828 protein-coding genes, 14 tRNA genes, 3 rRNA genes, 1 other RNA gene, 18 pseudogenes, 1 riboswitch and 1 other annotated feature (2 of these 866 cut by a window edge) are annotated in these 922,746 nt (G+C 65.0%); of the genes and pseudogenes, 357 read left to right on the top strand and 507 right to left on the bottom strand.

What is annotated here, in order from left to right; translation table 11 throughout:
• The 8 genes in view from C3B44_RS06430 to C3B44_RS06395 are tightly spaced (at most 19 nt apart) and all read left to right on the top strand, a layout consistent with a single transcriptional unit that may run on beyond the window.
• On the top strand, positions 1 to 376 hold the 3' portion of the coding sequence (locus C3B44_RS06430; protein ID WP_108431647.1) for a thiamine-phosphate kinase. 587 nt of this gene lie to the left of the window's left edge; only the last 376 of its 963 coding nucleotides appear in the window; the start codon falls outside the window, past its left edge; its stop codon occupies positions 374 to 376.
• A 5-nt stretch (positions 377 to 381) separates the two neighbouring features.
• Positions 382 to 1,032 (top strand): uracil-DNA glycosylase, encoded by a 651-nt coding sequence (locus C3B44_RS06425; RefSeq protein WP_108431646.1) that lies wholly within the window; start codon positions 382 to 384, stop codon positions 1,030 to 1,032.
• A gap of 7 nt (positions 1,033 to 1,039) precedes the next feature.
• On the top strand, positions 1,040 to 2,623 hold the full coding sequence (locus C3B44_RS06420) for a DAK2 domain-containing protein (RefSeq protein WP_108431645.1): 1,584 nt from the start codon (positions 1,040 to 1,042) through the stop codon (positions 2,621 to 2,623).
• A gap of 3 nt (positions 2,624 to 2,626) precedes the next feature.
• Complete coding sequence (locus C3B44_RS06415; protein WP_108431644.1) at positions 2,627 to 4,738, top strand: ATP-dependent DNA helicase RecG; 2,112 nt, start codon at positions 2,627 to 2,629, stop codon at positions 4,736 to 4,738.
• 19 nt (positions 4,739 to 4,757) lie between these two features.
• Positions 4,758 to 4,967, top strand: a complete 210-nt coding sequence (locus C3B44_RS06410; protein ID WP_108431643.1) for a biotin/lipoyl-containing protein — start codon at positions 4,758 to 4,760, stop codon at positions 4,965 to 4,967.
• Entirely contained in the window at positions 4,964 to 5,533 is a 570-nt protein-coding gene (rsmD, locus tag C3B44_RS06405; RefSeq protein ID WP_108431642.1) for a 16S rRNA (guanine(966)-N(2))-methyltransferase RsmD, read from the top strand. Before C3B44_RS06410 ends, rsmD begins: the two co-directional genes overlap by 4 nt.
• Positions 5,534 to 5,540: 7 nt before the next feature.
• Positions 5,541 to 6,017: a pantetheine-phosphate adenylyltransferase gene (gene coaD, locus C3B44_RS06400; RefSeq protein ID WP_108431641.1), complete on the top strand. Its 477-nt coding sequence runs from the start codon at positions 5,541 to 5,543 to the stop codon at positions 6,015 to 6,017.
• Positions 6,014 to 6,757: a sulfite exporter TauE/SafE family protein gene (locus C3B44_RS06395; protein ID WP_108431640.1), complete on the top strand. Its 744-nt coding sequence runs from the start codon at positions 6,014 to 6,016 to the stop codon at positions 6,755 to 6,757. Before coaD ends, C3B44_RS06395 begins: the two co-directional genes overlap by 4 nt.
• Here the strand turns inward: C3B44_RS06395 and C3B44_RS06390 are convergent.
• Together C3B44_RS06390 and C3B44_RS06385 are read right to left on the bottom strand one after the other, a co-directional pair.
• A complete protein-coding gene (locus C3B44_RS06390; RefSeq protein ID WP_108431639.1) occupies positions 6,754 to 7,056 on the bottom strand; it encodes a hypothetical protein in 303 nt (100 codons plus the stop codon). The two genes, C3B44_RS06395 and C3B44_RS06390, sit on opposite strands and share 4 nt — an antisense overlap.
• 220 nt (positions 7,057 to 7,276) lie before the next feature.
• Positions 7,277 to 8,530, bottom strand: coding sequence for an IS256 family transposase (locus C3B44_RS06385; protein WP_108431638.1), 1,254 nt, complete (start codon positions 8,528 to 8,530; stop codon positions 7,277 to 7,279).
• Positions 8,531 to 9,231: 701 nt separating this feature from the next.
• On the opposite strand from C3B44_RS06385, the gene C3B44_RS06380 reads away from it, so the two are divergent.
• From C3B44_RS06380 to C3B44_RS06360, 5 genes are all read left to right on the top strand, one after another.
• On the top strand, positions 9,232 to 9,546 hold the full coding sequence (locus C3B44_RS06380; protein WP_146183479.1) for a hypothetical protein: 315 nt from the start codon (positions 9,232 to 9,234) through the stop codon (positions 9,544 to 9,546).
• Between the two features lie 37 nt (positions 9,547 to 9,583).
• On the top strand, positions 9,584 to 9,997 hold the full coding sequence (gene panD / locus C3B44_RS06375) for an aspartate 1-decarboxylase (RefSeq protein WP_108431636.1): 414 nt from the start codon (positions 9,584 to 9,586) through the stop codon (positions 9,995 to 9,997).
• A gap of 48 nt (positions 9,998 to 10,045) precedes the next feature.
• Positions 10,046 to 11,239, top strand: coding sequence for a chromate efflux transporter (gene chrA, locus C3B44_RS06370; protein ID WP_108431635.1), 1,194 nt, complete (start codon positions 10,046 to 10,048; stop codon positions 11,237 to 11,239).
• A gap of 87 nt (positions 11,240 to 11,326) precedes the next feature.
• Complete coding sequence (locus tag C3B44_RS06365) at positions 11,327 to 12,211, top strand: 3-hydroxyacyl-CoA dehydrogenase (RefSeq protein ID WP_108431634.1); 885 nt, start codon at positions 11,327 to 11,329, stop codon at positions 12,209 to 12,211.
• Positions 12,212 to 12,275: 64 nt separating this feature from the next.
• A complete protein-coding gene (locus C3B44_RS06360; RefSeq protein WP_108431633.1) occupies positions 12,276 to 13,097 on the top strand; it encodes a PhzF family phenazine biosynthesis protein in 822 nt (273 codons plus the stop codon).
• A 17-nt stretch (positions 13,098 to 13,114) separates the two neighbouring features.
• Here C3B44_RS06360 and C3B44_RS06355 read toward each other — a convergent pair whose 3' ends face one another.
• Together C3B44_RS06355 and C3B44_RS06350 are read right to left on the bottom strand one after the other, a co-directional pair.
• Positions 13,115 to 13,516: a carboxymuconolactone decarboxylase family protein gene (locus tag C3B44_RS06355; RefSeq protein WP_199222433.1), complete on the bottom strand. Its 402-nt coding sequence runs from the start codon at positions 13,514 to 13,516 to the stop codon at positions 13,115 to 13,117.
• A 145-nt stretch (positions 13,517 to 13,661) separates the two neighbouring features.
• Positions 13,662 to 14,969, bottom strand: a complete 1,308-nt coding sequence (locus C3B44_RS06350) for a metallophosphoesterase (RefSeq protein WP_108431631.1) — start codon at positions 14,967 to 14,969, stop codon at positions 13,662 to 13,664.
• 167 nt (positions 14,970 to 15,136) lie between these two features.
• Here C3B44_RS06350 and C3B44_RS06345 point away from each other — a divergent pair, with 167 nt between their 5' ends.
• Positions 15,137 to 16,090 (top strand): pyridoxal-phosphate dependent enzyme, encoded by a 954-nt coding sequence (locus C3B44_RS06345; RefSeq protein ID WP_108431630.1) that lies wholly within the window; start codon positions 15,137 to 15,139, stop codon positions 16,088 to 16,090.
• On the top strand, positions 16,087 to 18,825 hold the full coding sequence (locus C3B44_RS06340) for an FAD/NAD(P)-binding protein (RefSeq protein WP_108431629.1): 2,739 nt from the start codon (positions 16,087 to 16,089) through the stop codon (positions 18,823 to 18,825). Before C3B44_RS06345 ends, C3B44_RS06340 begins: the two co-directional genes overlap by 4 nt.
• 18 nt (positions 18,826 to 18,843) lie before the next feature.
• Here the strand turns inward: C3B44_RS06340 and C3B44_RS06335 are convergent, their stop codons facing one another.
• From C3B44_RS06335 to C3B44_RS06325, 3 genes and pseudogenes are all read right to left on the bottom strand, one after another.
• Positions 18,844 to 19,371, bottom strand: a complete 528-nt coding sequence (locus C3B44_RS06335; protein ID WP_108431628.1) for an ATP-binding cassette domain-containing protein — start codon at positions 19,369 to 19,371, stop codon at positions 18,844 to 18,846.
• A pseudogene (locus tag C3B44_RS06330) lies at positions 19,371 to 20,951 on the bottom strand (cytochrome ubiquinol oxidase subunit I). The gene C3B44_RS06335 and the pseudogene C3B44_RS06330 overlap by 1 nt, the downstream one beginning before the upstream one ends.
• Positions 20,952 to 21,067: 116 nt before the next feature.
• On the bottom strand, positions 21,068 to 21,781 hold the full coding sequence (locus C3B44_RS06325; protein WP_108431627.1) for an IclR family transcriptional regulator: 714 nt from the start codon (positions 21,779 to 21,781) through the stop codon (positions 21,068 to 21,070).
• Positions 21,782 to 21,818: 37 nt separating this feature from the next.
• On the opposite strand from C3B44_RS06325, the pseudogene C3B44_RS06320 reads away from it, so the two are divergent.
• A pseudogene (locus C3B44_RS06320) lies at positions 21,819 to 22,439 on the top strand (aconitase family protein); the annotation flags it as partial.
• A gap of 385 nt (positions 22,440 to 22,824) precedes the next feature.
• On the opposite strand, the gene C3B44_RS06315 reads toward C3B44_RS06320, so the two are convergent.
• Positions 22,825 to 22,898, bottom strand: a tRNA-Leu gene (locus C3B44_RS06315).
• A gap of 130 nt (positions 22,899 to 23,028) precedes the next feature.
• Between C3B44_RS06315 and polA the strand changes: the two genes are divergently transcribed.
• The 7 genes from polA (at position 23,029) to C3B44_RS06280 (ending at position 30,287) form a co-directional block, all read left to right on the top strand.
• A complete protein-coding gene (gene polA / locus C3B44_RS06310; RefSeq protein ID WP_235840459.1) occupies positions 23,029 to 25,635 on the top strand; it encodes a DNA polymerase I in 2,607 nt (868 codons plus the stop codon).
• Positions 25,636 to 25,648: 13 nt separating this feature from the next.
• Entirely contained in the window at positions 25,649 to 26,395 is a 747-nt protein-coding gene (locus C3B44_RS06305; RefSeq protein ID WP_158268658.1) for a glycosyltransferase family 2 protein, read from the top strand.
• Positions 26,396 to 26,495: 100 nt separating this feature from the next.
• The gene (locus tag C3B44_RS06300) at positions 26,496 to 27,308 is read left to right on the top strand and encodes a phytoene/squalene synthase family protein (protein ID WP_108432595.1); all 813 of its coding nucleotides are present in this window, start codon (positions 26,496 to 26,498) and stop codon (positions 27,306 to 27,308) included.
• Positions 27,305 to 28,825 (top strand): phytoene desaturase family protein, encoded by a 1,521-nt coding sequence (gene crtI / locus C3B44_RS06295; RefSeq protein ID WP_108431624.1) that lies wholly within the window; start codon positions 27,305 to 27,307, stop codon positions 28,823 to 28,825. Before C3B44_RS06300 ends, crtI begins: the two co-directional genes overlap by 4 nt.
• Positions 28,826 to 29,134, top strand: coding sequence for a lycopene cyclase domain-containing protein (locus C3B44_RS06290; protein ID WP_108431623.1), 309 nt, complete (start codon positions 28,826 to 28,828; stop codon positions 29,132 to 29,134). It abuts the gene before it with no gap.
• On the top strand, positions 29,131 to 29,421 hold the full coding sequence (locus C3B44_RS06285; protein ID WP_108431622.1) for a lycopene cyclase domain-containing protein: 291 nt from the start codon (positions 29,131 to 29,133) through the stop codon (positions 29,419 to 29,421). Before C3B44_RS06290 ends, C3B44_RS06285 begins: the two co-directional genes overlap by 4 nt.
• Positions 29,421 to 30,287: a prenyltransferase gene (locus C3B44_RS06280; protein WP_108431621.1), complete on the top strand. Its 867-nt coding sequence runs from the start codon at positions 29,421 to 29,423 to the stop codon at positions 30,285 to 30,287. Before C3B44_RS06285 ends, C3B44_RS06280 begins: the two co-directional genes overlap by 1 nt.
• Here C3B44_RS06280 and C3B44_RS06275 read toward each other — a convergent pair.
• From C3B44_RS06275 to C3B44_RS06255, 5 genes are read right to left on the bottom strand one after another with little or no spacing between them, the layout of a single operon-like run.
• A complete protein-coding gene (locus tag C3B44_RS06275) occupies positions 30,271 to 30,753 on the bottom strand; it encodes a flavin reductase family protein (protein ID WP_108431620.1) in 483 nt (160 codons plus the stop codon). The two genes, C3B44_RS06280 and C3B44_RS06275, sit on opposite strands and share 17 nt — an antisense overlap.
• A gap of 32 nt (positions 30,754 to 30,785) precedes the next feature.
• A complete protein-coding gene (locus C3B44_RS06270; protein WP_108431619.1) occupies positions 30,786 to 31,553 on the bottom strand; it encodes an ABC transporter ATP-binding protein in 768 nt (255 codons plus the stop codon).
• Positions 31,553 to 32,554, bottom strand: a complete 1,002-nt coding sequence (locus C3B44_RS06265) for a taurine ABC transporter substrate-binding protein (protein ID WP_108964109.1) — start codon at positions 32,552 to 32,554, stop codon at positions 31,553 to 31,555. Before C3B44_RS06265 ends, C3B44_RS06270 begins: the two co-directional genes overlap by 1 nt.
• On the bottom strand, positions 32,539 to 33,426 hold the full coding sequence (locus C3B44_RS06260) for an ABC transporter permease (RefSeq protein WP_108431617.1): 888 nt from the start codon (positions 33,424 to 33,426) through the stop codon (positions 32,539 to 32,541). Before C3B44_RS06260 ends, C3B44_RS06265 begins: the two co-directional genes overlap by 16 nt.
• Positions 33,427 to 33,447: 21 nt before the next feature.
• Entirely contained in the window at positions 33,448 to 34,584 is a 1,137-nt protein-coding gene (locus tag C3B44_RS06255) for an LLM class flavin-dependent oxidoreductase (RefSeq protein ID WP_108431616.1), read from the bottom strand.
• 177 nt (positions 34,585 to 34,761) lie between these two features.
• Between C3B44_RS06255 and C3B44_RS06250 the strand changes: the two genes are divergently transcribed.
• Positions 34,762 to 36,051, top strand: a complete 1,290-nt coding sequence (locus C3B44_RS06250; RefSeq protein WP_146183478.1) for an ROK family transcriptional regulator — start codon at positions 34,762 to 34,764, stop codon at positions 36,049 to 36,051.
• A complete protein-coding gene (locus C3B44_RS06245) occupies positions 36,051 to 36,512 on the top strand; it encodes a DUF421 domain-containing protein (protein ID WP_159077382.1) in 462 nt (153 codons plus the stop codon). The genes C3B44_RS06250 and C3B44_RS06245 overlap by 1 nt, the downstream gene beginning before the upstream one ends.
• Here C3B44_RS06245 and C3B44_RS06240 read toward each other — a convergent pair.
• Complete coding sequence (locus C3B44_RS06240; protein ID WP_199222432.1) at positions 36,509 to 36,991, bottom strand: helix-turn-helix domain-containing protein; 483 nt, start codon at positions 36,989 to 36,991, stop codon at positions 36,509 to 36,511. The genes C3B44_RS06245 and C3B44_RS06240 overlap by 4 nt on opposite strands.
• A 137-nt stretch (positions 36,992 to 37,128) precedes the next feature.
• Here C3B44_RS06240 and C3B44_RS06235 point away from each other — a divergent pair, with 137 nt between their 5' ends.
• Positions 37,129 to 37,380: a prevent-host-death family protein gene (locus tag C3B44_RS06235; RefSeq protein ID WP_108432594.1), complete on the top strand. Its 252-nt coding sequence runs from the start codon at positions 37,129 to 37,131 to the stop codon at positions 37,378 to 37,380.
• 13 nt (positions 37,381 to 37,393) lie between these two features.
• On the opposite strand, the gene C3B44_RS06230 is transcribed toward C3B44_RS06235, so the two are convergent.
• Positions 37,394 to 38,128 (bottom strand): class I SAM-dependent methyltransferase, encoded by a 735-nt coding sequence (locus C3B44_RS06230; RefSeq protein ID WP_108432593.1) that lies wholly within the window; start codon positions 38,126 to 38,128, stop codon positions 37,394 to 37,396.
• Between the two features lie 263 nt (positions 38,129 to 38,391).
• Between C3B44_RS06230 and rpsA the strand changes: the two genes are divergently transcribed.
• Entirely contained in the window at positions 38,392 to 39,861 is a 1,470-nt protein-coding gene (gene rpsA, locus C3B44_RS06225; protein ID WP_108431612.1) for a 30S ribosomal protein S1, read from the top strand.
• A 327-nt stretch (positions 39,862 to 40,188) separates the two neighbouring features.
• On the opposite strand, the gene C3B44_RS06220 is transcribed toward rpsA, so the two are convergent.
• The gene (locus C3B44_RS06220) at positions 40,189 to 40,851 is read right to left on the bottom strand and encodes a YdcF family protein (RefSeq protein WP_158268656.1); all 663 of its coding nucleotides are present in this window, start codon (positions 40,849 to 40,851) and stop codon (positions 40,189 to 40,191) included.
• A gap of 42 nt (positions 40,852 to 40,893) precedes the next feature.
• Between C3B44_RS06220 and coaE the strand changes: the two genes are divergently transcribed.
• From coaE to C3B44_RS06205, 3 genes are all read left to right on the top strand, one after another.
• Positions 40,894 to 41,490, top strand: a complete 597-nt coding sequence (coaE, locus tag C3B44_RS06215) for a dephospho-CoA kinase (RefSeq protein WP_108431610.1) — start codon at positions 40,894 to 40,896, stop codon at positions 41,488 to 41,490.
• A 96-nt stretch (positions 41,491 to 41,586) separates the two neighbouring features.
• Positions 41,587 to 41,958, top strand: coding sequence for a DUF4259 domain-containing protein (locus tag C3B44_RS06210; RefSeq protein WP_108431609.1), 372 nt, complete (start codon positions 41,587 to 41,589; stop codon positions 41,956 to 41,958).
• A 75-nt stretch (positions 41,959 to 42,033) separates the two neighbouring features.
• Positions 42,034 to 42,516 (top strand): ferritin, encoded by a 483-nt coding sequence (locus C3B44_RS06205; RefSeq protein ID WP_108431608.1) that lies wholly within the window; start codon positions 42,034 to 42,036, stop codon positions 42,514 to 42,516.
• A 60-nt stretch (positions 42,517 to 42,576) separates the two neighbouring features.
• On the opposite strand, the gene C3B44_RS06200 is transcribed toward C3B44_RS06205, so the two are convergent.
• From C3B44_RS06200 to C3B44_RS06190, 3 genes are all read right to left on the bottom strand, one after another.
• The gene (locus C3B44_RS06200; protein WP_108431607.1) at positions 42,577 to 42,840 is read right to left on the bottom strand and encodes a hypothetical protein; all 264 of its coding nucleotides are present in this window, start codon (positions 42,838 to 42,840) and stop codon (positions 42,577 to 42,579) included.
• Between the two features lie 77 nt (positions 42,841 to 42,917).
• Positions 42,918 to 43,598 (bottom strand): dethiobiotin synthase, encoded by a 681-nt coding sequence (gene bioD, locus C3B44_RS06195; protein WP_108431606.1) that lies wholly within the window; start codon positions 43,596 to 43,598, stop codon positions 42,918 to 42,920.
• Positions 43,595 to 44,851, bottom strand: coding sequence for an adenosylmethionine--8-amino-7-oxononanoate transaminase (locus tag C3B44_RS06190; RefSeq protein WP_108431605.1), 1,257 nt, complete (start codon positions 44,849 to 44,851; stop codon positions 43,595 to 43,597). Before C3B44_RS06190 ends, bioD begins: the two co-directional genes overlap by 4 nt.
• Before the next feature lie 1,417 nt (positions 44,852 to 46,268).
• Between C3B44_RS06190 and uvrB the strand changes: the two genes are divergently transcribed.
• The 3 genes from uvrB to C3B44_RS06175 all read left to right on the top strand — a co-directional run bounded on the left by uvrB (position 46,269) and on the right by C3B44_RS06175 (position 49,441).
• A complete protein-coding gene (gene uvrB, locus C3B44_RS06185) occupies positions 46,269 to 48,371 on the top strand; it encodes an excinuclease ABC subunit UvrB (RefSeq protein WP_108431604.1) in 2,103 nt (700 codons plus the stop codon).
• An 87-nt stretch (positions 48,372 to 48,458) separates the two neighbouring features.
• Positions 48,459 to 48,908, top strand: coding sequence for a universal stress protein (locus tag C3B44_RS06180; protein ID WP_108431603.1), 450 nt, complete (start codon positions 48,459 to 48,461; stop codon positions 48,906 to 48,908).
• A 92-nt stretch (positions 48,909 to 49,000) separates the two neighbouring features.
• On the top strand, positions 49,001 to 49,441 hold the full coding sequence (locus C3B44_RS06175; protein ID WP_108431602.1) for a universal stress protein: 441 nt from the start codon (positions 49,001 to 49,003) through the stop codon (positions 49,439 to 49,441).
• Between the two features lie 21 nt (positions 49,442 to 49,462).
• On the opposite strand, the gene C3B44_RS06170 is transcribed toward C3B44_RS06175, so the two are convergent.
• From C3B44_RS06170 to C3B44_RS06160, 3 genes are all read right to left on the bottom strand, one after another.
• Positions 49,463 to 51,673 carry a HelD family protein gene (locus C3B44_RS06170; RefSeq protein ID WP_108431601.1) on the bottom strand — a complete coding sequence of 737 codons (2,211 nt, stop codon included), beginning with the start codon at positions 51,671 to 51,673 and terminating at the stop codon, positions 49,463 to 49,465.
• A gap of 140 nt (positions 51,674 to 51,813) precedes the next feature.
• A complete protein-coding gene (locus tag C3B44_RS06165; protein WP_108431600.1) occupies positions 51,814 to 52,773 on the bottom strand; it encodes a DoxX family protein in 960 nt (319 codons plus the stop codon).
• A gap of 72 nt (positions 52,774 to 52,845) precedes the next feature.
• Positions 52,846 to 53,454, bottom strand: a complete 609-nt coding sequence (locus tag C3B44_RS06160) for an MBL fold metallo-hydrolase (protein WP_108432592.1) — start codon at positions 53,452 to 53,454, stop codon at positions 52,846 to 52,848.
• 97 nt (positions 53,455 to 53,551) lie between these two features.
• On the opposite strand from C3B44_RS06160, the gene uvrA reads away from it, so the two are divergent.
• The 5 genes from uvrA to rplT all read left to right on the top strand — a co-directional run bounded on the left by uvrA (position 53,552) and on the right by rplT (position 58,882).
• On the top strand, positions 53,552 to 56,401 hold the full coding sequence (uvrA, locus tag C3B44_RS06155; protein WP_108431599.1) for an excinuclease ABC subunit UvrA: 2,850 nt from the start codon (positions 53,552 to 53,554) through the stop codon (positions 56,399 to 56,401).
• A 99-nt stretch (positions 56,402 to 56,500) separates the two neighbouring features.
• On the top strand, positions 56,501 to 57,391 hold the full coding sequence (locus C3B44_RS06150) for a hypothetical protein (RefSeq protein WP_108431598.1): 891 nt from the start codon (positions 56,501 to 56,503) through the stop codon (positions 57,389 to 57,391).
• A gap of 283 nt (positions 57,392 to 57,674) precedes the next feature.
• Positions 57,675 to 58,196: a translation initiation factor IF-3 gene (gene infC, locus C3B44_RS06145; RefSeq protein WP_108431597.1), complete on the top strand. Its 522-nt coding sequence runs from the start codon at positions 57,675 to 57,677 to the stop codon at positions 58,194 to 58,196.
• Between the two features lie 41 nt (positions 58,197 to 58,237).
• On the top strand, positions 58,238 to 58,432 hold the full coding sequence (gene rpmI / locus C3B44_RS06140) for a 50S ribosomal protein L35 (protein WP_108431596.1): 195 nt from the start codon (positions 58,238 to 58,240) through the stop codon (positions 58,430 to 58,432).
• 66 nt (positions 58,433 to 58,498) lie between these two features.
• On the top strand, positions 58,499 to 58,882 hold the full coding sequence (gene rplT, locus C3B44_RS06135) for a 50S ribosomal protein L20 (RefSeq protein ID WP_108431595.1): 384 nt from the start codon (positions 58,499 to 58,501) through the stop codon (positions 58,880 to 58,882).
• A gap of 667 nt (positions 58,883 to 59,549) precedes the next feature.
• On the opposite strand, the gene C3B44_RS06130 is transcribed toward rplT, so the two are convergent.
• Genes C3B44_RS06130 through C3B44_RS06125 form a run of 3 tightly spaced genes read right to left on the bottom strand, consistent with a single transcriptional unit; the run spans position 59,550 to position 62,009 of the window.
• Positions 59,550 to 60,029: a FadR/GntR family transcriptional regulator gene (locus C3B44_RS06130; protein WP_235840457.1), complete on the bottom strand. Its 480-nt coding sequence runs from the start codon at positions 60,027 to 60,029 to the stop codon at positions 59,550 to 59,552.
• On the bottom strand, positions 59,939 to 60,277 hold the full coding sequence (locus tag C3B44_RS11915; RefSeq protein WP_235840456.1) for a FadR/GntR family transcriptional regulator: 339 nt from the start codon (positions 60,275 to 60,277) through the stop codon (positions 59,939 to 59,941). Before C3B44_RS11915 ends, C3B44_RS06130 begins: the two co-directional genes overlap by 91 nt.
• 22 nt (positions 60,278 to 60,299) lie before the next feature.
• Positions 60,300 to 62,009, bottom strand: coding sequence for an L-lactate permease (locus tag C3B44_RS06125; RefSeq protein ID WP_199222431.1), 1,710 nt, complete (start codon positions 62,007 to 62,009; stop codon positions 60,300 to 60,302).
• 192 nt (positions 62,010 to 62,201) lie between these two features.
• Between C3B44_RS06125 and C3B44_RS06120 the strand changes: the two genes are divergently transcribed.
• The 14 genes and pseudogenes from C3B44_RS06120 to tyrS all read left to right on the top strand — a co-directional run bounded on the left by C3B44_RS06120 (position 62,202) and on the right by tyrS (position 78,716).
• Entirely contained in the window at positions 62,202 to 64,070 is a 1,869-nt protein-coding gene (locus tag C3B44_RS06120; RefSeq protein ID WP_108431593.1) for an FAD-dependent monooxygenase, read from the top strand.
• An 11-nt stretch (positions 64,071 to 64,081) separates the two neighbouring features.
• Positions 64,082 to 64,896: pseudogene (locus tag C3B44_RS06115) on the top strand (TrmH family RNA methyltransferase).
• Positions 64,897 to 64,964: 68 nt separating this feature from the next.
• On the top strand, positions 64,965 to 66,011 hold the full coding sequence (gene pheS / locus C3B44_RS06110) for a phenylalanine--tRNA ligase subunit alpha (RefSeq protein WP_108431592.1): 1,047 nt from the start codon (positions 64,965 to 64,967) through the stop codon (positions 66,009 to 66,011).
• Between the two features lie 31 nt (positions 66,012 to 66,042).
• Positions 66,043 to 68,568 (top strand): phenylalanine--tRNA ligase subunit beta, encoded by a 2,526-nt coding sequence (gene pheT, locus C3B44_RS06105; RefSeq protein WP_108431591.1) that lies wholly within the window; start codon positions 66,043 to 66,045, stop codon positions 68,566 to 68,568.
• Positions 68,569 to 68,604: 36 nt separating this feature from the next.
• The gene (gene argC, locus C3B44_RS06100) at positions 68,605 to 69,648 is read left to right on the top strand and encodes an N-acetyl-gamma-glutamyl-phosphate reductase (protein WP_108431590.1); all 1,044 of its coding nucleotides are present in this window, start codon (positions 68,605 to 68,607) and stop codon (positions 69,646 to 69,648) included.
• A gap of 29 nt (positions 69,649 to 69,677) precedes the next feature.
• A complete protein-coding gene (gene argJ, locus C3B44_RS06095; protein ID WP_108431589.1) occupies positions 69,678 to 70,838 on the top strand; it encodes a bifunctional glutamate N-acetyltransferase/amino-acid acetyltransferase ArgJ in 1,161 nt (386 codons plus the stop codon).
• Between the two features lie 20 nt (positions 70,839 to 70,858).
• Positions 70,859 to 71,800 (top strand): acetylglutamate kinase, encoded by a 942-nt coding sequence (gene argB, locus C3B44_RS06090; protein ID WP_108431588.1) that lies wholly within the window; start codon positions 70,859 to 70,861, stop codon positions 71,798 to 71,800.
• A gap of 4 nt (positions 71,801 to 71,804) precedes the next feature.
• On the top strand, positions 71,805 to 72,992 hold the full coding sequence (locus tag C3B44_RS06085; protein ID WP_108431587.1) for an acetylornithine transaminase: 1,188 nt from the start codon (positions 71,805 to 71,807) through the stop codon (positions 72,990 to 72,992).
• A 20-nt stretch (positions 72,993 to 73,012) separates the two neighbouring features.
• Entirely contained in the window at positions 73,013 to 73,978 is a 966-nt protein-coding gene (gene argF, locus C3B44_RS06080) for an ornithine carbamoyltransferase (RefSeq protein WP_412841957.1), read from the top strand.
• 5 nt (positions 73,979 to 73,983) lie between these two features.
• The gene (locus C3B44_RS06075; protein WP_108431585.1) at positions 73,984 to 74,460 is read left to right on the top strand and encodes an arginine repressor; all 477 of its coding nucleotides are present in this window, start codon (positions 73,984 to 73,986) and stop codon (positions 74,458 to 74,460) included.
• 66 nt (positions 74,461 to 74,526) lie between these two features.
• A complete protein-coding gene (locus C3B44_RS06070; RefSeq protein ID WP_108431584.1) occupies positions 74,527 to 75,726 on the top strand; it encodes an argininosuccinate synthase in 1,200 nt (399 codons plus the stop codon).
• A gap of 3 nt (positions 75,727 to 75,729) precedes the next feature.
• On the top strand, positions 75,730 to 77,172 hold the full coding sequence (gene argH / locus C3B44_RS06065; protein WP_108431583.1) for an argininosuccinate lyase: 1,443 nt from the start codon (positions 75,730 to 75,732) through the stop codon (positions 77,170 to 77,172).
• 75 nt (positions 77,173 to 77,247) lie between these two features.
• Positions 77,248 to 77,421 (top strand): Trm112 family protein, encoded by a 174-nt coding sequence (locus tag C3B44_RS06060; RefSeq protein WP_108431582.1) that lies wholly within the window; start codon positions 77,248 to 77,250, stop codon positions 77,419 to 77,421.
• A 20-nt stretch (positions 77,422 to 77,441) separates the two neighbouring features.
• Entirely contained in the window at positions 77,442 to 78,716 is a 1,275-nt protein-coding gene (tyrS, locus tag C3B44_RS06055; protein ID WP_108431581.1) for a tyrosine--tRNA ligase, read from the top strand.
• Here the strand turns inward: tyrS and C3B44_RS06050 are convergent.
• From C3B44_RS06050 to C3B44_RS11905, 6 genes are read right to left on the bottom strand one after another with little or no spacing between them, the layout of a single operon-like run.
• Positions 78,713 to 80,014 carry an LLM class flavin-dependent oxidoreductase gene (locus tag C3B44_RS06050; RefSeq protein WP_108431580.1) on the bottom strand — a complete coding sequence of 434 codons (1,302 nt, stop codon included), beginning with the start codon at positions 80,012 to 80,014 and terminating at the stop codon, positions 78,713 to 78,715. The genes tyrS and C3B44_RS06050 overlap by 4 nt on opposite strands.
• A 20-nt stretch (positions 80,015 to 80,034) precedes the next feature.
• On the bottom strand, positions 80,035 to 80,715 hold the full coding sequence (locus tag C3B44_RS06045; RefSeq protein WP_108431579.1) for an LLM class flavin-dependent oxidoreductase: 681 nt from the start codon (positions 80,713 to 80,715) through the stop codon (positions 80,035 to 80,037).
• The gene (locus C3B44_RS06040) at positions 80,712 to 81,662 is read right to left on the bottom strand and encodes a transporter substrate-binding domain-containing protein (RefSeq protein WP_108431578.1); all 951 of its coding nucleotides are present in this window, start codon (positions 81,660 to 81,662) and stop codon (positions 80,712 to 80,714) included. Before C3B44_RS06040 ends, C3B44_RS06045 begins: the two co-directional genes overlap by 4 nt.
• Positions 81,659 to 82,441: an amino acid ABC transporter ATP-binding protein gene (locus C3B44_RS06035; protein WP_108431577.1), complete on the bottom strand. Its 783-nt coding sequence runs from the start codon at positions 82,439 to 82,441 to the stop codon at positions 81,659 to 81,661. Before C3B44_RS06035 ends, C3B44_RS06040 begins: the two co-directional genes overlap by 4 nt.
• 8 nt (positions 82,442 to 82,449) lie before the next feature.
• Entirely contained in the window at positions 82,450 to 82,986 is a 537-nt protein-coding gene (locus C3B44_RS11910) for an amino acid ABC transporter permease (protein ID WP_235840455.1), read from the bottom strand.
• 12 nt (positions 82,987 to 82,998) lie between these two features.
• Complete coding sequence (locus C3B44_RS11905; protein WP_235840454.1) at positions 82,999 to 83,334, bottom strand: hypothetical protein; 336 nt, start codon at positions 83,332 to 83,334, stop codon at positions 82,999 to 83,001.
• Between the two features lie 126 nt (positions 83,335 to 83,460).
• Here C3B44_RS11905 and C3B44_RS06025 point away from each other — a divergent pair, with 126 nt between their 5' ends.
• From C3B44_RS06025 to pabB, 6 genes are all read left to right on the top strand, one after another.
• Complete coding sequence (locus tag C3B44_RS06025; RefSeq protein WP_108431576.1) at positions 83,461 to 85,290, top strand: FAD/NAD(P)-binding protein; 1,830 nt, start codon at positions 83,461 to 83,463, stop codon at positions 85,288 to 85,290.
• A gap of 560 nt (positions 85,291 to 85,850) precedes the next feature.
• Positions 85,851 to 87,376 (top strand): 16S ribosomal RNA (locus C3B44_RS06020).
• 388 nt (positions 87,377 to 87,764) lie between these two features.
• Positions 87,765 to 90,862, top strand: a 23S ribosomal RNA gene (locus C3B44_RS06015).
• Between the two features lie 124 nt (positions 90,863 to 90,986).
• A 5S ribosomal RNA gene (gene rrf, locus C3B44_RS06010) occupies positions 90,987 to 91,104 on the top strand.
• Together the 16S, 23S and 5S rRNA genes form the textbook arrangement of a ribosomal RNA operon.
• A 1,116-nt stretch (positions 91,105 to 92,220) precedes the next feature.
• A complete protein-coding gene (locus C3B44_RS06005) occupies positions 92,221 to 93,486 on the top strand; it encodes a lipase family protein (protein WP_158268626.1) in 1,266 nt (421 codons plus the stop codon).
• Positions 93,487 to 93,578: 92 nt separating this feature from the next.
• On the top strand, positions 93,579 to 95,525 hold the full coding sequence (gene pabB / locus C3B44_RS06000) for an aminodeoxychorismate synthase component I (protein ID WP_108431574.1): 1,947 nt from the start codon (positions 93,579 to 93,581) through the stop codon (positions 95,523 to 95,525).
• On the opposite strand, the gene C3B44_RS05995 is transcribed toward pabB, so the two are convergent.
• A complete protein-coding gene (locus C3B44_RS05995; protein ID WP_108431573.1) occupies positions 95,522 to 96,259 on the bottom strand; it encodes an aminotransferase class IV in 738 nt (245 codons plus the stop codon). The two genes, pabB and C3B44_RS05995, sit on opposite strands and share 4 nt — an antisense overlap.
• A gap of 133 nt (positions 96,260 to 96,392) precedes the next feature.
• Here C3B44_RS05995 and C3B44_RS05990 point away from each other — a divergent pair, with 133 nt between their 5' ends.
• The 16 genes and pseudogenes from C3B44_RS05990 to der all read left to right on the top strand — a co-directional run.
• Positions 96,393 to 97,244, top strand: coding sequence for a tetratricopeptide repeat protein (locus C3B44_RS05990; protein ID WP_235840390.1), 852 nt, complete (start codon positions 96,393 to 96,395; stop codon positions 97,242 to 97,244).
• Positions 97,245 to 97,278: 34 nt separating this feature from the next.
• Positions 97,279 to 98,262: an HAD-IIA family hydrolase gene (locus C3B44_RS05985; RefSeq protein ID WP_108431571.1), complete on the top strand. Its 984-nt coding sequence runs from the start codon at positions 97,279 to 97,281 to the stop codon at positions 98,260 to 98,262.
• The gene (locus C3B44_RS11760) at positions 98,256 to 98,423 is read left to right on the top strand and encodes a hypothetical protein (protein WP_199222394.1); all 168 of its coding nucleotides are present in this window, start codon (positions 98,256 to 98,258) and stop codon (positions 98,421 to 98,423) included. The genes C3B44_RS05985 and C3B44_RS11760 overlap by 7 nt, the downstream gene beginning before the upstream one ends.
• Before the next feature lie 19 nt (positions 98,424 to 98,442).
• Positions 98,443 to 99,267, top strand: a complete 825-nt coding sequence (locus tag C3B44_RS05980) for a TlyA family RNA methyltransferase (RefSeq protein ID WP_108431570.1) — start codon at positions 98,443 to 98,445, stop codon at positions 99,265 to 99,267.
• Entirely contained in the window at positions 99,264 to 100,205 is a 942-nt protein-coding gene (locus C3B44_RS05975) for an NAD kinase (protein WP_108431569.1), read from the top strand. The genes C3B44_RS05980 and C3B44_RS05975 overlap by 4 nt, the downstream gene beginning before the upstream one ends.
• Before the next feature lie 26 nt (positions 100,206 to 100,231).
• A complete protein-coding gene (recN, locus tag C3B44_RS05970; RefSeq protein WP_108432591.1) occupies positions 100,232 to 101,956 on the top strand; it encodes a DNA repair protein RecN in 1,725 nt (574 codons plus the stop codon).
• 49 nt (positions 101,957 to 102,005) lie between these two features.
• Positions 102,006 to 103,199, top strand: coding sequence for a putative cytokinetic ring protein SteA (gene steA / locus C3B44_RS05965; RefSeq protein ID WP_108431568.1), 1,194 nt, complete (start codon positions 102,006 to 102,008; stop codon positions 103,197 to 103,199).
• Between the two features lie 27 nt (positions 103,200 to 103,226).
• The gene (locus C3B44_RS05960) at positions 103,227 to 104,144 is read left to right on the top strand and encodes a copper transporter (protein WP_108431567.1); all 918 of its coding nucleotides are present in this window, start codon (positions 103,227 to 103,229) and stop codon (positions 104,142 to 104,144) included.
• Positions 104,141 to 104,806: an NUDIX domain-containing protein gene (locus C3B44_RS05955; protein ID WP_235840389.1), complete on the top strand. Its 666-nt coding sequence runs from the start codon at positions 104,141 to 104,143 to the stop codon at positions 104,804 to 104,806. Before C3B44_RS05960 ends, C3B44_RS05955 begins: the two co-directional genes overlap by 4 nt.
• A 2-nt stretch (positions 104,807 to 104,808) precedes the next feature.
• Complete coding sequence (gene xerD / locus C3B44_RS05950) at positions 104,809 to 105,723, top strand: site-specific tyrosine recombinase XerD (protein ID WP_108432589.1); 915 nt, start codon at positions 104,809 to 104,811, stop codon at positions 105,721 to 105,723.
• Positions 105,724 to 105,815: 92 nt separating this feature from the next.
• Positions 105,816 to 106,679 (top strand): ParA family protein, encoded by an 864-nt coding sequence (locus C3B44_RS05945; protein WP_108431566.1) that lies wholly within the window; start codon positions 105,816 to 105,818, stop codon positions 106,677 to 106,679.
• A gap of 44 nt (positions 106,680 to 106,723) precedes the next feature.
• Positions 106,724 to 107,536 carry a segregation and condensation protein A gene (locus C3B44_RS05940; protein WP_108431565.1) on the top strand — a complete coding sequence of 271 codons (813 nt, stop codon included), beginning with the start codon at positions 106,724 to 106,726 and terminating at the stop codon, positions 107,534 to 107,536.
• Between the two features lie 14 nt (positions 107,537 to 107,550).
• Complete coding sequence (gene scpB / locus C3B44_RS05935; RefSeq protein ID WP_199222393.1) at positions 107,551 to 108,105, top strand: SMC-Scp complex subunit ScpB; 555 nt, start codon at positions 107,551 to 107,553, stop codon at positions 108,103 to 108,105.
• 86 nt (positions 108,106 to 108,191) lie between these two features.
• The gene (locus C3B44_RS05930; RefSeq protein WP_108431564.1) at positions 108,192 to 109,067 is read left to right on the top strand and encodes a pseudouridine synthase; all 876 of its coding nucleotides are present in this window, start codon (positions 108,192 to 108,194) and stop codon (positions 109,065 to 109,067) included.
• Positions 109,067 to 109,759 (top strand): (d)CMP kinase, encoded by a 693-nt coding sequence (cmk, locus tag C3B44_RS05925; RefSeq protein WP_108431563.1) that lies wholly within the window; start codon positions 109,067 to 109,069, stop codon positions 109,757 to 109,759. Before C3B44_RS05930 ends, cmk begins: the two co-directional genes overlap by 1 nt.
• A 20-nt stretch (positions 109,760 to 109,779) precedes the next feature.
• Positions 109,780 to 111,162 (top strand): annotated as a pseudogene (gene der, locus C3B44_RS05920) (ribosome biogenesis GTPase Der); the annotation flags it as partial.
• On the opposite strand, the gene C3B44_RS05915 reads toward der, so the two are convergent.
• Entirely contained in the window at positions 111,159 to 111,485 is a 327-nt protein-coding gene (locus C3B44_RS05915; protein ID WP_108431561.1) for a hypothetical protein, read from the bottom strand. The pseudogene der and the gene C3B44_RS05915 sit on opposite strands and share 4 nt — an antisense overlap.
• A gap of 165 nt (positions 111,486 to 111,650) precedes the next feature.
• On the opposite strand from C3B44_RS05915, the gene C3B44_RS05910 reads away from it, so the two are divergent.
• Complete coding sequence (locus C3B44_RS05910) at positions 111,651 to 112,370, top strand: CE1 family esterase (RefSeq protein ID WP_159077381.1); 720 nt, start codon at positions 111,651 to 111,653, stop codon at positions 112,368 to 112,370.
• Here the strand turns inward: C3B44_RS05910 and C3B44_RS05905 are convergent.
• Positions 112,338 to 113,162 carry a class I SAM-dependent methyltransferase gene (locus tag C3B44_RS05905; RefSeq protein WP_108431559.1) on the bottom strand — a complete coding sequence of 275 codons (825 nt, stop codon included), beginning with the start codon at positions 113,160 to 113,162 and terminating at the stop codon, positions 112,338 to 112,340. The two genes, C3B44_RS05910 and C3B44_RS05905, sit on opposite strands and share 33 nt — an antisense overlap.
• Before the next feature lie 37 nt (positions 113,163 to 113,199).
• Between C3B44_RS05905 and C3B44_RS05900 the strand changes: the two genes are divergently transcribed.
• From C3B44_RS05900 to C3B44_RS05885, 4 genes are read left to right on the top strand one after another with little or no spacing between them, the layout of a single operon-like run.
• Positions 113,200 to 114,666, top strand: a complete 1,467-nt coding sequence (locus tag C3B44_RS05900) for an ABC transporter transmembrane domain-containing protein (RefSeq protein ID WP_108431558.1) — start codon at positions 113,200 to 113,202, stop codon at positions 114,664 to 114,666.
• Positions 114,659 to 116,416, top strand: coding sequence for an ABC transporter ATP-binding protein (locus tag C3B44_RS05895; protein ID WP_108431557.1), 1,758 nt, complete (start codon positions 114,659 to 114,661; stop codon positions 116,414 to 116,416). Before C3B44_RS05900 ends, C3B44_RS05895 begins: the two co-directional genes overlap by 8 nt.
• Positions 116,417 to 116,442: 26 nt before the next feature.
• Positions 116,443 to 117,357 carry a CE1 family esterase gene (locus C3B44_RS05890; protein WP_235840388.1) on the top strand — a complete coding sequence of 305 codons (915 nt, stop codon included), beginning with the start codon at positions 116,443 to 116,445 and terminating at the stop codon, positions 117,355 to 117,357.
• Between the two features lie 38 nt (positions 117,358 to 117,395).
• Complete coding sequence (locus tag C3B44_RS05885) at positions 117,396 to 118,376, top strand: diacylglycerol/lipid kinase family protein (protein WP_108431555.1); 981 nt, start codon at positions 117,396 to 117,398, stop codon at positions 118,374 to 118,376.
• A 756-nt stretch (positions 118,377 to 119,132) separates the two neighbouring features.
• On the opposite strand, the gene C3B44_RS05880 is transcribed toward C3B44_RS05885, so the two are convergent.
• Entirely contained in the window at positions 119,133 to 120,626 is a 1,494-nt protein-coding gene (locus C3B44_RS05880) for an acetyl-CoA hydrolase/transferase family protein (RefSeq protein ID WP_108432587.1), read from the bottom strand.
• Positions 120,627 to 120,826: 200 nt separating this feature from the next.
• Between C3B44_RS05880 and C3B44_RS05875 the strand changes: the two genes are divergently transcribed.
• The gene (locus C3B44_RS05875; RefSeq protein ID WP_108431554.1) at positions 120,827 to 121,702 is read left to right on the top strand and encodes a sucrase ferredoxin; all 876 of its coding nucleotides are present in this window, start codon (positions 120,827 to 120,829) and stop codon (positions 121,700 to 121,702) included.
• A gap of 972 nt (positions 121,703 to 122,674) precedes the next feature.
• Here the strand turns inward: C3B44_RS05875 and C3B44_RS05865 are convergent.
• A tRNA-Pro gene (locus C3B44_RS05865) sits at positions 122,675 to 122,751 on the bottom strand.
• A gap of 69 nt (positions 122,752 to 122,820) precedes the next feature.
• Positions 122,821 to 124,035 carry an alpha/beta hydrolase family protein gene (locus C3B44_RS05860; protein ID WP_235840387.1) on the bottom strand — a complete coding sequence of 405 codons (1,215 nt, stop codon included), beginning with the start codon at positions 124,033 to 124,035 and terminating at the stop codon, positions 122,821 to 122,823.
• Positions 124,036 to 124,086: 51 nt separating this feature from the next.
• Here C3B44_RS05860 and secA2 point away from each other — a divergent pair, with 51 nt between their 5' ends.
• From secA2 to C3B44_RS05835, 5 genes are all read left to right on the top strand, one after another.
• Positions 124,087 to 126,357 carry an accessory Sec system translocase SecA2 gene (gene secA2, locus C3B44_RS05855; protein WP_108431552.1) on the top strand — a complete coding sequence of 757 codons (2,271 nt, stop codon included), beginning with the start codon at positions 124,087 to 124,089 and terminating at the stop codon, positions 126,355 to 126,357.
• A 107-nt stretch (positions 126,358 to 126,464) separates the two neighbouring features.
• Positions 126,465 to 126,896 carry an oxoglutarate dehydrogenase inhibitor Odhl gene (gene odhI / locus C3B44_RS05850; RefSeq protein WP_108431551.1) on the top strand — a complete coding sequence of 144 codons (432 nt, stop codon included), beginning with the start codon at positions 126,465 to 126,467 and terminating at the stop codon, positions 126,894 to 126,896.
• 168 nt (positions 126,897 to 127,064) lie between these two features.
• The gene (gene ftsR / locus C3B44_RS05845) at positions 127,065 to 127,742 is read left to right on the top strand and encodes a transcriptional regulator FtsR (RefSeq protein ID WP_108431550.1); all 678 of its coding nucleotides are present in this window, start codon (positions 127,065 to 127,067) and stop codon (positions 127,740 to 127,742) included.
• Positions 127,743 to 127,745: 3 nt separating this feature from the next.
• Positions 127,746 to 128,324: a bifunctional nuclease domain-containing protein gene (locus tag C3B44_RS05840; RefSeq protein ID WP_108431549.1), complete on the top strand. Its 579-nt coding sequence runs from the start codon at positions 127,746 to 127,748 to the stop codon at positions 128,322 to 128,324.
• A 124-nt stretch (positions 128,325 to 128,448) separates the two neighbouring features.
• Positions 128,449 to 129,003, top strand: coding sequence for a MerR family transcriptional regulator (locus C3B44_RS05835; protein WP_108432585.1), 555 nt, complete (start codon positions 128,449 to 128,451; stop codon positions 129,001 to 129,003).
• A gap of 652 nt (positions 129,004 to 129,655) precedes the next feature.
• On the opposite strand, the gene C3B44_RS05830 is transcribed toward C3B44_RS05835, so the two are convergent.
• From C3B44_RS05830 to C3B44_RS05800, 7 genes are all read right to left on the bottom strand, one after another.
• Positions 129,656 to 131,101 carry a hypothetical protein gene (locus C3B44_RS05830; RefSeq protein WP_146183453.1) on the bottom strand — a complete coding sequence of 482 codons (1,446 nt, stop codon included), beginning with the start codon at positions 131,099 to 131,101 and terminating at the stop codon, positions 129,656 to 129,658.
• Positions 131,102 to 131,124: 23 nt separating this feature from the next.
• The gene (locus C3B44_RS05825) at positions 131,125 to 131,982 is read right to left on the bottom strand and encodes a 3-methyladenine DNA glycosylase (protein ID WP_108431547.1); all 858 of its coding nucleotides are present in this window, start codon (positions 131,980 to 131,982) and stop codon (positions 131,125 to 131,127) included.
• Complete coding sequence (locus C3B44_RS05820; RefSeq protein WP_108431546.1) at positions 131,979 to 133,283, bottom strand: DEAD/DEAH box helicase; 1,305 nt, start codon at positions 133,281 to 133,283, stop codon at positions 131,979 to 131,981. Before C3B44_RS05820 ends, C3B44_RS05825 begins: the two co-directional genes overlap by 4 nt.
• Positions 133,284 to 133,321: 38 nt before the next feature.
• Complete coding sequence (locus tag C3B44_RS05815) at positions 133,322 to 134,224, bottom strand: hypothetical protein (RefSeq protein ID WP_159077380.1); 903 nt, start codon at positions 134,222 to 134,224, stop codon at positions 133,322 to 133,324.
• A gap of 353 nt (positions 134,225 to 134,577) precedes the next feature.
• Positions 134,578 to 134,904: an FtsX-like permease family protein gene (locus tag C3B44_RS12175; RefSeq protein ID WP_412841944.1), complete on the bottom strand. Its 327-nt coding sequence runs from the start codon at positions 134,902 to 134,904 to the stop codon at positions 134,578 to 134,580.
• Between the two features lie 166 nt (positions 134,905 to 135,070).
• Positions 135,071 to 135,586 carry an ATP-binding cassette domain-containing protein gene (locus C3B44_RS05805; protein WP_268876422.1) on the bottom strand — a complete coding sequence of 172 codons (516 nt, stop codon included), beginning with the start codon at positions 135,584 to 135,586 and terminating at the stop codon, positions 135,071 to 135,073.
• Positions 135,587 to 135,621: 35 nt separating this feature from the next.
• Positions 135,622 to 136,885 (bottom strand): IS3 family transposase gene (locus tag C3B44_RS05800; protein WP_108431542.1). Its coding sequence is split into 2 segments (ribosomal slippage): positions 135,622 to 136,591 and positions 136,590 to 136,885, totalling 1,266 coding nucleotides; the frame shifts between segments, so codons are not numbered across the junction.
• Positions 136,465 to 136,596, bottom strand: a sequence feature (AL1L pseudoknot). It overlaps the preceding gene by 132 nt.
• A gap of 398 nt (positions 136,886 to 137,283) precedes the next feature.
• On the opposite strand from C3B44_RS05800, the gene C3B44_RS05795 reads away from it, so the two are divergent.
• Entirely contained in the window at positions 137,284 to 137,586 is a 303-nt protein-coding gene (locus C3B44_RS05795; RefSeq protein ID WP_108431541.1) for a hypothetical protein, read from the top strand.
• Positions 137,587 to 137,901: 315 nt separating this feature from the next.
• On the opposite strand, the gene gndA is transcribed toward C3B44_RS05795, so the two are convergent.
• Positions 137,902 to 139,362: an NADP-dependent phosphogluconate dehydrogenase gene (gene gndA, locus C3B44_RS05790; RefSeq protein ID WP_108431540.1), complete on the bottom strand. Its 1,461-nt coding sequence runs from the start codon at positions 139,360 to 139,362 to the stop codon at positions 137,902 to 137,904.
• Between gndA and C3B44_RS05785 the strand changes: the two genes are divergently transcribed.
• Positions 139,361 to 139,831 carry a PaaI family thioesterase gene (locus tag C3B44_RS05785; protein WP_159077379.1) on the top strand — a complete coding sequence of 157 codons (471 nt, stop codon included), beginning with the start codon at positions 139,361 to 139,363 and terminating at the stop codon, positions 139,829 to 139,831. The two genes, gndA and C3B44_RS05785, sit on opposite strands and share 2 nt — an antisense overlap.
• A gap of 3 nt (positions 139,832 to 139,834) precedes the next feature.
• Here C3B44_RS05785 and C3B44_RS05780 read toward each other — a convergent pair whose 3' ends face one another.
• Positions 139,835 to 140,869 (bottom strand): magnesium and cobalt transport protein CorA, encoded by a 1,035-nt coding sequence (locus tag C3B44_RS05780; protein WP_108431539.1) that lies wholly within the window; start codon positions 140,867 to 140,869, stop codon positions 139,835 to 139,837.
• Positions 140,870 to 140,896: 27 nt separating this feature from the next.
• On the opposite strand from C3B44_RS05780, the gene C3B44_RS05775 reads away from it, so the two are divergent.
• Positions 140,897 to 141,481 carry a class I SAM-dependent methyltransferase gene (locus C3B44_RS05775; protein ID WP_108431538.1) on the top strand — a complete coding sequence of 195 codons (585 nt, stop codon included), beginning with the start codon at positions 140,897 to 140,899 and terminating at the stop codon, positions 141,479 to 141,481.
• Here C3B44_RS05775 and C3B44_RS05770 read toward each other — a convergent pair.
• Positions 141,478 to 142,893 (bottom strand): NAD(P)/FAD-dependent oxidoreductase, encoded by a 1,416-nt coding sequence (locus tag C3B44_RS05770; RefSeq protein ID WP_108431537.1) that lies wholly within the window; start codon positions 142,891 to 142,893, stop codon positions 141,478 to 141,480. The two genes, C3B44_RS05775 and C3B44_RS05770, sit on opposite strands and share 4 nt — an antisense overlap.
• 129 nt (positions 142,894 to 143,022) lie before the next feature.
• Here C3B44_RS05770 and C3B44_RS05765 point away from each other — a divergent pair, with 129 nt between their 5' ends.
• Positions 143,023 to 144,309 (top strand): SAM-dependent methyltransferase, encoded by a 1,287-nt coding sequence (locus tag C3B44_RS05765; RefSeq protein ID WP_108431536.1) that lies wholly within the window; start codon positions 143,023 to 143,025, stop codon positions 144,307 to 144,309.
• A 212-nt stretch (positions 144,310 to 144,521) separates the two neighbouring features.
• On the opposite strand, the gene C3B44_RS05760 is transcribed toward C3B44_RS05765, so the two are convergent.
• From C3B44_RS05760 to C3B44_RS05740, 6 genes are all read right to left on the bottom strand, one after another.
• Positions 144,522 to 145,886: an MFS transporter gene (locus tag C3B44_RS05760; protein ID WP_108431535.1), complete on the bottom strand. Its 1,365-nt coding sequence runs from the start codon at positions 145,884 to 145,886 to the stop codon at positions 144,522 to 144,524.
• A gap of 98 nt (positions 145,887 to 145,984) precedes the next feature.
• Entirely contained in the window at positions 145,985 to 146,767 is a 783-nt protein-coding gene (gene panC / locus C3B44_RS05755) for a pantoate--beta-alanine ligase (RefSeq protein WP_108431534.1), read from the bottom strand.
• Positions 146,767 to 147,570 (bottom strand): 3-methyl-2-oxobutanoate hydroxymethyltransferase, encoded by an 804-nt coding sequence (gene panB, locus C3B44_RS05750; protein WP_108431533.1) that lies wholly within the window; start codon positions 147,568 to 147,570, stop codon positions 146,767 to 146,769. Before panB ends, panC begins: the two co-directional genes overlap by 1 nt.
• A gap of 104 nt (positions 147,571 to 147,674) precedes the next feature.
• Positions 147,675 to 147,842 (bottom strand): hypothetical protein, encoded by a 168-nt coding sequence (locus C3B44_RS11755; protein WP_199222392.1) that lies wholly within the window; start codon positions 147,840 to 147,842, stop codon positions 147,675 to 147,677.
• Positions 147,843 to 148,556, bottom strand: a complete 714-nt coding sequence (locus tag C3B44_RS05745) for a YceI family protein (RefSeq protein WP_108431532.1) — start codon at positions 148,554 to 148,556, stop codon at positions 147,843 to 147,845. It abuts the gene before it with no gap.
• A gap of 5 nt (positions 148,557 to 148,561) precedes the next feature.
• The gene (locus tag C3B44_RS05740; RefSeq protein WP_108431531.1) at positions 148,562 to 148,885 is read right to left on the bottom strand and encodes a hypothetical protein; all 324 of its coding nucleotides are present in this window, start codon (positions 148,883 to 148,885) and stop codon (positions 148,562 to 148,564) included.
• Between the two features lie 99 nt (positions 148,886 to 148,984).
• Here C3B44_RS05740 and C3B44_RS05735 point away from each other — a divergent pair, with 99 nt between their 5' ends.
• Positions 148,985 to 149,368, top strand: a complete 384-nt coding sequence (locus C3B44_RS05735; RefSeq protein ID WP_108431530.1) for an RNA polymerase-binding protein RbpA — start codon at positions 148,985 to 148,987, stop codon at positions 149,366 to 149,368.
• Between the two features lie 186 nt (positions 149,369 to 149,554).
• Here the strand turns inward: C3B44_RS05735 and C3B44_RS05730 are convergent, their stop codons facing one another.
• Genes C3B44_RS05730 through C3B44_RS05720 form a run of 3 tightly spaced genes read right to left on the bottom strand, consistent with a single transcriptional unit; the run spans position 149,555 to position 152,366 of the window.
• Positions 149,555 to 150,472 (bottom strand): polyprenol monophosphomannose synthase, encoded by a 918-nt coding sequence (locus tag C3B44_RS05730; RefSeq protein WP_108431529.1) that lies wholly within the window; start codon positions 150,470 to 150,472, stop codon positions 149,555 to 149,557.
• 11 nt (positions 150,473 to 150,483) lie between these two features.
• Positions 150,484 to 151,932, bottom strand: coding sequence for an apolipoprotein N-acyltransferase (lnt, locus tag C3B44_RS05725; protein ID WP_108431528.1), 1,449 nt, complete (start codon positions 151,930 to 151,932; stop codon positions 150,484 to 150,486).
• Entirely contained in the window at positions 151,929 to 152,366 is a 438-nt protein-coding gene (locus C3B44_RS05720) for an FxsA family protein (protein WP_108431527.1), read from the bottom strand. Before C3B44_RS05720 ends, lnt begins: the two co-directional genes overlap by 4 nt.
• 44 nt (positions 152,367 to 152,410) lie before the next feature.
• On the opposite strand from C3B44_RS05720, the gene C3B44_RS05715 reads away from it, so the two are divergent.
• Entirely contained in the window at positions 152,411 to 153,079 is a 669-nt protein-coding gene (locus C3B44_RS05715) for a hypothetical protein (protein WP_108431526.1), read from the top strand.
• Here C3B44_RS05715 and C3B44_RS05710 read toward each other — a convergent pair.
• The 14 genes from C3B44_RS05710 to C3B44_RS05645 all read right to left on the bottom strand — a co-directional run bounded on the left by C3B44_RS05710 (position 153,076) and on the right by C3B44_RS05645 (position 168,471).
• Positions 153,076 to 153,765 (bottom strand): SDR family NAD(P)-dependent oxidoreductase, encoded by a 690-nt coding sequence (locus tag C3B44_RS05710; RefSeq protein WP_108431525.1) that lies wholly within the window; start codon positions 153,763 to 153,765, stop codon positions 153,076 to 153,078. The genes C3B44_RS05715 and C3B44_RS05710 overlap by 4 nt on opposite strands.
• The gene (ygiD, locus tag C3B44_RS05705; protein ID WP_108432583.1) at positions 153,762 to 154,535 is read right to left on the bottom strand and encodes a 4,5-DOPA-extradiol-dioxygenase; all 774 of its coding nucleotides are present in this window, start codon (positions 154,533 to 154,535) and stop codon (positions 153,762 to 153,764) included. The genes C3B44_RS05710 and ygiD overlap by 4 nt, the downstream gene beginning before the upstream one ends.
• Before the next feature lie 8 nt (positions 154,536 to 154,543).
• On the bottom strand, positions 154,544 to 155,578 hold the full coding sequence (locus tag C3B44_RS05700; RefSeq protein WP_108431524.1) for a M24 family metallopeptidase: 1,035 nt from the start codon (positions 155,576 to 155,578) through the stop codon (positions 154,544 to 154,546).
• A gap of 453 nt (positions 155,579 to 156,031) precedes the next feature.
• Complete coding sequence (locus tag C3B44_RS05695) at positions 156,032 to 158,671, bottom strand: DEAD/DEAH box helicase (RefSeq protein WP_108431523.1); 2,640 nt, start codon at positions 158,669 to 158,671, stop codon at positions 156,032 to 156,034.
• Between the two features lie 5 nt (positions 158,672 to 158,676).
• Positions 158,677 to 159,645 carry a twin-arginine translocase subunit TatC gene (gene tatC / locus C3B44_RS05690; protein ID WP_235840386.1) on the bottom strand — a complete coding sequence of 323 codons (969 nt, stop codon included), beginning with the start codon at positions 159,643 to 159,645 and terminating at the stop codon, positions 158,677 to 158,679.
• A gap of 3 nt (positions 159,646 to 159,648) precedes the next feature.
• Entirely contained in the window at positions 159,649 to 159,960 is a 312-nt protein-coding gene (gene tatA / locus C3B44_RS05685; protein WP_108431521.1) for a Sec-independent protein translocase subunit TatA, read from the bottom strand.
• Positions 159,961 to 159,989: 29 nt separating this feature from the next.
• On the bottom strand, positions 159,990 to 160,919 hold the full coding sequence (locus C3B44_RS05680; RefSeq protein WP_108431520.1) for a helix-turn-helix transcriptional regulator: 930 nt from the start codon (positions 160,917 to 160,919) through the stop codon (positions 159,990 to 159,992).
• 1 nt (position 160,920) lies between these two features.
• On the bottom strand, positions 160,921 to 161,829 hold the full coding sequence (locus C3B44_RS05675; RefSeq protein WP_108431519.1) for a helix-turn-helix transcriptional regulator: 909 nt from the start codon (positions 161,827 to 161,829) through the stop codon (positions 160,921 to 160,923).
• Positions 161,819 to 163,129 carry a Pup--protein ligase gene (gene pafA, locus C3B44_RS05670; protein ID WP_108432582.1) on the bottom strand — a complete coding sequence of 437 codons (1,311 nt, stop codon included), beginning with the start codon at positions 163,127 to 163,129 and terminating at the stop codon, positions 161,819 to 161,821. Before pafA ends, C3B44_RS05675 begins: the two co-directional genes overlap by 11 nt.
• 20 nt (positions 163,130 to 163,149) lie before the next feature.
• Positions 163,150 to 163,326, bottom strand: coding sequence for a ubiquitin-like protein Pup (locus C3B44_RS05665; protein ID WP_108431518.1), 177 nt, complete (start codon positions 163,324 to 163,326; stop codon positions 163,150 to 163,152).
• 29 nt (positions 163,327 to 163,355) lie between these two features.
• A complete protein-coding gene (gene dop / locus C3B44_RS05660) occupies positions 163,356 to 164,918 on the bottom strand; it encodes a depupylase/deamidase Dop (RefSeq protein WP_108431517.1) in 1,563 nt (520 codons plus the stop codon).
• Between the two features lie 10 nt (positions 164,919 to 164,928).
• Positions 164,929 to 166,401 carry a proteasome ATPase gene (arc, locus tag C3B44_RS05655; RefSeq protein ID WP_108431516.1) on the bottom strand — a complete coding sequence of 491 codons (1,473 nt, stop codon included), beginning with the start codon at positions 166,399 to 166,401 and terminating at the stop codon, positions 164,929 to 164,931.
• Between the two features lie 10 nt (positions 166,402 to 166,411).
• Positions 166,412 to 167,248 carry a tRNA (adenine-N1)-methyltransferase gene (locus C3B44_RS05650; protein ID WP_108431515.1) on the bottom strand — a complete coding sequence of 279 codons (837 nt, stop codon included), beginning with the start codon at positions 167,246 to 167,248 and terminating at the stop codon, positions 166,412 to 166,414.
• Positions 167,249 to 167,286: 38 nt separating this feature from the next.
• A complete protein-coding gene (locus C3B44_RS05645) occupies positions 167,287 to 168,471 on the bottom strand; it encodes a M18 family aminopeptidase (RefSeq protein WP_108431514.1) in 1,185 nt (394 codons plus the stop codon).
• 33 nt (positions 168,472 to 168,504) lie between these two features.
• Here C3B44_RS05645 and C3B44_RS05640 point away from each other — a divergent pair, with 33 nt between their 5' ends.
• Positions 168,505 to 169,302, top strand: a complete 798-nt coding sequence (locus tag C3B44_RS05640) for a RecB family exonuclease (protein ID WP_108431513.1) — start codon at positions 168,505 to 168,507, stop codon at positions 169,300 to 169,302.
• 573 nt (positions 169,303 to 169,875) lie between these two features.
• On the opposite strand, the gene C3B44_RS05635 is transcribed toward C3B44_RS05640, so the two are convergent.
• The 8 genes from C3B44_RS05635 to C3B44_RS05600 are packed head-to-tail and all read right to left on the bottom strand — an operon-like array spanning position 169,876 to position 177,241.
• Positions 169,876 to 171,534, bottom strand: coding sequence for a formate--tetrahydrofolate ligase (locus C3B44_RS05635; RefSeq protein ID WP_108431512.1), 1,659 nt, complete (start codon positions 171,532 to 171,534; stop codon positions 169,876 to 169,878).
• A gap of 34 nt (positions 171,535 to 171,568) precedes the next feature.
• Positions 171,569 to 172,993, bottom strand: coding sequence for an aspartate ammonia-lyase (gene aspA, locus C3B44_RS05630; protein WP_108432581.1), 1,425 nt, complete (start codon positions 172,991 to 172,993; stop codon positions 171,569 to 171,571).
• A gap of 14 nt (positions 172,994 to 173,007) precedes the next feature.
• The gene (gene hisG / locus C3B44_RS05625) at positions 173,008 to 173,850 is read right to left on the bottom strand and encodes an ATP phosphoribosyltransferase (protein ID WP_108431511.1); all 843 of its coding nucleotides are present in this window, start codon (positions 173,848 to 173,850) and stop codon (positions 173,008 to 173,010) included.
• A 7-nt stretch (positions 173,851 to 173,857) separates the two neighbouring features.
• A complete protein-coding gene (locus C3B44_RS05620) occupies positions 173,858 to 174,121 on the bottom strand; it encodes a phosphoribosyl-ATP diphosphatase (RefSeq protein WP_108432580.1) in 264 nt (87 codons plus the stop codon).
• Positions 174,122 to 174,131: 10 nt separating this feature from the next.
• Entirely contained in the window at positions 174,132 to 174,800 is a 669-nt protein-coding gene (locus tag C3B44_RS05615; protein ID WP_268876419.1) for an HAD family hydrolase, read from the bottom strand.
• Positions 174,790 to 175,173, bottom strand: coding sequence for a hypothetical protein (locus tag C3B44_RS05610; protein WP_108431510.1), 384 nt, complete (start codon positions 175,171 to 175,173; stop codon positions 174,790 to 174,792). Before C3B44_RS05610 ends, C3B44_RS05615 begins: the two co-directional genes overlap by 11 nt.
• Before the next feature lie 24 nt (positions 175,174 to 175,197).
• On the bottom strand, positions 175,198 to 176,403 hold the full coding sequence (gene mshC / locus C3B44_RS05605) for a cysteine--1-D-myo-inosityl 2-amino-2-deoxy-alpha-D-glucopyranoside ligase (RefSeq protein WP_108431509.1): 1,206 nt from the start codon (positions 176,401 to 176,403) through the stop codon (positions 175,198 to 175,200).
• A 10-nt stretch (positions 176,404 to 176,413) separates the two neighbouring features.
• A complete protein-coding gene (locus tag C3B44_RS05600; protein WP_108432578.1) occupies positions 176,414 to 177,241 on the bottom strand; it encodes an undecaprenyl-diphosphate phosphatase in 828 nt (275 codons plus the stop codon).
• Between the two features lie 61 nt (positions 177,242 to 177,302).
• Between C3B44_RS05600 and C3B44_RS05595 the strand changes: the two genes are divergently transcribed.
• Genes C3B44_RS05595 through C3B44_RS05585 form a run of 3 tightly spaced genes read left to right on the top strand, consistent with a single transcriptional unit; the run spans position 177,303 to position 180,078 of the window.
• Positions 177,303 to 178,040 (top strand): aldo/keto reductase, encoded by a 738-nt coding sequence (locus tag C3B44_RS05595; RefSeq protein WP_235840384.1) that lies wholly within the window; start codon positions 177,303 to 177,305, stop codon positions 178,038 to 178,040.
• A gap of 9 nt (positions 178,041 to 178,049) precedes the next feature.
• Positions 178,050 to 178,988, top strand: a complete 939-nt coding sequence (locus tag C3B44_RS05590) for a YncE family protein (protein ID WP_108431507.1) — start codon at positions 178,050 to 178,052, stop codon at positions 178,986 to 178,988.
• Positions 178,989 to 179,004: 16 nt separating this feature from the next.
• Positions 179,005 to 180,078, top strand: a complete 1,074-nt coding sequence (locus C3B44_RS05585; protein WP_108431506.1) for a quinone-dependent dihydroorotate dehydrogenase — start codon at positions 179,005 to 179,007, stop codon at positions 180,076 to 180,078.
• On the opposite strand, the gene C3B44_RS05580 is transcribed toward C3B44_RS05585, so the two are convergent.
• Positions 180,059 to 180,424, bottom strand: coding sequence for a hypothetical protein (locus tag C3B44_RS05580; RefSeq protein ID WP_108431505.1), 366 nt, complete (start codon positions 180,422 to 180,424; stop codon positions 180,059 to 180,061). The genes C3B44_RS05585 and C3B44_RS05580 overlap by 20 nt on opposite strands.
• The gene (locus C3B44_RS05575; protein ID WP_108431504.1) at positions 180,424 to 180,957 is read right to left on the bottom strand and encodes a YbhB/YbcL family Raf kinase inhibitor-like protein; all 534 of its coding nucleotides are present in this window, start codon (positions 180,955 to 180,957) and stop codon (positions 180,424 to 180,426) included. Before C3B44_RS05575 ends, C3B44_RS05580 begins: the two co-directional genes overlap by 1 nt.
• A 120-nt stretch (positions 180,958 to 181,077) precedes the next feature.
• On the opposite strand from C3B44_RS05575, the gene C3B44_RS05570 reads away from it, so the two are divergent.
• Positions 181,078 to 181,163, top strand: a tRNA-Leu gene (locus C3B44_RS05570).
• Positions 181,164 to 181,707: 544 nt separating this feature from the next.
• Here the strand turns inward: C3B44_RS05570 and C3B44_RS05565 are convergent.
• Positions 181,708 to 182,133, bottom strand: a complete 426-nt coding sequence (locus C3B44_RS05565) for a cupin domain-containing protein (protein ID WP_108431503.1) — start codon at positions 182,131 to 182,133, stop codon at positions 181,708 to 181,710.
• A 44-nt stretch (positions 182,134 to 182,177) separates the two neighbouring features.
• Here C3B44_RS05565 and C3B44_RS05560 point away from each other — a divergent pair, with 44 nt between their 5' ends.
• Both C3B44_RS05560 and C3B44_RS05555 read left to right on the top strand, forming a co-directional pair.
• Positions 182,178 to 182,819, top strand: coding sequence for a TVP38/TMEM64 family protein (locus C3B44_RS05560; RefSeq protein WP_108431502.1), 642 nt, complete (start codon positions 182,178 to 182,180; stop codon positions 182,817 to 182,819).
• 10 nt (positions 182,820 to 182,829) lie between these two features.
• Entirely contained in the window at positions 182,830 to 183,381 is a 552-nt protein-coding gene (locus tag C3B44_RS05555) for a MarR family transcriptional regulator (RefSeq protein ID WP_108431501.1), read from the top strand.
• Here C3B44_RS05555 and C3B44_RS05550 read toward each other — a convergent pair.
• The 3 genes from C3B44_RS05550 to C3B44_RS05540 are packed head-to-tail and all read right to left on the bottom strand — an operon-like array spanning position 183,337 to position 185,851.
• Positions 183,337 to 184,575, bottom strand: a complete 1,239-nt coding sequence (locus C3B44_RS05550; protein ID WP_108431500.1) for an SPFH domain-containing protein — start codon at positions 184,573 to 184,575, stop codon at positions 183,337 to 183,339. The genes C3B44_RS05555 and C3B44_RS05550 overlap by 45 nt on opposite strands.
• Entirely contained in the window at positions 184,575 to 185,000 is a 426-nt protein-coding gene (locus C3B44_RS05545; protein WP_108431499.1) for an NfeD family protein, read from the bottom strand. Before C3B44_RS05545 ends, C3B44_RS05550 begins: the two co-directional genes overlap by 1 nt.
• Before the next feature lie 11 nt (positions 185,001 to 185,011).
• On the bottom strand, positions 185,012 to 185,851 hold the full coding sequence (locus C3B44_RS05540; RefSeq protein ID WP_412841943.1) for a DUF3097 domain-containing protein: 840 nt from the start codon (positions 185,849 to 185,851) through the stop codon (positions 185,012 to 185,014).
• 18 nt (positions 185,852 to 185,869) lie between these two features.
• Between C3B44_RS05540 and C3B44_RS05535 the strand changes: the two genes are divergently transcribed.
• Positions 185,870 to 186,532, top strand: a complete 663-nt coding sequence (locus C3B44_RS05535; RefSeq protein ID WP_108431497.1) for a hypothetical protein — start codon at positions 185,870 to 185,872, stop codon at positions 186,530 to 186,532.
• On the opposite strand, the gene C3B44_RS05530 is transcribed toward C3B44_RS05535, so the two are convergent.
• The 3 genes and pseudogenes from C3B44_RS05530 to C3B44_RS05520 all read right to left on the bottom strand — a co-directional run bounded on the left by C3B44_RS05530 (position 186,529) and on the right by C3B44_RS05520 (position 188,952).
• Positions 186,529 to 187,539, bottom strand: coding sequence for a ferrochelatase (locus C3B44_RS05530; RefSeq protein WP_108431496.1), 1,011 nt, complete (start codon positions 187,537 to 187,539; stop codon positions 186,529 to 186,531). The two genes, C3B44_RS05535 and C3B44_RS05530, sit on opposite strands and share 4 nt — an antisense overlap.
• Positions 187,540 to 187,548: 9 nt before the next feature.
• Positions 187,549 to 187,977 (bottom strand): annotated as a pseudogene (locus tag C3B44_RS05525) (NlpC/P60 family protein); the annotation flags it as partial.
• Positions 187,978 to 188,484: 507 nt separating this feature from the next.
• A complete protein-coding gene (locus C3B44_RS05520; protein WP_108431494.1) occupies positions 188,485 to 188,952 on the bottom strand; it encodes an Rv1476 family membrane protein in 468 nt (155 codons plus the stop codon).
• Between the two features lie 215 nt (positions 188,953 to 189,167).
• Here C3B44_RS05520 and can point away from each other — a divergent pair, with 215 nt between their 5' ends.
• Complete coding sequence (gene can / locus C3B44_RS05515; protein WP_207655677.1) at positions 189,168 to 191,984, top strand: aconitate hydratase; 2,817 nt, start codon at positions 189,168 to 189,170, stop codon at positions 191,982 to 191,984.
• Positions 191,985 to 192,096: 112 nt separating this feature from the next.
• Complete coding sequence (locus tag C3B44_RS05510; RefSeq protein ID WP_108431492.1) at positions 192,097 to 192,660, top strand: TetR/AcrR family transcriptional regulator; 564 nt, start codon at positions 192,097 to 192,099, stop codon at positions 192,658 to 192,660.
• Between the two features lie 15 nt (positions 192,661 to 192,675).
• On the opposite strand, the gene C3B44_RS05505 is transcribed toward C3B44_RS05510, so the two are convergent.
• A complete protein-coding gene (locus tag C3B44_RS05505; protein ID WP_158268623.1) occupies positions 192,676 to 192,906 on the bottom strand; it encodes a PLDc N-terminal domain-containing protein in 231 nt (76 codons plus the stop codon).
• Between the two features lie 37 nt (positions 192,907 to 192,943).
• Here C3B44_RS05505 and C3B44_RS05500 point away from each other — a divergent pair, with 37 nt between their 5' ends.
• From C3B44_RS05500 to C3B44_RS05490, 3 genes are read left to right on the top strand one after another with little or no spacing between them, the layout of a single operon-like run.
• Complete coding sequence (locus C3B44_RS05500) at positions 192,944 to 193,207, top strand: ACT domain-containing protein (RefSeq protein WP_108432576.1); 264 nt, start codon at positions 192,944 to 192,946, stop codon at positions 193,205 to 193,207.
• Between the two features lie 8 nt (positions 193,208 to 193,215).
• Entirely contained in the window at positions 193,216 to 194,580 is a 1,365-nt protein-coding gene (locus C3B44_RS05495) for a PFL family protein (RefSeq protein ID WP_199222391.1), read from the top strand.
• Between the two features lie 18 nt (positions 194,581 to 194,598).
• Positions 194,599 to 197,235 (top strand): cation-translocating P-type ATPase, encoded by a 2,637-nt coding sequence (locus tag C3B44_RS05490; RefSeq protein ID WP_235840383.1) that lies wholly within the window; start codon positions 194,599 to 194,601, stop codon positions 197,233 to 197,235.
• On the opposite strand, the gene C3B44_RS12075 is transcribed toward C3B44_RS05490, so the two are convergent.
• The 3 genes and pseudogenes from C3B44_RS12075 to C3B44_RS05480 form a co-directional block, all read right to left on the bottom strand.
• Positions 197,221 to 197,964, bottom strand: a complete 744-nt coding sequence (locus tag C3B44_RS12075; protein WP_268876418.1) for a glycerate kinase family protein — start codon at positions 197,962 to 197,964, stop codon at positions 197,221 to 197,223. The two genes, C3B44_RS05490 and C3B44_RS12075, sit on opposite strands and share 15 nt — an antisense overlap.
• An 86-nt stretch (positions 197,965 to 198,050) precedes the next feature.
• A pseudogene (locus C3B44_RS12070) lies at positions 198,051 to 198,386 on the bottom strand (glycerate kinase); the annotation flags it as partial.
• A gap of 25 nt (positions 198,387 to 198,411) precedes the next feature.
• Positions 198,412 to 199,812 (bottom strand): GntP family permease, encoded by a 1,401-nt coding sequence (locus C3B44_RS05480; protein ID WP_108431489.1) that lies wholly within the window; start codon positions 199,810 to 199,812, stop codon positions 198,412 to 198,414.
• Between C3B44_RS05480 and C3B44_RS12125 the strand changes: the two are divergent.
• The 3 genes and pseudogenes from C3B44_RS12125 to C3B44_RS05465 all read left to right on the top strand — a co-directional run.
• Positions 199,732 to 200,291 (top strand): annotated as a pseudogene (locus tag C3B44_RS12125) (sugar diacid recognition domain-containing protein); the annotation flags it as partial. The gene C3B44_RS05480 and the pseudogene C3B44_RS12125 overlap by 81 nt on opposite strands.
• Positions 200,265 to 201,065: a PucR family transcriptional regulator gene (locus C3B44_RS05470; protein WP_108431487.1), complete on the top strand. Its 801-nt coding sequence runs from the start codon at positions 200,265 to 200,267 to the stop codon at positions 201,063 to 201,065. The pseudogene C3B44_RS12125 and the gene C3B44_RS05470, both read left to right, overlap by 27 nt.
• Before the next feature lie 122 nt (positions 201,066 to 201,187).
• Positions 201,188 to 202,638: pseudogene (locus C3B44_RS05465) on the top strand (amino acid permease).
• Positions 202,639 to 202,833: 195 nt separating this feature from the next.
• Here the strand turns inward: C3B44_RS05465 and C3B44_RS05460 are convergent.
• From C3B44_RS05460 to C3B44_RS05420, 9 genes are all read right to left on the bottom strand, one after another.
• Positions 202,834 to 203,895, bottom strand: a complete 1,062-nt coding sequence (locus C3B44_RS05460) for a pyridoxal-phosphate-dependent aminotransferase family protein (RefSeq protein ID WP_199222390.1) — start codon at positions 203,893 to 203,895, stop codon at positions 202,834 to 202,836.
• 91 nt (positions 203,896 to 203,986) lie between these two features.
• Complete coding sequence (locus tag C3B44_RS05455) at positions 203,987 to 205,615, bottom strand: ABC-F family ATP-binding cassette domain-containing protein (protein ID WP_108431486.1); 1,629 nt, start codon at positions 205,613 to 205,615, stop codon at positions 203,987 to 203,989.
• Between the two features lie 93 nt (positions 205,616 to 205,708).
• Positions 205,709 to 206,104 carry a metal-sulfur cluster assembly factor gene (locus C3B44_RS05450; protein ID WP_108431485.1) on the bottom strand — a complete coding sequence of 132 codons (396 nt, stop codon included), beginning with the start codon at positions 206,102 to 206,104 and terminating at the stop codon, positions 205,709 to 205,711.
• A gap of 3 nt (positions 206,105 to 206,107) precedes the next feature.
• Positions 206,108 to 206,563, bottom strand: a complete 456-nt coding sequence (gene sufU / locus C3B44_RS05445; RefSeq protein WP_108431484.1) for a Fe-S cluster assembly sulfur transfer protein SufU — start codon at positions 206,561 to 206,563, stop codon at positions 206,108 to 206,110.
• Positions 206,564 to 207,826, bottom strand: a complete 1,263-nt coding sequence (locus C3B44_RS05440) for a cysteine desulfurase (protein WP_108431483.1) — start codon at positions 207,824 to 207,826, stop codon at positions 206,564 to 206,566.
• Positions 207,826 to 208,584, bottom strand: a complete 759-nt coding sequence (sufC, locus tag C3B44_RS05435; RefSeq protein WP_108431482.1) for a Fe-S cluster assembly ATPase SufC — start codon at positions 208,582 to 208,584, stop codon at positions 207,826 to 207,828. Before sufC ends, C3B44_RS05440 begins: the two co-directional genes overlap by 1 nt.
• A 41-nt stretch (positions 208,585 to 208,625) precedes the next feature.
• On the bottom strand, positions 208,626 to 209,804 hold the full coding sequence (sufD, locus tag C3B44_RS05430; RefSeq protein WP_412841942.1) for a Fe-S cluster assembly protein SufD: 1,179 nt from the start codon (positions 209,802 to 209,804) through the stop codon (positions 208,626 to 208,628).
• Positions 209,801 to 211,246, bottom strand: coding sequence for a Fe-S cluster assembly protein SufB (gene sufB, locus C3B44_RS05425; protein ID WP_108431480.1), 1,446 nt, complete (start codon positions 211,244 to 211,246; stop codon positions 209,801 to 209,803). The genes sufD and sufB overlap by 4 nt, the downstream gene beginning before the upstream one ends.
• A complete protein-coding gene (locus C3B44_RS05420) occupies positions 211,243 to 211,932 on the bottom strand; it encodes a helix-turn-helix transcriptional regulator (RefSeq protein ID WP_108431479.1) in 690 nt (229 codons plus the stop codon). The genes sufB and C3B44_RS05420 overlap by 4 nt, the downstream gene beginning before the upstream one ends.
• A gap of 124 nt (positions 211,933 to 212,056) precedes the next feature.
• On the opposite strand from C3B44_RS05420, the gene mptB reads away from it, so the two are divergent.
• From mptB to C3B44_RS05395, 5 genes are read left to right on the top strand one after another with little or no spacing between them, the layout of a single operon-like run.
• Positions 212,057 to 213,646 (top strand): polyprenol phosphomannose-dependent alpha 1,6 mannosyltransferase MptB, encoded by a 1,590-nt coding sequence (gene mptB / locus C3B44_RS05415; protein ID WP_108431478.1) that lies wholly within the window; start codon positions 212,057 to 212,059, stop codon positions 213,644 to 213,646.
• Between the two features lie 11 nt (positions 213,647 to 213,657).
• Positions 213,658 to 214,572, top strand: a complete 915-nt coding sequence (locus tag C3B44_RS05410) for an ABC transporter ATP-binding protein (RefSeq protein ID WP_108431477.1) — start codon at positions 213,658 to 213,660, stop codon at positions 214,570 to 214,572.
• Complete coding sequence (locus C3B44_RS05405; protein WP_412841941.1) at positions 214,572 to 215,342, top strand: ABC transporter permease; 771 nt, start codon at positions 214,572 to 214,574, stop codon at positions 215,340 to 215,342. The genes C3B44_RS05410 and C3B44_RS05405 overlap by 1 nt, the downstream gene beginning before the upstream one ends.
• Before the next feature lie 46 nt (positions 215,343 to 215,388).
• Positions 215,389 to 216,372 (top strand): COX15/CtaA family protein, encoded by a 984-nt coding sequence (locus C3B44_RS05400; RefSeq protein WP_235840382.1) that lies wholly within the window; start codon positions 215,389 to 215,391, stop codon positions 216,370 to 216,372.
• A 23-nt stretch (positions 216,373 to 216,395) separates the two neighbouring features.
• On the top strand, positions 216,396 to 217,355 hold the full coding sequence (locus C3B44_RS05395; protein WP_108432573.1) for a quinone oxidoreductase family protein: 960 nt from the start codon (positions 216,396 to 216,398) through the stop codon (positions 217,353 to 217,355).
• Positions 217,356 to 218,069: 714 nt separating this feature from the next.
• On the opposite strand, the gene C3B44_RS05390 is transcribed toward C3B44_RS05395, so the two are convergent.
• Positions 218,070 to 219,002, bottom strand: coding sequence for a heme o synthase (locus tag C3B44_RS05390; RefSeq protein WP_199222389.1), 933 nt, complete (start codon positions 219,000 to 219,002; stop codon positions 218,070 to 218,072).
• A 243-nt stretch (positions 219,003 to 219,245) separates the two neighbouring features.
• Here C3B44_RS05390 and tkt point away from each other — a divergent pair, with 243 nt between their 5' ends.
• The 5 genes from tkt to pgl all read left to right on the top strand — a co-directional run bounded on the left by tkt (position 219,246) and on the right by pgl (position 225,727).
• The gene (tkt, locus tag C3B44_RS05385) at positions 219,246 to 221,339 is read left to right on the top strand and encodes a transketolase (protein ID WP_108431475.1); all 2,094 of its coding nucleotides are present in this window, start codon (positions 219,246 to 219,248) and stop codon (positions 221,337 to 221,339) included.
• An 8-nt stretch (positions 221,340 to 221,347) separates the two neighbouring features.
• Positions 221,348 to 222,427 (top strand): transaldolase, encoded by a 1,080-nt coding sequence (gene tal / locus C3B44_RS05380; RefSeq protein ID WP_108431474.1) that lies wholly within the window; start codon positions 221,348 to 221,350, stop codon positions 222,425 to 222,427.
• A 75-nt stretch (positions 222,428 to 222,502) separates the two neighbouring features.
• Positions 222,503 to 224,038 carry a glucose-6-phosphate dehydrogenase gene (zwf, locus tag C3B44_RS05375; protein WP_108431473.1) on the top strand — a complete coding sequence of 512 codons (1,536 nt, stop codon included), beginning with the start codon at positions 222,503 to 222,505 and terminating at the stop codon, positions 224,036 to 224,038.
• A 27-nt stretch (positions 224,039 to 224,065) separates the two neighbouring features.
• Positions 224,066 to 224,992, top strand: a complete 927-nt coding sequence (locus C3B44_RS05370) for a glucose-6-phosphate dehydrogenase assembly protein OpcA (RefSeq protein ID WP_108431472.1) — start codon at positions 224,066 to 224,068, stop codon at positions 224,990 to 224,992.
• 27 nt (positions 224,993 to 225,019) lie between these two features.
• The gene (gene pgl, locus C3B44_RS05365) at positions 225,020 to 225,727 is read left to right on the top strand and encodes a 6-phosphogluconolactonase (protein ID WP_108431471.1); all 708 of its coding nucleotides are present in this window, start codon (positions 225,020 to 225,022) and stop codon (positions 225,725 to 225,727) included.
• A gap of 10 nt (positions 225,728 to 225,737) precedes the next feature.
• Here pgl and secG read toward each other — a convergent pair whose 3' ends face one another.
• The 14 genes from secG to rpe form a co-directional block, all read right to left on the bottom strand.
• Positions 225,738 to 225,971, bottom strand: a complete 234-nt coding sequence (gene secG, locus C3B44_RS05360) for a preprotein translocase subunit SecG (RefSeq protein WP_108431470.1) — start codon at positions 225,969 to 225,971, stop codon at positions 225,738 to 225,740.
• A gap of 79 nt (positions 225,972 to 226,050) precedes the next feature.
• Positions 226,051 to 226,830: a triose-phosphate isomerase gene (tpiA, locus tag C3B44_RS05355; protein WP_108431469.1), complete on the bottom strand. Its 780-nt coding sequence runs from the start codon at positions 226,828 to 226,830 to the stop codon at positions 226,051 to 226,053.
• 34 nt (positions 226,831 to 226,864) lie between these two features.
• The gene (locus C3B44_RS05350; RefSeq protein WP_108431468.1) at positions 226,865 to 228,085 is read right to left on the bottom strand and encodes a phosphoglycerate kinase; all 1,221 of its coding nucleotides are present in this window, start codon (positions 228,083 to 228,085) and stop codon (positions 226,865 to 226,867) included.
• 98 nt (positions 228,086 to 228,183) lie between these two features.
• Positions 228,184 to 229,188, bottom strand: coding sequence for a type I glyceraldehyde-3-phosphate dehydrogenase (gene gap, locus C3B44_RS05345; protein WP_108431467.1), 1,005 nt, complete (start codon positions 229,186 to 229,188; stop codon positions 228,184 to 228,186).
• A 743-nt stretch (positions 229,189 to 229,931) separates the two neighbouring features.
• Positions 229,932 to 230,906 (bottom strand): DNA-binding protein WhiA, encoded by a 975-nt coding sequence (gene whiA / locus C3B44_RS05340; protein WP_108432572.1) that lies wholly within the window; start codon positions 230,904 to 230,906, stop codon positions 229,932 to 229,934.
• A 54-nt stretch (positions 230,907 to 230,960) separates the two neighbouring features.
• Entirely contained in the window at positions 230,961 to 231,935 is a 975-nt protein-coding gene (locus tag C3B44_RS05335; protein ID WP_108431466.1) for a gluconeogenesis factor YvcK family protein, read from the bottom strand.
• A 28-nt stretch (positions 231,936 to 231,963) separates the two neighbouring features.
• A complete protein-coding gene (gene rapZ, locus C3B44_RS05330) occupies positions 231,964 to 232,857 on the bottom strand; it encodes an RNase adapter RapZ (protein ID WP_108431465.1) in 894 nt (297 codons plus the stop codon).
• 14 nt (positions 232,858 to 232,871) lie between these two features.
• Positions 232,872 to 234,908: an excinuclease ABC subunit UvrC gene (uvrC, locus tag C3B44_RS05325; RefSeq protein WP_108431464.1), complete on the bottom strand. Its 2,037-nt coding sequence runs from the start codon at positions 234,906 to 234,908 to the stop codon at positions 232,872 to 232,874.
• A 5-nt stretch (positions 234,909 to 234,913) separates the two neighbouring features.
• Complete coding sequence (locus C3B44_RS05320; RefSeq protein WP_108431463.1) at positions 234,914 to 235,417, bottom strand: PH domain-containing protein; 504 nt, start codon at positions 235,415 to 235,417, stop codon at positions 234,914 to 234,916.
• Positions 235,418 to 235,498: 81 nt separating this feature from the next.
• Positions 235,499 to 235,978, bottom strand: coding sequence for a 6,7-dimethyl-8-ribityllumazine synthase (ribH, locus tag C3B44_RS05315; protein ID WP_108431462.1), 480 nt, complete (start codon positions 235,976 to 235,978; stop codon positions 235,499 to 235,501).
• Between the two features lie 14 nt (positions 235,979 to 235,992).
• Positions 235,993 to 237,246, bottom strand: a complete 1,254-nt coding sequence (locus tag C3B44_RS05310) for a bifunctional 3,4-dihydroxy-2-butanone-4-phosphate synthase/GTP cyclohydrolase II (RefSeq protein ID WP_108431461.1) — start codon at positions 237,244 to 237,246, stop codon at positions 235,993 to 235,995.
• An 11-nt stretch (positions 237,247 to 237,257) separates the two neighbouring features.
• Positions 237,258 to 237,875, bottom strand: a complete 618-nt coding sequence (locus C3B44_RS05305) for a riboflavin synthase (protein ID WP_108431460.1) — start codon at positions 237,873 to 237,875, stop codon at positions 237,258 to 237,260.
• Positions 237,876 to 237,878: 3 nt separating this feature from the next.
• Complete coding sequence (gene ribD, locus C3B44_RS05300) at positions 237,879 to 238,868, bottom strand: bifunctional diaminohydroxyphosphoribosylaminopyrimidine deaminase/5-amino-6-(5-phosphoribosylamino)uracil reductase RibD (protein WP_108431459.1); 990 nt, start codon at positions 238,866 to 238,868, stop codon at positions 237,879 to 237,881.
• Positions 238,869 to 239,522 (bottom strand): ribulose-phosphate 3-epimerase, encoded by a 654-nt coding sequence (gene rpe / locus C3B44_RS05295; RefSeq protein WP_108431458.1) that lies wholly within the window; start codon positions 239,520 to 239,522, stop codon positions 238,869 to 238,871.
• Between the two features lie 45 nt (positions 239,523 to 239,567).
• Here rpe and C3B44_RS05290 point away from each other — a divergent pair, with 45 nt between their 5' ends.
• Positions 239,568 to 240,284 (top strand): enoyl-CoA hydratase, encoded by a 717-nt coding sequence (locus C3B44_RS05290; protein WP_235840381.1) that lies wholly within the window; start codon positions 239,568 to 239,570, stop codon positions 240,282 to 240,284.
• 12 nt (positions 240,285 to 240,296) lie between these two features.
• Here C3B44_RS05290 and C3B44_RS05285 read toward each other — a convergent pair whose 3' ends face one another.
• The 17 genes from C3B44_RS05285 to pyrR all read right to left on the bottom strand — a co-directional run bounded on the left by C3B44_RS05285 (position 240,297) and on the right by pyrR (position 259,899).
• Positions 240,297 to 241,760 carry an RsmB/NOP family class I SAM-dependent RNA methyltransferase gene (locus tag C3B44_RS05285; RefSeq protein WP_108431456.1) on the bottom strand — a complete coding sequence of 488 codons (1,464 nt, stop codon included), beginning with the start codon at positions 241,758 to 241,760 and terminating at the stop codon, positions 240,297 to 240,299.
• Positions 241,712 to 242,647 carry a methionyl-tRNA formyltransferase gene (fmt, locus tag C3B44_RS05280; RefSeq protein ID WP_108431455.1) on the bottom strand — a complete coding sequence of 312 codons (936 nt, stop codon included), beginning with the start codon at positions 242,645 to 242,647 and terminating at the stop codon, positions 241,712 to 241,714. The genes C3B44_RS05285 and fmt overlap by 49 nt, the downstream gene beginning before the upstream one ends.
• 4 nt (positions 242,648 to 242,651) lie before the next feature.
• Positions 242,652 to 243,185 (bottom strand): peptide deformylase, encoded by a 534-nt coding sequence (gene def, locus C3B44_RS05275; RefSeq protein WP_108431454.1) that lies wholly within the window; start codon positions 243,183 to 243,185, stop codon positions 242,652 to 242,654.
• 47 nt (positions 243,186 to 243,232) lie between these two features.
• Positions 243,233 to 245,266 (bottom strand): primosomal protein N', encoded by a 2,034-nt coding sequence (locus C3B44_RS05270; RefSeq protein WP_108431453.1) that lies wholly within the window; start codon positions 245,264 to 245,266, stop codon positions 243,233 to 243,235.
• Positions 245,267 to 245,277: 11 nt separating this feature from the next.
• Positions 245,278 to 246,495 (bottom strand): methionine adenosyltransferase, encoded by a 1,218-nt coding sequence (gene metK, locus C3B44_RS05265; RefSeq protein ID WP_108431452.1) that lies wholly within the window; start codon positions 246,493 to 246,495, stop codon positions 245,278 to 245,280.
• A gap of 85 nt (positions 246,496 to 246,580) precedes the next feature.
• The gene (gene coaBC / locus C3B44_RS05260; protein ID WP_199222387.1) at positions 246,581 to 247,837 is read right to left on the bottom strand and encodes a bifunctional phosphopantothenoylcysteine decarboxylase/phosphopantothenate--cysteine ligase CoaBC; all 1,257 of its coding nucleotides are present in this window, start codon (positions 247,835 to 247,837) and stop codon (positions 246,581 to 246,583) included.
• A gap of 790 nt (positions 247,838 to 248,627) precedes the next feature.
• Positions 248,628 to 249,341 carry an IS256 family transposase gene (locus tag C3B44_RS05255; protein ID WP_278320644.1) on the bottom strand — a complete coding sequence of 238 codons (714 nt, stop codon included), beginning with the start codon at positions 249,339 to 249,341 and terminating at the stop codon, positions 248,628 to 248,630.
• Positions 249,235 to 249,762, bottom strand: coding sequence for a transposase (locus tag C3B44_RS12065; RefSeq protein ID WP_278320643.1), 528 nt, complete (start codon positions 249,760 to 249,762; stop codon positions 249,235 to 249,237). Before C3B44_RS12065 ends, C3B44_RS05255 begins: the two co-directional genes overlap by 107 nt.
• Before the next feature lie 459 nt (positions 249,763 to 250,221).
• Positions 250,222 to 250,506, bottom strand: a complete 285-nt coding sequence (rpoZ, locus tag C3B44_RS05250) for a DNA-directed RNA polymerase subunit omega (protein ID WP_199222404.1) — start codon at positions 250,504 to 250,506, stop codon at positions 250,222 to 250,224.
• Positions 250,507 to 250,543: 37 nt separating this feature from the next.
• Complete coding sequence (gmk, locus tag C3B44_RS05245; protein WP_108431450.1) at positions 250,544 to 251,116, bottom strand: guanylate kinase; 573 nt, start codon at positions 251,114 to 251,116, stop codon at positions 250,544 to 250,546.
• A 3-nt stretch (positions 251,117 to 251,119) separates the two neighbouring features.
• Entirely contained in the window at positions 251,120 to 251,443 is a 324-nt protein-coding gene (gene mihF / locus C3B44_RS05240; protein WP_108431449.1) for an integration host factor, actinobacterial type, read from the bottom strand.
• Positions 251,444 to 251,625: 182 nt separating this feature from the next.
• On the bottom strand, positions 251,626 to 252,474 hold the full coding sequence (gene pyrF, locus C3B44_RS05235) for an orotidine-5'-phosphate decarboxylase (RefSeq protein ID WP_108431448.1): 849 nt from the start codon (positions 252,472 to 252,474) through the stop codon (positions 251,626 to 251,628).
• Positions 252,474 to 255,818, bottom strand: coding sequence for a carbamoyl-phosphate synthase large subunit (gene carB, locus C3B44_RS05230; RefSeq protein WP_108431447.1), 3,345 nt, complete (start codon positions 255,816 to 255,818; stop codon positions 252,474 to 252,476). The genes pyrF and carB overlap by 1 nt, the downstream gene beginning before the upstream one ends.
• Before the next feature lie 12 nt (positions 255,819 to 255,830).
• On the bottom strand, positions 255,831 to 257,009 hold the full coding sequence (gene carA, locus C3B44_RS05225) for a glutamine-hydrolyzing carbamoyl-phosphate synthase small subunit (RefSeq protein WP_199222403.1): 1,179 nt from the start codon (positions 257,007 to 257,009) through the stop codon (positions 255,831 to 255,833).
• Between the two features lie 18 nt (positions 257,010 to 257,027).
• Positions 257,028 to 258,365 (bottom strand): dihydroorotase, encoded by a 1,338-nt coding sequence (locus C3B44_RS05220; RefSeq protein ID WP_108431445.1) that lies wholly within the window; start codon positions 258,363 to 258,365, stop codon positions 257,028 to 257,030.
• Positions 258,366 to 258,382: 17 nt separating this feature from the next.
• Positions 258,383 to 259,324, bottom strand: a complete 942-nt coding sequence (locus C3B44_RS05215; protein ID WP_108431444.1) for an aspartate carbamoyltransferase catalytic subunit — start codon at positions 259,322 to 259,324, stop codon at positions 258,383 to 258,385.
• Positions 259,321 to 259,899: a bifunctional pyr operon transcriptional regulator/uracil phosphoribosyltransferase PyrR gene (gene pyrR / locus C3B44_RS05210; protein WP_108431443.1), complete on the bottom strand. Its 579-nt coding sequence runs from the start codon at positions 259,897 to 259,899 to the stop codon at positions 259,321 to 259,323. Before pyrR ends, C3B44_RS05215 begins: the two co-directional genes overlap by 4 nt.
• A 94-nt stretch (positions 259,900 to 259,993) precedes the next feature.
• Here pyrR and C3B44_RS05205 point away from each other — a divergent pair, with 94 nt between their 5' ends.
• Genes C3B44_RS05205 through C3B44_RS05195 form a run of 3 tightly spaced genes read left to right on the top strand, consistent with a single transcriptional unit; the run spans position 259,994 to position 262,235 of the window.
• Positions 259,994 to 261,337 (top strand): TIGR01777 family oxidoreductase, encoded by a 1,344-nt coding sequence (locus C3B44_RS05205; RefSeq protein ID WP_108431442.1) that lies wholly within the window; start codon positions 259,994 to 259,996, stop codon positions 261,335 to 261,337.
• An 11-nt stretch (positions 261,338 to 261,348) separates the two neighbouring features.
• On the top strand, positions 261,349 to 261,801 hold the full coding sequence (locus C3B44_RS05200) for a YbjN domain-containing protein (protein ID WP_108431441.1): 453 nt from the start codon (positions 261,349 to 261,351) through the stop codon (positions 261,799 to 261,801).
• Positions 261,798 to 262,235, top strand: a complete 438-nt coding sequence (locus tag C3B44_RS05195; RefSeq protein WP_235840409.1) for a YbjN domain-containing protein — start codon at positions 261,798 to 261,800, stop codon at positions 262,233 to 262,235. The genes C3B44_RS05200 and C3B44_RS05195 overlap by 4 nt, the downstream gene beginning before the upstream one ends.
• Positions 262,236 to 263,252: 1,017 nt before the next feature.
• Here C3B44_RS05195 and nusB read toward each other — a convergent pair.
• The 15 genes from nusB to aspS form a co-directional block, all read right to left on the bottom strand.
• The gene (gene nusB / locus C3B44_RS05190) at positions 263,253 to 263,837 is read right to left on the bottom strand and encodes a transcription antitermination factor NusB (protein WP_108431440.1); all 585 of its coding nucleotides are present in this window, start codon (positions 263,835 to 263,837) and stop codon (positions 263,253 to 263,255) included.
• A gap of 11 nt (positions 263,838 to 263,848) precedes the next feature.
• Positions 263,849 to 264,412, bottom strand: a complete 564-nt coding sequence (efp, locus tag C3B44_RS05185) for an elongation factor P (protein ID WP_108431439.1) — start codon at positions 264,410 to 264,412, stop codon at positions 263,849 to 263,851.
• 47 nt (positions 264,413 to 264,459) lie between these two features.
• Positions 264,460 to 265,551 carry an aminopeptidase P family protein gene (locus C3B44_RS05180; protein ID WP_108431438.1) on the bottom strand — a complete coding sequence of 364 codons (1,092 nt, stop codon included), beginning with the start codon at positions 265,549 to 265,551 and terminating at the stop codon, positions 264,460 to 264,462.
• A gap of 10 nt (positions 265,552 to 265,561) precedes the next feature.
• Positions 265,562 to 265,993, bottom strand: a complete 432-nt coding sequence (gene aroQ, locus C3B44_RS05175; RefSeq protein WP_108431437.1) for a type II 3-dehydroquinate dehydratase — start codon at positions 265,991 to 265,993, stop codon at positions 265,562 to 265,564.
• Between the two features lie 2 nt (positions 265,994 to 265,995).
• A complete protein-coding gene (aroB, locus tag C3B44_RS05170; RefSeq protein ID WP_412841949.1) occupies positions 265,996 to 267,063 on the bottom strand; it encodes a 3-dehydroquinate synthase in 1,068 nt (355 codons plus the stop codon).
• A gap of 4 nt (positions 267,064 to 267,067) precedes the next feature.
• Positions 267,068 to 267,586, bottom strand: coding sequence for a shikimate kinase (locus tag C3B44_RS05165; protein ID WP_108431435.1), 519 nt, complete (start codon positions 267,584 to 267,586; stop codon positions 267,068 to 267,070).
• A complete protein-coding gene (aroC, locus tag C3B44_RS05160; RefSeq protein ID WP_108431434.1) occupies positions 267,587 to 268,798 on the bottom strand; it encodes a chorismate synthase in 1,212 nt (403 codons plus the stop codon).
• 43 nt (positions 268,799 to 268,841) lie between these two features.
• Positions 268,842 to 269,246: a prepilin peptidase gene (locus tag C3B44_RS05155; RefSeq protein WP_235840408.1), complete on the bottom strand. Its 405-nt coding sequence runs from the start codon at positions 269,244 to 269,246 to the stop codon at positions 268,842 to 268,844.
• Positions 269,247 to 269,256: 10 nt separating this feature from the next.
• Positions 269,257 to 270,072 carry a shikimate dehydrogenase gene (locus C3B44_RS05150; RefSeq protein WP_108431433.1) on the bottom strand — a complete coding sequence of 272 codons (816 nt, stop codon included), beginning with the start codon at positions 270,070 to 270,072 and terminating at the stop codon, positions 269,257 to 269,259.
• A gap of 13 nt (positions 270,073 to 270,085) precedes the next feature.
• The gene (gene mltG / locus C3B44_RS05145) at positions 270,086 to 271,291 is read right to left on the bottom strand and encodes an endolytic transglycosylase MltG (protein ID WP_235840407.1); all 1,206 of its coding nucleotides are present in this window, start codon (positions 271,289 to 271,291) and stop codon (positions 270,086 to 270,088) included.
• 6 nt (positions 271,292 to 271,297) lie between these two features.
• Positions 271,298 to 271,825 (bottom strand): Holliday junction resolvase RuvX, encoded by a 528-nt coding sequence (gene ruvX, locus C3B44_RS05140; RefSeq protein ID WP_108431432.1) that lies wholly within the window; start codon positions 271,823 to 271,825, stop codon positions 271,298 to 271,300.
• Positions 271,826 to 271,958: 133 nt separating this feature from the next.
• Positions 271,959 to 274,625, bottom strand: coding sequence for an alanine--tRNA ligase (gene alaS, locus C3B44_RS05135; protein ID WP_108431431.1), 2,667 nt, complete (start codon positions 274,623 to 274,625; stop codon positions 271,959 to 271,961).
• 40 nt (positions 274,626 to 274,665) lie between these two features.
• Positions 274,666 to 276,045, bottom strand: coding sequence for a replication-associated recombination protein A (locus tag C3B44_RS05130; RefSeq protein ID WP_108431430.1), 1,380 nt, complete (start codon positions 276,043 to 276,045; stop codon positions 274,666 to 274,668).
• The gene (locus C3B44_RS05125; protein ID WP_328588281.1) at positions 276,046 to 277,236 is read right to left on the bottom strand and encodes a phosphotransferase; all 1,191 of its coding nucleotides are present in this window, start codon (positions 277,234 to 277,236) and stop codon (positions 276,046 to 276,048) included.
• Positions 277,237 to 277,241: 5 nt separating this feature from the next.
• Positions 277,242 to 279,026 carry an aspartate--tRNA ligase gene (gene aspS, locus C3B44_RS05120; RefSeq protein WP_108431429.1) on the bottom strand — a complete coding sequence of 595 codons (1,785 nt, stop codon included), beginning with the start codon at positions 279,024 to 279,026 and terminating at the stop codon, positions 277,242 to 277,244.
• A gap of 107 nt (positions 279,027 to 279,133) precedes the next feature.
• On the opposite strand from aspS, the gene C3B44_RS05115 reads away from it, so the two are divergent.
• Genes C3B44_RS05115 through C3B44_RS05100 form a run of 4 tightly spaced genes read left to right on the top strand, consistent with a single transcriptional unit; the run spans position 279,134 to position 283,100 of the window.
• On the top strand, positions 279,134 to 279,856 hold the full coding sequence (locus C3B44_RS05115) for a CBS domain-containing protein (RefSeq protein ID WP_108431428.1): 723 nt from the start codon (positions 279,134 to 279,136) through the stop codon (positions 279,854 to 279,856).
• A gap of 53 nt (positions 279,857 to 279,909) precedes the next feature.
• Positions 279,910 to 281,025, top strand: a complete 1,116-nt coding sequence (locus tag C3B44_RS05110; protein ID WP_108431427.1) for an LLM class flavin-dependent oxidoreductase — start codon at positions 279,910 to 279,912, stop codon at positions 281,023 to 281,025.
• 2 nt (positions 281,026 to 281,027) lie between these two features.
• Positions 281,028 to 281,702, top strand: a complete 675-nt coding sequence (locus C3B44_RS05105; RefSeq protein WP_108431426.1) for an FMN reductase — start codon at positions 281,028 to 281,030, stop codon at positions 281,700 to 281,702.
• Positions 281,703 to 281,711: 9 nt separating this feature from the next.
• Positions 281,712 to 283,100, top strand: a complete 1,389-nt coding sequence (locus tag C3B44_RS05100; RefSeq protein WP_108431425.1) for an L-serine ammonia-lyase — start codon at positions 281,712 to 281,714, stop codon at positions 283,098 to 283,100.
• Position 283,101: 1 nt separating this feature from the next.
• Here C3B44_RS05100 and hisS read toward each other — a convergent pair whose 3' ends face one another.
• From hisS to tpx, 3 genes are read right to left on the bottom strand one after another with little or no spacing between them, the layout of a single operon-like run.
• Positions 283,102 to 284,370 (bottom strand): histidine--tRNA ligase, encoded by a 1,269-nt coding sequence (gene hisS / locus C3B44_RS05095; RefSeq protein ID WP_108431424.1) that lies wholly within the window; start codon positions 284,368 to 284,370, stop codon positions 283,102 to 283,104.
• A 15-nt stretch (positions 284,371 to 284,385) separates the two neighbouring features.
• Complete coding sequence (locus C3B44_RS05090) at positions 284,386 to 285,027, bottom strand: MBL fold metallo-hydrolase (protein ID WP_108431423.1); 642 nt, start codon at positions 285,025 to 285,027, stop codon at positions 284,386 to 284,388.
• A gap of 11 nt (positions 285,028 to 285,038) precedes the next feature.
• Positions 285,039 to 285,533, bottom strand: coding sequence for a thiol peroxidase (tpx, locus tag C3B44_RS05085; protein WP_108432566.1), 495 nt, complete (start codon positions 285,531 to 285,533; stop codon positions 285,039 to 285,041).
• Between the two features lie 108 nt (positions 285,534 to 285,641).
• Here tpx and C3B44_RS05080 point away from each other — a divergent pair, with 108 nt between their 5' ends.
• Both C3B44_RS05080 and C3B44_RS12060 read left to right on the top strand, forming a co-directional pair.
• Positions 285,642 to 286,502, top strand: coding sequence for a peptidylprolyl isomerase (locus C3B44_RS05080; RefSeq protein WP_108432565.1), 861 nt, complete (start codon positions 285,642 to 285,644; stop codon positions 286,500 to 286,502).
• A gap of 128 nt (positions 286,503 to 286,630) precedes the next feature.
• Positions 286,631 to 286,960 carry a hypothetical protein gene (locus tag C3B44_RS12060; protein ID WP_108431422.1) on the top strand — a complete coding sequence of 110 codons (330 nt, stop codon included), beginning with the start codon at positions 286,631 to 286,633 and terminating at the stop codon, positions 286,958 to 286,960.
• Positions 286,961 to 287,165: 205 nt separating this feature from the next.
• On the opposite strand, the gene C3B44_RS11640 is transcribed toward C3B44_RS12060, so the two are convergent.
• Complete coding sequence (locus tag C3B44_RS11640; protein ID WP_159077378.1) at positions 287,166 to 289,037, bottom strand: hypothetical protein; 1,872 nt, start codon at positions 289,035 to 289,037, stop codon at positions 287,166 to 287,168.
• Positions 289,027 to 289,668 carry a hypothetical protein gene (locus tag C3B44_RS11635; RefSeq protein WP_146183507.1) on the bottom strand — a complete coding sequence of 214 codons (642 nt, stop codon included), beginning with the start codon at positions 289,666 to 289,668 and terminating at the stop codon, positions 289,027 to 289,029. Before C3B44_RS11635 ends, C3B44_RS11640 begins: the two co-directional genes overlap by 11 nt.
• Before the next feature lie 218 nt (positions 289,669 to 289,886).
• On the opposite strand from C3B44_RS11635, the pseudogene C3B44_RS05065 reads away from it, so the two are divergent.
• Positions 289,887 to 291,238, top strand: a pseudogene (locus tag C3B44_RS05065) (IS256 family transposase).
• A 1,689-nt stretch (positions 291,239 to 292,927) separates the two neighbouring features.
• On the opposite strand, the gene C3B44_RS05060 reads toward C3B44_RS05065, so the two are convergent.
• From C3B44_RS05060 to C3B44_RS05005, 12 genes and pseudogenes are all read right to left on the bottom strand, one after another.
• Positions 292,928 to 294,982: a bifunctional metallophosphatase/5'-nucleotidase gene (locus tag C3B44_RS05060; protein ID WP_108431420.1), complete on the bottom strand. Its 2,055-nt coding sequence runs from the start codon at positions 294,980 to 294,982 to the stop codon at positions 292,928 to 292,930.
• Between the two features lie 138 nt (positions 294,983 to 295,120).
• Positions 295,121 to 297,367 (bottom strand): RelA/SpoT family protein, encoded by a 2,247-nt coding sequence (locus tag C3B44_RS05055; protein ID WP_199222471.1) that lies wholly within the window; start codon positions 297,365 to 297,367, stop codon positions 295,121 to 295,123.
• Between the two features lie 45 nt (positions 297,368 to 297,412).
• Positions 297,413 to 297,970: an adenine phosphoribosyltransferase gene (locus tag C3B44_RS05050; protein ID WP_108431418.1), complete on the bottom strand. Its 558-nt coding sequence runs from the start codon at positions 297,968 to 297,970 to the stop codon at positions 297,413 to 297,415.
• The gene (locus tag C3B44_RS05045; protein WP_235840512.1) at positions 297,939 to 299,513 is read right to left on the bottom strand and encodes an ABC transporter substrate-binding protein; all 1,575 of its coding nucleotides are present in this window, start codon (positions 299,511 to 299,513) and stop codon (positions 297,939 to 297,941) included. Before C3B44_RS05045 ends, C3B44_RS05050 begins: the two co-directional genes overlap by 32 nt.
• An 8-nt stretch (positions 299,514 to 299,521) precedes the next feature.
• The gene (secF, locus tag C3B44_RS05040) at positions 299,522 to 300,640 is read right to left on the bottom strand and encodes a protein translocase subunit SecF (RefSeq protein WP_108431417.1); all 1,119 of its coding nucleotides are present in this window, start codon (positions 300,638 to 300,640) and stop codon (positions 299,522 to 299,524) included.
• 2 nt (positions 300,641 to 300,642) lie between these two features.
• Positions 300,643 to 302,457 (bottom strand): protein translocase subunit SecD, encoded by a 1,815-nt coding sequence (secD, locus tag C3B44_RS05035; protein ID WP_199222470.1) that lies wholly within the window; start codon positions 302,455 to 302,457, stop codon positions 300,643 to 300,645.
• A 51-nt stretch (positions 302,458 to 302,508) separates the two neighbouring features.
• On the bottom strand, positions 302,509 to 302,856 hold the full coding sequence (yajC, locus tag C3B44_RS05030) for a preprotein translocase subunit YajC (protein WP_108431415.1): 348 nt from the start codon (positions 302,854 to 302,856) through the stop codon (positions 302,509 to 302,511).
• Between the two features lie 46 nt (positions 302,857 to 302,902).
• Positions 302,903 to 303,949, bottom strand: a complete 1,047-nt coding sequence (ruvB, locus tag C3B44_RS05025) for a Holliday junction branch migration DNA helicase RuvB (RefSeq protein ID WP_108431414.1) — start codon at positions 303,947 to 303,949, stop codon at positions 302,903 to 302,905.
• A 13-nt stretch (positions 303,950 to 303,962) separates the two neighbouring features.
• On the bottom strand, positions 303,963 to 304,574 hold the full coding sequence (gene ruvA / locus C3B44_RS05020) for a Holliday junction branch migration protein RuvA (protein ID WP_108431413.1): 612 nt from the start codon (positions 304,572 to 304,574) through the stop codon (positions 303,963 to 303,965).
• On the bottom strand, positions 304,571 to 305,134 hold the full coding sequence (gene ruvC, locus C3B44_RS05015) for a crossover junction endodeoxyribonuclease RuvC (RefSeq protein ID WP_108431412.1): 564 nt from the start codon (positions 305,132 to 305,134) through the stop codon (positions 304,571 to 304,573). The genes ruvA and ruvC overlap by 4 nt, the downstream gene beginning before the upstream one ends.
• Before the next feature lie 17 nt (positions 305,135 to 305,151).
• The gene (locus C3B44_RS05010) at positions 305,152 to 305,904 is read right to left on the bottom strand and encodes a YebC/PmpR family DNA-binding transcriptional regulator (RefSeq protein ID WP_108431411.1); all 753 of its coding nucleotides are present in this window, start codon (positions 305,902 to 305,904) and stop codon (positions 305,152 to 305,154) included.
• A 65-nt stretch (positions 305,905 to 305,969) separates the two neighbouring features.
• Positions 305,970 to 306,314: pseudogene (locus C3B44_RS05005) on the bottom strand (acyl-CoA thioesterase); the annotation flags it as partial.
• Between the two features lie 62 nt (positions 306,315 to 306,376).
• Here C3B44_RS05005 and C3B44_RS05000 point away from each other — a divergent pair.
• Positions 306,377 to 307,575 (top strand): IS3 family transposase gene (locus tag C3B44_RS05000; protein WP_235840523.1). Its coding sequence is split into 2 segments (ribosomal slippage): positions 306,377 to 306,673 and positions 306,676 to 307,575, totalling 1,197 coding nucleotides; the frame shifts between segments, so codons are not numbered across the junction.
• Between the two features lie 34 nt (positions 307,576 to 307,609).
• On the opposite strand, the pseudogene C3B44_RS04995 reads toward C3B44_RS05000, so the two are convergent.
• Positions 307,610 to 308,101: pseudogene (locus C3B44_RS04995) on the bottom strand (acyl-CoA thioesterase); the annotation flags it as partial.
• A 206-nt stretch (positions 308,102 to 308,307) separates the two neighbouring features.
• Between C3B44_RS04995 and C3B44_RS04990 the strand changes: the two are divergent.
• A complete protein-coding gene (locus C3B44_RS04990; RefSeq protein ID WP_108431409.1) occupies positions 308,308 to 309,174 on the top strand; it encodes a VG15 protein in 867 nt (288 codons plus the stop codon).
• Positions 309,175 to 309,650: 476 nt separating this feature from the next.
• On the opposite strand, the gene C3B44_RS04985 is transcribed toward C3B44_RS04990, so the two are convergent.
• From C3B44_RS04985 to C3B44_RS04940, 10 genes are all read right to left on the bottom strand, one after another.
• Positions 309,651 to 310,100 (bottom strand): hypothetical protein, encoded by a 450-nt coding sequence (locus tag C3B44_RS04985; RefSeq protein ID WP_199222459.1) that lies wholly within the window; start codon positions 310,098 to 310,100, stop codon positions 309,651 to 309,653.
• Positions 310,097 to 311,173, bottom strand: a complete 1,077-nt coding sequence (locus C3B44_RS04980) for a glycosyltransferase family 4 protein (protein WP_108431408.1) — start codon at positions 311,171 to 311,173, stop codon at positions 310,097 to 310,099. The genes C3B44_RS04985 and C3B44_RS04980 overlap by 4 nt, the downstream gene beginning before the upstream one ends.
• A 1-nt stretch (position 311,174) precedes the next feature.
• Positions 311,175 to 312,080 (bottom strand): phosphatidylinositol mannoside acyltransferase, encoded by a 906-nt coding sequence (locus C3B44_RS04975; protein WP_108431407.1) that lies wholly within the window; start codon positions 312,078 to 312,080, stop codon positions 311,175 to 311,177.
• Between the two features lie 7 nt (positions 312,081 to 312,087).
• Positions 312,088 to 312,735 (bottom strand): phosphatidylinositol phosphate synthase, encoded by a 648-nt coding sequence (pgsA, locus tag C3B44_RS04970; RefSeq protein ID WP_108431406.1) that lies wholly within the window; start codon positions 312,733 to 312,735, stop codon positions 312,088 to 312,090.
• Positions 312,728 to 313,309 (bottom strand): ATP adenylyltransferase, encoded by a 582-nt coding sequence (locus C3B44_RS04965; RefSeq protein ID WP_108431405.1) that lies wholly within the window; start codon positions 313,307 to 313,309, stop codon positions 312,728 to 312,730. Before C3B44_RS04965 ends, pgsA (C3B44_RS04970) begins: the two co-directional genes overlap by 8 nt.
• Positions 313,290 to 315,335: a threonine--tRNA ligase gene (gene thrS / locus C3B44_RS04960; protein ID WP_108431404.1), complete on the bottom strand. Its 2,046-nt coding sequence runs from the start codon at positions 315,333 to 315,335 to the stop codon at positions 313,290 to 313,292. The genes C3B44_RS04965 and thrS overlap by 20 nt, the downstream gene beginning before the upstream one ends.
• Before the next feature lie 71 nt (positions 315,336 to 315,406).
• The gene (locus C3B44_RS04955) at positions 315,407 to 316,633 is read right to left on the bottom strand and encodes a Dyp-type peroxidase (protein WP_108431403.1); all 1,227 of its coding nucleotides are present in this window, start codon (positions 316,631 to 316,633) and stop codon (positions 315,407 to 315,409) included.
• A 2-nt stretch (positions 316,634 to 316,635) separates the two neighbouring features.
• Complete coding sequence (locus C3B44_RS04950) at positions 316,636 to 317,169, bottom strand: copper chaperone PCu(A)C (protein WP_108431402.1); 534 nt, start codon at positions 317,167 to 317,169, stop codon at positions 316,636 to 316,638.
• An 18-nt stretch (positions 317,170 to 317,187) separates the two neighbouring features.
• The gene (locus C3B44_RS04945) at positions 317,188 to 317,781 is read right to left on the bottom strand and encodes a copper resistance CopC family protein (protein WP_108431401.1); all 594 of its coding nucleotides are present in this window, start codon (positions 317,779 to 317,781) and stop codon (positions 317,188 to 317,190) included.
• 171 nt (positions 317,782 to 317,952) lie between these two features.
• Positions 317,953 to 318,024, bottom strand: a tRNA-Val gene (locus tag C3B44_RS04940).
• A 153-nt stretch (positions 318,025 to 318,177) separates the two neighbouring features.
• Between C3B44_RS04940 and C3B44_RS04935 the strand changes: the two genes are divergently transcribed.
• The 9 genes from C3B44_RS04935 to msrB all read left to right on the top strand — a co-directional run bounded on the left by C3B44_RS04935 (position 318,178) and on the right by msrB (position 321,129).
• Positions 318,178 to 318,250 (top strand) — tRNA-Gly (locus C3B44_RS04935).
• 34 nt (positions 318,251 to 318,284) lie between these two features.
• Positions 318,285 to 318,356, top strand: a tRNA-Val gene (locus C3B44_RS04930).
• Positions 318,357 to 318,384: 28 nt separating this feature from the next.
• Positions 318,385 to 318,457, top strand: a tRNA-Gly gene (locus C3B44_RS04925).
• Positions 318,458 to 318,504: 47 nt separating this feature from the next.
• Positions 318,505 to 318,578, top strand: a tRNA-Cys gene (locus C3B44_RS04920).
• A 15-nt stretch (positions 318,579 to 318,593) separates the two neighbouring features.
• Positions 318,594 to 318,665: transfer RNA gene (locus C3B44_RS04915), tRNA-Val, on the top strand.
• A gap of 28 nt (positions 318,666 to 318,693) precedes the next feature.
• Positions 318,694 to 318,769, top strand: a tRNA-Gly gene (locus C3B44_RS04910).
• On the top strand, positions 318,769 to 319,443 hold the full coding sequence (locus tag C3B44_RS04905) for a dihydrofolate reductase family protein (RefSeq protein ID WP_108431400.1): 675 nt from the start codon (positions 318,769 to 318,771) through the stop codon (positions 319,441 to 319,443). Before C3B44_RS04910 ends, C3B44_RS04905 begins: the two co-directional genes overlap by 1 nt.
• Before the next feature lie 11 nt (positions 319,444 to 319,454).
• The gene (locus C3B44_RS04900; protein ID WP_199222458.1) at positions 319,455 to 320,726 is read left to right on the top strand and encodes a glycosyltransferase family 87 protein; all 1,272 of its coding nucleotides are present in this window, start codon (positions 319,455 to 319,457) and stop codon (positions 320,724 to 320,726) included.
• A complete protein-coding gene (msrB, locus tag C3B44_RS04895) occupies positions 320,719 to 321,129 on the top strand; it encodes a peptide-methionine (R)-S-oxide reductase MsrB (RefSeq protein ID WP_108431399.1) in 411 nt (136 codons plus the stop codon). The genes C3B44_RS04900 and msrB overlap by 8 nt, the downstream gene beginning before the upstream one ends.
• 4 nt (positions 321,130 to 321,133) lie before the next feature.
• On the opposite strand, the gene hemQ is transcribed toward msrB, so the two are convergent.
• On the bottom strand, positions 321,134 to 321,835 hold the full coding sequence (gene hemQ / locus C3B44_RS04890; RefSeq protein WP_108432561.1) for a hydrogen peroxide-dependent heme synthase: 702 nt from the start codon (positions 321,833 to 321,835) through the stop codon (positions 321,134 to 321,136).
• Between the two features lie 136 nt (positions 321,836 to 321,971).
• Here hemQ and C3B44_RS04885 point away from each other — a divergent pair, with 136 nt between their 5' ends.
• Together C3B44_RS04885 and C3B44_RS04880 are read left to right on the top strand one after the other, a co-directional pair.
• Positions 321,972 to 322,559, top strand: coding sequence for a DUF3000 domain-containing protein (locus C3B44_RS04885; RefSeq protein ID WP_328588296.1), 588 nt, complete (start codon positions 321,972 to 321,974; stop codon positions 322,557 to 322,559).
• A 9-nt stretch (positions 322,560 to 322,568) separates the two neighbouring features.
• Positions 322,569 to 323,726, top strand: coding sequence for an HRDC domain-containing protein (locus C3B44_RS04880; protein WP_242979250.1), 1,158 nt, complete (start codon positions 322,569 to 322,571; stop codon positions 323,724 to 323,726).
• Here the strand turns inward: C3B44_RS04880 and dxs are convergent.
• From dxs to dut, 5 genes are all read right to left on the bottom strand, one after another.
• Positions 323,703 to 325,595, bottom strand: coding sequence for a 1-deoxy-D-xylulose-5-phosphate synthase (gene dxs, locus C3B44_RS04875; RefSeq protein WP_108431396.1), 1,893 nt, complete (start codon positions 325,593 to 325,595; stop codon positions 323,703 to 323,705). The genes C3B44_RS04880 and dxs overlap by 24 nt on opposite strands.
• A gap of 87 nt (positions 325,596 to 325,682) precedes the next feature.
• The gene (locus C3B44_RS04870) at positions 325,683 to 326,846 is read right to left on the bottom strand and encodes a class I SAM-dependent RNA methyltransferase (protein WP_235840494.1); all 1,164 of its coding nucleotides are present in this window, start codon (positions 326,844 to 326,846) and stop codon (positions 325,683 to 325,685) included.
• The gene (locus C3B44_RS04865; RefSeq protein WP_108432559.1) at positions 326,836 to 327,429 is read right to left on the bottom strand and encodes a DUF3159 domain-containing protein; all 594 of its coding nucleotides are present in this window, start codon (positions 327,427 to 327,429) and stop codon (positions 326,836 to 326,838) included. The genes C3B44_RS04870 and C3B44_RS04865 overlap by 11 nt, the downstream gene beginning before the upstream one ends.
• Before the next feature lie 35 nt (positions 327,430 to 327,464).
• Positions 327,465 to 328,262 (bottom strand): DUF3710 domain-containing protein, encoded by a 798-nt coding sequence (locus tag C3B44_RS04860; protein ID WP_235840496.1) that lies wholly within the window; start codon positions 328,260 to 328,262, stop codon positions 327,465 to 327,467.
• Positions 328,263 to 328,298: 36 nt separating this feature from the next.
• Positions 328,299 to 328,754, bottom strand: a complete 456-nt coding sequence (gene dut, locus C3B44_RS04855; protein ID WP_108431394.1) for a dUTP diphosphatase — start codon at positions 328,752 to 328,754, stop codon at positions 328,299 to 328,301.
• Positions 328,755 to 328,841: 87 nt separating this feature from the next.
• On the opposite strand from dut, the gene C3B44_RS04850 reads away from it, so the two are divergent.
• Complete coding sequence (locus C3B44_RS04850) at positions 328,842 to 329,357, top strand: DUF3093 domain-containing protein (protein ID WP_108431393.1); 516 nt, start codon at positions 328,842 to 328,844, stop codon at positions 329,355 to 329,357.
• A gap of 17 nt (positions 329,358 to 329,374) precedes the next feature.
• On the opposite strand, the gene C3B44_RS04845 is transcribed toward C3B44_RS04850, so the two are convergent.
• On the bottom strand, positions 329,375 to 329,665 hold the full coding sequence (locus C3B44_RS04845; protein WP_108431392.1) for a DUF4193 domain-containing protein: 291 nt from the start codon (positions 329,663 to 329,665) through the stop codon (positions 329,375 to 329,377).
• Positions 329,666 to 329,735: 70 nt separating this feature from the next.
• Positions 329,736 to 330,557 (bottom strand): inositol monophosphatase family protein, encoded by an 822-nt coding sequence (locus C3B44_RS04840; RefSeq protein ID WP_235840493.1) that lies wholly within the window; start codon positions 330,555 to 330,557, stop codon positions 329,736 to 329,738.
• A gap of 34 nt (positions 330,558 to 330,591) precedes the next feature.
• Between C3B44_RS04840 and ppgK the strand changes: the two genes are divergently transcribed.
• Together ppgK and C3B44_RS04830 are read left to right on the top strand one after the other, a co-directional pair.
• Positions 330,592 to 331,356: a polyphosphate--glucose phosphotransferase gene (gene ppgK / locus C3B44_RS04835; RefSeq protein ID WP_108431390.1), complete on the top strand. Its 765-nt coding sequence runs from the start codon at positions 330,592 to 330,594 to the stop codon at positions 331,354 to 331,356.
• A gap of 101 nt (positions 331,357 to 331,457) precedes the next feature.
• Positions 331,458 to 332,846 carry an RNA polymerase sigma factor gene (locus tag C3B44_RS04830; protein ID WP_108431389.1) on the top strand — a complete coding sequence of 463 codons (1,389 nt, stop codon included), beginning with the start codon at positions 331,458 to 331,460 and terminating at the stop codon, positions 332,844 to 332,846.
• On the opposite strand, the gene C3B44_RS04825 is transcribed toward C3B44_RS04830, so the two are convergent.
• The 3 genes from C3B44_RS04825 to C3B44_RS04815 are packed head-to-tail and all read right to left on the bottom strand — an operon-like array spanning position 332,843 to position 335,183.
• The gene (locus C3B44_RS04825; RefSeq protein WP_108431388.1) at positions 332,843 to 333,190 is read right to left on the bottom strand and encodes a DUF4190 domain-containing protein; all 348 of its coding nucleotides are present in this window, start codon (positions 333,188 to 333,190) and stop codon (positions 332,843 to 332,845) included. The genes C3B44_RS04830 and C3B44_RS04825 overlap by 4 nt on opposite strands.
• Before the next feature lie 2 nt (positions 333,191 to 333,192).
• Positions 333,193 to 334,941 carry a DEAD/DEAH box helicase gene (locus C3B44_RS04820; RefSeq protein ID WP_108431387.1) on the bottom strand — a complete coding sequence of 583 codons (1,749 nt, stop codon included), beginning with the start codon at positions 334,939 to 334,941 and terminating at the stop codon, positions 333,193 to 333,195.
• The gene (locus C3B44_RS04815; RefSeq protein ID WP_199222457.1) at positions 334,938 to 335,183 is read right to left on the bottom strand and encodes a DUF3039 domain-containing protein; all 246 of its coding nucleotides are present in this window, start codon (positions 335,181 to 335,183) and stop codon (positions 334,938 to 334,940) included. Before C3B44_RS04815 ends, C3B44_RS04820 begins: the two co-directional genes overlap by 4 nt.
• Before the next feature lie 60 nt (positions 335,184 to 335,243).
• Between C3B44_RS04815 and C3B44_RS04810 the strand changes: the two genes are divergently transcribed.
• The 6 genes from C3B44_RS04810 to galE all read left to right on the top strand — a co-directional run bounded on the left by C3B44_RS04810 (position 335,244) and on the right by galE (position 340,503).
• Positions 335,244 to 335,690: a DUF3099 domain-containing protein gene (locus C3B44_RS04810; RefSeq protein WP_158268670.1), complete on the top strand. Its 447-nt coding sequence runs from the start codon at positions 335,244 to 335,246 to the stop codon at positions 335,688 to 335,690.
• Positions 335,691 to 335,701: 11 nt separating this feature from the next.
• Positions 335,702 to 337,219 carry a DUF7782 domain-containing protein gene (locus C3B44_RS04805; protein WP_108431384.1) on the top strand — a complete coding sequence of 506 codons (1,518 nt, stop codon included), beginning with the start codon at positions 335,702 to 335,704 and terminating at the stop codon, positions 337,217 to 337,219.
• Between the two features lie 14 nt (positions 337,220 to 337,233).
• Positions 337,234 to 337,668, top strand: a complete 435-nt coding sequence (dtd, locus tag C3B44_RS04800) for a D-aminoacyl-tRNA deacylase (RefSeq protein WP_108431383.1) — start codon at positions 337,234 to 337,236, stop codon at positions 337,666 to 337,668.
• Positions 337,669 to 337,747: 79 nt separating this feature from the next.
• Positions 337,748 to 338,746 (top strand): sigma-70 family RNA polymerase sigma factor, encoded by a 999-nt coding sequence (locus tag C3B44_RS04795; RefSeq protein ID WP_108431382.1) that lies wholly within the window; start codon positions 337,748 to 337,750, stop codon positions 338,744 to 338,746.
• 59 nt (positions 338,747 to 338,805) lie between these two features.
• On the top strand, positions 338,806 to 339,498 hold the full coding sequence (locus tag C3B44_RS04790) for a metal-dependent transcriptional regulator (protein ID WP_108431381.1): 693 nt from the start codon (positions 338,806 to 338,808) through the stop codon (positions 339,496 to 339,498).
• 21 nt (positions 339,499 to 339,519) lie between these two features.
• Positions 339,520 to 340,503, top strand: coding sequence for a UDP-glucose 4-epimerase GalE (galE, locus tag C3B44_RS04785; protein ID WP_108431380.1), 984 nt, complete (start codon positions 339,520 to 339,522; stop codon positions 340,501 to 340,503).
• Between the two features lie 6 nt (positions 340,504 to 340,509).
• Here galE and C3B44_RS04780 read toward each other — a convergent pair whose 3' ends face one another.
• Complete coding sequence (locus C3B44_RS04780) at positions 340,510 to 341,523, bottom strand: DUF4192 domain-containing protein (RefSeq protein WP_108431379.1); 1,014 nt, start codon at positions 341,521 to 341,523, stop codon at positions 340,510 to 340,512.
• A gap of 233 nt (positions 341,524 to 341,756) precedes the next feature.
• Between C3B44_RS04780 and C3B44_RS04775 the strand changes: the two genes are divergently transcribed.
• Genes C3B44_RS04775 through hrpA form a run of 4 tightly spaced genes read left to right on the top strand, consistent with a single transcriptional unit; the run spans position 341,757 to position 350,285 of the window.
• A complete protein-coding gene (locus tag C3B44_RS04775) occupies positions 341,757 to 342,767 on the top strand; it encodes a PAC2 family protein (RefSeq protein WP_108431378.1) in 1,011 nt (336 codons plus the stop codon).
• 21 nt (positions 342,768 to 342,788) lie between these two features.
• Positions 342,789 to 345,326 (top strand): DEAD/DEAH box helicase, encoded by a 2,538-nt coding sequence (locus C3B44_RS04770; RefSeq protein WP_108431377.1) that lies wholly within the window; start codon positions 342,789 to 342,791, stop codon positions 345,324 to 345,326.
• Positions 345,327 to 345,374: 48 nt separating this feature from the next.
• Positions 345,375 to 346,331, top strand: a complete 957-nt coding sequence (locus C3B44_RS04765) for a hydrogen peroxide-inducible genes activator (RefSeq protein WP_108431376.1) — start codon at positions 345,375 to 345,377, stop codon at positions 346,329 to 346,331.
• 39 nt (positions 346,332 to 346,370) lie between these two features.
• Positions 346,371 to 350,285, top strand: a complete 3,915-nt coding sequence (hrpA, locus tag C3B44_RS04760; RefSeq protein WP_108431375.1) for an ATP-dependent RNA helicase HrpA — start codon at positions 346,371 to 346,373, stop codon at positions 350,283 to 350,285.
• Between the two features lie 762 nt (positions 350,286 to 351,047).
• On the opposite strand, the pseudogene C3B44_RS04755 reads toward hrpA, so the two are convergent.
• Both C3B44_RS04755 and nrdR read right to left on the bottom strand, forming a co-directional pair.
• Positions 351,048 to 352,399: pseudogene (locus tag C3B44_RS04755) on the bottom strand (IS256 family transposase).
• A gap of 446 nt (positions 352,400 to 352,845) precedes the next feature.
• A complete protein-coding gene (nrdR, locus tag C3B44_RS04750) occupies positions 352,846 to 353,304 on the bottom strand; it encodes a transcriptional regulator NrdR (protein ID WP_108431374.1) in 459 nt (152 codons plus the stop codon).
• 609 nt (positions 353,305 to 353,913) lie between these two features.
• Here nrdR and lexA point away from each other — a divergent pair.
• Both lexA and C3B44_RS04740 read left to right on the top strand, forming a co-directional pair.
• Positions 353,914 to 354,609 carry a transcriptional repressor LexA gene (lexA, locus tag C3B44_RS04745; protein WP_108431373.1) on the top strand — a complete coding sequence of 232 codons (696 nt, stop codon included), beginning with the start codon at positions 353,914 to 353,916 and terminating at the stop codon, positions 354,607 to 354,609.
• 126 nt (positions 354,610 to 354,735) lie between these two features.
• Complete coding sequence (locus tag C3B44_RS04740; RefSeq protein ID WP_108431372.1) at positions 354,736 to 355,515, top strand: DeoR/GlpR family DNA-binding transcription regulator; 780 nt, start codon at positions 354,736 to 354,738, stop codon at positions 355,513 to 355,515.
• Here the strand turns inward: C3B44_RS04740 and ptsP are convergent.
• Positions 355,502 to 357,175 carry a phosphoenolpyruvate--protein phosphotransferase gene (gene ptsP / locus C3B44_RS04735; RefSeq protein WP_235840487.1) on the bottom strand — a complete coding sequence of 558 codons (1,674 nt, stop codon included), beginning with the start codon at positions 357,173 to 357,175 and terminating at the stop codon, positions 355,502 to 355,504. The genes C3B44_RS04740 and ptsP overlap by 14 nt on opposite strands.
• Positions 357,176 to 357,330: 155 nt before the next feature.
• Between ptsP and C3B44_RS04730 the strand changes: the two genes are divergently transcribed.
• Genes C3B44_RS04730 through C3B44_RS04720 form a run of 3 tightly spaced genes read left to right on the top strand, consistent with a single transcriptional unit; the run spans position 357,331 to position 360,592 of the window.
• Positions 357,331 to 358,344 carry a 1-phosphofructokinase family hexose kinase gene (locus C3B44_RS04730; protein WP_108431370.1) on the top strand — a complete coding sequence of 338 codons (1,014 nt, stop codon included), beginning with the start codon at positions 357,331 to 357,333 and terminating at the stop codon, positions 358,342 to 358,344.
• Positions 358,293 to 360,281, top strand: a complete 1,989-nt coding sequence (locus tag C3B44_RS04725; RefSeq protein WP_108431369.1) for a PTS fructose transporter subunit IIABC — start codon at positions 358,293 to 358,295, stop codon at positions 360,279 to 360,281. Before C3B44_RS04730 ends, C3B44_RS04725 begins: the two co-directional genes overlap by 52 nt.
• A gap of 50 nt (positions 360,282 to 360,331) precedes the next feature.
• Positions 360,332 to 360,592: an HPr family phosphocarrier protein gene (locus tag C3B44_RS04720; RefSeq protein ID WP_108431368.1), complete on the top strand. Its 261-nt coding sequence runs from the start codon at positions 360,332 to 360,334 to the stop codon at positions 360,590 to 360,592.
• Here the strand turns inward: C3B44_RS04720 and C3B44_RS04715 are convergent.
• A complete protein-coding gene (locus tag C3B44_RS04715) occupies positions 360,567 to 361,874 on the bottom strand; it encodes a uracil-xanthine permease family protein (RefSeq protein ID WP_108431367.1) in 1,308 nt (435 codons plus the stop codon). The two genes, C3B44_RS04720 and C3B44_RS04715, sit on opposite strands and share 26 nt — an antisense overlap.
• A gap of 19 nt (positions 361,875 to 361,893) precedes the next feature.
• Entirely contained in the window at positions 361,894 to 363,408 is a 1,515-nt protein-coding gene (hflX, locus tag C3B44_RS04710) for a GTPase HflX (protein WP_108431366.1), read from the bottom strand.
• A gap of 68 nt (positions 363,409 to 363,476) precedes the next feature.
• Here hflX and C3B44_RS04705 point away from each other — a divergent pair, with 68 nt between their 5' ends.
• The gene (locus tag C3B44_RS04705; protein ID WP_108431365.1) at positions 363,477 to 364,205 is read left to right on the top strand and encodes a hypothetical protein; all 729 of its coding nucleotides are present in this window, start codon (positions 363,477 to 363,479) and stop codon (positions 364,203 to 364,205) included.
• 23 nt (positions 364,206 to 364,228) lie between these two features.
• The gene (locus C3B44_RS04700; protein ID WP_235840486.1) at positions 364,229 to 364,729 is read left to right on the top strand and encodes a hypothetical protein; all 501 of its coding nucleotides are present in this window, start codon (positions 364,229 to 364,231) and stop codon (positions 364,727 to 364,729) included.
• Here the strand turns inward: C3B44_RS04700 and dapF are convergent.
• From dapF to C3B44_RS04685, 3 genes are read right to left on the bottom strand one after another with little or no spacing between them, the layout of a single operon-like run.
• Entirely contained in the window at positions 364,718 to 365,518 is an 801-nt protein-coding gene (gene dapF / locus C3B44_RS04695; protein ID WP_108432557.1) for a diaminopimelate epimerase, read from the bottom strand. The genes C3B44_RS04700 and dapF overlap by 12 nt on opposite strands.
• Positions 365,519 to 365,523: 5 nt before the next feature.
• Positions 365,524 to 366,426, bottom strand: a complete 903-nt coding sequence (miaA, locus tag C3B44_RS04690) for a tRNA (adenosine(37)-N6)-dimethylallyltransferase MiaA (protein ID WP_108431364.1) — start codon at positions 366,424 to 366,426, stop codon at positions 365,524 to 365,526.
• Positions 366,423 to 367,025: a hypothetical protein gene (locus C3B44_RS04685; RefSeq protein WP_108431363.1), complete on the bottom strand. Its 603-nt coding sequence runs from the start codon at positions 367,023 to 367,025 to the stop codon at positions 366,423 to 366,425. Before C3B44_RS04685 ends, miaA begins: the two co-directional genes overlap by 4 nt.
• A 94-nt stretch (positions 367,026 to 367,119) precedes the next feature.
• On the opposite strand from C3B44_RS04685, the gene C3B44_RS04680 reads away from it, so the two are divergent.
• Complete coding sequence (locus C3B44_RS04680; RefSeq protein WP_108431362.1) at positions 367,120 to 368,475, top strand: DUF349 domain-containing protein; 1,356 nt, start codon at positions 367,120 to 367,122, stop codon at positions 368,473 to 368,475.
• Complete coding sequence (locus tag C3B44_RS04675) at positions 368,475 to 369,536, top strand: GNAT family N-acetyltransferase (protein WP_108431361.1); 1,062 nt, start codon at positions 368,475 to 368,477, stop codon at positions 369,534 to 369,536. Before C3B44_RS04680 ends, C3B44_RS04675 begins: the two co-directional genes overlap by 1 nt.
• On the opposite strand, the gene C3B44_RS04670 is transcribed toward C3B44_RS04675, so the two are convergent.
• From C3B44_RS04670 to C3B44_RS04650, 5 genes are all read right to left on the bottom strand, one after another.
• The gene (locus C3B44_RS04670) at positions 369,533 to 370,168 is read right to left on the bottom strand and encodes an Rv2732c family membrane protein (protein ID WP_235840484.1); all 636 of its coding nucleotides are present in this window, start codon (positions 370,166 to 370,168) and stop codon (positions 369,533 to 369,535) included. The two genes, C3B44_RS04675 and C3B44_RS04670, sit on opposite strands and share 4 nt — an antisense overlap.
• A 37-nt stretch (positions 370,169 to 370,205) precedes the next feature.
• The gene (gene miaB / locus C3B44_RS04665; RefSeq protein WP_108431360.1) at positions 370,206 to 371,702 is read right to left on the bottom strand and encodes a tRNA (N6-isopentenyl adenosine(37)-C2)-methylthiotransferase MiaB; all 1,497 of its coding nucleotides are present in this window, start codon (positions 371,700 to 371,702) and stop codon (positions 370,206 to 370,208) included.
• Between the two features lie 34 nt (positions 371,703 to 371,736).
• Positions 371,737 to 372,324 carry a recombination regulator RecX gene (gene recX / locus C3B44_RS04660; RefSeq protein WP_235840483.1) on the bottom strand — a complete coding sequence of 196 codons (588 nt, stop codon included), beginning with the start codon at positions 372,322 to 372,324 and terminating at the stop codon, positions 371,737 to 371,739.
• Positions 372,317 to 373,459 carry a recombinase RecA gene (gene recA / locus C3B44_RS04655; protein WP_108431358.1) on the bottom strand — a complete coding sequence of 381 codons (1,143 nt, stop codon included), beginning with the start codon at positions 373,457 to 373,459 and terminating at the stop codon, positions 372,317 to 372,319. Before recA ends, recX begins: the two co-directional genes overlap by 8 nt.
• A 168-nt stretch (positions 373,460 to 373,627) precedes the next feature.
• Positions 373,628 to 373,843 (bottom strand): DUF3046 domain-containing protein, encoded by a 216-nt coding sequence (locus tag C3B44_RS04650; RefSeq protein WP_108432555.1) that lies wholly within the window; start codon positions 373,841 to 373,843, stop codon positions 373,628 to 373,630.
• 67 nt (positions 373,844 to 373,910) lie between these two features.
• Here C3B44_RS04650 and C3B44_RS04645 point away from each other — a divergent pair, with 67 nt between their 5' ends.
• Genes C3B44_RS04645 through C3B44_RS04635 form a run of 3 tightly spaced genes read left to right on the top strand, consistent with a single transcriptional unit; the run spans position 373,911 to position 375,797 of the window.
• Complete coding sequence (locus C3B44_RS04645) at positions 373,911 to 374,489, top strand: biotin transporter BioY (RefSeq protein WP_108431357.1); 579 nt, start codon at positions 373,911 to 373,913, stop codon at positions 374,487 to 374,489.
• Entirely contained in the window at positions 374,467 to 375,183 is a 717-nt protein-coding gene (locus tag C3B44_RS04640; protein WP_108431356.1) for an energy-coupling factor ABC transporter ATP-binding protein, read from the top strand. Before C3B44_RS04645 ends, C3B44_RS04640 begins: the two co-directional genes overlap by 23 nt.
• Positions 375,183 to 375,797, top strand: coding sequence for an energy-coupling factor transporter transmembrane component T family protein (locus C3B44_RS04635; RefSeq protein ID WP_108431355.1), 615 nt, complete (start codon positions 375,183 to 375,185; stop codon positions 375,795 to 375,797). The genes C3B44_RS04640 and C3B44_RS04635 overlap by 1 nt, the downstream gene beginning before the upstream one ends.
• Positions 375,798 to 375,810: 13 nt before the next feature.
• Here C3B44_RS04635 and C3B44_RS04630 read toward each other — a convergent pair whose 3' ends face one another.
• The 11 genes from C3B44_RS04630 to dapB form a co-directional block, all read right to left on the bottom strand.
• Complete coding sequence (locus C3B44_RS04630; RefSeq protein ID WP_108431354.1) at positions 375,811 to 376,659, bottom strand: PspA/IM30 family protein; 849 nt, start codon at positions 376,657 to 376,659, stop codon at positions 375,811 to 375,813.
• Between the two features lie 55 nt (positions 376,660 to 376,714).
• Positions 376,715 to 377,056 carry a helix-turn-helix domain-containing protein gene (locus C3B44_RS04625; RefSeq protein ID WP_108432554.1) on the bottom strand — a complete coding sequence of 114 codons (342 nt, stop codon included), beginning with the start codon at positions 377,054 to 377,056 and terminating at the stop codon, positions 376,715 to 376,717.
• An 8-nt stretch (positions 377,057 to 377,064) separates the two neighbouring features.
• Positions 377,065 to 377,553, bottom strand: coding sequence for a CinA family protein (locus tag C3B44_RS04620; RefSeq protein WP_108431353.1), 489 nt, complete (start codon positions 377,551 to 377,553; stop codon positions 377,065 to 377,067).
• A gap of 13 nt (positions 377,554 to 377,566) precedes the next feature.
• Complete coding sequence (pgsA, locus tag C3B44_RS04615) at positions 377,567 to 378,145, bottom strand: CDP-diacylglycerol--glycerol-3-phosphate 3-phosphatidyltransferase (protein ID WP_199222452.1); 579 nt, start codon at positions 378,143 to 378,145, stop codon at positions 377,567 to 377,569.
• Positions 378,146 to 378,215: 70 nt separating this feature from the next.
• Positions 378,216 to 379,361 (bottom strand): TerC family protein, encoded by a 1,146-nt coding sequence (locus C3B44_RS04610; protein WP_108431351.1) that lies wholly within the window; start codon positions 379,359 to 379,361, stop codon positions 378,216 to 378,218.
• Positions 379,362 to 379,546: 185 nt separating this feature from the next.
• Positions 379,547 to 382,411 carry an FtsK/SpoIIIE family DNA translocase gene (locus tag C3B44_RS04605; RefSeq protein ID WP_108431350.1) on the bottom strand — a complete coding sequence of 955 codons (2,865 nt, stop codon included), beginning with the start codon at positions 382,409 to 382,411 and terminating at the stop codon, positions 379,547 to 379,549.
• 67 nt (positions 382,412 to 382,478) lie between these two features.
• The gene (locus tag C3B44_RS04600; protein ID WP_108431349.1) at positions 382,479 to 383,096 is read right to left on the bottom strand and encodes a TIGR03085 family metal-binding protein; all 618 of its coding nucleotides are present in this window, start codon (positions 383,094 to 383,096) and stop codon (positions 382,479 to 382,481) included.
• A 21-nt stretch (positions 383,097 to 383,117) separates the two neighbouring features.
• Entirely contained in the window at positions 383,118 to 385,160 is a 2,043-nt protein-coding gene (locus tag C3B44_RS04595) for a ribonuclease J (protein ID WP_108431348.1), read from the bottom strand.
• 2 nt (positions 385,161 to 385,162) lie between these two features.
• Positions 385,163 to 386,071, bottom strand: coding sequence for a 4-hydroxy-tetrahydrodipicolinate synthase (dapA, locus tag C3B44_RS04590; RefSeq protein WP_108431347.1), 909 nt, complete (start codon positions 386,069 to 386,071; stop codon positions 385,163 to 385,165).
• 55 nt (positions 386,072 to 386,126) lie between these two features.
• Positions 386,127 to 386,885 (bottom strand): FAD-dependent thymidylate synthase, encoded by a 759-nt coding sequence (gene thyX / locus C3B44_RS04585; protein WP_108431346.1) that lies wholly within the window; start codon positions 386,883 to 386,885, stop codon positions 386,127 to 386,129.
• Between the two features lie 6 nt (positions 386,886 to 386,891).
• Complete coding sequence (gene dapB, locus C3B44_RS04580; RefSeq protein ID WP_108431345.1) at positions 386,892 to 387,638, bottom strand: 4-hydroxy-tetrahydrodipicolinate reductase; 747 nt, start codon at positions 387,636 to 387,638, stop codon at positions 386,892 to 386,894.
• Positions 387,639 to 387,791: 153 nt separating this feature from the next.
• On the opposite strand from dapB, the gene C3B44_RS04575 reads away from it, so the two are divergent.
• Entirely contained in the window at positions 387,792 to 388,505 is a 714-nt protein-coding gene (locus tag C3B44_RS04575; RefSeq protein WP_108431344.1) for an AMIN-like domain-containing (lipo)protein, read from the top strand.
• Between the two features lie 230 nt (positions 388,506 to 388,735).
• On the opposite strand, the gene C3B44_RS04570 is transcribed toward C3B44_RS04575, so the two are convergent.
• The 4 genes from C3B44_RS04570 to C3B44_RS04555 form a co-directional block, all read right to left on the bottom strand.
• Positions 388,736 to 390,994 (bottom strand): polyribonucleotide nucleotidyltransferase, encoded by a 2,259-nt coding sequence (locus tag C3B44_RS04570; protein WP_108431343.1) that lies wholly within the window; start codon positions 390,992 to 390,994, stop codon positions 388,736 to 388,738.
• A gap of 176 nt (positions 390,995 to 391,170) precedes the next feature.
• Complete coding sequence (gene rpsO / locus C3B44_RS04565; RefSeq protein WP_108431342.1) at positions 391,171 to 391,449, bottom strand: 30S ribosomal protein S15; 279 nt, start codon at positions 391,447 to 391,449, stop codon at positions 391,171 to 391,173.
• A gap of 132 nt (positions 391,450 to 391,581) precedes the next feature.
• The gene (locus C3B44_RS04560) at positions 391,582 to 392,544 is read right to left on the bottom strand and encodes a nucleoside hydrolase (protein ID WP_108431341.1); all 963 of its coding nucleotides are present in this window, start codon (positions 392,542 to 392,544) and stop codon (positions 391,582 to 391,584) included.
• 55 nt (positions 392,545 to 392,599) lie between these two features.
• Positions 392,600 to 393,589: a bifunctional riboflavin kinase/FAD synthetase gene (locus C3B44_RS04555; RefSeq protein WP_108431340.1), complete on the bottom strand. Its 990-nt coding sequence runs from the start codon at positions 393,587 to 393,589 to the stop codon at positions 392,600 to 392,602.
• Between the two features lie 29 nt (positions 393,590 to 393,618).
• Between C3B44_RS04555 and truB the strand changes: the two genes are divergently transcribed.
• Complete coding sequence (truB, locus tag C3B44_RS04550; RefSeq protein WP_108431339.1) at positions 393,619 to 394,512, top strand: tRNA pseudouridine(55) synthase TruB; 894 nt, start codon at positions 393,619 to 393,621, stop codon at positions 394,510 to 394,512.
• Here truB and C3B44_RS04545 read toward each other — a convergent pair.
• From C3B44_RS04545 to rimP, 10 genes are all read right to left on the bottom strand, one after another.
• The gene (locus C3B44_RS04545; RefSeq protein ID WP_108431338.1) at positions 394,501 to 395,163 is read right to left on the bottom strand and encodes a 4'-phosphopantetheinyl transferase family protein; all 663 of its coding nucleotides are present in this window, start codon (positions 395,161 to 395,163) and stop codon (positions 394,501 to 394,503) included. The genes truB and C3B44_RS04545 overlap by 12 nt on opposite strands.
• Complete coding sequence (locus C3B44_RS04540) at positions 395,156 to 395,962, bottom strand: metallophosphoesterase family protein (protein WP_108431337.1); 807 nt, start codon at positions 395,960 to 395,962, stop codon at positions 395,156 to 395,158. The genes C3B44_RS04545 and C3B44_RS04540 overlap by 8 nt, the downstream gene beginning before the upstream one ends.
• The gene (locus C3B44_RS04535; protein WP_268876443.1) at positions 395,959 to 397,302 is read right to left on the bottom strand and encodes an MATE family efflux transporter; all 1,344 of its coding nucleotides are present in this window, start codon (positions 397,300 to 397,302) and stop codon (positions 395,959 to 395,961) included. Before C3B44_RS04535 ends, C3B44_RS04540 begins: the two co-directional genes overlap by 4 nt.
• Positions 397,299 to 398,258, bottom strand: coding sequence for a DHH family phosphoesterase (locus C3B44_RS04530; RefSeq protein ID WP_108431336.1), 960 nt, complete (start codon positions 398,256 to 398,258; stop codon positions 397,299 to 397,301). Before C3B44_RS04530 ends, C3B44_RS04535 begins: the two co-directional genes overlap by 4 nt.
• Positions 398,258 to 398,707 (bottom strand): 30S ribosome-binding factor RbfA, encoded by a 450-nt coding sequence (rbfA, locus tag C3B44_RS04525; protein WP_108431335.1) that lies wholly within the window; start codon positions 398,705 to 398,707, stop codon positions 398,258 to 398,260. The genes C3B44_RS04530 and rbfA overlap by 1 nt, the downstream gene beginning before the upstream one ends.
• Before the next feature lie 59 nt (positions 398,708 to 398,766).
• Positions 398,767 to 399,528, bottom strand: a complete 762-nt coding sequence (locus C3B44_RS04520; RefSeq protein ID WP_108431334.1) for a metallophosphoesterase family protein — start codon at positions 399,526 to 399,528, stop codon at positions 398,767 to 398,769.
• Positions 399,529 to 399,540: 12 nt separating this feature from the next.
• A complete protein-coding gene (gene infB / locus C3B44_RS04515; RefSeq protein WP_108431333.1) occupies positions 399,541 to 402,213 on the bottom strand; it encodes a translation initiation factor IF-2 in 2,673 nt (890 codons plus the stop codon).
• A gap of 114 nt (positions 402,214 to 402,327) precedes the next feature.
• Positions 402,328 to 402,591: a YlxR family protein gene (locus C3B44_RS04510; RefSeq protein ID WP_412841958.1), complete on the bottom strand. Its 264-nt coding sequence runs from the start codon at positions 402,589 to 402,591 to the stop codon at positions 402,328 to 402,330.
• Positions 402,592 to 402,729: 138 nt separating this feature from the next.
• Positions 402,730 to 403,716 carry a transcription termination factor NusA gene (gene nusA, locus C3B44_RS04505; RefSeq protein WP_108431331.1) on the bottom strand — a complete coding sequence of 329 codons (987 nt, stop codon included), beginning with the start codon at positions 403,714 to 403,716 and terminating at the stop codon, positions 402,730 to 402,732.
• The gene (gene rimP / locus C3B44_RS04500; RefSeq protein ID WP_108432552.1) at positions 403,713 to 404,255 is read right to left on the bottom strand and encodes a ribosome maturation factor RimP; all 543 of its coding nucleotides are present in this window, start codon (positions 404,253 to 404,255) and stop codon (positions 403,713 to 403,715) included. The genes nusA and rimP overlap by 4 nt, the downstream gene beginning before the upstream one ends.
• A gap of 30 nt (positions 404,256 to 404,285) precedes the next feature.
• Here rimP and C3B44_RS04495 point away from each other — a divergent pair, with 30 nt between their 5' ends.
• The 3 genes from C3B44_RS04495 to C3B44_RS04485 all read left to right on the top strand — a co-directional run bounded on the left by C3B44_RS04495 (position 404,286) and on the right by C3B44_RS04485 (position 407,555).
• Complete coding sequence (locus tag C3B44_RS04495) at positions 404,286 to 405,059, top strand: hypothetical protein (RefSeq protein ID WP_146183487.1); 774 nt, start codon at positions 404,286 to 404,288, stop codon at positions 405,057 to 405,059.
• A complete protein-coding gene (locus C3B44_RS04490; protein ID WP_108431329.1) occupies positions 405,059 to 407,050 on the top strand; it encodes an MMPL family transporter in 1,992 nt (663 codons plus the stop codon). Before C3B44_RS04495 ends, C3B44_RS04490 begins: the two co-directional genes overlap by 1 nt.
• Before the next feature lie 184 nt (positions 407,051 to 407,234).
• A complete protein-coding gene (locus C3B44_RS04485) occupies positions 407,235 to 407,555 on the top strand; it encodes a HigA family addiction module antitoxin (protein ID WP_108431328.1) in 321 nt (106 codons plus the stop codon).
• A 260-nt stretch (positions 407,556 to 407,815) separates the two neighbouring features.
• Here the strand turns inward: C3B44_RS04485 and C3B44_RS12120 are convergent, their stop codons facing one another.
• Positions 407,816 to 408,127, bottom strand: a complete 312-nt coding sequence (locus C3B44_RS12120) for a type IIL restriction-modification enzyme MmeI (RefSeq protein WP_328588294.1) — start codon at positions 408,125 to 408,127, stop codon at positions 407,816 to 407,818.
• Between the two features lie 424 nt (positions 408,128 to 408,551).
• On the opposite strand from C3B44_RS12120, the gene C3B44_RS12170 reads away from it, so the two are divergent.
• From C3B44_RS12170 to C3B44_RS04465, 3 genes and pseudogenes are all read left to right on the top strand, one after another.
• Positions 408,552 to 409,247, top strand: coding sequence for a DUF2891 family protein (locus tag C3B44_RS12170; RefSeq protein WP_108431326.1), 696 nt, complete (start codon positions 408,552 to 408,554; stop codon positions 409,245 to 409,247).
• Positions 409,248 to 409,332: 85 nt separating this feature from the next.
• Positions 409,333 to 410,577 (top strand): IS256 family transposase, encoded by a 1,245-nt coding sequence (locus tag C3B44_RS04470; RefSeq protein ID WP_108430557.1) that lies wholly within the window; start codon positions 409,333 to 409,335, stop codon positions 410,575 to 410,577.
• A 112-nt stretch (positions 410,578 to 410,689) separates the two neighbouring features.
• Positions 410,690 to 411,040 (top strand): annotated as a pseudogene (locus tag C3B44_RS04465) (DUF2891 family protein); the annotation flags it as partial.
• A 510-nt stretch (positions 411,041 to 411,550) separates the two neighbouring features.
• On the opposite strand, the gene C3B44_RS04455 reads toward C3B44_RS04465, so the two are convergent.
• The 4 genes from C3B44_RS04455 to C3B44_RS04445 form a co-directional block, all read right to left on the bottom strand.
• The gene (locus C3B44_RS04455; RefSeq protein ID WP_108430557.1) at positions 411,551 to 412,795 is read right to left on the bottom strand and encodes an IS256 family transposase; all 1,245 of its coding nucleotides are present in this window, start codon (positions 412,793 to 412,795) and stop codon (positions 411,551 to 411,553) included.
• A gap of 95 nt (positions 412,796 to 412,890) precedes the next feature.
• Positions 412,891 to 414,096, bottom strand: a complete 1,206-nt coding sequence (locus C3B44_RS04450; RefSeq protein WP_235840521.1) for an ATP-binding protein — start codon at positions 414,094 to 414,096, stop codon at positions 412,891 to 412,893.
• The gene (locus C3B44_RS11885; RefSeq protein WP_235840520.1) at positions 413,990 to 414,211 is read right to left on the bottom strand and encodes an AlbA family DNA-binding domain-containing protein; all 222 of its coding nucleotides are present in this window, start codon (positions 414,209 to 414,211) and stop codon (positions 413,990 to 413,992) included. Before C3B44_RS11885 ends, C3B44_RS04450 begins: the two co-directional genes overlap by 107 nt.
• A 656-nt stretch (positions 414,212 to 414,867) precedes the next feature.
• Entirely contained in the window at positions 414,868 to 415,653 is a 786-nt protein-coding gene (locus tag C3B44_RS04445) for a CPBP family intramembrane glutamic endopeptidase (RefSeq protein WP_108431324.1), read from the bottom strand.
• Positions 415,654 to 415,796: 143 nt separating this feature from the next.
• Here C3B44_RS04445 and C3B44_RS11750 point away from each other — a divergent pair, with 143 nt between their 5' ends.
• Positions 415,797 to 416,036, top strand: coding sequence for a transposase (locus C3B44_RS11750; RefSeq protein WP_108430616.1), 240 nt, complete (start codon positions 415,797 to 415,799; stop codon positions 416,034 to 416,036).
• A 105-nt stretch (positions 416,037 to 416,141) separates the two neighbouring features.
• Positions 416,142 to 416,627, top strand: coding sequence for a transposase (locus C3B44_RS11745; RefSeq protein WP_199906024.1), 486 nt, complete (start codon positions 416,142 to 416,144; stop codon positions 416,625 to 416,627).
• A gap of 945 nt (positions 416,628 to 417,572) precedes the next feature.
• On the opposite strand, the gene C3B44_RS04435 is transcribed toward C3B44_RS11745, so the two are convergent.
• Positions 417,573 to 419,309: a proline--tRNA ligase gene (locus tag C3B44_RS04435; protein ID WP_108431323.1), complete on the bottom strand. Its 1,737-nt coding sequence runs from the start codon at positions 419,307 to 419,309 to the stop codon at positions 417,573 to 417,575.
• Between the two features lie 32 nt (positions 419,310 to 419,341).
• Here C3B44_RS04435 and yaaA point away from each other — a divergent pair, with 32 nt between their 5' ends.
• Positions 419,342 to 420,046 carry a peroxide stress protein YaaA gene (gene yaaA / locus C3B44_RS04430; protein ID WP_108431322.1) on the top strand — a complete coding sequence of 235 codons (705 nt, stop codon included), beginning with the start codon at positions 419,342 to 419,344 and terminating at the stop codon, positions 420,044 to 420,046.
• Here the strand turns inward: yaaA and cobA are convergent.
• The gene (gene cobA, locus C3B44_RS04425; protein WP_108431321.1) at positions 420,043 to 420,798 is read right to left on the bottom strand and encodes a uroporphyrinogen-III C-methyltransferase; all 756 of its coding nucleotides are present in this window, start codon (positions 420,796 to 420,798) and stop codon (positions 420,043 to 420,045) included. The two genes, yaaA and cobA, sit on opposite strands and share 4 nt — an antisense overlap.
• Before the next feature lie 33 nt (positions 420,799 to 420,831).
• Here cobA and C3B44_RS04420 point away from each other — a divergent pair, with 33 nt between their 5' ends.
• Positions 420,832 to 422,130 (top strand): protein adenylyltransferase SelO family protein, encoded by a 1,299-nt coding sequence (locus C3B44_RS04420; RefSeq protein ID WP_108431320.1) that lies wholly within the window; start codon positions 420,832 to 420,834, stop codon positions 422,128 to 422,130.
• Between the two features lie 18 nt (positions 422,131 to 422,148).
• Here C3B44_RS04420 and mqo read toward each other — a convergent pair whose 3' ends face one another.
• A complete protein-coding gene (gene mqo, locus C3B44_RS04415; RefSeq protein WP_108431319.1) occupies positions 422,149 to 423,648 on the bottom strand; it encodes a malate dehydrogenase (quinone) in 1,500 nt (499 codons plus the stop codon).
• Between the two features lie 122 nt (positions 423,649 to 423,770).
• Between mqo and C3B44_RS04410 the strand changes: the two genes are divergently transcribed.
• Both C3B44_RS04410 and mtr read left to right on the top strand, forming a co-directional pair.
• A complete protein-coding gene (locus tag C3B44_RS04410) occupies positions 423,771 to 424,799 on the top strand; it encodes an alpha/beta hydrolase (RefSeq protein ID WP_108431318.1) in 1,029 nt (342 codons plus the stop codon).
• Between the two features lie 28 nt (positions 424,800 to 424,827).
• Positions 424,828 to 426,222, top strand: a complete 1,395-nt coding sequence (mtr, locus tag C3B44_RS04405; protein ID WP_108431317.1) for a mycothione reductase — start codon at positions 424,828 to 424,830, stop codon at positions 426,220 to 426,222.
• A gap of 8 nt (positions 426,223 to 426,230) precedes the next feature.
• Here the strand turns inward: mtr and map are convergent, their stop codons facing one another.
• From map to dxr, 5 genes are all read right to left on the bottom strand, one after another.
• Entirely contained in the window at positions 426,231 to 427,103 is an 873-nt protein-coding gene (map, locus tag C3B44_RS04400) for a type I methionyl aminopeptidase (protein WP_108431316.1), read from the bottom strand.
• A gap of 739 nt (positions 427,104 to 427,842) precedes the next feature.
• The gene (locus tag C3B44_RS04395) at positions 427,843 to 429,699 is read right to left on the bottom strand and encodes a penicillin-binding transpeptidase domain-containing protein (protein ID WP_108432551.1); all 1,857 of its coding nucleotides are present in this window, start codon (positions 429,697 to 429,699) and stop codon (positions 427,843 to 427,845) included.
• Between the two features lie 95 nt (positions 429,700 to 429,794).
• Complete coding sequence (gene ispG / locus C3B44_RS04390; RefSeq protein ID WP_108431315.1) at positions 429,795 to 430,964, bottom strand: flavodoxin-dependent (E)-4-hydroxy-3-methylbut-2-enyl-diphosphate synthase; 1,170 nt, start codon at positions 430,962 to 430,964, stop codon at positions 429,795 to 429,797.
• An 83-nt stretch (positions 430,965 to 431,047) separates the two neighbouring features.
• A complete protein-coding gene (locus C3B44_RS04385) occupies positions 431,048 to 432,262 on the bottom strand; it encodes a M50 family metallopeptidase (protein WP_108431314.1) in 1,215 nt (404 codons plus the stop codon).
• A 20-nt stretch (positions 432,263 to 432,282) separates the two neighbouring features.
• A complete protein-coding gene (gene dxr, locus C3B44_RS04380) occupies positions 432,283 to 433,455 on the bottom strand; it encodes a 1-deoxy-D-xylulose-5-phosphate reductoisomerase (protein WP_235840446.1) in 1,173 nt (390 codons plus the stop codon).
• Between the two features lie 169 nt (positions 433,456 to 433,624).
• Between dxr and C3B44_RS04375 the strand changes: the two genes are divergently transcribed.
• Entirely contained in the window at positions 433,625 to 434,107 is a 483-nt protein-coding gene (locus C3B44_RS04375; RefSeq protein ID WP_235840447.1) for a DUF2631 domain-containing protein, read from the top strand.
• A gap of 483 nt (positions 434,108 to 434,590) precedes the next feature.
• Here C3B44_RS04375 and rlmN read toward each other — a convergent pair whose 3' ends face one another.
• Positions 434,591 to 435,688, bottom strand: a complete 1,098-nt coding sequence (gene rlmN, locus C3B44_RS04370; RefSeq protein WP_108431311.1) for a dual-specificity RNA methyltransferase RlmN — start codon at positions 435,686 to 435,688, stop codon at positions 434,591 to 434,593.
• A gap of 93 nt (positions 435,689 to 435,781) precedes the next feature.
• Between rlmN and C3B44_RS04365 the strand changes: the two genes are divergently transcribed.
• On the top strand, positions 435,782 to 436,153 hold the full coding sequence (locus C3B44_RS04365) for a LapA family protein (RefSeq protein ID WP_235840448.1): 372 nt from the start codon (positions 435,782 to 435,784) through the stop codon (positions 436,151 to 436,153).
• A 12-nt stretch (positions 436,154 to 436,165) separates the two neighbouring features.
• Complete coding sequence (locus tag C3B44_RS04360) at positions 436,166 to 436,783, top strand: NAD(P)H-binding protein (RefSeq protein WP_108431309.1); 618 nt, start codon at positions 436,166 to 436,168, stop codon at positions 436,781 to 436,783.
• Between the two features lie 16 nt (positions 436,784 to 436,799).
• Here the strand turns inward: C3B44_RS04360 and C3B44_RS04355 are convergent, their stop codons facing one another.
• From C3B44_RS04355 to rpsB, 5 genes are all read right to left on the bottom strand, one after another.
• A complete protein-coding gene (locus C3B44_RS04355) occupies positions 436,800 to 437,744 on the bottom strand; it encodes a phosphatidate cytidylyltransferase (protein ID WP_108432550.1) in 945 nt (314 codons plus the stop codon).
• Positions 437,745 to 437,821: 77 nt separating this feature from the next.
• Positions 437,822 to 438,379, bottom strand: coding sequence for a ribosome recycling factor (frr, locus tag C3B44_RS04350; protein WP_108431308.1), 558 nt, complete (start codon positions 438,377 to 438,379; stop codon positions 437,822 to 437,824).
• A gap of 95 nt (positions 438,380 to 438,474) precedes the next feature.
• Positions 438,475 to 439,161, bottom strand: coding sequence for a UMP kinase (gene pyrH, locus C3B44_RS04345; RefSeq protein WP_108431307.1), 687 nt, complete (start codon positions 439,159 to 439,161; stop codon positions 438,475 to 438,477).
• 212 nt (positions 439,162 to 439,373) lie between these two features.
• Positions 439,374 to 440,201, bottom strand: a complete 828-nt coding sequence (gene tsf / locus C3B44_RS04340) for a translation elongation factor Ts (protein ID WP_108431306.1) — start codon at positions 440,199 to 440,201, stop codon at positions 439,374 to 439,376.
• A gap of 167 nt (positions 440,202 to 440,368) precedes the next feature.
• On the bottom strand, positions 440,369 to 441,223 hold the full coding sequence (rpsB, locus tag C3B44_RS04335) for a 30S ribosomal protein S2 (protein WP_108431305.1): 855 nt from the start codon (positions 441,221 to 441,223) through the stop codon (positions 440,369 to 440,371).
• 382 nt (positions 441,224 to 441,605) lie between these two features.
• On the opposite strand from rpsB, the gene C3B44_RS04330 reads away from it, so the two are divergent.
• Positions 441,606 to 442,136, top strand: a complete 531-nt coding sequence (locus tag C3B44_RS04330; protein ID WP_108431304.1) for a M23 family metallopeptidase — start codon at positions 441,606 to 441,608, stop codon at positions 442,134 to 442,136.
• Here the strand turns inward: C3B44_RS04330 and C3B44_RS04325 are convergent.
• The 8 genes from C3B44_RS04325 to lepB all read right to left on the bottom strand — a co-directional run bounded on the left by C3B44_RS04325 (position 442,099) and on the right by lepB (position 447,934).
• Positions 442,099 to 442,983: a tyrosine recombinase XerC gene (locus C3B44_RS04325; RefSeq protein ID WP_108431303.1), complete on the bottom strand. Its 885-nt coding sequence runs from the start codon at positions 442,981 to 442,983 to the stop codon at positions 442,099 to 442,101. The two genes, C3B44_RS04330 and C3B44_RS04325, sit on opposite strands and share 38 nt — an antisense overlap.
• A 19-nt stretch (positions 442,984 to 443,002) precedes the next feature.
• Positions 443,003 to 444,178 carry a DNA-processing protein DprA gene (gene dprA / locus C3B44_RS04320; protein ID WP_108431302.1) on the bottom strand — a complete coding sequence of 392 codons (1,176 nt, stop codon included), beginning with the start codon at positions 444,176 to 444,178 and terminating at the stop codon, positions 443,003 to 443,005.
• Positions 444,171 to 445,280, bottom strand: a complete 1,110-nt coding sequence (locus tag C3B44_RS04315) for an ATP-binding protein (protein ID WP_328588291.1) — start codon at positions 445,278 to 445,280, stop codon at positions 444,171 to 444,173. The genes dprA and C3B44_RS04315 overlap by 8 nt, the downstream gene beginning before the upstream one ends.
• A complete protein-coding gene (locus C3B44_RS12115) occupies positions 445,168 to 445,695 on the bottom strand; it encodes a magnesium chelatase domain-containing protein (RefSeq protein ID WP_328588292.1) in 528 nt (175 codons plus the stop codon). The genes C3B44_RS04315 and C3B44_RS12115 overlap by 113 nt, the downstream gene beginning before the upstream one ends.
• The gene (locus C3B44_RS04310; protein ID WP_108431301.1) at positions 445,682 to 446,047 is read right to left on the bottom strand and encodes a YraN family protein; all 366 of its coding nucleotides are present in this window, start codon (positions 446,045 to 446,047) and stop codon (positions 445,682 to 445,684) included. The genes C3B44_RS12115 and C3B44_RS04310 overlap by 14 nt, the downstream gene beginning before the upstream one ends.
• A 147-nt stretch (positions 446,048 to 446,194) precedes the next feature.
• Positions 446,195 to 446,500 carry a DUF2469 domain-containing protein gene (locus tag C3B44_RS04305; RefSeq protein ID WP_108431300.1) on the bottom strand — a complete coding sequence of 102 codons (306 nt, stop codon included), beginning with the start codon at positions 446,498 to 446,500 and terminating at the stop codon, positions 446,195 to 446,197.
• Positions 446,501 to 446,511: 11 nt separating this feature from the next.
• Positions 446,512 to 447,171: a ribonuclease HII gene (locus C3B44_RS04300; protein WP_108431299.1), complete on the bottom strand. Its 660-nt coding sequence runs from the start codon at positions 447,169 to 447,171 to the stop codon at positions 446,512 to 446,514.
• Between the two features lie 4 nt (positions 447,172 to 447,175).
• Positions 447,176 to 447,934: a signal peptidase I gene (lepB, locus tag C3B44_RS04295; RefSeq protein ID WP_108431298.1), complete on the bottom strand. Its 759-nt coding sequence runs from the start codon at positions 447,932 to 447,934 to the stop codon at positions 447,176 to 447,178.
• Positions 447,935 to 448,001: 67 nt separating this feature from the next.
• Between lepB and C3B44_RS04290 the strand changes: the two genes are divergently transcribed.
• Positions 448,002 to 449,729 carry an ABC transporter ATP-binding protein gene (locus C3B44_RS04290; RefSeq protein WP_235840450.1) on the top strand — a complete coding sequence of 576 codons (1,728 nt, stop codon included), beginning with the start codon at positions 448,002 to 448,004 and terminating at the stop codon, positions 449,727 to 449,729.
• Between the two features lie 791 nt (positions 449,730 to 450,520).
• Here C3B44_RS04290 and rplS read toward each other — a convergent pair.
• A complete protein-coding gene (gene rplS / locus C3B44_RS04285; RefSeq protein ID WP_108431297.1) occupies positions 450,521 to 450,865 on the bottom strand; it encodes a 50S ribosomal protein L19 in 345 nt (114 codons plus the stop codon).
• A 222-nt stretch (positions 450,866 to 451,087) separates the two neighbouring features.
• Positions 451,088 to 451,201, top strand: a riboswitch (TPP riboswitch).
• Between rplS and C3B44_RS04280 the strand changes: the two genes are divergently transcribed.
• From C3B44_RS04280 to C3B44_RS04260, 5 genes are all read left to right on the top strand, one after another.
• Positions 451,200 to 451,868 (top strand): thiamine phosphate synthase, encoded by a 669-nt coding sequence (locus tag C3B44_RS04280; RefSeq protein WP_108431296.1) that lies wholly within the window; start codon positions 451,200 to 451,202, stop codon positions 451,866 to 451,868. Its footprint overlaps the riboswitch before it by 2 nt.
• Positions 451,868 to 452,977, top strand: coding sequence for a glycine oxidase ThiO (thiO, locus tag C3B44_RS04275; RefSeq protein WP_108431295.1), 1,110 nt, complete (start codon positions 451,868 to 451,870; stop codon positions 452,975 to 452,977). Before C3B44_RS04280 ends, thiO begins: the two co-directional genes overlap by 1 nt.
• 9 nt (positions 452,978 to 452,986) lie before the next feature.
• Entirely contained in the window at positions 452,987 to 453,187 is a 201-nt protein-coding gene (gene thiS / locus C3B44_RS04270; RefSeq protein ID WP_108431294.1) for a sulfur carrier protein ThiS, read from the top strand.
• An 8-nt stretch (positions 453,188 to 453,195) separates the two neighbouring features.
• Entirely contained in the window at positions 453,196 to 453,978 is a 783-nt protein-coding gene (locus tag C3B44_RS04265) for a thiazole synthase (RefSeq protein WP_268876435.1), read from the top strand.
• Positions 453,979 to 455,052, top strand: a complete 1,074-nt coding sequence (locus C3B44_RS04260; RefSeq protein WP_108431293.1) for a ThiF family adenylyltransferase — start codon at positions 453,979 to 453,981, stop codon at positions 455,050 to 455,052.
• A 229-nt stretch (positions 455,053 to 455,281) separates the two neighbouring features.
• On the opposite strand, the gene C3B44_RS04255 is transcribed toward C3B44_RS04260, so the two are convergent.
• Positions 455,282 to 457,600: a Tex family protein gene (locus C3B44_RS04255; protein WP_108431292.1), complete on the bottom strand. Its 2,319-nt coding sequence runs from the start codon at positions 457,598 to 457,600 to the stop codon at positions 455,282 to 455,284.
• A gap of 28 nt (positions 457,601 to 457,628) precedes the next feature.
• On the opposite strand from C3B44_RS04255, the gene C3B44_RS04250 reads away from it, so the two are divergent.
• The gene (locus C3B44_RS04250; RefSeq protein WP_108431291.1) at positions 457,629 to 458,942 is read left to right on the top strand and encodes a cryptochrome/photolyase family protein; all 1,314 of its coding nucleotides are present in this window, start codon (positions 457,629 to 457,631) and stop codon (positions 458,940 to 458,942) included.
• Here the strand turns inward: C3B44_RS04250 and trmD are convergent.
• Both trmD and rimM read right to left on the bottom strand, forming a co-directional pair.
• Positions 458,929 to 460,035, bottom strand: a complete 1,107-nt coding sequence (gene trmD / locus C3B44_RS04245) for a tRNA (guanosine(37)-N1)-methyltransferase TrmD (protein WP_108431290.1) — start codon at positions 460,033 to 460,035, stop codon at positions 458,929 to 458,931. The two genes, C3B44_RS04250 and trmD, sit on opposite strands and share 14 nt — an antisense overlap.
• 10 nt (positions 460,036 to 460,045) lie before the next feature.
• On the bottom strand, positions 460,046 to 460,546 hold the full coding sequence (gene rimM / locus C3B44_RS04240) for a ribosome maturation factor RimM (protein WP_108431289.1): 501 nt from the start codon (positions 460,544 to 460,546) through the stop codon (positions 460,046 to 460,048).
• A 138-nt stretch (positions 460,547 to 460,684) separates the two neighbouring features.
• Between rimM and deoD the strand changes: the two genes are divergently transcribed.
• Complete coding sequence (gene deoD, locus C3B44_RS04235) at positions 460,685 to 461,407, top strand: purine-nucleoside phosphorylase (protein WP_108431288.1); 723 nt, start codon at positions 460,685 to 460,687, stop codon at positions 461,405 to 461,407.
• Positions 461,408 to 462,760: an MFS transporter gene (locus C3B44_RS04230; RefSeq protein WP_108431287.1), complete on the top strand. Its 1,353-nt coding sequence runs from the start codon at positions 461,408 to 461,410 to the stop codon at positions 462,758 to 462,760.
• Here the strand turns inward: C3B44_RS04230 and C3B44_RS04225 are convergent.
• Genes C3B44_RS04225 through C3B44_RS04215 form a run of 3 tightly spaced genes read right to left on the bottom strand, consistent with a single transcriptional unit; the run spans position 462,738 to position 466,301 of the window.
• Complete coding sequence (locus C3B44_RS04225; protein WP_108431286.1) at positions 462,738 to 464,351, bottom strand: phospho-sugar mutase; 1,614 nt, start codon at positions 464,349 to 464,351, stop codon at positions 462,738 to 462,740. The genes C3B44_RS04230 and C3B44_RS04225 overlap by 23 nt on opposite strands.
• Complete coding sequence (gene deoC, locus C3B44_RS04220; RefSeq protein WP_108431285.1) at positions 464,351 to 464,998, bottom strand: deoxyribose-phosphate aldolase; 648 nt, start codon at positions 464,996 to 464,998, stop codon at positions 464,351 to 464,353. The genes C3B44_RS04225 and deoC overlap by 1 nt, the downstream gene beginning before the upstream one ends.
• 22 nt (positions 464,999 to 465,020) lie before the next feature.
• A complete protein-coding gene (locus C3B44_RS04215; protein WP_108431284.1) occupies positions 465,021 to 466,301 on the bottom strand; it encodes a thymidine phosphorylase in 1,281 nt (426 codons plus the stop codon).
• A 132-nt stretch (positions 466,302 to 466,433) separates the two neighbouring features.
• On the opposite strand from C3B44_RS04215, the gene C3B44_RS04210 reads away from it, so the two are divergent.
• Positions 466,434 to 466,844 (top strand): cytidine deaminase, encoded by a 411-nt coding sequence (locus C3B44_RS04210; protein WP_108431283.1) that lies wholly within the window; start codon positions 466,434 to 466,436, stop codon positions 466,842 to 466,844.
• A gap of 9 nt (positions 466,845 to 466,853) precedes the next feature.
• The gene (locus tag C3B44_RS04205; protein ID WP_108431282.1) at positions 466,854 to 468,068 is read left to right on the top strand and encodes a NupC/NupG family nucleoside CNT transporter; all 1,215 of its coding nucleotides are present in this window, start codon (positions 466,854 to 466,856) and stop codon (positions 468,066 to 468,068) included.
• Here the strand turns inward: C3B44_RS04205 and C3B44_RS04200 are convergent.
• The gene (locus C3B44_RS04200; RefSeq protein WP_108431281.1) at positions 468,065 to 469,015 is read right to left on the bottom strand and encodes a sugar-binding transcriptional regulator; all 951 of its coding nucleotides are present in this window, start codon (positions 469,013 to 469,015) and stop codon (positions 468,065 to 468,067) included. The two genes, C3B44_RS04205 and C3B44_RS04200, sit on opposite strands and share 4 nt — an antisense overlap.
• Before the next feature lie 124 nt (positions 469,016 to 469,139).
• Between C3B44_RS04200 and C3B44_RS04195 the strand changes: the two genes are divergently transcribed.
• Positions 469,140 to 469,388, top strand: a complete 249-nt coding sequence (locus tag C3B44_RS04195) for a hypothetical protein (protein ID WP_108431280.1) — start codon at positions 469,140 to 469,142, stop codon at positions 469,386 to 469,388.
• 47 nt (positions 469,389 to 469,435) lie between these two features.
• The gene (locus C3B44_RS04190) at positions 469,436 to 469,654 is read left to right on the top strand and encodes a hypothetical protein (RefSeq protein WP_146183475.1); all 219 of its coding nucleotides are present in this window, start codon (positions 469,436 to 469,438) and stop codon (positions 469,652 to 469,654) included.
• A 59-nt stretch (positions 469,655 to 469,713) separates the two neighbouring features.
• Here the strand turns inward: C3B44_RS04190 and rpsP are convergent, their stop codons facing one another.
• On the bottom strand, positions 469,714 to 470,229 hold the full coding sequence (gene rpsP / locus C3B44_RS04185) for a 30S ribosomal protein S16 (RefSeq protein ID WP_108431278.1): 516 nt from the start codon (positions 470,227 to 470,229) through the stop codon (positions 469,714 to 469,716).
• Positions 470,230 to 470,553: 324 nt separating this feature from the next.
• On the opposite strand from rpsP, the gene C3B44_RS04180 reads away from it, so the two are divergent.
• The 3 genes from C3B44_RS04180 to C3B44_RS04170 all read left to right on the top strand — a co-directional run bounded on the left by C3B44_RS04180 (position 470,554) and on the right by C3B44_RS04170 (position 475,953).
• Positions 470,554 to 472,665: an acyltransferase family protein gene (locus C3B44_RS04180; RefSeq protein WP_268876436.1), complete on the top strand. Its 2,112-nt coding sequence runs from the start codon at positions 470,554 to 470,556 to the stop codon at positions 472,663 to 472,665.
• A 116-nt stretch (positions 472,666 to 472,781) separates the two neighbouring features.
• Positions 472,782 to 474,962 carry an acyltransferase family protein gene (locus tag C3B44_RS04175; protein WP_158268654.1) on the top strand — a complete coding sequence of 727 codons (2,181 nt, stop codon included), beginning with the start codon at positions 472,782 to 472,784 and terminating at the stop codon, positions 474,960 to 474,962.
• Positions 474,963 to 475,137: 175 nt separating this feature from the next.
• On the top strand, positions 475,138 to 475,953 hold the full coding sequence (locus C3B44_RS04170; RefSeq protein WP_235840451.1) for a hypothetical protein: 816 nt from the start codon (positions 475,138 to 475,140) through the stop codon (positions 475,951 to 475,953).
• A gap of 81 nt (positions 475,954 to 476,034) precedes the next feature.
• Here the strand turns inward: C3B44_RS04170 and C3B44_RS11880 are convergent, their stop codons facing one another.
• From C3B44_RS11880 to C3B44_RS04095, 17 genes and pseudogenes are all read right to left on the bottom strand, one after another.
• Complete coding sequence (locus tag C3B44_RS11880) at positions 476,035 to 476,373, bottom strand: sulfurtransferase (RefSeq protein ID WP_242979251.1); 339 nt, start codon at positions 476,371 to 476,373, stop codon at positions 476,035 to 476,037.
• A gap of 46 nt (positions 476,374 to 476,419) precedes the next feature.
• Complete coding sequence (locus C3B44_RS11875) at positions 476,420 to 476,860, bottom strand: rhodanese-like domain-containing protein (protein WP_199222428.1); 441 nt, start codon at positions 476,858 to 476,860, stop codon at positions 476,420 to 476,422.
• A 343-nt stretch (positions 476,861 to 477,203) separates the two neighbouring features.
• Complete coding sequence (locus C3B44_RS04160; protein WP_108431275.1) at positions 477,204 to 477,620, bottom strand: hypothetical protein; 417 nt, start codon at positions 477,618 to 477,620, stop codon at positions 477,204 to 477,206.
• 588 nt (positions 477,621 to 478,208) lie between these two features.
• Positions 478,209 to 479,651, bottom strand: a complete 1,443-nt coding sequence (glnA, locus tag C3B44_RS04155; protein ID WP_235840452.1) for a type I glutamate--ammonia ligase — start codon at positions 479,649 to 479,651, stop codon at positions 478,209 to 478,211.
• Positions 479,652 to 479,901: 250 nt separating this feature from the next.
• Positions 479,902 to 481,059: an ornithine cyclodeaminase family protein gene (locus C3B44_RS04150; RefSeq protein WP_108431273.1), complete on the bottom strand. Its 1,158-nt coding sequence runs from the start codon at positions 481,057 to 481,059 to the stop codon at positions 479,902 to 479,904.
• Positions 481,060 to 481,816: 757 nt separating this feature from the next.
• Entirely contained in the window at positions 481,817 to 483,481 is a 1,665-nt protein-coding gene (gene ffh, locus C3B44_RS04145) for a signal recognition particle protein (protein WP_108431272.1), read from the bottom strand.
• Between the two features lie 114 nt (positions 483,482 to 483,595).
• Positions 483,596 to 483,898, bottom strand: a pseudogene (locus tag C3B44_RS04140) (P-II family nitrogen regulator); the annotation flags it as partial.
• Between the two features lie 82 nt (positions 483,899 to 483,980).
• Complete coding sequence (locus C3B44_RS04135; protein WP_108431270.1) at positions 483,981 to 484,331, bottom strand: cation:proton antiporter; 351 nt, start codon at positions 484,329 to 484,331, stop codon at positions 483,981 to 483,983.
• Positions 484,328 to 484,582: an MrpF/PhaF family protein gene (locus C3B44_RS04130; protein WP_108431269.1), complete on the bottom strand. Its 255-nt coding sequence runs from the start codon at positions 484,580 to 484,582 to the stop codon at positions 484,328 to 484,330. The genes C3B44_RS04135 and C3B44_RS04130 overlap by 4 nt, the downstream gene beginning before the upstream one ends.
• 1 nt (position 484,583) lies before the next feature.
• Complete coding sequence (locus C3B44_RS04125; RefSeq protein WP_108431268.1) at positions 484,584 to 484,961, bottom strand: Na+/H+ antiporter subunit E; 378 nt, start codon at positions 484,959 to 484,961, stop codon at positions 484,584 to 484,586.
• The gene (locus tag C3B44_RS04120; RefSeq protein WP_108431267.1) at positions 484,958 to 486,589 is read right to left on the bottom strand and encodes a monovalent cation/H+ antiporter subunit D family protein; all 1,632 of its coding nucleotides are present in this window, start codon (positions 486,587 to 486,589) and stop codon (positions 484,958 to 484,960) included. The genes C3B44_RS04125 and C3B44_RS04120 overlap by 4 nt, the downstream gene beginning before the upstream one ends.
• Complete coding sequence (locus C3B44_RS04115) at positions 486,589 to 486,948, bottom strand: cation:proton antiporter subunit C (RefSeq protein ID WP_108431266.1); 360 nt, start codon at positions 486,946 to 486,948, stop codon at positions 486,589 to 486,591. Before C3B44_RS04115 ends, C3B44_RS04120 begins: the two co-directional genes overlap by 1 nt.
• Before the next feature lie 3 nt (positions 486,949 to 486,951).
• A complete protein-coding gene (locus tag C3B44_RS04110; RefSeq protein WP_108431265.1) occupies positions 486,952 to 489,951 on the bottom strand; it encodes a DUF4040 family protein in 3,000 nt (999 codons plus the stop codon).
• 1,004 nt (positions 489,952 to 490,955) lie between these two features.
• A complete protein-coding gene (locus C3B44_RS11630) occupies positions 490,956 to 491,618 on the bottom strand; it encodes a hypothetical protein (protein ID WP_146183476.1) in 663 nt (220 codons plus the stop codon).
• A 132-nt stretch (positions 491,619 to 491,750) separates the two neighbouring features.
• Positions 491,751 to 493,211 (bottom strand): signal recognition particle-docking protein FtsY, encoded by a 1,461-nt coding sequence (gene ftsY, locus C3B44_RS04105; RefSeq protein ID WP_108431264.1) that lies wholly within the window; start codon positions 493,209 to 493,211, stop codon positions 491,751 to 491,753.
• 29 nt (positions 493,212 to 493,240) lie between these two features.
• Positions 493,241 to 496,714, bottom strand: coding sequence for a chromosome segregation protein SMC (gene smc, locus C3B44_RS04100; RefSeq protein ID WP_108431263.1), 3,474 nt, complete (start codon positions 496,712 to 496,714; stop codon positions 493,241 to 493,243).
• Between the two features lie 32 nt (positions 496,715 to 496,746).
• Positions 496,747 to 497,016 carry an acylphosphatase gene (locus tag C3B44_RS04095; protein ID WP_108432546.1) on the bottom strand — a complete coding sequence of 90 codons (270 nt, stop codon included), beginning with the start codon at positions 497,014 to 497,016 and terminating at the stop codon, positions 496,747 to 496,749.
• An 854-nt stretch (positions 497,017 to 497,870) separates the two neighbouring features.
• Here C3B44_RS04095 and C3B44_RS04090 point away from each other — a divergent pair.
• The 4 genes from C3B44_RS04090 (at position 497,871) to C3B44_RS04075 (ending at position 501,321) form a co-directional block, all read left to right on the top strand.
• Positions 497,871 to 498,059 (top strand): hypothetical protein, encoded by a 189-nt coding sequence (locus tag C3B44_RS04090; RefSeq protein WP_108431262.1) that lies wholly within the window; start codon positions 497,871 to 497,873, stop codon positions 498,057 to 498,059.
• Positions 498,060 to 498,448: 389 nt separating this feature from the next.
• Positions 498,449 to 498,775, top strand: coding sequence for an ATP-binding cassette domain-containing protein (locus C3B44_RS04085; protein ID WP_146183477.1), 327 nt, complete (start codon positions 498,449 to 498,451; stop codon positions 498,773 to 498,775).
• Complete coding sequence (locus C3B44_RS04080) at positions 498,772 to 499,776, top strand: hypothetical protein (protein WP_108431260.1); 1,005 nt, start codon at positions 498,772 to 498,774, stop codon at positions 499,774 to 499,776. Before C3B44_RS04085 ends, C3B44_RS04080 begins: the two co-directional genes overlap by 4 nt.
• A 300-nt stretch (positions 499,777 to 500,076) precedes the next feature.
• Positions 500,077 to 501,321 (top strand): IS256 family transposase, encoded by a 1,245-nt coding sequence (locus C3B44_RS04075; RefSeq protein WP_108430557.1) that lies wholly within the window; start codon positions 500,077 to 500,079, stop codon positions 501,319 to 501,321.
• A gap of 664 nt (positions 501,322 to 501,985) precedes the next feature.
• On the opposite strand, the gene C3B44_RS04070 is transcribed toward C3B44_RS04075, so the two are convergent.
• Together C3B44_RS04070 and C3B44_RS04065 are read right to left on the bottom strand one after the other, a co-directional pair.
• The gene (locus C3B44_RS04070) at positions 501,986 to 503,929 is read right to left on the bottom strand and encodes an acyl-CoA dehydrogenase family protein (protein ID WP_108431259.1); all 1,944 of its coding nucleotides are present in this window, start codon (positions 503,927 to 503,929) and stop codon (positions 501,986 to 501,988) included.
• Positions 503,930 to 503,950: 21 nt separating this feature from the next.
• On the bottom strand, positions 503,951 to 504,577 hold the full coding sequence (locus tag C3B44_RS04065; RefSeq protein WP_108431258.1) for a TetR/AcrR family transcriptional regulator: 627 nt from the start codon (positions 504,575 to 504,577) through the stop codon (positions 503,951 to 503,953).
• A 74-nt stretch (positions 504,578 to 504,651) separates the two neighbouring features.
• On the opposite strand from C3B44_RS04065, the gene C3B44_RS04060 reads away from it, so the two are divergent.
• From C3B44_RS04060 to C3B44_RS04050, 3 genes are read left to right on the top strand one after another with little or no spacing between them, the layout of a single operon-like run.
• Positions 504,652 to 505,899, top strand: a complete 1,248-nt coding sequence (locus C3B44_RS04060; RefSeq protein ID WP_108431257.1) for an acetyl-CoA C-acetyltransferase — start codon at positions 504,652 to 504,654, stop codon at positions 505,897 to 505,899.
• A 2-nt stretch (positions 505,900 to 505,901) separates the two neighbouring features.
• Positions 505,902 to 507,269, top strand: a complete 1,368-nt coding sequence (locus C3B44_RS04055; protein WP_108431256.1) for a 3-oxoacyl-ACP reductase — start codon at positions 505,902 to 505,904, stop codon at positions 507,267 to 507,269.
• 10 nt (positions 507,270 to 507,279) lie between these two features.
• Positions 507,280 to 508,152 (top strand): MaoC family dehydratase, encoded by an 873-nt coding sequence (locus tag C3B44_RS04050; RefSeq protein ID WP_108431255.1) that lies wholly within the window; start codon positions 507,280 to 507,282, stop codon positions 508,150 to 508,152.
• Between the two features lie 759 nt (positions 508,153 to 508,911).
• On the opposite strand, the gene C3B44_RS04045 is transcribed toward C3B44_RS04050, so the two are convergent.
• Genes C3B44_RS04045 through gdhA form a run of 7 tightly spaced genes read right to left on the bottom strand, consistent with a single transcriptional unit; the run spans position 508,912 to position 515,172 of the window.
• Positions 508,912 to 510,345: an alanine/glycine:cation symporter family protein gene (locus tag C3B44_RS04045; protein WP_108431254.1), complete on the bottom strand. Its 1,434-nt coding sequence runs from the start codon at positions 510,343 to 510,345 to the stop codon at positions 508,912 to 508,914.
• A gap of 54 nt (positions 510,346 to 510,399) precedes the next feature.
• Positions 510,400 to 511,236, bottom strand: a complete 837-nt coding sequence (gene mutM / locus C3B44_RS04040) for a bifunctional DNA-formamidopyrimidine glycosylase/DNA-(apurinic or apyrimidinic site) lyase (RefSeq protein ID WP_108432545.1) — start codon at positions 511,234 to 511,236, stop codon at positions 510,400 to 510,402.
• Positions 511,229 to 511,987 carry a ribonuclease III gene (gene rnc / locus C3B44_RS04035; protein WP_108431253.1) on the bottom strand — a complete coding sequence of 253 codons (759 nt, stop codon included), beginning with the start codon at positions 511,985 to 511,987 and terminating at the stop codon, positions 511,229 to 511,231. Before rnc ends, mutM begins: the two co-directional genes overlap by 8 nt.
• The gene (locus C3B44_RS04030) at positions 511,984 to 512,508 is read right to left on the bottom strand and encodes a YceD family protein (protein ID WP_108431252.1); all 525 of its coding nucleotides are present in this window, start codon (positions 512,506 to 512,508) and stop codon (positions 511,984 to 511,986) included. Before C3B44_RS04030 ends, rnc begins: the two co-directional genes overlap by 4 nt.
• 32 nt (positions 512,509 to 512,540) lie before the next feature.
• Positions 512,541 to 513,257: a DivIVA domain-containing protein gene (locus C3B44_RS04025; RefSeq protein ID WP_108431251.1), complete on the bottom strand. Its 717-nt coding sequence runs from the start codon at positions 513,255 to 513,257 to the stop codon at positions 512,541 to 512,543.
• A 27-nt stretch (positions 513,258 to 513,284) separates the two neighbouring features.
• Complete coding sequence (locus tag C3B44_RS04020; protein ID WP_146183474.1) at positions 513,285 to 513,812, bottom strand: hypothetical protein; 528 nt, start codon at positions 513,810 to 513,812, stop codon at positions 513,285 to 513,287.
• 13 nt (positions 513,813 to 513,825) lie between these two features.
• Positions 513,826 to 515,172 carry an NADP-specific glutamate dehydrogenase gene (gdhA, locus tag C3B44_RS04015; RefSeq protein WP_108431249.1) on the bottom strand — a complete coding sequence of 449 codons (1,347 nt, stop codon included), beginning with the start codon at positions 515,170 to 515,172 and terminating at the stop codon, positions 513,826 to 513,828.
• 228 nt (positions 515,173 to 515,400) lie between these two features.
• On the opposite strand from gdhA, the gene C3B44_RS04010 reads away from it, so the two are divergent.
• Positions 515,401 to 516,402, top strand: a complete 1,002-nt coding sequence (locus C3B44_RS04010; protein WP_108431248.1) for a glycerate kinase — start codon at positions 515,401 to 515,403, stop codon at positions 516,400 to 516,402.
• Here C3B44_RS04010 and C3B44_RS04005 read toward each other — a convergent pair.
• The gene (locus tag C3B44_RS04005) at positions 516,372 to 516,776 is read right to left on the bottom strand and encodes a hypothetical protein (protein WP_108431247.1); all 405 of its coding nucleotides are present in this window, start codon (positions 516,774 to 516,776) and stop codon (positions 516,372 to 516,374) included. The genes C3B44_RS04010 and C3B44_RS04005 overlap by 31 nt on opposite strands.
• A gap of 30 nt (positions 516,777 to 516,806) precedes the next feature.
• Between C3B44_RS04005 and C3B44_RS04000 the strand changes: the two genes are divergently transcribed.
• From C3B44_RS04000 to C3B44_RS03990, 3 genes are all read left to right on the top strand, one after another.
• Positions 516,807 to 518,135 carry a DUF4921 family protein gene (locus tag C3B44_RS04000; RefSeq protein ID WP_235840445.1) on the top strand — a complete coding sequence of 443 codons (1,329 nt, stop codon included), beginning with the start codon at positions 516,807 to 516,809 and terminating at the stop codon, positions 518,133 to 518,135.
• A gap of 72 nt (positions 518,136 to 518,207) precedes the next feature.
• Positions 518,208 to 519,470, top strand: a complete 1,263-nt coding sequence (locus C3B44_RS03995; protein WP_108431246.1) for an amidohydrolase — start codon at positions 518,208 to 518,210, stop codon at positions 519,468 to 519,470.
• A gap of 136 nt (positions 519,471 to 519,606) precedes the next feature.
• Positions 519,607 to 521,973, top strand: a complete 2,367-nt coding sequence (locus tag C3B44_RS03990) for a glycogen/starch/alpha-glucan phosphorylase (protein ID WP_108431245.1) — start codon at positions 519,607 to 519,609, stop codon at positions 521,971 to 521,973.
• On the opposite strand, the gene C3B44_RS03985 is transcribed toward C3B44_RS03990, so the two are convergent.
• From C3B44_RS03985 to C3B44_RS03970, 5 genes are all read right to left on the bottom strand, one after another.
• Positions 521,963 to 522,679: an ATP-grasp domain-containing protein gene (locus C3B44_RS03985; RefSeq protein ID WP_108431244.1), complete on the bottom strand. Its 717-nt coding sequence runs from the start codon at positions 522,677 to 522,679 to the stop codon at positions 521,963 to 521,965. The two genes, C3B44_RS03990 and C3B44_RS03985, sit on opposite strands and share 11 nt — an antisense overlap.
• Positions 522,680 to 523,726: 1,047 nt before the next feature.
• Positions 523,727 to 524,041, bottom strand: a complete 315-nt coding sequence (locus C3B44_RS03980; protein WP_108431243.1) for an MFS transporter — start codon at positions 524,039 to 524,041, stop codon at positions 523,727 to 523,729.
• A 24-nt stretch (positions 524,042 to 524,065) separates the two neighbouring features.
• The gene (locus C3B44_RS11625; RefSeq protein WP_158268652.1) at positions 524,066 to 524,206 is read right to left on the bottom strand and encodes a hypothetical protein; all 141 of its coding nucleotides are present in this window, start codon (positions 524,204 to 524,206) and stop codon (positions 524,066 to 524,068) included.
• A gap of 270 nt (positions 524,207 to 524,476) precedes the next feature.
• Positions 524,477 to 525,793 (bottom strand): HNH endonuclease, encoded by a 1,317-nt coding sequence (locus C3B44_RS03975; protein ID WP_108431242.1) that lies wholly within the window; start codon positions 525,791 to 525,793, stop codon positions 524,477 to 524,479.
• A gap of 369 nt (positions 525,794 to 526,162) precedes the next feature.
• The gene (locus C3B44_RS03970) at positions 526,163 to 527,413 is read right to left on the bottom strand and encodes an MFS transporter (protein WP_158268651.1); all 1,251 of its coding nucleotides are present in this window, start codon (positions 527,411 to 527,413) and stop codon (positions 526,163 to 526,165) included.
• A 552-nt stretch (positions 527,414 to 527,965) separates the two neighbouring features.
• Between C3B44_RS03970 and C3B44_RS03965 the strand changes: the two genes are divergently transcribed.
• Together C3B44_RS03965 and C3B44_RS03960 are read left to right on the top strand one after the other, a co-directional pair.
• Positions 527,966 to 528,895, top strand: coding sequence for a 3-hydroxyacyl-CoA dehydrogenase NAD-binding domain-containing protein (locus C3B44_RS03965; RefSeq protein ID WP_108431240.1), 930 nt, complete (start codon positions 527,966 to 527,968; stop codon positions 528,893 to 528,895).
• A gap of 26 nt (positions 528,896 to 528,921) precedes the next feature.
• Positions 528,922 to 529,851: a 3-hydroxyacyl-CoA dehydrogenase gene (locus C3B44_RS03960; protein ID WP_108431239.1), complete on the top strand. Its 930-nt coding sequence runs from the start codon at positions 528,922 to 528,924 to the stop codon at positions 529,849 to 529,851.
• Positions 529,852 to 529,864: 13 nt separating this feature from the next.
• On the opposite strand, the gene pyk is transcribed toward C3B44_RS03960, so the two are convergent.
• From pyk to C3B44_RS03880, 16 genes are all read right to left on the bottom strand, one after another.
• Positions 529,865 to 531,310, bottom strand: a complete 1,446-nt coding sequence (pyk, locus tag C3B44_RS03955) for a pyruvate kinase (RefSeq protein ID WP_108431238.1) — start codon at positions 531,308 to 531,310, stop codon at positions 529,865 to 529,867.
• Positions 531,311 to 531,349: 39 nt separating this feature from the next.
• The gene (lgt, locus tag C3B44_RS03950) at positions 531,350 to 532,246 is read right to left on the bottom strand and encodes a prolipoprotein diacylglyceryl transferase (protein WP_108431237.1); all 897 of its coding nucleotides are present in this window, start codon (positions 532,244 to 532,246) and stop codon (positions 531,350 to 531,352) included.
• A 25-nt stretch (positions 532,247 to 532,271) separates the two neighbouring features.
• A complete protein-coding gene (locus C3B44_RS03945; RefSeq protein ID WP_108431236.1) occupies positions 532,272 to 533,084 on the bottom strand; it encodes an indole-3-glycerol phosphate synthase TrpC in 813 nt (270 codons plus the stop codon).
• A gap of 81 nt (positions 533,085 to 533,165) precedes the next feature.
• Positions 533,166 to 533,852, bottom strand: a complete 687-nt coding sequence (locus C3B44_RS03940; RefSeq protein WP_108431235.1) for a TIGR02234 family membrane protein — start codon at positions 533,850 to 533,852, stop codon at positions 533,166 to 533,168.
• Positions 533,845 to 534,225 carry a phosphoribosyl-AMP cyclohydrolase gene (gene hisI, locus C3B44_RS03935; protein ID WP_108431234.1) on the bottom strand — a complete coding sequence of 127 codons (381 nt, stop codon included), beginning with the start codon at positions 534,223 to 534,225 and terminating at the stop codon, positions 533,845 to 533,847. The genes C3B44_RS03940 and hisI overlap by 8 nt, the downstream gene beginning before the upstream one ends.
• 4 nt (positions 534,226 to 534,229) lie before the next feature.
• A complete protein-coding gene (gene hisF, locus C3B44_RS03930; protein ID WP_108431233.1) occupies positions 534,230 to 535,003 on the bottom strand; it encodes an imidazole glycerol phosphate synthase subunit HisF in 774 nt (257 codons plus the stop codon).
• An 11-nt stretch (positions 535,004 to 535,014) separates the two neighbouring features.
• On the bottom strand, positions 535,015 to 535,809 hold the full coding sequence (locus tag C3B44_RS03925) for an inositol monophosphatase family protein (protein ID WP_108431232.1): 795 nt from the start codon (positions 535,807 to 535,809) through the stop codon (positions 535,015 to 535,017).
• A 4-nt stretch (positions 535,810 to 535,813) separates the two neighbouring features.
• Positions 535,814 to 536,554, bottom strand: coding sequence for a bifunctional 1-(5-phosphoribosyl)-5-((5-phosphoribosylamino)methylideneamino)imidazole-4-carboxamide isomerase/phosphoribosylanthranilate isomerase PriA (gene priA / locus C3B44_RS03920; protein WP_108431231.1), 741 nt, complete (start codon positions 536,552 to 536,554; stop codon positions 535,814 to 535,816).
• A 36-nt stretch (positions 536,555 to 536,590) separates the two neighbouring features.
• Positions 536,591 to 537,229 carry an imidazole glycerol phosphate synthase subunit HisH gene (hisH, locus tag C3B44_RS03915; RefSeq protein WP_108432543.1) on the bottom strand — a complete coding sequence of 213 codons (639 nt, stop codon included), beginning with the start codon at positions 537,227 to 537,229 and terminating at the stop codon, positions 536,591 to 536,593.
• Between the two features lie 10 nt (positions 537,230 to 537,239).
• On the bottom strand, positions 537,240 to 538,652 hold the full coding sequence (locus C3B44_RS03910; RefSeq protein WP_108431230.1) for an MFS transporter: 1,413 nt from the start codon (positions 538,650 to 538,652) through the stop codon (positions 537,240 to 537,242).
• Between the two features lie 4 nt (positions 538,653 to 538,656).
• On the bottom strand, positions 538,657 to 538,863 hold the full coding sequence (locus C3B44_RS03905) for a hypothetical protein (RefSeq protein WP_108431229.1): 207 nt from the start codon (positions 538,861 to 538,863) through the stop codon (positions 538,657 to 538,659).
• A 13-nt stretch (positions 538,864 to 538,876) separates the two neighbouring features.
• Positions 538,877 to 539,494, bottom strand: a complete 618-nt coding sequence (hisB, locus tag C3B44_RS03900) for an imidazoleglycerol-phosphate dehydratase HisB (RefSeq protein ID WP_108431228.1) — start codon at positions 539,492 to 539,494, stop codon at positions 538,877 to 538,879.
• Entirely contained in the window at positions 539,491 to 540,636 is a 1,146-nt protein-coding gene (locus tag C3B44_RS03895; protein ID WP_108431227.1) for a histidinol-phosphate transaminase, read from the bottom strand. Before C3B44_RS03895 ends, hisB begins: the two co-directional genes overlap by 4 nt.
• 2 nt (positions 540,637 to 540,638) lie before the next feature.
• Positions 540,639 to 541,967, bottom strand: a complete 1,329-nt coding sequence (hisD, locus tag C3B44_RS03890; RefSeq protein WP_108431226.1) for a histidinol dehydrogenase — start codon at positions 541,965 to 541,967, stop codon at positions 540,639 to 540,641.
• A gap of 39 nt (positions 541,968 to 542,006) precedes the next feature.
• On the bottom strand, positions 542,007 to 542,555 hold the full coding sequence (locus C3B44_RS03885) for a hypothetical protein (RefSeq protein ID WP_108431225.1): 549 nt from the start codon (positions 542,553 to 542,555) through the stop codon (positions 542,007 to 542,009).
• Between the two features lie 25 nt (positions 542,556 to 542,580).
• The gene (locus C3B44_RS03880) at positions 542,581 to 543,342 is read right to left on the bottom strand and encodes a hypothetical protein (protein ID WP_146183471.1); all 762 of its coding nucleotides are present in this window, start codon (positions 543,340 to 543,342) and stop codon (positions 542,581 to 542,583) included.
• A 233-nt stretch (positions 543,343 to 543,575) separates the two neighbouring features.
• Between C3B44_RS03880 and C3B44_RS03875 the strand changes: the two genes are divergently transcribed.
• The 6 genes from C3B44_RS03875 to C3B44_RS03850 all read left to right on the top strand — a co-directional run bounded on the left by C3B44_RS03875 (position 543,576) and on the right by C3B44_RS03850 (position 553,032).
• Positions 543,576 to 544,112 carry a TetR/AcrR family transcriptional regulator gene (locus tag C3B44_RS03875; RefSeq protein WP_158268650.1) on the top strand — a complete coding sequence of 179 codons (537 nt, stop codon included), beginning with the start codon at positions 543,576 to 543,578 and terminating at the stop codon, positions 544,110 to 544,112.
• Between the two features lie 27 nt (positions 544,113 to 544,139).
• Positions 544,140 to 546,491 carry a glycogen debranching protein GlgX gene (glgX, locus tag C3B44_RS03870; protein WP_108431222.1) on the top strand — a complete coding sequence of 784 codons (2,352 nt, stop codon included), beginning with the start codon at positions 544,140 to 544,142 and terminating at the stop codon, positions 546,489 to 546,491.
• Positions 546,488 to 547,894 carry an exonuclease domain-containing protein gene (locus tag C3B44_RS03865; protein WP_108431221.1) on the top strand — a complete coding sequence of 469 codons (1,407 nt, stop codon included), beginning with the start codon at positions 546,488 to 546,490 and terminating at the stop codon, positions 547,892 to 547,894. Before glgX ends, C3B44_RS03865 begins: the two co-directional genes overlap by 4 nt.
• A 106-nt stretch (positions 547,895 to 548,000) precedes the next feature.
• Positions 548,001 to 548,609 carry a hypothetical protein gene (locus tag C3B44_RS03860; protein ID WP_108431220.1) on the top strand — a complete coding sequence of 203 codons (609 nt, stop codon included), beginning with the start codon at positions 548,001 to 548,003 and terminating at the stop codon, positions 548,607 to 548,609.
• A gap of 912 nt (positions 548,610 to 549,521) precedes the next feature.
• A complete protein-coding gene (gene treY, locus C3B44_RS03855) occupies positions 549,522 to 552,044 on the top strand; it encodes a malto-oligosyltrehalose synthase (protein WP_108431219.1) in 2,523 nt (840 codons plus the stop codon).
• Positions 552,034 to 553,032 carry a GTP pyrophosphokinase gene (locus C3B44_RS03850; protein ID WP_108431218.1) on the top strand — a complete coding sequence of 333 codons (999 nt, stop codon included), beginning with the start codon at positions 552,034 to 552,036 and terminating at the stop codon, positions 553,030 to 553,032. The genes treY and C3B44_RS03850 overlap by 11 nt, the downstream gene beginning before the upstream one ends.
• An 8-nt stretch (positions 553,033 to 553,040) precedes the next feature.
• Here the strand turns inward: C3B44_RS03850 and C3B44_RS03845 are convergent, their stop codons facing one another.
• Genes C3B44_RS03845 through C3B44_RS03835 form a run of 3 tightly spaced genes read right to left on the bottom strand, consistent with a single transcriptional unit; the run spans position 553,041 to position 554,328 of the window.
• Positions 553,041 to 553,427 carry an RNA-binding S4 domain-containing protein gene (locus C3B44_RS03845; RefSeq protein WP_108431217.1) on the bottom strand — a complete coding sequence of 129 codons (387 nt, stop codon included), beginning with the start codon at positions 553,425 to 553,427 and terminating at the stop codon, positions 553,041 to 553,043.
• Positions 553,428 to 553,430: 3 nt separating this feature from the next.
• Positions 553,431 to 553,667: a hypothetical protein gene (locus C3B44_RS03840; RefSeq protein ID WP_108432542.1), complete on the bottom strand. Its 237-nt coding sequence runs from the start codon at positions 553,665 to 553,667 to the stop codon at positions 553,431 to 553,433.
• A 10-nt stretch (positions 553,668 to 553,677) separates the two neighbouring features.
• Positions 553,678 to 554,328 (bottom strand): IMPACT family protein, encoded by a 651-nt coding sequence (locus C3B44_RS03835; protein ID WP_108431216.1) that lies wholly within the window; start codon positions 554,326 to 554,328, stop codon positions 553,678 to 553,680.
• Between the two features lie 64 nt (positions 554,329 to 554,392).
• Between C3B44_RS03835 and treZ the strand changes: the two genes are divergently transcribed.
• Positions 554,393 to 556,144: a malto-oligosyltrehalose trehalohydrolase gene (treZ, locus tag C3B44_RS03830; RefSeq protein ID WP_108432541.1), complete on the top strand. Its 1,752-nt coding sequence runs from the start codon at positions 554,393 to 554,395 to the stop codon at positions 556,142 to 556,144.
• Between the two features lie 5 nt (positions 556,145 to 556,149).
• On the opposite strand, the gene ilvA is transcribed toward treZ, so the two are convergent.
• On the bottom strand, positions 556,150 to 557,430 hold the full coding sequence (gene ilvA / locus C3B44_RS03825; protein WP_108431215.1) for a threonine ammonia-lyase IlvA: 1,281 nt from the start codon (positions 557,428 to 557,430) through the stop codon (positions 556,150 to 556,152).
• A 177-nt stretch (positions 557,431 to 557,607) separates the two neighbouring features.
• Here ilvA and C3B44_RS03820 point away from each other — a divergent pair, with 177 nt between their 5' ends.
• The 3 genes from C3B44_RS03820 (at position 557,608) to C3B44_RS03810 (ending at position 560,703) form a co-directional block, all read left to right on the top strand.
• On the top strand, positions 557,608 to 559,587 hold the full coding sequence (locus C3B44_RS03820; RefSeq protein WP_108431214.1) for a choice-of-anchor I family protein: 1,980 nt from the start codon (positions 557,608 to 557,610) through the stop codon (positions 559,585 to 559,587).
• Positions 559,588 to 559,675: 88 nt separating this feature from the next.
• Positions 559,676 to 560,053, top strand: a complete 378-nt coding sequence (locus tag C3B44_RS03815; RefSeq protein WP_108431213.1) for a hypothetical protein — start codon at positions 559,676 to 559,678, stop codon at positions 560,051 to 560,053.
• A gap of 320 nt (positions 560,054 to 560,373) precedes the next feature.
• A complete protein-coding gene (locus C3B44_RS03810) occupies positions 560,374 to 560,703 on the top strand; it encodes a hypothetical protein (RefSeq protein WP_108431212.1) in 330 nt (109 codons plus the stop codon).
• 8 nt (positions 560,704 to 560,711) lie between these two features.
• On the opposite strand, the gene C3B44_RS03805 is transcribed toward C3B44_RS03810, so the two are convergent.
• From C3B44_RS03805 to dnaE, 3 genes are all read right to left on the bottom strand, one after another.
• Positions 560,712 to 561,914 (bottom strand): cobalamin-independent methionine synthase II family protein, encoded by a 1,203-nt coding sequence (locus tag C3B44_RS03805; RefSeq protein ID WP_108431211.1) that lies wholly within the window; start codon positions 561,912 to 561,914, stop codon positions 560,712 to 560,714.
• 107 nt (positions 561,915 to 562,021) lie between these two features.
• Positions 562,022 to 562,531 (bottom strand): GNAT family N-acetyltransferase, encoded by a 510-nt coding sequence (locus C3B44_RS03800; RefSeq protein ID WP_108431210.1) that lies wholly within the window; start codon positions 562,529 to 562,531, stop codon positions 562,022 to 562,024.
• A 28-nt stretch (positions 562,532 to 562,559) separates the two neighbouring features.
• Positions 562,560 to 566,129, bottom strand: a complete 3,570-nt coding sequence (gene dnaE, locus C3B44_RS03795; RefSeq protein ID WP_199222426.1) for a DNA polymerase III subunit alpha — start codon at positions 566,127 to 566,129, stop codon at positions 562,560 to 562,562.
• A 99-nt stretch (positions 566,130 to 566,228) separates the two neighbouring features.
• Between dnaE and rarD the strand changes: the two genes are divergently transcribed.
• Positions 566,229 to 567,116 carry an EamA family transporter RarD gene (gene rarD, locus C3B44_RS03790; protein ID WP_108431209.1) on the top strand — a complete coding sequence of 296 codons (888 nt, stop codon included), beginning with the start codon at positions 566,229 to 566,231 and terminating at the stop codon, positions 567,114 to 567,116.
• 600 nt (positions 567,117 to 567,716) lie between these two features.
• On the opposite strand, the gene C3B44_RS03785 is transcribed toward rarD, so the two are convergent.
• Genes C3B44_RS03785 through lspA form a run of 3 tightly spaced genes read right to left on the bottom strand, consistent with a single transcriptional unit; the run spans position 567,717 to position 569,711 of the window.
• Positions 567,717 to 568,334 (bottom strand): hypothetical protein, encoded by a 618-nt coding sequence (locus C3B44_RS03785; protein ID WP_108431208.1) that lies wholly within the window; start codon positions 568,332 to 568,334, stop codon positions 567,717 to 567,719.
• A complete protein-coding gene (locus C3B44_RS03780; RefSeq protein WP_108431207.1) occupies positions 568,331 to 569,260 on the bottom strand; it encodes an RluA family pseudouridine synthase in 930 nt (309 codons plus the stop codon). Before C3B44_RS03780 ends, C3B44_RS03785 begins: the two co-directional genes overlap by 4 nt.
• Positions 569,247 to 569,711: a signal peptidase II gene (gene lspA / locus C3B44_RS03775; RefSeq protein ID WP_412841956.1), complete on the bottom strand. Its 465-nt coding sequence runs from the start codon at positions 569,709 to 569,711 to the stop codon at positions 569,247 to 569,249. The genes C3B44_RS03780 and lspA overlap by 14 nt, the downstream gene beginning before the upstream one ends.
• Positions 569,712 to 569,864: 153 nt before the next feature.
• On the opposite strand from lspA, the gene C3B44_RS03770 reads away from it, so the two are divergent.
• A complete protein-coding gene (locus C3B44_RS03770) occupies positions 569,865 to 570,857 on the top strand; it encodes a hypothetical protein (RefSeq protein ID WP_108431205.1) in 993 nt (330 codons plus the stop codon).
• A 13-nt stretch (positions 570,858 to 570,870) separates the two neighbouring features.
• On the opposite strand, the gene C3B44_RS03765 is transcribed toward C3B44_RS03770, so the two are convergent.
• Positions 570,871 to 571,542, bottom strand: coding sequence for a WKL family lipoprotein (locus C3B44_RS03765; RefSeq protein WP_108431204.1), 672 nt, complete (start codon positions 571,540 to 571,542; stop codon positions 570,871 to 570,873).
• 122 nt (positions 571,543 to 571,664) lie between these two features.
• Here C3B44_RS03765 and C3B44_RS03760 point away from each other — a divergent pair, with 122 nt between their 5' ends.
• Positions 571,665 to 572,549, top strand: coding sequence for an asparaginase (locus C3B44_RS03760; protein WP_108431203.1), 885 nt, complete (start codon positions 571,665 to 571,667; stop codon positions 572,547 to 572,549).
• Between the two features lies 1 nt (position 572,550).
• On the opposite strand, the gene C3B44_RS03755 is transcribed toward C3B44_RS03760, so the two are convergent.
• Together C3B44_RS03755 and C3B44_RS03750 are read right to left on the bottom strand one after the other, a co-directional pair.
• The gene (locus C3B44_RS03755) at positions 572,551 to 573,963 is read right to left on the bottom strand and encodes a DNA polymerase IV (protein ID WP_108431202.1); all 1,413 of its coding nucleotides are present in this window, start codon (positions 573,961 to 573,963) and stop codon (positions 572,551 to 572,553) included.
• Between the two features lie 12 nt (positions 573,964 to 573,975).
• Positions 573,976 to 574,824 (bottom strand): EamA family transporter, encoded by an 849-nt coding sequence (locus C3B44_RS03750; RefSeq protein WP_235840444.1) that lies wholly within the window; start codon positions 574,822 to 574,824, stop codon positions 573,976 to 573,978.
• A 130-nt stretch (positions 574,825 to 574,954) separates the two neighbouring features.
• Here C3B44_RS03750 and C3B44_RS03745 point away from each other — a divergent pair, with 130 nt between their 5' ends.
• On the top strand, positions 574,955 to 575,296 hold the full coding sequence (locus tag C3B44_RS03745; protein ID WP_108431200.1) for a hypothetical protein: 342 nt from the start codon (positions 574,955 to 574,957) through the stop codon (positions 575,294 to 575,296).
• 692 nt (positions 575,297 to 575,988) lie between these two features.
• Here the strand turns inward: C3B44_RS03745 and ileS are convergent.
• The 4 genes from ileS to C3B44_RS03725 form a co-directional block, all read right to left on the bottom strand.
• A complete protein-coding gene (gene ileS, locus C3B44_RS03740) occupies positions 575,989 to 579,186 on the bottom strand; it encodes an isoleucine--tRNA ligase (RefSeq protein WP_108431199.1) in 3,198 nt (1,065 codons plus the stop codon).
• Positions 579,187 to 579,514: 328 nt separating this feature from the next.
• Complete coding sequence (locus tag C3B44_RS03735; RefSeq protein WP_108431198.1) at positions 579,515 to 580,546, bottom strand: DivIVA domain-containing protein; 1,032 nt, start codon at positions 580,544 to 580,546, stop codon at positions 579,515 to 579,517.
• A 212-nt stretch (positions 580,547 to 580,758) separates the two neighbouring features.
• Entirely contained in the window at positions 580,759 to 581,049 is a 291-nt protein-coding gene (locus C3B44_RS03730; protein WP_108432539.1) for a YggT family protein, read from the bottom strand.
• A 98-nt stretch (positions 581,050 to 581,147) separates the two neighbouring features.
• Entirely contained in the window at positions 581,148 to 581,648 is a 501-nt protein-coding gene (locus C3B44_RS03725; RefSeq protein ID WP_108431197.1) for a cell division protein SepF, read from the bottom strand.
• Between the two features lie 2,253 nt (positions 581,649 to 583,901).
• On the opposite strand from C3B44_RS03725, the gene C3B44_RS03720 reads away from it, so the two are divergent.
• The 3 genes from C3B44_RS03720 to C3B44_RS11620 are packed head-to-tail and all read left to right on the top strand — an operon-like array spanning position 583,902 to position 587,030.
• Entirely contained in the window at positions 583,902 to 584,531 is a 630-nt protein-coding gene (locus tag C3B44_RS03720; protein WP_158268649.1) for a DUF3558 family protein, read from the top strand.
• On the top strand, positions 584,531 to 585,163 hold the full coding sequence (locus C3B44_RS03715) for a DUF3558 family protein (protein WP_108431195.1): 633 nt from the start codon (positions 584,531 to 584,533) through the stop codon (positions 585,161 to 585,163). The genes C3B44_RS03720 and C3B44_RS03715 overlap by 1 nt, the downstream gene beginning before the upstream one ends.
• Positions 585,156 to 587,030, top strand: a complete 1,875-nt coding sequence (locus C3B44_RS11620) for a hypothetical protein (protein WP_159077377.1) — start codon at positions 585,156 to 585,158, stop codon at positions 587,028 to 587,030. The genes C3B44_RS03715 and C3B44_RS11620 overlap by 8 nt, the downstream gene beginning before the upstream one ends.
• Here C3B44_RS11620 and C3B44_RS03710 read toward each other — a convergent pair.
• The 17 genes from C3B44_RS03710 to C3B44_RS03630 all read right to left on the bottom strand — a co-directional run bounded on the left by C3B44_RS03710 (position 587,027) and on the right by C3B44_RS03630 (position 606,543).
• The gene (locus C3B44_RS03710) at positions 587,027 to 587,719 is read right to left on the bottom strand and encodes a YggS family pyridoxal phosphate-dependent enzyme (RefSeq protein WP_108431194.1); all 693 of its coding nucleotides are present in this window, start codon (positions 587,717 to 587,719) and stop codon (positions 587,027 to 587,029) included. The genes C3B44_RS11620 and C3B44_RS03710 overlap by 4 nt on opposite strands.
• Complete coding sequence (gene pgeF / locus C3B44_RS03705) at positions 587,720 to 588,460, bottom strand: peptidoglycan editing factor PgeF (RefSeq protein ID WP_235840420.1); 741 nt, start codon at positions 588,458 to 588,460, stop codon at positions 587,720 to 587,722.
• A gap of 11 nt (positions 588,461 to 588,471) precedes the next feature.
• The gene (gene ftsZ / locus C3B44_RS03700) at positions 588,472 to 589,677 is read right to left on the bottom strand and encodes a cell division protein FtsZ (protein ID WP_108431193.1); all 1,206 of its coding nucleotides are present in this window, start codon (positions 589,675 to 589,677) and stop codon (positions 588,472 to 588,474) included.
• 164 nt (positions 589,678 to 589,841) lie between these two features.
• Positions 589,842 to 590,693 (bottom strand): cell division protein FtsQ/DivIB, encoded by an 852-nt coding sequence (locus tag C3B44_RS03695; RefSeq protein WP_108431192.1) that lies wholly within the window; start codon positions 590,691 to 590,693, stop codon positions 589,842 to 589,844.
• Entirely contained in the window at positions 590,690 to 592,159 is a 1,470-nt protein-coding gene (gene murC, locus C3B44_RS03690) for a UDP-N-acetylmuramate--L-alanine ligase (protein WP_108431191.1), read from the bottom strand. Before murC ends, C3B44_RS03695 begins: the two co-directional genes overlap by 4 nt.
• Before the next feature lie 17 nt (positions 592,160 to 592,176).
• On the bottom strand, positions 592,177 to 593,253 hold the full coding sequence (locus C3B44_RS03685; RefSeq protein ID WP_108431190.1) for a UDP-N-acetylglucosamine--N-acetylmuramyl-(pentapeptide) pyrophosphoryl-undecaprenol N-acetylglucosamine transferase: 1,077 nt from the start codon (positions 593,251 to 593,253) through the stop codon (positions 592,177 to 592,179).
• A 6-nt stretch (positions 593,254 to 593,259) separates the two neighbouring features.
• Positions 593,260 to 594,744: an FtsW/RodA/SpoVE family cell cycle protein gene (locus C3B44_RS03680; protein ID WP_108431189.1), complete on the bottom strand. Its 1,485-nt coding sequence runs from the start codon at positions 594,742 to 594,744 to the stop codon at positions 593,260 to 593,262.
• The gene (gene murD / locus C3B44_RS03675; RefSeq protein ID WP_108431188.1) at positions 594,741 to 596,159 is read right to left on the bottom strand and encodes a UDP-N-acetylmuramoyl-L-alanine--D-glutamate ligase; all 1,419 of its coding nucleotides are present in this window, start codon (positions 596,157 to 596,159) and stop codon (positions 594,741 to 594,743) included. Before murD ends, C3B44_RS03680 begins: the two co-directional genes overlap by 4 nt.
• A gap of 1 nt (position 596,160) precedes the next feature.
• Positions 596,161 to 597,273, bottom strand: coding sequence for a phospho-N-acetylmuramoyl-pentapeptide-transferase (mraY, locus tag C3B44_RS03670; RefSeq protein WP_108431187.1), 1,113 nt, complete (start codon positions 597,271 to 597,273; stop codon positions 596,161 to 596,163).
• Positions 597,274 to 597,351: 78 nt separating this feature from the next.
• Positions 597,352 to 598,848 carry a UDP-N-acetylmuramoyl-tripeptide--D-alanyl-D-alanine ligase gene (locus C3B44_RS03665; RefSeq protein WP_108431186.1) on the bottom strand — a complete coding sequence of 499 codons (1,497 nt, stop codon included), beginning with the start codon at positions 598,846 to 598,848 and terminating at the stop codon, positions 597,352 to 597,354.
• Positions 598,849 to 598,890: 42 nt separating this feature from the next.
• Entirely contained in the window at positions 598,891 to 600,423 is a 1,533-nt protein-coding gene (locus C3B44_RS03660) for a UDP-N-acetylmuramoyl-L-alanyl-D-glutamate--2,6-diaminopimelate ligase (protein ID WP_108431185.1), read from the bottom strand.
• A 54-nt stretch (positions 600,424 to 600,477) separates the two neighbouring features.
• Positions 600,478 to 602,346: a peptidoglycan D,D-transpeptidase FtsI family protein gene (locus C3B44_RS03655; RefSeq protein ID WP_108431184.1), complete on the bottom strand. Its 1,869-nt coding sequence runs from the start codon at positions 602,344 to 602,346 to the stop codon at positions 600,478 to 600,480.
• A 167-nt stretch (positions 602,347 to 602,513) separates the two neighbouring features.
• Positions 602,514 to 603,413 (bottom strand): cell division protein FtsL, encoded by a 900-nt coding sequence (gene ftsL, locus C3B44_RS11615; RefSeq protein WP_159077376.1) that lies wholly within the window; start codon positions 603,411 to 603,413, stop codon positions 602,514 to 602,516.
• Positions 603,413 to 604,432 carry a 16S rRNA (cytosine(1402)-N(4))-methyltransferase RsmH gene (rsmH, locus tag C3B44_RS03645; RefSeq protein ID WP_108431182.1) on the bottom strand — a complete coding sequence of 340 codons (1,020 nt, stop codon included), beginning with the start codon at positions 604,430 to 604,432 and terminating at the stop codon, positions 603,413 to 603,415. Before rsmH ends, ftsL begins: the two co-directional genes overlap by 1 nt.
• Positions 604,433 to 604,588: 156 nt before the next feature.
• Positions 604,589 to 605,023 carry a division/cell wall cluster transcriptional repressor MraZ gene (mraZ, locus tag C3B44_RS03640; protein WP_108431181.1) on the bottom strand — a complete coding sequence of 145 codons (435 nt, stop codon included), beginning with the start codon at positions 605,021 to 605,023 and terminating at the stop codon, positions 604,589 to 604,591.
• A gap of 512 nt (positions 605,024 to 605,535) precedes the next feature.
• Entirely contained in the window at positions 605,536 to 605,946 is a 411-nt protein-coding gene (locus C3B44_RS03635; RefSeq protein WP_108431180.1) for a DUF3040 domain-containing protein, read from the bottom strand.
• A 171-nt stretch (positions 605,947 to 606,117) separates the two neighbouring features.
• The gene (locus tag C3B44_RS03630; protein WP_108431179.1) at positions 606,118 to 606,543 is read right to left on the bottom strand and encodes an SAV_6107 family HEPN domain-containing protein; all 426 of its coding nucleotides are present in this window, start codon (positions 606,541 to 606,543) and stop codon (positions 606,118 to 606,120) included.
• 153 nt (positions 606,544 to 606,696) lie between these two features.
• Here C3B44_RS03630 and C3B44_RS03625 point away from each other — a divergent pair, with 153 nt between their 5' ends.
• The 3 genes from C3B44_RS03625 (at position 606,697) to C3B44_RS03615 (ending at position 610,033) form a co-directional block, all read left to right on the top strand.
• Positions 606,697 to 607,260, top strand: coding sequence for a GNAT family N-acetyltransferase (locus C3B44_RS03625; RefSeq protein ID WP_328588285.1), 564 nt, complete (start codon positions 606,697 to 606,699; stop codon positions 607,258 to 607,260).
• 90 nt (positions 607,261 to 607,350) lie between these two features.
• Positions 607,351 to 608,457, top strand: a complete 1,107-nt coding sequence (locus C3B44_RS03620) for a polyprenyl synthetase family protein (RefSeq protein ID WP_108431177.1) — start codon at positions 607,351 to 607,353, stop codon at positions 608,455 to 608,457.
• A 16-nt stretch (positions 608,458 to 608,473) separates the two neighbouring features.
• Positions 608,474 to 610,033: an alpha-(1->6)-mannopyranosyltransferase A gene (locus C3B44_RS03615; RefSeq protein ID WP_108431176.1), complete on the top strand. Its 1,560-nt coding sequence runs from the start codon at positions 608,474 to 608,476 to the stop codon at positions 610,031 to 610,033.
• Here C3B44_RS03615 and C3B44_RS03610 read toward each other — a convergent pair.
• A complete protein-coding gene (locus C3B44_RS03610; RefSeq protein ID WP_158268638.1) occupies positions 610,030 to 610,398 on the bottom strand; it encodes an Rv2175c family DNA-binding protein in 369 nt (122 codons plus the stop codon). The two genes, C3B44_RS03615 and C3B44_RS03610, sit on opposite strands and share 4 nt — an antisense overlap.
• A gap of 74 nt (positions 610,399 to 610,472) precedes the next feature.
• Between C3B44_RS03610 and pknB the strand changes: the two genes are divergently transcribed.
• Positions 610,473 to 612,659 (top strand): Stk1 family PASTA domain-containing Ser/Thr kinase, encoded by a 2,187-nt coding sequence (gene pknB / locus C3B44_RS03605; protein ID WP_108431174.1) that lies wholly within the window; start codon positions 610,473 to 610,475, stop codon positions 612,657 to 612,659.
• Positions 612,660 to 613,500: 841 nt separating this feature from the next.
• Here pknB and C3B44_RS03600 read toward each other — a convergent pair.
• Entirely contained in the window at positions 613,501 to 614,889 is a 1,389-nt protein-coding gene (locus C3B44_RS03600; protein ID WP_108431173.1) for a class II 3-deoxy-7-phosphoheptulonate synthase, read from the bottom strand.
• A 27-nt stretch (positions 614,890 to 614,916) separates the two neighbouring features.
• A complete protein-coding gene (locus C3B44_RS03595) occupies positions 614,917 to 615,432 on the bottom strand; it encodes a polyadenylate-specific 3'-exoribonuclease AS (protein WP_108432537.1) in 516 nt (171 codons plus the stop codon).
• 119 nt (positions 615,433 to 615,551) lie between these two features.
• Between C3B44_RS03595 and C3B44_RS03590 the strand changes: the two genes are divergently transcribed.
• Positions 615,552 to 616,781, top strand: coding sequence for a glycosyltransferase 87 family protein (locus tag C3B44_RS03590; RefSeq protein ID WP_108431172.1), 1,230 nt, complete (start codon positions 615,552 to 615,554; stop codon positions 616,779 to 616,781).
• Here the strand turns inward: C3B44_RS03590 and C3B44_RS03585 are convergent.
• The 12 genes from C3B44_RS03585 to ctaC form a co-directional block, all read right to left on the bottom strand.
• The gene (locus C3B44_RS03585) at positions 616,669 to 617,838 is read right to left on the bottom strand and encodes an acyltransferase family protein (RefSeq protein ID WP_158268639.1); all 1,170 of its coding nucleotides are present in this window, start codon (positions 617,836 to 617,838) and stop codon (positions 616,669 to 616,671) included. The two genes, C3B44_RS03590 and C3B44_RS03585, sit on opposite strands and share 113 nt — an antisense overlap.
• Before the next feature lie 97 nt (positions 617,839 to 617,935).
• Positions 617,936 to 618,691, bottom strand: coding sequence for a lysophospholipid acyltransferase family protein (locus C3B44_RS03580; protein WP_108431170.1), 756 nt, complete (start codon positions 618,689 to 618,691; stop codon positions 617,936 to 617,938).
• A 24-nt stretch (positions 618,692 to 618,715) separates the two neighbouring features.
• Positions 618,716 to 619,675, bottom strand: a complete 960-nt coding sequence (locus C3B44_RS03575; protein ID WP_108431169.1) for an ROK family protein — start codon at positions 619,673 to 619,675, stop codon at positions 618,716 to 618,718.
• Positions 619,676 to 619,760: 85 nt separating this feature from the next.
• Positions 619,761 to 620,888, bottom strand: coding sequence for a glycosyltransferase family 4 protein (locus C3B44_RS03570; protein ID WP_108431168.1), 1,128 nt, complete (start codon positions 620,886 to 620,888; stop codon positions 619,761 to 619,763).
• A 25-nt stretch (positions 620,889 to 620,913) separates the two neighbouring features.
• Entirely contained in the window at positions 620,914 to 622,101 is a 1,188-nt protein-coding gene (locus C3B44_RS03565) for an NlpC/P60 family protein (protein WP_108431167.1), read from the bottom strand.
• Between the two features lie 144 nt (positions 622,102 to 622,245).
• The gene (locus tag C3B44_RS03560; RefSeq protein WP_108431166.1) at positions 622,246 to 623,022 is read right to left on the bottom strand and encodes a C40 family peptidase; all 777 of its coding nucleotides are present in this window, start codon (positions 623,020 to 623,022) and stop codon (positions 622,246 to 622,248) included.
• A gap of 1,343 nt (positions 623,023 to 624,365) precedes the next feature.
• Positions 624,366 to 626,006 carry a cytochrome bc1 complex cytochrome b subunit gene (qcrB, locus tag C3B44_RS03555; RefSeq protein WP_108431165.1) on the bottom strand — a complete coding sequence of 547 codons (1,641 nt, stop codon included), beginning with the start codon at positions 626,004 to 626,006 and terminating at the stop codon, positions 624,366 to 624,368.
• A complete protein-coding gene (gene qcrA / locus C3B44_RS03550; protein ID WP_108431164.1) occupies positions 626,006 to 627,226 on the bottom strand; it encodes a cytochrome bc1 complex Rieske iron-sulfur subunit in 1,221 nt (406 codons plus the stop codon). Before qcrA ends, qcrB begins: the two co-directional genes overlap by 1 nt.
• On the bottom strand, positions 627,223 to 628,110 hold the full coding sequence (qcrC, locus tag C3B44_RS03545; protein WP_108431163.1) for a cytochrome bc1 complex diheme cytochrome c subunit: 888 nt from the start codon (positions 628,108 to 628,110) through the stop codon (positions 627,223 to 627,225). Before qcrC ends, qcrA begins: the two co-directional genes overlap by 4 nt.
• 82 nt (positions 628,111 to 628,192) lie before the next feature.
• The gene (gene ctaE / locus C3B44_RS03540; protein ID WP_199222408.1) at positions 628,193 to 628,807 is read right to left on the bottom strand and encodes an aa3-type cytochrome oxidase subunit III; all 615 of its coding nucleotides are present in this window, start codon (positions 628,805 to 628,807) and stop codon (positions 628,193 to 628,195) included.
• Positions 628,808 to 629,355: 548 nt separating this feature from the next.
• Positions 629,356 to 629,787, bottom strand: a complete 432-nt coding sequence (gene ctaF / locus C3B44_RS03530; RefSeq protein ID WP_108431160.1) for an aa3-type cytochrome oxidase subunit IV — start codon at positions 629,785 to 629,787, stop codon at positions 629,356 to 629,358.
• A 59-nt stretch (positions 629,788 to 629,846) separates the two neighbouring features.
• The gene (ctaC, locus tag C3B44_RS03525; protein ID WP_108431159.1) at positions 629,847 to 630,941 is read right to left on the bottom strand and encodes an aa3-type cytochrome oxidase subunit II; all 1,095 of its coding nucleotides are present in this window, start codon (positions 630,939 to 630,941) and stop codon (positions 629,847 to 629,849) included.
• A 437-nt stretch (positions 630,942 to 631,378) separates the two neighbouring features.
• Between ctaC and asnB the strand changes: the two genes are divergently transcribed.
• Positions 631,379 to 633,307, top strand: a complete 1,929-nt coding sequence (asnB, locus tag C3B44_RS03520; RefSeq protein ID WP_199222409.1) for an asparagine synthase (glutamine-hydrolyzing) — start codon at positions 631,379 to 631,381, stop codon at positions 633,305 to 633,307.
• Between the two features lie 79 nt (positions 633,308 to 633,386).
• Here the strand turns inward: asnB and C3B44_RS03515 are convergent, their stop codons facing one another.
• On the bottom strand, positions 633,387 to 633,731 hold the full coding sequence (locus C3B44_RS03515; protein ID WP_108431157.1) for a HesB/IscA family protein: 345 nt from the start codon (positions 633,729 to 633,731) through the stop codon (positions 633,387 to 633,389).
• A gap of 149 nt (positions 633,732 to 633,880) precedes the next feature.
• Here C3B44_RS03515 and C3B44_RS03510 point away from each other — a divergent pair, with 149 nt between their 5' ends.
• Both C3B44_RS03510 and C3B44_RS03505 read left to right on the top strand, forming a co-directional pair.
• A complete protein-coding gene (locus tag C3B44_RS03510) occupies positions 633,881 to 634,597 on the top strand; it encodes a DUF3043 domain-containing protein (protein WP_108431156.1) in 717 nt (238 codons plus the stop codon).
• A gap of 66 nt (positions 634,598 to 634,663) precedes the next feature.
• Positions 634,664 to 635,704, top strand: coding sequence for a nicotinate-nucleotide--dimethylbenzimidazole phosphoribosyltransferase (locus tag C3B44_RS03505; RefSeq protein ID WP_235840421.1), 1,041 nt, complete (start codon positions 634,664 to 634,666; stop codon positions 635,702 to 635,704).
• Positions 635,705 to 635,707: 3 nt separating this feature from the next.
• Here the strand turns inward: C3B44_RS03505 and C3B44_RS03500 are convergent, their stop codons facing one another.
• Positions 635,708 to 636,811 carry a branched-chain amino acid aminotransferase gene (locus tag C3B44_RS03500; protein ID WP_108431154.1) on the bottom strand — a complete coding sequence of 368 codons (1,104 nt, stop codon included), beginning with the start codon at positions 636,809 to 636,811 and terminating at the stop codon, positions 635,708 to 635,710.
• A gap of 86 nt (positions 636,812 to 636,897) precedes the next feature.
• Between C3B44_RS03500 and C3B44_RS03495 the strand changes: the two genes are divergently transcribed.
• Positions 636,898 to 638,385 (top strand): leucyl aminopeptidase, encoded by a 1,488-nt coding sequence (locus tag C3B44_RS03495; RefSeq protein ID WP_108431153.1) that lies wholly within the window; start codon positions 636,898 to 636,900, stop codon positions 638,383 to 638,385.
• Here C3B44_RS03495 and C3B44_RS03490 read toward each other — a convergent pair.
• On the bottom strand, positions 638,382 to 638,774 hold the full coding sequence (locus C3B44_RS03490; RefSeq protein ID WP_108431152.1) for an oxidoreductase: 393 nt from the start codon (positions 638,772 to 638,774) through the stop codon (positions 638,382 to 638,384). The two genes, C3B44_RS03495 and C3B44_RS03490, sit on opposite strands and share 4 nt — an antisense overlap.
• A gap of 129 nt (positions 638,775 to 638,903) precedes the next feature.
• Between C3B44_RS03490 and sucB the strand changes: the two genes are divergently transcribed.
• The 7 genes from sucB to C3B44_RS03455 all read left to right on the top strand — a co-directional run bounded on the left by sucB (position 638,904) and on the right by C3B44_RS03455 (position 648,764).
• Positions 638,904 to 640,970: a 2-oxoglutarate dehydrogenase, E2 component, dihydrolipoamide succinyltransferase gene (gene sucB, locus C3B44_RS03485; RefSeq protein WP_108431151.1), complete on the top strand. Its 2,067-nt coding sequence runs from the start codon at positions 638,904 to 638,906 to the stop codon at positions 640,968 to 640,970.
• Positions 640,971 to 641,623: 653 nt separating this feature from the next.
• On the top strand, positions 641,624 to 644,479 hold the full coding sequence (gcvP, locus tag C3B44_RS03480) for an aminomethyl-transferring glycine dehydrogenase (RefSeq protein ID WP_108431150.1): 2,856 nt from the start codon (positions 641,624 to 641,626) through the stop codon (positions 644,477 to 644,479).
• Between the two features lie 25 nt (positions 644,480 to 644,504).
• Positions 644,505 to 645,611, top strand: a complete 1,107-nt coding sequence (gene gcvT, locus C3B44_RS03475; protein WP_108431149.1) for a glycine cleavage system aminomethyltransferase GcvT — start codon at positions 644,505 to 644,507, stop codon at positions 645,609 to 645,611.
• Positions 645,612 to 645,647: 36 nt separating this feature from the next.
• The gene (gene gcvH / locus C3B44_RS03470) at positions 645,648 to 646,034 is read left to right on the top strand and encodes a glycine cleavage system protein GcvH (protein ID WP_108431148.1); all 387 of its coding nucleotides are present in this window, start codon (positions 645,648 to 645,650) and stop codon (positions 646,032 to 646,034) included.
• A 40-nt stretch (positions 646,035 to 646,074) separates the two neighbouring features.
• A complete protein-coding gene (lipB, locus tag C3B44_RS03465; RefSeq protein WP_108431147.1) occupies positions 646,075 to 646,839 on the top strand; it encodes a lipoyl(octanoyl) transferase LipB in 765 nt (254 codons plus the stop codon).
• 59 nt (positions 646,840 to 646,898) lie between these two features.
• The gene (lipA, locus tag C3B44_RS03460) at positions 646,899 to 647,942 is read left to right on the top strand and encodes a lipoyl synthase (RefSeq protein WP_108431146.1); all 1,044 of its coding nucleotides are present in this window, start codon (positions 646,899 to 646,901) and stop codon (positions 647,940 to 647,942) included.
• Between the two features lie 30 nt (positions 647,943 to 647,972).
• Positions 647,973 to 648,764: a DUF4191 domain-containing protein gene (locus C3B44_RS03455; RefSeq protein ID WP_108431145.1), complete on the top strand. Its 792-nt coding sequence runs from the start codon at positions 647,973 to 647,975 to the stop codon at positions 648,762 to 648,764.
• Here C3B44_RS03455 and C3B44_RS03450 read toward each other — a convergent pair.
• On the bottom strand, positions 648,761 to 649,240 hold the full coding sequence (locus C3B44_RS03450; RefSeq protein WP_108431144.1) for an RDD family protein: 480 nt from the start codon (positions 649,238 to 649,240) through the stop codon (positions 648,761 to 648,763). The genes C3B44_RS03455 and C3B44_RS03450 overlap by 4 nt on opposite strands.
• A gap of 155 nt (positions 649,241 to 649,395) precedes the next feature.
• On the opposite strand from C3B44_RS03450, the gene glnA (C3B44_RS03445) reads away from it, so the two are divergent.
• A complete protein-coding gene (gene glnA / locus C3B44_RS03445) occupies positions 649,396 to 650,832 on the top strand; it encodes a type I glutamate--ammonia ligase (protein WP_108431143.1) in 1,437 nt (478 codons plus the stop codon).
• A 76-nt stretch (positions 650,833 to 650,908) separates the two neighbouring features.
• Here glnA (C3B44_RS03445) and C3B44_RS12165 read toward each other — a convergent pair whose 3' ends face one another.
• The 3 genes from C3B44_RS12165 to C3B44_RS03430 form a co-directional block, all read right to left on the bottom strand.
• Positions 650,909 to 651,106, bottom strand: a complete 198-nt coding sequence (locus C3B44_RS12165; protein WP_108431142.1) for a helix-turn-helix domain-containing protein — start codon at positions 651,104 to 651,106, stop codon at positions 650,909 to 650,911.
• 83 nt (positions 651,107 to 651,189) lie between these two features.
• On the bottom strand, positions 651,190 to 651,846 hold the full coding sequence (locus tag C3B44_RS03435; protein WP_108431141.1) for a LuxR C-terminal-related transcriptional regulator: 657 nt from the start codon (positions 651,844 to 651,846) through the stop codon (positions 651,190 to 651,192).
• A complete protein-coding gene (locus tag C3B44_RS03430; protein WP_242979249.1) occupies positions 651,843 to 652,565 on the bottom strand; it encodes a sensor histidine kinase in 723 nt (240 codons plus the stop codon). The genes C3B44_RS03435 and C3B44_RS03430 overlap by 4 nt, the downstream gene beginning before the upstream one ends.
• 110 nt (positions 652,566 to 652,675) lie before the next feature.
• Between C3B44_RS03430 and C3B44_RS03425 the strand changes: the two genes are divergently transcribed.
• The 3 genes from C3B44_RS03425 (at position 652,676) to C3B44_RS03415 (ending at position 654,773) form a co-directional block, all read left to right on the top strand.
• Positions 652,676 to 653,362: an ABC transporter ATP-binding protein gene (locus C3B44_RS03425; protein WP_108431139.1), complete on the top strand. Its 687-nt coding sequence runs from the start codon at positions 652,676 to 652,678 to the stop codon at positions 653,360 to 653,362.
• A 180-nt stretch (positions 653,363 to 653,542) separates the two neighbouring features.
• Entirely contained in the window at positions 653,543 to 654,382 is an 840-nt protein-coding gene (locus tag C3B44_RS03420; RefSeq protein ID WP_108431138.1) for an FtsX-like permease family protein, read from the top strand.
• Positions 654,357 to 654,773 (top strand): hypothetical protein, encoded by a 417-nt coding sequence (locus tag C3B44_RS03415; protein ID WP_108431137.1) that lies wholly within the window; start codon positions 654,357 to 654,359, stop codon positions 654,771 to 654,773. The genes C3B44_RS03420 and C3B44_RS03415 overlap by 26 nt, the downstream gene beginning before the upstream one ends.
• Here the strand turns inward: C3B44_RS03415 and C3B44_RS03410 are convergent.
• Entirely contained in the window at positions 654,770 to 656,134 is a 1,365-nt protein-coding gene (locus C3B44_RS03410) for a CitMHS family transporter (protein WP_108432536.1), read from the bottom strand. The genes C3B44_RS03415 and C3B44_RS03410 overlap by 4 nt on opposite strands.
• Before the next feature lie 104 nt (positions 656,135 to 656,238).
• Here C3B44_RS03410 and C3B44_RS03405 point away from each other — a divergent pair, with 104 nt between their 5' ends.
• Entirely contained in the window at positions 656,239 to 656,433 is a 195-nt protein-coding gene (locus tag C3B44_RS03405; protein ID WP_108431136.1) for a hypothetical protein, read from the top strand.
• A 14-nt stretch (positions 656,434 to 656,447) separates the two neighbouring features.
• Here C3B44_RS03405 and C3B44_RS03400 read toward each other — a convergent pair whose 3' ends face one another.
• On the bottom strand, positions 656,448 to 657,179 hold the full coding sequence (locus tag C3B44_RS03400) for a PIG-L deacetylase family protein (protein ID WP_108431135.1): 732 nt from the start codon (positions 657,177 to 657,179) through the stop codon (positions 656,448 to 656,450).
• Positions 657,180 to 657,203: 24 nt separating this feature from the next.
• Here C3B44_RS03400 and C3B44_RS03395 point away from each other — a divergent pair, with 24 nt between their 5' ends.
• Positions 657,204 to 657,533, top strand: a complete 330-nt coding sequence (locus C3B44_RS03395) for a hypothetical protein (protein ID WP_108431134.1) — start codon at positions 657,204 to 657,206, stop codon at positions 657,531 to 657,533.
• 18 nt (positions 657,534 to 657,551) lie between these two features.
• Positions 657,552 to 657,674 (top strand): hypothetical protein, encoded by a 123-nt coding sequence (locus tag C3B44_RS12055; RefSeq protein ID WP_268876427.1) that lies wholly within the window; start codon positions 657,552 to 657,554, stop codon positions 657,672 to 657,674.
• On the opposite strand, the gene C3B44_RS03390 is transcribed toward C3B44_RS12055, so the two are convergent.
• On the bottom strand, positions 657,656 to 658,180 hold the full coding sequence (locus C3B44_RS03390; RefSeq protein WP_108431133.1) for an NUDIX hydrolase: 525 nt from the start codon (positions 658,178 to 658,180) through the stop codon (positions 657,656 to 657,658). The genes C3B44_RS12055 and C3B44_RS03390 overlap by 19 nt on opposite strands.
• Before the next feature lie 97 nt (positions 658,181 to 658,277).
• On the opposite strand from C3B44_RS03390, the gene C3B44_RS03385 reads away from it, so the two are divergent.
• Positions 658,278 to 659,039, top strand: coding sequence for a hypothetical protein (locus tag C3B44_RS03385; protein ID WP_146183464.1), 762 nt, complete (start codon positions 658,278 to 658,280; stop codon positions 659,037 to 659,039).
• 7 nt (positions 659,040 to 659,046) lie between these two features.
• Here C3B44_RS03385 and C3B44_RS03380 read toward each other — a convergent pair whose 3' ends face one another.
• Genes C3B44_RS03380 through thrC form a run of 3 tightly spaced genes read right to left on the bottom strand, consistent with a single transcriptional unit; the run spans position 659,047 to position 661,579 of the window.
• Positions 659,047 to 660,012 carry a trypsin-like serine protease gene (locus C3B44_RS03380; protein WP_108431131.1) on the bottom strand — a complete coding sequence of 322 codons (966 nt, stop codon included), beginning with the start codon at positions 660,010 to 660,012 and terminating at the stop codon, positions 659,047 to 659,049.
• Complete coding sequence (locus tag C3B44_RS11735; protein WP_199222410.1) at positions 659,999 to 660,139, bottom strand: hypothetical protein; 141 nt, start codon at positions 660,137 to 660,139, stop codon at positions 659,999 to 660,001. The genes C3B44_RS03380 and C3B44_RS11735 overlap by 14 nt, the downstream gene beginning before the upstream one ends.
• Positions 660,140 to 661,579, bottom strand: coding sequence for a threonine synthase (gene thrC / locus C3B44_RS03375; RefSeq protein WP_108431130.1), 1,440 nt, complete (start codon positions 661,577 to 661,579; stop codon positions 660,140 to 660,142).
• Positions 661,580 to 661,672: 93 nt separating this feature from the next.
• Between thrC and C3B44_RS03370 the strand changes: the two genes are divergently transcribed.
• On the top strand, positions 661,673 to 663,025 hold the full coding sequence (locus tag C3B44_RS03370; protein WP_108431129.1) for an MFS transporter: 1,353 nt from the start codon (positions 661,673 to 661,675) through the stop codon (positions 663,023 to 663,025).
• Here C3B44_RS03370 and C3B44_RS03365 read toward each other — a convergent pair.
• The 3 genes from C3B44_RS03365 to C3B44_RS03355 are packed head-to-tail and all read right to left on the bottom strand — an operon-like array spanning position 663,022 to position 667,731.
• A complete protein-coding gene (locus tag C3B44_RS03365; protein WP_108431128.1) occupies positions 663,022 to 663,285 on the bottom strand; it encodes a hypothetical protein in 264 nt (87 codons plus the stop codon). The genes C3B44_RS03370 and C3B44_RS03365 overlap by 4 nt on opposite strands.
• A 15-nt stretch (positions 663,286 to 663,300) precedes the next feature.
• Positions 663,301 to 666,384, bottom strand: coding sequence for a bifunctional [glutamine synthetase] adenylyltransferase/[glutamine synthetase]-adenylyl-L-tyrosine phosphorylase (locus C3B44_RS03360; RefSeq protein ID WP_108431127.1), 3,084 nt, complete (start codon positions 666,382 to 666,384; stop codon positions 663,301 to 663,303).
• A 9-nt stretch (positions 666,385 to 666,393) separates the two neighbouring features.
• Complete coding sequence (locus C3B44_RS03355) at positions 666,394 to 667,731, bottom strand: glutamine synthetase family protein (protein ID WP_108431126.1); 1,338 nt, start codon at positions 667,729 to 667,731, stop codon at positions 666,394 to 666,396.
• Positions 667,732 to 667,836: 105 nt separating this feature from the next.
• Here C3B44_RS03355 and C3B44_RS03350 point away from each other — a divergent pair, with 105 nt between their 5' ends.
• Positions 667,837 to 669,429, top strand: a complete 1,593-nt coding sequence (locus C3B44_RS03350) for a CYTH and CHAD domain-containing protein (RefSeq protein WP_108432535.1) — start codon at positions 667,837 to 667,839, stop codon at positions 669,427 to 669,429.
• Between the two features lie 3 nt (positions 669,430 to 669,432).
• On the opposite strand, the gene C3B44_RS03345 is transcribed toward C3B44_RS03350, so the two are convergent.
• Positions 669,433 to 669,627 (bottom strand): hypothetical protein, encoded by a 195-nt coding sequence (locus C3B44_RS03345; RefSeq protein ID WP_108431125.1) that lies wholly within the window; start codon positions 669,625 to 669,627, stop codon positions 669,433 to 669,435.
• A 119-nt stretch (positions 669,628 to 669,746) separates the two neighbouring features.
• On the opposite strand from C3B44_RS03345, the gene C3B44_RS03340 reads away from it, so the two are divergent.
• A complete protein-coding gene (locus C3B44_RS03340; protein ID WP_108431124.1) occupies positions 669,747 to 670,988 on the top strand; it encodes a galactokinase family protein in 1,242 nt (413 codons plus the stop codon).
• Here C3B44_RS03340 and C3B44_RS03335 read toward each other — a convergent pair.
• The 5 genes from C3B44_RS03335 to C3B44_RS03315 all read right to left on the bottom strand — a co-directional run bounded on the left by C3B44_RS03335 (position 670,985) and on the right by C3B44_RS03315 (position 674,985).
• A complete protein-coding gene (locus C3B44_RS03335; RefSeq protein WP_108431123.1) occupies positions 670,985 to 671,218 on the bottom strand; it encodes a hypothetical protein in 234 nt (77 codons plus the stop codon). The two genes, C3B44_RS03340 and C3B44_RS03335, sit on opposite strands and share 4 nt — an antisense overlap.
• A 171-nt stretch (positions 671,219 to 671,389) precedes the next feature.
• Positions 671,390 to 671,816: RNase P RNA component class A (rnpB, locus tag C3B44_RS03330), an RNA gene on the bottom strand.
• A 155-nt stretch (positions 671,817 to 671,971) separates the two neighbouring features.
• The gene (locus C3B44_RS03325; protein ID WP_108431122.1) at positions 671,972 to 673,105 is read right to left on the bottom strand and encodes a bifunctional RNase H/acid phosphatase; all 1,134 of its coding nucleotides are present in this window, start codon (positions 673,103 to 673,105) and stop codon (positions 671,972 to 671,974) included.
• Between the two features lie 10 nt (positions 673,106 to 673,115).
• Entirely contained in the window at positions 673,116 to 673,835 is a 720-nt protein-coding gene (locus C3B44_RS03320; protein WP_108431121.1) for a zinc ribbon domain-containing protein, read from the bottom strand.
• 10 nt (positions 673,836 to 673,845) lie between these two features.
• Positions 673,846 to 674,985: a Nif3-like dinuclear metal center hexameric protein gene (locus C3B44_RS03315; protein ID WP_108431120.1), complete on the bottom strand. Its 1,140-nt coding sequence runs from the start codon at positions 674,983 to 674,985 to the stop codon at positions 673,846 to 673,848.
• 24 nt (positions 674,986 to 675,009) lie between these two features.
• Here C3B44_RS03315 and C3B44_RS03310 point away from each other — a divergent pair, with 24 nt between their 5' ends.
• From C3B44_RS03310 to C3B44_RS03290, 5 genes are read left to right on the top strand one after another with little or no spacing between them, the layout of a single operon-like run.
• Positions 675,010 to 675,693: an HAD-IA family hydrolase gene (locus C3B44_RS03310; RefSeq protein WP_108431119.1), complete on the top strand. Its 684-nt coding sequence runs from the start codon at positions 675,010 to 675,012 to the stop codon at positions 675,691 to 675,693.
• Positions 675,677 to 676,162 carry a low molecular weight protein-tyrosine-phosphatase gene (locus C3B44_RS03305; protein ID WP_108431118.1) on the top strand — a complete coding sequence of 162 codons (486 nt, stop codon included), beginning with the start codon at positions 675,677 to 675,679 and terminating at the stop codon, positions 676,160 to 676,162. The genes C3B44_RS03310 and C3B44_RS03305 overlap by 17 nt, the downstream gene beginning before the upstream one ends.
• 41 nt (positions 676,163 to 676,203) lie before the next feature.
• On the top strand, positions 676,204 to 677,163 hold the full coding sequence (locus C3B44_RS03300) for an SURF1 family cytochrome oxidase biogenesis protein (RefSeq protein ID WP_235840422.1): 960 nt from the start codon (positions 676,204 to 676,206) through the stop codon (positions 677,161 to 677,163).
• A 40-nt stretch (positions 677,164 to 677,203) separates the two neighbouring features.
• Positions 677,204 to 678,028 (top strand): hypothetical protein, encoded by an 825-nt coding sequence (locus C3B44_RS03295; RefSeq protein ID WP_108431116.1) that lies wholly within the window; start codon positions 677,204 to 677,206, stop codon positions 678,026 to 678,028.
• Positions 678,029 to 678,038: 10 nt separating this feature from the next.
• A complete protein-coding gene (locus tag C3B44_RS03290; RefSeq protein WP_108431115.1) occupies positions 678,039 to 678,332 on the top strand; it encodes a hypothetical protein in 294 nt (97 codons plus the stop codon).
• 183 nt (positions 678,333 to 678,515) lie between these two features.
• Here the strand turns inward: C3B44_RS03290 and C3B44_RS03285 are convergent.
• Positions 678,516 to 678,588, bottom strand: a tRNA-Val gene (locus C3B44_RS03285).
• Positions 678,589 to 678,630: 42 nt separating this feature from the next.
• The gene (locus C3B44_RS03280) at positions 678,631 to 679,065 is read right to left on the bottom strand and encodes a DUF3052 domain-containing protein (RefSeq protein WP_108431114.1); all 435 of its coding nucleotides are present in this window, start codon (positions 679,063 to 679,065) and stop codon (positions 678,631 to 678,633) included.
• Positions 679,066 to 679,373: 308 nt separating this feature from the next.
• Between C3B44_RS03280 and aceE the strand changes: the two genes are divergently transcribed.
• Genes aceE through C3B44_RS03265 form a run of 3 tightly spaced genes read left to right on the top strand, consistent with a single transcriptional unit; the run spans position 679,374 to position 682,997 of the window.
• The gene (gene aceE / locus C3B44_RS03275; RefSeq protein ID WP_108431113.1) at positions 679,374 to 682,112 is read left to right on the top strand and encodes a pyruvate dehydrogenase (acetyl-transferring), homodimeric type; all 2,739 of its coding nucleotides are present in this window, start codon (positions 679,374 to 679,376) and stop codon (positions 682,110 to 682,112) included.
• 11 nt (positions 682,113 to 682,123) lie between these two features.
• A complete protein-coding gene (locus C3B44_RS03270; protein WP_108431112.1) occupies positions 682,124 to 682,651 on the top strand; it encodes a GNAT family N-acetyltransferase in 528 nt (175 codons plus the stop codon).
• A gap of 10 nt (positions 682,652 to 682,661) precedes the next feature.
• Positions 682,662 to 682,997: an acyl carrier protein gene (locus C3B44_RS03265; protein WP_108431111.1), complete on the top strand. Its 336-nt coding sequence runs from the start codon at positions 682,662 to 682,664 to the stop codon at positions 682,995 to 682,997.
• On the opposite strand, the gene C3B44_RS03260 is transcribed toward C3B44_RS03265, so the two are convergent.
• The 6 genes from C3B44_RS03260 to C3B44_RS03235 form a co-directional block, all read right to left on the bottom strand.
• Positions 682,961 to 683,371, bottom strand: a complete 411-nt coding sequence (locus C3B44_RS03260) for a hypothetical protein (protein ID WP_108431110.1) — start codon at positions 683,369 to 683,371, stop codon at positions 682,961 to 682,963. The two genes, C3B44_RS03265 and C3B44_RS03260, sit on opposite strands and share 37 nt — an antisense overlap.
• 208 nt (positions 683,372 to 683,579) lie before the next feature.
• The gene (locus tag C3B44_RS03255; protein WP_108431109.1) at positions 683,580 to 684,671 is read right to left on the bottom strand and encodes a trimeric intracellular cation channel family protein; all 1,092 of its coding nucleotides are present in this window, start codon (positions 684,669 to 684,671) and stop codon (positions 683,580 to 683,582) included.
• 27 nt (positions 684,672 to 684,698) lie between these two features.
• A complete protein-coding gene (locus C3B44_RS03250) occupies positions 684,699 to 685,334 on the bottom strand; it encodes a DUF6308 family protein (protein ID WP_146183465.1) in 636 nt (211 codons plus the stop codon).
• A gap of 39 nt (positions 685,335 to 685,373) precedes the next feature.
• A complete protein-coding gene (locus C3B44_RS03245) occupies positions 685,374 to 686,210 on the bottom strand; it encodes a serine hydrolase domain-containing protein (RefSeq protein WP_108432534.1) in 837 nt (278 codons plus the stop codon).
• A gap of 10 nt (positions 686,211 to 686,220) precedes the next feature.
• Complete coding sequence (locus tag C3B44_RS03240) at positions 686,221 to 687,090, bottom strand: hypothetical protein (protein ID WP_108431107.1); 870 nt, start codon at positions 687,088 to 687,090, stop codon at positions 686,221 to 686,223.
• 26 nt (positions 687,091 to 687,116) lie between these two features.
• On the bottom strand, positions 687,117 to 688,148 hold the full coding sequence (locus C3B44_RS03235) for a YihY/virulence factor BrkB family protein (RefSeq protein WP_159077375.1): 1,032 nt from the start codon (positions 688,146 to 688,148) through the stop codon (positions 687,117 to 687,119).
• Between the two features lie 265 nt (positions 688,149 to 688,413).
• Between C3B44_RS03235 and C3B44_RS03230 the strand changes: the two genes are divergently transcribed.
• Entirely contained in the window at positions 688,414 to 689,682 is a 1,269-nt protein-coding gene (locus C3B44_RS03230) for a DUF418 domain-containing protein (protein ID WP_108431105.1), read from the top strand.
• Between the two features lie 1,521 nt (positions 689,683 to 691,203).
• Here C3B44_RS03230 and C3B44_RS03225 read toward each other — a convergent pair.
• Positions 691,204 to 691,277 (bottom strand) — tRNA-Ile (locus C3B44_RS03225).
• A gap of 153 nt (positions 691,278 to 691,430) precedes the next feature.
• Here C3B44_RS03225 and C3B44_RS03220 point away from each other — a divergent pair.
• The 4 genes from C3B44_RS03220 (at position 691,431) to C3B44_RS03205 (ending at position 696,125) form a co-directional block, all read left to right on the top strand.
• Positions 691,431 to 692,738 carry an anaerobic C4-dicarboxylate transporter gene (locus C3B44_RS03220; RefSeq protein ID WP_108431104.1) on the top strand — a complete coding sequence of 436 codons (1,308 nt, stop codon included), beginning with the start codon at positions 691,431 to 691,433 and terminating at the stop codon, positions 692,736 to 692,738.
• A 161-nt stretch (positions 692,739 to 692,899) separates the two neighbouring features.
• Positions 692,900 to 694,222 carry a metallophosphoesterase family protein gene (locus C3B44_RS03215; RefSeq protein WP_108431103.1) on the top strand — a complete coding sequence of 441 codons (1,323 nt, stop codon included), beginning with the start codon at positions 692,900 to 692,902 and terminating at the stop codon, positions 694,220 to 694,222.
• 87 nt (positions 694,223 to 694,309) lie between these two features.
• Positions 694,310 to 695,971, top strand: a complete 1,662-nt coding sequence (locus tag C3B44_RS03210; protein ID WP_108432533.1) for an alkaline phosphatase D family protein — start codon at positions 694,310 to 694,312, stop codon at positions 695,969 to 695,971.
• 81 nt (positions 695,972 to 696,052) lie between these two features.
• A tRNA-Asn gene (locus C3B44_RS03205) sits at positions 696,053 to 696,125 on the top strand.
• A 772-nt stretch (positions 696,126 to 696,897) separates the two neighbouring features.
• Here the strand turns inward: C3B44_RS03205 and C3B44_RS03200 are convergent.
• Positions 696,898 to 698,091, bottom strand: a complete 1,194-nt coding sequence (locus tag C3B44_RS03200) for a glucose-6-phosphate dehydrogenase (RefSeq protein WP_108431102.1) — start codon at positions 698,089 to 698,091, stop codon at positions 696,898 to 696,900.
• A gap of 89 nt (positions 698,092 to 698,180) precedes the next feature.
• On the opposite strand from C3B44_RS03200, the gene C3B44_RS03195 reads away from it, so the two are divergent.
• Positions 698,181 to 698,432 carry a hypothetical protein gene (locus tag C3B44_RS03195; protein WP_108431101.1) on the top strand — a complete coding sequence of 84 codons (252 nt, stop codon included), beginning with the start codon at positions 698,181 to 698,183 and terminating at the stop codon, positions 698,430 to 698,432.
• A 7-nt stretch (positions 698,433 to 698,439) separates the two neighbouring features.
• On the opposite strand, the gene dnaG is transcribed toward C3B44_RS03195, so the two are convergent.
• Complete coding sequence (gene dnaG / locus C3B44_RS03190; RefSeq protein WP_108431100.1) at positions 698,440 to 700,344, bottom strand: DNA primase; 1,905 nt, start codon at positions 700,342 to 700,344, stop codon at positions 698,440 to 698,442.
• Positions 700,345 to 700,446: 102 nt separating this feature from the next.
• On the opposite strand from dnaG, the gene C3B44_RS03185 reads away from it, so the two are divergent.
• From C3B44_RS03185 to C3B44_RS03175, 3 genes are read left to right on the top strand one after another with little or no spacing between them, the layout of a single operon-like run.
• Positions 700,447 to 700,890, top strand: a complete 444-nt coding sequence (locus C3B44_RS03185) for a guanyl-specific ribonuclease (protein WP_108431099.1) — start codon at positions 700,447 to 700,449, stop codon at positions 700,888 to 700,890.
• Positions 700,877 to 701,176, top strand: coding sequence for a hypothetical protein (locus tag C3B44_RS03180; RefSeq protein WP_108431098.1), 300 nt, complete (start codon positions 700,877 to 700,879; stop codon positions 701,174 to 701,176). Before C3B44_RS03185 ends, C3B44_RS03180 begins: the two co-directional genes overlap by 14 nt.
• A gap of 1 nt (position 701,177) precedes the next feature.
• Complete coding sequence (locus tag C3B44_RS03175; RefSeq protein WP_158268642.1) at positions 701,178 to 701,792, top strand: suppressor of fused domain protein; 615 nt, start codon at positions 701,178 to 701,180, stop codon at positions 701,790 to 701,792.
• On the opposite strand, the gene C3B44_RS03170 is transcribed toward C3B44_RS03175, so the two are convergent.
• Positions 701,773 to 703,050 (bottom strand): deoxyguanosinetriphosphate triphosphohydrolase, encoded by a 1,278-nt coding sequence (locus tag C3B44_RS03170; protein ID WP_108431096.1) that lies wholly within the window; start codon positions 703,048 to 703,050, stop codon positions 701,773 to 701,775. The two genes, C3B44_RS03175 and C3B44_RS03170, sit on opposite strands and share 20 nt — an antisense overlap.
• Entirely contained in the window at positions 703,047 to 703,727 is a 681-nt protein-coding gene (locus tag C3B44_RS03165; RefSeq protein WP_235840423.1) for a YdcF family protein, read from the bottom strand. Before C3B44_RS03165 ends, C3B44_RS03170 begins: the two co-directional genes overlap by 4 nt.
• Positions 703,728 to 703,767: 40 nt before the next feature.
• Here C3B44_RS03165 and C3B44_RS03160 point away from each other — a divergent pair, with 40 nt between their 5' ends.
• Complete coding sequence (locus tag C3B44_RS03160; protein WP_108431094.1) at positions 703,768 to 705,774, top strand: TPM domain-containing protein; 2,007 nt, start codon at positions 703,768 to 703,770, stop codon at positions 705,772 to 705,774.
• Between the two features lie 990 nt (positions 705,775 to 706,764).
• Here C3B44_RS03160 and C3B44_RS03155 read toward each other — a convergent pair.
• Genes C3B44_RS03155 through C3B44_RS03145 form a run of 3 tightly spaced genes read right to left on the bottom strand, consistent with a single transcriptional unit; the run spans position 706,765 to position 709,146 of the window.
• Positions 706,765 to 707,229, bottom strand: a complete 465-nt coding sequence (locus C3B44_RS03155) for a hypothetical protein (protein ID WP_108431093.1) — start codon at positions 707,227 to 707,229, stop codon at positions 706,765 to 706,767.
• Between the two features lie 28 nt (positions 707,230 to 707,257).
• Positions 707,258 to 707,764 carry a hypothetical protein gene (locus C3B44_RS03150; protein ID WP_108431092.1) on the bottom strand — a complete coding sequence of 169 codons (507 nt, stop codon included), beginning with the start codon at positions 707,762 to 707,764 and terminating at the stop codon, positions 707,258 to 707,260.
• Entirely contained in the window at positions 707,764 to 709,146 is a 1,383-nt protein-coding gene (locus tag C3B44_RS03145) for a glycine--tRNA ligase (RefSeq protein ID WP_108431091.1), read from the bottom strand. The genes C3B44_RS03150 and C3B44_RS03145 overlap by 1 nt, the downstream gene beginning before the upstream one ends.
• 278 nt (positions 709,147 to 709,424) lie before the next feature.
• Between C3B44_RS03145 and C3B44_RS03140 the strand changes: the two genes are divergently transcribed.
• Both C3B44_RS03140 and C3B44_RS03135 read left to right on the top strand, forming a co-directional pair.
• A complete protein-coding gene (locus tag C3B44_RS03140; protein WP_108431090.1) occupies positions 709,425 to 709,886 on the top strand; it encodes an ArsR/SmtB family transcription factor in 462 nt (153 codons plus the stop codon).
• An 87-nt stretch (positions 709,887 to 709,973) separates the two neighbouring features.
• The gene (locus C3B44_RS03135; protein ID WP_108431089.1) at positions 709,974 to 710,444 is read left to right on the top strand and encodes a Fur family transcriptional regulator; all 471 of its coding nucleotides are present in this window, start codon (positions 709,974 to 709,976) and stop codon (positions 710,442 to 710,444) included.
• A gap of 2 nt (positions 710,445 to 710,446) precedes the next feature.
• Here the strand turns inward: C3B44_RS03135 and C3B44_RS03130 are convergent, their stop codons facing one another.
• The 12 genes from C3B44_RS03130 to hemW all read right to left on the bottom strand — a co-directional run bounded on the left by C3B44_RS03130 (position 710,447) and on the right by hemW (position 722,072).
• Positions 710,447 to 711,541, bottom strand: a complete 1,095-nt coding sequence (locus C3B44_RS03130) for a VIT1/CCC1 transporter family protein (protein ID WP_108431088.1) — start codon at positions 711,539 to 711,541, stop codon at positions 710,447 to 710,449.
• Positions 711,538 to 712,290 (bottom strand): isoprenyl transferase, encoded by a 753-nt coding sequence (locus C3B44_RS03125; RefSeq protein WP_108431087.1) that lies wholly within the window; start codon positions 712,288 to 712,290, stop codon positions 711,538 to 711,540. Before C3B44_RS03125 ends, C3B44_RS03130 begins: the two co-directional genes overlap by 4 nt.
• 27 nt (positions 712,291 to 712,317) lie before the next feature.
• The gene (gene recO / locus C3B44_RS03120) at positions 712,318 to 713,064 is read right to left on the bottom strand and encodes a DNA repair protein RecO (RefSeq protein ID WP_108431086.1); all 747 of its coding nucleotides are present in this window, start codon (positions 713,062 to 713,064) and stop codon (positions 712,318 to 712,320) included.
• A gap of 3 nt (positions 713,065 to 713,067) precedes the next feature.
• A complete protein-coding gene (gene era / locus C3B44_RS03115; RefSeq protein ID WP_199222411.1) occupies positions 713,068 to 714,000 on the bottom strand; it encodes a GTPase Era in 933 nt (310 codons plus the stop codon).
• Positions 714,001 to 714,053: 53 nt separating this feature from the next.
• Positions 714,054 to 714,905, bottom strand: a complete 852-nt coding sequence (gene pdxY / locus C3B44_RS03110; protein WP_108432532.1) for a pyridoxal kinase PdxY — start codon at positions 714,903 to 714,905, stop codon at positions 714,054 to 714,056.
• A 48-nt stretch (positions 714,906 to 714,953) separates the two neighbouring features.
• The gene (gene ybeY, locus C3B44_RS03105; RefSeq protein WP_108431084.1) at positions 714,954 to 715,577 is read right to left on the bottom strand and encodes an rRNA maturation RNase YbeY; all 624 of its coding nucleotides are present in this window, start codon (positions 715,575 to 715,577) and stop codon (positions 714,954 to 714,956) included.
• Positions 715,574 to 716,560: a PhoH family protein gene (locus tag C3B44_RS03100; RefSeq protein ID WP_235840424.1), complete on the bottom strand. Its 987-nt coding sequence runs from the start codon at positions 716,558 to 716,560 to the stop codon at positions 715,574 to 715,576. Before C3B44_RS03100 ends, ybeY begins: the two co-directional genes overlap by 4 nt.
• Before the next feature lie 50 nt (positions 716,561 to 716,610).
• Positions 716,611 to 717,333, bottom strand: coding sequence for a 16S rRNA (uracil(1498)-N(3))-methyltransferase (locus tag C3B44_RS03095; RefSeq protein ID WP_108431082.1), 723 nt, complete (start codon positions 717,331 to 717,333; stop codon positions 716,611 to 716,613).
• Positions 717,330 to 718,481 carry a molecular chaperone DnaJ gene (dnaJ, locus tag C3B44_RS03090; RefSeq protein ID WP_108431081.1) on the bottom strand — a complete coding sequence of 384 codons (1,152 nt, stop codon included), beginning with the start codon at positions 718,479 to 718,481 and terminating at the stop codon, positions 717,330 to 717,332. Before dnaJ ends, C3B44_RS03095 begins: the two co-directional genes overlap by 4 nt.
• 65 nt (positions 718,482 to 718,546) lie before the next feature.
• Positions 718,547 to 719,575 (bottom strand): heat-inducible transcriptional repressor HrcA, encoded by a 1,029-nt coding sequence (hrcA, locus tag C3B44_RS03085; protein WP_108431080.1) that lies wholly within the window; start codon positions 719,573 to 719,575, stop codon positions 718,547 to 718,549.
• Between the two features lie 403 nt (positions 719,576 to 719,978).
• Positions 719,979 to 720,932 (bottom strand): DUF559 domain-containing protein, encoded by a 954-nt coding sequence (locus tag C3B44_RS03080; RefSeq protein ID WP_108431079.1) that lies wholly within the window; start codon positions 720,930 to 720,932, stop codon positions 719,979 to 719,981.
• 12 nt (positions 720,933 to 720,944) lie between these two features.
• Entirely contained in the window at positions 720,945 to 722,072 is a 1,128-nt protein-coding gene (gene hemW, locus C3B44_RS03075; protein WP_108431078.1) for a radical SAM family heme chaperone HemW, read from the bottom strand.
• Positions 722,073 to 722,233: 161 nt separating this feature from the next.
• On the opposite strand from hemW, the gene C3B44_RS03070 reads away from it, so the two are divergent.
• Positions 722,234 to 723,706, top strand: coding sequence for a hemolysin family protein (locus C3B44_RS03070; protein WP_108431077.1), 1,473 nt, complete (start codon positions 722,234 to 722,236; stop codon positions 723,704 to 723,706).
• On the top strand, positions 723,707 to 724,747 hold the full coding sequence (locus C3B44_RS03065; protein ID WP_108431076.1) for a CNNM domain-containing protein: 1,041 nt from the start codon (positions 723,707 to 723,709) through the stop codon (positions 724,745 to 724,747).
• 18 nt (positions 724,748 to 724,765) lie between these two features.
• On the opposite strand, the gene C3B44_RS03060 is transcribed toward C3B44_RS03065, so the two are convergent.
• A complete protein-coding gene (locus tag C3B44_RS03060) occupies positions 724,766 to 725,449 on the bottom strand; it encodes a hypothetical protein (RefSeq protein WP_108431075.1) in 684 nt (227 codons plus the stop codon).
• Between the two features lie 130 nt (positions 725,450 to 725,579).
• Complete coding sequence (locus C3B44_RS03055) at positions 725,580 to 727,439, bottom strand: AMP-dependent synthetase/ligase (RefSeq protein ID WP_235840426.1); 1,860 nt, start codon at positions 727,437 to 727,439, stop codon at positions 725,580 to 725,582.
• Between the two features lie 192 nt (positions 727,440 to 727,631).
• Here C3B44_RS03055 and malQ point away from each other — a divergent pair, with 192 nt between their 5' ends.
• A complete protein-coding gene (gene malQ, locus C3B44_RS03050) occupies positions 727,632 to 729,770 on the top strand; it encodes a 4-alpha-glucanotransferase (RefSeq protein WP_108431073.1) in 2,139 nt (712 codons plus the stop codon).
• Positions 729,771 to 730,743: 973 nt separating this feature from the next.
• Here malQ and C3B44_RS03045 read toward each other — a convergent pair.
• On the bottom strand, positions 730,744 to 731,997 hold the full coding sequence (locus C3B44_RS03045; RefSeq protein ID WP_108430618.1) for an IS256 family transposase: 1,254 nt from the start codon (positions 731,995 to 731,997) through the stop codon (positions 730,744 to 730,746).
• A gap of 340 nt (positions 731,998 to 732,337) precedes the next feature.
• Positions 732,338 to 732,910: pseudogene (locus C3B44_RS03040) on the bottom strand (DUF6308 family protein); the annotation flags it as partial.
• A 751-nt stretch (positions 732,911 to 733,661) separates the two neighbouring features.
• Here C3B44_RS03040 and C3B44_RS03030 point away from each other — a divergent pair.
• Positions 733,662 to 734,870, top strand: coding sequence for a cation:proton antiporter (locus C3B44_RS03030; RefSeq protein ID WP_108431070.1), 1,209 nt, complete (start codon positions 733,662 to 733,664; stop codon positions 734,868 to 734,870).
• Here the strand turns inward: C3B44_RS03030 and C3B44_RS03025 are convergent.
• A complete protein-coding gene (locus tag C3B44_RS03025) occupies positions 734,867 to 735,412 on the bottom strand; it encodes a type II toxin-antitoxin system HipA family toxin (protein ID WP_412841962.1) in 546 nt (181 codons plus the stop codon). The two genes, C3B44_RS03030 and C3B44_RS03025, sit on opposite strands and share 4 nt — an antisense overlap.
• A gap of 254 nt (positions 735,413 to 735,666) precedes the next feature.
• Here C3B44_RS03025 and C3B44_RS03020 point away from each other — a divergent pair.
• The 5 genes and pseudogenes from C3B44_RS03020 (at position 735,667) to C3B44_RS03000 (ending at position 744,852) form a co-directional block, all read left to right on the top strand.
• Positions 735,667 to 736,975 (top strand): annotated as a pseudogene (locus tag C3B44_RS03020) (nicotinate phosphoribosyltransferase).
• A gap of 30 nt (positions 736,976 to 737,005) precedes the next feature.
• Positions 737,006 to 739,609, top strand: coding sequence for a YhgE/Pip domain-containing protein (locus C3B44_RS03015; protein ID WP_108431068.1), 2,604 nt, complete (start codon positions 737,006 to 737,008; stop codon positions 739,607 to 739,609).
• Complete coding sequence (locus C3B44_RS03010) at positions 739,606 to 741,810, top strand: YhgE/Pip domain-containing protein (protein WP_108431067.1); 2,205 nt, start codon at positions 739,606 to 739,608, stop codon at positions 741,808 to 741,810. The genes C3B44_RS03015 and C3B44_RS03010 overlap by 4 nt, the downstream gene beginning before the upstream one ends.
• Positions 741,811 to 741,814: 4 nt before the next feature.
• Positions 741,815 to 743,753, top strand: a pseudogene (locus C3B44_RS03005) (ATP-dependent DNA helicase).
• A 112-nt stretch (positions 743,754 to 743,865) separates the two neighbouring features.
• Entirely contained in the window at positions 743,866 to 744,852 is a 987-nt protein-coding gene (locus C3B44_RS03000) for an IS481 family transposase (RefSeq protein ID WP_108431066.1), read from the top strand.
• On the opposite strand, the gene C3B44_RS11610 is transcribed toward C3B44_RS03000, so the two are convergent.
• Entirely contained in the window at positions 744,827 to 745,144 is a 318-nt protein-coding gene (locus C3B44_RS11610; protein WP_146183494.1) for a hypothetical protein, read from the bottom strand. The genes C3B44_RS03000 and C3B44_RS11610 overlap by 26 nt on opposite strands.
• A 275-nt stretch (positions 745,145 to 745,419) precedes the next feature.
• Between C3B44_RS11610 and C3B44_RS02990 the strand changes: the two genes are divergently transcribed.
• The 11 genes from C3B44_RS02990 to C3B44_RS02945 all read left to right on the top strand — a co-directional run bounded on the left by C3B44_RS02990 (position 745,420) and on the right by C3B44_RS02945 (position 755,782).
• Entirely contained in the window at positions 745,420 to 747,084 is a 1,665-nt protein-coding gene (locus C3B44_RS02990) for an ABC-F family ATP-binding cassette domain-containing protein (protein WP_108432531.1), read from the top strand.
• Between the two features lie 12 nt (positions 747,085 to 747,096).
• Positions 747,097 to 747,696, top strand: coding sequence for a TetR/AcrR family transcriptional regulator (locus C3B44_RS02985; protein WP_108431064.1), 600 nt, complete (start codon positions 747,097 to 747,099; stop codon positions 747,694 to 747,696).
• Between the two features lie 4 nt (positions 747,697 to 747,700).
• The gene (locus C3B44_RS02980; protein WP_108431063.1) at positions 747,701 to 748,345 is read left to right on the top strand and encodes an MFS transporter; all 645 of its coding nucleotides are present in this window, start codon (positions 747,701 to 747,703) and stop codon (positions 748,343 to 748,345) included.
• Between the two features lie 60 nt (positions 748,346 to 748,405).
• Positions 748,406 to 749,604 (top strand): IS3 family transposase gene (locus tag C3B44_RS02975; protein ID WP_235840523.1). Its coding sequence is split into 2 segments (ribosomal slippage): positions 748,406 to 748,702 and positions 748,705 to 749,604, totalling 1,197 coding nucleotides; the frame shifts between segments, so codons are not numbered across the junction.
• A 57-nt stretch (positions 749,605 to 749,661) separates the two neighbouring features.
• Positions 749,662 to 750,363, top strand: coding sequence for an adenine-specific methyltransferase EcoRI family protein (locus C3B44_RS02970; RefSeq protein WP_108431062.1), 702 nt, complete (start codon positions 749,662 to 749,664; stop codon positions 750,361 to 750,363).
• A gap of 3 nt (positions 750,364 to 750,366) precedes the next feature.
• On the top strand, positions 750,367 to 751,542 hold the full coding sequence (locus C3B44_RS02965) for an HNH endonuclease family protein (protein ID WP_108431061.1): 1,176 nt from the start codon (positions 750,367 to 750,369) through the stop codon (positions 751,540 to 751,542).
• Between the two features lie 519 nt (positions 751,543 to 752,061).
• A complete protein-coding gene (locus tag C3B44_RS02960) occupies positions 752,062 to 752,736 on the top strand; it encodes a tyrosine-type recombinase/integrase (RefSeq protein ID WP_199222473.1) in 675 nt (224 codons plus the stop codon).
• Positions 752,737 to 752,799: 63 nt separating this feature from the next.
• On the top strand, positions 752,800 to 753,387 hold the full coding sequence (locus C3B44_RS02955) for a ParA family protein (RefSeq protein ID WP_108431060.1): 588 nt from the start codon (positions 752,800 to 752,802) through the stop codon (positions 753,385 to 753,387).
• Entirely contained in the window at positions 753,380 to 753,589 is a 210-nt protein-coding gene (locus tag C3B44_RS11605; protein WP_088267594.1) for a hypothetical protein, read from the top strand. The genes C3B44_RS02955 and C3B44_RS11605 overlap by 8 nt, the downstream gene beginning before the upstream one ends.
• 133 nt (positions 753,590 to 753,722) lie before the next feature.
• The gene (locus C3B44_RS02950) at positions 753,723 to 754,034 is read left to right on the top strand and encodes a hypothetical protein (RefSeq protein WP_108431059.1); all 312 of its coding nucleotides are present in this window, start codon (positions 753,723 to 753,725) and stop codon (positions 754,032 to 754,034) included.
• A 194-nt stretch (positions 754,035 to 754,228) separates the two neighbouring features.
• Positions 754,229 to 755,782 carry a class I SAM-dependent methyltransferase gene (locus C3B44_RS02945; protein ID WP_108431058.1) on the top strand — a complete coding sequence of 518 codons (1,554 nt, stop codon included), beginning with the start codon at positions 754,229 to 754,231 and terminating at the stop codon, positions 755,780 to 755,782.
• Between the two features lie 241 nt (positions 755,783 to 756,023).
• On the opposite strand, the gene C3B44_RS12160 is transcribed toward C3B44_RS02945, so the two are convergent.
• Both C3B44_RS12160 and C3B44_RS11600 read right to left on the bottom strand, forming a co-directional pair.
• Positions 756,024 to 756,356 carry a WhiB family transcriptional regulator gene (locus tag C3B44_RS12160; RefSeq protein ID WP_158268679.1) on the bottom strand — a complete coding sequence of 111 codons (333 nt, stop codon included), beginning with the start codon at positions 756,354 to 756,356 and terminating at the stop codon, positions 756,024 to 756,026.
• 73 nt (positions 756,357 to 756,429) lie between these two features.
• Positions 756,430 to 756,828: a hypothetical protein gene (locus C3B44_RS11600; RefSeq protein ID WP_158268680.1), complete on the bottom strand. Its 399-nt coding sequence runs from the start codon at positions 756,826 to 756,828 to the stop codon at positions 756,430 to 756,432.
• A 205-nt stretch (positions 756,829 to 757,033) separates the two neighbouring features.
• On the opposite strand from C3B44_RS11600, the gene C3B44_RS02935 reads away from it, so the two are divergent.
• Positions 757,034 to 758,278: an IS256 family transposase gene (locus C3B44_RS02935; protein ID WP_108430557.1), complete on the top strand. Its 1,245-nt coding sequence runs from the start codon at positions 757,034 to 757,036 to the stop codon at positions 758,276 to 758,278.
• A 58-nt stretch (positions 758,279 to 758,336) separates the two neighbouring features.
• On the opposite strand, the gene C3B44_RS12155 is transcribed toward C3B44_RS02935, so the two are convergent.
• The 4 genes from C3B44_RS12155 to C3B44_RS02910 all read right to left on the bottom strand — a co-directional run bounded on the left by C3B44_RS12155 (position 758,337) and on the right by C3B44_RS02910 (position 764,600).
• Positions 758,337 to 759,098 (bottom strand): helix-turn-helix domain-containing protein, encoded by a 762-nt coding sequence (locus C3B44_RS12155; RefSeq protein WP_108431056.1) that lies wholly within the window; start codon positions 759,096 to 759,098, stop codon positions 758,337 to 758,339.
• A 727-nt stretch (positions 759,099 to 759,825) separates the two neighbouring features.
• Positions 759,826 to 759,902 (bottom strand) — tRNA-Met (locus tag C3B44_RS02920).
• Between the two features lie 145 nt (positions 759,903 to 760,047).
• Positions 760,048 to 761,325, bottom strand: coding sequence for an SLC13 family permease (locus C3B44_RS02915; protein WP_412841959.1), 1,278 nt, complete (start codon positions 761,323 to 761,325; stop codon positions 760,048 to 760,050).
• Positions 761,326 to 761,582: 257 nt separating this feature from the next.
• Positions 761,583 to 764,600, bottom strand: coding sequence for a UPF0182 family protein (locus C3B44_RS02910; RefSeq protein WP_108431055.1), 3,018 nt, complete (start codon positions 764,598 to 764,600; stop codon positions 761,583 to 761,585).
• A 96-nt stretch (positions 764,601 to 764,696) separates the two neighbouring features.
• Here C3B44_RS02910 and C3B44_RS02905 point away from each other — a divergent pair, with 96 nt between their 5' ends.
• The gene (locus C3B44_RS02905) at positions 764,697 to 765,233 is read left to right on the top strand and encodes a PPA1309 family protein (RefSeq protein ID WP_108431054.1); all 537 of its coding nucleotides are present in this window, start codon (positions 764,697 to 764,699) and stop codon (positions 765,231 to 765,233) included.
• Positions 765,234 to 765,285: 52 nt separating this feature from the next.
• A complete protein-coding gene (locus C3B44_RS02900; RefSeq protein WP_108431053.1) occupies positions 765,286 to 765,981 on the top strand; it encodes a hypothetical protein in 696 nt (231 codons plus the stop codon).
• Between the two features lie 386 nt (positions 765,982 to 766,367).
• Here C3B44_RS02900 and C3B44_RS02895 read toward each other — a convergent pair whose 3' ends face one another.
• The gene (locus C3B44_RS02895) at positions 766,368 to 767,459 is read right to left on the bottom strand and encodes a YlbL family protein (RefSeq protein ID WP_235840492.1); all 1,092 of its coding nucleotides are present in this window, start codon (positions 767,457 to 767,459) and stop codon (positions 766,368 to 766,370) included.
• Between the two features lie 82 nt (positions 767,460 to 767,541).
• Between C3B44_RS02895 and C3B44_RS02890 the strand changes: the two genes are divergently transcribed.
• Entirely contained in the window at positions 767,542 to 768,927 is a 1,386-nt protein-coding gene (locus C3B44_RS02890; RefSeq protein WP_108431052.1) for a zinc-dependent metalloprotease, read from the top strand.
• On the opposite strand, the gene C3B44_RS02885 is transcribed toward C3B44_RS02890, so the two are convergent.
• A complete protein-coding gene (locus tag C3B44_RS02885) occupies positions 768,924 to 769,421 on the bottom strand; it encodes a M48 metallopeptidase family protein (protein WP_199222455.1) in 498 nt (165 codons plus the stop codon). The genes C3B44_RS02890 and C3B44_RS02885 overlap by 4 nt on opposite strands.
• A 50-nt stretch (positions 769,422 to 769,471) precedes the next feature.
• Between C3B44_RS02885 and C3B44_RS02880 the strand changes: the two genes are divergently transcribed.
• Positions 769,472 to 770,338, top strand: a complete 867-nt coding sequence (locus C3B44_RS02880; RefSeq protein WP_108431050.1) for a hypothetical protein — start codon at positions 769,472 to 769,474, stop codon at positions 770,336 to 770,338.
• Between the two features lie 18 nt (positions 770,339 to 770,356).
• On the opposite strand, the gene C3B44_RS02875 is transcribed toward C3B44_RS02880, so the two are convergent.
• Genes C3B44_RS02875 through C3B44_RS02840 form a run of 8 tightly spaced genes read right to left on the bottom strand, consistent with a single transcriptional unit; the run spans position 770,357 to position 782,565 of the window.
• Positions 770,357 to 772,402 (bottom strand): ATP-dependent helicase, encoded by a 2,046-nt coding sequence (locus tag C3B44_RS02875; RefSeq protein WP_108431049.1) that lies wholly within the window; start codon positions 772,400 to 772,402, stop codon positions 770,357 to 770,359.
• Positions 772,403 to 772,416: 14 nt separating this feature from the next.
• A complete protein-coding gene (locus C3B44_RS02870) occupies positions 772,417 to 773,178 on the bottom strand; it encodes an NAD(+) diphosphatase (protein ID WP_108431048.1) in 762 nt (253 codons plus the stop codon).
• Entirely contained in the window at positions 773,175 to 774,248 is a 1,074-nt protein-coding gene (locus C3B44_RS02865) for a potassium channel family protein (protein WP_108431047.1), read from the bottom strand. Before C3B44_RS02865 ends, C3B44_RS02870 begins: the two co-directional genes overlap by 4 nt.
• An 11-nt stretch (positions 774,249 to 774,259) precedes the next feature.
• Positions 774,260 to 777,478: an ATP-dependent helicase gene (locus C3B44_RS02860; protein ID WP_108431046.1), complete on the bottom strand. Its 3,219-nt coding sequence runs from the start codon at positions 777,476 to 777,478 to the stop codon at positions 774,260 to 774,262.
• Positions 777,471 to 780,542, bottom strand: coding sequence for an ATP-dependent DNA helicase (locus C3B44_RS02855; protein WP_108431045.1), 3,072 nt, complete (start codon positions 780,540 to 780,542; stop codon positions 777,471 to 777,473). The genes C3B44_RS02860 and C3B44_RS02855 overlap by 8 nt, the downstream gene beginning before the upstream one ends.
• An 18-nt stretch (positions 780,543 to 780,560) precedes the next feature.
• Positions 780,561 to 781,307, bottom strand: coding sequence for a hypothetical protein (locus C3B44_RS02850; RefSeq protein WP_108431044.1), 747 nt, complete (start codon positions 781,305 to 781,307; stop codon positions 780,561 to 780,563).
• Entirely contained in the window at positions 781,308 to 782,303 is a 996-nt protein-coding gene (locus tag C3B44_RS02845) for a DUF3152 domain-containing protein (protein WP_108431043.1), read from the bottom strand. It abuts the gene before it with no gap.
• Positions 782,304 to 782,337: 34 nt separating this feature from the next.
• On the bottom strand, positions 782,338 to 782,565 hold the full coding sequence (locus C3B44_RS02840) for a DUF3107 domain-containing protein (protein WP_108431042.1): 228 nt from the start codon (positions 782,563 to 782,565) through the stop codon (positions 782,338 to 782,340).
• 83 nt (positions 782,566 to 782,648) lie between these two features.
• Here C3B44_RS02840 and C3B44_RS02835 point away from each other — a divergent pair, with 83 nt between their 5' ends.
• A complete protein-coding gene (locus tag C3B44_RS02835) occupies positions 782,649 to 783,932 on the top strand; it encodes a DEAD/DEAH box helicase (RefSeq protein ID WP_108431041.1) in 1,284 nt (427 codons plus the stop codon).
• Between the two features lie 12 nt (positions 783,933 to 783,944).
• Positions 783,945 to 785,180 carry an Rv3212 family protein gene (locus C3B44_RS02830; RefSeq protein WP_108431040.1) on the top strand — a complete coding sequence of 412 codons (1,236 nt, stop codon included), beginning with the start codon at positions 783,945 to 783,947 and terminating at the stop codon, positions 785,178 to 785,180.
• Here C3B44_RS02830 and C3B44_RS02825 read toward each other — a convergent pair.
• Positions 785,177 to 785,602 carry a hypothetical protein gene (locus C3B44_RS02825; RefSeq protein ID WP_108431039.1) on the bottom strand — a complete coding sequence of 142 codons (426 nt, stop codon included), beginning with the start codon at positions 785,600 to 785,602 and terminating at the stop codon, positions 785,177 to 785,179. The two genes, C3B44_RS02830 and C3B44_RS02825, sit on opposite strands and share 4 nt — an antisense overlap.
• A gap of 530 nt (positions 785,603 to 786,132) precedes the next feature.
• Here C3B44_RS02825 and C3B44_RS02820 point away from each other — a divergent pair.
• Positions 786,133 to 786,393 carry a WhiB family transcriptional regulator gene (locus tag C3B44_RS02820; RefSeq protein ID WP_108431038.1) on the top strand — a complete coding sequence of 87 codons (261 nt, stop codon included), beginning with the start codon at positions 786,133 to 786,135 and terminating at the stop codon, positions 786,391 to 786,393.
• 119 nt (positions 786,394 to 786,512) lie between these two features.
• Complete coding sequence (locus C3B44_RS12150; protein ID WP_412841960.1) at positions 786,513 to 786,587, top strand: 50S ribosomal protein bL37; 75 nt, start codon at positions 786,513 to 786,515, stop codon at positions 786,585 to 786,587.
• Between the two features lie 477 nt (positions 786,588 to 787,064).
• Here the strand turns inward: C3B44_RS12150 and rsrA are convergent, their stop codons facing one another.
• The 3 genes from rsrA to C3B44_RS02805 are packed head-to-tail and all read right to left on the bottom strand — an operon-like array spanning position 787,065 to position 788,662.
• A complete protein-coding gene (rsrA, locus tag C3B44_RS02815; RefSeq protein WP_108431037.1) occupies positions 787,065 to 787,319 on the bottom strand; it encodes a mycothiol system anti-sigma-R factor in 255 nt (84 codons plus the stop codon).
• Entirely contained in the window at positions 787,320 to 787,928 is a 609-nt protein-coding gene (locus C3B44_RS02810) for a sigma-70 family RNA polymerase sigma factor (protein ID WP_108431036.1), read from the bottom strand.
• Positions 787,929 to 787,975: 47 nt separating this feature from the next.
• A complete protein-coding gene (locus tag C3B44_RS02805; RefSeq protein WP_108431035.1) occupies positions 787,976 to 788,662 on the bottom strand; it encodes an SOS response-associated peptidase in 687 nt (228 codons plus the stop codon).
• Positions 788,663 to 788,680: 18 nt separating this feature from the next.
• Between C3B44_RS02805 and aroA the strand changes: the two genes are divergently transcribed.
• Both aroA and rsgA read left to right on the top strand, forming a co-directional pair.
• Positions 788,681 to 789,943 carry a 3-phosphoshikimate 1-carboxyvinyltransferase gene (gene aroA, locus C3B44_RS02800; RefSeq protein ID WP_108431034.1) on the top strand — a complete coding sequence of 421 codons (1,263 nt, stop codon included), beginning with the start codon at positions 788,681 to 788,683 and terminating at the stop codon, positions 789,941 to 789,943.
• Complete coding sequence (rsgA, locus tag C3B44_RS02795) at positions 789,936 to 790,940, top strand: ribosome small subunit-dependent GTPase A (protein WP_108431033.1); 1,005 nt, start codon at positions 789,936 to 789,938, stop codon at positions 790,938 to 790,940. The genes aroA and rsgA overlap by 8 nt, the downstream gene beginning before the upstream one ends.
• A gap of 2 nt (positions 790,941 to 790,942) precedes the next feature.
• Here rsgA and C3B44_RS02790 read toward each other — a convergent pair whose 3' ends face one another.
• On the bottom strand, positions 790,943 to 791,449 hold the full coding sequence (locus C3B44_RS02790; protein WP_108431032.1) for a DUF6912 family protein: 507 nt from the start codon (positions 791,447 to 791,449) through the stop codon (positions 790,943 to 790,945).
• Positions 791,450 to 791,453: 4 nt separating this feature from the next.
• Positions 791,454 to 791,864, bottom strand: a complete 411-nt coding sequence (locus tag C3B44_RS02785) for an HAD-IA family hydrolase (protein ID WP_108431031.1) — start codon at positions 791,862 to 791,864, stop codon at positions 791,454 to 791,456.
• A gap of 119 nt (positions 791,865 to 791,983) precedes the next feature.
• On the opposite strand from C3B44_RS02785, the gene C3B44_RS11595 reads away from it, so the two are divergent.
• Positions 791,984 to 792,427, top strand: a complete 444-nt coding sequence (locus tag C3B44_RS11595) for a hypothetical protein (RefSeq protein WP_158268669.1) — start codon at positions 791,984 to 791,986, stop codon at positions 792,425 to 792,427.
• Here the strand turns inward: C3B44_RS11595 and secA are convergent.
• Positions 792,424 to 794,985 carry a preprotein translocase subunit SecA gene (gene secA / locus C3B44_RS02775; RefSeq protein WP_108431029.1) on the bottom strand — a complete coding sequence of 854 codons (2,562 nt, stop codon included), beginning with the start codon at positions 794,983 to 794,985 and terminating at the stop codon, positions 792,424 to 792,426. The genes C3B44_RS11595 and secA overlap by 4 nt on opposite strands.
• A gap of 72 nt (positions 794,986 to 795,057) precedes the next feature.
• Positions 795,058 to 796,575 (bottom strand): PucR family transcriptional regulator, encoded by a 1,518-nt coding sequence (locus C3B44_RS02770; protein WP_108431028.1) that lies wholly within the window; start codon positions 796,573 to 796,575, stop codon positions 795,058 to 795,060.
• A 167-nt stretch (positions 796,576 to 796,742) separates the two neighbouring features.
• On the opposite strand from C3B44_RS02770, the pseudogene gabT reads away from it, so the two are divergent.
• From gabT to C3B44_RS02750, 4 genes and pseudogenes are all read left to right on the top strand, one after another.
• Positions 796,743 to 798,070, top strand: a pseudogene (gene gabT / locus C3B44_RS02765) (4-aminobutyrate--2-oxoglutarate transaminase).
• A gap of 199 nt (positions 798,071 to 798,269) precedes the next feature.
• Positions 798,270 to 798,719, top strand: coding sequence for a class Ib ribonucleoside-diphosphate reductase assembly flavoprotein NrdI (gene nrdI / locus C3B44_RS02760; RefSeq protein ID WP_242979247.1), 450 nt, complete (start codon positions 798,270 to 798,272; stop codon positions 798,717 to 798,719).
• Positions 798,716 to 799,744, top strand: coding sequence for a class 1b ribonucleoside-diphosphate reductase subunit beta (gene nrdF, locus C3B44_RS02755; protein WP_108431026.1), 1,029 nt, complete (start codon positions 798,716 to 798,718; stop codon positions 799,742 to 799,744). Before nrdI ends, nrdF begins: the two co-directional genes overlap by 4 nt.
• Positions 799,745 to 799,799: 55 nt before the next feature.
• Positions 799,800 to 800,375, top strand: a complete 576-nt coding sequence (locus C3B44_RS02750; protein ID WP_108431025.1) for an NADPH-dependent FMN reductase — start codon at positions 799,800 to 799,802, stop codon at positions 800,373 to 800,375.
• Here the strand turns inward: C3B44_RS02750 and C3B44_RS02745 are convergent.
• Positions 800,370 to 801,530, bottom strand: coding sequence for an aminotransferase class I/II-fold pyridoxal phosphate-dependent enzyme (locus tag C3B44_RS02745; RefSeq protein WP_108431024.1), 1,161 nt, complete (start codon positions 801,528 to 801,530; stop codon positions 800,370 to 800,372). The two genes, C3B44_RS02750 and C3B44_RS02745, sit on opposite strands and share 6 nt — an antisense overlap.
• 716 nt (positions 801,531 to 802,246) lie before the next feature.
• On the opposite strand from C3B44_RS02745, the gene C3B44_RS02740 reads away from it, so the two are divergent.
• Positions 802,247 to 803,587 carry an HNH endonuclease signature motif containing protein gene (locus tag C3B44_RS02740; protein WP_108431023.1) on the top strand — a complete coding sequence of 447 codons (1,341 nt, stop codon included), beginning with the start codon at positions 802,247 to 802,249 and terminating at the stop codon, positions 803,585 to 803,587.
• Between the two features lie 35 nt (positions 803,588 to 803,622).
• Here C3B44_RS02740 and C3B44_RS11590 read toward each other — a convergent pair whose 3' ends face one another.
• A complete protein-coding gene (locus tag C3B44_RS11590) occupies positions 803,623 to 803,889 on the bottom strand; it encodes a hypothetical protein (protein ID WP_108964115.1) in 267 nt (88 codons plus the stop codon).
• Between the two features lie 54 nt (positions 803,890 to 803,943).
• On the opposite strand from C3B44_RS11590, the gene C3B44_RS02735 reads away from it, so the two are divergent.
• Positions 803,944 to 805,188: an IS256 family transposase gene (locus tag C3B44_RS02735; RefSeq protein ID WP_108430557.1), complete on the top strand. Its 1,245-nt coding sequence runs from the start codon at positions 803,944 to 803,946 to the stop codon at positions 805,186 to 805,188.
• A gap of 262 nt (positions 805,189 to 805,450) precedes the next feature.
• Here C3B44_RS02735 and C3B44_RS02730 read toward each other — a convergent pair whose 3' ends face one another.
• The 9 genes from C3B44_RS02730 to C3B44_RS02690 all read right to left on the bottom strand — a co-directional run bounded on the left by C3B44_RS02730 (position 805,451) and on the right by C3B44_RS02690 (position 815,830).
• A complete protein-coding gene (locus C3B44_RS02730; protein WP_108431022.1) occupies positions 805,451 to 806,836 on the bottom strand; it encodes an amino acid permease in 1,386 nt (461 codons plus the stop codon).
• 1,053 nt (positions 806,837 to 807,889) lie between these two features.
• Positions 807,890 to 808,564 carry a ribosome hibernation-promoting factor, HPF/YfiA family gene (hpf, locus tag C3B44_RS02725; RefSeq protein WP_108431021.1) on the bottom strand — a complete coding sequence of 225 codons (675 nt, stop codon included), beginning with the start codon at positions 808,562 to 808,564 and terminating at the stop codon, positions 807,890 to 807,892.
• 163 nt (positions 808,565 to 808,727) lie between these two features.
• Positions 808,728 to 809,255: a ComF family protein gene (locus C3B44_RS02720; protein WP_242979246.1), complete on the bottom strand. Its 528-nt coding sequence runs from the start codon at positions 809,253 to 809,255 to the stop codon at positions 808,728 to 808,730.
• A gap of 106 nt (positions 809,256 to 809,361) precedes the next feature.
• Entirely contained in the window at positions 809,362 to 811,062 is a 1,701-nt protein-coding gene (gene lpqB, locus C3B44_RS02715; protein ID WP_108431019.1) for an MtrAB system accessory lipoprotein LpqB, read from the bottom strand.
• Positions 811,059 to 812,567, bottom strand: coding sequence for an MtrAB system histidine kinase MtrB (gene mtrB / locus C3B44_RS02710; RefSeq protein WP_278320645.1), 1,509 nt, complete (start codon positions 812,565 to 812,567; stop codon positions 811,059 to 811,061). Before mtrB ends, lpqB begins: the two co-directional genes overlap by 4 nt.
• A gap of 70 nt (positions 812,568 to 812,637) precedes the next feature.
• Positions 812,638 to 813,321 (bottom strand): MtrAB system response regulator MtrA, encoded by a 684-nt coding sequence (mtrA, locus tag C3B44_RS02705; protein ID WP_108431018.1) that lies wholly within the window; start codon positions 813,319 to 813,321, stop codon positions 812,638 to 812,640.
• 32 nt (positions 813,322 to 813,353) lie between these two features.
• Positions 813,354 to 813,953: a dTMP kinase gene (locus C3B44_RS02700; RefSeq protein WP_108431017.1), complete on the bottom strand. Its 600-nt coding sequence runs from the start codon at positions 813,951 to 813,953 to the stop codon at positions 813,354 to 813,356.
• Positions 813,953 to 815,392, bottom strand: a complete 1,440-nt coding sequence (gene ahcY, locus C3B44_RS02695) for an adenosylhomocysteinase (protein WP_108431016.1) — start codon at positions 815,390 to 815,392, stop codon at positions 813,953 to 813,955. The genes C3B44_RS02700 and ahcY overlap by 1 nt, the downstream gene beginning before the upstream one ends.
• Positions 815,393 to 815,473: 81 nt before the next feature.
• Positions 815,474 to 815,830 carry a DUF4259 domain-containing protein gene (locus C3B44_RS02690; protein ID WP_108431015.1) on the bottom strand — a complete coding sequence of 119 codons (357 nt, stop codon included), beginning with the start codon at positions 815,828 to 815,830 and terminating at the stop codon, positions 815,474 to 815,476.
• Positions 815,831 to 816,025: 195 nt separating this feature from the next.
• Here C3B44_RS02690 and C3B44_RS02685 point away from each other — a divergent pair, with 195 nt between their 5' ends.
• Entirely contained in the window at positions 816,026 to 816,916 is an 891-nt protein-coding gene (locus C3B44_RS02685; protein WP_108431014.1) for a hypothetical protein, read from the top strand.
• A gap of 1,036 nt (positions 816,917 to 817,952) precedes the next feature.
• Here the strand turns inward: C3B44_RS02685 and manA are convergent.
• The 4 genes from manA to C3B44_RS02660 are packed head-to-tail and all read right to left on the bottom strand — an operon-like array spanning position 817,953 to position 822,039.
• Positions 817,953 to 819,137 carry a mannose-6-phosphate isomerase, class I gene (gene manA, locus C3B44_RS02675; RefSeq protein ID WP_108431013.1) on the bottom strand — a complete coding sequence of 395 codons (1,185 nt, stop codon included), beginning with the start codon at positions 819,135 to 819,137 and terminating at the stop codon, positions 817,953 to 817,955.
• A 27-nt stretch (positions 819,138 to 819,164) separates the two neighbouring features.
• Positions 819,165 to 820,169: a hypothetical protein gene (locus tag C3B44_RS02670; RefSeq protein WP_108431012.1), complete on the bottom strand. Its 1,005-nt coding sequence runs from the start codon at positions 820,167 to 820,169 to the stop codon at positions 819,165 to 819,167.
• A 10-nt stretch (positions 820,170 to 820,179) separates the two neighbouring features.
• A complete protein-coding gene (locus C3B44_RS02665; protein ID WP_108431011.1) occupies positions 820,180 to 821,553 on the bottom strand; it encodes a phosphomannomutase/phosphoglucomutase in 1,374 nt (457 codons plus the stop codon).
• A 42-nt stretch (positions 821,554 to 821,595) separates the two neighbouring features.
• On the bottom strand, positions 821,596 to 822,039 hold the full coding sequence (locus C3B44_RS02660; RefSeq protein ID WP_108431010.1) for a DUF3499 domain-containing protein: 444 nt from the start codon (positions 822,037 to 822,039) through the stop codon (positions 821,596 to 821,598).
• A 98-nt stretch (positions 822,040 to 822,137) separates the two neighbouring features.
• Between C3B44_RS02660 and C3B44_RS02655 the strand changes: the two genes are divergently transcribed.
• Positions 822,138 to 822,593: a metallopeptidase family protein gene (locus C3B44_RS02655; protein WP_108431009.1), complete on the top strand. Its 456-nt coding sequence runs from the start codon at positions 822,138 to 822,140 to the stop codon at positions 822,591 to 822,593.
• A 9-nt stretch (positions 822,594 to 822,602) separates the two neighbouring features.
• Here C3B44_RS02655 and C3B44_RS02650 read toward each other — a convergent pair whose 3' ends face one another.
• The 3 genes from C3B44_RS02650 to C3B44_RS02640 form a co-directional block, all read right to left on the bottom strand.
• Positions 822,603 to 822,851, bottom strand: coding sequence for a WhiB family transcriptional regulator (locus C3B44_RS02650; protein ID WP_199222420.1), 249 nt, complete (start codon positions 822,849 to 822,851; stop codon positions 822,603 to 822,605).
• A gap of 325 nt (positions 822,852 to 823,176) precedes the next feature.
• Positions 823,177 to 824,256 carry a mannose-1-phosphate guanylyltransferase gene (gene manB / locus C3B44_RS02645; protein ID WP_108431007.1) on the bottom strand — a complete coding sequence of 360 codons (1,080 nt, stop codon included), beginning with the start codon at positions 824,254 to 824,256 and terminating at the stop codon, positions 823,177 to 823,179.
• A 725-nt stretch (positions 824,257 to 824,981) separates the two neighbouring features.
• Positions 824,982 to 825,884, bottom strand: a complete 903-nt coding sequence (locus C3B44_RS02640) for a glycosyltransferase family 2 protein (protein WP_108431006.1) — start codon at positions 825,882 to 825,884, stop codon at positions 824,982 to 824,984.
• Between the two features lie 150 nt (positions 825,885 to 826,034).
• Here C3B44_RS02640 and C3B44_RS02635 point away from each other — a divergent pair, with 150 nt between their 5' ends.
• Positions 826,035 to 827,648 (top strand): LCP family protein, encoded by a 1,614-nt coding sequence (locus tag C3B44_RS02635; RefSeq protein ID WP_199222416.1) that lies wholly within the window; start codon positions 826,035 to 826,037, stop codon positions 827,646 to 827,648.
• Between the two features lie 21 nt (positions 827,649 to 827,669).
• On the opposite strand, the gene C3B44_RS02630 is transcribed toward C3B44_RS02635, so the two are convergent.
• Positions 827,670 to 827,855, bottom strand: coding sequence for a hypothetical protein (locus C3B44_RS02630; RefSeq protein ID WP_108431005.1), 186 nt, complete (start codon positions 827,853 to 827,855; stop codon positions 827,670 to 827,672).
• A gap of 175 nt (positions 827,856 to 828,030) precedes the next feature.
• On the opposite strand from C3B44_RS02630, the gene C3B44_RS02625 reads away from it, so the two are divergent.
• Together C3B44_RS02625 and C3B44_RS02620 are read left to right on the top strand one after the other, a co-directional pair.
• Positions 828,031 to 828,708 carry a TIGR03089 family protein gene (locus C3B44_RS02625; RefSeq protein ID WP_108431004.1) on the top strand — a complete coding sequence of 226 codons (678 nt, stop codon included), beginning with the start codon at positions 828,031 to 828,033 and terminating at the stop codon, positions 828,706 to 828,708.
• A 303-nt stretch (positions 828,709 to 829,011) separates the two neighbouring features.
• Positions 829,012 to 829,533: a DUF4282 domain-containing protein gene (locus tag C3B44_RS02620; protein ID WP_108431003.1), complete on the top strand. Its 522-nt coding sequence runs from the start codon at positions 829,012 to 829,014 to the stop codon at positions 829,531 to 829,533.
• Here C3B44_RS02620 and C3B44_RS02615 read toward each other — a convergent pair.
• The 3 genes from C3B44_RS02615 to C3B44_RS02605 are packed head-to-tail and all read right to left on the bottom strand — an operon-like array spanning position 829,530 to position 831,779.
• On the bottom strand, positions 829,530 to 830,006 hold the full coding sequence (locus tag C3B44_RS02615; RefSeq protein WP_108431002.1) for a YdcF family protein: 477 nt from the start codon (positions 830,004 to 830,006) through the stop codon (positions 829,530 to 829,532). The two genes, C3B44_RS02620 and C3B44_RS02615, sit on opposite strands and share 4 nt — an antisense overlap.
• A 10-nt stretch (positions 830,007 to 830,016) precedes the next feature.
• Positions 830,017 to 830,523: a 5-(carboxyamino)imidazole ribonucleotide mutase gene (purE, locus tag C3B44_RS02610; RefSeq protein WP_108431001.1), complete on the bottom strand. Its 507-nt coding sequence runs from the start codon at positions 830,521 to 830,523 to the stop codon at positions 830,017 to 830,019.
• Between the two features lie 23 nt (positions 830,524 to 830,546).
• The gene (locus C3B44_RS02605; RefSeq protein WP_268876430.1) at positions 830,547 to 831,779 is read right to left on the bottom strand and encodes a 5-(carboxyamino)imidazole ribonucleotide synthase; all 1,233 of its coding nucleotides are present in this window, start codon (positions 831,777 to 831,779) and stop codon (positions 830,547 to 830,549) included.
• A gap of 155 nt (positions 831,780 to 831,934) precedes the next feature.
• Between C3B44_RS02605 and C3B44_RS02600 the strand changes: the two genes are divergently transcribed.
• Together C3B44_RS02600 and C3B44_RS02595 are read left to right on the top strand one after the other, a co-directional pair.
• The gene (locus C3B44_RS02600) at positions 831,935 to 832,444 is read left to right on the top strand and encodes an aspartate/glutamate racemase family protein (RefSeq protein WP_108431000.1); all 510 of its coding nucleotides are present in this window, start codon (positions 831,935 to 831,937) and stop codon (positions 832,442 to 832,444) included.
• Positions 832,413 to 833,687, top strand: a complete 1,275-nt coding sequence (locus C3B44_RS02595; RefSeq protein ID WP_199222415.1) for a dicarboxylate/amino acid:cation symporter — start codon at positions 832,413 to 832,415, stop codon at positions 833,685 to 833,687. The genes C3B44_RS02600 and C3B44_RS02595 overlap by 32 nt, the downstream gene beginning before the upstream one ends.
• A gap of 288 nt (positions 833,688 to 833,975) precedes the next feature.
• On the opposite strand, the gene C3B44_RS02590 is transcribed toward C3B44_RS02595, so the two are convergent.
• The 3 genes from C3B44_RS02590 to C3B44_RS02580 all read right to left on the bottom strand — a co-directional run bounded on the left by C3B44_RS02590 (position 833,976) and on the right by C3B44_RS02580 (position 837,786).
• Positions 833,976 to 835,871: a DNA/RNA helicase domain-containing protein gene (locus C3B44_RS02590; RefSeq protein ID WP_235840431.1), complete on the bottom strand. Its 1,896-nt coding sequence runs from the start codon at positions 835,869 to 835,871 to the stop codon at positions 833,976 to 833,978.
• A 2-nt stretch (positions 835,872 to 835,873) separates the two neighbouring features.
• Positions 835,874 to 836,209: a nucleotide pyrophosphohydrolase gene (locus C3B44_RS02585; protein WP_108432523.1), complete on the bottom strand. Its 336-nt coding sequence runs from the start codon at positions 836,207 to 836,209 to the stop codon at positions 835,874 to 835,876.
• Positions 836,210 to 836,856: 647 nt separating this feature from the next.
• Entirely contained in the window at positions 836,857 to 837,786 is a 930-nt protein-coding gene (locus C3B44_RS02580; protein WP_108430998.1) for an aldo/keto reductase, read from the bottom strand.
• A gap of 97 nt (positions 837,787 to 837,883) precedes the next feature.
• Between C3B44_RS02580 and C3B44_RS02575 the strand changes: the two genes are divergently transcribed.
• A complete protein-coding gene (locus C3B44_RS02575) occupies positions 837,884 to 838,363 on the top strand; it encodes a MarR family winged helix-turn-helix transcriptional regulator (RefSeq protein WP_108430997.1) in 480 nt (159 codons plus the stop codon).
• Between the two features lie 2 nt (positions 838,364 to 838,365).
• Here the strand turns inward: C3B44_RS02575 and C3B44_RS02570 are convergent, their stop codons facing one another.
• The 3 genes from C3B44_RS02570 to C3B44_RS02560 are packed head-to-tail and all read right to left on the bottom strand — an operon-like array spanning position 838,366 to position 842,369.
• Positions 838,366 to 838,845: a hypothetical protein gene (locus C3B44_RS02570; RefSeq protein WP_108430996.1), complete on the bottom strand. Its 480-nt coding sequence runs from the start codon at positions 838,843 to 838,845 to the stop codon at positions 838,366 to 838,368.
• A 13-nt stretch (positions 838,846 to 838,858) separates the two neighbouring features.
• On the bottom strand, positions 838,859 to 839,611 hold the full coding sequence (locus tag C3B44_RS02565) for a biotin--[acetyl-CoA-carboxylase] ligase (RefSeq protein ID WP_108430995.1): 753 nt from the start codon (positions 839,609 to 839,611) through the stop codon (positions 838,859 to 838,861).
• Positions 839,612 to 839,621: 10 nt separating this feature from the next.
• On the bottom strand, positions 839,622 to 842,369 hold the full coding sequence (locus tag C3B44_RS02560) for an FAD-binding and (Fe-S)-binding domain-containing protein (protein WP_108430994.1): 2,748 nt from the start codon (positions 842,367 to 842,369) through the stop codon (positions 839,622 to 839,624).
• 183 nt (positions 842,370 to 842,552) lie between these two features.
• Between C3B44_RS02560 and C3B44_RS02555 the strand changes: the two genes are divergently transcribed.
• From C3B44_RS02555 to C3B44_RS02510, 10 genes are all read left to right on the top strand, one after another.
• Positions 842,553 to 844,184 carry an acyl-CoA carboxylase subunit beta gene (locus C3B44_RS02555; protein ID WP_108430993.1) on the top strand — a complete coding sequence of 544 codons (1,632 nt, stop codon included), beginning with the start codon at positions 842,553 to 842,555 and terminating at the stop codon, positions 844,182 to 844,184.
• A gap of 48 nt (positions 844,185 to 844,232) precedes the next feature.
• Positions 844,233 to 845,795, top strand: coding sequence for an acyl-CoA carboxylase subunit beta (locus C3B44_RS02550; protein WP_108430992.1), 1,563 nt, complete (start codon positions 844,233 to 844,235; stop codon positions 845,793 to 845,795).
• Positions 845,796 to 845,813: 18 nt separating this feature from the next.
• Positions 845,814 to 846,023, top strand: a complete 210-nt coding sequence (locus C3B44_RS02545) for an acyl-CoA carboxylase subunit epsilon (RefSeq protein ID WP_108430991.1) — start codon at positions 845,814 to 845,816, stop codon at positions 846,021 to 846,023.
• Entirely contained in the window at positions 846,024 to 846,611 is a 588-nt protein-coding gene (locus C3B44_RS02540) for a Maf family protein (RefSeq protein WP_108430990.1), read from the top strand.
• A 72-nt stretch (positions 846,612 to 846,683) separates the two neighbouring features.
• The gene (betT, locus tag C3B44_RS02535) at positions 846,684 to 848,852 is read left to right on the top strand and encodes a choline BCCT transporter BetT (RefSeq protein WP_108430989.1); all 2,169 of its coding nucleotides are present in this window, start codon (positions 846,684 to 846,686) and stop codon (positions 848,850 to 848,852) included.
• Positions 848,852 to 850,333, top strand: coding sequence for an aldehyde dehydrogenase family protein (locus tag C3B44_RS02530; protein WP_108430988.1), 1,482 nt, complete (start codon positions 848,852 to 848,854; stop codon positions 850,331 to 850,333). Before betT ends, C3B44_RS02530 begins: the two co-directional genes overlap by 1 nt.
• Positions 850,326 to 851,882, top strand: coding sequence for a GMC family oxidoreductase (locus C3B44_RS02525; RefSeq protein WP_108430987.1), 1,557 nt, complete (start codon positions 850,326 to 850,328; stop codon positions 851,880 to 851,882). The genes C3B44_RS02530 and C3B44_RS02525 overlap by 8 nt, the downstream gene beginning before the upstream one ends.
• Before the next feature lie 23 nt (positions 851,883 to 851,905).
• Positions 851,906 to 852,316, top strand: coding sequence for a DUF3151 domain-containing protein (locus C3B44_RS02520; RefSeq protein ID WP_108430986.1), 411 nt, complete (start codon positions 851,906 to 851,908; stop codon positions 852,314 to 852,316).
• 70 nt (positions 852,317 to 852,386) lie between these two features.
• On the top strand, positions 852,387 to 853,280 hold the full coding sequence (locus tag C3B44_RS02515; protein ID WP_108430985.1) for a sulfurtransferase: 894 nt from the start codon (positions 852,387 to 852,389) through the stop codon (positions 853,278 to 853,280).
• A gap of 122 nt (positions 853,281 to 853,402) precedes the next feature.
• Positions 853,403 to 855,169 carry an acetyl/propionyl/methylcrotonyl-CoA carboxylase subunit alpha gene (locus tag C3B44_RS02510; protein WP_108430984.1) on the top strand — a complete coding sequence of 589 codons (1,767 nt, stop codon included), beginning with the start codon at positions 853,403 to 853,405 and terminating at the stop codon, positions 855,167 to 855,169.
• Here C3B44_RS02510 and C3B44_RS02505 read toward each other — a convergent pair.
• The 5 genes from C3B44_RS02505 to prpD all read right to left on the bottom strand — a co-directional run bounded on the left by C3B44_RS02505 (position 855,162) and on the right by prpD (position 863,404).
• A complete protein-coding gene (locus tag C3B44_RS02505; protein ID WP_108430983.1) occupies positions 855,162 to 856,235 on the bottom strand; it encodes an HNH endonuclease signature motif containing protein in 1,074 nt (357 codons plus the stop codon). The genes C3B44_RS02510 and C3B44_RS02505 overlap by 8 nt on opposite strands.
• 116 nt (positions 856,236 to 856,351) lie before the next feature.
• Complete coding sequence (locus C3B44_RS02500) at positions 856,352 to 859,771, bottom strand: pyruvate carboxylase (protein WP_108430982.1); 3,420 nt, start codon at positions 859,769 to 859,771, stop codon at positions 856,352 to 856,354.
• Positions 859,772 to 859,808: 37 nt separating this feature from the next.
• On the bottom strand, positions 859,809 to 860,948 hold the full coding sequence (locus tag C3B44_RS02495) for a bifunctional 2-methylcitrate synthase/citrate synthase (RefSeq protein WP_108430981.1): 1,140 nt from the start codon (positions 860,946 to 860,948) through the stop codon (positions 859,809 to 859,811).
• 17 nt (positions 860,949 to 860,965) lie between these two features.
• The gene (gene prpB / locus C3B44_RS02490) at positions 860,966 to 861,904 is read right to left on the bottom strand and encodes a methylisocitrate lyase (protein ID WP_108430980.1); all 939 of its coding nucleotides are present in this window, start codon (positions 861,902 to 861,904) and stop codon (positions 860,966 to 860,968) included.
• Positions 861,905 to 863,404 carry a 2-methylcitrate dehydratase PrpD gene (gene prpD, locus C3B44_RS02485; protein ID WP_108430979.1) on the bottom strand — a complete coding sequence of 500 codons (1,500 nt, stop codon included), beginning with the start codon at positions 863,402 to 863,404 and terminating at the stop codon, positions 861,905 to 861,907. It lies immediately after the preceding gene.
• Between the two features lie 175 nt (positions 863,405 to 863,579).
• On the opposite strand from prpD, the gene C3B44_RS02480 reads away from it, so the two are divergent.
• On the top strand, positions 863,580 to 864,899 hold the full coding sequence (locus C3B44_RS02480; RefSeq protein ID WP_108430978.1) for a short-chain fatty acyl-CoA regulator family protein: 1,320 nt from the start codon (positions 863,580 to 863,582) through the stop codon (positions 864,897 to 864,899).
• Here C3B44_RS02480 and C3B44_RS02475 read toward each other — a convergent pair.
• The 4 genes from C3B44_RS02475 to upp form a co-directional block, all read right to left on the bottom strand.
• The gene (locus tag C3B44_RS02475) at positions 864,896 to 866,302 is read right to left on the bottom strand and encodes an NAD(P)H-quinone dehydrogenase (protein WP_108430977.1); all 1,407 of its coding nucleotides are present in this window, start codon (positions 866,300 to 866,302) and stop codon (positions 864,896 to 864,898) included. The genes C3B44_RS02480 and C3B44_RS02475 overlap by 4 nt on opposite strands.
• A gap of 60 nt (positions 866,303 to 866,362) precedes the next feature.
• Positions 866,363 to 867,541 (bottom strand): amidohydrolase, encoded by a 1,179-nt coding sequence (locus tag C3B44_RS02470; RefSeq protein WP_108430976.1) that lies wholly within the window; start codon positions 867,539 to 867,541, stop codon positions 866,363 to 866,365.
• A gap of 76 nt (positions 867,542 to 867,617) precedes the next feature.
• Positions 867,618 to 867,998, bottom strand: a complete 381-nt coding sequence (locus C3B44_RS02465) for a helix-turn-helix domain-containing protein (protein ID WP_108430975.1) — start codon at positions 867,996 to 867,998, stop codon at positions 867,618 to 867,620.
• A 38-nt stretch (positions 867,999 to 868,036) separates the two neighbouring features.
• The gene (gene upp / locus C3B44_RS02460) at positions 868,037 to 868,672 is read right to left on the bottom strand and encodes a uracil phosphoribosyltransferase (protein WP_108430974.1); all 636 of its coding nucleotides are present in this window, start codon (positions 868,670 to 868,672) and stop codon (positions 868,037 to 868,039) included.
• Positions 868,673 to 868,737: 65 nt separating this feature from the next.
• Here upp and C3B44_RS02455 point away from each other — a divergent pair, with 65 nt between their 5' ends.
• Genes C3B44_RS02455 through C3B44_RS02445 form a run of 3 tightly spaced genes read left to right on the top strand, consistent with a single transcriptional unit; the run spans position 868,738 to position 871,190 of the window.
• Positions 868,738 to 869,028, top strand: a complete 291-nt coding sequence (locus C3B44_RS02455) for a hypothetical protein (protein WP_108430973.1) — start codon at positions 868,738 to 868,740, stop codon at positions 869,026 to 869,028.
• Positions 869,025 to 869,936 carry a C40 family peptidase gene (locus C3B44_RS02450; RefSeq protein ID WP_108430972.1) on the top strand — a complete coding sequence of 304 codons (912 nt, stop codon included), beginning with the start codon at positions 869,025 to 869,027 and terminating at the stop codon, positions 869,934 to 869,936. Before C3B44_RS02455 ends, C3B44_RS02450 begins: the two co-directional genes overlap by 4 nt.
• Positions 869,937 to 869,954: 18 nt before the next feature.
• Positions 869,955 to 871,190 carry a hypothetical protein gene (locus tag C3B44_RS02445; protein ID WP_108430971.1) on the top strand — a complete coding sequence of 412 codons (1,236 nt, stop codon included), beginning with the start codon at positions 869,955 to 869,957 and terminating at the stop codon, positions 871,188 to 871,190.
• Here C3B44_RS02445 and uriH read toward each other — a convergent pair.
• Together uriH and C3B44_RS02435 are read right to left on the bottom strand one after the other, a co-directional pair.
• Positions 871,187 to 872,125: a uridine-preferring nucleoside hydrolase UriH gene (gene uriH, locus C3B44_RS02440; protein WP_108430970.1), complete on the bottom strand. Its 939-nt coding sequence runs from the start codon at positions 872,123 to 872,125 to the stop codon at positions 871,187 to 871,189. The two genes, C3B44_RS02445 and uriH, sit on opposite strands and share 4 nt — an antisense overlap.
• Positions 872,125 to 873,090: an amidohydrolase family protein gene (locus C3B44_RS02435; protein WP_235840430.1), complete on the bottom strand. Its 966-nt coding sequence runs from the start codon at positions 873,088 to 873,090 to the stop codon at positions 872,125 to 872,127. The genes uriH and C3B44_RS02435 overlap by 1 nt, the downstream gene beginning before the upstream one ends.
• A gap of 38 nt (positions 873,091 to 873,128) precedes the next feature.
• Between C3B44_RS02435 and C3B44_RS02430 the strand changes: the two genes are divergently transcribed.
• Positions 873,129 to 874,379 (top strand): D-alanyl-D-alanine carboxypeptidase family protein, encoded by a 1,251-nt coding sequence (locus C3B44_RS02430; protein ID WP_108430968.1) that lies wholly within the window; start codon positions 873,129 to 873,131, stop codon positions 874,377 to 874,379.
• On the opposite strand, the gene C3B44_RS02425 is transcribed toward C3B44_RS02430, so the two are convergent.
• The 6 genes from C3B44_RS02425 to C3B44_RS02400 all read right to left on the bottom strand — a co-directional run bounded on the left by C3B44_RS02425 (position 874,376) and on the right by C3B44_RS02400 (position 879,836).
• Positions 874,376 to 875,461: a YhjD/YihY/BrkB family envelope integrity protein gene (locus tag C3B44_RS02425; RefSeq protein WP_108430967.1), complete on the bottom strand. Its 1,086-nt coding sequence runs from the start codon at positions 875,459 to 875,461 to the stop codon at positions 874,376 to 874,378. The genes C3B44_RS02430 and C3B44_RS02425 overlap by 4 nt on opposite strands.
• 130 nt (positions 875,462 to 875,591) lie before the next feature.
• Positions 875,592 to 876,602 carry a tryptophan--tRNA ligase gene (trpS, locus tag C3B44_RS02420; RefSeq protein ID WP_108430966.1) on the bottom strand — a complete coding sequence of 337 codons (1,011 nt, stop codon included), beginning with the start codon at positions 876,600 to 876,602 and terminating at the stop codon, positions 875,592 to 875,594.
• An 18-nt stretch (positions 876,603 to 876,620) separates the two neighbouring features.
• A complete protein-coding gene (locus C3B44_RS02415; protein ID WP_108430965.1) occupies positions 876,621 to 876,809 on the bottom strand; it encodes a hypothetical protein in 189 nt (62 codons plus the stop codon).
• 59 nt (positions 876,810 to 876,868) lie between these two features.
• Entirely contained in the window at positions 876,869 to 877,660 is a 792-nt protein-coding gene (locus C3B44_RS02410) for a trimeric intracellular cation channel family protein (protein WP_108430964.1), read from the bottom strand.
• Between the two features lie 38 nt (positions 877,661 to 877,698).
• Entirely contained in the window at positions 877,699 to 878,592 is an 894-nt protein-coding gene (locus C3B44_RS02405) for an exodeoxyribonuclease III (RefSeq protein ID WP_108430963.1), read from the bottom strand.
• Between the two features lie 14 nt (positions 878,593 to 878,606).
• Positions 878,607 to 879,836: an MFS transporter gene (locus tag C3B44_RS02400; RefSeq protein WP_235840429.1), complete on the bottom strand. Its 1,230-nt coding sequence runs from the start codon at positions 879,834 to 879,836 to the stop codon at positions 878,607 to 878,609.
• Between the two features lie 111 nt (positions 879,837 to 879,947).
• On the opposite strand from C3B44_RS02400, the gene C3B44_RS02395 reads away from it, so the two are divergent.
• From C3B44_RS02395 to metX, 6 genes are all read left to right on the top strand, one after another.
• Complete coding sequence (locus tag C3B44_RS02395) at positions 879,948 to 882,137, top strand: NADP-dependent isocitrate dehydrogenase (protein ID WP_108430962.1); 2,190 nt, start codon at positions 879,948 to 879,950, stop codon at positions 882,135 to 882,137.
• Positions 882,138 to 883,216: 1,079 nt separating this feature from the next.
• The gene (locus C3B44_RS02385) at positions 883,217 to 883,540 is read left to right on the top strand and encodes a hypothetical protein (RefSeq protein ID WP_108430960.1); all 324 of its coding nucleotides are present in this window, start codon (positions 883,217 to 883,219) and stop codon (positions 883,538 to 883,540) included.
• The gene (locus C3B44_RS02380; protein WP_158268644.1) at positions 883,537 to 884,163 is read left to right on the top strand and encodes an ABC transporter ATP-binding protein; all 627 of its coding nucleotides are present in this window, start codon (positions 883,537 to 883,539) and stop codon (positions 884,161 to 884,163) included. The genes C3B44_RS02385 and C3B44_RS02380 overlap by 4 nt, the downstream gene beginning before the upstream one ends.
• Positions 884,150 to 885,148: a hypothetical protein gene (locus tag C3B44_RS02375; RefSeq protein WP_108430958.1), complete on the top strand. Its 999-nt coding sequence runs from the start codon at positions 884,150 to 884,152 to the stop codon at positions 885,146 to 885,148. Before C3B44_RS02380 ends, C3B44_RS02375 begins: the two co-directional genes overlap by 14 nt.
• 144 nt (positions 885,149 to 885,292) lie before the next feature.
• Positions 885,293 to 886,615 (top strand): O-acetylhomoserine/O-acetylserine sulfhydrylase, encoded by a 1,323-nt coding sequence (locus tag C3B44_RS02370; protein WP_108430957.1) that lies wholly within the window; start codon positions 885,293 to 885,295, stop codon positions 886,613 to 886,615.
• Positions 886,616 to 886,630: 15 nt separating this feature from the next.
• The gene (metX, locus tag C3B44_RS02365; protein WP_199222414.1) at positions 886,631 to 887,776 is read left to right on the top strand and encodes a homoserine O-acetyltransferase MetX; all 1,146 of its coding nucleotides are present in this window, start codon (positions 886,631 to 886,633) and stop codon (positions 887,774 to 887,776) included.
• Here the strand turns inward: metX and C3B44_RS02360 are convergent.
• Positions 887,773 to 888,096 (bottom strand): DUF3017 domain-containing protein, encoded by a 324-nt coding sequence (locus C3B44_RS02360; RefSeq protein ID WP_108430956.1) that lies wholly within the window; start codon positions 888,094 to 888,096, stop codon positions 887,773 to 887,775. The genes metX and C3B44_RS02360 overlap by 4 nt on opposite strands.
• A 28-nt stretch (positions 888,097 to 888,124) precedes the next feature.
• Positions 888,125 to 888,973 (bottom strand): bifunctional methylenetetrahydrofolate dehydrogenase/methenyltetrahydrofolate cyclohydrolase, encoded by an 849-nt coding sequence (locus C3B44_RS02355; RefSeq protein ID WP_108430955.1) that lies wholly within the window; start codon positions 888,971 to 888,973, stop codon positions 888,125 to 888,127.
• Between the two features lie 24 nt (positions 888,974 to 888,997).
• On the opposite strand from C3B44_RS02355, the gene C3B44_RS02350 reads away from it, so the two are divergent.
• Positions 888,998 to 889,468, top strand: a complete 471-nt coding sequence (locus C3B44_RS02350; protein ID WP_108430954.1) for a tRNA (cytidine(34)-2'-O)-methyltransferase — start codon at positions 888,998 to 889,000, stop codon at positions 889,466 to 889,468.
• A 16-nt stretch (positions 889,469 to 889,484) separates the two neighbouring features.
• On the opposite strand, the gene C3B44_RS02345 is transcribed toward C3B44_RS02350, so the two are convergent.
• The 3 genes from C3B44_RS02345 to C3B44_RS02335 are packed head-to-tail and all read right to left on the bottom strand — an operon-like array spanning position 889,485 to position 892,000.
• Entirely contained in the window at positions 889,485 to 890,867 is a 1,383-nt protein-coding gene (locus tag C3B44_RS02345; RefSeq protein ID WP_235840427.1) for a PH domain-containing protein, read from the bottom strand.
• Positions 890,864 to 891,313 carry a PH domain-containing protein gene (locus C3B44_RS02340; protein ID WP_108430953.1) on the bottom strand — a complete coding sequence of 150 codons (450 nt, stop codon included), beginning with the start codon at positions 891,311 to 891,313 and terminating at the stop codon, positions 890,864 to 890,866. Before C3B44_RS02340 ends, C3B44_RS02345 begins: the two co-directional genes overlap by 4 nt.
• 9 nt (positions 891,314 to 891,322) lie before the next feature.
• Positions 891,323 to 892,000: a metal-dependent transcriptional regulator gene (locus tag C3B44_RS02335; RefSeq protein WP_108430952.1), complete on the bottom strand. Its 678-nt coding sequence runs from the start codon at positions 891,998 to 892,000 to the stop codon at positions 891,323 to 891,325.
• A 92-nt stretch (positions 892,001 to 892,092) separates the two neighbouring features.
• Here C3B44_RS02335 and C3B44_RS02330 point away from each other — a divergent pair, with 92 nt between their 5' ends.
• The 4 genes from C3B44_RS02330 to C3B44_RS02315 are packed head-to-tail and all read left to right on the top strand — an operon-like array spanning position 892,093 to position 895,493.
• The gene (locus C3B44_RS02330) at positions 892,093 to 893,013 is read left to right on the top strand and encodes a metal ABC transporter substrate-binding protein (RefSeq protein WP_108430951.1); all 921 of its coding nucleotides are present in this window, start codon (positions 892,093 to 892,095) and stop codon (positions 893,011 to 893,013) included.
• Positions 893,010 to 893,726: a metal ABC transporter ATP-binding protein gene (locus tag C3B44_RS02325; protein ID WP_108430950.1), complete on the top strand. Its 717-nt coding sequence runs from the start codon at positions 893,010 to 893,012 to the stop codon at positions 893,724 to 893,726. The genes C3B44_RS02330 and C3B44_RS02325 overlap by 4 nt, the downstream gene beginning before the upstream one ends.
• A gap of 1 nt (position 893,727) precedes the next feature.
• The gene (locus C3B44_RS02320) at positions 893,728 to 894,648 is read left to right on the top strand and encodes a metal ABC transporter permease (RefSeq protein ID WP_108430949.1); all 921 of its coding nucleotides are present in this window, start codon (positions 893,728 to 893,730) and stop codon (positions 894,646 to 894,648) included.
• On the top strand, positions 894,624 to 895,493 hold the full coding sequence (locus C3B44_RS02315) for a metal ABC transporter permease (RefSeq protein ID WP_108430948.1): 870 nt from the start codon (positions 894,624 to 894,626) through the stop codon (positions 895,491 to 895,493). The genes C3B44_RS02320 and C3B44_RS02315 overlap by 25 nt, the downstream gene beginning before the upstream one ends.
• Here the strand turns inward: C3B44_RS02315 and C3B44_RS02310 are convergent.
• The gene (locus C3B44_RS02310; RefSeq protein ID WP_108430947.1) at positions 895,467 to 898,589 is read right to left on the bottom strand and encodes an error-prone DNA polymerase; all 3,123 of its coding nucleotides are present in this window, start codon (positions 898,587 to 898,589) and stop codon (positions 895,467 to 895,469) included. The two genes, C3B44_RS02315 and C3B44_RS02310, sit on opposite strands and share 27 nt — an antisense overlap.
• Before the next feature lie 159 nt (positions 898,590 to 898,748).
• On the opposite strand from C3B44_RS02310, the gene C3B44_RS02305 reads away from it, so the two are divergent.
• The 4 genes from C3B44_RS02305 (at position 898,749) to C3B44_RS02290 (ending at position 902,667) form a co-directional block, all read left to right on the top strand.
• Positions 898,749 to 899,624 (top strand): MetQ/NlpA family ABC transporter substrate-binding protein, encoded by an 876-nt coding sequence (locus C3B44_RS02305; protein ID WP_108430946.1) that lies wholly within the window; start codon positions 898,749 to 898,751, stop codon positions 899,622 to 899,624.
• A complete protein-coding gene (locus C3B44_RS02300; RefSeq protein WP_108430945.1) occupies positions 899,624 to 900,628 on the top strand; it encodes a methionine ABC transporter ATP-binding protein in 1,005 nt (334 codons plus the stop codon). The genes C3B44_RS02305 and C3B44_RS02300 overlap by 1 nt, the downstream gene beginning before the upstream one ends.
• Positions 900,625 to 901,305 (top strand): methionine ABC transporter permease, encoded by a 681-nt coding sequence (locus C3B44_RS02295; RefSeq protein ID WP_108430944.1) that lies wholly within the window; start codon positions 900,625 to 900,627, stop codon positions 901,303 to 901,305. Before C3B44_RS02300 ends, C3B44_RS02295 begins: the two co-directional genes overlap by 4 nt.
• A 759-nt stretch (positions 901,306 to 902,064) precedes the next feature.
• Positions 902,065 to 902,667: an AMIN-like domain-containing (lipo)protein gene (locus tag C3B44_RS02290; protein ID WP_108430943.1), complete on the top strand. Its 603-nt coding sequence runs from the start codon at positions 902,065 to 902,067 to the stop codon at positions 902,665 to 902,667.
• Positions 902,668 to 902,674: 7 nt separating this feature from the next.
• Here C3B44_RS02290 and C3B44_RS02285 read toward each other — a convergent pair whose 3' ends face one another.
• Positions 902,675 to 904,204 (bottom strand): DNA polymerase Y family protein, encoded by a 1,530-nt coding sequence (locus C3B44_RS02285; protein WP_108430942.1) that lies wholly within the window; start codon positions 904,202 to 904,204, stop codon positions 902,675 to 902,677.
• A 3-nt stretch (positions 904,205 to 904,207) separates the two neighbouring features.
• Positions 904,208 to 904,825: a hypothetical protein gene (locus C3B44_RS02280; protein WP_242979245.1), complete on the bottom strand. Its 618-nt coding sequence runs from the start codon at positions 904,823 to 904,825 to the stop codon at positions 904,208 to 904,210.
• Positions 904,826 to 904,925: 100 nt separating this feature from the next.
• On the opposite strand from C3B44_RS02280, the gene C3B44_RS02275 reads away from it, so the two are divergent.
• On the top strand, positions 904,926 to 905,357 hold the full coding sequence (locus C3B44_RS02275) for a hypothetical protein (protein ID WP_108430940.1): 432 nt from the start codon (positions 904,926 to 904,928) through the stop codon (positions 905,355 to 905,357).
• A 418-nt stretch (positions 905,358 to 905,775) separates the two neighbouring features.
• Here the strand turns inward: C3B44_RS02275 and C3B44_RS02270 are convergent, their stop codons facing one another.
• On the bottom strand, positions 905,776 to 906,426 hold the full coding sequence (locus C3B44_RS02270) for a LuxR C-terminal-related transcriptional regulator (protein ID WP_108430939.1): 651 nt from the start codon (positions 906,424 to 906,426) through the stop codon (positions 905,776 to 905,778).
• A gap of 5 nt (positions 906,427 to 906,431) precedes the next feature.
• Positions 906,432 to 907,595 (bottom strand): ATP-binding protein, encoded by a 1,164-nt coding sequence (locus C3B44_RS02265; protein ID WP_108430938.1) that lies wholly within the window; start codon positions 907,593 to 907,595, stop codon positions 906,432 to 906,434.
• 113 nt (positions 907,596 to 907,708) lie between these two features.
• Here C3B44_RS02265 and C3B44_RS02260 point away from each other — a divergent pair, with 113 nt between their 5' ends.
• Positions 907,709 to 908,857, top strand: coding sequence for a PspC domain-containing protein (locus C3B44_RS02260; protein ID WP_158268643.1), 1,149 nt, complete (start codon positions 907,709 to 907,711; stop codon positions 908,855 to 908,857).
• Here C3B44_RS02260 and guaA read toward each other — a convergent pair.
• The 3 genes from guaA to guaB are packed head-to-tail and all read right to left on the bottom strand — an operon-like array spanning position 908,841 to position 913,144.
• The gene (gene guaA / locus C3B44_RS02255) at positions 908,841 to 910,400 is read right to left on the bottom strand and encodes a glutamine-hydrolyzing GMP synthase (RefSeq protein ID WP_108430936.1); all 1,560 of its coding nucleotides are present in this window, start codon (positions 910,398 to 910,400) and stop codon (positions 908,841 to 908,843) included. The two genes, C3B44_RS02260 and guaA, sit on opposite strands and share 17 nt — an antisense overlap.
• A 56-nt stretch (positions 910,401 to 910,456) precedes the next feature.
• Entirely contained in the window at positions 910,457 to 911,587 is a 1,131-nt protein-coding gene (locus C3B44_RS02250) for a GuaB3 family IMP dehydrogenase-related protein (RefSeq protein WP_108430935.1), read from the bottom strand.
• 36 nt (positions 911,588 to 911,623) lie between these two features.
• Positions 911,624 to 913,144, bottom strand: a complete 1,521-nt coding sequence (gene guaB, locus C3B44_RS02245; protein WP_108430934.1) for an IMP dehydrogenase — start codon at positions 913,142 to 913,144, stop codon at positions 911,624 to 911,626.
• 145 nt (positions 913,145 to 913,289) lie between these two features.
• Here guaB and C3B44_RS02240 point away from each other — a divergent pair, with 145 nt between their 5' ends.
• Positions 913,290 to 913,661, top strand: coding sequence for a DUF5319 domain-containing protein (locus C3B44_RS02240; RefSeq protein ID WP_108430933.1), 372 nt, complete (start codon positions 913,290 to 913,292; stop codon positions 913,659 to 913,661).
• On the opposite strand, the gene C3B44_RS02235 is transcribed toward C3B44_RS02240, so the two are convergent.
• Both C3B44_RS02235 and C3B44_RS02230 read right to left on the bottom strand, forming a co-directional pair.
• Positions 913,658 to 914,473 carry a hypothetical protein gene (locus C3B44_RS02235; RefSeq protein WP_108430932.1) on the bottom strand — a complete coding sequence of 272 codons (816 nt, stop codon included), beginning with the start codon at positions 914,471 to 914,473 and terminating at the stop codon, positions 913,658 to 913,660. The genes C3B44_RS02240 and C3B44_RS02235 overlap by 4 nt on opposite strands.
• On the bottom strand, positions 914,473 to 915,066 hold the full coding sequence (locus C3B44_RS02230) for a sigma-70 family RNA polymerase sigma factor (protein ID WP_108430931.1): 594 nt from the start codon (positions 915,064 to 915,066) through the stop codon (positions 914,473 to 914,475). Before C3B44_RS02230 ends, C3B44_RS02235 begins: the two co-directional genes overlap by 1 nt.
• Before the next feature lie 325 nt (positions 915,067 to 915,391).
• On the opposite strand from C3B44_RS02230, the gene C3B44_RS02225 reads away from it, so the two are divergent.
• Positions 915,392 to 915,691 carry a WhiB family transcriptional regulator gene (locus C3B44_RS02225; RefSeq protein ID WP_108430930.1) on the top strand — a complete coding sequence of 100 codons (300 nt, stop codon included), beginning with the start codon at positions 915,392 to 915,394 and terminating at the stop codon, positions 915,689 to 915,691.
• A 92-nt stretch (positions 915,692 to 915,783) separates the two neighbouring features.
• Here the strand turns inward: C3B44_RS02225 and groL are convergent, their stop codons facing one another.
• The 9 genes from groL to glmS all read right to left on the bottom strand — a co-directional run.
• Positions 915,784 to 917,403 carry a chaperonin GroEL gene (groL, locus tag C3B44_RS02220; protein ID WP_108430929.1) on the bottom strand — a complete coding sequence of 540 codons (1,620 nt, stop codon included), beginning with the start codon at positions 917,401 to 917,403 and terminating at the stop codon, positions 915,784 to 915,786.
• 13 nt (positions 917,404 to 917,416) lie between these two features.
• Entirely contained in the window at positions 917,417 to 917,716 is a 300-nt protein-coding gene (groES, locus tag C3B44_RS02215) for a co-chaperone GroES (protein ID WP_108430928.1), read from the bottom strand.
• Between the two features lie 141 nt (positions 917,717 to 917,857).
• Positions 917,858 to 918,901, bottom strand: coding sequence for a tRNA (adenosine(37)-N6)-threonylcarbamoyltransferase complex transferase subunit TsaD (gene tsaD / locus C3B44_RS02210; protein WP_108430927.1), 1,044 nt, complete (start codon positions 918,899 to 918,901; stop codon positions 917,858 to 917,860).
• Positions 918,898 to 919,365, bottom strand: coding sequence for a ribosomal protein S18-alanine N-acetyltransferase (gene rimI / locus C3B44_RS02205; RefSeq protein WP_108430926.1), 468 nt, complete (start codon positions 919,363 to 919,365; stop codon positions 918,898 to 918,900). Before rimI ends, tsaD begins: the two co-directional genes overlap by 4 nt.
• Positions 919,362 to 920,036 (bottom strand): tRNA (adenosine(37)-N6)-threonylcarbamoyltransferase complex dimerization subunit type 1 TsaB, encoded by a 675-nt coding sequence (tsaB, locus tag C3B44_RS02200; protein WP_108430925.1) that lies wholly within the window; start codon positions 920,034 to 920,036, stop codon positions 919,362 to 919,364. Before tsaB ends, rimI begins: the two co-directional genes overlap by 4 nt.
• A 19-nt stretch (positions 920,037 to 920,055) precedes the next feature.
• Positions 920,056 to 920,529 carry a hypothetical protein gene (locus C3B44_RS02195; RefSeq protein ID WP_108430924.1) on the bottom strand — a complete coding sequence of 158 codons (474 nt, stop codon included), beginning with the start codon at positions 920,527 to 920,529 and terminating at the stop codon, positions 920,056 to 920,058.
• A 27-nt stretch (positions 920,530 to 920,556) separates the two neighbouring features.
• Entirely contained in the window at positions 920,557 to 921,048 is a 492-nt protein-coding gene (tsaE, locus tag C3B44_RS02190; protein WP_108430923.1) for a tRNA (adenosine(37)-N6)-threonylcarbamoyltransferase complex ATPase subunit type 1 TsaE, read from the bottom strand.
• Between the two features lie 4 nt (positions 921,049 to 921,052).
• Positions 921,053 to 922,153 carry an alanine racemase gene (gene alr / locus C3B44_RS02185; RefSeq protein WP_108430922.1) on the bottom strand — a complete coding sequence of 367 codons (1,101 nt, stop codon included), beginning with the start codon at positions 922,151 to 922,153 and terminating at the stop codon, positions 921,053 to 921,055.
• Positions 922,154 to 922,174: 21 nt separating this feature from the next.
• Positions 922,175 to 922,746 carry the 3' end of a glutamine--fructose-6-phosphate transaminase (isomerizing) gene (glmS, locus tag C3B44_RS02180; protein WP_108430921.1) on the bottom strand. Its footprint extends 1,306 nt past the window's final position, so only the last 572 of its 1,878 coding nucleotides appear in the window; its start codon lies beyond the right edge, outside the window — the gene reads right to left on this strand; the stop codon is at positions 922,175 to 922,177.

Raw genomic sequence — 922,746 nt, 5'->3', positions numbered from 1 at the left:
CGTTGAGGCGCACTGCGCACCGACGCTGTCGGCCGGGCGCGGGGTGGTGGCCCGTTCGGCCGGGGTGACCTCGATGACGGATAACTCGGACGGGCTCGTTGTCGACCTCGGCGCCATCGCCCGGGCCTCCCAGGTGGGCATCGACCTCGAGAAAGACGCCATCGCCCCCGGCCCGCTGCTCATCGAGGCCGGCGAGCTCCTCGATGTCGACCCCTGGTCGTGGGTGCTCAGCGGCGGCGAGGACCACACTCTTTTGGCCACCACCAGCGGGCCGGCGCCATCGGGGTTTCGTACCATCGGAAAGGTCACCAGATCGCGGGAGGTCACCGTCGCCGGCGAGAAACCCGCGCACGTCACAGGGTGGGAGAGTTTCTAGAAACCATGGCACTTCCGGTACACGAGACCTGGCAGCCCGTACTCGCCGAGGTCGAAGACACCATCCACAAACTCGGCGACTTCCTCCGCGCCGAGCCCGCCTTCTTACCGGCCGGCAAGGACATCCTGCGCGCCTTCCAGGACCCCTTCGACGACGTCAAGGTCTTAATCGTCGGCCAGGATCCCTATCCCACCCCGGGCCATCCGATGGGCTTGAGCTTTTCCACCCAGCCGGGGGTGGCCCCGCCGCGCTCCCTGGTGAACATCTACCGCGAGCTCCAAGATGACCTCGGCATCCCTCCGCGTGACGACGGCGACCTCACCGGCTGGTCCACCCAGGGCGTGCTCCTGCTCAACCGGGTGCTCACCGTGCGCCCGGGCAACCCGGCGTCGCATCGCAACCGGGGCTGGGAGAAGGTCACGGAGGTCGCGATCCGGGCGCTAGCTCAGCGTGGTCTTCCGCTCGTGGCCATCCTGTGGGGCCGCGACGCCCAAACCGCCGCCCGCTTTTTGGGCGATACCCCGCGCATCGAATCCCCGCACCCTTCGCCGCTGTCTGCCAATAAGGGCTTCTTCGGCTCGCGGCCCTTCTCCCGAGCCAATGAGGCGCTGAAGGCACAGGGAGGCGAACCCGTCGACTGGTCTTCACTAAGATAGGTGCACTATGACAACTCTGGCCCCGCTGACCGGTACGCATCTGCGTCGTTGGACGCAGCGCGTGGTCGCCGAACTGGGCGATCGGCGCTCCGAAATCAACGCGCTGAACGTCTTCCCGGTCCCGGACGCGGATACCGGCTCGAACATGATGCACACCATGGAAGCCGCGCTCGCCGAGGTCGATGCCTTGGATCCCGCAGAGGCCGAGGAGCTCGCGGCCGTCGTGCGCGCCCTGGCCACCGGCAGCATCCGCGGTGCCCGCGGCAACTCGGGCGTGGTGTTATCGCAGGTGCTGCGCGGTATTGACCAAGCCGTCGACGCCGGCGAGTTCACCGCGTCGACCTTCGCGGATGCGCTGGCCATCGCGGTGGGGCTCGTCGATAAGGCGATCAGCGAGCCGGTCGAGGGCACCGTCGTCACCGTGTTGCGCGCCGCGACCGTCGCCGCCCAAGACGCGCGTGACGACGGCGGCGAGCTCACCACCGTCGTCTCCGCCGCCGTCGACGCCGCCCGCACGGCGCTGGCGAACACCCCCTCGCAGCTGGCGGTGCTGCGCGAGGCCGGCGTGGTCGACGCCGGAGGAGCTGGCCTGGTCATCTTGCTGGAGACCTTCTACGCCGAGGTGTTAGGCAGCTCCCCCGATGCGCCCGACCCGCACTCGGTGGCCCCCGCCGCCAGCGAGCACGCCCAGCCGGCGAACCTCGAGGTCATGTTCCTCTTCACCGCCGACGAGAACACCGTGTCCCAGCTGGAAAGCGAGCTCGCCGAGTTCGGCGACTCGCTCACCGTGGCCCGCGGCGAGGGCGAGGCCACCTTCCACATCCACTCGCTCATCGCCGGCCAGGTCATCGAAACTGCCTTCCAGCGCGGCGCGGTATCCAACCTGCGCATCGAGGTGCTTCCCGATACGCCTGTCGTCCACACCGAAAAACCCGAGCGCCTGCTGCTCGCCCTGACCCCGCCCGGGGCGGTCGCCGATCTCTACCGCACTGCCGGCGCCGAGGTCATCGAGGTCGCCGGCACCGGCAGTGACGGGGAGGACGACCCCGTCGGCGCGGTGCTCTCGCTCATCCGTCGCACCCGGGCCGGCGAGATCGTGCTGCTGCCGAACGGGCTTCTGAGCCGGCGTCAGCTCGTCGCGGTGGATAACGCCACCCACGCCTTCGAGCAGTCGATCACGCTGCTGCCCACCTCCCGGCTGGTCTCGGGGATCGCGGCCGTCGGCATGCACACCCCGGAAGAACCGCTGGCGACGACGTCCTACGCCATGAGCGAGGCGGCCGCGGCGATGCGCACCGCCACCGTCGTGCGCGCCGAACGCGCCGCTTTGACCGCCGCCGGGCCTTGCGCGCGCGGCGACATCCTAGTCGAGGTGCTCGGCGAGATCGTCGTCGTGGCCGAATCCGTCGCCGAGGCCGTCGAACGCGCCGCGCACCGCCTCTTGGAATCCGGCGGCGAGCAGGTCACGGTGCTCACCGTCGAACCGCTCGACGGCGAAAAGCTCTCCGAGGCCCTAGGTGCCGACGTCATGGTCTTCGACGGCACCGGGCTCACCGCGACCGGGCTGGTCGCCGAGATCGGGGTGGAGTAGCGCGTGCTGGGCTACAGCGACGACCGTGCCCTTAAGGCAGTCCTGCCCGCCAAGGAGGCGCGGGCGATCAAGCGCGCCTTCGGCTACACCACCTGCCAGGAGCTTTTAGAGCACTACCCGCGCCGCTATCGTCGTCACGGGGACCTCACCGGGCTCGACGGGGCGGACAGCGGGGAGGTAGTCACGTTCGTCGGCACCGTCGTCAACGTGCATCCGCCGATAAGGAAATCCGCGAAGAAGTTCATCAACCGCTTCGACATCGTCGACGACTCCGGCATGAGCGTGCCGGCGTCTTTCTTCAACTCGCACTACGCCGCGCGCGCCTTAAAACCCGACACGGTGGCGATCTTCAGCGGCAAAATCACCTACTTCCGGGGCCTGCCGCAGCTGCAGCACCCGGACTTCTTCGTCCTCGATGCCTCCGGCAAAGGCCAGGGAACCGGCTCGCTCAAAGCGCTGGCCGACTACGGCGCGCTCAGCGACCTCCTCGGCGCCCAGGACTACATGCCCGTCTACCCGGCGACCAAGAACTTCAGCACCTGGCGGATCATGGGCGCTATCTGGGAGATCCTCGACACCCTCGCCGAGATCCCGGAGCCGCTGGATCAGCCACCGCGCGACATGCCGGGTTTCGACGCCGCCCTCCGCGGCATCCACCGCCCGCCCGAGGCGGGGCCGGCGGCGTCGATAAGCCGCATGAAATACAACGAGGCCCTCGGCCTGGCGCTGGTGATGGCGCTGCGCCGCCACGACCACTGGGAGCGCCGCGCTCCCGTACTCGCCGAGAAACCCGACGGGCACCGGCAACACCTCATGGATAGCCTGCCTTTTCCGCTCACCGACGGCCAGCAGCAGGTCTTGGCCGAGATCGACCGCGACCTCGCCGAAGCCCATCCCATGAGCCGGCTGCTGCAGGGCGAGGTTGGCTCCGGCAAGACCATCGTGGCGCTTCTGGCGATGCTGCGCGCCGTCGACAACGGCCACCAGTGCGCCATGCTGGTGCCCACCGAGGTGCTCGCCGTCCAGCACGCCCGCTCGCTGACCACCACGATCGCCGCCGCCGGGGTGAGCGCGACGGTGGTAGCACTCACCGGGTCCATGACCACCGCGCGCAAGCGCCAGGTCCTGCTGGATATCGTCTCCGGGCAGGTGGACATCGTCGTGGGCACGCACGCGCTCATCCAGGACACGGTCGACTTCTTCGACCTCGGGATGGTGGTTGTCGACGAGCAGCACCGCTTCGGCGTCGAGCAGCGCGATCAGCTGCGCGACAAGGGCGCAAACGGGCTGACCCCGCACCTTTTGGTCATGACCGCCACCCCGATCCCGCGCACCATCGCCATGACGGTCTTCGGCGATCTCGAGGTCTCCACCTTGAAGCAGCTGCCCGGCGGGCGCCGCCCGATCCAGTCGGCGATCGTGCCGGAGGCCCGCCCGGCGTGGGTCGAACGCGCCTGGGAGCGCATCGCCGAGGAGATCGCCGCCGGCAGGCAGGCCTACGTCGTCTGCCCGCGCATCGAGGGCGACGGGGGAGTAGAAGAGGTCTTCGCCTACCTGTCTACCGAGCGCTTCCCGGATCTCAGCGTCGGGCTTCTGCACGGGCGCCTTCCCGGCGAGGAGAAAGACCGCGTCATGGACGACTTCGCGCGCGGCGGCGTCGACATCCTGGTGTCCACCACGGTCATCGAGGTCGGCGTCGACGTCCCGAACGCCACCGTCATGTACATCCGCGAAGCCGAAAACTTCGGGGTGAGCCAGCTGCACCAGCTGCGCGGGCGCGTCGGTCGCGGCGGCCACGCCTCGCTCTGTTTGCTTCACACGCTTGCCGACGAAGGCAGCCCCGCCCTCGAGCGCGTCGCCGCGGTGGCGGCCACCAGCGACGGCTTCGAACTCGCCAACCTGGATCTCGCCCAACGCCAGGAGGGCGACGTGTTGGGGGTGAGCCAGTCCGGCACGCGCCGCAGCGTGAAGCTGCTCAACCTTCTCGACGACTACGCGCTCATCGAACGCGCCAACGCCGATGCCGCCGAACTGGTGCAGCGCGACCGCGAGCTGGCCATCCACCTGGTCTCGGACATCACGCAGGACGCGCGTGCGTTCCTCGATAAAAGCTAAGACCGCTAGACTTTGGGCCATGAAGATCTTCGCACCGTTTGCCGGCATCATCCGGTATCACGTCGCAGAGGGCCAGAAGGTCACCACCGGAGACGTGCTCGCCACCGTCGAGGCCGTAAAACTCGAAGCGCCGGTCCCGGCCCCTGGGCCCGGCACCGTGACCGCCCTGCACCGGGAGAACTACTCGGACGTTATCGGCGGCGAAGTGGTAATCGAGGTGGGATCATGACGCGCATCATCTCCGGGGAAGCCCGCGGGCGCATTATCAAGGTGCCCCCGCACGTCACCCGCCCGACCACCGACCGCGCCCGCGAGGGCGTGTTCTCCTCGTTGCAGGTGCGCTTCGGGTTCATCGACGCCTGCGTCCTCGACCTCTTCGCCGGCTCCGGTGCCCTCGGTCTCGAAGCTGCCAGCCGCGGTGCCGCCCGCGTCGACCTCGTGGAATCCGATGCTTCCGCCTGTGCGGTGATTCGGGCGAACGCTGACGTCGTCAAGCATCCCAACGTCCATGTCCACGAGATGAAAGTCTCCAGCTTCCTAGCGGGGGCGCAGAAGGAGAGCTATGACATGGTGCTCATGGACCCGCCCTATGAGATGGCGGGGGAGACGGTCGTCGAGATCCTCAACGCCTTGGTACCGGTCCTGCGCGAGGGCGCGGCCGTGGTGGTGGAGCGCCACAGTGCCTCGGAAGAGACCGACTGGCCTGAAGGTTTCACCCCGACCGGCCAGAAGCTGAAGAAACGCACCTACTCCCGCACCCGCATGGATATGGCCACCTTCTCCAGAGAGGACTGAACAAGCTGTGAGCATCGCCGTCTGCCCCGGATCCTTCGACCCCGTGACCAACGGGCATCTCGATATTTTCCGACGCGCCGCCGAACACTTCGACCAGGTCACCGTCTTAGTCACCGGCAACCCGGCGAAGACCTCCGGGCTGTTTAGCATCGAGGAGCGCAAGGAACTCATCCGGGCGGTTACCACCGATATCCCGAACCTCACCGTCGATCACTGGGGCGGACTGCTCGTCGACTACACCACCGCGCACAACATCAAGGTTTTGATCAAGGGCTTGCGCTCCTCGCTCGACTACGACTACGAGCTGCCGATGGCGCAGATGAACCGCCGGCTGTCCGGGGTGGAGACCTTCTTCGTCATGACCGACGAGAAGTTCGGCTACGTCTCGTCCTCGCTGTGCAAGGAAGTGGTGAAATACGGCGGCGATGTCAGCGGGCTCGTGCCGGAGAGCGTCATCGCGGCGATGCGGGAGAAATTTGCGTGACGATAGCGCTTCAAACGTTATCGGTTCTTCTCGGAGCCTTCCTCCAACGCATCTCCGGCATGGGCCTAGGCCTGGTCACGGCCCCGGTGCTCATGCTGTTGTTCGGGCCGGTCGAAGGCATCCTCATCGTCAACGTGCTCGCCGCGGTGAACGCCTTCGCCTCGACGACGACGGTGCTGGCGAATGTGGATTGGCGCCAAGTCGCGGTGATCGGGCCGGCCTTGCTCATCGGCATTATTCCCGGCGCGTTCGTGGTGCGTGAGCTCCCGGCGGATCCGCTGCTCATCCTCGTCGGGGTGATGCTGCTTGTGGCGTTGTCGGTGGTGACCATCGGCAAGCGCTATGTCCCGCGGATCTCAGGGCGGCTGCCGGCGGCCGCGGCCGGAGCGATCGGCGGGTTCATGAACACCCTGGCCGGTGCGGCGGGCCCGGCGATCACCGTCTACGCGCAGGCCGCACGCTGGGATCAGCGCCTCTATGCGGCTACCTTGCAGCCGCTGTTTTTCATCGCCGGCATCGGTTCACTCACGGCGAAGATCGCCGTCGGGGCGAGTGCGTCCGCGACGACCAGCTGGCAGGTCTGGGTGGCCGGCGTAGTTGCTTTGGCCATCGGGCTTTTCGCCGGGGTGCGCGCCGCCCCGCAGGTCTCCCGTTCGGCGGGGCGCACGATCGCGTTGACGCTCGCCGTGCTCGGCGGGCTGATCGCCGTGGCCCGCGGGCTCATCGGGCTGGTGCTCTAAGACACCGGGTCGGCCGTGGGCTGGTCCTGCAGCTTCTCCGAACGCCAGATGCTGCGGGCGGGAATGAGCATCGAGCGTACGCGCCATTCAAGGCGGCCGGAGATGGGCTCGCCGCTGCGCCGCCGGAAGGCGCGGATCTCCGTACGCTCGCCGGGGCGCACCCGCCCGAGCGCCTGCCGATCGCCGCTGTCGGTAGTAAACCACGCCTCCTGGACGTTGATGTCGCGGGAGATGTTGTGCAAAAACACCCGCTTCGGGGCGCGCTGGATCTCCCAGAGCTTATCGACGCCGTCCTTCATCAATTCGTGACGCCGCGACGCAAAGCGCCCGCCATACCGGAAAGACGGCTGAAGACACCGGACATGAGCAAAGCCTCCTGGCGATCGGGTGGGTTCACCTGAGCAATGTGCGCGTGGCCATCATAGGCACACCTTCTACACAAACGCTGAGAGGGCGGTGGTGTGACTCAGGTCAAGCCCCTGGTAGTGGTGTAACTGGTTTTTGATCCTTCGTTGGTGGTCAGGCGGGTAGTTGCATCAGTGGGTCGGTGTTTACCTCCGTCTGCGAGCTGGTGTCGGTGGTCAGGGCGAGTCGGCATCGGCTCAGGACTTCGAGGCCGAGGTAGCGACGTCCTTCGGCCCATTCGTCGGTCTGCTCGGCCAGGACGGCGCCGATGAGGCGGACGATGGCATCCCGGTTGGGGAAGATCCCTACAACGTCGGTGCGGCGGCGGATCTCGCGGTTGAGCCGCTCGGTGGGGTTGTTGGACCAGATCTTCCGCCACACGTCGTCGGGGAACGTGGTGAAGGCGAGCAGGTCCTCTCGAGCGTCACCGAGGTGGTCGGCGACCTCGGGCAGCCGGTGCTCGGTGTAGTCCAATAGTCGGTCGAACTGGGCGTTGACGGCGTCTGCGGTGGGCTGGTCATAGACGCTGTGCAGCATGGCCTTCACGGCCGGCCACATGGACTTCGGGCACACCGCCATGAGGTTCGCCGCGTAGTGGGTGCGGCAGCGCTGCCAGGCGGCTCCGGGCAGATTCGCCGAGATCGCATCCACGAGGCCGGCGTGCGCATCAGAGGTCACCAGCCGCATGCCGCCCAGGCCGCGGGCGACCAGGTCGGCGAAGAAGGTGTTCCACGATGCCTTGGTCTCACTGGTCGCCACTTGCATGCCCAGCACCTCGCGGTGCCCGTCGCCGTTGACCCCGGTGGCCAGCAGCACCGAGGCCTTGACGACCTGCTTGTTTTCCCGAACCTTGATCGTCAACGCATCGGCGGTGACGAAAGTCAACGGCCCTGCCTCATCCAGGCGCCGGTGCCGGAACGCGGCGACCTGCTCATCCAGGTCGGTGGCCATGCGGGAGACCTGCGACTTCGACAGTGAGTCAATGCCCAGGGTCTTGACCAGCTTGTCCATGCGGCGGGTGGACACTCCGGCCAGATAGCAATCCGCCACGACGGTGATCAGCGCGGACTCAGCACGCTTGCGGCGCTCGAGCAGCCACTCGGGAAAGTAGGACCCCGACCGCAGCTTGGGCACCGCCACGTCGACGGTGCCAACCCGCGTATCGAGCGGGCGGTGGCGGTAGCCGTTTCGGTAGTTGGTGCGCTCGGCAGAGCGGGCGTTCCACTCCGCCCCGCAGACGGCGTCGGCATCGGCGGACAGCAAGGCGTTGATCATGGTCTGCAGCAGCTCGCGCATCAGATCCGGCGACGCCTCGGCGAGGGCTTGGCCAAGAAGGCCGGCAGGGTCGACGATATGAGGTGCGGTCATCGTGATGACTCCATTCGAGGATTCTTTAGACGGTTGACTCGAAGGATCACACGGTGGCCGCTCTACATCCGTGCACAACACGAATCTGCAGACGATCTCGGCCACCGAGTTACACCACCTTAAGGGGCATTACTTGTGGGGGTCTTCCACCGGTGTCCCGGTTAACTAACCTCCCCGGTCAGTACATCTAGTCCAGGATTTTGCAGGAATGATGGTGAACACTCCTTGGGGCAAAGTGTTGTGTCTACAAGCTTCCCGTCGGAAGATCGGTGTGCTTGGCTGGGAATCCTCGCCGAGGCGCGTGAGGTGAGGATTAGTGGGTGCCCCGTGCTCGATGCAACTGACTTCCTACAGGGACGCGTGCACATTCTGTGTGATCGTAAGGTTCCGCTGTGGGATTGGCTCTCTATCAAAGGGCTACTTAGGGGAATGGAGCCCGAGTGGGATGTTCAAGTCTTTGAGAATTGGCATCTGGCTGGTTCCAAAAGGGCCCTGGAAAGTGCTTTGCGTATTATCAGAGACTCCCTGTGAGAAATCTCTAAACACTTGGTCTTCACCCGGTAGTTACTTGCCTCTGGGCTACCTCAGTCCACGGAAGTATGCGGAACAATGGAAATATGAAAACACGGTCAACGCTTAAACCAACTGGACCGAATTCTTAGGCCACCCCAGCGGTTGGTGTGGGGATCATCGGCCGGGCCGTGAAGCACATCAAAGGACTCCGGGAGGTCGAGCAGATGGGTGAGTCAGTTGCCCTCATTGCCGCTGAGACCGAACGCGACCTGATTGAGGCCCTCGTCGACCTAGATGAGGTCATCCGCACTCGTGGTGTCGGCACGGCCTATGAGCAGAAACTGTTCGCAAACCCAGCGTCCTTAAGGCCTCTGAGAAGGGATCTTGAGGCCCTGATTACCAAGCTTTCTGTCGCACCGGATGCCGGAAGCGGACTCGCCGCGATAGCTGAGGCGGAGGCGCTACGCTTCGACGTGCGACGGAAGTTGGACGAGGACACGTAAAACCCCTCGCATGCACCGCCAGCTAGACTCTTAAACCGTGTTGCGCACCATGTTGAAATCCAAGATCCACCGAGCCACCGTCACGCAGGCCGATCTGCACTACGTCGGCTCCTGCACGATCGACGCTGACCTCATGGAGGCTGCTGACATTTTAGAGGGGGAGCAGATCGACGTCGTTGACATCAACAACGGCAACCGACTGAGCACCTACGCCATCACGGGCGACCGGGGCACGGGCGTGATTGGCATCAACGGCGCCGCCGCCCGCCTGATCAGCCCCGGCGACCTCGTCATCATCATCGGGTATGCGCATTACGAGGAGCAAGAGCTTAAGGACTACAGCCCGCGGGTCATCTTCGTCGATGAGAACAACAAGCAGGTTGAACTCGGCGAGGACCCAGCCCACGCGCCGGCGGGTTCCGGCCTGATCAACCCGCGCCACCCGGACTAAGCTCGCGAACCCGGCAGCACGCCGCGAAATGTGGGACGCTATCTCACGATGTCTACACAGCAGGTTAAAGGTAACGTTGCCGAAGTCTTCTCCGTCTTCCTCCGACTCGGGCTGACCTCCTTCGGAGGGCCGACGGCGCACCTCGGCTACTTCCGCGACGAGTTCGTGTCCAGGCGCACGTGGATGAGCGAGAAGACCTACGCCGACTTGGTCGCCCTGTGCCAATTCCTGCCCGGGCCCGCCTCAAGCCAGGTAGGCATGGCGGTCGGGCTACAACGCGCCGGTTACCTCGGCATGTTCGCGGCGTGGTTCGCGTTCACCATGCCGTCGGTAATCGCGCTTGTACTCTTCGCCCTTGGGGTCGCGGTCATGGGGGACATCTCCGACGCCGGGTGGCTGGTGGGCCTGAAAGCCGTGGCGGTCGCCGTCGTTGCGCACGCGGTTCTCGGCATGACAAAGTCGCTGATCACCGACAAGATCCGCGCGGGTATTGCCCTGGCGGCATTCATCCTTGTGCTTTTAATCCCCAACCCGTTCGTCCAGGTCGGCGCGATCGTCGTTGGTATGCTCGCGGGGCTCGCAGCGCTCCGGGCGACTCCCGATGCAGACGATGACGTTGGGTTTAGCTCGCGGGTGCCGAAGAGCGTGGCGTTCGCGTCGCTCGCGGTTTTCGCAGCCCTGCTCGTGCTTCTTCCTGTGCTCGCGGCCGCGGCCGGCAACACAACAGCTTTTATCGCTGACACCTTCTACCGCGCCGGTGCGCTCGTCTTCGGCGGTGGCCACGTTGTCCTACCGCTGCTGGAGAGCGCGACCGTGCCCACCGGGCTGGTTGACCACGACACCTTCCTCGCCGGGTACGGCGCCGCGCAGGCGGTGCCGGGTCCGCTGTTCACCTTCGCCTCCTTCCTCGGCGCATCCGCCCAAGGGGTGCACTGGGCGATCGGGGCCGTAGTGGCAACGATCGCGATTTTCCTCCCCGCCGCCCTGCTCGTCCTCGGGGCGTTGCCGCTGTGGGAGGGCTTGCGCAAGCACGCCGCCGCGGCGCGCGCAATCGCTGGTGCGAACGCGGCCGTGGTGGGCATCCTCGCCGCCGCGCTGTACGACCCTGTCTTCATCGTCGGTGTAACCTCCGCGGCCACGATGGCTGTGGCTGCGGCATCGTTTACCGCGCTGCAGGCGTGGAAACTGCCGGCGTGGGCGGTCGTGATTGCCGCCGCCGTCATCGGTTTGATCGCGCTATAGCTCAATAGAGCAACCTGGCACTTCCCCGTAAGCGGTGTATTCTTGGACACGTACAATGAAAATTTTTGTTACAGCAAAGGAAGTGTCATGACTGACATTAAGAACGTTTCCGTCATCGGTGCAGGCGTCCTGGGTGCCCAGATCGCATTCGTCGTCGCTCACGCCGGGTTTAAGGTCACCGGATGGGACATCAACGACGACGCGGTTGAGGCCGCCAAGGGACGTTTTAACTCCATTGGCAAGTCCATGATCGCCGACCTCGACACCGCTAGCGAGGAAAGCGTCGCCAAGGCTCACGAGAACCTCTCGCTGACCACGGACATGGAAGCAGCCGTCGCTGAGGCGGACATTATTATTGAGGCAGTTCCGGAGAAGCTCGACCTGAAGCGCTCCACCTGGGAGAAGCTGGGCAAGGCAGCACCGTCGCACACCATCTTCTGCACCAACACCTCGTCGCTGCTGGGCAGCGAGATCGCGGATGCCTCCGGCGACCCGAAGCGCTTCATCAACACCCACTTCGCCAACCGCGTCTGGGCACGCAACCTTGTTGAGATCATGCCCAACCCGAAGACGGACCTGAAGTACCGCGACGTCGTTGAGGAGTTCGCCAACGAGGCCAACCTCGCGCCGATCATCATCGACAAGGAGCAGCGCCAGTACCTGCTCAACTCCATGATGGTGCCGCTGCTCCAGGCAGCCCAGCAGCTCTACGTCGAGGGCATTGCCAGCGTCGACCAGATCGACAAGGACTGGCGCATCGCGATGAACGCCGACCAGGGTCCGTTCGAGATCATGGATGTCATCGGCCTGCGTTCCATCGTCAACGTCGCGCAGGGTTCCGGCGCCGAACTGCCGGAGTGGAAGCTGAAGTTCAACGAGATCGCCACCAAGATGATCGAGGAGGGCCGCTCGGGCATCGGCGACGGAGAGGGCTTCTACAAGTACGACGCCGAAGGTAACATCCAGCGCTAGTGTGCCGGCCGTGAAACAGGCTCGCACCGGCTGACTCTGCAGCTGCAGAGTAGAGTTCCAGATCATGGCAGCTCAGCTCGATTTTTTGGAACTGGACGTCTTCGTCTCTGGTGCGTTCACCGGCAATCCACTGGCCGTTGTCGCCGGTGCCGATGCTCTGGATACGTCCATGATGCAGCGCATTGCATCGTGGACGAACTTTTCCGAGACCACCTTCATCCTCACCCCGCGCGATCCGAACGCGGATTACCGGGTGCGCATATTCACGCCGGCGCGCGAACTGCCCTTCGCCGGCCACCCCACGCTGGGAACGGCCAAAGCGTGGCTCGAATTGGGCGGCACCCCACGAAAACCCGGGGTTTTAATGCAGGAATGCGAGTCCGGCACCGTCGCCGTGCGTGTCGACGGCGAACAGCTGGCGTTCGCCGCGCCACCGTTAACAAAGTGCGGGCCGCTCAGCGCAGCAGAGCTGGACCGGGTGGCCAAGTCCCTCGGTCTCGGCATGAAGGAAATCCACGCCGCTGCCTGGGGCGATAACGGCCCAGGTTGGATCATGGTCCAGGTGGCGGACGTCGATACGCTTCGTGCACTGTCGTACTCGGGTGAGCTCAAGCTCGGGGTCGTTGCGCTGACGGGGCGAGATGATCCCCTCTACGAGGTACGCGGGTTCAGACCCGAGTATGAGGACCCGGTTACTGGTAGCCTCAACGCCGCGCTTGCCCAGTGGATGCGCTCGCGCGAGATCGCACCTGCGTCCTATACCGCAGTCCAGGGGATGCAGGTCGGCAGGGCGGGGCGTATCGACGTCCGCGACGACGGCGACCAAATCTGGGTCGGTGGGCGCGTCAGCGTGCGGGTGCGCGGCGTCCTCGACTTGGGCGGTTAATTCTCAGGCGCCGTGATTCAAGACTCACGCGGCCCAAGTTCCGCCTCGAGGACCTCCTGTGCGACCTTCATCGCCGACAACGCCGCGGGCGCCCCGCAGTAACCGCTCGCGTGGATGATCGCCTCGGTGATCTCCTCACGGCTCAGGCCGTTGGTCAGTGCTCCGCGCACATGCCCGCGCAGCTCCTCGGTGGACCGAAGGGCGACGAGCATGCCGATGTTGAGCAGACTGCGGTCGCGCCGGCTCAGTCCCTCGCGCGTCCACACCGAACCCCAGACGGTGGCGGTGATGTGGTTCTGCAGTTCCTCACCGTCTGAACCGGCGGCGCGCTCGAGGGCGGCGTCGACGAATCCGTCGCCCATCACCTCACGACGCACCGCGATGCCGTCGTCATAACGTGAATCAATGTCCTTGGCCATGACCTGCAGTCTAGTTGGCCTGAGCCGTGGTTGACTCCTGCCAGATGCTGACCAGTACATGCTTGTCAGTCGAGTGGAGGGCGCTCGGTGTGACAGCTTAACTCGATGAACAAGCATGTACTGGTCAGCATGTGTGGGGTGGGGGTTAGACGGACGAGCCGGAGGACCCGCTCGACGCCGAGGTGGCTGGCTCGGCGGGTGCCACCGGCGTCGGGGTCACCGCAGGGATGGTGACGTAGTCTGGGATCGGCGCCGGAGCATCGATGGGCTGCGTGGCCGGAGCCATGTCCGCGCCGAGATCTTTGGCGAAGATGAGGCGGGTTGCCGTATAGACGCGCTCGGTGTTTTCGTCCAGCTCGAAGACCCGGGCCCCGCGCAGGGTGTGCTGGTCGCGGGTGCCGTCGTGAAGCCCGTAGGGGGCGAACCCGGTGCCGGGGCAGTACCCGAGCTCCACGCCGTAGTAATCGCCGTAGTAGCTGTTGATGTGGTCGTGACCGCAGTAGATGCCCTGTACGTCGCCGCGGTCGCGCACGGCGGCGTAGATTCCGGAGTTGAAGGCACCGTAGTAAACGTCCTCGTTTTTCATCCCGTCGATGCCGTGCTTGGCAACAGCAGCGGAGTGATCGATCGCACCGCTCTTCTCCGCGCCGCCGAACCACATGTCGCGGTGTTCGTAGGTGGGGATGTGGAAGAACATCAGTCCCGGCACGGGCGCACCGAAACGGGTCTCGGCCTCACGGGATCGATCGAGGTACCACTCGATCTGGGCCGGGCGGATGTAGTCGTAGTGGGGGACATCCTCACCGGCGGCGTCCTGGAACTGATCCGGCATGTAGTTACCGGAGTCCAGCAGCCACACCGCAAAGGCAGCACTGCCGGCGTTACGGGCGGACTCGACGAGCAGCTGGGCATCGGAGTGGCCGAAGGCCCGATCACCCGCCGGCGGGTTGAGGTTGTACTTGTAGGAGCGCACGAACTCACTCATATGGGACTCCATCACCCCGGTGCCGTGGTCCGAGACGGAGTCCTCGTCGTGGTTGCCGTAGGTGATCGCCCACGGAATGCCACGCGACTCCATCGGCATGACCACGTTGTTGATCGCCTGGAACACTTCCTCCGGCGTCGTCGGCGACCCGTCGATCACGTCACCGTTGATGAGCGCGAATCCGGGGCGCTCCTGATCGAGCACCCGGCCCATGAACTCGATGGTGCGGCGGTCGGTCAAGGGACCGTCCTGGGTGTCGTTGAATTGGACGATTGTGAATCGCCCGTTGGCATCGAAACGCAGTGGTAGTGCGGCAGATTGCTGCCGGGCCGCGGCAGACTGGGCAGTGGCTGGCTGGGCAGCTCCGAACCGTGTGGTGGCGCCGGCGGCGACTGCTCCCGCGAGCCCGCCGCCGATGAGCAGGGAACGGCGGGAGAGCCTGTGCGACATGGGGGACTTATTGGACACGTGGGAACCTTCCTCGGCGCAGGGATCACAATTGGCTGGTCACACCATAGGGAAGGGAGATGAACACGGCCTTGCGGGTGCGTGAACGCAACGCGAAACATGCGCACTCCTAAGCTGCGGCCGGCCGTATGCGACAGCTCTTCCCGCAAACACATAAGGTTGTGATTATGCCAACTGACTCGTCACAGGGGATCCTGTCAACGATCGGGCACACCCCCTTGATCACAATGGACGGGATACGCCCGGCCGGTGCAGGCCCAATCTGGGGCAAACTCGAATCCTTTAACCCCGGTGGAAGCGCCAAGGACCGCACAGCGCGCGCGATGGTCCGCGATGCCACCGAGCGGGGGCTGATTGGACCGGGCACCTGCGTGGTCGAATCCAGCTCCGGCAACCTCGGGGTGGCACTCGCACGTGAGGCGGCCCTCGGCGGCTGGGAGTTCCACTGCGTTGTCGATCGTCGCACCAACGCCTCCACCCTGGCCCACATCCGCGCGCTCGGGGCGAGGATTCACGAGGTTACGGACCCCGACCCAGTAAGTGGCGACTGGCTCGTGGCGCGCCGGGACAAAGTGGCGGAACTGAAGCGAACGCTTGGCGCGGTCAATCTCGACCAGTACTCGAACCAGGCGGCATTCATCGCCCACAGCCAGGGCACGATGCGAGAAGTCGTCGCGCAGCTCGGCCATGCCCCTGAGATTCTCGCCGTGGCGGTGAGCACGACCGGTACGGTTGGCGGGTGTCTGCGCTACGTGCGCGAACACGACATGCCCACCCGCGTGGTCGCCGTGGATGCGGAGGGTTCCGTGCTCTTCGGCGGCACTCGGGGCACACGCATCCTGCCCGGATACGGTGCGGGGGTGGTCACGGAATTGTCCACCCTGGGACAGCCCGATGAAGTCATCCGGGTCGCCGCCCGTGATGCGGTTGCGGCGGCACGGCGCACCGCGCGCTTAACGGGGTTTTTGCCAGGGGCCTCCGGCGGCGCGGTGGCCTGGGCCGTCGATACGCTGGCGCAGCAGAATCCGGCCGCTGAGATCGTCGCCATCTTCCATGATGACGGCCGTGCGTATCTGGATACGATCTACAACGACGACTGGGTGGAAAGGAACGTGACGTGAAGGTAGCAATCATCGGCGCAGGACCGCGCGGACTCTGGGCGGCTGAGGAGCTGATGGAACGTGCCCGGCAGCGTGGTGCGCGAATCGAGTTGTCGGTGCTTAACGACGCCCCCCTCGACGCTCTCAGTGCACCGGATGCCTTCCGGCCCGATACGCCCGAGCAATGGCTGCTCAACGTCCCCTCCGGGGTGATCGAGACCCGATTGAGTTCCTTCAACACCTGGCGTGGCGCGGACGACGACTTTCCCTCCCGCCGCACGGTGGGGCAATTCCTCCTCGCCTCCTGGGAAGCGCTGCGCGAGAACCTCCCGCGCGGTTGCACTCTCGAGATGATTGAGCGCAAGGTTTCAAACCTCACTCCCGTCGACGGCGGTGTTGTGGTCGAGGGCGAGCTGTTTGCCGAGGTCCTGCTGTGCACCGGCCATGCTCCCGCCGAACCGGTGGTAGGTGCGCAAAGCGCCTACCCGCATACGAATCTCGACTCGATCGGGCGCGGCGACGTCCTGCTCGTGCGCGGGGCAGCGTTGTCGTTTATGGATGTGGTCCGCTACGTTCCCGCCCGAAGGATCTACCCGGTCACCCGAACCGGCCGGTTCATGGAAGTCAAGGCCTATCCCGAGGATGAGGCGGCACGTGCGTCTGCTCTGGCGCCTCACGCGGAGGAAATCCGGCGCTGTGAGGGCTTCGACCAGTTCCGCGCGATTCTGACCGAGGCCGCGCAGACTATTCTGCGCGCCCAGGGTGGTGACGGCGATGTCGCGGCCGTGATCGACGGCACCGACTTCACCGGGGATGCCGTGGCCGAGCTGCGCACCTCACTGGCTGCGGCCGAGGCAACCCGGCCGTGGACTGCAGCACTGGCAGTGGGATACACCTTCCGAACCCTCTATCCGCAGATCATCCGTCGCGCCTCCTTCGGCGGGCGCGACACCCTCGGTGGCGAGCGCTTTTACCGGCTCACCCGCGTGCTCGAGCGCGTCGCCTTCGGGCCTCCCGCCGACACGGCCCGCGATCTGGTCGAGGCACTGGATTCCGGGCGTGTGCGTGTCGACGTCATGCAGCGCGGTGACCAGGACCTGCGCGCACTCGCCGCGGAGGTGGGGGCGGACGTCATCGTCGACTCAGTCACCGCGCCCGCCGGTGTCGTGCCGGGCACGCTCGTCGGCTTCCTGGTGGAAGCGGGCATCGGGCAGACCTACACCAACACCGGCAACAATCGGGCCTTGCGCGTCGAGCCAGACGGCACACTCGTGGGCCAGAAGCATCTTGCCGCGGCCGGGCGGATGAGCGAGGGATGGATCCTCGGCCACGACACGCTGCGCCGCAGCGAGGACGACGTCATTCCAGCCTGGGCCAAGCGCGTCTCGGCTGCCGCGATGGTGCACCCGCAGCGGGTGCACGGCACACCGCCGCTGACCGCGCGCACGGAGGGATGGGTCGATGAGCTGCTCGCGGATCCGGAACGGTGCCAGAGCCTGCTCGATACCTACTCCAGCCCGGTCAACATCCTCAATCCAGAACCGATGGTGTCTAACATCGACGAGCTCGTGCAGGCCGGGGCAGACTGCGGTGTCGAGGTGAAGGTGTTCTTCGCCCGCAAGGCGAACAAGGGCATCGCCTTCGTCGACACGGTGCGTGATGCCGGCCACGGCGTGGATGTGGCCAGCTACGACGAGTTGCGGCAGGTCCTGATGCGGGGCGTGCCGGGGGAGCGCATTATCGTTTCGGCTGCGATCAAGACCGACCACCTGCTGCGCCTGGCCATTGAGTCGGGTGTGGTCATCTCCGCCGACAACCGTGATGAGTACGACCGTATCGTCGAGCTCGCCGGCGGCAACCCGGCCTATGTTGCACCACGTCTGGCCCCGGATCCCGCCATGATGCCCCCGACGCGTTTCGGCGAGCGTCTCGATACCTGGAAGAATCATCTTGCCCGCCCCGTCGAGGGCGTCAAGGTTGTCGGGGTGCACGCCCATCTGCACGGTTACGCTGCGGCGGATCGGGCCGCGGCGTTGCGCGAATGCATGGAGTTGACCGACAGCCTGCGCGCAGCCGGCCACGTCCCGGAGTTCATCGACATCGGGGGCGGGGTGCCGATGAGCTATCTCGACGACGCCGAGCAGTGGGAGGACTACTGCAGCGCGATCAGCACGCAGCGTGCCGGCTACGCGGCACCGTTTACCTGGAAGTCCGACCCGTTGAGCACGCATTATCCCTTCCACCAGCAGCCGACCCGTGGTGCGTGGTTGCAGCAGGTGCTCTCCGACGGCATCGCCGAGGCTCTCAGCGAGCGCGGGTTGCGCCTGCACCTCGAGCCGGGCCGCTCGCTACTCGACGGCTGCGGCCTGATCCTCGCCCAGGTGGCGTTCGTGAAAACCCGCAGTGACGGACTTCCCCTGGTGGGTCTGCACATGAACCGCACCCAGTGCCGCACTACCTCGGACGATTATCTCGTCGATCCGATCCTGGTGAAACGCACCCCGGATTCCGCGGAACTCGAGGCCTTCTTGGTCGGGGCGTACTGCATCGAGGATGAGGTGATCCTGCGCCGCCGCATCCGCTTCCCACGTGGTGTCTCCGCCGGCGACATCATCGCGATTCCGAACACCGCCGGCTACTTCATGCACATCCTCGAATCGGCCTCCCACCAGATTCCGCTGGCGAAGAACGTCGACTGGCCCGCGGGCACACTCGATGCGATCGACCAGCTCGACCAGGTTGACCAGATCAGTTAAGACCTGCGGCAAAGCACGTTAAGCACCTGTTTCGTGGGCGACGACGATCACTGTGCGCTGCGCCCGCGCGCCGGGCAGCGGCTGGGTCAGCAGCATGTGCAGCAGCGTCTCCGAGTCATCGGGGGTGAGGTGGGCCGTGGGCTCGTCGAGAAGCAGCACTTCGGCGTCGCCGCACAGGGCGCGGGCGAGCAGGAGGCGGCGGCGCTGCCCTGCCGAGAGGGATTCGGCGCCGTTGTCCACAACGACGTCGAGCCCGAAGGGAAAACCGACCGCCTTGAGGACCTGTTTAGCCAGCGCGTCGTCTAGCTCGGGGGCGCCAACCCGAAGGTTTTCGCGCACCGTGGTGGAGAATATCCAGGCGTCCTCGGCGAAAAAGCGGGTGTTCTGCGGGGCGGAGACACTGCCCGATATCGGCGCGTTCAGCCCCGCAATGGTTTGCAGCAATGTCGTCTTTCCGGCCCCGGTGGGACCGGAAACAAGCAATCGCTCACCCGGGTCGAGAGCGAAGTTCCATACCTGATCGCCCCAGGCGGTGTTGAGATCCATTAGTGTGTCTCCCTTTCAACTGCGCGGTCATGCCGCGTGCGATCCGCGGCGGGCGGGGCGGAATCGGTGCTCCCGAAATGCAGGGGTGCAAGCTCCGCCTCTCCCGCGGGTTCATAGGAGGCCGTGGCGGGGTCGGCGGCATCACCGGCGGCCATACCCGGTTGGTCCAGCCCGTGGCTGACGTAGCGACGCATGAGCATGAACCACAGCACCGCCAGGATGCCGTAGACGGCGGTGAAGATGCCCATGCTCAGCAGTACCTGCCAGGCTGCGTGGTCGGAGACGCCGAAATCGACCGTCATGTGGATTGCCTCCTCCGCGTTCGGGCCGGGTGCACCCTGAAAGTCCGGGTTGGGGTGGACCACCCATGGTTGGCGTCCCATCTCGGTGAACACCCATCCCGAGAAGTTGGAGATCCATGGTGCCGGCAGGGCGATGAGGCAGGTGGTCTGGATCCAGCGCTGCGAGGGCACCTTCTTCGCGCGGGTCTTCCACAACGCGACAAGGGCCATGATGGCGGGCACCGCCATGAAGCCGATCATCAAACGGAAGGACCAGTAGGTGACAAAGAGGTTCGGGATGTAGTTTCCCTCGCCGTAGAGCTGCTGGTACTGCTCGTTGAGGTCCATTGCACCCTGCAGGGTGACCCCGGTGAACTTGCCCTGCGCGAGAAATGGCAGGACAAAGGGAACGTCGATCACGTGAACTGCGGTTTCGCAGTTGTTCATCGTCGAGACCGACAGGACGGAGAAATAGGGGTCGGTCTCGGTGCGACACAGTGCCTCGGCCGAGGCCATCTTCATCGGCTGCTGGACAAACATCAGTTTTGCCAGCGCATCACCCGTCAGGGCGACGCCGGCCGAGGACACGAGAATGATCCAGGCGCCGAAGCGCGTGCAGGTGCGCCACAGGGTGGCGGCCGTTCCATCGGGATCGCCCGCGCGCATCTGCCGCACCATCCACCAACCGGCGATGCCGCAGACAAAGGTTCCGGCGAGCATCCATGCGGCGAAGATTGCGTGGGGCACCGCCTGCAGCGCGGTCGGGTTAGTCAGCAGCGCGACGAAATCGATCAGCTCGGCGCGGCCGGTTTCCGGGTTGAATCGGGCACCGACGGGGTGCTGCATGAAGGAGTTGGCCACGATGATGAAGTAGGCCGAGACGTTGACGGCGACGGCCACCGTCCAGATCGAGGCGAGGTGGGCCAGGCGTGGGACGCGGCCCCAGCCGAAGAACCAGACTCCGAGGAAGACCGATTCGAAGAAGAACGCGGCGAGTCCCTCGAACGCCAGTGGGGCGCCGAATACGTCGCCGATGAAGCTGGCGTATTCCGACCAGTTCATTCCGAATTGGAACTCCTGCACCAGTCCGGTGACGACGCCCATTGCGAAGTTGATCAAGAACAGGTTGCCGAAGAACCGGGTTGCGCGGTATCACTGCTCTTTACCGGTGACATGCCAGACTGTCTGCATGATCGCGACGATCGGCGCCAAGCCAATCGTCAGCGGCACGAAAATGTAGTGGTAGACGGTCGTGATGCCGAACTGCCATCGTGAAGGATCAACGAGATCGAGCTCCACGGCGTTGCCTCCTCAGTGAGGTCGTTGGGGGCCGGATGGATGAGCGGGTGTGGAGGAATTTAGTCGGTGGGGGTGTGCCCGAAGTTCCCTCGGGTGGTGAAGATGGGGGGAGTGCCCTATAGCGCTGAGCCGAGTCGGGTGGCGGCGTCGGCAAGCTCCGCGCCCCATGTCGCGATCGGGTGCGGCCCCAATCGTTCCGCGGGACCCGAAACCGACAGCACGGCGACGACGAGCTGGGAGGAATCGATGATGGGTGCGGACACGCTGGCCAGTCCCACCTCGCGTTCGGCCACCGACTCGGCGAGTCGGCTAGCCCGGACGTCGGCGAGGATCTCCTGGCTAAACGCCGGGTTCGGGATCAACCCGAAGGCGGCGAAGACGCGCGCGGCCGAGCCCGCGGTTAGGGACAGCTGGGAGCCGATCGGCACGGTGTAAGTCAACCCGCTCGGGGGCTCCTCCGCGGCAATGCAGGTACGGGTGTCTCCGGTGAGTACGTAGAGCTGCACGGACTCCCGGGTGGTGGCGACGAGCTCTCGCATGATCGGCTCGGCCGCGGCGAGGAGGCGGGGGGAGGCCTTCGCCGAGAAACTTGCCAGGGCTGGTCCGATCGCCCATTCGCCGGAGGGATTGCGGGTGAGCACGCGGTGCACCTCGAGTGCGGATGCAATGCGGTGCGTGGTCGCACGAGGCAGGCCGGTATCCTCGCTCAGTGATGCGAGTGTTTTGTCGTCCCTCGCGACTGATTTCACGATCGCAATCGCACGGTCGAGCACTTTGATGCCGGAATCTTCGCTATACTGTCTCACAAGATGGATACTAGCATCCCGCATATTGAGAATTTGGGTGATTATCTTCAGGAGGATAGCGATGGCTGACAAGCCTTTGACACTCGCCGAAAAGGTGTGGCGGGATCATGTCGTGACCAAGGGGGACAACGGTGACCCCGACCTGATCTACATTGACTTCCAGCTCCTCCACGAAGTCACCTCGCCCCAGGCTTTCGACGGACTGCGCATGTCGGGCCGCAAGATCCGCCACCCTGATCAGCACCTGGCCACCGAGGACCACAACGTGCCCACCTTGGGCATCTCCTCCGGTAATCTGCTCGAGATCCAGGAGCCGACCTCGCGCCTGCAGGTGGAGACGCTGCGCAAGAACTGCGCCGAGTTCGGTGTGAAACTGCACTCGATGGGAGACGTCAAGCAGGGCATCGTGCACACCGTTGGGCCCCAGCTCGGCATCACTCAGCCGGGCATGACGATCGTCTGTGGTGACTCGCACACCTCCACCCACGGAGCTTTCGGCTCGATTGCGATGGGCATCGGCACCTCTGAGGTAGAGCACGTCATGGCCACCCAGACGCTCTCGCTGAAGCCCTTCAAAACGATGGCCATCGAGGTCTCCGGCGAGCTCGCGCAGGGAGTGACCGCAAAGGACCTGATTCTGGCGATCATCGCCAAGATCGGTACCAACGGCGGTCAGGGCCATGCTCGCGTCGCGGTGACGGCCCGCCACTACATCAAGGACGGCGTCGTGGTGAGAGACGGCGCCGCGACCATCACCGCGTACCTCGGCGAGGACAACGCGGAGTAGACCTCGCCTTCCAGGGCGCGCGACCATATTTCACTCTCCAGAGCGGGGACGTGACATCACCTCCCCGCTAACTCCAACCCGCGGCGGTGACCACCCCCACGCCCTCCCCCGCGGTGCCGTCAACTACCTTTACATCACCTCCACGCACACCTCGATCTCGGCGTGGAAGTCACCTTGCTCTGACCTGCGTTTTTGCACAGCGGTGAAATCAAACGGGGGGCAAACGGGGGGGATAGCGGTGTAGCGGCAGGTGTGAAAACTTCCTGACCTGCCGCTTCGGTGCCCCAGGTGAGAGTCGAACTCACACTGGACGGGTTTTGAATCCGTTGCCTCTGCCAATTGGGCTACTGGGGCTCAGTGCTGTTGATGCGCTGATGAGCAGATCTTAGCGCAGGCGAGGGCGTCGGCAACAATCGCCTGCAAATGGCTACACTGGTTGGGCGTGAGTGAGACGAAACGACTTCTGTTGATCGACGGGCACTCGATGGCTTTTCGTGCCTTTTATGCCCTGCCGGCGGAGAACTTCTCGACGACCGGTGGCCAGCACACGAACGCTATCTACGGGTTCTTGTCCATGCTGTCGAGCATCCTGGACGATGAGCAGCCCGATCATGTGGCGGTCGCTTTCGACGTCGGCCGCAAGACCTTCCGCACGGAGATGTTCCCGGAGTACAAGGCGCAGCGCGAGGCGGCCCCTCCGGAGTTCAAGGGACAGGTCGGGATCCTGGATGAGGTGCTGCAGGCGCTCGGCATCACCACCTTGAGCGTGGAAAATTACGAGGCTGATGACATCATCGCCACCCTGACTACCGCGGCGCACGAGGGGGACTACGAGATCCTCATCGTCACCGGTGATCGGGATTATCTCCAGCTTGTCGACGACCACACGACCGTCCTCTATCCGATGCGAGGGGTCTCTAAGCTGCACCGCTTTACCCCCGCGGCCGTGGAGGAGAAGTACGGGCTGTCGCCGCAGCAGTACCCGGATTTCGCGGCGCTGCGCGGCGATCCTTCCGACAACCTGCCGAACATCCCGGGGGTGGGGGAGAAGACGGCGACGAAGTGGATCGTCAATTATGGCTCCCTCGATGAGCTCATCGAGCACGCCGACGATATCAAGGGCAAAGCCGGCAACAACTTCCGCGAGCGCATCGAGCAGGTGCGCATGAACCGGAAGCTCACCCAGATGATCACCGACATGGAGCTAGAGGTCGGCCCCGACGAGCTTCAGCTGCGCCCAGCGAGCGTCGCGGAGGTCTCCGCGCGTTTCGACGACCTCGAGTTCGGCAGCAACCTCCGCGAGCGCATCCTCGCGGTCTTGCCCACCGATGGCTCGGAGCCGGAGGAAAATGTCGTCGAACTCGCCGACGTCGTCGTCGACGACGACGCACTCGATGCTTGGCTTCCCGAACGTCGGGCGGACGGTCTCGCCCTGTACGTGGTCGGAAACGCCGTTCCTGGCGGGGGTGATGCGCTGGCGCTAGGTATCGTCGATAAGCAACGCCACGCCGTGATCCGCGAGTTTTCCGAGCTCAGCGCCGCCGAGGACAAAGCCCTCGGCGAGTGGCTGGCCTCCGAGGATCCGAAGTATCTGCACGAGGCTAAAGCGACGATCCATATGCTGGCTGCCCGCGGGCTCGAGCTTCACGGAATTGCGCATGACACGGCCTTGGCGGCGTATCTGCTGCGGCCGGGCCAGCGTGGTTATTCCTTGACGGATGTGTATCAGCGCCACCTGCAGCGTCAGCTCACGGAGCCGGATGGGCAGATGTCGTTGATGGGGGAGACCTCGTTGAGCGATTCCGCCGCGGCGGTGCTGGAGCTGGCGGAGGAGCTTACTCGTCAGCTGCAGGACATTGACTCCTTCGAGCTCTACCGCGATCTCGAGCTGCCCCTGGCGACGATCCTCGCGCGCATGGAGGCCACCGGCATCGCCGTCGACGTCAGCGTGTTGGAGGAGCAGCTGGAGACCTTTACCAGCCAGGTCGCGGAGGTTGAGCAGCACGCCCGCGAGCTTGTCGACGCCCCCGACCTCAACCTCTCCAGCCCCAAGCAGCTCCAAGAGGTGCTGTTTAACACCCTGGGCCTGCCGAAGACGAAGAAGACGAAGACCGGGTATTCGACCGCCGCGAAGGAAATCGAATCGCTGGCGGCGAAGAACCCGCACCCCTTCCTCGACGACCTGTTGGCGCATCGCGAGTACCAGAAGATGAAGTCGACGCTCGAAGGCCTCATCAAGACGGTGCGCGACGACGGCCGCATCCACACCACGTTCAACCAGACCGTCACCTCGACTGGGCGTTTGAGCTCGACCGATCCGAACCTGCAGAACATCCCCGTGCGCACCGATGCGGGCAAGAAGATCCGCTCCGCGTTCGTGGTCGGCGAGGGCTTCGAGACCCTTTTGACCGCCGACTACTCGCAGATCGAGATGCGCGTCATGGCGCATCTCTCCGAGGACCCCGGACTCATCGAGGCCTACCGCGACGGCGAGGACCTACACAACTACGTCGGTTCCCGCGTCTTCGACGTGCCTATCGACGAGGTCACCCCCGAACTGCGCCGCCGGGTCAAGGCCATGAGCTATGGCCTGGTCTATGGGCTCTCCGCCTTCGGCCTGTCGGCGCAGCTCAACATTTCGCCGGGCGAGGCGAAAGAGATCATGGAAAGCTACTTCGAGCGCTTCGGCGGGGTGAAGAAGTACTTGGACGAGGTCGTCGAGAAGGCCCGCCAGGACGGCTACACCTCGACGCTGTTCGGGCGGCGTCGATACCTGCCCGAGCTGACCTCCGATAACCGGGTGGCGCGCGAGAACGCCGAGCGCGCCGCGCTGAACGCGCCGATCCAGGGCACGGCGGCGGACATCATCAAGGTGGCGATGATCCGCGTCGACCACGCCTTCCGTGAGAAAGACCTGGCCTCCCGTGTGCTGCTCCAGGTCCACGACGAGCTCGTCGTCGAAGTCGCCGAAGGCGAGCGCGAGGAGGTCCAGGAGATCATCGAGCGCGAGATGGACCAGGCCATCAGCTTGCGGGTGCCGCTGGAGGTGTCGGCGGGCGTCGGAAAGAACTGGGAGAGCGCGGCGCATTAGCTACACTGACGGGGTGTCGCATCCCGCCTTATCCGTCGTCATCCCGTGCTACAACGACGCCACCTTACTCGAACGGGCCCTGGAGTCCTTGGCGCCGCAGCTTTCGGGTGACGACGAAATCATCGTGGTCGACAACAATTCCACTGATGGTTCCGCGTCGATCGCGGAGGGGTTTTCCGGGGTGCGGGTGGTGGAGGAAAAGCGGCAGGGGATCACGTGGGCCGCGGCGTGCGGGTACAACGAGGCCCGCGGCGAGGTGATCGTCCGCACCGACGCCGATATAAGGGCCGGCCGGGATTTCCTAGACAAACACCGCGCACTATGGGCGCAGCACCGCAACACCGAGTTAGTGGCCATCACCGGCAACGGTCACTTCGAGCTGCCCGCACCGTGGAACGTGATCGCCTCCGTGATCTATCTGCGCGCCTATCTGTGGACGACCGGCTCGGCACTCGGGCATCCTCCTCTGTGGGGCACCAACTATTCCATGCTCACCAGCTGGTGGCACGGGGTGCGTGAGCACGTCGATCCCCGTGATACCGCGGTCCACGATGACCTGCACCTCTCGTTCGCCGTCCGCCCTGCAGAAAAGGTGCTCTTCGCCCGGGACATCGTGGTGGAGATGGATCCTCGACCGCTGCGCCAGGGCGGCCGGCAGGGCTTACGCTTTCGCCGGGGCATGCACACGATGCTGAAGAACTTCCGGTTCTCGCCGCCTTATCGACGCCTGCCCGAGCGCTGGGCGCGCCTGCGTACATAAGGCAGTATTTAATTGCGGGTTAATGATACTGTCATGACAACGGTTGACCGGAGGGAAAGGCCATTTCGTGCCCAGTGATTATCTGACTCGCTATGACGAGATGGCGGACCGCGCGGCAAACGCGGTGATCGCGAAGTACTCGACCAGCTTCGGCCTGGCCACCCGGCTGCTCGCCGGCCCTCTGCGCAGGGATATCCGCAACCTCTACGCCATGGTGCGCATCGCCGATGAGATCGTCGACGGCACCGCCGCCCAAGCAGAACTCAACGATATCCCCGCCGCCCTCGCCGCCTATGAACACCAGGTTCGCCAGGCACCTAAGCAGCGTTTCCACACCGACCCAGTCATCCACGCCTACGCGCAGACCGCGCGCCGGTGCCATTTCCGGGACGCCCACGTCGAGGCGTTTTTCGCCTCCATGCGCCGAGATCTGCACCAGAGTGAGTATTCCGATGACTCCCTCGAGGACTACATCTACGGCTCCGCCGAGGTCATCGGCCTGTTGTGCCTGGCCGCCTTCTACGCAGACATAGAGGTCAGCGAAGAGAAATACGCCGAGCTCGAACACGGCGCCCGCAGCCTCGGGGCGGCGTTTCAGAAGGTGAACTTCCTGCGCGACTTCCGGGAAGACACCGCCCGGCTGGGGCGCAACTACTACGAGATCCTCGATAACCAGGCGAAAGACGAGATCATCGCCAGCATCCGGGGTGATCTCGAGGCCGCCCACGCCGTGATCCCAGACCTGCCGGATTCCGCGCGCACCGGCGTGCTAGCGGCGACCCTGTTGTTTGAGGAACTCACCGACCGCCTCGCCGAGGTGGACGCCGCCGAGCTGCACCGGCGGCGGATTCGGGTGCCGGGGCGTCGCAAAGCACTCCTTCTAGCCCGCGCCGTGAAGGGGGCGAGACGATGACTCAACCGCAGAGCGCCGTCGTGATCGGGGCCGGTGTGGCAGGCCTGGCGACTGCGGGTCTTTTGGCCCGCCGCGGCTGTGAAGTCACCCTGCTGGAGAAGAATGAGCACGTCGGCGGGCGTGTCGATGAGATCACCGTCGACGGCTTCCGCTTCGAGGTCGGGCCCTCGTGGTACCTCATGCCCGAGGCCTTTTCCCGCTTCTATGAGCTGATGGGCACCTCGACGGAAAAGGAGCTGGATCTCGTACTGCTGGATCCCGGCTACCGCGTCTACCCGGAAGGCCAGGACTTTATCGATGTCCCCTTCGGCGAGGATGCCGTCGTCGAGCTTTTCGAATCCCTCGAAGAAGGCGCCGGCGAAAAACTCAAGGAGTATCTGCGCAGCGCCGAAGAGGTCTACCAGATCGCGCTGGATCGCTTCCTCTACACCACGTTTAGCTCCCTGCGCCCGTTCTTCCACCGCGACGTCATCCGCAACGTGCTGCGGCTGGTCGGTTTGTTGGTGGTGTCGTTGCGCAGGTTCGTCGATAAGCGTTTTCGGGATCGCCGCCTGCGCCAGATCCTGCAGTACCCGGCGGTGTTTTTGTCCTCGCGGCCGGCGAAAACTCCCAGCATGTATCACCTCATGAGCCACACCGACATCACCCTCGGCGTGCGCTATCCGCAAGGCGGGTTTTCCTCGGTCATCCATTCGCTGGAAAGGCTCGCCCGCGACAACGGCGTGCGCATCGAGTGCGGAAAGGAGGTCACGGCGATCGAGGTGGACGACGGCCGCGCCTGCGGGGTCAGGCTTCGCGACGGCCACACGCTTCCCGCCGACATCGTGGTCAGTGCCGGCGACCTGCACCACACGGAGACCTCCCTGCTGCCGCAGAAGTGGCGCAGCTACGACGAGAAGTACTTCGGGCGCCGCGACCCGGGCTTGGGAGTCGTGTTGGCCCTCATCGGGGTGCGCGGCGAGCTGCCGGAGCTGGCGCATCACACCCTGATGTTCTCGGCCGAGTGGGAAGAGGACTTCCACGTCGTCTACGACGGCCCGATCGCCAGCCGGCCCACGGGGGCGTCGCGCTCGATCTATATCTGCAAGCCCTCGGCCACGGATGAGTCGGTGGCCCCGGCAGGACACGAGAATCTCTTCGTGCTCATCCCGGTGGCGCCGGATCCAGATCTCGGCGGCGGTGATGCTTATACGGGCCAGGCCAGCGAGGCCGTGGAGCAGATCCTGGATCAGACAATCGAGCAGATCAGCCAGTGGGCGGGTATTGAGGATCTGGGGGAGAGGATCGTCGTCAAGCGATCGCTCGGCCCGGCCGATTTCGCCCAGCGCTACTTCTCCTGGTCAGGTGGGGCGATCGGGCCGGCGCATACGCTGGCGCAGTCGGCGTTTTTGCGCGGCAAAAACGTCTCCAGCAAGGTCGAGGGCCTCTATTACGCCGGCCAGACGACCGTGCCCGGGGTCGGGGTGCCGATGTGTTTGATCTCTGCAGAAAACGTGCTGACAAGGATCGAGGGCTAAGTGGGTAGTTTCTACTTGTTGTCACTGATCGCCGTCATCGGGTGCATGGTGCTCTGCGATTGGCGCTGGAAGCTCGCCTTCTTCCACGACGCCCGGCGCGCCGCCGTCATCTCCGTGGTGCTGGTCGCAGCGTTTTTGTTGTGGGATGTCCTTGGCATCGCGACGGGCACCTTCTACCGCGGCGACGCCACCTACATGACTGGCATCCTCTTAGGCCCCGAGATGCCGATCGAGGAGCCGATCTTCCTGTTCTTCCTGGTCTATCTGCTGTTGAACCTGACTATGGGCGCACGAAGGGTGATCGCGTGACATATCTGGTGATTTCGCTGCCTTTCCTGCTGGTGGCGGCGCTGGTGTGGCTGCGCCGTAGGCGCGCGTATCCCCGCCAGGGGCGTATCACGCTGGCCGTGCTCGCGGTGGTCTTAGTGCTGACGATCATCTTCGACAACCTGATGATCTACTTCGGCAACGTCGACTACGGCGAGGAGCAGAACCTCGGGATTTCCCTCGGCCTGGTGCCGATCGAGGACCTGTTCTACCCGATCTTCGCCACCCTCATCATCGCCGCGTTCTGGCCGCCGAAGAAGGAGGCGTGATGCAACTACTGAGCGTGATTATTGCGTCCTCGCGCCCGATCAGCTGGGTCAATACCGCCTTTCCCTTCGCCGCCGGCTACCTGCTGGCCGGGGGCGGGCTGAGCTGGCAGCTGATCGTCGGCACTCTGTTCTTCCTGATCCCATATAACATCGCCATCTACGGCATCAACGACGTCTTCGACTACGAATCCGACATGCGCAACCCGCGCAAGGGCGGGCTCGAGGGCGCTGTGCTGCACCCCCGCTGGCACGCGCCGGTGCTGTGGGCGGCTGGCTTATCGACGTCCCCCTTCCTCCTCGCACTCATCATCGGGGGAACCTGGGCCTCCACGGTATGGCTGGCGATCTCCATGTTCACCGTCATCGCTTATTCCCTGAAGGGCCTGCGGTTTAAGGAAAAACCGGTGCTGGATTCGATCACGTCGTCGTCGCACTTCGTGACCCCAGCGCTCGTGGGCGCTACCCTGGTCGACCCGGTGATCGGGAAGAACTTCTGGATCGCGCTGGCGGCGTTCTTCTTGTGGGGTACGGCCTCGCACGCCTTCGGCGCGGTCCAGGACATCCGGGCCGATAGGGACGCAGGCTTAAGCTCAATCGCCACGGAGTTCGGTGCGCGCACGACCACGCGGTTGACGGTGCTCCTCTACGCACTCGCGGCGCTTTTGGTGGCTTTTCTGCCCTCACCGGCGTGGGTGGTCTCCCTTTTAGGTATCGGCTATGTTGCCAACACCGTGAGGTTCTGGAACGTCACCGATCGGACCTGCGAGCAGACGAACCGCGGCTGGCGGATCTTCCTCTGGCTGAACTATGCCGTCGGTGCGGTGGTGACCATGGCGCTGATCGCCGGCGTTACGCCGCCGGCTTGATCTGGCGGTTGTGGAAGATCAGCGGGGCGCCGGAAGGGGCTGCGTGCAGATCGATCACCTCGAAGACCGCCACGGTGTGATCGCCGATCACGATGTCGTCCACCAGCCGCGTATCCAGGGCCACCCCGGCGCCGTCGATAAACAGGGCGTCGTTATGGCGGGTGGTTCGCACACCGTCGAAACGGTGCTGGCCCGGCCCGGCGAGCTGGCGGGCGAGGTGGAGGTGGTCGTCGTTAAGCACGCTGATACCGATGTTCCACGCGGTGCGTAAAACCGGCCATGTCGACGAGGAGTTCTTAATGCTGGCGGTGACCAGCGGTGGCTCCATCGATTGGGTGACGAAAGAGCCGACCGTCATGCCGACGCGCTCGCCGTCGACCTCGGCCGCGAGTGCGACTAAGGAGGTGGGGATGTGGCTGTAGGCGGCTCGCAGGTCCAGGGACTGGGTGAGAGAAGTAGAGGTCATGATCAATCAACTCCTAAAACTTAAACGTGGGCTTAGACGTGGGCGCCGTGGACGGCGCGGGTGACGTCGTAGTACAAGGACACGAAACTTTCCGAAGCCATGATCTCGGCGAAGTCCTTACGGCGATATGGATGCAGGTGATCGGGTACCTCATACTCGTCGAGGATGCGGCCCGGGCGATCGCCCATCACCACCACCCGGTTCGCCAGCAAGAGAGCCTCTTCCACCGAGTGGGTCACGAACACCACCGTCGGTCGGTAGTCGCGCCAGCGGCTTAAAAGCTCCAGCTGGAGGACCTCCCGGGTAAAAGGATCGAGGGCGCCGAAGGGCTCATCCATGAGCACCGTATCCGGGTGGGCCGCGAGCACCCGGGCGATCTGGGTGCGCTGCTGCATACCGCCCGAGAGCTCATGGGGCAGCCGGTCGACGGCATCGCTCAAGCCGAAGGCCTCGATGAGCTCCTCGCCGCGGCGCCGAAACTCGGGGTTTTGCTGGTACCGGGCGGCCACCGTGACGTTCTCACGCACCGTGAACCAGGGAAACAGGTTCGCCTGCTGGAAAACGACCCCGCGGTCGGTGCCTGGGCCGGTAATGGGCACGCCGTGGGAGTACATCTCACCGGCGGTGGCGTGCTCGAAACCGGCGATGAGTTTGAGCAGCGTCGACTTGCCACAGCCCGAAGGCCCGAGCAGGGCGACGAACTCGCCGTCGTCGATACGCAGGTTGAGCCCGCTGAGCGCGGGGACGAGTGCGCCGTCGTCGGTGCTGTAGCTGTGGCTGATGTCGAGGATCTCCAGCATTAGCCAATCACCGCCTCGTCGTAGTGGTCTTGTTCTTTGACATCTGCGATGCCCTGTTGGTCGAGGAACTCAGCGGTCTCGAATAAGTTGCTGCGAATCTCCTCCGCCATGTCTTCGGCCTCCTTCTGGTACAAGTGCTTTTTACCCTCGATCAATTCCCGAGTGAGTTCCGCATCCAGGCCTGCCTGCACAGATGTCGCTTGGACGAAGCGCTCCGAATCCTCATTCCAGACATCGAGGGCGTGGTCTTCGAGCTCGTTCCAGACGGCATGGATGTCGCTATTGTCAACGAGCTCACTCGTGGCGAGGGTGAATAGGTGGGTGGCCGCCCCAGTCTCTTCGGCGACCTCGCCGGCCGTGGTCAGCGTGTTGCCCTCCTGCTGCATGTGGCTGAGCGTGGGCCCCCACATGAACGCGGCGTCGACGTCGCCGGCCGTCCAGGCGCTCAAGAGCGCCTCGGGGCTTAAGAAGGTGATCTCGGCATCGGTGATACCGGCGGCCTCGAGTGCTTTGAGCAGCGAGTAATGGGCCGTGGAGTTGGCGGCGGTGACGATGTTTTCTCCCGCGAGCTCCTCGATGCTGGTGGCGTCGCGGGCCACCAGCGCCTCGCCGGAATCCGTGATGTCGTTGGTACGAATGACCTTCAGATCGAGATCGATCGGGGAGCTCAAGGCGTTCGCCGCCGGCGGAGAGCCGGCGATACCAACGTCGATCGAACCCGAGGCGAAGCCCTGGACCACGTCCTGGCCGGTGGCGAAGCGCACCCAGCTGACGTTGGCGTGCGGGAAGCAGGATTCCACCAGGCCCTGGTCGCGCAGGAACAGCGCGGAGCCGGGGATCACCTGGTAGCCGATGCGCACCGCACCGTCATAGGAGGACTCATCGATCGGGCACTCCTTGGGCTCCTGAAGCTCATAGGTGGTGGCGGGAGCGCCCACACAGCTCGCCATCAGCGGCGTGAACACGGCCGCGAGCACGCCCAGCGTTACTTTCCGCGCCATGGGGATCCCTTCTTCGACAGGTAGACGATGAACTGGTCAAAGGCGAGAGCCACCAGACCGATGACGATGATCGAGCCAATCGCCAGGACGGTATTCAGCGACGTGCCGGAGAGATACGCCAGCCCGCCGATGCCGGGGATGCCGTCGTTGATCTCCGCGGCGACGATGCTCGCCCACGCGGTCGACGACGCCAGCCGGATCGACGACATGATCTCCGGCAGTGCCCCGGGCACGCGGATGGTGCGAAAGATCTGCCAGGAGCCGGCTCCTAAGGTGTGGGCGGCGCGCAGCCAGTCCTGGCGCACGCCGAGGAACCCGGAGAGCGTGCCCACGGTGACAATCGGGAAGGTCGCCAGGATCAGCAGGATAATTTTCGAGCCATCGCCGATGCCGAACCAGACAATGAGCAGTCCGATATAACCCATCGGGGGCAGCGCCCGAATGAAGGTGATATACGGCTCTAAGAGGGTGCGCGCCTTCGGCAGCGAGGCGAGCAGCCAGCCTAAGGCGATGCCGAGGACGATGCCCACGCCTAAGCCCACCAGCACGCGCTGGACGGTGGCGAGCAGGTGTTGCCAGAGGAAATAGCCCTGCTCACCGCAGCTAAAGCGGGCGCTACCTTCGCCGAGGGGGACGCAGCGGGAAGCGTCGATAAGCTCCTGGATGACCAGCTGCGGGCCGGGAAGCACCAGCGGGTTCAGCGAGAAAACCGCGGTGATAGCCCACCAGCCGAACACCAAGATTCCCAGAAACCCCAGGTGGACCGGCCAGCGCCGGCGCGTGCGCCGGGCGGGCGGTGCTACCGGGGGCTCCGGCGTCTGTCTCGCGCGTGTCGGCGCCTGCGCAGTCACCGGCTGTGTCGTTGTGGTCATGGTTATTTGATCCTTGATTCTTTAGTGCCCGTCGACGCCGGCGATCTTTAAACCGAGCTCACGCAGCGCCGGGATGACACCTTCGCCGACCTGGTAGGTCTCTTCGAGATGCGGATAACCGGACAAGATGAAGTGGTTTAAGCCGATATCGGCGTATTCCTTGATGCGCTCGGCGACCTGCTGATAGGAACCCACCAGCGCGGTGCCGGCGCCGCCGCGGACCAGGCCCACGCCGGCCCACAGGTTCGGGTAGATCTCCAGCGAGCGGGCATCGGCGCCGGCCTGGAAATTCTCACCGTGGCCGTGCAGCTCACTTTGGCGACGCTGCCCCTCCGACTGCGAACGCGCCAGGCCCTCCTGCAGGCGGGTGACTTCGTCGGGGTCGAGGCCGTCGAGAAGCTGCTGGGCATAAGCCCACGCCTCCTCTTCGGTCTCGCGGGCGATGATGTGCAGGCGGATGCCATAGTCGAGCTCGCGGTCGTTTTGGGCGGCCTGGTGGCGCACCCGATCGAGCTTCTCGGTGACCTGTTCGGGCGGCTCACCCCAGGTGAGGTAGACGTTCGCGTGCTTGCCGGCGACCTCGATGCCGGGCTGCGAGGAACCGCCGAAGAAGATCGGCGGGAGCTTCTCCGGGCGACGACGCAGCACCGCCCCCTCGGTGCGGTGGTACTCACCGTCGAAGTCGAGCGGTTCTTCGGAGCTCAACAGGTGATTGATGATGGTCAAGGTCTCATCGGCGTTTCGGTAGCGCTGCTCCTTCGTGGAGTAGTCGCCGAACGCGCGCTGCTCGTGGTCCTCGCCGCCGACGACGACGTTCAAATTGAGGCGGTTATTGGACAACCGCTGGAAGGCCAGGGCCTGCTGCGCGAGGATCAACGGGGAGACCAGGCCGGGGCGCAGCGCGACCAAAAACTTCAGCTTCGCGGTCCGCGCGATGAGCGCCGCGGTGGTGATCCAGGCATCCTCGCACCACATCCCGGTGGGCACGAGCAAGGATTCGAAGTGATTGCGCTCGGAGGCCAGGGCGAGCTGGGTTAAGTAGTCGAGATCCGCCGGCCGGGAGCCGTAGTGAAACGAGGTGCCGTGGCCGCCGGCGGTGATGTGGCGGGAGTCGCCATAGATGGGCAGAAACCAGTGAAGATGAAGTGTGTCGCTCATGCGAGCAAGTAGACCATGCGGTTCAGAATCTCGGCAACGGTTTGATTCTTGCTAAATTAAACCCCCGTCGTTGCGGGTAGGTCCTCGTTAAAGGTGCTAGTGGGAAGGAGTTTTATGCTGCAAGGCGGCCAGGGGAGGAAATAGACAACTAGGTCTATATGTGCTTTGATATCGCCTGTGACGCACGACAACCAGGCAGTGATCTACCAGCTACCGGCCTCGGGAATCGCCCGCGTGTTGCACCAAATTCGGCTGCATCCGGGGATTACCCGCACCCGGTTGCAGAAGGATCTTCAGCTTTCCCAGCCGACGGTGACCCGCTACGTCCACGCCCTGGCCTCCAACGGGTGGGTGCGTGACGCCGCGCCCGTCGAGCAGGCGCCGCGTACCGGCAGACCCTCGACCGGCTTGCAGATCAGCGCCGATCACCTCGTTATCTGGGGCATTCACATCGGCCTGCGCAGCACGGAGCTCGTGGTCGCGACGGCGGCCGAGGAGATCCTGGCCCACACCACGGTCGACCTTCACGTCGGCCAGACCCCGGCGACCGAGGCGCTCGACGCGCTCGCCTTTCACATGCGCGCCCCCGGCCGGCCCTTCGCCGCGCCCGTCAACATCGGGGTGGCCACCAGCGCCCACATCAACCCGGCCGGGGTGGTTAACAACCAGGACTTCGGTTGCGAGCACGTGCCGCTGGCACGCCTGCTCGCGCAGCGCTTCGAGCAGGCCATCAGCTTCTCGACGGGCGTCACCGCCATGGCCGGCCACGAACTCGCCATGACGGATCTCGCCGATCCCATCCCCGCCGGCGATTCCACGCTCTACTTCTACATCCGTGAGATGGTCGGCCACGCCTGGATCTTCAACGGGGCGGTCCAGCAGCGCTTCTCTTCCCGGCCGGTCCAGCTGCTGCGTAGCGACGACGCCCGTGGTGCCGGCCAGCACGCCCTGAGCACGCGCTATACATTGCAACGCGCCCGCGACATGGGTCTCGAGGTCCGCTCGCTTAGCCAGCTGCAGCAGCACAGCGACCCGCGCGCCCGCGAGATCCTCGATGAGCGCGCCCGCCGCATCGTCGAGGCGCTGAGCGTGGCGATCGACATCGTCGACCCCGCCACCTGCGTCTTCGCCGGCGAGGCGTTTAGCGACGACCCCCAAGGCCTCAAGCAGATCGTGCAGGCACTCAAACGCCAAGACGAGCACAACGATCTCCCCGCACCCCGGAAGCTGCGCCTGGCCGGCGGCAACGTCCTGGTGGCGGCAGCCCTGCAGGTGGGCTTGCAGGCGCTGTGGCAGAAACCGGAGAAGTTTTTAACTAAACCGGGAGAATGGTCGGCATGGAATCTCTGTTTGATGTCGACACCCGCGACTGGCTTTCCCAGCTGTGGTTTTATATCGGGCTCACTCCGCTGCAGGCGCTCGGCGTTCTCGCCGCCACAGTCGCGCTGTACTGCTTCTTCTTGGTGATGACCCGAATCGTCGGCCAGCGCGTCTTCGTCAAGATGACCGGCTTCGACATCTTGCTCACCATCGCCTTGAGCTCGTTGGTCGGCCGCGCCATGATGGGGCACGTGCCGACGGCCGGCGCCGCAATACTCGCCGTCTGCACCTTGCTTGCGCTCGAGGGGCTCTTCGGCTCGCTGAGCCGTCGGCCCTCGCTGTTTCGCTTTATCAACAACGAGCCAGTGCTGCTGGTGGCAGACGGCGCCTACCTTGACGACGAACTCCGCCGCACCCACATCACCGAACACGAACTCCAGTCGCGGATCCGTACCGCGGGGATTCGCTCGCGCCAGGACGTCGCGGCGATCATCCTGGAGCGCAGCGGCGAACTGTCGGTCTATTCCAAGGGCCAACCGATCGCCGCCGAGCTTTTGGCCCAGGTGCGCTCGGCGGCGCGCTTGCCGGAAGAGCTGGTGCGTCGCTAGGTGGTGGCGAGGAGGACGAGGACGTCCGCACCTGAATCTGTGGAGTAGCCGTGCTGTTGATCGCCGATGAAGCTGAGCAAGTCTCCGGGGCCTAGAACGTGCGTGTCGGAGGCGGTGGTGACGTGCAGGTCGCCGTCGGCGAGATAGAGCGTCTCGGTGGTGCCGGAGGTGTGCGGCACGCCGTCGAAACGCGCCCCGGGTGGCATGCGCAGCCGCCAGATCTCCACCATCGCGCCGGCAGGGATGCGGTTGAGTAGTTCTCGGGTGATCTCGACGTCGGTGGCCGGGACCAGCAGGTCGGAGCGGGAGACGGTGTGCTCGACGAGGTCGGTCAGCGGGATGCTCAAGGCCACGGCGATGGCAGCGAGCGTCTCGATGGTGGGGTTGCCTTCGCCGGCCTCGATCATCGACAGCGTCGCCTTGCTCAAACCGGCGCGGCGGGCGAGCTCGGCGGCCGACATGCCCCGCTGTATGGTCATCGACAGCACTGTTCTGGATCAGCCGAGGTACATCGTCGGCGGCCAATCGCGCGAGCTCAAGGTCGAAATCCCGGCAGAGAAGTTGGCAGCTATAGCCACCATCGACTTCGAGGGGCTCTATGGGTAGGGTGAACGCCGTGGGCATCACTGTGACAGAAAGCGAGTTTAGCGGCGAGATAGGCCGCTTTCTCGATGCTGCCCTGCGTAGCCCGGTGACAATCCTCGGTCCAGGAGCTTATCGACGGGCCGTGGTCGTCTCTCCCGCATTCTTTGATCGAGCCGTCTCTGCGCTCGAAGACTTAGAGAATATCCAGAAGGCTCAAGCCGCGCGCGACGAACACGGATACATCTCCCACGACCGCCTTAAGGCCGAATTGGGTATCGACTGATCTGGGCTGCTGCTTATCCCTTCGAGGTTAAGAAGATGGCGGTGCCGGGGAAGATGCGCCCCCGCTGCGGCGACCACTGGCCCCAGGTTTCCTCGAGGCGTTCGGGCCATTCTGGTTCGATGAGGTCGTCGAGAAGCAACCTGGCCGCCTTGAGGGCGCGCACCCAGTCGCCGAAGGTGCGGTGGTACTCGGCGTAGGTGAGGTGGCCGTCCTCGGAAAACTCCTCGTAGACGCGATCAAAGTAGGAAATGGCGGCGACCATGACCTCTGGGTCGTCGGGAAAGATCCAGCGCATCGGGTGGTTGACCGCAAAGACGAAGCGCCCGCCGGGCCTTAACACGCGGTGGATTTCTTTCAGTGCGCTATCGAGATCGCGGATGAAAGGCAGTGCCCCGAAGGCGGAGAAGGCGATGTCGAAGGACTCGCTGCGGTAGGGAAGTGCCTGAACGTCAGCCTGTTGGAGGTTTGCGGGGCCATGGGCGCGAGAGAGCATGCCGCGGGAGATGTCGAAGCCGGTGATCAGTGACGGACGGCGGTGTGTGGCCAGCCAGTTCGCGCACGGGGCCGAGCCGCAGCCGATCTCGAGGACGTGCTGGCCGGTGACGTCGCCAAGCAAACCCGCCTCGGCCTCGGTGAGCATCTCCGGGCACCAGTGGAAACCGTCCAGATATGAGCGGTGGGCGGCGTGGTAGCGGGCGGCGTCTGCGTCCCAGAAGCGCCGGTGTGCGGCGGAGTCTTCGGAAGCCATGCTGACCACTGTAAACGCCAGAATGTGAAAAGCATGTGGTCGATGTGAAAACCAATGCGCCACCTGCGGGAACGATATTTGCCCGCAGGTCAGGCTTAGCGTAGAGTGTTCGGGGTGTCGAGTCTTCGACCGTCGACCACTGTCGTGATAGGAGGACCGTGGCCCTCGGCGAAGAGAGATCGACGGCTCCATCTCCTGATTTTCCGTCGAGAGACATAACTGTCCACTTACGATCTCCTATATTTTCCGGAGCACTAGAACATATGCCCAACACCAACGCCCCTCAGGTTGCCATCAACGACATTGGCACCGCTGAGGACTTCCTCGCCGCCGTCGACCAGACCATCAAGTACTTCAACGACGGTGATATCGTCAGCGGTTCCGTCGTCAAGGTCGACCACGACGAGGTCCTGCTCGACATCGGATACAAGACCGAAGGTGTCATTCCGACCCGCGAGCTGTCGATCAAGCACGACGTCAACCCGGACGAGGTTGTCGAAGTCGGCGATGAAATCGACGCCCTGGTCCTCACCAAGGAGGACAAGGAAGGCCGCCTGATCCTCTCCAAGAAGCGTGCCCAGTACGAGCGGGCCTGGGGCCACATCGAGGAACTCAAGGAGAAGGACGAGCCGGTCACCGGTACCGTCATCGAGGTCGTCAAGGGTGGCCTCATTCTCGACATCGGACTGCGCGGCTTCCTGCCGGCATCGCTCGTCGAGATGCGCCGCGTCCGCGACCTGGAGCCCTACATCGGCCAGGAGCTCGAGGCCAAGATCATCGAGTTGGACAAGCACCGCAACAACGTCGTGCTGTCCCGCCGCGCATGGCTCGAGCAGACCCAGTCCGAGGTCCGCTCCGAGTTCCTGCACCAGCTGCAGAAGGGCCAGGTCCGCAAGGGCGTTGTCTCCTCGATCGTCAACTTCGGTGCGTTCGTCGATCTCGGCGGCGTCGACGGCCTGGTGCATGTCTCCGAGCTGTCCTGGAAGCACATCGACCACCCGTCCGAGGTTGTCACCGTGGGCGACGAAGTTACCGTCGAGGTGCTCGACGTCGACCTGGACCGCGAGCGCGTCTCCCTGTCGCTGAAGGCGACCCAGGAGGATCCGTGGCGCGTCTTCGCCCGCACCCACGCGGTCGGCCAGATCGTCCCGGGCAAGGTCACCAAGCTCGTTCCGTTCGGCGCCTTCGTCCGCGTCGAGGAGGGCATCGAGGGCCTGGTCCACATCTCCGAGCTGGCTCAGCGCCACGTGGATGTCCCGGACCAGATCGTCAACGTCGGCGAAGAGATCATGGTCAAGGTCATCGACATCGACCTGGACCGCCGCCGCATCTCCCTGTCGCTCAAGCAGGCCGACGAGGACTTCGCCGAGGAGTTCGACCCGTCCCGCTACGGCATGGCCGACTCCTACGACGAGCAGGGCAACTACATCTTCCCGGAGGGCTTCGACCCGGAGACCAACGAGTGGATGGAAGGCTACGAGCAGCAGCAGGCCGAATGGGAGGCCCGCTACGCCGAGGCCGAGCGCCGTTACCAGGCGCACGCCGCCCAGATCGAGCGTCACCGCGCCGCTGCCGCCGAGGCCGCCGCACAGCCGTCGAACTACTCCTCTGACTCCGATGCAGATGCTGCTCCGGCATCCGCACCGAGCCAGGCGGACTCGCACGACGACGGCGGTTCCCTCGCCTCCGACGAGCAGCTGGCGAAGCTGCGCGAGAAGCTCGCTGGCAACTAAGCCTGTGGGGCTTATGGAGGCCCGCTAGGGGTTCGAGGCCCGCTAGGGGCTGAGGCCCGCTGGGGTTCGAGGCCCGCGACCGGATTATGTGTCTGGTCGCGGGCCTTTGTGCTGTTTGTTCGTGGGGTTGGAGTGGCGTGTGGGCCGGGAGTGTGGGCTGGGCTCGCCGGTGATGCATGCGGTGGTACGGTTTCGCACGCCTAGTCGAAAGGAGTCGGTCCGAAAGGAGTCCCGCGAGGTCGAAAGGAGGACTCCTTTCGGTACACCTGCTTTCGACCAGCGGTAGCGCAGCATGCGGACAACGCGCCCCTGCAACCGTTCCACCCCTCAGATACTCGAGGTCCCGTCCAGTACCGCGTCAGGCAACAGCCACAACCCGGCCAGGTCCCGGCTGATCGAGCTGAGCTCTTCCACCCGCGAGCGCTCGACCGGCCACACGTCCTCGGCCGCCAGCCCAGCGATCTGCGTATCCTCTCCGAAGGTCGCGGCGAAGTTGACCACCGCGCGGTGCAGATGCGACTCAGAGGTCACCAGCACGAGCCTGTCCTGAGGTCCGAGCAGCGCATGGGTGTTGTGTGCGTTCGAGATCGTCGACCAGCTATCCGGCTCGATCAGGATGCGCTCGGCGTCCATCCCGCGCTCGATCAGCCACGCCCGCATCGTGCGGGCTTCGTTGTGCCCCTGTTCGTTATCACCACCAGTGAGAACGACTGGTGCATCCGGATGCTCCTGCGCCCAGCGCAGCCCCACTTCCAGACGCCGCTCCAACGTGGGGTGTACATGTCCATCCGGCGGCAAATAGTTACCAAGGATCACCACCGGCGCCTGGGCGAAAGACTCATCCGGCGCAGCGACAGGGGAGTGGATCGTCTCATGGATATGGCCCAGCTGCGAGCTCATCGGGGCCGAAGACAGCGCCGAAGATGCTGGCGCGGCAACCAACCCCGCGACACCGAGGGCCAGCGGTAGCGCTGCGACGAGGGCTTTCATAACTCGCACACTAGCACTGGCACTGGTGGGTAGCATGGCGTCATGCGCATCATCGGGTTGACAGGTGGAATCGGCAGCGGCAAGTCGACCGCCGCAACAATGCTCGCCGAGGCGGGTTTTCCCGTCATCGACGCGGACAAGCTCGCCCGCGAGGTCGTCGAGCCGGGTATGCCGGCACTCCGCGAGCTCGCCGAGGCGTTTGGCGAGGACATCCTCGATGGAAAGGGTGCTTTGCGACGCAGCCTGCTCGCCGAAAGGGCCTTTTCCAGCAAGGAGAACACCGAGCGGCTCAACGCCATCACGCACCCGGCGATTCGGCGCCTGCAGCAGCAACGCATCCAGGAGGCGGCAGACGCCGGTGCGCACACCGTCATCTATGACATGCCGCTGCTCATCGAGCAGGGGTTGGATGAGGAGATGGATCTCACCGTGGTGGTGCATACGGATCGGCAGCTGCGCATCGAGCGCCTGGAAAGCGCTCGCGGCATCTCTCCTCAGGACGCGGCTCGGCGGATGGACGCGCAGGTCGACGATGAGACGCGGTTAAGCAAGGCGGATGTGGTGCTCGATAATTCCGGGACGTTGGAAGAATTGGCGCAGCAGGTGGATAGGCTCGTCGATAAGCTCAAAAAGAGTTAAAGGTTTGGTGGCAATACCAATTTTCCGCATGTTCGTCGCGTGGTGTTCACGTGTTGTCCAACCCCGATTCATTCACGCGTTTTAATATGCGCAGTCATGGGATTCTGGGATGTGGGACCATTCGATAACAGCGCGGCCCTCGAGTTGGTCGAGGACCTGCGCGCTGGGCGCTTTTCGCTCGATGTGTTCCGCTTCCGCTGTGCCGGTTCGGCGGCCCCAGATGCCGACGACGCCGCCGTCGTCATCGCCCTCAACGCCTTGCTCACCCGCCCCGAGGAGCGCCCTGCCGGTATCGGTGAGGCGGAGCTCGCGGAAATCGACACCGCCTTCAACAGGTCGTGGTTGCGTAAACAGGCCCGCGAGATTCTGGATGCGGAGCACTCCTCGCTCTACGCCCATTGGGAGGCGACCGGAGAGGCCGAAGAGTGGGTGCGCGCCACCCGGGGGCTGACCCGAATCCTGCGTTGAACAGTGGGTTTATGTGACGCAGGCCGCTTAACGAAAAAAGTGCTCACAAGCGCGAATTTCGGTAGGCTTTGTCGCATGAAGCTAAACGACACCTTGGAGCAAGCCTTCAACGAACAGATCACCCTGGAGCTCGCCGCGTCCAGCGTCTACCGCCAGCTCGCCATCGAGCTCGACCTGCTCGACCTCACCGGCATGGCCTCCTGGATGCGTCGCCAGTCCGCGGAGGAGATCGAGCACGCCGAGAAGTTCATCGCGCACCTCGATGCCCGCGACAACCAGGCGCAGATTGGCGTCATCGACAAGCCGGAGGTCAAGATCACCTCCGCCGTCGAGGCATTCGAGATCGCCCTCGAGCACGAGCGTGAGGTCTCGAAGTCCATCCGCGCGCTGCGCAAGCTGTGCGACGAGGAGGGCGACGTCGATTCCCGCCCGCTGCTCGACGACTTCTTGACCGAGCAGATCAGCGAGGAAGACACGGTGCGCACCATCATCGGTCGCCTCCGCATCGTCGGCAACGACGGTTCCGGAATCCTGCGTGTCGACGATGAGCTCGCCTAAGCGAGCGCCGCAGCCACAGCGATAGGGCCACGATCCACTGGGAGGATCGTGACCCTTTTTTTAAGCCGTGCCGCGCAGTTCGTCGGAATAGTTGAGCAGGTCCTCGCTGTCGACCATGCCCGCATACAGGGCGCGCTGCAGCTTGTTCACCACGAGCGGGCAGTTCTTGCAGCGCACCGTCTTCTTGCAGCAGCGCTTCTTCGGCGTGAGGTTGGCTTGGCGCAGGCCTTCGAGGGGGTCGCGGCGGCTCGCATCATAAATGTCGAGCGCAGACCCGTAGCGCTGGATCTTCCGCGAATTGCATGTGCGCTTCTTCTTAGCCATGTCGCAATAGTAATAGATATAACAATCTTTAACCATCGTGGTCACCGTCTCGGGGGTAGGGTAGCCATGCCTAAGCTCTATACGCAGCACGAAGAGTGCGAGCGGGGGATGGTGATCGACCGCCGCGCGAGCTCGTCGAACTCCCGGGGGTTAAGCCCGCCGGCACCTTCCGGCACACAGCCCCACACAGGCACGTCGGTAAGCCGCGGGAGCTCGTCGAGGTTGAGGAGGATCGTCTTATCCGGATCCGCCGGGATGCTTCCGCCGATCAGGCCGGTGACGCGAAGGCCGCGCCGCTGCGCCTCGTTGACGGTCAGCTCCGCGCTGTTGAGACAGCCCAACGTCACGCTGGTGACCACCACGACGTCGGCATGGAGCGCTGCGGCGATGTCGGCGAGGGTGAGGTCGTCGGCAAGCCGGACCAGGAGGCCGCCTGCGCCTTCGACCAGCAGGACGCGCCCCGGTGCATCGAGGGCCCGGATCCAGGTGGTGGTCTCCGCGAGCGTCGGCGGGCGCATCCCGGCGCGCGCGGCGGCGAGGTTCGGGGCCAGGGGCTCGGGGTAGCGAATCATCTCCGCGGTCTCTACTCGGGCGAGGCGGGCCACGGTGAACGCGTCGCCGGAGCCTTCGGGCTCACCGGTCTGCACTGGCTTGGCGACGACGACGTCCCAGCCGCGTGCTCGATACACGCAGGCCAGCGCCGCGGTGGCGACGGTCTTGCCCACATCGGTGCCGGTGCCGGTCACGATCAGGATCATGAGATGCTCCCAGCGACGGCGGCGCGCATGGCACGGGTGATCGCGGCGATCTCCTCTGAGGTCGAGATATACGGCGGCATGGCGTAGATGAGGCGACCGAAGGGGCGGATCCACACGCCGTGGTTGACGGCGGCGGCTGTGGCGGCGGCCATGTCCACCTCGTCGACGAGTTCGATGACACCGATGGCGCCGAGGACGCGGACATCGGCCACGCCGGGTGTGTCGGAAAGTGGGGCGAGGCCGTCGATAAGCTCCTTTTCGATGCGGGGCACCTGCCGACGCCAGTCGCCCTCGGCGATGAGGGCGGTGGATTCGGCGGCGACGGCGCAGGCCAGAGGATTGGCCATGAAGGTGGGGCCATGCATGAGTGCAGAAGGCTCCATGGTCTTGGCGACGCGCTCAGTGGCCAGCGTGGCGGCGAGGGTGACAAATCCGCCGGTAAGCGCCTTGCCGACGCAGAGGATGTCCGGAACAACGCCGTTGTCGAGGGTGGTGAACAGCGCTCCGGTGCGCCCGAAGCCGGTGGCGATCTCATCGGCGATCATTAAGATGCCGTGCTCCTGGCAGAGGCGGTGGACGCCGCGGACGAGCTCGGCGTCGTGGAAGCGCATGCCCCCGGCGCCCTGGACGACGGGTTCGATGATGACGGCGGCGATGGAGTCGTCGATAAGCGCGGCGAAGCGCTCGAGGTAGTCGCCGGGATCGCTGCCGCGCACCGGCGGGGCGGGGGCGAAGCGTTGGGTGGCCACCGCATCGCCCCACAGCGCATGCATGCCGCCGTCGGGGTCGCAGACGCTCATGGCCTCGAAGGTGTCGCCGTGGTAACCGGAGCGCCAGGTAAGCAGCCGGGTGCGCTCGGGGTGGCCGGCGCCGCGGGAGTATTGCAGGGCCATCTTGATGGCGACCTCCACACCGACCGAGCCGGAATCCGAGTAGAAGACTTGGTCGTAGTTCTGGCCCGTGAGATCCAGGAGGTTAGCGGTGAGACGGGCGGCCGGTTCGTGGGTGATCCCACCGAACATGACGTGGCTCATCTGATCGATCTGTCGGCGTGCGGCCGCGATCAAGCGGGGGTGGGAATGGCCGTGGCAGGCGGCCCACCAGGAGCTCATGGCGTCGAGAAGGATGCGGCCATCGGTGAGTGTGAGCTGAGTTCCCTGGGCAGAGTCGACGATGAGCGTGTCCGCGCCTGGGGCGGCGTAGGGATGCCAGATGTGCGCGGCGTCGATGCCGGCGATCTCTTCGGGAGTCATAGGGTGCGCGGATCTCCTCACTGTTGAACGACGTTCAACGATTGGTTATGGAAACCCTAACACGCTTCGATCTGGGACTCGGCTGTAGGCGTGGCCATGGTTTGAGGGAGCTCGATATCGGTGTTTAGGGCAGGCGGCCGCGTTGTAAGGGGAATAGCAAACAAGCTATGGGGCGGGCGACGGATTAAACCGAGGATCGATAGCGGGTGATTATGTCGAGCGCGTTCCTGGTTGGGCGTCCTGACGCTGTTATCGAGTGTGGTTCCTCCAGGGGCAGTTTGCATTACCCCATAGCCGCCATCTTCATCGATGAGTCACCCGACCGGTGGTCTATGTTGCCTATGGGGGACTACTCGCGGAGGTGGAAATCCGCCTAGGTGACTATGCCGCGGCATAGTGCGGAGTCGGTTTTTATGCACGTGCGTAATCGAGAATCGATGGATTCCGGGGGATTGATAGGTAAACGAGACACACCTCACTAGAGATCTCTGGTTTTACGCGCGTGCGTAAAACGGGACCGGACTTCTTCACCCTCCGCCCTCTTGGGGCCACCCCAACGGCCCTGCAACCAGAACAGTTCCAGGCTCCCTATGCCGCGGCATAGTGCGGAGTCGGGTTTACGCACGTGCGTAATCGGAAATCGATAGATCTCGGAGAATTGATAGGTAGGCGAAACACGCTGTCGCCTGAGGCCTTTAGTTTTTACGCACGTGCGTAATCGAGAATCGATGAATGCCGACGAACTCATAGGAGCAAGCGACACACCTCACCAGAGAGATCGAGTTTTACGCACGCGCGTAAACCCTCCGCCGGTTGGTAGCGCCGCGAGCGTCCCGTTGCCGCTTGCACAGCAAGCACTGGTGCCGCCACACTCGAAGGTCTGTTGAGTGTCGGGGGGAGCTTGACGCAACCCACTGCGTCGCCGGGACCTGCGCTGTGGCGGCCGGGACCGGATGGCTGCTGCCAACTACACCTGCTGCCAACTACTCGGAAACCGTGGTTACCGTCTTGCCGGAGAAGCGTTAGCAACAAACCGCATATGGCACCCGTCATCCAAGGCAGCTATCTAAGGCGGCGGGCAGTCGGCCAGATGGCCGCTGGCGGGGAGATGTGTGAACTCATCGACCACCGCTGCGCTGAGGGTGCCCAGGGAATACAGAGGCGACTGAGCCATTCCCGAAGTTTGGGGTGGGATCCCTGAGCGAATAAAAGAATCCGAATCTACTCGTATCCGGATGAAGACCGCTGAGAGGACCAATACACCTCCGAGAATGGAGGACCACGTATGTGCCAGATCGAATATGTGTAAGCAGATTGGCCGAAAGCATAGACAGAGGGAAACGCCGGAGAAACCCACACCACATCCACGCGGCGAACCCTAATTCGCTTCCGCACCAATCCGAGTAGCCTGGATCCCATGGCATTTGCAGCTGAACGCCCGGTCATTCCGCACTCCGATTTCCGCCCCGTCGGCGAGGTCGAACGCACGGAGGGCGAGTTCGAGGTCATCAGTGAATACGAGCCCGCCGGCGACCAGCCGACCGCTATCGCGGAGCTCGACGAAAGGCTGCGCAACGGGGAAGAGGACGTCGTGCTCCTCGGTGCGACCGGTACGGGTAAGTCGGCGACGGCGGCGTGGCTCATCGAGAAGCAACAGCGCCCCACTCTCGTCATGGCGCCCAACAAGACGCTGGCCGCCCAGCTGGCCAACGAGCTGCGCGAACTCTTGCCGAACAACGCCGTCGAATACTTCGTCAGCTACTACGACTACTACCAACCCGAGGCCTACGTCGCGCAGACGGACACCTACATCGAGAAGGACTCCTCGATCAACGACGACGTCGAGCGCCTGCGCCACTCGGCGACCTCGGCGCTGCTCTCGCGCCGCGATGTCGTCGTGGTCTCCTCTGTCTCCTGCATCTACGGCCTGGGCACCCCGCAGTCCTACCTGGATCGCTCCCTGGTGTTGCGTATCGACGAAGAGATCGACCGCGACCGCTTCCTCCGCCTGCTCGTGGACATCCAGTACGAACGCAACGACTATGAGTTCAAGCGCGGCTCCTTCCGCGTCAAGGGCGATACCGTCGACATCATCCCCGCCTACGAAGAGGTCGCCGTGCGCATCGAGTTCTTCGGCGACGATATCGACGCGCTCTACTACATCCACCCCTTAACCGGTGAGGTCATCCGCCAAGTCGACGAGGTGCGCATCTTCCCGGCCACCCACTACGTCGCCGACGAGCATCGCATGCAGCAGGCGATCAACTCCATCAAAGAGGAACTCGAGGAGCGCCTGGCGGATCTCGAAAACCGCGGCAAGCTGCTCGAGGCACAGCGGTTGCGCATGCGCACGGAATATGACCTGGAGATGATCGAGCAGGTCGGTTTCTGCTCCGGCATCGAGAACTACTCGCGGCACATGGACGCGCGCGAGGCGGGCAGCGCGCCGGCCACGCTCGTCGATTACTTCCCGGAGGACTTCCTCACGATTATCGACGAGTCGCACGTCACCGTCCCCCAGATCGGCGGCATGTTCGAAGGTGATATGTCGCGCAAGCGCAACCTCGTTGAGCACGGCTTCCGCCTGCCCTCGGCGCTGGATAACCGGCCGCTGACCTTCGAGGAGTTCGAGGAGCGCGTCGGCCAGACCGTCTACATGTCCGCCACCCCCGGCGACTACGAGTTGGCGGCCGCCGGCGGCGAGTTCGTCGAGCAGGTCATCCGCCCCACCGGGCTGGTCGACCCCAAGGTCGACGTACGCCCCACCGAAGGCCAGATCGACGATCTTATCGACGAAATCCGCACCCGCACCGAGCGCGACGAGCGCGTGCTGGTCACCACCCTGACCAAACGAATGGCCGAGGACCTCACCGACTACCTGCTGGAAAACGGCATCAAGGTCCGCTACCTGCACTCGGATATCGACACCCTCGAGCGCGTCGAGCTTTTGCGCCAGCTGCGCCTGGGGGAGTACGACGTGCTCGTCGGCATCAACCTGCTGCGCGAGGGCCTCGACCTGCCGGAGGTCTCCTTAGTGGCCATCCTCGATGCCGACAAAGAAGGCTTCCTGCGCTCGACGAAGTCGCTCATCCAGACCATCGGCCGTGCCGCGCGTAACGTCTCCGGCGCGGTGGTCATGTACGCCGACAGCATCACCGAGTCGATGCAGTACGCCATCGACGAGACCGAGCGCCGCCGGGAGAAGCAGCTGGCCTACAATAAGGAACACGGCATCGACCCGACCCCGCTGCGCAAGAAGATCGCGGACATCTTAGACCAGGTCTACGAGAACACCGGAGACGAGCAGGAGGCGCCGACGGTGCATGCGGATGCGGCGGTCGTCGATAAGCCCGATACGTCCACCATGGCCCAGGATGAGCTGCAGTCCTACATCGACGATCTCTCCAACCAGATGGCGGAGGCCGCCCGCGAGCTGAAGTTCGAGTTGGCCGGTCGTCTGCGCGATGAGATCGCCGATTTGAAGAAGGAACTGCGGGGGGTGCGCGAAGCGGGAATCTAGTCCGCCGCGGCGCACCTGCTGTGCTATTAAGGAATCAATAGGCAAGTCTCGCGCGCTTCGGCGCGCCAGTGTAAGGAGCACGAAAACATGTACAGCTACAAGACCCTCGTGGTAGGCACCGACGGTTCCGATACCTCGCTCGTCGCCGTGCGGCACGCGGCCGCCATGGCCCGCGCCTTCGACGCGACACTGGTTATCGTGTGTGCCTTCTACAGCAACTCCGGCTCGCTGCTGAACTCCCCGAACCGGAACGTCTCCACCCTGCCGGTCGTCAGCGACAACCGCGCCGACGAGTACCTCCGCGAGGCCGAGGCCATCGCCCGCGAGGAAGAGGTCACCGACATCAAGCTCGAGCGCCGCTCCGGCACCCCGGTCAACGCCCTGCTCGCCGCGGTGGAGGACACCAGCGCGGACGCCATCGTCATCGGCAACAAGGGCATGTCGTCTTTGACCGGCCGCGTCTTCGGCAACATCCCGACCGAGATCGCTCGCCGCTCCACCTGCGACGTTGTCCTGGTCCAGACCGAGGACAAGTAACCCCGCCCGGGCGCCGCGGGTGAAAAGCCGGCGTCCTTGATTGCTAAAGTAATCCCCGAGCTGTTGCTGGAACGGAGTTTGAAAGGATCACCATGAGTGATTACGCCAGGATCGTCGTGGGCACCGACGGATCGAAGTCGTCCATGCTCGCCGTCGAGCGCGCCGCCCGCCTCGCCGCGGCCTTCGACGCCCGGCTGATCATCGGTTGCGCCTACTACGAGAACAAGGAAGAGGCGAACAAGGCGCTGCGCCAGGACTCCGTGACCATCCTCGGCGATGAGAACGCCCAGAAGAACCTCGAGGCCGGCGCCGATCACGCGCGCAGCTTCGGCGTCGAGAACATCGAGCTGGCCGTGCGCTCCGGCACCCCGGTCCAAGCGCTCATGTCGATCGTCAACGACAACAACGCGGACCTTTTGGTGGTGGGCAACCGCGGGATTAACTCCCTGACCGGCCGCCTGCTCGGTTCCGTGCCCGCGGACGTCGCGCGTCAGTCCGACTGCGACGTCATGATCGTGCACACGGTCAAATAAAACGCTAGGGAAGTAAAGGCCCTACACCGCATCGGGCAGCGGCCCGATCACCGTCAGGCTCTGCGTGGCGCGGGTGACCGCCACGTAGAGGTCCTGCCAGCCCTGCGGGGAGGCTTCGACGATCTCTGTGGGACGCACCACCACCACGTGGTCGAACTCCAGGCCCTTGATCTCGGCTACGTTGCTAGCGTCGATCACCTTGACCAGGCCCTCATCGAAGCTGAGCGTAGCCGGGTCCGTGTCCTCTGGCAGGTAGTTCACCTCGCGGCCGGATTCGCGGATGGCCTCGGCCGGAGCGGCCTCCGGGTCGATGACGGCCAGAATCCGGTTGGCCACCTGCATGATCTCCACGGGGGTGCGGTAGTTCACCGTGAGCTCGTGCAGGCGGAAACGCGTGCCGACGAAGTCCGCCAACGCCTCCTCCCAGGACTCGATACCCGCCGGCGACGAGGTCTGCGCGGTATCGCCTACCAGCGTCATCCACCGGGCAGGCGAGCGCCGAAACACCATCCGCCACTCCATAGGCGTGAGCTCCTGGGCCTCGTCGACGATCACGTGCCCGTACGCCCAGTCGTGGTCTTCGCGGGCACGCTGCGCGGTCGAACGCTGATCCCGCACCTCCTGCCGGCGCGCGAGCGTTTCCGCATCGATCACGTCCGCGGCCGAGAGGATCTCGGCTTCGAAGAGGTCATCGTCATTGTCCGTGCTATCGGAAGACGAGAGGATGTCGATCGCGTTCTCCGCGTCCTCGAGCTCCTGGCGCCACGCGGCGCGGGCCTCGTCGCCTTCCTCCTCCGTCACCGTGGTGGGGGCGTCGCCGATGAGCTCACGCAGCTCGTCGAGAAGCGCGGCGTCCGAGGCCTGCCACCCGGTGCCTTCCGGCCGGTACAGCGCGGCGTGGGTGTCCTCGTCATAGCCGGCCGCCGCCGAGGCGATCGCGTCCTTGTCGCTGAGCAGCGCCGCGAGTACCCCGGTGGGGGTGAGCACGGGGAAGAACTCGTCGATTAACGCGTTGACCTGGTCTTCTTCGGCGAGGTCGTCGTGGAGCTGGTCCACATCCGCGCCCGAGAGCAGGTTATCACCACCTAAAGGATCGGCGCCGATGCGTTCGGCGAGCTGGTGGGCGAGCTGGTCGATGAGGTGCTCGGCAAAAAGCCTGCGCGCGACGTTGTGCGGTTTCCGCGAGCGACGCGCCCGCGTGCGCGCGGCCTTGACCATCGCGGCATCCACGCGCAGCTCGATCGACCCGGAACGCACCGTGCGCGCACGTGTGGGCAGGACCTGGTAGTCACGCACCGCCTGGGTGAGGATGGTGACCATCTCGGCCGAGCCCTTGACCTCACGCGAGAGCAGCGATTCCTCGGCGGTAGGGCTAATCCCCGGATACATCTCGCCGACGGTGCTGAGCACCACGCCCGTCTCGCCGAGCTCCGGGAGCACCCGAGAAATGTAGTCGAGGAACGTCGCATTCGGCCCGACGATGAGCACGCCGGTCGACGAGAGCCGCTCGCGGTAGGTGTAGAGCAGATACGCCACCCGGTGCAGCGCGACGGCCGTCTTGCCGGTGCCAGGCCCGCCGTTGACCACCATGACCCCGCGGTTGGGATCGCGGATGATCGCGTCTTGCTCGCGCTGGATCGTCTCGACGATCGAGCGCATATGCCCCGTACGCGCCGCATTCATGGCCCGGTGTAGCGCGACCTCGCTGCCCACGCCGCCGCGATCGTCACCGATATCGGCACCGGAGAGGACCTCGTCGTCGACACCCGTGACCGTCCGGCCGCGGGTGCGGATGTGCCGGCGGGTGCGCACGCCTTCGGGCTGGGCGGTCGTCGCTAAGTAGAAAGGACGAGCCATGGGCGCGCGCCAGTCGAGCAGCAGGGTGCGGTAGTTGTCCTCGCGGTCGTCGAGACCCATGCGGCCGATGTAGCGGCGATCGACGCTCTCGTCGCCGTCGGCGGGATTTTCCACCTCCTCGGTCTCGATGTCGATGCGGCCGAACACCAGGCCGAGCTGGGCGAGGTTGAGGCGGTCGAGCTTGGAGTTCAGCGAGTGATACTCGGTCTCGCGGCGCATGAGCGCATCGACGTTATCGGGGTTCGCCGGGTCCACCTCGGCCTGGACAACGGCGAGGCGCTCGTTAGCACGCCGGACCTCCGCGTCCAGGCGGGCGAAGAGGCCGTCCACATATGCCTGTTCCGCGCGGATCTCGGCGGAATCCGGCTTGCCCATGCCACACCTCGCTTCTCGACGTCAAAGGCCTCCAGTTTAACAGCCCCACACAAAACGCCCGCCGGCTGCGGCCCTCGGAAAGAAGAGGGCGCAAAAGGCGGGCGGTGGGTGGCTAGGCTGCGGCTAGCCGAAGGGGCGAGTTAGTCTTCGAACTTCTTGATGGCGCGGCGGATGACCTTGTCGGCCTCGTTCTGCAGCTTCAGGGCCTTGTTGGCGGCACGGTTGCCACCGCGGCCGTGCTTCTTCTCCGCCTTCTGCGCGGCGTCCTGGGCGCGCTTCTGCGCCTTGCGGGCCTTCTTCACCAGGCCCTTCTTGGCGAGCTTCGAGTCGTCCTGGATCTGGTCGAGCCACTTGCGGCCGTCCTTGCGGGCGGTCTCGGCCCACTTCGGGGCGTTCTTCTGCACGTCGTCGGCCAGGGCGCGGCCCTGCTCGCGAGCCTGGTCGAAGAACTGGCCGGCGCTGGCGGCGGCGGACTGGGCCTGCTTCTTCCAGTCGTCCTTGTTCTCATCGACGTAGTCGCTGACGTCGCTGTAGACCTTCTGCGCGGCGTCCTGGGCCTGGTTGGCCTTGGACGAGATCCACTCGCTGGCGTTGTCCAAGGCGCTCTCGGACTCGGACTGGGTGGGCAGCGCCTTCTGGATGGACTTCTGGGCATCCTGCGCCGCGTGGGAGGCGCGCCACGCCAGGCCCGGCTTGCCCTGGGTGTCCATGGAAGTAATGCCCAGGCCGCCGAGCAGGGCGACGTGGGTGAGGAAGCCATTGCGCTTGGAGGACTTCTCCTTGGAGTCATCGGACTCCCAGAAGGCGTAGCGGCCCACGATGGTGGGCACGGTGGTGGCCGCGAGCAGACCGGCGGATAGGCGCGGGAACTTGCCGATGGCCAGCAGGGAGCCAGCGCCGACCTTGGTGCCGCCGAGGATGCGGGCGATCAGCTCGGGGTTGTCGGGGGCCTGCTTGGCGTAGTCGCGCGGCAGGGCAGCACGCAGCTTGTCGAGCACCGACTGCGTCTCATCGACGTGGGCCTGGGTGTTCGCCAGGGTATCGACGCCGTCCACGATGTAGACGGACGCGAGCATCGGGCGGGCGATCTTACGGATCATGTCAGTTGCTCCTTGCATTGCTTATGTTTCGCCGTCCCACTGTACCTGTTTCGGAGGCGGCGGGTGCGGGAATTACCAGCGACGCTCCCACCACTCGTCGAGCTTCGGGCGCTCTGCGCCGAGAGTGGTGGAATCCCCGTGGCCGGGGTAGACGATGGACTCGTCGCGGAAGACCTCGAAGAGGCGGTCGCGGACGTCCTTGAACAGGCGGATGAAGTTGCCCTCGGAGTAGGTCTTGCCCACGCCGCCGGGAAACAGGCTGTCGCCGACGAAGAGGCAGGGCACGCCGTTGATACGCGCCGCCACGCCGGCACCGCCGGGGGTGTGGCCGCGCAGGATGAAGACCGGCAGCTCGTGGCCTGCGAAGTCGATGGTGTCGCCGTGATCGAGCTCGACGTCGACCGGGCTGGGCAGCGCCGGTGAGTCGAGAAAGGAGCTTAAGTGGCGGGCACCGGTGCGCTCGAGGATCTCGGGCAGCGCGCGGGTGTGGTCCTCGTGGCGGTGAGTGGTCAGCACGTTGGTGATCTTCACCCCGACCTCCTTCGCCATGTCCATGATGGCGTCGGCGTTGTCGGCGGCGTCGATAAGCAGCCCCTCGGTGTCGTCGTGCAAAAGATAGACGTTATTGTCCATGTCGCCGACGGAGATATGGGCGAGTTTCAGTTCCTCATTGGCAGTCATGAAGCCCAGCGTAGCGAGCACCGGGAATATCCTCACCGTGGCGATCGCTGGTATGTTCGGATATGTTTGCCACCGACGAGAAAGGCGGGGCCCTTACGTGGCTGATCGCATCACAGTGCAGGGAGCGCGCGAGCACAACCTCAAGGATGTCGACGTCGAACTGCCACGCGACAAAATGGTCGTGTTCACCGGGTTGTCCGGATCCGGAAAGTCTTCGCTGGCGTTCGACACCATCTTCGCGGAGGGCCAGCGCCGCTATGTCGAATCCTTAAGCTCATATGCCCGCATGTTCTTAGGGCAGATGGATAAGCCCGATGTGGACTACATCGACGGGCTGTCGCCGGCGGTGTCCATCGACCAGAAGTCGACGAACCGCAACCCGCGCTCGACGGTGGGCACCATCACCGAGATCTATGACTACCTGCGTCTGCTCTTCGCGCGCGCGGGCACGCCGCACTGCCCGGTGTGCGACGAAGCCATTGAGCGCCAGACCCCGCAGCAGATCGTCGACCAGGTGCTAGAGGCCGAGGAGCGCACCAAATTCCAGGTGCTCGCGCCGGTGGTGCGCACCCGCAAGGGCGAGTTCGTCGACCTGTTCAGCGACCTCGCCTCGCAGGGCTTCAACCGCGTGCGGATCGACGGCGAGATGCACCAGCTCTCCGACCCGCCGAAGCTGAAGAAGCAGATCAAGCACGACATCGACGTCGTCATCGACCGGCTGACGGTGAAAGCCTCCCAGAAGCAGCGCCTCACCGACTCCGTCGAGCAGGCCCTCAAGCTTGCCGACGGCCTCGTGGTCATCGACTGGGTCGAACGCGAGGAGGACGACCCGGAGCGCAGCCGCATCTTCTCCGAGAAGATGGCGTGCCCGAACGGCCACGAGATCGACCTCGACGAGTACGAGCCGCGCGCCTTCTCCTTCAACTCGCCTTATGGCGCCTGCCCGGCGTGCGAGGGCATCGGCACCCGCAACGAGGTGGACATCGACCTGGTGATCCCGGACCCGGACGCCCCGGCGAACGCGTGCGTGCAGCCGTGGACCTCCTCGCCGAACAAGAAGTACTTCGAGAAGCTTATCGACGGCCTCGCCAGCGAAATGGGCTTCGACCCCACGACGCCGTTCTCGGAGCTGAGCGCCAAGCAGCGCAAGGCGATCGTCAACGGCATCGACATCCAGGTCTCGGTGCGCTACAAGAATCGCTTCGGGCGGATGCGCAACTGGTCCGCGCCCTTCGAGGGCGTGCGCGGCTGGATGAGCCGGAAGCTCGAGCAGGCCGACTCGGAGCACCAGAAGGAACGCTTCCTCGCTTATACTCGCCAGGTCGCGTGCCCGACGTGTAACGGCACCCGCCTCAAGCCGGAAATCCTTGCGGTGCGGGTCGCTGATCGCAGCGGCCGGGAACTCTCGATCGCCGGGCTCACCGAGCTGTCCATCGAGGACTCCTCGGCGTACCTGGCCGAGCTCGAGCTCGATCACCGCGAGAAGATGATCGCCGAGCCCGTGCTGCGGGAGGTCCAGGCCCGGCTGCAGTTTCTTATCGACGTCGGCCTGACCTACCTCACCCTCGACCGCGCCGCCGGCACGCTCTCCGGTGGCGAGGCGCAGCGTATCCGGCTCGCCACGCAGATCGGCGCCGGGCTCGCCGGCGTGCTCTATGTGCTCGACGAGCCCTCGATCGGCTTGCACCAGCGCGACAACCAACGCCTCATTGCCACGCTGAAGAAGCTGCGCGACCTTGGCAACACGCTCGTTGTCGTCGAGCACGACGAGGAGACCATCCGCGAGTCCGACTGGCTTGTCGATGTCGGCCCCTTCGCCGGCGAATACGGCGGCGAGATCATCTACCAGGGTGAGCCCGCCGGCATCGAAAACGTAGAGAACTCGTTGACCGGTGACTACCTCTCCGGCCGCAAGGTGCTGGGGGTGCCACAGTCGCGGCGGGCCGTCGATAAGCAACGCCAGCTCAAGATTGTCGGCGCCCGCGAGAACAACCTCAACAACGTGGATGTCTCCATCCCGCTGGGGCTGTTGGTGTGCGTGACGGGTGTCTCGGGCTCGGGCAAGTCGACGCTCATCAACGAGATCCTGGCGAAGAACCTGGCCAACATGCTCAACCGGGCCCGCCAGGTGCCGGGCCGGGCCAAGCGCGTCGAGGGCGCCGAGCACCTGGATAAGCTCATCCAGATCGACCAGTCGCCGATCGGGCGCACGCCTAGGTCGAACCCGGCGACGTATACGGGGGTGTTCGATAAGATCCGCAACCTTTTCGCCGAGACCCAGGACGCGAAGGTGCGTGGTTACAGCGCGGGCCGGTTCTCCTTCAACGTCAAGGGCGGGCGCTGCGAGGCGTGCCACGGCGACGGCACCCTGAAGATCGAGATGAACTTTTTGCCCGATGTCTACGTCCCGTGTGAGGTCTGTGGGGGAGCGCGCTATAACCGCGAGACCCTCGAAGTGAAGTACAAGGGCAAGAACATCTCCGAGGTCCTCGAGATGCCGATCTCCGAGGCCGCCGAGTTCTTCGAGCCCATCGGATCGATCCACCGTTACCTGAACACGCTCGTCGAGGTGGGGCTCGGTTACGTGCGCCTCGGCCAGTCCGCGACGACGCTGTCCGGCGGTGAGGCGCAACGCGTGAAGCTCGCCTCGGAGCTGCAGAAGCGCTCGAAGGGCCGCACCATTTACATCCTCGACGAGCCGACCACCGGCCTGCACTTCGAGGACGTGCGCAAGCTGATGCTCGTGGTCCAGTCGCTCGTGGGCAAGGGCAACACGGTGCTCATCATCGAGCACAACCTCGATGTGATCAAGTCTGCAGACTGGATTATCGACATGGGTCCCGAAGGCGGGTCCGGTGGTGGGCGAGTGGTCGCCGAAGGCACACCGGAGGATGTCGCCCAAGTGGAGGCCTCGCATACCGGCCGCTTCCTGCGCGAGCTGCTGTAGAAAACGCTGTAGAAAACGTCCCGCTGTCCGGCGCCGGCAACAGTGAGGGGGCTATAGTGACTGCCATACCTAGTGGACATCTAGAGAGGCAGGTCACAGGTGAACTCGAAGACGCGTCTCACCGGGCTGATAAGCATTGCGTGCACGGCGGCACTCAGCGCCTGCACGATTCCCGCCAGTGAAGAGGTCGCCGCTCCGGCCACAAGCGCCGCGCTGCCGACCGCGACGACCACCTCTCGTATCGCACCCGAGGACGCCTTCGCAGAGCTGGCAGAAGAGCTTGAGGAGCTCATCGCCTCGGTCAACGACGAGTATGAGGTGGATGCCGGGATCGCGCTTTCCGACGGCGAGCACGTCGCCCACGCCGGCGTCGACGGGGAGTCTTCCGCGTGGTCCACGATCAAGGTGCCCATCGCCATCGCCGCCACCCAGAACGGCCTAGAAGACGACTCCGTCATCGAGCTGGCCATCACCGAGTCCGACAACGACGCCTCCCGCATCCTCTGGAACTTCCTCGGCGATACCGAAACCGCCGCCCTCGCGGCCGAGGAGGTGATGGTGGAAGGCAACGGCCCCAGCACCCTCTACGACACCGTGACCACCTACTACGGCTCGTCTTTCGGAAACGCGAGCTGGCCGCTGATCAACCAGGCTCGCTTCGCCGCCAACCTGGAGTGCATCGACGGGGCCGGGCCGACCTACGCGGCGATGGGCGACATCGTCGAGTGGCAGTCCGACGGCCTCGCCGGCCTCGACGACGCCCACGTTAAAGGTGGCTGGTCAGATGAGCTCGAGACCGCCAACGAATACCTCTACACCTACCGACAGCTCGGCGCGGTGGTCACCGATAGTGGCACCGTCGGCGTGGCCATCATCGCGCACCCCGACGACGGCTCCCACGAAACCGCCCGCGCCGCCCTCGACGAGCTGACCGCGGCGTTCAAAGATATGCTTGACGACGACCGCATCCCGACACGCACCGAGTGCTGATTTGGTACTGCCCGTGCGGGGTGCTAGTGTTTAAGCCACTACCACCCGTGAGCTCTTTATTGAGGCTCGGGTCGCAAGCGGAGATCATCCCACCCCATACCGTCCGCACCAGGATTGGTTAAGGGTCAAGAGTAGATGCCATAGACGTGGCGTCTTTCTCGGTGAAGTATCTCCGCCGGTCCTTCCAAGAAGGATCCGGCGGTTTTTCTTTGCCGTTAAGGGAATCCTCACGCTTTCGACGCGGTAGCGTATCTCGTTTACCACATCAACTTGAGGAGTCCACATCAGCTCTGAAGCTCGCATCAATGAGCGCATCCGCATTCCGGAGGTCCGTCTGATCGGCCCGTCCGGCGAGCAGGTTGGTGTCGTGCGCACCGACGATGCCCGCAAGGTCGCCTACGAGGCTGACCTCGACCTAGTCGAGGTGGCCCCGAACGCGAAACCGCCGGTCGCCAAGATCATGGACTACGGCAAGTACAAGTATGAGCAGGCCCAGAAGGCCCGCGAATCCCGTAAGAACCAGCAGCAGACTGTGGTCAAGGAACAGAAGTTCCGCCCCAAGATTGATGAGCATGACTACGAGACCAAGAAGGGTAACGTGGTCCGCTTTCTCGAGAAGGGCAACAAGGTCAAGGTCACCATCATGTTCCGTGGTCGTGAGCAGTCTCGTCCGGAGCTCGGTTTCCGGATCCTCGACCGCCTGGCGGAAGAGGTTGCTGACGTCGGCACCGTGCAGAGCCGCCCGAAGCAGGACGGCCGTAACATGACCATGGTTCTGGGACCTGTCCGCAAGGGTAAGAAGTAGCACCTGTCTCCGAAGACAACCGTCGATTAAGGACTATCTCCATGAAGCAGAAGACCCACAAGGGCGCCGCTAAGCGCATCAAGACCACCGGCAAGGGCAAGCTGCGCCGTGACCAGGCCGGCAAGCGCCACCTGATGGAGTCGATGTCCTCCAAGCGTCGCCGTCACCTCAAAGGCTCGACCGACGTCGCCAAGGCGGACACCAAGCGCATGAAGCGCCTTCTCGGCAAGGCCTAACCCAGGCTTTTTCCGTCTTTCGCATCAGCACAACCGACTCCCAACAATTGAAGGAAGTATTCACCCATGGCACGTGTGAAGCGTTCCGTTAACGCCAAGAAGAAGCGCCGCGCGATTCTGAAGTCCGCCAAGGGCTACCGCGGTCAGCGCTCCCGCCTGTACCGCAAGGCCAAGGAGCAGTGGCTGCACTCGCACACCTACGCCTTCCGCGACCGCCGCGCTCGCAAGGGGCAGTTCCGCAAGCTGTGGATCCAGCGCATCAACGCCGCTGCCCGCCTCAACGACATCACCTACAACCGTCTGATCCACGGCCTGCGCTTGGCCGAGATCGACGTTGACCGCAAGATCCTCGCCGAGCTCGCCGTCAACGACTTCGGTGCCTTCTCCGCACTGTGCGAGGCCGCCAAGGCCGCACTGCCGGAGGACGTCAACGCTCCGAAGGTTGCCTAAACGAGTATTCTCCACGCTTGTGTGAGAGGTGTGAGCCCCGTTCACCTTTTGGTGGGCGGGGCTTTTGGCGTGGCTGGGCGGTTGTTCCTGGGGGGGGTTGTTTCTCGGCGAGCCGCAAATGCTTGAAGGAAGAACCTTGAAGGACGCGTCCCTTAAACTTCTTCCTTCAAGGGTTTGTGCGCCAGTAGCACCAGCCCGTACTAAAAGGCGCGTCACGGAGAGCCAATCACCCTAGAGCCCATACCCCGGTATCGCGTTCCCACGCCTGGTCGAAAGGACCCTTATAGAAACGAGTCCCGCGAGGTCGAAACGAGGAGTCCTTTCGGTGCACCTGCTTTCGACCAGCGATAGCGCGCTATGAATGCAAGGACGTCCAACCCCGGTTACAGCCAGTTTTGCGCCCATCCCGCGGCACCCGAACACAAATACTTGAAGGAAGAACCTTGAATGACGCGTCCCTTAAGCTTCTTCCTTCAAGGGTTTGTGTGCGGTCCGTGTCTGGAAAACGGCGGGGTATAGCCCTAGGGAACATGAGTGCGTCCGATTTTTACGCACGTGCGTAATCGGGGCTCGCTTCCTCCAACGTGAAGGCCCCCTTCACCCACAATCGTGAACTGCTAAACACGATTGCAGACTTCGAGCTGCCCCTCACCGCAACGGCTAGGCCTTAGCGCGCTCCGCGTGCGCCCAGCCCCGAAGACCACGTGATGTGTTCGCGCAGTAGCTGGCACGCTCGCTCGCCGTCGCGACGCTGAACTGCCTCCAAGATCTTCCAGTGATGGGCCTGCAGCGTGCGGCTCACATCGGACCAGATGTGGAGTTTCGCCACTGTCTCCTGGACGTAGCCGATGGTGGCTTCGCGGATGGAGGTCATCATCGTCTCCAGCACCACGTTGCCGGAGAGCGAGGAAAGCAGGATGTGGAACTGCGCATCGAGTGCGTGGAAGTCGTCGGCGGGCAGCTCAGGATCGTCCATCTGCTCTAAAAGCTCGCGTGCCCGCGCGAGTACCTCCATCCGCTCGGCGGTATCAGGACACCGCGTTTTATCGGCAGCCGTCAACGCCGCCTGTGTCTCAACAGCAGACGCGTATCCACCACGTCGCTGACAGGCAGGGCTTTGGTCGCCACGTGCATCCGTAACGCCCACGCCAGCGCCTCGGAGGGCTCCGAGATTACGATCGCCCCGGAATGAGGCCCGGATCCCACCGAGGATCGCACCAGCCCCATCGCGTCGAGGATGCGGGTGGCCTCGCGTACGGAGGCCCGGGAAATCTGGAACTTCTCCGCGAGCACCCTCTCTCCGGGTAGTTTGTCCCCGATGCGGATCCGCCCTGCGCGCAGCTCGCTCTCTAGCCAGGCGAGGACGGAAGTATAAGCGCGCGGTTTTCGGGACATACCGTAATCTTAGTCACACTGCCTACAACGGCAGCATCCCGGAGAGCACGTTGGACTGCAGGAACACCAGGGTGCACAGCACGAGGAGCAGGCCGAAGGACCACCAGACCACCGAGCGGAAGATGGCGGATTCCTTGCCCTCGAGGTTGACCGCGGTGGCGGCGATGGCTAGGGACTGCGGCGAGATCATCTTGCCCACGACACCGCCGGTGGTGTTCGCCGCGGTCATCAGATACGGGTTCAGGCCGGTCTCTAAGGCGGCGGTCTTCTGCAGGTTGGAGAACAACGCGTTGGCCGAGGTATCCGAACCGGTCACGGCGGTGCCCATCCAGCCCAGGACGGGGGAGAGGAAGGCGAAGGCCGCGCCGAGGTCGGCGACCCAGGTGCCCATCGCGATGGTCTGGCCGGAGAAGTTCATCACGTAGGCCAGCGAGAGCACGCAGACGATGGTCAGCGCGGAGTAGCGCATCTTGTAGAAGCACCGGCCGATCTCAGCGATGGCGTCGGAAACGCGCAGCGGGAAGCGCCCGCCGGCGTCGGCAATCGAGTAGACCACCGCGACAATCAGCCCGGAGATCAGCAGGAGAGTGCCCGGCGACGACAGCCACTGGAAGTTGTAGACGGTGTTCGTCGAGGCGGTGCCATCGGGGTTGAGGATGCGCCCGTCGAGACCCGGCCAGGCGATGGTGATGTCGGTGGAGGCCAGCAGGGCTGGGATATTCACGCCCAGCGTCCACAGCTTCGCGATGCCGAAGATACCCACCACCAAAACGTAGGGGAACACGGCCATCCAGACCCGGCTGGCGCTGAGGGTCTCGGGCGCGGCAGGCTTGTCGACGCCGAGACGCTCCCGCACGTCATCAGCACCCGGCGGTCGCCAGAAACGCAGCAGGATCACGGCCGCCGCCAGGCCGACGAGCGCGGCCACGACGTCAGTGAGCTCGTAGGAGAAGTAGGTCGCGCACCACCACTGGGCGACGGCGAAGGAGCCGCCGATGGCGAGGGCGGCGGGCCAGGCGTCGCGAAGCCCGCGCACGCCATCGATGATGAGCAACAGGAAGAACGGCACGAAGATGGCGAAGAAGGGGGCTTGGTGGCCGACGACGGCGCCGATCTTGGCCGGGTCGAGCCCAGTCAGGGCACCGGCGGTGGTAATCGGGATGGCGACGGCGCCGAAGGCGACGGGGGCGGTGTTCGCCAAGAGCACCACGGTGGCGGTCTTCAGCGGTTTCAACCCGAGGGCGAGGATCATCGTCGCGGTGATCGCCACGGGGGCGCCAAAGCCGGCGAGGGCCTCGAGCAGGCCACCGAAGCAGAACGCGATGAGAATCGCCTGGATGCGCAGGTCCCCGCCGCCGATGGTGTCGAAGATCGTGCGCATGTCTTCGAAGCGGCCGGCCAAGACGGTGACCTGGTAGAACCAGAGCGCCAGGACGACGATCCAGACGATGGGGAAGAGCCCGAAGACCGCGCCCTGGCTGGCGGAGAGAAACGCTAGATCCCAGGGCATGCCGAAGGCGAAGATAGCGATGATCAGTGCGACCGCCAGCGAGATCAGGCCCGCGGTGTGGGCCCGCGCCTTGACGACGAGAAGCATGACGAAAAATGTTATCAACGGCAGGGTGCCGAGCAGTGCGGACAGCGCCAAGCTGTCGCCCACTGCGTCGGGCAGCGTGGTGTAAGTGGACACGAAAAAGCTCCTCGGAAATCCGCTGCGATGTGGTCGGACCATTGTGGTCAGTCCACATGAAGGTATATGTTTCAACTCACATGTGTCAAAAGAATGTGACGTGAATATGTGCCCGGCCGGACGTGTTTTTGACCGAGCAGGACATATCCCGCGCTCACGCTAGGCGGTCAGTGTGAGCTGAATTACCTTCTGGGTTCAACCATCACACCCGATGAGCAGATGAGAGGATATGTGATGCAATTCCACTACGAGGGCTACAGCACCGGTGACCCGCTGCAGATGCGCGCCGAAGGCAGTGGCATCAACCGGCCCAAGGACCTACCCGAGACGATGGATGTGCTCATTGTCGGCGCCGGGCCCGCCGGAACCATCGCCGCGGCGCAGTTGTCGCGCTTTCCGGGCGTCGTCACCCGGCTCGTCGAGCGCCGCGGCCACCGCCTGGAACTGGCGAACGCCGACGGAGTGCACTCGCGCACCATTGAAACCTTCCAGGCCTTCGGCTTCGCCCACGAGATTTTGGCCGAGGCCCACGAGATCACCGACATGGCGTTCTGGAAGCCGAATCCAGAAAACCCGGACGAGATCATCCGAGACAGCAGCACCCGCGAGCTGCCGCAGCACATCAGCGAATTCCCGATGGCGCTGCTGACCCAGACACGCATCATCGATCACTTCAACCGCTTCATGAAGAACTCGCCGACGAGGATGGAACCAGACTACGGCTACGAGTTCATCGACTTCACCGTCGCCGAGGACGCCGACAACGCGAACGTAGATGACTACCCAGTCTCCGTCACCCTGCGCCGGACCAGTGGTGAGCGTGAGGGTGAAGAGGTCACCGTGCGCACCAAGTACCTCGTGGGGGCGGACGGGGCGCGTAGTCAGGTGCGAAAGTCCCTGGGCTACCGCTTGGAGGGTAAGCAGGCCAATCACGCCTGGGGAGTAATGGACATCCACGCCCACACCGACTTTCCGGACGTGCGTAAGAAATGCACCATCAAATTCAGCGTGGGCCGTACCATCTTGTTGATCCCCCGCGAAGGCGGTTACCTCTTCCGCCTCTACGTCGATCTCGGTGAAGTTCCGGACGACGGCAGTAAGGCCGTGCGTGCCACCCCGCTCGAGGACGTCATCGCCACTGCCAATAGCATCATGGCGCCCTATACGGTCGAGGTGAAAAATGTCGTCTGGCACTCCATCTACGAAGTCGGCCACCGCGTGGCCGATCACTTCGACGATCGCGTCTCCGAGAAAACGATAGGCGAGCACCCGCGCATCTTCATCGCCGGAGACGCCTGCCACACCCACAGCGCGAAGGCCGGCCAGGGCATGAACGTCTCCATGCAGGACGGCTTCAATTTAGGCTGGAAGCTCGGACACGTCGCCAGCGGCAACAGCCCGCGCGAACTCTTGCGCACCTATGCCGAAGAACGCGAGGACATCGCCTACAAGCTCATCGACTACGACAAGAACTGGTCCTCACTCATGGCCAAACCCAGCAGCTCGATGGGCAGCGCGCAGGACTTGGAGAATTTCTACCGCGCCAACTCCGAGTTCAACGCGGGGTATATGACCCAGTACGAACCGTCGTCGATCACGATGGACGACCGCTTCCAGCACCTCGCCGAAGGCTTTCCGATCGGCCGGCGCTTCAAGTCCGCCATCGTCGGCCGTGTGTGCGATTTCAACGAGCTCCACCTTGGCCACCAGGCCACCGCTGACGGCCGCGTGCGTGCCTACGTCTTCGCCGACAGTCAGGCGTTGTCCTCTCCAGACTCCGCCCTACACAGGTGGGCGCGGTGGGCGCAAAGGCGGCTGGATCCCACGCTTATCGACGCCAAAGTCACCTATCAGGATCACTACACCACCTTCGATATCTCCGTGGTCCCCGCAGCCTTTCAACCGAAGGTCGGCATTTTCGAGTTGACCAACGTCGAGAATGCCTTCGGCGTGACCGAGAGCCGTGACATCTTCGACGAGCGCGGCCTCTCCCGCAATGGCGTCGTAGTGGTGGTCCGCCCGGACCAGTACGTCAGTGCCGTCTTCCCGCTGGACGATACGGAAGGACTCGAGAAGTTCCTCGCTGGCTATTTCCCCGGCTAGCCTAAGAAGGCATGAACCTGGATTTCTCTGAAGCCTTTAGTGAACGCACCCCGCGCATCGTGGCCGCGGCGAAGCTGCACCGGGCCCGCGAGCGGCGCAAGGCCGAGCGCTTCCTCGTCGAGGGGCCGAACTCGGTGGATGCGGCCGTCGCCACGGGCGCGGCCACGGACGTCTACCTCACGGAGAACGCCGCAGAGAAGTTCTCGGAGATCGTCTCCGCGGCCGGCTACATGGATGTCTACGTCCACCCGATCACGGACAAGGCCGCCCGCTCGCTGTCGGACACCGTGACCACCACCGGCCTGTTCGCCGTGTGCCGGCCCGTGACCTGGACGGCGGGCAAGGCCCTGGGCGCGGCGCCGCAGCTGGTTTCGATCCCCGTCGAAACAGCCGAGCCAGGCAACGCCGGCACCCTTATCCGGGTCTCCGATGCCATGGGGCCGACGCCTGCATCTTCGCCGGTGAGAGCGTCGACCCGCAGTCCAGCAAGGTCGCGCGCGCCTCGGCAGGCTCGCTTTTTCACATCCCGGTGGCGCGCCACACCGACATCGCTGACGTCATCGGCCAGGCCCGGGCGAAGGGGCTGCAGATCGTCGCCACGGCGGCCGACGGGGAGGTCGAGCTTGACGACGCCGCCGAGCTCTTATCCCAGCCCACCGCCTGGCTCTTCGGCAACGAGGCCCACGGGCTTCCCGACGACGTACTCGCCCGCGCCGATCACCGCCTCAGCATCCCGATCCGGGGGAGGGCGGAATCGCTCAACCTCGCCACGGCCGCCTCGATCTGCCTGTACGAATCCGCTAAGGCCCTCGCGCGCGCAGACTAAACCCGCGGGTATGGTGGTTGAGTCCGAAATTATTGTCCAGTCGCACATGAAGGGTCCAGGTAGCTAGAGTGTCCGAAACCCCTGAGATTGATCTGACCGAAGCGACCCTGTCGCAGGCGGCGGACGAGGCCATCGCGGCCTTCGACGCGGCCACCACCACGGCGGAGCTGACGCAGGCCCGCCGCGCACACCTCGGTGATGCCGCCTTTATCCCCCGGGCCCGCCAGGCCATCGGCACGCTGCCCAAAGCCGAGCGCAAGGATGCCGGCCGCAACGTGAATATGGCGCGCGGTCGCGTCGAAAAGCACTACGCGCAGGTGCAGAAGCGACTGGAAGACGAGGAAAAGGCCGCCCGGCTCGTCGCGGAGCGCGTGGATGTCTCGGAGCCGACTACCCGCCGGCTGACCGGCGCTATGCACCCGATCACCACGCTCCAGGAACAGATCGCGGACATCTTCATCGGCATGGGCTGGGAGATCGCCGAAGGTCCCGAGATCGAGGCCGAGTATTTCAACTTCGACGCGCTGAACTTCCTGCCGGATCACCCGGCGCGCACCCTGCAGGACACCTTCCACGTCGGCGCGGACAACTCCCGCCAGGTGCTGCGCACCCACACCTCGCCGGTGCAGGTGCGCACCCTGCTCGAGCGCGATGTGCCCGTCTACATTGCCTGCCCGGGCCGGGTGTTTCGTACCGACGAGCTCGATGCCACCCACACCCCGGTGTTCCACCAGGTGGAGGGCTTGGCCGTCGATAAGGGCCTGACCATGGGCCACCTCAAGGGCACCCTGGATCACCTGGCGAAGGTGCTCTTCGGGGAGGAGACCACTACCCGCATGCGCACCAACTATTTCCCGTTCACCGAGCCTTCCGCCGAGGTCGACGTGTGGTTCCCGAACAAGAAGGGCGGCGCCGGCTGGATCGAGTGGGGCGGCTGCGGCATGGTCAACCCGAACGTCTTAAGGGCCGTCGGGATTGACCCTAAGGAGTACTCCGGCTTTGCCTTCGGCATGGGGCTCGAGCGCACCCTGCAGTTCCGCAACGGGCTCAGCGACATGCGCGACATGGTCGAAGGTGACGTCCGCTTCACCCTGCCGTTTGGCGTGCAGGCTTAAACAACGGTCACCAGGAGGGATTTTTAAAGCAATGTATATCGCACAGAACTGGTTGACCGGCTTGCTGCAGTTGATGGATGAGCAGCACAGCGACTGGTCGGTGAGCGCCGAAGGCATGGACGCGGGCTTCGTCAGCGTCGGATTCGAAACCGAAGGCTACGAGCCTATCCCGGAAACCACCGGCGATCTGGTCTTAGGGCGGGTCGTCGAGATCGAGGAGCTCACCGGCTTCAAGAAGCCGATTCGCTACTGCCAGGTCGACGTCGGTGAGGCCAACGGCACCGGTGAGAACCAGGGCATCATCTGCGGCGCCCGCAACTTCGCCGAGGGCGATCTCGTGATCGTGGCCCTGCCGGGTACCGTCTTGCCGGGTGGTTTCGAGATCTCCGCGCGCAAGACCTATGACCACATCTCCGCCGGCATGATCTGCTCCGCCGCGGAGCTGGGGCTGACCGATAAGCAGAACTCCGGCATCATCGTGATCTCCGAAAACGAGGCCGGCGACGCCCAGCCCGGCGATGACGCCCGCGAGATCGCCGGGCTCGCCGATACCGTCTTCGAGGTCAACATCACCCCGGATCGCGGCTACGCGCTCTCTGCCCGTGGGCTGACCCGCGAGCTGGCCAGCGCCTTCGACCTCACCTACACCGACCCGGCGCAGGATCCCACGGTCGCCGGCATCGACCTAGCCGCCGTGCCCGAGCCGCAGGCCGAGGTGTTGGATCTCGAGGTGCGCGAGGAGACAAAGGCACAGCGCTTCGGCCTGCGCAAGGTCACCGGCATCGATCCGAGCGTCGAATCGCCCTACTGGCTGCAGCGCGAGCTCATGCTCACCGGCGCCCGCCCGGTCAACGCCGCCACCGATGTGACCAACTACGTCATGTTCCTTCTGGGCACCCCGATGCATGCCTTCGACGCCGCGCAGATCACCGGCGGGCTGACGGTGCGCAACGCGGAGGAAGGCGAAAGCTTCGAGACCCTGGACCACGTCGAGCGCACCCTCAGCGCCGAAGACGTGGTCATCTGCGACGAGACCGGCATCCAGTCTCTCGCCGGGGTCATGGGCGGTACCACCTCGGAGATCTCCGAGTCCACCACCGACGTTTATTTCGAATCCGTCGTCTGGGACCCGCGGGCGGTGGCGCGCACCTCGCGGCGCCACAAGCTCAGCTCCGAGTCCTCTCGCCGCTTCGAGCGCGGCGTCGACCCGGCGCTCGTCGAGACGGCCCTCGACTATGCCTGCGCGCTGCTGGTGGCCATCGCCGGCGGCACCGTCACCAACGAGCGCAGCCTCTATGGCGATATCCACCTCGCCGAGCCGATCGATCTGCGCCCGGAGCACCCTTCCGAGCTCATCGGCGTCGACTACGAGCGTGAGACCATCGTGCGCCGCCTCGAGGAGATCGGCGCCCGCGTCGTCGATCGCGCGGAAGTATTGGCCGTGACCCCGCCGACCTGGCGCACCGACATCTCCATGCCCGAGGACCTCATTGAGGAGGTCGTGCGTCTCGACGGCCTCGACAAGGTGGTTCCGGTTTTGCCGACACCGCGCGGCGGCCGCGGGCTCACCGCCGCCCAGCGCCGGCGCCGCGCCGTCGGCCACGCGCTGGCGTACCAGGGCTACACCGAGATCCTGCCGTCGCCGTTCATCAAGAACACCACTTTCGACGACTGGGGCCTCGACGCCGCCGACGAGCCCCGCAAAACGGTCGCGGTGCGCAACCCGCTGGATTCCGACTACGCGCAGCTGGGCACCACGCTTCTGCCCGCGATGCTTGAGGCGGTGGAGCGCAACGTCGCCCGCGGACGGGGCGATCTCTCGCTCTACGGCGTGCAGCAGGTCGCGTTCCGACGTGCCGATGCCAGCCCCATGCCCGATGTCACCCGCCGCCCGAGCGAGGAGACGGTGCGCGAGCTCGTCGAGACCCTGCCGCACCAGCCGCTACACGTCGCCACCGTCGGCGTCGGGGAGATCGACGCCACCGGCCCGTGGGGCGAGGGACGCCGCTACACCTGGGCCGAGGCAGTAGAGTCCGCGCGCATCGTCGCCCGCGCCTGCGGAGTGGAGCTCGAGGTCGCCAACGCTGAGCAGCTGCCCTGGCACCCGGGGCGCTGTGCGCAGCTGAAGGTCGCCGACGAGGTGGTCGGCTACGCCGGCGAGCTGCACCCGCAGGTGCTGGAAAACCTCGGCCTGCCGGAGCGCACCTGCGCCATGGAGCTCAACCTCGACGCCGTGCCCGCCTCCACCAGCCTGCCCGCGCCGGTGCTCAGCTCCTTCCCGGCGCTGCACCAGGACATCGCCTTGGTGGTCGATGAGGACACCCCGGCGGAGACGGTGCGCCGGATCGTCGAAAAGGGCGCCGGCGACCTGGTCGAATCCGTCGAGCTTTTCGATATCTTCCGCGGCGAGCAGCTCGGCGAGGGCAAGAAGTCGCTGGCGCTGAAGCTCTTGTTCCGCGCGGATGATCGCACGCTAACCGACGAGGAGGCCAACGAGCACCGCCTGGCTGCCGCCGAGCTCGCAGAGAAAGAACTCGGCGCCACCATGCGTGCATAATTTGCATTCGAGCGCATAAACGGTAGGGTAGGAGCCATGCCTTACCGCATTGCCGTTGCCGGTGCCACGGGATATGCAGGGGGAGAGATCCTTCGCCTGCTTCTCGGGCACCCGCATTATCAGTCCGGAGAGATGGAAATCGGCGCGCTCACCGGCGCCTCGAACGCCGGCCAGCCGGTCGCCGAGCTCATGCCGCAGCTCGTCGAGCTGTCCGACCGCGTCATCGAAGACACCACCGTCGAGGTCCTCGCCGGCCACGACGTCGTCTTCTTAGGCTTGCCGCACGGACACTCCGCCGCCATCGGCGCCGCACTCGACGAGGACACCCTTGTCATCGACTGCGCCGCCGACTTCCGCCTGCGCGACGCCGAGCAGTGGCAGCACTACTACGGCAGTGAGCACGCCGGCAGCTGGCCCTATGGCATCCCCGAGATGCCCGGGCATCGCGAAGCACTGGCCAACTCTCGGCGCATCGCCGTGCCCGGATGCTTTCCGACGGGCGGCACCCTCGCCATCCTGCCCGCCGTGGCCGGCGGGCTCGTGGAGCCGGACCTCGCGATCACGTCGATCACCGGCGTCTCCGGTGCCGGCAAGAAGGCGAACGTCTCCCTGCTCGGCGCGGAGACCATGGGCTCGCTGAAGGCCTACAACACCTCCGGCAAGCACCGGCATACCCCGGAGTTCGAGCAGAACCTCGCGGAGTACACCGACAAGGACGTCACCATCAGCTTCACGCCGGTGCTCGCCCCGCTGCCGCGTGGCATCCTCACCACGGCCACCGCGCCGCTCGTAGACGGCGTCGACCAGGAGGCCGCCACCGCCACCTACCGGGCGTTTTATGACGATGAGCCCTTCGTCCACCTGCTCGGGGCCGGTCAGCAACCGCAGACCCAGAACATCGTCGGTTCCAACATGTGCCACGTGCAGGTCGAGGTCGACGAGCGCTCCGGGCGCCTTCTGATGACCTCCGCCATCGACAACCTCACCAAGGGCACGGCCGGCGCCGCCGTCCAGTGCATGAACATCGCCTTGGGCAACGAGGAAACCGCCGGCCTCCCGCGCGTCGGCGTGACCCCTTAAAGCCCGTTTGAGACAGCAGAAAGAGTTCCATGAGCAGCATCGGTATCACCGCCCCGGAAGGCTTCCGGGCCGCCGCCACCACCGCCGGGATCAAGCCCTCCGGCCAGAGTGATCTGGCGCTCGTCGTCAACGACGGGCCCTCCCTGGCCGCCGCCGCGGTGTTTACGCGCAACAAGATCGTCGCCGCGCCCGTGAAGTACACCCGCACCACCGTTGCCGACGGCCAGCTTCAGGCCGTGATCTATAACTCCGGCAACGCGAACGCCTGTAACGGCCTGAAGGGCGATGAGGACGCCGCCACGATGGCCGCCGACGTCGCCGACGCCTTAGGAATCAGCAACATGGACGTCGCGGTCTGCTCGACCGGACTCATCGGCGACCTGTTGCCGATGGATCTCGTGAGCAAGGGTATCGCCAGCCTGCCGCGCTCGCTCGGAGACCACGGCAGCGAGGCCGCCCAGGCGATACTGACCACCGATACGGTGAGCAAAGAAACCGTCGTACGCCACGAGTCTTTCACCGTCGGCGGCATGGCCAAGGGCGTGGGCATGATGGCGCCCTCACTGGCCACCATGCTCGCTTTGCTGACCACGGATGCCGACGTCACCCCGGCCATGCTCGATGAGGCGCTGCGTAAGGCCTCGGCCGCCACCTTCAACACCTTGGATATCGACGGCTCGACCTCCACCAACGACACCGTGATCGCCATGGCCTCGGCCGCCTCCGGCTACCGGCCTACCCAGGACGAGCTCAACGAGGCTATCGCCACCGCCTGCGCGGAACTCGCGGACCAGCTGCAGGCCGACGCCGAGGGCGTGACCAAGCGCGTGCGCGTCACCGTCACCGGCACCGCCAGCGACGAGCAGGCCTTAGAGGCCGCCCGCGTGCTCGCCCGCGACAACCTCTTCAAGGCCGCCATGTTCGGCTCCGATCCGAACTGGGGGCGGGTGCTCGCGGCCGTGGGCATGGCCGATGCCGCCATGGAACCGGAACACATCAGCGTCTGGTTCAACGACCAGCCCGTCTGCATCGATTCCACCGGCCCCCCCGGCGCGCGCGAGGTAGATCTCTCCGGCGCGGATATCGATGTCCGCGTCGACCTCGGCACCGGCGGCAGCGGCGAGGCCTTCGTGCGTACCACGGACCTCTCGCACGCCTACGTCGAGATCAACTCCGCCTACTCGTCCTAAAAGCTTGAAGGAACCACCCTATGTCTGAAGACGTCTTAGAAGGCCTCACCGCCGAGATGCGCGCCCACGTGCTCGCCGAGGCCCTGCCGTGGCTCCAGCACTACCGCGACAAGATCGTGGTGGTGAAATACGGCGGCAACGCCATGGTCGATGAGGAGCTCAAGGCCGCTTTCGCCGCCGACATGGTGTTTCTGCGCACCGTCGGCGCCAAGCCCGTCGTCGTGCACGGCGGCGGCCCGCAGATCACCGATATGCTGCGCCGCCTCGGCCTCGAAGGCGAGTTCCAGGGCGGTTTCCGCGTGACCACCCCGGAGGTCATGGAGATCGTGCGGATGGTCCTGCTCGGCCAGGTCGGCCGCGAGCTGGTCAACCTCATGAACGCCTACGGGCCTTTCGCCGTCGGCTGTTCCGGCGAGGATGCCAACCTTTTCAGGGCAGAGAAGCGGCTCGTCGATGTCAATGGCGTGCAGACGGACATCGGGTTGGTCGGCGACATCGTCGACGTGAACCCGGAGTCGGTGGAATCGCTTATCGACGCCGGCCGCATCCCCGTCATCTGCGGCATCGCCCCAGACGAGGACGGGCAGGTCTACAACATCAACGCCGATTCCGCGGCCGCGGCGATCGCCTCGGGTTTGGGCGCGGAGCGCCTGCTCATGCTCACCAACGTCGAGGGCCTCTATACCGACTGGCCGAATAAGGACTCGCTGGTCTCCAAGATCGAGGCCAACGAGCTGACCCGCCTGCTGCCCGAGCTCGATTCCGGCATGATCCCCAAGATGGAGGCCTGCCTCACCGCGGTCAACGGGGGAGTCAACGCCGCCCACGTCATCGACGGCCGCACCGCCCACTCGGTGCTGCTTGAGCTGTTGACCATGGGCGGTATCGGCACGATGGTTTTGCCGGATAACTACGTGCGCTCGAACTACCCCGAGGGAACTGTCTTCAGGAAGGATGACTGAGTCAATGACGAACGCACACGACAAGTGGCCTCAGGTGCTCATGAACACCTACGGCCACCCGGCGCTCGAGATTGTCGACGGCCACGGCGCCACCGTCATCGATGCCGAAGGCCGAAGCCACATCGACATGCTGGCCGGCATTGCGGTGAACTCGCTGGGACACGGCCACCCGGCCGTGGTGAAGGCGGTGAGCGAGCAGGTCGCCCGGTTCGCGCACCTGTCGAACCTGTTCGTCTCCGCCCCAGTCGTGAAGGTCGGCGAGAAGCTCATCGCCCGCCTCGGCGCCGAGGACTCCGCCCGGGTGTTTTTCTCCAACTCCGGGGCCGAGGCCAACGAGGCCGCCTTCAAGCTAGCACGCGCCACCGGCCGGCGCCGCGTGCTCGCCGCCGAGCACGGCTTCCACGGCCGCACCATGGGCGCGCTGGCCCTAACAGGTCAACCGGATAAGCGCCGCGCCTTCGAGCCCCTGCCGGCCGGGGTGGAGTTCTACCCCTATGGAGATATCGATTTCCTGCGCAAGCAGGTAGAGACCGACCCGAAGGAGGTCGCCGCGATCTTCTTAGAGCCCATCCAGGGTGAAACCGGCGTCATCCCGGCACCGGAGGGCTTCTTAAAGGCCGTGCGCGAGCTCTGCGATCACCACGGCATCCTCATGGTGGTCGACGAGGTGCAGACCGGCGTGGGCCGCACCGGCGACTTCTTCGCCTTCCAGCACGACAATGTCATCCCGGATGTCATCACCATGGCGAAGGGGCTGGGCGCAGGCCTGCCGATCGGCGCGACGCTGGCCACCGGCAAGGCCGCCGAGCTCTTCGGGCCCGGCTCGCACGGCACCACCTTCGGCGGCAACCCCGTGGCCTGCGCGGCAGCCACGGCGGTGCTCGACACGATCGACGACGCCTTTATCGCCGAGGTGGCCGCCAAGGGCGAGCGCCTGCGCGAGCAGCTCACGAAGATCACCGGCGTCTGTGGAGTGCGCGGGCGCGGGTTGATGCTCGGCGTGGAGCTGGATACGCCCGTCGCCAAGCGTGCCGTGGCCGAGGGCCACCGCCACGGCGTCATCCTCAACGCCCCGCACGACAACGTGCTGCGTTTAACGCCGCCGCTGGTTATTGCCAACGACGAGATCGACGAGGCCGTTCGCCGCATCGAGCGCACGCTGGCAGTCGTGGGCACCGACAGTGAGAGTTAAGGAGTAAGGAATTGACCGTCATCAACAACGTCCGGCACTTCTTTGCCGACGACGACGTAACCCCCGCCGAGCAGCGCGAGATCCTCGAGCTTGCCGCCGAGCTGAAGAATGAGCCGTTTTCGCGCCGCCCGCTCGAGGGTCCGAAGTCGGTCGCGGTGCTCTTCGACAAGACCTCGACGCGCACACGCTTTTCCTTCCAGACCGGCGTGGCGCACCTCGGTGGGGAGGCGATCGTGGTGGAGAAGGGCTCCTCGCAGATCGGTAAGGGGGAGACCCTCTCCGATACCGGCGCGGTTTTAAGCCGCTATGTGGAGGCCATCGTGTGGCGTACCTACGAGCACGCCAACCTCGCGGCGATCGCCGAGAACGCGAGCGTGCCCGTCGTCAACGCGCTCACCGACGACCTGCACCCGTGCCAGATCCTCGCCGACCTGCAGACCTGCGTCGAGAACCTGTGCCCCGAGGACGGCCCGGCCGGGCTGGTGGGCAAAAAGGCGGTCTACCTGGGAGATGGCGATAACAACATGGCGAACTCCTACATGCTCGGCTTCGCCACCGCCGGCATGGACCTCACGATCATCGCGCCGGAAGGCTTCCAGCCGCGCGCCGAGTTCGTCGAGCGGGCGCAAGCGCGGGCCGCCGAGACCGGCGCGGAGATCGCCGTGACCGACAACGTCGACTCGGTCTACGGCGCGGACGTCGTCATCACCGATACCTGGGTCTCCATGGGCCAGGAGGACGACGGCAGGGACCGTCGCACCCCGTTTATGCCCTACCAGGTCACCGCCGAGCTCATGGCGAAAGCCGGCGAGCAGGCCATCTTCCTGCACTGCCTGCCGGCGTACCGCGGCAACGAGGTGACCGCCGAGGTGATCGACGGGCCGGCGTCGCGGGTGTTCGACGAGGCCGAAAACCGCCTCCACGCCCAGAAGGCGCTGCTAGTCTGGCTGCTCGACAACCAACCCGCGAATAAAGGAGGCGAGTAAGTGCCGTGACCTCCTCGATCACCCGCACCGCCCGCCAAGGCAAGATCCTCGAAATCCTCGGCAAGACCCGGGTGTCTTCCCAGGTGCAGCTCTCTGAGCTGCTTCTCGACGAAGGCATCGACATCACCCAGGCCACCCTGTCGCGGGATCTCGACGAGCTCGGCGCGCGCAAGATCCGCCCCGACAAGGGCAGAGCATATTATGCACTCGCCGGTACGGAGGCGGAGCCTCACACCCGCCCCGGCGGGCCGCGGGAGAAGCTGCGCCGCATGCTCGACGAGCTTGTCGTGCACGTCGATCACTCGCACTCGCTGGCGGTGCTGCGCACCCCGCCGGGAGCTGCGCAATACCTGGCCAGCTTCATCGACCGGGTGGGCCTCGAGGAGGTCGTCGGCTGCATCGCGGGCGACGACACCATCTTCGTCCTCGCCCGCGAACCTCTGACCGGCGAAGAACTCGCCAACTTATTCACCCACCGCTAAGAGGCCTTTAAGCCCGGCGGTACCCTATACACAGCAAAATTCAACTGGTAGTGAAGGAGAACTCTCATGACTGCTCGCGTTGTTCTCGCGTACTCCGGTGGTCTGGATACCACCATCGCCATCCCGTACCTCGCCAAGATGACCGGCGGTGAGGTCGTCGCCGTCTCCCTCGACCTCGGCCAGGGCGGAGAGGACATGGAGTCCGTGCGCCAGCGCGCCCTCGACTCCGGCGCCGTCGAATCCATCGTGGTCGACGCCAAGGAGGAGTTCGCCCGCGACTACTGCATGCCCACCATCCAGTCCAACGGCCTGTACATGGGGGAGTACCCGCTGGTCTCCGCGATCTCGCGGCCCCTCATCGTCAAGCACCTGGTCGAGGCGGCCCGCGAGCACGGCGGCACTCACGTCTCCCACGGCTGCACCGGTAAGGGCAACGACCAGGTCCGCTTCGAGGTCAGCTTCATGAACACCGCCCCCGACCTGGAGATCATCGCCCCGGCCCGCGACTACGCCTGGACCCGCGACAAGGCCATCGCCTTCGCGGAGGAGAACGACATCCCGATCGAGCAGTCCAAGTCCTCTCCGTTCTCCATCGACCAGAACGTTTTCGGCCGCGCCGTCGAGACCGGCTTTTTGGAGGATCTGTGGAACCCGCCGACCAAGGACCTCTACGCCTACACCGAGGACCCGGGCATCGGTAACGCCCCGGACGAGGTCATCATCTCCTTCGAGGGCGGCATCCCCGTGGCTATCGACGGCCGCAAGGTCACCCCGCTCGAGGCGATCGAGGAGCTCAACCGCCGCGCCGGCGCCCAGGGCGTGGGACGGTTGGACATGGTCGAAGACCGCCTCGTGGGCATTAAGTCCCGCGAGGTCTACGAGGCACCGGGCGCGATGACCCTGATCACCGCCCACAAGGCGCTCGAGGACGTCACCTTGGAGCGCGAGCAGGCCCGCTACAAGCGCCTGGTCGACGCCCGCTGGTCCGAGGAGGTCTACGACGGCCTGTGGCACAGCCCGCTGAAGAACTCCCTGGACGCGTTCATCCGCGACACCCAGACTCATGTCACTGGGGATATCCGCATGGTGCTGCACGCGGGTAAGGCCACCGTCAACGGCCGCCGCTCCGGCCACTCGCTCTACGACTACAACCTGGCCACCTACGACTCGGGTGATACCTTCGACCAGTCTTTGGCCAAGGGCTTCGTCCAGCTGCACGGCCTGAGCTCCAAGATCGCCAACAAGCGCAACCGCGAGGCGCAGTAAGCCATGGCGGAATTCGACAAGCACGCCACCAACGAAGGCGCGCTGTGGGGCGGGCGCTTTTCCGGCGGTCCCAGCGAGGCGATGTTCGCGCTGAGCGTCTCCACCCACTTCGACTGGGTGCTCGCGCCCTACGACGTGCTGGCCTCGAAGGCGCACGCCCGCGTGCTCAACCGGGCGGGCCTGCTTTCGGATGCGGATCTGGAGACCATGCTCGAGGGCTTAGACCAGCTGGGCCGCGACGTGGCCGATGGCTCTTTTAGACCGGATCCGACCGACGAGGACGTCCACGGCGCCATGGAGCGCGGGCTCATCGGCCGCGTCGGCCCCGAGGTCGGCGGTCGCCTGCGTGCGGGACGCTCCCGCAACGACCAGGTGGCCACGCTGTTTCGCATGTGGCTACGCGACGCCATCCGCGACCTCGCCGCCGACACCGCGGATCTCATCGACGCCCTGGCGAAGCAGGCGGAGGCGTACCCGGAGGCGATCATGCCGGGCAAGACCCACTCGCAGGCCGCCCAGCCGATCCTGCTCGCCCACGAGCTTTTGGGCCACGCCCAGCCGCTGCTGCGCGATCTCGAGCGTTTCCGCGACCTGGATAAGCGCCTGGCTGTGAGCCCCTATGGCTCCGGGGCGCTGGCGGGTTCTTCGCTGAAGCTGGATCCGGAGGCGATCGCCGAGGAGCTCGGCTTCGACTCCGCGGCCGATAACTCGCTGGACGGCACCGCCGCCCGCGACTTCGCCGCCGAGGCGACGTTCGTCATGGCGCAGCTCGCCGTCGACATGTCGCGGCTGTCCGAAGAGGTCATCTACTGGGTGACCCCGGAGTACGGTTATGCCACGCTTGACGACGCGTGGTCCACCGGCTCGTCGATCATGCCGCAGAAGAAGAACCCCGACATCGCCGAGCTGACCCGCGGTAAGACCGGAAGGCTCATCGGCAACCTTTCCGGGCTGCTGTCCACGCTCAAGGGCCTGCCGCTGGCATATAACCGGGATCTGCAGGAAGACAAGGAGCCGGTCGTCGATTCGGTGGCCCAGCTGCGCCTTCTTTTGCCCGCGATGACGGGCATGATCTCGACGCTGACCTTCCACCCCGAGCGGATGCTCGAGCTGGCCCCGGCTGGCTACACCCTGGCCACGGACCTGGCTGAGTGGATGGTGCGCCAGGGCGTGCCCTTCCGTGAGGCCCACGAGGCCTCCGGCTCGGCGGTGCGCATCGCCGAGGCCCGAGGCGTGGGTCTTGACGAGTTGACGGACGACGAGTTGGCGAGCGTCGATAAGCGACTGACCCCAGAGGTGCGCGAGGTGCTCACCGTCGAAGGCGCCGTGGCTTCTCGCGCCACCCGGGGCGGTACCGCCGGCCCGCGCGTCGCCGAGCAACGCCAGCGGGTGATCGCCGCCGCCCGTGATCACCGCGCGTGGGCGAAAACCCCTGTCCGGGGGTAGAACGCTGCTCCCGCAGCCTCCGCAGAGATCACCTCATGCCGGAGGCTGCGGCGGGCGAGCGCTAGGATAAACGCCATGAGTCTCGATCCGAAGCTTCTGGACGTGCTGGCCTGCCCCCGCGACAAAGGGCCCTTGGTCTATGACGAGGACAAGCAGTTGTTGATCAACGAACGCCTGCACATCGCCTACCCGATCGAGGACGGCATCCCGGTTTTGCTTATCGACGAAGCCGTCGACCACCCCGCCTAAAAGAGAGCGCAAGGAGTTTTATGACCGACAACATCATTGACGAACTCAGCTGGCGGGGCCTGATCAACCAGTCGACGGACCTCGACGCCCTCCGGGAGGCGTGCGCGGAACCGATCACCCTGTACTGCGGTTTCGACCCGACGGGTGATTCGCTGCACGCGGGCCATCTGGTGCCGATGATCATGCTGCGCCGCTTCCAGGAGTTCGGCCACCGCCCGATCACGCTCGCCGGCGGCGCCACCGGCATGATCGGCGATCCCCGCGACGTGGGGGAGCGCTCCATGCTCACCGAAGAGGAGATCGCGGCGAACATGGAGTCCATCCAGACCCAGCTGCGCATGTTCGTCGATTTCTCGGAGGATCGCGCAAACCACGCGCTGATGGTCAACAATGCAGACTGGACCATGCAGACCAACGTGATCGAGTTCCTGCGCGATGTGGGCAAGAACTTCTCGCTGAACACGATGCTCGATCGCGACACCGTCAAGCGGCGCCTGGAATCCGACGGCATCTCCTACACCGAGTTTTCCTACATGCTCCTGCAGGCCAACGACTTCGTGCAGCTGCGGCGCAGCTATGACTGCGTCCTGCAGATCGGCGGCGGCGACCAGTGGGGCAACATCGTCTCGGGCGTGGACCTCAACCGCCGCATGGACGGCGCGAAGACCCACGCCCTGACGGTGCCGCTGGTCACCGATGCGGAGGGCAACAAGTTCGGCAAGTCCACCGGCGGTGGCAAGCTCTGGCTCGATCCCGAGCTGACCAGCCCTTATGCCTGGTACCAGTACTTCATCAACGCCGGCGACGCGGTGGTCATCGACTACCTCAAGTGGTTCACCTTCCTCAGCGAGGAGGAGATCGCCGAGTACGCCCGTGCCGTCGAGGAGGAGCCCTACAAGCGTGCCGCCCAGCGCCGGCTCGCCCAGGAGATGACCACGCTGGTCCACGGCGCCGAGGCCACCGAGGCCGTCGAGCTGGCCTCCCAGGCCCTGTTCGGCCGCGCGGAGCTGAAAGATCTCGACGAAAAGACCCTCGCCTCCGCCCTCTCCGAGACCGAGGTCCACCGGGTGGCCGCCGGTGATGCCCGCACGGTCGTCGACCTCTTCGTCGGCGCCGGCCTGGCGAAGTCCAAGGGCGAGGCACGCCGCTCCATCAAGGAAGGCGGCGCCTACGTCAACAACGAGCGCATCACCGACGCCGAGTGGGAGCCAGCCAGCGAGGACCTGCTGCACGGGCACTGGCTCGTGTTGCGCAAGGGCAAGAAGAACTTCGCCGGCGTGCGCATCACCGGCTAGTTCGCCGGCACGGGCGCCAGCCCTAAGTTTTCGCGCAGTGTTTTTCCGGCGTACTCGGTGGGATAGATGCCTCGGTCCTGTAAGACTGGGACGAGGTGATCCACGACGTCGTCCAGCCCGGAGGGAATCAGCCAGGGCACGACGTGGAACCCGCTCACCGCCCCCGAGCGGGCATATTCTGCGAGCTCGTCGGCGATAGAGGAGGCCGTGCCGCTAAAGGTTTGACCTCGGCCCTGGAGCTTCTCGGTCGCGAAGTCGCGCATGGACTGGCCCTTCTCTTCGGCTTCCTGGCGCCACTGGCGGGCCAGCTCCACCGCGCTGCCGCCACCCGTGAAGGCGACGCCGCGGGTCACGCCGGTTTCCTCGACCACCGGGTCGATCTCGGGCAGCGGGCCGTCGGGATCATAGTGGGATAAGTCCGTGCCCCAGTACTGCTCGAAGTAGGCGATCGTCTGCTCCGGGCCCACCTGCAGGCAGCGGACCCAGGCGAGCTTCTCGGGGGCCTCTGCCTCGGTATCGGCGATGATGAACTCGGCGGCCGGGAAGATCTTCAGTTCGTTCGGATCGCGCCCGAAGCTGCGGGCTCGGGCGGTGATGTCCTGGCGCAGCTCGAGTGCCCGCGGGTGATCGCCGAAGGGGGAGAAGACCACGTCGCCGTGCTGGGAGACGAAGTCCTTGCCCTGCGGGGAGACGCCGGCCTGGAAGATCACCGGCCCGCCCTGCGGGCTGGCGGGAAGGGTGGGCTCGGCCCGCACGGAGAAGTAGCCGCCGTCGACGTTCACGGGCTGGCCGGCCTGGAGCGCGCGGGCGATTCTCAGCGATTCGAGCGCGTGGGTATAGCGATCCTCACGATCGAGGTAGCCGCCGCGCCGGAAGTTCTCCCCGGTCCAGGCGTTGTCGGTGGTCACGACGTTCCAGGCGGCCCGGCCTTCGGAGAGCAGATCCAAGGTCTGCATGCGGCGGGCGAGCTCCACCGGGTCGGTATACGTCGTATTTTGCGTGGCGACGAGCCCGAGGCGCTCGGTCACGGCCGCCATCGCCGCCAGCACCGTGGTGGCCTCGGGGCGCCCGGCGACATCCAAGTCGTAGATCTCCCCGTTGAGCTCGCGCGGCCGGAGCCCCTCGGCGAGGAAGAAGTGGGAAAACAGTCCGCGTTCTGCGGTCTGGGCGATGCGGCGGAAGGACTCGAAGTCGATCTGCGAGCCGGATTCCTCCAGCTTCCAGATCGTGGTGGTGTTTACACCTTGGAAAAGCGTGGCAAATTGAATGGTGCCGGTGGGCGAGAATTCTGTCGTCATAGCTGAGGTGTTGCTCCTTCCTAGTTGCGTGCGTAGCGGCTGGGTGCGTGGCCAAGGCCGAGGGTCTCCCGGAAGGTGGCCGGGCGTGTGGCCTCGCCGGCGCTGGTGGCGGCGTCGATATCGTCGACGATCTCGATCTCGGTCTGGTCGTGGTCCAAGATCGGTATCTGCCCCTGGGGCCCGCGGGGAGTAAAGGAGGCGCCATACACCGAGTAGGGGGCACCAGAAAACTCGATGTTGTGGATCTTGTCTTTGTCGAGGAAGCGTCTGGTCTCCACGTCGCGGATCACCGCGTCGTCCTCCCAGGAATCGAAAAGCCGCTGGTAGACCTCGATGGCATCAGCGACCTCGTTATCGATCTCCGCGGCAGTTGGCTCCGGACGGCCGACCTCGGCGGCCGCTTCCGGCGGGGCGGGCACTATATGCAGGCCGGCCTTGCCGCGGGAGGCGTGATCGAGGGTCAGTGCCTGCTGGGTGACGTGATAGGGCTCGGTAAATACCGGCTCGACGGCCGCGAGCAACAAAACCTCCGGCGCTATCTGCGCGCCGAAGGCTGCCTGGTGGAGGGGATAAAGGCCCGTGGTCGCGGGTCCGAAATAGATGCCCACCACGCTGGCGTCGCGGGCGCGGGTAAGGGCGTCGCGAAGGTCTCGGGCGCTGGTGACGTGCGGGAGCCGGTAGAAGAAGAGTTTCTCTGTCATGATGTCCTTTCGTCGAGCGAGTAGACCTCGGAGAGATCGATGGCTTCATCGCTGATTCCCCAGGTCTCGAGGATCTCCTGATAGGTGCCGTCGGCAATCATCGAGTTCACCGCCGCAGCCAAAGCCGGGGCGAGTCCGTTGCCACGCTGGGTGACCGAACCCACCAGGGAATCATCGGGCCATCCGGCGTTGATCCGCCCGGCCACCTCGAGGTCACTGCGGGTGTTTTCCCGAAAGCGGGCAGAAGGGTAGGGGGAGACGGAGACGTCGAGGTGGCCGGCCAGTAGGGAGAGGATGTAATCGGTATCCCGGCTGTAGTAGTAGATCTCCGCCGGTTCCTGCCCTTCCGCGAGCAGTTGCTCGTTCCAGAGGTTCATGATCCTTTCCTGATTGGTTCCCGGCACCAACCCGATGCGCAGAGACGAGATGTCCTCATAGTCGTGCACCTCGACATCGCTGCCCGTGGGCCGGTCGATGGCCAGGTAGCCGGCGCGCGTGGTGGCGAAGTCGAAGCGCTCCATGCGCTCCTCGGTGATACCGATGTTGGAGTGCATGATCTCGACATCCCCGGTGGCCAGGCGCATCGGCCACGCATCCCAGCTGATGGGCACGAGCTCCGGCTCTAGGCCCATGGTCTGCGCGATGTTGCGCGCCAGGTCGATCTCGACGCCGAGCATCGTGCGATTATCGGAAGCCGTCACGGCCAGCGGAGGACTTGAGGTCTTGCCGTGGCCGATGGCCAGCGCGCCGTCTTCGGCGATCTCTTCGGGCACTAAGGCGGCGACCTCGGGGTTGATCTCGCTGTTGATGCGCTCCTGCTGCGGATCGAGGTTGACCCCGGCGCGTGCGATCGCCCCGTGATCGACGGGATCGACGCAGGCCACCGCGGTCAAGGACACGATGCCGGCGAGTGCGCTGAGTGCGAGCCGGCGCGGGGTGAGACTCATGCGCCCACCCCCGTGACCCGCGCCAAGAAGTCGCGGGTGCGCTCGTGGTGCGGGTGCCGGAAGATGTCCTCCGGGCTGCCCTTCTCGACGATCACCCCGTCGGCCATGAACACCACCGTGTCTGCCGCGTGGCGTGCGAAACGCATCTCGTGGGTGACCACGATCATGGTGGTTCCGCTGTCGGCGAGATCGGCGATGACGGTGAGGACTTCGTCGACAAGCTCTGGGTCGAGGGCGGAGGTGGGTTCGTCGAAAAGCAACACCTTCGGCTTGAGGGCGAGCGCGCGGGCGATCGCGACGCGTTGCTGCTGGCCGCCGGAGAGCTGCGCGGGATAAGAGTCGGTCTTGTCTTTCAAGCCGACGCGCTCCAGCAGCTCCAGTCCCTCGGCGCGGGCGCGTTCTTTTGGGGTGTTGTGCACGCGCAGCGGAGCTTCGATGACGTTCTCGAGCGCGGTGAGGTGGGCCAAGAGATTGAAGCTCTGAAACACCATGCCGATCTGCGAGCGCTGGCGGAGGACGTCTTTTTCCTTGAGCTCGTGGAGTACGCCGGGGTTGGTCTCGTCGATGCGGTAGCCGATGATCTCGTCGTCGACGCGCACCAGCCCGGAGTCGATGTCGGTGAGCTTGTTGATGGTGCGTAGAAGCGTCGACTTGCCGGATCCCGACGGCCCAATAATGACCGTGACCGTGCCGGGCGCCACCTCGAGGCTTACGCCGTGGAGGACTTCCGTGTCCCCGTAGGAGGTGCGAATGTCGGTGAGTACTACGTGTCCAGTCATGGCAGGCCTCACTTCCTGCCCTGGTTGAGTCGCTTTTCGACGTGTTGCTGCGCCACCGAGAGAAGCGAGGTGATCACCACGTACCAGATCGTGGCCACCAAGAGCATGGGCAGAACTTCCTGGGTGCGCGAGTAGATCACCTGGACGGTGAGGAAGAGCTCCTGGTAGGCGAGGACGTAGACGATCGCCGTGCCCTTGACGAGGGTGATGATCTCGTTGAACGCTGGCGGCAGCGCCACGCGCATGGCCTGCGGGAAGACGATGCGGGCCCAGCGGTCGCGGGCGGGGATACCGAGGGCGCGGGCGGCTTCGATCTGGCCGTCGTCGACGGAGATGATCCCGCCGCGGAAGATCTCGGCGGCATACGCCGCCTGGTGCAACCCGAGTCCGAGGATCGCCGCGAGGAAGGGGGTCATGAGCTGGGAGGTTTGTTCGTCGACAAGCGTGATCCCGGTGCCTGGCAGCCCGATGGTGATGCGTTCGTAGAGGTAGCCGAGGTTGAACCACAGCAGCAGCTGGACCAGCAGCGGGGTGGAGCGAAACACCCAGGAGTAGAGTCACGCGGTGCCGCTGACCACCCGCGCGGGCGACAGGCGCATCAGCGCGAGGACGAAACCTAAGGCGAAGCCGATGGCCCCGGAGACGATGGTCAGTTTCAGCGTCTCCCACAGGCCCAGCAGGATGGACCGGGCGAAGAGCCACTCGGCGACGACGTCGAACTGCCAGCGCGGGTTGGTGAGAAAGGACCACGCAAGTCCGGCGAGCAGGACGAGGACGAAGGCGGTCAGCGCGATACGTCCGACATGCACGCGTGGCGCGATGGTGAAATCGCGGATCGAGCGCGGGGGACTGGTGTCACGCCGCGGAAGGGGCGGTGATGTGAGGGTGGACATAGCTTTCTTCTTTCCCTAGTCTGAGGCTTAGTTAGAAAAGACTGAGTGGTCTAGAACGAGTGAACCGAACGGTACGGTAGGTTTTGGAGAAAACAATACCTCAAGGTAAAAGCGCAGCTAGGGAGCATGATTTTTATGTATATAAATAGTTCGGGGACTGTGACACTCGTCATGATTGGTGGGGGTCCGCGGGCGCTCGGGATCCTGGAAAGAGTCCTCGCCCAGGCGCCTGAGATGCTTGAGAACGAACCGGCCGGTCTATCCATCCACATCGTCGATCCTTATCCACCCGGCGGCGGCCACGTCTGGCGCGAGGACCAGGACCCGCACCTGCTGATGAACTCCCGCGCCAGCGATGTCACGATCTTCACCGACGACACCTTCACCGGTTCCGGGCCAGTGCGCCGCGGCCCGAGCCTGGCGGAGTGGGCGCAAGGCGAGGGTGCGCAGGCAGTGGCGAACGCGCCTGAACTCGCCGCGGAATGCGCGCGCATCGCCTCCGATCCCCGGAGGTTTGCCTCGCGCCGGCTCAACGCGCACTACCTACACTGGGCGTTCGAGCAGGTCACTGGCGCGGCACCCGAAGGTGTGGCCATTGAGCACCATGCGGCTCTTGCTCAGCGGATCACCGGCAGCGACGGCAACTGGTTGGTCACGCTTGACGACGGCACGCATCTCCCAGCCAACCTCCTCGTAGCAACGGTCGGCCACGTCGTACCCGAGATCGATGAGCGCGCTGCGCGATGGAGTGAGCATGCTCGGCGACACGGGTTGATCCACATCCCGCCATCGCATACTCAAGACGCTGACCTTGACGTACTCTCGGCGGGCGAGGACGTGCTCGTCGAGGGCATGGGCCTGGCTTTCGTCGACCTCGTGTCACTAGTGACCGAGGGCAGAGGGGGACGCTTCCGTGAAGGCGAGTCCGGTTCGCTGGAGTATGAGCCTTCCGGAAAGGAGCCGGTCATCTGGGACGGATCCGGTCGCGGCGTGCTGTATCAGTCCAAGAAATCCGCGACACTCGAGGGGCCTCGGCCGGTGTTGCAGCACTTGACGCTGGCAAAACTTGAGTCGCTCTATAGTGAGCGCGGGCCCTTGAGCTTCGACGATGACGTGATGGATCTAGTCGAGTGCGATGTCTACGCCGCCGTGGCCGATGCGGGCCTGCCCACCGAAGGGCGCTCGCGTTACCAGAGACTGAGGGAGGCGAACCAGCCTTTGAGCGCGCATCGTTGTGAAACTGCCGCCGAGGTGGAAAAGGCGGTGGTCGATTACACCCCCGATAACCTCGAGTACTCCGTGAATAGTTCTAATCAGGAAACCGCGATTGTCTTCGATGTACTGCTGAAGGCGCACGTCTTTCTTAGCGAGCACCTGCCCGTGGACTGGCTCGACGAGCCGAGCCGAAGGCAGTTTCCCGCTTATTGGAACTGGCTGTTCAGCTTCCATGCGTCTGGTCCGCCGCCACATCGTGTGCGCCAGATCCTGGCCCTTCACCGCCAAGGGGTGGTCCGGTTTGTGGGTCCTTCGATGTGGATTCGCCCGAACGAGACGGGTTTTGCTGCGGGGTCTCGGGATTGCTCGGCGGACGTACCGGCCGTGGAATCTCGCATATTGGTCCAGGCTCACTTACCGAAGCCGCTCGCCGGCCACGGTGGCGACCGGCTACAGGCCCAGCTTGTCGACGACGGCCTCGCCTCCGTGGATACCCGCACAGGAAAGCTCGCGATCGACCGGGCGACGTACCGAGTTCTCGATCACTCGGGCCGTGCCCATGAGACCTTCTGGGCGGCGGGGCCGCATACCGCAGAAGACCCCGTGGGTGCTTTCGCGCGGCCGGGAATCGATGCGTCGATCTTCCGCTACAACGATCGTGTCGCGGGGCAGATCTGGGAGACTGTGGGTGCCGACGAAGTTCGAAAAGCGCGTGTGAGCAGTGCTAATGCCTCGGCGTAGAGCGGTGATTTGCCTTTGAATCGAGCGTTATCTTAAAGTGAAACGAGTCGCCGCGAGGAGGTAGCCGGGAGGTTACGAGGCGGTGACAGGGAAGAATTTCATACGCCGGGCTTGACTTCGGTTGGTTTGGTGTGTAGCTTCTTTCAAGCCGCTTTCGGCCGGACCTGGTTAGGGTTCGTGTTCGGGGTGTGCGAATGTTGTGTGAGAACTCGATAGTGTGCCAATAGTTTTTGTTGTCCCCGCCTTTGTGTGTGGTGTGGCATCTTGCCCTTTTTTGGGGTGTGTGCCGGGGTCAACCACTGTGATGCTGCATGCGTTTGTTTCGTGTGTGGTGTGCTCTCGTTGCCTGGGGGTTGGTTGGCTTTTTGTTTTTGGCGCATGGATGTTGTGTCTGCTCACTTTTTGTGGGTGGGGATTTTTAGCGTGTGGTTGTGTTTGTCTCGTCGATGGCATGATCATGCGTGTTTGTTCATGTAATTTTTGGATTTACACACACTGTGTGACTGTTTTGTTGTGTGGTGTGTGTTTGTCAGGTTTGGGCTTTTCACGAGCCTTTTGTTTTTGTGGAGAGTTTGATCCTGGCTCAGGATGAACGCTGGCGGCGTGCTTAACACATGCAAGTCGAACGGAAAGGCTAGTGCTTGCACTGGTACTCGAGTGGCGAACGGGTGAGTAACACGTGGGTGATCTGCCTTGTACTCTGGGATAAGCCTGGGAAACTGGGTCTAATACTGGATAGGACTGCACTGTAGGGGTGTGGTGGAAAGCTTTTGCGGTATGAGATGAGCCTGCGGCCTATCAGCTTGTTGGTGGGGTAATGGCCTACCAAGGCGGCGACGGGTAGCCGGCCTGAGAGGGTGTACGGCCACATTGGGACTGAGATACGGCCCAGACTCCTACGGGAGGCAGCAGTGGGGAATATTGCACAATGGGCGCAAGCCTGATGCAGCGACGCCGCGTGGGGGATGACGGCCTTCGGGTTGTAAACTCCTTTTGCCGCTGACGAAGCCCTTTTGGGGTGACGGTAGGTGGAGAAGAAGCACCGGCTAACTACGTGCCAGCAGCCGCGGTAATACGTAGGGTGCGAGCGTTGTCCGGAATTACTGGGCGTAAAGGGCTCGTAGGTGGTTTGTCGCGTCGTCTGTGGAATTCCGGGGCTTAACTTCGGATGTGCAGGCGATACGGGCAATACTTGAGTGCTGTAGGGGAGACTGGAATTCCTGGTGTAGCGGTGAAATGCGCAGATATCAGGAGGAACACCGATGGCGAAGGCAGGTCTCTGGGCAGTGACTGACGCTGAGGAGCGAAAGCATGGGTAGCGAACAGGATTAGATACCCTGGTAGTCCATGCCGTAAACGGTGGGCGCTAGGTGTGAGGGGCTTTCACGTTTCTCGTGCCGTAGCTAACGCATTAAGCGCCCCGCCTGGGGAGTACGGCCGCAAGGCTAAAACTCAAAGGAATTGACGGGGGCCCGCACAAGCGGCGGAGCATGTGGATTAATTCGATGCAACGCGAAGAACCTTACCTGGGCTTGACATGCACTGGATCGCTGCAGAGATGTAGTTTCTCTTTGGAGTCGGTGTACAGGTGGTGCATGGTTGTCGTCAGCTCGTGTCGTGAGATGTTGGGTTAAGTCCCGCAACGAGCGCAACCCTTGTCTTATGTTGCCAGCATTTGGTTGGGGACTCATGAGAGACTGCCGGGGTTAACTCGGAGGAAGGTGGGGATGACGTCAAATCATCATGCCCCTTATGTCCAGGGCTTCACACATGCTACAATGGTCGGTACAACGGGTGGCGATGCCGTGAGGTTGAGCTAATCCTTTAAAGTCGGCCTTAGTTCGGATTGGGGTCTGCAACTCGAGCCCATGAAGTCGGAGTCGCTAGTAATCGTAGATCAGCAATGCTGCGGTGAATACGTTCCCGGGCCTTGTACACACCGCCCGTCACGTCATGAAAGTTGGTAACACCCGAAGCCCACGGCCTAAACCTTTTTGGTGGGGAGTGGTCGAAGGTGGGATCGGCAATTGGGACGAAGTCGTAACAAGGTAGCCGTACCGGAAGGTGCGGCTGGATCACCTCCTTTCTAAGGAGTTTTTGTGTGCCCACAGGCTTTTGTGGGTGTGTGGTTGAGTGACCGTGTGTGTTGCTGCCACGTTATTGTTTTTCGGCGTGTGAAACACACCTGGGTGCGTTTGTTGCGTGCTGGTGGGGTGTCATGTCATGTGTGGGGGCAGCAAAGGGTTTTTTAAGTGACTGTTGGCATGCTGTTGGGTGTCTGGGGCAACATTGTTCCCTGTTGTGCATCATTGATGATTGATTGCCTTGTTGTGGGTGGTTGGTTGTTGGTGGTGGTGTTGTGTGAGAACTGTATAGTGGACGCGAGCAATAATGATTTTCTTCTATTAAGGCACACTCGCTTGCTTTGGTGGGTGGGTGTGTTGTTCTTAGTGTTTTTTGTTCTGGCGTATCTTGTGTGTGTTTGTTTTAGGCGCATGGTGGATGCCTGGGCATGCTGAGCTGATGAAGGACGTGTGAGGCTGCGTTATGCCTCGGGGAGTTGCCAACAAAGCGTTGATCCGAGGATGTCCGAATGGGGTAACCCGGCACTCGTTGTGGGGTGTCACCAACATGTGAATGCATAGTGTGTTGGGGGTGACGCGGGGAAGTGAAACATCTCAGTACCCGTAGGAAGAGAAAATAATAATGATTCTGTTAGTAGCGGCGAGCGAACGTGGATGAGGCTAAACCGTGTGCGTGTGATACCTGGCAGGGGTTGCGTATGCGGGGTTGTGGGCCATGACTGTTCATGCGACTGTCATTGTGTGGTGTTGCTGGTGTGGTTAGTGGAACTGCCTTGGGATGGGTGACCGGAGTAGGTGAGAGTCCTGTACATGAAGACCATGATCAGTGGCATTGGTTGTGTGCCCGAGTAGCAACGGGCTCGTGGAATCTGTTGTGAATCTGCCGGGACCACCCGGTAAGCCTGAATACTCAGTGTGACCGATAGCGGATTGAGTACCGTGAGGGAATGGTGAAAAGTACCCCGGGAGGGGAGTGAAAGAGTTCCTGAAACCGTGTGTTGACAATCCGTCAGAGCCCTTTTTTGTTGGGGTGATGGCGTGCCTTTTGAAGAATGAGCCTGCGAGTCAGCGGCATGTCGCGAGGTTAACCCGTGTGGGGTAGTCGTAGCGAAAGCGAATACTTTTTGTGTGTTTTTAAGTGGCATGTTCTGGACCCGAAGCGGGGTGATCTACCCATGGCCAGTGTGAAGCAAGGGTAAGACTTTGTGGAGGCGCGAACCCACTTAGGTTGAAAACTGAGGGGATGAGTTGTGGGTAGGGGTGAAAGGCTAATCAAACTCCGTGATAGCTGGTTCTCCCCGAAATGCATTTAGGTGCAGCGTTGTGTGTGCTTGCCGGAGGTAGAGCGACTGGTTGGTTGAGCGGGACGATCATCTTAGCAATACCAGCCAAACTCCGAATGCCGGTGAAGTTTTAGCATGGCAGTGAGACTGTGGGGGATAAGCTTCATAGTCGAGAGGGAAACAGCCCAGATCGTCGGCTAAGGCCCCTAAGGGTGTACTAAGTGGAAAAGGATGTGTGATCGCGAAGACAGCCAGGAGGTTGGCTTAGAAGCAGCCATCCTTGAAAGAGTGCGTAATAGCTCACTGGTCGAGTGGTCGTGCGCCGACAATGTAGTGGGGCTCAAGTACACCGCCGAAGCCACGGCAGCAACAGTTGTGTTGTTGGGTAGGGGAGCGTCGTGCATGAGGTGAAGCTTTACTGTGAGGTGGGGTGGATTGTGTGCGAGTGAGAATGCAGGCATGAGTAACGAGTGTGAGGTGAGAATCCTTACCGCTGGATGACTAAGGGTTCCTGGGTCAAGTTCGTCTTCCCAGGGTGAGTCGGGGCCTAAGGCGAGGCCGACAGGCGTAGTCGATGGTTAACGGGTTGATATTCCCGTACCCGTGTGTGTGCGACCCTGATGAATCGGTGATACTAACCACCGCATGCTGCCTTTTAGCTAAGCATTTTTAATGTTTGGTGTTGGTGGTGTGTGGTGGGGCCTGATCTGGTAGTAGTCAAGTGATGGGGTGACGCAGTGGGGTAGCTACGCCACTTATTTGGATTGTGGTGCAAGCGTGTAGCACGGTGTGTTGGTAAATCCGTACACCTTTAAAGTGTGAGGCGTGATGCGTAGCCCTTTTGTGGGTGATGGTGGTGATCCTATGCTGTCGAGAAAAGCCTCTAGCGATGTACATGTACGGCCCGTACCCGAAACCGACACAGGTGGTCAGGTAGAAAATACTAAGGCGGTCGGGTGAACTGTGGTTAAGGAACTCGGCAAATTGGCCCCGTAACTTCGGGAGAAGGGGTGCCACTGGTGGTTGCTCACTCGTTGCGGTGGGTTGGCTTCTGGTGGTCGCAGTGAATAGGAGGGAGCGACTGTTTATCAAAAACACAGGTCTGTGCGAAGACGTTGAAGTTGATGTATACGGACTGACGCCTGCCCGGTGCTGGAAGGTTAAGAGGACCAGTTAGCATGCTTTGGTGTGCGAGGCTGAGAATTTAAGCCCCAGTAAACGGCGGTGGTAACTATAACCATCCTAAGGTAGCGAAATTCCTTGTCGGGTAAGTTCCGACCTGCACGAATGGCGTAACGACTCCCTTGCTGTCTCAACCACAGGCCCGGTGAAATTGCAGTACGAGTAAAGATGCTCGTTTCGCGCGGCAGGACGAAAAGACCCCGGGACCTTCACTATAGCTTGGTATTGGTGTTCGGCATGGTTTGTGTAGGATAGGTGGGAGACGTTGATGTAGCCACGCTAGTGGTTGTGGAGTCGTTGGTGAAATACCACTCTGATTGTGTTGGATGTCTAAACCTTGGCCCATGATCTGGGTTGGGGACAGTGCCTGGTGGGTAGTTTAACTGGGGCGGTTGCCTCCTAAATGGTAACGGAGGCGCCCAAAGGTTTCCTCAGCTTGGTTGGTAATCAGGTGGTGAGTGTAAGTGCACAAGGAAGCTTGACTGTGAGAGGGACTTCTCGAGCAGGGACGAAAGTCGGGACTAGTGATCCGGCATCTACTTGTGGTTGTGGTGTCGCTCAACGGATAAAAGGTACCCCGGGGATAACAGGCTGATCTTCCCCAAGAGTTCATATCGACGGGATGGTTTGGCACCTCGATGTCGGCTCGTCGCATCCTGGGGCTGGAGTAGGTCCCAAGGGTTGGGCTGTTCGCCCATTAAAGCGGCACGCGAGCTGGGTTCAGAACGTCGTGAGACAGTTCGGTCTCTATCCGCCGCGCGCGTTCAAGACTTGTGGAAGGCTGTCCCTAGTACGAGAGGACCGGGATGGACGTACCTCTGGTGTGCCAGTTGTTCTGCCTTGGGCATGGCTGGTTGGCTACGTGCGGGAGGGATAACCGCTGAAAGCATCTAAGCGGGAAGCCTGTTTCGAGATGAGGTCTTGTGTGAGGTTCCCTGTAGATGATGGGGTTGATAGGCCAGGGTTGTAAGCATTGTGAGGTGTTGAGGCGACTGGTACTAATTAACCGAATAACACACACGTGGTGTGTACGCCGCTAAGTGAGCAAGAAATACTAGTGAGATTGTTGTTGTTTGTGTCTGCTGTGCAGTGTCTGGCATGACACCGCCTGCCTTGTGGTGTGGGGTTTGTGTTGTCTTGTGGTTGTGTCGGTGGTTGATAGCGTCAGGGTCACGCCCGGTCCCATTTCGAACCCGGTAGCTAAGTCTGTGCGCGCTGATGGTACTGCACCTGGGAGGGTGTGGGAGAGTAGGTTGCCGCCGGCCACAATTGTGGTATGGATAAGTAAATGTGTGTGTGGTGGTCTGCCTGTGTACCTCTTGTTGGGGGTTGGGTGGGTCACCACACTCTTTTTATGTGTGTGGGGGTTTACGTGTGTGCGTAATCGGAAATCGATGAATCGCGAAAAACTCATAGGTTCTTAACATGCGAACGGAAACAACCGCAGAACCCTTATGCCGCGGCATAGTGCGGGCCGAAGGCTTTACGCACGTGCGTAATGATGTTGAGGATTATGCCGTGGCATAAAGGGTCGTCGTGCGGCGGGGTGACCGCCGTCAGTCGTCGCTAATGCGGTTCTGGGATTAGAATGCGCCCGATTACGCGCGTGCGTAATCGGGAAGCGATGAATCCCGGGGAACTGATAGGCGCACGACACACGCTGTCACCTGAAGCCTCTGGTTTTTACGCACGTGCGTAAGCCGGATTCAATGGGTTCCGGGATACGCAAAGGTACACGAGAACCCTCTGGTGGAGTTACGGAGTCGACCTCTGCTTTTACGCACGTGCGTAAAAGCAAATCAATTAATCCAGAGGAACTCATAGGCGACCGAGGTGCACTGTCACCTTAAGCCTCAGAATTTCACGCACGTGCGTAATGTGCCCTGGGATTATGCCACGGCATAGTGGTGGAGCCTACGACTGCGGTTCGGTGGATTGGGCCGCGCCCCCAATACGCACGTGCGTAATCGGAAGTCACGGCGCCCTAATACAGGCCGATCACGCGAAGCCGAATCTCCATTGGGAGAGCTCCATCAACTCTACGGCTCTGCATCCCACTGGCCCCAGCACGACCGACATGCCACGACCCCGCAACGCCTCCAGATCGTGGCGTATACGACATTAAGAGTAGATTTGTGACCATGGATACCTTCAGCTACGTTTATATGTTAATAATTTTATAACACAGGTAAGTTAAAGGAAAAGCTGAGGGGCATATAATTCTATCCGATCACAAGCGATCTTCTTCCAAGACCAAACCGGCACGCCTCGCCCTTGCGAGTGCACTCAGCTGCGCACTGCTCGTCCCTTCCGCGCCCGCTGCGCTCGCACAATCGGCCGCGCCGGAACTCCCGACCACGCTGTCGTCGGAACCCGCCGAGGTGCCCCTCTACGGTCGGCTTCCTAACCCGAATCCCGAAAACCTCATCACAGGAAGCCCCGACTACGCGCCGGCACCCGAGTTCACGCCCGAGGAAGAAGCAATCGTGGCCGACTCCCCGTTCAACCACCTGCCCGAGGCCCCACCGCGCGCTGAGGGCGCTGGCACCGTCGTGAACACGGAAGAGGCCTCACTCATGATCGACGATCGCCTGTGGGACGCGAAGGCGACTCGGTACCAGTACCGCTCAACGGATTCGCTGGGCAACGCTAGCGAAGACACTGCCATCTACATCGATCCGAACAAGCCGTGGACCGGCCCAGGCGAGCGCCCGCTCGTCGCTGTGCCTGCCGGCACCCAGGGAACCGGCCAGCACTGCGACCCGTCGCTCTCCATCCAAAGCGGGCCGGAGATCCGCATCGATCCTTTCGATATGGTCTTCCCGTATGAGGCCATCCCCGTGGGCGTCCACCTCGAGCGCGGTGCCGCCGTCGTGCTGATCGATCATCATCGCAACGCCGATGGCCACCAAGCCTACCTCGACAACATCGCCTCCGGACAATCGACCCTGGATGCGATCGCCGCGGCACAGGAGCTGGGCGTGAGCCCCGAGGCTCCGGTGGGTATTCACGGCTACTCGCAAGGCGGCGGTGCCGCTGCGGCGGCCGCCGAGCGGGCCGAAGTCTACGCCCCCGAGCTCAACATTGTCGCCACAGCCGCTGGTGGCCCCACCGTCAGCCCCGGCACCACCATCGATCAGTTCAACGGTACCGGCGCCGGTTCCTACTCGCTGTTAGCCCTCAACACCCTGTTGGATAAGGATCCTGCCTTAAAGGAGGTCGTGCGTGGCGATCTGAGCGCCACCGGGCAACAAGCGCTTGACGACGTCCGCCACTACTGCGTCCCCGGCCTAGTGGGACACTACGGCCTCGAGACCGACGACACCTGGACCGCCCAAGGCGAACGGCTTACCGCTGTGATCGAGCGCTACGCGCCGCTGACCACGGAGATTGAGCGTCAGCGCGTCGGCAAGTTCGTTCCGAACGCCCCAGTCTTCCTCTTCCATGCCGTCAACGACGACATCGTTCCCTTCGAATCGGCCACCCAGCTACGCAACGATTGGGAGGGGCTCGGCTTCAGTGAATTGACCTGGCACGCCGATGAGACGATCCCGATTTTGCCCAAGTCCGCCACCAACCACGCCCTGGCTATGGTCTTAAACCTCGACCGAGCAGCCGACTTCGTGTGGGGCCACTTCCCGCGGTAGTAGCACCCCCGCGCACCGTCCACCCGCGCCTTAACGGTACTGTCCCTAATCGGCTCCAGTCGGCCGGACAAAAAGGGGAAAGGTGGACGTCCGTGCGGGTACTTCTCATCGATAACCACGACTCTTTCACGTACAACGTGGCCCATGACATTGCGGTCATCACCGGTCAATTGCCTGACATTGTCCTTAACGACGCCCCGCCCGTCGAAGACTCCGCCGTCCCGCAGTGGTTGAGCACCTATGACGCGATCGTCGTCTCGCCTGGGCCTGGCAATCCTGAGTGCGCCGCGGATCTGGGGATCTCCCGGCACGCGATCGAGCAGGCTGAGGTCCCGGTGCTCGGCATCTGCCTCGGCATGCAGGCCATCGCCTACGACGCTGGGGTGCCCATCATCCGCGCCCCACGCCCGGTCCATGGCGAGGTCGCGGAGATCCACCACGAATCCACGGGGTTGTTCGATACTCTCGACTCGCCGGTGGCCATGGTGCGCTACCACTCGCTGATCGTTGATCCCCATGCCTGCGCGGCCTGTGATGACCTCGTCATCGACGCTCGTGATGGCGAGATCGTCATGGGGCTGCACCGGATCAGTCGCCCGCAGTGGGGCATCCAGACGCATCCCGAGTCCATCTGCTCGGAGCACGGCCGTGAGCTTCTCGCTCGGTTTTTTGCGCAGGCTGAGGCGTGGGGTCGTCGACAAGCGGCACCTGCGCCGTGGCGGCTCTACGCTCGCCGCGTGTCGACGCCCGCCTGCGCCGAAACCATCTTCGACCAGCTCTTTCGCGGCGACGATTACGCGTGGTGGCTGGATACTGCCACCGGCGACGGGGTGTCGGTCTGTGGCTCGGGGGTAGGCCCGTTAGCGCGTGTCGTCGAGGCAGATGGCGTTTTGGATCGCATCGAGCAGACGTTGGGGGCCGTGCAGGTCATCGATCTCGGCGACGAAGGCCTAGAAGCAGCGGATCTTCCGTTTACCCCCGGCTGGGTGGGATACCTCGGCTACGAGGCCGAGGCGAGCGTGTTCGTCTTCGCGGATCGCGCCGTCGCTGTCGTCGATGCGCAGGCCTGGGTGCTGGCGCTCAGCGACGAGAACGTGAAGACCTGCCAGCATGAATGGGTAAACGCAACAGCCGAGAGGCTGCGCGGCATGAGTGCGCAGCCGCCTACACTTCCGGCCCCTCCCGCAATCGGTGAGCTGAAGCTTCGCCATGGCCGTGCGGACTACCTCGAGCTCATCGATAAGTGCCAGGAGAAGATCGCCGCCGGCGAAAGCTACGAGCTGTGCTTGACGAACCACATTCGCGTCGAGACGCGCAGCGATCCCTGGCAGCTCTATCGGCGCCTGCGTACCCTGTCGCCGCGCCCCTACGCCGCCTACCTGGCGTTTTCGGGCTGCCACGTGCTCTCGGCGTCGCCGGAGCGCTTCCTCAAGGTGGACGCGCGCGGCCACGTCGAGGCCAAGCCGATCAAAGGCACCAGGCGGCGCTCGGAGGATACGGCCGAGGATAAACGCCTAGCCGGAGAGCTCTTAAGCTCCGTGAAAGAGCGGGCCGAAAACCTCATGATCGTCGATCTTCTCCGCAACGACCTCTCGCGCGTCTGCGTGCCGGGCAGCGTCCATGTGCCGTTGCTTTTCGACGTCGAAACGCACACCGGTGCCCACCAGCTCGTGAGCACGATCCGCGGCACGCTGGCTAAACCCTATGGAGCTCTCGACGCGGTGCGCGCGGCGTTTCCCGGCGGCTCGATGACGGGTGCTCCGAAGGAGCGTTCGATGGAGATCCTGCGCACGCTCGAGGCCGGCCCGCGCGGGGTGTATTCGGGGGCGCTGGGCTATATCTCCGTCGATGGGACGGTGGATTTATCGATAGTCATCCGGACCATCGTCCATCACGCCGATCACCTGGAGTTCGGCATGGGCGGGGCGATCACCGCGCGTTCCGACGCCGCCGAGGAGTGGGAGGAAACGCTGGTCAAGGCCCGCACGCTGGGCGTGGCGCTGGGCATGGATCTCGACGATCACCTCAACGCCTTTTAGGTCTCGTCCAGGGCCTTACGCCACGCCTGGAAGCGGTGGGGTGGGCCGGGGATGAGGTCTGCGCCGACCCAATCAGTGACGAGGCGCAGGCCCTGATACGCATTGAGTAACCAGGTTTCGCGGCCGTCGAGATCCGCGAGGGTCGCGTGGACGTGACGCACCTCGATACCTAGCTGCGCGGCGTGGTCTTCGACCAGCCGGCGGGTCACGCTGGGAAGCACCGGAAGGTCCAGATGAGGGGCGCACAGAGTATCGCCCTCCCACCACACGAGGGCGGCATACGCGGTCTCGAGGAGGAGTCCTTCAGCGCTGCGCAGCAGGACCTCGTCGACACCACGGGTGCGGGCATGAGCGATTAGCTCGCCGCCGAGGCCGAGATCCGGGCCTTTGACCCGCGGGTTCGAGCGCGGATCCCCCGGGGAGAGGACCGCTACCTTCACCGTGGGCCGCCGCGGTGGTCCGGGGCGCAGATCACAGTAGAGGCAGTCGTCGATAAGCCGCACCCGGGGAAACCACTCGCCAACATCCGGTACCTTCCGGGCGGCGGCGTCGACTAGAGCGTCGGCATCGAGGCCCGGTGCGTAGCGGGCGACCGAACTGGCGAAACGCTCCCGGTGCAGATCGAGTCGACGGACGTGACCGTCGACCTGGCGCCAGGAATCGGCAACGCGCACAGTGCCGGTGGGGGCACAAGCTGGTATCAGGGTGCCGGCGTCGAAGAGGAAGGTCTCCATCGACTTATACCTTAGGGAATTGCTCTGCTATGAGCCCAGCCAGAATCACGCTTGGTGTGGTGCGGGCGCTATGATCGGAAAGATCGAGGAGCCCTCCGTGCAGGAGCCACATTTAGGTGCAGAAAGGATCCGCATGACTGAACCGGACGATCAGAACGCGAAAGAGCCCCGCGCGAAAGATCACGCCTCGGAGAAGTCCGGCGGACGACGCCCCCACCACAAGAAGCGCTCCAAGAAGCACTCCCAGCGAGGCGGTGCGAAACGCAACCAGAACACCAGCTTCGGGCCCTCGCGCAAGAACTTCCGCGAGGAACGCGACCAGATCCGCGACAATGAGCCCGATATCCCGGAGGGCATCAACATCAAGGACCTCGATCCGCTGGTGCGCCAGGATCTACGGGTGCTGTCGAAGGAGAACGCGGAGGCCGTCGCCAAGCACATGATCATGGCGGTCGATCTTCTCGACGACGACCCGCAGCTCGCCCTGCGGCACGCGCGGGCGGCGAAGAACCGCGCCGGTCGCGTCGGCGTGGTGCGCGAGTCGAACGGCATCGTCGCCTACCGGGCAGGGGAGTGGAAGGAGGCGCTCTCCGAGCTGCGCGCGGCGCGGCGTATCTCCGGCGGGCCGGGTCTTTTGGCCGTCATGGCGGACTGCGAGCGTGGCCTCGGCCGCCCGCAGAAAGCCATCGAGCTCAGCCGCAGTGAAGAGGCGCGCGAGCTCGATCCGGCCTCCCGGATTGAGCTGGGCATCGTGGTGGCCGGTGCGCGCCGTGATTTGGGGCAGGTGGAGTCGGCAGTCGTCACGCTGGAGCGCCTGCAGCCTTCCTTGGATGCCACGGGCGAAAGCGCCGGGCGCCTGTCCTATGCCTACGCGGATGCGTTGGAGGAGCTCGGGCGCACCGAAGAAGCCCGCCGCTGGTTCAAGCACGCGGCAGCGCAGGATACTGACGGGGTGACCGACGCGGCCGAACGTGCGGCCGACTAAGCGCCTCCTTAAAGTACCGATAGACTGAGTGACCATGAGCTTGCTGGACTTCTACGACTCATTGCTGCTGGATCTCGACGGCACCGTATGGGAGGGCGGCCGCGCCATCCCGCACGCGGTCGAGACCCTCACCGCCTCGTCGCTGAACACCATCTACATCACGAATAACGCCTCGCGGGCGCCGGAGGACGTGGCCAAGCGCCTGCAGACCATTGGCCTCGAGGTCACAGACAAGCAGGTGTTGACCTCAGCGCAGTCGGCCGTGTCCCTGGTACGCGAGAGCTACCCGGCCGGCACGAAGGTCTTAATCGTCGGCTCCGAATCCTTCCGCGACCTGGCGCGGGCGGCGGAGCTTGAGGTCGTGGACTCCGCAGATGAGAACCCTGAGGTCGTGTTGCACGGCCACAACCCGGAGACCGACTGGGCGGTGCTCTCGGAGGCCGCGTATGCCCTGCACGCCGGCGCGACCTATATCGCCTCGAACCTCGATACCACGCTGCCGACTGAGCGCGGTCTGGCCGTGGGCAACGGCTCGCTCGTCGCGGCGCTGGTCTCGGCGACGGGCGTGCGCCCGGCCGCTGCTGGCAAGCCGCAGCCGACGATGTTACAGCAGGCCGCCAAAGTCCTTGGCGCGCAGCGCCCACTGGCCGTCGGGGACCGCCTGGATACCGACATTGAAGGCGGCAACGCCGCGAAGATGCCCACCTTCCATGTGCTCACGGGCGTCTCCGGGCCGATCGCGCTGCTCGAAGCCCCAGCGGAGCAGCGCCCCACCTATATCGCCCAGGACCTGCGGGATCTGCACCGCCGGCCCGAGGAGCTTGTGCCCGGCGCTCAGGGCGGGTTCACCGCGCGCGTCGACGGCGCCGACGTCCTCCTCGAGCGTGGCGACGACGCCGCCGACCCTCTCGCCGCCCTCCGCACCGTGCTCGAGGTGGCGTGGTCGCTGCGCCGTCCGCCGGAGCTGATCCGGCCGATGTCCGCGGCCGCGGAGAAGGCGGCGAGCGCCTGGTGGTAGCGCCGAAACCGCAGGACCCTTCGCGCCCGTCGATCAGCCCCGAGGAGCTGGCGGAGAAACTCGACGGCATTTTCGACGAGCCTGCCGGGAGCCTCGCCGCCGAGGCCGAACAGCTCGAGGCCGCCCACCGGATCTTAAACGACGCCCTGCAGAACAACTGACCGTAGAGAAGAGAGAGCCATGGCTGTAGCCCGCCGCCGACTGGATGCTGAGCTGGTGCGTCGCAAGATCGCCCGCTCCCGTGAGCAGGCCGTGGAGATGATCAAGGCCCAGCGAGTATCGGTGGGTGGGTTCGTGGCGAAGAAGCCGGCCACCATGGTCGATCCGGATGTCTCCATCAAGGTCGCCGAGACCGAGGAAGAGGAGTGGGCTTCGCGTGGGGCGCATAAGCTGCTCGGCGCGCTCGCCGCCTTCGAGCCGCAGGGGCTCAGCGTGCAGGGCCGACGAGTGCTCGACGCCGGGGCGTCGACGGGCGGTTTCACCGACGTCGTGCTGCGCAAGGGCGCGCGCGAGGTGGTCGCCGTCGACGTCGGCTACGGCCAGCTGGTGTGGCGTTTGCAAAACGACGAGCGGGTCACCGTCCTCGATCGCACGAACATCCGGCATCTGACGGACGAGATGATCGGCACGCCATGCGATCTCATGGTGGGCGATTTATCGTTCATTTCCCTGAAGCTCACGCTGCCGGCCATCGCGGAAGTCTTAAGCGAGGGCGCCGACCTGCTGCCGATGGTCAAACCCCAGTTTGAGGTGGGCAAGGAGCGCCTCGGCTCGGGCGGGGTGGTGCGCTCGCCGGAGCTGCGCGCCGAGGTGACGGCAGAGATCGCCCGCTTCACCCAAGAGCTGGGTTTGAGCCTGAAACAGGTCACGGCCTCGCCGATGCCCGGGCCGAGCGGCAACGTAGAGTATTTCCTGTGGCTGGTCAAAGACGGCGGCGCGAGCGCGCGCACCGGGGACCAGCTGAAGCAGATGGTGCACACCGCAGTCAAGGAGGGACCGCAGTGACCGAGACCGCCGATCGCGAGATCCTGCTCGTCCCGCACACCGGGAGGGCCAGCAACGTCTCCGCCGCGTCGCGTACCGCGGAGCTGCTCACCGCCGCCGGCATCACGGTCCGCGTGCTCTCGCAGCACGACCCGCGCCCGCTCGACGACGATCCCGTGCTCTGCCCGCTGCCGCGCGTCGAGCACACCCCGCAGGCCGCCGCCGGCTGCGAGCTCGTGCTCGTGCTCGGCGGCGATGGCACCTTCCTGCGCGCCGCCGACCTCGCCCACGCCCAGGACCTGCCGGTGCTCGGCATCAACCTCGGCCACGTGGGCTTTCTCGCCGAGTGGGAGGCCGATTCCCTCGACATCGCGATCCAGCGCGTCATCGAGCGCGACTACCGCATCGAGGAACGCATGACCTTGGATGTCACGGTCTCCGGCGAAAACGGCGAGGTGCTCGGCACCAGCTGGGCGCTCAACGAGGTCAGCATCGAAAACCTCAACCGCCGCGGCGTGCTCGACGCGATCCTCGAGGTCGACTTCCGCCCGGTCAGCTCCTTCGGCTGCGATGGCGTGCTGGTGTCCACCCCGACGGGCTCGACGGCCTATTCCTTCTCCGCCGGCGGGCCTGTCCTCTGGCCGGAACTCGACGCCATCTTGGTCGTCCCGAACAACGCCCACGCCCTGTTTACGAAGCCGCTGGTCGTCTCGCCGCGCTCGACGGTGGCGGTGGAGTCGCTCTCGTCGACTTCACCGGCGATGGCGGTCATGGACGGCTTCCGGCCCGTGGCCATGCCGCCCGGCGCCCGCATCGAGGTGGTGCGCGGCGAGCGCTCCGTGCGCTGGGTGCGTCTCGATGACCGACCTTTTACCGACCGCCTCGTGAGCAAGCTGCGCCTCCCGGTCGCCGGGTGGCGGGGCCCGCACACCATCGGCACGCACCCGCACCAAAACTAAAGCGACACTGCGGTAGCATGCGTGTCATGCTCGCAGACATCTCGATCGACAACCTCGGCGTCATCTCCCAGGCGTCTGCCGAACTGTCGGACGGGTTAACGGTGCTCACGGGCGAAACCGGCGCCGGCAAAACAATGGTGGTCACGGGCCTGCGCCTGCTCACCGGCGGCCGCGCGGACGCCTCGCGGGTGCGCGCGGGCGCGGACAAGGCGGGTGTCGACGGCCATTTCGACCTCTCCGGCATCGACGACGCCACCCGCGAGCGCCTGCTGGAACAGCTGGAATCGGCCGGCGGTGCGGCCGATGGCGAAGAAGTCACCGCCTCCCGCACGGTCAACGCCTCCGGGCGTTCCCGCGCGCACCTGGGCGGGCGCAGTGTGCCGGCGGCGACGCTCAAAGAGTTCACCGCGCCGCTTTTAACCATCCACGGCCAAAACGACCAGCTGCGCCTTTTGGCCCCCGAGCAGCAGCTCGACGCGCTCGATCGTTTCGATTCCTCCATCGCCCCGCTCAAAAACGACTACCAGCGCGCCTATCAGCGCTGGCGCAGCCTGGCGAAAGACCTCAAGCAGCGCACCGCCTCGCGCCGCGAGCTCGCCCGGGAGGCTGACCAGCTCAACTTCGCCCTCAGTGAGATCGACGAGATCGACCCCAGCCCCGGAGAAGACGTCGTCCTGGTGGAGCAGATCCGGCGGCTACAGGACGTCGATACGCTGCGCGACGCCGCCGCTACCGCCCTGACCAGCATCGACGGTCCCGAGGCCATGGGCGGCTACGGGGATGATGACCCGGCCTCCGGCCTCATCGGCCGCGCGGAGGAGGCCCTTGCCGGCTCTGGTGATGAGCGCCTGCAGGCTCTCGGCGCTGAGCTCGCCGAGATCACCGGCCGGCTGTCCACGATCACCGGGGAGCTGGGCAGCTACCTCGCCGATTTAGATGCGGATCCGGACAAGCTCGATCAGCTCTTGACCCGCCAGCAGGATCTCAAGGGGTTGATCCGCAAGTATGGGGCGGATATTGATGCCGTCATCGCCTACCGGGATGCCGCGCGGAAGCGCTATGCGTCGATCGACACCTCGAACGAGGCCCTCGAAGAGCTCGCCCGCGAGGTTAGGGCGGCCGAAAAAGAGATGCGCACCCACGCGCGCGCACTCACGGCAGCCCGCACGGCCGCGGCGGCGCAGCTGGGGGAGCAGGTCACTGAGGAAATCCGGGGCCTGGCGATGCCGAAGGCGCGCCTGCACGTAAACGTCAGCCCCACCGACCCGGGGCCCCAGGGCGCGGATCAGGTCGAGCTGCAGCTCGCGCCCAATGACGCCACCGAGCCGCGCCCGCTGGCCTCGGCGGCCTCCGGCGGTGAGCTCTCGCGCGTCATGCTCGGCCTCGAGGTCATCCTCGCCGCCGACACCCGGGGCGCGACCATGGTCTTCGACGAGGTCGACGCCGGTGTCGGGGGTCGCGCGGCCGTCGAGATCGGCCGGAGGTTGGCGCGTCTGGCGAGTAACAACCAGGTGCTCGTCGTCACGCACTTGCCGCAGGTGGCGGCCTATGCCGATACGCATCTGCACGTGGCCAAAAACGTCGGCGATACCGACGTCACCTCCGGCGTGCTCACCTTGGACGATGAGGCGCGCGTCGAGGAGCTCGCCCGCATGCTCGCGGGTCTCGACGATACCGAGACCGGCCGGGCCCACGCCGCCGAGCTGCGCCGCCACGCGGTGGCCGAAGTGCGCGAGCTACGGGGTGCTTGACGGCGCGCCTCCACCACATTGGGGAGCTTAGCCGCGAGAATCACTGACTATGAGCCTCTCGACCCGCCTGTCCTCAGCCGATCTCACGGAAGTTAACGGCCGCCTGCGCGACTGCACGCCCACTGGTAAGGGCCGACGCAAGCTGCGCGCCGGCGACATCGCGGTGATTGATGCGCCTGATATTAGCCGTCGGGAAGCGGAGTTCCTCATCGATCACGAGCCCTCCGCGGTGCTCAACATCGCGCAGTTCAGCTCGGGTAACGTGCCCAACTATGGGCCGCTGATGCTTATCGACGCCGACATCCCCCTCTTCGAGGCCGCCGGCCCCGAGCTGCGCGAGGGCTTCCGTGACGGCGCGAAGAAGGGTGCCATCGACTCCGACGGCACCGTGCACAACGGCAATCGCACGATCGCGCAGGCCACGCCCCTGGGGCGCGAGGATATCGAGAAGAACTTCGAGTCCTCGCAGAAGGCCCTGGCTGGGCGCATGGACTCCTACTTCGGCGACGCGGCGCGTTTGCTGCACTCGGAGGGCCCGCTGATGATCGACGGCGTGGGCATCCCGGACGTCGGCGATGAACTTGCCGGCCGCAAGGTGGTGGTCTTAAGCGACGGTCCCGATCATGCCCAGGAGCTGCGCGATCTGCGTAACTTCATCCAGGAATACGACCCGGTGCTCATCGGCGTCGGCGCGGCCGCGGACACGTTGGTCGATACCGGCTACTCGCCGGCGTTCATCGTCGGCGATCCGGCTGAGGTGCGCGATTCCACCCTGCGCGGGGGTGCCCGGGTGATCCTGCCCGCGGACCCCGAGGGCGCGGCCGTGGGCATTGATCGGATCCAGGAACTCGGCGTCGGCGCCACGACCTTCCCGACGGCGCTGGGCTCGCCGACCGAGCTCGCCCTGCTGCTCGCCGGGCATCACGACGCCCAGCTTGTGGTCATCGCCGGCGCGCCCTTCAATCTCGACGATGTCTTCGCCAACAACGACGGCGCCACCCCCGAGACCCTGCTCACTCGCGTCAAGCTCGGTGGACGCCTCGTCGATGCGACCGCCATCCGCGATCTGTACACCGTCTCCGGCGGTGCGGGCATGGCGTGGCTGTGGGCGTTGCTCGGCATCCTAGTCGCCGTCGCCGCGGTCATTCTCATCGTGGGCTTGGGCGGAGAAGGCTCTTTTGCCGATAACCTCATCGACACCTGGAACTCCTTCGCCCTGTCGGTTCAGTCCCTGTTTACTTAAAGCCCGGGAAGGAGACCCAAAGCTTTCATGCGTTCGACTCAGTCCGGACGAGGGCCCATCCTCGTCGCCGGAGTAGGCCTCGGCGTGGCCCTCGGGGCCGCGCTCGGCATGTTCGTCCTCGCCCCGAACACCCCGGGCTTCGGCCCCTCGGCAGATACTGCTGCCCACTCGGAGGCTCCCGCAGGCGAGCCGGAAGGCCCCGACACCGTCGAGGAAGACAGCGCCGCCGCGGCGAACGACGCCGTCGCCGCCGTGGCCCCGGCGCTCGTGGCCAACAGCCTCAACCAGCGCCCGGTGATCATCCTGCGCGCCGAGCCCGCCGATCCGCAGGTCGCCACCGAAATCGGCGAGCTGAGCGCCCAGGCCGGTGCCATCGACGCAGGCGCGATCACGCTCACCGAGAAGTTCTTCGACCCGGCCGCCGCCGAAGAGCTCGATAACATCGTCGCCGAGACGCTGCCGGAGGTAGCCACCAGCCCCGGTGAGATGGTCGCCAACGCGCTGCTGCTCGATCCGGACACCGCCGAGCCACGAGTGGCCCCTGACAAGCGCGCCGAGATCCTCACCTCCCTGCGCGAGGCCGGGTTCATCGACTACGAGGACGGCACCATCCTGCCCGCCCAGGGCATCATCGTTCTCACCGGCGGGGCCGCGGATAACACCGTCGCCGGCGCGCAGAGCGAGTTCGCCTTCGCCTTAGACTCCGGCGGCGCGGCCGTGGTGGTCGCCGGCCCCTTCGAGGACGCGGACGACGGTGCGCTCGCCGCCGTGCGCTCCGGTGATACGCCCGTGTCCACCGTCGATACCGCCAACGAGTCCTGGGCCCAGATCTCTACCGTCTTAGCGCTCGCCGAGCAGATCGGCGGCGGCTTCGGCCACTACGGCGTGGCCGATAACGCCGACGCCACCATCCCCAGCCCCGAGCCAGAAGGAGAAGCGCAGTGACCCGCGGCCAGCACGAGTTCACCGTGAAGGGTTCTAAGGTGCTTCTCGACGCCCCGATCCTCGCCGTACGCCGCGACGAAGTGGTGATGCCGGGCGGGCACACCGCCGATCGCGAGGTCGTCGAGCACTTCGGGGCGGTGGCGATCGCGGCTGTCGACGACCGCGGGCGCATCGGCCTGATCCGACAGTACCGGCACTGCGTGCGCCAGCGCCTGCTGGAACTTCCTGCCGGGCTTTTAGATATCGACGGCGAGGACGAGCTTGAGGCCGCCCGCCGGGAACTCGCCGAAGAGGCGGGCCTGGCGGCCGAAAACTGGTCGGTTCTTGCGGATCTGGTGACCTCGCCGGGGTTCTGCGAGGAGGCCTGCCGCGTCTACCTGGCGACCGGCTTAAGCGAGGTCACCGGCGTGGACAGCTACGGCGACGAGGAAGCCGATCTCACCTTCGACTGGGTGGATCTCGCGGATGCGCGCCGCCTGATCCTGGCTGGCGAGATCACCAACTCCATTGCCGTGGCCGGCATCTTCGCCGCCAGCGAGGCCCTCCAGCGCGGCGGTACGCCCCGCGCCGCCGACGCGCCCTTTGAGCTGCGGCCCACGTCGCTGCCGCGCCGGCGTCGGGAAGCTGGCATCACTCCGGACATGAAGAAGATTTCCCGGTGAGCGTGAACCCCCGCACACTGGCCGAAACCTGGCTTGAGCACTTGGCCGTCGAAAGGGGCTTAAGCGAGAACACCTTAAAAAACTACCGGCGCGACATCGAGCGCTACGTGCACTGGCTGGAGGAGGCCGGCACCGATGATTTGGCGGCGGTGACCGCCGGCGACCTGGAAGCCTATATCACTGATCTGCGCACCGGGCGGCATGGGGCGCGGCCTCTGGCGGCGTCCTCGGCCGGCCGGGCGCTGGTGGTCGCGCGCGGGCTGCACCGCTTCGGCGTGGCCGAAGGCGAGCTGGATGTCGATGTCGCGGCCGAAGTCTCCCCGCCGAGTCCGGGGCGCGTGCTGCCGGATACCTTGAGCATCGACGAGGTCTCCCAGCTGCTGGAGGCCGTGCCGGTGGGGGAGGCGGCCACCCCGGTGGACCTGCGCGACCGCGCGCTGCTCGAGATGCTCTACGGCACCGGGGCGCGCATCTCGGAGGTGCTCGGGCTCACACTCGATGACGTCGCGGATCACGACGGCATCTTGCGTATCCAGGGCAAAGGCGGTAAGCAGCGCATCGTGCCGCTGGGGTCGAAGGCCGCCGAGGCGTTGCAGGGCTATCTGGTGCGCTCGCGTCCGGTCTTGGCGACGGGCGGGAGCCACGCGCTTTTTCTCAACACCCGGCGCAATGCCTTGTCGCGGCAGAGCGCCTGGCAGGTGCTGCAGACGGCGGCGCAGCGCGCCGGCATTGAGAAGAGCATCTCCCCGCACACCCTGCGGCATAGCTATGCCACCCACCTTCTCGCCGGCGGGGCGGATGTGCGCACCGTGCAAGAGCTTTTGGGGCATTCCTCGGTGACGACCACCCAGATCTACACCCACGTCACCGCGGACAACCTGCGCGAGGTCTGGCAGCAGGCCCACCCGCGCGCGTGAGCGCTATCCTGGTGTGAGCTCCAGTCGATTAAGCGATGTAGTGTGGAAACAACACGGCTGTAATTTCCGGTGTCAAGGAAGAGGGTGTGACAGTGAGCGATAGCGGCCTGTTCGAGGAGCCCGAGGTGGGCCTGACCGGACGACCCGTACGCGAGCTGCCGGAGCCGCCGGCGCTGGAAAAGCACGGGCCGGCGACGATCATTTCGATGGTCAACCAGAAAGGTGGCGTCGGCAAGACCACCACCACGATCAACTTGGGCGCCTGCCTCGCCGAGCAGGGCCGCAAGGTGCTCTTGGTGGACCTCGACCCGCAGGGCGCCTTGTCCGCCGGGCTGGCGATTCCGCACGGCGAGGAGGAGATCACGGTCTATGACCTGATGATCGATAACTCCTCGTCGATCCACGGCGCGATTCACCAGACCAACGTGCCCGGCATGGAGGTCGTCGCCGCGAACATCGACCTCTCGGCCGCCGAGATCCAACTCGTTAACGAGGTCGGCCGCGAAAACACGCTGGGTCGCGCGCTGCGCCCGGTGCGCAAGGAATATGACTACATCATCATCGACTGCGGGCCTTCGCTCGGCCTGCTCGCCGTCAACGCCCTAGCGTGCTCACACGGTGTGATCATCCCGATGGAATGCGAGTACTTCTCCCTGCGCGGCCTGGCGCTGCTCACCGACACCATCGAGAAGGTCCGCGACCGCATCAACTTCGACCTAGAGATCATCGGCATCCTGGTCACCATGTTCGATAGGCGTACCACCCACGCCCGCGAGGTGATGTCCCGGGTGATCGAAGTCTTCGATGACAAGGTCTTCGACAGCGTGATTACCCGCACCGTGCGCTTCCCGGAAACCTCCGTCGCCGGCGAGCCGATCACCACCTGGGCGCCGAGCTCCCAGGGCGCGCAGCAGTACCGGAACCTGGCGCTCGAGATCATCGAGCGCACCACCTAGAGGTGGCAACCCGCAAAAGTATCGGTCCCCGGCAATCCACCGCGGTGGCAGAAGGGGAGGGGACCCAGCCGGAGATCACCGGCTTTCGCATCGCGCTGGCCAACTTCGAAGGCCCCTTCGATCTCCTTTTGCAGCTGATTAGCGAGAAGAAGCTCGACGTCACCGAGGTGGCGCTGGCCGAGGTCACCGACGAGTTCATCGCCTATACCCGCGCGCTCAACGAGACGGAAGCCCTCGATGAGACCACCGAGTTCCTCTTGGTCGCCGCCACGCTGTTGGACCTCAAGGCCGCCCGCCTGCTCCCGCGCGGAGACGTCGAGGATGAAGAAGACCTCGCGATCCTCGAATCCCGGGATCTTCTGTTCGCCCGCCTGCTGCAGTACCAGGCCTACAAGCAGGTCGCTGATCTCTTTGCCACCTGGCAGCGAGAAGCGCAGCGTCGCTACCCGCGGGCGGTGGGCATCGAGGAACGCTACGCGGAGCTTTTGCCCCCGGTGAGCCTGGGCACCGATCTCGCGGGCTTCGCCGAGGTCGCCGCCGGGGTGTTTCGGCCCCGCCCGCCCGAGGAGGTGGGGGTGGATCACCTCCACCAGGTGGCGGTCTCGGTGCCCGAGCAGGCCGGCAAGCTCCTCGATACCCTGCGCATCCTGGGTAAGAACCGGTGGTTGAGCTTCGAGGCGCTCACCCGCGACTGCGTGGTGAGCATGGAGATCGTCGGCCGTTTTTTGGCCCTGCTCGAGCTCTACAAAGCCCGCGCAGTGGAGACCGAACAGGAGGAGGCCCTAAGCGAGCTCAAAGTCTCCTGGACCGGTGCCGAGGTGGACCCGGCGGTCGTGGCGTCCGCGAACTGGGACTAGCTAGACTCCACACCATGTCCGACTTCCCCATGTCCTCCCAGCTGCGCTCGCGGATAGAGTCGATCCTGCTGGTCATCGACACCCCGGTGACCGTCGAGCAGCTCGCCGGTGCCCTCGAGGCCGAAGGCAGCGAGATCACCCAGGTGCTCAGCGAGATCCGAGAGGAGTTCGACGCCCGCGGATCCGGGTTCGATCTGCGAGAGACCAGCGAGGGCTGGCGATTGTATACGCGCACGGAGAACGCGGCGGCCGTCGAGAAGTTTCTTCTCGACGGAGCCCAGACTCGCCTGTCCCGCGCGGCTTTAGAGACCCTCGCCGTGGTGGCCTACCGCCAGCCGGTGACCCGCGCCCAGGTCGGCGCGGTGCGCGGCGTCAACGTCGACGGGGTGATGCGCACGCTGCTGCTGCGCGGGCTCGTCAAGGAGGTTGACCCGGACGAGGCGACCGGCGCGCATCGCTACGCCACCACCGAGCTGCTTCTGGAACTGCTCGGTATCGACAGCCTGGAGCGCCTGCCGGATCTCGCACCGCTTCTGCCGGACGTGGATTCGATCGAGGAGCAGTGGTGATTTTAGATGTGAGGAAAACCCGGCTTATGCGCTAGGCTGGGCGCAGCATTTCTCCACGTTGACAACAGAAAAGGACACAGTCGACAGTGACTCCCCCCGCAAGCCGAGACGGCACTCCGGACAAAAAGCAGAAGTCGCGGAAGCTCCCGCGCGTCTCCAACGCGAAGCCGGCCCGCAAGCAGAACATCGAGAACCCGCTCGCCGATAACTGGTGGGACGACGCCCCTGCCGAGGGCGAGCGCCTGCAGAAGGTTATGGCGCGCGCCGGTGTGGCCTCGCGCCGCCACAGCGAGGTCATGATCGAGAAGGGCCGCGTGGAGGTTAACGGCGAGGTCGTGCGCACGCAGGGCCGCCGGGTCAACCCGGCCGTCGACATCATCCGGGTCGACGGCGTGCGCATCAACGTCAACGAAGACCTCGAGTACTTCCTGTTCAACAAGCCGCGCGGGATGCTGTGCACTATGAGCGACGAGCAGGGCCGCCCGTGCGTCGGCGATGTCATCGCGGACAAGGTGGTCTCCGGGCAGCGCCTGTTCCACGTCGGCCGCCTCGATGCCGATACCGAGGGCCTGCTACTGCTCACCAACGACGGCGAGCTGGCCAACCGGCTGACGCACCCGCGCTACGAGGTCACCAAGACCTACCTGGCCACCGTGCTCGGTGAGGCCAGCAACAAGCTGGTCAACGAGCTGAAGAAAGGCATCGAGCTAGACGATGGCCTGGCGAAGGCGGACTATGTGCAGATCATTGATAAGAACCAGGGCTACTCGCTGATCCGCATCGAGCTGCACGAGGGCCGCAAACACATCGTGCGTCGCATGCTCAAGGCCGCGGGCTTCCCGGTCCAACGCCTCGTGCGCACCAAGCTGCACACGGTCCAGCTCGGGGATCAAAAACCCGGCAACATGCGCGCGTTGAACTCTGCGGAGCTGACGGCACTCTACAAGGCGGTGGGAATGTGATGATCTCGAATACCAGCGATAACGGGCTGATCCTCGCGGTCGACGGGCCCTCGGGCACCGGCAAGTCCACCACCTGTCGCGCCCTGGCCGCCCGCCTGGATGCGAAGTACATCGACACCGGGGCGATGTATCGCGTTGCCACCCTGGCGGTGCTGCGCGCCGGCGTCGACCCCGCCGATACCGAGGCGGTCATCGACACCACCCGCAACCTGCCGCTCGAGGTCAACGACGACCCCGCAGATACCAACGTGATCTTCGACGGCGAGAACGTCACCGAAGAAATCCGCGGGCCCGAGGTCACCCGCAACGTCTCCGCGGTCTCCGCGATCCCGGAGGTCCGCGAGAACCTCGTCGCCCTGCAGCGCCAGCTGACCCACCGGGCGCACCGCGCGATCGTGGAGGGCCGCGATATCGGCACCGTCGTGCTTGACGACGCCCCCGCCAAAGCCTTCCTCACCGCCTCCGCCGAAGTCCGCGCCCGCCGGCGCTACGACCAGGACGTCGCCGCCGGGCGGGAGAGCGACTTCGACACCGTGCTCGCGGATGTCCGCCGCCGCGACGAGCTGGATTCTTCGCGCGCGACCAGCCCGCTGCGCCCGGCCGAGGACGCCGTGATCATCGATACCTCGAAGTTGACCCGCGACGAAGTCCAGGAACGCCTCATCGACCTTCTCAAGGAGTCCGAGCAGTGAGCGAGCACGAGAACAACGACGACTACCTCGAGACCGACTGGGACGGGATCGAGGAGGATCTGGGCATTAGCCGCCCCGACGTGGTCACCGAAACCCTGCCCACCGTAGCTATTGTGGGCCGGCCGAACGTCGGCAAGTCAACGCTGGTGAACCGTTTCATCGGGCGCCGCGAGGCGGTCGTGGAGGATTTCCCCGGCGTTACCCGCGATCGAATTTCTTATCTCGCGGAGTGGAACGGGCAGCGCTTCTGGGTGCAAGACACCGGCGGCTGGGACCCGAACACGAAGGGCATTCACGCCGCGATCGCGCGCCAGGCGGAGGCGGCAATGGAGGAGGCCGATGTCATCGTGATGGTGGTCGATACCACCGTCGGCATCACCGAGACCGACTCCGTCATGGCCGAGCGCCTCCAGCGCGCCGAGCAGCCGGTGATCCTGGTGTCCAACAAGTTCGAAAGCGATACCCAGTACGCCGACATGGCCGAGTTCTACGGCCTGGGTCTCGGTGATCCCTGGCCGGTCTCGGCGCTGCATGGCCGCGGGGGTGCGGACGTCCTCGATAAAGCCGTCGCCTCCTTCCCGAAAGAACCCCGCAAGGCCTCGATCACCGAGGGTCCGCGGCGCGTGGCGCTGGTGGGGCGGCCGAACGTCGGCAAGTCCAGCCTGCTGAACAAGTTCGCGAAGCACGAGCGCTCGGTGGTCGACGACGTCGCCGGCACCACCGTCGACCCCGTCGACTCGATCATCGACCTCGACGAGGCCACCTGGCGCTTCATCGACACCGCCGGGCTGCGCAAGAAGGTCAAGCAGGCCCAAGGCCATGAGTACTATGCCTCGCTGCGCACCCAGAACGTCATCGAGGCCGCCGAGGTCTGCGTGCTGCTCATCGACGCCTCCACGCCCATCGGCGAGCAGGACCAGCGCGTGCTCAGCATGATCCTCGACGCCGGCAAGGCCCTGGTCATCGCCTTCAACAAGTGGGATCTGATGGAGGAGGACCGGCGGTACTTCTTCGACCGGGAATTCGACGAGATGCTGGCGCACGTGCCCTGGGTGAGCAAGATCAACATCTCGGCGAAGACGGGCCGTGCGCTGCAGAAGCTCGAGCCGGCGATGATCGAAGCGCTGGAGAACTGGGACAAGCGCGTGCCCACCGGGCAGCTCAACAACTGGATGCGGGAGGCGATCGCGGAGAACCCGCCGCCGATGAAGAACAACCGCCTGCCGAAGGTGCTCTTCGCCACGCAGGCCTCCACCCGCCCGCCGACCATCGTCATGTTCACCACCGGCTTCCTCGACGACGGTTACCGGCGTTACCTGGAGCGCAAGTTCCGCGAGACCTTCGGTTTCCACGGCACCCCGGTGCGCTTCGCGGTGCGCGTGCGCGAACGCCGCCAGCGCTAGCTCGTAACCTCTGCCGCCGCGGCCCACTCGTAGAAGGCGCGCACGCCTTCTTCGTGGCTGTCGTAGGTGTGCTCCTCGCCGTCGATGGTGAGCACGACGCGCTCGGTGGGGGAGTAGACCTCGATAGTGCACGCGGAGGTGCCGTCTTCGGTGTGGAAGTCGGCGAGCGCCTTGATCTCGTGGTCGTTGGCCTGAAAGCCGCCGTATTTGCCGATGACGGCAAACCCGGAGGTGGCGACATCGAGAAGGTCATCCGCCGAAGGTTCACCGTGCGTTACCCACAGAAGGGTTTGCTCTACTGCCTCATTCACGCTGTAAGTCATTGCACTCTAGCCTACCGTGGCAGGTGAGTTATGAAATCCCTCCTGCCGCATCGCCTGTTAGCCCTGAGTCTTGCCGCCGCGCTGAGTGTGAGTGCCTGCGGGGCGCCAAGTGACGATCCCGCTTCTACTCCTGCCCCGCAGCGTCACACCATCGCTGACAGGGAAGTGCTTATCGACGTCCCTTCGCACCCATCACCCGAGGCACTGATCATCTCGTTCCACGGCTACGGGCTGGATGCGGAAGACAACCGGCAGCGCAACCAGTTGGTGCGCACCGGCGCCGTGGTGGCCTACCCGCAAGGGGAGCAGGCCGCAGCGGGCCAGGCGTGGTCGACGGCGCCTTATGCGAGCACCACCGTGGCCGAGGATGCGGCCTTCGTTGACGAGATCATCGCCGAAGTTGAGGCAGAGCATGCGATCGAGGACGTCTACCTCGTGGGCTTTTCCAACGGCGCCGGTTTCGCCGCCGAGTATGCGTGCGCGAACCCTGATCGTATCTCCGGTGTGGCGACATTTTCCGGGGTGTATTATCCCGCGGAGCGCTCCGAGTGTAACGCACCGATTCCGCAGCTCACCGTGCACGGCGGGGCGGATACGACGATCTCCATAGACGGCGGGCAGCGCCACGGAGAAACCTACCTCCCAGCGCGGGTCTTGGTCGAACAGGCCGCCGAGCGCAACGGGTGTGCGGGAGAAACGCGCGAAACCGAAGAGTTCCGCGTGCACCGCACGATCGATTATCAAAAGTGCGTAGTGCCGCTGCGCTTCGTCGAGGTCACCGGCGGCATGCACTACTGGCCGGGTGCCGCAGACGACCCGAACCCGCATGTCCCCGAAGGCTTCGGCACCGAGCTAGTCGCCGACTTCTTCGGGCTTTCGGGTTGAGGTGTGCTCTGCGGCGCGCTCGTAGGCGAAGGCGTCGCTGCGGTAGGGCAGGGCGATGAGCTGGTCCTCGGCGAAGCCGAGCCGGTCGAAGAGATACCACCTCAAGTTCTCTGTGACCCGTTTGCGGGTGCGCTCGTTCGCCCGCAGCCAGTAGGAGCGCGTCTGGGTGAGAAGGTAGATCTCCGCCGGGCGCAGGTGCTGGACCCAGGTGGTGCGCAGTTCGTCGACAAGCTGCCAGTCGCCGCCTACCTCCGGGTAGAAACCGGGGCGGTGAATATCACCGGAGTGCATGATGCGCGAGAGCCTCAGCACCCAGGGGTGGGAGACGTCGAGGACGTTCCATGCGAGCACTAGGCGCCCGCCGGGGCGAATGATGCGGTCCGCCTCCTGTGAGGCCGCCTCGGTATCCACCCAATGCCAGGTCTGTGCGCACACGGCGGCGTCCATCGAGTTCTCCGCGAGACCGGTCGCTTCCGCCGTGGCCCGCCACGCGGGGATGTCGAGGCGGCCACGGATCGTGCGCACCATATCCGCCGACGGGTCGAGGGCATAGACCTCCCGGTCTGGGCGGCCCACATAAGTTTCAGCGAGCTTGCCGGTGCCGGCGCCGAGATCGACGATGCGGCGCGCCGAGCCCACCAGGTCCGCGACCTCGCGCGGATAGCCCGGGCGGACGCGGGCGTAGACGTCGGCACCTGTGGAAAACGCCGCCCCGAGACCGGCGCGGTGGGCGGCGTCGCTGAACCCGGGGGTGGCACGTCGAGAAGCGGGGCGGGAAAGGGAATCAGGCATTAAGGCCCAATCTATACCTGCCGTAGGATGTACCACCATGAACCGACTGCCCGCCTCCGACGATCGTCGATGGCTGGTGAAGACTGTCTTCTCCCGCTGGCACTGGACGTTGCCCGCCGCCATCCTCGTTGCCGGCGGTTTCCTGGCCAACGGTGTGGTCCCCGTGCTGGTGGGCCGAGCGATCGACGACGCTATCGCCCCGCTCGATTCCCACCGCCTCCTGTTCTGGATGGGCGTGCTCGTGGTGGTCTTCGCCGCGAACATGGTGATGGTGTGGTTCGGCCGGATTCTTATGCAACAAGCGATCCTCAACGTCGGCCACGACCTGAGGATGGCCACCACCGATAGGATCTCCGCGCCCGAAGGCATGGGTGGAAAGAAACGCACCGCCGGCGAGCTGTTGTCGATCGCGTCCTCCGATACCCAAAGGGTTGCTGACGCCGTGTTCATGACCGTCTTCCCGGTCGCGGAGATGGCCTCGATCCTCTACGTCGGCATCGTGATGCTCACGATCGATATCCGCTTAGGCATCGCGGTGCTTTTGGGTGGGCCGATCACCGTGGCGATCGCGATGCGCGCCGCGGTGCCGCTGCGCAAGGCTTCGGCGCGTAGACAGCAGGCGCTGGCGAAGGCGGCGTCGATGGCTGCCGATGTCGTCGAAGGCCTGCGCACCCTCAAGGGCCTCGGCGCGGTGACCACCGTGAACTCGCGCTACGGGGCGGTCTCCGATCGCGCGTATGCCCGCACGGTCGAGGCGAACCGCGCCCAGGCGCGTCTTAACGCGATTACCGAGGGCACCGGCGCGTTCTACGTCATCGCGATCGCGCTCGGCGCCGGCATCTTGGCCGCCGACGGGCAGATCAGCGTCGGCCAGCTCATCACCGCCATCGGGCTGACGCAGTTCATCATCATGCCGCTGACGATGTTCGGCCGTAACATTGCCTCGCGCCTCGCACCGGCGCAGGCCAGCGCGAGGCGTATTCGCGGGGTGCTCGGCGCCCCGGCGCGCTGGGAGCCGGACTCCGGCGAGGTCCCCGACCTTCCGGCAGGCCTTACCGTGGTGACCGGCCCCGCCCCGGATTCGTGGCTGCTCGCGCCCCGCGATCGGGTGCTTATAAGCCCTCGGCACGCGGAGCTTATCGACGGCACCGTCTCCGACAACATCCACCCCGATACCGAGCGCGCCGCCGAGGCGATGTTCATCGCCAGCGTCGAGGACATCCCCGGCGGCGCGGACAAGCCGGTGGGCGAAAGCGGCGGCAACCTCTCCGGCGGCCAGCGCCAGCGCGTGGCCTTGGCCCGTGCGATTGCCGCCGAGTCGGAAGTTCTGGTGTTGCAGGATCCCACGACCGCGGTCGATTCGGTGACCGAGCAGCGCATCGCTCAGCGCGTCGCCGAGCACCGCGGCGAGCGTCCCACGCTTGTCTACACCACCGCGCCGGCGTGGCAGGCCGTGGCGCGACGTGTCACCGACAACGCTTTAGGGGAGGTAGATCGTGGCTGAGACGAGTTTCCCACTGGCGACTCTCGCCGAAGTCCGCCGCGAGCTGGCCGCGCGTCTGCGCACGATCCCACACGCTCGCCGCACCGGGCTCATCGCGCTGATCCTGCTGACGCTGGGCGCCGCCGCGAACGTGGCGGTGCCGCTGCAGCTCGGCGGGATCGTCGATCTGGTCGTCGGCGATGCCCAGCAAAACTGGGTCGTTGTCTCTCTCGGCCTTTTGGGTGCGGCGGTGATCGCCGCGGTGTGCTCGGCGGCTGGGTTCTACTTGCTCTCGCGGGTCAGCGAGCGGGTGATCTCGGATTTGCGCGAGCAGATGGTCGGCACGGCGCTGGGGCTGCCCGCGCATCGGGTCGAAGACGCCGGCAGCGGGGATTTAGTCTCGCGCTCGACGGATGACGTCGCCGAGTTATCCTCCGCGGTCACCGAGACCCTGCCTTTTCTGTCCCGGGCGTCATTTACCACCGTCGCGACCGCCATCGCCCTGGTGGGCCTGCAGTGGCAGTTCCTCATCATCCCGGCGGTCATGGCGCCGCTGTATTTCTGGTTCGCCCGCTCCTATCTGAAGCGCGCACCTGGCCGCTACGCCGCCGAGCGCGCCGCGATGGCCGATCGCGCCCGCCGCGTGCTGGAGGCGATCCACGCCCGCGCCACGATCCGCGCTTTCCGACGCGAAGACGCCACCCACGACCGCACCCACGAGGCTTCGGCCCGCGTGGTCGAACACGGACTGTCGGCGCGGTGCACCATGATCGCCCTGCAGGTCAAGCTCACCTTCGGCGACCTGCTCATGATGGTCATGGGCCTGGGCATCGGGTTTTGGACCGTCGCGCGCGGCGATCTCACCGTCGGCGCCGTGACCGCCGCGATGCTCATGCTCATCCGGCTGCGCGGGCCCGTCATGCAGCTGATGCGCGTGCTCGATTCCGTGCAGTCCGGCTACGCCTCACTTGCCCGCATCGTCGGCGTCATCGTCGACCCGCCGACCCCCACGCCCGATTCCGGCGTCACCGACCGGCGCACCGGTGAGGTCATCCTGCGCGACGTCTCCTTCAGCTACGGCGATGCCTGGGCCGTGCGCGACGTCGACCTGCGCATCGCCCCCGGCGAAACCGTCGCCATGGTGGGTGCCTCGGGTGCGGGCAAGACCACCGTCGCGGCGCTCGTCGCCGGGTTGCGGGTGCCCGATTCCGGGGAGGTGCTTGTCGACGGCGCCCCCGTCACCAGCCTCTCCGACAAGGAACGCGTCGCCCGTCTCGCGCTGGTCTCCCAGGAGGTCCACGTCTTCTCCGGCACGCTGCGCGACGACCTCACCCTCGCCCGTCCCACCGCGCGCGACGAAGAGCTCATCGACGCCCTCGAGCGCGTCTACGCCGGCGACTGGTTCCGCGAGCTGCCGGATGGCCTCGATACCGAGGTCGGCGCCCGCGGGCTGCGCCTGCCGCCGGTGCAGGCCCAGCAACTCGCGCTGGCCCGGATGCTGCTGTTGGATCCGGCCGTGGTTATTTTGGACGAGGCCACCGCGGAGGCCGGTTCCTCCGGCGCCGGCGAGCTCGAGGCCGCCGCCGAGGAGGTCATGAAGAACCGCTCCGCCTTGGTGGTGGCCCATCGCTTAGATTCCGCCGAACGTGCCGATCGCGTCGTCGTCATGGATGCCGGCCGCATCACCGAATCCGGCACCCATGAAGAACTGCTCGCCCACGGCGGCGAGTATGCCACGATGTTCAGCGCCTGGGAGAGGGGACGGGAGTGAGGCGCACGCTTTTAGGTGTGGTCCTCGTGGCGAGTACCGTCGTTGCCGGCTGCACCATCGGCGGTGAACCTGTGCCGGAGAAGGTGATTATCACGCCGTCGACCGTCGAGAAGCCCGCCGCTCCCACCTTTGAGGCCTCGCCTATCGACGGCCCCATCGCCCCCGGGAGTACCGGTCGCCTCGAGGTGACGGTGGGGGATAAGACACGCGATTTCCTGCTGCACGTGCCGGAGGGCTATTCGCAGGACCAGGACTGGCCATTAGTCCTCGCTTGCCACGGGTATAAGGAAACGCCCGAGGAGCTGGAAAAGATCACCCATTTCGACGATGCCGCCGCCTTGGTGGCCTATCCGCGTGGGGTGCAGAGGGCCTGGTCGCCGGCGCCCTATGCGAAGACGTCGATGGACGAGGACATCGCGTATAGCGAGAAGATCGTCGAGCGCGTGAGCGAGCACTACCGTGTCGCCGAGGACGCGGTCAACGTGGTGGGATTTTCCAACGGCGGGGGATTCGCCGCCGCGCTCGGCTGCCGGATCCCGGAGCGCATTGCCGCCGTGGGCACCGTCAGCGGCGCGTACTACGAGAATGTGCATGAGAATTGTGTCGATACGCCCGTACCCCTTATCGACCTGCACGGCACCAACGATTCGATCATCGGCTACTACGGCGGCACCCGCCACGAGACCGCTTATGACTCGGTTCCCGATGTCCTCGACCACGCCCGGATACGCAACGGCTGTCATAAGAACGCGCGGGTCACCCGGGAAAATGTGGGCACGATCAGCTACCGGTGGCCCGGCTGCGAGGCGGCGTTAGAGCACGTGCGCATCGGGGGTGGGGGACACGTGTGGCCGGGAAGTGCCGGAGATGGCTCCACGAACCTTCCGGCAGGGTACGCTACGTACCGTATCTTGCGTTTCTTCGATATTCGCTGGAACTGATGCCCTGAGCTGACCCCAGGAAATACTAGGATATATGCATGACTTCACAGCAGGCACGCTCCGTCGTGATCTTTAACCCCGTCAAGGTGGACGAGGACGAATTGCGTGCCTCGGTGGACACCTACGTCGAGACCTACGGCTGGGGAGAGGTCTCCTGGGTCGAGACCTCCGAAGACGAGCCGGGAGAAAACCAGGCCCGCCAGGCCGCGGAGGAAGGCGTGGACCTCGTGGTGGTCTGCGGCGGCGATGGCACCGTCCGTTCGGTGGCGGCCGGCCTGCACAACACCGATACCGCGCTCGGCGTGATCCCGCAGGGCACCGGCAACCTTCTGGCCCGGAACCTGGATATCCCGCTGGATCTCGATCACTCTGTCGAAGTCGCCTACGGCGGCACCACACGCCGGATTGACTTCTGCCGAGCCGATGTCACGCGTCCCGACGGCAGCACCGAAACGATCCCCTTCGCCGTGATGGCGGGCGTGGGCATTGACGCGCAGATGATCGTCAACACCGACGACGACCTCAAGAAGAAGATCGGTCCGCTGGCGTACGCGGTGGCGATCTTCAAGTCCCTCGGCGGGGGCAACCGCCTGCACGTCGAGCACCAGATCGACGACCACGAGGTCAAGCGGAGCTCCGCGCACACGCTGATTGTGGGCAACTGTGGTGAGCTGGTTGGCACCATTGAGCTCATCCCGGATGCCGAACCTGATGACGGCATGCTCGACTTCGTTCTGCTGCGCCCGCAGGATTTGCTGGGTTGGGTGCAGATCACCGGCCGGATCATCGGGCAGATGATCACCAAGTCGATCCGCAAGGTCATCGGCCGCTCCACGCGCGTGACCGGCGGGGAACACGAGCACCGCAGCCTGCAATACGCCACCGGGCGTTCCTTCCACGCGAAGCTGAGCAAGCCCGACGTCTTCGAAATCGACGGCGACACCGTCGGCGAGGTCAGCGAATTCCGCGTCACCCTCGAGGAGAAGGCCTTGAGCGTGCGCGTGCCGAGCCGGGAGTAGGTCTGGCGGTAGCGACCTATACGGCGACCTATACGGATACGGCACCCAAACCCCTGGCAGGGGCGGACTTCATGGCATCCCGTGCCGCTCGAGCACAAATACTTGAAGGAAAAACCTTGAAGGATGCGCCCTTCAAGCATTTTCCTTTAAGCGTTTGTGTAGCAGTAGCGCGGACCCGCGCCGAAAAGCGAACCTTTAGAATGCCAGTCGCCCTAGTAGCCTCACACGGTTATCGTGTTCGCACGCTCGGTCGAAAGGAGTCGCTCCGAAAGGAGGGGTCCTCTCGACCTCGCGATCAGGTGCCTGGGCAGCGGCCCTGCGGCTGATCGGCAGGCGCTCTCCGATGCGCGTGGAACGACGCTCCTACCTCACCCGTCACAGCAGGAACTTAACGCCGTTTAGCTGGCTCTCCCGGTCGAAAGGAGTCGCTCCGAAAGGAGTCCTGGTCTCGACCTCGCGAGAGCCCTTTCTATGGACCTGATTTCGACCAGCGCTAGCGCTCCAAGCGAACCCTGCGCCTTGTTTAAGCACGGTAGTGCAGCCCTAGGACCGCGATTACGTAAACGAAAGCGGCTGATGTGACGTGTGAGTTGCTTGCGCCGGCCCCTAAACAATGTCCCCAGAACGCCAACCAAAACACCAAAGCCCCGAGCACTGGCGGAGAACCAGATACTCGGGGCTCAGGCCACGCCGAGCGCCCAGACGGCCCGCAGCAACCGCAAAGCCCGCACGGCGCCCAGCGATCAGTTCAACGAGCTACTTCTGCATGGAGCCGGTGTCCAGGAAGCGCTGGTGGAAGGAGAAGGCCTCGCTGAGGGTGTGCGGGGTGTGGATGTGCTTGCCGGTCTGCGCCTTCTCGAAGTACTCCTCGAGCAGCGGGCGGTAGTCCGGGTGTGCCACCGAGATGACCTTCGGAGCGCGCTCACGCGGGGATAGGCCGCGCAGGTCGGCCACGCCCTGCTCCGTGATGATGACCATGGCGTCGTGCTCGGTGTGGTCGATGTGGGAGGCGAAGGGCACGATGGCGGAGATGTCGCCGTCCTTGGCGATCGACGGGGAAATGAACGTCGACACCAGGGCGTTACGGGTGAAGTCACCGGATCCGCCGATACCGTTCATGATGCGGGTACCGGTGACGTTGGTGGAGTTGATGTTGCCGTAGATGTCGGCCTCGATCATGCCGTTCGAGGAGATGAGGTCGAGGCGACGGATGACCTCCGGGTGGTTGGAGACCTGCAGCGGGCGGGTGATGATGTACTTGCGGTAGTGATCCGCCTTCTGGTTCATCAGCTCCGCGGCGTCCGGGGACAGGGAGAACGAGGTCGCGGAGGCGACGGACATCTTGCCGGCGTCGATGAGGTCCAGCATGCCGTCCTGGATGACCTCGGTGTAGGCCTTGATGTTCTCGAACTTGGAATCGAGCAGGCCGGCCATCACGGCGTTCGGGACGTTGCCGACACCGGACTGCATGCAGAACTTGTCGTAGGACAAACGGCCTGCGGCGACCTCGCCCTCGAGGAAGTCGAGGAAGTAGCCGGCGATCTTCTCGGAGGTCTCGCTCGGCGGGGTGAAGGCGGAGTTGCGGTCCGGGGAGTCGGTCTCGACGACAGCGACCACCTTGTCGGTGTCGATGTCGATGTAGGTGGTGCCGATGCGATCGCCGGTGTCAGTGATCGGGATCGGGGTCTTGGGCTGGACGCGGTAGATGTCCGCCATCCCCTCGAGGTCGAGGGACTGCCAGGAGTTGACCTCGATGATGATCTTCTTGGCCTGGTCCAGGAACTCTACGTTGTTGCCGACGCCGGACGACGGCACCAGGTTGCCGTCTTCGTCGATGCGGGTGACCTCGACCACGGCGACGTCGATATCCGCGAAGACGCCGGAGGTGGCCTGGCGGCCACTGTGGGAGAGGTGGATGTCGGCGTACTGCATGGCGCCGCTGTTAATCTTCTTCCGCATCTCCGGGTCCGACTGGTAAGGCATGCGGAAGCGCAGTGCGTCGGCCTCGGCGAGGACACCGTCGCAGTCGGGGGCGGTGGATGCGCCGGTCAGCAGGTCGATGGCGTACTCATCGCCACGCTCGTGTGCCTCGCGGGCGCGGTTTGCGATCGCGGTGGGCAGGGCCTTGGGGTAGGCGGCGCCGGTGAAGCCGGAGAAACCGACCCGGTCACCGTGGTTGACGAACTGGGCGGCTTCGTCAGCAGTCATGACCTTGTTCTTGAGGCCGGAGTGGGCAATGCGCTCGCTCATGCGGATCATCCTCCTGTAAGCGTTGTGGGTAAAGCTTTGGTCGTCACATTCCCGGATCAGGGACTTTGACGTCTTCCCCTACTGTAGGGGAATTCCTCTGCATTATGTGACGCAACTCCCTAAAGAGGGTACCGGAGAAAAGGAGCACATGGCCGAGGTGCTGTATACCGGCCTCACGCGGTGGCCTACCCTTAGGGGATATGAGCACCCATTCCGCCGTTCGCTGTTCCGATGTACCCGTCGAGCCCCTCGCCGGGTCGGCCAAGGAGGAATCGGTCTACGTCATCTTCGAACATCCGCAGGGCTGGAGCCGCGACATCCTCGACGGAGACACCTTCGGCCCCGAGCTCACCGAGAAGCTGCGCGCCAAGCTCAAAGGCCACGCGGGCCTCCAGCTGATCCGGCATCCCGGGAGGGAGGGCCGTAGCGTCACGAAGCGCCACCTTTTCATCGTCCATGCCCGCCAGCGTACGTGCGAAAAATTGCTTGTCGACGACCCCACCGCCCTCCTTCACCTCGACCTCGAGCGGCCGGGCGGAAACGGCGGCGAGATGATCGATACCCCTCTGGTCCTGGTGTGCACGCACGGCAAACGCGACGTCTGCTGCGCGGTGAAGGGTCGGCCCCTGGCAGCAGCTCTCGACGACGCGTTTCCCGACACCGGCATCGTCTGGGAGACCTCCCACACCAAGGGTCACCGTTTCGCCCCGTCGATCCTTTTGATGCCGTGGGGCTATAGCTTTGGCCGGCTCAACGAGTCCGCAGCCGAAGCGTTGGTGCGCTACGCACAAGAGGGACGTTATTACCTGCCGGGCAATCGCGGCTGCGGCGGATATGGCGCCCGCGGTCAGGTCGCCGAGCTCGCGGTAGCCGAACAGCTCATCGTAGAAGGGGAGGAGCTCGCCTTTTCCGATCTGACTGCCCAAGACAACATAATTACCCACGCCGACGGTCGCAGCTGGGAGGTCGACCTCGAACAGCAGGCCGTCGAAGGGGTCGTATCCTCCTGTGGCAAGGCCCCTGCTGACGGGAAAGTCTGGGTGGCTACCGGGATCGCACAGACGGCTGCGGGATGAGGGTGGCCTTCAGGGGCAGGAGCGTCGGTTTAGAGAATGATTAGATACTAGAAGATCGCCTCACTGCCTCCAGCCGTTCCTTGTTCTCCGACTTGAGATGTTCGTAGGCGATGACGGGCCTGTTTGAGTTCATAATTGCCGAGTGATGTAGGTGCTCGATATCTCTCTGATAAAGGTGCAGCTTCGACTCGTAGGTGAAGGCTCCTCTGGCTGCCGATAATTCTGTACTCTCGACTACCCACCGGTATCGAGTGTCTTCAACCAGTTGATAATCGATTGCCCTTTTGGCGAGGGCACATATCCAGTCAGCACACTGAATGTTGGAGGAGAGCTCACTGTCAACATGCATAGGTGGCTCAACAATTCTCCTCATCTCCTCGCGCTCAGCTGCTTTTCCTAGCCATAACGGGGCCGTCGCAACGACTATGCCGCGGCATAGTAGGGACCGTGCTTTTACGCACGTGCGTAATCGGAAATCGATGAATCCCGGTGGACTCATAGGTATGAGGGACTCCCTGGCACCTGCGCCGTGCGGCGAGCACCGCTGCCTCCGCGTTCGGAGTCTGCTGAGGGTTAGAAAGTCTGCGCCGCCAGGGCCTGGGGACGTGACTGTCAAAGCCGGATGACTGCTACCAGCTACCCGGAAACCGTCGCTACCGTCTTACCGGAGATGCGCTACCAACAAGCCGCATCTTCCTTCAAGCCTTTGTGCGGCGAGACACCGCAGTTAGCCTAAGGCGGCCAATCTCGGCAATGTATGCGAGTAGCAAGTGTCCCCCCGACTTTCCCCCTAGCCCCAGTACGCAAAACCCCACGCACTGCGTGGGGTTTTTGGAGTTGCTGCCCGAGCCATTCTTGCCATGTGGCTCAGTGCCTAGTTTACGCAGATAACACCACCTGTGCCGAGGTACAACCACAACCCAAAGCAAAAAGCCCCGCCCACCGCCGAAGCGATGCCGCGGGACTTCCTGATGGTCGGGCTGACAGGATTTGAACCTGCGACCCCTACACCCCCAGTGTAGTGCGCTACCAAACTGCGCCACAGCCCGTTGTTGCACCCTCTAAGGCGCAACACGAACACCTTACAACAGTGTGACTCGGCTTCCCGAATCAGCAGGTCAGCCTAGCTCTCCGTTGAGATCGACGATGGTGGCGCCGTCGAGAAGCTCTTCGATGTCGCTGGCGCGCGCCGCCGAGAGGATGGCCTGGCGTTCGTCGTCGCTGAGCTCGCCGTCGAGGTGGATGTGGCGTTGGAAGGTGCGATTGTGGACGTGGACGACGGAGACGCGGACGTCGCGAAGCGTGGTCTTGCGCCCTGCCTCCTTGGCCGCCTGGGTGGTGGCCGCCGCCAGGGCGGCCTCGATGAGTTCCATCGCGGAGTGGCCGCGGCCCTTGCCGCCGTCGGCGCGAGTGCGGTCGATCTTCAGGTCACCGTGGCGGGTCTGGGCGGCCACGCCATAGCGCAGGCCGCGGGCCGATTCGGCGATGACGTGGTTTTCCGCTAAGCGCACCGGCACCCAGGCGGGGTCGATGTGGTACTGCACCCAGTTGCCGATGATGTCGGCCGCCCGTGTCGCCGCCCCCTCCCGCGTCAGCAGGTGATCGGCCTTGTCGAGGCTGACCAGGGACTTCGAGTAGCGGGTGAGCTGGAAGATGGTTTGGGCGTTATCAATGCCCACGGTCTGGTCGATGGGGGAGTGCACGAGCATCAGCGGCTTGCGCATCTTCCGCAGATAGACCTCGGGGTTCGTGTCGGCGAGGTCTTCCAAAAACGCCCGGGAGATCACCAGGTCGCGGCCGCCGAGGGTGACGGTAACCTCGCCGTTGGCGTCGACCTCGCTGATCTTGTCGGCGTAGTGCAGCACCGAGTGCGCGGGGTCGAAGGGCGCGCCGACCGTCGCTACGGCTTTCAGCTTCCGCAGCGAGCCCGCCGCCTTCAGGGCCGCCGCACCGCCGAGGGAGTGGCCCATGAGCAGCTGCGGGGCGGCGTAGTTCTGCGTCATCCACTCGTAGGCGGCGCAGATGTCGTCGGCATTCTGGCTGAACGAGGTATCGGCGAAGTCGCCCCCGGATTGCCCGAGCCCGGGGAAGTCGAAGCGCAAGGTGGCGATGCCGTAGTCAGTCAGGCGCTTCGAGATGCGCGAGGCGCCGGGCGTGTGACGGGAACCGGCGAAGCAGTGGGCGAAGATGGCGTAGGCCACTGGCTCGGTGGCGGGAAAGTCGATGGTTCCCGCGAGCTTCACGCCAGCGGACGAGGCGAAAGACACGTTGACAGACTGCACACTACCCAGCATAAACGTCGTCGGGCGGTTTTCCTCCACTAAGGTGGACATGGATGTCCGCGACCCCGATGCACCGTATGGCGGCAGAAAGGTAGGAACCCGGTGGGAGCATTCGACTGGTTCTGGAAGGCGCTGGGCGCGCAGTCCGAGCGCAACGACCGTAAGTCGCGGCAGACGGTTTCGGTCGCGGATGACCGGGTCGCCGAGCTCGAACGCCTCAGCGATACAGAGCTTGTCGCCGCTGCCCGCGCCATCACCCGCGACGGGGAAATAAGCGATCGCTCGGAGTTCCTCGCGATCTTGCAGGTGGCGGCCTCGCGCACGCTCGATATGCGGCCGTTTAGCGTCCAGTCCCAGGCCGTGCTGCGCATGCTCGAAGGTGACGTGATCCAGATGGCCACCGGCGAGGGCAAGACCTTGGTCGGCGCGATGACCGCGACCGGCTTCGCGCTGACCGGCCGCCGCGTTCACGCGATCACGGTGAATGACTATCTGGCGCGTCGCGACGCGGAGTGGATGCGCCCGCTCGTCGAGTTCTTCGGGCTGACGGTCTCCGCGGTCACCGAGAAGCTCAGCGCGGACGAGCGTCGCAAGGCCTATCGCGCCGACGTCGTCTACGCGCCTGTCAACGAGCTCGGCTTCGACCTTCTGCGCGACAACCAGGTCACCGACCGAGCCCAGATGGTGCGCACCCCGGCGGATGTCGCGCTTATCGACGAGGCCGACTCCGTCCTCGTCGACGAAGCCCTCGTCCCGCTCGTGCTCGCCGGCTCGGTGGCGGGCGAGCAGACGACCGGAGAGATCACCGCCGCCGTCTCTGGCCTGCGCGAGCACGAGCACTACACCATCGACGACGATCACCGCAACGTCTTTCTGACTGACGCCGGCGCCCACCGCCTCGAGCGCGAGCTGGGCATCGACTCGCTGTACGCGGACGAGCACATCGGTACCACGCTCGTGCGCGTCAACTTGGCGCTGCACGCCAAGGCCCTGCTCATCCGAGATATTCACTACCTCGTCGAAGACGGCAAGGTCGCCCTCATCGACGCCTCCCGCGGGCGTGTCGCCGACCTCCAGCGCTGGCCCGACGGGCTGCAGGCCGCCGTCGAGGCGAAAGAAGGGCTCACCGTCACCGACGGCGGGCGCATCCTGGACCAGATCACTCTCCAGGCGCTCATGGGGCGCTACCCGCAGCTGTGCGGCATGACCGGCACCGCCGTCGAGGCCGTCGACCAGCTGCGCGAGTTTTATGACCTCAGGGTCTCTGTCATCGAGCGCAACCGGCCGCTGCAACGTATCGACGAAGACGATCGCGTCTACGCCCGGTTAGAGGATAAAAATGCCGCCCTCGTCGAGCGCATCGCGGAGATTCACGCGACCGGGCAGCCGATCCTCGTGGGCACCCACGACGTTGCGGAGTCAGAGTTCTTGGCGGAAGAGCTCGGCAAGCGGGGGATCGAGCTCAACGTGCTCAACGCCAAAAACGACGAAGAGGAAGCCGGGATCATCGCCGAGGCCGGCGAGCGCGGTCGGGTCACGGTGTCGACGCAGATGGCCGGCCGCGGCACGGATATCCGCCTCGGCGAGGGCGTGGCAGAGCTCGGCGGCCTGGCGGTCATCGGCACGTCGCGGCATCGCACCAGCCGGCTCGACAACCAGCTGCGCGGACGCGCCGGCCGACAGGGCGATCCGGGCATGTCCGTATTTTACCTGAGCCTGGAAGACGACCTCATCGAAACTGGCGGGGCCGATACCGCGGTCAGCGCCCAGCCAGATGGTGACGGGTTGCTGGATAACCGGAAGGTGCGCGACTTCGTCAACCACTGCCAGCGGGTGACCGAAAACCAGCTGCTCACCATCCACTCCCAGACCTGGAAGTACAACCGCCTGTTGGCCGATCAGCGAAAGATCATCGATACCCGCCGCGATGACTTGCTCGATACCGACAAGGCCGTCGCAGAGCTGCGCGAGCGTGCGCCTGAGCGCGCCGAAGAGCTCGCCGACGTAGACGCCCAGGTCTTAGAGCAGGCCGCCCGGGAAATCATGCTGTTCCACCTCGACGATGAGTGGGCGGAGCACCTCGCCACGATGGATGATGTGCGGGAGTCTATTCACCTGCGCGCGGTGGCCAAGGAGACCCCGATCGACGAGTTCCACCGCATCGCGGTGCGTGAGTTCAAGGATCTGGCGCAGCGCGCCGTCGATAAGTCCGTGGAGACCTTCCGCACCGCCCGCATCGACGCCGAGGGTGTGCACCTGGGCGATGATGGATTGGCGCGACCGTCGGCAACCTGGACCTATATGGTCTCCGATAACCCGCTCGCCGGCGGCGGCAGTGGGGCGCTCGCGACCATGGAGCGCTTCTTCAGCTAGGCCGGTACCAGCGGAGTAAGTGTGAGATCGTCGGTTCACTCCCGCGCGGGGGAAACGAATCGCTATGATGGGAAACAGTCAATATCCAGACGCACGGAGGTACACACATGAGTGAGAACAACGGCACACCCGAGGCCCAGGTGGACACCACGTCGGTGTTCCGCTCCGACCTGCTCAAGGACATGGAGTCCGGTGCCACCACGTCCGGAGCCCCCGCCACTGACGGCGCGGAGAATCTCTCTGAGGGACAGGCACTGCTGGTCGTGAAGCGTGGGCCCAACGCGGGCGCCCGTTTTCTCTTGGATCAGCCCTCCACCACCGCCGGCCGCCACCCGGAGGCCGACATTTTCCTCGATGACGTGACTGTCTCCCGTCGCCACGCGGAGTTCCGCATCAACGATGGTGAGTTCGAGGTCGTCGACGTCGGCTCCCTCAACGGCACCTACGTCAACCGCGAGCCGCGCAACGCGCAGGTGCTCTCGAGTGGTGATGAAATCCAGATCGGCAAATTCCGCCTGGTGTTTTTGACCGCTGAGTAAACGCAGTCACACCGCTTATCCGGCGTCATCCGCCGCGTGTTGTCTACGTGGGGATGGCGCCTACCCACATTCTTAGCCCTTGAAATCACCGACTGATAAGAAGATCGATTTTCCCTAGTGAGTGCAGTACGTAAGCAGAAGTCGGCGCGGACGACCAAAAAGAAAACGATGTCCATCGGCGTGGTGCTCGAGCACCTGAACGCCGAGTTCCCGGACGTCACGGTCTCCAAGATCCGCTTCCTCGAATCCGAGGGTCTGATCACGCCGCAGCGCACCAAGTCGGGCTACCGCCGCTTCACGGACGTCGACGTCGAGCGGCTGCGCTACATCCTGACCACCCAGCGCGACAACTACCTGCCGCTGAAGGTCATCCGCGAGCAGCTCGAGGCGATGGACAGCGGCGAGGTCACCAGCCTGATGGGCTCCGGCGACACCGAGCCGATGATCAAGCCGGAGAACTTCGCCGCGCCGGTGCGCACGCGCTTAACCAGCGAGGACGTGGCCTCCCAGGCCGGGTGCACGGAGGCCGACGTCGCCGACCTCGTCGCCGCAGGCCTCATCAAACCGGATGTGTCCGGTTTCTTTACCGCCGACGACGTCCGCGTGGTCACCACCGCGATGTCACTGAAGGATTATGGGTTCCGCGCCGACCAGCTCAAGCGCCTGCGTACGGCCGCGCACCGCCATGCGGATCTCATCAGCCAGGTTGCCGGCCCGCTGGCGCAGGGCCGCGACGACACCGCCAAGCAGCGCGCCGAGGAATACGGCCAGCAGATCTCGGCGCTGGTGGTGTCCCTGCATGCCTCGCTGGTCAAGGCCGCGTTGCGAGAGGAGTTCGAGGGATAACTTATGGAATCCGGCTATGTTGAGGTCGACTACCACGGGGTCCGGGTCATCGGCCCCGAGTCCTTCTTCTGCGCGGTGTTGGTCTGGAACGAACAGTCCCGCGTGCTGCCGGTGTGGCTATCCCCGATCGACGGCGCCGAGCTCGCCGAGCGCACCCTCGAGGACAGCTCGGGCAGGCGCCGGCCCACCCCGCACGACGTCCTCGCCGATGTGCTCTCGCGTTACGACGGCGGCGTCGAACGCCTCGCCCTGACCAGCTACTACGAGGGGGTGTTCATCGGGGAGATCCGTACCGCGTCCGGGGAGGATATCGACGCCCGCGCCTCCGATGTGTTGATCTTGTCGCAGATCCTGGGCCTGCCGATCGACGTCGACGAAGACGTGCTCAACCAGGCGGCGCTTCACATCGCGCCGGAAGAGCTCGAGGAATACCTCGACCTGGATATCGGCGACGCGGCTGAGGTCGGGGAGGGGGCCCACGGCATCGACGAGGAGTTCCAGGAGATGCTCCGTGACCTGGATTCCGATAACTCGGATGATTCGGATGATGCTGATGATGACAACGGGGACGAAAAAGCCTAAAGTTAAAGTCGAGCTTTAGGGTTCGGCGTGTTGCCCGCCGTAGCCTTGACGGCGGTATACCCTTGGCATTTAATGGCACATAAGTGTCGGTTCTTTTAAACCCCAACGGAGTAATTACGTGAGCATCAACAACCACACCGACAACACTGACAACGAAGGCGTTCAGGAGTCCCTGTTCGACATCAGCCCGGGCGACGAAGTCGGCTACCGCGTGCCCATTGCCTGCCAGGTTGCCGGCATCACCTACCGCCAGCTCGACTACTGGGCCCGCACCGACCTGGTCAAGCCCTCGATCCGCAACGCCCGCGGCTCCGGCTCCCAGCGTCTCTACTCGTTCCGGGACATTCTGGTGCTGAAGATCGTCAAGCGGCTGCTGGATACAGGCATCTCGCTGCAGAACATCCGCGTGGCCGTCGATAGCCTGCGCAACCGCGGCGTGAACGATATCGCCGAGATCACCCTCGTCTCCGACGGCACCACGGTCTACGAGTGCCGCTCCTCCGACGAAGTCATCGACCTGCTCGGTGGGGGCCAGGGCGTCTTCGGCATCGCGGTGCCGGGCATCATGAAGGAACTCAGCGGCACCATCGCCTCCTTCCCGTCTGAGCGCGTGGACGATGACGCCGAGGTCATCGGCATGGACGAGCTCGCCGCCCGCCGCGCTCGCAAGTCCTCCTAACCCGTTCTCACTTTCTGCAGTCTTTGAAAGCCGGCCGACATCAGCTCACGGATGTCGGCCGGCTTTAGCTATCCGGCGCCGGCTGCCACGTCCTAGGCCTCGATGGCGCAGCAGATCCCCCAACCCCCAGCAAACCGCGAACGTGGCGGCACCAGTGGTCGCCTCACGGCGCAGGTGACAGTGTGCCCCCGTGTGTCTCGTATACCTATGAGTTTCCCGGGATCCATCGATTTCCGATTACGCACGTGCGTGAAAACCAGCCCGCACTATGCGGCGGCATAGTCGCGTAGGTGGGTTTCTTCACCTCCCGCCAGTCGACCAAGGCGCGAGGAACACACTCCGGCAGGCACATTCTGGCGAGAGAGACTCCGCGGGGCCGCACACCGTGGAATGGGGCGTATCGCTGTAGTCTATGCGCGCCCGAAAAAGTCTATGCGCGCCCGAAAAGAAGAATCTCCTTTCGTATTACTGCCACAGGAGACACCGAACTTCAGGGGCCTCCGCATCAGGGATGCGTCGGAGCTAGAGGGTGCTACCAGGAAGCCGGGACCCTACTGCCAACTGCGCGGACGCGCACTACCCACTTTCCCGAACCGGCAGATGGCGTCCGGCGCCCACAAACTCTTGAAGGAAGATGCTTAAAGGGCGCGCCTTACAAGGTTCTTCCTTCAAGCCTTTGTACGCTCCAGCACCGCGCCGGACACACCGCGCCCGACACGCAAGCACTAGACCGGCGCTGCGCCAACCGGGAGGCGCGCTGCACGGCCTCGTTCAGCTTCGTCAGATCGGTGACCTGCTCGTGGTAGCCGGCGGCATCCTGTAGCGCCTGGTCGACCTCCCCGTCGCCGATGTGGATAACAGCCAGCTCCACGCCCTCGGGCAGCGGCGGTAGCTCGCTCTCATCCGCGGTTCCCGTAGTCACCAACACCACCCGCGACGTCTCCGGCAGGGCCGCGGACTCCTCGACAGCTGCAGCGACCGCCTCACGGGTCTGCGGCACACCACCGGTGCCGAAGCGCTCGACCACATCGCTGACCACCTGTCCGTCGGTGGTGTAGTTGAGGTTACGGCGGAACCCTTGGGTCACGCCCGGGTTGAGTGGGGAGGAGTAGTTCCACAGCGCCACCTGGTTTTCGCCGCCGGTCAGTCTGAGCGCCGCCTGGCCTACGGCGTCCGCAACCGGGGCGAAAGCCGGCGCGAGAGCATCCGAGGTATCCAGCAGGAACAGGGTGTACGGCGCAGGCTCGGCGACAGGGGCATCCGCCTCAGCAGCGGCATCCGACTCCACATCCTCCTTCCGGGCATTTTCCGGAGCAGCGAATCCGGCAGCCTCCCACACGGCCGCCGCCGCCGGAGTGGTCTCAGCCGCACCGGAGTAGTTATCTCCCGCTTCCGAGGCGACACCAGAGGCGGCATCAACCTGCTGCGCGGAGACAGACTCGTTCTCCTCGAGCACATACGCGTGGTGGACGATTTCGCGGTCATCAAGAGCGCTGAACTCCTCGCCCTCCGAGGCACGGTTTTCGGCGGTGGCAGCAAAAGCGCCTTCCGAAGAGTCGAGATCCGACGCACCCAACGCGTCCGCCACCAACACCGCGGCCTCCGGCTGCGCCTCTACGTCGAAGGCGACGTCCTCGGCATTAAGGCTGTCGGCATCCGTTTGCTCCGGGCCCGAGACTCCGACCGGCACCGAGGCCACCGGAACAGAGGAGGCGGCCTGGGAGCGGTCAGCATCCTGGAGCACCTTCTCGGTGGCGGGGGAGTCCGGCCCGACATAGAGGGCGGCCTGCGATACGTCATCGATGAACTCGATATCGTGGCAGTATTCCTCATCCGGCGCAGAAGACAGCCCGCCTAGGGCGGTCTGGGCGATCTCCTCGTCGGCAGCCACGACCGGCACGACGGTGCACTCGCGTCCCGGCTCGGCCGCCTCCTCGGAACCTTCCGCCAACGCGTCGCCGTCGCGGCCGAAGAACCACCACAGGCCGGCGACGATCAAGGCGAGGATCACGATCAGGGCAATAATCGCCCCAATGGAAAGCGAGTAGTTGTTTTGCCGCTGGAGTGCCGTCCCACCTTGAGATGCCCCTTCGTTCACGCACGGTTGTTTAGGTGCTCATATTAGCCGCCGAAGGTGTCGTCAATGACACCGACAAGCCACGCCCGCAGCCGCTTCGCCCGCGTGCTGAGCGCGCGTTGCCTCTCGACGTACTCGGCTTTGCCTTCGGCGGTCTCGATCGCCACGACGCCGAAACCGAGCCCACGACAATCGTACGGCGAGGCCTCCATATCCAACACCCGAGCATCCCGGGCGAGCCGAAACGTCTCGAGGAAGAGCTCGCCCGGCACCGCCGGCCCCAGCTTCGCGGCCCACTTATAGAGATCCATCGTCGCATGCACGCAACCGGCCTGCTCGGTGGCAGGTTGATCGGCACGCTCGAGCACCCGCAGGTTCAGCGGCCGGGCCGGCGGGGTGAAGAATCGGAACGCGTCATAGTGGCTACACCGCAGGTGATGCTTTTCGACGACCCGATCCGTCTCCCGCGCCCCCAGCCGCAGCGGCAGGTCATGGCGGAGCCGGTCGGCCCGATACACCATGGCCCACTCGTGGAGCCCGAAGCAGTCGAAACGCGCCGGATGCGCCGAGGTGTTGACCAAGAGGTTGCGTATGTAGTCGATCGTGGATCCGCGGCGGGCGCGGTAGGCCTCAGCGTCGAAAAGCACCTCATCGCCGAGCACGCGGTAGTCCTTCCACTGTCGGTGCGGCGCGCGACCATCCGGGTCGTCTAAGCGCGTGAGACCGCCGGGGTGCCAGCGTCGTAGGTGGCTGGGGCGTACGGGATAGTATTCGAAAAGAAAGTCGTAGACGGGGTGTTTCTCGTGCCGGGTGCGGCGGCGCAGGTGGTCGGCCGTGAGCTCATCGGCGGCCGCCTCGTGCGCGGCCTGCCGTTTAGTCCAGGTCTGCGCGCTGAGGATCATCGCCGCTTCGGCCTCCTGCGCTGAGGGCGGCCGCCGCCACGTTTCTGCGCGATCGGCGCGTTCTTCGGGCGCTTCTTGGCCGGTTTCTGGGCGTTTTTCGGTTTCTGCGACTGACCGGGCGGAGGCAGCGGGGCACCCCGGTAGGCGCGGGCGCCGGTGATGTCGGCGAGGGCGGGGCTGTCGGCGTCGATAAGCACCTCTTCAGCCTCGACCTGTGCCTTGCGCATCAGCGCGTCGACCTCCGCGCGCTGTTCCTCGATAACTAACGTAACGACGACCCCACTCGTCCCCGCCCGCGCCGTGCGGCCCGCGCGGTGGAGGTAGGTTTTGTGCTCGGCCGGTGGGTCGATGTGGACGACGAGGGAGACGTCGTGGATGTCGATGCCGCGCGCGGCGATGTCCGTCGCCACGAGCACGGGCAGTTTGCCGGAGTGGAAGCCTTCGATCGCCCGGGTGCGGGCGCCCTGCGACTTATCGCCGTGCAGGCCTTCCGCATTGATCCCGATGCGCCGCAGCTTCTTGACCTGCCGATCCACCCCATGCTTCGTGCGCATGAACATGATCGTGCGGCCCTCGCGCGCCGCGATGCGCTCGACGACGGCGTTGCGCGTCGGCCGATCCGCCACCACGAGCCGGTAATGCGTCATGGTGTCGACGGCGGCGCTCACCGGGGCGGTGGAATGGGTGACAGGATCATGGAGGTAGTGCTGGACGAGCTTATCGACGTCGCCATCCAACGTCGCCGAAAACAGCAGGCGCTGGCCGTGGTGGGGGCTGGCGTCGAGAAGCTGGCGCACCTGGGGCAAAAAGCCCATGTCGGCCATCTGGTCCGCCTCGTCGATCGCAGTGATGGCTACGTCTTCGAGGCTGAGGCGTTTCTGGTTGATGAGATCCTGGGCGCGCCCCGGGGTGGCGACGAGCACGTCAACCGGTGTGGCCAGCGCGCGGATGTGGTGGTTGATGTTGACACCGCCGACGACCTCGATGACCCGCAAGCCCAAGGCGGCGGCTAAATCGGCGAGGCGCTGACGGATCTGCGCAGCGAGCTCGCGGGTAGGGGAGAGCACCAGCCCGCGCGGGCGGCCCGGAATCGATGCGCCCGTGCCATGCAGGCGTTCCAGCATGGGCAGCCCGAAGGTTAGCGTCTTGCCGGAGCCGGTCGGTCCACGGCCGAGCACGTCCTTGCCGGCGAGCGCGTCCGGGATGGCGGCCTTTTGGATCGGAAAGGGGCTGGTGATGCCTTGGCGTTTGAGTACATCCACCACGGGGCGGGAAAGGCCGAGATCGCCGAAAGAAGTCATTGGTATGAATGTACCCAAAAATGCGGTGAAGGTGAGTGCTAGCGGGACGCTTCAGCATCGTTGCGCGGCCGGTACGCCTTAGCTTCGGGCAGGAAAGTGGTAGCGCTTACTGCGATGAACACAAAAGCGAATAGCACCCCCAGCCCAATTGGCATGAACGGCAACCAGGTTCCGAGAGAACCAGTCGTGGTGATGTAGGCGACGGTGGTGTACCAAAACCCAGCTATTATTGCCGAGACAGTCCCGCCCACAAACGGAAAGAAAACGGTCCAAAAGGCTGCCGACCTAATACCGAACTCAGATCGGCCGAGGATACGTAATGGGGCAAAAAACCGCAGCAGGTTTGTCCGGTTTCCGAGAGCCGAAACTGACAAGATGAGGCAGATCGCAAGCAAGGCGTATGCAGCCAAGGGGATAAAACTTCCCGTGCCATCACCATGTGGGCCGTAGAACAATTGAGTGTCCTCATCTGCTTGCGCTGCCCACTCCTTAGCGGATATGACCGCGTAGCCGTCAGGAGCCGTAGCGGAAGAATTCACGACCGCGAGCGCCCAAGCCGGATAGCCAGGTGGATCCTCCGTAACCGCTGTTGCGAGTCGCATGAAGTCGAGGTGGAACGGATTATCCTCCTCCGGAGCGAAAGGCTCATTGACAAACTCATCAATTACTTGGGTACTTGAGGCAGAAATGGTGTAGTCTTCCGCTTCATCTGGGTCGGCAGCCTCGATGCCCTCAGCTTCGACATCCGAGAACTGCCAATAGATGACTCCGTGACACATTTCACCCAGGTTTTCGCAGATCGTGTCGGCGTCATCGGGGTCCGTGAGGCGATGATCTTCAGTAGCGATAACTGGAACGTCATTGACATTCTGCGCGGCGTAATATGCGCCTGCGTGAAGAGAAGAGTATGCCCACGAGAATCCGGCCAGAGGAATAGCCACAAGCACTGCAGAAAGACCTACGCGCGAGAGCGTATCTGCAGTGGATACTGATCGTAGCCCGAGCGCAGGAGCCCGCCATCCGACCGTTTGACTCAACAGTGAAGAGAGCAGCCCGGCAAGAATCCTAGTCAAAGGCTTTGCCAGAACAGCTGCGAGTACGAGGGTTGTTAAGATCATTACGACTACGATATGAATCGTTCTACCCCCGAACAGAGCCCATATGCCGCACGCTATATTCACTGCCGCGACTACGACGCCTACGGTAGTTGCGAATTGTGCGCTCTTTTTAGAGCCCGGTACAGAATCCAATTGCTTGTCTAGCACCTGTCCTGGGCTGATGGTTCCTACCCCAATCAGGTACATGGCGCCGAGGACGAGAGGTGCAGTCCAAACGACCTGTAGGGGAGAGCTCCAGGTGTGCGGAAAGTCCGTAGTGACCCCCAAAAGACAAGCGAAAGCAAGGGGCGAACTATCAGGCGCCCGAGGACAACCGCTGAAACGCTGGCCAGACCTGCCAGAATAAGCGCCTGCACTAACAGATGACGCCGAAAGAACCCGTCGCTGACACCGAGATTTCTGAGTGCCCCGAGGGTGCTACTGTGATCGCGAATGAAACTCTGATGGGCGAGGCGCACACCGAAAATAGCAGGGAAAACAGCAATTGAGCTGAGATTTACCATTCCCTGCTTCATGTCGTCAGCGCCACCCTCGGAGAAAGCTACATAGAGAATGGTCCCTACGAGAGCCCCGACAACCACCGCTGTGACGATCAAACCACCAAGATAAGGGCGAGCGGTAGTTTTGAGTTCCCTGCGATACGCCGTTGTTGGAGTGAGCGTCTTCATGTTACCGCCCCATTTCGAGCAAAGTAGGGGCACTGCCATCGAACAGCTCTTGATGGGAGCAGTACACCACGATGGCACCGCTTTGGGTGGCATGCTGCATGAGGGCTTCGACGGCGCCGATGTTGCGCTTGTCTAGCGCGCTGACTGGTTCGTCGAGGAGCAGCAAAGCCGGTCGGGATGCCACTGCCTGAGCTATCGATACCCTCTGCCGCTGGCCGCCGGAAAGGTCGGTTGGTAACGCACGTGCGTATTCAGACATTTTCAGCTTGCCCAAGAGGTCCACCTGCTGGTTATCCGATAGGTTTCGACCCGCCACTTGGGCTGCGAGCGCAAGGTTTTCTTGACACGTCAAACTGTCCAGCAAAGTCGGGGCTTGGGGAGCATAGCCTACGTGACGGGCCCGCCAACGGGAGAATTTCCCGTTGTTCCACCGGTCTGCTCGCTTGCCATCGATCAGAAACTGGCCGTCCTGAGGCTTTTTCAGTCCGGCCAAAATGTCAAGGGCAGTTGACTGAATCGGCCTGAGTTTTTCGGAGACTACGGGTAAAAGCCTTACTGGGCTCTTCGGGTGGTGTTGAATTCCTCGTAGTCCTGCTCGTATTCGATCGGGGGAACGTCACTGATCGACGAGTGCAGACGCTGGTGATTGTACCAGTAGACCCACGAGGCCGTTTCCGTTCCGACCTCCCGGGCATCCCTCCACGTACGACGTGGATCGAAGCCGATCAGTTCGGTCTTGTACAGCCCGATCGCCGATTCCATCATCGCGTTGTCCAAGGCGTCACCAGCCGAGCCGATCGAGCCCTGCAACCCGGCCTCGACAAGGGCATCGGTAAACGCCATAGAGGTGTACTGGGCTCCCGCGTCCGAGTGGTGGACGATGCCGGTGGCGGTGAAGTCCATCCTCGTGCGCCGACGGGAAAACAGGGCGTGCTCCAGGGCCATGAGCACCATCCGGGTGTCCATGACCGTGGTGACCACCCAGCCGAGGACCTGCCGCGAGTAGGCGTCGACAATGAAGGCGACGTAGCAGAAGCCCTCCCGGGTCCAGACGTAGGTGAAGTCCGCGATCCACCACTGATCCGGGTGCGACGGATACGCCCACCGCCGGTTGATCAGGTCCGGGTGCCGGCGGTGGACCGGGGTGGCCACGGTGGTCTTCTTGCGGTGCATCCCGCGGGACACACCGCGGATGCCGGTGATCTTCATCAGTCGTTCGACCTGGTCACGGCCAACAGTCATGCCGTCACGGATGGCTGCTTTCCAGAGTTTGCGCCGGCCGTAGACTCGGCGGTTGGCCTCCCACAACCGGTAAAAGCGGTGGGCGGCGTACGCTTCGTCGAGTTCGGCGTCCGAGGGGCCGAAGCCGCGGACCTGATGGTCGTAAAAGGTGCTTGGGGCAATCGCGATGCCATGGGCAGTCAAGGTTTCGCAGATTGGCCAGACCCCGAAGCGGTGGCGGTAGGTGCGGATGAACTCCACGATTACCGAAGTTTGCGGTCGAGCTCCGCCTGGGCGAAAAAGCCGACGCCGTTTTCAAAATCTCATTGGCGCGTCGCAGCTTGGCCACTTCCTTGGCCTGCTCGTCGTAGGCGGCCTGGAGTTGCTGGTAGGACAGGGAACCGGGCTCAGGAGCTTCGGCCTGCTTTTCCTGGATTCGGATCCAGTTGCGCAGGGTGGATTCCTTTACGCCGAGCAGTTCGCCGATCTCCCGGCGGGCGCCCGCCTTGGAGATGTCGCCTTCTTCGAGGCGCTCGAAGTACATGCGCACCGCGCGCTCCTGCGTGACTGCGTCGTACTGACTGGGTCGTGCCATGCTGATCTTCCTCCTAGGGTAAAACCTAGTCTCCGACCAACCCAGGCCGCCTCAGACTTACCGCTACCTGACGGGCCACGGACCGCGTAAATACCAGGCCTGTTCAAGACCAAGGAGACGGAATTCAGAACAGGGGGCGAGTGTTTTAAGTATCTAAAGCTCAGATCTTTCCATACGATTTCCATGGTGCCTCCGGCGGTTGCAGGTTACTGCGACGCCCTCACCCTATGACATAAACCACTTAGATGCATTTCTAGAATTACTAAAATAGGAATTACTTGCGTTTTCAACTATTTCCTCCGTCACATTCAACCCCTGAGCGGAGGCAGCTTTGCTATTAGCCTGTCGATTGTTGCCCTGTAGGAATAAGTCCGTCTACCCGGACGAAGAGGATCACGATGTCTTTTACCTCGTCCTTAAACGCCCTCAGGCGCTGGGCCGAGAGTTTTATGAGAAATTCCCCAGCGTTAAAGCCGAAATTCAAACAAGCCTTGTCCCTGCTTGGCGACGATGCTCGCGAGAACCCCTATGAAGGCTCCCGTGGTAGCGCTTCTGAGAAGGAGCATTACCGCAAAGCTGAAAGCCGTTGGCGCCAAGCACTCGCGGGCAACGACCTACCCTCACCTGGGGCGGTGATCATGGCCGTCACCCAATTCGCTCTTTTCATCCAGGGGATTATCGCCGGCAAAGCGACGGCCTAGAGGTGGTACGCAACCACTGTCGGTGAAAGACTGATACCCATTGGGTGGTCTTTCAATTCCGAAAAGGAATTATTTCATCGCGGCTCACATAATGGTTTGCCCCGATACCCCAAACTGGGCGATCGGCCTAACAGACAAGGCGAGACAGCGCATATCCGTTGCCTGGAGAGGCATCGTTCTAGGCTACTGGCGCCATAGTCCTAGTTGCAGTCCGCTTTCCTACTAAAGGTCATATGTCGATTTTTCAACGAAAAATCGACACGTTCTCGCAACGTGTCGATTCCGCGTACATATGACCGAGCGGTGCGCGCGCCGCTAGTTAAGCTTCGTCTCGCTGCGATCGCCGGACCACTCGGTGTGGAACGTGCCTTCCTTATCCACGCGCTGGTAGGTGTGCGCGCCGAAGAAGTCGCGCTGCGACTGGATGATAGCCGCTGGCAGGCGCTCGGCACGCAGCGAGTCGTAGTAGGCGAGCGACGAGGTAAACACCGGCGCCGGCAGCCCCTGGCGGGTGGCGTAGATGACCACGTCACGCCAGGCATCCACCAGATCGCTGAGCTCGGTGTGGAAATACGGATCCAGCAACAAAGAAGTCAACGCCGGGTCCTTGTCGTAGGCCTCCTTGATGCGGTCCAAGAACGCGGCGCGGATGATGCAGCCCTCACGCCAGATAGTGGCCAGGCGGCCGCGGTCGATGTCCCAGCCGTATTCCTCGGAGCCGGCGCGGATCTCGTCGAAACCCTGCGCGTAGGCGACCAGCTTCGAGGCATACAGCGCCTTGCGCACGCGCTCGATAAAGTCTTCCCGGCTAATCCCCAGCTCCTCAAAGCCTGCCAGTGTACCGCTCGGCAGATTCCCCTGGGCTGCCTTGCGCTGATCCAACGAGGACGACAGCGCCCGGGCGAACACGGCCTCACCGATGGCGGTGGTGGGTACCCCCAAATCGAGGGCCTGCTTCACCGTCCAGCGGCCGGTGCCTTTCTGGCCGGCGGCGTCGAGGATGACGTCGACAAGCGGCTTGCCGGTCTCCGCGTCAACCTGCCGCAAGACCTCGGCGGTGATCTCGATGAGGTAGGAGTCAAGGTCGCCCTTGTTCCACTCGGCGAAGATCTCGGCGATCTCGGCGGGCTCCAGCCCCGCGCCGAAGCGCAACAGCTGATACGCCTCGCCGATAACCTGCATATCCGCGTACTCGATGCCGTTGTGCACCATCTTCACGTAGTGGCCGGAACCGTCCGGGCCAATATGATCCACACACGGGGTACCATCCGGGGCGACCGCGGCGATGGACTCCAGAAGCGGGCCCAAAGACTCCCAGGACTCCTTCGGCCCGCCCGGCATGATCGCCGGGCCTCGCAGCGCGCCTTCCTCACCGCCGGAGATACCAGCGCCCACGAAGTGGCGGTTACGCTGGGCCATCTCCTTCTCGCGGCGGATGGTGTCAGTAAACAGGGAGTTGCCACCGTCGATGATGACGTCACCATCGTCCATCGCATCGGCGAGCTGGTTGATCACCGCATCGGTCGCAGCACCGGCCTGGACCATGATGATCGCCCGCCGTGGGCGCTCGAGGCGGGAGACGAACTCCTCGATCGTCTCGGCAGGAAGGAAGTTTCCGGTCTCACCGAAGTCCTCCATGAACCGGGTGGTCTTCTCCGTCGACCGGTTATACACGGCGACCGTGTGGCCGCGGGATGCGAAGTTACGGGCGAGGTTGGAGCCCATGACGGCCAGGCCCACGACGCCGATCTGTGCGAGATTCGATTCAGAGCTCATGGCCTCTGATTCTACGTCCGTTTGTACGATCGAGGCCATGGACTATCTGGATCTTCTGCGTGATGTCGAAAACCGCCTCGACGATGACGGGCTTAACCAGCTCAACGAGGCGCTGGTCGGGCTCGAAAAGCTCTACGGCCTGCGCTACACAGACATCAGCCGCGAACAGGTCGTCGCGGAAGTAGATATCGACGATCGCCTGCGCCAATACGTCGGCGTGGTCAACGGGGGAGTGATGGCCGGTGTCGCCGAGTCGGTCGCCGGGGTGGCCGGCCTGCTAGCCGCCGGCCAGCACGTCGTGGGGGTCAACAACTCGACGGATCTCATTCGCCCGGCGAAGGAGGGGGTGCTCCGCGCCGTCGCCAAGCCCATTCATACCGGGCGAAGCACCCAGCTTTTCGATGTCGAGATCACCAACTCCGCCACCCTGGTGGCCCGCTCGACCATGCGCAACATGGTCCTGAACTGACGCCTAAAGCCACTGGTTGCGGCGGAACCACAGGAATAGGATCACCATGATGGCCACGATCACGCCGAGGACGATGAAATAGCCGTATTCGCTGTTGAGCTCGGGCATGTTGGTGAAGTTCATTCCGTAGATGCCCGCGATCAGGGTGGGCACCGCGGCCATGCCGACGAACGCCGAGATCGTGCGCATATCACGGTTTTGTTGGAGGGTGACTTTCGCCACGGAGGCATCGAGTAGCGAGGTGAGGCGTTCGTCGAAACCCGCGATGTGATCGCGCACGATCATCTCGTTGTCGAGGACGTCGCGGAAATAACTGCGGACCTGCTTCGGCACCAGATCCTTGTTTTCTTTGATGATGCCGGTCAGCGCCTCGACCAGCGGGTCGGTGGCGTGGCGCATCTCTAGGATCTCACGCTTGAACAGATAGATCCGGTCGATGTTGAAGCTGGAACCGGGCGTGAATACTTCCTCTTCGATCTCGTCGATCTCGCGGGAGAGCAACGCGGTGATGCGGCGGTAATTCTCGACGAGGTGATCGGAGATGCGCCACGCGAGGGCGGCGGGGCCGTGGGCGTAAAGCTCGGGGGAGGCGTCGATTTCGTCGAAAAGTAAAGGCATCACCGCGTCGTGGCGGATGGTGATGATGAAGTCGGCGCCGATGATCATCTGGATCTCGCCGGTGGCGATGACGTCGCGGGTATCGGAGACCTGCTCGTCGTCGGTAAAACGCACGGCACGGACGACGGCGAAAAGTTGGTCGTCATAACGCTCAACCTTCGGGCGCTGATGGGCGGTCACCGCGTCTTCGACGATGAGCTCGTGGATCCCGAACTTCTCCGCGACAATAGCCATCTGGTGATCGTCTGGCTCACGCAAAGCCAGCCACACATACCCGTTGGGGTATTCACGGACCTCCTGAAGCGCGGAGGAGAGGTGGTACTCGCCGGGCAGGCGGGTGCCGTCGACGACGATACGGCAGTGCTCGATCGCCCGCTCGACGGGGACCGTGAGCTTGCTGCTGCGGGAGGTAGCGCCCATGAATCTTCACCTTCCTATACTGGTGCCATGACGACCTGGAAAGAAGTGACCACGGCCAACCCGGCTCACTCCGAAAACTATGCCAGACGTTGGAAGATCATGGAATCGCAGGGCCAAGACATCCACGGTGAGGCCCGCCTGATCGACGCCATGGTCGAACGCGGTTCCCGCATCCTCGATGCCGGCTGCGGCACGGGGCGCCTCGGCGGGTACTTGGCGGCGCGCGGGCACACGGTCGTCGGCACGGATTTAGACCCAGTGCTCATCGAGCACGCCGTGACCGACCACCCGACCGCCACCTGGTACGTCGGCGACCTCTCCGAGGAGCCGATCCCCGAGGCCGAGTTCGACCTCGCGGTCTCGGCGGGCAATGTCATGGGCTTTCTTGCCGACGACGGCCGCACCCCCGCACTACAGCACATCTTTGATGCGCTCAAGCGCGGCGGGCGCTTCGTCGTCGGTTTCGGCGCCGGCCGCGGGTGGGGTTTCGACGACTTCCTCACCACCGCCCGCGACGTGGGCTTCAGGATCGACCACACCTTTTCCAGCTGGGACCTGAAGCCCTTCAACGAGGACTCAACGTTCCTCGTTGCCGTGCTGACCCGCAGCTAGTTGGTCTTCTTCTCGTCGGAAGGATCGATGTCGTCGATCTCGATCTGCGGGTTGGTGTTCTTCCGCTGATCCTCGGAGCCGAACTCCAGGCGCGTACGCGCCATGAACTGCTGCCAGGTGGTAGCGAGGTTCGTGCGATCGCGGGAGAGCACGTTGAGGCCCCAGTTGATCGCGGAGACGAACCGGTTGCGGAAACCAACGAGGAACATGACGTGGACGGCGAGCCACATGACCCAGCCGATGAAGCCAGTGACCTCGACGTTGCCCATCTTCACCACAGCGGAGAAGCGCGAGATGATCGCCATCGAGCCCTTGTCGAAGTACTCGAAGGGCTTGCGCTCCTCGGCGCTCTGCTCGCCCTCGACCTCGCGGGAGATCTGCTGGGCCGCGTACTGACCACCCTGGATAGCGGTCTGGGCCACGCCCGGCAGGTTGTCCAGATCCATCATGTCGCCGACGACGAACACGTTGGACTTATCACCGACGGTGAGGTCCTTGTTCACGGCCACCTTGCCGGCGCGGTTGACCTCAGCACCCGTCTGATCGGCGAGGAGCTTACCCAGCGGGGAAGCCTGCACGCCGGCGGACCAGATCTTGGTCTTGGAGTTGATGGTGTCCTCGGAATCATCCTTGGTGGACTTGTAGGTGACCGTGTCGTCGGTCATGTCGGTGACCATGGCGTTGAGCTTCACGGTCACCCCGAGCTTCTCCAACTGACGCTGGGCCTTACGTCCCAGACGCTTACCGAACGGCGGCAGCACCTGCGGCGCAGCATCCATGAGGATGATCTTCGCGGACTCCGGCTGGAACTGGGTGAACTCGCCCTTGAGGGTGCGGTGGGCCATCTCGGCGAGCTGGCCGGCTAGCTCGACACCGGTCGGGCCGGCGCCAACGACGACGAAGGTCAAAAGCTTCTCCCGCTCCGCCGGGTCCTGCGTGATCTCAGCGCGCTCGAACGCACCGATGACGCGGGCACGGATCTCGAGAGCATCGTCGAGAGTCTTCATGCCAGGGGCGAACTCGGCGAAGTGATCGTTGCCGAAGTAGGACTGGCCAGCACCGGCGGCGACGATGAGCGAGTCATAAGAGTAGGAACGCTCATACTGGCCGAGCTTGGAGTGCACCAGCTGCTCGTCGGTGTCAATGTCGACGACCTCACCCTTGACGACGTCGACGTTCTCCTGCTTCCGCAGCACCTGCCGGGTCTGCGGGGCGATCTCACCCGACGACAAAATACCGGTGGCCACCTGGTACAGCAGCGGCTGGAACAGGTGGTGGTTGGTGCGGTCAATCAGGGTGATGTCGACGTTCGCATGCTCGAGCTCCTGGGCGGCGAAAATTCCGCCGAAGCCAGAACCGATGATGACGACGTGGTGGCGGCCGCCTTCCGGGCGGTAGGCGCTAACGCTCATTGGGGCAATACACTCCCTGTCTAGGATTTAGTCTGATATGACGTTATGCCGCCCCCATACTAGACCCTGTTGCACCTAGCCCGCGCGTCCGGCCGAAAAACGGAGGCCACGGGCACTAGCGTGGGGTGAGTGAACGGCAACCATCTCGACGTCATCGACGACCACGCCTGGCCGACGATCGCGCACCCAGACCCGGCCCCGCTCGGCCGCGTCGGTCGCCGTCTCGCCGAAGCCCACTTCGCCTCCGCTGCCCGCAAGGCGGAGCTCGCGCTTGTCGACGGCGCCGACCTCATCATCGACCACGACGACTTCTTCGACCGCATCGCCTCCGCCGGCTGGACCGGCTTCGCGGAGTCCTACATGGCAGGAGAGTGGCGCTCCGAAGACGTCACCGGGGTCCTATACAAACTCATCGGCAGTGGCTACCGCCCGCGGCGTACACAGAAAGCAAAAGGGGAGACCGGGGTCGGGGAGTTGCCGCCAGAGTTGGTCCGCCTCTTTTCCGGCGACGGCATGAGCGCCTTCCCGGCGATCTTCACCAGTGCCGTGTCCACCTCCGTGCGGACCTCCGTGAAAAGCCACGTGCCCGGCGCTGGCCGGGGACGCGAGCCGGGCAAACACTTCGTCGATATCCGCACCTACGACCCCGCCCGCAACCTCGAACGCGACGACTTAGGTTCCGGGCAGCGCCAGGCCACCGAAGCGCTTCTCGACGCCGCCAACGTCCGCGCCGGCACCCACGTCCTGGAATACCCTTCGGCGGGTGGCTCCGCGGCGATCTTCGCGGCGAAGAGGCGCGCGGCCGTCGATACGCTCACCGGCGATGTGGAGATGGCCGCCGCGCTCAAGGAACGCTTCACCCTCGCAGGTGTCGCCGACTCGGTGCAGACCGTGGTGCGCGACTCCGTGCTCAGCGGAGTCAGCGACTGGCGGGCGCGTTATGACGCCATCGTCAGCGTGGACAAGCTGGAGGTGATCACTCCGAAACAGCGCATCGCCGTGCTGCGCGCGATGGATCGCATGCTGCAGATGGGCGGAAAAGTCGCCATCCAGATGACCGTGGCGACCGACGAGATGACCACAGCCGGACGCGACGCGACGCGGGTACTGGGCCACTACATCTGGCCGGGCCTCGACTACCCGACAGTCGACGACATGCACCGCCTCGCCGACCGCCACACCGGCCTAAGGATCATCTCGCAGACTCACAGCGGATCGCACACCATCGAAAGCCTGAAGTTCCAGGCCTTACTGTTTGCCGGCCATACCCGCGAAGCCGCCGCCGAAGGCTTCGACGCCGTCTACCGACGCCTCTGGGCATACCAGTTCGCCCTGCGGCGCGCCCTGTTCGAACTCGGGATGCTCGATACCGTGCAGCTCGTGCTCACGCACCGCAACCGCGGCGGGCGGCGGTAGGGGGCGGTTTCCGGGTCTGTTCTTCGCGGTTCGTTGCGGTGCTGCCTGATCGAGGCATAGTGCGTTTGCGCTGGTCGAAAGGAGGTGCCCCTAAACGAGTCCCGCGCGGTCGAAACCAGCACTCCTTTAGATGCTACTCATTTCTACCAGCGATAGCGCACCATGCACAACCAAGACCACACCGCAAGAAAACCCCACCCAAAGCACCACCGCTAGATCTGCGTCATGTCGTCGTTCTTGGTCTCGCGCGCGAGGAGAACCGCGATAAGCGACACAGCCGACACAGCGATTAGGTACCAACCGACGGCCTGGACACCGATGCTCGCGGCCAACGCCGTCGCGATGAAGGGGGCGACGGCCGCGCCCAGGATCGAGGAGACGTTGTAGGCGATGCCGGAGCCGGTGTAGCGGACGTTGGTGGGGAAGAGCTCGGGCAGGATCGCGGCCATCGGACCGAAGATCATGCCCATGAGGAACATGCCTACGCCCAAGAAGATGCCGACGCTCAGCATGGTCGCGGTCTCCGGGTTCAGAAGCCAGTTGAAGGTCAGGCCGAAGATGATGATCGCGACGGTGGTCCAGCCGAGGGTGGGGCGGCGGCCCCAGTTGTCGGCAAGCCAGGAGGCCAGCGGGATTCCGCCCATGAAGGCGAAGATGGTGATCACCTGGATCTCCAGGAAGGCGATGTAGGGGATACCCAGCCCGACGCCGCCGGCCTCCGGATCCGCGATACCGAAGGAGAGGATCCACGTGGTCACGATGTAGAACAGCGTGTAGCAGCCGACCATGATGAAGGTGCCGGAGAACAGTGCTCGCCAGGAGGTCCGGAAGACTTCACCGAGCGGGGAGGAGACCTTCTTGCCGGTATCGACGGCCGTCTGGAACACCGGGGTCTCTTCGAGCTTGAAACGCACGTACAGGCCGACGATGACCATGACGGCGGACAGCAAGAAGGGGACACGCCAGCCCCACTCCATGAACGGGCCGGTGGTATCGCCCAGGTTGTAGCCCAGGGTCGCGACGAGAATCAGGAACAGCCCATTGGCCAAAAAGAAGCCAAACGGTGCACCGAACTGCGGCCACATCGCCGCCTGAGCGCGCTTGCCTTGCACGGCGTATTCGGAGGATAGCAGCGCCGCGCCCGACCACTCGCCGCCGAGGCCGAGGCCCTGGCAGAAACGCATCAACGCCAACAGTGCCGGCGCCCAGAGTCCTACCTGCGCGTAGGTGGGCAGGATGCCGATGATGAAGGTCGCAATGCCCATCGTCAGCAGCGCACCGACGAGCGTCGCCTTCCGGCCCACCCTATCGCCGAAGTGGCCGAAGATCACCGAGCCCAGTGGGCGGGCGATGAACGCCAGGCCGAAGGTGGCGAAGGACTGCAGCAGAGCGACGGTCGGGTTATCCGTCTCCGCGAAAAACAGGTACGGAAAAACGGCCACGGCGGCGGTGGCATAGGCGTAGAAGTCATAAAACTCGACCGTGGTGCCGATGGTCGATGCGAAGTTCACACGCACCCGGTCTCGGCGAGTGAGATTCTCGCCGGACCGGACGGCAGTGGAGGTAGCGGTGGACATGGTCAAACTCTCAATGGTTTAGATCATCAGGTACCGGTAAGACACTAGCCATTCCCATACCATGAGAGCAAATATCCACGCAATGAGACGGGAACGTCTCAGATCTCTCGGTTATCGATCAGCCGCACCGGGCCCACCCACACCGCCCCGAGAGCCAACGCCGGACGCTCGCGCGTCTCGCTCAGCGTCTCGGGATCGACCACCACGAGGTAATCGACATCGACCTCAGCAGCCAGGCGTGCGCGCACGTGCGCAAGATCTGCGCCCTCGGCCAGCGCCTCCAGCGCGCGCGGAAGCGCGAGCGCTTGCTCGCGTTCGGCGGGGGAGAGACGCCGGTTGCGGCTCGATTCCGCGAGCCCGTCGGCGGCCCGCACGATCGGCGCGGCCAGGATCTCCACACCTAGGTTGAGGTCTGCGACCAGCCGCTTCACGACGGCCACCTGCTGCGCATCCTTCTGCCCAAAGTAGGCCCGGTGAGGGCGCACGATGTTAAAAAGCTTGGCGACGACCGTCGCCACGCCATCGAAATGCCCCGGCCGGGACGCGCCCTCGAGCACGGTGCCCATCTCGCCGGTGCTCACCGTCACGATCGGCCCACCGCCGGGATACATGTGCTCCACGGTGGGCGCGAGCACGATATCGACTCCGAGTTCGGAAAGAAACTTAAGGTCAGAGTCGAGATCCCGGGGGTAGTTGTCATAATCTTCCGGCTCGTTGAACTGGAGGGGATTGACGAAGACGCTCACCACCACGGTGTCGTTGTTTGTGCGGGCGGCGGTGATGAGGGAGGCGTGGCCGTCGTGAAGCGCCCCCATGGTGGGAACGAAGCCCACCGTGCCTTCAAGCGTGGGGAAATCGGCCGGGTTTTCAATAACGCGCATTAGTGATCGAAGGACTCCTGTGTTGAGGGAAACGTGCGTTCGCGCACGTCATTACGGTAGGACTCGGCGGCCTGGCGGAGCTGATCGCCAAGTGCGGCGTACTGGCGCACAAACGACGGAGAATGTGCGCTCATGCCCATGGCGTCGGCCCAGACGAGGACCTGGCCGTCGGTGCCGTTGCCTGCGCCGATGCCGATGACGGGGATATCGACAGCCGCCGAGACGTCCGCACCCACGGCCGCGGGAATCATTTCGACGACCAACGAAAATGCCCCGGCGGCCTCGACGGCGCGGGCTTTCTCGATGAGGCGCGCAGCATCCGCGTCGCGGCCCTGGACGCGGTGACCGCCGAGCGCGTGCACCGACTGCGGGGTGAAGCCGAGATGCCCCATGACGGGGATGCCGGCGTCGACGATGCGGCCGATGGTGGAGGTGCGGGCGCCCTCGAGCTTCACGGCGGCGGCGCCAGTCTCGCGCATGATGCGCACGGCGTTGCGGACGGCATCCTCGTCGCTGGCTTCATAGGTGCCGAAAGGCATGTCGACGACCACCAGGGCGCGCCTCGTAGCGCGAGTGACGGCACGGGCCATCATGATGATCTCGTCGAGGGTGATCTCGAGCGTGGAGTCGAGACCCAGCATGACGTTGGCGGCGGAGTCGCCAACGAGGAGGACGTCGATGCCGGCCTCGTCGAAGACGCGGGCAGTGAGGGCGTCATAGGCGGTGAGCATAGAGATGGGCTCGGAGGAGTTCTTGGCGAGCGCGAGGTGACGGGTGCGCACTCGTTTGAGATTGTTCAGCATGAGGTAGGAGTATACCGAATCTAAAATGACATAATGTACATTATCGGCGCATTATTAACGTGCGGGCGCCGGAAGCTGGCGTGCCGTTATGCCCGCTATTAACGTCACTGTGACGTATTGTCGCCGCGTTGACGGTAGACCCCTGCCAACTGCCAGACAGTTACCGCGATGAGAATGATCCCGATGCCGGCGAGCAACCACATCTGCTGCACCGCGACGAAGATGACGAAGGCGATGAGAAGGATGAGCCGGACCCACAGCGCGGCGAGCATCTAACCCTCCTTCGCGAACGCCAGGCGGATGTTGAGCTCGCCCTCGTCGGCGATCTCCGCGGCGATCATCTCCGGCGACTCGACGCCGAACTCGTTGCGGTTGATAATCGGCGCTCCGGAGATGAGCAGTTGATCGTCGTCACGCACGGCCTTAAACGTATCGCTAATCTCGTGCGTCTGATCCTTGATGGTCAGATCGCCGGTGACCTCGATTTCGCCCGCGCTACCGTCTTCCGGCAGGTGCGACAGATCGATCGGCTCGGTGATCTTAAAGCTCGACGTCGGATATTGATCGGTCTCGAAGAGTTTGCGGCGCACGTTCTCGTCGCGGACATCCCGATCGGAACCAATAGTTGTCATGTCAACTTCAACGTGGCCGGCCGTGAGCGTTTCCTGCTCGATGGTCGCCTCCCCGACGACATCGAAGGTCGTGCCACTGGTCACCCGCGCGTCACTCGGCAGAAGCTCCTCGAAGGTAAAGCCCACCGCCGTCGTGTTCGGGCGCTCGCCGTCGACAATCGTCCACTCGCCGTCCAGCTCCGTGCTCGCGGGTTGGGTCTTTGAGGTATCGACGGGCTCGGTGCGCACGCCCGGGCCCGTCAGAAGCCCCCAGACCACCGGGACGACGGCCACGAGGGTCAGCAGCACGATGAGCACCACGAAGACCGTAATGACGATCTTCGGATTGATCTTCGTAAAAGGACCTGCAGACAACGGATCTACCCCAATCTCTCTATCCGCCGAGCCAGCTGCACCAGTTCCGTGCTCAGCTGTTGAATCTCGGTGGCGTCGGCACCTTCCTGTGCCGCGGTGGCGATGTCTTCCGCGGCACACCTGAGCTCAAACAGGTTGTCATGCAAACGACGAACCTTCTCCGGACTCATGGTAACTGCTTCGGGATCCGAACTGTGAGCCGCTAAGCGTTGCCGGTGCTCATAGGCACGCTGCCGACACGACGGGCGGCAGTACTTACGCGGACGCCCTCGCCCCTGATGCGGTACTTCCCTACCGCACCACGCGCAGGTCGGCTTCGTCTCGGACACTCCGTCAATGCTACTCGACGAGCCGACGGAACAAATCGAACACCCGGGTCGTTATACTTCTTGAGGACTTATTCGCCCAGCCGAAAGGGATGATCACGCATGGCAGACCGCGTGCTTCGTGGCAGCCGCATGGGTGCCGTCAGCTACGAGACGGACCGTGACCACGACCTGGCCCCGCGCCAGATGGTGAAGTACCGGACGCCGGACGGCACAATTTTCGACGTCCCGTTCGCCGACGACGCGGAGATCCCAGAGGAATGGCTGTGCAAGAACGGCCAGGTCGGCGAGCTCGTCGAGGGTGAGGGCGTCAAGTCCAAGCCGCAGAAGCCGCCGCGCACCCACTGGGACATGCTGCGCGAGCGCCGCTCCCTCGAAGAGCTCGATGAGCTGCTCGAAGAGCGCCTCGACATGCTGCGCAAGCGGCGCCGCACCGCCGCCAAACTGCTCAAGGAGAAGCAAGAGGAAGAGGCCAAGAAGAAGTAACCCGCCTCTCCCCTTGTCCGCCGGCCCCGCCCACGCACTCGTTGCTCGGCGGGGCCGGTTGTCGTGTGCGGGGTGTGGTGCTGCGGGCCGAGTACTGCGGGCCAAGCGCTGCACAAACCCTTGAAGGAGGATGCTTAAAAGGCGCGCCCTTCAAGCCCTACCGAGTTGAGCCACCCCAGGCCCCACCTAGCGGTTCTTCAGCGCCTGACGCAGCAGCCGGGCAAGCTCGGAGTGCTGCACCTCGTAGTTGGCCATCCTGACCACCTCGCCGCCGAACTTGCCCAGGTTACGCAGGCGAATGCCCAGCCGTCGGCCCAGGCCGTTGAGGCGGGAGTGCTCGAACTCGTAGCTAGCGAACCGGCCCAGCTCCTGGGCCATGTCGACGGCCTGGTTGGTGCGGTGTTCGACGCCCCAGCGGGTGACCTCGAACAGCGAGTCCTTGACGAAGGAGCCGTCGAGCTTCGATTCGCCGTGCTGGCGCTCGGTGAAGGTGATGGGCACCTCGCGGACGTCGAAGGATTCCTGGTAGGCGCGGAAAGCGGCCTCGACCTGGAAAATGTAGCCGGCGCGCGAAAGAGTGTCGATGTCGATGGTTTCGAGGACTTCACGTCGATAAGCGCGGTATCCCGCCGTCATATCCGTAAGCCCGGTGCCCAGCGCCAGCCCGATGTAGAGGTTGCCCCCGCGCGAGAGCACGAAGCGGTCCTTCGGCCAGTTGACCACCTCCCCGCCCTCGACGTAGCGCGAACCGATGACGAGGTCGGCGTCGTCGTCGATCTCGTCGAGCAGGCGCTGCAGCTGCTCGGGGGCATGCGATCCGTCGGCGTCCATCTGGACGAAGACCTCGTAGTCGCGCTCTAAGCCCCAGTGGAAGCCGGCGAGGTAGGCGCCCAGCAGGCCGTCTTTTTCCTTGCGGTGGAAGACGTGGACGTTGTCGTTGGCCTCGGCGAGCTCGTCGGCTTTCTCGCCGGTACCGTCCGGGGAATTGTCATCGACGATGAGGAGATCGATCTCCGGCTGCGCAGCCAGGATGCGGCCGGTGATGGTGCCTATGTTGTCGATCTCGTCGTAGGTCGGCACGATGACCAAGGTGGAGTGCGGCATAATCTCGCTTCCTATCGGCGGGACCTGGTGGTGATGACAGCGCCCAGGGTCAGAACCACTCCTATGATAGTCAGGACCCATTCGATGATCTCGCCGAACCGGACTGCGGGCGTCACCGTGTCTTTCAGCGGCAGGTTCTCGCTCAGGGTGGCGGGCTCAAAGATCTCGGTGTGCTGGCTGACGGAGCCGTCGGGATGAACGATTGCGGAGACCCCGGAGGTGGCGGCGACAACCACCGCGCGGTCGGTCTCGATGGCGCGCAAGCGGCTCATCGCCAGCTGCTGGTAGGTCATATCGGAGTAGCCGAAGGTGGCGTTGTTGGTCGGGGTCGTCAGGATCTGGGCGCCGTGCTCGATGGCGGTGCGATACGCATCGTCGACGATGACCTCGAAGCAGGTGGCCACCCCGATGGTCGTGCCGTCCATTGCGACGGTGAAGTTGCCGTCACCAGGCGAGAAGTTGCCGGCGAGCTCCACGTAATCAGAAAACAGCGCGAAGAAATCGCGCATCGGCATGTACTCGCCGAAAGGCTGAAGGTAGACCTTGCGGTGGAAGTCTCCTGCTCCGGTGTCGGGGTCGAAGACCTGCATGGTGTTGTAGTAGCCGTGCTCATCTTCGGTGATGGTGCCGACGAGCACCGGCGCGTCCACACTCTGCACCGCCCGGGTGATCGCCTCGGCGGCCTGCGGGTCTAGGAAAGGGTTCACATCCGAGGAGTTCTCCGGCCAGAAGACCAAGTCCGGATCCCCTTCGAGCGACTCGGTGACACGGACGTGGTTGTTGAGCACCGCGCGCTGCTGGGCGTTGAAATCCAGCCCCAGGCGCGGGACGTTGCCCTGGATGGCGGCCACATTGACGTCGCCAAGCGAACGTGTCTGCCCCACCCCGGAGATGAGGCCGGCCGCCACCACGAGCAGCAGCGTCAGTGCCCCAGCAACCCGCGGGCTTAAGATCACTGCGGCCAGCCCCGTGCCCGCCAGCGCGGCGGCGAAGCTCACCAACACCGGCCCACCCCAGCTCGCCAGCGTGGCCAGCGGGCCGTCGATCTGCCCCCACGCGAGGCGCACCCAGGCGAAACCGCCGAAAGGGAAAGACGAACGCAGGTGCTCCACCGCGACATAGAGAAACGGGAAGGCCAGAAAGCCCAGCGGCCAGCGAGCCATCGCCGCGCCACCCGCCCCGGTGATCAAGGCGTAGATCGCGCAGGAGATCGCTAAGGCGATATACGGCACCGCGCCAACCAGCTCACCGATCCACGGCAGCGCGAAGAGATACATCACCAGGCCGTGTATGAACCCGATCGCCGCCCCGCGCCACAGCGTGGGCCGGCCGATGCTCAAGGCCACAAAAAGGCCGGTGATACCGAGGATTCCCGCCGGCCACCAGCCAATCGGCGCATACGAGGTATACGCCAGCCACCCGGAAATGGCGCCGAGCGCCAGCTGCAGTGCCAGGATCACTCGCGCCGATCCTCGTCGATGACGGTGTCTTCATCTATGGTGAAGGTGCCATAGGAGGTCGACGGCCGCGAGCGCGCGTAGACCTGCGTGCCGATCTTCGTCAGCTTCCCAGCCGCCAGGCCCCTAAAGAACGCGCGGGTCGGCGGGAAGATGAGCAGCAGGCCGAAGGCACTGGTGACGAAGCCCGGCGCCGCGTTCAACAGCACGCCGAGAAACGTCAGGCCGAGATCGCCGGCGACGCGTGGGGCGGATATCTGTCCCCGGGCGGCCTGGCGGCGGATGGAGGAGAGTTGGCTGAAGCCGAACGCGCCGCCGATGAACATGAGCGCGAACAGCGCGAGCAGCGCCCACCCGACACCGATCCAGGTGGCCACCGCGTAGAAGGCCAAGGCCTCCGTGACGAAGTAAGTGAAAAGAAAAATGACGAGAGGCATCGTGTCCTCACTCTACCGCAGACTCCTACTAAACTCCGGTAGCCATGGTCCTGTTTAGCTCTGCGGATGGCACCACCGCCCGCATCGAAGTCCCGGGCGGGCGTATCTGTGCCTCGGACATGCCGGCCGTCAGCGCCGCCGCCCACACCGCCGATGGCTACGCCCACATCACCGCGCGCGCCAACCTCCAGTTCCGCCGGGTCCCTAAGGATTTCTCCCTCGAGCTGACCTCGCTTGGCGACGACACCACTTCTCCCCTCGACGATGCCACGACACCCCCGCTGGGCTGGTTCGATGACGAGGACGCGGTCAGCCTCGGCGGCATCACGCCGTTCGGGGTACTCACGGCGAAGATGCTCGATCTGCTCGCCGCGCTCGAGGCCGACGTCTCGCTGACCCCGCAGCGCAGCGTTTTCATCCACGACCTACCGGCCGGCCACGCGGAGGCCGCCGTGCGCATCCTCGCGCCGCTGGGCATGAGTTTCGACGCGGCCTCACCCTGGGCGCGGGTGACGGCCTGCATCGGGGCGCCGAGGTGTAGGCATGCGCTTTCCGACGTCCGCACCGACGCCGCCCGTCTCACCGATCACGGCCGCGTGCACGTCGTCGGCTGTGATCGGGCCTGCGGACGCCCGCAAGGACCGCACACCGAGTACCTCGCCACCGCCGACGGCGAATACGAAATCACCCAGCGCGGGCTTAAGGGCAGCTAGCGCGGCATCTTGCGCCAGATGCACCGCGGCACGATACGCATGATCGCGGCCAAGACCGCGAGCCGACGTGGGATCCAGAACGTGCCGGGGCGCCCGAAGCGCTCGACGACGGCGTCGGCCACGTCGTCCGGGGTCACGGACATCGGGGCCGGCTTCATCCCCTCGGTCATGGAGCCGATCACGAAACCGGGACGGGCGACATAGAGTTCCAGCGGGCTGCCGTGGAGGCGATCGGCGAGGCCTTGGCAGAAGGCGTCGAGTCCGGCTTTCGTCGAGCCGTAGACGTAGTTGGCGCGTCGGGCGCGCCAGCCCGCGATGGAGGAAAAGGCCACGATCTTGCCGGCGCTCATGTGGGAGGCGAGCACGGTGAGCATGGAGACTTGGGTGCGGTAGTCGATATCCGCGATCTCGGCGGCGTGCAGCTCATCGCGCTCGGCGCGCTCTTGGTCGCCGAGGATGCCGAAGGCGACGATGGCGGTATCGATCTCGCCGACTGATTCGACGAGCTCGCGATGCGACTCAAGGTCGGTTGCTTCGAACGTGCGGGTTTCGACGCTGGCGGCGTCGGGGAACTCGGGCAGCCTCGGGGTATCGCGGGCGGCGAGCACCACGCGCTGGCCTGCGCAGATTCGGCGCACAAGCGCCGTGCCGATGTCGCTGGTGCCGCCGAGCAGGAGGATCGTCATGCCGCGACAGTATATCCCGTCATCGACAGCGATCCCATGGTGCGCCGATCGTTGAACGTCTCGATCGACGGGTCATCCAGCGCCGCGGACACTCCGGCGATATAAGCCAGCGGCAGGAAGTGATCGGGGGTGGGCACGGCGCGGCGAAAATCGCTGTGATCGGCCAGCGAGGGCAGGCGCGCAGGATCGTTGAGCATGATCTCGCGGCCGGCGTCATCGAAGGCGTCGGCCCATCCGAAGCCTTTATCACCGGCCTTCCAGTCGATCATGGAGAGGTTGTGCACGACGTTGCCGGAGCCGACGATGAGCACGTTGTGCTCCTGCGCCAGCCGCGCCAGACGGGTGCCGAGCTCCACGTGGTACTCCAGCGGCTTCGTTCCGTCGATGGAAAGCTGGATGACCGGGATGTCGGCCTCCGGGAACATATGCGTCAACACGCTCCACGTGCCGTGGTCGAGTCCCCACTGGTGGTCCTCCTCGACCAGGGTCGGCTTGGCGATATCCCGCACCAGCTGCGCGATCTCGGGATCGCCGGGGGCGTTGTACTGCAGCTCGGAGAGCTCGGGCGGGAATCCCCAGAAGTCGTGGATGGTCTTCGGCGATTCCATGGCGGTCACCCCGCTTCCGCGGGTGTACCAGTGCGCGGAGACCGACAGGATGGCGCGCGGGCGCATCGTGCTCCCAAGATCCGCCCAGGTGGTAGTGAAGTCGTTGGTCTCGATGGCGTTCATCGGGGAGCCATGCCCGACAAACAAAGCGTTAGTTGTCATGTCAACCATCATAGCTCGTGCGGGCGGTGATTGAAAGTCTCCGCGCCACTGCCACGCACCACGACGATGTCCTCGATGCGAATCCCCCACTTCCCCGGCACGTAGACGCCCGGCTCGATGGAGAAGGTCATGTTTTCCTCGATCACGGTGTCATTATTACCGACGATCCACGGCCGCTCATGCCCCGCCAGGCCAATCCCGTGACCCAACCGGTGGGTGAAGTACTCCCCAAAGCCGGCCTTCTCGATCACGCTGCGCGCCGCCTCGTCGAGCTGACCGGCGGTGACCCCGGGACGCACCAGGTTGCACGCAGCACGGAAGCCTTCCGCCACCGCGTCGAAGGCCTTCAGGAAATCAGCCGGGGGCTCTCCGCCCGGAACCACATAGGTGCGCGTGGAATCCGAGTGGTAGCCGGAATCAAGGGTGCCGCCGATATCCACGACCACCGGATCGCCCGGCTGAAGCACCCGCTCCGAATGGCTGTGGTGCGGGTTCGCGCCGTTCGGTCCCGAGCCGACGATGACGAAGTCCACCTCCGCATGCTCGTGCAGGATCAGCTCATCCAGCCGCTTCGCGACCTCCTCCTCTGTCACCCCCGCCTGCAGCAGCTCCGGCACCTGGGCGTGCACCCGGTCGATCGCCGCTCCCGCGCGGGCGAGCTCTCCGATCTCACCACGCTCCTTCACGCTCATGATTTCTTCGGGGAGGAGGTGGGTGGAGCCGTCGATAAGCTCCTGGAACCGCAGGACATGTGCGGTGGTGAAGCCGGAGCCCAGTCCGACATCACCCTTCGGCAGCTTATCGACGGCCAACCGGTGCGCATCCTCACCATCACACCAGCCACCGGGTTCGTCGGTGGACGGGGCGATGAGGTGGGTCTCCTCGGCGGTGATGACCAGGCAGGTCAGCCGCTCGTGCGAGAAGATGTCGCGGCCGGTGAAATACGCCAGCTCCGGGCCGGGGCCGATGAGTAGGCCCGCCCATCCTTTGTCAGCAAGGATCTGTCGGGCGCGGTTGATGCGGTTACCGAACGTCGTAGCCATGACACCGAGCCTAGAAGCCTGGGGGCGTTATGTGTGTAAACGCGGATCAGGCTGGCCGCGGATAGTTGGCCGAACTGACTGTTCCACCGCGCCTGCCGCCTTTAGCCTATGGTGCGTTAACGCTGGTCGAATTCTCCCACATCGAAAGGACTCCTCCTTTCGACCGCGTGGGACTCGTTTAGGGGCTCCTCCTTTCGACCAGCGTTAGAGCACCATGCGGGGCCGATGGACGGAATGCAGAGCGTAAGTGGCCGACTGTCCCATCAGTCACACTTTTCCCAGTAGTATCGCCTGGCGCCTATGAAAGCTGCTCCGAACGCTCACGCACTCGCCTGGTCGAAAACAGCCACCCCTAAAGGAGTACTGGTTTCGACCGCGTGGGACTCGTTTAGGAGCCCCTCCTTTCGACCAGCGCAAGCGCACCATACCCACGGACAGCAACCAGCCCGAACCCTAAGCGCTCACCGCCACGACCCCACGGGAGATCGCGTTGATCGCCCGGCGGGCGTTTTTACGCAGCGCGTCTGAGTAGCCGGTCTTGGCGACCTGCTCAAGCAGGTCGTTGACCTGCAGACACGAGCGCACGAAATCGCCTGGGGTGAGCTCCGCGCCGGAGTGCGCGGCCGCGGAGAGGCAATAACCCAGCGGAGCGCCGGCGGCCCACTGGTGGATCGCGGTGGCGAACTCAGCTTCGGGCTCGCGGGTGATCGGCAGGCGGTGGCGCTGCTCGTCGGCGGCGAGCTCCGCCCACACGCGCTGGGTGCCGGCGATGGCGTCGGCAATCGCGTCGGTCGGCACCTCGTTCTCCCCTGCCGGCGCGATCTCGCGGCGATTCTCGAAGGCGCACGTCGATACCGCCGCGGCCAGTTCCGCCGGGTCCAGGTTCTCCCAGATCCCGCGCTTGAGGCACTGCGCGACGAGCAAGTCGGCGGAGCTGTGGACCTTCGCCAGGCGCTCGCCCTCCTCGGTCACGACCGGCTGGCCCTGTTCGATCTCGACGTAGTCCATCTCCGTGAGCAGAGCGAGGATGCGCTCGAAGGTGCGGGCTAGGGTGTCGGTGGCGCCGTCGACACGCCGGCGACGCCGCTTCTGTTCCCGGCTGATCCGGGCGTAGTCCTCCGCCGCGCGCACGAGCGTTTCGCGATCCGGCCAGCTGTGCACCGGGTGTTCCTGGACGGCCTTCCGGTATTTCGCGGCAACCCGCGAGCGCACCTTCATCTTCTTCGGGCGCTCGAAGTGCTGGCGCTTGAATTCCGAGAGCACATACCGGGTATTTTTGCGGGGCTGGTGGCGGACGTTCTTCGGCACCCGCATCCGCCCGACGATGATGGGTGGGACGGAGATGCCGGCGGCGTCGATACGCCCGGACCAGCCACGCTCCGTGGTCACCCACGGCCGCGGGTCCTTCGTCTGGTTCGCGGGGGTGATCACCACGGCCAGCTGCGGGCGCTTCTTGCCCGGCACCGCGATCACGTCGCCGATCTGCAGTTTCGCCAGGATCGCGGTGGTCTCCTTGTCCCGCTCGGTGCGTGCCCGCTTCTTCGCCTCGCGCTCCTCTTCGGTCAGCCGGCGCCGGGTCTCGATGTAATCGACCAGCTCATCGATCGTGCCCGCGACCCCGAGGCGCTCGAAGTCGTCCTCAAGCTGGGATTCGAGGGCGTCGAGGCGCTCCTGGTCGCGCTCGATCGCGCGGACGTCGTCGACCACCGAGCCATCGGCCTGGAACTGCGCGAAAGACTTCTCGATCAACCGCAGCGACTCGTCTAACCCATTCATCTTCAGCATGTTGATGGCCATGTTGTAGCCGGGGCTAAACGTCGAGATCAGCGGGTAGGTGCATGTCGACGCCAAGCCGGCCACGGCGCGCGGGTCCATCGCCGCGGCCCACTGGACCACGGCGTTACCGAGGACGTCGATACCCCTGCGCCCCGCCCGGCCGGTCAACTGGGTGTACTGGCCGGGAGTGAGATCGACATGCGCCTCGCCGTTGAACTTCACCAACCGCTCGAGCACCACCGTGCGCGCCGGCATGTTGATGCCGAGCGCGAGGGTCTCCGTGGCGAAGACCGCCTTGAGCAGGCCTTTGACGAAGAGTTCTTCGACGATGTGGCGAAACGCCGGCAACATGCCCGCGTGATGCGCGGCGAAACCGCGGGTCAAGGCCGAGCGCCAACGTCGAAAGTGCAGCACCTCGAGGTCTTCTTCCGGAATACCCTCCACACCGGCGTTGACGATCTGCCGGATCTCCTCGGCCTCCTCCTTCGTGGTGAGGATCAGCCGGGAGCGGTGGCACTGGGCTAGCGCGCCGTCGCAACCTGCGCGCGAGAAGATGAAGGTGATCGCCGGCAGCATGTTGCGCCCCTGCAGAACCTGCAGGACCTCCGGGCGGCCGAGCGGGCGGTATTTCTCCTCCGACTCCTCGACGCGGCCGATATAGTGCATGAGCTGGCCGTTGACGCGGTCTCCGCCGGGTTCGAACATCTCGAAGACGCGGCGGCCCACCATCATCCACTGATCCAGCGGGACGGGACGCCGGTCAGTGACGATGACCTCCGTATCTCCGCGCACGGTGCGCAACCAGCGGCCGAACTCCTCGGAGTTCGACACGGTGGCCGAAAGCCCGATGACGGAGACCGACTCGTCGAGCGAGAGGATGATCTCCTCCCACACGGCGCCGCGATCCCGGTCGGCGAGGTAGTGGATCTCGTCCATGACCACGAAGTTCAGCCGGTGCAGATCGCCGGATTCGGCGTAGATCATGTTGCGCAGGACCTCGGTGGTCATGACGACGACATCCGCGCGCGGGTTGATCGACACATCGCCGGTGAGTAGGCCGATGGCCTCCTCGCCGTGGACCTCGCAGAGATCGTGGTACTTCTGGTTGCTCAGCGCCTTGATCGGCGTGGTGTAGAAGCACTTCGTGCCGCGACGCAATGCCAGGTCGACGGCGAACTCCCCGACGACCGTTTTGCCGGCGCCCGTCGGGGCGCACACGAGCACCCCCTGGTCTTTCTCGACGACGCGGCAACCCTCGAGCTGGAAATCATCGAGGTCGAAGGACAGACGGGAGGTGAACTCGTCGAGATGAGACATGCTCCCTACAGTACGTCGTCGAAATCTCCCGCGGGCGGACGGTTCTTCACCGGCGTAGACCGCGGGGCTGGCTGCTCGTCGATACCCGTGGCGGCGGCCACGGGCTCCGGCTGGTAGTCGAGCTGAGAGGCCTCTTCGTCGTCCAAGTCGTCGAAGCTCTCGTTGTCGATGCCGCGGCGGCGGTCATTAAACCGGCAGAACTGGAACGCCAGCTCGACGAGGACGCACATGCTCAACGCCAGGATAACCATCGATACCGGCTCCTGGCCGGGGGTGAGCACGGCGGCGAAGATGAACAGCAAGACCCAGATGAGGCGGCGCTTGTCCTTGACCTGGTTGTACTCGAGCAGGCCGGCGATGTTGAGCATCGCGATGATCAGCGGCACCTCGAAGCTCACGCCGAAGATCACGATGAGCGCGAGCACGAAGTTGTAGTAGCTCTGCCCCGTCAGGGCGGCGATCTGCGTATCCCTGCCGATGCCCAGCAAAAACTCCAGGCCGATATCGACGATGAAGTACGCCAACAGCGCGCCGGCGACAAACAGCGTCACCGCGGAGGTGACGAACAGCAGCGTCGAGCGGCGCTCGCCCTTGTGCAGGCCGGGGGTGATAAACGCCCAGATCTGATAGAGCCACATCGGCGAGCTGATCACCAGGCCAGCCAAGAAGCCCACCTTCAAACGCAGCAGGAACATCTCAAAGGGCCCGGTGGCCAGAAGGCGGCATTCCCCGCTGTCGGTGAAGTCGGCGCGGTATTCCGGCGGCAAGCTGCAATACGGCCCCCGGACGATCTCGCCTAAGGTCATCACCCCGGGCGGGGAGTGCTGGTACCAGATGAAACCGATCACGGTGCCGGCGATCATGGCGAGCACCGCGATAATGACCCGGCGGCGCAGCTCCTTGAGGTGCTCGACGAGGGTCATCTCGCCGGTCGGGGACTTCTTAGGCTTTCTCCGCAGTAACGGACGCTTCATGTGTTACTGGTTCTGCGGCGGATTCTGCTGCTGATTCGGCTGCTGCTGCCAAGGCACCTGCTGGTTCGACTGCTGCGGCTGCTGCTCGATGGGGCGCGGCTGGTTTTCCTCGCGGTCCCAGAAGTCCTGCTCCTGCTGGGCAGCCTGGTTCTGGTCCGCGCCCTTGCCGTCTTCGTTCTTCATCTCCCGCATCTCGGATTTGAAGATACGGCCCGAACGGCCAACGGAGCGGGCCAGCTCCGGCAGCTTCTTCGCGCCGAACAGCAAGACGATCACCAAAACGATGATCGCGATTTCCGCGAAACCGATACTCATGTGATGACGACCTTTCGGTATCTAGCGCTCTATCTATCGTGATCACGGTAGGCGGCCAGCGCGTCCTGAGCGCGGCGGCGAACCTTAAGGGCCAAATCCGCCGGACTCACCAGTCGCAGCCGGTCACCATGATGTACTGCAAACCGTACCAGCCAGTCTGAAGAGCCAAAAGGCAGCGTGGCCGGGATCCACCCGCCTTCTGCCTCCCCCTGCAAGGTGATGTCGTGGTACTCCGCCAGCCAGGCCGCGGATTCGCGCAGTTCGATTTCTGCTTCCTGGTCGAAGCGGAACGGTGCCTTCGGCAGTTTCTGCAGGTGGGGGTGGGCGGTGTCGTCGAGAAGCTCAGCGTCGTGGATCCGATCGAGCCGGAACTTGCGGTGGGCCTTTCGGCTATCGTCCCAGGCCGCGAGGTAGGTATGCCCCTCGTGGAGATAGAGTGTGGCGGGATCGACTATGCGCGTCTGCCACTCGTTGCGGCTGACGTTGTGATAGCGAAAACGCAGCCTCTGTCCTCTCCGCAGCGCCTCGTTGACCACGAGCAGATCCGGGTCTTCGTCTTCTGGTTCCGCCTCGGCGATACCCCCGGCCCGGCCGCGCACGAGGGTGCGGATCTTCTGCGCCGCCGAGCGCACCGCGGAGGTATCGACGAGCTGCTCCTCCAGCGACTCCAGCATCAACAGCAACGCCCCGGCCTCGGTGGTGGTCAGCCGCAGCGGCGCGGTGAGTCCTTGGTCCTCGGTGATGGTGACCTCGGTGCGGTTCGCGTTGAAGGTGAGATCGATGAGCTCCTCGGTATACATCCCCACCCCCGAGGTGTGCAGCCTTTGTAGGTCGGCCACCATCTGTCGGTGGTTTAGACCCAAATCGCGCGCGGCTTCGAACAGGCTGTTATCGGGGTGCGCACGGAAATACGGGATGAGGTTCAGCGCGCGCACCAAACTCGCCATCCGCTCGCTCATCTCACTCACCGGCGACCTCCTCTAACAGGGCCACGACGCGTTGACGGATCTCGGCGGGTTCTTTCACCACGACCTCCGGCGCATAGGCCGCGGCTGTGCGCACCAGCCAGTCGGCGTCCACATTCTTGAGGGAGATGACACCATCTCGCGCCTCGCCGAGCTCACCGGCGTAATCCTCGGGTGCCGAAAGCACCGCATCGACACTCTCGCGGCGGGCATCCAGCGATTGGCGGACCACGGCGCGCAGGTCGTCGACAGGCGGATGCTCCGCCGGGCCCGCCTCCTCCACCCCGGAGACCCGCACCGCGCGGAAACACCGCGGCTCGTCGCGGTCGAGGTCGTGGCCGACTAAGTAGACACGCCCGTCGTGCGGCACTAGGCCCCAGACATCCATCTCGCGGGTCTGGCTGGCGGCGGCCGGCGAGGGTCGGTACTGGAAGCGGATGCGGCGTTGCTTATCGACGGCCGCCAGCACCCGCGTCAGGAAGCCGGGCGAGAGCCGGGTGGTGTCGTTGTAGGAGGTGTGCGTGGCCATCTGCGGGGTGGACAGATCCCTCCGGGCCCCGCCGGCGGCCAGCTTCGTCCACCCGGAGCGGGCAAAGGCGCCGATCTCTCCGGCGCGGCCGAGTTCGCCGGCCAGCCCGATGACGGTCGCCTCGGCGGGCGTAAACGTCACCGGCGGCAGCTCGTAGTGCTCGGCGGAGATGCCCACGTCGTCGTGGGTGATAGTCACCGGGACGCCGATGCTGCGCAGGTAGCGCAGGTCGCGCTGGAGGGTTTTCTCGCTGGCGTTCTGGTAGCCGTCGACGTGCCGGCGGATCCAGTCGCGGCTGCGGGGCCGACGAGCATGCAAAAGCGCGAACGTGAGGTTCTGACGCCGATACAGCACATCGTCGTCCCTACTCGCCACGATCGGCCTCCAGGCGGGTGATGAGCTCATCGACCCGCTCGTCGACAGTCGCGAACGGGTCCTGCAGCTCGATGCGCTCCTGGCCGTATTTGATGTTGACCCAGTCGACGGTCACCTCCGCGCCGTACTTGTCGGCGGCGTTGAGCACCCGCCCACGCAGGTGGGCGCGGGTGGTCTCCGGGGCGGTCTTAACGGCCTGGGCGATCTCCTCGTCGGTGGTCAGGCGCCGGGCCAGACCGCGTTTGCATAAGACGTGGAAGAGTCCGCGGTCTTCGCGGATGTCGTGATAGGCGAGATCGATCTGGGCGAGCTTGGCGTCGTCGGCGCGCCCGGCGTAGCGCTCGAGGAGCTTCTTCTTGATCACCCAGTCGATCTCCGTGTCCACCTGCGAGAAGTCTTGAGTCTCGATCGCATCGAGGGTGCGTTCCCACAGATCCACGACATAGTCCATGTCCGGATCCGGCTCGCGTTCGTCCAGCCAGGTGCGCGCGTGGCTGCAGAACGCCCGCTGGACCTCCAAGGCGGTGACCACTCCCCCGCTTTTGAGTTTCAGCTCGGTGGAGCCGGTCTGATCGCGGGAGATGTCCCGGATGTGCGCGATGGCGTTATCCAACTCGAAGTCCGGAAGATCGTAGCCCGCCTCGAGCATCTCGAGCGCCAGCTGGGTGGCACCGATCTTGAGCACGAACGTCGTCTCCGACATGTTCGAATCGCCGACGATGACGTGCATGCGCCGGAAACGCGTCGAATCGCCGTGCGGCTCGTCGCGGGTGTTGATGATCGGCCGCGCCCGCGTCGTCGCCGAGGAGATGCCTTCCCAGACCTGGTCGGCGCGCTGCGAGAGCAAGAACTCGCCGTCGCGCAGCAGGCCGGCGCCGGCGATGAGCTGGCGGGTGATCATGAACGGCAGCAGCTGCTTGCCGAGCGCCTTGAGCACCATATCCCGGCCGATCAGGTAGTTCTCGTGGCAGCCGTAGGAGTTGCCCACCGAGTCGACGTTGTTTTTAAACAGGTAGACGTTGCCGCCGATGTTGTCGTCGCTTAGTGCCTGTTCCGCTTTGATGGCCAGCTCGTTGAGCATGTGGTCGCCGGCGCGCTCGTGGCGCACGAGTTGGCCGAGCGTGTCGCACTCTCCGGTGGCGACCTCCGGGTGCGCGCCGACATCGAGGTAGAGGCGCGAGGCGTTGCGGGTGAAGATATTTGTCGACGAATACCTCTCCACCAGGGGGCGGAAGAGATAACGGGCGGTGTCATCGGGGCTTAACTTGCCCGTGATGCCGTACTCCGTCTCGACCCCCATGATGCGCCGGGAGTAGACGGTCACTGGCCACCCTTCTGGACGTAGGAGCGGACGTATTCTTCGGCGTTGCTCTCGAGCAGCCCGTCGATCTCGTCGAGGAGGTCGTCGGCGCCGCTGATCTGGACCTGGCCGGCGTCGACCTCCTGCTCGTCGCCGTCGTCGTTACCGCCGGTGGCGTGGATGTTCTGCTGTGCCATGACACTGGCTCCTTTCTGTCGCGTGAGTGTTAGTGCTGATGCGGTTTGTTGATGTGCTCACGTTCGTGATGGGTGTGATAGTACATCGGTTCGAGTCCCGCCTCGTGCATCGCGCGGACCAGCTCGTCGGCATCGGCGGCGTTTTCGACGATGTCGCCGACGTGCTTACGGGTGTATTCGTCGACGTTCGGGGTCGAAAACTTCGCGGTGCCCTCGGAGTATTTTAAGATCACGGTCTGCCAGGAGGCGGTGATCACGTTGTCCGCGAAGCGGGCAGCGAGCCGGCCGCGGAAGTAGGCGCGCGAGTCCTCCGGAGGCATCGTCACGGCGCGCTCGATCTCTTCGTCGCTGACCAAGGTCTTCATCCGGCCCTTGCGCACGAGTGCGTGGTAGAGCGACTTCGCCGGGTCGATGTCCGTGTACTGCAGGTCGATGAGCTTGAGCTTGGCATCGGACCAGCTCGCGCCGCGGTCGATGTAGTTCTTCAGCAGCGCGTACTTCGCGGTCCAGTCGAGGCGATCGGCGGTCTTGAGCGGATCTTCGGCCAAGTCGGCGGTGATCTCGTCGAAGATCTTCAGCACCTTCTCGTCGACCTCGTCCTCTGCGCGCAGGCGGGAGCGGTATTCGCCGAGGATCTCGAGGGCGGTGAGGGCGCGGCCGTCGACAAGCTGCAGCCGGTGATCGAGAGTGAGGTTGCGCGAGACGTTGCGCAGCTCGGCGACCGGGTCGGCGAGTCTGAGATCGGCGAAGCTCTCGCCGTTTTCGATCGCGTCGATGACCAGCTTGGTCATGCCGAGCTTGAGCAGGTTCGAGTACTGCGACATGTTCGCGTCACCGATGATGGTGTGCAGGCGCCTAAAGTGCACGGCGTTGGCGTGCGGTTCGTCGCGGGTGTTGACGATGCCGCGGTTCAGCGTCGTTTCCAGGGAGACCTCCTGGAAGAAGTAGTCGGCGCGCTGGGAGACCTGGAAGCCGTCGATCTCGCCTTCCTCGCCGATGCCGACGCGCCCGGCGCCGATGACCACCTGCCGGGTGACGAAGTACGGCAGAAGCCCCTGCACGACGGCGTCGAAATCCGTCTTGCGCGAGTACTGGTAGTTCTCGTGCGAGCCGTAGGACGCGCCCTTGCCGTCGACGTTGTTCTTGTAGATCTTCAGCGGCGGGCACGGATCGTGGTCCTTGAGGATGGAGATCTGCTCGTCCCACAGCTGGTTGAGGTCTTCGACCGACTGGCGCAGCACATAGTCGCCGGCGGCGTCATAAATCATCGCGTCCCACGCGTTGGAGACCTCCGGCGAGGAGTACTCGGGGTGGGCGTGGTCGACGTAGTAGCGCGCGCCGTTGGCCGTCATGACGTTGGCGATGCCGACGGTGTCGGACTCCACGATGGGCACGGTGTGATAACGCCGCAGGTCGAAGCCGCGGGAATCCGCCAGCGGCTTCTCGTCCTCGTAGTCCCAGCGCGAGCGGGCGCCGGTGCGCATCGCCGCATAAGACACGACGGCGTGCGTCGAGGTGATGATCGAGCTGACCTCGGGATGCGTCGGCGTCGCGATGCCGTACTCGGTTTCCGTACCCATGTAACGTGTCATGGGCTTCACACTATCCAACAACGCGAGCTGAGAGCACACGCTGGCCGTGTCGCCCGGTGATCCGGGACCACTCATCGGGGGTGGCGGTGTTAGGCAGGTCCTCGCTTTCGTCCTGCTCAGCCACGACCGCGTCCTGAAGATGCCGGGTGGTCACCCCGCGGGTGCTCACCCCCGAAAGGTGATCCTTAATGGCGGCCTTCTTCGCCCGGTCCACGATGTTCGCGATCATCGCGCCGGAGACAAAGTCGCAGTAATCCAGCATCTCCACGCTGTGATCCGCCAAGGTCAGCTCCACATAGGGCCGCGGGCTAAAAAGCTTCTCGACGGTCGCATCCACCAACTCGTCGATAGTGCCTTCGTGCGGCACCTCCTCGGTGAGATACCGCGCAAGGATGTCGCGGGCCTGCTTAGGGCCGGGCCGGTCCACGCGGACCTTGATGTCGAGGCGGCCCGGGCGCAGGATGGCCGGGTCGATGAGCTCCTCGCGGTTGGTCGCGCCGATGATGATGACGTTTCTCAAGCCCTCGACGCCGTCCATCTCGGTGAGCAGCTGCGGCACGATGGTGGTCTCCATGTCGGAGCTGACCCCGGAGCCGCGGGTGCGGAAGAGCGATTCCATCTCGTCGAAGAAGATGATCACGGGCTTGCCGTCGCCGGCGAGCTCGCGGGCCCGCTCGAAGATCAGGCGGATGCGGCGCTCGGTCTCGCCGACGTACTTGTTGAGCAGCTCCGGGCCCTTGACGTTGAGGAAGTACGAGCCCTCCTCCCCCAGGGAGTTGGCGATCGCCTTGGCGATCATCGTCTTGCCGTTGCCCGGCGGGCCATAGAGCAGCAGGCCCTTCGGCGAGGCGAGCTGGTAGTCGCGGAAAAGCTCTGGGTGCGCGAAAGGCAGCTCGACGCTGTCGCGGATGTTTTCGATCTGGTGCTCTAGTCCCCCGATGTCGTCGAAGGTGATCTCCGGGACCTCTTCGAGGGCCAGCTGCACGACCTCCGTCTTGGCGACCTTCTCGAAGGCCACCCCCATCTTCGTATCCACCAGCAGGCTATCGCCGGCCCGCGTCGACTCCACCAGCGGCCCGGCCAGCACGACGACCGCCTCATCACCCTGCGGCGTGGCGACGATCGCGCGCTCCCGCCCCACCTTCTCCACCAAAGTCACCAGGGTGCCGGAGTCGGTGAAACCGCAGTCCTCGACGAGGACGGATCCCTCGCCCAGGCGCACTAGCGCGCCGATGGCGAGATCGGACTTGACATGCGGAGAAATCTTGACCCGCATACGCCGCCCGGAGGTAAACACGTCGGCGTCTTTGCCCTGATAGCCGAGGAAGACGCCGTAGGTGGAGGCGGGCTCGGCTATCACCTCGAGCTGTGCGTTCAAGTCGCGCAGCTTGTCGCGGGAAGATTTGAGCATCTCCGCGAGCTTGGCGTTGCGGGCTCCGAGCTTGCGGATCTCCCGCTTCAGATCGTTGACTTCTTGGGACATGCCCTCCAGCTTAACGACGTGCCTTCCGCTGCGGGCGCGGCGGCGTCACGCCGTCGGCAAGCCGGCGGGTGAACACCAGAAAGGCCGTATGCGCGTTCATCCGGTGCTCGGGGCGCGTAGCCAAGCCCTCGACCTTCCACTCCCGCAGCAACGTCTCCCAGCTGCGCGGCTCGGTGAAGCACTGCAGCTCACGGATGCCTTCGACGATGTTCATCAGCTGCGGCACCGTCGCGACATACGTCATGAACACCCCGCCCGGGATGAGGATGTCTTTGACCGTCTCCAAAAAGTGCCAGGGCTCGACCATATCGAGGATGACACGGTCGACGGGGCCGTCGAGATCTTCTTTGGTCACCTCGCCGAAATCCCCCTGGCGGGGGCTCCAGTGGGCGGGCCGCTCGCCGAAGTACTCCTCGACGTTGTCGCGGGCGTAGGCGAGGTGGTCTTCGCGCAGCTCGTAGGAATAGACGTGGCCTTCCTTGCCGACGGCCCGCAGCAGCGCCATACTCAAAGCGCCCGAGCCAGCGCCGGCCTCGAGGACACGGGCGCCGGCGAAGATATCGCCCTCGATGAGGATCTGGGCGGCGTCCTTCGGGTAGATCACCGCCGCTCCGCGCGGCATCGAGAGCACGTGATCGACCATGAGGTGGCGGAAGCATAAGAACTCCGTCCCCAGGCTCGAGGTGACCACGGAGCCCTCGTCGGCGCCGATAATGTCGTCGTGCGGGACCATGCCCTTGTGGGTGTGGAAGTTCGCCCCGGGGACGAGCTCGATGGTGAAGTGGCGGCGCTTCGGGTCGGTGAGCTGCACCTTATCGCCCGGCTGGAATACTCCGGAATAGGCCATCGCGGTCTTTTAACCCCTCTGTCGGTGACGCGGTTTTTCTAGTCGATCAAGTATGCCTCCAGTGCGTCGGTGAGCCATAACTGATCCCGGGTGCCGATCATCTCGCGCGCCGAATGCATCGACAACAGCGGCACGCCGACATCGACGGTCGGGATCCCCAGGCGGGTCGCGGAGATCGGCCCGATCGTGGAGCCACACGGCACATTGTTGTTGGAGACGAAATGCTGGTTCGGCATGTCGATGCAGGCGCGCTCCCACATCGCGATCGTCGCGGCATCCGAGGCGTAGCGCTGCTTGGCGTTGATCTTGGTCACCGGCCCGCCGCCGATCACCGGGCGGTGCTGCGGGTCGTGCTTGTGCGGGTAATTCGGGTGCACCGAGTGCGCCGCATCCGCCGAGACCTGTGTGGCCCCCGCCAGCATCTGCCGCGGATCGCGCCCGAGTGCTTCGGCGGTGCGCCAGAGGACGTCTTCGAACAGGCTACCCGCGGCCCCCTCCGGGGAGCTCGAGCCCACCTCCTCGTGGTTGAAGGCGGCCAGAACGAGCACGTCGCGGGCATCCGCCTCGGCGCGCTGCAGGGCGGTGAGCGAGGCGTGCACCGAACTCAAGTTATCCAGACGCGGGGCTAGGAGGTACTCGCCACAGACCTCGCCGGGCTGGGCGTCCACGGTGAGCAGGTCATGGCCGACGATGTCGCGGGGAGTCACGCCGAGCTGTTCGGCGATCTGCTCCATCACCGGGCCGGACAACGAGACCGGGACGATATGCTCCTGGCGCTTGATCTCTTCTCGGCCTAAGTGAATCGCCAAGTTGGGCAGGCGCAGGGCGCTATCGAGGCGGACGAGGTGCTCGGTGCCGTCGACAAGCACTACCCTGCCGGCGACCGTCAGCTCGCGATCAAACATCGTCTCCAGGATCGGCCCGCCGTAGATCTCGACGGCCACCTGATCAAAACCATGCGCCGTGAAATCCGGCTGCGGCTTGAGATACAGCGCCGGCGAATCCGTATGCGAGCCGATGATGCGAAACGAGCGCGGGTTCTCCGGAATGTAGTAGCTGATCACCGCTCCCCCGCGGATGACCGTGTGCCCGCCTGCGGTGGCTGGCCAGTCGTCGGTCTCATTATGGACGGGGTAGCCGAGACGCTCCGCCACGGCGTGGGCCGCGTGATAGGCCGAGGGGGAATCCTGGATGAAGTCGAGCAGATCGCGGATAGAGTTCATGCATTCTAGAGTGCCACGATTAGGGTTGATCTCATGTCCGCCACCCCGCTCGCACTCTCCCCATCCCGCGCTAACGACTACCAGCAGTGCCCGCTGAAGTACCGCTATCGGGCGATCGACAAGATTCCGGAGCCGAAGACACTCGCCCAGATCACCGGAACGCTGGTGCACGCGGTGCTCGAGAAGATGCACGCTACTGGGCGCGACGAGAGGACCTACCCCGCCGCGGTCAAACTGATCAAGCCGACATGGGCGGAGATGAAGGGCAAGGACCCCGCGATCACCGAGCTCGTCGACGACGAATACGACTTCTTCGTCTCCTGCCGAACACTCGTACGCGGCTACTTCGAAATGGAAAACCCGCAGGGCTTCGACGCTGATGCCATTGAGAAGTTCGTGCAGACGGTCCTGCCGAACGGCGTTCCCGTGCGCGGCTTCATCGACCGCATCGACATCGCCCCCACCGGCGAGATCCGCGTCGTCGACTACAAAACGGGCAAGAAACCCAAACCCCGCTTCGCCGACGAAGCGCTCTTCCAGATGCGCTTCTACGCGCTGGTCTACTGGCGACTCTTCGGAGTCATCCCCGACCAACTCCGCCTGATGTACCTCAAGGTCAACGACTCGCTCTACCTCACGCCCTCGCGCGAAGAGCTCGAATACTTCGAACGCGACCTCCGCGACATCTGGGCCAAAATCGAAGCCGACGGCAAAAGCGGAAACTTCCGCCCGCGGACCTCGAAGCTCTGCGACTGGTGCTCCTTCCAAGCGCTCTGCCCCGAATTCGGAGGCACCCCGCCCGCGTATCCCGGCTGGCCGAACAAGGGGTAGGTTCGGGGTTCTGTGTTCTGGGGGCGTTCGGGGTGGTCAGTGGGCTGTTCGGCTGGTCAGCGGGCGCTAAGCGCATGGTGCGTTAACGCTGGTAGAAAGGAGTCACTCCGAAAGGAGCACTCGTTTCGACCTCGCGAGACTCCTTTAGGGGCGACTCCTTTCGTGAAGCGCAATCGCAACACGGGAAGCTGGGGCGGAAAGACGTGCACTGCCCGGCGTCGGCCCCTCCTCTGGGGCTGGCGCATCGCCTCGCGCGCACATTCGCCGCACGGGAAGGGCGCTGCGCGAGCGCAGGCCTGCCACCCCCATGGTGCGTTAACGCTGGTCGAAAGGAAGGGCACAGAAAGGAGTACTCGTTTCGACCTCGCGAGACTCCTTTAGGGGCGACTCCTTTCGTGAAGTACAAGCGCAACACGGCCAGCCAACCGGAAAGCCGAGCAACACCCGCCGTCCAGTCACCTCACTAGCACCATCAGTCACACCGGCCTCACGCACAACCCAGCGCAACCCAACTCAACCCAAACGCAACCGAAACTCACCCCCAACCCAAGCGCACCCGCGCTAGAACAGACGCTAGAACAGACCCGAGATCTTCCCATTCCCCGCGACGGAGATCTTCTCCGCCGCCGGCTTCTTGGGTAGTCCGGGCATCGTCATGACGTCGCCGGTCAGAGCGACGACGAATCCGGCACCGGTGCGCGGCAGAAGCTGGCGCACGTGCAGGGTGTGTCCGCTGGGAGCGCCGAGGGCGGTGGGTTCATCGCTGAACGAGTACTGCGTCTTCGAGATGCACACCGGCAGATTGTCCCAACCGTTGTCCTGCAGCACCTTCAGATCCTTCAGCGCCTGCGGGGAGTACTCGACGCGCCCAGCGCCGTAGATCTCCGTGGCGATGGTGGCGATGGAGTTCTCGGTGCCGTCGGCGGGGTCATAAAGCTGGCTGGTCTTGCCCTTCGTGAGGTTATCGAGCACAAGCTCCGCCAGCTCGTGAGCGCCTTCGCCGCCTTTGGCCCAGACCTCCGCTTCGGCGAGTGCGACGTCGTGGGTCTTGGCCCAGTGGTGCAGGATCTCGCGCTCGTCCGGGGTGTCCGAGCCGAAGAGGTTCACCGCCACCACCGGGGTGACGCCGAACTTGCGGATGTTCTCGACGTGGCGTTGGAGGTTGACGAGGCCGTCGCGAAGCGCCTGTGGGTTCTCCACGGTCAGCTCGTCCTTCGCCGCCCCGCCGTTGTACTTCAGCGAGCGGATCGTGGCGACGACGACCGCCCCGGCGACATCCAGGTCACCGAAGCGGGCCTTGATGTCGAAGAACTTCTCCGCGCCCAGATCGGAGCCGAAGCCGGCCTCGGTGAGCACGATGTCGGAGTACTTCCGGGCCACGCGGGTCGCCAGAAGCGAGTTGCAGCCGTGCGCGATGTTCGCGAACGGGCCCGTGTGCACGAGGGCGGGCACCCCGCCGAGGGTTTGGACGAGGTTGGGGTTGAGGGCGTCGATAAGCAGCGCCGTCAGCGCGCCCTCGGCGTTGAGATCGGCGGCGGTGACGGGGCGATCGTCGTAGGTGAAGCCGACGGTGATGCGGCCGAGGCGCACCCGCAGGTCCTCGAGCGAGCGGGCCAGGCCCAGAATCGCCATCATCTCCGAGGCCGCGGTGATGGTGAAGCCGGTCTCCCGCGGCACGCCGTGCGCCTTGCCGCCCAACCCGGTGACGACGTTGCGCAGCGCCCGGTCGTTGACATCCAGGCAGCGCTGCCAGGTCACGCGGCGCGGGTCGATGCCCAGCGCGTTGCCCTGGTGGATGTGGTTGTCGATAAGTGCGGCCAGCGTGTTGTTCGCGGCTGTCAAGGCGTGGAAGTCGCCGGTGAAGTGGAGGTTGATGTCCTCCATCGGCACCACCTGCGCATAACCGCCGCCGGCCGCGCCGCCTTTGATGCCCATGACTGGGCCCTGGGAGGGCTCGCGGATCGCCACCATGGGTTTATGCCCGAGCTGACTTAAGGCGTCGGCCAGACCGATCATCACGGTCGACTTGCCCTCGCCGGCCGGCGTCGGCGACATGCCGGTGACGAGCACCAACCGACCATCGGGACGGGAGGGATCGAGCCGGGTGAGATCGATCTTCGCCTTGGTCATGCCATAGGGAACGACCGAATCTTCCGGCAGGCCGGCGCGCCGGGCGATCTCGGTGATCGGCTCCAGCTCGTGAGCCTGCGCGATATCAACGTCAGTGGGCATGTGAGGACTCCTTGTGCGATCTTGAGCGGGCGTTTTATTCGTCGTCGACGTAGAGCTTGCCCTGGAACTGCGGGTGCATGAGGTTTTCCTTGCTCAGCACGCGATCGAGGGTGTCTTCGTCGAGAAGCTCATGCTCTAAGACGAGCTCACGCGGGGTCTTGCCCGTGGCCAGGGACTCCTTGACGATCATGTCGCCATTGTGGTGGCCGATGAACGGGTTGAGGTAGGTCACGATGCCGGCGGAGCGCTCCACGTAGCCGCGGCAGACCTCCTCGTTGGCGGTGATGCCGACGACGCACTTCTCACGGAGGGTGTCGGCGGCGTTGCCGAGGATGCGGATCGACTGGAACAGCGACTCGCCGATGACCGGCTCCATCACGTTGAGCTGGAGCTGGCCGGCCTCGGCGGCCATGGCGACGGTGTGGTCGTTGCCGAAGATCTTGAACACGACCTGGTTGACGACCTCGGGGATGACCGGGTTGACCTTGCCCGGCATGATCGACGAGCCGGCCTGAACGGGCGGCAGGTTGATCTCGTTGAGGCCGGCGCGCGGGCCGGAAGACAACAGGCGCAGGTCGTTGCAGATCTTGGAGATCTTCATCGCCGCGCGCTTCACCGCGGAGTGCGCGTGCAGGTAGGCGCCGGTATCGCTGGTCGCCTCGACGAGATCCTTCGCGGAGACGATGTCCAGCTTCGTGATCTCGCGCAGCGCCGCCGTGGCCTCTTCGCGGTAGTTCGGCGGGGTGTTCACGCCGGTGCCGATGGCGGTGGCGCCGATGTTGACCTCCAGGAGCTTATCGGCGGCCCACCGCAGGGTCGCAGTCTCCTCCTCGAGGTTGGCGGCGAAGGCCTTGAACTCGGAGCCGAGGGTCATCGGCACCGCGTCCTGCAGCTGGGTGCGGCCCATCTTCAAGATGTAGGCGAACTCATCACCCTTGGCGCGGAAGGCGACCTCGAGCTGGTCAAGCTGATCGATCAGCGTGTTGAGGGTCGCGTGCAGGCCGAGGCGGAAGCCGGTCGGGTACGCGTCGTTCGTCGACTGCGACATGTTGACGTCATCGTTGGGGTTGATGATGTCGTAGCGGCCCTTCTCGTAGCCCAAGTACTCGAGGGCGAGGTTGGCGACGACCTCGTTGGCGTTCATGTTCGTCGAGGTGCCGGCACCGCCCTGGAAGACGTCGATCGGGAACTGGTCGAGGCAACGACCCTCCTCCAGGATCTGGTCGCAGGCCCAGACGATGGCCTCCGCCTTACCCTTCTCGAGGGCGTGGACACGACGGTTGGCCATGGCCGCAGCCTTCTTGACCGTCACCATCCCGCGCACGAACTCCGGGATGCTGGAGACCTGCGTGCGCGAGATCTGGAAGTTATCGATAGCCCGCTGGGTGTTGATGCCATAGTAGGCGTCTGCGGGTACTTCGTAGGTGCCGAGGAGATCTTCTTCAGTACGGGTACTCATGGCACCCACCATAATCAGATCCGCGCGATTCTGAGGTCGGAGGCCAGGATCGCCTCGGCACCTAGGCGGGCGAGCTCATCCATCACCTGATTGGCCTGCTTCTTCGGCACCAGAGCGCGCACGGCCACCCAATCGGAGTTGTTCAGCGGCATCACCGTCGGCCCGGACAGGCCCGGGGTAATCGCGGCGGCCTCCGGCAGGTTCGCCTCGGCGATGTTGTAGTCGATCATCAGGTAAGTCTGCGCGTTGAGGATGCCCTGGATGCGGCTGATGAGGACCTGGTGCTCGTCGGAAAGCTCCTTGCCGGCCCCCTTGATCACTACGGCCTCCGAGACCACGATCGGCTCGCCGAAGGGCTTTAAGCCCTGCTGGCGCAGGGTGTTGCCGGTGGAGACGACGTCGGCGATCACGTCCGCGACGCCGAGCTGGATGGAGATCTCGACGGCGCCGTCTAGGCGGATGACCTCGGTGTCGAAGCCGCGGGCGGCCATGTCGTCGCGCACGAGGTTGGGATAGGAGGTGGCGATGCGCTTGCCATCCAAGTCTTCCACCGCCCACTCTTCATCCTTCGGCGCGGCGTAGCGGAACGTCGAGGTGCCGAAGCCCAGGGATAAGACCTCTTCGACATCAGCGCGGGAATCGCCGGCGAGGTCGCGGCCGGTGATGCCGAGATCCAGCTTGCCGTTGGATACGTAGATGGCGATATCCTTCGGCCGCAGGAAGTAGAACTCCACGCCGTTGTCCTCGTCGCGCACGGACAACGCCTTATCGCGGCGGCGCCTATAGCCCGCCTCGGCGAGGATCTCGGCGGCGGCCTCGGACAGGGATCCCTTATTCGGGACAGCGATCTTGATCATGTCGGTCCTAGAGGTAGCGGTAGATGTCGTCCGGAGTCAGGCCACGCTTGACCATCATCACCTGGGTCCAGTAGTAGAGCTGCGCGATCTCCTCGGCGAGTTCGGCATCCGACTCATACTCCGCGGCGATCCAGACCTCTCCGGCCTCCTCGATGACCTTCTTCCCGATCGCATGGATGCCCGCGTCCAAGGCCTCGACCGTCGACGACCCGGAGGGGCGTTGCTCGGCGCGTTCGGTTAGTTCGGCATACAGCTCATCGAAATTTTTCACGCCCATCACCCTAGCGCAGGCGCTCATACCACGTCCGCACTTGGTCGGCGGAAACCCCCTCCAAGCTCAAGGTGCCGTGCAGCTCGCGCAGACTCACCGCGCCGGCAGGCGCCTCATCGGCCAGCCCGATCACGCGGCAGCCGGCGGCCGTCGCCCCGGTCATCCCGGTCCAGGAATCCTCGAACACCAGGCAGTCCTGCGGGTCGACGCCCACCCGCTGAGCTGCGGCGAGATACATATCCGGCGCCGGCTTCGGGTGCGCGACCTCATCGCTGGTGACCGATCCCACGAAGTAATGCTTGCCGACGGCCTCAATCGACGCATCCGCCAGCTCGCGTTCGGTGTTCGTGGTCACGAGCATGGGGGTGCCCTGGAAGGCCTCGAGCAACTCGCGTACCCCCGGAAGCGGAGTGAGATCAGCGATGAGCTCGCGAACGCGCGCATAGAGCCGGCGGCGCTCTAAGGCAACGTCCAGATCGTCGAGGCTCAATCCGGCGTGCTCGGCGCAGATCTGCATAGTATTCATCACGCTGCCGCCGATAGTTTTCTCCCGCAGCTGCGGGGTGAGCCTCCTGCCGAAGCGCTCGGACATCTCATAGGTGGCGATGCCCCACTCCGGCTCCGAGTCGATCATCGTGCCATCCATGTCCCAGAAGATGGCGGGGATCTTATTGCTCAAAATCAGGAAGCTCTCCTAATGCCTCATCGTCCGCGCCGGTCGCCGCGGCCGCATCCTGGATGATCTCGCGGATGCTGGCGCGCTCCTCCGGCTCGATTACGGCATCGGCGTGGCGGGCGTTGAAGGCCTCCAGCTCCTGGACCGAAACCGTCACCACCTTCGACAGCGCGCCTCCCGGCGGGTCGTCCGGGAGGGCATCGAGACCGTCGAGAAGCCGCTCGAGGATTGCCTTCAGCTCCGGGAGCGCCTTCGGGTCGAAGGGCTGCTCCCAGAACTCGGTCTCGCCGTCCTTAAGGTAGCTGCCGGTGGCGAACTGGTACAGGTCGTCGATGAACTCATCGACCTGCGGTTGGAACTGCGCGCGGATCGTCATGGCCTACATTGTCGCCGATAACCGCTAAAGGCGCACGCCGAGCAGCCCGTCGAGCGCCTGGGTGATCAGCTCACGCCCGGCCGGATCACTGCCCTCAGCCCACTCGTCGACGACGGCGAGCGCGCCGGGGGTATCCAGGTCATCGGCGAGGCGCTCGCGCAGGCGCTGAATGTAGTCGCGGGTCTCCTCGACGCTTCGCCCGCCGTGGCGCCACTTGTTCAGGCGCTCAGTGGCATGAGCCAGGATCTCATCGGACCAGTCGCGATCGTCGCGGTAGTGCCCGGCGAGGATCCCCAGCCGGATGGCCGAGGGGTCCTCGCCCTGCTCGGTGAGCTTGTGCACGAAGACGAGGTTGCCCAGGGACTTCGACATCTTCGTGCCCTCGAGCCCGATCATGCCGGTGTGCACGTAGTGACCCGCCATGCGCTCCTGGCCGGTGGCGGCCTCGGCGTGCGAGGCGGAGAACTCGTGGTGCGGGAACTTCAGATCAGAGCCGCCGCCCTGGACCGCGAAAGGAACCCCCAGGCGGTTCGCGGCGATCGCGGAGCACTCGATGTGCCAGCCGGGACGTCCGGCGCCAAAAGGCGAATTCCACGAAGGCTCACCCTCGCGGTGCACGCGCCACAACAGGGCATCGAGCGGGTCGCGCTTACCGGGGCGCTCCGGATCACCGCCGCGCTCGGCGAAGAACTCCTCCATCTGCTCGCGGGAGTAGTTCGACTCGTAGCCGAAGTGCTTCGTGGCGTCGATGGAGGCGTAGATGTCGGGATACTCTTCGTCGTCGACGACGTAGGCGGCGCCGACGTCGAGAAGCTTCTGCACCATCTCGATCACCTCGTCGACCGCCTCCATCGCGCCGATGTAATGGCGCGGCGGGATGACGTTGAGCTGCTCCATGTCGGTGCGGAAGAGCTCGACCTGGCTCTCCCCGAGCTCCCGCCAATCGACGCCGTCGCGCTCAGCCCGCTCGAAGAGGGGATCGTCGACATCCGTGATGTTTTGGACGTAATGCACGTCCTCCCCGTTGTCGGCGAGGAGGCGATAGACCAAGTCGAACGTCACATACGTTGCGGCGTGGCCCAGGTGGGTGGAGTCATACGGGGTGATGCCACAAACATAGAGGCCAGAGCCCTCGACGGGGCGGATCTCTTCGTCCGCACTGTCATAGAGGCTTAAGGCCACGGCATCGCCCGGAACGTCAGGAACAGTAGGTATAGGCCAAGAACGCATGACCTACACCCTAATACGGCTGTAGGACCCCAAGCAGAAGTAGCACCATTACCAGCAGGCCAGCCGGGATGCGGTAGGCCGCGAACCAGGCAAAGGAATGGTTGGCGACGAACCGCATCAGCCACGCGATCGAGATGTAGCCCAGCACGAAAGTGATGATCGTGCCCACCAGGAGCATCGGGCCCGTCGCCGCCTGGCCGGCCTGGGGGTCGAAGGCATCCGGCAGGGAGAACAGGCCGGAGGCGACCACCGCGGGGATGGCCAGCAAAAACGAGAACTTGGTGGCGACCTCGCGGTCGATGTTCAGAAACAGGCCACCGGAGATCGTCGCCCCCGAGCGCGAGACACCCGGGATGAGCGAGAGGCACTGCCAGAAGCCCATGATGAGGGCGTCTTTGATCCCCATGTCTTCCATCGTGCGCTCCTTCTTGCCGTAGCGTTCGGCCAGGATGAACACGAAGGAGAAGAGCACGAGCACGGTCGCGGTGATCCACAGGTTGCGCAGGCCCTCGCGGATGAGATCCCGGCCGAAGAAGCCGATGAGCCCCACCGGAATCGTGCCGATGATCACCATCCAGCCCATCCGGTAATCCTGGCCCCGCTCTTCCGGGTTGAACACTCCCTTAAACCACCCGCGCAGGATCTCCCAGATGGTGCGGGCGAAGAAGACCAAGACGGCAGCCTCAGTACCGAGCTGGATCACGGCGGTAAACGAGGCGCCGGCGTCTTCTCCCCAGAACAACTCGGAGACGATTCGCAGGTGCCCAGACGAGCTGACCGGCAGAAACTCCGTCAGGCCCTGGACGATCGACAGGACAATAACCTGAGCCCAGGACATCCCCTCGCTGGCTTGCGCAACAATCATCATGGGGCAATACCTTACAACTAGTGTGGGTCAAGTGAAGCAACGAAACATGGGACGCAGCGGGCTGCGGGTCTCAGAGATCGGCCTGCGCACCCGTGACCAGGACGTCCTGGCTACATTTGTCGACGCCGGCGGCACGCTTATCGACGCCACCGTGGCCAGCGCCGCCGCCGTGCGCCACATCGGGCGCGAGCAGCTGGTCGTCGCCACCTCTGTCGGCGTGGACGTCACCTGCCCGCTCGGCCAGCGCGTGGACTGTTCGCGCCGGGCGATCCTCGCCCAGGTCGAGGAGTTTCTGCGCGCCACCGGCCTCGAGCACATCGACCTGCTGCAGGTCGGGCACTTCGATCCCCACACCCCGGCCGAGGAGGTCGCCGCCACCCTGGACTACCTGGTCACCGCCGGCACGGTGCGCTACGCGGGCGCGCGCGGCTATCGCGGCTGGCAGCTGGCAATCACTCCGCACCTGCACGCCACGACGACGCCCTATTCGCTGCTGCGCCGCGGCGCCGAAGAGGAGATCCTGCCCGCGGCCGAGTATCTGGGGATCGGGGTGATCGCCGAGGGTCCCGTCGTCGAATATGACTTCGAGCCTTTGACCACCGCAGCCGAGGGCCTGGAGATCGCCCCGACGGCCGCGGCCGCCGCGTGGACCTTGGCCCGGGTCGACGCAGTGATCGTCAACGACGCCGAGTTCGCCGACGTGTTACCCCTCACTGAGCTTCCCCGCACCATCGATAAGGCCCTCGAGGAGGTCACCCGGGTAGGCTAGCTCTTTGTGATGCGTAGATTTTGTGCTGTTCTCGCCCTTACGGCCGTCACCCTCACCGCCTGCGGCCAGAACCCCGCCGAAGAGGACCTGCCCGACATGGGCAACGCTACCCCGGCGGACTCGCCCGCAGCGACTGCCCCCGACGGCGAGGTCATCGAGTTAGGCGAGGTCACCGACTTAGTGGCCGCCGGTGGGCGCTATGGCGTGCGGGTGGGTGACGAGCTTTTCGTCGGCACCCTCGACGAGCTACGCGAGGGGGTCTCCGGCGAGGACATCTCCGGGTGCACCGACGTCACCGCCAACGCCGAGGACATCGTGGTGGCCTGCGGCAGTGACGTCCGCATCATCGGCGGCGAGACCGTGAGCTTGGACGAGCCCGCCGAGTCCGCGGTGCTCACCTCCACCGGCGAGCTCGTGGTGGCCTCCGGCACGGAAGCTCAGGCGGCGGTCTACGCGAACGGCGAGCGTATCGACGACTTCTCCGTCGCCGGCCCCACCGACGAGCTGGCTATTACCGACAATGACAAGGTGGTGCGCATCAACCGCGCGGACACGACCATCCAGGATTTGCGTATCGACGAAGGCCGCCAGGGCGGCACGCTGCGGGTGGGGCTCGGCGTCGGCACGCTGGCGACCGGCGACGGCGACATCGTCGTGGTCTCCGACACCCTGGGCAACCAAATCGCCATCTACACCGTCGACGACGTCATCCGCCTGCACCAGACCGCACCCGTGGACGCCTCCCCGTGGGCCGTCGCCCACGACGGCGAACTCGCCTGGATCGCCTCCACCGCGGAGAACACCGCGACCGGATACGATGTCTCCTCCGGTGTTCCCATGGAAGAATCGTCAGTGTCCACGATCGCGAACGTCACCTCCATGGTGGCCACCGCAGACGGGCTCGTGCTCGGCGGCAGCGACGGCCTGCAGATCATCAACGAGAGCTAACAGACGAAGGACGCACATGGGCATCTACCAGCTTGCTTTGAAAGGCCTGTTTCGGATCCCGCCGGAGCGGATCCACAGCTACGTCATGTCCGGCCTGGGGGTTCTACAGTATGCCACTCCCCTGCGCTGGCTGGTGGGTCGCATCCTGCCGGTGCGTGACGAAGTCCTCAGCCAAGAAGTCTTCGGCGTCCGCTTCGACCGACCGCTAGGCCTGGCGGCCGGCTTCGATAAGGATGGCGCGGTGCCGGACGTGTGGTCATCTATAGGCTTCGGGCACGCCGAGGTGGGCACCATCACCGCCTCCCCACAGCCCGGCAACCCGACGCCGCGGCTGTTCCGCCTGCCGGCCGATCGCGCCCTGCTCAACCGGATGGGCTTCAACAACAAGGGCGCGGCGAGTGCGCGGAACACGATCGCACGGCGTAACCGTCGCAACGTGATCGGCGTGAACATCGGTAAGACCAAGCTTGCCGACGACGCCGTCGCCGACTACCGCACCTCCGCCACCATGCTCGGCGATTTCGCGGACTACTTGGTGGTCAACGTCTCCTCCCCGAACACCCCGGGCCTGCGCGATTTGCAGGCCGTGGAATCGCTGCGCCCGATTCTTCAGGTGGTCAAGGAGTCGACCTCCGCGCCGGTGCTGGTGAAGATCGCCCCCGATCTCAGCGACGACGACATCGACGCCGTGGCCGATCTCGCCGTCGAGCTCGGCATCGCCGGCATCGTGGCGACCAACACGACCATCTCGCGGGAGAATCTCACAACCCGCAAGGTAGACAAGCTCGGTGCCGGCGGTATCTCCGGTGCCCCTGTGGCTCAGCGTTCGCCGGAGGTGCTCAAGCGGCTCTACAAGCGCGTCGGAAGCCAGCTGGCGCTGGTGAGCGTGGGTGGCATCTTTACCCCTGAGCAGGCCTGGGAACGTATCACCGCGGGCGCCAACCTACTCGAGGGCTACACCCCGCTCATTTATGGTGGGCCGGGCTGGATCCGCGACATCCACCGCGGGATCGCCGCGCAGATTAAGGCCCACGGCCTGAGCAACATCTCAGAAGCCGTGGGCTCGGGGCTTAGCTGGAAGGAAGACTAGCTCTGCGCAACACCAAGGCGCAGAGCAGCGCCATGACGGCGTAGAGGGCGATCCACCACTGCTGGAGCGTGTAGAGCGTCGACTGTGGGATGAGCATCGAGATCACGATGAGCCCCACCCCGACGACCAGCGCAATCACTTGCGTGCGGCTGCCTGCCTGATCTTTGCGCTGGGTGGCGAACGCCCCCAGGATGATCACGGCCACGAGGATGAGAAGCCTCCGGTTCGTGATCTCGAAGGGGACGTTCCAGCCCTCTTGCAGGATCGCCAGGCCGAGCATGATCATGAGGGTCAGCGCGAGGGCGAGGAATGCCCCGCCCGCGCGGACCGAGGCCGGTACCTGCATTACTTGTTCTCGTACCAGCCCCACACGATCGCCCGGCCGAGGGCATGGAAGTGCAGGTTGAAGCCCAGAACGGTCGGGGTGGCATCCTCATCGATGTCCAGCTTTTCGACGTCCACCGCATGCACCACATACAGGTAGCGGTGCGGGGCGTGCTCCGGCGGCGGCGCCGCGCCGTAGTGCACGCGGCCGCCAGAGTCGTTCTTCAGGCTCACAGCGCCCACGCCCAAGTCCTCCTGGGCGCCGGCGTTGCTCGGCAGCTCAGTGACGGTGGCCGGGATGTTGAAGGCGGCCCAGTGCCAGAAACCGGAGGCTGTCGGGGCATCCGGGTCGAAGCAGGTCACAGCGAAGGACTTGGTGCCCTCCGGGACGTCACTCCACGACAGCTGCGGAGAGACGGACTCTGGGGCGCGAAGCTTCTCGGAGAGCTCGGCGCCGTTGTCCAGATCAGTCGAGGTCAGAGTGAAGGACGGCAGGTCCTTCAGCGGTGCGTAGGGGTCGGGTCCAGGAAATCGCGAATCGTTGTAGTCGGTCATGTTCCCATTCTTACCAAATGACAGTGTAGTAGTTCACGGAAACCGGCAGTGAGCTGGCGATTTGTTGAATCTGCAGTCGGCGGGTTACATTAGTCCCCGTTGCTTTGAGTGACCACCTGAGCCCGGGTGGCGGAATGGCAGACGCGCTAGCTTGAGGTGCTAGTGTCCTATTAACGGACGTGGGGGTTCAAGTCCCCCTCCGGGCACGATAGGCCGCCAACTCTTTAAGGAGTTGGCGGTTTTCTGCTGGTTGGGGTTCTGGGCGGTTCTGGCGGCCAGGCGGTTTTGGGTGCCGCCTGGTCGAAAGCAGTCACCCCTAAAGGAGTACTGAACTCGACCTTGCGAGAGCCTTTTAGATGAGGCTGCTTTCGACCAGCGCTAACGCAACACGCACGATCAGCGTGCGGTGTGTGCAGTACAAACAGTCAGTTGCCCCACCAGGAACACCTTCCCCAGCAGTCTCGTCCGGGGCTCACCAAAACCGCATCTGATAACCCACGCGGTCGCCTGGTCGAAAGCAGTCACCCCTAAAGGAGTACTGAACTCGACCTCGCGAGGGCCCTTTAGATGAGGCTGCTTTCGACCAGCGATAGCGCAACACGCCCACTGCCTGGCTCTCAGAACCTGTCCAGCCTCGACGAGGAGCTTTTCGCCTAGACTTCACGGTCCACGCCCCACGCTCCCCCAGAAAAGCGGCAACCCCGACCAAACCAGGCCGGGGCAGCACCACAAGCACCACACTAAGCAGGCTTAGTGATCCTCGTTCGGATCGTTGTCCGCGTCTTCCTTGGTCTGGTGGAAGGTGCCGTGGACGTGTTCCGGGGCGGCGTAGATCGAGTAGAGCTTCACGGGCTCATCGGACTCGTTGACCATGTTGTGCCACTTGCCGGCGGGGACGAAGACTGCGTCGTCGTGCTCGACAACCTTTTCGACGTCGAGGTTGTCCTCACTCTCGCCGATCATCATGCGGCCCTTGCCGGCTTCGATGCGCAAGAACTGGTCGTGGTCGTCATGGACCTCGGCGCCGATCTCGCCGCCGGCCGGGATGGACATGACGGTCATCTGGAGGAACTTGCCCGTCCAGAGCGTGTCCCGGAAGGCCTCGTTGGATTCGGTGGCTTCCTCGATGTCGAGAACAAAGGGGTTGGGACCGTGGTCAGTGCGTAGAACAGACATAACTCCACTATAGGTAGATCCCCACTGGGGCGTATGGTGAACGCATGCGGCAGAAAACCAAGGCAGCCATCCTCGCGGTGTTGCTCATCGTCGCGGTGGCGGTGATCGTTTTCGTCGACATCCCCGCCCTATCGACTTTGCGGGACTGGGCCGACCGCGCCGGCGCCTGGTTCCCGCTGGCTTTCTGGGTGGGCTACGTCCTTATCAGCCAGTTCCCAGTACCACGCACGATCTTGACCTTGAGTTCCGGGATACTTTTTGGCCCGCTCGTCGGGGTTATCATCGCCACCACCGCCACCGCGGTAGCTGCGTGCATCTCCCTGACCACGATGCGCTATCTCATTGGTGACTGGGTGCGCCCCCGGCTGACTCATCCGGTGGTAGAGAAGATCAACGCCCGTCTGCGTACCCGCGGTTGGGCGGCGGTAATCAGCCTGCGCATGATCGCGGGCATACCGTTTTCGGTGATGAACTACACCGCCGCCATGACCGAGATCCGTGTGGCCACGTTCACCGTCGCCACTTTCATCGGCGCTGCCCCCGGCACGATAGCGACCGTCTTCTTCGGCGACACCCTGACGGGAAATACGAACCCGGCGATCATCGCGATTACGGTCGCCCTCGCGCTGCTGGGGATCATCGGACTCGCCGTCGACGCTCGCCGTCCAGTCAAGTCTGCCGGGTAGACTGAAAGCCATGTTGGCTGTGCATGCACGTTACCGGGGACGCGAGGTACGCCGCGCAGACATCGTGCGCCGCTCCGCAGACGCCCTCCAGACCATGGAGGGGGTCGGAGAGTTCACCTTCCTCGGCGTCGAGGACATCACCGCGCGCGTGGACTCTCCCAGCGCATTGACCGATCTCATCATGGCCTTGCTCTCCGATGGGAACTGGGCCATCGGCATTGGTATCGACTCCCCCGTGTGGTGTGAGGAGGCGGCGACCAAGGCCGTCGGCACGCGGGCTGGGGCCGTGCACGTGCGTGCCGATACCAGCGGCACCGAAGCCTTCGACATCGAGGCGACGTTCGCTCTGCTGGCACATGTGCTCGCGAAGCGCACGCTGGAAGGCCGCGAGGCGACCTCCCTGATGCGCCGCGGACTCAACCAAAACGAGGCGGCGGCGAAGCTGGGCATCTCCAAACAGGCTATGTCCCAACGGCTGCAGGCCGCCGGCTGGTCCGCGGAGTCCGCGGGCTGGCAGTTAGCGGTCCATCTCCTCGCCCTCGCGGAAGGAAATCTCCGGTGAAGCCCCCGCCGGCGAAGAGCCACCGAGCTCCCCGGCGGAGCTAGCCTTATCCTCCGCAGCTTTCGGCTGCTGCGAGCGCTCCGGCACCTCGGGGACCGCTGGGTCGACCGGCTTTTGAGCCACCGCGTTCGCCGCTGCAACGGCTTCGGCGATCTCCGGCGAGGAGGCGGTGTTAAACCACTCGTCGGTGTTGTCGGGCTCCGCCATCTCCCGGGTGTCCTCGTCGACGCCGGGGGCCTCGTAGCGGAAGACGCCGTCGTCGTCACGCGTGGCGAAGCTCTTGGCAAAGCGCTCGAGCGTGTCCCCAAACTGCGAGGGAATCATCCACATGGTCGAGGCCTCGCCCTGCGCCATCTGCGGCAGCTTGTCCAGGTAGTTGTAGGCCAGCACCTCCGGGGTGATCCGGGAGGCCTTGATCGCGGCGTTTATCTTCTGGATGGAGCGGGCCTCACCTTGGGCGCGTAGGTAGGTCGCGGCGCGGTCACCTTCGGCGCGCAGCATTTCGGCCTGGCGGTCAGCTTCGGCGGCCAAAATTGCGGCGTGCTTCTCACCCTCGGCGGAGAGGATGCGCGCCTGCTTCTCGCCTTCGGCGGTCTTGATGTCCGACTCGCGCTGGCCTTCGGCGGTGAGGATCATGGCGCGCTTTTCCCGGTCCGCCTTCATCTGCATCTCCATGGACTGCTGGACAGTCGGCGGCGGGTCGATGGCCTTCAGCTCGACGCGGCTGATGCGCAGGCCCCACTTGGCGGTGGCGGAGTCGAGCTCGCCGCGCAGTCGGCGGTTGATGGTGTCGCGGGAGGTCAGGTTCTCTTCCAATGTCATGCCGCCCACCACGTCACGCAGCGTGGCCACGGAGATCTGCTCGACGCCGACGATGTAGTTGTCCACACCGTAGATCGCCCGGGCGGGATCGTTGATCTGGAAGGTGACGACGATATCGATCGCCACCGTCAGGTTGTCTTGGGTAATCACGGCCTGCGGCGGGAAGGAGACGACGCGTTCACGCGTATCGACGCGCTCGCGCACCCGATCGAGGAAAGGCACCAAGACCGTGATCCCACCGCTCACCGTGCGGGTATAGCGCCCGAGGCGTTCGATGACCGCGGCCTCACCCTGCGGAATCAAGGCAATAGACTTGACAACGAGGAGGACGATGACCGCGAGGAGGACGACAAAGAAAATTGCTGCAAACATCAGTTCTTCCAAACGATAGCGGTTGGGCCCTCAATGTCCGCGACGCTGACCATCTCCCCTTCAGCGAAGCTGATCTGGGGATCGAGGGAGCGCGCCGACCAGATGGCCCCGTCCAGACGGATTTGTCCGCCGCGGCCATCGACAGGTTCGAGGACCTCAGCATGTTTTCCGACCAGCGTCTTCGACGAGGTATCCAGGGCCTCCGGCTTCTGGAACTGTCGGCGCAGGACCGGCTTCACTAGGACCAGCAGGGCTAGCGAAGAGACGGCGAAGGTGGCTGCCTCCAGCCAGAAGGGAACATCAGCCAACGCCACACCGGCGGTCGCTAGCGCCGCGCCCGCGAGCATGAGCAGAGTGAACTCGCCGGCCATCAACTCCAGACCGGCGAGGACCAGTGCTGCCAAAAACCAGATGAGTGCTCCCACAATCTCCTAACCTACCTGAGATCTTCTTTTTTGACTTCCGGGTTTGTGACGAAATCAACAAGCCGCTCGACCGCGCCGATCAGAGTCGGATCGAGGTCCCGGAAAGAGGACACCGCCGACGAGACTCGGTGCCAGCCCTCCTTCGGGTCGGACCAGCCTAAACGCCGGCACACGCCACTCTTCCAGTCCTCCCCCTTCGGCACCTCCGGCCAGGCCCGGATGCCGAGTTTCTCCGGCTTCACCGCCGCCCAGATGTCGATGAACGGATGACCCGTGACCATCACGTGCTCGCCGACGGAGTCCGTCAGGCGGGATTCCTTGGAGCCTTCGACCAAGTGATCGGCAAGCACTCCGACCCGCCGACCCGGCCCGGGGCGAAACTCCTTAAGCCTCTCCTCTAAATTGTCGAGACCTTCGAGGTATTCGACGACCACCCCTTCCACCCGCAGGTCGTGACCCCAGACCTGCTCGACGATGGCCGCGTCGTGAATACCTTCCACCCAGATCCGCGACGGCGCCGCGACCTTCGCCTCGAGGTTTTTCACCTTCCGTGAGCCGGAGTTCGAACGCTGCGGCGCCGCCTTCTTCACCGGCCGCTGCACGCTCACCCGCCGGCCTTCGTGCAAGAAGGCGCCGTTCATCGTCTTGAACAGCCGCCGGCGCCCATAGCGGTCCTCGAGGCGTACGAACACCCCGTCGTAGGTGCGCTCAAAACCGACGATGGCGCCGACGAAATCCTCGCCGTAGACCTCGAGCACGGTTCCGTTCGTGCCTTCGACGATCGGATATTGCTTCGGGCGGTTGCGGCGATGGCCGGAAAAGATGTCCTCGTACATGTCGGGCCAGCCTATCGGTTAGGCTGGCCCGACATGGATATGCGCGCCGAGGTCTACTCCCCACTGCAAAACGCGACCGTCTGGCTGGCCGCGTGGCTCCATGGCCACGAGTCGGCCGACGACCTCATCGACGCCTGGAGGGATTTAGGCTTTACGACGCCCGCCTCCCTGATGGCCGAGGTACGCGAGAAAGCTGAGGGCGCCCACGGACCCCAGGTCCGGCTCCTCCTCTCCGGGCCCGGCGAGGCCTCCGGCATCCCGGGCGGGCACCGGGAGGGCATCGTCATCGCCGACCGTCACGTCTTAGTGCCGGAGTGGGAGTGGGTGGAGGCCGATACGCTGCCGGCGCCGGCGTGGTTGTCGCCCGGCGAGGCGGATCAGCTGCTCACCCAGGCGACCGACGAGGCCGCCGATCTCATCGAGGCCAGCGGTTATCGCACGGATGCGCTGCACAATCCGCGGCTGACCGTCGGCACCTTAAGTGACTTCTACGACACCCCGGGGCTACCCGGTTCGGTGCCGCCGCGCGCCGCGAAGCTCTTTGCGCGGGCGGATCGCGTCGCGGCGATCATCGAGACCGTGATCTCCCGCATGGGCGATCACAGCCTCGATAGCCAGCTCTTTAGCCTCTGGCGGCACATCCGTACGGCCCGGATGGCGGGAGTGACCTATTGTGCCGGGGAGTACAGCCGCTAGAGCTGCGAGCAGCAGCCCGGGCGGCAGGGGCAGCCGTTGGTAGTACAGCCCTGGACCGAGACCGTTCCGAGGCTGAGCGGCTCGCGGTTGTCGCGGAGTTCTTCGTAGAGGTCGGCGACCATCGTCGAGAAGCGCTGCGTCGGTCCAGCGGTGCGGGCGCGGTAGACGTTGAGCCCGCGGGCGGTGGCGGCGTCGACAAGCTCGGTGTCCAGATCCCAGATCACCTCCATGTGGTCGGAGATGAAGCCAATCGGGCAGACGACGACGTCGGTGTCGATGGCCTCGGTGTGATCCACGATGTCCGGCTCGAGCCACGGGGTGGCGGGGTTGCCGGAACGCGACTGCCACACGATGTCGTAGTTATCGACGCCGGCCGCGCGCGCCACGAGGCGGGCGGCCTCCTGGACCTGGCGGGAATAGAGGTTCTTATCCCGCTCGCCGCCGGACTTCTGATCATCTTGCGTCGGGATCGAATGAGCGGTGAAGAGCACGCGGTAGTTGCCCTGGGTCTTGGCGAGCTGCTCCTGCAGCGCCTCGGCCATCTCTTCGATAAATAAGGGGTGGTCGAAGAACTGGCGCAACTTGGTGAAGCTCACCTCGGGGGCCACCTCGCGCATGCGGCGGATGTCCTCGTTGTACTGCAGACATCCCGAGTACCCGCCCCACGCCGAGGTGGCGAAGACCGCGACGTTGCGGTGACCGTCGGCGGCGATCTGGCGAGCCGCGTCTTCGGCATAAGGGTGCCAGTTGCGGTTGCCGAAATACATCGGCACCTCGATGCCCCGCTTGGCGAATTCTTCTTCCAGGTGGCTGATGATCTCGCGGTTGAGGTCGTTCAGCGGGCTGCGGCCACCGAAGTGGTAGTAGTGCTCCCCGACCTTTTCGAGACGCTCGTCCGGGATCCCCCTTCCGGCGGTGACATTCCGCAGGAAAGGAACGACTTCGTCATCGTGTTCGGGGCCACCGAAGGACAACACCAGAAGAGCGTCGTAGTCAGGATTAGTCATACCTGGATGTTAGACCATGCGCACCGCGTAATCGGACAGGCCTTCCCAGCGGACATCGGTCACGCGCACCGAACCGCCGGAGGTCGGGGCCTCGATCATCTGGCCGTCGCCGAGGTACAGGGCGACGTGCTGGGAGCCGTTGGGGCCCCAGAACAAGAGATCGCCGCGCTGCAGCTCGTCGTGGCTGACTTTTTCTCCGCGCAGGTACTGGTAGCCGCTAAACGACGGCAGGTCGAGCCCCACCGCGTTGAAGGCGTAGACCATCAGCCCGGAGCAGTCGAAGCCGACCTGGTCGTAGTCGCCGTAAGTGTCGCCGATGCCGCCGTCGCGAATGCCCTGGGTGGGGCCGTTGGCGTTGCCGCCGCCCCAGGCATAAGGGGTGCCGATCTGCGAGAGCGCGCGGTTGATGACGGCCTCGATGTCCTGGGTGCGATCGCCGGCGGAGCTCTGAGACGACGGGGTCGCAATGTGCGAGTTGGAGAGTGCCTGTTCCGAAATTGCGTAGGCAGGGGTGGTGGTGGCGGCGAGTGCCAGTGCGGACGCACCGGTAGCCGACACCACGACCCGCCGCATGCGGGATGTGGGGGTCACGAAAGTACTCCTCAAACGCCCACGTCAAGGTGACAGGCTTGACGGGACGGTCGTTTGCGTATGACTGAATGAGGGTCCGCCGAGGCGTCGCTGAACGAGAGGCCCCTATCCCACACACGGCGTGCTTCCCCACATGCCTGCGTAGATACGGCGGCGACTTCTAGTCGCTGGACCTGACTTTCAGTGACTCGATTTACCTCGAGAACCGACAACAGCACCATATGTCACAAAAAGGTCAAGTTGCACAACTTTCCCACGAGATAACATAAAGAAAAGCCACCCCTCCTTTAACCTGTGCGGGGTGGCCTGCGCGTTTGTCTACCACGCATGTCTTATGTGATGTTCATCACATTGTTATCGTTCGGAGACCTTCTTAATTCCAGTCAAGTCTGAGTCCTTGATGGAGATCCATGTCCACACGATGAACGCAGCCGCCACAACCACCACGGCCACGGTCAAGGCCAGCCACGGGACTGTAAAGCCATGCATGTCCCCGAGAAATCCCGCCACCGAGCCCGCGAAATCCCCCGGCGCCGAGAGCTGACCGTGGGCCGATTCGATCGCCACGCGGGTGTGAACATCACTGACCGCCGTGCCGCGCTCCGGGGTGCGGATGATGATGGTCTCGAAACCTTCGGCCACATTGAGCACGTCCTGGGCGGCATTGCGCGGCTCGTTGATACCTCCGCCGGTAATGACGACCCCTTCCCCTTCGCCTAAAACATCCTGTAGCTCCCGGGCGAGTTGGGCATCTTCTTCAGTGCCCACGAAAGCTACGGAATCTTCAGAGAGCTGGGCGGCGGCGTCCTTTGCGTCGAACATGGCCTTCACCCTTGCATGTCGGGCGTCCATATGGGGGTAGAACCGCGGCCAATACCTAAATAGAACGACCGTACTGTTACGATACCCGACATAGGACCCCTGCGGGCCTTAGACTTGGTTATGAACCACGTGCGTTCTCGGGACACTTGCCTATAAGGCAAGGCTTGCCTAACTAGCAAGACCCGACCTAAATGTAAGAAGAATTGGAGCTGACTGTGACTGAAAGCAAGAACTCCTTCAACGCCAAGCGCAGCCTCGAGGTCGGCGATAAGTCGTATGACTACTTCGCCCTCGACGCTGTCGAAGGCATGGAGAAGCTGCCGTACTCCCTGAAGGTTCTCGGCGAGAACCTCCTGCGGACCGAGGACGGCAAGAATGTGACCGAAGAGCACATCAAGGCCCTCGCCAACTGGGACCCGAAGGCCGAGCCCGACACCGAAATTCAGTTCACTCCGGCCCGCGTCCTCATGCAGGACTTCACCGGTGTCCCCTGTGTCGTCGACCTCGCCACCATGCGCGAGGCCGTCTCCTCCCTCGGTGGCAACCCGGATCAGGTCAACCCGCTGAACCCGGCCGAGATGGTCATCGACCACTCCGTCATCGTCGAGGCCTTCGGCCGTTCTGACGCCATCGAGCGCAATGTCGACATCGAATACGAGCGCAACGAGGAGCGCTACCAGTTCCTGCGCTGGGGCTCTGAGAACTTCTCCAACTTCCGCGTCGTGCCGCCGGGGACCGGCATCGTCCACCAGGTCAACATCGAGTACCTGGCCCGCGTCGTCTTCGACAACGACGGTCTCGCCTACCCGGACACCTGCATCGGCACCGACTCCCACACCACCATGGAAAACGGCCTGGGCATCCTGGGCTGGGGCGTCGGCGGCATCGAGGCCGAGGCCGCGATGCTCGGCCAGCCGGTGTCCATGCTGATCCCGCGCGTCGTCGGCTTTAAGCTCACCGGCGACATCCCGGTCGGCGTCACCGCCACCGACGTCGTGCTGACCATCACCGACATGCTCCGCGAGCACGGTGTCGTCGGCAAGTTCGTCGAGTTCTACGGCAACGGTGTCAAGTCCGTGCCGCTGGCAAACCGCGCCACCATCGGCAACATGTCTCCGGAGTTCGGATCCACCGCCGCGATCTTCCCGATCGACGAGGAGACCATCAACTACCTCAAGCTCACCGGCCGCGACCAGGAGCAGATCGACCGCGTCGAGGCCTACGCCAAGGCCCAGGGCCTGTGGCTCGAGCAGGACGCCGAGGAGGCCGAGTACTCCGAGTACCTCGAGCTCGACCTCTCCACCGTCAAGCCGTCCATCGCAGGCCCGACCCGCCCGCAGGACCGCATCCTGCTCTCCGAGGCCAAGGAGACCTTCCGCAAGCAGCTCGGCGACTTCACCGAGGACCCGATCTGCGAGGACGACTCCGCCGCTGCCGAGAACATGGGCGCCGAGGGCGAGAACCAGCCGGACTACGACAAGTCCAGCGTCGAGGACGCCAACTCCGCATGGCCGGGCAACGGCGAGTCCGCCGCCCAGGGTGCGAAGGGCCGCCACTCCAACCCGGTCGAGGTCGAGTCCGGTGCCGGCGGTAAGTTCACCGTCGACCACGGCATGGTCGGCATCGCCGCCATCACCTCGTGCACCAACACCTCGAACCCGTCCGTCATGATCGGCGCCGGCCTGCTGGCCCGCAAGGCCAACGAGTACGGCCTGCGCGCCAAGCCGTGGGTCAAGACCACCATGGCTCCGGGCTCCCAGGTGGTGGACAACTACTACCACCGCGCCGACCTGTGGAAGGACCTCGAGGCCGTCGGTTTCTACCTCTCCGGCTTCGGCTGCACCACCTGTATCGGTAACTCCGGCCCGCTGCCGGCCGAGGTCTCGGAAGCCATCAACGACAACGACCTGGCCGCCACGGCCGTGTTGTCGGGCAACCGTAACTTCGAAGGCCGCATCTCCCCGGATGTCAAGATGAACTACCTGGCATCCCCGCTGCTGGTCATCGCGTACTCCCTGGCCGGCACCATGGACTTCGATTTCGAGACCCAGCCGCTGGGCACTGACTCCGAGGGCAACGACATCTTCCTCAAGGACATCTGGCCGTCCACCGAGGAGATCGAGGAGACCATCTCCGAGGCCATCAACCGCGACATGTACGTCAAGGACTACGCCGACGTCTTCAAGGGCGACGACGCCTGGCAGAACCTCGACGTCCCGACCGGCAAGACCTTCGAGTGGGACGAGAACTCCACCTACGTCCGCAAGGCCCCGTACTTCGAGGGCATGCCGACGGAGCCGGAGCCCGTCTCCGACATCGCGGGCGCCCGCGTGCTCGCGAAGCTCGGCGACTCGGTCACCACCGACCACATCTCGCCGGCGTCGTCGATCAAGCCGGGCACCCCGGCCGCGAACTACCTCGACGAGAACGGCGTCGAGCGCAAGGACTACAACTCCTTCGGCTCTCGCCGTGGTAACCACGAGGTCATGGTCCGCGGTACCTTCGCCAACATCCGCCTGCGCAACCAGCTGGTGGACGTCGCCGGCGGCTACACCCTGGACTTCACCCAGGAAGACGCCCCGCAGTCGTTCATCTACGACGCCGCCCAGAACTACAAGAAGGAGAACACTCCGCTCGTCGTTCTGGCCGGCAAGGAGTACGGCACCGGTTCCTCGCGTGACTGGGCCGCGAAGGGCACCAAGCTGCTCGGTGTGCGCGCCGTCATCGCCGAGTCCTTCGAGCGTATCCACCGTTCGAACCTCATCGGAATGGGCGTGGCTCCACTGCAGTTCCCGGAGGGCGAGTCCCACGAGTCGCTGGGCCTCGACGGCCACGAGACCTTCGCCATCGACGGCCTGACCGCCCTCAACGATGGTGAGATCCCGAAGACCGTCCACGTCACCGCGACGAAGGACAACGGCGAGACCGTCGAATTCGACGCCGTCGTGCGCATCGACACCCCTGGTGAGGCCGACTACTACCGCCACGGCGGTATCCTGCAGTACGTCCTGCGCCAGATGGTCAAGTCCTAAACTGACCTGACCGCTCAAAGAAGGAGGGGGCCGTGTCCGCGGATGCGGGCCCCTCCTTCTCCCCTTTCCTCCCCAGCTATTTTCATATTCTCCGAAAGGCTTTGAAGTCGACATGCCTGTCATCAGCGACACCGAGCTGCAGCGCCGCCGCGCCGAGATCATCGAGGGCGCGCGCCGGTGTTTTGCTGAGTACGGCTACGAGGGGGCGACGGTGCGTCGCTTAGAGCAGGCCACCGGCAAGTCCCGCGGTGCCATCTTCCACCACTTCGGCGACAAAGAGCACCTCTTTTTGGCCATCGCGCGGGCCGACGCCGCCCGCCAAGCCGACATCGTCGCCGAGTCCGGCCTCATCGAGGTGATGCGCGATATTCTGCGCGACCCGAAGAGCCACGACTGGCTGGCGACCCGCCTCGAGATCACCACCATGCTGCGCACCGACCCGAGCTTCCGGGCGCGCTGGCTGCATCACCAGGAGGTGCTCGACAGCGCCGTGCGCGAGCGTCTCGAGCAAAACGCCGAGCGCGACCGGCTGCGCACCGATGTGAGCATCGGGGTGCTGCACACGTTCTTAGAGACCGTCATGGACGGCTTCATCACCCGCCTGGCCTCCGGCCATGATCTGGAGGGCATGGAGCAGGTCCTCGACATCGCCGAGGACGCGATCCGCAAACACTAAAAGCTTAAAGTAGGGTTACTTCCTACCGATGGTCCAGTAGGCCACGGGGCCAAGGCCGTTGATGAGCTGCGCGGTGGCCCACAGCCACTTCGGCCCGCGGACCTGGTTGCTCGGCCGGCGGCTCAGATCGATCCAGGACGCGATCTTCGCGGTCAGCTCCAGCGCCCCGCCGATGGTGACGGTGGCCCGCTGGGCGGTGCTCATATCTGCGAATTCTTTGCGCGCCTGCTCGATGATCGTGCTCATAGAGCTCACTCTAAGGCGCGTCATTATGATTGTCCACATGTTTGCTATCATGACCGTCACCGGTGCCGATCACACCGGAATCATCGCCGCCGTCACCACGGAACTCGCACGTCACAGCGTCAACATCCTCGATGTCTCGCAAACGATCATGGATGAGTGGTTCACCATGATCCTGCGCATCAAGCTGGCCGATACCCCCATCGCCGAGCTGCAGCAGCGCCTCGACGAGGTGGGCTCCGCCGAGGGCGTGGTCATCCGGGTGCAGTCCGAGGACCTGTTCACCGCCGTCAACGAGATTTAGGAGCGTTTATGGCTATGAACTTCCAGGCGCACCGGGTCATCGACACCATCGAGATGATCGAGAAGTACCGCCTCGATATCCGCACCGTCACCATGGGTATCTCCTTGCTCAACTGCGCGCGCAGCACCATGGAGGACACGGCTCAGGCGGTGTATGACCGCGTGACGACGCAAGCCGCCCAGCTGGTTACCGTCTGCGAGGGCATCGAGGCTGAGCTCGGGGTGCCGATCGTCAACAAGCGCATCTCGGTGACCCCGGTCGCGCTGATTACCGCCGGCTGCCCGGGCGATCCCGTCCAGGTGGCGAAGGCCCTCGACAAGGCGGCCCGCGAGGTCGGCGTCAACTTCATCGGCGGCTACTCGGCGCTCGTCGAAAAGGGCGGCACCACCTCCGAGAAGGCACTCATCCGCTCCCTGCCGGAGGCGCTGTCGACCACCGATGTGGTCTGCGGTTCGGTCAACATTGCCTCCTCGCGCGCCGGCATCAACATGAACGCCGCCGCCGAGATGGGCCGGGTTATTACCGCCGCGGCCGAAGCGACCCGCGACGCGAATGCCATCGCCTGCGCCAAGCTCGTCGTCTTTGCCAACGCGGTGGGCGATAACCCGTTCATGGCCGGCGCCTTCCACGGCATTGAGGAACCCGACTGTGTGGTCTCCGTCGGCGTCTCCGGTCCGGGTGTCGTCGACCGCGCGCTCGACGACCTCGAGGGCGCCAGCCTCGATCAGGTCGCCGAGGAGATCAAGAAGGCCGCCTTCAAGATCACCCGCACCGGCCAGCTCGTGGGCAACCTCGCCGCTGGGCGCCTGGGTGTGCCCTTCGGCATCGTGGATCTTTCCCTGGCACCGACCGCCGAGGTCGGCGACTCCGTCGCCAAGATCCTCGAGCACATGGGCCTCGACCAGGTGGGCACCCACGGCACGACCGCCGCTCTCGCCCTGCTCAACGACGCGGTGAAGAAGGGCGGCATGATGGCTTCTACCCGCGTCGGCGGCCTGTCCGGCTCCTTCATCCCGGTCTCCGAGGACGCCGCGATGATTGACGCCGTGCGCACCGGGACGATCTCCATCGACAAGCTCGAGGCCATGACCTCGATCTGCTCGGTCGGCCTCGACATGATCGCCATCCCCGGAGATACCCCGCCGGAGACGATCGCAGGCATGATCGCCGACGAATCCGCCATCGGCGTGATGAACCACAAGACCACCGCCGTGCGCGTCATCCCGGCCCCGGGTACCGTCGCTGGCGACGAGGTCAACTTCGGAGGCCTTTTAGGCTACGCCCCGGTGATCCCGGTCAACGAGGTCGCCAACCGCGACTTCATCCGCCGCGGCGGGTTCATTCCCGCCCCGGTGCACGGATTCCGCAACTAACCCTGCCTTAGGAGGATCGTGACACCGCACGCTGCCACCGAGTCCGAGATCTGCGCGGAGCTAGAGACCAGCCCGGAAGGATTATCCACCTCCGAGGCGAAGCGCCGCCGAAAAGAACACGGTCCGAACCAGCTGCCCCAGCCGCAGCAGGAGACGTGGTGGCAGCGCCTCGGCAGGCAGTTCGCCGACCCGATGATCTACGTGCTCATCGCCGCCGGCGTGCTCACCCTGCTGATGGGCCAGGTCATGGACACGATCGTCATCGCGGCGGTGGTGATCATCAACGCCTTGGTCGGTTTCATTCAGGAAGGCCGCGCCGCCAACGCCTTGGACTCCATTCGCGACATGCTCGCCCCAGAGACCACCGCGCGTCGCGACGGCCACCCCGAGACCATCGCGGCCACCGACTTGGTACCCGGCGACGTCGTCCAGCTCAGCGCCGGCGATAAGGTACCGGCGGATCTGCGCCTCATCGAGGCGTCCAACTTAAGCATCGAGGAAAGCGCGCTGACCGGCGAGTCCGTCGCCGCGGAGAAGGACACCGCAGAAACCGCGGAGGATGCCGCGATCGGCGATCGCAGCTCGATGGCGTTTTCGGGCACGACCGTCACGGGCGGCACCGGCGCCGGCGTGGTGTGCGCCACCGGTGCCGATACGGAGATTGGCCAGGTCACCGGCATGCTCAGCGAGGTCGAGGACGTCTCTACTCCCTTGACCCGCGCGATGGGTAAGTTCTCCTCCCTGCTCGCGATCGTCGCGGTGGCCCTCGCCGTGGGCATGGTGCTCATCGCCCGGCTTGCCTACGGCACCGACTGGGGCGAGCTCTTCCTCGCCGCCGTCGGCTTCGCAGTCGCCACGATCCCCGAGGGCCTCCCGGCGGTCATGGCGATCACCCTGGCCATCGGCGTGCAGAAGATGGCCAGGCGCAACGCGATTACCCGCCGGATGAACTCCGTCGAAGCTCTCGGCGCCGTGACCACCATCTGCACCGACAAGACCGGCACACTCACCCGCAACGAGATGACGGTGCGCCGCGTCATCACCGCCGCGCACAGCTACGAGGTCACCGGCGGCGGCTATGACACCGACGGAGAGGTGCTTCTCGACGACCACCCCGCCGATCCCGACGCCCACCGGGATCTCGCCCTCATCACGCAGGTGGCGGACCTCGCCAACGACGCCGACGTCCGCGACGGCGAACTCGTCGGCGAACCCACCGATGGGGCGATCAAGGCCTTCGCCCTCAAAACCGGTGCCTCCGTGCCGGCCGAAAGGCTCAGCGAGGTTCCCTTCGATTCGCGATACAAGTACCAGGCCAGCGTCGATAAGCTTGCCGACGACACCACCCGCATCCACCTCAAAGGTGCCCCCGATCGCCTGCTGGCGCGCTGTTCGCACCAGCTCAGCCCCGACGGCGGGACCGAAGAGCTCGACCGCGACTTGTGGGAAGAGGTCATCGAGAAACTCGGCGCCGACGGCATGCGCGTGCTCGCCGCCGCCATCCGCACCACCGATAGCGGCAGCGGCGAGATCAGCACCGACGAGATCGATGCCGGCGGTTTTACCTTCGTCGGCGTGTGGGGGATCATCGACCCGCCGCGCGACGAGGTCATCGACGCCGTCGCCCAGGTGCGCCGCGCCGGCATCGTCGTCCGCATGATCACCGGCGACCACGCCACCACCGCCACGGCGATTGCCCGCGAGGTGGGTATCGACGAAGGCCGCACCGTCACCGGCGCCGAGATCGAGGAGGCCGACGACGAAAAGCTGCGCGACATCGTCCGCGAGGCCACCGTGTTCGCCCGCACCTCCCCCGAGCACAAGCTGCGGCTCGTGCGCGCGCTGCGCGCCAACGGCGAGGTCGTCTCCATGACCGGCGACGGGGTCAACGACGCGCCCTCGCTCAAGCAGGCGGATGTCGGCGTCGCCATGGGTATCAAGGGCACGCAGGCGACGAAGGACGCCGCCGACATCGTGCTCGCCGACGACAACTTCGCCACCATCGGCGCCGCCGTGAAGATGGGCCGCACCATCTTCGACAACCTGCAGAAGGCCATCGCCTTCATGCTGCCGACCAACGGCGCCCAAGGGCTCGTCATCTTGGTGGCGATGCTCTTCGGCCTCACGCTGCCCATCACGCCGGTGCAGATCCTGTGGGTCAACCTCATCACCGCCGTCACGCTCTCGCTGGCGCTGTCCTTCGAGCCCTCCGGTCCCGACATCATGCAGCGCTCGCCCCGCGCGCCGGATACCGGGCTTTTGCCGGGCGCGGCGATCGTGCGCATCGTATATGTCTCGGTTTTGCTCGGCGGCGCGACGATCGCCATATTCTCCTGGCTCAACGCCGAGGTGGATATGGACACCGCCCGCTCGGTCGCGATCAATGCCCTGGTGGTGGGACAGGCTTTCTACCTCTTCGCCGCCCGCTTCACGACGGCCACCTGCCTGCGCAAAGAGCTGTTCACCACCAACCCGATCTCCTGGTTGTGCGTCGGGATTATGCTCGCGCTCCAGCTTTTGTTCCTCTACACCCCGTTCATGCAGGCCGCGTTCTCTACCAGCCCCATCGGCCTCAACGGGTGGCTGATCTCTCTGGCCCTCGGCGTGGTGGTGCTCGCGGTGGTCGAGGTGGATAAGGCGCTACGCCGACCATAAACGCACGACATCGCGGGCCGCCGCCTCGAGGTTGAAGGCGGTGTGGGCGATGGCGTCGGCGAGTGTTTCCGGGCCGCGTCCGATGGGAAATACCGCCCTAATCCCCTCGCGGTAGACCTCCTCCACGTCCGGGCCGATCGCACCGGCCAAGACCACGACGGGAAGCTCGCCGCCGCGATGGCGCTGCACCCACCGGGCGACGCCGACGGGGACCTTCCCGGCCAGCGACTGCCCGTCGATCTGGCCCTCCCCAGTGATGACGAGGTCTGCATCATTGATGACCGCGGGAAAGCCGGCGGCGTCGAGAAGCACGTCGATACCGGGCCGGATGCTGGCTTCGCAGAAGGCCATGAGCCCGCCGGCCAGCCCACCGGCGGCACCCGCCCCCGGGGTGTGCTCGACGTCTATGCCCAGATCAGAGCGGATGATCCCGGCGACGTGGGCGAGGCCGGCGTCGAGCTCGTGGACGGTCTTATCGTCGGCCCCCTTCTGCGGGCCGAAGACGCAGGCGGCGCCGTGCTCGCCGGTCAAGGGATTATCGATGTCACACATGACGGTGAGCTCGACGCCGTCGAGAAGCTCGCGGGCCCGGGAGGTATCGACGGTGGCCACGTTCTTGAGCGTGGCGCCGACGGGCACGAAAGGCTCTCCTTCACGATCACAAAAACGCACGCCCAGCGCGGCGGCCGCCCCGCATCCCAGGTCCGTGGTGGCGCTGCCGCCCCGCATCCCAGGTCCGTGGTGGCGCTGCCGCCCGCGCCGACGATGACCCGCCGCGCGCCGGCGTCCACCGCGTGCCGGATGAGCTCGCCGAGGCCATAGGTGGTGGTGCCGGCGGCATCCCTACGACCCTCTGCCAAGGGCAGGCCGGCGCAGGAGGCGACCTCGACGACGGCGGTGGTGGCGTCGAGAAGCCCGTACTTAGCCGCGACCGTCTCATTCGGAAAGACGCCGCAGACCTCGATGCAGGCTTCCTGGCCGCCGCTGGCGGCGAGCATGGCGGAGACGGTGCCCTCTCCCCCGTCGGCGACGGGGATCGCCGTGATGCGGGCGTCGGGCAGGACGCTGCGCACCCCGGCGGCGATGGCGGTGTGGGCCTCGGTGGAGCTGAGCGCGCCTTTGAACGAGTCCGGGATAACGACGATGTGCATGATGCTCCTTGTCCTAGCCGGTCGCCTAGATGAGCAGGATACCGAGGATCCAGATGATGATGATCGAGGTAAGCCCCATGAGCAGAGTCACGGTTGTCTGCGTGCGATAACCCTGCTGCGGGGTCATGCCACCGAAGTTAGCGACCACCCAGAAGTAAGAGTTGTTCGCATGGGATACGGTCATCGCCCTAGCGGAGATGGCCATGACGGCGAGAGCGACCTGTGTCGGGCTCTCCAGCCCCAAGGCCGGCAGTAGCGGAGCGACGATGCCCGCGGCGGTAACCAGTGCAACGGTAGAGGAACCCTGCGCCGTCTTGAGGATGGCGGAGACGATGAACGGGAAGAACAAGCCCAAGGAGGCAAATACCGTCGCATTGTCTTGGACAAAGTCGACGAGGTCCGTATTCGCGATGACTTTACCTAATACCCCGCCGGCTGCGGTGATGAACAGGATCCGTCCAACGACCTTAAGCGTCTCCTCGGTGATCGTGTAAAACTCCTTAATCCGGCCCAAACTGCCTAAGACGGCGACCGCCAGGATGAGTCCCAGTGCGAGAGCGATGATCGGGGTGCCAAAGAAACCGACGACATCGCCCAGCAGGCCCGGCCACCCCAGGACGGATCCCACCGAACCGGCCGCCATCGCCAAGATAGGCACGAGAATCGGCAGGAAGGAGACGGTGGCGCTGGGCAGGCGACCGTAGGAGCTGCGCAGTTCCTCGTACAGGCCCTCGAGCTCCGCATCGTTGAGGCCGTCTTCGTCCTCGGTAGAGCGGACCCGCTTACCGATCCAGACGGCGTAGATATAGGAAACGATGAGCGCTGGGACGGAAACGATCGTGCCAAGTCCGATGACGAGGAGGAGTTTGTCGCTGATACCCAGGGTGTTGGCGGCTGCAATGGGGCCCGGGGTCGGTGGGATGAAGACCTGAGCAATATAAAGACCCGCCGCCAGCGCTACGGTCATAGCAACCGATGACGAGGCAGTGCGGCGCGCCAAGGCTCGCCGGATGGGGTTGAGAATAACGAACCCGGAATCGCAGAACACCGGGATGGACACGACCCAGCCCATGAGCTGCATGGCCAGTACTGGGCGCTTCCGGCCGATCACCCGCACGAGTGCGTCGGCGATCTGGAAGGCAGCGCCGGTCTTCTCCAAGATGAGGCCGATGAGCGCGCCGAGGATGATGACGATGCCGATCGAGGTAAACGTTCCCGAGAATCCCTCGCCGATGACGGTGGCGATACCGGACACGGTCTCCCCCGCCTCATCCTCTTTGTCGACCAGCGGGATGCCGCCGATGAGTCCGAGTCCAAAGGAGACAAGCATGATCGAAATGAACGGATGGATACGCCACTTCGAGATCATGACGATCATGAGCACGATCGCCACTGCGAAGGTGGTAATCAGCGGAATGCCGGTCACTTCAGCTCCTTAATGCAGAAGACCCAACCAATGAAAGAAAGGCTAGGACTCGACGCCGCGCGTCGGCTACGGTCTGCCGCACATGGTTCACACCGGAATGTGTTCTACAGCACATTATCGAGTTATGATCTGGTAGTGGAGATCTCACTCGACAACGCCCAAAGGATCGTCTCCGAGATCAGCTCCGTTCTCGGCACCGATGTCAACCTCATGGATCAAACCGCCGCGATCATCGCGAGCACCGACCCCAGCCGCGTGGGCACCCACCATCCCGGAGCCGAGAAGGTCATCACCGAAAAACTTGACCAGCTCATCATTACTTCAGAAAATCATCTGCCGGCACCCGTCCTGGCCTTAATCTGCCGATCTGGGACGAAGCCGACATCGCCGGGGTCCTCGGCATCACTGGCGACCCAGCCACGTTCACTACCCCCGCCCACGTCTTAAAGAAAATGACGGAGATCCTGCTCCGGGAGACGCGTACCCGGGAGGAGGCCGAAAGGCACGAGCGCTCCTCGACCCGTTTCCTGCAATCGTGGCTTTTCGATTGCCATGAGCTTACCCCGGAGCTCGCAGAGCAGGGATTCGCCTTCAACATCGACGTGCGTCAGGACTATCTCATCGCGGCCGCCAGCGTCGTCTCTACCCGAGCCCCGATGCCTTCCTTCCAGGAGGAGGTCGACCGCATCACCCGAAAGCTCCTCAAGGACGCCGCCTCTCGGGGTGCGGCCTCCGGCATGTTGGGCAGCCGCATCATCCTTCTGTTCCCCCTTAGCGGAAGACGCTCCCCAGAGGGGATAGTCGCCGAGATTACCGCGTGGCTGGAAAAGGCAGCCCTGCACGTACGCCGGTCTACGGCACTGACCCTGACGGTTGGGGTCTCCAGCATCGGGTCACCTGCTCCGGAGGCAGCGGACCAAGCAGTTCGGGCTCTCCGCCATGCGCTCCACTCGCCCGCAGATGTTTACCGCTTCGACGATCTCACTCTCGAATTGCTCGTCGACTCGATCCCCGAACGACAACGACAGGCCTTCGTACAGCGAGTCTTCCGCGACACTCCCGGGGAGGCCCGCCGATACCTGAAGGCCTACTTCGAAGCAGATGGCTCCCTTTCTCTGGCCGCCGAGACGCTGTTCATCAATAAAAACACGCTCAACGGAAGGCTTCACCGGGTTGCTGAGACCACGGGATACGACCCACGCCGGATCGCTGACGCAGTCGTACTGTGGTTGGCCTTGCATCTCGAAGGCTGATCGCGACCGTCGAGCCACCTGAAGCTCTGCTCCGGCCCACCCGCTCACAGGCCCCGCAGACCTCTGGCATTAGAATCATCTGGTCTAACCTGTACACCCGCATCCGAGAAGGCGACCGCTTCATGGCGACATCTCCGACCGACACCGGTCTCAAGCGTTCCCTGTCCACCCGCCACCTGACGATGATCGCAGTCGGCGGGTCCATCGGCACCGGCCTGTTCGTGGCCTCGGGCACGATGATCGCCGACGCCGGTCCGGCGGTGCACTCGTCGCCTACGCTCTCATCGGGTTCATGGTGTGGCTGGTCATGCAGCCGCTCGGCGAGATGGCCGCCTACCTGCCGGTCGCCGGTTCCTTCCAGGAATACGGCGCCCGCTTCCTCTCCCCGTCTTTCGGCTTCGCCATCGGCTGGAACTACTGGTTCAACTGGGCGATCACCCTCGCCGCCGAGCTGGTGGCGGCGGCCTTGGTGATGAAGTTCTGGTTCCCGGAAGTCCCCTCGATCGTCTGGTCGGCCGGCTTCTTGCTGCTGGTCTTTGGGCTCAACGGGCTGTCCGCGCGCTCTTTCGGCGAGGGCGAATTCTGGTTCGCCTCCATCAAGGTGATTACCGTGATCGTCTTCCTCGTTCTCGGCCTCGGTATGATCCTCGGGATCTTGGGCCCCGGCTCGCCTGGCTTCAGCAACTGGGTGGAAGGCGATGCGCCTTTCGTTAACGGCGGGCTCGGCATCCTCGCCGTGTTCATCGCGGCTGGCTATTCCTTCCAGGGCACCGAGCTGGTCGGCGTCGCCGCCGGGGAGGCCCGCGACCCGGAAAGGACCCTGCCTAAGGCGCTCCGCACCATCTTCTAGCGCATCCTGCTTTTCTACATCGGCGCCATCGCCGTCATCGGTTTCCTCATCCCCTATACCGACCCGCGGCTTCTGGATGCCTCGGAGGAAAACATCTCGGTCTCCCCGTTCACCCTGGTCTTCGATAACGCCGGCATCGCCCTGGCCGCCAGCGTCATGAACGCGGTGATCCTCACCTCGGTGCTCTCCGCCGGCAACTCCGGGCTCTATGCTTCCACCCGCATGCTCTACTCCATGGCCAAGGAGGGCCTGGCGCCGCGGTTTTTCGGGCACCTTTCTTATCGACGGGTACCCATACGCGCACTGATCATGACCGCCTCGATCGGCATGGGCGGGTTCATCACCTCGATCGTGGGCGACGGCGCCGCCTATGTCTTCCTGCTCACCCTGTCCGCCTTGGCGGGCTTTATCACCTGGCTGGGCATCGCTTTTTGCCATATCAAGTTCCGCAAGGCACTCAAGGCTCAGGGCATTGCGCTCTCCGCGCTTCCCTACCGTGCCCCGCTGGATGGGACCGGCTCGCTCATCGCCTTGACCATGTGCGTGTTGGTGGTCGCCGGCCAGGCGTACGGGCCGATCGTCGAGCAGGAAAACCTCTTCGCGATCCTCTCGCCCTACCTCGGCATCTCCGTCTTCGCCGCTTTGTGGTTTGGCCACCGCAAGATCACCGGTGCGCGCCCCATCGCGGCCTCCGAGGCAGATCTCTCCCGTACGGAGGCTTAACGACGTCGCGTGTCGACCAATTGAGGCTCCCGCCCGCGCGTGTTCCCGCGGCCGCAGACCACCCACGCTTACAGCAGGCCGATCCCACCGGGCAACATCCCACACCTGCTCCAAGGTGCAATTATGCCATATACTACATTTACTTTTTCTAAGCTAAAGAATTGCTAACATTTTCACACTGTAGCTGAGGCCGTGTTAACTCCGCGCGTAGGCGATAGCCTCCTCGAGCGCTCCCAGAAGCATCGGCACGGAAGACGGCTGGGCGTTCGGCCCCATCAGGCCGATGCGCCACACGTTATCGGCATAGGCTCCGACGCCAGCGCCGATCTCGATGTCGTAGTGCTCCAGCAGGCGGGTGCGCACCGCGGCAGAGTCGATATCCTCCGGCACCTTGACCGTCGTCAGATCCGGCAGGCGGGAGCCTTCCTCGGCGAAGAGCTCGAGCCCCAGTTTTTCCAGGCCGACCTGCAGAGCCTCGCCCGCCGCCGCGTGCCGGGCGATCACGTTGCCCAGCCCCTCGTCGAGAATCCGGTCGATGGCCGCACCGAGCGAGACGACCATCCCGGTCGGGGCCGGGTGGTGGTAAGTGCGCTTCGCGCCGGTCGCCTCACCGACGTAGCCGCCGAGCGTCCCCAGATCCAGATACCACGACCGCGGATTTTTCACGCGACGCTCCCAGGCGCGCTCGGAGACGGTGAACGGCGCCAGCCCCGGGGCCACGCCCAGGCACTTCTGGGTGCCGGCGTAGCCGATGTCGATGCCCCACCGATCGGCCTCGAGCTCAATGCCCGCGATGGCGGTGACGGCGTCGACCAGCAAGAGCGCATCGCCTTTAAGGCGTCCGATCTCCGCGATATCAGAGCGCACGCCGGTGGAAGTCTCAGCGTAGACGACGGCGATGATCTGCGGATTGGGGTGTGCCTCGGTCAGTCGCACCGGATCGACCGGGCTTCCCCACTCGAAGTCGACGCGCACGACCTCAGCACCCATCCGGGTGGCGACGTCCACCATCCGCTCGCCGAACAAACCGTTGACGCCGACGACGACCACGTCGCCGGGGTGCACGAAGTTCACGAAGGCGGCCTCCATGCCACCCGAGCCGATCGTCGACAACGGCAGGGTACGCGTGTTCTCGGTGCCCCACAGCCGCCGCAGCCCGGCGCAGACGGCGTCCCCATCTCGGCGATGAACTCCGGATCCAGATGCCCCAGAAGCGGGCGGGTCATCGCGGTGGTGGCCTCCGGGTAGGGGTTGCACGGCCCAGGGCCGAAGAGGTGACGGGAAGTAAACGTTGCTTCGGAACTCATGTCCCCTATTGTGTCATTTTTCACACCGCCATGTGTTGGCGTCAGGCGAGCTCGACGAGCTCCATATAGTCATCGGACCACATGTCCTCGTCGCCGTCGGGCATGATGATGACGCGCTCCGGCTCCAGTGCCTTGACCGCGCCGGGGTCGTGGGTGACCAGAACGACCGCACCCGTGTAGGTCTTCAGCGCGTCGAGCACCTGCTCGCGGGAGATGGGGTCGAGGTTGTTGGTGGGCTCGTCGAGCAGCAACACGTTGGCCCGGGAAGAGACCAGCGACGCCAGTGCCAGGCGGGTCTTCTCGCCGCCGGAGAGCGTCCCGGCGGGCTGTTCGAGCTTGTCGCCGGAGAACATGAACGCGCCCAGCAGGCTGCGCAGGTCCTGCTCGTCGGCGTCCGGGCACGCCTCGATGGTGTTCTGCCAGACGGACTTATCCCCGTCGATGGTGTCGTGTTCCTGGGCGAAATACCCGATCTTGAGGCCGTGGCCAGTGACGATGCCGCCCTCGCCGTCGGTGCGCTCGACGCCGGCGAGCAGCTTGAGCAGCGTCGTCTTGCCCGCGCCGTTATACCCGAGGACGACCACGCGCGATCCCCGGTCGATCGCCAGGTCCACGCCCACGAAGACCTCGAGCGAGCCGTACATCTTGGTCAGGCCCTTTGCCTGCATCGGGGTTTTGCCGCAGGGATCTGGGGTCGGGAAGGAGATGTGGGCGACCTTGTCAGCGACGCGGACCTCGTCGAGCTCGTTGAGCATGCGCTCCGCACGGGCGCGCATCTGCTTCGAGGCGGCCGCCTTCGTCGCCTTGGCACCCAACTTGTCGGCCTGCTTCTGCAGCGCGGAGGCCTTCTTCTCCGCGTTGGCGCGCTCGCGGCGCCGGCGGGCCTCGTCGAGAGCGCGGGCGTCCTTGTATTTGGCGAAGCTCATGTTGTAGACGTCCGCCTCGGCGCGCACGGCGTCGAGATACCAGATCTTGTTGCAGACCTTGTCGAGCAGATCCACATCGTGGGAGATGAGGATGAGGCCGCCTTCGTGGCGGGCGAGGAAAGAGCGCAGCCAGCTAATCGAGTCGGCGTCGAGGTGGTTGGTGGGCTCGTCGAGAAGCAACGTCGTCTCCGACTTCCCCGAGCCGTTCGTCGCGGCAAACAGGATCTGCGCGAGTTCCACGCGGCGGCGCTGACCCCCCGAGAGGGTTTTCAAAGGCTGATCGAGGATGCGCTCCTCGAGGCCTAGGTTGTCGCAGATCTGCGCGGCCTCGGAGTCCGCCTCGTAGCCGCCGAGTGCGTGGTAGCGCTCCTCGAGGCGCGAGAACTTCTCGATCGCCTTGTCGCGTTTCTTCTCATTGCCTTCCTCCATGAGCGCCTGCTGGCGCTTCATGCCGGCGCGGACCTCATCGAGCCCGCGGGCAGAGAGCACGCGGTTGCGGGCCGTCTGCTCGATGTTGCCCTCCCGCGAATCCTGCGGCAGGTAGCCTACCTCCCCGCTGACGGTGACCGACCCGCCATAAGGCTCGGTCTCGCCAGCCAGGATGCGCATCGTCGTGGTCTTACCGGCGCCGTTACGCCCGACCAGGCCGATGCGATCACCCGGCTGGACGCGCAGGTGATGGCCCGGCGCCTGCAAGAGGGTACGGGCGCCGACGCGAACTTCCAGGTCGTTGGCAACAATCACGAACAGACATCCTAACGGGCGTATCGAACAAAGGCCGAAAGGCCCCGGCTATACACAGCCGAGGCCCTTAAAAGGGTGGAGACAGCTTAAAGCTTAGACCGCAAAGCCGAGGGCGCGGAGCTGCTCGCGGCCTTCTTCGGTGATCATCTGCGGGCCCCACGGCGGCATCCAGACCCAGTTGAGGATCAGGTCATCGCATTCGGTGTTGGTGATCACCGCGCTGGTCGCCTGGTCTTCCAGGACGTCGGTGAGCGGGCACGCCGGGGAGGTCAACGTCATGTTGAGCACCGCTGTGTGGCGGCCTTCGTCGTTGGTTTCAACCCAGATGTCGTAGACCAGTCCTAGGTCCACGACGTTGATGCCCAGCTCGGGGTCGATCACGTCGTGGAGGTACTCCTCCACCTGGGCGGCGATGCGGATCTGTTCGTCGTTCTGCTCCGGGCGCTGGCCGGCGCCGTCGAAGTTCGACTTCTCGGTGGGCTCGGTCATGATCTAGTCACTCTCCTTGTCGTTGAGGGCATCAGAGGTGGCCGCTTGGAAGGCCTTCCAGCCGAGGAGCGCGCACTTCACTCGGGCCGGGAACTTCGCGACGCCGGCGAAGGCGACGCCATCGCCGATCAGCTCCTCGTCGCCTTCCTCGGCACCGCGCGAGGTGATCATCTTCTCGAACTCGGCGAGCTTCTCCATGGCCTCGTCCACGGGACGGCCGATGATCTCGTCGGTCATCACGGAGGTCGACGCCTGCGAAATGGAGCAGCCGACCGCGTCGTAGGAGACGTCTTCGACGGTCTTGCCGTCGTCCGAGATATGCACGCGCAGGGTCAGTTCGTCACCACACGAGGGGTTGACGTGGTGCACCTCGGCGTCGAAGGGGTCCCTGAGCCCGGAGTGCTTCGGGTTTTTGTAGTGGTCCAGGATGACTTCCTGGTACATCGATTCCATGTTCATTCACTTCACCCCAAAGAAATCCTGGGCGTATCCGATAGCGTCCACGAGAGCGTCGACCTCGGCGCGCGTGTTGTACAGGTAGAAGCTGGCACGGGCCGTCGACTGTGCCGCGAGCGCCCGGTGCACCGGCCACGCGCAGTGATGTCCCGTGCGGATGGACACCCCGCGAGCATCCAGCAGCTGCCCCAGATCGTGCGGGTGCAGGCCCTCGACGTTGAAGGCGATCGCCGCGCCGCGGTCGACCGGCTCGAGCGGGCCGGCGATCTTGAGGCCGTCGATCTTCTGCAGCTCCTCCAGGGCATAGGCCGTCAGGTCGTTTTCGTGGGCAGCGACGTTGTCCATGCCCACCTCCTTGAGGAAGCGCACCGCGGCACCCAAGCCCACGACCTGGGAGTTCATCTGCGTGCCGGCCTCGAAGCGCAGCGGGGCCGGCGCGTAGGTGGAGTGATCCATGTGCACGACCTCGATCATGGAGCCGCCGGTGAGAAATGGCGGGAGCTGATCGAGCAGGTCGTCGCGGCCGTAGAGCACGCCGACGCCCTGCGGGCCGAGCATCTTGTGCCCGGAGAAGGCAGCGAAGTCGACGCCGAGGGCGTGGAAGTCCACCGGCATGTGCGGCACGGACTGGCAGGCATCCAGCACCGTCAGCGCACCGACGCTGCGGGCGCGATCGACGATCTCGGGGACGTTGGCCACCGCGCCGGTCACGTTGGACTGGTGGGTAAAGGCGACAACCTTCACCGAATCATCCAGCGTGAGGGAGTCCAGATCGATGCGGCCGTCCTTGGTCGCGAAGTACCACTTCAGTTTGGCCCCGGTACGGCGGCAGAGTTCCTGCCACGGCACCAGGTTGGCGTGGTGCTCGATCTCCGTGACCACCACCGTGTCGCCCTCTGTCACCTGCAGGTCACCGGCGCGATCGTCGCCAAGGGTGTAGGCGACCAGGTTGAGCGCCTCGGTGGCGTTTTTGGTGAACGCGATCTCCTCGTCAGCGGCGCCGACGAAGGCGGCGATCTCCTGGCGTGCGGACTCGTACGCGTCGGTGGCCTCCTCCGCCAGCTGATAAGAGCCGCGGTGAGAAGGCGCGTTCGTGTTAAGGACGAACTCCTCCTCCGCCTTCCACACACCGATCGGACGCTGCGAGGTGGCCCCGGAGTCCAGGTAGATCAGGGGTTGGTCATCGCGCACAGTGCGCCCGAGGATGGGGAATTCGGCGCGGATGGCGTCGATGTTCAGCGTTCCGTTCGGGTTCGTGTATGTCATCAGGCGATAAACTGCTCGTATCCGTCGGCTTCCAGGGCGTCGGCGAGCTCGGCGCCACCGGTCTTCACAACCTGTCCGTCCGCGAAGACGTGGACGTAATCCGGCTCAATGTAGTTGAGGATGCGCTTGTAGTGGGTGATCAGCAGGATGCCACCGTTGGTCTCCTCCTGGTAACGGTTGACACCCTCAGAGACGATGCGCAGGGCATCGACGTCGAGACCGGAGTCGGTCTCATCCAGGATGGCGAACTTCGGCTTCAAAAGGCCCAGCTGCATGATCTCGTGGCGCTTCTTCTCGCCACCGGAGAAGCCCTCGTTGACGCTGCGCTCAGCGAAGGACTTATCGATGCCGAGCTGCTCACGCGCCGCGTTGACCTCCTTGATCCAGCTGCGCAGCGCTGGGGCCTCGCCGCGGACGTGGGTGGCGGCGGTGCGCATGAAGTTGGACGAGGACACACCCGGCACCTCGGTCGGGTACTGCATCGCGAGGAACAGGCCCAAGCGGGCGCGCTCGTCGACTTCGAGTTCGAGGACGTTCTGGCCGTCGAGAAGCACCTCCCCCTCGGTGACCTCGTACTTCGGGTGACCCGCGATGACATACGACAGGGTCGACTTGCCGGAGCCGTTCGGGCCCATGACGGCGTGGGTCTCGCCGGACTTGATGGTCAGGTTGACGCCCTTGAGGATCTCGATCGGGTCGGCGCCTTCCTGGGAGGGTACGACCTGGGCGTGCAGATTCTTAATTTCCAGTGTGGACATAGTGTGACTAACTCTTTCTACGGCGGTTGCGGATCTCGGTGTTAGGAGTTCGTGCGCTCGAGCTCGGTGGCGACGCGGTTTTCCAGCTCTTCCCGAACACTATCGACCGGGATGCGGTTGATGACCTCGGAGAAGAAGCCGCGGATGATCATCCGGCGGGCGACGTCCTCCGGGATGCCGCGGGAGCGGAGGTAGAACATGTGCTCGTCATCGAAGCGACCCACGGTGGCGGCGTGGCCGGCACCGGCGATCTCGCCCGTCTCGATCTCGAGGTTCGGGATCGCGTCCGCGCGCGCGTTCTCGGTGAGAACGAGGTTGCGGTTGGTCTCGTAGGTGTCCGTGTTCTGCGCGTTGGAGCGGATCAGCACATCGCCGACCCAGCAGGTGCGGGCTTCGTCGGCACGCTCCTTCGAGTCCGCCTGCAGGGCACCCTTGTACAAAACGTGCGAGCTGCAGTTGGCGATCGAGTGGTCCACCAGCATGCGGTTTTCGATGTACTGGCCAGAGTCAGCGAAGTAGAGGCCGAGCAGCTCGGCGTCGCCGCCGGGGCCGGAGTAGTTGACCCGCGGGGTGATGCGCACAACCTCGCCGCCGAAGGTGACGACGGTGTGGTGCAGCTTCGCATCGCGACCGACCAAGGCACGGTGGGAGGACAGGTGCACGGCGTCGGTGTCCCATTCCGCGTCGACGACCACGTTGAGGCTGGCGTTGTCGCCGATGACGAACTCGATGTTGTCGGCGTGCGTGCCGGTTCCCTCGTAGCGCAGGATGACGGTGGCCTCCGCGCCTTGCTCCACGTTGACGGAGGTCGCGCCGAAGGAGGTCACGCCCTCGCCACGGCCGGTGACGGTCACGACGATCGGCTCGTCGACCTTCGTGTCCTTCGGCACGGAGACGTACTGGGCGCGATCCATGGACGTCCAGGCCTGGGCGGCGACGCGGTCGGTCGGCGCGCCGGTCCGACCCAAGCGCTCGTCGTTTTTGTCCAGGGTCTCGACGGTCACGTCGCCCGTGGAGGTCACCGACACGTCCTGGTCGGTGGCCTCGGCGAACGTGCCGTCGTGCAGGCCCCGCAGACGACGCAGGGAGACGAAGCGCCACTCCTCCGCGCGGCTGTGCGGGACATCAAAGTCCGCTACGTCGAACGACGCGAAAATATCACCTTTGGTGTTGATTCCGGTGCCGCTATCGACGGTTTTCACGGGTGCAGTCACAGTTATCCGACCGATCCTTCCATCTGCAGTTCAATGAGGCGGTTGAGTTCGAGGGCGTACTCCATGGGGAGCTCCTTGGCGATGGGCTCGACGAAGCCGCGGACGATCATCGCCATGGCTTCTTCCTCGGGCACGCCGCGCGACATCAGGTAGAACAGCTGCTCCTCGGAGACCTGCGAGACGGTCGCCTCGTGGCCCAGGGAAACGTGATCGTTCCGGATGTCGTTGTAGGGGTAGGTATCCGACCGGGAGATGTTGTCCACCAACAACGCGTCACACTCCACGTTCGCCGTCGAATGGTGCGCGTTCGCGTTGACCTGGATCAGGCCGCGGTAGGCAGAGCGACCGCCAGCCCGGGCCACCGACTTGGAGACCACGTTCGAGGAGGTGTGCGGCGCCATGTGCGTCATCTTCGCGCCGGTGTCCTGGAACTGGCCCTCGCCGGCGAAGGCGACGGAGAGGACCTCGCCCTTGGCGTGCTCACCGGTCATCCAGACGGCCGGGTACTTCATGGTGACCTTGGAGCCGATGTTGCCGTCGACCCACTCCATGGTGGCGCCCTCTTCGGCCTTGGCGCGCTTGGTCACCAGGTTGTAGACGTTCTGCGACCAGTTCTGGATGGTGGTGTAGCGAACGCGGGCATCCTTCTTGGCGATGATCTCGACGACCGCCGAGTGCAGCGAGTCCGACTTGTAGATCGGGGCGGTGCAGCCCTCGACGTAGTGGACGTAGGAGCCCTCGTCGGCGATGATCAGCGTGCGCTCAAACTGGCCCATGTTTTCCGTGTTGATACGGAAGTAGGCCTGCAGCGGGATGTCCACGTGGACTCCCGGCGGCACGTAGATGAAGGAGCCACCGGACCACACCGCGGTGTTGAGCGCGGAGAACTTGTTGTCGCCGGCCGGGATGACCGTGCCGAAGTACTCGCGGAAGAGCTCCTCGTGTTCGCGCAGGGCGGTATCGGTATCGACGAAGATGACGCCCTTTTCCTCCAGGTCCTCACGGATCTGGTGGTAGACGACCTCCGACTCGTACTGCGCCGCGACACCGGCCACCAGGCGCTGCTTCTCCGCCTCGGGGATGCCGAGCTTATCGTAGGTGTTCTTGATGTCCTCGGGCAGATCCTCCCACGAGGCGGCCTGGCCTTCCGTGGAGCGGACGTAGTACTTGATCTGGTCGAAGTCCACGCCGGAGAGATCCGCGCCCCAGGTGGGCACCGGCTTCTTATCGAAGATACCGAGGGCCTTGAGACGCTGCTCGAGCATCCACTCCGGCTCCTCCTTCTTCCGCGAAATGTCGCGGACGACCTCCTCGTCGAGGCCGCGACGCGCAGAGGCGCCAGCCTCGTCCGAGTCGTGCCAGCCATAGTTGTAGGCACCGATCGAGTCGATGATCTCGTCATCGCTCATGGGATGTTCCAGACCGGGGCTGGTTTCCGCCTGAGTCATGACGTGCTCCTTTCGCTGTAGTTAGTCGGGGTGAGAGGGATGTTTGTCGTACAGATGCCGTGCCCGTCAGTGATCGACGCCAGCGGCTGCACGTGGTGGCCCAACCGCGCGGCGATCACCTCCTGCTCGGCCTCACACAGTTCCGAGTGCTCTGCCGCCACCGAGGCGACCGGGCAGTGGTGCTTGCACAGCTGAATGCTACGGCCCGCGCGCCCGACGGTCACGGCGTAGCCGTGCTCGTTGAGCGCTTCCGCCAGCTGCCGGGCGGTCTCCTCCAACGCCTCCTCGCTCTCATCGGCGGCGGGGGCGATTCCTTCCACCACCTTCTCGACGTGCTGGCGGGCGAAACGCCGGACGGCCTCTGGGCCTCCGGCCTCCCGCAGCGCGTCGAGCGCCGAGTTGGCGAGCGTGTCGTAATCGTGGCCAAACTGGGCCCGACCACTGTCGGTGAGACGGAAGTGTTTCGCCGGGCGGCCGCGGCCCGAGGGCCTGCGGTCCACGGTTTCAGCGGTCCCTTCCTCCACCAAGATGTCTAGGTGTCGACGGACACCTGCGGCCGAAAGGCCGAGACGAGAACCAAGATCGTTAGCGGTGACGGGCCCGAGCTTGAGCAGGGTGGCGAGCACTTGCTCTCGGGTATCCCCTTCCGACGGACGTGACCGCCGGCGGGGCGCCGGGTCCTTCATCGTCACTCACCTCCATCGCGCGTTCCGGGGAATCATCGCATTTTTGTCTACACCATTAGACAACACTAGTGTGCCTTAATTCCCGTTGTGCGTCTAGCCGCCCTGCGTGTCGTACGATCTCACCATGCCCCTCACTAGCGTGCTCGCCCGACTCGGCCGCGCCGGATCTCGCGCCGCCGGCCTGCACGGCCCCGTCGAGAGGCCCGGCGAGCACCTCCGCATGCACGCCTACTACCGCTTTCTGCTGCTGCGGTGGATCGGCACCGTCGGCGCGCTGCTCATTGGCGTCGCTGGTCTCGGTGCGGGCGCGCTACCGGTCGTCGATAATCCTTATCGCCACCTGCCGCTCGGCGATGTCATGTCCCGCATGCTGCAGACCTCGTCGTCGCTGGTGCTCTTGGGCGTGGGGCTATTGGTATTGGCGTGGGTATTGATGTGGCGCTACGTCGGCGAGCGCTCCGTGACCACCGGGGCACTGAAACGCACGCTCGCGGCCTGGACGCTGCCGATCCTCTTTACCGCCCCGCTTTTTACCCAGGACATCTATTCCTATCTGGCCCAGGGCGCGATTGTGGCCGAGGACATGGATCCTTATTCGGCCGGGCCGGTGCAGCTGCTCGGCACGGGGCATCCCCTGGCCCGCTCGGTGCCGTTCATCTGGGCGGAATCCCCCTCGCCCTATGGCCCGGTCGCGCTGTCGGTGGCAGCCGCCATCAGCGTCGTGACCGATAACTCCATCGTGCTGGGCGTTTTAGTCCACCGCTTTATCAACGTGGTGAGCCTCATCGGCGCCGGCTGGGCTGTGTCCCGCTTAGCCCAGCGCTGCGGGGTGCGCCCCGCCACCGCCCTATGGCTCGGCCTGCTCAACCCGCTGACCCTTCTGCATCTCGTCGGCGGCATCCACAACGAGGCCATCTTGCTGGGGCTTTTGCTCATCGGCATGGAAATCGGCCTGCGCGGCATCGACCGGCTGAGCAGCTCCCGCAACGGCTGGGGGCTGCTCGTCGCCGCCTCAGCGCTTATCACCTGCGCCGGTTTGGTCAAGGTCACGGGCTTTATTGGCCTCGGCTTCCTCGGTATGGCTCTTGCACGTCACCTCCATGTGCGGGGCCGGAATCCGGTCGTGGCTATCGGTATCGGCGCGGCGTTTATGACGGTCGCGCTCGTGGTCACCACCGTGATCGTCTCCGTTATATCTGGCATCGGCTACGGGTGGATCACCGGCCAGGGCGGGGCGGCGACGATTCGCAGCTGGATGTCGGTCACCACGGCCATCGGGGTGACCGCCGGCGCGCTCGGCGAAGCCCTGGGCCTCGGCGATCACACCGAGGCGATCCTCACGATCACCCGCAGTGTGGGCATCCTCGTCGCTGGGGCGCTCATCGTGCGCATGCTCTTCGCGACCTTCCGCGGCACCATCCACCCCGTCGGCGGCCTCGGCGTGGGCACCTTCGTGCTGGTAATCCTCTTTCCCGTCGTCCACCCCTGGTACATGCTCTGGGCGATCTTGCCGCTGGCCACGTGGGCGAATCGTTCTTTCTTCCGCGTCGCCGTGGTCGGCTACTCCGCCGCGATGAGCTTCTTCGTCCTCCCCCGCGGCCTGGCCCTGCCGGCGCCGACAGTCATCACTATCTATGGCTGGGCGATCGTCGCCGGCATCATTGTCATCGGCCTGGGCTGGTGGATTCTTCGTCGGGCACGGGTCATCACTTAGACTGAGGAGTCGTGAGTACAACTTTCGACGGACCAGCGCTCGTTCTCCGGGACGTGATCCGGAGCTTCGGTGACCACCGAGCCGTCGACGGTCTCTCCTTCGAGGTCGCCCGCGGGGAAATCTTCGCCCTTTTGGGCCCGAACGGGGCCGGCAAGACCACGACCATCGACATGTGCGAGGGCTTCTCCGCCCCCACCTCCGGCACCATCCGCGTCCTCGGGATCGATCCCGCCCGCGACGGCGAGCGCCTGCGCGGACGCATCGGCATCATGCTCCAAGACGGCGGCAGCTACTCCAGCATCCGCGTCGAGGAGATGCTACAGCTGACCGCCCACTATCACGCCGATCCCCTCGATCCCGAGTGGCTCATCGAACTCCTTGGGCTCAGCGGGGTGCGCCGCACCTCCTATCGCCGCTTATCCGGCGGGCAGAAGCAGCGGCTGTCCCTGGCGCTCGCGCTCATCGGGCGCCCGGAGCTGGTGTTTCTCGACGAGCCCACCGCCGGTATGGACGCCCAGTCGCGCCTGCAGGTCTGGCATCTTATCGACGCCCTGCGTCGCGACGGGGTCACCGTCATCCTCACCACCCATCTCATCGATGAGGCGGAGTCGCTCGCCGACCGCGTCGCGATCATCGACCGCGGACAGCTCATCACCGAGGGCAGCCCCGCCCAACTGACCGCCGGGGCCAGCACCCACGTCAACGTCGTCACGGACCAAGCCCTCGACCTCGACGCCGCACCCCTCGCGATCGAGCCCATCCGCCCGCTGCACTACCGCCTGCTCAACGAGCCGGATCCCCACGCCATCGCGGATCTGGCCGCCGTCGCGGCGAACCAGGGGGTCATGATCCGCAGCCTGAGCATCGATCACCGCAACCTCGAACACGTCTTCCTCGAACTCACCGGAAAGGAGCTGAGGAGCTAGTGAGCACGGCCATCCCCGCCCCCGGCACCTTCCGGCCGGCCCCACAGCGCGCCTCCACCGCCGCGATGGCGATCGCCCAAGGACGTATCGAGGCGCGCCTCATGCTGCGCCACGGCGAACAGCTGTTGCTGAGCCTCATCATCCCCGCGGCCATGTTGTGCGTCGCCGCGACGATGCCGGTGCTCGGCGACAGCTCGGGTATCGACGACATCGTCCCCATGATCCTGGCCATCGCCGCCACGAGTTCCGGTTTCACGGGGCAGGCGATCTCTTTGGCCTTCGACCGGCGTTATGGCGCGCTGAAACGCACCGGGGCTTCCGGGGTGCCGGCGCACATCATCATCCTCGGCAAGATTCTCGGCGTGCTCGCGATGGTCGCGGTCCAGGTTGTGGTCATCACACTCGTCGCTCTCCTGCTGGGATTCCGGCCCGAGCCCGTGGGCGTGACTATCGCCGCGCTGACACTTGTTATTGGCGTTGCTACCTTCACCGCGGCCGGCCTTTTGATGGGCGGTTGCTTAAGCGCCGAGATCGTCCTCGGCTTGGCGAACCTCGTCTGGCTCGTCCTCGTCGGCGTGGTGGGCTTCGTCCTCTACGCCTATGGCCTGGATGACGCCGGTTTCTTCAACCTAGTGCCCTCGGTCGCGCTCGCCACCGGGCTTGCCGATTCTTTCGCCGGCTCCTTCCCTTCCCTCCAGCTCGGCGTGCTCGTCGCCTGGGCGGTCCTCTTCGGCCTCGCGGCGCGGAGATGGTTCCGCTTCGACAACTAAAAAGTGCCCTTCACCTCCCCCTCCTCGCACGATAGGATCAATAGACGTGACTGCCTCCCAAACCACCTCCACCCGCTGGGTGCCTAGCCTGAAGCTGCAACGCATCCTGGCCATGCTCCTGCTCATCGCCCAGGGCGGAATCACCGTGACGGGCGCGACCGTGCGCGTCACCGGCTCCGGTCTCGGCTGTAACACCTGGCCGCTGTGCCACGAGGGCTCGCTCGTTCCCGTCGCGGGCGCGGAGCCGCTCGTGCACCAGTTGATCGAGTTCGGCAACCGCATGCTCACCTTCGTGGTCGCGGCTGCCGCGGTAGCCGTCGTCGTGTCCATGCACCGCGCGCGGCGCCGCCGCGAGCTGAAAACCTACGCCTGGATCTCGCTGGCCGGCGTCGGCGTCCAGGCGGTGATCGGCGGTGTCTCCGTGCTGGTTAACCTGCACTGGTGGGCTGTGGCGGTGCACTTCTTGCCGTCGATGTTCTTGGTGTGGGTCGCCGCCCTGCTCTACACCCGTATCGCAGAGCCGGACGACGTCAACCCGTCAACCATCTTCCCGGATCGCATCCGCATCATGATCGCCCTGGCCGCCGCGGCCCTGGCCATCGTGCTGGTCACCGGAACGATGGTTACCGGCTCCGGGCCCCACTCGGGTGACGACGGCGTCGGTATGGAAGGCCGCCTCGAAATGGATACCTGGACCCTCGCGCTGGTCCACGCCGGATCGATGTATGTCTACCTCGGCTTCACCGTCATCGCCGCGATCATGCTCTTCCGTTCCCGGGCCCCGCGCACCGCCCGCACCACCGTTATCGTCCTGCTCGTCATGATCGCCGTGCAGTGGGCCATCGGCGTCACCCAGCTCTACCTCGGCGTGCCGCGCTGGACGGTGCCGGTCCATATCGCGATGTCCTCGATCGTCGTGGCCTTCTCCTCGTTCCTGTGGGCTAACGGCCGCCGTCGTCACGGCGAGACCCGGGCCCCGCTCACGGGCTCGCCCGCCGGTGACCGGAGGAAGACTGCCGCGGTGAACTAGCGGTCTCTACTAACGTGGGGTACATGAAAGCCATCTGCCTCACGGAAACCGGAGGACCTGAGGTCCTCACCTACACCGACGCCCCCGTCCCCGAGCCCGGCCCAGACGAGGTGCTCGTGGAGGTGCTGTATGCGGGCGTGAACTACATCGACACGTACTACCGCAGCGGCATCTACCACGCCCAGCTGCCGTTCACCCCGGGTCTCGAGGGGGTCGGCCGCGTCGTCGAAGACAAGTCCGGGAAGATCACAGAGGGAACCAAGGTCGCCTGGATGGACGCCTTCGGCTCGTACGCCGAGTACGTCACCGTCCACCGCGACCGCCTCGTGGCGGTCCCGCAGGAGCTCGAGGACACACAGGCGGCCAGCATGCTGCTGCAGGGCATGACCGCCCACTACCTCACCCACTCCACCTACCAGCTCCAAGAAGGCGAGACCTGCCTGATTACTGCCGGCGCGGGAGGAGTCGGCCGGCTGGCCACGCAGTTCGCGAAGTCCCGCGGCGCCACCGTCTACTCGGTGGTGTCTTCGGATAGCAAGGAGAAGCTGGCGTACGAAGCAGGTGCCGACGAAGTCTTCCGCTACTCCGACCAACTCGCCGAAACCGTCCGCCGCCGCAACGGCGGCCGCGGCGTAGACGTGGTCTACGACGGCGTCGGCAAAGCCACCTTCGGCGAATCGCTCGAGGCTGTGCGCCCGCGCGGACTCGTGTGCCTGTTCGGTGCCGCCTCTGGGCCGGTCGATCCGATCGACCCGCAGGTGCTCAACGCCCACGGGTCGATCTACCTCACCCGCCCGTCGCTCGGCCCCTACACCGCGGGCAACGAGGAGTTCACCGCCCGCGCCCAGGCCGTCGTGCAGGCGCTGGTTGAGGAGACCATCACGATGCGGGTCTCCGGCGTCTATCCGCTTGCCGACGCTCAGCGCGCCCACGAAGACCTCCAAGCCCGCAAGACCACCGGCTCGATCGTGCTGGAGGTTTAGCGCGGGTTTGGCGCGGGGAGCGTTTCTGGTCGGTTTGGGGGTCGTGTTGCGCTAACGCTGGTCGAAAGGAGCCGGTCGAAAAGAGGGCCGGTTTCGGGGTCCTTTCGACTTCGCGGGACTCCTTACGATCGGGGTCCTTTCGACCAGGCGCGCGAAAGCGATACAGCAGCATGGTTTTGACGTTCCCCTGCTCTCTGCAGCCCGTAAAACCTTGGCCGGCTACACTGATCCGCATACCGCTTTAGTGCTGGTCGAAAGGAGCCGGTCGAAAAGAGGGCCGGTTTCGGGGTCCTTTCGACTTCGCGGGACTCCTTTCTGCCAGGGTCCTTTCGACCAGGCGCGCGAACACGATAACGATGTATGACTGCTAGAGCGTCTGACGTACTGGCGGCCTGCATTTCGCCGCGGTTTGACGCTACTGCTGCGCAAACCCTTGTAGGAAGATGGTTGAGGGGCGCGCCCTTCAAGGTTCTTCCTTTAAGCATTTGCGTCCGAGCGCCACGCAGGCCCCACAGAACCGACCGCGACCCAGACTAAGCCCCCATATCCGCATAGCGCGCTAGCGCTGGTCGAAAGGAGCCGCCCCTAAAAGACTCCTCATTTCGACCGCCCGGAACCCCTTTAGGGTCCCCTCCTTTCGTGAAGCGCTACCGCAACACGCCACCCAGCGCGAACACACGCAAACAAACGCCAACCAGCCCCCGAACAACCCCGCTACAGAACCATCTCCCCGATCGTCGTCCACCCGATCACGGCGTCGACCGACAGAGCCAGGAACAGCACGGCGAGGTAGTTGTTCGAGAGGATGAACAGCTTGAGCGGCTTGACCTCCTCGCCACGCGCGACTCCTGCATGCAGGCCGCCCGCCATGATGATGAATGCCGCGCCGGAGACGATCGAGCCGATGAGGTAGATCCAGGACGTCGCCGGGATCAGGAGGAAGGACACGAGCACGGTCACCCAGGTGTAGGCGAGGATCTTGCGGGTGACTTCCACCGGCTTGGCGACCACCGGCAGCATCGGCACCTGCGCCTTCGCGTAGTCGTCCCGGTACTTCATGGCCAGCGCCCAGGTGTGCGGGGGCGTCCAGAAGAAGATGATGAGGAACATCACGATGGCCTGCCACCAGCGGTCGGGCTCCTCGTCAGGCGCATGCGCACGGATGACGGCCCAGCCGATCAACACCGGCATGCAGCCGGCCGCGCCACCCCAGATGACGTTCTGCCAGGTCCGGCGTTTGAGCCACTTGGTGTAGATGAAGACGTAGAACCAGTTGGTCAGCAGGATGAACGCGGCCGCCAGCGGCGAGTCCATGAGCAGCCACAGCCACAGCACGCTGATGACCAAGAGCACCCAGGCGAAGATCGCTGCCTTGGTCTTCGTAATCTTGGCGCGCACCAGCGGCCGGGCCCGGGTGCGCCCCATCTTCATGTCGATGTCATAGTCGGCGACCATGTTGAAGGTGTTCGCCGCTCCGGCGCCGGCCCATCCACCGATCAGGGTGCCGAGGATGAGCCATAGGTCGACCGTGCCCCGCGATGCCTGGAGCATCGCCGGAATCGCGGCGACCAGGAGAAGTTCGATCACCCTCGGTTTCGTCAATGCGAAGTAGGCCTTGATCGTCTCCAAGGGGTATTCCTCCAACATGTCCGGGTGGGTTCACGTGCGGGGCCTTTCGCCCCAACTCTTCAGTGGTCGGCCCGTAGGGGCGGAAAGTTCCCGGACCAGGGTGCCCGGGGGCCGAATGCCTGCGATGAGGCAGCAAATGTTCATGCTACCGCCGAGGCTTCAACGACTGAAACCCGACACTGCCTCAACGCGACACCGCGGCGGGTGGAATAGCTACGATGGGAACCGACATTAAGACCGAGTGAACAAGTGAGGTTATCCGTGTCCCTGACTGAAGAGCAGAAGGCCAAGACCGTCCGCCGCTACCCGGAGGATTGGAGCGACGTCGATACGCGTGCCGTCGACACCATCCGAGTGCTCGCCGCAGACGCCGTCCAGGAGGCCGGCTCGGGTCACCCCGGCACCGCCATGTCCCTGGCTCCTTTGGCCTACACGCTCTACCAGCGCACGATGAACCACGACCCCGCGGACGTCGAGTTCACTGGCCGCGACCGTTTCGTGCTCTCCCCGGGCCACAGCTCGCTGACGCAGTACATCCAGCTCTACCTGGGCGGCTTTGGCCTAGAGCTGGAGGATCTCAAGGCGCTGCGCACCTACCGTTCGAAGACCCCGGGCCACCCGGAGTACAAGTACACCGACGGTGTCGAGATCACCACGGGCCCCCTTGGCCAGGGGTTGGCTTCGGCCGTCGGCATGGCCATGGCTTCTCGACGAGAGCGCGGCCTCTTCGACCCCAACACCCCGGCGGGCGAGTCGCCGTTTGATCACTACATCTACGTCATCGCCTCGGACGGCGATGTGCAGGAGGGCGTGACCTCCGAGGCGTCGTCGATCGCCGGCACCCAGCAGCTGGGCAACCTGATCGTCTTCTGGGACGACAACTCGATCTCCATCGAGGACGACACCGACATCACCTTCACCGAGGACGTCGCGGCCCGCTACGAGGCCTACGGCTGGCACGTCCAGGAGGTCGAGTCGGGCGAGGACGTCGTCGCCATCGAAAAGGCGATCGCCGAGGCGCAGAAGGTCACCGACCGCCCGTCGTTCATCCGCGTGCGCACCGTCATCGCCTACCCGGCCCCGAACGCCATGAACACCGGTGCTTCCCACGGCTCCGCTTTGGGCGAGGACGAGGTCGCCGCCACCAAGGAGGTGCTGGGCTTCGACCCGGAGCGCTCCTTCCAGGTGGACGACGAGGTCATCAAGCACACCCGCAGCCTCGTCGAGCGCGGTGCCGAGTACCACCGGCAGTGGAACGAGCGCTTCGAGCGCTGGGCGCAGGAGAACCCGGAGGCCAAGAAGCTCTTCGATCGCTTGGTCGCCCGCGAGCTTCCCGCCGACTTCGATGCCGAGCTACCTACCTGGGAGCCGGACGAGAAGGGCCTGGCCACCCGTAAGGCCTCCCAGGCCGCGCTGCAGGCCCTCGGCGCTACCCTGCCCGAGCTCTGGGGCGGCTCCGCCGATCTGGCGGGTTCCACGAACACGATCATCAAGGACTCTAAGTCCTTCGGCCCGAAGGCCCGCTCGACCGAGATGTTCGAGATGGATCCCTACGGACGCAACCTGCACTTCGGTATCCGTGAGCACGCTATGGGCGCGATCCTCAACGGCATCGCCCTGCACGGACCGACCCGCCCCTACGGCGCGACGTTCTTCGTGTTCTCCGACTACATGCGCCCGGCTGTGCGCCTGGGTGCGCTCATGAAGTCGGATGTCTACTACGTCTGGACCCACGACTCGATCGGCCTCGGCGAGGACGGCCCGACCCACCAGCCGATCGAGCACCTCGCCGCGGCGCGTGCGATCCCGCGGCTGTCGGTGATCCGCCCGGCCGACGCCAACGAGACCGCGGCCGCTTGGGCCGCCGCTCTCGAAGCCGAGCCTTCGCCGAAGGCGCTCGTGCTGACCCGCCAGAACGTGCCGGTGCTCGAGAAGACCGCCGAGCTTGCCCGCGAGGGCGTCGCCCGCGGTGCCTATGTGCTCGTGGAGTCCTCGAAGGAGACTCCGGATGTCATCCTCATGGCCACCGGCTCGGAGGTGCAGCTGGCCGCCGCCGCCGCTCAGACCCTCGAGGCCGAGGGCACCGCGGCCCGCGTGGTCTCCATGCCGTGCTTCGAGTGGTTCGAGGCCCAGGACGAGAACTACCGCGAGTCCGTGCTGCCTTCCGAGGTGACCGCCCGCGTCTCCGTCGAGGCCGGCATCGCGCAGCCGTGGCACCGCTACACCGGCGATCGCGGTGAGAACGTTGCGCTGGAGACCTACGGCGAGTCCGCGCCTTTCGCCACCCTCTTCGAGGAGTTCGGGATTACCGCCGACGCCGTCGTCGAGGCCGCCCACCAGACCCTGAATCGCTAGGAGTACCCATGAGCACCATTGATGAACTGCACGAGCTGGGAACCTCCACCTGGCTCGACGATCTCTCCCGCGAGCGCATCACCTCCGGCAACCTCGCCGAGCTGATCGAAAAGAAGTCGATCGTGGGAGTGACCACGAACCCGGCGATCTTCGCCAAGGCCATGACCGCCGGCACCGCCTACGACGAACAGATCAACGAGCTGAAGGCCGCCGGCACCGCCGTCGAGGACGCCGTGTACGCCATGAGCATTGACGACGTCCGCGATGCCTGCGACATCTTCGCCGAGGAGTTCTCCCGCTCCGGCGGCGAGGACGGCCGAGTATCCATCGAGGTCGACCCGCGGATCTCCGCCGACCGCGAGGCCACCCTCATCCAGGCCCGCGAGCTGTGGTCGAAGGTGGATCGCCCGAACGTCATGATCAAGATCCCGGCGACCGACGAGTCCCTGCCAGCGATCTCCGACGCGCTCGCCGAGGGTATCTCCGTCAACGTCACCCTGATCTTCTCCGTCGGCCGCTACCTCGAGGTCATCGCGGCCTACCGCGAGGGCATCCAGCGCGCTGCAGACACCGGCAAGGACGTCTCGAAGATCTTCTCCGTGGCCTCCTTCTTCGTCTCACGCATGGACACCGAGGTGGACAAGCGCCTCGAGGAGATCGGCACCGACGAGGCGCTCACCCTGCGCGGCAAGGCCGGCATCGCTAATGCCCGCCTCGCCTATACGGAGTTCCTCCGCGGGTTCGGCAAGGACAGCCTGCCCGAAGGCGCAAACGTGCAGCGCCCGCTGTGGGCGTCGACCGGAGTGAAGAACCCGGAGTACCCGCAGACCATGTACGTCACCGAGCTCGCCGGCCCGCAGACCGTCAACACCATGCCCGAAAACACCCTGGATGCGGTGCTTGCCGACGGCGGCCTCCACGGCGATACCCTCAGCGAGAGCGCCGACGATGCCCACGAGGTCTTCGCGGCGCTGCGCGAGGCCGGCGTCGATCTCGACGATGTGGTCAGCGTGTTGGAGACCGAGGGCGTCGAGAAGTTCGTGACCGCCTGGTCCGATCTCTTGGAGTCCATGGGCTCGCGCCTGTAGCGCACCACTGACGCGTACACGCCACCCGGGCACTATGCTCGGGTGGTGTTTCCTGTCCCCAAAGGAGTCTTTTTCGTGCCCACTTCTGAGACTTGGTCGAATCCGCTGCGCGCGGAGCACGACAAGCGTCTGCCGCGCATCGCCGGGCCCTCCGGCATGGTGTTGTTCGGCATTACTGGTGATTTGGCCCGTCGTAAATTGCTTCCCGCCATTTATGACCTCGCCAACCGGGGCCTTCTGCCCGCAGGCTTCACGCTGGTCGGCTTCGGCCGCCGCGAGTGGAGCAAACAGGACTTCGAAGATTATGTCCTCGAGGCGGTCCGCGCCGGCGCCCGCACGGCCTTCAACGAGCACGTCTGGGCTCGGCTCGCCGAGGGGCTGCACTTCGTGCGTGGCAACTTCGACGACGACGCCGCGTTCGACCGGCTCGCAGCAACTTTGACGGAGCTCGACTCCACCCGCGGCACCGGCGCGAACTGGGCGTTTTATCTCTCGATTCCGCCGGAGAGCTTCTCGAATGTCTGCCACCAGCTGCAGCGCACCGGCATGGCCGAAGGCCACGGGGACAGTTGGCGGCGGGTGGTCATCGAGAAGCCTTTCGGCCATAACCAGGACTCCGCCCGCGAGCTCAACGAGGTGGTCAACGCGGTCTTCCCGGAAGAGGCCGTCTTCCGCATCGACCACTACCTGGGCAAGGAGACGGTGCAGAACATCCTGGCGCTGCGCTTCGCGAACCAGATGTTCGAGCCGCTGCTCAACGCGCACTACGTCGATCACGTGCAGATCACCATGGCCGAAGACATCGGCCTCGGCGGCCGCGCCGGCTACTACGACGGCATCGGCGCGGCCCGCGATGTCATCCAGAACCACCTCATCCAGCTGCTTGCGCTCGTCGCGATGGATGAGCCGGTGAGCTTCTCGCCGCGCGAGCTGCAGAACGAAAAGGTCAAGGTGTTGCGCGCGACGAGCCCGATCACCCCGTTTTCGGAGACCACCGCCCGCGGGCAGTACACCGCGGGCTGGCAGGGCTCCGAGCAGGTCGTCGGCCTGCGCGAGGAAGAGGGCTTCGATCCCGAATCCCAGACCGAGACCTACGCGGCGATGACCTTAGGGATCCAGTCGCGCCGCTGGGCCGGGGTGCCTTTCTACCTGCGCACCGGTAAGCGCCTAGGCCGGCGCGTCACCGAAATCGCGATCGTGTTCAAGGAGGCCCCGCACCAACCTTTCGGCGCGCTCGATACCGCCTCGCTGGGGGAAAACGCCATGGTCATCCGCGTGCAGCCGGACGAGGGCATGCTCATGCGCTTCGGCTCGAAGGTGCCGGGCTCCACCATGGAGGTCCGCGACGTCAACATGGACTTCTCCTACTCCGAAGTCTTCACAGAGCAGTCCCCCGAGGCCTACGAGCGTCTCATCTTGGACGCGCTGCTCGACCAGTCGAGCCTCTTTCCCACCAACGAGGAGGTCGAGCTCAGCTGGGCCATCCTCGATCCCATCCTCGAGTACTGGGCACATCACGGCAGCCCCGATGAGTACCCGGCCGGCACCTGGGGCCCGCGCAGTGCCGACGACATGCTCGCCCGCGACGGACGCACCTGGCGTCGTCCCTGATTGACACGAGAAAGGTAGACGTCGGACGTGATCATCACCCTGCCGCATACCACCACGCGCACCATCTCCAAGACCCTGGTCAAACACCAGGAGGACTACGCCATGGCCACCGGCCGCGTGCTCACGCTGATTGTGGTCGCCGACGCCGGCGACGACATCGACGCCATCCTCTCCGCCGTGCGCGATGCCTCCCACGAGCACCCCTCACGCGTGCTGGTGGTGCTGTCCAATCACGACAGCCAGGACTCGCTTCTCGACGCCAAAGTCCTCTTCGGCGGCGACTCCGGCGCCTCCGAGACCGTCGTGATGACCCTGCACGGCGCCATGGCCGACCACCCCGCCTCCCTGGTGACGCCGCTGCTGCTGCCGGACACCCCGATCGTCGCGTGGTGGCCGACCCAGGCGCCGGAGGATCCCAGCGCGCACCCCATCGGGGAGATCGCGCAGCGCCGCATCACCAACACCCGCGAGGGTCTCGACGGCGCCGCGCTCCAGCGACTCACCGCCAGCTACCGGCCCGGCGATTCCGACATGATGTGGTCGCGGATCACGAGCTGGCGCGGCATCCTCGCCTCCGCCGTGGATCGCCCGCCGCACGACGCGATCGACAGCGTAACCATCTGCGGCTCGCGCGACCCCTCGGTGGACATCGCCGCGGGCTGGTTGGCCAATCGTTTGGGGGTGCCGGTCGAGCGGGTCGTCGCCAAGCAAGAAAACCCCGAGCTGTTTCCCATCTACTCCACTACCATCAACCGTGCAAGCGGTGCCGTCGTCATCGAGGCCACCGCTAGCCGCACCATCCGGGTGCGCGTCCCGGGCCAGCCGCCGGCGCAGGTGGCGATGGATCAGCGCTCCACCGCCGACTGCCTCGCCGAGGAGCTGCGCCACCTCGATCCTGACCTCGCCTATGCCTCTGCGCTCTTTGCGATCCGCGAGGTCACCGTCACCTCCTGAGTTTTCCCGATCAGAAAGGCCTTCCCGATGGTTTCCGTAGCCCGCTGCACCGACACCGCAGATCTGACCACCCGCGTCGCCGAACGTTTCGTCTCCGTTGTCAGCGATCTCCAGGCCGCCGGGCGCACGCCCCGGGTGGTGCTCACCGGCGGCGGCGCCGGCATCGAGACGCTACGCAAGATCGCAAGTCTCGCCGAGCGCATCGACTGGGAAAACATCCACGTCTTCTTCGGCGACGAACGCAACGTGCCCGTCAGCCACCCGGAATCCAACGAGGGCCAGGCCCGCGAGGCGCTTCTCGACGGCGTCGGTATCCCCGAAAAACGCATCCACGGCTACCACCTCGGCGAGCTGGGGATGGAGGAAGCCGTGGCCACCTACCGGCAGTTGCTGGCAGAACACGCCCCCGAGGGCTTCGATATCCACCTGCTCGGGATGGGCCCGGAAGGCCACATCAACACACTGTTTCCGGACACTGACGCCGTGCGTGAGCGCGACGAGCTCGTCGTCGCCGAGTACCACTCCCCCAAGCCGCCGGCAGAGCGGGTCACGCTGACGTTGCCGGCGGTCAACTCCGCCGAAAGGGTGTGGCTGTTGGTCTCGGGTGCCGCGAAAGCAGAAGCGGCCGGCCACATCCTCCGGGAATCGGATCCCGTGGGGTGGCCGGCCGCTGGGGCGCGCGGGCGCCAAGAGACGGTGCTTTATGTCACCGAGGACGCCGCCGCGGAGCTCTAGTCGCCGGGCTCTAGGTCAGGGCGGTGATCAGGTTGAGCGAGACGATGCACACAACCCAGATCAGCGCCATGACGACGGTGTAGCGCGACAGGTTCTTCTCCACCACCGTCGAACCCGACAGGTTCGACTGCACGCCGCCGCCGAACAGGCTGGACAGGCCGCCACCCTTGCCCTTGTGAAGCAGGATGAACACGGTCATCAGCACGGCGATGACGACGAGCACGATCTGCAGCGTGAGAACCATCAGGGTGTGACCTCTTTGTCCTTAGTCGACGTTGGCAGGAAGCTAGCGCTTCATCTTACACGAGTAGGCGTGCTTATCGTCAGACCGCCTGGGCCGCGGCGGCGGTGAGTTTCGCGAACTCCTCGCCGTCGAGGGAGGCGCCGCCGACGAGGCCGCCGTCGACATCCGGCTGGGTGATGACGTCGGCGATCGTGTCGGTCTTGACCGAGCCGCCGTAGAGGATGCGCATGTTGTTGGCGACGTAGTCGTCGGCAAGCTCAGCCACCAGGCCGCGGATCGCCTTGCAGACTACCTGGGCATCGGCGGCCGAGGCGGACTTGCCGGTGCCGATCGCCCAAACCGGCTCGTAGGCGATGACCGTGTTCTTGAGATCCTCCGTGCTCAGACCCCCCAGCGAGGCGCGGGTCTGCTCGGTGACGAAGCTGACGTGGTTGCCGGCCTCGCGTTCCTCGAGCGGCTCGCCGACGCAGATGATCGGGCTGATGTCCTTGCTCAGCGCCGCCGCGGCCTTCGCCGCGACCTGCTCGTTGGTCTCACCGTGGTGCTCGCGGCGCTCGGAGTGCCCGACGACGACCCAGGAGCAGCCCAGACGCGCCAGCATGCCGGCCGAGATGTCGCCGGTGTAGGCGCCCTTCTCGTGCTCGGAGACGTCCTGGGCGCCGAACGTGAGGTCGTACTTCTCGGCCTCGACGAGGGTCTGGATGGAGCGCAGGTCGGTGAACGGGACGGTCAGCGCCACGTCGACCTTCTCGTAGTACTCCTTCGGCAGGGTAAAGACGAACTTCTGCACCGTGGAGATCGCCTCCAGGTGATCGAGGTTCATCTTCCAGTTGCCGGCGATCAGCGGGGTACGTGCCATGGGGTTTCCCTTCGTGCTAGTGGATGTGCGTGTACTACCGGGTCAGGACGACCACGCCGGGCAGGTCCTTGCCCTCGAGCAGCTCCAGGGAGGCGCCGCCGCCGGTGGAGATGTGGCTGAAGCCGTCCTCGTCGAGGCCCAGGGTACGCACGGAGGCCGCGGAGTCGCCGCCGCCGACGACGGTGAAGGAGCCGTTGTTGCGGGTGGCGTCGATGATCGCGCGGGCGACCCCCTCGGTTCCCTTCGCGTAGGCCTCCTGCTCGAACACGCCCATCGGGCCGTTCCAGAACACGGTCTTGGAGGTGGCGAGGACCTCGGCGAACTTCTTCACCGACTCGGGGCCGATGTCGGTGGACAGCCAGGCCTCGGGGATGCCGTCCAGATCGACGGTCTTGAGCTCGGCCTTCTCGGAGTCGAACTCGCTGGCGGCGAGCAGATCGACGGGCAGAACGATCTTGTCGCCGAAGCGTTTCAGCAGGTCCTTGCAGGTATCCACCATCTCCTCCTGCAGGAGGGAGGACTGGGTGTTGTGCCCCTGCGCGGTGAGGAAGGTGTAGCACATGCCACCGCCGATCAGGATCTTGTCGGCCTTGCCGGCCAGCGCCTCGATGACGCCGAGCTTGTCGGAGACCTTCGAGCCACCGAGCACCACGACGTAGGGCTGCTCCGGCTTCTCGACGACCTGGTTCAGCCGCTCCAGCTCCTTCTCCACCAGGTTGCCGGCGTAGGCGGGCAGACGCTTAGCGACGTCGTACACCGACGCCTGCGCACGGTGCACCACACCGAAACCATCAGAGACGAAGGCGCCGTTGTCGGCGGCCAGGGCTGCGAGCTGGTCGGCGAACTCGCCGCGCTCGGCCTCGTCCTTCGAGGTCTCGCGGGGATCGAAGCGCACGTTTTCGACGAGCATGATCTCGCCCTCGGTCAGGCCGTTGGCGCGCTCGTGGGCGTCTTCGCCGACCACGTCGGACGCTAGGGCGACGTACTGGCCCAGGGCCTCCGAGAGCGCCTCAGCGACCGGGGCCAGGGAGTAATCCGGGTTGACCTGCCCCTTCGGGCGACCCAAGTGGGCGGTGACGATGACCTTGGCGCCGCCGTCGAGAAGCGCCTTCAGGGTCGGCAGCGAGGCGGTGATGCGGCCAGCGTCGGTGATTTCGCGCTGGTCGTTGAGGGGGACGTTGAAGTCGGAGCGCACGAGAACGTGACGGCCCTCGACGCCCTCGTCGAGCAGATCCTTCAAGGTTGCGTAGGACATAGTGTTTCCTTCGGTATCGCGGTCGATGGGTGCGGATGGCGAAAGGCCCGGGGCGTGCCGAGGCACACCCCGGGCCACGCGGGTGAGGGACTAAAGCCTTAGAGCTTGGAGGCAACCAGCTCGGTCAGGCGCAGCAGCTGGCAGGTGTAGCCCCACTCGTTGTCGTACCAGGCGACGACCTTGACCTGGTCGCCGATGACCTTGGTCAGGCCCGAGTCAAAGATCGAGCCGTGATCGTCGGTGATGATGTCGGTGGAGACGAGAGGCTCTTCGGTGTAGCCGAGAGCGCCGGTCTCGTCCGCGTCGGCGGCCTTCTTCATAATCTCGTTGACCTCCTCGACCGAGGTCTCCCGGTCGGCGGTGAAGGTCAGGTCGGTGGCGGAGCCGGTGATGGTGGGCACGCGTAGAGCGTAGCCATCCAGCTTGCCCTTGAGATCCGGCAGGACCAAGGCCACGGCCTTGGCGGCACCGGTGGAGGTCGGGACGATGTTCTGAGCGGCAGCGCGGGCACGACGCAGGTCCTTGTGCGGGGCGTCGTGGATGCGCTGGTCACCGGTGTAGGCGTGGATGGTGGTCATCAGGCCGTGCTTGATGCCGAGGGCCTCGTTCAGGGCCTTCGCCATCGGGGCCAGACAGTTGGTGGTGCAGGATGCGCCGGAGATGATGTGGTGGTTCTCCGGATCGTAGTCCTCGTGGTTGACGCCGTAGACGAAGGTGGCGTCCTCGTTCTTACCCGGGGCGGAGATGAGGACCTTCTTGGCACCGGCGTCGATGTGCGCCTTAGCCTTGGTGGCATCGGTGAAGATGCCGGTGGACTCGATGACGATGTCAACGTCGTGCTCGCCCCACTTCAGATCCTTGGGGTCGCGCTCCACGGAGACGGCGATGCGCTTGCCGTCAACGGTGATGGACTCATCGTCGAACTCGACGTCGCGGCCGAGGCGGCCAAGGATCGAGTCGAACTTCAGCAGGGTGGACAGGGTCTTGTTGTCGGTCAGGTCGTTGACTGCGACGATCTCGAGATCCTCGCTACGCTCCAGCACAGCACGGAAGAAGTTGCGGCCAATGCGGCCGAATCCGTTAATGCCAACACGGGTGGTCACTGTCGTTCTCCTCAGTGGTCGAGTTCCTGTGAGTCCGGGGGCTACTCCGTGAAGCGCAGCTCCCTTACAGCAACCGATTCTACCGAGTTCACTCCGCCGGTGCAGAGGCATCGTTTTGCGGGCGAAAGGGCTGGGGTGGGTGGCGCGGTCTGGTTTGGGTTTTTGGTGCGGATTCGCTTTGCGTTCGCATGATGCGCTATCGCTGGTCGAAATCACGGCGACGAAAGGAGTCCGAAAACAGCGCCCTTTCGACTTGCGGGACTCGTTTCTATGGTGGCCCTTTCGACCAGCGTGAGCGCGGTATGGGGGCGTATGGCTACTGAGGCGCCAGGCTGGCTGTGGCCTGCTTTTGGTGCGGGTTCGCTTTGCGTTCGCATGATGCGCTATCGCTGGTCGAAATCACCCTCATAGAAAGGGCTCTCGCGAGGTCGAAACCAGGACTCCTTTAGGGGTGGCTGTTTTCGACCAGGCGAGTACGCGGATGCTCGAAGCGAATGTGATGAGCTCCGGACGAGATTGTTGAGGAAGGCGTGACTGGTGGTGCGAATGACTGTCGACGCCTGACGTCCCGCACGCCGATCCTGCATACCACGCTAACGCTGGTCGAAATCACCCTCATAGAAAGGACTCCTCCTTTCGACCGCGCTGGACTCCTTTAGGAGCAACTCCTTTCGACCAGCGCTAACGCAACATGCAAGCACCAGCGCGAAACCCAAAGCGCACCAGCACGAAACCCCAGCCCCCTACTCCCCGAGCAGGTCCTCGCTGACGGCGGCGCTGGTATCCGGGATGCCGAGCTCTTCGGCACGCTTGTCGGCCATGGAGAGCAGACGCCGGATCCGGCCGGCCACGGCGTCCTTGGTCATTTGCGGATCGGCAAGCCGGCCCAACTCCTCGAGGGAGGCCTGGCGGTGGGTGACGCGGAGGTGGCCGGCCTCGGCGAGGTGTTCGGGGACGTCGTCGCCCAGGATCTCCATGGCGCGCTGCACGCGCGCGGCGGCGGCCACGGCCGCGCGGGCGGAGCGGCGCAGGTTGGCGTCGTCGAAGTTGGCCAGGCGGTTCGCCCCGGACTGGGCCTCACGCTTGCGGCGCTGGTCGTCCCACTCGAGGCGGACCTTCTGCGCGCCCATGCGGGTCAGCAGTGCGCCGATGCCGTCGCCGTCGCGGACCATGACACGGTCGATGCCTCGCGTCTCGCGGGTCTTCGCCGAGATACCGAGACGGCGGGCGCAGCCCACGAGCGCCAGCGCGGCCTCCGCGCAGGGGCAAGCGACCTCGAGCGAAGACGTGCGGCCCGGTTCGGTCAGGCTGCCGTGGGCGAGGAAGGCGCCGCGCCAGGCGGCCTCGGCGTCGGCGACACCACCCGAGATGACCTGCGGCGGCAGGCCCACGACGGGCACCCCTCCCCTGGTGATCAGGCCGAGGCGGCGGATGACTTCGTCGCCACCTTCGGTGACCTGCAGCAGATGCCGCGTGGTCTTGCGGGTGCCGCCGGGTCCGATCGTGTGCAGCGACGTGGTCACCGTGAACTGCTCGTCGAGGTAGGAGCGCAGGCGCTCCGCGACGACGCGGTTATCCAGCTCCGCTTCCACCAGCACGCCGCGGCCGTGGGTCGAGAAACCCCCGGCGAAACGCAGGAGGGCGGCCGCCTCCGCCGCGCGGGCGGACTGGCGCGCTACCTCGACCTCGACTAGCTCGCTTTTGACCTTTTCTGTCAGTGACACGCCCCTCGGCCACCCTTTCTCCGGTTTCCTGCTGGGATCAGGATCATTCTAGCTACCGCGGTAGACCCGCTTGAGGGCGGCTGACAACTTCTCGGGATCGTGGATGTCGAGGAGTTCGCCGCTCTCACCCTGTGCGCGCAGGTCAGCGTAGACGACGCCGGCGCCGAGGTTCGCGGCTGCGCGCTCGAGATAGCGGCGGTCGGTGTCGCTGCCGAGGACGGTTTCATCAACCAGCACGCGGTCGATCCGCAGATCAGAGCGGTGCTGGAAGAGCATGTGCAGGTGACGTTCGTTGTTGAAGCCGGAGGTCTCGCCCGCCTCGGCGGACAAGTTGAGCACTACTACGACCATCGCGGACGAGTCGTTGATCGCCTCGACGAGCTCGGGCACGAGCAAGTGCGGGATGACCGAACTGAACCAGGAGCCGGGCCCTAGGGTGATGAGGTCCGCCTTGCGCAGCGCCTCGACGGCCGCCGGGTTCGCGCGCGGGCGCTCCGGGATGAGGCGGACGCGGCGCACGGTGCCCGGCGTCGTGGCGACGGCGACCTGGCCGCGCACCGTATTCATCACGCGCGGGTCGTCGGCAAGCCCGGAGACATCCGCCTCGATCTCCAGCGGCTCGAGCGCCATCGGCAGCACCCGGCCCGCCGAATTCGTCAAGCTGGTGACCGTATCCAGCGCCTGCTGCTCGCTGCCGAGCAGCTCCGTCAGTCCGGCCAGCAGCAGGTTGCCCACGGCATGCCCGGCCAGCGCCCCGGTGCCCCCGAAGCGATGCTGGAGTAGTTGTGCCCACATTTGTGGGGTGTCGGCGTCGTCGGCAAGCGCGGCCAACGCCATGCGCAGATCCCCGGGCGGGATTTGGTTGAGCTCGCGGCGCAGGCGCCCGGAGGAGCCGCCGTCGTCGGCGACCGTGACGATCGCGGTGAGGTTGGCCGGGCCGGCCAGGCGGACCGCCTTGAGCGTCTGGTAGAGCCCGTGACCGCCGCCGAGGGAGGCGACGGATATAAGGCTGGTGTCAGTCATAGAGTGCAAACCTTTCCCTTAAAGAGGGTCAGTGGCGCTCAATGTCGCGGTGCAGCACGTTGACCTCGAGGTCTCCGCGTGTTGCCAGGCGTCGGCCGATTTCCTCGGCGATCGCGACAGAGCGATGGTGTCCACCGGTGCATCCTACCCCGACGGTGATGAAGTTCTTACCCTCGTGGCGATAGCCGTCGAGCATGGTCTCGAACATGTCCTCGAAACGCGAGATGAAGCCGTCGACCGCCGGGCGGGACAACACGTAGTCGGCCACCGGCTGGTCGATGCCGCGGTAGTCGCGCAGCTCGGGGACCCAGTAGGGGTTCGGCAGGAAACGGACATCCAGCATGAGGTCAATATCCAGCGGGGCGCCGTGTTTAAAGCCGAAGGACTTGACTGTCACGTGCGGCTTGTCGCGTGAGCTGTCACCGAAGCTGGCCTCGATGGCTCGGCGCAGGTCATGGATCGACAGCGAGGAGGTGTCGATGACGATGTCGGCGTTCGCCCGCACGTCGGCGATCGCGCGGCGCTCCCGCTCGATGCCGTCCTGCAGGCTGTCCCCGCCCTGCAGCGGGTGGGTGCGCCGCACGCTGTCGAAGCGGCGGATGAGCACGTCATCGCGGGCGTCCATGAACAGCATCGTCGGCGCCATGTTGCGCTCCCGCAGCTGGTGGCGGACCTCGAGCAGGCTGCCCTCGAACATGCGGGTGCGCACGTCGGTGACCACGGCGAGCCTATCGACGGGCGAATTCTCGGACGCGCACAACTCGAAGAGATCGACCATGATCTGGGCGGGAATGTTGTGGGCGACGTAGAAGCCCTTGTCCTCGAAGACCCGGGCTGCGCTGGACAGGCCGCTACCGGACATGCCGGTGATCAACACGGGATCCGTTTCAAAGCGCGGCTCGGTCGCAGTCATGGCACCCATTCTAGAGGGTTCTTTCAGGTTTTGTGCAGGTGGTCATAAACCTCGGTGGCCAGCTTCGGCCCGAATCCGCGCACCTCGGTGATCTCGTCGACGCTGGCGGCCTTGAGTTTCTTCACCGAGCCGAAGTGCTTGACCAAATCTGCCCGCCGTGCCGGGCCGAGGCCGGGCACGCCGTCGAGCTCGCTGCGCCGCATCCGCTTCGAACGCTGCTGGCGGTGATAGCTAATAGCGAAGCGGTGGGCCTCGTCGCGGATCTGCTGCAGCAAATACAGCGCCTGAGAGTTGCGGGGAAGGATGACGGGCTCGTCGTCACCCGGCACCCAGATCTCCTCGAGGCGCTTGGCCAGCCCGACGAGGGTGACGTCGACGATGCCAAGCTCATCGAACACCTCGGCCGCCGCCTTCACCTGGGACGCGCCGCCGTCGACGATGAACAGCTGCGGCGGGTAGGCGAAGCGCCGGTTATCGGTCGATTCCTCGGTGACCTTCTCGTCCGAAAAGACGGTGTCGTCTTCCTCGGGGTGCGACAGCTTGTCGTCGCGATAGCGGCGGAAGCGGCGGCGGGTGACCTCGGCGATCGAGGCGACGTCGTCCGAGTGCCCGTCGCCGGCGGCCTCCTTGATGCGATAGCGCCGGTAGTCGGACTTCTTCGGCAGGCCGTCCTCGAAGACCACGAGGGAGGCGACCACGTCCGTGCCCTGGATGTGCGAGATGTCCGTGCACTCGATGCGCAGCGGCGACTCCTCCATCCCGAGGGCTTCCTGGATATCGGCCAGCGCCGCCGAGCGCGCCGTGAGATCGCCCACGCGCTTCAGCTTGTGCTGCTTGAGCATCTCCTTGGCGTTGCGCTCGACGTTGTCCATCAGCGAGCGCTTGTCCCCGCGCTGCGGCACGCGCAGGTCCACGGGCCCGCCCCTTAAGCCCCGCAGGATGGTGGTGACCTCCTCGACGTCCGTCGGCAGGTCATGGACCAGGATTTCGCGCGGCAACACCTTGTGGAAGCGCTCGGACTCCGAGTAGTTGTCCACCCCGCGGCGGCTCACGCTGTCGCGGCCGTCGACCTTCTCGCGCTCGATGGCATCCGAGTAGAACTGCACGAGGAAGTTCTGCATGAGCTCCCCGATCGCCGGGTCGGGCTCGCCCTCCTCGATGGGCTCGAAGCCGGCCTGCTCGCCGGCCTTTTCGACGACCCACCCGCGCTGCCCGCGGATGCGCCCCTCGCGGACGTGGAAGATCTGCACCGCGGCCTCGAGCTCGTCGGTATAAAACGCGATGAGGTCGGCGTCGGTGGCATCGCCTAACACCACGGCCTGCTGTTCCATGACCTTGTTGATCGCTCCGAGGTCATCGCGCAGCTTAGCGGCCCGCTCGAACTCTAAGGCCTCCGAGGCGTCCTGCATCTTCTGCTTCAAAGACTTCACGAGCCTATCGGTGCGCCCGCTCATGAACGAGACGAAGCCGTCGACGATCTCGCGGTGCTCGTCTTCGTCGACCCTCCCGACGCACGGGGCGGCGCACTTGTCGATATAGCCGAGCAGGCACGGCCTCCCCAGCTGCTCGTGGCGCTTGTACACGCCGCGGGAGCAGGTGCGCATGGGAAAGACGCGGGTCAGCGAGTCCAGCGTCTCGCGCACCGCCCAGGCGTGCGAGTAGGGCCCGAAGTAGCGCACGCCCTTGCGCCGCGGGCCGCGGTAGAAGTACGCGCGCGGGATCTTCTCCCCCACGCTCACCGCGAGCATGGGGTAGGTCTTGTCGTCGCGGTACATGACGTTGAACCGCGGGTCGAAGCGCTTGATCCAGGTGTACTCGAGCTGCAGCGCCTCGACCTCACTGGTGACGACGGTCCACTCCACGTTGGCGGCGGTGAGCACCATCTGCCGGGTGCGCGGGTGCAGCTGGGTGATGTCCTGGAAGTAGTTCGACAAACGCGCCCGCAGGTTTTTCGCTTTGCCGACGTAGATGACGCGCCCGTCGGCATCCCGGAACTTATAGACGCCGGGGTCGGTCGGAATGGACCCGGGGGCCGGGCGATACGTGGTGGGATCGGCCATAGCGGCTAATCCTGCGGCATGTACTTGGCCTCGAGCTCGCGGAACTCGCTGACCTTTTGGATCGTGTGCGCCCCGTCGGCGGACTGCAGCGCCCAGATGGGCACGTATTCGAACTCGGGCAGCTCGAGGCGGGCCATGCGGGAGCCTTGCGGGAACGACAGGCCGTAGATCACGTACCAGGAGTAGAAGCGGGTGCCGATGATGTTGCGCACCTCCACCCCGTCAGAGTTCGCCCGGATGCGCGGCCGGTTCAGCGCGAACCAGATGAGCACGGAGATGATCAGCCCCACCCCGGGGAAGGCCCACTTATCCAGCGTGGTGATCGTCGCGCCCGTGTATTCGATATCCACCGTGAAGCCGACCCAGATGTGGATGGCCATGACGAGGACGATGAGCGCGATCGACAGCCGGCGCAGAAACTTCGAGCGCGCCTCGAACTCCCACTCCTTGGTGGTGTACGACGCGTGCGGATCGAGCGCGTTGAAGTAGGCGACCTCCCGGTCGCTCATCCGCCCGTCCGCAGGGTGGGTACCGCTGCTGTCGGTCTCAGCCACGAAACGCCTCTCTCTATCTTTGACTACCGGTCGAGTCTAGCCCCGTCGACCACGTAAACGCGAAAGACTGAGCGCGGTGTCCACCGCGGCATACATTGCTTCCGCTCCCTTGTCCTCGGTGGAGCCGGGACCGCCGGCGCGTTCGACGGCTTGGGCGTGCTCGTTGACGGTGAGCACGCCGTTGCCGATCGGGGTGGATTCGTCCAGGCTGATGCGGGTCAGCCCCTGGGTCACCGAGTCGCAGACATAGTCGAAGTGCGGCGTGCCCCCGCGGATGACGCAGCCGAGGGCGACGACGGCGTCGTACTGACGCGCGGCCTCTTGCACCATGACCGGCAGCTCGAGGGCGCCGACGACCCGGTACTCATCGACGACCGCCCCGGCCTCCTTACCAGTGGCCACGGCGCGGGCGTGCAGCTGGTCGCAGATGTCCGCGTTCCAGCTGGCGGTGACAACGGCGACGCGCAGTCCCCGCGCGTCGAGCGTCTTCTGGGTGGGCAGGCCTTCCTTGCTCATGGGTGGCGCCTTCCTTACTCGTGTGTCTTATCCCACTCGGCGACGGCGGGCAGGTCGTGTCCCATCCTGTCACGCTTGGTCCGCAGGTAGGCGATGTTCTCCGCGTTGGGGGTGATCTCTACGCGCCGCCGGCCGCTGATGGTCGGCCCGTAGCCGGAGAGCGCGGCGCACTTAGCCGGGTTGTTGCTGAGGACGACGGCGCTTTTCACGCCCAGCGCCTCGAGCACTTGGCCGGCGACCGAGTATTCGCGGGCATCGGCCGGCAGGCCCTGCTCGAGGTTCGCGTCGACGGTGTCCAAGCCCTCGTCCTGGAGGCGGTAGGCGTTGAGCTTCGCCAGCAGCCCGATGCCGCGGCCCTCGTGGCCGCGCAGGTAGATCACCACGCCGCGTCCCGCCTCTTGCACCGTGCGCAGGGATTCCTGCAGCTGCGGGCCGCAGTCGCAGCGCCTCGAGCCGAAGACATCGCCCGTCAGGCACTCGGAGTGCACGCGCACCGGCACGTCCTGGGCGCCTCGGACATTCCCGACCACGAGCGCGATATGCTCTCCGCCGTCGATCGTGCCGCGCACCCCGTAGGCGGCGAACTCGCCGTAGTCGGTGGGCAGGCGGACGGGGGCGGCGAGCTCGATCTGGGATTCGCGGCGGCGGCGATAGTCGATGAGCTGCTCGATCGAGATCATCACCAGCCCGTGGGTATCGGCGAAGCGCCGCAGCTCCGGGCCGCGGGCCATGTCGGTAGGGTCGTCTTCGGAGACGATCTCGCACAGCGCGCCGGCCGGGCGCAGGCCGGCCAGGCGGGCGAGGTCGACGGAGGCTTCCGTGTGGCCGTCGCGCACCAGCACCCCACCTGCGCGCGCCCGCAGCGGCACGACGTGGCCGGGGCGGGTGAAGTCGGCGGCGGTGCGGTGGACGTCGGCAAGCCGGCTGATCGTCTCGGCCCGCGAGGTCGCCGAGATGCCGGTGGTGCCGGTGGCGGCGTCGACGGTGACCGCGTACGCGGTGGAGCGGGCGTCCTCGTTGACCGCGACCATGGGCGGCAGCTGCAGGCGGTCCGCGGTCTCGTTGTCCAGCGCGACGCAGATGTAGCCGGAGGTGTAGCGCACCATGGACGCCACGAGTTCCGGGGTGGCGCACTCGGCGGCGAAGATGAGGTCTCCCTCGTTCTCGCGGCCTTCGTCGTCGACCACGATCACGGGCCTACCGGCGCGGATCGCGTCGATGGCGTCGGTGACCTCGTCGAGTCTCACGCGGGCAGTGTCGTCGCTCATGACCGGAAAGCTTAGTTCCCCGTCTGCGACACCTGAGCATCTGGTCCCGCGAGCATCCGCTCGACGTACTTGCCGAGGATGTCCACCTCCAGGTTGACTCGCGCGCCTTCGGCCAGCTCGCCGAGGATCGTCTGCTCCAGCGTGGTGGGAATCAGCGAGACCTCGAAGTAGTCTTCGCCGAGCGCGCTGACGGTCAGCGAGGTGCCCGCCACCGCGATCGAGCCCTTCTCCACCACGTATCGGCTGATCCCTTGGGGCAGCTCGAAGCGCAGGATGTCCCAGTTGTCGGTGTGCTCGCGGTGCTTTAAGCGCACGGTGGTATCGACGTGGCCCTGCATGATGTGTCCGCCGAGCCGGTTGGAGGCGGCCAGCGCGCGCTCCAGGTTGACCGGCGAGCCGGCTTGCAGCTCACCGAGGGTGGAACGATCGAGGGACTCGCGCATCACATCGGCGCTGAAGCTCGAGTCGTCTTTACTCGCGATAGTCAAGCACACACCGTTGACTGCGATCGAGTCGCCGAGCGCGGCATCCTCGAGCACCCGCCCGGCGTTGATCCGCAGCCGCGCATGCTCGCTATCCCCGGTGACCTCGGCCACCGTGCCGATCTCCTCCACGATTCCAGTAAACATCAGCTATCTCCTTGCGTAATTGAGTCGCATGTCATCGCCCAGCCGGCACTGCCCCACCAGCTCGAAGCGCTCCGCCTCCGCCAGCGTGCGCGCCAGCCCGCCGCCGACCGTCGAGGCGCCGCTGCCGAGCAGCACTGGGGCTAAGTACACGCGCAGGGCGTCGACCAGGCCGGCGCGTAGGAAACTGCCCGCCAGCGTCGCGCCGCCTTCGACGAGCACGTCGCGCGCACCGTCGGCGTAGAGCGCCGCGAGCGCCTCGTCGATCGTGGCGTATTGCTCAAAGCCCAGGCGGGTGAGGTTTCTCGCTGCCCCGCGCACGTCCCGGCTGCCGATGACCACCCGCCGCGGCTGGCGCTCCTCCGGAAAAGGCGTGCCATCGACCGCCCGCGCATTCAGCGACGGGTTATCCGCCAGCGCTGTGGACGTGCCGACGATAATCGCGTCTCGACGCAACCGGTCCCGGTGCGTATCGCGCCTCGAGACGGTCGAGGTGATCCACTGGCTGGTGCCGTCTACGGCCGCGGTGTAGCCGTCGAGGCTCTGCGCGAATTTCACGGTCACATGCGGCCGGCCGAGCCGGGTGGCGCGCAGCCAGGCCTCGAGTTCCGGGACCCGCCGGTGTATGCGGCCGACGGTGATGCCGGCGTCTCGCAGGTGCTGCGCTCCCCCGCTGGCGGCCGGGTTCGGATCCGGCTGCAGGTAGTAGACGGCGGCGATACCGGCGTCGATGAGCGCCTGCGCGCACGGGCCGGTGCGCCCGGTGTGGTTGCACGGCTCCAGCGTGACGACGGCCGTCGCCCCGCGCGCCCTCTCACCCGCGTGGCGCAGCGCCACGATTTCGGCGTGGTGACCCCCGGCCGGGCGGGTGGAGCCGACGGCGATGAGGGCGCCGTGATCGTCGATAAGCGCGCATCCCACCGGCGGATTCGGGCTGGTCAGGCCGTGGGCCTGGCGTCCGGCCGCCAGCGCGGCGTCGATCGCGGCGGCGAGCATCTAGCTCGCCAGCGAACGCAGTTCGTCGATGGCGCGGGCCGGGTCCCCCGTGCCGTAGACGGCGGAGCCGGCGACGAACGCGTCCGCCCCGGCGGCCGCGGCCTCGGCGATGGTCTTAGCGTTGATGCCGCCGTCGATCTCGATGATGGTATCCAGGCCGCGGGCGTCGATCGCCTCGCGCAGCGCGCGGACCTTCTCCAGCTGATCCGGCATGAACGACTGGCCACCGAAGCCCGGCTCAACGCTCATGACCAGCACCTCGTCATAGTGCTCGAGGTGCTCGAGGTAGGGCTCGATGGGGGTGGCCGGCTTCAGGGAGAAACCCGCCTTCGCGCCGAGCTCGCGGATGCGCCGGGCGAGCGCGACGTGATCGTCGGTCGCCTCGACGTGGAAGATCACGGTATCGGCACCAGCGTCGATGTAGGTCTCGACCCAGCGCTCCGGCTCCTCGATCATCAGGTGGACGTCGAGCTCGAGGTCGGTGAGCTTATCGACGACCCCCGTCACCCCCGGCCCGAACGAGAGGTTGGGGACGAAATGGCCATCCATGATGTCCACGTGAATCCAGTCGGCCTGGGCGCTGGCGCAGATCTCCTCGCCGAGCACGGCGAAATCAGCCGCTAGGATCGACGGGGCAATGTACGGTGCACTCATGGTGGCCAGAATACCTGCCCGTACACCACGAGAAAGAAGGTGCCCGTGGACGATCACATCGCGGTGATAACTCTCGATCGGCATTCCCGCCGCAACGCGCTCAACCACGAACTCTGCCGCACGATCCGCCGGCAGGTGTCGGAGGCTCTTGAGGCCGGCGCCCGCGCCCTCGTGCTCACCGGCGCCGGCACCGCCTTCTGCGCCGGCGCGGATCTGGATCTCGGCCCAGAATCGGAGGGGCTTTATGACGAGATCACCGCCACCTTAGCCTGCCTCCAGAACGCGCCGGTGCCCGTGGTGGCGGCGGTCAATGGCCCGGCGGTCGGTGCCGGCACACTGTTGGCGATGGCGTGTGATCTGCGGATTGTCTCTGAGCGGGCGTGGTTTAAGATCCCGGCGGTCGACGTCGCGATCGCCCTCGACGGGGTGAGCGTGCGCGCCGCCGAACGCCTCTTCGGCGGGGCGCGGGCGCGGGCTCTGCTGCTGGCCAGCGAGACGGTCTCGGCCGCGGAGGCGCTCGAGTGCGGCTTCGCATTACGCTCCGGCGAGCGTGACGACGCCTGCGCCCTCGCCCGCCGCCTCGCCGACAAGGCCCCGCTGACCTTGCGCCACCTCAAAGCGGAGTTCACCCACGACGGCTACGCTCCCTACACCGAGGCCGAGCGCGAGCGCTTCCGGCAGGCGGCGGCGAACTCCGAGGACCTCGTGGAGGCCGCGAAGGCGCGGGCGGAAAAGCGCGCGCCCGTTTTTCGGGGCCTTTAGGCCGGCTCTCGCCTACGGTTTGCGCAGCAGCGCGAAGAACATCGCGTCGGTGCCGTGGCGATGCGGCCACATCTGCACGCTCGGCCCAGCTCCGACGTCGGTCATCGGCTCCACGAGCCCGCGCGCGTCTTCCTCGACGGCCAGCCTCTCGCCCACCACGCGATCCACCACACCGCGGGTCTCGCGCAGATCCGGCGAACACGTCGAGTAGACCACCACCCCGCCGGGCCGCACTAGGCGCAGCGCGGAGCGCAACAGCTCATACTGCAGCTCGTTGAGCTCGGTGATATCCGATTCCTGCTTGCGCCAGCGGGCTTCAGGGCGGCGTCGCAAAGCACCCAGACCGGAGCAGGGGGCGTCGACCAGCACGCGGTCGTAGCCCTCCTCGAGCCCGGGCTCGCGGCCGTCCGCGCGGTGAATCGTCACCGGCAGGCCGCGCACGGCGTTCTCGATGAGCGCTGCGCGGTGTTCGGAGATCTCGACGGCGTCGACATGCGCCCTCTCGATCCGCGCGAGCGCGCCGAGCAGCGCCGCCTTACCGCCCGGACCGGCGCATAGGTCGAGCCAGCGGCCGGCGTCGTTGGCCACCTCGGCCTTGGTGAGGGCGCGGGCGATGAGCTGCGAGCCCTCGTCCTGTACCGCGGCGAGCTGAGATTTCACGGGCTCCAGCTGGCCGGGATCGCCGCCGTCGAGGTAGACGGCATAGGGCGAGTACTGACCTTCGGTGCCGCCGGTGATCAGCGCGAGCTCCTCGGCGGAGATCTCACCGGGCCGGGCGGACAGGTGCACCGCGGGGCGCTCGGAATCGGCGGCGAGGGCGTCGCGGAGCTGCTCGTCGTCGCCGAGTGCGGCGGCAAAGGAGCGCACGATCCACTCCGGGTGCGCCGTGGTGTAGGCCAGCGCCGCGGTCGGATCTTGCGGGGTGAGCTTCTCGGCCCACGCCTGCGCCGGGGTGCGGCTGACGGTGCGCAGAATGCCGTTGACGAAGCCCTTGGCCTGCGGCAGGCCTGCGTAGTCCACCAGGCGCACGGAGGTGTCGACGGCCGCGTGCGCGTCCACGCGCGTATGCAGCAGCTGATAGGTCCCCAGGCGCAGCGCGTCGAGCGCCTCCGGGGCGATCTCTGCCAGCGGGCGTGACGAGCACTCGGCGATCACCGCGTCCACGTTGCCGGTCAGCCGCAGCGTGCCATAGGTGATCTCGGTGGCGAAGGCGGCGTCTCGGTCGCGGATCTTGCGCTCCCGCAAGAGCTTCGGCAGCGTCAGGTTGGCGTAGGCGCCGTCGCCGTGGACGCGGCGCAGGGTGTCGAAGGCGGCGCGCCGGGCGGCGTCGACGTCGACATCCGCCGGCTTCGGCGCGGCCGGTTTCTTCGCCGCCGGTTTCTTCTTCGGCCGGTCGCCGTGGGTCGACCGGGATCGGAATCCTCCGCTCACTTCAGGCTCCTTTGCTGCTCTGGATTGCCGATGCCGCGGGCCCAGGCGGCGGCGTCCATGCGCTTCTTGCCCGGGGCCTGCAGCTCGCCGAGGCGCACCGCGGTGGTGGCGGTGCCGACGTAGACGTCATTCTTCTCGATCACCATCTCGCCCGCCTGCAGCTCGCGCTCGGTGTGGGTGACAGGGCCGATCTTCAGGCGCACGTCGTCCATCATCGTCCAGGCCCCTGGCGCCGGGGTGTGGGCGCGGATGTGCCTATCGACGGCGAGCGCGGGCGCTGACCAGTCGATACGCGCCTGCTCCGTGGTGATCTTCGGGGCATACGTCGCCTCCCCGGTCTGCCTCTCCGGGCGGGCCTCGCCGGAGGCGAGGATGTCCATGGTGGCGACGAGTAAGTCCGCACCCGCATACGCCAGGCGGGTGAGCAGGTCATCGGCGGTGTCATCGGCGCGGATGGTCTCCGTCATCTGGCCGAGGATATCGCCGGTATCGAGGCCTTCGTCGAGACGGAAGGTCGTAGCCCCGGTGACGTCGTCGCCCGCGGCGATCGCAGCCTGGACGGGGGCCGCGCCCCGCCAGGCGGGCAGCACCGAAAAGTGCAGGTTGACCCAGCCATGGGTGGGCAGCTCGAGCAGGTCGGCCGGGATCAGGTTGCCGTAGGCCACCACGGGGATGGCCTCGGGGGCGAGCCCGCGCAGGCGCTCGCGCACGGCCTCGCCGTCCTCGCTGTCGGCGCGCAGGGTGGCGGGCTTGAGCACCTCGATGCCGCGTTCTTCCGCAAGCTTCGCCACCGGCGAAGGGTGCAGGCTCCGGCCGCGGCCACGGCGGGCATCCGGGCGGGTGATCACGGCGACGACCTCGTGCTCGCTGGCGAGCAGACGCTCGAGCGCCACCACCGCGGGTTCCGGGGTTCCGGCGAATACCAGACGCATGGTGTTACAGGGTGTCCTTTCTCGTGGTGAACCAGTTCGCCCGGCGGATCGCGGCCATGGCCTCGCGGCGGGCAGCGTCGTCGAGACGCGATAAAAACAGCACGCCCTCTAAGTGATCGTGTTCGTGCTGGAGGCAGCGCGCCAGCAGCCCGGTGGCGGCGATCCCGATCGGGCGGCCCTCGACGTCGTAGCCGGAGGCCTGGACGCGGTAGGAGCGCGGGGTGTCGGCGGAGATGCCCGGGATCGACAGGCAGCCCTCGGGACCCAACTGGCTTTCCCGGGTCAAAGGCTGCCAGCGCGGGTTGATGAGGTGGCCGCGCAGGCCCCCGGGCTGATGGGTGGTGTCGAAGACGATCACGCGGCGTAGGCTGCCGATCTGGTTGGCGGCCAAGCCGACCCCGCCGGCCTCGTCCATGGTCTCCAACATGTCCTCGACCTGGAGACGCAGCTTCTCACTACCAAAGTCGGCCTTGTCCACCTCGGCTGCCTGCGTGGTGAGCACGGGGTCACCGAATAGGCGGATTTCTCTTAACGTCAACGACTCTGCTCCTTCCGGCGGTTCGGGCCTTAGAACTCGATCCTAAATCACCCGATCTTCACCGGGTCGACGCGGATGCGCAGCGGCAGGTCGTCTTTGCGCAGACTGCGTGCCACCGCGGCGGCCTTCAGCGCCTCGCCCAGCTGCGAACGCGGGCCCAGCGGGGTGCGCACGAGGATGCGCTGGGCCGGGCCGAAACGCTTCTCGTCGTACTCGCCGGGCAGGCGGTCGTTGGCGGGCAGATCGACCGGTCCTAAGATATCGGCCCCCTCCGGCAGCTCGAGCAAGCTGCGGAAGCGCTCCAAGGACTCGTGCGCGCCGTCGACGGCGGCCATGTGCACCGTCGGCGGGAAACCGACCTCGCCACGCTCGGCGAGCTCACGCTCGGCCGCGTCGACGACATCCCAACGCACAAACTCCTGCACCACCCGCAGGCCCGGGTCCGCGACGACGATGACCTCGCCACCGGCGCGCTGCGGGGCGACCCGGTTGGCCACCGCCACCCACTTCGCCAGCGTGTCCTCGCCGGCGCGCAGGTCCTGCCGTCCCAGCAGCGCCCACGTATCCAGTAACAACCCGGCGCCGTAGTAGCCGCCGCCGGCCACCACGGGTTCCGCGCCGGGGGTGGCCACCACCAGGCCCGTCTTCTGCTCGATCGTGTCCACGATCCGGTTACCGCCGGAGTGCACCACGGGTGTCGACGGAAATGCCCGCCCCAGCTCCTCCGCCGTGCGCTCAGAGCCCAGCACCACCGCGCGCAGCTTCGGCGAGCCGCACTCGCCGCAACGATGCTTGGAATCGGGGCGCCCGCACCAGCGGCACGTCGGCACGCTACCGGTCTCCCCCGTATCCGGTGGCAGGCCCAGCGGCCCGTTGCACGCTCGGCAGCGCGCCGGGGCCCGGCAGTTCCCGCAGGCCAGCACCGGGATATAGCCCTTGCGGGGCACCTGGATGAGCACGGGCTCATCGCGATCGAGGGCCTTGCGCGCGGCCTCGAAGGCGACCAGCGGCAGCCGCGCGGAGCGGGCCCGGGGGTCGCGGATCATCTCGAACTCGCTGTCGCCGGCGGCGCGGATGAGCGGCATGCGGGCACGCACGCTCTCCCGCGTGGCGACGAGCTCGTGCACCCACCCGCTGCGCACCAGAAGCTGGGCCTCCGCGCTGCGCGTCGCGGAGGCGATCACCAGCGAGCACTGCTCGATACTCGAGCGGGTGGATAGGATCTCGCGCACGTGGGGATAAGGCGCCAGCGGGCTGACGTGGCTATCATCGCCATCGGCCACGATGACCGCGAGCGAGAGGTCTTTTACCGGCGCGAACGCGGCCGAACGGGTGCCGATGACCAACCGCGCCTGCCCGCTGAGGATTGACAGGTAGCGACGATACCGCGCCTGCGGGCCCAGCCCGGAGTGCAAGACGGTGACCTGGCGGGCGGAGACATGCGCGCGCACGGCGTGCTCCAAAAGGTCCAGGTCGCGCTGGTCGGGGACGACGATGAGCGCGCCGCGGCCCTCGATGGCGACCTTGACGGCGAGCGCGGCCAAGGCGGCGGCCCAGTCCTCCCCCGGCGCCGGCTGCCACGCGGCGCGGGCGGTGTGCCCGGCGATCACGGCGTCGACGAAGGACTCGCCGAAGCGGTACGAACTAAAAGCCGATAGGTCCGGCTCGGCGGCGGTGCCGAGATCCTGCCAGGAGGTGGTGGTATCGGCGTCCTCGGCGCCGGCGTGGCGTGGGGGAATTGCCAGGCGGATGATATCCGAGCGCGTGCCGGCGTAGCGCTTGGCCAAAGAATCGATGAGCTTAGCGATCCGCTCCGGGTAAACCACCTCCGGGGAGATGACGCGCTCGATAAAGCGCAGGTTGCCGTCGAAGTCGCTGTCGCTAAGGCGCTCGAGGACGAGGGCGTCGACCAGCCTGCCGGCGAAGCGCACCCGCACCTTCGTGCCGGGCTGGGCGGTCGCGGATTGGTCTTCGGCAACCAGGTAGTCGAAGCCGCGGTCGAGGTGGGCCGGGCCTAATAGCGGCAGCACCCGCGCCACCGGCCGGTTGCGGGCGATGTCGTGGGTGCTGCGAGAGGCCATGGGGCCAGAGTCTACCGGCCAGCGGCGCGCGCGAGCTCCTCTGCCTTGTCGGTCGACTCCCAGGGCAGGTCGAGGTCGGTGCGACCGAAGTGACCGTAGGCGGCGGTCTGCGCGTAGATCGGGCGCAGCAGATCCAGATCGCGGATGATGGCGCCGGGACGCAGGTCGAAGACCTCGCCGACGGCCTGCTGGATCGCCTCATCCGTGAGCCCCTCGGCGGCGGTGCCGAAGGTCTCAACGTACAGACCCACCGGCTGGGCGCGGCCGATGGCGTAGGCCACCTGCACCTCGGCGCGCTCGGCGAGGCCGGCGGCGACGATGTTCTTGGCCACCCAGCGCATGGCGTAAGCGGCGGAGCGGTCGACCTTCGAGGGGTCCTTGCCGGAGAAGGCACCGCCGCCGTGGCGGGCCATGCCGCCGTAGGTATCGACGATGATCTTGCGGCCCGTCAGCCCCGCATCGCCCATCGGCCCGCCGAGCACGAAGGAGCCCGAGGGGTTGATGAGGACGGTGAGCTCGTCGGTGACGTACTCCTGAAGGCCTGCGTCCTCGATGACCCAGTCGATGACGTGGGTGCGCAGCTTCTCGCGCAGCCAGTCCTGGGTGACCTCGGCGTCGTGCTGCGTGGAGATCACGACGGTATCCAGGTGCGAGGGCTTGTCGCCGTCGTAGGCGAAGGTGACCTGGGTCTTGCCGTCCGGGCGCAGGTGGTCGACGATGCCCTCCTTGCGCACCTGGGTCAGCCGGCGCGACAGCCGGTGGGCTAAAGCGATGGGCAGCGGCAGGTACTCCGGCGTCTCGTTGGTGGCGTAGCCGAACATGAGGCCCTGGTCGCCGGCGCCGGCCTTGGAGACCTCGTCGCCGGAGGTGCCTTCGCGGTGTTCCAGGGCGGTGTCGACACCGTCGCCGATCTCCTGGGACTGCGCGCCGATGGCGATGTTCACGCCGCAGGTCGTGCCGTCGAAGCCGACGTCCGAGGAGGTGAAGCCGATATCGACGAGGCGCTTGCGTACTAGATCCGGGATCTCGACGTAGCTCTCGGTTCGCACCTCACCGACAACGTGTACCTGACCGGTGGTCACGAGGGTCTCGACGGCGACGCGGGAATGCGGATCCTGCTCCAGCATCGCATCGAGGATGGTGTCCGAGATCGCGTCACAAATCTTATCGGGGTGGCCCTCAGTTACGGACTCACTGGTAAACAGACGCACGGCGGATGTGTCGACCATGTACTTGATTCCTCTACTTAGGTGTGTTCTTCAACTATCGCCGGACGGCGACATCGCCCCAATATAGACCAAGCGGTCTAATATTTCAACGATCCTGCATGCAGCGATCCACCGCGTCGAGAATCTGGAAGGCCACGTCGAGCTTCGAGCCATCGGCGACCACCCGCTCATCGCCGTGCTTATCGACGAGCCACCCCGCGTTCTCCGTCGCCCCGAAGACAGCGCCACCGGCGACATCATTAACCATGAGCACATCGCAGCCCTTGCGGCGCAGCTTCGCCCGGCCCATCTCCAGCGGCGTGTGTTCTTGGTCGCCGGTCTCGGCGGCAAAACCCACGATCACGGTCTCCGCATTGAGCTTTCCGTCGTGGCGGGCGTCGACCACGGAGGCCAAGATGTCCGGGTTTTCGACGAGGCGCACCGTGGTCAGAGCGTCATCGTCACTGCCCTTCTTCAGTTTGTTCTCCGCGCTGCTCTCCGGGCGGAAATCGGAGACGGCCGCGGCCATCAGGATGGTGTCGTTGTCGTTGGCGCGGGCATGGACCGCGTCGTACATCTCCCGCGTCGAGCGCACGGAGATGACCTCCGCACCGATCGGGGTGGGCAGCTCGGCGGTATTTCCGGCGACCACCGTCACCTGGGCGCCGCGCTGAGCCGCCGCCTCGGCGAGCGCGAAGCCCTGACGCCCCGAAGATCGGTTGCCGATATAGCGCACCGGGTCGATGTCTTCCTGCGTGCCGCCGGCGGTGATGAGAACCTTCCGATCAGACCAATCTGTCCGCGGCGCGAAACCGGCCCGCAGGCTCCGGGCGAGTTGGGTGATCTGCTCCGGATCCGGGAGGCGGCCTGCGCCAGAATCGGCACCGGTGAGGCGCCCGTGGGCGGGTTCCATGACGGTGATGCCATGCTCGCGCAGGATACGCACGTTGCGGCGGGTGGCCGGGTTCTGCCACATCTCGGTATGCATGGCGGGCACGATCAAGACGGGACACGTGGCGACGAGCACGGTGGCGGTCAGCAGGTCGTCGGCACGCCCCTGGGCGATGCGGGCCATGAGGTCCGCGGTGGCTGGGGCGATGACGATGAGGTCGGCCTCCTGGCCGATGCGGACGTGCTGCACTTCGTCGACATCGTCGAACACCGTGGTGGATACCGGGTTGCCGCTCAAGGCCTCGAAGGTCGCGGCGCCGACGAAACGCAGAGCGGATTCGGTGGGCACCACGCGCACCTGCGCCCCGGCCTCGGTGAAGTCGCGGATCACATAGCACGCCTTGTAGGCGGCGATGCCTCCGCCGACGCCGACGACAATACGGTCACACTCACTTCGCCTCTGATCGCTCACCCGTGCCAGTCTAGTGCTCAACACGCATAACCGCCTGCAGTTTCCTCTTCGGCGCGGGATGGTGTGTCGCGGGGTCGGACTGGTTCCGGTCAGCTGGCCCGGCAGAACGACCAGGTCGCCGTGCTCGCTGATCGACAGAATACGCGATCACACACCGGCGCAGACCGTAAAGGCGAAGGAACCCAGGCAAGACATCATGAGGGTGCCGATTCGGAGTAGGTGGTCATGCGTGTCCGCGTAGTTGGTAGGGTTCCGGCTACCTGGTAGCCCTCCTGGCTCCGACGCATCTTTGATGCGGAGGCCCCCGTTGTTTCGGCGTTGCCTGTGTCCGTAACACGGAGCAGACTCCTTTTCGGGCGCACAGAGGCTGCGGCGATACGCCTCATTCCGCGCTGCAGGGCCCACGGAGTCTCTCTTGCCGGGATGCGTTTGCCGGAGTGTTCCTTGTACCTTGGTTAGCCGAAGAGAATTGCTCCATCGCCGCCTTAGTCCACTGGGCTAGGTGAAGGCATCCAGATACGCTACTATGCCGCCGCATAGTGCGGACTGGGTTTTTACGCACGTGCGTAATCGGGAATCGATGAATGGTCAAGTCCACGCGAGTGGTGTATCTGCCCTTTCGATAAAACAGGCAGCATGACGATCTCAGGGACCGGCACGAGCCCGATGGTGAGACTGGCTCATGCGACCTCCTGAACGGTGTCGCCGGCATCGATGTGGTGGGCAGCCATCATGGTCTTCGTCTGCTCCAGGCTCGTCAGCGACATGTAGCGCTTCTGCTGGATCCTGCTCACTCATGCTGCTTTGCCAGCACCGCCCCGACCAGTCGCACGACGGCATCTCGGTTCGGGAAGATCCCCACCACGTCGGTGCGCTGGCGGATCTCCCGATTCAGCCGCTCGGTGGGGTTGTTCGACCACACCTTCGTCCACACTGCTTTCGGGGCGTGGGTGAACGCGAGTAGCTCATCCAGGGCTTCTTCCAGGTAGTCGGCCACGTGCGGGAACTTCTGCTCACAGAAAGTCACTACTTCCCGGGCCTGGTTCCACACCGATGCGGCGTCCGGTTGCTGGAAGATCGTCTGGAACATCGCCGACAAGGTCGGCCATTGGCTTTTGGGCACCAGTCCGGAGAGGTTCTTCGCGAAATGCGTCCGGCAGCGTTGACAGGAGGCGTTGGGCAGGACCTCGCCGATGACGCGTGCTGGATGCCCACGTATGCGTCGCTGGTGACCAGGTACACCTCGTTTAAGCCGCGGGCTTTCAGGTCGCGGAAGAAACCCGGTCCACGAGGCCACCGACTCGGAGGTGGCGACCTGCATACCGAGTAGTTCGCGGTAGCCTTCCGCGTTCACGCCGGTGGCCAGCAGCACGGAGGTTTTCACGACCCGTCCGCCTTCACGCACCTTCATCGTCAACGCGTCGCAGGAAACATACAGGTAGGGGACGGTATCCAGGGGTCGGGTGCGGAAGTCCTCCACCATCTGATCGAGATCTTTGGCCATCTCTTAAGACCTGGGATTTTGAGAGGTTGTTGATCCCCAGGGTGGCGACGAGGTCGTTCATCCTGCGGGTGGAGACACCCTTGAGGTAGCAGGTGGCGATCACGGTGGTCAGGGCCCGTTCGGCCCGGGTGCGCCGTTTAAGCAGCCAGTCCGGGAAGAAGGAACCGGTGCGTAGTTTCGGCACGGCGACGTCGATGGTGCCGACTCTGGTGTCGAGGTTGCGGTGGCGGTAGCCGTTGCGGACGTTGGTGCGGGACTCGGATGTGGTGGCGTATTCGGCGCAGCAGATCTGGTCGGCCTGGGTGGAGAGGATCTGGTTGATGAAGCGCTGGAGCATCTCGCGCATTAGGTCCGGGGAGGCTTGGGCTAGTAGTTCGTCGAGGTAGGTGGTGGGGTCGATAGAATGGGGGCCAGCGGCCATCGTGGTGTCCCTTTCGAGGAAGTGTGGTTACGGATTCGAAAGGTACTGCGGTGGCCGCCCACATCGTTCATGGGGCCTCACCGGCAGCTACAGATACACCACTACCCAGGACTTGACCCATCGCCATAGGACGCAGACCCCGACTCCCCGATACCCAGTTGACCCCACGTCAACAAACTCGTTCATGTGTTCTAATCACTTACGAGGCTAAAACAGGGGGTGGACATCACTCCCCGCCGGGGGTAAATAACAGGGGTAGTAGGTATATACCGCCAGGTAAACACATACCCCTCAATCATCGCGATGTGCCAATCGGTGATCGAAAAGGACCGATTCCAGCGACTATTTCTCCACGGAACAGATGTTCGACACCACACCGATCCGAGCAGCTCATAAAACACAGAAAACCGCCGCCGGCACCACAAAAGTGCTCGGCGGCGGTCGAAAGATCGCCTAGGCCTACTGGCCTTCCTCGTGCTCGAGGAGTCCAGCCTCGATCTCACGCAGTGCGATCGACAGGGCCTTCTCCCCCGGCTCCGGGGTCACCAGCGGGCCGATGAACTCGAAGACACCGTCATCCGGCTGCTGGTAGTAGCTGTTGATCTGGCGTGCGCGCTTGGCAGCGAAGATCGCCAGTGCGTACTTGGAAGAGACCTTGTCCAGCAGCGAATCGATCGCCGGGTTGGTAATGCCCTCGGGCTGATCGTAGGCGGGATCCTGGGTCTCGTTGGTCGGGTTGGTCACGTGCACCTCGTCTGGTCGAAAACGCGGGGGAAGTGGGCTATTCGCCCCGCAGAATGGATGTGATCTCTTCGACGGCGGCCGTCACATCGTCGTTGACGACCACGTAGTCGAACTCGCTCTGATGGTCGAGCTCGTTCTTAGCGGTCTCGAGACGGCGGGCGATGACCTCTTCCGCCTCGGTGCCACGGCCGGTAAGCCGCTGCACGAGCTCCTCCCACGACGGCGGCGCGAGAAAGACCGTCACCGCCTCGGGTTTGAGGGCCTTAATGGCACGGGCGCCTTCGAGGTCTACCTCCACCAACACCGGGCGGCCGACTTTCATGGCGTCCTCCACGGGCTTGGCCGGGGTGCCCGAACGCTGCAGGCCTCCGTGGATGTCTGCCCACTCGAGCATGAGCCCCTCGTCGATACGCGCCTGGAAGTCCTCCGGGGTGACGAAGAAGTAGTCGACTCCGTCTTTCTCTCCAGGCCGCGGTGAACGGGTGGTCATGGACACGCTGAAGTACAGGTCCTCCAACCCGGCCCGCAGCCGGGAGACAATGGTGGACTTGCCCACCGCGGACGGACCGGCGAGGACGACCAGGCGCCCCTGGGGTTTACCGTCCGCCATGTCTTACTCTCCGGAGAAGCCGAAGCGGTCGAGCAGGGCGACGCGCTGACGCTCACCGAGACCGCGCAGGCGGCGGGTCGGGGCGATCTCCAGCTCGTCCATGATTTCCTTGGCCTTGACCTTACCGACCTTCGGCAGAGCCTCGAGAATGGCGGAGACCTTGGTCTTGCCGATGATCTCGTCGGACTCAGCCTTTTCGAGCACGTCCTTCAAGGTGGTGCCGCCACGCTTGAGCTCAGCCTTGAGCTCGGCGCGGGCCTTACGTGCCTCGGCAGCCTTAGCGAGAGCCTGCTTGCGCTGCTCGTCGGTCAACTTGGGAAGGGCCACGGGGTTCCTCCGTTTTCGTCTGTCTGTACAGGAAATGGGCCACTCACGGTGGTCCCGTCCGCATCCCGTCTGCGGGATAGCTGCGGGCAAGTGTAGCACCGGGTGGTGGACTATCGACGTTACGCGCCCTGCATACGGGCACGTCAACGCGTTGCGAAATCTAAACTACCAGGTCATCGGGCTTAGGCGTGAACTGACCCTCCAGGAAAGTTTCCAGGAAAGTCTTCGGCCTGCGCGCGTGCCGCCGCCCGCAGCGCCCCCACCTTGGGTCCGGCCTTGAGCACCGAGCGCGAGACGTTGGGAAACGCCAGGTCAGTGACCCCCGCGGCGATCCGCGCAACATCCTCGCTACCGGCGCCCTGGGCACCCACGCCCGGCATGAGCACTGGGCCGTTGAGCTCGTCTAGCGCCGGCGGATCATCCACGGTGGCGCCGACGACAACGCCCACATCGCCCGGTTTACCGCCGCGGTTGAACGCCGCACAGTGATCGACGACCGACTGCGCTAGCGTCACCCCGCCGCCGGTATCGGCGCGCTGCACCGCCGGGGCCTCCGGGTTCGACGTCGCCGCGAGCACGAACACGCCGGCGCCGCGCTTATGTGCGAGCTCAAAGACTGGGTTCAAGGCGCCGATGCCGAGATAAGGCGAGACCGTCACGGCATCGGCACGCAGCGGGGAACGCTCTCCCAGCCACGCCTCGGCGTAGCCGGCCATCGTCGAGCCGATATCGCCGCGCTTAGCGTCGGCGACCACCAGCGTGTCACGGGAGCGCAGCTCCGCGAGTGCCTCTTCCAGCACTTGGAATCCGGCCGCGCCGAAGCGCTCGTAGAACGCGACCTGCGGCTTTATCAAGGCGACTTCACTGGCGAAGGCTTCGACGCAGGCGTCGGTAAACGCCCGCAGCCCGTCGATATCATCGCTTAAGCCCCACTGCTCCAGCAGCTGGGCGTGCGGGTCGATGCCCACGCACAACCGGCCGTGCCGGGCGCCCGCGGCACGCAGCCGGGCGCCGAATCCTGGCGCGGGCATCAGTTGTCGCCCACCGGGGTGTGGTTGAGCTCCTGCAACGCCCGCACGTTGAGTCCCCCGCGACGCAACGCCTCGATGCCCTGCACAGCGGCGGAGACCCCCTGAACTGTGGTCATGAGCGGAACGTTGACGGCGACGGCGGCGGAGCGGATGTCGTAGCCGTCGTGACGCGCGCCCGCGGAGCCGGCCGGGGTGTTAAGGATGAGGTCGATCTCGCCGTCGAGAATCTTGTCGACGACCGACTTACCCTCCGCGCCCTCGCGCACATCGGAGGCCTTGAGCACGGTCTCGCACTCGATGCCGTTGCGGCGCAGCATCTGCGCGGTGCCCGCGGTGGCGAGCAGCTCGAAGCCCATCGAGGCCAAGCGCTGGATCGCCAGGATGAGGGTGCGCTTGTCGCGGTTGGCCACGCTGACGAAGATGGTGCCCTCCGTCGGCAATTCGCCGAAGGCGGCGTGCTCGGCCTTGGCGTAGGCGGCGCCGAAGTTGGCGGCAAGGCCCATGACCTCACCGGTGGACTTCATCTCCGGGCCGAGCAGGGTATCCAGCATCGAGCCGTCCGGGCGGCGGAAGCGGGTAAACGGCAGCACCGCCTCCTTGACAGCGATGGGGTGCTCGAGCGGGAGCGAGCCTCCGTCGTAGCTGGTCGGCAGCATGCCCTCGGCCTTGAGCTCGGCGATGGTCGAGCCCATCATGATCCGGGCGGCGGCCTTCGCCAGGTGCACGCCGGAGGCCTTGGACACGAAAGGCACGGTGCGCGACGCACGCGGGTTCGCTTCGATGACATAGAGGATGTCGTCCTTCAAGGCGAACTGGATGTTCAGCAGGCCCTTCACGCCCACGCCGTGGGCTATGGCGGTGGTCGAGGCGCGTACCTTCTCCACATCCTCCGGGCCCAGCGTCATCGGCGGCAGCGCACACGCGGAGTCGCCGGAGTGGATGCCGGCTTCCTCGATGTGCTCCATGACGCCGCCCAGGTAGACCTCCTCGCCGTCGCACAGGGCGTCGACGTCGATCTCGATGGCGGAGTCCAAGAAGCGGTCGACGAGCACCGGGTGATCCGGGGAGAGTTCGGTGGCGCGGTCGATGTAGTCCTCGAGGCTGGCCTCGTCGTAGACGATCTCCATGCCGCGGCCGCCCAGCACGTAGGACGGGCGCACGAGCACCGGGTAACCGATGGAACGGGCCACCTCGGTGGCCTCCGCGAAGGAGGTGGCAGTGCCGAACTCCGGCGCCGGCAGCGACGCATCGGACAGCACGCGGCCGAACTCGCCGCGGTCCTCGGCTAGGTCGATGGCCTCAGGGCTGGTGCCGACGATCGGCACGCCCGCGTCCGCCAGGCGCTGCGCCAGGCCCAGCGGGGTCTGCCCGCCGAGCTGGACGATGACCCCAGCGACGGTGCCGGACGCCTGCTCGGCGTGGTAGACCTCCATGACGTCTTCGAAGGTCAACGGTTCGAAGTAGAGACGATCGGCCGTGTCGTAGTCCGTGGAGACGGTCTCCGGGTTGCAGTTGACCATGACGGTCTCGTAGCCGCGCTCGGAGAGCTCGAGGGCGGCGTGCACACACGAGTAGTCGAACTCGATGCCCTGGCCGATGCGGTTCGGGCCCGAGCCTAGGATGATGACCTTCTCCCGCCCAGTCTCGGCGACCTCGGACTCGGCGGCCGGGTCGAGCTCGTAGGCAGAGTAGTGATACGGCGTCTGGGCCTCGAACTCCCCGGCGCAGGTATCGACGGTCTTGAACACCGGACGGATCCCCAGCGACCAGCGCAGGGAACGCACGCCGTCCTCGCCGGCCAGCTCGGGGCGCAGGGCGGCGATTTGGGCGTCGGAAAGCCCTAAGTACTTCGCCTCGCGTAACAGCGGCTCGTCGAGAACCGGTGCCTCTTGAAGCTGCTCGCGGAAGTCAACGAGACCTTTGAGCTCCGCCAGATACCAGGGGTCGATCTCGCTGGCCTCGTGGACCTGCTCGATGCTGGCGCCGAGGCGCAGGGCGAGTTCGACGTCGTACATGCGCCCGTCGCTCGGGGTGCGCAGGCTCTCCAGCACGGCGTTGACGTCCTCGGCGTGCTCGGCGGCGATATCGACATCCGGGCGGGTCCAGAACCCGTTGGTCGTGCCCTCGAGGGAGCGCATGACCTTGTTGAGGCCGGCGATGTAGTTGCGGCCGATGCCCATGGCCTCGCCGACGGACTTCATCGAGGTGGTCAGGGTCTCATCCGAGCCGCGGAACTTCTCGAACGCGAAGCGCGGGGCCTTGACGATGACGTAGTCGAGCGTCGGCTCGAACGCCGCTGGGGTGACGCCGGTGATGTCGTTTTTCACCTCGTCGAGGGTGTAGCCGATGGCGAGCTTGGCGGCGAGCTTGGCGATCGGGAAGCCGGTGGCCTTCGACGCCAGCGCCGAGGAGCGCGACACGCGCGGGTTCATCTCGATGACCACGACGCGGCCGTTGTCCGGATTCACCGCGAACTGGATGTTGCAGCCGCCGGTATCGACGCCGACTTCGCGGATGATGCCGATACCCAGGTCCCGCAGGTGCTGGAACTCGCGGTCAGTCAGGGTCAGAGCGGGAGCGACGGTGACGGAGTCGCCGGTGTGCACGCCGACGGCGTCGACGTTTTCGATCGAGGCGATGACCACGACGTTGTCGTCGCCGTCCCGCATGAGCTCGAGCTCGTATTCCTTCCAGCCCAGGATGGACTCCTCGATGAGCACGTTGGCCTCCGGGGAGGCAGCCAGCCCATCTCCGGCGATGCGCTCGAGGTCCTCGTAGCTATAGGCCAGGCCGGAGCCCAGCCCGCCCATGGTGAACGACGGGCGCACGACGACCGGTAGGCCCAGCTCGGCGACGGTGTCGTGGACCTCGTCCATGGTGTAGCAGACGGCGGAGCGTGCCGACGAGCCGCCGACCTTCTCCACGATGTCCTTGAACTTCTGGCGATCCTCGCCGCGCTCGATGGCCTCGATGTCGGCGCCGATGAGCTCCACGCCGTGCTTCTCCAGGATGCCGAGGCGATCGAGCTGGATGGCGGCGTTGAGCGCGGTCTGCCCGCCCAGGGTGGCGAGCACCGCGTCGACAGGATGGCCCTTCTCCGCCTCGCGGGTGAGGATCTTGTCGATGTAGTCGGGGTGGATCGGTTCGATATAGGTCGCGTCCGCGAACTCCGGGTCGGTCATGATCGTCGCCGGGTTCGAGTTGATGAGCGTGACGCGCAGGCCCTCTTCCTTCAAGACTCGGCAGGCCTGGGTGCCGGAGTAATCGAACTCGCAGGCCTGGCCAATGACGATCGGGCCGGAACCGATGACCAGGACGTGCGTGATGTCTGTGCGCTTGGGCATGGGTAAATCCTTTTAAGAGTTATTCGGCGAGTGGTTGTCCATCAGCTCGATGAACTGGTCGAACAGCGGGTTAGCGTCGTGTGGGCCGGCGGCGGACTCCGGGTGGTACTGCACGGAGTAGGCCAGCCCCGAATCGAGCGCGACACCTTCGATGCTGCCGTCGTTAAGGCAGGAGTGGGTGACGGTGGCGGGGCCGAAGTCCGTCGCGAAGCTCTCGCCGGGGGTGCCCTGAAGGGCGAAGCCGTGGTTCTGGGAGGTGATGTCGATCTTGCCGGTGACGTGGTTGATCACGGGCACGTTGATGCCGCGGTGGCCGTAGGTGAGCTTGTAGGTCTCCAGCCCGAGCGCGCGTCCCAAGATCTGGTTGCCGAAGCAGATCCCGAACAGCGGGATCTTCTTCTCAATGATCTCGCGGGTAATGGCCACCATCTCGTCGGCGGTGGCGGGGTCCCCCGGGCCGTTGGACAAAAAGATGCCGTCGGGTGAGTACTGGGCCACCTCGCTCAGCGGGGTGCCGACGGGCACCACCACCGTCTCGATCCCGCGGCGGGAAAAGTGCCCCGGGGTGGCCATCTTGATGCCCATGTCATAGGCGACGACGGTGTAGCGCTTCTCGCCTTCCGCCGGGATCGTATAGGGCTCTTGGGTGGAGACCTCGCTGGCCAGATCGGAGCCGGTCATCGCCGGCTGCGCCTTCACGGCCTCGATCAGCTCTTCGTCGCTGGCCTCGGCATCAGCCCCGGAGAAGATTCCCGCGGCGATCGAGCCTTCGTTGCGCAGGTGACGCACGATGGTGCGGGTGGCCACGCCCGCGATGCCGATGATGCCCTGTGCCTCCATCTCCTCTGCCAGGCTGCGCTCAGCGCGGTAATTGGACACGCGGCGCGCTAGGTCGCGGATGGCGAGGCCGGCGACCCAGATGCGGCCGTCGCGGGACTCGTTGTCCTCGTCGTTCCAGCCGGTGTTGCCGATCTGCGGGGCGGAGGTGACGACGATCTGTCGGTGATACGACGGGTCGGTCATCGTCTCCTGGTAGCCGGTCATGGCCGTGGTGAAGACGGCCTCGCCCAGGGTGGTTCCGGTCGCGCCGAACGCGCGGCCGCGAAAGATCCGGCCGTCGGCAAGGACCAGGGCGGCCGGGGTTTGAGGGGTGCTGCTCACAGTGGAACCCTTTCGCTGCAAATTATTCATCGTTTCGTATTGTATGCGTTATTCGGAGAGCGGGTTTTCCGCGACACCATCGCGGGCCGTCACGCGGCCCCGCAGCAGCGTGGCGGCCACTCGGGTGGAATAGGTCATGCCCTCATACGGGGTGTTCTCCGACTTGGAGGCGAGCTGGGTGCCGTCGACGGTCCAGGTGTGATCGTCGTCGACCAGCGTGAGATTCGCCGGCTCCCCTACCGCCAGCGGGCGGCCGTGGTCGGCAAGCCGGGTGATCTCGGCGGGGCGCTCGCTCATGACCTTGGCGACGAAACGCCAGTCCGCGAGACCAGGCTTCACAAAGATCTCGGCGATCACGGCGAGCGAGGTCTCCAAGCCGAGCATGCCGGGCTTGGCCTGATCGAACTCGACGCACTTGTCCTCACTGCCGTGCGGGGCGTGGTCGGTGGCGACGACGTCGATGGTGCCGTCGAGAAGCGCCTGGCGCAGCGCCGCGGTATCGGAGTCCTCGCGCAGCGGCGGGTTGACCCGGTAGACGCCGTCGTAGGTGTCGAGCTTGGCGTCGGTCAGCAGCAGGTGATGCGGGGTGACCTCGGCGGAGATCTTCACGCCCTGGGACTTCGCCCAGCGCAAAAGCTCGGCAGAGCCGGCGGTCGAGGCGTGGCAGATGTGCATACGCCCGCCGTAGTCGCGGGTCATGAGGATGTCGCGGGCCACGATGGATTCCTCGGCGACGCGCGGCCAGCCACGCAGACCCAGGCGGGCGGCGTTCTCACCCTCGTGGGCGACCGCACCCTCGGTCAAGCGGTGTTCCTCGGCGTGCTGGGCGAGCAGGACGTCGAGACCCGCGGCGTACTCGACGGCCCGGCGCATGACCAGCGGGTCGTTGACGCAGCGACCATCGTCGGAAAACATGCGCACCTGCGCATCTCCGCGGGTCATCATGCCGAACTCCGTGAGCGTTTCGCCTTTGAGGCCCTTGGTGATCGAGCCGACCGGGTGGACATCGCACAGCCCGGCGGCGCGGCCCTTGTGCCAGACGGAGTCGGCGATGACGGGCTGGTCGGTCACCGGCTGGGTGTTGGCCATGGTGAACACGGCGGTAAAGCCGCCGAGGGCAGCGGCCTGCGAGCCGGTGACGATGGTCTCGGTGTCCTCGCGGCCGGGTTCGCGCAGGTGAACGTGCATGTCGACGAGGCCGGGCAGCAGCACGGCGCCGCGGCCGTCGATGCGCTGGTGGTAGGTGCGGCTCTTATCGACGGTGTGGTCCATCTCGGCGATGACGCCGCCGTCGAGTAGCACGTTGACCGGCTCGCCCTCGCCGTAGGGCCGCACATCGGTGATCAGAGTGAACGTGCCGGGAGTGGGAAAAGTGTTCTCGGTCATTGGTGTCCTCGGCTTTCTCAGCTCAGCGGGGCGCCGGATCCAGCGATCAGGGTGAATAGGACGGCCATTCGCACGTGCACACCGTTGGAGACCTGCTGCAGCACGGCAGTGCGCTCGGCGTCGGCGACGGCGTAATTGATCTCCATGCCGCGCAGCATCGGGCCGGGGTGCATGACGATCGCGCCTTCTTTCATGCGCCTTTCGCGCTCTTTACTCAGGCCGTAGTAGGTCGCGTACTCACGCTGGGAGGGAAAGAAACCGCCGTGCATGCGCTCGGCCTGCACGCGCAGCATCATCACCGCATCGGCGCGCGGGATCCAATAATCCAAATCCTGGGAGACGGTCACCGGCCAGGTCTCGACGCCGGTCGGCAGCAGGCTCGGCGGGGCGACGAGCACGACCTCGGCTCCGAGGGTGCTCAACAGGTCTACATTCGAACGCACCACCCGCGAGTGCAGGCAGTCGCCGACGAGGACCACGGTGCGGCCGTCGATGTCGCCGAGCTTCTGGCGCAGGGTGACGGCGTCGAGAAGCGCCTGGGTGGGGTGCTGATGCTGGCCGTCGCCGGCGTTGATGACGCTGGGACCGTCGCCGCCGGGGGCAACCCACTGGGACAGCAGTTTCGCCGCGCCGGAGGAGGGATGCCGGAGGATGATCGCATCGGCGCCCACGGCCTTGAGCGTAAGCGCGGTGTCCTTCAGCGACTCGCCCTTCTTCACCGAAGACGACGAGGCCGACAAGTTGATGACGTCCGCACTCATCCATTTGCCGGCCGTTTCGAAGCTGGCGCGGGTACGGGTGGAGTTTTCGTAGAAGAGGGTAAAAACGGTGCGCCCCCGCAGGGTGGGCAGCTTTTTGACCTCGCGGTCGAGCAGTGCCTCCTGGAAGCGGTTGGCCTCATCCATGAGGGCGATGATCTCCTCGCGGGAGAGATCGCTGATGCTCAACAGGTGCTTCATTTCTGGCTCCCCTCCTTAAGGCGGGTGAGCACGACGGCATCGCGGCCGTCGATCTCACCGTTGTAGACGGTGACGTCCTCCCCGCGGGCGGTGGGGATGTTCTTGCCTACGTAGTCGGCGCGGATGGGAACCTCGCGGTGGCCGCGGTCGACGAGCACGGCCAGCTGGATGCTCTGGGGGCGGCCGAGGTCCGCCAGCGCGTCGAGGGCTGCGCGGATGGTGCGGCCGGAGTAGAGGACATCGTCGACTAGCACGACGATGCAGTTGTCGATGCCGCCGGCCGGGATGTTCGTGGGCAGAAGGGCGCGATGCGGGCGCGAACGTAGATCGTCGCGATACAGCGTGATGTCGAGCGAGCCGGTCGCGGGGGTGACCCCGGAGAACTCCCCGATGCGATCCGCCAAGCGCTTCGCTAAAGGCACCCCGCCGGAGGGAATGCCGAGCAGCACCGGAGGGTTATCCGGTGTCTGATCCAGCGCCGTCTTTTCAATGATCTGGTGCGCGATGCGTGCGACGGTACGGGCGACGTCGGCAGAACCCATGAGTTCCGTCTCTGCCGCTGTGGTATCGCTCATCGTGACCTCCTTCCCCGCCTCTCTGTGCGGTCCTTAAAGGATGGTGAATGAACTTTTTCCGCACTTTAATATAGCACGCACGTACATTGGGGCCATGTCGTTGCACGCACGCCACACACTCGCTCACGACCGCACCACGGTCTGGGACTACCACACCCGTCCCGGGGCCCTGACGCGGCTTACGCCCCCGTTTCTACCGATGACCCCCACCAGGCAGACGCAGAGCCTGCGCGATGGCACCTCCATCTTCAGTCTCCCGGCGGGTCTGCGGTGGGAGGCCCGCCACCTGCCGGAGCACTATGAGGAATACGTCTCCTTCGCTGACCAGGTGGTCAACGCGCCGCTGCGCCAGATAGCGAACTGGACCCACATCCACAGCTTCGCCGACACCGACGACGGCGGCACGGAAATCACCGACCGGGTGGATACCCGCGCGCCCGCCAACCTTTTGCACCCCGCCTGGGCGTACCGCCAACAGCAGCTCATCGGGGATCTCGCCGCCCACGACCGGCTGCGCGCCTATGGCGAGAAGAACGTCACCGTCGCTCTCACCGGTTCTCATGGCACCGTCGGCCGCGCGCTGAAGGCCCTTCTGACCACCGCCGGGCACACCGTCATTCCCCTCGTGCGCGGCGAGGCCGGCGAGGGTGAGCGCCACTGGGATACCGATCATCCCGCCCACAACCTGCTCGACGGCGTCGACGTGCTCGTCCACCTCGCCGGCGAGCCGCTGTTCGGCCGCTTCAACGACAGTCACAAGGCCGAGGTCTACTCCTCGCGCGTCGGCCCGACCCGCCGGCTCGCGGAGCTGGTCGGGCGCGTGGATACCTGCCAGGCGCTGGTGTGCGCCTCGGCGATCGGTATCTACGGAGCCGACCGCGGCGACGAGGTACTCACCGAGGACTCCGAGCGCGGCGAGGGCTTTTTGGCCGACGTTGTCGCCGATTGGGAGCACGCCACCCTGCCCGCGAAAGAGGCCGGCAAGCGCGTGGTCAACGTGCGCACCGGCGTGGCGATGGCCGGCGACGGCGGCATGCTCCCGCTGTTATCCACGCTCTTCGCCACCGGGCTGGGCGGGCGCATCGGCGACGGGCAGATGTGGATGTCCTGGATCGCCATCGACGACCTCACCGACATCTACGCCACCGCGGTTCTCGACGACACCCTGAACGGCCTCGTCAACGCCGTCGCCCCCGAGCCGGTGCGCAACGTCGCGCTCACCCGCGCACTCGGCAGCACGCTAAATAGGCCCACTCTCCTACCGGTGCCCGGTTTCGGCCCCGCCATCTTGCTGGGCCGCGAAGGCGCCGAGGAGCTCGCGCTGGCCAACCAGCGGGTCGCGGCACGCGTGCTCAACGAGCGCGGGCACCACTTCCGCTACCGGGTGATCGACGACGCCTTCGCCCACGAGCTCGGCCGCGAGCAGCTGCAGCACTAGACTGTGGGTTCATGGCACCAGACAACTCACTGCCCGAGGTGACCGCGCAGCGCGTCGGTGACGTGCTGGTCGCCGACGGCGTCGAATTTGAGACCGAAGAAGTCGACAGCCGCGAGATCGTCCGCACCGGCTACAACAACTGCGCCATCGCGTTCACGCTTGACGACGACGCGGTGATCTGCGACTCACTCTGGCGCGGCCAGGTGTCGCTGAGCGACGGTGCGGCGCTGCTCGCGCTGATCAACCAGTGGAACCAGCACCACTTCACCCCGACGCTGCGCTTCTTCGAGCAGCAGGGTTCCCACTTGGTGGTCAGCGCGTATCGCCGCACCGACGTCTCTTGCGGACTCAGCGAAAAGCAGCTCGGCTACTTCGTCTTATCGTCGATGGAGGCGGTCCGCGAGGCCTTCGCGGCTGTGGAGGAGCGTTTCCCGGAACTCGTGACTTGGAGGTACACCCCGTGAGTGAGATCAGCACCGACGAGGTGACGATCGACCGCATCGTCGAGGCGATGAAACACCGCGGCGTCACGCTCGAGAATGCCGAAAGTGCGCCCGCAGCGATGGCGAACCTAAATGGCCGGCAGGTGACCTTCGCGGCGCTCGGTTCCGTCGCGATCGTGCGCGCCGAGTCACTGACCGAGACTGGGACCTCCGCGCCTGACGCGGCGGCCTGGTACATGGCGGCCAATCATCTCAATAGCGTCCAGATGAAGGCTTCCGCGGTGATCGTCGACCAGGCCGACAAGCTCATCGTGCGCACCGAATCGGAGATCTGTGCCGCCGCCGGGCTCACCGACGAGCAGCTGGAGGCCGCGCTCGTTAGCTCCGTCGACGGCGTTCTCCAAGTCCACGATGCTCTCGGGGAGGTCCGGAATCAATTCTCTGGCGGCGAGTAGTCGGGATTGCCGAAGAGCTGCCGGGGCTTAGGCTCCCTTTACCTAAGCACCCATTCTTGACACGCGGATGTCTTGACACGCGCAGGTCTTGACACGCGGTCGGCCGAGTATCCGGTAGCACGCCATCAACTGTCTACAAGCGACTCAAAGTATAAGGCGATGTCCTATTCCATCGTCCGCCTCCCCAGTGGTTGCGCGGAAAAGGTAATAAGGCTGGGTTAACGGCCGAACGGTCCTATTCCACGAAGACCGATTGGTGGGATAAGAAGAGGCGCGGTCACGAAAGCATTACCAGGGCAGATTGCCTGCGACTGGAGCCTGGATGACGGAAATCTCCAAAGCACGACGAGTAAGTATCTAGCCTTGAAAGGCGAAACTAGCGGGTTGTGACGAGATTGCCTTTGGCCGGTTCGGGGTAGGTGGTAGTGTGTATCCGCGTAGTTGGTCATAGGGTTTCGGGTACGTGGTGGGACCGTCCTCTAGCTCGGACGAATGTCTGGCGGGGAGGCCGCTGCAGTTCGGCGTTTCCTGTGTCGGCAATACGGAAGGGATTTCTTCTTCTCGGGCACACAGAGATTACGGCGATACGCCTCATCCCACGGTTCACGGCCCTGCGGAGTCTCTCTCTTCGAAATGCGCCTACCGAAGTGTTTCTCTCGCCTTGGTCTTCTGGCGGAGGTAAAGAAACGGAACAGGCCTACGACTATGGCGCGGCATAGTGCGGGCCGGATTTTTACGCACGTGCGTAATCGGAAATTGATGAATCCCGGGGAACTTATAGGTACGCGAGACCCACTGTCACCAGAAGCCTCTGTTTTCTACGCACGTGCGTAAAAACTCCGTTGGTTGGCTTAGTGCCACCACCGCGCTCAGGTAATTCTGAGAGTTGGGGACCCCGCGCCGCCGAGGCCTGGGACATGGCGGCCGGGGCCGGATGACTTCTACCGACTACCCAAGAACCGCCGCTACCGTCCTGCCGGAGAAGCGCCAACAAACCGCATCTGACGCCTCAAGCTCCTAGTGCCCTGTCGGCGACTGATCGTCGCGCGAGTCGCGTGAGTCGTCCGCATCACCGGAGGCTTCCTCGTCCTCCGAGTCTTCCTCGTCCTCCGAGTCCTCCGACTCTTCCACCTCGACGTTCATCGGGTTGTCCTCGGAAGCGGACTGCGCGATGTCGTCGAGCACCGCGTGGATGTACGGTGCACCGCTGTCGGTCGAGTATTCGGAGGCGATCTCCACGCCTTCAACGACGCTGATCGGTGCGTCAACCTCTGGGTTGTAGAGGATTTCCCAGCCGAGCACGCGCAGGATAGCGCGGTCGACGGCGGGCAGGCGATCCAGCTCCCAGTCATCCGAGAGGAACCGGGTGATCTGCTCGTCGATCTCGTCGAGCATCGTGGCGGTACCCAAAACCATCTCGCGGGTGTATTCCGCGATGGGCGCGACCGAGCTTTCCGGCTGGCGCGCCATCTCGGCACGCTCGTCGACGATACCGACCGGGTCGATGTCCCGGGCTTCGGCTTCGAAGATGATGTCGACCGCACGCCGGCGCGCCCGGTAGCGCTTGCCGTGCCGCCGGTAGTTCTTCTCCTTAGTGGACAACGTCTTCTGCCCTACTGGGAGGTGCGGGAGAGGTACTCGCCGCTGCGGGTATCCACCTTGACGACGTTGCCGGTCTCGATGAACAGCGGGACCTGGATCTCGGCGCCGGTCTCGACGGTGGCGGGCTTGGTGCCGCCGGTGGAGCGATCGCCCTGCAGGCCCGGGGCGGTCTCGGTGACCTCGAGGTCGACGGAGACCGGCAGCTCGCCGAACAGCGGCTCGTCCTCGTGGAAGGAGACCTGGACGCGCATGTTCTCAAGCAGGAACTTAGCGGCGTCGCCGAACTTGTCGCCGTCGAGCTCGTACTGCTCGAAGGTCTTGTCGTCCATGACCACGTACGAAGTGCCGTCGTTGTAGAGGTAGGTCATGTCGCGGCGGTCCACCGTGGCGGTCTCCACCTTCACGCCGGAGTTCCAGGTCTTGTCGATGGTCTTGCCAGAGAGCACATCCTTGAGCTTGGTGCGCACGAAGGCCGGGCCCTTGCCGGGCTTGACGTGCTGGAACTCCACGATCTGCTGGAGCTTGCCATCAATCTTGAGGACGAGGCCGTTTTTGAAGTCGGCGGTGGTTGCCACGAATAATCTCCTAGTTGTTCGCGATCTGGTTCGAAAGCGGGTCCAGCTTACACCACCAGCAGGTCACGGCCGAGATCGGTGATCACCCGCGGGCCTTTCTCCGTGACCACGACGGTGTCTTCGATACGCACCCCGCCGCGCCCGGGGACGTAGATGCCGGGCTCGATGGTAACGGTCATGCCGTCTTCCAACTCCCCCTCCCCGTTGCGCGAGGCGGCCGGTTCTTCGTGGACGTCCATGCCCACGCCGTGGCCGGTCGAGTGCACGAAGTACTCGCCGTAGCCGGCGGCCTCGATGACGTCGCGGCAGGCGGCGTCGACATCCACGAGCGGCGTGCCGACGATCGCCGCCTCCACGCCCGCCTGCTGCGCCCGCTGGACCACTTCGTAGATCTCGCGGCTGAAGTCATCGGGCTCACCGACAGCGTAGGTGCGGGTCATATCGGAGTTGTAGCCGCGCGCGTGCGCACCGAAGTCGATGGTGACCAGATCCCCTGCCACCAGCTCGCGGTCCTCGGCGCCGTGGTGCGGCTTAGCGGAGTTCAGCCCGGAGGCGACGATGGTGTCGAAGCTCGTGCGCTCGGATCCGGCGGTGCGCATGCGGTATTCGAGCTCGGCGGCGATCTCGCGTTCTGTGCGGCCGACGCGCACGGCGCCGTCGGCAAGCATCCCGCGCAGCGCGGCGGCGGCGAGTTCCGCAACCTCGGCGAGCTGCTCAATCTCCCCGGCGTCTTTGATGCGACGTTGCTTCTCGACGAGCCCGCGCACCGGGACCAGCGTCACCTGCTCATCGCACGCCTTTTGAAGCGCCTCGAACTCCGCGACGCTTAAGTGGTCAGCCTCGATGCCGACGCGCTGCGGGCCGTCGACATCCGCGAGCAACGCGGGTGCGACCGGCCGGGTAATGCGCGCCTCGATGTCGGGGACTTCCTGGGCGATCTGGGTCTGGTATCGCCCGTCGGTCGCCAGCGCGACCGAGCGCTCGGCACCGAGCAGCAGCGCCCCGTTGGAGCCACTGAAGCCGGTGAGGTAGCGCAGGTTGACCAGGTGGGTGATCAACAGCTTGTCGATGCGCCGCTCAGCCAACTCGGTGGCGACGGTGCGACGACGTTCTTCGAAACGGTTATCTACAAAAGCCATACCCCACAGACTAACCCGCGAGATAGCCTAGCGCGGCGAGATATCCATAAGAGCCGAGCCCGGCGATAACGCCCTTCGCGATCGGCGAGAGATAAGAGTGCTTCCTAAACTCCTCGCGGGCGTGCACATTCGAGATGTGCACCTCGACGAAACCGGCGCCGTCGGCGACCTCCGCCAGCGCGTCGCGCAGGGCCACGGAGGTATGCGTGAAACCGCCCGGGTTGATGATCACGGGCCAGTTCTGATCGGCGGCCTCGTGGACATACTCGATGAGCTCGCCTTCGTGGTTAGACTGGCGCAGCTCGATGGCCAAGCCCAGCTCTTCGGCGCGCTGCTGGCACATCTTTTCGATGTCTGCAAGCGTCAATGCACCGTAGATCTCCGGCTGGCGGCGTCCCAGCCGGTTCAGGTTCGGGCCGTTCAGGATAAGCACGTGGGTCATTATTATTTCGCGATCTTGTCGTAGGCGGCGGCGAGCTCGCTGGTCGTGGGGCCTTCGATGCGGGTCATCTTCCCCACCTCGCCGTCGAGGGCGACGAAGCGGACCTTGCCGTCGCGGTTTTTCTTATCTCGGGTCATGACGTCGTAGAGCTCATCGAAACGCCCAGCTGCGTAGCTGATGGGCAGGCCGACCGAGGTCAGGATTTTGCGGTGGCGCTCGCGCAGATCCTCGTCGATGAGCCCGCGGTCGCAGGCGAGCTGGGCGATGAACATCATGCCGACAGCCACCGCATCGCCGTGGCGCCAGGCGTAGTTTTCATATTGCTCCACGGCATGGCCGAAGGTGTGGCCGTAGTTGAGGATCTCACGCAGGCCGGCCTCTTTCAGGTCGTTGCCGACGACCTCCGCCTTTACCGCCACGCTGCGGGTGATCAGCTCGGTCATGATCTCGTTCGGCTCGAGGCAGGCGGCAGCGTCACGCTCGTAGAGGGCGAGGATCTCCTCGTCGGCGATGAAGCCGGTCTTAATGATCTCCGCCGAGCCGGCGATGATGTCGCGCTGCGGCAGGGTCCGCAGGCGCTCTAAGTCGATGTAGACGGCCAGCGGCTCGTGGAAGGCGCCCACCAGGTTCTTGCCGGCCGCGGTGTTGATGCCGGTCTTGCCGCCGACGGCCGCATCCACCATCGCCAACAGGGTCGTGGGCACCTGGATGACGTCGACGCCGCGCATCCAGGCCGCCGCGACGAAACCGGCCAAATCGGTGGCCGCTCCCCCGCCGAGCCCGATGACGAGATCCCGGCGCCCGAACGCCGCCTCGCCGAGCTGGTCCCAGATCCTGCCGGCGACCTCTAAGGTCTTGCCGCTTTCGGCATCCGGCACCGCGATGAGGTGGACGCGCGCGTCGATCTTCTCCGCGATGAGGGCTGCGACGTCAGCCAGCGGGGGCTGGTGGATGAGCGCGACCTGGCGGGCGCCGTGGGTGGCGACCTGCGCGGCGATCGCGCCATCGAGCGCGTGACCGACGGTCACGTCATAGGGCCGCGGGCCGTTGACGGTAATGGTGCTCACGATTCTCCTACAGGGCTTCCAAGAAACTTAAGATGTCGGCGACGATGCTCTGCGGCGACTTGCCGTCGGAACGCACCCGGTAATCGGCGACCTCGCGGTAGTACTCCTCGCGGGAGGCCAGAAGCTGCGCGTAGTGCTCGCGCGGGTCTTCCGCCTCCAAGACCGGCCGGGTGCCGGCGTCCTGGGTGCGGCGCACGCCTTCGTCGACGCTGACGTCCAGCCAGACGACGGTGTGCTGCATGAGCAGGCTGCGGGTGGATTCGGTGATGACGGCACCCCCGCCGAGGCTCACCACTCCGCCGGTGGACAGTGCCCGCGCCACGGCTTCGGCCTCGAGTTCGCGGAAAGCCGGCTCGCCGAGTGTCGAGAAGATCTCGCCGCAGGGCTTGTTCTCTTGCTGTTCGAGAAGCTCATCGGAGTCGACGAGCGGGAGGTTCAGCGCCCGGGCCAGACGCCGCCCGATGGTGGACTTCCCGGCTCCGGGCGGGCCCACGAGCACGGCCCGAGGATGGGTGTGGCTGACCACTTAGTGACCTCCAAACTGCAGACGCTTATCCACGTAGTCCAGGTATGCCTCGATATTACGACGGGTCTCAGTCAGGGAGTCACCGCCAAACTTATTCAGTACCGCCCGCGCGAGCACGAGCGCGACCATCGCCTCGGCGACCACACCGGCGGCCGGCACCGCGCACACATCGGAGCGCTGGTGGATGCCGGTCGCCGCGGAGCCATCGGCCATGTCCACAGTCTTCAGTGCCCGGGGCACGGTGGAAATCGGCTTCATCGCCGCCCGCACCCGCAGGATCTCCCCGTTGGTCATGCCGCCTTCCAGACCGCCGGCGCGGTTGGTGAGACGCTCGACGCCGTCGTCGCTACGCACCATCTCGTCGTGGGCGGCCGAGCCGCGCCGGCGTGCTTCCTCGAAGCCGTCGCCGATCTCGACGCCCTTGATCGCCTGGATGCTCATCAACGCGGCGGCGAGCTGCGCGTCGAGACGATCCTCGCCGGAGATGTGCGAGCCCAGCCCGATCGGCAGGCCCTCCACCACCACCTCGACGATTCCGCCGAGGGTATCGCCGGCCTTCTTCGCGGCATCGATCTCCGCGACCATGGACTCGCCGGCTTCCTTACCGAAGGCGCGGGTGGGGTTCTCGTCGATCGCTGCACTATCGCTTGCCGACGGCGCCGGTCCTTCATAAGGCGTGGACGCACCGATCGAGATCACATGCGAGAGCACCTCGACGCCGAGGGTCTCGCGCAGGAAGTTACGGGCGACGGTGCCCACCGCCACGCGGGCGGCGGTCTCGCGCGCCGAGGAGCGCTCGAGGATGGGGCGGGCCTCGTCGGTGTCGTACTTGATCATGCCGGCGAAGTCAGCGTGCCCCGGGCGCGGGCGGGTGAGCTTCGCACCGCGGCCGGACTCCATGGCATTGGCGACCTCCGGGTCGTCCATATCCAGCGGGTGCGGCGACATGATCGTGGTCCACTTCGGCCACTCGGTGTTGCCGATCAGAATAGAGATCGGGCTGCCGAGGGTACGCCCGTGGCGGATGCCGGTGAGCAGGGTGAGTTCGTCGGCCTCGAACTTCATGCGCGCGCCGCGGCCATATCCCAAACGGCGGCGAGACAGCTGGGTGGCGATCTCTTCTGCGGTGATAGGCACGCCTGCGGGCATGTGTTCCATGAGGGCCACTAGACCCTGACCGTGTGATTCTCCGGCTGTAGTCCAACGAAGCATGGAGGCATTATCGCACAAGGGGGTATAAGCGGGGTATCGAGCATTATGAGAACCCCACAGCACACCCCGCGGTAGCGAGGATCATCGCCGGGCCGTGCGGTGTGGTTCCGCTGCGCCACGCCGTGAGCGTGCTGATAAGCCCGGCAGCGACGATCGCCGTGAGCACCGCGGGCAGACCGCCGATCGCAGCCACGAGGATCCCCAGAGGCACCGCGAGCTTGAGATCGCCTCCCCCGATCCCGCCGCCGATAAGACCCATCAGCAGATACAGCGCCGGCCAGACCACCCCCGTAGCGGTCACCTCCACGTCCAACACCGCCGAGACCGCGATGGCTGCCACCCCCGGCGGAAGCGTCAAAGGATCCGGCAGGCGCCGGTGGCGCATATCGGTCAAGCACAACACAACTGACCAGGCCGCAAGCACGGCAACCAGAAGAATTCCCCCCACGGGGACAACGTTAGCGCAGGGAGTTCACCAAAGCGTCCCACATCTGTGGACGCGGGGCACTGTGACCTGTAAAAGCCTCAAACTGTGGATAAGCCTGGTGAGCGAGCATCACGTGCCCGCCGACTGTGCTATAGCCGTTGGCCGCCGCCTGGGTGGTCAGCGGCGTGGGCCAGGGATCATAGATGACATCGAGTACCGGCGCATGCCCTAAGGCCTGCTCGCGCCCATCGAGCGCGGCCGAGGGCACGGTGGAGACCACCACGTCCGCCTGACGCGTCAACGCCTGGAGGTCGGTGTCGTAGGTAGAGAAGGTGACCTCGAGGCCGACAGCGTCGACGAGATCGGCGAGCGCCTCCGAGCGATCGCTGCGGTTGACCACGGTGACCTCGGATACGCCGATCTTGGCGAGTGCCCACAGCGCCGGGCGCGCGGTACCGCCGGAGCCTAAAAGGACGGCGGCGGCGACGGTGGCGCCGTCGAAAAGCTCTCCGAGTGCGCCGAGCACGCCGACGCAGTCGGTGTTATCCGCATGCCAGCCAGCCCCGGTGCGCACCAAGGTATTCGCCGCGCCGATGAGCTCGGCGCGCTCGGAGAGGCTGTCGGCCACCTCGAGGGCGGCGAACTTGCCGGGCATGGTCACGGAGAAGCCGGCGTAGCTCTCGTCGGCCTCGCCCACGATGCGGGCCACGTCCTCGGCGTCCGTGGTGATGCGGGTGTACTCCCAGTCGTTAAGGCCTAAGGCGGCGTAGCCGGCGTTGTGCATGATCGGCGAGCGCGAGTGCTCAACTGGGTTGCCGAGGACCGCTGCGCGGTGAGTGATCGTCACTGTCTACCTACTTCTAGCGGTTGGAGTCGAGGACGCCGCTGTCCGCGGAGCGCTGGACGTCGGCGAGGTGCTCTTCGAAGGTGTCGTTGAACACCGTGGTGCCATCCTCGTCAACCGTGACGAAGAAGAGCCAATTGCCCTCGGCCGGGTTCTCCATGGCCTCGATGGCCTCGACGCTCGGCGAGGCGATCGGGGTCTGCGGGAGCCCGTCCATCGCGTAGGTGTTCCACGGGGTGACCTCGGCGCGGTCCTCGTCGGTGGTGGCGACCTCGACGTCGTCGAGCCCGTAGTTGACCGTCGAGTCGAACTCGAGACGCATCGGCTCCTCAAGCCGGTTGAGGATCACGCGGGCCACCTTGTCGAACTCGCCGGCCGGCGCCTCGCGCTCGATGAGCGAGGCCGCGGTGAGCAGGTCATAGGCGGACAGGTTGAGGGCGCCGGCGCGCTCTTCGATGTTGGTCTCGTTGTAGAGCTTCGTCGAGCGGCTGACGAGGTCGGTCAAGACCTCCTGCGCGGACTTAGAGGGATCGACGACGTACTGGCCCGGGGCGATCAGGCCCTCGAGGCGGCGCGGGTCGTTGCCGCGCTCGCGCACGCGGTCTAAGGCCCACTCCGGGGCGCCGAGCTCCCCCGGGTCGACGTTCGCGGCGACCTCGTGGAGCTCCTGGACGGTGACCCCGCTGCCGTCGGCGCTACCCTGTGAGGAGACCGCGGCGATCTGCGAGTAGATGCCTTGGCGCGTCTCTCCCCCGACGACGACCACGTCCATCAGGGTCGCGCCGCCGTGCACGTCGAGCAGGTCGACCTGGTTATCCGGGTTGGTGAGCGCGTCGACGGCAGCCGAGGCGCTCATCTGCTCTTCGAGGCGGTAGAAGCCGGGCTGGATGTTGCCGGCCGCCGGGTTGTTGGCCGCCGCGGTCTGGAAGGCGCTGTCGGAGGCGACGATGTCACGTTCTTCAAGCTCCGGGCCGAGCTGAGCCAGGGCCGCGCCCTCGGGGATCTCGACGAGCTGCTGGACGCCATTGCCAGTGCCCTCGTAGTCGTTGACCTGGGCCTGCGGGTTGTTGGCGTTTCCGGAGAGCTGCACTGCGATCCACACCACCGCTCCGATAAGCAGGACGAACGAGGCGATCAGGACGGCCAGGCCGCGTTGGCGCCGCTTGACGTATTTCGGCTCCATGCGCCGTTGGAAGCCCCGGTTGCGGGCGGGCTTGGTCATTGCCTGCTACACCTCACTGTCGATTGGGTCGTTCTCGTTCCGGTCGAGGTAGTTGCTGCGGGCATCCAGCCAAGACTGCAAGATCTCTACTGCGGCGGCCTGGTCGATGACCCCACGGCCGGCCTTTGCGCTGACCCCGGACGAGCGTAGCGCGGTGGTGGCCACCACCGTGGTCAGCCGCTCGTCGGCGAAGCGGACCGGAACGTCGCTGCCCGCGCGTTTCAAACGCCGCCGGATACGGAAGGCGATCTCCTTGGCGTGCTTGGCGCTGCGCGAGCCGTTGCCCTTCAGATCTCGAGGCAGCCCCACGACGACCTCGACAGCCTCGTAGTCCTCGATGATCTGAATCAGCTGATCAATATCCGCTTTATCCCGATCCTTGAAGCCCGTCTCCCGGCGCACGGTGGCCACCGGCGTGGCCAGGCGGGCGTCGCGGTCCGAGGATGCCACACCGATACGTACGGTGCCGACATCGATGCCGATGCGGCGGCCGCGGCCCGGGTCCTCGAGACCCGGGGTGTCCGGAGTGGGCATGCAGGTCCTCTCGTGATCGATACAGATAAGTCGTCGGACATGAGCCAATGTAGCGTCCCTAGGAAAAGATTAAGGGACCCTACGCGGCGTGTCTGTGACACTTCCGTGACATTACCGTATGCGAAAGGTTACCTCAGAGTCCACCCAGGGCATCTTTCACGGCGCGGAAACCGGCCTCGGCGCCTTCCGGGGTGGCGCCCGAGCCCTGCGCCATGTCCGGCTTGCCGCCGCCGCGGCCGTCGACGTACTCGCCGAACGTCTTCACCAGATCGCCGGCTTTCACGCCCATATCCACCGCCTCGGCGGTCGCGGCCACCACAAACGGCAGTTTGGCGTCGTTGCGGGAGGCGAGCACCACCACGGCCGGGCGGCCGGCGAGTTTGCCGCGCAGATCACTGCCGACGGTCCGCAGATCGCCACCGGTGACCCCGTCCGGGAGCTGGCGGATGAGCACGGTGACATCGCCGAGGGTTTCCGCTTCGTCGACAAGCGCCGCGGTGTTCGACATGAGCTGCTGCTGGTGCAGCGCGGCGATCTCCTTCTCCGCAGCCTTGAGGCGCTCGGTGAGCTGGCTGATGCGCGCGGGCAAGTCGTCGCTCTTGGCCTTTAAGGTGCTGGCCACCCCGGAGACCAGCGCGGCCTCGCGGGAGTAATAGCGGAAGGCGTCCATGCCGGAGTAGGCCTCGATGCGGCGTGCCCCGGAGCCGACCGAGGACTCGCCGAGCACCGCCACCGGGCCGATCTGCGCCGAGGACGCCACGTGGGTGCCGCCGCAGAGCTCGGTGGAAAAAGGCCCGGCGACCTCGACGACGCGGACGTTGTCCCCGTAGTTCTCGCCGAACAGGGCCAGCGCGCCCATGGCCTTCGCCTCGTCGAGGGTCGTCTCGACGGTGTTGACCGGGTAATCGGCGTCGACGACCTGGTTGGCGATCAGGGCGATCTCCTCGAGCTGCTCGTCGCTGAGCTGCTCGGTGTAGTTGAAGTCGAAGCGCAGGTAGCCGGGGCGGTTGAGCGAGCCGGCCTGCACGGCGGTGGGCCCCAGCACCTGGCGCAGCGCGCCGTGGATGAGGTGGGTGGCGGTGTGCGCCTGGCGGGCGCCGTGGCGCCAGGTCTCGTCGACCTCCGCCTTAACCGACATCCCGAGCTCTACCCCACCGGAGACCACCGTGGCCTTGTGCACGAACACGCGCTTGGCGATCTTCTGCACATCCTTGACCTCGATCACCGTATCGCCGGCCACCAGCCGGCCGCGGTCGGCGAGCTGGCCGCCGGATTCCGCATACAGCGGAGTGACGTCGAGGATGACCTCGATCTCATCGCCGGCTTTAGCGGTGGTCACCGACTGGCCGCCGCGCACCAGGCCCAAGACGGTGGCATCGGCAGTGAGCTGCTCATAGCCCAGAAACTCGGTCGGGTTGTCATCGACCCACTGGCGGTAGACGGATTCGTCGGCGTGGCCGTGCTTCTTCGCCTTGTTGTCGGCCTTGGCGCGCTCGCGCTGCGCGGTCATCTCCGCGTTGAAGCCATCCATGTCCACCTCGAGGCCGGCCTCGGCGGCCATCTCGAGGGTGAGGTCGATCGGGAAGCCATAGGTATCGTGCAGCTCGAACGCCTGGTGGCCGCCGACGGTGGTCTTCCCGGCCTCCTTGATGCTGGCGGCGGTGCGGTCGAAGAGCTCGGTGCCGGATTCGAGGGTGCGCAAAAATGCCTTCTCCTCGGTGGCGGCAACCCGCAGGATGCGGTCGCGGTTGTCCTCGATCTCCGGGAACGACGGGCTCATGGTGTCCATCACGGTGGCCAGGAAGGACTCCAGGGTCTTGCTTTCCGCGCCCAGCAGGCGGGCCGAGCGGATAACGCGGCGCATGAGCCGGCGCAGGATGTAGCCGCGGCCCTCGTTCGACGGGGTCACGCCGTCGAGGATCAGCATCATCGCGGTGCGCGTGTGGTCGGCGATGACGCGGAAGCGCACGTCGTTGTCGTGGTTCTCGTTGTAGGTGGCGCCGGTGAGCTCTTCGGCGACGTTGATGACCGGGCGCAGAAGGTCCGTCTCGTAGACGTTGTCGACGCCCTGCAAAAGGCACGCGACGCGCTCGATGCCTAAGCCGGTATCGATGTTCTTCTGCGGCAGCTCGCCCAAGATCTCGAAGTTGCCGTTCTCATCGCTCGGGCCGCGCTCATATTGCATGAAGACCAAGTTCCAGATCTCCATGTAGCGGTGCTCGTCGGCCTCCGGCCCACCCTCGGCGCCGTAGTCGGGGCCGCGGTCGTAGTAGATTTCGGAGCACGGACCGCACGGGCCGGGCACGCCCATGGACCAGTAGTTGTCCTCCATGCCCATGCGCTGGATGCGCTCGGCGGGCACGCCGACGATGTTCTCCCAGATGTCGGCGGCCTCGTCGTCGTCTAAGTACACGGTGACCCACAGGCGCTCAGGGTCGAGCCCGAAGCCGCCCTCGGCGACCGGCTTGGTCAGAAGCGACCAGGCGTTGCGGATGGCGCCTTCCTTGAAGTACCCGCCGAAGGAGAAGTTGCCCGCCATCTGGAAGAAGGTGTTGTGGCGGGTGGTGATGCCCACCTCGTCGATGTCCAGGGTGCGCACGCACTTCTGGATGCTGGTGGCGGTTCGGTTCTCAAACGGAGGATTCTGCTGGCCCAAGAAGTAGGGCTTGAAGGGCACCATGCCCGCGTTCACGAACAGCAGGGTGGGGTCGTCCAGGATCAGCGAGGCACTGGGAACGGCCGTGTGACCTGCGTCGACGAAGTGCTGAGTGAAGCGGTCGCGGATCTCGTGAGTCTGCACGGAAAAGTCGTTCCTCCGTTAGGCGAAAAGTGACGGGTATTTATCGACGCTTCATGTTACCCGCGCCGCGCACGATGCGACGAAGCCGTCCCAGGTAGTCGCGGATGCGCTTCTCGCCGCCGTGGTCGGTGGGCTCGTAGTACACGGCGTCGTCCAAGTCTTCCGGGATGTAGCGCTGCGTGACGACGCCGCGCTCATCGTCGTGCGGGTACTTATACCCCACGGCGTTGCCGAGGGCCTTCGCGCCCTCGTAGTGGCCGTCGCGCAGGTGCGCCGGCACCGCCCCGACGTGCCCGTTGCGCACGTCTTCCTGCGCCTTCGAGATCGCCTTGATCACCGACGGTGACTTCGGCGCGGTGGTTAAGTGGATGGTGGCCTGCGCCAGCGGCAGCCGACCTTCGGGCATACCGATAAAAGCCACGGCGTCGGCGGCGGCCACGGCTGTCTGCAGGGCGGTCGGGTCGGCCATGCCGATGTCCTCGGAGGCGTGGATGACCAGCCGCCGCGCGATGAACCGCGGGCCCTCCCCCGCCTCGATCATGCGGGCCAAATAGTGCAGCGCGGCATCGACGTCGGAGCCGCGGATCGACTTGATGAACGCGCTGACCACGTCGTAGTGCTGGTCGCCGTCGCGGTCGTAGCGCACCACGGCGCGGTTGACGTTGTCGCGCACGACGTCGATGTCCAGCGTCTCGCCGTCGCCGACGGCTTCGGCGGCCGCCTCGAGGTAGGTCAGGCTGCGGCGCGCATCGCCGCCGGCGAGTAAAACGATCTGCTCGATGGCCTCGTCGGTGGCCTCCACGCGCCCGTCGAGGCCGCGGGGATCGGCCAGCGCGCGGCGCAGCAGCCGGTTGAGGTCATCGGGCTCGATGGAGACGAGCTGGAGCAGCAGCGAGCGGCTGAGCAGCGGGGCGACGATCGAAAAGGAGGGGTTCTCGGTGGTGGCGGCCACCAGCAGCACGGTGCGGTTTTCGACGGCCTGCAGCAACGCGTCCTGCTGGGTGCGCGAGAATCGGTGCACCTCGTCGATAAACAACACGGTGCGCTCGCCGTGGGCGAGATCCTGGCGGGCGCGGTCGATGACGGCGCGCACCTGCTTGACCCCGGAGTCCAGGGCCGAGAGCGCGACGAAGTTCTGGCCCATCGCGGAGGCGATGAGCGAGGCGATCGTCGTCTTGCCGGTACCGGGCGGGCCATAGAGGATCACCGAAGCCTCGCCGGAGCCTTCGACGAGCCGGCGCAGCGGTTTGCCATCGGCCAGCAGGTGATCCTGGCCCACGATCTCGTCCAGGCTGCGCGGGCGCATCCGGGCGGCCAGGGGCGCCCCGGCGCTGGCGGCGAAGAACTCGGAGCCGCGCTGCCCGGCGGCCGGCCCCTGTTCGCCGCCGGCGGGCGCGCCGAAGAGTGCGTCCTGGCTCATCTAGTGCTCCGGTTCTTTCACGCGCTCGGCCACCTCTTCGGCGAAGGAGGCCACGACCTCGAAACGGTTGTCCCCGCCCTGGCGGGCGTAGCGGGCGAGCGAGGAGAACGTCTCATAGAAGTCACGGCGCACGAGGTGCTCGGCGTCGGTGAAGTCCTCGTCGGAATTGAAAAGCCGCGTGCTGGTCTCGGGATCATCATCGTCCAGGCTAGTCAGCGCGCTGCCGATCGAGCCGTGATGCAGCACAGAGACCGAGGACAGCGCCCAGCTGATCAAGGCGGCGGTGATGCGCTCGTGCAGATGAGCCTCGTTGGCGGTATCCGGCCAGATATCTTCGACCTCTTCGACCCAGGCTTTGAGGAAGGCGTCTCCTTCCTCGTCAGAGATGACGCTGCGCCCGGCGTACTGCGGGAACCCGCCGATCACGCAGGCGAGATCGTAGTTGACGTCCCGGAAATCCGCCCACTCGTAGTCGAGGAACTCGGTGCGCTGGGCGACGATGATGTTATCCGGCGACAAATCGAAAGGGGTGAAGGCCCGCGAGCGACTGTGGGCCAGGCGCGTGGTGGCGTCCTCGGCGAGCGCGGCGACGCACTCGGGCACCCGGATGCCGGCGTTGCGGATCAACGTGGCGCCGTGGAAGGTCGCCGGCCCGATGGAGCGATCGCGCAAGTCGCGGCTGGGCTCGAGCTCGGGGTATTGCTTGAACATCCGGTTCAAAAGGGTGCGGAAGCTCTTCTCTGACCCGGCGGTTCCGGCGTGCATGCGCCCCAGCGCGGAGCCGAGGTTGCGCAGCATCTGCTCGCGGGCTTCGGGGTCGTTGCTTTCCAGCAGCTCGGAGAAGCGATCGCCGTCGCCGGAATCCGAGATCACCATGAGCCGGGCGTCCATGTCATGGGCGAGCATATAGGGGCCCGGGCGGACGTTTTCGCTCAGCGAGGTGGTGAACTGGTACGCGGCGATCTCGCGTAGCAGGGCGGCGTCGTCGAAAAGGTCGCCGGTTTCGGGGACGTATTTGACCACAACCGAGCGCTGCTGCAGGAAGGCCTGCGGCGCCAGGCGGGCGCGCAGCACGGTGGCTGTGCCCGTGCCCTCGAGACGCTGGGTCTCAGTGAAGCGCTGACCACCGCCGAATTTGCGACTGAGCAGCGCCTGCGCCTTGTCGACGATCTCCGATGCGGGGATGGTCACGGAAACTACGACTCCGCCTTCTTGGGCTTCGCGTCGATGCCGGATTCGCGGCGCTGGGCCGCGGTGATCGGGGCCGGGGCATCGGTCAGCGGGTCGACGCCGCCGCCGGACTTCGGGAAGGCGATGACGTCGCGGATGGAGTCGAAGCCGCCGAGCAGCGAGACGATGCGGTCCCAGCCGAAGGCGATGCCGCCGTGCGGCGGGGCGCCGAACGCGAAGGCGTCGAGCAGGAAGCCGAACTTCTCGCGGGCTTCTTCCTCGGTGATGCCCATGACCTCGAAGACGCGCTCCTGGACATCGCGCTCGTGGATACGGATCGAGCCGCCGCCGATCTCGTTGCCGTTGCAGACGATGTCGTACGCGTACGCGGTGGCCTCGCCCGGGTGGTCCTGGAAGGTGTCCTTCCACTCCGGCTTCGGGGAGGTAAAGGCGTGGTGCACGGCGGTCCACTTGGAGTTGCCCAGGGCGACGTCGCCGTCGGCGGTGGCGTCGGCCGCCGGCTCGAACAGCGGGGCGTCGACGACCCAGGTAAACGCCCAGTCGCCGTCCTTGATGAGACCGAGCTTCTCGGCGATCTCGCCGCGGGCGGCGCCGAGCAGCGCCCGCGAGCTCTTCGTATCGCCGGCGGCGAAGAAGATGCAGTCACCCGGGCGGGCGCCGACGTGCTCGGCGATCCCGGCGCGCTCGGCGTCGGTGATGTTCTTGGCCACCGGGCCGGAGAGCTCGCCGTCTTCGCCGACGAGGATGTAGGCCAGTCCCTTGGCGCCGCGCTGCTTGGCCCACTCCTGCCAGGCGTCCAGCTGACGCCGCGGCTGGTCCGCGCCGCCTTCCATCACGATGGCGCCGACGTAGTCGTTCTGGAAGACGCGGAAGGTGGTGTCGGTGAAGAAGTCGGTGCACTCGACGATCTCGATGTCGAAGCGCAGGTCCGGCTTGTCGGAGCCGTAGCGGCGCATGGCCTCGGCATAGGTCATGCGCGGGATCGGGGTGGAGATCTCGTAGCCGGCCTCCTTCCAGATCGCGGCGATGATCTCCTCTGCCAGGGCGATGACATCTTCCTGGTCGACGAAGCTCATCTCCACGTCGAGCTGAGTGAACTCGGGCTGGCGGTCGGCGCGGAAGTCCTCGTCGCGGTAGCAGCGCGCGATCTGGTAGTAGCGCTCCATGCCGGCGACCATGAGCAGCTGCTTGAACAGCTGTGGCGACTGCGGCAGGGCGTAGAAGCTGCCCGGGCGCAGGCGGGCCGGGACGAGGAAGTCGCGTGCACCCTCCGGGGTGGAGCGGGTCAGCGTCGGGGTTTCGATCTCCGTGAAGTCGTGGTTATCGAGCACCCGGCGCGCCGCCCGGTTGACGTTGGAACGCAGCCGCAGTGCCTCGGCCTGGCGCTCACGGCGCAGATCCAGGTAGCGGTACTTCAGGCGGGCTTCCTCGCCCACCTCGGAGGAGGAGGCGTCTTCGACCTGGAAGGGCAGCGCGGCGGCGGTGTTGAGCACCTCGAGCTCGGTGACGTTGACCTCGATGGCGCCGGAGGCGAGGTTGTCGTTGCGGGAACCCTCGGGACGCTTTTCGACGACGCCGGTGACCTGGATGCAGTATTCGCTGCGCAGGTCGTGGGCGCGTTCGGCGACCTCGGAATCGCGGAAGACCACCTGGGCGTAGCCGGAGCGGTCGCGCAGGTCGATGAAGATGACTCCACCGTGGTCACGCCGGCGGGCGACCCAGCCCGTGAGCGTGACAGTGGAACCGGCGTCATTGAGGCGGAGTTCTCCCGCGAGATGGGTTCGCAGCACGGTCGTTCTACGTCCTTCCGACTAGTCGAATGTTTTCCGCGGTCAGTCTACCGCTTTGGACAGGCGGCGTTCGATATACCCGTGGTTTCACTACGCTTAGGAAGGTGATGACTACCGCGAATCGGGCCACGGCGTTTCTGGCTGCCTTCAATGACATCGAGTCCCACCTGCGTGATCTCGTGGGCGCGCGCAACTCGGACAGTTTTTGCCACGTCATCCGCTGGGCCCGCAAGAACGGTCACTTGCGCGATGGCCAGGCCGACGACTTATCGGATTACACGGACCTGCGTAATGCGATCAGCCACGGCGAGTACCGGGACTTCCGCCCCATCGCCGAGCCGCTGCCCGAGACGGTCGAGGCCATCACGTTCCTGCGGGACGTCCTGCTCGATCCACCGTTGGCGATCGAGGTGCTCGGCCACCAGGAGGTGGTGACTTTTGGCCCCGATGATCACATCGCCGATACCTTCGAGGTCTTGCGCACCACCACGATCTCGCAGTTTCCGGTGTATGACGAAGAGCGTTACCGCGGGCTGGTCAACACGGACATGATCGCGCGCTGGCTCGCCGCCCACGACGGGCAGGTGGATCCCGCCACCCGCATCGGCTATGTGATGGAGCATTCCGGCACCCCGAACCGCGCGGTGTTTTTGTCCCGCGATGCTACGGCGCAACAGGCCGTCGAGAAGCTGTCGACGCCGGACGATAACGGCCTGCTGCCCCAGCTGGGCATCGTCACCGAGGTGGGGCGCCCGGACCACCGGCCGTTTCGGGTGATTGCGGGCCATGACGTGGCGCTTTTGCTGCATGCTGTCTACCGAAACCCGTAATTGTTGACACGTCATATACACTTGTTGGCGAATAGAGAAAGGAATGTCTCAGCATGCAGTTCGGAATCTTCACCATCGGTGACGTCACCCCGGATCCGGTCCACGGCACTACTCCGACCGAGGGCGAGCGCATCCACGCGATGACCCAGATCGCGCTCAAGGCCGAGGAGGTCGGCCTCGATGTTTTCGCCACCGGCGAGCACCACAACCCGCCGTTCGTGCCCTCCTCGCCAACCACGCATCTCGGCTATATCGCGGCGAAGACCGAAAAACTCCGCCTGTCGACGGCCACCACCCTCATCACCACCAACGACCCGGTGAAAATCGCCGAGGACTACGCCTTCTTGCAGCACCTCTCCGGCGGGCGCACCGACCTGATGCTCGGCCGCGGCAACACCGGGCCGGTCTACCCGTGGTTCGGCAAGGACATCCGCCAAGGCATTCCCATGGCGATCGAGAACTACCACCTGCTGCGCCGGCTGTGGCGCGAGCGCTCCGTGAACTTCTCCGGCGAGTTCCGCACCCCGCTGCAGGGCTTTACCTCGACCCCGTTCCCGCTCGACGAGGTGCCGCCGTTCGTCTGGCACGGCTCGATCCGTTCCGTGCAGATCGCCGAGCAGGCCGCCTTCTACGGCGACGGCTTCTTCCACAACAACATCTTCTGGAACAAGGAACACACCGCGAAGATGGTGGATATCTATCGCCGCCGCTTCGAGAAGTACGGCCACGGGGCGAAGGATCAGGCGATCGTGGGCCTAGGCGGGCAGTTCTACGTCGCCGATACCGAGGAGCAGGCAAAGAAGGAGTTCCGCCCCTACTTCGACGTCGCGCCGGTCTACGGCCACGGCCCCTCGCTCGAGGAGTTTACGGAGATGACCCCGCTGACCGTCGGCACCGTCGAGCAGGTCATCGAGCGCACCATGCAGTTCGCGGACTGGGTGGGCGACTACCAGCGCCAGCTCTTCCTCATCGACCACGCCGGCCTGCCCCTGGAGACGGTGCTCCACCAGATCGAGATCCTCGGTCACCAGATCGTTCCCGAGCTGCGCCGCCGCATGGAGGCCCGCCGCCCGGGGCACGTGCCCTCGGACCCGCCGACCCACCAGTGGCTCGCCGGCCACCGCGATCACCGGCACTTTTCCATCAACCCCGGTAAGACTCAGGAGTAGCGTTGCGCACCCTCACCGTCATCACGGCTGGCTTATCGACGCCGTCGAGCACCCGTCAGGTCGCCGAGAAGATCGCAGATTCCGTCTCCGCGGCGGTGACCTCCCGCGGCGAGGCACTCACCGTCGAGGTCTTCGAGGTCTCCGAGCTCATCAACGACCTCGCCCAGGTCATGTCCACCGGCATCTCCTCGCCGCGTCTCGACGAGGTCAAAGAACACCTCTCCGCCTCCGACGGGCTCATCGCCGTCACCCCGATCTTCAAGGCCAGCTACTCCGGCGTGTTCAAGATGTTCTTCGACGCCCTGGATACCGACGCGCTCAACGGCATGCCGACGATCATCGCCGCCACCGCCGGCACCGCCCGCCACTCGCTGGCCCTAGAGCACGCCCTGCGCCCGCTGCTGGTCTATCTGCGTGCCGACGTCATGCCCACCTCCTTATTCGCCGCCACCGAGGATTTCGGCAGCGCCTCCGACGAGTTCTCTCGCCGCGTGCACCGCGCCGCCGGGGAGCTCGCCTCCCGCATGCTCGCCGGCACTGATTCGGTCGGCGGGCTCGGTGGCGTGACGGCCGAGGGCCAGGTTACCACGCGTCGCCGCAGCTCCGGCGTCGACCCCGAGGAAAATGTCACACCTTTTACCGAATTGTTAAAACGCTACGGGGGTAATCCCCAGTAGTGTGGTGCCATGACTATCAGCGCTGTTGACCTGTTCAGCATCGGAATCGGACCTTCGTCGTCCCACACCGTCGGCCCCATGCGCGCCGCCGCGCTGTTTCTGGACTCCCTCCCCGACTACCCGGCAAAAGTGCGGGTAGAGCTGCGCGGCTCCCTCGCCGCGACGGGCCGCGGCCACGGCACCGACCGGGCCACGCTGCTGGGGCTCGTCGGCTGGACGCCGACGACCGTCACGACGGACGTGACCCCCGCCCTCGGCGACAGAATCGACGCGCAGGGACACATCTCCGGGCCCACCGGCGAGATCGACTACGAGCTCGTCTTCGATCCCACGCCCGTGCCGGAACACCCCAACTGCCTGATCTTCAGCGCCTGGGACGCTCGCGGCACGGAGCTCGCCACGGGCGTCGAATACTTCTCGGTGGGCGGCGGCTTCGTGGTCACCCGCGCAGAGATCGACGGCGACGGCCCCCACGGCATGGCCGAGGCCGCCCAGACCAGCGCATCCATCCCGCACGAGTTCACCACCTGGGAGCAGCTGCAGGGGATCTGCGCCCATGGTTCGCGCACCATCGCCGAGGTGATGCTCGAGAACGAACAAGCCATCCATGGCGATTCCGGGACCACCTTGAACCACCTCGACGAGGTCTGGAAGGCCATGCAGGACTGCGTCGATAACGGCTTTTCCGCCTCCGGCACCCTGCCCGGCGGGCTCAACGTGCGCCGCCGCGCCCCGGATCTGCTCAACAACCTGAAAAACCGCGACGCCACCGACCAGAGCGACGGCCTGTCCGCCATGGACTGGATCAATCTCTACGCCCTAGCGGTCAACGAGGAAAACGCCGCCGGCGGCAAGGTCGTCACCGCCCCGACCAACGGCGCGGCCGGCATCATCCCCGCGGTGATGCACTACGCCCGCGACTTCATCGGCAACTTCGACTGCGACACCGCCCGGAAGTTCCTGCTCACCGCGGCGGCCGTGGGCATCATCATCAAGGAAAACGCGTCGATCTCCGGCGCCGAGGTCGGCTGCCAGGGCGAGGTCGGCTCGGCCTCCGCGATGGCCGCCGCCGGCCTGTGCTCGGTCCTGGGCGGCACCACCGAGCAGATCGGCAACGCCGCGGAGATCGCCCTCGAGCACAACCTGGGCCTGACCTGCGATCCCGTCGGTGGGCTCGTGCAGATCCCGTGCATCGAGCGCAACGCCATCGGCGGGGTCAAGGCCGTCAACGGTGCGCGCCTCGCCCTCAACGGCGACGGCGAACACCACGTCAGCCTCGACGACGCCGTACACACCATGGCCGCCACCGGCCGGGATATGCACACCAAGTACAAGGAGACCTCCACCGGCGGGCTGGCCACCCGCCTCGGCTTCCCGGTCTCCTTGACGGAGTGCTAAGTCAGCGCAGCTTCTCGACGACCTCTCCCAGCGCCACCGACTCCTGCGACTGGGAACCGAGGTCTTTCACGGCCACGGTGCCAGCTTCCAGCTCGCTATCGCCTAACACCAGCGCGTAGCGGGCCTGGGCGCGGTTCGCGCCCTTCATCGCCCCCTTGAGCCCGCGGTCACCGTAGGCCATGTCGGCGGCGATGCCGGCGGCACGCAGCTCGTCGATAAGCACCGCCATGCGACGCTTCGCCTCCGCGCCGAGGGGAATTCCGTAGACGTCGACGCGCCGCTCGGCGCCGTCGATCTGGACGCCTTCGGCCTCGAGGGCGAGCACGGTGCGGTCGATGCCGAGCCCGTAGCCGATGCCCGAGAGCTCCTGGCCTCCGAGCTGGGCCATGAGGCCGTCATAACGCCCGCCGCCGCCGATGCCCGACTGGGCGCCGAGGCCGTCGTGGACGAACTCGAAGGTGGTCTTGGTGTAGTAGTCGAGGCCGCGGACCATGCGGGGGTTGATCGTGTAGGTCACGCCCATGTCGTCGAGCAGGCCGCGGACCGTCTCGAAGTGCTCGCGCGCCGAATCCGAGAGGTGATCGAGCATGAGCGGCGCCTCGGCGGTCATCTCTTGGACCTCGGGGCGCTTGTCGTCGAGCACGCGCAGCGGGTTGATCTCGGCGCGGTGGCGGGTCTCCTCGTCGAGCGGGAGTTTGAACAAGAACTCCTGCAGCTTCTCGCGGTAAGCCGGGCGGCAGGTGTTGTCACCGAGGCTCGTGAGCTCCAGGCGGAAATCCCGCAGTCCGACGGCCCGGTAGCAGCGATCCGCCAGGGCGACGACCTCGGCGTCCAGCGCCGGGTCATCGACACCGATGGCCTCGACGCCCACCTGCTGCAGCTGCCGGTAGCGCCCGGCCTGCGGGCGCTCATAACGGAAGAACGGGCCGTAGTAGTTGAGCTTGATGGGCAGCTGGCCGCGGTCTAAGTGGTGCTGAATCACCGAGCGCATCACCCCGGCGGTGCCCTCCGGGCGCAGGGTCACGGAGCGATCGCCGCGGTCGGCGAAGGTGTACATCTCCTTGCTGACGACGTCCGTGGACTCGCCCACTCCCCGCGCGAACAGGCCGGTGTCCTCGAAGATGGGCAGCTCGATGTGCTGGTAGCCGGCGAGATGGGTCTGGCGGACGAACTCGTCGCGCACGGCGAGGAAGGTCGCCGACTGCGGCGGGACGTAGTCCGGGATTCCCTTGGGGGCGTGTAGGGGCTGAAACTTCTGCTTATCGCTCACGACCTCACAGCTTAGTCACCGCTTAAGCTGTGTGAGGAAGGGGTTGGTGGTGCGCTCGGCGCGCATCGTGGTCGTCGGGCCGTGGCCGGGCAGCAGCAAGGTAGCGTCCTCTAACTCCCAGACGGGACCGGCCAGAGTGGCCTCCATGGCGTCCGGATCGGACTGCGGCAGGTCCGTACGCCCGATGGAGCCGCGGAAGATGACGTCGCCGACGAGCGCGAAATCCTCGTGGACCAAAAGAGTCGAACCCGGCGAATGGCCCGGGGCGTGGCGGATGGTGAACTCTTCGCCCAAAAGGGTGAGCGTATCGCCGTCTTCTAAGTGCCGCACCTCGTCGATCGGGGTCATGTTGTCGGCATCGAAGACGATGCGGGACTGTGGGGAGACGCCGCGACCGTCGATAAGCATGAACTCATCCGCGGCGTGGATGTAGGCCGGCACCCCGAAACGCCGGGTGATCGTGCCGGCATCGCGGGTGTGGTCGATGTGGCCGTGGGTGAGCACGACCGCATCCAGTTCCAAGTTGTGCTCGGCCAAAAAGTCAACTGTCCGGTCCGCCGTGTGCATCCCCGGGTCCACCACCACCGCATGGGTCTCGGTGGTGAGGAAGTAGGTGTTGGTCTGGTAGGGACCTGCGGCGAATCCGGACAGTTTCATAGGAGCCGATACTACTTCAGCGCGGCTGCGGCGCTCTCGTAGTCCGGCTCGTTGCCGATCTCCTCGACCAGCTCGGTGTAGACGACCTTGTGGTCAGCATCGGTGACGACGACGCTGCGCGAGAGCAGGCCCTGCAGCGGGGAACCCTCGAGCTCGACGCCGTAGTCCTCGCCGAAGCTGGAGCGGAAGGCGGAGCCGGCGACGGTGTCGATGTTATTGTCCTCGAAGAAGCGGGCCTGGGCGAAGGGCAGGTCACGGGAGACGTTGATGACGACGGTGTCCTCGTGTTCCTTCGCCAGGTCGTTGAAGCGGCGCACCGAGTTGGCGCACACGCCGGTATCCAAAGACGGGAAGATGTTCACGACGAGCTTCTTGCCCGCGAAGTCCGCCGGGGTCACCGGCGACAGGTCGGCGCCGACGAGCTCGAAGTCAGGCAGCTGATCGCCCTTGGCGGGCAGCTCGCCGGAGGTGGTGGTCGGTTCATTCTGAAACGTTACGTTAGCCATGTACGCCACCATAGGTATGCGGCGGGGCTTTACGCCACGATTTCTTTTCCGGTTAAGCTGTAATGCGCTCAAATAAACCGTCGACGACCAAATGAGGTGGAGCTCAGCGTGAGCACGAACAGGGAGCGCGGAGAGAAGGCCCTCGCGCAGCTCGACAAGGAAATCAAGGCGCGCGACCGCAAGGAAAAGACCCGCCCGCTGGGCATCGTTTTGCTGTCCGCCGGCGCCATCGCCCTTATCGGTGGCGGCATCGTCTGGGGTGCCTCCCGCGGCGGCGACGAGGAGACCACCGCTGCTGAAGAGACGACCGCCGAGGAGACGACGGCCGAAGACTCGGAGATCCCCGAGGCCGAGCCGCTGGCCATGGAGCGTGCGGAGGCTCTTCCGCCGACGGTCTCGTGCACCTACAACGAGACGGAAGAATCCGACGTCCCACTCCCCGAGTCCGAGGACGTCTCCACCGAGGGCACCGTCACCGTCAACCTGGAGACCAACCAGGGCCCGATCGGCATGGAGCTGGACCGCTCCGTGGCGCCGTGCACCGTCAACGCCATCACGCACCTCGCCGAGCAGGATTACTTCGACAACACCCTGTGCCACCGCCTCGTCACTGACGGCATCTACGTCCTCCAGTGCGGCGACCCGACCGGCACGGGTGCCGGCGGCCCCGGCTTCGAGTTCGCCAACGAGTACCCGACCGACGAAGCCAGCGACGAAGAGCTCGCCGCACCGGTGCTCTACCCGCGCGGCTCGATTGCGATGGCCAACTCCGGCCCGGATACCAACGGCTCGCAGTTCTTCTTGAACTACGACGACTCCCCGCTGCCGCCGACCTACACCTACTTCGGCCAGATCGACGACGAGGGCCTTGCCACTCTTGACTCCATCGCCGAAGCGGGTGTCGACGGTGGCCAACCCGACGGACAGCCCGCCGAACAGGTCACGATCGAATCTGCCCAGGTAGAGTAGCTAACTGAAATCAGTTACTGAAAAGTAACTTCAGGAAGCCTTGCAGAAACCATGAAGGCGGGTTAAAATCCGGCGCGTACAGCATTCGCGTACAGCATTCACCGTCATTCAAAGATGGAGCCATCTTTATGAAGATCCGTAAGACCCTGGTCGCCGCAGCCTCCGCTCTCGCCATCGGTGTCGCCGGCACCGGCATCGCGAACGCTGAGGAGGCGGACACCACCCAGGCCGACACCGGCGCTCAGACCTCCTCCTCTCTTGCCGACCTCTCCTCGAGCAACAACGACACTGAGGAGGGCGACACCCAGGAGGACGACGGCCAGCAGGCCACCTCCTCATCCTCCGACATCGAGAACTCCACCGACCTGGCCAACGAGATCAAGGTCTGGCTCGGCGTTGTCACCGCCGCCATCGGCGTCCTGGGCGCTATCTTCGGCTTCGTCAACAAGTGGTTCTAAACCTTCCACGGTTCTGAGCACTAACCGCCCCTTCCCCACCCGCGGGAACGGGCGGTTTTCTCGTGTCTGCCGATCGTGGTGGTCCGGCTGAGCTCGACTTCGTGAGCGGTTGTGTGCAGTGCGACTAGTGGTGGCGCGAATTATGCCATGGCATAAAACCCGCCGCGGTCTGCTACGCCCCTGTGGGCACTATGCGGCCGCATAGTTAGTCACGGGGTTCGCGTACCCACGCCCCGATTACGCCGGGGACGACTGGCGGTCGTTCGCCGAGAAGGTCACGCATATTACCTTCGCGTTCGACTTGGCTGGTGATCGTGCGGATCTTGCCTTTGTTGTTCGGGCTGTTTGTATTCCGTGCGCCGGGTACTCCGCCCATCATGGGTGCCATGCCAGCGCGGGTTGTTTGGTTTTGCCCTTGCGTGGCGGTTTGGGCGTGTGGGTTAGTGCCTGTGTTGGTGTTGCCTCCCGGGTTAGGGCGGCGGGTGGAATCATCACCACTAGGCTGGCCAGGGTTGCTGGGGTTGTGGCCGGGTGTGGGTGGTACTCCTGAAACGCCACGAAGGCCTGTACTAGATGAACCGCCTTGTGCATTATGACTACCGGTGGCTCCGATCGCGCGTGAGCCTTCCGAGGGAGTACTGGCGAAGCCGGAACCGAAACGGGTGCCGGCCGAGGGATTTGAACCGGCGCTACCCGCGATCCCTGGCCGGGCAGAAGCCATACCCGGCATCAGGACACCAGCACCAGTCGCACCGGGAGTACTCGTGCGTGCCTGAGGAGAAGTGGTTGAAGGCGTGGCCCCAGTACTGGGTCGTGAAGGCTGTGCCCCGCCGTAATTGGTGGTGGCACTCGGGGCAAGCGGTGCACCCATCGGGGTGATCACATTCGACGCCCCAGACACACCAGGAAGAGAAGCCGTGGGGCTAGCACTAGGGTTACTAGCCAACCCGGTGATCTGCTGCGGTGAGGTCATCGTGGCTGCATCCGTACTAATTGCCTGCGGGCTGAACAACCCCTCACCAAGACTTACGCCAGCAGCATCCGCCATACCCCTGGTCACCGAGTTAATACGCTCAAAACTCTCCGGATACGCTGCAGCCGCCTCGAGTAACTGGTCACGCAGTCCGTGTGGGGTGATGATGCCGTTGGTGGAGTAACGAGAACCGGTGCCATCAACATCAGACATCATGGCGTCTGCGTGTCCACCGGAGGTGCCGGAGTCTTCGAGTGTCAGGTTCGATACTGGTGGGATCAGTCCTACCAGTTCCGCTTGGGTGGCGGCAGCGTAGTAACCCAAGAAGGCGTGCTCGGCGATGCGTGCGGCCATTTCTCCGTTGGGGCCGAGTGCGCGTAGGGCGTCGAGTTCGAGTTTGACGCCGGTGACGTCACCGAGTTTGGTCATCCGGCTGCGGTCTAAAGCCCCAAGGTATTGGTTGATGATGCGGGAATTAGCGGCGATGACTTCACTGCGACGAGCAGTGCCGTCAATACGGGCGCGGATTGCATCAATAACCGCCCCAGTATTCTCTGACCCGAGCGTGGTGCTGACGTCGTGGAGCCCCGAAGCGATGTCTTTGGCGGCGTTGATGATCTCGACCCAGATTCTCTGGGATGAGTAGGCGGCGTTGCCGTCTGTTTGTTGGAGTTCGTGCATGAGTGTTTGCACGGATAGTGCTGGTAGAACACCCACCGTTGTCTTCCCGAGCCCGCTAGTTCCTGTCGCATCCAGTGGGGAGAAGTTGTAACTGGAGGTGTGGGTGCTTCCTCCGTGGTCGGCGATGTCGAGTGCGTGGGCTGCGGTGTCGTCTTGGGCTTGGAAGGCCTCAGAGGTGCGGTTGAGGTTTGTATGTATGTCGTCGAGTTCACCCGAGAGGTCTTGCAGTACTTGGGCTGCGGCGCCTGATCCGTCTTTGATGAACCGGCCATGCATGGTACCCATCTGGTCAAAACCGGAAGCAACTGAGTAGGACGGCCCTATAGCTGCTGAAGAGGCTTTTTGTTGACCCAGCTTTGAGTCGTCACTCAGCTGCGCCGCTACGGACGCCGCAGCACCTAGATTCTCAGAGTCAATCTGCAAGAAGTTCATTCCATCCCCCGAAGAGTTTCGTAAATCTGGTTGAAGAGGTCAGTTGAGGCACTGCACAATTCTCATCGCTGGTCATACCGGTGTAGTCGTTAACTGAGACCGAAAAGAGAGTTCGCTCCGTGTCGACAGAAGACGTGCAGGAAACTCCTTGTTCGAGGTCTTTCTGGAGCGTTTGAGATCCCAGCGCAGATGGCTTCGAATGGTGGATAAACGTTTTTGGATCATCACTGATTTCTCGAAGTAGAGTCGGGCCCGAAACTAGGTTCCAGCCCATGCTCTCCCCTAGTTTGTGAGTAAGCCTTCCAGCGCACCCGGTCATTCCGAAGCTGTCCTTCTGCTCCACGGTTATTGGCCCGAGCCCTATCTCGTCGAAAACCTCCTGGGGTATTTCTTCACAGGCGCGGATTGGCTCGAGACTCGGATCGTTTGGGTCGAACTCTGTGAGTTTGACGAACTCGCCGCTGAGGTAGAAACCGGCAGGATGTTCCTGCGGTTGTGTCTCGTCGGTCGAATCTGTGGTGTCTTGGACTACGTGTCCTAGAACCGAGGTACCCGGAAGTCCACAGGCAGCTACGAGGCTTCCTAGTACGGCCATAACGGCGATGGCGATGAGGCGATTCACAAGTAACGTTCCCCCGAATATTTCTTGCATAAAGATGCGGTCCCCGAATCCCCCTGCAGGGGATCCAGTTACCGAGTGTGCCGTATCTCTTCCATTTTGGCTACCGAAGTGTACACAACATGGTGGGCACCGATTCTGGACACCCACGGCACCGAGAAGAAGGAGGGTGTCAGGAAATTTGTGTGTGAGGCTCTGATCCAGAAGGAGTTTCACCGATAATGACAACGGTGACAACGAAGAAAAACCATGACCAGGACAAGGTCAACGAGATCAGCGAGAAGCTGATGGAAAATCCTGAGCTCGCCAAGCTGATTGGCGAGTTGTCGACGTCCACCGATAACGCCAGCGACCTGGTCAAAGCCCTGTTGCAGGCATCGATTAACGCTGGTTTTGCAGGCGGAAATGGATGCCCATTTGGGCTACGGTCATTCCGACCGGACGATGAAGGCCCAGGTTGAACCAACACAGGGTAGTAACCACCGCAACGGGTCGTAGACCAAGACCGTCAATTCTGGGCACGGCGCGTTGGAAGGGATCGTGCCCAGGGATCGTTCCGGCACGTTTACTGCCCAGATGGTGCCCAAGGGCTCACGCCGGCTGACAGAGCTCGATGACATGATCATCTCGCTGTACGCCGGTGGGATGACAGTGCGTGATATTCAGCACCATCTTGGCTCCACCCTGGGGGTGGATATGAGCCCGGATACGATCAGCACGATTACCGATGCAGTCTTAGACGAGGTGATGATCTGGCAGAACCGTCAACTCGACGAGTTCTACCCAGTAATCTTTTTTGATGCGCTACGCGTGAAGATCCGCGATGGCCACCGTGTAGTCAACAAGGCGTGCTACATGGCGGTGGGCATCGACATAGACGGTATCAAGCACATCCTGGGCTTGTGGATTGCTGATAATGAAGGTGCCGCCTTTTGGGCATCTGTGTGCGCAGATCTGGCCAACCGTGGCGTCCAGGATGTCTTCATCGTCTGCTGTGATGGTCTTAAAGGTCTACCGGAAGCTTGTGGAGGCAACCTGGCCACATTCGATGGTACAAACCTGCATCGTGCACCTGATCCGGGCGGCGAATAGGTGGGTGTCCTATCAGGACCGAAAACCCGTCTCCAGTGCGCTACGTGCGATCTAGACGGCCGTAAACGAAGATACCGCCCGTGCCAGCTTAGATGCGTTCGAAACCTCTGAGCTTGGCCAGAAGTACCCGCAGTCGGTGAATATCTGGCGTGATGCGTGGGAACGGTTCGTGGGGTTTCTGCAGTTCCCGCCAGCGGCGCGCAAGGTGATATACACCACGAATTCAATCGAGTCACTCAATGCTGAGCTGCGTAAAGCTACCCGAAACCGGGGCCAGTTCCCGAACGATACAGCAGCACTGAAGACGCTTTGGTTGATGATGTGCACCATCGAAGACTAACGCGTTGCCAAACGCGCGAAGCAAGCCAAGCGTGCCGTTGAGTGCAACGGGTATGTTCAAGGAGCGAAGGCCAATGGCTGGAAACAAGCCATCAACCAACTAGCTGTGGCATACCCAGACCGATTCGCGGACTACCTGTAAACCACCCCCCGCACACAAACTATCGGACGCTCTCAGAAGAAGTCGGAACCCTAGATGTAATACATAAAGAAAACGCTCGCTCGCAAGCGGCCGCGGCCTCGGATCCCACTATGCGGCCGCATAGTGGATACCTCTATTACGCACGTGCGTAATCGGAATTCGGCCGGAACGGGATCAGCTCCGGAATTTCTTCGTTTATGCCACGACATAATTCCGACGCAGTCCGGCTCGCCCAACTCACCTCAAAAGGCTTTCGGAAACCGAATCACTATATGGTCGCAAGCTGAGACGCCCTAGAGTTAGGTCTCGGTTCCCGGACAGAAAGCCAAAGGAATTACGCATGTGCGTAACCCCAGGACAACCGAAAGCGGGCGGAGCAACAGCGCGTGAGTCGCATTTTTCGCTCCAGGCCTCTAGTTTTTACGCACGTGCGTAATCCAGGACGGCTCAAAGCAGGTCTAGACCACGTGAGTCACATGTTCATCTTCGGTTTCTGGTTTTGCTGGTTGGGGGTAGGGAATAGCGTGTGCCCGCGTAGTTGGTAGTGGAGTTCCGTCTACCTGGTAGCACCCCTAGCTCCGACTCCCATCTCAGATGTGGAGGCCTCGCAGTTCGGCGTTTCCTGTGTCAGCAATGCGGGAGGGAATTCTTCTTCTCAGGCGCACAGAGACCACGACGATACGCCTCATACCACGTTGTCCGCCCCCGCGGAGTCTCACTCGTCGGAATACGCCGGCCGAAGTGTTTCTCGCACCCTGGCGATCAGCTCGAAGGGAATCCCTGGATCGCCGCCTTGGGCTACTGGCGGAGGTGAAGAAGAGACACAGGAGCGGCTGTCGTCGCTTGCCCTTCGCCCATAACAGGCCCACTGAGTCGACACTACGACCAGAACAGCCCCTGACTCACTCTGCCGCGGCATAGTACGGGCCGAAAGCTCTACGCACGTGCGTAATCGGAAATCGATGAATCCCGGGGAATTAATAGACACACGAGACACACTGTCATTCGAGACCTCTGGTTTTTCCGCACCTGCGTAAAACGCCGTCGACTCCCTTGGTGGCGTCGCACCCGTCCCCGCTGCCGAGTGCGCCGTGCGGCGAGCACTGGTACCGCCGCGCTCGGGGTTTGCTGAGGGTTGGGGAGTCTGCGCCGCCGAGGCTGGGACGTGGCAGCCGGGGCGGCTTTTGCCAACTACCCGGAAACCGTCACTACCGTCTTGCTGGAGAAACGCTACCAACAAACGTATCTGACATTTTTACGCACGTGCGTAATCGGAGTCCAGCCGGAACGGGGCCGACCGCGGAGGGTTCGTTTATGCCATGGCATAAATCCCGACGCGATTCGGCTGACCCCGTCACCCCGAAGTCCGCCCGCACGGAGTATAAAGCCAAAGCGAACCTCGCGGCGCCCCACCACGTTTCCGGAAGGCAATGGATTCGATCGGAACCGCAGAAACTATGCCACGGCATAATCTCTCAACGTCTCCTCCCCTCATTATGCGGCCGCATAGTCCCTCGCACACCTCGCTGGAAAAGTTGGCACTCCCCTTCTATGCCATGGCATAAACTCGCCGCACCCCCGTCACGCTTACGTCCCCCCACAGCCAAGAAAATGGATAAGAAAAGCGCCCCGCCCAAAGGCGAGGCGCTCATCGGATTGCGCAGACTAGCGGCCTAGCGGTCGAACGCTCTAGGACGACATCGGCAGCGCCGGCTGCTGCGGGAAGGAGAAACCGAAGCGGGAGGCGATCTCAGACAGAACCGGCCAGACGAACCAGGCAACGCCACCGAGGACAGCGAGGACGGTGGCAATCGTCAAAAACTGCGAAGAACCAGCGCTCAGACCGTTCGCGCTGCCAGCAGCACTCGACTGACCAGGCGTACCCGGCTCGCCAGCAACCTTGACCGGAACCAGGATCTCGGTGCCGGCATCGGTGGTGATCCGCAGCTCCTGGCCGTCCTGGACATCAGCCGGGACGTCGATCTCGACGGTAGCGCGTCCGTTCTCGCCGTAACCGGCATCCTCGGCGGTGGTGGTGTTGTCGATCTCAGCGGTGGCGGTCGCATCACCGAGCGTGACGGTGACCTCCTGCGCCTGCGGCTCGCCCTCGCTGGAGTAGTTCAGAGAGGACAGCTCGAGGGTCGCGGTCTCACCCGGGACAAGCTCCTCGTGGCCAGTGATGCCGATTTCTCCCTGGCCAGAGCGGTAGGTCGGGTGCCCCTCTAGGGCAAGGTAATCAGCGAAGGCCTGGGAGTCGAGGAAGCCGACGTCGGTCAGGTCGCGGACCTCTTCCGGTTTAATGTGGTCGTCGCCGCCTTCGAAGAGGAAGGTGGCGGTAGCGACGGTGTAGTCAGCGTTCGGGTCCAGCGGTTCGCCGTCGATGTAGACGGTGTTGATGCGCTCGCCCTGCTCCGCGGTCGGGTCGTAGGAGTAGAAGACGTTATCGGACACACCCAGCGACAGGCGCGGGCGCGATTCCTGCGGATCCTTCCACTGGCTCTCCAGCGCGTCCAGGATCGCCTGGCCGGAGAGCGTCGCATAGGCCAGGTTGTTGCCGAAAGGCTGGACGGTGATGACGTCTTCGAAGGTGACGTCACCAGCGGCGAGGTCGGCACGGACGCCGCCCGCGTTCATCAGGCCCAGATCGATCTGGTCGCCGCCGCCCAGGAACTCGTTCATGGCGATGCAGTTGGAGTTGGCCAACATGTTGTTGAGGGTCGACTCGACACCGCGGTTTGTCCCGGGCGCACCGTTCGGGTTGGAGCCACGGAAGTAGTCGTTCTCTATGGTGGCCACGACTTCTTGGCCGAGGATCTCGAACTGCTCCGCCGCCTCATCGACGATTGCCTGGACGGTCGGCTCCGGGGCGAGGCCCAGCTCGATGACGTCGGCGTAGTCGTAGACGCCCCACTCGGTCTCGGTGATCTCACCGGCGGTGACGTCGTAGGTGAACTCGACCTCGATGAGGTTCTTGCCGTACTCATAAGCCTGAGCCCGGTTGTCCTCTGGGTCGTGCAGGACGTGGCTGTCGCCGCCGAAGGCGGCGTCGACGTGCTCGTTGAAGCCGGAGTGGGAGACGATGTCCTCGTGCTGCAGGACGACGACGATGTCGGCCTCGCCGCTGGTCTTCAGCCGCTCGGCCTCAGCGTTGGCGGCGGTGACGGGATCGGTGAAGGTGAGTCCCTCGATGGCCGACGGGGAGACCTTGTTCGGGGTCTTGTCGGTCACGGTGCCCACGAAGCCGACCTTGACGCCGTCGAACTCCTCGACGGCGGAGGGGGCGAGCTCGTCGGCGCCCTCGACGTTCGCGCCGAGGATCGGGTAATCAGAGTTCGGGATGATGCGGTTGACCACATCGTCGTAGCCCTTGTCGAACTCGTGGTTGCCGCCGGCCGACACGTCGATACCCATAGCGTTGGTCGCCTCGATGGTCGGCTCATCGTCCTGGATGGCGGAGATCGGCGCCGAACCGCCGACGTTGTCACCCGAAGTGGTGCGGATCTGGTGATCGTTGTCCTGGCCGAGGTGATCCATGAGCGCCGCGAGGTTCGCGACACCCATGGGCTCGCCGGCCTTGTCATCTCCCTCCCCCGGCTCGAGGTAGCCGTGGAGGTCGGTGAAGTTGGTGATCGAGAAAGAGACAGTTTGGTTTTCCTGAGCAACAGCCACGCCGGTGCTGGCCACAGCGACGGTGGTCGCGGTGGAGATGGCGAGCAGGCGCCCAAAGCGACGGTACGGAGACACGGGAAAGACTCTCCTATGCAGAAACGTTACAAGGTTGCATGTAAGTCTTTACCCACCGCTCAGGTTCCTGCCAGGTATGAATCAGCAGATTCCTGGGATTTTACCTTCCCTTCGGAAAGTATTCATGTTCGCGATACCTTAGGCGGTCACTCGGAAGACATCGAAGACACCCTCGGTGTTGCGCAGCCGGGTGATCAGATCTCCCAGCTGCCGGGTGTCGTGCACGGCGACGGTCAGCCGGATCGTCGCCACGTCATCGTCGTCGCACTGCGAGCTCATCGCGGTCACCTGCAGCTTCTGCTCGCTCAAGACCTTGGTGAGCTCGTATAAGAGACCATGGCGATCGAGTGCCTCGACCTGCAAGGTGGCGGCGAAACTGCCGTCGCCACCCTCCTCCGAGGCCCAGGAGACGGTGATCAGCCGCTGCGGCTCCTCTTTGAGCTTCGCCGCGTTCGTGCAGTCCGCCCGGTGGACCGATACCCCCCCGCCGCGGGTGACGAAGCCGAAGATCTCGTCGCCCGGCACCGGCTGGCAGCACTTCGCCAGCTTCGCCATCACATCTGGGCTGCCCTCGACCAGGATGCCGGAGGTCGATTCGACCTGACGCTCGCGCTGCTCGAGCAGCTGGGTCATCGGGGTGCGCGCGGCGAGCTCGTCGACGGCGTCGTCCTCGTCACCGAACATCGCGGTGAGGCGCTGCGTGACGTGCTGCGCCGAGACATGGCCCGCGCCGATCGCCGTGTAGAGGGCGTCGATGTCCGGGTAGTGCAGCTGCGTGGCGATCTGCTTCATCGATTCCGACGTAAACAGCCGGTGCATGGGCAGCCCGCCGCGCTGGACCTCGGCGGCCAAGGCGTCCCGGCCGGCCTCGAGGTGTTCCTCGCGGCGCTCCTTCGCGAACCACTGCCGGATCTTCGTCTTCGCGCGCGGCGAGACCACGAAATCCTGCCAGTCCCGCGAGGGCCCCGCGTTTTCGTCCTTCGAGGTGAAGATCTCCACCCGGTCACCGGAGTTGAGCTCCGATTCGAGGGCCACGAGCTTGCCGTTGACCTTCGCCCCGATGCAGCGGTGGCCGACCTCGGTGTGCACCGAGTAGGCGAAGTCCACCGGGGTCGCTCCCGCCGGCAGGTTGATCACGTCGCCTTTTGGGGTGAACGCGAAGATCTGGCTGCTGGTCAGGTCGTAGCGCAGCGAGTCGAGGAACTCGTTCGGGTCGGCGGCTTCCTTCTGCCAGCTGAGCAGCTGACGCATCCACGCCATCTGCTCGACCTCCGCCTGATCCCCGCGGTGCGAGCCCTTGGTCTCCTTGTAGCGCCAGTGCGCGGCCACGCCGAACTCGGCGTTGTAGTGCATCTCGTGCGTGCGCACCTGTACCTCAAGGGGGCGCCCGCTCGTCGACATCACCGTGGTGTGCAGCGACTGATACACCCCGAAGCGCGGGTTCGAGATGTAGTCCTTGAAACGCCCCGGCAACACCGCATACAGCGAGTGGACCACGCCGATCGCGGCGTAGCAGTCGTTGATGGAATCGACGAGGATGCGCAGGCCCACCAGATCAAAGATCTCATCGAACTCGCGGCCGCCGACGATCATCTTCTGATAGATCGACCAGTAGTGCTTCGGTCGGCCCTGCACCTCGGCGCTGATCCCGTTCGAATTCAGCGCGGCGGAGAGCTTCTCGCTGATCTCTTTGAGCGCGCGGTCCCGCGAGGGCGCGCGGTCGGCGACGAGCCGGACCACCTCGTCGTACTTCTTGGGATACAAAATCGCGAAAGAGAGATCCTCAAGCTCCCACTTGACGCTGGCCATGCCGAGGCGGTGCGCCAGCGGGGCGATCACCTCGAGGGTCTGGCGGGCCTTCTTCGCCTGCTTCTCCGGCGGCAGAAAGCGCATGGTGCGCATGTTGTGCAGGCGGTCGGCGACCTTGATGACGAGCACCCGCGGGTCCTCCGCCATCGCGACGATCATCTTCCTAATCGTCTCCGCCTCGGCGGCCGCACCGAGTGCGACCTTGTCCAGCTTGGTGACACCGTCGACAAGCCGGGCGACCTCGGGGCCGAACTCGTCGGTCAGCTCGTCGAGCGTGTAGTCGGTGTCCTCGACGGTGTCGTGCAAGAGCGCCGCCACGAGCGTCGTGGTGTCCATGCCGATCTCGGCGCAGACCGTCGCCACCGCGAGCGGGTGGGTGATATAGGGATCGCCGGACTTGCGGCGCACGCCCTCGTGCAGGGCCTCGGCGCGCTCGTAGGCGCGGGAGAGCACCTCGGCGTCGATCTTCGGGTGAAACCGCCGGTGCACCGACAACAGCGGGTCTAGCACCGGGTTAATCCGCGTGCGCCCGTTTCCTGTCAGGGACCGGGCGAGTCGCGCGGACATACTCCGCATGCTGGTTCTACCTACCCGATCACTGTGAGGAGACATGGTCTGATTCTACTTGTCCTGGTTGATAACGACGAGCGGTGCCCCGTCGAGTGCCTCCCTGCCACCCAAACCGTCGACCTCCAAGACCACGACATAACCGGTGACCTTGGCACCGATGTTTTCGAGCAGACGGGTGGCGGCGACGAGGGTGCCGCCAGTGGCGAGGACGTCGTCGACAAGCACGACGCGCTGGCCGGTGAGATCCCACTGGTTCGCCGGGATCTCGAGCGCCGCGGAGCCGTACTCGAGGTTGTACTCCTCCGAGTGCACCGGCGGCGGCAGCTTGCCCTTCTTGCGGATGGCCAAAATACCCAGGCCCAAGTCATAGGCCACGGCGGAGCCGAGCAAAAAGCCGCGCGCATCTAGGCCGCCGATCACGTCGGCCCCGAGTTCCTGGCAGGCCTCGGAGAGGGCGCGGACGACGGTGTGGAAGGTATCGGCGTCGGCCAGCACGGGGGTGAGGTCCTCGAAGACGACACCTTTTTCCGGGAAGTCCTCAACCAGCCGGATCTTCTCCGAGATGGCTGCGGACGCGCTACTGTACTTCGTCTTCTGATTCTTCGGCACTGGATTCCTCGTCTTCGGTTAACTGCCAGCGGTCCTTATTCCAGCCGATACCGGTCAGGCCCGAGTACACCACCACGTTACTGGCATCTTCATCAATCGCGAACGTGCGGGGCTGCGCGCTCAACGGAATCGAGGGCAGCTCCTCCCACATCGCCTCCTCGGCCTTACGGAGGTTATCAACCTCCGTCAGCCGCGCAGATACCGTACCGTACTCGCGCATCGGATGCGTGCCCCACAGATAGGCGTCGATGCCTCCCTCGAGATCCGCCAGGGTGGAGCCATCCGCCGACGCGTCCTCGACGGTGATCCCGGCCTCCGCGCACGAGGCACCGATGGCCTCGACCATCGCCGCCTTGCGCTCATCTGGGCCCAGATACCCGATGCGCACCGTCTGCCCGCGCAGCGGCTCGGCGGCCTCGTAGTCGGGCTCGGCGTGTGCGGAGTCGATCTCCTCCAGCTGTGCCCGGATCGGATCGAGGTGCGGCACGGTGTGCACCGCCACGGGCGGCACCTCCACCCCCGAAGCTTCCGAGGACGCCCGCGCCACCGCTTTCCTATCGATGCACGCGGCGAACGCCTGCCGGTTATCGCGGTCGGCGAACAGGCCCTCGTCTGAGATACGCAGCGAATCAGTCAGCTCGCCGACGACCGACTCCACCGCATACCCGGTGGTATCGAATCCCGGCTCGGCGGTGGGGGTATCGGCAATGCGCAAGGCCCCCTCGGCGCGCAGGCGCTCGGAATCGGCCTCCCGCGGCCACACGACGATGTGCTCTAACACGGCATCATCGCCGGAATAGTGCGGGTTGCGGGCCAGGACCACCTCGCCTTCTGCGCCCACGCGATCGATCATGTACGGACCGAAGCTCACCTGCAGCTGCGGGTTGAACTCTGCTAAGTCGAAGCCGGTATTCCAGACCTCTGCGACCGCGGCGAGGGCCTGTTCGTCCTCCCCGTTGACGGCGGCGTGCATCTGGCCCGGCTCCAGGCCGGCCTCGCGGGCGATGGTATGGGCGGGCAGGACGGAGCCGGCGTCGAAAAGCTCGCGCCAACGGCCACCGTCACCTTCGCGGAAGACGATGCGGAAGCGCTTCGAGCCCTCGGCGCACTGGAACTGCTCGACCTGCTTCATCAGGGGCAGGTGGGCGTCGAAAAGCTCCGGCGTCGTGCCGGCGGTATGCGCGAGCTGGAAGTCGACGCAGTCGACGGGGTCGCCGTCCGAAAACGTCGCGTCCTCGTTGATCTGGTATTCCACCGAAAAGGAAGGCCCATGCACAGAGCGTGCCAGCAGGAGATCGGAATTCGGGATCGACTGCCCGCTCGGCCCGGAGACGAACGCCGCCGGGTACAGCCGGGCGCTCAGCGCCTCGGCGTTGGTGCTCACGCCTTCTAAGGAGGCGGCGTTCGACGTCAAAAGCGGCTTGTCCACCTGGTAGCCGAAGTACTCGGTGGTGGCGGGTTCGGGTGGGGGTCCTTCTTCGCCGCACGCGGCCAGAGTTACAGCGGTGGTCGTGGCGACGGCGGCGAGAGCTAGCTTTCTCACGTGCACGTTTAACCTCTGTTCGGGCGCCAGGTTGCTCCGGTGTTGCTGGTGGGGGTGACGACGGTACGCTTCTCGTCCTTACCGTCGACGTCATGGTCCTCATCGACGTTGTCTTCCCCGTCGTCGCCGGTCTCCCGGTAGTTGGCAACCTTCTCGTTGTGTTCGCGGTAGGCCTTCTTGCGGTTCATGATGCTGACCAAGAACGGGGTGGCGAGGAACAGCGAGGACACAAGCCCCTCGATAACACCGATGAGCTGAATGACCGCCAGGTCACGCAGCGTGCCGACGCCCAGCAGCCACACCGCCACGACGAACAGCGCGATGATCGGCAGCGCGGAGATGGTCGAAGTGGAAAAAGACCTCATGAGCGTCTGGTTGACCGCGAGGTTGGCCTGCTCGCCGTAGGTGGCGCGCCGCGAGTTGAGCACGCCTTGGGTATTCTCCTTCACCTTGTCGAACACGATGACCGTGTCGTAGACGGAGAACGTCAACACCGTCAGCAGGCCGATAACGACGGCCGGCGAGACCTCCAGGCCGAACAGCGAGTAGATGCCGGCGATGAGCACGGCGTCGACGGCCAGCGCCGCGAGGGCCGCGATAGCCATCTCTCGCTTCAGACGGACCGCGACGTAGATGCTGGCGATCACCAGGAAGACCGCCATCGAGATGATCATGCGCTCGGTGATCGTCGAGCCCCAGGACTCGGAGACCTGGGAGACGCCGATCTCGTTGACGCCAAGCTCCTCGCCGCCGTGGTTCTCCGCGATGGCGAGCTGCGCCTCTTGCGCCTGCTCCTCGCTGAGCGTGACGGAGTTGATCTCCAGCTGGCGGGAGTCGCCGGCACCGACGATCTGCACGAGCTCCGGTTCGACGCCCGTGGCGTCCTGGAAGGTCTCGTCGACTTCCTCGACCACGAGGTCGCCGGCGGGCATCGAGACCTTCGTGCCGCCTTCGAAGTCGATGGAGAGGTCGAAGCCGCGGAAGATCATCGAACCGATCGAAATCAACACCAGCACCAAGGCGACGATGTACCACGTCTTGGTCCGGCCGATGAAGTCGATCCCGCCCTCACCGGTGTAAAGCTTATCGAAGAAGTTTCCCTGCGAGCCGGTCTGTTGAGTGGACATGGCTACTTCACCTCGGTCTCTTCGGCTGTGGGCGTCGCGGTCGTGCTGCTTCTTTTCCTCTTGCCCAGTTCGAACATCTTGGTCAGGCCGTTGACGCTGCCCTTCGACCAGAACTTCGTGCGCGAGGCCAGGATAGCCAGCGGCGCGGTCACGAGGAAGGTGACGAGCAGGTCGAGGGCGGTCAACAGGCCGAGGGTGAAGGCGAAGCCGCGGACTTCGCCGACGGCGAGGATGTAGACCACGATGGCGCCGATAAGCGTGACGACGTTACCGGTCACGATCGTCTGCTTCGCGCGATCCCAGCCGTGCTGCGTGGCGGAGCGGAACGTCTTGCCCTGCCTGATCTCATCCTTGATGCGCTCGTAGAGCACGACGAAGGAGTCGGCCGTCTGGCCGATACCGATGACCAGACCCGCCATGCCGGCCAGATCCAGCGAGTAGCCAATCCAGCGGCCCAGCAGCACGATCAGCGCGTAGGCCAACGCGGTGGAGACCACCAGCGTAACCAAAGAGATCAAACCGTAGAGGCGGTAGTAGAAGAAGACGAACGCGGCGATGAGCGCGAAGCCCACGGCGCCGGCGATCAAGGCCGCCTCCATGGCCGCCTGGCCGAGCTGCGCCGGGATTGTCTCCACGGTGCCGCCGGGCTCCCCCTGCTCGCCGGCGAAGGAGATCGGCAGCGCACCGTAGCGGAGGTTGTTGGCCAAGGCGTTGGCTTCCTCCTGGGTGAAGTCGCCGGTGATCGAGGTGGCCGAACCATAAGGCGTCGGCGACTGGATGACCGGCGCCGAGATGATCTGCGAGTCCAGCGTGATGGCGATCTGCTGCTGCAGGTACTCGTTGGTCAGCTCCGCCCAGGTCTGCGAACCGTTGACCTCTCCGTCGGTGGAGAAGGCGAAGTTGATCTCCATCTGGCCGGTCTCCGGGTTGAAGCCGCCGGTGATCGGGCGATCGGTGTCGATCTCCTCGCCGGTGAGGCGCTGGCCCGCGGGGTCATCGACGCCCGTGAGCAGCGGCGCGGGCTCCAAGATGTGGGCCTGGCCGGTGGTGGGATCGCAGGTGACCAGCGGGCGGGCCGGATCGTCGGTACCCGCGAGCGGGTCGACGCGGTCCGGGGTGCACTGCAGAAGCGCGCTGGCGGCCGACTGCACGGTCGGGTCATCCGACTGGCGGTGCTCGAGGAGCATGTCGATCTCCTCTTCGCGCCGCTCGCCCGCCTCGATGGAGTTCTCCGGCTCCGGCAGCGGCTCGGCCTCGATGGTCGGGGTTTCCACCGGCTCCATGTCCGGGGCTTGCTGCTGCAAAGAGTTGTTGTACTGGGTAAACAGCTGGTCCAACGACTCCTGGGCTTCCTCCGGCGTGACGACGCCGTATTCCACCCAATCGTTGGCCATCTCTTCCGCGACGCTCGGCAGCTGCAGCGGGTCGGCCATCGCCGGCTGGGCGACGGGCCTGAACAAAAGCTGCGAGGTCTGGCCGACGGCCTGCGCCTGGCTGGCGTCCTCACCGGGGACGGTGATCACCAGCGTGGAGCCGTCAACGACGACGCGGGCGCCGGTCACGCCCATGCCGTTGACGCGGTTTTCCAGGATCTGGCGCGCCTGATCCAGCTGTTCCTGCGTCGGGTTTTCCCCCTGCGGGGCCAGCGTGATGCGGGTACCGCCCTGCAGGTCGATACCGAGGTTAGCGGCGGGCGAGCGGTCTCCGGTGAAAAACACCAGCCCGAAGACCAGCACGAAAAACACGCCGAAGAGGGCTAGCGCGCGCTTCGGCCAGGCGCGGCGCGCACGCCCAATACGTCGATTTTCAGCAGACAAGGTCAATCCTCTTGATGACGGTACCCGTGTGGACACTCAGACCATCGTAGATCATCGGAAATTCTCGGGGTGCTCACCCGAGCCATCTTCCGGCTCGTTGTCGGTGATCTCCTCCGTCTTCTGCGCCTCTACCTGGCGGTTTTCCTGGGTGACGTTGCGCATAACGCCGGCGCGCTCCATCGTGATGATGGTCCCCGGCGCGACCTCCAGATCGACGGTGGTCTCCGCGAGATCCGCGATCCTTCCGTGGAGACCGGCGGCGGTGATGACGTAGTCGTCGACACCCAAGGCCTCCTGCAGCTTGGTTATCTCCGCCTGGTGCTGGCGCTGTTTGCGCATCATCAGGAACGAAGGAATGAAAAACAGGGCGATAATGACAAGAAAAACAATGATCTCCATAGACGCCCAGTGTGCCAGATGGCCGCGCTCATTCTAAACGCGCATTCTATAGGGCTCCCGGCGTGCCCTCCGGCGGAGTGAGGCCGAGATGGTACCAGGCGGCGGCCGTCGCCACGCGGCCGCGCCCCGTGCGGGACATGAGGCCAGCGCGCACCAGGTAGGGCTCGCAGACCTCCTCGACGGTGGTGGACTCCTCCCCCACGGCGATCGCCAGGGTGTTCACGCCGACCGGCCCGCCGCCGTGCCCCCGAATCAGGGCGTCGAGTACCGCCCGGTCGAGGCGGTCGAGGCCTAGATCGTCGACGTCGAAGACCTCGAGCGCGCCCCGGGTGGCGTCCAAGTCGACGTGGCCGTCGGCATGCACGTCGGCGTAGTCGCGCACTCGGCGCAACAACCGGTTCGCGATACGCGGTGTGCCCCGGGAGCGCGAGGCGATCTCGACGGCGGCGTCGTCGGCAATATCCACCCCGAGGATCGCCGCCGCGCGGGTGACCACCTGGGTGAGGTCCTCGGTGTCGTAGAACTCCATCTGCGCGGTAAAGCCGAAGCGATCGCGCAGCGGGCCGGTGAGCATGCCCGCGCGCGTGGTGGCGCCGACCAGGGTAAACGGCGGGATCTCGAGGGGGATCGACGTGGCTCCGGGGCCCTTGCCGACGATCACGTCGATCCGGAAGTCCTCCATCGCCATGTACAGCATCTCCTCGGCGGGACGGGCGATGCGGTGGATCTCGTCGATAAACAACACGTCGCCCTCCATGATGTTGGAGAGCATCGCCGCCAGATCACCCGCGCGCTCCAGGGCGGGCCCGGAGGTCATGCGCAGCGACGTGCCGAGCTCCTGCGCCACGATCATCGCCATGGTGGTCTTGCCCAGCCCCGGCGGGCCGGAGAGCAGGATGTGATCGGGGGTGACACCGCGCTGTCGGGCGCCGGAGAGCACGAGGTGGAGCTGCTCGCGGACCTTCGGCTGGCCGATGAAGTCGTTGAGGGACTTCGGGCGCAGCGACTTCTCCAGGTCCGTATCCCCCTGGTGGCGGTGCGGATCCACGGGCGATTCGGGTACCTCGAACTCGGTGCGTTCGATGTCCGACATCTTCTCGGCTCCTTTACTTGTTCTTTCCTAAAGAGGCGAGCGCCTTCTTCAGCGCCGCGGAGGTATTAAGCTCCGGTTCCGCCGCCAGCACGAGCTCGACGGCCGGGGTGGCCACCCGTTCGGTGAAGCCGAGCCCCACCAGGGCCTCGGTGACCTGCGCGGCGACCTGGGTGGCCTGCGGGTCGAGCGCCGGGCCGGTGTCGGGGCTGGGCTCGGACGGGAGGTACTCGCTGACTTTATCCTTGAGCTCGACGACCATCCGGTCCGCCATCCGCTTGCCCACGCCCGGCACCGTCTGCAGCGTCTTAGCGTCCTGGTTGGTCACGGCCGTGGAGATCTCCGCCGGCTCTAAGGTGCCAATCACCGCCAGCGCCAACTTCGGGCCCATCCCGGAGAGCGTCTGCAGCAAGAGAAACATGCGTCGCTCTTCATCGGAGACGAAGCCGTAGAGGGTCATGGCGTCTTCGCGCACCGCCAGGTGGGTGAGCACCCGGGTGTTCTCGCCGCGACGCAGGCGGGCGAGGGTGCGCGGCGTCGCCAAGAACTGGTAGCCCACCCCCGCGCACTCCATGACGGCGTGATCCGGGGCGATCGAGACGACTTCGCCGTTCAGCGAGGCGATCACTGCTTGCTCCTTTGCTCTAGTCTGCGCTTGAACTCCCGAGTGCGGGCTGCCACCTGCTTCTCGCGGGCCAAGGCCGGGGCCCGCCAGCAGTGGCAGACCGCCAGCGCCAAAGCGTCGGCGGCATCCGCCGGCTTCGGGGCCTCAGAAAGGCCGAGGATGCGGGTGATCATCGTGGTCATCTGCTGTTTGTCGGCCCGCCCGTTGCCGGAGATCGCCTTTTTGACCTCCGACGGCGTGTAGTGGTGCACGGGTATGTCGCGCCGCGCGGCCGCCAGGATGAGCACTCCGACGGCGTGGGCGGTGTACATGACCGTCGAAACGTTGCCGCGCTCGAAGAGGCGCTCGATGGCGACGACGTCGGGGCGGTAGTCGTCCAACCACTCCTCCACCGCATCGGAGATGCGGGTGAGCCGGTTGCCGAGCTCCGCGTCGCTGGGGGTGCGCACGACGCCGACAGCCACCGGAATGACTGCCCGGCCCCGTCCGGCCTGCACCACCGACAGCCCACAGCGAGTCAGCCCCGGGTCGATGCCCATGACCCGCAAACCCTCCAGGTTCACGTCCTCAGCCCCGCGATCTAGGAGTTGAGCTCCGCGAGCACCTCGTCAGAAAGCTCCATGTTGGTGTGGACGTCCTGGACATCGTCGGAGTCCTCGAGGGCGTCGATCAGCTTCTGGACCTTCTTGGCGTCCTCGAGCTCCAGCGGAACTTGGACCGAGGCGCGGAAGTCGATGCCGGAGTCTTCGACGTCGATGTTTTCCTTCTCGAGGGCCTGGCGGACGTTCGGGACGTCGCTCGGCTGGCAGACGATCTCGAAGAACTCGCCGTTGAGGGTGACTTCCTCGGCGCCGTCCTCGAGCACGGCGGCCAACACGTCGTCTTCTTCCAAGTCCCCCTTGGGGATGACGACGTAGCCAATGCGCGTGAACAGGTAGGACACGGAGCCGGACTCGCCTAGGTTGCCGTTGTTCTTGTTCATCGCGGTGCGCACCTCGGCGGCGGCGCGGTTGCGGTTATCAGTCAAGCACTCGATGAGCATGGCCACGCCGTTCGGGCCGTAGCCCTCGTAGGTGGTCTGCTCCCAGTTCGCGCCGCCTTCTTCCTCGCCGGCGCCGCGCTTGCGGGCACGCTCGATGTTGTCACCGGGGACCGAGGCCTTCTTGGCCTTCTTGATCATGTCATCCAGAGTCGGGTTGCCCGCCGGATCGCCGCCCCCGGTGCGTGCGGCCACCTCGATGTTCTTCACGAGCTTCGCCCACTCTTTACTGCGCTTCTTATCGTTCGCAGCCTTCTTATGCTTCGTGGTCGCCCACTTGGAATGCCCTGCCATGAATTCAGCGTCCTTTCGCGCTAGAGAACGGAAACGAGTATACGCAGCCTATTTTTCTCCGACCCCTACTGGTCGCGGTGGGTGCGCGTCAGTCCCTCCTGGGTGACCATAGCGACGAGGCGGCCCTGCGCGTCAAAGATCCGGCCGTGGGTCAACGCACGGCCGCCGGCTGCCGACGGCGACACCTGATCATAAAGCAACCACTCGTCTGCCCGGAACGGGCGCAAAAACCACATCGCGTGGTCGAGCGAGGCCATCTGCACCTTATGGCCTGGATGCGGCACCAGGGAAGAATGCAGAAGCGTCATGTCCGACATGTAGGCCAAGGTGCAGACGTGGAACGTCAAATCATCCGGCAGGCGCCGACGCGAACGGAACCACACCACCTGCTGGCTCGGGGTGTAGGGGCTGATGCAGGGATAGGTGACAACTGATCTGGCTCGGTTACCCCGGGCCTGGAAGGATTGTCATCATGCCCAAGCCGTATCCCAAAGAGTTCCGCGACGATGTGGTCCGCGTTGCCCAGAACAGGGACGAGAACACCACGCTGGCCGAAGTAGCTGCTGATTTCGGTCTGCATGAAGGGACCATCCGCAAATGGGTCCGCCAGGCCGAACTGGACGCCGGAAACCCCAATGACCGCAAACCTGGCCTGACCACTGAGGAGAGGGACGAGCTGCGCGCCCTGCGCCGCCGCAACCGCACCCTGGAGCAGGAGCTGGAGGTGATGCGACGGGCTGCTGCCTACTTCGGCCAAGCTCAGATCCCGTCAAAATGAAGTACCCGCTCGTCCGCGATCTCGCCGCTTCAGGAATCCCTGTGGCGGTGACGTGCCGGGTGCTGAAGATCACCCGCCAGCCCTATTACCGGTGGCTGGCCAACCCCATCACCGACGCCGAATGGGAAGAGGCCCACCGGCTCAATGCCCTGATCGATGCTCACCGTGATGATCCTGAGTTCGGGTACCGATACCTGGCCGACACCGTGGAGGAGGTCGCCGGGGTCCACATGGCCCACCGCACCGCCTGGCGGCTCTGCGCCTCTCAGGGCGTGTTCTCGGTGATCAGCAAGCGTAAGAAGGGCAAGGGAACCCGCCCCGGGCCACCGGTCCACGATGATTTGGTGCAGCGGCAGTTCAGCACCGTGAAGAAAGTCAACGAAGTGTGGTTCACCGATATCACCGAACACCACACCGGTGAGGGCAAGCTGTATCTGTGCGCGATCAAAGACGCCTGCTCCAGGCGGATCATCGGCTATTCCATCGACACCAGGATGAAGTCCTCATTGGCGGTGCGGGCCCTGAATAACGCCGTGGCGAACAGGGCTCGATCTGGCGCTGAGGTGGGCGGATGCATAGTCCACAGCGACCGCGGGTCTCAATTTCGAGCAAAGAAGTTCCTCCGGGCTCTGGAGCATCACAGCCTGGTCGGCTCGATGGGCAGAGTCGGTGCTGCCGGAGACAATGCCGCGATGGAGAGCTTCTTCAGCCTGCTGCAGAACAACGTCCTCGACGCGAAGCCCTGGGCCACCCGCGAGGAACTTCGGAGCTCTATAGTCCGGTGGATCGAGAGGACTTATCACCGAAGAAGGAAGCAGAAGGAACTCGGGAAATTGACCCCGGTCAAGTTCGAGGAGAAACTACTGACCCAGGCCCTGACTCTAGCGGCCTGAACAGAAAACCCAACCTGTCACCCGTTCCTGCATCAGCCCCGTACTTGTTGTGCTCGTACTGGTCCGAGGGGACGATCCGGATGTCCCAGTCCTTCCACTCCTCTAATAACGCCCGCGAGGTATCCGGCAAGGTGCGATCGTCGCGGCCGATCTCCTCCGGGGCGGGCACGGTGCGCATGAGGTCCGAGTGCTCCGGGCCGACGTCATCGTTGCGGTGGAAAGAGGCCTGCATCTCGAAGATCGTCTCGCCGTTTTGCACGGCGCTGACCTTGCGGGTGGCGAAACTACGCCCATCCCGGATGCGATCGACGAGGAAAATCGTCGGCTCCGACGCGCGACCCGGGCGGACGAAATAACCGTGCAGCGAGTGCACGTCTTTCTTTTCGACGGTACGCGTTGCCGCGACCAACGCCTGCGCGGCGACCTGCCCGCCGAACGTGCGGGGCAGCACGGATTCCACGGCGGTGCCCCGGTAGATGTCGGCGTCGAGACGCTCGAGGCTGAGAATGTCCCGAATATCAGTCATGGGATCCACACTACCGAGGACTGTTGCGGGGTTGGGCGAATCGACTTTTCACGTATCAACGGTGTCGACATCCGCTAACAATCAAACTGAATCGAGCAACGGCAGACGGGAACATACGTACCTTTTGGAGGCTTTCCCCTATTGCCCGAGGCAGTATGCCATGCTAACTTTAGAACAGGTGATCGAATCTTGATCGGGGGCAGGCGGTGGCCGATGAGTACACACAAGCGCTGGATTATCTGCGTTTATTGGCGCAGCAGGAACTCGCCCGGTGGTGGGCACGCCAGGGCGAAGACGTGATTACAAGCGACGAGTTAAGAAAGGACATCGCCGGCCTCGCCGATCGGTACGGAGAACAGGCGGGCTACGCCGCGGTGGAGTACTTAGTGCTCTCGCGCTCGTTCAGCGATGAGTTGAAAGGGCAAGGGTTTCCGGATCGCGCCCCTCCGGATAAAGAAGTAGAGCGAAGAAGAACCCAGCTCCGGGCTATACTTCTCTACCACTCTAAGGCTGATCCAGTATTGCGGGCTCAGGCGAAAACTGCACTGGATAGTGTGGTCGCCCGCCTCGTGGCGCTTCCCACAGACGAAGAGGCAACCCTAGGAGGTAGGGCGTTTGCTCGTATCCCAGCGCCCGGGGCGTGTGGGTTTTGTTTCATGCTCGCCTCCCGCGGTGCGGTTTATACACGCGAGGCGGTAGGCCGCGCGAATAAGCATCATCCCGGATGCCAGTGTCTGGGTATCGAGTGCCAGCGCGACGAGTCCGATCTACCGCGGATTAATTGCGATCTGAGAAAGCGTTACCAGGTGTTGTCGCGCGAGTTGGGCTATCCGCCGAATGCGGCGGCGTGGGAACACTATCGCCGTGCGTCGAAACAGCAGGCCGAGGGGCAAGAATGGCCGTTAACCCTGTATGCGAAGGTGCCGAAGTACACCAAGGGTGGGTTCTCGCAGGTATTCAAAGGCGAGAGGCTACCACCGTTAGACAAGATGCCCGGCCACGTGCTCAACGGGTGGAAGGATCAGCCCGGCCGTAATGGTGAGGGCAGGCCTCATGGAGAAGGGTTATCTTAAGGGCACAGGTGGGATTCTATGCGTACGGGTGCTTCTAGATTCGATAGAAACTGGCGAAACCAGCAGATAGTCGACGCGGTGAGAGATGTCTTGGAAGAACCGGAGTTTTATGCAGCTAAAAGGGTTAAACGTGTTGTTTGGGTAAAGAGATGATCAGGGTGGAATACAACGTACTCCCTGACGGTGTCATGACCTTCAAGACGGCCTACCCAGAGCCCCAACTTCTAAAGGAGTGGGGCAAGAATGTTAAGCGACGATGAGATTTATTGGCAGATGAGAGCGCTTCTCCCTTCGTCGGTTGACGCAGCTTTATCCCAAGGGAATCTCACAGCAGGAGAACCCGAATTTGCTGTATCTGGACTGTTGGACGAAGCCTACTCAGAAGGAAGCTTTAAGGATGCTTGAGCGGCAGGGGTCCTAGACCCGTTGAACGGGTTTTGTTGAGCAGCCACGCAGTTTCGGTTAGCCCAACCCCCTCAACCCCCACTGATCTCGAAGAACTCCGGCAGCGGCGCCGAACCAGCCAACCGACACGCTCGCACCACCGGCCGCAAACGCAGCGCCCGCGTATCGGCGACAGCCTCGTTATAAAAACGCTGCGCCAAACGCACGCGGGTGGTCGCATCGACAAGGATGGCCGGCGGATCGTCGATGAGCGCAATCTCCTCCTCCACCCGACGCTCCGCCGCGGCGCGCTCGCCAAGGCCGCGGGGGCTGAGACGGAGCGCTTCGACGCCTGCGGCCACCTCGCTTGCCGACGGCCGCAACGCCGCCAACACCCCCGCCCGGCGATCGAGTGCGGCCTCCAGCGCCCAGCGCGCGGCGTCGGTACGGATATGCAGCCGGTTGAGCCGCTGGGCAGTGAAGTAGGCCCACATCAGCGCCACGACCACGACCAGAGCGAGTAGGAACCAGAGCCACATCATCGCCTCTTTTCCACCCCCACCGTGGTACCGTCGGCGACCGTCTCGTAGACACGCAGCACCTGCCCCGCGACGGTGTCCCAGTCGAAGCGATGCGCACGGCGGCGCCCTTTCTCGATAAGCGTGCGGCGGGCGGCGGGGTCGTCGATAAGTTTCCGCAGCTCAGCGGTCAAATCCTCGGTCGAACCGACGGGAAAAAGCCGGCCGGCGCCGTCGAGTACGCGGGCAAAAGCCTCCAGGTCGCTGGCCACAACCGCGCATCCGGCCGCCATCGCCTCGACGAGGACGATGCCGAAGGACTCGCCGCCGGTGTTCGGGGCCACGTAGATATCGGCACGCCCGAGGATGCGGGCCTTGTCTTCCTCGCTGACGCGGCCCACAAAATCTACCCCCGGCACCTCGCGGTGCGCTCCCCCGCCGATGACGGTGACGCGCACCTCGCGCTCTAAGCCCTCCAGCGCCCGCAGGAGGATCTCGAGGCCTTTGCGCGGCTCGTCGATACGCCCGAGGAAGACGATCTCCACCTTTTCAGAGCTTGTCGGCGCAGCACTAAAACGCGCCGTGTCGATGCCGTTGGGAATCAGTACGGGATCGCGGCCGAGCTGCTCGACCTGCCAGCGCCGAGCCAGCTCGGAGACCGCGATACCCGCGCGAATCTTCTCCAAGTACGGCGTGAGCCAGCGCCGAGCGAGCCGCAGGACTAAAGACGACGCCGCCGATGCGTGATACGTCGCCACGATGGGCCCGCGGGCGGCGAGCAGGGCGTGCAGCGAAAAGCTCGGCGAGTTGGGTTCGTGGATGTGCAGGACGTCGAAACGCCCCTGCGCGAGGAACTTCTGCACGCGGCGGTGCACCAGCGGGCCGAAGGCGAGGCGCGCGACGGAGCCGTTGTAGCGGATCGGGAAGGAGCGCCCGCCTTTGATGACGTAGTCGGGAAGCTCGGTGGACTCTCGTGCTGGACCGATGACCTGCACGAAGTGCCCCCGTGCGCGCAGCGCCTCGGCGAGATCTAGGACATGGGCCTGCACCCCGCCCGGTTGGTCGAAAGAATAGGGACACACGATTCCAACGCGCACGCTAGTCCGCCTTTTTCGCCTTCTTCGGCACGTCCGCCACCCACAGCGGCTGCAGCATGTGCCAGTCGGTGGGGTGCGCGCGGATGTTCTCGGCGAACTCGTCGGCGATGCGCTGGGTGGTCTCGGCCACCGTGGTGACCTCGACCGGCTCGTTGGCTTTCAGGCCCCAGCCGTCGTCGGTGAACCAGGCGTGCACGACGTGGATGTTAGCTCCGGTTTCGATCGCCAGCTGCGCGGTGCCGGCCGGGAAGGTCGCGGTCTCGCCGAAGAACTCCACCTCGATGCCGGACTGCTTGAGATCGCGCTCGCCGAGGAGGCAGACGACGCCGCCGTCGATAAGCACCTCCTTGAGGCGAGAAAACGGCGGGCGGTCGCCGGAGTGCGCGAGCACCTCGAAGCCGAGCTCCTCGCGGTAGTCCACAAACGCCTGATACAAGGCCTCAGGCTTGACTCTTTCGGCAACGGTGGCGAAGGACGTGTAGTTCTTCACCAGCCACATCCCCGCCATGTCCCAGTTGCCGGTGTGCGGCAGCACGAGGATCACCCCGCGCCCGCGCGCCAGCGAACGCTCGAAGGTCTCTCGCCCGCTCACCCCGGCGGTCAGTCGCCGGTGCAGGTCGGGATCCGCGGCGATGCGCGGCAGGCGAAACGCCTCCATCCAGTAACGGGCATAGGAGCGCAGGGCATCGCGCACGAGTGCGCGCGTGACGTTTTCCGCACCCACCACGCGTGTTAGGTTCCGGCGCAGCTGTTCCATGCCGCGGCCGTCGTCGCTGGCTTTATCGGCCGCCCAGCGAAACACGCGGGCGACCAGCGGGCGCGGCAGCAGGCCCACGACCTTCCACCCCATAAGGTAGCCGGCCGCGGCGAACTCGCGGGCGCGCAGCAGACGCAGGATCTCCGACATGGCCTTCCTAACGTTGCGCTCGCGTCTCGACGGGCGGCGCAATCCTCTCCCGCCCATTCGGCGAGGTCAAGGCCATATGGAAGCGCTGGCCCACGGTGAACACGGAACCGATCAACAGCACCCAGATCGCGATCTCCAGCGCATAGGGCACGCCGAAGCCCTGCAGGCCGAGGCCAACTAGGCCGATGATGAGCCGCTCGGGGCGCTCGATGAGCCCGCCGACCATCCGCAGCCGCGAGGCCTCGCCGCGCGCCTTGATGTAGCTGATGACCTGCGAGGCCACCAGCACCCCGAAGGAGGCGGCGACGACGGCCTGGTGCGCGTCGTGGACATAGACGAGCCACCACGTGATCGCGGCGAAGATGGCGCCGTCGGTGATGCGGTCGCACGAGGCGTCGAAAGTCGCGCCGAAGCGCGTGCCTCCCCCGCTGAGGCGGGCCATGGTGCCGTCGACCATATCGAGGGCGGAGATCAGGCCGATGATCAGCGCGGCCGGCACGAGAAGATCGAGCGGGATGAGCACCAGCGCGGTGATCACCGGGATGATCGTGCCGACTAGCGTGACCGCATTCGGGGTGAGGCCTGCGTCCAAGAGCTTGCGCGCCACCGGTTCGATGACGACGCTCGCGGTCTTGCGTCCGTGCACGCTAAGCACGCTCGGCACCGTCCTCGGCGTCGAGCGTGGCCCACTCTTCGGCGAGCAGGCGGCGGGTATCGGACAGTAACATGGGCAGCACCTTCGTGTTGTCCAGAACGGTCATGAAGTTCGAATCACCCTGCCAGCGCGGCACGACGTGCATGTGCAGATGATCGCCGATCGAGCCGCCCGAGGCACGCCCCAGGTTAAAGCCTACGTTGATCGCCTCCGGGTGGGAGACGCGCTTGATAACGCGCACCGCCTTCTGGGCGAAAGCCATGAGCTCCGTCGACTCCGCCTCCGTGAGATCTTCCAGCTCCGCCGTCTTGCGATAGGGCACCACCATGAGGTGTCCCGCGTTATACGGATACAGGTTCAACAAGGCATAGACGCTCTCGCCGCGGGCGATGATGAGCGCCTCCTCGTCCGACTTCTGCGGGGCTGCGACGAAAGGATCGCGCGGCTTGTTCTCGCTTGTCGACGGCTGCTTCGTCAGATACGACGCCCGATACGGCGCCCACAACCGGGCCAGCCGGTCCGGGGTGCCGATACCGGTGTCGACGTACTGGTGGCTATTTTCTTCGCTGCGCAAAGGCTTCCTCGTTCGGTTGTGCGTTGACGCGGTCGGTGACCCAGTTGGTGATCAGCTCGATCGCCTCGGCCACCGGCACGCCGTTGATCTGGGAGCCGTCGAGGAAGCGGAAGCTCACGGCGTCGGCGGTGACGTCGCGCTCGCCGGCCACCAGCATGAACGGGATCTTGTTGGTGGTGTGGTTGCGGATCTTCTTCTGCATTCGGTCATCGGAGGTATCCACCTCGGCGCGGATACCCTTCTTCCGCAGCTTTTGGGCGACCTTCTCCAAGTGTGGGATGAACTCGTCGGCCACCGGAATGCCCATGACCTGGTGCGGAGCCAGCCAGGCCGGGAACGCGCCGGCATAGTGCTCCACCAGCACGCCGAAGAAACGCTCGATGGAACCGAACAGTGCGCGGTGAATCATGATCGGGCGGCGCCGGCTGCCGTCGGAGGCGGTGTACTCCAGATCGAAGCGCTCGGGCAGGTTGAAGTCCAGCTGCACTGTGGACATCTGCCAGGTACGCCCGATCGCGTCGCGGGCCTGCACCGAGATCTTCGGGCCGTAGAACGCCGCGCCCGCCGGGTCCGGCACCAGCTCCAACCCGGAGCGCTCTGCCACCGAGCGCAGGATCTCGGTGGAGCGCTCCCAGACGTCGTCGTCGCCGATGTACTTCTCCGGGTTCTTGGTGGACAGCTCTAGGTAGAAGTCATCCAGGCCGTAGTCCTTGAGCAGCGACAGGATGAACTCGAGCACGCTGGTCAGCTCGTCTTCGAGCTGGTCTTCGGTGCAGTAGATGTGGGCGTCATCCTGCGTAAATCCGCGGGCGCGGGTCAGTCCGTGCACCACGCCTGACTTCTCGTAACGGTAGACCGTACCGAACTCGAAGAGCCGCAGCGGAAGCTCGCGGTAGGAGCGGCCGCGGGAGGCATAGATCAGGTTGTGCATCGGGCAGTTCATCGGCTTGGCGTAGTAATCAGTCTCGCCGTCGAGCTGCATCGCCGGGAACATGCCGTCCGCATACCAGTCGAGGTGGCCCGACTTCTGGAACAGCTCGCCCTTGGTGATGTGCGGGGTGTTGACGAAGGAGTAGCCGGCCTCTAGGTGTCGACGCCGCGAGTGCTCCTCCATCTCCAAGCGGATGATGCCGCCATCCGGGTGGAAGACCGGGAAGCCAGAGCCGATCTCATCCGGGAAGGAGAACAGGTCCAGCTGGTTGCCCAGGCGCCGGTGGTCACGCTTTTCGGCCTCGGCGACCATGTGCTCGTACTCGGCGAGCTTCTCCTTCGACTCCCAAGCGGTGCCGTAGATGCGCTGCAGGCCGGCGTTTTTCTGATCGCCGCGCCAATACGCGGCCGAGGAGCGAGTGAGGCTGAACGCCGGGATGTAGCGGGTAGTCGGGACGTGGGGGCCGCGGCACAGATCGTGCCACTCGGTCTCCTCGGTGCGCGGGTTGACGTTGGCGTAATAGGTCAGCTCGCCCTGGCCGACCTCGGTGGCCTCGTCGGACGACGGGTCGACGTTGCCCTTGTCCTCCACGAGCTCGAGCTTGAAAGGCTCGTCGCGAAGATCCTGCGCCGCCTCCTCGGTCGAGGCATAGACGCCGCGGACGAACTTCTGGCCCGACTTGATGATCTTCTTCATCGTCTTCTCGAGCTTCTTCAGATCCTCCGGGGTGAAGGGCTCGTCGACCTGGAAGTCGTAGTAGAAGCCGTTGTCAATGGCGGGGCCGATGCCCAGCTTCGTGCCCGGGAACTCCTTCTGCACCGCCTGGGCTAGGACGTGGGCACACGAGTGCCGGATCACGCCGCGGCCCTCCTCGGTGGAGGCCGGGATGGGGGTGAACTCACCGTCGGTATCCGGCACGTGCGCGAGATCGCGCAGCTGACCCTGCGCGTCTTTCACGCACACGATGGCGTCCGGGCCCTTGCGCGGAAGATCGAATTCCCGCATCGCGGCGCCCACCGGAGTGCCCGCAGTGACCAAAAAAGGCTCCGGGGCGAAAATCTCCTGGGGGACGTCGCTCTTTTCGACGGTGGTCATCGGCGCTCCTTCTTGCATAGAAATGGCGTTTTCATATCGTAGCGCGCTAGTCACGAAATGCAGGAGGCGGGCTACTCCAGCAGCGACTGCGCCCAATAGGCATCCCGATCCCTACCCACGCCCGGCGGGATCCAATACGCGGCCGAGCCGATATGCGTGATCCACTCGTTGAGGAGATCACGCTCGTCGAGACGCTTTTGGATGGGCACGAACTGCTCGTGCGGGTCCTTCTGGAAACAGATGAACACCAGCCCGGAGTTGGAGAGCTGGTCGCCAGGCACCGGGGGCAGGTCGTAGTTATAGGACCGGCGCAGAAGGCGCTGCTCGGGGTGGCCTGCCGGCGGGTGGGCGCGGGCGGCGTGGCTGTTGCGGTCGATGACCGGCAGGCCGTAGTCGTCTGTGGCGTGGAGGTCGATGTCATCGAACTCGCCGCCGCCGCTGAGCGGGGCGCCGTCGTCGAGACGCCGGCCGACCGCGTTCTCGCGAGACGCCCGGTCCAGCTCCTCCCAGGTATCCAAGTTCATCCGGATGCGGCGGACCACCATGACGGTGGAATCCCGAGCCCAGTCGGGGCCGTCGTCGATCCAGACCTGCTCGGCGAAATCCTCGACGCCGCGCGGGTTGACCGAGCCGTCGAGCTGGCCGAACAAGTTGCGCGGGGTCGGACTCTCCCCGGAGGTGCCGTGGGCATTGAGGAAGCCCTGCTGCATCCAGCCAGTGGACACATACGTCTTAGAGCTGCGAACCATATGCCGGGTGGCGTGGCTCACCGTCGTGGGATCGTCTCCGCAGATCTGCAGCACCAGATCGGTCTGCCCCCAGTTTTCCTCCAGCTCATCGAGCTCGAAGGCCGGGATCGGGTCGAGAAAGCCGGGGCGCTTTTCCCCGATGATCTCGAAGACACGCGGTCCGATGCCGCAGGTGATGGTGAGGTTGGCGGGGCTTGCCGACATCTCCGGTTCCAGGCTGCCCGGCGGGGTCTCCCCCTGACACAGCGCGCGGGCATCCGAGGTCCACAGCTTGAGCAGGCGTTGTACGTCCTCGCGACTTGCACCGGCGTGAAAGTCGAAGCCCACGAGGTTGAGGTGCGCCTGGTGCGGAGTGGAGATACCGGCCTGGTGCGCGCCGTCGAAAGACACCGTGTACTCGGCAAGGTAGCTGTGTTCGTCGAACTCTTCGGCGTCACGACGCATCGCCGCCGCCTGCGCCGGGGCCTGGCCACCGCGGGCGATCAGAGCCGCCGACGCCGCGACCGTGCCTCCGGCGACGAGGAAACCGCGCCGACTGACTTCAGACATGGCTAGTGCCCCATCAGGTGGCCGTCTTCTCCGTAGGACTCATCGCCGGCGCCCATGGTGCGCACCGGGATGTCCTTGACCTCGACGTCATCGCCCTCGGCCAACTCGATGGTCAGATCGATGGTCTCGCCCGCCGGGATCTCCTCGGGGTAGCCCATGATCATGAAGTGATCGCCGCCCGGCTGCAGGGTGCGGGTCTCGCCGGCGGCAATCACCAGCGGCTCCGACATCTTTTGCATGGTGCCGTCGACCACCTCGTGGATCTCGTAGTGGGCGTCGCCCAGGCTCGTGGTGAAGCCCTCGATGGTCACGTCCTCTTCGGAGTTGTTGACCAATTCGCCGAAGATGCCGGTCATCTCCTGATCGGCGCCCTTCTCGCGCACGACGGCGTCGGTGAACTCGAGGCCGTCGGCGGAGGCCTCCACGTCCGGGTCGACCTCCTGGTTGTCCGGGGCCGGATTCTCGTTCTGCGGGGAGCACGCAACGAGCAGGCTACCGGCAACGACGACAGAAACGAGGGTCTTCAGGTTCTTCATGGTGAAGGGTCTTTCTCTTTAGTGCTGATTGGGATCGTCGTGCTGGGTGCGCTCGTCGAGCTCGCGGGAGACCTTGCCCCGGCGCACGGCGAGCACCACCACGGCGATGAGCGCCAACACGCCGGCGATCGCGACGAGGATGCCCACCGGGCCTGCCAGCACGGAGTCTTCCTCCTCCGCAGCGGCCGGCTCGGCGTTGTCCGCGTTGTCGGCGGCCGGCTCGGCCTCGCCGGCGACCTCGAACGTGGTTTCGCCGCGGGTGGCGTGGCCGTCGGAGGAGGTGATCTGGAAGCCGATGCGGTACTCGCCGGCGCCGGCGTCGAGGTCGTCCGGCAGGTCGACGGTCAAAAAGCGGCCGTCGATCTCCGGTTCGCCGGTGTGCAGGACTTCCCCGCTGTCTGCCTCCGAGAGGGCGAAGGTGTTGAAACCCTCGCGAGGAACGGCGGAGAACTCCAAGGTGACGGAGTCTGGGAACTCCTCGACGGTCTCCCCGTCCGCGGGGTCTCCCCCCACGACGACGTCATGGGTAAAAGCCACCGGAGCAGCTAAAGCAAATGCGGCGGCGGTGCCCGTGGCGACGAGCGCGCGCAGCGGGGTCCGGGCTGAGGTCATGTCGGTTTCATCCTCCGAATGGTTGATCTACCTGTGCATCCATCGTAGCGCCCGCGGTGGGCGTCGACGGTCGCCCCACTGGTCGTGTCCATCTCTAAGAAAGTTCCCGGACACTCAAAATTCATAAAACCAAGCACGAAAAAAGCCGCAGGCGAACCTGCGGCGTGATCGTGGTCCCAGCTGGGATCGAACCAGCGACCTTTCCGGTGTGAACGGAACGCTCTTCCACTGAGCCATGGGACCTTGCTCGAAGCAATTTAGCACGCGGACATCGCTGACTCCTAATCAGCAGGTCGCGCCGCAGGCGAGTTCTGCCAAGAAACCTACTCCAGCCACCTGATTTGGTGACGCCGGTGGCAGTTAGCTAAAGTTTGTTTCCGCACCACGCAGTGCGATGCGGATGTAGCGCAGTTGGTAGCGCATCACCTTGCCAAGGTGAGGGTCGCGAGTTCGAGTCTCGTCATCCGCTCTCATCTCCACCACGTCGGTGGGGATTTGTTTCCGCGCGATTAGCTCAGCGGGAGAGCGCTTCCCTGACACGGAAGAGGTCACTGGTTCAATCCCAGTATCGCGCACTCAGTACCCACCTGTGGGTGACTGAATGCGGATGTAGCGCAGTTGGTAGCGCATCACCTTGCCAAGGTGAGGGTCGCGAGTTCGAGTCTCGTCATCCGCTCTGGTACTTTTCTTCAGAAAGGTCGCCAATAGAGGCGGTATCGCCACGGTGGAATGGCCGAGTGGTGAGGCAACGGTCTGCAAAACCGTGCACACGGGTTCGATTCCCGTTTCCACCTCCAATACAACAGTATTACGCGCGATTAGCTCAGCGGGAGAGCGCTTCCCTGACACGGAAGAGGTCACTGGTTCAATCCCAGTATCGCGCACTCAGTACCCACCTGTGGGTGACTGAATGCGGATGTAGCGCAGTTGGTAGCGCATCACCTTGCCAAGGTGAGGGTCGCGAGTTCGAGTCTCGTCATCCGCTCCATGAATACTCTGTTCGGACCCACCGAGGCCGGATACGGCTCCGTTCGCGCCATCTATGCCATGACCGCGAACGGAGCCTTTGCTATTGGTAGCTCGTCGACAGGCATCGGCGACGACACCGACGCCGCTCTCCTCGCCCACGCCCGCAGCTGGGCCGATTGCGTGCTCGTCGGATCCCAGACCGTTAAGGACGAGGACTACTCCGGCGCCGTCGTCTCTGCCGCGGAGCAAAAGGCCCGCATCGACCGCGGGCAGGCGCCGGTGCCCCCGATCGCCGTGCCGACGAACTCGCTCGATCTCGACCCGGCCGCGAAGTTCTTCACCGACACCGAGGCCGCTCCCCTGCTGCTGACCTCTTCTGAGCACCGCCCCGCAGCGCTTCTCGAGGCCGGCGCCCGCATCCTCGCCTGCAACACCGAAAGCCCGCACGCGATCCTGCAGGTACTGAGAGAGCAGGGCTACGAGAAGATCATGCTCGAAGGCGGCCCGGGGCTTTTCGCGCAGTTCATGCGGGCGGAGCTTGTCGACGTCGCCTACATCACCGTGGCCCCACGCTGGACGGCGAACACCCTCGGCGAGGACGGTTTTCCCGACAGCGAGCTCATCCTCGATAACGTGGCCTCCTCCGAAACGGGGTGCGTGTTTCTGCGCTACCGGCGCGCCTTAAACGACTAGCGTGAGCCAGTGTGGATACACCTGTCGATCGTCTCTTCGCTGCCCGCGCGCCACTGAGCGGACCGTGGCTTAAAGACCGCACCGGCACTCACGGAAACGCCCTGCTCAACGCCATCGCCTGGCCGTTGTCCGTGCTGCTGGTGCTGTATACGGTGTTCGTGCTCGCGGTCAATGGGGCAGTCACAGACGACTTCACGACGGTCTATAGCGCCGTGCGCCGCTTCCTCGACGGCGCGCCGGTCTACGACGAGGTCTATCACTACGTCGACCCTCACTACCTCTACAACCCGGGTGCCACTCTCCTGCTAACCCCGATGGGGCTCTCGGAGCACTTCGCGCTATCGCGGATGGTGTTCATCATCGTCAACGCGGCGGCGATCGTCGCCGCGCTCGTCGCCTTGGTGCGCGCCTTCGGCCACCGGTTGAGCTCCGCGCTCTTGCCGGTCGCGATCGCTGTGGCCTTTTCCACCGAGGCGGTGCGCAACACGCTGATCTTCACCAACATCAACGGCATCCTGCTGCTGGTGTTCGTGGGCTTTCTGCTCACGTGGCTGGCGGGCTATCGCTGGGTGGCGGGTCTGCTGCTGGGCGTGGCGATCGTCATCAAACCCATGTTCTTGCCGCTGTTGTTTTTGCCGCTGGTCCGGCTGGATGTGCGCACCATCGGTGCGGCCGTCGCGGTGCCGGTGGTAACGAACCTCCTGGCGTGGCCGCTGATGGCGGATGCGTGGGCGTATGTCGATAAGGTGATGCCTTATCTCTCGATCACGCGGGATTATGCCAACGCCTCGCTGCCGGGGCTGGCGGTCTACTTCGATCTCCCCACGCCGCTCTACGTCTTGGCGTGGGGAGCGATGGCGGTGCTGTGCGGCGTCGGTACGCTGGCGCTGCTGCCGTGGCGGCGTAGCGACGAGCTGCTCTGGGCCACCACCACCTCCGCCCTGCTGCTCACCGGCGTGTTCCTGCTGTCCTCTCTGGGCCAGCAGTACTACTCCCTCATGCTCTTCCCGTTCATGTTCACCGTCCTCCTGCGCGTCTCCGCGCTGCATAGCATGCCGGCATGGATCGCGCTGGTGCTCGTGCTGGCCCCGCTGAGCTTCACTACCAACTACGCGCCGGTGGCCGGCCGGTGGATCGGCACGTTCATCGCCACCGCTGGCTGGGCGCTGCTCATCACCGTCATCTGCGTCACCGCACTGGCGTGGCTTAAGCACTCGGGAATTATCGGCCGCCGGCACATGTTTACGCGGGTAGGGCCCGAAGAAAGGGGAAATCATGACTGACTTCAACCTCATCGCTGACGCCGAGTGGCGTAAGCGTTTATCTCCGGAGGAATACCACGTACTGCGCCAGGGCGGCACGGAGCCGCCGGGCATCGGTAAGTACACCAACACCACCACCGAGGGGGTGTACTCCTGCCGCGCCTGCGGGACCGAGCTGTTTCGGTCCACGGAGAAGTTCGAGTCCCACTGCGGGTGGCCGTCGTTCTTCTCCCCGGCAGACAGCGGCAAGGTCATCGAGCGACAGGACACCTCGCTGGGCATGGTGCGCACCGAGGTGCTGTGCGCGAACTGCGGGTCGCACTTAGGCCACGTCTTCGCCGGCGAGGGCTATGACACGCCGACCGATTTGCGCTACTGCATCAACTCGATCTGCCTCGACCTCGACGAGCGCCCGCTGGAGTAGCCAGTTAGGGCAGCGCGTTGACCAGGGTGGCGGCGTCGACGCGGCGGCCGCTGAAGAAGGGGATCTCCTCGCGCACGTGCCGGCGGGCCTCGGTGTAGCGCATGGTGTGCATGAGATCGACGATACGGTCCAGCGACGGCCCCTCGAAGGCGAGCAGCCACTCATAGTCGCCGAGGGCGAACGCCGGCACGGTGTTGGCGCGCACATCCGGGTATTCGCGGCCGGCCTTGCCGTGATCGGCGAGGATCTTGCGCCGCTCCGCCGGATCCAGCAGGTACCAGTCATAAGAGCGCACGAACGGGTACACCGTGATCCAGTCGGAGGGCTTCTCGCCCATGATGAAGCTCGGCAGGTGGGACTTGTTGAACTCCGCCGGGCGGTGCAGGCCGTTGCCGATCCAGAAGATCTCCAGCGCCTGGCCCAGTCGGGTCTCGCGGCGGAAGCGCGCCAGCGCGTCTTGGAGCTGTTCGAATTCTTCGGCGTGCCACCAGATCATCACGTCGGCCTCCGCATGGATGCCGGAGATGTCGTAGAGGCCACGCACTTCCACCAGACCCTCGTCGGCCAGGGAGGCGAAGAACTTCTCGGTATCCGCCACCAGCTCGGAGCGGTCACTGTCCAGCACGCCCGGAAGCGCCCGGAAGGTCACCCACTGCGTGTAGCGCTGCATGCTGTTGAGCTTGGCGTAGTCCAGTTTCTCGGCCACGGTTGTCATCCGTCCTTTCCTCTTGTTCACCTATCGGATATCCATCATAAGTTGGATACCACGAACAGTGCCAACGCCGACGCCGAACGGCGCGCCTCCACCGAATATGTGACCGGCGCGGATAGCCTCACGAGGCGTGAGCACCTCCGAATCCCTGCCGACGACTCCGGCCGAGTTCACCCGCGCCGTCGAGTCGATGCACGCCGCCGAGCTTCGCGAAGAGTTAACCCTCGGCACCATCCGCCCACCCCAGCGCCTGGCGCCTTTTAGCCATGCCGTGGGTCTGGAGGTAGAGCACGACGTTGACCCGGAGGCCATCCCGACCGATTCTTCCGGCGACGCCTTCGGCCGCCTCATCCTCCTCCACGACCCGGGTGCCGACGACGCCTGGGACGGCTCCATGCGCCTGGTCGCCTACATCCAGGCCGACATGGACGACGAGGTCGCCTCCGACCCCCTGCTTCCCGACGTCGCGTGGCAGTGGCTCACCGAGGGTCTCGCCGATAAGGGCACCGAGCACAGCAACCTCGGCGGCACGGTCACCTCGACGGCATCGGTACGCTTCGGCGAGATCGGGGGCCCGCCGCGCGCCCACCAGCTGGAGATGCGCGCCTCCTGGACCGCCCAGGGCACAGATCTCTCCCACCACGTCGAGGCTTTCGCCGACGTTTTGGCCAACGTCGCCGGCCTTCCCCCGGTCGGCGTGACCGAGCTCGGCCGTTAAGTGAAGGCCGTGACCGACTACCTCTTTATCGACGACCCCGCCGACTTTCCCGCCGCCGCCCGCCGACTGACCGAGGGCTATGGGCCCCTCGCCGTCGATACGGAGCGCGCCGGCGGTTTTCGTTACGACGATCGCGCGTTCCTCGTCCAGCTCTACCGGCGCGGTATCCCGCCTATCGTCGTCGACCCGGAGGGTCACCGCGAGGCCTTCACCGTCGCCTTCGCGGACGTGCTCGAGGACCTCGATTGGGTGATGCACGCCGCGCACACCGACCTGCCCGCCCTGCAGATGCTGCGGGTGTGGCCGCGGCGGCTGTTCGATACCGAACTGGCCGGCCGCTTACTCGGCTTAGAGAAGGTGAACCTCTCGGCGATGGTGGGTGCCTTTCTCGGTATCGACCTGCCCAAAGGCCACGGCGCCGAGGACTTCTCGCAACGCCCGCTGCCGAGAGCACTTCTCGACTACGCCGCCGACGACGTTATTTATCTGCCGGATCTCGTCGACACCCTCGCCGAGCTCCTTGCCGCCTCTGGCAAGACCACCATCGCCCAGCAGGAGTTCGCTCACCTGCTCACCTTCTCCCCGCAACCGGAGCGCTGGGATACCGTGCGCGGGGCGGCGACGCTGACCGCGCCCGAGCAGCGCGTCGTGCTCGAGCACCTCTGGCACGAACGCGACCGCATCGCGCGCGCTAAAGACCGCGCGCCCACCCGCGTGCTGGCTACGAAGACGCTCGTCGATATGGCCCGCCGCCAGCCGCGCACCCAGTCGGAGCTGCGCCGCATCGCCGGGGCTCAGCGCCTGCGCCGCGGTCACCGGAAGTTCTGGTTGGAACACGTGAGCGAGGCCTTAAGCACCGACCGGGCGCTGTGGCCGCCGCGGCCGCAACACGCAGACGTGCCCTCGAAATCGGCGTGGAAATCGACCCACCCTGGCTCCTGGGAGGTGGTCACCGCCCTGCGCGAGGATGTCGCCGAGCTGGCGGCAGACATCGAGGTCGAAAGCACCCGGCTGCTGAAGCCTTCGTTGCTGCGGGAGGTGGTGTGGCAGGTCGTCGAGAAGCACTCCCTGCACCCCACAAGCCTGCGCGACTACCTGCTGCGCCGGGGCGCGCGGCCGTGGCAGGTCGAGCTCGTGGCTCCCCTACTCACCGCGCGGCTGAGCTAGCTCGCCGACCCAGTTCTCGATGCGCTCGCGCATGGACTCGGCGTCGAGGTGAACGTCGTGGAGGAGCTCGCTGCGGGAGGCGTGCAGCGGGAAGAAGTGCGGGAAGGCCAGCTGGCGCAGGGGCTTATCGACGCCCGCCGCCGCCAGAGCCTCCCCCACCGCGGAGCCGATGCCGCCGCGGATGATGCCGTCCTCGGCGACGACCACGAGGTCATGATCGCGCGCCATCTCGATGAGGGAGTCGGCCACGGGGAAGACCCACTGCGGGTCGACGACGGTAACGGCGATGTCCTTATCAGCCAGCGCCTCGGCGGCGGCGAGCGCATCGGGGGCCATCGCGCCGACAGAGATGAATAGCACGCTGGTGGCGCCCTCGCCGTAGCTTAGGATGTCGACGCCATCGGCCGTGGTCATTTCGGCGTCGATGGTCTCGGGCAGCTCGCCTTTGGGAAAGCGCACCACGCTCGGGCCGTCGGTGATCTCGACGGCTTCGGCGAACTGCTGACGCAGGCGCTCGCCATCGCGCGGGGCGGCGATCTTAATACCTGGGACTATCGAGGCGATCGCCAGGTCCCACACGCCGTTGTGGCTGGCGCCGTCGGTGCCGGTCACGCCTGAGCGGTCCAGCACGAGGGTGACGGGCAGCTTCAAAAGACCGACGTCCATGAGCAGCTGATCGAAGCCGCGGTTGAGGAACGTCGAGTACAGGGCGACCACCGGATGCCGGCCGCTGAGCGCCAGGCCGGCCGCGGAGGTCAGAGCGTGGGCCTCGGCGATGCCGACGTCGAAAAACCGGCGGGGGAACTCGTCTGCGAAAGCCTGCAGGCCGGTCGGTCCGGCCATGGCGGCGGTGATGGCAACGATGTCGTCGCGGCGGTGGCCTAAGTCCACGAGTTCGTCGGAAAATACCTTGGTCCAGCCGGGTTTCGAGGACTTCTTTGGGGTGCCGGTCACCGGGTCGATGGAGCCGGTGGAGTGCATCTGGTCGGCCAGGTTGTTCACCGCCGGGGCGAAGCCGTGGCCCTTTTCGGTGACGGCGTGGACGATGATGGGCCCGTCATAATCCTGGGCGTATTCGAAGGCCTCGATGAGCGCCGAAAGATCGTGCCCGGAGATGGGGCCGACGTATTTTAGCCCCAAGTCGGCGAACATCTCGGTGGGGATGAGCTGGGATTTCACGCCCTCCTTGAAGGCCGCGAGCGCTTCGAAGGCGCGCCGGCCGACCCAGCCGAGTTGCTGCAGGCGGCGCTTGCCGTGCTCCATGAGCTCGTCGTAGCCGTGCTGCATGCGGATCGTGGATAAGTTCTTGGCGAACCCGCCGATCGTCGGCGAATAAGAACGGCCGTTGTCGTTGACGACGATCACGACGTTGCGGTTGGCCTCCGCGATGTTGTTGAGCGCCTCCCAGCACATGCCGCCGGTGAGCGCCCCGTCGCCCACCACCGCGACGACGTTGCGCGATTCCAACCCGTTCAGTTGCAGGCCCTTGGCCAGGCCGTCGGCATAGGACAGCGAGGACGAGGCGTGCGAGGACTCCGTCCAGTCGTGCTCCGACTCGGCGCGCGAGGTATACCCGGACAGCCCGCCCTTCTGGCGCAGGGTGTCGAAGCGGTCGAGGCGCCCCGTGAGCATCTTGTGCACATAAGACTGGTGCGAGGTATCGAAGATGAAAGGATCATGCGGGGACTCGAACACCCGGTGCAGCGCGAGAGTCAGCTCCACCACGCCCAGATTCGGGCCCAAGTGCCCGCCGGTCGCGGAGACCTTCTCCACGAGCACCTCGCGGATCTCGTCGGCGAGTTCCGCGAGCTGGGAATCATCCAGCGCCTTGACGTCTGCGGGCGAGTGCAGCTCGCTGAAAATACCCATCTCTCTCCTTTACCTGCGCTTTTGACCGGCGGCACGGATAATCCATGTTTTAGCCATGCTACCCGCCGGGGTAGAGGTGATGGCCAACTACCTGCCCAACTGGGCGATGACTTCGAAGTGATGGGTGCCGGGAAAGGCGTCGATCAGCTCTAGGCGCTGGATGCGGTAGCCGCTCTCCCACCAGGAACGAATGTCCCGGACGAACGTCGCCGGGTCGCAGCCGATGTGGATGACGCGCTGGGGCGCGGTATGCGCGACGCGGGTGATCACGTCGTTGCCGGCGCCCGTGCGCGGCGGGTCGAGGACGACCACCTCCGGATCCGGCAGCTTTGCCACCGCCTCTTCTACGCGAGCGTTGACGCGTTCGACGCCGGGCTGCTCGATATCGGCCGCCTCAGAGTAGTCGACGGAGATGATCCGGGTATCTTCCCCGGTGGCCTGCGCAATCGCCGGGACGAACAGGCCGACACCGCCGTAGAGATCCCAGGCGACATCCGCCTCCACATCGCTGAGCCACTCGGTGACCAGTCCGGAATAGGCCTCCGGCGCGGCGGCGTGCGCCTGCCAGAATGCGGTCGGCGGGAAGACGAAGGTGTGCTCTCCGACTCTCTCGGTGACCTCGCCGGGTCCTTCCAGCACTCGGATGATCTTCTCGGTGCGGCGGCCCCGCGCGGCGCTGCGCGTTTCGACGACATGACGCTGGCCTTCCGAATCCCACACCGCCACGACCTCGGCGCCGCCGGTGGCGGGGGCGAGGCCGTCGAGAAGCTCCGGCACCGGCTGGGTGCAGCGCTGCTCCGTGATGACCTCCCGGGAGCCGCGGCGACGCATACCGACGCGGCCTTTTGCATCAGTGCCCAGGCGCACGCGGGTGCGCCAGCCCCGATGTGGCTTGAGTGCTCGGACGCTGAGTTCGGGAATCTCGATGCCACGCAGGCGCGACAACTGCCCAGTCAAGACCTCAGCCTTGAGTTCTGCTTCTAGCTCTGGGACGACATCACCGAAATCACAGCACCCGGCGCCGTGCGCGGCCGTCGGGCAGGTCTGCTCACCGCGGTAACGGCCGGCCTCGAGCACCTCCAGCGTGCGGGCGCGGGCGAAGCGTTTCTTCACCTTCGTCAGCTCCGCGCGCACTTGATCGCCGGGATAGGCCCCAGCGACGAAGACGACGCGGCCATCCTCGGCGGTGGCAATGCCCTCACCCCCGTGAGCCATGCGGGTGACGGTGAAAATCTGACTCTCAGTGCTCATGTGCCTCAGCTCCATTCTTGTCGACGGCGGCGTTGGCGCGGCGCACCATCCAGATGGTCAGGATGAGCACGAGGCCGGTCAACGGCCACCCCATGAGGATGCGGGCGGCGGCGAGGGCGCCGGTGGCTTCGTCGTTGTACAGGGCGTTTTGCACGATGAAACGCGCGATGAACACCACGGCCCACCCTGCGGTGGCCACGGCGTAGGCCCGGCGGGCGGCGGGAACGCTGCGCCAGCTCATGTCCTCGCCGTTGAGTCCCTTCCACACCACGCCGACTAACGGCCAGCGCACCACGATCGAGATCATGGCGACGACGAAGAGCAGCAGCGAGACCCAGATGCCGTAGAGGAAGTAGCCGCGGGCATCCCCGGTCAGCCACGCGACCACCGCGCCGATGACCACGCCGAACAGGGCGTTGAAGGCCGGCTGTAGGCTCTCTTTGCGCGCGGCGCGCCAGATGAAGATCACCACGGCCACGCCGAGGGCGGCCAGCAGCGCGGGCGTGAGCCCGTAATAGTTATTGATGGGAACGAGGACGAGAATCGGCAGCGTCGAGGCGATCAGCCCCGTGATACCGCCCATCTGTTCCAGAAGGGTGGGGTTGTGCGTCACCGGAGTTAGTCTTTCTGGTTACCGAGGTTGCGCAGGGCCTGCGCGGCGTCGTTGAGCGCCTGGTCGTCGTGACGCTTGGCCTGGGCGGTGTCGTTCTCGCGCTGCAGCCGGGCCTGCTCCTCGCGCTTCTTCATAGCCTTCTGCACCTGCTCGACGAGCGGGGCGGGCAGGGCGACCGGCAGGGAGTTACCGGCGAGCACCGGCGCGTCACCGCGGTAGACGAAGGTGCGCGCCGCCACGCCGCGGGCGATCTCGGCGAGCTCGTCGGCCTTGGCTTGCGGGGCGGCCAGGGTCAGGCGCAGCATCCAGCGCGGGCCATCGACGCCGATGACGCGCATCGCGTTGGCTCCCTTGGTGGCGTAGACCTCCCGGCCCCAGGGGCCGTCGAGGAAGCGTACGTCGTCTAAGCCGTCGCGCTGCATGCCGTCGTGGATCTTCTGGGAGGCTTCCTCCCACTGGCCGCCGTGGGTCGGGGCGGCAAACGCCACCGGGGTAATACGGCCGAGGCGGGTGACGATGTGCAGCATCCGCGGGCCCTTCTCCCCCATCTCGACCTGCACCTGGCTCTCCTTCGGCAGCGGGATCTTCATCGAGCCCAGGTTCAAGATGCCGGTGGAGAAATCAGAGAAGTCGAACTCTTCGATGTCGACGCTGTCGCCGTCGAAGGGGCCGGTATCCGGAGTGCTTTGCAACGCCGCGTCCGCCTCCGGCTGCGGTTCGGGCTGGGCCTCCGACTGAACCTCCGGTTCCGCGTGCGCGTCTTTATCCTTGTCCTTGTCCTTCTTCTTAGCGAACGGCCACAGTGCCATCGGGCTAACCTCCCTGTCGTTGATTCGTGCCTACTGTAACGAACCCGTCGTCCCCGACGAGCCGTAACCGCGCTCGCCGCGGACGGTCTCACTCAGTTCTGCGACCTCCTCGAACTCGACGAGTTCGACCCGCTGGATCACCAGCTGGGCGATGCGGGTGCCGCGCTCGCACTCAATGGGGCTTTCCGGGTCCAGGTTAATCAGACATACCTTGATCTCGCCGCGGTAGTCAGCGTCGATGGTGCCGGGGGCGTTGACGATGCTCAAGCCCTGCTTCGCGGCCAGCCCCGAGCGCGGATGCACCAGGCCCACGGTGCCCAAGGGCAGCTCGAGGGCGATGCCGGTGCCTACCAACCGGCGCTCGAAGGGGGCGAGCCGGAAATCCTCCGTACAGTACAGATCCGCCCCGGCATCCCCGCGGTGGGCGCGGGCCGGCAGCGGCAGGTCAGGATCGAGTCTTTTGATGCGCACGGTCTCGTTGCTCATGGTGTGCAGTAAACCAGCTCGACTATGCGTGCGCGCGAACCGGGCGCCACTTCGTGTGTCTGAGGTGCTCGACTAGACTGGGCGGACGTGAGTGCTAAGGCGACGGAAACGACGGTCCTCTATCAGGAGCGCCAGTGGGTGCCCCTGTACTGGTGGGTGCTCGCCGCCGGCCTGGTGGCGTTGATGACGGCGCAGATCGCCCTCAACCGCTCCATCTGGTGGATGATTATCCCCGGCATCGCGCTCAGCGCCCTGGCGATCTGGGTGCTGTTGTGGTGGTCGTCGACCGTCATCCGGATCGAACAGGACGCTGACGGTTCCCGCTGGCTCACCGTCGGCCAGGCCAGCTTGCCGGCGGACGTGGTTTCCCGCTCGCTGGCGGTGCCGGAATCCGCGAAGCGCAACGCGATGGGCCGCCAGCTCGACCCGGCGGCGTTCGTGGTCTCCCACGGCTGGGTGCCGCGGATGGTCATGCTCGTCCTCGATGACCCGGCCGACCCCACGCCCTACTGGCTGCTGTCGGCCCGGGATCCGGAGAAGATCCTCCGGGCGTTTGTGCCGGAGCAGGCCGACGAGGCCCTGGTGCACATGCCCCGGCGCTAGCCTTTCAAGCGCTCGCCTTAAGCGCAGTCCAGGCAGATCGGCGCACCGTTTTCCTCGTGGGACTTACGGTTACGCTTCTGCACCAAAAAGCAGCTCGAGCACGTGAATTCATCCTCCTGGCGGGGCACCACAGTGACGTTGAGCTCCTCGCCGGTGAGGTCGACGCTCGGCGGGTCGAAGGATTCCGTAATCTCGCCGTCTTCGTCGACTCCGGAGTTTTCCGATTCCGCGGCCTTCAGGCCCTCGAGGGAGTCGGTTTCAATTTCGTCCTCCGCGCGGCGGCGGGGTGCGTCATAATCGGCGGCCATGTGCTCCTCCGGTTGCTATGTCAAGGGGTTTGTCGAGGCGCATACTAAACCACGGCGTAACTGATGTCTATTACCGCCCCACCGGCGCGTAACCACCTACCTGTTTGAGCTGGTCAGAAAGCTGTTCCTGAACGCCGTGGGCACCCGCGACGATCACGTTGCCCTCCTCACCGCTCACGCTTAAGGGCGGGTGCTCAACCACCGCGCCCGCCTCCCGGGCGATCACCACACCGGCCGCGAAATCCCAACAATTCAGACCGTGCTCGAAGTAGGCATCGACGCGCCCTTCGGCGAGGTGGCAGAGGTCGATCGCCGCCGAACCCAAGCGGCGGATGTCGCGGATCGAGGGCAAAAGCCCCGCGATGATCCGGGCCTGCTCCGCGCGCCTGGAGGCGGTGTAGCCGAAGCCGGTGGCCACCAGTGCGCGGCCGAGCTCATCGACCTCGTTCACCCGCAGCGGGTGGGTCTTATCGTCGCGGGTGACCGTCGCCCCGGCGTCTTTCGCCGCCGCCCACAGCTCGCCGGTGGCGACGTTGATGACGGCGCCGGCGACCGGCTCACCGTCGAGCGCCGCGGCGACGGAGACGGCGTAGTGCGGGATGCCGTAGATGAAGTTGACAGTGCCGTCGATAGGATCGACCACCCAGCTGATCCCGCTGGCGGAGGCCTGCTGCGTGCCCTCCTCGCCGATGAGGCCGTCCTCGGGGCGCGCTTGAGCGATCCGCTCGGCGAGGAACTCCTCGGCGGCGGTATCGACGACCGTGACGGGATCGACCGCACTCGATTTCGTCATGGTGTAGTCGCGGAGATCGCCGAGTTCTGCTCGGCGATCCCGGATGAGTTCGGCGGTGTCGGTGACCAGTTCGATGGCGATGTCGCGCAAACTTTCCATACCCGTCATTGTGCCCGACGGTAGACTGCGAGGCATGGACGCGGATGCAGCTACCAAGGCCTTGGGCATCGACGTCGGCGGCTCCGGCATCAAGGGCGCCATCGTCGATCTGAAAACCGGCGAGTTTTTCACCGACCGGCACAAGATCGCCACCCCGCACGCCTCGACACCGGATGCGGTGGCCACCGTAATCACCGCCATCGTCGAGCACTTCGAGTGGGAAGGACCCGTCGGTATCACCTTGCCGGCGGTGGTGCGCGATGAGATCGTGACCACCGCCGCCAACATCGATAAGAGCTGGATCGGCACCAACGTCGCCACTCTGTTTGCCCGGCACCTGCCGGAGCGCGAGGTCAGCGTGCTCAACGACGCCGACGCCGCCGGGCTCGCCGAGGTCGAGTTCGGCCACCCCAAGGCCGGCGAGGGCGCCGTCGTGTTCCTCACCTTCGGCACCGGCATCGGCTCCGCGCTGCTTATCGACGGTAGCCTCTTCCCCAACACCGAGTTCGGGCATTTGCTGATCGACGGCCGCGAGGCCGAGCACTTCGCCTCCTCCGCGGTGCGCGACCGGGAGAACCTCGGCTACGCCGAGTGGGCCACGCGCGTCGATAAGGTGCTCGCGGAGTATGAGCGCCTGCTCAATCCCACCAGCTTCATCGTCGGCGGCGGGATCTCCCGCAACCACGAACAGTGGGTGCCGCTTTTGCGCACGTCCGTTCCGGTTTTGCCGGCCAAACTGCGCAACCGGGCGGGTATAGTGGGGGCGGCTATGGCCGTCGCCAAGCACTTGCACCCTTAGCGGTGCCCACTTGGCCGACCCTTTCCCGTACACTGGGGGGTCGGTTAAAGATAGTCCGACGTCGACACGTCGGCTGGTAAGTAAGAGTTGAAAGGGCGTACGTGGCAGCCACCGAATCTTCTGATCAGGCGAACGTGGAACCGACCGACGATTCCTCAACCCCTGCGAAAAAGACCGCGAAAAAGACGGCCAAGAAGACGGCTAAGAAAACCGCCCGCAAGGCCGCGAAGAAGACGACGCGGAAGGCAGCGAAGAAGACGGCTAAAAAGACCGCCAAGAAGACCGCCTCTAAGGTCGCTCACACTGCCCCCGAGGAAAAGCCCCTCGAAGAAGAGCTCGTCGTCAGCGAAGACGCGGATTTCGACGAGGACCTCGCCGATGAGGATCCCGAGCACGACGACCTCGAAGCCGCTGACCTCGACGAGGACGATCTCGAGGACGACGATCTCGACGAGGATGAGGACGACGAGGAGGACGACACTGGCGTCTCCGTCTGGGACGAGGACGAGTCCGCCGCCCTGCGGCAGGCCCGCAAGGACGCGCAGCTGACCGCTTCGGCCGACTCCGTGCGCGCCTACCTCAAGCAGATCGGCAAGGTCGCGCTCCTCAACGCGGAGGAAGAGGTCTCTCTGGCCAAGCGCATCGAGGCCGGCCTGTACGCACAACACCGCCTCGACGAGATGGAGAAGGCTTTAAAGGCCGGCGACAAGAACGCCAAGCTCTCCCCCGCCTTCAAGCGTGACCTGCGCACCGTCGCCCGCGACGGGCGGAAGGCGAAGAACCACCTGCTGGAGGCGAACTTGCGTCTCGTGGTCTCGCTGGCCAAGCGCTACACCGGCCGCGGCATGGCGTTTCTGGATCTCATCCAGGAGGGCAACCTCGGTTTGATCCGCGCCGTGGAGAAGTTCGACTACTCCAAGGGTTACAAGTTCTCCACCTACGCCACCTGGTGGATCCGCCAGGCGATCACCCGCGCCATGGCCGATCAGGCCCGCACCATCCGCATCCCGGTGCACATGGTCGAGGTCATCAACAAGCTGGGTCGCATCCAGCGCGAGCTGCTGCAGGATCTAGGCCGCGAGCCGACCCCGCAGGAGCTGGCCAAGGAGATGGACATCACCGAGGAGAAGGTCCTCGAGATCCAGCAGTACGCCCGCGAGCCGATCTCTTTGGATCAGACCATCGGCGACGAGGGCGACAGCCAGCTCGGCGACTTCATCGAGGACTCCGAGGCCGTCATCGCCGTCGACGCGGTGAGCTTCACCCTCCTGCAGGATCAGATGCAGGACGTATTGCAAACGCTCTCGGAGCGCGAGGCCGGCGTGGTCCGCCTGCGCTTCGGCCTGACCGACGGCATGCCGCGCACTTTAGACGAGATCGGCCAGGTCTACGGGGTCACCCGGGAGCGCATCCGCCAGATCGAGTCGAAGACGATGTCGAAGCTGCGCCACCCGTCGCGCTCGCAGGTGCTGCGCGACTACCTCGACTAAAAGAGCCTCTCCCACTCGGCGTCGACGCACTCGTTGATCTCCTCGTGCGTGGGCAGATCAAAGCAGTCACCCAGATTCGACGCCTGGGTGGCGTAGAGCACGAAGCCTAAAAGGGTGCCGCTGACCAGGGTGGAAACGGACGAGAGCACCAGCGCGATGATCGACATCGTCCGCCGCGGCGTTCCCTGCTGCCCGATGTGGCGCGCCCGCCGCAGCGCGAGGATCGATACCACGATCCCGATGACGCCGAGCACCAGCCCGAAGAACACTCCGACCATCGTCGCGGAGATGAGTACCGCGGCGATGGACACGATGAGCGCGACGACGGCGAGCGAGTTTCTCATGCTCACCATTCTCGCAGATATGCGATGCGGTCGCGCAGTTGCTGCGCCGAGCACAACGCGGTCGGCGGTCCCCCGCAGGCCTTGCGGGCCTCGGTGTGGATGGCGCCGTGCGGGCGCCCGCTGCGGCCCGCGACGATCGAGACGATGGTGTTGAGTTCCTTGCGCAAACGCGGGACCTCCTCGCTGGCGGTTTCTTCCGCTGCTGCCTTCTTCGGCTGCGGGGCGCGGGTTCCTTCGATCTCGCGGCGCTTGGCCTCCCGCACCTGAGCTTCTCGACGAGCCCGCTCCTGCTCATCGCGCGCATCGAGCTGCTCTTCTTGGCGTTTGCGCAAAAGGGCGCGGACCTGGTCGGCGTCGAGAAGCCCGGGCAGACCGAGGTAGTCCTGCTCCTCGGCACTGCCGGCCAGGGTGCCGGTGCCGTAGGTGGAGCCGTCGTAGATCAAGGAGTCGAGCTCGGCTTCGGCGCCGATGGATTCGTAGGTGGAAGAGGCGTCCGGCTCGTTCTTCTCGCGGTTGGCGTCGGCGAGCAGGTCGTCGTCGAGACCATCCGAGGGGCGATCCGGCTTGCCGAGCACGTGATCGCGCTGCTTCTCCAGGTTTTCGGCCAGCCCCAGCAGCACAGGCACAGAGGGCACGAAGACGCTGGCGGTCTCGCCGGGCAGGCGCGAGCGCACGAAGCGGCCGATCGCCTGGGCGAAGAACAGCGCCGTGGAGGCCGAGGTGGCGTAGACGCCGACGGCGAGCCGCGGGACATCGACACCCTCGGAGACCATGCGCACCGCGACCATCCACTCGTCGGTGGACTGCGAGAACTCCTCGATGCGTTCGGAGGAGCCGGGCTCGTCGGAAAGAATGAGCGCCACCGGGGTGTCGGTGAGCTCTTCCAGCATCTTCGCGTACGCGCGGGCGGTCTTGGTGTCGCTGGCGATCACGAGCCCGCCGGCGTCCGGCATGTTGTTGCGCACCTGGCGCAGCCGCGTGTGCGCCGCGCGCAGCACCGAGGGGATCCACTCCCCCTTTGGATCCAGCGCGGTGCGCCAGGCGCGGGCGGTCTGCGCCGCGTTGAGCGGCTCGCCGAGGCGGGCCTCGTACTCCTCGCCCGCACTGTCACGCCACCGGGCCTCACCGGAGTACGCAAGGAAGACCACGGGGCGCACCACGCCATCGTTGAGCGCCTCCGAGTAGCCGTAGGTGTAATCGGAGCGCGAGACCAGGTGGCCCTCGCCGTCTTCTTCGTAGCGGACGAAGGGGATGGCGGCATCGTCGGAACGAAAAGGCGTACCGGTGAGCGCGAGGCGGAAGTTGACGTCGTTATAGGCCTCGCGCACGCCGTCGCCCCAGCTCTTAGCGTCGCCGGCGTGGTGGATCTCGTCGAGAATCACCAGGGTGCGCCGCGAGGACGCGATCGCGTGGTGCTTAAACGGGTGCATGCCGACCTGGGCATAGGTGACCGCCACGCCGTCATAGGACGGGTTGACCGCCGAGGAGTTCGTGAACTCCGGGTCCAAAGAGATGCCGAGGCGCGCCGCGGAGGCCGACCACTGCACCTTCAGGTGCTCGGTGGGCACAACCACGATGACGCGCTCGACGCTGCGGTCGCGCAGCAGCGTGGCCGCGAGCGTCAGCGCTAAGGTGGTCTTGCCGGCCCCCGGGGTCGCGACGGCCATGAAGTCCTTCGGCCGGCGCGAAAGAAACTTCTCCAGCGCCTCCTGCTGCCAGGTACGGAGCTTCGGTAGCTCTACTGCCCTCACTTCTTGCGCAGGCCCTTATACACCCGCTCGCAGTCGGGGCAGACCGGCGAGCCCGGCTTCGCGGACTTCGTCACCGGGAAGGTCTCCCCACACAGAGCGACCACCATCCGCCCGTTGACAGCGGAGTCGACGATCTTGTCCTTTCGCACGTAGTGGAAGAACTCCGGGGTGTCGTCCCCGGTTGAGGTGCGTTCATCTTCCCGGAGATCCGGGCGCTCAATGGTCTTCGTCGTAGTACTCACGCCTCCCATCATGCACCAGTCATGGCCAGCAGTCAGGTCCCGGGTCTAGTCTGGGGATTCATGAATGAAACGCTCGACGCGGATGACGAGGGATTCAGCGAGTCCCGGCGCACCTTCCGCCTGCGCCGCGGGCCCGCTGAGCTGATCACCGACGCCCGCCCGTCGAGCCACCAGAACCGCCGCCGCCGACAGAAGTGGTACTGGGCGCTGCAGTTGAGCCGCGTGCCCACCACGATCCTGGCGGGGCTGTCGTTTTTCTGGTGGGACAACCTGGCGTTGACCGTGGTGTTTTTCATCCTCGCCGTCCCGGCGCCGGCGCTGGCGGTGGTGCTCGCGAACGAGAAGGGCCCGAAGCTGGATAAGCGCGAGCGCAACACGTATAAACCGGGGCTGGCCCGCCAGATCCGCTACGAGCAGGTCCAGGCCGCCCAGCACGCACGCGAGCTCGATGCGGATGAAAAGCACCCCGTCGTGATCGATCACGACGACGAACCAACGCGCCGCTAGACTTTCTGCCCATGGCCGATCGCACCCCCTTAACCTCCGCCGCCCGCCTCCTCGGCGACGTCTTTCGCTCCCATGGCTTCACCGCCGACGGCGTCGCCGCGCACCTCGGCCCGGCGGCGACCGACGCCCTGCACCGCGGCGAGCCCGGCGCGGTGCGTCGCCTCCTCAACGACGGCAGCGCACTCAGCCGCCTCATCCGCTTCTTCATCCTGCGCGAACCTCTCTCCCGCGCCCGCGTCGAGGCGCTCCTCGGCCGCACGGCGCTCGAGGGGCTCATTGCTGCAGAGGCGGTGGCGGTCGACGGCGAGAAGGTGCAGTTGCTTATCGACGTTCGCCCCCACGTCATCGCCGGCACCGACCACTGGGTGTTCTCGGACGCGGATGCCTCGATGACCGCGCATGTCCCCGGCCCGGAGCACGTGCCAGGCGTCGGGGCGGCGAGCCTGTCTTTGCTCCAGGCCTGCGATCTCACCGACGTCGACAGCGTGCTGGATCTCGGCACCGGCTCGGGCGTGCTGGCTTTGGGCCAGCTGGGCTGCGCGCTCTCGGTGACGGCCACCGACGTGCACCCGCGGGCGCTGGGTTTCGCCGAGGCGACGCTGGCGGCCAGCGGGAGTGATGCGGAACTGCTCGAGGGCTCCTGGTTCGAGCCCGTGGCCTCCCGGCGCTTCGAGCGGATCGTGGCCAATCCCCCGTTCGTCGTCGGTGCCGGAAAGATCGGGCACGTTTACCGCGATTCCGGCTTGGAGCTCGACGGCGCCACCGCGAAGGTCGTGGAGCAGGCGCGCGAGCACCTCGTCGAGGGCGGCACGGCCATCATGCTGGGCGCGTGGGCGCATACCGGTGGTTCCGACTGGCGCCAGCGCGTGGCCTCCTGGCTGCCGGATCGCGGGGTGGACGCGTGGGTTTTGCAGCGCGACGTGGCGGATCCGGAGCTGTATGTGGGCACCTGGCTGCGCGACGAGTCCATCGATCCCCGCAGCGAGGAAGGACGCAGCCGCACCGAGCAGTGGCTGGAGTTTTTCTCCCGTAACGAGGTAACCGGCATAGGTTTCGGCTTCATCGCGCTGCGCGCACTCGATGAGAATGAGCCGACGCAGCTGACTGCCGAGGAACTCACGCAGCCTTTCACCGATCCGCTCGGCCCGGAGATCACCGAGTACTTCCTGCGCAACGCGTGGCTGCGCCAACACTCCCCGGAGGAGATCGCCGGCGCCCAGTTCCAGCTGCGCCCGACTGTCGCCCGCGAAGATGTCTTCCTGCCGGATCAAGACGCCGGCGTCGGCTTTAAGCGCCAGGTGATCCGGCTGACACGCACCGATGGCCCGCGCTTTTCCCACGAGGTCGACGAGGCGCTGGTCACGATCCTCGCCGGGCTGCAGCCAGAGGGTTTGCCGCTGGCCGATACGGTAGGGCTGTACGCGATGACGCGGGGCCTCGACGAAGACGCACTCACCGACCAGGCTGTGGCCGCGGTGGCCGATCTCATCCGCCACGGGCTCGTCCTACCGTCCGAGCTGATCGACTAACACCAAAGGAGAACATGAAAGCTGTACTGACGCGCGTCACGGAGGCGCGGGTAACCGTAGACGGCGAGGTCGTCGGCGAGATCAGCGCCCCTCATACCGGGGGCATCCTCGCACTCGTGGGGGTGGCCCGCGATGACGACGACGAGGCGTTGGCCACCATGACCCGCAAGATCGCGGAGCTACGCATGCTCGACGGGGAGGTCTCAGCCACGGATGTCGATGCGCCCATCCTCGTGGTCAGCCAGTTCACCCTGCAGGGCCGCACCGCGAAGGGGCGGCGCCCCTCGTGGTCGGATGCGGCCAAGGGAGAAGTCGCCGAGCCGATGATCGGGCGCCTGGTCGCCGGATTGCGGGAGCGCGGGCTGAGAGTCGAAGAGGGCGTCTTCGGCGCGATGATGCAGGTAAGCTCGGTCAACGACGGGCCGTTCACCTTACTCGTCGAGACCTAACCCCCTCGTTCAGGGGTAGGGGAACTTATCCGATACCTAAAGCGTTGGTAATGGTAGATCGCTACTTCGAGGAGGCACCATGACCGAGCCGGTTACCGGTTTCCAGGACGAGAACGAGGAGCAGGAGGTCGATCCGGGCAGTCGCCGGAATCAGACCAATGACAATCCCGCCGCGGACCTTGTGCGCGTCTATCTCAACGGAATCGGTCGGACGGCTCTGTTGAACGCCGAGGAAGAGGTTGACCTCGCCCAGCGCATCGAGGTCGGCCTTTATGCCCAGCACCTGCTGGACGATAAGGATGTGAAGCTCACCCGCGCCAACAAGCGCGATTACAAGATCCTGGCGCGCGATGGCCGCAAGGCTCGCTCCCACCTTTTGGAGGCCAACCTGCGTCTGGTGGTCTCGCTGGCGAAGCGTTACACCGGCCGCGGCATGCCTCTTCTGGATCTCATCCAGGAGGGTAACCTCGGGCTGATCCGCGCGATGGAGAAGTTCGATTACTCCAAGGGCTTTAAATTCTCCACCTACGCCACCTGGTGGATCCGCCAGGCGATTACCCGCGGCATGGCGGATCAGTCGCGCACCATCCGCCTGCCTGTCCACTTAGTGGAGCAGGTAAACAAGCTCTCCCGCATCAAGCGGGAGATGTATCAGTCGTTGGGCCGTGAGGCCACGAACGAGGAGCTGGCGGACGAGTCCGGCATCGACGAGTCGAAGATCGAGATGCTTCTGCGTCAGTCGCGGGACCCGGTGAGCCTGGACATGCCGGTCGGCACGGACGAGGAGGCCCCGCTCGGAGACTTCATCGAGGACGCGGAGGCGGCGGACGCGGAGACCTCCGTCGTCGCCACGATGCGCCACGAAGACATTCGGGGTGTCATCGGCTCGCTGGAGCAGCGCGAGCAGGACGTGATCCGCCTGCGCTATGGCTTGAATGACGGCGTGCCGCGCACCCTGGATCAGATCGGTCGCCGCTTCGGGCTCTCGCGTGAGCGGGTGCGCCAGATTGAGCGTGAGGTCATGGCGAAGCTGCGGGCTGGGGAGCGTGCGTCGAGGCTGCAGGAGTACGCGCTCTAGCGTCAGGTAATCTGGGGTGGTCTTAGTCGAGCCATCCCGCCAGGAAGGTCAGCGCCGATATGAGAGATCTCGTCGATACTACGGAGATGTATCTCCGCACCATCTACGAGCTCGAGGAGGAGGGTATTACTCCCCTGCGAGCTCGTATCGCAGAGCGCCTAGAGCAATCTGGGCCCACGGTGTCCCAAACGGTATCTCGCATGGAGCGCGATGGTTTGTTGCACGTCGCCGCGGACCGCAGCCTGGAGCTCACCGAGACCGGCCGGGACATCGCCACCTCGGTGATGCGCAAGCACCGCCTCGCCGAGATCCTGCTCACCGACGTGCTCGGGCTGGATATTCACCACGTGCATGACGAGGCCTGCCGTTGGGAGCACGTCATGAGCGAGGAGGTGGAGCGCCGCGTCGTCGCGATCGTCTCCGATACCTCCCGCTCACCTTTCGGTACCCCGGTGCCGGCCCTCGACCAGCTCGGTGCTACCACCCCGCCCCAGACCGATACCGGAGTGCGTGCGATCGACGTGCCGGAAGGCTCCCCCGTGCCGGCGCGGGTGGTGCAGATGAACGAGATCCTCCAGGTGCACTCCGCGCAGTTCGCGGAGCTGGTCTCCGCGGGCGTGACCATCGGCAGTGAGGTCGAGATCATCGTGCGCAGCGGGGCCGTCACCGTGCGCACCCCAAAGGGCCGCGACGTGCTGCTGGCGGATGATCTCGCGCACGCGCTGCGCGTCACGCCGCTGAACGAGGAGTAGTTCGCTACTAAACTGGCGTCCATGAAGCTTCTGGTAACCGGCGCCGCCGGGTATGTAGGCAGTGTGTGTGCGGCCATCCTCATCGAGGCCGGCCATGACGTCACGGTGATTGATAACCTCACCACCGGCAACCGGGAGGCGGTGCCGGCAGATGCGGAGTTCATCGAAGGCGACGTCGCCGACCTCGCTGACGAGGTCCTCGCCTCCGGTAACTTCGACGCCGTGTTCCACTTCGCCGCACGCTCTTTGGTCGGCGAGTCCATGGAGGTACCGGAAGAGTATTGGCGCGATAACGTCGGCACCACACTCACCCTTCTGGAGGCCATGCGCACCCACGAGGTGAAGAACTTGGTGTTCTCCTCCACCGCCGCGACTTATGGCGAGCCGGAGACCATGCCGATCACCGAAGAAACCCCCACGGCGCCAACGAACACGTATGGCGCCACGAAGCTTTCCATCGACTACGCGATCACCTCGTATTGCCGGGCGCACGGCCTGGCGGCGACGAGCCTGCGGTATTTCAACGTCGCCGGCGCCTATGGCGATATTGGCGAAAACCGCGAGATCGAGACGCATCTGATCCCCTTAGTACTCCAGGTCGCCCTAGGCCACCGCGAGAACATCAAGATGTTCGGCACGGACTGGCCGACCCCCGACGGCACCCCGATCCGCGACTACATCCACGTCCGCGACTTAGCGGACGCGCACGTGCTCGCCTTCGAGAACAACGCCCCCGGCGAGCACCGGATCTACAACCTAGGCTCCGGCGACGGGTACTCGGTGCGCCAAGTCATCGAGGCCTGCCGTGAGGTCACCGGGCACGAGATCCCGGCCGAAGAGGCCCCGCGCCGCGCCGGTGATCCGCCCACGTTGATCGCGTCGTCTGAGAAGATCATGCGCGAGCTGGGCTGGTCGCCGAAGCGCACCGACTTGCACACGATCGTCTCCGACGCGTGGGCTTTTACCTCCCGGTTGGGCGATAAGGCGCACAGCGCTCTCCGCTAGAAGCGGCTAGGCGCTCTTCTGGCCGTAGTCCTCCAGGCGCATGCGGGCCAGCAGGCTGCCCTCGGTGACCGCTTGGAGGAGCCTTTCGTAGAGGCCCAGGGAGGTGAAACGCTCGATCAACTCGCTCAGCGAGTGGCCGGGGATTTCTTCCGTCGCCGCCATGAGGGCGGGCTTGGCGAGCATCGGCAAGCCGCTGCCGATGCGGGCCAGCGCGTAGAGAGCGAGGGCGTGGGCGCGGATGCCGCCGGGAAAGCTCGTGGCGACAGCCAGCATGACCCGGCCGGCCGCTTGGGGCTGGGCGACGACCCCTGCGACTAGGGCGTCGCGGAGCGTAATGTCGCTGAGGACCACGGCGGCATCGGCAAGCAGGTGGTGATCGGCGTGCAGGGCCTCGAGCGGGGCTTCGGTGTCGGCGGCATAGTCAATGGCCTCTAAGAGGCTATCGACGGCCGCGAGACCGCCATCCGGCTGGGTGAGGGCCACGTGGGCGGCGGACATCATGTCGCTGCGCTCGGCGTCACTGAGCAGGGTGTTTTCTTGTTCGAAGCGTTCGAAGAGGCTGTCGCGGTCGACTTCCGGAAGTTCTCCGGCGGCCACCCAGGGCACCATTGAGTCGGAGGAGGCAACACTCGGGATGGTCCCGGTGTGCCAGGAGTGTGCACCGTTCTCGCTCAAGCAGCGGAAGGGAGCGCCGGTGATGATCTCGGGGCAGCCCCAGACGCCGACTAGGCGGGAGTCGATGGTATCGAGGCGCTCGGGGCCGAAACCTACGAGGGCATCATTGTCTTCAGAGATAGCGAAGCCCATGAGCAGGTCGGCGTCGGCCAGCGGGCTGCTGAGGCCGTGAAAGTCGGGCAGGTCGTCGATCTCGTCGAGATCGAAGCGCAGGACAGGCCCGAGTTCGTAGTGGTTGTTCTCGAGGTGGGAGAAGCTGACGATGACGAAGGAGTCGTGCGGGTAGAAACCGAAGAGTCCGGGCAGGTTGGCGAGTAGGTATCCAGGGTCGTGATGAGTGGTCATGGCTCACAGTGTGGGCGAGGTTGCCAAGGGGCGGTTTTGGTTATCCACATTGGGAGCGAAAATTCTGGCCGGTCGCCGAGTTATCCACAGCCCCGGTCACAATGTGCCGGTTGCGGCGGTGGGGTTTTGCTAGCCTGAAGGATTAACACCTGCCCGGCGCGGCCGCGGAGCATGGGGAATGTTTGCGCCCGCAGATGCGTTATGAGGCAGTAGAGAAGGTAAGGAGGATCCGCATGCACGACGAATCCAAGATGTATGAGATCGAGTACCCGGCCCCGGCGGTAGGAGATGATTCCGCGCGCGGTCCGGTGATGATCGTCGCCCTGCAGGGATTCGCCGACGCCGGACACGTGGTCGATGCCTCAGCCCGTCACCTCAAGGCGGCGCTGAACACCAAGCCCATGGTCAGCTTCAACAATGATGAGCTGATTGATTATCGTTCCCGGCGCCCGGCGGTGACGATGACGAACCAATCGATCACCAATGTCGAGGAGCTCAACCTCGATATGCGGGTGGCCCGTGATAATGACGGCACCCCGTTTCTGCTGCTCTCCGGCCCCGAGCCGGATCTGCGGTGGGAGGCGTTTACTGATGCGGTCGCCGATTTAGCGGATAAGTACAACGTCTCGTCGACCATCTGCCTCTACGGTGCGCCGATGACGGTGCCGCACACCCGCCCGCTGGTGGTCTCAGGCCACGGCAACGACCCGGAGCTGGTGGCCGATCTGCTCAAGATCGACTCGCAGATCACTATGCCCGGCTCGGCGCAGCTGTTCATCGAGCGGGAGCTGCACACCCGCGGCCACAAGGTCGCCGGGTACACCGCGCACGTGCCGCACTACTTGGCGCAGTGGCCGTACCCGCAGGGCACCTACCAGCTGCTCACGTCGGTCTCGCGGTCGACGGGGTTGAACTTCCCGCTGCGCTCGCTGGAGGTCGACATCGAACGCGCCCGGGCTCAGCTCGACGAGTACATGAGCGACAACCAGGAGGTCATGCAGGTCGTCGGCGCGCTGGAGGAGCAGTACGACGAGGAGATCCAGCGCTACCGGGAGGCACACCCGAACGCCATGCTGCCCGGCGAGCAGGCCATGCCCACCGGCGAGGAGTTGGGCGCTGAGTTCGAGCGTTTCCTGGCGTCTATCGACGATCAGATGGACCCGGAGAAAGGCCCGCGGGCTTTGGGCGGCGAGGATAAGGACGACGAAGAGCGTCAAGACGACGACAACCGCGACGATAAGTAACACTCCACTACGGTGGTAGGCGTGACTCTCGCCGACTATCTTCCCGATCTCACCGACGTCCCCGCTTCCTTCCTGGACGAGGCGATTTTCGATTCTTTCACCTCGTGGACGAGCTCAAAGGGCATTAGCCTCTACCCCGCCCAGGAGGAGGCCTCCCTCGCGGTGTTGGCCGGCGACAACGTGATTCTTTCGACCCCGACCGGTTCGGGTAAGTCGATGGTCGCCAACGCCGCGCACTTCATCGCCTTAGCGCACGATCAGCGCAGCTTCTACACCGCCCCGATCAAGGCCTTGGTCAGCGAGAAGTTCTTCGCGCTGTGTGACATCTTCGGCCCCGAGAACGTGGGCATGATGACTGGTGATGCGACCGTCAACGGCAACGCGCCGATCATCGCCGCCACGGCGGAGATCGTCGCCAACATAGCGCTGCGGGACGGCGCGGAGGCGAACATCGACCAGGTGGTCATGGACGAGTTCCACTACTACTCCGATCCGCAGCGCGGCTGGGCCTGGCAGGTGCCCCTTTTGGAGCTGCCGAACACCCAGTTCGTGCTCATGTCGGCGACCCTCGGCGATACCTCGGCGCTCGAGAAGGACCTCACCGAGCGCACCGGTCGGGCCACCACCCCGGTCACCGGCACCACCCGCCCGGTGCCGCTCGATTTCTCTTATGTGTTCACCCCGGTCCACGAGACCATCGAGGAGCTGCGCGATGAGGGCAAGACCCCCATCTACGTGGTGCACTTCTCCCAGCGGGAGGCCACCGAGCGCGCGCAGGCGCTGACCAGCATCCCCCTGATCAACGACGAGGAGAAGAAGGCCATCGCCGCCGAGATCGGTTCCTTCCGCTTCTCGACGGTCTACGGCCGCCAACTGTCGAAGCTGCTGCGCAAGGGCATCGGTGTCCATCACGCGGGCATGTTGCCGAAGTACCGGCGGCTCGTCGAAAAGCTCTCCCAGACCGGGCTTTTGAAGGTGATCTGCGGTACGGACACCCTGGGTGTGGGCATAAATGTGCCTATCCGCACGGTGTTGATGACGGGCTTGGCGAAGTTCGACGGGCAGCGCCAGCGCATCCTGAAGTCGCGCGAGTTCCACCAGATCGCGGGGCGTGCGGGCCGCGCCGGCTACGACACCGAAGGCACCGTGGTGGTCGAAGCACCCGAGCATGAGATCGAGAACGTCAAGCTGCGCCGCAAGGCCGGCGATGATCCGAAGAAGCGGAAGAAGATCCGCAAGAAGTCGGCCCGCGAGGGCGAGGTGAGCTGGTCCGAGGACACGTTCAACCGGCTGACGGAAGCAGAGCCCGAGCAGCTCACCAGCCAGTTCCGGGTCTCGAACTCGATGCTCATCAACGTCTTGGAGCGCCACGGCGACGGCTACGAGCACCTGCGTCACCTGCTGCGCACCAACCACGATCCGCGCACCAAGCAGAACCAGGACATCCTCACCACGCTGGCGCTGTTGCGCGGGCTTCTCGACGCCGGCCTGGTCAAGCGTCGCGAAGAACCCGATCGTTACGGTCGCACGTACCACCTGGTGCGCGAGCTGCCGCGCGACTTCGCGCTGAACCAACCGCTCTCCCCCTTCGCCCTGGCCGCGCTCGACCTGTTGGATCCGGAGTCGGAGAGCTACACCCTCGATGTGATCAGCGTGTTCGAGGCGATTCTCGACGACCCGCGCGCCGTGCTGCGCGCGCAGCAGTCGGAGGCCCGCGGGGAGGAGATCGCCGCGCTGAAGGCGGAGGGCGTGGAGTATACCGAGCGCATGACGCTGGTCGAGGAGGTCACCTACCCGAAGCCGCTGGAGGAGTTACTCGAGCAGGCCTATGACACGTTCTCCGAGACCCAGCCGTGGGTCAAAGAGTTCGAGCTCTCGCCGAAGTCGGTGGTGCGCGACATGGTCGAAAAGGCGATGACGTTTTCGGATCTCACCTCCACCTACCAGCTCTCGCGTTCCGAGGGCGTGGTGTTGCGCTATCTCACGGACGCCTGGCGCACCCTGCGACAGACGGTGCCGGAGGCCTACGTCACCGAAGAACTCGCCGATATCATCGAGTGGCTGGGCGAGCTCATCCGCCAGGTGGATAACTCGCTGGTCGACGAGTGGGCCCACATGGGGGATGAAGATACCCCCATTTCCGAAGAAGCCCTGGAGCGCGAGCTCGCCTTCGGGGTGGACGACCCAGACGCTCTCACGGCCAACCGCCGGGCTTTTAAGATCATGGTGCGCAATTACTTCTTCCGCCTAGTCGATCTCTTCGCCCTCGAGCGCGAGAAAACGCTGGCGGAGATGACGGAGCATCTCGAGGAGGCTCCTGACTTCCCCGCTGCTCTGGACGATTATTTCGACGAATATGACGATCTCGACCTCAGCGCGGACGCCCGCTCCAGCGAGTATTTCTGGGTGCGCGAAGACGGCCGGCAGTGGCATGTGCGCCAGATCCTTAAGGACCCGGCAGGGGATAATTCCTTCGCTTTTGTGGGCACGGTGGATCTGGATGCCTCCGACGAGGCCGGCGAGGTGCGCCTGTCTGAGCTCACGATCGAGCAGGCTTAATTACCCCATATACTTGAAGCTCTGAGCATCGACACATAACCTATAGGTATGAGTAATAAAGAGTACCGACCAACGCTCGCCCAGCTGCGTACCTTCGTCACCATCGCCGAAAAGAAGCACTTCGGCACCGCCGCCGAGAAACTCGGGATTTCCCAGCCGTCCCTGTCTCAGGCCCTCGTAGCCTTGGAACACGGCTTGGGTATCCAGTTGATTGAACGCTCCACCCGCAAGGTGATCATCACCTCCGCGGGCGCAGAACTCCTCCCCTACGCCAAGGCAACACTCGAGGCGGCGAAGGCCTTCCTCGCGCATTCCCGCGGTGCTACCGGCACCCTCACCGGACCGCTGACCCTCGGCATCATCCCGACGGCGGCACCCTACCTCCTTAACGCCCTGCTGCCGCTGATCACCGAGCGCTACCCCGACATGGAGCCGCGCATCGTCGAGGAGCAGACGGACGATCTCCTCCACAAGCTGCGTGACGGCCAGATCGACCTCGCCCTGATCGCCATGCCCTCAGAGGCCAGCGGCGTCGTCGACCTGCCCTTATACACCGAGAACTTCGCCGTGGTGCTGCCGGAGGACCACGAACTGGCCAACCGCGATGATTTGAAGCTGGCGGATCTGGAAAACCTGGATCTGTTGCTTCTCGACGACGGCCACTGCCTCCGCGACCAAGTCTTGGATCTGTGCCGCCGCGCCGATCTCAACCCCTCGCAGACCTCGAATTCCCTGACGCGTGCGACCTCTCTGACCACGATTATCCAGCTGGTCGTCGGCGGCCTGGGCTCGACGCTCGTTCCCGAGACCGCGCTGATCCCGGAGGCGAGCCGCTGCGGCCTCGCCGTCTCCCACTTCGACTCGGGCGTCACCGCCCAGCGCGAGATGGGCCTGGTGTACCGCAGCTCGTCGTCGCGGGCCGCCGAGTTCGCCGAATTCGGCGAACTGATCACCGAGGCGTTCCAGCGTTCGCTGGAGAACGTCCGCAAAAAGCGCACCAACTAAGCCCGCCGCAGGGTCGCCGGGTAGCATGAGCGGTCGACCATGACTAAACCCAGCGATAACGGATCCGCCCCGTCGAAAAGCGAACTCTACGAGCTTCTCGACGGACTCACCCTCGCCGACGAACGCACCTTCCGCCGCCGCCTGAAGAAGGCGCGCGCGCCGAAGGCTCTGCGTGCTATTAAGGCTGATCTCGACGATGCCCTCCAGCGCATCCCCCGCATCGAGGCAGCCATCCCGCCCATTAAGTTCCCCGCCGAATTGCCGGTCAGTGGGCGTCGCGATGACATCGCGGAGGCTATCGAGAACAACCAGGTGGTCATCATCGCCGGTGAGACCGGCTCGGGTAAGACCACCCAGATCCCGAAGATCTGCCTCGAGCTCGGGCGGGGCCGGCGGGGGCTGATCGGGCATACCCAGCCGCGGCGTATCGCCGCGCGCACGGTGGCTGAGCGCATCGCCAGCGAGCTGGGCCAGGATATTGGCTCCTCGGTGGGTTATGCGATTCGTTTCGACGACCGCGTCTCCGAGACCACCGCCGTCAAACTCATGACCGACGGCATCTTGCTTTCCGAGATGCAGCGGGATCGCTACTTCAACGCCTACGACACGATCATCATCGACGAGGCGCACGAGCGCAGCCTCAACATCGACTTCCTGCTCGGCTATTTGAAAAACCTGCTGCCGAAGCGGCCGGATCTCAAGGTGATCATCACCTCCGCGACCATCGATCCGGAGCGCTTTGCCGAGCATTTCGCGGATGCCGACAGCGCCCCCGCCCCCATCGTCGAGGTCTCCGGGCGCACCTACCCCGTCGAGGTGCGCTACCGGCCCCTCGAGGTCACGGCCGGGGATCGCGTCGTTGATCAGGACCCTCTCGACGGGCTGTTGGATGCCATCGAGGAGCTCATGGCCATCGGCCCAGGCGATATCCTCTGCTTCTTCCCCGGCGAGCGCGACATCCGGGATGCGATGGAGGCCATCGAGGGCAAGAAATACCGCAACGTGGAGGTCACTCCCCTGTTCGGCCGGCTGTCGAACCAGGAGCAGCACCGGGTGTTTACCCCGCATTCGGGACGGCGCATCGTGCTGGCCACGAATATCGCGGAGACGTCGCTGACGGTGCCGGGGATCCACTACGTCGTCGATACGGGCACGGCACGCATCTCTCGCTACTCGACGCGCACCAAAGTCCAACGCCTGCCCATCGAGGCGATCTCGCAGGCGAGTGCCAACCAGCGTTCGGGCCGCTGTGGCCGTGTTGCCAACGGCGTGGCCATCCGGCTGTATTCGGAAGAGGACTTCCACTCCCGCCCCGAATTCACCGATCCCGAAATCCTGCGCACCAACCTCGCCAGCGTCATTCTGCAGATGATCTCGCTGCGGCTGGGAGCGGTCGACGATTTCCCCTTCGTCGAGCCGCCGGAGCATAAGGCGGTGCGCGACGGCCTGACGCTCCTGCACGAGCTGGGGGCTATCACCCAGAAGGAGAAGGGCGGGCTGCCGGTGCTCACGAATATCGGCAAGGACATCGCCCGCATTCCCGTCGATCCGCGGATGGCCCGCATGCTGGTCGAAGCCCGCCAGCGCGGGGTGCTCGACGACCTGATCATCCTCGTATCCGCTCTGACCATCCAGGACGTGCGCGAGCGCCCGCTCGAGCAGCAGGCCCAGGCCGACCAGGCGCATGCCCGGTTCAAGGATAAGAGCAGCGATTTCCTCTCACTGATCAAGCTGTGGAACTACATCTCTGAGACCCGCGACGAGCTCTCCGGCAACGCCTTCCGCCGGCGGATGCGCGAGGAGTTTTTGCACTACCTGCGTATCCGCGAGTGGTGGGATCTCGTGCGCCAGCTGCGTGATGTCACCCGTCGACTCGGGTGGGAGAAGAAGGACACCGAGCGCGTCAACCGCGACGAGGATGCCATCCACCGCTCGCTTCTTTCCGGGCTGCTATCGAACATCGGCGCCCGCGACGGCAAGTCCAAGGAGTTCCAGGGGGCTCGCGGCACGCGCTTTATGGTCTTTCCCGGTTCCTCGCTGGCTAAGAAACCGCCGGAGTTTCTCATGGCCGCCGAGCTCGTGGAGACCTCGCGGCTGTGGGCGCGTCAGGTGGCGGCGATCGATCCCGCCTGGGTGGAGGACTTAGGTGGGGACCTGCTGCGCCACAACTACTCGGATCCGGTGTGGTCCTCGAAACGCACCGCCGCCATGGCACATCAGAAGACCATGCTCTACGGGGTGACCATCGTCGCCGACCGCCTGGTGCCTTATCACCGCGTCGACCCCGTGGCCGCGCGGGATATGTTCATCCGCCACGCCCTCATCGAGGGTGACTGGTCGACGCACCATGATTTCTACCGGCGTAACGTCGAGAAGCTCGAGACCGCCGCCGAGGTCGAGGAGAAGGCGCGCCGGCGCGGCATCGTCGTCGACGAGGACACGCTCTTCGATTTCTACGACGCCCGCCTGCCGGAGAACATAACCACCGGCAAGAACTTCGACCATTGGTGGAAGAAGGCGCGTCGAGAAAACCCCGACCTGCTCGATTTCGACCCCGAGGCCTTGCTTGGCGACGACGCCTCCGCCATCACCGAGGAAGCCTTCCCCGATCGCTGGCGCGACGGCTCGCTGGAATTCGAGCTCAGCTACCTCTTCGAGCCCGGCCACGAGCGCGATGGCGTCACCGTCCACATCCCGGTGCCGCTGCTCGCGGGTATCGACGAGACCGGCTACGACTGGTTGGTCCCCGGCATGCGCGAGGAGCTCGCGACGGAGCTGATCCGCACGCTGCCCAAAGCCTCGCGCCGCTCGGTGGTGCCGGCGCCGGAGTTCGCGCGGCGGGCCGTCGAGAAGCTCGTGCCCGGGGAGTCTCCCCTCGTCGAGCAGCTTGCCGATGTCCTGCGAGAGCTCGGCGGTTCCGGGATTAACGCGAGTGATTTCCGGCCGTCCGCGCTGCCGGAGCATCTACGGATGACGTATGCGGCGATCAACAAGAAGGGCCGCATCATTGATTCGGACAAGGATCTCTCGGCGCTGCAGGCACGGCAGGCGGGCCACATTCGCTCGTCGGTGAGCCGGGTCGGGCGCAAATCCGAGTCGCCGGCGGTGAAGAACTGGACCGCGGAGAACCTCGGGAAGGTGCCCGAGGAGGTCACGACCACCGTCGATGGCCACGATGTGCAGGCCTATCCCGCGCTGAGCGTGACCGACGAAGGCGTCGAGGTGAAGGTCTTGCCGACGAAGGCGGCCGCGGAGAACTCGATGCGCACAGCAACGCTGACGCTACTGATGCGCGATATCTCGGTGAACACCAAGCAGATGATCAAGGGTCTCCCCTTGACTCAGCGCGTGGCAGTGGACAACTACCCACACGGCGGGGCCGAAGGGCTCGTCCGAGATGCGCGGGTGGCGGCGATTCGCGACGCGATGATGGACAACGGCGGCCCCGTACGCGAGCCCAGCGAATTCGAGGAGCTGCGCAAGAAGGTCGCCGCCGATACTCCGCGGCGAGTGCGACAGGCGGTGGTGACTCTGGCGCCGGCGCTGGTGCAGCTTTCGAAGGTGCGCGAGGAACTGGATAAATGGACCGGTCCTGCCATCGACGACATGGAGCGCCAGCTGTCTTTTCTGCTTCCTGAGCAGGCGATCACCCGGCATGGGCTCGGTCATCTGCAGCATCTGCCGCGGTATTTGCAGGCGATGTCGATCCGCCTCGAGGAGATGGGCATGGACCCGGACAAGGACGCGGACCGACAGGCGGAGATCGACGAGGCACACGCCTACCTGCGCGGCCGGCTTCGGCAGCTTCCGGCGGGTCGGGAGAAGTCGCCGGAGGTCCGCGAGATCGCCTGGATGATTGAGGAGCTGCGGGTCAGTCTCTTCGCGCAGCGCCTGGGGACCTCGCGACCGGTGTCGCTGCGGAGAATTATGAAGGCCGTGGACAAGCTGAAATGACGTACGCGGCTCTCGCGGTAATTGGGTTGCCGTGAATTCCGGGTTAGCCGGCTAAAGACGGCTTCATGGTAGGCCCGCTCCATTGGGCGGCGCGCCGCGATTACGCACGTGCGTAAAAATCTGAGGCCTGGGGTGACAATGTGTCCCGTGCACCTATGAGTTCGCCGAGATCCATCGATTCCCCATTACGCACGTGCGTAATGCCCGGAGTTTACGAACGGAGTCGACAAACCGCGGGCCAACAGCCTCGCCCCCACACTTTCCCCGTGTGGGATCCTCGCCTCGATTACGCACGTGCGTAAAAGGCAAAGGCCCAAGGCGACAATGTGTCTCGTATACCTATGAGTTCGCCGGGATCCATCGATTTCCGATTACGCACGTGCGTAAACCCCGTCCGCACTATGCCGCGGCATAGTGAGCCCGCGACTGTTTCCACTCGCGAGGTCGCTGCGTTGGCCCTGTTATGAACGAAGAGCGAGGGAGCTCGGCCTCGATTACGCACGTGCGTAAAAACCAGAGGACCAAGGTGACAATGTGTCTCGTCTACCTATGAGTTCGCCGGGATTCATCGATTCCCCATTACGCACGTGCGTAAAAATCAGACGCCTGAGGTGAAACTGTTTTGCCTACACACTTATTGGACTCGGAATCCAACGACTTCTTAGACCCGGAATCCAGCAACTTAGTGGACTGAGGTGAAAATGTGACTCCCGGAGTCTAACTCCGGTGAGAGCGTCCGATAGTTTGTGTGCGGGGGGTGGTTTACAGGTAGTCCGCGAATCGGTCTGGGTATGCCACAGCTAGTTGGTTGATGGCTTGTTTCCAGCCATTGGCCTTCGCTCCTTGAACATACCCGTTGCACTCAACGGCACGCTTGGCTTGCTTCGCGCGTTTGGCAACGCGTTAGTCTTCGATGGTGCACATCATCAACCAAAGCGTCTTCAGTGCTGCTGTATCGTTCGGGAACTGGCCCCGGTTTCGGGTAGCTTTACGCAGCTCAGCATTGAGTGACTCGATTGAATTCGTGGTGTATATCACCTTGCGCGCCGCTGGCGGGAACTGCAGAAACCCCACGAACCGTTCCCACGCATCACGCCAGATATTCACCGACTGCGGGTACTTCTGGCCAAGCTCAGAGGTTTCGAACGCATCTAAGCTGGCACGGGCGGTATCTTCGTTTACGGCCGTCTAGATCGCACGTAGCGCACTGGAGACGGGTTTTCGGTCCTGATAGGACACCCACCTATTCGCCGCCCGGATCAGGTGCACGATGCAGGTTTGTACCATCGAATGTGGCCAGGTTGCCTCCACAAGCTTCCGGTAGACCTTTAAGACCATCACAGCAGACGATGAAGACATCCTGGACGCCACGGTTGGCCAGATCTGCGCACACAGATGCCCAAAAGGCGGCACCTTCATTATCAGCAATCCACAAGCCCAGGATGTGCTTGATACCGTCTATGTCGATGCCCACCGCCATGTAGCACGCCTTGTTGACTACACGGTGGCCATCGCGGATCTTCACGCGTAGCGCATCAAAAAAGATTACTGGGTAGAACTCGTCGAGTTGACGGTTCTGCCAGATCATCACCTCGTCTAAGACTGCATCGGTAATCGTGCTGATCGTATCCGGGCTCATATCCACCCCCAGGGTGGAGCCAAGATGGTGCTGAATATCACGCACTGTCATCCCACCGGCGTACAGCGAGATGATCATGTCATCGAGCTCTGTCAGCCGGCGTGAGCCCTTGGGCACCATCTGGGCAGTAAACGTGCCGGAACGATCCCTGGGCACGATCCCTTCCAACGCGCCGTGCCCAGAATTGACGGTCTTGGTCTACGACCCGTTGCGGTGGTTACTACCCTGTGTTGGTTCAACCTGGGCCTTCATCGTCCGGTCGGAATGACCGTAGCCCAAATGGGCATCCATTTCCGCCTGCAAAACCAGCGTTAATCGATGCCTGCAACAGGGCTTTGACCAGGTCGCTGGCGTTATCGGTGGACGTCGACAACTCGCCAATCAGCTTGGCGAGCTCAGGATTTTCCATCAGCTTCTCGCTGATCTCGTTGACCTTGTCCTGGTCATGGTTTTTCTTCGTTGTCACCGTTGTCATTATCGGTGAAACTCCTTCTGGATCAGAGCCTCACACACAAATTTCCTGACACCCTCACTCCGTCGGTTTTAGGCGGGCCCGCACGACTGGAGCTCCGCTCGCCGCCGCTCCTCAAATTTGCCCCGACCAATTACGCACGTGCGTAACGCCCGGAGTTTAAGAACCAAGAGCCGGCGATCCACAGACCGTCGAACACCCCCGTCTGGGCCCCTAAACAAAACTACGCACGTGCGTAAAACTCGGACAAACTATGCCACGGCATAGTCCAGCGTCCCGCACGGATCCACCCGCAGAGCCACCCCTGAAAACTCCTCTCACCTTTACGCACGTGCGTAAAAATCAGGGGCCAAGGTAAAAATGTGCCCCAGGTGGCCCAGGCCAATCGGCCTTTCAGTCATCCCCCATTACGCACGTGCGTAATCCCAACGGATAACCCGCCACAACCTTTACACCTGACTTCGGTTGCGGCGACGCATCAAGCGGATCTCGGATTCGAAGTCTTCCGCGCTTTCGAAAGACTTGTACACAGAGGCGAAGCGCAAGTAGGCGACTTCGTCGAGTTCGAGGAGGGGCTCCAGCACAGCGAGGCCAATGTCGTTGGCGTCGACTTGGGAGCTTCCCTGGCCGCGCACGGTCTCCTCAACCTCCTGGGCGAGTTTCTTCAGCGCGTCATCGGGCACATCTCGGCCCTGGCACGCGCGGCGCACGCCCATAATCAGCTTTTCGCGGCTAAAGGGTTCGGTGATGCCATTACGCTTCACTACGAGCAGCACGGCCTTCTCTATCGTGGTGAAACGGCCGTGGCAGCTGCTACATTCCCGGCGCCGGCGAGTGGAGGTGCCGGCATCGATCACACGGGAATCAATGACCCGGGACTGTTCGTTATGGCAGAAAGGGCAGTACACGGCGAACAGCCTCCTCGGTATCGGTCACTCACATGGTGCGATACCTGAGTTTAGTGCCCACTGACCGCAATCAAGGTCTCGGCCGTCTGCTGGGACACCGGCGCCTCCCCCTGCTGGAAACCGAGAACAGAGCCGACCACCAGTACAAATCCACAAACGGTGCCGAGCAGCATTCCGCGACCAATTTCGCGCCGTTGTTCGAAGCGATCCCGCTCTGCGACCTGCGAAGGCGACTGGGCGGTAACCTGCGGGTTTGCCAGTCTCCTACTCAGTGTCCGAACATGTCGTCCACGGCTGGGGACAGCCGCGGTAACGTCCGCATCCCACACCGAGGCAGAGGCTGCCGGAGAGGGACACACAGTACGGGTACGATACGCCGTGGTCTGGGAGTTCATGGTTCTCGCCTTTCCTTTCGTTGTGGTTCGCCGGCAGACTATCGAAGCCAGCGGACACCACATTCATCAATGCGATTGTATGTTCGATTATCGTTTACACGTTCGAAAGATAGCAGGCGTTCGAAAATCTGTCCACACTTGGCCACAATGTCTCGAACATAAAGGCGGTTTCGTGATAGACAGTAGGTAACGATCCCAGCGACGAGGAGTCCAAATGGCTGCATCCAAGAAGAGCCGCCCCCAGCGCGGCAAACCAGACATGTCCACCCTTTCGCCCCGCCAGCGCCGCATCCTGGAGGTCATCCAGGACGCGGTGGTGCTGCGCGGCTACGCCCCCAGCATCCGAGAGATCGGCGACGCCGCCGGCCTCACCTCCACCTCCTCGGTGGCCTACCAGCTCAACGAGCTCGAGAAGAAAGGCTTTTTGCGGCGCGACCCCAACAAGCCACGCGCCGTCGATATCCGGCACCTAAGCGATGAACGCGAGGCGCCGGCGTCGAAGCCCGCGACCGCCCCGAACGGTGAGCAGGCCTCCGCGCCGAGCTACATCCCCGTCGTTGGCCGTATCGCGGCCGGCTCGCCGATCCTGGCCGAGCAAGAAGTGGACAGCTACTTCCCCATGCCGCAGGAGATCGTCGGTGACGGCGAGCTCTACATGCTCAAGGTCATTGGGGACTCGATGAAGCTCGCCGGCATCATGGACGGTGACTGGGTGGTCGTTCGCGCCCAGCCGGTAGCGGAGGAAGGCGAGTTCGTCGCCGCGATGCTCGATGGCGAAGCCACCGTTAAGGAGCTCCACCGCGACTCCACGGGCGTGTGGCTTCTGCCCCACAATGACGAGTTCGATCCGATCCCGGGCGACGAGGCCGAGATCCTCGGCAAGGTGGTGTCGGTCTTCCGCCGGCTCTAAGCCGGCTCTAAGAACGTCCTCTAAAGCCACACGTTTCCTGGCTGATCGGGGGTAATCGGACACCCCCACTGCCCGATTTCGTGCACACTGGGTCTAGTCCCACAGATCCTAACGAAAGAGGGTGACATGTACGCAGAGGAACGTCGCCGGCAGATCGCTTCGCTGACCGCCGTCGAAGGTCGCGTCAACGTCACTGACCTCGCCGATCGTTTCGACGTCACGGCGGAGACCATCCGACGTGACCTCGCCGTGCTCGACCGCGAGGGAGTTGTCCACCGCGTCCACGGCGGAGCGGTGGCCAGTCAGTCTTTCCAGACCACTGAGTCCTCCCTCGATACCCGCTCGCGCTCGGCGCAGGCGGCGAAGCTCGCCATCGCCCGCGCGGCCACCGAGTACCTCCCCGAGGCAGACGGCGCCCTGTTCTTAGACGCCGGCACCACTATCAACGCGTTCGCGGAGCTCATCGCCGAGCGCGCCCAGCGGGCCCGCTGGTCAATCGTGACCAACTCGCTGCCGGCCGCGCTCAAACTGGCCTCCCACAACGCCCCTGACGTGCAACTGCTCGGGGGTACCGTGCGCGCCATCACCCAGGCCGTCGTCGGGGCCACCGCGCTGCGCACCCTGGCGCTGATGCGCGCTGACGTCGCGTTCATCGGCACCAACGCCCTCACGCTGGATCATGGCCTGTCCACCGCGGACTCCCAGGAGGCCGCCGTGAAATCCGCCATGGTCACCAACGCGCACAAGGTCGTGGTGTTGTGCGACTCGACGAAGCTCGGCAACGACTTTCTGGTGAGCTTCGCCGATACTAACGACATCGACGTCGTGATCACCGACGACCGGGCGCCAGAGTCCTTCGTCGCGGCCCTGCGTGACCGCGAGGTCGACGTCGTTATCGCCCGATAGCCGCCAGCGCCTGCTCGCGGGACTCCGTAGCCCCCGCCGCCGACAGGGCGGCCTCGGCCATCGCGCGGCAGTCGTCGAGATCCAACTCAGCCAGCTGGGCGCCGACCGCCGGCAGCGCATTCGCCGCCGCCGACAGCGACGAGACCCCCAGGCCCGTGAGCACGCACGCCAGCCACGGATCGGCGGCGGCTTCGCCACAGACGCCGACGGGGACGTCGTGACGCTTGCCCGCCTCGCAGGTCATCTGAATCAGGCGCAACACCGCCGGCTGCCACGGGTCAGTGAGGTAGGCCAGCTGTGGCGAGAGCCGGTCCGCGGCCATCGCGTACTGGGTCAGATCGTTCGTCCCGATCGAGACGAAGTCCAGCTCCGGCATGATCGTATCCGCCAGCAGCGCGGCGGCGGGAACCTCGATCATCGCGCCGGCGGTCAGGCCTCGCTCGCGGCAGAGCCCGGCGAACCAGGTCGCCTCCTTGCGGGTGGCGACCATCGGCGCCATCACCCACGTCTGCGCCCCCTCGGGGCGGCTCTCGGCGGCCTGGGCGATCGCGTCGAGCTGCCGCGTCATCAGGCCCTCGTTGTTGCGGGCGATGCGCAAACCGCGCACACCCAACGCCGGGTTTTCCTCCTCCTGCAGCGTGGCATAGGCGATCGGCTTGTCCGAGCCCGCGTCAAGCGTACGCACGACCACCTTGCGGTCACCGAAAGCCTCAAAGACCTGCCGGTAGATCTCCGCCTGCTCGTCGACCGCCGGCTCCTTCGCCGCCGAGAGGAAGTTCAGCTCGGTGCGATAGAGACCCACCCCCTCGGCCTGACTCTTGGCGGAGGCGCGGGCCGCCTTCGGATCCGCGACGTTGGCCAGCAGCTGCATCCGGTGTCCGTCGCGGGTGGCGGCCGGACCCTCCCACTGCGCGATAAGCTTCTCGCGCTCGGCGGATTCCGCCACCGCGGCGCGGGCCTTAGCTTCGTCGACGTCACGGGAGATGGTGCCGGAGGCGCCGTCGACTAGGACCTTCTCCCCGCTCGGGATGTCGCGCAGGCTGGTGCCGGTGGCCACGACGCAGGGCACGCCGAGTTGCCGGGCGATGATCGCGGTGTGGCTGGTGGGCCCACCCAGCTCGGTAACCAGTGCGGTGAAGATCTCGGTATCCAAGCCCGCGGTGTCGGCCGGGGCGAGGTCGTCGGCAAAGAGCACGCTGGGCTCGTGGGCATTGGGCAGGCCGGGTTCTTCTTCCCCACGGAGCTCAGCGATGACGCGGTCGCGCACGTCCTTCAAGTCAGTCGTGCGCTCGAGCATGAGGCCGCCAGCCTTTTCGAACATGTCGATGAACTTGTCAGTCGCGTTGACCACGGCGAACTCCGCGCGCTGCAGCGAGCGGACGTTCTTCTTCACCGCCTTGCGCCAGCCGCGGTCGCGCACCATGCCGACGGTGGCCTTCAGGACTTCACCAGCCTCCCCGACCGCCTCCTGTGCCCGGGCTCCGAGGCGCTCGGCCACGGTGTCGGCGGCCTTTTCGAAGCGGGCGTATTCGGCGTCGATGGCATCCTCGGCAATGGGCTCGCCCGCCTCCGGGAGCTCGGGGCGCGGGCGGACCCAGACCGCAGGTGCGTAGGCGACTCCCGGCACCACGCCGGTGCCCTGAATGCTGTCGTTGGTCACGGTGTGCCTTTCTGTCGCGGTACACAGATTCTCTCTGCCCCAGTCTACCCAGCAAACAGAATCAAAACCGTTCGGACATTTCCGGCATTGACATTCGGACATAAAACCACAATGATGGGAAGTGAGACCCACTACATAACGCACGGAGGCGTCCCGTGATTCTCACACTGACCCCCAACCCCAGCATCGACGTGACGCTGGACATGTCGACCACACTCGTCCCCGGCGAGGTCCACCGCGCCGAGGCCGTCAGCCGCACCGCCGGCGGCAAAGGCATCAACGTCGCCCACGCCCTCCACCTCACCGGGCGTAAAACCACAGCACTGTTTCCCGCGGCGATCGACGATCCCTTCCTCACCCTTACCGCCGAGACCGGGCTGCACCACGACGTGGTCACCACCACCGATCGGGTGCGCACCAACTTCACCGTCACGGAGGCCGGCGGGCGCACCACCAAGATCAACGGGCCCGGCGCGCACTTAAGCACGCAGGAGTTCCAGGCACTCATGGATCTCACCACCCAGCACGCCGACAAGGCAGACATGGTGGTGCTCGCCGGTTCCCTCCCGCCGGGCGTGCCTGCGGATTTCTACGTCGACCTGCTGAAGACCTTGCGTGAGCAAAACCCCGAGCTGCCGGTGGCTATCGACACCTCGGATGAGCCGATCCGCGTACTCGCTAAGAACCTCGCCGAGTCCGCGCCCACGGTGATCAAGCCGAACGGCTACGAGCTCGGCCAGCTACTCGGCATCGACGGCGCCGAGCTGGAGCGCTCCGCGGACGCCGGCGACTACACCCCCGTGGCCCAGGCCGCCCGCGAGCTGGTGGCCCGGGGTATCGACGACGTCGTGGTCACCCTCGGCGCGGCAGGCGCGGTGCTGGCCACCGCCGCGGGTATCTGGCAGGCGTCTGCCCCGGCGACCACGGTGCGCTCGACGGTCGGCGCGGGTGACGCTTCGCTCGCCGGCTACCTCATGGGGCGTGCCGACGGCGACCAGCCCCCCGAGCGCCTGCGCCGCGCCGTCGCGTACGGCACCGCCGCGGCCGGACTGCCCGGCACCACGACTCCCCGACCGAGTGACGTAGACCTGATTTCTCCGAAAGTAACGGAACTGATATGTCTGACAAGATTCTCACCGAGGACCTCGTCGTCCTCGACGCTGATTTAGGGCACACAACCGACGAGGTCATCTCGTCGCTCGCCCAGGTGGTCGCCGACGCCGGCCGCTCTGACGACCCCGAGGCGCTCGCCGCGGCCGCCCAGGCCCGCGAGGCCTCCGCCGGCACGGGGGTGCCGGGGAAAGTCGCGATCCCGCATTGTCGGAGCGCGGCCGTCGATAAGCCCACACTGGCGTTCGCACGCCTCAGCCGCGGCGTCGATTTCTCCGGCCCCGATGGCGACGCCGAGCTGGTCTTTCTCATCGCTGCCCCGGAAGGTGGCGGCAAGGCCCACCTCAAGATCCTCTCGAAGCTGGCACGGGCGCTGGTCAAGGGGGATTTCCTCGAGAAGCTGCGGGCGGCGAGTACCCCGGGTGCTATCGTCGCCGCCGTCGACGAGGTGCTCGGCGCCACGAAGGCCACCAAGGCCACAGCCGCTCAGCCCGCCGTGAGCGCGCCGGAGAAGAAGACCGTCGTCGCCGTCACCGCGTGTGCGACGGGTATCGCGCACACCTACATGTCGGCCGACGCGCTGACGCAGGAGGCCGACAAGCGCGAGGACATCGACTTCTTCGTCGAGCCGCAGGGCTCCTCGGGCGGCGAGCCGCTGGCTAAGGAGGTCATCGAGCGCGCCGACGCCGTGATCTTCGCCGTGGATGTGGCGGTGCGGAACAAGGAGCGTTTCGTCGGCAAGCCGGTGGTGCAAGCCCCCGTCAATCGCGGCATCAACGCGCCCGGCGCACTTCTCGACGAAGCCCTCGCCGCCGCCGACAACCCGGACGCCCCGCGGGTGACCGTAAGCCGCACCGAGCAGGCGGAATCGGGTGGCGGGGCGCAGCACGAGAGCTGGCCGAAGCGCATCCAGCAGGCCGTGATGACGGGTGTGTCCTACATGATCCCGTTCGTCGCCGCCGGTGGCCTGCTGCAGGCGTTCGGCTTTTTGGTCGGCGGCTACGAGGTGGCCGACGAGTGGGAGCAGGCCGCGACGTCGTTCTCCCTAGATAACTTCCCGCTGCATCTCGGCGCGGTGTTGTTCGCGACCGGCCAGCTGGCCATGCAGTTCATCGTGCCGGCGCTCTCGGGTTATATCGCGTTCTCCCTGGCGGGCAGACCCGGCATCGCGCCGGGCTTCGTCGGTGGCGCGGTGGCCGTGTTCGTCGGCGCCGGGTTCATCGGTGGCCTGGTCACCGGCATCATCGCCGGGTTGGTGGCCTACTGGATCGGCAACTGGCGCGTCCCCCGGATCGTGGGCTCGCTCATGCCGGTGGTCATCATCCCGTTGCTGACCTCCCTGATCGTGGGCCTAGTCATGTTTTTGTTGCTGGGCCGCCCGCTCGAGGCACTTATGACCGGGCTCACCGACTGGTTGAACTCCATGACGGGCACCTCCGCGGTGCTTCTGGGCATCATCGTGGGGTTGATGATGTGCTTCGACCTCGGCGGGCCGGTCAACAAGGCCGCCTACCTCTTCGCCACCGCCGGCCTGTCCACCGGCGACGAGGCCTCCATGATGATCATGGCCGCGGTGATGGCCGCCGGCATGGTGCCGCCGATCGCGCTGTCGCTGGCGACCTTTGTGCGCCGGCACCTGTTTACCCCGGCGGAGCAGGAAAACGGCAAGTCAGCGTGGCTGCTGGGCCTCTCGTTCATCTCCGAAGGCGCGATTCCTTTCGCCGCGGCCGATCCCTTCCGCGTCATCCCGTCGATGATGGCCGGGGGCGCAGTCACCGGCGCGCTGTCCATGGCCCTCGAGGTGGGCTCGCGCGCCCCGCACGGCGGTGTGTTCGTGCTCTTCGCCATCAACCCCTGGTGGGGCTTCCTGCTGGCAGTCGCCGCGGGCGCGGTGGTCTCCGCCGTCGTGGTGGTTCTGCTCAAGCAGTTCTGGCCGCAGAAGGTGGAAACGCCGGCGGAGGCACTCGATAGTGACGCCGCCCCGGCGCATGCTTAGAATTGTTCCGGAACACAACTCCGCACGTCCATTAGAAAGGACTTTTCCTCATGGCTTCCAAGACCGTCAAGGTTGGTTCGTCCGTCGGACTGCACGCCCGCCCGGCCTCTGTTGTCGCCGAGGCTGCCGCCGAGTACGACGAGGACATCATCCTCACCGTCGCCGGTGATGACGACGAGACCGACGCCGCCTCCTCGCTCATGATCATGGCGATGGGTGCCGAGCAGGGCGACGAGGTCACCGTCACCAGTGATAACGCCGAGGCCGTCGAGAAGATCGCCGGGCTTATCGAGTCTGATCTGGACGCTTAAGGCTCGTGGTGTAGCGGCCTTCCCCGATGTGGTGGTAGGCCCACATGAGCACCGGGTATCCCACGAGGATGCCCACCGAACCCCAGGCGATCCCCTCTAAGGTGATGCCGAAGACCGGCAGGGTGAGGTTACCGATGCCGGCAATGAGCGCTACGGCCGCGGCCGCCAGGTTGACGGGGTGCGTGAAATCGACGTGGTTATCCATCCAGATGCGCACCCCGAGCAGGCCGATCATGCCGTAGAGCAGCATGGTCGCGCCTCCTAGAACGCCGACCGGGATGGTGGTCACCAGCGCGCCGAATTTCGGCACGAAGGCCAGCGCGATCGCGAAGAGGGCGGCCACCCAGTAGGCGGCCGTCGAGTAGACGCGCGTGGCCGCCATAACGCCGATGTTCTCGGCGTAGGTGGTGGTACCCGAACCACCCGAGCTTCCCGCCAGCATCGTGGCGAGGCCGTCGCCGATGAGCGCTCGGCCGGCGAGATCATCCACCGGACGCCGGGTCATCTCGCCGACGGCCTTGACGTGGCCGATATTTTCGGCCACCAGCACGATGAGCACCGGCAGGGTGACCAAAATCGCCGAGAGATGGAACTGCGGAGCGTGAAACTGCGGCAGGCCAATCCAGGAGGCCTCGGCGATGGTCTTCGCGGCACCTTCCGGCAGCGCGCCGGTCACCCACGCGAAAAGCCAGCCGATGACCACCCCGATCAGGATGGACAGCCGCGAGATGATGCCGTGGCTAAGCACCGTCAGCGCCAAGATGGAGCCGAGGGTCACCAGCGCCACCAGCGGTTGAGCGGAGAAGTTCTCCGTGGCGGTCGGCGCTAGGTTGAGCCCGATGAGCGCGACGATAGCGCCGGTCACCGCCGGCGGCATGACCGCGTCGATCACCCGCCGGCCGGCGAAGTGCACGATCACTCCGAGGAGGGTGAGCACCGCGCCGGTGACCAGCACGCCGCCGAGCTGGGCGCCGATGCCCTCAGCCTGGGAGGCGGACAGCGGCGCGATGAACGCAAACGAGGAGCCGAGGTAGCTGGGCAGGCGGTTGGCGGTGATCAGCAGGAAGATGATGGTGCCGAGACCGGAAAACAACAGCGTGGTGGTCACCGGGAAACCGGTGAGGGTGGGCACCAGCAGGGTGGCGCCGAACATGGCCACCACGTGCTGCATGCCGATGCCGACGGTGCGCGGCCAGCTCAACCGCTCGTCGGGGGCGACGACGGCCCCGGGGGAAATCGTGTGCCCGTCGCCGTGGACGGACCATCCGAAAGAATTGCTCACGAACCCCGGATGTTAGTGCCTAAGCGTCCTCGCGGGCGAACTCCCGCAACTCCTCGGCGACGCGGGCGGGCAGGCGGACGTCGAGAAGCGTGCCGGCGCAGTCGTAGTCCTCGGTGAGCACGGTGCCCTCCTCGTGCACGCGGGAGACGACGTCGCCGCGGGTGAAGGGCACCAGCAGCGTGGTGCGCACGTCGAGGGAGTTCAGAAACTGCTCGATGCGGGTGGTCAGCTCGTCGACGCCCGCGTGGGTGAGCGCGGAGAGGTAAACGACGTTGTCGCGATCGAGGACGTGGCGCAGCTCGGCGAGCACCAAGGGGTCGGCCTGGTCGATCTTGTTGATGACGATGATCTCCGGCGGGACCTCATCGCCGGTCTCCTTCACGATGTCGTAGATGACCTTGTTCACCGACTCGATCTGGGTGAGCGGGAAAGGATCCGAGCCGTCGACGACATGCAGGATGAGATCGGCGCCCAAGACCTCCTCGAGGGTCGACTTGAACGCCTCGACCAGCTGGGTGGGCAGGTGACGCACGAAGCCGACGGTGTCGGTGAAGACGATGGCGCGGCCGTCGGGAAGCTCGGCGCGACGCGTGGTGGGATCCAGGGTCGCAAACAGCGCGTCTTCGACGAGCACGCCCGCGCCGGTCATCGCGTTGATCAGCGAGGACTTGCCGGCGTTGGTATAGCCGGCAATCGCGATCTGCGGGGTGGTGGAATCGCGGCGCCTCGAGCGCTTAACCTCGCGGGCGGTCTTCATGCCGCGCAGCTCGCGGCGCAGCTTCGCCATCTCCTGGCGCAGGCGCCGACGGTCGGCCTCGATACGCGTCTCACCCGGGCCGCGCAGGCCGACGCCGCCGTTGGAGCCCGCGCGGCCACCGGCCTGGCGCGAGAGGTTGCCACCCCAGCCGCGCACGCGGGTGTAGAGGTATTCCATCTGCGCGAGCGAGACCTGCGCCTTGCCTTCCTTGGACTTCGCGTGCTGGGCGAAGATGTCGAGGATCAACATGGTGCGGTCGATGACCTTGGTGTTGAGCTTGTCCTCGAGTGCGATCATCTGGCCCGGCGAGAGCTCACCGTCGACGACGACGGTATCCGCCCCGGTCGCCTCCACGATCGAGCGCAGCTGCGTGACCTTGCCGGAGCCGATGTAGGTGCCCGGGTCCGGCTTGTCGCGCTTCTGGTAGAGCATCTCGAGGATCTCGGCGCCGGCGGTCTCGGCCAGCGCGGCGAGCTCGTCCATGCTGGCCTCGACTTCGGCGGTGGTGCCTTCCGTCCACACGCCGACGAGAATGACCTGCTCGAGGCGCAGCTTGCGGTACTCAACCTCGGTGATGTCGTCGTGGTCGGTGGAGCGGATGCCGGTGTGGCGGGTGACGCGTCGAAAAGCGTCGCGCTCTTCGAGGTCGAGTTCGCCGGTAGTGGGCGCGGGCTTATCGTCGCTGCGGTACGCGGGCTGCGGAGCGTTGTCGCGGAAGGCGCGATCAATGAGTGAGTCGTGCTCCGATGCGTTATCAGAGTGGAAAGGATTCGTCATTTCCCTTAAGAGTATTCCACGCGGGTCAACTCGCCGGCCTCGGCGTGTGCCGGTTAGGCTAAGAAAGCATGACAACCGATTTGAAGAGTATCGGCCTCGGCTTCGATAACTTCCAGGACGCCGTCGAGGCCGCCATCCGCACGAACCAGCTAGCGGTGATCGGTGAGGTACGCGGCGGGCAGCTCGTACAGTACAGCGACGCCTCCGGCGCCGTCATCAACATCCTCGCCGTGGAGCCTTTCGCCACGTACGCGGGCTTCGACTCGGTCACGCGCACCTACGGCAACGTCACCATGGTCAACGATGTCCTCGCCTACTGCGAGGTGCTCGCCCCGAACGGCGCGGTCATGACGGGCGTGGCGCTCAACCTTGCCCAGGGCCCGCTGCTCGCCGACCTGGATACCCAGCAGTGGCAGGAGCTGGGCGTGACTGCCTTGGTGGATTCCTACTCGCTGCACGCCGATGCCGCCTCCGCCGGCAGTGAGCCCGGCGAAATCTCCTCGCCGGGCGCGGAGATCATCGCGGCCTCGGATGGCTCCCGCGTCCCGGATGCGCACATAAGCTTCACCGCCCGCATCCTCGATGCGAACTACCGGCACAACCAGCTGACCGGCCAGCGCTTCATCCACGCCACCGTCGACGGTGCCTTCGCCTTCGACGTCTGCCTGCCGGATGCCGCACAGTTGCCGCACAAGGATATGGTTCTCACCGCCTCGGGTATCTTGACCGGGCAGGTCACCCAGCCGGTCGGCGGCGGTTGTGGCTGCGGGGGCAGCTGCGGCTGCGGCGGGCACTGAGCGGATGCTACCGAAAGGTCATCGTGATCCAGCGCCAACACTTAGTCATCTGGGTAGTGGTCGCCTGCCTGGCGGCCGCGCTCGTCGTGTTCGGGCGCTTCCCCGGGATGGTGTTGGCGGCCGCGCTGGTGGGCATCACCGTGCTGGTTATGCACCGCCCGGATCGTGACCAGCAGCTCGCCGCCCTGCGCACCTCCATCGAGCTATCGGCCGATGAGATCCGCGAGGTCCTCGACGAGTACGAGCGCTTCGCTCTCGGCGAGGATGCGGAGTCCATCGCCGATCGCACGCTGCGGCGCCCGGCGTTGCTTAACGACGACAGCCCCGACGAGGACATCGCCCGCTTCCACTTCGAGGCCGCCACGGCGCGGCGTTTCTTACACCGCCTGCCCGCGCGCACCGCGGATCCCGGGCTGACTGCCGCGCAGCTAGAGAACCTGCTCTCGGTCACCGACGGCCGCGCCCTCTGCCTGCGCGAGGCCTGGGTGGCGGCCCGGCGCGCCGGCCGCCGGCTAGGGCCTTAGGAGATAGAACTCTCCCTCGGCGAGGATGCGCGAGGGGCCGGTCAGCAGGCACTGCTCGGCGATGTCCACCTCGACCCGCCCGCCGGGGACATTCACGCTCACGCGGCCTTCTGCGCGCCCGGCGTCGGCGAGCGCGGCGCGGGCGGCGGCGACGGTGCCGGTCCCGCACGAGCGGGTCTCGCCGACGCCGCGCTCGATCACGCGCATGTGCACCGTATCGTCCTGCAGCGGGGTGAGGATCTCGACGTTGACCCCTTGAGGGAAGAAATCTTCATCGTAGGCGGGCGGGCTGAGCTCCAGCTCGGCGAGACCGGTCGGCGTAAGCCCCGGGATCACCGCCGCGAGATGCGGGTTGCCCACATCAACCCCGAGGCCGGCGAAGCGGAAATCCCCCATCTGCGCGGTGGAGACGCCGGTGACTTCGGCCGGGCCCATCTCGACGGTCACCTCCGCGCAGGTGGGCGAGCACTGCCCCATCCGGACTGTGCGCAGGCCCGCGCGGGTGAGGATCTCGAAAGTGTCGCCGGACAGCCCTTCACGCGTGGCCAGCCAGTGCGCGAAGACCCGCACGCCGTTGCCGCACATCTCCGCGGCCGAGCCGTCGGCGTTGCGGTAGTCCATAAACCACGCATCGTCGCGGCGATCGACGTTGAGCAGCCCGTCGGCACCTATGCCGCGGCGGCGATCGCAGATCTCGGCGACCAGCTCTGGGTTAAGCTCTAGGCCGTGCTGGGCCTGGGTGAGGATCACGAAATCGTTCTGCGTTCCGTGTCCCTTGGCGAATCGGATCGGTATCACGCGAGAAATTCTAACGCCTGGCGGGCATCAGCCGTGTGCGCTTCCAACCAGTGGATCCTTTGATCTCTTTTGAACCAGGAGCGCTGCCGGCGCACGTAGCGCCGCGTGCCCGTCGTGGTGCGCTCCTGGGCCTCTGCCAGGCTCATCCGGCCGGCGAAATAGTCGAGCACCTGCGCATACCCGATCGCCCGGCCGGCGGTGGACTCGGCGATCAAACCTTCAGAATCAACGAGGTGGCGAACCTCGTCGACGAAACCGGCATCGAACATCTGCTGGGTGCGCGCCTCGATACGCGGGTTGAGCCACTCAGGGGTGGTGCGCAGGCCGACGATCACGCTATCCCAGCGCGGACGGGCGTTTTTCGGCGGCTGCGAGGCCCGAAAAGGCTTGCCTGTGAGCTCGATGACCTCGAGGGCGCGCACGGTGCGCCGCGGGTCGCGGTCTTCGATGATGCCGGCGGCCTCGGGGTCGATCTCGGCGAGCTCGGCGTGCAGGCGCTCGATCCCGACCTCTCTAAGGCGCTCCTCGTAGCGCGCCCGGACCGCCGGGTCGGTGGGCGGGAAGCGCCAGTCGTCGATGAGCGACTGGTAGTACAGCATCGACCCGCCGACCATGACCGGCGTGCGCCCGCGCGCAATGATCTCCTCGACGACCGCGACGGCACGCGCCTGGTAGTCCGCGACCGAGGCGTTGTCGGTGACCGACCAGATATCGAAGAGGTGATGCGGGATGCCGCGACGCTCGGCGACGGGGACCTTCGCCGTACCAATATCCATGCCCCGGTAGAGCTGCATGGAATCGACGTTGACGATCTCGCCACCTAGTTCTTCGGCCACATCGAGCGAGAGCGCGGATTTCCCCGAGGCGGTCGGCCCGACAATCGCCAGCGGGCGGATCACGGCTCGCCCTCCCAGCTGGCGACGTAGCGCGCCACGCCCGTCGCGGTATCCACAGCGTGCAGCTGGCCCCGCTTCTCGACGCCCGCCATCTCCCGCCACAGCGAAACATCCGGCACCCCGGCCGCCTCGAGCTCGGCCACGGACCAGATCCGCTCGGGTCGGGTGGTCAGTGCGCTGCGGCAGAAGGTGTCGGCAGCCGCGGCGTCGTCGAGAAGCGCCAGCGGGGCGCGCGGCGTCATCCCAGCGCTGCCGTCGGTGACCACGACAGTCAGCCTCTCTGGCCGCGGGGTGGCCAGCTTAGAGCGCACCTCGAGGATCGCGGCGGAGAGCTTGTCTCCCAGGACATAGCGGGCGATGAGCTCAGGTAAGTAGTGGCCGGCGCCGACGGTAACCCCCGGGGCGCCCCACGCCGCGAAGCTGCCGGTATGGGCGGTGTAGTAGCGCTCGGCGCGGGAGGCGACCAGGTCGATGCCGGCGGTGTGCGGGGCGCCGCCAAGTACTTCTCGCGCAGCCGCCACCAGCTCGCGCGAGGCCTGATCGCGGGGGGCGAGCTCCTCCACCAGCGCGGGGCTGGCGGGAATAACGACGACGGTATGCACGCACCCCAGCCTATCGAAGCACCCCACCGCGACTGGTGACACGGTATGTTAGTAAGAACTGCGCAGGCAGCCGTGACGCGCGGCTACACAGGAAATGAGGACGATTGCTTTGACCGATCCGCACACTCCCTCCCCGCGACCGAAGCCGGGCCCGAAGCCGGGTCCCAAACCCACCCCCGGGCGCCCCGCACGGCCCACGCCGTCGCCGGTGCCCGTCGGCTCCCCGATCAGCAATGACCCCGCGAAGTTCGGGCGTATCGCCGACGACGGCACCGTCTACGTCACCACCGGCGACGGTGAGCGCGCGATCGGCTCCTGGCAGGCCGGCAGCCACGCCGAGGGGCTTGCCCACTTCGGCGCGCGTTTCGACGACCTCGCCACCGAAGTCGAGCTCCTAGAGGCCCGCGTGAAGGCGCACCCGGAGGACGCGGCCGCGATCACGAAGCAGGCTGAGCAGCTGCGCGCCTCGCTGGATGAGGCCGCCGTCATCGGGGATCTCGCCGCGTTGGATCGCCGCCTTGGCCAGGTCATCGAGCACGCCGCGCGCGCCGGCGAAAAGGAGAACGAAAACCGCCAGCGCCGCCGCGCCGAGGCGATCGAGCGCAAGGAGGCACTCGCCTCCGAGGCCGAGGACATCGCCGAGAACTCCACCGAGTGGAAGGCCGCCGGCGATCGCATCCGCGCCATTTTAGATGAGTGGAAGGCCATCAAGGGCATCGACCGCGCCACCGACGATGCTTTGTGGAAGCGCTACTCGCGCGCCCGCGATAGCTTCAACCGCCGCCGCGGCGCGCACTTCGCGGAGCTGGATCGTAACCGTGCCTCCGCCAAGGCGAAGAAGGAAGAGCTCATCGAGCGCGCCGAGGCTTTGCAGAACTCCACGGAGTGGAAGGAGACCGCGCGCAAGTACCGCGATCTCATGTCCGAGTGGAAGGCCGCCGGGCGCGCCCAGCGCGACCAGGACGACAAGCTCTGGGACCGTTTCCGCGCCGCCCAGGACCACTTCTTCAACGCCCGCGACGCCGTCAACGCCGAGCGCGATCGCGCCTACGAGGCCAACGCCGAGGCGAAGGACGCGCTCATCGCGGAGTACTCCCCTCTCATCGAGCCGGACAAGGGCATCGATCAGGCCAAGGCGAAGCTGCGCGAGCTGCAGGACAAGTGGGACGAGATCGGCTACGTGCCGCGCAGCCGCATACGCGAGTATGAGGAGAAGATTGCGGCCGTCGAGAAGCGGGTTGCCGACGCCGAGGACGCCCGCTGGCGCCGCACCGACCCGGAGGCCGAGGCGCGGGCCGCGCAGTTCGAGAAGAAGGTCGCGGATTTCGAGGCCCAGGCCGAACAGGCCGCGCAGAAGGGTAACGAGAAGAAGGCCGCCGAGCTGAAGGCCCAGGCCGAGCAGTGGCGCCAGTTCGCGCAGACCGCGCGCCAGGCTATCGCCGGCGAGTAATGCGCCTGCTGGAGATCTCCCGCCCGCAGCCCGGCCGCGCGCCCAGCGACGTGGTGCGCACCTTCGTGTTCATGGCCAACCTCGAGGCCCAGGAGGCCAGCGGGGACGCGGCCGCCTCGGTGACCGCCGAGCAGGTGCTCACCCGGCTCAAGGGCTCCGCGGAGTCGGATGTGGCGTTATTCGCGCTTGTCGACGACACCGTCACCCCCATCCTCGCTCCCACGGGCGAGCTGGGGTACGGCCTGTTGGCGGCGACGGGCTCCGATACGGACGTCGAGGTCGCCGGGTTCTTACTCATCTCCTTGCCGCTGCTCGAAGACACTGACTTGGCCGAGCTCGACGTCACCCTGGACGCGCAGTATCTGCCGCTGCCCGGCGAGAAGATGGATGACCAGGCCCGCGCGATTCGCGATGAGCTTTTATCCCACGGCCGAAAGATCGCCGCGACGCACTTCGATCGGCGCCGCTTCGTGGTGTTCACCGATGTCAGCGAGCCCGCTCCCCCGGCGCCTTTTCGCCCGGCGGTCACGCTGACGACCACGGCGATGGCGGTTCCCGAGAACGATGTTCCGGTAGCCGCGGACGCAGTCTTCCTCCAGGGTTTCGGCGCGCGCTCTGAGTATGCGCCCCAGATCGCCGAGCTGCTCAGCCAGGCCTCCGCGGACATCGACAACGGCGAGCTGGACTTGGCCCCGCAGTCCTGGGATACCCGGCGGCTGGAGGAGGCCGCCGCGCGGCTGCGCGATCGCGGTGACCGGCAGCTTCTCACCCTCCTGGTGCAAGGCGGCGAGGTGCTAGCACTCAGCGAGATCACCCTGCGCGCCGATCCCACCACGCAGGTCGCAGAGCTCGGGATGACCACCACGAAGCGAGCCCGACGCGGCCGCGGGCTGGCGCGCCGGGCTTTGACGCAGGCGATCGCCCGGCTGCGCCGGGAGTATCCGCGGGTGGAGACGATGTATGCCTCCGCCGCCGGCACCGATGATGCCTCACAGGCGCTCTACGCCCCCTATCGCCCGCGCACCATCGACGTGGCGCGCGGATGGGTGGCCACCGGCTAGGTGTTGTTCTTGCGGTGGCGCTCGGCGGCGCGTTGGCGGCGGTCGTCGATAAGCAAGGGGTTCTGCTCGCGCTCGCGGTCGAGCAGTTCGCGCTGGGCGCGGCCGACCTCGTCGAGGTTGTCGTTGCGCGAGCGGGCCTCGGCGATGATGCGCTGCTCGGGGTCGCGGCGCAGCGCCACGCAGCAATACGCGAACACGGCGAGGGCGACGCCGAAAACGCTGAAGAGCATGCCGATGGACACGCCGTCGTTCTCGGCGGCGCCGGGGCCGGTCTGGCGCAACCAGATCGCGAAGATCGAGTAGAACAGCCCGACGGTGCTGAGCATCCACGCGATCAGGCCGAAGACCGCCCGCTCGGTAATCAGCACGAGGGTGCTGAAGACCCCCAGCCCAAGGCCGATGAGGATGGCGTAGATGAACTCGGTGATCTGGACGTTGCCTTCGCGTGCCGACGGCAGCAGGAACGTGATCTCGTAGCCGCGAGTGGATCCGGAGTGCGGGAAGATAAGGTAGGCGCCCCAGATGATGACGGCCGTGATGAGCATCCACCGAAAACCGCTGAGGTTCATGCGGCGGGCGGCCTTCTTCTCTTCTCGCGCGAGTGCCAGGGCATCCTGGGTGGACTCGGACACTGTGCTCGTGCCTTCCCTTCTGGTGTGGGTTTCTGTGTCAGCCTACCGGCTGGCCGATCTTCGGCATGCCAAGGCCGACGCCGATGGGCGCGGTCGTGGGCACCTTACCGGCCGCGGACATGTCGCCGGCGCGGGTGCGGCGGTGGGTGTGCACGCCGCTGTCGGCGATGAGGAAGTGCGGGCGGGCGTCGGTGATCGTGACGGTGACGACGTCGCCGGGGCGGATCTCGCCGTCGGTGTTACCTGCCGGGTCGAAGTGGACGAGGCGACCGTCGCGGGCGCGCCCGGATTGGCGGTGGGTGCGGTCGTTTTTGCGGCCGCCCTCCTGGACGAGCAGTTCGACCTCGGTGCCGAGAAGCTTCTCATTTTCCTCGGCGGCGATGCGATCCTGCAGGGCCACCAGCCGCTCGAAACGCTCTTGGACCACGTCTTTGGGGATCTGATCATTGAGCTCGGCGGCCGGGGTACCCGGGCGCGGCGAGTACTGGAAAGTAAACGCACTGCTGAAGCGGGCACGCTCGACGACGTCGAGAGTGGCCTGGAAGTCCTCTTCGGTCTCGCCGGGAAAGCCGACGATGATGTCGGTGGTGATCGCGGCGTGCGGGAGCTTCTCGCGGACCTCGTCGAGGATGTTGAGGAACTTCCGGGAGCGGTAGGAACGCCGCATCGCCTTGAGGATGCGATCGGAGCCGGACTGCAGCGGCATGTGCAGCTGCGGGCAGACGTTGGGGGTCTCGGCCATGGCGTCGATGACGTCGCTGGTGAACTCCGCGGGGTGCGGGGAGGTAAAACGCACCCGCTCGAGGCCCTCGATATCACCGCAGGCACGCAGCAGCTTCGAGAACGCCGAGCGATCGCGCTGCAGGTCCGGATCCGAGAAGTGCACGCCGTAGGCGTTGACGTTTTGGCCCAGGAGGGTGACCTCGCTGACGCCTTGATCGACGAGGGCCTGAACCTCGGCGAGGATGTCGCCGGGCCGGCGGTCTTCTTCCTTGCCGCGCAGGCTGGGCACGATGCAGAAGGTGCAGGTGTTGTTGCAGCCCACGGAGATGGAGACCCACCCGGCGTAGGCGGACTCCCGCTTGGCTGGCAGAACGGAGGGGAATTCCTCGAGGGATTCGACGATTTCCACCTGGGCTTCGTCGTTGTGCCGGGCGCGCTCGAGCAGGGCCGGCAGCGAGCCCATGTTGTGGGTGCCAAAGACCGCGTCGACCCAGGGGGCCTTGTCTAGGACGGTGTCGCGGTCCTTCTGGGCGAGGCAGCCGCCGACGGCGATCTGCATGCCCGGGTGGTTCTTCTTGGTGTTTTTGAGGTTGCCGAGGCTGCCGTAGAGGCGCTGGTCGGCGTTTTCGCGCACCGCGCAGGTGTTGAACACGACCAGGTCGGGCTCGGTATCGGCATCCGCGGCGACGTATCCGGCGTCTTCTAGGAGGCCGGACAGGCGCTCGGAATCGTGCACGTTCATCTGGCAGCCGAAGGTGCGCACCTCGTAGGTGCGCGGGTTCTCGTTGTTCGTCTCAGTCTGCTCCACCACAACCCGCTATTGTAACTGCGCGCCTGCCGCCGACCTAACCCTCGGCGAGCTCTTCTCGGCGCCGCTCGAGCTCGGCGCGCGCGATGCGCAGGCTCATGGCCTCGTTAAAGCCGCGGCGGGCGAGCACGCCCACGATGCGGCGCAGAACCTTCTGGTATTCGGCGTAGTCGCCGGGCACGTTTTTCACCGAGCGGGCCTTCTTGCGGGCGAGTTCTATGGCGGTGGCTTCCTCGTCGTCTTCGTCGATCTGGGCCAAGGCGCTGGCGCGCTCGGCGGCGCCGACGCCCTTGTCCTGGAGCTCTAAGTCGAGGACGCGCGCCGATTTCTTCCGCCGCTGGTGGCGCTGGCGGACCCATTCGCGGGCGAAGACCTCGTCGTTGATGAGGCCGGTGCGCTCAAAGTCGTCGAGCACGGCGTCGATGACCTCGGGGGCGAACTCGGCGGCGATGAGGCGCTCGCGCAGCTCGTGGCGGGAGCGGCCGCGCTGGTCGAGCAGGCCGAGGGCACGCGAGCGCACTGCCGCGCGGGCCTCTTCAGCCTCGTGGTCGAAGAGCGTTCCTTTCCCGCTGGCCTGGTAGTCGGCTATCGCCTCGCGCAGGCGCTCGATGCGCTCACTAGTCATTGTCCTCGTCATCGAAGCCGACGTTGGGGACCATGTCGACTGGCTCGTCGCTCAAGCCCTCGTCGTTGACGCCGGGGACCGACATGTCTTCCTTCTCTTCTTCCTCGCTGGCGCCGCCGATGCCGAGCTTGGCGAAGATCTTGCGCTCCAGCTCGTCGGCGAGATCCGGGTTGTCCTTCAAGAACTGGCGGGCCTTCTCCTTGCCCTGGCCGAGCTGGTCGCCCTCGTAGGTGTACCAGGAGCCGGACTTCTTGGCGATGCCGTTTTCCACCGCCATGTCGATGATCGAGGATTCGCGCGAGATGCCCTCGCCGTACATGATGTCGAACTCGGCGACCTTGAACGGCGGGGAGACCTTGTTCTTCACGATCTTCATGCGCGTGCGGTTGCCGATCGCGTCCTGGCCGTCCTTCAGGGTCTGGATACGGCGGATGTCGCAGCGCACCGAGGCGTAGAACTTCAGGGCCTTACCGCCGGTGGTGGTCTCCGGGGAGCCGAACATGACGCCGATCTTCTCGCGCAGCTGGTTGATGAAGATGGCGGTGGTACCGGAGTTGTACAGCGCGGAGGCCATCTTGCGCAGAGCCTGCGACATGAGGCGGGCCTGCAGGCCGACGTGGCTATCACCCATCTCGCCTTCGATCTCGGCCTTCGGGGTCAGGGCGGCGACGGAGTCGACGACCACGATGTCAATCGCCCCGGAGCGCACCAGCATGTCGGCGATCTCGAGGGCCTGCTCGCCGGTATCCGGCTGCGAGACCAGCAGGTTGTCCGTGTCCACGCCGAGCTTCTTGGCGTAGTCTGGGTCGAGGGCGTGCTCGGCGTCGATAAACGCGGCGATGCCGCCCTCCTTCTGCGCCTCCGCGACGGCGTGGAGTGCGACGGTGGTCTTACCCGAGGACTCCGGGCCGTAGATCTCGACGACGCGGCCGCGCGGGAAGCCGCCGATGCCGAGCGCGACGTCGATGGCGGTGTTACCCGAGGAGATGGTGCGCACCGGCGGGCGGTTTTCATCGCCTAGGCGCATGACCGCGCCCTTGCCGTAGTCCTTTTCGATCATCGACAGTGCGGCGTCCAGCGCCTTTTGGCGGTCACCGCCCGCATTCGCCTGGGTCTTGGCGTTCTTCTTAGCCATCTGGCATTCCCCTTTGCTGAAGGTTGGTTAATCGGTCTCTTCTACTGAGACTCCGTACCGCCCGGGACGGATCCCTGTCGTGCCGAAACTTTAATGGACACCCCGGTCACGAACCCCTAACTTACACGCACATGCGTTCGAACACGTACACGGGCCCGCGCGTGTCGCCTAAAACCCCGGCCGGTCGATGCCGAGGCGCTGATTATCCGGCACGTCGAAGTCTTCGCAGATCTCATCCCAGACGCGGGAGGGGTTGACGCCGCCGTCGATAAGCTCTTCGGGCGTTCCCCCGAGCTTCGGCAGGTGGTGGGTGTGCGCGATCCAGTTACCCTGCTGCGGGCCGAAGACATCACTCATCAGTTGGTGGAAGTCGGTCAATCGCATGCGCGCCAGCATAAGGCACCCGAGCCTCGTTCAACCACTGAACGGCGTTCAGTGTTACGGTATCCGCATGAACAACCGCTCTACCGTGGGCAACCTCGCCTACATCGCCGTCTTCGCGGCACTCATCATCGTCTTCGCCTTCGTCGCCATCCCCGTAGGCTCCGCCGGCGTGCCCATCGTCATCCAAAACGCCGTGGTCATCCTCACCGGCCTCGTCCTCGGCCCGAAGCGCGCCTTGTTGACGGTCGCCCTCGTCTACCTGCTTGGCCTCGCCCTGCCGGTCATGGCCGGCGGACGCACCCTGCTGGCCGCGCTGGCCGGCCCGACCATCGGCTACCTCGTCGGCTACTTGGTCTCCGCGGTGGTGGCAGGTCTTATCGCCTACCAGGCCCCGGCCCGCCGGCGCGCCGCCCAGATCGGCTGGTTCATCCTCGCCGGCGTTACCGCCTTGGCGCTGCAATACGTCTGCGGCGCGTTCGGGCTCATGTTCCGCGCGGAGATGGCCTTCGGGCCCGCCTTCGCGGCCCAGCTGCCGTTCATTCTGCCGGATGCGGCTAAGGTCGCCGTCATGATCCTTATCGCCTTGGGCGTGCACGCCGCATTCCCCGATCTGCTGTCGCGTCATGGCCGTCGTCGAGTTTCGTGACGTCGAGGTCACCGTCGACGCCGGCACCGACGCCGACCCCCACGCCACCCGCCGCATCCTCGGCCCCCTGAACTTAACGCTCAGCGAGCACCGCATCGGCATCATCGGCGCCAACGGCTCGGGAAAGTCGACGCTGGCCCGGCTCATCAACGGCCTCAACTCCCCCACCACCGGCGAGGTGCTTTACGACGGGCTCAATCTCGCCTCCGAGGCCAAAGCCGTACGCCGCCAGGTCGGCTTTGTCTTCTCGGATGCCGAAAACCAGATCGTCATGCCCCAGGTCCGCGACGATGTGCTGTTTTCCCTGCGCCGCAGCGGACTTCCGAAGGCCGCGCGCCGCGAGCGCGCCGATGCGGTGCTCGAGTACTTCGGGCTCGCCGCACACGCCGAGGACTCCCCTCATACGCTCTCCGGCGGGCAGAAACAGTTGCTGGCGCTGGCGGCGGTGATCGTCGTCGACCCGCAGCTGATCATCGCCGACGAGCCCACCACGCTGCTCGACCTGCGCAACCGCCTGAGCATCGCCCGGCGCTTTCGGGAGCTTTCCCAGCAGCTGATCGTGGTCACCCACGACCTCGACCTGCTGCGCGACTTTGATCGCGTCATCTGCATCGACGATGGCCAGGTCGTCGGCGACGGCGCGCCGGGGCCCGTCATCGATCACTACATCCACGCCATGGAGAATAACGCCTGATGTTTTATGGCATCCCCCTAGGCGTCTACGTCCCCGGCACCACGCCACTACACCGCCTAGACTCCGGAATCAAGCTTCTAGGCTTGATCTTATTCATCCTCGTGGTGATCTTCTTCACCCGCGGGCTGCTCACGGTCGCAATTGCGGCCGGGGTGGTCACCCTCGGCTATGTGGTGGCAAAAATCCCGCCGCGCACCGCCGCCGGCCAGATTCTGCCCGCGGTGCCGGTGGTTGCGCTGTTGGGTCTCTTCCAGTGGTGGCAGGCCGACTGGCAGGTGGCCGTCGTGCTGGTGGTCAGCCTTATCACCACCATCGCCGCCGCCGCTTTGCTGACGCTTTCCACCCGCGTCGCCGAGATCATGGAGGCCATCGAAGACGCGCTGGCTCCGCTTCAACGCTGGGGCGTGCCGGTGGAATCGATCTCGCTGGCGATGTCTTTGACCTTGAGGCTCATCCCGCTGCAGCTGGATACAGTCAACGAGGCCTTAGATGCGCGAAAGGCCCGCGGGGCGGGCCTGTCGATCGGTGCTTTCGGGGTGCCGGTGCTCGTCCGGTCGGTGCGCCGGGCGCGGGCTTTGGGCGAGGCGCTCATCGCCCGCGGCGTCGGCGACTAAGCGGTGTGAGCGTTTACTGGTCTCCGCGCAGCTCGCGCATTTTGCGGGCGACGGCATCGTCGGCAACATTCGGGGCCTGGTTCTGACCCGACTCGATCGCATCTCGCGACTGGCCGGATTCGACCTGGTTGGAGCCCTGGCTTTCCTGGTTCATCTCGGAGCGGATCTGCTCGAGGCGGGAGTGGCCTGCCATCTGGATGCCGGCCTGCTCGACCTCGGCCATGCGGCCTTCGACGGAGTTCTGCGCCAGCTCGGCCTTACCCAGCGCCGTGGAGTAGCGCTTCTCGATCTTGTCGCGCACCTGATCCAGATTCGGGGTGTTGCCCGAGGTGATCGAGTTCATCGACGACAGGGACTCGGAGACCTTCTCCTGCATCTTCGCCTGCTCCAGCTGGGAGAGCAGCTTGGTGCGCTCGTTGACCTTCTGCTGCAGCTGCATGGAGTTGCGCTCGACGGCCTTCTTCGCCTGATCCGCCTGCTGCAGGGCCTGGTCGTGGAGCTTCTTGGTGTCCTCCACGCTCTCCTCAGCGGTGACCAGCTGGGCGGCGAAAGCCTCCGCGGCGTTCTCGTATTCCTGAGCCTTCGCCTGATCGCCCTGGCTGCGGGCCTTGTCCGCCAGGGTGAGCGCCTGGCGGGTGTTCGCCTGCAGCTTCTCGATCTCCCCGAGACGCCGGTTCAGCTGCATCTCCAGCTGGCGCTGGTTGCCGATGACCGCAGCGGCCTGCTGGGACAACTCCTGGTGCTGGCGCTGCGCCTCCTGGATGGCCTGCTCGATCTGTACCTTCGGGTCAGCGTTCTCCTCGATCTTCGAGTCGAACAACGCCATCAAGTACTTCCATGCCTTGACAAAGGGGTTAGCCATGTCTCCCGGGGCCTTTCTGGGTCACGTCGTGGTAGTCAATCGGCGCCTATTGTACCTACTCCGCGGCAGCGGGAGCGGTGTTGGCGAGTTCATCCTCGACCGACGGCAGCGCCATCGTCGAGGCCGCCTCGAAGAGGACCTCCGACACACTCGCCTCGAGCGCGTGGCAGATCGACGCCAGCAGCTCGGAGGAGACCTCCTTGCGTCCCCGCTCGAGCTCAGAGAGGTAGCCCGGGGACACGCTGGCGGCTTCCGCCAACTCCCGCAGCGTGACCGACTTGTCCGCGCGGAACATGCGCAGCGTCGTGCCCAGCGCCTGGCGTAGCAGCATGGGCGAGTGCCGCGGGGTTGCAGTTGTGGTGGCAGCGTTATCCAATAATGCAGTCTTGGTCGTCATCATCTCTTTCAACGTCGCATGTTTTCTTTTTGTTCCCGGATCTCGGCGAGTAATTCTTTCAACCCCGCCTCGACCGCCTGCCGACGAATCTCCGCCCGATCGCCCGAAAAACGGTGACACACCGACACGCACCGATAATGCCCGGCCACCGCGATAAACACCTCACCTACCGGGTGGCCGTTTTGGCTGTCCGGCCCGGCGACCCCGGTGAGCGCCAAGCCCCAGTCGGCGCCGAGTTTCTCGCGCGCGCCGCGGGCCATCTCTTCGGCGGTGACGGCGGCGACGGGGCCCCAGTCGTCGAGAAGCTGCTTATCGACGCCCGCCAGGCTGTGCTTAGCGTCGGTGGCATAGGTGATAAGTCCTCCGCGAAGGACGCGGGAGGCGCCGGGGACATCGGCGATCCGGGCGGCGGCGAGCCCGGCGGTGAGCGACTCGCAGGTGGCGACGGTCTCAGCGCGCGTGCTGAGCAGGCTCACGAGGCGTGCGGCACAATTCATGGCAGGGGCCTAATCAGTTCTGTTTCTTCGCGTCGACGAGGTATTTCACGCCGGTGATCACGGTGACGAGGGTGGCGGCGAGCATCACCACGAAGGTGGGGATGTCCATCCAGCCCGGCAGCGGCAAGAGGTAGAGCCCGATCGCCAGGGTCTGCAGGGCGGTTTTAAGCTTACCGCCCTTCGAGGCCGGCACCACGAGGCCGCGGCGCAGCATCACCATGCGCCACAGGGTGATGCCGAACTCGCGGACCAAGATGATCACCGTGATCCACACGGGCAGCCACCCGATCACGTTGAGGCCGACCAGCGCGGCGGTGACCAAAGCTTTGTCGGCGATGGGATCGGCGATCTGGCCGAACTTGGTGATCAGCCCGCGGGCGCGGGCGATGTCACCGTCGAGCTTGTCGGTGATCATCAGCGCAGCGAACGTGGCGAACGCCGCCCACTGGAAGCCCAGCGAGTCGCCGGATTCCAGGATGAACCAGACAAAGAGCGGCAGGAAGATGATCCGCAGGCTCGTCAGGATGTTGGGTAGGTTAAAATTCGACGGCTCGCCTGCGCCATCGACCCGGTTCTGCTTGCCTGCGTTCACGGGTATTCAGCCTACCCCGGCTTCACTGCCGCCCGGCCACCGGCCACGCGCAACGCTTTTAGTGCGGCTTCTAGTGCGCGTGCCCGCCGGTGGGATCGCCGCCCTTTTCGGCAAGCTTGTGGCCATCCCAGTCGAGTTCGTTGCCGTCCTCGTCGACCATGTAGCCGTCCTCGTCGACGTAGTGGACGTTGCCGAAGTCGTCGTAGTCCTGCTTGAGGCTCTTCTCGGAGACAGCGCCGGCGGCCTTGTCACGCTTGTTGCGGATGACAGAGGCGACGATCGTCACGGCCAGGACGCCGACGATGACCAGAAGCGATCCCACCGTGGAGACCTCGGGCACGGAGACGTCCTCGCCGCCGTTGATAAACGGCAGGTTGTTCTCGTTCAGGGCGTGCAGCAAAAGCTTGATTCCGATGAAGCCCAGGATGAGGGCCAGGCCATAAGGCAGGTAGACGAGGCGGTCGAGCAGGCCGTCGAGAAGGAAGTACATCTGGCGCAGGCCCATCAGCGCGAAAGCGTTGGTGGTAAAGACCAGGAAAGCCTCCTGGGTGATGCCATAGATCGCCGGGATGGAGTCGAAGGCGAACATGACATCGACGGCGCCGATCGCCATCAGCGCCACGAACAGCGGGGTCATGGAGAGCTTGCCGCTCTTGCGCACCCACAGCCGGTCGCGGTAGTAGCGGTTGGTCACCGGAACGACCTTGTTGAGCCACTTGACCACGCGCATGTCCTGCGGGTCGGTGCCCTCGTTGCCCTGGATTTCGTCCCAGAACAGCTTAACCGCGGTGTAGATGAGGAACACGGCGAAGATGTAGAACACATCCGACCAGGCCTCGATGATGGCCGCGCCCAGCAGGATGAACACGAGGCGGAAGAGCAGCGCTAAGACGATGCCGATGAGCAGCACCTTCTGCTGGTAACGGCGAGGGATCTTGAACGCGCCGATGATCAGGGCGAACACGAAGAGGTTATCGACGCTTAGGGCCTTCTCCGTGACATAGCCCGTCAAGTACTGCATGCCGTGCTCGCCGCCCCACAGCCACCAGACGATGCCGCCGAAGGCGAGGGCTAAGGCGACATAGAACAGCGACCACCCGGCCGACTCCTTGAGCGTGGGCTCGTGCGGGGTGCGGACGTGGGTGACGAAGTCGAAGATGAAGAATCCGGCGATCACGGCGATCGTGAGCGCCCAGATCCACAGGGGTACAGACATGAAAGTGTCCTCCGGTCGAAAATGCATGTTCGTGACCGGAGGTCTCCCCCGCCCACCGGTACTTCCAGGTGGGCCGGCCCGACCGGGGGCTCGCGCGAGCCGCCGTGCTGACGATCTAGGCCAGGTGGTGGGGTACTCCCCTCCTTACACAGCGGATCATCTTAACCGCCTAAAGGCCTTCCGCGCTACACCGCGCCGGAGGTCGGGTTGTAGGTCGCGCTCACCGTGCGGGTCTCCGCCTGCTCGCCGTCACTGTCGTGCTCGGCGTCGTTGGTGGCGGCGGTGTCGTCGTCAAGCTCGACGCCCTTCGGGGCCTCGGCGGGATCGGCGCCCTTGATCATCCAGATGATGGTCTCGAGCTCCTCGGGCTTGACCAGCACCTCGCGGGCCTTCGAGCCCTCCGAGGGGCCGACCACGCCGCGGGATTCCATGAGGTCCATGAGTCGGCCGGCCTTGGCGAAGCCGATGCGCAACTTGCGCTGCAGCATCGAGGTGGAACCGAACTGGGAGGTGACCACCAGCTCGACCGCCTCGAGGAGGTCGTCCATGTCTTTGCCGATGTCTTCGTCGATGTCCTTCTTGGCCTCGGCCTCCTTGTCCTCGGTCACGCCCTCGGTGTAGTGCGGCTCGGCCTGCTCCTTGGCGGCGTCGACGACGGCCTGGATCTCCTCGTCGGTGACGAAGGCACCCTGCAGGCGCTTCGGCTTGCCGGCGCCCTGCGGGATGAACAGGGCATCGCCCATGCCGATGAGACGCTCGGCGCCGGCCTGGTCGAGGATGACGCGGGAGTCGGTGAGCGAGGAGGTGGCGAACGCCAGCCGGGACGGGACGTTGGTCTTGATCAGGCCGGTGACCACGTCGACGGACGGGCGCTGCGTGGCCAGCACCAGGTGGATACCGGCGGCGCGCGCCTTCTGCGTGATGCGGACGATCGAGTCCTCGATCTCCTTCGGGGCGGTCATCATGAGATCGGCGAGCTCGTCGACGACGCAGACGATCTGCGGGTACGGGCGCATCTCCCGCTCGGAGCCGGGCGGGGCCTCAATCTCGCCGGAGCGGACCTTCGCGTTGAAGTCCTTGATGTGGCGCACGCGTGCGGACTTCATGTCCAAATAGCGCTGCTCCATCTCCTCGACGAGCCACTGCAGCGCCGCCGAGGCCTTCTTCGGCTGGGTGATGATCGGCGTGATCAGGTGCGGGATGCCCTCATACGGGGTGAGCTCCACCATCTTCGGATCCACCAGGATGAGGCGGACCTCATCGGGGGTGGCGCGGGTGAGCAGCGAGACCAGAAGCGCGTTGACGAACGCCGACTTACCGGAGCCGGTCGAACCCGCGACCAGAAGGTGCGGCATCTTCTGAATCGAGTGGGAGACGAACTCGCCTTCGATGTTCTTGCCGAGGCCGATGAGCATCGGGTCGTGGTTGCCGACAACGCTCGGAGAGTTGAGGACATCGGCCAGCCGGACCATCTCGCGATCCGCGTTGGGGACCTCGATGCCGACGGCCGACTTCCCCGGAATCGGGGCGAGCAGGCGCACGTTGTCGGTCGCCACGGCGTAGGCCAGGTTCGGCTGCAGGTTGGTGATCTTGGAGACCTTGACGCCGGGGCCGAGCTCGACCTCATAACGCGTGACCGTCGGCCCGCGGGAGAAGCCGGTGACCTGGGCGTCGACCTTGAACTCGGCGAAAACGTCCGTGATCGCCTCGATGGCGCGGTCGTTGGCCTCGGTGCGGGTCTTCGGGGCCTCGCCGGGGATGAGCAGATCGGTAGACGGCGGGGTGTAGTCATCGGAGGATTCCGGCTTGCGGGCCTCGGGCTGCGGGGCCTCGGTCTCCTCCTCGCTCTTCGGCGTGGCCGCCGGCACGGCGGAGGGATCGATCCCGGAGCGCGCGATGATCGCCTGGCGCATCTGCTCGCGCGAATTGGCGACGGCGTCGGTGGCCGGCTGCTTCGGCGCGGGCTTCTTGGGCTCCGGCTTCTTCACCGCGGGCATGGTGTCGGTGTCGGCGCCCTTGGCCGCTGCGGCACCGGTGCCGGGCTCGTCTTCTTCCTCGACGTCCAGCGGCTCATCGAACAGGCTCGGCTCGGCCGCCCGGGCGGTCTCGTCCGGCGGGTAGTTCTCCATCGGGGTGCGCCGCGGCCGGGGGCTCGGGCGCCGACGGCGCCGGGTGGGGCTGCGGCCTTCGGCGATGTCGTCGAGTTCGCGATCGACGTCGGCGTACTCGTCGTAGGACTCGTCGCTATCCTTCTCGGAGCCGTCGCCGCGCAGGTGCTCGCCGATGAGGTCGACGAGTTCCTTGACGGTAATTCCGGTGACCCTAAGGGCGCCGTAGACGATCACGAGGATGAGGAGGGGCACGGCCACGAACGTCGAAAAGCCTAGGGCCAGCGGTCCACCGACGAAGGCGCCGACCGCACCGCCCGCCTGCTGGCGCTCGGCCCAGGCGTCGGGGTCGCCGGCGAAGAGGTGGATAAGACCCAGCATACCGACGACGATGAGCACCGCACCCAGCGCCACGCGGCCCTGGACCGCGCGCGGCGGGTGGATATCCATCATGAGCGCGATGGCCAGCGCCACCAGCACGACCGGCAGGACGAACGCGCCGGCGCCGATGATGACGTGGACGCCGGTCGCGATGGCCGCGCCGATGGGCCCGGCGATGTCCATCCACACCGAGGCGCCGACGATCGCGGCAAGCCCCAAAAGGACGAGCGCGATGCCGTCGTGGCGGCGGGGACTGTCGTTGTCGGGGCTCTCCTCCGTTGTCACTGGCTCCTCAGTCTTGGTCGTGGGCTTCTCGGGTTCTTCCTTCGGGCGGTGTTCTGCGCCCTTCGGGCGGGCGAGGTCGCCGACCGCGGAAAACATCCCGGTCACGGCCTTTCCCACAGGACGAAAAGCGCTGCCGGTCCGCTCGGGGGCGGTCTCGGCAGCGCGGCGTGCGCTTGTGGACGGTCTCTTGACCGGCGTCGAGCCCTTACTCGACCGGTTGGCCGGGCGGGACGACGAACGGGTACTCGACCGAGGGGCCGTGTTTTTCACAGACATGGCTGTAACTCTAATATCTCTTGCCCCGTCATTCACATCAGCCACACCGGGCGCAGGCGGCAGATTTTTAGCGCTTCACGACGGACGCATCACCCGTCACGTCCACCTCCACCGCGTCGCGGCCATAGGCCCAGAGCAAAAGCTCGCCGGGGGCGCCGGAGACACGGATGACATCGTCGCCCTTTTCGGCGACGCCGCGCTTGCCGCCCACGACGATCGGCGGATCCTCCGGAGGGGTCAAGACCACGGGCTTGCCTGGGGCGGTGATGAACATCGAGGCCCCCGCTTTGAGGGTGCGCACGAACTGCTTTTCCACCTCGCGGCTGAACTCGCGCGGCTCGATGACGCCGTCGCCGCGGCGCACGTCCTCGTGGTGGATGAAGTGCTCGGCCGCGTTGACCCAGGTGTCGAGGAAACGCATGGGGATCAAACGCGGCGGCCCGGCGGCCCAGTCCAGCACCAGCGATTCATAGTCGCGGTCTTTCTGGGCCTGCATCGCGGCTTCTAGCCGGCTATTGAGCGGGCCGACGAACATGCCGGCGGCCGCCAGCGGCTGATGCTCGCGCACATAGAGGTGCGCAGCCAGATCGCGGGTGGCCCACCCTTCGCAGAGGGTGGGTGCATCGGGGCCTTTGTCCAGCAGCAGATCAGCGAGCCGCTGGCGTTCGGTAGCGGAGAAACTCATGCCTCCACTGTAGAGAGAACTCTAGAGAGATTCGCGGGAGCTCTCGATGTCCTCGTCCTCGATGACTTCCGCGTCGCTGCCGCCCATGGGCACGACAGTCGGCAGGATGACCGGCTCGCGCTTCCACTTGTGCTCGATCTCCTTGGACACCCGGCGGCGCAGCTGCTGCACCATGCGGTAGGTGTCGTTCTCGCCCTGGGCTGCCAGGTCGGTCATGGCGGACTCGACCAGCTCGGTGACCTCGGGGATCACGCCGCGGTCGTCGTCGGCAAAGCCCGTGGTGGACACGCGCGGGGCCTCGAGCAGGCGCCCCGAGGAGTCGTCGATGACACACGTGATCGAAATGACGCCGCCGGCGCCCAAGTTGGTGCGGTCGCTGAGCACGTCGGCGTCGACATCGCCCATGGTGACGCCGTCGACGTACAGGTTGCCGACCGGTATCTGGCCGACGACCTCCGCCTTGCCGTTGTTGAGCTCGACGACGACGCCGTTTTGCGCCAGCACCACGTTCGAGCGCTTCACGCCGGTGGAGATCGCCAGCTCCTTGTTGGCGCGCAGGTGGCGCCACTCACCGTGGACCGGCATGGCGTTCTTCGGGCGCGCCGCGTTGTAGAGGAAGAGCAGCTCGCCGCCGTAGCCGTGGCCGGAGGCGTGGATGTTGGCCTCCTTGTTGGTGATCACCTCGGCGCCGATCTGGGAGAGGTTGTTGAGCACCGAGAAGACAGCCTCCTCGTTGCCCGGGATCAGCGAGGAAGACATGATGATCGTATCGCCGTCGCGCACGGTGATCTGGCGGTGTTCGCGCCGCGACATCCGCGACAGCGCCGCCATCGGCTCACCCTGCGTGCCGGTGGTGATGAGCATGGCCTTGTGCGGGGCCATCTTGGCGACATCGTTGAGCGAGACGATCGTGCCCTTCGGCGCCTTGAGGTAGCCGAGCTTCTCCGCGATCTCCATGTTGCGGATCATCGAGCGGCCGTTGAACGCGACCTTGCGGTTGGCGGCAACGGCGGCGTTGATCGCCATCTGCACGCGCGAGACGTTCGACGCGAACGAGGAGAAGATCACCCGCTGACGGGCCTTCTGTACCAGGCGCATGAGCTCGTCTTCGATGCCGGCCTCGGAGTTCGAGATACCCGGCGTCGAGGCGTTCGTCGAGTCGACCAGAAACAGGTCGATGCCCTCATCGCCCAGGCGCGACAGCGCGGGCAGGTCGGTCGGCTTGCCGTCATAAGGCGTCTGGTCCAGCTTGATGTCGCCGGTCATGACGATGTGGTTGCCGCCGGCCTTGATGGACACGCCCAGAGCGTCCGGGATGGAGTGGCCGACGGTCCAGAAGCGGAGGCGGAACTGGCCGACCTGGATATCGGAATCCTTGTTGACCTCGTGCAGCTTCGGGCGCTGGCGGTGCTCCTTCGTCTTCGCCGCGATCAGCGCCAGGGTGAACTTCGCCGAGTAGATCGGAATGTCGTTGCGCAGCTTCAGAATCCACGGGATCGCGCCGATGTGGTCCTCGTGACCATGCGTGACGACGATACCGTCAATCTTGTCCAGCTTATTCTCGATCGGCCCGAAGTCCGGCAGGATCAGATCCACCCCCGGCTCCCCCGACGACGGGAACAGCACTCCGACATCGACGATGAGCAGACGACCGTTGAACTCGAAGACGGTCATGTTGCGGCCGATCTCGGAGATACCGCCCAGGTTGTACAGACGCACGCTGCCCTTGGCCTGCTTCGGCGGCTCCGGCAGGCGCTTGGTCAGGTCGTTGCCCTGCATGGACTTGACGACGTTACGACGGCTACCCCGGTCGTTGTTGCCACCACGACCCCGGCCGCCACGGCGACCGCGGTTACGGGAGCGGTTGTTCTTCTTGTTGCCGTTGTTGTTCCTGCCGTTGGACTTCTCGCCCTTATCAGACTTCTCGTCCTTGTCGGCCGCGTTCTTATCCGGGGCCTGGAAAACCGGAGCCGCCTCGGAGTTCGAGGCGGTCTCGATGTTGTCCGCCTCCGGCGGGCCAGCCTTGCGGGTGACTTTCCGGGAGCGGTTACGGGGTTCGTTCATACTTATAAGACTCCAGCATTGGTCAAATCTCGGCGGAGTTCCTCGACCTCCTGGTCATCGGGGCCGACGACCGGAAGACGCGGGTCTCCCACCTCGATGCCCTGCAAACGCAGGGCGGCTTTCGCCATACTGACTCCACCCAGGCGGGCCTGGGCATCTGCCAGCGGCTTCATTACAGTGGCGTTGATTTCCCGTGCGCGGGCGAGGTCGCCTTCCTCGAAGCTTGTGTGCAGCTGCCGGAGGGCCGCCGGGGCGGCATGCCCGATGACGGAGATGAAACCGGTGGCTCCAATGGACAAAAACGGAAGGTTCAGAAGGTCTTCTCCCGAGTACCAGGCCAGGCCCGTCTCCTGGATCAGCGCTGCGGACTCACCCAGATTACCCTTAGCGTCCTTCAAGGCCCGAATCGTCGGCTTCTCGGCGAGGGCGCGGATCGTATCCGAGGCGATCTCGGCACCGGAGCGGCCCGGGATGTCGTAGAGGCAGATGGGCAGTTCGGTGGCATCGGCCACGGCCTCGAAGTGGGCCTGGATACCGGCCTGGGAGGGCTTGGAGTAGTACGGCGTGACGACGAGCAACGCATCCGCCCCCGCCTCAGCCGAGGCCTGAACCATCTCGATCGTGGTCGCGGTGTTGTTCGTGCCCGCGCCGGCGATGAGCTTGACCTCGTCCCCGACTTCTTCCTTGACAGCTTTCAGAAGAGCGAGTTTTTCCGCGGTGGTCGTGGTCGGCGATTCCCCGGTCGTGCCAGCGAGAACGAGGGAGTCGACTCCCTCGTTTACGAGGTGGCGTGCCAGAGCGCGACCGGCGGTCAGGTCGACGTCGCCGTCACGACCGAAGGGGGTGACCATGGCGACGCTGACAGTTCCGAAAGCGTCCGTTCCGTTCTTCGCGGTCAAACCAGTGCTCATAGGGCCCCAGGTTACAGGCCAACTACGAGAAACGGTGCACCGGCGTGACCTTCGGCTACATTTCGGAGACCAAGGAGCTGATCGCCATCTCCGAGCCATCGGCTAACTGCTGGATCTGGAAATCCGCGAAGAGGGTGGGGGCGACGTCGCTAAGCACCCGCAAACACCGCACCGCCAGGGTGCGAATCTCCAGGTCAGCATGCTCGGTGGCGCGCACCGCGATGAAATGCCGCCAGGTGCGCAGGTTGCCGCTGACCACGACCCGTGACTCCGTCGCGTTCGGCAGGATCGCCCGCGCCGCCTGCCGGGCCTGTTTCCGACGCAACAGTGCGTTGGGTTCGTCGGCGAGCCGTTGCTCCAGGGCGTCGAGAAGCTCGTCATAGACAAACCGGGCCTCGTCGGCGGCGTTGAGCAGCAGGCGCTTGAGCTCTTCGTCCTCGGCGATAGCCTGGGGCACGACGACCTCCGCGCTCTCCGTGGGCACGAAGCGTTGCGAAAGCTGCGAGAAAGAGAAATGCCGGTGCCGCATGAGCTCGTTGGCGGCGGCGCGCGAGATGCCCCGCACATACATCGTGGCGTGCGCGTGCTCGAGCGGGCCGTGATGGCCAACCTCCATGAGATGGCGCAGGTAGGCGTCGTTCTCCGCCGTGCGCGGGTTGGGCCGGTCGAAGCTCTCGTAGCAGGCGCGGCCGGCGAACTCGACGAGCGATTCCGCATCGCTCACCCCGTCTTGCGGCTCCCAACCGGTGCCGCTCGGCGGGGTGAACTGACTATGGGCAATGAGCTGGACATCCAGCTGACGTGCGATCGCCATCGCGGTTTACAGCCCCAGGTACTTGTCCAGACCGACGGTCAGGCCCGGGTTGTCCGCGACGTTGCGGATGCCGGTGACCACACCCGGCACGAACGAGGTGCGGCCATAGGAATCCTGGCGGATGGTCAGCGACTGATCGCGGGTACCGAAGATCACATCCTCGTGCGCGACCATGCCTGTCATACGTACGGCGTGGACGTGGACGCCGTCGACATCCGCGCCGCGCGAGCCGTCGAGGGCCTGCTCGGTGGCATCGGGCATGGCGTCGAGCCCCGCTTCTCGACGGGCCTCCGCAATCCCCCGCGCCGTCTTCACGACCGTACCCGACGGGGCATCCAGCTTGTTCGGGTGGTGGTACTCGACGACCTCGGCCGAATCGAAGAACTTCGCGGCCTGGCGGGCGAACACCATCGTCAGCACGGCGGAGATGGCGAAGTTCGGGGCGATGAGCACGCCCACTTCCGGGTTCTCCTTGCACCACGCGCGGACCTGGTCATAGCGCTCGTCATCGAAACCGGTGGTGCCGACGACACAGTGGATCCCATTGCGGATGCAGAACTCGAGGTTGTCCATCACGACGTTCGGCGTGGTGAAGTCCACGATGACCTCGGCGCCGGCGTCGGTGAGCTGGGTGAGCTCGTCATCCTTATCGATCTCGGCAACCAGCTCGAGGTCCTGCTCCTCGCCGACTCCCTCGACGACAGCCGAACCAACCCGACCCTTGGCACCGATAACTCCAACCTTGATCGCCATTGCGCGGTCATCCTTTCGTAGTCTTTTGTGTTCTAAGGCCTGATGTTTTAAGGCCGCGACCCAGTGTAGGTATCTTTGCTCGCCGGTTACGATCCGGCCACGGAATCTCCGAAGTGGTATCGATCGCAGCCAGATTCACGTAAAGTTAGAATTATGAAAACTACGGCACACTGGCCCCATACGTACCGTCATGCACTGGCGCTCGCCAGCGCCGTCACCGTACCCGCACTCGCGCTGGCTGCCTGCGGCACCAACGAAACCGACACCGCCTCCACCCCGGACACCTCGACGACCACCATGACCGCCGAGGCGTCGCCGTCGGAAGACACCGAGACCACCTCGGAGGACACTTCGGCGAGTGAGTCTGAGTCCCGTAGCACCACCGAGGGCGGCGCCCCCGACGACTCGGTGGCCGCCGCATCGGTACACAACGGCACGACCGAAGACACCCACGAACCAGCCCAAGGCGATTGGGGCTTAAGCATCGCTGACGTCCGCGCCGGCGACCACGAAGGATTCGATCGCGTCGTAATCGAACTCTCCGGCAACGGCACTCCCGGCTACTTCGCCGGATACACCGACGCCCCCCGCCAGCACACCTCCGGCTACCCCGTCGACATGGCTGGCGACTCCTTCTTCGAAATCGGCGTGCAAGGCTTCGCTCCGCCCACGGAATCCGGTGTGGAAACCTGGGATGCTGGTGTGATCCCCGACGCAGGCAACCACGGCATCATCGCCGACATCTACCACGGCGGCATCTTCGAAGCCCAGGGACAGTTCCTGATCGGCGTGAAAGGCGAGCCGCGTCCCTACGCAGTGACCATCCTGGAGAACCCAGCCCGAGTCGTCATCGACTTCGCGGAGTGATTTCTGGGTTGGTTGTTGGTTGTTGCTCGGGTTTGAGTAACTACCGACGATCTTGAGGGTTCGAGGCCGAAACGGGGATTATAGTCGGTAGTTACTTCAAAATCAGGGTGGATCCGGCCGAAACGCCCCCCAAGATTCAAGTAACTACCGACAACAAACCCAAACCGAGCCCCACCGTCGGCAGTTACTCAAAAGACCCGAGCGGCAAACCCACGGACTGACCAACCGGCCTAGTCCTCGATCGGGACGAGGGAGATCTTGCCGCGGTTGTCGATGTCGGCGATCTCGACCTGGATCTTGTCGCCGACGTTGACCACGTCTTCGACCTTCTCGATGCGCTCGTCGCCACCGAGGTTGGAGATGTGGACGAGGCCGTCCTTGCCCGGGGTGATGGAGACGAAGGCGCCGAAGGCAACCGTCTTCACCACGGTGCCGAGGTAACGCTCCCCTACCTTCGGCTGCTGCGGGTTGGCGATCGCGTTGATGCGCTCGACGGCCTGGTCGGCGGCCTTGCCGTTGGTGGCGGAGACGTAGACGGTGCCGTCGTCCTCGATGGAGACGTCGGCGCCGGTCTCTTCCGTGATCGAGTTGATGTTCTTGCCCTTCGGCCCGATGACCTCGCCGATCTTGCCCACGGGGACCTTGACGGTGGTGATCTTCGGGGCGAGTTCGCTCATCTCGTCGGGGCCTTCGATGACCTCGGCGATGGTGTCGAGGATCGCCAGGCGAGCATCCTTGGCCTGCTCGAGCGCGCTCGCGAGCACCTCGGAGGGGATGCCGTCGAGCTTGGTGTCCAGCTGGAGGGCGGTGATGAAGTCCTCGGTGCCGGCGACCTTGAAGTCCATGTCGCCGAAGGCGTCCTCGGCGCCCAGGATGTCGGTCAGGGTGACGAAGCGCTCCTTGCCGTCGACCTCGCCGGACACGAGGCCCATCGCGATGCCAGCGACCGGCGCGTGCAGCGGCACGCCCGCGTTGTAGAGCGACATCGTCGAGGCGCACACCGAGCCCATGGAGGTCGAGCCGTTGGAGCCCAGGGCCTCGGAGACCTGGCGGATGGTGTACGGGAAGTCCTCCCGGCTGGGCAGCACGGGCACGATGGCGCGCTCGGCGAGTGCGCCGTGGCCGATCTCGCGGCGCTTCGGCGAGCCGACGCGACCGGTCTCGCCGGTGGAGTACGGCGGGAAGTTGTAATGGTGGATGTAGCGCTTGGAGGTCTCGGGGGTCAGCGCGTCGATCTGCTGCTCCATCTTGAGCATGTCGAGGGTGGTCACGCCGAGGATCTGGGTCTCGCCGCGCTCGAAGAGCGACGAGCCGTGGGCGCGGGGAACGAGGTCGAGCTCGACGCCCAGGTCGCGGATGTCGGTGACCCCGCGGCCGTCGATACGAAAGCCGTCGGTGAGGATCTTGTCGCGCACGATCTGCTTCATCAGCGCGTTGAACGCGGCGCGGATTTCCTTGCCGACGGTCACCTCGTCGTCCGAGTCGAAGCTGTCGATGAGGTCGTTTTCGATCTCGACCATGTAGACGTTGGTGGCGTCCTCGCGCTCGGCCTTGGACTCGATGGTCATGAGCTTGCTGAGCTTCTTCGTCGCCTTCTTCTCGACGGCCGCGTACACCTCGTCCGTGTACGGCGGGAAGAGGACGAACTCCTGCTCGTCACGCGCGGTGCGCTCGGCCAGGCCGATCTGCGCCTCGCAGAGCGTGCGGATGAAAGGCTTGGCGGCCTCGAGGCCCTCGGCGACGACGGACTCGGTCGGTGCGGGGGCGCCGTCGGCGATGCGGGCGACGGTGTCAGCACCCGCGCCGGCCTCGACCATCATGACGGCGACGTCGCTGAATTTCTTGCGGCCCTTCTTCTTTTCCACGATGCGCCCGGCGACGACCATCTCGAAGACGGCACGCTCGCGCTGCAGCTGGTTCGGGAAGGCGACCCACTGGCCCTTCTTGTGCTTCTTGTCGGCTATCAGGGCGACGCGCACACCGCCGACCGGGCCGGAGACCGGCAGGCCGGACAGCTGGGTGGCCGCGGAGGCGCCGTTGATGGCCACAACGTCGTAGTAGTCCTCCGGCACCTGGCTCATCACGGTGATCACGCACTGGACCTCGTTGCGCAGACCCTTGGCGAAGGTGGGGCGCAGCGGGCGGTCGATGAGGCGGGCGGCGAGGATCGCGTTTGTCGACGGGCGTCCCTCACGCCGGAAGAACGAACCCGGGATGCGGCCGGCAGCGTACATGCGCTCTTCGACGTCCACGGTCAGCGGGAAGAAGTCGATGCCTTCGCGGGGGTTGTTCGAGGCGGTGGTGGTGGCGAGAAGCATGTTCTCGTCATCCAGGTAGGTGGTCACGGATCCGCCGGCCTGGCGGGCGAGCTGGCCGGTTTCGAAGCGGATGGTGCGGGTGCCGAAGTCACCGTTGTCGATGGTGGCTACGGCCTCGGTGATGCCGAATTCCTCGTCCTCGAAGAATTCCACAGCGGGATTGCTGCTCATAGGTGTGCTCGTCACTCCTCGTAACTGGGCTTTCGGGGGCGATCGTCGGTGCCGCCCCGGTTCGGTTGGTCGTTTGCTTTAGACTCCGCGGCTAACGGTATCACTGACCTGCCCCAATACGCAGAAAGCCCCGCTCATCGGCGATGCGGCGAGCGGGGATGAAAAAAGCCCGGTGCTTATCGACGCAGGCCCAGGCGCCCAATCAGGTCGCGGTAGCGGTCGATGTTGGTCTCGGCCAGGTAGTTGAGCAGGCCACGGCGGCGGCCGACGAGCAGCAGCAGGCCACGGCGGGAGTGGTGGTCGTGCTGGTGGAACTTCAGGTGCTCGGTGAGGTTCGAGATACGGTCGGTCAGAAGGGCGACCTGTGCCTCGGGCGAGCCGGTGTCGGTCTCGTGCAGGCCGTACTCTTTGAGAATTTCCTTCTTGCGCTCGGTGCTCTGTGCTCCAGCGGACATGGGTACTCCTTGGTTGTTTCAGTCCACATGAAAGTGCACCGGGTTGATACCCGGTGGGCGCAACTGCTGTGGACCGCAGTCGCTTTCACAAACCTCGCGCTAGCCTACCGTCTCTTCCCGGGGGTACCCAAATTAGGCCTGCGGGGTCTGGGCGGCGAGGTTGGTGAGACGGCGCATGAACTCCTCCAAGAAGCGCTCGGTGTCGACGCCGAGGGCGACGTGGGCGGTCTTGGTCTTGTCGTTCAGGCGGGTCTCGTCACCGATGACGCGGCCGCGCAGCTCGCCTTCGAGGTCGACCTTGAGGTTGGTGTCGAAGAGCTCGACCAGCGAGGGGTCGACGGCGACGCCGACGGCCAGCGGGTCGTGCAGGCCGCAGCCGCCGAGGTGCGGGGCGGTGGTGTCGTAGGCCTTGATGTAGTAGTCGGTGGCATCGGCGAGGAAGTTTCCGCCGGTGGTGCCGAGTTCGCGCCACTTCTTCGTCTCTTCGTAGGTCAGAAGCGTCTGCAGGGTGACATCGAGGCCGATCATGGTGACGTCCTGGGCCTTGGCGAACAGGGTGTTCGTGGCCTCGGGGTCCTGGTTGACGTTGGCCTCGGCCACCGGGGAGACGTTACCGGGGACGGTGAGCCCGCCGGCCATCATGACGATGTGGGCGTTCTCGGCGAAGCTCGGGTCCTTCTCGATGGCAGCGGCGATGGTGGTCGACGGCCCGGTCGGGCAGATGATCAGATCGTCGCCGTGGGTGCGCACCGACTCGATGAGGAAGTCGACGGCGGAGGTGTCCTGGACCTGCGCGGTGGGCTCGGGCAGCTCGGCCTCGCCGACGCCGTTTTTACCGTGGATGAACTCGGAGATCTCCAGCACCTCGAAGCCCTCCTTGGTGGAGGCGTGCGGCACGCCGGCGAAGACCGGGATGTCCGGGCGGCCGAACAGCTCGAGGATCGCCAGCGAGTTGCGCACGCCGGTCTCCACCAGCACGTTGCCGTAGGTGCCGGTCACGCCGATGAGCTCGAGCTCCTCGGAGCCTAAGGCGTAGGCGAGGGCGAGGGCGTCGTCGATACCAGTATCCAGATCGAGGATGATCTTCTTAGTCACGCTGCTCCTTTTCTCTACAAGTGAAAGTGGGTGTAAAAGATCCCGGACGCAAAGTCTAGCGCCCCAGCGGCGTAGGGCGCGGGGCGTCGATAAGAATCTCGCGGGTGCGCTGGACGTCGCGGGCCATGTTCTCCAGCAGTTCCTCGACGGAGTGGAACTTCACCATGTCGCGGATCTTCTCCACGAAATACACCGTGGCGATATGGCCGTAGAGGTCGGCGTGGCGGTCCATGATGAAGGACTCGACGCTGCGGCGATCGTCGCCGAAAGTCGGGTTCGTGCCGACGGAGATCGCCGCCGGGTATGCCAGGCCGGGCTCCATGTCGCCGTCGATGTAGTCGTCGCCCTCGATAACGAACCAGCCGGCGTAGACCCCGTCGCCGGGTACGGCGACGGTATCCGGGAAGTACTGGTTCGCGGTAGGATAGCCCAGCTCCGCGCCGCCGCGGCCGGAGCCGTGGACGACCTCGCCGGTCAGGGAGTAGGCGCGCCCGAGCGCCCAGGCGGCGCGGCCGACCTCGCCGGCGTCGAGATGCTCGCGGATATTCGTCGAGCAGATGCGCTCGTCTTCGTCATGCAGCAGTTCGACGACGCTGACTCCCACGTCGTACTTCTCGCCGAGCTCCACCATGGTCTGGGAGGTGCCGCGGCCCATGTCGCCGAAGGTGAAGTTCTCCCCCACCACCACGTGCTGCGCGCCTAAGGTGTCGATGAGCAGCGTCCGGAAATAGTCTTCCGGGCTCAAACCGGCGAGCTCGCGGTTGAAGTCGATGACGAGCACAGCGTCGATGCCGAGTTCCGCGCACATCAGCTGACGCTGCGCCGCGGTGGTTAAAAGCGGCGGGTTGTTGCCGGGCGTGAAGATCTCCTTAGGGTGCGGGTCGAAGGTGACCAAGACGCTGGGCAGCTTCTTCTCGCGGGCGAGGGAGACGGCCGTGTTGATCAGCCGCTGGTGCCCGCGGTGCACCCCGTCGAATACGCCGATGGAGACCACGGAGGCGTCGAGCTCTGCGTGGACATCGTCGAGACCATGCCAAATAATCACTGCCCCAGACTACGACATACAATCCGATCATGACCGATTCGCTCACGGACTCGGGGCTTATTGTCGTCGATAAGCCGGCCGGAATGACCTCTCACGACGTCGTCGGCCGCCTGCGCCGCATCATGGGCACCCGCAAAGTCGGCCACGCCGGAACGCTCGACCCGATGGCGACCGGGGTGTTAGTGGCGGGTATTAACCGGGGCACGAAGTTCTTAACCCACCTCGTGGCCTCCACGAAGGCTTATGCCGCCACCATCTGCCTCGGCGCGGCGACCACCACCGACGACGCCGAGGGCGACGTCCTCTCCACGGGTGATACCACGGGAATCACCGACGCGGCGATCGCCCGCGAGGTCAGTGGGCTCACCGGCACCATCATGCAGAAACCGGCGGCGGTCTCGGCGATCAAGATCGACGGCAAGCGCGCCTATGAGCGCGTGCGCGCCGGCGAAAACGTCGAGATCCCCGCCCGTGAGGTCGAGATCACCCGCTTCGATATCCACGCGCTCCGGCGCACACCGGAGGGCATCGATGTCGACGTCTCGGTCGCGTGCTCGTCGGGAACCTACATCCGCTCGCTCGCGCGCGATCTCGGCGAGGCCCTGGGCGTGGGTGGGCATCTCACGGCGCTGCGGCGCACGGAGGTCGGCCCGTTCACACTGGCCGACGCGAGCAGCCTCGACGAGCTCCAGGACTCCCCCGCGCTGAGCCTCAGCCTCGACGCGGCGCTGATACGCAGCTACCCCACCTGCCCCATCACCGACGAGGAGGCGAAGAAACTCTCCATGGGCCAGTGGCTCGAGCCACGCGGGCTCACCGGCACCCATGCGGCGGTGGCACCGGATGGCCGGGCGATCGCGCTCATCCGGGAGAAGGGCCGCAGGCTGTCAACGGTGTTCGTCGCTAGGCCCTCAACGCTGTAGCTTCTCGACGACCGCCGCCGTCACGACATACCCGCGGCTGATCCGCCAGCGCCCCTCGATGAGGGGTACGGGGGTGGGGCGCACGAGGAGGTAGGCGATGAAGGTGCCGTCGTCACGCAGGGCGATCTCGGCGCCGTCGAAGTCCAACCACCGGTACGTCAGCGGGTACCAGGCCTTGTAGACGGCCTCCTTGGCGCAAAACAGCAGCCGATCGGCGCACGCGATGCCGCGGTCGGCGAGCTCGCTCAGCTGCGGGCGCTCGCTGGGCCGGGCAATGGAATCGAGCACGTGATCGGGCAGGCCCTGGGCGGGTTCGGCGTCCATGCCGAGCGAGGCGATCTCGTTGGTGTGCGCCACCGCCGCGGCCCGGAAGCCTTCCGTGTGCGTGAGGGAGCCGGTCACGCCCGTCGGCCACAGCGGCATGCCCCGCTCGCCGCGCAGAATAGGCCCCTTCTCGACGCCGAGCAGGCCCAAAGCCTGGTGCGCGCACCAGCGGGCGTCGCCGAACTCGGCGCGGCGGGCGTCGACGGCGCGGTGCACGATCGTGCGCTCCAGCGGGTGAAGGTGCTCGAAGTTGGTGAGATCCGCGCTCCCGGCGCTGGTGATGAGGTAGCAGGAGCGGACCTGGGTAGGTAAGACGTCGTCAAGCATCCTCGTCCTCCCGCCGCATCACCGGGTAGGGCCAGGGCTCGGGGGTTTTCCTCCGCTCCCATTCGCGCGGGTAGCCGAGGGAGACCTCGCGGTGTGGGATGTTCTTGACGACGGTCTCGCCGGGCATGTGCAGGTGGCCGAAGATGACCTGTTGGGCCTGGTAACGCTCCGGCCAGGTGCGGGTATGCCTAGTGCCGCACCACAGGGCGATCTCGGCGAAAGCCATCTTATGGACGGGTTCTTGCACCAGCGGCCAGTGGTTGATGAGGATCGTCGGGCCGGTGATGCGCGACATGCGCTTGACCGTGTAGGCAAGCCGGTCCCAGCACCAGGCGCGGATATCGACGAACGGGGCGATCGCGAACTCGTCGGTCATGACCAGCGAACGCTCATGGGCTTGCTCGATGGCCTGCTCGACGGTCATGCCCGGGCCGCGAAAGGAGTAGTCATAGAGGGTAAACAGCGGGCAGATGGTCACGCCGTCGAAAACCGGGTAAGGATCCTCCGGGGTGTCGACGCCGAGCGCCCGACAGCCTTCCACCAGTTCGGTGTACTTAGCGCGGCCGGTATAGCGATCGGCGGAGCGGGAGAACAGCTCGTGGTTGCCCGGCACCCAGATCACGCGGGCGAAGCGGCGCTTGAGGTCACCGAGCACGCGCAGGACGAGCTCGGTGCGTTCGGCGACGTCGCCGGCGACGATGAGCCAGTCCTTCGGGTGCTGCGGGGTGATACGTCCCAGCTGCTGGCGGTTCTTGGCGACGGCGGCGTGTAAGTCAGCTACCGCCCACAGCGTGCTCACTTCTCGTTCACTCCTTTTTCGCCGACGATGGCCCAGCGCATCGACTCGAACCTCCAGGCTACGCCGACCAAGCGGATGGCGATGAAGAATAAAAGGCCCAGCCAGATGCCGGCGAGCCCGCCGTCGACCACATAGGAGATCCAGATGCCGGGCAAAAAGCCTAACAGGACGGCGCCGATGGAGATGGTGCGCAAGAAGGCGGCGTCGCCGGCGCCGAGCAGCGCGCCGTCAAGGGCGAAGACCACCCCGCCGAGCAGGATCATGACGATGAAGATCCACCACGGCACGCGCATGGCCTCCAGCACGAGCTCGTCGGTGGTGAAGATCCGCGGGATGATCCCGGCGCCGAGGGCGAAGATTATGGCGAGGCCGGCGGCGAAGATCACCGAGTAGACGGTCACGCGACGCCCGATGCTCCGGGCGATCTCGCGCGAGCCCTTGCCGAGCGCGGCGCCGGTGAGCGACTGCGCGGCGATCGCCAGAGAGTCGAGCACGAGGGTGAGGAAGTTCCACAGCTGCAGCATGACCTGGTGCGCGCCGAGGGCGCCGGTGCCGAAGCGGGCGGCGACGGCAGCCGCTGATAAGAACGCGACCTGGAAGGACAACGAGCGCAGGATGAGATCGCGGCCCAACACCAGCTGCTTGCCGATCACCTTGGGCCGCGGCCGGTAGTCACCGGTGTGCTCGCGGGCCAGGCAGATGAGAAAGAGCACGGAGCTGATCCCCATGCCGAGCACGTTCGCCATCGCGGAGCCCACCAGCCCGTAGCGTTGGACGAGAACGACGATGGCAATCGCTCCCGGGATGACCCCGGCGAGCACGAAATACAGCGGCCGGCGGGTGTCCTGGATGCCTCGCATCCAGCCGTTGCCGGCCATGATGATCAGTGTCAAGGGGATCGCGAAGGCGGAGATACGCAGCCAGTGGGTGGTCTCGGCGGCGACGGTCGGATCCCCGGCGAGAAACAGTGCGATCTGCTCGCCGAAGACCCACACGAGCGTGGCCAGCACCAGCCCGACGCCTAGGGCCAGCCAAGTGGCCTGGACTCCCTCCGCGACGGCGCGTTGGCGGTGGCCGGCGCCATAGAGCCGGGAGCTGCGCGCGGTGGTGCCATAGGACAAAAAGGTCAGCTGCGTGGTGAGCGCGGACTGCACTGCCGCGCCGGCGGCTAAGGCGGCGAGCTCGAGGGCGCCGAGGCGGCCGACCACGGCGGTATCCAGCAGCAAATACAGCGGCATGGCCGCGAGCACGCCGAGCGCCGGAAGGGCAAGCGAGAAGATCTTCCGCGCGGTGACCTGCTGGGCAGCCTCCTCCGGCGTCGTATCCTCTCTCTGTGTCACGGAGTTTCCCCCAACACGTCCAGAAACTCCGAGACGATCTTCTCGCGGGTGCCGAACGTGGTATACCCCGCGGCCGGGACGTGGCCTCCCCCGCCCTGACGGACCGCGATCTGGGAGACGTCGAGGCTGGAGGAGCGCAGCGAGACCGCCCAGCGGCCCGGCACCTGCTCCTTGAATACCGCACCGATGTCGGTGCCCTCGAGGGCGCGCACGAAGTCGATGAGCGCCTCGACTGCGGCATGCGAGTGCCCGCTGATGGTCTCTACGTCGGCGATGAGGATCGCCGCGCGGTGGTTGCCGGTCTCGCGGACCTGCAGGCCGGACAGCACCCGGCCGATCATCTGGACGTCGGCCGTCGAGGTGGCATCGAGAAGATCCACGGCGATCTGGCGGGTATCCAGGCCGTGTTCCATCAGTTCGGCGGCCAACTCGTGCATGCGCGGACTGCCCCAGCGGAAGCTGCCGGTATCCGTCATCAGCCCGGCATAGAGGGCATGCGCCATCGGTTTATCCAGCCTGACCCCGAGCAGTTCGATGAGATCGCGCAGGATCACCGTGGTCGACTCGGTGTGGTCGATGAGGTTGGTGGAGCCAAAGCCGGTGTTGGAGGCGTGGTGGTCGATGACCAGAAGGTCGTCGAGACGCGAGTGCAGATAGCCCGAGATGGCGCCGGTGCGATCGAGCGAACCGCAGTCGACGGTGACGATGAGGTCCTGGTCGGTGGGCAGCTCGTGGGCCTCGCGTACCCTATCTGCGCCGGGGATGGTCAAAAAGGTGCGCGGCACCGGGTGGTTTTGGCCCACGTGCATCGTGACCTTCTTGCCGATTAGCTCGAGCGCGCGGCCCAGAGCGACCGTGGAACCGATGGCGTCGGCGTCCGGGCGCAGGTGGGTGACGATGCTGATGTAGTCGGCCTCCTCCAGCAGCTCGGCGCATGCCTGGTAGGAACCGATCACTACTCGTGCTCCTCGCTTCCCGGTACCCGGTAAGGGTTGGCATCGCCGGCCGGCTGGGCGTTCTCGCGCTGGCGGGCGAGCTCCTCGTCGCGCTGGCGGGCGCGGGCGAGCAGGTCCTCCATGTGGGCGGAGGTCTCCGGGATGGTGTCGAGCTCGAAGGAGAGCGTCGGGGTGAAGCGCACCCCGAGGTTGTCGCCGACGGTCTTGCGCAGGAAGCCCCGGTGGCGGTGGAGGGCCTCGGCGGCGGCGTCGGTATCCGGCTCGTCGTCGATGTTGATTCCGCGCACGGTATAGTACACGGTCGCGTCGTGCAAGTCACCGGTAACGCGGGTGTCGGTGACGGTGATCGTCTCCAGGCGCCGGTCCTTGTGGTGGAGGCGCTCGAGCGTGGATGCGACGATGGTCTGGATGCGCTTGGCCATGCGGCCCGCGCGGGCGTGATCCGCCATCTTTCAAACCCCCTGAAATCGTCTGGGATGTCAGCTGTAATCTCCCCGATCCTACCCCGTCAGCGCTCGAGCAACGGCACCGGCCACGGGCGTGACCCGTGGTGGGTTTCGAAGGGATAGCCCAGAGAGACGTCGATGTGAGGGATGCCGTCCACGCGCTGTTCCGCTGGCGCGTGGAGGTGGCCGTGGATCACGCACCGGGCCCGGTAGCGCAGCGGAAAATCCCGGGTGGCGCGGGTGCCGCACCACAGCGCCAGATCGGGATGCCTCAGCCGGGCGGTCGGTTCTTCGACCAAGGGCCAGTGGTTGATAAGGATGGTCGGAGCGTTCAGCGCCTCGAGGCGGCGGCGGGAGTAGTCGACGCGCTCGGCGCACCAGGAGCGGATATCCACGTAGGGGGCGATGGCGATCTCATCGTCCATTGCCATCCGGGCGGTCTCTACGGTCAGTGCCGCGGGCCCGAAGGAGTAATCATAAAGCGTAAACAGCGGGCAGATTATCACCCCGGCGAAGACGGGAAATTCATCTTCCGGGGTGATAATCCCGAGCGCGCGCAGCTCCCCGACCAGCGCCCGGTAGCGGGCCTTGCCGTTGATTCGATCGCTGCGTCGATTGAACAGCTCGTGGTTGCCGGGGACCCAAATGACTTTCGCGAAGCGCTCGCTTAAGCCCTTGAGGGCGGCGACGACGTCGGGAATCTTCTCGGCGACGTCGCCGGCGACGATGAGCCAGTCTTGTGGGCCCGCAAGCCGGGCGACCCGCTCGCGGTTGGCCGCGAAGGTGACGTGTAAGTCACTGACCGCCCACAGAGTGCTGGCCATCTTTTCCCCGGGCTAGTCGCGCGGGACCTCGACCATCTCGTAGGCCTGGATCTGGTCGCCGACCTGGAAGTCCTGGTAGCTCAGGACCATACCGCACTCGTAGCCGGCGGAGATCTCGTTGACGTCGTCCTTCTCGTGACGCAGCGAGTTGACCGAGACATCGCTGGCCAAAACGCTACCGTCGCGGACGACGCGCACCTTGGCGTTGCGCTTCATCTTGCCCTCGGTGACCATGCAGCCGGCGATGTTGCCGACGGCCGAGGCCTTGAAGATCGCGCGGATCTCGGCGGCACCCAGATCGTGTTCCTTGTAGATCGGCTTGAGCATGCCCTTGAGCGCGGACTCGACCTCTTCCAGGGCCTTGTAGATGACCGTGTAGTAACGGATATCCACGCCCTCGGCGTTGGCCTCCTCGGTGGCCTTGCCCTCGGAGCGGACATTGAAGGCGATGATCACCGCGTCCGAGGCGGCGGCCAGCGAGACGTTGGTCTGCGTAACCGCACCGACGCCGCGGTCGATGATGTTCAGCTCGACTTCGTCGTCCACCTCGATCTTGAGCAGCGACTCTTCCAGCGCCTCGACGGAGCCGGCGTTGTCGCCCTTGAGGATGAGGTTGAGCGTCGAGGTCTCCTTGAGCACCGAATCCAGGTCCTCGAGGGAGACGCGCTTCTTGCGACGCGCCTGCTCCGCGGAGCGCTTGCGGGCATCACGCTGGTTGGCGATCTGCCGGGCGACGCGGTCGTCCTCAACCACCAGCAGGTTGTCACCCGCACCGGGCACGCCGGACAGGCCCTGGACCTGGACCGGCTTGGACGGGCCGGCCTCCTCGACGTCCTCGCCCCACTCGTCGATCATGCGGCGCACACGGCCGTGGGCGGAGCCGACGACGATGGGATCGCCCACGTGCAGGGTGCCGCGCTGGACGATGACGGTGGCCACGGGGCCGCGGCCGCGGTCGAGGTGCGACTCAATCGCCACGCCCTGGGCGTCCATGTCCGGGTTGGCCTGCAGCTCAAGGGCCGCGTCCGCGGTGAGGACAACGGATTCGAGCAGCGCGTCGATGCCGTCGCCCTGCTTGGCGGAGACGTCGACGAACATGGTGTCGCCGCCGTACTCCTCCGGCACGAGGTCGTACTCGGTGAGCTGGCCACGGATCTTGTCCGGCTGGGCCTCCGGCTTATCCACCTTGTTCACCGCGACGACGATCGGGATGTCCGCCGCCTTAGCGTGGTTGATCGCCTCGACGGTCTGCGGCATGACGCCGTCGTCGGCCGCGACGACCAGGATCGCCAGGTCGGTGGACTTGGCACCGCGGGCACGCATCGCGGTGAACGCCTCGTGGCCCGGGGTATCCAGGAACGTGATCTTGCGATCGACGCCCTCGATCTTCAGCGGCACCTGGTAGGCGCCGATGCCCTGGGTGATGCCGCCGGCCTCGCCCTTACCGACGTTCGTCTTGCGGATCGAGTCCAAAAGGCGGGTCTTACCGTGGTCGACGTGACCCATGACGGTGACCACCGGCGGGCGCTGGGCGAGATCTTCCTCGTCGCCCTCGTCCGCACCGAACTGCAGGTCGAAGGACTCGAGCAGCTCGCGATCCTCGTCCTCCGGGGAGACGACCTCGACGGTGTAGTTGATCTCGGCGCCGAGCAGCTGGAGGGTCTCCTCCGGCACCGAGGCGGTCGCGGTGACCATCTCGCCCAGGTTGAATAGCGCCTGGACGAGGGAGGCCGGGTCGGCGCCGATCTTCTCGGCGAAGTCAGCCAGCGAGGCACCGCGGCGCAGGCGGATGGTCTTGCCCTTGCCGTCCGGCAGGCGCACACCGCCGACCTCGTGCTGCTGCATCTCCTCGTACTCGTGGCGCTTCTGCCGCTTCGACTTGCGGCCCTTGCGCGGAGCGCCACCCGGGCGCCCGAAAGCACCCGCGGTACCGCCGCGCCGACCGCCGCGGCCGAAACCGCCACCGCGGCCCGGACCACGCCCGCGGCCGCCGCCGGAGCGGCCCCCGCGGGAGCCGGCCTGCTTGGCCGGCATCTGTCCCGGCGACGGAGACGAAGGCATCATGTTCGGCGACGGACGACGTCCGCCGCTGTTGCGCTCGCCAGACTCCTGGCGCTTGTCCTGCTTGCCGCCCTTATTCTGGCCCGGCTTGCCGCCCGGCTTCGGGCGTCCACCCGGACGCGGCGCCGGACGCTCGCTGGAGCCACCCGAAGAGAACGGGTTGTTGGCGACACGCTTCTTGCCGCCCGGCTTCGGCATCGGGCGCGGCATCGGCCGCGGGGCGCTCTTGTTTTCGCCGGCCTCGGCACCAGGCTTCGGGCCCGGCTTCGCACCGGGCTTGGGCGCCGGCTTACCCGGCTTCGGCTTCTCCGCACCCGGCTTGGGTGCCGGCTTACCCGGCTTCGGGGCTCCCGGCTTGGGGCCGGGCTTGGGCGCGCCCGGCTTCGGCTTGGCACCGGGCTTCGGGGTGGGCTTGGCGCCACCCTTGGCTGCCCCCGCCCGGGGATCCTCGGCGGGTTTCTCGTCGGCGGCGTAGTGCGCGCGCATCTTGCGAATCACGGGGGATTCGATCGTCGACGAGGCAGTCTTAACGAACTCACCCTGCTCCTTGAGCGTGGCGAGTAGTTCCTTACTGGTTACGCCGAGCTCCTTGGCGAGCTCGTGAACGCGTAGCTTTCCGGGCACGTGTCTCCTCTGTGTTCGGCCAGAGGTCGTGCTCCGAAAAGCGGTAGCAGACCTCTAGCGGTGTGTTGTGACTTTCATCGCTGATGCTTCATCATCGTTGATCGCTCATCAGTGCTAGGTCGTCCTTACAATCTCGGGTCCGTCTGCAATATCTGCGAGGTGGTTGCGTACATGACCAGTGTTCACGTTGCCTTTCACACGGAAGGCACGCGCGAACGCGTGCCGCTTCTCAGCCAGGTCTAAGGCCTCGAGGCTCGGCGTGATCCACGCCCCGCGGCCGGGTTTCCGACGCCGCGGGTCCGCGATCACCGCGTTCGCCTCAGCGTCGTACACAACACGCAAAAGCTCACTGTCACGCAGGCGCTTGCGGGTAGCCACGCAGGTCCTTATCGGAGCCGTGGGCGAATCCGTCAAGTGCTCTCCTTCGTGGCGCAAACTAGCGTGTCAGTTCCTGTGACCGGCATGTGGGCCACCGGCCAGCTTACGCCAAAACGAACAGAAAATGAACTCGCCGCGCTACTCGGCATCCGAGTGGATGTCGATCTTCCAGCCCGTCAGCCGGGCCGCCAGGCGCGCGTTCTGCCCTTCCTTGCCGATGGCCAGAGACAGCTGATAGTCCGGCACCGTCACCCGGGCATGCTGGGCTTCTTCGTCGGTGATCTCGACGCGAACGGCCCGCGCCGGCGCGAGCGCGTTGCCGACGAACACCGCCGGGTCCTCGCTGTAGTCGATGATGTCGATCTTCTCCCCGCCCAGCGCCTTCATGACGTTGCTGACGCGCTGGCCGCGCGGGCCGATGCAGGCGCCCTTGGCATTGATTCCCTTGGCCCGGCCGACGACGGCCACCTTCGAGCGGTGCCCGGCCTCCCGGGAGATGCCGGTGATCTCGACGGAGCCCTCCCCGATCTCCGGGACCTCGAGCTCAAACAGGCCGCGCACGAGCTCGGGGTGGGTGCGCGAGAGGTTGACCTGGACCTTGACGTCCGTTTTGGTCACGCCGACGATGTAGGCGAGCACGCGGTCGCCGTGTTCCAGCTTCTCGCCGGGGATTTGCTCGGCGGGCAGCAGCAGGCCGTCCTGGGCGTCGTGCTCGGTGCCGAGCTCGACGACGACGATCCCGCGCTCGTTGGCGTACATGTCGCGCTGGACGACGCCGCTGACGACCTTGCCCTCGTAACCGGAGTACTCGTCATAGGTGCGCCCGGTCTCGGCTTCGCGCAGGCGCCGCAGCATGGCCTCGCGCACGGCGGTGGCGCCAAGGCGGCCGAAGTTCGTCGGGGTGTCGTCGAACTCGCTGAGCACCTCGCCCTCGTCGTTCTTCTCGGTGACCACGACGGTGACATCGCCGGTCTCGGAGTCGATGTCGACGCGCGCCTCGGGGCCCTGGCCGCGGTAGTCACGGTAGGCACGCAGAAGCGCCCCGGCGATCGTCTGCAGCATGTCGGCCACGGGGATGCCCTGGCTGCGTTCGATGTCGCGGAGCGCGTTGATGTCAATATTCACTTGTTGTCCTCTCGCCGTTTTAAGGCTTCGTCGTAGCTGAGCCCGGTGATCTCGAGCTCCTCTTCGGGTGGTTCGTTGAACTCAATTTCTACCACTGCCTTGTGCTGACCCAAAAGCGGCAGGGATTCGATGGACAGCTGCTTCTTCGAGCGGTAGACGACGATCACCTCGTCCTCCGCGTCATTGAGCGCGCCGGCGCGGCCGACCCGCCCGTTGACGTTGACCAGCCGGTGGCGGTTGCGCCGCCAGTGCCGCGGCAGCTTCAACGGCAGATCGGTGCCCGGCGTGGAGACCTCGAGCGTGTAACCCGCACCGAAGTTGGCGCGACCGGAGGCCTCGGCGGCGTCGAAAAGCTCCCCGATATCGTTGGAGATCTCCTCCAGCTCGTCCAGCGTCGGCGATGTGTCGGCGTCGAGGCGGATCTGCACCGTCGATTTCTTGCCGGCCGGCGAGGCCTTGATGAATTCGACGTCGAGTCCGCGCGCCTCGGTGACGGGGGCTATGAGCTCGGTGAGTTCTGCGGAGGTGGGAAAAGCCATGAACATAATTATATGTGGTAGGGTTCCCACGTGTTTACAGCTGCTTGTCGACGTCTCGTAGTCGCAGCCACCCTCATGGTGACTACGACGTTGAGCGCTTGCTCGGTCACGGAAATCTTCGGCCCGCGGCCGGATTCCTCATTGGTCGAGCTCGCCCACCAGGCGGAAGCAGACACCATCGCCACAGAAGGCGATATCGCCCGCCTGCGCCACGATCACGCCGAGGAGCTCTACGCCGAAATCGCCCGCCTCTGCGGCCGCGATGACACCGGCGCAGTGCCGCCTAGCTGCGAGGTCGAGCACGGAGCCGGTGAGACCCAGCCCTCGCCGGCATCTTTGCAGCGATACTACGACCTGCTGTCGGCGGTTCCCGATGAGTCGCACGACTTGGTCGTCGATCAGGCGATCGATCTCGCCGCGCTGGATACCACCCCGCTGGAAGATACCTCCCTCGGCGAGGGCGATCACGAGATCGTCGCTGGGATGATCGAGCGCGAACACGCCGCGGTGCATGGTTTAAAGGCCGCCCGCGCGTTTGCTTCGCGCCCGGAGGCGGTGGATGACCTCGTCGATAAGCACCAGCGCCGCCTGCACGTTTTAAACACCGCACTTCCCGACGCCCCGCCCGCCGCCGCGGGCTACGCCTTCGAGGAGGCCGAGCCGGGTGACGACTATATTACGGCCCAGGAGGAGAACCTCTTGGCTGCCTGGCGCGCTGCGGCCGCCGACGCGAAGGACCCGGATACGCGGGCGTTTCTCGTCGCTGCCGCCGCCGATGCCATCACCGCCTATCAGGAGTACTGATGTCAGCTGATTCGCGTGTCCCGAAGATCGCCATCCTGCGCTGGATCGCTCTGCTTTTGATTGCTCTCGGAGCGGGTGCGATGTTCGCCGGCTCGGCGACGGCCCCAGTCAACGAGACCGCGGCGCTTCCCGACGACGCGGATGCCACCCGCGTCTCCGAGATCCTCGCCGAGCAACCGGGCAATGACGGCGGCACCGCCCTCATCTTCATCGAGGGCGAAAACCTCGACTACGCGAGCTTGGAGCCGATCGCCGAGGAGGTCGGCGGCCCGCTGATCCCGAACGAGGATGGTACGGCGGCACTCGTGCCCGCCGAGATCGAGGCCAACGGCCTGACCGATAACGCCGACGCGGTCAACGAGCTGCGTGCCGAAGTCAGCGACGCCGTCGGCGAAGGCGTCACCGCGCAGGTCACCGGCCCGGCGGCGATCGAGGCGGATCTGTCGAACGTGTTCGACGGCGCGTCGTTCTTGCTGCTCAGCGTCACGGCGGTCATCGTGACAGTGCTGCTGGTAGTTACCTACCGCTCCCCCATCTTGTGGATCATCCCGCTGCTGGTCATCGCGGTGGCGGACCGCACCGCGCAGGTCGTGGTCACCTGGGTGCTGGCGTCTGTGGGCATGACGTGGGACGAGTCGATCCTGGGTATTTTGTCCGTGCTGGTCTTCGGCGCCGGCACGAACTACGCGTTGCTGCTGATCTCGCGCTACCGCGACGAGCTGACCAAGCATCGCTCGCGTTTCGACGCCATGGCCGCCGCTTGGCCACCCGTCGCACGCACGGTGACGCTGTCTGCGCTCACTATCGCCGTGGGTGTGTTGTGCCTGCTGGTCTCTGCGACCCCGACGACGCGTTCGCTCGGTGTGGCCTCGGCCTCGGGTGTCGGCATCGCACTGCTCTTCGCGCTGTTCTGCCTGCCGGGCATGCTCTTGCTCTTCGGTCGCTGGATCTTCTGGCCGAAGCGCCCCGAATACGGCGATACGGTCGAGCACCAGCTCTGGGATCGCATCGGCTCCTTCGTGTCGAAGCGCTCGGGCCGGGTGGCGACGTTCTCTTTCGCCGGCCTGCTCGTCGCCTGCATTGGCGTCACCCAGATCTCGACGGGGCTGAGCCAGGAAGAACAGTTCATCGACACCCCGGAGTCGATCACGGCGGCCGCGGAGCTCGGCGAGAAGTTCCCGGACCAATCGGCGACCCCGGCGTTCGTCGCGACCCAGGACGTGGACGCGGCCACCGAGGCCCTCGAGGGTATCGAGGGCGTGTCGGTGCAGCCGGCGGAACCTGCCGCGGGGTGGGACATCCTGCAGGTCTCCGGCGGGGAGACGGCGGAGCTTCGCGACGCCCTCGCCGGCACCGAATCGCTGGTCGGCGGCCAGGACGCTGAGCTCGACGACACCGAAGCCTCTGCCAAGCGCGACCGCATGCTCATCTTCCCGCTCGTTTTGGTGCTGATCTTCATCTCGCTGGTCCTGGTGCTGCGCGCACTGGTCGGACCGGCGATCATGGTGGCCTCGGTGCTGTTGACGAACGTCGCGGCCCTCGGCCTCGGCTGGTGGATCTCCACGGGGGTCTTCGGCTTCGACACGTTCGACTCCACTACCCCGCTGTACTCGTTCGTATTCCTGGTTGCCCTCGGTATTGACTACTCAATCTTCCTGATTACCCGAGCGCGTGACGACGCCGACGAGGTGGGCACGCGCCGCGGAATTCTCACCGCACTGTCGTCGACGGGTGGCGTGATCACCTCGGCCGGTATCTTGCTGGCGGCGGTCTTCGCCGCGCTCGGCGTGCTGCCGCTGGTGGTGCTGGCGCAGGTGGGCATCGTGATCTGCATCGGCGTGCTGCTGGATACCCTGATCGTGCGTACCCTGCTCATCCCCGCGGTCGTGCAGAAGCTCAACGGCTCGTTCTGGTGGCCGGGGCGCCGCCCGGAGCTCGACGACGCGCCGGAGTCCAGTGAGGGCGGCAAACATGAGAAGGTAGGCGTTTAGGGGTTATTCGGGGGCCTTCGGCCGCGCAGCGCCTACCGCTTCGACTCGCTTTACGACGACCGCCCGCCTTCACCGTCTCATTCAAAGACGCCAACACTGTGGGAAATAGGTTTGCGAGTACCACTAGGAGATAAACTTCAACGCCTAGTCGGGGCCATGCTGTGAGCGGAAGGAAGCGCACACCATGTCGAACTCGCCGATGAACACTGGTGATGGCGTCACCACTCCTATCCATCCTGGTGAGGTTTTGGAGAAGGATTTCCTTCGACCTTTTCACCTCACTTCCGCCGACCTCGCCTCAGCAACCGGCGTTTCATTGGAAAAGGTCGAGGCACTTCTTAATGGCACTGTAGGGATAACAGCAGATACCGCTTTGCGTTTTGCGCGATACTTCGGCACCACAGCGGAATTCTGGATGAGCCTACAGTTCCGCTTCGATCTAATCCGCGAGCAACAGATGATCGACAGCGATCTCCAGTCGATCACGCCGCTGCGACCTGCTTAACTACGCGGCAGCAGTTATCCCTTAACCGCCTCCGCGTTTAGCTCAGACAAGTGGTTGACGGTGGAGTTCTCCCGCTCGGTATCCGGAAAATCGCTGAAGTCGACAGTGTAGGCGCGCATCGTATCAACCACCTAATCATGCCGACATTCTACTCGAAACGTTTTCGAGTAGAATGCGCACTCGCTTGTTTACGCTGCTCAACTGCTGTTCCGCAGTTTTCGAGTACGTTTCGAGTAGCTTTCGAGTAGCGCAGCGGCTCCCTACGTCTGCTTCGTAGCCTGCGCGTAGAGCTCCAAGAGGTGATTGACGATGGCCACCTCACGCTCAGCACCGGGAAGGTGTGAGAAGCCTACGCCATAGGTCTTCCCTACAGCCGCGCCCAATGCCTGGTGGGCGGCGGTGAGCTCAGGGTAGAGCCAATCATTGACCGGTTCGTAGAGCTCTGCCAGCATAGCCTCCGCGAACTTTGCCCGCGTCAGCTGCGGTTTGTTGGTAGCACTTCTCCGGCAAGACGGCAGTGACGGTTTCCGGGTAGTTGGTAGCAGCCATCCGGCCCCGGCCGCCAAGCTCATCAATCACTCTCGCATCTTCCAGAATTGAATCGATCCCATGTAGGGCCCGTAAGCCCGAGGCCTCCTGACGACTTGACCAGTCGCTAGATGCTCGAGAAATTCGCCCTGGAACCCGACACAAAAAACGACCCACCCCTGGTGGGCAAGAAGGTTTGCTGTCCGTACCACTGTCGCCGGATCTACCTCGGCCTTGTCCCCATCTCTTGGACCGTCGCAAAGGCGAGTTCTTCGGGGCGTTGTTTAAGCTCCTCGAGGACAGCATCGATTGCATGAGACCGCCGTCGACCTTTAACGAGCTCGTCGATCCACGACGAAAAAGGACTGGACATCCTCAAAATCCCTTGCATATTTTTGCCAGTATAAATAACGTCTGCGTCACTATCTTCTGAATCTACGCAGGCACGGTCTGGCCAACGAAAGGATCATGATGCAGATAAATCCCACCACCGCTACAGAGTGGGCAAAAGAAATCACCGTGGTCCTGAGGACTGAATACCCCGCGTCGATGCACCATGTTCGCGGTAACCGCAACGATTGCTCCGTGGTTCCGCACAAACTTCATCCCGCTTTTTGGGGAAGCTTCGACTGGCATTCAAGTGTCCACATGCAATTCTCCGCTGTAAAACTCCTAGACATCATCCCCTCCGGAGCTATCCGCCAAGACTTAGTCCAGGAATTGGCAGGACGTCTAAATGTCGACGCAATTGCGGTAGAGACCGCTTATTTGAGCGAGCACTCGGGGTACGAACGGCCCTACGGGTGGGCTTGGGCCCTTCAATTAGCCGCGGCATGCAAGCAGGCAAACTTTGAAGAAGCCACGGAGTGGTTCCGCGCGCTTGTGCCGTTAGCTCACCAGGTGGCTACGCACTTTCTAGATTGGCTGCCGCAGATGCCTCTGCCAGTACGCCACGGGGTCCATGACAACACGGCCTTAAGCCTGTTTTTGGCGCACGAAGCTGGGAAGAAACTGGGATTGAAGGATCTCTGTGAGAGGATCCGGGAAGTCGGCGTTAGCTGGTATTTGAATGACCAAAACTACCCTTACGGGTGGGAACTCAGTGCCCACGATTTCGTCTCCGGGTTGCGTCCGTTAGCGTGGTGTATCTGTAGCCCGCGGTAAGTCTTGTGCCGGTGTGCATGAAGGCGACCATCGCGGGTACCTTTCGAATCAACTTCTACCTATCCTCGAAAGGAAGTACCCTGCGATGGCCGCTGACCCTCATCATATCGATCCGACCGCGTATCTCGAAGAGCTACTGACTCAAGCGTCCCCAGATTTGATGCGCCAAATGCTCTCGGACTTCATCAACCAAATCCTCTCGGCTCAGGCCGACAGCGTCTGCGGTGCTGACTACGCCACTGTTTCTCCGCAGCGCACCAACACCCGCAATGGCTACCGTCACCGCCAACTCGACACCCGTGTCGGCTCCATTGACGTCGCTATCCCAAAACTACGCACCGGGAGCTTCTTTCCTGATTGGCTTGTGGAACGACGCAGCAGAACCGAACGGGCCCTGACCACAGTGATCGCCACCTGCTACTTAAAGGGTGTCTCCACCCGCAGGATGAACGACCTGGTCGCAACACTGGGGATCACCAACCTGTCGAAGTCCCAGGTCTCTGACATGGCCAAAGAACTCGACATCATGGTCGAGGAGTTTCGAACCCGCCCGCTTGATCAGGGCCCGTACTACTACCTGTCCTGTGATGCGGTGACCATGAAAGTTCGTGAAGGCGGACGGGTAGTCACGACCAGCGTGCTTATTGCCACCGGTGTCAATAACGACGGCTACCGGGAGCTTTTGGGCATGCAAGTAGCAACATCAGAGTCCGTGGAATCTTGGACCGGGTTCTTCCAGGACTTAAAAGCCCGCGGACTTGGTGAAGTCTACCTCGTCACTAGTGATGCCCACCTGGGTATCCAGGCCGCTGTCGGCCAAGTTCTTCCTACTGCCGGTTGGCAGCGGTGCCGAACGCATTTTGCCAAGAACCTTTCCTCGAAAGTTTCCAAGCGCGGGTGGACGACGTTGTCGGGGATGTTTCATTCCATTTTTCAGCAAGCCGACGCCAGGTCCACGTGGGACCAAGCCCGGGAAGTAGTAGAGTTCTGTCACCAGCGTTTCCCAGAAGTAGCCGGATACGTGGAAGAGTCGTTGGATGAGATCTTAGCGTTCACGAACACGCCGAAAGCTGTGTGGACGAAGGTGTGGTCGAATAACCCGACGGAACGACTCAACCGGGAAATCCGCCGGCGTACTGACGTTGTCGGCATCTTCCCCAATCGGGCCGCGGTAGTACGACTCGTCGGGGCAGTGCTCGCCGAGCAGCATGATGATTGGATTCAACAAAAGCGCTACATGTCACTGGCAAGCCTGGAACAAACCCGAAAGCTTATCGTCGCCAACACCGTCGACGCGAGCAACACCGTCACGACCGAGGGAGCGGCCTAATGCACAGCAACCCAGCCCGCGCCGGTCCCCGACACCCCCTCCACTAGATTCCAATGATTCAGGAAGGACAGATACACCACTCCCGCGGACTTGACCCGTCTCCGCCAGCCTCAGCGAAGCACTATTCATGCAGAGCATCCTCGATGAGCGTGAGTTCGCTAATTGGTTTGACGCTTTCTTCGATGATCCCGGGGAAACAATTTGTTTCTATTCCGAGATCCCCGAGGTTTCTGATCTCGAAGATGGGAAGCTAGCCCATCTTTTTGGGCTGGCGTTAACCAGAGCTTGGATGCTGAGAGCACTAAGAAGCCACTTCGCTGGCGCTGACCGAAGCATCACCGCTGTTAGTGACGAGCTATTTGAGAAAGCACGCCAACAACTCGTCGCCGCTGATTTCATGTCGACTCATTGGCTGATCACCTACGCCATCCTCGCCGAAGAAGCGAAAACGGTGACGCCATAATAATCACGTTCAACCCCGGGCTCATCTCCGCGTAGGTGGTACCGATGTCCAAGAAATGCTGCGCGCAATGACCGACCTAGGATGAAGCAAGGTGACCAGCGGAAGCGTTGAGGACTTCGAAGCCAAGAATGAATCCGCCCTCATCAAGGTCGAAGGTCACTTGCTTGCGTTCGCCCGTTTGGGCTTTCGATGAGTGGCGCTTGTTGGACTGCTTCTCCTAGTGCGCTCGGCTTACCCAGCGTGAGGTAGGCGGCAGCAGTTTGGTGGTCATAGGTGAGACGCATGATCCCAAAGACATCTTCCTAAAGATTAACGGTCGAAAGATTCTCCAGTAGCTTTCTACTAGCGCAGCGGCCCTTCAACGAACCACGCCGCGCGCGGATCGTTAGGTCCCTTGCCCTGCCACTGAATAACGGTCAAGTCCGCGGGAGTGGTGTATCTGTCCTTCCTGAATCATTGGAATCTAGTGGAGGGGGTGTCGGGGACCGGCGCGGGCTGGGTTGCTGTGCATTAGGCCGCTCCCTCGGTCGTGACGGTGTTGCTCGCGTCGACGGTGTTGGCGACGATAAGCTTTCGGGTTTGTTCCAGGCTTGCCAGTGACATGTAGCGCTTTTGTTGAATCCAATCATCATGCTGCTCGGCGAGCACTGCCCCGACGAGTCGTACTACCGCGGCCCGATTGGGGAAGATGCCGACAACGTCAGTACGCCGGCGGATTTCCCGGTTGAGTCGTTCCGTCGGGTTATTCGACCACACCTTCGTCCACACAGCTTTCGGCGTGTTCGTGAACGCTAAGATCTCATCCAACGACTCTTCCACGTATCCGGCTACTTCTGGGAAACGCTGGTGACAGAACTCTACTACTTCCCGGGCTTGGTCCCACGTGGACCTGGCGTCGGCTTGCTGAAAAATGGAATGAAACATCCCCGACAACGTCGTCCACCCGCGCTTGGAAACTTTCGAGGAAAGGTTCTTGGCAAAATGCGTTCGGCACCGCTGCCAACCGGCAGTAGGAAGAACTTGGCCGACAGCGGCCTGGATACCCAGGTGGGCATCACTAGTGACGAGGTAGACTTCACCAAGTCCGCGGGCTTTTAAGTCCTGGAAGAACCCGGTCCAAGATTCCACGGACTCTGATGTTGCTACTTGCATGCCCAAAAGCTCCCGGTAGCCGTCGTTATTGACACCGGTGGCAATAAGCACGCTGGTCGTGACTACCCGTCCGCCTTCACGAACTTTCATGGTCACCGCATCACAGGACAGGTAGTAGTACGGGCCCTGATCAAGCGGGCGGGTTCGAAACTCCTCGACCATGATGTCGAGTTCTTTGGCCATGTCAGAGACCTGGGACTTCGACAGGTTGGTGATCCCCAGTGTTGCGACCAGGTCGTTCATCCTGCGGGTGGAGACACCCTTTAAGTAGCAGGTGGCGATCACTGTGGTCAGGGCCCGTTCGGTTCTGCTGCGTCGTTCCACAAGCCAATCAGGAAAGAAGCTCCCGGTGCGTAGTTTTGGGATAGCGACGTCAATGGAGCCGACACGGGTGTCGAGTTGGCGGTGACGGTAGCCATTGCGGGTGTTGGTGCGCTGCGGAGAAACAGTGGCGTAGTCAGCACCGCAGACGCTGTCGGCCTGAGCCGAGAGGATTTGGTTGATGAAGTCCGAGAGCATTTGGCGCATCAAATCTGGGGACGCTTGAGTCAGTAGCTCTTCGAGATACGCGGTCGGATCGATATGATGAGGGTCAGCGGCCATCGCAGGGTACTTCCTTTCGAGGATAGGTAGAAGTTGATTCGAAAGGTACCCGCGATGGTCGCCTTCATGCACACCGGCACAAGACTTACCGCGGGCTACAGATACACCACGCTAACGGACGCAACCTGAATAACCCCTGCTTGGCGCAATGCTTGCAGCGACTTACGGGCCGAGGGCGTAGAGACACCCACAGCATCAGCAACTTCACCAGTACACATGGGCACCGCGCGCATCTGGAGAGCTTCTAACACCACGCCGGAATGCTTGGGCAGGGAAGCTAGGAGGTCGTCGTTAAGCTTTTGGATGGTCGAAAGCGTGAGCACCACGCTGCCGCTCGTCTGCTGGTAGATGGGGTCTTGGAAGCCCACTCTTCGCATTCCTGCAAACATGCGACGTATGCCCTCACCCAATTCTTGGCCCATGTTCAATTCAGTCATCACGCGGGCGATTAACGGATTGCGTGCGAACCTGGCGATCGATTCTGGGCGGGAGGGATCCGCCAGCCCCGGAAAGCGTCCTGGGCTAGAGACAGTGATGCGGTCCGGGAAAACCTCGAAGCGAATGTGGTCACCAATCAGGCTGTACGAGCGGTGAATTACTGCGTTGACGAGACCTTCGAGCCATACCTCATGCGGAATTAAGGTATGTTCCTCAAAAAATCCTCCGCTATCTAGGCGCCTCACCTTGGGCAATACGCTGAGGATGAAGAGCTGTGCCTGCTCAATCTGTTCAGGTAGCGAGCCTTCAAAACGTTTATCCTGCGCCAACTGTTGCTGATGCCCGGTCAAGCGGTTCGACTCATTCCACACCAACACGCGCACGTGGGCGTTGTGGAACCGCTGTTGCGGGTTGGGGTGGAACAGTAGGTATGCGGCCGTGGTTACCTCGTCTTTGGAGGTGATCAGGTGGCGTGCCCGCAAGGCATCATAGGCGGTGGAGGAACCAATCTTCTGGGCGTACCCCTCCACGCCGGTAAGCTCATTGATCGCGACGCCGGGTACGGGCGTTGCATCAAATTGTTGTTCGCCCTTGGTGTAGCGCAGTTCTAGCGTTTCATCCAGATTTAGAGTGCGGGTTTCGTCACCGACGCGAAGGTAGCATCCACCATCCATGGTGTAGTGCACGCGGGCGCTAGGCTCGATAACGAACAATAGCAGTGTGTTGCCGTCGGATTCTTCTTCGCGAATGTTGACGCTAACTTGTTGGATCGGTGTGATCGAAAGTGGCTTGGCGAAGCTCGTTTTCCTGTTTGGGGCTTGGTTCACCTTCGTAGGAGCGATCACGGATACCGACAGCAACAATGCCACCCTCCGCGTTAGCGAACCCTACAATTGCCTTCGCCAGGTCTCGGGGCTTGATACGAAACGATTTCCGTTCAAACCACTGATCTTCTGGCCGTGTTAACCAACTAGCCATGCCGACATTCTACTCGAAACGTTTTCGAGTAGAATGCGCACTCGCTTGTTTACGCTGCTCAACTGCTGTTCCGCAGTTTTCGAGTACGTTTCGAGTAGCTTTCGAGTAGCGCAGCGGCTCCCTACGTCTGCTTCGTAGCCTGCGCGTAGAGCTCCAAGAGGTGATTGACGATGGCCACCTCACGCTCAGCACCGGGAAGGTGTGAGAAGCCTACGCCATAGGTCTTCCCTACAGCCGCGCCCAATGCCTGGTGGGCGGCAGAGGGCTCAGCCGACCTAGCCTCTGGGAGATTTGCCGCGCGTCCAGGACGCGTCAGCGATGGTGACGTCGATAAATCCTCGGTGCTCGGTGCGCTTTTCGGAGCGGACCACAGTGGCGATGTCCTCCCTCCCCACCACTGTGCGCAACAGCTCATAGCAAAAGGTGGCGGTGTCACCCTTCTCGTAACCGCACCCTCCCCGCGTATTGGCAAAGTCCTGCGCGTTACGGTGACGCTGCCTGTCCGAAAGAACAGCAGATCCAGTTATGCTCTAGATAGCAACGGGGCACCTATCTACCCCAGACTTGGACATCATTAGATTCATCAAGTACCTGAGAATTTCCTCCTGAATCTCACTGACAAGCCGGTAGCAAGACCACCTCATCGCTGGTGGTGATTATTCCACCCTTCCCACCTGCACCTTATCTGGGCGCCACAACGCCACCAGACACACCGGCGCCAAAGGCAGGAACACCGCTACGAGAACGACCCATTGGTTCACAGGTGCTTCCCCGCCGGCGACAGCTGGCTGGAAGTCAATGAGTACGTGGCAGATCACGGGCACCCAAATCGTACGGGTCCGCAGGTACACCAAGGCGAAGATCAGCCCGAAGACAGTGGCGTAGAAGATCTGCTGCATCACCGCTTCTACTGAGGAGGTCACCAGGATGGAAAGGTGCAGCAGTCCGAAGACGACTGCGGAGCTCAATCCAGCGGCCAAGAAGCGGTGCGCAGACGCACGGAAGAGCAGTAGAAAAGCGCCGAAAATGAGTCCTCGAGCGAGGAATTCTTCGAATACTCCGGCGGTCGCTGCGGTGAAGAACACGGTCGCGATCTGAGCGGGCTGGAGCTCAAAGACTCGGAGGATTCCGCTCAACGCTGCGATACCGCCAAGAAGAGCGAAGAGGGCTAGCGCTACAGAGGTCCAGATGCGTCCACTGCCAGTGAACCTGATGTCGGCCATAAGCGTGCGGGTTGCCGCGAAGCGCTTGCCGAAGTACCAGCACGCCGCCGCCAGTATTGCTCCGACCACGAAGCTGCTCACCGCTGCAAGCAGGCGCTGTTCATTGCTGGCACTCTCCCCTGGTTGCAGCGCCAGGGTAATCAATACGAAGAGCACGTAGATGACGAAAGCTGCCAGGAGCTGACTGCGGGCATCAGTCCGCGATTGAATCAGGGACATGGTGGTCCTTTCGAGGAAAGGTGGATGCGAATGCGCGTAAACCGGCGTTTCACACGAAGAACGCACTAACTATAGAGCTAGGGCGTGTCTGACAATTGAGGGAAGCGTGGCATGGGACCCTGGCTCCCGTGTCGCGTTTTCACATGTTGAGTGATGCCCAGTGGGAGATGGTCGAAGAGCTTCTGCCCCGTCGCACGGGGAGAAAAGGCCGACCGTTCTCCGATCCCCGGCAGATGCTCGAGGCCATCCTCTACTGCCTTCGGGCAGGGATCGCGCGGTGTGACCTGCCCGCCTGCTTCGGGTCCTGGCAGACGGTCTACACCTGGCACAACCGGATGGCCAAGGACGGACACCTGGGACGTGATCTTTCAGCGACTTCTTAGACAGGCCGATACGGAAGACCTGATCGACTGGTCGGTGTCGGTGGACTTTGACGATCGCCCGGGCCCATCAGCACGCCACGAACATCACGCGGGTCACAGGGGGCTTTGTCGAATTACAACAACCTGCTGGCCGAGCCGCCTGATCACGCGGTCGGCCGATCACGGGGTGGTCTGTCTACCAAGGTCCACGCCCTGGTCGACGGCCACGGCATGCCCCTGACCATGATCGTTACTGCGGGCCACCGCGGTGACTGCCCGGTGCTGATCCCGTTGTTGAAACGCCTGCGGGTGCCCGGGATGGTGGGCCGACCGCGCACCCGGCCCGATGAACTGCGCGCGGATAGGGCGTATGCATCGAAGGCTGTGCGCAGGTATCTGCGCGAGCGCAAGATCACGGCGACGATCCCGGAGAAGAAGGACGTGATCGCCGTCCGGAAGCGGAAAGGCTCGATGGGTGGGCGTCTACCGACGTTCGATGCGCAGTCCTACAAGGGCTGCAACGTGGTGGAACGGTTTTCGGCAACCTCAAGCAGTGGCGGGGTGTGGCAACCCGGTACGACAAGCTCGCGGTTGTCTACCGGGCCGGCGTGATGGCTATCGCCGTCATGACCTGGCTGAAGAAATTGTCAGACACGCCCTAGGTCTCACCGCCAGAAAACTCCTAGTCACCCCATGCGTCACCCCCTACCAAAGACGAAAGCACAGTTGGCTATGTGGCAGTCCGAGAGAGTGAACCAGAAAGCTCCGGGTGAGTTAGCCGAATCCAAGGTCACTGAATGTACCCACCTCGACGCCCGCCGTCCCGCTTTTCAGATTACGCACGTGCGTAAAAGTGGAATCTCTATGCCGTGGCATAATCCCATGTCTGCGTCGAGGACAAGAAAGGCAAGATCCGCACGATCACCAGCCAGGTTGAACGCAAAGGTAATATACGTGACCTGCTGGGTGAGCGCCCGCCGGTTGTTCCTGGTGTGATCGGGGCGTGGGTGCGCGAACCCCGGGACTAACTATGCGGCGGCATAGTGGCGGAAGAGTCGTAGCGGACCGTGGCTGTTTTTATGCCATGGCATAATTCGCGCCGCTGCTGGAGAGCACTGCGCAAAGCCACTCGCGAAGTCGAAATCAGGTGCACCGAAACGAGTCCCGCGAGGTCGAGTTCAGTGCTCGTTTCGACCAGCTGCTTTCGACCGAGAGAGCCAGCTAAACGGCGTTAAGTTTCTGCTGTGGCAGGTGAGGCAGGAGTCCAGGTCCACGCACATCGAAGAACGCCAGCCAATCAGCCACAAGACCCCCACTCGCCCAGTCGACCCTCACGAAAAGTACTCCCTCACCACCGAAGTCGAAAGGAGCCTCACCGAAAGGAGGGGTCCGCTGGTCGAAAGGAGGGTTCGTTTCGACCACCTGATTTCGACATCCCGGTCAGCCAACCCCTCTCTCCTACGCAAGCCCAGCAGAAACAGCCAGAACCACTCGCCTGACCAGCGCAAACACCGAAATCCCCCGAACCCAACCCCAAACCGCTAAGAACCAGCCAAGCTACCCCAGCAACCCGACGAGCCGGTCAACGATCTCGTCGTAGGGCACCTCGCTGGTCTCGCCGCCGCGCTCGCAGAGTTCGACCTCGCCGTCGGCGAAGGCGCGTCCGAGGATCACGGCGTAGGGCATGCCGAGCAGTTCGGCGTCCTTGAAGCGGACCCCGGGGGAGACTTTGGGGCGGTCGTCGAAAAGCACTTCGATGCCGCGCGCATCTAGAGCGGCGACCAGTTCATCGCCGGCGGCGACGGCGGCCTCGTCCTTGTTCGCCACCGCCACGTGCACCTGGTAGGGCGCGACGGCGGCCGGCCAGATGAGGCCCTTGTCGTCATGGTTCTGCTCCACCAGCACCGCCATCATGCGGGAGATGCCGATGCCGTAGGAGCCCATCGTCGGGATGGTGCGCTTGCCGTTTTCGTCGAGGATCTTCACGTCGAAGGCCTCGGTGTACTTCCGGCCGAGCTGGAAGATGTGGCCCAGCTCGATGCCGCGCGCCAGGGTCAGGGTGCCGCCATCAGGGGCGGGATCGCCCTCGTGGATGCCGGCGGCTTCGACGTAACGGTCGACGGTGAAGTCGCGGCCGGCAACGAGGTTGAGCACGTGGCGCTGCTCCTCGTCAGCACCGGCGAGCCAGGAGGTTCCGGTGACGATGCGGGGATCGGCAAGGACCTCGATACCGTGGGCGTTCATCGCGCGCGGGCCGATGTAGCCACGCACGAGGAAGGGGTACTTCTGGAAGTCCTTCTCCTCGGCAAGGCGGAACTCGGTCGGGGCCAAAGCGGCCTCGAGGCGCTTGTCGGCGAGCTCGCGATCGCCCGGCAGAAGCACCGCCTTGAGCTCTTCTTCCTCCTCGCCGGGCTGGTGGACCATGATCGCCATAGTCTTCAGCGTCTGCGAGGCGTCGATGTCGAAGCCGGTGGCCTTCGCCCACTCGACAAGCGCGGCGATGGTCTCAGCCTGCGGGGTGTCGTGTACCTCGGCGGCGGGCAGGCCCTCGATCGGGCGTTCCTCACCCCGCAGGGTCTCCACGGCCTCTACGTTGGCGGCATAATCTCCGGTGGTGGAACGCACGAAGGTGTCCTCGCCCACCTCGGAGTACGCCAGAAACTCCTCGGAGGCCGAACCACCCATGGCACCCGAGGTGGCCTCGCAGATGGCGTAGTCGATGCTCAGGCTGTCGAAGATGCGCTGGTACGCCGCCCGGTGCGCCTGGTAGGACTTCTCCAGCCCGGCGTCATCCATATCGAAGGAGTAGGAGTCCTTCATCACGAACTCGCGCCCACGCAGGATCCCGGCGCGGGGACGCTCTTCGTCGCGGTACTTCGTCTGGATCTGATAAAGCGTGACCGGGAAGTCCTTGTACGAGGAGTACAGGTCCTTCACGGTGGAGGTGAACATCTCCTCGTGGGTGGGCCCGAGCAGCATGTCCACATCCCGGCGATCCTTCAGCCGGAAGAGGTTGTCGCCGTATTCGGTCCAGCGGCCGGTGGTTTCATAAGGCTCCTTCGACAGAAGCGCCGGGAACAGCAGCTCCTGGGCGCCGATGGAGTCCATCTCGGCGCGGACGATGCTTTCGATCTTGCGCAGCACCCGCAGCCCCAAAGGCAGCCACGAATACACCCCCGGGGCAGCGCGCCGGATGTACCCGGCTCGCACGAGGAGCTTGTGGGAGGGAACTTCGGCGTCGGCGGGGTCTTCTCGCAAGGTGCGCAAGAAGAGCTGAGACATGCGGGTGATCATATCGTGGAATCCTACCCGGTACGTTGTGGGTTATGTTCATCCTCCTGCCTCCATCTGAGACAAAAGCCCCCGGCGGCGACTCCCCCGCGCTCGATCTCGAGGGTTTGAGCTTTAGCAGCCTCAACCCAATTCGGGGCGAGCTTATCGACGAACTTCGCTCCCTTTCCGTCGACGAAGCCCTCGAGGTGCTCAACATCTCGGAGAAGCTGCGCCCAGAAGCCGAGGCCAACCAGAAGCTTCTCTCGGCCCCGACGATGCCGGCGATCTTCCGCTACACCGGGGTGCTCTACGACGCCCTCGATGCCGCCACGCTCAAAGACACCTCGCAGCTCGGCGTCGGCTCGGCGCTGTTTGGGCTGCTGCGCGCCGATGACCTCATCCCCCACTACCGGCTGTCGGCGAATACGAAGCTCGGCGGGCGCACGCTGAAGTCGCGCTGGGGCCAGGCGATTACGGAGGCACTAGAGGATCTCGACGAGCTCGTGGTCGATCTGCGCTCCACCGGCTATCGCAACCTGGGCAAGCTGAAAGACGCCGTGACGGTCCGAGTGATCACCGCTGATACCCGGAAGGTGGTCAGCCACTTCAACAAGCACTACAAGGGCGAGCTCGCGCGCGTGCTGGCGACGGCCTCGGCCACGGATGCCGCCGGTATCGCCGAGATCGCCGAGGCCGCCGGCATGACCGTGGAATACGACACCGGCACCGAGATCACCCTCGTGGTCGAGCGGAACTAGGCCTCAAGGCCTGCCACGTCACCGATGACATAGACGGCCGGCGAGCCGATCCCGGCCTTGTCCATCTCCGCGGCGAGATCCTGCACCGTGGTGTGCACCGCGCGCTGCCGGGCCGTGGTGCCCTCCATAATTGCCGCGGCGGGGGTGGTGGGGTGAAGGCCGGCGTCGATAAGCGCCGCCGTGATCGCGGCGACGTGGCGTACCCCCATGATCACCACGATGGTGCCGCCGACGCGGGCGAGCGCCTCGTAGTCGATGAGGCTGCGCTCGTCATGCGGTGCGAGGTGGCCGGAGATGATAGTAAATCCGTGAGTGACCCCGCGGTGGGTCACCGGCACATCGGCGGCCGCCGGCACGGAGATCGCGCTGGTCACCCCGGGAACGACTCGGCAGGCAATGCCGTGGGCCGAGAGGTGCTGGACCTCTTCGAAACCGCGGCCGAAGACGAAGGGGTCGCCGCCTTTGAGCCGGGCCACCTTCTTGCCGGCCCGGGCGTGTTCGACCATCATCCGGTTGGTCTCCTCCTGGGCGACGGCGCGGCCATAGGGCAGCTTGGCCACGTCGATGATCTCCTTGCCCTTAACGTCAATGATCCGGGACAGCTCCTCGGTAGGGCCGAGATGATCGGTGAGGATGACGTCGGCTTCCGCGAGCGCCCGGGCCCCACGCAGGGTAATGAGGTCCCAGGCGCCGGGCCCACCGCCGATGAGGGTGACGGGTGCGGGTGCAGAATCGTTTGTGGCATCGGTCATGGCGGGCTAGTTTACGCTGCTAGCGTGGGGCCCATGGTTACTCCCCCGTTGGAACACACCTACGCCGACACCCTCCCCGAGCTCGTCGCTCGCTGCGACCCCGAGGAGTTCCCCCACCCTGAGCTGGTGGTACTCAACGACCCCTTGGCAGAGTCGCTGGGCTTGGATACCGATTGGCTGCGCAGCGCAGAAGGGATGGATTTCCTCTGCGCCCGAGGCCTTGAGACCGTGGCCTTGGGCTATGCGGGCCATCAGTTCGGGCAGTACTCACCGCGCCTGGGTGATGGCCGCGCGCTGCTTTATGGCGAGCTGGTGCATGAGGGCAGACGCTTTGATCTGCACGCGAAGGGAACGGGGCGCACGCCGTTTTCACGCCCGGGCTCGGATGGCCGCGGCACGCTGACCTCCATGCTGCGTGAGCTGTTGTATTCGGAATCCCTCGCCGCCCTGGGTGTGCCCACCACCCGCACGCTGGCGGTTCTCACTACGGGGCGCACCGTGGTGCGCGAAAACGGGCCCGAGCCGGCGGCCTTCCTCATCCGGGTGGCCGAAGGCCTCGATCGAGTGGGCACGTTCCAGTACGCGCGCTCCGGATCGCCGGAGGTCGCCCGCCGGCTCGCGGACTATGACATCCACCGCCACTACCCCGCCGCCCGCGAGGCAGAGAACCCGTACCTCGCGTTCTACCGCTCGGTGCTCAAGCGCTCGGTGAAGACGGTGGCTCAGTGGATGCGCCTCGGATTCATCCACGGCGTGATGAACACGGACAACACCGCCATCAGCGGGCAGACCCTCGACTTCGGACCGTGTGCGTTCACCCCGCGCTGGGAGGCGGATGCGGTGTACTCTTCCGTCGATACGCAAGGCCGTTACCGCTTCGGCAACCAGCCGATCGTTTTAAAGTGGAACCTCGCGCGTTTCGGCGAGACGTTGGTGGATCTCGTCGGTGTTGAGGAGCTGACCGCGGCTCTCAACACGTTCGACGAGTACTACCGCGAGGCTGCCGACGAGCAGGCCCGCCTGCTTTTGGGAGACGAGGCGAGCCGGGAAGATATCGAGGACTATGAGAAACGGCGCGCCCAGGCCGAGGATCTGACGCTTTTCCACCGCGAGCTCGCCGGGGAGAAAACCGGGGAGAAAGCGCCGCTTTTTATCCCGCGCAACCACCTGGTGGCGGACGTGCTCGAGCGCGCCCGGGGTGGGGATCTCACAGGTTTCGAGGCGCTGCTGAATGCCGTATCGAATCCTTATGACGACGGGGCCGGCGATAGAGCACTGGCATCACCGGCCCCGGAAGGCTTCGGCCCCTTCATCACCTACTGCGGGACGTAGGGGTATGAAGCAAGCCCTTTAGCGCTCAAGCTTCAGGGTCTTCTGGGTGTAGTCCCACATCTCCTTGAAGATGTCCTCGTTGTCCGCGAGCTTCTTGTTGTAAGACGGGATCATCTCGTAGAGCTTCGGCCCCCAGTCGATCATGCGCTCGCCGAAGCAGCGCTCGATGAGCTCAAGCATCGCCGCCGGCGCGATGGAGGCACCCGGGGAGGCGCCCAGCAGGCCGGCGATCGAGCCGTCGATGTCGTTGACCAGGGCGGTGCCGAACTCCAGGGAGCCGAAGCGCGGGGCGGCGGCCGGCTTGATCACCTGGACGCGCTGGCCGGCGATGACGGTCTCCCAGTCCTCCGGCCGTGCCGAAGGGACGTAGGCCTTGAGGTCTTCGAGGCGGTCCTCGAAGTCCTTCGCCACCTCAGAGACCAGGTACTTCGTGAGGCTGAACTCCTGGACGGCGACGCCGAGGTAGGAGGGGATGTTGTCCGGGCGGATCGACTTGAACAGATCGAGGTTGGTGCCCTTCTTCAAGAACTTCGGGCTCCAGCCGCCGTAGGGGCCGAACATGAGGCCCTTCTTACCGTCGATGACGCGGGTATCCAGGTGCGGCACGGACATCGGCGGGGCACCGACCTTGGCCTTGCCGTAGACCTTGGCGGAGTGGTTGTCGATGAGCTCCTGGTTGGTCGAGCGCAGCCACAGGCCGGAGACCGGGAAGCCGGCGTAGCCGTTGACCTCCGGCACCTTGGCCTTGCGCAGCAGGTCGAGGGCGTAGCCGCCGGCGCCGACGAAGACGAACTTCGCCTTGGTCACAGTGGTGTCGCCGGTGTGGACGTTCTTCGCGGTGATCTTCCAGTGCGAGCCTTCGCGGGTGAGGTTTTTGACCTCGTGGCCGTAGCGGACCTCGGTGCCCGCGGCCTTCGCGGCGGTGAGGAACTGCTTGGTCAAAGCGCCGAAGTTGACATCGGTGCCCTGCGGGGTGCCGGAGTAGGCGACCTTCTCGGCCTCGAAGTCACGGCCTTCGCTCATGACGGGCAGCTTCTTGGCGAAGCCCTCCTTGTCGTCCACGAACTCGAACTCGTTGAACAGCGGGTGGTCCTTCAGGGCCTCGTAGCGACGGCGCAGGTACGCCACCTGGTCATCGCCCTGGGCAAAGGAGAGGTGATCGACAGGGTTGATGAACTCGCGCGGGTCATCGAGCACCCCGTTGTCCAGCTGGTGCGACCAGAACTGGCGGGAGATCTGGAACTTCTCGTTGATGCCGACGGCCTTGGAGAGGTCGATGCGGCCGTTCTTCTCCGGGGTGTAGTTCAGCTCGCAGAGCGCGGAGTGGCCAGTACCGGCGTTGTTCCACGGCGAGGAGGATTCCTGAGCGGCCTCGTCGAGGCGCTCGAAGATCATCTGGCTCCAGCTGGGCTCCAGCTCGCGGAGCATGGCTCCGAGGGTGGCGCTCATGATGCCGGCACCGATGAGAACAACGTCGACCTCATCGGTGGGCTTCTGGTTTGTGCTTTCCTGGGACACCGTGGATTACCTCGTCTTCCCTACTCGCGGGTGCAGATGGATGTATCTATCCTATAAGCCTAGACCCTGGCGTGAGCCAGTGTGGCAACGGCCACCGGCGCTACCCAGTTATGGTGGGGCCCATGAGCACCCATGCTGCGAAGGACGACTGGCACGCCGACATGTTTGGCGACGATTTCCACTCGCTCACCCTCGATCTGGGCAAAGACCCCGAACACGAAGGCCGGGTCTTCGCCACCCTCGTGCGCTACCGGCCCGGTGATCTTTCCGACGCTGAAGCCTTAGAGCGCCCCGCCCTGATATGGGTGCCGGGGATGTCGGATTACTTCTTCCAGAAGCATGTCGCCAAAGCTGCGCATGAGGCCGGCTACGCGTTCTATGCCCTCGATCTGCGCAAGTGCGGGCGCTCCCACATCGAGGGCCAGCGCTGGCACTACAGCGAGAACTTCGCCCACTACTTCCCCGATCTCACCGGCGCGCTCGACGTTCTTACCGAGATCGGCCACGATCGTATCTACCCGCTGGCGCATTCCACCGGCGGGCTGATCGTGCCGCTGTGGCTCGATCACCTGCGCCGCTCGGATCCGCAGCGCCACTCGCTTATCGCCGGCGTGGTGCTGAACTCGCCCTGGCTGGACATGATGTATCCCCGGTGGTTTGTGGAGATGCTGAAGCCGGTGGTGCGTGTCGTCGGCAAGCGGTGTCCGCATATGACGTTTCCGGGCGGCAACATCGGCCCCTACGGGCAGTCGGTGCATATCTCCCAGCACGGCGAGTGGGACTTCGACACCACCCTCAAGCCTTTGGCGGGCCACCCCAAATACCTCGGGTGGCTTCTGGCGGTGCTCACCGCCCAGGAGCAGGTGCACGCCGGGGGCGTCGACGTCGGCGTTCCCGTCCTTACCCTCATGTCCACCGAGTCGCATTTGGAGGGCACATACTCGGCGGTCTCGGACACCGCGGACGTGGTGCTCGACGTCGATCAGATCGCCCGCTGGGCGCCGCGCTTGGGCTCTAAGGTCTGCGTGGCCGCGATCGAGGGCGCGCGCCACGACGTCTTCCTCTCCCTGCGCTACGCCCGGCAGAAGGCATTCAGCACGCTCTTCGACTGGTTGGATACCCACGAATCGCGCGCAAGTACCTCCCGATAGGCTCACTGGGGAAGAAAGGAGACCTTTAATGACGAACCTTCAAATCGACGAGCACTACGATCTGATCATCATCGGCACCGGCTCCGGCAACTCGCTGCCCGATGAGCGTTTCGACGACCAGCGCATCGCTATCGTCGAGAAGTCCACCTTCGGTGGTACCTGCCTGAACGTCGGCTGCATCCCGACGAAGATGTACGTCTACGCCGCCGACACCGCCTACGCCGCGCGGCACTCGGAGAAGCTCAACATCTCCACCACCTACGAGAGCGCCGACTGGCCGAATATCATCGACCGCGTGTTCCATAACCGCATCGATAAGATCGCCCAGGGTGGTGAGGACTACCGCCGCGGCGACGAGACCCCCAACATCGACGTCTACGACCACCACGCCCGCTTCATCGCCCCGAAGACCCTGGCCACGGGCATCGGCGGTGATAAGAAGGTGATCTCGGGCGAGCAGATCGTGCTGGCCGCCGGCTCGCGCCCGGTGATCCCGGAGGTCATCGCCGAATCCGGCGTCCCGTACGAGACCAACGAGACGGTCATGCGCCTCGATAAGCAGCCGGAGTCCATGATCATTCTCGGCGGCGGGTTCATCGCGATGGAGTTCGCGCACGTCTTCGAGGCCCTGGGCACGAAAGTGACCGTGATCAACCGCTCGCCGCTGCTGCGCAAGCTCGACCACGACATCACCGAGCGTTTCAACGACATCGTGCGCGAGCGTTTCGATGCCCGCATCGGCCGCACCATCGCGGCGGCGCGCAGGGAGGGCAGCGGTGTCGTCGTCACGCTCGACGACGGCTCCGAGGTAGCCGCCGACAGCCTGCTCGTGGCCACCGGCCGGCGCCCCAACGGCGACCAGATGGACCTAGACAAGGCGGGCATCGAGATGCTTGACGACGGGCGCGTCCGCGTCGACGACTACGGCCGCACCACCGCCGCCGGCGTCTGGGCGCTTGGCGACGTCTCGTCGCCCTATCAGCTCAAGCACGTCGCCAACGCGGAGGCCCGCGCCGTGCAGCATAACCTCCTCCACCCCGACGACCTGCAGGCGATGCCGCACGACAACGTGCCCTCGGCGATCTTTACCCACCCGCAGATCGCCACCGTCGGGCTGAGCGAGTCAGAGGCCCGCGACGCTGGCTACGACGTCACCGTGAAGGTGCAGGCCTACGGCGACGTCGCCTACGGCTGGGCGATGGAAGATCACCACGGCGTGGTCAAGCTCATCGCCGACCGTAAAAGCGGGCGGCTGCTCGGCGCGCATCTCATGGGCCCGCAGGCCTCTACGCTCATCCAACAGCTGATCACCGTCATGGCCTATGACATCAGCCTGCGCGACTTCGCCCGCCGGCAGTACTGGATCCACCCGGCGCTTCCGGAGGTCATCGAAAACGCCGTGCTCGGCCTGGAGTTTGCTTAGGTCGTTGTTTAGGCGTCCGGGAGCGTCAGGATTTCGTTGCCGTCTTCGGTGATGACGATGGTGTGCTCGAACTGGGCGGTGAACTTGCCGTCCCGGTTCTGCACGGTCCAGCCATCGTCCCAGATGTCGTAGTCCAAGGCACCCAGGTTGATCATCGGCTCCACCGTCAGCGTCATGCCCGGAACGAGCACGTCGCGGTAGGTCTCGGAATCGTAGTGCAGGACCACGAGACCGTTGTGGAACGTCGGGCCGACACCGTGACCAGTGAAATCCGTGACGACGTTATAACCGAAACGCTTCGCATACGCCTCGATCACGCGGCCAATCACGTTGATCTCCCGGCCCGGCTTCGCGGCCTTGATGCCGCGCATCGTGGCGTTGCGAGTGCGCTCCACCAGCAGCCGGTGCTCCTCGCTGACGTCACCGGCAAGGAACGTCGCGTTGGTATCACCATGCACGCCATTCTTGAACGCCGTGACATCGATATTGACGATGTCCCCGTCCTCGATCACCGTCGAATCCGGAATGCCGTGGCAGACAATCTCATTGAGCGACACACAGGTGCTGCGCGTATAGCCGCGGTAGCCGAGCGTCGACGGGTACGCGCCGTGATCGAGCAGGTACTCGTGGGCGATCCGGTCGATCTCATCCGTGGTCTTGCCAGGAGCGACGGCGGCGCCGGCGGCGGCTAAAGCATTCGCGGCGATCTTTCCGGCCTCCCGCATGGCCTCGATGGTCTCGGGCGTCTGCACGTGCGGCTCACCCACGTTTTCCTGCACCGAATCCTTCCACGCATACTCCGGACGCGGAATCGAATCCGGCACCGGCGGCGCGGGGATGGGTTTTCCTGGAGTTAGTTTCGCACGAGTCATGAACGCCATCGTATCCCTGGGGGGTCGTGGTGTGCGGGTTTGGGGCGGTTTGGGGTGGGGCTGAAGAGGCGGCTGGATTGCGGTCCTGTACTGGTGGGGTGGCTGGGGGTTCATAGTGCTTTATCGCTGGTCGAATTCACCATGACGAAAGGAGTCCGGAAACGAGGGCCCTTTCGACCTCGCGAGACTGTTTTAGGGGCCACTCATTTCGACCAGCGCTAGCGCCACATGAGCGCTGGAGTCACAGATACCGCCGCAGAGCCCTATATCGTTAAACACGGGACTCGTGAGACGAACGAGACTGAAGAGGGAGGCAAGTACCGGCACTGCATGAGCAGGCCGGCCAAGCACCCATAGCGCTTTAACGCTGGTCGAATTCACCATGACGAAAGGAGTCCGGAAACGAGGGTCCTTTCGACCTCGCGAGACTGCTTTAGGGGCTACTCATTTCGACCAGCGCTAGCGCCACATGAGCGCTGGAGTCACAGATACCGCCGCAGAGCCCTATATCGTTAAACACGGGACTCGTGAGACGAACGAGACTGAAGAGGGAGGCAAGTACCGGCACTGCATGAGCAGGCCGGCCAAGCACCCATAGCGCTTTAACGCTGGTCGAATTCACCATGACGAAAGGAGTCCGGAAACGAGGGTCCTTTCGACCTCGCGAGACTGCTTTAGGGGCTACTCATTTCGACCAGCGCTAGCGCAACATAAGCCCCAACACACCGCCAGAGCCAAAGCAAGCCCCCTACTCCCCCGCAGCAGCCACAGCCGCATCAGCAGCCCCAGCCGCATCCGCCTCCACATCCCCGCCGGAACGCAGCTCGTCGAGGGTGCGCAGGAACTGGTCGGTGGCCTGAACAGCCAGTTCGGAGCCGGCGCCACCGACGACGAGTGTCGCGAACGCTAGGTCATCGCGGTAGCCGGTGAACCAGGAGTGCGAGCCGCCGTCGTATTCGGCTTCCCCGGTCTTGCCGTGGATCTCTCCCTGCGCGGACATGCCGGCGGCAGTACCGGAGGTGACCACCGAGCGCATCATCTGCTGGACCGCGGCGATGACCTCGGGGTTCGGGTTTGGAGGGTGGTGATCGGAGGTGGTTGGTTCGCCGTCGATAAGCGTGGGTGTGGGCCGTGTGCCGGCGGCCGCCGTCGCCGAGACCAGCGCCATGCCGAGCGGGCTGGCGAGCGTGTGGCCCTGCCCGTAGCCGGCCTCGGTGCGTTCGAGGGGTTCGTCGCCATGCGGGACGGAGCCGGTGGCGGTGGTGAGGCCGGGGATGTCGTAGTCGATGCCGAGGCCGAACTCGAGCGAGGTTTCCTCGAGTTCGCCGGGGGCGAGCTGGGTCGACAGGTCGGCGAAGGTGGTGTTGCACGACTGCGCGAAGGCGCGTTCCAAAGGCACGCTACCCAGCGAGAACTGGTTGTAGTTGACCACGATGCGCCCGTAGATGTCCTGGGATCCCGGGCAGCCGACGATCGATCCCGGCGCCAGGCCCAAGCGGTCGACGGCGGCCGCGGCGGTGAGGATCTTGAACGTCGAGCCCGGCGGGTATTGGCCGGTCAACCCGATGTTGCCTTGAGCGTCGGCGTCTTCGGTTTGGGTGACGGCGAGCACCTGGCCCGTCGACGGCTTCATCGCCACGATCACCGCCTGCCTCCCGGCGAGGTTTCCCAGCGAGCGCTCGGCGGCGCGCTGGACGTCGTAGTCCAGGCTGATTTCCACCGCCGGGGCGGGCGCGGGCGGTTCATCTTGGACCGATTCATAGGAGGCGCCGTGCTCGTTGACGATGTCGACGCTCCAGCCCGGCTCACCGATCAAACGCTTGCCGACGATCTCGCCCACCCGCGCCAAGGTGTCCGGGGCGAAGCCGGGGTCATCGGCGACCATGGCGGCTTCTTCGTTGATGCGCACGCCGGGGGTATCGGCTAGCGCGCGCTCAAGCGGCTCGATCGCACCGTCCGGCACGGTGGTCACGGAGTACGTACCGCTGGCTTCGGCGAGGTCGCGGGCGAGGTTATCGGGGGTGTCGATATCCACGGCATTCAGAGCAGAGGTGATGGTTGCGGCGGTGGCGCGCGGATCGTCGGCGTCGTTGGTATCGACGAGCACCCGCCCCACCGTGCCCGGGCTCATGAGCGCCACGCCGTCGGAGGAGACGATCGAGGCGGGCTCGGGTTCAGTGGTCCGCAGCTCTAGGTGCTGCCCGGTACCGAGCTCTGGGTGCAAAAGGCTCGGTTGCCAGCGCACTGTCCATTCGTCTTGCGTCTTGGTCAAAAGCAGCGACGCCGGGTACTCGAGGACGCGTTCGCGGGGCAGCTGCCAACTCAAGGTGTAATTGGCGCTGGCTTGATCGCCGTTGTGGGTGATGGTGAGGTCTCGGAAAGATGCCTGCTCGACCTGCAGACCCTCGCGGGTGCGCACGATGGCTTCTTCAGCCTCATCGGGGCGATCGACGATCTCGAGCAACTCGCCAATGGCTCCCGTGGTGAGGGCTTCTAGGAAAGATTCGGCGACCGGCTCAGCGCTGGCGGGACGCGGCGTGCACGCGACGAGCGTGCCGGCGCACACGACGGCCAGCAGCATCGCCAGTGCCATCAGCCTTTTCATGTCCAGCACTGTAGGCGGGTGTCCACGTGTGAGACCCAACACGCGCCCAGATCCGAATAGTCCAGCCTTAGGGCTTGATTATCCGCCGGCGTCTGCTACTGCGTGATCTTGACCTCGGTCTTGCCTTCGCCCTCCATGGACTCGAGGCCTTCTTCCTCGGCGATGCGCTCGGCTTCCTCGATCAGCGTTTCCACGATCTTGGACTCCGGCACGGTCTTGATGACCTCGCCCTTGACGAAGATCTGGCCCTTGCCGTTGCCGGAAGCGACACCGAGGTCAGCGTCGCTGGCCTCACCTGGTCCGTTGACGACGCAGCCCATCACCGCGACGCGCAACGGCACGTCGAAGCCTTCAAAGGCGGCGGTGACTTCGTCGGCAAGCTTGTAGACGTCGACCTGCGCGCGGCCGCACGACGGGCAGGAGACGATCTCAAAACCGCGTTCGCGCAGGTTGAGCGCCTGCAGGATCTGGTCGCCGACCTTGATCTCCTCCACTGGGTCGGCCGAGAGAGACACGCGGATGGTGTCGCCGATGCCCTCGGAGAGCAGGGCGCCGAAGGCGACGGAGGACTTCACGGTGCCGGCGAATTTCGGGCCCGCCTCGGTGACGCCGAGATGCAGCGGGTAGTCGCACTGCTCGGCGAGCTGGCGGTAGGCCTGGGTCATCAGCACGGGGTCGGAGTGCTTGACCGAGATGGCGATGTCGCCGAAGCCGTGCTCCTCGAAGAGGGAGGCCTCCCACAGCGCGGACTCGACGAGCGCTTCCGGGGTGGCGCGGCCGTTGTACTTCTCCAAGAAGCGCTTATCCAGCGAGCCACCGTTGACGCCGATGCGGATCGGGATGCCGGCATCCCCGGCGGCCTGGGCGACCTCCTTGACGCGGCCGTCGAACTCGCGGATGTTGCCCGGGTTCACGCGCACGGCGGCGCACCCGGCGTCGATAGCCGCGAAGATGTACTTCGGCTGGAAGTGGATGTCCGCGATCACCGGGATCGGCGACTTCTTCGCGATCGCCGGCAGCGCCTCCGCGTCGATCGGCTTCGGCACGGCGACGCGCACGATATCGCATCCCGCGGTGGTCAGCTGCGCGATCTGCTGCAGGGTGGAGTTGATGTCGTGGGTCTTGGTGTTGGTCATGGACTGTACGGACACCTGGTGGTCAGAGCCGACGCCCACGCTTCCGACCTGCAGCTGGCGGGTCTTGCGGCGCTTCGCAAGCGTCGGGGGCGGACCGCTAGGGATTCCGAGACCGATATTGGTCGACATTCACTACTCCTTGAACGCACATGCTGGTAGGCGGTGTCTTTGACCTACCCTAGCACCACAGAAGCTTTCTCCCAGGCGCGCCTTTAGCCGAACAGGCGGATGGGATTGACCACATCGGCGATGAGCACCAACCCACCCAAAGAGATGAGCGCTGCGGCGGCGACATAGGTGATCGGCATGAGCTTTTCGTAGTTCACTGGCCCGCCCGGCCCGCGTCCGTTGAGGCGGCGGAAGAAGTCGCGGATCCTCTCGAAGAGCACGACGGCGATGTGCCCGCCGTCGAGAGGCGGCAGCGGCACGAGGTTGAACAGGGCGAGGAAGAAGTTCAGCGACGCCAGCATCATGAAGAACACGTCCCACAGGGAACGTTCGGCGAGCTCGCCGCCGATCATCGAGGCACCGACGACGCTCATCGGCGAATCCTCCTCGCGCTGACCGCCGAGCACCGCGTTGATCAGCCCCGGGATTTTCGACGGCAGGCTCAGCACGCCCTCGACGGTCGCCTCCAGCATCTGGCCGGTCAGCGCGAAGGTGGCGCCGACGGCCTCGACGGGACCGAACTGGCGCACCGCATCCTCGATGGGCTGGCTGACCAGCCCGACGGAACCGGCCGCAAAGGGCTCGCCGCCGGTGGTATACCGCGTGACCTCGTCGATGGTGACGGGCACCTCGGAGATCTCGCCGCCGCGCTCGACGCGGAAGTCGACGGTCTCGCCCGGCTTCTCGGCGACTTCCTCGGCCAGCTGGGGGAAGTCCTCGATATCTTGGCCGTCGACGGCGAGGATGCGATCGCCGACTCGAATGCCGGCCTCGCCGCCGGCGCCGGTACCGACACACGGCTCGAGCTCCCCGGTCTCCGGGTTCTGATCCGACGTGCAGGTCACCTCGCCGACGGTCGCGGTGTGATCGGCGTAGGGGTTCGGAATCCCGGAGGCCACCGCCACCGAGTAGATGATGCTGAGGCCGAGCAGGATGTTGACCGCCACCCCGCCGGAGAGCACGGCGACGCGCTGCCACCACGGCTTATTCACCATGGCGTAGGGGGCTTCCTCGTCGGTCACATAGTCGTTGGCGGTCATGCCCGCGATCTCGCAGAACCCGCCGAAAGGCACGGCGGCCACGCCGTATTCGGTATGCCCCTTGCGCACGGAGGCGAGCTTCGGGCCGAAGCCCACGAAGTAGCGGCGCACCCGCATGCCAAAGACCCGGGCAGAAAGCATATGCCCCAGCTCATGCAGGGCGATCGTGATCGCGATGCCAACCGCGAAGGCCAGGACTCCGGCCAGATAGATAGCCACGGCGGGTAGGCCTCCCTTCCCTAGCGGCGGGCGAGCTTATCGACGGCCCCATTCGCCCGCCGGCGCGCCTCTTTCTCCACCGCCCAAATGCCGTCGATGCTCGACGGTACCGCAGCGAACTCGGAGGCAGAACTCAGCACGTCAGCCACCGTATCGACGATCTCCACGAACCCGATCCGGCGCTTCAAAAACGCCGCCGCGGCCTCCTCGTTCGCCGCGTTGTAGACCGCCGGGTAGGCCCCACCGGCGGCCGCCACCTCGCGGGCGAGCCGGACGGCGGGGAACGCTTCGTCGTCAAGCGGGAAGAACTCCCACGTGGACGCCTGTGCGAAGTCGAGGGCCGGCTGGGCCGCCGGCACGCGCTGCGGCCAGGCGAGAGCGTGGGCGATCGGGAGTTTCATCGACGGCGGCGAGGCCTGCGCGATGGTGCCGCCGTCGACGAAGGTGACCATCGAGTGGACGATGGATTGGGGGTGGACGGTGACGTCGATGCGCTCGGGCGCGACGTCGAAAAGCAGGGTGGCTTCGATGAGCTCGAGGCCTTTGTTGATGAGCGTTGCCGAATTCAGCGTGTTCATTTGCCCCATCGACCACGTCGGGTGCTGGGCGGCTTCCTCCGGGGTCACATCAACCATCTGCTCTCTGCTGCGGCCGCGGAAAGGCCCGCCGGAGGCGGTGAGCACGAAACGGTCGACCTCTTCTTCCCGACCGGCACGCAGACACTGCGCCATAGCCGAATGCTCGGAATCGACGGGCACGATCTGGCCCGGCGCCGCCATCTCGGTGACGAGCCGACCGCCGGCGACCAGGGATTCCTTGTTCGCCAGCGCCAGGGTCACGCCGCGTTGAAGCGTCGCGACGGTCGCGCGCAAACCCATCGAGCCAACCAGGGCGTTGAGGACGGTGTCGGCGTCGAGGTCGTCGACAAGTTCGTGCGCTTCTCGACGCACCCGCCCACCCAGCGCGTCGCCGACCGTGCGGGCGGCCTCGGGGTCGGCGACGGCGACGCAGTCGGCGCTGAGGTGGAGGCGGCGGGCCTGCTCGATGAGCGTGGCCGGATCCGAGCCGCCGGCGGCAATGCCGACGACCTCGAACATCTCGGGGCGCTCAGCAATCACCTCAAGGGCCTGCGTGCCGATCGAACCAGTAGAACCAAGAATCAGAATGCGACGGGGCTGATTGTGGGAATTCACACGTACCATTGTTCCACGCCGGTGGCGTCAAGCCGCAGTAGTATGGGGGTAGATGTCCCCGCCGCGGGCCCAAGTATGCAAAGATATACGGGAGAAAATATGCAGTGGCGGGCCACCTGGCACACAGGTGGTTGTCGGGCACTTACAGGTATTTCTAAGGAGAGCGAACGTGGCTGCATCCCACAACGAGACCTACGAGGTCTACAACGGTGTCTCTACCCGCGACGTCCCCCACGCCAAGTGGGGCTACAGCGAGCTCAACCGGACCACCGTCCAGGTCGCCGGCTGGATCTCCGTCGCCGTGCTCCTGCTGTTCAACTTCGGTAACCACGAAGGCCACGTCGAGACCATCTGGCTCATCTCCCTGGCGGCGGTTGTGGCCATCGGCCTGATCCTGCACGCCTTCGAGCCGCGCCTCGGCCAGGTCCGCACCCTGACCGGCCACAACAAGCCGGAAGGCCACGTCGAGCCGGACCACGTCTACAACCAGAAGACCCTCTCTGGCCAGTACGCCGAGCTGACTGACTCCCAGCTGCGCTCCCTCAACATCGACCCCTCGCGCGTCGCCCACCTGCGCAGCGGCAATAACGCTGCGGTGTCCTCCGGCGCTGCTACCGCTGCTACCGAGGTTGACGGCAGCCTCGAGAAGTAGGTTTTTGAGCTCTGGGTCTTTGTACCCCCGGGTTTTACCCCGCTTTGTTTTGCCCCGCTTGGCCGGTTTTCGGTCGGCGGGGTTTTTGCGTTGGGGCGTACGGATGCTGGGTGGATCGCGGGGCTTGGGGCTCTCGTGGCTATATAGCGATATCGCTTTATCACGCCTGGCCGAAAGGAGGGGCCCCTAAACGAGTCTCGCGCGGTCGAAACGAGCACTCCTTTAGGGGTGACCCATTTCGGCCAGCGATAGCGCTACATGCGAACACGACGCGGACCGGACTGAAAACCAGGTCACAGAGCGCATGGCACCCTAGTGACATACAGCGATATCGCTTTCTCACGCCTGGTCGAAAGGAGGAGCCCCTAAACGAGTCTCGCGCGGTCGAAACGAGCACTCCTTTAGGGGTGGCTCATTTCGACCAGCGATAGCGCTTCATGCGAACACGAGCAACAACCCCAAACCCCCAACCCCACACACAACCTACTTCTCTTCGGCGGCGAGCTGCCCGCAGGCAGCTGCGATCTCCTGCCCCTTGGTATCGCGCACGGTACAGGGAACACCCTGGGCGCGCACGCGGCGGACGAACTCGTCCTGGCGCTCCTTCGGCGATGCGTCCCACTTCGAGCCCGGGGTCGGGTTCAGCGGAATGAGGTTGACGTGCACCTTCGAGCCGAGCGCGCGGTGCAGTTTGCGGCCCAGCATGTCGGCGCGGAAGTCGTGGTCGTTGATGTCGCGGATCAGGGCGTACTCGATGGAGACGCGCCGGCCGGAGCGGTCGGCGTAGTAGCGGGCGGCGTCGAGGACTTCCTCGACCGAGTAGCGGGTGTTGATCGGCACGAGGGTGTCGCGCAGTTCGTCGTCTGGGGTGTGCAGAGAGACGGCGAGGGTGACGGAGAGGTCTTCGTCGGCAAGCCGGCGGATCGCCGGGGCCAGCCCGACCGTGGAGACCACCACGTTGCGCTGCGAGATGCCGAAGCCTTCCGGTACCGGGGCGGTGATCTGGCGGACCGCGCTGACGACGCGCTTGTAGTTCGCCAGCGGTTCGCCCATGCCCATGAAGACGATGTTGGATAGGCGCGAGCCTTCGTCGTGAAGCATCTTTGCCGCCGCGCGCACCTGGTCGACGATCTCCCCCGTGGTCAGGTTGCGGTCGAGCCCGCCCTGGCCGGTGGCGCAGAACGGGCAGTTCATGCCGCAGCCAGCCTGGGAGGAGATGCATAGGGTGGCGCGCTCCGGGTAGCGCATGAGCACCGATTCGAGCAGGGTGCCGTCGTGGAGGCGCCACAGCGACTTGGTCGTCTCGCCGTCGTCGGTGTCGTGGGTGCGCAGCGGGCTCATCAGCTCCGGGAACAGCGCGTCGGCGACCTCCTGGCGCTTGGCCTCCGGCAGGTCGGTCATCGTGGAAATATCCGCCTCGTAGCGGCCGTAGTAGTGGCGCGCGATCTGGTCAGCTCGGAATTTGGACAGGCCAAGGTCCGCGAGGGCGTCGATACGCTGCTGGGCGGTGAGGTCAGCGAAATGCTTCGGCGGCATCTGCGGCCGGTTGGGCGTAAATTGCAACTTCACGGGTTGAGACATAACGCCTTCATCTTCGCACGTAATCGCGCATACTGCCCAATTTCCGGCGCGCCCCAGGCCGCGGTAAGCCATGAGCCGGTTCATAATATGACTATGACTTCCCCGAACGACCCTGGCCGCACCGAAGACGTCGATCCGGCCGAGGCTGCGTTCGACAGCCAGCCCAGCCAGCCCAGCCTGCCCGAACAGAAAGAACAGCCAGAACCAGAAGAGCGCAAGATCCCCTCGAGCCTGGCCGGCGGCACGTGGGCGGCGCTGATCATTGGCGCTCTGCTGCTCATCTTGTTGATCGTGTTCATCGTGCAGAACCAGCCGCAGGTCGAGGTCAACATGTTCGCCTGGTCCTGGCAGTTCCCCGCCGGCATCGCTTATTTGATCTCCGCGATCATCGGCGCGTTAATCATGGCGCTGATGGGCGGCTGGCGGATGCTTGAGCTGCGTCGGCAAATCCGGCGGAGCCGCTAAAGAAATTCCGTTATGGTGGGCACCATGTCCATCATCGTCATCGGAGCCCACGGAAAAGTTGCCCGTCACGCCCTACCGCTACTCGCCAAGATGTCTGACAAGCTCCGCGGTGTCATCCGCAACCCGGATCACGCCGCCGAGGTAGAAAAGCTCGGCGCCACCCCAGTCGTCGAGGATGTCACGAAGCTTGACGACGAAGCATGGCAACGCCTCCTCGAAGGAGCGCACACCGTCGTCTGGTCGGCTGGCGCCGGCGGCGGCGACCCGGAGCGTACCTACGCCGTCGACCGTGACGCGGCGATCGCGTCGATCGATAACTGCCCGGATTCCGCGCACTACATCATGGTCTCCTACTGGGGAGCCTCCCGCGGCGACGAGATCGACGAGAATGACTCCTTCTACCCGTACGCGATCTCGAAGAAGACGGCGGATGAGCATCTGCGCAGCACGAAGCTGAAGCACACTATCTTGAAGCCCTCCATGCTCACGGACAACGAGGCCGGTGACATCCGCACCGGCAGTGAGGACGAGACCGAGCCGGGCTCGACGTCCCGGGAGGCAGTGGCGCTGATGATCGCTCGCCATACGGCCGAAGGCCCGGCCGGCGATTTCTGCTTCGTCGACGACTAAGTCGCGAGCTGCCTACCTACCAGCCGGGCGAGGTCAGCACCGCCAGCACGATCCAGGTGACGGCCGCGGCCGGCAGCATGCCATCGAGGCGGTCCATCACCCCACCGTGTCCGGGGATGAGCCCGGACATGTCCTTGATGGCGATTTCTCTTTTGAACTGCGACTCCACGAGATCGCCCAGGGTCGCACACACCACCAGGGCTATACCTAAGACGGAGCCGATCCACCACGGCTCGTCGAGAAGCAAGCCCACCAGCAAGGTGCCGGCGATCGTGCCGAAGATGAGCGAGCCGGCTGCGCCCTCCCAGGACTTGTTGGGGCTGATCGCCGGCGCCATCGGCCGCGAGCCGAACATCACGCCCGCGATGTAGCCGCCGGTGTCGGAGGCGACGACGCAGACCATGAACGTGACGATGAAGAAACTGCCCGGCACTCCCCAGCTTTCGAGGAGGGAGAGCATCGCGGCGAAAGAGCCGAACAGCGGGATCCACACGAGGAGGAAGACCCCGACGGCGGTATCGCGCAGGTAATTCGTCGGGGCTTGGTTCACGCCGTGGTGGAACATCCGGGTGAACATCAAAATCAGCGCGGAGCTAGCGAACGCCGCGATCACCCCGGCGGTGCCGAAGGGCCAGGACAGCCACACCATGGCTTGTCCGGCGACGATCATGAAGGTGCGCGGCAGCATGAACGAGTGCTCGCGCAGGCGGGTGACCGTCTCCCAGGTTGCGAGGCCAATCGCGGCGGCCACAGTGGGATACCAGGCGACGGGGCCGATCCAGATTGAGAGGATGACCAGCGCGCCGAGCACGATGCCCACGGTGATCGCGGTCGGCAGATCGCGCCCCGCCGAGTTCTTCGGCTTGGGTAGATGCTCGATGTGGATGCGCTCGCCGAGGCCGCGGCCGATCGGGCCGATGCGCCCTAGGCCGGAGTCATCCGGTTGGTCGGTCAAACCCATCGTGGCCACGCCCTTTCGCCGCATCACCGCCGTTCATTGATTTCTGTCACAGCAATCCGCTGATCCAACGGATCACTCTAGACCTCCATGAGCTCCTTTTCCTTGGCGTCCACGACCTCGTCGACCTTCTCGACGTAGCTGGAGGTGATCTTCTCCAGCTCCTTCTCGGCGGCGTTGACCTCGTCCTCGCCCGCGTCGCCGTCCTTCTGGAGCTTCTTCAGCGCATCCATGCCCTTGCGGCGGATGTTGCGGATGGCGATCTTGCCGTCCTCGCCCTTCGAGCGGGCCAGCTTCACCATTTCCTTACGACGCTCCTCGGTCAGCTGCGGGATGGTCACGCGCAGCACCTGGCCGTCGTTGGTGGGGTTAACGCCGAGATCCGAGTTGCGGATGGCGTTTTCGATCTCGTCCATCGACGAAGGGTCATAAGGCTTGATGAGCAGCATGCGTGGCTCCGGCGCGGTGATGGAGGCCATCTGCGGGATCGGGGTCGGCTGGCCGTAGAACTCGGCGACGAGGCCGTTGAACATGTTCGGGTTCGCACGCCCAGTGCGGATGGTCACCAGCTCTTCGCGGGTGTGCTCGACCGAGGCGGCCATGTGCTTCTTGGCGTCGGCGAAAATGTCGTCGATCATGGAAAGCTACCTTTCTGCGGAAAGCTTTCTTACAAAAGCTTTACAACGTTGGTTACTGTTTAAAGAATCTAGCAAAGCCTGCGGCTAAACCCGCACTACGAAGCCACAAGCGTGCCGATCTTCTCCCCCGCCACCGCGCGGGCGATGTTGCCGTGCGTCAACAGGTTAAACACCAAGATGGGCATGTTGTTGTCCATGCACAGGCTGAAGGCGGTGGCATCGGCGACCTTGAGGCCCTTCTCGATGACCTCGCGCGGCGTGACCTCGGTGTAGAGGCGGGCATCCGGGTTGGTGCGCGGGTCGTCGTCGTAGACGCCGTCCACGCCCTTGGCTAAGAAGAGTACGTCGCAGCCAATCTCCAGGGCGCGCTGGGCGGCGGTGGTGTCGGTGGAGAAGTACGGCATGCCCATGCCGGCGCCGAAGATGACGACGCGGCCTTTCTCCAGGTGGCGGGCGGCACGCAGCGGCAGGTAGGGCTCTGCGATCTGGGCCATGTTGATGGAGGTCTGCACGCGGCACTCGACGCCCTTCTGCAGTAGGAAGTCCTGCAGGGCCAGCGAGTTCATCACGGTGCCGAGCATGCCCATGTAGTCGGAGCGGGCGCGTTCCATGCCGCGCTGCTGGAGCTCGGCGCCGCGGAAGAAGTTGCCGCCGCCGATGACCACGGCGATCTCCGTGCCGGTGCGGGCGACCTCGGCGATCTGCTCGGCCACGTTATCCACGACGTCCGGGTCGATGCCGACCTTGCCGCCGCCGAACATCTCGCCCCCGAGCTTGAGCATCACCCTCCGATAACCGTTTCCGGTAGATCCTGCCTCGGACTGCTGATCGGTAGTCACCGTCGAATTCTCCTTCTGCGGTCTCGGTCTCGGCGTATGCCGGTGATCGGTCGCCACAATCCTACCCCGCGAAAGCGCCGAGAAAATACTAAGACCCCGCCTCGGTGCGCGGTGCACCTCAGGCGGGGTCTCTCTCTCGTAGGCAGCGAGAGCGTTTAGCCCTGGCCGACCTCGTAGCGGACGAAGTCGGTGACCTCGATGCCGGCGGCGTCGGCGACGTCCTTGACGGTCTTCTTGTTGTCAGCGACCGACGCCTGCTCGAGCAGGACGACGTCCTTGTAGAAGCCGTTGAGGCGACCCTCGACGATCTTCGGGATGGCCTTCTCCGGCTTGCCCTCCTTGCGGGTGATCTCCTCGGCGATGCTGCGCTCCTTCTCCACCACATCGGCCGGGACGGACTCGCGGTTGAGGTACTTCGGCTTCAGCGCGGCGATCTGCAGGGCAATGTTGTGGGCGCCCTCCTCGGCCTCAGCGCCGGTGCCGGTGTAAGCCACCAGCACGCCGACGGCCGGCGGCAGGTCGGCGGAGCGGCGGTGCAGGTAGACCTTGACGTTCTCGGCGTCCAGGGTGATGGCACGGCGCAGCTCGAGCTTCTCGCCGATCTTGGCGGAGAGCTCCTCGGTGGCCTGGGAGGCGGGCTTGCCGTCGATCTCGGCGGCTGCGAGCTCCTCGGCGGAGTTGGCCTTCGCGGCAGCGGCGGCCTCGGCGACCTGCTGGGCGAAGTTCTTGAACTCGTCATTCTTGGCCACGAAGTCAGTCTCGGAGTTGATCTCGATCATGGTGTTGCCGGATACCGCGATGAGACCCTCGGACGCGGTGCGGTCGGCGCGCTTGCCGACGTCCTTGGCGCCCTTGACACGCAGGTTCTCGACGGCCTTGTCGAAGTCGCCGCCGGTCTCCTCGAGTGCCTTCTTGCAGTCGAGCATGCCGGAGCCGGTAACCTCGCGCAGCTTCTTAACGTCAGCAGCAGTGTAGTTCGCCATAGTGGGGGCGATCCTCCTCGTATCGAATATTTCTCGCCCTACAGAGCGTAGTCGACGTGTGCTGATCCTGCCGTCAGCAGGGCCGACACACCACCCAGACCACCTCTGGTGGCGACGGATGTGGCCCCCAACCAGCGTTATCAGTCGGGGGCCACGATCAAACCGTTTTAGTTGGCGTTCTCCGTCCCCTGAGCGGCCTCGGCGGACTCCGCCTGCGGCTTCTCAGCGGCGGTCTCCTCGGCGCCGGAGGCGGCAGCAGCGGCCTCGGCGTCCTGGGCGACCTTCTCCTGGGTATCGCCAGCGGCCTCGCGGTCGGCGGCGAGCTTGCGCTCCTCGCGGGCCTTCTTGCCCTCGATGACAGCCTCGCCCACGATGTGGGTGAGCAGCTTGGTGGAGCGGATAGCGTCGTCGTTGCCCGGGATCGGGAAGGTGACCAGATCCGGATCGCAGTTGGTATCCAGGATGGCGACGACCGGGATGTTGAGCTTCTGCGCCTCGGCGACGGCGATGTGCTCCTTGTTGGTGTCGACGACCCACATGGCCGACGGCACCTTGTTCATGTCGGAGATACCACCCAGAACGCGCTCGAGCTTGAGGCGCTCGCGGGTCAGCATGAGGATCTCCTTCTTGCCGCGACCCTTGTAGCCGTCCTCGGCTTCCTCCATGGCGCGCAGCTCCTTGAGGCGGTGCAGACGCTTGGAGACGGTCTGGAAGTTGGTCAGCATGCCGCCGAGCCAGCGGTGGTTGACGTACGGCATGCCGACACGCTCAGCCTCCTCCTGGACGGCCTCCTGGGCCTGCTTCTTGGTGCCGACGAACAGGATGTGGCCACCGTGGGCGACGGTCTCCTTGACGAACTCGTAGGCCTCATCGATGTAGGTCAGCGTCTGCTGCAGGTCGATGATGTAGATGCCGTTGCGGTCGGTGAAGATGAAACGACGCATCTTCGGGTTCCAGCGACGGGTCTGGTGTCCGAAGTGGACACCAGCGTCGAGGAGCTCGCGCATGGTTACGACTGCCATGGGATGAATCTCCTTGGGAGTGCACTAGTTTTCGGTTGCTTACTTGTCCATGCGGGTTTTGTCCCCAGCCTTTAAACTCAAGGCCTTCGGCATTGCCCGTATCCTGGCGACAGATCCACCCCGAACACCCGCTCCCCTTCTAAGAGAAGGCGGGACCACGTCCGTGATGAGTGTGTCTGCCGCGCGAAGTCAGTCCACCCGCCGAGCATTTCTGCCAGCGGGCACACTGCTAGAGCTAACCATAGCGTCGATGGTCGGTAGGCACAAAACGAAAATGCAGGCTGTCCACAGATTCGGCCGAATTCCGCCCCAGCTGCGACCGGCACGCGAGTTATCCACAGGCCTAAAAGCGGCCGCTGACGTTTTCGGTCACGATACTGCCATGGACTTACTCACTCATTCGTGCCGTATCCGCCGCGTGCTCACCGTGCTTTTCATAGTGGCCGTGTGGCTGGCCTGTGCCACCACCACTCCTCTCTTTGCTTATGTCGATCCCGTCACCCGCAGCCCCAGCCCCTCCGGGGTGTTACGCGGCGCCGATATCCCGGAGCAGAACTGGCAGCCGGGCCACCGCGGCGTGGATCTGCGCGCCGAGGTGGGCGAGACGATTCATGCCGCCGGAGACGGGGTGGTGGCCTTCGCCGGCGTGGTCGCCGGCACCCCGGTGGTCTCCATCGATCACCCGGATGGCCTCCGCACCACCTACCTACCGGTCAACGCGTGGGTCACTGAAGGCGACGAGGTCACCGAGGCAGAGCCCATCGGGGTGTTAGCCGCCCCGACCGACGGCTCGTCGGGACTGCACTGGGGTGCGCTGACCGGCCCGGATCGCTATATCGACCCGCTGAGCCTGCTCGATGCGCCGGTGATCCGGCTCAAGCCCGTGGATGGGCCTGAAGAAAGACCTCTTTGAGCCTTTCTGCGGAGACGTGGGTATAGATCTGGGTGGTCTGCAGTGAGGAGTGCCCCAGCATCTCCTGGACCTCGCGCAGATCCGCCCCGCCTTCTAACAGGTGGGTGGCCGCCGAGTGCCGCAGGCCGTGCGGGGTCAGCTCCCGCACTCCGGATTTTTGGGCGCTCTTCTCGACGATCCGGCGCACCTGCCGCGGATCGATCCGCCGGCCGCGCATCCCCAAGAACACCGCATCTTCTGCCTCGCCGCGATCGAGCTGGGCGCGGCCGTCGTCAAGCCAGAGTTGCACAGCGCGGGCTGCCTGGGTGCCGAAGGGCACGATGCGTTGCTTGTTGCCCTTGCCGGTGACCCGGGCGGTGCGCCGGGATAATTCGAGATCCTGGGTATCGAGACCGACGAGCTCGCCCACGCGCATGCCGGTGGCATAAAGCAGCTCCAGGATGGCGCTGTCGCGCTGCGCTTCGGCATCGTCCGCGCTCGGGGCGGTGACCAGCTCCTCGGCTTGGGTGGGGCTAAGGACCTGCGGCAGGTCGCGCTGGATCTTCGGGGTGGCCAGCCGGCTGGCGACGTCGGTGGCCAGATAGCCCTGGCGGGTCGCCCACGTGCTAAACGCCCGCGCGCTGGCGGTGCGCCGCGCCAGGGTGGCTCGCGACTTGCCGGCGTAGACGGCCTCGGCCAGCCAGGAGCGCAGCGCATTCAGGGTGAACTCCGCGAAGCTGCCCACCGAGCGGGCGAGGTCTTTGAGGTCGCTGCGGTAACCGCGCACCGTGGCCTCGGAGCGCCCGCGCACGAGGCGCTGGTATTCGGCGAAATCCTCGATCGCCTCCACCAGCTGACTGTTACTCATGGTGTACGAGTGTAACGGGTTAATTCTGATCCGCGGTGCGCCTCCAGCAGGTGTCCTCGCGCACGACCAGGCCGCGGCGGGAAAGCTCCACCAACAAGGTGACGGTCAAAGGCACGGTCATCCCGGCCTCGCGGGCGATGGCGTCGGTCTCCCTCGCCTCCCGGCGCGGCAGCGCGTCGAAGATGCGCAGCTCGTTGCGGCTTAGGGCCTGGATCTCGTCGGGGGCGAAGGCGAGCTCATATTGCTGCTCGGTGTCGCAGGCGCTGAGGGCTTCGAGGAGGCCGCGGATATCGGCACCCGAGGTCACCAGCTGGGCGCGGTTGTGCCGGATGCGCTGGTGACAGCCCAAAGACGTCGTCGAGGTTATCGGCCCGGGCACCGCCATGGACACCCTTCCCAGCCCTTCGGCCCAGCTCAGCGTATTCAACGCCCCGGAGCGCCACGCCGCCTCGACAATCACGGTGCCCTGCGTGAGCGCGGCCACCAGCCGGTTGCGGGTTAAGAAGCGGTGGCGCTGCGGCGGGGTGCCCGGCGGGTACTCGGTGACGATCGCGCCGGGGCGCTGGGCCGTCGGTATCGCCTCGAACAGGGCCCGGTTATCGCTCGGATAGACTCGGTCGATGCCGCAGGCTGAGATCACCACCGTCGGGGCGTTCGCCGCCAACGCGGCCTGGTGGGCGGCGGTATCGATGCCCTTCGCCCCGCCGGAGACGATCGTCCAGTGATGCCCTGCGAGATCGCTAACCAGCTGCTCGGTGGCGGCTATCCCGTAGCGTGTGGCCGTACGCGTGCCCACCATGCCGACCGCGCTACCAGTGAGCATCCTTAAGTTGGCGCCGCGCACCCACAGCGCGTGCGGGCTCACCGCATCCGACTGGTAGGTGTGCAGGTGCTCGCTGAGGCCGGTGTCTGCGCATCCGAAGGCATAATCGAGTTCGGTTGTCGGCCATTCCTCGTCGTCCGGCGTGATCAGGCGCGCGTGACGACGCTGCGCCTCCTCCAAATCCCGCTGGGCGGAATCCACCTGGTAGCGTGCCTCGGTCACCCGGGCGAGCTCGCCGATCCAACTGGCGCGGGTGCGCACACCGCGGGCGATGGCGTCCGCATCATAGCCGGCATTGAGCAGCGCCCACAGCTCCCGCGAGGGGCCCTCGATCACGCGGTTGAGATACGCCCAACTCTTCTTCTCACTCATGCCAGGCTCCGTTCTTGTCGCCTCCGCGCAGCTCTAGAGCGCGGGCGATGTGGTCGATGTTGGGGCGGGCGGCGGCGTCGAGATCTGCCAGCGTCCAGGCCAGCCGCAGGGTGCGATCGACGCCGCGTTGGGTGAGCTCGCCGTCGGCAAGCGCGACCTCAACCAGCGCCATGCCGGCATCGTCGGCTGGGGCGTTACGGCGCAGATGGGCGCCGTCGATACGCGCGTTCGAGCAGCCGAAGCGTGCGAGCGACCGCTGGCGGGCGGCGTTGACGCGCTCGGCGATGGGGGCCGAGGGTTCGGCGTCGTCGAGTGTGAGTCCGGCGCCGTGACCCGTGGTGTGCACCCGCATGTCGATGCGATCGAGCAGCGGGCCGGAGAGATTCGCCAGGTGGTGGCGGCGGGCGTGGACGCTGCAGCGACAAGCGGTGGGATCCCCAGCGCCGCAGCGGCACGGGTTGGTGGCCAGCAGAAGCTGGAAACGCGCCGGGAAGACCAACGAGCGGGTGCCGCGGCGCAGGACGACCTCACCGTTTTCGATCGGGGTGCGCAGGCCGTCGAGGACGTGGGCGGGGATCTCGGAGGCTTCATCGAGAAACAGCAGGCCGTGATGGGCCCGGGTGATCGCGCCGGGGCGCAGCGTGCCCGAGCCGCCGCCGATGAGCCCGGTGCGGGTGACCGTGTGGTGTGGCCGAGAGATCGGTGGTGTGCGGTAGCCGCGGCGGGTATCGGTATCGCCGGCGACGGATTCTACGGCGGCGACCTCGAGGGCCTGGGCGGCGTCGAGCTCCGGCAGGATCGACGGGATGCGCTCGGCGATGAGCGACTTGCCGGATCCAGGCGGTCCGGTCATGAGCATGTGATGCCCGCCGGCGGCGGCGACCTCGGCGGCGTGCCGGGCGTGTTTCTGCCCGGCGATATCGGCGAAATCGGGCGGCGCGGCCGCGGGCGCCTCTTGGGCACCTCGGATGCGGGCTTCCTCGGTGGCGCTACACAGCTCTTCTTCTCCCAGCGCCCAGCGCCACACCTCCTGCAGCGTATGGGCGACGAAGGTCTCCCCGGTGGAAATGCGCGCGGCTTCCGCGGCGTTGGCGGCGGGCACGATGACCCGGCGCAGGCCTTTTTTTGCCCGCCGCGGAGACCGCCGGCACGACCCCGGGAACCGGGAGGATCTCGCCGCTTAGGCCCAGCTCGCCGAGGATGAGCGTGTCGTGTAATTGTTCCGCGGCGCGCGGGTCGGTGGCCGCGAGGATGGCCAGGCACATCGCGAGATCCGCGTGTGAGCCGCGCTTGGGTACGTCGGCCGGCGACAGGGAGACGACGATCTTGGTGCGCGGCCAGCGCAGCTGCGAGTTCGCCACCGCGGTGCGCAGGCGGTGGCGGGATTCCCGCACCGTCGTATCGCCCATGCCGACGATATGGGTGCCGGGCAGGCCGGGGCCGGTGTTCGCCTCGACGGCGACGATGCGCGCCCCGACGCCCTCGATGGCGGTGGTCATGGTTCTAGCAAGCGGCATCTTCGATCCCCCGGTAATGCTCGATCGACATACCCGGGCTGTAGGTGATCAGCTCGAGGACGTCGAAGCGCACGATCGTCGGCGGACGTCCTTGCAACCAGCGCGCGGCGGCACGCCGCAGGCGGGACAGCTTGCGGCGATCCACCGCCTCGGCGCCCCCGAAGCCGTCGTGGCTGCGGGTTTTGACCTCGACGAAGACCACCTCATCACCGTCGACGGCGATGAGGTCGATCTCGCCGCAGTCATAGGAGACGTTGCGGTCGATGATGCGGTATCCGCGCTGGTTGAGATAGGAACTGGCGAGGGCTTCTCCCCGGCGGCCGAGGGCCTGCCGGGCGTTGCTCATAGTCATGGGTGGGCACTTCCTGCGAAGCGATAGACATCGTGGACGCCCACGACGTTGCCCGCTCGCGACATGCCGTGCTTCCAACAGCGGCCAGAGACGCGAAAAACTGTGGATAACTCGAGTTATCCACAGCGTGAGAAAGGCCCGATTTGACTAATTGGGGAACGTAAGCTCCGGCTTGTCGAGCTCTTCGATGTTGACATCTTTGTACGTGATCACGCGCACGTAACGCACGAAGCGGGCCGAGCGGTACATGTCCCACACCCAGGCATCCGACATGCGGACCTCGTAGTAAACATCGGGGCCTTGGGAGTGCGGGATGAGCTCGACGGCGTTAGCCAGATAGAAGCGCCGCTCGGTTTCCACCACATAGGAAAACTGGCTGACGACATCGCGGTATTCGCGGTACAGCGACAGCTCGGCATCGGCCTCGTAGTTGTCGAGATCTTCAGCGCTCACAGGCGGGCTCCCTACTGCTTATCGACATCTTTGGCCACCCACTGCGCATGCGCGGCGGCCACGTTGGCATAAGTGTAGCGATGCACCCGGCTTGCCCCGTGGCGGCGCACCGCATCGAGATGCGCCTTCGTCGAATAGCCCTTATGGCCGGCCAGGCCGTAGCCGGGGTAACGCTCGTCGAGGTCCACCATCATTCGATCCCGGGTGACTTTCGCGATCACGGAGGCCGCCGCGATGCACCGCGCGGCCTGATCACCGCCGATCATCGGCAGCTGCGGGGCGGTCAGGCCGGGGATCTTCCAGGCGTCGGTGAGCACGTAGCCCGGGGCGGTCTCCAGGCGCGCGACGGCGCGGCGCATGCCCTCGATGTTGCAGACCTGGATGCCGCGGGCATCGATCGTGGCGGCGTCGATGGCCACGACGGCGATGGCGGTGGCGACGTGATGCAGGACGTCGAAAAGCTCCTCGCGCCGTGCGGGGGTGAGCTTTTTGGAGTCGGTGAGCCGGGCGAGGCGCTCGCACGGCTGCGGCGGCAGGATGCAGGCGGCGACGACGATGGGGCCGGCGCAGGCGCCGCGGCCGGCTTCGTCGACACCCGCGACGGGCCCCAAGCCCGCCTTGTCGAGCGCGACCTCGTAGGTGCGCAGCTGCTTGAGGCGCCGCACGCGCATGGTGTTAGGCCTGCTGGGGCTGGATGTCCGGGTTTTCGATGTTGCCGATGCGCGACAGCGGCAGGATGACGGCCTGGACCTTGCCGCGGATGTTCTCCTCCGGGATGGTGCCCTGGTACTCATCGCCGATGTGGGCGCGCGAGTCGAGGGAGTTGGTGCGGTTATCGCCCATCATGAAGTAGTGGCCTTCGGGCACTTCGATGGGGCCGAAGTAGTCGCCGCCGCACTCGGCGGAGCCGGTCTTTTCGTTGACGGGCAGCGCCGGCGGGTTAAGGACGTAAGACTGGTCGGTGGGCTGGCCGTCGACCATGATGGAGGGATCGCCGGCTTGGCAGGACACGGTCTGCCCGCCTTCGGCGATGATGCGCTTGACCAGGTTGTTTTCATCCGGGGCGAGGAGCCCGACATAGGAGCCGACGTTCTGCAGGCCCCGGATGACCGGGTTGTCCGAGCGCTGGGTGGTAAAGCCCGCGTTCCAGGAATCGGTGCCCTCGAAGACGACGACATCGCCCGGCTCGGGGTCGGTGAAGTAGTACGAGACCTTCTCGACGGCGATGCGATCACCCGTGCAGCCCGCACAGCCGTGCAGGGTGGGTTCCATAGACGCGCTCGGGATCATGTAGACCCTGCCGATGAAAACGTTGAGTACCGCCATGATGGCCAGGGTGACCAGGATGATGATCGGGAACTCGAGGTACCACGGCAGTACTTTCTTCTCGGTGGTCTCGCGTCGATCGTCGCTGGCGGCATGGGAGGTAGTCACTCACCAAACCCTAGCAGCCATGCTCGCCGAAGCAGGTAGCAGCCGCAGGTGGTTTATCATTGGCGGCGTGTCTACGACTCACGAAACTTCGGCGCTGCCCGAAAAGCGCACCCGGCCGTTACTGATGCTTTTGCGCATGCTCGCACATCACCGGGGCGTGTTCGCGGTGGTGCTCGTGTTGTCGCTGATCTCTTCGGTTCTGGCGTTGGCGCAGCCGTTGATTGTCAACCGAATGATTGACGGCGTCGGCGAGATCGATCTTCTCGGCCCCGCCCTGATACTTATCGCCTTTCTCTTGGCCACCGCGGTCTCCGAGGGCGTGCAGATCTATCTGCTGTCGCGCACCGCGGAGTCGGCCGTGCGCAACCTCCGGGTGGAGCTCATCGCCCGGATGCTGCGCCTGCCGATCCGCATCTATGACCGCCTGCGCACCGGCGATCTGGTAACGCGCCTGGGTTCGGATACGACATTGGTGCGCTCGGCGTTTTCGGGCGGGCTCGTCGACATCGTCGCCGGCGTGGTCACGATGCTCGGCGCCCTGGTGCTCATGGGTTTTCTGGACATCGTGATGCTGAGCATCGTCGCCAGCGTCATCTTGGTCGCCGTCACCGTCGTGATGTTCGTGAGCCAGTATGTGCAGAAGTACACGAATGAGGTGCAGCAGGCCGTCGGCCGGCTCGGCGCGGGCATGGATCGGGCGCTGGTCGCCCAGCGCACCATCCGCGCCAACAACGCCGCGGGGCAGGTGGAAAAAGAGCTTATCGACGACGCCGACACTGCCTTCGCCAAAGGCCGCCAGATCGCGATGATCGAGGGTCTGCTCTGGCCGGTTACCGACATCGCGATGCAGGCATCGTTCTTGTTGGTGCTCGGCATTGGCGGCTTGCGCGTGGCCGCCGGGGACATCAGCCTCGGTGACCTCGTCTCCTTCGTGCTCTACATGTTCCTGCTGGCTATGCCTTTGGGCCAGATCTTCTCCTCGATCACCACGATCCGCCAGGCGATGGGCGCCCTCCAGCGCGTAGGCCAAGTCCTCGACCAGGACACCGAGGACACCGAGGGCCCGGAGATTCCCCGGGGCAGTTCGATCACTTTCGATTCGGTGAGCTTCGGCTATGACCCGAAGCAGCCTGTGCTTCGCGACGCCTCGTTCCACGTCCCCGCCGGAGCACGCGTCGCGCTGGTGGGCCCGAGTGGCTCTGGTAAGTCCACGACGCTCGCGCTGCTGGAGCGTTTCTTCGACCCTGACGCGGGCCGCATCCTCATCGACGGCAGCGATATCCGAAAGCATTCGCGGACCTCGGTGCGCGATCTGGTGGGCTATGTCGAGCAGGAGGCGACGGTACTGGCGGGCTCTGTGCGCGATAACCTGCGCCTCGCTCGGTCCGATGCGACCGACGAGGAATGCTGGGCGGCTTTGCGCCAGGTCAACCTGGATTCCCGCCTGCAGAGCCTGGACGATGAGCTCGGCGACCGCGGCATCTCGCTCTCCGGCGGACAGCGCCAGCGTCTCGCACTGGCCCGGATGCTGCTGATGCGTGCGCCGATCTTGCTTCTCGACGAGCCCACCAGCGCCGTCGACTCCCACAACGAGCAACTGATCCTCGACGCTATTAAGGCTTCCGCGAAGGACCGCACCGTCATCATCGTCGCGCACCGGCTGTCGACGGTGACCGACGCCGACGAGATTGTGGTGATGCGCGATGGCGTAGTCGAAGACCGCGGAACTCACGATGAGCTGTTGCGAACGTCGCCGCTCTATCACGATCTCGCTTCGCGGCAGCTGCTGGCTTAAGGCTTTCGAACCTCTGGGCGTTAGCCCTGGCCAGTCGGTTGTGAAGTATTCGTAGGCGGCCGATTCTGTGACCTGGAGGTTGCGGTAGTAAAAACTGGCCAGGCTTATGATGAGCAGGGCTTTGTAGATAGCTTTGTAGATGGCGGTCTGTTTATTGGAATGCTTTAGTGTCCGCACTAAAGCTTGATTGTCCATGTCTGCTGTGGCCTCGGCGGCGTACATGACTTATCCCCCGATACTTGTTCGCTCTCATGTTCTAAACCTAGCAAGCGCTACCGATAGCCACAAGAGGGGTGCGCAAGCCTTTTTAATCGTGTTTGTACTGGAGCTTTATTCTATGCCATGGCATAAAACAGAAGCCCCAGGATACGGGGATCCCCCTCTTGTCAGCGTTCAAGTGTTCGATAGCATTGACTGGCCCTGAAGTGTCAGATGCGGTTTGTTGGTAGCGCTTCTCCGGCAAGACGGCAGCGGAGGTTTCCGGGCATTTGGCAAAAGCCATCCGCCCCCGGTTGCCGCGACCCTGGTATGCAGCGCTATCGCTGGTCGAAAACAGGGCCATAGAAAGGACTACTGGTTTCGAGCGCGCGTGACACAAACACTTGGGCACTCATGTAGCGAATCAAGTTTGGTAACCCCTTCGGCTAGCAGGCCACCAGAAACCCGCACCCCACAAACAAAAGACCGCCTCGCGCAAGGCTGGGGTCTTCACAACCCAAGCCCCGCAGAGGCGGTCTTTTTCTGGGATTTCGCTCGAGCCGACTCTTTACAGAACCGACCCAGATACAGGCTTAGCGACGCTCCTTGATGCGAGCGGCCTTGCCGCGGCGATCGCGCATGTAGTACAGCTTCGCGCGGCGGACCTGGCCGCGGCGGGAAACCTCGATGCGCTCGATGTTCGGAGAGTGGACCGGGAAGGTACGCTCGACGGCGATGCCGAAGGAGACCTTGCGGACGGTGAAGGTCTCGCTGACGCCGGAGCCCTGACGACGCAGAACGAAGCCGCGGAACATCTGGGTACGCTCGGTGGAACCCTCGATGACCTTGACGTGCACGTCAAGGGTGTCACCCGGGCGGAAGTCCGGGATGTCGTCGCGCAGGGATTCTGCGTTGATCTTGTCAATGATGTTGGTCATGCCAGGCATTTCCTTTTCAGTTTGGGACAGAGGACCCTGGCGGCTTTTCCCCAAAGGAGGCGCTCGGCCGGTTCGTATCCGTATGCAGGTTCACATTCACCGCGTACGCCATGCACGCAGCAGACCCGCATATTTTGTCATGCCTGCAGTCAGTAACCAAATCCCCTCCCCTAATTCTTAACCTCCATTGTCCAGGCCACTTCACACCACCTACATTGGACTCATAAACCCCACGGGCGCCCGCGGTAACGGGCTGAGATCGCGCTAATACCGCGCGAGCACCGTTCGAACCTGATACGGCTCGCACCGACGAAGGAAGAGAGGCTTCAACGCCATGTGTTCTGCGGCTAAGCGTGCCCCGAGGCACAAGCTCGATCTACGCTGTTATCTCATCACCGCTTCCGGGACTTTCGACGAGGTCATCGCCACCGCCACGCAGGCCGCCCGCGGAGGCGCCGGCATCATTCAGGTGCGCAGCAAACCCATCTCCGCCCGCGATCTCTTCGAGCTCTCGCGCCGGCTGTCGCGCGCCGTGTACGAGGCGAATCCCGCCACCCACGTGGTGATCGACGATCGTGCCGACGTCGCCGCCGCCCTCATGCGCGCCGGCGAGAACGTCCACGGCGTTCACGTCGGCCAGGATGATCTCCCGGCCACCGCGGTGCGCGAGTTCCTCGGCCCCGACGCGATCATCGGCCTGACCACGGGCACCCTCGAGCTGGTGCGCGCGGTCGAGCAGGTCTTGGACATCGTCGATTACATCGGCTGCGGCCCCTTCCGTGCCACCCCGACGAAGGATTCCGGGCGCGCCCCGATCGGGTTGAAGGGCTATCCGGCGCTTGTCGACGCCTCCCCGGTCCCCCTCGTCGCCATCGGCGATGTCACCGCCGCCGACGCCCCGGCACTGGCCGCCGCGGGCGTCGACGGTGTCGCCGTAGTCCGCGGCTTCGCCCACAGCGACGACCCCGCCGCCTACGCCCGCGAGATCCTGGAGGCGTTCTAATGCGCGTCACCGTCATCGGCGCCGGCATCATCGGCTTAAGCACCGCCTTCGAGCTCACCGAACGCGGCGACGAGGTCCGCCTCATTGACCCCGCGCCCGCGCGTTCCGCGACGTACCACGCCGGCGGCATGCTCGCCCCCGCCGCGGAGGTCCAATACCGCCAGGAGCCACTGTTTCCGCTGATGCTGGATTCGGCGGCGAAGTACCCCTCCCTCATCGAGCGCGTCACGAGCGTTACCGACCTGCCCACCGGCTATCGCACGGAAGGCACCCTGGTCATCGCCGGGGACCACGCGGATGCCCGCCACCTGCGCGATCTTTCCGAATACCAGCACGTCCACGGTATGAAGGTGGAGCGGTTGAGCCGTCGAGAAGCACGCCACCTGGAACCGGCACTCGCCCCGTCCATCGCCGGCGCCGTGCACATCCCCGGCGACCACCAGGTCTCGCCGCGGGCGTTGTCCGAAGCCCTGCTCGATGCCGTCCGCCGTCGGGGCGTCGAGATCGTCGCCGATACCATCACGCGTATCGACGGCGCCCGCGCCCACGGCCGCGTCGGCACCTACGACGCCGAGCAGGTGGTGCTCGCCGCCGGGCTCGGCGCCGCACGTATCGACGGCTGGCATCCCGGCCCCAACCCCCTCGAGCTGCGCCCGGTCTACGGCGACATCCTGCGCCTGAGCGTTCCACGCCACCTCGGCCCGCTGGTCAGCCGCGTGATCCGCGCCTTCGTGGAGGACCGGCCCGTCTATGTCATCCCGCGCGACGATCACACCGTGGCGCTGGGGGCCACGAGCCGGGAGGACGACCAACCCCTGCCCCGGGTGGGCAGCATCTTCGACCTGGTGCGTGACGGCATCGAGATCGTGCCCGGGCTGGAGGAGTGCGCGCTGGTGGAGGCGACCGTCGGCACGCGGCCCGGCACCCCGGATGACCTGCCGTATCTCGGGCGCATCAGCGACGAGCTGATCGTCTCCACCGGGTATTTCCGCCACGGCATCCTGCTCGCCGCCCTCGCCGCCGAGGCCACCGCCCAGCTGATTCACGGCATAACGCCCACCATTGATCTGCGCGCCACCGACCCGCTGCGCCACGCTACTGACGTTTAAGGAGAACCCATGCACATCACGTTCAACGACCAGCCCGTCGACTACGACACCCCGCCGTCTCTCGCCCAGGTCATCGCCGAGCAGGTCGGCTCACCGGAGGGCATCGCCGTCGCCGTCAACGGCACAGTGGTCTCCCGCAGCAGCTGGGACGAGCGCATTCTTGCCGACGGCGACCGCCTTGACGTCCTCACCGCCGTCCAGGGAGGCTAGACGTGGCACTGACGATCGCTGATCAAACCTTCCGCTCCCATCTCATCATGGGCACCGGCGGCGCAAGCTCGCACGAGCTGCTCGAGCGCTCGCTGAAAGCGTCGCAGACGGAGCTGACCACCGTCGCGATGCGGCGCTACGAAGCCCGCACCTCCTCCGGCGGCGAGAGCGTCTTCGAGCTGCTCCGGCGCCTCAACATCGCGTTTCTGCCGAACACCGCCGGCTGCCGCACCGCCCGCGACGCCGTCATCACCGCCCGCCTCGCCCGCGAAGCCCTCGACACCTCCTGGGTGAAACTCGAGGTCATCGCCGATGAGCACACGCTGTTGCCGGATGTCGTCGAGACGATCGACGCCTGCGAGCAGCTTGTCGACGAAGGCTTCACCGTCCTCGCCTACACCTCGGACGATCCGGTTGCAGCGCAGCACTTAGAAGACGTCGGCGCCGCTGCGGTCATGCCTTTAGGCGCGCCGATCGGCACCGGGCTGGGGGTGCTCAACCCCCACAACATCGAGTTAATCTGCTCGCGCGCGTCCGTGCCAGTGATCATCGACGCCGGTATCGGCACCGCCAGCGACGCCGCGCTCGCGATGGAGCTCGGCTGCAGCGGTGTGCTGCTGGCCAGCGCGATCAACCGCTGCCAGGACCCGGAGGCGATGGCGCACGCGATGCGCCACGCCGTCGAGGCCGGATACCTCGCCCGCCAGGCAGGCCGCATCCCGCAGCGCCAGCACGCCCAGGCCTCGTCCACCTTCGACGGGCTCGCCAGCTGGGCCGACGAGGTGCTCTAAATGATGAATACCGCTGAGCTCACCCGCATCGCCCGCCAGCTCAACCTGCCCGGTTATGACCGGGCGGCCGCCGAAAAGCTTCACGACGCCCGCGTCCTCATCGTCGGCGCCGGAGGCTTGGGCTGCCCTGCGATGCAGGCGCTCGCCGCCACCGGTTTGGGCCGCATCCTGCTCTATGACGACGACACCGTCGGCGCCACCAACCTGCACCGCCAGATCCTGTTCACCGGCGATGACGTCGGGCGTCCGAAAGCCGAGATCGCGGCCGCCAAGCTCGCCCAGATCCAGCCGGGTATCGACGTCGACGCCCGCGTGGAACGCCTGACCTCGTCGAATATCCTGGATGCGGTGGGCGAGGTGGATCTGGTTCTCGACGGCTCCGATACCTTCGCCACGAAATACCTGGTGGCCGACGCCTGCGAGATCACCTCTACTCCCCTGGTGTGGGGCACCGTGCTGCGCTACGAAGGCCAGCTCGCTCTCTTCGGCGGATCCGCTGAGGCACCGATGCTGCGGGATCTCTTCCCGGTCCAGCCGCCGGCGGATTCCGTACCCGACTGCGCGACAGCCGGGGTCCTCGGTGTTACGACCTCCGTCATCGGCTCCCTCATGGCCACCGAGGCGGTGAAGTACCTCACCGGCATCGGCGACTCGGTGCCGGGAAAGGTCGTGGCCTACGACGCGCTCGCGACGCGTTTCCGTAGTTATATGGTGCCACGCGATCCGGCGCGCCCAGCGGTACGCACACTTCCGGCTGTTTCTGCGTCGGGCACTGCGCCGAGCGTGGATCCGGAACGGGAGCGCCTCCTCGGGTTGCTGGCCCGCGGTGAGGCCCGGGCGCTGGATGTGCGCGAAGAGCACGAGAAGCTGCTGGCCGAGATCCCCACCGGTGCTGACCTCCACCTGCCGACCTCACAACTAGATGACACCCGCCTGCGCGAGGTCCTTTCCGGCATCCACGGCACGGTGGTCTGCTACTGCGCCTCCGGGGTGCGCAGCCAGCGCGTGGTCGACGACTACTCCGTCGACGGGGTCACGTTGGTCAGCCTGCCCGGTGGTGTCGGCTCGAGGTGATTGTGGCTGGCCTGGGTGCTGCGATGCGGATACCGCGTTTGCATGCAGCGCTAACGCTGGTCGAAAACAGGACTATAGAAAGGACTACTCCTTTCGACCGCGCGAGACTCCTTTAGGGGCGACTCCTTTCGACCGCGCGTGCGAACGCGATACCGCCGCATGACCGCTAAGGCGCCTACCCCCGGAAACCGAGCCTTTCAGCGCTTGCACCCAACCCGAAGCACCTGCTCTAGCGCCCGAACCCGGCCTTCTTCAGCGCCTCGGCCATCGAACCGGAGGGTTTCTTGCCCTGCGCACCGGACCGGCCACCGGACCGGCCACCAGACCGACCACCCCGACCACGCCCACCGGACCGACCACGCCCACCAGAGCGCCCGCGGGATTCCTTCTTCGGCGCGTTCTCGGCGCCCGGCTCGTCGTCGAGACGCAGGCTGAGCCCGATGCGATTGCGATCGACGTCGACGTCCATGACCTTCACCTTGACCGCCTGCCCGGAGCGCACGACATCGCGCGGGTCTTTCACGAAAGAGTGGCTCATCGCGGAGACGTGCACGAGGCCGTCTTGGTGGACGCCGACGTCGACAAACGCGCCGAACGCGGCGACGTTTGTCACCGTACCCTCCAGCACCATGCCCGGGGTGAGGTCGGAGACCTTCTCCAGGCCTTCGGCAAACTCCGCGGTGCGGAACTCCGGGCGGGGGTCGCGGCCCGGTTTGTCCAGTTCAGAGATGATGTCGGTGATGGTGGGCACGCCGAAGCGCTCGTCGGCAAACTGTGCGGGCTTCAGCTTCGCCAGCGCCGCCGAGTTGCCCACGAGCCGATCGACCGGCAGGCCGGTCGCGGCGGTCATCTTCTCCACCACCGGGTAGGACTCGGGGTGGACGGCCGAGGCGTCGAGCGGGTCGTGGCCGTTGATGCGCAAAAAGCCGGCACACTGCTCGAAGGCTTTGGGGCCGAGGCGGGAGACGTCGTGAAGCTGGGCGCGCGAAGTGAAAGAGCCGTGCTCATCACGGTGACTGACGATGTTGCGCGCCAGCGCAGGCGTCACCCCGGCGACCCTTTCCAGCAGAGGGGCGCTGGCGGTGTTGAGATCCACGCCCACCGCGTTGACGGCATCTTCGACCACGCCGTCGAGGGTGCGGGTGAGCGCCTGCTGGTTGATGTCGTGCTGGTACTGCCCCACCCCGATCGACTTCGGGTCGATCTTGACCAGCTCCGAAAGCGGATCCTGCAGGCGCCGCGCGATGGAGACCGCCCCGCGCAGCGAGACGTCCATGTCCGGGAACTCGGCGGCGGCGATCTCGGAGGCCGAATACACCGACGCCCCCGATTCGGAGACCATCACCGGCGTCGGGCGCGTGCCCGCAGCCTGAGCCACCATGGTGGCGATCTCGCCGGCGAGCTTCTCCGTTTCCCGGCTGGCGGTGCCGTTGCCCACCGCCATGAGCTCCACCCCGTGGCGCACGCACAGCCCGGCGAGCGTCTCAGCGGCCTGCGACCACTGCTTTTGGGGCTGGTGCGGGTAGACGATCGCGGTCTCGAGCACCTTGCCGGTGCGATCGACCACCGCGCACTTCACGCCGTTGCGATAGCCCGGGTCGAGCCCCAGCGTGGCGCGCTCGCCGGCGGGAGCGGCCAGCAGGACGTCGCGCAGGTTCGCAGCGAAGACCTCGAGCGAGCCTTCCTCCGCGCGCTCTTTGAGTTTGAGGCGCATATCCAAACCCGAGGAGATCTTCAGTTTGGTGCGCCAGCCGAAGCGCACGACTTCAGCAAGCCACGACGACGCCGCCGTATCCAGCTCGAAGCGCTCGGCGATGAGCTGCTCGTAGGTGGCGTCGTCGCCGGGGTCGATATCGAGGGTGAGCACGCCTTCGTTCTCGGCGCGCAAGAGCGCGAGGATGCGGTGCGGCGGCAACGTGGTCACAGATTCCGAGAAGTCGAAGTAGTCCCGGAACTTCGCGCCTTCGCGCTCCTTGCCTTCCACCACGTGAGAGCGCATGGTCGCCTCCTCAGCGACTTTGTCGCGGACTTCTCCCACCAGGTCGGCGTCGAGGGCGAAGCGATCGATCACGATCGCCCGGGCGCCGTTGAGGGCGTCTTTCTCCGTCTCGAAGCCCTCGGTGAGATAGGCGCCTGCGGCGGCCTGGGCGTCGGCGTGGGGGTCGTCGATAAGCTTATCGGCAAGCTCTTCGAGCCCGGCCTCGCGGGCGATGTCGGCGCGGGTGCGCCGGCGCTTCTTGTACGGCAGATAGAGATCTTCCAGCCGCGCCTTAGTGTCGACGGCCTCGATGCGAGCGCGCAGGTCATCGTCTAGCTTGCCCTGCTCGTCGATGGCCTTGAGCACCGTCTGCTTCCGCTCCTCGAGCTCCGTGAGGTAGGTGTGGCGTTCCTCGATCCGGCGCAGCTCGACATCGCTCAGACCGCCGGTGGCCTCCTTGCGGTAGCGGGCGATAAAGGGCACGGTGTTGCCCTCTGCAAGCAGGTCCAAAGCCGCCTGCACGTAGGCGGGGCGAACCTGTAATTCTTCGGCGATCAATTCTGCAAACATCCGCCTTATGTTAGCTACTGTGGCGCCTATGCCCGGTAGACACCTCCTGTGGTTGCGCGATGATCTGCGTCTCCACGACAACAACGCCCTCGCCGCCCTCGCCGGCACTGATATCACGGCGCTCTACATCGTAGAATCCACCGCCCGCCCGCTGGGAGCGGCGAGCCGCTGGTGGCTGCATCATTCGCTCAACGCGCTTGCGAAAGACCTCGCCGATTTTGATATCCCCCTTTACGTGCGCGCCGGCGATCCGCGCGAGATCATCTCCTCCTTTCAGCCGCGTACGCTGGCGTTTCACCGGCGCTACCACCAGCCGCTGCAAGAGATCGACGAAGAGATCTCGGCCTCCCTGAAAGCCAGCGGCACGACCGTGCATGCCGTCGAGGGTTTCCTCCTCGGCGAGCCGGACGAGGTGCTCACCACCAACGGCACCTACTACCGCGTGTTCACCCCGTTTTCTCGCCGCCTGGCAGAACACATCGACCCCACCCCACCGCTCGGAGCACCCACAGTCCGGGGCGAAGGCGTACGCTTGGAGCGCACCCGCGCAGAAATCGACGAGCATTTACCCCTAGAACCCTGGAGCGACAAGCTCAACCAGCACTGGACACCCGGCGAGAAGGGCGCGCACATAGCGCTTAAACGCTTCGATCCCGCCGACTACGAGCACGACCGCGATATCCCCGCCCGCCGCGGCACCAGCCGCCTGTCGCCGCACCTGCGCTTCGGCGAGATAGCGCCGCAGCGGGTATGGCATGACGTCGACGACCCCGGTTTTCGCCGGCAGCTGATGTGGCGGGATTTCGCCTGGCACCGGCTGCACCACCGCCCGCATCTCAGAACCGAGAACGTCCGCAGCGAGTTCAACCGCTTTCCCTGGCGCTGGCCAAAAGATCCCGGCGCGGCCGAGGACCTGCGCGCCTGGCAGCGCGGCGAGACGGGGATCGCGCTCGTCGACGCCGGGATGCGCGAGCTGTGGGCGACCGGCTACCAGCACAACCGCGTGCGTATGATCACCGCGTCTTTTCTCACTAAGAACCTGCGCCTGCACTGGAGGTTGGGGGAACAGTGGTTCTGGGACACCCTCGTCGACGCCGATGATGCCTCAAACCCCTTCAACTGGCAGTGGGTCGCCGGCTGCGGTGATGACGCGGCGCCGTATTTCCGCATCTTCAACCCCGTCACCCAGGCCCGCCGCTTCGACCGCGACGAGCGCTACCGCCGCCGCTGGGCGCCGGAGTTCTTCGACGGAGCAGAATCAGAGGCACCGGAGCCGATCGTGGATCTGCGCGAATCCCGCGCCGAGGCGCTCGCCGCCTATGACCTCATCAAGCGCTCGTAGGCCCGGCATGCCCGTAGTCCGAGGTGCCGTACCAGGCGGTGCCCGCGGGTAGGTGCTTGGCGACGAGCCGCGTCAGCTCCCCCAGCTCCCGCTCCGAGCGGCCGTTGATGGTGATCCGCCACAAGGGCTCGCAGGCGGAATCGATGGTCTCGGCGTGGATGGCGCTGACGTGGTAGTTGTCGCGGCGCAGTTTCTTCGCCAGCTTGGCGGCGATCTTCTCCCAGCGTGTCTCATCGATGAGCACGGTGAGCTCGGTGTGGACATCCCGGGCATAGAGAACAAAGCGGTCTTTGTCTGTGAGCTCTGCCTGCTCGAGCAGCTCGGGGCGCACCTTCTTGGTGCGCTGGAGGGACTGGGCGCGTCGCCACGCGGCGATCTTCTGGTGATCGCCGGAAAGCAGCACCTCCGGGATGTCAAGCCCACGCCAGCTGCGCGGCTTCGTATAACTGGGGGCTTCCAACAGGCCGTCAGAAAACGTGTCCTCGAGGTGCGAGGCCTGGTTGCCCAGCACCCCGGGGATGAGGCGGGCGACGGCCTCGGTGATCGCCAGCACCGCGACCTCGCCGCCGATGAGGACATAATCACCGATGGAGACCTCGCGCACTCGGTAGCGCTTCTCGGCGTCGACGAAGACGCGCTGGTCAATGCCTTCGTAGCGCCCGCAGGCGAACACGATGTGCTCCTCGCGGGAGAATGCCTGCGCGTCGGCCTGGGTGAAGGGAGTGCCGGTGGGCGTGGGCACTAAAAGCAGCGGTTTCTCGCCCGGCGCGCCGTCGGAGTAGTGCTTATCGACGCCTACCAGCTCGTCGTGACGCGGCCCCGCACGGTGCGCCTCCGCGCTGGTCAGGGTGGTACCTTCCGTGGCGCCTGCGGCAACGTCGTCAAGTGCTCTACCCCAGACCTCCGGTTTCATGACCATGCCGGGCCCGCCGCCGGCCGGTGGGGCGTCGACCGAGCGGTGCGTGCCCGTGGCCCAGCGGCGCAGGTCATGGATGCCGACGGTGAGGTGCCCGTCCTCGATGGCTTTGCCCAAAAGGGCGTGGCGTAGGGGTTCGAGGTAGTCGGGGAAGATGGTGATGACGTCGATGCGCATGGGTTCAGAGCTAGAGATCCAGAAGGCCTTCGGGCGGGGTGACCACCACGTGTCCGGCCTCTAAGTCGATGTCGGGGACCATCTCGTCGACGAAGGGGATCATCGCTTCTTTGCCGCCACTGAGGCGGACCTCGAGGATCGCGCGGTTGACGGTGTGGGTCACCCCGGTGATCTCACCGATGCGCTGGCCTTCGTGGATGACGGCCAGGCCTTCGAGCTCGTGGTCGTAGAAGCCTTCGTCCTCGTCGTCATCTAAAGGCTCGGCGAAAAACTGCAGACCCCGCAGGCTTTCGGCGGCGGTGCGGTCGGGGATTTCCTCGAAGGTGATCAGCAGGCGGCCCTTGTGCGGGCGGGTGGAGGCGATGGTGAGTTCTTTCTCGCGCGTGCCCTGGCGTCCGTAAAGTACCTCGCCGACGGCGAAGCGCACGTCCGGGTTATCCGTGGTGACCTCGACGGCGACCTCTCCGCGCACGCCGTGGGTTTTGATCACCTTGCCGATCATGAGTTCCATGCCTAGGCAGTCTAGCGGGCACCTTTTATAGGGGAGAACGCGCAACCCCGATCGAACATTTGCAGCCTTGACAACTGACTAATGTTCGATTCACAGTAGAATTACAGTTATAACCATAACGGCCCTAAGGAGCCTTTCATGCCGACTACCACGGCCTCCACCCCACACATCAACCCCGACGGCGCCCCCATCGCCGAGACCGTCCTGCTGCCCGGCGACCCGCTGCGCGCGAAGTTCATCGCCGAGCACTACCTCGACGATATCGTCCAGTTCAATTCCGTGCGCAACATGCTCGGCTTCACCGGCACCTACCAGGGACACGAGGTCTCGGTGATGGGCTCGGGCATGGGCATTCCGTCGATCAGCCTGTACGCCTACGAGCTGATCCACACCTTCGGCGCTCAGAAACTCATCCGCGTGGGCTCCTGCGGCTCCATGCGCCGGGACATCGGCCTCTACGAGATCATCGTCGCCCAGGGCGCCTGCACGGACTCGAACTTCCTCGAGCAGTACGACATCCCGGGCACCTTCGCGCCCCTGGCCTCCTGGCGCCTGCTCAAAGCACTTGTCGACGACGCCGATGCCCGCGGCATCACCACCCACGTGGGCAACATCTTCTCGGCGGATGCGTTCTACAACGTCGACGACACCTCGATCGACCGGTGGGCGCGCATGGGTGTGCTCGGCACCGAGATGGAATCGGCCGGCCTCTATGCCGTCGCCGCCCACGCCGGCGTGGACGCGCTCGGTCTCTTCACCGTCTCTGATAACCTCTACACCGGCGAGCAGACCTCCCCGGCCGAGCGGGAGACCGCGTTTACCCAGATGATGGAACTCGCCCTTCCCCTGGCGGCGATCTAGATGCGCACCCTCAATCCCAAGCGCGCCGTTCCGGTCCTGCTGTTTGTGTTCCTTTTCGCCCTCATCATCGACAACGGCTTCAAGTTCATGTCGTTGCCGATTTCGGAGGACCTCGGCCTCGACGTCACCACGGTCAGCCTGCAGGCGACGATCCCGGGCATCCTCATCGGCATCGGCGCGGTGGTCTACGCCGCGCTGGCGGACTCTCTGAGCTTCCGCAAGCTGCTCAACGTCGGTATCGCGCTCATCGCTATCGGCTCGCTCATCGGGTTTTTCGGCCAGGATTCCTTCGCCTGGGTGCTCGCCGGCCGCATCATCCAGACCTCGGGTCTGGCCGCGGCGGAGACGCTCTATGTCATCTACGTCACCAAGTTCTTAAGCGAGAAGGACCAGAAGACCTACCTCGGGTTTTCTACGTCGATGTTCCAGCTCGGCATGCTCTTCGGCACGCTGACCAGTGGCTTCATTGCCACCTACGTGTCCTGGACCGCGATGTTTTTGGTCTCGCTCATCGCGGTGGCGGCCATCCCGTTTATCCACAAGCTGGTCCCGGAGACCATTCAGGTGAAAAACCACCTGGATATCTTTGGCCTGCTGCTCATCGCCGTCATCGCCACCTCGGTGATGATGTTCATGCAGAACTTCACCGTCTTCTGGCTCATCCCCTTGATCTTGGGCATCGGGGTCTTCACCTGGCACGTCCGCAGCCACGACAAGGCGCTGGTGCGCCCGGAGTTCTTCACCAACGGCCGCTATGTCTCGGTGCTTCTCGTGGTGCTCATCGTCTACTCGACCCAGCTGGCGTTGACCTTCCTCTTCCCCTTCGTGCTCAGCGAGCTGCACGACTGGTCGCTGGACCAGGCCTCCCTGCTCTTCGCCCCGGGCTATGCCGTCGGCGCGCTCGTCGGCGCACTGTCCGGGGTCTACGCGAAGGCCCTGAGCACGCGGGCGACCGTCATCCTAGGTTTGGTGCAGGTGATCGTGGCCTTCGTCCTCGGCGCGGTGTTCATCGACTCCTCAGCGTGGATCCTGGCAGCCTCGATCATCCTATTGTCCTCGGGCTTTGCGACGATGTACGCCCCACTCGTCAACACCGCCCTGCGCGACATCCCGGCCGAGAAATCCGGCATCGCGATCGGTTTCTACAACCTGACTATCAACATCGCCATCCCGGTGGGCATCGCGTATGTGGCCGCGCTCATGGAGCTCTTCCCCGCCGACGCCGCCGGCTCCGCCGCCGTTTTGTGGGTGGTGGCGGCCATCGCCGGCGTCGGCGCGGTGGTCTATATCCTCAGCGACTCGGTGCTGACCAAAAAGGAGGCGCGGCGTTCTAGCGCACCCCGAGTACGCTAGCGAGCTCCGCCTTGATCTGCTCGCAGCGCTCCACCGCCTCGGCGCGCTGCGGGCGGATCACTTCGATGTAGCACTTCAGCTTCGGCTCGGTGCCCGACGGGCGGGCGACGATGCGCGCGCCTTCCTCGGTGCGCAGCAGCACGCCGGCGGTTCCGGGTACGCCCTGGTATCCCCGCGAGAGGTCCGCGACCTCGGTGACCGGCGAGCCGCCGAAGTCGGCCGGCGGGTTTCCCAGCAGTCCATCGACTTTGGCCCGGATTTCGGCTGGGTCATCCATGCGCACGGTCAGCGGGCGGGTCACCCACGCGCCATAGGCGGCGTCGATCTCGGCGAGGTAGTCGGCGAGATCTCCCCCTGATGCCAGCTCCGCCACCCGCAGACACGCGGTGATGCCGTCTTTATCGCGCACCGCCTGCGGGTCGGTGCAGTAGCCGATGGCCTCCTCGTAACCGTAGACCAGGTTCTCGACGCGCCCGATCCACTTGAACCCGGTGAGCGTCGGCTGATAGTCCAGCCCGTGCGCCTTCGCGATCGCGGACAAAACTTGCGAGGACACGATGGACGCCGCCATGACCCCCTCGCCGGCCTTTGCCGCCTGCTCGCCGAGGATCGCGCCGATGGTATCGCCGCTGAGCTGTTCCCACTGGCCTTCACTGCCTGCGGGGATGGCCACCGAGCAGCGATCGGCATCCGGGTCGAGCGCGAGGATGACCCGCGCTCCCACCTGGCGGGCGGTGGCAATGGCGAGGTCGAGTGCGCCGTCTTCTTCCGGGTTGGGGAAAGCCACGGTGGGAAAATCCGGGTCGGGCTCGTGCTGCTGCGCCACCGGGGTGATCGCGCTGAACCCGGCGCGGCGTAGGGCCTCGACGAGCATGTCGCCGCCGACGCCATGCAGTGCCGTGACGACGATGGGTACGTGCGGATCGGCGACGTCGATAAGCGAGACCGCGCGGGCGAGGTAGGCCTCGCGGATCTCGGGGCCGGCGAAGGTGATGCCGTCGGCTTTGCGGGCGATGCTATCAGCCGGGCCGGTGGCGGCGATGGCCGCGGAGATCTCCTGATCCGCCGGCGAGATCAGCTGCACGCCGCGGCCGTTGTCGCCGTCGACGATGCGCCCGCCCAGATAGACCTTGTAGCCGTTGTCCCAGGCCGGGTTGTGGCTGGCGGTGATCATGATGCCGGCATCGGCGCGCACATGGCGCACCGCGAAGGAGGTCAGCGGGGTCGGGTGCTCGGCGGGTAAGGCGATGACCTCGCAGCCGGCTGCGTTGAGCACCTCGCAGGTGGCGGTGTAGAAATCGCGGGAGCGGTGCCGGGCATCGCAGCCCACCACGACTCTGGGCTTATAGACGCGCGTACGCAGCCACGCCGCCACCCCGGCGCTCGCGCGGATGACGGTGGCGATGTTCATGCGGTTTTCACCGCCTTCGATCCTCCCGCGCAGCCCGGCGGTGCCGAACTCCAGGGGCCCGGAAAAGCGCTGGCTAAGCTCGTCGGTATCGCCGTGATCGAGAAGCTCTTGCAGCTCGGCGCGCGTGGTGGGATCCGGGTCGTGCGCGATCCAGGCGCGCACCTTTTCCTGCAGATCCATTAGTTGACACCTTCCAGGATCGTGCGTGACGACGACGCCCCGATCCGCGTGGCGCCGGCGACGATCATGGCCAGGGCGGTCTCGGTGTCGCGGATACCGCCGGAGGCCTTGATGCCGAGGCGTCCGCCGACGGCGGCGTGCATGACCTCGATGGCGTGCACGCTGGCGCCGCCAGCCGGGTGGAACCCGGTGGAGGTCTTGACGAAGTCTGCCCCGGCCCGCTCGGCGGCGTGACAGCAGGCGGTGATCTGCTCGTCGCTGAGCGCGGCGGTCTCTAAGATGACCTTGAGCACGGCCTTTGGGATCGCCTCGCGCACGGCGCGGATGTCTTTCTCCACGTAGTCGAAGTCTTCGGCGACGGCGCGGGCGACGTTGATGACCATGTCGACCTCATCGGCGCCCTGGGCGACCGAGAGCTTGGCTTCCGCGGCCTTGATCTCCGAGTGGTGGGCTCCCGAGGGAAAACCCGCCACGGTGGCGACCTTGAGGTCAGCGGGCACCTCCAGCGGCAGCTTCGAGGGAGAGACGCACACGGAGTAGACGCCGAGGTCGTGGGCCTCCTCGACGAGTGCGGCGACGTCCGCGTCGGTGGATTCCGGCTTCAGCAGCGTGTGGTCGATGTAGCGGGCGAGTTCGGTGCGGTTCATGTCTCTCAAGCTCCTTTTCGGTTTAGGCGATGCGGTCGTGGACGAGGACGCGCTCGGGCGCGTCCTCGGAAATGGTGATGCCCGGGGTGATGGCCTCGAGGGCGTGTTCGAAACGCTCCGGGGTATCGGTGTGCAGGGTGAGGATCTTCTGCCCGGCGCGCACCTTAGTTCCCAGCGGGGCGTGGATCTCGATTCCGGCGCCGGCCTGGACGGGGTCTCCCTTCTTAGCGCGACCAGCGCCGAGACGCCAGCTGCCCACCCCTAGGGCGAGCGCATCCAGCTGGGAGATGACGCCGTCTTTTTCTGCGACCACCTCATGGGTGTCGGTGGCCTTCGGCAGCGGGGCGTCAGGATCGCCTCCTTGGGCTTTGACCATCGCGCGCCAGGTGTCCATGGCGCGGCCGTCTTTGAGAGCCGCCTCGACATCGGCGTCTGCGACCCCGGCCATCTCCAGCATCTCGCGGGCGAAGCGGCAGGTCAGCTCCACCACGTCGGCAGGACCGCCACCAGCGAGGACGTCGAGGGTCTCCTCGATCTCTAAGGCGTTGCCGATCTTCAGGCCCAGCGGGGTGTTCATATCCGTGATGAGCGCGCGGGTAGTAACCCCGGCGTCGTTGCCCAGATCGACCATCGTGCGCCCGAGCTCGCGGGCCTGGTCGAGGTTCTTCATGAACGCGCCGGTTCCCACCTTGACGTCGAAGACCAGGCTATCGGCCCCGGCGGCGATCTTCTTGCTCATAATCGAGCTGGCGATCAGGGGCACGCAGTCGACGGTGGCGGTGATATCGCGCAGGGCGTAGATGCGCTTGTCCGCCGGGGCGAGGTCCGCGCCGGCGGCGGCGATGATGACCCCGACCTCGTCGAGCACCTGCATCATCCGGGTGCTGTCGATATCGACGGTGAAGCCGGGGATCGCCTCCAGCTTGTCGAGGGTGCCGCCGGTATGCCCGAGCCCGCGGCCCGACAGCATGGGCACGGCCACCCCAAAAGAGGCGACCAGTGAGCCGAGCGGCAGCGAGAGCTTATCCCCGACGCCGCCGGTGGAGTGCTTGTCCGTGGTGACTTTGCTAAGCCCGCCGTAGGTCATGCGGGTACCGGAATCGATCATGGCGTTCGTCCAATCGACAATCTCGCGGCGGGTCATGCCGTTGAGGTAGATGGCCATGTTCAACGCGGCGAACTGCTCATCGCCGATCTTCCCGCGCGTATACGCGGCGATGACGTAGTTGGTTTCTGCGGTGGAGAGCTCGCGTCCGTCCCGCTTGGCGGCGATGACGTCCACGGCATCGAAATGCTGAGACATTTATCCGGATCCTCCCTTGTGAGGCCTTGTGTCACGGGATATACATCGATTATCATTCCCATTGGAACACATGTCAACCCTAACATTTTCATTTGTTCGCATTGTTGGGGTTCCACCCCCAAGGAGGCCGTCATGGCTAGCCCCGGCATACCCGCCGCCACGCTCATCGACCGCGCTCGAGACGTCGCGCGGCATTCTTATAGCCCTTCCTCCCACTTCCCGGTCGGCGCCGCCCTCATCAGCGACACCGGCGAGATCATCACCGGTTGCAACGTCGAAAACGCCGCGTACGGCGAAGCCATCTGCGCCGAACGCAACGCGGTGACCACCATGATCGCCCAGGCCGCCGGCCAGACCATCGCCGCTATCGCCATCGTGGGGCTCAAAGCCGCGCCCTGCTGGCCATGCGGCGCCTGCCGGCAGGTCCTGCGCGAGTTCAACTGCCAGAAGGTGATCGTGGAGGGAGAAGGCGGCGAGCCAGCCACGCTCGCGTTTTCAGATCTGCTTCCCCACTCCTTCGGCCCTGAGGCCTTGGGCAGCTAGGAGATCACCATGGACCGCCTTCAGGGACTGCTGGGCATCGCAGTCATCTTCGTGCTCGCTATAGTGCTGTCTTCGCACCGCTCCAAGATCAAGTGGCGCACCCTCGCCGTGGGTTTGGCCATGCAGGTCCTCTTCGCGCTGCTCGTGCTCAAGTGGGAACCCGGGTTCCAACTGCTGCGCGCGACCGCCGATGCGGTACAGAAACTCATCGACTTCACCGGCGAGGGCACCTCCTTCGTCTTCGGCCCGCTCTTCGGCGACGACATTGGCTTCGTCTTCGCGCTCAACGTGCTTCCCGTGATCATCTTCCTCGGCGCGATCATCGGCGCGCTCTACTACCTGCGCGTTCTGCAGTGGTTCGTCGACATCGTCGGCACGGGCATCGGCAAGCTCATGGGCACCTCCAAAGTCGAAAGCGTCTGGGCCTCGACCGTGATCTTCCTCGGCCAGTCCGAAGCGCCGCTGGTCATTCGGCCTTGGCTGCCGAAACTGACCCGCTCCGAGCTCTTCGCCTGCATGACCGGCGGCTTCGCCTCCGTCGCCGGCTCCACCCTCATCGGGTACTCGCTCCTCGGAGCCCCGCTGCACTACCTGCTCGCGGCCTCCATCATGAACGCCCCCGGCTCCCTCATGATGGCCAAGGCCCTCATCCCCGAGACCGAGGAGTCCGTCGCCAGCGCCAACGTCCGCACCGTGCGCGACGAGGAGAACCGCAACATCATCGACGCCTTGGGGTCCGGCGCCCTCGCCGGGGGCCGCGTCGCCGTCGCGGTGGCCTGCATGCTCATCGCGTTCATCGCGCTGATCGCCATGCTCTCTGCCTTCATCGGCGGGATCGGCTCGCTTGTCGGCCAAGACGGCTGGTCGCTCGAGGGGCTCTTCGGCCTCATCTTCGCCCCGCTGGCCTGGCTCATCGGGGTGCCCTGGGACGAGGCGGCGCTCGTCGGCAACTTCATTGGGCAAAAGACTATCCTCAACGAGTTCGTCGGCTACACCTCGTTCTCGGAGCACGTCGACGTGATGTCGGAGAAGGCCATCCTCATCGCGACCTTCGCGATGGCCGGTTTCGCCAACCTCTCCTCCATCGCCATCCAGATCGGCTCCTTCGGCGCGCTCGCCCCGGAGCGGCGCTCGGATGTCGCCTCCCTAGGCTTCAAGGCGCTGTTCGGTGGTTTTCTCACCAACATGCTCAACGCCGCGATTGTCGGCGTGATCGCCCTCTAGCGCACCTGCTCGAGTATCGCCCGGGCGGTCGGGGCGTCGATGACGAGGTGGGTGGCCAAGCCCATCTTCAAGGCGGTGGCGATGGCCTCCGCTTTGCGACGTCCCCCGGCCACCAGGATCCGCACCGGGCGTAAGCGCAAATCCCGCAGCGAGATGCCGACGGTGCGCGCGTCGATCGACGGCATCGCCACCTTGCCCTCGGCGGTGAAGAAGCGCGAGCAGACATCCCCGACGGCTCGCTGCGAAAGCTCCGCGGCCTCCTTGTCATTGAGGTAGCCGAGCACCAGCGGCAGCGACTCCGGGTTCGCGGCCCCCACCGTGAACACCGCCACGTCACAGTCTCGGCCCAACTGCAGGATATGGCTGATGTGCCGGTCCTTTTCGACGATCTCCTTCGCCTCTACATTGTCGATGATCACCGGCAAAGGCAGCGGCCGGGCGTAGGCGTCGAAGGCCTGACAGAACAAGTTGATCGTCTCAATGTCGTTGGTGGACTCGCTGGAATGACTCATCCCGCCTTTGAGCTGGATGATCTCCACCCCGTGGCGCGGGGTGTGCTCGAGGGCGCGGGCGACCGCATACATCGTATGTCCCCACGACACCCCGACCGACTGGCCGTCGCAGACGGTATCGGATAACACCGCGGCCCCCATCCGGCCAAGTTCCGCCAGCAGGTCCTCGTCGCGCTCGCGGGCGACGTCGACAACCCGGACTTCGCGCAGGCCTTGAGCAGAAAAGGTCTCCAACAGCAGCTGGCCGAGGTGGCCGCCGACCTCCCGGGGATCATGCACCTCGATGGTGACGTATCCGCGCTCGCGGGCGTGCTGTAGAAGCTTCGCGACGGTCGGGCGCGACACCCCCATCTCGGCGGCAACTTCCGCCTGGCTCAGCTCCCGCGAGTAGTACAGCTTCGCCGCGGCTAAGGCCTGTTCGTCACGTTTCTCCACGCCTTCAAAGTCTAGCTTCGGCAAGGCCGCGGGATTGCCCTCGGTATCCCCAGAGTAACTTTATGTTTAAAGTATTGCCCTACAAGGCCTCGCGGCCTTAAAGCCCTTGCGCTGGAGATATCCGATGACTACGCACCGACCTGTTCTCGCATCCCTGGCCGTACTCGCCGCCGCACTGCTGTGCGCCAGCTGTACGTCCACCGAGGAGGAACCGGCCACGGAGACGGCCACTGAAACCATGACGGAGACGGTGACGGAGTCGGCCACGAGGCAGGTCAGCGCATCCGCCGAGCAGAGCCCCGAGGCCTCGAACGAGCCAGCCACCTCCGAGCCGCCCCCGCCGCAAACGCCGGGAGCTTCCACGAGCGAGTAGTCACCATCTGCACCTCCGGGGATGGCTGGGGTGTGGGGTTACTCGGGGTGAATGGAAACACCAGCTGCGATTTCGCCCACTCGGTGCTCAATTCGCTCACCGCAGATATCGGCACCACCAGCGTGAACCTGCGCGACTACCTGCCGCAGACCGTCACCGCCCATAGCCCGGTCACCGGCCAGTCCTACGACATGTACTGCGCCAGCGACGCGGCAGAGGTGATCAGCTGCCGCGGCGGCAACAACGCCGAAGTGCTCATGTACTAAAACCAAAAAGGTGCCTACACCGCACAGGGATAGGCACCGTTTGTTGAGAAAAGGATTTTTTATTCCTCGGTCTTCTCCTCGGAGGCAGCCTCGGCGTCGGCGTCAGCCTCGCCCGCGGCGGCGGCCTCTTCCTCGGCCTTGCGCTGAGCCTCAGCCTCGGCAGCAGCCTTGGCCTCGGCCTCTTCCTTGGCCTTCTGCTTCTGCTCGGCGACAGCCTCGATGGTCGGGCCGTCGTTGGCCGCGGCGAGAGCCTGGTTGAACAGCTCCAGCTTGGATGGCTTCTCCTCGGCGGTCTTGAGGGTACCCTCGGCGCCGTCGAGGCCCTTGAACTTCTGCCAGTCACCGGTGACCTTCAGCAGAGCGAGCACCGGCTCGGTCGGCTGCGCACCAACGCCGAGCCAGTACTGGGCGCGCTCGGAGTTGATGTCGATGAGCGAAGGCTGCTCCTTCGGGTGGTAGATGCCAATGTTCTCGATCGCGCGGCCCTGGCGGCGGGTGCGGGAGTCGGCGACGATGACGCGGTACTGGGGGTTGCGGATCTTACCCATCCGCTGCAGCTTGATCTTGACGGCCATGGAAGGCTCCTTCTTTCTAGTCACTGGGCAGTACAGGCGCCCGTCGATGAGCGACGGGCCGGTTCAACCCTCGGTTTTAACCTGCGTGTGACGTACCGGCCGACCGTGGTCGGTTGCGGTTTTACGCAGGGAGGTATTCGGTCGGCATCCCACGGATCTGTTACCGCTGGACACAACCGTGTACACTATACCGAACGACCGCCGCCAACCGAAAATCCCTTCCCCTTATCCTCTCCCGCGGCCCTTGGGCGCGAAAGGCGGGGGACCCGGATACAATCGTCCTGATTATCTTTCGAGCCGGGTTCGAGCCGACAAGGAGCCGACATCTCTACCTCTGGGTCGCCCCCATCGTACCGCTACGAACTCGACGGGCTCCGCGGTGTGGCCATCGCGCTGGTCGTGGCGTTCCATATTTTCGCCGACCGCGTATCCGGCGGAGTGGATATCTTCCTGCTGCTCTCGGGGTATTTCTTCCTGGGTTCGCAGTTGCGGTACGTCGCCCGGCCCGGCGCGAGCTTCAACCCGTGGTGGCCGGTGTGGAGGACGCTGCGGCGGCTGGTCCCGGTGCTGGTGCTGATGGTCGCCGCGGTTCTGGCGGCCGCCTGGTGGTGGTTCCCGCAGTGGTGGCAGCCGGAGTTTCTCCGGCAGACGGCCGCGAGCGTCCTGTACCTGCAGAACTGGGAGCTGGTGGCCCAGGGACAGGACTACGCCGTCGCCGCCGAGAACGTCAGTCCCCTGCAGCACCTGTGGTCGATGTCGGTGCAGGGCCAGTTCTATCTGGCGGCCGTCGTTTTCGCTCTGCTCATAGGTCTCGTAGTGCGCCGCCGGCCGTCCGCGGTGGCGACGGTGGCGGGGCCGGTGCTCGTCGTTGCCACGGCGGCGTCCTTCGCCTACGCCGTCCACCTCGGCGGGGTCGACCAGGAGTTGAACTACTATTCGACGCTGTCGCGGATGTGGCAGATGACTCTCGGCGCAGTGCTCGCGATCTACGCCCGGCACCTGGTGCTGCCCCGCCTCGCCCGGGAGGTGTGCATGGTCGCAGGGCTGGTCATGGTCGCCACGACCGGCCTGCTTTTCGACGGCGCCGACCTCTTCCCCGGCCCGGCCGCGCTCTACCCCCTCGGCGGGGCGGTGCTGGTGATCCTCGCCGGCTCCGGCCGGACGGCGGGCGCGGTCGCGCTGACCAATCCGGTGAGCACCTGGCTGGGGCGGATCGCGTACCCCTTCTATGTGTGGCACTGGCCGATCCTCATCGGCGCCACGATCGTCTCGGGCGACGACCGCCCGTCGGTCGGGGTGGGGTTCGCCGTGCTGGCCGTCAGCCTCGTGGCGGCGGATGTGACGCACCGGCTCGTCGAGCGGCCGCTGCGGCAGCACCGCGCCCGCCCCCGCGCCGGGGAGCGCCCGTTCGTCGACGGGTGGAAGACTGTGCGCTCCTCCCCCGCCGCGGCGGCCCGCGCCGTGGCAGGCGTGGTGGTCGTCGCGGCGGCGGCCGGGCTGGTGACGACGGTGCCGCTGAGCGATCAGGCCGCGCGGGAGGTGGCCGAGGGCCAGCTGGAGCCGGAGAAGTACCCGGGCGCGCTCGCCCTGGCCGGGGCCGAGGTGCCGGACGGGGTGGCCCCGCAACCGGACCCGTTCGTGCTCTCGGAGGTGTGGCCTCTGGCCTGGCGAACCGGGTGCATCACCTACCAGCACCAGCCCGCGGATCACCGCGCCACGCACGCGAGCGACGAGTACGACAACATCCGGTGCGTCTTCGGTGACACCGAGTCCGAGACCACGGTCTACCTCGTCGGCGGTTCGCATGCGGAGCACTATTCGACGGTGCTGGACGAGATCGGTCAGGACCTCGGTTTCCGTCTTGTCCCCCTCATCCGCCAGGGGTGCCCGCTGCACCTCGACGAAGACGAAGATCTCTACCAGGACGGATGCTGGGAATTCAACAAAAACGTCATGGACCATCTGGTCGAGGTCCAGCCGGATCTGGTCATCTCCACCTCGACCCGCCCGGAATCGGGCACCGCCGCGGGCCCGGACATCGTCCCCGACGGGTATGTGGAGGTGTGGGACGTTCTGGCGGAGGAGAACATCCCCTTCGCCGGGCTGCGGGACAACCCCTGGGGCTTCGACGAGGACCTGGAGCCGATGGACCGTTCCGACTGCGTGATTGAAACCGGTGACGCCGCCGCCTGCGGCGTGGACCGTGACCTGGTCTACGCCGAGACCGATCCGGCGGCGGAGATCCTTGCCGGGTACGACGGCATGGTCGCCATCGACACCGCCGACTGGTTCTGCACGCAGGAGTACTGCCCCGCGGTGATCGGCAACGTGTTCGTCTACCGCGATCCGAGCCACCTGTCCGAGGCCTACACTATGACGCTCTACAATTTCCTGGCCGATGAGCTGCAACAGGTGCTGGAGGAGTTGGAAGCTTGAGACATACCCCGACTCGAGCGCCTGACTACCGGTAAGAGGCGGTATCGTTTAGCTCGCGAAGAAGCGAAACAAGTTTTCTTTATAAGAAACGGTGAGAAACAGTGGGAGCCGCGGCCGTGAGCGACAACAAACGTGCGTACCGCCCGGAGTTGGACGGACTGCGTGGCCTCGCCATCTCTCTGGTGGTGCTGTTCCACATCTTCGTCGGCCGGGTCTCCGGCGGCGTCGACATCTTCCTTCTTCTGGCCGGTTACTTCTTCCTGGGCTCCCAACTCCGCTATGCCTCCCGCGACACCGCGAGCCTGAATCCTTTCTGGCCGCTGTGGCGGACCCTGCGCCGGTTGATTCCCACGCTCGCGGTGATGCTGGTCGCCGCGGTCGTCGCGGCGTTGACGATTCTTCCCGAATGGCGCCGGCCGGACCTGGTCACCCAGGTCACCGCGTCGATCGGTTATTTCCAGAACTGGGTGCTGTTCCTGCAGGGCCAGGACTACAACGTCGCCTCCGACCAGGTTTCGCCGCTCCAGCACTTGTGGTCGATGTCGGTGCAGGGCCAGTTCTACCTGGCCGGCGTTCTCTTCGCCTTACTGCTGGCGGCGGTGTTCCGTACCCGCCGCGCGTGGGTGATGCAGGTGGCGGGGGTGGTCCTGGTGGCCGCCACGGTGGCGTCCTTCCTCTACGCGGCGTGGCTGTCCGGGGTCGACCAACCGTTGAATTACTACTCGACCCTGTCGCGGGCGTGGGAGATCACCCTGGGCGCGGCCCTGGCCGTCTACGGTGCCGCGGTGGCGCTGCCGCGCTGGCCCCGCGAGGTGATGGTCTCCGCCGGGTTGCTCATGGTGCTGCTCACCGGCGTGCTTTTCGACGGCGCCGCCCTCTTCCCCGGCCCGGCCGCCCTGTTCCCGATCGGCGGCGCGGTGCTGATCATCGTCGGCTCCACCGGCGACTTGGCGGCGGACCGGGTCCTGACCAACGGTCTCATGCAGTGGCTGGGACGCATCGCGTACGGCTTTTATGTCTGGCACTGGCCCATCCTCATCGCCGCCACCGTCCTGACCGGCCAGGAGAACCCGTCGGTCGCTCTGGGCGTCGCGGTGCTGGCGGTGTCCCTTTTCGCCGCCGACCTCAACTACCGCTTCATCGAGGCGCCGCTGCGCCAGCACCGGCGCCGCCCAGTGAAAGGCGAACGCCCCGTGGCCGAGGCGTGGGCGGGATTGCGGTCGGGCACCGCGGCGAAAGGCCGCGCGGCCGGCGGCGCGGTGCTGGCCGCCGCGGCGGTCGCGCTGCTGATGCTCAGCCCCACCCTGGGCCTACAGCGCGACCAGCTGCAGAACAAGCAGCTCGATCCCGCGGCCTATCCGGGGGCGGCCGCGCTGTTCGGGGCGGACACCCCCGAGGCGCAGCCGCAGCCGTCGCCGCTGGTGATCGAGGAGATGTACCCGCTGGTGGGGCGCGACGGCTGCATGAACTTCCACTTCCACGAACCCGACGAGTTGGTGACCCACCAGCACAACGGCCCCGACCTGCCGGAATGCGTCTACGGCGACCCGGAGGGCGAGACGACGATCTACATGGTCGGCGGTTCGCACTCGGAGCAGTGGTCGACACCCCTGCACGTGATCGGTCAGCGGGAAGGCATCCGGGTGGTTCCGCTCCTGCGCCAGGGGTGCCCTTTCGTGGTGGGGCCGCACACGCAGGAGTTCTCGGAGGAATGCGTCGCCTTCAACGAGAACGTCCTCGACTACGTCATCGACAATCCGCCGGATGCGGTGTTCTCGACGACCACCCGGCCGATGAACGGTTACCGGGGCCCGGATTTCGTCCCGCCGAGCTACCGCGACACCTGGCAGGCCCTGGCGGACAACGGCATCCCGTTTTTCGGCCTGCGCGACAACCCCTGGGGCTTCGATGAGGACGGCGAGATGCGCGCCCCCACCGGTTGCGTGGCCGACAACCAAAAAGAATCCGAGTGCGCGATGCCCCGCGAGGAGGTCTACGCACCGGTGGATCCGGCCCAGATCGTGCTGAACTCCTACCCCGACATGGTCGGGATCGACACCGCCGACTGGTTCTGCACCGCCGAAGAGTGCCCGCCGGTCGTCGGCAACATCTTCGTCTACCGCGACCACAACCACTTGTCCGAGTACTACCTGCGGACCCTGGTCACTCCCCTCGCCGAGGCGTTGACGACCTTCCTGGACACCGTGGCCGGCTCTTCGCCCGGTGATGAGCTGATCACCCCGGCGGAGCCCTCCGAACCGGTCGCCCCGCTGGTGCTTCCCAAGGATGAAGGTTAGGCCCCGGCGCCTGCGGCCGGAGGAATGTGTGCTTCACGCCCGCGGCGGGAGACAGCGGCCTCACGCTGCATCGATGACGCTAGTTTGGACAAACGTCCAGCAGTCACCTGGTCAAATGCGGACGTTGTTATGTATCGTAGGGAACGCACCAGCAAATGTACTGAAAGGTTTCATCTTGACGAATCCCAATTCGGGCCATTCCCGTGACCCCGAGATCAACAAATCTGAGAACCTCCACCGCTCCGCCGATGATGCCGCGACGGTCAGCCGCCGCGGCCAGTCCACGACGCCGCGCACTGCCACCGCCGGCGCCAGCCGCGTCGAGGAAGTGACCAACCAGTCCGGCCAGGAAGCCTGGGTCGGCACCGACCGCGCCGACGTCTCCAGCGGCAACTCCGCCTGGGGCGCGATCATCGCCGGCGTCTTCACGTTCCTCGCTCTCCTGCTCATCCTCGGGCTGGGCGCAGCGGCGCTCGGCCTGCAGGCCGCCGGCGGCTGGGCCCTGGGTCTGTGGACCCTGATCGGCCTGGTCGTCGCCTTCCTGGCCGCCGGTTACATCACCGGTGCGCTGGCCGTGCGTTCCGGCCTGCTCAACGGTTTCCTGACCTGGGCAGTGTCCCTCGTCTCGGTGCTCTTCCTCACCGGCTTGCTGGGCACCAGCATCCTGTCCGGCGTGACCAGCGCCATCGGCGGCGTCGCCGACACCGCGGCTCAGACCGTGTCCGTCGACGGCCAGCAGGCTGGCGACGCGGCGGAAGGTGCCGCCAGCAACGTCGACCAGCAGGACGTCAACCAGGCTCAGCAGCAGGCGAACGAAGTCGCTGACGAGGCCGCGCAGACCGTCCAGGAGGCTGCTCCTGAGGTCGGCGCAGGCATCTGGTGGACGCTGCTCGGCCTGATCGCCGGTGCCGTCATCAGCGCCTTCGCGGGTGCCGCCGGTGCCCGCAGCGTGATCACCAAGCGCAAGGAGCTCACCACCGCTGAGCGCTAAACCACAGCGTGACGCGTAAAGAGTAAAAAAGAACGCCTCCCCGGTTTCCGGGGAGGCGTTCTTTGTGTGTGGGGCGGGCGGTTAGTCCGCTTCCAGCGGCCGCGCATCACCTGAGGTCCAGTCCGTCAAGGACCCGTCGTAGACCCGGACGTCCTCGCGCCCCAGGCGAGCGAGCTGGAAGGCGTCGAAGGTCGCGGCGATACCGGCCCTGGAGTAGGTGATCACGGGCTTGTCGGCCTCCAGGGCGCCGGTTTCCTCGTAACTGGCGCGCACCTCCTCCGGCCGGGCCACCGGGCCTTCACTGGTCAACGAGTCGGTGAACGGGACGTTCACCGAACCCGGGATGCGGGCCTGGGAGTGGCTCGCGATATCGAGGGCGTTGATGACGACTGCGGATCCGGTGTCCGTGGCCTCAGCCACGTCCTCGGCCGTGGCGTAGAGTTCCGGCCGCCGGCGGGCCGTGAAATCACCCGGCGCGGCCTCGACAACGCCCTCCTCGACCGGGAATCCCGCGGCTTTCCACGCCGGCAGGCCGCCGTCCAGCACGCTGACGTTCTCGTGGCCTTCCAGGCGCAGGTTCCACCACAGGCGGGTGGCCCACATCATTGCCCCCCTGGTCGTAGACGACGACGTGCGAACCCTCGGACACGCCCAACCCGCGGGCGATCTCCTGGAAAGCGCCGGAGTCCAGGGCGATGCAGTGCAGCTGCGTGTCGGGCTTGGCCAGGGTGTCCATGAGGTCGGCGTGGACCGCGCCCGGGATATGGCTGGCCTCGTACGCGGCGCGGCTGTTGCGGGCCTGCACCTGGTTGCTCGGTTCAGAAGGATCGAAAGCGGTGGTGGTGTCGATGACAACCACGTTGTCGAGGTTGTCGTTGAGCCACCGGGAATCTACGAGGTGAGTCATGCCCTCGACCGTAGCGCCCGCCGACGGCGGTGTCAGAATCGCCCCGCCTCCGCGCATAAAACCCGAAGCCACCGGCCTGCCGTGACGGGAGGCCGGTGGCTTTGGGGGTGCTGGCGGAATGGTAGATTCACGCTTCTCTTCGATCAACGGGAGTACAACCCTACCAGGCACCATTCCCGCGAAACCCCGCTTTGTTTTAGCGCGAGACTTACCGGGGTGGAGTATGCTGTGAGGGGTTGAAACTAGGTCGCCACCTGCAACGCCCATCTAACTCGGCAACATTCTCTCCACGCTGCCCATCGCGACCAGGTCCGCGAACGAGTCAGCTTGCCGGATGTCACTTTCAAACGAGATGAGGTACGCCCGCGCTTGGTCCTGGTAGGCGGGGTGGGCGATGAGCGAGCGTAGTAGGCACTCGGTGGCCTGCGCTTTTGCTGACGATCTCGTCGTCTCGTTGGTCCTCAGCCTTGCCCTCGACGATCCAGTACGTTCCTTGTTGGTCCAGCACGACGAAGTCGGGGACGTAGTTGTTGCGTGTTGTGTACGCAATCTGGGCGCCACGTCCGTCGTAGATGCGCGTCCACCAGGTGATCTCTGGGTCGAAGTTGAGTAAGTGTGCTAGCTGGTATTCGGCCGAGAAGGAGTCAAACGAGGCAGCATCGAACAGACCCTTCGTCCACGGGCCGTAGTACTGGCCTCTGACGAACCCCGTTGACTTTTTCGTTGACGACTTTTCTACGGTCAGTACATTCTTGATCATTCGGTCGACGGGTAGGGGTAGGACGTCTGAACGGGTAGTTTGAGGCGGCCTGAGTTGGTCGGAGACTAGATTTTACCCTAGGAGGACGATCAACTCAGGCCGCCTCAATGTCGTCCTCGTTTCCGATGTCGTTCGAAATTGAAATCAGTGTATATGGAGACTGGATAATCCCAGAAGGTTTTCGATCTGCTAACCGTGCTGGTGACAGCGTCCAACGCGCTGCGAGTCATTGGTTACCTCAAGCTTGGCCGCGACGCAGACTTGGCACCGACCCCGCCAGGTGGTGATCGGCCACGCAAGCGTCGCACTGGCGACAATGTGATCAGCTCCGGATGGAGTAACGCCCCGCCAGGGGAGCACAAGCAGGCTGCATAGGAGACCACGAGACCCTAATGGGACCGTGGTCTATTAGCCGTTGCGGGAGCCGAAACGGTGGCCGCTGCGGGGGTAGAACGGACGGAAATAGAGCCCTCGGAACACCGAAAACCCGGCTGCACAGTCCTGTTAGACAGGAAATCTGTGGAGCCGGGTCGTTTGTGCGAGATTCGTAAATCTCCGCAGGTCAGAACCGTAAAAGTCCCGGAGCGCCTAGCAGTCGTAGTAGAGCTCGAACTCCTGGCTGGTCGGGCGCAGGCGGGACGGGGTGATCTCCTCGTCCATCTTGTAGTCGATGTGCGCCTGGATGAGGTCCTCGGTGAAGACCTCACCTTCCAGCAGGAAGTCGTGGTCCTCGGCGAGCGCCTCGAGGGCACTTTCCAGGGAGGCCGGGACGGTCTCGATGTCCCTGGTCGCCTCGGGCGGAAGCTCGTAGAGGTCCTTGTCCACCGGTGCGGGCGGCTCGAGGCGGTTCTTCACACCGTCCAGGCCCGCCATCATCATGGCGGTGAACGCCAGGTATGGGTTGCCCGACGGGTCCGGGGCGCGGAACTCGATGCGCTTGGACTTCGGGGAGTCGCCGATGGCCGGGATACGGATCGCGGCGGACCGGTTCTGCTGGGAGTACACCAGGTTGACCGGGGCCTCGAAGCCGGGCACCAGGCGGTGGTAGGAGTTCATCGTCGGGTTGGTGAACGCCAGGACCGCCCCAGCGTGCTTCAGGATGCCGCCGATGTAGTGGCGCGCCATGTCTGACAGCCCACCGTACCCGTTCTCGTCGTAGAACAGCGGCTTGCCGTCCTTCCAGAGCGACTGGTGGACGTGCATGCCGGAGCCGCCGTCGTTGGCGATGGGCTTGGGCATGAAGGTGGCGGACTTGCCGTTCTTGCGGGCGGAGTTCTTGATCACGTACTTGAACGTCTGCAGGTCGTCGGCCGCGTGCAGCAGGGTGTTGAAGCGGTAGTTGATCTCCTGCTGGCCGCCGGAACCCATCTCGTGATGGGCGCGCTCGACCTCGAAACCGACCTGGGCGAGGGTCTCTCCCATCTCGTCGCGCAGGTCCTGCAGGTGGTCGTACGGGGCCGTCGGGAAGTATCCGCCCTTGGTACGCACCTTGTGGCCCAAGTTGCGGGAGCCGTCCGGGTTGAACTCCTTGCCCGAATTCCACCAGCCCTCCACGGAGTCGACCTCGTGGAAGCTCATGTTGTTGGTGGAGTTGTAACGTACCGAATCGAAAATGTAGAACTCGGCCTCGGCGCCGAAGTTGCAGGTATCCGCGAACCCGGTGGATGCGAGGTGCTCCTCCGCCTTGCGCGCGATGTTGCGGGGATCTCGGCTGAAGGGCGCACCAGTGTGCGGATCGTGCACGAAGAACTGCACGTTGAGAGTCTTCGAGGTCCGGAACGGGTCGATGTAGGCGGTCGCCAGATCCGGGAGAAGCTTCATGTCAGAGTTCTCGACGGCGGTATAACCAGAAATCGAGGAACCGTCGAAAGCCAGTCCTTCCTCGATCTGATCCTCATCGAACATCTCGGCGGGAACGGCGAGGTGCTGCTCGATGCCGGGGACGTCGGTGAAGCGGGCGTCTACCCACTTGACCTCGTTGTCCTTGATGAACTTGACTAGCTCTTCAGCATTGGTGAAGTTTAAGGGCACAGTGATCGACTCCTCAGTCGTGCCGACCTGACCGATAAGTTTTGGGTTGGCATCAGGATCGCATGCGACAGGGTCGCATGAGCGGCCAAGCCGGACTTCTGGTGTGTCCTGCATGCGTTCCTCGCATAGGAAAACCAGCGTGCTGACCATCCTATGCAATTTTTGCGATCTAGGTATGAAAAATCCCCCCATAAAGCGGGGGGGGACTTATAAATTCGGGTTGCGACGGACTGCCCGCCGCGGGCAACGGTTAGCTCAACCGCGGGGTATCCCAGAGATCGAGCACGGTGCCGATGTCGTTCTTCGCCGCGTAATCATAGAGGTCAGAGGCCCAGGCGACGTCCTCGACCGGCATGCCACCGATGGAGTACAGGAAGATCTGCTCGTCGTTCTCCCGGCCCTTGGCCTTGCCGGAGGCGATGTCACCGATGTTGACGAGCTTCTCGTCCGAGATCGTGCCCTCTTCCTTCATGTCCCACCAGCGGTTGCCCGGGATGCCGAGAAGATCCTCGTAGGTCACGCCGGGGCCGTTTTCGTGGAACCACTCGGAGTACAGGCCGTCGTAGTCCAGCACCAGGTTGGACTTATCGGAGGCGACATAGTCGTCGTCGAAGCGGGCGGCGGCCGGAGCCAGCACCAGGGCGCCCGGCTTCAGCCACTCGGTCTTGAAGTACGGGAAGTCCTTCGGACCGCCCTTCGACGTCGAGGTGCCGGCGATGAGAATGTCGGAGCCTTCGATGGCCTCCTGCTCGGAGTCGACGACCTGGACGTCGAGATCCGGGAAGGACTCCGCGTACCAGTCGGCGGCGCGCTGGGTGGAGCCCGCGCTGCGCCCCTTGACCTTCACGGTCTTGATCGACGGGCGCTGCGAGATGGACGAGGCCAGGATGGTGCGGCTCATGACGCCGGGGCCGATGATGCCGACGGTCTCCGCGTTCTCGACGGCGAGGTGCTTCACACCGACGGCCGGGACCGCACCGGTGCGGTAGGCCGACAGGGTGTTCGCGGACATGATCGCCAGCGGGGCGCCGGTATCAGCGTCATTGAGGACGAAGACGTGGATGGAGCGCGGCAGCTCGCGGTTACGGTTCTCGGCGTTCGAGCCGTACCACTTCACGCCGGCGCGGCGGAAGCGTCCGCCCAGGTAGGCGGGCATGGCCATGAAGCGACGGTCCGGACCGTCTTCCGGCATGCCTTCGTGCTCGGGCTTTTCCGGGAAGTTGATCTGGGCACCGTGGGAGTTCGCGGATGCGCCCGCCATACGGTAGTCGCCCTCGGCGAGCAGGATCAAGGTTTCTTCCATCACCTCGACACAGCGTCCGGTGTCAGCGACACCGGCCTCGATCATTTCTTCCTCGTTCAGGTACAGGAAATCGATCTTGGGAAGTTCGGGGGCTGTGAAGCTCATGAATCCTTTCCGGTCTCAGTCGCCGCGGACTCGCTCCGCCCGGCAGCCAGTGAAAACCGTTTAATTGGCGTGAAAATATAAGTTGGAGTTTTGTCTCCACCCGCCACGATACGGACAAACGGCCCCATATGCTCGAAATTTCAAACATTCCACACGAAAGGGTGGGTCGTAGCGGTAGCGTCGTACCTGACTTGGCCCACCCTTTTGCTTGTCTGCAGAACTGCGGGGAGCTCACCAGAGGGACTGATGAGACCAGTGAGGCGACCGGCTGGTGAAATCGCGCACTTGTCCGGCAGTACGTTCATAGTGCTCTTACGCCGGTCGAATTCACCAACACTAAAGGAACCCGCAAACAGGCCTCCTTTCGACCTCGCGGGACTCCTTTCCGAGAGGGTGCTTTCGACCAGCGTAAGCGCGGCATGGCGACACAAACCTAGCAAACCACAATGACCCACCAGAGGGACCGATGAGACCAGTGAGGCGACCGGCTGGTGAAATCGCGCGCTTGTCCGACCGTGCGTTCATAGTTCTCTTGCGCTGGTCGAATTCACCAACACTAAAGGAGGTCGCAAACAGGCCTCCTTTCGACCTCGCGGGACTCCTTTCCGAGAGGGTGCTTTCGACCGGACAAGGCCGGGCGAAGCCACGCGGACTTTAAAACGCCTTCAAAAACGCGCCAGTTACCAAGTGGTTTCCCCCTGCGTTCACTCCCAGCTGGGGTGTGCGCCACGGCTGGACCGGCCGAGGCGGACTGTACTTACTTCTTGCCGCGCAACCTCTCCATGGCGGCGTTGAAGTCGAGGTTGTCGAAGTCGATGTCCTCCGCACCCTCCGGCTTCTTAGGCTGCTTGTTGCCGGCCTGCCCAGCCTGGCCCGGCATACCGGGCATACCAGGCATGCCGGGCATCTGCCCGCCATCCATCTGCTCGGCCATCTTCTTCAGCTGATTCATATCCATGCCGGGCATACCGGGCATCTGCGGCATCTGCTGCCTCTGCCGGTTCTTCGGCGCCTTGCGCTTGCCCTTCTTGTTCTTGCGCCCCTTGGGCTTCTTCTTCGTCGCCGAACGCTTGGAACCGCCCATGCCCATCTGGCCGGCCATCTTGGACATCATCTTCTTCGCGTCGAAGAAGCGTTCCACCAGCTGGTTGACGTCCGAGACCTGCACGCCCGAACCGTTGGCGATGCGCTTGCGGCGCGAGGCGTTGAGGATCTTCGGGTTGTCGCGTTCCTCGGGCGTCATGCCGCGGATGATGGCCTGGATGCGGTCGAGCTGCTTCTCGTCGACCATGTCGGCCATCTGGTTCATCTGCTTGCCGCCGGGCAGCATCTTCAGGAGGTTGCCCAGCGGGCCCATCCGCCGGATCATCATGAGCTGATCCAGGAAGTCGGTCAGGGTCAGCTCGCCGCTGCCGAGCTTCGCCGCCGCCTTCTCGGCTTTCTGCTGGTCCATGACCGACTCGGCCTGCTCGATGAGGCTGAGCACGTCACCCATGCCGAGGATACGGCTGGCCATGCGCTCGGGGTGGAAGACGTCGAAGGCGTCGAGCTTCTCACCCGTGGAGGCGTACAGGATCGGCTTGCCGGTGACCTCACGGATCGACAGTGCGGCACCACCGCGGGCGTCGCCGTCGAGCTTCGTGAGCACCACGCCGGTAAAGTCCACGCCCTCGGCGAAGGCCTGGGCGGTGGTCACGGCATCCTGGCCGATCATGGCATCGATGACGAAGAGGACCTCGTCCGGGTCGACGGCGTCGCGGATGTTGCGGGCCTGGGTCATGAGGGTTTCGTCGATGCCCAGGCGGCCGGCGGTATCGATGATGACCACGTCGTGCTGGGTGCGCCGCGCCTCGTTGATGCCGCGCTGCGCGACCTGCACCGGATCCCCGTGGGAGGTTCCCAGCTCGTGGCCGGAGTCATCGAGGGTCGTGCCGGGATCCGGGGCGAAGGTGGGCACCTCGGCACGCTCGCCGACGATCTGCAGCTGCTGGACCGCTCCCGGGCGCTGCAGGTCACAGGCGACGAGCATCGGGGTATGGCCCTGCTTGGCCAGGTGCTTCGCCAGCTTGCCGGCCAGCGTCGTCTTACCGGCGCCCTGCAGGCCGGCGAGCATGATCACGGTCGGCGGGTTCTTCGCCAGCTGCAGCCGCCGGGTCTCCCCGCCGAGGATGCTGATGAGCTCCTCGTTGACGATCTTGACTACCTGCTGGGCCGGGTTCAGCGCGGCGGAGACCTCGGCGCCCCGCGCGCGCTCCTTGATGCGCTTGATGAAGGCACGCACGACCGGTAGCGAGACGTCGGCCTCGAGCAGTGCCAGGCGGATCTCACGGGCGGTGGCGTCGATATCCGCCTCGGTGAGCTTGCCCTTGCCGCGGAGCCCGGTGAGGGCGTTCGTTAGGCGATCGGACAGTGACTCAAACACTCTCGTATCTTCCTCGCGTGGTCGGGGTTAAAAGGAAAAAGTATCTCTCCTACCCTAGCGTGAACCCGCTGCGCTGGTCACATCCCCTTCCCACCGGCGCACGCGCGCGGGCCAGAGGGCGTCGTGGTCAGCCTCGCCGGTACGCACGCGCACGACGTGGTCGACGGGCGTGATCCAGATCTTTCCGTCGCCGGCCTTGCCGGTAAAAGCCCCACGGCACACAGCGTCGACGACGTCGTCGACTTGGTCGGCGGGCACGACGATCTCAATTCGGACCTTGGGCTGGAATCCGGCGGCGTGCAGCGAGCCATAGCCCTGTACCTCGCTGGCGGTCATGCCGTGCACGCCGAGCTGGGTGAGCTCGTCGCGCACCTTGGTCAAGATTTCCGGCTTGATTACTGCGGTGATCAGCTTCATGGTAGACACTCACTTTGCTCAACTATTAGGTGATCTACGTCACCATTAGTCTAGTGCGTGCCCACGGGCGCCGGTAGCGGTTTTAGTCGACGCATTCTTCGGAAAGCAGCTTGGTGTCGTCGAAAATCGGCTCGATCATCGGGGTCCGCCGCAACAGCGCCGCCCGGGCGATGAGGATGGAGCCGAGCGCCGAGGTACCTAGAAGCAGGATGATCGCGCCGACGGCCTTGAGCCCGTCGAGCCACTGCGGATCCTGCATCCAGACCCCGATAATCACGAGGATGATGCCGGAACCACCGGCGGTACCGATTACGGACAGTCGGGTATACACGTCGCGGAACTTCAACACACCGACGGCACAGATGCCGAAGATGATGGCGCCGAGGATGATGAGGATGTCGCCGAGTAACGCGACGATTTCTAAGAAGCTCATCGGATACCTCCCGTCAGTGCGCGCGCCAAAGAGATCGCGGAGATGAATCCGACGAGCGCGGCGACGAGCACGATGTCAAAGATATAGTTCGAGCCATTTTGGAATCCCAGCAGCGCGAGCAGCCCCACCACCGCGACCAGCAACAGGTCGGCGGCGGCCGCGCGGTCGGCGGCCGTCGGGCCGATGAGCATGCGGTAGGCGGCCGGGATACACGTGATTCCCAGGATGATCATTCCTACGATGATGGCCATGTCAGCGGGCTCCTTCGTTGTACCGCGGGAAGAGGGAGACGCCGTTGATCATGCGGTCTTCCATATCCCGGATCTCGTCGAGCAGTTCGGGCTCCGTCTGTGCGTACAGGCCGTGGACGTAGAGCACCCGCACCCCGGAGTCGGTGTCGCGGCCAGCGCCGACGACCAAGGTACCCGGCGTGATGGTGATCAGCGAGGCCAGCAGCACGTATTCCCAGTCGGAGAGGCTGTGGCACTCGTAGCGCCCGATACCGGGGTGCGCGTCGTTACCGGGGGTGACCACGTCGCGCACGATGTCGAAGTTCGATACCCAGAATTCCTTGAAGTACCACAGCCAGAAGGCGATGAAGCGGAAAGGATAGGTCAGGATGTTTTTCATGAGTTCTGCACCGCCTCGACGTAGGTGGAGGTATCCATGAGTCCTTCAGCGGCGGTCTCGGACCAGCCGAGGAGCACCTCGGCCCCCAGGCCGATGGCAATGGTCATGCCCGCCAGGATGACCGACGGGGCAGCCAAAAAGAAGCCGATGCGGCGCTCGTGCGGTGCCTCTTTTTCGACATCGTCGGTCTTTTCGGCGATGGCCACGCTTGCGGCGGTTGCGGCGGCGCCGGTCTCGGCTTCGGCCGCCTTGCGGGCGCGGCGTTCGCGCGCCTCTCGACGGGCCCGCGCCTGCGCACGCTTTTCCTCGTCCTTCTCGTCGCCCCAGAACATGCCGCCCCAGATCTTGAGCATGGACAGCAGAGTGATGATCGAGACCACCACCATGGTGATCAGCGCGAGCACCTCGCTGGCCTCCCACGTGGCAATCATCAGCGACGCCTTAGCCACGAAGCCCGAGAACGGCGGGATGCCGGCCAGCGAGAGCGCGGCGATGAAGAATGCAATGGCGATGATCGGCTCGCGCTTCGCGATGCCAGTAACCCGCCCGATCTGGCCGGAGCCATAGCGGACCTCGACGGCGCCGGTGGACATGAACAGCGAGGCCTTCACCAGCATGTGGTGGACGAGGTAGAAGATGCCGGCGGTCAGCCCCACCTGGGTGAACAGGGCCACACCCATGAGGATGTAGCCGAGCTGGCTGACCATGTGGAACACCAGGATGGACCGCGAGTGGAACTCGCCGACCGCCCCCATGACGCCGAAGAACATCGTGGCGGTGAACAGGGCGACGAAGACCCAGAGGAAGCGGTCGTCGCCGCCGAAGACCACGGCATAAAGGCGGTAAGTGATGTAGACGCCGACCTTGGTGTGCAGGCCGGAGAACAGCGCCGTGATCGCCGGCGAGGTGTAGTTGTAGGTCCGGGTCAGCCAGGTGTGGATCGGCACGACCGAGGCCTTGGTGAGCATGGCCAGCATGACCACGGCCATGGCGATGGCGACGGTATCGTCTTCCGCCGCGACGCCAGCGAGCTCGGCGAGGTTGACCGTGCCGGCGGTGCCGTAGACGAAGCCCACGCCGATCAACAGCACCGTGGAGGCCAGCAGGTTGGCGGAGATGTAGAGGCGCAGGCCGTCGACACGCTTGTCCGGGGCGCGCCGAGCCATCGTCAGGGCGTAGAGCCCGTAGGACGGCAGGAGCATGACCTCGATGAAGACGAAGAAGTTGAAGATATCCGCCGTGAGGATCGCGCCGTAGACACCGGTCATGAGGATCATGACGAGCGGGGCGAAGAAACGCTCCCGGTGCAGGCCGGAGGCCACCGCGAACCAGGCGCAGGTCAGCGCCAGGATCGTGGTGGTTAACAGCATTAAAGCGGAGAACATGTCGAGGACGAACGGGATCGCGATGCCCATCGGCCAGTTGGCGGTGCCGTGGGCGATCACCTCGCCATCGTCGACGCGGAAGATCAGCCCGATGGAGAAACCGAGCATCGCCAGAAGCGATACGAACATCAGCGCCGTCTGGAGCACGTAGGTGCGCCCCAGCAGGATCATCACGCCGGCCATCAACAGTGGGCCGCCCGCGAGGACAGGCAGCAGGGCGCTCAGAGTGTCGTAGCTGAGCATCAGCTGTTCACCTCTTTTCGGTCGGCCTTATCGTCGGCAGGCTTCTCGGAATCCGCGGTGCGGGTGCGGTCATCGGACTTGCCGACGACCGCCGTGACCAGCATGACCACGGAGATCGAGAAGGAAATCACGATCGCGGTGAGTACGAACGCCTGCGGCAACGGGTCCGCGGCGGTGTCGGTGACCTGGTGGGTGCCGAAGGGCTCATCCCTCCAGGCCGTGCCACCGGCGGCCATGAGCACGAGGTTGGCCGCGTGGCTGAGCAGCATGAATCCTAAGACGATGCGCAACATCTCGCGGCGCATCATCAGGTACACGCCGCCGAACATCAGCAGAGCGGCAGACAGAGCGAGAGTCATAGGTCAGTTCCTTTCTGCCGTATCGGTGGCTTCGGTGGCATCGGAGGACTCCTCGGGGTCTTCCGGCACGGTGTCGAAGACGTAGTCGCCGTCCTCGTCGAGCACCGGGCCCGCCTCGCCGGTGTCGGCGCCGGCGTCGCCGTCGAAGTTTTCCCGTTGGCGACGACGCGAACGGTGCAGGTGCTCGCGCGTCTTACCGAGCGTCGGGCGGTGCGGGTGGCCAAGGTGGCTATCCGGGCTGAAGCCGCGCGAGTCGGCTGTGCCGAGCAGGTTGACCGAGGCCACGACCAGGCCGATGACGCCGAGGTAGACGCCCAGGTCGAAGATCAGCGTGGAGGTGATCTCGGTGACGCCCAAGTTGATATCGAAAGGCGCCAGGAAGGAGCCTTCTAAGAAGCCGAACATGCCCGTGACCGCACCGACGGTCACGGCGGCGCAGATCAGCGCACTGTAGGAGACGCCGAGGCGGCCCTCGTCGTCAGACGGCGCCGCGAGGTACATGAGCATCAACCCCGCGCCGGCAACCAGGGCGGCGACGAAGCCACCGCCGGTCTCGTAGTGGCCGCGGAGGAACAGCAGCGCCGACATACCGACGATGATCGGGCCGATGAGATACAGCGAGGTCTTGAGGAAGACCGCGTTCTCGCGCGGCGGGGCGATCGGGGATTCGATGTCCAAATCGGCGTCGTGCGGGCGCGAGAGCGGGCGCGAGGCGACGAGCACCGCAATCACAAGCCCCGCCACCCCGAGCACGGTCAGCTCGCCGAAGGTATCGAGTGCACGGAAGTCCACCAGGATGGTGTTGACGATGTTGGAGCCACCGGTCTCGTTCTCCGCGCTGCGCAGGTAGTACTCGGCGGCGTCCGACTTCTCGCGGCGGCCGGTCAGGGCGACGATGGCGATGAAGGTCGCCAGCGCCATGCCGGCGGCGAGCGCCATGGACAGCGACTCGTTGGAACGCCCCTCGGACTTGAACGCCGAGGGCAGGCGATGCAGCACGAGCACCATCACGACGACGGTGAGCACCTCAACGGTCAGCTGGGTGGTCGCTACGTCGGCGGCGCCGAGGGCGTAGAACCACAGGGTCATCGAGAAGCCCACGATCGAGACGACGATGATGACCGTCAACCGCGAGTTCGCGCGGATGGCGGCGGCGACGCCGACGGCGATCAGGCCGGTCATCACCCAGTCGGAGGTACGCGAGGGGTCGCCGACGATCTCCGGCAGGTCGGTGATCATGAGCATGCCGACGAAAGCGATGAGGACGAGCAGCACCATCGGGGCCGCGAGGTGGCGGCGCATCGAGGTGGTACCCGACAGGCGGGTGATGTAGCCGCCGGCTTCGATAATGCCGGCGCGGATGCTCTCCACCGCGCCCAAGCCGGAGATCGGCGACATCGAGCGCGACAGCAGACCGCGGACGATGTCGAGGCGGCGGACAAACAGGGCGCCAACGACGATGATGAGCGCCGACAAGCCGAGCGCCAGGTTGAAACCGTGCCACAGGGCGAGTCCCGGCTCGTATTCCGCGCCGTTGGCGGCGAGCACGGCGTCGGCCACCGGGTGCTCGAGAATCTGCGGCACCAGGCCCACCACAATGGTGACGCCCGCCAGCAGCAACGGAACCATCCAGAACAGGAAGGGGCCCTCGTGGACCTCCTTCGGTTCGGTGCTGGCCGCGTCGATCTCTTTCCGACGCATGCCGAACACACCCATGATGATGCGGGCGGAGTAGACGAAGGTCATGATCGAGGTGATGACGACCACGCCGGCGAAAATAACGGTGTAGTCGGCGTCCGGGACCGGCAGATCGAGGGTGGCCTCGATGAGCTTCTCCTTGGACACGAAACCAGCCAAGGGTGGGATACCGGCCATGGACGCCGCCGTGATGACGGTGAGTGTTTTGGTGACCGGCAGTTTCATGCGCATCTGCCGCAGCTTGCTGAAGCGCCTCGTACCGGCCTCGTGGTCGACGATGCCGATCAACATAAACAGAGCCGCCTTGAAGGTGGCGTGCGCGATGGTGTGGACGATCGCTGCGGTCAGTGCGCCTTCGAAAGCCAGGCCGATGGTGAATGTGAGAAGGCCGAGCTGGCTCATGGTCGAGTACGCGAGGACCTCCTTGAGGTCGTCGCGCTTGACCGCGGTCATGGCGCCGAACACGGCCGTGACCGCACCGGAGACAATGAGCAGAATCTGCCACCAGAACAGATCGCTGAACAGCGGCGAGTAGCGCAGCATCAGGTAGATGCCGGCCTTAACCATGGCGGCGGCATGCAGATAGGCAGACACCGGCGAGATCGCCGCCATGGAGTCCGGCAGCCAGGCCTGGAAGGGGAACTGCGCGGACTTCGTGAACGCGGCGATGGCCACGAGGATCGCCACGGTTACCAGCATGGCGGGCTGCTCGTCCCACGACTCAGAGGTCAGCACCTCGGAGAGCCGAGTGGTGCCGGTGGTCACGATCATGATGACCGTGGCGGTGAGCAGCAGCAAGCCACCGAACACGGTGACCAAAAGGGTGCGCACCGCTGGGGCACGTCCGCCGAAGCCGCCGGTCATGGCGATGAGGAAGAACGAGCACAGGGTGGTCAGTTCCCAGGCGACATAGAAAACGATGAGGTCATCTGTCAGTACCAGAAGCGTCATCGCGGCGGCGAAGCCGGTGATGAAGAACCAGAAACCCACGTTGTGACCCGGCGAAAGGTACCGAGTCGAATACATTACCACACCAGCGCCAATGATGAGCACCAGCATGAGGAAGACCAAGGACAGACCGTCGAAGCGGAACGCCAAGTCCACCCCGAGGGTGGGCATCCACTGGTGGGTCTCTGTGTACGGTCCGCTTCCCCCGGTGGTCGACTGATAGGTACGCGCCGCGATCACGGCGCTGACGATCAGCGGAATGGCGAGCACCCATCCAGCGTTTCGTCCCAATAGTCGATCCAGCAGGGGCGCCGCGGCCACTGTGAGGGCGAGGATCGCCACTATCAGGGCTAGCATTTGTTCGACGCTCTCCTGGAAGGTCTCGATGGGGCAGTTTGACTCATCGGGACTAGATACCTACGAAGCGCTCGCCGGCATCGCGGAGTAGAGCGCACCCCGCGACACGGGCGCAGAACTCCGGAAGCATCCAACCCGGAAATGAATGTCTCACCTGATCGTCACAGCGCGGCGATGATTCGCAGGATCTCGCAGGCACGCCGATTGCGAACGGCAGGATCCCCTCAAAGATTACACAGTAACCTCTTGAAAGCTAATGTAAGCCCCTCTCCTCACCGCGGGCGTACGGCATCCCTCCAGCAAAGCGCTCGTGGACGCGGGAAAGAATGAGAATTATCACACCCGCACTACGAGCAGCGGGCAGCCCGCGTGGGCGAAGAGTAGCGTAGGTTGCGAAATTCACTCTTTACTCTGGGGTCCTGCACGCTTGGATGAAGAAGGAATTGCTGGACCGCCACCCTAGGCTACCGGCCTAGATGAAGAAACGAAACACCATCTCCGTGGCTACGCCGCCGCATAGTACGGAGCAGGTTGTTACGCACGTGCGTAATCGGAAATCAATGGATCCCGGGAACTCATAGGCACGCGGGACGCACTGTCACCTGCGCCGTGCGGCGAACACTGATGCCGCCGCGTTTGGGGGGGGTGCTGAGAGCCGAGGAGTCTGCTGCGCCGCCGAGGCTGGGACGTGACGGCCAAAGCCGGATGGCTTTTACCAACTACCCGAAAAAGTCGCTACCGTCATGCCGGAGAAGCTCTACCAACAAACCGCATCTGACACTTATGCCGCCGCATCGTGAGAAGCGGGTTTTTACGCACGTGCGTAAAAACCTTTGTCGGTTGACTTGGCTGGCGCTTGCGGGCGTCCCCGCTACCGGGTGCGCCGTGCGGCGAGCACTGGTGCCGCCGCACTCAAGGACTGCCCTCCCGTGATCTTCGACTCCTGCGACCTCAGCAAAGCGACTAAGCTACGGCCAATCAGCTGTCTGAATGACTCCTCGCTCCTAGTCGAGGACATAAGAACCGTTGAGCTCGCACACGCTGTAGTATTCCTGCAGCGCGTCGAAAAGTCCTGCGGACGCCCCATCAGCTTCCAAGATTTCTCCAGAGTAGCACGTGAACGCTTTACTCACGCCGTTCCTTCCATGGGGGCCATACGATTCCCAGCTAGTGCCGTTCCACCGAAGCAAAGCGAAGTGACTTGAATATGGTTGCGCGACGAAGTGCCACTGGCCGTCGCAATAAAGGCTCAATTCGTGGCTTCCGTCTTGAGGAAACGCATCCAAAGCGCAGCTTCCTAGTGACTCCGCTGTCTCTTCTTCGACAGTTTCAGATACGTCCTCAGTCGTTTCTACTTCTTCGCTCTCGACCTGCTCTGCGGTGGTTTCTTCCTCGGCGGGTGGCGCGGAGGTTTCGGTTTCGGATGGTGTGACCCCCGCTGCTACAGGGTCGGGATCGCCACCGTTTTCGCGAAGGGAACTCCATGCCCACACACCAACGGCGGCTACCGCCAGCACGACGGCGGTGACGACGAGTACGACTGTCCATCCCGAGGTCTGTTTTCTTGGCGGCGCTGACTGCGTCGAGCCTGCCCAGTCATAGCTGCCGTGCGCGTCTCCGGCACTGGGCTGCTCGTTCGACCACTGGGAGTCATTCGACCCTACCATGTCAACACCGCCTCGCTGCTGTGATCAGACGCATCGTCTTGTGCGCTCTAGACCATAATGTATTCCGACCGCATTGTCTTAGGTTCAACTAGTGAACGTTGGATAGTTTTCTCAGGCGATGCTCCCCTGAGTTTAGTTCCCCAGCAGCGCGTCGACGAATCCTTCCACCTCGAATGGCGCGAGGTGATCGGCACCCTCACCAAGGCCGACGAGCTTGACCGGAACGCCGAGCTCCTCCTGGACCTTGAAGACGATGCCGCCCTTGGCGGTGCCATCCAGCTTGGTCAACACCACGCCGGTGATGTCGACGACCTCAGAGAACACCCGCGCCTGCATCAGGCCGTTTTGCCCGACGGTGGCGTCGATGACGAGGAGCACCTCGTCGACATGCGATTTCTTCTCGACGACGCGCTTCACCTTGCCCAGCTGATCCATAAGCCCGTGAGAGGTGTGCAGGCGGCCGGCGGTGTCGATGAGCACCACTTCGGCCTGCTCCTCCACACCGCGGGCGACGGCGTCGTAGGCGACCGACGCGGGATCGGCGCCCTCGGCGCCGCGGATGGTGGTCGCCCCGACGCGGCGACCCCAGGTCTCCAGCTGGTCGGCGGCCGCGGCGCGGAAGGTATCGGCGGCGCCGAGCAGCACCTTGTGCCCCATCGCGACGAGCACGCGGGCGAGCTTGCCCGTCGTCGTGGTCTTGCCCGTGCCGTTAACGCCGACGACGAGCACGACGGCCGGCTTCCCGTCGACCGGCATCGCCTTGACCGAGCGGTCGAGCTCCGGCCGGCCGGCCTCGATGAGGGTTTCGCGCAGCATCTCGCGGGCTTCCTTTTCGGAGCTGACGCCGCGCTCGGCGATCTTCGTGCGCAGATTCTCGGTGACCTTGGCGGTCAGCTCTGCGCCGAGATCAGCCATGATGAGGGTGTCCTCGATCTCCTCCCAGGCGTCTTCGTCGAGGTCACCAGCGGTAAGGATGCCGAGCAGCCCCTGGCCGATCGCGTTCTGCGAACGCGACAGCTGCCCACGCAAACGCCCGATGCGGCCGGTGGCCGGGGCGATGTCGTCGAGCGGCTCGGGCGGCGGAGCAGGCTCGCCTTCCGGCACGGGGGTCTGCTCGACGGCCTCGTCGACCCCCTCGGCGGTGGCCTGCGCGGCGGTCGCGGCCTCCTCGGCCTCGGCGCGATCCACCTCCGCCTCCGGCTTCACCTCCGGTTCCGGTTCCACCTCCGCCTCAGGCTCGGGCTCCGCCTCAGCGTGCTCGGTGGTCAGCTCGGAGCCCTCGCTGACGGGGCCTTCGGCGATGTGCTTCTCGACGACCGGCTCCTCACTCGTCGCCGCCGGCTCGTCGCGCTGTGCCGGCTGGGGCTGGCGCCGCTCGTCGGCCTCACTCTTGATGGCGGAGGCGAAGTTGAATCCCCCGGCGGCCTGGTAGTTTCCGGACTTTTCCTGCTGGGTCAGCTCGCGCGGTTCCTCCTGCTTTGCGAAGCTGACCGCCTTGTCCTTCTTACGCTTGCCGCCGACGACGATGATGCCGATGATGATCAGCACGACCACGGCGGCGGCAATAATTATCCAGAGCAGAGTTTGATCCATGCCCCTATAGTGTCACCTCCGGAAGGTTTTCACACCCCCGCGCCCGGTGCTTGGCCCTCCGGGTTCATGCGCTGGGACAGCACGCGGGTGATCCCGTCGCCGCGCATGGTCACACCGTAGAGGACGTTGGCGACGTCCATCGTCGGTTTCTGGTGGGTGATGACGATCAGCTGCGAGTCCTTGCGGAGCTCTTCGAAGAGGGCGATCAGGCGGCGGAGGTTGACGTCGTCAAGCGCGGCTTCCACCTCGTCCATCACGTAGAACGGGCTGGGCCGCGCCCGGAAGATGGCCACCAGCAAAGCGAGCGCGGTGAGGGATTTCTCGCCGCCGGAAAGCAGCGATAAGCGCTTGACTTTCTTGCCCGGCGGGCGGGCTTCGACCTCGATGCCGGTGGTGAGCATGTCCTCGGGCTCGGTGAGCACGAGCCGGCCTTCGCCGCCCGGAAACAGGGTGTCGAAGACCTTGGGGAATTCCTTTTCGACATCCGCCCAGGCGTCGGTAAAAAGCTGCAGGATCTGCGCGTCCACGTCCTCGATGACTTGGGTGAGATCGCGGCGGGCGCGGAGGACGTCGTCCAACTGGGTGGCCAGGAAGTCGTAGCGCTCCTCCTGCGCGCGGTACTCCTCGAGCGCCAGCGGGTTGACCTTACCGAGTGAGCGCAGGTCCTTCTCCGCCTGCTTCTGGCGGGCTTTTTCGGCGGCGCGGTCGAAGTCCTCACCGGGGGTGTAGTCGCGCAGGAGGTCGCTGATCGGCACGCCGAGCTGTTCGACGATCTTGCCCTCCGCCTCATCGACGCGCACCTGCGCCTGCGAGCGCGCGATCTCGGCGGAGTGCGCGTTCTCGGTGAGCTGGTCTACCTGCCGGCGCGCCGCCTGCACCTCGCTGCGCAGCCGGCTGACCTGCTGGTTGACCTCGCCCCGCTGGCGGGTCAGCTCGTCGCGCTGGTCGGTGGCACGCGAGAGGGCGTCGTCGGTACGCGCGGCGACATCCCGGGCGTGCTTGGCGACGGCCCCCGCCAGCTCCCCGGCCAACCGCCGCTTGGTCATCGCGCGCTCGTGGCGGGCTTTGGCCTCGCGCTCGTGTTCCGCTTGGCGACGCAACGCATCCCCTCGCCCCGCCTTCTGCCCGGCACGCTCGGTCGCCTGGCGGGCGGCGAGCTGCGCTTCGACCTCCATCGCCTTGATCTGGTTGAGAGCTTCGGCGGCGCGGTCGCGCTGCTCGGTGGAGGCTTCCTCGGGTTCGTCGTCGGCCTGCACGCGGGCGAGCCGGTCGCGGGTCTCCGCCAAGGAATCGCGCAGCTGCGCGAGGCTGGCTTCGGCGTCGGTGGCGCGTGCCGACGAGCGTTCGTGCTCCTTGCGGTTGGCCTCGTACTGTTTCTGCAGCCGCTTATGGTCGCGCTGCCAGGACTCGGCGACGGCGTCGTGTTCGCGCAGCGCCGCGGTCGCCGACGCCGCCGCCACGCGGGCTTCCTCCGCGGCGGTGCGCGCGCCTTCGAGGGTGCCGGCGAGTTCGTCGAGTCGGGCTTTGGCCTCCTCGAGCTCCGCGGTGGCCTGCTCGATCTGGGCGGAGGTCTCCACGCTCGAGGTAGAACCGGTACCGGCCTGGATCCAGCCTTCGCCGACAACGACGCCTTCCGCCGTCACCGCCCGCAGGCGCGGGTCTTGGTCGATGACGGCGAAGGCGGTATCCAGATCCGGAGCCACGACCACGTCCGCGAGCAGGCGGTTGATGGGGACGGCGAGGGAGTCGTCGATATGCACGCTATCCAGCAGCCAGTGGGTGCCGGCCGGCAGGTCGGCGTCCATGCGCCAGCTCTCCCCGACGAGCGAGTCGTCGATCACCACGGTGCGGGAGGCTTCGGCCAGCGTCGCGACGACCCCCTTCGTCGTCGACCCGCTCAGCGCCTCCGCGTGTGCACCCAGGGCCGCCGAGAGCGCGCGGGCGAGCGAGACGTCGGTGAGGCGGATGCGGTCGCTGACGGGGGCGAAGGTGTCGTCGAGAAGCTCCGAGGCCTGCAGACGCGGCGCGGATTCCTGGAGCGTGTCGATGCGCGCGCTCAGGCTATAGACGCTGCGTTCGCGCTGGCGCTGCTCGTCGCGCAGCTGGTCGAGACGCTTGTCCGCGGCTTGGGCTTCGGCGCTGGCGCGCACGTGGGCCTCGTGTAGCGGCTCACGCTGGGCGGCGAGATCGCGGATCGTCTGGGCGGCGTCGGCGACCTCCTTATCGGCCGCGCGGACGCGCTCGCGGGTCTCGGCGGCGGTGGCGCTGGCGCGCTCGATCTCCTGCTCGGCAGACGTGATCTGGCCGGTCAGCGACTCCTCCTGGGCCAGCAGGCGCACTACCCCTTCACGACGATCCGCAATCGCCCGCACCTGCGCCATGTGCTCGGCGTCGGCGGCGTCGAAGATCTCCTGCTTCTCGGCGACCTGCTCGCGAAGGTCCTCGAGTTTCTCGGCGGCGATCTCGGCTTCCTCGACGAGTTCGGCGTGCTCTTCGTCGGCACGCTGCGCCTGGGCCTCGAGGTCGTCCGGGTCAGGGCCGCGGTAGGCGGTCACAGTACCGGCGTTGTCCGCGCGTTCCTGAGCGATGCGCGTGGTGGCGGAGAGGCGTTCGGCGAGCGTCGATAAGCGAAACCACAGCTGCTGCGCCTCCTCCGCGGCCGGGGTGAGCTCCTCGAGGCGCTGCTCGGCGACCTGTTGATGGGCGGTGGCCTCGTCGAGACGCTCGCTGGCGGTCTCAACCTGGGCGTGCAGTTCCTCAGCGCGGGCGGTGTTCTTCTCGAGCTCCGCACGCAGCGTGACCACCCGATCCCCGGCGAGCTTCAGGCGCGCATCGCGCAGATCTGCCTGCACGGTCGCGGCCCGCTGGGCGGTCTCCGCCTGCCGCGCCAAAGGCTTCAGCTGCTTGCCGAGCTCATCCGTCAAATCCTGCAGCCGATCCAGGTTCGCCTGCATGCCCTGCAGCTTGCGCTGGGCCTTCTCCTTGCGACGCCGGTGCTTGAGCACACCCGCCGCTTCCTCGATATAGGCGCGGCGCTCCTCGGGACGGGAGGCGAGGATGTCGCCGAGCTTGTTCTGCCCGACCACGATGTGCATCTCACGCCCGATACCCGAATCGCTGAGCAGCTCCTGGATGTCCATGAGCCGCGCCTTGGCGCCGTTGATCTCGTACTCGCTGGCGCCGTCGCGGAACATGCGCCGCGTGATGGAGACCTCGGAGTACTCGATCGGCAGCTTGCCGTCGGTGTTGTCGATGGTGAGGGTAACCTCGGCGCGGCCCAGCGGCTTGCGATCGCCCGCGCCCGCAAAGATGACGTCCTGCATCTTGCCGCCGCGCAGGTTCTTCGCGCCCTGCTCCCCCATCACCCAGGTCAGGGCGTCGACCACGTTGGACTTGCCGGAACCGTTCGGCCCCACGACCGCACAGATTCCGGGTTCGAACTTCATGGTGGTCGCGGACGCGAACGACTTGAAGCCTCGAAGCGTCAGCGATTTCAGGTGCACGATGAATCAGACTAGCAACTAGCGAACGCGGCTTAGCGCTCGATGAAGCCTTCTTCGCCGCGCGGCGCGGAGTACTGCTCGACGACTGTCTCCACGCTGCCCGGTCGCCGCGTCGTCGACGGCTGTTCCCGCAGCAGCTCCAGAAGCTTATCGACGTCCCCGCGCTCCCCCTCCGCCACCACCTGGACACGGCCGTCGCGCAGGTTGGTGGCGTGTCCTCTCAACCCCAGCTCGAGAGCCCGGGAGCGGGTCCACCAGCGAAAGCCCACCCCTTGAACATGACCGTGGACGAAGGCGGTCATGCGCGTGTGCTCTCCGGTCACTGGGGCTTCCTTTCGTTGGGGCTTTCGTTGCTTGGGGTTCCAGGCTAGCGGGTGGGTTGTTTTGCGGGAATTCGGCTCCTACATAATCGAAAAGGCAACAACTCTTACCCCTGGCCTCTGACACCTAAATATGGCCACTCCTATTAACCTCGAGCACCCTTGCAGACGGCATGGTTTTTGCAAGCATATGGTGGCTATTTAACCAAGCTCGAAACGCTAACCCGAATCTTGTTGCTAACGCGTTAACGCTTAGCATTCCCGGACTCTGGCGTATTCCTCAATAGTGTTTATCCTCTTTCGGTCCACTCATTTTTCCGCGGTCAATATGACGCTTCCAAAAGGAGCATTCTCTGCGTTGGTCTTCATTGGGATAATGTCTTTTTCCTAATCAACCCCCCAACTTATGGCAACAGACTTAAAAGTTTGCGCTATTGCCTATTATTAGGAGCTATTTTACTCTCAAGCCTTTACTTGAGCATGTCCCTAGACCCCTCGGACGCAATTATTCTCACACCACTCGGGGTTTCAACTTGGCTGGCGGGCGCACTCAACTTCAGCGGCCGCTTCATGCCCCCTCATCGCGGTCATGTCTATTTTCGTTTTAACCGGATACATTGGCACCAGATTCACCGATGGCTTTGTTACAAGAAATAACGCTTGGATCCTTTTAATGCTACTAGCGTTTTTACTATTTATCGGTTTTACTACCGGCAGAGCTATCGTCCGTGTAGAAAACTCAAAAGCGTTTCAAGAGATTTAATACTCCAGATATTTTCGGACACGTGGTTTAGAATCTAGTGCGTCACTGTCCCAGTGGTAAGGATAGGTTTTCAATGACTGTTCCGACCCGCGAGAGCCGCAGCCCTCTCATCGCTTTCCTGCTCGCGCTTCTCACCCTTGTCATCGCCATCGTGCTCTACATCCGCAACGGCTTTGGCATTGACTCGGCCGTTTTCGGAGTCGCAACGCTCATTCTCTTATTCGCCGGGTTCAGCCGATTCCACAAAAACCGCGATGCCTGACACTGACCAACCGCTGCTAGAAGTTACTTCTTTTCAGGCCTGGTATGACCCTGAGAACCCCATCATGCGCGGGAATAGGTTCGCAATTCCGATCGGAAAAGTGGTTGGCCTGCTCGGCGGCAACGGCGCTGGGAATCCCACCTTCATCCGAGGGCTAACGGGGCTTCTGCCCGGTTGGTCGTCGGAAGACTTCCGGACTCGAGGAAGGAAAAGCTCTCCTGGCGACAAGGACTTCAAAGCCACTCGGTACGCCGTGTTCGCAGAAGAGCACAGTTTTCCCCCAGTGGACGTTCGAGGATCTGCTGAAGTATCTCCACACCGTCTACCGACGTGACATAGACGATGATGCGGTCCACTCCCTCATCGACGGCTTTTCATTCGCATCCCATGTGGAGACGAAACTATCCGACCTATCGAGCGAAAACAACAAGAAGGCCCGTTTGATATGCGCATTTGCCCTCAGCGCGCCCCTGTTGATTCTGGATGAACCGGTTGATTTTCTTGACTTCACCGGCACCGAGTTCCTCTACGACTCGATCCTCTCCTACGCCGATCAAGATCACTCAGTTTTTATGAGCTCGCACATCGCTGAATCCTTCGTGCGCTGCTGCGACAGCATGTACGTCCTCCAAAACGGTGAGTTGTCCAGGCAGCGGCAAGTCCCGAACCGCGCAGAGGACATTGTTCATCTTCTCGAACAAGGTCCGGCCACATGACTCAGGATCTGGCGCTAGCCTGTCGAGCCATCATTGCTCAATTCGTACGCCCCAACGTGTTCGTGACTGGCGTTGTCCTGAGCATTGTCGTCGTGCTGATCGCGGACCTAGTTCCTCCCTTGGATCTCCGAGTTCTCGGCCTCAGCTCTGGTGTGGCCGCAATATTGTTCTGCCGTACTCTTTTCCAAGGTTGGCTGCGAGATAACCAACTGCGTGAACTACTCATTTTCCCCTTTTCGGAGAAAACCCTCGCGCTGGCATCGATACTCATTGGTCTTGTCGTTTACCTAGTCGAAGGTCTACTTCCGCTAGGAGTGTTCTTTTCCCAGGCCGGTTACGGTTCCGCTCAGAGCTACATCTCGCTCCTCATTTTCTCTCTTTTCTCGTCGCTGGCTGTACTGGCGATCTCCACCATCGATGGCCGATTCAGCCTCCTGGCTGCTTATCTTTTCGGGTTCACCCTTGCGCTTGTGGCAGGTTATTGCTCAGTGTTCCTCGCCACACTGTTAGCTGTAACCGGTATCGCCATTGCCTTCGTCTTTGGGTTACACCTTCCGGTAGTCCGTACGTCAGTGCGCAGGAGATCGCTGAAGCTGCTGCGCTCCAATTACTTCGCTACCAGCGCTCTCCATGATTCACGCGTCTGGTCAAGTCTGATACTTATTTCTGCTTTCGCGGGATTGTTGAGCTGGGCCATTGCTAAGGAAGGGGTCTCACCCCTTATTTTCATCGCATTAACGGTAGTGAATACGGCTCAAACGACAGTACTGAGCCGCAACCCACAAACCCGGGAACACATTGTTCTAGTCGGGGATGCACGGCGAAGCGGACTGATGTCAGCTGAGGTCAACCTCGCCATCTTTGCTGTGGGTTCTTTAGCGCCATTAAGTGTTGGACTCTATTTCGAAACTCTCAATTGGTGGCACATTATTGTTGGCTTCGTACTGTGTGCCATAGCGGCGTGTGGCTCCGCGTGGCTCGAGTTCAAATACCCCCCTTAAGGGTACGAAATCCGAGCGCAACGCATTACGTCATCCACGGAAATACGCGATGCCGTTGGTTGTCGGCGTTATTGCGACGCTCGTCACGCTTTCGGAAGGCGGCTATTAACGGTGATCAGCGGTGCCCCGCTCGGCGAGGTCGAGAGACTCCTCCTTTGGCCCTGAATTCGACGAGGTTGCGTCCGTTAGCGTGGTGTATCTGTAGCCCGCGGTAAGTCTTGTGCCGGTGTGCATGAAGGCGACCATCGCGGGTACCTTTCGAATCAACTTCTACCTATCCTCGAAAGGAAGTACCCTGCGATGGCCGCTGACCCTCATCATATCGATCCGACCGCGTATCTCGAAGAGCTACTGACTCAAGCGTCCCCAGATTTGATGCGCCAAATGCTCTCGGACTTCATCAACCAAATCCTCTCGGCTCAGGCCGACAGCGTCTGCGGTGCTGACTACGCCACTGTTTCTCCGCAGCGCACCAACACCCGCAATGGCTACCGTCACCGCCAACTCGACACCCGTGTCGGCTCCATTGACGTCGCTATCCCAAAACTACGCACCGGGAGCTTCTTTCCTGATTGGCTTGTGGAACGACGCAGCAGAACCGAACGGGCCCTGACCACAGTGATCGCCACCTGCTACTTAAAGGGTGTCTCCACCCGCAGGATGAACGACCTGGTCGCAACACTGGGGATCACCAACCTGTCGAAGTCCCAGGTCTCTGACATGGCCAAAGAACTCGACATCATGGTCGAGGAGTTTCGAACCCGCCCGCTTGATCAGGGCCCGTACTACTACCTGTCCTGTGATGCGGTGACCATGAAAGTTCGTGAAGGCGGACGGGTAGTCACGACCAGCGTGCTTATTGCCACCGGTGTCAATAACGACGGCTACCGGGAGCTTTTGGGCATGCAAGTAGCAACATCAGAGTCCGTGGAATCTTGGACCGGGTTCTTCCAGGACTTAAAAGCCCGCGGACTTGGTGAAGTCTACCTCGTCACTAGTGATGCCCACCTGGGTATCCAGGCCGCTGTCGGCCAAGTTCTTCCTACTGCCGGTTGGCAGCGGTGCCGAACGCATTTTGCCAAGAACCTTTCCTCGAAAGTTTCCAAGCGCGGGTGGACGACGTTGTCGGGGATGTTTCATTCCATTTTTCAGCAAGCCGACGCCAGGTCCACGTGGGACCAAGCCCGGGAAGTAGTAGAGTTCTGTCACCAGCGTTTCCCAGAAGTAGCCGGATACGTGGAAGAGTCGTTGGATGAGATCTTAGCGTTCACGAACACGCCGAAAGCTGTGTGGACGAAGGTGTGGTCGAATAACCCGACGGAACGACTCAACCGGGAAATCCGCCGGCGTACTGACGTTGTCGGCATCTTCCCCAATCGGGCCGCGGTAGTACGACTCGTCGGGGCAGTGCTCGCCGAGCAGCATGATGATTGGATTCAACAAAAGCGCTACATGTCACTGGCAAGCCTGGAACAAACCCGAAAGCTTATCGTCGCCAACACCGTCGACGCGAGCAACACCGTCACGACCGAGGGAGCGGCCTAATGCACAGCAACCCAGCCCGCGCCGGTCCCCGACACCCCCTCCACTAGATTCCAATGATTCAGGAAGGACAGATACACCACTCCCGCGGACTTGACCGTCGACGAGCGCTGTCACTCTATGCAAATGAGGGTATTCAACCCCAGTCGCGGTCCGTTTCGTGGAGCCTCCGTGGCACTCGAACACTAATACTTAAAGGAGGAATCTTGAAGGACGCCCAAATCGGCTATTTCCGCCAGGCAAATGTTTAAAGGGCGCGCCCCTTAAGCTCCTTCCTTTAAGCTTTTGTACAGCACAGACGTTGACACGGTACGAAAACCAGCCCACTGTGGGCGGAGCGCCCTGAATTCCATACAGCACAACCCCTATCGCACGCCCGGTCGAAAGCACCCCTATATAAAGGAGTCCCACGCGGTCGAAAGCAGGACTCCTTTAGGGCCCCTCCTTTCGTCCAGCGCTATCGCGTTATAGCCAGGAAGGCGCCAGCAGACCGCGCGAGCTTGCCAGAGACGCTGGTGGGGCGGATGAGCCTGGCGCGGCCAAGCGTCAGGCCGCCACCCTCGCATCTCCGGCCGGGCGCCCGTGTTGCGCTACCGCTGGATGAGTTCACCCTCCCAGAAACGGAGCCTCGCCGGTCAGAGTGCGCACCAACCAGCACCCCCAAACCCTAAGCCTGAGCAATCACCGAGTTGAGGAACTTCTCCTCCACGCCGAGGCCGTCGGTGATGGCCTCGATGTCGTCAGTGAGTTCGGCACAGAGCTTCTCGATCGCCTGCGCGATCCCGCGCGAGCGCGGGCCGTCGTAGACGGAGCGCTCCAGGTACCAGGTGGCGTTGTCGTGGATGGTCGATAAGGCGTAGAGGTCGCAGAGCTTGATCAAGACCTCGCGGGCATGACCTTCTTCGGTTTCGCTGATGCCCTCGATGAAGGCCTCGAGGATGACGCGGTCCATGTGGGCTGCAGCGGCGTCGGCCATGTGGTTCTGGCACTGGTTCATGGCCTCGAACTGCTCGGACTTGTCCAGCTTGAGTACCTCGCGCATGCGCATGCCGAGGGCTTCGATGATGCGCTTTTCGCGGTATTCGAGAAGCTCGACGTGCCAGCCGCGGGCGAGGATCTTCTCCTCGCTCGACTTCCGCGAGGCGATGGAGACCAGCCGGTCGATGGTGGCTTTGGCGGTGGTGCGCTCTAGAAGGCGGTTGCTCACCAGCGCGGCGGAGCGGCGCACGGTCTCCAACATGTCGAGGTTCGACCACGAGGCCTGGAAGCCGGAGAGCAGACCGCGGGCGACCAGCTGGCTGAGCACCGTGTTGTCGCCTTCGAAGGTGGCGAAGACGTCGGCGTCGGCAGTTAAAGTGGTCAGGCCGTTTTCTGCCATGTAGCCGTAGCCGCCGCAGGCCTCGCGGCACATCTGCAAAGTGTCGTTCGCCCAGCGGGTCTGGGCGGCTTTAAGCCCGGCGGCGTGCGTGCCCAGTTCGCGCTGGGCGGTCTCGTCGCCTTCGCCGTCGGCCACGGCCTGGAAGCTTTTCATCAGCTCGTTCTGGGCGAAGCCGAAGGCGTAGGCGCGGGCGAGCTCGGGGACGAGTTTGCGCTGGTGGAGCTGGTAGCGCATGATATGCACGGGCTCGCCAGTCGGGGTGGTGAACTGGGTGCGCTTGAGGGCGTGGCGCACCGCGATGGTCAGCCCGCGGCGGGTGGCCGAGGCCCCGGCACCGCCGACGGAGATGCGCCCGCGGACGAGGGTGGACAGCATCGTCGAGAAGCGCTTGCCGCGGCGCTCGATCGGCGAGGAGTACGTGCCGTCCGCGCTGACGTGGCCGTAGCGATCCAGCAGGTTTTCGCGCGGTACGCGCACGTGGTGGAAGGCGATGGTGCCGTTGTCGACGCCGAGCAGCCCGCCCTTGTGGCCATGGTCGCCGAGCTCGATGCCCTCGAGGGCGTTGCCCTCATCGTCGCGGATGGGTACGACGATGCAGTGCACGCCGTGATCGGTGCCGTCGACAATTAACTTGCCGAAGACCGCCGCCATGTGCCCGTCTTTCGCCGCGTTGCCGATGTAGGCCTTGCGGGCATCGTCGGTGGGCGTGTGGACCTCGAATTCCTCGGTCTCCGGCAGGTAGGTGATGGTGGTCTCGAGGCTTTGCACGTCGGAGCCGCGCCCGAGCTCGGTCATGCCGTAGCAGCCTAGGATATCGAGGTTCATCACCCCGGGCAGCCAGCGGCGGCGCTGCTCGTCGTTGCCCAGGTTCAAAATCGCCCCGCCGAACAGGCCGGACTGGACGCCGGATTTGATGGTCAGCGACAGATCCCCCGTCCCGAGAACCTCGAAGGCCGCGATCGAGTGCGCGAAGCTCTCGGTGCCACCGAACTCCTCTGGCATGCCGACGGTGTTGTAGCCCGTCTCGGTCAGCCGGCGCAGGCTGTTGGTGGTCCATTCGCGGGCAGTGTCGATGTCTTGGCCGACGGGGCGAACCATCGTCTCGGCGTCGAGGCGCTCGCGCAGACCTTGTTTGAACTCGTGGAACTCTCCGTCGAGGGCGGCACGCAGGCCGGCGGCCAGGGCGGCGCGATCGCGGGGTGCGGCGGGAGTGGGGTTAATGGTGGTGGTCATGGCGAGACTCCTTGGGCTGTTCTAGGTGGGTGGCAGTGTGAGGCCGGGTTGGAAAAGTTCGTGGAGTTGGGCGACGACCTCAGCTTTGGATCGGCGGCGGTCGTTGGCCACCCAGCGATCGGCGGCGGCCCAGATCGCGCCCACGATGGCTTGGGCGAAGACCTCGGCGCGGTCGTCGTAGCCGATCCGGCGCAGGTAGGCAGCCAGCTGGATGCCGATGCGCGAGGTCACGTGCACCACGGGATCGGTGATGTCCGTGTCGGAGGTGGGCCCGGGCCCGGCGCTGACGAACTCGTAGATTTCCGGGTCGCGCTCGACGAGGGTGAGGTAGGCATCGGCGAGCTTGGCGACGATCTCGTCGCCCGCTAAGTTCGTCGTCTCATCCAGGCTCAGGCGGTGAATGATGAAGTCCACGGTGCGGTCGGTCAGCGCCGACCACAGTCCGGCGCGGTCCCCGAAGTGCCGGTAGTAGACGGTTTTCGAGGTGCCGGCTTCCTCCGCGATCTCCCCCATGCCGACGTGGGCGCCCTTCTTGCGGATCGCCCGCAGCGCCGCCCGGGACAGCTCCTTCTTGCGCTGTCGGCGGTGCTCGTCCCAGCGGGTGGTGCGTCCGTCGACGGGACGGTCGGTGGAGTGGATCGTCTTCATGGAACTGAGAGTATCAGAAACTCCGGGTATCGTGTAGTCTAGGTCACACACAGACCGAGGAAGTGAGTTCTACCATGACCCCATCCTTAAGAAACGTCGTCGTCGTCGGCGGCAACCGCACCCCCTTCGCCCGCGCGGGCACCGCCTATGCCGACACCACCGCCCAAGACCTGCTCACCGCCGCACTCAACGGGCTCATCGCCCGCCACGGCCTCTCCGGAGAAAAGATCGACGAAGTCGCCGCCGGCGCGGTACTCAAACACCCCCGCAACTACAACCTCACCCGCGAATCAGTACTGGGCACCGGGCTCGACCCGCACACGCCCGCCGTCGATCTCCAGCAGGCGTGCGCCACCAGCCTGGAGACCTTCATCTACACCGCCAACAAGATCCGCCTCGGCCAGGCGAAGATCGCCATCGCCGGCGGCGTGGAATCCACCTCGACGGCCCCGATCACCGTCTCCGACCGGCTCAACACGATCCTCAACACCGCCGCCCGCGCGAAGACGCTGGGCGCCCGCCTCAAGGCTTTTCGCTCGCTGCGCCCGAAGGATCTGGCGCCGAACCCGCCCGGAGTCGGCGAGCCGCGCACCGGCAAATCGATGGGCCAATCGCAGGCGCTGACCACAGCCGCCCACGAGATCAGCCGCGAAGACCAGGACCGCATCGCCTATGAAAGCCACCGGCGCCTGGCACTCGCGTGGGAGGAGGGCTTCTTCGACGACCTCGTCACCCCCTACCGCGGCCTGGAGCGCGACAACATTTTGCGGACGGACACGAGCGTCGAGAAACTCGCGAAGCTCAAGCCCGTCTTCGGCGACACCATGACCGCCGGCAACTCCACGGCCATGACCGACGGTGCCGCGACCGTCTTGCTTGCCGACGAAGACACCGCCCGCGCCCGCAACTGGACCCCGTGGGCAGCCTTCGTGGACGCCCAGGTCGCCGCCGTCGACCACGTGGGCGGCGACGAAAAGACCGACGGCCTGCTGCTCGCGCCCACACATGCGCTTCCCGCGCTCCTCGAGCGCAACGGCTTGAGCACCGACGACATCGACATCTTCGAGATCCACGAGGCCTTCGCCTCGACCGTTTTGACCACCCTGTCGGCCCTGCGCGCGCAGGGCATCGACATCGATGAGACCAAGATCAACCCCGACGGCTCCTCGCTCGCCGCCGGCCACCCTTTCGCCGCCACCGGCGCCCGCATCGTCGCGGGCCTAGCCAAGCGGCTCCACGAGGCCGGTCCCGGCACCCGCGGACTCATCTCGATCTGCGCGGCCGGCGGCCAGGGCGTCGTCGCCATCCTGGAGGCACGATAGACATGAACATCCTCGAAACGCTTGCAACCTCGGGCCCCGGCCGGCTGCTCACCAAACAGCTCGGGCTCAAAGAACCGCCGACCCTACGCCGCGAGGACACCCTCCCGGCCGGCGACATCCTCGCCTACGCGACCGGGCGATCCACGCTCGCCGTCGACACCTTAGGGTTACTCGGCATCGCACCGGGCGCCCCGCTTATCGACGACCACCACGACCACACCCCCGCCTACGACGACAAACCCGGCGCGCTCATCATCGACGCCACCGACCTCGCACTCCTCGACGATCTGGAGCTTCTGCGCCAGGTGCTGCGACCGGCGGTGCGCGGGCTCGAGAAATCCGGGCGCATCATCATCCTCGGACCCCGCCCGGAGGACGCCGCAGCAGATAACCATGAGGCGCGTGCGGCGGCGGAGGCGCTCGACGGGATCATGCGTACTGTCGGCAAGGAGCTGCGCGGTGGCTCCACCGCCAACCTCGTGCGCGTCTGCCCGGATACCCAGGCGGGTGATCTCGCCTCTACCCTGTCGTTCCTTATCGAGGGCCGCTCTGCCTTCGTGAGCGGACAGACCTGGGAGGTTAAGACGGGGGCGGGAGATCACGGCGTCGATAAGCGGCCTTATGCCGGACGCATCGTGGCTGTCACCGGCGCGGCCCGCGGCATCGGCTCCGCGATCGCCCGCGTGTTCGCCGAGCAGGGCGCCACCGTCGTCGGCATCGACCTGCCGGCCGCCGGCGGTGAGCTCAGCGAACTCATCTCCGAAATCGGCGGCTCCGCGCTCCCCCTCGACATCACTGACGACGACGCCGCCCACCGCATCACCGATCACATCACCCGCACCCACGGCGCCGATGCGCGACTGTGGGCGATCGTGCACAACGCGGGGATTACGCGGGATAAGTCCATCGTGAATCTGGATGCGAAGAAGTGGCGCCAGGTCATCGACATCAACCTGAAAGCCGAGATGGCCATCAACGCCGACCTGCTCGCCGAACGCGGGCCGGGTGGTTTCGGCGACGAGGCGCGCATCGTCGGCATCGCCTCTACCAGCGGCATCGCCGGCAACAAGGGCCAGTCCAACTACGCGGCTAGCAAGGCCGGGGTGATCGGATACACGGATTCGCTCTCGCGTGAACTTGCCGACAGCGGGATCACCGCCAACGCGGTGGCCCCAGGCTTCATCGAAACGGACATGACCGCCGAGATTCCGTACCTGCGCCGCGAGATCGCCCGCCGCGTCAACTCGCTCTCCCAAGGTGGCCGTCCCGTGGATGTCGCCGAAACCATCGCTTACCTCTGCCAGCCAGCCTCCGGCGCGGTGCAAGGACAGACGATCCGCGTCTGTGGCCAAAACCTCGTAGGAAAGTAGGAGAAGTGCCATGGCTATCGAATTCAAAAAACCGCCCAACCCCGCCAAGCTGCTGTTTACCGCTCTGCGTCCGACAGCGAGCCGCAAACCCGCCTCCACCGGCGCGCCCATCGGCGACGTGCGCCTGCGGAAGTTCGCCCAAGACTCCGACCGGCTGCACACCTACCAGAAGCTCTGCGGCTTTCAGCCCTCCTCCACGGTGCCGAGCACCTGGCTGCATGTCCTGACCTTTCCCCTGCAGACCGCGATCATGAGCGGCCGCGACTGGCCCTTCCCCACACTCGGCACGGTCCACATGGCCAACTCGATGAAGATGTTCCGGCCGGTCTCTGTACACGAAGAACTTGACCTAGAGTCCCGAGTCAGTCACCTCAATCCGCACCGCAAGGGGGCGACGTTCGAGCTCATCAACAACATCCGCTGCGGCGAAGAACTCGTCTGGACCGGGCGTTCCACCTACCTGGCTACCGGACAGGACGTCCCCGGCAAGCCCGTCGAAGTCGAACGCGAGACCCTACCAGAGGCCGACCCGCAGGAAAGCTGGGAGCTGGACGCTGATCTGGGGCGCAAGTACGCGAAAGTCTCCCGAGACTTCAACCCGATCCATCTCTCTAGTGTGACGGCCAAGCTCTTCGGCTTCAACAGCACGATCGCCCACGGCATGTGGACGCACGCCCGCGCGCTGGCCGCCTTAGGCGATCGGGTGCCGGAACGCTTCGAAACCCGCGTGCAGTTTACCGGGCCCGTCGCGCTGCCTTCCACCGGGTACTTCACCGTCGAGGACGACGCTTATGGCGTGATCGGCGACGATGGGAAACCGAAACTCGCCGGCTCCTTCTGGGCCATCGACGACAGCCCCATCGGCGTGCCTGTCCAGGAGTAGCTGGGTTCTGGTTGCGGTGCGGATGCGCTTGAAAACACATACAGCGGTAACGCTGGTCGAAACGAGTCGCTCGGAAACGAGTCCCGCGAAGTCGAAAGGAGGCCTGTCTGCGGGGTGCTTTCGTGATGGTGAATTCGACCAGCGTTAACGCACCATGAGCACATGGCCAGGCGGTCACGGCACTCGACCGACAGGTCGCCCCACTAGCCCCACCAGCCCCTCCAGCATACGACGGCAGCCTGCCACACCTACCTGCTCCATACCGCGCTCACGCTGGTCGAAAGGACCCACACAGAAACGAGTCCCACGCGGTCGAAACCAGCACTCCTTTAGGAGCTACTCATTTCGACCAGCGCTAGCGCGGCATGCGTGTGCGAGGTCTCGATCCCGGTCTCGGCCGGTTCCGTGGGGCCTGCATGGCACTCGAACACAAATGCTTGAAGGAAGAACCTTGAAAAACGCCAGGCACCCTACCAACCTCACAACGTCACCGCGTTCGCCCTCCCGATCGAAACGAGTCGCTCCGAAACGAGTCCCGCGAAGTCGAAAGGAGGCCTGTCTGGGGGGTGCTTTCGTGAGGGTGATTTCGGCCAGCGTTAACGCACCATAAGCGCGCAGCCAGGCAGGCACGTGACCCCGCCGACAGATCGCCCCACCAGCCCCACCAGCCTGTCCAGCAAACGACGGCAGCCCGCCACGCCTACCCCATCCGTACCGCGCAGCCACCGAAACCCCGAAGAACCTACCGCAACCCAGCTCCTAACGCTCCACCGGCTCCCAGCACTCCACGTTCTTGGCTTCCGGCAGCATGGACCGCTCGAAGACGGGATCCTGGCCCGCGCGGCGCTGCGCCACGTAGTTCTTCAGCAGCTTCACAGCGAGTCCGCCGAGCGGGACGATCGCGACGAGGTTGATGAACACCAGGCTGGCGGCGAAGGTGTCGCCGAGGTTCCAGACCAGGCCGATCGAACCGATGGAGCCGAAGAACACGAACGCGACCACGACTGCGCGGAAGACGTTGAGCCAGCCGCGGGAGCCGGTGAGGAATTCGATGTTGGCCTGCGCGAGGTAGTAGTTGCCGATGATCGAGGAGAACGCCAGGAAGAAGAGGATGAACGTGACGAAGTGGATGCCCCAGGTGCCCACGGAATCTGCCAGTGCGGTCTGGGTGAACGCGGCGCCTTGGATCTCTTCGCCGTAGTTCGGCTGGGGCCCGAGCAGAATGATGAAAGCGGTGATGGAACACACCACGAGGGTGTCGAAATAGACACCCAGGGTCTGCACCAGGCCTTGCTTGACCGGGTGCGAGACGCTCGCGGTGGCGGCGGCGTTCGGGGCGGAGCCCATGCCGGCCTCGTTGGAGAACAAACCGCGGCGCATGCCGTGCATGAAGGCGGCGCCGATGGTGGCGCCGGCGACCTCGCGGAAGCCGAGGGCGTGTCCGACGATGTCGGCGATCATGCCCGGGATCTCGTTGAGGTTCACCACGACCACGATGATGCCAACGATCAGGTAGGCACCGGCCATGAACGGCACCACGATCTGGGTGACGTTCGCGATGCGGCGCAGGCCGCCGAAGATGATGGCGGCGGTGACCAGGGCCAGCACCGCGCCGATGAGGATGCGGAAGCCCATGTCGTCGCGGTCGATGGAGCCGCCGACGGCCTCCACGATCGAGTTGGTCTGGATCGCGTTGTAGACGAAGCCGTAGGTGAAGGCCAAAAAGATCGCGAAGATGATGGCCAGCGGCTTCCAGCCGAGCCCGCGGGTCATGTAGTAGGCCGGACCGCCGTGGTAGCCCTCGACGCCGCGGGTCTTGTAGAGCTGCGCGAGCGTGGACTCGATGAAGGCGGTCGCGCCGCCGAGGATCGCGATGACCCACATCCAGAACACCGAGCCCGGGCCGCCGACGCTGATCGCCAACGCCACGCCGGCGATGTTGCCGGTGCCGACGCGGGAGGCCGCGGAGATCGTGAACGCTTTGAAGGCGGAGATGCCGTTCGAGGCGGAGGCGGGATCGCGGCCGTCGCCAGGCGACTCGGTGACCGCGCGCAGCATGTCCGGCCCCCTGGTGACCTGCACGATGAAGGTGCGGATACTGAAGTACACACCGGCGGCGATGAGCAGGTAGGGAACGACTTGCCACAGATTCTCATTGATAACGTCTGTGATGAAGCTCTCGATCGCGTCCATAGGTGGAGCATAGAGCATATGTGGCCCGATCGAGAACCTTATAAGAACAAAGTGTTAAATGCGCTGGCAGCGTGGGCAAAAATGGCTCGAACGATTCGAGATCGAGACGCGTTCGATCTCTCCGCCGCAACGCACACACGGCTGACCTTTACGCCCATAGACGTTGAGTGAACGCGAGAAGTACCCGCTGGCGCCGTTGACGTTGACATATAAGGCATCAAAGCTCGTCCCGCCGGCCTCGAGGGCGCGCTCCATGACCGCCCGCGCGCAGGACAAAAGGTTCACCGTGTCCTTCTGGCGCAGGCGATAGGCCTTGCGCACCGGACGGATCCCGGCGGCGAAGAGCGCTTCGTCGGCGTAGATGTTGCCGATGCCGGACACAATCTCCTGGTTGAGCAGCACGGATTTCACCGGCGAGCGCGAGGCGCGGATCCGGCGGGCGGTGGCCACGGCATCGAAATCCGGTTCCAGCGGATCGCGGGCGATGTGGGCGACGGGGGCGGGCACGCCGTCGACAAGCGGGGCATATAGCCAGCGACCGAACGTGCGCTGGTCGACGAAAGCGAGCTCGAGGGCGCGGCCGTCGACACCCTTGAGGTCGGCGAGGATGCGGGTGTGCACGGCGGTGCAGGTGCCGGGCGTGCCGACGAGCATCTGCCCGCTCATGCCGAGGTGGATGAAGAGGGCGTGGTGGTCGTCGAGAAGCAACCAGAGGTACTTGCCGCGCCGGCCGGTCGCCAGAACCGTGCGCCCGACCAGCAGGGACGCCAGCGGCTTATCTTGACCCCGGTTGGCGCGGGGATGCGTAACGCGCACGGCGTCGAAGCGGGCGCCGATCAGGTGATCGTCGAGGCCGCGGCGAACGACCTCGACTTCGGGAAGCTCAGGCATCGGCGGCGCGCGGATCATCGCGCAGCACGAGGAAGGCCTGGTGGGCGGCCTGCTGCTCGGCGAGCTTCTTGTTATGCCCGACGCCGGTGCCCAGGATCTTGTCGTTGATGGTGGCGTGCGCGGTGAACGTCAGGTCGTGCTCCGGCCCCTCAGAGGTCGCGGAGTAGACGGGCATCGGGGCCTTGAGCTCGGCGAGGCGCTCCTGCAGGGTGGTCTTCCAGTCGTGGGTCAGCCCGACCGCGGAGGCGTTGTCGATCTTCTCCGAGAAGAGATTCAAGATCACATCGCGGGTGACCTCGAAGCCGTGCTGGCGGTACAAAGCGCCGAGCAGGGCCTCGGTGGTATCGGCGAGGATCGAGTCCTTGTTTCGGCCATCGGTGATCAGCTCGCCCTTGCCCAGCAGGATGTGCTCGCCGAGGCCGATCTCGCGGGCGACGTCGGCGAGCCCATAGCGCGAGACGATCGAGGCGCGCATCTTCGAGATGTCCGACTCCGGGCGGGTCGGGTGCAGCTCGTAGAGCTTGCCGGCGATGGTCAGCCCGAGGACGGCATCGCCTAAGAACTCGAGCCGCTCGTTGTTCGGCAGGAAGTCGTTCTCGTTCGCGAAGGAGCGGTGGGTTAAGGCGAGTTTGAGGTGCTCGTCGTCGAGCGAGGCGCCGATGGTTTCCAGCAGCGGGGTGTGATCGACGGCCTCGTAGGCGGCAGCCCAGGCGGCCTCGCCGGTCAGGCGGTGTTTGCGGGTACGGCTCACAGGAACTTCTCCAGTCCGGCCCAGCGCGGATCCGTGCGGCCTTCGTCCTCCTCGCTGGAGATGCCGTCCGGCGCCGGCATGTTCTCGTCGTCGCAGCCGTCCGGGCAGGTGGGGTTGAACGGCAGGTTCAACCCGGCCTCGTCGATGACGGCCTGCTCGATGTCGATGGTGTCGTCGATGACGCTGGGGACTTCCTCGTCGGCGTCTTCGGCGTCATCGCCGGTCACGAAGTCCTCATCTGCGCCGAAGACCTGCGTGATCCGGAAATGCTCCTCCGGGTGCAGCGGGCGCAGGCAGCGCACGCACTCGCCGCTCAGGATCGCGGTGACCTCAGCATCGATCATCACCCCGCTGCCGAGAGGGGTGATGGTGGCTTCGACAGTGACGGGATCGCCTTCGGCGATGGCGATCATCTCGGGACCAATGCGCGACGGGGACGGGCCCTTCTGCCGACGGTCCTCCGGCAGGGCGTCGTTCGACTGGAGCAGCTCGGCGACATTGAAGACAAACGGAGAATTCATAACGGCCCCCTAGCCTACTCGGTCTCTACGCCTTACTGGTCGGTGCGGGGGCGGCGCTGCCGCGGCTGGCGCGGCGCCTGGTAGTCGTAGCCGGAGCCCGACTCGCTGCCGGCCGAACGATGACCGCCCGAGAGCCCCGCTCCGCGGCGCAGCGCCGCCCTATCGGAGCTCACGGTGCGCAGGATGGAGCTTAAGGAATCCTCGAAGTCGGCGAGCTTGGAGTCGACGAAGTCGTCGGTCTCCGAGCGCAGGCGGTCGGCCTCGGCGTGGGCGCTGTCGACGAGGCGGTGGGCTTCTTCGTCGGCACGCCGCATGACCTCGGACTCACTGACCAGGCGCTCCTGCTCCGCGATGCCCTCGTTGACGAGGCGGTCGGCTTCGTTGCGCGCGGAGGTCACGGTGCGCTCCGCCTCTTCGTCGGCGTTCGCGATGGTGGAGTGGGCGCGCTGGTTGGCATCGTTGACAATATCGTCGGCCTCGGCGTGGGCGCCACCGACGATCTGCTCGGCGTCGGCTTCGGCCTGGCCGACGATATCGCGGGCGCGTTCCTCGGCGCCGCGGATGATGTCGTCCTGCTTATCGAGGACGTCTTGAGCGTCGTCCATCTCCATCGGCAGCGCGTTGCGCAGGTCATCTAAGAGGGCGAGCACCTCGTTGCGCGGCACCACACAGTTGCTGGTCATGGGCACGCCGTAGGCCTGCTCGGTGGTCTGTACTAGTTCATCCAGGGCTTCGAAGACGCGATACATACCTTCACAGTACCGAGCGGGCACGCGCTAGCCAGTCGACGACACAGCGCCGAGATCGACGATCTGGCCTTCGATCACCACCGCGTCGGCCTCTTTCGGGATGATCCAGGTCTGGTAGAGCTCGAAGCTGCGCCCGTCGGCGACGTTTTTCGTCCAGAACACCCGGCCGTCGCCGGGCTCACGGCAGTTGGTGACGTACTGGGCGAGGACTTCTTCGCCCTCGTCGTTGAGGTAGGTCAGTTCGTCGAGAAGCAACCCGTCGGGGTTGGAGGAAAACTCGGAGTGCACCGCGCCATCCAGTTCGAGATAGGTCTCGTTATCGGCTGGGCGATCGAAGCCGGGGTCGCCTTCGCGGATCTGGCCATAGGCGCACTCGGAGATTCTCTCCAGAAAATGCACCTCGAGCGTACCGGAGCACTCATAGCCTTCGCCGCAGGTCACCGGCAGCGTGACGGACAGGTCAGTGACCTCGGGTTCGATGCCACCCGCGCAGGCAGACACCGCCCCTGCAGCGCCGATAACCACGGCGGCGCAGAGGCGGTGTCTAAAAGGCATGAGCGATACTGCGCTAGATGATGCCCTGGGCGAGCATCGCGTCAGCGACCTTGCGGAAGCCGGCGATGTTGGCGCCAAGGATGTAGTCGCCGTCGTGGCCATACTCGGCGGCGGTATCCGCGGAGCGGCGGAAGATCTGCTTCATGGTGTGGTGCAGGCGCTGGTCGGTGTATTCGAAGGACCAGGAATCGCGCGAGGCGTTCTGCTGCATCTCCAGCGCCGAGGTGGCCACGCCACCGGCGTTGGCGGCCTTGCCGGGCCCGAAGTGGATGCCGTTCTCGCGGAAAACCTCGATCGCCTCGGGTGTCGACGGCATGTTCGCGCCCTCCGCGACGTAGCGCACCCCGTTGTCGACCAGCTTCTGCGCGTTATCGCCGCTGATCTCGTTCTGGGTGGCACACGGCAGGGCCACATCCGCCTCGAGGTCCCAGATGGAGCCGGTGTCGTGGAAGGTCGCACCCTGGGCTTCCTCCACGTAGGTGGACACGCGCGCGCGGCGCTTCTCCTTGACGTCGCGCAGCAGCTCGACGTCGACGCCGTTCGGGGTGTGCACCCAGCCGGAGGAGTCGGAGAAACCGACGACGGTCGCGCCGAGCTCCTGGGCCTTCTCCACGGCGTAGATGGCCACGTTGCCCGAACCGGAGACGATCACCTTGGCGCCGGAGAGGTCATCGCCGTGTTCCTTCATCATCTCGGCGGTGAAGTACACGCAGCCGTAGCCGGTGGCCTCGGTGCGCACGAGCGAGCCGCCCCAGGTCAGGCCCTTGCCGGTGAGCACGCCGGACTCGTGGTTGTTGGTCAGGCGGCGGTACTGGCCGAACATGAAGCCGATCTCGCGGCCGCCGACGCCGATGTCGCCGGCCGGCACGTCGCGGTACTCACCGATGTGGCGGTGCAGCTCGGTCATGAACGACTGGCAGAAGCGCATGATCTCGCCCTCGGAGCGGCCCTTGGGGTCGAAGTCCGAGCCGCCCTTGCCGCCGCCGATGGGCAGGCCTGTCAGGGAGTTCTTGAAGATCTGCTCGAAGCCGAGGAACTTAATGATGCCCAGGTTCACGCTCGGGTGGAAGCGCAGACCGCCCTTATAGGGGCCGAGGGCAGAGTTGAACTGCACGCGGAAGCCGCGGGCGACGTGCACGTTGCCGTTATCAGAGATCCACGGCACGCGGAAGATGACCTGACGCTCCGGCTCGCACAGGCGCTGGATCAGCCCGTAGTCGGCGTAGTGCGGATCCTTCGACAGCACCACCTTGAGCGAATCGAGGACCTCGGCGACGGCTTGGTGGAACTCCGGCTCCCCCGCGTTACGCTTGAGGAGCTTGTTGTAGTACTCATTCACTTGCTGTTCAGCAGCGGACATGGTGCCACCTTTCTTCCGCATGATTTCTAACGCCCAATAGTTTTCTACGGCCCCCACACCCGCGCAAGTCGCCGACCCCCATATGACGCTGTGATCTACCCCATAGATACCCCCGCTGCGCCTCATGACCGCCGCCTGGCTGCACATTCCTTTCCACACTCAGAGGCTAAACTTTTGGTCGATATCTCCCATCCCAGCCCCCGATCCGCCCAAAGGAGCTTTCCCACCGTGGCCTATTCAGCACACGAACCTTCCCCGATCCGCGTCCTCGTCGCACCTTCCGGGGCGGGTGAGCTGAGCGCCGAGGACGTCGCCAAGCATCTCGGCGAGGGCGTGCGCTCGGTGATCCTCAATGCGGAGATCTCGCTTGCCCCGATGAGCACGCCGGCCCCCCGCCTGGCGCCGCTGTTTCGCGGCGAGCGCATTACCTTACCCACCACCGATGCCGCCGGCCGGCTCACCGAGGCCACCTATACCTTCGACCAGACGGCGGCGACCGCGTATATCGACGCCGCCGACGTCACCGGCACCGAGGCCTTCACGCCAGGCGAATCCGATAGCTACGGCATCGGCGTGCTTGCCGCCGACGCGCAGTCGCGCGGCGCCCGCCGCATCGTGCTCGGCTTAGACGGCGCGGTGACGGACGACGGGGGTGTGGGCATCCTCGTGGCCTTCGGCATCCACCCGCTCAACAGCGCCGGCCACACCCTGCCCAAGGGGGCGAATGCGCTCGAAGAGCTCGCCGACTTCGACACCGCGAAGCTCAACGCCGGCGCCGCCGCCATGGAGTGGGTCATGGTCACTGACACCGACGCGGGGCTCGCTAACAACGCAGCCGGCATGGCGCGTCTGGCCGAGGTCACCGGCGTGGATCCGCAGACCCCGGGCATCGGCTCCGGCGGCGGCATGGCGATGGCGCTGAGCTGGATCTCCAGCCTCATCCACGGCAGCGCGCAGGTCAGCCTCGTCAGCCCGGAACAGCTGGTCGCGCACACGGCGGATACGAGCGAGATCACCCAGGACCAGGCGCTGGTCATCACCGCCGGTGCCGCCCGGAGGGCATTCGCGGCGGACTCCACTAACGACGCCGACGTCCTCGGCCTCGCCGGCGAGACCATCCTGCAGGCTGATCTCGACGCCGCGGGCACGGAAAACGCCGCGGCCGCCTATGAGCGCGCCGGCGCGTCGATCGCCGCCGACTACCTGCGGATATCGACGGTCCAGGGATAAAACGCGGGGATCTCGAAGTCCTCGTGGCGCTCCTCGGCCACCCGGTCGCCCGGCAGGCTGGCCTGCGGGGTGAGCACGCGCGACAGCCCCATCGCCAGCTGGTTATAAGAGATCGCCTCTCCGTGAGCCTTCACCGAGTAGCGGTGCATACTCGCCGCGCCGGGCTCTTTGCCGTGTTCGCGGGTGTAGACGTCGCGCAGCTCGGTGACGACGGCCTCGTGCACGTCGTCGACCTGCTCGTGGGTGACCTCGCCGGAGCTGAGTTCGCCCTTGTCTACCAGGATCTTGAGGGCGAGGCGAAAGGCGTCGGCGACTTTCTGCGGAGAGTCGGAATGCTCGTTCGGGATGAGGACATCGAATTGGATGATCGGCATGTTCACTCAGCCTAATTTAGGCTGGGAGATATGACGATCCCCGGTCTCCACCAGCCCACGCCCCTGACCGTGATGTCGGACGGGACCATCAAGCAGATCAACCCGTTTTCCGGTACGGAAGTCTGGTCCGTGCCGGGCCGCGGCAACCGCCCGTTGACGAAGGCCAGCCGCACCCCGTCCCCGATCGACACCGACGGCCCCGAAAACTACTGCGCCTTCTGCGAGGCCCGCCAGCTGGCCACCCCGCCGGAGAAGTCCCGCATGGTGCGCTCCGGCAATAGTTGGGTGCAGCTCAGCGGCCTGACTCCCGAAGAGATGGCGAACACCCGCGCCGAGTTCCGGCGGGTGCCCAACCTCTTCGAGATCGTCAGCTACGCCTACTGGCAGGCCAACCACGGCTACCGCATGGACGAGGCCACGCGGCTGCGCATGGAGTCCTACCTCGCCGCTGAAGTCGGCCGTGAGCACGTGGATGCGATCGTCGATACGCGGCTGCGCGCCGCCGGCCGCGACCCCGAGCATATCGACGACGCCGAGCGCACCCAGCTGCGCGAGTCCTACTTCGCCGGTGGCCACGACGTGCTGATCTCTCGGCGTCACTTCATCGACGGCGCCACCCACGACGACCAGCTCGCCTCCTCGGGCACCTTGAGCATCGACGAGCACCGCGCGTTCATCCGCCTCGCCGTCGACTCGACGGAGGATCTCTATGCCCGCAACCATTACGCGCGCTACGTCTCGGTGTTCCAGAACTGGCTCTCCCCGGCGGGCGCGTCCTTCGACCACCTGCACAAGCAGCTCGTCGCCATCGATTCGCGCGGCGTGCAGGCTAACGAGGAGATCGCGCGGCTGCGGCTGAACCAGAACATGTACAACGAGTGGGGCGTGAACTTCGCCGGCTACCACAACCTCATCATCGCGGAGAACGACCATGCGGTGCTCCTCGTCGGCATCGGGCACCGCTACCCCACCGTGAGCATCTACTCGACGTCGGCGAACTGCCGGCCCTGGGAGCACACGCCCGAAGAGGTCGACGCGATGAGCGATCTCATCCACGCCGCGCACGCCGCCACCGGCCCGGAGGTGCCCTGCAACGAGGAGTGGCACCACCAGCCGCCGGATCTCGATCTGCCGATGCCCTGGCGCGTCAACATCAAGTGGCGCGTGTCCACCCTGGCCGGTTTCGAGGGCGGGACGAAGATCTACGTCAACACGCTCTCGCCGACCGACATCCGCGACCGGGTGGTCTCCTCGCTGTATGCGCTGCGTGATGAGGGGGTCATCTCCCGCGACATCCGCATCGCCACCGAGTGCAGCACGCGGCCTAACCGTTTGCTGTACAACCCGAACCTGAGCTGACGCCGGCTATAGTGGCTAGGGAATTTCCCACGTACCGTGTCACTAACCAGTACTTAAAGGATGATCCCGCACATGTCCGCCCCGACCGACGTCGCCCGCCTGCTGAGCAACCACAACGCCGATCTGTCGTTCCAAAGGCCCTTCTACGAGGACCTCCACGAGCGCCCAGAGCTGTCCGGCCAGGAGGCAGAGACTTTCGCGAAGATCCAGGACCTGCTCGAGCGCTTCAACTGTGAGGTCATCTCCCCGATCGGTGGGTTCGGGCTGTGCGCCATCTTCCGCAATGGCGACGGCCCGACGGTGCTCTTCCGGGCCGATATCGACGGCCTTCCCGTCAAGGAGGAGACGGGAGTGCCCTATGCGTCGACACGCGTGCGCCCGCGGCCCGATGGCACCATGACCGGCGTGATGCACGCCTGCGGCCACGATATGCACACCGCCGCGCTGGCCGGCATCTGCGCGATCATGGACGCCGACCGCGATTTTTGGAACGGCACCTTCATCGCCTTGTTCCAGCCGGCGGAGGAAAACGCGACCGGCGCGAACGCCATGATTTCCGACGGCTTGGTCACCCGCATCCCCCGGCCGGATGTGTGCATGGGCCAGCACGTGATGCCCGGGCGCGCCGGCGAGGTGCAGACCATGCCCGGCGCGATCTTCGCGGCCTGTGACTCGATCCGCATCACCATGTACGGCCGTTCGGCGCACGGCTCGATGCCGCACAAGGCGATCGACCCGACGTATATCGCGGCGATGGTCGTGGTGCGCCTGCAGGGTTTGGTGGGCCGGGAGGTCGACCCGGATGATTTCGCGGTGATCACCGTCGGCCAGATGAAAGCGGGCACGACGAATAACATCATCCCGGATTCCGCGGAGCTCGTGCTCAACTGCCGGTTCTTCGACAACAACACCAAGCGCCGCATCTACTCCTCGATCCGCCGCATCGTGCAGGCCGAGTGCGAGGCCTCCCAGTCGCCGAAGCCGCCGGAGTTCGAGTTCTTCGCGCACGGTGAGCTCGTCGATAACTCCCCGGAGGTCTACACCACCATCCGCCCGACCTTCGATAGGGTTTTCGGCCGCAACAGCGTCGAGGCCACCCGCTGGAGTGCCTCCGAGGACTTCTCCAACATCCCGACCGCCTTCCGGGCGCCGTATATCTTCTGGACCGTCGGCTGCACCCCGCACGATGTGTGGGACGAGGCCGTGGCCAACGGCACCGTGGATACGGATGTGCCGGTCAACCACCAGTCGACCTTCCTGCCCGACTATGAGCCGACCGTCGAGGCCACGACCAAGGCCGGCGCGGCCGCGGTGCTCACCTATCTCTCGGAGTGACGGAACTCCGCTTATCGACGGGTGTGGCCACGTGGTCACTCACACGGTGAAAGTCGCGGTCTACGTATAGTCTCGAATAGCGGAAACCGTAAATTTCAGCGTTGACTCGACTTTTCGAAGGCAGGTCTGATTCCCTGTGCGAACCAACCACATTGGTGGGCACGTCCGTGCCGCCGCCGGCTCTGTTCCCTCCCTCGCCACCGACCGCAAGTTCTGGTTCGGTCTCTCCCGCAACGTGATCGAGGAGATCGCCGACAACTGGACCGCCACCCGCAAAGCCTATGCCCCGGTGCGTCAGCAGCACTACTTTTCTGCTGAGTTCCTCATGGGCCGCGCGTTGCTGAACAACCTCACCAACCTCGGCTTGGTGGAGCGGGCCCGCGAGGAGGCCGCCGAGTACGGCCGCGATCTCACCGACGTGCTCGAGGCCGAGAAGGACGCCGCACTGGGCAACGGCGGCTTAGGCCGCCTCGCCGCCTGCTTCCTGGACTCCGCGGTAACCCAGGATCTGCCCGTGACCGGCTATGGCCTGCTGTACCGCTTCGGCCTGTTCCGCCAGGAGTTCTCCGACGGCTTCCAGGTGGAAAACCCGGATCCCTGGCGCGAGGACGGCAACCCGTTTACCATCCGGCGCGCCACCAACCAGCGCAAGGTCACCTTCGACGACATGGTCGTGCGCGCCATCCCCTACGACATGCCGATCACCGGCTACGGCACCGACAACGTGGGCACCCTGCGTCTGTGGAAGGCCGAGCCGATGGCGGAGTTCGACTACGACGCCTTCAACTCCCAGCGCTTCACCGAAGCCATCATCGAACGCGAGCGTGTCAACGACATCGTGCGCGTGCTCTACCCCAACGACTCCACCTACGAGGGCAAGAAGCTGCGCGTGCGCCAGCAGTACTTCTTCACCTCCGCCTCCCTGCAGGAGATGCTGGACAACCACCTCACCCACCACGGGGACGTGCGCACGTTCGCCGAGTACAACTGCATCCAGCTCAACGACACTCACCCGGTGCTCGCCATCCCCGAGCTCATGCGCTTGCTTCTCGACGAACACGGCCTCGGCTGGGAAGAGGCCTGGGACATCGTCAGCGATACCTTCGCCTACACCAACCACACCGTGCTCACCGAGGCCCTCGAGCAGTGGGAGGTCTCCATCTTCCAGGAGATGTTCTGGCGCGTCTGGGAGATCATCGCCGAGATCGACCGTCGTTTCCGGATGGACATGACGGTCCGCGGCCTCGAGCACCACGTTATCGAGCGCATGGCGCCGGTACAGAATGGCACCGTGCACATGGCGTGGATCGCCTGCTACGCCGTCTACTCCATCAACGGTGTGGCTGCGATCCACTCCGAGATCATCAAGCGTGACACGCTCGCCGATTGGGCCGCCATCTGGCCCGAGAAGTTCAACAACAAGACCAACGGTGTCACCCCGCGCCGCTGGCTGAAGATGTGCAACCCGCGCCTGTCGGAGCTTCTGACCTCCCTGGCGGGTAACGACGACTGGGTCACCGACCTAGACAAGCTCGCCGAACTCGATCACCTCTCCACCGACGGCGAGCTCATGGAGGAGCTCCAGGAGATCAAGCTGGCCAACAAGCATGACTTCGCGGAGTGGATCTACCAGCGCCAGGGCATCGAGGTCGACCCGGATTCCATCTTCGACGTCCAGATCAAGCGCCTCCACGAGTACAAGCGTCAGCTGCTCAACGCGCTCTACATCCTGGATCTGTACTTCCGCATCAAGCACGACGGCGAAACCGACGTGCCGAAGCGCACCTTCGTCTTCGGCGCCAAGGCGGCGCCGGGGTATGTGCGTGCGAAGGCGATCATCAAGCTGATCAACACCATCGGCGAGCTGATCAACAACGACCCGGAGGTCTCTCAGATCCTGCGCGTGGTGTTCATCGAGAACTACAACGTCTCCCCCGCCGAGAAGATCATCCCGGCCGCCGACATCTCGGAGCAGATCTCCACCGCCGGTAAGGAGGCCTCCGGTACTGGCAACATGAAGTTCATGATGAACGGCGCACTGACCTTGGGCACCATGGATGGCGCCAACGTGGAGATCGTTGACGCCGTCGGCGAGGACAACGCCTACATCTTCGGCGCCCGCGAAGAAGAGCTGCCACGCCTGCGCGCCGAGTACTCCCCGGACGAGTACTACGAGCAGGTCCCGGGCCTGAAGCGCGTGCTGGATGCCTTCGACGACGGTACCCTCGACGACCGCGGCACCGGCCTGTTCCACGAGCTGAAGAACTCGCTGATCCACGGCTACGGCGAGACCGCGACCGACACCTACTACCTGCTCGGTGACTTCGAGGACTACCGCGCCACCCGCGACCGCATGGCCGCCGACTACGTCGCCGACCCGCGGGCGTGGGCCCAGAAGTGCTGGATCAACATCTGCCGCTCCGGGCGCTTCTCCTCGGACCGCACGATCCGCGACTACGCCAACGACGTCTGGAAGCTCGAGCCCACCCCGATCACGAAGTAAGTGCTCCTTGCTGGACCAGTGAGCGCACCGCCTCGGAGATGGCATCGCCCGCTACGTTGAGCCACTTCTCCTCGCTATCGGCCCAGCTCCGAAGATCGGGGAACACCACGGCCGCATGCTCCCCGCGCTGGTTGAGGGGCGGCAAGCGCCTGTCGAGATACGTTCTGAACAGCACCTCAAAAGCCGTCGCGCCGACGCGGCCGTGGGCCTCGATCAACCGGGGTGTTTCTCCTTCGAGAATGAACTCGATGTGCGACAGGCCAAACCGGTAGCCCGCCACAGCCAAGACGGTGCGGGCGGCGTCGAACAGGCGGTCGCGGTCTTGGTCGCCGATGCGCGCCGGCTGAAGCTTTAGGCGGCGAAGCTGGGATTTTTTCGTGATGCTGTGGACGTTGGTACTACCGGAGCCAGAAAGAGGCTTGACGACGAGCCCCTCCGCCACCTGCCGCCTCAGTTCCACGAGGCGGCCATCGTCGTGGGGCGTGACGTCGACAAGCGAATAAAGCCCGTTGAGGCTCGAGCCGCTGGAGATGGCGTTACGCAGCCGGTGCTTGTCCCGCATGATTTCGAGGCTTCTCAGCGTCCGCAGCATGCCTTCTGCCAACCCCAGCGCGTTGGTGACGAGGGTGGCTACCTGGGAGGTGGTATCTCCTAATCCAAGGCACATCGAGCACTCGTCGACGATCGGCTCCAACGCTCTGGCCACACTCAGCGGGTTGAGGGGATCGCTCACCTCAGCGGTCGGATTACCCCCCCAGTGGACAGGGAGGATAAGGACTCAGCATCGCCCACGGCGATGACTTGTGCACCGACTTTCTCGGCGGCATCAAGGACCGCCTGCAGGGGCGTGAGCGTATAGAAAAACATGACCATTCCTTCCTGCGGGATAGGACGAAGGCTCCGTCAGATGCGGTTTGTTGGTAGCGCTTCTCCGGCAAGACGGTAGCGACGGTTTCCGGGTAGTTGGTGGCGGCCTTCTGGCCCCAGTTGCCACGTCCCAGCCTCGGCGCGCAGCAGACTCCTCAGCTTTCAGCAAACCCCGAATGCGGCGGCATCAGTGTTCGCCGCACGGCGCAGGTGACAATGTGCCTCGCGTGCCTATGAGTTCCCCGGGATTCATTAATTCCCGATTACGCACGTGTGCAAAACCCAGTCCGGACTATGCGGCGGCATAGTGAGTCTGCGACTGTTTTCGCTCGCGGGGGGCGTTGCGGTGACCCGGTTGGGTCGAAGGGTGAGGGGGCTGGCCCTGTTTTACGCACGTGCGTAAAAAGTAGGGGCCTGAGGCGACAGTGTACCCCGTGCACCTATGAGTTCCCCGGGATTCATTGGTTTCCGATTACGCACGCGCGTAAAACCCAGTCCGCACTATGCCGCGACATAGTCGCGTAGGTGGGCTTCCCGCCTAGCTCAGTAGCCCAAGGCGGCGATCCAGTAATTCTCTTTGGGCTGATCGCCAAGGCGCACGGAACACTCCGGCAGGCGCATTCCGGCGAGAAAGACTCCGCGGTGCCGCACACCGTGGGATAAGGCCTATCGCCGTAATCTCTGTGCACCCGACAAGAAGAATTCCCTTCCGTAGTACCGACACAACAAACGCCGAACCACAAGGCCTCCGCATCAGAGACATGGAGGAACTAGAGGGGACTCCCATCCAAGTACCCGGAACCCTACTACCAACTACGCGGACACGCACTACCACCTACCCCGAGCCGGCAGGCCCCAGACAGGCCGAGCACTGCCAAAAACAACGTCAAGTAGATAACGGCCCCCGGGGCACCGACGCTTTCGTGAGAGCGCCGCCGGCGCTCGCGCCAGTCAACAATGCGACACCGGCAAAGGTGGCGGTCATGCCATAGGCCCGGGTAAGCCCCGCCCCTTCCCGACGCAGCTGCGCAGTCACCTCGTCGAGTGTCGGGCTGACCAGGAGCTCAGCCACACTAAACAGCATCGCGAAAACAACGAGAGTCACTGGGGCAGCCGGCAGGGGGAGAACCGAAAATCCCGCGATGAAAAACACGAATCCACCCGCCAGAACGTACGGCGACCTGACCTGCTTGAGGGCCATAACGAGAAGTGGGTACTGCAAAGCCTAGATGAGGATGGCGTTACCGGTGTAGACCCACGTCGACCCGAGAAGCGTACCGAAGCCGCTTTCGGCATAGGGCGGGACGACGAGCGGCCACTGCGAATAGATCCCCCAATACGCCACGGTGCATCCCAGCAACACCACGAACGACCAGTCCCAGCGGCGCGTTGTGGGGCGGCGACGGGGGTCTGACGGCGGAGTCGACCCCGCGAGCGGAAACTGCCCCAGACTCACTATGCCGCCGCATAGTACGGGCGGAAAGCTTTACGCACGTGCGTAATCGAGAACGGAGACTCGAGGAATCTCAGCACTCCAGCGGGAAGAGCGCCCCGAGGTTTCTCCGGTCCAAAGGGTTGGTTTTACGCACGTGCGTAAACCCTCGCACCAAGCACAACCCCGCCGGCCTACAAGCCCCTAAGCCTCAGCATCATCCGGGTCTTGAAAACTCATCACATCGTCACCGAGCTCGATGACGTCACTACCCGGCGGCAACGCTGGCACATCCAACCGCGACAACTCCATTGGCCTCCGCACTGGCAAACCACCATGGCGCGAGGCATACACCTCACCTGTGCGGTACCGAAACACCAACGCCCCTGGCTCCCCGGACTCCCAAAACATCTCTATCACCCCGGAGGTCACCAAGGAATGACAAGAGCTACACAACGCCGCCATATTCCACGGCTCTGTGCGCCCACCCTGCGACCACGGGATCACATGGTGGAACTCCATAAACTGCGTATGGCAACACCCCGGAGCCGCACACTGAAAACCCCATCTCGTTAGTATCGCCAACGCCTGAGCATCGCTGACCAACCGGCGGGTACGCCCTAATACGAGAGACGCTCCCCGATCATCCAGCAAATGTCCCCGCAACTGACCGTTGACAATCTCCGCAGTCACCGCCTGCTCACTCGGTACGGGCAACCCTGGCAGAATCGACTGTCCATCCTCCGTCTGAATCACATGCACCTGCGTACCTGGGGCACGCCGACGATTTACCGGTGACGACCGCGCCAGATTGATCAAACCCATCAGCGCCGGCACCAACTGCGACGCCGCAGTCCTGCCATACCCACTCACCGACGACCACTCCTCAGCGCCCTCAGAATCACCGGCCTCCCGGGCAGCCTCCGCCTGCGCTGCGGCTTCGGCGGCCGCGCGTGCTTCCGCCTCAGCTTCTGCTTTGACTAACTCCTCATGGACACGCTCATCATCCTCGAAAACCTCTGGGTCAATATCATCTAAATCCACCAGATTCGCCAGCTCACCAACCTTCAGAGCTGCCATCAACTTCGCTCCGGATATCGGATCCAGATCACCGGAGAAACGAATGCGTCCGTTGGACTTGTCCACCCACATCCGGAAGCTGTTTTCCTTCGGTCGCTCGTCCTGCCTGTTATCCCGATGATTCATCAGGATGCGTTCCAACTCCCGGTAGGAATGCTGTTCTGCCAGTAACAACAGCTCGATCTCGTTGTCTTTCGTCAGATAGCTACTCAACAACCGCACATGGGAATACCCGATCTTGGTTTGCTCGAAGGAGTAAGCGACATAAGCGAACTCCAGCAGTACGCGAGCCACGCGTAGGTAGTCGTAGGCGGTGGTCGGGGCGATGTCCAGTGCCCGGGTCATCCATTCAGCGGTAGTGGACGAGCCTGCGTCTTTCGCTAGCCCGCGGGCGTCGAAAAGTGCTAGGGCGATAAGGAATTTGGCTTTGTAGTGCTGCATGGACTCACGCGCTGGTGAGGCGGTACAAGATGTCGTCGTTGGTCAGTTCTTTAAGGTCTTCCATTTCTACCCCCGAGTTTTCGTCCATGTGTTCGATTTGCCAGAAAGGGTAGAAAATAGGGTGGACATTAACCGGCAATGGGGGTAAATCGCGGGGGTAGAATGAACATATACCCAGTTAGATCCATAACTCGCAAGAGTCACTCAAGACGTATGGCTAGGACATAGGCAGTAACATCCTTCGACACGGCACCGGCCGTCGAATGGAACAGCTGTACCTAACAGATGGAGGCCCCAAAGAGGCCGGTACACTAGCGACGCCTGAGACGCCGGCTACCGTACGGGCCTTAAAAAACCGCTCTTGAACAGCTACGCTGCGACAGCTTCTTCCTTGTCTTTGACCACCGGCTGTTTCTCGACAGGCTTTCCAACCGAGGGCATCATCAACATGAATGCAGTAGCAAAGGCGAAGAGCACGCCGAAGATCATGATGCCCACAGAGAAGGAGAACACCTCGGCAATCGCGCCGACCACCAAGGGGCCGAAGGCTGAGATACCGCGGCCGATGTTATAAGTGAACCCGGCCCCGGTAGTGCGGATGCGCGCCGGGTAGAGGCTGCTGATGTACGGGGCATAGATGCCCGGAAGCACCATGCAGAAGCAGAACAGAGGACCAACCAGCCACAGAAGAGTCTTGCCGCTGGTAAAACCATACAAAAAGAGCATCACTCCAGATCCGATCAGCGACACCAAGATTGCCCGCTTGCCACCAAGGTAATCAGCGAGGTAACCAAAGACGAAGAAGCCGACCACGGAGGTCATACTCATGACGGTGATGTGGTTGCCAATTTCAGCCTGGCTGAAATCACGCTCGACGGCCAGGTAGGTGGGGAACCAAGAGTTGGACCCGTAGAAACCGACCATCGCGAAGCTGCAGACGATACTGGCAATGACGGTAAGGCGGGCGCGACCATCCCGGAAGAGCTCTCCAAAACCAGCAGCTTCCGTCTGCCCCTGCTCTCTTCGATTGTGACGATCCTGCCTCCAGACCTCTGATTCCCGGAACAGCACCAGCACGACCACGAGCGGGATGAAGGCAGAGATTCCCGCGACCAGAAACAGCAGGCGCCAGTTGGGCAGCAGCAGTGTTGAAAGCTGGGCTGCAAGAGCGCCACCGAATGGATACGCCGCCATCACCACACCGATCGCCTTACCACGGTGCCGTGCCGGCCAGGTTTCGGTGATGTAGGCCGCGAGCACACCCCACACTCCACCGAGGCCCACGCCCGCAAGGAAACGCATGACCATGATGATCCAGACCGACGGCGCCAAGTAGATACCCGCGGTCAGAACCACGAAGACAACGAGGCAGGTCAGAAGGGCAAATTTCCGGCCCATATTATCGGCGACAAATCCGATAATCGGGCCGCTGAACCCCATGCCGATCAACGTGGCCGTCACCAAAACGCCAGCCGTAACCGGCGTGATGGCGAATTCCTCCGAGAGAGCCGGAAGCACGAAGGATAGAACCGTCACTTCCAGGCAGTCGAACATATAGACGAGAAAAGACCCAACAAGCACGATCCACTTGTAGGAGCTCTTGGTGCTATCCCAAATCATGACCTCACCTTCCAGTTGGCCTTCACGCGGGAATCCTGACCCGCTTGGGTTGTGTTCTAGAACACATTTGGACGTGCTTTTAGTTCTTATCACCCCCGAGTCAGCGGCCCTATCCCTGAGCGGTCGCCAGAGAACACGGCGCATCGCCACCAAACAGCAAAAGCCCAGCTCTTGTAGTTTTGCTTAGAAAATTGATACCCACCCGGTATTTCTCATGCCGCGATAAGGGTTTAATGCCGGACACCTCTTACCCCCAGGCAGGGACTTCACCCACCGATCAGCGGACCTATGGACATATCGGAGCCGACAAGCCCCACCTCAGCCAGCCCTACCTGAAGAATTAATTTTCTCGCCGATAGCAATCCTAATGAGTTAAGAATTAATCCCATGGAAGTGACTTAGGTCACGCTACGGCTACTTTAATAGTGTTCACCACACCGAGGATGAGGGGTGGTCGATGCCGGAGGAGGCCACCGCGTACCGGAGAAACACCGCCTCGTGGGCTGCTTAGAGCTTTAGCCATCGACCACCCACTGAAGAAGGAGTGACTCTATGACCGCAGCGCACACCGTGGCTGTCCTAGGCGCGGGCAACCTGGGAGCTCCGATTGCCTACCGCCTGGGGTTCTTCGGGCATCGCGTGACCTCTTATGACATCAGCGACGACGCCGTTGCGGCGGCCCGTACCCGCATGCACAAGATCGCTGAGAACTATGTGCGGGATTTGGAAGACGTCGATAAGCACCAAGCCGATAAGGTCCCGGATAAGATCCGCATGACCACCTCGCTAGCAGAAGCCGCCCAGGGCGCGGACTTCATCATCGAGGCGGCACCGGAAAACCTCGAGGTCAAACGCGCCACCTACGCCCAGCTCGCGCCGCAGCTGGAGGAGAAGACGGTACTGCTGACCAACACATCTCTCCTACTGCCGAGCGACATGATGGATGCCACCGGCCGGCCGGAGAAGTTTTTGGCGTATCACTTCGCCAACACGATTCACCTGAGAAACATCGTGGAGATCATGCCCACGCGAGAGACCGACCCGGAAGTCACCGACGCCGTGGTCGATTTCGCCCGCACGTTGGGCATGAAGCCGATCCGCCTGCACCGCGAGCACGCCGGCTACGTGATCAACTCGCTGTTTTCCACGTGGATGCGGCACGCCCGCGACCTGTGGGTCAAGGGCGTGGCAGATATCGAAACGATCGATGACGTCGCCGAGGTCATCGCAAGCGGACCTGACCTGCGGCCCTTCTACGCGCAGGATCGCATCGGGTTCAACGTGAGCTACAACGTCAACAAGGTCCGGGCTGCCGAGGGCGATGCCGCAGCGGCAGAGTACTGCCGGCGCATCAAAGAAGACTTCATGGACAAAGGCCACATCGGGATCGAATCGGGCGAGGGCTTCTACATCTACGACGACGAGCGCCGGCCGATCCGTCTCTCGGACGCGGCACACAAACACTACGAACCCATCGACTAACACCGCACCAACCAAGGATTAAACCCATGACCACCGCACGAACCATCGCCGTCTTAGGCGCCGGCAACCTCGGCGCCCAGATCGCCTACCGCGCCGCTTTTAGCGGCCACCGCGTGACCTCTTTCGATATCGACGACGACGCCGTCGACGCGGCGCGCACCCGCATGCGCACGATCGCGGGCAACTATGTGCGGGACCTGGAGAGCGTCGATAAGCAGCAGGCCGATAAGGCCCTCGAAAACATCCGCATGACCACCTCTTTAGAGGAAGCCGCCCAGGACGCGGACTACATCATCGAGGCGGTGCCGGAAAACCTCGAGATCAAACGCACGACCTACACCACCCTTGCACCCTTCCTCGAGGACAAGACGGTGCTGCTCACCAACACCTCGACCCTCTTACCCAGCGACATGAAAGACGCCACCGGCCGGCCGGAGAAGTTCCTGGCGTATCACTTCGCCAACGATATTCATCTCAAGAACATCGTGGAGATCATGCCGACGCCTGATACCGACCCGGCTGTCACCGACGCCGTCGTCGACTTCGCCCGCGAGATGGGCATGAAACCGGTGCGCCTGCACCGCGAGCATCCCGCCTACGTGATCAACTCGCTGTTTTCCACGTGGCTGAAGTATGCCCACGAGTTGTGGGTGAAAGGTGTGGTCGACATCGAAACGATCGACGACGTCGCCGAGGTCATCGCAGGCGGACCCGACCTGCGGCCCTTCCAGGCGCTGGACAACATCGGGCTGAACGTCAGCTATAACATCAACAAGAACCGGGCGGCACAAGGCGACGCGTCCGCCGCGGAGTACTGCCGCCGGATCAAGGAAGACTTCATCGACAAGGGCAAGATCGGAGTCGAATCCGGCGAAGGCTTCTACGTCTACGACGACAACGACCAGCCGATCGGCCTCTCAGAGGCAGCGCGCAAGCACTACGAGCCGATCGACTAGCCCCACCAAGCACCTAGCGCAGGTGATCCTGGTGGTGCTTCGGGACGGTCACGTCCTCGCCCAGCATGTGCACGTGGATCATGTTGGTGTTGCCGGATACCCCGGGCGGGGTACCGGCGACGACGACCATCATGTCGTTTTCCTGGTACTCCTCGAGGCGCAGCAGCTCGGCGTCGAGGACGTGCATCATCTCATCGGTGGACTCGATGGAGTGACACAGGAAGGTCTCCGCGCCCCAGGTCAGCGCCAACTGCGAGCGCACCGAGGGGTGCGGGGTGAACACGAGCAGCGGCAGCGGCGAGTGCAAACGCGCCACGCGCTTGGCGGTATCGCCCGAGGTGGTAAACGCCACCAAGGCGCGGGCGCCGAGGCGCTCAGCGATGTCGCGGGCGGAGTAAGAGATGACTCCGCGCTTGGTGCGCGGCACGTGGCTCAGCGGCGGCACGTGCCCGTCGCGTTCGGCGACGCGGACGATGCGGGCCATGGTGCGCACCACGTTGTGCGGGTCCTTGCCGATCGACGTCTCGCCGGAGAGCATGACCGCGTCGGCGCCGTCGAGGACGGCGTTGGCCACATCCGAGGCCTCGGCGCGGGTCGGGCGGGAGGACTCGATCATGGAGTCGAGCATTTGCGTGGCGACGATCGCCGGCTTCGCATTCTCCCGGGCGATCTGGATGGCGCGCTTCTGTACCAGGGGCACGTCCTCGAGCGGGATCTCCACGCCCAGGTCACCGCGGGCGACCATCACGCCGTCGAAAGCTAAGACGATGGATTCGAGCGCGTCGACGGCCTCGGGCTTCTCCAGCTTCGCGATGACCGGCACGCGGTAGCCGAACTCGTCCATGATCTCGTAGACCAGATCGACATCGGCCGGGGAACGGACGAAGGAGAGGGCAACGAAGTCGACGCCGAGCTCCATCGCAAAACGCAGATCCGCGATGTCTTTCTCCGACAGCGCCGGCACGGAGATGTCCATGCCCGGCAGGGAGACGCCCTTGTTGTTCGACACGGGCCCGCCTTCGACGACTTCGCAGACGACGTCGTTGCCGTCGACCTCTTTGCATACGAGGGCGACCTTGCCGTCATCGACCAGCAGGCGATCGCCCGGCTTCGCGTCCTGGGCCAGGTTCTTATACGTGGTGGAGACGCGATCGTGGGTGCCGGCGACATCGTCGACGGTGATGCGCACGACCTCCCCGTTCTCCCAGTAGGTCGAGCCGCTTTCGAAACGGCCGAGGCGGATCTTCGGGCCCTGCAAATCGGCGAGGATGCCGACGGCGTGGCCGGTCTCGTCGGTCGCCTCCCGGACCCAGCGGTAGTTCTGCTCATGCTCCGGGTGCTCTCCGTGGGAGAAGTTCATCCGGGCGACGTTCATGCCGGAACGGACCAGCTCGAGGATGCCCTCCTTGCTGGCCACGGCCGGGCCAAGTGTACAAACGATCTTCGTTCTTCTATCCACGGCTACCACCCTACTTCAGCGGCGGGCATCCTCGCTCTGCTAGCGCTCACGGGCGGACTTGATGAGCTCGCCGTCCTCGTCGCGCGGGCGGGGATCGACCTCCCGCGGGGTTTCGCGGCCCGACTTGAGTAGGAAGAAGATGATGACGGCCGCGATGAACACGAGCGCGGAGACCCAGGTGTTGACGCGGAGGCCGAGGATCATGGTGGCTTCGTCGGCACGCAGCAGCTCGATCCAGAAGCGGCCAGCGGTGTACCCGGCGACGTAGAGGGCGAACACGCGGCCGTGACCGAGGCGGAAGTACCTATCCGCCCAGATGAGCAGGAAGAACACCGCGACGTTCCACAGCAGCTCATAGAGAAAGGTCGGGTGCACGGTGGCGATGACCTCGCCGGTCGAACGCCCAGTCAGCGGCGCGAACTGGCCGGTCTCGTCGACGCGGTAGTAGATCTCCAGCGCCCAGGGAACCTCGGTTTCGCGCCCGTAGAGCTCCTGGTTGAACCAGTTGCCCAGCCGGCCGATGCCCTGGGCGAGGATGATGCCGGGGGCGACGGCGTCGGCAAAAGGCGCGAGCGGGACGTTTTTGAAGCGGAACAGCACCCACACGGCAATACCGCCGAGGGCGACCGCACCCCAGATGCCAAGCCCGCCGGCGGTGATGTTGAAGGCCTGCCAGGGGTTACCGTCCTCGCCGAAGTACTTCGGGGCGTCGGTGATCACGTGGTAGAGACGCCCGCCGATGAGGCCGGCGGGGATGGCGACGATCGCGGCGTCCCACACATCGTTGGGGTCCCCGCCCCGGGCGGTGTAGCGACGCACCGTGAGCCACAGGGCCACCAGGATGCCAATGATGATGCAGATCGCGTAGGCACGCAGCGGGAATCCGCCGATGTCCCACACGCCCTGCGGCGGGGACGGGATGTTCGCGGTGATCATGTGTTGCACTCTAATAGAGTGCCCCCTAGCGCGTCGGGCACGCCGGGTGCTGGCCGGTGGCCACCAGCGTGCGGGCGGCGCCGGCGGGATCCGCAGCACTCATGATCGACTCGCCGACGAGCACAGCATCGGCCCCGGCGGCGGCATACGCCAGAAGGTCGTGGGAGGTGCGCACCCCACCGAGGGCGATGCGCAACACGTCCTGCGGGAGGCCGGGGACGATGGCGGCGAAGTTCTCGCGGTCGATGCGCGAGTTGTTGATCGACCACGCGTTGACCCCGATGACCCGGCAGCCGGCGTCTAAGGCTCGGTCGGCTTCTTCGGGGGTGCGCACCTCGGCGAGCGCGGTCATGCCGAGCGATTCGATGCGGTCGATCAAAGAGATGAGGCGGGCCTGGTCGAGGAGTTCGACCTGCAAGGGCACCATGTCGGCGCCGTAGTAGCGGGCCTCGTGGATCTGGTAGGGATCGACGATGATGTCGCGGCACATCATCGGCAGCTCGACGGCGTGGCGGGCGGCGGACATGTCCTCCAGCGAGCCGGCGAAGCGCAGCTTCTCGGTCTGGCAGGCGACCATGTGCACCCCGGAGTCTTCGAGTAAGGATGCGATGTCGCCGACGGAGTCGATGGGCACGTCCGCACCGGTCGGGGGGATCTTGCGTTTGATTTCGGCGACGACGCCGCAGCCGCTGCGCAGGATCGCCGCCGCGGCGTCCCTAGGCTCCGGGCCCGTTGTGGAGAGCCTTTTGATCTCCTGGAAGGATGTGCGCGACTCCCGGGCCGCCACATCTTCGAGGATGCCCGCGACTACCCGATCCACGGGCAAGGGCGCACCCATACACACCTCCCGGCTGGCTCCGTGCCGATGATCACACGTGCAGCGTATCCAAAGGGCGCGGGGAGCCGGAAATCAGCCCCCTTAACGGCGGTCGGCGGAAGTGTCGGTGGGGTCGATGTCATCGTCAAGCGCGTCCCACATGACGCGCCCGGAATCCGGAGAATTCTCCAAGTCCTCGGCGAGCTTTTCGCGGCGGGCGGCGGCGCGTTCGTACTTGTTCATCTTCGCGCCGTCGGCGCCCGGCTGGGTGGCGAGCAAAACTGCGCCGAACACGGCGACGGCCGCCCCGATCAGCGCCACCACCGGGCCGGCCGCCTGCACCGAGGTGGCCGTGACCTCCGCCCACTCGGCGATGCTCACCGGGGCGTCGGCGCGCTGGGAGGCCGCACCCGTCAATAGCAGGTTGTGGGCGCGCTCGGGGTCGGCTCCGGCGGTGAGCAGGCGCACAGGCGTGAGGCTGACCCCCACCGCGGCGAGGGCCCCGATGATGCCGGACAGGCGGCGACCGAGGCGTCGCAAAGCCAGGCCCGCGATCATGGCGACGAGTAGGACCAAAGCGACCGCCATCGACTCCGTGGACCAGGTGGCCCCGACCAGCTCGTGCTGGGAGGCGCCGGAGAGCTCGTCGTTGACGTCGACGGACACCCACCTCATCCGCGAGCCGATCCAGAGGATCAACGCGCCGAGGCCCAGCAGCAAGGCGCCGATGCGCCCCTTGCGCCGGGAGCGGGACCGGATGGCTTCCGTCGAGCTGACAGCGCTACTCATCGTCTCCCTCCTTGAACAACTGATCGGCATCAAAGCAGGTGCGATCGCCGGTGTGGCAGGCCCCGCCCTTCTGGTGGACCTTCATAAGCACGGTGTCGCCGTCGCAATCGAGGCGGGCCTCGGTGACCTCCTGGGTGTTGCCGGAGGTCAAGCCCTTGATCCAGTACTCCTGCCGGGAGCGCGAATAATAGGTACCGCGGGCGCTCGCCAGCGTATAGGCCAGCGCGTGCTCATCCATCCAGGCGAGCATGAGCACCTCGCCGGTCTCCGCGGCCTGGACGACCGCCGGCACGAGCCCGTCGGCGTTGAAGCGCACGCGCTTTTTCACCTCGGGATCGAGGTCATAATCCTGCGGGTTCTCGGAGTCTGCCATCGTCCTAGCGCACCTCGTATCCGGCCTCGCGCAGGGCGTTTTTCGCCTCGGCGATGGTGACTTCTTGGAAGTGGAAGATGCTGGCGGCTAACACGGCGTCGGCACCCGCGGCGATCGCCGGCGGGAAGTGCTCGGCTTTACCGGCACCGCCCGAGGCAATGATCGGGATGTTGACGGCCTTTCGTACCGCGGTGATCAGCTCGATATCGAAGCCCCGCTTCGTGCCGTCGCCGTCCATGGAGTTCAACAGGATCTCGCCGACGCCGAGGCGCTCGCCGGTGCGCGCCCACTCGATCGCATCGAGGCCGGCCGAGCGGGTGCCGCCATGGGTGGTGACCTCGAAACCGCTGGGCTGCGGCTCGCCGTCGGCCCGGACGCGGCGGGCGTCGACAGATAGCACGATGCACTGGGAACCGAAACGGTCGGCAAGCTCGCGCAGCAACTCTGGGCGGGCGATGGCGGAAGTGTTCACCGAGACCTTGTCGGCGCCGGCGCGCAGCAGCTCATCCACGTCGGCGACGGTGCGCACTCCCCCGCCGACAGTCAGAGGGATGAAGACCTGCTCGGCGGTGCGGCGCACGACCTCGAGCATCGTACCGCGGTCCTGTTTCGAGGCGCTGACGTCGAGGAACGTCAGTTCGTCGGCGCCTGCACCGTCGTAGCGGCGGGCCAGTTCGACGGGATCGCCGGCGTCGCGGAGGTTTTCGAAGTTCACGCCTTTGACGACACGACCTTCGTCGACGTCAAGGCACGGGATAACGCGGACGGCCAGAGACATAAGGCCACCTCCTATGAGGAAGAACGGTCAATCTCTGCCATCGTACCCATGATCTCCGCGTGGGCCGACGGGGTCCCCGCGACGACTCCCGTGGCCTGGGGGTGCCAGGCGTCGCCGTTGATGTCGGTGACCACTCCCCCGGCCGCACGCACCAGGGCGACACCCGCGGCGTTGTCCCAGACATACGGCGAGAAGCTCACCGAGGCATCGAAGATGCCCTGGGCGGTCAACGCGAGATCGACGCCGACGGAGCCGGTGATCCGGGGGCGCAGCGGACCGGACGCCAGGCGCGAGAGCATCTCCTGGCGATACCCGCTGGAATGCCCCGAGGTCTTCGGCGAGGACACCGAGGAGAAACCGACCTGCGAGACCAGCTCGCAGCGATCGGCGATCGGCTCGATGGGACGGCCGTTGACATAAACGGGCCCGCCGTCGACCATCGTAAGGCGCCGCCCGAGCAGCGGGATGGAGGTCACGGCGACGCGCGGCTGGCCGTCGACGATCAGGCTGATGAGGATCGCGCACATCGGGTTGCCGGCGGCGTAGTTGCTGGTGCCGTCGATGGGGTCGACGATCCACATGGCCTGCGGGTCATAGTCGCCGCCGGCTTCCTCGCCGTAGACATGAATGCCGGAGGCCTCCTCCAGCATCTCACGCACGGTCGCCTCGATCTCGAGGTCGGCGTGCGTGACGAAATCCCCGGGCAGCTTGAACTCGCTGGGATCCGCGCCGAGCCCGGCGACGAACATGGCCTCGGCTTCGTCGGCGACGGTCTCGGCCACCGCCAGGTGCCGCGTGAGATCCATGGACCTACCCCAGCTTCTCGACGGCCGCGAGCGCCTCCACCAGGGTGAAGCGCTTCTCGTAGAGCGCCTTGCCGATGATCACCGAGTCGATGCCCTCGTCGGCATACTCGGCGACCGCCAGGACATCATCCAGCGAAGAGATCCCGCCAGAGGCGGTGACCGCGGCGTCGGTGGCGGCGGAGACATCCCTTAAGAGCTCGATGTTGGCGCCGGAGAGCATGCCGTCGCGGGAGACGTCGGTGACGATGAAGCGGCGGGTGCCGGCGGCGTCGAGACGCTCGAGGACCTCCCAGAGATCGCCGCCGTCGGAGACCCAGCCGTTACCCTTCGTGCGGTAGCTGCCGTCTACTTCGGTCACGGCGATATCGATGCCGATGCGCTCGCCGTGCTCACGGATGACCCGGCTGATCCACTCCGGGCGCTGCAGGGCCGCGGTGCCGATGTTGACGCGCTCGGCGCCGGTAGCGAGGGCGCGCTCGAGGGAGGCGTCGTCGCGGATCCCGCCGGTGAGTTCCACGTGGATATCCAGCGTGCGGGTGATCTCGGCCATGAGCTCGTGGTTCGAGCCGCGGCCGAAGGCGGCGTCCAAGTCGACGAAGTGCAGCCACTCGGCGCCCTGCTCCTGCCAGTTAAGCGCCGCCTCTAAGGGGCTGCCATAAGACTTCTCGGTGCCGGCCTCGCCCCGATCGAGGCGGACGGCCTGCCCGTCGACGACGTCGACCGCGGGGAGGAGTGTAAACGTCATGGTGGCAATACTAGCGCCGCCGGCGGCCAATATTCACTAGCGGAACGACGCGAGCCAGTTTTCCAGCAGGTGCGCGCCCGCGTCGCCGGACTTCTCCGGGTGGAACTGGGTGGCCCACAAAGGGCCGTTCTCCACGGCGGCGACGAAGCGGTCCCCGCCGTGCTGTGCCCAGCTGACCTGCGGCGACGGCAGCGGAGGTTCCGGGTTGAGCTCCCACGAACGCGCGGCGTAGGAGTGGACGAAGTAGAAACGGGTGGCGTCGGCGATGCCGTCGAAAAGCCGCGAGCCTTTGGCGATCTCCACCGTGTTCCACCCCATGTGCGGGAGGATGTCCGCCTCTAGGCGGGTGATCTCGCCGGGCCATTCGCCGCAGCCGGCGGCGGCGTGCCCATGCTCGGTGCCGCGCTCGAAGAGGATCTGCATACCCACGCAGATGCCCATCACCGGGCGATCCCCGGCGAGGCGCTCGCCGATGACGCGCTCGCCGCGGACGGCTTTGAGCCCCTGCATGCAGGCGGCGAAGGCGCCGACGCCGGGGACGAGTAGGCCGTCGGCGGCGACGGCGACCTTGGGATCGGAGGTGACGGTGACCTCGGCGCCGACGCGCTCCAACGCCCGGTGGGCGGAGCGTAGGTTGCCGGAGCCATAATCGAGGAGTGCGACGCGGGGTTTCATGGCGGAGATTTTACGCGCGGTCGTCGTCACGCGGGGTGTGGGGCGGGAACTTCTGCTCGTGCAGACGGGTGCGCTTGCGCTTGCTCTTGGCGACGCGCCGAGCCGCGCCCTGGCGCACCCCGAGACGACGCGGTACCCGGCGGGCGGCACTGGTGCGCACGCGCTGCAGGCGGGTGCGGATGTTGTCGAACTCGGTGACGCGGTTGCGGCCGAGGATGAGATCGGCCACGGTCATGGCGATGCCGACCGCGATCACCGCCGCGCCCGCCCCGAAGGCCCCGGCGAACATGGTTCCGGTGACCAGCGCGCCGTAGACGACGGAGCCGAGGCCGGTGCCGGAGTCGTAGAAGATGTTCCACACGGCAGAGGCCTCCGAGACGCGCGAGCGCGGCAGGCGGTGGAACATGGACAGCAGGGACTCGTTCTGGACCGCGCCGAAGGACGCGCCGAAGAGCAGCGCCGCGATCACGAGCAGCCACACCGACAGCTCGAAGTAGAGCGTCGCGGCCATCAGACCGACGCCGACCAAGCCGGTGAGCTGGGAGTAGACCATGAGAGAGCCGGGCTCGCCGCGGCGGTCGGCGATGATACCGGCCACGTAGCGGGCGACCATGGAGGCGCCGCCGATGAACGAGAGCATGAACCCGCCGATGATCGCGCCGGTGGCGGGGTCGAGCTCGCGCACGGCGGCCGGCAGGAAGGACGAGACGGCGCCGAAGCTCATCGACAGCGTGGTCAGAGCGAGCGCCGGGACGAGGACCAGCTTCCACATCGACGCCCGCGGCGGCTCGTGCGGATCCGGCGTCTGATCGCGCACGGAGGCCGCCTTAATCCGCGGGATGCGCAGGCACATCGCCGCCCCGATGAGCGCGACGATCGCGGCGGTGATGTAGACGCTGCCGAAGCCGGCGAGGTCCGCCATGAACACGCCGGCGGCCAGGAAGACCATCTGGGACAAGCCGATGAACACGCCGAGCATGCCGGTGGCCTTACCCAGAAAACGCACGGGCACCAGCTCCGCGATGAGCGCGGATTCCGCGACGGTGATCGCGCCGAAGCCGACGCCGCGCAGGGCGGAGAACAACAGCACGATCCAGGCGTCGTCGCCCAGCAGGTGGCCGAGCGCCGGCACGCCGAGCATGAACGCCGAGACCACCATGACGGGGTTATAGCCGAAGGTGCGCAGCATCCAGGGCGTGACGATCTGCGTGAGCACCGTCGCCAGCATGAAGATGCCGGTCGACGCTCCGGCCAGGGTGGACGAGCCGCCCGACTCAATCACCGCCAGCGGCACGACGGGCAGAAGCAGCGACCAGGCGCCGAACGCGGAGGCGACGGCGACGAGGGTGGGGGTGAAACCGGGGGCCTTCCAGATGCTGTCGAGCTTTTCGATCTCTTGCCTGGAAAGTACCGATTGCGCCACGTCACTACCCCATTTCTTGGATTAAGAGTGCCAGGGCCACCACCGTCGCCAAGGCGGCGAGCAGCCCCAAAATGATGGTCATCACCTTCGATGAGTTTTGGTATGCGGACCAGGTCCCTCCGACCAAGAGTCCGGCTAACAGAAAGAGGCCCCAGATGGGCCAGTGGCTCACCGGGGACGTCTCCTGAGCAAGGGTAGCAATCTCCAGCATCGGCTACCTACTCCTAGAGCGCACCCTTAGTGGAGGGCACGCCGCTAATCCGGGGATCGGCCTCGGTGGCCGCGCGCAGGGCGCGGGCGCAGGCCTTGTACTCCGCTTCCGTGACGTGGTGCGGATCGCGGCCGTAGCGGACGTTGACGTGCAGGGTGATCCGCGCGTTGAGGGCCAGCGATTCGAAGAAGTGGCGGTTGATCACGGTGGCGTAGTGCCCGCCGATGATCTGCCACTCCATATTCTCCGGCTCGCCATTCATGACGAAGTACGGACGGCCCGACACATCCACCACGCCCTCGACTAGGGCCTCGTCCATCGGCAAAAGGCAGGAGCCGAAGCGGCGGATGCCCTTCTTCTCCCCCAGCGCGTCGGCGAGCGCCCAGCCCAGTACGATGGCGGTGTCCTCGACGGTGTGGTGGGCGTCGATCTCGGTATCGCCTACGGCCTTGACCTGCAAGTCGAAGGCCCCGTGGGAGCCGAAGGCGGTGAGCATGTGATCGAAAAACGGCAGGCCGGTGGAGATCTCGGTCTTGCCGGTGCCATCGAGGTTGATCTCGACGGTGATATCGCTTTCGGAGGTGGTCCTACTCGCCCGGCCGATGCGCGGGCCGAAGGCACGCTCGGTCATGATTCGTTCTCCTTGGTGAGGTTGAGGGACTCCGCGATGGCCGCGGCGGCGTTGAGAAAAGCGTCGTTTTCCTCCGGCAGGCCGATGGTCACCCGCAAATGCCCGCCCACGCCGACGTCGCGGATGAGCACGCCGTCGTCGAGGAAGCGCTGCCAGATCTCGTGCGGGTTGTCGAAAGACCCGAAGAACAAGAAGTTCGACTCGCTGTCGACATAGCTAAAGCCCAGTTTATGCAGTTGGGCAGCCACGCGGTCGCGCTCCTCGGAGAGCTTGGCGACGGTCGCCAGTGTCTCGTCCTGATGCCTTAGGGCAACGATCGCCGCCGCCTGGGAGAGCACGGAGAGGTGGTACGGCAGGCGCACGAGCATCACGGCCTCGACGAAGGCGGGGGCGGCGACGAAGTAGCCGAGCCGGCCGCCGGCAAAGTCGAAGGCCTTGCTCATGGTCCGCGAGACCACCAGCTTGTGAGGGTAGGTCTTAAGCAGCGTGGTCGCCGAGGGTTTGTCCGAGAACTCGGCGTAGGCCTCGTCGACGATCACCAGCCCGGGGGCGGCCTCGATAATCTGGGTGAGCTCGGCTAGGGAGGTGACATCCCCGGTCGGGTTGTTCGGGGTGGTCACGAAGACGATGTCGGGACGCTTCTCCGCGATGGCGGCGAGCGCGGTCTTCATATCGATGCGGAAATCGGCGCCGCGCTCGACGGGCAGGAACTCGGTCTGCGTGCCGGCTGAGAGGATCGGGTGCATCGAATAGGACGGCACGAAGCCCATCGCGGCGCGCCCGGGCCCGCCGAAGGCCTGCAACAGCTGCTGGAGGACCTCGTTGGAGCCGTTGGCGGCCCACAGGTTATCGCGGGTGACGCTCACCCCGGTGCGGGTGCTCACGTAGGCGGCGAGCTCTTCGCGCAGCTCTATGGCATCGCGCTCCGGGTAGCGATTCAGCGTCGGGGCGAGCCGGCGGATCTCGGCGACGAGGTCCTCGACGAGCGCCGCCGACGGCGGGTACGGGTTTTCGTTGGTGTTGAGCTGGATGGGGACCTGCAGCTGCGGGGCGCCGTAGGCGGACTTGCCACGCAGCTCCTCGCGCAGCGGCAAGTCCGCGAGACTCGTCTCGGCGGCGATGGTCCCGGGGCGAAAGTCCACTATCAGTTCTCCTTGTCGGTGGGCAGGTTCTCGAAGCGGGCGCGGATCGCCTCGCCGTGGGCGGGCAGGTCCTCGTCGTCGGCCAGCGCGATGACGTGGTGGGAGATCTCTTTGAGCGCCTGCTCGTCGTAGTCGATGAGGTTCACCGCCCGCAGGAAGGTGAAGGTGGACAGCCCGGAGGCGAAGCGCGCGGTACCCGAGGTGGGCAGCACGTGGTTGGACCCGGCGCTGTAGTCACCGAGGGGCACCGGCGCATAGCGCCCGATGAAGATCGCCCCGGCATGCCGGATGCGGCGGGCGACTTCGGAGGCATTAGCCGTGTGGATCTCGAGGTGCTCGGCGGCATAGGCGTCGGCCGCGGCGATGGCGGCGTCGAGGTCGTCGACCAGCACGATGCCGGACTGCTGGCCGCTTAAGGCCTCGCGGACGCGCTCGGCGTTGCGGGTGACGGTGTAGCGGGCGGTGATCTCTTCATCGACGCGGCGGGCGAAGTCCTCCGAGTCGGTGATGAGCACGCTGGCGGCCAGCTGGTCGTGTTCGGCCTGGCTGATGAGGTCGTAGGCCACCTCGATGGGGTCGGCGGTGTCGTCGGCAAGCACCGCGATCTCGCTGGGACCGGCCTCGGCATCAATGCCGACGGTGCCGTTGACCAGGCGCTTCGCCGCGGTGACGAAGATGTTGCCGGGCCCGGTGATCATGTCGACGGGCTCTAAGCCCTCCTCGTCGTCGCCATAAGCCATGAGCGCGACCGCCTGGGCGCCGCCGACGGCCCAGACCTCGTCGACGCCGAGCAGGTGGCACGCGGCGAGGATCGTCGGGTGCGGCAGGCCGCCGTTCGCCTCCTGCGGCGGGGAGGCGACCACCAGAGAATCCACGCCCGCCTCCTGGGCGGGGATGACGTTCATGAGCACGCTCGACGGGTACACCGCCTGCCCGCCCGGCACGTACAACCCGACGCGCTCGACGGGGCGGAAGAGGTGGGTGACGCGGGCGCCGTCGGCAAGCGTGGTGGTGTGCGGCTCGGGGCGCTGCTCCGCGTGTACCTTCCGGATGCGCGCGATGGATTCCTCCAAGGCGGCGCGCACCGCGTCGCTGAGCGTATCGACGGCGCCGGCCAACGGCTCCGCCGGCACCCGCAGGGCCGGCGGGCGGATGCCGTCGAACTGCTCGCCATAAGCGAGCGCCGCGGCTACTCCCCTCTCGCGGACATCGTGGACGATCGGTTCCACCTTCGGCACGACGGCGGCGACGTCAGTGCCACCCCGGGGCACGGCCCGGCGCAGCTGAGCAGTCGACGGGGTCTGACCGCGCAGGTCGGTGACGGAGAGCATGGGGAGATCCCTTCTGGTGAGGTCAATGCCCCTCATAGCTTAGTCCGGGCGGTCCGCGGCTCCGTACGGGGTCGGGTCCAAGAACATGCTGAACCAGTAGGTCATCATCGCCATCAGCGGCGCGGCGACGAACGCGATGCCCGGCGCCAGCGGCGGCACGATCGCCACGTCCTGGCCGGCCTCGAGCTCAGTGTGCGCGACGCGTTGGGTGAGCGAGGCGGCGAGCTCGCCGACGGTGAAAAACGCCACCGCGCCGATGAGCGCGACCACGCCGATCCAGCAGAGCGTAAGCGCGCCGCGCATCTCGGGGGCGCGCACAAAGGACACCAGCCCGCAGATGACGCCGAGCACGCCGGTGATCACGGCGAAGGTGATAAAAGAGGTGAACTCGATATCGGCGGCCGGGGCGAACGCGATGACTCCGCCAGATTCGACCGTGCCTTCATACGCTGGGCGCAGTAAGCCCCACACCGCGCCGACAACGGCGTAGAGCAGGATCCCGAGCGTGAGAAAACCCGCCGCAGTGCCGATCTTCCGGTTGATGCGGAAGCGACGCTGAGGCGGGTGCGATACAGCAGTAGCGGGCATGACTACCGAGGGTAGCCCACCGTGATTACTTACAGAACTTCCAGGCGCCGCCTTCGTTACGGAAACGCTGGGTCTTAGAGTCCGGGCCGAACTCGGTCTGGACGGTCACGGTCGCCGAGGCGGTATCACCGTTGACCAGCACATCCGAGGTGTCCGAGACGTGGGTTTCGTTCCAGCCCCGCATCTGATCCATCGGGGCGTTCGGGATGCCCTCGAGGGAGAAAGCGTCCGCGTTGGTCTCGGCTAAAAGGGCCTGGCAGGAGTTATCCGGCATGTACGAGATGAAGCCGTGGAGGGTCTCCTGCTCGTAGATGCCGTTGACCAAATCGGAGATGGCGCGCGCGTCCTGCTCGCTGGCGGGCTGGCCGCCGGGGACCGGCTCCGGCTCGACGACCTCAACATCGCCGCCGGCAAAGGGGTCCTCCAGCTGACCCGAGGCGCCGGCGCCCGGGGCACCTGCACCCGCACCGGCGGCGGCGTTGGCCTGATCGCCGTTGCCGTTCTGGCGATCCTCGCCGTCTTTGTCCTCAGCATTGGCTTCCTTGTCTTCGGCGTCGCCGTCCTTATCTTTCTTGTCTTCGGCGTCGCCGTCCTTATCTTTATCTTTGTCTTCAGCGTCCTTCTCGTCGTCCGCCTGCTGAGAGCTGGTAGCCTGAGAGGTCTTCTGGGAGGCGTCAGCCGCAGTGCCCTCTTCTTCCTCACCGTTCGACCCGCAGGCGACGAGTGCGAGAGGGGCGGTCGCCGCGACCAGCACCAGCGACTTCTTCACAGACAGAGAGACAGTCACGAAAACTCCTGAGTTGTTTCGACAAATTATTGAGAAACCTACCGGCGGGGACATCGTAAAGAAAGTTGTGGTGATGTCAACCGGTGTTCAACGTGCCCAACTGTAGCAAGTTTGAAGAAACTTTCGGTACCAAGCGGATCATAGGTTGCTGTGAGTTGCCACAGCGTGACCATAAGAACCACCGATAGCACCACGGTACGATAGCCACCGTGCAATTAAACCGGGATGCAATCGTGCAAGCAGCCATAGAGATCCTCGATACCTACGGCTTAAACGACATGACCATGCGGCGGGTGGCCACCCAGCTCTCTGTGGCCCCCGGCGCGCTCTACTGGCACATCAGCAACAAGCAGGAGCTCATCCACGCGATCGCTGACGACATCCTCTCCCCCGTCCTCGGCGCGGAGGCGCGCACCCCTAAGGACCCGCAGGAGCTGTGCGAGACGCTCGAGGAGTTATTGCTCGCGCATCGCGACGGCTCCGAGCTCATCGCCAGTGCTCTCGCGCAACCGTCCTCGAGCTTGCGCGCGGACGTCGAAAAGCTGCTGGCCACCACACTTAAGGGCCAGGGTGTCGGCGACACCACCGCGGAGACCGCCGCCCGCGGGCTCTTACACCTTCTGCTCGGCGCGGGGATGCAGCTGCAGATGCAGCAACAGTTCGCCGAAACCCTCGGCGAGGGCGAGACAGAAGCCGCCGGCGACGCGGTGCGCGGGGATGTCTCGGCCCAAGTGGAGTTGCTGCTGCGGGCGGTCTCAGGGCGCCACTAGATGCCCGATTCATTACACTAAGATGCTATGAGTTCTGAGACTTCCCAAGAACAGCAGGTGTGGCCAGGGTTTCCGTACCCGCTTGGCTCGAAGTACGACGGCGCCGGCACCAACTTCGCTCTGTTCTCCGACGTCGCGGAGCGCGTCGAACTGTGTCTGATCGACCGCGAAGAAAACGAAACCCGCATTGAGCTGACGGAAGTCGACGCCCACGTCTGGCACGCCTACCTGCCTGGGGTGGTGCCGGGACAGCGCTATGGCTACCGCGTCCACGGCCCCTATGACCCGGGCCAGGGGCTGCGCTGCGACCCGAACAAGCTGCTGCTCGACCCTTATGCCCGCGCCTTCGACGGCGAGTTCGACGGCGATGCCTCCCTGTTTTCCTATGACATCTTCGCCGACGAGCCCGGCACCGGCCGCAACGAGGAAGACAGCCTCGGCCACACCATGAAGTCCGTGGTGATCACCCCGTTTTTCGACTGGGGCAACGACCGCCCGCCGAACATCCCGTACAACGAGACGGTCATCTACGAAGCGCACGTCAAGGGCATGACCGCCACGCACCCCAAGGTGCCGGAAAATCTGCGCGGCACCTATGCGGGCATGGCGCACCCGGCGGTCATCGACTACCTCAAGGACTTGGGGGTCACGGCCGTCGAGCTCATGCCGGTGCACCAGTTCATGCAGGACGATCGCCTGCGCGAGCTGGGCCTGCGCAACTACTGGGGCTATAACACCTTCGGGTTCTTCGCCCCGCACCAGGACTACGCCGCGGCCCGCAAGCCGGGCGAGGCCGTCGCCGAGTTCAAGGGCATGGTCCGCGCCTTCCACGAGGCCGGCATCGAGGTCATCTTGGATGTGGTCTACAACCACACCGCCGAGGGCAATCACCTGGGCCCGACGTTCGCCTTCCGCGGCATCGATAACCAGGCGTATTACCGACTTGTCGACGGCGATCCGTTCCACTACATGGACTACACGGGCACCGGTAACTCGCTGAACGTCCGCCACCCGCACTCGCTGCAGCTGATCATGGACTCGCTGCGCTACTGGGTCACCGAGATGCGTGTCGACGGCTTCCGCTTCGACCTCGCTTCCACCCTGGCCCGCGAGTTCAACGACGTCGACCGTTTGGCCACCTTCTTCGACCTCGTGCAGCAGGACCCGGTGGTCTCCCGGGTGAAGCTCATCGCGGAGCCCTGGGATGTCGGCGACGGCGGCTACCAGGTGGGCAACTTCCCGCCGCTGTGGACCGAGTGGAACGGTAAGTACCGCGACACCGTCCGCGACTTCTGGCGCGGCGAGGAGGCGACCCTCGGCGAGTTCGCGTCCCGTCTGACCGGTTCGTCGGACCTCTATGCCAACAACGACCGCCGCCCGACGGCGTCGATCAACTTCATCACCGCCCACGACGGATTCACCCTCAACGACTTGGTCAGCTACAACGAGAAGCACAACATGGCCAACGGGGAGGACAACAACGACGGCGAGAGCCACAACCGCTCGTGGAACCACGGCGTCGAAGGACCCACCGACGACCCGGAGATCCAGCACCTGCGCGGCCGGCAGCGCCGCAACTTCCTGACCACCTTGCTGCTCAGCCTGGGTACGCCGATGATCAGCCACGGCGACGAGATGGCGCGCACCCAAAACGGCAACAACAACGTCTACTGCCAGGACAACGAGCTGGCCTGGATGGACTGGGACCAGCTGGAAGAGAACAAGGCGCTGCATGACTTCGCCAAGCGTCTCATCAGCATCCGCCAGCGCCACCCGGTGTTTCGTCGCCGCCGCTTCTTGGAGGGCGGGCCTTTGGGTTCGGATGTCCGCGAGCGCGACATCGCCTGGCTCGTGCCCTCTGGTGAGCTGATGGTGCAGGACGACTGGGACTTCGCCTTCGGCAAGGCGCTGATGGTCTACCTCAACGGCAACGCCATTACGGAGCCGGACGAGCGCGGCCAGCAGGTCGTCGATGACTCCTTCATTTTGATGTTCAACGCCCACTACGAGGCCATCGAGTTCACCCTGCCGCCGCGCAAACTGGGCGCGAAGTGGCAGCTGGTCATCGACACCACCGAGGCCACCGGCTACCCGCTGGACGCCGCCATCTTGGAGGCCGAGGGCACCCTGACCGTCCCGGCACGCTCGACGATGGTGCTCAAGCAACTCGAGCCGCCGGTCTACGAGGAAGACAACGGCGAGGAGACCGAAGAGGCCGCCACCTCCACCCCGGTGACCGACCCGAGTGACCCGGCCGACGTCATGGAATCGCGCGCGATCACCGTGCCGAGCGATCCGGAGCCGGCCGCCGAGACGGAGCGCACCACGACTCTTACCCCGGGTATCGGCCACCAGATCCGGCAGGAGGGCGAGGAATGATCCACGCCCACGGGATGACCGTCACGCTCACCCAGTCCACGGTGCGCCTCGACTACAGCCCGCTGGCCGCCTCCCTGCGCGGCATCACCCCGGATACCAGCGGCGTCGGCGAGACCCTCGAGCTCGCTGAGGTCACCGGCACCGAGCTGATCGCCCCCACCAACCTCGATAGCGGCTATGTGCTCCTCACCGGCCTCGACCGGCGAATCCCTTTCGCACCGAACCAGGAGGCCCAGGCCGAGGCCTTGGTCGCAGATGTCCAGGCCGCCCTGCGCGGCGAGCTCCCCGGCGACGGCGCAGTGACGGGCTTGAACTTCGTCGCCCTCGACGTCGAGACCGCCAACGGTGCGACCGGTTCGATCTGCCAGATCGGGCTCGTGCGTTTCCGCGACGGCCAGCCGAGCGAGACCGCCGAGTGGTACTGCCGCCCACCTGCGGGTGCCGAGGAGTTTTGGGACACCAACATCCGCATCCACGGGATCACGCCAGACCAGGTTGCCGATCAACCCCGGGTTGGCGAGCTGCTGGGCAAGGTCACCGACTTCATCGGCGACGATCCGGTGGTGGCGCACAACGCCCAGTTCGACATCACCGCCCTGCGCGATGCCGCCCGCCTCTCCGAGCACACGCTGCCGCCCATGTTGTTCGGCTGCTCGTTGGCGGCATCGCGCCGCAGCGATTTGGACGTGGCCAACCATCGCTTGCCGACGGTCGCCACCGCCCTCGGCGTCTGGCTCGATAACCACCACGACGCCTTAGCGGATGCGCGGGCCGCCGGCGAGATCATCGCCGGCCTCGCACTGCGCAGCGGCCACCGCGGCAGCCTCATGGAGGACTTCCACGCGCTGGGGCTTACCCTCGGCGAGCTTCGCGACGGCCGCATTACCCCCGTCCTGGTCGATCGCACAGGTGCGGGCCGCGCGCTGCAGGCCGAGGGTATTACCTCGCCTGCCCCGGTCGCGGCCCGGCGCGGCGAGGAGGACAAGGCCACGGGCGCGGGGACGGACTTTCGGGATAAGCCTTCGGGTTCTTCAGGTTCTTCTTCTCGTGGGCAGCAGCGCTCGCCGGCTCCCTGGCAATCGGTGGCCACCCCGGATACGATCCCGGAGCCGAATAAGGACGCGGATCCCGATCACCCGCTGTTCGACCAACACGTCACGCTGACGGGAGACTTCGAGCCTTTCGATAAGTCGCGGCTGTGGAACGGCATCGCCGAACACGGCGGCCAGGTGGGCAAGAACGTGACCAAGAAGACCACGTTGTTGGTCATCGGCGAGTGGGCCTCCAAGACCTCCAAGGAGAAGAAGGCCGAAGAATACCGCGCTAAGGGCCAGGAGATCGAGTTCTGGCCGGCCGAGCGGCTCTTCGATGTTCTCGGGCTCAACGAACAGCCACCGTTTTAAAAGGGGTTGTGTCTCTGGGAACCGTCGCTTGCTGCGGGCAGTCCTATATCCCCGACGGATATTTCGACGACCGCGGAAACTTCCCGGAGAAAGGCGACAGTGCCCCATGACCATCGCAGAACAACCCACGTCCCCAGCCGATCCCTCTGACCCGGCGGCGCTCATGCTGCTGCCGCAGCTGGCCAACCGCCGCGGGTTCGACAACATCCTGGGGTCCTATCACCCGGGCCGCAAGCCCGCGGCCATCGCCTTGTCGCTGGAGCTCGACGCCGTGCTCGTCGCCGGTGGCCAAGTGCTCAGCCGGGAGGATCTCGGGCGACGCAACCTCAGCCTGCAGGCCGGATGGGATGAGGCTGCCGGCAACCTCATCGCGCTGGCGATAAACCGCGAAGGGGCCATCGCGGCGAGCCTTATACACTCGGGCCACGGTCAGTGGTGGAAGCTGTCCATTGGCGAGACGTGCGCGGGAAGCTGGCTGGCGCATCCGCACACTTTTAGCATCGTCAACGATTTCCTACGCACGCGTCTGGGAGGCGAGCCCTACTACCGGCTGCCGGCACCGGGCGAGAGGAGCATGCTGGTCACTGCGGACGCACCGACGGTGGCGGATACGAACGAGCGCGACGTGGTGATCTACCAGGCAGGCTTTCCCGTGCCCCTGGATCGGGCGCGTCCGGTAGAGCACACGGGCGTCGGCTTCCTGCTGGCCTCCTGAGGTTGGGCTAGGTTGTGGCGCCCGGTTCTGCAGGCGGCTGTCTGGGTGGCGAGTTTGTCACAGCCTCATCTGACGAGCCTTCGCCCCGGAAGACAGCCGGGCGTAGGGATTACGCACGTGCGTAATGGCTCGGGCTGGTTGGCCGGGGATTCTTTTAGGTGATCTCGCTGCACCGTGTCCTCACCGATACCTGACTAAGTTGACCTAAGTCGGTTTTACGCACGTGCGTAATCTTGGGCGAACTATGTGGCGGCATAGGGATTCTGGGGCTATTTCTGCTCACGGGGTCGTTGCGGTGGCCCTATTGGGGGAAGGGTGAGGGAGTCTCCCTTGTTTCACGCACGCGCATAAAATACAAATAGTTTCCAATAAAACTTTTCGATGGCATAGGAAACTCAGCGGCCGCGGTGGCTTTAGGACCGTTTCTTTTGCCGGGGACTTTTATGCATATGCGTAATCCGAAGGCCTGAAATCTCGGAGCTAGTGAAACCCACCTACGCGACTATGCCACGGCATAGTGCGGACGGAGTCGACCGGTTTTACGCACGTGCATAATCGGAAATCAATGAATCCCGGGGAACTCATAGGTCCGCGTGGCCACGCTGCCGGAATCACCTCCGACAGCCCAGACTCCCCATGCCGCCGCATAGTACGGGACCGGTTCTACGCACGTGCGTAATCGGGAATCGATAAAACCCGGCGAACTCATAGGTACGCGGAACACATTGCCGGTGGTCTCCCAAAGTGGAGAAGGCGTGTGGCGCTCTGCAGACCCGCCTCGATAGCGCCTCTGCCTAGCCCACCTACTCCCCTCCTGAGGTTCGGCGTCGTTTTCCTTATGCTGGATATGTCTGCGTCGGCAGCTTAGCCGGCGCCCGTTGACCGGCACCCGTCTCGTACAAGGAGCCCATCTTGCGCCGCCCCATTACCGCGACCTACCGCCTGCAGCTGCGTGGCCCGAAGGCGGATCCCTCCGGCCGCGCCTTCGGCTTCGCCGAGGCCGCCGAGCAGATCCCCTACCTCGCTTCGCTGGGGATCTCGCATCTGTACCTCTCTCCGGTGCTCACCGCCGTGCCGCACTCGAACCACAACTACGACGTCACTGACCCCACCGAGATCAACCCGGAGCTCGGCGGGCTCGAGGGCTTCCGCGAGCTGGCGAAGGCCGCTCATAGCGCCGGGCTCGGTCTGATCATGGACATCGTGCCTAACCACATGAGCGTGGAGATTCCCAAGCTCAACCGGTGGTTCTGGGACGTGCTGAAGAACGGCCAGGACTCCGACTTTGAGCTCTACTTCGACATCGACTGGCACGATGACAACGGGGCCGGCGGCAAGCTCGGCCTGCCGATTCTCGGTGAGCCAGGCGACGAGGAAAAGCTCGTCCTGCGCCATGACGAGGAGATCGACGAGCCGGTCTTAAGCTATTACGACAACGACTTCCCGGTGCGCGAGGGCACCTTCGACAGCCTCGACGACGACCCGGTAAAGGTCTATGATCGCCAGCACTACCGCCTGATGTACTGGCGCGACGGGGTCATCTCCTATCGGCGGTTCTTCTCAGTCAACACGCTGGCGGGCATCCGGCAGGAAGACCCGATGGTCTTCGAACACACCCACCGCATGCTGCGCCAGCTCATCAACGAAGACCTTATCGACGGGGTGCGCGTCGACCACCCGGACGGGCTGGCCGACCCGTTTAGCTACCTCCACCGCCTGCGCGAGCTCGTCGGCCCGGATCGGTGGCTGCTCGTCGAGAAGATCCTGTCGGTCACCGAGCCGCTCGATCCGCGCCTGGATGTCGAGGGCACCACCGGCTATGACGCGCTGCGGGAGCTCGACGGCGTGTTCATCTCCCGGGAGGCCGAGGACCACATGAGCATCCTGGCTCTCCAGCAGTCCGGGTGGACCTGGGACGAGACCGCCTTCGAGGCGACCGAGCAGCAGCTCAAGCGTGACGTCGCCGCCACGGAGCTCGGCGCCGAGGTCGCCCGCCTGGCGCGCGCGATCCGCCGCGATAACTTCTCCACCGCCGGCAACACGGTCAGTGAGGAAGACCTCGTCAACACGATCGTCGATCTGGTCGCCGAAATCCCCGTCTACCGTGCCGACTACCTGTCGCTGTCCCGGGTGACCGCGACCGTGGTCGCGGAGATGACGCGGCGTTACCCTTCGCGTCGCGACGCGCTCGATCTCATCTCCGCCGCGCTCATCGAGGGCAAAGAGGCGAAGATCCGCTTCGCCCAGGTCTGTGGTGCGGTGATGGCCAAGGGCGTCGAGGACACCACGTTCTACCGCGCCAGCCGGCTCATCGCCCTGCAAGAAGTCGGCGGGGCGCCGGGACGTTTCGGGGTCTCCGCCGCCGAGTTCCACCTCAACCAGAACGAGCGCGCCACCCTGTGGCCGCGGGCGATGACCACCCTGTCGACCCACGACACCAAGCGCAGCGAGGATGTGCGCGCCCGCATCATCGAGCTCACCGAGGCCCCGAGCGACTTCGCGGAGCTGGTGCGCAAGGTCACCACGCGCGTGCCGGCGCCCGACCCCGCCACCGGGCATTTCCTGTTGCAGAACATCCTCGGCGTCTGGCCGGCGAACGGCGAGATCGACGACAACCTGCGCGAGCGCCTCCACGAATACGCGCTCAAGGCCATCCGCGAGGCCGGCTTGAAGACCACCTGGACCGACCAGGACGAGCAGTTCGAGCAGGCGGTGCTCGACTGGGTCGACACGATTCTCGACGGGCCTGTGACCAGCGTGATCACCGAGTTCATGGAGCCGATCACCACGGCGACCAACCAGATCGTGCTGGGCCGTAAGCTCTTACAGCTCATCGGCGCCGGCATCCCGGATATCTACCAAGGCCAGGAGTTCTTCGACGACTCGCTGGTCGACCCCGACAACCGCCGCTTCGTGGACTACACCGCACGCAGCCAGTCGCTGGACATGCTCACCGGAGGCATCGACTGGGCACAGATCGCCGCTGACGCCCGCGCAGAAGCCGGCGCCGAGGACAACGCCGAGCCCCTCGCCGCCGGGCACCTGGGTGGCTACCCGCACGTCGATAAGCATGGCAACTGGGCCAAGCAGCACATCACCCACCAGGCCTTGAAGCTGCGCCGCGAGCTGCCGGACCTGTTCGTGGGTGGTTCTTATCAGGCGGTCTTCGCCGAGGGCACGTGCTCCGGGCACTTGGTCGGCATGGCGCGCGGCGAGACGTCGGCGCAGGACGCAGTGGGGGTAATTGCCGTGACCACGCGGCGCCCGCAGGTGCTCGACCAGCGCGGCGGGTGGGGCCAGGCCACGTTGACCCTGCCGGCGGGTGAGTGGGTCGATAGGCTCACCGGCCGCAGCTTCAGCGGCGAGGTCCCCGTCGCTGAGGTCTTCGAGATCTTCCCCACTGCCCTTTTGGTCTCTTCCGACTATGAGCGATAAAACCATCGCCCAGCTGGGCTCTCGCTACCACGAGTTCGTGCGCGCCCACCCGCACGCCGATAGCGCCTTCGCCGCCGACATCGAGGATCTGCTCTCCGATGCGGGCGTGACCGTCGACCGGGTCACGGCCCGCATCAAGTCGTGGCCTTCGCTCAAAGCCAAGGCCCGCCGGCGGCGTGACGACGGCAGCCGCGCCTACCCGGATCCTTGGCACGATGTGCACGACATCATCGGGGTGCGAGTCAACGTCTTTCACTCCACGGAGATCCCGGTGACCCTCGATGTGTTGGCGGAGTCTTTTAAGGTGCACCGCAGCGTCGATAAGGCGGCGGAGACGCGCATCGCCGGCGGTTTCGGCTACGGCTCGCACCATATGATCCTCGAGGTGCCGGAAGGCCGCAGCGATCTGGCGGAGTATGTCGGCATGCAGTTCGAGGTCCAGGTGCGTACCGTGCTGCAGCACGCGTGGGCCGAGTTCGAGCACGACGTGCGCTACAAGCAGGGCGGGCAGATCGACCCGCAGGTCGATCGGGCGTTTACCCTCGCCGCCGGACTCATCGAGCTCGCGGACCAGCAGTTCGATCAGATCGCCGCGCTCAAAGAAAAAGAGACCGAAGGCGATGACTATGTCGACGACGTCGCCATCACCGCCGAGACCCTGCCCGGCATTCTGGCGGTGCTGCTCGGCAACCGCTTCCCGCGCTCACGCTCGGAGCACTACCGCTGGTTGGAGGAGTTGCTGCTGGCCAACGGCATCAACACCGTCGCGGAGCTCAGCGAGCTGCTCAACGACTCGGACATCTCCAAGGTGTTCCGCTCGATGCGTTATCGTTTCTTGCCCGGGCAGGTGCGGCTTATCGACGACCTCCTGCTCCTCCGCTTCCGCGAGGAGCACATCGAGCGCACCGGCAACAGCGGCAACCGCGCCGAGCACCGCCCGGAGCGTCTCAAGGCGCGGCTGAATACGATGCGCCAGCTGGGCCTGTAGCGGTGGTGTTAGCGATGCCCGCGCAGGCGGTCGAGCTGGCGGCGCTCCTTCTTGGTGGGCCGGCCCGCTCCCCGATCACGTTGCGGCAGCGAGGCTAGGACCTCCTTCGGCGGCGGGGGCGGCGAGTGGTCCACGTAGCACTTTCGGGCCACAGGCGCCCCGGCGCGCTTGCGCAGGGTGGCGACGACCTCGAAGCGCCGCTCTCGGTGGTCTTTCCACACGCGGATGTGATCGCCCGGCACGACCTGCTGGGAGGGCTTGGTGGTCGAACCGTTGAGCTTCACGTGCCCGGCGCGCACCGCCTCCGCGGCGGCCGAGCGGGTTTTGAAGATGCGTACCGCCCACACCCAGACGTCGATACGCACCGGCTTTCCATCAGGTTCCGGCACGGACATCCTTTAGTATTCGTCGCGGTGGTTGACGATCCGGCGGACCTTCAGGAAGTTATACGTTCCGCCGACCACGGCGATGACAATTCCGAGAGTCATCCAAAGCCAGAACTTGGTGATGAATAATCCCACGAGGAATCCGCCGGCGAGACCGCCGGCGACGCTGATGACTCCGTTGCGCGCGTACTTACGGACCTGGTCCTTGCGCTGCTGAATCGGGTTGTGAGGGCGCGGCTGCATCGTCATGCCCACCATCTTAGTGGTTACTTCGATGTTCAACCCAGGCGGTTCCGGCCTCTACGGGAACCACCTGACCCTGGGTGAGGGTGGCGAGGGTATCGGCAAGCTCTGCGGCCTCGTCTGGAGCGACGGCCAGGGTGTAGGTGGCCCGCGCGCCGTAGCTGACATCCAGGATGTGGATGCCGCGGGCGCGCAGCTCGGCTTCCTTCTGCCCGGCATCGGCGTGCTCGAACTCCACGGTGTAGAGCGCGCGCAGGCTGCGGCGCACCCGCGGGATCTGCGGCAGCACCCGCCCGACGGATTCGGAGTAGGCGTGCACCAATCCCCCGGCGCCGAGTTTCACCCCGCCGAAGTAGCGGGTGACGACGACCGCGATGTCACACATCCCCGATCCCTTGAGCTGTTCCAGCATGGGGCGCCCGGCGGTGCCGGAGGGCTCGCCGTCGTCGGAGGAACGCTCCACCGGATTGGAGCCCTCAACGTGGTAGTAGTACGCCGAGCAGTTGTGGTTGGCATCCGGGTAGGTGGCTTTGATCTCGTCGATGAACTCCCGCGCCTCGTTTTCGTTCATGACCCGGCGCGCGGTGGTGAGAAACCGGGAGCGCTTGAGCTCCCACTCGTCGACGTAGTCGCGGTGGGCTTCGGGAAGCAGGTAGGAGTCGTTCATGTCGCTGATCGTCTCCCTACCCTACCCGTGCGCCCAACCCGTTTCGCCCTTAGTCTGGGGTTTCATGAGCGATGAAGCGACACAGGTGTTCTCCGTCTGGGCCCCGCACGCCGATCAGGTGCGTTTGCGTCTCGACGACCCCGAAGGCCCGGCCCACGATCTCCAGCAGGCAAGCGGTGGCTGGTGGATCAGCGATATCCCGATGCTTAAGCACCAGCGCTACGCCTACGAGGTGCACAACGATGACGGCTGGTCGAAGCCGCTGCCCGATCCGCGCACCCGCTCGCAGCCGGACGGCATCCACGGTTTCTCCGAGGTCGTGGTCACGGATTTCGCGTGGTCCGATGAGCAGTGGACCGGTCGCGGATTGTCGTCGATGATTCTTTATGAGCTGCACGTGGGCACCTTCACTCCGGCGGGGACGTTGGATGCGGCCGTCGAGAAACTGGATTATTTGGTGGAGCTCGGCGTGAACACCGTCGAGCTCATGCCGGTGCAGCCTTTCGGCGGCGAGCGTAACTGGGGCTACGACGGCGTCGATTGGTACGCGGTGCACGAGGCCTATGGCGGGGTGGACGGGCTGAAGCGTTTCGTCAATGCCGCGCACGCCCGCGGCCTGGCGGTAGTGCTCGATGTGGTCTACAACCACTTCGGCCCGGACGGTAACTACGTGGGCATGTTCGGCCCCTACACGGCCGCGGGCGCCACGGGCTGGGGTGATGTGGTTAACCTCTCGGGCCCGGATTCCGACGAGGTCCGCGCCTACGTGCTCGGCGCCGTGCGCCAGTGGCTGGGCGAGTTCCACATCGACGGCCTGCGCCTCGACGCGGTGCACGCCTACGACGACCGGCTGGCGTATTCCATCATGGAGGACATGAGCATCGTCGCCGCGGAGCTCGAGGGTATCAACGGTCGCCCGCGCACCCTCATCGCCGAAAGCGATCTGAATAACCCGCGCCTGATCACCGAGCGCGCCGCCGGCGGCTATGGGCTGGATGGCCAGTGGGTCGACGACATCCACCACGGCATCCACACCCTGATCACGGGCGAAGACCACGCCTACTACAAGGACTACGGCGACATCGAAGTGCTCGCCGACACCCTGCGCATGGGCTGGCGCTACAACCAGACCTATTCCGCCTACCGCAGGCGTACCCACGGCCGCGCACTGGATCTGGCGCACACCCCGGCCTGGCGGCTGGTGACCTACACGACGACCCACGACCAGGTGGGCAACCGCGCCGCCGGCGATCGCCCGTCGATGAACCTCAGCCCTACCCAGCAGGTGCTCAAGGCGGCGTTGATCTACCTCTCCCCTTTCACCCCGATGCTGTTTATGGGCGAAGAGTTCGGCGCGCGCACCCCCTTCCCGTTTTTCATCTCGCATACCGACGAGCACCTGCTCGACGCCACCCGCGAAGGCCGTCGCGCCGAGTTCGCCTCCGCCGGCTGGGCGGACGAAGAGATCGCCGATCCCGCCGATCCCGAGACCTTCCACGCGGCGAAGCTCGACTGGACGTTCACCGCGCAGCAGCAGGAGATTTTCGACGCTTATCGACGCCTGCTTGCCCTGCGCACCGACCTTCGCATCGCACACCCTGACCTGCGGGACTGGTTCGTCGAAACCGGTGGGAATGAGAAGCGCTGGTTAGCCTTCGGCCACGGTGAGTACCTGCTAGTGGCGAACCTCTCGGATCAACCCGTCACCGCGCCCTTTGGTGGTGAGCTGGTGTATTCGTTCACGCGGCCGTCGATAAGCAATGAGGACACCAAGCTCGGCGCCTGGGAGTTCGCGCTCCTGCGCCGCGGTGCCTAGCGCCTTTAGGTGCGGACGACGAACTCGTATTCGGGGGTACCGGGCTCGAGGTACTCGCACTTGATCTTCGAGGCCTCCATGCGCTCGAGCAGGCCGCCGAGGTCTCCGGCATCGCCGAGTTCGATGCCGACCAGGGCGGCACCGGTCTCGCGGTTGTTGCGCTTGAGGTACTCGAAGAGGGTGACGTCATCGTCGGGGCCCAGGATGTCGGTGAGGAAGCTGCGCAGCTGCCCCGGCTCCTGCGGGAAGTTCACTAGGAAGTAGTGCTTCAGGCCGCGATGCACCAGGGAGCGCTCCATGACTTCGGCGTAGCGCAACACGTCGTTGTTGCCGCCGGAGATGACGCAGGCGATGGTGGAGCCGGCCGGCAGGTTGACGCTCTGCAGCGCCGCGACCGACAGGGCGCCCGCGGGCTCGGCGATGATGCCCTCGGACTGATAGAGGTTGAGCATCTCGGTGGCCACCGCGCCCTCGTCGCAGCTGACGGCGTGGATGCGGGACTGGTTGGCGTCGATAACCTGGTACGGGAAACGGCCGATGCGTTTGACGGCGGCGCCGTCGACGAAGCTGTCGACGGACTCGAGGGTCACCGGGCCGTTATTCTCGAACGCGGCGGCCAGCGAGGCAGCGCCGGCGGGCTCGGCGGCGATCAACGCCGCGCGCGGGGCCATATCCGCCAGATAGCTGGTGATGCCGGCGAGCAGCCCACCGCCGCCGACGGGCACGATCACGGTATCGAGGTTCTTCCCCAGCGCCGTGAGCTGGCTTAGGATCTCCGCGGCGACGGTGCCCTGGCCGATGACGGTATCGCGGGCGTCGAAAGGCTCGATCATGGTGGCGCCGCGCTCTTCCGCATCCTCGCGGGCGGCCTGGGCGGCCTCGTCGAAGTTGGAACCGACCATGACCAGTTCCACCATCTCGCCGCCGTGGACGGCGATGCGATCGCGCTTCTGCTTGGGGGTGGTGGTGGGCACGAAAATCTTGCCCGGCATCCCCATCGTCCGGCAGGCATACGCCACGCCTTGGGCGTGGTTGCCGGCGCTGGCGGCGACGATGCCGGCGCTGCGCTGTTCTTCCGAGAGATTCGAAATGGCGTAGTAGGCGCCGCGAATCTTGTATGAGCGCACGTCCTGCAGGTCCTCGCGCTTGAGGTAGACGGAATGCCCGGTCTCCTCCGACAGGCGCGGGCAGTACTGCAGCGGGGTCGGGGCGATCACCGAGGAAATCCGGGCCTGGGCGGCCTGGATATCGGAAGCATGCACCGGTTCGTACGCAACGTCGTTCATGGGTGGAAATTCTAGCGCTTCCGGTGGCCGGGCCGGGGCGTTGGGCCTGGTTCACGAAAGATTCACTTGCTTGTCACATCGGCGTTGTTTCTGTGTCGTCTCTTCCACATGGCTGACAGCTAGCTTTTATGAAGCCAGGTTTTTCACACATTTTGATAACTCAAGGAGGACAGTATCGTGGCCCTCCGCCGTACGGCCGTGGCCCTGTGCGCCGCCACCGCCACCTCACTTGCGCTGGTCGCCCCCGCCTCCGCTCTCGTCGTCGAGAACCCGGTGACCGATTTCGCCAACGCCGATGATTTCCAGATCACCCCGATCGGTTCCTACGACACCGGCCAGTTCGACGAGGGCGCGGCGGAGATCGTGGACTTCTACGCCGCCGAGAACATCGTTCTCACCGTCAACGCGCAGTCCGGAAGCATCGACGTGATCTCCATCACCGATCCTGCCAACCCCACCAAGGTCGGTGATGTCTCCGCGGGCGATGATGTCGGCATCAACTCGGTCACCGTGCGCGAGGACGGTCTGGCTGTCGCCGCCGTCGAGCCGGCCGACAAGACCGCCGAGGGCGAGATGCTGTTCTTCGACGCCAACACCAGTGAGGTACTCGGGAAGGTCAAGCTGGGTAACAACGGCGAGCACGACGCCGCCCTGCCGGACATGGTGGGGATTTCCGCCGACGGCCGTTACGCTTTCGTCGCCAATGAGGGCGAGCCGGCCGAGAATTACTCCTTCGACCCGGAGGGCTCGGTGTCGATCATCGCGCTGCCCGAGATCGGCGATCTGCGGGCCCCGGCGCAGAGCGACGTGCGCGTGGCTGATTTCCGGGCCTACAACGAGGACGGCCCCCGCGAGCTGCCGGAGGGCGTGCGCATCTTCGGCCCCGCGGAGGTCGACGGCGCGGAGTACTCCACCACCGTCGCTCAGAATCTCGAGCCCGAGTACATCACCGAGGTCGGCGGCAAGCTCTACACCACGCTGCAGGAGAACAACGCCGTGGCCGTGGTCGATGTGGAGACCGCGACCGTCACCAACATCTTCCCGCTGGGCACCGCCGATCACTCACAGGTACCGCTGGACGCTTCCGACCGGGACGATCGCATCAACATCACCGAATGGCCGGTGCGCGGCATCCACCAGCCGGATTCGATCGTGGGCTACACGGCTAACGACGGCGGCGACTACGTGGTCATGGCCAACGAGGGCGACGCCCGCGACTGGGACGCCTACTCCGAAGAGGCGCGCATCAAGCATCTCGGCGATCCGGACGAGACCGACTACGCCGACAACCCGCTGCCGGGTATCTGCGAAGGCTTCGCGGGCATGAGCGCCGAGGAGATCGAAGAGTTCCAGGCCGATGAGAACGCCGGGCGCCTGAACATCACCATCGCCGACGGCCTCAACGAGGACGGCACCTGCTTCAACGAGCTGTACTCTTTCGGCTCGCGGTCGTTTTCTATCTTCTCCACCGACGGCACCGAAGTGTTCAACTCCGGCTCCGAGTTCGAGGAGATCACCGCACGCCTCCACGAGCAGGGCAAGCTGGTCTTTAACGCGGGTCACGACGAAGGCTGGTTCGACTCCCGCTCCGACAACAAGGGCCCGGAGCCGGAGGGCGTGGCGCTCGGCCACATCAACGGCCGGGACTACGCCTTCATCGGCCTCGAGCGGGTCGGCGGCATCTTCGTCTACGACATCACCGACCCAGCGAACGCCAGCTACGTCGCCTATGTCAACAACCGGAACTTCGACGTCTCCGCCATAGATGAGGAGAGCGAAGAGCTCGTCGATAACTGGCAAGACGCCGGTGACCTCGGCGCGGAAGGCCTGGTGTTCATCCCGGCCGCCGACTCCCCGAACGGCAACGACCTCGTGGTCGTGGGCAATGAGGTCTCCGGCACCACCACCGTCTTCGAGATCACCGGTGCGGTGACCGAGGGCTCCGGCGAGGACCCGGCCGATGGATCCGCTGCTGGTTCGAGCAGCTCGAGTGAATCGAGCGTGTCCTCCAGCTCCGGGCTGCTCGTCGTGGGCGGGCTGATCGCTCTGATCGCTGCTATCGGTGGCGTGATCGCTTCGACCCCGGCGATCGGCCAGCTCCTCATGTCGCTGATCCCGCCGCACCTGCGTGATCACATCGAGGATATCCTCCCCTAAAAGTTCTCTGAGGGTTCCCGTATAGCGAGGTGGGTGCTAACTTCGTGTCCGGCTCCTCAATCTCCGAAGTTTGCAAAGGAATGTCACTATGCGTCGTCGTATTTCTCTCGCGCTGATCGCCGCCACCAGCTCTGCCCTGGCCCTGACCACCCCGGCTGTTGCCCAGTCCTCTTCTAGCCTGCCCCAGTCTTCTAGCACTGAGCAGGCTGAGGTTGCCGAGCAGCCGGCTGCTGAGGGTGAGGTTGAGGCTGAGGAGGGGGAGACCGAGAACGAGGAGAAGGACTACTCGCACCTCCCCGAGTGGGTCCAGAGCTCCATCAACCCGAGCCCGGAGGGTGAGCTGGCGATGGCCATCATCGGTGCCATCGTGGCTGCCGTCGGACTGATCATTCAGGCCGGCGTCACGTTCATCCCGATCATCGGCGTGGAGAACATCGAGGGAATGCTCGCAAACTTCGGGCGCTAAGACTGAAGAATTCCCCCGGGCCGCTTGGTGGTCCGGGGGTTTTCTCGTCTCATCGGGCTGGGGTGAAAGTGGCGCTGTTGAGACCGCCGGGTTCATCGATCAATCGCTCTCCAGGTTCGACGATCGTGCCTCTCCGGGGAACGGGAAGAGCTCAAAGTCAGGTGTTCCCTTAGGAATACTTTCTTGACCGGTCATGTGGAACTCGTGGTCGCCGCCATCATCGAACGGCTGCCAAAACCTGACTAAATGTCCTAACTCAGGTTAAAGAAACCAAACATGGTGAACAGAATAGCGAAAATCGCACCAAGGACTACTACCTGGTGGTCAACCCCGAAGAAGATCTGCTGATCTACTTCGCGCCGAATAAGCGCTCCGAGTCGCCGAGCCCTCAGCCCCGGCGCAAAGCCAAGCCGGCATCCACGTCTCAGCGGCAGCGGCGTTCCCTACCGGATGATCCGCAACATATGATTCCGCTTTCCAAGAGCAAAGGCTTTGAGGTCTCCCGCGGCGGCAAGCACTACAAGATCAGCCACCCGGCGCACCCGCAGGTGCACACGGGCATGGCGCTGACGCCTTCCGATATCCGCTGGAATTTGAACTTCTCCAGCGATATCGACCACAAGTTCAACATCGACTTGTGCTACGCCTGAGCAGGGCCCTAGAAGAGCTCCTTGGTAGCGATCTCGGCGCCCTCGACCAGCGACTGAAGCTTAGCCCAGGCGATTTGGTGGTTCAGGCGACCGCCGAGGCCGCAGTCCGTGGAGGCGATGACGTTTTCCGGACCGACCTGCTCGGCGAAGCGAATGATGCGATCGGCCACTAGGCGCGGGTGCTCGACGGCGTTCGTCGAGTGCGACACCATGCCCGGGTAGATGACGCGGCCTTCGGGCAGGCGCCCGTCGGACCAGACGCGCCACTCGTGTCCGTGGCGGGGGCTTGACGCCTCGAAGCTGTAGCCGCCAACGTTGGCCTCGAGGATGACGTCGATGATGTCCTCGAAGGGCACGTCGGTGACATGCGGGCCGTGCCAGGAACCCCAGCAGATGTGCAGTCGGGTCTGCTCCCGCGGGAGACCCTTGAGGGCGGAGTTGATGGCGTCGATACGAATCTTCAGCCAGTCCTGGAAGTCGGCGACCGACGGCTCCGGGTTGATCTGGTCCCATGCCTCGGCGAGGTCCGGGGCGTCGAGCTGGACGGTGAAGCCGGCGTCGGTAATCGCCTTGTACTCCTGGGACATGGCGTCGGCACAGGCGTTCACCAGCGCGGTGTCGTCGTAATAGTACTCATCCTTCAGGCGGGCCGCAGAGCCCGGCGAGAGCGCAGCGACGAAGCCCTCCTTCGCGCCGGCGGCGTCCATGGCGTTGCGCAGCAGGCGGATATCGGTCTCGACTTCTTTCTGGCCGATGTAGGTGACCTCGCCGGTGAACTTCGGGTTGCCCACCTTGGCGCGGCCAGCGAAGATGCCGGAGTCCGGGTCGTTGTATGCCTCCGAGAACAGCGCGCGGTCGCGGCGATCGGAGAACGAGGTGAGACGAATGTTGCCCGGCGCGGAGCGCACGACCTCCTGGGCGGCCCAGCGATCCTCGTCGGTCATGGTCAGCCCGCCCAGCCGGCTAAACGAGTAGTTCCACCACGCTCCGTAGTCCACGGCACCGGAGGTGATGTGGCCGTACTCGCCTTCGTTGACGATGTCGACGCCGAGATCCACCTGGCGCTTGACCACCTCGTTGACGGAGTTCTCGAGAATCTCGAAGAACTTCTCATCGTCGATGGTGCCGTTGGCGCGCTGGTTGTTCGCCTCCAGAAGCTCCGGGGTGCGCGGCAGAGAGCCGACGTGGGTGGTGCGGATCTTGTTGACCATCGTGTATTCGCTCTACCTTTCTGAAACGCCACACAGAGTGAACTGATCTGTCTACCCAGCTAGCGTAGCACCCATTTTCAACGAAAATTCAATAAGTCCCCGGGGTGTCAGAAACGGCGCACCATCGCGATGTGATTATCCTCGCGCTCGGCATGGAATACGAAGCCCAGCCGCTCATACAGCCGATGCGCACGCGTGTTGTCGAGGTTGACCGCCAGCGAAATACCGGCGAAGCCCCGCTCACGCGCCAGCTCGGTCGCCGCCTGGATCAGGCGCGGGCCCAGCTTGTGGCCCTGGTAGCGCTTCTCGACGGCGATAGCCAGCTCAGGAATGTCGGCGGAAACATATCCGGTGCCATGCAGATCGTCGTCACCTTCGATGATCCAGACACCGCCGGCGGGATTGTCCAGCGAGGTATCCATCGCGATGAACCCGCCCTGCTTTGCGCGCCACGCGTCGACGTAGAACCGCGCCGACGCCAAGAAGCCCTGCGAGTCGGGGGTGGTGGACTCCTCGCCGAAAACCTCGGCGAGGTAGTTCAGCCGCTTGATGTAGGTCAGATCCTCGGCGGTAGTCTCTCGCAGGAGGATCTCCGGTGTGTGGTTGCCAGAAGTCATGGCACACCAGCCTAGACCGGGATCATTCTCAGCCGAGAATGCCCGAGCCCATCGTGGCCTTGAGATCACCCATGAGGTTACCGGAACGCTCCACGCGCAGGTGTTCGCCGAGGACCATGAGCGTCGACTCCTCCCCCGCCACGAGGTTGAGGTAGACGTCGGAGTCGCCGCTGTTATTCACGAGCACGTTCTTCAGCTTCGCGATGTTATCGACGGTGCACTGCTCCGTGCGCATGGTCAGCCGCAGCGGCAGACCCGCACCGTTGCCGGGGCCGAGGTCGGGGACGCGGATGTCGTCGCAAAACAGCGAGGTCCGCCCGTCGCGGATGGAGACATGCACCTTCGCCAGGATGATGTTGTCCTCGACGATCTGCGGCGCGACCAGCGAGTAGACCTTGTTGAACACCAGGATCTCCACCTGGGCGCCGTGGTGGTCTTCCACCGTGACGATTGCCCACGGCGAGCCGTCTTTCTTGGAAAAGCGCCGATCCACCCCAGAGATGATGCCGCCGATGACCAGCTGCTGCTTGTGGTGGACTTCGCCGGCCAGGATGGTGGTCATCTGGGTATCCGTCTGGGCGGCCAGGGCGTCTTCGTAGCCGTCGAGCGGGTGGCCCGAGACGTACATACCGAGCATCTCGCGCTCCAGGGTGAGCTCGTGCTTGCGCTCCCAGCTGTCGTCGGGAATGTCGATGGCGAAAACGCTCGACCCCTCTCCCCCATCGTCGCCGCCGAGGCCGGCGAACAGGTCGAACTGGCCCTTATCGGCGGCCTTCTTGGTGGTCAACACGGAATCGACCGCATCTTCCTGAACGAGCATGAGGCCCTTGCGGGGATGGCCCAGCGAGTCGAAGGCGCCGGCCTTGATCAGCGATTCGGTGATGCGCTTGTTGCACGGCAGCAAATCGATCTTGTCGAGGTAATCAGTAAACGACGTAAACCTCCCCTTCGTCGTGCGCGTTTTAATGATCGAGTCGACCACCTCGCGCCCGACGTTGCGGATCGCGGACATGCCATAGCGGATGTCCTCGCCGACGGCGACGAAGTCCTGCTCGGACTCGTTGACATCCGGCGGCAGCACCTTGATGTCCAAGTGCCGGCAATCGGAGAGGTAGATCGCGGACTTGTCCTTCTTGTCGCCGACCGAGGTCAGAAGCGCGGCCATGTACTCCGGGGCGTAGTTCGCCTTGAGGTAGGCCGTCCAGTAGGACACCAGGCCGTAGCCGGCGGCGTGCGACTTGTTGAACGCGTACGAGGCGAAGGGCTCGATCGTTCCCCACAGCGCGTCGACGGCCGACTTGGAGTAGCCGTTGTCGAACATGCCCTGCGAGAACTTCTCGTATTGCTGGGCCAGGACCTCGGGCTTCTTCTTACCCATGGCCTTACGGAAGCCATCGGCCTCGCCGGCGGTGTAGTTGGCGACCTTGCGGGAGATCTCCATGATCTGCTCCTGATACACGATCAGGCCATAAGTCTCGTCGAGGATGTCGCGCAGCGGCTCCTCGAGTTCCGGGTGGATCGGGGTGATCTCCTGGCGACCGTTTTTGCGATCGGCGTAGTCGAAGTGGGCGTTGACGCCCATCGGGCCTGGGCGGTACAGCGCCAGGGAGGCGACAATATCGTTGAAGCCGGTCGGCTTCATGCGCTTGAGCAGCTCCTGCATGCCGCCGCCGTCGAGCTGGAACACGCCGAGGGTATCGCCGCGGCCGAGCAGTTCGTAGACGGCGGGGTCGTTGGTCTCGAGGTCGTCGAGAAGCACCGTCTCGCCGCGGTTGCGCTTGATGTTCTCGATGGCATCGCCGATGACCGTGAGGTTGCGCAGGCCGAGGAAGTCCATCTTCAAAAGGCCGATGGCCTCGCAGGCCGGGTAGTCCCAGCCGGTGATGATGGCACCGTCGGCGGGCCGCTTCCACATCGGGATGTGATCGAGCAGGCGCACGCTCGCCATAATCACGGCACAGGCGTGCACGCCGGCCTGGCGCACCACGCCTTCCAGGCCACGGGCGGTCTCATAAATCTTGGCGACGTCCGGGTCCGTCTCAATCAACGAGCGCACCTCGGAGGCCTCGTTGTAGCGCTCGTGTTCGGGATCGGTAATACCCGCCAGCGGGATGTCCTTGGCCATGATCGCCGGGGGCAGCGCACCGTTGATGCGGTCTGCCATCTGGAAGCCCGGCTGGCCGAAGTTCACCTTCGCCGCGTCCTTGATCGCCTGCTTCGTCTTGACGGTGCCGAAGGTGATCACCTGGGCGATCTTGTCCTCGCCCCAGCGCTCAGCGGCGTAGGTGATCATCTCGCCGCGGCGGCGATCGTCGAAGTCGATATCGATATCAGGTGCCGACGGACGCTCCGGGTTCAAAAACCTCTCGAACAAAAGGCCATGTTCGAGCGGGTCGATGTTCGTGATCTTCAGCGCGTAGGCGACCAGAGAACCCGCGGCCGAACCACGGCCCGGCCCGACGCGGATGCCGATCTCGCGGGCGTGGCGAATCAGCTCGGCGACGATGAGAAAGTAGGACGGATAGCCCTTACCGTCAATGACCTCGATCTCGTATTCGGCGCGCTCGAGGTACTCGTCGGGGACGTCGCCGCCGTCGAAACGCTCACTGAGGCCGGCCTTGACCTCGTGGGTGAGCCAGGTCGTCGGGTTATAGCCTTCGGGGACGTCGGCGATGGGCATGCGGTCGTGGGTGTGCTCTTCCCAGACCTCGCTGTAGTCGCCGACGCGCTCGGCGATCCAGAGGGTGTTGTCGCAGCCCTTCGGGACCATCTCATCCCAGGTCTCGCGCATCTGCTCGGCAGACTTGATGTAGTAGCCGGTGCCGTCGAATTTGAAGCGGTCGGCGTCGAGAAGCGTCTTGCCCGTCTGCACACACAGCATGGCCTCGTGCGCCGGCGCCTGGGACTCGAGGACGTAGTGGCAGTCGTTGGTCACCAGTGGCGGCAGGTCCAATTTCTGGCCGATCTCGAGCAGCTGATCACGCACGCGGCGCTCGATGTGCAGGCCATGATCCATGAGCTCGAGGAAGTAGTTCTCCTTGCCGTAGATGTCCTGCCACATCGCGGCGGCCTCGAGGGCCTCGTCGAACTGCCCGAGGCGCAGGCGGGTCTGCACGTCGCCAGAAGGGCAGCCGGTGGTGGCGATGATGCCGTCGGCACGCTCGGCGATGAGCTCTGCGTCCATGCGGGGCCACTTGCCGAGCTGCCCCTCGTAAGACGCCATCGACGACAGGTAGAAGAGGTTCTTCAAGCCCGTGGCGTTCTCCGCGATCATGGTCTGGTGGAGATACGCACCTGATGCCGAGACGTCATCGCGCTTCTGATCCGGAGTACCCCAGGTCACACGCTTTTTGTTGAAGCGCGACTCCGGGGCCATGTAGGCCTCGATGCCGATGATCGGCTTGATGTCCGCCGCCGTCATCGCACGGTAGAAAGCGTCCGAGCCGAACATGTTGCCATGGTCAGTCATGCCGACCGCGGGCATGCCTTGGCGCTTGACCTCCTCGGCCAACATGTCGATCTTGGCCATGCCGTCCAGCATGGAATACTCGGTGTGATTGTGCAGATGCACGAATGAACGCTTCCCCATGCGCGTCATACTAACCGCCGTCGCCGCGGCCGTAAATTACATCTCTGTCACACCTGCGTACGCCCGCTTCCCGACGGGAAACGCCCGCCGTGATTAAGCTCATCGTCTATGGCCTACATCCTCATCGCATACCTGATGTGGGGTTTCTTCCCGGCCTTCTTCCCCCTACTGCTGCCGGCTGGGCCCCTCGAGATCCTCTCGCACCGCATCCTGTGGTGCGCGATCTTCATGGTCATCGTCATGTCGGTGATGCGGAACTGGAAGGAACTACGCAGCGCAGACGGCCGCGAGTGGAGGCGCATCGTCGCCGCCGGCCTGCTGATCTCCGGCAACTGGGGCACCTACGTGCTCGCCGTGAACTCCGGCAACGTGGCGGATGCGGCGCTCGGTTACTACATCAACCCACTGCTGTCGATCGCGTTGGCGATGATCTTCCTCGGCGAAAAACTGCGCCGCCTGCAACTGATCTCGGTGGCGATTGCGGCCGTCGGCGTGGTGTGGTTGACGGTGCTCACCGGCCAGCCGCCGGTGATGGCGCTCGGCATGGCGTTCACCTTCGGTTTCTACGGGCTGGTGAAAAAGCGGGTCTCGCTCTCCGCGGCCGCCTCCTTGACCGCGGAGACGCTGGTTGTCTCCCCCATCGCGGCGGCCTACCTGCTCTACCTCGAGGCCACCGGCGCTTCCACCTTCACGACCGAAGGCGCCGGGCATGCGGTGTTGCTCATGGTTGCGGGCGTCATCACCGCAGCCCCCTTGTTCTTCTTCGGCGCCGGGGCCAAGAGGCTGCCGCTATCCACGATCGGCATGCTGCAGTACTCCACCCCGACTATGCAGATGATCTGGGCCGTCATCGTCATGGACGAACACCTCTCGACGAACCGGTGGATCGGATTCCTCATCATCTGGATAGCGGTCGCGGTCTATTTGTGGGATCTGATAGCGATTCGGCGTCGGGCTCGGCGGCGCAGGCGTGGGGAGGCCGCGGATGCGGGGTAGGTCGGGGTGTGTGGTGGTTCGTGCAGGTCCCAAAACCATACAGCGGTAGTGCGTTTTTGCGTGCGGTCGAAAGCACCCTCATAGAAAGGACTCTCGCGCGGTCGAAAGCAGGACTCCTTTAGGGGTGACCCCTTTCGACCAGCGCTAGCGCAACACGCACACCGGCCAACCGGAAGCCCGCAGGCGCCTAGGAGCGCCAACCCAATCCACACACCAACCCCATCCGCCACAGCAGAAACTTAAACGCCGTTTAACCAGACGCCCGGTCGAAATCACCCTCATAGAAAGGACTCTCGCGCGGTCGAAAGCAGGACTCCTTTAGGGGTGACTCCTTTCGACCAGCGCTAGCGCAACACGCACACCGGCTAACCGAAAGCCCGCCGGCACCCAGGAGCGCCACCCCAACCCGCACACCAACCCCATCCGCCACAGCAGAAACTTAAACGCCGTTTAACCAGACGCCCGGTCGAAATCACCCTCATAGAAAGGACTCTCGCGCGGTCGAAAGCAGGACTCCTTTAGGGGTGACTCCTTTCGACCAGCGCTAGCGCTGCATACGCCAGCACAGCCCAGCACAGCCCAACACAGCCCACCACACCCCTACCGCGGCGCCGCGACCTCCAACATGTCGATTCCGGGCGGTACTGCCGGGCGGATCCCGAAGTTCCCCCAGGCCGCATCCGGGGGCAAAACCTCCACCGCCGCGACCGAGTCCGCACCGGCGAGCTCCGCGAAAGCCTGCGGGGTGTCGTAGGCGGTCACGGCGGTGAGCCGGTAGGGCCGCGGCACGTCACCGACGCCCTCGAGGGAGCTATCGATCAGGGAGAACTGGTGGGCGAAGACGTCGGCACGCGTCTTGCCGCTGATGGGTTCGGGAAGCGGACGCGGCGTCGAGATGCCCACCAGCATCGTGTTCACTCGATCGATTCCTTCGAGCAGCTCCCCGGCCTTCCCGGCGGTCAGCGGCTCGGCGAAGGTCACGAGGGCGAAGACAGGCTCGTCGTGCTCTTCCGCGGCCTGCTGAAGACCCGCGCCCGCCCGCTCTTGGTAGGCGGTGAAGGACTCGTCGGTATCGGGGCCGAGTTGATCGCCGGCGATGGCCTGGGGTTTGTTGGTGGCGTCGTCGAACATCGCGTAGACGAACAGGCCGGCAAAGATCAGCAGTACGAGCACCAAGACGGCTCCGACGCGCCGGCTGTGATAATCGGGCTGGCTCACGAGCGGACCTTCGCGAGGGCGTCGTCGAGATCCTGCGGATAGGGCGCGGTGATCTCTGTGAAGTCGCCGGTTCCGGGGTGTCTGAATCCGAGCTTGACCGCGTGCAGCCACTGCCGGTTGAGCCCGAGGCGCTGCGCGAGCTTCGGGTCGGAGCCGTACATCGGATCACCGGCACAGGGGTGGCCGATCGAGGACATGTGCACGCGGATCTGGTGGGTGCGCCCGGTCTCTAAGCGCACTTCCACGAGCGAGACCTCGCGGAAGGCCTCGATCACCTCGTAGTGGGTGATCGCCGGTTTGCCGTCGGCGGTGACGGCGAACTTCCAGCCGGACGAGGGGTGCCGGCCGATCGCGCCGTCGATGGTCCCGACGATGGGATCCGGCAGACCCTGGACCAGCGCGTGGTAGGTCTTTTCTACGGTGCGGTCGCGAAACGCCTGCTTGAGCGCCGAGTACGCGCGTTCACTCGCGGCGACCACCATGACCCCGGAGGTGCCGACGTCGAGACGCTGCACGATGCCCTTGCGCTCCGGCGGGCCGGAGGTGGAGATGCGAAAGCCCGCGGCCGCGAGTCCCCCGACGACGGTCGGGCCGTCCCAGCCGACGGTCGGGTGGGCGGCGACGCCGACGGGTTTGTTCACGGCGATGATGTCTTTATCCGAGTAGATGACGTCCATGCCCTCGACGTACTCGGCGCGCGGGGTCAAAGGCTCTTCCGGCGCCGGGAGGGTGACCTCCAGCAGGGTGCCGGAGGTCAGCCGGTCGGATTTGAGGGAGGTGGCGCCGTCGACAAGCACATCCCCCTCTACCACCAGCTCGGCGGCGACCGTGCGGGAGACGCCGAAGAGGCGGGCGACGGCGGCGTCGACACGCATGCCTTCGAGCCCCTCGGGTACGGCGAGTTGTCTGACCTCACGCGTCGTCATGCTCGTACTCCCTCTTCAGCCGGCGCTCCTCGGTGAGAATCGCGATGACGAAGACGACGACGCCGATGTTGATGGAGGCGTCGGCGAGGTTAAAGATCGCGAAGTCCCCGATCGAGATGTAATCGACTACGTGCCCGAAGTAGAAACCGGGCTCGCGCACCAGGCGATCGATCAGGTTGCCCAGCGCACCGCCGCCGATCAGCGCGAGCCCCGCCGAGGTCGGCCGATCGCGCAGGAAGAACGCCGCGACCGTCGTGCCGATGACGAACGCCAGCTGGATGATAGTGAACAGCCAGGTGGAATCCTGCCCCATCCCGAAGGCGGCGCCCGGGTTATAGAGCAAGAACAGCTGGAAGAACTCGCCGATGACGTTGACCGGTACGCCTTCCTGCAAGTTGGTGACCATAATCTGCTTGACGACCTGGTCGATCACAGCCACCGCCACCATCATCGCGATGATGAGGCCGAGGTTGCGGCCGCGTCGACGAGGATCGCGGGTCACCGCGGTCGATCTCGAGGGCTTGTCGGGTTCACTCACGACGTTCATTGTTCCTCAAACCCCGTGTCGGTGACCAACTGGCACGCGGTAGATTAAGCTGGTGTGATGTCTCTTCGTTCTCGTCGCACCCGAATCCCTCTGGCCACCGCTACCACCGCCGCGCTTCTTGCGGTCGCGGCCTGCGCGCCCGACCCGGCAGCCGATGACGCCCCCCTCGACCAGCCCGTCGGCCTGCCCATCGACGCGCCGAAAGTGACGCTTATCGACGCCGGCGACAACCCCTCCGACACCCTCACCTACACCGATGTCGACGCAGATGAGCAAGCCGTCACCGTCACCGTGGCGGATGGTTTTGCGCAGTCGATCGAATCGCTCGACTCCCTCGAAACCGAGGCTCCGGAAGGTCAACTGGGCGGGGGAACGCAGATGGTGCTGCCGCTGTCGGGGGCTACCGCCAAGGCGAGTGAGCCCGACGAGGGCCAGCGCGAGGCGACGCGCGCCCCGGAATATCGGCTGGGTTCGGCGACTGTCGACGACCAAGCGCTGCTGCCGGAGCTGCGCAGCGCGGAGGGCTTCCGCGTCGGCTGGCGCGGGGATGATTCCGGCGAGATCTCGACGGTCATGCTCTCCGCCCCCGAGGCCGCCAGCGATGAGGGGCGCGCGGCCGTCGAAGGCGCGCTGATGAAGATGCTCTCGCTGCCGGTGATCTTCCCCTCCGAGCCGGTCGGGCCAGGGGCGCAGTGGGAGGTGAATACGCGCGTCGCCGGCGATGCCTCTCTGTTGCGCACGATCACCTACCGCCTAGAGGAGATCGGCGAAAACACCGTCGAGCTTTCCGTCGACGTCGCCGAGCGGCCCACCTTAGGCGCGCTGAGCTTGGAGGGCGCTCCGGGTGCCGAGGACCTCGAGGAAACCGAGCTGACCCTCGAAAACTCTGACACCGCCGCTCGCGGAAACCTCACGGTCGATCTCTCCAGCGCGCTGCCGGTCGACGGGCAGGTCGATATCACCACCCGCGTGATCTACAGCGGTGCAGATCAGGCGGTGGTGCAGGATTCTTCGGTCTCCCTCGGCTTCGATACTGATGCCGAGGCTTAAGGCGGTAGCTGTACTACTGCGCCGGGGCCGGGGCAGGCTCGCCCTCGGGCGCGGGGGCGCCTTCCGGAGCGGGAGCGCCCTCAGGTGCCGGGGCGGGCTCACCTTCCGGAGCCGGGGCCGGCTCGCCCTCAGGGGCAGGTGCCGGCTCGCCCTCGGCCGGCTGGCCAGCGCCCTGGTCCTGGCACATGGCCGGGACCTGATCCGGTTCGACGGTGTTGGTCACCAGGGTGCAGGCCCAGGACTGGGACAGCTTCCACTGGTCATCCTCGTAGACGAACTCGACGTTCTCGGCGACGTTCGGCTCGCGGTCCGGGAGGGTGAAGTTCACGGTGGCCAGCACGGATTCCGGGGTGTAGCCCGGCAGGACCGGGTCGACGACCTGGAACTCGGCGCCGGATTCCGCCTGGGAGGCGGTCAGGGTGTCGAAGAGCGCGGGGTCGACGTTCTCGCCGCCCTCGACGGTGTTGACGCGCTCCTCGACCGACGCCTCCGGGTTGGTGGCGGTGGCGAGGATCTGGTTGAGCTCGTCGGCGGTCGGGATCTCCGCGGCGGCCTCGGAGGTGGTGGTCTCCTGGGTCGCCTCCTGCCCGGTGTTCTCGTCCTCTCCGTTGTCATCACCGCACGCGACGAGAGATACGCTCAGGCCGGCAGCTGCCACGATGGCACCGATGCTGCGAAACTTCACGGGGATATTCTCCTTACACCCCTCCGCACCGACGTGCGGTCGTGGGGATCGGGGGTAGTTTTCAACTCACCATCATACACGCACGCTGCGGCACCAGTACTAATTGTGGCAGTGTTGGTCCCATGATTTCCCTGCTGACAACCGGCGGCACCATCGCCTGCACCACCGACGACAACGGGGCCCTGATACCCACCGTCACCGGCGAACGCCTCGCGGCGGCCGCCGGGGTCAGCGCCGAGGTGGAGATCACCGACCTCATCCACCTCGATTCCTCCTCGGTCACCTTGAAGGAGCTGGATCAGCTCGTCGCGCAGGTCCATGCTGAGTTGGCGCGGGAAGATACGCACGCCGTCGTTATCACCCATGGCACCGATTCTCTGGAGGACACCGCCGCCGTACTCGATCTCATGCATCCCGACGAGCGCGCCGGCGTCATCCTCACCGGCGCGCAGCGCGCGTTCGACCGCCCGGATTCCGACGGCCCCACCAACCTCGCCGACGCCGTCGCCGCCGCCCGCACGCATACCGGGGTGCTCGTCGCCTTCGGCGGTGAGCTGCTTCCCGCCCGCGGGCTGCGCAAGGCGCATACCGACGACACCACCGCCTTCGCCTCCAACCCCGCCGGCACTCCCCCGCGCCGGCTGCCGCGCACGCAGCTGGACGGCCTCGACGTGCCCATCGTCGCCGCCTACCCCGGCGCGGACGCCCGGATCGTCGAGGCGACCGCCCGCGGCGCCGACGGCCTGGTCATCCAGGCGCTGGGCGCGGGCAATATGCCGGTGGAATTCGGTCGCGCCGTCGCCGGTGTGCTGGAGCGGGGCGTGCCGGTGGTCGTCGCCACGCGAGTTCCTTTCGGCCAGGTCCGCCTGGCCTATGGTGGCGACGGCGGCGGCGCCACCCTCGCCCGCCTCGGCGCGGTGGGCGCGGGTGGGCTCAGCGCTGGGCAGGCGCGCATGGCGCTGCTCGTGGCGCTGGCGTCGGGTATCGACGTCGCGGAACTGCTCTAACTCAGTCCGCCGGATCCGCGCGGTTCTTAAGCCAGTCCTGCCAAGCGAGCGAGTCGAGGGGATCCGCCGGGCGCAGCTGGGGATCCTCGGCGTCGAAGGTGTGGGTTTTTCCGGGCCCGGTTTCCCGGGTCTCGAAGCGCACGCTCACCCTGCCATGCCCGCTGCCCTGCACCCACCCGTGACCGTAGTCCGGGTGGTAGACGTCCTGGGTGGCGCGCCAGGTATCGGTGGAGGCCGGCTTTAAGTCGCTGGGGTCGAAGCGCACGGCTTCTTGGGCGGCGTCAACGCCGTCGGACACTCCGGTTTCGTAGTCGCTGTCCTCGGTGGTCGTCGGGGGGATCGCCTGCAGTTCGAGCTCGGGAAACAGCACGTCCTGGCGGGTGGCCTCGAGCCCGGAGTAGCCGACCCCCACCAGCCGGATCGGGCCGACCTCCTCCGGATAGCGCACCACGCGGAAGGCGACGGCCTGCAGGGTGTCGAGGTCATCGGTGGCATAGGGCAGGGTCGCGGAGCGGGACTCGATATGGAAGTCGGCCATGCGCAGCTTGACGGTGACGGTGCGGGCGCCGCGTCCGTCGCGACGCAACCGGCGATGCGCGTCCTGGGCGCTGCGGATGAGCGCGGCGTCGACCTCGGCGCGGGTGGTGAGGTCTTCCGGGTAGGTGTGCTCGGCGGAGGTCTGCTTGGCTTCGGCGCGCGGGGCGACGGGGCGTTCGTCGATGCCCCGGGCGAGATCGCGAAGGAAAAGGCCCGTGGTGGTGCCTAAGGAGATTTCGACCTCGCGGGTGGTGAGTTTCGCCAGCTCCCCGATGGTTCTCACCCCCATGCCGGCGAGTTTCGTGTTCGTCACCGGGCCGACACCCCAGAGTTTCTTCACGGGCATGGGATGCAGGATCTCCAGCTGGTTGTCTTCGGGGATGAGGAACACGCCGTCGGGCTTGGCCTCATCGGAGGCGATCTTGGCGAACTGCTTGCCGGAACCGGCGCCAATGGAGGCGGCGAGGCCGGTCTCTGCGCGGATATCGGCGCGCAGGCGTTGCGCCCACTTCTCGACGTCCTCAACCCCCGCCCCCTGCAACTCCGCGGGTTCCATGAACGCCTCGTCGATAGATAGCTGCTCAACGGTGTCGACATGGCGGTGGACCACCTCGAAGACGCGGCGGGAGGCCACCGCGTAGACCTCCTTGCGTGGGGAGACCAGCACTGCCCGGTTACCGACGAGCCGCGCAGCCCGGGCCGTCGGCATCGCCGAGTGCGCGCCGAACACGCGGGCCTCGTAGGAGGCGCCGGCGACCACTCCCCTGCCCGAGACCCCGGCGACCAGCACGGGCCGACCCCGAAGCGTCGGGCGGGTCAGCTGCTCGACGGAGGCGAAAAACGCGTCCATATCGATGTGAAGAACCCAGCGCTGCATACCACCTCCAGCCTACGGCCTGCGCAACGCGACGGCCGCGACGACCAAGACGATGCCGATCAACTCCGCCATCGTGAGCCACTGGCTCAGCGCGATGGCGCCGACGATCGCCGCCACGATCGGCAGGATCGCCTGCAGCACGGCGAAGTACGCGGCACCGGCTATGCGCATGACGATCTGATCCAGCGAGTACGGCACCGCGGCCGAGAGCAAACCGAGCCCGAGGATGAGGCCGAGGAGGTTGAGCGTCGGCATATCGGCATCTGCCGGCCAGAAGAAGACCATCACCGGCAAGGCCAGCACTGCCGCCCAGGTAAAACCGGCGGTCAAAGAATCCCACGAGGCGCCGGCCGTGCCCGCGATCCGGGAGCCCACCACGATGTACGCCGCCCACGCAGCTCCCGCGCCGAGGGCGAAGGCGATGCCGCTGAGCGAATCCGATAACACCGTCCCGGAGATCACCAGCACGCCGGCACCAGCGAGGATGAGCGCCGACCAGTCCCGCAGCGAGCGGGACCCGAGCGCCGCCACCGCGATGGGCCCGAGGAACTCGATCGCCACGGCGGTGCCCATGGGGATGCGGGCGATTGCCTCGTAGAACAGCATGTTCATGCTCAGCGTCGCGAGGCCGAACACGGCGGCGTTGAAACCCCTGCTGTCGATAAACGCCTCGAGACTCGGCCGGTGCAGTGCCAACAGAAGCACGGCCGCGCCACTGATGCGGAACCAGGCGACCACCGCGGGCGGAAACACCTCAAACAGACCAACGGCCAGCGCGGAGCCAACATAGAGCGAACCCCCGGCCAGCGCCATCAACCCCGGCGCTGCCCACCGAGTGCCAGGGCCACTGACAGAGAACATGGAAATGACTGTATCCCGTCATTACTATCGGGGTCCACTATGAGCTACGATATGATTCTCTTCGACCCCGCCCTGGTTCCGCACGACGAGGCGGGCTTCAACGAATGGTCACAGACCCTGTTCACCCGCGATGAGGATCCATCGTTTACCCCCCGGCGAGCGATCCCAGCGCATCCAAACGCTTTACGACGACATCCGTGCCGTCTTCCCCGACGCCGAAGCCAGCGACGACACCGCCCGCGCCGACGCCGAAGAACGTGGAGTGGCACCCGCGCAGTACTTCCTCGACTTCGACCACCTCGAGGTCACGGTCTCTGACTCAGACGCCCAAGCCGCCAGCCAGTGGATCCAGGACTACGCCACCAAGAACGGTCTGGGGATTTACGACGTCGATGCCACCGGCAAAATGACTCTGCCGGATGAGGACTCCCAGCCGCCCATGAGCAAGGGCGCCGCCTCCGCTGGGCGGTAGGTGGCGGTTCGCGGGTTCGCGGGTTCGCGTCTCAGCAGCACCAACCGCCTCAGCAGTGCACACGCGTTTCGCGAGGGCACTTTGGCGTTCATGGTGCGCTTACGCTGGTCGAAAGGAGTCACTCCTAAACGAGTCTCACGCGGTCGAAACCAGTACTCCTTTAGGGGTGGCTGTTTTCGGCCAGCGCTAGCGCCCTATACGGATGGGGTTGTCTAATCTCGACAGCGGCCGACTTTATGGTCTCCCGTGGCTTTCGAACGCAAATACTTGAAGAAACAACGCGGATTCGCACAGGAAAGCGGGACTTCAGGACACAGGCACCCTTACGGACATGTTGCGGTATCACGTTCGCACACCCGGTCGAAAGGAGTCGCTACGAAAGGAGTCCTGGGAGATCGAAACCAGCACTCCTTTAGGTGCTCCTCCTTTCGAACATCGCTAGCGCGTTATGGGGAGGAAAGGTCCGGCAGGCCGCGAGAGCCCACAGGAGGGGCTATTGAGACCGATGGGACGACCGGACAGTAGAGTCACGCACCTGCCCGGCCGTGCACCCATAGTGCGCTTACGCTGGTCGAATTCAGCCGCTCCTAAACGAGTCTCACGCGGTCGAAACCAGCACTCCTTTAGGTGCTCCTCCTTTCGACCAGCGCTAGCGCGTCATGCCACCCAGCACCCCAGCCGTCCAGGTAAACCTACCCGTTCTTCGCCACGGTCACGGTGACGCCCTTGACCACGTCGTGCGCGCCGGCGCCGAGATCCTCCGTCGTGACGGAGAAATCCGTCGACAGCGTCTCCGCGGCGATGTGATCCGCATGCCTGTTGGCCCACTCTTCCTTGTCCTCCGGCACGGAGAGCACCGTGGTGATGCGGTCGGAGACGTCGAAGCCGGAGTGCTTCCGGGCGTCCTGGATGCCGCGGATGACGTCGGCGGCCCAGCCCTCTGCCTCGAGCTCTTCGGTGACGTCGGTATCCAAGACGACGAGGCCGTCGAGGCCGTCGATACGCGCGGTGTTCTCCGGGTGCACGGCGACGAGCCTTTCGGTGAACTCTTCGTCGCGAAGCTCGATGCCGTCGGCGACGACGGTATCCCCGACGCGCTCGTAGTCGCCGGACTTCACGGCCTTGATGGCGCGCTGAACATCCTTACCCAGGCGCGGGCCGGCGACCTTGGCGTTGACAACGACCTCGAAGCTGCCGACGGAATCGACGTCGTCGGTGAGCACGAGGTCCTTGACGTTGACCTCGTCGCGGATGACGGAAGCGAAGGCGTCGAGACGCGCGGAGTCCGCCACCGCGACGGTCAGCGCCGGCAGCGGCAGGCGGTTACGCAGCTTGTTGGCCTTGCGCACGCTGGAGGCGGAAGAGCACACGGCGCGCACGGCGTCCATGGTCTCGACGAGCTCGCAGTCCGCCGGGTAATCGGAGGCCTCCGGGAAGTCGCTCAGGTGGACCGAGCGCTCGCCGGTGAGACCGCGCCAGATGACCTCGCTGATGTACGGCAGCAGCGGCGCGGTGACGCGGGTGAGCGTCTCGAGCACCGTGTACAGGGTGTCGAAGGCCTCGGGGTGGGCGTCCTGGCCCTCCCAGAAGCGGTCACGGGAACGGCGGACGTACCAGTTGGTCAGCACGTCGGCGAACTGGCGGACCTTCTCGGTCGCCGCCGCGATATCGGTGTTATCCAGCGCCTTTTCGACGCCCGCCACCACATCATGCAGCTTCGCAAGGATGTAGCGATCCAGCACGTCAGTGGAGTCGGTGCGGTAGCTGGCCTCGGTGTGGGAGTAGAGCTGCAGGAAGGTGTACGCGTTCCAGATCGGCAGCAGGGCCTGGCGCACGCCGTCGCGGATGCCCTGCTCGGTGACGATGAGGTTGCCGCCGCGCAGGATCGGCGAGGACATGAGGAACCAGCGCATGGCATCCGAGCCGTCGCGGTCGAAGACTTCGTTGACGTTCGGGTAGTTGCCCTTGGACTTGCTCATTTTCTGGCCGTCGTCGCCCAGCACGATGCCGTGGGCGACGACCTTGGAAAACGCCGGGCGGTCAAACAGCGCCACGGAGAGCACGTGCAGAAGGTAGAACCAGCCGCGGGTCTGGCCGATGTATTCGACGATGAAGTCGGCCGGCGCGTGGGACTCGAACCACTCCTTGTTCTCGAACGGGTAGTGGAACTGAGCAAAAGGCATGGAGCCGGAGTCGAACCAGACGTCGAGGACGTCGGGGACGCGGCGCATGGTGGACTTGCCGGTCGGGTCGTCCGGGTTGGGGCGGGTCAGCTCATCGATGTACGGGCGGTGCAGGGACTTCGGGCGGGTGCCGAAGTCGCGCTCGAGCTCGTCGAGGGAGCCGTAGACGTCGACACGCGGGTAGTTGTCGTCGTCAGATACCCACACCGGGATCGGCGAGCCCCAGTAGCGGGTGCGCGAGATGTTCCAGTCACGCGCGCCTTCCAGCCACTTGCCGAACTGCCCGTCGCGCACGTGCGCCGGCATCCATTCGATGCCCTCGCGGTTGAGCTCGACCATGCGGTCGCGGATGGCGACGACGTCGACAAACCAGCTCGGCAGCGCCATGTAGATCAGCGGCTCGCCGGAGCGCCAGGAGTGCGGGTAGGAGTGCTCGATGGTCTGATGGCGCAGCACGCGCCCGGCGGCCTTGAGGTCGCGGATGATGTCCTTGTTGGCGTCGAAGACCAGCTGGCCGGAGTACGGCGGCACTAAGTCGGTGAACTTGCCGTCCATGTCGACCGGGATGACCAGGTCGATGCCGTATTCCTTGGTGGTGGCGATATCGTCCTCACCGAAGGCGGGGGCCTGGTGGACGATGCCGGTGCCGTCTTCGGTGGTGACGTAGTCGGCCAGCAGGAACTGGAAGGCATTTTTGTGGTCGGCGAAGAAGTCGAAGACCGGCTGGTAGGTCAGGCCCTCGAGCTCAGAGCCGGCGAAGGTGGCGACAACCTCGCGCTGGTCGCCCAGCTCCTTGGCAAAGGACTCGACGAGCGGCTCGGCGAGCAAGACGTTTTGGCCGGAGAATTCCGGCGTGGAGGAATCCTCACCGATACGCACCACGACGTAAGTGACCTCTGGGTGCACGGCGAGCGCCAGGTTCGACGGCAGGGTCCACGGGGTGGTCGTCCAGGCCAAGGCCGCGGTATCCGCGAGCACCGGATTCTCAGCCAGGGTCTTCTCCGCGGTGGTGCCGGCGTTCGCGCCGGTGATCGGCAGGGTGACCGTCAGAGTCGGGTCCTGGCGCATCTTGTAGGAATCGTCCAGGCGGGTTTCCTGGTTCGACAGCGGCGTGTGCTCGGCCCACGAGTACGGCAGAACGCGGAAGCCCTGGTAGATCAGGCCCTTGTCGTAGAGCTGCTTGAAGGCCCAGATGACGGACTCCATGTAGGTTAGATCCATCGTCTTGTAGCCGCCGTCGAAGTCCACCCAGCGGGCCTGCCGAGTGACGTATTCTTTCCACTCCTCGGTGTAGCGCAGAACGGACTTGGCGCAGTACTCGTTGAAGGCAGCCAGACCCATGTCCTCGACCTGACCCTTGTCGGTGATGCCGAGCTGCTTCTCAGCCTCGAGCTCCGCCGGCAGGCCGTGGGTGTCCCAGCCGAACACGCGCGGGACGTGGTAGCCGCGCATGGTCTGGTACCGCGGGATGATGTCCTTGACGTAACCAGTGAGCAGGTGGCCATAGTGCGGCAAGCCGTTGGCGAACGGCGGGCCGTCGTAAAACACGTAGTCTTCGGCGTCCTCCCGGTTTTTCAGCGACGCCTGGAAGGTCTGGTCCTTGTCCCAGTAATCCAGGACCTGTTGTTCCATGTCCGGAAACCTCGACGAGCCTCCGGTCATGTCGACCTTGGGGTAGACCGAGCCGACCTTGTGGTCTTCAGCCATGTGATTCATCCTCCACGTTTCAAACTGGCGACGATGCCTTCGCTGTTGGTGCAGGGACGCAGCCACACACGTAGCCACGCGGTACCACCCTGCTTGAACCCTAAAAGGATTCCGCTTCGTTGTACGTGAAGGAGATGTCGGTCCTACCCGTCCGGTTCTACTGAGCGCTAGTAATGCTGGCGCCGTTCTTCCGGATGGCTCCCCGGTGATGGCCGGATCACTGCCGTTGCTCCCCTGACTATACCGACCACCAGAAATTCCGCATAAAAGAACCCGCCCGCGACACTGCGTGAGGCAGCGTGGCGGGCGGGTTTTCAAAAGGACAGCGCTAGTTGTCTTCCTTGCCCACTTCGGCGTTGGGTGCCGACGAGCCGCGGGTCTCCAGTTCCTCGAGCTGGGACTGCAGCAGGGTCTTGAGGCGGGTGCGGTACTCGCGCTCGAAGGTGCGCAGCTCGGAGATGCGCTCCTCGAGGGCGGTCTGCTGCTTCTTGACCGTGTTCATGATGTCGGTGTGCTTGCGCTCGGCGTCGGCCTGCAGGCTGGCGGCCTTCTCCTCGGCCTGCTTGACCTGGGCCTCGGCGCGGGAGTTCGCGTCGTTGGTCGTCTGCTCGGCCTTGGCCTGAGCCTCGGAGACGAGCTTGTCGGCGCGGGCCTGTGCCTCGCTGGTGGTGCGCTCGGCGTCCTTGCGAGCCTTCTCGAGCTGGGCCTTGGACTGGGAGTCGGCGTCAGCCAGCTGCTTCTCGGCGGACTGGCGGGCCTCGTCGAGCATGGTGCGGGACTCGACCTGGGCCTCGGAGGTGAGGCGGTCGGCCATCTCCTGGGCCATGCCCAGAACGCGGGCGGCCTGCATGTGGGTATCCGGGGTAGCCATGCCCTGAGCGTCGCCGGCCTGTGCGGTCTTGACCTCGGCATCCGCCGGCTTCTGGGACTCGCGGGCCTTCGCAGCCTGAGCGGCCTCAGAGCGGACCTTCTCGGCCTCAGAGCGAGCCTTGTCGGCCTCAGAGCGAGCCTTGTCGGCCTCTTCGCGAGCCGCCTTGGCGTCGGCCTCAGCCTTCTCGGTGGCCTTCTGAGCGTCGCTCAGCTTCGCCTCGTACTCGCTGCGCAGCTCGGCCTCGATCTCCTTGCGGAGGGCGGCTTCGTCGACCTGCTGACCCGAGGAACCGGCGGTGGCGGCGGCACCGGCGCCGGCGGCTGCCCCGCCAGCGCCTTCACGGAGCTGCTCGTTCTCGTCCTGCAGCTGGGCGAGGGTGTCCTCGACGAGGTCCAGGAACTGGTCGACTTCATCCTCGTTGTAACCGCGCTTGCCGATCGGCGGCTTACTGAAAGCAACGTTGTGCACGTCAGCTGGTGTCAGCGGCATTATTTCCCCTTCGAATCATGTGTGTAGCAGGCTGCGCAGTTCATCGGCCGGTCTCACCCGCCCGTTACGCACGATGCAGAGATCGTCATTAGGTTGTTCGCACCATCTTAGCCCGTACAGGGCGGAATGCGTCAGGTGCACCCTATCAATCTATACCGGAGCTTAACAGTTTTCACTACCCGTAACCCCAAAAACTACAGCCCATAAGTAGGTCAGAAGAAGACTGCCATTACGATCGCCTGGATAACGATCAGGATGATGAACAGCACAATCACCGATACATCGATGCCAACGTTCCCGGTACGCAGCGGGGGTATCAGGCGACGCAAAAGCTTCACTGGTGGATCGGTGATAAGGAAGATGGGCTCGGCCGCGACGGCGAACCAACGGGGCGGGCGGAACTGCTTCGAGAAACTCTGAATCATCTCAGTGATAATCCGCGCGATCAGCACAAGTGTGTACAGACGCAGGAGAATCAGGATGACGGTTCCGGTAAGGATCATGACCATTTACTCTAACGGAGTTTATGCAGATAACAACAAAAAGGCCCCGACGGGCTTAAGGGCCCGTCAGGGCGCGGGGAGCGCTAGCGCCGAGGTCTTTAGCGGGCGAGACCGGCGGCCTGCTGAAGCTCGTTGACGGTGATGTCCGCGTTGTCCGGAACGACGGCGAACACGAGGCGGTCGGTGTTGAGGCCGCGGTTGAGCTTGTGCATATCGCCGTGGGAGGCGAAGCACAGGCCGGCGGCAAAGTCGATGATTCGCTTGGCGACGGCCTTGTCCGCCGTGGTCAGTTCAAAGATGACAGCATCGCCGTCACGGAACGGCTCACCGATCTGAGCGGCCTCGGAGTAAGAGCGCGGCTCCACGGTCACGACGGCAGGAACGAAGGAGTTCGACACCGGTGCCGGCGCCGGGGCGGATGCCCGGTAGGACGGACGCGGCTCACGGCTGTAGTCGCTGGTGCGACGGTCGTAGCGCGGCGCGTAGGCGGCGGCACCGTCGTCCGCGTAGCGCGGCTCATCGTCGTAGTAGGCATCGTCGCGCTCCGCGTCCATCGGCGCGAGTCCGAAGAACTCCTTGGCATCCTTGAACAGAGACATCTGGGCTCCCTTGTGATTCTTTGCTACGTCGGTTCAGTCCTGGCGCTCCGCCCGCAGAGGCGAGTTACGCTGATGGAATTCAGGCTAGTGCGTCCACCCCGACCGCTTCATTCCGACACGCGCAAAGAGAATCTAGCCGTTCACAACAAAGAAATCCACGTTTTACTGCACAACATGGTGGACACAGTTAACAGGCGGAATACCACAGCCTTTGGCAAGCTATGTACTCGGATCCCCTCACCGGGATCTGGACTCTGAATCTGCTGCACAAGAAACATACGGGGGAAGGTTGCTTGTGGATCGCCTCGACACCGTCACTGCCGTGAATGTGACAGGAAGCCGCGCGGCCGCCTACGCACTCACGGAGGCGTCGGAAAACGGGCCAGCAGATCGAGACCCTGCAGAGTCAACCAAAGGGACAAATCAGGGGGAACCTCCTGCTGGTATCTACCTCAGCGGGGCGTTCGTGGCCTTCGGAGAACTCGATCCGAGGGATCCGGGCCGCGAGCTTATCCGCACTCATGAGGTGATACCGCAGGAGGTCTTTAACTTTCTGGGGCTGGATCGAACGTTAAGAACACCAAGCTGTCCACGGCGCGAATTCTCGCACCGAAGCTGGGTCAGGTTAAAGATCCGCGAGCAATTCTTCTCGACCACGTAACTTGAGACGCTCAACACAAAACAGCCTCAGTCATAACTTAAAAGTTCTATCAACCGCTTTCGGGGGTAGCTTCGTTAGCAGGAAGTGCCCCACAAATTGGGGTGATTGGGATGGGCTGCGTCGGCATTATGCCATGGCATAAACGAGGAAGTCTCTGAGCTGACCCCGTTCCAGCCGGACTCCACCTGCCCCTAGGACCGTCGACCTCGCCCCGGGCTTCCCTACCGGTGATTTTCACCAGGATTACGCACGTGCGTAAAAACCAGAGGCTTGAGGTGAGTATGTGACTCACGTGGTCTGACTGCCGGTTCGAGGTAGGTAGTAGTGCGTGTCCGCGCAGTTGGTAGTAGGGTTCCGGCTCTCGGTAGCTCCCCTAGCTCTGATGCATGTCTGATGCGGAGGTTCCAGAGTTCGGTGATTCCCATGTCAGTAATGCGGAAGGAAATTCTTCTTCTCAGGCGCGCAGAGACGACGGCGATACACCTCATCCCGCGGTGTGCAGCCCCGCGGAATCTCTCTCGCCGGAATGCGCCTGCCGAAGTGCTCCTCGCACCTTGGCGATCGGCCCGAAGAGAATTGCTGGACCGCCGCCTTGGCCTTCTGGCAACTCCGTGGGCCCCTCTTACGTGACTATGCCGCGGCAGAGTGCGGACTGGGTTTTACGCACGTGCGTAATCGAGAATCAATGACTCTCGGGGGACTCATAGGTACATGAGCCGCATTGTCACCTGAGGCCTCTGGTTTTTACGCACGTGCGTAAAAACCAGGCTCGGTTGTCAAAGCCACTCGCCCTTCGTCCTCGCAGGTCCGCAGTGGCCTAGACTCCCAGAACAGCCCTAGGCACACTATGCCACCGCATAGTGGGGGCCGGTTTCTACACACATGTGTAATCGATAATCCATGAATCCCGGGAAACTCATAGGTACGCGGGGCACATTGCCACCTGCGCCGTGCGGCGAACATTGGTGCCGCCGCGCTTGGGCTCGCCTGAGGGTTGGGAGTCTGCTGCGCCGCCGAGGCTGAGACGTGGCAGCCGGGGCTGAATGGCTTTTACCAATTACCCGGAAACCGTCGATACTGTTTTGCCGGTAAGGCGCTACCACAAACCGCATCTGACACCGGATTACGCGCGTGCGTAATCTCCTGGGATTACTGTCACGGGAGCCGAGATCTAACTCTGGGGCCGCACCTGCTTTTGGCCCCGTAGTGAGGTTTCCGAAAGCACTTTGAGGTAACTGCGGTGAACCGGACTGGGTCAGGTTTATGCCATGGCATAAACGAGGAATCTTCGAGCTGATCCTGTTCCGGCCGAACTCCGATTACGCACGTGCGTAATCGGAGGCATCCACTATGCCACCGCATAGCGAGATCGAGGCCGCGGGCCCCTACGCGCCGAGCATTTTCCTTTACGCATTACATCTAGGGTTCTGACTTCCTGTCGGCAAAGAAGGTTCCCAGAAGAGACGCCCACCAAGTTGTGCACACTTCGGTAGCCAAAACGAGAGAGATACGACACACTCGTTAACCGGATCCCTTGCAAGGGGATTCGGGGATCACATCTTTGCACAAGAAATATTCGGGGAACGTTACTTGTGAACCGCCTCATCGCCACCATCGTTGCGACCGTAGTAGGAAGCCTCGTGGCTGCCTGCGGACTTACGGGTGCCTCGGTTCCAGGACCAGCAGCGCAAGACACCACAGATTCGACCGACGAGACACAGCCGCAGGAGCTTCCGCCCGGGTTCTATCTCAGCGGAGAATTCGTCGAACTCACAGAGTTCGACCCAGAGGATCCGGGACTCGAACCCATCCGGGCCTGCGAAGAGATCACACCAGAAGCTTTCCACGAAATGGGCTTAGAACTGGTCACAGGAGAGCAGCTAGACAGCTTCGGAATGACTGGATGCGGAGTACGACCAATAGACTCATCTGGATCTAGAGCAATGATTTCACTGACAGCCGGCCCCAGTCAGGTGGACGGCTTAGTGGACAGAAGTGCGCACCACGAATGGAGCCCAACTCCTCTTTTGGAAGATTTCGTGCTCCTTCAGTACGAACACGATATAGATTCTGCCTGCGCTGTTTCTACCGACACCTCACGGGGGCTTCTCTCAGTGACCTACAACGACTACTCGTCAAACCGTTCGAATGAAGAGCTCTGCGGAGCTGTCATCGACGTCACTGAAGCCATCTACCAACAACTACGGGGAAGGGAGTACTAGTGAGCCGCCTCATCGCTATCGCCGTCGTGGCCGTGGCAGGAAGTCTCGTGGCAGCCTGCGGCCTCACAGGCACCTTGGTAAATCTGCAGCCACGTCAGAATGCCGCGGAATCAGCCGGCGAGACGGAACCACAGGAGCTGCCTCCCGGGTTCTATCTCAGCGGAGAATTCGTCGAACTCACCAAGCTCGACCCAGACGATAAAGATCTAGAGCCCATCCGCGCCTGCGAAGAGATTCCACCCGAGGTCTTCGAAGAAGCCGGAATTGAACCTATAACGGGAGAACAAAGCAACAATTTCGGAATGACCAGCTGCGGTTTCGCTTTCATCGAAGATTACGAAACGAACAGGAGAATCACCATGACCGGTGGTTTTAACCTTGTCTCCAATCTTGTAGCGAAAAGCGCCACGACCGATGCCGAGGCCAGTGACATTCTGCCTTCGTTGGTTACTCATCAGAGACACGATGAAGCAAGAACAGCCTGTGCTGCCTCCTTGGACACATCGCGCGAATTGCTTTCTGTAGCGAGCACAGATTCCCGAGAAATGACTTCAGATGCGGAATTATGCCAAACAGCTACTTCTGTAGCCGAATTAATCTATCTACAACTTCAGGGGGAAACGTATGATTGAGATAGATCTTCACAGCCTCGACGCAATCAGCGGCAAAGTAGGAGCCCTTTCGCACAGCGCACGTACTGGCGAAAGAAATACCCTCAATGCACCCATAGGACCGTCCTATTCGGTGGCATCCGGTTTCGACCAAATGGGCACTATGCATGGCCGGTTCATCAAATACGGATCAGGCGCCGCAGCCCAAGTACTGCAAGACCTCTCGGGCGAACTCGACGACATACATACAAACCTCAACCGCACCTCTGAGGCCTTCCAAGCCCAAGACGACACCGCAGCCCACGCACTCGACATCGCCGACCACGGAGGAAGCACCCACACCTCCAGTTACAACTTCTCCCCACTGGATGCGACAGGAACTAGCGGGCTCGGGAAGACAACGGTGGGTGTTCTACCAGCACTATCCGTGCAAACACTCATGCACGAACTCCAACAAACAGACGGCAACGCCGCCTACTCATCCCAGAGAATCTGGGTCGAGATCATCAACGCCGCCAAAGACATCGCTTCGGGGCTCCACGACGTCAGCACCACGCTCGGGTCAGAGAATACTGGGGCGGTTATTGATGCAATCCGCGCCCGTATTGACGGCACTGCTCGTCGCAGTGAAGTCATCGCCGCTAATTCCCGCATCATCAACCAATACCTTGGGGCTTTAGACCGCAGCCGGATGACCAAACTCGGTGACGTCACCGGCGTCAAACTCGAACTCGACGCCCTACGCGCACTCGGCCCCAACGGAGAAATGGCCGCACGCATCGCCGAGCACGCCTTCTTGGGTTACTACGCTGCCGCCACCCAAGCGGAACTGGTAGGACTGATCCCACCAGTATCGAACCTGACACTCGAAGACTCCGGCACCTCCGGTGGACACGCAGACGCCATGATGTCTGATGTTGATGGCACCGGTTCTCGTTACTCCACCAACGGCATCATCACCCCACACGGACTGCGTGACCAGTTACTCGAGGCGGCTGCAGCGTATCCGGAGAGTTTTGAGCGTATTAACTCGGTGACCAGGGGTATGGCGGATGCTGCTGGCGTAAGTCTTGGTGAGGGGTTGTTCAGCCCGCAGGCAATTAGTACGGATGCAGCCACGATGACCTCACCGCAGCAGATCACCGGGTTGGCTAGTAACCCTAGTGCTAGCCCCACGGCTTCTCTTCCTGGTGTGTCTGGGGCGTCGAATGTGATCACCCCGATGGGTGCACCGCTTGCCCCGAGTGCCACCACCAATTACGGCGGGGCACAGCCTTCACGACCCAGTACTGGGGCCACGCCTTCAACCACTTCTCCTCAGGCACGCACGAGTACTCCCGGTGCGACTGGTGCTGGTGTCCTGATGCCGGGTATGGCTTCTGCCCGGCCAGGGATCGCGGGTAGCGCCGGTTCAAATCCCTCGGCCGGCACCCGTTTCGGTTCCGGCTTCGCCAGTACTCCCTCGGAAGGCTCACGCGCGATCGGAGCCACCGGTAGTCATAATGCACAAGGCGGTTCATCTAGTACAGGCCTTCGTGGCGTTTCAGGAGTACCACCCACACCCGGCCACAACCCCAGCAACCCTGGCCAGCCTAGTGGTGATGATTCCACCCGCCGCCCTAACCCGGGAGGCAACACCAACACAGGCACTAACCCACACGCCCAAACCGCCACGCAAGGGCAAAACCAAACAACCCGCGCTGGCATGGCACCCATGATGGGCGGAGTACCCGGCGCACGGAATACCAACAGCCCGAACAACAAAGGCAAGATCCGCACGATCACCAGCCAAGTCGAACGCGAAGGTAATATGCGTGACCTTCTCGGCGAACGCCCGCCAGTAGTCCCCGGCGTAATCGGGGCGTGGGTACGCGAACCGAGGGACTAGCCCTGCGGGCGCGCGCCAAGAATGTCGGTGCCGACCCGCACGATGTCACTGCCCGCGGCGATGGCCTGCTCGAGATCGGCGGACATGCCAGCAGATAGCAGCATGCCTTCGCCCAGTGAGTCGGCAAGTTCGCGGGCGCGCTGGAACACCGGCCCAGGCTCTTCGTCGAGGGGAGGAACCACCATGATCCCCGCCAGCTGCAGGTGCTCGGCAGCATGGATCGCCTCCGCGAGGGCGGGAACATCCTCGGCGGTCACTCCCCCGCGCGCGGTGTCGCCATCCGCGGAGAGCTGGATGAAGCACTCCAGCTGATCGGTGCTACGATCGCCACGCTCGAGCGCGAGTTCCATGCCGAGGTCAAGCCGGCCGGCCAGCTTTTCACTATCGACCGAATGGCACGCCGCCGCCCATCGCGCCACGGCGTTCGCCTTCTTCGACTGGATCTGGCCGATCATATGGAAACGCATCTGCGGATACTCTTCCGCCTTCGCGCGCGCTTCCTGTTCGCGGTTTTCGCCGACATCGGTGATGCCGAGCTCGTAGAGCAGCTCGACATCCGAAACGGGGTGGAACTTCGTTACCGGCAGAAGTCGCACGCTCCCGGCCTGCCTACCGGCGTTCTTCTCCGCCTCGCTGATCCGCGCGCGGACGCGCTCGAGCCCGGCGCGCAGCTCGTCGATACGCCCCATCTATGCCTCACTCCCCGTCAGCCAAATTACCCCCGCCTGCCGGCCGGTGGTGCCTTCACGGCGGTGGGAAAAGAAGTCCTGGTTGCTAATGGTGCAGCGGGGATCGGCGTCGATATGCGTCACCCGGCGCGCCATGAGCTGCCGGATGATGCCTGCGCGCAGGTCCAGGCCGGCGGTGTTCTTCTTCGTCCGCGTCGCCGACCCTGGCAGATGCTTATCGACGTCCGCCGCCATCTCCTCCGGCACCTCGTAATAATCACCCGAGGCGGCGGGCCCGAGCAGCGCCTGGATGGCCTCCGGGCGGGCGCCTAGCTCGCACATCTTATCGACGGTCAGCCCCACAATCCCATTGCGCGCCCCGAGTCGCCCGGCGTGGGCGGCCCCAATGACTCCGGCTTCGTGGTCGGCGAGCAGCACCGGCACGCAGTCGGCGACGAGCACCACCAGGGCCAGGTTCTTTTCGGTGGTGACCACCGCGTCGGTGGCGGGGACGGGCTGATTTTGCGGGCCGTCGACAACCGTGACGGTATTCGTGTGCAGCTGCTCCATCCAGACGAAACGCTCAGGGCTCAGGCCGAGGATCTCGGCGAGGCGGCGACGGTTGGCAGCCACGTTGTCGGGGTCGTCTCCGACGTGGTCACCGAGGTTGAAAGAGTCGTACGGTAACGCCGACGCCCCGCCCGCACGGGAGGTAAACACCATGCGGACAGGGCGCTCAGCGACGTTGTCTAGGTCAGCCATGAGGCCCCAGACTAGCGCATGAAGGACGGCACATCGAGGTCGTCGTCGCCGTCGTCGTCACGGCGCAGCGCTTCTCGACGGGAGGTGTCCTCGAAGCGCTGGTTGTCAGTAAACAGGCCGCCGGAGCGGTGGCTCGACTCGCGCGGGGCGGGGGTGGGCTCTTCGCGGGTGCGGTCGTCGAAAAGCGAGCCGCGGGTGGCCTTCTGCTCCTCCTGCGGCTCCTCGCGCTGGGCGTGGCGGCCGACGGGGCGCTCCGGGCTGCCGGTGTTGGAGGCGGCGTCGAAGCCGGTAGCGATGATGGTGACGCGGACCTCGTCGCCGAGGTTGTCGTCGATGATGGTGCCGAAGATGAGGTTGACGTCCTCGTCGGCCTTCTCCTCGACGACGGTGGCGGCGGAGTGGACCTCCTGCAGGCCGAGGTCAGAGCCGCCGGCGACGGAGAGCAGGATGCCGGTCGCGCCTTCCATGGTGGTCTCCAGCAGCGGGGAGTTGATGGCCTGGAGGGTGGCGTCCATGACGCGGTCGTCGCCGCGCGAGGAGCCCACGCCCATGAGGGCGGAGCCGGCGTCGGCCATCACGGAGCGGACGTCGGCGAAGTCGACGTTGATCATGCCCGGGATGGTGATCAGGTTGGTGATGCCCTGCACACCGTTGTGCAGGACCTGGTCGGCGGCGCGGAAGGCGTCCATCATGGACAGTTCGCCATCGGCCAGCTGGAGCAGGCGGTCGTTCGGGATGACGATGACGGTGTCACAGACCTCGCGCAGCTGCTCGATGCCCTCGACGGCCTGGCGGGTGCGGCGCTTGCCCTCGAAGGAGAAGGGGCGGGTGACCACGCCGATGGTCAGCGCGCCCATCTTCTTGGCCACGTTCGCGACGACCGGGGCGGCGCCGGTGCCGGTGCCGCCGCCCTCGCCGGCGGTGACGAAGACCATGTCAGCGCCCTTGAGGGTCTCTTCGATCTCGTTCTTGTGGTCCTCTGCGGACGTGCGACCGACCTCCGGGTTCGCGCCGGCGCCGAGACCGCGGGTGGCCTCGCGGCCGATGTCGAGCTTGGTGTCCGCATCAGAGAACAACAATGCCTGGGAGTCAGTGTTGACCGCGACGAACTCGACGCCCTTCAGGCCTTCCTCGATCATGCGGTTGACGGCGTTGACGCCACCGCCGCCGACACCGACGACCTTGATGACGGCGAGGTAATTGTTCGGGGAGGTCATGTGGTTTTCGCTCGCCTTTCGACTAGAGAGTGGTTTTCGGAACTTTTTCGCTGCTACCCATCATGGTCAATCAGGGTGAAAATTGCGGGCACATTTTCGCGCGTGTCGGCACCCTCAACCTCTACCTTAGGGTTAATGACCTGCGCTTATGCGATACCCTTACCCTAACGCTGCACGATCATCTGCGGGTTAGAGACATCCCACTCGCCACCCTCGCGCTGCAGCACGGTCTCCACCGCCAACGCCTTGTTGTCGTTGTCCACGGCCCGGCCCCAGAACACGGTGCGGCCATCGTTAAGCTGCAGCTGGTAGGCGTTGACAGACTCCGCCGAGATATGCTCGACGGCCTCGCCCACCGGATCGCTCAACGCGCCGGCGATAGCGATGGCGCCCTCCAAGAGCTCGGTGTCGCTACCGTCCATGCCCTCTAGGCGCACGGCCGATTCCGGCGGGGCGCCATCGTGGAAGGCTTCGGCCTGATCGTCGATCAGCGTGGGCTCGTCGCCTTCTTCCAGCCAGGCGATGACGCGGCGCTCGACGACGGTGACGGTGATCTCGGAAGGAAAAGACCTCGACACCGTCGCCTCGCGCACCCGCGGCATCCCGACGACCCCGCGCGCCGCCGCCGTGGTATCGACCTGCATGAGATTTTCCCCCGGCTCGATCCCCGTGGCATCCACGATCTGCTGGTCCTCGAGCTGCTGGTTGCCTTCGACCGCGACGTTCTTCACCGTAAAGATCGGAAACGCAAACAGCGCGGCGATCGCCGCGGCGAGTAACACCACCACAACCACCACCGCGGCGATGATCTTCCACATCCGCGACCGTGCGCCGCGCCTACCCGCGCCGGACGCCGTGGAACCGGAAGATTCCTGTACGCCCGCCTGGTGGGCGGCGTGCTCGTCGAGAAGCCGGGCGCGCTCCTCGCCGGTGTAGCTATTGGTTGAGACCTCTTCCGCAGCCGGCGGCTTTTGGGGCTCGTCGGGTTCGGGGGAACTGACGCGACCGTGGGTCATCGGTTCTCCAAGCCCTGCAGGATCTCATCGGCCAGCATGGTCACGGTGCCGGCGCCCATGGTCAGCACCAGATCGCCCGGGCGGGTCACCCCGATGACGGTCTCCACCGCGGCGGAGAAATCCGGCTCGTAGCGGACCTCGGTGGTGGCCTCGTCGATGCGGTCGGTGATGATGCGGGAGGTGATCCCCTCGACGGGGGTTTCCCGCGCGCCGAAGATTTCGAGCACGACCACGGCGTCCGCCAGCGAGAGCGCGGCGGCAAACTCCTCGTCGAACTCGATGGTGCGCGAGTACAGATGCGGCTGGAAGCAGGCGACGACGCGCGCGCCGCTGTCTTCCGCGGCGACCTTCTCGCGGGCCGCGGTGAGCACGGCCTGCACCTCGGTGGGGTGATGGGCGTAGTCGTCGTAGACGCGCGTGCCGGCAAAAGTCCCGGTATCGACGGTGCCGTGGTACTCGAAACGCCGGCGCACGCCGGTGAAATCCCCTAAGCCCCGGGCCAGTTCGGTGGGCTCAGCCCCCGTGAGCACCCCGGCGAGCAGCGCGGCCGCCGAGTTGAGCACCATGTGCGCACCCGGGATCTGCAGGACGTAGCTGACGGTCTCCTCGGCGTCGCCGACGCGCACGCACACCGTGACCGACGTGCCCGCAGACAGGACCTCCTGCGCGGTGATCTCGGCGCCGACGGGGATCTCGGGGTGCTCGCGCACGGCCGCCGAGGTGCCATAGCCCAGCACCGTGATACCGCGCTTTAAGGCGTTGGCCCCCAGCGCGGCGGCGTGTTCGTCGTTAAGGCAGACCACGACGTAACCGTCGTCGGTCACGCGGTCGGCGAAGTCATCGAAGACTTGAAAGTAGGCTTCTTTCGAGCCGAAGTAGTCGAGGTGATCGGGCTCGATGTTGGTGATCACCGCCACGTCCGGGCGATAGCCCAAAAGGGAGGCGTCGGACTCGTCGGCCTCGGCGATGAACGCATCACCGGTGCCGTGGTGGGCGTTGGTGCCCGCCTTGTTGAGCTGGCCGCCGATCGCGAACGAGGGATCCATCCCGGCGGACTGCAGGGCGGAGACGGTCATCGACGTCGTCGAGGTCTTGCCGTGCGTGCCGGCGAGCAGGACCTGGCGCGAGCCCTCCATGAGCTCGGCGAGCAGGTCCGAACGCCGGATCACCGGGATGTTCTTCTCGCGCGCCGCAGCCAGCTCCGGGTTATCCTGCGGGATCGCCGCGAAAGAGGTGACGACGACCGTCGGCAGCTGACCGGCGATCTCCAGGTTCTCGGCGCGGTGGCCGACGGCGACGTGCGCCCCCGCGGATTCGAGGACGCGCACCGGGCGGGAGTCTTTGATGTCGGAGCCGGAGACGACCGCGCCGCGGCCCAGCAGGATGTGGGCGACGCCGGACATCCCGGAGCCGCCGATACCGATGAGGTGGACGCGGGATAGATCGACGGTTCTCTCGCTCGCCATGATGGGCCTTTCTCCTTTTAGTCGGTGCTGATGTCGGAGGCGATGCGATCGGCCAACGTCTCGGCGACGTTGCCGGCATCGGCCTGCGACAGGGCCTTTTCCATCGTGTCTAGTTTCTCAGTATCCAAGGCCTGGATCTCGGCGACCAGCCTATCGCCGTGCAGATCGGCATCGGCGATGGTCAGCGCTCCCCCGCTGGCGACGATCTCGGCGCTGTTGCGGCCCTGCTCGCCGTTGCCATGCGGTAAGGGGACGTAGACGGCCGGCACCCGAGAAGCGGTCACCTCGGCGACGGTCATCGCCCCGGAGCGACACAAGATCAGATCCGCCGCCTTGAGCGCGGAGGCCATGTCCTCGATATACGGCAGGGGGTGGTAGTGCTTGAAGGCGGAAGGCGCGTCGTTCTTCTTGCCGTAGGCGTGCAGGATTTGCCAGCCGTTATTGATGAGGCGCTCGCGGGCGTCGAGAAGCGCCGAGTTGATGCTGCGCGCACCCTGCGAGCCGCCGGTGACCAAAAGTGTGCGGCGATCACTTGCCAGCCCGAAGGCCTCGCGGGCGGCGTCGATCTCGGCGGCATCTTCGGCGACGCCGAAGCCGGGGCGAATCGGGATGCCAACGACCTCGCCGTCCATCCCGGAGCCGGCCACCGCGTTGAAGCCGGTGCCGCCGAGGCGCACGCCAAGCTTGTTGGCCATACCGGCCAGGGCGTTGGTCTCGAGCACGTAGAACGGGGTGTTCGTCGTGCGCGCCGCCAGGTAGGCGGACCCCGCGACGTAGCCGCCGGTGCCGAAGACGACGTCGATGTCGTTGTCCTTGATCACCTTCCGGGCCTGGTTGACCGAGTGGAAGAGCTTGCCCGGCACTGTGAGCAGCTGCAGAGGTTTCTTGCGCGGGATGGGCACCGGGTCGATCATGTGCAGCTCGATGCCGCGGGCCGGGATGATCGTTTTCTCCAGGCCGCGCTCGGTGCCCAGCGCGCAGACTTGAGCGTCGTGGCGTTGGATGAGGGCCTCCCCCACCGCGAGCGCCGGCTCGATGTGGCCGGCGGTGCCTCCGCCGGCGAGCAGCACGTTGAGGGTCTTCTTGTCGTTCACGATGGGTTAGCGTCTCCTTCCACGCGCGGTATCGGTCTGCGGCCTGCGCGGGTACCGGTATTCGGCGCCGCGGCGCGAGGTCTCGCGTGCCGACGTCCTGCGCGAGGTATCGACGCTACCAGCCCGCCGCGTCGCCGAGGTGCGCGCGGTCACCGGGGTGGCGCGGCGCTCGCGCGGCGCCGCGTGACGACGGGGCGTCTCCTCCGCGCGGCGGGGAGCGTCGAAGGAGGTGTCCTTATCCGGCACCGGCTCGCCGATGCCCAGCAGGCGGTCGAACAGCGGGCGGCCGTAGTTCTGCATCGCCGAGATCGCCTCGGGCTCGTGGCGGGCGACGGACGCGAGCAGGCCCATCGTGCCGATCGTGATGATCGCCGAGGTACCACCCGCGGAGATCATGGGCAGCTGCACGCCGGTCACGGGCAACAGCCCGATGACGTAGCTGATGTTGATGAATGCCTGAGAGACCACGCCCATGGTGAGCCCGGCGGCGAGCAGGGCCTGGAACTGGTTCTGGGCGCGCAACGCCGCGCGCAGCCCGAACGCACCCAAGAGCGCGAACAGGCCGATGACCAGCGCGCCGCCCCAGAGGCCGAGTTCTTCGCCGATGATCGCGAAGATGAAGTCGTTTTTGGCCTCCGGCAGGTAGAACCACTTCGCCCGTGACTGGCCCAGCCCCACGCCGGCGAGGGAGCCATCCGCCAGGGAGAGGTATCCCTGGTAGGTCTGGAAGCCCGTCGACTGGGTCTCGGTGATGTTGCCGAACAGAGCGTCGAAGTAGGTGTGGAAGCGCGCGGAGCGGAAACCGCCACCGAGGAAGACGCCGACCATGGACACGGCCGTCACCGCCAGAGCGACGAGGATGATCCACAGCTTCACGCCGGCGAAAAGCAGGGTGAAGCCGGACACCACGGCGAAGGACAGCGCCATGCCGAGATCGCCCTGCAGGCCGATGAGAATGAACATGAACCCGGCCACGCCCATGAAGTGGACGAAGCGGCTCGACAGGCGCGTGCGCACATGGCGCGCGCCCGCGAGGTAGGTGGCGCCCCACAGCACGATGGTGATGCGGGCGAGCTCACTGGGCTGCAGCGACAGCGGGCCAATGATGAACCACGACTGCGAGCCGACCTCCTCGCGACCGGAGCCCAGCGGGGTGAGCACCGCCACCAGCAGCGCGATGGAGAGCAACAGCAGCCACACCGCGGACTTGCGCACCAGCCGCATCGGGGTCTTCAGCGCCACCCAGAACAAAACGAGGCCAACCGCGACCATCCCGGTCTGGCGCAGGGCGGAGGAAAACACGGTCTCTCCCCCGGCGACCGACCAGGTCATCGAGGAAGAAAACGCCATGACCACGCCGAGGCCGACGAGCACGAGCACGACGATGCGGATCATCAGGTAATCGAGGCCCGGCTGGCGGGTGCAGTAGTTGATGAAGGTGCCCAGGCGCTCCCGCGCGTTAGGGCTGCGGGTGTCGGTGGCGGTGGTCATCGTGTCTCCTCCTCGCTGGAGTGATCGAGGCTGCGAGCGGCGTCAGCAAACATCTGGCCCCGCTGGGCCATGCCGGTGAACATGTCGAGGCTCGCCGCCGCCGGCGCCAACAGGACCGTGGTGGCCGGCTCGTGCGCCGCAAAAGCGACGAGCTCGTCCATCGCCGCCGCCGGGTCGGTGTGTTCAGTGATAAACACCCGGGACTTCGGCGCGTGGCGGCCCAGCGCGCGGGCGATCTCGGCGGCATCGGCGCCGAGCAGGCCCACGGAGGTAAGCCGATCGGCGTGCGTGGCGACGAGCTCGTCCACGTCCGCGCCCTTGAGCTGCCCGCCGGCGATCCACGTGACGGCGCCGTCGATACCCGCCAGGGCCGCGTCGGCGGCGTGTGGGTTTGTGGCTTTGGAGTTATCGATCCATACCTTCTTACCGCGGTGCACGATCGCGCCGCGGTGGCCGGCGACCCGGAAGCCCAACAGGGCGCGGGCGATGGTCGGCGCTGGTACATCCTGGGTCAGCGCGACCGCGGAGGCCGCCAGTGCGTCGAGGATGCCGGCCGGGCCGGGTGGCTCGATGCCTTCGGTCGGGGCGATGTCGATGAGCTCGCCGTTTCGGCGGTAGGTGATGCGCCCGTCGATCACGCCGACCTCGTTGTCGCGGGGCTCGTGGAGCGTGAAGCCGGTGTAGTCCTCGCGGCCCAGTTCGCGCAGCTGCTCGACGACTAGGGGGTCGTCGATACCCGCCACCGCGTGGCGCGCACTGAAGACGCGGGCCTTGTCGCGGGCGTAGGCGGCCATGGATCCGTGCCAGTCGATGTGGTCTTCGGCGAGGTTGAGCAGGCAGCCGGTGTCGGGTGTCAGCTCGCTCGACCAGTGCAGCTGGAAGCTGGAGAGCTCGGCGACCAGAATGTCGACGCGGCGCGGATCGACCAGCGCGTCGGCCACGGCGACGCCGATGTTGCCGACGGCCGCGCTGCGCGTGCCGACGGCGGCGTCGTGGGCGGCCATGATCTCGGCGAGCATCGCGGTCGTGGTGGTCTTGCCGTTGGTGCCGGTGATAACGAGCCAGGTGCGGGGCGCGCCGAAGACGCCCGCCCGATCGAGGCGGTAGCACAGCTCCACATCACCGATGACCTCGAGACCCTTTTCGGCGGCGTGGCGCAGAAGCGGCGTGCTCGGCCGCCAGCCCGGGGAGGTGACCACGAGCCCGATGGCGGCGTCGTCGATAAGCCGGGAGGCGGTAAACGTATCAACGCCTTCGACTCCCGGGATGGAGCGGGCGCGCTCGAGATTATCGTCGACCAGCACGACCTTTACGCCGAGGCCGTGCAGCAGGCGGGCGATGCCCACGCCGGAAACACCCGCGCCGGCCACGACGACCGGCCGGGTGCCGACGACGTCAGTCACGGGTGCGCTCATCTCAGCCCACCCCCAGCGCGCCGGTGGCCTGGAGCCATTCGCCGTAGAAGATAGCGGTGCCGCTCAGCGCGCCCATGAGCGCGATGAGCCAGAAGCGAATGACGACGGTGACCTCCGGCCAGCCACCGTTTTCGAAGTGGTGGTGGAAAGGCGCCATGCGGAACACGCGCTTGCCGGTGGTCTTGAAGGCGGCGACCTGGATGACCACCGAGGCGGCCTCGATGACGAACAGGGCGCCGATGATGATCATGAGCAGCTCGGTGCGGGTGGTCACCGACAGGCCGGCGACAAGGCCGCCGAGCGCCAGCGAGCCGGTATCGCCCATGAAGATCTTCGCGGGCGAGGCGTTCCACCACAGAAAGCCCAGACACGCGCCGAGGCCGGCGGCGGCCAGCACGGCGAGATCCAGCGGGTCGCGCACAGCGTAGCAGCCGGGCTCGACATCCACCGTGCAGGAGTTACGGAACTGCCAGAAGGTAATCAGGCTGTGGGCGCCCATGACGATAGCGGTGGCGCCGGCCGCCAGCCCGTCGAGGCCGTCGGTGAGGTTCACGGCGTTCGACCAGGCGGCGATGAGGATATAGATGAAGATCAGGAAGAGGATCAGCCCGATGATGCCGCCGCCGACGGCCAGATCCACGGTGTCAATGTCGCGGATGAACGACAGGCTCGTCGAGCCCGGGGTCAGGCCCTGGGAGTCCGGGAACTGCAGGATGAGCACGCCGAAGGCGATGGCGATGGCGAGCTGGGCGATGAGCTTCGCGGTCTTGTTCAGACCGAGGTTGCGGCCCTTGAAGAGCTTGATGAAGTCATCGGCAAAGCCCGTGGCACCGAGCGCCAGGGTCAGGCCCAGCACCAGCCAACCGGAGATGGAAAAGGCGTCGCCGCCGATGGCCATGGCATAGAACCCGGAGACCAGATAGGCCACGGTGATGCCGGCGAGGATGGCGATACCGCCCATGGTCGGGGTGCCGCGCTTGCGCAGGTGCGAGCGCGGGCCGTCCTCGCGGATCTCCTGGCCGAGTCCTTCGGCGGAGAAGTAACGGATGAGCACCGGGGTGACGAAGATAGCGACGATGAAGGCGACAACGCCCGCGATGATGATCTGAGTCACTGGTTCGACACCTCGTTTAGCCTTCTATCGTCTCCGTCCGGCCGGGCCGGAATGAAATTAACCGTAGTCGCTTGGCACCTACGCATTGGTGCGCCCTTCTCGCGTGTCTGCCAGCGCTTCGGCCACCCGCCACAGCCCCGCGGAGTTCGAGGCCTTGACCAGCACGACGTCCCCGTCGTGGGCGTCGGCCTCCGGGCGGGTGTGCAGCACCTTTTCGACCTCCGCGACCGCAGCGTCCACGTCCGCGGCGGCGACGGTTTTCACCCCGCCGCTTTGGGCGGCGCGCACGGTCGCCCGGTTGAGCTCGCCGCCGCCGACGGTCACCAGGTGCGTGACGTTGAAGCGCGCGAGCTCCTCACCGAGGCAGGTGTGGGCGTCGATGCCGTCATCGCCTAGCTCGTTCATCTCGCCGAGCACGGCGATCGCGCGGGCACCGGCCTTCGCCGACGCCGTATACGCCAGGGCGGCCACGGCGGCGCGCATGGACTCCGGGTTCGCGTTGTAGGAGTCGTTGATGATCGTAGTGCCATCCGCGCGGGAGGAGACATCCATCCGGTGTGCGCTCGCCGCCCGGTGATGCGACAGTGCCTCGGCGACCTGCGTCGGTGCCAGCCCAGACTCAATCGCGGCGGCGGCGGTGGCGGTGGCGTTCGAGACCTGGTGGGCGCCGAAGACCTGCAGGCGCACGCGGACCGGCTCGCCGTGCGGGTGGTGCAGGACGAACGTGGCGCGGGCGACGTCGTCAAGCTCGATGTCGCTGGCGTAGTAGCTCGCCCCGGAGGTCGGCGGCGTGGCGGTCGAATACGTCACCACCTTCGCCTCGGTGCGCTGAGCCATCGCGGCGACGAAAGGGTCATCGGCGTTGAGGACCGCCACTCCCCCGTCCGCGGCGGCGAGCAGCGCCTCGACGAGCTCGCCCTTGGCGCGGGCGATGTTCTCCCGCGAGCCGAACTCGCCGATGTGTGCGCTGCCGACGTTGAGCACCACGCCGACTTGGGGCGGGGCGATCGTCGCCAAGTGAGCGATATGCCCGATGCCGCGCGCGGACATCTCGGCCACCAGGTACTCGGTGTGGCGATCGCAGCGCAGCACGGTGTACGGGTGGCCGATCTCGTTGTTGAACGAGCCCGGCGGGGCGATCGTCGGGCCCTGCGTGCCGAAGACCGCCGCCATGAGGTCCTTCGTCGAGGTCTTGCCTGCCGAGCCGGTCACGCCCACGATGCGCAGCTCACCCTCGGCCACTAGGCGCTTGGCGACGGCCGCGGCCACCGCACTCATCGCCGTGACCACGGCGTCGGCGACGTCGGCGTCGGAATCCGAGGCTGCCGGCACGATCACCGCGGGCTCGTCGAGCGGACGTGCCGCCAGCACGGCGACCGCGCCCTTCTCGATCGCCGCGGCGGCGAAACTGTGGCCGTCGACCCGCTCGCCCGGCAGGGCGACGAACAGCCCACCCGGGGTGATCCTGCGGGAATCGAACTCGACGAAGCCCGTGACCTGCGCCGCCGGGTCGGCGGCGGGGGTCAATTCGCCGGAGGTCAACTCGGCGATCTCAGCGAGCGTCAGGGCGATCATGGTGGGGCGGTCCTCCCGGGGAAAGTTCTTGGACAGTTACGGTCAGTTGTTCTCGGGTGTGGTCTCGGCTGCGGAGTAGCCGCGTTCGGTGAGCGCGCGGCGGACTTCCTCGCGGTCGTCGAAGTGGTGCACGGTATCGCCGACGATCTGGCCGACTTCGTGTCCCTTGCCCACCACCACGATCGCATCGCCCGGCTGGGCCCACTGGACCACGGCATCGATTGCCTCGGCGCGCGAGCCGAGCTCGATGATCTCCGCGTCGGTGCCGGCCTCGACGGCGCCGCGGTAGACGGCCGCGCGGATCGGGGCGGGGTCTTCGGTGCGCGGGTTATCGTCGGTGACCACGACGAACTCGGCGCCGCGGGCCGCTTCGGCGCCCATGATGGGCCGCTTGGAGGGATCCCGGTCGCCGCCGGTGCCGACGACCACCCCGATGCGCCCGTCAATCTGCGCGCGCAGGGTGTGCAGCACGGCGGCCACGGCGGCGGGCTTGTGGGCGTAGTCGACGACCGCCAGGAAGTCCTGGCCCTGATCGATACGCTCCATGCGCCCGGGCACCTCAACGGTGCTGATGCCGCGGGCGAAGGCCTCGAGATCCGCATCGATCGCGCGGGCCATGCCCACGGCCAAGGTCGCGTTGGCAACGTTGAAGTCTCCCGGCAGGGAGAGATCGAAGCGTACGGTCGCATCGGTTCCGGTGACCTCGACGACCTGGGCGCCGGTGGCGTCCTGGGAAATTTGCGTGCCGACGAGATCCGCCCCGCGCTTGTCACTCGTGGCCACCCTCAGGGCCTGGTCCCCGGCGATCTCGGCCATCCTTTGACCCCAGTCGTCGTCGACGCAGATCACCGCGCGCTGTGCGTGCAGAGGCGATGCCGGATCGAAGAAGCGGGCCTTCGCCTGGAAGTAGTCCTCCATCGTCGGGTGGAAGTCCAGGTGGTCCTGGCTCAAGTTGGTAAATCCGGCGACGTCGAAATCCGTGCCCGTGATCCGGCCGAGCTCTAAGGCGTGGGAGGAGACCTCCATGACCACGTGGGTGACCCCCTCGGCGCGCATGTCGGCGAACAGTGCCTGCAGGGTCGGTGCCTCCGGGGTGGTCAGGGTGGTGGGCACCTCGCGGCCGTCGATACGCGTGCCGGTGGTGCCGATGAGTCCGACCTTGTGCCCGGCGGCCATGAGTCCGCGCTCGAGGAGGTAGCTTGTGGTGGTTTTGCCGGAGGTGCCGGTCACCCCGAGCATGGTCATCTCGCGGGCGGGGTGGCCGTAGATTTCGGCGGAGACATGCCCTAAAACCTTGCGGATGTCTTCCACCACGACGACGGGGCGTTTCTCCCCGGCCTCGGCGAGGATCTCGGCGCCGCGGGCGTCTGTAAGGATCGCGGCGGCAGGGGTCTCGGCGGCGAACGTGGCGCCATGGGCGCGGGTGCCGGGTAAGGCGGCGAAGAGGGCGCCGTCGCGTACGCGGCTGGAGACGAGATCGACGGAATCGATTTCTACGGCAGCGTGCTCACCAGCCGGGGCGCTCGCACCGGCCAGCTCAGCGATGCGCGCGAGGGTGATGGCGTGGGTGGTCATGGTCTGCTCCTCGGGTTCTCGTTCTCACGTCTTTATTTCTAACTGCGTTGGCGGCTATCCGCCCTGCAACACCAGCGGCTCGCCCTCCGGCGACGGCGGGATATTCTCTTTATCCAGCAGCCAGCCGGCGATGTCCTGGAAGACCGGCGCGGCGGACTGGCCGCCCCCGCCGCCTTCCTCGACGCCGCGTTCCGGCTCGTCGATCATGACCGCGACGACGAAGCGTGGATCGTCGGCCGGGGCGATGCCCGCGAAGGTGATCCAGTAGGCGGAGTTGGAATACGCGCCGGTATCGGGATCGACCTTCTGCGCGGTGCCGGTCTTGCCGGAGAGCTGGTAGCCCTCGATCCCGGACGCGGCCGCGGTACCGCTCTGGATGCCGGCGGGATCACTCTGCAGCGTGGCGCGGAACATGTCGGTGACGGTGCGTGCCGCCTCCGGGCTGATGACCTGGGTGCGCTCCGGTTCCTCCTGCTCGAGGATCTCGCCGTCGGGGCCGCGCTGTTCGCCGATGATGCGCGGTTCGATGCGCTCGCCGTCGTTGGCCACGGTCTGGAACACGCTGGCCATCTGCAGGGTGGTCCAGCTCATGCCCTGGCCGATCGGCAGGTTGGCGAAGGTGCCGCCCGACCACTGCTCGAGCGGCGGGCGCAGGCCCGGCGACTCCGAGGGCAGCTCGATGCCAGTGGTCTCGCCGATGCCGAAGGCGTCCAGGTAGTGATCGAAGCGCTCCTCGCCCAGGCGCTGGGCGAGCATCAGGGTGCCGACGTTCGAGGACTTACCGAAGATGCCCGTCGTCGTGTAGTTCGTGCCGGCGTGCTCCCAGGCGTCCGAGACGGTCACGCCGGCCATGTCGATGCTGCCCGGCACGTAGTGCATCTCGTCCGGGGTGGTCACGCCGTCGTTGATCGCGCCGGCGGCGGTGATGATCTTGCCGACGGAGCCCGGCTCATAAGGGTGTGAGATCGTCGAGTTCTCGAAGCTCTTGCCGTCTTCGATCTGTTCCTCGACGTTCTTGTTCGGGTTGATCGTGTCCGTGTTCGCCATGGCCAAAACCTCGGCGGTCTGCACGTCCAGGACAACCGCCTCGGCGGACTCGGCACCGGAGTTGGCCTTGGCCTGCTCGAGTTTCTGCTGCACGAAGGTCTGCAGGTCGAGATCCAGCGTCAGCTGCAGATCGGTGCCGTCAACGGCTGGCACCTGATCGCGCAGCGTGCCCGGGATGACCTGGCCGGTGGTGGCGATATCCTCGGTGGACCGACCGTTGATGCCGGACAGGAGGTGATCCGCCGACGCCTCGAGGCCGAACTGGCCCTCGCCGTCCATGGACACGCGGCCCAAGACGTTTTCGGCGATCGCGCCGTTGGGATACTGCCGGATGTCCTGGTGATCGGCGGCCACGCCGTGGAAGCGGTTGGCCACCTCGGCGGCGACGTCCGGATCGACGTTGCGCACCAGCACCTCGTAGCTGGAGTCGGCGGTGAGCTTGTCGTGGATCTGGTCCTTATCCACCTTGTCGGAGCTCGCGCCCGTATCGGAGATCATCTCGGGGATGGTGGTGGCCATCTCCTCGAGGATATCCTCAACGCGGGTGGTGACCTCGTTGTTGAGCTCCTCAGCGCTTAGGCCTTCGGCGGAGCCGTCGGCCTGCATCTCGAGTTCCTCGCGCTCGCGCAGCTCATCGCGCAAAAGGTTCGGCGAGACCGTCAGCGAGCGGGCCTGCATGGTGTAGGCGAGCTCGTTGCCGGCGTGATCGACGATCATGCCGCGGCGCGCCGGCTCCACATACACCCGGGCGCGCTGTTCCTCGGCCTGCGCCTGCAGCGACGGGCCCCACGCGAGCTGCACCCACGCGAGACGGCCCGCCAGGATGAGAGCTAGGCCCACGAGCACGGCGACGATGATGCGCAAACGCCGCGACATCACCGTTTTCTGCGAGGGGGCGGTGGCGGTATTGACGGCGCGGGCGTGACTGCGCGCAGGCGGGCGCTGCGGGGCCTGCTGGCGCCGCTTACGCGGGTGTCCGTTGCGGGGGCTGGGGTGTGTCACTGCCCGTTTTCCACCTTCTCATCCAATTCCGGTCTCTACACTTACTGCTCACCTGCCGGGGGCTGCGCTGGCGCCTCTGCGGGGGCCTCGGCCGGGGCGGGCGCCGGGCGCTCGGGTTCCGGAGCCGGGGCGGGCGCCGGGCGCTCGGGTTCCGGAGCCGGGGCGGGCGCCGGGCGGTTGTTGCCGCCGTTGGCATAAGGGGCGATGCCGTCGTTCGGGGCCCGCAGAATCTGCTCGCCTTCGGGCACTGCCTGCAGGTTATCGGTCAATTCGTCGGTCTCGTTCGGGTCGCTGGAGGCCTGGCCGGGGCGGACGGGTTCTCCATTGATGTCGATCATAGGACTGACTTGGTCGCCCGCCGGCCGAGACTCGGTGATTTCGCCGTTTTCTTCGACGATGAGGATGCCCGGCTGCTCCGGGATGACCATGCCCATCTCATCGGCGCGGCGGGTGAGCTCGGCGGACGAGGACACGGTCTGCAGGTCGCGGTTGAGCGTCTCGAGCTGGTTTTCCAACTGCGATTCCTGCGCGACCAACTGGTTGATGCGGAAGGTCTGCTGCGTGGCCACGCCGGATAGCCACATCGCCACCACGATGCCGGTAATGAGCAGCACGATCGCGATCGCGGAGACCTTCGGCAGCAGTCCGACATCCCGGATCGGCTGCGTACGGCGCCCGCGCACGGACACGACCTGGCGGGAGCCTAAGCGGCGACCGTTCTTCCGGCCCGCTTCTCGACGCTCCGGGCCCCTCGGGGCGTCGTCGGTACGACGGTGCGGCTCGGCGCGGCGCAGCGGGCTCACCTGCGTGCAGTCGAGGAGGGCGGTGGCCCGCCCGGAGTTCTCTGCGCTCGAGGTGAAGTCGCGGCTAGCGCCCATGGTGCGGGGCCTCCTGGTGGCAGACGACGAGGTGTGCGAGGGGGTGCTGATCGGGGTGGCCATTAGCTGTCCTCCTCTGGACTGATGCGTTCGATGGCGCGGACCCGCACCGGGGCGGCGCGGGGGTTGTCGTCTATCTCGTTCTCGGTGGCTTTTTCCGCCCCCCGGGTGATGGTGCGGAACTTCGGCGCGGTGCCGGGCAAATCCATCGGCAGCCCGGGCGGGGTCTGGGACGTGGTGAGCTCGGTGAAGGCCTTCTTGACGAGGCGGTCCTCCAGCGATTGGTAGCTCATGTACACGGCCCGCCCGCCGACGCGCAGCCGGCGGGTGATCTCGCCGAGCGACTTCTCGACGGAGTCGAGCTCGCCGTTGACCTCTACCCGCAGCGCCTGGAAGATGCGCTTCGCGGGATGCCCACCGGTACGCCGCGTGGCGGCGGGGATGGTCTCGTAGAGCAGCTCCACCAGCCGCGCGGAGGTGCGAAAAGGCTCTTTCTCACGTTCGCGCACGATCGCGGTGGCGATCTTGCCGGCGAAGCGCTCGTCGCCGTAGGTCTTCAGGATCCGGGCGATATCGCCGTGCGAGTAGGTGTTGAGCACGTCGGCGGCCGTGAGCTGCGTGTTTTGATCCATGCGCATATCCAGCGGCGCGTCTGCCCGGTAGGCGAAACCCCGCTCGAGCTGATCGAGCTGCATGGAGGAGACCCCCAAGTCGTAGAGGGCGGCGGCGATGCCGTGGACGCGGACGGTATCGAAGATCTCCCCCGCTTGGTCATCGATGGCGGTGGCGAGGTCGTCGAAACGCGCATGCACCCCGCAGAAACGCTCGCCGAATGGGGCGAGGCGTTCGCGCGCCTCCTTGAGGGAGTGGGTGTCGCGGTCGATGCCGATGAGCCGGGCCTGGGGGAAGGTGGCGAGGAAGTGCTCGGCGTGCCCGCCGGCGCCCAGGGTGGCGTCGATGATGACGGCATCGGCGCCGGCGGCCTCGATCGCGGGAGCGAGCAGCTCGGTGACGCGGTCGCGCATGACGGGCACGTGGCCGTGGCGCCCTTGTTTGTTGGTGGTCGCGGTCACGTTGTCCATCACTTGCCTCCTTCCCGCGCCGTTGTCCCTGTCAGCTGCCCTCCGGGGTGCGCATAGGGCCCTGACCGGAGCAGTGCTCTGATGTCGGGGAAGTACACCAGAGCTCCCGCCCCGGACAGAGTCCGTATCCGCACTCCGTCGGTGTGGCCGCGTCTCCTAGAGGAGACCCGCCAGAATGTCGTCCGCGTCGGCCGCCGAGTAGGCGTCCTCCGTCTGTTCTTGGTATTCGGCCCAGGATTCGGCATCCCAGATCTCGAGAAAGTCGACCGAACCGATGACCACGCATTCCTTGGTCAGGCCTGCGTACTCCCGGTGAGCCGCCGACAGCGTGATGCGACCGTTTCCGTCGGGCCGCTGCTCATCCGCACTCGCGGCGAGGTTACGGATGAACGCGCGGGCTTCCGGGTTGGTGCGGGAGACCGCAGCCGCCTTGCGGGCACGAGCTGCGAACTCCTCCCTCGGGTACACGGCCAGCGAGTGGTCCTGTCCCTTGGTGATCATCATCCCGCCGGCCAGTTCCTCGCGGAACTTCGCCGGGAGAGTCAGACGCCCCTTGTCGTCGAGCTTCGGAGTGTAGGTGCCGAGAAACATCCCGGTGCCCCTCCTCAGATTCGACGACCTGGTTTCTCACTTTGTCGGTTTTCTCGATGGCAACGCCTCCGGACAAGCCCACAACCGCTCGCCCTTCCGCGTCACTGCGCCCCACTTTAACCCACTTCCCCCCACTAACACCACCCAAGCGGGCCAAAAAAGTTCTTAGCGGAGTATTTACGCTGGTAATAGCACATTCATTTGGTGGGTGGTGCGCCCACCCCTATCCGTTCATTATGTCAATGCATTCACTCTAGTCACTTAAGACGCTCTATAGCGTTTAAGATTCTTTCTCCCCTTCCCTACTTTCCGTATCGCTAGGCCACCAGAGTGTCGAGTCACCTGGGGATTTACTAAAGAGCGATGGAGGCCGCCACCTTGCAGAGCCCCCGGTGGGGCAAAGTGGGGATTAAAGGTGGGGGAAAGTGGGACATAGAAAAAGCCGCCCACCATCGAGGTGAGCGGCGAACGTCAATCAGCGCTGGGCGTCTGCCCAGAACGGGGAAGGTATCCTAATTCCCTTCGAAACGGCGGCGGAAGTTCTCTTCCATCTTGGAGCCAAAGCCGTTGCCGGAGTTGGCGCGCTGGGCGGCACTCGGTGAACGCGAGGCTCGGCCGGCCCCGCCGGAAGGCAAGGAGTTTCCACCGCTGCCCCGCAGAGCCCAGATGCCGGCGCCGAACATCACGAGGAATCCCACGATGCTCAACGCAATAAACCACAGACTGTTCTGGGCGAGAGCAACGCCCGCAATTAACATCACGAGGCCGACGACACCGATCGCGAATGCACGAAGGGAGAAGCCGCCCCCGTTTAAGCCCATGGAATCACCCGACTGGACCGACGAGCCGAACTTGGGGTCGTCCGCCAGCAGGGACTGTTCAATCTCTCGGAGCGTCTTCTGCTCCTGCTCTGAAAGCGACACTGGTTCCTCTCGGTGTTGTGGTCTGGTCCGCTCGTGTCAGACATCCTCGGCGCCTAGTGCAGCCGCGCCAAGGGTGTGGCACCCTTTCACTTATTCAACGTCCACCTTATCCCTTTTGTTCCCGGGTTTACCAACGCCTCATTCCGACCCTCCAGCCAGCGCCAACACAGCTTAAGCAACCTGACCCAAACCGGCCGACCCCTCGGTCTCCGCAAGAAACTCAGCGGCCAGCTCAACGACCTCCTCGGCGACCCCAGCCGGCGGGACCTTCTCAATCCCCGACATGACCCGCGAACGCAGGCGAGAAAACCCGGAGAAGGTCTGTGCCCACTCTTTCTCCGCCTCCCCCACGAGAGCCAGACGCTCCCACGCGCTCGACGGCAAACGCTTGCGCCGGGCCAGCACCACCGAATCGGCGATACAGGCCCCTGCCACCCGCAGGGCGCCGCGGTAGGCATATTCGAGAGCCAGATCGAAGGCGCCGGCAGCCATTTCTTTACGGGCAGAGTCCAAAAGGTCACGGGCACTAGCCAGAAAGCGCTCGCGCTTGAGCTGACGGGTAGAAAACTTCGTGGTGGCCGAGATGACATCCCCCATGGCGGACTCCTTTCTTTCCTGCTGTTGCTTAAGAAGCTAGAGGGCCCAGTGGACACACCCACCGCATAATTCGAACACTTGTTCTATCACGCCGGTTTGTCCAGGGCTAACTGCAGGAAGCGTTCGAGTCATGGTTCGATAGAGGCCGTGACCGTGTCGATCAAGAGACTCACCACCGCCGAGTTCCAGCTGCTTGCCCCACGCCTGGTGGACATCCACCTCGAGGCCATGGGCTACCCCTTCGAGCTGCACGCCCGCAGGCTGGAGTCCTGGCGCCGGGACACGCTGCAACCTGGGTTCATCTCGGCGATCGCCACCGGGCCCAACGATGTCGTCGGCGTGGCCTACGGCTTTCTCAGCGACCACAACCACTGGTGGGACCGCCAACTGCGCAAAGGCATGGAGACCCAAGGAGTCAGCGAAGAGCTGCAGCGAGAGATTTCCTCCGGCTACTTCGAAGTCACGGAAATCCACGTCCGCCCCGGCCTGCACGGGCGCGGAATCGGTCGCAGCCTGCTCACCGAACTGCTCTGGAACGTGCCGGCACCGCGCGCTGTACTCTCCACACCCGAAGTCGCCGGCGAAAACAACCCGGCCTTCGGGCTGTATCGCTCGCTGGGGTTCACCGACCTGCTGCGCGATTACTACTACCCCGGCGACGACCGCCCCTTCGCGGTCTTAATGTGCGATCTGCCCCTGGCCACGCCACGTGCCTGACCCACGCGCCGCTGCTAGTAGACTCAGCGAAGTACCCGAACGCTTAAAGTTTTTTGCGGCGTCCGCACAACACAGAAGGAATTAGTGCCGGTGAGCAAAGCTTCCGACCTCGATGTCAGCTCGTTGTCCCCGAATGACATCCCCGACGCGGTCGACGTTGTCCTCGCAGACTACATCCAGTCCCGTAAGGACGCGCTCGACGCGATCGGCGAGCCCGTCTCGAAGGCACTCGGGCACCTCGAGGACTTCATCCTCGGAGGCGGCAAGCGCATCCGGCCGGTCTTCGGCTGGGCGGGCTTCCTCGGTGCCGACGGCTTCGCGGGAGAAGAAGAACCCCACGCCGTCCTGCGGGCCGTCAGTGCGCTGGAGTTCATCCAGACCTGCGCGCTGGTCCATGATGACATCATCGACAAGTCGGACACCCGGCGCGGGCGTCCAACCGTACACAAGGCCGTCGCCGCCCACCACGAGCAGAACGCGTGGTCCGGCGACGCGGACCACTTCGGCGTCTCCGTGGCGATCCTCATCGGCGATCTCGCCCTCGCCTGGGCCGACGACATGGTCTTCGACTCCGGGCTTTCCGACGCCGCCCTCCGCCGCTCCCGCGAGCCCTGGCGTTCCATGCGCTCCGAGGTCATCGGCGGCCAGATGCTCGATATCGCCCTCGAAGCCATGGCCAGCGAGGACGGCCGCCTCTCACGGTCGGTGAACCGCTACAAGACCGCTGCCTACACCATCGAACGCCCTCTGCACTTGGGAGCCGCGCTCGCCGGTGCCCCGCAGCAGATCATCGACGGCTTCCGCGGCTATGGCCACGACATCGGCATCGCCTTCCAGCTGCGCGACGATCTGCTCGGCGTCTTCGGCGATCCCGCCGCCACCGGTAAGGGCGTCTACGACGACCTGCGCGAAGGCAAGCGCACCGAGCTGCTCGCGCTGGCGCTGCGGCGTTCCGACGAGCACTCCCCCGCCGCTGCGGAGACCCTGCGCCGCTCGATCGGTGTCGTCGATACGCACGAAGAATTAGCCCAGCTCGCTGAGATCATCGAGTCCTCCGGGGCTGTCGAGGAGATGGAGCGACGCATCGAGAAGCTCACCGATTCGGGCATCGCGCACCTTCATGACGCCGGGGTGCCGCAGGACGTCATCGACACGCTTATCGGCCTGGCACACCAGGCGACCAGGCGTCGTTCCTAAAGAACGGTAGCTCCTGATGAGCACTGCGTCTTCCGTCTACCTCAGCGCCCCGAGCACCCGGCGCGACCAGCTCGCGGAGTTCTTCTCCCGCTTTCCCGGCCCGCTGCTTTTGGGCGCGCTCGGCGCGCTCGCCCTAGCGCTGAGCTCCCACGGCGCCGGCGCCACTCGCAACCGCGGCGGCGTCCTCGAGGCACTCGGCCTGGAGTATCTGAGCTTCGGCCACGGCGCCGCATTGATGAACGCGCTGTTCAACGTGGGTCTCATCGCGATGGTGCTGGCGTGGGTGTTTGTGGGGCGCCGGGTGATCGTCGATACGAAGCGCAGCGACCCGGGCCGGCTGCGCACCGTCCGCAAGGCGCTGCTTTCCTGGTGCGCCCCGCTGATTATCGCGGCGCCGATCCTGTCGCGCGACGTCTACTCCTACCTCATGCAGGGCGCGATGGTGCGCGATGGCTTCGATCCCTATAACGAGGGCGCGGCGGTCAATCCGGGGCCGTATCTGCTGGAGGTCTCGCACGACTGGCGCAACACCACCACCCCTTATGGCCCGCTGCACCTGTGGATCGGCGAGGGCGTGACGACGGCCGTCGGCGACAACGTCACCGCCGGAGTCATCGCGTATAAGTTCATTTCCTTGGCGGGTTTCATCGCCATCGCCTTCGCGGTGGAGAAGATCGCGGCCCGCCTCGGCGGCGATCCGGCGCTCGCGCTGTGGCTGGGTGTGGCGAACCCGGTGATGGTCTTCCACATGGTCGGCGGCATGCACAACGAGTCCGTGATGGTCGGGCTCGTCTCCTTGGGCCTGCTCGCCTGCCTACACCGCCGGTTTGTGCTCGGCGTGGCACTGATCTCCGTGGCGGTCTCGCTCAAGGCCACCGCGGCGGTCGCATTACCCTTCGTGGTGTGGATGGCCACCTTCCACTATGCCCCCAAGGCCGTCTCCCTCACCCGCCGCATCTTTACCTTCGTGGTGGTGGGGCTACTCGGCGTCGTCGAGACCCTGACGGTGGTGGCCGCGGTGACTTGGCTCTCCGGCTCGTCGTGGGGCTGGCTGTCAGAGATCACCGGTAACTCCAAGGTCATCAACCCGCTGGCCGGGCCGACCTTCATCGCCGAGATAGCCACCCCCTTCGTGCAACTCTTCGACCCGGATTTCGATTACAACGTCATCCTCCAAGCCGTGCGCCCGGTGTTCTCGGTGCTCATGCTCTTAGGCTTAGCGCTGACCTGGTGGATCTTCCGCGGCGGCGACCGCCGCTCGATCATGGGCACCACCGCCGCCTACCAGGTCGCGTTCGTCCTCAACTCGGTGACCCTGCCCTGGTACTACGCCTCGTCGGTCTCGCTCGTGGGCACGTTTACTCCCCCGCGGTGGCTACTGAAGCTGGTCACGGGCCTGTCTATCATCGTGGCCCTGTCTTTTACCGGCAGCGGCAACCACCAGCTCTACAACGCCGTGTGGATGGTGGCGGTCACCGCGGCCGCCTGGGTGCTCACCACGCACATCTTCCCGCTCGATCTCGAGCGCCGACCGGGGCACCAACACCGGCCGGATCCGATTGCGCCGCGGGACTAAAACGCCATCGCCTGGGCGCGGCGGATGACCTCGCGGGCCTTCTGCCCGTGCAGCGCGTCGACGGGCCGGCCGGGCAGGCTCTCGTCCTCGGTGAACAGGTGTACCAGGATCTCTTCGTCGTCGTAGCCGCCGTCGATGAGCACCGTGATCGCTGAGGAGGCGAAGCGGTTGATCGAGCCATCTTCGTCCAGCAGGAGCTCGGGCACGTACTTCTTGCCGTCGATGCGCGTGCAGGCGAGCTTGTGGTCGTCGAGAAGATCACCGACCTTGGTCACCGGGATGCCCAGGCGCTCGGCGACCTCGTTCAAGGTCAGCAGCGTATCGTCGGCGAGCAGTTCTTCCAGCTTGTCTTGCGCGTTACTCACGCCTACCACCTTAAGTCACGGGCGGTTGGGCGCGCTCTTTCACCTTCCGGGAGTTATCGGCCATACTTTAAGGCATGAGTCAACTGACCGTCGGGGATGTGCTGGAGGGCCGCTACCGCATCGATCATCCGATCGCGCGGGGCGGCATGTCGACGGTGTACCGCTGCGTGGATCTGCGCCTCGGCCGGGCTGTCGCCGCGAAGGTCATGCACGACGAGTACGCCGACGACCCCGCCTCCCGCGTCCGCTTCCGCCGTGAGGCGCGGGCGATGGCGCAGATGTCGCACCCCAACCTCGTCGGGGTTTACGACTTCTCCTCCGACGACGGGATGTCCTATCTGGTCATGGAGCTGATCACCGGCGGCACGCTGCGCGAGCTGCTCGCCGAGCGCGGCCCGATGCCCCCGCACGCCGCCACCGCCGTGATGCGCGCCGTGCTCACCGGACTGTCGGTGGCCCACCAGCAGGGCATGGTCCACCGCGACATCAAGCCGGATAACATCCTCATCAACGCCGACCACCGGGTGAAGGTCGCGGACTTCGGGCTCGTGCGCGCCGCGGCCGCGTCGTCGCATTCGACGGGGTCGATCGTCGGCACCGCCGCCTACCTCTCCCCCGAGCAGGTCAGCGGCTCCGAGACCACCCCGGCCACGGACGTCTACTCCGCCGGCGTGGTCCTCTTCGAGCTGCTCACCGGCGAGACGCCGTTTTCCGGCGACACCCCGCTGGCACATGCCATCCAGCGCCTCGAGCGCGACGTCCCCGCGCCCAGCTCCCGCATCGACGGCATCCCGCCGCTTTTCGACGAACTGGTCGCCACCTCCACCGCCCGCGACCCGGAGCAACGTTTCCACGACGCCGGCGAGTTCCTCGCCGCGCTTGACGACGTCGCGGCCGAACTCCAACTGCCCGCCTTCACCGTCCCGGTGCCCACGAACTCCGCCGCCCACCGCGCCGCCGCAGTACCGACGGACACCACCGGGGTCATCGAAACCACCACGCTGTCTCCTGAGCCGGAAGAAACGAAGATCGTCGAGCCGGAGGACGAGGCGCCTGCGCAGGACACCCGCTTCCTGCCGCCCGCCGCTGCTGCTGGTGCCACTGCTGCGGGGTCGACGCCGGCGACGCAGCACCTGCCGTCGGAACCCGAGGAGATACCCGCTGATCAGCCTGATCCCGTCTCGAACCGCTCCGGCTGGAAACTCGGGATCGGGCTCGTTATCGCGGCGGTGCTCATCGGTGCGGTCGTGGTGGGCGCCTGGTGGTTCGGCTCGGGACGCTACGGGGAGATCCCGCAGATCGTCGGCATGGACCGGGCGACCGCGATCGAAACCGTACAAGAGGCCGGCTTCGAGGTGGACAGTGAGATCGTCTACGACGACGACGTGGCGGCGGACAACGCCGTCGGCACCCAGCCTGAGCCCGGCGAGCGCCTCGAACCCGGGTCCCTGGTGACCGTGCTGATCTCCCGGGGCCCGCCGACCGTCCCCGCGCCCGCGGACGGTATGAGCCTAGAGGACTATCGAGCACTCGCCGGTGAACGCACCCTGGAGGTGGACACCGGCGATTCCGTCTTTTCGGACGACGTCCCCACCGGCGCTGTCGCCGAAACCACCCCGGCCGCCGGTGAGGCCGTGCCGGTCGGCAGCACAGTGACGGCGCACCTCTCACTCGGGCCCGAACCCATCGAGGTGCCCGACCTCGCCGGCATGGACGCCGACGACGCCCGCACCACTTTGGAGGAACTCGGGCTGAACATCGGCGAGACCACATCGCGTTTCGACGATGAGATCCCCGGTGGCGCCATCATCACCACCGAGCCCGGGCCCGGGCGCACCCTCGAGCGCGGCGAGCGCGTTGACCTGGTGATCTCCACCGCCGTGGCCATCCCGGATCTCACCGGCCAGCTGCTCGACGACGCCGAAGACCGCCTCAGCGAAGAAGACTTCGACGTCGACGACAAACGCGACGACAACGCGGTCGGTTCCCACGAGGACGAAGTGGTCGCCATGCGGCCGGTGCCAGGGACCTTGGTCGATCCCGATGTCGACACCGAAGTCCTGCTCATCACCCCTGGTCAGATCACGGTTCCAGACGTCACCGGCAGGACGGTACGGGATGCGCGCAGCCAGCTTCGCGACGCCGGCCTCGGCATCGACGCCTCCATCTTCGACAACTCGGACACGATCACGCGCCAGACTCCGGCAGCGGGCACTGCGCTGGAGCGCGGCGAGCGCGTTGAGGTCGAAACCGATGGGTGATTGGTTGTGGTCTGGGCGCCTTCGCGTTATCCCCAGGAAGGTGGTAGCGGACCGCGCGAGCCTGTTGGAGAGGCCAATGAGGCGGATGGGTCTGGTGTGGTCAAGCATCCGGCTGCTAGCCCTCGCTCCTGGCCGGATCGCTGTGTTGCGCTAGCGCTGGTCGAAATCACCCTGACAGAAAGGAGTCCCGCGAAGTCGAAAGGGCCCCGAAACCGACCCTCTTTTCGACCACCTCCTTTCGACCAGGCGTGCGAGTGTGATACCGCCGCATGGCCGCTAGGGTGCCAGGCGTTCTGCAGGCCCGCCTTTCGGGACGGCTTGACGCTGCTGCTGCGCAAACCCTTGAAGGAAGATGCTTGAGGGGCGCGCCCTTCAAGGTTTTGCACGAGAAAATGGCCTGATTTGGCGTCCTTCAAGGTTCTTCCTTCAAGCATTTGTGTTCGAGCGTCACAGAAGGGCAGGGAACCAACCGCGACCCGGGCTGAGCCTCCCACATCTATATAGAGCGCTAGCGCTGGTCGAATTCGCCCCCATATAAAGGACTCTTCCTTTCGACCGCGCGGGACTCCTTTCGGAGCGCCTCCTTTCGACCAGCGCTAGCGTTGCATGTAGAACCGTAGCCCAGGCGCACACCCAACGATCACGGAAGCACCACCGCAAGCCCTGCGCAGTGACAGGCGGGATCGAAGAAGCGTACGAGACTGGTGTGACGCGTGATCCGTAGCCACACAGCCGCCACCGTCTGAGCCCGCTATAGAGCGCTAAAGCTGGTCGAATTCGCCCCCCTTTCGACCAGCCGAACAGCCAACCAGCCGAACAGCCAGCCCACCAACCCCAGGACCTAGTTCCGCAGCATCTCCGCGACGAGGAACGCGAGCTCGAGGGACTGCTGGGTGTTCAGACGCGGGTCGCAGGCGGATTCGTAACGCCCAGGCAGGTCGACGTCCGTAATGTCCATCGCTCCGCCGAGGCATTCGGTGACGTCTTCGCCGGTGAATTCGATGTGCACGCCGCCCGGGTGCGTTCCCAGGGCGCGGTGGACCTCGAAGAAGCCCTGCACCTCATCGATGACCTTGTCGAAGTGGCGGGTCTTGTACCCGTTCGAGGAGGTGAAGGTGTTGCCGTGCATGGGGTCGGACTGCCAGACGACCTTGTGGCCTTCTGCTTCGACAGCCTTGATGATCGGGGGCAGGTTTTCGCGGATCTTGTTGTAGCCCATGCGCGCGACCATCGTCAGGCGGCCCGGTTCGCGGTTCGGGTCGAGCTTCTCCGCGTAGGCGACAGCCTCCTCCGGGGTGACGGTCGGACCGATCTTCAGGCCGACCGGGTTGGAGATCAGTGCCGCGAAGTTGACGTGGAAGTCGTCGATGCCGCGGGTGCGCTCGCCGATCCACAGCTGGTGGGCGGAGAGATCGTAGAGGCGGGTTTCTCCGTCGTCGTCTTCGTGCAGGCGCAGCAGGGCGCGCTCGTAGTCGACGAGCAGCGCCTCGTGCGAGGCGTAGACGTCGGCGGTGCGCAGCGAGTCGTCGTGCACGCCGCAGGCTTCCATGAAGCGCAGGCCGGATTCGATCTCGTTGGCGAGCGCCTGGTAGCGGGCCCCGGCCGGGGAGTGCGCGACGAACTCGCGGTTCCACTCGTGCAGGCTGTAGAGGTCCGCGGTACCCGAGGAGGTCAGCGCGCGCACGAGGTTCATCGTCGCACCCGCATTCGCGTACGCGCGCACCATACGCGCCGGGTCGTGTCGGCGGGCGGCCTCTGTGGGGTCGACGCCGTTGACGATGTCACCGCGGTAGTTCGGCAGACCGTTGGCATCCAGGTCGGACGAGCGCGGCTTCGCGTACTGGCCCGCAATGCGCGCCAGCTTGACGACGGGCGTCGACGCGCCATAGGTCAGCACCACGGCCATCTGCAGCAGGGTGCGGATGTTGGCACGGATGTGCGGCTCGGTGTTGGACTCGAAGGTCTCGGCACAGTCGCCGCCCTGCAGGAGGAAGGCCTTGCCATTGGCGACGTCCGCCAGCTGCGACTTCAGCTTGGTGATTTCCGGTGCCACGACCACCGGCGGCACGGATTCCAGGATGTGGCGTACCGCGGAGGCCTGTTCCCGGTCCCAGGAAGGCTGCTGCTTGGCGTCGCGCGCAAGCACGTCGTTCCACTTCTCTTGGAGATCGCCGGGCAGCGGCGGCAGGTCCGGAAGTACGGCATCGGGGATATCAATAGTCCAACTCACAATGACCTTTGTAGCACGTGGGCAAAACTATTGAGGGCTCAGCCTTCGGTTTTTCGGATCCAGGGGTAATACCTCGGCGATGGCGTTGAACTTGGCGAGGTTGTGCCGGGCATCGACGAGCGCGTCGTGCGCACCGGGCGGGGTCGGCGGCAGCTTCGGGCGCCCCGCCATGGACCAGTATTGCTTGAGCTCGTGGGTAAACCTCGGCAGCTTCCGCGGCAGGCCAGTCATGTCGCCGAAGAGCTGCGCGAGGACCACGTGGTCGTAGGCACCCACCCAGGCCCAGAGCTCGGGTGGGCCGGGGGCGTCGGTAAGAAACTGAAGCACCTCGTCGCGGATGGTGGCACGATCGCGCCAGGCGTCATCGTTCGGTGAGGGCAGCTGATTGAGGACGTTATCGCGCACCCAGACGCCGGCCTTATTGGAGTCGAACTCCGTCGATACGGCGTAGTACTCCCGGCCGTCCTCGGCGACGATTCCGATGGAGACGAGGTCGATGGTGTGTCCGTCCTCGATGAACTCCGTGTCGTAGAAGTAGCGCACGCGTGCCTTTCCAGCCTCGCCGTTCTTAAGAAAGCCGCATTCACTGTAGCGGGCCGGCTCGAGAAGGTCGACTGACGGGGTATCTGCAGCCGCCACAGCACGTGATTAGGATGTACTAAGTGCCCCTTCACGTCCGCCTGCGGTCTCTCTGGCCGCTGCCCGTTGCGCTGGCTTTAGTCGTCTTAGCGCCCTGGATCATCGATGTCTCCGCAGACGGGATCGGTCTCTCCTACCACCTGGATACGCATGTCTATCGCAGCGGCGCCGAAGCGGTGCTGGCCGGAGATAACCCCTACACCCGCCTCTTTTCGGTCCAGGACACTGCCCTGCCTTTCACCTATCCCCCGCTGGCCGCCGTACTGTTTATCCCTCTGACCTGGGTTTCGGTGGAGCTCGGCGGTTTCCTCATGACGGTGGTGTCGCTAGCCGCGCTGGTGCTCGTGCTCGTCGTCACGCTGCGCAGCCTTAACCTACCTATCGTCCTGGCGCTGTGGCTTTTGCCGCTGGCCGCCCTGTTCGAGCCGGTGCGCGACACGATCTCCTTCGGCCAGATCAACCTGCTACTCATGGCGGCGGTGGTCGTCGATACGCTGGGGCCGAAACACCGCCTCACCGGCGCGCTCAGCGGGCTCGCGGCCGCCGTGAAGCTCACCCCGGCGGTGTTTGTAGTCTTCTTCCTCATCCGGCGCGATTATCGCTCGGCCGCGACCATGGCCGGCAGCGCGCTCGCCGCCACCGCCGCCGCGGCGCTCGTCGTGCCGGAGGCGACGCTGCATTACCTGCGCACCACGCTCGTCGACACCGAGCGCATCGGCGCCCAGTCTTATTCTAAAAACCAGTCCCTCACGGGCGCGCTGTCGCGGGTCTTCGACGCGCAGACCGTCGATACGCTGTGGCTGCTGCTCGTGCCCACCGTCATTGTGCTGGCGCTGGTGGCGGCGTGGCGGGTGCGTCGTCATCAGGCGGGCCTGCTCAGTGTGGTCTCGCTGATCAGCCTGTTGTGCTCGCCGGTGTCGTGGTCACACCACTGGGTGTGGCTGGTGGTCATCGCGCTCGTCTTCCTCGCGGCGGCGCGCACCTCCCGCGGCGCTTGGGGCATGCTCGGCGTCGTCGTTGTTGCGGCTGTTCTTCCACCGCACGCGCTCTTGCCGCATGACGACGGCCGCGAGGCCACCTGGACCCTCGCCATGCACATTGTCGGCGACACGTTCGTCTGGATCGCTGTGGCCGTGCTGTTTATCGGCGCGCTCTGCCCGAGGGTTCTTGCGGCTGCGCCTGGCCGGGGTGCTCGCCCCGCGACGTGGAGATCTCGCGCACCCGAGAACGCTTCTCAATCGGCGGCGGGGTGACCGTCCAGCCGATCACGGGGATCTGGGACAGCGCCCACATCGACAGCCCGCCGATGATGCAGATGGCAAAGGTGGCGGCCATCCAGAAGCCGGTGGAGCCGATCCAGTGGTCGGCGTCCTCGGACACGGGAATCTGCAGGTGGTACTGGGTGTAGTGGTAGAGCACCGTCAGCGCGATGGGGTGGCCGATATACACCGGCAGCGTGTGGCGGCCAATGAACTGCAGCGCCGGCGAGATTAGCGGAATCTTCGCGACGACCACCGCCAACGTGATCCCCGCGGCGAGCATGAGGAACTGCGTGATCAGGCGCACCGGCAGCTCGATGGCCGGGGTGTCGATCGTCTCCGCCCCGAACGAGGGCCACGGCAGAATGAGCTCGTTATTCTCCCGGAAACGCGCCCAGCCGATGAAGACGGCCAGCCCCACGGCGTAGAGCACCGCGGTGCCCGCCAGGTAGGTCGGGTGCAGGCAGCGTTCGGCGAAGGTGCGCAGGTATCGACGGGCACAGCAACCGAACACGAAAATCGGCAGATAGAGCACTGCCTTGCCGAACATGTGATAGTCGAAATGCCAGGGCAGGGTTAAAAGCGGACTAAATGATAGCGCGAAGCCCGCCCAGCTCGGCAGCTTGCGCACCGCCCACAAGAAAATGTTGAACCACACCAGGGCGTAGAGGAACCACGCCATGTTCACGCCCAGAAGGACGTTTCCGATAACGCTGGCGAGCGCCGGCATCTCGGAGTCGAACACCGCGGAGGTCTCGTACATCTTCAGGCGCACTTCCACCGGCACCCAGATCGTGTAGGGCACGAGGAAGAACCACAGCCGGCGGGTGAATAGTTCGCGGAAGCTGAACTTGAGGATCTTGGCGGAGAAGAACCCGGAGATCAGAAAGAACAGCGGCATGCGCAGTGGATCGAGGATCCTATTCGCCTGCGCGAGGAAAGAGTTCTGCGCATCCGGCACCGCGATGGTTAAGTGCAAAAGCACGACGCCGAGGATGGAGATCCCCTTGGCCACATCCGGCCAGGCGAGACGTTGCTTGGTCGCTGCCACAACGTCCTCCTCCACTGGCCAGTCTTCAAAGGTCAGTTGGCGCCGAGCCTAGCAGCTTTCGCAGGTAAAAGGGCTATTTACGCGCACGCTTCAGGTTTTAATCAAAAGTTCTCTCGAGCCGACCGCCCGGCTCCGCGCCTTCGGGGTAGCCGTGACCGGCGGCTAGAGAGTCCTTGACCTCGCTGGCGTACATGTCCACATAGGGCTCGCCGACCAAGTGGGCGAGGGTGTGCATGACGTGGTCGGTAAACGCGCGGGAGACCTCCCGGGAGGTGGGATCGAGCCCCTTCTCGACGGCCCACGCGTGCGGGTCGATCGGTTTACCGATGCGGATCTTCACCTTCGCCGGGCGCGGCACCCAGGTGCCGATGGGGTTCGCCGCCCGCGTGTTGATCATCGCCACCGGGATCACCTTCTCCCCGGTCGCCATGGCGATGCGCGCCATGCCGGTGCGCCCCTTGTACAGGCGCCCATCCGGCGAGCGGGTGCCCTCCGGGTAGATGCCGAAGAGGTCGTCGCGGTCGAAGACGGTGCGAGCCGCCTGCAGGGTGGCGTCGCCGGCGTCGGCCGCCGTGCGATCGACGGGGATCTGGCCCACCGAGGTGAAGAAGAACTTCTGCATCCAGCCGACCAGACCGGGGGCGGTGAAGTATTCCTTCTTCGCCGGGAACGTCAGCTGCCGTTTGACCATGAGCGGCAGGTAGAAAGAGTCCATGACCGCCTGGTGGTTGGAAGCCAAAATGGCCGCGCCCTCGTCCGGGATGTTCTCGCCGCCTTCGATCTCGGGGCGGTTCAGCACGTGAAGCCAGGGCCCGAACAGTGCCTTAAACAGCATATACCACTTGTTTCGCACCGTTAAAGGCTCCTTACTGAATCTTTAGTGAATCGAAAAACGCGCTAAGTCGGCTACGCCGATCATACCGGCCCGCCCGCCGAGCTGGGCGGTCGCCAGGCGGGGGCGGGGGCGATGCCCGGCGCCGACCATCGTCTGGGCCATGCCTTCGCTCGCGCGCTCGAGGAAGAGCGCGGCATCGCCGGCTACTCCCCCGCCTAACACGATGAGCTCCGGATCGAGCACGTCGGCGACGAAGCTTAGGCCCACGCCCAGCCAGTCGGCGAAGTCGTTGATGACGGCGCGAGCCAGCGGATCGCCCCGGCCGGCGTCTTCCATGACCGTGGTGCCGGTGACATCGCCGCCGGTGGCGATATCGCGGGCGAGCGCGGCCGTCGGATAGCGGCCAGCCAGCTCCCGAGCCGTATCGACGAGCGCGGTACCCGAAGCGTAGCGCTCCAAGCAGCCCTTCTTGCCGCAGGAGCACAGGCGGCCGCCAGGCCCCGGCACGACGGTGAGGTGGCCGAACTCCGGCGCCGTGCCGAAGGCCCCGCGGTAGAACTCGCCGTCGATCATCAGCGTCGCACCAATACCGGTACCGACCGCAAAGAGCACCCACGTCCCCGCCCCCTGGCCGGCGCCGAAGCGGTACTCGCCCCACGCGGCCGAATTTGCGTCGTGTTCGAGACGCACCGGCACGTCGAGCCTTTCGGCGAGCCGGGAGCGCACCGGGGTATCGCGCCAAGGCAAATGCGGGGCAAAGCGCACGGTCTCGCACTCGGGGTCCAAAAAACCCGCGATGGCCAGGCCAATCGCGCCGACGGAAAAACCCTCGCCGACCTCTCTCGCCAGGTCCACAATCGCGTCCTCGAGCTCCTCCGCGCTGCGCGGGGTCGGGGTCGACGAGCTATTCAGCACCCGTCCGGCGGCGTCCACCACGCCGGCACGCAGGTTGGTACCCCCGATGTCGAAGCCGATCGTGGGCCTCGGGTCCTGCGTATCCATTCATCCCCTGTTGCTCGGTGCTGACTAATGATCCTTGGAAAGGATATACCTTTCAATCTTTCCGGCGCCCATAGGCCATGCGGCGCTAGTAATTGAGCACCTCAGCCAGGCGCTTCGCCATCCGCTCGCGGCTCCACGCCTCCACCGCGTGGCGACGCCCCGCCTCGCCCATCTCCTTGCGGCGGGCGGGGTCGTCGAGAAGCTTGGCGACGGCCCGCGCCAGCTTGTCCGTCGCCCGCCCCGGGACCACCACCCCGGTATCAGGGCGGACGGTTTCCGGCGCTCCCCCGGAATCACCGGCGATGACGGGCACGCCGGCGGCCTGGGCTTCGAGGTAGACGATGCCGAGGCCTTCGACATCCAGGCCGCCGAGGCGGGTGCGCGCCGGCACGGCGGCAACATCCGCGGCGGCGAGCAGATCGCGCATGGCGCTGCGTTCCATGGCGCCGGTAAAGGTCACGGCGCGCTTGGGCAACTCGCGCGCCATGCGGCGCAACCGAGGCCTATAAGGGCCCTCACCGACGATGACGAGACGGGCATCCGGGTGCCGGCGCATAACCTCCGGCCACGCCCGCAGCAACTGGTCCTGCCCCTTGCGGCGCACCAAGCGGGAAATGCACACGACGAGCGGCTCCGCGCCGAAACCATGACGGCTGCGGATCTGGGCGCGCTCGGCGGGGTCGATGGGCTGGAAGTACTCCGTGTCGACGCCCGAGGGCAGCGCGACGTATTCGGGGTGATCGCCGAGTGCGGGCTGGATACGGCGGCGCGTGTAGTCGGAGATATAGGTGACGACGTCCACGCGGCCCCCAATACGGCGCAGCAGCTGACGGGCACCGGGGGCTTTGGCCCAGCCCACCTCGTGGCCGTGGGTGCTAGCGACGATGCGGCGGGCGCCGGCGTGGCGGGCGGCGTCGGCAAGCAATCCTAACGGGGCGCTGGCACCGAACCAGACCGTCTCGATGCCGAATTCCTCGATGGTGGCGCTCATCGCCTCCACGGTCGAGGAGGTCGGCAGCATGACCATCCGCGGCCAGCGGACGATGCGGTAGTCGGCGCGGGCGTCGAAGCGCGTGGCCTCGCTGGCGTTTTGCGTGGAGGCGAACACGACGATGTCGTCGGCCGGTAGGGTCTCGACGAAATCGCGCAGGTACGACTGAATGCCCCCGATGGTCGGGGGAAAGTCATTGGTTACCAGCAGCGTTCGGGCCATGAACTCAGGCTAACCCGTGCTGCGGCTAGTAGCGAGCGGCACCCGCGAAAGGCATGCTGTCCAGGCTGGCAACCCCTACCGGGGTACCGTAGTCGGAGGCGTGCACCACCTGACCGTTGCCGATGTACATGCCCACGTGGGTCACACCCGGGTAGAAGCCGACGATGTCGCCGGGCTGGAGCTCGCCGCGGGAGACCGGCTGGCCGCCGGAGACCTGCGCTGCCGAGGTCCGCGGAATCGTCTTGCCCTGCTGCTGGAAGGCCCAGTACATCAGACCGGAGCAGTCGTAGGCGTTCGGGCCGGTCGCGCCCCAGCCGTAGGGCTTGCCGATCTGCGACATCGCCGCTCCCACCACACCGTCGGAGCTCACCGAGGACGGGGCGATCTCGCTGGAGCCGAAGCGGTTCTGCCAGCGATCCAAATCGGCGGGGCTTAAGCCGTCGACGCGGGATTGGACATCGGAGATCTGGGTCTCGAGGTCAGCCTGCTCGACCTCGAGGGAGGCGCGCTGCTCTTCCAGGGCCGCGCGGTGCTCCTCGAGGGAGGCCTGCTCGTTCTTCAAATCCTCGTGCGCTGCCGACAGGTCCTCGTGGGCGCGATCGACCACGGACTGCGACCAGTTCGCCTCGGCGACGGCGGCGTGAGCCTGGCTGGCTGCCTGGGCGGTGCGGCGGTTTTCTTCCTCCAGGTCCTGGAGGTGGGCGGTGGCGTCGTCGGCAAGCAGGCTCATGTAGGAGACGCGATCGACCATCGCTGCCGGATCGCTCGCCGAGACCGCGTTGGTCAGCGGGTCGATGTACACGCCGCGGTAACGGGCGCCAGCGAGGTTATCGAGCTCATCGCGCACGGCTTCCTGCGCGGAGCGGGCCTCGCGGGCCAGCCGGTCCGCCTCTTCGGCGGCCTTGCTGGCATCGGTGGACTCGGACTCGGCGGCGTCGACAGCCTCCTGGGACTTGTCGATCTCTTCCTGCGACTCCGCGACGCGTGCCTCCGACTCCGCGATGGCGTCCTCGGTCTTATCAATCTCGACTTCGAGGGCGAGGACCTCCTCATTCTTGGCGGAAGCCTCGCGGGAGATCTCCTCGAGCTGGGTGAAAAGGACCTCGGTGTCATCTGCACCAGCGACGGGCACAGCCGTTAAGGTGCCGCCGACGGTGAGACACGCGATGAGGGAGGTGCCGGCCATTTTGCCGGAGAAAGACGGGGAACGCATAGGTATCAAGTGATCCTTGGAAGAGCAATAAGGGGGCAGCGTTGATAGAAGGAAATATTACGACAAGGTCACGGCCAAAGCCACTCGGGGCAACAGAAAAGATGCCCCCCTGCAGAAAGCGGGCGGGCATCATGGTGCGATCAGCTAGAAGCGGACCGCGGAGTGGATCGGCATGTAATCCAGCGGGCGCTCCTGAACCGGGGTGCCGGAGTTCAGGGCGTCGATGATGGTGCCGTTGCCGGTGTAGATGCCGACGTGGGACGCGCCCGAGTAGTATGCGATGATGTCGCCCGGCTGCAGGTCATTGAGGGAGACCTGCTGGCCGCCGGCAGCCTGCGCCTGCGAGGTGCGCGGGATCTGCTTGCCAGCCTGGGCGTAGGCCCAGGAGGTCAGGCCGGAGCAGTCGAAGGAATTCGGGCCAGCCGCGCCCCATGCGTAGGGAGCGCCGATCTTGGAGCGGGCAGCGTCGACGACAGCCTGGCCGGTGGAGGTCGGGGCGGAGGACACGGCGGCCGAACCAGCCGGGGCGGAGCCGGAGGTAGTGGTGGCAGCCGGGGTGACGGTCTCAGAGGTGTAGCCGTACTCAGCCGCGATGCTATCGATCTTCTCGGCCAGGCCCGGGACCTGCGCGACGATCGGGTGGTTCTTGACCTGCTCGACGATGTCGTTCAGCGCAGCACCGGTGAAATCGGTGCCCTGGCCGGCGAGCTCCGGGATGTAGTTCTCGATGCCCGGGATGTTAGCGATGCCCGGAACATTCTCGATGCCCTCGACGTTGAAGGAGATGTCGGTGTTGGGCACGTGCACCTCGGCGGCGGTGGCGGCGCCGGGGGCGAGCAGGCCGAGGCCGGCAGCGGCGGCCGTAGCGGCGACGAAACGACGGGCGGTGGTGTTTGCGGACTGGCGACGATGCTTAGCCACGAATTACTCCAAGTTCTTCACATTTGGCCGTTGCGGGAAGCGGTGCGATCCGCTCCGCTCCCCGGTCCCGGATTACCTGTGGGTGATCCTCGGGGACGGCGTTCGTTCGTTCAGTTTCGGACTGCGGGCCGTGGTGGCTATCCGCAAGGTCTCGTTTAGGTTACGAAACGGCAACAACTCTTGTCCAATGACGCGCCCGTTATCGGACTGTTATCTGACGGTGACCTTTTCTAGAGGTTAAGGACACATTGCTTTTTCTTTATGTGTATGCGGGAGAAGTTGGCGAGCCTATGCGCGCGTGAACAGTGGAGATGCCAGAATGCTGAATGTTTACTGCCAGGCGTCGGCGGGCCATGGTCACGCATTCTAAACTACAAAAAGCTAAAGTGTGCTCTTCCTCACATTAGATTGCGTGCGTAAATAGAGGGACTCGTGTGCACAGTGTGACTATCCGTGGGTGGGCTTCGACGCTCCCGATTGCGCACGTGCGTAATCCTTCCAGGGATACCGCTTCTCGACGAGACGTCCGCCGCTTCGGTGAACTGCATTGGGTCGCTGATGACGCCTCCACCCCACAGGCCCAGCACTCCCCTCTTACGCGCGGGCGCAATAGAGCCAGTTACCAGGGTCAGCGTCACCCTGGACCAGACCCGGTATAGATGGCCTCGATTTAGATACGTGCGACTCGCGGCCGGGGCCTCCCCCACTATGCCGTCGCATAGTCTCCGCGGAAATTACGCACGTGCGTAATCGGGAATCGCTGAATCCCGGGGAACCCATAGGAGGTCTCTGCTTTTTGCACACGTGCGTAAAAACCAGGCTCGGCTGTCGGAGTCAATCGCCCTTCGCTCTCTGGGGTCACCGTAGCGCCCCCGCAACCAAAACAGCCCCAGAATCCCTATGCCGCCGCATAGTGCAAACCGGGTTTTACGCACGTGCGTAATCGGAAATCAAAAAATACCCGGGAACTCATAGGCACGCGGGAAACATGGTCTCCTGCGACGCGCGGCGAGTACCGGTGCCGCCGCGCTCGGGATTTGCTGAGGGGTGGGTGCCAGTGCCGCCGATGCTGGGACGCGGTGGCCGAAGCCGGATGGCTTTTACCAAATACGCGGAAACCATCGCTACGGTCTTGCCGAAGAAGAACTATTAAAACCGCATCTGACAACGATTACGCACGTGCGTAATCCAAACAGCGATCGCCAGAAGACCCCAACCCTGACCGCACGCCCTGACCGCACGACATACCCCGAACACAAAGAGACCCCGGCCGCCTCCCTAAAGAAGCGATCCGGGGTCTCTCTCCCAAAAGCCCTAACAAGCTGTACTAGGGCCGGTGAGCGTTAGTCGATGTGTCCGTTACGACGGTCCTGCTCACGGTTAGCCTCGTTGAGGCTTTCGAACATGCGGCGCTCTTCCTCTTCGTTGTCGTGAGCGATGCGCGTCTTGCGCTCACCCAGCTGCGGGTCGTCGGAGGAGAACATACCGCCGTGGGCCTCGGTGTCCGCGTAGCCCAGCTGGTTGAGCTGCTTCGGCACCTTGGCGCCGGCGTACTCGAGCGGGATGGCGTGACCGTTCTCGTCGACGCCGCCCAGCGGCTGGTGGACCTCGACGAAGGCACCGTTCGGCATCATCTTGATGGTGCCGGTCTCGATACCGTGCTCGAGGACCTCCTGGTCGTCGCGCTGCAGGGAGACGCAGATGCGGTAGGTGATGAAGTAGGCCAGCGGCGGGAGGATCACCATGCCGATGCGACCGATCCAGGTCATGGCGTTCAGCGAGATCTGGAAGAAGTGGGCGACGTGGTCGTTACCACCAGAGATCGTCATGAGCATAAAGAAGGTGATCGCCATAGCACCCAGGCCCGAGCGAACCGGAACGTCGCGGGGACGCTGGAGGAGGTTGTGGTGCTCGTCGTCACCCGTGGCCCACTTCTCGATCCAGGGGTAGGCGAACATCAACACGACCATGGCCATGGCCAGCAGGGCAACCCAGGTGACCGACGGGATGGTGTAGTTACCGATGTAGATCTCCCAGGCGGGAACGACACGGGCCAGACCATCGGTCCAGAGCATGTAGACGTCCGGCTGCGAACCGGCGGAGACCTGCGACGGGTTGTACGGGCCCAGGTTCCAGATGGCGTTGATCGTCGTCAGACCGGACATCAGCGCCAACACACCCGCGGTCAGCAGACCCATACCAATCGCCTTGGTGGCGAAGACCGGCATGATGCGGACGCCGACGACGTTGTTCTCGGTGCGACCCGGCCCCGGGAACTGGGTGTGCTTCTGGTACCAGACCAGCAGCAGGTGCGCAGCGATCAGAGCCAGGATGATGCCCGGCAGGATCAGCACGTGCATGATGTAGAAGCGGTCCAGCATGAGGTCCGACGGGAAGTCGCCGTCGAAGATGGCCCAGTGCATCCAGGTGCCGATGATCGGCAGGCCGACGATGATCGCCGACATAATACGGAGGCCGGTACCGGACAGCAGCTCATCCGGCAGGGAGTAGCCGAGGAAGCCCTCGACCATACCCAGCATGATCAGGGTGCAGCCGATGATCCAGTTGGCCTCACGCGGGCGACGGAACGCGCCGGTGAAGAAGATGCGCAGCATGTGCGCAACCATGGCCATCATGAACATCAGTGCGGCCCAGTGGTGCATCTGACGCACGAAGAGTCCGCCGCGGACGTCGAACGAGATGTCCAGCGCCGTGGCGTAGGCGCGCGACATCTCCACGCCGTTGAGCGGGAGGTACGCACCGTCGTAAATCACCTTGGTGATCGACGGGTCGAAGAACAGTGCGAGGTAGACACCCGTCAGCAGCAGGATGATGAAGCTGTAGAGGGCGACCTCACCCAGCATGAAGGACCAGTGGGTCGGGAAGACCTTGTTCAGCTGCGGGCGGAGGAATCCGGATATCGTGTAGCGCGAGTCGACGTTGTTCGCGATCGCGCCGAGGCGGTTATCGGTTTTGGTGCTCATTAGGACTTACGCTCCCAGAATGCCGGGCCGAGGGGCTCAATGAAGTTGCCCCTGGCGATCAGGTAACCCTCTTCGTCAACGGTGATCGGCAGCTGCGGCAGTGCACGGGCAGCGGGGCCGAAGATCGGCTTACCGTACTGCAGTGCATCGAACTGCGACTGGTGGCAAGGGCACAGAATGCGGTGGGTCTGTGCCTCGTACAGCGAGGTCGGGCAGCCGACGTGGGTGCAGATCTTCGAGTAGGCGTAGTAGTCGCCGTAGTGGAAGTCCTCCTGCCCCTCACGCTCGATGACCGATTCTGCATCCTCCGGACGGAGGCGAATCAGCATCACGGCGTTACGCGGACCGTGGATGGAGTGCATGTGCTCCTCGTACACGACAGCGTTCTCGTCGTAACGATCGCCATCGTTGACGTGCTCCTCGGCGAGCGGGAAGACGGTCTCCATACCGGCGGCGGCGAGGTCCTCCGGGCGGACGCGCACCAGGCGGGACAGGCCCTGCGTGCTGTAGTGCGTGCCAGCCTGGCCCTCGTGCAGCTCGGCGGTCGTGCCGATGTCACGGCCGAGGTAGAGCTTCACGCCCTGCTCGTGCAGGGTCCAACCGGAGGTCCACAGCGTACCGTCGCCGTAGTAGTCCATCTCGTAGGCGCGCCACGGGTTCTTGATGGCACCACCCAGCGGGGCGGCGACCACCAGGCCGAAGAGGACGCCGGCCGCGCCGAGCATGCCCTTCAGGGTCGAGCGACGGCCGAGGGTCGAGGTGGCCCAGGCGTCGTTAAGCAGCGCGGTAGTGGTGCGACGGTCGATCTCCTCCGAGGGGCCGTCGTGGCGGCGCTGGACGGAGATTTCCTCAGGGATGAACTTCTTCACGTAGGTCACCACGGCCATGCCCAGGGCGATGATCGACAGACCCGAGGTCAGGCCGAGCGCCGGCGTGTAGAAGGTGTGCCAGAGCTTGCCTTCCTCGCCGAGCGAGCGGTACTCCCAGGGCCAGAAGAGGTAGACCGCCAAGAACGCGATCGCCATCACGATCGACAGCGCCAACCAGATGATGACGCTATTCGACGCGCGCTTCTCGGCCGGGTCATTCTCGACCGGCCAGCGGCCCTTGCGGTAGGCGACGGTGACGTCGTCGAGCTCCGTGCCGAGGCGCGCGAGCTCCTCGTTGCTCATGGCAGCGAGTTCTTTGTCTGTGTAGTTCCTATTCACGTTGTTGCTCATGAGCGCGATCCAATCCACATAGCAGCACCGACCAGGGCCATCAGACCGATGAGCCACATGGCGATACCCTCACTGACCGGGCCGAGTGCACCGAGAGCCCAGCCGCCCGGGCTCGGGGTCTCCTTCGAGGCCTTGATAAATGCGATAATGTCCTTCTTCTCATCCGCAGTGAGCTGCCGGTCGGAGAACTTCGGCATGTTCTGCGGACCGGTGAGCATCGCCTGGTAGATCTCCTGCTCGTTGGCAGGATCCAGACCCGGGGCGTACTTACCGGAGGACAAAGCGCCGCCACGACCGGTGAAGTTGTGGCAGGACGCGCAGTTCAGGCGGAAGAGCTCGCCGCCGCGGGCGATGTCCTCAGCCTGGATCTGGCCGTTGTAGTTGGAGCCGCGAAGCTCCTCCATGGCGATGGAGCCGTCCTCGTTGGTCACCAGACCCGGGCCACCACCGTTGGCTGCCACGTAGGCGGCCAGGGCCAGGGTCTGCTGCTCGGTGTAACGGGGCGACTTGCGCTCAGCCTGAGCGTCGTTCGACATCATCGGCATACGGCCGGAGTGCACCTGGAAGTACACCGAGCCGGCACCGACGCCGACGAGCGACGGGCCACGGTCCTGCACGCCCTGCAGGTTCGCGCCGTGGCAGGTGATGCAGGCGACGTCGTAGATGTCCTTGCCCTCCTGGATGAGGGCTTGGTCATCGAGCTGCGCCGTGGCAACCTGCGCATCCGGGGTCAGGGCGGTAGCCAGCACACCGGCGCCGGTGAGGCCGACAGTCAGGGCGGCGGCACCGGCTGCGGTCTTACGCAGCTTGCGGCGACGACGGGACTGCTTCACGGCCACAGAAGCGGTGTTCTTCTGCTCCGCGGAGTTGGAGTTGGTATCCATCTTTTTCCCTTAGTGCGATTCGAATATGAGGTATTCAGTCGGCTCAGGGCCACCGACTCGGCGGTAAGGCCCCACCGCTTCCCTACTGGATGATGTAGATGATGATGAAGACGCCGATCCAGATGACGTCGACGAAGTGCCAGTAGTAGGAGACGACCATCGCGGCCGTCGCCTGTGCCGGCGTGAACTTCGACTTGTGGACGCGCAGCATCACGACGATGAAGGCGAGGATGCCGGCGATCACGTGCGCCATGTGGAAGCCGGTGATGATGTAGAACACCGAGCCATACACACTGGACTGGATGGTCACGCCGTGGTGGATCATCTCGTAGTACTCAAACGCGACCATGCCCACGAAGACGACTCCGAGGGCGATCGTGACTAAGTACCACCTGCGTAGGCCATAAACGTCTCCCTTCTCAGCAGCAAAGACGCCGAGCTGCGAAGTCACAGAGGAGGTGAGCAGGATGGCCGTGATGATAATGCCATACAGAACATTCAGGTTCGCTGTCTGCTCTGCCCAGTCACCGCTCTGGCCGTTCGCACGCGACGTGAAGTACATCGCGAAGAGCCCGGCGAAGAACATCAACTCCTGCGACAGGAACACAATCGTGCCGACACTGACGATGTTGGGTCGGTTCAGTGCCGGGACACGCTGCGGTGTCGCCATACCTTGGTTAGAAACTACGCTCGTCACGCCTAACAGTATGACGGTTCACGCAGTGAAAAGCACCTCGTCTACCCCCGAGCGAGTCTGAGCTACTTCTCGCTCACCTGCGGTTTTACGTCCGACAAAAATAAAAAGGAAAAGTTCCGAAGACTCGGGAACTTTTCCTGTGCGCTATCCGACGGGGTATCGATCCCCATCGCTGCAGGTCACGTCGTTCAGCTGCGAAAGACTCAAAAAAGTGAATCGGCCTCAATCGTACCCGATCCAGAGCGTTGTCACGTGGCTTTGCGGGAAATGACAGCAGAGACAGATATCACACGGATTTGGCTCGGTACGGCCCTATATAAGCCTGAAAACCAACTTTCGGTTGACCCCCTCCACCGGATCGAGAGACCGCGCTAAAGGCGGGCCCTCCTCCTCTAGCTGGAGAGCCGGAGCGCCCCGCAGCGCCCTAAAGCCGCCAGTGCGCCAACAGCAACGTACAGCAACGCAAAAACCCTGCCGGGCCGGAGGACGGTGTCCTCGCAGCGACCGACAGGGTCTCTCAGGCGCGTGTGCCGGAAGGAAGGTGAGGCTTAGTGCTTTTCCTTAGGAAGGCCGTACTGCAGGTTGAGCATGGTGCAGGTCCAGACCAAGAGGATCGCGCCGAGGGCGATCATCCAGTAGTACATGAAGATCACACCGAAGCCGAGCACGGCGACGGCCGCGGACATGGCGAACGGCCAGATGGAGCTCGGGGAGAAGAAACCGTAGGTGCCGGCGGCATCCTCAACCTCAGCCTCCTCGTAGTCCTCGGGCAGCAGGTCGATGCGGCTACCGATGAACTGCATGTAGCCGCCGAGCATGAGTGCCAGGACGGTGGCCAGGATCATGGAGACGGCACCGACCCACTCTAGGCCGACAAGGTAGCCGTCATCCTGCACCCACATGGTTGCGAAGATGTAGATCACCGACATGATCGTCAAGAAGATGGCGATCGTGAACATCACTTTGGCGCCAGGACGCATGTTTTCTCCTTAGTATTCCTTCCAGCGACGCTGATGAAGCGTCCACTGACATCGAGTTTTTAGGCGGCCCGCTGGGGGTCAATGACGTTATCGTCACCCGAGCGGGTGCCGGTGCGGTCAGAGTTGAACGGCTGGGTGGTCACCGCGTACGGATCCTCACCGATTGCCTCCAGCGCCTCCGAGTTCGGGGCCTCCGGGTTGTTGTCGCGGTACTCAATGTACTCGGTGAAGGCCTCCGGGGAGACCACGCGGATCTCGAAGTTCATCATGGCGTGGTAGGTACCGCACATCTCAGCACAGCGGCCGACGTAGGCGCCCTCCTCGATGGACTCCACCTGGAAGGCACGCTCCTGGGAGTTGGCCTCCGGGTGTGCGTACGCGTCGCGCTTGAAGAGGAACTCCGGGACCCAGAAGGAGTGGGCCACGTCGCCGGAGGCGAGACGGAACTCAACCGGGGTGTCGGCCGGCAGAACCAGAACCGGAACCTCCTCGGTGGAGCCGACGGTCTCGATCTCGTTGTAGTTCAGGTAAGAGTGATCACCCTTCGACTCACCGTGGATCGGGTTCGCGTTGTGAACGCTCTCGTCGTCGTAACGGGTCTCCTCGGCGAGAGCCTGACGCTCCTCATCCTCGCCGACGTAGAGCTGGCCGGTCGGGCTGAGCTCCTCGCCGACCTCGGCGTAACCGAATTTCCAGTTCCACTGGTAGGCGGTGACGTCGACGGCGACCTCGGGGTTCTTATCCAGAGCGACGACCTTCTGCTGAGCCTGGACGGTGAAGAAGAACAGGCCCATGACGATGATGATCGGGATAACGGTGAGGACCAGCTCCAGCGGGACGTTGTACTGCAGCTGGCGCGGGAACTCGCCCTTGCCCTTCTTTTCTTGGGCCTTGCGGTTCCACTTGAAGATGGCAACCAGGAACAGCGACCACATGATGATGCCGATGATCCAGGCGGTCACCCAGACCCAGACCCAGAAGTTATACATGCCTTCGCCCTCCGGGGTCACCGGGTCGGGCCAGCCCATGTCCAGAATCGACGACATCGCTTCCGGCGGTGCCACCTCACAACCGACGAGTGCCGTAGCGCCCAGGGCAATCATTCCGCCCAGGACGGTCTTGCGACCGAGTCCGCGCTTCAAACGCTGTTCCACGTCCGTCTGCCTTCCTGTCCACACAATTCTTCTGAATGCTCGAACCAGAACATTCCTACCTAAGCAGGATAATGGATGCGGGCCCGTTTTCTGGCCTCTTTCCTCCGTTACCTTCTAAGGGGCTGCCAGCGGCCGCCCATACGATTCCGAAGCTTACAGCCTCAGTGCAGGTGGGGCGAACAGTGCTCCGTCACGGCAGCTTTTGCGAGTTAGCCAATTCACACTGCGCCGTGGGCCTTATCGTCCGAAAGTTTGCACCTTTTCGGGGATCGACCCCAGCGTGCGCTTCCCCGCTCAAGCGCAGTGCAATTCAACCGATTTTTCTTATACTCCGCGAGGCGCTGAACGCTTTAGTTCGCATGCCTTCTACAGTGGTAGCGATACCTCGCGGCCGCCGCCGCGTTTCAGCCTTATATATTAAGGAGTAATTCACCACCATGTGCGGCCTTGTGGCAATGCTGACCTCCGGCAAAGATGCCGAACGCTATGATGACGCGGTTCAGGAGGGCCTGACCTGCATGCACCACCGCGGCCCCGACGCCGCCGGCACCTGGCACGACGGCGAAGCCCTCTTCGGCTTCAACCGCCTCGCCATCATCGACCTCGAGCATTCGCACCAGCCCCTGCGCTGGGGCCCTGAGGACAACCCAGAGCGCTACGCACTGACCTTTAACGGTGAGATCTACAACTACCTGGAGCTGCGCGAGGAACTGCAGGCCGCCGGCCTGAAATTCCGCACCGAGGGCGACTCCGAAACGATCGTCGCCGGCTACCACCACTTCGGCGAGGACGTCGTCGAGCACCTGCGGGGCATGTTCGCTTTCGTTATCTGGGACACCGAAACCCGTACGATGTTCGCCGCCCGCGACCAGTTCGGCATCAAGCCGCTCTACTACGCCACCACCCCGGCCGGCACGGTCTTCGCCTCCGAGAAGAAGTCCATCCTCGAGATGGCCGACACCATCGGTCTCGACCTCAGCCTTGACCAGCGCGCCATCCAGCACTACGTCACGCTGCAGTACACCCCGGAGCCGGAGTCGCTGCACGCCGGCATCCGCCGCCTCGAGTCGGGCTGCACGGCCACGCTCACTCCGGGCGACGAGGTCAGCGCGCGTCGTTACTTCCGGCCGCGCTTCGAGGTGCGCGACGTCGCCAAGGGCCAGGAGCAGGACCTCTACGACCGCATCGCGGAGGCGTTGGAGGATTCCGTCGCCAAGCACATGCGTGCCGACGTCACCGTGGGATCCTTCCTCTCTGGCGGCATCGACTCGACCGCCATCGCCGCTCTGGCCAAGCGTCACAACCCCAACCTTTTAACCTTCACCACCGGCTTCGAGCGCGAGGGCTACTCGGAGGTCGACGTCGCCGCGGAATCGGCGGAGGCGATCGACGCTGAGCACATCGTCAAGATCGTCAGCCCCGAGGAATACGCCGACGCGATCCCGAAGATCATGTGGTACCTCGACGATCCGGTGGCCGACCCCTCGCTCGTGCCGCTGTACTTCGTGGCGGAAACCGCCCGCAAGCACGTCAAGGTCGTGCTCTCCGGCGAGGGTGCCGACGAGCTCTTCGGCGGCTACACCATCTACAAAGAGCCGCTGTCGCTCGCGCCTTTCGAGAAGGTGCCTACTCCCCTGCGCCGCGAGCTCGGCAAGCTCTCCCGGGTGCTGCCCGAAGGCATGAAGGGTAAGTCGCTGCTCGAGCGCGGCTCGAAGACGATAGAGGAGCGTTACTACGGCAACGCGCGTAACTTCAACTACGAGCAGGTGCGCCGCATTCTTCCCGACGCCCGCCCGGAGTGGGGCCACGAGGATGTCACCGCCCCGATCTACGAGGTCTCGCGCGCCTACGGCATGGATCCGGTCGCCCGGATGCAGCACCTGGACCTGTTTACCTGGATGCGCGGCGACATCCTCGTCAAGGCCGACAAGATCAACATGGCCAACTCCCTCGAGCTGCGCGTGCCCTTCCTCGACAAGGAAGTATTCCAGCTCGCGCAGACCATCCCCCACGATCAGAAGATCGCTCATGGCACCACCAAGTACGCGCTGCGCAAGGCGCTCGAGCAGATCGTGCCGCCGCACGTGCTGCACCGCCGCAAGCTCGGCTTCCCGGTGCCGATGCGCCACTGGCTCGCCGGCGACGAGCTCCACGGCTGGGCCCGCGATCAGATCAACGCCTCGCAGACCGAGCACATCTTCAACAAGCGCGAGGTCTTGGAGATGCTCAAGGAACACCGCGACGGGGTGAGCGATCATTCCCGCCGCCTGTGGACCGTGCTCGCCTTCATGGTCTGGCACGGCATCTTCGTGGAAAAGCGGATTGATCCGAAGATCGAAAAGCGCGACTACCCGGTCGATCTCTAGGCCGCCAAAACACGCAACCGGCCCGCCTCACCGCATCAACGCGGTGGGACGGGCCGGTTTTTTAAGCTGGCGGGAAACCCTAGTTGAAAGAGTCGCCGCAGGCGCAGGAGCCGCCGGCGTTGGGGTTGTCGATGGTGAAGCCCTGGGCTTCGATGGTGTCGGAGAAGTCGATGGTGGCGCCGGTGAGGTACGGCACGCTCATCTTGTCGACGACGAACTTCACGCCACCGACCTCGTCGACCTTGTCGCCATCGAGCGAGCGGTCGTCGAAGTAGAGCTGGTAGCGCAGCCCGGCGCAGCCACCCGGCTGCACGGCGATCCGCAGCGAGAGGTCGTTGCGCCCCTCCTGGTCGAGCAGGGCCTTCGCCTTGGCGGCGGCGGCGTCGGTGAGAGTGACTCCGGTTGCGGAAGCGGGAGCGGTCATGTCTTTAGTCTCCTTTAGCCTAGGCACAGTGCGGACATGTTTAGTACCACCTTACTCAGTAGGTCAATATCAGTCATGCATGTCATCACAACGCCCGGGCTACGACCCGTATTCCCGAATCCCCGGATTCACCTTGTAGCCTGGTCAGTGTGAAATTTCCGTGGCAGAAGAAAGACAGTGAATCCGACGCCGACGCGTCCGGTTCGACCCCAGCGTCGCAGCTGATGGGGGATGAGGCCGTCGATAAGCAGGAGGACAAACCCCTGCCGAAGGGTTATACCCCGCCGAAGGGCCGCCCGACGCCCACCCGCCGCGAGCAGGAGATTAACCGCGGCGTGATCCGGGACCCGCATGCGCTGACGGCGGCGCAGGCCGGGCAGCGTCGCAAGGAACTCAAAAAGTCCATGTCCAAGCAGGAGTGGAAGGAGTTCAAGCGCAAGGAGCGAGAGGAGACCCGCGAGCGCAACCGCATCGAGCGCGAGCGCATGGACTCCGGCGACGAGCGTTACCTTTTGGCCCGCGACCGCGGCGATGAGCGTCGTTACGTGCGCCACTGGGTGGATTCCCGGCGCCTGTTCAGCAACTTCTTCATGCCGTTCGCGGGTGTTTTGCTCATTGCCTTACTGATTTCGACGATCTCGCCGGATGTCTACGCGATCCTGTCGATGATCCTGTGGGTCGCGATCGTGATCTTCCTCATCGAGGCCGTCATCATCGGCTTCCGCGTCAACAAGGCGGTGCGCCGAAAGTACCCGGAGACCACGGAAACCGGCTTCCGCCTCGGTTTTTATGCCTGGTCGCGCGCCTCGCAGCCGCGCAAGTGGCGCACCCCGCGCCCGCAGGTCGCCATCGGCGACACTGTCTAATCCCCCTGGACTAGCCTGAACAGGGACACCAATTGAGTTTCGATGCGAAGGGGTGGCGTTTCTTCCGTGTCCACACCGTCTCCTAATGCCGGTTTACTTGTCGACGACATCGCCCCACCCGATCACCGCAGCAGCGACCGGCTCGCCGCGGCGCTAGCCAGCACCCCGCGTGGGGTGTCCTTCGGCCGCTTAGCCACAATCGCCGCGCAGGTCGCGGGCTGGCAGGCGCGCACGGTCCCGGAGGCTTTCCACAAGCCGCGGGTGGTGGTCTTCGCCGGCGATCACGGCATCAGTGAGCGCGGCATTTCCGCGTATGCCCCGCAGGCGAGCGTCGAGCAGGCCGATGAGATCGCCTCGGGCGCGGGGCCGGTGCACACGATGGCGCGCACGGCCGGCGCCTCCGTGCGCCTGGTGGATGTCAGCCTCGATCATGAGGCCTGGGGCGAGGAGAGGGTCAGCCGCTCAACCCCGCCGATCGATGTCGCCGACGCCATGGACCAGGACCAGTTCGCCCGCAGCTTGGCGATCGGTCGCCGCATCGCCGATCACGAGATCGACGCCGGCGCCGACCTGCTCATCCCGGGTGAGCTCGGGGTGGGCTCGACGGCGGTGGCGGCGGCGGTCGTCGGCACGCTCACGGCCACGGAGCCGGTGGCGATCGTGGGGCCGGGTTCGGGGGTGCCCGACGAGATCTGGAAGCGGAAGGTCTCGGTGATTCGTGACGCCATGTTCCGCGCCCGCGGGCTGCGCCGCGACCTCTCGGGCCTGCTCACGGCGATCTCGGCGCCGGATTTCGTGGCGATGACGGCCTTCATCGCCCACGCCGCCGCCCGCCGCACGCCGGTGCTTCTCGACGGCGCCGCCGTGACCGCCGCCGCGCTCGTCGCCAATCGGCTCGCCCCAGGCGCGGCCGACTGGTTCGCCGCCGGCCAGCTCTCCCCGAAGCCTGCGCACGTCATCGCGCTGCAGGAGCTCGGGCTGACGCCGCTGGTGGCGCTCGATATGTCTACCGGGCAGGCGACCGGCAGCCTGGCCGCGCTGCCGCTGATCCAGGCGGCGATTGAGCTCGCCTCGGACGAGGCGCAGGCCGCCGGCGTCGATAACTAGTCGCTAGCTCACCAGGGTGTACATCCAGTTGTGGGTGTCTTCGACCTGGCCCTTCTGGATGCCGGTGAGCCGCTCGCGCATGGCCATGGTGATCTCGCCCGGCTCGTTGTTGTTGACGACGAACTCGCCGTCGCGTCCCACCACGCGGCCGACGGGGGTGATCACGGCGGCGGTGCCGCAGGCGAGTGATTCGGTCATGGAGCCATCGGCGACGTCATCGCGCCAGTCGCTGGTGGAAATGCGGCGCTCTTCGGCGCCGTAGCCCATGTCCTGGGCGACCTGGAGCAGCGAGTCGCGGGTGATCCCGGGCAGCAGGGAGCCGGACAGCGCCGGGGTGACCACCGTGGCGTCCTTGCCCGAGCCGTAGACGAAGAAGAGGTTCATGCCACCCATCTCTTCGATGTACTTGCGCTCGATGGCGTCGAGCCAGACGACCTGGTCGCAGCCCTTGTCCTCCGCATTCGCCTGCGCCAACAGCGACGCGGCGTAGTTGCCAGCGAACTTCGCCGCCCCGGTGCCGCCCGGCGCGGCGCGGACGTACTCGTCGTCGAGCCAGACGGAGACCGGCTTGATCCCGCTCTGGAAGTACGCGCCGACCGGGGAGGCGATGACGAAGAAGCGGTAGGAGTTCGCCGGGTGCACGCCCAGGGAGATCTCCGTGGAGATCATGAAGGGGCGCAGGTAGAGGGATTCCTCTCCCCCGGCGGCCGGGACCCACGCCTGGTCGATGTCGACGAGCTGGCGCAGCGCCTCGATGAAGTCCTCGGTGGGCAGCTGCGGCATCGCGAGACGATCCGCCGAGCGTTGCATGCGTGCGGCGTTCTGCTCCGGGCGGAACGTGGCGATGGTACCGTCCGGCTGGCGGTAGACCTTGATGCCTTCGAAGATGGCCTGGCCATAGTGGAACACGTTGGTCGCGGGGTCCATGGGCACAGGCTCATAGGGGCGGACCTGCGCGTTGTGCCAGCCGGCGTCCTGGGACCAGTCGATGGTGACCATGTGGTCCGTGAAGTTCTTGCCGAAGGCCGGCGATGCCAATACGGCCTCCCGCTCGGAGTCGGTGGCGGGATGGGGATTGGGTGTAACGACATAATCAAGCGTGCTCATGACCCCAACATACCCGCCGAGTGAGACGACATCGTTAGGCTGGTGGCATTCATCGTCTCGCCCCACTAGTAAAGGAGTACCTGCCGATGGCACGTCCGGATACCGATCTTCCGGCCCGCGGAATCATCCCCGAACTCGAATTCTCGACGAAGGCGCCCGCGCAGGCGGACGTCCTCCTCGTCGGCGTTTTCGCCGGCGCCGAGGACGAGATTGAGCTTCCCGACCACGGCCTGCTCGGCCGCTCCGAGCTGCGCGAGGTCTGCGAAGGCCTCGCCGCGGTCGGCGCGCAGACCGACCCCGGTTCCATCACGCGCATCCCCGCGCCGGCGAAGTCGGGGGTGGAGGCCGTCGTCGCCGTCGGTCTGGGCGATCCCGAGGAGCTTGACGACGAAACCATCCGCCGCGTCACCGGCACCGCCGCCCGGGCGCTGAAGAAGGATAAGAGCGTCGTCACCGCAATCAACACGCTCGGCCTGGCCGCCACCGTCGAGGGCCTCATCCTCGGCGGCTACGACTACCGCGGCCTGCGCTCGGCCGACGACACCACGGACGTGACCATCACGCTCATCGGCGAGCGCGGCGACAAGGACGAGTTCGTCACCGCCCAGATCATCGCGGAGGCCGTCGTCTTCACCCGTGATCTGGTCAACACGCCGTCGTCGCACCTCTACCCCGAGGCCTACGCGAACGTCCTAGCCGCCGAGGCCAAGCGCCACGGTGTCAAGGCGGAGGTGCTTGACGACGCCGCCCTTAACGACCAGGGCTTCGGCGGCATACTCGCCGTCGGCGGTGGTTCCGCGCGCACCCCGCGCTTGGTGCGCCTGCAGTGGTCCGGGAAGAAGAAGGCACCCCAGGTGGGGCTGGTCGGCAAGGGCATCACCTTCGATACCGGCGGCATCTCGCTGAAGCCGCCGGCGAAGATGGAGAACATGATCTCGGACATGGGCGGCTCGGCGGCGATGGCCGCGGTCGTTTTCGCGGCCGCGCGTCTGAAGCTGCCGGTCAACGTCACCGCCACCCTGCCGCTGGCGGAGAACATGCCCTCGGGCACCGCGATCCGCCCGGGCGATCTCATCACCCACTACGGCGGCACGACCTCCGAGGTGCTCAACACCGACGCCGAGGGGCGCCTCGTACTTGCCGACGCCCTCGCCCGTGCCAGCGAAGACAACCCCGACTACCTAGTCGACACGGCCACGCTCACCGGCGCGCAGATGGTCTCCCTCGGCTCCCGCACCGCCGGCGTCATGGGCACCGACGAGCTGCGCGACACCCTCGCCGAGACCGGCGCGGCCGTCGGCGAGAACGCCTGGGCGATGCCACTGCTCGAAGAGCACGACGAGCAGCTAAAGTCCCCGGTCGCCGACATCCGCAACCACACCAACTCCCGCAACGGCGGCATGCTCTTCGCCGCCCGCTACCTGCGCGAGTTCGTGGCCGACGACACCGAGTGGGCCCACATCGACATCGCCGGGCCCAGCTACAACACCGAGGGCGTCTACGGCTACACCGTCAAGCGCGCCACCGGCGTGCCCGTGCGCACCCTGGTGAGCTGGCTGCGCACCCTCACCTAGGAGTAGGGGTTCTCGCCGCGCTGAAACTTCGCGCGGCGCTCCGCGGCCTCGCGCCGCTTCCGGAGGATGCGCTCGCGCTCGATCTTGCGGCGCATCCTTTCCGGGTACCCCGTTTCCTCGGCGTCGTAGAGGGGGATGTTGAGTAGCTTGGCGACGGCATCGATCCCCTTCGGCCCGCCAATCTTGCGGCGGATGTAGTCGCCTTGGTCGTCGACTAACACGACGGACATCTCGTTGACGATCGTCTCCGGCTCGACGAATCCCTCCACAAACGGGCGGTTGGCCGCCCACTTTTTTAAAGCGGCGGCATCGCGGTCGCGGATGGTGTCCCCCGGCGCCCGGGGTGGGCGCAGGGAGGACCGAGAGCGGCGGCGGAAGAAATCGAACACGGCTCGATTGTAGGTCGGCTCACCTCACGAAAGTGAACCGCGTGCACGTGAGCCGCGGAAGTAGTTAGGCTGTAAAGTAGTCGACATTAAACAATCGTTTTTCTATGACTTTCGAGGAGTCTGAATCACATGGCCTACTCCGTTGAGATGCCCGAGCTGGGCGAGTCCGTCACCGAAGGCACCATCACCCAGTGGCTGAAGGAAGTCGGCGATACCGTCGAGGCCGACGAGCCGTTGCTCGAGGTCTCCACCGACAAGGTGGACACCGAGATTCCCTCCCCGAAGGCTGGTGTTCTTCTCGAGATCAAGGCCGAGGAGGATGACACCATTGAGGTCGGTACCGTCATCGCTGTGATCGGCGACGAGGGTGAGGAGCCTTCCTCCGACGATTCCTCCGATTCTGAGGACGCTGAGGCTGAGGAGGCTTCCGAGGAGAAGGACGAGGCACCGAAGAAGGAAGAGAAGAAGTCCTCCGGTTCCGCCGAGGCCACCAACGTCGAGATGCCCGAGCTCGGCGAATCCGTCACCGAAGGCACCATCACCCAGTGGCTGAAGGAAGTCGGCGACGAAGTCGAGGTCGACGAGCCGCTGCTCGAGGTCTCCACCGACAAGGTCGACACCGAAATCCCCTCCCCGGTGGCCGGCACCCTCGTCGAAATCCTCGCCGAAGAAGACGACACCATCGAGGTCGGCACCGTCATCGCCAAGATCGGCGACGCCGACGCCGCCGCTTCCTCCGACGACTCGGATGACTCTGAGGAGGCTTCCGAAGAGGAGGCTTCCGAGGAGAAGGACGAGGCACCGAAGAAGGAAGAGAAGAAGTCCTCCGGTTCCGCCGAGGCCACCAACGTCGAGATGCCCGAGCTCGGCGAGTCTGTCACCGAAGGCACCATCACCCAGTGGCTGAAGGAAGTCGGCGACGAAGTCGAGGTCGACGAGCCGCTGCTCGAGGTCTCCACCGAGAAGGTCGACACCGAAATCCCCTCCCCGGTGGCCGGCACCCTCGTCGAAATCCTCGCCGAAGAAGACGACACCATCGAGGTCGGCACCGTCATCGCCAAGATCGGCGACGCCGACGCCGCCGCTTCCTCCGACGACTCGGATGACTCTGAGGAGGCTTCCGAAGAGGAGGCCTCCGAGGAGAAGGACGAGGCACTGAAGAAGGAGGAGCCGAAGCAGGAGGAAGCTTCCGAGAAGGAAGAGCCGAAGAAGGCTACCGGCTCCGGCAAGGTCAACAACTCCGGCAACGTGCCCTACGTAACCCCGCTGGTGCGCAAGCTGGCCGACAAGCACGGCGTCGACCTCTCCACTGTCGAAGGCACCGGCGTGGGCGGCCGTATCCGCAAGCAGGATGTCTTGGCCGCCGCCGAGGGCGACTCCCAGCCGGCTGAGGACAAGGCGCAGGCAAAGGACACCCAGAAGGGTGGCGAGCGCTCCAACTGGTCCACCAAGTCGGTCGACCCGGAGAAGGCCAAGCTGATCGGTACGACCCAGAAGGTCAACCGCATCCGCGAGATCACCGCCGCCAAGATGGTCGAGTCCCTGCAGACCAGCGCACAGCTGACCCACGTCCAGGAAGTCGACATGTCGCGTGTCTGGGAACTGCGCAAGGCGAACAAGCAGGCGTTCATCGACAAGCACGGTGCGAACCCGACCTTCCTCGGCTTCATCGTCAAGGCGACCGCCGAGGCCCTGGTTTCCCACCCGAACGTCAACGCCTCCTACAACGCCGAGACCAAGGAGATGACCTACCACGCGGACGTGAACATCGGCATCGCCGTGGACACCCCGCAGGGCCTCCTCGTCCCGGTGATCAAGAAGGCGCAGGACAAGTCGCTGGTTGAGATCACCCAGGAGATCGCAGATCTCGCCGACCGCGCACGCAACCGCAAGCTCAGCCCGGATGATCTCTCCGGCGGCACCTTCACGGTGACCAACATCGGCTCCGAGGGCGCCCTCCTGGACACCCCGGTGCTCACCCCGCCGCAGTCCGGCATCCTGGGTACCGCGGTGATCGAGAAGCGACCGGTCGTCGTCACTGAGGACGGCAACGATGCCATCGCGATCCGCCAGATGTGCTACCTGCCGTTCACCTACGACCACCAGGTCGTCGACGGTGCCGACGCAGGCCGGTTCGTCTCCACCATCAAGGACCGCCTCGAGACCGCCGACTTCGAGTCTGATCTCGAGCTCTAAGCCCGGCTGATCTCCGCAGAACGCGGGACGGCTCCCGGATACTTCGGGACCGTCCCGCGTTTTGTTTTGCCTGGGTCTTGGCTGCGTTACACGCGTGCTCGAGGTTGGGCTGGATCTTTTGATTCGCATGGCGCGCTATCGCTGGTCGAATTCACCCCCATAGAAAGGACCCCTCCTTTCGACCGCGCGAGACTCCTTTCGGACCGACTCCTTTCGACCAGCGCAAACGCGGCATGGGTGTACGGTTGCCTGGCCCCGGCATTTGCGGGCGCAACAGGGGCAGACCTCGGCCGAAAAGCGGATGCGGGCCCGCACATGAGACCGTTGAGGCCAAAGGGACTGATGGGGCACTCGGACCGCAGCGTTCACGTTCGCCGCCACCCCAGCGCGCATGTTGCGCTATCGCTGGTCGAATTCACCCCCATAGAAAGGACTCCTCCTTTCGACCGGGGGAGACTCCTTTCGGACCGACTCCTTTCGACCGGGCGCACGAAAGCGATACCGCAACATCACCACCAGACACCCAGCCCTCCGCAAACCACCCACCGCCACAACAACGCCACAACCCCAGAACCGACCTCCTCGGCGCGGGGTCACAAACACCTATACTGGTGTGAGTCACATCCCATAGCTTAGGACAGGAAGGATTCTCCATGCCCCTGACACCGGTCAGTGACGGCACTAACTACACGTCCCGTCATCTCGGCCCGTCCCGCTCGGAGACTGAGGAGATGCTGCGCACTGTGGGCTACGGCTCGCTCGACGAGCTTCTCGATGCCGCCCTCCCCTCCTCCATCCGGCAGCAGAAGGCGCCGGAGCTTCCGGAGGCGTTGCCCGAGCACGAGGCGCAGGAGCGCCTGCGTGAGCTCGCGAAGAAGAACGTCGTTTTGAAGTCCTACTACGGCCAAGGTTTCTCGGACACGCTGACCCCGGCGGTCATTCGCCGCGGCGTGCTCGAGGACGCCGGTTGGTACACCGCGTACACCCCGTATCAGCCGGAGATCTCACAGGGCCGCCTGGAGGCTCTGCTGAACTTCCAGACGATGATCCAGGAGCTCACCGGCCTGCCGATCTCGAACGCCTCCCTGCTGGATGAGGCCTCGGCCACGGCGGAGGCGATCGGGCTTATGTCCCGCGCGGTAAAGAAGGGCCGCCGCGTGCTTCTCGACGAGCGCCTGCACCCCCAAGTCCTCGCCGTCGCGGCGGAGCGCGCCCGCGCGGTCGAGCTGGAGGTGGAGATCACGGATCTCACCGCCGGTGTGGTCGGCGAGGATCTCGTCGGCGTGGTGATCGCCTACCCGGGTACCGAGGGCGACCTGAAGGACCCGTCGTCGGTGATCGAGGAGATCCATTCCCGCGGCGGCCTGGCCACGGTAGTCGCCGATCCGCTGGCGCTCCTGCTCGTCTCCTCGCCGGGCTCACTGGGTGCGGATGTGGTCGTCGGTTCCTCGCAGCGTTTCGGCGTGCCGCTGTTTTATGGCGGTCCGCACGCGGCGTACATCGCGGTCACGGAGAAGCTGAAGCGGCAGATCCCGGGCCGGATCGTGGGTGTGTCCAAGGATGCCGAGGAGCGCCCCGCCTACCGCCTGTCGCTGCAGACCCGTGAGCAGCACATCCGCCGCGAGCGTGCGACCAGCAACATCTGCACCGCGCAAGCCCTGCTGGCGGTGGTGGCCTCCATGTACGCCGTCTATCACGGCCCGGAAGGCCTCAAGCGCATCGCCCGCCGCATCCACGCGCACGCGGTGCGTTTCGCCGCGTCGGTCGACAACGTGCGCCACGAGTCCTTCTTCGACGCCGTCACCGTCGAGGTGCCCGGCAAGGCGCAGGCAATCGTCGATTCCGCCGCCGAGGCCGGCTACCTGCTGCGCGCCATCGACGCGGATACCGTGGGCGTGAGCTTCGGTGAGTCGGCGACGGATGCGGACGTCGAGAAGCTGGCTGAGCTTTTCGGCACCAGCGCCGTCGAGCCCACCGACGAGCAGCGTATCCCGGACGCGCTGGTGCGCCAGGACGCTCCGCTGAGCCACTCGATCTTCACGTCGGTGAACTCGGAGACGCAGATGATGCGCTACATCCGGCAGCTCGGCGACAAGGACCTCGCCTTGGATCGCACGATGATCCCGCTGGGGTCGTGCACTATGAAGCTGAACCCGACGGCCGGGTTGGAGACGATTTCCTGGCCGGAGTTCGCGAACATCCACCCCTTTGCCCCGGATTCCCAGACCGCTGGCTGGCGCGAGCTCATCGCGGAGCTCGAGGGCTGGCTGGCGGAGCTGACCGGCTATGACACCGTCTCGGTGCAGCCGAACGCGGGCTCGCAGGGTGAGCTGGCGGGCCTGTTGGCGATTCGTCGCTACCACCTCGCCCAGGGCGAGGGCGAGCGCAACATCTGCTTCATTCCCGCCTCCGCGCACGGCACGAACGCCGCCTCGGCGGTGCTGGCGCACCTCAAGGTTGTGGTCGTGGCCACCGCCGACGACGGTTCGATCGACCTCGAGGATTTGGACGAAAAGATCGAGAAGCATGGCAACGAGCTTGCCGCCATCATGATCACCTACCCGTCCACCCACGGCGTGTTCGAGGACAGCGTGCGTGAGGTCTGCGAGAAGGTCCATGCCGCCGGCGGCCAGGTCTACATCGACGGCGCGAACATGAACGCGATGTCGGGGCTCGCAAAGCCGGGCGAGTTCGGCGGCGACGTCAGCCACCTCAACCTGCACAAGACGTTTACGATCCCGCACGGCGGTGGTGGCCCGGGAGTGGGACCGGTGGCCGTCGCCAAGCACCTGGCCCCATACCTCCCGGCCGACCCGCTGGCGACCGACTCCAACGCCGGGGTGCCCGTGGCCTCGACCCGCTACGGCTCGGCCGGCGTGCTGCAGATCCCGTGGGCCTACCTGGCGATGACGGGCACCGACGGCCAGGCCAACGCCACCGCGCACGCGATTCTGGGCGCGAACTACCTGGCGAAGCGCCTCGAAGATGACTTCCCGGTGCTCTACACCGGCAAGTCGGGCCTGGTGGGCCACGAGTGCATCCTCGATCTGCGGGAGCTGACTGACGCCTCTCAGGTCACCGCGGCGGATGTGTGCAAGCGCCTCGTCGACTTCGGCTTCCACGCCCCCACCCTCGCCTTCCCCGTGGCCGGCACGCTCATGGTCGAGCCGACCGAGTCGGAGGATCTCGGCGAGCTGGAGCGCTTCGTCGAGGCGATGAAGACCATCCGCGCCGAGATCCAGGAGATCATCGACGGCAAAGTCGACTATGAGGACTCCGTGATCCGGCACGCGCCGTACACGATGCAGTCGGTGACCGCCGACGAGTGGAACCACTCGTTTAGCCGCACGCAGGCGGCGTGGCCGACGAACTCGCTGAAGTCCAGCTACAAGTACTTCCCGCCGGTGCGCCGCATCGACGAGGCCTATGGTGACCGCAATCTGGTGTGCTCCTGCCCGCCGCCGGAGGCTTTCGATTTGACCACCGATACCGACGAGAAGCTCTCCTGATACCGCCTACCTTGAGGAGGAACGAATGACCGAGAACCAGAATCTGCGCAACTCCCCGCTGCATGACTTCCACGCCGAGGCTGGCGCCACGTTCACCGCGTTCGGCGACTGGAACATGCCGCTGAAGTACGACAAGGAGCTCGAAGAGCACAAGGCGGTGCGCGAGCGCGCCGGCATCTTCGACCTCTCCCACATGGGCGAGGTGCGCGTCACGGGCCCGCAGGCCGCGGAGTACCTCGACTACGTGCTGATCTCGAAGCTCTCAACCGCCAAGGTGGGCCAGGCGAAGTACTCCATGATCACCGCGGCCGACAGCGGGATCATCGACGACTTGATTACCTACCGCCTCGGCGAGGAGGAGTTCCTCGTCGTGCCGAACGCCGCCAACACCCCGGCCGTCCTCGAGGCGATGAACGAGCGCGCCGCGAACTTCGACGTCACCGTCACCGACGAGTCCACCGACACCGCGCTCATCGCGATCCAGGGCCCGAAGGCCGAGTCGATCCTGCTCGAGCTTGTCGACGACAGCGAGGCCGACACCGTACGCGAGATGCGCTACTACCGCTGTGCACAGCTTCAGGTCGCCGACAACGACGCTTTGCTGGCACGTACCGGCTACACCGGGGAGGACGGCTTCGAGATCATCGTGCCGAACGCCTCGGCGAGGGACATCTGGGACCGCGGCCTGGAGATCGGCAAGCAGTATGACGCGCTGGTGTGCGGTCTGGCCGCGCGCGACTCGCTGCGCCTGGAGGCCGCGATGCCCTTGTACGGCAACGAGCTGTCCCGCGAGATCACCCCGGTGGAAGCCGGGATGGGGCGGGCGTTCGCGAAGAAGGAGACGGACTTCGTCGGCAAGCAGGCGCTCACCGACCGCGCCCCGAGCGTCGTGATCGCCGGACTGACCTCTGAGCAGCGCCGGGCGGCGCGCGCGGGCGCGGAGGTCTATCGTGGCGACGAACGCATCGGCGTGGTCACCTCCGGCCAGCCGTCGCCGACGCTCGGCTACCCGGTCGCCCTCGCGCACCTGGATCCCGAGCGCGCGGAGGTCGGCACGGAGGTGGAGGTCGATATCCGCGGCCGCCGCTACCCGTTTAAGATCGCAGAGACGCCGTTCTACTCGCGTTCCTAGACACCCCGAATAACCACCTGAGAAAGGATCCCCATCATGGCTAACCTGCCCGAAGATTTCTCCTACTCCGAGGACCACGAGTGGATCAACACCACCGGTGACGTGAACGGGAAGACCGTGCGCGTCGGCATCACCTCCGTGGCCGCCGAGCGCCTCGGTGAGGTCGTCTTCGCCGAGCTGCCCGAGGTCGGCGATAGCGTGACCCACTCCGAGACCTGCGGCGAGGTCGAGTCCACCAAGAGCGTCTCCGACCTCTACTCCCCCGTCTCCGGCACGGTCACCGCGGTCAACGACGCCGTGCACGACGACTACGCCCAGATCAACGACGACCCGTTCGGCGCAGGCTGGCTCTTCGAGGTCGAGGTCTCCGAGGCCGGCCCGCTTTTGAGCGCCGCGGAGTACGCCGAGAAGAACGGCGTCTAAGTCCGGGCGGCTTGCGGCGGGCTGTAGACTACAGCTCATCATGTCTGCACCCCGTGAACCGTTTTTCCCCGCCGAGAAATCCATCCGCGCCGACGCGCAGACCGACCTGGATATTCGCTATCTGGGTCGCGTCGATTATCGCGAGGCCTGGCAGTTGCAGGCCGATCTCGCGAAACAGCGCTCAGCCGGAGAGATTGGGGATACGGTGTTGGTGCTCGAGCACCCCAACATCTACACCGCCGGCAAGCGCACCCAGGATTCCGATCGCCCGACCAACGGCCTCGAGGTCATCGACGTCGACCGCGGCGGGCGCATCACCTGGCACGGCGAGGGCCAGCTGGTGATCTACCCCATCATCCGCCTCGCCGAGCCGGTCGACGTCGTCGACTATGTGCGCCGGCTGGAGGAGGCGGTCATCCACATCGTGCGCCAGATGGGGGTTCCGGAGGCCGGGCGTATCGACGGCCGCAGCGGCGTCTGGGTACCGTCGACACGAAAGGCGGCTGATCCCGAGGCACCGCGGCGGGATCGCAAGATCGCGGCCTTAGGCATCCGTATCACCCGCGGGGTGACGATGCACGGCCTGGCCTTAAACTGCGACAACACCCTCGAGTTTTATGACCACATCGTCGCCTGCGGCATTGACGACGCCGACGTGACCACCCTCTCGCTCGAGCTGGGCCGCGATGTCACCGTCGACGACGCCGCGAAACCGCTCCTCGAAGCCCTCGACGACGTGTTGTCTGGCCGCATGACCGTCGCCGATCATAGCTTCGGCTCCGCCCCCGATCCCACCAAGTTGTAGGTTGGGAACCAAGACATGTCCCCGATCGCATTGTCGAGACAGAAGGATTCGGTGAAACAGTGACTGTCGCCCCCGAAGGACGCAAGCTGCTCCGTGTCGAACAGCGCAACTCGCAGACCCCCATCGAGTCGAAACCCCGATGGATCCGCAACCAGGTCAAAACCGGGCCTGAGTACGAGGACATGAAGAAGCGCGTGCGCACCTCGAAGACGCACACCGTCTGCCAGGAGGCAGGATGTCCCAACATCCACGAGTGCTGGGAGTCCCGCGAGGCCTCCTTCCTCATCGGTGGGGCGTTTTGCACCCGCCGGTGCGATTTCTGTGACATCGCCACCGGCCGCCCCGACCCATTGGATCGCGACGAGCCGCGCCGCGTGGCCGAGAACATCCGCGAGATGGACTTGAACTACGCCACCATCACCGGCGTGACCCGCGATGACCTCAAAGACGAGGGCGCATGGCTCTACGCCGAGGTCGTGCGCAAGATCCACGAGCTCAACCCGCACACCGGCGTGGAAAACCTCACCCCGGACTTCTCCGGTAAGCCGGATCTGCTCGAAGAGGTCTTCGCCGCCGAGCCGGAAGTCTTCGCCCACAACGTGGAGACCGTGCCGCGCATCTTCAAGCGCATCCGCCCGGCGTTCCGCTACGACCGCTCGCTGGACGTTATCAACCAGGCCCACAAGTACGGCCTGATTACCAAGTCGAACCTCATCCTCGGCATGGGCGAAACCAAAGACGAGGTCATCGAGGCCCTCCAGGACATGCGTGAGGCCGGCCTCGACATCATCACCGTCACCCAGTACCTGCGCCCGGGCCCGCGCTTCCACCCGATCGACCGCTGGGTGCGCCCGGAGGAGTTCATCGAGTACCGCGACATCGCCCAGGAGATGGGCTTCGCCGTCATGGCCGGCCCGCTGGTGCGTTCCTCCTACCGCGGAGGCAAGCTCTACGTCGAGGCGATGAAAAACCGCGGACGCACGCTGCCGGACAACCTCGCACACCTCGCGGAGACCTCCGACGGGGCGACCACCCAGGAGGCGTCCACCCTCCTGGAGAAGTACGGTCCGAGCGAGGAACACCCGGTCGGGTCGTTTCGCTAGTCATCGACCTGCTCGTTTAGAGTAGTAGGCATGGCTAAGGACTCTAAGGCGGCAGACAAGGCAGTGAAGAAGGCAGCACGCCAGGCCAAGCGCGAAAAGCGCGGGCAGACCTGGAAGCAGATGTGGCAGGCCTTCAACATCCTGCGCAAGCAGGACAAGAAGCTCATCCCGCTGATGCTGATCACGTTGATCGGCACCATGCTGGTGTTCTTCCTCATTGGTCTGCTGTGGGGCGGCCAGTGGTGGATGCTCGTGCTGGGTATTCCCGTGGGCATCCTCCTGGCCGTGCTGGTGTTTACCAAGCGCCTCGAGGCGTCGATGTATGACCGCATGTCGGGCGAGAAGGGCGCCGGCGGTTGGGCGCTGGAGAACCTGCGCAACACCGTCGGCGTGGCCTGGATTACCAAGACCGGCGTGGCGGGCACGAAACAGATGGATCTGGTGCACCGCGTCGTCGGCAACCCGGGTGTCGTGCTCGTGGGCGAGGGCAACCGCAACCGCCTGCGCCCGCTGATGACCCAGCAGGCCCGGCGCATCGACAAGGTGCTGGCCGGCGTGCCCATTCACGAGGTCTTCATCGGCGAAGACGAGGAGAAGGGCGAGGTGCCGCTGAAGAAGCTGCAGCGGCATATGCTGAAGTTCCCACGTAACTACCGCAAGAACGAGGTCTACTCGCTCTCGGCGAAGCTCGAAGCCATCGAAGTCCGTGGCGACGCCCAGACGCAAGGCCTGCCGAAGGGCCCGATGCCGCGCCAGGCCCAGAATGTCTCGGGCATGAACCGCCGCATGCGCCGCGCCTCCCAGCGCTCGAAGAAGCGCTAGGAGCGGATGACGACGGTGCCGGTGCCCCGGTCGTGCATGCCACGACCGTCGGCGTCCACCATGGCGGCGGGAAGAATAAACGCCGTGAGAACGGTGCGCACCACTGCGCGCCAGAGGCCGACGCGGGCGCCGGGGACGTCGACACGCGCCACGCCCAACCCCAGCACCGCCATGCCCGGGGTGCGGGCGAAGAGCCAGCCGCCGATGATGCCCACGACGAGCCACAGCAGCAGCGTCAGCGTCGGGGTATCACCTAGGGCATCGGTGATGAAGGCGTTGATGAAGCCGGCGACTATCATGCAGGCGATCCAGTCAATGATGACCGCGGCGGCGCGCCGAGCTACCGACGCCATTGAACCCGGGCCCCGCTTAGGCAGGCCGAGCTTCTCGCCGGGCCACTTGCTCAGGTCATCCGGACCGTCGTATTCCGAGGGAATATGGGGTCCGTCGAGCCAACTACGTCTGGATTCAGCCATGATGGCAGCATATCGTTTGCCCACGGTGGGGGTGAAATGTGACGCATTATCCCCCGAGTTACCTAAGGGGCAACGCACAGCCATTACGATTTCCCCAGAGGCCTTCCCGTATCGTGGGAGCGGTAGACCATCCGTCGCAGACCTAGGAGAACCCCGTGGCTTTTAAGAACAACGACGACGTCATCAAGTTCATCAAGGATGAGGGCATCGAGTTCCTCGACATCCGCTTCACCGACGTCCCCGGCATGGAGCACCACTTCACCCTGCCGGCCTCCGACTTCGACGAGGACGCCGCCACCGCTGGCATGGCTTTCGACGGCTCGTCGATCCGCGGGTTCACCACCATCGAAGAATCCGACATGACGCTGCTGCCGGACCCGACGACCGCGTACGTCGACCCGTTCCGCACCGTCCCGACGCTGAACATGCAGTTCTTCGTCAACGACCCTTTCACCTACGAGGCTTTTAGTCGTGACCCGCGCAACGTGGCGAAGAAGGCCGAGGAATACCTCGCCTCCACCGGGATCGCCAACTCCGCCTCTTTCGGCCTGGAGGCCGAGTTCTACCTCTTCGACAAGGTCTCCTACGCCGCCGAGGCCAACTCCGCGTTCTACCACCTCGACTCCTCCGAGGGCTGGTGGAACCGCGCCAACGAGACGGAGCTCGACGGCTCCCCCAACCTCGGCAACAAGACCCGCATGAAGGGCGGCTACTTCCCCAACACCCCGGTGGATAAGACCCAGGAGGTGCGCGACGCCATCGTCAAACGCCTCCAGCAGGTCGGCTTCGAGGTCGAGCGCTTCCACCACGAGGTAGGCACCGGCGGCCAGAACGAGGTCAACTACCGTTTCGACACTCTCCTGCAGGCTGCCGACGACCTACAGACTTTCAAGTACATCGTGAAGAACACGGCGCAGGAGCACGGCACCGTCGCCACCTTCATGCCGAAGCCGCTCGCCGGTGACAACGGCTCGGGCATGCACGCGCACCAGTCTCTGTGGAAGGACGGCGAGCCGCTGTTCTACGACGAGTCCGGCTACGGCGGCCTGTCCGATACCGCCCGCTACTACATCGGCGGCCTGCTGCACCACGCTCCGGCTGTGCTGGCGTTTACCAACCCGACGCTGAACTCCTACCATCGCTTGGTCAAGGGCTTCGAGGCGCCGATCAACCTCGTGTACTCGCAGCGCAACCGCTCCGCGGCCGTGCGCATCCCGATCACCGGCTCCAGCCCGAAGGCCAAGCGCCTCGAGTTCCGCGCCCCGGATCCCTCCGGCAACCCGTACCTGGGCCTGACCGCCATGCTCATGGCCGGCATCGATGGCATCAAGAACCGCATTGAGCCGCACGCGCCCGTCGATAAGGACCTCTACGAGCTGCCGCCGGAGGAAGCCGCCTCCATCCCGCAGGCCCCGACCTCCCTCGAGGCCGCACTCGAGGCCCTGCGCGAGGATCACGAGTTCCTCACCGAGGGCGACGTGTTCACCCAGGATCTCATCGAGACCTACATCGACTACAAGTACGAAAACGAGATTCAGCCGGCGCGCCTGCGCCCGACCCCGCTGGAGTTCGAGATGTACTTCGACTGCTGACAGCTGCACCAGGCCGGTTGTCGGTTTTGGTGCTGGTTATTCATACAGACCTAGCTCATCAGAAAGAACCGTAAGTTCATCCGCACTCGGCGCGCTGTTTAAGGCTTCTCTCGCGTTTGAACGCTTGCACGCTCGAGGCGCGCAAGCGGCGGTGAGCGCCCTCCTTATGCCCCTCCACGATGCCTTCGTTCAGCAATTTAACGACTTGGGCCTGAGAGACGTTAAGCAGGTCAGCTGCCTGTTGGGTAGTCAGTTCTGGGCCCAACGGAATCACTCCTACAGATCATCCTGCGGCAGTGCCTGCCACGGTTTCAGGGAGTAAGGCTATGGCATCGCGCGGTGGATGGACACCCTCCCTCACATCGTCCTTCCCGCAGAGAGGTACTGCAGGATCGCTTTGACCCGCCGGTTTTCCTCTTCCGGCTGCAGGCGGAGCTTGACGAAGATGTTGGACACGTGCTTCGCCACGGCCGCGGCAGAAAGCACCAGCTCTTCGGCGATGTCGCGGTTCGACTTGCCGCGCGACATCAGCTCCAACACCTCTTTCTCGCGTGGGGTGAGATCCCCCAACCCGCCTCGACCGGCAGACATCAAGGCGCTGGCCACGCTCGGGTCGATGACGGTTCCTCCGGCAGCGACGACCTGCAGGCTCGTCAAGAAGTCCGCGACTTCGGCCACCCGGTCTTTGAGGAGGTAGCCCGTACCAGAGGTCGGGTCCTGGAAGAGCTCCACCGCGTAGACCGGTGCGACGTACTGGCTCAGCACCATCACCGCGAGCTCCGGGAACTCCTCACGCAGGCACACCGCACTCTTCAGGCCGTCATCGCTCATGCTCGGTGGCATCCGCACGTCGGTGATCAGCACGTCGATCCCCTCCGACCCGAGCGCACGGACCGCCTCTTCCATGGCCGGGGCGTCATGCGCCTGGCCAACGATCTCGTGGCCCTGGCGCTCCAACAGCCCGGCCAACCCGGCACGCAGCAGGGTGGCGTCGTCAGCAATAAAGATCCTCACGGCGTATCCTCTTTTTCCGGGTTGGGCATGGCGCTTCGTCCTCGTTCTAAAAGCAGCGGGATGCTGGCCACCACCCGGGTCGGCCCACCCTCCGGGCTGCTCAGGCTCAGGGTGCCGCCGAAGGCCTCCAGGCGGTAGGCCATCCCCTCCAACCCTCCGTGGGGAACCATCCGCGCACCGCCCGGGCCCTGGTCGACGACCGAGATCCTCAGGTTCTGATCCGCCATGACCAACACGCTGACCTCGGCGCCCGGCGCGTGCTTGCCGGCGTTGGTGAGCGCCTCGGCTGCGAAGAAGTACCCCGCGGCCAACACCGAGGGTGCAAGCACCGGCAGATCATGCGGGGCGCGCACCACCACGTGCGGCCCATAATGGGCCGCGACCTCGTCCAGGGCCGCGATGAGCCCGCGGTCGCGCAGCACGTGTGGGGCGATGCCGCGCACCGTCTGCCGCAACGATGCGAGCCCGGCGTTAAGGTCGTGGTGCGCGGCGTCGATAAGCTCTTTGACCTGCGGCGGAGCGCTCAGCGAAGCTTCGCCCAGCTTCATCGCGGCGGCGACAATATATTGCTGGGTGCCGTCGTGGAGGCCGCGCTCGATGCGCTGGCGCTCGATTTCGTAGGCGTCGGCGATCGCGCGGCGGGAGCGGGTGAGCTCCGCGATCTTCATGGCCTGCTGCTGTTCGAAGCTGCTCTGAGGCCGGCGTCTTTTTCTCCACACGATCCTTCACTCTAAAAGGTCTGTCGCCAGCGGGGGTAGAGCTAGGACTACCCTGAAAAGCACTGCCTACACCATGTCGAAAGGCGCGCTGGCTTGGTGCAATAACAACCATGACACATTCACTTGTTTTAGATGACGTGACCAAGAGCTTTGGTCGAACCAGTGTGCTGGAAGGCATCACGCTCACCATCGACCCCGGGGAGACGGTGGCGGTGATGGGGCCGTCGGGATCCGGCAAATCGACCCTGCTGCACTGCATGTCCGGGATGCTCACCCCCACCGCCGGCAGCGTCTCCTTCGGCGATCTGCAGATCAGTGCGTTGGACGATCGGGCGCGCTCGCGCCTGCGGCTGGAAGAGTTCGGCTTCGTCTTCCAGGACAGCCAGCTGCTGCCGGAGCTGACGGCCGTCGATAACGTGGCTTTACCCGCCATCTTGACGGGGATGCCGCGAGGCAAGGCACGCGATATCGCGCAGAACCTCCTGGCACAGCTGGGTATCGACGTCCTAGCCTACAAGCGCCCCGGGCAGGTCTCCGGCGGGCAGGCACAACGCATCGCCATCGCGCGGGCGCTGGCGGGCTCGCCGTCGATCGTGTTTGCCGACGAGCCCACCGGCGCGCTCGATCAAACCACCGGGCAGGAGGTCATGCAGCTGCTCACCGCGGTCGCCGCCAATAACGGCACGACGCTGGTGGTAGTCACTCATGACGTCGCGGTCGCCTCCTGGCTGGACCGGCGGGTGGAGATCCGCGACGGCATCATCCACAACGACCAGATGATGCGGGGTGTGCGGTGAAGACGCTGGCTTTGCTCAACCATTTGCGCGCCTCCGGGGGTGGGTCGAACAACGGGATGGGCGTGATCCGTCTGATCGTGCTGGCCGCGTTCACGCTCAGCTCGACGATCGCTTTCAGCCTGGTCAGTGGCACCTGGATGTTCTATCAGCGCGCGGAGCACCCCTTACGGCGAGATCGCGATGATCCTCGGCAACGCCAAGGATGTCTACAACGAGCTCTACCAGTGGGTGGCCTTAGCGATATTCGCCTGCATCGTCCTCGTGCCCGCGGTGCAATCCTTAACGGCACAGGCGGCGGTGGTCACGGCCTCTGGGCGCGAGCAGCGCTTCGCCGTCCTGCGCCTGCTGGGTGTCAGCGCCCAACAGATCACCCGCATGACCGTGGCGGAAACGGCACTGTATTCGCTGATCGGCATCGCAGCCGGCCTGTTTGGGTATGCCTGCCTGCTCCCGGCGCTGACTTACGTGGAGTTCCAAGGCGAACAGATCCGCATCCACGAGGTGCTGCTGCCCTGGTGGGGTTATCTCGCGGTGGCGGGGGTGCTCTTGGTCATCGCGGTGGGCTCTGCGTGGTTCGCCATGCAGCGCGTGCGTATCGATCCGCTGGGGGTGGCCAAACGCGCCGTGCCGGCCGCGGTGCGCGGCTGGCAGGCCGTTATTGGGGTGGGCCTCGCCGTCATCACCCTGCTGGCGCTTCGCTCTGTGGAGCTCACCCCGGAGATGGGTATGTCGCTGGGGATACTAATGCCGGCCATCGTCATGATCGCGGTGGTCTACCTCATCGCCCCGTTCGCCGTGCAGCTCAGCGCGAAGGTTGTCGCGTTGCTACCGGGATCGGCGCGCTATGTCGCGGTACAAAGGGTGGCCGCCAATCCGAAGCTGGCGTGGCGACGCGTCGCCGTCTCCGCCTTTTTGGGCTGGATCATCGGCTTTCTGGTCGCCTCCCCTATCGGGGATTCCGCTACCTGCTATCGGGGATTCCGCTACCTGGGGGATGGACAATATCAGCATCCTATTTAAAGACATTACCACCGGCATCTTTTTGACCTTGGGTTTCGGCTACGCGCTCATGGCCATCTCCTTGTATCTCGGCCAAGCCGCCGCCGTATTCGAAAGCGCGGAGCTAACCCGCAGCCTGCACTTGGTGGGCGTGGGCCGGTGGTTCCTCACCCGCGTGGCCCTCTGGGAAGTCATGGGGCCGATGCTTTTGGTCTCGCTCTTGGGCTTCGCCAACAGTTCGCTGGCAGCGGTCGTGCTGTTCGCAGAGATCACCCCGGAAGGGTATCTCTCCCGCTTCTTGGGCGCGCTCACGCTGGTCGGGCTGGGCTGGGTGATCACCGTGCTGGCGATCCTGGCGGTCGAGCCGCTACGCGGGAAAGTCTTCGCGCGCTTAAGCCTCCGGCAGGACTAAATCAGCATGCCGAGCGCCCACGCGGCGAGCACCATGAGGGCGGAAAAGGCCCAGGCGATCGGGAAGGTCACGCGGATGTGCTTGCCCATGTTCGCCTCCGCCAGGCCGATGCCCAACCAAAGCGCCGGGGAGAACGGCGAGAAGAACGTGCCGATGATGTTGCCGATAATCAGCGCAACGGCCACACCCATGGCGGAGACCTCGAAGGTGCCGGCGGTCTGCTCGACGACTGGGAGGATCGAGAAGTAGTACGCGTCGGTGGAGGTCAACAGGTCCAGCGGCACGCCGAAAAGCCCCACGATGATATGGACATAGGGCCCGAGCGCTGCCGGCAGGACGCCCACCAGGGTGACCGCGATGGCCTCCAGCATGCCGGAGGCGTTGAGCACGCCGAGGAACATCGCCGCCGCGAGCAGGACACCCGCCATGGACAGCGCCGAGGGCGCGTGGCGTTTGAGGGTATCGGACTGGTTCTCGGCTGTCGGGAAGTTCACCACCAGTGCCAGCGAGGTGGCGATCAGAAACACCGGGGCTGGGCCGATGATGCCGGAGACCAGCATCGCGATCACCACCACGGTGAGTGCAACGTTGACGATGGTGACCCAGGTGGCGTCGCGACGGACCACCCCGTCGTCAAGCCTTTGCTGCCGCTCCCGCGCCACGAAGTCGTCGGCGACCTTATGCACATCGACCGAGGCGGAGCCGCGGAAGTCTCCGGAGGCCTGCAGCTTGGCGATCCGCCGCATCTCCTGATAGCCGAGCAGCGCGGCGATCGCGAACACCATCACCAGCGAGAGCCCCTGGATGGGCAAAAGCTCCCGCCAGATCTCATCGGGAGTGGTGTCGATGACCGTGGCGGCGCGTCCCACTGGGCCCGCCCAGGGCACCATGTTCATCACCGAGGCGGACAGCACGACGATCGCGAGCAGGATGTAGCGCGAGATGTTCAGCGCCTTATACAGCGGCAGAAGCGCCGGGATGGTGATGAGGAAGGTGGAGGCACCCGCGCCATCGAGGTGCGCGATCACCGCGATCGCGGCGGTGCCGAGGGTCACCAGGACCACGTGCCCGCGGGTCATCCTGATTAAACGTTCGATGATCGGGGTGAAAAGCCCCGCATCCTGCATGATCCCGAAGTAGATGATGGCGAAGATGAACATCACCACGACGTTCATCACGGACTCGAGGCCCTCGCCGAAGAAGTCGCCGATCTCGGGAATGGAAAAGCCAGCGAGCAGCGCACCGGTGACGGGGATGAGCGTCATCGCCACCACAGGGTTCGTCCGGCCCCGGATTAAAATACCGACGGTCACGGCAATGATCGCCAGTCCGATAAACGTCAGTCCCAGCTCGGAAGTCACGGCCTTCATCCCTTCACTCATCAGGCTCATGCACAGTGTCGTGCAGAACGGAGTGATTTTATCACACTGGACTTCTGCGACTCTAAGGAGCACAATCACAGAGCATGAGCCACGATGAGTACGTCGCCGCCCTCGTCGAGAGGGAGATCGCCTACGCCAACGAGGTCGTGGCGGCTCAGCTTCACCCCGAGCCGGAAGCCGACCCGATGAGCGCGCACCTGCCGCTCATTGTTGCGGTGGTGCTGATCGTCTCCGTGTCCACCACCCTCGCCTCGCTCGGCGCGGTGGTGTTCTTCTAAGTTCTGCTAAGTTCTCACATCGGCCACTCGCGGAAGCCGATCGCCGCCTTTACGCCGACGCGCCTTCCCGTCGCGTGCGCCATCTCCGGCAGGAAATCCTCCGGCGCCGGGTGATCCAGCAGATCCGCGAGGTATTCCTCGTGCGCGTTGAGCGAGTCGATCCCCTGGCGCAGCGGCCCGCCGGTGACATCCACGTAGACGTTGCACCGCTCATCCGGGTAGCCGCCGATGAGCAGGCGCTGTGTTACATGGGGTTCCAGGCCGTCGTCGAGAAGCTCGCGGTGAATCCAGCGGGTGCCGGCATCCCGGATCGCGTCGACCACCGCCTCGCCGACGATGCGGTGATCCACGTGGTTGAGGCCCCAGGGCACCTCCATCTCGAAGTTAGAGGTGACGACGATATCCGGGCGCCGCTTGCGGATACTCCGGGCGATCGCGCGGCGCAGGGGCAGGCCGGGTTCGAGGTGGCCGTCGGGAAAGTCGCAGATCTTAAGGTTGTTGACCCCGACGATCTCGCAGGCCCGGGATTGCTCGCGGGCGCGCAGCGGGCCGACGATCTCGGGTTCGCGCTGCATACCGGCCTCTCCGGAGGTTAGCAGGAGGTAGTCGACCTCGATGCCGGCGGCGGTCCAGGCGGCGACGGCGGCGGAGATGCCATACTCGAGGTCGTCTGGGTGCGCGGCTACGCACAGGATGCGCCGCACGCCGTCGAGGTCCAGGGTGGAAAGCGAGGGGTTTGTGGTCATGTCTGCAAGTGTAGCCTCGGGCGCATGGCCATAGATCTGACGTTGCGCGCCACCGACGCGGCGGACATGCCCGCTATCCGTGCGGTGCTGGATGCCCACCAGGTGCAGGCCGATGGGCTCTACCTGCACGCCCCGGGGATCGACGGGGTCTTCGAGTCCTCGTATCTCGGCTCGGCGAGCTTTTATGGCCAGCTCTTCGGCATCACTCCTTCTCCGGCGGCGTGCTCCTTGCTTTTCGATCTCGCCGTCGCCGGCCCCTTGATCATCACCTGCGAGCCGGGACCGCCGCAGATCGTGCTCTGCGGTGCGGGCATCGAGCCCGCCGAGGTCGTCGACGAGTCCATACCGCCCTGATATCTCATCACCTGCCGGGTGGATAACGCCGAAGAGCTCCAGGCGGTCCTGCACGGCGAGACCACGCCCTATCGCGTGCGCCTGGCTGATCGCTACTGGGATCTCACCGCCGCGCCGGCCGACTACCGGCGCTTCTTATAACCCAGCCGCGGCGTGAACCCTTCGGGCCGCTTACGCTGCGCGGCGGCGTCGGCGATGATCAGGCGCAGCCAGGGCTTCTCGACGGGCATCCGCGTCACCGGAAACCACCCGACCTCTGCAGACTCGTCGTCGCCGACGACGGGCTCATCGTCCCCGAGCGCGGTGAGCCTCAAGGCCACCGACATGTAGGTCGCCTGATCGCCGTTGGCGTGGACGACCGGCTCGGTAGCACCGACGCCGAGCAGGGCGTCCACGCGGGCGTCGATACCCGTTTCCTCCTTCACCTCGCGCACGGCGGTGACATGCGGGTCCTCCCCGGGCTCGCAGATCCCAGTCACGGGGGTCCAGGCGCCGTTGTCCGAGCGTTTGACCAGCAGCACCTCCGGGGCCGCCCACACCGAATCGTCGGTGGCATCGCGAAGCACCACCGCGGTGATCCCCGGCAGCCACAGCGGGTCATGGCCGATCTTCTCGCGTAGGTCAACGATGAACTCAGGGATGGGCACCGGATACTCGCTTCCTTGATCTGCTGCTCGATCTTCTGTACTCGCCGGCAATTCTAGCGGCCCGCCTCGTGCCCACCCGCTAGACTCGGTGATCATCATGTCGACTCCAGTTTCCGCGCAGCCTGAAGACGCCGCGCAGCGCCGCGAGTGGTGGCGCCCGGCGGTACCGGTGATGTATCCGGTTCTGGTGCTCGCGGCCGTCGTCACGCTGGTGGTCCTCTTCGCCTACGAGACCGAGGCGGACGGGAAGCGCTATCCCTTACCCGAAAACGCCGAGCCTGCCGCTCCCCCGCCTCCCGGGCCGCCGGGGCCGGAGCCGGCAGACATCGCGGTGCTGTTCAACCCGGCACTCATCGAGGTCGACTACGCCACCGACCAGGCCCACTCAATGCTCATCGAGGGCGAGGCCACCGACAACGCGATGCAGAACACCGGGGCTCTCGCCGAGCATCTGGCGCAGATGACGGCGGATCACTGCATCGACAACCTGGCGATCTCCACCCCGGCGGAGCTGACCCTAAAGATCTGGAGCTACTGCCACGTGCCGGTGGACCCGGAGGCCGTGGAGACGCTCACCGACTTCGCCGTCTCCCACGGCGCCGGCACGGTGCGCTTCTCGCACTACCCGGGACCCGGCCAGCAGCGCGCGTCCATGGTGTGGGAGACCGACGACCCGGAAGAATTCCGAAAGATTACCGAAGACTGGAAAGACATCGAGTTGCCGGCGGCGATCGCCGGGATCTCCTTCGTGGTCTACGCCACCGGTGAGGCCGGCGATACCAGCGCGTTCGGCGATATCAGCCACGTGGACGGGCTGAACATCATCACCCCGTGGAGCCAGACCGGCGCCGAGGACTAGCGCGCGGCTAGGCCACCGGCGTGAACTCGGCGTCGGGCACGACTTCGTCGATGACGGCCTTGATCTGCGCGATATTCGCGAAAGCGATGGAACCGGCGGCGGAGTCGATGCCATCGCCCGGGCAGGAGGGATCGCCGTTGATCTCATCGCTGCGCGTGCCGGAGACCAGCCCGATGACGGCCTGGCGGCCGTCGATCTCCGCGATCACCGGCCCGCCGGAATCCCCGCGCTGCGCGCAGATGGCGGCGGTATCCCCAATCGAGCGGACGTCTTCTTCGGTGGCGGGATCGACCATGATGTAGTGCTCGCCCTGGGTGCCCAGCTCGCCGCAGGTGCGCCCGGTGGTGCCGCCGAGCTTGCAGGCGGTCCCGCCGGGTTCTGTCTGCGAGGCCAACACCGTCGGCGCGGGCTCTTCCCCGCCGGCGATGGCCAGCGAGTCCGGCCGCGTGATCTCGATAATGGCGACGTCGGGGCGCACGTCGTGCTCGCCCGCGCCGGGATGGTCGAGGCCGGAGTAGATGACGTGGCCCATCTCGGTGGTGTAGTCCGCGATGGTCTCGCCGTTGCGGGGGAAGACGAGATCGCCCTGGGAGCCACAGTGCGAGGCGGTGACGGCGTACATGCGGCCATCGGCGCCCGTGAACGAGAACGCGGCCGTGCATTCGGTGGCAGTAAACGGCACGCCCGGCTCCGGGTACTCCTCGAGCAGGCTGAACGTCGCCCCAGGCGCCCACGGACTGGAGACCGGGGTGACGGCGGCGACCGGCTCCTCGTCGACTTCGGGGGCGGGGGTCAGCTCTGGTTCGGGCTCGGCGCGCTGGATGTTCTCGTTGGCGGCGACTGACGGGGCCGTGGCGTCGGCACGCGGCTCCGGCTGCTCGGCGTCCAAGCCCACGGCGGTGACCCCGACGACGCCGAGGCCAGCGATCACAATGGCCGCGCCCCAGGCGATGTTTTCTCTAGTTTTCGGCATCCTCGCCGCCCGTGTCCTCAGTACCCTCGGCCTCTTTGCGGGCCGCTTCCGCCTTCAGTTCACGGGCGAACTTCTCGGGATCGAATTCCTGGAAGTATTCGGGGCCGCCGAAAAACTCCTGGCCCATCTAGTTCTCCTTCTCCGCTGCGTGTTCGGAGATAAAGCGTTTCACATCCTCAGCGTTGTTGTCCATATCGACGACGTGACGCTCCCCGTCCTCGATGCCCGCGAAGCGCACCGGGGTGGCCGGGAAAGAGCCGATGGCCTCGGTAATCGTCTCGGAGAACTTCACCGGCAGGGCGGTTTCCAAAACGATGATCTCGGTGTCGATGTTCTCGAGCCAGTCGCGGGCGACCTTTACGCCGTCGGCGGTGTGGGGGTCGATGAGCGTATCCAGCTCCTCGTGCGCACGCCGGATCTGATTGATGCGATCGGCGTGGGTGGACGAGCCGGAGGCGATGCCGAACTCGGGGATGATGTCGAGCATCTTGGTGTCCTCGGAGAGGTTGAAGCCGCCCTCCTTGAGCTGCTCGCCGAAGATGTCGGCGACGCGGCCCGGCTCGCCGTCGAGCAGGTCGTAGATGAAGCGCTCGAAGTTCGAGGGCTTGACAATATCCATCGACGGCGACGAGGTCTTCTGCGCGCCGCCGAGTCCCTTGGTGTGGAAGTAGCCGGTGTTGAAGAACTTATCCAAGCCGTCGTTTTCGTTGTTGGCGATGATGATCTGATCGATCGGCAGGCCCATCAGACGCGCGACGATGCCGGCGTAGGCGTTGCCGAAGTTGCCGGTGGGCACGGCGAAGGAGATCTCGGTCTCGTTGTCCTCGACCGTGCGGAAGTACAGCGCAAAGTAGTACGCGACCTGCGCGAGGATGCGGGCGAAGTTGATCGAGTTGACCGCGCCGATGGAGTACTCGGCCTTAAACGCGGCATCGCCGTGGACGGCCTTGACGATGTCCTGGCAGTCGTCGAACGTGCCGTCGATCGCGATGTTGTAGATGTTCTCCTCGTCCAGCGAGTACATCTGCGCCTGCTGGAACGGGGTCATGCGCCCGGCCGGGGTGAGCATGAACACGTTGATGTTGTCGCGCCCGCGCATCGCATACTCCGCCGAGGAGCCCGTATCGCCCGAGGTGGCGCCCAGGATGTTGAGCTTCGCCCCGCGGCGAGTGAGCTCATATTCGAAAAGCTCGCCGAGCAGCTGCATCGCCATGTCCTTGAACGCGGCGGTCGGGCCCTCAGAGATGTGGCCGAGGTAGAGGCGCTCGTCGAACTTATCGACGCTCACGATCTCCTCGCTGCCGAAAGCCTCCGCGGTGTAGGCGCGCTCGGCGATGGCCTCCAGGTCCTCGTGCGGGATGTCATCGATGTAGAGCTTCAGGATCTCCGCGACGAGCGCTGCGTAGCCCTTCGTGTTCAGTGTCTCGCGCAGTGAGGCGAGGTCCTCGGAGACGTCCGGGTACTCGGCCGGCAGGTACAGGCCCCCGTCGGGGGCCAGTCCCGACATGAGGATGTCGGTGAACTTCGCGGCCTGCAGGTTGGTGTCACGGGTTGAGATGTAATCCATACCTCACAGCCTACTTCTTGAAGCCGAGACAAAACACGCATAATCCCCCGGTGTTCTCCCGGGGGTAGCCCCCGGGGTCTATAGTTCGGCCTCATGAGTCCATCGTCGCGTCCCGATCCCCGTCAGCAGGTGACCCGGCGCGCCCTCATCGTGTGGGGCGCTGCGGTGTTGTTCTACATCGTCGCTATCACCGGCCGCACCTCCTTCGGCGTGGCGGGTGTCGACGCCATCGCCCGCTTCGAGGTCGACGCCTCGCGCATCGCTGTGTTCACGGCGGTCCAGGTGGGCGTCTACGCCCTCGCGCAGATCCCGGTGGGCCTGCTCATCGACCGTTTCGGCTCGCGGCGCGTGCTCATCATCGGCGCGGTGCTCATGGGTGTAGGCCAGATCATCTTAGGCCTGACCAGCAACTATTGGGTGGCGATCCTCGCGCGCGTGTTCATCGGCGCCGGCGACGCCTCGGCCTTCTTGTCGGCGATGCGCCTTCTGCCGTTCTGGTTCCCGGCGCGCATTACTCCCCTGTTCACCCAGCTCACCTCGGGTCTGGGCCAGCTGGGCCAGTTTTTCTCGGCGGTGCCTTTCCTGTGGCTGCTCGGCGCGCAGGGCTGGACGGTCGCGTTCGTCTCGCTCGGTGCCGTGGGCATCCTCGTGGCCATTGCCGCCGGCGTGGCGATCTCCGATGCCCCCGACGGCAGCGACGACGAGGATTCCCCCACCGATTCCCCGGAGCCCGGGCAGCTCACCGCCCGCGAGATGCGGCGCAAGAAGTCACGGTTTTTCAACACGCTGTCGACCGTGTTGAAGCACCCCCTGTGCTGGCAAGGCTTTTTCATCCACTGGACGGGCATGCTCAACCAGATCGTGTTCACCCTGCTGTGGGGCGTGCCGCTGATGACCCTGGGCATGGGCCTGGACAACGCCCAGGTCGGCCTCGTTTTGACCATCAACACGATCTCCACGATCGCCGCCGGCCCGCTGCTCGGGTGGGTCTCGCAGCGCACCGGCTACAACCGCGACCTCGCCGTCGTGGTGCTCGCCGGCATCATCGGGATCGCCTGGTTGATCTTCATCCTGCCGGCCGAGCCGCGCTCGTTGGCGGCGATCATCGTGGTCAACATCATCATGGCCGTGTTCACCCCGACGGCAAACTTCGGCTTCGACAACGTCCGCGCCCGGGTGCATCGGCGCGTCGTCGCCACCGGCACCGGCCTCGGCAACATGGGCGGCTTTCTCTCGGGCATGCTGGCCGCCCAGCTGGTCGGCATCACTCTGGATGCCTCCTCGGCCGGCGAGACCTACCAGTGGGCGGACTTCCGCCTCGGCTGGCTCGTGGTCTTGGTGATCTGGGCGCTCGGCATGACCGGCATCCTACTCACCCGCGCGTGGGTCAAGCGCTGGGAGAAGCGCGCCGGCCGCGGCGTGCGCATCGTCGATTCCTCGGATTAGTGGCGGCGTTCCTCGCCGAGCAGCTGCGCGATGAAGCGCAGCGCCGCCTCGCTGCCGGTCGAGGTATCGCTGCGGTGGTGGTCATGCTCGCTTCTCGACGACCGGTTTAGCGCCCCACCGCTGGCCTCAAGGTGCAGGCGGGTCTCGTCGAGACGCACCGGAGCGTCGTTGCTGATGCCGGCGGTGCGGGCGGCCTCGACGAGGTTGGCGAGATCGGCGAAGGTGGCGTTATCAAGATCGATGGACAGGTTCAAAGCCATAGGCGTTAAGCCTCCTTATACGTGCTCTCCGCTGGGGGTTTCTCCCCAGAAAATGATATCGACAATGTTGCGTGCCCGGCGGGTGAGCCGCAGATACATCTCGAGGAACTCCTGGTACTCCGTGGCGGGCCAGCCGGCGGCGCCGGCCACCCGGGCTAGCTCGGGGCCGGGCTGCGGCAGCTGATCCTGGCGCTTGCCGCGCACGAGGACGAGTGCGTTGCGCGCGTTCGTCGCCATCGTCCACGCATCGCGCAGGATGCGCACGTTCTCCGCGGAGATGATCTCGGGATCATCGCGCTTTTCGAGTACGTCCAGCACCTCGAGGGTGGAGGTGTTGTGCAACTCGGGGATCTCGTGGGCGTGTTCCATCGTAATGAGCTGCACGGTCCACTCGATGTCGGACAGCCCGCCGCGCCCCAGCTTGGTGTGGGTGGTGCGATCGGCGCCGCGGGGCAGGCGCTCGTCGTCGACACGCGCCTTAATGCGCCTGATCTCGCGCACCTGGGCGGGGGTCGCGCCCTCGGCCGGGTAGCGAAAGCGGTCAATCATCGTGAGGAACTTCTCGCCCACCTCGGGATCGCCGGCGACGAACGTGGCGCGCAGTAGGGCCTGGATCTCCCAGACCTCGCCCCACTTTTCGTAGTAGCGCTCATAGGATGTGATCGTGCGCACCATGGGCCCGGATTTGCCTTCAGGGCGTAAACCCAAATCGAGCTCGAGCGGCGGGTCGCCCGAGGGTTTCGACAGACGCTTGCGCATACCGTCGATAATCCGGATGGCCCACTTGATGGCGTCGGCATCGTCGATACCCGCCACCGGCTCCGCGACCACCATGCAGTCCGCGTCCGAACCGAAGCCGAGCTCGTGGCCGCCGAGACGGCCCATGCCGATCACCGCGAGCCGCGCCGGCGGCTCGTCATAAGTCTCCGATGCCGCGAGGTTGGCGCGCACCTCGGCGAGCAGCGCCGCCTGGATCACCGCGATCCAGACCTGGGAGAGCTCGTTGCAGACCCGGGCGACGTCCATGAAACCGAGCAGGTCGGCCGCCGCGATGCGCGCTAAGTCGACGCGGCGCAGCGCCCGGGCGCGGGAGACGGCTTTGTCCGGGTCGTCGTGGCGTTTCGACGCCGCCACCAACGCCGTACGCACCTGCCCCGGCGCGGTTTCCAGAAGCTTGGGCCCGGAGGTGCCGTCGGAGAGCTGCTTGACCACATCGGGGGCGGCGATGATGAGATCCGAGGTATAAGGGCTCGTGCCCAGGATGAACATGAGGCGCTGGGCTACGATGCCCTCGTCGCGCAGCATCCGCAGAAACCACGTGCGGTCGAAGGCGGCCTCGCTGAGCTTGCGGTAGTTGAGCAGGCCGGCATCCGGGTCGGCGGTCTCGGAGAGGTACTCCATGAGCGTCGGCAACAAGATGGCCTGCAGCTTCGACTTGCGGGTCTTGCCCGCCGCCAGGGAGGTGAGGTGCTCGAACGCGCGCTGCGGGTGCTTGTAGCCGAGCGCGGCGAGCTGGTTGCGCGCGGCCTCCGGGGAGAGCTTGAGCTCGTCCACGCTCATGGTCACCACGGAGTGCAGAAGCGGGCGGTAGAACAGCTTGGAGTGCAGGTTGGAGATCTGCCGGCGCAGGGTGCGTAGCAGCGACTCCAGATTCTGGACGGCCGAACGCTGCGCATTCGCCGTAAAGCCACTCGCGGCGGCGAGCCAGCGCCACGCCTTGGTGTCCTCCTTCTCCGGCAGCGCGTGGGTGCGGCGCAGACGCTGCAGCTGGAGGCGGTGCTCGAGCAGGCGGAGCCACTCGTAGGCGTCGATGAGCCTTTGGCCGTCCTCGCGGCCGATGTACCCGCCGTCGACCAGCGCCTGCAGCGCCTTCGTGGTGGATAAGACGCGCAAGTTCTCATCCGAGCGGCCGTGGACCATCTGGAGCAGCTGGACGGCGAACTCGACGTCGCGTAAGCCGCCGGAGCCGAGCTTGAGCTCCCGGTCGCGTAAGTTTTTGGGCACGTTGTCGATCACGCGGCGGCGCATGCGCTGGACGTCGTCGACGAAGGAGTCGCGCTGGCTGGCGTTCCAGACCTTCTCCGCGAGCGCGTCGACGTAGTCCTGGCCGAGCGCCACCGCCCCGGTCATGGGCCGTGCCTTCAGCTGGGCCTGGAACTCCCAGGTCTCCGCCCAGCGCTCGTAGTAGGCCACGTGCGATTCTAAGGTGCGCACCAACGCGCCGGAGCGTCCCTCGGGGCGCAGGTTCGCGTCCACCTCGAAGAAGCACGCGGTGCCGATGCGCATGAACTCGCTGGCCACCCGGGTGGCTTTCTGGTCGGCAGGCTCGCCGACAAAGATGACGTCCACATCCGAGATGTAGTTGAGCTCCTCGGCACCGCACTTGCCCATGGCCAGCACCGCCAGGCGGCGCTGGGCGGTGGCGTCGGTGTCCTCGCCGAAGATCTGGGTGATCGCCACGGCCAGCGCGGCGGTCAGCGCGGCGTCGGCCAGGTTGGTGAGCAGGCCGGTGACCTCCTCGTAGGGGAGTTTCTCCAGGCTCACCTGGTCCTTGCGGGCGGCGAAGGTGCCCGCTAAGTCATAGGCGGCGATGCGCATAACATAGCGCCGGTAGGTCGATTTGAGGATCTTCTTCGCCTCCGCGCCGGTAATCTCCGCCCGGTAGGTACCCGGGGTGCTTAGATCCTCACTGGCCGATTGATCGCCGGCCGCCGGGGCGGCGTTGACGCAGCCGAGCATCCCGCGGAAGAGATCGGCGCTGCTGGGCACGGGCTCGGTGAGCTCGGACCACTGCTCGGGGTTGGCGATGAGGTGATCCCCCAGCGCCGTGGAGCCGCCGAGCAAGGCGAGAAGCCGGGTGCGGAGAGTGGCGTCGTCGTGAAGCGCACTCTTTAACTCCGCGTAGTTCTCACCGAGGTTCTCCGCGAGCCGGCGCAGGGCGTTCAGCGCCAGATCTGGATTGCCCGCCCCGGCGAGAGTCCACAAAAGATCGACGGAGGCTTCGGTATCAAAACCCAGCCACTCAAGGTCCTCGGTGGCGTGTGTACCGGTCAGGCCCAGCGAGGCGGCCGACGGTACCTTCTTGCGCGCATGTGCCATAGTTCTTCTTTAAAGCTCGAGGGTGGAACGGATTTCGTGCGGGGTGATCTGATCGGTGTAGCGGTGCCACTCCTCCCACTTCGTGCGCAGGAAAAACTCGAAGACGTGCTCGCCTAGAACCTCGGCCATGAACTCGCTCTGCTCCAAGTGGCGCAGGGCCTCATCCAGGCTGCCGGGCAGATCGCGATAGCCCATGGCGCGGCGCTCGCGGTGCGACAGGGCGGCGACGTCGTCCTCGGCGGGCTCGCCGAGCTCATAGCCCTCCTCGATGCCCTTGAGCCCGGCGGCCAGCAGCGCCGCGAAGCCGAGGTAGGGGTTGATACCGGAATCCGGCGAGCGGACCTCCACGCGGCGGGAGGCCTCCTTGTTCAGCCGGTAGGTGGGCACGCGCACCAGCGCCGAGCGGTTGGACACGCCCCAGGTCACGGCGGTGGGCGCCTCGTTGCCGAACTGGAGGCGCTTATAGGAGTTGACCCACTGGTTGGTCACGGCGGTGATCTCGTGGGCGTGGTGCATGATGCCGGCGATGAAGCGCTTCGCGGTACCGGAGAGGGAGAACTCGTCGTCCGGGTCGTGGAAGGCGTTGGTCTCGCCCTCGAAGAGCGAGAGGTGGGTGTGCATCGCCGAGCCGGCGTGCTCGCGGAAGGGCTTCGGCATGAACGTGGCCCGCACGCCGGACTGCATGGCCACCGACTTGATGAGGTAGCGGAAGCTCATCACGTGATCGGCTATAGTCAGCACGTCCGCGTGGCGCAGGTCGATCTCCTGCTGGCCCGGCGCGGTCTCGTGGTGGGAGAACTCGGTGGCGATGCCGACGGACTCCAACGCGCGCATGGCCTGCCGGCGGAACTTCGGCACCCGCAAGTGCGCCGCCTGGTCGAAGTAGCCGCCCATATCGGTCGGCGACAAATCGTAGGGGAAGCCTTCCTCGTTGACGATGTAGAACTCGATCTCCGGGCTGACCTGGCAGGTCAGTCCCTGATCGGCGGCGAGTTCCACCTGCCGGCGCAGGATCTGGCGCGGATCGACCATCGACGGCGAGCCATCCGGCATCACGATGTCGCAGAACATGCGCGCGGTGCGCAGCTCGGGCTCGTCGTCGTCGAAAGGCATGACCTGGAAGGTCGACGGGTCCGGCAGCAGCAGGGTGTCCGACTCCGAGATCCGCGAAAAGCCCTCGATGGAGCTGCCGTCGAAGCCGGCCCCCTCCTCGAAGGCACCTTCGATCTCGCTGGGGGACATCATGACGGACTTCAGCTGACCGGCGATATCGGTAAACCACAGACGGATGAAGCGGACGTCGCGTTCCTCGACCGCGCTGAGGACATATTCCTGTTGGCTGTTCATAATTCCCACCTTACAAATACCCCCGCCCACCCGCGCCCGCTTTCCGGCTGCGGACGGTACGGTAGCGGTAACAGCGCTTACTTACACATTCGAGAGGTGGACTTTCTGATGGTCAACTCGTTTTTGGAGGTGGAGGCGAAGTTCGCCGTCGGCGAGCACACGCCGGTTCCTGATCTGACGGTGCTTCCTGAGGTCGCCACCGTCGCCGACACGAAGAAACACAACTTATCGGCAATCTATTATGACACCCGCGATCTGCGCTTAACCCACGCGAAGGTGACGCTGCGCCGCCGCACCGGGGGCGCCGACGACGGCTGGCACCTCAAACTCCCCGGCGACGGGGGCCGGCTGGAGCTCTCCGCCGAGCTCACCGAACCCGTCGACGGCGAGTTCGTCGTCCCCGAGGAGCTCAGGGCCCAGATCCGTTCGATCGTGCGCGACTACGAGCTCATGCCCATCGCGCAGGTTGATAACAACCGCACCGAGTCCTTGCTTGCCGACGACTCCGGCCAGCCCGTCGCCGAGTTCTGCGACGACCGGGTCACCGCGTGGTCGCTGTTGCCGGGCGGGCAGCAGACTTCGTGGCGCGAGTGGGAGATCGAGCTTTCCGGCCGCCTCGCCGGCACCGAGGAAGGCGCAGCGATCATCTCAGCGGCCACCACCCGCCTGATCTCCGCGGGCGCGCGCAAGTCCGCCAGCCCGTCGAAGCTGCGCGCCGCCTTAGGCGACAGCCTGGAAGAAGCCCAGCTTCCCGACTACCTCACCCCACACGACGACCCCGATTCCCCGGCCGCCGCCGTCGTCAACGCTTTGAAGGCCAACCGCGACAAGCTCGTCGCCTATGACCCGAAGGTGCGCCGCGACGAGTGGGACTCCGTCCACCAGATGCGCGTGGCCACCCGCGAGCTGCGCTCCCACCTGCAGACCTTCGACGGCGTGCTGGCCGGCGAGCAGGTCGAGCACATCCTCGCCGAGCTCAAGGTCCTCGCCGGGATGTTAGGCAGCGCCCGCGACGCGGAGGTGGTCGAGGAACGTTTCGCCTGGCTTATCGACGCCGACGATTCCGGCCTCATCTCGGAGGAGGATAAGAACCACATCCTCGGCACCATCAACAACGAGTACCAGCGCGCGCACCGCCGGATCGTGCTCGGTTTGGATTCGCAGCGCTACCTCTCGCTGCTCAAGGACCTCGATCAGCTGCTGGCGGACCCGCCGGTGGTCGAGCCCACCGAGGACGACGAGGCCCCGCAGGAGATGGACGAGGTCATGGGAGAACACCTCGACCAGGCCTACGCCAAGCTGCGCAAGCGCCACAAGAAGGCCGTGCGCAACTGGGACAACCCGGAGCTGAGCCTGCACCAGCGGGAGGAATACTTCCACGACATGCGCAAGGCCGCCAAGAAGCTGCGCTACGCGGCCGAGGCGGTCAGCTCCGCCACCGGCTTGAAGACCCGCCGCATCTACAAGGCGTGCAAGCAGATGCAGTCGGTGCTCGGCGACTTCCAGGACTCCGTGACCAGCCGCAACAAGCTGCAGGCCATGGCGGCCGCCGACGCCCGCCGCGGCCGCGACACCTTCGCCCTCGGCCTTTTGTACCAGCGCGAACGCGAAATCGGGCTGCAAGCGCTGCGCGACTACGACGACGCCTACGACCGCATCACCTCCGCCTACCGGCGCCTGCGCAAAAAGAAGAAATAGCGCTTAGCGCGCCGCGGGGTCGCCCCAGTCGTCGTCCTTCTCGTCCTCGGCGTCGGCGGCCTTATTGCGCGCCTGCACGATCTTCAGCGCATTCTCCGCCTGCTCGCGGGTGGCATAGGGGCCCATGCGGTTGGCCCAGGAACCGACCTTGCCCTCGGAAACCTCCCCGGTGGAGGGGTTGTAGTACCAGTCAGCCAAGACGTGCTCCTCTTCTTTGTCTGCTTTGTCGGCGCCTAACGTGTGCCCCCACCCTACTGCGCGGGCGGTAGGCTGGGGCGGTACGAAAACGCACACCCGGTTGAAGGAGAGTTGCACCCATGGCGTTGTGGCCGAGTGAGGATAGGCCCGTCGATAAGCGGGTGACCGAGGTCTTTGCCGCCGCCTTCGGCAGTACCACCCCCGCGGTCGCCACCGCCCCCGCCACCTTCCCCGTCTGCGGTGAATACACCGACCACTACGGCGGGCGCGTGATCATGGGCCTCGGTGATGCGCGGGTGGCCGTGGCCGTCGCGCGGCGCGACATCGGCGGGATCAACCTCGCCTACCAGCGTATCGACGGCACCCAAACCACCGACACCGTCGACGCCGAAGAGCTGTCCACCCTGTGGGCCGACCACCAGCCGAGCATCGACGAGACGGGCGCGACGATCTCGCACGCGCCTTCCGCAGAGCGCCTCGCCCTGCGCCTGGCCGGGCTGGTGCAGACGATGGTGCATCGCCAGCTTCTGCCCCGCGATACGACCGCCGCCGACATCGCCGTGGTCAGCGACATCCCCGGCCAAGGCTTCGGCGAATACGAGGCCATCGAGGTCGCGTTGTCGCTCGCACTTCTCGACGACGCCGAAGACCTCAACGACGCCCCCATGCGCGCCCGGCTCTCCGAGGTCTGCGCGCAGGCCGCCGACCTCTTCTCCCCCGCCGCGGCCCTGCGCGCCCGCTACACCGCGGCTCTGCGCGGCACGGCAGATCACCTCGCGGTCATCGACTACGCCGACGGCTCCGTCACCCAAGTCTCCTACCCCGCCAGTCCCTTGGCGATCTACGCGGTCTGCGGGCCGGCGGCAGACATCGACGACGGCGAAAACACCCGCCGCAGCTTCCTCGACGAAGCCTGCCGGGCCTTCGGTTCCGAAAGCCTGCGCAGCCTGCCGGACGCGCCCACTCGGGTCGGCGACTGGATCGACGCCCTGCACAAGGTTCACCCCGACAACGACGCCCCCGCCCGCGCCGACGCCTGCCGCTGGATTACGTACTACGAGCAGGAAACCGAGCACTGCGGAAAAGCTTCGCTGCTCTTGCGTTCGCGGCGGATGGAGGCGCTCGACCAACTTCTCGACGACTCCCGCACCGCCACCGCCCAACTCACCGGCCTGCCGACGCAACTCGCCGAGCTCGCCCTCGCCCGCGGCGCAGCGATCACGCGCACAGTCAGCGCCGCAGATGTGGTCGCTTTTGTGCCTTCCAAGCGTGCCGAGAACTTCGCCGCCGATCTCGCCGACGATGGGCTGACCGTCGCCCGGCTGAACCCCGGGTCGGTGGCTGGCTTGGCCGAGGCTTAATCGATATTGGTGCGTTCGTCAGGATCGCGCGAAGAACGGAAAAACAACCACAACAGGAAACCGAGCAGCGGCACCGACGCCACGATCACCGTCCACTTCACCCGCTCCAGGTGATACGTGCCACGCTTCTGCTCGACCTTATGGACAATCAGCGCCCCCACCAGCGTCGCCAGAATCAGCAGTCCCCCGCCAACGAGGACGATGAGCAACAAATCTTCAGTTCCAGTCATGTGCGGCCCAGGGTACTCAGGTTGCTCGGTGGAGTCGAGGGGGTTGTTGGGCGGTTGAGGGGTGTTTGCGGGCAGTTTGCGGGCTTTACGACGGTCGCGGGGTCGCCGTTTTGAGTAACTACCGACGATCCCCCAGATCCAAGCCCCACCAACACTCCTCAAAGCTTAAGGCGAATGAGCCGGCCGATAAGCCGGATTCTGTCGCCGCGCACCTCGCGGCGCGCGGGGGCGATCATCCATCTGGGCACTCCATTGCTGGGTGCCTCGAGCAGCTACCTTCGGACATGGGGCGGATCTCCCCTCGTAGCGTCCGATCCGGTCCGCGCTGGAGGCGGGCCGGGATGCCTTGCTCCCGGTGGGGTTTACCTGGCCGGGACAGTCACCTGCCCCGCCGGTGCGCTCTTACCGCACCCTTTCACCCTCACCCGTCGGGCTGGGCCCGCGGGCGGTCTACTTTCTGTTGCACTTTCCCTCGGGTCACCCCGGGTTGCCGTTAGCAACCACCGTTCGATCCTCGGTGGAGTCCGGACTTTCCTCGACCCCCGCCTGCCCGCGCGAGGCGGGCGGTTCGGGAGGCCGCGATCGCCTAGCCGACTCATTCGCGAAAGAAACGATACCGCTAGTGCCTAGGATTGTGCCAACTTACGGGGGTATACTTTGTTTGACAAAAGTTCAAGCATGACCCATGATTGAGGTACCCTCCCGTCTGCTGCGCGTGCGTAGGCGGGAGGTGATTTCTTTAGGTGCGCCCTACTATCTGCCGGGCTGAATGTTGACGGAGCGAACCTGGGCGGGGACGGTGGCGGAGTCGTCGAGAATGTCGATCACGCTCACCGAACCTAAGTCTAGGAAGATGCGTGCGAAGGCCTCGGCGCCCGCGCCCAGCGAGCGCGCGACAGCCGACTTAATCGGGTTGACGTGGGTGACCGCCACGATCGTCTGCCCGCGCCGCGCGGACACCATCTCGTTAAGCGTCTGACCGACTCGCGCGTGCACGCTCGCGACGGATTCACCCCCGGGGGCGGCGATCGTGGGATCCGCGAGCCAGCGGCGGTGGTTGTCGCGGTCACGTTCGTCGGCCTCGGCGAAGGTGAGGCCCTCGTAGTCGCCGAAGTCGAGCTCGATGAGCCCCTCATTCTTCTCGATGTCACGGCCCACCGCCGCCGCCACCTTCTCGGCGGTTTCGACGCAGCGTAGCAGGGGCGAGGTGATGACGGCGTCGACGTCATAATGCTTGGCGACGTATGCAGCCGCCGCCTCCGCCTGGCTCTGCCCCGTCGCGGTCAGCTCGAGGTCGCGACGCCCTGCGTATTGCCCGGCCGCGGACATTTCGGTCTCTCCGTGGCGTACGAGCACGAGCGTGGTGGGGGTGTCCTCGGCACCACACCACCGACTCGGCGCGGGAGCAGCAGCGGTAGCAGCAGCATCCTTATCAGCCGGCAGCACCGATTTTTCCTCCACGATCCCCTCGCCGGCCCCGGCGGCGGAGGCGTCCATGGCGATGTTGGAGAGCTCGTCAGCGTCTTTGTTCTGCTCGCGCGGCACCCAGGTGTAGGTGATCCGCTCGAAGCCTTCGGCCAGTTTCCGCGCCTGCATGGCGAGTTTCTGCATCGCCGGGTGCTTGATCTTCCAGCGCCCGGTCATCTGCTCGATGACGAGCTTCGAGTCCATGAACACGTAGGCCCCGGTGGCGCCAAGCGCAGCCGCAGCGCGCAGGCCCTCGATGAGCCCGCGGTATTCGGCGACGTTGTTGGAGGTCGGCTCGTCGAAGGCGTAGACGATCTCGGCGAGGCGCTTCTTGGACGCGGCGTCGATGACGAGGCTTCCGGAGCCGGCGATGCCCGGGTTGCCGCGGGAGCCGCCGTCGGAGTAGACGAATACTTTCACGTTCGCCTCCCTAAGCGACGGTCTCGCGCACCAGGTAGGTACCGCAGTTGGTGCACTGGGGTAGCTCGTCGGCGGCGGTCTTGTTGATCTTCGCCCGATCTGCCGGCGGCAACACGATGTGGCAGCCGCCGCAGGAGCGTCCGTTGAAGCCGGCGGCGCCGATGTCGTTTTCGTCCTTCTGTTCCTCGTAGGCGGTCAGCACGTCGTCGGGAAGCTGGCTACGCAGATCGCGGATGCGCTCGGCCGGGTCGACGTCGCGGGCGGCGGAGTTGGCCGCCTCGGCGGCGCGGCGGGCGACCTCGACTTGGCGGGTCAGCTCGTCGACCTGGGCGCCGTGGACGTCGCGGTTGTTGCGCAGCGCGTGGATCTCGTCGTGGGCTTCTTTGAGCTCGTAGAGCAGGTCGTTGATGCGCGACTTCGCGGTGTAGCGGTCGTGCTCAAGGTCCTTGCGCAGCTCGGGGTCGGTGGCGGCCTTGAGCTGCTCGCGGTCGTCGCGTTCGCGGCGCCTGAGCTTGCGCTCGTCTTCCTGGATGCGCAGGATTTCGGTTTCCATGTCGTCGACAGCCATCTGCGCGCTTCCGGCGGCCTCGCGGGTGCGCTGCAGTTTCTTCTCGAGGGCCTCGAGTTCCTTCTGCTCCGGAGTGGTCTGTTCCACCGGCCCGGCGATCTGGACGCGCTCGGCGGTGGCGAGGTCGAGCAGGACGCTTTGGAGTTCGCGATCGAGTTTCATGCCTCTATTCCTACCTTTCCCCTCCCGCGGCGATGGTCCACGGGTCGGTGCGGATGCTTAAGACCTCGACATCCAGGCCCTCATGCCGGGCGCCGACGACCTCCGCCGCCTGCGTACACCACGGGTATTCGCTGGCCCAGTGGGCGGTGTCGATGACCGCGGGCCCGCCGGCGCGCAGGTGCTCGTCGACGGGGTGGTGGCGCAGATCGGAGGTGACATAGCAATCGACGCCGAGGCGACGCACGTCGTCGAGGAAGCTATCCCCGCTTCCCGACGACACCGCCACCGTCCTAATCAGCTTCTCCGGATCCCCGGCGGCGCGCACGCCCCAGGCCACCTGGGGCAGGCGCTCAGCGACGCGGCGGGTGAACTCGCGCAGGGTCATCGGCTCATCGAGCTCGCCGACGCGCCCCAGCCCCGTCGCGGTGGCGAGATCCGCCGTCTCTGCCATCTCGACGATGTCGAAGGCGGGTTCCTCATAGGGGTGGACGGAGCGCAGGACGTCGATAAGCTTTCGGCGCAAGCGCCGAGAAGCGACGAACTGGACGCGCACCTCGTCGTCGCGGTAGAGCTTCCCGACCTCCCCGTCGGTGGGATCCGCACCTTCTTCCGGCACGAACTGCCCGCGGCCGTCGATGTCGAACGCGCAGTGCGAGTAGTTACCGATCTCCCCGGCGCCGGCGTCGAACACGGCGTTTTTGACGGCCTCGGCGTCGGCGGGCGGGACGTGTACACCCCAGTGGTCCGTGTCGTCGAGGGCGATCGGCTTGATGGGCCGCCTGGGACGCACGCCTAAGAGCTCGGCGAGGCGGTCGTTGACCCCCGGGCGGGCCGAATCGGCGTTCGTGTGCGCCGCGAACAGCGCGCACCCGCCGCGGATCAGGGTGTGGATGACCTCGCCTTTCGGCGTGTTCGCGGCCACCGAGCTCACCCCGCGCATGAACAGCGGGTGGTGCACGACCAACAGGTCGGCCTGCTTCTCGACGGCCGCGCGCGCCACCTCCAACGTGCACTCCAAGGCCACCACGACGCGGGTTACCGGTGCCTGCGGGTCCCCGCAGATCAGCCCGACTTTGTCCCAGCTTTCGGCGAGCTGGGGTGGGTAGGCGTCGTCAAGCGTGGCGATTACGTCACCGACTGTCGTAGTCATGTGTCTCAGTGTACGTTCAGTGACATGACCACCGGCCGAGCCCTGCCCGCCGACCCGCGGCGCATCCTGTTCTTCGACGTCGACGGCACGCTCGTCGATTCCTATCCCGGCATCCGCGCCGGCTTTCTCGCCGCGCTCGACTCGGTCGGCTGCCCGCACCCCGACGAGCAGTTCCTCCGGCACCTGCCGGGCCCGCCTCTGGAGCACAACCTCGCGAAGCTTATCGACGATCCCGCCGACGTCGACCGCGCCTTCCGCACCTACATGGACTACACCGCCTCCGGCGGGGTGTTGGAGGCCACGGCCTTCGACGGCATGGTGGAGCTGCTGCAGCGACTGCGGGCCGAGGGCTTTTATCTCTCGACCGCCACGAGCAAGGGCACCGACAACGCCCGCACTGTGCTGCGCGCCTTAGGATTCTGGGATTCGCTCGACTTTCTCGCCGCGGCCGAAGAATATGGGGGCCACCGGCGCAGCAAGGTCGCCGTGATCGACTATGCGCTGGACTCGCTCGGGCTGTATAAGCGCCGCGACGACATCCTCATGATCGGCGATCGCCACCACGACATCGACGGCGCCCGCCAACAAGGGCTCACCGTCTGCGCCGTAACCTGGGGCTACGGCACGGCCGAGGAAGCCCTAGAGGCCGACTACACCGCCCATACCCCGACCGAGCTAGAGGAGATCATCCATGACTGGGCCCTATGACTTCACCATCGACTTCGTATGCACCGGCAACATCTGCCGCTCCCCCATGGCCGAATACATCGTGCGCCACCGCCTCGAAGAAGCCGGACTGAACAACGTGCGGGTCGCTTCTTCCGGCATCGGTGACTGGCACGTCGGCCACCCCGCCGACGACCGCGCCCTCACCGAGCTATCCGACCACGGCTACGACGGCTCCGCCCACCGAGCCCGCCAGGTCGATCCGGACACGCTCGGCGCCGACCTCATCGTCGCGCTGGCGACCAACCACCGCTCCGAGCTCATCGCCCGCGGCGCCGATCCGGCGAAGATCCGGCTGCTGCGGGACTTCGACCCCGTCGCCGGCGAAGACGTCTCCGTCGCCGATCCCTACTACGGCGGCGCGGAGGGCTTTAGCACCACCCGCCAAGAGATCGAGGCCGCCGCGGAAGGCATCGTCGACTATGTCCGCGAGCAACTCGGCAAGAACTGACACTAGGGACCTAGCCGAAAGTTGGATACACTAGGACCATTGTGAGTACCACGGCACTAAAGCGTTCCACCAGGCGAGACGACCGCCCCTTGTGGCGGCGTTTCCTCACCCCGGGATGGCTGTTTCTCACCCTGTTCGTGGTGATCTTTTCCTACTTCTCGTTCACGTTTTTCGCCCCGTGGCAGCTGGGCAAGGACGAGCAGATCGTCGAGCGCAACGAGCAAATCGAGGCCGCCTACGAGGCCGATCCCGTGCCCGTCGAGCAAATCCTCGACGGCGAGGGCTTTAGCGACGGCGACCAGTGGACCCGCGTCATCCTGAACGGCCGGTTCCTCCCCGAAGACGAGGTGCTGCTGCGGCTGCGCTCGATCGAGACGCTGCCCGCCTACCACTCACTGACCCCGTTCCAGCTCGACAGCGGGCCGATCATCCTGGTCAACCGCGGCTATGAGCCGGCCGGCGAAGCCAACGCCGTGCCCGAGATCGCCGACCCGCCGGCCGGTGAAGTCTCCACGATCGGCATGGTCCAGCTCGCCGAACCACCCAGCGACCGCGCCGCCCTGCAAGACCAGGGCTACCAGCAGGTTTATACGATCAACCCCGAGCAGATCGGCGAGCTCACCGGCCATGAGCTTGTCGACGGCTATGTCCAACTCTCCGAGGGCGAACCCGGCGTGCTCAACGCGATCCCGGTGCCGAAGCTCGACCGCGGCACCCACCTCTCGTACGGCCTGCAGTGGCTGGCCTTCGGCGTCCTGGCGCCCGCGGGGCTGGTCTACTTCGTAATCAGCGAGCTCCGGGAGCGCCGGCGCGTGCGCGAGGAGGACGCCGAGATGGCCGCCGCGGACGACCGCCTCGCCGGCGACGAAGACGAGGAGGATCTCTCCCAGCATCCGGATGCCCGCGTGGTGCACCGCTCCCGCGACGTGCGCGACCGCTACGGGGATGCGAAGCCGGACTTCTACGCGAAGTTCGCGAAGCGGCAGCGCGAACGCCAGTGATGCCCAGCGCCACCGCGGGCAAGGGGATATTCTTTAAGCCATGGGTTTCTGGGACAGACTGTTCGGCCACGATCATGCCGAACCTGCAGAGGATACGACGGAGCCGGAAGAGGTAGCGCGCTACGCGCCGACGCCCGAGCCCGAGCCTGAGCCTGAGGCCGAGCCCGGCGAATCGATCGCGGAGCGCATCCGCCGCACCCCACCCCGGCCCATGCCGGGCTTTTCTTCGGCGGCGGCTGCCCGTGGCGAGGTGGGCGTAGAGAAGCAAAAAGACAAGGCCGGGCCGCAGCCGGAACGAAGCACCGCAGAAGACGAGCGCGTGCTGGCCAACGCGGTCGCGACGTTGGCGACGGCAGGCATCACGCCGCGGCGCGAGCTGACCTTAGACGATGTGAGCACCGGGTGTTCCAGCGGGCTCAGCGGGTTCCACGCCAGGCCTTTGACCTCGACGATGAAGCTGGTCGACGCCGACGGCGAGTTCTTGTTCCGGCACGTGCATTTCGACGTCGAGGACCGCGCCCGCACCAGTGGCCGGGGCCTGGCGGACTACGCCATCGAGCTGGGCGAGGCTGCTGGGAGCCCCGTGCGGGTACGGGTGGTGCCGGATCCGGGATCGTCGGCACGCGGGAGCATCCGGGTCGACAACGGGAATCGCGTGCGCGACGTCAGCTTTGATCTCGATGCGGATTTCGGCGACCAACAGGCGGAGGACGCGCTGACCTGCGCGGTCGCTGCGCCGGGGCGGCGGGCGTATCCGATTCTCACCGATGCGCAGGGCGAACGCCTCACCGCGTGGGTCACCCGCTCCACCCCGGAGGCGTTTTTCACCGCGCTACACGGCGAAAACCCCCATACCTGCCGGTAGCCTAAAGGCTATGACCCCGACGTTTACGCATTTCCGTATCGCCCAGGCCTTGGAGCGCCGCGAGCTTATCGACGAACCCACCCCGAAGCGCGGTGATCGCAACGAATCGCGCACCTACTTCACCGCCGAAAACGGCCGGCAGGGTGCGCTGGAATCCTTCCGCAACGACGACGGCGACGAACAGCTCATGTACGTCATCGGGCTCGGTGAAAGCGACGAGCCCGAGACCGGCCACTGCAACATCTACGAGGCGCTGCCGGTCCTCGAAGACCTCTGCGGCGACTTCATCGAGGATGAGGTGTAGGGAGTAGGAACAACACCTATACCGTGCGGGCTCGCCGCGAAGACGGCTGGTAGGTCGCCACCGTCGACGAAGTCCCCGGCCTCGACCAGCTCGAAGAGTGGACGAGGACCGGCCTAGAGCTCTTTTCCGAAATAACGGAGCCATAAAAAGCCATCGCGGTTCGGGATGAGCCCATATTCTCGGTGCGCTCCGACGGGCTCGAACCGCCGACCTACTGGGTGTAAACCAGTTGCTCTTCCAGCTGAGCTAGGAGCGCGTACCGAGAGATGTTAGCACGCGCCTACAGCGCGACAGAAACCTAGCGCTTGTTGCCGCGAGCGACGAGGCAGGAGCCCTGGAAGCCGCCGAAGCGGTCGGACTTGGTCTGCACCAGCCCGGCGAGCTGAGCGGATTCGCTGATCTCGCCCGGCGGGACGGTGCCCTCCTTGCCGGCGCCCGGGGTGAGCAGCCAGATGCAGCCTTCGGAGTCGAGGTTGCGCAGTGCGTCGACCAGCCCGTCAACGAGGTCCCCATCGTCGTCGTGCCACCAGAGGAGGATGACATCGCAGAGTTCGTCGGTGTCTTCGTCGAGGAGTGCCTCGCCGATGCGGTCTTCGACGGCCTCGGGGATCGACGGGTCACAGTCGTCGCTCCACCCGAGTTCCTGGACGGTCATGCCGTCCTCGATGCACAGTCGGTTTGCGAAGTCCTGGGCTGCATCATTGTCGTTGACGGCGCCCGGAGCGTCCACCACGGCGTTAATCCTCCTATATCCGGCCCCGCTCGCACGTGGAGGGACGGGGCGCACTCGGAAAGTCACTGTATTTCTCGGGAATTTTAGCCGCTAAGACCCCACTTTTGGCTATAACTCCGACTTTTGGACACCCCGTGTCCGTCCACCCGTCACCGCGCGCTGCGCTATGAGCCATTTTTCCACGCCCTTCCTCTCCGTTCCGCAACGTCGTTGTCGCGGGTAGTCTGGAGAGACGAGAGACCCGTACGCCCGGTACCTACCACACTGAGCGTGCGCCGACCCTATACCTGGACCACAGGAGGCTATCGATGGCTGATTCCAAAACCAAACGTGGTGACTCCAACTACCCGCTTATTCGTGACGGTGTCGCATCCTATCTGCACGACACTGACCCGGAGGAGACCCGCGAGTGGATGGACTCGCTGGACGGTCTACTGGAATCAAGCAACCCCGAGCGCGCCCGCTATCTGATGCTGCGCCTTTTGGAGCGCGCCACCGCGAAGCGAGTCCCGCTGCCGTCGCTGACGTCGACGGACTTCGTCAACACCATCCCCACCACGATGGAGCCGGAATTCCCGGGCGATGAGGAGATTGAGAAGCGCTACCGCCGCTGGATCCGCTGGAACGCCGCGATCATGGTGCACCGCGCCCAGCGCCCCGGCATCGAGGTCGGTGGCCACATTTCCTCCTACGCCTCTGCTGCCCCTCTGTATGAGGTCGGCATGAACCACTTCTTCCGCGGCAAGGATCACCCGGGCGGCGGCGACCAGGTCTACTTCCAGGGCCATGCTTCGCCGGGTATGTATGCCCGCGCGTTTTTGGAGGGGCGCCTCAGCGAGGATGATCTCGACGGCTTCCGCCAGGAGGTCTCCCGCGGCCCAGGCAACGGCATGCCGTCCTACCCGCACCCGCGCGGCATGCGCAGGTTCTGGGAGTTCCCGACGGTCTCGATGGGCCTGGGCCCCATGGGCGCGATCTACCAGGCGCGTTTCAACAAGTACCTCGAAAACCGCGGCATCAAGGACACCTCCGACCAGCACGTCTGGGCCTTCTTGGGTGATGGCGAGATGGACGAGCCGGAGTCCCGCGGCCTGCTGCAGATGGGCCCGCTCTACGGCCTGGACAACCTGACGTTCGTGGTCAACTGCAACCTGCAGCGTCTCGACGGCCCCGTGCGCGGCAACACCCAGATCATCCAGGAGCTGGAGTCCTTCTTCAAGGGTGCCGGCTGGAACGTCATCAAGGTCGTCTGGGGCCGCGAGTGGGACGCCCTGCTCGAGGAAGACGAGGAAGGCGCTCTCGTCGAGGTCATGAACACCACCCCGGACGGTGACTACCAGACCTTCAAGGCCAACGACGGCGCCTACGTCCGCGAGCACTTCTTCGGCCGCGACGAGCGCACCCTCAAGCTCGTCGAGGATATGACCGACGACGAGATCTGGGCGCTGCGTCGCGGCGGCCACGAGTACCGCAAGGTCTACGCGGCGTACAAGCGCGCCGTCGAGACGAAGAACGGTAAGCCGACCGTCATCCTGGCGCACACCATTAAGGGCTACGGCCTGGGCCACAACTTCGAGGGCCGCAACGCGACCCACCAGATGAAGAAGCTGACCCTGGACGATCTCAAGCTCTTCCGCGACAAGCAGTCGATCCCCTTCGACGACGCGAAGCTCGAGGAAGATCCCTACAACCCGCCGTACTACCACCCCGGCAAGGACGCCGAGGAGATCAAGTACATGCTCGAGCGCCGCGAGGAGCTCGGCGGGTTCCTGCCGGAGCGCCGCGAGAACTACACCCCGCTGCAGGTGCCGTCGCTGGACAAGCTCAAGAGCGCCCGCAAGGGTTCCGGCAAGCAGGAAGTCGCCACCACGATGGCTCTGGTGCGCACGTTTAAGGACCTGATGCGGGATAAGGAGATCGGCAAGCGTGTCGTGCCGATCATCCCGGATGAGGCCCGCACCTTCGGCATGGACTCTTGGTTCCCGACGCTGAAGATCTGGAACCCGCATGGCCAGAACTACGTGCCGGTCGACCATGACCTGATGCTCAGCTACCGCGAGGCCACCGACGGCCAGATCATCCACGAAGGCATCAGCGAGGACGGCGCGGCCGCCACCTTCATCGCCGCCGGCACCTCGTATGCCACGCACGGCGAGCCGATGATCCCGCTGTACATCTTCTACTCGATGTTCGGCTTCCAGCGCACCGGCGACGTCTTCTGGCAGGCCGGCGACCAGCTCGCCCGCGGCTTCGCCATCGGCGCGACCGCCGGCCGCACCACCCTGACCGGCGAGGGCCTGCAGCACATGGACGGCCACTCCCAGGTCCTGGCGGCGACGAACCCGGCCGTGTGCGCCTATGACCCGGCGTTCGCCTACGAGATCGCCCACCTGGTGCACCGCGGCGTCGACCGCATGTACGGCCCGGATCACGGTGAGGACGTCATCTACTACCTCACCGTCTACAACGAGCCGGTCCACCAGCCGGCCGAGCCGGAGGATCTCGACGTCGAGGGCCTGCACAAGGGTGTCTACCTCTACCAGCGCGGCGAGCACTCCGGCGAGCATGAGGTCTCGCTGCTCGCCTCCGGTGTGGGTATGCAGTGGGCGCTCAAGGCCCAGCAGCTACTCGCCGAGGACTGGGACGTCAACGCCCACGTCTACTCGGTGACCTCCTGGACCGAGCTGGCCCGCGAAGGCCACCGCATCAACAACGAGCGGCTGCAGAACCCGGCCGGCGACCACCCGGAGCCTTTCGTTACCACCCAGCTCAAGCAGACCTCGGGCCCGTATGTCGCCACCAGCGACTTCGCCACCGAGCTGCAGGAGTCCATCCGCTTCCTGGTCCCGGGCGAGTACATCACCTTGGGCGCCGATGGTTTCGGTTTCGCCGACACCCGCCCGTCGGCACGCCGCTTCTTCAACATCGACGCCGAGTCGATGGTGGTCGCCGCGCTCATCGGCCTAGCCCGCGAAGGCAAGATCGACATCTCGGTGGCCCAAAAGGCCGCAGAGAAGTACCACGTCGACGACCCGACCAAGGCCTAAAACCTCGGTCGATGGTCAGCTACCGGCGCGCCACGGAAGCAGATAGCGAGGCGCTCAGCGCACTGCTGAACGCCTCGCATGCCGATAACCTCACCGCCGATGAACGCCGCACCGCAGGCTTCGTGCAGGGCGACTTCTCCCCTTACGCGCTGCGGCGGTTCCTCGCCGGTCCCGCCTCAGTGGTGGCGGTTGCTCCAGGTGCCGACGCCGCCCTCCTCGGCTGCGCGCTGACCTCCACCAGCCCCGCGACCACGGGGCCGGCGGCCGAGCTGGATCGCTTCTGCGCTGAGCATCTCGCCGATCGCCGCTGGGTGGCCTATGGCCCGGTAGCGGTGGCGGCGAACCAGCGCGGGCGCGGGATCACCCGCGGCATGCTCGGTATGGTTAAGCACCTACTTTCCCAGCAGGGTTTTAATTGCGCGGTGGCGTTTATCGACGAGCGCAACCAGCACTCCCTCGCCGTCCACGAACACTTGGGCTTTGCGCGTGAGGGCAGCTTTGACTACGGCGGCCATAGGTATCAGGTGGTGAGCGGCTAGACTGTGGGCCATGCAGTTGTCGGATTCCCTGTCCCAACAGTTGGCCCAGAAGTTCGGGCAGCCCACCGATGACGAGGATGCCTCGTCATCTTCCGGTGCCCCGCAGACGATGCTGGGGAAGGTGGCGCTGCGCGTCGAGAAGCTCTGTGGTTTTCCGGCGGCGGACCTGCGCCGGGAGCATACGGCCGACGATGTCGGGCTGGGTTCTTTGGGCCGCATCGAGCTGGCCGTGCGGCTCGAGCAGGAGCTGAAAGTGCGTATCGACGACCGCGTGGTCGAGGATCTGGCCACCTTCGGGGAGCTGGCCGACTACTTGGAGGAGCTCACCGGGGAGACGTCGGCGTAGAAGCCGGCTTCGGCGGCGATGTCGGTGACGACGCGTCGCAAAGCGTCTATTTCGGCAGCCGTGCCGTTGATCACCTGCTGGCAGCGTACCCCGCGCTGCCCGTCGGCGGTGCGGTCGCGGTGCCAGCGGGTGAAGAAGTCCGCCTCCAGCGGGTCAGTGCCCGGCAGCGCGGCGGTGGGTTCCGAGCGCAAGCAGATGACCTGGGCACGCTCGATGACCGGGCGCAGGCGCAGCGACAGACCAGAAACGGTCAGGCGCGCGTGCTGCGTGGCCGGTGTGGGGTCGTGGTGATGGTCGGACGCGTCCCACAGAGTGCGAGCTGCCCGGCGGGCGAGCCAGCGATCTGCGGTCCGCGGTGAGATCGTCGTCGTCACAAAGGGTCCTTTCGGCAGCGGACACACCCGAAAAGTATTCGGGTGTGTAAGACGAGGATCGTCTTCCCCAACGGCCTCGTGGCTGCGCGGAACCAAGCGGTTCGACGTCATCGATTCTTCATTCCCACCCGCCCCACGAGCAACCCTCAAGCACTACTTCATCCCCCGTTTATTCAAGCTCGACTTGAGGTTTATGGGCGGTGCGGGGCTAGTTATCCTCGCGCTCCCGGTAGCGCTCGGCGAGGCGGTTGAGCAGCTCGTCGGCCATGGCGTCGTCGGCCAGCACGCGGTCGATGAGCGTCCCCGGATCGACGTCCTCGGCGTGGTCGGCGGGGTCGTCCGAGTCGGCGACCACGTCGTCGAACGCCGTGGTGTCGGACTGGGTCTCGGTGTCGTAGTTCTCATAGGAATCGCCGCCGAAGTCCACGCCGAAGCCGGCTTCCTCCTCCAGCGCGGCATCGAGCTCCGCGTAGAGCTGTTCGCGCAGCTCCGCGTCGGCCGCCGGATCCTGGGCGAGGCCGGACTTCTCTGCCCGGCTCTGGCGGCGCTCGAGGGCCTTTTCCATCTGCCGATGCCTCCACGCCCGGATGCGGCGCGGCTCGACCTCCCGGGCGACCTTGCGAGAGCCCCGCTCAACCTTCCGGGCGGCGGCGTTCACCGGCGCCCACTCGCTGTCGCCCTTGAGGCGCCAGCCGGACCAGTAGCCGTAGATGGTCAGCGCGATGCCGATGATCGGCCCCACCACCATGCCGATGGCCAAAAAGCCGAAGGAATCGGCGATCAAGACCACCACGGTGGTGACGATGGCCGGCAGCACCGTCGGCTGGTTATTACCGAAGACGGAGGGTTCATTGCCGGTGACGACGTCGCGGACCATGCCGCCGCCGACCGCGGTGAACACGCCCATCATGACGCAAGCGAGCACGGGCAGATCGAAAGTCATCGCCTTCACACAACCCGTGGCGGCCCAGAGGCCGGAGACCGTCGCATCGCCGTGGGCCTGGGCGCGTTCCCACACCTGGCCCTTGAAGTAGATGAAGCGGGCGATCATCGCCCCCGTAAAGGCGAGGATGAGGTATTCGGGGGTGCTCATCGCCGCGACGGTGCCCCGGTTGATGAGCACGTCGCGAATCATGCCCCCGCCGAGGGCGGAGAACAGGGCGATGAAGAGAAACCCGACGATGTCGTAGCCACGCTGTCTTGCGATCGTGCCACCGATGATGCCCATGAGCAGCACACCGCTGACGTCGAAGACGCGGTAAATCAAAAGGATCTGTGGATCAACTTCCGCGACGTCCATAAGGCCAGATTAATTGAAGGTGCGGGTTTAGAGAGATTTCTGCTCCATCCAGGTGACTACGTCGAGCACGCGCACTGGGGAGATGGTCTTGGGCAGGCCGGCGGATTTACGCAGACCCTTGAGTTTCTTCACCAGATCCTTGTTTTCCTTGAGTTCCTCGCGCAGCGGCCAGATAACCCCCGAACGGGTGCCCAGCGCCTCCGAGACCACGCGGTCACCGATCGGGTAGAGCTTCGGGCGCTTGCGCGCGACCAGCTTGCCGGCGGTCGCCGGGCCCACCCCAGGGAGCTCTTTGAGCTTTGATTCGAACTTCAGCGCCTTCTTGACCTGCTTCTTCGAGGCCTTCCAGAGGTTCGTGTCCTCACCGATGTCCTTGAGCATGCCGGCGTATTCCTCGGCGTTGGCGTGCAAAAGCTCCGCGGCGACGCGCAGGCCGAAGCCCGTCCCGCCGTGCAGGTAGACGGCCATGAGATCAGCCGGCAGGAGGCGGTTCGGGTCCTCGTCGTCTTCCCCGAAGCGGTCGAAGAAGGCCTCGGTGTAGTCAATCTCCGTGCGCCCAGAGGACTTATCCAGGCGCGGGGCGTAGTAGGTGGTGAGGTATCCGACGGCGATGTCGTCGTCGTTCAAGGCCTCGGGCAGGCGGATTCCGGTCACTGATTTCATGGCTTCAAGTGTATGCATACCGCCGTGTGGCCCACGAATCTAGCGAGTGATCTCAGCCCAGATCTCGTCGTTGAACTCCTGCCACAGCGGTTTCGCCCAGTCGCCGAATTGCCGGTCGGTGAGCACCACCGCGCCGGTGCCGGCACCCGGGGAATCGACCCACTCCGGCACCATCCACAGATACGTGCCCGACATGCCGAAGTGCCCGAAGGTCTCCTCCGGCATCTCTGTGCCCATCCAGTGCGGGTCCTTGGTGCCGTGCATCTCCAGGCCCAAGCCCCAGGGCGAGGGTTTCTGCATCCCATAGCCCGGCACGATGCCGCGCAGGTCCGGATACTGCACGCTCAGCGCATCGCGCACGGTCTTCTCGTGCAGAAGTTGGGGGTGGATGAGCTCGCGGGTAAAAGCGATCATGTCGTTGAGCGTCGAATAAGCCTCGTGCCCGGCCGAGCCATAGAGCGCGGTTTCGTGCATCTCCAGCGGGTCGAGCACCGCCAGGCGCAGGTACTGGCGGAAGGTCATCCCGGCGACCTCTTCGATCTTCTCGGCGAGGATCTCGAACCCGGCCGAGGAGTAGATGCGGCGCTCTTCGACGTCGCGCTCCGGTTCCCGCGAATCGAAACCTACCCCGGAGGCGTGCGCAAGCAGGTGGCGCACGGTGGAGCCTTCCGGGCCCAGCGGCTCGTCGAGCTCGAAGATGCCCTCCTCCACCGCGACGAGGAAGGCCCAGGCACTGAGCGGTTTGGTCACGCTCATGAGATCGAAGATGTTATCGACTTCCCCATGGGTGGTCACCTCATCGCCAGAGATGACGGCGGCGGCCACGGTATCGACCGGCCAGTCGTCGATCTCGGCGAGCACGTCTCGCATAGTCATGCCGGCCATCCTAGCGGGCGGGCTTGAACCACTCCGCGACGCGCAAGCCCAGTCCCGGTTCGGCGGCCTCGCCGTCGAAACCCGGCTCGAGCAGCTTCGCGAACGTCAGATCAGAAAACAGCCCCTCGCGCTGCCAGTTGAACCAGGACCCGGGCAGGTCTACCTCGGCGAGGCGCAGCGGGCGCTGGACCTGCTGGACCGCTAGGGCGACCACGAGCTGGCTCGCCACCGTCGGGGTGCCCTGCCACCGGGTGCGCATGGCCCAGGCGACCTCGCCGATGGTGGTGCGAAAACGCTCCGCGAACTCTTTGTCGATGACCGACCAGCTCTTCGCCGGTATCCCGCCTAGGACCTTGAGCTCGTCGGCGACCTCGGCGGCGTCGGCGTCCTGAAGGAGCGCGATGTCGTCGTCGATATCTGATTCCATCTGGCCGATCACCCAGCCCAGGGCGCCGATGAAGATCTCGCTAAGTGCGATAGGGCCGCTGGGCCAGTCCAGCTCGCGACGCATCTCCGGCGGCGCAGAGTTGCGTAGGTTATCCAGCCCGCGCTGCTCGGCGGCGGCGCGCACGATGATCTTTTGCGGATCCGGCGTGCTCTGCGTGCCCGGGGCCTCGAGGTCGAGGAAGTTGATGCCGGTCAGCGCGAGGTGGTCGCCGTCGACAACCGCGGACCAGTCGACGTTCCACACCACCGCGCGGCGCAGGTCCTCGCGCACCCGGGTGATCTCGGCGTTGCGCAGCTCTGGGGCGCCGACGCTCGTGGGCACGATCTCGCGGAGCGCTCGCCCCGTGACCTCATCCGGGTCGTGGACGGTAAACGTGAGCTCGACCTGCAGGGTCACGGTCTTCGGCTCGCGGGAGTTGGCGGGTTCGCTCATATCCCCCAGCGTAGTGCCGCCCGCCGCTAGTCGCCCTGGGCGCGGCGCACCTGGCTTCCTTCGTCGACAAGCCGGCTGTAGACGCGGTCCTGGAATTCGATCGCCTTGCTGTCGCGGAGCTCGACGTCCATGTCGCGTTCAGATTTGCGGCCGTCGCGCAGTTGGTAGATGCGTTCGGTCTCGACGTCGACGATGAGCCCGAAGACGACCATGATGTTGATGCCCCAGACCGCGAACATGAGGGCCAGTACCGTACCGATGGCGCCGTAGGAGCTCAGGCTCGTCAAGAAGCGCAGGTAGAAGAAGAACAGCGCGCCTACGACCGTGATCCCGAACAGCGCGATGATCGAGCCGGACGAGAGCCACCGGAACTTCGGCGGGGCGGTGTTCGGGGTGAAGTGATAAAGCACGTCGAGCATGAGCATCAGCGTGGCGGCGACGACCGGCCACTTCAGCCACTGCCAGATCGGCAGGAAGGTCTCGGTCAGCGCGAGCACGATGTTCTGCAGACCGAGAGGCTCGGCGATCGGGACTAACAGGGCCTCGACCAGCGGGAAGTTCAGGCCGAGTGCCGCGAGCACGATGAGCATCCCGAGCACGAGCACGATGGTGACAAGGAACATCGACAGCCACAGTCGATACAGCGGGCGGCCTTCGCGCACGCCATAAATATCGTTCGCGGTGCGGGCAAAAGCGCGGACGTACGCGCTCGCGGAGAACAGCGAGATCGCGATCGAGATAATCAGACCGACGATGCCTCCGGCGGCGGAGCCGACGACGGTGGCCACCACATCCTTAGCGACGGCCTCGTAGCCCTCCGGCACGAAGTCATCGACAACCCTATCGGTGACGTCGGCCACAAGCCCCTGATTGTTGGCCAGAAACAGCGTGGCAAGCGAATACAGCGCCAGCAAGGTCGGCGCGAACGCGAGGGACGTGAAGAACGTGAGCTTGGCGCCGTTGTCGATCTCCCGGCCCATCCAGAACGCCACCACCGAGCGGCGCAGGACATACCAGCGCTGCTTTAGCGTCGGTGCGGTTCTAAACGGGTTATGCACTTCTCCATCTTCACACAGGTTGCCCACGGGTGAGGTCATTGGAGGCTCGCGCGTGCCGGTGGGTGGTTAGGGGCTCGGTGGGCTGAAGATGCGTGGGATCAGCTTCATAGGTTACCCCCGAGGATTTTTACAGTTGCCGTCGTTGGTTGTGTCGGGGTTTTGCTTATCGACGGACCCCACCCCGCCCCATTCTTTGAACCTTGAACTACCGCACGCGCCGAAGAATGCGCTCGCGCGCACCCGTAGACTCATCTAAGGTTTGCCTATGACTTCTCCCGCCGCGGCTTCCCGCACTCGCCTCGTCGCCCCTGACCTCGCCCGCGGCTTCGCGCTGTTGGGTATCGCCTGGGCAAACATCTCTAGTGCTTGGGCGATCCCGCCGGGGAACATGGCGGGCGCGATGCTCGGCGGCGTCGGCGACAACACGCTTCTCGACGCCCCGTCCGTCGTCGCCTCCGCCACTTTCGCTCACGTGCGCGGGTTACCGATGTTTACCACGCTCCTCGGGTTCGGCATCGGGCTGCTCTGGCTCAGCCTCACGCGCCGGGAATACCCGGAGAAAAACCGCCGCCGGCTCCTGTACCGCCGCTACGGGTTCTTGGCCTTGTTCGGCCTGATCCACCTGGTGTTCATATTCTTCGGTGACATCATGCTGACGTACGGCCTGCTCGGCCTACTCGTCATCGCGCTTACTCGATTCGACGACAAAACGCTGCTCATCCTGTCGGGGGTCCTGTTTGCTATACCGACTCTCGGGACCGCGTCTACTCTGCTCTTTACCTCGCCGGAGCTACTCAGTACCGATCCCATGAAGTTCCTCCCCGACTTCGCCGACTACCCCGGCTACCTCTTAGCCAGCTTGCTCGTCTTACTCACGGTGATCCTGGGCGCACCGATGTACATCCTCACGCTCATGCCGCTCATGCTGGTCGGCTTCGTCGCCGCCCGCCGCGGCGTCCACCGCCACCCGGAGAAGTACATCCGAGTGCTGACCGGCTGGGTCATTGTCGCGGCAGTGGTCATGCTCACCATCGGACTGCCCTGGGGCCTCGCCGAGGTCGGCGTCCTGCCTAACGAGTGGGCCCCGTACTTCATGGACGCCAACCAGACCCTCGGTATGCTCACCGGCCCGGGCATTGCTGCCGGAATCCTGCTCGCGTGCCGACGCCTCCAGCGTTCCCTCGACGCCGGCTCCCCACTTCCGCTTCCGGTGGCCATGCTGGTCGCCCTTGGTAAGCGCTCAATGACGGGCTACCTGCTGCAATCCGTCATCTTCTTCGTGGTGTGCCTGCCGTTCACACTCAATCTCGCCTCGGATGTTGGAGCGTTCGGGCAGTTCCTCGTGGCGCTTGGGACGTGGCTGGCCACGTTGGTTTTCTGCTGGCTACTGGAAAAGGCAGGCAAGCCTAGCCCGTTCGAGAAGGTCCACCGTCTACTCTCCTACGGCCGCAACGGCCTGCCGGATCGCTTCCCACATGCTGATGCCCATGCAGCTAGCACAGGCGAATCCGGCGACGCGAGCGCCAAATCTTAGGGCAAGTGCCTACTCATTACGCACGTGCGTAATCGGGAGACGGCCCTTCGGCCCCGGGGTGGAATCGAAGCCCGAGGCCGCAAGCGCCTGCCGTGGGATAGTCCGCCACTGCGCACGTACGTAAAATCCCTGGGCGAATGACGGTGGCGAGCCCTGCACAGCGGGCACCATCCGAGATCTCCGGGGTCGCCGTTAGATTCTCTATGCCACGGCATAATGCTCTGAAAATTACGCACGCGCGTAATCCGGGGACGGCCCCTCGGCTTACCGTCCGGGAGCCGACTCCTAGCTCTAAAGGAGTCGGGCCTTCTCCCCTTCCCTCGTCTGAAACTCTCACCAGGATTACGCACGTGCGTAATCGAAAATCAATGGATTCCGGGAAACTCATAGGGACACGGGACACACTGTTGCCTCAGGCCCCTGCTTTTACGCACGTGCGTAAAAAAGGACCGGATTCCTCGCCCTTCGACCCAACCGGGCCGCCGCAACGACCCCGCGAGCGAAAACAGTCGCAGACTCTCTATGCCGCCGGATAGTCCGGAGCGAGTTGCTACGCACGTGCGTAATCGGAAATCGATGGATTCTGGGAAATTCATAGGCATGCGAGGAATACTGCCACCTGAGCCCAGACCCAGAATCCCTATGCCGCGGCATAGTGCGAACTGGGTTTTACGCACGTGCGTAATCCGGATCCAATGGATCCCGGGAAACCCATAGGTGCACAAGGACACACTGTTGCCTCAGGCCCCTGCTTTTACGCACGTGCGTAAAACAGGACCGGATTCCTCGCCCTTCGACCCAACCGGGCCACCGCAACGACCTCACACGCGAAAACAACCCCGGACCCACTATGCCGCCGCATAGTACGGAGCAGGTTGTTACGCACATGCGTAATCGGAAATCAATGAATCCCGGGGAACTCATAGGCACGCGGGACGCACTGTCACCTGCGCCGTGCGGCGAACACTGATGCCGCCGCGTTTGGGGCCCCTGAGAGCCGAGGAGTCTGCTGCGCCGCCGAGGCTGGGACGTGACGGCCAAAGCCGGATGGCTTTTACCAACTACCCGAAAAAGTCGCTACCGTCTTGCCGGAGAAGCTCTACCAACAAAGCGCATCTGACACTCTCGCTCCCGAGGGATAGCCGCCAGAGATTACGCACATGCGTAATCGAGTCTCCAAGCCCCAGAGGAGTCGACCCCGAAAGCTACGCGGCATGGAGTTCTTCACACATCTTTACGCACGTGCGTAATCGAAAGCACGAGAAGCTGCCACCGGTCCCGGCTCCGAGCCACTCCCCCAGAGCCGTCCCCTGACCCCAGCGACCCCAATGACGAGCGGCACCGCAAGAAGTACGTCCACCCCATTCAAAAAGATGCCACGGCGAGGCAAGCTCGACTCCCCGCGAGTTCCTCCGTGACCGTGACACACCGACGTAATTGTCGGAGAAACGCCCTCATCCCTGAAAAACACCCCAGCACAGCAGATCCCCGGCCGGAATCGACCGGGGATGTGCTACGCGGTGGGGCCAGCGGGGCTCGAACCCGCGACCAGCGAATTATGAGTTCGCGGCTCTAACCGACTGAGCTATGGCCCCGCGGAAAGTATAGCGAGCGTCACTCGAGCAACAGAATTTCCACCACCCAACACCGCAAAGACCACCACCTAAGAAATAGGAGTCACCTTTATTTCTAGTCCCATTTCCCTTAATCTAATCATTAGTATTATCTCCGAGAGATCGTGAGCCGCCATGCTTATCGTCCACCTTGTCATCCTGCTCGGCGCCATCGTTTTGGGAGCTCGCATCGGCTCCATCGGCATCGGCTTAGCCGGCGGCGCGGGGGTGATCCTCCTCGGTGCGACTGGCGTTCCGGTCACTCGCGAGGACATCCCGTTCGACGTCATCGGGATCATCATGTGCGTCATCGCGGCTATTGCGGCGATGCAGCGCGCCGGCGGCCTCGACTACTTGGTGCACCTGGCTGAGCGTTTGCTCCGTCGGAACCCGAAACGCGTCACGCTGTGGGCGCCGATCGTCACCTGGACCATGACGGTGTTCGCCGGCACCGGCCACACCGCCTTTTCGACGCTCCCCGTGATCACCGAGGTCGCAAAGTCCGGCGGCGTGCGCCCCTCCCGGCCACTGTCGGTGGCCGTGATCGCCTCCCAGATGGCCATCGTCGCCTCCCCGATCTCCGCGGCCGTCGTCTTCATGGCCTCCATCCTGGAACCGCTCGGCGTCGGCTACCTGCAGCTGGTCACCGTGATGATCACCTCGACTTTCCTCGCGATCATCCCCACGACGCTGCTCGCCAACCGCCTGGGCAAAGAGCTTGACGACGACCCCGTCTACCAAGAACGCCTCGCCGCCGGCCTCGTCGCCCCACCGCGCGAGCAAAGCAAGTACACCGCCCCGGCGGGCGCGAAGGAGTCCGTCGGCATCTTCTTGGCGGCCATCGTCGTCGTGATGGTCTACGCGACGCTCATCTCCGAGCAGGTCGGCCTTATCACCGACCCGAGCCTGCCGCGCAACGAGGCCATCATGGCGATCATGCTCGCCGCTGCGACGATCATCGTGTTGGTCACCAAGATCCCGACCCCGGAGATCCTCACCACCCAGACGTTCCGCTCGGGCATGTCGGCGTCGGTCTGCGTGCTGGGTGTGGCGTGGCTCGGCACCACATTCATCAACCACTACCTCGACGACATCGAGGCACTGTCCGGCGACATCCTGCGCAGCCAGCCGTGGCTACTCGCTGTCGTCTTGTTCTTCGCCGCCTGCCTGCTCTACTCGCAGGCCGCCACGGCCCGCGCGCTCGTCCCGGCCGCACTCGCGATCGGCGTCAGCCCGCTGACCGCCGTCGCCGCCTTCCCCGCCGTCTCCGCGCTGTTCGTGCTGCCGACCTACCCGACGCTGCTCGCGGCCGTCGAGATGGACGACACGGGCTCCACGCGCATCGGCAAGTTCGTCTTCAACCACCCGTTCATCGTCCCCGGCACGTTCAACATCATCGTCAGTGTGTTGCTGGCGTACGTGATTGGCGCCGTCGTCATCTAAGCGGGAAGCAACCACTTTTAATTGAAGTTTTCCCTGTTCAAAGGCCACAACGGGGCGGCTATGTGATATTTATCTCACAAGCTGCTTCTCGACGAGCGTGCCCACGCCTCCTACTCCACAGTAAAGGTCATACGAGTCCCGACCTGACGTTAGAAGCCCACATGCCCGCCCCGCTCAGCCGCCGCCACCTCCTCCAGGGCGGCAGCCTTCTCGCCGCCACCGCCGCCCTGACCAGCCTGCCGCTGCAAGCCACCGCCCAGGAGACCTCCCGTGCCTCCTCGTCGCGCCGCCTGCAGTTCAACCCGGACGGCACGTTCCGCATCATGCAGTTCAACGACACCCAGGACAGCCCGCTAACCGACCGGCGCACCATCGAGTTCATGGAGAAAGCCCTCGACGAGGCTAAACCCGATTTCGCCCTCATCAACGGCGACGTCATCAACGGCGATCCCACCACCGCCGAAGAGGTCTACCAGGCGATCAACAACGTCGTTTTGCCGATGGAAAACCGCTCCATCCCCTGGGCCGTGACCTTCGGTAACCACGACGAGGACTCCGCCGAAAGCAACGGCACCGGTGTCTTCGAGGCGCAGATGCTGGAGTTCCTGCGGCAATACGCACACAACTACAACCCCGCCGACGACCCCATCGTCGGCCATTCCAACGGTCAGCTGTTGATCAACGACTCCGCCGGCAACCCCGGCAAGTTCGCCATCTGGCTTCTCGATTCCGGCCGCTACGCCCCCGAGGACCCCGCCGGCCAATCCACCGAGGGCCTGAAAGACTACGACTGGATCCGCCCCGAGCAGATCCGCTGGTACACCGATACCTCGATCGCCACCGAGAAGGAATTCGGCCGCAAGGTCCCGGGACTGATGTTCTTCCACATCCCCACCTTCGAGCACCACCACATGTGGTACGGCCAGCAGTTCACCTCCAACGAGATCGAACGGCATAAAGCCGCCGAGCGCCACGGGATCGTCGGCGAGAAGAACGAGGACTGCTACACCGGCCTGTTCAACTCCGGCATCTACGCCGCCGCCTTCGAGCGTGGCGACATCCTCGGCATGTACTGCGGCCACGACCACATCAACACCTACATGGGCAACTACTACGGCATCGAGCTCGGTTACGGCCCGGGCACAGGCTTCGGTACCTACGGGCTTAACGACGGCACCTGGCACATGCACACCCTGCGCGGCGCCCGCGTGTTCGAGCTCAACGAGAACTCCGAGCGTGTCTACGACTCCACCCGGCTCATCTTCGCCAAGGACTTAGGCGTCGACATGAACCCCCAGCCGCAGCCCCTGGATGCCCCAGCGGAGTTCCCCGAAAGCGTCCGTCCCATCGCGGGCGCGGACTCTGCAGACTCTGCGGGACCCATCGCGGGCGCGGACTCTGCAGACTCTGCGGGATCTGCGGGGTCCATCCTGCCGAACCTCTCCAGCGAGCTCGGCAGCTCCGGCTGGGATTCTTCTCAGTAAAACTGCCGGTGAATTTCCTCGGAATTTTATGCCAACTCCCTGTGCCGGAGTTGGCGTTTTAAGCTTCAATCAACCACAGTGCAGGTCATGAACCAATCACGTCGCCGCTTTCTCCAGTCCGCCGCAGCCACCTCCGCCATCGCCGCCACCGGCCTCGGCACCGCCCATGCCCAAAGCTCGATGAGCTCGGGGAAGTTCTTCCCCGGCTCGAGCACGCCTGAGCCCGTCGACACGCCGCGCGGTGACCTCCCGTTCCTCCACGGCGTCGCCTCCGGCGACCCGATCCCGGACTCGGTCATCCTCTGGACGCGCGTGACTCCCTCCGAGGACGCGATGCCCGGCTCCGGCGCGAGCGAGGACGTCGAGCTGCACTGGGAGGTCGCCACCGACGAGGGCTTTGGCGACGTCGTCGCCTCCGGCCAGGTCACCGCCACCGCGGCGCAGGATCACACCGTGCACGTCGATCCGCACGGCCTGCAGCCGGGGACCGTCTACTTCTACCGTTTCATCGTGATCTCCGGGGACTACTCGAAGACCGTCTCGCCGGTGGGCCGGACGCGCACCGCACCTCACTTCACCTCGTCGCCCGAGAGCATACGCTTCGCCGTGGCCTCGTGCGCGAACTGGGAATCCGGATTCTTCTCCGCCTACCGCGACATGGCGCAGCGCGGACGCTCCGGCGACCTGGACTTCACCCTATTCCTGGGCGATTACATCTACGAATACGAGAACGGCTACTACTCCGGTTTCGGTCCCTACCGCCTCAACGAGCCGGCGCATGAGACCGTCACTCTGGCTGACTACCGCGTCCGTTATGGCCAGTACCGCACCGACGGTCACCTGCAGGCCGCGCACGCCGCCCTGCCGTGGATCGTGGTCTGGGATGACCACGAGATCGCCAACAACAACTGGCGCGAGGGCGCTGAGAACCACGACCCAGAGACGCAGGGCGATTGGAAGGCGCGTCGCGACGCCGCGATGCAGGCCTACTTCGAGTGGCTGCCGGTGCGGGCGACGTCGCCGTCGGAAGGCGGTCACATCTACCGCTCCTTCACCTTCGGCGATCTCGCCGAGCTCACCGTCATGGATTTGCGCACCTACCGCGACCAGGAGGGCAACGCCCTCGATGTGCGCACCTTCAACGACCCCAACCGGACAATGCTCGGCTCCGAGCAGGCCGAGTGGCTCGAAGGCAAGATCTCCACCTCCGATGCCGCCTGGAACATCCTGGGCAACTCCGTGATGTTCTCCCCGATGAACCTCATCACCTTGGACAACGATCAACGCACGGAACCGGTCTCGAGCTTCCTCAGCTCCCACCGCGTCGACGGGATCCCCCTCAACTCTGATCAGTGGGACGGCTACTCCGCGGCGCGTCGTCGGCTGCTGGAGCTTCTCGACGCCAAGGACTCCAAAGTCCTCTTCTGCACCGGCGACATCCACACCGAGTGGGGCCACACGGTCAGCCTCAACGGCCGCGAGCTCGGCGCTGAGGTGGTCTGTGCGTCGATCTCGGCACCCAACGTCAACGAGATCCTGCTCCTGCCCGAAGGCAACGGCGTCTCGCGCCTAGCTCAGGAGTTCCTCCGCGCCGCCAACCCGCACATCAACCACGTCGAGCTCGATTCCCACGGCTTCGCCATCGCGACCGTGCACCGCGAGCACGCCGACATGGAGTGGATCCGGGTGGCAGACTTGGCCGACCCGAACGCTTCCACCGTTGTTGCTCACTCGTGGCGATGGGGCTAAAAATCCGCCCTCACCAGTCGATTTGGTGAAGATCTAACCCACCATTAGAGTTGGTATCCGTTGCAGCAAAGCAGCGGATAATCCTCCATAGCTCAGTTGGCAGAGCATTCGACTGTTAATCGAAGGGTCACTGGTTCGAGCCCAGTTGGAGGAGCAGAGTCTAAGCCCCGTCTACCAGCGAAGGTGCTGGTGGGCGGGGTTTGTTTATGTAGCGATGTCGATGGCTACTGACCGCGTCGTTGTGAGGCCTCAGACATAAAGGTCATAGTGCACAACAAAGCGGGCATCAGTCAGTTCCCTACCGGGAACGAGGATTCAACCTCTTATCAGGACATGATGCCCGTTTTGTCACGCTGGGGGACAGTCAGTCGACAGGTCGCATAAAAGCGGATAGGTCAGGCTGACTGTCCGAACTCACTATACCACTAGGGGTGTTAACCCTCCCCCTTAAGCCCAGATTGACTGAGGTCAGGACCGAAATCTCACAGCTACACAGTGAAAACATCCCCTCCGAAACGGGTCCCGCCTGGTCGAAAGGAGGCCTGTCTGCGGGGTCCTTTAGTGTTGGTGAATTCGACCAGCGCAAGCGCACCATAAACACACGGCCAGGCAAGCGCCCCATCCCCACCTACAGAAACCCCTCACCCCTGCACGTCAGCAGAAGCGGATTCGCTCGGCACGGGAGCGGGATCCTCGCCCGCTCCCCCGGCGAGCGTCAGTGCGGCCCACGCGATGCCGGTGACAGCCTGTTGGCTGAGCGTCGCGGCTCGGCGCGCAACGTGTTCACCTGCACCGCTCACTGTGGGCCCTTCTGTCGTGGTAGGTCATGCAAGTCCGGCGTGACACAACCGCATTTCCCTGCTGGTTTTGCCATGCGAAGCCTTAAAAGAAATATAACCCACCGGCGATACCTAATCCAGAGCCTCTCAGAGTCCACCGGATCCGGCCGAGTAGTTCTCCATCGCGATGTCATCCTCGGCGAAGGCGTCGAGCACCGGTTTAACCACCTTCCACGCCAGTTCCGGGGTCCCGGCCGGCACTTCGCGCACATCTTCGCCGGTCAGCAGGGACTTCGTGAGGCGCGCGTACGGCCCGTTCGCGGTTCCGCGGCCGTTAAAGGCCACCCGCAGCTGCGCCGGCGAGTCCCGCAGGTGGGCCGTGATGTCTTGACGCGGGTTCCCGATCGCCTTGCCCGTGCGCAGCAGGATCTCGCTGCCGCGCCACTGCGGAGTATCTACCTCAACGATCTTCTCGGTGAAGGTCTCGGTGTCGTTTGCCGGATCCACGCCTTCTTCGTCGAGGTAGTTGGGGACGGGGCCGTCGGGAAGCTCGCCCGCCGTATAGCGCCCGCGGCGCGTGCGTGAGAGATCCACCGTCGCATGCTCCAGGATCTCGGCGACGCGCTCTCGATCGCCGCCGGCGAGCAGGTGCGCCATCGTCTGCAGGAGATGCGACTGCACCATGTCTTCGACCGCGCCGCTCGAGTCATAAAACGCGGCCCGCCCCTCGAGCGCGAGGTCTTCCTCGTAGACGATCTCTAGGCGCTCGATTTCCTCGGAGTTCAACACCGCGCGCAGGCCAGCGCGCTCACGCAGCGTATCGACGGCCGCCACCACCGCCGGTTCGTACAGGAAATGGTCGATGCGGTACAGGTGGTGCTTATCGACGATCCCGCGTCCAGCTTCTTCGAGCGCGGCGGCGGACGCCGCATCCGTGCCGAGGGGTTTCTCGAGGGCGAGGATGGCGCCTTCGGGAAGCGTGCACTGGCTTAAGGCCTGCACGGATTCGTAGGTGATGGCCGGGGCGAGGGCGTAGTAGACGATGAGGTGTTCGTCGTCACGCGTGCTAGCGATCAGCTCGCCGAGGTCTTCGGCCGAGGTGGCATCGGCGGAGACGTAGGTGGCGTGGGCGGCCAGGACGTCGCCAAGCTCGCCGCCGACCGCCTCGCGCACGAAGCCGGCGTAGTCGTCGAGCTCGCTGCGCCCGACGGCCGTGATGCGCACCCGCTCCGCCTCGGCGCGCGAGGTGGTGGCGAGGAAGTCCGCGAGGCCGGGAAGCAGCAGGCGGCCGGCGAGGTCGCTGGCGCCGCCAAGGATAAGCAAGTGAGTATGAGTGATCATGGCCGCCAGAATAACGACGCGGACGCGTACAGTGGGAAGCGTTACCTTAGAGCCACCCTGTCCGCTATCCAAGGAAGAGTCGCTACCTCATGATCCAGTTCGTCATCGGTGCCGCTGCCGGATATGTGATCGGCACGAAGGCCGGCCGAAAGCGCTACCGTCAGCTGAAGAAGGGTGCCGAGACGGTGATCAACTCCCCCGTCACCCGCCAGGTGGTCATCAGCACCCGCAAGGCCGTGGCCAACAAGCTCGACCCCCAGCCGCGCATGCGGGAGGTCAAGAACCTGCGCAAGGACAGCCGCACCGACGGCCAGACCGTGCTCGAGCACGACGAGGACTAGCGGAAAATCAGCGAAACGCCCGGTCGTTGAGCTCTCGGCGCGCTTGCTCGAGCGCCACGATGTCGGAAAACAGGCTGTTGTAGGCCTCCTGGTTCTCGGTCGGGCGCATACGCTGCAGCTGGGCTTTGAGCAGAGCAATTTGGTTGCCGACGAGCTGCTCCTGCAAACGGCACAGCACCGTGTCGGCGTATTCCTCTAGAGGCTTGTCGCTGCGGATCTCCTCGACCGCCAGCTCGGAGACGAAGTTACGCCCCGAGTAGTCGAGCATCTCGCCGGCCACCGCGGCGATCCAGTCGACTCCCCCGTCACCGGCGTTCTCGAGGCCCCCGGCCTTGGCGATCGCATCCCGGATGGCCTGGTAGGCGGAGTTGGTGAAGGCGTCGTCGGCAAGCCCGTCGAAGTAGCTGCCCGCCACCTGCGGCTCTTGCAGCGCCAGCTTGATGGCCTCGCGCTCGGGCCACAGCCGGGGATCGCGCGGATTCGGCGGGATGACCATGGGGTTCTCGTCGGCGGGGCGGGTGGTGGCGTCGTCGAAACGCGTGGCCCGGGGCAAGCGCCGGGTGTCCTTCTTCGGCTTGGCCACCTCCTCGCGGACTTGGCGCAGGATGTCATCGGGGTCCGACCAGCCGACCCAGCCGGCGAGCTGGCGGGCGTAGTCGGTGCGCAGGACCTCGTCGCGGACGCCGGCGACGACGGGGATGGTGCGTCGCAAAGCTTGGAGACGCCCCTCGGCGGTGTCGGTGCGGTACTCGTTGAGCAGCGAGGTGATCACGAACTCGAACATCGGGATCCGCGCGGCCACCAGATCCCGCAGCGCCACATCGCCCTTCTCCATGCGCAGGTCGCAGGGGTCGAGCCCCTCGGGGGCGACGGCGACGAAAGACTGGCCGGTGAAGTTCTGGTCCCCCTCGAAGGCGCGCAGGGCGGCCTTCTGGCCGGCCTCGTCGCCGTCGAAGACGTAGATGAGCTCGCCGCGGAAGTAGTTATCGTCGAGCATGTGGCGGCGCAGCACCTGCAGGTGCTCTGTGCCGAACGCCGTGCCTGAGGAGGCCACCGCCGTTTTCACCCCGGCGGCGTGCATGGCCATGACGTCGGTATACCCCTCGACCACGACCGCCTGGTGCTCGCGGGCGATATGCTTCTTCGCCTCATGCAGCCCGAAGAGGACCTTGGACTTGTTGTAAAGCATCGTCTCGCGGGTGTTCATGTACTTACCCGCGGGGTCGTCGTCATAGAGCTTGCGGGCGCCGAAGCCGATGACGTTGCCCGTGACGTCCTTGATCGGCCAGAGCAGGCGGCCGCGGAACTGGTCGATGTAGGTGCCGCGGCTGGTGATCGTCGATAAGCCGGCGGTCTCAAGCTCCTTCTGGGAAAAACCCTTGCGCAGCAGGTGTTTGGTGAGATGCTCCCAGCCCTGCGGGGCGTAGCCGCACTCGAAGTGGTGGATGAGCTCGGGACTGAAGCCGCGGTCCAACAGCAGGTTGCGGGCCTTCTCTGCCTCCGGGGTCTCCAGCTGGGCGCGGTAGTACTCGTGGGCAGCCTTGTTCGCCGCCAGCAGGCGCTTGCGGGTGCCGGGCTCGTAGTTGCGCCCGCCGGTCGAGCCGCCCTCGTAGCGGATGTGGTAGCCGATCTTGTCGGCCACCGCCTCGACCGCCTCGGGGAAGCTCAACTGTTCGACTTCCATGAGGAAGGAGAAGACGTCACCGCCCTTGTCCGTGGAGAAGCAGTGGTAGTAGCCGCGCGCGGGACGGACGTGGAACGACGGGGTGCGCTCGTCCTTGAAGGGGCTTAGGCCCTTGAGTGAGTCGTGGCCGGCGGGTTTGAGCTGGACATATTCGCCCACGATCTCCTCGATCGGGGCACGCTCGCGAATCGCCTCGATATCGCTCTGCGGAATCCTGCCCTTCGCCATGGGGACGATTCTAGCGCGCGGGGCCAAACCCGCCGGCCGCGCTTTTCGCGCTCCTTGTACGAGCGTTTCGCAATCGTCGGAAAGCCGTGCGACGATAAGACCATGACAGATTCCTCATCGCGCGGGCGCAAGGGCCCGACAGCTGTGGCCTCGGTCGCCGGGCTCCTGCTCGCCGCTGGGGCAGCGTACCTGGGACTCTACGGCTTCGATAGCTTCGGTGGCTCCGGCGGCGTGGCCAGCGGGTCGGACACCTGCGCGATGGAGACCCTGCCGGACGAGGCGCACGATACGGCCGCGGACATCCAGGCCGGCGGACCTTATCAGTTCCCGGAGAACGACAACACGCGCTTCGGCAACTACGAGGGCGTCCTTCCTGATGAGGAACTGGGCTACTACCGTGAATACACGGTTGTCACGCCAGGGCTGGATCACCGGGGTGAACGCCGCATCGTCACCGGCGGCGGCACCGAGACGGATCCTGAGGTCTGGTACTACACGGACGACCACTACGAGTCCTTCTGCGAGATTCCCGATGCCGAAACATAACCCGAACCACTTCCTCGTCTACTCCTACCCGGACCACTCCGGTTCCCCGGTGCTGCTCACCCACCCGTTGACCTCCCGGGAGGAGTTCTTCTCCGAGCTCGCCTCGGCGCTGCGCCAGCCGAAGCAGGTCAAGCGCCCCGCGCCGAAGAACCTCGACGCGATGGCGGATCTGCTCAAGGAGGCGAAGGTGAAGAAAGTGATCTGCTCGGCCTGGCAGCTCAACGAGGCCGATGACCGCGCCATCCGCGCCGTCTTTAAAGACCTCGGCATCGTCTTGGTGCGCTGAGATGCCCGCAGCTCACGACTACTGGGATCGCCTCGGCGTCTCGGATGACCCGCTGATCGATCGCACCGATTCTGCTTTCGCCCGCGGCCTGCCGAGCTGGCCCACTGGGTATGAGCGCTACCGCATCATTCGCACCTGGCAGTCGCTCATCATCGCCACCGAGGGCCTCTTTCCCCGCGGGCTCGAGTGCTATCTGGAACTGCCCCACGCCGAGGGCATCCTGCGCGGCCAGGTCGAACACCAGTGGCATCTCAGCCTGCTATCCAGCTTCGCCTCCGGCATCGCCACCGGCGCGCTGCTGCCCCTGCCGGCCGCCACGGCGCTGCCCGCCCCGCCGAGCGCCCCTTTAAACCTCTATGGCGAACTGCAGGGCCGGCTCATCGTGCCGGTGCTTATCGACGTCCACGTCCCCTCCCGCCCCGCCCACCACGAAGGGATACGCTACGTGCCGCTCACCCCGATCACACCGGAGGAGTTCGAGCACGTCCGCGCCGGGGGCCTCGAGGACGTGATGCGCATCCGCCGCGAGGCGAAGACGCATCACGTGGTCGTCGATAGCCGAGAGGTCACCGACGGCTTCATCGCCCAGCTGCCGGCTAGCCCAGATAGCCGCTGAGGTCCGCGGAGTTGCGGGCGAGGCGCTCGAGGCGGGACTCGGTCAGGGAGGCGATCTGGTCGACGATCACGCGCTCGCGCTCGGCAGGGGTCTCCGCGCGCTCATACCAGTGGCGATACACCCGGTCGAGCCCGCCGATCCCGGCAGCTGTGAGGTAATCCCAGACCCGGTAGATCCGCTCGCGCTGCCGGTCCTGGCGTGCCTTATGGGCGGGCATGTCCATGACGTAGAGCACCGCGATGGTCTTCAACAGCGTGACCTCCGCGCCCGCATCCGGTGGGATGACCAGGCGCCCGTGGCCGCGGCCGAGAGGTTCGTCGCCGGCCTCTTGCAGCGTGGCGGTGATCCCGGCGCCGACGAAGCGCCCCACCAGCTCCGAGGTCATCTTCTTTAAGGTGACATAGCCCTGCAGTGAGTGATCGAAGTCGGCAGCCTGCGCCACGACGGGGAGCTCGCGGAGGCGGGCGGCGGCGTCGAGAAGCTCGTCGACGTGGCCACCGAAAGCCTGCGCGCCCTTCTCCGCCAAGGAGACCAGCTCGAGGAGATCCCACAACACCTGCAGCGAGATGCGCCCGGAGACGATGCCGTCTTCGACGTCGTGTACGGAGTACGCGATATCGTCGGACCAGTCCATGACCTGGGCTTCGACCGGCGGCAGCTCGGTCTCATGGCCGCGGCGCACCCACTGCAAGATGGCGGCGTCTTCGTCATAGGCGGAGTACTTGCGGTTGGTGGTGCCATCGGCACGCGTGCGGGTCACGGGGTACTTGCACGCCGCATCGAGCGAGGCGCGGGTGAGGTTGAGGCCGAGCGAGTTGCCGTCATCGTCTAGCACCTTCGGCTCCAGGCGGGTGAGAATCCGCAGGGTCTGGGCGTTGCCCTCGAATCCGCCGCAGTCGGCGGCGACCTCGTTGAGCGCGACCTCCCCGTTGTGCCCGTACGGCGGATGCCCCAAGTCGTGGGTGAGCCCAGCCATCTCGCAGAGATCCCCCGAAAGCCCCAGGCCGGTGCCGATGCCGCGGGCGATCTGCGCGACCTCCAGGGAATGCGTCAGCCGGGTGCGCGGGGTATCGCCGTCGCGCGGGCCGACCACCTGAGTCTTATCCGCTAACCGACGCAGCGCCGCCGAGTGCAGCACGCGCGCGCGATCGCGGGCGAAGTCGTCCCGGGCGTCGGCCTCCGCGCCTTCGTACTGGCTGGCCTTAGGCTTTTCTGAGAAGCGGCGCACGGTGTCCTGCGGCTGGTAGTCGTAGCTCACTGCCCCTCCTTCCTGCGCAACTCACGGTGGCGTTTTCTTCTCGACGGACGCAGCCACCCCTCCACGTAACGCAAAGCTTGCTCTACGCGCCTGGCGGCGCGCGGGCCGGCGAGCGCGCGCACGTCTTGCACGTAGAGCCCGCCGACCTCGTGGGCGAGGGTGAGCCACCACGTCTTCGCCGGAAACGTCGATGGGCAATAAGGCGTCGGCGCGGAGAAGGCGTCGATGCCCGCCAAGCGCGAGATGATCTGGGCGCGCAGCGCGTGGTTCGGGTCGGTGACCACGAGGGTGGACCCCGGGCGGTAGCCGAGCAGCTCCTCCATGGAATCGCGGGTGCAGCAGCCGACGGGCACCTCGGTGATGCGCTGATCTGGGATGCCGTCGTCACGCAGCTCGCGTGCCGAAACCGCAGCTTCGGTAAAACGGTCGCCGGGCAGGTTGGCGCCCAAGGTGTAGACCTGCGTACGCGGGTATTTTCGCGCGAGATCGCGGGCGTGGTCGATGCGGGCGCGCAGATGGCGAGAAGGCCGGCCGTCGTACTGCGCGGTGCCTAAAACGGCGATCGAGTCCGGGTTATCGAGGCCGCGAGGCAGAAACTGGTGGGCGATTATGCGCACCGGAGCGGCGAGAGCCCCGACGACAGGCAGCGCCAGGGCGAGGATCCGGAAAGCTTTCACATCACGCAAGTATGCCCAAAACGGCGGTAAGGTTGTGGGCATGAAACACTCGCGCGCACGTCTTTTCCCCCGCCTGCTGGCCGCCACCGCCGCGGGCGCGGTTGTTTTCTTGCCCGCATCCCCCGCCCTCGCGGCCCCCGGCTCCACGGAAGTAGTCGCACAGGCGATGCTCACGGAGGCCGTCACCGATGAGGCCGGCATCCTGTCTGCCGACGAGGTCGCCGAGATCGAGGACGCCGCCCGGCGGCTGCAGGACGAAGAGCGGCTGACCCTGCGCGTGATTTTTGCCAACGACTTCGGCTCCCAGTCCCCGCAGGAGTTCACGGGCGCCGCCGTCGAGGCCTCCGGTGGGGGCAACGTCGGGGTGTTCGCGGTGGCCGTCGATACGAGCCAGTACGGCTTCTACGGCGGCGAGGCGTGGAGCGACCAGCAGCTCGACAACTTCAACTCCGGCGCGCTCACCGCCCTGCAGAACCGTGACTTCGCGGGCGCCCCCATCGCGGGCGTCGACGAGGTGACAGGTTCCGCCGCCGGCGAGGGGGGCGACGGCAGCGGTGCCGGCTGGCTGATCGCCGGCGGCGCCGGCGTGGTGGCCGTAGGTGGCGGCGCGTGGTGGCTGACGCGCCGGAACAAGTCGAAGCAGCTCGGCGACGCCCTCAAGCAGTCCCGCGAGCTGGATCACGCGGATACCCGGGCGATCGCGGCGCTGCCGCTCTCGGCGTTGGAGGAGCGTGCGGAGGAGGTCATCGTCGCCACCGACGAATCCGTGCGCAACGCCCAGGAGGAGCTGAAGATCGCCTCCGGCGAGTTCGGCCCCGAGCGCACCCGCCCATTCTTGCGCGCGGTCAACCAGGCGAACTCCGCACTCCAGCGCGCTTACCAGATCCGCGCGCAGCTCAACGACTCCATCCCAGAATCCGAGCAGGAAAAGCGCGCGCTCTACACCGAGGTCATCTCCTCGTGCGGCCAGGCGGACCAAGCGCTCGACGAGCAGTCCGACAAGTTCCGCGAGCTGCGCAACCTGCTCATCAACGCCTCGTCCAAGCTGGACGAGCTCACGCAGAAGACCGTGGACCTGCGCGCCCGCTTAGAGCCTGCCACCGCGACCCTGGAGTCCTTGCGCGCCGAGTACCCAGCCGAAGTTATCGACAGCATCAACGACAACGACGAGATGGCCCGCGTCGCCCTCGACGAAGGCGAGAAGGCCCTCTCCCAGGCACGTCACCTGCAGCAGCGGCCGGCCGGGCAGCAGGGCGGGCTTATCGACGCCATCCGCGACTCCGAGCGCGCCGTCAACCTAGCCGACGACCTGCTCGGCGGCATCGAGCACGCCGAGACCAACATCGCCACCGCGAAGAACGGCCTGCCCGATCTCATCGCCGAGGTCGAAGACGAAATCGGCGAGGCCGGCGAACTCAAAAAGGCCGGACGCTCCGCCGGCTCGCAGGTCGACTGGGAGGCTTTGGAGAAAGCCGTCGACCAGGCCCGCACGGAGCTCGAATACGCCCGCACCGAGGGCGCCACCGACCCGTTGAGCGCTTATCAGCAGCTCATGTCTGCGGACTCCGAACTTGACGACGCCCTCGACTCCGCCCGCCGAGGCCACCAGGACCAGAAGCGCAAACTCGCCGTGGTCGACCAACAACTGGCGACCGTGGCCTCCCAGATCGAAGGCGCCGAAGACCTCATCTCCTCGCGCGGACGCGTGGTCGGCTCCGAAGCGCGCACCCACCTCGCCGAGGCCAAGCGCATGTTCGCCCAGGCCCAGCATTTGCGCACCAAAGACACCCACGCCGCCAACCGCTTCGCCCGCGGCGCGGGCGTCGCCGCCCAGAAGTCCGTCTCCAGCGTGCGCGCCGACCTCCAGCGCTACCAGCAACAACACCGCCGCGACAACGGAAACGGTACCGGCGGTATGATCGCCGGCATGGTGATCGGCTCCCTGCTCTCCGGCGGCGGACGCGGCGGCTTCGGCGGAGGCTTCGGCGGGGGCGGCGGCTTCGGTGGTGGTGGCGGAGGCGGCGGCTTCCGCGGCGGCGGGTTCTGAGTTTGGTGGGGTTGGCTGGGTTGCGTTGGCTGGGGCTGGGTGACGGCGTGGTCAACGTATGGTGCGTTTACGCTTGTCGAAAGGAGCCGGTCGAAAGGAAGCGTCCTTTCGACCGCGCGAGACTCGTTTAGATGAGGGTGCTTTCGACCAGCGTAAGCGCAACATGGGGGTCCGGAGGGGGTTGGCGGTTAGTGTTGCCGGCCAGTCGTCCCATCCTTCCCCGTAGCCCCTTCCGTAAGGCCCCCACTGTCGGCGCGCCTACCGCTGTCATACAGCGATAACGCTGGTCGAATTCACCCTCACAGAAAAGACTACTCGTTTCGACCCCACGGAACTCCTTTAGGGGCACCTCCTTTCGACCAGGCGCGCGAACGCGATACAGCCTCATGTCTGCTAAGGTGCCTGGCGTACTGTGGGTCCGCTTTTGGAGTGTGGTGGCGTTGCTGCTGCACAAACCCTTAAAGGAAGATGCTTGAGGGGCGCTTCCTTTAAGGGTTTGTGCGAGAAAATGGCCCGATTTTGTGTCCTTCAAGGTTCTCCCTTCAAGCATTTGTGTTCGAATGCCACGCAGGCCCCACGGAACCGACCGCGGTCGGGATTAAGTCTTCCCACATCCGAATGCCGCGCTACCGCTGGTCGAAAGGGGCCACCCCTAAAGGAGTGCTGGTTTCGACCGCGCGGGACTCGTGAGTTTATATGGGGGTACTTTCGACCAGCGCTAGCGTGGCATAGCAGGGTGAGCCCGGAGAGACTGCCGGCCCCACAGGATGGACTGATGAGACCGGTGGGACGACCGGCCGGTAGGGTCTCGCGCCTGCCCGGCCATGCACCCATGATGTGCCCACGCTGGTCGAAAGCAGCCGGTCGAAAGGAAGCGCCCTTTCGACCGCGCACCCCCTTTAGATGAGGATGCTTTCGACCAGCGATAACGCAACACGAACGACCAGCACACCAGAAGCACCCGCCAAAGCACCCAAAACCCCAAACCCCCTACACCCGCAGGTTCCTTCGCGGGGCGTCGACTTGGGCGCAGCCGTAGGTCAGAAACACAGAGTCGAGCAGCGGGAGCCCGTCGGAGGCGGGTCCGTCGTAGACTTCGAGGACGCCGGGGCCGCTGGGGCGGAGGGTGACGGCGACGGAGCCGTCGGCAAGCACGATCCGCCGCTCCCGCCGCAGCGGCCCTACGCGCTCGAGCCGGTAGCACCGGTCCTCGCACTGGGCGTTGAGCCGGGCGAGCGTGAAGCCGGACTGGGCGATCGTGCCGAAGGTGCCGTCTGGGCCGGTGGCGCGCATGCGGAAGCGCATGGAGCCGATGGTGTGCTCGAGAAGCAGGCGGGTCTGGCCGATGGTGAGGACGTCCGCGGTGACGTAGGCGAGGGTGACGCCTTGGCGGTCGAGGAGTTCGGGCCCGTCCCAGGTCCACTTGCCTTCGTCGCGGTCGTTCGCCTTCTTCACCACTCACCTTCCTCGGTCGGCAACCATCCTAGAAGATGAACGCCAGCAGCGCGATGATCGTGAGCAGCACGAGCACCGCGATCAGCGCCGTGCCCGTGCGCTGGAGGCGGTGCTCCAGGATCATGCGGGAGAAGTAGCCGAGGGCCACGGCTTCTGCATCGTCAATCTCGACGTCGCCGTCGTATTCGACGATCGCCTTGCGCACCCCGCGCTGGGCGGCGGTGAACTGGCCGACCTTGTTGCCGTCGACGTCGTCGATGATCCAGTCCTTGGAGCTTTCGGCGACCAAGAGGAAGCTGCGGCCGTCGAGAAACGCCTTGAGCTCCTTGTCGGAGGTGACATCGCCGTGGAGGAGGTACTCGCGGCCGTCGGGGCGGCGCAGCGAGATGCCGTGTTGCTTGTCGGTGTCGACCTTCCACTGCTCTTCGCCGACGTCGGCGTGATCACCGTGGAAGACGGCGAGTGTGCGCACACCGTCTTCTTCGACGAGCGCGGGGCGATCGGTGTCGCTGCGGTCCCAGCTGGTGTAGTGCATTAGCAGCCGATCAGTCGCTCGGCGAGGTAGGCCTCGAGCTCGGCGATCGGCACGCGCTCCTGTTCCATGGTGTCGCGCTCGCGGACGGTCACGGCGTTGTCCTCGAGCGTGTCGAAGTCGTAGGTGACGCAGAAAGGCGTACCGATCTCATCCTGGCGACGGTAGCGCCGACCGATAGCACCGGAGGTGTCGAAGTCGACGTTCCAGTAGCCGCGCAGCTTCTGGGCGAGCTCAGCGGCGGGCTCGGACAGTTCCGGCTTCTTGGACAGCGGCAGCACGGCGACCTTCACCGGCGCCAGGCGACGGTCGAGCTTGAGCACGACACGCTTATCGACGCCACCCTTCGCGTTCGGCGCCTCATCCTCGGTGTAGGCGTCAATGAGGAAGGCCATCAGAGCGCGACCCAGACCGGCGGCGGGCTCGATGGTGTACGGGATCCAGCGCTCCTCGGTTTCCTGCTCGTAGAAGGACAGGTCCTCGCCGGAGGCCTCGGCGTGCACGCGCAGGTCATAGTCGGTTCGGTTGGCCACGCCCTCGAGCTCGCCCCACTTGGAGCCGGAGAAGCCATAGGCGTATTCGACGTCGACGGTGCGCTTGGAGTAGTGGCTGAGCTTTTCCTGCGGGTGCTCGTAGAGACGCAGGTTCTCCGGGTTGATGCCCAAGTCGATGTACCACTGGTGGCGGTCGTCGATCCAGTACTGGTGCCACTCTTCATCGGTACCCGGCTTGACGAAGAACTCCATCTCCATCTGCTCGAACTCGCGGGTGCGGAAGATGAAGTTGCCCGGAGTGATTTCGTTGCGGAAGGACTTGCCGATGTTCGCGATGCCGAAGGGCGGCTTCATGCGCGCGGAGGTCATGACGTTCTTGAAGTTCACGAAGATGCCCTGCGCCGTCTCCGGGCGCATGTAGTGCAGGCCCTCCTCATCGTCGACCGGCCCCAGGAAGGTCTTCATCAAGCCGGAGAATGCCTTCGGCTCGGTCCAGTTGCCGGGCTGCCCGGTCTCGGGGTCGTTGATGTCGGCCAGCCCGTTGACCGGCGGGTGGCCGTGCTTCTCCTCGTAGGCCTCGAGCAGGTGGTCGGCGCGGTAGCGCTTGTGAGTATGCAGGGATTCGACCAGCGGGTCGGTGAAGACCTCGACGTGCCCGGAGGCGACCCACACCTGGCGCGGGAGGATGATGGAGGTGTCCACGCCCACGACGTCGGCGCGCGAGGTGACCATGTGGCGCCACCACTGGCGCTTGATGTTCTCCTTGAGCTCCACACCCAGCGGGCCGTAGTCCCACGCGGAACGGGTTCCGCCGTAGATTTCACCGGCCGGGTAGACCAGTCCTCGACGCTTGCAGAGGTTGACGACGGTATCGATCACAGACGCGGCCATGGCGGTGGTGGACTCCTTGTTTTCACCAGGGTATTCAACGGTTAGTCCGCACCAGTCTAACGGGTCTTTACGCCACGTCCACGTCGCCCCTCCCCCTGATCGATGCATAAACCCGAAGTTTTTGACCCCGATACCTACCAACAATATTGGGACACCTGTATAATAAATGAGACGATGGCGATTTTGGTCGCACGAAGAGAGCCTCGCCACGAAGCGTGACAGTTACACCCTCAACACCGTAGCGCCAGGTGATGCCCCCGAAAGAGGAGAATGCGAAGATGGCGAGAACGAACGAGCGCCCCACGCTTTTCGACCACGCCGCTAGAGTCATTAGTGCACTCGATTCTCAGCAGCGCCTCCAAATTGTTCTTAAATTGGCCGAGCGTGACCATGTCGTCCACGAGTTGGTGGAGTCGCTAGGAAAATCCCAGCCGTTGATCAGCCAGCACTTGCGTGTGCTCAAACGCTCCGGCCTGGTGACCTCAGCCCGCGCCGGCCGCGAGGTGGTCTACACGTTGAACTCCCCCAAGGTCGCAGAGGTCATCCACCTCGCCCAGCGCGTCGGCGCGCTCACCTCGGAGGACGGCTCCGGCGGTCTCGGCGAGGCGGACGCCTCGGATTCCGCGCAGCTCGGGCAAACTGCCGTTGTAGGCCACCCCGATACCCCCAAGGACCCCGATACGAAGATGCCCGGGCTGGTCCCGGACCTTCCCGCCTCCCCAACTCCGGGGCTGCCTTAAGTGCGAACTATTTCGCCGAGGAACGTAGCGCTAGACTGGAGATTTACAAGGTTTCACTACACCCCGAGGCGAAAGAAAGTATCTGGTATGCCTTTGTCTGTGTCCTCGTCTAAGCCCAAGGTCGGCGTGCGCAACACCCGGCAACGCACGGCGGTCGTCGACCTCCTCTCCGAGCTCGATAACTTCGCCTCCGCGAAGGAAATCCACCGGGAGCTGGAAGAACGCGACGCCCGCGTCGGCCTCACCACCGTGTACCGCACCCTGCAGTCCCTGGCGGAGATCGACGCCGTCGACGTGCTGCACATGGCCTCCGGCGAATCGCTCTACCGCGCCTGCCACACCGACGATCATCACCACCACCTCGTCTGCACCGAGTGCGGGCGCACGGAGGAGATTGACGGCGGCCCCGTAGAGAAGTGGGCGAAAGACGTGGCCAAGTCCCACGGCTTCCGGCTCACCGGCCACGACGCGGAGATCTTCGGCGTCTGCCAGGACTGCGCGGCCCACCAGGCCCGCGCCGAGGCCCAGGCGAAAAACCGCGGCGCGGCGGCGAAGTAGCGCTAACCGATCACACTTCCAAACGCCGCGCCCAGCACAAACGTCACCAGCGCGGCGCCTAAGCCCACCAGCAGCTGCCGCGCCGCACGCGGCGCCGGCGGCTTGCCGGAAAGAATGCCGGTCACCCCGCCGGTAAACAACAGCGCGATCGAAACGAGCACGACTGCGGAGATGCCTGCGGGCATCGCCGTCATGCCGAGAAGATAAGGAATGATCGGGATGAACGCGCCGATCGAGAACGCGATGAACGACGACGCCGCCGCCGTCCACGCCCCCGAGCTGCCCTCCGATTTTACCGGCGCCCCCTGCGAGAACTCCTCGGTCTCGATGCCACGGGCCTGATCGGCGAAGACCTGCGCGGCGCGCTGGCGAGCCTCGTCCTCGCTCATCCCGCGGGCGCGGTAGACGAGCGCGAGCTCGTTGGCGTCCACGTCCACCTGGCCGATGAGGCGGTAGGACTTCGGATGGGGCACGGAGGCGTCGATAAGCTCGTTCTGGCTGCGCACCGAGATGTACTCGCCGGCGCCCATGGAAAACGCGCCGGCCAGAAGCCCGGAGATGCCGGTGACCAGGATCGCCGAGGACGACATGCCGGAGCCCAGCACGCCGAGCACCAGGGCCGCGTTCGAGATGAGCCCGTCGTTGGCGCCGAAGACGGCGGCGCGGAAACCACCCGACATCTTCTCGCGCGAACGCGTCGCCAGCCCGCGCACGACCTCGGCGTGCATGCGCTCGTCGGCGGCGATGCTGTCGGGGGCGTCGTCGTCATGCACATAGGGGTTGCGCGACTCCGCCGACTGGATTAGCGCCAGCGCGAAGACCGAACCGAAGTGCTTGGCCAAAAAGCCCAGAAAGCGCGTGCCGAGATCCGGGCTGCGCGGCATGCCCACATAATCGCCGAGCCGCTCGCGCCAGTACTGCTCGTGGCGGGATTCGGCGTCGGCGAGCTCGAGGAGGATCTCGCGCTCGGAGCCGGTGCGCTTTTCCGCCAAGCTGCGGTAGACGGCGGCCTCCGCACGCTCGTTGGCCAGATAGCGGCGCCACCGGCTGATCTGCTTATTCGACGGCTTCTTCGACCGGTGCTCCTCGTCACTCATTTGGTGCCTCCGAAGCGTCGGTCGCGGTGGGCGTATTCGGTCACGGCGTCGAAGAGGTGCTGCGGGGTGTAATCGGGAAATAAAACATCCTGGTAGACGTGCTCGGCATACGCCGACTGCCAGAGCAGGAAGTTCGAGGTGCGCTTCTCCCCCGACGGGCGCAGGAACAGATCGACCTCGGGCATGCCCGGGTCGTAGAGGTAGCGCTGGAGGTTCTTCTCCGTCACGTCCCTGCGGGTGATCTCACCGCGGTTAGCTTTGTCGATGAGGGTGGAAATGCCGTCGATAAGCTCCGCCCGACCACCGTAATTCACGCACATCACCAGCGTCATGCGGGTGTTGTGCCGGGTGAGCTCCTCGGCGGCTTCGAGTTCGCGGATGACGCTGCGCCACAGCCTCGGCCGCCTGCCCGCCCAGACGACGCGCACTCCTTTCTCGTGCAGCACGTCGCGCTGGCGGCGCAACACGTCGCGGTTGAAGCCCATGAGGAAGCGAACCTCGTCGCGCGAGCGGCGCCAGTTCTCCGTGGAGAAGGCGTAGGCTGACAGATACTCGATGCCTAGAGCCAGGCAGGCGTCGACGACGTCCATGAGCACCTTCTCACCGCGCTTGTGGCCTTCGGTGCGTTCCAGGCCGCGCTCGGTGGCCCAGCGCCCGTTGCCGTCCATAACCAGCGCAATATGGCGCGGCAGGAACTTCTCCGGGATCTCCGGAGGGCGCAGCGCTTCCTTCTGCGGGTTTTCTTTCATCCTCACAACCTCTTAATACAACAGTTCCTAATGCTGGTCCATGATCCGCAGCGAACGAATCCCAGAATCCAGGTGCCACTGCAGGTGTGCGGTGACCAGTCGGTGCGCCCGCTCCGCGAGCACCGGCCCCTCGGGGCTCAACAGCAGCTCCGCCGCGGCCGCCCGGTGGCTTTTGAGCAGCAACCACATCAGGTGCAGGGTTTCCTCCGGCACAGAATAGCTTTGCGACGGCCGGCACTCATAACACACCGCCCCACCCACCGCCGGGTTAAAGGCGTGGTGCGGCCCCGGTTTCTGGCAGGCCGCGCAGTCGAAAAGGCTCGGCGCGAAGCCCTCCAGCTCCATGGCCTGAAGGAGGAAACCATCGAGGGTCGCGGTGGGATAAGGAGTCTCGCCGAGCCAGTCGAGGGCGTCGACGACGGCGTCGAAAAGCTCCTCATTAGTGTCGACGTGCCGGGTGAACTGCTCGGCCGTCTCCAGGATCACCGCGGCCGCGGAGTAGCGATCCCAATCGTCGATGAGCGGGCCCGCGAAGTAGCGCACCGTATCGGCGGTGGTGATGGTGGCGAGGTTCTTGCCGGCGTACATGGTGACGTCGAGAAGCACGAAGGGCTGCAACCGGGAACCGAAACGGGACTTCGCCCGCCGCACCCCCTTGGCGACGGCGCGCACCAACCCCGATCCGCGCGTGAGCAGCACGATGATGCGATCGGCCTCGCCGAAATCGTGGGTGCGCACCACCACGGCCTTCTCCCGGAAGGAGCCGCGGCGCACGGTTTAAAACCCCAGGCGTCCGAGCTGCTTAGGGTCGGACTGCCAGTTCTTGAGCACCTTGAGGCGCAGATCCAGATACACGTTGCGCCCGATGAGCTCGATGATCTCCTTGCGCGCCCGCGCGGTGATCGACTTCAGGCGCCGGCCGTCGCGGCCCTCGAGGATCTTGCGCTGGCCGGGGCGTTCGACGTAGATGACGGCGTAAACGAGGGCGCGGTCGCGGTTGTCATCGGGGTCGTCGATGATCTCGTCGACCTCGACGGCCACGGAGTGCGGCAGCTCATCGCGCAGCCCCGACAGCGCGGCTTCGCGGATGAGCTCGGAGATGCGGGTCTCGGTGTCATCATCCGTGGTGTGGTCGTCCGGGTAGAACTTCGGGCCCTCCGGCAGCTGGCCGACCAAGACGTCGGTGAGCACGTCGATCTGGCGCTTTTCGGTCGCCGATACGGGTACCACCTCGGGGCCGACCTCATCGCCGCCGAGCAGGTCATAGACGGCCAACAGCTGCTCGCCCAGCTTGTCCTTGCTCACGGTGTCGATCTTGGTGACGATGCCGACAATCGGCACCCGCGGCGCGATCTCTCGGACGTTGTTGAGGATCCAGCGATCGCCGGGGCCGATCTTCTCGTCGGCCGGGATGGTCAGGCCAATGACGTCGACGTCCGCATAGGTATCGCGGACGGTGTCGTTGAGACGCTCACCCAGCAGGGTGCGCGGGCGGTGCAGGCCCGGCGTATCGACGACCACCATCTGCGCATCCTCTCGGTGCACCAGCCCGCGGATCGGGTGCCGGGTGGTCTCCGGCTGATCGGCGGTGATCGCGATCTTCTCGCCTACGAGGGCGTTCGTCAGCGTCGACTTACCGGTATTGGGCCGGCCGACGAAGCTGACGAAACCGGAACGAAAACCCTCCGGGGTATCGGTGAAATCGAGCACCTGGCTCCTTGCAGCAATCCGAAGTTTTTAAGGGATACCTCAGGATACACCGTCTAGGAGACGCGGACGACCTCGAAGGTCTGCTCCGGGGCGACGAAAGCGTTCTGTGCTTGCACCAGCTGCAGCTCGCGGGTATCGGCGTCGAAGGTGACCTTGAGCAGCTCGTAGATGCTGGAGGCGGTCTTGCCCAGCGCCTGTTCCGCATCGCCGGTGGAGACGTAGTGGCCGGTAAACAAAGCGGCGGTCACATCCCCGGAGCCGTTGCGCTTGAAAGGCAGATACGGGGTGCGCACCAGCCACACGCCGGAGCCGTTGACCACCATCATCTCGATGGTGTCCTCCTCACGATCCGGGCGCAACACCGAGGTGACCAGCACGGTCTCCGGGCCCATCTCGCGGGCGGCGTGGGCGGCGGCGATGGTGGAGTCGAGATCGTCAGCGGTGCGGTCAGTGAGGTAGCCGAGCTCGAACTGGTTCGGGGTGATGATATCGGCGACCGGCACGACGCGCTCTTTGAGCAGCGGCGGGATCTCATCGGAGACGTGGCAGCCGGACTTCGCGTTACCCATCACCGGGTCGCAAGCATAGAGCGCCTTGGGGTTTTGCTCCTTGACGCGGGCGACGGTCTCGACGATCACGTCGGCGATGTCCGACCCGCCCTGGTAGCCGGAGAGTACGGCGTTGACCTCGCCGAGCTTGCCGAGCTCGTCGATACCCGTGATAACCTCACGCACCTGCTCGGCGGGGATCATGGGCCCGCGCCACTGCCCGTAGCCGGTGTGATTCGAGTAGTTGACCGTGGCCACGGGCCACACGGAGTGGCCGATGCGCTGCAGCGGGAAGACCGCCGCCGAGTTGCCGACATGGCCGTAGGCCACCGCGGACTGGATGGAGAGAATGTTCATGGCTTCCATGGTGCACTCTCTTTTCTTCGGCGGCGACATTACCCCCGGTTAAGCGTCATCGGCCTCGCTGCCTTCCTCCGGGCGCGGCTCGGCGATGGCGGGCACGGAGCCGTCGGCGGTCTTCTCGTCGAGAAGCTCGCGATCCGCCGCCGAGGGGAAGGCCTGCGGACCGCTCGGCTTGGGGTGGAACTCGGTGCCCTGGATGGACAGCTGGTCGTACCAGTCGGCGAGGATCTCGTTCTGCAGGCCAAACATCTCCCGCTCCTGGGTGGCGGTGGCGTGATCGTAGCCGAGCACGTGCAGGCAGCCGTGGACGGTGAGCAGGGCGAGCTCGTGTGGCAGGCCGTGGCCGGCGGCGTCGGCCTGGCGGGCGGCGAAAGACGGGCAGAGCACGATGTCGCCGAGCATCGTCGGCCCCGGCGCGGGGGCGTCCGGTCGCTGCGAGGAGGTGGTGGCGAAGTCGTCCATCGGGAAGCTCATGACATCGGTCGGGCCTTCGAGATCCAGCCAGCGGACGTGGAGGTCTTCGATGGTGGGTTCGTCGACCAGGGTGATGGTCAGCTCGGCGTCCGGGTGGACGTCGAGGGCGGACAGCGCATGCGCGGCCACCGAGATGAGCATCTCCTCGTTGACCCCGCCGTAGCCGGATTCGTTCAAGACCTCGATGCTCACTGGGTGTCCTTCCTTTTGTCACGGTCTGGGCGCTGGCCGCGGTCTTCCCACCGATCGTAGGCTTCGACGATGCGTCCGACCAGCTGGTGGCGCACGACATCGCCGGAGGAGAGATCGCAGAACTCGAGGTCGTCGACGCCCTCGAGGATGCCGCGCACCACCCTCAGCCCGGAGTGCTGCCCGCGCGGCAGATCCACCTGGGAGATATCGCCTGTGACCACGATCTTCGAGCCGAAGCCCAGCCGGGTCAAAAACATCTTCATCTGCTCCGGGGTGGTGTTTTGGGCCTCGTCGAGGATGACGAAAGAGTCACTGAGCGTGCGCCCGCGCATGTACGCCAGCGGGGCGACCTCGATGACGCCGGCCTCCATGAGCTGCGGGATCATCTCCGGATCAAGCATGTCGCGCAGGGCGTCGTACAACGGGCGCAGATAAGGGTCGATCTTCTCGCCCAAGGTGCCGGGCAGAAATCCCAGCTTCTCTCCCGCCTCGACGGCCGGGCGGGTGAGGATGATCCGCGAGACGTGCTTGAGCTGCAGCGCCTGCACGGCCTTCGCCACCGCCAAATACGTCTTACCGGAGCCGGCCGGGCCGATGCCGAAGACGATGGTGTTGTTGTCGATCGCGTCGACGTACTGCTTCTGCCCCAGCGTCTTCGGGCGGATCGCCTTTCCCCGGCGCGAGACGATATCCGCGCCCATGATCTCCGTGACCGACTGCGGGGCCTCGACGGTGACGATGTTCACCGCGTGCCGCACCGTCTCCGGCGAGATCTGATGTCCCCGGCGAGCGATGGATTCCAGCTCCGCGAAGACCTTCTTCGCCCGCGCGACCTCGTGCTGGGGCCCGCGCAGGCGCACCCTGTCACCGCGGACGTGGATGTCGCAGTCGAGGAGGTTATCCAGGACCCGGATGTTGTCGTCGTTGATCCCGAACACCGAATTCGCGTACTGCGCGTCCAGCTCGACCTTCAGGGTCACCACGTCAGTCTTCCCCGCCAACCGCACGGCCTTTCTCTCGATTGCCTACGAACTTACCAGCGCTTCGTCAGCGCCCCGATCGCCGCTAGCGTCACCATCGCCGCCGACGCCGTGCGATAGACCTCCGGGCCCAAACGCACCGGGGTGGCGCCCAGCTCGGCGAGCTCCTCGGCGCCGATGCCGCCTTCGGGTCCCACGATCACCACGAGCTTATCGACGTCAAGATCCACCTCTCCGATACCCACCTGCGCATCCTCGTGCAGCACATAAGCGTTCTGGCCCGCCAGATACTCGGCGAGCTCCGCGGTGCTCAGCGGGCCCTCGATCCGCGGGATGCGCGAGCGGCGCGACTGCTTCGCGGCGGCGTAGGCGGCATCTTCCCACTTGCGCAGGTGCTTGTCGATTTTCGCCCCCCTCCACTTCGCCACGCAGCGGCGCGCCTGCCAGGCGACGATCGTATCCGCGCCCGCCTGGGTGGCCAGATCGACGGCGAGCTCGGAGCGTTCCGACTTCGGCAGCGCCTGCACGATCGTGACCTCCGGGCGCGGGGGCGGCTCGACCTCACGGGCTGAGACCTCGACGGTGAGCACGTCCTTGCCCGCAGTCTGCGTGACCGTGCCGGTGATGCGGGTGCCGCGGCCGTCGATAAGCTGCACCTCATCGCCGACCGCCGTGCGGGTCACCGTCACCGCGTGGCGGCCTTCCGGCCCGCGCAGCGTGAGCGTCTCGCCGATGTCGGCGGCAAGGTCGTCGTGGACGAAAACCGGCAGGCTCATCGGCGGAAACGGTCACGGAAGCGGGAGAAGAACCCGGAGTGGTGGCCTTCGTCCTCATCGTCAACGGCGGCCGGTTCTTCGCGACGATCCCGAATCTGCTCCAAAAGCTCCCGGGTGCGGTCGTCCAGGTCGGTGGGCACGACGACATCGACGTGCGCCAGCAGGTTGCCGAAACCCTCCCTGCGCAGGCGCGGCATGCCCGCGCCCTCGGTGGTGAGCACCTGGCCCGGCTGGGTACCCTCCGGGACCTCGACGGTCAGCGTCTCGCCGTCTAAGCCGGTGACGTCGAACTGCGTGCCGAGCGCCGCCTCCACCGCCGGGACACGCACGCGCAGGTGCAGATCATCGCCTTCGCGCTGGAAGATCGGGTGCCGATCCACCGAAATCTCCACATAGAGATCACCCGCCGGCCCGCCGCCGTGGCCGACCTCGCCCTGATCCGCCATGCGGATGCGCATGCCATCCGCGATACCGGCGGGGATGCTGACCGTCAGGTCGCGGTTCTTGCGGACGCGGCCCTCGCCATCACACCGCGAGCACGGATCCTTGATGACCTCCCCGAAACCGTGGCACGTACTGCACGGGCGGGTGGTCATGACGTTGCCGAGGAAAGAACGCTGTACCTCCTGGACCTCGCCGGTGCCCTGGCAATCCGAACAGGTCACCGGCTTCGACTTCGACTCCGAACCGGTGCCGCCGCAGTGGTCACACAAAACGGCGGTATCGACGCGGATGTCCTTGCGCAGGCCCTTAAACGCCTCCTCGAGGGTGATGCGGGTGCGCAGGAGGGCATCGTTACCCGGCTGCACACGCGAGCGCGGCCCGCGAGACGCGCCGCCGGCGGCCCCGCCGAAGAACGCCTCAAAGATGTCGCCGAGGCCGCCCGAGCCGCCGAAACCACCCGCGCCGCCGGGGCCACCCGCGCCACCCTGCTCCATCGGGTCGCCGCCCATATCGACGATGCGCCGCTTCTGCGGATCCGTCAGCACCTCATGCGCGACCTGGGCCTCACGGAACTTCTCCGCGGCCTCATCCGAGTCATTGACGTCCGGGTGGTACTTACGGGCCATCTTGCGGTACGCCTTCTTGATCTCCGCGTCCGAGGCACCCTTATCCACGCCGAGAATGCCGTAATAGTCACGAGCCACTGTTTAAGCTGTCCTTACTCAAATCTGTTTAAGTGTGTTGTGCGTTTATATGTTGGCCGACGGGGTTATTCTCCGGCCAGGATTCTGCCAACATACCTGGCAACCGCAGACACCTTCGAAATAGTCCCCGGATAATCCATATACGTCGGCCCCACCACGCCGAGGCCGCCCAAAGGCGCCCCCTCCCCGCCATACGCGGTGGTCACGATGGACGTCGACTGCAACTCCTCGTCCTCATTCTCCTCGCCGATGCGCACGGCCACATTGCCTAACTCCGGCAGGTTCGCCATCAGCTTCAACACAACGACCTGCTCCTCCAAAGCCTCAATGATGCCCGGCAGACGCAGCGTCGACTTCCCGGCGAAACGCGTCAGATTCGACGCGCCCGCCATGATCAAACGCTCCGAAGGCTGCTCCACCAGCGTCTCGATGAGCACCGTCGCGGCACTGAGCACATGGGGCGCGATGTCCGGCGGCGCCGTTTGTGCGAGGTCGGCGAGGGAGACGCTGGCGTCGCGAAGTGTCTTTGACTGCAAAGAGTTGTTCAGTAGTTGCCTAAGGCGCTGGACCTGATCGTCATCGACCGCCTCCCCGAGGTCCACGTTACGCTGATCCACCCGGCCCGTATCCGTGATGAGCACCAGCAACAGCCGGGTCGGGGTGAGTGCGACGACCTCGCAATGCTTGACGCGGGAGGCGTGCAGTGTAGGCACCTGAATCACCGCCGCCTGACGAGTGAACTGCGCCAGCAACTGCACCGAACGCCGCAGCACATCCTCCAAGTCGACGCCCTCCTCGAGGAAGCCCACGATCGCGCGCTTCTCCGCCGGCGACATCGGCTTCACGTCATGCAGAGAATCCACGAACGCCCGATACCCCTTCTCCGTGGGGATGCGCCCCGAGCTCGCGTGCTGCTGCGTGATGTAGCCCTCCGACTCCAACACACCCATATCGTTACGAATCGTCGCCGACGACACATTCAAGCGGTGCCGCTCCAACAAAGACTTCGAGCCGACCGGCTCCTGGGAGGCGATGTAATCCGCCACGATCGCCCGCAAAACCTCACGCCTACGCTTGTCCGTCCCCGTCGCCATGGCTGGCACTCACCTCCTTCGATTGCTAATTGGCCAGTCTAGTGGCTTAAGCGAGATTCGGAAATATGGCGGGGTTGGGGTTCTTGGTTTCTTGGTTTCGTGGGGGTTCTGGGGGCTGAGATTCGTGGGGGCTGGATTTGAGTAACTACCGACGATCCGGCGATTTCAAGGCCGAAAAGGGAGTTAACGTCGGTAGTTACTTAAATTTCCCGGGTAAAACCGACCGAAACCGACCCAAGATTCGAGTAACGACCGACGATCCGGCAAATTCAAGGCCGAAACGGACCTTAACGTCGGTAGTTACTTAAAAATCCCAGGCAATCAAGGCCGAAACGGGCCCAAAATTCAAGCAACTACCGACGATCCACCGGATCCAAGACCGAAACAGAAACTCAAAACCAGCTCACGGCCTCCCTCCCCGCTCGCGCCAGAATCTTTCGTCGGTGTAGACCTCGTGCCAGATCCAGACCCCGGTGCGTTCGTATTCGGCGATGACTTCGCCGTGCACTTCCGCGAGTATCTGGGTGACGACCTCTTCGTGCTGGTCGTCGACGCAGTTCACGGTGTAGCGGAGCACCTTGTAGCCGGAGCGGACGGCGAGGTTTTGTTTCCACCGGTCTTTCGTGAAGTTCTTGATGACTTCTTCCCGCCCGAGTACCGAGTGGCGGGTCTCGATGTCGACCCCGTGGTAATCGAAGGAGTCGACCTCGATGATGAGGCGGGCGCGGCGGATGAGTCCGTCGAAGCGGTAGGGCCCGATCTTGGCGTTTTGTTCTACCTGCAGTCCGGCGCTGCGCAGGCTGCGGAAGAGGCGGCGTTCGGTGTTGCTGTCGCCACCGACGGCGGCGCCTTCTACGAGTTCCCGGAATGTGGCGGGGACGCGGGGGTAGGTGGCGAGGTCGTCGGCAAGTTTTTGTGCCCCCTCGGGCCCGGCGTATTTCTGTTCGAGCACGTCGAGAGCCAGCCAGGGGTAATCCTGGTGGGCGTCGACGGCCGCGCGCAGCGCCGAGGTGACGGGCAGGCCGTTGACATGCTCCCTCGCGAGGCGCCGCCCCGGCTTGACCACCACGACACCGGGGATCTCGAAACCGCGGCCGAAACACCGGTCGATGCGGGCGGAATATGGTGTGCGGATCTCGCGTCGCCCGATGAAAAGCTCGCAGGCGGTGCGCCCGGAAAAGACGATCCGCGGATGGCGTAGCGCCAGCGCTGCGAGTGGGTCGAGGCGCTCCGCCGGCTGTGTCGTGTAGACCCCGCGCATCACCCAGTGCAAAAGCCCACGTTCGATCGCCCGCTTGATGGTGTGGTGTGTGTACCCGTCGGCGAGCAGGTCCCCCGTCGTTAATAGTTCCCCCATACCTCCGCAAGGTTAGCGTTCTTCGGCGACAAGCAGGTCGGCGATGAGTCCGTCGGCAAGCAGCCGACCGGCTTCGGTGACCGCCAGTCGCCCGTCGGTTACCCGCATGAGCCCGGCGCGCACGTGCTTATCGACGACCTCCCGCGCCCCCTCCCCAATCCACGACAGGGGCACGCCCTCGCGGAGGCGGAGTCCGAGCATGAGGGCCTCGGTGTGGAGATCGGCGTCGGTCAAGTCCTCGGAGTCGGCGATGGGGAGGTGGCCTTCGTCGAGAAGCGCGTGGTAGCGGGCGGGGTGTTTGACGTTGTAGAAGCGGCGGCCGTCGACGCTGGAGTGGGCGCCCGGGCCTGCGCCCCACCAGTGGCCGCCGCGCCAGTAGATGAGGTTGTGCTCGCACTCGCCGCCGTCATGGGCCCAGTTGGAGACCTCGTACCAGCGGAAGCCGGCGTCGGTGAGGGCTTTATCGATGAGCGCGTAGCGGTCGGCGTAGGTGTCCTCGTCTGGGGCGGGCAGCTCTCCGCGGCGGACTTTGCGGGCCATGGCGGTGCCGTCTTCGACGATGAGCGAGTAGGCGGAGACGTGGTCGACGCCGGTGTCGAGGATGGCGTCGAGGGTGCGGCGGACATCGTCGTCGGTTTCGGTGGGGGTGCCGTAGATCATGTCGAGGTTGACGTGGGTGAAACCGGCGGCGCGGGCCTCGCGGGCGGCGGCGACGGCGCGCCCCGGGGTGTGGCGGCGTTCGAGGACCTTCAGCACCTGCGGGGAGGCGGATTGCATGCCGAGGGAGATGCGGTTGAAACCGGCGTCGAGAAGCGTGGCGAAAAACTCCGGCGAGGTGGATTCCGGGTTGGATTCGGTGGTGATCTCGGCATTATCGCTCAGCCCGATGGTCCCGCGGACGACGTCCAGGATGCCGGCGAGTGCCTCGGCACCGAGTAACGACGGGGTGCCGCCTCCGAAAAACACCGTCTGCGCGGGGCGATTGACCTGGCTGGCGGCCATCTCCAGTTCTTTGCGCAGCGCCTCGAAGTAGGACGCCTGGCTGGCGGAGGTGCCGAGCTCGCCGGGGGTGTAGGTGTTGAAGTCGCAGTACCCGCAGCGCGAGGCACAAAACGGGACATGGAGATAGAGACCGAACATGACCCTAGGTTATCCAGCGGTTGTTCATGCTGACCGTGTAGCGTATTGCTATCTGCTCTTGCTGAGCGAAAGCTGACCCCGCCCCGAGTGGAAGGAACGTCCGTGCCCGACCCTGATAGTTGTTACCCCCTTGCCGTCATCCGGTGGAAGGGGGAAACATCATGCTGAGCGCGCTGGGTCTGCTGGTACTCGGCATCGTGGTCATTCTGCTGATCATCGCGTGGAATGGCTTCCATGTCGCGCAGGAGTTCGCCTACATGTCGGTGGATCGTCAGGAGCTGCGGACGTTGGCGTCGAAAGGCGACGGCCGCGCGCAGTCGGCGCTGCAGGTCACGCAGCGCACGTCGTTCATGCTCTCGGGCGCGCAGCTCGGCATCACCGTCACCGGCCTGCTCGCCGGCTTCGTGGCCGAGCCTTTGATCGGTAACGCCATCGGCGACATCTTCGGCGATTTCGGGGTGCCGGTGGGCGTGGCGATCGGCATCGGCACGGTGGTCGCGCTGATGATCACCACGGTGGTGCAGATGATCTTCGGTGAGCTCTTCCCGAAGAACTACACCATCGCCGCGCCGATGAAATCCGCGCTCGCCCTCGCCCGGCCGACCAACGTGTACCTTACGCTGTTCGGCTGGCTGATTCGCTTCTTCGACTGGTCGTCGAACTCCCTGTTGCGCCTGCTGCACATCGAGCCGGTCGACGACGTGGACTCCACCGCCTCGCGCGAAGATTTGGAGCACGTGCTCGACAGCTCACGCGAATCCGGCGAACTCGACGACCGCACCTACCTCGTGCTCGACCGCATGCTCGAGTTCCCGGAGCAGGACGTCGATCACGCCATGATCCCCCGCTCGCGCGTGGACGTGCTCACGCCCGAGACGACCATCGCCGAGGCGCGGGCGGAGATGTATCAGTCGCACACCCGCTTCCCCATCATCGACGACGAACACGAGCCCATCGGCGTCGCGCACGTGCTCGACGTGCTCGATCCCTCGCTCGATCCGGAGATGCCGGTCACGCAGGTCATGCGCGATCCGGTGATCGTCCACGAGCTCATGGCGCTGCCCGACGCAGTCGCCGCCATCCGCGCCGAGGACGACAAGATCGCCTGCGTGATCGATGAGTACGGCGGGTTCGTCGGCGTGATCACCCTCGAGGACTTGGGCGAGGAGGTGCTCGGCGACATCTCCGACGAGCATGAGGAGACCGACACCGAGGAGATCGAAGCGCGCGGCGAGGACATCTGGATCGCCGACGGCGATACGCCGGTCGACGAAGTCATCCGCGCCGTCGGCTACGAGCTGCCCGAGGGCGACTACGAAACGCTTTCCGGCCTGCTGCTCTCCAAGCACGGCGGGCTCATCGAAGCCGGCGAGACCGTCGTCGTCGACCTCGAGGCGCTGCCCGATGACTACATCGAGGACGCCGACGACCTCCCGGAGCGTTCCTTGCGCGCCGAGGTCCTGGAGGTCGAGCGCAACGTGCCCAGCGAGATCCGCCTGAAGCTCGTCGACCCAGAGGCCGATCACCACGAGATCACCCACGAGCACACCGAGGAAGGCGGGTCGACCTCCCATACCCGTATCCGCGAAAACAAGCGCCTGCGCAAGGACGCTGAGAATGGGGAGGAGAACTAAATGACCCAGTGGTATGTAGCTTTGCCCCTGACGATTCTCATCATCGTCGCCTCCGCGTTCTTCGTGGTGATCGAGTTCTCGATGCTCTCGGCACGCCGCCACCGCCTCGAGGAGGAGGCGGAGACCTCGCGCACCGCCCGCGCGGGCCTGCGCAGCCTCAACGAGCTGACGGTCATGCTGGCCGCCGCCCAGCTGGGCATTACGGCGGCGACGTTCGCGCTCGGTGCGATCACGAAGCCGTGGGTGCACGAGCTCTTGCAGCCGCTTCTTATCGCCACCGGCCTGGGCGACGGTCTCTCCTACACGATCTCGTTCATCCTGTCGCTGTTCGTCGTTACCTTTTTGCACCTGGTGGTCGGAGAGATGGCGCCGAAGTCCTGGGCGATCGCGCACCCAGAAAAGGCGCTGCAGCTCATCGCGCTGCCGGCGCGCGGGCTGGCGACGGCCTTCCGCCCCCTCCTGCTCTGGATCAACCACGTGGCGAACAAGCTCGTGCAAAAGGCCGGCGAAACCCCGGTCGACCGGGCCGCGGCGAAGGGCTACGACACCGAGATGCTCCACCACCTGGTGCTGCACTCGGCGGAAAGCGGCACGCTCGATAAGGATTCGGCGGAAAACCTCGAGGGCGTGATCGCCCTGGAATCGGAGAACATCGGCCACGCGGTGGCGGAGTACGGCTCCCCGGCAAGGCTTCTCGACGCCGACGCCACCGTCGCCGACGTCCAGGAAGCCGCCCGCCAGGACTCGCAGCTGCGCATCCTGCTCACCGACCCGAACTCGCCGATCCCCAACATCGTCGCGATCCGCGATACCACGATGGCAGATCCCGACGAGCCCGCCTCCACCTACGCCCACTCACCGCAGCGCACGTACGCCTCGACGTCGATTCAGGACGTGCTCGACATCATGCGCGAAACCCAGGAGCAGCTGGTCGTGGTGTTGCATGACGACGACACCCCGCTCGGCACCATCACCTGGGATGACATTATGAACCAGCTGTGGCCGGAGATCGAGGATCGCCTCGATAAGGCGAAGAACTAGCGCAGAAGCCCGAAGCGCCTAGGAGGCGAAGTTGCGGTTGCGCGCCGCCTTCTTGGCGGCGACGCGGGCGACGACGGCGTCGATACGCGCCCGCTCCGCGAGAAACTGCGGCGGGTTGTTCCCGCGCATGGAGCGGGTGAACGCCGGGTGGGCGAAGGCGACCGACTCCAGCCAGCCTTGGGCGGCGGCGCCGACGAGCACGCCGGTACGGGCATACAGGTGCGGCAGGGAGACGGCGCCTAAATCGCGGGCGACCTTGTCGGTCTGTTCTAGGACGAACTCGACCAGCTCGCCTAGGTGCTCGGTGACCAACTCGGTGCGGTCGTTTAAGGCGGCGGCCATGTCCGTCATCGAGATCGGCGCCCCCTCGGTGGGGTGGAGTTCGTTGAGGCCGGGGCCGTCGAGAAGCTCGGGCTCCGGCAGGCGCAGATCCTCCGGCGCCGCGGCCGAGAGGATGCCGGCGCGCACCCCGGAGGTCAGCGCCTGGCGCAGGCCGATGAGCTCGCCGATGATGCGGCGGGCATCGACGCGGGCGTCCGAGATGATTTCCTCGAACTCGGCGAGGCAGTCGGTGGTGAGCTCTCCGTCGTAGTCACGGATCGCCTCTTGCAGGTGCTCGATATACTCGGCGACTTCGTCACCGATGTTGTAGATCTCCTGGGTGAGCTCGCGGTGACGCAGCTCAGCGGCCAGTTTGTGCACCTCAAGCTCCTTTCTCCCAAGAGCAACCCTCAAGTGGCACTCAAGGGTTTGCGTCCCAACGATTCGCAACTCTATGGCAGAGTTTTCCCAGAGTCTGCTCGACGCGCCGACAACCGGCCCGCCGGCTGCATTAGCGGGTGTAAATCTTGTCGATATCCTCAGCGAAACGCTCGAAGACAACATTGCGCTTGACCTTCATGGTCGGGGTCAGCTCGTTGTCCTCCTCGGTGAGGTCGCGGTCCAAGATCCGGAACTTCTTGATCTGCTCCGCGCGCGAGACCGTCGAGTTCGCCAGGTTGATCGCATCCTGGATCTCACCCTGCAGGGCACGGTCGGTGGCCAGCTCCGCGATCGAACGCGACGCCGGAATGTTGCGATCCAGCTTCCAGCGGGTCAGCTGCTCCTCGTCGAGCGTGACCAAAACGGCCGGGAAGGGCTTGCCGTCGCCGACCATGAGCGCCTGGGAGACGAGCGGGTGCTCGCGGATGATCTCCTCCATCGGGCCCGGGGAGATGTTCTTGCCACCGGCGGTGACGATCAAGTCCTTCTTCCGGCCCGTGATCTTGATGTGACCGGTTTCCGAGATTTCTCCGAGGTCGCCGGTGGTGAACCAGCCGTCGATAAGCTCCTCGGACGTCGCCTTCTCGTTGTTCCAGTACCCCGTGAAGACGCCGCCTCCGGTGATGCAGATCTCGCCGGCGTCGTTGATGCGGGCGCCGAAGCCGTTCATCGGCTGGCCGACGCTGCCAACCACCTGGTGCTCGAAGCCGATCGCGCACGCCGCCGTGGTCTCGGTGAGGCCGTAACCCTCGTAGACGGGCACGCCGAGGCCGCGGAAGAAGTGGCTGACCTCGGAGCTCATCGCCGAGCCGCCGGTGATGGCGACCTCGACCTGGCCGCCGAAAACGGCGCGCAGCTTCTTGTAGACCAGCCTGTCGTAAACCCGGTGGCGGGCCTGCAGCAGCTTCGACGGGCCATCCGGGTTATCCAAGGCCTTGGAGTACTCGATCGCGGTGGCCTCGGCGCGCTTGAACAGGGCCTCCTTGATCGGGCCGCCGTCAGCGGCCTTGCGGTAGGCGCCGGCGCGGACCTTCTCGTAGACGCGCGGCACGCCCAGCACCAGCTGCGGGCGGAAACGCTCCAGGGCGGTGGTCAGAGTCGACGTGTCCGACCAATGCGCCTGGGTGCAGCCCGCGATCGCGACCGCCAGCGAGACCGCGCGCGAGAGCACGTGCGCCAGCGGCAGGTAGGTCACGATGCGGGTGCCGGGGCGGCCGAGGGCGCCGATGCCGTCGTTGAGGATCGCGCGGACCTCGAAGATCCAGTTGTAATGCGTGAGCATGCAGCCCTTCGGCTTGCCCGTGGTCCCCGAGGTGTAGTTGATCGACGCGATGTCGTCCTGGCGCAGGTTCTCGCCCCGGCGGGTGATCTCCTCTTCCTCGACGCCGCGGCCCTCGAAGCGCAAGGTGTCGACGCCCGCGGAGTTGATCTCAAACACGCGGCGCAGCTGCGAGGGCGAGCCCGACAGCTGCGGGGTGCCGTCGGATTGCAGCACCAAGTGCTCGAGGAGGTCGGTGTGCTCACGGGTCTCGGTGACGGCGAGCACCGCGCCGGAATCCTCGACGATCCACTGGACCTGGGAGGCTGACGACGACGGGTAGATCGGCACCACCACGCCGCCGGCCGCCCAGATGGCGAAGTCCATCAGCGTCCACTCGTAGCGCGTGCCCGAGATGAGGATCACGCGATCGCCCGGCTTGACGCCCTGGGCGACGAGCCCGCGCGCGACCTCGTCGACCTCCTCGACGAACTCACGCGCGGTGACGTTGATCCACTCGTAGTTCGCCGGGCGGTTGAAGAGCACCAGATGCGGGCTCGCCTTCGCCAACGCCCGAATCGCGGACAGGCAGTTCTCATCTTCGGCAAGTTCAAAGCGGGCGGGCGCGAAGTAGGCGGGCGCGCCCTGGTAGTCCTCGACGGTAATCGGCACCGTCGTGCCGCTGGCCTGCTGAGCTTCAGTCACGGGTGGGCTCATCCTTTCTGCACGCTGTGAAAAGGCGCGGTGTTCGGATCAAAACTGGATTAAAATATGACGGATTTCTCACGATTCTATACGTCTCCCCCACCTGACGGGGGCGATACGCACGGCACAAACCACGCACATTTGGCACGATTGTGGATTGTGACTAACCAGGAGACCCTCAAAGAACTCGCCGCGGACTACGGGATCGCCACGTCCTATACATCCAGCGCCGGCGAGCGCATCACCGCCTCGGACCGCACCCTGGTCACCCTGCTGAAGGCCATGGGCGCCGCGCTTTCCGACGACCCCACCGACCACGAACTCACCGCCGCCTTGAACGAGCGGCGCATCCAGCGGGCCACTCGCCCGCTGCCCCAGTCGGTCGTGGCCGTCGAAAACACCGAGGCCGCTTTCATCGTCCATGTGCACGACGGCGCGCCCGCCAACGTCTGGATCGAACTCGAAGACGGCGGCACCCGCGAGGTCTACCAGGACGAAAACTGGAATCCCCCGTTCCACCACGACGGCATCGACTGGGGCGAGGCCAGCTTCCACACCCCACCTGACCTGCCGCGGGGCTATCACCGCCTGCACCTGGAATCCGAGGGGTGCACGGCGGAGACGGCGCTGATCATCACCCCGCAGCGCCTCGATTCCACCGACACCTACCTCGAGGACCGCCGCTTCGGCGTCATGGCACAGCTCTACTCTGTGCGCAGCGAAGCCTCCTGGGGCATCGGTGACTTCCACGACCTAGGCGAGCTCGCCGCGTTACTGCACCGCGAGATCGGGGCGGACTTTTTGCTCATCAACCCGCTGCACGCGGCCGAACCCGTCCCGCCGGTGGAAAACTCGCCGTATCTGCCCACCTCGCGGCGCTTCACCAACCCCATCTACCTGCGCATCGAGGACGTCGAGGAGCTAGGAAACCTCGATTCCGACACCCGCGCCGAAATCGCCGAGCTCGGCGCCTCGCTGGCTGAGACGAACCGCTCCGCCGAGGCGATCGATCGCAACCCGATCTACGCCGCCAAGCTCGACGTGCTGCGCGAGATGTTCCACTTCGGCCTCACTGAACAGCACCGCGCCGCCTTCCGCGACTACTGCGAGAACGAAGGTTCCGGCCTGCGCGACTTCGGCCTCTGGTGCGCCGCCCGCGAAAACGAACAGCTCACCGGCAGCGGCAGGCATGCCATCGCCGAGGATCTCGACGAGCTCGCAGAGTTCCACATGTGGCTGCAATTCCTTTGCGACGAACAACTCGCCGCCGCCCAGAAGCGCGCCGTGGATGCCGGCATGGCGATCGGCATCGTCACCGACTTGGCCGTCGGCGTGCACCCCGGCGGCGCGGACGCCGCCACCATGGGCGAGTGGATGGCCCCGGAGGCTTCCGTCGGGGCGCCGCCGGATCCCTACAACCAGCAGGGCCAGGACTGGTCGCAGCCGCCTTTCGACCCCGAAGCCCTCGCCGAAGCCGGCTACCAGCCTTGGCGCGAGATGATGTCCACCGTGCTGCGCCACTCTGGTGGCATCCGCGTCGACCACATCCTCGGGCTCTTCCGTCTCTTCTGGATGCCCCGCATGCAGCCGCCCAGTACCGGCACCTACGTCCAGTACCACCACGACGCCATGGTCGGCGTGCTCGCGCTCGAGGCCGAGCGGGCCGGCGCCGTCGTCATCGGCGAGGACCTCGGTACCTTCGAGCCCTGGGTCCAGGACGTACTCGCCGACCGCGGTGTCCTCGGCACCTCCGTGCTCTGGTTCGAGTCCTCCCCCACCGGCGACGGACCCCGCCGCCCGGCGGACTACCGTCGGCTGGCATTGTCGTCCGTCGGCACGCATGATCTGCCCCCGACCGCCGGCTACCTCGAAGGCGAACACATCCGGCTGCGCGAACGCCTCGGGCTTCTCGAAACCGACGCCGCCACCGAAGAACGCCAAGACCTCGACTGGCAGGCCGAGATCCTCGACGCCGTCTCCGAGCTCGGCTTCTTCGCCGGCACGCCCCTCGACGGCCAGCGCTTTGCCGGCCGCGGACGCGACGAGCGCGGCTCCACCGCTGACCTGCTTGTCGGCCTGCACCGCTGGATCGCGGCGACGCCCTCGGCGCTCACCGTCACCAACCTCGTCGACCTCGTCGGCGACGTCCGCGTCCAGAACCAGCCCGGCACCAACGCCGAGCAGTACCCCAACTGGTGCATCCCGCTGTGCACCGGCGACGGCACCCCAGTGGTCATCGAGGACCTGCCGGACATCGAGCTTTTCCACCGCGTCGGCGACGCTTCGCGGCGTTCTTAGGGTGGTTGTTGTTGGTCTTGTTGCTTGGCGGTTGCTTGCCGGTTGCTTAGCGACGGGCGCGGCTCACCGTTTTTGAGTAACCGCTGACGTTTTTCGGGGTTTCGGGCCGAAAAGAGGTTCCCCGACGGGGCACGCGGGGTCTATGCCATGGCATAGTTCAGCCCCCATGCCCGCTAGAGAACTATGCGGCCGCGGAGTGACTCGGGGTCGAAAACATGTTTGCGGCGAGCAGAACTCCGATTGCGCACGTGCGGAATCGAGGCATCCACTACGCTGCCGCATAGCGAGACCCAGGGGCGCGACCGCCTGCGAGCCAAGCATTATTCTTTACGCATTACATCTTGGGTTCCTACTTCATCGCGGCGCCGCGCTTTCCCAGATTCGTTGTCAGATGTGGTTTGTTGTTAGAGCTTCTCTGGCAAGACGGTATCGACTTTTTCGGGTAGTTGGTAAAAGCCATCCGGCTTTGGCCGTCACGTCCCAGCCTCGGCGGCGCGCAGACTCCTCGGCTCTCAGCATCCCCGAACGCGGCGGCATCAGTGTTCACCGCACGGCGCAGGTGACAATGTGCCCCGCGTACCTATGAATTCTCCGAGATTCATTCATTTCCGATTACGCATGCGCGTAAAACCCGGTCCGCGCTATGCCGCGGCATAGGGATTCTGGGGCTGGCCTCAGGCGACAGCGTGTCTCCTGTGCCTATGAGTTACTCGGGTTTTATCGATTTCCGATTACGCACGTGCGTAGAAACCCGCTCCACACTATGCCGCGGCATAGGGATTCTGGGGCTGTTCTGCTTGCGGAAGCATTGCGGTGCCCCTGTTGGGTCGAAGGGCGAGGAGGCCGGTCCTGTTTTACGCACGTGCGTAAAACCAGAGGCCGCAGCTGACAGCGCGCCTCGGGCGCCTATGAATTCCCTGGAAGGTCAAGCCCCTGGTAGTGGTGTAACTGGTTTTTGATCCTTCGTTGGTGCTCAGGCGGGTAGTTGCATCAGTGGGTCGGTGTTCACCTCCGTCTGCGAGCTGGTGTCGGTGGTCAGGGCGAGTCGGCATCGGCTCAGGACTTCGAGGCCGAGGCAGCGACGTCCTTCGGCCCATTCGTCGGTCTGCTCGGCCAGGACGGCGCCGATGAGGCGGACGATGGCATCCCGGTTGGAGAAGATCCCTACAACGTCGGTGCGGCGGCGGATCTCGCGGTTGAGCCGCTCGGTGGGGTTGTTGGACCAGATCTTCCGCCACACGTCGTCGGGGAACGTGGTGAAGGCGAGCAGGTCCTCTCGAGCGTCACCGAGGTGGTCGGCGACCTCGGGCAGCCGGTGCTCGGTGTAGTCCAATAGTCGGTCGAACTGGGCGTTGACGGCGTCTGCGGTGGGCTGGTCATAGACGCTGTGCAGCATGGCCTTCACGGCCGGCCACATGGACTTCGGGCACACCGCCATGAGGTTCGCCGCGTAGTGGGTGCGGCAGCGCTGCCAGGCGGCTCCGGGCAGATTCGCCGAGATCGCATCCACGAGGCCGGCGTGCGCATCAGAGGTCACCAGCCGCATGCCGCCCAGGCCGCGGGCGACCAGGTCGGCGAAGAAGGTGTTCCACGAGGCCTTGGTCTCACTGGTCGCCACTTGCATGCCCAGCACCTCGCGGTGCCCGTCGCCGTTGACCCCGGTGGCCAGCAGCACCGAGGCCTTGACGACCTGCTTGTTTTCCCGAACCTTGATCGTCAACGCATCGGCGGTGACGAAAGTCAACGGCCCTGCCTCATCCAGGCGCCGGTGCCGGAACGCGGCGACCTGCTCATCCAGGTCGGCGGCCATGCGGGAGACCTGCGACTTCGACAGTGAGTCAATGCCCAGGGTCTTGACCAGCTTGTCCATGCGGCGGGTGGACACTCCGGCCAGATAGCAATCCGCCACGACGGTGATCAGCGCGGACTCAGCACGCTTGCGGCGCTCGAGCAGCCACTCGGGAAAGTAGGACCCCGACCGCAGCTTGGGCACCGCCACGTCGACGGTGCCAACCCGCGTATCGAGCGGGCGGTGGCGGTAGCCGTTTCGGTAGTTGGTGCGCTCGGCAGAGCGGGCGTTCCACTCCGCCCCGCAGACGGCGTCGGCATCGGCGGACAGCAAGGCGTTGATCATGGTCTGCAGCAGCTCGCGCATCAGATCCGGCGACGCCTCGGCGAGGGCTTGGCCAAGAAGGCCGGCAGGGTCGACAATATGAGGTGCGGTCATCGTGATGACTCCATTCGAGGATTCTTTAGACGGTTGACTCGAAGGATCACACGGTGGCCGCTCTACATCCGTGCACAACACGAATCTGCAGACGATCTCGGCCACCGAGTTACACCACTCTATGGGGCACTACTGCTGCGAGGAGAGCAGCCACTGTGAGCAATGGTTTTGGTGTGAAACGTGATCGTGAGTGCATATGACCCAAGTTACCTAGAGGTAGTGGCTACCGCTCGCCGAACGCCTTTGAAGCCGCCGAATCAGCGACACTTACTATCGCATCTTGATTAAATCCCCGTGTCCACTTTCCGGGGTTCGGGCCCGCCTTCGAAGTGGCAAGCTTCTATCTCTCAGACCCGCGCAGCAGATCGGTCTGTTCCATCCACGCGAGAACATCAAAGACCCGGAGTGCGGAAATGCTCTCGCGCAGACCCACAGCCTCACGCAGAGCTTTCAGCGTCTGCTCGATGCCAGGATCTTCCACCAGCGCGATGTGAAGCGGGCGCAGGTACTGTTCACCTGCGCCAGTTAGCGCCGTAACTCGCTCGTCGTAAATCGGGTAAATATGCGGCAATTTCCGAGCAATCAGCTTCGACGCCCTCACCGCGCCAATGCCATCTACCTCGCGCAGCCTCTTTTCCAGCACAAACGGAGCCCAGGCAGTGTCTGGTAGTAATTTGATTCTTCCGGTGTAGGAGGTTTTCTCCAACGGCACCTGGCTGAGCGACGCGTACCCGCTGCACGCCTGCACCGCCTTCGCCAGGAAGTAATTAAACTCTTCTCGCCGCCGATACAAAATCACCGCCGCGGCCCGCCCTTTGATCGGCGCGCTCAGGTACGAAGCCGCGAGAATGTCCTCTGCGGTGAACTCCTCGGGTTGTGCGGGATGGGGGCTTTGCGTCCACTCATCGTAGTATGCGCCGGAGAATCATCCCGTCGAGTTCGGATCACCAGCATCGCCTTCTAGCCGAGAACTGTAGTAGCGCCGGAGTAAGGTTTCAGCTGTCTCCGATTCAGCTCCCACAGCATTAATCAGACACACGGGCAACCTGAACCGAACACTATTGTCCACATCGACTCCTTTCGGGGATGCATCCGATTCCCTCTTGCTTGAGCCGAAGACCGGTCACGGATCCTCCGCGGGTCGCGCACGCGCTTAGGCTGCCACAATGAGCACGTCAGCCGATGTAGCGTATCACCAGGAACGCCTTGGACCGCAGCGGAATCAGACTCGTGCTCATTCATCTTGCGTGCCTGGGCGCCTACATCGTATCCCCGTTCCTCGCCGCCACGTCCCTCCCCCCCTGCGAGGCTGGCTCACCCTGGCAATCGGACTAGGCATCATTGCCTGCCTGGCCAGCATCTGGTTCGTCGCCACCGCGGTGCGTTCAGAGGAGCGCAGCAGCGGCTCCGCACTCATCTTTGCTACCTCTGTCCTACTCACCGCCGTGAGGTGGGGTTTCGGCATCGCCGGGTGGATTGAAGAGTTTCGCGCCAACACGGAGCTGCCCATTATCAACCTCGGAATTCTGCTGGTACCGGCGGGTGTGCTCCTCGGGGTCGCGGGTGTGGCTGCCGCGTGGGCTCAGTCGAGATCGCAGGACGGCCGACGGTCTCACTAACGCTTACCGCACACCCCCGCTGGCCCGGGCGTACCCTTGAGTCTTATGGAAACGCTCGTCCTCGCCGCAGGTGAGTTCGACCAGACCTCCGCGCTGGTCAGCTTCGCCTGGATTATGGCGGCCGCCCTGCTCGCGCCGATTGCCTCCCAACTCACGCGCGGATACATACCGTCCGTTGCGCTCTTGCTGCTTTTCGGCATGCTCATCGGTCCCTCGGTGTGGGGACTGGCCGGGTTTGACGGTGGAATCACCATGCTCAAAGAGCTCGGCGTCGGCGCGCTGTTCCTGCTCGCCGGCTTCGAAATCGACCGCTCGAGTCTGCGCTCGCGCCAAGCGGGCAGCTCGCTGATCACCTGGCTCATCTGTCTCACACTCAGCACCGCCGGGGCATGGCTTCTGCTTCGCGACGCTCCCCTCGCCCTCGTTATCGGCATCGCGCTGACCTCAACCGCCCTGGGCACTGTCATGCCAGTGCTCAAACAACAGGGTCTGGAGGAGACGAAAATTGGCCAGTCCGTGATGATCCACGGTGCGGTTGGCGAGGTCGCCCCAATTGCCGCGATGGCGCTGCTGCTCAGCGCCCGCTCGACCTTGGCTACAGCCATCATCCTGCTCATTTTCGTGGTCATCGCGGTACTCGTGGGAATCATGCCACAGGCCATCGCGAGGCTGATGCCGTGGGTGCACAAGGCTTTCCTCGCCGGCTACGGGGCGACCAATCAGACCGTCCTGCGTCTGATCGTGCTCATCCTCGCGGTGCTGATGGCCGTTACCGCCGTCTTCGAACTCGACGTCGTGCTCGGTGCCTTTGCCGCCGGTTTCATTCTCAACGCCGTTGCCCCCGACGACATCCACGACGACCTTGAAAAAGCACTCAACGTGCTGTTCTACTCCATCCTCATCCCGGTCTTCTTCGTCGCCTCAGGCATGGAGATCGACTGGCACGTCATCCGCGACAACACGCTTGCGGCCGTTGCCGTTCCGCTGATCATCCTGATCACACGCGGTCTGCCGGTTTTTCTGCGGGAGAACAGCCGCCGCGACGGCGATAAACTCCCGGTCCGCGAGCGCCTCCAGATCGCACTGTACGCCGCCACCGGGCTGCCGATCATTGTCGCGGTGACCTCACTGGCACAGTCCGCGGGCCTACTCGACCAGGAGACCGCCTCCATCTTCGTCGCCGGAGGTGCACTGACCGTGGCCATATTTCCCCTGTTGGCGCGCGTGGTGGCGTCGCAAAGCAACAATGCCTAGCCTTCGATCTTCGAACGGCGGATGCGCAGCTCCCGTTCGGCCCCTGTGAGCGGGGATCCCGCAAACGGCAACGTGCCGAGATCGACCGCAGACGCGGCCCGTAACGCCTGCTTGATCGCGCTGCTGGCAACCGCCTGAGGCAAGTCGATCGAGTCAGCTAGTTCCAACCAGTGCCTTCGGGATAGACCTTTGTCTCTGCCTGCAATTGGCAGGGCTATCGACATGTCGCGGTAGAGCACCGTGCACGGGATGTCGTATATCGGGGCAACGTTCCATCGGCCCTGCAGGTCACGCAGAATCGAAATGTTCTTTGCATGGAGGTCACCATTGCCGGACAGCCACGCGAAAAGAAATTGTAGGTAAAGGTTCCGGGCCGCAACCAGAGGCGACGCGCAGTGCTGCGCCAGAGCGTTGACCACAGTCTCAGTGTCTAGATTGTATTTTCTCCCAGGGAGAACACCCACGACCTGAGCGCCATCCTCCATCGCTAGCTTTGTGAAGGACCCATTGGTACTCACCCGGTCGAATCTGGTCACCCACAAACGGGCCCGAACCCCGGAAAGTGGACACGGGGATTTAATCAAGATGCGATAGTAAGTGTCGCTGATTCGGGGGTGATCCCATGTTTATGGGTGCCGGATTCCGGTCGTGCACGTTGATATCGGCTGCGCGGACTTTCATATTCCCCTACCCTAGTCGCCACCACGTTTTCAGGTCTGGCCGCGCAAAGGTCTCGGGCTTGGCCCTTCCCCGGAAGTTAGCGCCGTCACATCACATTGGTACTAGAGTTTGAAGGATGAATACCCATCATCCCCAACTGCCCTCCACGTCGCTTCTGACCGACAAGTACGAGCTGACGATGCTCCAGGCAGCGCTCGCCGACGGCACCGCCGAGCGCCAGTGCGCATTCGAGGTCTTTACCCGCCGCCTGCCCATCGAACGACGCTACGGGGTGGTGGCCGGCACCGAACGCTTGCTCGCCGCCTGCGAGACTTCGTCTTCACGGAGGAACAGCTCGACAGCCTCGACTTCCTTAATACCCAGACGCGCGAGTACCTCCGCGACTTCCGCTTTCGCGGCCAGATCGACGGCTACCGCGAAGGCGAGCTGTACTTCCCCTACTCTCCCATCATCACGGTACGCGGTACATTCGCGGAATGCGTGATCCTCGAGACGGTCATCCTGTCGATCATGAACGCCGACTCCGCGGTCGCGTCGGCCGCCCCATCATAGAAATGGGCTCGCGGCGCACCCACGAGTACTCGGCGGTCACGGCCGCCCGGGCGGCGTATCTCGCGGGGTTTTCCGCTACCTCGAACCTAGAGGCCGCCCACCGCTACGGCATTCCGGCTTCCGGGACGGCGGCGCACGCGTGGACCCTTCTGCATATCAACGACGACGGCTCCCCTAACGAGGCGGCCGCCTTCCGTTCGCAGGTTGATGCCCTAGGCGTCGACACCACGCTCTTAGTCGACACCTACGACATCGCCCAGGGGGTGCGCACCGCCGTCGAGGTCGCCGGCACGGATCTCGGCGGCGTGCGCATCGACTCCGGCGACCTCGGCGCCCTGACCCGCCGGGTGCGTCGCCAGCTCGACGACCTGGGCGCCGTCAACACCAAGATCATCGTCTCCTCCGACCTCGACGAGTTCGCTATCGCCGGGTTGCGAGGAGATCCCGTCGACGGTTTCGGGGTGGGCACCTCGGTGGTCAGTGGCGCCGGAGCGCCGACCGCGGGGCTGGTGTATAAGCTGGTGGAAGTCGATGGGCACCCCGTCGCCAAGCGATCGAGCGGTAAGGCGATGACCGGCGGCGCCAAGCGGGCCCTGCGCACCCATCGCTCCACCGGAGTGGCGCTGGAGGAGGTGGTCTACCCCTTCGCCGCGCAGACCCCGAACACCGGCGAGGCCACCGCGGAGCAGCTGACCGTGCCGTTGATGCGCGACGGGCAGATCCTCGAGGACCTGCCGGGGCTGGAGGCCTCGCGTGAGCACCTGGCCCGGCAACTGCTCACGCTGCCGTGGGAGGGGCTGGCCCTGTCGCGCAACGAGCCCGCCATTTCTACCCGCTTTATGGGCTTTCCCGAAGCCGCGCGCGAATATTAGCCATACCTGCCCATAAGAACTAGTCTATCGGTGGTGAAATCGAGCTGGCGGGTATTCAAAAGGGACCTTTCGCGTCTTGTGACCCAACGGGCGGTATGGATCATCATCATCGGCGTAATGATCACCCCTGCCCTGTACTCATGGGTCAACATTGCCGCGCTCTGGGACCCCTACGGCAATGTCTCCAACATTGCCGTCGCCGTCGTCAACGAGGACGAGGGCGCCGAGTCGGAGCTCACTGGCGAGCTCGACATCGGTGAGCAGGTGATGACCCAGCTGAAGGACAACGACCAGCTGGGGTGGCAGTTCATGGACAAGGAGGACGCCGAGGAGGCCGTGCGGCGCGGCGACGTCTTCGCGTCGCTACGCCTGCCCGAGGACTTCTCCCAGAGCTTCGTCGACATCTTCTCTGCCACCTACTCCGAACCAAAGGTCGACTATCTCGTGAACGAGAAGCTCAGCGCCATCTCCCCGAAGATCACCGACCAGGGTTCTTCCGCAATCGAATCCACGATCAGCACCGCCTTCAAGCAGCAGGTCGCCAACGCCGTGACCACGCAGCTCAAGGAGGGCGGCGGAGAGATGGCTCAGCGCCTTGGCGACGCCTCGACCGGCGCCGCCGACTCCTTCGCCACCACCGCCGACGCCATCGAGCAGGCCGCCCGAGAGCTCGACGGGATGGGAGAGGAGACAGACACCACCCGCGCGGCGGTCGGTCAGGCCCAAAGCACCCTCGACGCGGTGGGCACCACCATCGACGACGCACAGACCGCCCTGAGGCAGGTGCAGCAGCTCACCACCGACCTGAGCGGGACTTTGAGCACGTTCACCGCCTCCTCCTCCGATGCGCTCGCGCAGGCCTCTAGGGCGTTGTCGACCGGCGTGGCCTCTGCCGACTCCTCCGCCGCCGCGGCGACCGAGACCCTGCGCTCCGCGCTCGGCCAGGTCGATGGGGCGGTGTCGGGCGCCACCCAGCTGCTCGACGAGGGCGACGCACGAATCGCGCAGCTAGAGCAGGCGGCGACCGCGGCCGGGGCGCCGGTCGGCGGTCTCGACGCGCTCAAGGAACAAAGCGCGCTGCTTCGCGAGACCCTCGACGACCTCACCGCGCTCACAGCGGACTCCAACCAGACACTCGACTCGGCGGACCAGACCGCCGCCGCGCTGCGCAACGCCACCGAGCAGACCTCCCAGGCGACGTCGACCCTCGGCGATGCGCTTTCTACCTCCACGCCGGCCATCACGGACGCCATCAACCGCATGGGCAGCTCGGCGGGTCAGCTCGCCGGATCCCTCGAGAGCCAGAAGACCCTTCTTGCCCAGGCGCGCTCTCTGCTCGACGACGTCTATCCCCAGCTCGACCGCGTGGAGGACGTGGTCGCGCAGGTGCAGGACAATCTCGTCTCGGTGAGCGACAGCATCGAGGTCGCGCGCGGCGACATCCTCGCCTTGGGCCGGGCCGCCAACGACAATCAGGCGCTCAACACGCTGCAGAGCCTCGATACCGAGAAGGTCTCCACGTTCCTGTCCGCCCCGGTGTCCATCGAGTCGCACCAGGTATACCCCGTCAACAGCTACGGCTCCGGCATGTCCTCACTTTTTACCAACCTGTCGCTGTGGGTCGGTGCATTCATCCTGCTGATCACCTTCCGCGCGGAGGTGGACACCAAGGGCTTGGAGCATGTATCCGTCTCCGGCGCGTATACGGGGCGCTTTTTGCTGCTGGCGACGATGGCAATCGGGCAGGCCCTGATCGTTTCCATAGGCAACCTGGCCATCGGCGTGCAGACGGTCAATGCGGCGGCGTTCATCACCACCTGCGTACTCATCAGCCTGTGCTACCTCAGCATCATCTACGGATTGGTCTCGACCCTGGGGCACGTGGGCAGGGTCATCGCCGTCGTCCTCGTCTTCATCCAGATCCCCGGCGCCTCGGGCCTGTACCCGATAGAAATGACGCCGGACTTCTTCCGCGCGCTCTATCCGTTCTTGCCATTCACCTACGGAATCAGCGCCATGCGCGAGACCGTGGGAGGCTTCTACTCGAACCAGTACGTCACCGACATGGCCGTGCTCTTCGGAATGGCGGCGGTGGCCTACGCGATCAGCATCGCGGCGCGGCGCAGGCTGTCGGGGATCAACATGGTGGTCAACCAGGAGCTCGACCGCGGCGGGCTGGCGGTCAACGAGGAGGTCCACACCGTCGGAAGCAAGTACCGGGCGGAGGACTTGGTGGCCGCGTGGCTCGACCGCGATCGCTACGAGGACAACATCGCCGCGCGGCATCGCCACCTTGTGCAAGGATACAACCGGACCATGGCCATTACCGCCGTGGTCGGACTGGCGGTGCTGGCGGGACTGATGATCGCCTCGCGCTTCTTCCCCGCAGAAAAGGCGCTGATCTTCGGCCTAGGCTGCCTGGTGACCCTGCTGGCGGTGGCCACGATCTGCCTTATGGAATTCCGCAAGAAGCAGCTTGAGCACGCCCAAGGCTTGACCGAGCTCAGCGACGCGGAGATCAAGAGAGAGCTCGCCGCGCAAAGCTACGACCCCTTCGGCTATCACCTCGGCGATGACCCCGCCGTCGCCGCCGAGCGGGAGGATGCAGACGCCGGAAGGAGAGCGCGCCGATGAGAAAAGCGTTAACTATCACGCGCAACGATCTGCGCACGATGCGCACCAACGTCATGTCGGCGCTGCTCGTCTTCGCCCTGGTGGTCATCCCCCTGGCGTTTACGTGTTTCAACGTGCTGGCGAGCTGGGATCCCTTCGGCAACACCGACGATCTCGAGGTGGCGGTGGCCAGCACCGACGAGGGGCGCAAGAGCGACCTGACCGCCTTGGATATCAACCTGGGAGACCAGGTGCTCTCGCAGCTCAGCCGCAATGAAGACATCAACTGGCAGATCAAGAGCAAGGAGGAGGCCCTAGAAGGGGCCAAGTCCGGCGACTACTATGCGGCGATCATCTTGCCGCCGTCATTTAGCGACGATCTCCTCACCTTCTACCTGGAGGACACCGACCCGGTCCAGCTGGACCTTTATACCAACGAAAAGATCAACGCCTTGTCCCCCATGATCACCTCGCAGGGGGCGCTGGGGGTCATCAACCAGATCGACACGTCCTTCAGCGAGATCGTCGCCGGCGTCGGGGCGGGGGCCATCGAATCCCTCGACGAGTTCCTCAACGAGGAGGACACCCAAAACTCCTTGGAGGCGGTGATCGGACGCCTCGATGACGCCGGCAACCGCCTCGACGCCGGGGGCCAGACGGCGCGATCCCTGGCCAGCCTCGCGGACTCGACCATCCCTCTGGTGGAGTCCGCCGACCGCATCACGCAGGCGGCCGGAGAAAGCTCCGGGCCCGGCGCGCCGAGCGACGAGCAGGCGGTGGACCTGCGCGAGACGCTCCAGCGCTCGACAGAGTCGGTGTCGGTCGCCTTGGACGCGACCGCCGACAGCTACGCGCAGGTGCGCCAGCGCCTCGACGAGACCGTGGCTGCCGGCGATGCAGCCCGCGGGGACAGCGCCGAGGTGCTGCGCTCCATGGCCCAGCAGGTAGCCAGCCAGTCGGAGGGCTTCTCCCAGGCGCGCGACGGGTTGGAAACCGGGCTCAGCCCGCTGCTGCCGCCGCAGGCGCAGCCCGCGCTCAACTCCACCCTCGCGGAGGTCGATTCCCTCATCGCCCGCAGCGATCGACTACAGCAGAATCTGACAAGGGCCGCGGACGACATCGAGTCCGACCGGGCCTCCTCCGACGATTCGCAACGCGCCGCACGCGAGGCCGTCGACTCGGCAATCGGCGCTATTAGCACCGCGCGCGCGGCCTACGACAACGACCTCAAGCCACAAATCGATGCCTTGCGCGGAAGCGTCGATACCGTCATCGACGACCTGGGCTTCGTCCGCCAAAGCATCGGCGATCTGCGGGCGACCATCTCTTCGGACCCCGGCTCTGCCGCCACGACCCTAGGCGAGGTCCGCGAGGGCGCCTTCGCCCTCGGCGACCGCCTGTCCGCCCAGGCCCAGCGGCTCAGGGAGGCCAGCCAGGCAGTACAAGAGGCGCGCGAGAGCGGCGACTTCTCCCAGATCGCCGAGGTGATCGGCGACGATCCGGAGGTCTTCGCCTCCCAGGTCGCCTCCCCCGTGACGGTCGAGCGCACCGCCGTCTTCCCCGTCACCAGCTTCGGCGCGGGCATGACCCCGCTCTACTTCACGCTGGCGCTATGGATCGGCGCGCTATTGGCGTGCGTCCTGCTCAAGGTCAACGCGGAGCCAGACTATCTGCGTCGGCGCCCGCAGGCAGAAGGCGAGAAAGAACCCGAGTTCACGCGCACCAGCATTTTCTTCGGCCGCTTCTTCACGCTGCTTCTCGTCGGCCTCGCCCAGGCGACCCTCGCTGCCTTGGGGCTAATCTTCTTCATCGACCTTCAGCCGCAACACCCATTCTTGTTGATGTGCGCGGCCTGGGCGAGCTCCGCGGTTTTCTTGCTCATCATCTACACGCTGGTCATCACCCTGGACAACGCCGGAAAAGCCCTAAGCGTCTTGTTGCTTGTCGTGCAGATCTCTGGATCCAGCGGCGCCTACCCCCTGCCGCTTCTTCCCGAGTGGTTCCAAAACGTCAGCCCGTGGCTTCCGGCCACCCACTCCGTCGAGGCATTCCGCGCGGCTATCACGGGCACCTACCAGGGCGACTTCGCCCGCGAGGTGGGTATCCTTCTGTTGTTCGCGCTGCCCACGCTCGCGGTGGGGATCTGGCTTAGACCGGTCGTGGACGGCTACCTCGACAAGGTAAAGCACGCCATTGAAGAGACTAAGGTGATGGCGACCTAAAACTATGCCCATAAGCCACAGCACCGAAGAGCTTCTCGACGCCGCGGTCTCAGCCATCGACGGCTCGCGCCGACCCGGGCAGGTCGCCATGGCGCAGGCCGTCACCAAGGCGATCGATTCCGAGCGCCACCTCGCCGTGCAGGCCGGCACCGGCACCGGCAAGTCGCTGGCCTACCTGGTGCCTGCGATCCGCCACGCGCAGGTGACAGACACCACCGTCATCGTCTCCACCGCCACGATCGCACTGCAAAACCAGCTCGTCGAGCGCGACCTGCCCCCGCCTGGCCGACGCCCTCGAGCCCGTGCTGGATCGCCGCCCCACCTTCGCCATCGTGAAGGGGCGCTCGAACTACCTGTGCAAAAACAAGCTCTCCCGCTCGGAGGAGGAGCCTGAGGCGCTCGTCGACGAGCAAGACATCTCCTGGGTGGGCCGCCACGTAAAGCGCATCCACGAGTGGGCGAACGACACCGAGACCGGCGACCGCGACCACCTGGAGCCTGGGGTGCCGGATTTGGCGTGGAAGCAGGTCTCTGTGACCGCCTCGGAGTGTCTCGGAGCGAGCCGGTGCCCGCATGGACAGGACTGCTTCGCGGAAGTGGCCCGGCGCACCTCCCGTGACGTCGACGTGGTGGTCACCAACCACGCCATGCTGGCCATCGACGCGCTGGCCGACGTGGACATACTGCCCGCCCACGACGTGGTCGTCATCGACGAGGCCCACGAGCTCGACGGACGCATCACCTCGGTAGCCACAAGCGAGGTCTCCCCGCGCATCATCACCCTGGCCGCCAGGCGCGGCACGAAACTCGACGCGGGCGGGAAGGACGCCGACCTTCTCGACCTGGCCGACGACCTCGACGCGATGCTCAAGACCCGGGAGCCGGGTCGCTGGACCTCGCTCGACGACGCCTCCCGCGCCACGCTCAACGGCGTGCGCGACGGGCTGTGGTCGCTGCGCGATCGCATCGCTCGCCCTCACGACGGCGAGGACGCAGAGCGCGCCGCCGAGCGCGCGAATCTCGCCAACCACCTGCAGGACCTGCACGACGCCGTGGTGCGCATGCTCGACGTTTTCGCCTCCGAGCAGCCGAGCGAACGCGACGTCGTCTGGCTCGAGGCCGAAGGCTTAACACTCGCGGTCGCGCCCCTGTCGGTGGCCGGGCTCTTGCGCGAGCGCCTCTTCGGGGAGCAGACGGTGGTGCTCACCTCGGCCACCCTGGTAATCGGCGGCAGGTTCGACGTGTTGGCCAGCAGCTGGGGGCTGCCGAAGGGCAGCTGGGACGCACTCGACGCGGGAACCCCCTTCGACCCCGCCAAGGCGGGGATCCTCTACACGGCGCGACACCTCCCCTCCCCCGGGCGCGACGGGCTGGCGGGCCAGACGCTGGACGAGATCGCCGAGCTTATCACCGCGGCGGGCGGACGCACCCTAGGGCTGTTTTCCTCGCGGCGGGCCGCCGCCCAAGCGGCCGAGGCGGCGCGTCTGCGCCTGCCCTTCGACATATTGCTGCAAGGCGAGGATTCCACGGGCGCCCTGGTGGAGAAGTTCGCCAAAAACGAGAACACCTGCCTCTTCGGCACGCTGAGCCTCTGGCAGGGAGTCGACGTGCCCGGCCGTTCCCTGTCTTTGGTGATCATCGACCGCATCCCCTTCCCGCGGCCGGACGATCCACTGCTGCAGGCGCGCAGCGAAGCCGCCACTGCGGCCGGCCGCTCCGGGTTCATGGAGGTCTCCGCTGCCCACGCCGCGCTGCTTCTGGCCCAGGGGGCGGGCCGGCTACTGCGATCGACGAGCGACCGCGGCGTGGTGGCGGTGCTCGACAACCGCCTGGTGACCAAGCGCTACGGAGCATACCTGCGCGCCTCGATGCCCGGATTCTGGGACACCACCGACCCCGCGGTGGTGCGCGCGGCCCTGCGCCGGCTGGTCAGCCGGGGCTAGGTGTACTGACCGGAGACGTTGGTCGAATCTATGCGATCCGACCACATGACGAAGACCTCCAATGTGGAATGGGAAGTGCCTTAATCCAACCCAGCCACACAGGAGGTCTTCTGTGGTTCACCCTAAGGCAGCACTCACGCCCCGACACCGACTTCAAGTAGCCCGCCTCGTCGTCGACGACGGCTACCCCATCTCCGAAGTCGCCGCCCGGTTCCAGTGCTCCTGGCCCACCGTCAAACGCTGGGCCGACCGCTACCGCGCCGGCGAACCGATGACCAACCGATCCTCACGGCCGGCCTCCAGCCCAAACAAAACACCCCAGGCGGTGGTCAAACGAGTGGTGTCGCTGCGGTTGCGCAAGCGCTTTGGGCCGCTGCAACTGACCGCACTGTGCAGCATTGCCCCCTCAACCGCCCACCGAGTGCTCGTCAGGTGCCGTCTCAACCGCCTGTCCTACACCGATCGGGCCACCGGCGAACCGGTGCGCCGCTATGAACACCCGCAACCGGGTGACCTCATCCATGTCGACGTCACCAAGTTCGGAAACATCCCCGACGGCGGTGGATGGCGCTTCGTCGGCAGGACACGGGGACGACGCCATCGCGCCTCCACCCCGGGGAAACCGAAAAATGCCCACTACAACCCGAAGATGGGCCACTGCTTCGTCCACACCGTCGTCGACGACTACTCCCGGGTGGCGTACGCCGAAATCCACGACGATGAAAAGGCGGTGACGGCAAGCGGCGTACTGCGGCGGGCGGTGGCCTGGTTCGGTGCACGTGGGATCACCGTCGAGCGAGTCATCAGTGACAATGGGTCGGCGTACAGGTCTAGGTTGTGGGCCGAGACCTGCAACGAGATGGGGATTGTGCCGAAGTGGACCAGGCCGTACCGGCCGCAGACCAACGGCAAAATCGAGCGGTTCCACCGCACACTCGCCGATGGGTGGGCCTATGCCCGGCATTACATGTCGGAGCAGGAACGCAGACAGGCGCTGGGCCGGTGGCTGCATGATTACAATCACCACCGGCCCCATTCCGCGTGTGGGGGTCTTCCACCGGTGTCCCGGTTAACTAACCTCCCCGGTCAGTACACCTAGCTGACGGGTCGACGATCAGTGGGCTGATCTTGGCAGTGCCGTGACGCTTGACCGCGAGGTTGATGTAGCCGACCGGGCGGCCTCCAGGCTCTTGTCTGGCGACATATCCCAGTTGGGCGAGAGAGTTGAAGCCGTTGGCGTCTTGTCCATTTGCGCGGTGGGCGTTGATCAGGCGAGTGAGATGCGCGTCGTGATCGCCGTCGTAGTGAGGTTCCAGAGTGCTGACGAACAGGCCACGGAGAGCGTCAAAGTCACTCTCCTGAGGCTGTTCGACGATGAAGTCATCGGTCATGACCTTGGCACCTTCCTGCGCTGACCGGTAGGCGACTGCGGTGCTGACGAGCCATCGCTCAGCGCTTCTATGTGTTGTACTCGGACCGAAACTATCACAGGCGTGATATATGACATGAATGTGACACACCATACCGCCTGGACCCAAGTCATCGCCACCCTGCCCCGTGGCTACGACCTTGGCGCGGGGGATCGGCTCGGCCGACGCTCGGGCTCAACGCCGCTACCAAGGTCTGGGTTCCATCATTTATCACGACCGTGATACAGTGGTCGCCCATGAGCTACCTCGAAGCACAGTCGGTGAGCTACACGCTGGCCAACGGCCGGCCCCTGCTCCGCGACGTCTCGTTCCGTGTCGGCCCTCGGGAGAGGGTGGCGGTGATTGGAGCGAATGGAGCAGGCAAAACGACACTGTTACGCATCATCACAGGCGAGATCACTCCCGAGGCGGGGGCAGTCTCCCGCAAGGGGTCGATTGGAGTGATGCGCCAGTTCGTCGATTCCGGGACGGTCCAAGAATTGCTACTGTCGGTGGCTCCTCCGCCCTTGCAGGAAGCCGCTGCAGAATTACGCCGTGCCGAACAAGCGGTTGCCGCTACAGACGATACTGATCGGCAGATGGAATACGCATCCGCTCTGGCTTCTTGGGGCGAGAAGGGCGGTTACGATCTAGAAGTTCTTTGGGATGCGTGCGCCACAGATTCCCTGGGCTTGCCATTCGAGAAGTGTCGGGACCGTCCGGTGACGACGTTATCGGGCGGTGAGCAGAAGCGCCTCATACTTAACGCGCTTCTTCGTGGCCCTGATGAGATTCTTCTTCTCGATGAACCAGATAACTTTCTCGACGTCCCAGGCAAACGCTGGCTTGAAAACCAGCTGGTTGAATGTAATAAGAGCGTGCTCTATATCAGCCATGACCGCGAACTTCTCGCAAACACCGCCACGAGTATCGTCACTCTCGAGCTGGGCAGTGCAGGTAATACCGCATGGGTTCACTCTGGTGGCTTCAGCGGATATCAGAAGGCACGCACGCAGCGGTTTGAAAGGCTGGACGAACTGCGACGCCGATGGGATGACGAGCACGCAAAGTTGCGTTCGCTTGTTCAGATGTATAAGCAGAAGGCGGCCTATAACTCAGATATGACCTCGCGGTACAGGGCGGCGCAGACTCGGTTGGCCAGGTTCGAACAGGCTAGTCCGCCTGAGGCGCAACCACGGGAGCAAAAACTTGCGATACGTCTACATGGAGGCAGGACGGGCAAGAAGGCTCTGACTTGTGACCAACTCGAACTCACCGGACTCGTCCGGCCCTTCGACTTCCAAGCTTGGTACGGTGACCGCATTGCCGTTCTCGGCGGGAACGGATCTGGAAAGTCGCACTTCCTTCGCCTGCTGGCAGCCGGCGGCGATGACCCCACCCCTGAACACGAACCTGTAGCCGATATGCACATTGATCCAGTGACGCACGACGGTACCGCGCGTCTAGGCGCCCGAGTCCGTCCGGGTTGGTTCGCTCAAACACATGGACGCCCCGACCTTCGCGGCCGTAGTCTGCTCTCGATACTGCATCGTGGTAACGAGCACCGACGTGGAATGCCGCGTGAAGAGTCATCCCGAGTGCTAGCTCGTTACGAGCTCGCCCATTCCGCCGAGCAGAACTTCGATTCCCTGTCTGGGGGGCAACAAGCTCGCTTCCAGATCCTTTTGCTCGAACTTGGCGGTGCGACAATGTTGCTTCTCGACGAGCCGACTGACAATCTCGACTTGGAGTCAGCGGAGGCCCTCCAACGAGCGCTCGGAGCCTATGACGGGACAGTTCTTGCCGTGACCCACGACCGTTGGTTTGCCCGAGATTTCGATCGCTTCTTGGTATTCGCCAAGGACGGACAGACGTACGAAACCAACCATCCTGTATGGGACGAATCTGTCAAAAGAAAATGAGGATGAAAACACATGCCTGCACGCATAGACGCAGAGGAACGTCGCCAGTATGTCATCGATGCTGCATTTCGTTTGATCGTAGCAGAGGGCCTTGAAGGACTTACCTTAAGGAAGGTGGCTGCTGAAGCGGACCTCAATATAGGTTCGGTACGGCACTTTTTTGATGGACATGAAGACCTACTGACCGCTGCAGCTCACGAAGCCGGTAACCGAATGGGACAGCGACTCATGCACCATCCGGTCGAGCAATTAAGGGGCCTCGACGGCGAAGAGGCACTAACTGCTTTGCAAGATCTTCTGGAACAAGTTCTCCCTGTCGATGAGGCGCGGAGGATGGAAGCCATCGTAGTCCTTGAGCTAATACGTGCCTCAAGAACACAGACGGTATTTGCATCGTCCGCTGCACAGATGGCGAGCGATCTCCATGACATTATTGCTGCGGCACTAGCTTGCCTCGAAGTGCCCAACCCAAGCGCGGCAGCCCGGCAGGTCTCGGCCCTTGTTGGTGGGCTGACACTTGACACCGTCACACCTCATGGGGCCCTCACAGTGTATCAACTGCGTTCGACGCTACGAGATGCGTTGCGTAATCTTCTTAGTACAGAAAGGTAGCCTGATGCCTGCATGGCTCCTCGCCCTGCTCGCCGCAGGATTCGTACTATATACGGATGACTATGTCATCGCCGGAATTCTACCGGAACTCGCCGCTGATCTGGGGGTGAGTGAATCTCATGCGGGACAGCTCATTACCGCATTTTCGCTGACCGTAGCCATAGTGGCGCCTTTGGCTGCAGTCGTCCTGGCAAAAATTCCACGGCGACAATTATTTACCGTCGGTCTATGCTTATTCATTCTCGCAAATGGTCTGGCTGTAATCGTGCCGTCATACCCTGTCCTTCTGGTGTTGAGGGTGGTAGCCGCTGTGGCTGCAGCTTCGATGACTCCTGCCGTGTTCGCCTTCGCCGCGGAGCGGGCTCCTGCGGATAAGACCGGCCGCTATATCGCTATTGTATCCCTGGCGGTGACCGGTTCTATTGCTGCGGGTGTCCCGATCGGGACGTGGATCGGCGGACATCTTGGATGGCGTGCATGCTTTGCCACCATGGCCGTCGCAGGACTGATAGTCCTTCTTGCACTCTTGCCTACGCTACCGCGTGAAGATGGCGAACGGGAGGTGCCACTCCTCCGGGATCAGCTCCGGACGCTAAGTGCCGGACCTATCTCGTTCGGCTTGCTTGCGAACTGTGCACTGAGGGGCTGATGCAGGGATAGGTGACAACTGATCTGGCTCGGTTACCCCGGGCCTGGAAGGATTGTCATCATGCCCAAGCCGTATCCCAAAGAGTTCCGCGACGATGTGGTCCGCGTTGCCCAGAACAGGGACGAGAACACCACGCTGGCCGAAGTAGCTGCTGATTTCGGTCTGCATGAAGGGACCATCCGCAAATGGGTCCGCCAGGCCGAACTGGACGCCGGAAACCCCAATGACCGCAAACCTGGCCTGACCACTGAGGAGAGGGACGAGCTGCGCGCCCTGCGCCGCCGCAACCGCACCCTGGAGCAGGAGCTGGAGGTGATGCGACGGGCTGCTGCCTACTTCGGCCAAGCTCAGATCCCGTCAAAATGAAGTACCCGCTCGTCCGCGATCTCGCCGCTTCAGGAATCCCTGTGGCGGTGACGTGCCGGGTGCTGAAGATCACCCGCCAGCCCTATTACCGGTGGCTGGCCAACCCCATCACCGACGCCGAATGGGAAGAGGCCCACCGGCTCAATGCCCTGATCGATGCTCACCGTGATGATCCTGAGTTCGGGTACCGATACCTGGCCGACACCGTGGAGGAGGTCGCCGGGGTCCACATGGCCCACCGCACCGCCTGGCGGCTCTGCGCCTCTCAGGGCGTGTTCTCGGTGATCAGCAAGCGTAAGAAGGGCAAGGGAACCCGCCCCGGGCCACCGGTCCACGATGATTTGGTGCAGCGGCAGTTCAGCACCGTGAAGAAAGTCAACGAAGTGTGGTTCACCGATATCACCGAACACCACACCGGTGAGGGCAAGCTGTATCTGTGCGCGATCAAAGACGCCTGCTCCAGGCGGATCATCGGCTATTCCATCGACACCAGGATGAAGTCCTCATTGGCGGTGCGGGCCCTGAATAACGCCGTGGCGAACAGGGCTCGATCTGGCGCTGAGGTGGGCGGATGCATAGTCCACAGCGACCGCGGGTCTCAATTTCGAGCAAAGAAGTTCCTCCGGGCTCTGGAGCATCACAGCCTGGTCGGCTCGATGGGCAGAGTCGGTGCTGCCGGAGACAATGCCGCGATGGAGAGCTTCTTCAGCCTGCTGCAGAACAACGTCCTCGACGCGAAGCCCTGGGCCACCCGCGAGGAACTTCGGAGCTCTATAGTCCGGTGGATCGAGAGGACTTATCACCGAAGAAGGAAGCAGAAGGAACTCGGGAAATTGACCCCGGTCAAGTTCGAGGAGAAACTACTGACCCAGGCCCTGACTCTAGCGGCCTGAACAGAAAACCCAACCTGTCACCCGTTCCTGCATCAGCCCCAACTCAACAAAGAGGACATGCGGTGGGATTACCTTGAAGGTGACGGTGATTTCCGTTCCGAGGAGGTCACGAAACTTCGCGATGAAGCCGACATCGTTGTTACTAACCCGCCGTTCTCACTTTTCAGAGAGTTTCTTCCGTGGCTATTTGAGGGTGGCGTTGAATTCGCGATCATCGGCAATATGAACGCAGTTACCTACAAAGAGGTTTACCCGCTTATCAAGGAGAACCGCTTGTGGCTCGGTGCGACACGTAATGGCGGAGGTGCCATGTGGTTCCGTATTCCAGACAATGCCCCAGTGAAAAAGTCCGGTCAACGCATCGACCCTGACGGCACCCGATGGCAGACGATCGGTAGTAGTGCCTGGTTCACTAATATCGAACACGGACGCCGTCATGAACCGTTGGTACTCATGACTATGGAAGACAACTTAGTTTACGGGTTGAAGGCCGTGAAAGACATCGGATACCCAAAGTACGACAACTACGACGCGATAGAGGTTCCGAAGGTACTCGGCATTCCATCGGATTACGACGGAGTCATGGGTGTGCCAATTACATTTCTTGGAAAATATAACCCTGAGCAATTTGAAATCGTCAAATTTAGGCACGGTGATGATGGTAAGGATTTGTCTTACCCCCTTGCCGATGGGGGCACTAAGACACCTTATTTCCGCGTCCTTATCCGTCACCGTCGCCCAGACGCAAAGGAGGCCTAGACCTTGCAAGCGAAACTCAACCCACGCACCATCCGCGACATTATCGATGGGTTTCATTACAACGAGCTTGAGGGGAAGGGTCTGTACGGTCTGGCCGGCGACCTCACCATTCAGCCCGAGTACCAGCGCAACTACATCTACAACGACGGCAAGAAGGACGTCGCAGTCATCGATTCGTTGTTGAAGCAGTACCCGCTGGGCTTGATCTACTTCAACCAGCCTGACCCTGATGAAGACAGGTACGAGATTCTCGACGGTCAGCAGCGCATCACCTCCATCGGACGCTTCTGCAAAGACTTGTTCGTGGTGAAGGACCGTGATGGTAACGAGCAATATTTCTCCTCTCTGAGCGAGCACCAGCGAAACCTGATCCTCGACACTGAACTACTCATCTACGAGTGCTCGGGCAGCGAGGATGAAATCAAGCAGTGGTTCAAGACGATCAACATTGCAGGTGCTCCGCTCACGCCTCAAGAGCTGCGTAACGCGGTGTACTCAGGTCCGTTCGTCACTGCCGCCAAGAAGGTGTTCTCGAATTCTGGCACGGCTGTGATGTCGAAATGGCAGAACTTTGTACGTGGCGAGCCGACACGCCAAGAGGTTTTGGAAGTCGCCTTGAGTTGGATTGCTCAGCGCGATGGTGCGACCATCGATACCTATATGGCTAAGCATCGTGAGGACAAGGACTGCAACGAGCTGGAGACGTACTTCACCTCTGTCATCGATTGGGCCGCGAGCGTGTTCAAGATGACAGACAACTCCATGCGCGGTATCGCCTGGAACGAGCTGTACGAGAAGTACAGCTCCCAGGGTTACAACGCCACGGAAATGACGTCGGAGGCTCGGGAATTGTTGTCAGACTCACAGGTCCAGTCGAAGAAGGGTATTTACGAGTACCTGCTAGGCGGTAAGACGGATACGAGGCTTCTTAACGTCCGGGTGTTCACCCAGGCCGTCAAAAAGCGGGTTTACAAGAAGCAGACCGACAAGGCTAAGGCCGAAGGGGTCTCGAACTGCTCCTACTGCGCAATCGGGCATGACGCGAAGAAGGCCAAGATTTGGCCGCAATCTGAGATGGATGCCGACCATGTCACGGCGTGGTCGAAGGGTGGTGCCACCGACGAAAGCAACTGCGAGCTGTTGTGTAGGTCCCACAACCGCGCGAAGGGCAACGCTTAGGCGGGCGGATGCCGTCTGGGGCGTGTCGGGCTGCAACACAGTTACAGCTGCAATATCAAAATGCTAAAGTCCCATTTTAAGTCCCAGGGCGTGCGCCTTAAGAGGAATAACTTAAGCCCCTACCAGCGTTTGCACTGGTAGGGGCTTGGAAGTTGGTAGCGGGGGCAGGATTCGAACCTACGACCTCTGGGTCATTAGCCTCCATAACCCTCATGGGTTGGAAGCTCCGCCGAAATTTTTTTTTACCACTTTAACCGTATTGCTGGCTCTCCGGCTAACCGTATTGCCGTATTGCCGGGTTGCCATGCATACGGTTCCCCGCATGGAAAGTTGGGTATGACTCGATCATGCTCCACTCAGATCGACCCAATGCCTTACCAACCCCTCCCGGATGGCGGGGCCCTGCGAAGATTCGAACTCCATCTCGCAGCTCTCAATAGATCCCACCGCACGATCACCACGAGGCTCACACACCTGGCAACCGCCGCACGAGCACTCGGCACAGCATCCCCAAGTGAGGTGACCAGTGAAGACTTGGAAGTGTGGTGCGGATCAGCTCAATGGGCTCCCGAAACGCGACATGCCTACTATTCGTCACTGCGAACCTTCTTTAGGTGGCTCTATCGCGAGAATCCGGAAGAAGACCCATCGCAATGGCTGCCCTCAATTCACAGGCCGATACCCCCACCGCGCCCGGCACCCGACTCCGCCATCTCAGAAGCGATCGCGAAAGCTCACCCACGAACTCGCCTCATCCTGGAGCTCGCCGCCGAACTTGGTCTGCGCGCTGGTGAAATCGCCACCCTCAACACCACCAATCTCACCGACACAGGCGACGGTTGGACAACTCTCACTGTTGAGGGCAAGGGCGGGCAAATCCGGGTGCTGCCGGTCTCTCCCGCCTTAACGGCCCAGATACGGCGCCAGCAAGGACCGAATGGATGGGTCTTCCCCGGCAACATCAACGGGCACCTTTCGCCACGCTGGGTTGGAACCCTAGCCACAAAGGTTCTCCCAGAGCCGTGGACGCTGCACACCCTTCGCCACAGATTCGCCACCGTTGCATACAACGCCGGCACTAAAGATCTTGTCGCCGTTCAACACGCACTAGGCCACAAGTCAATCACAACCACACAGCGCTACACCCAAACCTCACTCGACCTCAAAGACCTGATGACAACCACCAAACTCTAAGAAAGTTGCGGACCAGCTCACACCCGACCAGCCCTGCAGCAAACCACAGAAAGGACACCAGACATGACGATCATCGCAATATCCAACCTCAAAGGAGGGACCGGCAAAACGACTAGCGCGGTATTGCTCGCCACCGCGTTCTATCGTGCCGGAAACTCCGTCACCGTCGTCGACCTCGACCCCCAAGGCAGCGCAACAGAATGGGCCCAGATGGCGGAAAAAGCAGGGCAACCGCTCCCCTTCCCAGTCACACTCGGCAACGTCAGAACCACCAAGAACATCAAAGAGAACACGGACTACACCATCCTGGACTGCCCACCCGGTGACCCCAGACTCATTGACGCCGCTATCGGCGTCGCCGACCTGGTCGTCGTCCCAGTCCAACCCTCCGGGATAGAGACCGAAAGGATGTGGGACACAGTAGACATCGCTGGCAAAGACAAAGCCATCGTGCTGCTCACAAGTGTCCTCATCCAAGCCAAATCGACAACCGCACTCTCCGATGCTCTCGCCGAAGAAGGCGTGCGCGTCTTCCGAGGAGCAATCCCCCGCCGAGAAGAAATTCGCCACTGGTACGGCCACTCACCACACGGACAACTTCACGGCTACGAATCAATCGCTCAACAGATCAAGGAAGCCCGCCATGACTAACTCCATGCGACGTCACAACCGCCCACGCCCCACCAGCGCAAAGGAAGTCTTGCAAACCCCGGTCGCTAATACGAAGAAGCTCACCATTCTCGTCGACGCCGACCTCCACCGAAAGTTCCAGCTGGCTACGATCGCCAAAGGGCGAACCATGACTGAAGTCATCAACGAGTTCATCGAAGACTACACAACCAAGCGGCCGTAAAACCGTAAACCCGGCAACCCGTAAAGCCAGCAACCCGGCTTTGCGTATTACCAGAAACCCGGGCATTGATTTAAGGGAACCACTTCCGCTCAAACTGCGATACTTGTAACCGCCGACAGGAAAGGACACCACCATGATTGACCGAGGCACCATCCGAGCCGCTCACAAAGAACTTGGGCTGCCCACCGACGACGCCGCAATCGACAACGCTTACCACGACACTGTCGATGCCATAGGCGAGCGAATCGACATCCACTTCACCCACCTCACCAACCAATGGCACAACGAGCACCCGGAAGCCCAAGGAATCCGACCAGGCGAAGTGACGGGCGAGTTGTGGCAGCAGGCCCAAATCCGCGCTGAAGAAGAAATGGAAGAACGGTTCAATGCCCCAATCCGCGAACTGACTGCCCGCAAGGTCGAAGCAGGCGAGGACGGCTGGTAACTAACCGGCAAACCGCATTGCCGTAAAACCAGTTTCCCGGCAAGCCGTATCTAACGCTCTACCCAGGCCCTTTCTGAAACATCAGAAAGGGCTATTTAGCTGGGACTTAATACCGGCATCGACCGCCCAACACGCGCCACTTCATTGGTTACGCTAATCCCACACCCACCGCGTAACCAGACAGGAGATCGAGCATGGCGAGGCGTCAACCCCGCACGAACGAGAACCAACTTTCCCTGTTCGACATCCTGCAGGGCACCGCAGAATCTCAGCCCGAAAAGCGCCTAGCCCTCACTCTCACCGACATTGGCGGAGGAGCGGGCATCTTCATCTCGGACGAAGGCAAAGACAGACTCAACGATCATGCTAAAACCCTCGGCAACGAAGAACTCGCTGACGCCTATTTCCAGGCCGTCAGAGACTTCGAGGAAGCTGGGCTGGAGGGAAGCGATCGCAGTCACCTCATTCACAATGCCTACCTTGCAGAACTCTCGCGCCGTCGCCTCGTACGAACCCAACCCCGGGGGCTCGAACCCATTGCTCCACGCGAAGGCCAGCCCCTCAGTATTGTCCCCTGGGGAACAGGACCAGAGCAATACCACCTGGCCCACCTCGAACTCGACCCCACCGGCACCGTCCAAGCAGTCGTAGACTCTCTCGCCCAGGACTACCAAACCCTGCTGATCAAGCAGCTAGGCCTGACCCAAGAAGAAGCCCGACACCGGTATGAAGCCGAAAGAGGTGCGATCACTCTATCGCCAGGTGAGATCGATCCTCTGACAGAGGATACTGCCGACCTTGATACCTCGACCGAATCCACTCCTCACCCTGATCCGGTTACTTTTGACCCTCAGAACCGTCTACCCATCCCGCAAGGAGTCAGAGGTCGCGCTGAAGCAAATATCGCTGCAATCGAGCTACTCCGCCAGCTCGAAACTGACCAGCGCTGGGCAACCGCCGACGAACAGCAGGTTCTGGCCGGTTACACCAGCTGGGGCGCAGCGTCGGCCATATTCAACCGCGCGGACACCTCCTACACTGACCTCCGTGAGCGACTGGCAGCGGTAACGACCCCAGACGAATACCGCCGCATGGAAGCAGCCACCCTAACCGCTTTTTTCACAAGTGACGAGATCATCCGCCCGCTGTGGAGTGCGCTAACCACCGCTGGATATACCGACGGCCCAGTCCTAGAACCCGGGTCCGGCACGGGCAACTTCCTCGCCCACGCGCCACACACAGCCGACGTCGTCGGTGTCGAAATCGACCCCATCGCAGCCAGCATTTCCCGACAGCTCTACCCCGATGCCCACATTGTCAACAGCGGTTTCGAGCGGTTTCAACCGATAGATGAAAGTTTCGTCGCCGCCATAGGTAACGTGCCCTTCGGCGACTTCCGCCTCCACGACCCCCAACACAATCCTGAATCCCACTCCATCCACAATCACTTCATCGTCAAATCCCTCAACCTCGTTCAACCTGGTGGCTACGTCGCCGTCGTTACCAGCTCTTTCACCTCGGATTCACTCAGTTCAGATGCGCGCCAAGACATGATCGCCCGCGCCGATCTCGTCACTGCTACACGTCTGCCGGCCGGAGCCTTCCGCGATGTCGCTGGAACAGATGTCGGCACCGACATCCTCGTCTTCCGCAAACGCATCGACGGCGAACAGCCCACAGACCGCAGCGCTCGCTTCCTCGGCTGGTTTTTCATCAGCGACCGCGAAGCCTGGCAGCGCCAGCGATGACGCGACGGCGACCGCCATGGCGGCTCGGACCCTCTTGTATGAGTGCATTCTTTCTATCTCCTTGAGTTCAACAAAACCCGGGCATGTCGACACATGTCAGATCAACACGTCTCTTAGAGTGCGTGGATGGAAAATCACAGTCAACCCCCAAACAAGCTGCGCAAATACGCCGTTCCCGGGGAAGAAACGAAGTGCGATATGCTTGCCGGGGCACCCCTGCACGGTGCCCCGGGCGCTCTCGCTATGCGGCGGGAGCGTCCGCGTTTTCCCACTTGTCTTCACCTCCCTCCGTCCGAGAGGGGTGAAAAACCGTGCCACCCCACACGCCGCACTGGCGATTGCGTGCCGCGTAGTCAGCGCACAGTTGTTGCACGGAGCACTGCTTGCACACCGTCACCGCTAAGGCTCGGCGTTCCTTACGCTGACGCAGCGATTCGTTGGCGACGGAGAAGTCCCACAGACCGTCTGGCCACACGCCGTCGACGGAGCACAGTCCCTCCTCAATCAAAGGTCGCGGGAGGGGTTCGGGTGGGAAGTAGTAGGGACCTGAGTGGCGATCATGACCTGCACTCATGACTGCACCAATCCTTTCGTTGAGTCGTTGATATGCGCCGACGAGAATGCCGCGCACACGGGGTGTGTTGGGGTTAGGACGAGAGGTAGCGCTCGATACCGACGGCGACAGCGAAATCCATACGGTCATCGCCTGACCAGTTACCGGACTGGCGAGCATGGTTGAAGTCGATGGCCAGCAAGCCGCAATCCAAGTCCTTGCGGGTGATCACGTGACCATCCGGCAAGGTGTACGACCACCGCTGCGACGACGGACTATCTGACGGCTCGGCTGACCAGTCGGTACCTGCCGGAGGGGGCTGGTCAACCGGCACATCGTCACGCAGTCGAGCAAGAACCAGCGCCACCAGGTTGCGGACTTGGCTGGGCAGCTGGCGAGAAGCCAGAATCGCGGTAATTTGCTCTGGCAGCCACCCAGCTTCCAGCCGTTTCGCAAGCTCACCGCCCACCTTGGCCAGGTGAGTCGGCCCCATGGCCTGCATGGGAGCGGGAAGCACCTGCCGAGACAGCTCCACCTGGGCATCCGCCTCAGCAGCAGCGACGTCTCCAGAAGGTTGCGTCCGTTAGCGTGGTGTATCTGTAGCCCGCGGTAAGTCTTGTGCCGGTGTGCATGAAGGCGACCATCGCGGGTACCTTTCGAATCAACTTCTACCTATCCTCGAAAGGAAGTACCCTGCGATGGCCGCTGACCCTCATCATATCGATCCGACCGCGTATCTCGAAGAGCTACTGACTCAAGCGTCCCCAGATTTGATGCGCCAAATGCTCTCGGACTTCATCAACCAAATCCTCTCGGCTCAGGCCGACAGCGTCTGCGGTGCTGACTACGCCACTGTTTCTCCGCAGCGCACCAACACCCGCAATGGCTACCGTCACCGCCAACTCGACACCCGTGTCGGCTCCATTGACGTCGCTATCCCAAAACTACGCACCGGGAGCTTCTTTCCTGATTGGCTTGTGGAACGACGCAGCAGAACCGAACGGGCCCTGACCACAGTGATCGCCACCTGCTACTTAAAGGGTGTCTCCACCCGCAGGATGAACGACCTGGTCGCAACACTGGGGATCACCAACCTGTCGAAGTCCCAGGTCTCTGACATGGCCAAAGAACTCGACATCATGGTCGAGGAGTTTCGAACCCGCCCGCTTGATCAGGGCCCGTACTACTACCTGTCCTGTGATGCGGTGACCATGAAAGTTCGTGAAGGCGGACGGGTAGTCACGACCAGCGTGCTTATTGCCACCGGTGTCAATAACGACGGCTACCGGGAGCTTTTGGGCATGCAAGTAGCAACATCAGAGTCCGTGGAATCTTGGACCGGGTTCTTCCAGGACTTAAAAGCCCGCGGACTTGGTGAAGTCTACCTCGTCACTAGTGATGCCCACCTGGGTATCCAGGCCGCTGTCGGCCAAGTTCTTCCTACTGCCGGTTGGCAGCGGTGCCGAACGCATTTTGCCAAGAACCTTTCCTCGAAAGTTTCCAAGCGCGGGTGGACGACGTTGTCGGGGATGTTTCATTCCATTTTTCAGCAAGCCGACGCCAGGTCCACGTGGGACCAAGCCCGGGAAGTAGTAGAGTTCTGTCACCAGCGTTTCCCAGAAGTAGCCGGATACGTGGAAGAGTCGTTGGATGAGATCTTAGCGTTCACGAACACGCCGAAAGCTGTGTGGACGAAGGTGTGGTCGAATAACCCGACGGAACGACTCAACCGGGAAATCCGCCGGCGTACTGACGTTGTCGGCATCTTCCCCAATCGGGCCGCGGTAGTACGACTCGTCGGGGCAGTGCTCGCCGAGCAGCATGATGATTGGATTCAACAAAAGCGCTACATGTCACTGGCAAGCCTGGAACAAACCCGAAAGCTTATCGTCGCCAACACCGTCGACGCGAGCAACACCGTCACGACCGAGGGAGCGGCCTAATGCACAGCAACCCAGCCCGCGCCGGTCCCCGACACCCCCTCCACTAGATTCCAATGATTCAGGAAGGACAGATACACCACTCCCGCGGACTTGACCCTCCAGAAGACTCCACCGGCGTAATTACATCCTCGTCAGACACAGAAAAACCCACGCCATCAGCGTTTTCATCCGACGTCGCCGCCTGGAGAGCGCGAACCTGAACCAACTCGTCGTCGGTCACCCCCTCCGGCAGGCGGCCTTGCCCGATGAGCGCAAGCGAAATCGCGGCAAGCCGATTCGTCCACTGGAGAGAACCCCCCTCCCCTGCCGAGCCGGCAGGCTCGGCCCCAGACGGCGCAGCCGTCCCCTCGGCCACTTGGGGGGTTGGGGGGAGGGCTGGTGGTTCTATAACTGGGGGTTCATTAAGTGCAACGGGTTGCACCTTCGAGGTAGGGTTTTTTGCACCTTCGAGACTCGTAGGTGCAAATTCTGCACGTTCGGCGTGACCAGCACGTTTCCTCGTAGGTGCAGATTTTGCATCTTCGACAGAATATGCCTTGTCCAGATACAAAACATAGCGATTCGACGTCCGCCGGATGGAGCCCGTGCCGTTGCTATAGGTTCGACGCTCCACTGAGATCAGGCCGAGCTCCTCCAACTCCTTCAAATGCGAAATGACCGAACGCTTCGAACACCGCGCACGCGCAGCAATCCTGTCCTGGCCCGGAAAGCAGGAGTTGCGTTCATCTGCAAAATCCGCCAGAGCCAACATCACCAACGATGGGCCTTGCTTCAACCCTTGAAGGTCGTCAAGGACCCAAGAAACGGCCTTAACGCTCATCCCCAAGCCTCCCCACGCTTCTCGAATGAAAAGGGGTTGACGAGACGAGACACATTTGGGATGATGACCACGTCAACATCAACCAGCCAGTTGAGTTGCTTTCAGTGCCCCTGTTAGCCGCAGGGGCATTACTTATTCTCTTTTCCATCAGGCCCCGATCCCCTCCACTAGAGACTCTCGTGCCGACGATGGAATTTGCCATCGTCCTGTAGGTGTCCGGACAGCGCCTGGAATCAGCCCCTTAGTGCACCAGTCTCGAATAGTCTGAGCCGAGGGGGAGCCCGGCAGCTGCTCGCCGAACTCCCGAGGAGAAAGCCAATTTCCTCGTCGTTCGTTAGTTTTTCTTACATCCATGCAACTATCTATAGTTTGCAAAACCGCGATTTGCAAGCGTTCCTTGCATTCATTGCGTTATATCGGCTCTTTGGATATTCTTCAGGCATGAAAGTTTTACGCACAACGATGAGCGCAGACGCCGCAATTGGGGCAAAAGTGGACCAACTGATGTTCATGCACCGAAAGACCCGCAAGGAGCTAGGTGAGGTGTTGGGTGTTACCGGCGCTTCGGTGAGCAATAAGGTTTATGGAAACTCGAAATGGTCAGTTGAGGAACTCTTCGCCACGGCTGACTTCTTCGGCCTGGAAGTCGCCGATCTTCTTCCCCGTCGAGTCGATACCCCGGTGGAAAATGAAGAATCCCCCTCCGAAGAGGGGGATTCGAAGAAGATGGTAGCGGGGGCAGGATTCGAACCTACGACCTCTGGGTTATGAGCCCAGCGAGCTACCGAGCTGCTCCACCCCGCGTCGGGTGACCTTCTTCAATTCACCGTGCCGCAACCTGATGTTCATTCATCATGTCCCGGCGACATGGAGATACTTTACAGATGACACCATGAGGCACCAAATCGCCAGGGCACACGGCTTTTTACAGTGCGTTTTCCGCATAGTTCTACATCGATACTCCGAACACCATAGGAACGACTGTGTAGAGCGCAACCATTACCAGCACTAAAGAGATTCCGTTGAGCCACCGGCCTACCCGAACCATCTGCTTGATCGAGATCTCACCAGATCCGAAGGCAACGGCGTTAGAAGGCGTCGCCACCGGGAGCATGTACGCAGAGCAGACGGCCAGTGTGACGGCGATAGTCATGAACAGCGGATCCATCCCGACGCCGATCGCCACAGCCCCGAAGATCGGGAAGAACGCGGCTGCCGTCGCTGTGCTCGAGGTGAGTTCGGTGAGCGCTAGGCCCACCACAATCACCACCACAACGATCACCCAGTTCGGCATCGTATCGAGGGCAGAGACCTGCTCGCCGATCCAGTCCGACAGTCCCGTCGCGGTGAACATCGCTGACAGCGAGAGCCCACCGCCGAAGAGCAACAGGAGACCCCAAGGAATCTCGCGAGAAGCGGACCAGCTCAACAACGCACCCCCACTATGGCGATCCTCCGGGCCGCCAGCCGGCACGATGAAACACGCCACGGCTGCGGCGATGGCCACCTGTGCGTCGCTAATGTTCGCCAAAAACGGCAGACTGTTCTGGACCTTCTCGATGTCAGCCACGAAGGGCATGACCACCCAGAAGAAGATCGCGACGAGGAAGATCACACCAACGCGCTTTTCCGGCGGCGTCATCTGGCCGAGTTCCGCGTACTCGGCGTCGATCATGCCGCGGCCTCTCGGGATCTCGTCGATCTCGGGCCGGAAGACAAGCTTCGTGAGCACCAACCAGGCGATTGCCAGCATGACGATCGCCCAGGGAACACCGATAACCATCCACTGGCCGAACCCGAGATCGAAGTCTTGGGATTCCAGCAGGTAAGCCTTCATCAACGCCATCGGCGTCTGGCCGATCACGGTGGCCGTCGAGCCGATCGTCACGCCGTAGGCCACGCCTAGAAGCATCGCTGCCGAGAACTTCTTTCCCGCCGCCTGTGCGTCCACGCTGCGCACTAGCTGGATGATGGACGAGGCGATGGGCACCATGATCACTGCGGTCGCGGTATTGGAGACCCACGCAGAGATAAACGCCGAGGCGATCATCAGCCCCAGAACAATTTGCGACGGCTTGGTACCCACCAACCGCACGGTCAGTAGCGCGACTCGCAGATGCAGCCGCGACTTCTCGGTAGCCAGGCCGAAGATGACACCACCCATCACGAGGAAAACGACCGAGTTCGCGTACGGTGAGGCTACCTCCTCCATCGTGCCGGCGCCCACCAGGGGGGAAGAGGACCAGAGGCAAGAGCGAGGTCACCGGGATCGGCCATCCACCACGTAGCCATCCACAACGCGATGCCAGCGACGGCATCGGGCCGGCAAACACCAACCGCCAGTTACGTTGAACGGCGGAATGCATCTCTGTCATGTCGGCCCTTGAATGTTCTTCCAATTTCCGACAGAGCGTACCGCAAAAAGCGGTGCGGGAAGATCACTTTCCCGCACCGCTTTCTCATGGAGCACTCAGATGCTAGCGCCTAGTTGTTGCCCACCATGTTCTGATACTCGGCGACAGCGTCGTCGAGCTCATCGAGTGCTCGGCCGTACTCCTCGAAGCTACCGTTCTGGGCTTCCTCGAGGCCGCGCAGAGCCTCGTTGATGTTCTCGATGGCCTCGCCCTCAGCGCCGCTGCCACCTGCTGGCGGCGTCGGGCCGGTGGTCTCGGCGTCGTCGTCACCCGTGGCTTCCTCGTCCTCCAGCGGGGCCTCGTCGCCCTCGGGGACGTCGGCGTCGATATTCGACGGGTCGGTGGCGCTGCCGGCGGTGGTCGGCTCGCCGACGACCTCCTGGGCGGCCGCGGAGTCGATGCCCACCTGCTCGAGGGCCTCGCCGATCGTCGGCGCGTAGCCCACGCGGCCCTTGTAGGAGACCAGCATGCGCAGCAGCTTCGGGAAGGCGGAGTCCTGGTCGGAACGCTGCGAGTAGATCGGCTCGACGTAGAGAATCTCACCGCCGCCGACCGGCAGGGTCAGCAGGTTGCCGTAGAACAGGTCGTTGGTGCCCTCCCACAGGGTGCGGTCGCGGGCGACCTGGTCAGACGAGAGCATGGCGTCCTGTGCCTGGCGCGGGCCCTGGGTCTGGGTGTTCGTCGGCAAGACGCGCACGGTAATGTCGCCGTAGTTGTGCGGGTCGGAGGTCACCGTCATGTGCGCGGAGAGGAACTCACGCTGCAGACCCCGGTACGGGGTGACTAGCTGGAAGGAGGTCTCCTCCGGGTTCTGCGGGTCCGCGGCCACGACATAGTGCGGCGGCTGCGGTAGGTCCTGCTGATCGCCGGCAGCGGTCGGATCTCCCGGAACGGACCAGAAGGCGTCGTTGCTGAAGAAGACCTGCGGGTCATCGACGTGGTAGCGCGCCAGGATCTCGCGCTGGACACGGTAGAGATCCATCGGGTAGCGGAAGTGCTCGCGCAGCTCGTCGGAGATCTCGCTCTCCGGGTTCACGGTGTCCGGGAACACGCCCATCCAGGCGTCTAGGACCGGGTCTTCGGTATCGAACTCGTAGAGCTCGACGGTGCCGTCGTAGGCGTCGACGGTGGCCTTCACCGAGTTGCGGATGTAGCCGACCTGGTCGTTGATGAGGCGCTGGGTGGTGCCGTCCGGGTTCAGGGTGTCCTGGGTGGTATCCGACAGCGAGGTCTGCTCGGAGTACGGCAGCTCGCTCAAGGTGGTGTAGCCATCGACGATCCACTTGATGCGGCCGTCGATCACCGCCGGGTAGGTCTCGGAGTCGGCGGTCAGCCACGGGGCGACGCGCTCGACACGCTCGCGTGGGTCACGGTCGTAGAGTATCTTCGACTCGCCGCCGACACGATCGGAGAGAATCAGGTTGATCTCCTGGTACTTCAGCGCGTAGGCGATGCGGTTGATCCAGTTGCCGATATCAACGCCGCCTTCACCGTTGTAGGTGTAGGTGGAGGTGTCGGTGTCGTACTCGACGGGGCCAAGTCCGACGTCGCCGACGACGGCGTAGTCGTTGCCGTCCGTCGCCGAGGCGATCACGGGGCCGAAGTAGACGCGCGGCTCGTCGACGACGATGCCGAGCTCCTCGGCCTCTTCGTTCTCCTGCGACTGCAGGTCCGAGACGGTGAACACCGGGAAGCCGCCACGGGTGGAGCCGGCGTCCTGCGGCGCCTCGTCGACGGTGTTGGCCTGCGCGGCGACGATGCCGTTGCCGTGGGTGTAGACGGTGTGGCGGTTAATCCAGTCGAGCTGGTTTTCGCGCAGGGAGTTCGGGTCGAGCTCACGCGCGGCGACGACGTAGTCACGCATCTCGCCGTCGACCTCGTAGCGGTCCATCTGCAGCTGCTCCGGGAAGCCGTAGAAGTTACGCAGCTGCTGCATCTGGGTAAACGTCGGCGACAGGATGTCCGGGTCCAGAAGGCGCAGGTTGTTGATGGTGTTCTCGTCGTTGGCGACGACGTCGTCGTCCACCGGGCCCGCACCCCAGTCCTCGAGGTAGGTGACCTCTTCGTCCGTCACGCCGTAGGCGTAGCGGGTGGCCTCGATGTTGCGGCCGATGTACTCGGCCTCCTTGGCCTGGCGGTTCGGCTGGACGGAGAACTGCTCGACGATCAGCGGCCAGACCGTCCCCAGCACCACGGCGGACAGCACGAGCAGCACCACGGCAAGCCCCGGCACGCGCAGGTCCTTGTAGACGATGGAGAAGAAGAACGCCGCGGCAACAACGACCGCGATGACCATGAGAATGATCTTGGCGGGCAGCACCGCGTTGATGTCGGTGTAGCCACCACCGGTGAAGATGTCGTGCTCCGTGTAGAGCAGGCCGTAGCGCTCGAGCCAGTAGGTAAAGACCTGCACGAGCATCCACAGGCCCGCGGTGACGGCGAGCTGAATGCGTGCCGGCTTCGAGACGTTGCCCTGCACACCCGCAGCGCGGTTGCCGATGCGGATCGAGCCGAGCAGGTAGTGGCCGACCAGTGCGATGAGGAACGCGATGATCAGCAAAAGCCCGAGGGTGGAGGCAACGATTTGCAGTACCGGCAGGGTGAAGGCGTAGAAGCCGTAGTCACGCCCGAACTGCGGGTCGGTCTCGCCGAACTCGCCGCCGTTGATAAACATGAGCACGGAACGCCAGGTGCCCTGGCCGATGAAGCCGGCGATCACGCCGATGACGATCGGCAAAAAGACCAGCAAGCCCCGCACCGACTTCTCGATGTTCTGCCGGTACTGCGCGACCGGCGAGTTCACGTCGAAGGCGTCCATGTCCTTCGGCCGACCGCGCCACGTGAAGTACGCGGCGAGGAAGGTAATGCCCGCGGCGATGAGGCCGAAGACGAAGAACAAGACGATCCGGGTCACGTACGTGATGGTGAAAACACCACGGAATTCGAGGTCGCCGAACCAGAGCCAGTCTGTGTAGATGCCGACAAGCATCGGCAAGAAGATGAGGACGGCGGCGATGATGCCAATGATCCAACTCAACGCGCGAGTGGGCCGCTTGGCCGAGGGGGACAGGGAGGTTCCGGTCGTCAAGACCCTGCTCCTTTATCTAAGTTGTGGCGGGCGAGGCACTATAGTCCTCTACTCTAAGCATTCCCACCACAAAGCCAAAAGGAGGGGCCGGAATTTATGCCGGGGACCGATCAGTCACAGCGGGCGCTCAACGCCGCCATGCGCGAAGCAGTCGAATTCGTCCACGCCGAAGGTTGGGAGGCGCCGCCAACGCTGTTCGGGCTCGTCGAAAGCCGCCTGCTCATTGACACCCTCGACCCGGCGGATCTCGACGACAAACCCCTCACCCTCGTCGTCCAGGACACCCTGCCGGACAACCTCCCGGCAGGTAGCGACGAGCTCGTCGACTACTGTGCCCGCATCGCCTGGCCCCAGCAGGTCTCCGGCGCGGTCCTCGCCCAGGAGATCCGCTTCCGCGATACCGCCGACGGCCCCGACACCGAACCACGCCCGGCACGCCTATTCTCCGGGGTGCTGCGCGGCGGCGACATCGAGCTGACTCTGCTGCAGCTGCGCCCGACCGAAGAAGAGCTCGCCGAGCGCGGCCCCTTCGCGGAAGATGAGATCGACCTTCGCGGTGGCCCCGGGGTCGCGCCCGGGGTGATCGCGGCGCTGCGCCATGGTCTTGAGCTCGATCCCGATGACGTGGCATAAGCTAGTAGCCACAATCCCCCGCTTTTTGCCTACCCTTCCAGGAGTCTCGACCGTGGTTTCCTCCCCTGCCCCGCTGAAGCGCCGGCTCGTCACCGGGTTCGTCGCCACCGTCGCATCTGTCGCGCTCGTCGCCTGCTCCGGCGACGCGGAGCCTGCCGATACCCAGCCCACACAGCCGAGGAGCGCCGAGGAGACGACTACCCGGCATCAGGAGAGCGAGACCACGACGGAGTCCTCGGAAACCGCTGAGGCCTCGGAGGCCGCTGACTCTGAGACCTCGACGCCTGCCGACGACGAACTCGGCGAGGGTGTCGACACCGCCCGCGAGATCTTCGCTCCCCTTTTGCCGGCAGAGCTGTGGAAGGAGTTCGACTCCTGCAGCAGCACCGGCATCGAGGACTCCTACGAGTGCACCGGCGACGAGGTCGGCCAGTTCCAGCTCTTCGAGTCGAGCTCGAAGGCGGCATCGACGACCCAGCTGCTCACCGAGCTGCGCAGCTCCCGCATCGTGCGCGACACCGGACGCTTCGTGGTCGGCTGGTCGACGCTCGGCACCACCGCGGTCATCACTATCGTCGACAACGACAACGGCCTCGTCGCCCAGCAGATGGTCTCCTCCGACCAGGTCGAGCCGGAAGAGCGCATCGAAGAGCTCGGCTTGGCCCACCCCGACGGGCTTTCCGACGAAGAAGCCGCCGAACCGACCGAGCTCTCCACTCCGCAGGCCCCGGAGGACGAGGAGGCTTAAGCAGTTCGCTTGTTGTGGGGTTTCTCGGCATGTTGCACTATCGCTGGTCGAATTCACCCTCTCCTTTCTGGGCGACAAGCGATATCGCGGCATGAGCGGAGAGAGCGCCCTGGATGTTCAGAGTTTGCGGAAAGGGCTAATGGGACGCATGGGGCTGGCGTGCCCGAACGGAGGGGTATCACGCCCTGCCAATCTGCGGAAGCTACATGTTGCGCTATCGCTGGTCGAAATCACCCTTACAGAAAGGAGTCCCACGCGGTCGAAACCAGGACTCCTTTAGGGGTGACTCCTTTCGACCGCGCTGAACAACCCAAGCAAAACCCCAGCTCAGAACCCGACCACCTCAGAACCCGACCACCTCAGAACCCAACGACCCAGCCCAAAACCTACTCACACCGCGGAAACTCTTCGCCCGCGTCGTAGGCCTTCATGGCGTTGATCGCATCGTCGAGGGTGTCCACGGCGGCGATCTCCATGTCTCCGTGATCCCGGCTGGTCGCTTCGGTGCAGTTCGCGCTCGGGGCGAGGAAGAGTTCGATGCCTTCGTCTTCGGCGGCGTCGACCTTGTGCACGATGCCGCCGATCGGGCCGACGTTGCCGTCTTCGTCGATCGTGCCGGTGCCGGCCACGCGGTTGTCGCCGGTCAGGGTGCCGGGCGAGAGCTTGTCGATCACCGCCAGCGAGAAGATCATGCCCGCCGACGGGCCGCCGACCTCCTGGAGGTTGTAGGTGACGTCGATGTCCTCGACGGGCTGGGAGCTCATGAGGATGCCGACCATCGCGACGCCCTCCTCCTGCTCGGACTCGCCAAGGACCACGGGCACCGGAATCTCCTTTTCGCCGCGGCGCACAGTCAGTTCGATCTCTTCGCCCGGCGCCTGGCCGCGGACGTAGTCCTGGACTTCGCTAGGCTCGGTAACTTTTTCGCCGTCGACGGCGGTGATGATGTCGTTGGCTTCGATCTGCCCGTCGGCAGGTGAGCCCTCGATGGTGTCGGCGACCACGACCTCGGTCTCGTAGCCGAGGTAGTTCATGGCGGCGACGGTCGCGGCCGCCTCCGACATCGTAAACGCTGCCTGGTTGGCTTCTTCGACCTCTTCGGGCGATTGGTTCGGGGGCACGACCTGCTCCAGGGGCACGATGGTGTCATTGGAGAAGATCCACCGCCCGAGCGCCTGGGTGAGCGTCATGTTCGCGCGGACCGAGACGGTGGTCATGTGCAGCTCGCCGTCCGGGTCTTCGGACTTGGTGCCGTCGATCTCGACGACGGGGGTGCCGTCGAACTCCCCGAGGGTGTCGAACATCGGGCCTTGGCCTTCGGCCGCGTAAGGCACGGTTAACGAGATATCGGTAAAGGGCACGTGATCCATGACCGCGAGCGAGCCTAAGGCGACAACCGGGATGGCACCTAAGGCAAGCGTGCGGGTCCGCCGGGTGAGGGCGGACGGGGTGGTCTCTGTAGCTGGCGGTTTGGTCACGACGTCTCAGCGTACCTGTGTTCGCTGACAGCGTTGCAACACACGTGGCCAGCCCCGCAAGCCGGCCGGTAGATTGGTGGTCATGAGTAACGGATTCGGTTTCTCCTTCAATAACGACGACGACGATGACGATCGTCGGCGCGACCAGAACCAGAACCCGTTCGGCGCCTTCGGTTTCGGTGCTGGCGGTAGCGGTGGCTCCGGCGGTCTGGGGGACATTCTCAACCAGTTCGGGCAGATGCTCTCCGGCATGGGCACGTCCATGAACTCCGAGGAAGGCCGCGGCTCCGTCAACTATGACCTAGCGGGCCGCATCGCCCGCCAGCAGATCGGCTCGGTGTCTCGGACCAGCTCCCAGGACGCCACTGCCGTCGCCGAAGCTACCCGCCTGGCTGAGCTGTGGCTGGATGAGGCGACTACGTTGCCGTCGGTAAGCGGCACCGTGACCGCCTGGAACGCGCAGGACTGGCTGGAGCACACCCTGCCGAAGTGGAAGCGCATGGTCTCCCCGGTGGCGGAGCACATGAATGAGGCGCAGCTGGAGGCGCTGCCCGCCGAGGCCCGCGAGATGATGGGCCCGATGGGGCAGATGATGCAGCAGATGAGCAGCATGAACTTCGGCATGCAGCTGGGCCACGCCTTGGGGGACCTGGCGAAGCAGGCGCTCACCGGCTCGGACTTCGGCCTGCCGGTCGCCCCCGACAACACCATCGCCCTGCTGCCGGCGAACGTGCAGGGCGCGGCGCGCGAGCTGAACCTGCCGAGCCAGGAGGTCATGGTCTACATCGCGGCACGCGAGGCCGCCCGCCAGCGCCTGTTCACGCACGTGCCGTGGCTGGTCGAACGCCTCGTCTCCTCGGTGGAGGAATACGCGGCGGGCCTGGTCATTGATACGTCGCACATCGAGGAAGCCACCCGCGAGCTCAACCTCGACTCCGGTGATCCGCAGGCTATGCAGGAGGCCCTCGGCCGGCTGCAGGGCATGGATCTCTCGCCGCGGATCACCTCCCGCAACGCGGCGGCGGTCTCGCGCCTGGAGACCCTGCTGGCGCTGGTGGAAGGCTGGGCGGAGTACGTCGTCAACGAGGCACTCGGCGAGCGCATCCCCTCGGCGGAGCAGCTCAGCGAGGCGTGGAAGCGCCGGCGGGCGTCCGGCGGCAGCGCGGAAAACGCATTCTCCAAGGTCGTCGGCATCGAGTTCGCGGCCCCGAAGGTCGCCGACGCCGTCGAGCTGTGGCGCCGCTCCACCGTGGCGGTGGGCATCGAACGCCGCGACAAGGTCTGGGATCACCCGGACTTTTTGCCGGCCGCCGAGCACCTCGACGCCCCCGCCGAGTTCATCGACGGCCTGCTCGATGACTCTGAGGATAAGAACTTCGACGAGGAGTTCGCGAAGCTCGAGGAGATGCTGCGCCAAGAAGACAACGAGGAAGACAACAAGGACGACGACGAAGGCACCGAGCGCTAAGCGCTAGGGCCCCAGCGCTGATAGGCCTCCAAGTAGCCGCGGGCCCGCTCCGCCTGTGGCGCCCTATCGGCCCACGCGTGAAACTCTCGGGTGTGGCCAGGGATGAAGGTGTGCACCAGCTCGTGCACCACAACCGAATCCAACACGTAGTCAGGCACCTTCTTTAAACGGTCACTGATCCGGATATCCCCGGTGGCGGTCGAACACGACCCCCACCGGGTGTTTTGGTTACTCACCCACCGGATCGAGCTGATGCGGGCGCGGCCGTCGAGAAGCTTGTCGTTGAGGCGGCGGGCGCGGGCCTCGAGCTCAGCGTTCGAAGGCGCGGCGTTGTGGGTTTTGCGCCGCAGCTTGGCGACGATCTCCGCCACCGCCTCCTTCTCCTCCGCCCGACTCATCCGCGCGGGGATACGCACGACGACCGTGTCCCCCTCGAGGCGGGCCTGCACGGTTTTGCGCCGCTTCGCTGAGCGGATGACCTCGATATGCGCGATACCTTCGGGAAGCGGAACCTCACTAGCGGTCATGGCAGTCCATACTAGACATGAGACCGCGCAACGAATACATCCTCCACCCCGGCGCCGACGTCTTCCTCCGCGGCGACGACGCCGTCCAATTCGGCCTCGACTCGGCCCGCGCCGGCATCGTCGCCACCACCGATCCCGGCCGCCTCGCCATGGCCCTGGCCGCCCTGCGCCGCCCGACCCTCCGCCCGCGCGCGCTGCGCCGACTGATGCAGGCCGGCTTGTCCCGGTTCGTGGCCGAAGAGCTTATCGACGAACTCCTCACCTACGGCATCCTGCAGGAGCGCAGCTCGCCGTCGGTGGTGCTCATCGGCACCAGTCCGCTGGCCACAGCGTGTGCCCGCCAGCTCGGCGAGGCGGGTTTCCGGGTCCATCGCCCCTATCCCGGCGAGCCGGAAGACGAGGTCGTCGCCGATATCTGCCCCGGCGCCCCGCTGGTGATCGTCGATCGCCCAGCTATCGATTTCGCGCGCTGTATCACGTGGCTGACACACCGGCCCACCGTCATCCCGGTGCTCGCGTACGACGCCCGCGGGATCGTCGGCCCGGCGCGCATCGCCGACGAAGGCCCGTGTCCGGTGTGTCTGCAGCTGCACTGGGTGGATCAGGACGAGCACTTCCATCAAGTGGCCACCCAAATCGATCAGGCCCCGGGCACGCTGCGCCAGGACCCGGTGGCGATAGCCGCCACGGCGGCCGGACTGACGGGGCTGTTGCTGCAGATCACGGGCCAGATTTATACCACTACCGCCCACGCTCCTCCCCGGGCCGGGGAGGTGCGGCTCATCGATCCTTATGCCCCGGCGCGCGGGCACGCCTTCGTGCTGGCCCGGCACGACAACTGCCCGGTGTGCTTCGCGGCCGAGGAACAGTCGCGCGCGGCTTAAAACGCTTAAACCGCAAGCTCAGCGGAACGGATATAAAACGCCGAGCACGTCGGCGCCGTATCTCTCCACCTTGACGGGACCGATGCCGGAGACGTCGAGAAGCTCGTTGTCATTGCCGGGCAGCGCCTCGGCGATCGCCATGAGCGTGGCATCGGAGAAGACCACATACGCCGGCACCCCTTGTTCCCGCGCCTCCTCGGCCCGCCATGCGCGCAAGGCCTCGAAGACTTCGTTATCGGCGGCACTCGGGCAGCTCTCGTGCCGTCCGAGCACCTTATCCGCCGGAGAGTTCAGCGGTTTGCCGCACTCGCGGCAGCGCTTCGGCCGCGCGCGCCGGCTCTTCGGACCCTCGGCGGCGGTCTCGGGCGCGATGCCGTCGAGAAAGCGCGAGCGGCTACGCGTTTTGCGTCCGCCCTCCTGCCGGGCGAGCGCGTACGAGAGATGCAAATGCTCGCGGGCGCGGGTAATGCCGACGTAGAACAGGCGGCGTTCCTCTTCGATCTGGCTATCGCCGGCTTTGATCGCATGTGAGATCGGCAGGGTATTATCGACGAGCCCGACCAGGAACACCGCGTCCCACTCCAGGCCCTTGGCGGCGTGCAGGCTGGCCAGGGTCACGCCCTCCACGGTGGGCGGCTGTTTGGATTCGGCGCGCCGGCGCAGGTCTTTCAGCACGCCGGGTAAGTCGATGCCTTCCGCCGTGCGCACGATCTCTTCGACGAGTTCGACGAGCGCATTGAGCGATTGCCAGCGCTCACGGGCTTGCGCGCCCTCGGGTTCGGTGGCGGACAGCCCCAGGGGCACGAAGGCGGCGCGGGCGATCTGCACGGGGTCGTCGGGAAGGTCGTCGCGGCGGGTAGCGCGGGTGAGTTCCCGGATGGCCTGCTGGATCTCGGGGCGCTCGAAGAAGCCTTCGCCGCCGCGGACTTGGTAGACGATGCCGGCATCGGCAAGCGCTTGCTCGAAGACCTGCGACTGGGCGTTGATGCGGTAGAGCACCGCGATTTCGCTGGCGGGCACGCCCTGGTTGAGCAGGGTGAGGATCCGCCCGGCGACCTCGCGGGCCTCGGTGGGCTCGTCGTCGTAGGAGGCAAAACTGGGCTCGGGGCCGTTATCGCGCATGCCCCTCAGCTCCAGGCGGGTGCCGGCGATGCGGCCTTTCGCCTGGCCGATCACCGTGTTGGCGAGGCCGGTGATCTGCGGGGTCGAGCGGTAGTCGCGTTGCAGCTTGACGACGGTCGCGTTGTCGTATGTCCGCGAAAAGTTCAAAAGATACTGCGGGCTGGCGCCGGTGAATGAGTAGATCGTCTGATTCGCATCGCCGACCACGGTGAGGTCGTCGCGATCTCCCAGCCAGGCGTTGAGGACGCGTTGCTGCAGCGGGGTGACGTCCTGGTACTCGTCGACCACGAAGCTGCGGTACTGCGAGCGAAACTCCTCCGCCACCGCAGGAGCGTTCTCGAGGGCCCCGGCGACGTGGAGGAGCAGGTCGTCGAAATCTAAGGCCATGCCCTCGGAGCTGGTCTTGGACTGCTCGTAGCGGCGGTAGACCTCGGCGACTTTCGCTGGGTCCATCGGGGGCGTGCGATCGGTGCCAGAGATCTTCTCCGCGTAGTCATCCGCGGTGATCAAAGAGGCTTTGGCCCATTCGATCTCGCTGAGCAGGTCGCGGACGTTTTCTTTCGTGGAATCGACACCGATGCTGCGCGCGGCCCGCCCCACCAGGGGGAACTTGTTATCGATGAGCGTCCAGGGCAGATCGCCGGCCACCTGGGGCCAGAAGTAGCGCAGCTGGCGCAGCGCGGCGGCGTGGAAGGTGCGCGCCTGCACCGCGCCGATCCCCATGGACGCCAGGCGATCGCGCATCTCCCCCGCCGCCCGAGAAGTAAACGTCACCGCGAGGACGCGGTGCTGGCCGACGAAGCCGGAGTCGATGAGATGCGCGATGCGGTAGGTAATCGTGCGGGTTTTGCCGGTGCCGGCGCCGGCGAGGATGCACACGGGTCCGCGTGGGGCGGTGGCCGCCACGCGCTGATCGGGATCGAGTTCGTCGAGGTTGATCACGGTGTTGAAGGACTCTAGCTTTCGTTGGTGGCTTCGTTTGTGCGGTTGCGCCAGTCGTCGATGAGGCTGCGAGCGATCGAGCCCGGGCCTGCCAGCGGTACGTTATCGAGGCCTGGCCGGTCGGTCCAGCGGACGTCGTCGAGCTCGCCGTCGGTGGCGGCTTGGGGGTCGCGATCGTCGGTAATAGCTTCGAATCCCACCATAAGGGAGCCACCCATGGGCCAGGGTTGGCTGCCCCGGTAGATGATGTTCCGGATGCGCCGGCCGGTTTCTTCGAAGGCCTCGCGGTAGAAGGCTTCCTCGAGGTTCTCGCCGGCTTCGACGTAGCCGGCGATCAAGGAGTAGTACTCGCCGCCGGCTTTGCGGCCGAGCAACAGGTACTCATCATCCGGGTCGGTGATGAGCCCGATGACGGCCGGGTCAATGCGCGGGAAGATCGGCCCGCCCTCGCCGCGGGCGACGATGTTGTCGGCATCGAAGCTCACCGGCGAGCCGTCGCGGGGGTCGAAGAGCACGCGCTCGCGGTTGTCCACGAGGGCGAGGGCGCGAGCGATGCGGCGATCGTCGAGAAGCGAACGCGCTGCGGTGTGTACCAGCCCGGCGTCGCGCAGCTCGGCGTCTTCTCTATCGGTAAGCCGGACGGCCCAGGTGTTCTCGTCGACGCGGATGAGCCGGCCGGGATCGACCGGGAGCTGGCCGGTGGTGGGGCGCCCGTGGTCGGTGAGGATATAGCCCTCGGGGCTGATGAGGACGAGGTCACGGGCGGTATTACTCATGCGCGCCCCTGCTGTCCGGTGGTGCGGCGGATGTATAGAAGCCGGTCGCCGGGTTCGACGGCCTCGGATTCGGGCGAGTCGATGCGGTAGAGCTCGCCGGAGCGCACCACGCCGAGCACGATGTCGGCGAGGTGGCGGGGGTTGGCGCCGACCTCGTCTTCCATCACGGTGCGCTCGGCGATGGCGAAGCCCTCGTCGGCGCTGAGGAGGTCTTCCATCATCTCCACGACGGTCGGCGTCACGGTGGCCAGCCCCAGCATCCGGCCGGCGGTTTCGGAGGAGATGACGACGGAATCGGCGCCCGATTGCTCGAGCAGGTGCTGGTTTTCGACCTCGCGGACCGAGGAGACGATCATCGCCTTCGGGGCGATCTCCCGCACGGAGAGGGTGACCAGCACGGCGGTGTCGTCGGAACTCGGGGCGACGACGACGCTGCGGGCCCTCGGCACCCCGGCGATCTTGAGCACATCGCCCTTAGTGCCCGAGCCCTGGACGGTGACGAGCCCGCGGCGCTCGGCTCGGTCGAGGGCGTCGCGGTCGGTGTCGATGACGACGATCTGGTTCGGGCTTAAGCCGTCGGAAAGCAAGGCGGACACCGCGGAGCGGCCCTTGGTGCCGTAGCCGATGACGACGGTGTGGTTACGCACGGTTTTCCTCCAACGTTGGATCTGTAAGGTGCGGCGGGAGTTCTCGGTGAGCACGGACAAGGTGGTGCCGACCAAGAGGATCAGGAAAGCCACGCGGGCCGGGGTGATCACGAGGATGTTGATGAGGCGGGCCCGCTGGCTGACCGGGGCGATGTCGCCATAGCCGGTGGTCGAGAGGGACACGGCCGAGTAGTAGACGGCGTCGACGAACGTGCGCAGGTTGGTATACCCGTCACGGTCGATATACACGATCCCGGCGATGGCCATGAGCAGGATGAACGCATAGAGAAGGCGTCGCCCGATCAGCCCCCAAGGGCTTAAGGCCACCGAGTGAGGAATCCGGATGACGTTTAAGAGGGCGTGACCCGGAAGATCGCTGAGTTCCACGTCACCGCGGAAGCGCTCGCGAAAATGCTGGCTCATGTTCGCTGACTCTAGCGCTTCTCGCCCTCGGCGGATAAGGACAGCATCTCTTTCAAGCGCTCCCCGTCGTAGAGATCATCCGGTTTCAGCCGCTGATCGTGCAGGACGTAGTAGAACTCGGCGTCTACTGGGACGTCTTCACCGACGATGCGTCGCCAGGCCTCGCGGTAGACGGCCAGCTGCATCTCGGCGGAGCGCTTCTGCTCCCCCACCGGGGGCCGGCCGGTCTTCCAGTCGACGATCAACCACGAGCCGTCGGGCTGGCGGAAGATGGCGTCCATGCGGCCGCGGACCATGGTGGTGCCGATGGCCACCTCGAAGGGGTACTCGACGTAGGTGGGCGTGCGCTGGGCCCACGGCGAGCGCAGGAAGGCGTCTTTGAGTTCGGCGACCTGCTCGTCGTCGAGATCGGGCTCGCCGATGCCGGGGAGTTGGTCTTCGTCGAGAAGCGACTGCGCGCCGAAGCGGTCCTCGAGCCACTGGTGAAACGCGGTGCCGCGCTTGGCGTACGCGTTGGGTTTGAAGGGCACGGGGCGGCGGCTGCGGCGGGCGAACTGCTCGCGATCGGCGCTGAGGTTCACCATGTCGGTGGCGGTGAGATCGCCAGGGATCTCAACCTCCACGACGGGCGCGGACAAAGCCTCGTGTTCCTCGATGAGGGCATCGACTTCGCGTTCCCAGAAGTCGAAGGTCTCGCCGCGGCTGGCTGCGGGCAGCTCCTCCAGCGCGGAGCGCACAAAGGCGGCGCCGGCGCCGGTGTCCTCATCGACGTCCAGGGCGGGAAACAGGCCGGTCTTGGGCTCCTCCTTGTCTGTGGTCTTCTCGGCGGCGACAGCCCAGTGCGTCACCACCTGCGGGAACTTCTCCTTCAGCTGCGCGAAGGGCGCATAGGGCTCTTTCCCACTCGCGGTGATGGAGAGCACCCGTTCGGTGCGCGTCATGGCGACGTAGAACAGGCGCGCGGCTTCCTCAGCCTGCTCGGCCTTCACTGTTTCTATCCACTCTTTGCCGCCGTCGGTGAAGTCCTTGCGGTCGCCGGCTTCCTCGTAGCGCTCGCCGGCGTCGGCGGGAGGGACCAGATACGGTTTGGTGAGATACGTTTCCGTCAGGGATGTATAGGTGGCTTTATCAGCGTGGGCCACGGCGACGACATCCCATTGCAGGCCCTTGGCCTTGTGCGCGGTAAGGATCTGCACGCGGTCTTCGCGCACGGTGACCTCACCGGGCTCGAGGCCGTTTTCGTGCTCCTTGGCAAGCTCAAAATAATCGAGCAGACCGGCGAGGCTATCGCCGTGGTAGGCGGCGACGGTGGATAGCAGCTTGTCCAGGTGCACCGCTCCCCCACGCTCCACGGCATCCGGGCGGCTGAGGATCTCGGTGCGGATATCGAAGACGGTCTCGATATCGGCGAAGAGATCCGGCAGGGACTTCGCCAGGCTGGTGGTCCGCAAGTGCCGCAGCTTCGCGGAGAGTTCCTGCAGGCGGCGCAACCCGGCCGGCGAGTAACGCTCGGGCTCGCCGATATCCGCCACCGCGTCGCCGAGACCGGCCATCTGCTCCGGCGGGTCCTGGGTGACCTCATCGAGCTGGGTGAGCAGGCGTTCGGTGGGATCATCCGGCAAAACGGTGCGCTCCTTACGCCCGGAAAGGTTGCGGGCACGCTCGACGAGCGCGGTGAGGTCTTTCATCCCCAGACCGACCAAGGGGCCGGAGAGGATCCGCAGCGCCGCCTGCGAGTTGCCGGGACGGATGAGCATCGTGGCAATCGCGACGATATCCGCGACCTCCGGCATCGTGAGCAGCCCGCCGAGCCCCACGATCTCATAGGGAATACCCCGGGCGGCCAGCTCCTGGGCGATGGGCTGGCTCTGTTTGTTCTTGCGCACCAGCACCGCACCGGTAAAAGGCTTGCCCGCATCATGGGTGGCGTGGAAGTGGTGTTCCATCACATCGGCGATCGCGGAGATCTCTTCCTTCTCGCTCTCGTAATGCGCGAGGCTTACCTCGCCGGGGCCGGCGTCCTCGCGCGGCTCCAGCTTGGCGACGGGCCGCTGCCGCCCGGCAGTCTCCCCGTTAGGGAAGAACACGCCTTCGGAGACGTCGTTGGCCATCTCCAACACGTCGCCGGGGTTGCGCCACGAGGTGGTGAGCTCTTGTCGACGCGCCGTATCCGCCCTCCGCGGGAAGTCGTTGACGAACTCCTCGAGGTTTTCCACCGTCGCTCCTCGCCAGCCGTAGATAGCCTGCATGGGATCGCCGACGGCGGTGACGGTCAAGGATTCGTCGACCTCGCGCTCAACACCTTCCGGGGTGCCGTAGAGGTGCGAGAGCAAGATGCGCTGGGCGTGCGAGGTGTCCTGGTACTCATCGAGCATGACCACCCGGTACCGGCGCCGCTGCGAGTCCGCGACCAGCGGTCTCTGGGAGACGAGCCGGGCGGCGACGGACATCTGCTCGTTGAAGGTGACCAGGCCTTCGTCGCGAAGCGTGTTTTTGAGTGCCCTCACCACCGGCAAGAGGTCGAGGCGCAGCTGTTGGCAATTGAGCCATTTCCTGAGATCGCTCGGAAATTCGGGGCTGTTTTTGCGGTTACTCTGGCGCTTGGGCAGTTCGTGGGCGGTGTCGATGAACAGCTGGGTGCGCTCGGCGACGGTGTCCTCGTCCAACAGCGCGTTATCCATCTCGGTGGCCAGCTTGAGCACAGTCTCGGTGACCCATGGGACTTCATTCGTGGTGGTCAGCGCCCCTGTGTAGTCGGTGACCACCCGGTGAGCCAGCGCGTAGAGCTCGGCCTCGGTGATGAGGCGGGCATCTGGCTCAACCGGCACGAGCAGTCCGTATTGGCGGATGAGCTGGCCGGCGTAGGAGTCATAGGTCAACACCGTGGGCTGCTGGGTGGTGAGTTTCTCGCGCAGCTCACCGCTGGGGTCCAGGTCACGGATTTTCGGGCTGCCCGCCAGGGTGCGCAGCTGGTGCCGAATGCGGTGGCTGAGCTCCTGGGCGGCTTTGCGCGTAAACGTCAGCCCCAGCACCTCATCCGGGTCGACGTAGCCGTTGGCGACGAGCCAGAGCACACGCGAGGCCATCGTCTCGGTCTTGCCGGCACCGGCGCCGGCGACGACGAGCATCGGGCCCGGAGGCGCCGCGGTGGCAGCGACCTGCTGGTCGTTGGGTCGCCGGTCGGGCCCTTGGAGGATCTGGGCAAGCAGGCGCGGTGAGATCTCAGCCATAGGTTAAAGGCTCTCCTTCGGGCTGTACGGGGCAGATGTGGGTAATGGGGCAGGTCCGGCAGGTGTCGTTGGTCTGAGCGAGCAGCCGGGGACCGCGCATGTGCTCGGCCAGCGCGGGCAGCCCGGCGGCGAACTCTTGGAGCTCTTCTTCCGTTTTCGCGACCTGCTGGCGGATAGTGGTGCGGGTTTTCGACGCCGCGGGGTAGACCAACGTGGCGCCCCCGACCTCGAGGGGCGTCTCCTCGCCGGCATCGGTGATGCGTTCGCCGTCGAGACGACCGCGCGAGAGCGCCAGCTGGTAAGCGAAAAGCTGCAGGTTCTCTCTCACCTTCTCCGTGGTGAGGGCACTTTTGCTGGTTTTCAGGTCGACGATGTGGACCGCCCCGGCATCGTTTTCTTCCTCCAGCCGGTCGATGCGCCCGCGGATGCGCAGGTCGTCGATGACGCCGACGTCGACATCGACCTCCACCCCGAGCTGGCGGAACCTGTCACGGGTGCTCTGCAGCCAGGTGTGGGTGTGCTCAAGCAGCTCGCGGAAGGAGTCCTTCGCGCTCGAGGTCTTCCATTCCGGTTCGTTGAGGATGGCTCCGAAGGCGTCCACGGTGCGCAGGCGGGCGTATTCCTCGTCGACGCCGCGCCCGATCGCCTCGAGGTAGGCGTGCGCGAGCGTGCCTTTGCTCATGGACAGCGGGGTGTCCTCTTCGTCCTCGATACGCCCCACCACCGCGCGCAGCGGGCAGTTGGTCAGCGCCTCGATGCGCGAGGGCGAGAGGTTGCGGCTTCCCCGCAGTTCCTCGTCCGTGGAGACCTCGCGCACGCTCGCCCAGGAATCCGGGTGGGCCCCGGGCACCCCGGCGCGGGCCAGGCGGGCGAGTTGGCGGGCCGCTTGGCGACGTTCGTCCTCCCGGCGCGCGGGATCACTGACGGTGCGGCGCAGCTCGGCGATCAGCGAGGTGCGCGAGAGAATCCGCAGGCCGGCCTCAGGTTCTGCCACGCCGGCCGGCCCGGCGACCGCGGCCACAGGTGTCGTCTCGTGGGCTTCGCGGAATTCGTCGAGGAAACGGGAGGCTTCGACCGGCTCTGCCGCCTCCACGTTATCCACGGCGGTGACCAGGAGTTTATCGGTGGCCCGGGTGGTGGCGACGTGGAACAGGCGGCGTTCCTCCGCCAAGCGCGCCGCGGTGTGCGAGACGGGGGTTACCGGGTCGATCCCGCGATCGACGAGGTCCAAAAAGTCTTCCTGGTCGAAGAGCGAGCCGGTCTCGCCGAGGCTCGGCCAGCTGCCCTCTTGGACCCCGGCGACGGCGACGACCCGGTATTCGCTGCCCACCGCGCCGTGGGCGGTGAGCACGGAGACGGCCTCGGGGGTGACGGTGCGGCGATCGCGCACGCCGGTGGGCAGCTCCTGGGCGGTGATGTGTTCGACGAAGGTCTCGACGGAGCCGGTGCCGGGGTGGCGTTCCACGAAGTCGCCGGCGGCGTCGAACAGCGCCATGACGGCGTCGAGATCACGATCCGCCTGCGAGCCGGTGGGCCCGCCACGCAGGGCCGTGGCCAGCAGCCGATTGGACAGGTCCGTGGCCGACCACAGCGCCCAGAGCACCTCCTCGACGCTGCCGCCTTGGGCGACCGCATCCCTCCCGGCTTCCAACACGCGGCGCAGGCGGTGCAGGATGTCGAGCTCGCGCTGGGTGAGCACGTTCCCGAACTCCGGCAGCTCGGCGTTCGGTGCGAGATACCCGGCCAGCGTGTCGATGCCCCGGGAGGCCGGGTCATAGCGGCGCAAACCGCGCAAGAGCCGACGTAAGGTCACCGGGTCCGCCCCGCCGACGGGCCCGAGCAGGAGCTTTTCTAGCTCGCTGCGGGAGAGCTCTTCATCCAAGGCACGCAGGCCCAGCAGCAGGGCGGCGACGAGGTGTTGCTCGGCGAGGACGACGTCGGTGGGATTGATGTGTACCGGCACCCCGGCGGCGAGCAGCGCGCGGCGCACGCTGCCGATATCGCCAGTCGAGCGCACGATCACCGCGATATCCGACCAGGCGATACCGTCTTCGAGGTGCGCGCGGCGCACGTAGTCGGCGACCACGTTGTTATTCGCGCTGACGCTGTCGGTCACGGCGACGAAGCGGGCCGGCTCGCGCCGGCTCGCGCCCAGGTTGATGTCGCGTGCCGGATCATCCGGCACGCAGGAGTCGAAAAACTCCGGCGAGGCGCCCCGGAAGTGGAAGACCGACTGCTGCGGGTCCCCGCCGACGACCACGAGCCCGTCTGGCTCGCCCGGCATGATCTTGCGGATCAGCTCGCCGGATTTCGGATCTAAGTGCTGGGCGTCATCGACGATGACGGTGTGCCAGTACTGTTCCAGCTCGTAGTTCAGCACGGTGGAGACCAGCTCGGAGGCCGAGTAGTTGTGCGTGCCGCTTAAGGCCATGGTCTGCTCGTATTCTTCGAGGAAACGCCCGGCGGCCTCCCACAGGGGCCGGTCGTGGGCGCGCCCGTGCGCGATGAGATCCTCGGGCCTTAAGCCGCGCTCTACCGCGCGCAGCAGGAAATCTCGCAGCTGGCGCGCGAAGCCGACGAAGGTGAGCGCCGGGATCACCTCGGCGGGCCAGCCGCCGCGGCCGTCTTCGGCGTGCCCGGCGAGTAATTCCCGGATCACGCCGTCTTGTTCCGCGCCGGTGATGAGCCGGATCTGTTCCTCGTGCTTCTCGCGCAAAAGCGCAAATGCCAGCGAGTGCACGGAGCGCACCAGCGGGGCGCTCGACACATAACTCTCGTCGCGCGCCAGAAGCGCCCGATGCAGCTTCTCGCGCAGGCGCGCGCCCGCCTCCTTGGAGGCGGTGACCACGAGGATCCCGGTGGGATCGGCGCCGCTGAGGATCTTCTCGACGACCGTATCCACTACAAAGCTGCTCACCCCACTGCCGGCACTGCCCGTGACGCGCCAGCGCCCGGAGGTGGGCACGGCGACAGGCCAGTCACGCGCGACCGGGGGCTCTACGCTGGGTCTGACCAGGCGGACTTGGGGGTGGGGTGGGATCACCGGGTTGAACTTTTCTTCCATGGCCCCGATTGTCTCAGATCACCTGGACATGAGAGCCGCGAGCACCCGCTGAATGTTCGAACGTGTGAGCGAATTAGTGCGGGGGTGGCGCTCCGCGACGATCGCGCGGTAGTTCACCGCCCGCAGAACCAGCTGCTCAATCTCGCCGATGTGCGCGAAACGGTGCAGCAGACCGAGATCCACGCCCTCTTCGCCGTCGATGATCAAAGCGTCCGCGATGACCAGCGCGGCGCTAAAGGCATGAGGCCGCGGATCGGCGAAAGGCACGAGATCGGTGACCGCGGGGACGGCGTCGCCGTCGTAAAGCGTCGTGGCCAAAAGGTCCGCGTGCCCGGGCTGGACGGGCAGATCGAGGGGCCCGTACTTCTCGTCGGCGGCCTGCCAGGCCTCCCTTTCGGCCTCGGCGTAGAGGTCGGTGCGCTCGAGGCCGACAGGCCCGTCGACGTGGGCGAGGGCGTCGGCAAGCTTCAGCGCCACGAGCACGGTCTCATCCGCCCGGCGCGAGGGCGTGCCGGTGATATAGGTGTTCGCCTTCCAGCGCCCGACGGTGAAACGCCCGTCCGTGGTGCGCAGCGGCCGGGCCAACCGCACGCCGTCGACGGTGAGTTTTTCGCGCAGCGACGCCGACCAGTGCGCGGTGTCCATCGCCTCTGCGTAGACGGTGGTGCCCTGCAGGAAGCCGTTGTCCCACGCGGGCCCGAGCGGGCGCGGGGGCGTATCGGTCGCGGGTGCATGGAAGGCGGTGAGCACGTGTTGCGGGATCATCTACTCTGCCTCGCGCTGCAGTTCTTCGTCGGGGACGGCACCGGGCAGCGGGTCGGCGCCGGGCTGCGGGTAGGGCCAGCCGTTGTAGCGGCAGGTCTCATCGCGATCAGGATAGACCTCGTGCGGGGCGCGGGCGTTGAGCTCCGCGTTGTTCAGGCTCAAGGTCTGCTGCATCATCACCGGGGCAAGCTCGCCGTCGCCGCCGCAGGCGACGTGGTCGGCATAGCCGATGGCGTGGCCGACCTCGTGGTTGATGAGGTACTGGCGATACGAGCCGATATCGCCCTCGAAGGTCTGGGCGCCGCGCGACCAGCGCGAGTCGTTGAGCATCACGGTGCTCTCGCCGGTCACGGTGGTCCGACAGCTGGTCTCGACGGCGAAGTCCTCGGCGCCACACATCTCCCGGGTGGTATCCGCACTGGTCAGCCGGATACGCAGATTGGGGTTCTCATCTTCCGCGACGTGTTCGAAACGAAACGCCGGGTCATTGGTCCAGCCGCGGGGGTCGGCGAGCGTGGCGTCGACAAGCCGGGCCACGGCCTCGTCGCCGCCGTAGTGGGCGGTCTCGACGCCGTTTTCAACCTCCACCACGTAGCGGACCACGGCTTCCTCGCCCACGCCCGCGCTGGCACCCGGGGTGCCCACGACCCGGTAGGTCTTATCCCCCGACTGTGCGAAAGGCCCCCCGGGCGGGAGCTCGTCCGGCTCTAGGTCCATCTCCCCCGCGTTCGCCGGATCCGGCCCGCCGCCGCGATCGGCGGGTGGCTCGGGCACATTCGCCTCCTCCGAGGCCTGCGTGGCGGTGGTGTCGCCGGCAGAGTCGGCCCGCGTCGCGTCGTCACCCCCACCGAGCGCGATGTCCGCCAGCAGCCAGATCGTGATCACCGCGAGCACCGGGATGGCATACGCACGCCAGCCGTACTCGCGGGCGAAACGAACCAAGAAGGACTCGTCGGTGCGTGCGCTTTCTGGCTGCTCGGTCTCGCTCGGTGTCATGGATCCTGAGGATACCTGCTATAAGGGAAAATCCTTAGGCGCCACCGAAGCCGACGGCCGGACGGTTGGCGCTACCGATCTCGACGTAGGCGACCTGCGGGGCGTTGACCAGGAAGGTATGACCCTTGGAGTCGGTCAGTTCCACGACCTCCTCCTTGGCGCGCAGGCCCTCGGTGAGGCGCTGGACCAGCTCGTCGCGGTTATCCTGAGCGTTGATCACGAGCTCGCGGGGGCTGTCAATAAAGCCGATCTTGATGTCCATGCTGTTGGTACCCGTCCAATCATCATCGATGGTGATTTACTGCAATGGACCCCATCATAGGGTCCGGCGGATAGGATGTAAGCGTGTCTAGACCTCGTTCACTACCGGCGAACACCTCACAGGCTCCTACCTTTGCCGAGCTCGGCGTGGCCGTCGAGATCGTCGAGGCATTGGAGGCTCGGGGCATTACCCACACGTTCGCGATTCAAGAGTTAACCCTGCCGATCGCCCTCAACGGGACCGACCTCATCGGCCAGGCGCGCACAGGCATGGGCAAGACCTTGGGCTTCGGGGTCCCACTGATCGACCGGGTTTTCGACGACGCCGCCATCAAAGAACTCGACGGCACCCCGCGCGCCCTTACGGTCGTGCCCACGCGCGAGCTCGCCCTCCAGGTGGCGGAGGATCTGACCATGGCTGCGGAGAACACCCCGGTTGTCGTCGCCGCGATCTTCGGCGGGCGCCCCTATGAGGAGCAGATCGAGGCGCTGAAGGCGGGTGTCGACGTGGTCGTCGGCACGCCCGGGCGTCTGCTCGATCTCGCGCACCGCGGGGATCTGCGCCTCGACGAGGTGGCCATCTTCGTGCTCGACGAGGCCGACCGGATGCTGGATATGGGCTTTTTGCCGGATATCGAGAAGCTTTTGCGCCTTCTTAACCGCGAGCATCAGACCATGCTGTTTTCGGCGACGATGCCGGGACCGATCCTCACCCTGGCCCGCAGTTTCATGGACCGCCCGCTGCACATCCGGGCCGAGGACCCCGGTGCGGCGACCACACATTCGACGACGAAGCAGGTCGTCTTCCGCTCGCACCGCATGGACAAATCCGCCGTGGTCACCCGTATTCTGCAGGCGCGCGGGCGGGGCAAGACGATCATCTTCGTACGCACCAAGCGCAGCGCCGCCCACTTGGTGGAGGATCTCGCCCGCCGCGGCTTCTCCGTCGGCGCGGTGCACGGCGACCTCGGCCAGGCCGCGCGCGAGAAGTCGCTGGAGGCTTTCCGCGAAGGCGTCATCGAGATCCTCGTGGCCACCGACGTCTCGGCGCGCGGCATTGACGTCGACGACGTCACCCACGTCATCAACTACCAGCCGCCGGACGACCCGCAGACCTACATCCACCGCATCGGCCGCACGGGCCGGGCGGGCAACACCGGCACCGCGGTCACCCTCGTCGGCTACGACGAGATGCTCAAGTGGCAGGCCATCAACGAGGAAAACGACCTGGGCAAGCCCGATCTTCCCGAGTGGTTTTCCACCTCCCCCGAGCTCTACGAGGCGCTCGACATCCCCCGCAACGCCCGCGATACGGTCGGCCCGCCGCGCGCGGTCTTCGCTTCCGAGCCTCGCCGCGAGCGTAGGTAGCATCGACAAGCGATGTCCTCTTCCGCTTATCGACGCGCCGACACCACCCACCCCTTGCGCCGCACCCGCGGCGATCTCCTCGCCACCGCGACCATCACGGCTATAAGCCTGCTGGCTATCGGCGGTGCCGTGGTGACGGCCCCGGTCAACTCGGTCACCCACGAACCGGCGGCACAGCCGGCGGTAATCGACGAAGAATTCACGCAGGCGCCTTCCGGTCTGGCGGAAGTCTTCCGCGCCGAGGATGTCTCGCTTCCCGGGGTGCACCGGCCCGTGATCGCGAAAGGGTTGGTGATGACCACCGACGGCCACGAGCTCACCGCCTTGGACCCGCGCGGTAAGGAGGTCTTTCGCTACGGCCGCGCAGACCGCGAGGTCTGCTCCTTGGCGACGGCCTGGGAGTCCGTCGTCATCGGCTACCGCTCGGGTTTCGGCTGCGGGGAGTTCACCCGCCTGCACGCCACCAGCGGCGAGTATGCGGCGACGCGGGCGGCGATCAACTCGGAAGTACCGCTGACGATCTCCTCGAACGATCGGGTGGGCACGGTCTCCGCGGACCGGGTCGAGCTGTGGCGTTCCGATCTCGTGCGCACCAGCGAATACGGCGAGGTCCCCGCCCCGCAGGAGCCTGATCTGCAGCCGCATCCCGGCTGCGAGATCACCTCGGCGCTGACCCGCACCGAGCTGCTCGCGGTCACGGAGGTCTGCTCCGAGGGCGCTTTCTTGCGCCTACAAGACACCGCGCCCGAGGACTCCCGCGAGCCAGAGATCTCCGCCTCGGTGCCGCTCGATTCTGCCGACGCCCGCCTCGTCGCCGTCGGCGAGGACGCGGCGGCGGTCTACTACGGCTCCCGGTTGCGTTCGTTTTCCGACGACGGCGTGGAACTCTACTCCCAAAACGTCCCGACGGCCGACCTCCTCGAGGACGCCGCGGGCGCATTCGTGCCCGCCACCGCCGATCTGCCGCACAACATGAGCTTCTTCGACGGCGAGCGTCTCTACCTGCTCTCCCCGACCGACCTGTCGGTCGACGGGGTGCTCGAGGACGTCCTCGGCACGGGTGCGGCAATTGGCGACGAGCTCCTAGTCCCCGTCGCCGACGGGATCGCGGTCATCGACGCGGTGACCCTGCAGCCGGTGCGCAAGCTTCCCGTCGATCGCGACGACTACGACGGCGAGGTGCATGTGGCGTTGGCGGGGGAAACGGTCGTCGAAAAGCGGGGCGATACCGTGGTAGGCCTGGCTTAGGCGCCGTAGCTTTCGGCCGCATACGCCGAGGACTGCGGGTGCAGCACCCCGCCCAAGCCGAGCAGGGCGGCCAGACCGACGACGACCGCGAGCGGCCACAGGCCCTCCATGGCCATGTACACCGCAACGGGTACGAGCAGGACGTTCATCATGACCAGCGGGGTGCGCCCCCAGCCGCGGCCGCGCAGCAGGCTGATCGCGCCGGCGGCGACGGTGCCGAAGAGGATGAAGATGAAGATCGCGGTGCCCACCCCGATCCAGTTCGCGGCGGCGGCGTCCGACTCGAGGTTCCTCGTGGTCGCGTTGGTGAGGTCCATGACGGTCAGGTAGATCGCGACGGCGAACGCCACCCCGGCCTGGATGAGGCCGATGATGGCGCCGAACTTCAAAGGGACCGGGACGGTACGAGACGAGGCATTCACAGCCCTCGATCCTAGTATCAGCGACCAGGCGTGGGCACCACGCCCTTTCGCGCGGTGGCGATTTGACCGTGGACCTTTCACCAACCTTGCGATGATTTTGACATAAACCCTGGTAGTAACGTGTTTCCGAGATGTGTGCGAGCTCAAAACGCTGCAAGGAGACTCATCACCCATTGAAGAAAAAGTGTGAATTAAAGCACTTTTTGGCGTTTACCCCTAGCGGAGCGCGACTTAACGTGACATTATTCCTGGGTAGCAAAAACAACAGATCGATGAACCGATCGTTAACTCTGAGCCACCACAGAGTTAACGCCATGTGAACGGTCGAGGGGAACGGCTACCGGTCCCACTCGCCACAAAGCGCGGCGTGACACCCCTGCCAGGGTTCACGTATGCCCACTCATGGTCTTCGCTATTTTGCACTGCCGTCTTCGCAGGCGGTTGTTTGGTGTGCACGACACTGCCCAGGGATTGACAACGACGTTTTCGACGCGCGCTGCCACGCGCATCACTTAAGGAGAGATTGAACCATGGATTGGCGCCACGAAGCAATTTGCCGCGACCAGGACCCCGAGCTGTTCTTCCCGGTCGGTAACTCCGGCCCCGCCCTCGCCCAGATCGCACAGGCCAAGCTGGTCTGCAACCGCTGCCCTGTGACCAACCAGTGCATGAAGTGGGCCTTCGAAACTGGCCAGGACGCCGGCGTCTGGGGCGGCCTGTCCGAGGAGGAGCGCCGCTCCCTCAAGCGCGCCAACAAGCGTGCAAATAAGCGCGCCCGCGTCTCCGCTTAAGGCTCTGCTTTAGGGTTTCGGCACTCGATCGCCGTACCCGGTTTTTGGCCGCCCGCCGACCTGTCACTAGGATTGTGGGCACGAACTGCTAGTTAACCCTCGATCCGCAAGGAGATCCCATGAGCAAGCGAGGCCGCAAGCGCAAGGACCGTCGCAAGAAGAAGGCGAACCACGGCAAGCGTCCGCTCGCCTAAGTTACGCTCGGCGGAATAGCATTCCGCCCCTGAGGCGAAAACACCCCGTCACCGGTTTTCGGTGGCGGGGTGTTCGTTTTGGCGGTGCGGGCGGTTGGGGGTTGGTTGGAGGGTTGGCTCCCGCGATAGTGCGTTATCGCTAGTAGCGACACTAGCTAGTCGTGTGAGTTTGCCGGAGGGGCCGATGGGTCGGGCGGGGCTGAAGTGGCCGAATGCTGGGTAGACAACCTGGCGACCCCCGATTAGGCGCCCATATTGCGCTTATGCTGGTCGAAAGCACCCCCATAGAAAGGAGTCCCGCGCGGTCGAAACCAGGACTCCTTTAGGGGTGACTCCTTTCGACCAGGCGCAGAAAAACCACCCCACACCGCCCTACCAACGACACTCGTCCAGAAAACCGCAGGTCAGCGACCCAGAGCGGCACCAAGCCCCAGAGCGGCACCAAGCCCCAGAACGCCACCAACCCGCAAACCGCCCCTAACGCCCTCGGATGATGTTGATCTGGGTGGTGATGCGTTCACGCAGGTATCCGGGAGCGGTTTCTTCACTGCAGCAGCGGCGCATGAGCATGCGGATGGCGCGTTCGCTTTCGAGTCGCCGGGCGCATTCTTCGCAGCGGGAGATCTCGGCGCGGATTTCGGCGGCGCGGGTCTCGCTGCAGTCGGAATCGATGATCTCGCAGATCAGCGCCTGCACGTGCGCACAGCTGCAGGGGCACGGTTCGGAGGACATCTAGGACTCCTTCTCGTCGGCGGTCATGTCGGGGTGCTCGAGCCCGATTCCGTGATCTCTTGCTACGTCCTTCAACAAGCCTCGGAGCTGTTTTCTTCCCCGGTGCAGTCGCGACATGACGGTGCCGATGGGGGTGTCCATGATCTCGGCGATTTCTTTGTAGGCCAGGCCCTCGACGTCGGCGTAGTAGACGACCATGCGGTAGTCGTCGGAGAGTTGGTTCATCGCGGCGACGATGTCGTCGTTCGGCAGGTTTTCGAGGGCCTCGACTTCCGCGGATTGCAGGCCGGTGGAGTCGTGGGAGCTCGTGGTGTAGAGCTGGTGGTCGGTGATGTCCTCGGTCGGCGTCTGCGCTGGCTGGCGTTGTTTCTTCCGGTAGGTGTTGATGTAGGTGTTCGTCATGATCCGGTACAGCCACGCCTTGAGGTTGGTGCCCGGCTTGAAGGAACTGAAGGAACGGTAGGCCTTGAGGTAGGTCTCTTGGAGCAGGTCCTCGGCGTCTTGGGGGTTGCGGGTCATGCGCAGGGCGCCGCCGTAGAGCTGGTCGAGAAGCGGTAGCGCCTCATCGTTGAAGCGTTGCGTCAGCTCATCGGACTCCGCTGGATCCATTTCCCCACCTTCCGTCGACACGGGTCATCCCATTGTAGACGGAGCCACTACAGCAGCCGCGACTCGGCGGCGTCCATGAGCCCGGCGTGGTCGTTGCGCACGTTGCCCACCGCGCTGTCGGCTTCCTGCCAGCGCATGCGCTCACGCAGCGAGGTAGGCGCCGACGTCAACAGCTCCCCGGCCTCGTCGGCGTCGCCTTCGCACCACTGCCGGACCTCGGAGGGCTCGAGAAATCGGGGCAGCCGGTGATGCAGCCAATCCATCGGCACCTCCGCAGCCGTGGTGATCATGGTGCACGAGAGCTGATCCAACCCCGTCGAGAACAGCGCTGCCGCCCAGAGCATCTCCCCACCTTCGAGGGAGACGAAGTAGGGCTGTTTCTTGCCGTTCTCGCCGACGTGCCACTCGTAGTAGCCGTCCAAAGGCATCACGCCGCGCTGGGTCTGAAACGCATCCCGAAAGCTCGGTTTCTCGCGCACCGTCTCCGCCCGGGCGTTAAACAGCGGCGGGCCGGAGTCGTCTTTCTTCCAGTGTGGCAGCAGTGCCCAGCGGGCGGGGGTGAAGCGGGCCACGGGCCCGTCGTAAAGCACTAAGCCGACCTGCTGGGTGGGCGCGATGTTATAGCGCTCAGGCGGGGTGCCGTCGGGCGCGTGGGTCTCCTGGACGCCGGGCAGGGCGCCGATTTCGCCGAGGAGTTTCTCTCCGGTGGTAAACATCACGAAGCGTCCGCACATAACCTCTATTATGTACCCATGAACGATTTCTGGCCTGCCCCCACAGTGAAGGACCCGATCAGCCATACACAGCTGGTCCCTGGGTCGAAGTCGATCACCAACCGTGCGCTGGTTATCGCCGCCGCGGCCGCGACACCATCGACCATTAGCGGTGCCCTCATCTCCCGTGACACCGAGCTCATGGCCGCTGCGCTGCGCACCTTAGGCATCGGGGTGGAGATCGACGGGCACAACATCTCCGTCATCCCCGCCGCCTGCCTGAGCCCCGGCGCGATCGAGTGCGGCCTTGCCGGCACCGTCATGCGTTTCGTGCCGCCGCTGGCCGCACTTGCCGACGGCGAGGTCTCCTTCACCGGCGACCCCCAGGCATCGAAGCGGCCGATGTCGGGAACCCTCGAGGGCCTGCGCGCGCTCGGGGTTCGTGTCGAGGGAGACGCCCTCCCCTTCACCCTCCACGGCACGGGTCACGTCGCGGGCGGCGCCATCGAGATCGACGCCTCCGGGTCCTCGCAGTTCATCTCCGGGCTGCTGATGGCCGGTTCGCGTTATGACTCGGGCCTGAGCATCACCCACCGCGGCGAGGGGCTGCCGAGCGCCCCGCACATCGAGATGACCGTCGACATGCTGCGCAGCGCCGGCGTGCAGGTCTACGCCGAGGACGGCAGCTGGCATGTCAGCCCCGGCGAGTACGACGGCCGCGACTGGGTCATCGAGCCGGATCTGTCGAACGCCACCCCGTTCCTCGCCGCGGCGGTGGTCACCGCCGGCACCGTCACCGTGCCGAACTGGCCGGAGCAGACGACCCAGCCGGGCGATGAGATCCGCAGCATCTTGGAGCGCATGGGCGCACAAGTTTCGCTTGCCGACGGCTACCTCACCGTCACCGGCCCAGATCCGGATCAGTTGCGCGGCATCGATATCGACATGGGCGATATCGGCGAGCTCACCCCCACCGTCGCAGCTTTGGCGGCCCTGGCGAACAGCGAGTCGCACCTGCGCGGTATCGGGCATCTGCGCGGGCACGAAACCGATAGGCTCGCCGCGCTGAGCGCCGAGATCTCGCGTTTGGGCGGCGACATCAGCGCCGACGAGGATTCCCTCCACATCCGCCCGGCCTTCCTGCACGGCGGAGAGTGGTATTCCTATAACGATCACCGCATGGCCACCGCGGGCGCGATCCTGGGGCTGCGGGTAGAGGGTGTGGGGATCGAGAACATCGCCACCACCTCTAAGACCCTGCCCGGTTTCGCCGAGATGTGGCTGGAGATGCTGCATGGCTAGGCGCCACTGGGACGAATCGGATGTGAAGATCCGTCCCGGCAAAGGCTCCCGCCCGCGCACGAAGGATCGCCCGAAGCACAAGGATGCGAAGTTCGGGATGGTCATCACGAAAGACCGCGGCCGCTGGGGCGTGGTCCTCGACGGCCGCGAGGACGCCATCGTGTGCATGCGCGCCCGCGAGCTCGGGCGCACCGCGATCGAGGTGGGCGATCGCGTCGGGGTCGTCGGCGATACCTCCGGCAACCCCGGCACGTTGGCGCGCATCGTGAAACTCGCCGAGCGCACCTCGGTGCTGCGCCGCACCGCCGATGACACGGATGCGTATGAGCGCATTGTCGTCGCCAACGCCGAGCAGCTGCTCATCGTCTCCGCTGTCGCCGATCCCCCGCCGCGCGCCGGTTTCGTGGAGCGAGCGCTGGTGGCGGCGTTCGTCGGCAATGTGCGCCCGGTGCTGTGCCTCACCAAATCCGACCTGGCCGATCCCACGCCCTTCGCCGAGGAGTTCGCGGACCTCGAGGTCCCGGTGATCATCGCGGGTATCAATGACGATCTCGCGGAGGTCGAAAAGCTTGTCGACGGCCACGTCACCGCCCTCATCGGCCACTCCGGGGTAGGCAAGTCCACGCTGGTCAACCGGCTGGTTCCGGAGGCGAACCGGGAAACCGGCGAGGTCTCGGGCGTGGGCAAGGGTCGACACACCTCGACCCAGTCGGTGGCGCTGCGGCTGCCGCCGCCGGCGAGCGGGTGGATCATCGACACCCCCGGCATCCGGTCTTTCGGGCTGGCGCACGTGGACGCCGATACCGTCATCGGTGCCTTCGAGGACCTCGAGGAGGCCACCGAAGACTGCCCGCGCGGCTGCTCCCACGTCGGCCCGCCGGCGGATCCGGAGTGCGCGCTCGACGAGATCGACCCGGATTCCGCCACCGGCCGGCGCGTGGTGGCGGTGCGCAAGCTGTTGGAGGCGCTGCGCTCCAACAACGAGTGGGAGATGTAAAGCTAGAGCAGGTCGATGAGCACGGGCAGCTCGGAGGGGTCGTAGAAGGCCAAGAAGTTGTCCTGGGCGTCGCCGACGATAAGCGCGGCGTCCTCATCGCCCAGATCGGAGGCGTCGATCGCCTCGATGGCCTTCGCGGTGGCCTCCTCGGATTCCTCGATGTCGATGTGGATCGCGGCGACGTCCGCGAGCGCGATCTCGGCCGGCGAGAGCTTGACCACCGATTCGATCATGTCCGGGTTCGGGGTGGCCTGGGCATCCTTCACATCCGCCGAGATGACCACGCGGCGGTGCGGGAACTGCTCCTCGTCGCCTACGGCGAGCAGGCGCAGCGAGGCCTCGGCGGCGTTGTCGAAGGCGACGGCCTCCATCTCCTCCTCGCTGCCGGAGTGGTAGAACTCGCGCAGCGAGGGCGTCACAGCGAACGCCCAGCCGCTGCGGGCGGTGAACACCTCGTCATCGCGGAGGGCCGCAAGCATCCCGAACGTTGCGGGCAGATAGACGCGCATGGCTCTAGAACTCGCCGTCGATGTCGAAGATCGTCTGGATCTCGACGGTGGTGCGGTCGAACGCGGTGTGCAGGATGCCCACCATCCCGTACTCGACGGCGGCGCGGACGTTGTAGATGCCGTCGTCGACCATGACGCAGTCGCTCAGCGGCAGCCCGAGGGCGTCCGCGGCGGCTTGGAAGGCGGCGCGATCCGGCTTGTCGGCGCCCACCTCGCCGGAGAGCACGGCGGCGTCGACGATGCCGCGGTACTCCCACTCGCGGATCGGCTCGGCCTCTGGGCCGCCGGGGTCGTTGGAGAGGATCGCCACGGCGATGTCCTTCGCCTTGACCTCCTTAAGCAGGCGCTGCCAGCGCTTCTGGTCCTCTTCGGGGCCGTCGAGCACACCGACGTAGTCGACGATCAAACCTTGCATCTAAGTAATCCCTTTCGTCGCTTTCAGGCACAGCCTCGTTATCCGTGGAACAATGGTACCTACCCCCTCAAGCATCTGCCCCCTTCGTTGCTCTATCACGCCAAGGGAGGCATTGATTCATGCTCCAACCGATCCCGGGGACCGCCTGGCTCATGGCGCTGCAACCCCGGCCTTCTCCCCCGCCGCGTCGGCGGGTGGCGCGGCCGTCGACAAGCGAGCTGGAACGCCCGCACGTGGCGCTCATCCGTGTCTGCCTCGAGGTGGCCTGCTGCATGCGCCCGCTGGAGCACCTGGACGCGCGGCGTTTTGCGGGGCCGGTGCGCCGGCACGCGCAAGCTTTTCGACGCCGCCGCGTTCTCGCCGGGCCGGTGCGCATCCGTTCGGCCTATGCGCAGCAGGTCGCCGAAATCCCGCCCGATGAGGAGGAAGACGCCGCGCCCACCTGCGACTACGAGGTCTTCGGCACCGCGCTGTGCGCCGGGCAGACCTTCGCGTTCACCGGCCGGCTGCGCGGCGGGAGGCTCTATCGGCTGCTGGCCTTGCAGATCCTGCCGCGCGCCTAGGCCTGCTCGACGGGCGCGGAGGCCTGCTCGCTCTGGTCTTCCTGCTTCTCGAACTGCTTGCGCAGCAGGAAGAGTTGGCGGACGGTTTCCTCCTTGACGGCGTCATTCATGGCGTTGAACAGATCGCCGCCTTCCTTCTGGTACTCGACGAGCGGGTCGCGCTGCGCCATGGCGCGCAGGCCGATGCCCTCCTTGAGGTAGTCCATCTCGTAGAGGTGCTCGCGCCACTTGGTGTCGATGATCGGCAGGATCACCATGCGCTCGACGTTGCGCATCTGCTTCTCGCCGCCGATGGCGCTGACCTGCTCCTCGAGGCGGTCGTAGGCGGCGTGCGCGTCGTCCTTGAGCGCCTGGGCGAGCTGGCTGTCGGTGAGCTCGCCGGCGGTGCCGTAGTCCTCGGAGTCGATGAGCTCCTGGGGGCTGACCGTCGGGCCGTAGAGCTGGTCGAGGGCCTGCCAGAGGCTGTCGAGGTCCCAGTCCTCGACGTAGCCGACGGCGGTGGCGCCGTCGACATAGGCGTCGATGGTCTGGTCGATCATGCGACGCACGTTGTCCTTGAGGTCCGCGGATTCGAGGATGGAGCGGCGCTCGCCGTAGACGACCTTGCGCTGCTCGTTGAGCACCTCGTCGTACTTGAGCACGTTCTTACGCATCTCGTAGTTCTGGCTCTCGACCTGCGACTGCGCGCCCTTGATCGAGTTGGAGACCATCTTCGACTCGATGGGCACGTCATCCGGGACGTTGAGGCGGTTCATCATCTGCTCCATCGACTGGCCGACGAAACGCACCATCAGCTCGTCGCGCATGGAGAGATAGAAGCGGGTCTCGCCGGCATCGCCCTGGCGACCCGAACGGCCGCGCAGCTGGTTGTCGATACGCCGTGACTCGTGGCGCTCCGTACCCAGCACGTAGAGGCCGCCGGCCTCGCGCGCTTCGTCGCCACGCTTCTTCGAGCGCTCCTTGGCGATGGGCAGCTGCTCATCCCAGGCCTCCTGGTAGCGCTCCTCGTCCTCGAAGGGATCCAGTCCCTGCTCCTTGAGCTTGGCATCCAGAAGGACCTCGGGGTTGCCGCCCAGGACGATGTCGGTGCCGCGGCCGGCCATGTTGGTGGCGACGGTCACCGCGCCCGGCAGCCCGGCCGAGGCGATGATGCGGCCCTCTTCCTCGTGGTGCTTCGCGTTGAGCGCCTTGTGGTCGACGCCGCGCTTGGTCAGCAGGTTGGAGAGGTATTCCGAGCGCTCGACGGAGGTGGTGCCGACGAGCACCGGCTGGCCCTTCTCGACGTGCTCGGCGATGTCATCGACCACCGCGGAGAACTTCGCCTCCTGGGTCTTGTAGATGATGTCCGGGTGGTCGATGCGCTGGTTCGGACGGTTGGTCGGGATGGCGACGACATCGAGGCCATAAATGCCGTTGAGCTCGGCGGCCTCGGTCTCGGCGGTACCGGTCATGCCCGCCAGCTTGTCGTACATGCGGAAGTAGTTCTGCAGGGTCACCGACGCGAGCGTCTGGTTCTCCTTCTTGATCTCCACGCCCTCTTTGGCCTCGATGGCCTGGTGCATGCCCTCGTTGTAGCGGCGGCCCTTGAGGATGCGGCCGGTAAAGCCGTCGACGATCTGGACCTCGCCGTCGCGGACGATGTAGTCCTTGTCGCGGGTAAACAGCTCCTTCGCCTTCAGCGCGTTGTTGAGGTAAGACACGAGCTGCGAGTGCTCCGGGGCATAGAGGTTGTCGATGCCGAGCTGGTCCTCGACGAACTCGACGCCCTCCTCGGTCACGCCGACGGTGCGCTTACGGGTATCGACCTCATAGTGCTGGCCCTGGCGCAGACGCGGCGCGAGCTTGGCGAAGACGTGGAAGAACTGCGACGAGCCGTCCACCGGCCCGGAGATGATCAAGGGGGTGCGGGCTTCGTCGATAAGAATCGAGTCCACCTCGTCGACGATGGCGTAGTGATGCCCCCGCTGGACGATATCCTTCAGGCTGCGGGTCATGTTGTCGCGCAGGTAGTCGAAGCCCAGCTCGTTGTTCGTGCCGTAGGTGATGTCGGCGGCGTAGGCCTTCTTGCGCTCGGCCGGGCGCATCTCCGGGTTGATGACGCCCACCTCGAGGCCCAACCAGCGGTGGACACGGCCCATCATCTCGGCGTCACGCTTCGCGAGGTAATCATTCACCGTCACGATGTGCACGCCCTTGCCCGCCAGTGCGTTGAGATACGCCGGCAACACCGACGTCAGGGTCTTACCCTCACCGGTTTTCATCTCCGCGACGGAACCGAAGTGCAACGCGGCGCCACCCATGACCTGAACTTTGAAGTGCTTCTGGCCGAGCACACGCCACGACGCCTCCCGCGCCGTAGCGAAAGCGTCCAGCAGGATGTCGTTGAGGCCGTCGCCATCGGCAAGACGGGCGCGGAACTCTTCGGTCTTCGCCTTGAGGTCGGCATCGGAGAGCTCCGCGTACTCGTCCTCCAGCTCCAAGACCTGTTCGGCCATCTTGTCGTAGCGTTTGACCGTGCGGCCTTCACCGACACGGAGCAGCTTGGAAAGTCCAAACACGGGCTAATAGTCCTTCTCGCACGCGATTACACATTTGTTCAACCGGCCATTGTACGCACTGAATCGACGCCGTCATCCACCCGGCGCGGTTGTCACAGGCAGTTCGTAGCTCGAGGACAGTTGGGGCGTGGGTGGTGGGCAACCCAACCTGATGATCAAGAGCTCTGCTGTGACGACGGGGTTGGTGAGGTCGAGTTCTAAGATCCGCTGGATGATATCAAGTCTCCTACGTACGGTCTTGCGGGGAAGCTGCAGTTTCTCGGCGGTGTGACTGATGTTACTGCCGTTGCGTAAGAAAGAGTCGAGCGTGTGCGCGAGTTCTGGCTTCCGGCTCAGACGACCCCAGGTGTCGCGCTCTCGCTCACCCAAGAGGCGCTTGACCTCGGGGTTTTCCGCCCACGAAAGAGCGCAGGCTTCTGGACCGACGATCGTTCCTACCGCAAGGCCGGCAGCAGTTCTTTCCAGCGCGGAGATTTTGTCTTGGCCGAGAAGCTCCCAGTGAATGGGGGCGCCCATGGCGATCCGGGTATCCGATTTAGTGGGTTCGAGAAGCTGCGCAATCTCTTGGGCAGGCTGGGATCCTCGAAACAAGACTACTGAGTGCCGGTGGCTCAGCCGGAGGTGGAACAGTGTGTGCCCCAGCCGATCGAGGGCCCTATCCAAGTTGTTGATTGTTTTATCGATCGCAGCTTTCTGCTCGGCAACGATGAGTACGGGCCGGACCAGCCCAGATGTGTCGCTGAACTGCTGGAAAACTCTTTCTACCGCCGCAGAAGAATGGGACAGATCCAACTGGACGGCTAGGGCCAGAGAGTTCAGTTCCTGATGCGCGCGGCGATAGGTTGTCGGGCGCTTGAGGGACACCGCGGCGAGCCCTGCACAGTGACGCAGCAGGGCTAAGTCGTTGCTATCCAGGTGCTGTAGAGATAGAGCGATGAGCCCGTGATTGAGCTCCCCTTCCCCACCCATTTGATAGGCGACGAGGTTGAAATCACCGAGGTGTGTCGCGCGCCCGAATCCTTTGTCGCGCACGATCTGGTGCAGACCGTCACGGTTGACGGGCGGCAGATCTGGTTTCCAGGCCGCCGCTGAGAGCCGCCCGTCGTTGTGAGATAAGACGACGTGAGCGTTGAGACAGTGACCGCTTTCTCGTAGTAAGCCATCGAGCCCGTCACGCTCGGCGGCTGTATTCAGTCTCTTCTGGTTCTCCAGCAGTCTCTCGCGCTGATAGTTTCGCCGACGCTCTATCTCCTGCTGCACCTTGTTAATAAGAGAGACGAAGAGAACCGGACGGGGAACGACGAACAGGGATATCCCCGCCGTGTCGGCCGCTTCGATGAGGGGCGTGGGGACCTGATCGAACGCGAGGCCGACGCCAAACCCGATCCCCACCGCTCCCGCGGCGGCTACCCTATCCACGTACGGGGCGAAAGACTCGGGAGAGCCCTGAAAGGCGATTCCGGTCAGCAGCACAATTGAGTTCTGTTTGAGGAACTCTGTCGGGTCGGGCAACTCCGTGGGGTGAATGAGGGAAAAGTCTTTTTCCGCATCGAAGATAACCTCTAGGCTGAGATCCTTCTGGGCCGCCAACCAGCGAATACTGAAGGAGTTAATCTACGATTCTTCGGATGCAGGCTTCGGCATGGAGACTCCACTCTGGACATTCTGTTTCTCAGCTTTCCCCACTATGGCAGTATTCTAGCTCACAATAATGGCGCGATAATGACCTGCATCAACCCATGATCGAAGGAGTGACGATGCAGACTATCCCCGCCCACCTTCCCCAGCGCCGGTCCATCACTACCGCAATCCCCGGCCCGAAATCTGCCCGCCTCGACGAAAAGCGCCGCGAGAACTGTGCCGCCGGCATGAGCCCCGGACTTCCCGCCTACATCGAAGATGCCGACGGCGGCATCTACCTCGACGTCGATGGCAATAGCTTCATCGACTTCACGACGGGCATCGGCGTCACCACGGTCGGCGCATCGAATGAGGCGGTGCGCGAAGCGGTCACGGAAGCAGCTCAGCGTTTCACCCACACGTGCTTCTTTAGCGCCCCGTACCAGGGTTTCGTGGATGTATGCAAGAAGCTGAACGAGATCACGCCGGGCGATCACGCAAAGAAGACGCCCCTGTTTTCCACGGGCGCGGAAGCCGTCGAAAACGCGGTCAAGATTGCGCGGCACTACACCCGCCGCAACCGAGTGGTGGTCTTTGATTCCGCGTTCCACGGGCGGACCAACCTGACCATGGCGATGACTGCGAAGAACGCCCCGTACAAGGCCGGGTTCGGCACCCTCGCTTCCGATGTCTACCGCGTACCCGGTTCCTACCCACTCTGCGACGGGCTCACCGGTCCGGAGGCGGCGCGGCGAACGATCCGCTACATCGAGCAGCAGGTCGGCACGGAAGATCTCGCCTGCCTTGTTATCGAGCCGATTCAGGGAGAAGGTGGCTTCATCGTTCCCGCAGAGGGGTTCCTTCCGGCGCTGCAGAAGTGGTGCAACAACAACGGCATCGTTTTCGTCGCCGACGAGATCCAAGCCGGTATCGCTCGTTCTGGACAGTGGTTTGCCTCCAATCACGAGGGCCTAGTCCCCGATCTGGTCACCACCGCCAAGGGGCTCGCCGGCGGTATGCCCCTATCCGCGGTCACCGGCCGCCAGGAGATCATGGATAGTCCCGGCCCTGGTTCTCTGGGCGGCACCTACGCCGGAAACCCGATCTCCTGTGCCGCCGCCCTCGCCGCACTGGATCAGGTGGAAAAGCTCAAGCTCGCCGAACGTGCACGCGATATCGAAGAGGTCATCCGCGAAGAGCTTGCCGAAGCAGTTGCGAGCGAGCGTGTAGCCGAGATTCGTGGCCGCGGCGGAATGATCGCACTCGAAATCGTCGACGCCGACGGTCGACCAGATCCAAAACCACCGCGGCCATCGCCACCGCGTGCAAGCACGCTGGGGTCGCGATCCTCACTTGCGGCATGGACGGCAATGTCATCCGCTTGCTACCGCCGCTGGTCATCGATGGGGCGCTGCTTCGCGACGGCCTGCAGATCCTCAACAAGAACATCGTGGAGGCAGATTGAGCAGACTGACGCATTGAAACTATGCAACGGCATAGTAGATCTCGACATTCGCTTTAAGTTCATTGTGTTGAACTTTTCTTTTCAGCATTACTAAACTTTTGCTAGGGTGAGGGCACCAGCCTTTAACAAGACCTTCCGGAAGGAGGATCAATCGATGGGTGCCCCAAACCCGCGGGCCCCGGGCTCGCGCTACGAGACCGTGACCGTTGACGCCGAAGATTCTGCCCCGGTGGTGTTTTTCTCGTCAGTGTCGGAGAACACGAGGCGTTTCGTCGATAAGCTTCACCTCCCCGCCCTGCGCATCCCCCTCCGCCCGGCCCGCGAGGGGATGATCCGGGTGTGCCGTCCGTACGTCCTTTTTGCGCCCACTTATGGCGGCGGTAAGCGGGCCGCGGCGGTGCCGAAGCAGGTCGTCCATTTCCTTAACGACCCCGTCAATCGGGGGCTTCTCCGCGGTGTCATTCCGTCGGGAAACAGGAACTTCGGCGTGGATTATTGCCGAGCGGGTCCGATCATTTCCCGCAAGTGCGGTGTGCCGGAGCTTCATCGCTATGAGCTCATCGGCACCAGTCTGGACGTCTCGCGCGTTCGAGACATTATGACTTCATTTTTAACCGAAACATCGTCTCTTCCCCTAGGGGCACCATGATTGAGAAACTTGCCGAATCAACACCCATTCGCGCGGCGACGGTAACTCCCCCGCGCTACCGTGTGGACCGCTCCGCGAGGCTGCGGCCGATCGACTGGAACAAGCCCATCGACGAGAAAGACCTCGAGGTATGGCACCGCCTCACGGCGAACTTTTGGCTGCCGGAGAAGGTTCCGCTGGCCAATGACCTGTCGTCGTGGAACTCTCTCAGCCAGCAGGAAAAGGACACCACCCTCCGGGTGTTTACGGGGCTGACGATGCTCGATACGCTGCAGGCTTCCGTGGGCGAGATCAGCCAGATCCAGGATGCCAAGACCGAGCACGAGGAGGCGATCTACACCAACATCGCCTTCATGCAGGCCGTTCACGCCAGAAGCTACTCATCGATTTTCTCGACGCTGTCGAACAGCGCGGACATCAATAAGGCCTACCGGTGGGTCATCAACAACGACATCGCGCAGAAGCGCTGCTCGCTTGCGCTCGAGCATTACTACGGCGACGACCCACTCAAGCGCAAAGCGACCGCGACTCTGGTGTCATCGCTGTTGCTCTACCCCGGTTTCTACCTGCCTTTGCATTGGGCGGCGCGCGGCAAACTCATGAACACCTCGGACATGATCCGGCTCATCCTGCGCGACAAAGCAGTGCACGGCTACTACTCCGGATACAAATACCAGCGCGGGCTGGAGAGACAGTCCGCGGGGCGCCAGGAAGAGATGCGGCGCTTCGTCCAGGACATCAGCGACGAGTTCTACGAACTCGAGGTGGCCTACACCAAGGAGGTCTACGCGCCACTGGGGCTTGACGACGACGCTATCCGCTTCGTCCGCTACAACTGCAACAAGGCGTTCATGAACTTGGGCTACGAGGAAAAGTTCTCACTCGAAGACGCGGTGGTCAAACCCGAGATCCTCGCAGCCCTCGCCCCAGATTCGACCGAGACCCACGACTTCTTCTCCGGTTCCGGCTCCTCCTATGTCATGGGCGTAGCCGAAGACACCGATGACAGCGACTGGGATTTTTAGGTACCGGGGCTTTCTCTGCACACACTTTTTGCACATACTTCACCGAAAGGAAACCATGACTTATAACGTCTCCGTGCTCGTAGGCAGCCTGCGCCGGGAGTCCTATGCGCGCAAAATAGCTTTGAGCTGCCTGGACTACTTCCCGGATGCCATCGACGCGAAGATCGTCGAGATCGGCCACCTGCCGCTGTACAACTTCGACTACGACGATCCTTCCGTCACGGACGTTTCCACTCCCGATTCCTATACGCAGTTTCGGGCCACAATCAAAAACTCTGACGGGGTTCTCTTCGTCACCTCTGAGAACAACCGGACCATCCCCGCCTACCTCAAAAACGCCATTGACATCGGCTCCAAGCCCAACTCTGACGTCGCATGGAAGGGGCTGCCGGCGGGCATCATCAGCCACTCCGTCGGCCGCATGGGCGGCTATTCCTCTCAGAAGAATCTCCGCCTCGCACTGTCTTACTTCGACATGCCGACTCTCGGTCAGCCGGAGATCTTCCTCGGCCAATCGCCGACTTTGATCGACAAGGATCGCCTGGCCCCGGAGCGCACCGTCGCATTCGTTCGCGACTACATCACGCGCTTCAGCGAGCTCGTGACGACGACTGCCGGTTCGCGGTTATGAGTGGATGAGGCCGTCTAGTGCGTTCGCAAGCGAGTCAATGTGGGCAGCGGTGTGTGTCGCCATGAGCGTGACCCTGAGGATCGCGCGGTTGCGGGCGACCGTGGGGTAGCGAATAGCCGGAACGAAAAATCCCTGCTCACGAAGGCTTTCTGAGACTGCTACGGCGTGCTCCTCACCCCCGATGGGAATGGGAAAGATCGGGGTCTCCCACGTCTTCCACCCCAGCCGATGAGACAGGTGATCTATATTCGCGCGGAGAGCTCCTAGCGGGCTGGCGCTACCGGCGATGATGTCGAGGGCCTCCGCAATGGCGGCACAGGTGGCTGGCGCGGGCGAGGTGGAATACACATAGGAGCGCGCCTTCTGGCGAAGGAGCTCGGTTAGCGCCGGAGAGCCGGCGACTACTGCCCCTTCTGCCCCGAGGGCCTTCGAGGCAGTCGCCACCAACACATCGGGGGCGTCGTTGTGGAGCTGGAAGTGCTCGACGATGCCACGTCCCGACGCACCCAGGGTTCCGGTGCCGTGGGCGTCATCGACCATCACGGCAGCCTCGTGGGCACGGCAGATCGCCATCAGCTCGGGTAGCGCAGCGACGGTGCCGTCCATGGAGAACAGGCCATCGCTTACCACTAAGCAGTTGCGGTCATGGTGTTTGTCGAGCACGCGCTCGAGCGCGCCCATGTCTCGGTGGGGATAGACTTCTACCGCCGCGCCCTGGGCTTTCGCGAGGCGGCAGCCGTCGATGATGCTGGCGTGGTTGCGTTCATCGGAGACGATCACTGTGCCGGGTCCCGCGAGCGCCTGGAGAGTGCCCGTATTCGCTGCAAAGCCGGAAGAAAACAGCACCGCCTCGGGGTAGCCCAGAAACTCCGCGAACACCCGTTCCACCTCTCGGTGCGCACTGGTTGTCCCCGTGGTCAGGCGCGATCCCCCGGAACCGGCACCGAAGAAGGCTCCGGCGCGGGACGCCGCCTCTATGACACGTGGGTGCTGTGCCAACCCCAGATAGTTCGAGGAGCTGAAAAGCACCATGGTGCGGGAATCAATCACCGCCTCGGGGGTGGGCGCTGAGGCGAAAGTCGCTGGGATGCGCTCCAGCCCTCGGCGCCTCCAGGAGTTCAGGGATTGTTCTGCGGACGCTTCCAGCCATGTCATGCTTGCATACTAAGCCAATGCTGAACGATGTTTAATTACTGTTGGCGGGGGTTCTGGTGGGAAACCTGCTAGAGGATATGTTTTGGTTCGGGGTCTGCTGGGTTCCTCTTCCGCGCCTTGGTTCTGGGGTGTGCTTTATTAGGGGCTGGCACGCTGCTGTGCGCGTCGACGTTGGAGAGTTTCGGCACCGTATTTTTGTTTTCCGGCCTTGAGAAGCTGTGGCAGGGAACCTGACTAAATGGCCTAGGCCAAGATTATGCCGTGGCATAAACGAAGCACGCGTCGCGCACCCCGTCCACGGGGTGACACCAGGCCATGGAGACGCAACGGCAAACACCATCCAACGTCGATCCCGGTGACGGCGCCGAGCATACGGGAGGCCTTTCGACGCCCCTACCCGCGAACCTGGCTAAACCTGACTAAATGTCCTAAGTCAGGATTATGCCGTGGCATAGAACAACGCCTCGAACAACCCACTCAGGAAACTATGCCACTGCATAGTAAAGAATCTCACGCAGCAACAAAGGACACCCCTCACCGAACAATTGATCGCTACTGAGGTGTCCTTCGCCTACGTCTAGAACGAGATTATGCCACTGCATAGAAAGAACACGCAGCTAAATGGCATAAAATAATTGCCCCCACCCCTTGTTTCGCTTCGGATACCATGTTAGATTTAGAACAAGTGAGCGGACATCAATCAGGGGGATATTTCCATGCTCGCCATCCACGAACTCACGCACCTAGACGATGACAGCCTCGTACAAACGCTGCACCACTCCAACAAGCAGACCACCATCTTCAAAGCCACCCTCATCATTACGCTGGCCACCTTCCATGAACGAGGCCTCGTCCGCACTCACGGCGCCCCCTCCACAGTTGTCTGGATGGTCCGGCATCTCCAGATCGGAGAATCCACTGCTTACGAGTACCTACGCATCGGGTCGGTTCTGCGCGAATACCCTACGATCGCCAGCGAATTCCTTGAGGGCAGCATCAGTTACTCCATGGTGCGCCTTATAACTAAGCACCTCACCCCAGACAACGTCCCCAGAATCCACGAGATCGCTACCTCGATGACCCTGTCTGAGGCCCGGCTGGCACTCGCCGGCATGCGCGAACCCGAAGAAACGAAACGCCTCGAATCACTACGCATTGATATCGATGATGACACCGGCTGGGCCAAAATCACCGCCCACATGTCGGCGGAAAACGCCACCCGCTTCCTCGCCGCACTCAAAATCGCGGAACTGTCCAACTACCGGGACCTGCGTAAGCTCGACCCAGCGATCCTCCAAGATCCTAAGGCACTGGATCGTGAACTGGAGGAAGCAAGCGCAGAGCCTGTCGAAGTACCCGCGGAACTGGAGTCGTCCCCGATGGTGGATGACAATGGCCAACCGCTCGATCCACGCGACGCCACCGGCTACGGGGTACCAATGCGCAACAACCTATTCTCATCATTTCTGGCGATGATCAACATGACACGCTCTAAGCCAATGAACCGGCTGCGCACTCCCGGCGCCCACGTCAATGTCATCGTGAATGAAGAAGGCCGGCCAACGCTACCTGCTATCCCTCAGGCTCACTCACCAGAGTTGGTGGCCGCAATCCTCAACGGGGATGTGCGAGTCCACTTACTCGATAAACACGGCGTACACATCATGATCTCGAAAGCCCAGCGCCTAGTCAGCGATGCACAAGCCGGGGCGTTAATCGCCTTGTGGAACTACCAGTGCGCGATGCCCGGGTGCAATCATTCCCGATTCATCCACTTCCACCACATCAAAGCCTATGCCGAAGGCGGTAAGACTGCGGTGTGGAATCTCATCCCCATCTGTGCCGCCTGCCACTCACTAGTTTCCCTAGGAATAGTGAGCGTCACAATTGATCACAAGAGCCCGAACAGTATTCTCTTCGAATTCCCCGGTGGTCTACGTTTCGCCTCAGAAAACCGCAGCCTTCCGATGCGCATCGAGGACGCTTCCTTCCTCCCCCTCGAACTACCGGAGGACGCCGACAGCTTCGATGACGACGCACTTCCCGCTTTGCCCTGATGACACAACCAATGCCACCTCAAACCAGGGTCCTCTCAGCGCCTTCTCCACACCTCAGCCACCCGGTACGCCTCATCGAGATCCGTCACACTAATACGCGCACCCGCATCGGGGTAGCTACGGATGAGGATGCCGTTCTCAGCGAAATGCCGCTCGAGCTCCGGACCGTTGCTGCCCGGGACCCAGACGAAGTTGCCGTGGGAAGGAGCGGTTCCGAGGACGTCGACAAGGGTTGCGTCCGTTAGCGTGGTGTATCTGTAGCCCGCGGTAAGTCTTGTGCCGGTGTGCATGAAGGCGACCATCGCGGGTACCTTTCGAATCAACTTCTACCTATCCTCGAAAGGAAGTACCCTGCGATGGCCGCTGACCCTCATCATATCGATCCGACCGCGTATCTCGAAGAGCTACTGACTCAAGCGTCCCCAGATTTGATGCGCCAAATGCTCTCGGACTTCATCAACCAAATCCTCTCGGCTCAGGCCGACAGCGTCTGCGGTGCTGACTACGCCACTGTTTCTCCGCAGCGCACCAACACCCGCAATGGCTACCGTCACCGCCAACTCGACACCCGTGTCGGCTCCATTGACGTCGCTATCCCAAAACTACGCACCGGGAGCTTCTTTCCTGATTGGCTTGTGGAACGACGCAGCAGAACCGAACGGGCCCTGACCACAGTGATCGCCACCTGCTACTTAAAGGGTGTCTCCACCCGCAGGATGAACGACCTGGTCGCAACACTGGGGATCACCAACCTGTCGAAGTCCCAGGTCTCTGACATGGCCAAAGAACTCGACATCATGGTCGAGGAGTTTCGAACCCGCCCGCTTGATCAGGGCCCGTACTACTACCTGTCCTGTGATGCGGTGACCATGAAAGTTCGTGAAGGCGGACGGGTAGTCACGACCAGCGTGCTTATTGCCACCGGTGTCAATAACGACGGCTACCGGGAGCTTTTGGGCATGCAAGTAGCAACATCAGAGTCCGTGGAATCTTGGACCGGGTTCTTCCAGGACTTAAAAGCCCGCGGACTTGGTGAAGTCTACCTCGTCACTAGTGATGCCCACCTGGGTATCCAGGCCGCTGTCGGCCAAGTTCTTCCTACTGCCGGTTGGCAGCGGTGCCGAACGCATTTTGCCAAGAACCTTTCCTCGAAAGTTTCCAAGCGCGGGTGGACGACGTTGTCGGGGATGTTTCATTCCATTTTTCAGCAAGCCGACGCCAGGTCCACGTGGGACCAAGCCCGGGAAGTAGTAGAGTTCTGTCACCAGCGTTTCCCAGAAGTAGCCGGATACGTGGAAGAGTCGTTGGATGAGATCTTAGCGTTCACGAACACGCCGAAAGCTGTGTGGACGAAGGTGTGGTCGAATAACCCGACGGAACGACTCAACCGGGAAATCCGCCGGCGTACTGACGTTGTCGGCATCTTCCCCAATCGGGCCGCGGTAGTACGACTCGTCGGGGCAGTGCTCGCCGAGCAGCATGATGATTGGATTCAACAAAAGCGCTACATGTCACTGGCAAGCCTGGAACAAACCCGAAAGCTTATCGTCGCCAACACCGTCGACGCGAGCAACACCGTCACGACCGAGGGAGCGGCCTAATGCACAGCAACCCAGCCCGCGCCGGTCCCCGACACCCCCTCCACTAGATTCCAATGATTCAGGAAGGACAGATACACCACTCCCGCGGACTTGACCGTCGACAAGTACCTGGCGTGCCTGCTTGCGCACTCGGCAGCGGGGGCATATTCGATTCGTTCGACGTCAACTTCAGCTTGGTCGGGTCGGATTTACCCGGCGCGTAGTGAGGAAACAGGCCAAGATCGTCGCGCAGCATGAGACTCCTTCCTGGATGTTTAGGTACTTAGTTGCCGGTCACCATCTGCCACACGGTGACGCCCATGATGATCACGCCAACGATGCCGACGAACAGCGTGCCGGGGCGATTGGCGTAGTGCCGGAAGGCCAGGGCCTTGCGGAACAGCAGGTTGGGCACGAGGTAGACCAAGAACGTCATGAAGATTCCGCCGACAACGGAGATCAGATCGAGGATCGAAGGGTTGTAGACGGCTACCGCGACCGTCGTAACAAAAACGAAAACGTAGATGCCGTAGTTCAGCAGTCGCTGGTCGATCTTCTTCGACGCCTCCGGGGCGACGACGCGCACCAGATACGCGGTCCCCTCCTCGGTGCCGAGCATGTGACCGAAATAGGACGATGCGATGGCACAGAGGGTGATCACCGGCGCGATCAGGGCCATGAACTGGTTATTGTCCTGGGTGGCAAAGTAGGACAGCACAGGCACGTTCGCTTCGCGGGCGGCGTCCATGCCTTCGGAGCCCAACGCGAGCGTGCACGACCAGACGAAGAACATGGTGAACAACACCAGCAGCAGCGCTGTGGTCATCTCGATGCGAGAGACATGCCGCTCGGTGGCGGCGACATCGCCTTTCTTCTCTTTCTGCATATCGAGCGCGAACTGCGAGACCGCCGCCATGTGGCTGAAGGAGAACACGAGCACCGGCAGGATGAGCAGCAGCGATTGCCACAGCGGCGTATCCGACTCATAAGACCAGAAGCTGGTCAGATCCCACTGAGGGATGAGGTAGATCGACACCCCAGCCAAGGCGATGATCAGCGGGTAGACCAGCGCGTTCGCCAGACGCAGAGTGGCCCTTTTGCCCAAGGCGAAAGCACCGGTAAGCACGCCCACGCACACCGTGGCGAGCAACGCCCGGTTGATCTCCGGGCCGTTGAGCTGGTTAACGATGAAACTATCCAGCGCATTCGTCACCGAGATGCCATAGATGAGGACCGTGGGATAGATCGCCAGCCAGTAGATGATCGCTGTGGCCAAACCTCGCTTGCGACCGGTCAGGGCCGTGACCACCTGCAGCACGTCGAGCCCCTGCTCTGGGGACGCCGAGACGATGCGGGCATAGGTCTGGTGGGAGAAGAAGACGATGGGCACGGCGATGAGCGTCGCGATCACCAGCGTCCAGAAACCGAAGCTGCCCACGTCGATGGGCAAGAAGAGGATGCCCGCGCCCACGGCAGTGCCGAACAGGGTGATCACCCACGAGAGATACGTGCCGTTCGGGGCACTGCCGCGACGGTTGAGCCGAATCTGTTCGGTATCCGCCTCCGTGAGGTTTTTCATGCGGAACTCATCGCGCGACTGCTTGAGATGTTCCTTACTGTGCAGCTCTGGGAGCTCGTCGTCTGCCGTCGCTTTGTCTGTGGTGGACATTGGTACCTACTTTCACAAAAATCTAGTTACTGCATCGCCGGCTACGCCAGCTGGCCGGCCACCAGTTTTTCGGCTACCCGGGTGAGTAAGCGCAGGCCATTGGGGCAGTCTTGGTCGGTGGTGTTTTCCTTTTCGTTGTGCGAAATCCCTTCGACGCTGGGAACAAAAGAGCATGACAGTGGGACAGAGATCCTTCATGTTGGTGAGTCATGTCCGGCCACGGTGTAGATTTCCGGATGCGCAGACCGCCGGAGTTCACGCGTCCGCGACGCACCCCGCGCGAGGTACTAACTGAGTGACCAGATTTAGCGCAAACGTGAAATCGATCGAGCCCTAGGCTCGGCAGCAACAGCACCTCGATACCCAGCTGCCGCTGAGGAAGCCCTTAGGGGACTTAGGGAGCGCAAGTCAATGCCGACGCAGGTCCCGCGAGTCCAATCTCCACCGATAGCTTCGGGACAGCGAATCACCTAGTGAACCTCAGCGACGACAGGGAGGCGACACACAACGCATCTCACCGATCATGCAGGAGAGCCGGGCAGCTGGTAGGCGCCTACTCGCCATGGGGTCAGGTGGGTTCAGGGCGTGGATCTTAGCTTTGGCGTTAGTCGTCGCCATGGTGTTATCCGTCCGAGTCGATTTTTAGATCTTTCAATTTATATGTTGCACACCACTTCATAGTATCAAAAGTGATGTGTAGCTTAATATCGGCGGTCGAGAAAACACATCATCCCCAGCCCGATTGCCGCCATAGGGCAACACACTTGCCCCATAACCAAGCCTCTGGACCGGACATCCGCCATAGAGCCGTCACCCCCAAAAGGCCGGAGCTGCCAGGACAGTCGTCGCCAAGCAAACAATCCCCGCTACGCCCCGCCTCGGACCCATTTACCCTCAACACCCGAACAGCAATTGATCTTGTAGACCAAAGCCCGTAGACGAACCATCACTCATGCGGGACACCGTGCTAACCCACGTGAGTTATGACTAACCGAAGACACAGAAAACCGCCCGCCCCGACACTCGCGGGACAGGCGGTTTATCGCGAAAGACCTACTCCTGGTCAGTGAGGCTGATCAGGCCGTAGTCAAAGGCCTGGCGACGGTACACGACCGACGGACGCTGCGTCTCCTCATCGATGAAGAGGTAGAAGTCGTGGCCGACGAGCTCCATCTCCGACAAGGCGTCATCGACAGACATCGGGGTGGCGGCGTGCTCCTTACGGCGCACGACCTGGCCCGGCTGAATATCTTCGACCTGGTCGGCGTAGGGGTCGACGTCGTACTTACCCTGCTGGGCCGCCTCCTGATCCTGCTGCTGGACGGCTTTCTGCTGCAGCTCGGCAGCGAGCTGACCAGTGCTCTTCGGGGCACGGTGGCCCGAGCGGGCGATCTTGCGGCGGGCCTTCACCTTACGCAGGGAACGCTCCATCTTAGCCAGCGCGGTCTCGAGGGCCGCGTAGAAGCTGTCCTCCTTGGCCTCCGCCCGAGCGAGGTGGCCTTTACCGGTCGCCGTGATCTGGAGACGGTCGGTGCGGTCGCCGCGGGCCGGGTTATTCTCATGCTGTAGTTCCACATGGAAGAACGTGAGGGTGGGGTCGAGTTTCTCGATCTTGGCCAGCTTCGTGTTGACCCTCTCGGCAAAGTGCTCAGGCACCTCGACGTTACGACCAGTGATGGTCACCTGGGTGTCCGGGCTGAGCGGGTCATTGGTGTCGGCAGTGGTCATCTGCTTCCTCCCCTTCAGTGATGGAACGGGTCATCCGGATCCTCCGGATGGTGTAATTCCTACATACATCTGGTCATAACCATCACGTCGATCCCCCCTTCATGTGTTCTTTGCCGAAAATTTGCTTTGCGACGGGCCGCCTCCCCGCCCCCACCCCACATCCTCACGCCGCCGCAATAGCCACCGCCGCCTGCACGTTCGCCCCGGCGGCAAGCAGACGCTCCACCGCGGCGGCGAAGGTGGAGCCGGTGGTGACGACGTCGTCGATAAGCACGATCGGCGCTTGAGGAACCTCGCCGCGCAGGTGGATGCGCCCGGCGAGGTTGCGCCGGCGCCCGCTGGCAGATAGCTGGTGTTGATCGAGGCTCTTGCGGGCTGTGTACAGGATGGGGGTGACAACCCGTCGAGTAGCGCGGCAAAACGCGGTGACCGTATCGCCGCCGCGCAGGCGGGCGTTGCGCAGGCTCGTGGGCGCCGGGACGATCACGAAGGGTTCGGCGAGTTCGCCGCGGGCGCAGAGGTCGTCGAGCCCGGCGTCGAGAACCGCCCCGACATAGCGGCGCACCGCCAGGTTCCGGTTCTTCTTCGCCGCCAGCACCACCCCGCGATGGGCTTCGGCATACGTCCCCAGCGCGAAGACGGGCACATGCGCCGACACTGGGGTGGTCACCCGCATCGGCGGGGCTGCCAAGAGCTCTCGGCAGCGCTCGCACAGCACGCAACCGGGCGCGCGGCAGCCCGCGCACTCCCGTGGCAACAACAGCTCCCCCAGCCCCACCATAACCCCCGATACGTCTCTAATCTGCGACGATAGCCGCTGAGCGCACTCCGCGCAGTCCGGGGACGTCGCGCCAGGAGCCGCCGGAGGCGGGCAGTTGGCGGATGGCGTGTTCGTCGGTGGCATAGAGCGTCGTCGGGCTGGAGGCCACTGCCACTACCGGCGCGGAGAGGTTGCCGGCCGGCAGCGCGGTGGCGGCGGAACCGTCGCGTTCGACGCGCCAGATCGGGGTCTCGGGCGAGGCGGTGCCCACGAGCAGCGAGCCGTCGGGATTCCAGTCCACCGAGAGCGCGGAGCCGCCGATCTCCGCGCCGATCTCGCGGACGTTGACGATGCGCTCGGGTCCGCTGCCGTCGTTGGAGACGACGCCCACGTAGAGGCGCCCGCCGATGATCACGGCAATGCGCACGCCCGTCGGGGACATCTGCAGCTCGGAGATGGTGCCGTTGATGTCGTCGAGCTCTCCGGAGTCGACGTCGTTGTCGACGAGCGCGCCGGTGGCGGACGAGCGCACGATGCGCACGATGTCCTCGCCGTCGACGGCGACCCACGCGCCGTCACCTTCGCGGGAGAAGCTCGGGCGGGTGATCTCCTCGGCGCTGAAGACTTCGGTCATCACGCCCTCGACATTGCCGGCCACCAGCGTTGGCTCTTCGCCGCCGCGGCGCACGGCGAGCGCGTCGCCGTCGGCGTTGATGTCGGCGGAGGCGATGTCATCCGTCGTGCCGAGGTCGCCCTCGACGGGTTCGGCCTCCGAGGAGCTGACTTCGCGGATGTGTCCGTCGCTCAGCGCGTACAGCGTCGCCGAGCGCTTGGAGCTGACCTGCGGGTTGAGGTCGGCGAAGTCTTCGGGGGTGAGATCGTCGTAGCCGTCGGCGATGGGGGCGCCGTCGATACGCACCTCATAGGGGTGGGGCACGTCGGCATACGTGAGTGTCCAGGTCAGCTGGGCGGCGAAACGCATGCGCTCCTGGGCGTCGAGCTCCTGGAAGCCGGCGAAGTTATAGGTGCCGTCGTGGCGGCCGACGAACTCGGCCTCCGGGGGCGCGGCCGGCTGGACGGCCGGGGAGATGATGTCGGAGGGCCCATCCATGAGCATCGCGATGAGAACGGTGTCGAGCGACTGCTCCGAGGAGTAGACCCAGCGGCGATCAGGTACGAGCACGCGGGAGGAGTCGTCGAAGAAGTAGAGGTCGTGCGGCTCGTAGTGGTTGAGTAGTTCGGTGCGTTCGATGACGATTTCATCGGGAAGCGAGGAGATACGCCACTGGCCGTTTTCCCGCGTGAGCACGATCGTGGCCTCGTACTGGGCGTTTTCGGTCTGGTAGACCCCGCCCGGGGCCAGCCGGCCGATGAGCCGGCCGCGCACGGTGTAGGCGCGTTCGTCGTCGGTGCCGCCGGGCTCGGCGGAGACGTTGAGCCTATCGACGATCAACGGCCCACCCTCCGGCGACCACTCCTGACCGGCGGAATCCGTGAAGTAGTTGCGCGCCGCAGCGTGATCGCCGGTCGGGTGCGCCGAGGCGGTGAAGAAGTCGCGCAACAAGAGGTCCGGCTCCTGGTCGGGCTCGGGGCCGACGTCGGTGGGTACCTCGGCGACCGCGTCATATTCGCGCAAGGCTTGCGGCGAGTGGTTCTTAGGCAAGGTGGCGCAACCGGCGACCACGACCGTGGTGGCGCACACGGCGGTGGCCGTGAGCAGGCGGCGGGGGAAGATCACTCGGCCTCCTCTTCTGCTACGGGTGCTACCAGCTCCAACGCGGGGGTATCGATCGGTATTCCCGGCTCCCGGGGCACGACCAGCCGGAAGACGGAGCCGACGCCCTCGGTGCCGGCGGCGTCGACAAACCCGCCGTGCAGCGCGGCGTCTTCCTGCGCGATCGCCAGGCCCAAGCCGGTGCCTCCGGAGTGGCGCTTGCGGGAGGAGTCGGCGCGCCAGAAGCGGTTGAACACGAGCTCTTCCTGGCCGGGTTTGAGCCCGATGCCGTGGTCGGTGACGGTGACGGCGATGTTGGAGTCGGTGGCGGCGACGGTGACGTCGACCGGGTTCGACTCCGAGTGGTCCAAAGCGTTGGCGATGAGGTTGCGCAACACGCGCTCGATGCGGCGGGAATCGCCGGTGAAGTAGATCGGCTCCTCGCCGGTGTGGAAGGTGACGTCAACGTCGAGTTCTTCGGCGATACGCTTGGTCTGCTGCCAGGCAGAGTCGAGGACTTGGCGCATGTCGATGCGGGCCTCGGAGAGGTCGGCCATGCCGGCGTCGTGGCGCGAGATCTCCAGGAGATCGGCGAGCAGGTCCTCGAAGCGGTCGAGCTCGCGGAGCATGAGCTGGGTGGCGCGCTGGGTGTGCGGTTCGAAGTCATCGGCGTCCGCGGCGATCATGTCGGCGGCCATGCGCACGGTGGTCAGCGGGGTGCGCAGCTCGTGCGAGACATCCGAGGTGAACTGGCGTTGCAGGTTGCCGTATTCCTCGAGCTGGTGGATCTGGTGCGAGAGCTTGTCCGCCATGTCGTTGAAGCTCAGCGCGAGGCGGGCCATCTCGTCTTCGCCGTCGACGGCCATGCGCTCGCGCAGGTGACCGGCCGCGAGCCGTTGGGCGATGCGCGAGGCCGAGCGCACCGGGGCGGTGACCTGCTGCGTGGCCAGCCACACCACCGCGACGAGCAGCACGACCACCACGCCCGCGGCCAGCGCGAGCAGGCCGCGCATCAGCGCCAGGGTGGCTTCCTCGGATTCCATGCTCATCACGAGGTAGAGCTGCATGCCCGGGATGTCGGCCTCGGTGGGGGTGCCGATGATCAGCGCGTTGAAGGAGGAGCCGTCGGCCCGCTCGGTCTCGGCGAACTGATAGGAGATCTGGCCTTCCTCGACGAAGCGGCGCAGCGCCTCCGGGATGCGGTAGTTCTCCGGGGCGGTGATCGTCGAGCCGTCGGGCTGCGGCACGAGCAGAACGGGCTCATACGTCGAGGTGCCGGCCGATTCCTGGTTCGGCATGTTCGTCAGCGCCGCCCGGGCGGAGTTCAGCCGCGACTGCAGCGACGCCGAGGAGCCGGTGGCCTCGATCTGCTGCTCGACGACGACGCGCGCCCGGTCGATCTCGGTGTTGCCGAGGTCGACCTTGTTGTCGACGAGCCGCTGGGAGAAGATGCTCGCCAGGGCGAAGCCCAACAGGAGCATGACGATCGCCGACACCATGAAAATGGTGCCGATGACCCGCACCTGCAGCGAAGTGCGCCAGGCCTCAGAGACCGACTCCTTCGCATGATTTAGCCGTTGCTTTAAGATGACGGTCCACCTAGTCGAGCTTGCCCGTCTTATAACCGACGCCGCGGACCGTCAGCACGATCTGCGGGTCCTCGGGGTCGTGTTCGATCTTGGCGCGCAGGCGCTGGACGTGGACGTTGACGAGACGGGTATCCGAGGCGTGCCGGTAGCCCCAGACGTTTTCGAGCAGCTCCTCGCGGGTATGCACCTGGCCGGGCTTGCGGGCCAGCTGCAGCAGCAGGTCGAATTCGAGCGGGGTCAGCGAGATCTCCTCGCCGGCGCGGGTGACGGTGTGCTGCGGGACGTCGATTACCAAGTCGCCGACCTCGAGGATCTCGGAGTCCTCGGCGTCTTCGTTGCGACGCAGCCGCGCCCGAATCCGGGCGATGAGCTCCTTTGGCTTGAAGGGCTTGGTGATGTAGTCATCCGCCCCCGACTCCAGGCCGAGCACCACATCGACGGTGTCGGTCTTGGCGGTGAGCATGACGATCGGCACCGCCGATTCCGTGCGGATCGCCTTGCAGATGTCCACACCGTTCATGCCGGGCAGCATGAGGTCGAGCAGGATGAGATCCGGCTCGTGTTCCCGAAACGCCGGCACCGCGTCGTTGCCGTCGGTGACGGGAATGGGCTCGAAGCCCTCCGATTCCAGGACAATCGTGAGCATCTCCGAGATTGCGGGGTCGTCATCGACGACCAGGATGGTTGCAGCCATGACTTCTTCTACCCTTTTCTTCCGAACACCACTTAGCGTAACGCGTCGATTCTAGCGAGGATCCGCTCAGCATCCGAGGTGACCTCCCACGGCGAGTACCACTGCCGCTGCGCGAGCGCGCAATATGCATCATAGGTGCGCTCTTGCAGGCTGGAATCTTGCTCGTAGGCGTCTTTTTCGCGCCGCTTATCGACGACCGCCCGCCGCTGCGCCCGCCGCCCCGCCTCCTGCGGGTCGGTGGCTAAAAGCACCTGGAGATCCGGCACGGGCAGCCCGATGCGCTCGAACTCCAGCTCGCCGAGGAAATCGACGACGGCCTCATCGCCCGTGCGTGCCCACGTGTACGCGGCGTTCGAGGCGACGTAGCGATCGAGGAGGATCACCCCGTCGCTGCGAAAAGAGTTGAGCTTATCGACGACACCGGCCCGATCCAACGCAAACAGCGTCGCCATCGCATACGCGGAGTCCATGAGGTCGCCCATGCGCCCGCGCAGGGCATCGGCGGCGAGCTGGGCGGGCAGAGAGTCGTCGTAACGCGGGAACGATAAAACCTCCGCCCCTGTGGCCTGGCGCACCGCGGAGACCAGGGTGTTTTTGCCGGCACCGTCGATGCCTTCGACCGCGATGATCATTAGTAGCGGTAGTGCTCCGGCTTGTAGGGACCGGCGACGTCGACGCCGATGTATTCGGCCTGCTCCTTGGTCAGCTCGGTGAGCGTGCCGCCGAGGGCCTCGACGTGGACGCGGGCGACCTTCTCGTCGAGGTGCTTGGGCAGGCGGTAGACCTCGTTGTCGTACTCGTCAGACTTGGTGAACAGCTCGATCTGGGCGATGGTCTGATCGGCGAAGGAGTTCGACATGACGAAGCTCGGGTGCCCAGTGGCGTTGCCCAGGTTGAGCAGGCGGCCCTCGGAGAGCACGATGATGGACTTCCCGTTGGGCAGCTGGAACTCGTCGACCTGCGGCTTGATGTGCACGCGGGTGACGTCGTCGCGGTGGATGAGCGAGTGCATGTCGATCTCGTTGTCGAAGTGACCGATGTTGCCCAGCACCGCGTGGTCCTTCATCTGCTGCATGTGCTCGAAGGAGATGATGTCCTTGTTGCCGGTGGCGGTGATGACGATGTCGGCCTCGCCGATGAAGTCCTCGACGGTGACCACGTCGAAGCCGTCCATGAGCGCCTGCAGCGCGTTGATCGGGTCGACCTCGGTGACCGCGACGTTCGCGCCCTGGCCGTCGAGGGCCTCGGAAACACCCTTGCCGACGTCACCGTAGCCGCAAACCAGCGCCTTCTTGCCGCCGATGAGCATGTCGGTACCGCGGTTGAGGCCGTCGATCACGGAGTGGCGGGTGCCGTACTTGTTGTCGAACTTGGACTTGGTCACGGCGTCGTTGACGTTCATCGCTGGGAAGGGCAGGGCGCCCTCGGCGGCGAAGTGGTAGAGGCGGTGCACGCCGGTGGTGGTCTCCTCGGTAACACCCTTGATGGACTCAGCCAGGCGGGTCCACTTCTCCGGTTCCTTCTCGAGCACCTCGCGCAGCATATTGGTAAACGCGATGTACTCGTCCGGGTCGCCTTCCTGGGTCGGGGGCACGGCGCCGGCGAGCTCGAACTCGCGGCCCTTGATGACGGCCATGGTGGCGTCGCCGCCGTCGTCGAGAATCATGTTCGGCAGCTCGTCGCCCCAGGAGAAGATCTGGTTGATGCACCACCAGTACTCGTCGCCGGTCTCGCCCTTCCAGGCGAACACGGGCACTCCCTGCGGGTCCTCCGGGGTGCCATGCTTGCCGACGACCACCGCCGCCGCGGCCGGGTCTTCCGTAGAGAAGATGTTGCAGGAGGCCCAGCGGACCTCGGCGCCGAGGGCGACGAGGGTCTCGATGAGCACCGCGGTCTGGGTGGTCATGTGGATGGAGCCGGCGATACGGGCGCCGGCCAGCGGCTGCTCGTCGGCGTATTCCTCACGCAGGGCCATGAGGCCGGGCATCTCGTGCTCGGCGAGGCGAATCTGGTGGCGGCCTTCCTCGTGGAGAGAAAGATCGGCGACCTTGAAATCAAACGCTGCGGCCATAGTTCCGGGCTACTCCTTACAGAAAACAGTCGTCGTTGGGGTTACGAGTTCCCCACTGTAGCCCCGTGGACGCCGCGCGGCTCAACTGAGGGCCTCGATGAACTGATCGACGTCCGGGTCATCGCCGCCGACCTCCTCGAGCAGCTCCGCGGCGGCCTCGTGCAGTTCCTCGTCGCCCTCGCCGACGAGATCGCGGATGAACGGGTAGTTCTCCGCCACTTCACCAGCGGAAAAGGGGGCACCGGCCCAGATAGCGGCGATGGTGGCGGCGGCCAGGGAGTTCTTCTCATCTTCCTCCGAGACCCCCGGCTGGTTGCGCACGAGCAGGCAGGCGTCGCGGATGGCGGTGACGATCTCCTCATCGTCCAAGTCGACGAGGTCGTCGAGGAACTCCTCGTTGACGTCGTCCGTGAGAATCTTCGCGTCCCAGGTGCTCATAAGTTGTGGTCCTCCTCGCTGAAGTGATCTGGGGTCGGCGACAACATAACCCGATGCCTCTTATTCTGCCGATCAGACACCACTGTGGCGCGGGATAGCAATTCGCGCGTGCAATCTCGCCTTTTTCTGTTATGTTGTTATCGAGTTGTAATATCGTCGCTTTCCCATCCCCTTCTCGAGGCTGCGAGGCTGCCTGTGAAATCCGAATCCCGCAAGGTGATGATCTTCGTGATCATCGGCCTAGTGGCCACCGCCGTGGTCGCTGGGCTGGTGTGGCGGTCCGGCACGCCTTCGACCAACTCCAGCGGGGTACAGGACGTCTCCGCCGAGTCGCCGGCCTCGAGTGTGAGCACCACCTCGACTCCCTCGACTTCCGAGAGCACCAGCACCCCCGAGCACACCCCAGATGAGGGGGCCAACTTCGCGGCCCCGCAGAAGGACGACCCCTTTTTGGCACCCAACGCGATCGAGGCCGCACCATCGGAAGTGGGACCGACGGCGGTGCACCGCCCACAGAACGTCGGCGAGCGCTCCAGTCTGGTCCGGCAGAGCGAGCCGACTGTACGCGCCCAGCAGGAGGCCCCTTTCGCGGAGTCCTCTCCCCAGGGCTCGCCGGAGCCGCAGCCTGCACCCTCTCCTTCCCAGCCGACGGCCCCGTCGGAGGATGCCGAGACCAGCCCGCAGCGCCCGGACTCCGGCTCCTCCACCCCGCCTGAGGATGAGGATAACCAGCCCTGGCCCACGATTCCGGTTCTGCCTACCGACATCCCGCTGCCGCTGCCCACGCCTCCGGGGCAGGACAGCATCCAGAACAAGCCCAGCCAGCCTGACGAAGGCTCGGCCACGCCGAGCTCTCCGACCGAGTCTGAACAGGAGCAGATGACGCTCCCGCAGCGCGGCACCGAAAGCACCCCGCAGGGCGAGGCTGAGCCTTCCACCCCCTCCGAGCAGAACCAGGAGCCGACCGAGCGCGAGCGGGATAACGCGGGCTCGAGCGAGACGAGCTCAGTTGAGCCGAGCTCTGACCAGCCAGCACCGCCGTCGAACTCCGCGGACGTGTCGTCGGGATTCCCCTCGAGCTTTTAAACCGCTTCCTCGCGGTTAAGACTGCGTAGGCCCTCAATGACATCACGAACAAAGCTTTCCTTTGGAGATTCGGTAGCGCCGGTTTCCAGGTAGTTGGTAAAAGCCATCCAGCCCCAGCCGCCACGTCCCGGGCCTCGGCGGCACAGCAGACTCCCCAACCCTCAGCAAACCCCGAGCACGGCACAGGTGACAGTGCATCACGTGCACCTATGAATTCCCCGGGATCCATCAATTCCCGATTACGCACGTGTGTAAAAACCCTCATCCCCACTATGCCGCGGCATAGTCACGTAGACGCATCTTCTTCACCTACGCCAGTAGACCAAGGCGGCGCTCTAGCAATTCTTTTTCGGGCTGATCACCAAAGCGCGAAAACACTCCGGCGCATTCCGGAGAGAGACTCCGCGGAGCAGCACACCGTGGAATAGGGCGTACCAAAACCACGAGACCTGCGCATCAGAGATGCGTCGGAGCTTGAGGGCGCTACCAGGAGGTAGCCGGAACCCTACTACCAACTACGTGGACACGCACTACCTATCCCGAATCAGCACCTGTGACTTCCCTATCTACTCTGTCGGCCTCAGCGGCCCCAATATCGAGAGTTTTCCGCACCGAAGGATGATCCTTTTTCTTTAGCCACCGCGATGGGCAGAGCCGTCGATGTTTTCCCAGCCGTGTCCGCACTCGACCAGCTCCTCAACGAATTCAACAATTGCAGCGCCTAGAAAAAGAGCAGGCGCGTGACCACCGTGAAAACCAGGGCGGCCGCGAGGCTGGCGAGCACTCAGACAGTGAGCTGGACTTTCGTTGTCGCTTTATCCAGGGCTAAACCCACCACGCCACCGAGGCTCAGCCCCAGAAGGATCGGAGCACCGACGGCGGTGGAAAACGCGATCGTCTGCCCAGTCAGCCAGAACACGAGCAGGAGCAGCAGATTAATCGCAGCTATAGATGCAAAAACTATAGTGACCGCTCGAATCCGTTAAGTGAGTGTGAATCCTTGCCGTCCCCTAGCCGCCAAGCTACTTGCTCTGCCTTAAGCAGTCGCGATAAACAGCTCCGCGCCCTCGTCACCGGCGGTCAGCTGCTGGGCGTCGTCGCCGGCGGGAATCCACGCCGCCTCGCCCGCCGCGATCCCGTCGAAGGAACCCTTGACGCAGAGCACGATCATCGGCCCATCCGAGTCGACGGTCTCCTGCTCGCCGGCTGCAAGCTCGAGGCGGCGCAGCCGGTACTCGTCGACGGGGGCGTCATAGGTACCTTGCGCGTCGCGGCCGATCCGCGGATCGGGGTTCTCGCGGAAGTTGAGCACGCGTACCAGTTCGGGCACGTCGACGTACTTGGAGGTCAAACCGCCGCGCAGCACGTTATCGGAGTTCGCCATGACCTCCACGCCGATGCCCTCGAGGTAGGCGTGCAGCTGGCCGGCCTCGGTGTAGAGCGCCTCGCCGGGCTCCAGCACCACATGGTTGAGCAGCAGCGCGCCGAGCACCCCGGCATCTCCGGGGTAGCGTTCGTTGAGGTCGACGACCACCTCGAGGATCTCGGAGATCCAGTCGCCGCGGTCGAGGTGGGCGACGGAGGCAGCGACGATGGCGTCGATAAGCGCCGCCCTTGCTGTGTGCGGGATGGTGATCCAGGTGGTAAACAGCGCGCGCAGGTTGCTGTTCTCGTCGATGGCTTCGGCCTCGTCGTGGTCGGTGGCGGCGCCGTCGAGGATCGCGGTGTAGTGCTCGAGTTCGGGGAGGTTGAGGACGTCGAAAAGCTGTCGCGTCTTGTCCACCGGCCTAAACCCCGTCAGCGCCTCGAAGCGCGACAGCGCCACGATGACCTCGGGCTTGTGGGTGTCGTCGCGGTAGTTGCGCTCCGCGGCATCGAGCGGGATGCCGGCGTCGTTCTCGCGGGCGAAGCCCTCCTTTGCCTGTAGCTTCGAGGGATGGGCCTGCAGGCTCAGCGGCTCGTCGGCCGCCAGGATCTTCACCAAGAAAGGCAGCTGGCCATCGAAGCAGGCACTGACCTTCTCGCCGAGCGCGTAGGTGGGGTCGGCGGCGATGATCTCGGTCAGTGGGGTGTTGTCGATCGTCGCGGGTGCGGCCGGGTGCGCGCCGAACCACAGTTCTGCCTCCCGTTGCTGCGTGGGCCCTTCTTCGCCGCGCAGCTGCGCCAGCTTGGTGCGTGAACCCCAGGGGTAGTGGCGGGTCACGCCGGTCAGTCGGTGCATCGGGTGTCATTCCTCCCAGAGATGTGCTCAGGCGCCGTCACCGGTGGGCGCGTCGTAGATCGTGGCGGCCAGCGCGCGGATCACCAGCCGCAAGGCGGCGTCGATACGCCCGAACGGGCGGCGCGTGGCCTGGTCGGCGCTGATGGCCATAGCTTCGGTGAGATCGGTCTCGCGCGCCGCCCAGACAAGGATCCTTAACGGTATCACTTCTTCCGGCCCGTCTAGGTAAGGATCGTGGAATATGTCCTTGGTATTCGCTGTGACATTGTGGTTAAGCACCTCGGGCAGGTCGGCCGGATCGACATAGCCCGACGCCATCCCGCGCGCCGACCACAAATGCGCGATGAGCTCGGCGGCCCGCGCGCCGGTCTCGTGCTCCGGGTCGCCTGCCGGCGGCGCGGTATGGATGACCTGGTGCTTATCGACGAACGCCCGCACCCCACGCGCCGGGTTGATCGTGGCGTCGCGCTCGGGGGAAAGACGCACGATGTCTTCGTCGATGCTGGCGGCGAGCTCGGAGATCCGCTCGGCGACGGGCACGTCGGGGCCTGCCAGCACGTCGAGTACCGCGGTGACCGTGGCGATGACGCGCGCCGGCGAAAAGCCCGCGACGGTGGGCAGGGCGGGCACGGTGAAGGCGGTGGGCGGGAGGTCGTCGAGAAGCGGGCCGCGCGCGGGTGGGGCGCAGATGATCTCGGCGCCGCGGCCGGCGGCGGTGATGAGGCCGCGGGCGAGCTCGGGGGCGTCGCCGCGGTCGGTCAGTGCGACCACGACGTCGAGGGGCCCGGTGTAGCTCGGCAGCTTATCGACGATCACGCACGGCGTATTCAGTGGCCCCGCCAGGGCCACGGCCAGCTCCGCGGACTTGCGCGCCAGGTGGTCGGGCGAGTAGATGATCACGCTGCGCGGGCGGTTGCCGGCCAGCGGCGCCAGCTTGTCGACGATCTGCGCCACCGAACGGATCTGCGCACCCTCGTGGGCTAGGTCGAAGAAACGGACGGCCTCGGGGTCGTAGTCGGAGGGGTGAGTCATGAGCCCCAGGCTACTGGCGGATGATGCTCAGCACGTCCTTAACGATGGCGTCGACCTCCGCCTGCGTCGGCGCTTCGACGTTGAGGCGCAGAAGCGGCTCGGTGTTGGAAGCGCGCAGGTTGAACCACGCCGGGGTCCCGGCCAGCTGGATGGTGGCGCCGTCGAGGCGGTCGACGGACTCGGTGCGCTCCGCGAAAGCCTCGATGACCGCCTCGGTGGCCGCCTCTTGGTCGGCGACGGTGGAGTTGATCTCGCCGGAGGATTCATAGCGATCATAGGCGGCCATGAGCTCGCTTAGGGGGCGTTCATCGTGGCCGAGGGCGGCGAGCACGTGCAGGGCGGCGAGCATGCCGGAATCTGCGTTGAAGAAGTTGCGGAAGTAGTAGTGCGCGGAGTGCTCGCCGCCGAAGATAGCGCCTTCTTCGGCCATCGTGGCCTTGATGAACGAGTGGCCGACACGGGTGCGCACCGGGTTGCCGCCATTTTCGCGAACGATCTCAGGCACGGCCTTCGAGGTGATCAGGTTGTGGATGATCGTCTCCCCTGGGTGCTCGGCGAGGTGACGCTCGGCCACCAGGGCCGTGATCGCCGACGGCGAGACCGGCTCACCGTGCTCGTCGACAACGAAGCAGCGATCGGCATCGCCGTCGAAGGCCAAGCCGATATCGGCGTTGTTCTCCTTGACGAAGGCCTGCAGGTCCTCCAGGTTCTTCGGATCCAGCGGGTTGGCCTCGTGGTTGGGAAACGTGCCGTCGAGCTCGAAGTACAGCGGGCGGATATCGACGCCCACCGCCCCCAGCACCGCAGGGACCGTCAGTCCGGCCATGCCGTTGGCGGCGTCGACGGCCACCACGAGCGGGCGGATGTCCTCGATGTTGACGAGCTCGCGCAGGTAGGCGCCGTAGTCGTCGAGGACGTCGCGTTCGCTGACTTCGCCGGGGGTGCCGTGGTAAGCGGGGATGCCGTCGATAAGCATCTGCGTGATGTCCGCCAGTCCGCTGGCCTGGCCGACCGGGGTGGCGCCGGCGCGGCAGAGCTTGATGCCGTTGTAGCGGGCCGGGTTGTGGCTGGCGGTGAGCATGGCGCCGGCACAGTCGAGCACTCCGGCGGCGTAATAGAGCTCGTCGGTGGAGGTCAGGCCCAGGTGGATGACGTCGAGGCCCTGGGCGGCGGCGCCGACGGCGAAGGCCTGGGCGAGCTCAGGTGACGACGGGCGCATATCGTGCCCAATCACCACCGTCTTCTCCCCCTCGGCGCGCAGCAGGTGGGCGTAGGCGGCGCCGATGTCGCGCACGAGGTCGGAATCGATGTCCTCGCCGACGACACCGCGGATGTCATAAGCCTTGATGACCTGGCTTAAGGCCTGCTTGCTGCGTTCCGGCACGGCGGAACCACCTTTCTGACGCTTTAACTATCTGGTCAGAGTCTAGTCTTCCGCCTCGTTGTCCCTCACGACGTGCAGGTGCGCGCGGCGGCGCTGGTTGTCGTCGGCGATGCGTTTGGTGCGAAAGACCGGGTGGCTGGAGCTGGCCGGATCGGCCGGGTCCGGGGCGGGGCTAGGGCGCTCGATGGGGTCGTCGCCTTCGGTTTCGACGAGCCCGGAGGTCACGCGGCCGGCCTCGCGGACGGCTTCGGCGAGCGCGGTGAGATCGTCATCGTCGTCGATGTCGATCTCGTCGACGCGCAGCATCTCCCAGCCGAGGGGGGCGGTGATCTTGCTGGCGTGGTGTTCGCACAGGTCCCAGGAATGCGGCTCGGCGTTGGGGGCGAGCGGGCCGACGACGGCCGTCGACTCGGCATAAGCGTACGTCAGGGTGGCGACGGCAGGCTTGCCGCAGCCGGGGCGAGAGCATCGACGAAACTGTGTCACAGCGACTAAGTCTAAACCTTAAGTTGAGATTTGGACACCTGGGCGGTCTCGGCGCGTCGAGACAATGGTTTCTCGGCGGGTGTTTTAGGGTGAGAGCCGTGCATACCCGAACCTTCCGAGACCGCCGCGGCCGCGGTGCGCGCGGCCCGCTCGTGCCACAGTCGATCCCGCGGTATCGCACGCGCTCGGAGAAGTTCGACATGATCACCCTCGAGGCCTACGCCCCGATCCACAACCGCTTCCCCGATCAGCTATCCGGGCTGGATCTGGCGGTGGACACCATTCCCCGGATGCGCCTGGATACCTCGAGTGCGGTGCTTCCCGACGACATCGTCGCCGACGGGCCTGTCCCCCTAGGCCGCGTTCTAGCGCCGGGTGTGGATACCGCGGGCAACCCGACCCGCGCGCGGCTCGTCGTCTTTCGCCGGCCGATCGAACGCCGCGCCGAAACGCCCCAGGAGCGCCGCGAGCTGCTTACCTGGGTGCTCACCGCCTTGGTGGCGAACTACCTCAACTTAGATCCGCGGGATATCGATCCCGACTTCCAGCTCTAGCTTTGTGCGCTAGCCAATCTGCCGCTTGAGGCGGCGGCGCTCACGGTCAGAGAGACCACCCCAAATGCCGAAGCGCTCATCGTGCTCGAGTGCGTATTCGAGACATTCATCGCGGACGGGGCATGCCTGGCAGATCCTTTTTGCCTCGCGCGTCGATCCGCCCTTCTCCGGGAAGAAGGCCTCCGGATCCGTCTGGGCGCACAACGCCTGGTCCTGCCATTCCTGCTCGACTGCGCCGAACAGTTCGTCGAGTGACATCTGGGCTGCTGCTCCACCACGGAGAATGACGCCGTCAGCCATACCTTCCACGCCGGTTCCTTTCTCCGTCAGGTTTGCCGGCGGGTGCGCCGTCGGCAATGATTTGCTTACACCAATGTGATTAAACCGCCGGGCACTAAATATCGTCAACCTGAATCCGGAGGTTGGCGTGGAGATTCAGGAAAAATGCAGGTTGACTTTCACATCCGTCACACCATTCACACATTCACAGGGTTGGGGGTGCAACCCGGGGGTACTACATGTTGTGGTCGAAATTTCAAGATCTACCACGCGGTAGAAAACCCTGCGTGTCTCGGCGTGTCGGCTAGGCGTCCGTCGAGAAGCGCACTCCGTTATCCGGGATCACCACGCCCGGCCAGACGCGCATGCCATCGCGCAGCTCACAGCGCGCACCAATCTGGGCGCCCTCGCCGATCACCGCATTCGACAGGCGGGCGTTCGCCCCGATGGTGGCGCCGGCGGCGATGATCGAGTCGCGAATGACCGCGCCCGGCTCGATGGTGGCGCCGGGGAAGATGACGGAGCCGTCGATACGCGAGCCCGCACCGATCTCCGCGCCGCGCCCCACCGAGGTGCCGCCCAAAAGCAGCACTCCCCCGGCAACGCCGGCGGTCTCGTCGACGTTCGCCTCGCCCGTCTTGCCTTCCAACAGCGGGGAGCGGGCGACGCCGCGCACCAGGTCGGAGGAGCCGTGGACGAAATCGTCCGGGCGGCCCATATCGCGCCAGTAGGAGACGTCGACGTGGCCGATCACGCGGCGGCCGCTTTCCAAAAACTGCGGGAAAGTCTCGCGCTCTACGGAGACGACGCGCCCCTGCGGGATGTCCTTGATCAGTTCGCGACGGAAGACGTAGCAGCCGGCGTTGATCTGATCGGTCGGCGGGTCCTCGGTCTTTTCGAGGAAGGCGGTGACGCGGCCGTCGACATCCGTGGGCACGCAGCCATAGGCGCGGGGATCGCCGACGCGCACGAGATGCATGGTGAGATCAGCCTCTTTGGAGGTGTGCGTCTCGAGGATCGCGTTGAGATCCGTATCGCCCAGCACGTCGCCATTGAAGACCATGACGGTGTCGTTGCGCAGCTTGTCCCAGACGTTGCGGATCGCCCCGCCCGTGCCGAGGGCCTCCTCCTCGACGACGTACTCAATCTCCAGGCCCATGTCCGAGCCATCGCCGAAGTAATCCTCGAAGACCTCCGCCTTATACGACGTGCCCAGCACCACGTGCGTGATCCCGGCCGCCTTGATGCGCGCTAGCAGGTGCTTCAGAAACGGCGCATTCGCCGTCGGGAGCATCGGCTTCGGGGTGTTGATCGTCAGCGGACGCAGGCGGGTACCACGACCACCGACCAGAATCACCGCATCAACGTCGTCTCGCACGGCCATTATCGAACTCTCCGAATCTATCCGGTTCATGTCCGATACACGCTACTGGTTTCGCGCTTCGCGGCGGGGGTGCCCCGCCGGTCGGCGGCGGGTTTTCGTTGGGGTTTTCGTTGGGGTTGGTGGGTGGGTTGTTGGCATGGAGTGGGGCTAAAGATCATGCGGCGGTAGTGCTTTGGCGCGCGCGGTCGAAAGGACCCTCATATAAACGAGTCTCGCGCGGTCGAAACCAGCACTCCTTTAGGGGTGACTGCTTTCGACCAGCGGTAGCGCTGCATGCCAGGGTAGGACTGACGGACTGCGGGAGCCCTACAGAAGGGGCCGGTGGGACGGATAGTGCGACTGGCCGGCGACGCTAAGCATCCAACCCCTCCGGGATCCATGTTGCGCTCGCGCTGGTCGAAAGCACCCTCATATAAACGAGTCCCACGCGGTCGAAACCAACACTCCTTTAGGGGTGACTGCTTTCGACCAGCGATAGCGCAACACGCACGCGAGCTAACCGAAAGCCTGCAGGCGCCCAGGAGCGCCACCTCAATCCACACACCACCCCATCCGTCACAGCAGAAACTTAAACGCCGCTTAACCAGGCGCCTGGTCGAAAGCACCCTCATATAAACGAGTCCCACGCGGTCGAAACGCGGTCGAAACCTGTACTCCTTTAGGGGTGGCTGCTTTCGACCAGCGCTATCACGTCATGAGAACGCCCAGCAAACCCCCAAACACCCCTACCCCACCCGTGTGAGCAGGAACCCGCGCGCTTTCAGCCCGGCGGCGAGTAAGAAACGCAGAGGCGCTTGCCACCAGGCGCGGTAGCGATCGGCAAGGAAGCGATAAGCGCTGCGGTGGTGTGCGGGCAGCATGGAGTGCCTGCGGGATTTGGTGGAGTGCCCTTGGTCGTGGTGGATGCGCGCCAACGGGGTGTAAACGTTGTCGTAGCCGGCGCGCCCCAAGCGATCGCCGAGGTCAACGTCCTCGAGGTACATGAAGTAGCGCTCGTCGAAGCCGCCGACCTCCTCGAACGCCGACCAGCGCACGAGCACACAAGAGCCGGACAGCCAGCCGGCGGTGCGCTCGTGAGACATGTCGGCATCCGCGCGGTAGCGCGCGCTAAAAGGGTTGCCCGGCCAGATCTGGCTCAACAGGGCATGTCCGATGCCTACGCCCAGCGTCGGTACCGAGCGCGCCGACGGATACGTCGAGCCGTCGGCCTCCACGATGCGCGGGCCCACCGAGCCCGCAGATTCCCAACGCCGCGCGCACGCCACCAGTTCATCAACCGCACCGGCGCTGAAGGTGACATCCGGGTTAGAGATAAGGAAGAACTCGTCGTTGATCTCGCCGCGCTCGCGCATCGGGCTCAGCACGCGCGCGGCCGCGTTGATGGCGGCACCGTAGCCGAGGTTGCCGCCCGTCGAGAGGAACTCGACCCGCTCGGCGCGGGCAGCGGCCTGGGGCACGCCATCGGTCGAGCCGTTGTCGGCGAGCACCACATAAGTCTCGCCGGAGTAGCCGGAGGCCAGCGAGTCCAAGAACTCCGCGAGGTGGTGTCCGGGGGAATAGGTGACCGTCACGACGCCGAGCGGCGCGGACGGCTTCGTAGCTTCATCGTTAGTCACAATGAAACTCATGCTAGCGCCCACGGGCACACCCGGCGGAGAGGTTGGGGCCGACATGTCGGGCGCAGCATTGTCTGTCGTTGCGCGTTATGCAATACAATCCGGACTAAAACAAGAGTGCCCTCAAGCACCTGAGCGTTTATTTGGAGAAGACCCTGACCCGTGACCGACCGCCAGCGCCCGATTCGTGAGATTCAGCCCGCCCCGACGACGTCGACGTCTCTGCAGCAAGCGGGCCCTTTGCCCGTGAAGGTGATCGTGGTGATGGCGTCGGTCATCGCGCTGGTGGTCTCCGGTATGGGGTATTTCACCATCGGTCAGCTGGGCAACGATGTCGCCTCGGCACAGAACCTGGCTCTGGGCGGCGAGGGTGAGGCGACAGCGGATGGTGCCGTCGATATCTTGCTGGTGGGTACTGACTCGCGTACCGACGCCCAAGGCGAACCCCTCCCCGACGAACAGCTCGAGCGTTTGAACGCCGGATTCGATCACGGCGAGCAGAACACGGACACCATGATGGTTATCCGCGTGCCGGCCGATGGCTCGGAGGCGACCGCCGTGTCCATCCCACGCGATACCTATATTCATGACGAAGAATTCGGGAACATGAAGATCAACGCGGTCTTCGCTGCGCACCGGGATCAGCGCCGCGCGGAGCTGGAGGCTTCCGGCGAGGCGCTCAGCGAGCAGGAGATCGAGCAGCAGGCCACCGAGGCCGGCCGCGCGGGGTTGATCGCGGCGATTCGGGATCTCACGGGCGTGGATATTGATCACTACGCAGAAGTCGGCCTGCACGGCTTCGTGCATCTGACCAACGCCGTCGGCGGCGTGGAGGTGTGCCTGCGCAACCCGGTCAACGACCCGTACTCGGGTGCCGATTTCCCCGCCGGCCGCCAGACCCTCGACGGCTATGAGGCGCTCGCGTTCGTCCGCCAGCGCCACGATCTGCCGCGCGGCGATTTCGATCGCATCGTACGCCAGCAGGCGTATATGGCGTCGCTGGTGAATAAGGTCTTGTCCACCGGCACCCTGACCAACCCGGGCAAGCTCTCCGATATGGCGGATGCGGTGGAGCGCTCCGTCGTGCTCGATGAGGACTGGGACATCATGTCTTTCGCGAACCAGCTGGCGGATCTCGCGGCGGGCAACGTCACCTTCACGACGATCCCCGTCACCTCCGTCGACGGCACCGGCGATTATGGCGAGTCGATCGTCACCGTCGATCAGAGCGAGGTCAACGAGTTCTTCGAAGATTTGGTTGTCACCGAAGAAGAGCGCGCACAAGCCGAGGCCGAGGCGGGCGCCGAGGCCGAAGCGGCCCCGGAGCTCAACCCGGCGCTCGAAAGCGTAGAGGTGCACGTGCTTAACGCCGGCGGGATTGCCGGGCTGGCCAACAACATTGGCGACTGGCTGGAGGGCGCCGGTCTTAAGATCGCAGAGACGACCAACGCGCAGGACGGCATCTATTTCGAAAGCCAGATCGTGGCCGCCAACCCCGACAGCGAGGCCGCCCAGTCCCTTTCCGAGATGCTCGGCGGCCTGCCGATCACCCCGAACGAGACTCTCGATGAGAACACGCTCGTCGTCGTTGGCCACAGCGAGTACTCCGGCCCGACGGCCGAGCCCATCGGCAGCGGCGAGTACGCCTCCGAGGACACCGGCGAGGAGGACGCGGACGAGACCGACGAGGTGGGCACCCCGGGTGCCGATTACGGCCAGGCCGAAGACAACCCCGAGCTCGATGCCGGCGGCGACGGCCCGCGCTGCGTGAACTAAGCCGACCCGGAAGCCCCGCGCCTATTTAAACGGGAAGAACCGCAGCACGAGCACCAACAGGATGGGCCAGGCGCGGGAGCGCACCGCCACCACGACACCGAAGATAGCGGCGCCGATGAATAGGGCCACATATCCCCAGCTGAAAATCGGCGGGACCCGGTCGCCCATGAAGGGAGTGATAACCCACACGAGGGCGATCAACACCACGCGATGATTTTGTAAATAGTGAATCGAGACTTATCTGCCGACGCGTGTGGTGTCATGATTGAGCCTTCCTGGTGTGTTTAAGGCGTTGTCGCTTCCACGTGCACGCACATATGATGCTGGCATACTATCCGCACCAAATCTAGTGTCGCACCGATTGTCTCTACAGTGGGCGGATATGAAACTTCTTGAGCACCTCCTCTCCACCGACCCCGCCGCCCCGCGCCTGACGGTCTACAACGAGACCACCGGTGCCCGGCTCGATTTCTCCGCCCAGACGTTGGATAACTGGGCCTCGAAGATCGCCAACATGCTGGTCGAGGAACTCGACCTCACCCCAGGCCAGGCCATCGCCGTCGATCTGCCCGCCAGCTGGCAGGCGGCGGTGACAGTCTTAGGCGCCTTGGCCGCGCGCATCGAGCCGCAGCTGATTGGCGCCGAGCACGCCGGCAGCGTCGCCGCCTGCTTCACCACGCTCGAGCGCCACGACGCCTGGGCGGCCAAGGGTGTTGAGACGGTGCTGGTCTCTAAGGACCCTTTCGGGCGCGGCATCGAGGAATCCGGCGGCGAGCTTCCCGACGACTCCCTCGACTTCGGCCCCATCGTCCGCTTCTACGGCGACCAGTACTTCGGTGACGCCCCGCGTCTCGACGAAGCCATCACCCCCACCACCGCCGACCGCGTCCTCGCGCAGGGCTGGGAGACCTACGAGCAGCTCACCGATGCGGTGCTCGCACCACTAGCCGCGGGCGGATCGAGTGTCATCGTCACTGGCACAGCCAGCACCGAGCGGATCGCGGAGATCGCAGAGAACGAGAAAGTCACGTTGCAGATTTCTCCAACCAAACTACTCTGACCACTATTGCCCTTATCTAATGAGGAGAGCACCATGAGCACAATTCACCGAGCGACTCTCCGAGCACGCCAGCGCGGAGTAGACACCATGGAGATCACCCCGCGGCCACTACGCACAAAGGAACGCCTAGCGAAAAGCCCGGCACAAACTATCCGGGAAGCGTGGCAGACAACGTTCCGGGCCATCGACCAGAACATGGAGGATCGCCAGCCCCGATAACCAAAAGCCAAGTTGCAATCTTTATCAACCAAAGTACTCTGACCCCCGTCCCTATAGGAAGATCTAAAGGATGGTCAGTTACTCATGAGCACCCCACATAACCCCGAGAACAACCCCGGCGACAACAACGAGGGCGCAGCCCCGTGGGGCTCCTCCGACAACAACAACCAGTTCGGCTACGGCCAGCAGCCCTACCCGAGCAGCAACCAGCAGTCCTCCACTAGCGGCAGCCTGCAGCCCTACGGCGACAACTCCTACAACGTGGGCCAGGCGAACCAGAAGAAGGACGCCAAGGGCTTCTTCTCCGCGCTGTTTGACTTCAACTTCGAGACGTTCATCGCGTTGAAGTGGGCGAAGTTCATCTACATCCTGGGGACCATCGCCATCGCTTTGAGCACCCTGTTTGTGGGCATTGCCGCCTGGCTGGTCCCGGTGTTTGCCGCCGGCGCCCTCGGCATCCTGTGGTTCTTGGTGGGCTGGATCGTCCCGGTGATCTGGGGCCTGCTCCAGCTGATCGGCCTCCGCCTGCTGCTGGAGTTCGTCATCGCGATCGTGCGCACCGCGGAGAGCACCACGCAGACCGCCAAGAACACCGCCGGCAACTAATCACGCAGCCAGGCGCACAGCCGCCGCCAGATCACCCGCAGCACCGAATGCGGAAACGCAAAGACCTCGCGCAGATAGTGCTTGTAACGCGCACTGCGCGGGGTCTTTGCCGTTAACACCCGCACCGGGATCTGCAGATGCCACGCCCACACCCGCGTGCGCCGGGCGTGGAAGTCGCTGGTGACCACCAGCCAGCGGGTCGTCTCGGGAAGCAGGGCATGCGCGTTCTCTAGGTTTTCGTTCGTACTGCGCGCCCGCTTCTCGACGACCACCGCCTCCCCCGGCACTCCCGCCTCATAAAGCCAGGCGGCCATGACCTCGGCTTCACCTGCCCCACTGACGACGACGCGCGTTGCAGGGTGGGTGCGCAGGTGGGCGTCGATAAGCGGCAGGGCGCGGTGCAGCCGCGCGGCGAGCATGGGCCGCGGTTGGTTGTGGCGTACGCGACAACCGAGGATGAGGATGTTCTCCATGCGCTTTCGGCTATTCGCCGAGGAGGCGCTGGCGCAGGCGTTCGTCTTTCTTCTCGACGTCAGCGGCCATCTGCTGCTGGTAGTCAGCCATCTTCTGCGTGTAGGTGGCATCGCCGGCGCCGAGGATGCGCACGGCGAGCAGGCCGGCGTTTTTCGCCCCGCCGATGGAGACAGTCGCCACCGGCACGCCGGAGGGCATCTGCACGATGGACAGCAGCGAATCGAGGCCGTCGAGATCCTTCAGCGCGCGTGGGATGCCGATCACCGGCAGCGGCGTCGCCGCCGCCACCATGCCGGGCAAGTGGGCGGCACCACCCGCGCACGCGATGATGACCTTCAGGCCCCGCTCGTGGGCCTTTTTGGCATAGGCGAGCATCTTCTCCGGCGTGCGGTGGGCGGAGACGACGCCGCCTTCGAAGCGCACACCGAACTCGGCGAGCACCTCAGCGGCCGGGGCGACGGTATCCCAGTCCGAATCCGAGCCCATGATGATGCCAACCTGCGGGGTATCGCTCATTTTCCTGCCTTCCTTTCCAGTTCTTAGGCGCTGTAGCCGTCACGCCACTCGGCGTGCACGATGAAGTGCGCGGCCAGCTCGGCGATCTCGCGGGTGTTATCGAGGTCCTCGCCGGTGACGTTGACGTGCCCGAGCTTGCGACCCGGGCGGTGGTCCTTGCCGTAGAGGTGGATTTTCGCCTCCGGGAAACGGGCCATGACCTCGCGCACGCGCTGGTAGACGGGCATCTCCGGCGAAGCATCGGCACCCAAGGTGTTGACCATGACGGTCACCGGCTTCAGCGTGGCCGTATCCCCCAGCGGCAGGTCGAGGACCGCGCGCAGGTGCTGTTCGAACTGGCTGGTCACGCTGCCGTCCTGGGTCCAGTGGCCGGTGTTGTGCGGGCGCATCGCCAGCTCGTTGACGGCGATGGTGGGCTCGCGGTTGTCGTCGAGGTATTCGAAAAGCTCGACGGCCAAAACCCCGGCCACCCCGAGTTCTTCGGCGATGGTCACCGACAGCACCTCGCAGCGCTTCCGCAGCTCATCGCTCATGTCCGGGGCCGGGGCGGTGGCCTCCACGCAGATGCCGTTTTCTTGCCGAGACTGCACCACCGGCCACGGCCGCGCCTCACCTGAAGGCGTCCGCGCGACCATCGCCGAGAGCTCTCGGGTAAACGCGAGCTTCTTTTCGGCCATGAGGGGCACGCCGTCGCCCAGCAGCTTTTCGACGAGCGTTTCCACCTCCTCGCGCGTCGACGGGAACCACACTCCGTGCCCGTCATAACCCCCGCGGCGGGCCTTGAGGCAGACGGCGCCGTCGACCTCATCAAAAAACGCGGTGGCGTCCTCGACCGACTCGATCGCGGCGAAAGGTGGGACCGGCGCGGAAATCTCCTTCATCTTCTCGCGCATGACCAGCTTGTCCTGAGCGTGGATGAGCGCCGCCGGCTGCGGCTGGAGGTTGAAACCGGCGTCGATGAGCTTATTGGCGTGCTCGTTGGGCACGTGCTCGTGGTCGAAGGTGACGGCATCGGAGCCCTCGATGGCCAAGCGCACATCGTCGAGATCTTTGTAGTCGCCCAGCCGAACATCGGCGCTGACCTGCGCGGCGGAAGCATCCGGCTTCGCGGCGAGCACGCGCAGCGAGGCGCCGAGCTCGATGGCAGCGGTCTGCAACATCCGCGCGAGCTGGCCGTCACCGATGACGGTGATCACGGGCATGCCCGGGGCATGAGCGGCGGGATTATCGATGTTGCGTGCAGCGGTATCAGTCACGCCTGTCCATCCTACGCGCGTTGCCCGAGCACACGTCCAGTACGGCGATCGCCCAGCCTGGCGCCTGCACCTTCTCTATAGGGTGAATTGTTGCCGGATTCACCGATAGTTATAGTAGTGCCGCAGAACACATTCCCGATCATGGTGGAGTAGGTATGAAAACCATCGGTGTCCTGGGCGGAATGGGCCCAGCCGCAACTGCAGATTTCCTCCAGAAGCTCGTCGACTCGACGGACGCGGCCACCGACCAGGAGCACCCCAAAGTGCTCCTCTGGTCGAACCCGACCATCCCCGACCGCACGGAAGCAATTGTCAACAACGGGGAGGATCCCACCCCTCACCTGTTGGACGGCGCCCAGCTGTTCCAGCGCGGCGGGGCCGACGTATTCGCCGTCCCCTGCAACGGGGCGCACGCGTTCCTTCCTGAAGTCGTGAAGAACGTCAACATTGAACTGGTCTCGATCCTCGACGCCACCGTCTACAAACTGCAGCAGCTTTCGCCGACCCCGAAGAAGATCGGCCTCTTGGCATCGGAAGCGACGGTGCAAGCAGAGCTGTATAAGAAAGCATTGGAGAAAGCCGGCTTCGAACTCCTCACGCCGAACCACGAGGAGAGACATGGCAAAAAGGAATATGCTGCGTTCAACAGCGAACGCATATCTTAATTTTCCGCTGATCTGGAAGCTGCTCATTGGCCTTGCCGCCGGCACCATCATCGGATTGACGTTCGGTGAGCAGGCCGCGGTTCTTGCCCCGGCCGGCGACCTATTCCTGCGTCTGCTCCAGATGCTGGTGATCCCCCTCATCGTCGTTACGCTGATCCTCGGCGTCTCTTCTCTTACTCCGAGGAACTTGGGGCGCATCGGTGGAAAGGTCATGGGCTACTACCTCGTGACCACCTTCTTCGCTATGGCACTGGGACTCGGCATTGCCCTGCTCGTCCACCCCGGCCGGGGTCTCAGCGTGGACTCTAACGGCGCGGAGCAAGCGGAGGAAGCACCGTCACTGACTGACGTCTTCCTCAACATGTTCCCCGAGAACATCTTCCTCGCACTATCGCAGGGCGACATCCTCGCCATCATGTTCTTCGTCCTCATCGCAGGCTTCGCCCTTGCTTACATGAACGATCATGAAGACAAGGAGATCAACGAGGGTGCACAGATCATCCGCAAGGTTTTCAAGACCGGCCAGGAAATCGTGTTCCTCCTCGTTCGCGGCGTGCTGGAGTACTCCCCGATCGGCGTCATGGCTCTGATCGCGGTCTCCATCGGCGAGGTCGGTGTTGAAGCTTTGGTCCCACTGGGCAAGCTCATCCTCGTCGTGGTGGGCGCGACCTTGCTCATGCTCGCGTTCTACGCAGTGCTTCTCGGGTTCTTTAAGGCCTCTCCCATCAAGTTCTTCAGCGCCGCGCGCGCACCGATGCTCACCGCCATTGCCACCCGCTCGAGTTCGGCGACCCTTCCCGTCACGACTCGGGCCGCCAACCAGCTCAACGTTCCGAAGAGGATCTCGTCCTTTGCCCTGCCGCTGGGTGCGACGATCAACATGGACGGAACCGCAATCTATGTCGGTGCCTCCGTCATCTTCGTCGCCGATACCTTGGGCGTCCAGCTCACCTTCGGCGAAATCGTCTCGGTGCTGATGGTCGGCGTGCTGGCCTCCATCGGTACGGCCGGCGTGCCTGGCGCCGGACTGATCATGCTGACGATGGCCGTGGGAACCACCGGCATGTCCATGGCTCCTATCGCCCTGGTCGCGGGTATCGACGCGATCCTCGATATGGCCCGCACCATGACCAATATCGTGGGTGACCTGACCGGCTCCAAGCTGGTCGCGGCCTCGGAAGAAAAGGCGGCCAAGAAGAACAAGTCGACGGCGGAAGAGCCTGCCGGCTCAGAGGCCAGTTAGGAATTCCTTCGCCTGAAACGGCCCTACGAGGTGTGTGCCACCCCGTAGGGCTTATTTATTGGCGGTGTCTGCATAAACCGAGCCAGTGCAGTGTCGTATAAATAGATTTCAGGTGCGTTTAATGCCATGCTGCTGCGTTGCAGGTTACTGATGAACAGCATCTGGGGTTAAGAGAGATTGCGGAATCCCATCGCGCCCCTATCGCAGAAATAATCCTTGCCAAGATGACCGTGAATGTACGACTCTCGAGCGCATCGCTAACCAGATAGCTGCATAAAAGGCACTACCCTAACGGGAGGCGGCGAGTAGAGCCTGCTGCAGTTCCTCGTCCACAGCGAAGAGATAAAGCCCATGCACACCCCGTGTCAGCAGGACATTCAACTGATTGCGGAGTAGCTCCTCCACCAGTGAGACTTTGACCTTTTTGCCGTCTTTGACGATGGTTCTCCTGTCAGTAAAACCCTTATTCTTGCTTTCCTCGCCATCGAAAACGATCCTGCCTTCGCGGTACTTCACCGAAGGACCTATAATCACGCCGGCGTAGTTAAGATCAAATCCCTGGACCGTGAAGGTGGAACCAACCTCGTCGAGGGTATACCCTTTTTCTGCCCAAGAACGTTTCTTCTCGCCTCGTTTCGTCGCTTTCTTGCTGATCTGATTGTTCCATGGCAAGCGCCAACCACCGATCACCACATCCCAGGTCTGGCCATCCTCACGCTCACTGCGCTTGAAGTCCCAATCATAGGTAGCGATCAGCCGCGAAATTCCGTTTTTGAAATCAGATTCCTCATCCTTCTGGGCTCGTTGCTTCACCGTTTCATGTAATGCCTGCGGAGATTCGAAAACCCTGATCTCATACCGCGAGTCTTTCGGTACCGGATGAATGACTCCATCGTCAATGATGGACCGAATCCACTCTTCTGCTGGGCCCGCAGAATCGATACGCATCTGTTCCTTCAGCAAAACTGTGTGATCGGCACGTTCATACAGCGCGTCCAGCTCTTCGGGCGTCCAGTATTGGTTACCCGCCATGATCTGGCTTTCGTCGAAAACGGGAATGACCACGCGTGCTCTATCGAGAAGATCTTTGAGCATGTTCTTGCCGCGATAAGACTGCTTGCCCTGCGTCCAAAGCAGGTGGGCCTCGTCCACGAGTACGACGTCGACCGGTTTAGCGGGGTCATGCTCGTTGATGAACTTGGTGGGTTTCATCACACGGAGATTCTTTCCGTCGGAGATTCCGAGCGTTTCCGCAATCTGCGTGTACACCGTGCACATCTCATCGTGGTTGACCAGAAGATAGGCATCGAAACTCTGGAAATCGAATACCGACTCTTCCGCTCCCGGTTCATCCTGAAACAGTTCGAAGAATACGCTGCTGAGCAGAACCGTCTTGCCCGTCCCAGCAGCCCCTTTCACTAGGACAAGCTTTCCGCTCTGGGTGCTGGGCTGGCGGTCCGTCTCACGACTGGCAGCATCGATAGCCTTGAGGATCTCAACTTTTGCCGTGAGCTGTTCTTCGTTGAGCTTGTGGAATGGCGAAGCCTTGAACAGCGCAGACTGACGTATCAAGCTTTCGAGTGGGAACAGTTTCTTGTCGTGGCGTCGCAGTTTTCGCCATATCGCACTAAATGCCTCGTCTACGTATTTCTCGGTGAAATACCGACCCTGCGTGTTTCCTCGGGCGTTGAGTAGGTCAACTCCTCCTTTATGAGCACCTTTATTGGCACGGGCGACACCTTCGCTACTGGATAGGAAAAGCATCAGCTTGTCTTCCACGTCCAAGGTCATGGATTTATTGAAGAGAGAGTGCCCAATCACGAAGATCTCAGAGCCCTCTTCCCGAAAATCTGCCCAGTAGGAGCGCGCGGCCTTGGATTTTTCCTCCACGTCGTCCAGTTCTCCGGGCTCTTCCCCTTCCACCACGCGAGCAGCCGCGGGCCGGGTTTTGCCTTCTGTAAGGTGCGTTTCAGTGCGCTGGACGATGCTGTTCGTCTCTCCCACATAGACGGAATAGTTCTCACCGGTTTTCCGGTACACGACGTACACGGTCGGGTACTTCAAGAGCAGAATCTCATCCTCGCCGCCTTTAGCTTCGGCTCGGCTAATGAACTCATCCAGCTCAGTACGACTGAAAGGGAAACGCTCCACAACCGGATGCGGTTTACCCGTAATACCGACCACTCTTAATCCTCCGTAGAATCAATTTTCGTGTACTTCGTGGCCTTCCCGTACGCCAGATCCACCGGGTATTTCTTCTCCGTGATCTTGAGTTTTTCCCGCACGATTTCGTCTGGGTCGAGGCCCATCCGATCCGCGAGAAGAAGGCTATAGGTAAGCACGTCCGCGAGCTCATCGCGAACGTCTACTTCATCAGCTTCGGCACTCCACTGAAAGCACTCGAGCAGCTCACCAGCCTCGATGGCGATGCTCTTGGCAAGGTTCTCTGGGGAATGAAACTGGTTCCAGTCCCTTTCCTGCATGAACGTGCGTAGCACTTCCAGGGTCTCGCGTTTAGCCATAAAGGAGAGTTTAACCCGCCCCATCCCCGCATGTCAGTCGCGAGCAAAAAGTAGCTCGTTCTCAGCGCCGCTTTCCTCCCAGAGTTTGGGCTTAACGAATAACCCATCCCAGTGCCAGCACTCACAACCGACGGAACACTCACTCATTATGTGTAACTCTCGGAACCCACGCGAGGCGGTGTAGATGGACTCGAGACACGAGTTCTGAACTACAACGCTACGATTCGAGAAATATTTTTACTCTGATAATTAAAACGAGCAATACGTCACCTAGGTAATTGTGCCGATAGACTCGCCGGCAGTTGCACTGATCGATAAATGACGCACCTCCGGTCAACCAAGCGTCACTCTTACCAAGCAGTGCGTTTCATTTTGAGATACACAAACACACCTCACGGAAACTGATTTCTGCAGGCGCCAGCCGCGCTGAACGTTTCCACAGCACATGGAATGACGCATCGCCCACCCCGAAGAGCAAGGTACCCCCCGCCAGCCCAACGCACCATCGCTACCACCCCCACGATCTCGGCGCGCACACAGAAGAAGAGCGGCCCTTCCGCCGCCCTCCTAGCGCTTCACCGATGATGCGAAACAACACCGGCGCCCCGAGCCTCCCGCCGACACCTACTTCCTCAGGCTCTTAACCCTTACGCATACACAGAGGAAGCATCGTCGAGGGTGGCGACCTCAACGTCGGTAAGCGACAGCCCCGCGGCGGCAGTGAGCGCCGGCAGCTGCTCCGGCTTCGATGCCGACGCGATCGGCGCGCTCGCCCCCTTCGCCAGCTGCCAGGCCAGCGGCACGCTCGCGGGCTCGACGCCGCGCTGCTCGGCGATCTCGACCAGCTTGTCCACCACCCCGAAGCCCGGCGGCGTGGCATAGCCCTCGACGAACCCGGCGCGATCGCGGCCCTCCAGGTCCTCGGGGGTGCGGTACTTGCCGGTCAAAAAGCCGGAGGCCAGCGCGAAGTACGGGAACGTCGCCGCACCATACTCCTCGGCTAAGAGCTGGAAGGTTTGCTCGAAGTCCCTCCGGTGGACGAGGTTGTACTGCGTCTGGATCACCGCCGGCACGGTGAGGCCGTGCTCGGTGGCGTAGGCGAAGAACTCGCGCATGCGTTCCGGCGAGTAGTTCGACAGCCCAATGGCGCGGACCTTGCCGGAGCGCACCAGCTCGTCATAGGTCTTCGCCTGCTCGGCGATGGAGACGTTCTCGTCGTCGTAGTGGCTGTAGAGGATGTCCACGTAGTCGGTCTGCAAGCGCCGCAGCGCATCCTCCAGCGCGGCCTGCACCGACTCGCGGCGCTGGTTGTCATAGGGCTTCAGGCCGCCGACCTTGGTGGCCAGCACCACGCGCTCGCGGTTGCCGCGTGCCTGGAACCACTCGCCCAGCACCGTCTCGGAGTGTCCACCCTTCTCATCGATCCAGGCGGCGTACATGTCCGCGGTATCGATGTGGGTGCCGCCGGCGGCCAGGAAGTCGTCGAGAACTGCAAACGAGGTCTCGCGATCCGAGGTCCAGCCGAAGGTGTTGCCGCCCAAAACGAGGCGGAGTTCGGGGTTTTTAATGCCAGGCATGGTCGCTCCTTCTCACTGACTTGACGCGTAAACCCAACTCTAAACACCTCCCGTTGATCCGTCAACTTTACTCGTCAACTCAATGTATAATGGCCCCATGACCTCCGCCGATAACCCTCGCTGGCTCAACGACACCGAGATGGATACCTGGCTAAATATCTGGTCGATCCTCGAGTGGCTGCCCAACCGCCTCGACGAGCAGCTGCGCCGCGATTCCGATCTCTCGCTCACCGAGTACAACGCCTTATCGCAGATCTCCATGGCACAAGACTCCTCCATCCGCATGAGCGAGCTGGCCCGCCTGGCGAACATGAAACTGCCCCACCTCTCCCGCGTGCTCACCCGCCTAGAAAAGGCCGGCTGGGCCCGCCGAGTTACCGATCCCACCAACGGCCGCTACACCCTCGCCGAGCTCACCGACGCCGGCAAAGACAAAATCGCCGCCACCGCCCCCGGACACGTGGCCGCGGTGCGTCGCTATATCTTCGATAACCTCAGCGAGAAGCAGACCAACGATCTCAAGGCCGCCGCCGCGCTGATTACCGAGGCCATCGACCCGCCGGAGCTCATGCGCTAGATTCACCAGCGCGCGAAAGGCCGGCGCGGCGGCAACGAGGAGTTAATGATCTCCGCCACCTTCTTCGCCTTACCCACGTGCGGGTAGTACAGCGGCCGGTCGCGCCCGAACACCGCGATATTCAGCCCGCCCTTGTAGCGCCGGACGCTGTGAATGTCATAGAGCGGGATCGAGTCGATGCGCGGTCGCAGGCTACCGGCCCGGATCATCACGCGCTGATCCGTCACCACCGCCCGGCGCCGCCGCGCCCTTATCAAGGGCAGCCCGAGACGCCACAGCAGAAGCAGCGCCCACACCATAACCAGGGCGGAGCGCAGCGTCGGCTCGTAGAACCCGAACTGCGGGTTATCAAGCACCCCGATCGCGATCCACAGAAACGCCGTTATGCCGATGGCCTCGAACATCGGGTACGCGAGAACCCCGGGCGGGGTGGTGACATCCGCCCGGATAACCTCGTCGTGATCAGTTCTCGGCCAACTCATATCCCCGCCAACGCTAGTCGCCCGGACGCAGGTGCGTCACGTCCCCGGCCGCATACGCTGCGCCGTCGACAATGATCCGCCCGTCCGCTTCAACCCCGCTCGCCGTGCCCACCACGGGCCCGCTGGGCGTGTCCAGCCGCACCTTTTGCCCGATGGTGGCGCAGACGTGGCGGTAGTCGTCGATAAGCTTTTCTCGATCATCCCACCACTGCTCCAGCCGCCGGTCGACGGCCCGAAGCACCGCCGCCGCGAGCCCCGTCGCGTCATACTCGATGCCTGCCACCCGCAGCGACGTGGCGTGGGCGACGGGCAGCTGGGCCTCGTGAAGTCCCGTGTTGACGCCGAAGCCGATGACCACGCGGTAGCCGCCCTCATCCAAAGGCGCCGCCTCGGCGAGGATGCCGGCGAGTTTGCGCCCGTCCAGCAGCAGGTCGTTGGGCCATTTGAGGCTGGCCTGCGGCAGGGCGTCGGTAAGTGCGGTGCCGATGGCGATCGGCAAAAGGCCTAGGTGATCGAAGTGCCGCGCCGGCACGATCAGGGAAATAGAGCAGATGAGCTGCCCGCCGTAAGGGCTCACCCACTGCCGGCCGAGGCGGCCCTTGCCGGCGGTCTGCTCCCCGGCGAGCAGCACGCGGCGATGGACCGCCTCGCCCGCCATGAGATCGGCGTTGGTCGAGCCGGTCGATGCGGTATAGGAAATATCGCTGAAGCCGGTGTCGGCGAGCTCCCCGCGCAGCCGGGGGATGTCGAGATCTAACGTGCCCATGAGGGTGAGCCTAGCGGGTGGCGCGCTCTAGGATCTCGAGCACGTGCTGATAGCTCTTGCCCGTCGCGGCCGTCATCCCCAGCTCGCAGGTGCGGTTGGTCGAGGCGTGCGCGCTGGCGTCGAAGGCGGCGACCTGTGCTGCTTCTCGACGCGTCGCCGAGCGCGTCAACTCCGGGTGCAGCATGCCGCGGTCTCCGGCATAGGCGCAGCAGTTCCACTCGGTGGGCACGTTCACCTCGCGCGCAGCGGCGCGGGCCAGGCGCATCACCGCCTCCCCGAGGCCGAGCTGGGTCGCCGAGCACGTCGGGTGCAGGGTGAGCGTATCGACGCGCTCTTTCACCTCCAGCTTCTCCAGCACGTTGGTGGCGGTGAACTCGATGGCGTCGATGACGGTGATGCCGGCCTCTTCCAGCAGCCCGCTGAAGCCCTGAGTGCACGACGAGGCGTCGATCACCACCGGCAGGCGCCCGTGCTCGGTGGCGCGGGAAAGCACGTCCACCGCGTGGCGACGCATCACCTCATAGCCCTCGTTCAGCCCCTTCGACGACCACGTGGTGCCGCAGCACAGCGAGTCGATCTCGTCGGGCACGATGAGGGTGATCCCGGCGCGCTCGAGCAGGGCGGTGAAGGCCTGGCTGGCACCGTCCGAGTCTTCGGCGCGGCCGAACATCGGGTGCACGCACGCCGGCACGTAGACCGCCTGCGGGGCGTGAAAGCGCGAGCCCACAACCTGGCCGAGCTGGGAGCGCTTCTGCCCACCCTTGCCGAGCTCCGGGCGCCACTGCCACATGTCGTCAGTGCCCACCACGGCGCGCGCGACATCGGTGGCGGCGCGGGCGAGCGCATCGGGCAAAAAGCTCACTCCCGTCATGGTGGCGGAGGCCGCGGCGTTGACGAGCTTCCAGTTGGCGGCAGCAGTCTTCCAGGCCTTCTGCTTGAAGGCGCCGGCGCGCTGGTTGCGCAGGTCCTTGACGTAGCGGCCGGTATCGATGCCCACCGGGCACGCCGTAACACACATCGAGTCGGCGGCGCAGGTGTCGATGGCGTAGTAGTCATAATCGCGCTCGAGCTCTTTCAGCGTCTCGGTGTCACCTTGCGCGCGGGCGGCGTCCATCGCCCGGCGCACAACGATGCGCTGGCGCGGGGTCAGCGTGAGATCGCGCGAGGGGCACACCGACTCGCAGTAGCCGCACTCGACACAGGCGTCGATCTGTGGGTCGATGCTCGGGATGAGTTTGATGTTCTCGAGGTGGGCGTCGGGGTCTTCGGCAAGAATGACGCCGGGGTTCATGGTGTTCGTGGGATCGCAGGCGGCTTTAAGCTCCTGCATGACGGCGTAGAGCTCGTCGCCGTACTGGCGGCGCACATAAGGCGCCATCGCCCTACCCGTGCCGTGTTCGGCCTTGAGGTTGCCGCCGTGGCCTAACACGAGATCGACCATGGCGTCGTTGAAGGCGTTGTAGCGATTTAGGGCTTCCTCGCCGGCGAAGCGGTCGTTGAGCAGGAAGTGGATGTTGCCGTCTTTGGCGTGACCGAAGATGACGGCGTCGCGGTAGGCGTGTTGATCGAAGAGCTCGGAGAGGTGCTGGCAGGTATCGGCTAGCTTATCGACGGGCACCGCCACGTCTTCCAGCAGCGCCGTCGTTCCGGCCGGACGCGCCCCGGCGACCTGCGCGTAGAGCCCTTTGCGGAAACTCCACGCCCGCGCCTGCGCGGCGGCGTTTTGGGTGAACGTGGCGTTATGCAGGATCTCCTCGCCGCGGCGGCTGAGCTCGCGCAGCTCTTCGTCGGCGTTGGCGTGGTATTCGACGAGCAGGGCGGAGTGATCGCGCACCTCGAAGCCGGTGATCTCTTCCGGCACGTTATCCCAGGATTGGCCCACCTTGATCGAGGTGTGATCCATCAGCTCCAAGGTGGCGGCACCCGAGTCGACGAGCGCGGGCAGGGTGTTGGTGGCGGCATGCAGGGTGTCGAAGACCACGAGCGCGGTGGTCTTCTTCGGCGCGACCGGCACGGTGCGGAAGTAGGCCTCGGCGACGAAGGCGAGCGTGCCCTCGGAGCCGACGAGCAGGTGGGAAAGGATGTCAACGGGGGTCTCGAAATCTAAGAAAGCATTCAGCCCGTAGCCCATCGTGTTCTTTAAGGCGAAGTGCTTCTCGATGGTCCGCACCGACGCCGGATTCCCCAGAATCCGGCGGCGCAGGCGCATAAGCGCTTCGCACAGCTCGGGCTCCTGGGCTTTTAGCTGCTGGTTGGCATCATTGTCGGCGGTGTTGATGGTGGTGCCCGAGGGCAGCACGAAGGTGAGCGATTCGAGCGTGCGATAAGCGTTGAACTCGGTACCGCAGGCCATGCCGGAGGAGTTGTTCGCGATCACCCCGCCGATGGTGGCGCCGACCTCGGAGGCCGGATCCGGCCCGAGCTGATAGCCATAAGGCCGCAGGCGCGCGTTGACATGCCGCAGCGTGGCGCCGGGCTGCACGCGCACGCGCCGGCCCTGATCGAGGACCTCGATGTCACGGAAGTGTTTGCGCACGTCGACGAGATAGCCCTCGCCGGAGGCCTGGCCGGACAGCGACGTCCCGCCCGAGCGCAGCGTGACGGAAGTGTTCTGCTCGCGGGCGGCGCGAAAGACCTCGGCGACCTCGATGGCGCTGCGGGCTTCGACCACGGCGCTGGGGGTCAGCAGGTAGTGGGAGGCGTCGGCGGCGTAGGCTGCGCGCGTGATGGGGCGGGTGTGTACCGGTGCGGTTATCATAGCTCTACTTTAAGCCGTATACCCCCGGATTTTACCCCCGGCGGGTGGTGGGCACGTGGCACGTCGACAAGCGTACCTACGGTTGCGTAACCTGCGCTATCGTAACCTCCAACCGGAACCCGGCGAAACATCCGGCACTTCGGGTATGGAAACAACCGCATCGAAAGTATAGACTGCGCAAACATGACCATTTCCTCACGTTTATCGGAGCTCGACGGCGTGTTCGACACCTCGACCACCGCAGGCAAGATCGAAGAGCTGAAGAAGCGCCGCGAGCAGGCCAACGCCCCCATGGGCGATCGCGCGCACGCCAAGGTGCGCGACGCCGGGCGCCTCACCGCGCGCGACCGGCTCGCCCACCTTCTCGACGAGGGGTCGTTCGTGGAGACGGACATGCTGGCCAAGCACCGCACCCACGACTTCAACATGCAGGCCAAGCGCCCCGAGACCGACGGCATCGTCACCGGCTGGGGCACCATCGACGGCCGCGAGGTCTGCATCTTCTCCCAGGACGGCACCGTCTTCGGCGGCGCGCTCGGCGAAGTCTACGGCGAGAAGATGTGCAAGATCATGGAGCTGGCCGTGACCACCGGCCGCCCGCTCATCGGCCTCTACGAGGGCGCCGGCGCGCGCATCCAGGACGGCGCGGTCTCTCTCGACTGGATCGCGAAGACGTTCTGGCACAACATCAACGCCTCCGGCGTCGTGCCGCAGATCTCCGTGATCATGGGCGCCTGCGCGGGCGGCAACGCGTACTCGCCGGCGCTGACGGACTTCGTGGTGATGGTGGACAAGACCTCGAAGATGTTCGTCACCGGCCCGGATGTGATCAAGACCGTCACCGGCGAGGAGATCACCCAGGAAGAACTCGGCGGCGCCAGCACGCACATGCGCACCGCCGGCAACGCGCACTACGTGGCCCAGACCGACGAGGAGGCCCTCGACTTCGTCGCCGACCTCGTGGCCTATCTGCCGAGCAACAACCGCACCATTGCGCCCTACGAGCCCTTCCACGCCGACGAGGGTTCAGTCGAGGACAACATCACCGCCGACGACCTGCATCTTGACGAGATCATCCCCGACTCCCCCAGCCAGCCCTACGAGGTGCGCGACGTCATCGAAGCACTCACCGACGACGGCGAATACCTCGAGATCCAGGCCGACCGCGCCGAAAACGTCGTGGTCGCCTTCGGCCGCATCGAGGGCCAGTCGGTTGGCTTCGTCGCCAACCAGCCGATGGTCTACGCCGGCTGCCTGGACATCGACTCCTCCGAGAAGGCCGCCCGCTTCGTGCGCACGTGCGACGCGTTCAACATCCCGATTGTCATGCTTGTCGACGTCCCCGGCTTCCTCCCCGGCGCCGGCCAGGAATACGGCGGCATCCTGCGCCGCGGCGCGAAACTCCTCTACGCCTACGGCGAGGCCACCGTCCCGAAGATCACCGTGACCATGCGCAAGGCCTACGGCGGCGCGTACTGCGTCATGGGCTCGAAGGGCCTAGGCGCCGACGTCAACCTCGCCTGGCCCACCGCCCAGATCGCGGTGATGGGCGCGGCCGGCGCCGTCGGCTTCATCTACCGCAAGGAGCTCAAGCAGGCCCGCGAGAAGGGCCTGGATGTCGCCGAGCTGGCGAAAAGCTTCGAGCGCGAGTACGAAGACCACATGTTAAACCCGTACAACGCCGCCGAGCGCGGGCTTATCGACGCCGTCATCCTCCCCTCCGAAACCCGCGGCATGGTCGCGCGCAACCTGCGCCTGTACCGCGATAAGAACGTCTCCCGCCCGGCGCGCAAGCACGGAAACATCCCGCTCTAAGCGGGCCGGTCACGCATGTTTCGCGAAGGAGTCCTAGACTAAAACGACATGACAGACGAGAAACCGGATCTGACCACGACGTCGGGCAAGCTGGCGGATCTGCGCACCCGCTTAAGCGAAGCACAAGCTCCCCTCGGTGAGGCCGCGGCGGCGGACAGCCGGGCGGCGGGTGTGATCACCGCCCGGGAACGCGTGCTCGCGCTCGTCGATCCGGGCTCCTTCGTCGAAACCGACGCCCTGGCCCGCCACCGCGTCGAGGACAAGGCCATGAGCCGCAACCGCCCGGCGACCGACGGCGTCGTCGCCGGCTTCGGCACCGTCGACGGCCGGCGCATTTGCGTCTACGCCCACGACGACCAGATCTTCGACGGCGCCATCGGGGAGGTCAACGGCGAGAAGATCCTCAAGGTCTACGACCTCGCCACCAAAACCGGCGTGCCGGTGGTGGCCATCAACGCCGCGCGGGGCACCCGCGTCGTCGAGGGACTGGCCGGGCTCACCATGGCCGCGCGCATCGCCAACGCCGCCACGCTGGCCTCCGGCATCGTGCCGCAGATCGCCGTCATCGCCGGCGATAACACCTCGACCGCCGCGGTCAACGCCCAGTTCGCCGATCTGACCATCCAGGTCGAGGGCACCTCGGTGCAGGTGGCGGACGCTGACGTCATCAGCAAGGTCACCGGCACCACGCCGAGTGCGGAAGAACTCGGCGGCGCCCACATCCACGCCACGAAGACCGGCCAGGCGCACCTCACCGCCGCCGGGGTCGTCGAGGCGATCGAGCTGGCCCGCGAGGTCATCGGCTACCTTCCGGCCAACAACCACGCCGAAGCCCCGCGCACCGGCGAGCCGATCACCGGCAACGTCAACGACTCCATCGGCGATCGCGAGCGCGCGCTCGATGGCTTCATGCCGGATCGGGAAGAAGAAACCTACGACGTCCACGACATCATCACCGCGATCGTCGACGGCGGCGAGTTCCGCGAGCTCCAGCCCGACTTTGCGGCGAACCTCGTCACCGGATTTGCGCGGATCGAATCGCGGGCGGTCGGCATCGTCGCCAACCAGCCGGAGATCCTCGCCGGCTGCCTCGACCACGCCGCCGCCACCAAGGCCGCCCGGTTCATCCGCTTCTGCGACGCGTTCAACCTGCCCGTGATCACGCTCGTCGACTCCCCCGGCATCGTCCCCTCCGTCGACCAAGAGCACGCCGGCATCTCCCGGGCCCTTGCCCAGTTGACGTTTGCGTACGCGGAGGCGACCGTCGGCAAGCTTACCGTGACCACCCGCAAGGCGATCGGCCCCGCCTTCGTCGCCCTCGGCGCCAAGGACACCGGCGCCGACTTCGCCTACGCCTGGCCGACCGCCCAAATCGCCGTCGCCGACGCCCCCACCGCCACCGAGGCGCTCTTCGGCGCCGACGCCCACGCCCACGCCGACGCCTGGGCCGAGGCCCACCTCACCCCGTACCGCGCCGCCGAGTCCGGGCTTATCGACGCCGTCATCGAACCGCACACCACCCGCGTCCAGCTCATTGAGGGCCTGCGTTTGCTCGACCGGAAGGTCGTCACCCGCCGCCCGCGCAAGCATGACAACATCCCGCTGGCGTAAGCAACTAGGATTTCTCACATGTCCGACACCTCCGCACCGCTGTTCACGGTCCTCAAGGGCAACCCCTCTGACTCCGAGGTCGCCGCCTTGACCACCGTGCTCACCCAGCTCGCCGCCCAGGCCCGCACCGAGCGCGACACCGAGCGCAACCTGTGGGGCAAAAAGGACCCCTACCGGCGCGATCACCTGTTCAACCCGAACGCGTTTCGCAACGTCACGTTCTACTAGATGCACATCGTTTTAGCCTCCCAGTCGCCGTCGCGGCAGGCGATCCTGCGCGCCGCCGGCGTGGAGCCGGTGGTGCACCCGGCGCACGTGGACGAAGAGGCGCTCGCCGCCGGCATCGACGCCCCGGCGGACTACGTGGCCACCCTCGCCCGCGCGAAGGCCGCGGCGGTGGCACCGCTGTACCCCGAGGACGTGGTGATCGGGGCGGATTCGATGTTGCTTCTCGACGGCCACCTCCTCGGCAAACCCCATACCCGCGAAGTCACCGTCGAGCGCTGGCGAAAGCAGGCCGGCCGGCAGGCGGAACTGCTCACCGGGCATGCGGTGGTGTGCGGGGATGAGTGGTTCATAGACGTCGGCACCACCACGATCCGCTTCGCCTCCGCGAGCGAGGCGGACATCGAGGCGTACGCCGCCACCGGCGAGCCGCTCGAATGCGCCGGGGCGTTCACGCTCGAAGCGCTCGGCGGATGGTTCATCGACTCCATCGACGGAGACCCTTCCGGGGTGATCGGGCTGTCGCTGCCCGTCGTGCGCCGGGCGCTGTATTCCTTCGGTTTTACTGTGAGCCAGTTCTGGAGTCCTTAGAGATTCTGGGGATTGTCCGATAACGTTGATCCGGTTCTACTGGATTTCAACAACGGACAGGACTTTTGAGTTGTGAGTGCTTCTGCTTCTCACTCGGCATCCGCGGATACCGAGACACAGCCCGAACCGCAGAAGAAGAAGCGGTATTCGGCTGTCCACAAACCCGTATTTTTCATTTCGGCGGCGATGCTGACGGCGTTCGTCATCTGGGCGTGGCTCGCGCCCGAGCAGGCCGAGACCGTCATCTTCGGCTCGATGGACTGGATCGCCACGAACCTCGGCTGGTACTACGTGCTCACGGCCGCGGTGATCGTGGTCTTCGTGGTCGTCATCGCACTGTCGAGCTCCGGGCACATCAAGCTCGGCCCTGATCATTCGAAACCACGCTACAGCCTGTTCACGTGGGCGTCGATGCTGTTCGCGGCCGGAATCGGCGTCGATCTGATGTTCTTCTCGATCTCCGGGCCCGCCACCAACTTCCTCACCCCGCCGGACGTCGAGCCGCTTTCCGACGAAGCCGCCCGCATGGCCGCCGTCTGGACCATGTTCCACTACGGCATCCCCGGCTGGGCGATGTACGCCCTCATGGGCACCGCACTGGGGCTCTTCGCCTACCGCTACCACCTGCCGTTGAGCATCCGCTCCGCGCTCGCGCCGATCCTCGGCCGGCGCATCAAGGGCGCCGCGGGTGACGCGGTGGACATCGCGGCGCTGATCGGCACGATCTTCGGCATCTCCGTCTCCCTGGGCATCGGCGTGGTGTTCATCAACTACGGCCTGTCGCACATCTTCGACATCCCCACCAACCAGACGGTGCAGGTCGCGCTGATCGCGGTGTCGGTGTTTGTGACCATCTTGTCGACGGTCTCCGGCGTGGACAAGGGCATCCGCCGGCTCTCCGAGCTCAACGTCCTTCTGGCCATCGGGCTCATGGCGTGGGTGCTTATCACCGGTCGCTTCGCCGAGCTGATGTACGGGCTGGTGCAAAACATCGGCGACTTCCTCACCCGCCTGCCGACGATGCTCTTCGAAACCTTCATCTACACCGACGGCGCCGCCGACTACCCGGCGGATCAGTGGCTCGCCGACTGGACCCTGTTCTTCTGGGCTTGGTGGATCGCGTGGGCGCCGTTCGTCGGGCTGTTCCTCACCCGTATCTCCCGCGGCCGCACGCTGCGTGAGTTCATCCTCGGCGTGCTGTTCATCCCGCCGATGTTCATCGTTTTGTTCGTCTCCATCTTCGGCAACGCCGCGCTCATGGAGTTCCGCGACGGCAACGACGCCTTCCTCAACGAGGCCGTCGAACTGCCCGAATCCGGCTACTTCAACCTGCTTGCCGAATACCCCGGCGCCACCTTCCTCATCGCCATCGCGATCATCGTGGCCCTGTTGTTCTACATCACCTCCGCCGACTCCGGCTCGCTGGTGATGGCGAACATGTCCTCGCACACCACCCTCGAGGATTCCGACGGCTCGCCGATCCTGCGCATCGTCTGGGCCGTGCTCACCGGCGCGCTGACCCTCGTGATGCTCTTCATCGACGGCGTCTACACCACCCAGGCGGCCACCGTGCTCATCGGCCTGCCCTTCTCCTTGGTGATGTACGGGCTGATCTATTCCGTCTACAAGGCCCTGCGCGCCGAACGCCGCTCGCTGGCCTCGCAGGAGGCGGCGTTTGTCACCGCACTCGGCGAGCAGCCCTATAGCGCCGGCAGCAACTGGAAGGACCGGCTGACCCGCCGCATGAGCTTCCCCACCCAGGAGAAGGCCTTCGACTTCCTGCGCACCACCGCCACCCCCGCAGTCGCCGCAGTGGCCGACCAGCTGGATGATTTGGGCGTCGATATCCGCTACTCCAGCGGCGAGACCGCGGACGAGAACCTGCCGTTTGTCAACCTCTCGGCGCGCTTCCCGGAGCAGGAGGAGTTCAAATACGAGCTCTACCCCGTCGCGCACCCGATGCCGTCGTACGCCCCGCGTACCGACGCCGGACGTGACCAGTACTACACCGTCGAGGTATTCAACGCCCGCGGCACCCGCGGCCACAACCTCATGGGCTGCTCGAAAGACCAGGTCATCGCGGATGTTCTCAACGCCTACGAGTCGCATATGCAGCTCATGCAACGCGGCGGCGCGGCCGGGTCCTCCATCACCGGATTGGATACCGAGGCCCCCAACGACTGGGCCGACGCGGGTACGCTGCAGGGCGGTAACCCCGAAGAGGAAAGGACCGACAACTAGTGGACACGCTGTTTATCGACGGCACGTGGCAGCCCGCCACCGACAACGCCACCCGCACCATCTACTGCCCGGCCGACGGCAGTGAGGTCGGCGTCGTCTCCGAAGCCAGCGCCGCTGACGCCGAGCGCGCCATCATGGCCGCGCGCAAGGCTTTCGACTCGCGGGTGTGGGTCGACACCCCGGCCGCCGAGCGCGGCGACCTTCTCATCAAGGTCGCCGACGAGATCCTGCGCCGCAAGGACGAATTCGCCCGCGCCGAGGCCTTGGACACCGGCAAGCGCCTCGTCGAGGCCGAAGGCGACATGGAAGACATCGCGGGCTGCTTCCGGTACTTCGGCAAGATTGCGGACTCGCACCCCGGCCGGCTTGTCGACGCCGGCGACCCCTCCGTCCTCTCCCGCGTCGCGTACGAACCGGTGGGCGTCTGCGGCATGATCACCCCGTGGAACTTCCCGCTGCTGCAGGCGGCGTGGAAGATCGCGCCGGCGGTGGCGACGGGCAACTCTTTCGTCATTAAGCCCGCGGAGCTCACGCCGCACACCACAATTCTGATCCTTCAGGTCCTCGACGAGCTCGGCCTGCCGAAGGGCGTGGGCAACCTGGTCACCGGCGACGGCGCAAACGTCGGCTCGGTGCTCTCCTCGCACCCGGAGATCGATCTGATCTCCTTCACCGGTGGGCTGGCCACCGGCAAGATCATCGCCTCCGCGGCCGCCGAAGGGGTCAAGAAGGTCGCGCTCGAGCTCGGCGGGAAGAACCCGAACGTCGTGTTCGCGGACGCGGATTTCGACGCCGCCGTCGACAACGCCCTCAACGCCGGCTTCATGGACTCCGGCCTGGTGTGCTCGGCGGGCGCGCGGCTGATCGTCGAGGAATCCATCAAGGAGAAGTTCGTCGACGAGCTGGTGCGCCGCGCCGAAGACATCGTCTTAGGCGGGCCCTTCGACGAGGCCGCCGAAACCGGCCCGCTCATCTCGCGCGAGCACCGCGCCAAGGTCGCCGACTACGTGCGCCGCGGCGTTGAGGCCGGCGCCACGCTGCGCTGCGGCGGCGACTTCGGGCCCGAAAAGCTTGCCGACGGCTGCTTCTACTCCCCCACCGTCTTAGACAATTGCACCGCCGACAACCCGGCGGTCATCGAGGAGGGCTTCGGCCCCGTCATCACCGTCGAGACGTTTTCCACCGAGGACGAGGCCATCGCGATCGCCAACGACACCGACTACGGCCTCGCCGGCGCCGTGTGGACCTCGGATATGGGCACCGCGCACCGCGTCTCCGCCCGGCTGCAGCACGGCACCATCTGGATCAACGACTACCACCCGTACATCCCGCAGGCCGAGTGGGGCGGGTTCAAGAAGTCCGGCATCGGCCGCGAACTCGGGCCCACCGGCTTAGAGGAATACCAGCAGCCGAAGCACATCTACCACAACACCGAACCCGCCGTGACCGGCTGGTTCCCGCAGAAGGAGCACAATGACTGATACCCGCGCATACGACTACATCATCGTCGGCGGCGGCTCCTCCGGCGCCGCGCTCGCCGCACGCCTGAGCGAAGACCCCGAGATCACCGTCGCGCTGCTGGAGGCCGGCCCGCACGATAAGGACCACGACGAAGTCCTCACCCTCAAGCGCTGGCCCGAGCTGCTCGAATCCGGCCTCGACTGGGACTACCCCATCGAGCCGCAGGAAAACGGCAACTCTTTCATGCGCCACGCCCGTGCGAAGGTGCTCGGCGGCTGCTCGTCGCACAACTCGTGCATCGCGTTTCACACCCCGGCCGAGGACTTGAAGATCTGGGAGAAGCTCGGCGCCAACGGCTGGGGCCCAGAGGAGATCCTGCCGCTGATCAAGAAGCTCGAGACCAACGACCGCGACGGTGAGCACCACGGCCACGACGGCCCCGTCGAGCTGCGCTCCGGTACCGAGGACGACCCCGTCGGCGTCGCCGTGCTCGCAGCGTGCGAGCAGGCCGGCATCCCGCGGACACCGTTCAACGAGGGCGAGACCGTCACCCACGGCGCCGACTTCTTCCAAGTCAACCGTAAGGAGGATGGGACGCGGGCGTCGTCAAGCGTTGCCTACCTGCACCCCATCGCCGACCGGGAGAACCTCGACGTCCTCACCGACATGTGGGTCACCCGCGTGCTTTTCGACGACAACAACCACGCCACCGGCGTCGAGTACCGCGCCGATATCTTCAACCGGAAGGCGACGCTGCGCGCCAACCGCGAGGTCATCCTGTCGGCCGGTGCGATTAACACGCCGCAGCTGCTCATGCTCTCCGGCATCGGGCCGGCGGAGCACCTGCGCGAGCACGGTATCGACGTGCGCGTCGACGCCCCCGGCGTCGGCTCGAACCTGCAGGACCACCCGGAGGCCGTCATCAACTTCGAAACGAAGGTCCCGATGGTGCGCGATTCGACGCAGTGGTGGGAGATTGGCATCTTTACGCAGATCAACGAGGACGAAGACCTGCCGGATCTCATGATGCACTACGGTTCGACGCCTTTCGACATGCACACCGCCCGCGCCGGCTACCCGAGCGCCGAGGAGATGTTCGCGCTGACCCCGAACGTCACCCACGCGCGCTCCCGCGGCACCGTGCGCCTGCGCTCGGCCGACTACCGCGACAAGGTCGCCGTCGACCCGCGCTACTTCACCGACGACGAGGGCCACGACATGCACATCGCCGTCGAGGGCATCAAGCTGGCGCGCAAGATCGCGGGGCAGGAGGCGTTGAAGGATATCGTCAAACGGGAGCTCGCACCGGGGCCCGAGGTGAAGACCGACAAGGAGATCGCGGCATACGTCGCGAAGACGCATAACACCGTCTACCACCCGGCCGGCACCGTGCGGATGGGCTCGCTTGACGACGACATGTCCCCCCTCGACCCCGAACTGCGCGTCAAAGGTGTCACGGGGTTGCGCGTGGCCGATGCGTCGGTCATGCCGCAGCTGACGGCCGTGAACCCGAACATCACCTGCTACGTCATCGGCGAGCGCGCCGCCCAGCTCATCGCGGGAGACTAAGCACCTGACGTAGCCTGGGCAGCATGGAATTCAACGACCTGCTTGCCCCTGACCCCGTCGAGCTTCCCGAGGACCCGGCCCACGGCCACGACCTCGGGGAGGCCTCGACGGCTTTTTCTTTCCCCGCCTCCCCCGCCGTGTGGGCGCACAAGGCGGAACAGGCGCTCGCTCACGCCCACAGCGACGAGGAGAAGCTCATCGCCTACGCGTTCGCCCGCACCGGCTACCACCGCTCGCTGGATAGGCTGCGCGGCCACGGCTGGAAGGGCTGGGGACCGGTGCCTTTCGCCCACGAACCGAACCAGCCGGTGCTGCGTGCGATCGCCGCGCTCGCTAAAGCGGCGCGCCTGATCGGCGAGGACGACGAGTACGACCGCTGCCGGCAGATGCTGTCGGATGCGGATCCGGGGGGCGTCGAGAAGCTTCTCGACTGAGCCAGCGGTAACATAGACGGGTGACTGTAATTGCACCCACGTCGGGGCAGAAAGGTGACCAACGATAAACATGGCAGTCGAGTATGATCCTGCACCCGAGTTCGCTGAGTGGGCCCACCCGGAACGCGTCGTCTCCGCGTCGTGGCTGTCCGCGCGCCTCGGGATGGACGGGCTGAAAGTCGTCGAATCCGACGAGGATTCGCTTCTCTACAACATCGGCCACATCCCCGGTGCCGTGCGCATCGACTGGACCACCGAGCTCAACGACCCCGTCACCCGCGACTTCCTCGACGGCGAGGCTTTCGCGCAGCTCATGAGCGAAAAAGGTATCGCACGCGACGACACCGTCGTGATCTACGGCGACAAGTGCAACTGGTGGGCCGCCTACACGCTCTGGATCTTCGAGCTGTTCGGCCACCCGGACGTGCGGCTTCTCGACGGCGGCCGCGACGCCTGGATGGGCGAGGAACGTGACACCTCCTTCGAAGTGCCGTCCTACCCCGCCACTGACTACCCGGTGGTGGAGAGGGATGATTCGTCGATACGCGTGTTCTCCGACGAAGTCCTCGCCGCCTTAGAGAACGACACCCAGATCATCGACGTGCGCGAGAAAACCGAGTACCAGGGCGCCACCGAGGGCATGAAAACCAACGCCATGACCCCCGGCGTGCTGCGCACCGGCCACATCCCGAGCGCGCGGAACATCCCGTGGGACGGGTCCGTGCACCCGAACGCGCGCTTCCGCTCGCCCGCCGAGATCCGCGAGCGCTTCGCCGACCTCGACGCCGATGAGGACACGTTCGTCTACTGCCTGGTCGGCGATCGTTCCGCGCACACGTGGTTCACGCTGCGCTACATCCTGGGCTACGACAAGGTGCGCAACTACGACGGGTCCTGGGCCGAGTGGGGCAACATGGTGCGCGCCCCGATCGCCCGCGTCGACCGCCCAGATGACGAGTCCTGATACTTTTGTTGGCCTAACCTGGCGTTTGTTACGCTCGCGTAGGTTAAAACGCTGTAACATGCGAGACTTGAGCGAACACTCACGTTTTCGCGTGCACGAATACATCCAGGAGGGTTACGTAAGTGGCTGCAGAAACGAAGAAGATCACCAAGGTGCTGGTCGCCAACCGCGGGGAAATCGCGCTGCGCGTCTTCCGCGCCGCCCGCGACGCCGGCATCGCCTCCGTCGCGGTCTACGCCGAACCGGACGCCGACGCCCCGTTCGTCGCCTACGCCGACGAAGCCTTCGCCCTCGGCGGCCAGACCTCCGCCGAGTCCTACCTGGACTTCGACAAAGTCCTCGACGCCGCCCGCCGCAGCGGCGCCGACGCCATCCACCCCGGCTACGGCTTTTTGTCCGAAAACGCCGACTTCGCCCAGGCCGTCATCGACGCCGGGCTCATCTGGATCGGCCCGTCGCCGAAGTCCATCGCCGACCTCGGTGACAAGGTCACCGCCCGCCACATCGCCGAGAAAGCGAACGCCCCCATGGCCCCGGGCACCAAAGACCCCGTCGCGGATGCCGCCGAAGTCGAAGCCTTCGCCGACGCGCACGGCCTGCCCATCGCCATCAAGGCCGCCTTCGGTGGCGGCGGGCGCGGCATGAAAGTCGCCTATGAACGCTCCGAGGTCACCGAGCTCTTCGAATCCGCCACCCGCGAGGCCACGTCCGCTTTCGGGCGCGGCGAGTGCTTCGTCGAGCGCTACCTCGACCGCGCGCGCCACGTCGAGGCCCAGGTGCTGGCGGATCAGCATGGGAACGTGGTGGTCGTCGGCACGCGTGACTGCTCGCTGCAGCGCCGCTTCCAGAAGCTCGTCGAGGAGGCCCCCGCCCCGTACCTCACCGACGCCCAGCGCGCCTCCATCCACGAATCCGCCAAGCGTATCTGCCGCGAGGCCGGCTACTACGGCGCCGGCACCGTCGAATACCTCGTGGGTTCCGACGGCCTGATCTCCTTCCTCGAGGTCAACACCCGCCTCCAGGTCGAACACCCCGTCACCGAGCAGACCACCGGCATCGACCTCGTGCGCGAACAGTTCCGCATCGCCGAAGGCCAACCGCTGCGCTTCACCGAGGACCCGACCCCGCGCGGGCACGCCTTCGAGTTCCGCATCAACGGCGAGGACGCCGCCTCGAACTTCATGCCCGCCCCCGGCACGATCACCGCCTACTCGGAGCCGGCCGGCCCGGGCGTGCGCGTCGACTCTGGCGTGCGCCAGGGCTCCGTGATCGGCGGGCAGTTCGACTCGATGCTGGCGAAGCTGATCGTCACCGGCGAAACCCGCGAAGAGGCGCTGCAGCGCTCCCGGCGCGCGCTAGCGGAGTTCAACGTCGAAGGCTTGCCGACGGTCCTCCCCTTCCACCTCGCCGTCACCGAAGACCCGGCGTTCGTCGGCGATGAGGAAGGCTTCGGCGTCTACACCCGCTGGATCGAGGAGGAGTGGAACAACGAGCTCTCCCCGTACGTCGATCCCGCCGACAGCGACGACGAGAAGGCCCCGCACGAGAAGTACGTCGTCGAAGTCGACGGCCGACGCGTCGAGGTCGCGCTGCCGGCCGGGTTCGGCGTGAGCGGCCAGGCGCCGAAAAAGAAGAAGCGCAAGCGGGCGAAGGGCGGCAACGCGGCCGCGGCGTCCGGGGATGCGGTGACGGCGCCGATGCAGGGCAGCGTCATCAAGCTGTCGTGCGCCGAGGGCGACGAGGTGGCGGAGGGCGACGTCGTCGCGGTGCTGGAGGCCATGAAGATGGAAAACCCGGTCAAGGCCCACAAGTCAGGCACGGTCACCGGCCTGAAGATTCAGGAGGGCCAGCAGGTCAACAAGGGCGACGCGCTGCTGGAGATCAAGTAAAGAGCGTCTGCATCGCCCCGTACGGGTGGTGCTCGTTGGCCACGGCGTAGCCGCGCGGCGAGCGCCACACCGGCGCGCCGTCGATGATCTCGATGCGTCCGCGCCGCGGGTGGGCGGGGTCGTCGTCGTTCATGCGGTTGTGATAGCGGCACAGCACCGCCAAATTATCGAGGTTCGTCTCCCCACCCCGGCTCCACGCCTTCACGTGGTGGATCTCGCACATATCGGCCGCGCACCGGCAGTCCGGCACCGGGCAGACGGTCTGGGTGGCGCGCACCAAATCGCGCTGTTTCTGGTTCGCCAGCCTTTTCGTGCGGTACAGGTTGACCGCGCCTTCCTTCGGGTGGAAGGTCGCCGCCTCGAGGCCGTATTCCTCCGTGGCGTAGCGCTGGAGGAATTCGGCGCCGGTGACGGTGGTGCCGTCGGTGAGCCCGAGGATGGTCTCGTCGCCGTCGCCGCGGATGATCTTCGTCCACTCCGGCAGCGGGATCAGCAGCAAGGGTCTGGGGACGGCGCGGGGTACGCCGGTGCCGTCGCCACGCATGAGGTCTAAGAAGGCCTTGAGCATCTGCGGAGCGGCGGGTTTCGACGGGTCGATCTCCCGGCTCACCGCGTGCTCCAGATCGGCGAGGTCGCGTTCGTCGGCGGTGACGGTCATGGTGCGCTTGCCGTCGCGCGAGCGGGAGAAGCGCACCTGGCTGCGCCGCGGCTTCTTCTTGCCCGGCACCAGCCGCTTCGCGAGGCGCGCGAGGGCCTGGTAGTCACCCTGGGCGTCGAGGAGCTGCAGGCGCAGCTTCGCCCGCGTACGCGCCGATTTCACGGGCTTCAGGCGGCGCTCGATGAGCGCGAGCTGGTCAAGCGAGAAACCCCGCCGGCGCGCCTTCTCGGCGGCCTGGCGCTGCTTCTGGCGGGAGTGGGTGGGGGCGAAATAGACGTCGTAAAGCCCGGCCCACGCCCGCACCCGCGCGGGATCGAGGCCGGCGTCGAGCGCGGCACGGCGGTCGAAGCCGGCGAGCGTGTCGAGCGCGGAGCCGCTCAAGGCTTGGAGAAGTGTCTGGAAGGTCATGGCTCGCACGCTAAACGGATCGCGCGCGGCATGCAGAAAGGGCTGTGGATAACCCCGCCCGCAGGTGAGTTATCCACAGCCCGTCCATGATGCGCTGGAGAAGCGCTGCGCCGGCGCTAGGAGATCACTACAATAAGGTCCCCTCCTTCGACCTTCGTGGCCTCCTTGAGGGCGACGCGCTCGATGGTGCCGTCGATCGTCGCGGTGATCGTGGCCTCCATCTTCATCGCCTCGATCGTGGCGACCGGGTCACCGGCCTTGACCTTATCGCCGGCGTCGACGGTCACGTTCACCACGCCGGCGAAAGGCGCCGCGACATGGCCGGACTGGCTCGGATCCGCCTTCTCGACCTCCGCGACCGTCGACTCGACGTTGCGGTCGCGCACGCTCATCGGGCGGATCTGCCCGTTGACCACCAGCACGACGTTGCGGCGGCCCTTCTCGTCGGGTTCGCTGACGGCGTCGAGACGCACGACCATCGGCGTCGGCTTCTTGCCCGCCTCGCCGTAGCGGATGACCGTCTCCACGCCCTCCTCGAGGCCGTAGAAGAACACGTGGTCCTCCAGGCGGTCGGTGTTGCCGTAGGAGCGGCGGTGCTCGGCGAGTTCCTCGGCCTGCTTCGGGAACATCAGGCGGTTAAGCGCGCCGCGCCGCACCGCGCGATCCTCCGAGGTGAGGTTTTCGGCTTCGGCGGGTGGGACGTCGACAAGCGACTGCTGGCCCTGGCCGCGGCCCTCCAGGATCTTCTCGGTAATCTCCGGCCAGCCCCCGGGCGGCACGCCGAGCTCGCCGCGCAGGAAGGAGATGACGGAATCGGGGATGTCGTAGCGGTGCGGGTCCTCGGCGAACTCGGTGGGCGTCGCGCCGGCGCCGACCAGGTAGAGCGCGAGGTCGCCGACGACCTTCGACGAAGGGGTGACCTTCGTCGGCCGGCCCAGGATCTCGTTGACGCCAGCGTAGGTGTCCTCGATGAGCTCGAAACGATCCGCCAGGCCGAGTGCCTCCGCCTGCGTGCGCAGGTTGGAGAGCTGGCCGCCGGGGATCTCGTGGCGGTACACGCGCCCCGTCGGGCCGGGGATGCCGGACTCGAAGGGTGCATAGACCTGGCGCACGCCCTCCCAGTAAGGCTCCAGCTCGGAAACCGCGCTGAGCGAAATGCCGGTGTCCTTCTCCGTGTTGGCAAACGCCGCGACGATGGCACTTAACGACGGCTGCGACGTCGTCCCCGCCAACGGTGCCGAGGCGCCGTCGACGATGTCGGCGCCCGCGTCGGCCGCCGCCAGGTAGGTGGCCAGCTGGCCGCCGGCGGTGTCGTGGGTGTGGATGTGGATCGGGAGGTCGAAGCGCTCGCGCAGGGCGGTGACCAGGCGGCGGGCCGCCTCGGGGCGCAGCAGGCCGGCCATGTCCTTGACCGCCAAGATGTGCGCGCCGGTGTCCACGATCTTCTCGGCGAGGCGCAGGTAGTAGTCGAGGGTGTAGATGTCCTCGTTCGGGTTGGCGAAGTTACCGGAGTACGCCATCGCGACCTCGGCGACGCTCGTGCCGGTCTCCAGCACGGCGTCGATGGCGGGGCGCATCTGGTCGACGTCGTTGAGCGCGTCGAAGATGCGGAAGATGTCGATCCCCGACTCCGCCGCCTCCTGCACGAACGCGCGGGTCACGCTCTCCGGGTAGGGCGTGTAGCCGACCGTGTTGCGACCGCGCAGCAGCATCTGCAGGTTGACGTTGGGCATGGCTTCGCGCAGGGCGTCGAGACGCGCCCACGGGTCCTCGTAGAGGAAGCGCATGGCGACGTCGTAGGTCGCCCCGCCCCAGGCCTCCACGGAGAAGAGCTCCGGGGTGAGCTGGCCGGTGGCCACGCCGGCGTGGATGAGCGTATCCGTGCGGATGCGGGTGGCCAGCAGCGACTGGTGGGCGTCGCGGAACGTGGTGTCGGTGATGCCGAGCGCCTTCTGCACGCGGATCTTCTCGGCGAACTTCTTCGGGCCGAGCTCGAGGAGGTCGTTGCGGGAGCCGCGCGGCGGTTCCTTGTCGATGTCAATGTGCATCAGCTTGCGCCACGGCTGCAGGCGGGTGGGCAGCTCGCCGTTGGGCTTGTTCACCGTGACATCGGCGACGTAGTCGAGGATGCGGTCGTTCTCGTCCGAGGCCGGCGGGGCCTCGAGCAGGTGGATGTGGTCGGCGATGAAGCTGGTGCTGATGCGGTTGTGCTGGAAGTCCTGCTCGCGCAGAAGGGCGCGCAGGAAGCCGATGTTGGTCTGCACGCCGCCGACCTCGAACTCGTTGAGCGCGCGGCGGGCGCGGTTGACGGCGATGGCGAAGTCCGCGCCGCGGCACGTCATCTTGACCAGCAGCGAGTCGAAGTTCGGGGTGATTTCGGTGCCGACGGAGACGCTACCGTCGAGACGCACGCCCGCACCGCCCGGCGAGAAATACGAGGTGATCACGCCGGAGTCGGGGCGGAAGCCGTTGTGCGGGTCCTCGGTGGTCACGCGGCACTGCAGCGCGGCGCCGGTCAGCTCGATGGAATCCTGGGTAAGGCCCAGATCCTCCAGCGAGGCGCCGGCGGCGATGTGCAGCTGCGCCTTGACGATGTCGACGCCCGTGACCTCCTCGGTCACCGTGTGCTCGACCTGCACGCGCGGGTTCATCTCGATGAAGACGTGGTTGCCCTGCTCGTCGACCAAGAACTCGACCGTGCCGGCGCCCTGGTAGTTGATGTGCTCGCAGAAGTGCACGGCGTCGGCGCAGATGCGCTCGCGCAGATCATCGGTGATGTGCTGCGCCGGGGCGATCTCGACGACCTTCTGGTGCCGGCGCTGCAGCGAGCAGTCACGTTCGTAGAGGTGGATGACGTTGCCGTGGGAATCGGCGAGGATCTGTACCTCGATGTGCTGCGGGTTGATGACGGCGGTTTCGAGGTAGACGTGGCCGTCGCCAAACGCGGCCGCCGCCTCGCGCGAGGCCTCCGCGGCGAGCTCGCGTACGTCCTCCGGCTTCTCGATGAACCGCATACCGCGGCCGCCGCCACCCGCCACGGCCTTGACGAACACCGGGAAGGTGAAGTCCTTGGCCATTTCGGCGAGCTCGTCCGGGTCCTCGGAGGTCTTGGAGTCCTTGAGCACCGGCAGGCCGGCCTCGGACGCGGCGTTGACCGCGGCCGACTTATCGCCCGTCAGATCCAAGGTCTCCGGGGTGGGTCCGACGAACGTGATGCCGTTGTCGCGGCAGGCGCGCGCGAGCTCGGCACGTTCGGACAAGAACCCGTAGCCCGGGTAGATGGCGTCGGCGCCGGTCTTCTCAGCGGCCCGGACCATCTCGTCGATGTCCAGGTACGCCTTGACCGGCTGGCCTTCCTGCCCGATGCGCACGGCCTCGTCGGCAAACGGGCGGTGGAAGGAGTTGCGGTCCTCGCGCGGGTAGACGGCGACGGTTTTCGCCCCCGTCTCGAAAGCCGCGCGGAAAGCACGGACAGCGATCTCGCCACGGTTCGCGACGAGCACCTTCTCGAATGATGGCAGGTTGGCATTAGCCACGGTGAATCCCTTCTATGATACGGCGCTTATAACCAGTCTATTTCTCCACGTGGCGCTCGTCGGGACCGTTGTAGGCAGAAAGCGGACGAATCAGAGAATTATTCTCGAACTGCTCGATGATATGCGCAGTCCAGCCGGTGATTCGGGACATCACGAACAGCGGGGTGAAGAACGGGATGTCGAAGCCCATGATGTAGTACGAGGGCCCGGACGGGAAGTCCAGGTTCGGGCGGATGTTGATCGAGGTGTTCTCGTACATGGTCTCGGCCATGATGTCGTACATCTCGACCCACTTCTCGGTGCCCTCGTGCTCGCTGGCGAGCTTGCGGAAGGCGGCTTCCATCGTCGGCACGCGGGAGTCACCCTTCTTGTAGACGCGGTGCCCAAAGCCCATGACCAGCTCCTTGTTGGCGAGCTTGTCCTTGCACCACTGGGCGGCGCGGGAGGGGTCGCCAACCTCGATCATGTTGTGCATGACGGCCTCGTTGGCGCCGCCGTGCAGCGGGCCCTTCAGCGCGCCGATGGCGCCGACGATCGCGGACCACGCGTCCGAGAGCGTCGAGGTGATCACGCGGGCGGTGAACGTCGAGGCGTTGAACGAGTGCTCGGCGTAGAGGATCATGGACTTCTCGAAGCACTCGACGTCGCCCGGCTTGTTCAGCGGGGAGTCAGGCCCGTCGCCGAAGACCATCCAGAGGAAGTTCTCGGTGAAGCCCAAATCGGTGCGCGGGGCGACGTAGCCCTCGCCGCGGCGGCGGCGGATGTCGAGGGCGACGATCGTCGGGATCTTCGACAGCAGGCGGCGGGCGATCTTCTGGATGTGCTCGGTGCTGGGGGTGAAGTGCTCCTCGTCGTAGGTGCCGAGGAAGGAGATCGCCCCGCGCAGCACGTCCATCGGGTGGCAGTCCTTCGGCATGGACTCGACGACGTCGATGGTCGCCTGGTCGAGCTCGCGGCCGCTGTGGCATTCCTTCTTGAACTGGGCGAGCTGCTCGTCGTTGGGAAGCTCACCGTTCCACAGCAGGTAGGCGACCTCCTCGAAGGTGCAGTTCTCGGCGAGCTCGTGGACCGGGTAGCCGCGGTAGAGCAGCGAGTTGGTCTCCGGGTTGACCTTGGAGATGGCGGTGTAGTCGGCGTAGACGCCGGCGAGGCCCTTCTTGATCTCGGGTGCAGTCATGGCAGTTGTTCCGTCCTTTACTTGTCGGTGTCGAAGGTGGGTTGGTAGGTGTCCGCGGAGTAGGTGAACACGTCCTGGTCGAAGGCGTTGTAGTCGGCGTAGCGGACCAGTTCGTAGAGCCGCGAGCGGTGCTGCATGCGATCCAGCCACCCGGTCTGGGTGCCGGTCTCGCCGATGTCGCGCAGCGCCTCTTCCACGGCGCCCATGGCGATGCGCAGCGTGGTCACCGGGTAGATCACGGCGTTGTAGCCGAGGTCCTGCAGCTGGCTGGCGCTCATGAGCTCGGTCTTGCCGAACTCGGTCATGTTCGCCAGAAGCGGCGTGTCCACTGCTGCGCGGAACTTCTCGAAGTCCGCCGGCGAGTACAGCGCCTCGGTGAAGATGAGGTCGGCGCCGGCGTCGGCATAGGCCTTGGCGCGCTCGATCGCCGAGTCCAGCGACTCGACGCCGGCGGCATCGGTGCGGGCACAGATGATGAAGTTCTCATCGCGGCGCTCGTTGGCGGCGGCGGTGATGCGCCGGACCATCAGTTCGGTCGGCACGACCTCCTTGCCGTCGAGGTGCCCGCAGCGCTTCGGGTTGACCTGGTCTTCGAAGTGGCAGCCGGCCAAGCCCGCGTCTTCGAATTCGCTGACGGTGCGCGCCGCGCTCATGGGTTCGCCGAATCCGGTGTCGGCGTCGACCAGCACCGGGAGGCTGGTCGCGCGAGTGATCTGGCGAGAGCGATTCGTGACCTCGGTGAGCGTCGTCAAGCCGATATCCGGCAGGCCAAGCTCGTTGGCCACCACGGCGCCGGAGATGTAGACGCCCTCGAACGAGCCGATGTCTTCGATGAGCTTCGCGGTCAGCGGGTTGAACGCGCCCGGCAGCTTCTGGATCGTCCCGGAGTTCAGCGCCTGGCGGAATTCGCGGCGGATCTCCGCGGGGGTTTTCGTGGAATTGAACAGTCCGGCCATTTACAGCAGTCCCTCCGGGGTTTCGGGTGCACGGTGGAGTACGTCCTCGCTGACGGTGAAGTTGAGCTCCGTCAGGTTGGTGAGGTTCTCGACGTTCTGCGCCGCCTCCAAGAAGCGGTCCTGTTCGGCGTCATCGATGATGCCTTCGGCGAGCTCGCGGAACTTCGCGATGTACTGCTCGCGCGCGAACGGGCGGGCGCCGCCGGGGTGGGCGTCGGCGAGCGCGATCTCGTCGACGATCTCGGTGCCGTCCTTGAGCGTGATCACGGCGCGGCCGCCGAAGGCCTTCTCGTCCGGGTCGGTGGACAGGTAGCGCTTCGTCCACGCCGGGTCCTCGACGGTGGAGATCTTGTGCCACAGCTCGACGGTCTCCGGGCGGTTGGCGCGCTCCGGGGCATAGGAGCGCTCGTGGTGCCAGGTGCCGTCTTCGAGGGCGACGGCGAAGATATACATGATCGAGTGATCGAGCGTCTCGCGCGAGGCGTGGGGGTCCATCTTCTGCGGGTCGTTCGCGCCGGTGCCGATGACGTAGTGGGTGTGGTGCGAGGTGTGCAAGACGATGGAGTCGATCTGCGAGAAGTCGTCGATCTGCTCGCGCATGCGGCGGGCTAAGTCGATGATGGCCTGGGCCTGGTATTCGGCGGAGTGCTCCTTGGTGAAGGTGTCCAGGATGGCGTGCTTCGGCTCGCCTTCGGCCGGCAGGGGGATGGTGTAGGAGGCGTCGGGGCCGTCGAGAAGCCAGGCGATCACGCCGTCCTCGCCCTCCCAGATCGGCGCCGGGGCGCCTTCGCCGCGCATGGTGCGGTCGATGGCTTCGATGGCCATCTTGCCGGCGAACGCGGGGGCGAAAGCCTTCCAGGAGGAGATCGCGCCCTTGCGCGACTGGCGGGTGGCGGTGGTGGTGTGCAGCGCCTGGCCAATGGCCTGGTAGATGGTGTCCACGTCGAGGTGCAGCAGCGTGCCGATACCCGCGGCGGCCGAGGGCCCGAGGTGGGCGACGTGGTCGATCTTGTGCTTGTGCAGGCTCATGCCGCGTACGAGGTCGACCTGGATTTCGTAGCCGGTGGCGATGCCGCGCACGAGGTCGGCGCCGGTGGCGCCGCTGGTCTGGGCGGCGGCGAGGATGGCGGGGATGTTGTCGCCGGGGTGCGAGTACTCCTCGGCGAGGAAGGTGTCGTGGAAGTCGAGCTCGCGCACGGCGGTGCCGTTGGCCCAGGCCGCCCATTCGGCGGAGAAGAGGCCGTGGGTGCCGAATACGGTCGCGCCCTTGCCTTCCACGGGGTGGGCTTGCGCTTGTCGACGGGCCACCGTCACCGGGCGCCGCGTCAGCGAGGCGGCGGCGACGGAGGCGTTGTCGATGATGCGGTTGATGATCATCTCGGTCGTCTCGGCGGGTACGGCGACGGGGTCGGCGGCGACGCGGGCGATCTTGTAGGCGAGGTGTTCTTCGTAAGGGAAGTCCTCGGCCGAGCGGTGGGTGCGGACGGTGTGGTCGATCACTGTGGTGCGGCTCCTTCTTCGTGCTTGGCGACGCGCGTTGTCTGCCGGCCAGCCTAATCACGAAAATGTGCCGCAGGTCACTGCAAAAGGTGTTAAATTATGTGGCGTCACACTGGTAAATTTGTGAAAACTGTGGAAACTGCAGTTCAGTACGGAATCAGGAGATGTTGAGACCATGGCGAAACTCTTCGCGGGGGGACGGATTCGCACACTTCGGCGGGGCGCGGAACTGACGCAGACGGAGATGGCGCGTCGGCTAGATATCTCGACGAGCTACCTCAACCAACTCGAAAACGACCAACGCCCGCTGACCGTGACCGTGCTGATGAACCTGGCGCGCAGCTTCGACGTCGATCCCACGTTCTTCTCCGAAGACGCCGACGCCCGCACCGTCGCCGCCCTGCACGAGGCGCTCCCCCGCGTCCCGGCCGAGCAGCTCAGCGACCTCGCCGCGCGCTACCCGCATATCGCCGAGGAACTCACCGACCAGCTACACACCCCGAATCAGGACCCGGGCGCCTACGCCCTGGTGCGCGATTACTTCTACGAGACCCGCAACTACATCCACTCGCTCGACACCGCCGGCGAGCAGCTCGCGGCCGATCTCGGCTCGATGCAGCTGCGCGTCGGCCGGCTCGCCGACCGCTTGGAGCGCGACGCCGGGGTGACCGTCAACTTCCGCGGCGACGTCACCGGCCCGGCCCGGCACTTCGATCGCGCCACCCGGGCGCTGACCCTGCGCACCGGGCTGCGGCACACGCAGCTGTGCTTCCAGATGGCCCTGCAGTACGCGCTCATCGTCCACGACGAGCACTTAGGCGAACTCGCCGCCGAACTGCCCACGGAGGAATCCCGCGAGATCGCCCGTTTAGGGCTGGCGCAGTACTTCGCCGCGGCGGTGACCCTGCCGTATACCGAGTTTCTGCAGCGGGCGGAGGAGACGCGTTATGACGTCGAAAAGATCGCCTACCACTTCTCCGCCAGCTTCGAATCCACCAGCCACCGGCTTTCCTCACTGCAGCGCCCCGGCGCGCGCGGGGTGCCGTTCTTCTTCGTGCGCACCGACCGGGCGGGCAACATCTCGAAGCGGCAGTCGGCGACGGGGTTCCACTTCTCCCGCAGCTCCGCAACGTGCCCGCTGTGGGTGATCCACCGGGCGTTCGAGACCCCGGCGCGGGTGACCCGGCAAGTCGCCTCGATGCCGGACGGGCGGAGCTATCTGTGGGTGGCTCGCTATGTCGCAGCGCCGGCGCGCGGCTTCGGCAAGCCGCGCAAGGAGTTCGCGGTGGCCCTAGGCTGCGACCTCGACCAGGCGCACCGGCTGGTATATTCCGACGGTCTCGAGCTCACCGCCGAGGCCGCCACCCCGATCGGGCCGGGGTGTACGGCGTGCCCGCGCCGGCACTGCCCGCAGCGGGCGTTCCCGGAGGCGGGCAAGACGGTCGTCGTCGACTTGGAGACGGGTTCCGAAGAGCGCTACCTCACCCGCGACTAGTCGAGCACGTCGTGCTGGATCAGCCGGCGCGCCGCCTCGGTGATCGAACCGGACAGCGAGGGGTAGACCGAGAAGGTATCGGCCAGCTCGTTGACGGTCACCGAACGCGAGACCGCCAGCGCCAGGGTGGTGATCAGCTCGGAGGCTATCGGCGCGACGATGACGCCGCCGATGATCGTGCCCGAGCGGCTCGAGCAGAAGAGCTTCACGAAACCGCGGGACAGCGAACGCATCTTCGCCCGCGGGTTGGAGGCCAGCGGCAGGGTGATGGCGCGGGCTTGGACGTCGCCGTCGGCAATTTGCTTTTCGGTCACGCCGATCGCGGCGATCTCGGGGCGGGTGAACACGGCCTGCGCGACGGTCTTCATGCGCAGCGGCTGCACGCTATCGCCCAGCGCGTGGTTCATGGCGATGCGCCCCTGCATGGCGGCCACCGCCGCCAGCGGCATGGAGTTGGTGCAGTCGCCGGCGGCGTAGATGCCGGGGACGTTGGTGCGCGAGACGCGGTCGACCTCGATGTGGCCGGATGCGGTGGTCTCCACCCCGGGCTTGTCCAGGCCAAGCGCCTCAGTGTTCGGGATGGAGCCGATCGACATCAAACAGTGCGAACCGCGGATCTCGCGGCCGTCCTGGGTCTTCACGATCACCCCGTCGCCCGTGTTCTCCACGCTTTCGACGCGGGCGTCCTTCTCCAGGTTCACGCCGCGCTCGGCGAGGACCTCCTCGAGGACGTCGGCGGCATCCGCGTCGTCGTGCGGCAGGATGCGATCGCGGGAGGCCACCATCGTGACCTTGACCCCGAGCTCGGCGAAGGCGGAGACAAACTCCGCGCCGGTGACACCCGAGCCGACGACTACCAGGTGTTCCGGCAGCTCGGTGAGATCGTAGATCTGCTGCCAGTCGAGGATGCGCTCGCCGTCGGGACGCGCGCCCGGCAGCACGCGCGGGTGGGCGCCGGAGGCGAGCAGCACGATGTCGGCATCCAGGTCGCGGGTGGTGCCGTCGGGCTCTTCGACGGTGACGGTGTGGATGAGGCTGTTCTTCTGCTCCTTCGTAAAGGAGCCGCGGCCCTTGATCACCGTCACCCCGGAGTCTTTCATCTGCTTCGAGATGTCCTCCGACTGCCGGCTGGCGAGCTCCGCGACGCGCTTGTTCAGCGCGGTCAGCGACAGATGGGTCGCGCCGATGCCTTCGTTGAGCCCCATGTCGTCGGCGCGGCGCAGGTCGGTCTTGATGTTCGCGGCCGCGATGAAGGATTTCGACGGCACGCAGTCGAGCCGCACCGACGCGCCGCCCATACCGGAGTCTTCGACGACGGTGATCTCCGCACCGTTGGCGGCACCGACCAGCGCCGCCTCATATCCGCCGGGGCCTCCACCAATGATGACGATTCTCTTCTTCACTGTGTCTCAGCCTCCACCAAAAGATTTTTATTCCGGGTGAGACTCTACCTGTTCTCGTCTTTACGCGCGCTGTTCCGGTACCGCGCAGTACTCGTCGATGACGGCGGCGAACAACCGGGCGCCGACGAAGATCGCGTTTTCATCTACCACCAGGTCCCCCTGGTGCAGGTCCTGGCGATCCCCCTCGCCGGACCAGCAGCCCAGCCGGGCCATAGCGCCGGGCACGCGCTCCAAGTACCAGGAAAAGTCCTCCCCGCCGGAGGACTGCGGGGCCTCGACGACGGCCTGGGGGTCGCCGGAGCGTCCCGCGGCGGCGAGCAATGAGGTGGCGACGTCGTCGTTAAGCACCGGCGGCACCCCGCGGTGGTAGGTCAGTTCGTAGCTACAGCCCGTCGGGGCGAGCACCTGGCCGATGAGCTCGCGCAGCAGCGGCTCGAACGTGCGCCAGGTGGTGTGATCGGCGGTGCGTAGGGTGCCGGTGATCCGCCCGGTCTCCGGGATGGCGTTGGGGGCATAGCCGGCGTCGACCTGGCCGAACACCAACACGGTGCCGCTGCGCGGATCAACCCGGCGCGAGAGCAACGCCGGCAGCTGGGTGGCTAGGGCGCCGAGGGCGTAGATGACGTCGGCAGATAGATGCGGGCGCGAGGAGTGCCCGCCCGGGCCGTGGACTTCGAGTTCGATGATGTCGGTGGCGGAGGTGATCGCGCCGGTGCGCACGCCGATGCGCCCCACGCGCAGCTTCGGCTCGACGTGGACGGCGAAGATCGAGCTCACCCCTTCAAGACCGCCCCAGGCGATGACGTCTTCGGCGCCGCCGTCGACGATCTCTTCGGCCGGCTGGAAGAGCATGCGCACGCCGTGCGGGAGATCGGCATCGGCCAGCGCGCAGGCTAGCGCGAGGACGATCGTGGTGTGCACGTCGTGGCCGCAGGCGTGTGCGACCCCCGGGTTGAGCGAGGAGCATTCGAGGCCGGTGACCTCGGTGATCGGCAGGGCGTCGATGTCGGCGCGGAAGGCGATGCGTTGGTCGGTATCAGGGCCGATGTCGACCATGAGGCCGGTGGTGGGAAAGAGCACCGGCTCCAGGCCGTGGGCGCGCAGCACGGTGGCGAGAAACTCCGTGGTCTGGCGCTCCTGGTTGGACAGCTCGGGGTGGGCGTGCAGGTGGCGACGCCAGCCGATGACCTCGTCGCGGTGGGTGGTGAGCCAGTCGTCGACAAGCGAGGCAATCGACATGTTCGCGGCCGTCCTTTCACTGTCTGCGGGCAGAAGTGCTTATCGCAGAGAGTGTAATACTAGACCAAGCGGTTCACTAATCCTCGCCGGCCGGCGCGGCGTATTCCGGGGCCTCGCCCGGCTCGGCGAGCGTGATGAACGCCTCCGAAAAAGGCCGCAGAGCAGGGCCTTCATTAGAGCCCGGCGGGCAGAACTGGCCGACTTTCTCCCCCGAGGCGGGCAGCAGCTTGCTCGGCGGGATATCGAGCACCACCGCCAGCCGGTAGATGGTGGAGATCACCGGGTCGATCGAGCCGTGGCGGTTGTTCTCGTTGCGCTCGAGGTTCGAGACCTGGTTGCGCGACAAGCCGGCCAGCTCGGCGAGCCGCGCCTGGCTTAGACCCCGGGCCAGCCGCACCTGACGCAGCCGACGCCCCAGCGCATGCGCGTAGCTCGACCAGTGCGGCCAGTGCTTCATCAGCCGATTCCCCCCTTGTTCTCGGGGACGAGAATACCTTAAAGGTCAATGTTGCGGGGCCCGTACAGGCGGTCGCCGGCATCGCCGAGACCGGGCACGATGTAGGCGGCCTCGTTGAGTGCGGGGTCGATGGTGGCGGTGACGAGGCGGACGGGGACCTCGGCGTCCGCGAGCGCGTCGACACCCGGCTGGGCCGAGACCACGCACACCGCCGTGATATCCCGCGCGCCGTGCGCGGCGAGCAGGCGGATCGCGTGCAACAGCGAGCCGCCGGTGGCCAGCATCGGGTCGACGAGGAAGACGGGCTGGTCGGTGAGGTCGTCGGGAAGCGCCTCGAGATAAGGCACCGGCTCGTGCGTCTCTTCGTTGCGCGCGAGCCCGATGAACCCGACCTGGGCGTCCGGGATCATCGACAGTGCCGGATCCACCATGCCGAGCCCGGCGCGGATCACCGGCACGATGATCGGCGGTTTCTTAAGCCGCGTGCCCTCCGTCTTGGCGACGGGCGTGACCACCGGGAAACGGTCCACGGGCAGGTCCCGGGCGGCCTCGTAGATGAGCATCGCGCCGAGATCGTTGAGCGCGGAGCGGAAGCCGGAGTTGTTGGTCCTCTCGTCGCGCAGGATCGTCAGGCGGGAGGCGGCAAGCGGGTGATCGACCACGGTGATGTCCATGGACCTCATGCTAGGCGATCAAGTACTGCGGGAACCGAATTCGACGCTGCGCGGTCTTAAGGGATATGCCACATCTCGACATCGATCCCGCCCGTACCCGCCAACTCGCCCACGAGCTACGTGCCGCCGCGCACGCCACCAGCTTGAGTTCCTTCACCCCACCCCCACTCCCCTTAGGCCCGGGAGGCATCAGCGAGCTCGCCCGCGCCACCGCGGCCGCCGCCGCGGCGCTCCACCGGCGCTCGGCGATCATCTCCGCCCACCTCGATGCCCTCGGCGTCGACGGTGAAACCTTCGTCAGCGCCGTCGAGCATTCCGACGAGCGCCTCGCGCGCGGCTGGGAGGCGCAAGCATGAACGAGATCGTCTCCACCCTCAAACACCTCGATGCCCTGCGCCCGCCGTCGCTGCCCGCGTTCGAGGTGCCCGCACTGCCGGATCTGGCGGCGCTTCACCCGCTGGCGGAGGCGATGAACGGTGAGACTTCGCTTATCGACGACACCCTCCGCCACCACGGCCTCCAGCGCGCCGATCTCACCCGCCTCGTCTCCTCGGCCGCCGCCCCGGTGCGCTCCGCCCAGCAGGACCTGGTGGCACTCGGCATGAGTTTCCTCCAGCGAGCCTTGCCGCTGGCGGCGGCCGCGCTGATGCCGGATCCGGCAGCAGCGCTATCGGCGCGTGCGGAGCTGATGCGCCTGGCCACCAACACCGCCCAGGAGGCCCTCGCCCACCTCGGCCAGCTGGAAGGAGATCTGCGCCCGATCATCGCGGATCTGGACTCCTTAGCCGCCGGGGACGACCCCGAGCTGCGCACCACCCCGCAGATGGCGGCGGAAGAACCCCCAGAGCCGGTCCGCGTCGAGCCGGCGGCGCATGTGGAAGAACGTGTCGTCGATAACCCGGAGGACGCCGGCGATGCCGCGGCCGGGCAGCGCGCCGTCGATGCCGCGTTGACGCAGCTCGGCCGGCCCTATGTCTGGGGCGGTACCGGCGAAAACGGCTTCGACTGCTCCGGGCTGACCCAGTGGGCCTACCGGCAGGCCGGCGTCGAGATCCCGCGGACCGCGGACCAGCAGGCCGTCGGCACCCAAGTCAGCGCGGAGGAGCTTCAGCCCGGCGACCTCGCGGTGTGGGACGGGCACGTGGCCATGTACATCGGCGACGGGCAGATGGTGGAAGCCGGCGACCCGGTGCAGACCAACCCTGTGCGCACGAACAACATGGGCATGGCATTCCAGGGCTTCTACCGACCCACCGCGCAGTAGCTAGTACACTTTTCGCTCATGAGCACCCGCGCGATCGTCCCCGTTAAGCTGTCGCTGTACTCCGGTGATGTCTACACCCTCTGGGCCCCGACCTGGACGGAACACGGCACTGACTGGCAGGCCTTCTTGGGCGATAGCGAGCACATCCTCGCCTTCCACTCGGTCGAGGAGCTGCTGTTGTACATCGAGACGAACGAGCGCCACGATCTCACCAGCCACCCGGAGTGGAAGAGCTTCAACCAGCGCCCGGCTCACCGCGTCGTGCCGGGCAAGAAGGATTACTACGACATCGTCGGCGTGCCGGAGGCGCTCGCCGGGCGGGCGTCATATGAGAACGTCTCCACCACCTCCGGGGTCTTTGAGATCGCCGCCGCGCTGGCTAACGTCGGCGCGGCCGAGGACGCGAGCATCTTCTTCTCCTCGCACTCTGTGCTGCGCAACGTCCACCGCGGCGCCGAGCACTACTCGGGGCCGGAAGGCCCAAAGGAGTGGACAGCGGTGGGGCGCGCGGTCGTCGATAATTGGGAGAAGGTGTGCGAGTCCCTCGACGAGGCAGTGCGTATCGTCGAGACCGACTTCAGCGACGAGCGCATAGCCGATGCCGCCGGGCGCATTTCCAACGCCTCCGCCGAGGCCGAGGCCGCCCGCAAGGAGGCCGAGGAACGCCGCCGCGCCGAAGCCGAGCAGGCCGACCCTTATGACAACTCGCTGTGGGCGACCGCCGGCATCGACCCGGTGAAGGTGATCATCCAGGGCAAGGCCGTCTACACCTTACGCACGTATCTCGACGGCAACCCGGTGTTTTTGGGCCGCTTCGGCGAGATCTTCGCCTTCCCCACCGCCAAGCAAATGCTGCGCTGGATCATGGAGCACGACGAACACGATCTGGCCCGCATGTCCACCTGGGAGGAGATCTCCACGGCGGCAACCGGCGGCGAGCTCGAGGTCACGGTCCACGACGACAACGTCTACTCCTTCCAGGGCATCGCCGACGACATCCTCAAGGGGCCGGACGCCGTCGATACGCAGCAGATGAACCGCGCCTACGAGGTCATGGCCGACGCCGCCGACTGGGCCGGCGACGACTCGTTGAACTCTTTCCTCCTGGCCAACCCGCGTTTCCAGGACTACTTGTCGTACATGCTCGGCGCGACGGATTCCTCCGGCTATGTGCCCTCGAAGCCCTATGACGATAAGGCGCAGAGCTGGCGGGAGCTGGAGGATATCCTCATCAAGCGCTTCTCCAAGTTCTAGCTGAGCGCCTTCACCGCGTCGAGGACGAGATCCCAGAACTTCCGCCAGTCGAGATCCACCGCGACCTGCGTGTGGCACTCGGCCGGCGCCGGGGCGCGGAAGTCCGCCACGGTCATGCCGGCGGTGTGCTCGCCGCGCAGCTCCACCTCGAGCGGCGCCTTGCGCACGCTGACCACCTCCGGGTCGATGAGGTAGGCGATGGTGCAGGGATCGTGCACCGGCGGGTTATCGAAGCCCTGGGCGTTGCGGTAGTTCTCCCGGAACGCGCCGAACAGCGCCACGACGAACTGTGCCACCGGCCCGCCGAGGGCAGTTAGTTCCGCTTCGATCTCTTTCGTCGCCAGCGCCTGGTGGGTGAGATCGAGCCCGACCATCGTCACCGGCCAGGGCTCGTGGAACACGATGTGGGCGGCCTCGGGGTCGATGCTGATGTTGAACTCGGCGACCGCCGAGAAGTTGCCCGTATGGTAGCCGCCGCCCATGAGCACCACCTCGCGCACGCGCTCGACGATGCGCGGCTCCTTGCGCACGGCTAAGGCGATGTTGGTGAGCGGGCCCGTGGGCACGAGGGTGATCTCGCCCGGCGCGTGGCGCATGATCGTATCGATGAGGAAGTCGACGGCGTGGGCGCTTTCCACCGTCACATCCGGGGTGGGCAGGTCGTAGCCGTGGATCTCCATGCCGCTATCGCCGTGGATGTCGGCGGCGGTGCGCATGGGGCGGAGCAGCGGGCGGGTGCACCCGGCGTGGATGGGGGCGGTGATGCCGGCGATCGTCGCGACCTGGCGGGCGTTGAACGTGACTTTCTCTAAGGTCTGGTTGCCGCCGATCGTCGTAATGCCTACCAGCTCGATCTCCGGGTTGCCGGCGGCGAGCAGCATCGCCACCGCGTCGTCGTGGCCGGGGTCGCAGTCGAGGATGATCTTGCGGGGCATTATTCCTGCTCCTCGTGGTCGTGGTGGGCCTCGGCGAAGGCGGCGTCCTCGTTGTAGGCGCCGGTGAGTTCCTCGTAGGCGGGCAGGATCGTCTGCGCCATGATCTCGTGGCGGCGCGGGGTGTCCACGAACGCGTGCTCGAGGGCGGTGCGGGTGAGATCGAAGAGCTCGTCGTAGCCGTAGTCGAAGGTCTCCACCAGGCGCATGAGCTCGTCGGTGACGGTGGGCTCCGCGTCGGCCGGGTTGACGGTGACGGTGAAGCCCATCTGCTGCAGCAGGGTCAGCGGGTGGTCGGCGAACTCCTCGACGACGCCGAGGGCGACCTCCTTCGTCGGCGCGAGCTCGAGGCAGATGCCGCGGTCGCGCACCCAGGCGGAGGTCTCTCCGGCGGTGATGCCGCTGGTGTCGACGGAGAAATCCTCAAACACCCGCCCGGCCAGCCCGAGTCGCTGCGCCCCGGCGGCCACGGCGGTGGCGATCGCCTCGACGTCCCCGCGCGCCCCCGCATCGATGGTCACCGGGATATATGCGGCGCGCAGCCGGCCGAGGACCTCGGCGTGCGCTTTCAGGTCGGCCGCCTCGGTCAGCGCCACGCCGACCACGGCGCGAGGGTCGTCCGCGTGCCGACGATACGCCACCACCGCATCGCCCACCCCTTCTGTATCGGCGATGATGAGCAGCCGGGCGTCGATATACTCCTGCGCGCGCACGCCCCGCGCGGCGGCGGCGAGCACCTGGGCGTTATCCACCGCCTCCGCCTCGGCGGGGTTGAGGCGGATTTCGGCATAAGCGACGTGATCGTTGGCGAGGGCGGCGACCACCTCGCGCACGGCCGCCTCGACGTCGCCCTCGCCGCGGGCGCCGGCGATGTTGACGCTGGTGTTGAGCACGACCTTCGGCAACTCGGCGACCTGGGCGGGATCGACCTGCTTGTTATTGGGACTGATATTCGGCGCGTTGTACATGCCGGCAATGGTAGTCCCGGGTATACGATGTCGTGGTTATGAATGCCCGTCTCGCCCGCCGTGCGCTCGCCGTGAGTCTGAGCTGCGCCCTCATTACGCCCGCGTCTTTCGGTATCGCTGCCGCCCAGGAGGCCGAAACCCCCGGCGTCGATCAGCCGACCGAGGCCGAGCCCACCACCCGCGAGTCGGCGCCGAATACCGATCACTGCCCGAACTCGCTCACCCCGCCGGAGCCGACGACCACCTCGGAGGCGCTCGCCCCCGGGAAGCAGGCCCCGGAGCCGCTGCCCGTGGCCGCCGATGGCCACTGCGGTGTGAGCGCCCCGGAGGGCTTCGAGGTGCCCGAGGACGTGCTGGCCAGCGCGTGGATGATCACCGACTTAGATACCGGGGAGATCATCGCGCAGAAGGACCCGCACGGGCGTTACCGGCCGGCGTCGGTGATTAAGGTGCTGCTGGCTTTGGAGGTGATCGACAGGCTGGATCCGGAGCAGAAGGTCATCGCCTCTGAGGAGTCTGCCGCACAAGACGGCTCGGCCGTAGGTCTTGGCGCCGGCGGCGAGTACACCGTCAACGAGCTGCTGCACGGTCTGCTGCTGGCCAGCGGCAACGACGCCGCCCACCAGCTCGCCCAGGAGCTCGGCGGCGACGAGCGCACCTTGGAGCTCATCAACGAACGTGCCCGAAAGATCGGCACCACCGATACCCGCGCGGCGACGTATTCCGGCCTCGATGCCCCGGGCATGTCGTCTTCCGCCCACGACCTCGCGCTCATCTACGAGGAGGCGTTTAAAAACGAGGTTTTCGCGCGCGTCGTCAACACGGAATACATCGACTTCCCCGGCTACGACGAGCACGAGGGCTACGAGGTGTGGAACGACAACCACCTGTTCATGTTCGATCCCGACGGCATCGGCGGCAAGACTGGGTTTACCGACGACGCCAACCACACCTTCGTCGGCGCCCTGGACCGCGACGGCCGCCGGCTGATGGCCGTGATCCTCGATACCACCATCGCGAAGGCCCGCCCGTGGCAGCAGGCGCAGGCGCTGCTGCACGAGGCCTATGAGGTGCCGGCGGGGGCGGGTATTGGGCGGTTGGAGCCCGTCGCCAAGCAAGAGACCGAGGCGGCGCCCACCCCGACGCCGCGTGCCGACGACACCGCCGCGCAGAGCACCCCTACCAGCGACGAGGCGGCGACCCCTTATGTCGGGGTGGGCATCGTGGCGGTCGTCGTGGTGCTGGTGGGGCTGGTGGCCGCGGCGGTCTTTGCGACGCGGCGTCGCTAGTTGTTGCGGCGGCTGAGCAGGGCGGCCACGCCTGCGCCGGCCGCGCCGAGGGCCGCGCCGACGCCGAGCAGCACGCCGGCGCCCGGACCCTCGCTGACCTCGTTGCGGACCTTGATCACGGCCTGGTCGGGCGCCGGGGTCGGGGTGGCATCCAGGGACTCGCGCGTGGTGGCGGCCCAGGCGGAGAGGTACATGACGATGCGCCAGATCAAATAGAAGATCAGCATCAGACCGATGATCGGGCCGAAGATCGCGCCGGCCGGATTGCCGAGCAGGGCGCCGAAGATGAGGGTCGAGAACTGCTTGATCACCTCGAAGATGATGGCGCCGATCAGGGCTGCCTGGAGGCCGGAGCGGCGCGGGACCTCGGTGCGCGGCAGCGCCATGAGCATCCAGGAGAACACCAGGAAGTTGGCCAGCACGCCGATGGCCAGGCCGACGCCGAAGATCACCCAGGTCATGCCGGGGAAGCCGTCGATGCCGAGGCGTTCGAGCACGTCGCGGGTGATTCCGGAGGAACCGATCGCGGTGACGGTGAACGCGATGAAAAAGGCCAGCAGCAGGCCGAGCAGGGCGACCAAGTCCTTGAGCTTCTTCACCACGAAGTTGCCGCCCTGCGTCGGGTCGATCAGCCACATCGAGGAGACGCCGGCGCGCAGGTTGGTCATCCAGCCCAGGCCCGACCACAGGGCGGTCAGGCCACCGACGCCGGCAACGGCGCCGCGAGACGCGATGGCCTGCTCGATGATGTCGTTGACCACCGTGCCCACCTCGTCGGGCAGGCTGTTGGCGATCTGGCTCTGGATCTCGCTGAGCAGGTCCGGGCGGGCGGCGAGCACGAACGCCAGGATGGCGAAGGTGAGCATCGTCAGCGGGAAGATCGCCATCACCGAGAAGTACGTGATGCCGGCGGAGTACTGGTTGCCGCCCTGGGAGGCGAAGCGATCCTGCATCCGCATGAGGTGATCGACCAGCGGGGCCTTTTCGCGGACCTTGTCGACGGCCCCGGGATCATCGTCACGCAGGCGCTCGATGCCGTAGACGTCGGTGTAACGGGTATCAGGGTTCGTTCTCGTCGCCATGGGGTGACTCGGGTCCTTCCGCATACGGATGCACTGACGGTCTGAGACACCGCGAGCCCCGGCGGGCATCACCGGGGCAGGCGGATGACAGATATATCCAAGCTAAGCATAAAGCACGCTGGCTGCCAGCTCAGCGTCGCGGGGCGAGGAAACCGATCTTGTCGTAGACGTCCTGGACCAGCGGCTCGGCGAGCTCCCGGGCGCGCTGGGCACCGCGGGCGAGGATGTCCTCGAGCTGGGCGCGATCGGCCATGAGTTCGTCGTAACGCTTCTTCAGCGGGGTGGTAAACGCCTCTAGAGCCTCGGCGGTGTCCACTTTAAGCGCGCCGTAGCCCTGGCCCTCGTAGCCGGCGACGAGATCGTCGATGGACTTCCCCGTCAGCGCCGACTGGATAACCAACAGGTTGGACACGCCGGGCTTGTTCTCGCGGTCGAAGCGGATCTCGTTGTCATTGTCCGTCACCGCGCTGCGGATGCGCTTCGCAGAGGTCTTCGGCGAATCCAGCAGGTTGACAATCCCCTTCGGGTTCTGGCCCGACTTGCTCATCTTCGAGGTGGGATCCTGCAGGTCGTAGATCTTGTTCGCGCCCTCCGGGATGAAGGACTCGGGCACGACGAAGGTCTCGCCGTAGCGGGCGTTGAAACGCTCGGCGAGGGTGCGGGTGAGCTCCAGGTGCTGGCGCTGGTCCTCCCCCACCGGCACGAGCTGCGGGCGGTACAGGAGGATGTCGGCGGCCATGAGCACCGGGTAGGTGAACAGGCCGACCGAGGTGCGGTCCTGGCCCTGCTTGGCGGATTTGTCCTTGAACTGGGTCATGCGGCCGGCCTCGCCGAAGCCAGTGAGGCAGTTGAGCACCCAGGTCAGCTCCGCGTGCTGCGGGACGTGGGACTGGACGAACAGGGTAGATTTCTCGGTATCAATACCGAGGGCGATGAGCTGGGCTACGCCCGCGATGGTGCGGTGGCGCAGCTCCTCTGGGTCCTGGTCGACCGTGATGGAGTGCATGTCCGGGATGAAGTAGAACGCCTCGTAGTCGTTCTGCAGATCAATCCACTGCTTGACGGCACCCAGGTAGTTGCCGAGGTGATAGGAATCCGCGGTGGGCTGGATACCGGATAGGACACGCTGCTTTTCACTCATAGTGCAGAAGTCTACTGCTTAGACCTTCTTGCTCGTCGGGTTGGCCGAATCCGCAAAGCCACCCAGGCCGGTGGTAACCAGGGTGCCGCCGACGGCGACGACGATGGCGGCCAAGATGCCCTGAACGGTGAAGCCGGCGGGGATCATCCACCAGATACCAAGAGCGACGATGATGGCGCCAAGGATGATGTAGATAAGCGAGCGCATGGGCGAGACACCTTTTCTCACGAGACTACGGTTGAAACGATCAGAGACATCCTAGCAGTTCACTGAGAATCCGGAGGCGTCTCGTCACTGTCGTGGGTGTGATCGCGGCTCTTCCTCCGGTGGCGCGGGCGCAGGTGCTCCGCACCCTCCTTGGCCTTGCGCTTCGCCTTGCGCACGCCCTTGCCGATGAGCTGCGCCGACAGCCGCAGCCGGGGATCGACCGGGGTCTCGCGACCCTGGTAGTTGTACTGCGGGAAGTTCTTGTGCGATTTGATCGCGATCATGCGCGAAGAGAACGCAAACGCCAGGGTGATCACGATGATCCAGTTGACGGGGACCCCGGCGGCGTCGAGACCCCAGTAGAGGACCGCCGTGAGGATGGAGACAGCCGCGTAGATCTCCTGGGAGAACACGAGGGGCACGCGGTCGGAGAGGATATCGCGCAGCACGCCGCCGAACACGCCGGTCACGGTCGCGGCGACCGCGGCGATGACGACGCCGTGGCCGAGATCGAACGCGATCTGCGTGCCGATGACCGAAAACGCCGCCAGGCCCACGGCGTCGGCGGTGAGGAAGACGCGGCGAAAGTGCGCGGCGAGGAACGACAGCTGGGCTGTCACCAGCGCCGCGACGATCGTGATGATGAGATACCGCGGCTCTCCCACCCAGGTCAGCGGGTGGTTGTTGAGCAAAATGTCGCGGACCGTCCCGCCGCCGAGCGCCGTAATAGAGCCCAGGGCGATCACCCCGAACCAGTCCATGCGCATCCGCCCCGCCGACAGCGCGGCGGTGATCGCTTCGGCGGTGATGCCGACGATGAACGTGATCGTCAGCAGCATCGACGTCTCCATGCCTGGCTCTACTGCCTTTCTTCCGTTGTCTTCCCTAGTTAGATGTCGTAGTCGACGAGCAGCGGGGAGTGATCCGACCAGCGGGTCTCCACGCTCGAGGCCTTTTCGACCCAGCTGCGACGCGCGGCGTCGAGCATCTTCTTCGTACCCGCCTGGTAGTCGATGCGCCACCCGGCGTTGTTGTTGAACGCCTGGCCCCGGTAGGTCCACCAGGTATAGGGCGCATCGTCGGGCTGCAGGCGCCGAGCGATGTCAAACCACTGCGGATCCTCGGTGGCCTCGCGCACTTCGCGGTGCGGGTAATCGACGACGCCGAGGTAGTCACCGCGGCCGGGCTTATCTTGCGGTTCGTCGTCGGGGAAGGCGCCGAAGATGGAGTCCATCCAGGCGCGCTCATCGTCGAGGTGGCCGGACTTCTTGCGGTTGGGCCGGGAGTTTTTCAGGTCCTGTTCGCGGTGGCAGATGTTCCAGTCGCCGCCGATGACCATGGCATCGAAGGTGGTGGCTTTATCGGCGAGGACGTCGGTGAACTCATCGAGGAAGTAGTACTTCTCGTCCTGCTTGGCGCTGCCGGTGGAGCCCGAGGGCAGATACAGCGAGGCCACGCGCAATCCCTCGACGGTGCCTTCGAGGTAGCGTCCGGCGTCGTCAAAGCTGCCGAAGCCGACCTGCACGTCGCTTAGGGGGCTGCGGCTTAAGATGCCCACGCCCGCGCGTCCCTTCGCGGCCGCCGGGGCGACGGTGAGGTTCCAGCCGTTGTTCAGCGCCGGCTCCAGGGCGGTTTCGGCCTGTTCGACGGTGGCGCGGACCTCCTGCATGAGGACGACGTCGGCGGCCGTCTCGTTGAGCCAGGCGAGCATGCCCGGGTTGTCGTCGTTGCGGACCTTCGTGGCGGCGCGGATGCCGTTGACGTTGACGCTGGCGATAATCATGAAATTCAGACTATCTAACGCCGCCTCAGCCATGCCGTAGGAACCCAAACGACGATCGCCGCCAAGGCCAGCGCCGCGCCCGCCAGGGCCGGGGCGGCATAGCCGAGGCCGGCGGCAATGACCGCCCCACCCACCGCGGCGCCCGAGGCGTTGGCGAGGTTGAGCGCGGAGTGGTTGAGCGAGGCCGCCAGGGTCTGGGCATCGCCGGCGACATCCATGAGGCGGACTTGCAGGCTGGGCACCAGCGAGGAGCCGAAGAGGCCGATGAGCCCGAAGTTCACGGTGCCCACCACCGGATGGGTGCTGGTGAAGAAGAAGGCGATCAGCACGATGACGATCATCACCAGCGAGAACAGGATACCAGCGTCGAGGTTTCGATCGGCTAGGCGCCCGCCGAGGATATTGCCGAAGACGTTGCCGATGCCGTAGACCATGAGCACCACCGGGATCCACTCGGGCGGAAGGCCGGCGCGTTCAGTCATCGTCCAGGTGATGTAGGTGTAGACGGCGAACATGCCGCCGAAGCCCACCGACCCGAGAGCCAGGGTCAGCCACACCTGGCTGCGGGTGAGCGCGCCCAGCTCGGTGCGCACGCTCGTCGGCGGCATGCGGGTCATGTGCGGCATGAGGATGAACAGGGAGGCCATCGTCGCCAAGCTTATGAGCGCCACCAACAGATAGGCGGCCGACCAGCCGAAAGCCTGGCCGAGCGACTGGGCGGCCGGGACACCGGCGACCGTGGCTGTGGCCAGGCCTAAGCCGATGAACGCGACGGCCTGTCCCCTCTTGCCCGGCGGCGACATGGACGTCGCCGCCAGTCCCGCGACGGAGAAGTAGGCGCCGTGGGGCAGCCCGGCGATGAAACGGGAGGCGATGAGCAGCCCGGGGCTGGCGGCGAACATCGCGATCACGTGGCCGATGGCGAAGGCCGCCATGAGCAGGATGAGCAGGCGCCGGCGCGGCACGCGGCCGGTGGTGGCGGTGATGGTGGGTGCTCCCACGACGACCCCGAGCGCGTAGGCGGAGATGATCCAGCCGGCTTCGTCTTCGGTGATCGAGAAGTCCTCGGCGATCAGCGGCAAAAGCCCCATGGAGACGAACTCCGTGGTACCGATGGCGAACCCGCCCATGGCTAGGGCGATCATGACGATCCAGCGGCGCAGGTTCGAGATCTCGGTTTGCCGCGGCAGCGGCGGGCGGTGCGGCAGGCGCAGACCGCGCGGGCGTGGTTCGGAAGTAGGCACGGATGGGCACCGTACCCGAATCCCGGGGAAGTTCCCGCCTGAAGGTCTTGGCGTCTGTACATTAGGGGTGAAGTCTTCCAAGAAAACCGATGTGTATCTTCAAGGAGTCACATGTCCACGATTATCTGGACCCGCACTGACGAGGCGCCGCTGCTGGCGACCTACTCGTTCAAGCCGATCGTCGAGGCCTTCGCGTCCACGGCGGATATCGACGTCGAAACGCGCGACATCTCCCTCGCCGGCCGTATTATCGCCCAGTTCCCGGAGCGCCTGACCGAGGAGCAGAAGATCGGTGATCACCTCGCTGAGCTGGGTGATCTGGCGAAGACCCCGGAAGCCAACATCATCAAGCTGCCGAACATCTCCGCCTCTTTGGTGCAGCTGCGCAACGCCATCAAGGAGCTGCAGGCCGCCGGCTATGACCTGCCGGAGTACGAAGAGGCCCAGGAGAAGTACGACGCCGTCAAGGGCTCCGCGGTCAACCCGGTGCTGCGTGAGGGCAACTCCGATCGCCGCGCGCCGCAGGCCGTGAAGAACTTCGTGAAGAAGTACCCGCACTCCATGGGCGAGTGGTCCGCGGACTCGAAGTCCCAGGTGGCCACCATGGATTCTGGTGATTTCCGCCACAACGAGAAGTCCGTCATCATGCCGGACGCCGACACCCTGACCATCAAGCTGGTCAAGCCGGACGGCACCGAGGAGGTACTCAAGGACGACCTCGCCGTGCAGAAGGGTGAGGTTGTCGACGGCACCTTCATGTCCGCCGCGGCTCTCGACGAGTTCCTGCGCGAGCAGGTCAAGGTGGCGAAGGAAAAGGGCATCCTGTTCTCCGCGCACCTTAAGGCCACCATGATGAAGGTCTCCGACCCGATCATCTTCGGCCACGTCGTGCGCGCCTACTTCGAAGAGGTCTACCGCACCTACGGCGACGAGCTCTCCGCCGCCGGCCTGGACGGCGAAAACGGCCTCGGCCACATCATCGACAGCCTGGACGAGCTCGACAACGGCGAGGAGATCCGCCAGCTGTTCGACAAGGTCCTCGAGGAGGGCCCGGATCTGGCCATGGTCAACTCCCACAAGGGCATCACCGGCCTGCACGTGCCCTCGGACGTCATCATCGACGCCTCCATGCCGGCCATGATCCGCACCTCCGGCCAGATGTGGAACAAGAACGACGAGACCCAGGACACCCTGGCCGTCATCCCGGACTCCTCCTACGCCGGCGTCTACCAGGCCGTGATCGAGGACTGCAAGGAAAACGGCGCCTTCGACCCGACCACCATGGGCACCGTCCCGAACGTCGGCCTCATGGCCCAGAAGGCCGAGGAGTACGGCTCCCACAACAAGACCTTCAAGATCCCGGCCAACGGCACCGTCCAGGTGACCAACTCCGCCGGTGAGGTGCTCATCGAGCACGACGTCGAGGCCGGCGACATCTGGCGCGCCTGCCAGACCAAGGACGAGCCGATCCGCGACTGGGTCAAGCTCGCCGTCAACCGCGCCCGCCTGTCCGGCATGAAGGCCATCTTCTGGCTGGATGAGGAGCGCGCCCACGACGCCAACCTCATCGAGCTGGTCAACCTCTACCTCAAGGACCACGACACCGAGGGCCTGGATCTGGAGATCCTGTCCCCCGTCGAGGCCACCAAGGTCTCCGTCGAGCGCATCCGCCGCGGCGAGGACACCATCTCCGTGACCGGCAACGTGCTGCGTGACTACAACACCGACCTGTTCCCGATCCTCGAGCTGGGCACCTCGGCGAAGATGCTCTCTGTCGTCCCCCTGATCAACGGCGGCGGCCTGTTCGAGACCGGTGCCGGCGGCTCCGCCCCGAAGCACGTCCAGCAGGTGCAGGAAGAAAACCACCTGCGCTGGGACTCCCTGGGTGAGTTTTTGGCCTTGGCCGAGTCCTTCCGCCACGAGCACAACGCGAACAACAACGCTCGTGCCGGCGTGCTTGCCGACGCCCTGGACACCGCCACCGAGAAGCTCCTCAACGAGGGCAAGTCCCCGTCGCGTAAGGCGGGCGAGATCGACAACCGCGGCTCCCACCTCTACCTGGCGACCTACTGGGCCGAGGCCCTGGCCGCGCAGTCCGAGGACTCCGAGCTGGCCGCCACCTTCTCGGACGTGGCCGAGAAGCTCAGCGCCAAGGTCGACGAGATCAACCAGGCCATGATCGACGAGCAGGGCAAGCCGGTCGACCTGGGCGGCTACTACCTGCCGAACGATGAGAAGACCACGGCGATCATGCGCCCGGTCGCCGAGTTCAACGAGCTCATCGACTCCCTGAAGAAGTAAGGGAAAACTGCCAGGAGCTCAACGCTCCTTTTCAGCGCGAGGCAGAGATCAGCGTGGATCGCTGGTCTCTGCCTCTTCGCGTTGTATAGGCGTTGTAGGGGCATATCTCGTTTGGGCATCGCCAGTCAACCGAATCATATTAATAGGGTACGAAAGTACCCTATACAGCGAAAAAGCTTTTCGTGGCAGAAGTCTTTGGATAGGGTCGCGGGAGTTGGCGCTTCATAATCGTCGCCGACGATTCTTAGCCCTATTTGTTTCGAGGAGACTTTCTTTATGCCGGACACGGCTAACCCCGACACCGTCGATTGCACCCGCTCCCTCACGATCGACTGCACACCCCAGACGAGCGCCGCGGACATCGCCCGTCAGCTGGAATCCGTATCCGGATACCGCGAAAAGTCCATCGACGATCAACGCGCAGTGGTCACGGTAGGCAACAAGCTGAAAGCACGGTTCTTTGGCGCCTCTTCCACCAACTACACCACTCCGGTGCGGGTAACTATCGAGAAGGAAGGGCCCAGGCGCACGTCTACATGGAGAGCTCGATGAACCTCATGATTTCGCTTCCCAAATATGAGCGCATGCTCGTGCGTGAGTACGACCGGCTCGAAGGGCTCTTGCGGTAACGAACCAGATCTCGCCTCACTCACCGGTGTTTCAGTTACCGAGAGCGGTAGCTAAAAACACCTAAGCGTGAAGCACCCCTACCGTTGAGACCGGTCTCAACTCTGAGTTTTCCAACGAATCGACCGACTACACTTCGGAGCCTACCGAGCAGGACACCGGGCTCGACACTGATCTGGAAGCCAACGCGGAGATTGCCGACGGCCAGATCTCCCAGTATGGGTTCCTCGGTGACGTAGGCAAGGGGGACAGTCTCCGGAGCCGTGGGCTGGGCATGGGACAAGGTCTCCGGTGACTAGCTGGTCTTCGAGCCTAGGGGGCCGGTAGTTCCGGCGTGGGCGAAGCTGCGTATCTTTTCGCCCACGCCGGACACTTTCCGGTTTTTGTCATCGTTCGTCGTTACCTACACCACACATCATCAAACTCCTTTTGGAATTATAGGATCTTTTAGCATGGAACGGACAATCACCATTGACTGCGGCCGTGACTGTACCGCCGCCGACATCGCCCGCAAGCTGAAATCTGTCTCCGGCTACCGCGAAAAGTCTATGAACACCGACCACGCGGTAGTGAAGGTCGGTAGCGAGTTCATGGCGCGCATGATCGGCGTCTATATCACGACTAATTACACCGCCCCCGTGAAAATAGCCATCAACCGGAATGGCTCTCAAGCTCACGTCACTATGATGCCCACCTATAAGGTGGCATACGCTTTCCCAAAATTTGAGCGGTTCTTCGAGGACGAATTCACCCGAATCGAGGCGCTGCTGAAGTGATCTTGCTCGACAACGCTGATGTTGGACGCGCTGATACACCCCTGATCCGCTCTGTCACCCTGTCGGTGGAGCCTGGTTGCCTGATTCGGTTGGTCGGCAAGAATGGCGTCGGCAAGACGACGCTGTTGCACACCATTCTGGGCTACCTGCCTCTCCTTGGCGGCGCCCGCGGGCCTGAGCTCCCGGCTCCCGCGACCACGGAGCACCAAGCGATGTTTGGCTACATGCCATCGATGGTGCCTCGGCTGCCGTCGCTGACGTTGCCGCAGTGGTTGGACGCTCTGGCGGTCGGTTATCGACGCGAGCGCTCCGAGATCCAGGAAATCTGGGATGCTATCGGCGGCCGAGCGCTGCCCACCACGATGCTCGACCAGCTCTCCAGTGGAAATCTGCGCAAGGCCCTCTTCACCTCGGCGTGCGCGATCCAGCGCGAGCTTCTCGTGCTCGATGAGCCCTTCGACGAGGTAGATAACGAAGGCCAATCTGCCATGGCCCGAATCATTGAGCAGCAGCGTGCGGCCGGAGCAGCGGTGATCGTGGTCTCGCACCGCGAAATAGCGCAACTGTTGGACGTCGATACGACCTACGAGATTTCAGAAGAGCACCTCCATGTTGTTCCTTAAGGAAGTCAACCTCGTCCGCCACAGTCATTTCCTCGAGCAGAAACACCAGGGCATTCTGTTCTCTCTGCTGCGCGCGTTCTTCCTGATCACCCCACTGTCAGTCATGGGAGCCCCCGCGGCGCTCGGCCAGGCAGGTACTTCACTGGCCATATGGGCCGGTGTCCTCTTGGTGTCGACGCCCGCCGCCGTCTCCCTGAGTCCGGCCCTGCGCGTGCCGATCATCCCCATCGGCACCCTGCCCCGTATAGTCGGCGCCGCCCTAGGATTTCGCTTCCTGGAGCTGATGCCCGCCGCCGGACTCGTGGTGTATCGCTTAATCATGGGCACACTCCCCGATAAAACGCTGGTCATCCTGATCATCGCGGGGCTTGCTATGGCGTTCGGTCTCGTGCGCGTGCTTGTCGACGACCTTTCGTTACGCTGGCCGCACATCTTCTACCGCTCGCATCTCGTGACCATCACCCTTTTGCCCGGTCTCTTCGGCGCGGTCACTGTCCTCGTGGGACTGGGCCTGCCCCAGAACACGACTGTCGGCACGGTGACGATTTTGAGCCTGTTCCCGCTGTATTTCTCGTTCATCTCGGAGCGCGGGCCCATCGTGATGACCATCGGCGTCCCCGGACTCACGAGTCGGATGTTTCGGCGCACCAGCGTCTACGCCATAGCCTGTGCCGCTGTGGGTTCTTTTATCGGATTGCTCTTCTTCCAGATTCCTCCGTTACTCGCGCTCGCGCAGGCGCTCGGGGTCGCCGCGACAGCTGGGCTGTGGCTCGCCTGCGCCTGGGGCGGCGGGGTGGTTCGCGGCTTCATTCTCTTAGTGCTTTCGGGCCTCTTCATCGGGGCTCCTGCGGGAATCGTCAACGCCGAACAGTCGCTGCGTTCGACGGCGGCCGTGGCGCTCCTCTCGGTGCTCATCGCCGCTGCCGCCTGGTTCGGACTTCGCCGCGTGCGCGACCAGCGTTTAACCACCCTGCTTTCCGGCTAGCTCCTTCGATGAACCGCTTGGTCTAATTTTATTCACCCTCGTTTGCACTGCACACGGGCGTTTCTGATGGGCGGCGGATAACGGATCGTCGGCAAGCGAATCTACAGTGGAGGCCAATTCGATCCACGAGACGAGGGAGCAACGATGCCTAAGTATGACAACTCGAATGCCGCCGAGTGGGCCTTCGAGACCCGTTCCATCCACGCCGGCCAGCAGGTCGATGAGCAGACCGGTTCCCGCAACCAGCCGATCCATCTGACCACCTCCTACGTTTTCAACGACGCCGAGCACGGCTTTAACCGCTTCAACCTCTCGGATCCGGGCCCGATTTACACCCGCATTACCAACCCGACGACGGAGGCCCTCGAAAACCGCCTCGCCTCCCTCGAAGGCGGTGTCGGGGCCGTCGCGTTTTCCTCCGGCATGGCGGCGGAGCACGCGGCGATTGCCACGCTGGCCTCGGCGGGCGATCACATCGTGACCTCCCCGCGCCTCTACGGCGGCACGGAGACGCTTCTGCAGTACACGCTGCCGAAGCTGGGTATCGACGTCACGTTCGTCGACAACCCCGACGACCCGCAGTCCTGGCGCGACGCCGTGCAGGACAACACGAAGGCGTTCTTCGGCGAAACCTTCGGCAACCCGCAGGCCGATGTGCTCGACATCCCGGCCGTCGCCGAGGTGGCGCACGAGGCGAAGGTGCCGCTGATCGTCGATAACACCATCGCCACCGCCGCGGTAGTACGCCCGCTGGAGTTGGGAGCGGATATCGTCGTCAACTCCCTGACCAAGTTCTACACCGGCAACGGCTCCGGGCTCGGCGGCGTGATCGTCGACGGCGGCCACTTCGACTGGACCGTCGAGCGCAACGGCGAGCCGGTCTTCCCCTACTTCGTCACCCCGGACCCCGCCTACCACGGCCTGAAGTACGCCGACCTCGGCGAGGCCGCCTTCGCCCTGAAGGCCCGCGCTGGCTGGCTGCGTGACACTGGTGCCGCGCTGTACCCCTTCAACGCGTGGGTCGCGCTGCAGGGGCTGGATACGTTGAGCCTGCGCGTCGAGAAGCACAATGAGAACGCCGCGAAGGTCGCCGAGTTTTTGCACAACCACGACAAGGTGGCGAAGGTCAACTACGCCGGCCTGGAGTCCTCGCCGTGGCACGCCACGAAGGAGAAGCTCGGCCTGCGGCACACCGGCAGTGTCTTGACCTTCGACGTCGCCGGGGATCCGAACGATCGCAGCACCGCCTGGAAGTTCATCGACGCGCTGAAGCTGCACTCGAACCTCGCGAACGTCGGCGATGTGCGCTCGCTCGTCGTCCACCCGGCGACCACGACGCACTCGCAGTCCGACGAGCACGGCCTCGCCCGCGCCGGCATCTCCCAGGCCACGGTGCGGCTGTCCGTCGGTATCGAAAACATCGACGATATCATCGCCGACCTCGAGCGCGGCTTCGCCGCCATTTAAACCGGAGGTATCTTCATGGTCGACCTCGCCCCCGCCGGAGACCTGGCGATCACCTCCATCGGAGACTTCACGACGATCGCCGGCGCCACCGTCACCGGAGCCGAGATCAGCTACCGCCGCCACGGAGAATTCCGCGGCAACGCGTACGACAACAACGTGATCCTCGTCGAGCACGCGCTCACCGGCGATACCGACGTCACCGAATGGTGGCCCGGGCTCATCGGGCCCGGCCTCGCGCTGGATACCGACCGCTTCTGCGTCATCTGCACCAACGCCTTGGGCGGGTGCGGCGGCTCCACCGGACCCTCGAGTGTGCATCCCGACGGCCGCGCCTGGGGCTCGCGCTTTCCCGCCCTATCCATCCGCGACCTCGTGGAGGCGGAGCGGCGTCTGCTCGAGCAGCTCGGGATCTACCATGTCCACGCGGTTATCGGCGGCTCAATGGGCGGCGCCCGCGCGCTCGAGTGGACGCTGATGTATCCGACGTTCGTGGATGCCGCCTGTATCATCGCGGTCTCCGCGCGGGCTTCCGGCTGGCAGATCGGCATCCAGACCGCGCAGATCTCCGCCATCACCCGAGACCCCGACTGGCACGGCGGCGACTACTACGACATCTGCGACGGCCCCCGCGAAGGGCTCTCGGCGGCGCGGCGCATCGCGCATCTGACCTACCGCGGGGAGATGGAGATCGACGAGCGCTTCGGCACCATCGCCCAGCAGGGCGAAAACCCGCTCGGCGCTTTTCGACGCCCCGATCAACGCTTCGCCGTCAACTCCTACCTCGACTACCAGGGCCGCAAGCTAGTGGAGCGTTTCGACGCCGGCTCGTACGTCACCCTCACCGAGGCGTTGAACCGCCACGACGTCGGGCGCGGGCGCAGCGGGCTCAACAAGGCGCTGTACTCCTCCACCGTGCCGACGATGCTGGTGGGCGTCGATACCGACATCCTCTACCCCTTCCACCAGCAGGAGCACCTCTCGCGTAACATCGGCCAGCTCATGGGGCTGCGCAAGCTGGTCTCGCCGGTCGGCCACGACGCCTTTCTCACGGAGACGCGGCAGATGGATCGCATTTTGCGGATGTTCATCAACAAGGCCAACGACGGCGCCGAACCCACCGACGGCTTCGGCCACGACCCCGAAGGGGTGTGGAACATCTAGCTGCCGAGGGCGTCGACGCTCGCGGCGGCGGCCGCCATGAGCCCGCCGACCGCGAAGCAAAATGCGACGTCGAATTTCACCGAGCGCACCGCGAAGATCCCCAGGATGCGGGAATCGCAGGTCAGGCGCAGAACGCCGAGCCAGACCATCGCCACGCCGAGGGCGAAGGTGGCTCGGCGCCAGTGCTCGGTGAGCATCCACCCGAAAAACGCCGCGATCAGCGCCAGAAAAGCCACCAGGCCGGCGAGCTGCAGCCAGCGGGGCAGGCGCGAGGCGGGGTTGCCTATGTCGTGGGGGTTATCCAGGGATAGCTCAGGCATACTCTGTGCGGTTTCTGGGCCTCGGCTATTAAGCCTTAAGCTCCGCGCGCTCGACGACGTTACGCACGAGGAACGCACGCGTCAGCGGGCCCACGCCACCCGGGTTCGGGGACACGGCCCCGGCGACCTCCCAGACGTCGGGGTGGACGTCGCCGGTGAGCTTACCGTCGACACGCGAGACCCCCACGTCCAGCACCGCGGCGCCCTCGCGGACCATATCCGCGGTGAGCATGTGCGGCTTGCCGGCGGCGGCGATGATGACATCCGCGGTGCGGGTCTCCGCCGCCAGGTCCTTCGTGCCCGTGTGGCAGAGCACGGCGGTGGCGTTGTCGGAGCGGCGCGTCAGCATCAGCCCGATGGGACGGCCGACCGTGACGCCGCGGCCGATGACCACGACCTTGGCGCCGTTGAGGTCGACGTCGAAACGCTTGAGCAGGTGGATCGCGCCGTTCGGGGTGCACGGTAGCGGGGCGGGCTCGTTCAACACCAGCTTGCCGAGGTTCACAGGGTGCAGCCCATCCGCATCCTTGTCCGGGTCGATGGCGGCGAGCACGGCGTTTTCGTCGATGTGCTTCGGCAGCGGCAGCTGCACGATGTAGCCGGTGCAGGCCTCGTCCTGGTTGAGCTCCTCGATGGTGGCGATGAGCTCGTCCTGGGAGATATCGCCCGGCAGATCCTTGCGGATCGAGTTGATGCCGAGCTGCTCGCAGTCACGGTGCTTCATCTTCACATAGGAGTGCGACGCGGGGTCATCGCCGACGAGCACCGTCGCCAGACCGGGCGTCACGCCCTTCTCGCGCAGTGCGTCGACGCGCTTTTTGAGGTCAGCAAAGATCTCGTCGCGGTACAGTTTTCCGTCCAGTTTCTTCGCAGTCACGGCTACCATCCTAGACTGACGGGCATGCCGAGTCTGCACGTCATCTTCGATAACCCCGTCATCGCTTCGAATACCGGCAACGCCATCCGCCTCGCCGCGGTCACCGGCGCGCGCCTCCACCTCGTCGAACCGCTGGGGTTCAACTTCGAAGACAAGCACCTCCGCCGCGCGGGCCTCGACTACCACGACCTCGCCGATCTGGTCATTCACCCGGATTTGGACACCTGCCTAGCCTCGCTTCCCGGCTCCCGGGTCTTCGCGTTTACCACTGGGGCCAGCCGTTTCTACACGGACGTCGCCTATGAGGACGGCGATGCCCTGCTCTTCGGCACCGAGCCCACGGGGCTTCCCGACGAGCACCTCGCCCACCCGCGCATCAGCGACCAGCTGCGCATCCCCATGAAACCGGCGCGCCGCTCGATGAACCTGGCGAACTCCGCCGCGGTGGCCACCTTCGAGGCGTGGCGGCAGATGGGGTTTGAAGGCGGGGTGTAGGCACCCCGCTCAGCGGCTAGAGCTCCGCCTCCACCGGCTGCATCTTAGGCAGGGAGCGCTGGCGCAGCCGGCCCAGAAGCTCGTAGCCGTCGTCGACGCTTAAGTCCCGGCCGGCCATCCTAACGGGCCCGGCGACGAGATCGAAACGCACATCGGCCAGGTTGCACAGGTGGTTCAACAGCCCGCGGCGGAAGGTGAGCTCCTGGATGTGGGACATGGCGATGAAGTTCACGGTGCGCGCCAGGCGTCCGCGGTGGGTGATGGCGGTGTCGTCGAGAAACGTCACGCTTTGCTGGTCGCGATCGATCGGGCTGACCCAGAACGCGCGCTTCGGGGAGGTGAACGTGGGCTGGGTGTGCCCTTCGGGCCGGGCGGCGGTCTCGATCTCTTGACGGCTCAGCGGGCCGACGATCGCGGCGAGGTGCACGGCTTGCTCCCGGGTTCCGACGGGCAGAATCGTCGTCGACCCCGAGTTGGAACTCTCCGGCGAGGCGCCATAACCGGCGACGGAGACCTGCACCTGCCACCAGCCGGTCAGGCGCCAGAGAACCGGCTGGTGGATGCTCACCGCGTGGATGCGCTGGAGCGGCACGGTCTGGCGGCGCCGCGAGGCGAGCCCATAGTTGAGGTCGAGGGTCTCGCCGTCGTCGACGAGGTGGGCGCGGAAGCGCCACGAGCGGTCGATGATTTTCCAGATCGCGGGGACGACACCGATGAGAATCGGGATGATGGTGGCGAAAGGAATCGGGGTCAACGCCACGATGCCGAGCACGATCACGGCCGCGGGCGTGGCTGAGCTCAGCGCGGAGGCGGCCAGCGAACGCCCGATCGGGATCTCGTCGACGACGGCCTCGGTGCGCTCGGGTTGTTCGTCCTGGGTCTCTCCCGGGGTCTCGGCCGGGGTGCCGCGGCGGTGGGCGAGGATCTCAGAGCGCAGCTGGGAGGCCTCGGCGCGGTTGAGGTAGGCGATCTCGATGACCGAGCCCTTGCCGCCGGCGGTCTCGACGCGCACGGCCGCGACGCGGAAGAGGCGGGCGATGAATGGCTCGACGACGTCGACGGCCTCGATGCGGTCGTAGCGGGCGGTGCGCTCGCGTTTCGAGATCACGCCCTGGCGGTAGGCGACCTTCTCCTCGTCGAGGCGGTAGCCCATGGCGCGCCACCAGATATAGGAGACGAGCCAGACCAGCACGCTCAGTCCCACCAGCCCGCCGACGGCGATGAGGATGGGCATCAGCGCGTTGTCGCCGCGCATGAACGCCCCGATGGAGGCCAGCGCGCCGGCGTTGAGGTTGAGCAGGACCGCGGCGATGAGCGCCACGATGAGTGTCCAGAGTTTCAGTAGCGGCGTCAGGCGGTGAACGGGACGATAGGAAATATCAGTATCAGTATCGGTCACAGTCCGCTCATCCTCTCGCGGGCCTTGTCGGCCAGGCGGGCGCGCAGCTCGTCGGCGGTATCGGCGGGCAGTCCCGGCACCGTGGCATCCGAGGAGCTCGAGGCGGTGTGCAGCTCGATGGTCTTTAAGCCCAGCTTGCGTTCGACCGGCCCGGAGGAGACGTCGACGAACTGGATGCGCCCGTAGGGCACGACGGTGAGGCTGTGGAAGATCTTGCCTTTTTCGATGAGTAGCTCATCGTCGGTTTCTCGCCAGCCGATCCTTTTAACCTGCGTGGGGATCAGCCACAGCAGCCAGACGAAGAGGATCGCGACGGCCGCGGTGGCCAACCACCACCACTTACCCCACACGATTCCGGCGATCACCGCGGCGACTGCGAGGATGAGGATCCAGGGCAAAGTTGCGAGGTAGCGGGCGGTCGTCAGTTTCGGCGAGACGCGGTTCATGGCTCTTTTCTAACACCTTGGGGTGGGGTGCACACGGATGTCGGAGAGCACGGCCTCGGCTAGGGTGACCGTGCGGTTGGCGCCACCGGCGATGACGGTGACCGTCGCCAAGCCTGCCACCACCTTATCGACGCGCACGGTGGTGCCCGGCGCGATGTGGTGATCGGCGAGGTAGCGCAGGAGCTCGGGGTCGCGGTCGTCGACTTGCTCGACGACGGTCTCGCCCTCCGCCTCCGCGAGGGTAATGTGCGACAGCGGCTCGCCGGGGTTGTCGCTGCGCGGGATGGGATCGCCGTGGGGGTCGCGGGCGGGGTGACCTAGATGGGCGTCGAGGCGCTCCATGAAGCGGTCGGTGACGGAGTGCTCGAGGATTTCGGCGTCGTCGTGGACCTCGTCCCAGCGGTAGCCGAGGACTTCGACGAGGAAGACCTCGATGAGGCGGTGGCGCCAGACCATCGCGGCGGCGAGCTGATCGCCGAGGTCGGTCAGGGTAATGCCGGTATAGGGCTCGTGGTTGACCAGGCCTTGCTCGGCGAGCCTTTTGAGCGCCTCCGAGGTGGTCGACTTCTTCTGCCCCGTGGCCTGGGAGATCTTGCCCGCGGCGGCGGGTTCGCCGGTGGTTTCGACGATGTTCCAGATGACTTTGAGGTAGTCCTGCGTGATCTCGGGCAGGTCATTGACGTGCATAGTCTCCCATCCTAGCCGGGTGAACTATCCCGCCATTTCACGCTGTGCTAGATTTTAGTTCATCTACTTGAACTTCTATGTAAGGGAGAAAAATGAAACGAGTTCACCTGCCCGTGGCTCTGGTGGTCATCCCGGCGGCGGGGCTGGGCCTTGCGGCCTGCTCGACGGAGGCGGAATCAGGCGGCGGCGAGGGCCCGCTGACCATCTACGCCACCACCGGCTACCTCGCTGATACCGCGGCGCATATCGCCCCGGAGGCGGAGATCACCACCATGGTCGGCCCCGGCGGGGATCCGCACACCTACCAGCCGACCACCCCCGATATCCAGAAGCTGCGCGACTCCGACGCCGTGCTGTGGAACGGCCTCAACCTCGAGGCGCAGATGACCGACCAGCTCTCCTCCCTCGGCGAGAGCCAGGTGGCCGTCGGCGAAGAGCTGCCCGAAGAGATGCTTCTGCCCGGCGAGGACGACTACTACGACCCGCACATCTGGAACTCTTCGGAGGCGTGGTCGGTGGTTATCGACGTCGTCGCCGACCACCTCCGCGAGATCGACCCCGACAACGCCGAGGAATACGAGGACAACGCCGAGGCCTACCAGAAGGAATTCGCCGACGCCGCCGCCGAGGCCGCAGAGCACCTCAACGACCTCGACGCGCCGCGCGTGTTGGTCACCGGCCACGACGCGTTCAACTACTTCGGCGAGTCCTTCGACCTCGAGGTCCACGCCACCGACGTGATCTCCACCGAGGCCAGCCTCTCGGCCACCGAGCTTTCCGAGCTCGCCGACTTCATCGCCGAGCGCGAGGTGCCGGTCATCTTCCAGGACAACCAGGCCAACCCGCAGGCCGTGACCGCCCTCAAGGAAGCCATCGCCGCGCGCGGACACGACGTGCGCATCTCGGATGAGGAACTCTTCGCGGACACGCTGGGCCCGGAGGCGCCCGTCGATACGCACATCGGCGCGCTGCTGCACAACGCCACCGTGATCTCGGAGGAGCTCAACCGGTGAGTGTCGCGCTGGCTGTCACCGACCTCAGCGTCACCTACGGCACCACGCGCGCACTGAAGGAGATCAGCTGCACGGTCCCCGAAGGCAGCATCACCGGGCTCATCGGGCCCAACGGCAGCGGCAAATCGACCTTCGCCAAAGCCATACTCGGACTCACCCCGCACAGCGGCACGGTCTCGTTTTTCGACCAGCCCCAGCGCGAGGTCTTAGCCTCCGGCGGGCTCGTGGGGTACATGCCGCAGTCTTCCGCGGTGGACCTCGACTTCCCAGTCACCGTCGCCGACGTGGTGCTCATGGGCACCTACGGCCGCCTGGGGTGGTTTCGGCGACCGGGGCGGCGGGAGCGTCGAGAAGCTATTAAAGCCATGGAGATGACCGGGGTCGAGGATCTCGCCCACCGGCAGATCGGGCAGCTCTCGGGCGGGCAGCGCCAGCGGGTGTTTCTGGCCCGCGCGCTCGTGCAGGAACCCCGGATGCTGGTGCTCGACGAGCCTTTCGCCGGCATCGATCTCGCCAGTGAGGCCGCAATTATCGACGTCTTGCGCCAGCTTAGAGACACCACCATCCTGATCGTCCACCACGACCTCGGCACCGTGCGCGAGCTGTGCGACTACGCCGTGGTGCTCAAACAGGGTGAGCTCGTCGCCGCCGGGCGCAACGTCCTCGATCAATCGACCCTCGCCTACGCCTACGACCTTCCGGAGTTTTCCTAGCATGACCCTCTGGGAACAATTCGCGCAGATGGTGACCAACCACACCTACCTCATGACCACCGCGACCAGCGCCATAATCGGCGCCACCGCGGGAACGTTGGGGGTGTTTACGTATTTGCGTCGCCAAGCGATGCTTGCCGACGTCATCTCCCACGCCGCCCTGCCCGGCACCATGATCGCCTTCCTCGCATTAAGCGCCGCCGGCCTGCCGCTGCGCCACCTCGCGGGCCTTCTTCTGGGCGCGGTTATCGTGGGCACCGCAGCGGTGTATCTCACCCGGTGGATCTCCCGGCTAACCACCGTGCGCCACGACGCCGCCATGGCCATCGTCTTATCCACCACGTTCGGCTTCGGCATGGTGCTTATGCAGCACATTTCCCAAAACCCTTATCCGGACAAAGGCGGCATCCAGGACTACCTGTTCGGCAACGCCGCCTCGATCACCCGCTCGGATCTGCACATCTCGCTGCTGATCTCCGCCGTGGTGCTCGCGGTGGTCGTGGTGGTGTTTAAGGAACTCATCCTGCACACCTTCGACCCCGATCAGTCGCGCCTTTTGGGCTTTCGGGCAGGTGTGCTCGATCTTCTGCTCACCGCGTCGATCGTGGTCGCCACCGTCATTGGCGTCAAAACCGTGGGGCTGGTCTTGATGGTCGCCTTCGTGATCACCCCTCCGGTCATCGCCCGCCAGTGGACCGGAAGGCCGTCATCGATGGCGCTGCTCTCCGGGGTAGTCGGGCTGGTGGCCTCGCTCGTGGGCTCCTATCTCTCCTTGGCCTACGGGCCTTTGCCCACCGGTCCGATCATCGTCATCGTTTTGGCCGTGCTCATGGTGGTCTCGCTAACACTTTCGCCGCGGGCGCGCCGGCAGCGGCGCGGTGTGAGAAAGGAGGCGGCATGTTCCTCCTCAGTGTCTGGGTAGTCGCCTTAGCCACCGCCCTGACCAGCGCGCTGTCCGGGATTTTCGTGGTGCTGCGCCAGCAGTCCATGCTTATCGACGGCCTCGGCCACGCCGTCTTCCCCGGCATCGTGCTCGGCTATTTCTTTACCCGCGATCTGCAATCGCCTCTTTTGCTCCTCGGCGCGACCATCGCGGGGCTGGTCGTGGTCGTGGGTACGGAGTGGCTGAAAAACACCGGGTTAGTGGCTGGCGACGCTCCCTTGGGGCTGGTGTTTCCCGCGCTTTTCGCCGTGGGCGTCATCATCGTCTCCAGCGAGTTCGCCTCGCTGCATCTGGATACCCACACCGTGTTGGTCGGGGATTTGAACCTGGTGGCCTTCGACCGGCTGGTGATCGGCGGCCTCGATCTCGGGCCGACGTATCTCTACATCATGCTGGCGGTGTTGCTGTTCAACGTCGTGGTGTTGGCGGCGTTGTGGCCTCAGCTGGTGATCTCCACCTTCGACCCGGACGGGGCGAGCGTGCTGGGGATTCGGCGGGGCCTGATCCACGGCGTGTACATGCTCATCGTGGCGCTGACGGTGACAGCGGCGTTCTATGCCGCCGGCGCCCTCTTGGTCATCGCGCTGGTGATCGCCCCAGCGGCGACGGCGCAGGTCTTCTGTACCCGGCTGGCGCCGCTGACGATCTGGACCCTGGTGATCGCCGCCGTGGCGGCTACGAGTGGGTTCTTCTTCGCGCTCGTGTTGAACGTGGCCACCTCCGCCACGATGGCGGTGATCTACGGGCTGATCTTCGCCGTGGTGCTCGTGGTGCACCACTGGCGCTCGGTGAGAGTCTCAGCGAAAGTCCCGCGCACCGCGTGAGAGCCACTGCCCGACGTCGATGTCTTCGAGGCGATCCGCCACGAGCGTGACCGCGCCCGAGGCGTTCTGGACTTGGCCGCGGATGATGAGCGCCTTCGCGGTGCGCGCCAACCTCTTTTGGCGCGCCCAGAGCCCGACGGAGATCATCGCGTTGATCAGCCCGGTCTCATCTTCCAGCCCCAAAAACGTCAGCCCGGAGGCGGTCTGGGGGCGCTGGCGGTGGGTGATTACCCCGGCGACGCGTACCCGCGTGCCGTCTTCCACGGTGCTAAGCTCCGCGGCCGTGCACACCCCGGCGGCGGCAAGTTGGGAGCGCAGCATTGCCATGGGCTGGCGGTCATGGCTCACCCCGGTCGAGGCGATGTCGGCGACCATCATCTCGAAGGAGTTCATGCCCGGCAGCGCCGGGGCGGAGATCGCCGACATCCCCGGCAGCATGCCGTGTTTCTCGGTGGCGGCCACCCCGGCCTGCCACTGCGCCTGCCGGCGGGTGAGCCCAAAGATATCGAGCGCCCCGGCGCGCGCGAGCGCCTCGGCCTGCGCGACGCTAAGCTCCGCTCGCCGGGCCACATCCGCCACGGAGTCATAGGGGGCGTGCGCCTCGATCCTTTCGGCCGCCTTCTGCCCGAGTCCTTTGATGAGGTTGAGCCCGATGCGGATCGCGCCGTCGACGACCCGGGCTTGCGCACCGGAGTGGTTGACGCAAACCGGCAGGATGGTGATGCCGTGGCGGCGGGCGTCCTGGATGAGCGACTGCGGGGAATAAAAACCCATCGGCTGGGCCCGCAGAAGCCCGACGCAGAACTGCGCCGGGTAGTGGCATTTGAACCAGGCGGAAAAATACACCAGCGAGGCGAAAGACTGCGCATGCGATTCGGGGAAACCGTAGGCGGCGAAGGCGACGATCTTGTTCCAGAGGACCTCGGCGACCTCGCCGGTAATGTTGTTGGTCTCTTTCAGCCCCTCAGTGAAACGGGCATGCAGTGCCTCCATCTTCTCGACGGAGCGCTTCGAGCCCATCGCCCGGCGCAACGAATCGGCCTCCGCGCCGCTGAAGCCGGCGGCATCGACCGCGATCTGCATGAGCTGTTCCTGAAACAGCGGGATCCCCAGGGTTTTCGCCAACGCTTTCTTTAACACCGGGTGATCGTAGGTGACAGGTTCCTCGCCGTTGCGGCGGCGGATATACGGGTGCACGGAACCGCCCTGGATCGGGCCGGGTCTGATGAGGGCGACTTCGACGACGAGGTCGAAGAACTCCCGCGGCCGCAGCCTAGGCAGGGTGGCCAGCTGGGCGCGGGATTCCACCTGGAAGACGCCGACGGCGTCGGCGCGGCTGAGCATGTCGTAGACCTTGTCATCGGCGAGGTCGAGCTCCCAGAGGTTGACCTGCACACCGGCCTCCGCCACTAGGTCAATCATGTGGTGAAGCGCCTCGAGCATGCCGAGGCCCAGCAGGTCGAACTTCACCAGCCCGGCCGACGCCGCGTCGTCCTTGTCCCATTGGATGACGGAACGGCCCTCCATCCGGGCCCATTCGGTGGGCACGACATCGGCGATAGGCCGATCACAGATGACCATGCCCCCGGAGTGGATCCCGAGATGACGCGGGTGGCGTTCGAACTGGGCGGCGAGCTCGGCGACGTCCTGGGGCGGGGCGCTCAACCCTTTCGACCAGGCGTCTTCCACCCCGCGCGGATAGCCCAGCGCCCGGGTGGCATCGCGCAGTGCCCCTTTGCGACGGTAGGTAATCACGTTCGCGACCTGGGCGGCACGCTCGCGCCCGTGGGTGGCGTAGACGTACTGGATGACTTCCTCGCGCCGGCCGGATTCAATGTCGATATCAATATCCGGCGGCCCGTCACGCTCCGGGGAGAGGAAACGCTCGAACAGCAGGCCGGCGCCGATAGGTTCGGCGTTGGTGATCCCCAGCGAGAAGCACACCGCGGAGTTCGCCGCCGATCCCCGGCCCTGGCATAGGATGTTCGCGCGAGCGCAGAAATCGACCAGATCGCAGACGATGAGGAAATAGCCGGGGAAGTTGAGCTGCTCGATCACGCTCAGCTCGTGTTCGATCTGGCTGCGGGCTTTATCGCGGACTGCCTCTGGGTGATGGGCGTAGCGATGCTGCGCCCGCCGCCACGTCTCAGCGCGCAAGTAGCTCATCTCCGTGTGCCCTTCCGGAACCGGGAAATCGGGCAGGCGGGGCGCGACGAGGTCGAGGGTGAAGGCGCATTCCTCGGCGAGCGTTAGGGTGTCGTCGATAAGCTTCTCTCGCCCCGGCAGCATCCGCGCGAGCTGGTCGCCGCTGCGGAGCCAGGGTGCGCCCATGGGGTGGGAGAAGCCGTAGTGATCGGCGAGGCTGCGGCGCTGGGACAGCGCGCGTTTGGCGCCGGCCAGCCGGGCGTGGTGGCGGGTGGCGGCGGCCGGGCGGGCCGAGGCGATGGCCCGGAGGTTGTTGTAGTGATCGAGGAGCACGTGATCATCGGCATCACTCGGCTGCATGGTCACCGGGTATTCACGAACCACCTGGTCCACTCCGAAACAGGTGGTCAGGCGGGGAATATCGGCCACCCAGGAGGGGTCAGCGAGCACCACGCAATGGTTTTTGAGTCGCTCGGCCACCTGTTCTAATTCCGGATACGAGACACTACCTTTCTGCCCGCCGGCCATCGCGGCCTCGGCGATGAGGCGAGAAAGCCGCCGGTAGCCTTCCGGGCCGCGGGCGAGCACCGTCAACACCCTGTGATCGAGGCTTAACTCCGCGCCGAACACGGTGGGCATGCTAATTTCCGCAGCCGCCTCCGCGAACTGCACCGCCCCGTAAAAGCCATCCCGATCCACCAAGCCGAGCGCCCGAATCCCCAGCTCATGAGCGCGGTAGACAAGTTCCCGCGGGGAGCTGGCGCCGCCGAGAAAACTGTAGTTGGACACGGCGTGCAGCTCCGCGAAGGGCCGCGAGACACCCGCCGGGCCGTGGGTACGCTCAGGTGTACTGGCAGGTATAGGTGTAGGCCCTGACCGCCCGGCGAGGATGCACTCAAAGCGGGACCAGTTCAGTGGTACTCCCCCGTTAAATCTCACGCCCCACACCATAATCGAACGCTTTTTCGCACGCAAGGGTTGCGCCAACTAGACTAAGCGGTACAACGGGTGCTAGTTTCTGGCAGGAGATTCAGCGCTCCCTTCCCGCGTGCCTCACCGCTTCGGCAGGTGGCGTGTTATAACCACCGACTCCAGAAAGGTGACTCATTCATGAAGTTTCAGAAGATCATCGGCGGCCTGGCTGCCGTTTCCCTGAGCGCCACCACCCTCGTCGCCTGCGGTGCCGACGGCGGCGGAGAGCCCGGCGAAGGCGGCCCGATCCGCATCGGCAGCACCGATACCAACATGCGCGAGTGGGATGTCTTCGCGGATCTTGCCGAGGAAGAGGGCATCGACATCGAGATCGTCGACTTCTCCGACTACAACACCCCGAACGACGCCCTGGCGCAGGACCAGATCGACGTCAACAAGTTCCAGCACCTGCAGTTCCTCTCCGAGTACAACGTCGGCTCGAACGCCGATCTGACCCCGATCTCCGCCACCGAGATCTACCCGCTGGCACTGTTCTGGCAGGGCCATGACTCGCTCGACGGCATCGAGGGCGAAGAGATCGCCATCCCGAACGACTCCACCAACCAGGGCCGCGCCATCAACGTCCTCGTCCAGGCCGGCCTGGTCACCCTGCGCGAAGACGGCCTCATCAACCCGACCCCGGCGGATATCGACGAAGAGGCCTCCGACGTCACCGTCACCCCGGTCGACGCCGCCCAGACCGCCGCCGTCTACCAGGAGGGCAACCCGGCCGTCATCAACAACTCCTTCCTCGAGCGCGCCGGCATCGACCCTAAGGAGGCCATCTTCCAGGATGACCCGTCCAACGAGGAGGCCGAGCCCTACATCAACGTCTGGGTGACCACACCGGATAACGCGGACAACGAGGAGATCCACCGCCTGGCTGAGCTGTGGAAGGACCCGGCCGTCGAGGAGGCCGTGCTCGAGTCCTCCGGCGGCACCGCCGTGCCCGTCGACCGCTCCCAGGAGGAGCTCCAGGAGATCCTCGACCGACTCGAGTCTGAGGCTCAGTAGTGGCCGGCACGCGCATCGAGTTCCGCGGAGTCACGAAGGACTTCGGCGACGTCCGCGCCGTCGACAACGTCACCTTAACCGTCGAGCCCGGCGAAATCTTGGGCGTCATCGGCTACTCGGGCGCTGGCAAGTCCACCCTGGTGCGGCTTATCAACGGCCTGGATTCCGCCACCGGCGGCGAGTTGCTTCTCGACGGCACCGACGTCGTCGGCAAGTCAGAAAAGCAGCTGCGCGCCATCCGCCGGGAGATCGGCATGATCTTCCAGCAGTTCAACCTCTTCGACTCGCGCTCCGCGGCCGGCAACATCGAATACCCGCTGCAGATTTCCGGAGTGAAGAACCGCAAAGAGCGCGTCGAGGAGCTCTTAAAGTTCGTCGGTCTCGCCGAGCGCGGCAAGAGCTACCCCGAGCAGCTCTCCGGTGGCCAGAAGCAGCGCGTGGGCATCGCCCGCGCCTTGGCCCGCGAGCCGCGGCTTTTGCTTGCCGACGAAGCCACCTCCGCCCTCGACCCAGAAACCACCCAAGAGGTGCTAGCGCTTTTGCGCAAGGTCAATGAGGAGCTCGGCATCACGATCGTCGTGATCACCCACGAGATGGAGGTGGTGCGCTCCATCGCCGACAAGGTCGCCGTCATGGAAAACGGCCGCGTCGTCGAATACGGCACCGTCTACGAGGTCTTCTCCCACCCGCAGACCGCGGTGGCGCAACGCTTCGTCGCCACGAGCCTGCGCAACACCCCCGATGCGGTAGAGACCCAGGAGCTGCTCGCCAAGCCGGGGCGCTTCTTCACCGTCAACCTCACCGAGGAATCCGGCTTCTTCGACGCCATCGCCCCCTTGCGTGACGCCGGAGTGAGCATCAACGTCGTCCACGGTGGCATCACCACCCTGCAGGAACAGTCCTTCGGCAAAGTCACCGTCCAGCTCAACGGCGACGACGCCGCCATCGACCGCTTCCACAAGGACATGGCCACCCGCACCGAGATTGAGGAGCTCTCCCGATGACCGACGCAATGATCCTGGCAGCTGACTGGGGCCGGCTCGGCCCGTCGTTCCTGGAGGCGATCGTCGACACCCTCGTCATGGTCACCGTGACCCTGGCGCTCTCCGGCGTGTTCGGACTCATCGTCGGCGTGCTGCTCTACACCACCCGGGACTCCGGCATCCTGCGCAACCGCCCCATCTACTGGATCCTCAACGTGCTGGTGAACTTCATCCGGCCGATCCCGTTCATCATCCTCATCGCGATGGTGGCGCCGATTACGATCCTGGTGGTCGGCACGACGATCGGGCGCAGCGCGGCGATCTTCGTCATGGTCATCGCCGCGACCTTCGCGGTGGCCCGCATCGTCGAGCAGAACCTCGTGGCCATCGACCCCGGCAAGATCGAAGCCGCCCGCTCCATGGGGGCTACCCCGTGGCAGATCATCCGCACGGTGATCATCCCGGAGGCCCTGGGCCCGCTGATTCTGGGCTACACCTTCCTGTTCATCGCCATCGTCGACATGTCCGCCATGGCCGGCTACATCGGCGCCGGCGGCCTCGGCGACTTCGCGATCGTCTACGGCTACCGCGCCTTCGACCTCGAGGCGACCTACGCCGCGGTGCTGGTGATCGTCGTGATCGTCCAGATCGCGCAGTTCATCGGCAACTGGCTCTCCAAGAAGGTCATGCGGCGGTAGGCGCTGCTCTGCGCTTGGGGCCTGGGGCTGCTGGGGCTGCTGGGGCTGGACGTTTGCGTGCCCCATGTTGCGATAGCGCTGGTCGAAAACAGTCACCCCTAAAGGAGTGCTGGTTTCGACCGCGTGGGACTCGTTTAGGGGTCCCTCCTTTCGACCAGCGTGAGCGCGGCATGGCAGGACTGCGCCTAGCCGACCGTGCGAGCTCACTGTTGGGGCTGATGGGGCGGGTGGTGCGATCCGCCGGTGAGGGAGCGCGCTTGCTTCGCCGTAATTCCATGATGCGATAGCGCTGGTCGAAAACAGTCACCCCTAAAGGAGTGCTGGTTTCGACCGCGTGGGACTCGTTTAGGGGCTCCTCCTTTCGACCAGGCGCGCGAGAGCGCTACCGCTGCATAACCGGTAGGGCGCTTGACATTCCGCAGGCCCGCTTTTCTGCGCGGCCCGCGTTGCTGCTGCACAAACCCTTAAAGGAAGATGCTTGAAGGGCGCGTCCTACAAGGTTCTTCCTTCAAGCATTTGTGTTCGAACGACACGAAATTCCATAAAGCCGGCCGCCACCAGACCTGAGTCCCCGCATTCGCACGCCGCGCTATCGCTGCTCGAAATCAGCCCTCAAGGAAACACCGCCTTCGAAACGCGTAAACGCACCATAAGCGCAGCCCGCGCCCCCTCCCAAAAGGTAACAATCACCTCACAAAAGCTTTTGAAGTACTCGTCCAAGTTTCCTCAGGGTGCGTTGGCGTTATACGGTTAGGGGCGATGGATTTCATAGGAGAGGTACGACATCGCCGGATTGCCGCCGCTCTCGTCGGCGCCACGGCGTTATGTCTGCCTTCCTGCGCGGTCGCCGAGGATTCGGCCGGCGCCGGCGTCTCCGAGACCATTGAGGCTGGGGTCTCTTCCTCGTCCGCGGAAGCAGGCATCGACCCCTTCGATAACGCCGACCGGGAGATGAAGACCCTGCGCCCGCCGGAGCCCTCGCAGCTCATGGTCACTGATGTGCGCATCGGCTCGCACGCTGGTTTCGACCGCGTCGTCTTCGACCTCATCGGCGAAGGCGAGCCCGGCTGGTTCATCGACTACACCGACGCCCCCTCCCAGCAGGGCTCGGGCCGGGGTGTGACTTTTACCGGGGATATCGCCCTCAACGTCAACATCGACGGCACCGTCTACCCCTTCGAGCTCGGTGAGGAAGACCCCGAGCTGGGAACGATCCCGGGCTCTGGGAACGTCACTGAGGTCTATAGCCTCGGCACCTTTGAGGGGCGCTCCCAGTTCGTCATCGGGCTGAACACGCCGGTGCCCTATTCGGTGCAGGTGCTCGATAACCCGCAGCGCCTCGTCATCGACCTCGTGCAATAGCCGCGCGCTACGCGTAGGTCGCCTCCACCCGCCAGCGCCCGCGCACCCACATCAGTAGCCACGCTCGCGGCTGCCCGTCCTCACCACGGCCGACGACTTGCAGGCGCGCCAACTGCTCCTCCCCCGCCCACCAGCGCCCGGCCACGGGCCACGGCCCGGCCCACGCCTCGACGAGGTAGCGGTGCTGGCCCCACCCGAGCCCGCAGGGCACCGAGCTCAGCAGTGCTTCGGCGGTGACGTAGATGTCGGAGGCGGTGGCGTCGATAAGCCGGATGCGTGCAGCCGGGTGCTGGGGGCCGCCGCCGAGGCGCGCGGGCAGCGGCGCAAGGATTGCTCCGGGCCATTCGGCTGCCTCGGTGTCTTCGACGGCCTCACCGAAGGGGACGAGCTCGATGCGTTCGGCCACCCCGCGCCCGCCAACGGCCCGCGGCTGCAATACCGCGTCCGTGCCGAGGCTCGACTGGGCCCTTTCAATCGCCCGGTGCGCGATCTCCTTGCCACGGCTTTGCCCCCAGAGTTGTTCTTCGGCAGGCGGTGCGACCTCGAGCGGGCTTAAGGTCAGCTCCCGGATCGCGCCTGCCCCGCCGGCGCTCAGCCAGCCATCGAGCTGCCAACGCACCCGATCGGCGGTCGCAGCCTCGGTGAGCACCTCCCGGGTGCGCCAGATGCGCTTAAGCGTGGTGCCGTCGCTAAGCTCGACGCTCACCCGCAGCCGGTGGCACGCGAGGGCGGCTTGCTCGAGGCGCCGATGCAGGCGCGCGGCGAGGTGGCGGGCGACGAACGCGGCTTCGTCGACACGCGTGATCTCCTCCTCCGGCACGTGCGTCACACTATGGTCCGGGGGTTTCTCGGCGGGGGCGACGCGCTTATCGACGCCCGCCCGCGCCACCTCATGACACCTCGCCCCGGCGGCGCCGAAGCGGGTGGTCACCGCACTCGCCGGCAGCTCGGCGAGCTGGCCTAAGGTGTCGATGCCCAGCTGGGCGAGGCTATCGACGACGGCGTCATCGCAGCCCAAGGCCTCTTCGGCGGCAAGCAGGCCGATGGGCAGCTGAGCGAGGAAATCCTGCGAGGCTCCGGGGCGCACGATGGTGCCGGTGCGCGCGGCGAGAACGGCGGTGGTGATCTCGTCGGCGGCGCCGATGAAGACGTCGATGCCGCGGTAGCCGGCGGCGTCGAGAAGCATCTCGCCGGCGCGCTCGCCGTGGAAGCGTTCGGCGCTGCCGGCGTCGACCGCGATGAGCCCGGGGCGCATCACCTCGATGGAGGCGACGACATCGTCCAGACCGTCGGCGATGGGCACGAACACGCGGGCGTCTCGCTCCGGGTCGTTGTCGATCACGTGCAGCTGCGGGCACAGTGCCTGCGCCTGGCGCACCTTCATGCCCCGCCGGATGCCGAGCGCCCTAGCCCCCTGCGAACACACCCGCACCCGGTGGCGGGCCACGACGGCCAGCGGGCCCACCTTCTCGGTGACGAGGCGGGCGGCTTGGGCGGGCCAGTCGGGGAACCACAGGGCAGCGATCCTGAGCGACATCTTCTACACCGCCCGCAGCCTGGGTCGCTGGCCCACCCCGTACGTGGCATGCTGGCGGTGGGTTTTATCGGCAACGGTGACGTCGATGTCATAGCCCGTGATCCGGCCCGTGCCGCGCCCGATGCCGCGGTAGGCGGAGACGTGTGCGTCGATAGTCAGCGCCGGCGAGGGGGCCTTCCAGCCGACGAGCACGAGTGCCGCCTGCCCCCGGCGCAGCCGGCCGGCGAGCGGGCGCACCCGCACCGGCGAGAGGTTCATCTCCACCGCGGAGTGCAGAATGACCAGATCCAACCCCTCGACGAGGATAGAAGCTATCCCCAGCGGGTCACTGCCCGGATCCGGTATTGTGATCACTTGGTCCAGGTGTTCGACCGCCGCGAACGACAGATCCGCCCACCCGATAACCCCGACGTACCCACCCGCCGCGGTAACCTGACGGATAAGCTCCACGGCCAAGGCCGGGCACTCACTGCACTCGGTGATCCCCCGTCGCGGCAACGGTGCAGGAAGGCCCACCTCCAGGGCATATTCGGCGGGAGATTCCACCGGGGTGGCGGCGCCTTTCGCAGGTTCTCCGGTGACAGCAGCCATGCGGGCGCGCAGCTCGTCGATCTGCTCCAAGCGTGTTAACCCGGAGAGATCCTTTCGAACTGTTGTTCCCCTCATGGGGTTAAAGTATGCTCCCCGACGACACTTACGTCAACTGCTAAGGTCTATCCGCATGAACACCGCGCTCACAGACTTCCGCGCCCGCCGCACACCCATCCCCACGCCGGTGGCGGTCCGGCTGGCCGGCTCCGCATTGGTGGGCCTTTCCCTGGCCATACTCACGGCGACGGAGCTGATCGCGCTGCCGGTGGCCGTGCTCATCGCGGTGATCTCTGCTGCGGCGGCGGTTGCATGCACGCTCATACACCCCTACCGCAGGAGGCTGCGGGACTACGCCCAGCGACACAACGTGACCATGGCCCCGAATATTGGCCAGATCTTCCCGCTGATGATCTGGTGGCTGGCGGCAATGCTCCTCGTATTGCTCTCGCTCCCGCTGTGGGGCAGCCTACTCGTAGGACTTGTCGGCTTCGCACTGGCGTTTCTGCTCTACCCGCATGTCGACGGCAGTCGGAAACTCGCCTACGCCGAAGCGCTGGAGTAGCGCGTTTAGGTTGAGGGGCGGCGTGTTCGTTATCGCTGGTCGAAAGCAGCCACACCGAAAGGACTACTCGTTTCGACCGCGCAAGGCTCCTTTCTATAAGGCTCCTTTCGACCAGGCGTGGGCGTGGTATGGAGGAATAGGCGTGACGGACGACAAGCCGTACAGGAGAGACCGATGGGACAGGTGAGGCGACCAGTCGGCAAAAACCGCACACCCGTCCGGTCACGCACCATATTGCGTTATTGCTGGTCGAAAACAGTCACACCGAAAGGACTACTCGTTTCGACCGCGCGAGGCTCCTTTCTATAAGGCTCCTTTCGACCAGGCGTGCGAACGCACTACCGCTGCATGAATCCCAGAGGATGTTTCAGCCCCGCGCCCCCCACAGCCCCGCGCAAACATGCGCGAGACAACCCACCTAACCCCCGAATCCGTGCCGGTAGGCCCAGTGCGTGAGCTGGTGCCGGCTGGATTGCTGCGTTTTGCGCAGGATGTTCGAGGCGTGCGTTTCCACCGTCTTGATGGAGATGAACAGCTTCTTGCCGATCTCCCGGTAGGTATACCCACGGGCCAGCAGCTTGAGTACTTCCATTTCGCGTTGGGTGAGGGCGTCGACGACTGGGTCTTCGACCTTCTCCGGCTCCCCGGCGGGGTCCTCGACGACTCCACCTGTAGCGAACGCGTCCAGCACGAAGCCGGCCAGGCGCGGGGAGAAGAACGCGTCGCCGCTGTGGACGCGTTCGATGGCTTCGGCAAGCTCGGGGCCTTCGATGTTCTTGGTCACATACCCGCGCGCCCCGGCGCGGATCAGGGCGATGACGTCTTCGGCGGCGTCGGAGACGCTCAGTGCCAAATACCGTGGCCCCGGGGCGCCCTGCAGGACGGCGACGCCGCCGCCGTCGGGCATGTGGACGTCGAGAAGCACGACGTCAGGGGTGGTCTCGGTGATTCCCGCGATCGCGTCGCCGACCGTGCCGGCGTCGCCGACGACCTCCACCAGCCCGTCGAGCTCGGCGCGCACCCCGGCGCGAAACACGCTGTGGTCGTCCACGAGAAAAACTTTCACCATGGCTGTCAGGGTAGCGTGATCTCGACTTCTGTGCCCTCCCCCGGCGTCGACGAGATCTGCACGGCGCCGCCGGCGCGCTCGACGCGGGCCTGGATGGAATCGCGAATCCCGTGACGGTCCTCGCCCACCGCCTCCAGCTCGAAGCCGCAGCCGCGGTCGCGCACGAAGATCGCCAGCTCGCCCGCCAAGTACTCGCCATAGACATCCAGGGTGTCCACGCCGGCGTGCTTCGCCGCGTTGACCATCGCCTCTCTGGCGGCGAGCACGACGGCCTTCGAGGCGTCGTTGAGCTCCTTGTCCTCGCCGACGGTCACGCAGCTGACCCGCAGGCCGAACATGTCCTCGACCTCCCCGCCGGCGCGCTTGAGCGCGGCGAAGACGGTGGTCTCGGCGTGGGCGTCTTCCGGCGCGAACAGCCAGCCGCGCAGCTCGCGCTCCTGCTGGCGGGCCAGGCGGGCGACTTCTTCGGGGTCCTCGGCACGCTTTTGGATCAGCGCCAGGGTCTGGAGGACGGAGTCGTGGAGGCGGGAGGCGATATCGGCACGCTCTTCGGCGGCGACCTTCTGCGCCCGGGAGGCGGCCTCGGATTCCCACAGCCGCACCACCGCTGGGCCGGCGAGTACCGCCACGCCCGCCAGGGTCAACAGCACCGCCGCGAGCGTGCCGGCCATGCCGCCGGACTCCCACCACCAGATCGATAGGCCCAGGCCACCCACCACGAGCACCGCGCCGACGACGAAGAAGACAATCGCATTCGCACTCGAGGTACCCCGGTCGTAGGCCATCCACGCCAAAAAGCCGCCGACACCGGCCATGACCAGCGCGAAGATCACCGCCGCTGGCAGGGTGGTCAGCACCCAGGAGCCACCCACCACCGTCGCGACCGCGACGCCGGCGAGCACTAGGTTCACCGACCGCGGCAGGTTATGGCGCGAGGGTGGGGCGGGGGCGTCGGAACGCGCGTGGGTGAAGATCCACAAGCCCCCGTACGCCCAGGCGCCCAAACCCGAAAACACTGTCATGACGACGAAGGCCAGGCGCACGTAGAGCACGTCGATACGCAACTGGGACGCCACCCCGGCGGCGACACCAGCCACCGCCCGGCCGCGCTCGGGGCGCACGAGCGTCGGATACGCCGGGCCGGACGGCACAGAATAGGAACTGGGCATGACTCCTATCGTCGCACGCCGGCCTCCTCTCCACATCAGGGTCTACCCCGAGACCCAAAAATCAGGGTCACACCCGATACCGCCGAGCAAGCCCACGCACGACAATGAGAACCATGGACACCCAGGAGAAACCACGGAACTTTTCCGACACGCTCAAACAGATGTGGGCGAGTCGCCCGCCGCGCATCCCGGAAGATCAAGGCGGCAATGCCCATATCGCCGGAGTGTGCGAGGGCATCGGCGTGCGCTACCAGATCGATCCCCTCCTGGTGCGCGTCTTATTCGTGGTGACCACCTTGGCAGTCGGCGGCGGGCTGGCCGCCTACCTGCTGGCCTGGGGGTTCATGCCCCGCTACGGGCTGCGGACGGCGCCGCTGCAGGCCATCGCGAAGCCGAAGAACACCCTGCACCCCAAAGTTATCGACGAGCGCAGCACCGGCTGGTTGCTCCTGATCGGATTCATCCTGTTCTCGGGCATCATCGGCATCGGGGTCACCTTCTCGGACGCCGATAGCCCCGGCCTCAGCGGCAGCCTCTTCAGCTCGAGCGCCTTCTTCGCCATCGCGCTCATGCTCGCCGCCTGGTACGGGCTGCACCACTTGACGCCAGTGCCGCCGTATGGGTTGCTGCCGAACGTCGATAAGCACCCCGCCGATACCGACGAGGCACCCCGGGTGAATCTCAGCGAGTACTCGTCGATGGACCCGCAGGCGCACCCCGCCCCGCCGGAGTGGGACCCGCTGGGGACCGCGCCTTTCGCCTGGCATCTGCCGGATCCCCCACCGAGGCCGAAGAAGAAGCACTCGACGTGGCGCTGGGTGCTCATCGGCTTCAGCATCGCCCTGCCGATTGTTGTGATCGCCGCCGTGATCGTGTTCTTCCTCGGCGCCACGGCCTACTCCACCATGCGCGAATCCTACGAGGTCACCAGCGCCGAGGACCTGCGCGAGGAATACCGCAGCGACGAGGCGGCCTTATCACTGAACCTCTACGGGTTAGATTCGCTTGACGACGACACCGCCACCACCCCCACTGCCACCGCCTATCCCCTGCAGATCACCCTGCCGCAGGAGGTGCCGGTGCACCTTGTCTGTGAGACCAGCCTGGCATCCACCTGCGAAAGCGGCACCTACAACGTGCAGGCAGGTACGGATGAGCCCACGCTGCATCTCACCGTGGTGGAAGCCCCCGGCGCGCCGCCGGCGCACGTCGACCACCCCGAGCTCAGCGCTCGGGTCGATGCGCCTACTCCCACTCGATAGTTCCCGGCGGCTTCGAGGTGATGTCCAAGACCACGCGGGTGACCTCGGCGACCTCGTTGGTGATGCGGGAGGAGATCTTCTCCAGCACCTCATAGGGGATGCGGGACCAGTCGGCGGTCATCGCGTCCTCGCTGGTCACCGGGCGCAGGACGATGGGATGACCGTAGGTGCGGCCATCGCCTTGGACGCCGACGGAGCGGACGTCGGCAAGCAGGACCACCGGGCACTGCCAGATCTCGTCGTCGAGGCCCGCCTTGGTGAGCTCCTCGCGGGCGATGAAGTCGGCCTCGCGCAGCACCGCGAGGCGCTCGCGGGTGACCTCGCCGATGATGCGAATACCCAGGCCCGGGCCGGGGAAAGGCTGGCGGTCGACGATCGCCTCCGGCAGGCCGAGCTCGCGGCCGACGGCGCGGACCTCGTCCTTAAACAGCAGGCGCAGAGGTTCGACGAGTTCGAACTCGACGTCGTCGGGGAGCCCGCCGACGTTGTGGTGGCTCTTGATGTTCGCGGTGCCGGACCCGCCGCCGGACTCGACGACGTCCGGGTACAGGGTGCCTTGCACGAGGTAGGCGGTCTCCTGACCCTCGAGGGCCTGGTCGACGGCGCGCTCGAACGAGCGGATGAACTCCGCACCAATCGCCTTGCGCTTGGCCTCGGGATCGCTAATGCCCTCGAGCTTGGCCAGGAAGGCCTCGGACTCGTCGACGGTGATGAGGCGCACGTCGGTGGCCGCGACGAAGTCCTTCTCCACCTGCTCGCGCTCGTACTTACGCAGCAGGCCGTGATCGACGAACACGCACGTCAGCCGGTCGCCGATGGCCCGCTGCACGATCGCGGCGGCCACGGCGGAATCCACACCGCCTGAGAGGCCGCAGATGGCGTGGCCGTCGCCGACCTGGGTGCGCACCCGCTCGATGAGTTCCTCGGCGATGTTCTCCGCCGTCCAGGTGGGCTCCAGGCCGGCGATCTCGGTGAGGAAGCGCTCGAGGACGCGCTGCCCGTTCGGCGAGTGGCCGACCTCCGGGTGGTACTGCACACCGGCCATGCGCTTCTCGGGGCACTCGAAGGCGGCGACGGGCGCGCCCGGGGTGGTGGCGGTGATCTCGAAACCCTCGGGGGCGGAGGTCACGAAGTCGCCGTGGCTCATCCACACCTGGTGGGTGGCCTCGAAGCCGTCGTGCAGCTCGCCGGACAACACGGAGAGCTGGGTGCGGCCGTACTCACGCGCCCCCGTCTTGGCGACGGTGCCACCGAGTGCCTGGGCCATCGCCTGGAAGCCGTAGCAGATGCCGAAGACCGGCACGCCCAGATCGACCAGGCCGGGATCCATCTGCGGTGCGCCCTCGGCGTGCACCGACGATGGGCCGCCGGAGAGGATGATCGCCGCCGGGTCCTTGGCGCGGATCTCCTCGATGGAGGCGGTGTGCGGGATGACTTCCGAGTAGAGGTTCGCCTCACGCACCCGCCGGGCGATCAGCTGCGCGTACTGCGCGCCGAAGTCGACGACGAGGACTGGGCGGACTGAAACCTTATTCGTGCTCACGGCCCCGTATCCTACCTTCTCCGATGCGTGCGGTCGTAGTGCGCTTAAGCCAGCGCTTAGGCCAGCGCCAGGCCGACCTTCTGGAAGCTCTTCAAGTCGGTGTAGCCGCACTTCGCCATCGCGCGGCGCAGGCCTCCCACCAGGTTCTCAAAGCCGAAGGCATCCGACGACGGGCCGTGCAGGATGGTCTCCAAGCTGGCGGGCTCTGCCCTATCGAAGGCGCTCTCGTCGCGTTCGACGACGCCGCGGGGGAAACGCGGGTGGGCGGCGGCCGTCTGCCAGAAGTGCCCGCTCGCCGAGGCCTCGGCCGCCTGCGCCAGCGGGGAGCCAAGCATGACGGCGTCGGCGCCGCAGGCGATCGCCCGGGCGATGTCGCCGGAGGTCTCGAGGTGCGCGTCGGCAAGGATATGCACGTAGCGGCCGCCGGTTTCATCGAGGTATTCGCGGCGGGCGGCGTTGACGTCGGCAATCGCGGTGGCCATGCCCGGCGCGATGCCCACGGCCAACTCGGAGGCCGCCGACGTCCCGCCGACGATGACGCCGGCGGCGCCGGTGCGCATGAGGTGCATGGCCGTCGAGTAGTCGTAGACCCCGCCGGCGATCACCGGCACCTCGAGCGAGCCGATGAACTCCTTGAGGTTGAGCGGCGCCCCGCCCTTGGCGACGTGCTCGGCCGAGATGATCGTGCCCTGGATGAACAGGATCTCCGCCCCCGCGGCCACGACGGCCGGCGCGAGCTCGCGCGCGTTCTGCGGGGAGACCCGCACGGCGACGGTCGCGCCGGTGGTGCGCACCTCCCGCAGGCGCTCGGTGAGCAGGTCGGTATCGAGCGGAGCGGCGTGCAGCCGCTGGAGGGTGCGGGTGGCCTCGGCCGGGCTGATCTCGGCGGCCGTGATGACCTCCTTGATCGCCGCCGGGATATCGGCCTGACGGGCCCACATGCCCTCGGCGTTAATCACGGCGAGACCGCCCTGGTTGTGCATGGCGTTGACGAAATCGACGTCGCCGGCGAGCGCGTCCGTCGGGTAGGAGGCCACGGGGATGTCGAAGGTGTAGGCGTCGATGTGCCAGGTGGTATCGACGTCTTGCGACGAGCGCGTGCGCCGCGCCGGCACGAGCGAGATGTCCTGCAGGTGGTGGGTGCGGCGGGCCTCGCGGCCGATACCGACTTCTACGTAGTCACGCATGAGGTATGAAAGAAAACCTTCCGGGTGGTGTGGGTACTAGCGGTAGTTCGGTGCCTCGGCGGTCTGCTGGATGTCGTGCGGGTGCGACTCGCGCAGGCCGGCGCCGGTGATCCGGACGAACTTCTTCTCCTGCAGCTCCTCGATCGTGGCGGAGCCGGTATAACCCATCGCGGCGCGCAGGCCGCCGACGATCTGGTGGCAGATGTTTTCGATCTCGCCACGGTAGGGCACCTTGCCCTCGACGCCTTCGGGGACGAGCTTGTCCTCGCTTTTGACATCGGCCTGGAAGTAGCGGTCCTTGGAGTAGGAGCGCTTCTCGCCGCTTAAGCCGCGGCCCTGCATGGCCCCCATCGAGCCCATGCCCCGGTAACGCTTGTACTGCTTGCCGTTGACGACGACCACATCGCCCGGCGCCTCCCGCGTGCCGGCGAGCATCGATCCCAGCATCACCGACGACGCGCCGGCGGCCAGCGCCTTAGCGATATCACCGGAGTACTGCATACCACCGTCGGCGATGAGCGGCACGCCGGCGGCCTTTGCCGGAACGCGTGCCTCCAGAAGCGAGGTGATCTGCGGGGAACCGACGCCGGCGACCACGCGGGTGGTGCAGATGGAGCCGGGGCCGATGCCCACCTTCACGCCGTCGGCGCCCGCCTCGATCATGGCCTGGGCGGCCTCGCGGGTGGCCAGGTTGCCGCCGATGACGTCGACCTTATCGCCGAAGTCCTTCTTGACCCGGCTGACCATCTCGAGCACCCGGTTGTTGTGGGCGTGGGCGGAGTCGACGACCAAGACGTCGACGCCTGCGTCGACGAGGGCGCCGGCGCGCTGGTAGGACTCCTCGCCGGTGCCGATGCCGGCGGCGACCAGCAGGCGGCCCGAAGAGTCCTTCGAGGCGTTCGGGTACTGCTCGGTCTTGACGAAGTCTTTCACGGTGATCAGGCCGGTGAGTTTGCCATCATCGTCGACGATCGGCAGCTTTTCCACCTTGTTGGCGCTCAACAGCTCGAGTGCCTGCGGCTTGGTCACGCCTTCCTTCGCCACCACGAGCGGCATCTTGGTCATGACCTCGTGGACCTTGCGGTCAGTGTCCGGCTCGAAGCGCATGTCGCGGTTGGTGATGATGCCGGCCAAGGTGCCGTCGGGCTCCACCACCGGCAGACCGGAGATGCGGAAGCGGGCGCACAGCTCGTCGACTTCTGCGATGGTCATGTCCGGGCGGGCGGTGATGGGGTCGGTGACCATCCCGGATTCGGAGCGCTTGACGATCTCTACCTGCCCCGCCTGCTCCTCCATGGAGAGGTTGCGGTGCAGCACGCCGATGCCGCCCTGGCGGGCCATGGCCACGGCCATGCGGGCCTCGGTGACGGTGTCCATCGCGGCCGAGGCAATGGGCATGCCTAGGCGGATGTTGCGGGTGAACTGCCCGGCGGTGTCGACCTCGCTGGGCACCACGTTGGATTCTGCCGGCAGCAGCAGCACATCGTCGAAGGTCAGGCCGGTCAAGGCGACCTTCGTCGGGTCGTCTCCTCCGTAGGACAGGGGCTGGTTGGTCATTGAGGCACTCCTTTACTCACCGACTTTGTCACCGTGCAGGGCGTTTCACGCGACCCCCACCGATTGAGGATGCCCTCAACTGTAGTGCCTCATCCCCGGCGAGGTGAATTGCTACGTACGCCCTCACACCAATAGGGTGACCAGTGTGAACTACGACTCGATGATGCCCCGCGACCCCTTCGAGGGAGACCCCAACGACCCCGCGTCGTTCCTCGACGCGGAAGACTCCGTCACGCCGCTGAGCGACGAGGAGCGCGCCCAGGTGATCGAGGACCTCCGGATCGTCCGGGAATGCAAGGCCGTTCTCGCGCCCCGCGGTATGCGCGGAATCTACTTCTTCTGCGAGGACTGCGAAATCATGCACTACTACGACTGGGACATCATGGCCGCCAACATGCTCGCCTCCCTCAAGGGGGAGCTCGCGGCGGTCCATGAGCCCAGTGCTGAGCCCGACGTGCGCGCCTACGTGCCGTGGGACTACGCCCTCGGCTACCTCGACGGACTCGAGGGCCGCTAACGGCCTTCCCGCGGGGTCGGCTCCGTGGCGGGGGCGGTCTGCGGCGGCTCGACCATCTCGACGAGGACAGTCTCGGTGACGGTAACGCTTTCGGTCACGGTCGGCTGGCCGGCGGGCGCGGTCTCCGTGACCGTGATGCGCTCGGCTTCCGGACGCTCCGTGACCGTCGTGGTCACCGGTGCCTCCGCTCCCTGCGGTGCGGGCGCGGGATGGGCCACGGTCTCCGTGACGGTGGCGGTCTGCCGCGGCAGCGGGTCCTTCTCATCTTCTTCCGCGGCGCTCACGGCATCTTTAGGCGAGCGAGCCTCGCCGTCGTCCTCGTCGCGTTCAACCTGGGCGAGCAGACGACGCGCCTGCTCGACGAGGCGCTGAGTGCCTTCGACGTCGCCTTCGATGTTGGAACGGTCGATCTCGTCGAGGGTGCCGGCCAGATCGACCACGGTGGCATTGTTGCCAGAGCCGAACATGTCGGTCTGCGTGATCACCGCTCCCCCGCCTAGGATCAGCGCCGAGGCGGCCGCAGCGCCGACAAGCCCATAGGCCAGCGGGCCGCCCGCACGCCGGCGACGCCGGCTGATGAGCGCCGCGGTGCCGTGGTCATCCTCAGCGTCATCTTCCGTATCGATCTCTGGGGCCGGCGACATCTCCCGCTCGACGTCATCGCGCAGCTGCAGCAGCAGGCGCGCGGTGGGATCTTCTCCCCCGGAAGGATCCTCTCCTCGGGAGAGAGCGCTTAAGAAAGCATCGTCCTCATACAGCGGAGTGAGCTGGTCGTCGCTGCCCTCACCGGGCCGTCGATCGCGGCGGTCCATCAGCTTTCCACTCCCTTTCGTTCCCTGGTGACACTGTGGTCTTCTTCTACCCGTGAGCGCAGGCTCGCCAGCGCCCTGTGCTGTGCCACCCGCACGGCGCCCGGGGTACTTCCGATAATCTGCGCGGTTTCATCGGCGCTCAAACCGACGAAGACCCGCAGGATAAGAATCTCCCGTGCGCGCTCACCCAATGTATCGAGAAGTTCCCGGACCCTGTTACTACCATCCAGTGTGATCGAGGCCTCTTCCGGCGTGGCTTGCTGATCGACACTGTCGGGCACCTCCTCCGTCGGGTGCGAGCGGTCGCGAGACAGGCTGCGGTGGGCGTCGACCACCTTGTTTGAGGCGATGCCGTAGACGAAGGCCATGAACGGTTTTCCCCGGTCGACGTAGGAGGCGATGGAGGTCGACACCGCGAGGCAGATCTCCTGGGCGACGTCCTCCGCGGTGGGGGTTTTGCCGCCGCCGATGCGGGCGCGGGCATAGCGCAGGACACGCGGGTGGATGATCTGAATGATCCGCCCTAAAGCGCGGCGATCGCCGGAACACGCCTTCGGGACGAGTTCACCAAGCTCGTCGTCTTCCTCGCTCACGCGTGTCCTCCTCGTTGATAGAAGCCGGAAGGATTAACTACATAACTCCCTGTTGACCTATAGCAACTTTACGGCCTCCGCGAGACTATCTGGGCGAGCGTACAACCTCACATGAGCCTCACAGCTACCGCCAAACAAAGTTAACGCATTCTTCACTTTCCATAAAAGTCCTGCTCAAGGCAGGGAAATGAATCCGGTTTCCAGGCGTGGAACTTGCCGGTAACACTTGCGTTACATTTCGTTCATCATCGGGTATCACACTTCAAGCCGTAGCGCTCGGCGACGAGCGAAGTTTTTACTTTTGGTGAGAAGGAGTCTTGCGTTAATGTCTCAGCCCCATCTGCTCCCCGGCCCGAACGCTGACTTTTGGGACTGGCAGCTGCACGGCCTGTGCCGTGGAGAGGCATCCGATGTGTTCTACCACCCGGACGGTGAGCGCGGCCGTGCCCGCGCCCAGCGAGAAAACCGCGCCAAGGCGATCTGCCGCAACTGCCCGGTCATGGCCAACTGCCGCGCCCACGCCCTCGAGGCCGCCGAGCCTTATGGCATCTGGGGCGGCCTCTCCGAATCGGAGCGCATGGCCATGCTGCGCGAGCGTAACTCCCGTTCCCACAGCCGCGCCTAAACACCCGCACACAGCACAACGGCCCGGAAGGCGGCGGGGTAATTTCCCCCCAACCGCGCTCCGGGCCGTCTGGTGTACCTAGCTCCTAGCGCCTAGTGATGGTGGTGTCCGTGGACACCGTGATCATGGGCGGCTTCTTCGGGCTTGTCCACCACGGAGACCTCGGTGGTCAGCACCATCCGGGCGATGGAAGCGGCATTGACCACCGCGGAGTGGGTGACCTTCACCGGGTCGATGATGCCGGCGTCCACGAGGTTTTCGTACTCGCCGGTGGCGGCGTTGAAGCCCTCGTCGTTCGGCAGCTCACCGATGCGGTTGACCACCACCGAGCCATCCAGACCAGCGTTATCCGCGATCCAGTAGGCCGGCTTCACCAAGGCCTTGGCCACAGCCAGGACACCGGTCTGCGCCTCACCGTCGAACTCCTGAGCATAAGCCTCAAGCGACTTGGCGATCTGCACGAGCGTGGAGCCACCGCCAGCGATGATGCCTTCCTGCACGGCCGCGCGGGCGGCGTTGATGGCATCTTCGACACGGTGCTTGCGCTCGTTGACCTCGGTCTCGGTGGCGGCGCCGACCTTGATGACGGCCACGCCGCCGGAGAGCTTCGCCAGACGCTCCTCCGCCTTCTCCTTATCCCAGGTGGAGTCGGTGGTGGCGATCTCGTTGCGGATCTGCTCGCGGCGGACCTCGACGTCCTCGGCGGAGCCGGCACCGTCGACGATGACGGTGTCTTCCTTGGTCACGGTGATGCGGCGGGCGCCACCGAGGACCTCGGTGCCGGCCTCCTTCAGCGTGATACCCACCTCGGGGTCGACGACCGTGGCCTTGGTGACCACAGCCAGATCATCCATGAACGCCTTGCGACGCTCACCGAAGTACGGCGCCTTGACGGCGGCGATCTTCAGCGCACCACGGATGGTGTTGACCACGAGGGTCTGCAACGGCTCGCCCTCGATGTCCTCGGCGATGATGAGCGTCGGCTTCGAGGTCTGCACGATCTTCTCCAGCAGCGGCAAGAAGTCCGGCAGCGAGGAGATCTTGTTGCGCACGAGCAGCACGTTGGCATCCTCGAGCACGGCCTGCTGGGCGTCGGTGTCGGTGACGAAGTACGGGCTCAAGAAGCCCTTGTCGAAGGAGACACCCTCGGTGACGTCGACGGAGGACTCGATGGACTGGGATTCCTCGACGGTGACGACGCCGTCCTTGCCCACCTTGTCCATGGCGCCGGCGACGACCTGGCCGATCTCGGGGTCGCGCGAAGAGACGGTGGCGACGTTGGCGATCTCCGCGGTCGAGGACACGTCGGTGGCGCGGGCCTTGAGCTCCTCGACGACCTTCTCGGCCGCCGCGGAGATGCCGCGGTTCAGCGCGACCGGGTTGGCACCGGCGGCGACGTTGCGCAGGCCCTCGAAGACGAGTGCCTGGGCGAGCAGCGTCGCGGTGGTGGTGCCGTCACCGGCGATGTCGTTGGTCTTGACGGCGACGGACTTCACCAGCTGGGCGCCGAGGTTTTCGAACTTGTCCTCGAGGTCGATCTCGCGGGCGATGGTCACGCCGTCGTTGGTCACCAGCGGGCCGCCGAAGCCGCGCGCCAGAACGACGTTGCGGCCCTTCGGGCCCAGGGTGACACGCACGGTGTCGGCGAGCTGATCGACGCCCCGCTGGATGCCCTCGCGGGCCTCCTGATCAAAAGCAATGAGTTTAGCCATTGAGGCTCCTTACTTACTTCTCGACGACTGCGAGCAGGTCACGGGCGGACAGGAGCAGGTACTCCTCGCCGTCGTACTTCAGCTCGGTGCCACCGAACTTGGAGAAGACGACGGTGTCGCCCTCCTTGACGTCGATCGGGCTGCGGGAGCCATCGTCCTTCTGCTTGCCCGGGCCGACGGCGATGACCTTGGCCTCCTGCGGCTTCTCCTGGGCGGAGTCCGGGATGACCAGGCCGGAGGCGGTGGTGGTCTCAGCCTCGAGGATCTGGACGAGGACCTTGTCTTCGAGCGGACGAATGTTGACGTTTGCCACGGTGATTTCCTTTCGTCAGAAACATTTCTTCGCGGTTGTGGTGCCAACGCAGCCGTCGTCGCGGGTGAACAACTGTGTTCGTTAAACAACCTGCTTTAGCACTCTAGTCAACCAAGTGCTAGCGCTCAACTGTACCCGGTGCTAGTCGACGAGCGCCGTCTCCACCTCGAGGCCCGGGTTGGTCGCCGCCGCCAACGACGAAGGCTGCGCGCCTGCCTGAATCAGCCGAGCACCGAGGGTGGCGATCATCACGCCGTTATCCGTGCACAGCCGCATCGGCGGGATGCGCAGCTCGATACCGGCGGCGTCGCAACGCTCCTGAAGCAGCGAGCGCACCCGCGAGTTCGCCGCCACTCCCCCGCCGAGCAGCATCGTCTGCGCCCCCGTATCGCGCGCGGCAAGGACCGCCTTGAAACTGAGCACGTCCGCGACCGCCTCCTGGAAAGAGGCACACACATCCTCGATGTCGATCACGTCCCCGGCGCGCTCGGCTGCCTCCACGTAGCGGGCCACCGCCGTTTTCAGCCCTGAAAAAGAGAAGTTGTAGCGGTGCTGGCTCTTAAGGTCCTTCGCCTTTCTCAGCGCCCGCGGAAACGCCACCGCCTCCGGGTTGCCCTCATGCGCCAGGCGGTCGATCACGGGGCCGCCGGGATAACCCAGGTGTAAAAGCCGGGCGACCTTGTCGTAGGCCTCGCCCGCGGCGTCGTCAAGCGTGGTGCCCAGCTCGCGTAGCGCCCCGGCGGAATCGACGCGCAGGATCTGCGAGTGCCCTCCCGAGACCAGCAGCGCGATGGCGTTTTCCAGCGGGCGGCCGTCGAGATCCGCCACCGCGACATGCCCGCCTAAGTGGTTGACACCGTAGAAAGGCACGCCCCAGCCGGCAGCATAGGCCTTCGCGGCGGCCGTGCCGACCAGCAGCGCCCCCGCGAGTCCCGGGCCGACGGTGGCCACGACGGCGTCCGGGGCGTCGATACCCGCCTTTGCCAGCGCCTTGTCCATCACCTGCGGCATCGCCTCCAGGTGCGCGCGGGAGGCGATCTCGGGCACCACGCCGCCGAAGCGGGCGTGCTGAGTCATCGACGAGGCGACGACATCGGCGGTGACGGTGAGGGTGCCGTCGTCGGCAAGCTGGACGATGCCGATGCCGGTTTCGTCGCAGGAGGTCTCGATTCCGAGGATGTTCATCGCTCACTCCGGGAGGGTCTCGTCATGGTGTAGGCATCCGCGCCCGAGGGCTGGTAGTAGCCGCGGCGGGTGGCCAGGGTGTGGAAGCCGAAGTCTTCGTAGAGGCGGATCGCGGCGTCGTTGTCGGTGCGGACTTCGAGGAACATGGGGCCGTCGAGAAGATCCGCCGCGTGCGTGATCTGGTCCATGAGCTCGCGGCCTAAACCGCGGCGCTGGTAGGCGGGGTCGACGCCGATGGTGTGGACCTCGAACTCCGGGTCCTGGCGTGGGCCGAGCATCGCGATGCCCGCGTACGCGATCAATCGCTCGGCCTCGAAAGCCCCGACATAGAAGGTGTTCGGCGCGGCGAACTCGACCAAGAACACGTTTTCCGGCCAGGGGCTCTCGCCGGCGAACAGCTGCTTTTCTAACTCCGCGCAACGCGCAGCATCCGCCGGTTTTAATTCGCGGACGGTGTAGTTCACGGCCTCGCCTCTTTCTTCAGCGGAGGCAGCGCCGCCGAACGCTTCGGCTCCGGCGGCGGCACGGCATCGGGGCGGCGCAAATACTCAGGGCTCAAAGGCTCCGGGGCCTGCGCGAGATCGGCCACCGCAACCAGCCCGGCCGCCCGCGGGCTGAGCTCGACGGTCTCGAGGTCCTGCAGGTGGGAAGGGAGCTTAACGACGAGCCGCTGTGGCACCACCACCGCATCCACCGGGTGCGGGGGCTCAAGGTTTTCCGGGCGCACCACGCCAGGCCCGGCGCTGCGCCGGCCGGCCTGGTAGCTCGCCCAGTAGACCTCCCGGCGCCGCGCGTCGGTGGTGACCAAGAGGTTGTCGGCGCTGTGCCGGGTGGCAATCGCATCGAGGCTCGATACCCCATGCACCGGGATGCGCAGCGCCTGCCCGAGCGCCTGGGCGGTGACCATCCCCACCCGCAAGCCCGTAAAAGGCCCCGGGCCGTGGCCGACGACGATGCCGTCTAAGTCGGCGAGGGTGGTGGCGTGGTCGTCGAGAAGCGCCATGATGGTGGGCATGAGCTGCTCGTTATGCCCGCGTGTGCCGGGCACGACCGCGTCATAGGCGGCGGAAATCTCCGTGTCGACTAAGCCGGTGACGAGGTCGGTGGTGGCGGTATCCAGGGCGAGTATCAGCACGGCCCCTAGCGTAGTGGGCTTATCCGGCGAGAACCCAGTTGCCCTCTTCGGTCTTGGCGAAAGGCAGGATCGCGGCCGAGGAGAACGGCGGCATCACGCCCACGGCGCACAGATCCAGGCTGGCGCGGTCGAAGCCATCGGCGACCGAGGAGCCGTCCTCGCGCACGAGCACCAGGTAGTTTTCGTTCTCCGAGATCTCCTCCGGCAAGCCCTCCGGCTTCTCCGGCAGGCCGGTCAGCTGCATCAGCTGCTGGCTATCCGTGCCCGGGCAGACGGGCACGCCGGCGACGAACTCCTCGCCGTAGATGTCATAGGGCGAGGCGGCGGTGACATTGAGGTTCTCCTCCTCGGCGGCGGCGATGGCGCGCTCCAGCCCGCCGTCCGGGAACTGATCCGCCCCCACGGCGCGGCCGGCTAGGGCGACCAACCCGATCATCGCGACGGCGAAGAGGGCAATGACGATTCCGGCAAAAGTTTTCAGGGTCTTCGACATTCTCCCTACCTTAATAGCTCGCTTCCGCTACAGCAGCGCTGAACGCCTATCCCAGGTGATGATGCGCGCCTCGGACTCCGGGTCCTGCGACACCGCCATGGTGCGATCGAGGTGGACGAACAGATAAGAATCGCTGAGCTGCTCGACGAAACCGCCGCCCCACTCGGCGACCACCACCGCCTCGGTGAGGTCGGTCTCCAGATCCAGCGCGTCGAGCTCGCCGATCGGATCGCCCGACTCGCCGACCAGCCGGTAGGCGTCGACGTGGATGAGCCCCGGGCCCTGGCCGCGCGGGGGATGCTCGCGGGCGATGACGAACGTCGGCGAGCTGACCCGGCCGCTCACCCCGAGCCCCTCGGCGATGCCCTGAGTCAGGGTGGTCTTGCCGGCGCCGAGCGGGCCGTCGAGAATCACCAGGTCGCCGGGCTCCAGGCACGCGCCGAGCCGGGCACCGAAGGCCTGGGTGTCCTCGGCGGTCTCACACCTTGTGGTTCCGTGGCTGGGAAACTGCACGTCCATGGTGCTATCCGTTCACATACTGCCGCACGGTGCGCCCCTTGGGCAGGCAGGCGATCTCGTAGTTGATGGTGTGCAGGCGCTCGGCGAGCTCGTCGAGGCTCATCCCGCCGACCCCCATAATCACCGCGGTATCACCGGCGGCGACCCCGTGGGGGGTATCGCCGAGATCAACCACGATCTGATCCATGCACACCCTGCCGATCTGCGCGTAGCGACGCCCACCGATGGTCACCTCCAACTGCCCCTGGGCCGCGCGCGGAACGCCGTCGGCATAGCCGGCCGGGATCACGGCGGTGTACCCGGCGCGATCGGCGGTGAAGGTATGCCCATAACTGACGGCATCCCCGGGTTGCAGAGGCTTGACGACGGTCACCTCCGCCTCCCAACTCAGCGCCGGACGCAGCTCGATTCCGGGCTCACTTCGCAGGGGGTTGAGCCCGTAGAGCGCCAGGCCTACGCGCACCTGGTCGAAATGGGTATCGCGCCTACTCAGCGTCGCCGGGGAGTTGGCAGCGTGGTTGATCGGCACGTTTAGTCCCAGCGCGTGGGCTTGGGCGATGGCGTCGCGAAACTCGGCGAGCTGTTCGTCGGTCGCTGCCGATTCCGGGTCATCGGCGCAGGCGAAGTGGGTGAAAAGCCCGGTGACCTCGAGGTGCTTTGCGCTACCGGCCAGCATGAAGGCCTCGCGCCACGCGTGCCGGTCGATCCCGGAGCGGTGCATGCCGGTTTCGACCTTGAGGCAGATTCTGGCTGGCCGGTCCTGTTCGGCCAGCACGCGCAGGTGCTTAAGGCTCGGCACGCCGAGCTCGATACCGTTTTTCAGCGCCTCGGCGACAAGGGCTGTATCTGTTGCGTCCCAGAGCCAGGCGAGGACGGGGGCGTCGATACCCGCCGTGCGCAAGCTCAGCGCCTCGGCGATGGTGGCCACCCCGACGGCCTGGGCGCCGTGAGCAGCCATGACACGGGCGACCTCGACGGCGCCGTGGTTGTAGCCATCGGCTTTGACCACCGCCATGAGGCGCACGTCCTCGCCGATGTGGGCGGCCACCGCGCGGGTGTTGTGGGCGATCGCCGCGAGATCGATACGTGTACGCAACTGACTCATAAGGTTTCGGTTCTAGGCGGGCTACTCGACGGTCACCGACTTGGCCAGGTTGCGCGGCTTATCGATGTCCTCGTTGCCGCACTCCTCGGCGATGTCCGCGGCCAGAAACTGCAGCGGCACGGTGGCCAGCAGCGGCTGCATGATCGACGGGGTCTGCGGGATGCGGATCAGCCAGTTGGCGTAGGGCTCAACGGCGGTATCGCCTTCTTCTGCGATGACGATCGTCTTCGCTCCGCGGGCGCGAATCTCCTGGATATTAGAGACGATCTTGGAGTGCAAAAGCTTCACCCCGCGCGGGCTAGGCACCACGATGACGACGGGCAGATCGTCCTCAATCAGGGCGATCGGGCCGTGCTTGAGCTCGCCGGCGGCGAAGCCCTCGGCGTGGATGTAAGCCAGCTCCTTCAGCTTCAGGGCGCCCTCGAGGGAGACCGGGAAGCCGACGCCGCGGCCGAGGAAGAGCATGGTGCGCACCGCCCCCAGCGCCCGGGAGACGGCGGCGATGTCCTCCCGCGTATCGAGGACCTGCTGCACCTTGTCGGGGATCTCCTCCAGGGCGTTCCAGATCTCGCGGATCTCGTCCGGGTACTTGG

It is taken from the genome of Corynebacterium yudongzhengii, assembly GCF_003065405.1.
Lineage (GTDB): Bacteria > Actinomycetota > Actinomycetes > Mycobacteriales > Mycobacteriaceae > Corynebacterium > Corynebacterium yudongzhengii.
Note: the sequence above shows the minus strand (reverse complement) of the source record. Positions and strands in the feature narration are given on the sequence as shown.

Bases quoted from the DNA above. Each gene is read 5' to 3' on its own strand.
- C3B44_RS06425 (WP_108431646.1), top strand. From the start codon at position 382: ATGGCACTTCCGGTACACGAGACCTGGCAGCCCGTACTCGCCGAGGTC.
- C3B44_RS06420 (WP_108431645.1), top strand. From the start codon at position 1,040: ATGACAACTCTGGCCCCGCTGACCGGTACGCATCTGCGTCGTTGGACG.
- C3B44_RS06410 (WP_108431643.1), top strand. From the start codon at position 4,758: ATGAAGATCTTCGCACCGTTTGCCGGCATCATCCGGTATCACGTCGCA.
- rsmD (WP_108431642.1), top strand. From the start codon at position 4,964: ATGACGCGCATCATCTCCGGGGAAGCCCGCGGGCGCATTATCAAGGTG.
- C3B44_RS06390 (WP_108431639.1), bottom strand. From the start codon at position 7,056: ATGAAGGACGGCGTCGATAAGCTCTGGGAGATCCAGCGCGCCCCGAAG.
- C3B44_RS06385 (WP_108431638.1), bottom strand. From the start codon at position 8,530: ATGACCGCACCTCATATCGTCGACCCTGCCGGCCTTCTTGGCCAAGCC.
- chrA (WP_108431635.1), top strand. From the start codon at position 10,046: ATGTCTACACAGCAGGTTAAAGGTAACGTTGCCGAAGTCTTCTCCGTC.
- C3B44_RS06365 (WP_108431634.1), top strand. From the start codon at position 11,327: ATGACTGACATTAAGAACGTTTCCGTCATCGGTGCAGGCGTCCTGGGT.
- C3B44_RS06360 (WP_108431633.1), top strand. From the start codon at position 12,276: ATGGCAGCTCAGCTCGATTTTTTGGAACTGGACGTCTTCGTCTCTGGT.
- C3B44_RS06355 (WP_199222433.1), bottom strand. From the start codon at position 13,516: ATGGCCAAGGACATTGATTCACGTTATGACGACGGCATCGCGGTGCGT.
- C3B44_RS06345 (WP_108431630.1), top strand. From the start codon at position 15,137: ATGCCAACTGACTCGTCACAGGGGATCCTGTCAACGATCGGGCACACC.
- C3B44_RS06335 (WP_108431628.1), bottom strand. From the start codon at position 19,371: ATGGATCTCAACACCGCCTGGGGCGATCAGGTATGGAACTTCGCTCTC.
- C3B44_RS06325 (WP_108431627.1), bottom strand. From the start codon at position 21,781: ATGCGGGATGCTAGTATCCATCTTGTGAGACAGTATAGCGAAGATTCC.
- polA (WP_235840459.1), top strand. From the start codon at position 23,029: ATGGCTTTTCGTGCCTTTTATGCCCTGCCGGCGGAGAACTTCTCGACG.
- C3B44_RS06300 (WP_108432595.1), top strand. From the start codon at position 26,496: ATGGCGGACCGCGCGGCAAACGCGGTGATCGCGAAGTACTCGACCAGC.
- crtI (WP_108431624.1), top strand. From the start codon at position 27,305: ATGACTCAACCGCAGAGCGCCGTCGTGATCGGGGCCGGTGTGGCAGGC.
- C3B44_RS06280 (WP_108431621.1), top strand. From the start codon at position 29,421: ATGCAACTACTGAGCGTGATTATTGCGTCCTCGCGCCCGATCAGCTGG.
- C3B44_RS06275 (WP_108431620.1), bottom strand. From the start codon at position 30,753: ATGACCTCTACTTCTCTCACCCAGTCCCTGGACCTGCGAGCCGCCTAC.
- C3B44_RS06270 (WP_108431619.1), bottom strand. From the start codon at position 31,553: ATGCTGGAGATCCTCGACATCAGCCACAGCTACAGCACCGACGACGGC.
- C3B44_RS06265 (WP_108964109.1), bottom strand. From the start codon at position 32,554: ATGGCGCGGAAAGTAACGCTGGGCGTGCTCGCGGCCGTGTTCACGCCG.
- C3B44_RS06260 (WP_108431617.1), bottom strand. From the start codon at position 33,426: ATGACCACAACGACACAGCCGGTGACTGCGCAGGCGCCGACACGCGCG.
- C3B44_RS06255 (WP_108431616.1), bottom strand. From the start codon at position 34,584: ATGAGCGACACACTTCATCTTCACTGGTTTCTGCCCATCTATGGCGAC.
- C3B44_RS06245 (WP_159077382.1), top strand. From the start codon at position 36,051: ATGACCCGAATCGTCGGCCAGCGCGTCTTCGTCAAGATGACCGGCTTC.
- C3B44_RS06240 (WP_199222432.1), bottom strand. From the start codon at position 36,991: ATGACCATACAGCGGGGCATGTCGGCCGCCGAGCTCGCCCGCCGCGCC.
- C3B44_RS06230 (WP_108432593.1), bottom strand. From the start codon at position 38,128: ATGGCTTCCGAAGACTCCGCCGCACACCGGCGCTTCTGGGACGCAGAC.
- rpsA (WP_108431612.1), top strand. From the start codon at position 38,392: ATGCCCAACACCAACGCCCCTCAGGTTGCCATCAACGACATTGGCACC.
- C3B44_RS06220 (WP_158268656.1), bottom strand. From the start codon at position 40,851: ATGAAAGCCCTCGTCGCAGCGCTACCGCTGGCCCTCGGTGTCGCGGGG.
- coaE (WP_108431610.1), top strand. From the start codon at position 40,894: ATGCGCATCATCGGGTTGACAGGTGGAATCGGCAGCGGCAAGTCGACC.
- C3B44_RS06210 (WP_108431609.1), top strand. From the start codon at position 41,587: ATGGGATTCTGGGATGTGGGACCATTCGATAACAGCGCGGCCCTCGAG.
- C3B44_RS06205 (WP_108431608.1), top strand. From the start codon at position 42,034: ATGAAGCTAAACGACACCTTGGAGCAAGCCTTCAACGAACAGATCACC.
- C3B44_RS06200 (WP_108431607.1), bottom strand. From the start codon at position 42,840: ATGGCTAAGAAGAAGCGCACATGCAATTCGCGGAAGATCCAGCGCTAC.
- bioD (WP_108431606.1), bottom strand. From the start codon at position 43,598: ATGATCCTGATCGTGACCGGCACCGGCACCGATGTGGGCAAGACCGTC.
- C3B44_RS06190 (WP_108431605.1), bottom strand. From the start codon at position 44,851: ATGACTCCCGAAGAGATCGCCGGCATCGACGCCGCGCACATCTGGCAT.
- uvrB (WP_108431604.1), top strand. From the start codon at position 46,269: ATGGCATTTGCAGCTGAACGCCCGGTCATTCCGCACTCCGATTTCCGC.
- C3B44_RS06180 (WP_108431603.1), top strand. From the start codon at position 48,459: ATGTACAGCTACAAGACCCTCGTGGTAGGCACCGACGGTTCCGATACC.
- C3B44_RS06175 (WP_108431602.1), top strand. From the start codon at position 49,001: ATGAGTGATTACGCCAGGATCGTCGTGGGCACCGACGGATCGAAGTCG.
- C3B44_RS06170 (WP_108431601.1), bottom strand. From the start codon at position 51,673: ATGGGCAAGCCGGATTCCGCCGAGATCCGCGCGGAACAGGCATATGTG.
- C3B44_RS06165 (WP_108431600.1), bottom strand. From the start codon at position 52,773: ATGATCCGTAAGATCGCCCGCCCGATGCTCGCGTCCGTCTACATCGTG.
- C3B44_RS06160 (WP_108432592.1), bottom strand. From the start codon at position 53,454: ATGACTGCCAATGAGGAACTGAAACTCGCCCATATCTCCGTCGGCGAC.
- rpmI (WP_108431596.1), top strand. From the start codon at position 58,238: ATGAAGCAGAAGACCCACAAGGGCGCCGCTAAGCGCATCAAGACCACC.
- rplT (WP_108431595.1), top strand. From the start codon at position 58,499: ATGGCACGTGTGAAGCGTTCCGTTAACGCCAAGAAGAAGCGCCGCGCG.
- C3B44_RS11915 (WP_235840456.1), bottom strand. From the start codon at position 60,277: ATGTCCCGAAAACCGCGCGCTTATACTTCCGTCCTCGCCTGGCTAGAG.
- C3B44_RS06125 (WP_199222431.1), bottom strand. From the start codon at position 62,009: ATGGTCCGACCACATCGCAGCGGATTTCCGAGGAGCTTTTTCGTGTCC.
- C3B44_RS06120 (WP_108431593.1), top strand. From the start codon at position 62,202: ATGCAATTCCACTACGAGGGCTACAGCACCGGTGACCCGCTGCAGATG.
- pheT (WP_108431591.1), top strand. From the start codon at position 66,043: ATGTATATCGCACAGAACTGGTTGACCGGCTTGCTGCAGTTGATGGAT.
- argC (WP_108431590.1), top strand. From the start codon at position 68,605: ATGCCTTACCGCATTGCCGTTGCCGGTGCCACGGGATATGCAGGGGGA.
- argJ (WP_108431589.1), top strand. From the start codon at position 69,678: ATGAGCAGCATCGGTATCACCGCCCCGGAAGGCTTCCGGGCCGCCGCC.
- argB (WP_108431588.1), top strand. From the start codon at position 70,859: ATGTCTGAAGACGTCTTAGAAGGCCTCACCGCCGAGATGCGCGCCCAC.
- C3B44_RS06085 (WP_108431587.1), top strand. From the start codon at position 71,805: ATGACGAACGCACACGACAAGTGGCCTCAGGTGCTCATGAACACCTAC.
- C3B44_RS06070 (WP_108431584.1), top strand. From the start codon at position 74,527: ATGACTGCTCGCGTTGTTCTCGCGTACTCCGGTGGTCTGGATACCACC.
- argH (WP_108431583.1), top strand. From the start codon at position 75,730: ATGGCGGAATTCGACAAGCACGCCACCAACGAAGGCGCGCTGTGGGGC.
- C3B44_RS06060 (WP_108431582.1), top strand. From the start codon at position 77,248: ATGAGTCTCGATCCGAAGCTTCTGGACGTGCTGGCCTGCCCCCGCGAC.
- tyrS (WP_108431581.1), top strand. From the start codon at position 77,442: ATGACCGACAACATCATTGACGAACTCAGCTGGCGGGGCCTGATCAAC.
- C3B44_RS06050 (WP_108431580.1), bottom strand. From the start codon at position 80,014: ATGACGACAGAATTCTCGCCCACCGGCACCATTCAATTTGCCACGCTT.
- C3B44_RS06045 (WP_108431579.1), bottom strand. From the start codon at position 80,715: ATGACAGAGAAACTCTTCTTCTACCGGCTCCCGCACGTCACCAGCGCC.
- C3B44_RS06040 (WP_108431578.1), bottom strand. From the start codon at position 81,662: ATGAGTCTCACCCCGCGCCGGCTCGCACTCAGCGCACTCGCCGGCATC.
- C3B44_RS06035 (WP_108431577.1), bottom strand. From the start codon at position 82,441: ATGACTGGACACGTAGTACTCACCGACATTCGCACCTCCTACGGGGAC.
- C3B44_RS11905 (WP_235840454.1), bottom strand. From the start codon at position 83,334: ATGTCCACCCTCACATCACCGCCCCTTCCGCGGCGTGACACCAGTCCC.
- C3B44_RS06025 (WP_108431576.1), top strand. From the start codon at position 83,461: ATGATTTTTATGTATATAAATAGTTCGGGGACTGTGACACTCGTCATG.
- C3B44_RS05995 (WP_108431573.1), bottom strand. From the start codon at position 96,259: ATGGAGACCTTCCTCTTCGACGCCGGCACCCTGATACCAGCTTGTGCC.
- C3B44_RS05990 (WP_235840390.1), top strand. From the start codon at position 96,393: ATGACTGAACCGGACGATCAGAACGCGAAAGAGCCCCGCGCGAAAGAT.
- C3B44_RS05985 (WP_108431571.1), top strand. From the start codon at position 97,279: ATGAGCTTGCTGGACTTCTACGACTCATTGCTGCTGGATCTCGACGGC.
- C3B44_RS05980 (WP_108431570.1), top strand. From the start codon at position 98,443: ATGGCTGTAGCCCGCCGCCGACTGGATGCTGAGCTGGTGCGTCGCAAG.
- recN (WP_108432591.1), top strand. From the start codon at position 100,232: ATGCTCGCAGACATCTCGATCGACAACCTCGGCGTCATCTCCCAGGCG.
- steA (WP_108431568.1), top strand. From the start codon at position 102,006: ATGAGCCTCTCGACCCGCCTGTCCTCAGCCGATCTCACGGAAGTTAAC.
- C3B44_RS05960 (WP_108431567.1), top strand. From the start codon at position 103,227: ATGCGTTCGACTCAGTCCGGACGAGGGCCCATCCTCGTCGCCGGAGTA.
- scpB (WP_199222393.1), top strand. From the start codon at position 107,551: ATGTCCGACTTCCCCATGTCCTCCCAGCTGCGCTCGCGGATAGAGTCG.
- cmk (WP_108431563.1), top strand. From the start codon at position 109,067: ATGATCTCGAATACCAGCGATAACGGGCTGATCCTCGCGGTCGACGGG.
- C3B44_RS05915 (WP_108431561.1), bottom strand. From the start codon at position 111,485: ATGACTTACAGCGTGAATGAGGCAGTAGAGCAAACCCTTCTGTGGGTA.
- C3B44_RS05905 (WP_108431559.1), bottom strand. From the start codon at position 113,162: ATGCCTGATTCCCTTTCCCGCCCCGCTTCTCGACGTGCCACCCCCGGG.
- C3B44_RS05900 (WP_108431558.1), top strand. From the start codon at position 113,200: ATGAACCGACTGCCCGCCTCCGACGATCGTCGATGGCTGGTGAAGACT.
- C3B44_RS05885 (WP_108431555.1), top strand. From the start codon at position 117,396: ATGACTTCACAGCAGGCACGCTCCGTCGTGATCTTTAACCCCGTCAAG.
- C3B44_RS05880 (WP_108432587.1), bottom strand. From the start codon at position 120,626: ATGAGCGAGCGCATTGCCCACTCCGGCCTCAAGAACAAGGTCATGACT.
- C3B44_RS05875 (WP_108431554.1), top strand. From the start codon at position 120,827: ATGAGCACCCATTCCGCCGTTCGCTGTTCCGATGTACCCGTCGAGCCC.
- C3B44_RS05860 (WP_235840387.1), bottom strand. From the start codon at position 124,035: ATGTCCACCTTAGTGGAGGAAAACCGCCCGACGACGTTTATGCTGGGT.
- odhI (WP_108431551.1), top strand. From the start codon at position 126,465: ATGAGTGAGAACAACGGCACACCCGAGGCCCAGGTGGACACCACGTCG.
- ftsR (WP_108431550.1), top strand. From the start codon at position 127,065: ATGTCCATCGGCGTGGTGCTCGAGCACCTGAACGCCGAGTTCCCGGAC.
- C3B44_RS05840 (WP_108431549.1), top strand. From the start codon at position 127,746: ATGGAATCCGGCTATGTTGAGGTCGACTACCACGGGGTCCGGGTCATC.
- C3B44_RS05825 (WP_108431547.1), bottom strand. From the start codon at position 131,982: ATGATCCTCAGCGCGCAGACCTGGACTAAACGGCAGGCCGCGCACGAG.
- C3B44_RS05820 (WP_108431546.1), bottom strand. From the start codon at position 133,283: ATGACTTCTTTCGGCGATCTCGGCCTTTCCCGCCCCGTGGTGGATGTA.
- C3B44_RS12175 (WP_412841944.1), bottom strand. From the start codon at position 134,904: ATGGTAAATCTCAGCTCAATTGCTGTTTTCCCTGCTATTTTCGGTGTG.
- C3B44_RS05795 (WP_108431541.1), top strand. From the start codon at position 137,284: ATGTCTTTTACCTCGTCCTTAAACGCCCTCAGGCGCTGGGCCGAGAGT.
- C3B44_RS05785 (WP_159077379.1), top strand. From the start codon at position 139,361: ATGGCCTCTGATTCTACGTCCGTTTGTACGATCGAGGCCATGGACTAT.
- gndA (WP_108431540.1), bottom strand. From the start codon at position 139,362: ATGAGCTCTGAATCGAATCTCGCACAGATCGGCGTCGTGGGCCTGGCC.
- C3B44_RS05780 (WP_108431539.1), bottom strand. From the start codon at position 140,869: ATGGGCGCTACCTCCCGCAGCAGCAAGCTCACGGTCCCCGTCGAGCGG.
- C3B44_RS05775 (WP_108431538.1), top strand. From the start codon at position 140,897: ATGACGACCTGGAAAGAAGTGACCACGGCCAACCCGGCTCACTCCGAA.
- C3B44_RS05770 (WP_108431537.1), bottom strand. From the start codon at position 142,893: ATGAGCGTTAGCGCCTACCGCCCGGAAGGCGGCCGCCACCACGTCGTC.
- C3B44_RS05760 (WP_108431535.1), bottom strand. From the start codon at position 145,886: ATGTCCACCGCTACCTCCACTGCCGTCCGGTCCGGCGAGAATCTCACT.
- panC (WP_108431534.1), bottom strand. From the start codon at position 146,767: ATGCGCGTTATTGAAAACCCGGCCGATTTCCCCACGCTTGAAGGCACG.
- panB (WP_108431533.1), bottom strand. From the start codon at position 147,570: ATGCTGAACAATCTCAAACGAGTGCGCACCCGTCACCTCGCGCTCGCC.
- C3B44_RS11755 (WP_199222392.1), bottom strand. From the start codon at position 147,842: ATGCTCGCCGCGCTGTGGGTCCGGCTCATCCTTCTCATCGCCTTCGTC.
- C3B44_RS05735 (WP_108431530.1), top strand. From the start codon at position 148,985: ATGGCAGACCGCGTGCTTCGTGGCAGCCGCATGGGTGCCGTCAGCTAC.
- C3B44_RS05730 (WP_108431529.1), bottom strand. From the start codon at position 150,472: ATGCCGCACTCCACCTTGGTCATCGTGCCGACCTACGACGAGATCGAC.
- C3B44_RS05720 (WP_108431527.1), bottom strand. From the start codon at position 152,366: ATGCCTCTCGTCATTTTTCTTTTCACTTACTTCGTCACGGAGGCCTTG.
- C3B44_RS05715 (WP_108431526.1), top strand. From the start codon at position 152,411: ATGGTCCTGTTTAGCTCTGCGGATGGCACCACCGCCCGCATCGAAGTC.
- C3B44_RS05710 (WP_108431525.1), bottom strand. From the start codon at position 153,765: ATGACGATCCTCCTGCTCGGCGGCACCAGCGACATCGGCACGGCGCTT.
- ygiD (WP_108432583.1), bottom strand. From the start codon at position 154,535: ATGACAACTAACGCTTTGTTTGTCGGGCATGGCTCCCCGATGAACGCC.
- C3B44_RS05700 (WP_108431524.1), bottom strand. From the start codon at position 155,578: ATGGCTACGACGTTCGGTAACCGCATCAACCGCGCCCGACAGATCCTT.
- C3B44_RS05695 (WP_108431523.1), bottom strand. From the start codon at position 158,671: ATGTCTCATCTCGACGAGTTCACCTCCCGTCTGTCCTTCGACCTCGAT.
- tatC (WP_235840386.1), bottom strand. From the start codon at position 159,645: ATGAAGCGTCCGTTACTGCGGAGAAAGCCTAAGAAGTCCCCGACCGGC.
- tatA (WP_108431521.1), bottom strand. From the start codon at position 159,960: ATGAGTATCGGTTTCGCGGAAATCGCGATCATCGTTTTGGTGATCGTC.
- C3B44_RS05680 (WP_108431520.1), bottom strand. From the start codon at position 160,919: ATGAGCGAGCGGATGGCGAGTTTGGTGCGCGCGCTGAACCTCATCCCG.
- pafA (WP_108432582.1), bottom strand. From the start codon at position 163,129: ATGGGGGTCGAGACGGAGTACGGCATCACGGGCAAGTTAAGCCCCGAT.
- C3B44_RS05665 (WP_108431518.1), bottom strand. From the start codon at position 163,326: ATGGCACAGCAGAACATCCACGCCACCGGCGGTAACGACGACGGCGAC.
- dop (WP_108431517.1), bottom strand. From the start codon at position 164,918: ATGACACGTTACATGGGTACGGAAACCGAGTACGGCATCGCGACGCCG.
- arc (WP_108431516.1), bottom strand. From the start codon at position 166,401: ATGTCCCAAGAAGTCAACGATCTGAAGCGGGAGATCCGCAAGCTCGGA.
- C3B44_RS05650 (WP_108431515.1), bottom strand. From the start codon at position 167,248: ATGGCCTATTCCGGAGTATTCCAGCCGGGCGATAAGGTGCAGCTCACC.
- C3B44_RS05645 (WP_108431514.1), bottom strand. From the start codon at position 168,471: ATGAACTCTATCCGCGATCTGCTCGACTTCATCCAGGATTCCCCCTCG.
- C3B44_RS05640 (WP_108431513.1), top strand. From the start codon at position 168,505: ATGTCCGCCACCCCGCTCGCACTCTCCCCATCCCGCGCTAACGACTAC.
- C3B44_RS05635 (WP_108431512.1), bottom strand. From the start codon at position 171,534: ATGCCCACTGACGTTGATATCGCGCAGGCTCACGAGCTGGAGCCGATC.
- aspA (WP_108432581.1), bottom strand. From the start codon at position 172,993: ATGAGTACCCGTACTGAAGAAGATCTCCTCGGCACCTACGAAGTACCC.
- hisG (WP_108431511.1), bottom strand. From the start codon at position 173,850: ATGATCAAGATCGCTGTCCCGAATAAGGGATCCCTGTCCGAGGCCGCC.
- C3B44_RS05610 (WP_108431510.1), bottom strand. From the start codon at position 175,173: ATGACGATCCGCGCGCAGTTCCAACCGCAGGTCGATGAGTTCATCGAC.
- mshC (WP_108431509.1), bottom strand. From the start codon at position 176,403: ATGCGTTCTTGGCCTATACCTACTGTTCCTGACGTTCCGGGCGATGCC.
- C3B44_RS05600 (WP_108432578.1), bottom strand. From the start codon at position 177,241: ATGTCCTGGGCTCAGGTTATTGTCCTGTCGATCGTCCAGGGCCTGACG.
- C3B44_RS05590 (WP_108431507.1), top strand. From the start codon at position 178,050: ATGCGTAGATTTTGTGCTGTTCTCGCCCTTACGGCCGTCACCCTCACC.
- C3B44_RS05585 (WP_108431506.1), top strand. From the start codon at position 179,005: ATGGGCATCTACCAGCTTGCTTTGAAAGGCCTGTTTCGGATCCCGCCG.
- C3B44_RS05580 (WP_108431505.1), bottom strand. From the start codon at position 180,424: ATGCAGGTACCGGCCTCGGTCCGCGCGGGCGGGGCATTCCTCGCCCTC.
- C3B44_RS05575 (WP_108431504.1), bottom strand. From the start codon at position 180,957: ATGACCGACTACAACGATTCGCGATTTCCTGGACCCGACCCCTACGCA.
- C3B44_RS05565 (WP_108431503.1), bottom strand. From the start codon at position 182,133: ATGTCTGTTCTACGCACTGACCACGGTCCCAACCCCTTTGTTCTCGAC.
- C3B44_RS05560 (WP_108431502.1), top strand. From the start codon at position 182,178: ATGCGGCAGAAAACCAAGGCAGCCATCCTCGCGGTGTTGCTCATCGTC.
- C3B44_RS05555 (WP_108431501.1), top strand. From the start codon at position 182,830: ATGTTGGCTGTGCATGCACGTTACCGGGGACGCGAGGTACGCCGCGCA.
- C3B44_RS05550 (WP_108431500.1), bottom strand. From the start codon at position 184,575: ATGTTTGCAGCAATTTTCTTTGTCGTCCTCCTCGCGGTCATCGTCCTC.
- C3B44_RS05535 (WP_108431497.1), top strand. From the start codon at position 185,870: ATGGATATGCGCGCCGAGGTCTACTCCCCACTGCAAAACGCGACCGTC.
- C3B44_RS05530 (WP_108431496.1), bottom strand. From the start codon at position 187,539: ATGACTAATCCTGACTACGACGCTCTTCTGGTGTTGTCCTTCGGTGGC.
- C3B44_RS05520 (WP_108431494.1), bottom strand. From the start codon at position 188,952: ATGTTCGACGCAAAGGACGCCGCCGCCCAGCTCTCTGAAGATTCCGTA.
- C3B44_RS05510 (WP_108431492.1), top strand. From the start codon at position 192,097: ATGCCTGTCATCAGCGACACCGAGCTGCAGCGCCGCCGCGCCGAGATC.
- C3B44_RS05505 (WP_158268623.1), bottom strand. From the start codon at position 192,906: ATGAGCACGATCATCGAGCAGGCGCGCAAAGAATTCGCAGATATGAGC.
- C3B44_RS05500 (WP_108432576.1), top strand. From the start codon at position 192,944: ATGTTTGCTATCATGACCGTCACCGGTGCCGATCACACCGGAATCATC.
- C3B44_RS05495 (WP_199222391.1), top strand. From the start codon at position 193,216: ATGGCTATGAACTTCCAGGCGCACCGGGTCATCGACACCATCGAGATG.
- C3B44_RS12075 (WP_268876418.1), bottom strand. From the start codon at position 197,964: ATGCGGGGCGGCAGCGCCACCACGGACCTGGGATGCGGGGCGGCCGCC.
- C3B44_RS05470 (WP_108431487.1), top strand. From the start codon at position 200,265: ATGACGGAGATCCTGCTCCGGGAGACGCGTACCCGGGAGGAGGCCGAA.
- C3B44_RS05450 (WP_108431485.1), bottom strand. From the start codon at position 206,104: ATGACCGAGCCCACCGAGAAGTCGAACTTCGACGGCGCCGGCCAGCGC.
- sufU (WP_108431484.1), bottom strand. From the start codon at position 206,563: ATGAACATGGAATCGATGTACCAGGAAGTCATCCTGGACCACTACAAA.
- C3B44_RS05440 (WP_108431483.1), bottom strand. From the start codon at position 207,826: ATGACATACACGAACCCGAACGGAACGCTGAACATCGACGCCATCCGC.
- sufC (WP_108431482.1), bottom strand. From the start codon at position 208,584: ATGTCCACACTGGAAATTAAGAATCTGCACGCCCAGGTCGTACCCTCC.
- sufB (WP_108431480.1), bottom strand. From the start codon at position 211,246: ATGACTCAGGCGGAAACCAGCCCCGGTCTGGAACATCCCATGAGCGAT.
- C3B44_RS05420 (WP_108431479.1), bottom strand. From the start codon at position 211,932: ATGAAGGACCCGGCGCCCCGCCGGCGGTCACGTCCGTCGGAAGGGGAT.
- mptB (WP_108431478.1), top strand. From the start codon at position 212,057: ATGCCCCTCACTAGCGTGCTCGCCCGACTCGGCCGCGCCGGATCTCGC.
- C3B44_RS05395 (WP_108432573.1), top strand. From the start codon at position 216,396: ATGAAAGCCATCTGCCTCACGGAAACCGGAGGACCTGAGGTCCTCACC.
- C3B44_RS05390 (WP_199222389.1), bottom strand. From the start codon at position 219,002: ATGTTGGAGGAATACCCCTTGGAGACGATCAAGGCCTACTTCGCATTG.
- tal (WP_108431474.1), top strand. From the start codon at position 221,348: ATGAGCACCATTGATGAACTGCACGAGCTGGGAACCTCCACCTGGCTC.
- pgl (WP_108431471.1), top strand. From the start codon at position 225,020: ATGGTTTCCGTAGCCCGCTGCACCGACACCGCAGATCTGACCACCCGC.
- secG (WP_108431470.1), bottom strand. From the start codon at position 225,971: ATGGTTCTCACGCTGCAGATCGTGCTCGTCGTCATCGCCGTGCTGATG.
- tpiA (WP_108431469.1), bottom strand. From the start codon at position 226,830: ATGGCACGTACCCCGCTGATCGCCGGCAACTGGAAGATGAACCTCGAT.
- C3B44_RS05350 (WP_108431468.1), bottom strand. From the start codon at position 228,085: ATGTCCTACGCAACCTTGAAGGATCTGCTCGACGAGGGCGTCGAGGGC.
- C3B44_RS05335 (WP_108431466.1), bottom strand. From the start codon at position 231,935: ATGACTGACACCAGCCTTATATCCGTCGCCTCCCTCGGCGGCGGTCAC.
- rapZ (WP_108431465.1), bottom strand. From the start codon at position 232,857: ATGGGTGCCATGACTGCGACCGAGCCGCGCTTTGAAACGGATCCCGTG.
- uvrC (WP_108431464.1), bottom strand. From the start codon at position 234,908: ATGGCCGATCCCACCACGTATCGCCCGGCCCCCGGGTCCATTCCGACC.
- C3B44_RS05320 (WP_108431463.1), bottom strand. From the start codon at position 235,417: ATGAGCGACCGGGAGGTCGCCTACTTCAACGCGCTCGATCCGCACGCG.
- ribH (WP_108431462.1), bottom strand. From the start codon at position 235,978: ATGAGCAAGGAAGGCCTGCCCACCCAGAAGACGCTCGACGCGCGGGGA.
- C3B44_RS05310 (WP_108431461.1), bottom strand. From the start codon at position 237,246: ATGAGCGACGACACTGCCCGCGTGAGACTCGACGAGGTCACCGACGCC.
- C3B44_RS05305 (WP_108431460.1), bottom strand. From the start codon at position 237,875: ATGTTTACTGGAATCGTGGAGGAGATCGGCACGGTGGCCGAGGTCACC.
- ribD (WP_108431459.1), bottom strand. From the start codon at position 238,868: ATGCTCGCCGCCGCGATCGACGCCGCGCTGGCGGCCGGACGCCAGGCC.
- rpe (WP_108431458.1), bottom strand. From the start codon at position 239,522: ATGAGTGCACCGTACATTGCCCCGTCGATCCTAGCGGCTGATTTCGCC.
- fmt (WP_108431455.1), bottom strand. From the start codon at position 242,647: ATGCGTCTGGTATTCGCCGGAACCCCGGAACCCGCGGTGGTGGCGCTC.
- C3B44_RS05270 (WP_108431453.1), bottom strand. From the start codon at position 245,266: ATGGCCTCTCGCAGCACCCACGACATCGCCCGCAACCGGCCGGTGGCG.
- metK (WP_108431452.1), bottom strand. From the start codon at position 246,495: ATGGTCGACACATCCGCCGTGCGTCTGTTTACCAGTGAGTCCGTAACT.
- C3B44_RS05255 (WP_278320644.1), bottom strand. From the start codon at position 249,341: ATGGCCAAAGATCTCGATCAGATGGTGGAGGACTTCCGCACCCGACCC.
- C3B44_RS12065 (WP_278320643.1), bottom strand. From the start codon at position 249,762: ATGGCCGCTGGCCCCCATTCTATCGACCCCACCACCTACCTCGACGAA.
- gmk (WP_108431450.1), bottom strand. From the start codon at position 251,116: ATGGCGGACGGTAAACCCCAGGGGCGCCTGGTCGTCCTCGCCGGTCCG.
- pyrF (WP_108431448.1), bottom strand. From the start codon at position 252,474: ATGCCCGCGCCAGGATTCGGCGCCCGGCTGCGTGCCGCGGGCGCCCGG.
- carB (WP_108431447.1), bottom strand. From the start codon at position 255,818: ATGCCCAAGCGCACAGACATCACGCACGTCCTGGTCATCGGTTCCGGC.
- carA (WP_199222403.1), bottom strand. From the start codon at position 257,009: ATGAATAATTTGCAGCGAAAGGGTTCCACTGTGAGCAGCACCCCTCAA.
- C3B44_RS05220 (WP_108431445.1), bottom strand. From the start codon at position 258,365: ATGACCGAGAACACTTTTCCCACTCCCGGCACGTTCACTCTGATCACC.
- C3B44_RS05215 (WP_108431444.1), bottom strand. From the start codon at position 259,324: ATGAAGCACCTGTTGAGCATCAGCGATCTCTCCCGCGAGGAGATCATC.
- pyrR (WP_108431443.1), bottom strand. From the start codon at position 259,899: ATGAGCGATACCACAGCGGCAGAGACGGAACTCATGGGTTCTGCCGAC.
- C3B44_RS05205 (WP_108431442.1), top strand. From the start codon at position 259,994: ATGTCGTTGCACGCACGCCACACACTCGCTCACGACCGCACCACGGTC.
- C3B44_RS05200 (WP_108431441.1), top strand. From the start codon at position 261,349: ATGGCACCAGACAACTCACTGCCCGAGGTGACCGCGCAGCGCGTCGGT.
- C3B44_RS05180 (WP_108431438.1), bottom strand. From the start codon at position 265,551: ATGGCTTTTGTAGATAACCGTTTCGAAGAACGTCGTCGCACCGTCGCC.
- aroQ (WP_108431437.1), bottom strand. From the start codon at position 265,993: ATGACCCACGTGCTTATCCTGAACGGCCCGAACCTGAACCGGCTGGGA.
- aroC (WP_108431434.1), bottom strand. From the start codon at position 268,798: ATGCTTCGTTGGACTACAGCCGGAGAATCACACGGTCAGGGTCTAGTG.
- mltG (WP_235840407.1), bottom strand. From the start codon at position 271,291: ATGACCAAGCCCGCCCGCAACCGGGGCTTCCAACGGCGCATGGAGCCG.
- ruvX (WP_108431432.1), bottom strand. From the start codon at position 271,825: ATGCCCACTCCGGACACCCCGGGTCTCGAGGACCCGGGCCGCGGCCGC.
- C3B44_RS05130 (WP_108431430.1), bottom strand. From the start codon at position 276,045: ATGAGCCAGGACGCACTCTTCGGCGCGCCCGCCGGCGGCGAACAGGGG.
- C3B44_RS05115 (WP_108431428.1), top strand. From the start codon at position 279,134: ATGACTACCGCGAATCGGGCCACGGCGTTTCTGGCTGCCTTCAATGAC.
- C3B44_RS05110 (WP_108431427.1), top strand. From the start codon at position 279,910: ATGCAGTTCGGAATCTTCACCATCGGTGACGTCACCCCGGATCCGGTC.
- C3B44_RS05100 (WP_108431425.1), top strand. From the start codon at position 281,712: ATGACTATCAGCGCTGTTGACCTGTTCAGCATCGGAATCGGACCTTCG.
- C3B44_RS05090 (WP_108431423.1), bottom strand. From the start codon at position 285,027: ATGAAACTGTCCGGATTCGCCGCAGGTCCCTACCAGACCAACACCTAC.
- tpx (WP_108432566.1), bottom strand. From the start codon at position 285,533: ATGGCTAACGTAACGTTTCAGAATGAACCGACCACCACCTCCGGCGAG.
- C3B44_RS12060 (WP_108431422.1), top strand. From the start codon at position 286,631: ATGAAGATCCGTAAGACCCTGGTCGCCGCAGCCTCCGCTCTCGCCATC.
- C3B44_RS05055 (WP_199222471.1), bottom strand. From the start codon at position 297,367: ATGCGGAGTATGTCCGCGCGACTCGCCCGGTCCCTGACAGGAAACGGG.
- secF (WP_108431417.1), bottom strand. From the start codon at position 300,640: ATGTCCACTCAACAGACCGGCTCGCAGGGAAACTTCTTCGATAAGCTT.
- yajC (WP_108431415.1), bottom strand. From the start codon at position 302,856: ATGGAGATCATTGTTTTTCTTGTCATTATCGCCCTGTTTTTCATTCCT.
- ruvB (WP_108431414.1), bottom strand. From the start codon at position 303,949: ATGTCGGACATCGAACGCACCGAGTTCGAGGTACCCGAATCGCCCGTG.
- C3B44_RS05010 (WP_108431411.1), bottom strand. From the start codon at position 305,904: ATGGCAGGGCATTCCAAGTGGGCGACCACGAAGCATAAGAAGGCTGCG.
- C3B44_RS04985 (WP_199222459.1), bottom strand. From the start codon at position 310,100: ATGATGTGGCTCTGGTTCCTACTCGCTCTGGTCGTGGTCGTGGCGCTG.
- C3B44_RS04975 (WP_108431407.1), bottom strand. From the start codon at position 312,080: ATGTCGGAGATCCTGCGTCTGCTGCGCGCCCGCGAGTTCGCCGCGGCC.
- thrS (WP_108431404.1), bottom strand. From the start codon at position 315,335: ATGACCACCGTCGAAAAGAGCGACGTCCCCCAGGAGATTTTCGCCCCG.
- C3B44_RS04955 (WP_108431403.1), bottom strand. From the start codon at position 316,633: ATGTCTGAAGTCAGTCGGCGCGGTTTCCTCGTCGCCGGAGGCACGGTC.
- C3B44_RS04950 (WP_108431402.1), bottom strand. From the start codon at position 317,169: ATGAAGAACCTGAAGACCCTCGTTTCTGTCGTCGTTGCCGGTAGCCTG.
- C3B44_RS04945 (WP_108431401.1), bottom strand. From the start codon at position 317,781: ATGACCTCAGCCCGGACCCCGCTGCGCGCGCTCGTCGCCACGGGCACC.
- C3B44_RS04905 (WP_108431400.1), top strand. From the start codon at position 318,769: ATGAATACTCTGTTCGGACCCACCGAGGCCGGATACGGCTCCGTTCGC.
- msrB (WP_108431399.1), top strand. From the start codon at position 320,719: ATGACTGACTTCAACCTCATCGCTGACGCCGAGTGGCGTAAGCGTTTA.
- dxs (WP_108431396.1), bottom strand. From the start codon at position 325,595: ATGGGTATTTTCAGCGAGCTGCACTCGCCCGCAGACGTCAAGGCGCTG.
- C3B44_RS04870 (WP_235840494.1), bottom strand. From the start codon at position 326,846: ATGAGCACTGAGAGTCAGATTTTCACCGTCACCCGCATGGCTCACGGG.
- C3B44_RS04865 (WP_108432559.1), bottom strand. From the start codon at position 327,429: ATGGGCGGTATCACGGGGCTGATCGCCTCGACGCTGCCGATTCTCGTC.
- dut (WP_108431394.1), bottom strand. From the start codon at position 328,754: ATGAGCAACGAGACCGTGCGCATCAAAAGACTCGATCCTGACCTGCCG.
- C3B44_RS04845 (WP_108431392.1), bottom strand. From the start codon at position 329,665: ATGGCCGCCGATTATGACGCACCCCGCCGCCGCGCGGAGGACGAAATT.
- C3B44_RS04840 (WP_235840493.1), bottom strand. From the start codon at position 330,557: ATGGAAAGTTTGCGCGACATCGCCATCGAACTGGTCACCGACACCGCC.
- ppgK (WP_108431390.1), top strand. From the start codon at position 330,592: ATGGACGCGGATGCAGCTACCAAGGCCTTGGGCATCGACGTCGGCGGC.
- C3B44_RS04825 (WP_108431388.1), bottom strand. From the start codon at position 333,190: ATGAGAAACTCGCTCGCCGTCGTCGCGCTCATCGTGTCCATCGCCGCG.
- C3B44_RS04810 (WP_158268670.1), top strand. From the start codon at position 335,244: ATGAATGAAACGCTCGACGCGGATGACGAGGGATTCAGCGAGTCCCGG.
- C3B44_RS04805 (WP_108431384.1), top strand. From the start codon at position 335,702: ATGGCCGATCGCACCCCCTTAACCTCCGCCGCCCGCCTCCTCGGCGAC.
- dtd (WP_108431383.1), top strand. From the start codon at position 337,234: ATGAAAGCTGTACTGACGCGCGTCACGGAGGCGCGGGTAACCGTAGAC.
- C3B44_RS04795 (WP_108431382.1), top strand. From the start codon at position 337,748: ATGACCGAGCCGGTTACCGGTTTCCAGGACGAGAACGAGGAGCAGGAG.
- C3B44_RS04790 (WP_108431381.1), top strand. From the start codon at position 338,806: ATGAGAGATCTCGTCGATACTACGGAGATGTATCTCCGCACCATCTAC.
- galE (WP_108431380.1), top strand. From the start codon at position 339,520: ATGAAGCTTCTGGTAACCGGCGCCGCCGGGTATGTAGGCAGTGTGTGT.
- C3B44_RS04780 (WP_108431379.1), bottom strand. From the start codon at position 341,523: ATGACCACTCATCACGACCCTGGATACCTACTCGCCAACCTGCCCGGA.
- C3B44_RS04775 (WP_108431378.1), top strand. From the start codon at position 341,757: ATGCACGACGAATCCAAGATGTATGAGATCGAGTACCCGGCCCCGGCG.
- C3B44_RS04765 (WP_108431376.1), top strand. From the start codon at position 345,375: ATGAGTAATAAAGAGTACCGACCAACGCTCGCCCAGCTGCGTACCTTC.
- hrpA (WP_108431375.1), top strand. From the start codon at position 346,371: ATGACTAAACCCAGCGATAACGGATCCGCCCCGTCGAAAAGCGAACTC.
- lexA (WP_108431373.1), top strand. From the start codon at position 353,914: ATGGCTGCATCCAAGAAGAGCCGCCCCCAGCGCGGCAAACCAGACATG.
- C3B44_RS04740 (WP_108431372.1), top strand. From the start codon at position 354,736: ATGTACGCAGAGGAACGTCGCCGGCAGATCGCTTCGCTGACCGCCGTC.
- C3B44_RS04725 (WP_108431369.1), top strand. From the start codon at position 358,293: ATGTCTGACAAGATTCTCACCGAGGACCTCGTCGTCCTCGACGCTGAT.
- C3B44_RS04720 (WP_108431368.1), top strand. From the start codon at position 360,332: ATGGCTTCCAAGACCGTCAAGGTTGGTTCGTCCGTCGGACTGCACGCC.
- hflX (WP_108431366.1), bottom strand. From the start codon at position 363,408: ATGACGAATCCTTTCCACTCTGATAACGCATCGGAGCACGACTCACTC.
- C3B44_RS04705 (WP_108431365.1), top strand. From the start codon at position 363,477: ATGACAACCGATTTGAAGAGTATCGGCCTCGGCTTCGATAACTTCCAG.
- C3B44_RS04680 (WP_108431362.1), top strand. From the start codon at position 367,120: ATGAGGACGATTGCTTTGACCGATCCGCACACTCCCTCCCCGCGACCG.
- C3B44_RS04675 (WP_108431361.1), top strand. From the start codon at position 368,475: ATGCGCCTGCTGGAGATCTCCCGCCCGCAGCCCGGCCGCGCGCCCAGC.
- recX (WP_235840483.1), bottom strand. From the start codon at position 372,324: ATGACTAGTGAGCGCATCGAGCGCCTGCGCGAGGCGATAGCCGACTAC.
- recA (WP_108431358.1), bottom strand. From the start codon at position 373,459: ATGGCTAAGAAGAACGCCAAGACCCAGGCGAATGCGGGCGGTGACCGC.
- C3B44_RS04650 (WP_108432555.1), bottom strand. From the start codon at position 373,843: ATGCGATTGACCGACTTCCACCAACTGATGAGTGATGTCTTCGGCCCG.
- C3B44_RS04645 (WP_108431357.1), top strand. From the start codon at position 373,911: ATGAACAACCGCTCTACCGTGGGCAACCTCGCCTACATCGCCGTCTTC.
- C3B44_RS04640 (WP_108431356.1), top strand. From the start codon at position 374,467: ATGGCCGTCGTCGAGTTTCGTGACGTCGAGGTCACCGTCGACGCCGGC.
- C3B44_RS04635 (WP_108431355.1), top strand. From the start codon at position 375,183: ATGTTTTATGGCATCCCCCTAGGCGTCTACGTCCCCGGCACCACGCCA.
- C3B44_RS04630 (WP_108431354.1), bottom strand. From the start codon at position 376,659: ATGGCTAACCCCTTTGTCAAGGCATGGAAGTACTTGATGGCGTTGTTC.
- C3B44_RS04625 (WP_108432554.1), bottom strand. From the start codon at position 377,056: ATGACGACCAAGACTGCATTATTGGATAACGCTGCCACCACAACTGCA.
- C3B44_RS04620 (WP_108431353.1), bottom strand. From the start codon at position 377,553: ATGAATTGTGCCGCACGCCTCGTGAGCCTGCTCAGCACGCGCGCTGAG.
- C3B44_RS04610 (WP_108431351.1), bottom strand. From the start codon at position 379,361: ATGTCTGTACCCCTGTGGATCTGGGCGCTCACGATCGCCGTGATCGCC.
- C3B44_RS04605 (WP_108431350.1), bottom strand. From the start codon at position 382,411: ATGTCTGTGAAAAACACGGCCCCTCGGTCGAGTACCCGTTCGTCGTCC.
- C3B44_RS04600 (WP_108431349.1), bottom strand. From the start codon at position 383,096: ATGAGTTTCTCCGCTACCGAACGCCAGCGGCTCGCTGATCTGCTGCTG.
- C3B44_RS04595 (WP_108431348.1), bottom strand. From the start codon at position 385,160: ATGAACGAACCCCGTAACCGCTCCCGGAAAGTCACCCGCAAGGCTGGC.
- dapA (WP_108431347.1), bottom strand. From the start codon at position 386,071: ATGAGCACTGGTTTGACCGCGAAGAACGGAACGGACGCTTTCGGAACT.
- thyX (WP_108431346.1), bottom strand. From the start codon at position 386,885: ATGGCGATCGCACGTCAGCTGGATGTCCAGCTCATTGCCCATAGTCAG.
- dapB (WP_108431345.1), bottom strand. From the start codon at position 387,638: ATGGCGATCAAGGTTGGAGTTATCGGTGCCAAGGGTCGGGTTGGTTCG.
- C3B44_RS04575 (WP_108431344.1), top strand. From the start codon at position 387,792: ATGAAAACTACGGCACACTGGCCCCATACGTACCGTCATGCACTGGCG.
- C3B44_RS04570 (WP_108431343.1), bottom strand. From the start codon at position 390,994: ATGAGCAGCAATCCCGCTGTGGAATTCTTCGAGGACGAGGAATTCGGC.
- rpsO (WP_108431342.1), bottom strand. From the start codon at position 391,449: ATGTCCGCTGGAGCACAGAGCACCGAGCGCAAGAAGGAAATTCTCAAA.
- truB (WP_108431339.1), top strand. From the start codon at position 393,619: ATGACCGATTCGCTCACGGACTCGGGGCTTATTGTCGTCGATAAGCCG.
- C3B44_RS04545 (WP_108431338.1), bottom strand. From the start codon at position 395,163: ATGCTTGACGACGTCTTACCTACCCAGGTCCGCTCCTGCTACCTCATC.
- rbfA (WP_108431335.1), bottom strand. From the start codon at position 398,707: ATGGCGGATCACGCCCGCGCGGGCCGCATGGCCAAGCGCATCCAGACC.
- C3B44_RS04520 (WP_108431334.1), bottom strand. From the start codon at position 399,528: ATGGCCAGCACTCTGTGGGCGGTCAGTGACTTACACGTCACCTTCGCG.
- rimP (WP_108432552.1), bottom strand. From the start codon at position 404,255: ATGGCTTTTCCCACCTCCGCAGAACTCACCGAGCTCATAGCCCCCGTC.
- C3B44_RS04490 (WP_108431329.1), top strand. From the start codon at position 405,059: ATGTCAGCTGATTCGCGTGTCCCGAAGATCGCCATCCTGCGCTGGATC.
- C3B44_RS04485 (WP_108431328.1), top strand. From the start codon at position 407,235: ATGTCGAACTCGCCGATGAACACTGGTGATGGCGTCACCACTCCTATC.
- C3B44_RS12120 (WP_328588294.1), bottom strand. From the start codon at position 408,127: ATGAGCTTGGCGGCCGGGGCCGGATGGCTGCTACCAACTACCCGGAAA.
- C3B44_RS12170 (WP_108431326.1), top strand. From the start codon at position 408,552: ATGATGCAGATAAATCCCACCACCGCTACAGAGTGGGCAAAAGAAATC.
- C3B44_RS04470 (WP_108430557.1), top strand. From the start codon at position 409,333: ATGGCCGCTGACCCTCATCATATCGATCCGACCGCGTATCTCGAAGAG.
- C3B44_RS04455 (WP_108430557.1), bottom strand. From the start codon at position 412,795: ATGGCCGCTGACCCTCATCATATCGATCCGACCGCGTATCTCGAAGAG.
- C3B44_RS11885 (WP_235840520.1), bottom strand. From the start codon at position 414,211: ATGGCTAGTTGGTTAACACGGCCAGAAGATCAGTGGTTTGAACGGAAA.
- C3B44_RS04445 (WP_108431324.1), bottom strand. From the start codon at position 415,653: ATGTCCCTGATTCAATCGCGGACTGATGCCCGCAGTCAGCTCCTGGCA.
- C3B44_RS11750 (WP_108430616.1), top strand. From the start codon at position 415,797: ATGTTGAGTGATGCCCAGTGGGAGATGGTCGAAGAGCTTCTGCCCCGT.
- C3B44_RS04435 (WP_108431323.1), bottom strand. From the start codon at position 419,309: ATGATCACCCGCATGTCTCAGCTCTTCTTGCGCACCTTGCGAGAAGAC.
- yaaA (WP_108431322.1), top strand. From the start codon at position 419,342: ATGTTCATCCTCCTGCCTCCATCTGAGACAAAAGCCCCCGGCGGCGAC.
- cobA (WP_108431321.1), bottom strand. From the start codon at position 420,798: ATGACCGATGCCACAAACGATTCTGCACCCGCACCCGTCACCCTCATC.
- C3B44_RS04420 (WP_108431320.1), top strand. From the start codon at position 420,832: ATGGTTACTCCCCCGTTGGAACACACCTACGCCGACACCCTCCCCGAG.
- C3B44_RS04410 (WP_108431318.1), top strand. From the start codon at position 423,771: ATGAGCACCCATGCTGCGAAGGACGACTGGCACGCCGACATGTTTGGC.
- mtr (WP_108431317.1), top strand. From the start codon at position 424,828: ATGACGAACCTTCAAATCGACGAGCACTACGATCTGATCATCATCGGC.
- map (WP_108431316.1), bottom strand. From the start codon at position 427,103: ATGGCGTTCATGACTCGTGCGAAACTAACTCCAGGAAAACCCATCCCC.
- C3B44_RS04395 (WP_108432551.1), bottom strand. From the start codon at position 429,699: ATGAAAAGGCTGATGGCACTGGCGATGCTGCTGGCCGTCGTGTGCGCC.
- ispG (WP_108431315.1), bottom strand. From the start codon at position 430,964: ATGTCGACCAATATCGGTCTCGGAATCCCTAGCGGTCCGCCCCCGACG.
- rlmN (WP_108431311.1), bottom strand. From the start codon at position 435,688: ATGTCTCAACCCGTGAAGTTGCAATTTACGCCCAACCGGCCGCAGATG.
- C3B44_RS04365 (WP_235840448.1), top strand. From the start codon at position 435,782: ATGACTTCCCCGAACGACCCTGGCCGCACCGAAGACGTCGATCCGGCC.
- C3B44_RS04360 (WP_108431309.1), top strand. From the start codon at position 436,166: ATGGTGGGCACCATGTCCATCATCGTCATCGGAGCCCACGGAAAAGTT.
- C3B44_RS04355 (WP_108432550.1), bottom strand. From the start codon at position 437,744: ATGGGTTTGACCGACCAACCGGATGACTCCGGCCTAGGGCGCATCGGC.
- frr (WP_108431308.1), bottom strand. From the start codon at position 438,379: ATGATCGACGACATTTTCGCCGACGCCAAGAAGCACATGGCCGCCTCG.
- pyrH (WP_108431307.1), bottom strand. From the start codon at position 439,161: ATGCTCAAGCTCGGGGGCGAGATGTTCGGCGGCGGCAAGGTCGGCATC.
- tsf (WP_108431306.1), bottom strand. From the start codon at position 440,201: ATGGCGAACTACACTGCTGCTGACGTTAAGAAGCTGCGCGAGGTTACC.
- rpsB (WP_108431305.1), bottom strand. From the start codon at position 441,223: ATGGCAGTCGTAACCATGCGCGAGCTCCTCGACGCTGGTGTCCACTTC.
- C3B44_RS04330 (WP_108431304.1), top strand. From the start codon at position 441,606: ATGGACTTACTCACTCATTCGTGCCGTATCCGCCGCGTGCTCACCGTG.
- C3B44_RS04325 (WP_108431303.1), bottom strand. From the start codon at position 442,983: ATGAGTAACAGTCAGCTGGTGGAGGCGATCGAGGATTTCGCCGAATAC.
- dprA (WP_108431302.1), bottom strand. From the start codon at position 444,178: ATGAGTGAGAAGAAGAGTTGGGCGTATCTCAACCGCGTGATCGAGGGC.
- C3B44_RS12115 (WP_328588292.1), bottom strand. From the start codon at position 445,695: ATGCCGCTTGCTAGAACCATGACCACCGCCATCGAGGGCGTCGGGGCG.
- C3B44_RS04310 (WP_108431301.1), bottom strand. From the start codon at position 446,047: ATGACTATGAGCAACGCCCGGCAGGCCCTCGGCCGCCGGGGAGAAGCC.
- C3B44_RS04300 (WP_108431299.1), bottom strand. From the start codon at position 447,171: ATGCGCGTGCGGCGCCTCAAGCAGCTGCGCACCTACGAGGTCGCGCTC.
- rplS (WP_108431297.1), bottom strand. From the start codon at position 450,865: ATGACCAACATCATTGACAAGATCAACGCAGAATCCCTGCGCGACGAC.
- C3B44_RS04280 (WP_108431296.1), top strand. From the start codon at position 451,200: ATGTGTTCTGCGGCTAAGCGTGCCCCGAGGCACAAGCTCGATCTACGC.
- thiO (WP_108431295.1), top strand. From the start codon at position 451,868: ATGCGCGTCACCGTCATCGGCGCCGGCATCATCGGCTTAAGCACCGCC.
- thiS (WP_108431294.1), top strand. From the start codon at position 452,987: ATGCACATCACGTTCAACGACCAGCCCGTCGACTACGACACCCCGCCG.
- C3B44_RS04260 (WP_108431293.1), top strand. From the start codon at position 453,979: ATGATGAATACCGCTGAGCTCACCCGCATCGCCCGCCAGCTCAACCTG.
- C3B44_RS04255 (WP_108431292.1), bottom strand. From the start codon at position 457,600: ATGTTTGCAGAATTGATCGCCGAAGAATTACAGGTTCGCCCCGCCTAC.
- C3B44_RS04250 (WP_108431291.1), top strand. From the start codon at position 457,629: ATGCCCGGTAGACACCTCCTGTGGTTGCGCGATGATCTGCGTCTCCAC.
- trmD (WP_108431290.1), bottom strand. From the start codon at position 460,035: ATGCGCATCGACGTCATCACCATCTTCCCCGACTACCTCGAACCCCTA.
- rimM (WP_108431289.1), bottom strand. From the start codon at position 460,546: ATGGAACTCATGATCGGCAAGGTGATCAAAACCCACGGCGTGCGCGGA.
- deoD (WP_108431288.1), top strand. From the start codon at position 460,685: ATGCCGACTACCACGGCCTCCACCCCACACATCAACCCCGACGGCGCC.
- C3B44_RS04230 (WP_108431287.1), top strand. From the start codon at position 461,408: ATGCGCACCCTCAATCCCAAGCGCGCCGTTCCGGTCCTGCTGTTTGTG.
- C3B44_RS04225 (WP_108431286.1), bottom strand. From the start codon at position 464,351: ATGGATCTGCAGGAAAAGGTGCGCGCCTGGATCGCGCACGACCCGGAT.
- deoC (WP_108431285.1), bottom strand. From the start codon at position 464,998: ATGAACCGCACCGAACTCGCCCGCTACATCGACCACACGCTGCTGAAG.
- C3B44_RS04215 (WP_108431284.1), bottom strand. From the start codon at position 466,301: ATGTCTCAGCATTTCGATGCCGTGGACGTCATCGCCGCCAAGCGGGAC.
- C3B44_RS04210 (WP_108431283.1), top strand. From the start codon at position 466,434: ATGGCTAGCCCCGGCATACCCGCCGCCACGCTCATCGACCGCGCTCGA.
- C3B44_RS04205 (WP_108431282.1), top strand. From the start codon at position 466,854: ATGGACCGCCTTCAGGGACTGCTGGGCATCGCAGTCATCTTCGTGCTC.
- C3B44_RS04195 (WP_108431280.1), top strand. From the start codon at position 469,140: ATGACTACGCACCGACCTGTTCTCGCATCCCTGGCCGTACTCGCCGCC.
- rpsP (WP_108431278.1), bottom strand. From the start codon at position 470,229: ATGGCCGTCAAGATCAAGCTGCAGCGGATGGGTAAGATCCGCAACCCC.
- C3B44_RS11875 (WP_199222428.1), bottom strand. From the start codon at position 476,860: ATGACTCACCTCGTAGATTCCCGGTGGCTCAACGACAACCTCGACAAC.
- C3B44_RS04160 (WP_108431275.1), bottom strand. From the start codon at position 477,620: ATGATCAAGAATGTACTGACCGTAGAAAAGTCGTCAACGAAAAAGTCA.
- C3B44_RS04150 (WP_108431273.1), bottom strand. From the start codon at position 481,059: ATGAGCTTCACAGCCCCCGAACTTCCCAAGATCGATTTCCTGTACCTG.
- C3B44_RS04135 (WP_108431270.1), bottom strand. From the start codon at position 484,331: ATGAGCTTCTTAGAAATCGTCGCGTTACTCGGCGACATCCTCATCATC.
- C3B44_RS04130 (WP_108431269.1), bottom strand. From the start codon at position 484,582: ATGGCCATCATCGTAGGAATGATCATCCTGGGAATCACGTGTATCCCG.
- C3B44_RS04125 (WP_108431268.1), bottom strand. From the start codon at position 484,961: ATGAAAAACATCCTGACCTATCCTTTCCGCTTCATCGCCTTCTGGCTG.
- C3B44_RS04120 (WP_108431267.1), bottom strand. From the start codon at position 486,589: ATGCTCAGCTACGACACTCTGAGCGCCCTGCTGCCTGTCCTCGCGGGC.
- C3B44_RS04115 (WP_108431266.1), bottom strand. From the start codon at position 486,948: ATGACTCTCGCTCTGTCTGCCGCTCTGCTGATGTTCGGCGGCGTGTAC.
- C3B44_RS04110 (WP_108431265.1), bottom strand. From the start codon at position 489,951: ATGCTAGCCCTGATAGTGGCGATCCTCGCCCTCACAGTGGCCGCGGCG.
- C3B44_RS11630 (WP_146183476.1), bottom strand. From the start codon at position 491,618: ATGGTAGGGTCGAATGACTCCCAGTGGTCGAACGAGCAGCCCAGTGCC.
- ftsY (WP_108431264.1), bottom strand. From the start codon at position 493,211: ATGGATCAAACTCTGCTCTGGATAATTATTGCCGCCGCCGTGGTCGTG.
- C3B44_RS04095 (WP_108432546.1), bottom strand. From the start codon at position 497,016: ATGACCGCCTTCGTCCACGGTCATGTTCAAGGGGTGGGCTTTCGCTGG.
- C3B44_RS04090 (WP_108431262.1), top strand. From the start codon at position 497,871: ATGACTGTTCCGACCCGCGAGAGCCGCAGCCCTCTCATCGCTTTCCTG.
- C3B44_RS04080 (WP_108431260.1), top strand. From the start codon at position 498,772: ATGACTCAGGATCTGGCGCTAGCCTGTCGAGCCATCATTGCTCAATTC.
- C3B44_RS04075 (WP_108430557.1), top strand. From the start codon at position 500,077: ATGGCCGCTGACCCTCATCATATCGATCCGACCGCGTATCTCGAAGAG.
- C3B44_RS04070 (WP_108431259.1), bottom strand. From the start codon at position 503,929: ATGACCACCACCATTAACCCCACTCCCGCCGCACCCCGCGATCGCGCC.
- C3B44_RS04065 (WP_108431258.1), bottom strand. From the start codon at position 504,577: ATGAAGACGATCCACTCCACCGACCGTCCCGTCGACGGACGCACCACC.
- C3B44_RS04060 (WP_108431257.1), top strand. From the start codon at position 504,652: ATGACCCCATCCTTAAGAAACGTCGTCGTCGTCGGCGGCAACCGCACC.
- C3B44_RS04055 (WP_108431256.1), top strand. From the start codon at position 505,902: ATGAACATCCTCGAAACGCTTGCAACCTCGGGCCCCGGCCGGCTGCTC.
- C3B44_RS04050 (WP_108431255.1), top strand. From the start codon at position 507,280: ATGGCTATCGAATTCAAAAAACCGCCCAACCCCGCCAAGCTGCTGTTT.
- C3B44_RS04045 (WP_108431254.1), bottom strand. From the start codon at position 510,345: ATGGACGCGATCGAGAGCTTCATCACAGACGTTATCAATGAGAATCTG.
- mutM (WP_108432545.1), bottom strand. From the start codon at position 511,236: ATGCCTGAGCTTCCCGAAGTCGAGGTCGTTCGCCGCGGCCTCGACGAT.
- C3B44_RS04030 (WP_108431252.1), bottom strand. From the start codon at position 512,508: ATGAATTCTCCGTTTGTCTTCAATGTCGCCGAGCTGCTCCAGTCGAAC.
- C3B44_RS04025 (WP_108431251.1), bottom strand. From the start codon at position 513,257: ATGTATCGCGTCTTCGAAGCCCTGGATGAACTAGTACAGACCACCGAG.
- C3B44_RS04020 (WP_146183474.1), bottom strand. From the start codon at position 513,812: ATGCCTTTTAGACACCGCCTCTGCGCCGCCGTGGTTATCGGCGCTGCA.
- gdhA (WP_108431249.1), bottom strand. From the start codon at position 515,172: ATGTCCGCTGCTGAACAGCAAGTGAATGAGTACTACAACAAGCTCCTC.
- C3B44_RS04005 (WP_108431247.1), bottom strand. From the start codon at position 516,776: ATGCCGATCATCCAATTCGATGTCCTCATCCCGAACGAGCATTCCGAC.
- C3B44_RS04000 (WP_235840445.1), top strand. From the start codon at position 516,807: ATGACGATCCCCGGTCTCCACCAGCCCACGCCCCTGACCGTGATGTCG.
- C3B44_RS03995 (WP_108431246.1), top strand. From the start codon at position 518,208: ATGTCCGCCCCGACCGACGTCGCCCGCCTGCTGAGCAACCACAACGCC.
- C3B44_RS03980 (WP_108431243.1), bottom strand. From the start codon at position 524,041: ATGGCCCTCAAGCAGGTCAGGTCGCCGTACGTTCTGGCGGGTGGATTC.
- C3B44_RS03975 (WP_108431242.1), bottom strand. From the start codon at position 525,793: ATGCAGCACTACAAAGCCAAATTCCTTATCGCCCTAGCACTTTTCGAC.
- C3B44_RS03970 (WP_158268651.1), bottom strand. From the start codon at position 527,413: ATGATTTGGGATAGCACCAAGAGCTCCTACAAGTGGATCGTGCTTGTT.
- C3B44_RS03965 (WP_108431240.1), top strand. From the start codon at position 527,966: ATGACCGCAGCGCACACCGTGGCTGTCCTAGGCGCGGGCAACCTGGGA.
- C3B44_RS03960 (WP_108431239.1), top strand. From the start codon at position 528,922: ATGACCACCGCACGAACCATCGCCGTCTTAGGCGCCGGCAACCTCGGC.
- lgt (WP_108431237.1), bottom strand. From the start codon at position 532,246: ATGATCACCGCGAACATCCCGTCCCCGCCGCAGGGCGTGTGGGACATC.
- C3B44_RS03945 (WP_108431236.1), bottom strand. From the start codon at position 533,084: ATGGGTGCGCCCTTGCCCGTGGATCGGGTAGTCGCGGGCATCCTCGAA.
- C3B44_RS03940 (WP_108431235.1), bottom strand. From the start codon at position 533,852: ATGAGTAGCGCTGTCAGCTCGACGGAAGCCATCCGGTCCCGCTCCCGG.
- hisI (WP_108431234.1), bottom strand. From the start codon at position 534,225: ATGGCAGACTCCGAGAACCCGCAGGATTATGACCTCGATCCCGAGGTG.
- hisF (WP_108431233.1), bottom strand. From the start codon at position 535,003: ATGTCTCTGGCCGTCCGCGTTATCCCGTGCCTTGACGTCGACGAAGGT.
- C3B44_RS03925 (WP_108431232.1), bottom strand. From the start codon at position 535,809: ATGGATCTCACGCGGCACCTGGCGGTGGCCGAGACCGTCGCCGACGAA.
- priA (WP_108431231.1), bottom strand. From the start codon at position 536,554: ATGACGTTTACACTCCTCCCCGCGGTCGACGTCGTCGACGGGCAGGCC.
- hisH (WP_108432543.1), bottom strand. From the start codon at position 537,229: ATGAAACCCCGCGTCGCACTCCTCGATTATGGCTCCGGCAACCTACGC.
- C3B44_RS03905 (WP_108431229.1), bottom strand. From the start codon at position 538,863: ATGCTGGAGATTGCTACCCTTGCTCAGGAGACGTCCCCGGTGAGCCAC.
- hisB (WP_108431228.1), bottom strand. From the start codon at position 539,494: ATGACCGAGCGTGCCTTCGGCCCGCGCATCGGCCGGGCGAGTAGGACC.
- hisD (WP_108431226.1), bottom strand. From the start codon at position 541,967: ATGCTCTCCGTCACCGACCTGCGCGGTCAGACCCCGTCGACTGCTCAG.
- C3B44_RS03885 (WP_108431225.1), bottom strand. From the start codon at position 542,555: ATGCCCGCTACTGCTGTATCGCACCCGCCTCAGCGTCGCTTCCGCATC.
- glgX (WP_108431222.1), top strand. From the start codon at position 544,140: ATGAGTTCTGAGACTTCCCAAGAACAGCAGGTGTGGCCAGGGTTTCCG.
- C3B44_RS03865 (WP_108431221.1), top strand. From the start codon at position 546,488: ATGATCCACGCCCACGGGATGACCGTCACGCTCACCCAGTCCACGGTG.
- C3B44_RS03860 (WP_108431220.1), top strand. From the start codon at position 548,001: ATGACCATCGCAGAACAACCCACGTCCCCAGCCGATCCCTCTGACCCG.
- C3B44_RS03850 (WP_108431218.1), top strand. From the start codon at position 552,034: ATGAGCGATAAAACCATCGCCCAGCTGGGCTCTCGCTACCACGAGTTC.
- C3B44_RS03845 (WP_108431217.1), bottom strand. From the start codon at position 553,427: ATGTCCGTGCCGGAACCTGATGGAAAGCCGGTGCGTATCGACGTCTGG.
- C3B44_RS03840 (WP_108432542.1), bottom strand. From the start codon at position 553,667: ATGACGATGCAGCCGCGCCCTCACAACCCGATTCAGCAGCGCAAGGAC.
- C3B44_RS03835 (WP_108431216.1), bottom strand. From the start codon at position 554,328: ATGAACGACTCCTACCTGCTTCCCGAAGCCCACCGCGACTACGTCGAC.
- treZ (WP_108432541.1), top strand. From the start codon at position 554,393: ATGAGCGATGAAGCGACACAGGTGTTCTCCGTCTGGGCCCCGCACGCC.
- ilvA (WP_108431215.1), bottom strand. From the start codon at position 557,430: ATGAACGACGTTGCGTACGAACCGGTGCATGCTTCCGATATCCAGGCC.
- C3B44_RS03815 (WP_108431213.1), top strand. From the start codon at position 559,676: ATGCGTCGTCGTATTTCTCTCGCGCTGATCGCCGCCACCAGCTCTGCC.
- C3B44_RS03805 (WP_108431211.1), bottom strand. From the start codon at position 561,914: ATGGTCAACAAGATCCGCACCACCCACGTCGGCTCTCTGCCGCGCACC.
- C3B44_RS03800 (WP_108431210.1), bottom strand. From the start codon at position 562,531: ATGACTTCTGGCAACCACACACCGGAGATCCTCCTGCGAGAGACTACC.
- dnaE (WP_199222426.1), bottom strand. From the start codon at position 566,129: ATGACGCGCATGGGGAAGCGTTCATTCGTGCATCTGCACAATCACACC.
- rarD (WP_108431209.1), top strand. From the start codon at position 566,229: ATGGCCTACATCCTCATCGCATACCTGATGTGGGGTTTCTTCCCGGCC.
- C3B44_RS03780 (WP_108431207.1), bottom strand. From the start codon at position 569,260: ATGACGACGCGTGAGGTCAGACAACTCGCCGTACCCGAGGGGCTCGAA.
- lspA (WP_412841956.1), bottom strand. From the start codon at position 569,711: ATGATGGTGGCGGTGGCTGTGATCGACCAGGTCGTCAAGCAGATTATG.
- C3B44_RS03770 (WP_108431205.1), top strand. From the start codon at position 569,865: ATGTCTCTTCGTTCTCGTCGCACCCGAATCCCTCTGGCCACCGCTACC.
- C3B44_RS03760 (WP_108431203.1), top strand. From the start codon at position 571,665: ATGATTTCCCTGCTGACAACCGGCGGCACCATCGCCTGCACCACCGAC.
- C3B44_RS03755 (WP_108431202.1), bottom strand. From the start codon at position 573,963: ATGCAGCGCTGGGTTCTTCACATCGATATGGACGCGTTTTTCGCCTCC.
- C3B44_RS03750 (WP_235840444.1), bottom strand. From the start codon at position 574,824: ATGTTCTCTGTCAGTGGCCCTGGCACTCGGTGGGCAGCGCCGGGGTTG.
- C3B44_RS03745 (WP_108431200.1), top strand. From the start codon at position 574,955: ATGAGGATCCATCGTTTACCCCCCGGCGAGCGATCCCAGCGCATCCAA.
- ileS (WP_108431199.1), bottom strand. From the start codon at position 579,186: ATGGCTGAAGACCACAAGGTCGGCTCGGTCTACCCCAAGGTCGACATG.
- C3B44_RS03735 (WP_108431198.1), bottom strand. From the start codon at position 580,546: ATGCCGCTGACACCAGCTGACGTGCACAACGTTGCTTTCAGTAAGCCG.
- C3B44_RS03730 (WP_108432539.1), bottom strand. From the start codon at position 581,049: ATGATCCTTACCGGAACCGTCATCCTGATTCTCCTGCGTCTGTACACA.
- C3B44_RS03725 (WP_108431197.1), bottom strand. From the start codon at position 581,648: ATGTCTCTGTTCAAGGATGCCAAGGAGTTCTTCGGACTCGCGCCGATG.
- C3B44_RS11620 (WP_159077377.1), top strand. From the start codon at position 585,156: ATGATTGAGATAGATCTTCACAGCCTCGACGCAATCAGCGGCAAAGTA.
- C3B44_RS03710 (WP_108431194.1), bottom strand. From the start codon at position 587,719: ATGGGGCGTATCGACGAGCTGCGCGCCGGGCTCGAGCGCGTCCGCGCG.
- pgeF (WP_235840420.1), bottom strand. From the start codon at position 588,460: ATGGCTGACCTAGACAACGTCGCTGAGCGCCCTGTCCGCATGGTGTTT.
- ftsZ (WP_108431193.1), bottom strand. From the start codon at position 589,677: ATGACCTCCCCGAACAATTACCTCGCCGTCATCAAGGTCGTCGGTGTC.
- C3B44_RS03695 (WP_108431192.1), bottom strand. From the start codon at position 590,693: ATGACCCACGGTCGCGTCAGTTCCCCCGAACCCGACGAGCCCCAAAAG.
- murC (WP_108431191.1), bottom strand. From the start codon at position 592,159: ATGGCGAGCGAGAGAACCGTCGATCTATCCCGCGTCCACCTCATCGGT.
- C3B44_RS03680 (WP_108431189.1), bottom strand. From the start codon at position 594,744: ATGACCACCGCCACCGACACCCGCAGCCCTAACGCGCGGGAGCGCCTG.
- murD (WP_108431188.1), bottom strand. From the start codon at position 596,159: ATGAGCGCACCCGTGACTGACGTCGTCGGCACCCGGCCGGTCGTCGTG.
- C3B44_RS03665 (WP_108431186.1), bottom strand. From the start codon at position 598,848: ATGATCGCCCTGACGCTCGCTGAGATCGCCGAGTTGACCTCCGGCGAA.
- C3B44_RS03660 (WP_108431185.1), bottom strand. From the start codon at position 600,423: ATGACCACCCACGCCATCACCCTCGCGCGCATCGCTGAGCTGGCCGGT.
- C3B44_RS03655 (WP_108431184.1), bottom strand. From the start codon at position 602,346: ATGTCGCGGCGTTTGCGCATCATCGTCGCCGTGCTCGTGGGCCTAGCT.
- ftsL (WP_159077376.1), bottom strand. From the start codon at position 603,413: ATGGCCACCCCGATCAGCACCCCCTCGCACACCTCGTCGTCTGCCACC.
- rsmH (WP_108431182.1), bottom strand. From the start codon at position 604,432: ATGGACAACGTGACCGCGACCACCAACAAACAAGGGCGCCACGGCCAC.
- mraZ (WP_108431181.1), bottom strand. From the start codon at position 605,023: ATGTTTCTCGGCACCTACACTCCGAAGCTCGACGACAAGGGGCGTCTG.
- C3B44_RS03630 (WP_108431179.1), bottom strand. From the start codon at position 606,543: ATGGGGGATGTCATCTCGGCCACCACGAAGTTTTCTACCCGTCAGCTC.
- C3B44_RS03615 (WP_108431176.1), top strand. From the start codon at position 608,474: ATGAGCACTGCGTCTTCCGTCTACCTCAGCGCCCCGAGCACCCGGCGC.
- pknB (WP_108431174.1), top strand. From the start codon at position 610,473: ATGAGTCAACTGACCGTCGGGGATGTGCTGGAGGGCCGCTACCGCATC.
- C3B44_RS03575 (WP_108431169.1), bottom strand. From the start codon at position 619,675: ATGGATACGCAGGACCCGAGGCCCACGATCGGCTTCGACATCGGGGGT.
- C3B44_RS03570 (WP_108431168.1), bottom strand. From the start codon at position 620,888: ATGGCCCGAACGCTGCTGGTAACCAATGACTTTCCCCCGACCATCGGG.
- C3B44_RS03565 (WP_108431167.1), bottom strand. From the start codon at position 622,101: ATGCGTTCCCCGTCTTTCTCCGGCAAAATGGCCGGCACCTCCCTCATC.
- qcrB (WP_108431165.1), bottom strand. From the start codon at position 626,006: ATGAGCACCAAAACCGATAACCGCCTCGGCGCGATCGCGAACAACGTC.
- qcrA (WP_108431164.1), bottom strand. From the start codon at position 627,226: ATGAGCAACAACGTGAATAGGAACTACACAGACAAAGAACTCGCTGCC.
- qcrC (WP_108431163.1), bottom strand. From the start codon at position 628,110: ATGGATACCAACTCCAACTCCGCGGAGCAGAAGAACACCGCTTCTGTG.
- ctaF (WP_108431160.1), bottom strand. From the start codon at position 629,787: ATGCGTCCTGGCGCCAAAGTGATGTTCACGATCGCCATCTTCTTGACG.
- asnB (WP_199222409.1), top strand. From the start codon at position 631,379: ATGTGCGGCCTTGTGGCAATGCTGACCTCCGGCAAAGATGCCGAACGC.
- C3B44_RS03515 (WP_108431157.1), bottom strand. From the start codon at position 633,731: ATGACCGCTCCCGCTTCCGCAACCGGAGTCACTCTCACCGACGCCGCC.
- C3B44_RS03500 (WP_108431154.1), bottom strand. From the start codon at position 636,811: ATGAGCACGCTTGATTATGTCGTTACACCCAATCCCCATCCCGCCACC.
- C3B44_RS03495 (WP_108431153.1), top strand. From the start codon at position 636,898: ATGGCACGTCCGGATACCGATCTTCCGGCCCGCGGAATCATCCCCGAA.
- sucB (WP_108431151.1), top strand. From the start codon at position 638,904: ATGGCCTACTCCGTTGAGATGCCCGAGCTGGGCGAGTCCGTCACCGAA.
- gcvP (WP_108431150.1), top strand. From the start codon at position 641,624: ATGCCCCTGACACCGGTCAGTGACGGCACTAACTACACGTCCCGTCAT.
- gcvT (WP_108431149.1), top strand. From the start codon at position 644,505: ATGACCGAGAACCAGAATCTGCGCAACTCCCCGCTGCATGACTTCCAC.
- gcvH (WP_108431148.1), top strand. From the start codon at position 645,648: ATGGCTAACCTGCCCGAAGATTTCTCCTACTCCGAGGACCACGAGTGG.
- lipB (WP_108431147.1), top strand. From the start codon at position 646,075: ATGTCTGCACCCCGTGAACCGTTTTTCCCCGCCGAGAAATCCATCCGC.
- C3B44_RS03455 (WP_108431145.1), top strand. From the start codon at position 647,973: ATGGCTAAGGACTCTAAGGCGGCAGACAAGGCAGTGAAGAAGGCAGCA.
- C3B44_RS03450 (WP_108431144.1), bottom strand. From the start codon at position 649,240: ATGGCTGAATCCAGACGTAGTTGGCTCGACGGACCCCATATTCCCTCG.
- C3B44_RS03425 (WP_108431139.1), top strand. From the start codon at position 652,676: ATGACACATTCACTTGTTTTAGATGACGTGACCAAGAGCTTTGGTCGA.
- C3B44_RS03420 (WP_108431138.1), top strand. From the start codon at position 653,543: ATGATCCTCGGCAACGCCAAGGATGTCTACAACGAGCTCTACCAGTGG.
- C3B44_RS03415 (WP_108431137.1), top strand. From the start codon at position 654,357: ATGGACAATATCAGCATCCTATTTAAAGACATTACCACCGGCATCTTT.
- C3B44_RS03405 (WP_108431136.1), top strand. From the start codon at position 656,239: ATGAGCCACGATGAGTACGTCGCCGCCCTCGTCGAGAGGGAGATCGCC.
- C3B44_RS03400 (WP_108431135.1), bottom strand. From the start codon at position 657,179: ATGACCACAAACCCCTCGCTTTCCACCCTGGACCTCGACGGCGTGCGG.
- C3B44_RS03395 (WP_108431134.1), top strand. From the start codon at position 657,204: ATGGCCATAGATCTGACGTTGCGCGCCACCGACGCGGCGGACATGCCC.
- C3B44_RS03385 (WP_146183464.1), top strand. From the start codon at position 658,278: ATGTCGACTCCAGTTTCCGCGCAGCCTGAAGACGCCGCGCAGCGCCGC.
- C3B44_RS03380 (WP_108431131.1), bottom strand. From the start codon at position 660,012: ATGCCGAAAACTAGAGAAAACATCGCCTGGGGCGCGGCCATTGTGATC.
- C3B44_RS11735 (WP_199222410.1), bottom strand. From the start codon at position 660,139: ATGGGCCAGGAGTTTTTCGGCGGCCCCGAATACTTCCAGGAATTCGAT.
- thrC (WP_108431130.1), bottom strand. From the start codon at position 661,579: ATGGATTACATCTCAACCCGTGACACCAACCTGCAGGCCGCGAAGTTC.
- C3B44_RS03370 (WP_108431129.1), top strand. From the start codon at position 661,673: ATGAGTCCATCGTCGCGTCCCGATCCCCGTCAGCAGGTGACCCGGCGC.
- C3B44_RS03365 (WP_108431128.1), bottom strand. From the start codon at position 663,285: ATGGCTTTGAACCTGTCCATCGATCTTGATAACGCCACCTTCGCCGAT.
- C3B44_RS03360 (WP_108431127.1), bottom strand. From the start codon at position 666,384: ATGGCACATGCGCGCAAGAAGGTACCGTCGGCCGCCTCGCTGGGCCTG.
- C3B44_RS03355 (WP_108431126.1), bottom strand. From the start codon at position 667,731: ATGAACAGCCAACAGGAATATGTCCTCAGCGCGGTCGAGGAACGCGAC.
- C3B44_RS03340 (WP_108431124.1), top strand. From the start codon at position 669,747: ATGGCGTTGTGGCCGAGTGAGGATAGGCCCGTCGATAAGCGGGTGACC.
- C3B44_RS03335 (WP_108431123.1), bottom strand. From the start codon at position 671,218: ATGACTGGAACTGAAGATTTGTTGCTCATCGTCCTCGTTGGCGGGGGA.
- C3B44_RS03320 (WP_108431121.1), bottom strand. From the start codon at position 673,835: ATGAAACTCGATCGCGAACTCCAAAGCGTCCTGCTCGACCTCGCCACC.
- C3B44_RS03315 (WP_108431120.1), bottom strand. From the start codon at position 674,985: ATGACTACGACAGTCGGTGACGTAATCGCCACGCTTGACGACGCCTAC.
- C3B44_RS03310 (WP_108431119.1), top strand. From the start codon at position 675,010: ATGACCACCGGCCGAGCCCTGCCCGCCGACCCGCGGCGCATCCTGTTC.
- C3B44_RS03305 (WP_108431118.1), top strand. From the start codon at position 675,677: ATGACTGGGCCCTATGACTTCACCATCGACTTCGTATGCACCGGCAAC.
- C3B44_RS03295 (WP_108431116.1), top strand. From the start codon at position 677,204: ATGGGTTTCTGGGACAGACTGTTCGGCCACGATCATGCCGAACCTGCA.
- C3B44_RS03290 (WP_108431115.1), top strand. From the start codon at position 678,039: ATGACCCCGACGTTTACGCATTTCCGTATCGCCCAGGCCTTGGAGCGC.
- aceE (WP_108431113.1), top strand. From the start codon at position 679,374: ATGGCTGATTCCAAAACCAAACGTGGTGACTCCAACTACCCGCTTATT.
- C3B44_RS03270 (WP_108431112.1), top strand. From the start codon at position 682,124: ATGGTCAGCTACCGGCGCGCCACGGAAGCAGATAGCGAGGCGCTCAGC.
- C3B44_RS03265 (WP_108431111.1), top strand. From the start codon at position 682,662: ATGCAGTTGTCGGATTCCCTGTCCCAACAGTTGGCCCAGAAGTTCGGG.
- C3B44_RS03255 (WP_108431109.1), bottom strand. From the start codon at position 684,671: ATGGACGTCGCGGAAGTTGATCCACAGATCCTTTTGATTTACCGCGTC.
- C3B44_RS03250 (WP_146183465.1), bottom strand. From the start codon at position 685,334: ATGAAATCAGTGACCGGAATCCGCCTGCCCGAGGCCTTGAACGACGAC.
- C3B44_RS03245 (WP_108432534.1), bottom strand. From the start codon at position 686,210: ATGACTATGCGAGACGTGCTCGCCGAGATCGACGACTGGCCGGTCGAT.
- C3B44_RS03240 (WP_108431107.1), bottom strand. From the start codon at position 687,090: ATGAGCGAACCCGCCAACTCCCGCGAGCCGAAGACCGTGACCCTGCAG.
- C3B44_RS03230 (WP_108431105.1), top strand. From the start codon at position 688,414: ATGACTTCTCCCGCCGCGGCTTCCCGCACTCGCCTCGTCGCCCCTGAC.
- C3B44_RS03220 (WP_108431104.1), top strand. From the start codon at position 691,431: ATGCTTATCGTCCACCTTGTCATCCTGCTCGGCGCCATCGTTTTGGGA.
- C3B44_RS03215 (WP_108431103.1), top strand. From the start codon at position 692,900: ATGCCCGCCCCGCTCAGCCGCCGCCACCTCCTCCAGGGCGGCAGCCTT.
- C3B44_RS03210 (WP_108432533.1), top strand. From the start codon at position 694,310: ATGAACCAATCACGTCGCCGCTTTCTCCAGTCCGCCGCAGCCACCTCC.
- C3B44_RS03200 (WP_108431102.1), bottom strand. From the start codon at position 698,091: ATGATCACTCATACTCACTTGCTTATCCTTGGCGGCGCCAGCGACCTC.
- C3B44_RS03195 (WP_108431101.1), top strand. From the start codon at position 698,181: ATGATCCAGTTCGTCATCGGTGCCGCTGCCGGATATGTGATCGGCACG.
- dnaG (WP_108431100.1), bottom strand. From the start codon at position 700,344: ATGGCGAAGGGCAGGATTCCGCAGAGCGATATCGAGGCGATTCGCGAG.
- C3B44_RS03185 (WP_108431099.1), top strand. From the start codon at position 700,447: ATGACAGATTCCTCATCGCGCGGGCGCAAGGGCCCGACAGCTGTGGCC.
- C3B44_RS03180 (WP_108431098.1), top strand. From the start codon at position 700,877: ATGCCGAAACATAACCCGAACCACTTCCTCGTCTACTCCTACCCGGAC.
- C3B44_RS03175 (WP_158268642.1), top strand. From the start codon at position 701,178: ATGCCCGCAGCTCACGACTACTGGGATCGCCTCGGCGTCTCGGATGAC.
- C3B44_RS03160 (WP_108431094.1), top strand. From the start codon at position 703,768: ATGAAACACTCGCGCGCACGTCTTTTCCCCCGCCTGCTGGCCGCCACC.
- C3B44_RS03150 (WP_108431092.1), bottom strand. From the start codon at position 707,764: ATGCACTACACCAGCTGGGACCGCAGCGACACCGATCGCCCCGCGCTC.
- C3B44_RS03145 (WP_108431091.1), bottom strand. From the start codon at position 709,146: ATGGCCGCGTCTGTGATCGATACCGTCGTCAACCTCTGCAAGCGTCGA.
- C3B44_RS03140 (WP_108431090.1), top strand. From the start codon at position 709,425: ATGGCGAGAACGAACGAGCGCCCCACGCTTTTCGACCACGCCGCTAGA.
- C3B44_RS03135 (WP_108431089.1), top strand. From the start codon at position 709,974: ATGCCTTTGTCTGTGTCCTCGTCTAAGCCCAAGGTCGGCGTGCGCAAC.
- C3B44_RS03130 (WP_108431088.1), bottom strand. From the start codon at position 711,541: ATGAGTGACGAGGAGCACCGGTCGAAGAAGCCGTCGAATAAGCAGATC.
- C3B44_RS03125 (WP_108431087.1), bottom strand. From the start codon at position 712,290: ATGAAAGAAAACCCGCAGAAGGAAGCGCTGCGCCCTCCGGAGATCCCG.
- pdxY (WP_108432532.1), bottom strand. From the start codon at position 714,905: ATGAACATTCTCTCCATCCAGTCCGCGGTGGCCTACGGCCATGTCGGC.
- C3B44_RS03095 (WP_108431082.1), bottom strand. From the start codon at position 717,333: ATGAGCCTGCCGGTTTTCGTCCACGACGACCTTGCCGCCGACATCGGC.
- hrcA (WP_108431080.1), bottom strand. From the start codon at position 719,575: ATGGCGACGGGGACGGACAAGCGTAGGCGTGAGGTTTTGCGGGCGATC.
- C3B44_RS03080 (WP_108431079.1), bottom strand. From the start codon at position 720,932: ATGGGGGAACTATTAACGACGGGGGACCTGCTCGCCGACGGGTACACA.
- hemW (WP_108431078.1), bottom strand. From the start codon at position 722,072: ATGTTCGGTCTCTATCTCCATGTCCCGTTTTGTGCCTCGCGCTGCGGG.
- C3B44_RS03070 (WP_108431077.1), top strand. From the start codon at position 722,234: ATGCTGAGCGCGCTGGGTCTGCTGGTACTCGGCATCGTGGTCATTCTG.
- C3B44_RS03065 (WP_108431076.1), top strand. From the start codon at position 723,707: ATGACCCAGTGGTATGTAGCTTTGCCCCTGACGATTCTCATCATCGTC.
- C3B44_RS03045 (WP_108430618.1), bottom strand. From the start codon at position 731,997: ATGACCGCACCTCATATTGTCGACCCTGCCGGCCTTCTTGGCCAAGCC.
- C3B44_RS03030 (WP_108431070.1), top strand. From the start codon at position 733,662: ATGGAAACGCTCGTCCTCGCCGCAGGTGAGTTCGACCAGACCTCCGCG.
- C3B44_RS03010 (WP_108431067.1), top strand. From the start codon at position 739,606: ATGAGAAAAGCGTTAACTATCACGCGCAACGATCTGCGCACGATGCGC.
- C3B44_RS11610 (WP_146183494.1), bottom strand. From the start codon at position 745,144: ATGACCGATGACTTCATCGTCGAACAGCCTCAGGAGAGTGACTTTGAC.
- C3B44_RS02990 (WP_108432531.1), top strand. From the start codon at position 745,420: ATGAGCTACCTCGAAGCACAGTCGGTGAGCTACACGCTGGCCAACGGC.
- C3B44_RS02985 (WP_108431064.1), top strand. From the start codon at position 747,097: ATGCCTGCACGCATAGACGCAGAGGAACGTCGCCAGTATGTCATCGAT.
- C3B44_RS02980 (WP_108431063.1), top strand. From the start codon at position 747,701: ATGCCTGCATGGCTCCTCGCCCTGCTCGCCGCAGGATTCGTACTATAT.
- C3B44_RS02970 (WP_108431062.1), top strand. From the start codon at position 749,662: ATGCGGTGGGATTACCTTGAAGGTGACGGTGATTTCCGTTCCGAGGAG.
- C3B44_RS02955 (WP_108431060.1), top strand. From the start codon at position 752,800: ATGACGATCATCGCAATATCCAACCTCAAAGGAGGGACCGGCAAAACG.
- C3B44_RS11605 (WP_088267594.1), top strand. From the start codon at position 753,380: ATGACTAACTCCATGCGACGTCACAACCGCCCACGCCCCACCAGCGCA.
- C3B44_RS02950 (WP_108431059.1), top strand. From the start codon at position 753,723: ATGATTGACCGAGGCACCATCCGAGCCGCTCACAAAGAACTTGGGCTG.
- C3B44_RS02945 (WP_108431058.1), top strand. From the start codon at position 754,229: ATGGCGAGGCGTCAACCCCGCACGAACGAGAACCAACTTTCCCTGTTC.
- C3B44_RS12160 (WP_158268679.1), bottom strand. From the start codon at position 756,356: ATGAGTGCAGGTCATGATCGCCACTCAGGTCCCTACTACTTCCCACCC.
- C3B44_RS11600 (WP_158268680.1), bottom strand. From the start codon at position 756,828: ATGGGGCCGACTCACCTGGCCAAGGTGGGCGGTGAGCTTGCGAAACGG.
- C3B44_RS02935 (WP_108430557.1), top strand. From the start codon at position 757,034: ATGGCCGCTGACCCTCATCATATCGATCCGACCGCGTATCTCGAAGAG.
- C3B44_RS12155 (WP_108431056.1), bottom strand. From the start codon at position 759,098: ATGAGCGTTAAGGCCGTTTCTTGGGTCCTTGACGACCTTCAAGGGTTG.
- C3B44_RS02905 (WP_108431054.1), top strand. From the start codon at position 764,697: ATGCCGGGGACCGATCAGTCACAGCGGGCGCTCAACGCCGCCATGCGC.
- C3B44_RS02890 (WP_108431052.1), top strand. From the start codon at position 767,542: ATGAGTAACGGATTCGGTTTCTCCTTCAATAACGACGACGACGATGAC.
- C3B44_RS02880 (WP_108431050.1), top strand. From the start codon at position 769,472: ATGAGACCGCGCAACGAATACATCCTCCACCCCGGCGCCGACGTCTTC.
- C3B44_RS02870 (WP_108431048.1), bottom strand. From the start codon at position 773,178: ATGAGTAATACCGCCCGTGACCTCGTCCTCATCAGCCCCGAGGGCTAT.
- C3B44_RS02865 (WP_108431047.1), bottom strand. From the start codon at position 774,248: ATGAGCCAGCATTTTCGCGAGCGCTTCCGCGGTGACGTGGAACTCAGC.
- C3B44_RS02860 (WP_108431046.1), bottom strand. From the start codon at position 777,478: ATGGCTGAGATCTCACCGCGCCTGCTTGCCCAGATCCTCCAAGGGCCC.
- C3B44_RS02855 (WP_108431045.1), bottom strand. From the start codon at position 780,542: ATGGAAGAAAAGTTCAACCCGGTGATCCCACCCCACCCCCAAGTCCGC.
- C3B44_RS02850 (WP_108431044.1), bottom strand. From the start codon at position 781,307: ATGATCCCGCAACACGTGCTCACCGCCTTCCATGCACCCGCGACCGAT.
- C3B44_RS02845 (WP_108431043.1), bottom strand. From the start codon at position 782,303: ATGACACCGAGCGAGACCGAGCAGCCAGAAAGCGCACGCACCGACGAG.
- C3B44_RS02840 (WP_108431042.1), bottom strand. From the start codon at position 782,565: ATGGACATCAAGATCGGCTTTATTGACAGCCCCCGCGAGCTCGTGATC.
- C3B44_RS02830 (WP_108431040.1), top strand. From the start codon at position 783,945: ATGTCCTCTTCCGCTTATCGACGCGCCGACACCACCCACCCCTTGCGC.
- C3B44_RS02820 (WP_108431038.1), top strand. From the start codon at position 786,133: ATGGATTGGCGCCACGAAGCAATTTGCCGCGACCAGGACCCCGAGCTG.
- rsrA (WP_108431037.1), bottom strand. From the start codon at position 787,319: ATGTCCTCCGAACCGTGCCCCTGCAGCTGTGCGCACGTGCAGGCGCTG.
- C3B44_RS02810 (WP_108431036.1), bottom strand. From the start codon at position 787,928: ATGGATCCAGCGGAGTCCGATGAGCTGACGCAACGCTTCAACGATGAG.
- C3B44_RS02805 (WP_108431035.1), bottom strand. From the start codon at position 788,662: ATGTGCGGACGCTTCGTGATGTTTACCACCGGAGAGAAACTCCTCGGC.
- aroA (WP_108431034.1), top strand. From the start codon at position 788,681: ATGAACGATTTCTGGCCTGCCCCCACAGTGAAGGACCCGATCAGCCAT.
- rsgA (WP_108431033.1), top strand. From the start codon at position 789,936: ATGGCTAGGCGCCACTGGGACGAATCGGATGTGAAGATCCGTCCCGGC.
- C3B44_RS02790 (WP_108431032.1), bottom strand. From the start codon at position 791,449: ATGCGCGTCTATCTGCCCGCAACGTTCGGGATGCTTGCGGCCCTCCGC.
- C3B44_RS02785 (WP_108431031.1), bottom strand. From the start codon at position 791,864: ATGCAAGGTTTGATCGTCGACTACGTCGGTGTGCTCGACGGCCCCGAA.
- C3B44_RS11595 (WP_158268669.1), top strand. From the start codon at position 791,984: ATGCTCCAACCGATCCCGGGGACCGCCTGGCTCATGGCGCTGCAACCC.
- nrdF (WP_108431026.1), top strand. From the start codon at position 798,716: ATGATTGAGAAACTTGCCGAATCAACACCCATTCGCGCGGCGACGGTA.
- C3B44_RS02750 (WP_108431025.1), top strand. From the start codon at position 799,800: ATGACTTATAACGTCTCCGTGCTCGTAGGCAGCCTGCGCCGGGAGTCC.
- C3B44_RS02745 (WP_108431024.1), bottom strand. From the start codon at position 801,530: ATGACATGGCTGGAAGCGTCCGCAGAACAATCCCTGAACTCCTGGAGG.
- C3B44_RS02740 (WP_108431023.1), top strand. From the start codon at position 802,247: ATGCTCGCCATCCACGAACTCACGCACCTAGACGATGACAGCCTCGTA.
- C3B44_RS11590 (WP_108964115.1), bottom strand. From the start codon at position 803,889: ATGGTCGCCTTCATGCACACCGGCACAAGACTTACCGCGGGCTACAGA.
- C3B44_RS02735 (WP_108430557.1), top strand. From the start codon at position 803,944: ATGGCCGCTGACCCTCATCATATCGATCCGACCGCGTATCTCGAAGAG.
- C3B44_RS02730 (WP_108431022.1), bottom strand. From the start codon at position 806,836: ATGTCCACCACAGACAAAGCGACGGCAGACGACGAGCTCCCAGAGCTG.
- hpf (WP_108431021.1), bottom strand. From the start codon at position 808,564: ATGACCACTGCCGACACCAATGACCCGCTCAGCCCGGACACCCAGGTG.
- mtrA (WP_108431018.1), bottom strand. From the start codon at position 813,321: ATGGCTGCAACCATCCTGGTCGTCGATGACGACCCCGCAATCTCGGAG.
- C3B44_RS02700 (WP_108431017.1), bottom strand. From the start codon at position 813,953: ATGATCATCGCGGTCGAAGGCATCGACGGTGCCGGCAAAAACACCCTG.
- ahcY (WP_108431016.1), bottom strand. From the start codon at position 815,392: ATGGCCGCAGCGTTTGATTTCAAGGTCGCCGATCTTTCTCTCCACGAG.
- C3B44_RS02690 (WP_108431015.1), bottom strand. From the start codon at position 815,830: ATGAGCACCTGGGACGCGAAGATTCTCACGGACGACGTCAACGAGGAG.
- manA (WP_108431013.1), bottom strand. From the start codon at position 819,137: ATGCACCGACTGACCGGCGTGACCCGCCACTACCCCTGGGGTTCACGC.
- C3B44_RS02670 (WP_108431012.1), bottom strand. From the start codon at position 820,169: ATGACTCACCCCTCCGACTACGACCCCGAGGCCGTCCGTTTCTTCGAC.
- C3B44_RS02650 (WP_199222420.1), bottom strand. From the start codon at position 822,851: ATGTCACTCGACGAACTGTTCGGCGCAGTCGAGCAGGAATGGCAGGAC.
- manB (WP_108431007.1), bottom strand. From the start codon at position 824,256: ATGGCCGTGCGAGACGACGTTGATGCGGTGATTCTGGTCGGTGGTCGT.
- C3B44_RS02640 (WP_108431006.1), bottom strand. From the start codon at position 825,884: ATGAGTTTCATTGTGACTAACGATGAAGCTACGAAGCCGTCCGCGCCG.
- C3B44_RS02625 (WP_108431004.1), top strand. From the start codon at position 828,031: ATGAAACTTCTTGAGCACCTCCTCTCCACCGACCCCGCCGCCCCGCGC.
- C3B44_RS02620 (WP_108431003.1), top strand. From the start codon at position 829,012: ATGAGCACCCCACATAACCCCGAGAACAACCCCGGCGACAACAACGAG.
- C3B44_RS02615 (WP_108431002.1), bottom strand. From the start codon at position 830,006: ATGGAGAACATCCTCATCCTCGGTTGTCGCGTACGCCACAACCAACCG.
- purE (WP_108431001.1), bottom strand. From the start codon at position 830,523: ATGAGCGATACCCCGCAGGTTGGCATCATCATGGGCTCGGATTCGGAC.
- C3B44_RS02600 (WP_108431000.1), top strand. From the start codon at position 831,935: ATGAAAACCATCGGTGTCCTGGGCGGAATGGGCCCAGCCGCAACTGCA.
- C3B44_RS02595 (WP_199222415.1), top strand. From the start codon at position 832,413: ATGCTGCGTTCAACAGCGAACGCATATCTTAATTTTCCGCTGATCTGG.
- C3B44_RS02585 (WP_108432523.1), bottom strand. From the start codon at position 836,209: ATGGCTAAACGCGAGACCCTGGAAGTGCTACGCACGTTCATGCAGGAA.
- C3B44_RS02580 (WP_108430998.1), bottom strand. From the start codon at position 837,786: ATGCCTGGCATTAAAAACCCCGAACTCCGCCTCGTTTTGGGCGGCAAC.
- C3B44_RS02575 (WP_108430997.1), top strand. From the start codon at position 837,884: ATGACCTCCGCCGATAACCCTCGCTGGCTCAACGACACCGAGATGGAT.
- C3B44_RS02570 (WP_108430996.1), bottom strand. From the start codon at position 838,845: ATGAGTTGGCCGAGAACTGATCACGACGAGGTTATCCGGGCGGATGTC.
- C3B44_RS02565 (WP_108430995.1), bottom strand. From the start codon at position 839,611: ATGGGCACGTTAGATCTCGACATCCCCCGGCTGCGCGGGGAGCTCGCC.
- C3B44_RS02560 (WP_108430994.1), bottom strand. From the start codon at position 842,369: ATGATAACCGCACCGGTACACACCCGCCCCATCACGCGCGCAGCCTAC.
- C3B44_RS02555 (WP_108430993.1), top strand. From the start codon at position 842,553: ATGACCATTTCCTCACGTTTATCGGAGCTCGACGGCGTGTTCGACACC.
- C3B44_RS02550 (WP_108430992.1), top strand. From the start codon at position 844,233: ATGACAGACGAGAAACCGGATCTGACCACGACGTCGGGCAAGCTGGCG.
- C3B44_RS02545 (WP_108430991.1), top strand. From the start codon at position 845,814: ATGTCCGACACCTCCGCACCGCTGTTCACGGTCCTCAAGGGCAACCCC.
- C3B44_RS02540 (WP_108430990.1), top strand. From the start codon at position 846,024: ATGCACATCGTTTTAGCCTCCCAGTCGCCGTCGCGGCAGGCGATCCTG.
- C3B44_RS02525 (WP_108430987.1), top strand. From the start codon at position 850,326: ATGACTGATACCCGCGCATACGACTACATCATCGTCGGCGGCGGCTCC.
- C3B44_RS02520 (WP_108430986.1), top strand. From the start codon at position 851,906: ATGGAATTCAACGACCTGCTTGCCCCTGACCCCGTCGAGCTTCCCGAG.
- C3B44_RS02515 (WP_108430985.1), top strand. From the start codon at position 852,387: ATGGCAGTCGAGTATGATCCTGCACCCGAGTTCGCTGAGTGGGCCCAC.
- C3B44_RS02505 (WP_108430983.1), bottom strand. From the start codon at position 856,235: ATGACCTTCCAGACACTTCTCCAAGCCTTGAGCGGCTCCGCGCTCGAC.
- C3B44_RS02495 (WP_108430981.1), bottom strand. From the start codon at position 860,948: ATGACTGCACCCGAGATCAAGAAGGGCCTCGCCGGCGTCTACGCCGAC.
- prpB (WP_108430980.1), bottom strand. From the start codon at position 861,904: ATGGCCGGACTGTTCAATTCCACGAAAACCCCCGCGGAGATCCGCCGC.
- C3B44_RS02480 (WP_108430978.1), top strand. From the start codon at position 863,580: ATGGCGAAACTCTTCGCGGGGGGACGGATTCGCACACTTCGGCGGGGC.
- C3B44_RS02470 (WP_108430976.1), bottom strand. From the start codon at position 867,541: ATGTCGATTGCCTCGCTTGTCGACGACTGGCTCACCACCCACCGCGAC.
- C3B44_RS02465 (WP_108430975.1), bottom strand. From the start codon at position 867,998: ATGAAGCACTGGCCGCACTGGTCGAGCTACGCGCATGCGCTGGGGCGT.
- upp (WP_108430974.1), bottom strand. From the start codon at position 868,672: ATGGACATCACCGTGGTCGATCACCCGCTTGCCGCCTCCCGCCTGACG.
- C3B44_RS02455 (WP_108430973.1), top strand. From the start codon at position 868,738: ATGCCACATCTCGACATCGATCCCGCCCGTACCCGCCAACTCGCCCAC.
- C3B44_RS02450 (WP_108430972.1), top strand. From the start codon at position 869,025: ATGAACGAGATCGTCTCCACCCTCAAACACCTCGATGCCCTGCGCCCG.
- C3B44_RS02445 (WP_108430971.1), top strand. From the start codon at position 869,955: ATGAGCACCCGCGCGATCGTCCCCGTTAAGCTGTCGCTGTACTCCGGT.
- uriH (WP_108430970.1), bottom strand. From the start codon at position 872,125: ATGCCCCGCAAGATCATCCTCGACTGCGACCCCGGCCACGACGACGCG.
- C3B44_RS02435 (WP_235840430.1), bottom strand. From the start codon at position 873,090: ATGTACAACGCGCCGAATATCAGTCCCAATAACAAGCAGGTCGATCCC.
- C3B44_RS02430 (WP_108430968.1), top strand. From the start codon at position 873,129: ATGAATGCCCGTCTCGCCCGCCGTGCGCTCGCCGTGAGTCTGAGCTGC.
- C3B44_RS02425 (WP_108430967.1), bottom strand. From the start codon at position 875,461: ATGGCGACGAGAACGAACCCTGATACCCGTTACACCGACGTCTACGGC.
- trpS (WP_108430966.1), bottom strand. From the start codon at position 876,602: ATGAGTGAAAAGCAGCGTGTCCTATCCGGTATCCAGCCCACCGCGGAT.
- C3B44_RS02415 (WP_108430965.1), bottom strand. From the start codon at position 876,809: ATGCGCTCGCTTATCTACATCATCCTTGGCGCCATCATCGTCGCTCTT.
- C3B44_RS02410 (WP_108430964.1), bottom strand. From the start codon at position 877,660: ATGGAGACGTCGATGCTGCTGACGATCACGTTCATCGTCGGCATCACC.
- C3B44_RS02405 (WP_108430963.1), bottom strand. From the start codon at position 878,592: ATGATTATCGCCAGCGTCAACGTCAACGGCATCCGCGCCGCCACGAAG.
- C3B44_RS02395 (WP_108430962.1), top strand. From the start codon at position 879,948: ATGTCCACGATTATCTGGACCCGCACTGACGAGGCGCCGCTGCTGGCG.
- C3B44_RS02385 (WP_108430960.1), top strand. From the start codon at position 883,217: ATGGAACGGACAATCACCATTGACTGCGGCCGTGACTGTACCGCCGCC.
- C3B44_RS02375 (WP_108430958.1), top strand. From the start codon at position 884,150: ATGTTGTTCCTTAAGGAAGTCAACCTCGTCCGCCACAGTCATTTCCTC.
- C3B44_RS02370 (WP_108430957.1), top strand. From the start codon at position 885,293: ATGCCTAAGTATGACAACTCGAATGCCGCCGAGTGGGCCTTCGAGACC.
- metX (WP_199222414.1), top strand. From the start codon at position 886,631: ATGGTCGACCTCGCCCCCGCCGGAGACCTGGCGATCACCTCCATCGGA.
- C3B44_RS02360 (WP_108430956.1), bottom strand. From the start codon at position 888,096: ATGCCTGAGCTATCCCTGGATAACCCCCACGACATAGGCAACCCCGCC.
- C3B44_RS02350 (WP_108430954.1), top strand. From the start codon at position 888,998: ATGCCGAGTCTGCACGTCATCTTCGATAACCCCGTCATCGCTTCGAAT.
- C3B44_RS02340 (WP_108430953.1), bottom strand. From the start codon at position 891,313: ATGAACCGCGTCTCGCCGAAACTGACGACCGCCCGCTACCTCGCAACT.
- C3B44_RS02335 (WP_108430952.1), bottom strand. From the start codon at position 892,000: ATGCACGTCAATGACCTGCCCGAGATCACGCAGGACTACCTCAAAGTC.
- C3B44_RS02330 (WP_108430951.1), top strand. From the start codon at position 892,093: ATGAAACGAGTTCACCTGCCCGTGGCTCTGGTGGTCATCCCGGCGGCG.
- C3B44_RS02320 (WP_108430949.1), top strand. From the start codon at position 893,728: ATGACCCTCTGGGAACAATTCGCGCAGATGGTGACCAACCACACCTAC.
- C3B44_RS02315 (WP_108430948.1), top strand. From the start codon at position 894,624: ATGTTCCTCCTCAGTGTCTGGGTAGTCGCCTTAGCCACCGCCCTGACC.
- C3B44_RS02310 (WP_108430947.1), bottom strand. From the start codon at position 898,589: ATGGTGTGGGGCGTGAGATTTAACGGGGGAGTACCACTGAACTGGTCC.
- C3B44_RS02305 (WP_108430946.1), top strand. From the start codon at position 898,749: ATGAAGTTTCAGAAGATCATCGGCGGCCTGGCTGCCGTTTCCCTGAGC.
- C3B44_RS02295 (WP_108430944.1), top strand. From the start codon at position 900,625: ATGACCGACGCAATGATCCTGGCAGCTGACTGGGGCCGGCTCGGCCCG.
- C3B44_RS02290 (WP_108430943.1), top strand. From the start codon at position 902,065: ATGGATTTCATAGGAGAGGTACGACATCGCCGGATTGCCGCCGCTCTC.
- C3B44_RS02285 (WP_108430942.1), bottom strand. From the start codon at position 904,204: ATGTCGCTCAGGATCGCTGCCCTGTGGTTCCCCGACTGGCCCGCCCAA.
- C3B44_RS02275 (WP_108430940.1), top strand. From the start codon at position 904,926: ATGAACACCGCGCTCACAGACTTCCGCGCCCGCCGCACACCCATCCCC.
- C3B44_RS02270 (WP_108430939.1), bottom strand. From the start codon at position 906,426: ATGGTGAAAGTTTTTCTCGTGGACGACCACAGCGTGTTTCGCGCCGGG.
- C3B44_RS02265 (WP_108430938.1), bottom strand. From the start codon at position 907,595: ATGCCCAGTTCCTATTCTGTGCCGTCCGGCCCGGCGTATCCGACGCTC.
- C3B44_RS02260 (WP_158268643.1), top strand. From the start codon at position 907,709: ATGGACACCCAGGAGAAACCACGGAACTTTTCCGACACGCTCAAACAG.
- C3B44_RS02250 (WP_108430935.1), bottom strand. From the start codon at position 911,587: ATGCGTGACTACGTAGAAGTCGGTATCGGCCGCGAGGCCCGCCGCACC.
- guaB (WP_108430934.1), bottom strand. From the start codon at position 913,144: ATGACCAACCAGCCCCTGTCCTACGGAGGAGACGACCCGACGAAGGTC.
- C3B44_RS02235 (WP_108430932.1), bottom strand. From the start codon at position 914,473: ATGGACCGCCGCGATCGACGGCCCGGTGAGGGCAGCGACGACCAGCTC.
- C3B44_RS02225 (WP_108430930.1), top strand. From the start codon at position 915,392: ATGTCTCAGCCCCATCTGCTCCCCGGCCCGAACGCTGACTTTTGGGAC.
- groL (WP_108430929.1), bottom strand. From the start codon at position 917,403: ATGGCTAAACTCATTGCTTTTGATCAGGAGGCCCGCGAGGGCATCCAG.
- tsaD (WP_108430927.1), bottom strand. From the start codon at position 918,901: ATGAACATCCTCGGAATCGAGACCTCCTGCGACGAAACCGGCATCGGC.
- C3B44_RS02195 (WP_108430924.1), bottom strand. From the start codon at position 920,529: ATGTCGAAGACCCTGAAAACTTTTGCCGGAATCGTCATTGCCCTCTTC.
- tsaE (WP_108430923.1), bottom strand. From the start codon at position 921,048: ATGGACGTGCAGTTTCCCAGCCACGGAACCACAAGGTGTGAGACCGCC.
- alr (WP_108430922.1), bottom strand. From the start codon at position 922,153: ATGAGTCAGTTGCGTACACGTATCGATCTCGCGGCGATCGCCCACAAC.